The sequence below is a fragment of the Enterobacter sp. DN genome, from assembly GCF_046054285.1.
Lineage (GTDB): Bacteria > Pseudomonadota > Gammaproteobacteria > Enterobacterales > Enterobacteriaceae > Enterobacter > Enterobacter hormaechei_C.
Genome location: NZ_JBJJTG010000001.1, coordinates 1 through 916,610 on the forward strand (window position 1 = coordinate 1; position 916,610 = coordinate 916,610).

The window sequence follows — 916,610 nt, forward strand, 5'->3', positions numbered from 1 at the left end:
AAACCGACGTTTTATAGATTGCCCTGCGGCAGCCATGCCGATAACTTCACCTGATTTTTTTGCAGAAAATATTGGGTGAAAAATATGCAAATTGGCTACGTAAGGGTGTCAACAAATGACCAAAATACGGATCTCCAGCGACAAGCTCTCGAACGCGCAGGATGTGAACAGGTTTTTGAGGAAAAAATGAGCGGGACGGTAGCGAACCGGCCAGCGCTTAAAAAGCTTCTGCGAACTCTGAATGAGGGCGATACGCTGGTAGTGTGGAAGCTGGATCGCCTCGGGCGAAGCATGCGAAATTTAGTTCTACTGGTGGACGAACTCCGGCAGCGCGGCATTCACTTTAAGAGCCTCACGGACAGCATTGATACATCCAGCCCAATGGGGCGTTTCATATTCCACATCATGTCAGCCCTGGCCGAGATGGAGAGGGAGTTGATCGTGGAACGCACCCGGGCAGGACTGGCGGCAGCCCGGGAGAAAGGGCGCATAGGCGGCAGAAGGCCGAAGTTAACCCCGGAGCAATGGGCGCAGGCTGGCAGGTTGATTTCAAACGGAATGGACAGAAAGCAGGTGGCAATTATCTATGATGTTGCTGTCTGTACGCTTTATAAAAAATTCCCTGCATCCAAACCGGCTTAAATTTGTGCATCTGGGATTCCAGTCGGAAAATTTACAAAAATAATAATTCGAAGCCTGGTAGAAACTTAGTTACGAAGCGGTGAAGCTTTAAACAGTCGCTATGACTAAGGTGTATTGCGTGCTAACAGAAATGAAACTACTGTATATAAAAACAGTATTTGAGGTGTGCGTAATGGAATTTATCAGGCCTACTGAACTGCGAGAAATTGTCGCAATCCCACTATACAGCGATTTGGTGCAATGTGGTTTTCCCAGCCCCGCAGCTGATTATGTAGAGCAGCGCATTGATCTTAATGAGTTGCTTGTTTCCCATCCCAGCTCAACGTATTTCGTTAAAGCCGCAGGGGATTCGATGATAGAAGCGGGGATCAGCGACGGTGATCTGCTGGTGGTTGATAGCTCACGGACTGCTGAACACGGAGACATTGTGATTGCGGCTGTGGATGGGGAATTTACTGTTAAACGGCTTCAACTGCGTCCAACTGTTCAGCTCAATCCGATGAACCGTGCTTATAGTCCGATTGTGGTAGGCAGCGAAGATACGCTGGACATTTTCGGCGTAGTTACTTTCATTGTTAAATCGGCCAGCTGATATGTTTGCGCTCTGTGATGTGAATTCATTCTACGCATCATGCGAGACAGTGTTCAGGCCCGATTTGAGAGGACGGCCGGTGGTTGTTCTTTCGAATAATGACGGCTGCGTCATAGCGCGCAGCGCCGAGGCCAAAGCTGCTGGAATTACCATGGGAGAGCCTTTCTTCAAGCAAAAGGACTTATTCCGGCGCGCTGGCGTTGTTTGCTTCAGCAGCAACTATGAGCTCTACGCTGATATGTCGAACCGGGTAATGACTACGCTCGAGGAAATGAGCCCCCGCGTCGAAATTTACAGTATCGACGAAGCTTTTTGCGACCTGACAGGTGTCCGCAACTGCCGGGAGCTGACGGAGTTTGGCAAAGAGATTCGCGCTACGGTTCTGAAGCGCACGCATCTTACAGTTGGCGTTGGCATCGCGCAGACGAAAACCCTCGCTAAGCTGGCTAACCACGCCGCAAAGAAATGGCAGCGGCAAACGGGCGGTGTAGTGGACCTGTCAAATGTCGATCGGCAGCGCCGACTCCTTGCCCTGGTACCAGTTGAGGACGTATGGGGCGTTGGCCGCCGCATCAGTAAGAAGCTTAACGCCATGGGCATTAAAACGGCTCTGGACCTCTCAGAAGAAAGCACATGGATTATTCGCAAACACTTCAATGTCGTGCTGGAGCGAACTGTCCGGGAGTTGCGCGGCGAGCCTTGTCTTGAGCTGGAAGAGTTTGCGCCAGCAAAGCAGGAAATCGTATGCAGTCGGTCATTTGGCGAACGCGTCACCGAGTACGAACAGATGCGGCAGGCTATTTGTAGTTATGCGGCACGTGGTGCTGAAAAACTTCGGGGTGAACATCAGTACTGCCGCTTTATCTCTACGTTCGTGAAAACCTCTCCCTTTGCGCTTAACGAGCCGTATTACGGTAACAGTGCGTCCATGAAGCTTCTCACCCCCACTCAGGACTCCCGCGACATTATCAACGCTGCGGTAAAATGTCTGGACAAAATCTGGAAGGATGGTCACCGGTACCAGAAAGCAGGGATCATGTTGGGCGACTTTTTCAGCCAGGGAGTGGCCCAGCTTAACCTATTTGATGAGAACGCGCCGCGCGCTGGTAGCGAAAGATTGATGGAAGTGCTCGATCACCTTAACGCGAAAGACGGTAAAGGGACACTCTACTTTGCTGGCCAAGGCATACAGCAGCAATGGCAGATGAAGCGAGAAATGCTTTCGCCGCGGTATACGACGAGATATTCAGATCTGCTTATAGTCCGATAAATTTTCCTGATGTCTTGGTCCGCTTTGTGCCAGAAGCGGATGTTTTCAGTATCCCGTAACGCGGACAAAACCTTTGCTCAATCAAATAGCGGAGCGAAGAAAGATAGGACGTAACACCAACACTATTAATCTACTGATTTATATGTATTTATAAATAATTGTCCTTTCCCTAATGGCCCAGAACCAAAATCCTGCTCCATTCAGAAACTGAATTCCGGCATGATACATACTCCCCTAAACGGAGGTGGTGCCGATGAAAAATTCACGATTCCTTGAAGAGCAGATTGTCTTTGCCCTGAAGCGAGCATGAGTTCGGGTAAATTTTAAGCTGGAGCAGCGATCTTGCCTGAAGGTACGATCTCTTTCCAAAAAATATAGTCGAGTCGTCATATTGCCTTATATCAGAGAAAGCGGGGAGCGAGTACAGAATCACACCAAAAATGCACCACAGGATGGAAAAGCTTTACCGCGCAGCCGGAATGGCTACTTTTACCTCTCATATAAACTTTTGCAGGGTGATTAAACGTGTGGTCTAATCGGTAAAATAAAGCATAAATAATACATTTGAAAGGAAGAGGATGTGGCTAAGATAATCATTAAAAAATTACGGCATATTAATAGTCTTGAGTTTGATATTCCTGGTCCTGGAGTTTGGTTACTTACAGGCGCCAATGGTACTGGCAAGTCCTCTGTCCTAGGTTGCCTGCGCCGAATTGGGTATAGGAACGCTTTTCCTGTACACTTTCCGGCATCAAGAAAGTCAGATCGACTTGACTCCAATGAGGGGGCCTCGATTGGTTACGTGACCAGTAATGGTGAAGTAGCATACACTTACGTTACTGAACGATGGTCACCAACTCCTAAAAGTGCTAGTAAGTTTTTACAAGGTTTAGGTTACCCTGAAACTATTTATGTAGCCGCTGATGCTGACCGGATTGAACCCCGAAAGGAGGATTTTTCACCGAAGAAGCTTCGCCCTGCTCAGCAAGATATCGTCGATGCTGCTAATAAAATATTTGGGACGCAAAAGTTTTCTGCTTTGAAGGTAACCAACGTTCGAACGGGTATTGGTTCTCAAGCGTTTGTTTTAGAGCTGCCGGGTCCTAGCAAGCAAGCAAAAAGTTACTACTCAGAAAAGAATTTTAGCCTTGGTGAAATATGTATTCTAAAGCTTTTGCGTAAGCTATCGTCATGTAAGCGTGGAGCGATGATTTTAATTGATGAGATCGAACTGGCATTGCATCCGACAGCGCAAGCAGAATTGCTTGAATATCTAAAAAGAATCGCTAAAGATAAATCTCTTACAATCGTAGTGTCCACGCACTCGGCTACCTTAATAAAACAAGCTAGCCGAGGCAGTATTCTGCACTTGCAATCGGATGAGAATGGCAATGTAATTTGCGCTAAGAATTGCTTCCCTTCCTATGTGTTAGGTGCCTTGGCATATCAAGAGGAATCAGCCTCTGACGTTATCATATATGTTGAAGATGAAGCTGCCCGAACGATTCTCGAACAGTTTATACGAAGTTTTCTGGCAGTCACAATTGCCCAGCAGCATTTAACGCCAAGTGTCACCGTAATTGCGGTGGGAGGCTTTGTAGAAGTATTGAGGTTTTATGTCCGGCAGCGGCCCATGCTACCATCAATTACTCGGTCTTACGTGATGCTTGATGCCGATGCTGAAGTTGATCTCGAGAATGCTACGAAGCAAGACCTGATCAGCATCTACAAAGAGGAGAGGCAGAGAATATCGTTTTTACCGTTCACGCCGGAGGAAGGGGTTGCTCAATATTTACACATGAATAGGGATCACTTAGTGACTGAAATTCGTCTGTACTTCGGACTCAATGTTATACATCTTCGATCGCGCGATGTCCGCCAACCTCCTCAGCAGGGAACCCCTAAGTCGCGTGATATTTGTAAGGACATAGTTAATGAAGTTTGTGATGTATTATTGGCCCAGATTCCGAACGCGACATTCATAAGTGTAAAGGAGGCTGTATTAAAGATTTTTGCTCAGCACTACTTTGCAGAGAATCGGCCAGCTATCATGCAGCTAATTGGGCCAATAATCCGAGGTTAGTTGCTCGGCGGTGCGGCCAACAGAGCGGCCAGAGTTGCTTTGTTGGTCCTGTCGCCGCAAGAATTAATTATGAAAAGGTGATATTTTAATTCTTCCTTTCTGAAGTGGTCTCTATTTTTAAGGGCTGAAACGACTTGCAGCCAATGCCGGGTGACCTGCACCCCGTTGATTAACATGTCCTCGATGGAAGCAATGCCATGTGAATCTCAGATCCTCGCTCATTTCGGACGTGCCTGGTCTCTTTTACCTTTTATTGTGCTGCCTCGATTAGCTCCGGACCCTGGTTCTTCACATTCCCCACGGCGCGCGTCACAGCGTGCCAGATAAATTTGTCGGCTGGAACAGCGCCGTCGGCTGCTATCTCTGCCGCTTCCTTCCCGCCTATATCATGGCGCATCCACTCCCGGGCGGCTTCCGGTGACAAAACCAATGGCCGGCGGTCGTGAATGTCGACCAGACCTTTGTCGGCCGCAGACTTCACTATCAGGAAACCTTCTGCATCATCGCCACGCTCAAACGGTGTGCTGCCGATCGCTGCCATAAAAATCGGCTGGCCATCGGCGCGGTGAATGAAGTAGGGCTGTTTCTTGTCGCCTTCCTTCTTCCATTCGAACCACCCATCCGCAAAACATATAGCCCGGCCATGCTGCCATAGCGGTTTAAACATTCTGCTGGTGGCAGCCGTCTCGACACGCGCGTTAATCAGTGGCGGTTTATCCCACCACCCCGGTGCGTAACCCCAGAACACCGGATCGAGGTGCAGCTGCTCGTCGCGTTCGCTCAGTAGCAGGACCTTGGTACCGGGCGCGACGTTGAATCGGCCAATAGGTTCCGGGTCATAAGCGATGTCACGATCGGCTTCATCGGCCAGATATGCCAGATATTCTTCACGGGTTTGGGCTTGTGCAAAACGTCCACACATAGAAACCTCCAGTCAGTCAGACTGAAAGTATAGGGCAGGGAGAAAAGTAGCGCGCGCTGGTTAAGTCTTACAATCGGATCGGTTGTGATTATGGTTAGACGTCAGATGGGCGTAAAGCGGGACGTTGCGAAACTGGAAAGAGCTACGCAAAAGAGAGGGATTTTGGGGGCAGATTTGGGGGCATTTTGAAAGAAGGGACACCGATAGGGGCACAAAAAAGACCGTGCACGTCCGTAGATGTCCGTTAAATGTTTTTGGCTAACTCATTGAAATCATGATAAATTAAGCCATTTCAATGAGTTGCGGATTTTCTGCACACTAAAACTGCACAAACAGCTTTTTCATTGGATAGCACCGCTAAATCAATCAATTAAGAACCCGGCTTTACTTCGTCAGCCCTGCGTGGACATCCATATCACCACAGGAACGAAGAAGGTTGATGATACACTTTCTTCGGAAACAGAGGGAGCAAAGTGAGCAGCACGATTATGCGGAATAGTTAAATTTAAAGGGCAATGTCGTAAAAAAGCCTGCATTTTGCAGGCATTAATAATGATGGATTGTAATTTTTCTCATTCTGAGTGAAATAAATGCTGTGTTGTTAACCGGACTAGTGACAGAAAATATTATAAATATTGTTTGGCAGCATCAGATATTTCCTGAGAGGTAAGTTCCCTGTCTGAAGCAACATAGATAGAATTATGATCTCCCGTCAACGACAGAAAGCTTGCAGTCATGATCTGAAGATTTATTTCTTCACCATCCGGATATGTCTGGCGTACAGACGTTATGCCCTTAAGCACGATAATGACTTTGCTGGGGTTGGCATTAAAAAAAATGATCACCTTTTTCATATATCACTCTATATCTCTTTGTGATTGTGCAAGGTAAGAATGTTCCAGAAGCGTGGCTCCTTTCCTTTTTTTGCTCTCTTTGGGAAATAAAAGCAAGCAATATCCTGCCTTAACGTGTATGGTGGCAATCCTTTTCATTCAGGAGCAGCCTATGTCGGGACGTAAAAACTCGCAACTTCGTCGCAATTATTTAGTCAAATGTTCATGTCCAAACTGCGCTAAAGAGTCAGAGCACAGTTTCACTCGCATACAAAAGGGGGCCCAGCTTGTCTGTCCCTACTGTAGCGCTTTGTTTAAATCCTCTCAGCGTCTCTGAAGAAATACTCATACAAGAAGTGGAAGAGACGATGTTTTTCGCGGCCGCCTGACCTCAATAACACTTTACTGATTTACAAGCAGTTAGCATCGGATTGTAGACTGCTTGTGCAGTCCATGAGCCAGAAGCAACATCATCGTCAACGCGGCTGTGTGCTGATATTATTTATCGCAAAGCGTTACATTCGCAGCAGCAGGGCCTTTATCGCCGCTTACGATGATAAATTCGACTTTCTGACCTTCAAAAAGTGTTTTGAAGTTCTCTCCCTGAAGGGCAGAGAAATGCACGAAAACATCTTTGCTGCCATCTACAGGGGAGATAAAACCAAAGCCTTTATCTTCCTTAAACCACTTAACCAGACCTAAAATTTTTGATGACATAAAGACTCCATTTGAACATTTCCGAAGTGATATAAAAGCTAATAAACATATAATGCTAAGGTGTGGACTCAAAAGGAGGGGATATCAGCGATAGCGCCTGGTTATGAGAATTGTCATGCAACTTGTCCAACTATTATTGGATCGGACTAACGAGACCATTAATGCACGGGCAGGGTTAATTAGCAATTTTTATTTTAGCCTTCCGGATGGCTTGCTTAAAATTGCACAATAAAAATTAATTTGGTACAAGAAGCCAGAGTTGCCAGGCGTGACTACAGCCCAAATGTCCCCACAGGAGCATTTGGGCTGTAGTCACGGAGATTTATCCGGACAAAGGCGGTGCAGCAGAAATATTAATTATCTTGATCTCAATATTTCCGATTTTCGCTAATGTCTGGATTTACCTGTGCTGACAATCAGTGGGTTGGTGGCAAACCCATGCGGGCATTTCCGCGCGTTGCAATGCACCGCGTAAGTGCATATCTCCTCGTGCTGGTTTCGATTGTATGGGCAGGCCATCTTGTTTTTAATTTCACTCCACAACATTTCGTTGTAAGGTGATATGTTGTATATCGATATAGGCTTGAAAACACCATTTATGAAGACGCCATTTTTTGTCGGATATATCCTGTCACCGGGGTACAAATAGACATCGCTTTCATACCAAATGATGAGTTTCAAGAACTTGAGTCCCAAGATGCTTGAATAAACGATTCCCGTGTTAGGACAAATTACCGAGCTAATGACTCTCCATGACATTGCTATACCTCTTTCATTAAATAATTGAGAGAGTATAAGGTTTAGCATGAGAATTAGATTTCTGCAAACACGTAAGCTATTGAAAAAGATCGATATTATTTATATGTTCGCCATTATCCCCTTTGTTTTCATAAGGATAAGATAATGATTAAGTCAATTGTAAAGATCATTTTTAGCCTAATGTGCATTTAAGTGACGGATTTTTGATCGATGATGGTGCCTGCTCTGCTGAATATATATTGTACTATAGCAATCAAATACATTAGCGCTACTTTTGTTTACGCGAAAAATGCACATCGAAATAGAACTGGAGAGAGGAATCAGACCAGGGGATATGTCATAACTGACGATGCATATAATCGATAACTTTCGACGAACATCGATAACAATTCCGATGCATCGTCAGTTATTTTTCGAATATTCCTGTTTGCTCCTTTTTCAGGTTTCCCAGGCGTGCGGTGCAAACAGATAGCCCTTGTTGCGTACGGTTTTGATGCGGTAAGGTTCCGTGGCGTTATCCAACAGTTTTTTACGCAGTCGTGAAATCGCCACATCAACGCTACGATCCATTCCGTCGTAACTTACGCCGCGCAGATTTTTCAGTAATGCATCCCGGTCCATAATTTGTCCGGCATGGGTTGCCAGCTCCCACAGCAGGTCAAAATCTGCGGTTGAGAGCGCAATCAGCTCCCCGGAAAGCATAACCTGTCGGTTGACCGGGTCGATAGAAAGTGTGCCGAAACGCATCGCTTTATGCGGCGTTAAGGAGGGCGCAGGCGCTTCACGCTCAGCGCTGGCACGCTGACGCAGATGGAGGCGTAAACGGGCTAGCAGAACCGCCGGCGGCGTGGTTTTCAGGATGTAGTCGTTTGCGCCCATCTCAAGCGACAGAATATGATTCATATCGCTGTCGAGAGAGGTCAGCAGCACGATCGGGCCGTCCCATTTCGCGCGCAGATCCCGGCAGAGCGTCATACCATCTTTCCCGGGCAGCATGATGTCCAGCAACACCAGATCCGGATTTTCGCGGTTGACGACGTCTTCAGCGCGATCGCCACGAGGCTCGACAACCACTTCCATATCATGTTTACCCAGATAAGCGGCGATTAATTGCCCCACCTCGGGTTCATCTTCAACATAAACAATCTTATTCATACAACGTCTGTCATCGCGAAAAACGTCAACATACACCGCGCAACCTTAACCTTCCATTAATCTTTCAAAATTAGCCGGAGTTCCGTTATCCTGCACGGGAATGTTATTTGATTGTTAAGGGAAAAGAATGGGGCTGGTGATAAAAGCCGCGCTAGGTGCGCTGGTCGTGCTGCTGATTGGGGTGCTGGCTAAAACGAAGAACTACTATATTGCCGGGCTGATCCCGCTGTTTCCCACCTTTGCGTTAATCGCGCACTATATTGTGGCCTCTGAGCGGGGTATTGAGGCACTACGCGCCACCATTGTGTTCGGGATGTGGTCGATCATCCCATATTTTATCTACCTGCTGTCGCTGTGGTACTTCACCGGTTTTCTGCGTCTGCCCATGGCGCTGGGCGGGGCGGTGGTCTGCTGGAGCCTCAGCGCCTGGGTGCTCATCTTCTTCTGGAGCCGCTTTCACTAGCGCAGGGGGCGGCCACCGTCCACGGCAAACGTTCGGCCCGTGACGTAACAGCTGGTCAGCAGATAATCGATCAGGTCGATCACCTCTTTCTCGCCGGGCGCAATTTTCATTAACGACTTGTTGAGCGCCTGCTGACGATACTCGGCATCATCGCCTTCGTTAAATAAAATCATCGCCGGAGCAATCGCGTTGACCTTTACCTCGGGCGCCAGCTTGCGTGCGAAAGAGCGGGTCATATTATCCAGCGCGGCTTTGCTGGCCGCATAGGCGATGTGTTTGTCGCTTCCTCGCTCCACCACGTAATCGGTGAAATGGATAATGTCTCCTGCGGCATGGCCGTGTCCGCGCAGCAAATCCTGTAGGGCATGGTTGAGCAGATAAGGCGCATTAACGTGGATCTGCATCATGCAGGCGAGCGTTTCGCTGAGTGAATGTCCTGCTTTTTCGGGAAGCCAGGTACTGGCGTTGTGAATAACCGCCCGCAGTCCGTGGGTGGTCGACTTCACTTTGTCCGCGAAGGCGAGAATACCTTCATCTGTGGAGAAATCCGCCTGAATGCAGACTGCTCCGGCATTTCGTAGCCCTTCAATGGAGGGATATTCCGTGCGGTAACTGACGATAACCGGATGGCGAAGATTGAGAAAGTGATGGGCGAGGGCGAGGCCAATGCGACGGCCTGCGCCAGTGATCAATATTGGGCGTTGCTGCGTGTGTCCCATCGTAATCTCCTTTTCAGTTCAACAATGGGACAGGCGGCGCTATCCCATTAACATCCACGTTGCCGGTACGGCAGCGACTAACAGCAAACCTATCAATGCCATTTCGCGGCGCTTAAGGGCATTATCAAGCTGATGTGTACGGCGAGCGTAGATAAACACCAGCAGGCCCGGCGCGTAGAGCACCACGGACAGCAGCAGATGCATCGGTCCGGAAGCATACAACAACCATAGACCGTAAATACAGGCGCCGACGCCTACCGCATAGTGTGCCGGGCGGGTCGCAATTTTTAACAGATATGCGCCCACTAAGAAATAGGGTACCAGAATCATCTCGGAGGCAATGGTCAGCAGCGTGTTATAGTCCGATCCTGTGAGCCAGATCAGCACCAGACAGACCTGCACGCTGATGTTGGTGAGCCACAGAGAGGCCGATGGTGCACTGTTTTTGTTCTGACGGGCAAACAGGCGCGGGAACGCTTTGTGCGTGGCGGCCAGGAACGGGACTTCCGCTGCCATAATGGTCCAGCTCAGATAGGCGCCGCAAACGGAAACAATCAGACCCGCCGCGATAATCACGTCCCCCCAGGGGCCCAACATTTTCACCATCAGCCCGGCCATGGACGGGTTACGCATTTCCGCAAGTTCAGGGCGAGCTACCACGCCGAGCGACAGCAGCGTCACCAGCAGATAAACGCCCAGCGCCGCCAGTACGGCCAGCAGCGTGGCGCGTCCCACATCGCGCTTGTTACGCGCGCGGGCAGAGACCACGACGGCACCTTCAACGCCGATGAACACCCACAGGGTGATCAGCATGGTATTTTTCACCTGTTCCCAAACGGGGACGCCCAGCGCAATGCCGCTGAAATCGAGCGTAAAGACATCGAGACGGAAGGCGAGGAAGGCCAGCACGACGAACAGGCCAAGCGGCACCAGCTTGGCCAGCGTCGCCACCAGGTTAATGCTGGCCGCGGTCTGGACGCCACGCAAAATCAGCCAGTGAACTATCCACAGCAGCACCGAGGCGCCGACGATGGACTGCCAGGTATTGCCGTCGCCAAACAGGCGCAGTTCGGGCGTGTCGGTAAAGAAGCTGAGCGCCGAGAAGACGATAACCAGATAGGAGACGTTGGCGATCACCGCGCACAGCCAGTAACCCCAGGCGGAGCAGAAGCCGATCAGCTCGCCGAAACCTTCCCGGGCGTAAGTGAATATTCCGCCGTCCAGATCCGGTCGGATACGGGTCAGCAGCAGCATGGCGAACGCCAGCAGCAAAATCCCGACACCGGTAATGCCCCAGCCAATCAGTAATGCGGCTGGGCTGGCGACGGCCGCCATGTTCTGCGGCAAACTGAATACGCCCGCGCCCAGCATTGAGCTCAATACAAGTGCAGTTAAAGCACTCAGGCCAAGTTTCTTTTCCATTGGCTTCCTGTTATGAAAAGTCCAAATCCAGAATAATTATTTCGCTAAGGCGCATAAAAATGGTGGATCACGCTAAGGCGCGGGATTTTACGGAGTGTGAAGGATGCATGCAATGACGTGTGGCAGAAATCAGAAAAAAAGTAACAAAAAAGGCGGCACTGCGCCGCCTTTATGAAACCGTTTTGTTACTTGTACAGATCGGCGCTGATGGTCAGGTTGTTACCACGTTCCTGCCACTGGCGGGTGATGTGGTAATACTTCGCGCCTTTCTTCGCAGCACGCTTCGCCACCTGATAGGAGATTTCCGTCATGTTGCCATAGTTGCCCGTAAACTTGATGCTGTCGAACGGCACCATCTGCGCGGCAGTGGCTTTGTTCAGCTCTTCAATTTTCGTGCCGTCTGGTAACGTAACGGTATAACGACCGCCTTTGGTGGATTGGGTTTCAAAGAAACGACCCACTTCAGCGCTTGGTGCCGCCGAGGTTGCAACGCCCGGAATTTCCACTTTCTTCGCTTCTTCACCGCCTTTCGCTAACGCGGCACGTCCCGCATCTGAATCCGCTGGAATGGCATCCGGGCTTTGTACTACGCGTTTTTTCGCATCTTGCTTATAGATGAAGGCGGTGATGCGCTGGTTTCCGCCCTGGTTGGCATCAACCTGACGCACGATATAGAACGCGTAAGCGCCTTTTTCTCTCGCGGCTTTGGTGATGGCATCGTTAACTTCAGGCTGGCTGCGGTAGAAGCCCTGAACGGTCACGGTGTCATACGGTTCCAGCTGAACAGCCTGATCTTTCGGCAGTTCAACAATGCCGTTAATCACGCGGTTTTTCTGTTCATCTGCTTTTGGGGCATTCTCTTTGTACAGCGCAATCGTCACGCGCTGGTTGCCGCTGTTGCCCTGATCGGACTGGTCAACAACGTAAAACGAGGCAGCGCCGTTTTTATCGGCGGCTTTTGATGCGGCGGCGACGGCATCGCCAATAGAGTTATAGCGACCCACAATGACCGTATGGTCAAAAGGTTTTAACGCTGCCGCTTGCTCCGGCGTCAACTCTGTCGCGGCATTCGCAGACAGGGCGGTCGCGGAAAGAAGTGCGGACGCCAGGAGTGTGTTCTTAAGCTTCATAAAAATAATCCTTCGCCTTGCGCAAACCATGTACTGGTGTTGTTGTTAATTTGAGACGGTCCCGATTATGGCATTTAACACCCGTCGCTGTCTGCGGCATTTTTCACAGCCTGTGCTCACCAAAGGACCTGATTCGATAACATTTTGTGATATGTGGAAAAAACAGGCGTTTCACAAGAAAAACTGATTAAGCATATGACTTTTACAAGTTAATTTAATGTTAATGAGTTGTTCTTTTATGGCGCTATATCATGTTTTTACCGCTTCGCTTGCGCGATTTATCGGTCCTGAAGGCGAATTTAAGGTAAATATCTCTGTCAGTGACCCCGATCGCTTATTTTTCACAGATAAAGTAAGAAATAGTGTTTTCTGGCGGTAGATCACGGGCGCTATTTTCAGTAGGTTATAGAAAGTTTGTTACTGTTTTATTTTCCGGGGTTAATCATTCTCCGTCGATATCTCGATGGTGAAAATTGATACAAACCGTGGGCAATTATCGACAAACCATCATCAAAAACCGATGGAAGGGAAAACTATGCGTATTGGGGTACCAAAAGAACGGTTAGCCAATGAAACCCGCGTAGCGGCAACACCAAAAACGGTGGAGCAACTGCTTAAACTGGGTTTTACCGTCGCGATTGAAAGCGGCGCGGGCAAACTGGCGAGTTTCGATGACGAGGCCTTTACTCAGGCTGGCGCGGACGTAGTGGACGGTGCTGAGGTCTGGCAATCACCCATCATTCTGAAGGTCAACGCACCGGAAGAGAGTGAAATTGAACTGCTGAACGCGGGCACGACGCTTGTGAGCTTTGTCTGGCCAGCCCAAAACCCGGAGCTGATGGAGAAGCTGGCAGCACGCGGTGTCACCGTGATGGCGATGGACTCCGTGCCGCGTATTTCGCGCGCGCAGTCTCTGGATGCGCTGAGCTCCATGGCGAACATTGCCGGCTATCGCGCCATTGTCGAAGCTGCGCATGAGTTTGGTCGCTTCTTTACCGGTCAGATTACGGCGGCAGGTAAAGTACCACCCGCGAAGGTGATGGTGATTGGTGCCGGTGTGGCTGGTCTTGCCGCTATCGGGGCCGCAAACAGCCTGGGCGCTATTGTTCGCGCGTTTGATACCCGGCCGGAAGTGAAGGAGCAGGTGCAGAGTATGGGCGCCGAATTCCTTGAGCTGGACTTCAAGGAAGAAGCGGGCAGCGGTGATGGTTACGCGAAGGTCATGTCTGAAGCCTTTATTAAGGCGGAAATGGCGCTCTTTGCGGCGCAGGCAAAAGAGGTGGACATCATTGTCACCACCGCGCTTATTCCGGGTAAACCGGCGCCGAAGCTGATCACCCGTGAGATGGTGGATTCCATGCAGCCGGGCAGCGTTATTGTCGATCTGGCGGCGCAAAACGGCGGTAACTGTGAGTATACCGTGCCAAACCAGGTCACGACGACCGCGAACGGCGTGAAGGTGATCGGTTATACCGACCTGCCAGGGCGTCTGCCAACCCAGTCCTCTCAGCTGTACGGCACGAACCTCGTTAACCTGCTGAAGCTGCTCTGCAAAGAGAAAGACGGCAACATTACCGTTGATTTTGATGATGTGGTGGTGCGTGGCGTTACCGTGGTGCGTGAAGGGGAAATCACCTGGCCTGCACCGCCGATTCAGGTTTCCGCTCAACCTCAGGCTGCGCCGAAAGCGGCGCCAGAGCCCGCGGAGCCAGCAAAACCTGCGTCGCCGTGGCGCAAATACGCCATCATGGCGCTGGTTATTATCCTGTTTGGCTGGCTGGCGGATGTCGCGCCAAAAGAGTTCCTTGGCCACTTCACCGTCTTCGCGCTCTCCTGCGTGGTGGGTTACTACGTCGTGTGGAACGTTTCTCATGCGCTGCATACCCCGCTGATGTCGGTCACCAATGCCATCTCCGGGATTATCGTGGTCGGGGCATTGCTGCAAATTGGTCATGGCGGCTGGATCAGCTTCCTGAGCTTCATTGCGGTGCTGATCGCCAGTATCAATATTTTCGGTGGTTTCACCGTGACTCAGCGCATGCTGAAAATGTTTCGTAAAGGCTAAGGGGTAGCATATGTCTGGAGGATTAGTTACAGCCGCATACATTGTTGCTGCAATCCTGTTTATTTTCAGTCTGGCGGGGCTTTCCAAACACGAAACGTCTCAGCAGGGAAATAACTTTGGTATCGCCGGGATGGCGATTGCGCTGATTGCCACCATCTTTGGGCCGGACACCGGCAACGTGGCGTGGATCCTGGTGGCGATGATCATCGGCGGCGCGATTGGTATTCGTCTGGCGAAACGCGTTGAAATGACCGAGATGCCGGAGCTGGTTGCCATTCTGCACAGCTTCGTGGGTCTGGCGGCGGTGCTGGTGGGCTTCAACAGCTACCTGTACCACGAACCGGGCCTGGAGCCGATTCTGGTGAACATCCACCTGACCGAAGTGTTCCTCGGCATCTTCATCGGTGCGGTGACCTTCACCGGGTCGATTGTGGCGTTCGGCAAGCTGCGCGGGAAGATCTCTTCCAAACCGCTGATGCTGCCTAACCGCCACAAGCTGAACCTGGCGGCGCTGGTCGTTTCCTTTGTGCTGCTGGTGGTCTTCGTGCGTACCGAAAGCGTAGGCTTGCAGGTGCTGGCGTTACTGGTGATGACCATCATCGCGCTGGCCTTCGGCTGGCATCTGGTGGCGTCTATCGGCGGAGCAGATATGCCGGTGGTGGTTTCCATGCTGAACTCCTACTCCGGTTGGGCGGCGGCGGCGGCAGGCTTTATGCTGAGCAACGACCTGCTGATTGTCACCGGTGCGCTGGTCGGTTCTTCCGGTGCGATCCTGTCTTACATCATGTGTAAGGCGATGAACCGTTCGTTTATCAGCGTCATCGCGGGTGGCTTCGGTTCTGACGGCTCATCAACCGGTTCTGATGAGGAAGTGGGTGAACACCGTGAAATCAGCGCGGAAGAGACCGCAGAGATGCTGAAAAACTCGCATTCCGTCATCATCACCCCAGGCTATGGCATGGCGGTGGCGCAGGCGCAGTATCCGGTGGCGGAAATCACCGAGAAACTCCGCGCGCGCGGCATCAAGGTTCGCTTTGGTATTCACCCGGTGGCGGGGCGTCTGCCAGGCCACATGAACGTGCTGCTGGCGGAAGCGAAGGTGCCTTACGACATTGTGCTGGAAATGGACGAGATCAACGATGATTTCGCCGACACCGACACCGTGTTGGTGATTGGCGCCAACGACACCGTTAACCCGGCGGCGCAGGACGACCCGCGTAGTCCGATTGCGGGTATGCCTGTTCTCGAAGTGTGGAAGGCGCAGAACGTCATTGTCTTCAAACGCTCTATGAACACCGGCTATGCTGGCGTGCAGAACCCGCTGTTCTTTAAAGATAACACCCACATGCTGTTTGGCGACGCCAAGGCCAGCGTGGATGCGATCCTGAAAGCGCTGTAATTGCGCTTCATCCTGACAAACCGCCCCCTGGGGCGGTTTTCTTATTTCTGCGGCCAGCTTTTCTCCTCTGTCTATACTTTACCCTTTGTGTAATACGAGGAGGTGTAATGCGATTTTTGTCCCGCTTCGACATCATCGAGCTGATGATGACGCCGTCTTTCTGGATCGGCGTCGCCACGGTGGTTTTTATGACTCTGCTGGTGTACTGGCTGCTGACGCGTCTGATCGCCTTCGTTAAGAAAGGGATCACTACCTGGGGCGACAAGCACCCCACCACCAACCGGATGCGTTTTATCCTGACGGATATGCTTAACCGCACCAGCCGCTTCCTGCTTTTTGTCGTGGCGCTGTTATTCAGCCTGCGTTTCGTCGACTTACCGGATCATCTCTTTGGTACCGTGAGCCACGCCTGGTTCCTGGTCTTCGCTATCCAGGTGGCGCTGTGGATGGATCAGGGGGTGGTGTCGTGGCTTCGTCACGTCATGCTGGCGCCGGGAAGCCATAAAAACCCGGTGACGCTGGTGATCACGGGGCTTATCCTCCGTGCCATAGTCTGGTCAGTGATGCTGCTGTCTATTCTTGCTAACGCGGGCGTCAACATCACTGCTCTGGTTGCCAGCCTTGGGGTAGGGGGTATTGCAATCGCCCTCGCGGTGCAAACGATCCTGAGCGACGTGTTTGCATCGCTTTCCATCGGTTTTGATAAGCCGTTCGAAATTGGCGATTTTGTGGTGTTTAACGATGTCGCCGGGACGGTAGAGCACATTGGCCTGAAAACCACCCGTATCCGCAGCCTGAGCGGGGAGCAGATTGTTTGCGGGAACGCCATTCTGCTGCAACAGACGCTGCATAACTACAAACGGATGCAAACGCGCCGGATCGTCTTTACCTTCGGGGTTGCCAGCGACACGGCGCCGGACAAACTGCGTTCAGTGGGTGATATGGTCAAACAGATCATTACCGACGTCGGGGAAACGAAGTTTGACCGCGCCCATTTCCTGGGCTTCGATCGCGATCGCCTGACCTTCGAGGTGGTCCATATCGTTAATACGGCGGACTACAACAAGTACATGGATATTCAGCAGGAGATCAATATCCGTATTCTGGAGGGGCTGAACCAGCAGGAGATCAAGCTGGCGCTGCCGAGCATGGTTCTGCACGCGCCCTGGATGAATGCCGGCGACGAGGCACCGACGCAGCGGTTGAGCGAAGCGTAATAAAAAGGCCCGCCGTTACCGGCGGGCTTTCATTTTGGGGTCAATCGTCTTCCTCATCGTCCAGTTCAACCGGCGTTTGATACTGATCCGGTTTGATGACCAGAAGGTCGCAGCGCAGGTGGTCAATCACCTGCTCGGCGGTATTTCCCAGGAACGCGGCAGAGATACCGGTCCGGCCAATGGTGCCCAACACCACAATCCCGGCCTGCAAATGCTCCGCCAGATCCGGAATAACCTCTTCCGGTAACCCTTTTTCTACGTGCGTCATATTCTCATCGATACTGAATTTCTGGCGCAGCGCTTTCATGGCCAGCAGATGCTGACCGCGAATCGCGTCGTTATACACGCTCGGGTCAAATTCAGGCAACTCGATGGCGATATTGATTGGCGTAACCGGATAGGCACCCACCAGATGGACTTCGGTGTGGTTAACCTGGTCGGCAAGCTGGATGGTTTCCTTCACCAGCTTCTCGTTCAGCGAATTGTGATAATCCTCTTCGCTGGCCAGATTCACCGCCACGACGGCTTTCCCGCCCTCAGGCCATGGCTGATCTTTCACCATCCATACCGGGCAAGGGCATTTGCGCAGCAGGTGCCAGTCGGTTGGAGTGAAAATCACGGATTCCAGTTTGTCATGCTGGTGCGCCATTTTCAGCAGCAGGTCATGCCCACCGGCCACCACTTCCTGAATAATGGCTTCGAAAGGTCGGTTGTGCCAGACCACTTTGATATCAATCGGTACGCCCGCTTCCAGGTAATATTTCGCCTGCTCGCGGATCCACGCGGTACGCTGGCTGATCACTCCCTGACGCATAGCGGTGCGCTCGTCAGGCGACAGAAGGGTGGTCATCTCGTATGAGAAGTCATAAATCGGCAAAAAGGCTTTAATTTTGCCACCAATCCGTTGATGTAAATACACAGCACGTCGTAATGCCGGCTGATCGTCCTGATTAGGATCGATAGCCACCAGCATGTTTTGATACTTTGCCATACAGGTCTCCTTACTACTGTCACCACAGTCTGTAAGTAAAAGAGTAACCTATATATCTTGAATGAAACAGGGGGGAAGTTTTTGCCAGATCAATAATCATGAAAATTTATCGACCTGGCATAAGATATCCGGGAGAGTTATGCCACGTTACGTGAGTGACCCGCCAGAATGGCCAGCGCTTCACCGTTTTCGATGGTGATGTACTTACCTTTAACCGCCAGCATTCCGCTCTTCTGGAAGCGACCCAGCAGACGGCTGATGGTTTCCACGGTCAGGCCCAGATAGTTACCAATATCACCGCGCGTCATGGTCAGACGGAATTCACGCGGGGAGAAGCCACGCTCCGCGAAACGGCGGGAGAGGTTATAGATAAAGGCGGCCAGACGCTCTTCGGCATTCTTTTTGGAAAGCAGCAGGATCATATCCTGATCGCCTTTAATCTCACCGCTCATCAGACGCATCATCTGCTGACGCAGGTTCGGCATCTTACCGGACAGATCGTCCAGCGTCTCAAACGGAATTTCGCAGACCATAGAGGTTTCCAGCGCCTGAGCAAAGCTCGGGTGATGGCCACTGCCGATGGCGTCAAAGCCGACTAAATCGCCTGCCAGATGGAAGCCGGTGATCTGCTCGTCGCCCTGTTCGGTAATGGTGTAGCTTTTGATGGTGCCAGAACGGATAGCATAGAGCGATTTCAGTTCGTCTCCCGCCTTAAACAGCGTCTGCCCTTTCTGAATAGGCTTTTTGCGCTCGATGATATTGTCAAGCTGATCGAGTTCGTGCTCATTCAGAGTAAACGGGATACAGAGCTGGCTGATGCTGCAATCCTGGCAATGGATAGCACAACCGCCAGACTGAATGCGTCGTATAATTCGCTTTTCCGGGATCATAGGTTTGCTCAAGCCTTAATTGATATTGGTCAATTTTAACATCTTTTTGGTAAGGACGTAAGTCTGGCAAACCCCCAATAAAGACAAGAGACGGCAGCGTGTTGCCATCTCCTTGAAATTCCACAGAATGATTAAGGATTATGAACCTAACAGGAAGAAAATTAAGCACAAAAAGCCTGGGAATTACAGCAGAAAATACCCTTCGTGACGCAGCAGCCACTCTTTGCGCTGTACGCCCCCGGCATAGCCGGTGAGGGTGCCGTTGCGCCCGATCACGCGATGGCAAGGCACCACAATGCTGACGGGGTTAGAGCCATTTGCCGCACCGACCGCGCGCGCCGCGCCGGCACGGCCAAGCTGTTCTGCCAGCTGACCGTAGTGCATCACCTGCCCGCAGGGAATATTACGCAGCGCCTGCCACACCTCGCGCTGGAAAGGGGTGCCCGCCGTGGCGGTTGGCAGGGTATTAATAATGCTGAGATCGCCCTCGAAGTAGGCCGTCAGTTTATCGCTCAGCCCGCCAGGATTACGGGCAGTAATACGCTCGTAACCCTCGGCGCGATAATGGATGTTGAGCAGCTCAACCATCCGGTCGCTGTGCTCTTCCCATTCAACCGCGCGCAGATTGAACGCTTCATCCGCGATAACCCACAGCGGCCCCAGCGGCGTCGCAATCTTATCTTCGAGTAATCTCAGCATCAGTACTCCTTAGTTCAGCCTCGGGTAAACACCCGGTCCAATCGGCAGGCCGACAAGATACCACGCCACCAGCATCACCAGCCATACCCCTAAGAAGATAAGCGGATAGGGCAGAACCAGCGAATAATAGGTACCCAGCTTAGCCTCCGGTCTGTAGCGTTGCAGGAAGCCTAAAAACAGCGGAACGAAGGGTGACACGGGCGCCAGCGGGATCACCGAGGAATCGGCGACACGGAACAGGATCTGGGCGAACGCAGGATGGAAGCCGAGCATCATAAACATGGGGACAAAGATGGGCGCCAGAATCGACCAGATGGCCGACCCGCTGGCAATAAACATGCACAGCAGGGACGACAGCAGCGCCAGGCCGACAAACGCCGGAACACCGCTCAACCCCGCCGCCTCCAGCGCGTCCGTCAGGCTCACGGCCATAAACTTGCCCATGTTGCTCCAGTTAAACATGGCGACAAACTGCGCCAGCGGGAACACCATCACGATAAAACCCGCCATCTCCTTCATCGGCTCGATCATCAGGTGCGGCAGATCTCCCTGACGGCGGATTTTGCCGGTGGCGATGCCGAACGCGAGCGAAACGACGAAGAAGAAGAGAATTATCAGCGGCACAATGCCCTGAATAAACGGCGAGGGCAGTACGGTGTGTTTGATCGGATCGCGCAGCACGCCATTTTCCGGCACCACCATCAGCGCCACCACCGCAATGAACGCCAGCGAGACGATCCCGGCTACGCGCAGGCCGAACTGCTGCTCTTTGCTCAGCGCCTCCAGCTTTTCATCGCTCCGGCCTTCCCATTTACCCAGGCGCGGCTCAATGATCTTATCGGTAATCAGACCCCCGACAATCGTCAGGACAATCACCGAACTGGCCATAAAGTACCAGTTGTCGATCACGCTGACGTGCATAGTCGCATCGATGGTGCTGGCTGCCTCCGTACTGATGCCGGAGAGCAGCACATCGGTGGTCACGATAAGCAGGTTAGCGGTAAACCCACAGCCGACGCCCGCAATCGCCGACAGCAGGCCCGCAACAGGATGACGGCCAACGGCGAGGAAAATCAGCGCCCCCATCGGCGGCATGATCACCAGCGCCGCGTCGGACGAGATATGGCTGAAGAAGGCAATAAACAGCACCATATAGCTGGCATAACGCGCGCTGACGTGCGAGGCCATTTTCACCATCAGCGCGGGCAGCAGACCCACGCGTTCGGCCAGTCCCGCGCCTAACACCAGCGCCAGGATGGCGCCCAGCGGCGCAAAACCGCTGAAGTTTTTAATCACGTTCGGCAAAAACCAGTGCAACCCTTCAACGCTGAGCAGGTTTTTCACTGCTACCATACTGCCGTCGGCCGGGCTGCGCACGCTCACCTCAAAGGCGGACAGCACGGCCGTCGCGACCATCAGGATGACAATTAAATAGATAAAAAGCAGGAAAGGGTGCGGCACTTTATTGCCGATCCTTTCAACCCAGCCATAGAGCTTACCGGATGGGGAATGCGAAGGTATGGAAGACATACTCATGGGCGTTCCTCGGGACTGTTGTTGTGTTGTTGTGTTGTGTTTTTTTATTTTAAAGGTGACGGTGTCACGCCCTGCGGGATCGGACACTCGTACGGTTTTTCTGTTATGTGTTGTTCGAACTCTTCCCGGCATTTTCGCAACAGGTCGGCATCCTGAAGCAGATGCAGCGCGGTCGCGCCCATCACTTTTCCGGCCAGCAACATGCCTTTATGGGCAATTGAGGTACGCCCCTGCGCCACTAATTGCCAGGTATGCAGTGGGGTGCCGACGGTAAAACAGGGGCTAAAGCACTGTGCAACAGGCATCTTCCAGCTGACATCCCCCACATCGGTGGAGCCTGCCAGCACGTTATCGGTGATGGCGTAAGGGGCAACTTCATCCACCAGCAGCGTCTCCTGATGGCGTCGGGCAAACGCTTTTCCCTCTTCGGCCCCCGTTGCGGCAATGTTTTTCAGGCTGTTTTGCAGGTCGTTTGCCGTGAGCGTGGCGCGGATTTCACGGGCAAATTCGCGTTCCTCTTCAGTCCAGGCCGGCGTGCCATAATGCTGCAATGCGCGGTACATCGCCGCTTCGAGCGTACGGTTCGGCAGATAGCTGGAGCAGGCTTTATCAAAGCGGCACTCGACGGTGGTTTCGGTCATCATCGCCGCACCCTGGGCGATTTTCTCGATGCGCGCGTAGATCTGCTGCGCATCGGCCATCTCCGGGGCGCGGATCAGGTACAGCACCTCGGCCTGGGCCTGTACCACGTTGGGCGAAATCCCGCCGGTATCGGTGATGGCGTAATGAACGCGCGCTTTTTCAATGATGTGTTCGTTGAGGAAGTTTGTACCGGTGGTCATCAGCGTCACGGCATCCAGCGCGCTGCGCCCCAGATGTGGGGAGTTTGCGGCATGAGCGGCGATCCCCTTAAACCGCCAGGCGGCCTGAATATTGGCCAGCGTGCTGACGTTAAACATCCCGGCAAAGGCCTCCGGGTGCCATGTCACGGCAGCGTCCACGTCGTCAAACAGACCTTCACGTACCATAAAGGTTTTACCGGAGCCGCCTTCCTCGCCGGGGCAGCCGTAAAATCGTACCGTTCCGCTGCCGCCGTGTTGTTCCAGCCAGCTTTTCACCGCCACCGCCCCGGCGAAGGCAGCAGTGCCTAACAGGTTATGCCCGCAGCCGTGGCCGTTCGCCCCCGGGGTGGCGGATTGCGCCGTCGCGCAGTGCGCCTGCTGGCTTAGCCCGGCCAGGGCATCGTATTCGCCCAGAAGGGCGATAACGGGCTTGCCGCTGCCGTAGCTGGCAATAAAGGCGTTGGGAATGCCTCCGGCTTCCCGCGTCAGGGCAAAGCCCTCGGCTTCCAGCGCGCTGGCGAGCCGTTCGGCGGACCAGAACTCTTCGAAGCGCGTTTCGGGATGATCCCAGATGTCGTCGGCAATATCGGTAAACGTCTGACATCGCGTGTCGATGGCATCGGCGATAAAAGCGTAGTTCTCCTGCATTACACACCTCGCGTCCACGGGAAATTAAGCGCAGTTCGCGCCAGCGTTTCGATGGCAACGTTCATCACCTGCTCATCAAAATCGAATTTTTCGTTGTGATGTCCGGCGCTCAGCTCGGTGCCGAAGACCATATACGAGGCCATGCCGCCGTTCTGCTGTACGCGGGCCATCATTAGCGTGGCATCTTCGGAGCCCGCAGGCGCTTTGACCTTATCAATGGCATGAGTCACGCCGGGCACCTGGCTTGCCTGTTCGCGCAGATAATCGACCCAGGCCGGGGAAGGGGCGCTGGAGGTCGCCGCCCCCATCAGGTTTACCCCGGCTGTTACGCCGTAGAGCGCCGCCGCGCCGGTAATTACCGCCTGTGCGCGCTCAAAGACATACTGATTAATAGCCTCGCTTTCGCCGCGGGTTTCAACCTTAAGCAACGCATCAGCCGGAACCACGTTGCGTCCGCTGCCCGCCTGCATGACCCCGACGTTAACCCGGGACGCGCCTTCGCTGTGTGGTGCGATGCCATGCAGCGCGATGGCGGCCTGGGCAGCCGCGAGCAGGGCGTTACGGCCCTCTTCTGGTTTACCGCCAGCGTGTGCGGCGACCCCGGTAAAGCGCACGTCAAATTTGGTGGTCGCCATGAAGTTATCGCTGCCGCAGATCACCGTCCCTTCCGGAACGCCGGTCCCGATATGAATGGCGGTAAAGTAGTCCACGCCGTCCAGCGCGCCTGCGGCGACCATAGCCCGCGCGCCGCGCGTACCCTCTTCGGCAGGCTGGAAGATCAGTTTGATGATGCCGTTGAGCTGCGCTTCATGCTGCTTAAGCACCTGCGCGAGCCCCAGACCAATGGTGGTATGCCCGTCGTGGCCACAGGCGTGCATCATGCCCGGGTTGCAGGAGGCAAAACCGTCGCGGAAGGGGCGATGACTTTCGTCAAGCGCTTCGCTTAAATCAAGTGCATCCATGTCTACCCGAAACGCCAGCGTCGGGCCCGGACGTCCGGTATTCAGGGTCGCCACAATGCCGGTAAATCCGCCCTCAAACGGCGCCAGCCATTTCTCCGGCGCACCCTGCGCCCGGGCGCGGGCAAACTCTCGCGAAAGGGTGGCATCATCGGGCAGTCCCATACGGCTTTCGGCATCGACCACGTCGCGACCCATCGCCAGTTCGTAGCCCAGCGAGTCGAGGATTTCCGCGACTTTCGCAGCTGTTCGAAACTCTACCCAGCCGGATTCCGCAAAATGGTGGAAATCGCGACGCCATGCGCTCAGTTGTGGAGCTAATGTCTGAATGTACTGCGCCAGTGCGTTCATATCTTTTCCTGTCATCATTAAAATATGTGAACTGCTTCACGCTGTGATAGTTTTTACTTATCACTAATCGTTTTTTCACAGTTTTAACCGTTCGGGAATTACCCTCGCACATCCGTTTCCATTAAAGTAGATGACAGTTTCTTTACTCTGATAAACAACGGTTATCGGTCTCGTTATGTCATTTCAGATTAAATTTCATCAAATCAGGGCGTTTGTCGAAGTGGCGCGTCAGGGCAGCATTCGCGGCGCCAGCCGGACGCTTAATCTTTCGCAGCCCGCGCTGACCAAATCCATTAAAGAGCTGGAGGAGGGTATGGCGGCCCAGCTATTTGTGCGCCGGAGTAAAGGCGTCGCGCTGACCGAGTGCGGGGAAGGGTTTTATCACCGCGCTAATTTGATTCTGGAAGAGCTGCGTGCAGCGCAGGATGACATCCGCCAGCGGCAGGGCGAACTTGCCGGGCAGATCAATATTGGGATGGGGGCCAGTATTTCACGCAGCCTGATGCCAGCCGTTATTACGCGTTTTCATGCGCAGCATCCTCAGGTCAACGTCCGGATTATGGAAGGCCAGCTGGTGTCGATGATTAATGAATTACGTCAGGGTGAGCTGGACTTTACCATCAATACCTATTATCAGGGGCCGTACGATCACGAATTTACGTTTGAAAAGCTGTTCGAAAAGCCTTTTGCCGTATTTTGTCGGGCAGGGCATCCGGCGACAGGGGCGACCTCAATTAATGAGCTTCTGCAATATAACTGGACGATGCCTACGCCCCGGGGAAGTTATTATAAACAGTTGCAGGATACTTTTAACCACCGCTCTCAAATACCGCGAATTGGCGTTGTCTGTGAGACCTTTTCCTCCTGTATTAGCCTCGTCGCACAAAGCGATTTCATCAGCATTTTACCGCAGGAGCTGGGCTGCGATCCGCTTCTGGCGCACCGTCTGATAATGCTGCCGGTTGTCGAAACCCTGCCTAAAGCAGCATATTATTTAATTCAGCGTCGTGATTCTCGCCAGACACCGCTTGCCGAATCATTAATCACGCAGTTTCGAAGGGAAGCCAGAAAATTAATTTAATCAAAATAACAACAATAAAAAAATAGAGTCTGTCCGACATCAGACAGACTCCACAGTACACACAGTCGTGCATCCTTTCGCGGATCCTACATGCATTATCCATTGGGCAGGTTTATTAAGTTATAACAGCTTTTTCTTAAAAGAGAAGGACGTTGAGTGATTGATTTCACGATTTTTTAACGTAAATTATTTAATTAATTACGGCTGAAATTTAAGTTAAGGTTGGATTAAGTTTATTGCGTCTGCGATTATCCGTTCCTTAAGCCATTATTTGAACCCGTGCCCGGATGATTGAGACCCGCAACGGGCGCAGGTATAGTACATCACTCAGATGTAGCCGGAGGATTTCCATGAACCCTGACGACAAATCACTTTTTCTTGACGCCATGGAGGATGTCCAGCCGCTCAAACGCTGCGCGGATATTCACTGGCAGCAGAGCCGCAACACGCGGGCGCGTCAGGAAATAGATACTGAGCAGCTCGATAACTTTCTGACGCTGGGGTTTCTGGAACTGTTGCCCCTTGACGAGCCGCTGATGTTCCAGCGCGAAGGGGTACAGCTGGGGGTATTTGATAAGCTGCGTTCCGGCAAATATTCCCGTCAGGCCAGCTTAACGCTGTTACGCCAGCCTGCGGAGCAATGCCGCCAGCTGGTCTATTCCTTTATTCGCCAGGCCGGACGTGACGGGCTACGCAACCTGATCATCGTGCATGGTAAAGGGCGTGAACAGCAGTCGCATCCTAACGTGGTGCGCAGCTATCTTGCGCGCTGGCTGACCGAGTTCGATGAAGTACAGGCCTTTTGCGAAGCGCAGCCGCATCACGGCGGCAGCGGAGCATGCTATGTCTCGTTGCGTAAGTCAGAGGATGCGAAGCGAGATAACTGGGAGCGCCACGCCAAGCGCAGCCGCTAATCAGGAAGGCGGGCGAGATGCCCGCCTGTCACTCAGAAGGTTTCCCAGTTCGCGTCAGCTGTATTCGCGCCTGCCGCTGACGGGCGCAGCAGTACGGGCGTTTTCACGTTTTTAGGGCGAGCCGCCAGCGATGCCTGAGCGTTCAGCCGGAATGCCGCCACGGCCTGACGCAGCTGTTCAGACTGATCTTCCAGCGCTGCCGCCGCCGTTGCCGACTCCTGTACCAGCGCGGCGTTTTGCTGCGTGACGCTGTCCATCTGCGAGACCGCCAGGCTGACCTGCTCTATACCGCGGCTCTGCTCGTCAGACGCCGAGGAAATCTCAGCCATAATATCGGTTACGCGCGTCACGGCCGCGACGATCTCTTTCATGGTCGCACCCGCCTCGCTCACCTGTTCCGAGCCGGTATTCACCCGGCTGACAGAGTTCTCGATAAGCCCTTTGATCTCTTTTGCCGCCTGCGCGCTGCGGCTGGCCAGCGTCCGTACTTCACCTGCCACGACCGCAAAGCCGCGACCTTGTTCCCCGGCACGGGCGGCTTCAACCGCCGCGTTGAGCGCCAGAATGTTGGTCTGGAAGGCAATGCTATCGATAACGCCGGTGATGTGCGCGATTTGCTGAGAACTGTCGGCAATGTCATTCATGGTACGCACCACGTTATCCACCACCTGACCGCCGCGAGCGGCGGTTTCAGACGCATTCTTCGCCAGCAGCGTCGCCTGACGGGCGTTATCCGAGTTCTGTTTCACCGTGGCAGTCAGCTCTTCCATACTGGCGGCGGTCTCTTCCAGCGAGGCTGCCTGCTGCTCGGTTCGCGCGGAAAGGTCGTTACTCCCGGCGGCAATTTCTCCTGCGCCCGTGTAGATAGAATCTGTGCTGCCGCGCACGGCGCTGACGGTGCTCACCAGCGACTGCTGCATCTCGTGCAGACCAGCAGCCAGCTGGCCCATCTCGTTGCGCCCGGTAATCGCGACATTTTGCGTCAGATCGCCGCTCGCGATGGTGCGAATATGGTTCATGATGGCGTTGAGCGGTTTCAGGAGCAGGTGCTGTAAACCCTGCCAGATCACCACCAGCACGGCGATCACAGTCAGGAAGATCGCCGCCAGCGTCCACTGCATCTGGGTAAAGCTGCTCTGATTCTCTTCGGCGGCGGCTTTCAGCAGCACGTTGTTTTCAGCGCGCCAGCGGGTATAGACCGCCTCCATCTCATCCTGCGCCTGCTGGGCGTCCAGGTCGCCATAGGCCTGATAGTTATCGGCGCGCAGATACTCAATGGACAAGCGCATCACCTCGTGCATTTGCTTCCAGGCTTTCTGCATCTCTTCGGTGAGCGCGGCATTCTGGCCCTTCACCTGCGAAATCGCCTGCCAGTTTTTGTAATAGTCTTCGGCTTTGGTCAGCGAACCGTTCGCGGTGCCCAACAGCGTGTTGATTGCTGCGAGAGAGGCCGGATCGCGCTGGTTTTTCAGGTAGCGGATCGCCACGCGGGTGACGGTAACGCGCGTTTTCACCAGCGTGTTCACGCTGTCGCTCAGGCTCTCCTGTTGGGCATTGAGTAACCCGGAGTTCTGAAAGTTGTGACGATCGTTGTTAACGGCAGAGTAGAACAACCCTCCCGTGACAACTTGCAGCAGACAGAATATGGTTAGGGCAAAGATAATACCGGTAATCACGTGCAGATTTTTCAGCATGGCGGTCATCCGTAAGAGAAGAGGCAGGGTTACATCAATACTATCGTCGTAGCGAATTTAAACTTTAATTTTACTATTGCTTAACTAATGGTTTCGTTGCGGAACCTGTTGTAAATCCGGATCATTTTTTATGAGGAAGGTCAGCATGAGCAGCATAGATAAAAGCGGAACGTTCACGCTCGGAACGCGTACGGTTAAACGATTTGGCTATGGCGCGATGCAGCTTGCCGGGCCTGGCGTTTTTGGTCCGCCAAAAGACAAAAATGCGGCGCTGGCGGTGCTGCGTGAAGCGGTGGCGTCGGGTGTGAATCACATTGATACCAGCGATTTTTACGGACCTCATGTGACCAACCAGCTTATCTGCGAGGCGCTTCATCCGTACCGGGACGACCTTACGATTGTGACCAAGATCGGAGCCCGACGCGGCGAGGATGCCTCCTGGCTGCCGGCGTTTTCCGCGCAGGAGCTGACGCAGGCGGTGCATGACAACCTGCGTAACCTGAAGCGGGATGTGCTGGACGTGGTTAACCTGCGGATCATGTTTAGCGCCCACGGACCGGCGGAAGGTTCGATTGCCGCGCCGCTGAGCACCCTTGCGGAGCTGCAACAGCAGGGGCTGGTTCGCCATATTGGGCTGAGCAACGTCACCGCTTCGCAGGTCGCTGAAGCGCAGAAGATGGTTTCCGTGGTGTGCGTACAGAATATGTACAACGTTGTGAATCGCGGTGACGATGCGCTGGTCGATTCGCTGGCGCAGCAGGGGATTGCCTGGGTGCCGTTCTTCCCGCTGGGTGGTTTCACGCCACTGCAATCTTCCGGACTACAGGCGGTGGCGGATTCACTGGGCGCGACGCCGATGCAGGTGGCGCTGGCATGGCTGCTGCAACGCTCGCCAAATATCCTCTTGATCCCGGGAACCTCGTCGGTGGCGCATCTGCGTGAAAACCTGGCGGCAGCCGATCTGGTATTGCCGCCTGAGGCGCTGGAGACGTTAAATTTGCTGGTGGGGTAATCCCGATACCAGCAAAAGCCCGGAGAATTTTTCGGGCTTTTGCTGTTTATGATCCAATCTGACTTCTTTGGCGGTGAAGCGCTAACGCTTCCGCCACGATTTCCTGCTTACTTTTCCGTGTTTCATACGCAGTAATGCGGATGTACTCCATCAGCGCAGGATCGATGCGCGCGCTTAACATCCTGAGTTCGGCCTCCTTTGCGACACCGCGAGCAACACGCTTATCGGGATAATCACGGGCGGGCATAGAAAACGTCCTCCAAAAATTGTCTTGTTAATTTGTGCTGTAAAATATGCGCCAGTCTAAATAGAAAGTCAACGGATAGTGATTATGCAGTGATGCCAAGTTGTCTTTTGTGTATTTATAAGTCATTGGTAAGTGATTTGATAGTGATGTTTTATGACGCGTTAAGCTTGCCCATACGTAAAAATTTACAAAGCAAATAATCTTCATTGCTATAGGGGGTTATAAGCGAAGCGGTTAAGGCGTAGCCAGCCGCTTACGCTGACATGGCTTGATCGATACCTCAGTTAAAACTACTGTATATAAAAACAGTGTGGAGGTATTTATCATGATCTTTTTCAGACCCGCAGAGTTGCGTGAAATCGTTGCTATTCCACTTTTCAGCGACTTAGTACAGTGCGGCTTCCCCAGCCCGGCAGCGGATTATGTAGAGCGGCGTATCGATTTAAACGAGTTATTAGTCGCCCATCCCAGCTCCACTTACTTTGTCAAAGCCGCCGGTGACTCGATGATAGAAGGGGGGATCAATAACGGTGATTTGCTGGTGGTGGACAGTTCCCGCAAGCCTGAGCATGGCGATATCGTGATTGCGGCGGTAGAGGGCGAATTTACCGTGAAGCGCCTCCAGTTGCGTCCCAATATTCAACTCAACCCCATGAACAGCGCCTATTCACCGATTATTGTCGGCAGCGACGATACGCTCGATATCTTTGGTGTAGTGACGTATATCGTGAAATCCGCGAGCTGATCGCGTTTGTGAAGCTTAATTAATAGGCAATAAGTTAATTCTCATCATGCAAAAATCTTAGGTTATCGGGGCTGTCTTGTCGGCAAACCTGATATTCATCGCATAAGCCGGAACTGACTGGTCAAATATTCTGGTATTGGCGAATTACAGAGTGATATCCCATTTTTTTATTTTGTTATGTTCCTGCACTTTAGTGAGTTTTCTTTTCTTCCGACAGAATACATTTTGTCTACATTATAATTTTAATTTATGATTCGCACACGAACAATTGATGTTATGCAGGGTTTTAGCATCGTGGCAGTCAATAAAACCCTGCTGTTATAAAGTAATCAGGAGATTCATTTTTATGTCAGACAATAATCCCCGCCCATCCGGCTGGTTAGGCCCGTGGTGCCTGCTGGTGGGTGTGATACTTCTTGTAACGGGGCTCTTTTTTGCCATCGGCGGTTTTAAACTGGTTTCCCTGGGGGGGAGTTGGTATTTTCTCATCGCCGGGGTTATCACTCTGCTCTCTGCGATTCAGTTCTTCCGCCGCAAGTCCTCTGCCGTGGGGCTGTTTGCCCTGGTGTTTCTTGGCACCCTGATTTGGGCATTTTTCGATGCCGGGCTCGACTTCTGGCCGCTGGTTTCCCGTTTAATGGTACCCGCCGGGCTGATGGTGCTGGCAGCCGCCACCTGGCCTGCATTGCGTAAACGTGAAGGAAAACCGTCCTGCGCAAAAGGGGCCCTGGGGGTCTGCGCGGTCCTTATTATCGCCATGGGCGTCACCTTTGTTCAGATGTTTCAACCCCATCCGACCGTGCCGTTTAGCGGTGAAAAACGCCCGCTGGTGCCGGTAAAAGATGATGCGAAACAGCAGAACTGGGATCACTACGGTAATACGGCTGGCGGTAGTCGCTTTGTGGCGCTGGACCAGATAACCCGTGACAACGTGAAAAACCTGAAACCGGTCTGGACCTACCATACCGGTGACGTACCGGAAAGTCCGGACGGCAATGGCGCAGAAGATCAGCAAACGCCGCTACAGGTTGGCGATCGTGTCTTCCTCTGTACGCCGCATAACAACGTGATCGCCGTGGATGCCGATAGCGGGAAAGAGATCTGGAAAGCGGAAATCAACGCCAAGTCTGCAATCTGGATGCGCTGCCGTGGCCTGGCGTACTTTGATGCCACCAAACCGCTGGCGCAGCCAACGGTAGCCGGCTCCACGCCGGTTCTGCCAGCGCAGGTGGCACCGGGCGCTGCATGCCAGCGCCGTATCCTGATGAACACCATCGACGGTAAGCTGATCGCGTTAGACGCCGATAACGGCAAGTTCTGCCCGGACTTCGGTACTAACGGCAGCGTTAACCTGCATGAAGGGATGGGCGACGCGTCAGATCCCACCTACGTGCTGACGTCGGCCCCGACGCTGGCGGGTACGACGGTTGTCGTTGGCGGCCGCGTTGCGGATAACGTCAGCACCGATATGCCGGGAGGCGTTATACGTGGTTATGACGTGATCACCGGCCAGCTGCGCTGGGCGTTCGACCCGCGTAATCCGGATCCGAACTATGTTCTGAAGCCGGGCGAACACTACAAACGTAGCTCTGCAAACTCCTGGGCCCCTATGTCCTGGGATGCGTCGATGAATACCGTGTTTATCCCGATGGGAAGTTCCTCTGTCGACCTGTGGGGCGCTGACCGTATTCCGGAAGATCATAAATACGCCACCTCAATCCTCGCGCTGGATGCGACTACCGGGAAAGAGAAGTGGGTATACCAGACCGTGCATAACGACCTCTGGGATTTCGATATCCCGATGCAGCCGAGCCTGGTTGATTTCCCGACGAAAGAGGGCAACAAGCCCGCGGTGGTGGTGGGCACCAAAGCGGGGCAAATTTATGTTCTTGATCGCCTGACGGGTAAACCGCTCACTGAAGTGAAAGAGGTTCCGGTAAAACCAGCGGATATTCCACGTGAACAGTACCCGGCAACGCAGCCGCGTTCTGTGGGAATGCCGCAGATTGGCGCGGAAACCCTGAAAGAATCGGATATGTGGGGGGCGACGCCGTTTGACCAGCTGGCCTGTCGTATCAGCTTCAAATCAATGCGTTATGACGGTCTGTACACGATGCCGGGAACCGATATTTCCCTGAGCTTCCCGGGCTCGCTGGGGGGAATGAACTGGGGCAGCTTGTCCACCGATCCGAACAACCAGTACATCTTTGTCAACGACATGCGTCTGGGTCTGTGGGTCCAGCTGATTAAACAAGATCCGCAGAGCGCGGTGGCAAACACAGGCGGTGAAGCCGTGAACGCCGGGATGGGCGCCGTTCCGATGAAAGGAACGCCGTATTCGGTCAACAAAAACCGTTTCATGTCACCACTGGGCATTCCGTGCCAGAAACCACCGTTTGGTTCCCTCTCCGCCATTGACCTGAAAACGCAGAAAATCGTCTGGCAGGTGCCGGTCGGTACCGTTCAGGATACCGGTCCGTTTGGGGTAAAAATGCGTATGCAGATGCCTGTCGGTATGCCGACGCTGGGCGGTACGCTGGCCACGCAGGGCGGTCTGGTCTTCATTGCGGGAACCCAGGATTACTACCTGCGCGCCTTTGATTCTTCTACGGGGGAAGAAGTGTGGAAAGCGCGTCTCCCGGTGGGTAGCCAGGGCGGACCTGTCAGCTATGTATCACCGAAAACCGGCAAACAGTACATTCTGATCTCTGCCGGCGGTGCACGCCAGTCGCCGGATCGTGGTGACTACGTGATTGCCTACGCGCTGGATAAATAACAGCGAAATAAGCAGCCCGGCCCCGTCGTAGTACGGGGCTTTTTTTTGACTAAAAACTACGCACAGGAAGAAAGCGTCGGTTCTGGTCAGCCCGTGAAAAGCACCCGCCAGCGTCGGCGACGGCGAGTCATCTCGCGCCATAGCGCGATTATCTCGTCAGGTTGCAGGGCATCAATAGCCTGCGGCGTTAACACCGGCAAACCATAGCGCTGGCGCAGGGCGGCCACTGCCGTGGCGCTGGCATCCATCGGTGAGCGGATCTGCGTCGCCAGCTGCTGTCGCAACACGCTGAACGCTGCCTCATCGCACGGCGTCAGCTCACGCAAAAATCGTTTGCAGCAACCCAACAGGTTCACGGGAGAACGGTCAGGCGACTGTAACGCCAGCAACAGGCCATCGCGATCGGCAATACGCTGATAACGACAGCTGACCACGTAGCCAATCTGCTGTTCCACGCGCAGGCGCTGGAAAAATTGCGGTTCGCAGCATAACGCCAGCAGCCGCAGCGCGGCGAGCGACGCGCCCGGCGGCAGGGGAATAAACACCAGCAGCGCCGAATCCGCGCTGGCGTGCGGGATGTGTTCGATCCCGCCGGGACAACCGCTTAACGGCAACGGCTTAGCGTTAACCGGCGTCCGGAGCAGGCCAAGCTGCCGGGCTAACCCGTGCGCGTGTCCGGCGCTGCCGCCAACTAACGCCGCCAGCCAGCCGTCCCGTGGCGGATCCGATGCCAGACGTTCAGGCAATTGCTGAAGCAGCTCACGGATGGCAATGCCTTCTGGCGCTGGCGTAATAGCAGGAGCGGGGTGGGAGAGGCGATCGATTATCGCCCCGATGATGGGGCCCGCCGTCACCATGGCGTCAGGAAGCCGCAGGGTGAGCTGCCAGCTACCGTCAACCGTTTGCCACTCGCCGCTGCCGTCGATATGGCGCAGTTCAGCAAGAAGAGGGCGTAACTGTTTGCCCATCGCCACCCCCTGAGACCTGTCCACGCGCGAATAAAAAGGCCTGCGCAGGATCAGCGTCGGCGGTTGTGTCTGCGCCGACAAATGCAGCAGTGGAGCGGCTTCTGACGTCGGGGCTGGCGCAGCATACCTGGCAGTCTGCGGGTAGAAGGAAAACGCGATGGGGCTATCATCTGCAACCGGCTGGCGACGCCAATGGCTAAGCGGCAGGGCAAAACCCTGGCTGGCAATAATTTCAGCGGTTTCCATTTTTTTGCAGGCCAGATACGAGACTGGCGCCGCCAGTAAGTCAGCACAGAAGGCGGAAAAACCTACGGGCGCCGCGCCGGGCGCAAAACCAAATGCCCGCTGGCGCAGCTGCTCCAGCGTCGGCAGGGCGCTGAAACGCTGCTGTGCCAGCCGATAATAATGCCGCTGCTGCTCATCCGTCGTTTGCTGTAGCGCCCGTAGCCAGTGGGTAATATGCGGGTCAATGTCCTCGGGCCGTTCGCTATCAACCGTTAGCGCCAGCCAGCCGTAATCGTCATCCTGATAAAGCCAGTTCAGGGCTACCTCTTCTGCCAGCCCGCGCGCCCGTAGCCCGGCAATCAGGCTTCCGGGGGCGTCGTCCAGTAAAAACTCCCGAAATAAAGTGACGTTGTCACTTTTTCGGATTAACGGACAACGCCACAGTGCGGGTCGCTCCGTTACCGCCAGCTTATAATCTGCTTCAGCGCTAAGACGCAACGGGGGAGCGGTTTCAGGCATGCCTCCTGACGCAAAATCTGACGCAAACGTATGGGCAAGCTCGGCCAGCACATCCAGCGTTTGCGGCCCTTGCAGCCACAATTGCAGGTGTCCGGCCACATAATAGCGACGATGAAAGTCGCGCAACGCGGCTTGCAGCGATACCGGGTCCTGTCCCAGAGAATCCTTGCTACCCACCTGAAAACGGCGAAAAACCGCGGGTTCTTCCATCGCGTGGCGCGCCGCCGCTTCGCGCCTGGCGGAATCATGTTGCTGGATGAGCCGGTTTTCCGCATCAATGACAGCCACTTCGCGCTGTATGTCATGCGGTGAAAGCAGCGGCGCCTGCAACATATCCCGCAGCCGCGCGACGCCGTAGGACAGGTTATCGGCGGCAACGTCGAAGAAAAAAGCGCTATGGCGAGCCAGCGTGGTGGCATTGACGCTGCCGCCCTGGCGCTGGATCCAGGCCATGAGTCGATCATCGCCCTGATAGCGCTGGCTACCGCGGAACAGCAGGTGCTCAAGCAAATGCGCAAGACCGGCGAAGCGCGGTGGTTCGTGATGGCTTCCGGCACTCACGCGCGCCAGCGCCGCCGCGCGTGTCGCCTGCGGCTGATGCACCAGCGTTGCGCGTAAACCGCCTGCCAGTTCCACGATGCGGGTGGTCATTATCGTTACAGTTCCCGGGTTTTATAGATAAGCTGAGAACGGGTACGGTTGCGGAACTGAAGCTGACCGATCTTCATATCACTACAGGCTGCTTCGCGTCGCGCCTCGAGGATTTTATGATGATGCGGCGATTTGCTGCACACCGGATCGGCGTTATCAGCATTCCCGGTGAGCATAAAGGCCTGGCAGCGGCAGCCGCCGAAGTCCTTCTCCTTTTCATCGCAGGAGCGGCACGGCTCTGGCATCCAGTCAAACCCGCGATAGCGGTTGAAGCCGAAAGAGTCATACCAGATGGATTCCAGGCTCTGCTCAAGCACCGACGGGAAATCCACCGGCAGCTGGCGCGCGCTGTGGCAGGGCAGCGCCGTGCCTTCCGGGGTCACGCTGAGGAAAATCGACCCCCAGCCGCCCATACAGCCTTTTGGCCGCTCTTCGTAATAATCGGGGGTGACGAACAGCAGGTTGGTCAGATTGCCGCTGGCGGCCATTTTTTGCCGATATTCGGTAACCACGCGTTCCGCGCGGGCGATCTGTTCCCGCGTCGGCAGAAGCCCCTGACGATTAAGGAACGCCCAACCGTAGAACTGGCAGGTGGCAAGTTCGACATCGTCGGCGTCCAGTTCGATGCACAGCTCGATGATTTTATCGATCTGATCGATATTATGTCGGTGCAGGACGAAATTCAGCACCATCGGGTAATCACGGGCTTTGACCGCTTTGGCCATCGCCAGCTTCTGCTGGAAGGCTTTTTTATTCCCCGCCAGCGCAGCGTTGAGCACTTCATCGCTGGCCTGGAAGCTAATCTGGATATGGTCCAGACCGGCCTCGCTGAACGCGTCGAGTTTGCTTTCCGTCAGGCCAATTCCCGAGGTGATCAGGTTGGTATAAAAACCGAGATCGCGGGCGGCGCGGATCAGCTCCGGCAGATCTTTACGCGTCAACGGTTCGCCGCCGGAAAAACCTATCTGCACGCTGCCCATCGCCCGCGCCTGGCGGAAAACCTCAATCCACTGTTCGGTGGTCAGCTCCTGATCCTGCCGGGCGAAGTCCAGCGGGTTAGAGCAGTAAGGACACTGTAGCGGACAGCGATAGGTCAGCTCCGCCAGCAGCCACAGCGGTGGATTGACGGCGGGTTTATTCTGGCTCACGGAAAATAATCCACTTCTGTTGATAAGCGATTTGCAGGAATTCTACGACGTCGTCATCCACGCCGCCGGCTTCCGGGAACCGTTCGTTGAGTATGGCAATGATGGCCGCCGCGTCGCGTTGGCCATCGACCAGTTCGAGGATCGCGGCCGCGGTCTCATTGAGTTTGGCCATGCCTTCCGGATAGAGGATGACATGGCTGTCCTGAGCGGCTTCCCATTGCAGGCGATAGCCGCGACGAAAGGCGACGATGGAGTTTTTTTGCATGCTTATACCAGTCGGGTTGTGTGCCAGGCCGCTTTGTCGGTGACCGTGTGATAAGGCGGACGCTGTAGCGCGTAGGCCATGGTCATCGCGTCGAGCATCGACCACAGGATATCGAGTTTGAACTGAAGGATCTCCAGCATCCGATTCTGCTTTTCCGCGCTATCGCAGTAACGCTTCGCCAGCTCCAGACCGTGTTCAACGTCGCGGCTGGCCTGGCTGAGGCGGCTGCGGAAATAAAAATAGCCTTCCTCTTTGATCCACGGGTAGTGCTGTGGCCAGCTGTCGAGACGCGACTGATGGATTTGCGGGGCGAACAGTTCGGTGAGCGAGCTGCATGCCGCCTCCTGCCAGTTGGCGCGGCGGGCGAAGTTAACGTAAGCGTCGACGGCGAAACGGACGCCGGGCAACACGTGGCGTTCGCTGATTAAGTCCTCGCGGCTGAGCCCCACGGCTTCGCCCAGCTGTAGCCAGGCTTCGATACCGCCGTCATGACCGTTGCTGCCGTCGTGATCGAGGATCCGCTGCACCCATTTGCGACGCGTGTGCGGATCCGGGCAGTTCGCCATAATTGCCGCGTCTTTCAGCGGGATCGTCGTCTGGTAGTAAAACCGGTTCGCCACCCAGCCCTGGATCTGCTCGCGGCTGGCCTCGCCGTTATGCATCGCGATATGGTACGGATGGTGAATATGATAGTAGGCGCCTTTCGCCCGGAGGGCGTGCTCAAACTCTTGCGGTGAGAGCGTTTCGCGAATGTGCATAGTTAGTCCTGAAGCGTGATGTTCATCCCGTCCCAGCTCACTTCTATTCCCTGCTGCGCAAGGGCGTGACGCTGCGGCGACTGCTCGTTAAGGATCGGGTTGGTGTTATTAATGTGGATCAGAATCTTGCGCTTTGCCGGCAGCGAGGCCAGCAGCGCCATCATGCCGTGTTCATCGCCGAGCGCCAGATGGCCCATGTCGCGGCCGGTATTGCGTCCGACGCCGGTGGCCTGGAGTTCATCGTCCTGCCAGACGGTACCGTCAATCAGCAGACAGTCCGCTTTTTTAAGCCACGGCAGGATGGTGTCATCGGGTTCACCGAGACCCGGTGCGTAGAACAGCGTCTGACCGTTGCGGCGGTTTTCGATAAACAGCGCCACGTTATGCCCCGGCAGCGGGCGGTCGCGCCACGGCGAATAGGGCGGTGCGTTACTGGCGATGGGGACAGCGGTAAACTGCAAATCAGGGCAGGCTTCCACGCTAAAGGCGGTGAGCGGCGCGATCGGGTGATGAATCAGGCCGCCGTTCCAGTGCCGGAGCATGGTAAAAATCGGGAATCCGCTGGAAAGATCTTCATGCACCTCCGGCGTACACCATACCTGATGCGGGCACCCTTCGCGCAGGCTGAGCAGCCCGGTGGTGTGGTCAATCTGGCTATCGGTGAGAATAATGCCGCCAATATGTGTGCCGCGCAGAACCTCTTTCTTATTCAGTTCTGGCGTATGGGCAATCTGCTGGCTGATATCGGGGGAGGCGTTACACAGCACCCACTCTTTGCCGTTATCGCTGACGATGATCGACGACTGGGTGCGAGGGGTCGCCTGAAGGGTACCGTCGCGCAAACCCTGACAGTTGGCGCAGTTACAGTTCCACTGGGGGAAACCACCGCCAGCGGCGGAACCGAGGACTTTTATAAACATGAAGATGGGCCAGGTAGTCGAACAAAAATGCCCGCACGGATGGCGGGCAGAGCGATTAGCGGTTGGAAATGTACAGGGTCACTTCCAGGCCAAGACGTAAATCAATAAAAGCAGGTTTCTTCCACATCGTTTTTTCCTCTTTAAAAATGCAGCACTAACGCCATTGTTTGTGCCAGTTTTGTGATGGTCATCAAATAATGCGTCACAGGAGGGCAAAGCTCAACCCGAAAGATGTAAGGAATTAACTTAATGTTTACAACGTAACCTATTGTTGCCAAACATTTTGCAATACCTTTTGCCAGTTGCCCCACAGCAGCTTATTCAGCACAAATTGATCATAGCCGCTGTCACGCAACGCGCTGATTAGCCGCGGTAAACCACTCACATCGTGTAAGTCATCAGGCAACGTAATGCCGTCAAAATCGGAGCCCAGCGCGACATGATCGTCACCCATGATGTTAATAAGATAGTCGATATGGCGAACAATCGTACTCAGCGGGGTATCGCTATCGCGTTTACCGTCGGCGCGCAGAAACGCGTTGCCGAAATTGACGCCTGCCACGCCGCCGCTGTCGCGGATAGCCAGTAGCTGCCGATCGGTCAGATTGCGCGGTTGCGGGCACAGCGTATGGGCGTTGGAATGGGTGGCGACCAGCGGTGAAGAGGAATGACGAGCGGTATCCCAGAACGCTTTTTCATTCATATGCGAAACGTCAATCAGCATGTTCAGGGCGTTAGCGTGCTTAATGAGGGCGATACCCTCAGCGGTAAGCCCTGGGCCGCTGTCCGGGCTGCCGGGAAACGCCCCGTTAACGCCGGTGCCAAAACGGTTAGCAATGTTCCAGAAAGGCCCAATGCTGCGCACCCCGGCGGCATAAAAAGCCTGTAGATCGCCTCCCTCGCCGTCAAAACCGCCCGCGCCCTCAATATGCGCCACCATCGCCAGCACTTTATCCTGACGGCAGCGTTCGATATCCGCCGCGCTCAGGCACAATCGCGCCCGGCCATCGGAGTGGGCGACAAGCTGCTTAAGGATCGTCAGCTGCTGCCAGAGAATGTCGACCGGCTGCCACGGCTCGCTGGCGTATTGTGGCGCCATGCGGGCGATATACTCCTGCGGCGGCACGAACAGCGCGAACAGCCCGCCGGAAAATCCGCCTTGCTGCATGCGTGGATAATCGAGGTGTCCCTTCTCAATGCCGGAGAAGAAGGCCGTTACCGGATCCTGGCGATGGTGAAGCCATAAATTAAGCAACAGGTCATTGTGACCATCAAAAATCGCCATAGCGCATCCCACTGTCTTTTATTGCTGCGAAAGTTGCCTGGCACGATAACCGATTTGTCCGGTCCGGCAAGGGGAAAATTACAACTTAGCAGCAATTGTTAATATCACTTAACAGTGAGGAGATCCGCAAAGCGGGTGGTGTAGCGGGGTGAAAGCATTTCCCGTTTCATCTGCCACGGCTGCTGTATACCCTGTCCCGCGAAGTAAAGCGTGCCACGGCCATTTTCAGCATTCAGATGGTCTAATACATCCATTAACTTTTGGCTGTTTTTCCTGGGTGCGTTGTCGTCAAACAGATTAAGTTGCGCGACGCCCTGGCTATAAAAATCTCCCAGCATCACTCCGGCTTTCTGGTACCGATGGCCGTTCTTCCAGACCGCATCCAGACAACGAACTGATGCGCCGATAATATCCCGGCTATCCTGGGTTGGGGTGAGCAGTTTTACCGACGCGCTATTGCCATAATATGGCTCGTTAAGCGCGAAGGGCGAGGTTTTAACAAATACGGAGATAAAGCGGCAATGCTGATGCTCATTGCGAAGTTTTTCTGCTGCCCGGGCGGCATAACTACAGATGGCCTGGCGTACATCGTCATATTCGGTGAGGCGTTCGCCAAACGAGCGCGAACAGACGATTTCTTGCTTTACCGGGGCAAACTCTTCCAGTTCAAGACACGATTCGCCCCGTAATTCACGCACCGTTCTCTCCAGCACGACATTGAAATGTTTTCTTATGAACCGGATATCGGTGTCTGCCAGTTGCAGGACGGTCTTAATCCCCATCATCTCAAGCTTCTTCGCTATGCGACGTCCTACACCCCAAACGTCTTCGACGGGTAGCGCCGCCATCAGCTTTCTCTGACGATCCACATTGGATAAATCAACAACGCCTCCCGTCTGGCGCTGCCAGCGTTTCGCCGCATGATTTGCCAGTTTCGCCAGCGTCTTTGTGGGTGCGATGCCCACTCCGACGGTCAGATGGGTGCGTTGCAGTACGGTCGCTCTCATTTCATGCCCAAAATCGGAAAGATCGCGACAATTACGCACGCCGGTAAGATCGCAAAAGATCTCATCAATTGAGTATATTTCGCTACGAGGCGACATCTCTTCAAGCGTGTTCATTACCCGGTTGGACATATCCGCGTAAAGTTCATAATTACTGCTGAAACAAACCACGCCATGATGCCTGAAGAGATCTTTCTGTTTGAAGTACGGTTCACCCATTTTCACAAAGGGTTTGGCTTCAGCGGAGCGAGAGATGACGCACCCATCGTTATTGGACAACACGACCACCGGTCGTCCCTTCAGGTCCGGGCGAAAAACCGTTTCACAGGAAGCATAGAAAGCGTTCACATCACACAGTGCAAACATGGTCAGCTCGCAGATGTCGCGATACAGGTCACTACGCCGCGAGCCTTCGTGGGCGCGCTTATACGTTCATTCAGAACGTAAGGAACAGGGTCATTGAATAGGGGAAGGGCCACGCTCCGGCGTCGCTCTGATGGCGTGAAAAACTGCATGATGATCACCGTCAATCAATACTGTATTTATATACAGTATTGTATATCGATAGCAAAGATCAAGGGTAACAAGGCATCATGGCGTACGGGCGTAGAAGGGTAATTATCACGACCAGACTATTTGGGTATACTTCTTCACTTATAACTATGCATGTCAGGTAACGAAATATGCGGGAGAGCATTAACGTTCTTTTTGTGGTGCTGTCTTTTGTGGCACTGATTATGCTGATACGCTTTTTCGTCAGGCGTATTCGGCATCCAACGCGCATCGTTGCCGATAGCCGGGGAATGAAAAAAATCTCAACCCATCCTGTCTGGTTTGGCGGCTCGTCAGGTAAAACCTACTTTTATGATGAGCAGTATTTATACGAGGTTATAAAGAGCAGCACCCGTAAAATTGAGCTGGCGACTATCATAAAAATTAAACCAGGCTCGATAGTGATAAATAACAGGCGGATCTGGTCTGTGACTTATCTTGAGGGAACCCGTGAAAAACAGGTGCAATTTTATAATAATCTGACGGTGTTTAATCAAAACTTCGCTGCGTTTTTAGAGGCAGTAAAACGCGTGAACCCTGAGGCAGATATTAAAGCCTTGTCATTGTTCAACCTGTGACTGGAATACAACATATGTGGCTTTCTGACTGCCCATACGACAGGTATGGGCAGTGAAGCCGTCGAAATTACTTCTTCTTGTTCATCATCGCCTTGAGATCGGCAAAGGGGTTAAACGTGGCGACACCCACGTCTTTTTGCGCATCCTCACCCGCGACAACGGTGGTGCCATACTGATCCGCTTCGGTGTACTTTGAGTGTTCGTGATCGTGACAAAACAGGCACAACAGCTCCCAGTTACTGCCATCTTCCGGGTTATTGGTGTGATCGTGGTCGATATGGTGAACCGTGAGTTCACGAAGATTTGAATAAACAAACTCACGCGAGCAGCGTCCACAAACCCAGGGGTAGATTTTTAGCGCTTTTTCACGGTAGCCGCTTTCCAGCCGTGCGTAGTTTTTGGGGATCAGAGCCATTGCTGATGTTACCTGTTAAAAAGAGAATAGTTCACACTATATCCCATTATGAGATGTCAGGAGAATGCCTCCTCTGCGGGAAGGCAGCGTGCGATTTGCGTATTTCTGTCAGTTTATTTGAAGCATTCCGTTAAATAATCACCATTTATTCTCATCCGTTAATGCGTAGAGTAGGGATAACGCAATGCTTTATCAGGATACTCCACTATGAAAAAGATCGGATTTTTGTCGTTTGGTCACTGGACGCCGTCACCTCAGTCCGGCACGCGAACCGCGGCTGACACGCTGCTACAGTCCATCGATCTGGCGGTCGCCGCCGAAGAGCTGGGCGCGGACGGGGCTTATTTCCGTGTGCATCACTTTGCCCGCCAGCTCAGTTCGCCATTCCCCTTGCTGGCTGCAATAGGCGCGAAAACCAAACGCATCGAAATCGGGACGGGCGTGATCGACATGCGGTATGAAAATCCGCTGTATATGGCGGAAGATGCTGGCGCGGCAGATCTCATCTCCGGCGGGCGATTACAGCTTGGTATCAGCCGGGGTTCCCCGGAGCAGGTGATTGATGGCTGGCGTTATTTTGGTTACGTGCCGCAGGAAGGGGAAAACGAATCTGATATGGCGCGCCGCCACACTGAGGTACTGCTTGATGTATTACGCGGTGAAGGGTTTGCAAAGCCTAACCCACAGCCGATGTTCCCAAACCCGCCGGGATTATTGCGTCTGGAGCCGCATTCAGAAGGCTTACGCGATCGTATCTGGTGGGGGGCTGGCTCTAATGCAACGGCAGTATGGGCGGCAACACTGGGGATGAACCTGCAAAGCTCAACGCTGAAAGATGATGAAACCGGCGAGCCGTTCCATATTCAGCAGGCAAAACAGATCCGTGCCTACCGACAGGCCTGGGCTGAGGCAGGGCATACCCGTCAGCCACGCGTTTCGGTCAGCCGCAGTATTTTTGCCCTGATGGACGATCGCGACCGGATGTATTTCGGTTCAAGCCGCAATGAAAGCGACAGCGTGGGCTATCTGGATGAGAAAACGCGGGCCATTTTCGGACGCAGCTATGCCGCAGAGCCAGACAAGCTGATTGAACAGTTGAAAAAGGATGAAGCGATCGCGGAAGCGGATACGCTGTTACTTACCGTGCCGAATCAGCTGGGCGTGGAATACAACGCACATGTGATCGAGTCCATCCTGAAACATGTCGCACCGGAAATGGGATGGCGCGATCGCAATGCTTAATCTGGCCCTCTGGTATCGCCGGTTTGGTGAGCCTGAATCGGTACTGCAAGCGGAAACTACACCATTGTCGCCGCGACAGCCGGGAGAGATACGTGTGCGCATGCTTTTTTCCCCGGTGAACGCCTCCGATCTCATCCCCATCACCGGAGCATATCGCCATCGCACGCCGCTGCCTGCGATAGCCGGTTATGAAGGGGTCGGAATAGTGACCGAAACGCCCGCCGCTTATCCGGCGCTGCTGGGCAAGCGGGTCCTGCCGTTACGGGGGCAGGGAACCTGGCAGCGCTATGTCGACTGCCCGGCGGCGTATGCGGTTCCCGTCCCGGACGACGTCGACTCGCTACTTGCCGCGCGGGCGTATATCAACCCGCTTGCCGCACAGATGATGCTGGACCGCTATCCTCCGGTCGGGAAAACGGTGCTGCTCACCGCTGCCGGTTCTGACTGCGCCGTTCTGCTCGGGCAATGGGCACGCCAGGCGGGCGCAGAGGCGGTTTACGGGATCCATCGCTCGCCCGTGCACGCTCAACGTCTGGCTGAAATGGGGATCGTCCCGATTGCGCAACATGATACGACCGCCGTCAACGCTGCCGCCGCGCAAGCGGAGGTGGTGTACGACGCCACGGGCGGCAGTCTGGCGGAGACGATCCTGAGCGTGACGCCCGAAACCGGCACCTTTGTCTGCTACGGGCTACTCTCCGGGCAGACCTTCCGGCAGCAGCGGCCGTTGCCGCGCGTGGCGTGGTTTCACATTCGTAACTATCTGGACGCGCTGAGCGCTGAGGCGTGGCAGGCGGAGTTTCGGCGCATCTGGCCTAAACTGCGCGCCAGCCAGTGCAGCGATGTCACCCTCTACCCGCTGTCGGAATGGCAGCGGGCAGTGGGCAACTATCGCGAAGCGGGAAGAACGGGTAAGCCCATGCTGTCGATGGACAATTAATCGGCCTTATGGCTCATGTCGCTCAGCAGTACAGCGATACTTTGTCCACCGGCGGTCTGCTCCAGGCCAATTTTGACAATAATTGTCAGCGGAACGGAGAGCAGCATGCCGACAGGCCCGAGCAGCCAGCCCCAGAAAATCAGGGACAGGAATACAACAAGGGTTGAAAGCCCCAGCCCGCGTCCCATGATCCGTGGTTCGAGAATGTTCCCGAAGACAAGGTTAATCACCAGATAGCCTGCCAGCAGAATCAGGGCATCATACAAACCGCTGAAAACCAGCACCTGAAGGATAGGGGGGATCGCCGCCAGCACGGAGCCGATGTTAGGAATATAGTTGAGCGCAAAGGCCAGCAGCCCCCAGACAAAGGCAAAACGCACATCCAGCGCGGCGAGCATCCCCCAGACCACTAATCCCGTCACCAGGCTGATGGCCGTTTTCAGCACCAGATAGCGTGAAACGCTGTCGAGCGCGCGCTGAATGGCGCCCATTCCCTCTACCGGACGCACCATGATGTGCTGGAGCTTTGCAGGCAGCTGTGGAACTTCCAGCAGCATAAACACAACCGTCAGGAACAGCAGGAAAATCGAGGTCATGGCGTTGGAGAGTTGTGCCAGCAGGCTGGTGACAATCGTCATGGCGGCATTCGGATCGATATATTTAAGCAGTTCCTCAACCGAGACTTCGATACCCGCGCGTTGCAGCCAGGGTTCAATTTGCAGCAGCGGGGTCGCCAGGGAAGAGCGGTATGTCGGTAGCGTCCGCGCCAGCTCGTTCAGGGAGGTTCCCAGATAGGCGACTAACAGCACCATCGCAACGATAATAATACTGATAAGCAGGCTTATCGCCAGCACACGCGGGATGCGTAGCCGCACCATTCGCTGCACTAGCGGATTGAGGATCACCGCGATAAAAAGCGCCAGGATAAAAGGCACGATGATATCGGCCGCAAAACGAACGCCGGTCAGAATGATCACCAGCATGCCCAGCATGATGACGATCTTAAGCCCGTTGAGGGTGATAATAGGTTTGGCCATGGACGTTCCTGAACAGTTTTTTATTTATAATAGAGGGGAAAGCGGATTAAAAAAACTAACCAAAATCAAACAGACTGGGTAAAGAAATGAAAAGGCTTTGAGTAAATTCCTGGCTTATGATACAAATCAGGCGTGTTCAACTACCGAGGACAATTTTCATCCGCAAAGACGAGAAGCAACACCGCGGATAATTGTAATTTTATGGACAATTTGTTCAGGACGTATTTTTCAAACAACTCTGCTCTGTTTTCAACCTCCCTCTGCCTGCTTTCTGGTGAGCAACACTGGCGTTCCGCGCTATAGTCACGTCTTCTGCCTGAGCTGGCGCTATGCGCTTAGCTAACTGATTTAATTCCCAATTTTTTGGTTTGCTGTCCGCAGCGAGCCTCGATGGATTATATTCTCAAGCAGGAGAAAAAACATGTTTTACTGGATTTTATTAGCTCTGGCGATCGTCGCTGAAATTACCGGCACCTTGTCGATGAAATGGGCAAGCGTGAGTGAGGGCAGCACCGGTTTTATTTTGATGCTGGTCATGATTACGCTTTCCTATATTTTCCTCTCTTTTGCGGTTAAAAAAATCGCGCTGGGCGTGGCATACGCATTGTGGGAAGGTATTGGTATTTTATTGATTACGCTGTTTAGCGTCATGTTATTTGATGAAACCCTGACGACAATGAAAATTGCCGGGCTGACGACCCTGGTCGCAGGTATCGTGCTGATTAAATCGGGTACACGCAAACCGGCAAAACAGCAGAAGGAGCAGACCCATGCAGCAGTTTGAATGGATCCACGCGGCCTGGCTGGCTTTCGCCATCGTTCTGGAAATTATTGCCAACGTCTTTCTGAAGTTCTCCGACGGTTTTCGTCGTAAAGCCTACGGCCTGTTATCGATTGCCGCGGTTCTGGGGGCGTTTAGCGCCCTGTCACAGGCGGTGAAAGGCATCGATCTGTCCGTGGCCTATGCGCTGTGGGGGGGCTTCGGTATTGCCGCCACCCTGGCGGCAGGCTGGATTATGTTCGGGCAGCGTTTAAACAATAAAGGCTGGATAGGGCTGGTATTACTGCTCGCCGGTATGATCATGATTAAACTGGCCTGAGTGACCTACTGCTGCGCCAGGGCTTCCAGCCGGTCGCGAAAACCGGTCACCGACAACGCCCGGTTATCGGCGCGCCAGCGGTCTTTCGCCGCTGGCGCAGAACTCTGAACGCCAATCAGCTGCCAGCCGTTATCGGTTTTTAACATCAGGGGCGATCCGCTATCACCCGGTAGCGTATCGCACTGATGCGACAGTACGCTGTTTTGCGCCCAGCCCGTCACCACGCAGTCCGTATGGGTGTACAGCGAATCGAGGTGATCAACAGGGTAGCCTGACTGCGTCACTTTTCGATCGGCGGCTTTCAGGGCGGCGGTGAGCGCGGCTTTATCGCCATCAAAGAGCGGCAGCGGGGTGATCCCGGACGGCGGATAACGTAAAACGATCAGCCCGAAATCCCAGGAGGCCGCCCCGGGCGGCACAATCCAGCCATCGCCATCCGGTTTCAGGCGTTTGCCAAGCGACGGATCCACCCGCCCCTCAATACCGTGAATTTCGTAGCGCCATATTCCTTTTTGCGACACAAAGCGCAGGGCGATCGCTTTATCCGGTTTGCCTTCAGGCGGCATTAACAGGCAATGACCCGCCGTCAGCGCAAGGCGTGGCGTAATGAGGGTCGCGGTACATAAATTGCCGCTGGCGGTTTCCAGTTGCCCGATGGCATCCCAGGGCGATTCGGTAGGATCGGTGACACGCGTACGATCGTCATGACCAAAAAACAGCGTCTTTACCTCTTTGGCGCTAATGGCGTCATCGTCGCCATCATCCGCATGTGAAAAGCCAGCAAAAAGGCTAAACGTTCCCAGTAACAACACAACAGATTTACGCATATCACACTCTGGTGGGGGTAATTATGATTATTAAAAGTGAACCCTATGAAAATACTATAGACGCGACGGCGAGAAAGTGGGAGTAAAATCAGCGTGCTACATTCAGGAAAGATAAAAGTGGCTGGCGATGAGCGCGCATAAAATTAGCAGGATAAGAATGAACTCAAACCGATAGCGCCGCAGCATACGCCCTCCGGATAAAAAAACGGCGCTGACCGCAAACCCGTTCAGCGCCGGTTTACCAACGTGCCCCGAAGGGCACGGTTAAGCTTGCACTCTTACGCTGCTGGCTGTGCAGCAGGTTTAGCCGCTTCGTGTTTTGCTGCTTTTTTGTGATGCTTTTTAGCCGCCTGGGCTTTCTGCTCTACCGCAGGTTTTGCCGCTTTTTTATGGTGCTTTTTCGCGGCCTGCGCTTTCTGTTCTGCCGCTGGTTTAGCCGCTTTGTGATGTTTTTTATGGTGAACCGTTTTGGCCGGAGCAGCGGTGGATGCCGCAGGCGCTGCGGTGGCGGTAGTTTCAGCCGCGAATGCAGCGGAAGACAGACCCATAGCAGCGGCAACAACCAGAGCTAATACTTTTTTCATTTTCATACCCTCGAATTTGGTTTCTCATTTAACCCCACTGCGGGGCCGTTGAAATAACTATATCCCTGTAAATTCGGGGTTTCCGTGAGTGATTGGTATCGGCGTGTAACCATATGTACAACGCCAGGGTGGACCCCCGGCGCGTTCGGTTACAGGTAGCGGGACGTCAGGTGTTCGCGGAAGTAGCGGATATTCAGATCTTCACCCGTGGCCTGGGTGATGAGCTGCGACGTGCTGAAACGGCTGCCGTGCTGCCAGATATTCTGACGCAGCCAGTCAAACAGCGCCGAGAAATCGCCCCCGGCAATGGATGCCTGCAACCCGGGCAGCGCAGTTTTGGCGGCATGGAACAGCTGTGCCGCATACATTGCCCCCAGCGTGTAAGACGGGAAGTAGCCAAAACCGCCGTCGGTCCAGTGGATATCCTGCATACAGCCGTTGCGGTAGTTATCTTTGGTGGATAACCCAAGCCACGCCTGCATTTTCTCATCCCATAACGCGGGAATATCATCGACTTCAATTTCGCCATTGATTAGCGCGCGCTCGATCTCATAGCGCAGCACCACATGCGCCGGATAGCTCACTTCATCCGCATCAACGCGGATGTAGCCCGGCTTCACGCGCTGGTTCCAGGCAATAAAATTCTCTTCGCTGAATGCCGCCTGGCTACCGAAACGGGCATGAACCGCCGGAAGCAGATGCTTCAGGAAAGCGTCGCTGCGGCCCAGCTGCATTTCAAAGAACAAGCTCTGGGATTCATGGATCGCCGTAGAGCGCGCCAGCGCAACGGGCTGGCCGGCCCACGCTCGCGGAAGGTTTTGCTCGTAGCGGGCATGTCCGGTTTCGTGGATCACGCCGAAAAGCGCGCTGAGCAGTTCATCTTCATCGTAACGCGTGGTGATACGCACATCTTCCGGCACGCCGCCGCAGAACGGGTGGGCGCTAACGTCCAGACGACCGCCGTTAAAATCGAAGCCAAGCATTTTCATCGCTTCCAGGCCCAGCTCGCGCTGCGTGGCGGTCGGGAAGGGACCCTGTGGCGGAACGAACGATCGTTGAGCCTGTTTTTCCACAACCTTTGCCAGCAGCTCCGGCAGCCAGGACTTCAGATCGCCGAACAGCACATCCAGGCGAGCGCTGGTCATGTCGGGTTCAAAGATATCCAGCAGCGCGTCGTAAGGCGTGCAGCCTTTAGCCTCAGCGCGCAGGCGGGCCTCTTCACGACTGAGTTTCACCACCTCTTTCAGGTTGGCTGAAAAGCCCTGCCAGTCGTTGGCCGGACGCTGAGTGCGCCACGCGTGTTCACACCTGCTGCCCGCCAGCGATTTGGCCTCCACCAGCGATTCCGGCAGTAAAGTGGCCTGCTGGTAGTGGCGTGTCATTTCACGCAGGTTGGCTTGCTCAACGTCATTCAGATCTTCGTCTGCCGCCGCCGCCAGCCATTCACCCACTTTTTTATCGGTCAGGATCTGATGTTGCAGGACGCTCATCTCCGCCAGCGCTTCACCGCGCGCGGCGCTGCCGCCTGGCGGCATCATGGTGAACATGTCCCAGCTGGCGATGGAGGAGAGGTGCGAGAAGCGGGAGAGGCGCTGGAAGGTGCGGGTGAGTTGTTGATAGTTATTGTTTTTCATGAAGTCCTCGTGTCTGAATCAGCCGATGACAAAAATTAGCATCGGCTCGATTTAAACACGAAGAGGGCTGAATGTTAATGCAGTCGTTTATGCAGGCTCGCGCCCACCAGCAGTGCCGCGCACAACATCAGCGCGATAAATCCGCCCACGCCGTTCCAGCCGTAGTTATGCCAGAACACCCCGCCGAGCGTACCGGCTATGCTGGAACCGAGATAGTAACTGAACAGATACAGTGACGAAGCCTGACCTTTGGCGCGGCGCGCGCGTGGGCCAATCCAGCTGCTGGCAACGGAATGCGCGGCAAAGAAGCCCGCAGAGAAGAGCAGCATTCCGGCAAAAATCAGCCACAGGGAAGAGAAAAGCGTCATCAGCAGTCCGAACAGCATCACGGCGGTGGAAACCAGCATCACCGGACCTCGACCGAAGCGCGCGGTCATAGCGCCCGCTTTTGGCGAACTCCATGTCCCGGTGAGATATGCCACAGAGAGCAAACCCACCAATGCCTGGCTAAGATGCCACGGTGAAAGCATCAGACGATAGCCGATGTAATTAAACAGCGTCACGAACGAGCCCATCAGCAGGAAACCGGTCAGGAACAAACGGGGCAGCCCTTGATCGCGCCAGTGCAGACGAAAGTTGATAAATAACGTTTTCGGACGCAGGGAGGTCGGGCGGAAATGGCGCGATTCCGGCAGGATTTTCCAGAACATCAGCGCCGAAGCGAGGGCGAAGCAGCCGATAACGGCCAGCGCAATGCGCCAGTTAAAGAAATCAGTAAACACACCGCTGAGCAGGCGTCCGCTCATCCCGCCGATAGAGTTCCCGCTAATGTACAGCCCCATGGAGAAGGCCACGAAGCTCGGGTGGATCTCCTCGCTGAGATAGGTCATCCCGACCGCCGCCACGCCGCTCAGGGATAACCCAATCAGCGCGCGCATGACCAGAATGCCGTGCCAGCTGGTCATCATGGTGGACAGCAAGGTACACACGGAGGCCAGCATTAACGCCGTTACCATGACCTGCTTACGTCCGATGGCATCCGAAAGTGGCCCGGTGAACAGCAGACCGATCGCCAGCATCCCGGTTGAAATGGAGAGCGAAATACTGCTGCTGGCTGGCGACACGCCAAATTCATGCGACAGGACCGGCAGGATCGGCTGAACGCAGTAGAGCAGGGCAAAAGTGGCGAGACCCGCTGAGAAGAGCGCCAGCGTGACGCGCATAAACTGGGGGGTACCACGTTTAATAAACTGAACCGGCTGCGGTGCTGCGGGTAAATCATCAATGTCGCTGGCCGGCGCGATATCAACGGTCGTTGTACGGCTCACACATAATCCTTGCTTAAACATCCCCGTGGTTTCTGGTGACGGGTATGACCACAAGATTAGGGTAGGAAAATGTAAATATTCTGTCTAATATATTAATAATCTCAAATGATACTTTAAAAATATGAATATCGAGCTGCGCCATCTGCGCTATTTTGTCGCCGTCGCCGAAGAGCTGCATTTTGGTCGTGCGGCGGCAAGGCTGAATATCTCTCAGCCACCGCTAAGCCAGCAGATCCAGATCCTGGAGCAGCAGGTCGGGGCGCGTCTGCTGGCGCGAACCAACCGCAGCGTGAGCCTGACGGCGGCGGGAAAACAGTTTCTCGCCGATAGCCGGCAGATCCTGAGTATGGTGGAGGACGCCGCCGCCAGAGCGGAACGGCTTTATCTTGGGGAGACGGGGGAGCTGCGCATCGGGTTTACCTCATCGGCCCCCTTTATCAGCGCTGTTTCACAAACGCTATCCTCGTTTCGCCGTAACTTTCCGGATGTGCATATTCAGACGCGCGAAATAAATACCCGGGAGCAGATATCGCCGCTTAACGAAGGATCGCTCGACCTGGGGCTGATGCGTAACACGCAGTTGCCTGATACCCTGGCGTGGCAGGTGATCCTCCGCGAACCGCTGATGGCGATGATCCCCCGGGATCATCCGCTCGCCGCGCAGCACAGCGTCTCGCTGGCTGAACTTGCGAAAGAGCCGTTTGTCTTTTTTGACCCACAGGTGGGTACCGGGTTGTATGACGATATTCTTGGTCTGATGCGGCGATATGGCCTTGTCCCGACTATCGCGCAGGAGGTGGGGGAAGCCATGACGATCATTGGTCTCGTTGCCGCAGGGCTTGGCGTATCGATTCTCCCGGCCTCATTTAAACGGGTACAACTGGCGGAAATGCGCTGGGTGAAGATAGCCGAGCAGGATGCAGTCTCAGAGATGTGGCTGGTGTGGTCTAAACATCATGAACAGAGCCATGCGGCACAGCGTTTCAAAGAACAATTAATTACCGCTTCTCGCGGGCATTATTTATAGGGAAAAGTGGGCGAAAATGTGCAGTAAATCACATGGCTAAGTAAAAATTTGACGTCAGCCATTGAAGTGCTTCACCATAGCCCTCAGTTTATTTCGAAGCTCGAAAATAAGGGAGTACGAGGTGGTTGCTGATAGTCAGCCAGGGCATATCGATCAGATCAAGCAGACCAACGCGGGTGCCGTTTATCGCCTGATTGATCAGCTTGGTCCGGTTTCGCGTATCGATCTTTCGCGCCTGGCACAACTGGCACCCGCCAGTATTACCAAGATTGTCCGCGAAATGCTGGAAGCCCATCTGGTTCAGGAAACAGAAATTCAGGAGCCGGGCAGCCGTGGCCGTCCGGCGGTAGGGCTGGTGGTGGAAACGGAAGCCTGGCACTACCTGTCGCTGCGGATTAGCCGCGGGGAAATCTTCCTCGCGCTGCGCGACCTCAGCAGCAAGCTGGTGGTGGAGGACCGGCTGGAACTCCCGCTTAATGCAGAGCAACCACTTCTCGATGCCATTCTGACCCACATCGACCAGTTCTTTATTCGTCACCAGCAGCGTCTTGAACGTTTAACGGCGATTGCGATCACCCTGCCGGGAATTATTGATACCGAAAATGGCATTGTGCACCGCATGCCGTTTTATGAAAACGTCAAAGAGATGCCGCTGGGCGACGTGCTGGAAAACCACACCGGTGTGCCGGTCTACATTCAGCATGATATCAGCGCCTGGACGATGGCGGAGGCATTGTTTGGTGCCTCCCGGGGCGCGCGCGACGTAATTCAGGTGGTGATTGATCATAACGTTGGCGCAGGTGTGATCACCGACGGGCGTCTGTTGCATGCTGGCAGCAGTAGCCTGGTGGAGATCGGCCATACGCAGGTCGATCCGTACGGAAAACGCTGCTACTGCGGTAACCATGGCTGTCTGGAGACGATTGCCAGCGTCGAAAGCGTGCTGGAGCTGGCGCAGGTGCGGCTCAGCCAGTCGATGAGCTCCACGCTGCACGGTCAACCGTTAAGCGTCGAGGCACTGTGCGCTGCGGCAAGGCAGGGCGATCTGCTGGCGAAGGACATTATTACCGGCGTGGGCAATAATGTCGGGCGCATTCTGGCCATTATGGTGAACCTGTTTAACCCGCAAAAAATACTGATCGGCTCCCCGCTCAGCCAGGCTGCGGATATCCTCTTTCCGGCGATTTCCGCCTGCATCAATCAGCAGGCGCTTCCCGCGTACAGTAAAAACATCGTGGTCGAAAGTACGCAATTTTCCAACCAGGGTACGATGGCCGGCGCCGCGCTGGTAAAAGATGCGATGTACAACGGCTCGTTACTGATTCGTTTGCTACAGGGCTAACTCTTTTCCAGAGATGTACGAAAAATTGCGCTATCTCAAGCCGGGTAGCGCACGCATCCCGTAGACTTTCCCCACTGAATTATTTACCTGGTTTATATTTTGAAGCATACCCAAGAGGTGGAATGAGTCATGCTTAAGCGTTTCTTTATTACTGGTACGGATACGTCTGTCGGGAAGACAGTCGTATCCCGCGCGTTACTCCAGGCCCTGGCGGCAAGCGGTAAACGCGTTGCAGGATACAAGCCGGTTGCAAAAGGCAGTAAAGAGACGCCAGAAGGGCTGCGCAATAAGGATGCCCTGGTTCTGCAAAGCGTCTCGTCTCTGGAACTGCCTTATGATGCCGTTAATCCTATCGCCTTAAGCGAAGAGGAAAGCAGCGTCGCTCACAGTGGGCTTATCAACTACAGCCTGCTTTCTGATGGTCTGGCAAATCTGAGTGAAAAGGTTGACCACGTGGTCGTTGAAGGGACCGGCGGCTGGCGCAGCCTGATGAACGATTTACGTCCCCTTTCCGAATGGGTGGTGCAGGAGCAGTTGCCGGTGATTATGGTCGTGGGCATTCAGGAAGGGTGCATCAACCATGCCTTGCTGACGGCGCAGGCTATCGCTAATGACGGCCTGCCGCTGATTGGTTGGGTGGCGAACCGTATTAACCCGGGCCTTGCGCACTACGCTGAAATCATCGATGTGCTGAGCAAAAAGCTGCCTGGCCCGCTGGTGGGCGAACTGCCTTATCTGCCCCGCGCCGAGCAGCGCGAATTAGCGCACTACATCGATCTCTCGGCTTTCGGCGGTATGCTGGCCGTAGATCGAGTCGTGGCGTAGCGTTCTCGACAATACCGACGCCACAACACAGGCAACCAGCAAACCGGGAAGTAAAAAATACTGCCCGGTCATCTCACATACCATCAAGGCCGACATGATTGGCGCATGCGTTGTGGCGGCGAGCAGCGTCGCCATACCCGCCAGCCCGAGCAGGATCGCCGTCTCAGAGCCAGGAAACCACAGCGCAAAGATCTGCGCAAACAGCATTCCCGTTGCCATACCGACGAACAAGGTTGGCGTGAACACGCCTCCCGGCGCGCCGGACCCGCTGCTTGCCAGCACCGCCAGCAGTTTGCAAATAAAGACGCCAGCAATCACCGACAGCAGCGGCGGCGACTGCAAAAACGCCTGAACCACGCTATAGCCATTCCCCCATACCTTCGGCGTCAGCAGCGACAGCAGCCCTACGATCAGACCACCCAGCGCCAGCTGCCACGGCGGTGAAAGTTTGAGACGCAGAAACAGCCTGTGGCTGGCCGCCATCAGCCACATCAGCAGCGGGCCGCAAACGCCAGCCAGCAGACCCACGCCAACGATCAGGAAATAATCCACCGCCGTAAGCATCTCGCTGAGATGGACATCATATAGCGTATTCGCGCCGGGACTTAACAGGCGCGTGGTCAGCAGGGCCACTACAGCAGCAATCACCACCGGGCCGAGGGAGGCCAGCATCAGCGTGCCAAACAGGATCTCTGCGATAAACAGGCTGCCCGCCAGCGGCGCATGATAGGCGCTGGCCATCCCGGCGGCGGCACCGCAGGCGATCCACAGTTTCCATTCGGATTTCGGCGTACAACGTTGTGCAAAAAAGGAGGCGGCGAGGGCGGCAAGCAGGATCATGGCGCCTTCACGGCCGATGGCGCTGCCGCTGGCGACCACCAGCAACGACGCGAGGGATTTCACCAGGCTGGCGCCGTAATCAAACTGGCCGTCACCCGTCTCAAGCGCTTCCATATAATCGGTGGGGGCGTGGGGACGTTGTGCCGTCATGCGCTGCCATCCCCACAGTAGCATTCCCGCGGCCAGACCACCCAGCGCAGGCGTCAGCGCCCGCCGCCAGGGCGATAACGCGGCTGCGGCGTTCACCAGACTTCCGCTTTCGTTGCTGAGAAATAGCCACTCCAGCAGATACATGCTGTGGCGGAACACCGCAACGGCCAGCGCCGCCAGCACGCCGGTGACGGTAGCAATCAGGAGACGACGAAACATCGCTCGGATGTCGGGGTAAGCGTGAAGACGTTGCATGAAGTCGTGATTTAACGGGGACGATACAATATTGTGGCGGTAAATCGGGAGGTTAGCAAAAGGTATGCGTGCGGAAAAAGGCCGGGCAGTACCCGGCCTGAATGCTTAACTCTCGCTATGAATATTCAACGCCCGGCGCGTACGCCCTGAGCTCAAATACTCCGCAATATAATCCTGGGATATTTCGCCGTTATAGCGTCCGTCCTCGTCCACAATCGGCATCCAGCTGGTGTTGCTCTCATACAGGCGAGAAAGCACCACGCGCAGGTTATCCTCGGCCTTACCGGTCATGCGGAACGGATGCAGAATATCCCCGCAGCTGCCGCTGGCGTTACGCGCTTCGCGGCGCTTCACAAAGCCGAGCGGTTTGCCGTGCTCATCAACCACGGTAATGGCGCGAATATCGTTGTCATCCATGGTGGCGAAGGCCTCCGGCAACGGCGTCGATTCGCGTACCGTAATCGTCGGCTGCTGGTCGGTGACGTCGCCCGCCGATACCAGCAGCAGGCGTTTCAACGTCCGGTCCTGACCAACAAACGAGCCAACAAACTCATTCGCGGGTTTCGCCAGCAGCTCGTCCGGGCTGGCGCACTGCACGATACGTCCCTGACGGAAGACGGCAATACGGTCGCCCAGCTTCAGCGCTTCGTCAATATCGTGGCTCACCAGCATCACGGTCTTTTTCAGCTTGCGCTGCATCTCCAGGAACTGGTTCTGGATCACCTCACGGTTAATCGGGTCGACCGCGCCGAACGGTTCATCCATCAGCAGGACCGGAGGATCCGCTGCCAGCGCGCGGATGACGCCGATACGCTGCTGCTGACCGCCGGACATTTCGCGCGGATAGCGGTGAAGGAATTTATGCGGATCCATTGCCACCATATCCATCAGCTCTTCGGCACGGGATTTACAGCGCGCTTTATCCCAGCCCAGCATGCGCGGCACGACGGTAATGTTCTCTTCGATGGTCATGTTGGGGAACAGGCCAATTTGCTGGATCACGTAGCCAATGTTGCGACGCAGGGTCACGGTGTCCATTCCGCTGGTGTCTTCGCCGTTAATCAGGATCGTCCCGCTGCTTGGCGTAATGAGACGGTTGATCATCTTCAGGGTAGTGGTTTTCCCGCAGCCGGACGGGCCGAGCAGCACGCACATTTCCCCTTCAGGCACGTTCAGGTTGACGTTGTCGACGGCCTTAAACGTCTGGCCGTGTTTCTGTGAAAATTGTTTGGTGAGGTTTTCCAGTTTTATCATTATCGAATCCCCTTCGGAGTCAGTACCACCTGCAAACGGTGCAGCAACCAGTCGAGCACAATCGCTAAAAGACAAATCATCAGCGCGCCCGCAATCAACATACGAATATCACTCCCGCCAATACCGTTAAGCAGCAGCAGGCCCAGCCCGCCCGCGCCGATCACGGCGGCAATCGCCATGACGCCGATGTTCATCACCACGGCGGTGCGGATGCCGCCAAAAATCACCGGCAACGCCATCGGGATTTCCACCCAGCGCAGACGCTGCCAGAAGGTCATGCCGATGCCGCGTCCCGCTTCACGCAGGCCCGGCGGCAGGCTGTCGAGCGCCGTGTGGGTGTTACGCACAATCGGCAGCAGCGAATAGAGGAACACTGCCGTAATCGCGGGCAGGGCGCCAATGCCCTGACCGATCAGCGAAAAGAGCGGGATCATCAGGCCGAAAAGCGCAATTGACGGGATGGTGAGCACAATGGTGGCAATCCCCAGCACCGGCGTTGCCAGCCATTTATGGCGGACAATTAAAATGCCCAGCGGCACGCCAATAATAATCGCCAGGCCCACGGCGAGCGCCACCAGCCACAGGTGTTGCAGCGTCAGGGTTAAGAGATAGTCCCAGTTGTCGAGAATATAGTGAATCGTCTCCATAGCGCCTCCTACAGCAACTGTTTGCTACGCAGGAAATCACGGGCGACCTGCTGCGGTGACTGATGATCGATATCCACCTTCTTATTCAGTTCGGTGATAACGTCGTTATTGAGCTGGGCTGATAGGGTGTTCAGCGCCTCCTCCAGCCCCGGATTAGCCTCCAGCGTGTCTTTTCGAACAACTGGCGTCACGGCGTAACTCGGGAAGAAGCCTTTATCATCTTCCAGCACTTTAAGATCGAAGCCCTTTACGCGCCCGTCGGTGGTGTAGATCAACCCCGCATCGACAAACCCGTCGCGCACCGCGTTATAGACCAGACCCGGATCCATCTGGCGGATCTGCGGGCGGTCCAGCTCCATGTTGTAGGCCGCCTGCAACGGTTTCATCCCGTCGCTGCGCCCGGCAAATTCCAGGTCAAGGCCCAGCAGCCAGTTGTTATCCGGATCGGTTTTACGGATCTGCTCAATCTTTGCCACCATCTCAGACATGGTATTGATATGTTCAGCCTCGGCGCGCTTGCGCTGCATGGCAAAGGCATAGGTATTGTTCATATCGGCAGGTTTAAGCCACACCAGACCGTGCTTCGCATCGAGGCGTTTCACCGTCTCGTACGATTCCTGCGGCAACATGCGTTTGTTGATGTGGTTGAAGATGATCAGCGAGGTGCCGGTATACTCCCAGGTCATATCAATCTGCTTGTTGATCATCGCGTTACGGGAAATCACCGTTGCAATATTGGTCTGAGGCTGTACCTGAAACCCTTTCTTTTGCAGATACTGCACGGTCATGGCCGAGAGAATGTGCTGCTCGGTAAAGCTCTTGGTGGCCAGGATCAGCGGCGCGGCGAGCGCCTGGCTGGTGAAGAGCGCGGCGGCGCATAGCGCCGTCAGCCCGGAAAACAGTCTCATAGAAGCTCCTTGTTATAATTATCGCGCGAGATGCGGGCTCAGTAATCGGCCCAGTGCCGCCAGCAGCGTATCCAGAATCAGGGCGAACAGGGCGGTGGCCGCCGCGCCCAGGATCAGCGTCGGAAAATCATTCAGATAGATCCCAGGGAAAATCAGCTCGCCGTAGCTGCTGGCGCCAATCAGGAATGCCAGCGGTGCGGTACCGACGTTAATTGCAGTGGCAATGCGAATACCGGAAAGCATCACCGGCCACGCGTTAGGGATCTCAACCTGACGCAGGCGCTGCCATTTGGTCATGCCGATACCGTTTGCCGCTTCCAGCAACGACGCGGGAACAGAGCACAGCCCGGCATAGGTGTTACGCACAATCGGCAGCAGAGAGGCCAGAAAGAGGGCGATAATGGCCGGTTTATCACCGATGCCAATCACCACCATCGCCAGCGCCAGAACGGCCAGCGGCGGCAGGGTGTTGCCCACGTTAAAGATTTGCATCACATATTCGGCGATACCACGTGCGGCCGGACGGCTCAGCAGAATACCGCTTGGAATGCCCACCAGCAGGGCAAAGAACATGGATGAAAAGACCAGAATCAGGTGCTGTTGCCCGAGGTAAATCAGGTCAACCTGGCGCGCCTTAATCGTCTCCAGTCCAATTCCCCAGGTGAGGAGAGCGAGAACCACGATAATCGCGCCGACAAAAAGCAGCGAACGTTTAAGTAATGGGTGCATTGCGGTGTGTCTCCCTGTGCGCATGCGTTATAGCAACCACCGGTTGCCTGTTGTTATGCCATGTTTCGGCAGGGGTACTTCACCTATAGCAAGCGAAACGGAAGGGTTCCAGCGAAGGGGGTAAATCAGTAACCCTATGAAATTAGTGACAACCTGAGTGAAGCCTTATGGCATAAGGGCTGTCAGTGGGCAGGCAGAATAGTCTTAAAGAAGCACGCCTTACGTGACAACGTCACATAAAGCGTGCTGATTATACTTGTCGACTGAGCGCGGCGCGCACCTTGCGTACGCGCCACGAGATGCGGACGATAGAGAAGGCGGCGACGATTACCAGCAACAGGCCCAGCGCCAGCATCGCGTGGAATCCAAACTCTCTGAACAGGATCAGCCCCGCGATCCCGCCGCTGATAAAGGAGAAAAGGGTAGTTAAATGGGTTTTGAGCTGACTCTTTTGCGCGGCCGTATCTTTGGAGTAATCCCGGCGCAGCATGGCGACCATAACGGAGGCCAGCGAAATGCCCGCATCGGTCAGCGTGCCGGTGATGTGCGTGGATCTCACCCGACCGCCGGATAGTTGAGTGGAGGTGGAATTATGAATTCCCATCAACCCGCACAGGAAAATAATAATCTCCTGATTCGTGGCGAAGGAGTGAAAATACATTTCGTACAGGGATACCCCGGCCAGTAATAGCCCTTCAACAAACAGAACCTGGCTGAATACCAGCCTGACGTTATGGATAATCCCCCAGATAACAATAATCCGCGCAGCGATGGCGCCTGAGACAAACGAAAGAATAATAGCGCCAAAGAAAAGAATATCGCTGAGATCGGTGGAGGAAACTTCGCTGGATAGCTGCGAGGTATTGCCCGTCATATGCGAGGGAAAAAAACCGAACGCGCCCAGCGCAATGGCATTCAGCAGTCCCGCGGAGGTCGCCAGCCAGAGGGCAAGACGACGATCCTCCTGATGCGTTCGTTCTTTCTTTAATTTAATCAGCAAAGAATACCTCCGGTTTGAGCTTTGCCTGAACGCTCAAGCTAACAAAGCGATGTCGCTGGCTGACCAGGATATTGCTTAATTATTATTTCAATGGGAGGTGAGCGAGGTTTTGTAATTAAATAAAACAACCCTGTTAATATAATGCCTTATTTCCGATGGCGCGACGTCGTAAAAGTCAACACCCCTGCACTCAGGAGTAATATGCTGCTTAAAGCGAAGGTGCTCTGCCAGCCAAAGGTATCAAACACCACGCCACCCGCCGTTGAGCCAAGCGCAATAGAGAGTTGGATCACCGCGACCATTAGCCCGCCGCCAGCCTCGGCATCTTCCGGTAACGTACGGGCTATCCACGTCCACCAGCCGGTGGGGGCCGCAGTTGCCAGCATTCCCCAGAAACCTAACAGCAGGGCCACGATCCACAGGCTGTCCCCGGTGAGCATTAATACCCCTGCAAGCAGCGCCATAAGCAGCGGTATGGCCATTAAGGTGAGGTAAAACGCGGCATTCAGGACCAGCGCCACGATCAGCGTGCCGATGAAACCTGCGATACCGATAGTGAGCAGGATCAGCGATAAGCCGGAAGGACTGACGTGGGTGACGGTTTCGAGGAAGGGGCGCACATAGGTAAATAACGCAAACTGTCCCATGAAGAACAGGCCGCACGCCATCAGACCCACCGAAACCGCAGGCTGGTGGAGCAGGCGAAATACGCTTTTACGTGGCGACGGCCGCTGGTTCCCGCCCATGTTGGGCAGGCTAAAATATTGCCAGATGAACGCCACAATCGCCACGGGAACCAGGCAAAGAAACGCGCCGCGCCAGCCAATGGTCGAGCCGAGATAACTGCCCAGCGGGGCGGCGACCACCGTCGCCAGCGCGTTGCCGCCGTTAAAAATCGCCAGCGCACGAGAGACCTGATGCTGAGGCACCAGCCGAATGGCGGTGGCAGCAGACATCGACCAGAAACCGCCGATGGCGATGCCGATCAGCGCCCGGCCTGCCATATACATCAAAGCGTTTGGGGCGAAGGCGATAATGATCCCTGACAGCGCCATCAGGACGGTCATGCCTGAAAGAAGATGTTTGCGATTCATATTCCCGGCAAGCCGGGAAAGAAAAAGGCTGGTCAGGACAGCCAGCGCACCAGAGAGGGCGATCCCCTGGCCAGCCGTCCCCTCTGTCACCCCTAAATCTCTGGCGAGGGGCGTGAGCAGGCTGACGGGCATAAATTCCGAGGCAATGAGGACAAAAACGCACAGGGTCATGGCAAAAATACCGCCCCAGTGTGCACGCTCAGCATCACGGGATGAGGTTTGATTCAGTGTGGACATAGGTGTAATTCACGGCGAAGAGAAGATAAGCCCCCTGATTGCCGGGGGCTAAGAGAATTAATCCAGACTGGTTTTGAAAAACTGCCCGAACTGCGCGAACGGGATTTTCCCTGCGACGTTATCGTAGAGATCAACGTGATTCGCACCGGGAACAATCACCAGTTCCTTCTGTTTGCTGCCGACAGCTTTAAACGCATCTTCCGCAAAATAACGTGAGTGCGCGTTTTCACCGGTCACAATCAGCGTTGGGATGGTGATCTCCCCGGCATAGCTCAGCAGCGGCATATTCATAAAGGACAACGGCATGGTCGCGGTCCATGCGCCGGTGGAGTTTACGGAACGGGCATGGAAGCCGCGCGGCATACGGTAGTAATCATAGAACTCTTTCAGTACCGGATGCGGATCGGCGGGTAATGCTTCCGGCAGAATACGCCCGGCCGCCGTTACCTTACCGTTTTCATCGACATAAATATCGTGGCCGCCATGGGCGAAGGTGCCGCTTTCAGCATCTTTCCAGCGTTGCGCGTTCAGATACTGCAACACGGCCCGGCGATCGGCCGCTGAATAACGATCTCTCCCGTCGCCCACGCCGTGACCCATCGCGCGGCTCATATCGTACATTACGCTGGTGGCGACCGCCTTCACGCGGGTATCCATGGATGCCGCGTTCAGCGCCATACCGCCCCAGCCGCAGATCCCGAGAATGCCGATACGGTTACGGTCGACTTCTTTCTGTAATCCGAGGAAATCCACTGCGGCGCTAAAGTCTTCGGTGTTGATGTCAGGGGAGGCAACGTTACGCGGCTGGCCGCCGCTTTCACCCGTGTAGGATGGGTCGAAGGCCAGGGTCACGAACCCCTGTTCAGCCAGAGTCTGGGCGTAAAGACCACTGGATTGTTCTTTAACCGCACCGAATGGTCCACTGACGGCAATCGCCGCCAGCTTCTGGTCGCCGCTGTTCCTGGGAATGTACAGATCGCCGACCAGGGTGATCCCGTATCGGTTCTCGAACGTCACCTTGCGGTGGTCGACTTTATTGCTCTCGACGAAGGTCTTATCCCAGGTTGTCACCATCGAAACGGGGGCGGCAGGATTTCGTGTTTCTGCATAACTCATTGTTGTCACTCCACTTAATGATGCGCATAGCAGCAGCGCAACGGACAGTTTTTGGGTGAATGTTTGCATAAGAGGTACCGTGTGTTGTTGTAATGCGGTCATTATAGTTAGCAGAAATAGTGCTGATTAGAGGCCAAAGGCTGCTAGGATTAATATCATATTGTTATGAATTGATGAGGCATGATGGCGAAGCGGGAAAACTACAATGAGCTGTATCTGTTTATCCAGGTGGTGCGGGAGGGAAGCTTCACGGCAGCCGCGCAACGGCTCGGGCTGGCACAATCCGGGATCAGTCGATCGGTTCGCGAGCTGGAAGAGCGGCTGGGCGTTCGGCTTCTGGTGCGTACAACGCGCAAACTGTCGCTGACCCACGCCGGGGAGCAACTTTTCCAGACCGCTGGTTCAGCCTTTGATGCGCTCGATACCGGGCTGACCAGACTGGCGCATTACCGCCAGACGCCATCCGGCACGGTGCGCATTAATGCCAGCCAGCACGCCATCGAAAAATGCCTGCTGCCAAAGCTCGCTATCTTCAAACAGCGTTACCCGGATATCCGTCTGGAATTGATGAATGAGAGCCGGTTCGTGGATATCATTGCCGAGCGATTCGACGCGGGCGTCCGGCTTGGGCCGGAGGTGGGACAAGGAATGATTGCCGTGCGCATCACGCCCGATATGGAGATGGCTGTGGTTGCCGCTCCGGCGCATTTTCGGCGCTATGGTTTCCCGCAGACGCCCGCCGATCTGGATGCTCATCCCTGCATTGCTTACCAGTTTGCCGACGGTAACCACTATCAATGGGAGCTTGTTCAGGACGGGAAGCATGTTACTCACCGCCCGGAGGGGCAATGGGCCTTTTCCGACAGCTACATGGAGGCCGAAGCGGCCCGGCTGGGACTCGGGCTGGCCTATGTCCCGGTTGAGCTGGTGGCTGACGATCTGGAGCGTGGCACGCTCATACGCGTCTTACAGCGCTACAGCCTGCGGATGGACGGACTGTACCTCTATTATCCACACCGCAACGTATCCCCGGCGTTGAGAGCGGTGATTGATACGCTGAAAATTTAGGGTGCCTCTTCGCTACGGTCTATACAGCCCCTACGTTTGTGATACGCTACTATTTTATATAGCGCAGCTCAACTAAGGCTCTGAAATGACAAAAATAATGCCAGAATATACGGTAGTTGACTTATCACGTTGGGCAAGAAAGGAACACTTTGAAGTATTTCAGGGCTTTGCTCAATCTACATTTAACCAAACGGTTCAGCTGGACATTACCGTGCTGCTAAAGCATATCAAAGAGGTTGGCTGGAAATTTTATCCTGCGATTATTTCCCTTATTTCTGACGTCGTAAACCGGCATCCGGAATTCCGTATGGCCATGAAGGATGATGAGCTTGTAATATGGAATGAGGTTCATCCAAGCTATACCCTTTTCCATAAAGAAACGGAGACATTTTCATCGTTATGGAGTCATTACGATGGAAATATTCACCATTTTCAGCGCGTTTATGCAGAAGATGTTGCCCGCTATGGCAATATCCTTGCTTACTGGCCTAAAGAAGAGTCCCGGGAGAATATATTCTTCATATCGGATATTCCGTGGGTCAGTTTTAGCAGTTTTAACGTCAACGTCGCTAACATGCGGAATTTTTTTGCGCCCATGTTCACGTTTGGAAAATACTATAACCAGGATGGAAAGGTCTTGTTGCCTTTCGCCGTTCAGGTCCATCATTCTGTCTGTGACGGTTTCCATGTGGCCAGGCTGATCAACGAGTTACAAGAGTTGTGTGATAATTTACCGCACCATTCAGAGGCGCTCAACGTGTGATTCACGTGTTTTTAACATACGCCTGACGAGGGGAAATAATGGAACCGAATTTTACGCCAGAACAGATTGAAATGATTAACCGCATTGTTTTCGAGCAGATCGAGATCATGCATGAGAAAATGGCTGAAATAATCGCAGATACAGAGACGGTGGCGCATCAGCGCCTGAAGGATAACGGGATCACTATGACAGATTTCTACCCTGCGAATAAAAATTTCCTGATGATGACCCTTGTACAGGATCTGATAGATAAAGTGCACGGGGGCGATAAGGACCTGGCCAAAACAATGATAACCATGGAAGCAAAAAGGCTGAATATCAGCGTAAACGTTGAGGCGGACAAATCAAGATAACAGGACGTATTTTCAGGGTTACGGTTGATGAATATAAGGTTCAGCCGACCTTAATAAAGCCGCGAGCCGTTTCCGGCCCGCGGCGGAAGGACAGGTGATTAGACGTTCTGACGATCAGGCGGCTTTGACGGCCCGGATTTTTTTGCTGCTGTCCGCATCTGATGCTGTTTTATCCGTTTCAGCATTGAGCTCGGGAAGCTTGCTGGTACGCAGGATATGCTGCACGGACTCTTTCTGCTCGGCGAGATAAAGACCAAGGTTCTCCGCCTGCGTTTCATCCATCTGCATTCCGCTTTGCAACAGCCAGTCGGTAAACGCTTCTGCCATATCGAGCAGCTTGTCGTGAGCGTCAGCCTCTTTCTTACTGGCAAATGTCATTTTTTCTTCACCTTTTCTTACGACAACAAATTTTGTTTCAACAGCCATTGTGCACCCCCGTATACTGTAATTATATACAGTATAGCAGTTGTGACGTTGTGTTGCAGCAAAAATGTGCGAGCCTGGCCTGCACAACGGGTGGACAAGCCAGGTGCTGTTATCGGTACAGCGTTTTTTCGACAATCGGGATCAGCAAAGTGGACTGCCATTCCGCCAGCGTCAGCTGGGCAAGTTTACCCAGCGCGGTGTAGAACGGATGGGCCGCGTTTTCAACGAATACGCTAAGGAAACGCGTGCTCCATGGCAGCAGATGCCAGGCAAGAAGCTGGTCGCGTTCTGTTTCGCGACCGTTCTCGGCAAGCCATGCCGCCAGCATCAGCAACGTTCCGAAATGATCTTCGGGCTCATTCTGCTGCATCTCAAAGGCGATATGGTTTTCACGCATCCACTGACGCAACGCGAGGGTCGAATCGCCAAACAGCACGGACTCGCGATCAAGCCAGACCGAGCCCCACGGGGGGGCGGGCAGGGCATACGGGCCAATAAACAGACGCTGCCAGGCGTCTTTCAACGCTTCATCCGATGGGGTCTTAAACATACTGGCGACAGGCAGCAGATTTTCCTCCGCCAGCGGCCAGTCCTGAACCCAGTCACCTGCGGTCAGGGCACTCACCAGCGGCGCGGTCTGCTCGCTGTCTGGAGCGAAATAAAACAGCGCGCCCAGTACCCGGGCGCTGAACGCGAACGATTCGCGGTGTGAGACGTCATTCATTACAACTTTCCTTACTTGCGCGCGGGTAGCCCCGCGCACCTGTGTTAACCTGCAATTGCTAACCCTGCGGTCATATGCAGACCATAAAATAGCCCACGGCCAATCAGTTCACCCAGCGCCACCAGCACGACACCTGCAAACAGGCCGAGCGTTTTTGGCTCCTGACGACGAATCAGCGGGCAGATCCAGCAGCCTAAACCCGCCGCCAGCAACGCGATGCGCCATACCTGAAGCGAACCATAATCCAGAAGCAGGGCGTTAGCCTGCTGGATGGAACTGTGTATTGTCCCCAGCGTATTGCTTTGCAACACGACGACCGCCACGCAGACGATGAGTGCCAGTACGCTGACTGACGCGGCAAGAGTACCTTTGAATGTCACGTTTGCGACGCGTAGCAGCAGCGCGGCCAGCAGAGGACCAGCCAGAACCATCGTCAGGAAGAAGCTCAGCGTGGTGTAACCCGTATACCAGGTCGGGACCGTCTCTATCTGATAGACCCGGGTCATCGCCCAGACAAAAACAATGCCCAGGATCTGGCTGACAACCAGCCAGATTTTGCCCAAAGCTGGGGGCATTTTACCGATAACCGACACCAGCCACCAGAAACCGCCCACGGCAAAGAAGACCGAACCCGCCGCGATCTCATTACTCAGCGCTGACGCGCCCACGCGATTAAGTGAGTTGAAGGCACGCAGCGGGGAGCCAAGATGCAATACCGAGGCCATAAACCCAATACCCATTACCAGCCAGAGAAAAAACAGGCTGCGCACGATGCGCATTCTGGCCTTGTCATCATTTTCCTTAAGCCAGACGAAGCCCATCACGATTAACGCGCCGGCCACGCACTGCCCGAAAACGGTGAAGATCACCAGCGGCCATTCATGCCATCCACTTCCCATCTCACACCTCCTTCGGGTTTGCCAGGTAGCCGGTGGTGTCACCCGTCGGACGGCTGTTAGCGTTAGGTTTAATCACAATACTCGGCTTCGTGAAGTGCGCAGACGGCAGCGGCGCGACGGCAGCAAGCTGGCCGTGTTTTTTGCGCAGCGCCTCAATCGGGCCAAAGTCCAGCGCGCGCAGCGGGCAGGACTCGACGCAGATGGGCTTTTTGCCGTCCGCCACGCGGCTGTGGCAGCCGTCGCACTTGGTCATGTGGCCTTTGGCGGCATTGTACTGCGGCGCGCCGTACGGGCAGGCCATGTGGCAGTAGCGACAGCCGATGCAGACATCCTCGTCCACCACCACAAAACCGTCGTCGCGCTTGTGCATTGCCCCGCTCGGGCAGACCTTGGTGCAGGCCGGATCTTCGCAGTGGTTGCAGGCAATCGACAGGTAATAGGCGAAGACATTCTGATGCCAGACGCCGTTGTCCTCCTGCCAGTCGCCGCCCGCATATTCATAAATACGCCGGAAGCTGACGTCCGGGGTCAGATCTTTGTAATCCTTGCAGGCCAGCTCGCAGGTTTTACACCCGGTGCAGCGGCTGGAATCAATAAAAAATCCATACTGGGTAGTCATCGGTTAATCCTTATGCCTTCTCGATCTGCACCAGGTTCGTGTGCTGCGGGTTGCCCTTCGCCAGCGGTGACGGGCGGTGCGTGGTCAGGGTATTGATGCAGGAGCCGTGATCGACACGATCGCCATTCATGTTGGCGTCATGCCAGGCGCCCTGGCCCATCGCGCTTACGCCGGGCATGATGCGCGGGGTGACTTTCGCGGCAATACGCACTTCGCCGCGGTCGTTGAAGACGCGCACCATATCCCCGTTTTTGATTCCACGTTGCTCCGCATCCACAGGGTTAAGCCACACCTCCTGGCGACAGGCGGCCTGGAGCACATCCACGTTGCCGTAGCTGGAGTGGGTACGGGCTTTAAAGTGGAAACCGAACAGTTGCAGCGGGAACTTGCTGCGCTCGGGCGCGTCCCAGCCTTCAAAGGTTGAGGTATAGACCGGCAGCGGGGTGATGGTTTCGTCTTTTTGCAGTTCCCAGGTTGCCGCAATATCCGCCAGCTTGCTGGAGTAGATCTCGATTTTGCCCGACGGGGTTTTCAGCGGATTGGCATCCGGATCGTCACGGAATTTTTTATAGGCCACAAAATGTCCGTTAGGATCTTTGCGCTTATAAATACCCATTTTTTTCAGCGCATCGTAGGATGGCAGCAGCGGATCTTTGGCGACCATTTTGGCGTACAGGTAGCGCAGCCACTGCTCCTGCGTACGGCCTTCGGTGAATTTCTGATGGATATCCGGTCCGAGGCGTTTCGCCACTTCACTCATGATCCAGTAGATGGGCTTGCGCTCGAACTTCGGGGCGGTAACCGGCTGGAGAAAAATCAGGTATCCCATGTTGCCGGCGTAATCGTTGGGGATGATATCTTCCTGCTCGACGGTCATCAGGTCCGGCAGAACAATATCGGCATACTTCGCGGACGAGGTCATAAAGTTGTCGATGACGACGATCGTTTCGCACTTGTTCTCATCCTGCAAAATGTCGTGAGTTTTGTTGATATCGGAGTGCTGGTTGATGATGGTATTACCCGCGTAGTTCCAGATGAACTTGATCGGCACATCGAGCTTATCTTTGCCGCGTACGCCGTCGCGAAGGGCGGTCATCTCCGGTCCACGGGCAATGGCATCCGTCCAGCTGAAGCAGGAAATTTGCGTTTTCACCGGATTTTCCGGTAGCGGCATGCGTTCGATGGTGATGGTGTAGGTCGATTCGCGCGCGCCGCTGTTGCCGCCGTTAATACCGACGTTGCCGGTCAGGATCGGCAGCATGGCGATGGCGCGGGACGTTTGCTCCCCGTTAGCCTGACGCTGCGGGCCCCAGCCCTGGCAAATGTAGGCCGGTTTCGCCGAACCGATTTCACGGGCCAGCTTAATGATGCGATCGGCAGGGATGCCCGTTATGCGAGACGCCCACTCAGGGGTTTTCGCGGTTTTGTCATCACCCTGGCCGAGAATATAGGCTTTGTAATGACCATTAGCCGGTGCGCCTTCCGGCAGGGTTTTTTCGTCATAACCCACGCAGTATTTATCGAGGAAAGGTTGATCGACCAGATTTTCATTAATCAGCACCCACGCAATACCTGCCACCAGCGCGGCATCGGTGCCCGGACGAATCGGGATCCACTCGTCTTCACGCCCTGCGGCAGTGTCGGTGTAGCGCGGATCGATAACGATCATCCGCGCGTTTGACCGTTCGCGCGCCTGCTCAAGGTAGTAAGTGATCCCGCCGCCGCTCATGCGCGTTTCCGCCGGATTATTGCCGAACATCACGACCAGTTTGGTGTTTTCGATATCCGATGTGCTGTTGCCGTCGTTGCTGCCGTAGGTGTAGGGCATTGCGCAGGCGATCTGCGCGGTGCTGTAGGTGCCGTAGTGGCTGAGGAAGCCGCCGTAGCAGTTCATCAGGCGCGCGACCAGCGAGGCATAAGGGGAGGAGCGGGTGATGTTGCCGCCTACAATTCCGGAGGAGTAGTTAATGTAGACCGCTTCGTTGCCGTATTTTTCGACCACGCTTTTCAGGCTCGCGGCGATGGTGTCCAGCGCTTCTTCCCAGGTGATACGCTCAAACTTGCCTTCTCCGCGTTTGCCCACGCGTTTCATCGGATAGTTCAGACGGTCTGGGTGATTAATGCGACGGCGAATTGAACGGCCTCGCAGGCAGGCGCGAACCTGATGGTTGCCGTAAATATCCTCGCCGGTATTATCCGTTTCAACCCAGTAGACTTCGTCATCGCGAACGTGCAGACGCAGCGCGCAGCGGCTACCGCAGTTTACCGAGCAGGCGCCCCAGACGACTTTGTCTTCTGCGGGCTGAATAGCGGACTGCACAGCGGCGGCGGCGCTTTTCAGACCAAAAGGTAATGCGATCCCACCGGCGGCAAGCGCAAGGGATCCTATGGCAGTAGATTTAACCAGAGTTCGACGGCTTATACCGCCGTGATGTTCAACTTCGGACATAACTCACCCCATCATTGTTAATAATTATTTTCACCCGTGACTACAACCGGGCTAATGATGGGGGGAGTGTTACTTATTTAGAGGTATTAAATATTAATCCTCGTCAAATCAGGGGAATTGAGTGGGAAAATCATTGCGGCTCAGCGGGCGCATTCTCTTGCGTACCTGCGCCGCTCACCGGGTAGTTGCCGCTACTGGTGCGGGTGTACAAAATTTTGAAAGTATCGTTGGCACAATGCCCAACGACCTGCGCATCCGGCTGATCGGCCTGATCGTTCGGGACGATGTTCAGGGTAAAGCCAGACTCCGGTACGCCGTTGTTGATAATCTTCTGCTGAATGTCGCTTTTCACGCGCTCGCAGGAGTCCGGGGCCGCAAGAAGAGCGGGTGAAGCACTCATTAACAGCAGGGCGGTAATCCAGGGTAACCGTTTCATCTGTAGCTCCTTTTCACTGTGTAGACTGTAAGCATAGCAGGGTTAGGGTAAGCTTTTGTTTTTGGACCTGTCTTTCTGAATTGTCCTGGAGCCCTGCCTGCGTCATAAAATAAATTGCGAGTAATGGTGCTGATTGTCTACCAGATAAGAAGGCAGGGTGCGTTTTGATACCTCTTGCCTGACCAGTTTTCGGTCTCGTCCCCAGATATCTTCGGCGTTGGTAATAACCTTCATAATATGTTCCGGGTTATTAAATTCCGGCAGATCGTATTCGGTATGAGAAATGGTAGACATTTTTTCGGAAATTCTTTCTGGAGTCATTACCCATGAGAAATGCCAGCCGCCATCTTTCACAATTTTATTATTGATTTTTAGCCAGTTCCATTTAAACCATGACCAGTTTTTATCTTTGCGCGCACGCTTCCAGTTTCTGAAAGATTCAGGCTCACCGTGGAAGAAATGCTTAAGGTTGTAATAGGACGTCGCGCGGGGCAGGGTACATTTTCTCGGCGTACCATCCGTGTTGTGAACCTGGAGATTAAACTGATAGTTGAACACGTTTTGATGAATAGTCGTGCAGAGCGCGCGCGGATTAATGGCCCTGACCGTGTCGGGAGAGAAGATTTCGTCAACGTCTGACACCAGAATCAGATCGTCGTCTGCCGCGTCTTTTAACCCGTTCATAATGGAGTTGCGAAGCGCTGCTTCATTTGCCCAGGCATCAACCTGGTTATTATCCGCACGGTTTAAAATAGGCTGCGCGTCAAAAGGCACGTAAATGATTTTGTCTTTGAATTTGGCAAACTTTGTAATATCGAAATGCAATTCTCTCGGTATGCCCGTAAAAGAGTGTGTTGCTTCTACAATGACAAAACGGTCAACGACATCAGCGAGAGTATGTAATCTGATGTCGAGCAACATATCTTCGTCATAGTATAAAAAACAGTCGTAAATCATGATGTTAACCCGAAAATTTAAGAATATAATTTTATAATAGTGTGGAATCTTCCGCGCCCAAAGTAGCCACTTTGGCAGGTCTCGTCAATGCAAACGACGGATTTATACAGCGCAAAGAGTCAAATGAAGTGCTGTTATGTAAGTTGCTGTATTTGCTAATATGATTGTATCTCTCTTTGAACGGTAAATGATGTGAACAAATACGCAGCGATAACGCTACTGGCAACGGTACTGGTGGGATGCGACAACAACACCGCGCCGCTGTCATTTACGCCGGAGATGGCGAATTTTTCGAACGAGTTTGACTTTGATCCTCTGCGCGGGCCGGTGAAGGATTTTACCCAGACGCTGTTCAACGATAAGGGTGAAGTCTCTAAACGTGTGACCGGCACGATGTCAACGGAAGGGTGTTTCGATACGCTTGAACTGCACGATCTCGATGCTAATACGGGCGTTGCGCTGGTGCTGGATGCTAACTACTACATCGATGCAGAAACCCAGCAGCAGAAGGTAAAGTTGCAGGGGAAATGTCAGCTGGCGGAACTGCCGTCTGCCGGCCTGACGTGGGACACCGACGATAACGGGTTTGTGGTTGCCGCGCACAGCAAAGAGATGGAAGTGAAGTACCAGTATGACGCCGACGGCTACCCGCTGGGTAAAACTACGGTTTCCGGCGACAAGCGTTTATCGGTCAAGTCGGTGCCGTCGAAAGATCTGCGCAAGCGCATGGATTATACGGCGGTAAGCCTGTTGAACGATAAACCGATGGGCAATGTAAAGCAGAGCTGTGATTACGATCGCCACAATAACCCGGTGAGCTGTGAGCTGGTGATCACCGATGACAGCGTCAAACCTGCCGTTGAGCACAAGTACACCATCAAAAACAGCATTGAATATTATTGAGAATAAAACCGCGCAGGTTACTGCGCGGTGGGTTTAAGCAGGCTGGCGGAGGAGGACTTATGCCCGGCCAGATGCTGATGCTGGAAAATGCACATGCGGATGGTGTTACGGTATTCGCCGTTAATAAAGAACTCATGGATCAGTTCACCTTCCACCATAAAGCCCAGCTTACGGTAGATATGAATCGCTTTTTCGTTCTCTTTGTCGACGATAAGGTAAAGCTTGTAGAGATTCAGGACGTTAAACCCGTAATCCATCGCCAGCTTTGCCGCCCGCGACGCAAGACCTTTCCCCTGATGCTCCGGTGAAATAATGATCTGAAATTCTGCCCGACGGTGAACGTGGTTGATCTCAACCAGTTCAACCAGCCCGGCTTTCTCACCTTCGCACTCCACCACAAACCGGCGTTCACTCTGATCGTGGATATGCTTGTCGTAAAGATCGGACAGCTCGACAAACGCCTCATAAGGCTCTTCAAACCAGTAGCGCATCACGCTGGCATTGTTGTCGAGCTGGTGAACAAAGCGTAAATCTTCGCGCTCCAGCGGACGGAGCTTAACGTCACACGGCGTCGACATTACGGTGCTACCGTGCGGCCAGTACGACGATCCAGACAGCGCAGGGTGTTAGGCTCCCAGTAAGCGTTGACGTTGGCACTTTGCTGGCATTTGTCGCGGGCATCAAACGCGACGTCTTCTTTATCCCACTCTTTTTCCACGCGCTTATTCACTTTCTGACGCAGACTGCGGGTGTCATTCCATTGTTCTTTGTCCATGGCGGCGTTCTGACGGCTTTGCGCGCTGTCACCAGACTCAATGATGAGTTTGCTGGTTTCGGCTGATGCCGTTGCGGCGAAGGCGAACGATGACAGCGCCAGTACGGCTGTCAGACAAAGGCGTTTGCTTAATGTAGTCATAGCGTTTCCTTTAAACGGGTGCAGACAATCGGATTACCCCGTTGGATTCTACACCAATCCGAAAGGGTGTCATACCCGCGCGGCAGGTATGGGAACGATGTGAACATTATCGCGTATGATGTCTAAATCAATCCTCACGAAACGAGAAAAATGTTCAAAACGACGCTGCTTTTTTTCGCGACCGCGCTGTGCGAAATCATCGGATGCTTTTTGCCGTGGCTCTGGCTAAAGCGGGGCGCTTCCGCGCTGCTGCTGATCCCGGCGGGTGTGTCCCTGGCCCTTTTTGTCTGGCTGCTCACCCTGCATCCGGCCGCCAGCGGGAGGGTATATGCGGCCTACGGCGGAGTGTACGTCTGTACCGCGCTGCTGTGGCTGCGCGTTGTCGATGGCGTCAGGCTAAGCCTGTATGACTGGGCAGGCGCGCTGATTGCCCTGTGCGGCATGTTGATCATCGTGGCCGGTTGGGGACGCGCATAAGCGTCCTTATAGTGTGATCGCCCGCTGATTTTACGATCATTATACTTGTATGGTAGTAGTGTAGTTGCGTAAATTTCCTGCATCACAACGAGCGATGTAAGGAAATGGATTATGAAGATTGTCGGGGCTGAAGTATTTGTCACCTGCCCGGGGCGTAACTTTGTCACCCTTAAAATCACCACCGATGAGGGCATTGTCGGCCTGGGTGATGCCACGCTGAACGGACGTGAACTTTCCGTTGCCTCCTACCTGAAAGATCACCTGTGCCCTCAGTTGATTGGCCGCGATGCGCACCGCATCGAAGATATCTGGCAGTTCTTCTATAAAGGCGCTTACTGGCGTCGTGGTCCGGTCACCATGTCAGCGATTTCTGCCGTGGATATGGCGCTGTGGGACATTAAGGCGAAAGCCGCGAACATGCCGCTCTATCAGCTTCTGGGCGGAGCCTCCCGGGAAGAGGTGATGGTTTATTGTCACACCACCGGGCACACCATTGACGACGTGCTGGAAGATTATGCCCGTCATAAAGAGATGGGCTTCAAGGCAATTCGCGTGCAGTGCGGCGTGCCGGGAATGAAAACCACCTACGGCATGGCAAAAGGAAAAGGGCTGGCGTATGAGCCAGCGACCAAGGGCGCCTGGCCGGAAGAGCAGCTGTGGTCCACTGAAAAATACCTCGACTTCACGCCGAAACTGTTCGACGCAGTGCGCAGTCAGTTCGGCTTCAATGAACATCTCCTTCACGACATGCACCACCGTCTGACGCCCATCGAAGCGGCGCGATTCGGCAAAAGCATTGAAGAGTACCGTCTGTTCTGGATGGAAGATCCGACTCCCGCTGAAAACCAGGAGTGTTTCCGCCTGATCCGCCAGCACACCGTCACGCCAATTGCGGTGGGGGAAGTGTTCAACAGCATCTGGGACTGCAAGCAGCTGATTGAAGAGCAGCTCATTGACTATATCCGCGCCACCATAACCCATGCGGGCGGCATCACCGGGATGCGTCGCATTGCGGACTTTGCCTCACTTTATCAGGTGCGTACCGGCTCACACGGCCCGTCGGATCTGTCGCCGATTTGCCACGCCGCGGCGCTGCATTTTGACCTGTGGGTACCGAACTTTGGCGTGCAAGAGTATATGGGGTATTCGGAGCAGATGCTGGAAGTGTTCCCGCACAGCTGGCGCTTCGATAACGGCTATATGCACCCGGGCGACAAGCCAGGGCTGGGCATTGAGTTTGATGAGAAGCTGGCGGCGAAATACCCGTACGATCCGGCTTATCTGCCGGTGGCCCGTCTGGAAGACGGCACCCTCTGGAACTGGTAAACGAGGAGCGAATGATGAAAAGCGTAGTGATCCAACAGCCGGATGTGCTGGTGATTGAAGAGCGTCCTCTCCCGTTGCCGGGCGCAGGCGACGTCCGCGTCAAAATTAAGCTCGCCGGTATTTGCGGTTCAGACAGCCATATCTATCGCGGGCATAACCCGTTTGCGAAATACCCGCGGGTAATCGGTCACGAGTTCTTTGGCGAAATAGACGCGGTTGGCGAAGGCGTGGAGGGCACCCGACTGGGCCAGCGCGTTTCGGTTGATCCGGTGATCAGCTGCGGGCACTGCTACCCGTGTTCCGTTGGAAAACCGAACGTTTGTACTTCGCTGGTGGTGCTGGGCGTCCACCGTGACGGCGGCTTCAGCGAATACGCCGTGGTGCCGGCGAAAAATGCCTGGCGCATTCCGGATGCGATCCCTGACCACCACGCGGTGATGGTTGAGCCATTCACCATTGCCGCCAACGTAACGGGGCAGGCGAAACCCACCGAACAGGATGTGGCGCTGATTTACGGCGCAGGCCCGATGGGGCTGGTCACCGTGCAGGCGCTGAAGGGCGTTTACAAGGTGAAGCAGGTCATCGTGGTGGATCGCATTGATGAGCGGCTGGAGATGGCGCAACGCAGCGGCGCAGACTGGGTTTTCAACAACGGCGAGCAGTCCCTACAGACCGCGCTGGATGAAAAAGGCATCAAGCCGACGTTAATCATCGATGCTGCCTGTCATCCGTCCATTTTACAGGAAGCGATTACGCTGGCGTCTCCGGCGGCGCGCATCGTGCTGATGGGCTTCTCCAGCGACCCGAGCCAGATTGTGCAGCAGGGGATCACCGGCAAAGAGCTGTCGATCTTCTCTTCGCGCCTGAATGCCAACAAATTCCCGGTGGTCATTGACTGGCTGGAAAAAGGGCTGATCGACCCTGAAAAACTGGTCACCCATACATTTGACTATCACCACGTTACAGACGCCATCGAACTGTTTGAAAAAGACCAGCGGCAGTGCTGCAAAGTCTTGCTCACGTTCGACCAATAATAATTCACGCGGTTAAGAGCCTGCGAAGACAGGCTCTCAGTGGTACGCATCTTACCTTGCAGAGATAGCCATTATGACTCAAGCACAACCTCAAAGAAGTACGTCAGATCTGGTGAAAGCCGCCGTATCTGGCTGGCTGGGCACCGCCCTGGAGTTTATGGATTTCCAGCTCTACTCCCTTGGCGCCGCGCTGGTGTTTCATGAAATTTTCTTCCCTGAGCAGTCCGCGGCCATGGCGCTGATCCTGGCGATGGGCACCTACGGCGCAGGCTACATCGCGCGTATTGTCGGGGCATTTATCTTCGGCAGAATGGGCGACAGAATTGGCCGTAAAAAAGTGCTGTTTATCACCATCACCATGATGGGGATCTGCACCACCTTAATCGGCGTCCTGCCAACCTACGCGCAGATCGGGATTTTCGCACCGGTGCTGCTGGTGACGCTGCGTATTATTCAGGGGCTGGGCGCGGGGGCTGAAATCTCCGGCGCAGGCACCATGCTGGCCGAATACGCCCCGAAGGGTAAACGCGGCATCATCTCCTCGCTGGTGGCCATGGGCACCAACTGCGGGACGCTGAGCGCCACGGCGATCTGGGCCGTGATGTTCTTTGGCCTCGATCGTGAAGAACTTATTGCCTGGGGCTGGCGCGTGCCGTTCCTCGCCAGCGTGGTTGTGATGATCTTCGCCATCTGGCTGCGTATGAACCTTAAAGAGAGCCCGGTGTTTGAGAAGGTAAACGATGCCGAATCCGTTGCGCCGGTTGCTGCGCAGGATACCTCGGTCGGCGCGATGTTTAAGAGCAAATCGTTCTGGCTGGCGACGGGGCTGCGCTTTGGTCAGGCCGGTAACTCTGGGCTTATCCAGACCTTCCTTGCCGGGTACTTGGTACAGACGCTGTTATTTGATAAGGCGATCCCAACCGATGCGCTGATGATCAGCTCGATTCTTGGCTTCGTCTCCATCCCGCTGCTGGGCTGGCTGTCCGATAAAGTGGGGCGCCGTCTGCCATATATCATCCTTAACATTTCAGCCATTATTCTGGCTTACCCGATGCTGTCGATTATCGTCGATAAGAGTTACGCGCCGGGCGTGATTATGCTCTCTATCATCGTTATTCATAACTTTGCGGTGCTCGGGCTGTTTGCGCTGGAAAACATCACCATGGCGGAGATGTTTGGTTCGCGAAACCGCTTTACCCGCATGGCGATCTCCAAAGAGGCGGGCGGTCTCGTGGCGGTAGGCTTTGGTCCGGTGCTGGCGGGGATCTTCTGCAATATGACCGGGTCCTGGTGGCCGATTGTGGCGATGCTGGTGGCGTACTCGCTGATTGGGCTGGTCTCCGCTTTGCTGATGCCAGAAGTGCGCGACCGCGATTTGAGCCTGGTGGAAGATGCAGCTGGACCCCTGCGCCAGAGCGATACCGCAGCGAAGCAGAGGAAATATGGAGCCCTGTCATGAGTTTTATTAACGATAACTTTATGATTGGCAATGCGAGAGGTGTTGAACTTTATCGTAACGTCGCGAAAGCGCTGCCAATTATTGATTATCACTGTCACCTGGACGCGAAAGATATCTTCGAGAATAAAAATCTCGATAATATTACCGAACTCTGGCTGGCTGGCGATCATTATAAATGGCGCGCCATGCGCGCCAACGGTATTGACGAAAAATACATTACGGGCGATGCCCCGGCGGAGGATAAATTTGCGGCATGGGCTGAAACGGTCGAAGCGAGCTATGGAAATCCGCTCTATCACTGGACTCATTTAGAACTTCACCACTATTTTAACTGTGACGAACCGCTGGGCAGGCATAACTGGCGTGAAATAATGGAGCACTGTAATCTGCTATTGCAGCAGCCTGATTTTACGCCGAGGGAACTCATTAAACGCTCCAGGGTAGAAGTTATTTGCACGACAGATGCTCCGCTTGATGATTTACGCTACCATCAATTATTGCGTGATGACGCGACGTTCAACGTTAAGGTATTACCGACCTTTCGTCCGGACGATGTTTTTGCGCAAAACGCGGAACAGTTTGCCGACTTTATCGATCGATTAGGTGAGACGACAGGATCTAAAATCCAGACATTCAGCGATTTTGTTAAGGGAATGAGCCAGCGTATTGCCTGGTTCCACGAAATGGGGTGCCGAATTTCCGATCACGGACCCGTGGAGATCCATTTTCAGTCAGCAGATGAAAGACAGGTTGAATCCGTGTTTGCCCGAAAGCGCCGGGGTGAAAATCTGGACGCCCGTAATAATGCGATTCTTGACAGTGCCATTTTTATTATGCTGGCGCATAATTACAGGCAGCATAACTGGGCAATGCAGATACACTTCGGTGCGATTCGCAATAATAATTCCCGCATGTACCGTTCTTTGGGTAGTAATACTGGTTTTGACTCGCTGACCGATCAGTCGAATCTTGCGGCCAATCTCAACCAACTCCTGGATGCAATGGCGCAGGCTGAAGCTTTGCCCAAAACCATTCTATATAACCTCAACGCCAGCTATAACGATATTGTCGCGACGACTATCGCTAATTTTCAGACTGCGGAATTGGGCGTTAAATCGCCGATACAGTTTGGCTCCGGATGGTGGTTTAACGACACTCAACGCGGAATGGAAAACCAGCTACATAGCCTTGCGGATCAGGGGCTATTAATGAATTTTGTCGGTATGTTAACCGATTCCCGTAGTCTGGTTTCGTATACTCGCCACGATTATTTCCGACGTATTTTGTGCAATATCATTGGTGGCTGGGTGGAGCGTGGTGAAGTTCCGGATAATAACGCCATCCTAACGAAGATGGTTAAAAATATTTGCCATGATAATGCTGAAAACTATTTCAGATTCTAAATTCTACTCACTGAGTGGGGATGGAACATGTCTCGTACTGCAAAAAAAATTACTATTCCGGTTAGTATCGGCTACGGACTAACGGATATTATGGGCGGCGGTGCCTTTACCGTTATCGGTGCCTGGTTATTATTCTTCTATACGACATTTGTTGGGTTGTCACCGGTTGAAGCGGCGTCTATTGTTGCTATAGCGCGCATTGTCGATGCTATCGTTAGTTTGTTTATGGGAAGTTTCACTGACCATTTTTACAAAAACTATTTTGGTAAAAAATTTGGTCGCCGACGTTTCTTTTTGCTGATCGGTGCACCGTTGATGCTGGTCTATGCATTGCTGTGGCTTGATGGCATGACATACGGTTTTTATCTCGCCGTCTATCTTGCATTTGAAATTATTGCTGCAATGGTACTGATCCCGTGGGAAACGTTACCGTCAGAAATGACAAAAGACTTTAACCAGCGGACCAAACTCTCTACCTGTCGCATGTTTCTTTCAGCGTCCGGGACGTTTCTGGCGACATTTATTCCCGGATTACTGATAGGCTATTTCGGGGAAAACAGCGCCCATGCCTACCTCATAAACGGCGTTATTTTTGCTGTACTGTTTATGGTATGTGTATTCATCTCGTGGAAAGTGACCTGGGAACGCGAGTTGACGCCGGAAATGCTCTCCGGGTTGGAAAAAAACACACGCCCACAAACAGCAGGAGAGAAGCTGGCTGCCTTTGGACGACTTTTTAAGGAGTATGGTTCCACCCTGAAAATCCGGGCCTTCAGGAAACATCTCGCCATCTATCTGCTGTCGTTTACCGGCAAAGATGTCTACAACACGGTATTTGTATTTTTCTGCGTGTACTGTCTGAATGTCTCTTCCTCACTGGCAGGCACGCTGCTGTCGATGAGTATTGTGGGGCTGCCCGTCACGTTAATTGCGGGTATAGGGATCATCAGATATGGGCCATCAAAGCTATATGTATTTGCCTATTCACTGATGTTGCTCTGTTTGGGGGGCTTCTTTGCCGTGTACCAGATCCCTGCGCTGAATACCGTCGCGACGCTGGTCATTCTGGCCGGGGTGTATCAGGTGGGGCGCTGCGTCCTTGAGTTTACACCGTGGAACGTGTTCCCGTTCATTCCAGATATCGATGAAATGGTCAGCCGTCAGCGTCGTGAGGGACTGTTTGCTGCGGTAATGACATTCTCCCGAAAAACCACGGTCGCTATTGCCACCTTTATTGTGGGTCTCCTGTTACAAAGCGGCGGATTTGTAAAAGGGAGCCAGACGCAGCCAACCGAAGCCATCCACACCATCGCAATGCTGATGTTCATCGGCACTGCTGCCTTGCTTATCCTGGCCCTGTGGCAGGCTCTGACATTCAACCTGAACAAGCGTACGCACAAAATCTTTGTGGATGAGCTGGATCGCCTGAAAGCCAACGGCTCTCCCCAACGCGTATCCGCCGAAGCTCGTCGGGTCGTGGAAGATTTAATAGGCTATTCCTACGACAGGTTGTGGCGTGAGCCGACGGTCCGGTCCGGCGAGCAGACGGTGCGCACCCCTGTATGATCTGGTTTATATCTTTTGCCAGATGTCACACAACTTGATTTTTATATCACACCACTTGGCCGAAAGTTAATGTAAATCAATGTTCATGGCAGCATAACCAGTATTGTGATCGGCAGGATAAAGTAATGACACTGCCATTCTAGTTGGTTTAGTCAACCGGCGCAGCCGCACTGTCACCAGAGCGGCTGCGGATCTCAGCGTTCATAATTAATGAGTCTCAATCATGGAAAACCGTTTATTACAGGCGAAGGCAACGCGTCCTCAGTACGATCGCGACAGCCTCAAGGCACGCATTGTTCATTTAGGGTTTGGCGCGTTTCACCGTGCGCACCAGGCGGTGTACACCGATATACTCGCCGCAGAACAGGGCAGCGACTGGGGTTACTGCGAAGTTAACCTGATTGGCGGCGAACAGCAGATCGCCGATCTGAAGGCACAGGATAATCTTTATACCGTAGCAGAGATGTCTGCCGATGCGTGGACGGCGCGCGTGGTCGGCGTCGTCAAAAATGCGCTGCATGCGCAGGTCGACGGCCTTGAAACCGTGCTGGCGGCGCTGTGCGATCCGCAGGTCGCCATTGTTTCCCTGACCATCACCGAGAAAGGGTATTGCCACTCCCCGGCAACCGGACAACTGATGTTCGATCATCCGTTAATCGTTGCCGACCTGCAAAACCCCCATCAGCCGAAATCTGCGCCAGGCGTAGTGGTTGAAGCGCTGGCGCGGCGTAAGGCGGCGGGGCTGCCAGCATTCAGCGTGATGTCATGCGATAACATGCCGGAAAACGGCCACGTGATGCGCAATGTCACCTGCGCCTACGCGCGCGCTGTTGACGGCGAACTGGCCGACTGGATTGAAGCGAACGTCACCTTCCCGTCAACCATGGTGGACCGTATTGTGCCCGCCGTCACGGCTGAAACGCTGGATAAAATTGAACAGCTGACCGGCGTACGCGATCCGGCAGGTGTCGCCTGCGAGCCGTTCCGCCAGTGGGTGGTTGAAGATAATTTCGTCGCCGGACGTCCACAGTGGGAAAAGGCCGGTGCGGAACTGGTTTCTGATGTCATTCCGTTTGAAGAGATGAAGCTGCGTATGCTTAACGGCAGCCACTCGTTCCTGGCCTATCTCGGCTACCTGGCCGGTTATCAGCACATTAACGACTGCATGGAAGATGAACATTATCGCGCAGCCGCGCATGCGCTGATGCTGAAAGAGCAGGCGCCGACGCTGAAAGTGAAGGGGGTGGATTTAGCTCACTATGCCGACCAGCTGATCGCACGTTACAGCAATCCGGCCCTGCGTCACCGCACCTGGCAAATCGCCATGGACGGTAGCCAGAAATTGCCGCAGCGGATGCTCGATTCCGTGCGCTGGCACCTTGTCCACCAGAAACCCTTCCCGCTGCTGGCCCTCGGTGTTGCGGGCTGGATGCGTTATGTCGGCGGTGTGGATGAGCAGGGTAACGCGATTGAGGTGAGCGATCCGCAGCTGGCGGTGATTCAGGCGGCGGTAAACGGTAGCGCTGAAGGCGAAAGCCGCGTTAGCGCGCTGTTGGGCATTGAGGCTATTTTCGGTAACGAGCTGCCGAAGGACGCGGTGTTTGTGGCTGCGGTCATGCAGGCCTATCAAACGTTGCTGCAAAAAGGCGCGAAGGCCACGGTTGCTGAGTACGCCTCCCGGCTTTAACGCGATGACATGCCGCCGTCCGCGGCGGCATGTCGGGGCGCAGCTTAGTGCATCCCCAGGCGAATCAGCTCAATCGGTTCGAACTTACCTTCGCATCCTTCGACTTCAACCGTTTTACCACGGCGCACCTGCTCGGCATTAAGGCCGTCGCTGTGGATCGCTTTAATCACGCCGAACTGGCCTGTGCCGCTAATCATGACGCGGCTGCCAGTGGTGATTGCATTTCGGTTACGGTCGTATGTCATCATGGTATTTTCTCCTCTCGTACTTATCCGTTACGGCGCTAATTCAACGGCTGCCGTTCACGGGGCACTATTAATACGCCTCTCTTTAACGAAATTATTTGCTTTTGATCAAGCTCACACTTTTTTCTTATTTCATGCAGGCGTTGACGGTTCAGGACACCACTTTACAAAGCGGACAGTTATTTTCCTTAATTGATAGTTTCCGGGTGCAAGTGTTTAGGCTTTGTTTATATCCACAATGTCATTCTGGAGGCAGAAAATAACCCTTCATCGGAAAAGGAGTCAGGCTTATGTATAAGAAAATTTTGATGCCTGTTGATGTGTTTGAAATGGATTTGAGCGATAAAGCGGTACGCCACGCGGTCAACCTCGCGAAGGCGGAAGGCGCGACGATCACCCTGGTCAACATTCTCCCTAACAGCAGCCGTTCGTTACTGCGGGGGTTCAATGCCGATATTAAGAAGTTCGAAGAGTATATGACCGCCGAGTCTGATAAGAAGATGAAGGCGCTGAAACGGCTCTTTGATATGTCCCCGGACAATATTGACTGTGAAGTTCGCTTCGGCAACGTACGCGATGAAATCATCAAGCTCAGCAAAGAGGGGAAATACGACGTTATTGTTATCGGATCAAAAAATCCGAGCATTACAACCCATCTGCTGGGTTCGAATGCTGAAACTATCCTGCGCTACGCCACTATTCCGGTATTAGTGGTCCGCTAATTACTTCGCCGCAACCGAAAGGGGGCGGCGAGGTTTTATTCTTCGCTGAACCACTCGCGGTTTTCCTGGCGAATTAACTGAACTGGCTCACTAATTTCCTGAAGGTGAAGCGTCATCGCTTTATCTACGGCTTCCACGTCGCGTTTTTCCAGCGCGCTGAAAATATCATGATGCTGGCGCAGCAACATCTCTGGCGGAGAAACATGGTCGAGGCTCATGTAGCGCACGCGGTCGATGGTAGCTTTGATGTTTTCGACGGTATCCCACGCGAGCTGGCACTCGGCGATCTGCGCCAGTTTCTGGTGGAACTCGTCGTCCAGCTGGAAAAAGTCGTTTAACTGTTTGCGGTCGATGGCGATTCGTTGCTGATGCAGGTTTTGCTCCAGCAGGTAGCACTGGTTATCGTTGATGAGCGACGCGGCGCGACGCACCACGGCGCACTCGATGGCCTGGCGAACAAAACAGCCATTCCGTACCTGCGAAAGCGAAATTTTATTTACATAGCTGCCGCGCTGAGGGCGGATCTGAATAAGGCCGTTTTCTGCAAGCTTAATAAACGCCTCACGTACGGGCTGACGGGAAACGTCAAAACGTACCGAAACCTCTTTTTCTGAGAGTGGCGTTCCCGGTGGGATCAGGCAGCGAACAATATCACGGCGTAAGATGCGATAGATTTGCTGATTAACGGGCTGGGTAGGATTAAGTTGCGATTCAGCGGCCATGGGTTGTGATTTCTCAGAGAGTTAACCTGAACATACTACCATTCTTTTCCCTGCCATCACATACCCGGCCCGCAGGCCGGGTGGGGTAAATTAACCGCGATGCACGCTGAGTCCGGCATAGGTCTGGCTGACGGGCATCATCTCAACCGTATTGATGTTGACATGCTTCGGCAGATTCGCGACCCACCAGACGGTTTCGGTGATATCTTCCGGCGTCAGCGCATTCGCGTTTTCATAGGTTTTATCCGCTTTCGCGTCGTCGCCTTTGAAACGCACGTTGGAGAATTCAGTTCCGCCTACCAGACCCGGTTCAACATCGGTCACGCGGATCGCGGTTCCGTGCAGGTCGGTGCGCAGGTTCAGGCTGAACTGGCGGACAAAGGCTTTGGTCGCGCCATAGACGTTGCCGCCCGCGTAAGGCCAGCTTCCGGCGGTGGAACCGATGTTAATGATATGGCCACGGTTACGTTCAACCATGCCCGGCAGCACGGCGCGGGTCATGTACACCAGCCCTTTGTTGTTGGTGTCGATCATGTTTTCCCAGTCTTCCACGCTGGCTTTGTGGGCAGGCTCCATGCCCAGCGCCAGGCCAGCGTTATTGACCAGCACGTCAATTTCACGCCATTCGGCAGGCAGGTTGGCAATCATCTCTTCGATGGCGGCGCGGTTGCGGACGTCCAGCTGCGCGGTCAGAATGCTGTCACCCAGTTCGTCTTTTAGCTCCTGCAAACGCTCCTGACGACGCCCTGTTGCAATCACTTTGTGTCCGTTGGCGACGAAGCGACGCGTGATGCTTTCACCAAAACCCGCTGTCGCCCCGGTAACTAAAATAATCATCTCACTGTTCCTCAACGCTTTTTGTGTTGTACTAACATAGCACGCTCTCCGGCACGTCGTTAAGGCAACATTTGTATGACGCTATTGCAGGCCGGCGCAGGCTGGCCTACTCTGGGGAGAAATACCGTGCTCAGGAGTAAACGATGTCGGTCAACAATCCTTTTTTTGTAATTAGCCTGTTGCCTTATCAGGCGCCATGTTTTAATGCGATTAACGACAGCCATTATCGTCCGGCATTTGATGAAGCAATGCGCCTGAAGCGTGCAGACATTGACGCGATTATCGCGCAGCGCGCCGCGCCGGACTTCGACAATACCGTGCTGGCGCTGGAAAAGAGCGGGGCCATGCTGTCGCGCGTGAGCAGCGTGTTCTTCGCCATGACGTCCGCACACACCAACGATGATCTTCAGGCGCTGGACGAGCAGTTCTCCACCGAACTGGCCGGGCTGGCGAACGATATCTGGCTAAACGATACGCTTTTCGCCCGCGTGGAAGCCGTCTGGCAGGATCGCGAGGCGCTGGATGCCGAATCCCGACGACTGACGGAGGAGATGTATCAGCACTTTGTTCTTGCGGGCGCGCGTCTGAACGCCGATGAAAAAGCCGAGCTGAAAGCCCTGAATACCGAAGCCGCCACCCTGACCAGCCAGTTCAACCAGCGCCTGCTGGCGGCGAACAAGGCGGGAGGGCTGGTGGTGGACGATGTTCACCAGCTTGACGGGCTCAGTGCGGAGGAGGTGGCTGCCGCGGCTCACGCTGCCGCAGAAAAAGGGCTGACGGATCGCTGGCTGATCCCGCTTTTGAATACCACGCAACAGCCCGCGCTGGCGGCGCTGTCGTTGCGCGAGACCCGTAAAAAGTTATTCAGCGCGGGCTGGGAACGCACTCAGAAAGGCGACGAAAACGATACGCGCGAGCTGATCCATCGGCTTACCGCGTTACGGGCAAGACAGGCGCAGCTGCTCGGCTTTGACAACTATGCGAGCTGGAGCATTGCCGATCAGATGGCGAAAACGCCGGAAGCCGCGCTCGAATTCATGCGCGGGATAGTTCCTGCGGCACGCGGCAGGGCCGCGCTGGAGCAGGCGGATATCCAGAAGGTCATCGACGACGAGCAGGGTGGTTTTACGGTACAGGCCTGGGACTGGGCGTTTTATGCCGAACGCGTGCGCTCAGCGAAATACGCGCTGGATGAGTCGCAGATCAAACCCTATTTCGCGCTCAATACCGTGCTGGAAGATGGCGTATTCTGGACCGCCACGCAGCTGTTCGGTATCCGCTTTGTCGAGCGTTTTGATATTCCGGTTTACCACCCGGATGTTCGCGTGTGGGAGATTTTCGACCACACGGGTGAAGGCATGGCGCTGTTCTACGGCGACTTTTTCGCGCGTGATTCCAAAGCGGGCGGCGCGTGGATGGGGAATTTTGTTGAGCAGTCTTATGAGTTTGCCGCGCGTCCGGTGATTTATAACGTCTGCAACTATCAAAAACCGGCGAACGGGCAGACCGCGCTAATCTCCTGGGATGATGTGATTACCCTGTTCCACGAGTTTGGCCATACCCTGCATGGCCTGTTTGCCAGCCAGCGCTATGCCACGCTTTCAGGCACCAACACGCCGCGTGATTTCGTTGAATTTCCTTCGCAAATCAATGAACACTGGGCCAGCCATCCGCAGGTGTTTGCGCACTTTGCTCGTCACTATCAAACCGGCGAACCGATGCCGGATGCGCTGCGGGAAAAAATGCTCAATGCGACCCAGTTTAATAAGGGTTATGACATGACGGAGCTATTGAGCGCCGCGCTGCTGGATATGAACTGGCACGGCATTCAGGAGCCCGTTGAAGACGTGGAAGCCTTTGAAGCCGCCGCGTTGAAAAAAGAGGGGTTGGATCTTCCAGCCGTACCGCCGCGCTATCGCAGCAGCTATTTCGCCCACATCTTCGGCGGCGGCTACGCGGCGGGCTATTACGCCTATCTCTGGACGCAGATGCTGGCGGACGATGGCTACCAGTGGTTTGTCGAGCAGGGCGGTTTGACGCGCGAAAACGGACAGAAATTCCGCGAGGCGATTTTGTCCCGCGGCAACAGCACTGATTTAGCTGAACTTTACCGGAACTGGCGCGGGCACGATCCGAAGATCGAACCGATGCTGGAGAATCGCGGATTGAGTGCGTAAGGCTTTTTAGTGTGGGAACAGAACCGGGCGCGAGGCCCGGTTTTTTCTTTCCCAAAATGAATCCTTAATTCTGCGAAATTTGCAGGAGGATAGGGGCCAGCTTCACGTAGCTACACCTTTACTTTTACCCAGTAAGGATCCCCGCGACTTTAGAACATCTGGCGCTTTAACCCGACTTTATCCGTTGGCCGGACTAAATATACTGCTTCAGCGTCCACGTTTATAAGTCAGCCATCCCTCACAGGATGGCTGTATATTGTTTAATTTAATGAAATACGAACCACACTATCCGGGCCTTTCGTCGTGTTGTCGTCATTGAAGTCCTGCTTCACGGTTACGTATAACGTTTTACCGTCCGGTGTTACCAGAAGACTGTTGGGATGGCTGGTGAACGTCCAGCTGTTTTTCACAGCATAGCTCCCGGCGTCAAGCTGCAACACCTTCCTGGATTCGCGCTGAGTGATGAAAATTTCGTTGCGCTCAGCGTTAAACTTTATTCCCAGCGCATCGCCTTTAAGACGCTTGATAACTTTCCCGCTGCGCTCATCAAATACCAGTGTGGTTTTGGCTTTTGAATCATCAGTCACGAACAGGCGCCCGGTGGCCGGATCTTCTGCCATATTCAGGAACAAATACGCTTTTTTATCTCCCGGCGTCCAGCGCTGTTCGATTTTATACGTCTCCGGGTTAATCACCAGAATTTCACCGCCGCCATTGGCGGCATAAAGGCGGTCTGTCAGCGGCGAATAAATAATCCCCGTCACCCATTTCCCGGCATTTTCGATTCGGGCTTTTAGCGTCATGGTGTTGGCATCAACCACGGAGATAAACCCAGGGTCGGCAACGCCGCCGATAAACAGTTGTCCCTTGTGGAAGAGGATTTCACGCGCACCAACCGGGTCGCCATCCTTGTCTTTGCCTTCAAACATCAGGCGCTGTAGCACCTTGCCGCTTTGCACGTCCACTTTCGATACCCCGCCATCAAGGGTGTTGGTGGTGTAGTAGACCTTGCCATTATCGTCCGCTGCCATGCCGAAGTTTTTCAGGTCGGTGTGGGTTTCACCTTGCGTGGCAAGCGTTGTGGGATCCAGTTTATAGAGCACCCCGCCGTTGACGTTTTTGAAACTCTGTGCGCTCGCAACGTACAACGCGTTTGCCGTTGGGGAGTAAACCATCTCATACAGACCGTCAGCGAGTTCGCGCTGCTTGAGCTCAGCCGAACCCGGGAGGGCTGCTGACGCCGTTGCGCTCAGGGTTAACGCCGCGGTAAGAATGCTTAAGCCCCATGTCTTTCCTTTTAGCCAATGGAATGTGTTCATTTTTTGTTCCTGTCATGCGCGAGCCGCGCTGATTTTGATAAATATACATTTATTTACATTTAACTTACAAAATTACCTGTGCATAATAAAGCAAATAATTATCATTTCCATTCTTATTTGGATGAATGATTTGCACATAACGACAACAACAGACAGGTAACATGATGATTTTTAAAGGCAGGGCTAATCGCGCGAAAGCGCCCGCAGGATTAATTCCTGCTTCCTTCTCACTTTCACTGCTTGCGCTGGCAATGTCCGCCGTCATGCACCCGGCACAGGCGGATGAAAATACGCAAGAACAAGAGATGGTTGTCTACGGTGACGGGAACGGGAGCGCCGACTCGCAGCAGGATTATGCGGTAAAAACCACGCGTTCAGGCACCAAAATGCTGCTGACCCCGCGCGATATCCCCCAGTCAGTCAGCGTCGTGACGCGCCAGCGTATGCAGGATCAAGACCTGCAAACCATTGACCAGGTACTTACCAATGCCACCGGCGTTTCGTCGCAGCAGGTTGATAGCGAGCGTTCCAGCTACTTTTCCCGCGGCTTTGAAATCACCAATTTCGCCTACGATGAGATCCCCACATCAATGGGCGACGCGTGGAACTTTGGCGATGCGCAGGAAGATACTGCCATTTATGATCGTATAGAGATTGTGCGTGGCGCAAACGGCCTGATGACCGGCGCTGGCGATCCGGGAGCAACGGTGAACATGGTGCGTAAACGTGCCGACAGTAAAACCTTCAGGGGCAACGTCAGCGCAAGTTACGGAAGCTGGAACAAACAGCGTTATGTGGGCGACATCTCCGCGCCCCTCAATTCCGACGGCAGCCTGCGTGGGCGCGTCGTGGCAGGTTATCAGGATCAGGACAGCTGGCTCGACAGATATGGCAAGCGCAAGAAATTTCTCTATGGCGTCATTGCAGGCGATGTAACGGAACACACGACGGCCTCGCTGGGCTGGGACTATCAGCAAACAAACACAGCCAACCCGACCTGGGGCGGATTACCCAGCCTGTACAGTAACGGCAGCCGTACCCATTACGATCGCAACGTCAATACCTCGGCAGACTGGACGGGATACTCCGTTGAGTCGCGTAAAGTTTTTGCTAACCTCACCCACAACTGGGATAACGGCTGGTCGGTGCGTTTCAATGGAACCCACGGCGAGCAAACGTTCAATGATACCCTGCTTTATGTGATGGGCAATCCGGACGCCACCACCGGAGAAGGCGCATCAGGCTGGGGTAGTAAGGATCGCGGCAAGCGCACTCTGGACGCCTTTGATGCCTACGCCAGCGGGCCTTTTGAACTTCTCGGGCGTCAACATCAGCTGATGGCCGGAGCCAACTATAGCCGACAGCACAATGCTACCTTCAGCAAAGACGGGCCAATGGACAGTGCTCAGATTGGCATCTTCAACAACAGCTGGGACGGCAGCGTGGCCGAGCCGGAGTGGGGCGACTGGTATCAAAATGCGGATGATATCGTGCGGCAAAAATCGGCGTATACGGCGGCACGCCTGTCGCTGGCGGATCCGTTGTCGCTAATCGTTGGCGCACGTTATACCCAGTACAGCTCAAATGGCAGCAGCGGCGATATGCGTAAATACAACACCACCCCTTACGGCGGGCTGGTGTATGACATCAACGACAGCCTTTCCGCTTACGCCAGCTATACCTCAATTTTTGCCCCGCAAACCAAACGCACGAAAGAGGGTGCATGGCTCTCTCCCGTCACCGGTAAAAATTATGAAACCGGCCTGAAGGCAGACTGGATGGACGGTCGACTGACCACCAACGTTGCCGTATTCCGCATAGAACAGGAGAACGCGGGGGAGGAAATCAGCGGGGTATTCGTTAATGGATCCAGCGAACAAGCTTATCGGGCAACCAAAGGCGCAGTGAGCAAAGGGGCGGAATTTGAGGTGAACGGTGCCGTTACCGACAATCTACAGCTTACCTTCAGCGCGACCCGCTATGTTGCCCGTGATTCAGATGGCCGCTTCAACAGCTTTGCGCCGCAGACGCAGCTTAAGGTGTTCAGCCGTTACCGCGTCCCGGCGCTTCCGGATCTGACCGTAGGCGGCGGCGTGAACTGGCAGAATCAGGTGTACAAAGATGTCACCGGTCCGGACGGCGAGACGCAGCGCCTCTATCAGGGCAGCTATCCGCTCGTCGACTTGTTCGCGCAGTATCAGCTGACGAAACAGCTGGCGGTGCAGGCAAACGTTCGTAACCTGTTCGACCGCGAATACTACTCATACCTTGATGACTCTGCCGTCTATGGCGAACCGCGTAGCGTCTCGGTAAGCATGAGTTACACATTCTGATCTAATCAGCTTATCGCTATCCTGGCCATCACCTGTTCCGAAATGCGCTTCGGCCCCACCAGCGGCAACGACACGGCGATGGCCGCCATGCCATTGCCATCCTGGTAACGAATAAAGTGCCGGTTTGAACGGGTGACGAGCCTGGTGCCTGAAACATTGGGCCAGTTAAAGAAGACGTATGTTGGATATGCAGTAAAACAGCCAGACGCAAAAGCGTAAATATTCAATGAACAGGACGCCCTCAGACTCGAGGGGAATCCTGAGCAATACACAACTCCTCAAGTTATTTAATCACTATGTATCTATCTATATAGCGAGTTGGGCTACAACTGTGCAAAAGACATTGATGACAATGAGTTCAAGATTCTTCTACGCAAAGCCACGAGGAGTTTACGCAGCATGTTTCATGAACAATTGCCCACAATTGGATGACAACATCTGACTAAGTCGACCATGCACCATCCAGACCGATTTCCTTTTATTCAACCTTGCATCAACGGCGCGCTTGAGGAGGTTGTCATTGCGGTGATTTTTCAGGAAAATTCGATATATAAAAGAATACATAACGAGAGGGTGTTTATGGCCAGGAAACGAATGCAGGTTGTGCTGGTGGCGGTTGCGCTGCTGCAAATGCCATCCATGGCGCTGGCAAAGGATATCAGGGTGACTTATGCCGGTTCCATGGGCAAAGTAATGGACCAGGGGTTAGGTCCGGCTTTTTCCAGAGCAAATAACGACGGCTATCAGGGGCAGGGCCAGGGTGCATACGGGATGGCACGCCTGCTTGCAAGCCACAAAATTGAGGCCGATGTGTTTGTCTCCATCACCCCGGGGCCGATGCAAATTCTCAAAGACGCCGGGCTGATAGATGAGGCGGTCCCTGTCGCCAGTACCAGCATGGTGGTCGCTTACAGCCCTGAGGGTAAACATGCAGCGCAGTTTGAACAGGCCAGCAGAAAGAAAGACGGCTCGTGGCTGACTCTGCTGACGCAGAAAGATGTCTCATTTGGCCGTACCGATCCTTATGTCGACCCAAAAGGCCAGAATATTGTTTTTAGCCTGATGCTGGCGGAAAAGTATTACAACATGCCGGGTATCACCGATAAAATTTTAGGCTCGCTGCAAAACCCACAGCAGACTCATCAGGAAGGAGGGCTGCTGGCGCGTCTGGAAAGCGGTCAGGTGGATGCAGCAGCGGGATACGAGAGTGAAGTTCGCTCAGCGCATTTGCCGTATGTCGCGCTGCCGGATGAAATAAACCTCAGCAACCCGGCGATGACGAAACAGTGGTATGACACCGTCAGTTTTACCATTAAAGACAGCAAAGGCCAGGATCAAATTCTGCACACTCAACCAATGGTGTTCTATGCGGCGGTGCTGAAAAACGCGCCGAATGGTGTAGAACAGGGACAAAAGTTCGTATCGTTCATGCAAAGCGCCGAGGGGCAGAAATTGTTCAAAGCGTTTGGCTACGCCGAACCTAAAGGAGACAGCTTATACGCCCGCTAAGAAAACCGGGCTGGGTGGCGGGGTGGTTATCTCTGCCCGCTATCCTGCTGTTAAGTATCCCCTTTATCACGCTGATTAGCGTCACGCCCTGGCATCATCTGAAGCTGGCCTGGCGCGACGACAGCGCCATTGCCGTCTCAATGGGACTGGGTGTGCTGGCGCTCGGAATTATCATTCTTATCGGCATGCCGGTGGCATGGTGGCTGTCACAAGCCACGGGTCGAAAACGATTGATCGGTGAACTGCTGGTGATGATCCCTCTGCTGACGCCACCGCTGGCAATGGGGATTTTGCTGGTTTCGGCTTTCGGGCCTTATGGCGTGTTTGGCCGCTGGCTTTCACTGTTGGGAGCTACGCTGGTAAATAATCCGGCGGCGTTTGTGCTGGCTCAGGTTTACGGCGCTTTGCCTTATTTTATCGTGGTGTCGCGTTCGGCGTTTGCCACTGTTCCCAAAAATATTCTTGAAGCGGGACAAACGTTGGGAGCTTCTCCCTGGAACCGCTTTCGTTTTCTTACATTACCCCTGGCATTGCCTGGTCTGGCTTCTGCCGTAACACTCGCCTGGGTTCGCGCGGTAGGCGAGTTCGGGATCGTGATGATCTTTGCTTATTTCCCGCAGGGTATACCGGTAAAGCTGTATACCAATCTGCAAAATGACGGGGTGGACACAGTATATACTTTGCTATGGATGCTGCTGGTAGTGACGCTTCCCCTGCCAATGGTCTGCTTTGCTCTTGGCAAACGAATGGCCAGGAAATGAACACCCCTTAGATCGTCCGTTCCTCGTTCATAGCGGATGAGCTTGCTCACGTTTCCTTTTCAGCGGGCTACCTCGAATAACCCCAAACCGGATTCTTCATAAAAGGCCACACACAGAAACCTCCAGTCAGTCAGACTGAAAGTACAGGGCAGGAAGAAAATGTGGCGCGCGCTGGATATGTCTTACAATCGGATCGGTGGGATTATGCTGGGGGAACCATGGAGGCGTAAATCGGTACGTCGCGATAGCGGAAGAAATTACGCAAAGTTAACGTTGTATGCTCTTTGTCTCCCGAAGCCAGAACCGGGCTTTGCGCCCGGTTACTCTTGTATTAACCACATGTCCGACTCTTCGAACATCTCCTCAAGCATGCGGTTGAGCTTTTCACGGTCGCTTTTGCTGGCGTCGCTGTTCAGGCCGTTCGCTTGCATTGGCTTAACCGTCACGCTGGCATCAGGAAAAATCCGGTGCACGCGTTTTGTCAGTTCGGCCAGAATGATTTCCCTGGCTCCCTCCAGCCCCTGTACGTTTCGCTTGTCATAAACCAGTTCCACAAACATGATTGTTTACCTTATGGATATTACGCATGTGATTCAGCCTGAACGTAAAATACTACTGTGTATGGGTACAGTCAAACGGCGTTCAGACTAAAGCATTGTCCAGAGCAATGCAGACAGCGTTGCCAGCCCCCCCAATACGACCAAAAACACCGTCACGCCGCGAAGCTCTGCCAGCGAGGGGCGGGTGTATATGAGGTACGCCGGGATAAGGAACAGGATCACCGCGATCAGTGGTCCGCAGAACATTTCAATCAGGCTGAGCACATCCGGATTGGCATAAACAATGCCATAGGTCAGCAGGAACAGCGCCAGAGAGGCCAGCCGCTTACTGGCGTTGGCCTTTTTGCCGGATACGCTGGCAGCCAGCTGACCAAACGTTTGTGCGACCGACAGACCTACGCCGAGGAAGGATTTCGTCATACCGATGATAGCGATGAGCGGGGCAATGTGGTAAATCAGGCTGAAATCACCGTTTCCCTTCATCACCGACAGCACATTCAGGTTTTCCGCCTTCGCTCGCACAAAGTTGTCATGGGGGATCCCCAGCACGCAGCTCAGCACGAAAAAGAGGATACTGGCGAAGATAGCTAAGTAGGCGATACGGATCACGAACAGTGCCTTTTTCTCACCCTCCGCTTTCCTCTCCCGGTAGTAAGAGCTCAGCGGGGAGACCATAGGCGCACAGCAAAACGAGAAGGTAATAAGCGGCAGCGTCAGCCAGATATTTTTCAGCGTTACCGGCAGCGGCGTGGCGTTCATTTCAGCGGCCGTATCGGTCAGGTTAGACAGATGCCATCCCGGGATAAGTGATACGGCGATCAGCAGTACAGATGCCGCGAACGGCAGCGCCAGTGCGCTCATAATGGCCACGACTCTGTCCCGGCCCTTGCTAAGCACCACATACAGCGCAGCAACCACGATAAACGACAATGGCCCACGGCTGATGGCGGTAATATGCAGATGCTCCACAAGTAAATTACTCAGCGCATTAATCAGCGCCACCCCGTAAACCAGGGTTACCGGGAAGAAGGTCACACAATAGAACAGGGTGATCAGCTTTTCACCCCTTCCGCTGAAGAAGGAGCCGAAGATCGGCAACGTGCCGTTTTCAGTCTTCTCTTCACGCATATATACACGACAAAGGAGTAAATGGGGGATCAGGGATAACGGCAGCCCCAGCAGGAGCATAACCAGAAAAATAACCGGACCACGGGTGCCGATTTCCACGGGAAGGAACAGTGTTCCCGCTCCGACGGCTGTACCATAAAGGCCCAGCGTCCAGATATTATCCTGCCAGTGCCAGTTAGAGCGTGTTGTAATATTAGCTGAGAGAGTTGTGGCTTTATTCATCATATTTTACCGCGTTGTTAGAGGGGCGACGACTTATTTAGTTTTTATCTGTCTGTAGTCGTCGCTGCGCCATTACGTCACGGGTGGGAGGGGTTTGATGTTGCATACCGAAAACCTTATGTGTATGCCTGCAATAACTATCGTTATTCTTTGACGATGCTTTAACAGGCGGTTAATTAAGAAAGGGATTTGTTAAATTAACGAACAAATAACGACTGACTTTCCCTGCCTGCACGTCTGTTAATTAAAGAATAAACACCCTGTTTTATTAAGTACCATAAGGCGCCATCATATTGAAGGGGGGCTTATTTAATTATTTTATTGAGCGTGAAATTATCCCGTTATGCCTGAAATTAAAAAACAGAATGTAGACAATCGTGTAACCCGCTCGTAGCTTTCGAACCGTCTTGTAACATAACGCTCTCTTTATGGTGGCGAAGGGGTTCAGGACGTCGTATGCCTGCTATTAAACGCCCCATAAGAAAATCCTCTTCTATACTCAGTTACGTTTAGTGAAATATGCCGCCGCTCCACACGTCGCGTTCCCTTAATAGCGGCGGGCAGCAGGGGTATATATTCACGAAAACGCCTTAATAATGGTCAATTTTGCATTTTAGAGGGGGGTTCCTGGTATGTTGCATTCTCAATCCTCGCGGGTCGGTAGCATTTTGCTGCTGCTGACCGCGATAATAGCCTTCGCGGTGGCGCTATACGCCTGGTGGACGCCGCTTACCGGCGTCACTGGCACCATTGGCGCACTGGGCGTGGTCATTGCCAGCGTAGTGCTGGCGATCCTGACCTTTATGTTACGTGCGGCATCGCGTCGCGGGGCGCGCGTTTTTCTGATTATTGTCACCCTGGTGGTGTTGGCGGGTATTGCTTTCGCCGCCGCGCTGCTGCACCAGTACATCATAACGGCAGCCATGGTGGTCGGCCTGATTGGTCTGATTATGCTGAGCAGCCATTCCGCTCGTTACAACCATCCCGTCAGAAGCTGAGGAGCCGCCCGTGCACAACGATAAGCATTATCCCTTCATAAAAGTCAGCATGACGGCGCTGGCGCTGCTGGTCGCTCCGCTCGCGCTACAGGCGCAGGATAAGGCCGCTGAAGCCTCTCAGGGGACACAGGAATCACTGAACATTGATGCGGCCGATCAGCAGGCGCCCGGAACCACAAAAACCACCGACGATGCCTCAACCGGCAGCGGTGATGGAAAGAAAGTCGCCTCGGCCAGCCAGCCAGCGACGCCGCTGGTACCCGGCACCGCCACCTGGGACAGCTTCCACGGCCAGCTTAACGCGCAGAAATACAGTCCCCTGACCCAAATTACGGCGGATAACGTCGGGAAATTAACGAAAGTCTGGGAGTTCCATACCGGCGACGTCTCGGATGGTAAAGGCGATACGCCAGCTACCGTCTGGTCCGCAACGCCCATTTTCGCCAACGATACGCTCTACATCGGCACGCCATTCGATCGCCTGATTGCGCTGGATCCGGGGACGGGTAAAGAGAAGTGGCACTATGACACCAAATCGTCGCGCAAGGCGCTGACCCAGCCGGTGCTGAAAAATCGCGGCGTTTCCTACTGGCAAGCCAAAAATCCGGTGACAGGTGAGGTATGCCAGAAGATGGTCTATATGGGCACCGTTGATGGCAAGCTCTTTGCGCTGGACGCCGATTCAGGCAAACCGTGCAGCGGCTTTGCGAACAACGGCGTGCTGGATTTGAACCAGTGGAATACCGTTAACGCGAAGTATCCGCTCTCTGTCCTGCAACCGCCAACCGTTGTCGGCAACCATCTGCTGGTGGGCTGGGCCGGGAAGGACTGGGCCTATGCCGAAGCCCCTCCGGGCACCGTATTTTCAGTCAACGCCCAGACCGGTAAGCTTGAGTGGACCTTTGAGGCGATCCCGGCAGAGATCCGCAAGCGTACCGGTACCGCCAACGTCTGGACGCACATGTCCGCCGATGAGGCCAACGGGCTGGTCTATCTCCCGGTCTCATCGCCGTCTCCCAACTATTGGGGCGGCAACCGCGTGGACGCTATTCCGCTTGGCACCTCGACCACCGCCTTGGACATCAACACCGGTAAAGTGGTCTGGTCACGTCAGTGGGTACACCACGATGTCTGGGATTACGATATCAACTCCGCCCCGACGCTGATGGACATCACCGTAGACGGCAAGCAGATCCCGGCGCTGGTGCAGGCCACCAAGCAGGGTTTCCTGTTTGTGGTTAACCGCCTGACGGGGGAGGACGTATGGCCAATCGAAGAACGTCCGGTTCCGCAGGGTGATGGGTCGGTTCAGGGTGAAGTTCTCTCGCCCACGCAGCCATTCCCGACCAAACCCGCGCCGCTGCTCGACCAGTCGAAAAAACCGGAAATCTGGAAGCTGGCGGATATCGTCGGTGGCGGCCAGTGCTCCCGTCTGTGGGATAACCTGACCTATGAAGGAATGTATACCCCGCCGACCACCAAAGGCGAAGGCACGCTCACCTATCCCGATAGCGCCGGCGGCGTCCAGTGGGGTGGGGTGGCGTTCGATCCGCAAAAACAGATCGCCATCGTCAACACCTCGCATATCGTCCAGTACGTGAAGCTGTACAGCCGTGAGGATTACGATAACGCAGACAAAGACTCCGGCAACGAAAGCGGCTTTGCCCCACAGGAAGGCGCCCCGTACGGTATGCGTCTGCTGGTGGCGAGCAACTGGCTGGGCATGCCGTGCTGGCAACCGCCGTTTGGTGAAATCGTGGCGCTGGACATGCACACGGGCGATGTGAAATGGCGTCGTCCGGTTGGCGCCTCCCAGCAGTATGGCTTCTTCATGCCGGAAAGCTGGGGTTCACCTACCATTGGCGGTCCGGCAGTGACGGCGGGCGGCGTGATCTTCATCGGTGCCTCAATGGATGCCAAAGTGCGTGCCTACTCGGTCGAGAGCGGTGAAGAGCTGTGGTCCGATCAGGCCGAAGCTCCGGCGGTAGCGAACCCGTCCGTCTATGAATATAAAGGTCGCCAGTATGTGGCCTTCGTGGCAGGCGGGAATACGATCCTGAAGGATCAGGTAGGCGATCAGGTGGTGGTCTACGCCTTGCCGGAATAATTCATCAGGAAGGGGAAATAAGCGTGGGGCCTGCGGGCCCCACTTTATTTTGCAGTAGTAGTCGTTTTACCGACGCGTTATTTATCGGCTGATGCGCCAGCACGCGTTGACATCTGCTCGGCGGACTTCAGATGCTGCTCAACGACCGGAGTGTGCTCGTTGGCCAGAGCCTTCACATCTGGATCGTCGATTTTACTGGCGTCGCTCTTAAGCTTCGACAGCACCTTCTCGTGGTCCTTCACGCCAGCATATTCCATATACATTTTGTCAAAAGCGTCACCGCGCTGGTTTTCCAGCCTTGAGTTCAGGGCTTTATGCGCGGCGTCTGGTTCGGTCGGCAGCTCCACGCCCTTTTTCTGGGCAACGGTCTTGACTTTGGTCAGCGCGGCGCCGTGATCGTCGACCATTTTCTGGGCGAATGTTTTCACTTCACTGGTTTGGGCCTTGTCGAGGGCGAGCCTGGCGGCGGCAACTTCGTTGATATTGGCCTGCGCCATGTCCTTCAATGCTTTCTCGTCGCCGGAGCTGAGTCTGGCGTCCGGTTGAGCCTGGCCCGCAGTTTGAGTTTGCGCGGCGCTGGTTGTCTGGGCTTGTACGCCAACGGTGCTGAACATTGCTGCAACTGCTGATACGGCTAGCAGCCTTTTCAGGGTTTTACTCGTGTGCATATTGTTCTCCTGATGGTCATGGTACAGGTAAGTTTCGGTTGCTTCAGGCGCAACCGGCAGATAAATGACGACTGCACAGGTCAGTATAGTAGATGAACCTGCTGCACCCGCTGTTCAGGTCAGTAATGGCTGGTCGTGATGCTCAATCCTTCTACAATATTGATACGGATCATTTACATATTTGCTGCTAATGTTAAATATATAGATTCATCAACAGGAGGAATGATATGAAAAAAGCACTATTAGGGAGTGTATTGGCTTTAACAGTAGCAAGCTTCGGCGCATCTGCGGCAGATATGATTTCCAAGGATGAAGCGCACCACTTCAAACTTGAATACCTTGGTAATGTATCTGTAGGGGCTTCAGGTGGACAAATTTCTTCACCTTCAGATCTTCATCAAAAACTCTCAAAACTGGCAGACGAGAAGGGCGGGAAATACTACGTCATCATCGCTGCCCGCGAGCATGGCCCTAACTTCCAGGCCGTCGCAGAAGTCTTTAAATAATTTTCTCGAATAAGACAAAAACCCGCTTATGGCGGGTTTTTGCTTACAGACAGCCAAAAAAATGCCCCTGATGCGGGGCGAGTGTGAGTCAAAACTTTTCTTATGTTTATCTGTTTTGTGCTCTAAGGCTTTGGGACAATAACACCCTGTTCAAATAATGCAATCTAAATGCATATTTAAATGCGACGGCAGCATACGTTACACAGATAGTCTACTCTTTACATACAGTTATGGTGAAAGGCAGTTAATCGTTAGCTGTCGCCTGCTGGAGAATGGAAACAGTAAACGGTTGCAAGAGGTAAACATGAACGTTGACGCACTGACGCAAAAGGCAGAAGAAGAAATTTCAGCGCTTATAACCAAAAAAATTTCAGAGTTACGTAAAAAAACAGGGCAGGAAGTGTCTGAAATTGAGTTTATCGCTCGTGAAGCCATGACAGGCCTCGAGGGATATGAGGTAAAAATCAAACTTATTTAATCAAAATTATTACCTGTTTCGGGACACTGGATAAAGCAGAGCGGCAAACGTCAGCCAGGACTATCCTTCGCGTGGCAGGATTGAAGCCAAAAAGCCCGGTGACGCTGCGCTTACCGGGCCTACAATTAACGCAATCCACAGGCCGGGCAGGGCGTAGCCGCCACCCGGCTTACCAGGCTTACACTATCGCGTTCGGGCACGCTTCGCCCTTTTCGAGTTGACGCAAATTCCCCAGCGTGGTTTCCGAAATGCTGATCAGCGCTTCGGCGGTCAGGAACGCCTGGTGTCCTGTGAACAACACGTTGTGACAGGCAGACAGGCGACGGAACACGTCGTCCTGGATCACGTCATTAGATTTATCCTCAAAGAACAGATCGCGTTCGTTCTCATACACATCCATACCCAACGCGCCGATTTTTTGCGTTTTCAACGCTTCGATAGCCGCCTGAGAGTCGATCAGCCCGCCGCGGCTGGTATTGATGATCATCACGCCGTCTTTCATCTGGTCGAACGCCGACTGGTTAAGCAGATGATAGTTCTCCGGGGTCAGCGGACAGTGCAGGGAGATAACGTCAGACTGCGAGAAGAGCGTTTTCAAATCGACATACTCCACGCCCAGCTCCAGCGCAGCGGCGCTTGGGTACGGATCAAACGCCAGCAGGCGCATGCCAAATCCTTTCAGGATGCGAAGGGCGGCCACGCCAATTTTGCCGGTACCGATGACGCCTGCGGTTTTACCGTACATGGTAAAGCCGGTCAGCCCTTCCAGAGAGAAGTTAGCATCACGGGTTCGCTGATAGGCACGGTGAATACGACGGTTGAGCGACATCATCATCCCGACCGCATGTTCTGCCACGGCTTCCGGAGAATAGGCCGGGACGCGAACGACCTTCAGACCCAGCTCTTTGGCGGCATCGAGATCGACGTTGTTAAAGCCCGCACAGCGCAGGGCAATGTATTTCACGCCCTGTTTTTTCAACTCTTCCAGCACCGGTCGGCTACCGTCGTCGTTAACGAAGATACACACGCCTTCGCAGCCGTGGGCGGTTTTAGCCGTCTTTTCAGTTAGCAGAAAGTCGAAAAATTCAAGATCGAAACCGTACGTCTCGTTAACATGTTGCAGATACTTTTTGTCGTACTGCTTTGTGCTATATACCGCGAGTTTCATAAGACTTTCTCCAGTGATTTTGGAACCACGTTAGCATGTTTAAAATTATCTTACAATTTTTCAAAATTCATTGAAATCAATAAGTTCTATGAATTATTGTAGAGCATCTACTCTTAAAAATGGCATTACCTTCAACTGACTGGCTAAACATGCGACAATGAGCGGCAAGAACGGCTTATTTTTTTCGCAAAATCAGGATATTAACTGCCCATGAAGGGTAAATACAAAGCCGCAATCGCGCTATTACTGCTGCTATTTCTTGTGCCGCTGACGCTGCTGATGACGCTCGCCCAGTGGGTACCCACGCTCGCCGGGATCTGGCTCCCCGTCGGAACGCGCATCGCGTTTGAAAAAAGCCCACGGCTCACGCGCCACGCCCTGATCATCCCCGATCTCCGCTATCTGGTAGAAGAGTGTGAAATTGCCCGCGTGGAAAACGTGACTCTGTCACACCCCAGCCGCTGGGATCTGGATATTGGCGCACTTGAACTTAACTCTGTCTGCCTGAGCAAATTACCGCAATCGGCGCCATCTACGGTGGCGCCGAAAACGCTGGCGCAGTGGCAGGCCATCCTGCCCAACACCTGGCTGACCATCCATCGCTTTACCCTTTCTCCCTGGCAGCAGTGGGAGGGTGAGCTGCATGCCTCACTGACGCCAGCCCGCCAGGACATCACCTATAAAGGCGAGCAGGTGAGCATTAAGGGGCAGTTACGCGGCCAGACCCTTTCCATCAGCCAGTTCGATGTGCAACTGCCGGATCAGCCGCAGCCCGTGAAGCTGATCGGTGAATTCACCCTGCCGCTGGTGCCGGACGGCGTGCCGGTGAAAGGGCATACGGTCGCGACCTTTAACGTGCCACAGTTATCCTCGCTGGTCGATGCCGATCTGGACTGGGAGGACAATCAGGGCCAGCTGGTGGTCATGGCGCGGGACAACCCCGATCCGCTGCTCGATTTACCGTGGCAGATCACCGCTCAGCAGTTGACCATCAGCGACGGACGCTGGAACTGGTTAGCCTCCGGCGTGCCAATGAGCGGACGCGTCGGGCTGAAAGTGGATAACTGGCAGCAGGGGCTGGAGAAAGCCACCTTCACGGGGCGGCTCAACGTGCTGACCCAGGGGGATGCGGGTAAGGGCAACGCGGTGCTGAATATCGGTCCCGGCTCGCTCAGTATGGATAACAGCGCTATGCCGCTGCACCTGAGCGGGGAAGCCAAGCAAAACGATCTGATCCTGTATGCCAGGCTCCCGGCGATGCTGACCGGCAGCCTTTACGATCCGCAGCTCACGTTTGAACCCGGCGCTTTATTGCGCTCGCGTGGGCGCATCATCGACTCGCTGGATATCGATGAGATCCGCTGGCCGCTGGCGGGCGTGAAGCTCACGCAGAAGGGCGTGGACGGCCGCCTGCAAGCCATTCTGCGGGCGCATGAAAACGAAATGGGCGATTTTGAGCTGCATCTGGACGGCCAGGCTAACGACTTTTTACCGGACAACGGTTTGTGGCAGTGGCGCTACTGGGGTAAAGGGAATTTCACGCCAATGAACGCGCGCTGGGATGTCCGGGGAACCGGGGAGTGGCGCGACAACGTTATCGAACTGACCGATCTTTCCACGGGGTTCGACAAATTGCAGTACGGTACGATGCTGGTCAGCAAGCCGCGCCTGGTGCTGGATCACCCGGTGCGCTGGTCGCGGGACCCGGATAACCCCACCTTTAGCGGCGCGCTCGCGCTTAACGCCGGGCAAACAAGCTTTTCAGGCGGAAGCGTGCTGCCGCCGTCCGTTTTGACCTTCAGTGTTGACGGGACAGACCCGACGGTGTTCCAGTTTAAAGGGAACCTGCATGCGGACGACATCGGCCCGGTCCAGGTGAATGGACGCTGGGACGGCGAACGCCTTCGCGGTCAGGCCTGGTGGCCAAAACAGTCTCTTACGGTGTTTCAGCCGCTGATCCCGCCAGACTGGAAAATGACCCTGCGCGGCGGCGAAATGTACGCGCAGGTGGCTTTCTCTGCGGCGCCCGATCAGGGGTTTGAGGCCGGGGGGCACGGGGTGCTGAAAGCGGGCAGCGCGTGGATGCCGGATAACGAAATCAACGGCGTGGATTTTGTTCTGCCGTTCCGCTTAAGCCAGGGTACCTGGTCGCTGGGCACGCGCGGGCCGGTAACGTTACGAATCGACGAGGTGAAAAACCTGGTCACAGCCCGAAATATCACCGCGGATCTCCAGGGCGATTATCCCTGGACCGAAGCGAACCCGCTCCTGCTCACCAACGTGAAGGTGGAAGCGCTCGGCGGGAAAATCACCATGCAGCAGTTGAGAATGCCGCAGCACGATCCGGCTTTACTGCGCGTGGATAATATATCCTCCAGCGAACTCATAAGCGCGGTGAATCCGAAGCAGTTTGCCATGTCCGGCCCGGTGAGCGGCGCGCTGCCGTTCTGGCTGGACAATGAAAAATGGATCATTAAAGATGGCTGGCTGACCAACCCGGGGCCGATGACGCTGCGCATCGACCAGGACACGGCGGATGCCATTGTGAAAGACAATATGGTTGCAGGGGCGGCGATCAACTGGCTCCGCTATATGGAAATTTCGCAGTCGTGGACAAAACTCAATGTGGATAATCTGGGTGTGTTAACCATGCAGGCGGCCATTAAAGGCACCAGCCGCGTCGAAGGTAAAAGCAGTTTCGTAAATCTGAATTACACCCATGAAGAGAACATTTTTACCCTCTGGCGCAGCCTGCGCTTTGGGGACAATCTGCAAACATGGTTTGAGCAACATGCGGCGATACCCCTTCTCCGCGGTTCGACAGACAAGGAAAGTGAGGAACAACAATGAAAAAGAGGGCTGGTGTACTCACCGTGGCCGTCGTCGCGCTGCTGTCAGGCTGCACGCCGCGCATTGAAGTGGCGGCGCCCAAAGAGCCGATCACCATCAACATGAACGTGAAAATCGAGCATGAAATCCATATCAAGGTGGATAAAGACGTTGAAGCCCTGCTGAAATCCCGCAGCGATCTGTTCTGAGGATGTCATGAAACGATTAGCTCTGATGTTACTGGCGCTGGGGATGAACGTTCACGCCGCCACGCTTACGCTCAACGATGCGCGTGCCCAGGGGCGCGTAGGGGAAACCCTGAGCGGCTATCTTGCGCCCGTTCAGCACGACGCTGAAACCCTGGCGCTGGTGAACCGTATCAACGCCGCACGCACGGAAAGTTACCAGCAGCTGGCTGACAGTAATAATTTACCCGTCGACGAGGTGGCGAAAATGGCGGGACAAAAGCTGGTGGCCCGCGCGCAGCCGGGTGAGTACGTGAAGGGAATTAACGGCAAGTGGCTGAAAAAATAGCTAGCGATAACGCCTGCGGTATTCGCCCGGCGAAACCCCGAAACGCTGCTTAAAGGCGGTGGAAAAATGGCTATGGTCGGTGAAACCCCAGCTGTAGCCAATCCCCGCCAGCTTTTCGTCATCGCTGATGGAACGCAGCGCCTGAGCGCATAAATCGAGGCGACGGTTCTTAATATACTGCGCTACCACCAGCCCTTTCCCGGCAAACATGCGGTACAAGCTACGCACGGACATGCCGCTCTCTGAAGCTATCCACTCCGGTCTTAACGCCTCCGACTGAATATGATCATCAATCAGGGACAGAACGTGGCGGAACTGACGCTCCTTGCGCGGCAGCACCTCGTCACGCTGCTGGAAGGCCGGACGCAGCAGACACACCATCGCCTCAAGCGCCGCTTCGCTTTCACTGGCGCTGAGATCGACATTGCCCATGCTCTCCTGTAGCAGTCGGTAGCTCAGCTGTACGGTAGGCAGACTGCGGGAGAGGGGCAGCGCGCACCTCACTTCCTGAAAACGCGCGTGTTGCTCAATGATTTGTCGCGGGAGCAGGAGCGAAATCTGGCGGGAACGCTCCTGCCAGTAAATGGAGCACGGGCGGGAGGCGTCAATCAGCGTGATATCCCCGGCTTTCAGCATCGCGCGCTGGTCGTCCTGTTCGATTCCGGCGCTGCCTTCCAGCTGAAACACGGTGTAGAACCAGGCGTCGTTGCCGTTTTTGATCTCCTGACGGGTGCGAAACAGGTTAACGCCTGCGGCGGTCACCGTGCTCAGCTTCAGACTTTGGGTGTAGCTGGTTTCCAGCTCGCCGAGAAACGCCCCCTCTAACGGACGTGCCGCAAAGCGCCCACAAACCTGGTTAATTTGCGCCAGCCACTGCTGAAAATTGTCCTGTTCGCTTGCACACGCCATTGATGTTCTCGCTGCACCGTCACTGTTTTCGCATTGTTGCATTTATGTTGCATTTTGTCAGGGCTACGAGGCTGACTATAGGAAAGAACACTCAACGGATACAGCGATATAAGCGGGAATTATCACGATTTGCGGACCCTGTCACAGCTGGCAAAGCGAATGTCACACAGACAAAAGCAGGAATGCGAATCCCCTCTTAGACTGCATACACACCCTGCGAAGCATAACGAAGGAGTATTCTATGTCCGAATCACACGTCGCCATCCTGCCGGGCGTGCAGCAGTTTTTAGATCGCCAGCACGGCCTGTGGATCGAAGGGCGTCAGGCGGCATCCGATAGCGAAAAGCGTCTGAACGTCTACAACCCGGCGACCGGAGAGGTTATTGCCTCTACCGCCGATGCCAGCGTCGATGATGTCGATCGTGCGGTGATGTCTGGCTGGCGCGCCTTTGTCGCCCGAAGCTGGGCCGGACGGCTGCCGGCAGAGCGGGAACGTATCCTGCTGCGGTTTGCGGATCTGGTGGAACAGCATGGCGAAGAGCTGGCACAGCTCGAAACCCTGGAGCAGGGGAAATCGATTAACATTTCCCGCGCCTTCGAGGTGGGCTGCACCCTGAACTGGATGCGCTACACGGCAGGGCTGACCACCAAAATTGCCGGTAAAACCCTCGATCTCTCGATTCCACTGCCGCAGGGCGCGCGTTATCAGGCGTGGACGCGTAAAGAGCCGGTGGGAGTCGTGGCGGGGATTGTGCCGTGGAACTTCCCGCTGATGATTGGCATGTGGAAAGTGATGCCCGCGCTGGCGGCAGGTTGCTCCATCGTGATCAAACCGTCGGAAACCACGCCGCTCACCCTGTTACGGGTGGCGGAACTGGCGAGCGAGGCGGGGATCCCGGAGGGTGTGTTCAACGTGGTGACCGGCAGTGGCGCCGTCTGTGGCGCGGCGCTGACCTCGCACCCGCGCATTGCCAAAGTGAGCTTTACCGGTTCGACGGCGACGGGCAAGCAGATTGCCCGCGCGGCGGCGGACACGCTAACGGGCGTGACGCTGGAGCTGGGCGGCAAAAACCCGGCCATCGTGCTGAAAGATGCCGATCCGGCGTGGGTGATTGAAGGACTGATGACCGGCAGCTTCCTGAACCAGGGGCAGGTCTGCGCGGCCAGCTCGCGCATTTATATTGAGGCTCCGCTGTTCGACACGCTGGTCAGCGGGTTTGAACAGGCCGTGAAATCCCTCAGCGTCGGGCCGGGCATGTCGCCGGAGGCGTTTATCAACCCGCTGGTGTCGCGCGCCCACTGCGATAAGGTCCAGGCGTTCCTGGATGAGGCGAAGGCGCACAATGCGGAGCTGATCGCCGGGAACCGGGGGCCAGACGGCAAAGGCTATTACGTTTCGCCAACGCTGGTGGTCAACCCGGATAATCATCTGCGACTGACGCGTGAAGAGGTCTTCGGGCCGGTGGTGAACCTGGTTCGTGTGGCCGATGGGGAAGAGGCGCTTCAGCTGGCGAACGACACTGAATATGGCTTAACGGCCAGCGTCTGGACGCAGAACATCAGTAAAGCGCTGGCGTATACCGACAGGTTACAGGCCGGAACAGTGTGGGTGAACAGCCACACGCTGATAGACGCCAACCTGCCGTTCGGCGGCATGAAGCAGTCCGGCACCGGGCGCGATTTCGGCCCCGACTGGCTGGACGGCTGGTGTGAAACCAAGTCGGTGTGTGTGCGGTATTAAAAAAACGCCGGGTGGCGGCTACGCCTTACCCGGCCTACGGGATGGAGGAAAAAGGTTGGTTTTGTAGGCCGGGTAAGCGCAGCGCCACCCGGCGTAACTTACAGCGACCACCGATTCCGCCCGGCCTCCTTCGCCCTGTACAGCGCCGCATCGGCGCGGGCGATGATTTCCGGGCCGGCCAGTCCTGCGGTATAGCCTGCAATGCCCATACTCGCCGTCACACATTCACTCACCTTCGACGCGCTGTGCGGAATGGCTGCGTTGCGCAGGCCAGCCTGGATCCGCGCGGCGACTTTCTCAGCAACGCTTTCTTCGCAGTCAAAGAGGATCACCACAAACTCCTCGCCACCGTAGCGCGAAACCACATCCTCTGGCGTGCGCACCGAGGTGTTCAGCACCTCTGCCACCCGCGCGAGGCACGCATCTCCCACCTGGTGACCGTAGGTATCGTTATACAGTTTGAAGTAATCGACATCCAGCATCAGCACCGCGAAGCGTTTGCCTTGCTCCACGGCGTTTTCCAGCACCAGCTCCATCGCCCGGCGGTTGGCCGTTTTCGTCAGCGGATCCTGATGGGCCAGCGCATCCAGCCGTGAAATTAAACGCTGATTCTGCTGGTTGCGACGCCACGCCTCTTCAAACCAGCTCAACAGGATATAGCGCCCGCACACGAGAATGAACGTGAACACCACCCACAGCCCGGCAAAGCGATAATTAATTTCCTGATTCAGCAGCATGCTGGCAACGGGCAGGCTTATCCATAGCGGAACGGTGAAGCAGAGCAGTGCCACCGGGTGAAAATAGAGCGCGGTCATACCGGCCATCAGCAGGGTAACGAATATAGGCCAGGGATGAGGAAGCTGTAATACGTTGATAAACCAGTAACAACTTATCGACCACAGCAGGCTGCACATAAACAAAACGGCGCTGACGCCGCGGATGTGGCGCCAGGCCATGATCACCAGCGCCACGGAAAGGATCACCACGCCCAGCATGGAGGCGTCAATCATCTGCCGCAGCGGGGGGCTGATGTGCAGGAGGGCATCGATATGGCCGAACAGCGAATTGCGCAGCAGGACCATAAGGGCAAAGCTGGCATTCACAAAGGCGAGCCACGGCAGGTTCACGGCCAGCCCGTGAGCAACCATTGATTTACGGGTAGGCCATGTCGCGGGTTCGGGTATGGTTGAGTGTCTTTTTTCCATTGAAGAGAATTTTCCTTGAGCGGGCGGAACGTCCGCACGCGAGTGCTGCCTTTACGGGGTCACAATGTTAAACCAGAATTCAAATTTATCCATGTAACCGAGCATGGCATCGAGTTTTGCGGCATCGCCGGTCACTTTGATATCGCCGTTATCCTGCTCCAGCGCATCCGCTTCCAGGTTTCGCGCGGCCTGATTATTTGGATCGGCAAAGAGCACTGTGCTGACCACCTGGGCCACCCAGCGGTAGTTCCCCTGGTCAAAGAACTGGCAGAAATAAAACATCCCGCCATCGCGAGACTCCTGACGATCTCATTGATTCTCATCCTAAAACCTCTCAGTAAACTGTGACGTTGTTTGTGGAGACTTCGAATCCTGGTGAAAGTGTGTCAAGAAAGGCAAAAGGATTAAGCGAGGTAACAATAACTATAATCGGGGAGAGTAATTCAGCAAGTAAGCGGATGAAAAACCGGGCATTACGCCCGGTCGGTGGGTTATTTCCGCTCTTTTTGCTTGCCGAGCGTTGGCGTCTCGTCAAAGAAATTCCACGGCTTGATTAACGTATGCACCCATTCCGTCGGCATTATCGGCCACTCCTCGGCACGGGCGACATGGGTGGTGCCGGTGGTCATCCAGATGACGTTATCCTGGTCGTTCAGCGACTCGTTATCTTTGCTGTACTGGCCTAGGCCGGTATCGTGCGTGGAACGGTTCGGGTATTTTCCCTCCGGGTACATCTCGTCGGGATGGTAACGCGTCACCCAAAGCTGTTTATCCATAAAGCTCAGGCGGTGATAAATCCACTCGTCCGGGGCAAACTTCGCGCCGGACGCTACCGGGTGTGTACCGCCCGCGTAAGGGATGATCTGATACGAGACCGGGTTGCCCATGCGGTTCTCTTTGCTGGTATTGCTCAGCAGGCGGATGGTGCCCGGGTCAAACTTCTGCGCCGCCTGCTGTTCGGTGTCAATATCATACTGATTAACCTGCATGGTGCTGGTGCGCGGTCCGCCAGCGGTATTCGGTTTGACGTCCGGATCCATGGCCACCAGCTTGTTGTTGATGCCATCCACGTCCATATCCAGACGGAAGTTGTAGATGTGCTGGTGGGTGGTACCGACAATATTATGGTCGATCAGCGTTCCGTATCGGGTGTCATCCTTCGCGGTGGCATCATGCATGGTTTTCGTCTGCACGCCTTTCACTGCTTCAATGCCCGTAGCCCCTGCATCAATGCCGATAGTGCCGTTTTCGTGGAATACCCAATCGAAGATGTAATCGTAGTTACCCACGGTGCTGACCCAGCGTACCACCAGCTCGCGGCGTTCGGCGCTGACGTTGGGTTTACCTAACTCCTGATGCTTATATTCCGGCCCGGCGTAACGCTCGAAAATGGCGATCGCCCGGGGGATCTCCATTGGCGCGCCGGTGTAATCCGGGATGGTTTCGTTGAGCATCACGGCGTTAGACGGAACATCCTTGCCGCGCACCAGCGGGGAGGTCAGGGTACCCATGCCGTAATCGCCGGAGTCCAGGTAGGCTTTAAAGTACCAGCCGATATCCGGGTCGCCGTACGGCACAATCATGCCGCCGAGCGACCCCTGATACATCACCTGTCGTTTTTTGCCGTTGTCGTTATAGGTCACGGTGGAAATTATCGGGCCGACGCGTGAGTCCAGGCTCAGATGAAAATCCCAGTTCTGCCAGTGCACCCTATCCCCGGTGATGGTGTAGTTCTTGCCTTCCGGCTCGATAATCTCCAGCGGTTTTTTCACCGTTTCAACGCGGTCGCGGCCATCATAAGGGCGCGGCGTGAGCGGCACCGGCACGACCGGGCCTTCCTCAATCTTCTGGATTTTCTTCTGCTCGAGATCCACCACCGCAACTAGGTTTTCGATCGGGTGCGCCCAGTAGTTACCGTCGCCCACGTCGAGATAGCTGATCACTTTCAGCAGGCGGTCTTCCTGTTTCAGCCCATCCTTGCCGTCAAAAAAGCCGACGGTAAGCGGGGTGGTGATCACTTTCTTCGGGTCGGTAATGCCGCGCTTTTTCAGCACGGCGGCAAACTCCGGGCTTTCATTGATGATCTGCTGCACGGTATTGAAGTCATCCAGCAGCACCATGCCGTGCGCGTCTTTGATTGGCTCCCAGCGGAGGATCTTTTTCTCCTTCAGATCCACCCGGCTTTCGATGATGTGTTTACCATCAAGCATGATGATATTGGCCTGACGGGGCGCATCCACCGCCGTGCCGTTAAGCACAAAGTCCCAGACTTTGGCCTTTTCTGGCTCCGCCAGCGCAATCTGGGTAAAGCGGGTATTGGGTTTAAAATCCGCTGAGGCTTTCACGATTGCTACGGCCTGGTTGATTTCATCAGCCGTCAGCGCGTTTAACGGGTGGGGGCTTTTTTCAACCTGGAATGTCTGATCAAGACCGGACTGAAAAACATCGTTGATAAAGGTCTCCGGGATATACGCCTTATTGTTCTTCATCACCACGGGCACCTGGAGCGTCAGCGATTTGCCGTTAACGATGGCGGTGTTTGCGCCGGGTTTGACCTTCACAAAAGCACCGTCTTTGACGATGGTGAACATCTGGGCGTAATCATCCCACTGCACGTCCGCGCCAAACGCCTGAAGCGTTTTGTCCATCGGGACCATATGCGCCTCGCTGCCGTGAGCGTGAACGGGGGATTGCCAGGCGCAACAGAGCGCAACGGCCATGGCCAGTGCCGTTCTACGGGCAGAAAAAGAAGAATTGCTTCCCATCGCAGACCTCATCTTGTTGTGTTTATTGTGTTGTGTCAGCCTTATCCTGACAGGCGCGCACGAAAAGCGTTTGCCTGCATCTGCCAGGTTGTTTGTCAGTCTTGCCAGGTTAAAAAAAGACCGGGGGATATCACACCCCGGTCAGGTAGTTGTAGGCCGGGTAAGCGGAGCGACACCCGGCAAGAAAGAGGTGGGTCAGAAGTCACCCTGCTGGCGCGCCACCAGCGTCAGGATGGAGTAGAGCGCCACGGCCTGCTGGTGCTGGTTGAAGATCTCCACCGCCCATTCCACCACGCCGGTGGGTTTTTCCTCGGCATTGCGCTGTTTCTTCAGCGTTTTACGTTTACAGGTCAGGCGCACCTGAATGGTATCACCCGGCTTGACCGGCTCAATAAAGCGCAGGTTTTCCATGCCGTAGTTGGCAATAACCGGCCCAACCCCGGCATCGACAAACAGCCCCGCCGCGGCGGAAATCAGGAAATAACCGTGTACCACGCGCTCACCAAAAATCGACTCCGCCGCGCCAATTTTGTCCATATGGGCGTAGAAATGATCCCCGCTCAGGCAGGCAAAATTCACGATATCCGCTTCCGTCAGGGTACGACGCGGGGTCAGCAGGCTGTCGCCCGGCTGTAACTCCTCGAAGTATTTACGGAACGGATGAACGCGATCTTCCTGCACCTCCGCGCCACGGACCCACTGTTTACCGATCGCGGCGAGCATGGACGGGCTGCCCTGAATGGCCGTGCGCTGAAGATAGTGCTTCACCGCGCGCAGGCCGCCCAGCTCTTCGCCGCCGCCCGCACGTCCCGGACCACCGTGCACCAGCTGCGGCAGCGGTGAACCGTGGCCGGTAGATTCTTTCGAGGATTCCTGGTTGAGGATCTGAATACGTCCGTGGGCGCGCGCTGCCCCGGCAATAAACTGCCGCGCCACGCGGGTATCTGCCGTAACCAGCGTTCCCGCCAGGCTGCCGCCGCCCGCCCGCGCCAGATGCATGGCGTGTTCGGTGTTACGGCAGGGCATCAGGGTTGCGACGGGGCCAAAGGCTTCGATGGCGTGGACGGCCGGGGTTTCGTCCGGCTGCGGGCAGAACAGCAGGGTGGGTGGGAAGAATGCGCCAGCCGCCTGCAAATCGGCTTTACCACCCAGACGGATCTGGCAGCCCGCGGCAAGCAGATGATCGACTTTTTCCTGCACGTCAGCACGTTGCTCACCGTTGACGAGAGCCCCCATCTTCACCCCTTCCTGGGCCGGATCGCCGACGACTACTTTCTCCAGCCGCGCAATCAGCGCCTGGCTGACGGCGTCAACCTGCGCTTCCGGCACGATGATGCGGCGGATGGCGGTACATTTTTGTCCGGCTTTGGCGGTCATCTCGCGCACCACTTCGCGAATAAACAGTGCAAACTCCGGGTGTTCCGGCGTCACGTCCTCACCCAGCACGCAGCAGTTAAGAGAATCTGCTTCCATGGTAAACGGAATGGAATGCGCGACGATATTCGGGTGGACGCGCAGGCTCTGCCCGGTGCTGGCCGACCCGGTAAACGTCACCACGTCCTGGCTGTCGAGCTGGTTCAGCAGATCGCCCGCGCCACCGCAGATCAGGCTGATGGCGCCGTCCGGCACCAGTCCGCTCTCGACGATCGCTTTCACCATCGCCTGAGTCACCTGCGCGGTGGCGGTGGCGGGCTTGATGATGGCGGGCATCCCGGCAAGCCAGGTGGGCGCGAGCTTTTCCAGCATCCCCCAGCACGGGAAGTTGAACGCGTTGATATGCACCGCCACGCCGGATTTCGACGTTAACACGTGACGTGCCGCAAAGCCGCCTTCCTTCGACAGCGGGATCAGTTCATCCTCCGGCCACAGGGTATCGTCCGGCAGCTCACGGCTGCCGAGGCTTGCGTAGGTGAAGAGGGTGCCGATACCGCCTTCAATATCCACCCAGCTGTCGGCCTTCGTCGCGCCGGTCTGGGCTGACAGGGCATAAAACCGCTCCTTCTGGCTCAGCAGATGTTTGGCCACCGTCTTCAGCATGGCGGCGCGCTCGATAAAGCTCATTGCGCGGAGCGCTTCCCCGCCGTGTTCAATGGCGTAACGGCGCGCGGCCGCCATATCCAGCCCTTCGCTGGTGACTTCAAATAGCGTTTCCCCGCTGATGGCGTGGGTGATGGTGCGCTCGCGGCCCCGGCCTGATTGCCAGGTGCCGGACAAGAAGCTGGCTAACTGCTGCATTTCTTCTCTCCAGGTGTTTCGTAATTTCACTATAAATAGTTTGATCGTGAATCATAAAAATCAAGCTGAGTTTTAATGAATTGTTAACGTTGTGATCTGTATTGCTTAGCCTGACAACCCGAAAGCCTTGTTTCATCGGCCTTTCATGAAAAGGCTTGCGAGCGTTGTCACAAAATAAACAAACGCTTCTTGGGGTTATATTTAACCTTTGTGTAACTTTTAAGAAACCAAATGATTCACCATTTTGCTATTTGTGGTGATTTAACGAATCACAAAGGTGGTTATGTGACGCAAGAACAACGCTTTGAGCAACGCATCGCACAGGAGACGGCCATCGAGCCGCAGGACTGGATGCCGGATGCCTACCGCAAGACGCTGATCCGCCAGATTGGACAGCACGCCCATTCTGAGATTGTCGGCATGCTGCCGGAAGGAAACTGGATCACCCGCGCGCCGACGCTGCGCCGGAAAGCCATTCTGCTGGCGAAGGTGCAGGATGAAGCCGGACACGGCCTGTACCTCTACAGCGCGGCGGAAACGCTGGGCTGCGCCCGGGAGGACATCTATCAAAAGATGCTCGACGGCAAGATGAAATACTCCTCCATCTTCAACTATCCGACCCTGAGCTGGGCCGATATCGGGGTCATTGGCTGGCTGGTGGACGGGGCGGCCATTGTGAACCAGGTGGCGCTGTGCCGTACGTCTTACGGCCCGTATGCCCGGGCGATGGTGAAAATCTGTAAAGAAGAGAGCTTCCATCAGCGTCAGGGTTTTGAGGCCTGCATGGCGCTGGCGCAGGGCAGCGAAGCCCAGCGGCAAATGTTGCAGGACGCCATCAACCGTTTCTGGTGGCCCGCGCTGATGATGTTCGGACCCAACGACGACAACTCCCCAAACAGCGCCCGCAGCCTGGCCTGGAAGATCAAACGCTTTGGCAACGATGAGCTTCGCCAGCGCTTCGTGGACAACACGGTGCCTCAGGTGGAGATGCTCGGTATGACCGTGCCGGACCCCGACCTGCGTTTCGATGAAGAGAGCGGCCACTACCGCTTCGGCGAAATCGACTGGCAGGAATTTGACGAGGTGATCACCGGGCGCGGGATCTGCAACCACGAACGTCTGGCCGCAAAACGTAAAGCCTGGGACGACGGCGCATGGGTGCGTGAAGCCGCTCTGGCCCACGCGGAAAAACAACGCGCCCGCCAGGCCGCATAAGAGGAATCAACCATGAGCAATGTTTACTGGCCGTTATACGAAGTTTTTGTCCGTTCGAAGCAGGGGCTGTCGCACCGGCATGTGGGCAGCCTTCACGCTGCCGACGACCGCATGGCGCTGGAAAACGCGCGCGATGCCTATACCCGCCGCAGCGAAGGCTGTTCCATCTGGGTGGTGAAGGCGAGTGAAATCGTCGCTTCCCAGCCGGAAGAGAGCGGGGAGTTTTTCGATCCGGCGGAAAGCAAGGTCTACCGCCATCCGACGTTTTACACCATCCCTGATGGCATCGAGCATATGTGAGGTTGGGGATGAACAACGTATCTGCTTATGCCCTGCGTCTGGGCGACAACGGTCTGGTGCTCTCACAGCGTCTGGGCGCCTGGTGCGGCCACGCGCCGGAGCTGGAAATTGACCTGGCGCTCGCCAATATCGGCCTTGATCTGCTCGGGCAGGCGCGCAATTTCCTGACCTACGCCGCTGAACGGGAGGGTAAGGGCGATGAAGACACCCTGGCCTATGGCCGCGATGAGCGTCAGTTCCGCAATCTGCTGCTGGTGGAACAACCAAACGGCAGCTTCGCTGACACCATTGCCCGTCAGTATCTGATGGATGCGTGGAACGTGGCGCTCTACGAGCGGCTGATCCACAGCAGCGACAGTCAGCTTGCCGCCATCGCGGCAAAAGCCATTAAAGAGGCGCGCTATCACCTGCGCTTTAGCCGCGGCTGGCTGGTGCGGCTGGGGGACGGAACAGAAACCTCCGCACAAAAAATGCAGCAGGCGGTGGATAGCCTGTGGCGCTTTACGGCTGAACTGTTCGACGCCGACGACGTCGAGCTGGCGCTGATTGATGACGGCGTGGCGGTTGACCCGCGCGACCTGCGGGACCCGTGGGAGCGCGAAGTGTTTGCTGGCCTGGCGGAAGCCACCCTCCGCGTGCCCGAAGAGGTGGCGTATCGCACGGGCGGCAAGAAGGGGCTACATACCGAACACCTCGGGCCGATGCTGGCAGAGATGCAGTATCTCCAGCGTGTTTACCCCGGCCAGCAGTGGTAAAGGAGGACGCCATGCAACGCCTCGTCGACATCGCGCCTGCACAAATCCCGCAGATTTGGGCGCTGTTAAGCCAGATCCCCGACCCGGAAGTGCCGGTGCTGACCATCACCGACTTAGGCATGGTGCGCAGCGTGAAGGCGCAGGGGGAAGGCTGGGTCATCGGCTTCACGCCAACCTATTCGGGCTGTCCGGCAACGGAGCATCTGCTGGGGGCGATCCGCGAAACCCTGACCGAAAACGGCTTTAGCCCGGTACATATTGTGCTGCAACTGGAGCCCGCCTGGACCACCGACTGGATGACCGACGATGCCCGCCGGCGCCTGCGTGAATATGGCATCAGCCCGCCTGTCGGCCATAGCTGCCATGCCCACGTTCCCGCGGAGGTGAGCTGCCCGCGCTGTGCGAGCACCGATACCTCGCTTATCAGTGAATTTGGTTCTACGGCCTGCAAAGCGCTCTATCGCTGCAATACCTGCCGTGAGCCCTTCGACTATTTCAAATGTATTTGAGGCTGCCATGACAACGTTTCATTCATTAACAGTGGCAAAAGTAGAACCCGAAACCCGCGACGCGGTGACCATTACCTTCGCGGTGCCGCAGGCGTTACAGGAGGCGTACCGCTTCCGTCCCGGTCAGCATCTGACCCTGAAAGCCAGTCCTGGCGGGGATGAACTGCGCCGCTGCTACTCCATCTGCCGGAGCACCGCGTGCGGTGAGATCAGCGTGGCGGTCAAAGCCATCGAGGGCGGACGTTTTTCCCGCTATGCCCGGGACGAGATCAAACCGGGCATGGTGCTGGAGGTGATGGTGCCCCAGGGGCAGTTTGGCTATCAGCCGCAGGCCGAACGCGAAGGCCACTATCTGGCGATTGCCGCCGGGTCCGGGATCACCCCGATGCTGGCGATTATGTCCGCTACGCTGGCCACTGAAGCCCACAGCCACTTCACCCTGATTTACGGCAACCGCAGCAGCCAGAGCATGATGTTCCGCCGGGCGCTGGCAGACCTGAAAGACAAATACCCGCAGCGTTTGCAGCTGATCGCCATCTTCAGCCAGGAGACGCTCGACAGCGATCTGCTCCATGGCCGCATTGACGGGGAAAAGCTCCAGGCGCTGGCAAAAACGCTGGTGAATTTCCGTCAGTACGATGAAGCCTTCATCTGCGGCCCGTCGGCGATGATGGATGAGGCCGAAGCGGCGCTGCAAGCGCTGGGTATGCCGGAAAAAGCGATCCATCTTGAGCGCTTTAACACGCCGGGTACCGCCGTTAAACGGACAGCCAGCGTGCAGGCCGACGGGCAGAAGGTCACCGTCCGTCAGGACGGGCGCGACAGGGAGATCACCCTGACGGCGGACGACGAGAGCATTCTTGACGCGGCCCTGCGTCAGGGGGCGGATCTGCCTTACGCCTGCAAGGGCGGCGTATGCGCCACCTGCAAATGCAAAGTGCTGCGCGGAAAAGTCGATATGGCGACCAACTACAGCCTGGAGCCGGACGAGCTGGCCGCAGGCTATGTGCTGAGCTGTCAGGCGCTGCCGTTAACCGCCGACGTTATCGTCGATTTTGATGCGAAGGGGATGGCATGAGTGAACTGATTGTCACCCGTCACGGTCGCGTGTTGCAGCTGACGCTTAACCGTCCGGCGGCGCGCAACGCGCTCAACAATGCGCTGCTCCTGCAAATCGCGGAGCAGCTTGAGGCCGCCGCCGCGGATGCTGAGATCGCCGTCTGCGTGGTGTACGGCAACGAACGCTGCTTTGCCGCCGGGGCCGATCTCAACGAAATGGCGGAGAAAGACCTGCCCGCCACCCTGAACGATATCCGTCCGCAGCTGTGGGCGCGGATCAACGCCTTCACCAAACCGCTGATTGCCGCCGTGAACGGCTTCGCGCTGGGGGCTGGCTGTGAGCTGGCGCTGCTCTGCGATGTCGTGATTGCCGGCGATAACGCCCGTTTTGGCCTGCCGGAAATCACCCTCGGGATCATGCCGGGCGCAGGCGGCACCCAGCGGCTGATCCGCAGCGTGGGTAAATCGCTGGCCAGCAAAATGGTGCTGACGGGCGAAAGCATCACGGCGGTTCAGGCGCACAGCGCCGGGCTGGTCAGCGACGTCTACCCGGCCTCGCTGACGCTGGAGTACGCCCTGAAACAGGCGGCGCTGATGGCGCGCCACTCGCCGCTGGCGCTACAGGCGGCGAAGCAGGCGCTTCGCCAGTCGCAGGAAGTCCCGCTTCAGGCCGGGCTGGCGCAGGAGCGTCAGCTGTTTGCGCTGCTCGCGGCCACCGACGATCGCCGGGAAGGTATCAACGCCTTTTTACAAAAACGCACCCCAGACTTTAAAGGACGCTAATTGTGGAATCTATTCTGAGTCATGTTGAGCAGGGCGTAATGACCATTACGCTGAACCGCCCGGAGCGCCTGAACAGCTTTAACGACGTCATGCACCAGCAGCTTTCCGAATGCCTGAAGCAGGCCGAGCGCGATGACGCCATCCGCTGCCTGCTGATCACCGGGGCAGGACGCGGTTTCTGCGCCGGGCAGGATCTTAACGACCGTAACGTCGACCCGAACGGCCCCGCGCCCGATCTGGGCATGTCCGTTGAGACTTTTTACAACCCGCTGGTGCGCCGCCTGGCAAAACTGCCGAAGCCGGTGATTTGCGCGGTTAACGGCGTGGCGGCGGGCGCGGGGGCCACGCTGGCCCTCGGCTGCGACATGGTGATTGCGGCCCGTTCAGCCAGCTTTGTGATGGCCTTCAGCAAGCTCGGGCTGGTACCGGACTGCGGCGGCACCTGGCTGCTGCCGCGCGTGGCCGGACGCGCGCGCGCCATGGGGCTGGCATTGCTGGGCGATAGGCTCAGCGCCGAGCAGGCACAGGCCTGGGGAATGATCTGGCAGGTGGTGGACGACGACCAGCTCTCCGCCACCGCACAGCAGATGGCGCTGCATTTTGCCTCGCAGCCGACCTTTGGCCTGGGCTTGATCAAGCAGGCGATCAACGCCGCCGAAACCAATACCCTCGACGCCCAGCTTGATCTGGAGCGCGACTATCAACGTCTGGCCGGACGCAGCGACGACTACCGGGAAGGCGTCAGCGCGTTCCTGGCAAAACGCGCGCCGAACTTTACGGGGAAATAAGATGGTGAATATCCATACGGTCGCCGTCATTGGCAGCGGCACCATGGGCGCCGGTATTGCCGAAGTGGCAGCCAGCCACGGTCATCCGGTTCTGGTGTACGACATTGATGCAGCGGCGATTTCCCGCGCCATCGACGGCATTCGTCAGCGGCTCTCCTCTCGCGTTGCGCGCGGAAAACTCTCTGCCGACGCCGGGGAACAAATCCTCGCCCGCCTGACGCCGGTGACGACTATCAGTGCTCTGGCGAAAGCCGATCTGGTGATCGAGGCGGCCTCCGAGCGGCTTGAGGTAAAAAAAGCGCTGTTTACCCAGCTGGCAGAGATCTGCCCGCCGCAGACGCTGCTTGCCAGCAATACCTCGTCCATTTCCGTTACCGCGATTGCAGCGGAGATAAACCACCCTGAACGCGTCGCCGGGCTGCACTTCTTCAATCCTGCCCCGGTGATGAAGCTGGTGGAAGTGGTCAGCGGGCTGGCGACCTCTCCCGAAGTGGCCGATGCACTGTGCGAGCTGGCGTTGAGCTGGGGAAAGCAGCCGGTACGCTGCCAGTCCACGCCGGGGTTTATCGTCAACCGCGTGGCGCGCCCGTTCTACTCGGAAGCCTGGCGCGCGCTGGAAGAGCAGGTGGCAACGCCCGAGGTGATCGACGCCGCCCTGCGAGACGGCGGAGGCTTCCCGATGGGGCCGCTTGAGCTGACGGACATGATAGGTCAGGACGTCAACTTTGCCGTGACCTGCTCCGTGTTTAACGCCTTCTGGCAGGAGCGTCGTTTTCTGCCGTCGCTGGTGCAGCAGGAGCTGGTGCTGGCGGGGCGTCTGGGTAAGAAAAGCGGGCAGGGCGTTTACCGCTGGCTGGAGGAGAAACCCGCCGTCAGCTGGCTCGCCCCGGTCAGCGACAGCTACAGCCCGATGCGCGCACAGCGAAGAAGTGACGGTGTCACGGAAATTGACGATCTGTTGCTGATCGAAACGCAGGGTGAAACCGCGCAGTCGCTGGCGCTGCGCCACGGCTGCCCGGTGGTGGTGGTCGACCGCATCGAGCGGGATGTGGCCGTGATAGCCGCCGCACCGGGCAACCCGCACGCCGCCACGCAGAAAGCCATTTACTGGTTGCAGCATCAGGAGAAACGGGTGGTACAGATTGCCGATTACCCCGGCCTGCTGGTCTGGCGCACGGTAGCGATGATTGCCAACGAAGCGCTGGACGCTTTGCAAAAAGGGGTCGCCAGCGAGCAAGACATCGATACCGCCATGCGCTTAGGGGTCAACTATCCCTGCGGGCCCATCGCCTGGGGCGAGCGCCTTGGCTGGCAGCGTCTGTTAACGCTGCTGGAGAATCTGCAACGTCACTACGGCGAGGAACGCTATCGCCCCTGTTCACTGCTGCGCCAGCGTGCGCTTCTGGAGAGTAGCTATGAGTCATAACGCCTGGCATAACGCCCGCGCGATGTACGAACGGGACGCCTGCGCGCAGGCGATGGGGATGGACATTATCGACATGGGCGAGGGCTACGCGGTGGTGACCATGACCATCACCCCGCAGATGCTCAACGGGCATAAAACCTGCCACGGCGGACAGCTGTTCTCGCTGGCCGATACCGCCTTTGCCTACGCCTGCAATAGTCAGGGACTGGCGGCGGTGGCCTCAGGCTGCGCTATCGATTTTCTGCGTCCGGGCTTTGCCGGAGATAAGCTCACCGCCACCGCGCGGGTGAAGCATCAGGGCAAACTGACCGGCGTCTACGACATTGAAATTCAGAACCAACAACAGAAAACCGTCGCTCTTTTTCGCGGGAAATCGCACCGCACTGGCGGCAGTGTGACAGGAGAAGCCTGATGAGTGACGCATTTATTTGTGAGGGGGTGCGTACCCCGGTTGGTCGCTACGGCGGAGGATTATCCAGCGTGCGCGCCGATGACTTAGGTGCCGTGCCGCTGCGTGCGCTGCTGTCGCGTTACCCGCAGCTCGATCTGGAGCGCATAGATGACGTGATCTTCGGCTGCGCGAACCAGGCCGGGGAGGATAACCGCAACGTGGCGCGCATGTCGGCGCTGCTGGCCGGGCTGCCGCAGACGGTATCCGGCTCCACCATTAACCGCCTGTGCGGCTCCGGTCTGGATGCCATTGGCTTTGCGGCGCGCGCCATCAGGGCCGGGGATGGCGATCTGCTGATCGCCGGTGGCGTCGAATCCATGTCCCGTGCGCCGTTCGTGATGGGCAAAGCCACGGCGGCGTTTCAGCGTCAGGCGGAGATCTTCGACACCACCATCGGCTGGCGATTTGTGAATCCGCTCATGCATCAGCAATACGGAACTGACAGCATGCCGGAAACGGCAGAGAATGTAGCGGAATTGTTAAATATAAGCCGTGCCGATCAGGACGCATTTGCCCTGCGCAGTCAGCAGCGCACCGCGCGGGCGCAGCAGAATGGCGTTCTGGCGCAGGAGATTATCCCGGTACAGGTGGCCGGGAAAAAAGGTGCGGTAACGGAAGTGAGCGTGGACGAGCATCCGCGCGCCGAAACCACCCTGGAACAGCTTGCCGCGCTGAAAGCCCCGTTCCGTAAGAACGGTGTGGTGACGGCGGGGAACGCCTCTGGCGTTAACGACGGCGCGGCGGCGCTGATTATCGCCAGCGAGCCGATGGCGCTTGCCCAGGGGTTAACCCCGCGCACCCGCATTGTGGCTATGGCGACCGCGGGCGTCGAGCCGCGCCTGATGGGATTAGGCCCGGTGCCCGCCACCCGCAAGGTGCTGGAGCGTGCCGGACTCAGTATCACCGATATGGACGTCATTGAGCTTAACGAAGCCTTCGCCGCACAGGCGCTGGGCGTGCTGCGTCAGCTGGGCTTGCCGGATGACGCGGAGCATGTCAACCCGAACGGCGGGGCGATCGCGCTAGGTCATCCGCTGGGAATGAGCGGTGCCAGACTGGCGCTGGCCGCAAGCAATGAATTGCACCGACGCGGCGGGCGCTACGCGCTGTGTACGATGTGCATCGGTGTGGGTCAGGGCATTGCCATGATCCTTGAGCGTGTTTGAGCGAACAATAATGTGAGTACCCTGCGATGATAAATACAACAAAGCTTGATCCGATCGAAACCGCGTCCATTGATGAATTGCAGGCGTTGCAGACCGCGCGCCTGAAGTGGACGCTGCACCACGCCTACAACAACGTTCCGATGTACAAACGCAAGTTTGATGCCGCGGGCGTTCACCCTGACGACTTCAACGAGCTGGCGGACCTGCAAAAATTCCCGTGCACCACCAAGCAGGATCTGCGCGACAACTACCCGTTTGATACCTTTGCGGTGCCGATGGAACAGGTGGTACGCATCCATGCCTCGTCGGGCACCACCGGAAAGCCGACCGTGGTGGGGTATACCCAGAATGATATCGACAACTGGGCCAATATCGTCGCCCGTTCCCTGCGCGCCGCCGGGGGCAGCGCGAAGGATAAAATTCACGTCGCCTACGGTTACGGGCTCTTCACCGGCGGGCTGGGGGCGCACTACGGTGCCGAGCGTCTGGGAGCGACGGTGATCCCGATGTCCGGCGGCCAGACGGAGAAGCAGGCGCAGCTGATCCGCGATTTCCAGCCGGATATGATCATGGTGACGCCGTCTTACTGCCTGAACCTGATTGAAGAGCTGGAGCGTCAGATGGGCGGCGATGCCAGCGCCTGTTCCCTGCGCGTCGGCGTGTTTGGCGCCGAGCCGTGGACGCAGGCGATGCGCCGCGAAATTGAAAAACGGCTGGGCATTACCGCGCTGGATATCTATGGTCTCTCCGAAGTGATGGGGCCGGGCGTGGCGATGGAGTGTCTTGAAACCGCTGACGGCCCGACCATCTGGGAAGATCACTTCTACCCGGAGATCGTCAACCCGAATGACGGCACGCCGCTGGCCGACGGCGAGCAGGGTGAGCTGCTGTTCACCACGCTGACCAAAGAGGCGCTGCCGGTGATCCGCTACCGCACCCGCGATCTGACGCGCCTGCTGCCGGGCACCGCACGCACCATGCGCCGGATGGATCGCATCAGCGGGCGCAGCGACGACATGCTCATCATTCGCGGGGTTAACGTCTTCCCGTCACAGCTGGAAGAGGAGATCGTTAAGTTCGAACACCTTTCGCCGCACTATCAGCTGGAGGTGAACCGCCGCGGGCATCTTGATTCACTTTCGGTGAAGGTCGAGCTGAAACAGAGCAGCTTAACGCTGACCCATGAACAGCGCTGTCAGGTCTGCCATCAGCTGCGTCATCGGATTAAATCGATGGTGGGGATCTCGACCGACGTGATGATCGTGAACTGCGGCAGTATACCGCGCTCCGAGGGTAAAGCCTGCCGGGTGTTTGATTTGCGTAAAGTGGCAGCCAACGGTTGAATTTCCCTCACCCCAGCCCTCTCCCAAAGGGAGAGGGTGTATTAAGTTCCCTCTCCCTTTGGGAGAGGGTTAGGGTGAGGGTACACCCCAGATTCGTATGCTATGATTCATCCAGGAAAAAAATAACAACAGAATGAATCACATGAATAAACTTGATGCCTTTATCCAGCACGCAGTCAGCTCTGTTCCCGTCAGCGGAACGTCGCTTATCTCCTCGCTGTATGGCGACGCGCTTTCCCATCGCGGCGGAGAGATCTGGCTCGGCAGCCTGGCGGCCCTGCTGGAAGGGATGGGTTTCGGGGAGCGCTTTGTGCGCACCGCGCTGTTTCGCCTCAACAAAGAGGGCTGGCTGGACGTGTCCCGCATTGGCCGTCGCAGCTTTTACCGTCTCAGCGACAAGGGGCTGCGTTTGACCCGCCGCGCGGAAAATAAAATCTACCGTGCGGAACTGCCGGCGTGGGATGGTAAATGGCTGCTGCTGCTTTCCGAGGGGCTGGATAAAACCACGCTCGCGGACGTGAAAAAACAACTCATCTGGCAAGGGTTCGGCACGCTGGCGCCGAGCCTGATGGCCTCGCCGTCGCAGAACCTGGCGGACGTGCAGTCTCTGCTGCATGACGCGGGCGTGGCGGAAAACGTCATTTTCTTTGAAGCCCATTCGCCGCTGGCCTTGTCACGCGCGGCGCTACGATCCCGCGTGGAAGAGTGCTGGCAGCTGACCGAACAAAACGCGATGTACGAAACGTTTATCAACTCGTTCCGTCCGCTGCTGCCGCTGCTGAAAGAGGCGCCGCCTGAGGATTTGACCCCGGAACGCTGCTTCCAAATCCAGCTGTTACTCATTCATTTTTATCGTCGCGTGGTGCTGAAAGATCCGCTGTTGCCGGAGGAGTTACTTCCTGCGCACTGGGCGGGACAGAGCGCGCGACAGCTGTGTATTAACATCTACCAGCGCGTGGCGGCGGGAGCCCTGGCGTTTGTCAGTGAGAAGGGGGAAACCTCCGTGGGCGAGCTGCCCGCTCCCGGCACGCTTTATCACCAGCGTTTTGGTGGTCTGAATATCACATAAGGAGAGGGTATGCCTGTTTATCAAATTGATGGTCTGACGCCGGTCGTGCCTGAAGAGAGCTATGTTCACCCGACCGCGGTGCTGATTGGCGACGTGATCCTCGGAAAAGGTGTTTACGTGGGCCCTAACGCCAGCCTGCGCGGTGATTTTGGCCGGATCGTGGTGAAAGACGGTGCGAACATCCAGGATAACTGCGTGATGCACGGTTTTCCGGAGCAGGACACGGTGGTGGAAGAGGACGGGCATATCGGCCACAGCGCGATCCTGCACGGCTGCATTATCCGCCGTAATGCGCTGGTGGGGATGAATGCGGTCGTGATGGACGGGGCGACGATCGGCGAAAACAGCATCGTCGGGGCGGCGGCGTTTGTGAAGGCCAAAGCGGAGATGCCTGCGAATCACTTAATTCTTGGCAGTCCGGCGAAAGCGATTCGTGAGTTAAGCGCGCAGGAAATAGAGTGGAAAAAGCAGGGCACGCGGGAGTATCAGGTACTGGTGGATCGCTGTAAGCAGACGCTGCATCAGGTGGAGCCGCTGCGGGAAGAAGAGCCCGGACGCAAACGGCTGGTCTTCGATGAGAATTTACGGCCCAAGTCGGCTGGCCGGGATAAATAAGGCCGTTCGTTCCCGCATGTTGCTCAAGGCGTGAAGATGAGCTTAATACGCTTCCGGCAGGGGCCGGTCAATCGACACCAGCTTTCCGCGCTTCATGGTGATATAGCCCCCGGCTTTGAGATCTGCCAGCACGCGAAAGACATGCGTGCGTGACAGGTTAGTGCGCTTAATGATAAACAGCGCCAGGCCCTCATTCTCTCCCGTGTGGGTCTCCTGCCGATAGAGATAGCGGTACAGCATCGGTTTGATGGTCTGGTAGCTGGTGACCTGCCTGCGTTCATTGTGCAGGTCGATGGTGAAAATGGCCATGTAGGTCAGTATGGTGGCCAGCGCCTGCATGCGCTCAGACCCGCCCTCGAAAAATAGCTGGTCGAAGTCGGCCCAGGCTATTCTCACCAGCTTCACCTTCGCACTGCTGCGATATTCATACTTCGCCAGTGGACAATACCTTTCCATTAACCCTATCGGCATATACTCGATAGTATTGCCAATATTTAGGCCATCATCAGGCATTAATATTGTCAGCGACCCTTCAGTGCAAAAATAGATATAGCCAGGCTCGACGGTGAATTTTTTATTTGCGGCAACGGTTAAGGCCTCGCCTTTACAAAGCATGTGCGGAAAGAATTGCCCAATATTGAGTTGCTGATAATAGGTATGGATATCCTGGAAATTCACGCTAAGCCTCTCCCCGCAACGTCTGCCGTGGTAACGAGTATAGCAGCAATAGCCCCCGGATTACGAACCGATAAATAACCAGTCCCATATGGGACTATGATGAGAAAGTATTCTGATTAGAATGGTCGTCAATGAGTTCGCATTAAAATTATCCGCCAACAGTAAATATCCAGGCGGCGCAATTAATCTATGAGGCCATTCAATGAAATTAACCCTAATTGCTAAACATCTGGCGCTTGCCGGTGTGTTGACGTCGCTGTCGCTTTCCGCGTTTGCGGAAATGCAGCCGCAGGATGCCACTGCCACAACCCGGCAGGCAAATAACGCCCTGTATAACAAATTACCGTTTGCCGATAAAACCGACTTTGAGAACGCCCATAAAGGCTTTATCGCCCCGCTGCCGCAAAACATGATTAAAGGCGAGCAGGGAAACGTTATCTGGAACCCGGCGAAATATGATTTCGTGAAAGAGGGTGAAAAAGCCCCGGATACGGTAAACCCGAGCCTGTGGCGTCAGTCACAGCTGATCAACATTGGCGGGCTATTTAAGGTCACCGACGGCGTGTATCAGATCCGTAATCTTGATCTCTCCAATATGACCATCATTGAAGGTGATAAGGGCATCACCGTTATCGACCCGCTGTTAAGCGCTGAACCGGCGAAAGAAGCGCTGGATCTCTACTATGCAAACCGCGGCAAGAAACCGGTCGTCGCTGTGGTGATCACCCACAGTCACGTCGACCACTACGGCGGCCTGCGCGGTGTGGTTGACGAAGCCGACGTGAAGTCCGGCAAAGTGAAGATCTACGCCCCGGAAGGCTTTATGAAAGAAGCGGTTTCCGAAAACATTATGGCCGGGAATGCGATGAGCCGCCGTGCGAGCTATATGTACGGCAACCTGCTGAAGCCGGATGCAAAAGGCCAGGTAGGGGCGGGTCTTGGCACCACCACCTCTGCGGGTACGGTGACCCTGATCCCGCCGACCAACTACATTACCCATACCGGCCAGCAGGAAGTGATTGACGGGCTGACCTACGACTTTATGATGGCGCCGGGCTCAGAAGCCCCGTCCGAAATGCTGTGGTATGTCAAAGAGAAGAAAATGATCGAAGCCGCAGAGGACGTGACCCATACCCTGCACAACACCTACTCCCTGCGCGGCGCGAAAATCCGCGGTCCGCTGGCCTGGTCTAAGTACATCAACGCCGCCATTGAGCGCTGGGGCGCGGACGCGGAAGTGATTATTGCGCAGCACCACTGGCCGACCTGGGGCAACGAGAATATCGTCAAGCTGATGAAAGGCCAGCGCGATATGTATCGCTACATCAACGACCAGACCCTGCGTATGGCAAACAAGGGGCTGACCCGCGACGAGATCGCCGCTGAATTTACACTGCCGGAATCGCTGGAAAAACAGTGGGCGAGCCGCGGCTATTACGGTTCCGTCAGCCATGACGTCAAAGCCACCTACGTGTTTTATCTCGGCTGGTTCGACGGCAACCCGGCTACCCTCGACGAACTGCCGCCTGAACAGGCTGCGAAGAAGTTTGTGGAATACATGGGAGGGGCCGATGCCATCATGCAGAAAGCCAAAGCTGACTATCAGCAGGGCAACTACCGCTGGGTGGCGCAGGTGACCAGCAAAATCGTCTTCGCCGATCCGCAGAACGCTGCGGCACGTAATCTGGAAGCCAACGCGCTGGAGCAGTTAGGTTACCAGGCGGAAGCGGGTACCTGGCGTAACTTCTACCTGACCGGCGCGCAGGAACTGCGTAATGGCGTGAAGAAGCTGCCGACGCCGAACACCGCCAGCCCGGATACCGTGCGGGCGATGACCCCGGAAATGTTCTTCGACTACCTGGGCGTGCACATCAACGGGGTGCGGGCCGGTAACGCGAAAGCGGTCTTTAACATCGATCTCGGTAAGGATGGCGGCAAATACAAGCTGGAGCTGGAAAACGGCGTGCTGAACCATACCGCCAACGCGCAGGCGAAGGATGCCGACGCAACCATCACCCTGGACCGCACCACGCTGAACGACATCATCCTTAAGAAAGAGACGCTGAAGCAGGCGATGGATAAGGGTGACGTGAAGGTGAGCGGAGACGGAGCGAAGCTGGAAGAGATGCTGAGCTACATGGACACATTTGACTTCTGGTTCAATATTGTCACGCCATAAGTTTAGCGTTCATCCTGGTTAATCCTGGCGCCTTATTACGATAAGGCGCCATTTTTTTCATTCACGCATCGCCAGCGCGCTGGCGCTTGCCGGATCGAACAGCGAAATACTCTCGATCTGATCCAGCATGATCACTTTGCGAAAATCCATGGCGCTTTTGGGCTCCGAATCGAGCGTAATGTCATGCTCGGCATACCATTTGCTGTAGTTATGTTCGATACAGAGCTGCATGTTCTTCCCGTCACGGTAGCCGCTCAGCATCGGAATAAGCACGATATTGGCCGTTTTTTCATACTCCAGCGTAGCGGTATGGATCATGCCAATATAGATCCGCCGCGATTTCAGCGTGACGTGCGCCAGTTCACCTTCCTCCATGCACTGATAGAGCAGTTGTTCAATCCCGCTCGACTGCGCCAGCCGCTTGTACAATTTTTTCCGGCCATCGCCGTCCAGCCGCGCGCTTCCGGCCCAGTTCGATCGGTAGAGACAAAACAGGATCGCGAAGGTCAGCATCACCACCACCGGGGCCTGAATCCCCAGGAAGCTCCAGTTCATAAAATCAATTTGCCAGTCGGCATATTTTGCTGACGTGAAATGGAACGTGTTATCGGCGGCGGAGAGGGCGAACAACAGCAGCCACAGCAGGCCGGTGGCGATCACCCCCTGAAGAACAAAAATACAGCCATACAGTGCAACAAGAAAATAGACGTCCCAGCCAAAGGATCGCTTGATTTTAAACCGTGTTGAGAGGTCGCGGCTGGTGTACCAGTACCCGCATACCATCAATACCATGAATATTGCCGTTCCCATTTCAGGCCCTCTTCAGCGCGTTGACATGGCGCAGAAAGTCCTGCCGTACTTCGTGGCTTTTGTAGTTAACCGAGGCGTTTCCATCCTGATCGATGATGATGCGGTCGCCATCCTCTACGGCTTCGATAATTTCCTGGTGACTCATGACCTGCAACAAGGATTCCGGGCTGGAAAAGAGCGTCATCAGTAAATGTTTCATCGCGTGACATCCTTATGAATTAAAAGGATAAGTCTGGAAGATAAATGGCACCTTTGCCTTAAGGTTATCCCTAAAAAAACGGCAGCCTGGCGGCGAAATTCATATTTTTCACAAAATGGTCGTGCATGGTGATATTCCATGTAACTGAAAAATAATAAGAATAAAAAATTTATCTGCGCAAACTTGGACAAATAAAGTTAATTGTGTAAGTTTAAATTATGCGATTCCGCTACGTTGTTAACACCCAGGATGTGACCCATGAGCACGTTGCCGTCCGTCATCAGTCGGTTCGTTGATTACTACGCCACGCTGGATACCCAGCCACCTTCGGCGCTGGCGGGGATTTATCGCGCCGATGCCACGCTTATCGATCCCTTTGGTGAATTTATCGTCGTCAGCTGGATGTTCCCCGGCTGGCTGGTACTGATGCTCACGTTGTCCGTCTTCACCTGTACCGTGCAGGCGGCAGACTGGCTGCTGCACTTTGATGACTGGATGTATTTGCAGGACAGCACCCGTCTGTTTAATAAAACCGAGATGAAGAAATTTGGCGTCACCGTCGCCACGGTGACGCTGTTCTTTACCCGCAAAGAGGGCGGTTAATCCTCTTCGGGCTGAGGTTTACTGCTTGAGTAGATGAAGAAGAGCGCAATACTCAGGCAGACGACGGCCCCGAAACGGCTCACTGAAAACGGAATGGCTTCATTGTTCAGCCAGCCAAAGTTATCAATCAGCATGCTCATGGCCAGCTGGCCCAGGATAACCGCTACCGTGGCAACGGCGGTCCCGATGCGCTGCACTGCGAGCACCATAATCACGATATAGGGCACGCCGCAGAGGGCCCCCAGAAGCTGCCATTTGGGTACATCCATCAGGCTGACCGCCTGTTTCGGCTCAAAAAAGAAGATCAGCAGGGCGGTCACCAGCGCGCCGACGGAAAACGTCAGAAACGCGCTTTTAAATACCCCCACGCTGCTGCCTAATTGCCCGTTAATGGCAGCCTGAATGCTCAGCGTTGCGCCGCCAATCACCGCCAGAATAATCATAATTACTGTCATAACGTTACCCCTGCGCCACGAGAATGAGCGCGGCGATGATAAATCCCAGCGCAATAATGCGTTTTGTATCGATCCTGCGGTGCGGCGTACCCAGCAGGCCATAGTGGTCAATAATCAGGCTTTTAAAAACCTGGCCTGCCAGAATGCCGATCATCGTCATGGCAATGCCGATCGCAGGCGTGGCAATGGTGAGAATGATGACGTAAACCGGGCCGAGCACGCCGCCCAACAGGTGCCATGAAGGCTGCGCAAAAAGTGAGGGACTGTTGCGCGGGCTGAAAAACAGCATCAGCAGAAACGTCAGCCCCGTTCCCACGCTGAATATGCTGAACGCCGCCCACAGGTCGCCCACCTCTGCGCCCAGCGGCCCCAGCAGCCCGGCTTCCACGGATAGCCCCATGCCGCCGGCAATCACCAGTAAAATTAAAATAATGTGCATAACGCTTTTTCTCCTTTTTCCAGGCGGAGAAGATTACGTCTGAACATCATTGAGAAAAATGCCATAATGCAGGAAACACTTTTGCAGGAAATGCATTAATGATGGATGCCGGACATATCAGCATTCGCGCGCTGCTGATCTTCATCGACGTTTATGAAACGCAGAATTTTTCCGTGGTGGCGAGGCGGGAAGGGATTTCTGCGTCGCAGGTCTCACGCGTGATCCACCAGCTTGAGGACGCCCTCGGGCAACAGCTTTTCTACCGCAACACGCGGGCGATTATGCCCACAGAGAGCGGGCATCTTTTTGTGCGCTATGCCCGGGCAATGGCCGGGAATATGGAGGACGCGCGACGCGAGCTGGATGAACGCGCCCGCGAGCCGTCGGGCACGCTGCGTATCAATGGCCCGGTCTTTTTCGGACAGAGGCACATCGCGCCGGGCCTGCCGGGGCTTCTGGCGCGTTACCCTCGTCTCTCCATTGAACTGACCCTCACCGACGATTTTATCGATCCGCACCGTGACGCCGCGGACGTTATCTTCCGCATCGGCGCGCTGACGGACTCCTCGTTTCACGCCCGGGTGTTCGGGCAGCAGTTCTACCATCTGGCGGCCTCGCCGGACTATCTGCAAAAACATGGCGCGCCCGAGGGGCCGGACGATCTCAGCCGTCACCACTGTCTGGTTTACCGCGGTTCGTCCGGGCCTAACCGCTGGCTGATCCGGCAGCCGGGCGAGGCGTGGGTTCACTATCCCATTGTACCGCTGATGACTTCCAATAACGCGGAAACGCTCCTGATTGCGGCGCTGAGCGGCATGGGCGTTGTGCTTTTCCCGGACTGGATGGTGAGCGAACGGCTCAAAAGCGGTGAGCTGGTGGCGCTGCTGCCGGAAATGGAGTGTTCAATTAATACGGAGCCACTGACGATTGCGGCGATTTACCCGAACGCGCGTCATCCGCCCCTGAACATCAGGGCGGTGATTGATTACTATATTGAGCGATTCGGTACGCCACTGTACTGGCAAACCTGAAGGTTAGCGGGCAAGCTCGCGACGGATAATGTCAGCCCCGGCGCTTAACGCCTTCAGCTTACCGTTGGCGACCTGGCGGGAAAGGGGGGCCATACCGCAGTTGGTGGACGGATAGAGCTTGTCTGCATCAACAAACTGCAACGCCTTGCGCAGCGTATCGGCCACCTCTTCCGGCGTTTCGATGGTCTGGGTGGCGACGTCAATTGCCCCGACCATCACTTTTTTACCGCGGATAAGCTCCAGCAGATCCATCGGCACGCGCGAGTTGTGGCACTCCAGCGAGATGATATCGATCTTCGAGGTCTGTAACTTTGGAAATGCCTCTTCATACTGGCGCCACTCGGAGCCGAGCGTCTTTTTCCAGTCCGTATTGGCTTTGATGCCGTACCCGTAACAGATATGTACCGCGGTTTCGCATTTCAGCCCTTCAATGGCGCGCTCCAGCGCGGCGATACCCCAGTCATTCACCTCGTCGAAAAAGACGTTAAAGGCAGGTTCGTCGAACTGAATAATGTCGACGCCGGCCGCTTCCAGCTCGCGGGCCTCCTGATTGAGAATTTTAGCGAACTCCCAGGCCAGCTTTTCGCGGCTTTTATAGTGGGCATCGTATAGCGTGTCGATCATGGTCATCGGGCCGGGCAGCGCCCACTTGATCGGCTTGTCAGTCAGCTGGCGCAGGTATTTCGCGTCGTCAACAAACACCGGCTTCTGGCGCGCCACCGCGTCTACCACGGTCGGCACGCTCGCATCGTAACGGTTACGGATGCGTACCGTCTGACGGTTCTCAAAATCCACGCCGCTGAGATGTTCAATAAAGGTGGTGACAAAATGCTGGCGGGTTTGTTCCCCGTCGCTGACGATATCAATCCCGGCGCGAATCTGTTCATCCAGAGACAAACGCAGCGCATCCTGTTTCCCTGCCAGTAATTCCTCGTCCTGGAGTTTCCACGGCGACCAGAGCGTTTCCGGCTGCGCAAGCCAGGTGGGTTTCGGCAGGCTGCCAGCCGTTGATGTCGGGAGCAATGTTTTCATAAAAGAACCTTTTATCCGTATTAAATTAAAGCGTGAAGTGTTGAGACCACTGCTCAAGAAGGGTTTTATAGGGTTTGATAAACTGCTCTTCGGTATATTTACCCTGTTCAATGGCCAGCCGGCTGCGCTCTTCACGGTCATAGACGATTTTGGTTAATGAGTGATCCTGCTGATTCAGGTCGGGCTGATAGCACTGTCCCGCAGCGGAATTGGCATTGTAAATTTCTGGTCGATAGATCTTCTGGAACGTCTCCATGGTGCTGATGGTGCCGATCAGTTCCAGATTGGTGTAATCACGCAGTAAATCGCCGGTGAAGAAGAAGGCAAAAGGCGCGACGCTGTTTTCCGGCATGAAATAGCGAACCTTCAGGCCCATCTTCGCGAAGTACTGTTCCGTTAGCGACTCGCCGTCCGGCTGGTACTCATAGCCCAGCACCGGGTGGTGGTTACCGGTACGACGATAGGTGTCTTTGCTGGAGACGCTCAGGCAGATCACCGGCGCTTTTTTGAAGTTCGCCTGATATTCCGCAGAATGAACGAAGCTTTTAAAGATATTGCCGTGCAGCTCGCCAAAATTTTCGGGGAGGGTGAAGCGGGGCCGATCTTTATTATGCTCGAGCAGCAGGACGCTGAAATCATAGTCACGAACATACGATGAGAAGTTATTTCCGACGATGCCTTCGATGCGCTCGTGGGTTTTTTTATCCACGATCGTCGTTTGCAGAATTTCGATGGCCGGGAAAGTAAAATCGCCGCCGATATTCATATCGACAGAAATAATCTCCAGCTCGACGGCATAGCGGTCAGCTTTCGGGTTATCCCAGCTCGCCAGCGCGTTAAAGCGGTTGTTGATCATCACCAGCGTATTGCGCAGGTTCTCCTGACGCTTCTCGCCACGCGCCAGGTTGGCGAAGTTGGTGGTGGTACGCGTGTTTTCTGACGGGTTATAATTTTCATCAAAGCAACTGCGCTTAAGGGTAAATGTGAAAGCCTGACTCATTTGGTTATGCATCCTAAGTTCATATTGCCGGAACGTTATCAATGCATAATTTATGCCTGAGCCACTGGCGCAGGGGAAGTGACTTAATTTCACTGCAACATGAGGGTTCTTCATGAACTGCGCGATTCAGGTATAATCCCCCGACATTTCCAACCGGTTTAAACGAACATGACAAAACTCACCCTACAAGAGCAGATGCTGAAAGCGGGCTTAGTCAGCAGTAAAAAGATGGCGAAGGTCCAGCGCACGGCGAAAAAATCCCGCGTCCAGGCTCGCGAGGCGAGAGAGGCTGTTGAAGAGAACAAGAAAGCCCAGCTGGAGCGTGATAAACAGCTGAGCGAACAGCAAAAACAGGCGGTGCTGGCAAAAGAGTTCAGGGCGCAGGTGAAGCAGCTGATTGAGATGAACCGCATCACCGTGGCGAAGGGCAACATTACCTTTAACTTTACCGACGGCAACCTTATCAAAAAAATCGAGGTCGATAAGCAGACGCAAACCCAGCTGATCAACGGCCGTCTGGCGATTGCCCGACTGGTGATTAACGCGAATGGCGACTGTGATTACGCGATTATCCCGGCGGTAGTGGCGGATAAAATTGCCCAGCGCGATGCGGACAGCATTGTGCTAAACAGCGCCCTGAGTCAGGAAGAGCAGGACGAAGACGATCCGTACGCAGACTTCAAAATCCCTGACGATTTAATGTGGTAATCCCCGCTCAGAACGGCGCGGCGTGACGGGCGTTCATCGTCTCGCCGCTCAGCGGATGAATAAAATTCAGAGCGCTTGCATGCAGCATCAGCCGGGGCGTTTCTTCCGCCCCCGGCCATTCCAGACCACCATACAGATCGCACCCCAGAATAGGGTGGCCTAACTGCTGGCAGTGAATGCGCAGCTGGTGGGTGCGCCCGGTCTCCGGGGTAAGCTCAACCCGCGTCAGCGGCATTGTCGTATCCTGGTAAATACGTTCCACCACCCGATAGCGGGAGCGAGCGGGCTTACCGGTGCGGGCACAGATCGTCATCAGCGGAAACAGCGCCGGATCTTTGGCAATCGGCGCATCCACGGTCCCTTCGTCCTGTTCCACATGTCCGCACAGCAGGGCGGTGTAAACCTTGTTCACGGCGCGCTGACTGAACTGGTGGCAAAGCGCGGCGTTGATCGCTTTGTTACGCGCAATGACCATCAGACCCGAAGTGCCAAAATCAAGACGATGCACCAGCGTGCAGCCGGGAAAAGTTTGAACAAGACGGTGGTGGACGGAATCGAGGTTTTGCGGATTTTTCCCCGACAGGCTGAGCAGACCGGAAGGTTTATTGATCAGCAGCAGATGCTCGTCCTGCCAGAGGATCTCAATGTTGTCGTGACAGGGTGGTGCAATAAACGTATCGATAATGACAGACATCAGGCCGCCGGGCTGGAGAGTGGGTGCGGATGATAACGAAATACGGGGGAAAAGAAAAACCCTCCCACCGGGCGGTGAGAGGGGGAAAACTTAGGCAGCGACCAGGCTGTCGATAGCGGCTTTCGCGTCGGTCTGCGCTTTGGTGGCCACTTCCGGGCCGTAAGCGATACCTTCAGCGAACACGAAGTTCACGTCGGTAATGCCGATGAAGCCCAGGAACAGCGTCAGGTACGGTGCGACCAGGTCGGTAGGGGTATCTTTGTGAATACCGCCGCGGCTGGTCAGTACAACCGCACGCTTGCCTTTCACCAGACCTTCCGGGCCGTTCTCGGTGTAACGGAAGGTTACGCCAGCGCGCGCCACCAGGTCGAAGTAGTTCTTCAGCTGGGTAGGAATGTTGAAGTTGTACATTGGGGCGTTGATCACGATAACGTCGTGCGCCTGCAACTCAGCAATCAGCTCGTCGGAGAGCGCCAGGGCTTCCTGCTGACGCGGGGTAAGAGGCGCATCGCTCGGACGCAGCGCGCCAACCAGCTCGCCGTCCAGCACAGGAATTGGGTTTGCCGCCAGGTCACGCACGGTGATTTCATCCGCGCTGTGCTGTTCACGCCACTGTTCAACGAAATAGTCAGACAGCTGACCAGACTGTGAATACCCTGCCAGAATACTGGATTTCAACACTAATACTTTGCTCATGGGAAATTCCTGTTTTGTATTTGATTGAGGGGGTTGCCCCGTTGCTTGTTGACACTTTATTCACAATCCTGCCACAGGGATAGCGCAATATATCGAAGCCTATGTTCGAATTTTTTGAATAAGGCGCGAAAAGCGCTGATGTGGTACTCTATACCAATCATTAAAAAGAGATTTTATCCGGCAGTGCACTGCCCGTTAACGCTATGACAGAACACCAAAAATTGACCTTCCCGATGCTGATGCAAAAGCTTGATTCGCTGATGCTGCGCGATAAACAGCGGTTTGCGCGCCGTCTGCACGGCGTTAAGAAGGTTAAAAATCCTGATGCACAACAGGCCATTTACCAGGAGATGGCCAACGAGATTGAACAGGCGGCAGGGAAAGTTGTGCTGCGTGAAGCCGCACGTCCGGAGATTACCTATCCGGAAAATCTGCCCGTCAGCCAGAAGAAACAGGACATTCTTGAGGCCGTACGCGACCACCAGGTGGTGATCGTCGCGGGGGAAACCGGTTCAGGTAAAACCACTCAGCTGCCGAAAATCTGCATGGAGCTGGGCCGCGGGGTGAAAGGGCTGATCGGTCACACCCAGCCGCGTCGTCTGGCGGCGCGCACCGTGGCGAACCGTATTGCGGAAGAGCTGCAAACGGAGCCGGGCGGCTGCATCGGCTACAAGGTGCGATTCAGCGACCACGTCAGCGATAACACCATGGTTAAGCTGATGACCGACGGTATCCTGCTGGCGGAAATCCAGCAGGATCGTCTGCTGATGCAGTACGACACCATCATCATCGATGAAGCGCACGAGCGCAGCCTGAACATCGACTTCCTGCTCGGCTACCTGAAAGAGCTGCTGCCCCGGCGTCCGGATCTGAAAATCATCATCACCTCCGCGACCATCGACCCGGAGCGCTTCTCAAAACATTTCAACAATGCACCGATTATTGAGGTGTCAGGACGCACGTATCCGGTGGAAGTGCGCTATCGCCCGATTGTGGAAGAGGCGGACGATACCGAGCGCGACCAGCTTCAGGCCATCTTTGATGCCGTCGACGAGCTGGGCAACGAGAGTTCTGGCGACATTCTGATCTTCATGAGCGGCGAGCGCGAGATCCGCGATACCGCCGATGCGCTCAGCAAGCGCGATCTGCGCCATACTGAGATCCTGCCGCTGTACGCGCGCCTGTCGAACAGCGAGCAGAACCGCGTGTTCCAGCCGCACAGCGGGCGCCGCATCGTGCTGGCGACCAACGTGGCCGAAACTTCGCTGACCGTACCGGGCATTAAATACGTGATCGACCCGGGTACGGCGCGCATCAGCCGCTACAGCTACCGCACCAAAGTTCAGCGCCTGCCGATTGAGCCGGTTTCGCAGGCGTCGGCTAATCAGCGTAAGGGCCGCTGCGGCCGCGTGTCGGAAGGGATCTGTATTCGTCTCTATTCGGAAGACGATTTCCTGTCGCGCCCGGAGTTTACCGATCCGGAGATCCTGCGGACCAACCTGGCATCCGTTATCCTGCAAATGACCGCGCTGGGGCTGGGCGATATCGCCGCCTTCCCGTTTGTGGAAGCGCCGGATAAGCGCAATATTCAGGACGGGGTGCGGCTGCTGGAAGAGCTGGGGGCCATCACCACCGACGAACAGGCGACGGCCTACAAGCTAACGCCATTGGGCCGCCAGCTTAGCCAGTTGCCGGTCGACCCGCGTCTGGCGCGCATGGTGCTGGAGGCGCAAAAACACGGCTGCGTGCGCGAGGCGATGATCATTACCTCGGCGCTCTCCATTCAGGATCCGCGCGAGCGTCCGATGGACAAGCAGCAGGCGTCGGACGAAAAACACCGTCGCTTCCACGATAAAGAGTCCGATTTCCTCGCCTTTGTGAACCTGTGGAACTACCTTGGCGAGCAGCAAAAAGCGCTCTCCTCGAACCAGTTCCGCCGTCAGTGCCGGGTGGATTTCCTCAATTATCTGCGCGTACGCGAGTGGCAGGATATCTACACCCAGCTGCGCCAGGTGGTGAAAGAGCTGGGTATACCGGTGAACAGTGAACCGGCGGAGTACCGCGAAATCCATATCGCCCTGTTGACCGGCCTGCTGTCTCATATCGGGATGAAGGATGCGGATAAGCAGGAATATACCGGCGCACGCAACGCGCGTTTCTCCATCTTCCCGGGCTCCGGTTTGTTTAAGAAGCCGCCGAAGTGGACCATGGTCGCCGAGCTGGTGGAAACCAGCCGTCTGTGGGGGCGTATCGCCGCGCGTATCGATCCGGAGTGGGTTGAGCCGGTGGCGCAGCACCTGCTGAAACGCTCATACAGCGAGCCGCACTGGGAGCGTGGGCAGGGCGCGGTGATGGCGACGGAAAAAGTCACCGTCTACGGCCTGCCGGTGGTGGCCGCGCGTAAGGTTAACTACAGCCAGATCGATCCGGCGTTGAGTCGCGAGCTGTTTATCCGCCACGCGCTGGTGGAAGGCGACTGGCAGACGCGTCATGCGTTCTTCCGCGAAAACCTGAAGCTGCGCACCGAGGTGGAAGAGCTTGAGCACAAGTCCCGCCGTCGCGACATTCTGGTGGACGACGAGACGCTGTTTGAGTTTTACGATCAGCGCATCAGTCACGATGTGATCTCGGCGCGCCATTTCGACAGCTGGTGGAAGAAAGCCAGCAAAGAGGCCCCGGACCTGCTCAACTTCGAAAAGAGCATGCTGATCAAAGAGGGCGCGGAGTCGGTCAGCAAGCTCGATTATCCGAACTTCTGGCATAAGGGCAACCTCAAGCTGCGTCTGACCTATCAGTTTGAGCCGGGCGCGGATGCCGATGGTGTGACGGTGCACATTCCGCTGCCGCTGTTAAACCAGGTGGAAGAGAGCGGGTTTGAGTGGCAGATCCCCGGCCTGCGCCGCGAGCTGGTCATTGCGTTAATCAAATCCCTGCCTAAACCGGTTCGGCGTAACTTTGTGCCGGCGCCGAACTACGCCGAAGCGTTTTTAGGCCGCGTCACACCGCTGGAGCTGCCGCTGCTGGACGCCCTGGAGCGTGAGTTCCGCCGCATGACCGGAACCACCATCGACCGCGACGACTGGAACTGGGATCAGGTGCCCGATCACCTGAAAATCACATTCCGCGTGGTGGACGATAAAAACAAAAAGCTGCTCGAAGGCCGTTCTCTGACGGAGCTGAAAGAGGCGCTGAAAGGTAAAGTCCAGGAGACGCTCTCTGCGGTGGCCGATGACGGCATTGAGCAGAGCGGGCTGCACATCTGGAGCTTTGGTCAGCTCCCGGAAAGCTACGAGCAGAAGCGCGGGAACTACAAGGTGAAAGCCTGGCCCGCGCTGGTGGATGAGCGCGACAGCGTGGCGATTAAGCTCTTTGACAATCCGCAGGAGCAACAGCAGATGATGTGGCGCGGGCTGCGTCGACTGCTTCTGCTTAACATCCCGTCGCCGATTAAGTATCTGCACGAGAAGCTGCCGAACAAAGCCAAGCTGGGACTCTACTTTAACCCGTACGGTAAGGTGCTGGACCTGATCGACGACTGCATCTCCTGCGGTGTGGATAAGCTGATCCACGAGGCCGGCGGTCCGGTCTGGACGGAAGAGGGCTTTGCTCAGCTTCATGAAAAGGTGCGCGCGGAGCTGAACGACACCGTGGTGGAGATTGCCAAACAGGTTGAGCAGATCCTTACCGCCGTGTTCAATATCAACAAGCGCCTGAAGGGGCGGGTGGATATGACCATGGCCCTGGGGCTGTCGGACGTCAAGGCGCAGATGGCGGGGCTGGTGTATCGCGGCTTTGTCACCGGCAATGGCTTTAAGCGTCTGGGCGATACGCTGCGTTATTTGCAGGCGATAGAGAAGCGTCTGGAGAAAATGGCGGTCGATCCGCATCGCGATCGTGCGCAGATGCTGAAAGTCGAAAACGTGCAGCAGGCGTGGCAGCAGTGGCTCAACAAACTGCCGCCGGCGCGTCGCGATGACGACGACGTGCGGGAGATCCGCTGGATGATCGAGGAGCTGCGCGTCAGCTTCTTCGCTCAGCAGCTGGGAACGCCGTATCCCATTTCGGATAAGCGTATCTTGCAGGCGATGGAGCAGATTTCCGGCTAAAACCGTTGCCCGGTGGCGCTGCGCTTACCGGGCCTACGGTAAAACATGTAGGCCGGGTAAGGCGTAGCCGCCACCCGGCTTTTGTTCACCCGTTCACCATCGCCAGCGTAAACCCATCCCATCCCTTAATGCCCACCGTTTGCAGCGCAGTGGCGGTTAAGCGCGGGTTATCTCCAGTCATCTCGATAAACTTCCGTACTCCCTGCACGCGTGCATCGTCGCTTTGCCCGTTAATCACCTCGCCGTCACGTACCACGTTGTCACCGATAATGACCGTGCCGGGGCGGGAGTAGTGCAGCGACCACTCCAGGTAACCGGGGTTGTTAGGCTTATCGGCATCAATAAAGATCAGGTCGAAGGGAGGGACGTCACCGAAATTCTCGAGCGACTTTAGCGCCGGGCCTTCAATCAATTCGATACGATCGCTGAGTCCCGCAAGGTGAATGTTCTGGCGTGCAACAGCGGCATGTTTCGGGTCCGCTTCAAGCGTAATCAGCTTTCCATCCGGCGGCAGGGCGCGCGCCATCCAGATTGAGCTATACGCACCCAGCGTACCGATTTCCAGTATTCGACGCGCCTGTGTCATGCGGACAAACAGCGCCAGCAGTTGCCCCTGATTAGCGGCAACATCGTGCTCGGGCAAACCGGCGCGTTTGTTGTTTTCAAGCACGCTCTGGAGAACCTCATCCTCAGGAATAAGCGAAGAAATCATGTAAGTATCTACTGAACACCACTGTTGTTGCATAGATTGACTCCCTGGAGGGTATCGTCGGGTGCGAAATGTAGGCCCGGTAAGCGCAGCGCCTCCGGGCATGTCTTCAGGCACAGCTCCAACCGCCGCCCAGCGCTTTATACAAATCAATTTGCGCCAGCAGCAGGTTGTTTTTCACCTGTACCACGCTGGTCTGCACCGAGAACAGCGTGCGCTGCGCATCGAGCTCATCCAGATAAGAAGAGTATCCGTTGCGGTAGCGGTTTTGCGCAATCCTCAGCGTCTCCTGCGCGACCGTCTGCTGTGCCAGCAGCTCGGTAAGCTGTTCCTGATAGCGGGTGATGGCATCAAGGCTGTCATTCACCTCAGCAAACGCGTTACGCACGGTTTTTTCGTAGCTATACAGCGCCTGATTCCGCTGGGACTGAGAGATATCTACCTGCGCATTCAGCGCCTGACGGTTCAGCAGCGGCGCAAGAATACTGCCGCCCACGCTCCAGAGCTGTAGCGGGTTATCCAGCAATCCCGACAGCGTGCGATCCTGCACCGATCCCGTGGCCGTGAGGTTGATCGACGGCAGCAGGCTGGCGCGCGACGCCGCCAGCGTCGCGTCAGCCGCAATCAGCTGACGTTCAGCCTGGACGATATCCGGGCGTCGGTTCAGTAGCGTCGACGGCAGCTGGGAGGGCAGTTTCAGCGGCGTCAGGGCATCAAAGCTTTCACCGCGCGCAACGTCACCCGGGTTGCTGCCCAGCAGCAGGCTAAGCGCATTTTCCTGCTGCGCAATCTGGTGCTGAAGCAGTGGAACCTGGGCGCGGGTGGCGCGCAGCTCAGAATCCGATTGCATCAGCTCAAGGCGAGAGCTGTATCCCGTCTCAAACTGTCGCTTGGCGAGGTTGAACGCCTCTTCACGCGACTTCAGCGTGGACCGGGTAACGCGAAGCTGTTCGTCCAGCGACAGCAGGGTGACGTACCCGGAGGCCACCGAGGATGCGACGGTCAGATCAGCCGCCGCAGCCGCCGCCTTTTGTGCCTCCAGCGACGCTTCAGCGGCACGGGAGGTGCTGCGGTTTACGCCCCAGATATCCACGTCGTAGCTGGCGGTCAGGCTGCCTTTGTACAACGTACCGTATACCGGAAGCCCCGTGGCGGCGGACTGCGAGCGCGCGCGCGTCCCGGTCACGCCCGCGTCAAGCGACGGGAACAGGCTGCCGTCAGCGGCGTACACCCGGGCCTGGTACTCGTTAATCCGCTCGCGGGCAATCAGCACGTCGCTGTTATTCTTCAGCGCCTGATCCACATAGCGATTCAGATTGCTGTCGTGAAAATTTCGCCACCAGAGCTGCTCTGTCGGGCTGGCTGGCCCCGACATCGCGCGCCACTGGGCCGGTATGTGCAGGGACGATTTGGCGGGCTCAACGTCTACCGACTGGCATCCCGCCAGGATAGTCATTATCAGCAGGCCGGCTATCGGGCGAAGCGTCATTGTTTCGCCTCCCGCGTGTCGATGGTCACCTGCACCGACATGCCAGGACGCAGCAGCCGGTACGCCTCCGGCTCACCGAGTACCTCAATGCGTACCGGGATGCGCTGGGCGATTTTAACAAAGTTGCCCGTGGCGTTGTCCGGGGTGATAGCGCTGAACTCGACCCCTGTGGCCGGGGATATGCTCTCTACGCGGCCCTGATAGGCTTTATTGTTTAAGGCATCGACGGTGAATTTCACCGGCTGTCCGACGCGTAAATTCGCCAGCTGCGTCTCTTTGATATTGGCGATCACCCAGTGCTGCGGCGGGACCAGCGTGGTAAGGTGCGTCCCGGCGGTGACATACGCCCCCAGACGCACCGCAATCTGCCCGAGCTGACCGTCACGCGGCGCGACAATGCGGGTGTTTTGCAGATCGATCTGCGCCAGCTCCAGCGCGGCTTTCGCATTCTCAACGTCCGCTTCCAGCGAACCGCGATTGACGATGACCGTTTGTAGATCCTGACGCGACATCTCAAGCGTTGCTTTCGCCTGGTCGATATCGGCGCTCCCCTGGGCGGCACTGGCCAGCGCCGAATCGCGCTCGCGAATGGAGAGGGAGCCGTCCGCGGTCAGCTCTTTCACGCGTTTCAAATCCGCCTGGGTTTTCAGACTTTGGGCACGGGCGTTTTTCAGCGCCGCCTCGTTTTTGGCAATCACCGCTTCCGCGCTTTTGCGCTGTTGCAGGTTGTTATTCAGGGCTGCAATTTTCATTGCCAGCTGCGCCTCGGCCTGATGGACGCGCTGGCGATAGATGCGGTCATCTATCTGCAACAGCAGCTCGCCTTTTTTAACCTGCGCGAAATCCTGAACATGGACCTCGGTAATGTAGCCGTTTACCTGCGGACTGATGAACGTGGTCTGGCCGCGCACGTAGGCGTTATCGGTAAACTGGGCATGACGCGTGAACGGGGGCAGCTGCCAGGCATAAAGGATCACCAGTACCCCGACAATGCCGATAGCCGCGGCGGTGAAAATGGAAACGACGCGCACATTTTTGCGGGTGTTGGCCTGCTCTTTGGCGGCATCCTGCTGACTCATAACTTCTCCTGAAAAATAGTCATTACTTGTTGCCAGTGGCGTTCTTAAGGGCCATACGGGCGGTGATGCGCAGGCGTAGCAAGCGCCATAAAATCCAGACCAGCGTGGCAGTGGCAATGCTCGCCGTCAGGAGATAAGTATCGTTGTAAGCCAGAATGTTTGCCTCAAGCGCCGTCACCGTCTGGAGCTGGGTAATAGCCTGAGTTCCCAGCAGGGAACTGTCGCCAATCAGGCTTTTGTACATCTGGGTGTAAAGCTGAATCCGTTCGTTCACCAGCGGGTTAAGGGTGGTGAGCTGGTCAGCCAGCAGGCTGGAATGGTACTTCTCGCGCCAGGTCTGGAAGGTGCCGAGGATCGCGGAACCCAGCAGGCCCCCAAGGTTCTGACTCATGCCAAACATCACGGAAAAGCTGACCAGATTGCGCGGATCGGCGATCACCCCGCCAATGGCGGCCAGCATCGCAGGCGCAAGGAAGAACGCGCTGCCGAAGCCCAGCAGGAACTGGCTGAATATAAGCTGATCCGGCCGGGTCAGGTTGTTGGACTGGCTGTCCAGCAGCGAGGCAACGATCATCAGCGCCAGCGAGGTGATAATCGGCCAGGCCAGTTTAGTGGGCTTAATCGTCAGACAGCTGGTGACGATACCGCAGACGATCCCGGCGAAAATAGCCCACGCCAGATGGGTCATCTGTTCATTCTGTAAGCCTACATATTGCAGCCAGCCGATGACGCCCGTGTTCTGCTCCGCCAGTACGATGCGGATCAGCAGCATAATCAGCCCCAGGCGTACGATGCTGCCGCTGGAGAGCCAACGGGTATTAAGCAGCGGGTTGTTGCGGTTATGTTCAAACACGATCGCGGAGACAATCAGCACCAGCGAGAGAGCCAGCGCCCAGCCGATCCACGGCGCTTCAAACCACCAGTCCAGACGCCCTAACGACAGAACCGCGCACAGCAGCGCCATGCCGGGCGCAAGCAAAAAGAAGGTGATGAAATCTTTCTTCTCGAAGACTTTACGCCGATCGCCCGGCGGCAGCTTGAGCACCATCACGCAGGCCAGGGAGATCAGGGCCAGACCCAGCTCGAAGAAGTACAGCCCGCGCCACTCATCAAGCTGTAACAGCTCGGTGGAGAACAGCCGCGCCAGCGGGATCGCCAGCGACGACCCGGTTATGCCGATGGTCAGCGCCTTCAGTCGGTGCTTCGCGGGCCAGGCCTGTATCTGGTAATAAATGCCGAGCGAGCTGAGCGCGGCGGCGACCATCCCATGTGCCGCCCGTACCATCAGCGCGGAGCTGAGATCGTTCACAAACAGGTGGAAAAAGGTGACCAGCACATACAGCACCAGGAAGCCTTCCGTAAAGGCCCGCAAACCGTACTGCTGGCGAAATTTTACCAGCAGCAGGTTGATGGAGACGTTGGTCATGACATAGACGGCAGGCAACCAGGCGATTTCAGTCGACCAGGCGCCAAAGGTGCCTTGCAGATTTTGCAGATTGGCGGTGACGACCGCGTTACCCAGTGCCCCGGTCAGACACACCAGCAGGCCGACCACGCCATAGGCGATCCGTTTCGACGTCGGATGTTCCGGGGTGGAAGGGGAACCCAGCAGGGCGGGTTTCTCGTGTGGCTGCCACTCGCGAGGAGCATAAGGGTCGCGTTGGGGCAGGCGCATAACGGGGTTTACCTTTCAAAAAGTTGAATTGTGAGCGGGCTAATGATTCTAAGGCTGACGCAAATCATAATTCAAGTGAATACGATTTTCTCATGTTAATCAAATGTGAGTGCTTTTTGAGCACATCCCGGCCCGTTTTTTCAGCATTCATGCCATAGCATGACGCGCAGAAAGGGGGATAATCGAAGGCTCTGTATGCTGTAAGGAGGTAACGATGACAATGGCACTTTTCCCCTGTCTGCCTGGCACAACCCTCGACGCCGTGAATACCGTTGGGGCGTGGCTTGCTCAGGACGACTATCAGGACAACCAGCCCGTTGATCTGGTGATTCTGGCGGGTAATGCGGTGATCCCCGCGATTGATGCTGCCTGTAAAATCGCGGCTGAACAGGGTGTTCCTCTGATCATCAGCGGCGGGATCGGTCACTCGACGACCTTCCTCTACGCCGCGATTGCGAAACACCCCCGCTATAACAGGATACCCACCACCGGGCGTGCTGAGGCGGCTATTCTGGCCGACATCGCCCGTGAATTCTGGAACATTCCGGCCGAGCATCTTCACGTTGAGGATCAGTCGACCAACTGTGGCGAAAACGCCCGCTTCAGCCGGGCGTTGATGAAACAATCCGGACTGAACGCCGCCCGGGTGCTGGTGGTGCAGGACCCGACAATGCAGCGTCGCACAATGGCTACGTTTGCCCGCGTTTGCCGCGACGAGGCCGCATCGCCCGCATGGGTGAGTCATCCCGGCCTGACGCCCGTGCTGCAAAACAGCGACGACGGTCTGGTGTTTAGCGGCCCGGTCGAGGGGTTATGGCCGGTAGAGCGCTACTTGTCGCTGGTGCTGGGTGAATTTCCGCGACTCAGGGATGACATCAACGGCTACGGTCCGGCGGGACGTGATTTCATTGCCCATGTCGATATCCCTGCCGACGTGGACGCCGCGTGGCAGATCTTGCGAAACGACGTCATTCTCACCGACGCGCTGGTGAGCCGTTCCCTGCTGTGATGCTCTGCCCGTTTGCGCCATCTTTTACGCAAACGGGCATCCTGTGTTGCCGATTTGTGATTTTGGAAACGGGCTGACCCGTTTCTTTTATGAGATATCTCACAAAAACAGACTCATAGAGTAGGCAATTGCCCCGGTAATTATAGTTTTTAACATTAAGTTTACTTGTTAAAAACAGTGTGATTACAGGAGCAGGTTATGACAGTACCCGTACAACATCCTATGTATATTGATGGACAGTTTGTTGCCTGGCAGGGTGATGCATGGATTGACGTGATCAATCCGGCCACGGAAGAGGTCATTTCCCGTATTCCCGATGGCAGCGCCGAGGACGCCCGCAAGGCCATTGACGCGGCAGATCGCGCGCAGGCTGGCTGGGAGGCGCTGCCTGCTATTGAACGCGCCAGCTGGCTACGCAAAATTTCCGCCGGGATCCGCGAGCGCGTCAGTGAAATCAGCGCGCTGATTGTGGCCGAAGGCGGCAAGATCCAGCAGCTGGCGGAAGTGGAAGTGAACTTTACCGCTGACTATATCGACTATATGGCCGAGTGGGCGCGCCGTTATGAAGGGGAAATCATTCAGAGCGACCGTCCGGGCGAAAATATTCTGGTGTTTAAGCGTGCCCTGGGCGTCACCACCGGCATTCTGCCGTGGAACTTCCCCTTCTTCCTGATTGCCCGTAAGCTCGCTCCCGCGCTGCTCACCGGTAACACCATCGTTATCAAGCCGAGCGAATTTACCCCAAACAACGCCATTGCGTTTGCCAAAATCGTCGATGAGATTGGCCTGCCGAAAGGCGTCTTTAACCTTGTGCTGGGCCGGGGTGAAACCGTCGGACAGGAGCTGGCCGGGAACCCGAAAGTGGCGATGGTCAGCATGACCGGCAGCGTCGGGGCAGGCGAGAAGATCATGGCTGCGGCGGCGAAAAACATCACCAAAGTGGGGCTGGAGCTGGGCGGTAAAGCCCCGGCCATCGTGATGGACGATGCCGACCTCGAGCTGGCCGTGAAGTCCATTGTGGATTCACGCGTCATCAATACCGGGCAGGTGTGTAACTGTGCGGAACGTGTCTATGTCCAGAAGGGGATCTACGACCGCTTTGTTAATCGTCTGGGCGAGGCAATGAAAGCCGTCCAGTTTGGCAATCCGGCTGAGCGAACGGATATTGCCATGGGGCCGCTGATCAACGCCGCCGCGCTGGAGCGCGTGGAGCAGAAGGTGGCGCGCGCGGTGCAGGAGGGGGCTAAAGTGGTCCTTGGCGGTAAAGCGGCAGAAGGCAAAGGGTATTTTTATCCCCCAACGCTGCTGCTGGACGTACGTCAGGATATGGCCATCATGCACGAAGAGACCTTTGGCCCGGTGCTGCCAGTGGTGGCATTCGACACCCTGGAAGAGGCGCTGAACATGGCCAACGACAGCGACTACGGTTTAACCTCGTCTGTTTATACGCAGGACCTGAACGTCGCGATGAAAGCCATTAAGGGGCTTAAGTTCGGCGAGACCTACATTAACCGTGAAAACTTTGAAGCGATGCAGGGCTTCCATGCAGGCTGGCGTAAATCCGGTATCGGCGGGGCGGATGGCAAACACGGTCTGAATGAGTATTTGCAGACGCAGGTGGTCTATTTGCAGTCGTAATCAGGAGCCCCCTCCATGCGAGGGGGTTCACATTTTCAGGAAAGGTGGTTATGTTGGCGCGATAATGATTCTTTATCGGGAAACAACATGCGCACAAAATATACGGGTCTGCAAATCAGCATTCACTGGCTGGTTTTTCTGTTAGTCATTATGGCCTATTGCGCCATGGAGTTCAGAGGGTGGTTCCCAAGAACCGATCGTCCGCTTATTAATATGATCCACGTTTCCTGCGGGATCAGCATCCTGGTGCTGATGGTGGCGCGCCTGCTTATCCGCCTCAAATTCCCGGCTCCGCCTATTCAACCGAAACCAAAAGCGATGATCACCGGGCTGTCCCATCTCGGGCATCTGGTAATCTACCTGCTGTTCATTGCGCTGCCGCTGATCGGCATGGTGATGATGTATAACCGGGGAAATGACTGGTTTGCGTTTGGCCTGACGATGCCGCATGCGGCGGAGGGGAATTTTGACCTGGTGGATACCCTAAAGGAGTGGCACGTAACGCTGGCGAATCTGGGGTACTTCGTGATTGGTTTGCACGCCTTTGCCGCGCTGATGCATCACTACTTCTGGAAGGACAACACGCTGCTGCGCATGATGCCGAAAAAGCGTCAGTAACCGATAATGCCCTGCTAACCCGCAGGGCATTTTTTTGCGGCTTATTGCAGTTGCGCGCGCTCCTGCGCCGTTAAGTCCAGTTCCTGAGTTGAACCCGTTTCCGAAGATTTTACCGCCGCTTCCAGCACCGCCATCACCGCCAGGGCTTCCACCGGATGGACCGGGTTGTCAATCTTGCCGTTCAGGGCATCGCGCACGTTTATATAGTACTGCCGCTGGTCGCCTTTTGGCGCAGGGATAGCGCTGGCTTCACCCTGGGCATTAAACAGCACCATAGCGTCGCTGTCTTCACCCCAGCTTTCGCTACCCGGAACGACGCCTGCCAGCAGCTGGGCTTCCTGCTGATCGATGTGCGCTTTCACCACGCTGGCCTTATCGCCGTGGACGGTAAAGCGGGCAACGCCACCCGCCACCAGCATGCTGCAATGGAGGACCACTTTGTGTTCCGGATAATTCAGCACCACGTGCGCCCAGTCGTTAATCTCCGCGCCGTCACGCAGGGTGGCGATGTTGCCCTGTACCGACTGCGGCAGACCAAAAAGCTGTAGCGTCTGGTCAATCATATGCGGGCCTAAGTCGAACCACAGGCCGCTGCCGGGCACGTTTTGCTCTCTCCAGCGCACGCGAACCTCCGGACGGAAACGATCGATATGCGACTCAAAATGTTTCACCTTGCCGATACGGCCTTGCTCAATCACCTGCTTAATGCCGAGAAAATCGCTATCCCAGCGGCGGTTATGGAAGACCGAGAGCAGGCGCTGTTTTTCTTGCGCAAGCGCAATCAGATCTCGCGCTTCCTGCATATCCAGCGTAAACGGCTTATCCACTACCACATGCTTGCCGGCATTGAGCGCCAGGGTGGCCAGCGGCGCATGGGTCGCGTTAGGGGAGGCGATAACCACCAGGTCGATATCCGGGTGCTGAATGGCCTCTTCCGGCGTGGCAACAACGAGGACGTCCGGCAGATCGCGTTTCACTTTCTCTTCATCCCGGGATGAGACCACCGCCAGCTTCAGGCCTTCGACGGACTGGATCAGCGGGGCATGGAACGTCTTACCTACAAAACCATACCCGATCAGCGCAATATTCATTGTCTTCACTTTATTCATGACCTTCTCCACGTTAATGCGCGCCAACGGTAACCTGCAAGGCGCTATGGTCCCCGAGCTCTGCCCAGGGACGATCTAAAAACAGTTGATGAATCTCGGATAACCCAGACACCAGATACGGTTCGCACTGGTTGAGTTTTAGATGGTCGGCGACTACCCAGTGCGCCTGGCTTGCGGCCAGCATGGCACGCTTCACTTCTGCATCCGCCTCCTGACTGGCGCTCAATCCGAGTTCGGCATGGATGGCGCATGCGCCAAGGATGGCAATATCCGCCCGGTAGCGAGAGAGCAGGGAAAGGGTGGCGCTTCCGGCAAACAGGCGTTGTTTCTGATCCCACTTTCCACCGAGCAGGATCAGGTCGATACCTTCCCGATCGCTCACCTGCTGGGCGATATCAAGAGAAGGGGTGATGATGGTCAGCGGCCCCTTAAGGAAAGAGGCAACGGCCAGCAGTGTGCTTCCAGCGTCCAGAAAAAGCGTCGAGCCCGCAGGCACGCATTGCGCAACCTGTTTACCCAGCCGCTGCTTAATTTCAGGGAGCAAGCTATTCCTGCTTACTCGGGTCATCGTCGAGAGATTCAGCGCGATGGCGCCGCCATGGTTTTTTTGTGCCAGTCCCTGTTTTTCCAGGTCGGTCAGATCGCGACGGATGGTGTCCGCCGAAACCTGCAATCGCTCTGCCAGCTCGGTAATGCTGGCCTGGCCTTGCTCAGTAATGATATCAAGCACATATTTCTGTCTGGCGGTTTTATGCATGGGGCAGTATCCTGCAAAATGTCGCAATAAATTGCAGTTTACAGCATTTTGCAGGAAAGGGAATCGCGACAGGTGCGGGATGTTATCCAAAAACAGTTTAATGATGTGATTATTGATATCGCATTAATCAGTCATCAAAAACATGTATGTATCTTTTAGGTATGTTGTTATCGCTATGTTTTACTTGAAAATTTGGCTTAAGCTGCCGGATTATTGGCTCTAACCAGAATGTTTAACTAATTTGTAATTATAAATTAGTGCATATATCTATGAGTTTTTATTTTTAAAGTAAAATAATTCAATTTTATTCGGTGTATTACTTAAGTTGACATTTCTTTGAAAATCTTTGTGTCTGATTCGGGGTGAAATTAACGCAAAAATGTACACCGGGGCATTTTAGAATTTTCTTTATATTACAGGGGGTTTATTTGTTTCATCTGAAAGGCCTTTTATAACGTTTTGTCCAGAAACCCCATCTTTTTTCTTATTTGTAACACCGCATTAACATTGCGGGTGTGGTTGCTCATATCACATTTTGTTATGCTGCGAATCAATAAATATTTAAGTAAATTCTTAAAAGAAAAAAAGAGATTGAACGGCTCTCATCTCAATTGAAATGGGCTTGGGGAACTATTACCCAAATTAATCGAGAAGAGGTGAGGGATTTCTGAAGGATTATTTGTACCTCTTCCTGGGTATTTATTTGGCTATCACCTGGAGTCGGGGGATATTATGAAGATGAAATGCAATAACAGGTTGCTCAGATTATCTGTCTCCCTGACCTTAATTTCGCTGGTGGTGACTGCGGCTAATGCAAATAACGGCCAGGCGGGGATATCTCCCGTTGCGGCAATGACGATGAAAGAAAGTATTCTTTTCGCTCTCGATCGCGACCCCTCGGTGAGCCAGCAGGCAGCGCAACTGGGGATCGGCCAGGCACAAATAGACGAAGCGCGCAGTGGCTGGATGCCACAAATAGCCCTGAACGGGAGTACGGGTCACAGCCAGACCACCGATTCAAGCGGCTCGTTGCGAAATTCCGCAGCCTGGGGCCTGAGCCTGACGCAGCTGGTGTACGATTTTGGCAAGACCAATAACAGCATCAGCCAGTCTTCAGCTCAGCGTGACAGCTATCGCTACCAGCTGATGAGCACGATGTCTGCCGTCGCGGAAAAAACGGCCCTCAGCTATGTGGAAGTAAAACGCTACAGCGATCTGTTGCAGGCGGCAAAAGAGAACGTGCAGGCGCTTAAAAACGTTGAGCAGCTGGCAAAACTCCGCGCCGATGCTGGCGTAAGCTCCACCTCTGATGAGCTTCAGACCCGCACCCGTATCGCCGGGATGCAGGCGACGGTAGAGCAGTATAATGCGTCTCTGAACAGCGCCCGCGCGCGGCTGGCGGTATTAACTGGCATACAGGCTGAACGCTATTCACCGGTTCCGGGAGGTCTGGCCGTGGAGCCGGATTCTCTCAACCGGATTGATTATTCACTGATCCCAACGGTGATGGCCGCGCAGAACATGGAGCGTTCAGCCCAGTACGGGGTAGAAACCGCCAGGTCTCAGCACTGGCCGACCTTAAGCCTGAAAGGGGGCCGCACCCGCTATGAGTCTGATAATCGCGCGTACTGGGATGATCAGATCCAGCTCAATATTGACGCACCGCTTTATCAGGGCGGCGCGGTCTCGGCGCGCGTCCGTCAGGCCGAGGGCGCAAGGGCAATGGCATCGTCCCAGGTCGATCAGGCCCGTTTTGATGTCCTGCAAAAAGCCTCCGTCGCACAGGCCGACTGGACCGGGGCGCGTGGACGAATGGAAGCCGGGAAGCGTCAGCTGGAAAATGCGTTGCGCGCCCGCGATGTCTACAAAAATGAATATACCCTGAGCAAGCGCAGCATTAACGATCTGCTCAGCGTGGAGCAGGATGTCTGGTCTGCCACCTCAGCGAAAATAATGGCTGAATACGATGGCTGGAGTGCGGCGATTAATTACGCCTCTGCGGTGGATAATCTCTTGCCGCTTATCGGAATAGAGAAAAACGCTGCCGCGAAATTACCTGATTTAAGTTAAAAAAAGGCGCGCCTTTCTGCGCGAAATAAGTCAGACAATAATGGGTGATTTTTCCCAAGGATAGCTACATCCCTCTGGTGGACATATCCACAGGAATACGCGCACCTGCAAGGAGAAGAATATGAGTACCGCAAAAGTTGTTGATGTCATCATTCGCAAAACGGCAGAGAAGACGAAATTAACCGGAGAGGGGAATCTCTCGGTCTCTATTTCCTCACCGAGCGTGATTGAAATTCAGGGTTCTGCTCAGGACGTGGTGCGTTATGTCCGCCAGGGGAATGACCTCCTCATTTATATGAAAGATGGCAGCGTGATCCGCTGCAATAATTATTTTGTCGAAGACACGGAAACCCATAATCATTCCGAGCTGGTATTTAACGATAACCAGGAGCTGACGCATATTTCATTTGCCGATGCCGGGGAAGCATCAGGCGTTGCCGCCACCGAATTAACCGCCCAGGCTGCACCCATTAGCAGCATTGAACCTTTCCTGGAGCAGGGAAGCGTCTTAAGCGATGCGCCGTGGGGCTGGATTGCCGGTGCGGCGTTAGGGGGCGGTGCGATCGGCGCACTGCTGGCTCACGGCGGCGATGGCGAAACCAAAACCAGGGTTATTGATAATACAAAAGAAGTCGAAAGCGCCACGCCGACATTTTTGCTGACGGACAACGCGGGTGACAAGCAGGGCGTGCTGAGTGCAAAAGAAGTCACGGATGACAACACCCCAACCTTTAGCGGTACCGGGCAGCCGGGCGCGACCATTCAGGTTAAAGACGGCAACGGCAGCACCATCGCCAGCACCATGGTTGCGAAGGACGGCACCTGGACGGTAACACTCCCGACCCAGGCGGACGGGGAACATACCTGGTCCGTCGTACAGATCGACGGCAGTAAAACGACCTCTGCGGGCAGTATTACCGTAACCGTTTCTACAGCGGATACCAGCGTGACGCTCGCCACCACGGCGGGCGATAACGTGATCAACGCCAGCGAGCAGGCCGCTGGCTTTACGCTGTCCGGCACCAGCAAAAACCTGGCGCAGGGAACGGCGCTTACCGTTACGCTCAACGGTAAAACCTATACCGCAGAAGTGGGGGCAAACGGCGCATGGAGCGTGAAGGTCCCTGCTGCCGACGCACAGGCGCTGGGCGATGGTACCTGGACGGTCAACGTCAGCGGAAAAGACGCGGCGGGCAACACCGTGTCCGGCAGCCAGACGATTGGCGTGGATACCGCCTCGCCAGTGATCTCTGTCGACACGATCGCCCAGGACAACATCATCAACGCGGCTGAACATAATCAGCCGCTGACGCTGACCGGGAAAACCGATGCGGAAGCGGGCCAGATTGTGACGGTCACGCTAAACGGCAAAAATCACACGGCGACCGTGGGCAGCGACGGCAGCTGGTCCGTTACGCTTCCGGCCAGTGAAGTACAGGCGCTGGCTAACGGCGAGCACACCCTGACGGTAAACGTCAGCGACAAAGCGGGTAACGGGTCATCCACCACCGCCGATTTCACGGTCGATACCGCAGCGCCAGTGGTCACTATCAACACCGTCGCGGGCGACGACATTCTGAACACCAGCGAGCAGGGGCAGGCGCAGATTATTTCCGGCCAGGCGAACGGCGCGGCGGAGGGCGACATTGTCACCGTGACCGTTGGCGGCAAGACCTTTACCGGTGCCGTCCAGGCGGACGGCAGCTGGAGCGTCGGCGTGCCTGCCTCCGTCATTGGCGCGCTGGGGGAAGGTAGCCACAGCATTTCGGTCTCCGTGACCGATGCGGCGGGCAACACCGGCAGCGCGACGCACGGCATTACGCTGAGCGGCAACCCGCCGGAATTTACCCTTGACCCCATCAGCCAGGATAACGTCCTGAATGCGCAGGAGGCCATGCAGCCCCTGAGCCTGAGCGGGACCAGTAATCTGCCGAACGGCAGCGCTGTCACCGTGACGCTGAACAACGTTAACTATCAGGCCACCGTTGAGAACGGTCGCTGGTCCGTTCAGGTGCCGGTTTCCGACGTGCTGGATCTGGCGAATACCCTTTACACCGTCAGCGTCAGCGGCACCGACAGCGTGGGTAACAGCGGCTCCGCCGAGGCGAATCTGCTGGTAGACACCGTGCTGCCGCAGGTGATCGTCAACACCTTTGCCGGGGATAACCTGGTCAATAACGCCGAAGCGGCGGTTGACCAAACCCTCAGTGGACGCGTCACCGGCGCGGCGGCGGGCGATACCGTCTCTGTCACCGTGGGCGGCAAGAGCTACACCGCAACGGTTGGCAGCGACCTCAAATGGAGCGTGACGATCCCATCGGCCGACCTCCAGGCGTTTGGCGACGGCGATTTAACCTTCAGCGCCTCTGTCACCAATGCGCACGGCAATACCGGCACCGGCGAACGTGATATCAACATCAACGCCGAACTGCCGGGCCTGCGCGTGAACACGATCTCTGGCGATGACGTGATTAACGCCATCGAGCAGCAGCAGGATCTGGCCGTAACCGGCTCCAGCACTCATCTGGCCGAAGGCACACAGATCACCGTTACCATCAATAATGTCGAATACGTCACCACGGTTAACGCCAGCGGCAACTGGCAGATTGGCGTGCCGGCGGCGGACCTTCAGGCATGGACGGCGGGAGGCATGACCGTCAGCGTCAGCGCGGAAGATGCCTGGGGCAATACCGTGGCGGCTGAACACCCGATCGAGCTTGACCTGAATGCGGTGGCCGTCACCATCGATACCGTAACCACTGACGATATGCTCAACGCGGCGGAAAAAGGTGCGGATGTCACGCTTTCTGGTCAGACGCAGGGCGTGGAGGCCGGGCAGACCGTGGTGGTGAAATTCGCGGATCAAACCTTTACTGCACAGGTGCAGCAGGACGGCTCCTGGCACCTGACCGTTCCGGCGAGCGCGATGGAAACGCTGATCGACGGGCGTGCGCAGGTGAGCGTCAGCGTGACTAACGTCAACGGCAACAGCGCGGACGCCTCACGCGTGGTGATCGTCGATACGCAGCCACCAGCCATTACGCTTGATAACCTGACCGACGACAACATCATTAATGCGGCAGAAGCGCAGCAGGATCTGGTGCTCAGCGGCAGCACAACCGCTGAAGCGGGCCAGACGGTCACCGTGACGCTGAACGGTAAATCTTACCAGACCACGGTACAGGCGGACGGTCGCTGGCAGCTGAACGTGCCTGCCGCCGACGTAGGCGCGCTGACCGATGGCAATGTCACCGTGACGGCCACCGTCAGTGACGTGGCGGGCAACAGCAGCAGCGCGGACCGCGTTGGGCTGGTGGATGCCACCGTGCCGCAGGTGACCATCAACGATTTCGTCACCGACACCAACACCGTTAACCAGCTGGCCCATGCTCAGGCGCAGATCCTGAGCGGCTCCGTCACCGGCGCGGCGGCGGGCGATTTGGTCACCATCACCATCAGTAACGTGGACTACACCACCGTGGTGGATGCGGCAGGCAACTGGAGCCTCGGCCTGCCTGCGTCCGTCGTTCAGGGGCTGACGGACGGCACCTGGACCATTAACGTCTCCGTGACCGACCAATCCGGCAACACCGGCAGCAGTTCAGTGGATGTGGTGGTCAATACTGTGACGCCCGTTATCGGTATTAACACGCTGGCCGCGGATGACGTGATCAATGCGGCAGAGAAGGGCGAAGATCTGCTGCTTTCCGGTACCAGCAACCAGCCGGAAGGAACCACCATCACCGTTAATCTGAACGGTATCAACTACACCGCCACCACCGACGCCAGCGGCAACTGGAGCGTTACCGTCCCCGCTTCTGCGGTGAGCGCGCTGGGTGAAGCCAATTACACCGTGACGGCGAGCGTCACCGATAATGTGGGCAACAGCGCCGCTGCCACGCACGATGTGCTGGTGGACAGCTCGCTGCCGGTTGTTACCCTCAACAACTTCGCGGGCGACAATATCGTCAACGCGGCGGAAGTGGCCGCAGGGCAAACCCTGACCGGAAAGGTTTCTAACGCGGCATCGGGCGATACCGTCACGATTATCCTCGGCGGGCAGACATACACGGCCACCGTACAGGACGATCTCACCTGGAGCCTGCCGTTAACCCAGAGTCAGTTAACCGCGCTCGGTAACGGCGACCTGACCGTATCGGCCAGCGTGACAAACGCGCACGGCAATACCGGATCGTCTTCCCTGGATGTCACCATTGACGCCCAGCTGCCCGGCCTGCGCATTGATACCGTCGCCGGTGACGACGTTATTAACGTTATTGAACACGCGCAGAACCTGGTTATCTCCGGCACCAGCACCGACCTGGCGGCGGGTAGCACCGTCACCGTGACCATCAACGGCAAGAGTTATTCCGCCTCGGTACTGGCGGATGGCACCTGGCAGGCTGCGGTTCCGGCTGCCGACGTCTCCCGGTGGGCGGACGGGTCGCTCACCATCAGCGCCAGCGCGCAGGATACCTCCGGCAACCCGGTGAATATCGGTACCGTTGTGGATGTCGATCTCGCCCCGGTGGCGATAAGCATCAACAGCGTGACGGACGACAACGTGCTTAACGCGGCAGAAAAAGGCCAGGATCTGGTGCTGTCCGGCTCCTCCTCGAACGTTGAAGCGGGCCAGACCGTTACCATTATCTTTGCGGGTAAAACCTGGACCACGATGGTCGATGCCAACGGCGACTGGACCTGCACCGTACCGGCTGCCGATCTGAGCGGCCTGAAGGACGGCGACGCCAGCGTACAGGTCAGCGTCACCAACGTGAACGGCAACGCGGCCTCTTCCTCGCAGGCATTCAGCGTCGATACCGCCGCGCCAGCGGTCACCATCAACACCATCAGCGGCGACAACATGCTGAATGCGGCAGAGGCGGCGCAGGATCTGACCCTGAGCGGGACGTCTACTGCCGAAGCAGGCCAGACGGTCACCGTGACCTTCAACGGCAATCAGTACACCGCCCAGGTGCAGGCGAACGGCAGCTGGACGCTGGACGTTCCGGCGGCGGATCTGGCGGGGATCGCCGACGGCAGCGCGGCGGTCACGGTGACCGTGTCCGATAAAGCGGGCAACCCGGCCAGCGCGGGGGCGTCCGTGCTGGTCGACACTACCGTGCCGCAGATTACCTTCAACATTGTGGCGGGCGACGACATTGTTAATATTGCCGAGCACGGCCAGGCGCTGATTGTCACCGGCAAGGTGACGGGCGCGCAGGCGGGCGATGTGATTACCCTGAGCCTGAACGGGAAAGACTACACCGCGATGCTGGATGCGTCCGGCAACTGGAGCGTGGGCGTTCCGGCGACGGACGTGGGCGCGCTGGCTAACGGCGATCAGACGATCTCCGCCACACTCACCGATAAAGCGGGCAACAGCACCAGCGCGACGCACGCGTTTGACGTCTCCCTGACCACGCCGGTGATTGCCATCAATACCCTGGCGGTTGACGACGTGATCAACGCGACCGAAAAAGGCCAGGACCTGTTGATCTCCGGCACCAGCAACCAGCCGGACGGGACCCGCATCACCGTAACCCTGAACGGTATCAGTTACGCCGCCACCACCGATGCCAGCGGTAACTGGAGCGTCACCGTTCCGGCTGCAAACGTCTCGGTACTGGGCGAAGCGAGCTACAGCGTGACGGCCAGCGTGACCGATACCGCGGGTAATAGCGCGAATACCAGCCATAGCGTGCTGGTCGACAGCGCGCTGCCGCAGGTCACCATTAATGCGGTTGCCACCGACGACGTGATTAACGCGGCGGAAGTGGCTTCCGGACAAACCCTGAGCGGGAAAGTGAGCGGCGCGGCGAGCGGTGACACTGTCACGATCGGTATCGGGGGCAGCACCTATACCGCGACGGTTCAGGACGACCTGAGCTGGTCGGTTAACGTGGTGTCTGACGTCTTAACCGCTATCGGTAACGGCGATCTCACCGTAACTGCGAGCGTGACCAATGGCCACGGCAACACCGGCACCGGCGAACGCGACATCACGATTGATGCCAGCCTGCCGGGCCTGCGCGTGGATACCGTAGCAGGCGACGATGTGATCAACAGCATCGAACATGGTCAAAACCTGATTATCACCGGCTCCAGCGACGGGCTGGCGAGCGGATCGGCGCTGACGGTCACCGTCAACGGCAAAACCTACGCGGCAACCGTGCTGGCGGACGGCACCTGGACGGCGGCTATTCCGGCGGCGGACGTCGGCGCGCTGAGCGCAGGCACGATCACCGTGACCGTTGACGGCCAGAGCGCGGCGGGTAACCCGGTTTCCATCAGCCACGACGTGAAAGTGGATCTGGCGGCAGTCGCCATCAGCATTAATCCGATTGCCTCGGACGACGTAATCAACGCGGCTGAGAAAGGCGCGGACCTGGTGCTGTCTGGCTCGACCACCAACGTGGAAGAAAACCAGACCGTTACCATCACCTTCGGCGGCAAGTTGTACACCGCGACGGTGGATGCCAGCGGCAACTGGACGGCGACCGTACCGTCTGCCGATTTGGGCGGACTGAAAGACGGCGACGCCAGCGTGCAGGTCAGCGTCACCAACGTGAACGGCAACAGCGCCTCGGCGGGCCGCGAGTACAGCGTGGACGCCACCGCGCCGACGGTGTCCATCGAGATCGTCAGCGACAACAACATCATCAACGCGGCCGAAGCGCAGCAGGATCTGGTCGTTAACGGTGTCTCCAACGCCGAAGCGGGCCAGACCGTGACCGTGACGCTGAACGGCGTGGACTACACCACCACCGTACAGGCGAACGGCAGCTGGAGCGTCACCGTACCGTCTGCGGATATCGGCGCGATTACCGACGGCGATTACACCATCACGGCAGCCGTCGCGGATAAGGCGGGTAACCCGGCCTCGGCGGACCGCGATGTGCTGGTGGATACCACGGTGCCACAGCTGACCATTAACACCGTTTCCGACGACGACGTGATCAACAGCGCCGAGCACGCGCAGGCGCTGATTGTCACCGGTTCCGTGACCGGTGCGGCGGCGGGCGACGTGGTGACCGTCACCATCAATAACAAAGATTACACCGCGACGCTGGACACTTCCGGCAGGTGGAGCGTGGGCGTGCCTGCGGCGGACGTGAGTGCCCTGGCCGCCGGGGATTACACCATCACCGCGGCGCTGACCGATAAAGCCGGAAACAGCAACAGCACAACGCACGAGGTTGAAGTCAACCTCACCGCGCCGGTGCTGACCATTGACACCGTGTCCGGTGACGATGTGATCAACAGCAGCGAGAAAACGCAGGATCTGACCATCACAGGTACGGCTTCCGGGCTGGCAGCGGGCGCGGTGGTCACCGTGATGCTCAACGGCAAAGCGTACAGCGCCACGGTGGACACCAATGGCCAATGGACCACAACCGTTCCGGCGAGCGAGGTGGGGCAACTGGGTGAAGCGCTTTACACCGTGTCGGCCTCCGCGACGGACAGCGTCGGCAACAGCTCCAGCACCTCGCACACCGTGAACGTGGAATCCGTGCTGCCTGGCGTCATCATCAACACCGTGGCGGGCGACGACGTGATCAACGCAGCGGAGCTGGCAACCGGCCAGACCATTAGCGGCACAGTGGTGAATGCCGAAGCGGGCAACACCGTGACTGTGTCTGTTGGCGGCCACAGCTACACCGCAACGGTACAGGACAATCTCACCTGGTCCGTCAGCGTACCGGAATCTGTGCTCGCCGCGCTGGGCAATGGCGATCTGACCGTGACCGCCAGCGTCACGAACGGCGTGGGCAACAGCGGCAGCGGCGAGCGCGATATCACTATCGACGCGAATCTGCCGGGCCTGCGCGTGGACACCGTAGCGGGCGATGACGTGATTAACAGCATCGAACACGGGCAGAATCTGATTATCACGGGTTCAAGCGACGTCCTGACGGCGGGTACGGCGCTGACCGTCACCGTAAACGGTAAAACCTATCCGGCTACCGTGCTGGCAGACGGCACCTGGAGCGCGGCGATCCCTTCTGCGGACGTGAGTGCCCTTGCCGCAGGCACGGTCACCGTGAACGTTGAAGGCCAGAGCAGCGCGGGCAATCCTGTGACTATCAACCATGATGTGACGGTGGATCTGGCAAACGTCGCCATCAGCATTGACGCCATCGCTTCCGATGACGTGATCAACGCCGCCGAGAGGGGTGCGGATCTGGTGCTCTCCGGCACCACCTCGAACGTCGAAGAAAACCAGAACGTCACCATCACCTTCGGCGGCAAGAACTACACCGCCACGGTGGACGCTGAGGGTAAATGGACCGCCACGGTGCCGTCTGCGGATCTGACCGGTCTGAAAGACGGCGACGCCAGCGTGCAGGTCAGCGTCACCAACGTGAACGGCAACAGCGCGTCTGCGGGACGCGAGTACAGCGTGGATGCTACCGCGCCGTCCGTGACCATCAACACGATTGCCACCGACGATATCCTGAACGCCACGGAAGCGCAGTCAGACCTGGCAATCTCTGGCACCAGCACCGCCGAAGCAGGCCAGACGCTGACCGTATCGCTGAACGGCAAAGATTACACCACAACCGTCAGCGCGAACGGCAGCTGGACGCTGAACGTGCCGGCAGCTGACCTTGCAGGATTAACCGACGGCAGCGTCACCGTGACCGCGGCCGTCAGCGACAAGGCGGGTAACCCGGCGTCGGTGGACCACACCCTGACGGTGGACGTCACCGTTCCGGCAGTGACCATCCACACCGTGGCAGGCGACGACGTGATTAACGTGGCTGAACACAATCAGGCGCAGATTATCAGCGGCTCCGCCACCGGCGCGGCGGCGGGCGATAAGGTCACCGTCACGATCGGCGGCCAGACTTATACCACCGTGCTGGATGCGGCGGGTAACTGGAGCGTGGGCGTTCCGGCCAGCGTCATTTCCGGCCTCAGTGACGGCAGCGTGACCGTCACTGCGTCAGTCACCGACGCGGCGGGCAATACCGGCAGCGGCACGCATAATGTGACCGTCGATACCGGTCTGCCGTCGGTCAGCTTCAACGCCATCAGCGATGACAACGTCCTGAACGCCGTTGAAAAAGGCCAGGATCTGAGCGTCAGCGGCACCAGCGCCAACCTGGCGGAAGGCACCGTGGTCACCGTGACCCTGAACGGTAAAAACTACACGGCGACAACTGCGGCAGACGGCACCTGGAGCCTGACGGTTCCGGCTGCGGATCTGGCCGGTCTCGGTCAGGCCAGTTACACCCTGAACGCGACGGCCACCAACGGCGTTGGCAACAGCGTGAGCAGTTCTGCGAACCTGCTTGTCGACACCGCGCTGCCAACCGTCACCATCAACACCGTGGCGGGCGACAACGTCATCAACGCGGCGGAAGTGGCGGCAGGCCAGACACTGAGTGGCACCGTGGCGAATGCCGAAGCGGGCAACACCGTGACCGTGACTATCGGCGGCCACAGCTACACCGCAACGGTGCAGAATAATCTGTCCTGGTCCGTCAACGTGCCGTCTGACGTGCTGACCGCACTCGGCAACGGCAGCCTGAGCGTGACGGCGACCGTCACCAACGGCCACGGCAACACCGGCACCGGCGAACGCGAGATCGCTATCGACGCTAACCTGCCGGGCCTGCGCGTGAATACCGTGGCGGGTGACGACGTGGTCAACACCATCGAGCACGCGCAGAACCTGGTTGTTTCAGGCTCCAGCGACGGCCTGACGGCGGGCACGGCGCTGACGGTTACCGTCAACGGTAAAGATTATGCGGCAACGGTACTGGCAGACGGCACCTGGAGCGCGGCGATCCCGTCCGCCGACGTGAGCGCGTGGCCGGAAGGCACCGTGAAAATCAGCGTTACCGGTGACAGCGCGGCGGGTAATCCGATCACCATCAGCCACGACGTGACCGTGGATCTGGCTACCGTTGCCATCAGCATCAATGCGCTTGCCACCGACGACGTGATTAACGCGGCGGAGAAGGGCGCGGATCTGGTACTGTCCGGTGTGACCACCAACGTGGAAGCCGGGCAGACCGTGACCATCAGTCTGAACGGCAGGATCTACACCACCACCGTGGACGACAGCGGCAACTGGACTTACACCGTGCCGTCAGCGGATCTGGCTGGCCTGAAGGATGGCGACGCCAGCGTGCAGGTGAGCGTCACCAACGTGAACGGCAACAGCGCCTCGGCGGGCCGTGAGTACAGCGTGGATGCTACCGCGCCGTCCGTGACCATCAACACGATTGCCACCGACGATATCCTGAACGCCACGGAAGCTCAGTCAGACCTGGCAATCTCCGGCACCAGTACCGCCGAAGCAGGCCAGACGCTGACCGTATCGCTGAACGGCAAAGATTACACCACAACCGTCAGCGCGAACGGCAGCTGGACGCTGAACGTTCCGGCGGCGGGTCTGGCAGGATTAACCGACGGCAGCGTGACGGTCACCGCCTCAGTCAGCGACAAGGCGGGTAACCCGGCGTCGGTTGACCACACCCTGACGGTGGACGTCACCGTACCTGCGGTGACCATCCACACCGTTGCAGGTGACGATGTGATTAACGTGGCTGAACACAATCAGGCGCAGATCGTCAGCGGCTCCGCGACCGGCGCGGCGGCGGGCGACACCGTCACCGTCACCATCGGCGGTCAGTCGTACACCACCGTGCTGGATGCGGCGGGTAACTGGAGCGTGGGCGTTCCGGCGAATGTGATTTCAGGCCTCAGCGACGGCAGCGTGACCGTCACTGCGTCAGTCACCGACGCGGCGGGCAATACCGGCAGCGGCACGCATAATGTGACCGTCGATACCGGTCTGCCGTCGGTCAGCTTCAACGCCATCAGCGATGACAACGTCCTGAACGCGGTAGAAAAAGGCCAGGATCTGAGCGTCAACGGCACCAGCGCCAACCTGGCGGAAGGCACCGTGGTCACCGTGACCCTGAACGGTAAAAACTACACGGCGACGACTGCGGCAGACGGCACCTGGAGCCTGACGGTTCCGGCTGCGGATCTGTCAGGCCTCGGTGAAGCCAGCTACACCCTGAGCGCGACGGCCACCAACGGCGTGGGCAACAGCATCAGCACTACGGCGAACCTGCTTGTCGATACCGCGCTGCCAACCGTCACCATCAACACCGTGGCGGGGGACAACGTCATCAACGCGGCGGAAGTGGCCGCAGGCCAGACCATTACCGGTAAGGTGGCGAACGCGGACATCGGTAACACCGTGACGGTGAACATCGGCGGCAACACCTATACCGCGACGGTGCAGAGCGATCTGACCTGGTCCGTTAACGTGCCGGAATCCGTCCTGACCGCGCTGGGCAATGGCGATTTAACGGTGTCAGCAACCGTCACTAATGACCATGGCAATACGGGAACGGGCGAGCGCGATATCACTATCGACGCCAGCCTGCCGGGCCTGCGCGTGGATACCGTCGCGGGCGACGATGTGATTAACAGCATCGAGCATGGACAGAACCTGATTGTCACCGGCTCCAGCGACGGACTGGCGGCAGGCACTACGCTCACCGTGACCGTCAATGGCAAAACCTATGCGGCCTCCGTGCTGGCAGACGGTACCTGGAGCGCGGCGATCCCGGCAGCAGACGTCGGGGCCCTGGCTGCGGGCACGGTTACCGTGACCGTTGCAGGCCAGAGCGCGGCGGGCAATCCGGTGACCATCAGTCATGACGTGACGGTGGATCTGGCGGCAGTCGCTATCAGTATTGATGCGATTGCTACCGACGACGTGATTAACGCGGCAGAAAAAGGCGCGGATCTGGTGCTGTCCGGCAGCACCTCGAACGTAGAGGAAAACCAGACCGTTACCGTCACCTTCGGCGGCAAGACGTACACCGCCAAAGTCGATGCCGACGGCAACTGGACGGCCACCGTGCCTTCCTCGGATCTTGCGGGTCTGAAAGACGGCGACGCCAGCGTGCAGGTGAGCGTGACCAATGTGAACGGCAACAGCGCGTCTGCGGGCCGGGAGTACAGCGTGGATGCCACGGCGCCAACCGTGACCATTGACACGGTAGCCGGCGACAACGTGATCAACGGCAGCGAAGCGGCTGCGGGCGTGGCCATTTCCGGCACCACCACGGCTGAAGTCGGCCAGACGGTGACCGTCACCCTCGGCGGCAATAGCTATACCGCGCAGGTTCAGCAGGGCGGCGTCTGGAGCATTAACGTGCCGGCCGCCGATCTGTCCACTCTGGCGGATAACGGCTACACCGTGCAGGTGAGCGTGAGTGACGCCGCGGGTAACCCGGGCAGCGCGGGCAAAGCGATTACGCTCGATACCACGCCGCCGACCGTTAGCTTTAACGTCGTAGCGGGCGATGACGTCATCAACAGCGTTGAGCACGGGCAGGCGCAGATCGTCAGCGGTACCGCAACCGGCGCGAGCGTCGGCGATAAGCTGGTCATCACCATCGGTTCGAACCAGTACACCACTACCGTTGACGCCAGCGGTTACTGGAGCGTAGGCGTTCCGGCCAGCGTGATTTCCGCCCTGACCGACGGCACCGTGACCCTCAGCGCGACCATTACCGACAGCGCGGGCAACCGCAGCACCCAGACCCACGACGTGGTGGTCAACACCGCATCGGTTGTGCTGACCGTCAACACCCTCAGCGGCGATGACGTGATCAACGCGGCAGAAGCGGGTAACTCGCTGGTGATTAACGGCTCAAGCGCGCAATTCGCCAGCGGCACCCAGGTCACCGTGACCCTGAACGGCAAGACCTACACGGCCACCGTTCAGAGCGACGGTTCCTGGAGCACAACGGTACCAGCGGCAGACGTGGGCGCACTGGCCGACGGCGCGAGCTATCAGGTCTCTGTTACCGCGCAGGACAGCGCGGGCAACAGCGCCTCGGCGACGCACAGCATCAGCGTTGACACCACCGCGCCGGTCATCAGCGTCAATACGCTGTCGGGCGACGACGTGCTGAACGCGGCGGAAGCCCAACAGCCGCTCACCGTACACGGCTCTTCCAGCGCGGAAGCAGGCCAGACGGTGACCGTCACGCTGGGCGGGAAAACCTACACTGCGCTTGTGGCAAACGACGGCACCTGGACGCTCGACGTCCCGGCCGCCGATCTTGCCAACCTGAGCGAAGGCGCGCTGACGGTCACCGCGTCGGTGAACGACAAGGCGGGTAATAACGGCCAGACCACGCATACCTTAACGGTCGATACCGTGGCGCCAACCGTGACCATCAGCACCGTGGCCGATGACGATATCGTCAACAACGCCGAGCAGCTGGCGGGCCAGACCATCAGCGGGACCACCACCGCGGAACAGGGCCAGACGGTGACCGTCTCCTTCAACGGCCACAGCTATCAGGCGACCGTGGCGGCGAATGGCTCCTGGTCCGTCTTCGTACCGGGACGCGACTTCCTCGGACTGAGCGACGGGGATTACACCATTACGGCTACGGTGAGCGATAAGGCAGGTAACCCGGGCAGCGCAACGCACGACGTGACGCTGAACGGTGACGTGCCGACCATCGCCATTAACACCTTTGCGCAGGATGATATCGTCAACGCCGCCGAGCACGGCACGCCGCTGGTTATCAGCGGCACCACCGATGCGCCAACGGGCCAGACGGTGACCATTACGCTTAACGGTAAAACCTACACGGCTACCGTTCTAAATGACGGCACCTGGAGCTATACGGTCGGCAGCGCAGACGTGACCGCGCTGGCGGACGGCGGTTCGTACGTGATTAACGCGCAGGTGAGCAACGCCATCGGCAACAGCGCCAGCGATAACCATACCGTTACCGTGGATCTCACCGCACCGTCGATGGGGATCAGCATTGATTCCCTGCAAAACGATACCGGCCTCAGTGCGAATGACTTCATCACCAACGACAGCCAGGTGGTGGTGAATGGTTCCCTGACCGCGCAGCTCGGCAATAACGAGAAGGCGCAGATCAGCCTTGACGGCGGTACCACCTGGATTGACCTGACCGTCACCGGCACCACCTGGCGCTACACCGATGGCCGTACCCTGACCGACGGTACGTACCAGTACCAGGTGCGCGTGATCGACAATGCAGGCAACGTTGGGGCAACGGACAGCCAGGACGTGGTAATCGATCTGACGAAGCCTGCGGCGGCGACTATTACCGTGGATTCCGTCTCGCAGGATACCGGCCTGTCCGACAGCGACTTTATTACCAGCGACAACCAGATCAGCCTGAAAGGGACGCTCGGCGCGGCCCTGGGCAGCGGCGACCACGCTCAGATCAGCCTCGACGGTGGCGCAACCTGGACTGACGTGAGCGTCAGCGGCCTGAGCTGGACCTACGTTGACGGCCGCACGCTGGCCGACGGAGACTACAACTATCAGCTGCGGGTGATTGACGACGCGGGGAATATCAGCGCCACTACCAGCCAGGTGGTGACCATTGATACCGTCGCGCCGGACGCCAGCAAAACGATCGCTATCGACAGCATCAGCGACGATACCGGCCTGAGCAGCAGCGACTTTATCACCAATGATACCTCCCTGACGCTGCACGGCTCGCTCGGCGCAACGCTGGCCGACGGCGAATATGCCCAGATCAGCATCGACGGCGGGGTCACCTGGCAGAACGTGATCGTCACTGGCAACAGCTGGTACTACGTGGACGGCCGCACGCTGGGTAACCAGACCTATGACTACTACGTTCGCGTAGTGGATGCGGCAGGCAACGTAGGTGCCAGCGCTCATCAGCAGGTGACGGTCGATACGGTCGCGCCGGATGCGGCGATTACGGTGACCGTGGATAACATCACCGTCGATACCGGCTTCGACAATAACGACTTCCTGACCAGTTCGACCTCGTACACGCTCAACGGGACGCTCGGGGCCGAACTCGGGGCGGGTGAGTATGTGCAGGTGAGCATGGATGGCGGCACCACCTGGGTTTACGCCACGGTAAGCGGCACCCGGTGGAGTTATAACGACACCCGCACCCTGGCCGACGGCGACTACCGCTATCAGGTGCGGGTTGTCGATCAGGCGGGCAACGTCGGGGCCACCACCACGCAGGACGTGACGGTGGATACCCAGGCGCCGCAGTACGGCATCACCATTGACAGCATCAGCGAAGATACCGGGCAGTCCGGGAGTGATTTCATCACCATGGACACCTCGCTGACGATCAACGGCTCGTTGGGCAGCGCCCTGGCCAGCGACGAGCGCGTACAGATCAGCCTCGACGGCGGTAATACCTGGATTGACACTACCGTCACTAACCAGCGCTGGAGCTATACGGATACCCGCGATCTGGCGGACGGGGATTACACCTACCAGGTGCGGATCATCGACCAGGCGGGCAACGTCGGCTCAACCTCTTCGCAGGTGGTAACGGTTGATACCACGCCGCCTGACACGGTGGGAACGGTGGTCAGCTATACCGACGGGGAAGGTGAACGTACGGGCACGTACGGCGCATCAGTCGCGACGGACGATACCTCGCCGCTGATCAACGGTACGCTTAACCGCGCTCCGGAAGATGGCGAAATCGTGCAGCTTTACCGGGACGGGATCTTGCTGGGTCAGGTCACGATGAACGGCAGCGCAAGCTGGTCCTATCAGGACAACGGCCTGCTCGACGGGAATCACACCTACATTCTGCGCGTCACCGACAAAGCCGGTAACTACACGGAATCGGATGGCTTTGTGCTGAACGTCGATACCAGCATCCCGACCACCACCGCGGCGATTACTGCCCAGACCACCTCGGATACCACGCCGATTGTCAGCGGTACGGTCTCCGCAGACCTGGTGAACGGTGAATATCTGGTGGTGACGGTGAACGGGAAAACCTACACCTCCCAGACCGGCGGTGCGGTGGTCGTCGACCCGGATCACAATACCTGGTATCTACAGATCCCGGACAGCGATGCCCTGAGTGTGGCGAGTTACGACGTAACCGCGCAGGTGAAGAGTAGCGCGGGCAACGGTAACACCACCGGTACGGCAACCGGTAGCCTGGTGATCGATACCACCTCGGTGAATACCGACTGGGCGACCACTGCGGGGAACAGCAACAACTCAACCATGACTCTCGGCATGAACAGCAGCGGGCTGTGGAATATCATTGCTAATGGTCAGTCTTATTCCAGCAGCGATGATTCAACCTATGCCGGGAATACGTTAACTAACACCCGTAGCTACTATGTGGTGAGCCAGACGGCAGCTGACTTTGACCGTAACGGCACGCAGGATATCTTTGCGACGGAGAACACCTACGCGGGCTCTACGCAGGTGATGTGGACCTACGATGGCAGCAGCTACACCGCCAGCCAGCTGGCGATGGGAACCACCATCTGGTACGGCGGCGTAATTGCCTACGATAAAACCGGCGATGGCTATCTTGATCTGGCGTACGGCGATGCCGGTATGGACTCCCTGACCTACCTGGTGAATACCAACGGCGTTCTGTCGCCGGACGGCACCGGCGGGGAAGGTGGATTCTACGGCCAGTTCGATTCCGGGCGTGAAATCTCCGGCGTCGACCTGAACAACGACGGTACCGTGGACATCGTGCAGCACACCAACCGCAGCGGGGCGTACTCGCTCACCGTGATTAACAACAACGGGAACGGTACGCTTTCCATTGGCCAGAACCTGACTAACGTGTTTGTGGCCAACGCCTCGAATACCACCACGGCGGCCTCCATGACGTGGGCGGACTTTAACGGCGATGGCTACATGGATCTGTACCTCGGCAGCAGCTACAACAACAACGGCGGGGTGATTTACTACAACGACGGTACCGGGCAGCTTTCCACGACCAAAAGCGCGGTGGAAGCCTCTAACGCCACGGCGGGCTATCTGTCGGTGGCGGTAGACTGGAACGGTGACGGGCAGATGGACATCATCAAGCTCAGCACCTACGGCAGCTCACAGACGGCGACCCTGTTCACCAACAACGGCTACGGCTCAACCTGGACTTCAAGCCAGCTGGCTTCTGGGCTGGCCAACGTCACTGGTGTCGCCGCGGTGGACTACAACTGGGACGGTGCGCAGGATCTGCTGGTGTCTCAGCAGAACGGTAAGGTGGTGCTGGTGCAGAACAATGCGGAGATCGCTGACGGTACCGCGATGCATCTGCACATTGTCGATAGCGAAGGCATCAACGCGTACTACGGCAATACGGTCAATCTGTATAACGCTGCGGGCGTGCTGGTGGCCTCGCAGATCATCAACGCTCAGTCCGGCATTGGCTCGAACGATACCTCTGCGCTGGTGAGTTTCTACGGGCTGGATCCGAACGAAACCTACTCGGCGGAGATCGTGAAGATCACCAACGGCGTCTCGGATAACGTCACCTGGACCGGCCTGGACGCGGGCAACGGCAAAGAGGGTTATGTTCTCACCGCCGAAGCGGCCACCGGCGGCCACAGCGGAACCATCACCGGTACCGGGTATAACGACACCTTTATCGCAGAGGATGGGACCTATACCTATAACGGCTCCGGCGGCTGGAATACCCATTCCGACTACGACACCTGGAGCAATACCGGCGGCATGGACGTGGTGGATTATCGTAATGCCACCTCTGGGATAACCGTTGATTTGCGCCTCTCAACGGCGCAGGACACCGGATTCGGTACCACGCGGTTGTTGAATATTGAAGGGATTAACGGCTCCGACTATGACGACGTGATCACCGGCAACAGCGGTGATAACCAGTTCGAAGGCCGGGGCGGGAACGACACCTTCAACATCGGCAGCGGCGGTCACGATACGTTGCTCTATAAGCTGATCAACGCGTCTGACGCGACGGGCGGCAACGGTAGCGATGTGGTGAACGGCTTTACCGTCGGCACCTGGGAAGGGACGGCGGATACGGACCGTATCGATCTGCGCGACCTGCTTTCCGACAGCGACTATACCGGCACCGGCTCGGCGAGCTACGTGAACGGCGTGGCGACGCTGGACAGCAGAGCGGGCAACATCGCCGACTACATCCGCGTTGTGCAAAACGGCAGCAACACCGAGATCCAGGTTGACCTGGACGAGACGGGCGGTCAGTTCACGCCCACCACGCTGGTAACGCTGAACGGCGTGCAGACGGATCTGGCGACGCTGTTGGCCAATCATCAACTGTTAATTGCGTAAAACAACGCCGCGGGGAGCGATCCTCGCGGCCTTTTGCGTTTCTTTACACGAATAGCCATAACCCTATATTTCACAAGATTATTTTGCGGGCTCGTTTAGACAGCGTTCGATTTCTAATCATCCCGGAAAGGTATCATTTCAGTGCGAAATCATCGCCCTGAACAGGACGTAGCATTATGAAGACACATCCACAGTACGAACCCTGGTTGCAGGGCATGCTCATCATCGCGAAATATTATCGGCTGGATTTTTCGGCGGAGCATGTTCGGGTCACGATTAACCATGAAAGCCAGTCTCCACGCCAGCTGGTGCTGGAGGAGATGGCGCGCCAGCTTGGGCTGGGGATGCGTTGGGTGGCGGCGGGAGTCGTAGCGCTCGATCCGTGGCGTTTACCGCTGCTGGCGGAGTTCACCGGCGGGCAAATTGCGGTCATCAACCGTATGGACAACGAAGGGAACGTCAGCGTGCAGTTTAGCGGCGACGGGGGCCTGGAGACGACGCTGACGCGCGACGAACTCGGTTCGCGGTTAAAGGGGCTGATGGTGCTGCGTCCCCTGGAGTCCACGCCGGATGCGCGCGTGGATGATTACATCAAACCCTATGAGAAAAACTGGTTCTGGCAGCTGGCGCTGAAAGACTGGCGTCGTTACAGCGACATAATGCTGGTGGCGCTGGTCGCCAACGTGCTGGCGCTCTCCGGCATGGTCTTTTCCATGCAGGTGTATGACAGGGTGGTGCCGTCCCAGTCGGAGGCCACGCTGTGGGTGCTGTTTGGCGGTGTGATGATCGCCATCGTGTTTGAATTCATCATGCGCATGCTGCGGGTGCATATTTCGGACGTGGTAGGGAAACGCGCCGACCTGCGTATTTCCGAGCGCGTGTTTGCCCACGCCCTGAGGATTAAAAACGGCGCACGGTCGAAATCGACCGGGTCGTTTATCGCCCAGATCCGCGAGCTGGAGTCGGTGCGGGAGCTGATCACTTCCACCACCATTGCCGCTATCTCCGATCTGCCGTTCTTCCTGCTTTTCGTCTTCATTCTGTGGATGATTGGCGGCCCGCTGGTGCTGGTGGTGCTGCTGGCCGTACCGCTGCTGCTCATTCCCGGCCTGCTGGTGCAGCGCCCGCTGGGAAAACTCTCCAGCGAAGGGATGCGTGAATCGGCGATTCGTAACGCCACGCTGGTGGAAGCAGTGCAGGGGCTTGAGGACATCAAGCTAATGCGCGCCGAGCAGAGGTTCCAGAACCAGTGGAATAACACCAATGACGTTGCCGCGAGCGTCGGCATGAAGCAGCGCTGGCTGACGGGGCTGCTGCTGACATGGACCCAGGAGGTGCAGTCTATCGTCTACGCCGTGGTGCTGCTGGTGGGGTGTTATCTGGTCATCAGCGGCGACATGACCACCGGTGCGCTGGTGGGGACCTCGATTCTGGCGTCCCGCACCATCGCGCCCCTGTCGCAGATTTCCGGCGTGCTCTCCCGCTGGCAGTCGGCAAAGGTGGCCCGCAAGGGACTGGATGACCTGATGCAGCGCCCGATTGACGATCCCCAGCACGGCAAAAAAGTGCATAAAGCCCATCTGCGCGGTGATTATCGGCTGGACGACGTCGGGTTTTATTACGACGAAGAAGAGAAGCTTACCGTGCTGAATATCAGCAAACTGCGCATTCGCGCCGGGGAGCGCGTGGCGGTGCTCGGGCGGAATGGTTCGGGGAAAAGCACCTTGCTGCATCTGCTGGCGGGAATGCAGGAGCCGCAGCAGGGCAGCATTTTGCTGGACGATATTGCTCTCAATCATCTTGACCCGGCCGACGTGCGCCGCGACATGCAGTTGCTCAGCCAGCAGGCGCGGCTGTTCTTCGGCTCCGTACGCGACAACATCCTGATGGGTAATCCGCTGGCGACAGACGAGGAAATCCATCAGGCGCTGGTCAACAGCGGCGCGCTGGAGTTTGTGCGCAAGCAGAAAATGGGGCTGAACACCATCATCAATGAGGGCGGAACGGGGCTTTCCGGCGGGCAACGTCAGGCGCTGCTGCTGGCGCGCGCGCTGATCACCTCGCCGAATATTCTGCTGCTGGATGAACCCACCGCCTGGCTGGATGAGGTCAGCGAGAAGCAGTTTATCCAGCATCTGCACCAGTGGCTCGGTAAGCGCCGGACGCTGGTGGTGGCGACGCATCGTCTGCCGATTCTGGACCTGGTTGACCGCATCATCGTCCTGGAAAACGGCAAAGTGGTGATGGATGGCCCTCGTGATGCCATTTTACGCCAGCACGGAATGGCCCCGCAGCAGGCGCCGCAGCGCACGGTTAAACTGAAAACGGAGGGCGTGGCATGAATGATTTCTCCCGCTTTAACAGCCGGCTCAAGGAGCCGCGCCTGCCGCGTTCGTCGCTGGTGGCATGGTCGCTGTTTGCCCTGCTGGTGGTCTTTATTACCTGGGCCAGCCTGTTCCAGTTGGATGAGGTCACGACGGGTAGCGGCAAGGTGATCCCGTCCTCCCACGAGCAGGTGATCCAGTCCCTGGAAGGGGGGATTATCCACAGTCTGATGGTGCGCGAAGGCGATATCGTCGAGCGTGGTCAACAGCTTGCCCAACTGGACCGGACGAAAACCGAGTCCAGCGTGCTGGAGAGCGAGTCTCGATTAAACGCTGCGATGGCGACGGCCGCGCGTCTGAATGCTGAGGTGAACGACACCGGGCTGACATTCCCGGCAGAGCTGGATGACGACGTTGAGTTGGTCAAACAGGAAACGGCGCTTTATCAGTCACGTCGCGAAAGCCTTGAAAAAGGGCTGGCGGGTTTACGCCAGGGAGCGGATCTTGTGCAGCGTGAACTGGCATTAACGCGCCCACTGGTGACGCAGGGGGCGGCCAGTAAGGTCGAAGTCTTACGCCTTGAACGTCAAAAAAATGAGCTGGAGAGCAAAATCACCGAAATGAAAAACCAGTACTACGTTCGCGCCCGCGAAGAACTGGCAAAAGCGAACGCGGAAATGGAAGCGCAGCGCTCCGTCATGAAAGGGCGCGAAGATTCACTCACCCGCTTAACGTTTAATGCGCCGGTGCGTGGCATCGTGAAGGACATTGACGTGACGACGGTGGGCGGGGTGATCCCGCCGAACGGCAAACTGATGAGCCTGGTACCGCTTGATGACCAGATGGTGATAGAAGCGAAAATCTCGCCGCGCGATGTCGCGTTTATCCATCCCGGGCAAAAAGCGCTGGTGAAAATCACCGCTTATGACTACTCGATCTACGGCGGGCTGGAAGGGGAGGTGACGATGATTTCCCCGGATACCCTTCAGGACGAGGTGAAACGGGATGTTTATTATTATCGCGTTTATATTCGTACTGACAGTAACCATCTGACCAACAGGCAGGGCAAGGAATTCCCGGTGTTCCCGGGCATGATAGCCACGGTTGATATCAAAACCGGCAGTAAATCCGTCATTGATTATCTGCTGAAACCATTGAATAAGGCAAAAGAGGCGCTGCGCGAGCGATAAAAAAGGCGTTCAGCAAACCGAACGCCCGTCAGATCAGAGTGTAGGCGTCATGTTGACAACATGGCGTCGTTCTTTTGGTACCACATTGATGTAATGTGTGACATACGCAAAATATAATCCGGCATAATTTTCGACCAGCTCGATAAAGGCCGGATAAATCGACATCCGGCCATCGCCGCGATCTTTAAGATAACCTGCCTCCTGCGCCGATTTGATAATCCGTTTAACATGAATACGCGAAACGAAAAATTCTTTTGCCAGCGTGCTGGCTGAATACGCTATTATGGCACCATGTGCTGTTTTGTTTTTGATGGCCTGCAAATAGAGATAGAGCATAATCATTCGGCCACCATCCTTATCAATAAATAAACCCACCTCCGGAAGCACTTTCCTGAATGTTAATCCGCGGAAAAGGTACTCTGCGGCGCGCCGGAAAAAGTTGTGCCTCAGAATATCATTGTCCAGAAGGTTAGCATTTATATTGAATGTCGGAAAAAGAATGCTAACAGGCGTAAACGCCCCGGACATATAGCGTTTCAGCTCATCCAGTCCTTTTTCCGTTGGTGCGATTTTTGTTTTTCGGCGATCTTCGGTACAGCGCCAGGTCTTAATTCGCCCGGTGGTCTTAAGTATGGTGATGATCGCGATAACACTGTTAGGGCTGGCGATATTATAGCGGGTACACAGTGCCTTTATCTCTGAAACTGACTCAGCCTGATTACCAAAAACAAAACAACACATGGACAGTATTATGTTGAAGCGTGATTCCTGAAGCATCGTTTTATAGAACAAGGGTTGTTTTTTATAAATGGCATCATTAATTCTGTAGTGCTCTGTTATAGCTTCACCAAATCGCGGGTTGTTTTTAATAACATCCCTTCGATGTAGCAAAGCCCTGGATGAAATGTGATTATCCATAGCATTTTCTCTTTTTGTCTGGGCCGATAAGATGAAGTGTCTGGTCTTCTTTTTCGGAATTTTCATTATACCTTGTGAAGTGCATATTTACTGTCGTTATATGAAAAGAAAGTAATATTTATGCTGCATATGGATGAGTGGGTTGATTAACGCAAAGATGTTCCCGTGCATAACATTGATAACGGTTTATTAACCAAATGGGGTGCGGTAAAATTATTCAATGCGACAAAGAATATTGGCTTTAATCACATTTGGGAATGATATTTACATTCTCAGGAGCAGGTTATGTCTCAAAACTTACCTTTTATGCAAGGTACTTGCTACAAGCAACGATTCGTTATTTCAGCCTGCGGTTTCACCTTCGAGGGGTATAGCCTGCTTCTGAAGTCTCGTGGCGTAAACGCCACGCGGCTCCATTTTGAAGAGGATGAAGTTTGCTCAGGCGATGTGCAAAAAATGATGCAAAATCAACAGCCTGAAGTTTCTGTTTTTCTTGGTCGCGACGTGACTGCCTTTCTTGAAAGCCTGAAACGGTTGGTCTCGGTTCTGAATGCACTGCCGGTTATTTGTAGCGTGACCCTGTATGGTGCAATACCAGAAAGGTGGCTTTATGCCACGCTGAAAAGTCTCGTTAATAATACCAGATCGTTGTCGAGGATCAGGGTGGCGAATATTTCAGAGGTAATGAATTGTGTAGAGAATATTTCTGAAGTACATGCCGATTCGTCACGTTTATTGCGTGAAGGACCTGAGAAAGAAGGTAAGGAAAGCCTGCATGGTTTATCAAAACGTGAATTAACCGTATTGCTGAATTTTTATCGAGGTATTTCGATAAAAGAGCAGTCAGCGAGGTTAAGTTTGTCAGATAAAACCATTTATACTCATCGTAAAGTGGGGTTGGGTAAATTATATCTTATCAGAGTGTGGTTTAGCGATGCACGTGTCTTAAGGGATGAGGTCTGTGCAGTAAAGAACAAAGCGCAGGGGTTTTCGGAAGCAGAAATAAATATATTGCAGGCGTTACATAAGCGGGAAATCTTTGCGGCTTATCAAATTATTACCGATGGCGATAAAAAAGGAGTGGGCTTTGAAATTCTGCTGCGCTGGCATAAAAACGGTCAGGTCCTGAAACCAGGCCAATTTCTGGATGGGATAAAAAATGGCGAAATTTGGCTCAAGCTGACGGCGTTAGTCATTCACGCGGCCGTGTCAGGTATCAACAGATACAATGGAAAATATTATTTTTCGGTTAATATTCCTCCTCAACTGGCTGCCGGGAACGCGCTGCCGGGAATGGCGAAAAAAGCCGTTGAAATGTTACTGAAGCCGCAGTGGGCCGGGAAACTTGTCTTTGAATTAGCTGAAACCATTGATGTAACAAAGGATCCAAATATTCCTGTCACTCTCCAGCGTTTACGCGCCGAGGGATGCCGGCTGTTTCTGGATGATTGCTTTTCCAGAGATTACGCTATGTTACCCATCCGACAGATTAATTTTGATGGACTGAAGCTTGACCGCGATATAGTCGAGCACTTTGTTGCTAACGACAATGACATTAGCATTATTAAAGCGATACAGATATACAGCGACATGACGGGAAGGGAATGCGTTGCGGAAGGCGTCGATAGCGAAGAAAAATTTGAAAAACTTGTCGCATTAGGGGTTAAGCGCTTCCAGGGATATTATCTTTCCCGGGCGGTTAAAGAAGATGAGCTGGATCGAATGGTACGGCTATTTAGTTAATGGATTCACTATGCTGGTGGTACGACAGACTTAACTCTTCGACCACCAGCAAAACAGTCACTCACCAGGGCAATAATCTGTTATCAGATATCATCGCGCGTAAAACCGACAACAATTTCAAGCGTGTTACGAATGACATCGCAGGCTTCGGGCTCCTCGGTAATTTCGAGGGCGTGAATCAGTTGCAGGATAATCTCTTTATTTGAGAGATTGTCACCGGTCAGCATAATACAGCGTATTGCCGAGCCCAACACTTCAACCTCACCACTGAGATGCTTTCCAGCATTAAGAAAATGTTCCGCCAGTCCTTTATCGTGCAGGGCTTCAAAATTATACGTTTGCTGCATAATCGCTTTACTCATGGTGGTCACCGTTTCGGTTAAAATTAGTGTTTCTTGTCTGGGGTCAGAAGCGTGTTGTGAGTAAAGAGAGAGCGCATGCGCCCAATATCATAATCGCCCATCACTCTTCCCCGGTCGTGCGATACGCCGGTTACACGCTGGCGTACTTCATCTTCAGCGGCAATCAATGCATTTTTGCGTTCATCATTTGATTCAACGTTAGCCATCGCCCGCAGGCGACCAGCAAGAGACGCAAAGGTAATAGGTCCGTTCTCTTTCAGTATGGATAATACGGCCTCACCGATAAGGTCATCCTTAAGTCGTTCAAATTTAGTTCTATGCATAGCTTCAATCTCACTCTGCTACACGCAGGAGGCTGTAGCATGGGGTTAGTCATCGCATTCAGGAGCTCTATTCTCACTCAGCATGACTAACTTAGTAAGTTAAAAAAACAGTGTTCAGGTTAACGCTCGAAGAAGAGGGCTATCAGACCGTTATAGTGCGCTTTCTCAACGTCAGACGTTGACTCTTCAATTCTGCGCAACAGCTTTGTACAGATTGTCATTCTGCTCAGTTGTACATTTTCTTTGATGATCTCACTGACGATAGCACCAAGGGTTTCCTGCTGTGTTGGGACGTTATCCTTGTTAAAATACAAGGTGATAGCGCTTTCTGCTGTAGAGGGAGCATGGTTGCGACGCATAATTTTCCACCGTTAACAAACAATTTTGTAACATCAGTGGCATTGAATTTATACTATTCGATCAAATCTGTACATTAAAATTGTACAACTTTTCACGTGGATCGTGTTTTTGTCAGGAAAACTATCAACTATAGGGGGGGAAAGAGCAGGAAAGAGGGGAAAAGGAAAGGCCCCGAAGGGCCTGAAATTATTTACGTCCCAGCAGAAGTCCCAGAACAATACCTACCGCACCCGCAGCGATTAAGCCCGTTAAGGGATTGTTTCTGACGGCTTCAGTGACATCCGAGACGGCATCACTGGCCTGGGCAGCATATTTTTTCGCTGCACCTTTCACCTGGTGTTTAGGGGAATCAACGAATTCACCAAACTGCTGCTGCGCAGAGCCGGATAATTCATCAAGTTTGTTTTTGGCTTTATCGCCAGCGTACTGTGCATTTTTATCAGTGTCGAAATCAGACATTCCAGCCTCCTTTTGTTGGTAGTCTAAGGATAGACGCTGATTGCAGGAGTGAGCGAGAATTCGCTGAAATCGACGGCAGATTGCCCCTTTTTAGGACATGTCTTTCTTACATGACCACCATAAAGTCCAAAAAATGTCGTTCTCTACGCAGCGCGAAGAGACTGTTTCTGCCGTGCGTGAGTGCGAAAGGTAACGTAATAGCCAAGGGATGCGGCCAGGCACAGCATATAGCCGAATGATTCCGAACCTTCCTCCACGGCGTTTTTCACGACACGCATATAGCCATGCTCAAGGATGTCGTGCCACAGCACCTGCATTCCAAAGAGGCGGGAGAAGACCAGTACAGCCAGCAGGCCGCTCAACAGAATGCCGTACCAGGGGGATTGGGTATATTTTGCCAGCTGTTCCAGGGTAGCGCGAAAATGCATAACGGGGCGAATTAACGCCAGCAGAGCCGTAATCAGCGCGAACCACACCCAACTCCCATGAGAAATGAGATCAAAAAGCGCGTCCAGTTCACGAATTAGCATTGTCAGGAAAAATCCGCCCACCAGAATATTACAGTAACGCATGGATTCGTCCATTTTCGCCAGACGAAAATGGAGAAAGACAATAGTCGCTAATACCGTTTCCTGCATAATTTCGGTCAGTGATAATTCCGGAATATCATGGCCGACAAACCGCATATCAACCCAAAGACACAGTACAATAAGTGCGCAAGCGGCCGCTGCGCCAACGAAGAATAAAAAGCTCTTTAGTACAATCATTAACACCACCATTTTGTTTGTAGCGAATATGTTAGGTGACGCGAATGTTATTTCTGTTCACATTGTGCCATATAAGTGCGGATTTTTAACATTTTGAGCTAAATAGGGTTGGCCGAGGTGGGGGTAAACCCTAAATATGGTTGCACCATCTATGAGAGAGACGTTAAGGGTAAACCCGAACCGCTCGATAAACAGCTGTAGCTGCACAACATAGAACTCGTTGAAGCAGGTCGAATACACCTGATACAGCATTTCCGCCTTTCCACACCCGAGCTGGCAGTCGAAGAAAGAGTGGCTAAGCCAGCAGCTTGTGACCAGCATGTGTATTAGTGCTAAATGCCTAAAGGCCAATAACACCGTGGCCGCAGTTGTACAGACAGGCTATAGTGATCTCATTTGCCTGCTCAATACGGATCTTAACTTGAGTTTAAAACTGGCCGCAATTTTTAGGTATGGCCATCTGGTTTTGAATTCATTGATAGCTACTTCATACAATGTAGAAATACACTGCGGGTATTATAATTACTATTATTAGCAATAAAATATTTGTTGTTTTTTTACTGACGTTTGATGGCAGGCCATTTTTACTAACATACAATATCGCTTCAAAAAGAAACCAGTACATAGAAATACAAACAATGAAAAATAAAGGTATTATTGCTTTTGATATGCCTTCAGAGAAGGATAATATTAAGGCTAACCCTGTCATCATGCCGACCATCGTAGAAGCATACGCTTTCCCTACTTTGATAACAGGGAAAATAATGAGTGTATATATGAGTTTATTATATTTTTTCTTGACGTTTATGCTTCCGACAAATCGAAGTGTCAGAGACGTAATAGACGTTGCTATTACAAGCATTGCTGCAAGAGAATGAGGGGCCATATGTTCTTCAATGATAGTTTCTATCTCCTGAGTGTATTTATCGCTAAGGAAATTGAAAGGTATCAATACAACCAAACTAAGAAGAAAGAAAAATAAACTATCTTTGCATAATGCATATATACTTCGTCTTAAGAAAATGCTCATTAAAAGCCCTTAATAAAAGTTTTCATTCATAAAAAGCATTTGACATTTAAAAATGTTAACTATCGCGTATTAGTCTATTCCTCATTGTATTCTTAAGAAACCTACAGTCTTTGGTGGGGACGGGAATTTGCGTGAATGCAGAAACCTTCAAAAATGCGGATACGACGGTATTTATTACAACTATGTTTTTACAGAATGTGTCATAGCTTAGTTCAGATGTTCGAGTCAAGAAAAGAAACACACTATAAGTTACATGATACCTGATAACCTCATAAAACTTAATGTTTACATTAACTTCCCATGAACGATACAATACCCCCCTATAGTATCAGGAGGGCGTATGCCGCATTCACCCGAAGATAAAAAACGTATTATGACCCGCGTCCGCCGCATTCGGGGCCAGGTTGATGCCCTTGAACGCGCCCTGGAATCGGGCGATCCCTGTCTCGCCATTTTGCAGCAAATTGCCGCCGTGCGCGGCGCTGCCAATGGCCTGATGGGTGAAATGGTCGAAATTCACCTCAAAGATGAGCTGGTGACGGGGGAGACCACCCCGGATCAGCGGGCAGTGCGGATGGCGGAAGTCGGCCATTTACTGCGCTCTTATCTAAAATAAACCCACACACCTCACAACAAGGGAAAGACATCATGAAATCTCGCGCAGCTGTCGCATTCGGCCCAGGCCAGCCGCTGAAAATCGTTGAAATTGATGTTGCTCCGCCGAAGAAAGGCGAAGTGCTGATCAAAATTACCCACACCGGCGTTTGCCATACCGATGCGTTTACCCTGTCTGGTGACGATCCGGAAGGCGTATTCCCGGCGGTGCTCGGCCACGAAGGGGGCGGTGTGGTGGTGGAAGTGGGTGAAGGCGTCACCAGCCTGAAGCCCGGCGACCATGTGATCCCGCTCTACACCGCAGAGTGCGGCGAGTGTAAGTTCTGCAAATCCGGCAAAACTAACCTCTGCCAGGCCGTGCGCGCCACGCAGGGCAAAGGACTTATGCCGGACGGCACCACCCGTTTCTCCTATAACGGCGAGCCCATTTATCACTACATGGGTACCAGCACCTTCAGCGAATACACGGTGTGCGCCGAGATCTCACTGGCGAAAGTGAATCCGCAGGCCCCGCTGGATAAAGTCTGTCTGCTCGGCTGCGGTGTCACCACCGGTATCGGCGCGGTGCATAACACGGCGAAAGTGAAAGAGGGGGACACCGTGGCGGTGTTCGGCCTGGGCGGGATCGGTCTGGCGGTTATCCAGGGCGCGGTACAGGCGAAAGCTGGGCGTATCATTGCTGTGGATACCAACCCGGAGAAATTTAAGCTCGCAGGTGAGATGGGGGCGACCGACTTTATCAACCCGAAAGACTACGACAAACCGGTTCAGGACGTGATCGTTGAGCTGACCGACGGCGGCGTGGACTTTAGCTTCGAATGTATCGGCAACGTCAACGTAATGCGCTCAGCGCTGGAGTGCTGCCACAAAGGCTGGGGCGAGAGCATCATTATCGGTGTGGCCGGCGCGGGTCAGGAGATCAAAACCCGTCCCTTCCAGCTGGTGACAGGGCGCGTATGGCGCGGGTCAGCATTTGGCGGCGTGAAAGGCCGTACTCAGCTGCCGGGCATGGTTGAAGATGCGATGGTCGGTAAAATTCAGCTTGATCCGTTCATTACGCACCGCCTGCCGCTGGAGCAGATCAACGAAGCCTTCGATCTGATGCACGAAGGAAAATCCATTCGCACTGTTATCCATTTCGGCGACAACTGATTATTCTGCCAGCGGTTTTTTCCGCTGGCATTTCTTCCCTGATCTTCTCTAAAGTGTGACCTGTCCGGCGCTTTTAGACGTAATTTAATTCCCTGGCGTGCCGATGACTCTTTTACAGGCGTGTTATTACGCATCTTACCTATAAGAGAGTCGACGGTCATGGACAACACAACATCGATGCAGGCGCAGCCTAAGCTGAGTTTCTTGCATCACATCCGGCTGGTTCCGCTGTTTTCCTCCATTCTCGGTGGCATTATTCTCCTGTTTGCATTGAGCTCGGGTCTGGCAGGCTATTTCCTGCTCCAGGCCGATAACGATCAGCAGGATGTCACGGCAGAAATCCAGGTGCGCACCGGTCTGTCAAACAGTTCCAACCATTTACGTACCGCCCGTATCAACATGATCCACGCGGGGGCGGCGAGCCGTATCGCGGAGATGGAGGCGATGAAACAAAACATCGCTGAGGCTGAGACCCGCATCAGGCAGTCGCAGGATGGATTTGCCGCCTATATGAAGCGCACCGTTCGCACCCCGGCTGATGAAGCGCTGGATGGCGATCTGAAAGCCCGCTATGACGCCTACATCGCCGGTATGCAGCCGATGCTGAAATATGCCAAAAATGGCATGTTTGAAGCCATTATTAACCACGAAAATGAGACCGCGCGTCCGCTGGACGATGCCTATAACGCGGTGCTGCTGAAGGCGATAAAAATCCGCACCGAACGCGCCAACGCGCTGACGGCACAGGCTCACACCCGCACCCGGCTGGGGCTGATGTTTATGTTCGGCGCGTTTGGCCTGGCGCTGGCGCTGGCGGTGATCACCTTTGTGGTGCTGCGCCGTACGGTGATAAACCCGCTCCAGCGAGCCGCTACGCGTATCGAAAATATCGCGAAAGGCGATTTGACCATGCCGGACGAACCGACCGGGCGCAGCGAAATTGGCCGCCTGACGCGCGATCTGCAAACGATGCAGCACGCGCTGGTGACAACCGTGGGCACCGTGCGGCAAGGGGCGGAGGAGATCTACCGTGGAACCAGCGAGATCTCCGCGGGTAACACCGATCTCTCTTCCCGTACCGAGCAGCAGGCGGCGGCGATTGAACAGACGGCGGCCAGCATGGAGCAGCTCACCGCGACGGTGAAACAGAACGCCGATAACGCGCATCATGCGAGTAAACTGGCAGAAGATGCCTCCGGTAAGGCCAGCCGCGGGGGGCAGATGGTCTCCGGCGTGGTGAAAACCATGGGTAATATTTCCACCAGCTCGAAGAAGATCTCTGAAATTACCGCCGTGATTAACAGTATCGCGTTCCAGACCAATATTCTGGCGCTCAACGCGGCGGTCGAGGCGGCGCGTGCGGGTGAACAGGGACGCGGCTTTGCGGTCGTGGCGAGTGAAGTCCGCACCCTGGCAAGCCGCAGCGCGAATGCGGCGAAAGAGATTGAAAGCCTGATTAATGAATCTGTGTCGCTTATCGATCAGGGTTCCGGGGAAGTGGTTGCGGCGGGCAATACCATGAATGAGATCGTCGAGGCGGTTAAACGCGTCACCGATATTATGCTGGAGATTGCAGCGGCGTCCGATGAGCAGAGCCGCGGCATTGTTCAGGTGAGCCAGGCGATTTCCGAGATGGACAAGGTGACGCAGCAGAATGCCTCGCTGGTGGAAGAAGCTTCTGCGGCGGCGGCCTCGCTGGAAGAGCAGGGCGCACGTCTGACGGAGGCTGTTGGCGCGTTTCGTCTCATCGGGGCAGGGGCTGGACGGACTACAGCCCCTGCAACCGCAGCGAAATCCGCGCCTTTAACCCCGGCGGCGGCCGTCTCAGGTGATAACTGGGAAACGTTCTGAGTAAGACAGACCCGCCCTCGCGGCGGGTTCTGCGTTTAGGGTCAGAGAGGCATTGATTTACGAATGGCGCTTAACAGCGTTTGGGCGCCTTCAGAGAGCGGGGCATCTACCCGCGTCAGGATCCCAATCGGTTCTCCCGCGCCGGGCGATGTTACCGGCAGCGCCGTAAGCACACCGCGTCGCAGATCGTCCTTCACCGCGCCGGACGGCACAAACCACACGTAGTCGTAATCCACCGTAAGCTGGCGCGACAGCGACGCCGAGAGCGTTTCAATACACCCGGAAGGCAGGGTGCAGCCCTGCATTTGCAGCAACGCTTCCGCATTCTGACGCGGAACGGTTCCTTTTGGTGAGACCACCACCGGCCACTCCATCACGCGGCTCAGGGTCACGGTGTCCTGCAACAGGGGATGATTCGGACGCACGACCAGCTTCAGCGATTCCAGGAACAGCAGCTCGTAATTCAGGCCACTCATCAGTTCCGGATCGGACATCCGCCCAATGCCCAGATCCAGCTCGCCTGACTTCAGGCCCGCCAGCAGCATGGTGTTATTCATGGTCGCGACCTGAAGCGTGGCGTGCTTTTGCTGACGGTGGAACTGGCCGATCGCCGCAGGCAGTATGCCCAGCGCCGCCGTTGGCAGCGCGCCCACGCGCACGATGTCGCTGGCCGACTCCTCTTTACGGTTGAGCGCCTGACCGGCGGTATTGAGGGCATCGAGAACTTTAACGGCATGCGTCAGGAACTGTTCACCCACGAGAGTAAGCTGAGCGCCCAGACGGCCGCGATCGAACAGGCGGGTTCCGGTAAGCTGTTCCAGTTCGTTCAGCGTTTTGGATAGTGCAGGCTGACTGAGGTTAAGGGTTTCAGCCGCTCGCCCCAGCGTTCCCTGTTGAGCGACGGCCACAAAAGTATGCAAATGGCGCAAGCGTATGCGCTGACTGAACAGACCATTTTTTTCCATAGGCGATGTTAAAAACAGAGCGACGCGGGTGACAAGTTAAGATGTTTGAATTTGATAACCTGATAGCAAAATATTTTTAACATTTGATCTGTTTGAGTTACAACCGTTTTTCGAAAATGCCCACGCTTTGACCACTCGTCTGCCTGGATCACAATTCGTAAATTCTTCCCAACGAAAGGAACGGGCTTCTCTACACTCCAGGTAGTATTCACTGGAGGCATGACATCATGGCGAACACCATCACGGCTGATGATATTCGGGAACACTTTTCGCAGGCTATGTCGGCGATGTACCAGCAGGAAGTTCCGCAGTACGGCACCTTGCTGGAACTGGTGGCGGACGTTAACCTGGCGGTTCTGGAAAATAACCCACTTTTACATGAACAACTGGCAAACGCAGACGAACTGGCGCGCCTGAATGTTGAACGTCACGGTGCGATCCGCGTGGGCACCGCTCAGGAGCTTTCCACCCTGCGCCGGATCTTCGCCATTATGGGCATGTACCCGGTCAGCTATTACGATCTCTCCCAGGCGGGCGTGCCCGTCCACTCGACGGCGTTTCGTCCGACAGACGATGCGGCGCTCTGCCGTAATCCGTTTCGCATTTTTACCTCGCTGCTGCGCCTGGAGCTGATTGAAAACGTTGCGCTGCGCGAAAGGGCGGCGGAGATCCTCTCCCGGCGCAACATCTTTACGCCGCGCTGCCTGGAACTGATCGACCTGCATGATGCGCAGGGACACTTTACTGAGGCACAGGCGCGCGAATTTGTGCAGGAAGCCCTGGAAACCTTCCGCTGGCATCGCCATGCGACGGTCGATCAGGAAACCTATCTGGCGCTGAGCAACGAACATCGCCTGATTGCCGACGTGGTCTGTTTCCCGGGGTGCCATATCAACCATCTCACGCCGCGCACGCTGGATATCGACCGGGTGCAGGAGCTAATGCCGAAGTACGGCATTGAGCCGAAAATTCTGATTGAAGGCCCGCCGCGCCGCGAGGTGCCGATCCTCCTGCGCCAGACCAGCTTTAAGGCGCTGGAGGAGCCGGTGCTTTTCGCGGGAGAACACAAGGGCACCCATACCGCGCGTTTCGGTGAGATTGAGCAGCGCGGCGTGGCCCTTACGCCGAAAGGGCGCGAGCTGTACGACAGTCTGTTAAATCAGGCCGGGACCGGCAAAGACAACCTGACCCACCAGCTTCACCTGCGCGAGATCTTCAGCGCCTTCCCGGACAGCGAAATGTTCCTGCGCCGTCAGCGGCTGGCTTATTTCCGCTACCGTCTGACCCCGACAGGTGAGGCGCATCGACACGCGTTTCGTCCCGGCGACGATCCGCAGCCGCTGATCGAACGGGGCTGGGTTGTGGCACAGCCCATCACCTACGAGGATTTTCTGCCCGTCAGTGCGGCTGGGATCTTCCAGTCGAATCTTGGCAATGAAACGCAGGCGCGCAGCCACGGCAATGCCAGCCGCAATGCCTTCGAAGCCGCGCTCGGCTGTGCGGTGTACGACGAGTTTTCGCTTTACGAGGAGGCGGAAGCGCGCAGCAAACAGCGTTGCGGTTTGCTCTGAAACCGTTACTCTGCAAGGGTGTGATGGAAAAAGAAGGTTGGTATGGAAAATCCCTCCGCCCCTGTGGTTGAAACGCGCCAGGGCGCACTGATTGGTTTTACTGAAGGCGATACCCACGTGTGGTGCGGCATTCCCTATGCAGCACCGCCCGTAGGCCAGTGGCGCTGGCGCTCCCCGCGTCCCCCCGCGCGCTGGGATGGCGTGCGTCCGGCGACGGCGTTCTCCGCCTCCAGCTGGCAGAGCAGCGAAAGCTGTCAGGAGCTGGGCGGCGGCGATCCCGGCCAGTTCTCTGAAGACTGCCTCTACCTTAACGTCTGGTCGCCGATCGCACGCGCCGCGCCGCTTCCCGTGATGGTCTGGCTGCACGGCGGGGGCTTTACCCTCGGCGCTGGCGGGCTGCCTCCGTATAACGGCAGGGCGCTGGCGAAGCGCGGCGCGGTGGTGGTGACAATTAATTACCGTCTCGGGCACCTCGGCTTTTTTGCCCATCCGGCGCTGGAGGGGGAAGAAGAGCGCGTGGTGCATAACTTTGCGCTGCTCGATCAGATCCAGGCCCTGGAATGGGTGCGCGATAACATCGCCGCGTTCGGCGGCGATCCTGAGAACATCACCGTATTTGGCGAGTCGGCCGGCGCGCGCAGCGTGCTGTCGCTGATGGCCTCTCCGCTTGCGCGAGGACTGTTCCATAAAGCCATTGTGCAAAGCGGGTACACGCTGCCCGACACCCCGCGCGAGCAGGCCATGCATAAAGGCGAAGCGATTGCCGCCCATTTCGGCCTGCAAAATGCCACCGCGGAACAGCTTCGCGCGATCCCGCCTGAGGCGTTCTGGCCGCTGACCTCGCCGCTGAATATCGCCCCTGCGCCCATCGTGGGGGATTGCGTTTTGCCTGAGGCCATGCTCGACGTCTTTTTCGCGGCCCGCCAGCATCCTGTACCGGTGATGATTGGGTCAAACAGCGACGAAGCCAGCGTGATGTCGGTGTTCGGGGTCGATCTGGCCGGGCAGATCCAGAAGCTTCGCCGCGAGCGGCGCTTTGGCCTGGGGCTGATTAAGCTGCTTTATCCTGGCGTGAAGGGCGATGAGGAACTTGGCAGGCAGGTATGCCGCGACATGGCCTTCACCACCATGGGATACGTGGTGATGCAGGCGCAGCAGCGGGCGGGCGGCCTGTGCTGGCGATACTGGTTTGATTATGTGGCCGAAGCGGAGCACGCGACGTACATCAACGGCGCCTGGCACGGCAACGAAGTGCCCTACGTGTTCGATACCCTTGGACAGGTGGAACCCTCGCGGCAGTATGTAAATGAACTCGATCTGGCCTTCGCCGCTCAGGTGGCGGACTACTGGGTGAGCTTCGCCCGGGATGCGGGGGCACGCGATAGCCTGGCAGGGCCCACGCGCTGGCCCGCCTGCCGGAAAGGGCGGGACGTGCTGTTACGTATCGGTGTGAATAAACATGCAGGTTTTCGGCTTGAAAACCGCTTCATGCGTGCCCGTATGAGCCTCTTCAAACGGGTGATGAAACACCACGTCAGCCTCGACTGAGCAGACAGGCGCGAAACGCATCCAGTCCGTTTTCCGGGCCGGGTGCGTCGCGTAATACCAGCCGGTAGCTCGCCCCCGTCTTTATGCTTGTGTCAAAAGGCCGCATCAGCCGTCCGGCGCGCACGTCCTCCTCCACCAGCGTTTCATCCGCGATGGCGATGCCCAGCCCCTGAATGGCGGCGGTAATGGCCAGATCCATGGTTTCGAAGTGTTGATTTTTGAGCATAGCTGGCGGCGGACCCGGCTGTTTCGCCAGCCACAGCGTCCAGTCCGTTTTGTCCCGCGTGGGGTGAAGGAAGGTGAGAGTTTCCAGCGCAGAACCGGCCCGTAGCGGGCTCATCACCGGGGTTAAGGCCTCTTCGAACAGCAGATCGCCGGCGCTCATGTGCGTCCCAAACACAATCGCCGCGTCACAGGATTCGGTTTTGAAATTGACGTTATGATCGGTGGTGGTGGTCAGCGCAATCTGGAGTTCCGGCTGTTCGCGCTCCACCTGTAGCAGACGCGGCACCAGCCAGCGCATCGCGCAGGTAGGCGCTTTCAGACGAATAACGGTCTGGTGCGTTCGCGCCTGTTCAGCAACGTTCAGCAGGTGCTCAAACGCAGATTGCAGCTCCGGCAGCAGGGCGCTTCCCTGAGAGGAGAGACGCAGGCCGCGCGCATGGCGCTCGAACAGCGGGAAGCCGAACCAGCTTTCCAGCGAGGCGATTTTGCGGCTTACCGCCCCCTGCGTCAGACAAAGCTCCCTGGCGGCATGGGTAAGATTCAGGTGACGCGCGGTCACGATGAACGTCTCTACGGCATTGAGCGGAAATGAACGACGCGACATATCTCACCTTAGCTATGCGTTTTTGTCATGGCTATTATGACAACAATTCGATTGTCCCGGCAATGAAGTTGTTGTTTGAATAGTTATGCATTCACCACGAGAAGGGACAGAGGATGACTTTGAAAACGCCGGTGCAGACACGATCCAAATTGCCCGATGTGGGAACCACCATTTTTACCGTTATCGGCCAGCTTTCAGCCCGGCATAACGCCATCAACCTTTCTCAGGGTGCGCCGAATTTTTCCTGCGACCCAAAACTTATCACCGGCGTGACCCGCGCCATGGAGGCAGGGCATAACCAGTACGCCTCCATGACCGGGCTGCAACCGCTCAGGGAGCGCATTGCGGACAAAATTGCCACGCTCTATGGCACGCGCTATGACCCGGCGAGTGAGGTACTGGTGACCGCCAGCGCCAGCGAAGGGCTTTACTCAGCCATCAGCGGCCTGGTTCATCCTGGGGATGAGGTGATCTATTTCGAGCCCTCCTTTGACAGCTATGCGCCGATTGTGCGTCTGCAAGGGGCGACGCCGATCGCCATTAAGCTGACGGTACCGGATTTTGCCGTGAACTGGGATGAAGTACGGGCGGCTATTACCCCGCGCACGCGGATGATCATCGTCAATACGCCGCACAACCCGAGCGGACAGGTGTTTTCAGCCGCCGATCTGGACCAGCTGGCAGCGCTGACGCGCCACACCGACATCATCATTTTGTCTGACGAAGTGTACGAGCACGTCGTTTTTGATGGCGAACCGCACCACGGAATGGCGACGCACCCGCAGTTGGCGGAGCGCAGCGTGATTATTTCTTCTTTCGGAAAAACCTATCACGTCACCGGCTGGCGCGTGGGTTATTGTGTGGCGCCCGCGGAGCTGATGGATGAGATATGTAAAGTCCATCAATTTTTAATGTTCTCGGCCGATACGCCGATGCAGTACGCGTTTGCCGAACACATGACCGATCCGCAAACCTGGCTGTCGCTGGCGGCGTTTTATCAGCGCAAGCGCGATCTGCTGCAAAGTTTGCTCGCCGACTCACCGTTCAGGCTGCTACCGAGTGCCGGTTCGTTCTTCCTGCTGGCGGATTACAGCGGCTTTAGCGACGAGCGCGACAGCGAGATGGTGAAAAGGCTGATTGTCGAGTACGGGGTTGCCACCATTCCGCTGTCGGCGTTTTATGCCGATGGCACGGACAATAAGTTAATCCGTCTCTCTTTTGCGAAAGATGAGGCGACGTTACGGGCAGGTGCCCAGGCCCTTTGTCGGGTTACACCACGTTAAGGAATTTGAGATGAAATTACGCGCGTTAGTTGTCGGCATGGGACTGTTGTGTTCATTCTCGTCGTTTGCCGCTACCGAGTTGCGATACGGGCTGGAAGCGGAATATCCGCCGTTTGAAAGCCGCAATGCGTCAGGGGAGCTGGAAGGGTTTGACGTAGAGCTGGGAAATGCCATCTGTAAAGCCGCCGCGCTGAAGTGCAGCTGGGTTGAAACCTCGTTTGATGCGTTGATCCCCGGTCTGGTGGCGAAAAAGTTCGACGCCATAAACTCGGCGATGAACATCACCGAACAGCGTCGCAAAAGCATTGATTTCACCCAGCCCATCTATCGCATTCCCTCCCAGCTGGTGGGCAAAGCCGGTTCTGCGGTAGAGGCTACCCCCGAAGGGCTGAAGGGCAAAACCATCGGCGTTCTTCAGGGTTCAATTCAGGAAACTTACGCCAAAGAGCACTGGGAAAAGCACGGTGTCACCGTGGTGTCTTATAAAGATCAGAATATGGCCTGGGGAGATCTGCTGAATGGTCGCATCGATGCCTCGCTGGTCATGTCAGCGGCCGGGCAGGCAGGTTTCCTCAGTAAGCCGCAGGGTAAAGGGTTTGGCTTTATCGGCAAACCGGTGTCGGACGACACCATCCTCGGCAGTGGGATCGGCTTTGGGCTGCGTAAGGGGGATGAGGCCACCAAAAAGCAGCTTGATGCCGCAATTGATAAAGTACGTGCCGATGGCACGATCGCTAAACTGGCTGATAAGTACTTCCCGGGTATCGATGTCAGCGTAAAATAACCGCCTCGTTGGTCCCGGCTGTTGATGTCCAGCCGGGACTCTTTTAAATACACTTCATCCTTCAGGCTGCCTCTGCGTTGGCTACGTCTGTTCACCCCAGTCACTTACTTGAGTAAGCTCCTGGGGATTCTCAGACTTGCCGCCTTGATCCAGCATGAATGATTTTGTGTATTTACTGTTTTTTACACCACTTTCAGGCCGTTCTGGTCGACAGAAAATATTTCTCGGTTTGTTCAGATAATCACCCGCCAACAATTGGATTCTTAACCGTTTTTGTTTAGGCTGTGCGTTCTTTCTTGCCGTCATTTCGCTGCGCGCGAAACTCATTCACACGACCATAAGGACGTTTTCTCAGGCATGAATCGCAGACGTTTTCTCAAAGGTTCCCTGGCAATGGCTGCCCTGAGCGGCACTTCTGGCCTTGCTTCTCTGTTTTCCCAGGCGGCGTATGCTGCTGACTCCGACATTGCCGACGGTCAGAGCCGTCGCTTTGACTTCTCTGTTCTGCAATCCATGGCGCACGATCTGGCGAAAACCGCGTGGGGCGGTGCGCCGCGTCCGCTGCCGGAAACGCTGGCCACCATGACGCCGCAGGCGTACAACGCCATCCGTTACGATGAGAAGCAGTCGTTGTGGAATAATATTGAAGGCCGTCAGCTGGACGCCCAGTTCTTCCATATGGGGATGGGGTTCCGCCGCCGCGTGCGCATGTTCTCGCTGGATCAAACCACCTCTCAGGCGCGTGAGATCCACTTCCGGCCTGAGCTGTTCAGCTACGGCGATACGGGCGTGGATACCCGCCAGCTTGAAGGGCAGAGCGACCTCGGCTTCGCCGGATTCCGCGTCTTTAAAGCGCCGGAGCTGGCGCGACGCGATATCGTTTCGTTCCTGGGCGCGAGCTACTTCCGCGCGGTGGATGATACCTACCAGTACGGCCTCTCTGCGCGTGGTCTGGCGGTGGATACCTTTACCGACACCCCGGAAGAGTTCCCGGATTTCACCTCCTTCTGGTTTGAAACCGTGAAGCCGGGTGATACCACCTTTACCGTCTATGCGCTGCTGGACAGCCCGAGCATTACCGGTGCCTATAAGTTTGTGATCCACTGTGAGAAGAGCCAGGTGATCATGGACGTCGAAAACCATCTCTATGCGCGCAAAGACATCAAGCAGCTCGGCATCTCGCCAATGACCAGCATGTTTAGCTGCGGCAACAACGAACGCCGCATGTGCGACACCATTCATCCGCAGATCCACGATTCAGACCGCCTGGCGATGTGGCGCGGTAACGGGGAGTGGATCTGCCGGCCGCTGAACAACCCGCAAAAGCTGCAATTTAACGCCTACCTTGATAAAAACCCGAAGGGTTTTGGTTTGTTGCAGCTTGACCGTGACTTCTCCCATTACCAGGACGTCATGGGCTGGTATAACAAGCGACCAAGCCTGTGGGTCGAGCCGCGCAACAACTGGGGGAAAGGTTCCATTGCCCTGATGGAGATCCCGACAACCGGCGAGACGCTCGATAACGTGGTCTGCTTCTGGCAGCCAGAGAAACCGGTGCAGGCGGGTGATGAGCTGGACTTCAAATACCGTCTCTACTGGAGCGCACAGCCGCCGGTGCGTTCCCCGCTGGCAAACGTCTACGCCACCCGTACCGGTATGGGAGGCTTCCCGGAGGGTTGGGCGCCGGGTGAAAATTACCCGAAAGTGTGGGCCCGTCGCTTTGCCATTGATTTCGTCGGGGGCGATCTGAAGGCCGCCGCACCGAAGGGCATTGAGCCGGTGATCACCCTGTCCAGCGGTGAAGCGAAGCAGGTGGAGATACTCTATGTCGAACCGTTCGACGGGTATCGCATTCTGTTTGACTGGTATCCAACCTCTGACTCCACCGAGCCGGTGGATATGCGCCTGTTCCTGCGCTGTCAGGGCGATGCCATCAGCGAGACCTGGCTGTATCAGTACTTCCCGCCCGCGCCGGACAAACGTAACTACGTTGACGACCGGATCATGCGCTAGTCCTTATGGGTTTGTGCCGGGTGGCGACCCGGCCTGCTCCGGACGCATTTTTAGGCCGGGTAAGCGTTAGTGCCACCCGGCAATTAAGAGGCACCATGTCTTCAGAAATCATCCCCGTTAACCAGGAAATCGAGCTTCGCGCCGTCGAAGAGCGCTATACCACCGATCTGCATAACCTCGTAAACAAAAACAAAACCTGGCTGCAAACCGCCTTCGACTGGGCGCAGCATGTCGGCAGCGAAGAGGACACGCGCCGCAACGTGCAGAGCAACCAGATGTTGCACCAGCGCGGTTACGCCAAAATGTTCCTGATTTTTATGAATGACGAATTGGTGGGCGTGCTCTCCTTCAACGCGATCGAGCCTGCGAATAAGGCCGGGTATATCGGCTACTGGCTTGACGAGGCGCATCAGGGGCTGGGTATTCTTTCTCAGGCGCTCCAGGCGTTTATGCGCTATTACGTCGAGCGCGGTGAGATCCGCCGTTTTGTGATCAAGTGTCGCGTGGATAACCAGAGCAGTAACCGGGTGGCGCAGCGCAACGGTTTCACGCTGGAAGGTTGTTTGCGGGAAGCGGAAATGCTCAACGGTCGCTACGATGACGTGAACCTGTACGCCAGAATCTTCCCGCTATAGCGCCCCCAGCAGCGGCGTCCGGGTGATCCGCGTGTCGCCGTTGATCACTTTGGCTCCCCGGACGTGAATGCTTTCACCCTCCAGCGCCTCGATAACCGCATCGTCCGTTATTTCCACCTGATGCTCAATCAGGACATCGCCGCTGATACGCGCCCGCCCCTGAATGACCACTTTGTCATCAATCAGGATCGGCCCGCCGCGTAACCACGCCTCGCCGCCTATTAATACGTGGTGTTTAATGACGCAGTTGCCTTCGACGAGGGCGTTTTCCGCGACCTGTGAACTGTACCGCACGGTCGGGATGGCATCATCCTCCAGACCGGCCAGCAGACGGGCGTTGCCGTACACTTTGGCGCAGTCGCACACCCAGACGTTATTCAGCGCGTTGCCCTCAATAATGGCGCGATCGAACACCTCGGCGCGGTGCTCAACAAAGGCCCAGGTCACCATGGCATCGCCGTAGATTTGCGCCTGATGCACAATACGCGACTGGCTGACCGTGGCCCTGTCATAGATTTGCAGGATCTGCTCACGGTCGGGTGTCAGCCCTTTGGCTGCAATTACCAGGCTGTTATGCAGCACCCGCGCGTCACCCGCGATACGGCATTCCCCGCGTACGGTGGAGTGCTGAATGGTGACGTTGTCACTTATTACCGCCCCGTGACTCACCTCTGCCGCGTCAAGCCAGCCGTTGCCGCCAACGTGTGCGCGGTGGCTTACGATGCAGGGTTGGGTGAGGCGGGCGTTACCGGATATCCTGGCCCCGGCAAACACCACGCTGTTTTCATCGTAAACCCAGCAATCCCCGTCCTGGGCGAGCGCGTGTTCATCCTCAACCCAACCGCCTTTAGTCCCGCTGGTCACATCGTTAAAATCCTTCACGGCAATAATTTGTCTGAGAGGCGTTGTGCACGGCGTTGATCCGTCCTGCCAGCGCCAGAGACGCGTTTCATTGCCAAGTCGATATTTTGTCATCGTGTTATCCCTGAAAAGCCTTTCAATAAACGTAGCAAACTTTTGGTTTTTCGAAGTGCTGGCGTCCGCTCAGGAAACCCCTTAAAATGGCATTTAAAATACATTTTAAAGTTTAAAAAAAATGCATAACCAAAACCAACGCGTTCTTAACTTGCCCGCCGGGTATTTCGGTATGGTCCTCGGGACCATAGGCATGGGGTTCGCCTGGCGTTACGCCGGCACCATCTGGCCGGTGACGCGCTGGCCGGGCGAGATCCTGGTGGCGCTGGCGGTGGGGATCTGGTTCCTTCTGAGCATGGCGTTTCTTACCCGTGCGGTACGGTTTCCACATAGCGTGCTGGCCGAGATGCGGCATCCGGTAATGAGCAGTTTTGTCAGCCTGTTTCCTGCCACAACGCTGCTGGTGGCCATCGGCTTTGTGCCGTGGTATCGCCCGCTGGCGCTGGGGTTGTTTAGCGTGGGCGTGGTGATCCAGCTTGCGTATGCCGCCTGGCAAAGCGCTGGGCTGTGGCGCGGCAAGCATCCGGAAGAAGCCACGACGCCGGGACTGTATCTGCCGACGGTAGCGAACAATTTTATCAGCGCGATGGCCTGCGGTGCGCTAGGCTTCCACGACGCGGGGCTGGTGTTCCTTGGTGCCGGGGTCTTTTCCTGGCTGAGCCTGGAGCCGGTCATTTTGCAACGCCTGCGCAGCGCGGGCGAACTGCCCGCTGCCCTTCGTACCTCGCTCGGTATCCAGCTTGCGCCTGCCCTGGTGGCCTGTAGCGCCTGGTTTAGCGTCAACGGCGGCGAAGCGGACACCTTCGCCAAAATGCTTTTCGGCTATGGCCTGTTGCAACTCCTGTTTATGCTGCGTCTGATGCCGTGGTATCTGTCGCAGCCGTTCAACGCGTCGTTCTGGAGCTTCTCGTTCGGGGTGTCGGCGCTGGCGACCACCGGTTTACATCTTGGGCAGAGCAGTCCGTCAGGGTTCTTTCATGCCCTCGCGGTTCCCCTGTTTATTTTCACCAACGTCATCATCGCGATGCTGCTGGTCCGTACTTTTATCTTGCTGATGCAGGGCAAACTTCTGGTGCGCGCTGATAAGGCACTGCTTATGCAATCTGAGGAAAAATAATGACTGTCGATGAAAACTACTTTACTGAGAAATATGGGCTGACCCGCACGCACTCAGAGGTGCTGCTCAGCGCGGACATTGTTAAGCCGGGTAAAACGCTCGATCTGGGTTGCGGAAATGGCCGCAACAGCCTCTACCTCGCGGCCAACGGCTATGACGTGACGGCGTGGGATAAAAACCCGATGAGCATCAATAACATCGAGCGCATTAAGGCGGCGGAAGGGATCGCGAATCTTGAAACGGCGATTAAGGATCTGAACAACCTGACCTTTGACGGCGAATACGACTTTATTCTTTCCACCGTCGTGTTGATGTTCCTCGAAGCGAATACCATCCCTGGTCTTATCGCCAATATGCAGCGTTGCACCAGACCAGGCGGCTATAACCTGATCGTTGCTGCCATGGATACGGAGGATTATCCGTGCACAGTCGGCTTCCCGTTTGCCTTCAAAACCGGTGAACTGAGCAACTACTACGAAGGCTGGGAGCTGATCAAGTACAACGAAGAGGTAGGGGAACTCCACCGTACCGATGCCAACGGGAACCGTATCAAGCTGCGCTTCGCCACCATGCTCGCACGCAAGCCCGCTTAACGCGCCGCCAGCAGACAGAGTTGCAGGGCAGTGCGACAGGAGGCCTCGAACGACGACAGCGGTAAAAACTCAAACTTCGAGTGGAAGTTATGGGCGCCGGTGAAGAAGTTCGGGGTGAGCAGGCCTTTGGCTGACAGGGCCGCTCCATCCGTGCCACCGCGCATGGGGATCGGTTTTGTGGTGATGCCGAGCGACTCCATCGCCTCGAACATCAGGTCGATCGCGCGGCGGTCTTCGCCAATCGCATTGCTGATATTGCTGTAGGTATCCTCAATGCGGTATTCCACGTTTGCCGTGGGATGCTGCGCGGCTATTTGCGCCGCCACATCGGCAATGTGCTGCTTGCGGGCGGCGAAACCATCTTTGTCAAAATCACGAATATTGGCTTTCAGTATCGCTTCGTTCTGCCCGGCCTGGATGCCATTAAACCAGATATAACCTTCGCGCCCCTCGGTGCATTCCGGGGTTTGCCGGCGATCGAAATGGCTGATGAAATCCGTTGCCATCAGCAGCGGATTGACCAGCACCCCTTTGGCGGACATCGGGTGAGCCGTGACGCCGGTAAAGCGAATTTCAGCCGCCGCCGCGTTAAAGTTCTCGTAAACAATCTCCCCCAGCTCGCAGCAGTCGATGGTCCAGGCAAAATCGACGTCGAAGCGCTTTAAATCCAGCGCTTTCGCGCCGCACAGGCCAATCTCTTCATCGGGTACAAACGCCACCACAATATCGCCATGCTTATGTTCAGCGGTGAGGTTTTCCAGCACCGTCATGACCACGGTGACGGCCGCTTTATTATCTGCGCCTAATACGCTGGTTCCGTCGCTGAAAATAATCTCCTCATCAGGATAAGCCAGAATTTCCGGATGCTCATTTACGCGCAGCCAAATATCTTTCTCTTTATTCAGGCAGAGATCATCCCCCGTAAACGTTAATATTTGTGGATGAATATCCGGGGATAAACCGACGTCGACGGTGTCGATATGGGTAATAAAACCAATCCGCGGCGCGCCGGGAACATTGCCTTTTTTCACGGCGGTAACGGTGGCGAACTCATCTATCACAATATCATCTAACCCCAGCGTTTTCAGCTCCTTCGCCAGCTCCCGCGCCATGTCGTGCTGACCCGGAGTGGAGGGCAGGGTTTTGACTTTCGGGTCGCTCTGGCTGGTGATGGCGAGATAGCGGAAAAAGCGTTGGGTTAATTGTCTGGAGAGTTCTGAGCCCATAGTGTTTCCTTCTGTATTTATTTTTCATGTGTTTGCGCCATCACTTTAATGTTATTTATGAAATGGCAAAAGAAGTAATTAGCCGTCGAATTAAAAAGACAGGAATAAATGATGAAAAGCACATTCACAATGATAACGCTGGCGCTTGCTGCGCTGACGGTCAGTTCCACCGTCGCGGCAAAAACGCTGGTGTATTGCTCCGAAGGATCGCCGGAAAATTTCAATCCTCAGCTCTATACGTCGGGGACCAGCGTGGACGCCAGCGCCGTACCGGTTTATAACCGTCTGGTCGATTTCAAACCGGGCACTACCGAACTGGTGCCGAGCCTGGCGGAAAGCTGGGAGGTAAGCGACGATGGCAAGATCTATACCTTCCACCTGCGCAAGGGGGTGAAATTCCACAGTAATAAGCTGTTCACGCCGACGCGCGACTTCAACGCGGACGACGTGATTTTTTCGTTTATGCGCCAGAAGGATGTGAATCATCCCTACCATAACGTCTCCAACGGCAGTTATTCCAACTTCGAAAGTCTGGAGTTCGGCAGCCTGATTACCGCCATTGATAAAGTTGACGATCGCACCGTGCGCTTCACCCTGGCGCATCCGGAAGCGCCGTTTGTCGCTGATCTGGCGTGGTACTTTGCCTCCATTCTGTCGGCGGAGTATGCCGATGCCATGCTGAAAGCGGGCACGCCAGAAAAGGTCGATATGCAGCCGATTGGCACCGGGCCGTTTAAGCTGGCGCAATACCAGAAGGATTCCCGCATCCTCTTTACCGCTTTCCCTGACTACTGGCAGGGAAAATCGAAGCTGGATCGTCTGGTGTTCACCATCACGCCGGACGCCTCGGTACGTTTTGCCAAAGTCGAGAAGAATGAGTGCCAGGTGATGCCGTTCCCGAATCCGGCGGACCTGCCGCGTATGAAGGCTAACAAAGACATCAACCTGATGAGCAAGGCCGGGCTGAATACCGGTTTCCTGGCGTTTAACACGCAAAAGCCGCCGCTGGATAACGTAAAAGTGCGCCAGGCGCTGGCGATGGCGATTAACAAACCGGCCATCATTGAGGCGGTGTTCCACGGCACCGGCACGGCGGCGAAAAACCTGCTGCCGCCTGGCGTCTGGAGTGCCGACAGCGAGCTGAAAGACTATGATTACGATCCAGAAAAAGCGAAAGCGCTGCTAAAGGAGGCGGGATTTGCCAACGGCGTAAGCATCGATCTGTGGGCCATGCCCGTGCAGCGGCCGTATAACCCGAACGCGAAGCGTATGGCGGAGATGATCCAGGCGGACTGGGCGAAAGTGGGCGTGCAGACCAAAATCGTGACCTACGAATGGGGCGAATACCTGAAGCGCGTGAAGGGCGGGGAGCATCAGGCCGCACTGATGGGCTGGACAACGGCGACGGGCGATCCGGATAACTTCTTCGGCCCGCTGTTTACCTGTACGTCCGCCAACGGCGGGTCGAACTCGGCCAAATGGTGCTATAAGCCGTTTGATAACCTGATTGCCGAAGCTAAATCGATAACCGATCGCGAAAAACGCGTGGCGCTGTACAAGCAGGCGCAGCAGATGATGCACGATCAAATGCCGGCGGTAATGATTGCCCACTCGACGATTTTTGAGCCAGTCCGTAAAGAGGTCACGGGCTATGAAATCGATCCCTTCGGCAAGCACCTGTTCTGGCAAGTGGACCTGAAGGAGTAATTTTTCACTGCCCGGTTTCGGTCGGGCAGTTTTTTCGCTATTTGTGCTGTCTTCGTCATTTTTTGCCACAACACATCGCCCGGTTTTTTGTTATAACTTCAAGTGCATACTTGCAGATAACATGGAATACCATCATGCGTACTCACACTTTTTTTAAAGTTGCAGTGCTTTCTGGTCTGTTGGCCCTTTCCGGCTGTGCGTCAAAAGTCGCAGCCCCCGATCAATATTCAGGCTTTTTAAAAGATTACTCCGGCTTGCAGGAGATGAAATCTGCAACCGGGAAGCCAACCCTGCGTTGGGTTGACCCGTCCTATAATGAGGCGAATTACGACAGCATTATCTGGACGCCGATAACCTATTATCCGACGCCAAAACCGACCACTCAGCTTGGGCAAAAAACGCTTGATGAGCTGTTGAATTATACCAATACCAAACTGAAAACCGCGATTGGCCAGCGTAAGCCGATTGTGACGACGCCGGGCAAACATAGCCTGATCTTCCGCGGCGCCATCACGGGTGTGAGCTCAGACAAAGAAGGTTTGCAGTTCTATGAAGTGGTGCCTGTGGCGCTGCTGGTTGCGGGTACGCAGATGGCAACGGGCCATCGTACCATGGATACGCATCTGTTCTTCGAAGGTGAGTTAATCGATGCGGCCACGAACAAACCAGTGATTAAGGTTGTTCGTAAGGGTGAAGGGAAAGAGCTGGCGAACGAGAATACGCCAATGGGCTTCGGCACCCTGAAGCAGGTTGTGGATGATATGGCGACGGATGCCACCATGTTTGATGTCCATCAGACAACAAAATAATAAAAAATGGCCTGCATTTTCGCAGGCCGTTTTTTTATGCCGTCCGCAGGCGGCGGAACCAGGTTTCCGGCTTCGTAAACATCACCATATTTCCCCCCAGAATCAACAGCAGGCCGACGATCCCATTGAGATGCCACACGTAACCCTCGTACACCGTTGAAATCGACAGCGCCACCAGCGGGAACAGCAGGGTGCTGTACGCGGCTTTACCGGGACCAATGCGGCCTACCAGCGTAAAGTAGGCGCCGAAGGCAATCACCGAGCCAAACAGCGCAAGATAGAGCAGCGCCCCCATATAGCTCACCGTCCATTCCGGCATAAAGCTATCGCCCCTGAAGAGCGCGATAAGGCCCATCACGACGGTGCCATACAGCATCGCCCAGGCGTTGGTGGTCATGGTTTCCAGCCCGTTTCGTTGATGACGCATGCTGATCATATTCCCCAGCGAGAAGCCGTAGGTGCCGAGGGCGGAAAGCCCGATGCCCGTAAGCAACGACGCGCTCCAGCCGCTGGCGAGCAGATCGTTCCAGAAAAGGGTGATGATCCCGATAAGCCCCAGCGCTGCCGCCGTCCAGAAGCGTGCGGGTGGGCGCTGGCCGAAGAAGATAAAGCTGTTGATGGCGTTATACAGTACGGCCATCGAGAAAATCACCGACTCAAGGCCGGTATTGATATGGGCGGCGGCGGTGTAAAAGCACCAGAAGTTGAAACAGAAAACGCAGCAGCCCTGAAGCATGCAGTAGAGATGATCCCGCAGCGCCAGCCTGCGCAGGCGGCGAAGGGCGACCAGGACGATCATCATCGTGGCGCTGGCCACGGCGAAGCGCCAGAAAATGGAGACCGGCGCTGCAACCGGCCCCTGTTGTAAAAAAATGGCGATCCAGGTCGTGCCCCAGATAACAACGACCAGCCCATAGAGTAATGCGTTCATGGTGTCTCTCTTCTCATACCGCGAAAAACAACAGTGTGGCGAAAGAAGGGGGGGCCGGCTTTCATCGCCTTGCGCCGGACTTGCAAATTCTTGCGCTTTTTTCTCGCACAATGGCTGGTAACAGGCTGCAACACTTCTTAGACTGACAGTCTGATTAATCACCTGTTTACGGCCATGTCTCTCGTTTACGACACCTTTGAAACGTTACGCCAACAAAATGCAGTGCTGCGGGAAACCGTCGCGCTCAATACTGGCATTCAACTGGCGGCGTGGTACAACAAGCACGACACGATCACGGTGAAAAGCAACCATCACACCCTTAGCCTGTACGTGGCGGATGGCTATGAAAGCTATCAAAAAACGCCGGGTGGCTGGAAAAATGGCGGCGGGCCGGACCGTTTTTGTCTGATGCCGGAAGAGAGCGAATCCACGTGGGATATCCGCGACGACCTGTCGTTTGTGCACCTCTACTGCACCGATGAACACCTGCGGGACGTGGGGGAGAAAATCTGGGATAAACGACCGCTATCGCTGACGCTGGAGGAAAAAATCTTCGGCAGCGATCCGAAAATCACCGCCCTTTATCGCCAGTTTTTGCTCGGCTGCGACTGGCAGCAAAACGCCAATCAGCTCACCCTGAGCACCGCGTCGACCTTATTGCTGACGCATTTGGTCCAGCACTATTCCAGCGTACAGTGGAAGCTGCCGGTGGTGACCGGCGGGTTATCGCCGTTTGTACTGCGCAACGTGCTGGCCTTTATCGAGGAAAACCTTGCACAACCCTTAACCCTGGCGGAACTGGCGGGCCAGGCCGCACTCAGTGAGTATCACTTTGCGCGGATGTTCCGCCAGTCGATGGGGCTGGCGCCGCATCAGTACGTTATGCAGCGCCGCATGGAGAAGGCCAAAGCGCTGGTACAGCACACGACCACGCCGCTCACCGACATCGCGCTGGCCTGCGGATTTAACTCCGCCAGCCATTTCAGTAACCGTTTTCGCAGCATGACCGGCATCACGCCGTCACAGCTACGCGCGGCGAAGGCGTGAGAAGACGGCGTAACAGATCCCTCCCAGCACCAGCCCCCAGAAGGCGGAGCCAATTCCCAGGAGCGTGACGCCGCTGGCGGTCATCAGGAAGGTAACGATCGCCGCGTCGCGCTCTGCTTCATGGTTCAGTGCCTGATACAAACTCCCGCTGATAGTGCCGAGCAGGGCCAGCCCGGCCAGCGTCTGGATGCCGCTCAGCGGCAGGGCGGCCATCAGCCCGGAAATCGACCCGCCGAACACCCCCGCCAGCAGATAAAACCCGCCTGCCGCCGCCGCGGCCAGCCAGCGTTTACTGGCATCCGGATGGGCGTCCGGGCTCTGGCAGATGGCGGCAGTGATGGCGGCGATGCATATAGAATAAACGCCGAAGGGGGATAACAGCAGTGCCAGCCCGCCGGTGGCAACGATCAGCGGTGAGACCGCCAGCGGATAGCCCGATGCCTGCATGGTGGCGAAGCCGGGCGCATTCTGCGACGCCATGGTCACCAGGAAGAAGGGTAAGCCGATGCTGAGCAGGCTGGTGATGGTGAACGCAGGGGCAATGAATTCCGGCATGATGACTGATAACGTCATCCTGTCCGTGACAACGTCACCTCCGGCCCATGCCACGAACACGCCCACCAGCAGCGTGGCGACAATGGCGTACCGGGGCGCTACGGCTTTGGCCACCAGCCAGGCGGCCAGCATACTGCCGCAAAGAAAAATGTGTCCCTCAAGATTGCTGAATGCCTTCAGGCCAAACTGTAACAGCACGCCCGCCAGCATAGCGGCGGCAAGCGAGTGCGGGATCAGTTTCATCAGCCGGGCAAACAGGCCGGTGATGCCGCACAGCAGAATCAGCGCATTCGCGAATATAAATACCCCGATGGTTTCCGCCAGCGTCACGCCTTGCAGGCTGGTGGCGAGCAGCGCCGCGCCGGGAGTCGACCAGGCGGTCAGCACGGGGGCTTTATACCACCACGACAATGCCAGCGTGCTGATCCCCATCCCGAGCCCTAGAGCGGTCATCCATCCGGCAATTTGCTGTGTACTGGCGCCAGCCGCCGCAGCCGCCTGCCAGATAATGGCGGCAGAGCTGGCATAGCCCACCAGAACGGCAACAAAACCGGCCAGCACGGCAGGAAAGAGAGAGGCAGTCGATCGCATGGAAACTCCGTTGTGCGTTATAACGTCCGGAATAAGGTATCACTGTGCGCTATAGCGTACAAGTGGTATGCTTTGCCGCAACGGGAGGAACTATGGATATCACTCAACACCTGGCAACCACACTGAAAGCGCTGCGTCAGGCGCGGGGCTGGAGCCTGTCGAAACTGGCGGAAGAGACGGGCGTGTCGAAAGCGATGCTCGGGCAAATCGAACGCAATGAGTCCAGCCCGACGGTCTCTACCTTGTGGAAAATCGCCACCGGGCTGAACGTACCTTTTTCGGCGTTTATCACTCCAGAAAGCGAACCGCAGGCGGTATTCGATCCGCAGCAGCAGGCGATGGTGGTGAAACCGCTTTTCCCCTGGGATGAACAGCTTAAGTTCGACCATTTCTCCATCACCCTGTCGCCCGGCGCACTGAGTGAGTCCACGCCGCACGAAGCCGGGGTGATCGAGCACGTGGTGGTGATAAGCGGTGAGCTGGATATGCAAATTGACGGTGTCTGGCGCACGCTATACGCTGATTCCGGCGTGCGTTTTGCCGGCGATAAACCGCACGCGTACCGCAACAGCAGCGCCCGGACGGTGCATTTCCACTCTCTGATCCATTATCCCCGCTAAAGCGTCGCAAAACGGTTTCACTGGCACAGACTTCTGACTACAATAGCCGCCATTTTGACCATAACGGATAACGACGAAGTATGCGCCTGCACTCCCATCATCTTGAACTGCTAAGCCCGGCCCGCGACGCCGCCATTGCCCGTGAAGCCATTCTTCACGGAGCAGATGCCGTCTACATTGGCGGCCCTGGCTTCGGTGCCCGTCATAACGCCAGCAACAGCCTGCGCGACATTGCCGAGCTGGTCCCGTTCGCCCACCGTTTCGGGGCGAAGGTGTTCGTGACCCTGAACACCATTCTTCATGATGATGAGCTTGAGCCCGCGCAGCGTCTGATTACCGATCTCTACCAGACCGGCGTTGACGCCCTGATCGTTCAGGATATGGGCGTTCTGGAACTGGATATCCCGCCGATTGAGCTGCACGCCAGCACCCAGTGCGATATCCGCACCGTTGAGAAGGCGAAGTTTCTTTCGGACGTCGGGTTTACGCAGATTGTTCTGGCGCGCGAGCTGAACCTGAACCAGATCCGCGATATCCACCAGGCGACCGACGCGACCATTGAATTCTTTATCCACGGTGCGCTGTGTGTGGCGTATTCCGGGCAGTGTAATATCTCTCACGCCCAGACGGGGCGCAGCGCTAACCGGGGCGACTGCTCTCAGGCCTGCCGTCTGCCGTATACCCTGAAAGACGATCAGGGCCGCGTGGTGGCATTCGAAAAACACCTGCTGTCGATGAAAGATAACGATCAGACGGCCAACCTCGGCGCGCTGATCGATGCCGGTGTACGCTCCTTCAAAATTGAAGGGCGCTACAAGGACATGAGCTACGTGAAAAATATCACCGCCCATTATCGTCAGATGCTGGATGCCATCATCGACGATCGCGGTGACCTGGCGCGCGCGTCCGCCGGTCGTACAGAGCATTTCTTTATTCCGTCGACGGACAAGACCTTCCACCGCGGCAGCACGGACTATTTCGTGAATGCCCGTAAAGGGGATATTGGCGCGTTCGATTCACCGAAGTTTATCGGCCTGCCGGTGGGTGAAGTGCTGAAAGTGGCGAAAGATCATCTTGACGTTCAGGTTACAGAGCCGCTGGCGAATGGCGATGGTCTCAACGTGATGATCAAACGTGAAGTGGTGGGTTTCCGTGCCAATACGGTGGAGAAAACCGGCGAAAATCGCTATCGCGTCTGGCCGAACGAAATGCCTGCCGATCTCTACAAAGCCCGTCCTAATGCGGCGCTTAACCGTAACCTGGATCACAACTGGCAGCAGGCCTTGCTCAAGACCTCCAGCGAGCGCCGCATTGCGGTGGATATCGCGCTGGGGGGCTGGGAAGAGCAGCTGATCCTGACCATGACCTGCGAAGACGGTATCAGCGTGACGCATACGCTCGACGGCCTGTTCGAGGTGGCGAACAATGCGGAGAAAGCGCTTAGCAACCTCAAGGATGGCGTGGCGAAGCTGGGGCAGACCATTTATTACGCGCGCAATATTGAGGTGAATCTGCCGGACGCGCTGTTCGTGCCGAACAGCCTGCTGAACCAGTTCCGCCGTGAAACGGCAGAAATGCTGGATGAAGCACGGCTGGCAAACTATCCGCGCGGCAGCCGTAAGGCCGAAACGGTGCCTGCGCCGGTCTACCCGGACACGCATCTCTCGTTCCTCGCGAACGTTTACAACCACAAAGCGCGTGCGTTTTACCATCGTCACGGCGTGCAGCTGATTGACGCCGCGTATGAAGCGCATGAAGAGAAGGGCGATGTGCCGGTGATGATCACCAAACACTGCCTGCGGTTTGCCTTTAACCTTTGTCCGAAACAGGCGAAAGGCAATATTAAAAGCTGGAAAGCGACGCCGATGCAGCTGGTGAATGGCGATGAAGTGCTGACGCTGAAGTTTGACTGCCGTCCGTGTGAAATGCACGTTATCGGCAAGATGAAGAATCACATCTTCAAAATGCCGCCGCCGGGAAGCATTGTGGCCTCCGTCAGCCCTGACGATTTGATGAAGACCCTGCCGAAGCGTAAAGGCAGCTAACCCGCAGAGTGGGTATCCGGTTTGCGCGATTTCTGCCAGGCATAGTGCTCGCGCAACCCCTCCGCAGACTCCTCAGCCGCGCTGCGTAACTCATCGCTGTCAGCTTCATGACGAAGCTGATGGTCGGCGTTTTTCACATACACAAATTCATGCCCTTTGTGCTCCGCCATAATCTGCCCTGAGAACAGGGCGCTAATCACCAGCAGTAGCGAAAATTCTTTTCTGAACATCCTTTATCCCCTGAAAATACGCTACGGTCATCGTAGGGATAATTTCATAGAGTAATTATTCGACTGTTTAAATTTGAGAAAATAGACTGTCAAAAATTGTGGTCGCAATAAAACCCACTTAAGACTATTCTTAAAAGCAATATCGCCGTTGTAAACTCCCATTTCTGGTATGCAAAGAGCAGCTAGATTTATTGGGAAATCATTTACAATAAGATTTTTCTGGCTAAGGATTGGATCGAATAAATGAAAAAAATAATCGTGCTATCACTTCTGGGCGTAGTGGTTGCGGTGGGTGCTGCGGCCAGCATCTATTCAAATGAAGAACCAGAATATATTCAGTCAGCAAAAAGCCGTGTCGGATCGTATTTAACCAGCGATTACGGACGTGTCGAATGTAATAGCACCCAGGTAAGTGAAGATCGCTGGGAGCTGGGCTGTACCAATAAGGCGAGGGGCAAAACCTTCCAGTTCGCCGTTTATCCATCCGAGCAGGCGCCGTATGGGGTCTCTCGTGCGTTTTATCTCGAAGCGATTAATGATGATGCCCGCCAGAGTGCAGAGCAGGGGCTGATGCGTTATCTGCAAATTAATACCAAAGCGGGTTAATCGATTCGTTTATGCTTCGTTGAGGCTCACAGTGGTAGATTGCAGATGATCCACATCCCGGTATGGAATACCGGAGCGTAGATACCAAAATACAAATCTATCCATGCAAGCATTTACCGCCAGATTATGGCGGTTTTTTTTTGCCCGTTTATCGTACCGGCTGTGAAAATTGTTTGCGATATTGCGCGGGCGAAAGCGCAAATTGCTGCCGGAAATGGTGGCGCAGCGTGCCGCTTTGTCCAAATCCGGTTTGTTCCGCAATATTGTCGATGCTGAGCCGACTGTTTTCGAGATAATCTTTTGCCCGCTGCAATCGCGCAGTTAATAACCAGCGCGCGGGCGTTGTTCCGGTCGCGTCCTGGAAACGGCGCAGAAAGGTGCGCTGACTCATACCCACCCGCAGGGCCAGCGATTCGACGGTATGGGAAACGGCCAGATGCTGGTGAAGATAATCAAACAGCTGGCCCAGGCGCTGGCTCTCCCGCAACTGAGCCACCGGTCGGCTAAGCTGCTGGGTTTGCGAGCCGTCCCGATGGGGCGGGATCACCAGCCGACGCGCCACGCGGTTTGCCGCTTCAATACCGTAATTCCGGCGCACCACGTGCAGGCACAGATCAATCCCCGCGGCGCTGCCTGCGGAAGTGAGAATATCGCCTTCGTCCTGGTACAGCACATCCTCAACCACGGTGATAGCGGGATAGCGTGCTTTCAGAGCTTGCGTGTAGCGCCAGTGGGTGGTTGCCTTCCGCCCGTCAAGCAGGCCTGAGGCTGCCAGAACGAAAACGCCAGAACAGATCGAGAGTAGCTGACAGCCGCGGGCATGCGCCGCGCGGAGCGCCTGGCAGAGCGCTTCGGGTACGGGGTCATCCAGCCCTCGCCAGCCGGGTACGACAACCAGATCCGCCGTCTCCAGCAGACGCAGATCGCCATCGGCCAGAATACGGATCCCGCCCGTTGCCCGGAGCTCGCCGTCATCCACGCTCGCCACGGCGAACTGATACCAGTCATCGCCCATCTCCGGGCGCGGCAAGCCAAAGATTTCTACCGCCACGCCAAACTCAAAGGTACATAAACCGTCATATGCCAGCACGACCGCGCGCGGCGAGGAATGTCTTAAGTTTGTCATCTTTTTGCTGTTTTCTGGCATAGGCGGACGCATTCATGGGCTGAAGTAAGGGATAGAGTAGTGTTAACACAAACACCACAAATGAGGAAGATTCATGAGCTATGTTACTGAATTTCCGGCTGCTGAGCCGCAGGAAGCCGTGGGGCATTTTCTGCGTCGTCTGAGCGTCGAGACGGACTGCGCCGATGTCCATCACGCGGTATCCAGCGGTGAGCAGGACTTTGTTCTGCTGCACGTTGTCGGAAAACCTGAACATTTTGCCCGGCGGCATCTGCCCGGCGCGCTGCATTTACCCTGGAGCCAGATCACCGCCGAGCGGATGAAAGCGTGGCCAGAGGGCACGCTGTTTGTCGTCTATTGTGCAGGCCCGCACTGCAACGGGGCGGACAGGGCGGCGCTGAAGCTGGCGCGTCTGGGTCTGCCGGTCAAGATTATGCTCGGGGGCATCACCGGCTGGGAAGATGAGCGGTTCGCGTTTGCAGGATCTTCATCACCCGCCCTGTGAACATGAATTTATTTCAACACAGATGAAATTTTCTCGTTTGTCGGCGGCGAGCCGGTATGACATCTTTTCAGGACGTTTAGACATCCAGAAGTCTAAAGATTCAAGAGATGAATTATCACTGTGGGCAATTAACGCCGACAGACAGAGGAGATTTCCATGCAGCGACACCACGCCCCGTACCGCGCCGATGTAGTCGGCAGTTTTTTACGCCCGGATTCTGTTAAACAGGCCCGTCTGCAATTCGCCAGCGGTGAGATCGATGCCGGTCAGCTTCGCGCGGTTGAGGACGAGGCCATTCGCCATGTTGTCAAGCAGCAGTGCGCCTGCGGTCTGCATGTGGTAACGGACGGTGAATTCCGCCGCGCCTGGTGGCACTTTGACTTCTTTGACGGGCTACAGGGCGTAGAGCGTTATGATTCGCAGCAGGGCATTCAGTTCAACGGGGTGCAGACCAAAGCCCATGGCGTGCGCGTAACGGGCAAACTGGGCTTCGGCGATCATCCTATGCTGGAAGATTTCCGCTACCTCAAAAGCATCAGCGGTAACGCACAGCCGAAGATGACCATTCCGAGCCCGAGCGTGCTGCACTTCCGCGGTGGCCGCAAGGATATTGATGCCACGGTATACCCGGATCTGAAAGATTACTTTGACGATCTGGCGACCACCTGGCGCGATGCCATTCGGGCCTTTTACGATGCAGGCTGCCGCTATCTGCAACTGGATGATACCGTCTGGGCCTACCTTTGTTCAGAAGACCAGCGCCGGCAGATCCGCGAGCGCGGTGATGATGCAGACGAACTTGCCCGAACCTATGCCCGGGTGCTGAATAAGGCGCTGGAGGGCAAACCGGACGATCTGACCATTGGGCTACACGTTTGCCGCGGCAACTTCCGCTCAACCTGGATTTCCGAAGGCGGCTATGAGCCGGTGGCGGAGGTGCTGTTCGGTACGGTGAACGTCGACGCGTTCTTCCTGGAGTACGACAACGACCGTAGCGGCGACTTTGCGCCACTGCGTTTTGTGCGCCCGGGTAAACAGCAGGTGGTTCTGGGGCTAATCACCACCAAGCACGGTGAACTGGAGAACCCGGAAGGGGTGAAAGCGCGTCTGGAAGAGGCCGCGCGCTACGTGGCGAAAGAGCAGATTTGCCTCAGCCCACAGTGCGGATTTGCCTCCACGGAAGAGGGTAACAGCCTGAGCGAAGCCCAGCAGTGGGATAAAGTTCGCCTGGTGACGCAAATCGCCAGCGACGTCTGGTAACATCGTTCACAGCGCTGCATTATTACAGTGCAGCGCTGTACCATTCTGAGTCGTTTCCCGTAGATCCTCTCTTCGAACCCGTTTAAATCCTGCCTCTGCAACCTGGCACCCTTTTTGCTCTCCTGAAACTGACGTTACTTTTTCTGCGTCCGGGCGGTAACGGACGTCTTCGCACAGCTTTCTTTTTCAGGAGTGAAAATATGCACCGTCGTACCTTTATAAAAGCGTTCGCCTTGTCCGCCTCCGTGGTCGCCATGGGGGTCAGTTTTGGCGTCCAGGCCGCAGAGACCATTAAAGTCGGGATCATGCACTCACTCTCCGGCACGATGGCCATTTCAGAAACGCCCCTGAAAGATGTCGCCCTGATGACCATCGACGAAATCAACGCCAAAGGCGGCGTGCTCGGGAAAAAGCTGGAGCCGGTGGTGGTTGACCCGGCATCCAACTGGCCGCTGTTTGCCGAAAAGGCCCGCCAGCTTCTGAGCCAGGATAAGGTCGCCGTGGTGTTTGGCTGCTGGACCTCCGTATCGCGTAAATCAGTTCTGCCGGTTTTTGAAGAGCTGAACGGTTTGCTGTTCTATCCGGTGCAGTATGAAGGTGAAGAGATGTCACCTAACGTCTTCTATACCGGCGCGGCGCCTAACCAGCAGGCGATCCCGGCGGTGGAGTACCTGATGAGCGAGGACGGCGGCAGCGCGAAACGCTTCTTCCTGCTGGGAACGGACTACGTTTACCCGCGCACCACGAACAAGATCCTGCGCGCCTTCCTGCACTCGAAAGGCGTGGAAGATAAAGATATTGAAGAGGTCTACACCCCGTTTGGTCATAGCGATTACCAGACCATCGTCGCCAGTATCAAGAAATTCTCCGCGGGCGGTAAAACGGCAGTGGTCTCCACCATCAACGGTGATTCCAACGTGCCTTTCTATAAAGAGCTGGCGAACCAGGGGCTGAAAGCCACGGACGTGCCGGTGGTGGCGTTCTCGGTGGGCGAGGAGGAACTGCGCGGCATTGATACCAAACCGCTGGTGGGTAACCTGGCGGCGTGGAACTACTTTGAATCCGTCGATAACCCGACCAACCAGACCTTTGTCGCGGCCTACAAAGCCTACGCGAAAGCCCATAAGCTGCCGAATGCCGATACCGTCGTCACCAACGATCCGATGGAAGCGACCTATGTCGGCCTGCATATGTGGGCGCAGGCGGTTGAAAAAGCGGGGACAACCGACGTGGACAAGGTGCGCGCGGCAATGGCGGGCCAGTCGTTCAACGCGCCGTCCGGCTTTACGCTGACCATGGATGCCACCAACCACCACCTGCATAAGCCCGTCATGATTGGTGAAATCGAAGGCAACGGCCAGTTCAATGTCGTCTGGCAAACCGAACAGCCGGTACGCGCTCAGCCGTGGAGCCCGTTTATCGCCGGGAATGACAAAAAACCTGACCAGCCGATGAAAACCGCCAGCAACTAAGCCACCACCAGGGAGAGACGTCATGAACGCCATGCGCATAATTATTGCGATTGTGTGGCTTACCGGACTGCTGCCAGGGATGGTGCAGGCATCGGATGCCGATGATTTCGTTGCCGCTAGCCGCAGCCAGCAGACCGCCATGCTGACCCGCTGGGCAGCCACGCCGGAACCTGCACGTTTGCCGCTGCTTAAAGCGCTGCAACAGGAGAACCTCTACACCGACAGCCAGAAGAAGGCTTTTACCCGCATCGACGGCGAAATGGTTGCCCTGGGCGCGGCAAAGAGCGCCGAAGGAACGACCAAAGCCGTGCGGCTGACCAACCGGCTGCGCGTGTTAACCGTCACGGCGCTGGCGACGCATCAGCTTGTCAGTGACAGTGTCACCGAAAGGCGTCATGCCGCGCGGCAACTTCAGCGTGATGCCCAGCCGGATATGCTCGGGTTTCTGCAACAGCGGGCTAACCGCGAAACGGACGACGTCACCCGACAGTCGCTGAGGCTGGCGCTGGCAAATCTTCAGCTGGCGAGTCCGCAGGCGGAAACGCGCCTCAACGCGGTTGAACTGTTGGGACAGTCTGACGATCCGGACGTTCAGGCCACGCTGACGCCGTTCACCCGGGCGCAAACCGAGCCGGACGCACGGGTACGTGCCGCCGCCGCTGAGAGCCTGGACCGTATTCAGCACCGGCTGATGTGGGGCGAACTGCTGGGGCAGGCCTTCATGGGCCTGTCGTTGGGGTCGGTACTCTTGCTGGCCGCGCTCGGGCTGGCTATCACCTATGGTCTGCTGGGGGTGATTAACATGGCCCACGGCGAAATGCTGATGCTCGGGGCGTATGCCACCTGGATGGTGCAGCAGGTTATGGCGCAGTGGATGCCTCAGTGGCTGGCGCTTTATCCGGTGGTGGCGCTGCCGGTGGCGTTTTGCCTGACGGCAGGTATCGGGATGGTGCTGGAGCGCACGGTGATCCGCCATCTGTATGGCCGCCCGCTGGAAACCCTGCTCGCCACCTGGGGGATCAGCCTGATGCTTATCCAGCTGGTGCGCATGACCTTTGGCGCTCAGAACCTTGAGGTCGCAAACCCGGCCTGGCTGTCCGGCGGGGTGCAGGTTTTCGCCAACCTGACGCTACCGTGGAACCGTATTGTGGTGCTTGGGTTTGTGCTGCTGGTGCTGTTCTTCACCTGGCTCATTCTAAATAAAACGCGTCTGGGGTTGAACGTGCGGGCGGTGACGCAAAACCGCAGCATGGCGGCCTGCTGCGGCGTCCCCACCGGACGGGTAGATATGCTGGCGTTTGGCCTCGGGTCCGGCATTGCCGGGCTGGGCGGCGTGGCATTGTCCCAACTGGGGAACGTGGGACCGGAGCTGGGCCAGGGATACATCATTGATTCGTTCCTGGTGGTGGTGCTCGGCGGCGTCGGCCAGCTGGCCGGTAGCGTCGCGGCGGCCTTTGGTCTGGGGATCTTCAATAAAATTCTTGAACCGCAGATGGGCGCCGTGCTGGGCAAAATCCTGATTCTGGTGGCGATCATTCTGTTTATTCAGAAACGTCCGCAGGGGTTATTCGCACTTAAAGGGAGGGTGACAGACTGATGAGCCAGCCATTGACCTTAACACTGGCGCGCAGGGCACCGCGCTCCACGCAAATCTTCGGCAGTCTGCTGGTTGCGGCGCTGCTGGTGCTGCCTTTTCTCGCGCTGTTGCCCGCAACGCATCCGCTGGCCGTTTCTACGTGGATGTTGACGCTCATCGGCAAGATCCTCTGCTACGCAGTTGTCGCCGTGGCCCTCGATCTGGTCTGGGGCTATGCCGGTATGCTCTCACTGGGGCACGGCATATTCTTCGCCCTGGGCGGCTATGCGATGGGCATGTACCTGATGCGCCAGGCGGCCGGGGACGGGCTGCCCGCGTTTATGTCGTTTCTCTCGTGGAGCGAGCTGCCCTGGTTCTGGTGGGGAACGCAGCATTTTGCCTGGGCTCTGGTGTTAATTGTGACGATCCCCGGCCTGCTGGCGCTGGTCTTCGGCTGGTTTGCTTTTCGCTCGAAGATCAAAGGGGTCTATTTCTCCATCATGACCCAGGCGCTGACCTACGCGGGCATGCTGCTGTTCTTTCGCAACGAAACCGGCTTTGGCGGCAATAACGGCTTTACCGGCTTTGCCACGCTGCTCGGGTTTCCCGTCACGGCGACCACCACGCGGATCGCGCTGTTTCTCGCAACGGTCGTGCTGCTGCTTCTGGCCCTGGGCACAGGCTACGCGCTGGCGAAGAGTAAATTTGGCCGCATTTTAACGGCGGTGCGCGATGCGGAAAACCGTCTCACGTTCTGCGGCTACGATCCGCGCGGTTTCAAGCTGCTGGTCTGGACGCTTTCCGCCGTGCTGTGTGGCCTGGCGGGAGCGCTGTACGTTCCGCAGGTGGGCATTATCAACCCGGGTGAAATGTCGCCGACCAACTCGATTGAAGCGGCCATCTGGGTAGCGCTGGGTGGACGCGGCACTCTGGTGGGCCCGGTGATTGGCGCGGCGCTGGTCAACGGTGCGAAGAGCTTTTTCACCGTGGCGATGCCGGAGTACTGGCAGCTGTTTCTGGGGCTGATTTTCATCGCCGTGACGCTGTTTTTACCGCGCGGCGTGTTCGGTCTGTTTCGTAAGGGAGAGAATTAATGCAGCCCTCTGAAGGACTCTTTACCCGCCAGCTACCGGGCGACCGTTACCGCGAACAGACCGATCCGGTGTTGCAGCTCGAGGCCATTAACGTCAGTTTCGACGGTTTTCAGGCGTTGACCGATCTCTCGCTGAACATCGGCGTCGGAGAATTGCGCTGCATCATTGGCCCTAATGGCGCCGGTAAAACCACGCTGATGGACGTGATTACCGGCAAAACCCGGCCAAAAAGCGGGAAAGCTATTTACGATCAGTCCATCGATCTGACTGCCCTGGAACCGGCGGCCATCGCCCGTCAGGGCATTGGCCGTAAGTTCCAGAAGCCGACCGTGTTTGAAGCGCTGACCGTAGGGGAAAACCTCGAAATCGCCATGAAAGCCGACAGGTCCGTCTGGGCGAGCCTGCGGGCCACGCTCAGCGGCGAGCAGCGCGACCGCATTGATGAGATGCTGGTTTTGCTGCGGCTTGGCAGCGAGCGCGATCGCCGTGCCGGGCTGCTTTCCCACGGACAGAAGCAGTTTCTGGAGATCGGCATGCTGCTGGTGCAGGACCCGCATCTGTTACTGCTGGACGAACCCGCTGCCGGTATGACCGACGCAGAGACGGAATACACTGCCGAGCTATTCCGAACCCTGGCAGGCAAGCATTCGCTGATGGTGGTTGAGCACGATATGGGTTTCGTCGAGACCATCGCCGACAACGTCACGGTGCTGCATCAGGGGCGGGTACTGGCGGAAGGTTCGCTTCGCGAGGTACAGGCCAATGAACAGGTAATTGACGTCTATCTGGGACGTTAAGGAGAGGTGATGTTACAGGTTAGCGAACTGAATCAGTACTACGGCGGAAGTCATATTCTGCGCGGGGTGAGCTTTGAGGCGGTCGTCGGGGAAGTTACCTGCCTGCTGGGGCGCAACGGGGTGGGCAAAACCACGCTGCTGAGGTGCCTGATGGGGCTGATCCCGGTGAAAGGCGGGGAGGTGGTCTGGCAGGGAAAGAGCATCACTCACAGTAAACCGCACCAGCGGGTGCAGTCCGGCGTGGCCTATGTTCCGCAGGGGCGGGAGATTTTTCCGCGTCTGACCGTAGAAGAAAACCTGCTGATGGGGCTGTCACGCTTCTCCGCGGGAAACGCAAGGAGCGTACCGGAGGAGATTTGGCAGCTTTTCCCGGTGCTGAAGGAGATGAAGCACCGACGCGGAGGCGATCTTTCCGGTGGTCAGCAGCAGCAGCTGGCGATAGGTCGCGCGCTGGCGAGCCGTCCACGGTTACTGATTCTGGATGAACCCACGGAAGGTATTCAGCCGTCGGTGATTAAAGAGATTGGGCAGGTGATCCGCAGCCTGGCGAACCGGGGGGATATGGCCATCCTGCTGGTGGAGCAGTTTTATGATTTTGCGGCAGAGCTGGCCGACAGCTATCTGGTGATGTCGCGCGGCAGCATCGTCCAGCAGGGGCGCGGGGAGAACATGGAGCAGGAGGGCGTTCGCGGGCTGGTTGCGATCTGAAATGTTATAATATAACATCCTCATTCTTATAAAACGGAATGAGGATTTTGCTGTGGCTGCACAACTTGCAAAAATTGCGCTGACTCTGGGAACGCTGCTGGTAAGCGGCTCGCTTTTTGCCCATTCGCACGGTCATCAGATGACAGAGGCGGAACAGAAGGCGGCAAACGGCGTCTTTGAGGATAAAGACGTCAGGGACAGGATGCTGTCTGACTGGGACGGGACCTGGCAGTCCGTTTATCCGTTCCTGCTTGATGGTTCGCTGGATCCGGTTTTCGAAAAGAAAGCGCAGAAGGGAGAAAAATCCGCTGCCGAGGTGAAGGCCTACTACCGTAAGGGGTACGCGACGGACGTGGACGCCATCGGCATTGAAAACAACGTGATGGAATTCCACCGAGGCAAAACGGTGAGCAGCTGCCGCTACGACTACAGCGGCTACAAAATTCTGACCTATGCGTCGGGGAAAAAAGGCGTGCGCTACCTGTTTGAATGCAAGGATAACGCGAGCCAGGCGCCTAAGTTTGTGCAGTTCAGCGACCATATCATCGGGCCGAAAGCCTCTTCACACTTCCATATCTTTATGGGCAACACCTCCCACGAGGCGCTGCTGAAAGAGATGGATAACTGGCCGACCTACTACCCGAATGAGATGTACAAAGAGCAGGTGGTGGAGGAGATGTTGCACCACTAGGGTGTTGGTTTTGCCGGGTGACGGCTTCGCCTTACCCGGCTTACGATTAGGGTTTTGTCGGTCGGGTAAGCGCAGCGCCACCCGACACGCTATCTTCACTTTTCACGCGCATCCCGCGCAATATCATCAGCCACGCCGCAATGATGGCGGCCATCATAATGATAAATAATGACCAGTGCGGTAGATGGGTCAGGATGAGCCCGGTGATCATCGGGTTCGCCGCCGCGCCGAGCCAGCCCAGCGCCTGGGCGGAGAAATAGCTCGCCTTCATGCCCGGCGGGGCGATATTGTCGATCAGCATGTATTCACCCGGTGCATAAATAATTTCACCCAGGGTGAAAATCGCCGCCGCGATCCCCCAGTAAATCAGGTTCTCGCCGGAAAGCATAAACCCGCCCAACCCGAGGATGAAAAAAAGCGTCGCGGCGGTCATTAACGGACGAATATTGCTGGCGGTGATCTTACGTCCAAGCGCGTATTGCAGGGTGACGACCACCGCCGCGTTGACGGGCAGCACAACGGCCACCACCTTTTCTGCGAAATCACTGTCCGCATGTGCGGCGAGGACATACTGGGAAATGCAGGTGGCGAACGATCCACCCACATACGACGCCAGCAGGCCGGAGAGCGTGTACCAGAACAGCGCCCGGTCTTTCAGCAGCACCGAGGGCTGCCACGGCATTTTCTCCTCAGGGCTGTCTGAGGCTATGCTTTTCTGCACAAAGAAATGGATAAACCCGAGCGGCAGTGCGGCGCAGAAGGCGGCCAGCCAGAACGGCAGTTGCAGGCTGTACATCACCAGCAGGGTGCCGATCGGCGGCCCGATCGTCCAGCCAATGTTCAGGAAACTGTAGTTGAGTGAGAAAACGCGCGCCTTTTCGCTGGAGGTCAGCACGTCGGCAAACCATGCTTTCAGCACCGTTGAGAAGACGGAATAGGCGCAGTTAATCAGGGCAAAGAACAGCACCACCAGCGTCACGTTATTCACCAGCGGAATAGCCACAAACCCGGCGATAAAGGCCACGATGGCGATCAGCATATAGCGTTTTTTATCGAACTTATCCGCCAGGATGCCAAACCCCAGGCTAAACACCACGCCAATGGTCAACGCCACGGTAAGGGCATAGCCAATATTCTCCACGCTCATATCGTACACGCGTGTGAGATATATGGTCATAAAGGGCAGCGTTGCCCCGCGGCCAATTGTTAATAACAATGACGATGCCAGCAGCGCTGCGGTTGAGCGCCTGATTGATGGTTTCATTTTCCTGCCCGACAAATGCTTATGCTTTTTTTGTTGTGTTATTACAGGATTATCATGGGATCGGCAGCTTGTATAGCACCCAATTTATCCGCAGGTGCTTCTCTCCAGTACCAGAATTAATGATCTTCTCGCGGGGCTATTTTTTCTGTTACCTTGAAGTGTTTACAAAATTTTAATAATTCAGGGGCGGAAAATGACGCGGAAAGACGGGCTGTTAGCGTTGCTGGTTGTCGTGGTGTGGGGACTCAATTTTGTGGTCATCAAAATGGGGTTGCACAACATGCCTCCACTGATGCTGGCGGGGCTGCGCTTCCTGCTGGTGGCCTTCCCGGCGCTGCTGTTCGTTGCCCGCCCGAAAATTCCCCTTAAGCTGCTGCTGGGCTACGGCCTTACCATCAGCTTTGGTCAGTTTGCGTTTCTTTTTTGCGCCATCAAATTCGGTATGCCTGCGGGCCTGGCTTCGCTGGTGCTTCAGGTGCAGGCGTTCTTTACCATCATTCTCGGCGCATTTGTCTTCGGCGAACGCTTGCAGGGCAAGCAGCTGGCGGGTATTAGCCTTGCGGTCTTTGGCGTGCTGGTGCTGATTGAAGGCAGCCTCAACGGTCAGCATGTCGCGCTGCTGGGCTTTATGCTCACCCTGGCGGCGGGGCTGAGCTGGGCGTGCGGCAATATCTTTAACAAACTGATAATGCAGCACGAGACGCGTCCGCCGGTCTTATCGCTGGTGGTCTGGAGCGCATTGATCCCAATCGTGCCGTTTATGGCCGCGTCGTTTATTCTGGATGGTCCGCAGGCGATGTTGAAAAGCCTGGTGGAGATCGACCTGACGACGATTTTGTCGCTGATCTACCTGGCGTTAGTCGCCTCAATCATTGGCTATGGTATCTGGGGATCGCTGCTCGGACGCTATGAAACCTGGCGTGTGGCGCCGTTATCGCTGCTGGTACCGGTGGTCGGGCTTGCCAGCGCCGCACTGTTGCTGGATGAAACGCTCAGCGCGCTGCAACTGTGTGGCGCAGGGCTGATTATGGCCGGGCTGTATATCAACGTCTTTGGCTTGCGGGTGCGTCGGGCAACGCGGGTGCGGGGTTAAGGCAGAAAAAAGCCCCGCATTAGCGGGGCAAAAACGAATTACAGGTCGTGGTTGTAATACGGCACGCCTAATTCGTCGGATTTGTCGCTGCCAGCGCCCATGTGATTGAAGTCCCAGGGCGACTGGTTTTGCGTGGACGGCATAATCATGGTGTCACGATTATTTTGCTGCCCCGCATTGGGGGTTTGCTCCGCGAAGCTCTGGCCGGAAACCAGCACCAGCAAGGTGAGGGCGGCGGAGGCGATAAATTTCATGATTTCCTCGGTTACGTCTTAACAGGCGATGATTAACTGCAATGTTTTAGCGGATACAGATAACGGGATTCACCCGGCATACTGGTAATACGGTACTTATGAGGCGGCACGTCAAAGTAGTTCTTGAACGTACGCGTCAGGGTCTGTTGCGATTCAAATCCGTAGCGTTCCGCCAGATAGAGGATCGGCTCATTGCTTTCTTTCAGTTTTTGGGCAATCTCCGTCAGCTTGCGGCTGCGAATATATTGTCCTAATGAATGGCCGGTCTCTTTTTTAAACATCCGTTGCAGGTGCCATTTTGAGTAACCTGAACGCTCAGACACTTTCTCAAGAGAGAGTGGAGATTCCAGGTTATCTTCGATCCAGTCCAAAATGCTATGAATGGTGATAGCGTCAGTATTGCGTCTGGACATCGTCATACCTCTTTTTCTGTTTACGGCAGGATTTTCTTGAGTAAGAGCTCAAGCGTTGCCACTTCATCTGCCGATAAGTTTTTTGTCAGTTCCTGGTGCAGTGTTTGTCCTACTAATTGATGACATTGCTCACACATGGCCGCGCCATCGCTGGTCAGTTTCACCAGTACGCCACGTTTGTCATTCGGGTTAGGGCTTCGTTCTATCCATCCTTTACAGACGAGACGATCCAGCATGCGGGTTAACGCACCCAGATCGACAGAGAGCACCTTTTTCAGCTCAACCGGCGTGATACACACTTCGCAGCGAATGGAACACAGCACTTTGAACTGTGTTGCGGTGATATCCAGCGGTGACAGATAGTCATTGAGCAGGCGATCTTTTTTCTGGTTAACCATATGAATAAGACGACCCAGTGGGATTATGTCGTTAAAGAGGTCACTGGTGCTTTTCACAATGGTTGCCCTGGCAAGTAGTTTAGTCACGGCAGATATTATTGCTCAGGCAAGTATAAGTCAACTGAATGAATCGGCCGATGCCACGAAATGCTAAAACGCTTCAGGAACTTATTCTGTACGCTTTTAAATCATACAGATAATCTGGGGTTATGAATTACGCGAGACAATTATGGTTACGCTGTCGGATGGCTCCGGACGAGGATTTGCCCCTATAATTGCGATGTTGAATAAGGATAAGGACTGCGGTGCATTATGTTGGATTTGATTAAAGCAGTGGGGCTTGGACTGGTGGTGTTGCTGCCGCTGGCGAACCCGTTAACGACGGTGGCGCTTTTTCTGGGGCTGGCGGGGAACATGAACAGCGCAGAGCGCAATCAGCAGTCGATGATGGCCTCTGTCTATGTCTTTGCCATAATGATGGTGGCTTATTACGCCGGGCAACTGGTGATGAATACCTTTGGTATTTCGATTCCCGGTCTGCGTATTGCTGGCGGGCTGATTGTGGCCTTTATTGGTTTCCGGATGCTGTTCCCGGCGCACAAAGCGCACGAATCCCCGGAAGCCAAAAGCAAATCGGAGGAGCTTGAAAGCGAACCGAGCGCCAACATCGCGTTTGTGCCGTTAGCCATGCCGAGCACGGCGGGGCCGGGGACGATTGCGATGATCATCAGTTCCGCCTCAACGGTGCGTGATGGGTCGACATTTCCGCACTGGGTTATCACCGTTGCGCCGCCGATCATTTTTGCGCTTATCGCCATTATCGTCTGGGGATCATTGCGCAGCTCCGGGGCGATTATGCGCTGGGTGGGCAAGGGGGGGATTGAAGCTATCTCCCGACTGATGGGTTTTCTGCTGGTCTGTATGGGCGTGCAGTTTATTATTAACGGCGTGCTGGAGATTGTTAAGACGTATCATTGAGAACGTTGCCGGGTGGCGGCTTCGCCTTACCCGGCCTACTCGCAATGGTTATAATTCTTATGAATATAAATACATTCTGAAAATCGAATTTTTTCTGCATTAATATAATCCACTGCCTTGCTGTGTATTACCGCTTAAAGTAACGTTCAGCACTCATTTCTTTTCGGGTTATAGACATGCGAGCAAAATATTCATTTATCGCAGTGAGCACACTGCTTTTTTCATTAAATGCCTATGCTGGGTTGTTTGATTCCACGCCAGATTTCAAATGCGGTCGCGATGATGCCATCTCTGCTGCTCAGTCAAAAATAAGAGATGATGCAGTCAGTAAGTTACAGGTAGCTTATCTCGCTAACCCCTCGGATTTCTACGGTAAACCGCTCAAGGACTACATTGCAAAAGCTAATGAAATCGCAATTGTAATGGCAAATGTCACAACAAAATCGTCTGATGACGAAGCGCAGGCGCGGAGCTGTAGCGCGACTGTCACGCTCACTGTGCCTTCTGAAATCATGGGTTACATTGCATCCTACCCTGACAGACTGAGACGTATAATTAACGATGGTGGAAAGGTGCTTAACAATAGCGTTCAATGGGACAAGTTTACCTACTCGTTATCGATGGCGGATAATGGAAAAGATATTTCAGTTTCATATGAATACAATAATAAAGATTATATCTCTGAATCAATAGCGGCGATGGCTACCCTCGCCATGAATAAAGATGAACTTCAAAAGGCTGAACTAAATAATAAATTAAATATTGCCGCGCGTAATTATTCTGATAGCGATCGCCAGTTAAACGAACTATGGAAGTATCTTCCTGATTCCGTCAAAGCTTCGATGAAAAAGGAGCAGAACATGTGGATCAATGAAAAAGCTAAAAAATGCGGCAAAATAAGCGATGCGTCTTCTGCAACCACTCCTCTGGCAACGAGAATCGGTATCTATGATTGTCAGACCAAAATGACAGATGAAAGATTCCGTTATCTTGGCGGTGATGATGAACACGGATATTAATGCTTCGTAGGCCGGGTAAGGCGAAGCCGCCACCCGGCATAACACACGTCAACCGTGGCTGGACTGTTCTTCCATCGCGACCGGCCATTTACGGAAGATAAGCACCGACCAGATCAGCGCGATCAGCGCCGGAATCGCCCCGAGATAACCAATGGCCGACATCGATACATGCAGGCTGATCTGATTTCCCACCAGCGCACCGGCTCCAATCCCCAGATTAAAAATCCCGGAGAAGAGCGACATCGCTACGTCCGTAGCGTCCGGGGCCAGCGCCAGCACTTTGACCTGCATTCCCAGACCAATAATCATGATTGCCACGCCCCAGAACAGACTGAGGATCGCCAGATGACTCTCGCTGCCTGCCGCAGGCATCAGTAACAGCAGACATGCCAGCAGCAGACCAATCGCACTGCTTACCAGCGCAGACGCGTGCTTATTGCCCAGCTTCCCGAACAGGATGCTGCCGATAATCCCCGCGCCGCCCAGGATCAGCAGCAGAACGGTGGCAAAGTTAGCGCTAAAGCCCGCCACAACCTGAACAAACGGCTCAATATAGCTGTAGGCCGTGTAATGGGCGGTCACCACAATCACGGTCAACAGATAGATGCTCATCAGCGCCGGTCGACGCATCAGCAGCGGCAGACTTTTCAGCGAGCCGGAGTGTTCGCTGGGCAGTTTTGGCAGCAGTTTGATCAGACACACCAGGGTGATCAGCGCCCCCATGCCGATGGCAAAGAAGGTGGTGCGCCAGCCGAAGTATTGTCCCACAATGCGCCCGATCGGCAGGCCTAACACCATCGCCAGCGCCGTACCGGTGGCAATCAGGCTCAGCGCCTGGGCGCGTTTTCCCGCCGGAGCCAGACGAATGGCGAGGGACGCGGTGATCGACCAGAAAACGGCATGGGCAAACGCGATGCCGACGCGGCTGATGACCAGCACGGTAAAGTTCCATGCCATAAATGACAGCACATGGCTGGCAATGAACACCAAAAACAGCCCAATCAGCAGCTTACGACGTTCCATCTGGCTGGTCAGCAGCATAAACGGCAGCGACATCAGCGCCACCACCCATGCATAGATGGTCAGCATAATGCCAACCTGTGCCGTTTCCATATGGAAGCTGGCGGCGATGTCGGACAGCAGCCCAACCGGAACAAATTCCGTGGTGTTGAAAATAAACGCTGCGATGGCGAGCGTGACCACGCGTAGCCACGCGACCCTGCGGGAAACCGTGTGTGTTGTCATAGGGATATCTGGGATTCGTTGCCTGAAAGATGAGGAGACGATCTTAAAGCCTTAAACGGCGAAAACTCAACCGTTATGTGATGTGAATCACAAAATTTACCTTCATGCAGCGGTAGCGAACGGGGTTGTTTTCATCGAAGATAAAGAACAACACAACAAAAACAGGCGGTAACACGATGCAGGAGATTGATTTTTATCTGGTAGATGCGTTCAGCGACAGGGCGTTCGGCGGCAATGCGGCGGCGGTGTGTCCGTTGGAAGCGTGGCTGCCGGATGAGACGCTGCTGAATATGGCGAAGCAGCATAATCAGTCAGAGACGGCGTTCTTTGTCCGAACGGATAACGGGTTTGAACTGCGCTGGTTTACCACGCAGGATGAAATTAACCTCTGCGGCCACGCAACCCTCGCGGCTTCTCACGTTATTTTCGAATACCTGGATTATCCGCATACGGAAATCACCTTCACCACGCGCTTTGTCGGCGAACTGACGGTACAACGCAGCGGCGACTGGCTGACGCTTAATTTCCCGGCGTGGTCAACCGAGGTGGTCGATACTCCACCAGCGGTGCTGTTCAGCGCGCTGGGCATTAACGCGGCAAAAGAGGTGCGTGTGGGGCGTGATTACCTGGTAGTGCTCGACAGCCAGCGGCAGGTGGAGGCGCTGACGCCGGATATCGCGGCCATGCTCCCGCTGGGGAAAATGGTCTGCGTTACGGCGCCGGGGGATGAGTATGATTTCGTCAGCCGCTTCTTCTGCCCGGGGGAAGGGGTGCCGGAGGATCCGGTGACGGGATCAGCTCACAGCATGCTGATCCCGTACTGGAGCGAAAAGCTCGGAAAAACGCAGATGTCGGCCCGCCAGGTCTCCTTGCGCGGCGGGGATCTGCGCTGCGAGCTGAAAGGCGACCGCGTGCTGATTGGCGGGCAGGCCACACTGTATATGAAGGGGAAAATCTTCCTTCGACTCCAGGATTACGGTCATCATTAAAAACTATGACGCCGGAATACAGGGCGGGCGGTATGTTGAACGAAAACGACAAGGAGCCTGCCATGTATTCTATTACCGCTGAATCCGCCCATCATCCAGATATTCTCGCCCTGATTACGGCGCTGGACCGTTATCAAAGCGTTCTCTATCCCGCGGAAAGTAATCATCTGCTGGATTTAACCGAACTGCCGGACGACTCGCTGATCCTGATGATTATTCGTGACACTCAGCTTAACGCCGTCGGGTGTGGCGCTGTCGTTTTGAACGGGGACGGGACCGGGGAAATGAAACGGGTCTATATTGACCCAACCCATCGCGGGCAACGGCTGGGTGATAAATTACTGGCGGCGCTGGAAGATGAAGCCCTCAGCCGCTGCTGCCACACCGTCCGGCTGGAGACGGGGATCAAACAACACGCCGCCATTCGTCTGTATCAACAGTGTGGATACGAACGGCGCGTCGCGTTTGCCCCCTACAACGAGGATCCGCTGAGCCTGTTTATGGAGAAGACGCTGGTGGCTGACGTTCGTTTAGCAGCCCTATAAACGCCTCAAGCTGGCGAGTCATCGCCCCGCGTCGCCACACCAGCCAGGTGGTGAGCCAGCGCCAGTTTTCCGCCAGCGGCCACGCCGCCACCTGATGATGCCCCGGCATGCTCTCCAGCATGGAGCGGGGCATTAGCGCAATGCCTGCCCCGGCAATCACGCAGGCGAGCATCCCGTGATAGGACTCCATCTCATGGATCCTTCCCGGCGTGACCCGGTCGGCATGAAACCAGCTCTCCAGATGACGCCGGTAAGAACAGTTGGCGCGAAAGGCATACACGTCGCTGCCGCTCACCTGCGTGGCTTTTGATACTTCTGCGTGACCCGCAGGGGTGACCAGCATCATCTCTTCCCGGTAAACCGGCATCCCTTCCAGTTCCGGGTGCGAGAGCGGCCCGTCGACAAAGGCGGCGCTGAGCGTCCCCTCAAGCACGCCGTCAATCATCGTACCGGAAGGCCCGGTGGACAACGCAAACTGAATGCGCGGATAGCGCTGGTTAAACCGCGCCAGACTTTCCGGAATGCGCACGGCGGCGGTACTTTCCAGCGCGCCGAGCGAGAATAATCCCTGCGGTTCATCCCCGGCGACGACCATTCGCGCTTCGTCAACCAGCGCCAGGATCTGCTTGCTGTAGCGCAAAAAATTGTGCCCGGCGGGGGAAAGCCGCAGGCGCTGATTCTCGCGAATAAACAGTTCCACGCCGAGATCCGCTTCTAGCTGTCGGATGCGGGTGGTGAGGTTTGACGGCACCCGGTGTACCTTCTGCGCCGCCTGGGTAATGCTGCCGGTCAGTGCGACGGCGTTAAACATCTCAAGCTGTGTTAAGTCCATACCGTTCTCGATTCGTGAATAAGGTGGTGAGTATTATTCATTTTTAAGAAATAGCAGAGTAGGCCACAATCAATCAACTGTTATTACGTGGAGAACATCATGACCTATTCATCTGCTACCCATGCCCACTCTGTCAACCCGGCTACCGGCGAAACGCTGGCTGCTTACCCGTGGGCAACGTCCGGTGACGTTGAGCGTGCCATTGCGCAGGCGGATACCGGTTTTCGTCAGTGGCGACGCGAAAGCGTGGCGCACCGGGCGCAAAAACTTCGCGATCTGGGTGCGGCGCTGCGTAGTCGTGCGGAAGAGATGGCGCAGACTATCTCCCGGGAGATGGGCAAGCCCATTGTGCAGGCGCGTGCGGAGGTGGCTAAATCCGCCAGCCTTTGCGACTGGTACGCTGAACACGGCCCGGCGATGCTGCACCCGGAATCTACCCAGGTCGATAATGCAGTGATTGAGTACCGCCCGCTGGGGCCGATTCTGGCTGTTATGCCGTGGAACTTTCCGCTCTGGCAGGTGCTGCGCGGTGCGGTGCCGATCCTGTTGGCAGGGAACAGCTATCTGCTTAAACATGCGCCAAATGTGCTCGGCTCGGCGGAGCTGATCGGGAAGGTGTTCGCGGATGCCGGTTTCCCGGAGGGGGTCTTTGGCTGGGTGAATGCGACGAATGACGGCGTCAGTCAGGCGATTAACGATCGTCGTATCGCGGCGGTGACCGTAACCGGCAGCGTTCGGGCTGGTGCGGCAATTGGCGCGCAGGCGGGCGCGGCGCTGAAGAAATGCGTGCTGGAGCTGGGCGGCTCCGATCCGTTTATCGTTCTGAACGATGCCGATCTGGATCTGGCCGTCAACGCGGCGGTGGCCGGACGTTATCAGAATACCGGGCAGGTTTGTGCGGCGGCGAAACGCTTTATTGTGGAAGCGGGCGTGGCGGACGCCTTTACCCAACGCTTTGTTGACGCGGTCAAGGCGCTGAAGATAGGCGCACCGGATGAGGAAGATAACTATATTGGCCCGATGGCGCGATTTGATCTTCGCGATGAACTGCATCAGCAGGTGCAGGCTACGCTGGCGGAAGGGGCGACCCTGCTGCTCGGCGGAGAGAAGCTTGCCGGGAGCGGAAACTATTATGCCCCAACCGTACTCGGCGGCGTCACCCCACAGATGACGGCCTTTCGTCAGGAGCTGTTTGGTCCGGTGGCGGCAATTACCATCGCGAACGATGCGGCGCACGCGTTGCAGCTGGCTAACGACAGCGATTTTGGCTTATCGGCGACGGTCTTTACCGCGAACGATGCGCTGGCTGAAACCTTCGCGCGTGAGCTGGAGTGCGGCGGGGTGTTTATCAACGGCTACAGCGCCAGCGATGCGCGCGTCGCGTTTGGCGGGGTGAAGAAGAGCGGCTTCGGGCGAGAGCTTTCTCATTTCGGTCTGCATGAGTTCTGTAATGTGCAGACGGTGTGGAAGGATCGCGTCTAGTCTTGTTGCCGGGTAAGGCCAGGCCGCTACCCGGCAGTTCACGTTTCCTGTCATTTTTGCGTAATGGTTCTGTCATTTTCGTTTCGTAGACTCGCTCGCGTCTAACGTATTGTTACAGAAGAAAATTATGAACCTAACGCAAATTTTTAGTCGTCTTGCGCCGCGCTTTATCCCTCGTCAGTTTGGCCTGCTGACCGGCATCTTTTGTATCATTGGCCTTTTCTCCGCCCTGCAACTCTCTTCCTCCTTCCTGCTGACCGCCTCCCTGAATGAAGCCCAGCGTAACGAACAGCGCAATCAGCTGGCCTGGCAGCAGCAGAGCAGGCTGGATCAGGCCCGTATTTCTCTGCTGGCGGCCAGCGATCTGCTCAACCGCTCCGGCGTGTACTTTATGCAGGATAAAGAGACCGGCTCGGAAGGAAGCTGGCATAGCCTGATGGACGAGGCGCAAAAATCCCTGGCGGCGTCACAGCAGGCATGGCAGGCCTGGCTCGCGCTTAATCCGCCGAAAGACAACGGGCTGGTTAACAGCTATCAGCTGTTTTTCGACGCCATCCGAGAGCAGGCGGAGGGGCTGGTGAAAACCAACAGCATCGACCTCTTTTTCGCCGTACCCGCCCAGGCGTTTCAGACCGATTTTAATGACAATTTCGCACGCTATCAGCAACGGAGTGAGAAGCAGACGATACAGGGGCGTCAGTCGCTCATGGAACAACTCTCAGGTCTGCAACGGCTGTTCCTGTTTGCGCCGCTGGTGCTACTGGCCATTGCCATAGCCGTCTGGTTCGGAATGGCGAAGTGGGTGATATCCCCGCTACGCCGTCTGATTATCCAGATTAACCAGCTTGCGGCAGGGGATTTGTCAGGCACGCCGCCTGACGTTGTGCGCTTTAACCGTGAAATCAGCCAGCTCAGCGGCAGTATTACCGCCATGCAGCGCGGGCTCCAGCAACTGGTGACCCAGGTCAGCGAGGCCACTACCTCCATGGTTGAAAATATCGGATCGCTTGCGCAGGGGAATCAGAAGCTTTATCAGCAGTCTACGCGACAGGCCAAAGAGCTGGAGGAGGTGACCGCACACATCGCCGATCTCGAAACCCACGTTGAGGGGAACACGGGTTATGCTAAACTCGCCCGCTCGCGCGCGGATGAAGCCCGACAGGCTGCCGCTGGTGGGGAGCAAATGATGTCAGCGGTGAATGGCTCGATGCAGACGATCGTCGACCGATCCTCAGAGATGCGCGGGATCGTCGCGATGATCGACAGCGTGGCGTTTCAGACCAACATTCTCGCCCTCAATGCTGCCATTGAAGCCGCCCATGCAGGAGAGCAGGGGCGCGGATTTGCGGTGGTTGCCCGGGAAGTGGGGCTGTTGGCCAGAAAAAGCAGTCACTCTACGCAAACCATCCAGGCGCTAATTAACCACTCGCTACAGGGCATTGAAGAAAGTTCTCAGGTGGTAAACCGTCTGGAAGAGAATTTGCAACAGGTCACCGGGCTGGTGGCGAATCTGAGCAGCCTGCTGAATGATATTTCGCTGGCTACCCTGAATCAGGGGGACAGCATTCATCAGATGACCCGTCAGCTTCAGGCGCTGAATCAGGTATCGCGTCGGACAGATGTGCTGGTTAGCGAAGCGTCAAATGCCTCTGAGCACCTGCATAAGCAGTCCGATCTTTTGTTGCAGGCCGTCTCGCGTTTTCGTCTCCCTGCCTGACGTGACGTATCAGCCTCTGTTATACTCGCTGCCCGTTTTAGCCTGAGGGCAAGGAGCAAAGTGTGGCTGCGGTCATCCATAATGAGATGCTGGACGAGATTCTGGCGCAGGTTCGTCCGTTACTGGGGCAGGGTAAGGTTGCCGATTACATTCCCGCGCTGGCTTCGATCAGCGGTAATAAGCTCGGTATCGCCATTTGTACTGTCGACGGTCAGCGTTTTCAGGCGGGAGACGCGCTTGAGCGCTTTTCGATTCAGTCGATCTCAAAAGTGCTTAGCCTCGTTGCCGCCATGCGCCAGTATGACGAGCAGGAGATCTGGCAGCGGGTGGGCAAAGATCCGTCCGGTCAGCCGTTCAACTCCCTTCTCCAGCTGGAAATCGAACAGGGTAAGCCGCGTAACCCGTTTATTAACGCCGGGGCGCTGGTGGTGTGCGATATGCTGCAAAGCCGGCTGAGCGCGCCGCGCCAGCGGATGCTCCAGATTGTGCGGCAGCTTTCCGGCGTGCAGGACATCGCCTACGATCCGGTGGTAGCGCGCTCTGAATTTGAACACTCTGCACGTAACGCCGCCATTGCCTGGCTGATGAAGTCCTTCGGCAACTTTCATAATGACGTCGCCACGGTGCTGCAAAACTATTTTCATTACTGCGCGCTGAAGATGAACTGCGTCGAACTGGCGCAGACTTTTCTGTTTCTGGCGCATCAGGGCCATGCCCCGCATCTGGGCGAGGACGTTGTCTCCCCGATGCAGGCCCGGCAGATCAACGCCTTAATGGCAACCAGCGGGATGTATCAGAATGCCGGGGAGTTTGCCTGGCGCGTGGGGCTGCCGGCTAAATCCGGCGTTGGCGGTGGGGTCGTGGCGATTGTCCCTCACGAGATGGCGATTGCCGTCTGGAGCCCGGAACTGGACGAGACCGGAAATTCACTGGCGGGCGTGGCGGCGCTGGAACAGCTGACCAAACGCCTTGGACGGTCCGTATACTGATGTCCACGTTAGATCCTCTGTTCGCGCGCCTGGCTCGCTCCACGTTCCGTTCACGATTTCATTTAGGGACGAAAGAGCGGCAATACTGCTGGGATAAGGGCGCGGAGACTATCGATAAGCATGCTGCTGATTTTGTCGCCGCGCGGCTGGCGCCTGCACACCCGGTGAATGACGGTAAGCAGACGCCAATGCGCGGCCATCCGGTTTTTATCGCCCAGCATGCCACGGCAACCTGCTGTCGGGGCTGTCTGGCTAAGTGGCACGCTATCCCGCAGGGCGTGCCGCTGAGTGCGCAGCAACAACAGTATATCGTCAACGTAATCCATCATTGGCTGGTCATAGAGGTAAATCGTGCCTCCTGAACTGACAATGTCTCTGTTTAAGCTACGCTTTTACTAATGCTCAGCGTCAGGAGACGTTATGAAGGCACCTCAAATTCCCGTGAATGAAGCGGAGCGCATGAATGCTCTGCGCGAGTCCGGTCTGCTTGAGATCGACAATTACCCTGCGTTTGATCGTCTTACGCGGCTGGCAACACGCTTTTTCAGGGTGCCGCTGGCGATGATTACGCTGGTGGATGACCACGCCGCGATCGTGAAGTCTGCCGACGGCCAGGTACCTGCCACCCAGCCTCGCGATCTCTCGTTTTGTGGTCATACGATCCTGGGTGACGCGCCGCTGGTGGTGAGTGACACGCTGCTGGACGAACGCTTTGCGGATAATCCGCAGGTGGTGGGAGATCCGGGCGTGCGCTTTTACGCCGGTTTCCCGCTGCGTTTACGTGACGGGGCGTGCGTGGGATCGTTGTGTCTTATTGATTACGCGCCTCGTGAGTTTACCGCGGCGGATGCCGCCGTACTGGCCGATCTCAGCGCGCTGGCAGAGGATGAATTTGCGGCCGTTAGCGCGGCCACAACCGATGAACTCACGGGGCTGTTTAACCGTCGCGGGTTTAACCAGTTTGCGCAGTTTGCACTGTCGGTTTCGCAGCGTCGGGCAGAACCCTTAACCCTTGGCTGGCTGGATCTGGACCATTTCAAATCGATTAACGATCGCTTCGGGCACCAGGAGGGCGACAAAGCCCTGAAAGCGATGGCCGCCCTGATGCGTTCCTCATTCCGCGAGGCCGATCTGCTGGTACGTTTCGGGGGAGATGAGTTCGCGGTACTGTTTGCGGATACCGATGAGCCTGGCGCCTGGATCGCGATGCAGTATCTTGTCGAACAAACGGAAAATTACAACGCGCGCCAGCTGCATCCCTGGTCGTTACAGTTCTCCTGGGGGTTAAGCGAGTTCGATCATCACCGTAACGATATGCAGGCGTGGTTAAAGCATGCGGATGCGCAGATGTACGCCATGAAGCGGCAACACCACGGCGAAAAATGACATAACGAAATCCTATGTCATCACTTATTGCGTTACAAAAATGTTAATAGCAAAGTGGAGAGATTCAACCTAAGGACGCACAATGAACTCTCCCATGCTGATTAAACCTCTCTCCCGGCAGGACATCCTCACCCACATCGATGCCCTGAACGATATTCTCATGAACTGTGTCAACGGCGGCGCCTCCGTCAGCTTTATGCTGCCTTTTTCTGCCGGGAAAGCCCAAACCTTCTGGGTCGGCGTCGCAGACAGCGTCGGGCGCGACGAGCGTACCGTCCTGGGCTGTTTTGATGCGGAGCAGGGGCTGGTTGGCACGGTCCAGCTGATCACCGATCAGCCTGAAAACCAGCCGCACCGTGCAGATGTTGCGAAATTGCTGGTTCATGAGAAAGCGCGCCGTAAAGGGGCGGCAATGGCGCTGATGGAAGCCCTGGAGGCGGTTGCACGTGAAAAAGCGCTTACGGTACTGGTGCTTGATACCTCAACCGGCAGCGGCGCGGAGACGTTTTACCAGAGAGCAGGCTGGCAAAAGGCGGGGGAGATCCCACGCTACGCCCTGATGCCGAACGGGGACATGACGGCGACCTCGGTGTTCTATAAATTTCTGTGATTATTTTTCACCATCGTGTCCTGAGTTGATCCAGACAGGGGTTCTGGTCCTGAAGTTTTGATAAGTTATCACACCAATCTTATCAGGCTGTATGACTAATAATCAAGGACCTCCATTGTGAACACACTCAACCGTCGTGATTTCCCCGGTGCGCGCTATCCTGAACGTATCATCCAGTTTGGCGAAGGTAACTTCCTGCGCGCGTTCGTTGACTGGCAAATCGACCTCTTAAACGAGCATACCAATCTCAATGCCGGTGTGGTGATTGTGCGGCCGATCCAGAGCGATTTTCCGCCGTCCCTGAGCACCCAGGATGGTCTGTATACAACGATTATTCGCGGTCTGAATGAGCAGGGGGAAGCGGTAAGCGATGCGCGTCTTATTCGTTCCGTGAATCGTGAAATCAGCGTCTACAGCCAGTACGATGAATTTCTGAAGCTCGCCCATAACCCGGACATGCGGTTTGTCTTCTCCAATACCACGGAGGCGGGGATCAGCTATCACGCGGGGGATAAGTTTGACGATGCGCCAGCTGTCAGCTATCCGGCCAAACTGACGCGTCTGCTGTTCGAGCGTTTTACCCACTTTAACGGGGCAGCGGATAAAGGCTGGATTATCATTCCTTGCGAACTCATCGACTACAACGGCGATGCCCTGCGTGAACTGGTGCTGCGCTATGCACAGGAGTGGGCGCTGCCGGCGGCATTCATTGCGTGGCTGAATGATGCTAACACTTTCTGTTCGACGCTGGTTGACCGCATTGTTACCGGCTATCCGCGTGATGAGGTGGCAGAGCTGGAAGCCGGGCTGGGCTATCACGACAGCTTCCTCGACACGGCGGAACATTTCTATCTGTTTGTTATTCAGGGGCCGAAATCACTTGCAGCTGAATTGCGCCTGGATAAATACCCACTCAACGTCCTGATTGTTGACGATATCAAACCGTATAAAGAGCGTAAGGTGGCGATCCTCAACGGCGCGCACACGGCGCTGGTTCCGGTCGCTTTTCAGGCCGGCCTGGATACGGTAGGGGAAGCCATGAACGACGCGGAAATTTGCGCGTTCGTAGAGAAGGCTATTTATGAGGAGATTATTCCGGTCCTTGATCTGCCGCGCGACGAGCTGCACTCCTTCGCCAGTGCCGTAACGGGGCGTTTCCGTAATCCGTACATTAAGCATCAGCTGCTGTCGATTGCCCTGAACGGGATGACCAAGTACCGCACCCGCATTCTGCCGCAACTGCTGGCAGGGCAGAAGGCGACCGGCAAACTGCCAGCACGCCTGACCTTTGCCCTGGCGGCGCTGATTGCGTTCTACCGCGCCGAACGCAACGGTGAGCCTTATCCGGTGCAGGACGATGCGCACTGGCTTGAACGTTACCAGCAATTGTGGACGCAACATCACGACAAACAGGTCACTACCCGTGAGCTGGTATCGTCGGTGTTAAGCGTGAGCGAGCACTGGGAGCAGGATCTGACTCAGGTGAACGGACTGGTAGAACAGGTTGCGCAGGATCTGGATGCGATTTTAAGCAAAGGCATGCGCGATGCGGTGAAACCGCTCTGCTAATCATGATGCCCGGCGTTTGCCGGGTTTTTTACAGACCCTATTTAGTTACAACATACTATGTGCTCTTTTTTTAAAAAGCACATGCAGCACCGTGCGCGTAAAGCTTTGCAGGTCAGAAAATGCAATGAATTAGTAACAAGCTTGCAACCGTGAGGGGGATCACGTTTAATAGCCGCGCTCTTTACTTATCTGAAGCTGATTATGATTGTTCGACCTCAACAGCACTGGCTGCAACTGATTTTTGTCTGGCATGGTTCGGTACTCCCCAAAATTTATACCCGACTGCTGCTTAACTTCCTGCTTTCCATCGCCGTGATTGTCATGCTGCCGTGGTATACCTCGCTGGGCATTCGGTTTACCGTCGCGCCGTTCAGCATTCTGGGTGTGGCTATTGCCATCTTCCTGGGATTCCGTAATAACGCCTGTTATTCCCGCTACGTTGAGGCACGTCTGCTTTGGGGGCAGTTGATGATAGCGGCGCGCTCGCTGTTTCGCGAGGTAAAAAACACCTTACCGGATGATAAACATCTCGGCGAGTTTGTTCGCCTGCAAATCGCCTTTGCTAACTGTCTACGTATGACCCTGCGCCGAGAAACCAATGCCGATCAGCTGTCTCGCTATCTGGCGCCTCACGATTTACGCAACGTGATGGGCGCCAACTCACCGGCGAACCGTATCCTGCTGATCATGGGGGAATGGCTGGCCGTGCGGCGGCGTAGCGGGCAGCTTTCAGACATCCTGTTTCACAGCCTTAACAACCGCCTGAATGATATGTCCATCGTGCTGGCTGGCTGTGAGCGTATCGCCAATACGCCAGTCCCGTTTGCCTATACGCTGATCCTGCACCGGACGGTGTATCTGTTCTGCATCATGCTGCCGTTTGCGCTGGTAGTTGATCTGCATTACATGACGCCCTTTGTCTCTGCGCTGATTTCCTACACCTTTATCTCGCTGGACACGCTGGCGGAAGAGCTGGAAGATCCGTTTGGGACAGAAGATAACGATCTGCCGCTGGACGCCATCTGCAACATGATGGAGCGCGATCTGTTGCAGATGAACGATGAAGAGAACATCCCTGAAAGACTGATGCCTGATAAGCATTATCAGCTGACCTGACGGGCATTCCACTCGTCGCGGGTGATTTCCCACAGCTCCGAATCCAGCAGGCCGCTGACATAGGCTTTCTTCTCCGTCCTGATGAGCCGCATGCCGCTGCTGTCTGAAATACGTCGGGAGCGGCTGTTGGCCGCCGCTTTCGGCGCGCGCAACACCGGTTTGTTAAGCGTATTGAACCAGTAATCCGTGGCCGCAATACTCGCCTCGCGCATATATCCCTGGCCCTGAAATTCCGGCGCGAGCCAGAAGCCCCGATTGTTGTCCTCCACGTCATACAGGCAAATCAACCCCATCAGTTCGTCAGGCGCTTCGCGACGGCGAATCGTCCAGAACCACGCAATCCCTTTGGCCATATCGGGCAGTGCAACGTTGTTGACGTAGTTTTCAGCACCGTTTTCCGGGTAGGGCCAGGGGACTGAAGCCACCATATAGCGGACAATCTCCCAGCGCGGATAGCGTTGCTGGATCTGGACGGCATCTTCTGCAAGCAGGGGGCGTAATATCAGGCGCTCGGTGGTAAGCGTGGGTATGGTCATCCGCTGATCTCCATAATTAAGCGTTATGCTTTTGTTTGGGTTCTGGTATTTTCATCAATATCACATTCTATTTGGTCGTGCTTTTGTTATTCAGGTTTATCCATAAAAGGGGTTATATGATGCTGAGAAAAGCCAGGCCCGAAGAAGCCGAAACACTCTGGCACGTCCGTAACGAAGCGATTCGCCATGGCTGCAAAATCTAGTGGGTTTTGCCATGCTGGGTGAAAATACGCATTACTCGCGTATGGCCGACGCGCATTTACGCTGTATTGAAATGGCAATTGATTTGTAAGGTCAGAACAGATGACGCTAACCGTACGCCCTTTATGCGCAGAAGATTACCCACAATGGCGACCGCTGTGGGATGGCTATACCCATTTTTATGAGTGCTACCTTGACGAGTCCGTTACCACGGCCACCTGGGACAGGGCGCTCGCAGATTCATCACCCCTGTTTTGCCGGGTCGTGGAGAAAGACGGCAGCGTCATCGGCTTCGCCATGTGTGTCCTGCATGAAGGGACCTGGTCAACCGCGCCCGTTTGCTATCTGGAAGATCTATTTGTTGACGCTGCCGAACGTGGCGCAGGGGCGGGTAAAGCGCTTATCGACGCCCTGATCGATGAGGGTAAGCGGGAAGGGTGGTCAAAACTCTACTGGGTAACCCGCATGCACAATCCGGCGCGTAAGCTGTATGACCACTATGGTGAAGCCGACGATTACGTCCGGTACCGAATCACCCCTTAACCGGGTTTGTATCACACTGTATCTGCGTCTGTGATACATACACAGGTATGTAATAAAGCCGCATCCGCACACATCCTTTATACAAACGCATGGTGTTATATCTCCGTCAACTGAACTCACCAGGAGATAACATCATGTTTAACAAACTCGCATACTCAGCAGTCGCCCTGACCGTTTCGCTTGGCACCGTGATGTCCTGTCAGGCGGAAGCGATGGGCAAGGATTACGCGTCGGCCTTCAACCAGGTAAAACAGATTAACGCTGGCGATCTTAACGTCGGTTATGTCGATATCGGGCCGAAAGAGGGGCAACCGGTGATCCTGCTGCATGGCTGGCCGTACGACATTCACAGCTACGCTGAAGTGGCCCCCGCGCTGGCTGCGAAAGGGTATCGTGTCATTGTGCCGTCCCTGCGCGGGTACGGCACCACGCGCTTTATTTCTGATAAAACACCGCGAAACGGCCAGCCTGCGGCGATGGCGAAAGATATCGTTAATCTGATGGACGCCCTGAACATCAAACAGGCGGTGTTTGCCGGTTATGACTGGGGGGCGCGTACCGCGGATATCGTTGCGGCGCTCTGGCCGGAACGCGTGAAATCGCTGGTCTCGGTGAGTGGCTACCTGATCAGCAGCCAGGCGATTGGCAAACAGCCTTTACCGCCGAAGGCAGAGGTTCAGTGGTGGTATCAGTTCTATTTCGCAACGCCGCGCGGTGCGGAAGGCTATGCTAAAAATACGCACGATTTTGCCCGGTTGATTTGGTCCCAGGCTTCGCCTGACTGGAAATTCAGCGATGCCACCTTCAATGCGAGCGCCAAATCCCTCGATAACCCGGACCACGTTGCCGTCACGCTCAGTAATTACCGCTGGCGTCTGGGGCTGGAGAAGGGGGAGCAGAAATATGACGCCTACGAACAAAAGCTGGCTAAGCTGCCGAACATTACGGTGCCGACCATCACCATCGAGGGCGGTAACAACGGGGCACCACATCCTGCACCCGCAGCCTATGCGGGGAAATTCACCGGAAAATATGAGCACCGTACTTTCGGCGCAACGGTTGGCCACAACCCGCCGCAGGAAGATCCGCAGGACTTTGTTAAAGCAGTTGTCGACGCGGATAAGCTCTGATATGTGCTATTTTCAATCCGTTACCTCTTAATCAGGAGCCTGCGGTGGAGCATATTGATCACATCCTTGTCGTCGATGACGACAGGGATATTCGTGAACTGATTGTCGATTACCTCGTGAAATCCGGCTATCACGCCTCTGGTGCGGCGAACGGGAAAGAGATGCGCGTAGTGCTCGACAAACAGCATATCGACCTGGTGGTGCTGGACGTGATGATGCCCGGCGATGATGGCCTGACGCTGTGTCGACAGCTGCGCAGCAGCAGGCATAAGGATCTGCCGATCCTGATGCTCACCGCGCGCAACGAGGACACGGACCGCATCCTGGGGCTGGAGATGGGCGCCGACGATTACGTGGTGAAACCGTTTGTGGCCCGCGAACTGCTGGCGCGAATCAAAGCCATCCTGCGTCGTTTTCGTACTATGCCGCCTAATCTTCAGGTGACCGAGGCAGGGCGCCTGGTGGTGTTCGGTGAATGGCAGCTGGATACCGTGGCGCGTCATCTGATTGATAACGAGGGTATGGTTGTGGCGCTCAGCGGGGCGGAATATCGCCTTTTGCGCGTATTCCTCGATCATCCTCAACGGGTGCTGACCCGCGACCAGCTGCTGAACCTGACGCAGGGACGTGATGCCGAGCTGTTTGAGCGTTCGATTGATCTCCTGGTGAGCCGCGTGCGACAGCGTCTGAATGAAGATGCCCGCACGCCCGCCTACATTAAAACCGTTCGCAGCGAAGGCTACGTTTTTACCATGCCGGTGACCATCGTCGAGGCCAATGAATGACGCTGTGGCCCCGCACCTTACTCGCCCGGCTGCTGATCATTGTGCTGCTTGGACTCTTGTTGGCTAACGCGCTCAGCCTGACGCTGGTCATGGTTGAGCGAATGCGCAGCGCGCGCACGGTTATGCTGGGCAATCTTGAGAACGACGTGGCGACCAGCGTGGCCATTCTCGACCGGCTTCCGGCCAAAGAGCGGCCAGAGTGGCTGGAACGGCTGAGTCGCGGTAATTATCGTTATATCCTTGGCCCCGGCGAGGCAGGCGCCGCGCCAACGGACAAGCGCTCGCGGGATGCGATTCGAACTCTGAAAGAGACGCTTTCAGCCCAATATCCGCTTCAGTTTACGGCGGTGCCGGGGCCTGTTTCCCATATTCAGGCCCATCTGACGCTCCGCGACGGCGCACCGCTCACCATCGATCTGATCCCGCGCATGCCGCCTGTCGCCAGCTGGCTGCCCGTGGTGCTGGTTCTTCAGCTGTTACTTGTCGCGCTCTGCTCCTGGATTGCCGTGCGCCAGGTTGTCCGGCCCTTCCTGCAATTCACGCGCGCGGTTGATTCCCTCGATCCTGCGGCCCATTCTCCGATGACTGAAAAAGGTCCGGTTGAGGTGCGCCAGGCAGCGCACGCTTTTAATGAGATGCAGTCGCGGATACAGACCTATCTGCGTGAACGCGCGCAGATTCTGGCGGCCATTTCTCACGATCTCCAGACGCCCATCACGCGCATGAAGCTGTGGATCGAAATGGCGGATCAGCCCGAACTCCGCGATAAGCTGCTGAGCGACCTGGATAATATGTCGCGCCTGGTACGGGAGGGGATTGCCTATGCCCGGTCATCAGAATCTCTGGAAGAGACCACGCTGAAGCTGGAGCTGAATGCGTGGGTTAACAGCATCGCCAGTGATTATCAGGACATTGGTAAAAACGTGCAGTTTCATGCACGCAATGCGCGTCTGCCGATCGTCACTCGTCCCCAGGCATTGCGCAGGGTAATGACCAATCTGCTCGATAATGCGCTGAAGTTTGGCGAGAGCGCGGTAATAGAGATTGATGAAAATGAAAGGCAGGTAGCGATCCGCATTATGGATAACGGCCCTGGCATCCCGGAGGCAGAAGTGGAGGCGGTGTTACAGCCGTTCTACCGGGTTGAAACGTCGCGCAACCGGGAAACGGGCGGCACCGGGTTAGGCCTCGCCATTGCCGCGCAGCTCACCGCCCAGCTTGACGGGAAATTGCATCTTGCAAACCGGGCAGAGGGAGGGCTGGCCGTAAGCGTGATCCTTCCGCGCGGTTAATTGTACGCCTGTGTATCTGCACCCCGCGCCGATACGCAGGCAGACAAAATCCAGCTTTTCACACACGGCCTGAACACATTCGTACGATGAAATGACCTCACTGCATCTTCGCAGCAACCGTATCGTGAGGTCGTTATGTTTATGATAATCGCTTTTTTAGGCGGCATGATTAGTCTGCTCAGTCCGTGCACGCTTCCCGTCATTCCTCTGCTGTTCGCCGGCTTTCAGGGGCAGCGCAAACACATTCTGGCGCTTCTGGCGGGAATGATTGTGATGTTCATGTTGGTGGCGATGGTAGTAACGGTTGCCAGCGAGTGGATCGCTGACGCCACCGTTATCGGTCGCTGGATTGCGCTGCTGGTACTGAGCATTGCCGCCCTGGCCCTGATCTTCCCGCAGTTCGCTCAGCGCATTGCCCGCCCGGCGGTCAGCGCGGGAAACGTTCTCAATACCCACAGCATGCAGCGACGCGGTCTGGTTTCGGCTTTTCTGGCAGGGCTGGCCGTTGGGCTGCTGTGGTCCCCCTGTGCCGGACCGATTCTCGGGGCGATCTTCAGCATTAATATTGCGGGCCACTCGGCCATCGCAACCGGAGCGCTGTTAGCCGCTTACGGCAGCGGGTGCGCGTTGATGCTGGGGCTGCTTGTCGCGGGGGGCCGTAAGCTGATAACCCCTCTGAGAGCCAAATCCGCATTGATGGCACGTTTGCGTCAGGGAGCGGGAGTGATGATGTTAGCCGCCGTTGCGTTCAACGCCAGCGGAATGACCTCAGCCCTGAAAGGCGCCAACGGTGTTGCCGACCAGCTGGAAAACGCCCTGTTGAGCCTTGCGCAACCAACCTCCACGCAGGTGAAACTGCAACCGGTCGCTGACGCGACGCCGGGCAGCCAGCTACCGTCATTAAGCGGCGGTACGGGTTGGGTAAACGGTGACCCTGTCACGTCTGAGGCCTTGCGCGGGAAAGTTGTGCTTATCGATTTCTGGACCTGGGACTGTATCAACTGCCAGCATACCCTTCCGCATGTGCGTGACTGGGCGAAGAAATATCAGTCTGAAGGTCTGGTGGTGATTGGTGTCCACACCCCGGAATACCCCTGGGAAAAGCCGTTATCATCTGTGAAAAACGCGGTCAATAAATGGCAGCTGCCGTACCGCGTAGTGACGGATAATAATTACAAAATCTGGAGCGCGTTCGGAAATCAGTACTGGCCAGCACATTACTATTTCGATGCGAAAGGGCAACTGCGTTACACCGCGTTTGGCGAGGGGAACTACGACAAGCAGGAGGCCGTGATTCAGCAGTTGCTCAAGGAAGCGCGTTCCTGATCCGGCTTACGGAACCCGCTGAGCCACCATAAACAGGCGCGGAAAAGCCAGCAGTATCTGCCCGTTCTCCTGGAGCGGATACTGCTCTTCCAGCAGCTCAAGGTAGCGTTTCAGATAGTTTTTCTGCTCGCTTTCGTTGAGTTCCTGTAACCACGGCCGTAACCCCGTCGCGCTGACCCAGTCAATAATCGCCTGATGAGAGCTCATCTGATGGAAGTAGGTGGTGCGCCAGATATCCACGTCGCATCCCGCTTCCGTCAGAATATCGTAGTAGGCATGGATACCCGGCAATGGCTCGCGGCCACGATCGGGGTAGCCCTGTTCCCAGGCAACTTCACGCATCAGGGCGTGCGTCGGCTCAAGCCAGTTGTCAGGCATTTGCACCGCCAGCACGCCGTTTAACTGGAGCAGCGAAACCAGGTGTGGCAGAAGGTGGTAATGGTCCGGGATCCATTGCAGTGAGGCGTTGGCGTAGATCAGGCTGAGCGGCTGGTCAGGTTTGTAGTGCCGGATATCCGCCTCAACAAAGTGGCAGTCTGGCAGGGCCTGTCGGGCTTCCTCCAGCATGGCCGGGGAATTATCCACGCCGGCGATCTGCGCAGAAGGCCAGCGCTGTTTCAGCAGCGCGGTGCTGTTGCCTGGCCCGCAGCCCAAATCCACGCCAGAGGTTATGTCAGCAAGCGGCACCCGGGCGAGTAACTCAGCGGCGGGACGTGTGCGTTCTGCGCTGTACTGTAGATAAAGAGAGGGATCCCAGTCGGCCATTTTCGCATCTCCATGTTGAGGTGTTCAGCAAGAATAGCACAGGCAAATACCTGCGCCGGGGCAGGTATCTGGCTAATGGTGAGATTATAAAATGCCTTTCAGGGCCAGGTGATAGAGCAGCATGATGGTTTTTCCGTCGACAATCTGCCCATTTTCAATGCTCCGAAGCGCGTCGTCCAGCGTCATTTCCAGTACGTCGATATCTTCTCCCTCTGCTTTAACGCCGCCGCCTGCGCTGGTCCGATCCTGCGGGTGATATTCCGCCAGATAGAAGTAGAGTTTCTCGGTAACCGAGCCCGGGCTCATATAGGCCTCAAAAATTTTCTCTACGCGCGTCACCTTATACCCGGTTTCTTCTTCCGCTTCGGCCTTAATCCGGCTTTCCGGGTCAAGGTTATCGAGCAACCCGGCGGCCGCCTCAATGAGATCCTCTTCGTGACCATTTATAAACACCGGGAAACGGAACTGACGCGTCAGAATGACGGTTTTGCTGTCGCGATTATAGAGCAGGATCGTCGCGCCATTCCCCCGGTCATACACTTCACGCTCTTGTCGCTGCCAGTCGCCATCGCTGCGCTTGAGGTCAAAAATGTATTTTTTCAGGTTATACCAGTTGTCGGACAACGTTTCGCTGTTGATGATGCGTATATCTGCACGTTTTGATTGCACGTTTGGCTCTCCTCTCGTAGAGTAAGCATCATAAACAGCACTATCGTGCAAATACAAGGCGTATCGTGCAACAACAGGAATAATTCATGCTCACAAGCCAGCGTAAACAGTTGATTCTGGAAAAACTGGAGGCGGAAGGTCAGGTCCAGTCTACTGCGCTCAGCCTCTTTTTCTCGGTGTCTGAGGACACTATCCGCCGGGATTTACGTGAACTGGCGGCAGAAGGGCGTTTGCAGCGTGTTCACGGCGGCGCACTGCCAGCATCGTCAGCGATTGCGCCTTTTGCCGAGCGTCAGTCCGTTAAAATGGATGCAAAAAAACGCGTGGCACGGCGAGGCGCGCAGCTCATTTCACCGGGGCAGGTGGTGATCATTGATGGCGGGACGACCACCTCCGAACTTATTACGTTCTTACCACCCGATTTACGGATAACCGTGGTGACGCACAGCCCGGGTATCGCTTTGGGGCTGGTCGACCATCCATGCATAGAGGTGATCCTGATTGGTGGTCGTTTGTATAAACACTCCATCGTCACGGTCGGCGCGGCCGCTATTGAAGGCATCAATAATATTCATGCGGATCTGTTCTTCATGGGGGTCACCGGCGTCCATCCTGAGGCCGGGCTGACCACCGGAGATTACGAAGAAGCGTGCATCAAACGTGCATTTTCCGGCAGAGCGGCGGAAACGGTGGTATTGGCCTCACCGGAAAAGATCAACACGGCCTCGGCGTTTGTGATTGGCGACCTGTCGCTGGTGAATACGCTGGTTGTTGAAAACACAACGGATGAACGCTGGGTGAGCGCTCTGAAAGAAAAGGGCGTTGCGGTGATCGCAAGCCAGTAAATATCTGTTTTTTTGCCAGCCTGACCGCGTGGCTGTCAAACAGACAAAGGTTATCCTTCACGCGGATTTCTAGACTAAGGCTTTCATCTGTTTAAGGACAAGCCATGAAAGCGATCTCCATTCTGGCGTGCGGCGCGGACCCAACCGCGCAACGCCTGTCAACGTCTGCCATTCAGCAGGCCATAAATAGTGCTCAACAGAACGATGTCATTGTTATTCCGCAAGGCCGTTTTCTGACCGGCGCACTGTTTCTGAAAAGCGGTGTTTCGCTTCGCCTGGACGCGGGCGCACAGCTCGTTGGCAGCCAGGATCTGGCTGATTATCCCCTGATAAATACCCGGGTGGCCGGCATTGATATGCGCTGGCCGGCAGGCATTATTAATATCATCGATTGTGAAAACGTCAGCATTACCGGTACAGGCACGATAGACGGGCAGGGTGTTATCTGGTGGCAACGCTTCTGGGGCGATGACGAGCGCAGCGGCATGGTCGGCGATTACAGCGCCAGAGGATTGCGCTGGGTGGTTGATTACGACTGTCAGCGTCCGCGCAATATCCTGGTCTTTGAAAGCCAGAGCATTCTGCTGCGTGATTTTACCAGTCGGGAGTCCGGATTCTGGAACATGCACCTCTGTTATTCGCGCCGTATCACGGTTGAGGGCGTGCAAATCAGCAATTCTGCGGGGCCGAGCACCGACGGGATTGATATCGATTCCTGTGAACAGGTGCGAGTTGAACGCTGTATTGTTTCCTGTAATGACGACAATATCTGCATCAAATCAGGACGAGGACGCGAAGCGGCGCAAAAAGCACGTACCGCACGGGATATCGTGATTCGCGGTTGTACGCTGAATAAGGGGTCCGGGATCACGCTGGGGAGCGAAACCTCAGGCGGCATTGAACGCGTCCTGATAGAAGATAACGCGTTTAACGGTACGGGCGTCGGGTTTCGCATTAAGTCGGCCCGCAACCGGGGCGGATTTATCCGTGATATCACCGTCCAAAATTTACATCTTACGGACGTGCGTTTTCCGGTGCTGATCCAGCTGAACTGGTTTCCGCAGTACAGCTATGGCGACCGGGGAAATTTATCTGATAAACCAGAACACTGGCGCAAGCTGGCTGAAGGTGTTGAGGGCGAAGCCGGTCTTACTGCGGTCAGCGGACTGACGATTAAAAATATGTCGGCGCATCGCTCAGACAACAAATATTTCTCGCGGGCATTTTTCATTGAGGGGTATCCGGAGCGTCCTGTGACCGGATTAACACTGGACGGAATTTTGATTGACGCGTCAGAGTTCGGGAAAATTTCCGGTGTGGATGGGTTGCGCTTCAAGGATGTGCAGGTGACTGCCGTAGAGAACACGCAAGACTGTAACGACAGTTATGAGCGTTGATGTATTGCACGGTGAAGGCGTTAACGTTACTGTTAGAGAGCTACAAGCAAAGAAATCAGGGGCTTACCGTGAAGAAAGAGATAAAAACACTGGAATCGAGACAGATTTATCGTAACCGCTGGATGTCGCTAAAGGAAGACCGGATTCTGAGAGCCAATGGGAGCGAGGGGCTTTATTCCGTCATTGAAAAAGATGATTTCGTGGTCATCATTCCGGTTGAGAATGATGAAATCTATCTGGTTGAACAATACCGATACCCTCTGGGCCAGAGAACCACAGAACTCCCTCAGGGAAGTTGGGAATGTTCTCGCGACGCTGCACCTGAAGACGTTGCCAGAGGCGAGCTTAAAGAAGAAACCGGGTTAAGCGCCGGGAAAATGGAGTACGTCGGTTATCAAAAGCTCGCACAGGGTTATTCAGCCCAGGGTTATCATATTTACCTTGCCACGGAGCTGACATTTACCGGCCAGCAACTGGAGGAGGAAGAATACGGCCTGACGGTGAAAAAAATTAAAATTAGTGCCTTTGCTCAATTAATACGTGACGGCAAAATCACTGACGCCACCTCAGTTACGGCATTCCTGCTGGCGAGAACAAAAAATATGTTCTCTTAATCATAATGTTTTAGATTAATATTGAGTCTCCACATCATTGTCAAAGCCAAGTTCAGATGCCCGGGGCAGCGCAAAGCTCAAATATTTGATCTGTGCCAGGAGCGGACGTTAATGTCAATATTCTCAGGCGGAGGCACACCAGAAATGGCTGCCTCCTGATAAAATGGTGTTATTGTTTGGATGTTATTTTTCATATCCGTATAAATTAATCCTACCTGACAAGTACTCACCTAAATATACTTCACTAATTTTACTGAAGCCTTTCTTTGTAACTTCAGTTTCTAACCATTCACTGTCTTTATTAAGGATTTCTAGCAGGTCATGGTTGGCCAAACCGTCCACTATAATTGGATAGCGTATATTTTCATCGCCACTTTGTATGATGGTTAATTGCCCATTTTGTTCGAGAACGACGCGTTTTAGTTGTTCTATCTCATAAATTCCATTTGCTCTTAATTTGAACATTAGATCATTTGCAGAAACACCATTCCGTAAACACTCCTTAACATTAACACTGCCATTGTGTACTAAGGTAATCGGTTTCCCATCAATTATCCTTTTAATTAATCGATTGTTTTCCTTCAGGAATTTAAGAGCGAAGACCAAAAGAGTCCATATGATTAGTACCAGAATAAATTGAAGAACCGATATAGATTCGTTGTAAATTACGCCTCCTATAATTCCCCCCAGCACATAGTTTTGAACCTGGTCCATTGCAGATGAGGGGGCCAGATTTCCTTTTCCCATAAGATTTATTTGAACAATTAAACACAGTATCCCCAGGCCCAACTTTATAATGATAGGTAAATAAATTATCATTTCCACACCTCAGTTTGTTATGATTTCTATTTCTGGGTTTACTAACGAAACCTCTACTAAATTGTATGTTTTTTGATCCGGGCTCAAATTGACGCGATAAAAAACATCACTAATTTTAACGATAATGCCATCAGAGAGTTGTACGGAACTGGAAAATATAGCATTTACATTCACATCTTTTTTTTGTGATAGGAGCCTAACAAAATTAACCATTTGCGAGGATTGGGAATGTATATTTTGACTATCAGTATAATCAGCATACTGAACACCAGAAATGAAGAGCAAAAACAAGAAAACTATGATTGTTAAGTCACGATATTTGGTTTGCAGGCGATGACGCATATACAGGCTAAAAACAACGATCAAGATAAATAAAGTACTAAATATAACTATGTATTTTAAATAATCATTGATATTAGACTGCATTTGTAGATAATCTATGCTATAAAATTTCATATAAGTTCAATCCCTAACCCCTCAAAACCACATTTTATTATAGTAAAACATTTCCATTTATTAGTTATCAGCTGAAATTGATCATTATCCTTAAGCCAACTATGTTGACTTGCTTGTTATGACTCAAGGCATCTCAATGTTAGTAGCATTCAGAACTTCCGTTCTTCGCTCATGTCGGGCATTTATCATTCTTCCATACAGGTCACTCACTACCGGAAAAAGAATTCAGAGTATAAATAATCTTCTAACGTTTGTCCTGAACCAGCTTAATAAACTAAGGAATCTGCCCGAGGCGCTTGTTGTCCACGATAGCAGCCTAATCAATTTCCTGAATACGATTATAAGTGAAGTAGGGAAGGATGACTCCGTTTAGCCTGAGTTCTTTCCGGCCATCCGGGTAATGCCAGACCTCAATGTACTTCCCAATATTTTGACAGGTGAACATCGTGCAGTTCTTCGTGTTCCTCGCTGGCAGCGTAGGCCCAAAGTCAGTATAGCTTTCGCGGATAATATTGAATGCGTACCGGGCAAGACCATCCGGTAGTTGATTATTGCCGGGTTTCCCGCGACGACGGCCAGCCATACCCAGTGGGCCAGATTCATTGTAACGCAACAGAAGGCGTTGGCTGTGACTGTCTGAAATATCAAGGCGCTGCGCGGCCATCAGTGTGGTCAGAGGCTGGACGACAACGTCCTGAATGATTTTGAGTCGGTTAACTTTGTCCATAGTGAAAAACTCCGCTGCGTGTGCCGTCATCAGAATCCCTCGATGGTGAATCTATGTGATGTACACTTAACTTATCCTTATCCCAGAACGGACATTACAATTTTGCTGTTACAACCTTAGTGCGCATAATGTATATTATGTTAAATTGGATATTATGAAGCCTATCCCTCGTCAGATAAGCCCATCGCATCCTACCCCCTCCCTTTGCCTCTACTGAGGAAGCCTGAGAAACAGTGTCCGTTCCTGAGTCTGCGATGCTTTAAAACCATGGTGGATATAAAACGCTTTGGCTTCCTCAGTGAGTGCATGAACCATGATCGCTCGCACCCCGATATTCTCAGCTACCCGATAACAGCGTAAAACCGCATCGTGGAGTAAATCGGCTCCCAACCCGTTTCCGCGTAACGAGACATCCACAGCCAGACGGGCAAGTATAATCACGGGAATGGGATCCGGCATGTTACGCCGCAGATTACCTGTCGCTTGCGTATGGTTAACGCTGCCGGTAGCCAGAGAGTAAAATCCCGCGACCTGCTTCGTGCCCGTTTTACAAACGACAAACGTTCGGGCTGCGCCGAGCGCCTGGTTTTTCAGACCTCTTTGTTTTAGCCATTCGTCAAGCACGGCCTCTCCGCTGACGAACTCCGCCAGTTGATGGACGCTGGATAAGGGCTCTGGTGCTGTTACACGTCCCACTGAGGTTTCCTTGCCAGCAGTTTTTCTATGGCAGGATCGTCCGCGACCGGGGCATCGAGCATGTCAATGAACTCAGCATACTGTTCATCGTTAAAATTGAATACACGCCGATCGAGGATCACATTCTCGGCTGCCTGACAGGCCATCTCCAGAATGAAGTCCGTGCGTGATTTATGGAGGATCTCTGCGGCGGCATCGATAAGCGCCCGCTGGGATTCTTTGGCTCTGAGATTGAGTTGAACATCTGATTTCATAGGTATACCTCTTGTATAGCAATTGCTTTACAAGCATAGCATAAGCGCTGTGTATAGCAATCGCTATACAGAACCCTTAATCATGTCTGACCTCGCCACACCGCATATCGCAAGAATTCGCTCTCTCAGCCAGCGGTGACCAGGGTCGCGTTCCATTCTTGGGTGCCACATCTGCGATACCGTAATACGACGGCTTCTGAACGGCAGCTCGAAAACGTGTATCTGGTCCGTTACCTGCTGATTGAGTAAATAGAGCGCGGGTATCATGGCGATAAGATCTGATTCCAGCGCCACGGACAGTGCCGTCGGAAATCCCGGTACGACGCTGACGATTTTACGTTTTGTCCCCAGTTCGGCCAGCGCATCGTCAACGGAACCGTGCAACGCGCCCTCGGGTGACGCTACCACATGGCCCCAGGCGACATAATCCTTCACGCCTATTTCTGCCTGCTTAGCCAGCGGGTGTCCCTTACGCACGACGCCCACAAATCGATCCTCAAACAACCGTTGCAGCCGTATTTCAGGCCCCATATTGCTCTGGACGCCAATCTCCAGATCAACCAGCCCTTCCCGAAGATAGCGCGACGTTTTTTCCGGCTTAGGCGCGAAGCGTATACAGACGTCCGGCGCGGCGTCGGCCACAGCCGCTATGAGCGCAGGCCCAAACGCCACCACAAAACCATCGTTTGCCCTGATGGTAAAAAGACGCGCCAGACTTTGCGCGCTGAACGTTTCAGTTGAGGGCTGCAATACCGCCCTCGCCTCGTGCACTGCACGTCTGGCGCGATCCCGGGTCGCTTCGGCCCACGGGGTTAGTACCATGTTACGTCCGGCGCGCAGCAGGATCGGGTCGCCTGTAACGTCACGTAACCTGCTTAATGTCCGGCTCATGGCCGAGGTGCTGAGGTTCAGACGACGTGCTGCACCTGCGACACTCGCTTCGCTCAGCAATATGTCGAGTGCAATCAGTAAATTAAAATCAGGATCGGTCATAGCGCTCATTCCTGTTCATTCAGATAAGGCGTTTCGTGCAACGATAAAGTGCAAATGGTGCGCCTTCCGCCCTGTAAAAGCCATCTTTATAGTTTTGTCATCCATACACTCTTCTCAGAGGACAACATGATGATGCTCTTTTCCAGTCAACCCGGCGACGAAGGACTGCCTGGTCCGGCGCGCGCACGGGTGATGGCCGCAATTATGACCACCACCTTAATGGGCGTGTTTGATGGCACCATGATCAACATTGCCCTGCCCTCCATGGCTCAGGAGATGCAGGTACCTGCCAGTATTGCCGTCTGGTTCGCCAACGGGTATCTGCTGGCGGCTGCGATGACGCTGGCGATATTCGCGGCGCTTGCGGCCCGCCTGGGTTATCGCCCCGTATTTCTGGCAGGTCTGACGACCTTTACCCTGACATCACTGGGTTGCGCGCTGGCGAATACACCCGAAGTGCTTATCGGTATGCGCGTGCTTCAGGGGATCGGCGGCGCGGCGACGCTGAGTATTGCCCCCGCAATCCTGCGGTCCGTATTTCCCGGGCAATTGCTTGGCCGCATTCTGGGGTTGCACGCCCTGCTCATCGCCTCCAGCTCCGCTATCGGCCCGGTATTGGGCGGGACGATCCTTCACACCCTGAGCTGGCAATGGCTGTTTGCGATAAACGTTGTTCCCGGCACCCTCGCCTTACTGCTGGCGGTCAAAGCGCTGCCGCGGGATGCGGTTCGAAAGCAAGCGCCTTTCGACACCCCGGGCGCCATATTGTCGGCGCTGCTGTTGGGGTCGACGATCATGGCGGCGAACAGCCTCCAGGACTATCATCCCGGTAGCCTTTGCTGGACAATGCTCGCTGCGCTGAGCGGCATGGCGTTTATCTGGCAGATCCGCCGCGCGGATAACCCCTTACTGCCGCCGATGATGTTTAAAAATGAACGTTTTACCCTCGCGGCCTTCACGTCGATGATTGCTTTTGTCAGCCAGGGGATCACCTTTATTGCGCTGCCCTTCCTGTTTCAGAGCGAATACGGCTACAGTCCGGTGTTGTCTGCCCTGCTGTTTACGCCGTGGCCGCTAGGGATCGTACTGATTGCGCCGCATGCAGGCCGGTGGGCAGACACGATTTCAGCCCCGGCGATATCCACCCTGGGGCTGATGATTTTTGTCGTCGGTTTGATCCTGCTGGCAACATTACCCGACCGCCCTTCAGTGTGGGATATCTGCCTGCGGAGTCTGGTGTGCGGAGTGGGGTTTGGCTGCTTTCAGAGTCCCAATAACCGGGAAATGCTCTCCAACGTTATTCGTGAGCATGCGAGCTATGCATCCGGTGTTTTATCCATTATGCGCACGTTCGGGCAGTGTCTGGGCGCCGCCGCCGTGGCCGTTCTGCTGGCCGCAGATGAAAGGTCAATTCATGTTGCGCTGTGGGTCGCCGCCGCAGCTTCTGCGGTAGCGGTCGTCGTCAGCGCGAGCCGGTTGCGTAAAATCACTCATCCTGCGGAAACAGGATGAGCACGAAAAATATAACTAAGCGCTACTCCAGCGCCAGCAGCGCAAAACTCGCCAGCCAGTGGCCGCCGCTGTAGTGGCTGCCGACAACATGCTCCACGCTTGCCGAGAGATGGCGCGCAACGGCATCCTGTAACGCCTGTTGCGCCGGGTGGTTTTCCGGCAAAGCGCGGGCAATGTGCTTCATACACCACGCGCGGCTGAGGTTAAGCCCGTCCAGATGTGCGATTTTCGGGTCGGTGCGGTCGCTTACCTCAGCCGGGTTCATCAGCGCTGAAACGGCACCCACTTCAGGCAGAAACGCATCAAACCAGGCCGGGAAATTCTCTACCACCTTACTCATCAGTAACGCCTCGGTCAGCGCCCCGGAGATATACTCGTCGCCGCCCGGCTCATAATGCGCCGGATATTGCGTGTCCGTATGATAAAAGCGCGTCGCCGCGTCCAGGATAGCCTGTTCAAGCCCGTCATCCGTCACCGCCCGGGCATAATCCAGCCCCAGCGCGAGCGCAAACGCCGTGTTGTAATGTGTTCCGACGCGGATGGGATAGGTGAGCTTGCTGAGGTAATCCACCAGCCGCTGGCGAATATCCCGCGTTAACGGTTGCAGCGTCTGGTACCAGCGCTCCGCCTGTGGCAGTGACGACTGTTTCAGCTCCTGCGCCAGCGCCAGCAGCCAGCCGTAGCCATAAGGCCGCTCAAACGACGCGCGGAACGGCGCGGTAAAATAGGCCAGCTCCTTCGCCACCTTCTCGTCGGTCAGGTGTTCTTCGAACAGAGTGATGATCTCTTCCCGGCACGGCAGTTCGGGCCAGAGACGCAGGCAGCGCAGCAGCAGCCAGTAGCCGTGCACCGCAGAGTGCCAGTCAAAACAGCCGTAAAAGATCGGGTGCAGCTCGCGAGGCGGCAGAACGTCGCCGTCATCGTTGAGCAGATGCATAATGTGGTTCGGGTATTCCTGACGTAAATAGGTCAACGGCATTCTGGCGAAGGCGTCAGCCTGATGTTGCGTTAATTCCATTGCAGCTCCTTAGCGAAACACGAGGAAATACATTAAGAACACGTTCACCACCAGCAGGGTTAACGCGGTCGGGATCTGGATCTTGATAACCTGATATTTGTCTTTTAGCTCCAGCAGCGCGGCGGGCACAATGTTGAAGTTGGCGGCCATCGGCGTCATCAGCGTGCCGCAATAGCCTGCGTACATACCGATAGCCAGCAGCGGCGCCGGGTTACCGTGATGGACGTTAATCAGGAATGGCAGAGCGATACCGGCGCTTAACACCGGGAAGGCTGCGAAGGCATTACCCATGATCATGGTAAACAGCGCCATCCCCACGCAGTAAATGACCACCAGCATGAAGCGGCTGTCCGGGTTCACAAACAGGCTGACCACCTTTTGTACCGATTCGCCGGTATTCGCCACCACGAACACCCCGCCGAGCATGGCGAGCATCTGCGGCAGGATCACCGCCCAGCCAATGGTATCGACCAGCCGACGCGACTGACGCACCGCATGCAGCGGCGTACCTTTTGTCAGCCACCAGCCGGTAAGGATAGCCGCCACGCAGGCTACGCAGAGCGCCGCCAGCGTAAGCTGTTTCTGGTCGAGCAGATAAACGCCGCCAATCGACACGCCTTTCAGAAACAGCGTCCCGATGACCGTTACCACGGGGATCATCAGCGCGGGCAAGAATAGCCAGTTTTTCAGCCGGTTCGACGAGGCAACACGCTCCTCCTCGGTGGACATTTTATAGTGCCCCTTCCCGACCAGCCCGAAACCGGCCAGCAGCGCAATCACGATAACGGCGCCGCCAATAATGCGATACGCCAGCGACTTACCCAGCTCCTGCACCATCAGATCGCCAAACAGGAAGATCCCGCCGAACAGAAACCAGAACAGCGCCGTGGTATAGCGTTTCGGGTTAGCGCGGTCGCGAAGGGTCATCACAACCAGCAGCATCACGACGAAGCCGATCAGGTAATACACGCGGTTAATGGTGATGAGGGTCATCATGGTGCGATCTCCTGCGTACCCTGCTCTGCTTTCCAGGCCATCACGTCGCGACGAATGCTGGCGTCGAGGCGCAGCAGACGCGTCATATGGATGATCAGTGCCGCAATAGCGGTCGGAATGGCCCACAGGCCGATATGCAGCGGTTCGATCCCCTCGATCCCGTTCTCTTTCAGGAACGCATCAATCAGCAGTACCGCGCCAAAGGCGATAAAGATATCTTCCCCAAAGAAAACCGCGATATTGTCACACGCGGCGGCATGGGCTTTGATTTTGTCGCGGATAGTCTGCGGCAGTTCGCCGTATTCATTCAGGGCCGCCCCTTCCGCCATCGGCGCCAGCAGCGGACGCACCGTTTGCGCGTGGCCGCCAAGGGACATCAGGCCCAGCGCAGCCGTCCCTTCGCGGGCGACAAAGTAGAGCATCAGGATACGCGCCGAGGTGGCGCTGGCGATCTTCGCGACCCAGGCCTGGGCGCGCTCTTTCAGCCCGTAATACTCCAGCAGGCCAATCACCGGCAGGATCAGAATGAAGGTGGCAAGCGATCGGCTATTCACGAATTTTTCGCCAAAGGTTTCCAGCAGCATACCGAAATCCATGCCAACCAGCAGGCCCGTCGCCAGCCCCGCCACCACGACAACCAGCAGCGGGTTGAAACGCAGTGCAAAACCAATAACCACCACCGGAATCCCGATAAGTGGCAACAGTGTAGAACTGTCCATAAACGTTACCCTATCCAAAGTGAGCGTTGCGCGCCGACGGCTATTTTTTATACTTCGCAGCAGAGCGAAGCCGGTGCATTACGGCGCGCGATCGCGATGTTGTGTTTTGCGTCAGGCTCCACAGAACCTGCACTAAAAAGCTATATCTGAACGTCAAAAACATGTAAACAATTTATCAATAAAATGTTCTTATTTTATCGACGGGTTTACATTTCGGGAGAAGGATCGTTATGACGATAGAGAAAAAGACGACAGCGTTAAACCACGACGATATTGCGGACGGGCGAATCGTCTCCTCCCGTCATCTCGTCTCAGAGCGGTGTGCTGAATTATCAGAGCTGGAATATGCGCTGATCATGACCAGCAATGCGTTTAACAAATGGATGGTGCGCTGCATGACCGCTGCGGGTGAACCGGATATGGGGGCCTTTGACGTTTCGCTTCTACACCATGTGAATCACCGCAACCGCAAGAAAAAGCTGGCCGACATCTGCTTTGTGCTGAACGTGGAAGATACCCACGTGGTGACGTATGCGCTGAAAAAGCTGGTCAAGGCGGGATATGTCACCAGCGAGAAAGCCGGAAAAGAGCTTTTTTTCTCCACCACGGAGGAGGGAAAAGCGCTGTGCATGAAGTACCGGGAGGTGCGGGAGGCCTGCCTGATCAACATTCATGCGGAAAGCGGCATTCCGGGAGCATCAATTGGCGAGACCGCGCAGTTACTCCGCGCGATCTCCTCCCTGTATGATACCGCCGCACGCGCGGCGGCCTCGCTTTAAGGACGGCGGAAAAGCGTCATACTCCGCCCGGCCAGTTCATAATCGACGGATTCCGTGATGATTTCCCCTGTGGGGGCCTCATCCGCCGTCGAAAGCTCCAGCACCCAACCCCCTTCACCAAACTGCGGGATCTGGAATGGCACCGTACCTTCAAACGGGTTAAACAGCATCAGCACGTCGTGCCAGACGCCCTCTTCCTGCTTAAGATCCGGGCGGCTGATGGCAAGACCAAGGGTGGAGCCCTCGTCCCATTGTTCCGACTGCTGCGGTCCGCCGCCGGCGTTAAACCAGCGGATCTCCAGCCCGTCGCGCCAGTTCTCACGTCGCAGCAGCGGCTGCGTCGCGCGCAGGGCAATCAACCGACGGGTAAAGTCGCGCAGCTTCTCGTCGTTTTCAGAGAGCCCTTTCCAGTTTACCCAGGAGATCTCGCTGTCCTGACAATAGCCGTTATTATTGCCCTTTTGCGTCCGGCCAAACTCATCGCCTGCCAGCAGCATCGGCGTGCCGTGGGAGAAGAAGAGCGTGGTGAGGAAGTTGCGCTTTTGCCGCTCGCGGGTGGCGATGATATCCGGGTTCTCCGTCGGCCCCTCTTCGCCGTAGTTATACGACCGGTTATCGTTATGTCCGTCGTTATTATCTTCCCCGTTATCGGCGTTATGTTTCTCGTTGTACGACACCAGGTCGTTCAGCGTGAAGCCGTCATGCGCGGTGATAAAATTGACGCTGGCCCACGGACGACGCCCGCGCAGATCGTATAAATCACCGGACCCTAACAGACGGGCGGCAAAATCGTTAGAGACGTTATCCCCCTTCCAGTATTCACGTACCGTATCGCGGTATTTGTCGTTCCACTCACCCCAGCCTGGCGGGAAGCCTCCCACCTGATACCCGCCCGGGCCGATATCCCACGGCTCACCGATGAGCTTCAGCTTCGACAGCACCGGATCCTGGGTCACGGCATCGAAGAAGCCGCCGCGCGGATCGAACCCCTCCGGCTCACGTCCGAGAATGGTCCCGAGATCAAAGCGGAAACCGTCAATCTGCATCGATTCTGCCCAGTAACGCAGGGAGTCCATGACCATCTGCAATACGCGCGGGTGGGAAGTATTAACGGTGTTCCCGGTGCCGGTGTCGTTGATGTAATACCGGTGCTGATCCGGCATGGTGCGGTAATAACAGAAGTTATCAATTCCCTTAAACGACAGGGTTGGCCCCAGCTCGTTGCCCTCCGCCGTGTGGTTATAGACCACGTCGAGGATCACCTCGATGCCCGCGTCATGATAGGCACGCACCATGTCGCGGAAACCCTGGATCCCCGCCGGGCCGTAATAGCGTGACGCTGGCGCAAAGAAACCGAGCGAGTTATAGCCCCAGAAGTTTTTCAGACCGCGATCGAGCAGGTGCTGATCGTCAGGGAACCAGTGAACCGGCAGCAGCTCGACCGAGGTAATGCCGAGGCTTTTGATGTACTCCACCGACGCTTTATGCCCCATCCCCTCAAACGTACCGCGCAGTTCAGGCGGAATAGCCGGGTTAAGCTGGGTAAAGCCTTTTACGTGGCTCTCATAAACCACGGTATGCGGCCACGGGATATCGGGTCGGCGGGAGTCTTGCCAGTCGACGGCATTGGGGTCGATGACCTTACATTTGGGCGTAAACGGCGCGCTGTCTCGCGTATCAAAGCTGAGATCCAGCTCATCGTGTCCCAGCTCATAGCCGAAGTGGGCATCGTTCCACTCAATGTCACCCACCAGTTCACGGGCATAGGGGTCAATAAGCAGCTTATTGGGATTGAAGCGGTGACCGTTCTCCGGATCGTAAGGGCCATACACACGGTAACCATACAGCGCCCCCGGTTTCAGATCCGGCACATAGCCGTGCCAGACCTCATGGGTATATTCCGGCAGTTCCAGGCGGGCTATTTCTGTTTTTCCCGAAGGATCAAACAGACACAGCTCTACCCGCTCCGCATGGGCGGAAAACAGAGCGAAGTTCACTCCTTTTCCGTCATAATTTGCGCCCAACTGTTGGCCATGACCGGCCCGAATTTCAAACGTTGTATCCTTTGGCATTTTTGTTCTCCTCGATTATTCGCAGGTAAGCAGAACCAACAAACATCCCTTTTCAGACGTTAAATCCAGCGTCTCTGGCAGAAGGCGACGCTCACCGGTAAACAGATCCCGGTAGTACTTCCCGGCCAGCTCCTGGGGTATGGCCACCTTAGTATTGGCCCACAGCATCGCATTGTCGGTGACGTCAAACACCAGACGCGGCACGGCGACGATCAGCGCCTCGTCATCTTTTATGCGGGCATAAACGATCAGATTCTCCTCCCGCTCGCCGGTCACCTTCAGCGGCAGCCAGTCGCCGTAGCGGAAAAGCGCGGGGTAATGCGGCCGCAGCCGTAACAGCGTGGCGGTGACGTACTGCTTCACGCTGCCGTCTCGCCAGCGTTGCGCATCGTTAAAAATGGTTCCATCCGCTACGCTGAGGTTTTCCGCCAGCGCGGTGAAATCCGGTTCGCGGCGGTTATCCGGGTCGACCAGGCTGAAGTTAAGCCCTTCGCTGCCCTGGTAGATGTCCGGTACGCCTGGCGCAGTCAGCTTGATCACCGTCTGGCTCAGGCTGTTCATTAACCCAGCCCGAATAAACGGCTGGAGTGCGGCACTGAAATCACGCAGGAACAGGGTGTTATCCGGGGAGAGCAGATGGCGCACGTAGTCCAGCACCACGCTCTCGTACCCTTCGTTGCTGTCGATCCAGTCGGTACGCTGCTTGGCCTCGCGCAGGGCTTTCTCAATAAAGCCGAGGAAACGCTCTTCCAGTGACTTAAGGCCATCTCGATCGTCAGGCGACAGCGTGGCTGGCCAGACGCCCGCCAGCGCCTGAAAGATCATCCAGGTATCGGCGGCGTTCGGCGCGGTGCCGTCGTTGAGGAATCGGACCTGCGTCTGGTTCATCTGCCGCCAGCGCGCCAGGTTTTCTCCCCACAGTTCTGGCGCTTCCGTCAGCGTGTATAGTCGCGCTCGCGCATCCTCGCCGCGTTTGGTGTCGTGGGTGGAGGTTCCCAGCAGCGCATCGGGCTGGCGGGCAAGACGAATGCGCATCTCCTGATGAAAACGGGAAAGTGAAAACGCGCGCGGCGTCGGGTCGGCGCCGACTTCGTTCAGGGCCAGCTCCAGGTTATGGCGGAAGAACAGCGTATCCTCTACCGATTTCGCCATCAGCGGCCCGGTCAGTTGCTGAAAACGGGTGCGGAAAAGCGAGGCCAGCGCGTGGTCCTCCTCCGGCAGATCGCCGGTAAGAATACGCACGATCAGGCTGAGCGCGGGTTCAGAGGTGTCGACGCTGGCGACCACGCGACTGAGCAGCGCAACATCCGGTGGCGTCAGCCCCTCTCCGGTGCCGTAGGTGCGATACACCGGAAACGCGATAAGCAGCTCGCGCAGGGCATGGCGGATATCCTCATGCTCCACTTCGGCGCCGTTATGCCCGGCCAGCTCGCTGGCGATTTTGAGCAGCGTGGTAAATTCACCTTCAAAATTACGATCGGTCATCAGCCCTTTGGCTTTGCGAAGTTCCGCCTGCCTGTCCACGGTCGTACCCAGCGTCTCGTCGTAGAGCGTCTCCAGTCGCGAGAGGTTGGTATCATCCACCAGCACTTCCGCCAGCGAGGCAATAAACTCATAGCCCGTAGTACCCGAGACCGGCCACTCCGGAGGAAGCTGTTCCCCTTTGGCGAGGATCTTCTCTACCGTGATGTAGCAATCCGGTCCGGTCGCCGCACGCAGGCGCTCCAAATAGCCCAGCGGATCGGCAAGCCCGTCCACATGGTCAATGCGCAGGCCATCGACAACCCCGGCGTGAACAAGCTCAAGGATCAGGCGGTGCGTGTCTGCGAAGACCGCCTCATCCTCTACCCGCACGCCGACCAGCCCGGTGATTTCAAAAAAGCGCCGCCATGAAAGCTGTTTCGGCGCTTCCCGCCAGGACATCAGCCGCCAGCTTTGCGCCTCGTGGATCTCAGCGATGCTCTTGCCTTCGGCATACGTGCCGGGATTAAGCGGATAGGCGGTATCATAGTAAACCAGCGCCGCGCTGTTGGTGACACTGTCACGTTTTAAGGTGATAGCCCCCCGCTCCAGCTCGGCTTCAAAGGTGTCGCCAAGAAACGGCAACGTCAGCGGTCGGGACCAGTCGATATCAAAATACGCCGCATAGCGGCTCTGCCTGCCTTGTTCTATAACATCGCGCCACCAGCGGTTTTCCAGCGAGGTCGACATATGGTTAGGAACGATATCCAGAATCAGCCCCATCCCCGCCTGTTTCAGCGCCGCCGCCATGCGGTCAAACCCTTCCCGCCCGCCAATCGCCGGGTCGATTTCGTTGGGGTCGGTCACGTCATAGCCGTGGGTGGAATCCGTGGTTGCGGTGAAAACAGGCGACGCGTAAAGATGGCTAATTCCAAGGTCTTTCATATACGGAATCAGGTCCACCACGCGATCGAAGGTCATGCCGTTGCGAAACTGAATTCGGTAAGTAGAGGAAGGGATCATAGCGCTGCTTCTCCATCAGCTAAGCGAACAACAATGCTGTTTGGCGGCAGGTTATCGACTGCCTCCGGCCAGCTAAAGATCGTTTTTCCGGGCAGGTTCGGTAAGGCGAGCGGCTTTTTGCCGATATTCAGCGCCAGCGACAGCGTACCGGACGGGAAACGCCAGCTCACGGCAACCATGCCGAGCGCCGTATGCAGGACGTTACCCTCCACGGCGCCCCGCTGTTTCAGTAGCGGGACGATAAAGCGCTGACGCAGCGCAATCAGTTCGCGCGTAGCGTGCAGCCACGCCCTGCCTTCCTCCGTGTCTGCCTTGTTCCAGTCAAGCTTCGACCGCATAAAGGTATTTACGTCATTGGGGTCCGGTACGGTTTCATCGTACCCGGCATGGCCGGTGAACTCTTTCGCGCGCCCTTCCCGCACGGCTTTCGCCAGGTCGCCGTGGAAGTCGGTGAAAAAGAGGAACGGATGCGTTTCGCCATACTCCTCGCCCATAAACAGCAGCGGAATATGGGGCGACATAAGTAGCGCCGCGAACAGCACACGCGTTTTATCCGCGCCTGCCAGAGAGATAAGCCTCTCCCCCTGGGCACGGTTGCCGACCTGGTCGTGATTCTGAATAAAATCGACAAAAAACTGCGGAGGTTGCTCGCGACACTCTACCCCGCGCGATTTTCCGGTCTGAAGCGAGATTTCCCCCTGGTAGACAAAGCCCTCTGCCAGCGCCCGCGCCAGTTTTTTCTCCGGCTCAAAGGCAAAATCCTGATAATAGGCGTGTGATTCCCCTGTCGCGAAGACATGCGCGGCGTTGTGAAAATCATCATTCCATTCGGCGGTGAAAAGCGGCGTCTGACCATGCTCATCGCGCGGATGCAGGAAAATCACGTTGCGACTGTCTTCGGTGGTCAGATGGATATGCCGATCCGGAAATGCGTCGCGGATCCGTTGCGCTATCTCGGGAAGAATATGGGTCTCAGCGTCGTCATGGATCTGGTCGATGGCGTCGAAGCGCAGACCGTCAAGATGATACTCCGAGAGCCAGAATAACGGCGCCTCAGCGATGTATTGCCGGACGGCCTCAACCTCATAGGCAATACCGTTGCCCCACGGGGTCATACGATCCTGATGGAAAAACGCTGGCGAGAGCAACGGCAGGTAATTACCTTCCGGGCCAAAGTGGTTGAGTACGATATCCAGCACCACGGAAAGCCCGAGCGCGTGGGCGGCATCAATGAAGGCATGAAAATCATCCGGTGTGCCATAAGCCGAGTGCGGGGCATACAGCAGTACGCCGTCATACCCCCATCCGCGCGCGCCCCCGAACTGGGACACGGGCATCACTTCCAGTTGCGTAATACCCAGCCCGGCCAGATAAGGCAGTTTGTCGATGGCCGCCCTGAAGGTTCCTTCCCCGGTGAAGGTGCCGATATGCAGCTCGTAGATCACCGTCTCTTCCCACGGTCGTCCTTGCCATTCCCGCTGAGTGGGCTGGCTGCGACGCGGGTCGATCACCACCGACGGGCCGTTGACGTCAGCCTGCTGCGCGCGTGAGGCCGGATCCGGCACCGCCATTCCATCCTGTAAAACAAACTGATAGGTCGTACCGTGCCTGACGCCGGGCACGTCAATCTGAAACCAGCCGTCGCCCACCGCCGCCATGGGAATGTCGGTATCGGTTAAACGTAATGTGAGATCTTTCTGCCCTTCTGCCCAGACGCGAAAACGTACAACGTCATCGGAAATAAACTCAGCACCCCAGTGCCTGCGACATGTTCTGAATTCCATTCATTGTCCTCGAATGACCACCTTTTACGCGGAACGAAATACAAGCTTAGACCAGGATCTACAGAGTGTTATGCCAGCAGGGGATGCCGCTTCGTCTATTATCTATTTATAACTCCCACTTAAGGAATACTATGCATATTCGAAAAGGATTAAGTACAGACCTCGCCCGCCTTGAATGTTGTGATTTTTCTTTCAAGGTTGATGAGATTGCCAGAGAGCCATTTCTCAATGGTGATTTGCATATCGAGGCGCTGACCGAACCTTATCTTAAAACCTATGAACTTGATCTCCAGACGCTGGAAAATCATTGCGTTAATCCGGATTCAATATTTCTTATCGCCGAAACGGATGACGGTGAAATCGCCGGTTTTATTACCGCGTCCTGCAACTGGAATAAATTTATTTCGGTGGATTACATTGCCGTGGAGCGTTCAAAACGCCGTACGGGCGCGGCGCACAAGCTGATGTCCGCCACCCACGTCTGGGCGCGAAGCCTCAATGCGCCCGGCTTACGGCTGGAGACGCAGAACGTTAATGTTTCTGCCTGTCAGTTCTATCGTCACTATGGATTTATTCTGGGCGGTTACGATCGCTATCTTTACAACGCCCTGCCGGAAAAAGATGAGGTCGCCCTTTTCTGGTATTACATGCTGGCTTGAGAAAATATTTTATATCCGCTACCGGAAGATAGATTTGTCTGAATTTGTCAATTTTGCCCGCTTACGTTTAATTAACGACTAATCTTGGAATTCACTATTAAGGAGGCCGGTATGTCTACAGGAAATAATCACACGCTGCATTACCCTCGTCCACCGTTTGCTGAACAACCGCAAAGGGCCCCCGGGCTGGCATCGGAAATGAAGCCAATACCGGATCATGGTGAAACAAGTTATATCGGGTCAGGAAAACTGGCAGGAAAAAAAGCGCTGATTACCGGCGGTGATTCCGGAATTGGTCGCGCGGTAGCGATCGCCTATGCCCGTGAAGGTGCAGATGTGGCTATTGGCTATCTCCCGGAAGAGGAGTCCGATGCGGCATCGGTCATTGCGCTGATTCGGGCCGAAGGCCGTAAAGCGGTCGCCATTCCCGGCGACATTCGCGTGGAGTCGTTCTGCGATACGCTGGTGGAAAAAGCCGTCGCGGAACTGGGTGGCCTGGATATCCTGGTGAACAACGCTGGACGCCAGCAGTACTGCGAATCGATCGACGATCTCACCACGGCAGATTTCGACGCGACGTTTAAAACCAACGTCTATGCCCCCTTCTGGATCACTAAAGCTGCGCTGCGCCATTTGCAGGAAGGCGCCGTGATCATCAACACCACTTCCGTTCAGGCGTTTAAACCGAGCGCGATCCTGGTGGACTATGCGCAGACCAAAGCCTGTAACGTGGCCTTTACCAAGTCTCTGGCTCAGCAGCTGGGGCCGCGTGGCATTCGGGTGAATGCCGTCGCGCCAGGTCCATACTGGACGCCTCTTCAGTCCAGCGGCGGTCAGCCGCAGTCCAAAGTTCAGAAGTTCGGGGAAGATACGCCCCTGGGCCGACCGGGCCAGCCGGTTGAAATCGCACCGCTGTATGTGCTTTTTGCCTCAGATACCTGCTCATACGCCTCCGGACAAGTATGGTGCTCTGACGGCGGTACCGGCGTGCTGTAAAGCATCCTCTCAGACCTATCCATTTCATGGATAGGTCACATTCACTTCCCTGCTGTTCTCAAAAATCTCAGTTGAACTATGATGAACTTACTATTGAGGAGCCCATCATGTTTACTGTGAAAAAACTTGCGTTATCAACCCTGTTGACCGGTTCGGTTTTATTCTTTCCCGCGATCCACGCGGTGGCCAGCGTTCCGCAGCATGTGGTGAAACAGCAGGCCGGCGGCTACAGCGTTCAGGTTGGCGATACGATTGTCACCGCCTTTACGGACGGCAGCGTGCCGCAGGACCTGCACGCCTTACTGCGCCGGACGACGGCGGAAAATACCGATGCGTTACTGGCCAAAAACTTCCAGGCCAATCCGGTGGAAGCATCGATTAACGCGTTCTATATCGCTATGCCCGGCCACAAAATTCTGGTGGACACCGGCTCCGGTCAGCTCTTTGGCCCCGGCAAAGGCGGGCGGCTGATTGAAAGCCTGGCGACGCAGGGTATCAGGCCGCAGGACATCACCGATATCCTGATCACCCACGCGCACTCCGATCATGCAGGCGGCCTGGTCAAAGACGGTCAGCGCGTATTTACCCGCGCACAGGTGTATGTCGGCAAACCGGATATCGATTTCTTCTTTAACGACGAGAACCAGAAAAAATCTGGCTATGACCAGAACTACTTCGACGTCGCGCACAAGACCTTAAAGCCCTATCTGGATGCCGGAAAAGTGAAGACTTTCTCCGGGACGGAACAGCTTCTGCCGGGCATCAGCGGTACGGTTCACCCGGGCCACACCCCAGGGTCCGCGTTCTACACGCTGGAGAGCAAAGGTGAAAAAATTACCTTTGTCGGCGACATCATTCACGTTGCCGCGGTTCAGTTCCCACAGCCCAACGTGACGATTGCTTACGATGAGGATCAGGACGGAGCCGCCCGGGTACGCAACGCAGCGTTCGCTGAGTTTGTGAAAAACAAAGATCTGATTGCGGCGCCACATCTGCCTTTCCCCGGGATCGGGTATGTGAAGAAAGGTGAGCGGGAAGGCTACGCGTGGGTTCCGGTGACCTATACCAACCGGGACGCCCAATAAGAGAGTCTCTGCGTCCCAGGCTAAATATTTCAGCCTGGGACCGCTATCTCACGCCCAGGGCCCCGCGGCCGGGTATTAACCAGCCGGCGAAATCTGTTCGGCCCTGCGCTCAACCTGTCAGACAGCCAGCCATTTTTTTGCGTTCGCTTTCATATTCGCTTCTAGTTCACTGTCACGCGTGGCAAATACGCGGCCGAGGGGAAAACCGCTTTGTTCCAGCAGATAAGCTAGCGCGGCATATTCCCGCGGATAGTTGGCAGCAATTTTTGAATCAATCTCAACCGGGCCCAGCGGAAAGGTGAAAATACCCATGTCGTAGATGCTCTGACGATGGAACAGCTTCCATACGCCCTCTCTCTTTTCTGCCAGATCGTAGAAACGATTGTGGCATTCGCATCCAATATTAAGTTTTATATTTTCAGCGATGATCATCGCATTGGTTTCAAGAATCGCTTTGTCGCCGCGGTCGTTAAAAGTGACGACGGGCGAGCCAATCATATGTTTTGTGCGCAAATCTGAAGCGCCCATACGCATGGAACCCTCGACAAAATCGCTCGCGAGCCCTTCGAACCAGGTAATTTCGATTGTGCCGTCCGGATGAAAAAGATTACGCAGCTGCTCCCATTCGCCCAGGTCGCGGTGCATCCAGCCATTCATGAGGTCGTTAAGATCCTGACGGTCTTGCAGTTGGTGAGTTTGCATTGTTTGGTTCCTGTTTGAGTTGATGCGTTCAGTTTGGCCGTGAAGCGGTTTATACTCAAATATATATATTTTACTAAACAATCATTTTTAATGATGAATCAGGGTGGCAATGGAACTCCGGCACTTACGCTATTTTTTGGCTGTTGCAGAAGAAGAGCATTTTGGACGCGCGGCTGAGCGACTCAATATTGTTCAGCCTGCGCTCAGCATGCAGATTAAAGCCCTTGAAACCGAGTTAGGCGGTCCGCTGTTTATCCGCACCAGCCGTCGTGTGGAACTTACTGAGGCCGGATCGCTTCTTCTCAGCGAAGCCAGACTGATGCTGGAACAGATGGAACACACGCGTCTGGCAGTCCAGCGTGCGATACGGGGAGAGACAGGGCGTGTACGGGTCGGTTTTGCCGGTAACGCCATTTTTAGTGGCAAAATGATTACCGATGTACGTCGCTTCCGTAAAACCCATCCGGATGCAGAAGTCACCATTCAGGAAATCGCTCCCCAGAAACAGGTAGCTGCGATCCTCGCAGGGCATATTGATGTCGGTTATACACCGGATAACAGTACGACAGCCGATCCGCAGATCAGGGTGCAGAAAACCGGAAATTGGGAGATGATAATCGCAATGTGTGACGATCATCCCTTAGCCATCCATCCGCACCTCTCCGTTGAAATGCTCGCCGGTCATCCCCTGGTCCTGTACGACGCGCATGACGCCAATGAAAATCTGACTGTGCTGCTGGCGCAGCAGCTCGGGGATGGTTTTTGCGTGGCACATCGTTCAAGCAGTACGCTAAGCGTTCTGGCATTTGCCGCAGCCGGGCTCGGTCTGGCGCTGGTTCCCGCCCCCCTGCAACAGGTGCAAATACCCGGACTGATTTACCGCAACCTGAATGCTCAGGTGCTGACCGCAAATCTGGTCATGATCAGCCGCATGCAGGAGCCAGGTAATGCAGTGACTGCTTTTCTGGCAATGGCTAACCTTCCCTGTTGAACAACGGCAGCAAGCTATGACGCACAATAAGATGCCCTCCTCCGATATGGATATGGACCTGATCCTGACGCTGGATGCGTTACTCAGGGATCAGAATATCACCCATGCGGCCGCGCGGCTGGGCATCAGCCAGCCGGCGATGTCTGCCCGCCTTGCGCGCCTGCGCGTCCTGTTCAATGAGCCGCTGTTTATCCCTTCCCCACACGGACGTGGGGTGTTACCTACGCCGCGCGCCGAGGCGTTAAGGCCGCAGGTCGCGACGGTTTTGCAGGGTATATCGGCGATGCTTGAACCCACCACGTTCAACGCGCAGAACAGCAACCGCACCTTTGTGATTGCCCTGCACGAGAACCCGGCGCTGATGCTGGGGGCAGAGTTGCAGAATCAGATTAGCAGCGCAGCACCAGGCATCCGTCTGCGTTTTGCGCTTCCCGAAACCCCGCTGCTGCCAGCGCAGATGGAAAATGGCGATGTGGATATTTATGTCGGCGTTAATGCGGGGGCGCACGATGCATGGGTCAGACGCAAGCTGTTTGACGATGAATATGCCACCGCCCAGCGAAAAGGCCATCCGCGCGGTACGGGACCGATGGATCTGGAAAGCTATTGTAGCCTTTCCCACCTGGTGGTTTCATCCGAGGGCGACCCGTTCGCAGGCTTTGTCGATCAGCATCTGGCGGGGCTTGGCCACCAGCGTAACGTGGTGATGTCGACGCAAAGCTATGCGATGGCGCCTGCGATTGTTGCCGGTACCGATTTGCTCTGCACCCTACCCAGACGCATGTTGCTACGGTTCACGCAAACGCTTGATATTTTTCCGCCGCCGCTGGATCTCCCGCCGATCGTCATCGGTATGTACTGGCACCCGAAAAACAGCCAGGATCCGGCTAACCGCTGGCTGCGAGAACAGCTTCTTCAGGCCGCCGGACGTCAGGTATGATCGAGGATGCTCATCAATTTTTTCAGGACCTCAGAGCGAATAATCCGGTGGCAAACCAGCGTCAGCTCGCTCTCCCGGAGTCGGTCAAGAATATCCACAAAGACGACGTTTTGTACGCATATCGCCTTCGCTGAAGCCGGCAGCATGGCGATGCCAAACCCTGCCGAGACGAGACTTATCACCGTGGGGACATCGGTGGCATTTTGCACAACGTCAGGCTGTATGCCCGCGCTGTGGCAGGCATCATAGAAATATTGCTCCAGCCCCATCCCCTCCGGGTCGCGCAGGGCGATCCACTTCTCCTCTTTCACCGACGCAAGCGTCAGCGCGGCGGAGCCCGCCAGGCTGTGTTGACGAGGTAAGGCCAGCACGGCCTTTTCCGTTGTAAATGGACGGCTTTGCAGATCGTCAGGCAATAGCGGTAATGGGGCACGAATAATGGCCACATCCAGCTGGTTGCTTTGCACGCCGGTATAAAGGGTTTGCACGTTACCCGTCATCATGGAAAGGCTGATGGCGGGCCATTTCTCATGTAAAAGCCGCAGCGCGGCGGGTAGCTTACTGTCGAATATCGCACTTGAAACACATCCGAGATTCAGCACGCCCTGTTCCCCTCTGGCCGTCTGTCTGGCATCCAGAATCGCCTGATCGGTCATTAAAATCGCGACTCTGGCTTTACTGAGAAATGCCTCACCGGCTGGCGTCAGCGTCAGGCGACGATTCGCCCTGCTAAAGAGCAAGACCCCAAGACGATCTTCAAGCGTTTTTATCTGCTGGCTCAGCGCTGGCTGCGCCATGTTAAGGCGCTCCGCCGCCCGATGCATGTGAAGCTCTTCCGCCACCACGATAAAATTGCGCATCAGTCGAAACTGCATACCATGCCTTTATTATTGATAATAAAATTCATATTAAAATAGCATAAATGATGCAATTGATAGCCCTCTTCGTCCGGTTAAGAATGGAAGCCTTCATCCGAGGAGGGAAATATGAAAAACCACATCAACGATCTCAGAAGTGCTATCGAACTGCTCAAACGCCATGAAGGTCAATACCTTGAAACCAGCCATCCGGTCGATCCTGACGCGGAGCTGGCGGGTGTGTACCGGCATATTGGTGCTGGCGGCACGGTAAAACGTCCGACGCGCATTGGCCCGGCGATGATGTTTAACGCTATTAAGGGATATCCCGACTCGCGTATTCTGGTCGGAATGCACGCCAGCCGCGAGCGGGCGGCGCTCCTGTTGGGCTGCGAGCCCTCTGAACTGGCAAAACATGTCGGCCAGGCCGTGAAAAACCCGATTGCTCCCGTTGTGGTTCCGGCGGCACAGGCGCCGTGTCAGGAACAGGTGTTTTATGCCGACGATCCGGACTTCGATCTGCGTAAATTGCTTCCGGCACCGACCAACACGCCGATAGATGCCGGTCCGTTCTTCTGTCTGGGGCTGGTGCTGGCAAGTGATCCGGAAGATGCCTCACTGACCGATGTCACTATTCACCGTCTCTGCGTGCAGGAGCGCGATGAGCTCTCCATGTTCCTTGCCGCAGGCCGCCATATTGAAGTGTTCCGTAAGAAAGCCGAGGAGGCGGGCAAACCGTTGCCGGTCACGATCAATATGGGTCTCGATCCCGCTATCTATATTGGCGCCTGTTTCGAAGCCCCTACCACGCCCTTCGGCTACAACGAGCTGGGTGTCGCCGGCGCGTTACGTCAGACCCCCGTCGAGCTGGTGCAGGGTGTGGCCGTAAATGAAAAAGCGATAGCGCGTGCGGAAATTATCATCGAAGGCGAACTGCTGCCGGGCGTGCGTGTAGAAGAAGATCAGCATACCCACACCGGGCACGCGATGCCGGAATTTCCCGGCTACTGCGGGGAAGCTAACCCCTCCTTACCGGTAATCAAAGTGAAGGCCGTCACGATGCGTCATCAGGCGATCCTGCAAACCCTGGTAGGACCGGGCGAGGAGCACACCACGCTGGCCGGTTTGCCAACGGAGGCCAGCATTCGTAATGCGGTGGAAGAAGCCATCCCCGGTTTTCTGCAAAACGTCTATGCGCATACCGCTGGCGGCGGCAAGTTTCTTGGCGTATTGCAGGTGAAAAAACGCCAGCCCTCTGACGAAGGGCGTCAGGGTCAGGCGGCACTCATCGCGTTAGCCACCTATTCCGAGCTTAAAAACATTATTCTCGTCGACGAAGATGTGGATATTTTCGACAGCGACGACATCCTGTGGGCGATGACCACCCGTATGCAGGGCGATGTCAGCATCACCCATCTGCCGGGGATCCGCGGACACCAGCTCGATCCGTCTCAGGCCCCGGACTACAGCCCCTCCATTCGTGGCAACGGGATCACCTGCAAAACGATTTTCGACTGTACGGTGCCCTGGGCGCTTAAGTCCCGCTTTGAGCGTGCGCCCTTTATGGAGGTAGACCCGACGCCATGGGCGCCTGAACTGTTTAAAAAATAGCGTTAACCGGAAAATCTTCTTCACCCTTCACGGGTGAAGAACCTCACGCTGAAATTGCCGCGTCCCCTGCTTTCTTGTAACCTTTGAGCGTTTATCACATCCCCATAAAAAATGAGACTACCGGACGCCTATGACAGCACATGTTTCCAACGATCCTTTGCATGGCGTAACGCTCGAAATGCAGGTTAACGCGCTGGTTGCGCGATATGGCTGGAATGAACTGGGCAACCGAATCAAAATCAACTGTTTTCGCAAGGACCCGAGTGTTAAATCGAGTCTGAAGTTCCTGCGCCGCACCCCATGGGCGCGGGCGGAAGTTGAAGCCCTCTACCTCGACTCTCTTCACGATGACGGTAACGGGGAACAGGACGAACCGGCGTTTAATCCCTGGACGGATAGCCGGACACCCAGGAGCTAACACGCAAATGATGCGACACGTAAAACGGACTGGCGCGCTGCTTGGCTGCGCGCTTTTACTGGTAAGTTGCACTTCCAAACCACCCAAATCACTCGTTACCCCGCTGCCGCAGGCGAAACCTCTACAGCAGACTAACGAACCCATGCGCGGGATCTGGCTGGCGACCGTCTCCCGTCTCGACTGGCCTCCTGTGTCATCGGTGAATGGCCGTAGCGCGGACCAGCGTATCGCCCAGCAACAGCGGGCGCTGACGGACAAGCTCGATAAGCTGAAAAAACTTGGGATCAACACCGTCTTCTTTCAGGTAAAACCGGACAGTACGGCGCTGTGGGCCTCTAAAATACTGCCCTGGTCAGATACCCTGACGGGGACTATCGGGGAAGATCCCGGTTACGATCCGCTTCAGTTTATGCTGGATGAAGCGCACAAGCGCGGGATGAAGGTTCATGCCTGGTTTAACCCGTACCGCGTTTCCACCAACACGAAGCCGTCGACCATCGCCGCGCTTAACCGCACCTCGTCGCTTCATCCTTCCAGCGTGTACGTCCAGCATCCGGAGTGGATCCGCACCTCGGGGGATCGTTTTGTTCTCGACCCGGGCATTCCCGACGTGCGGGACTGGATAACCCAGGTGGTGATGGAAGTGGTAAATCACTACCCTGTCGACGGCGTTCAGTTCGATGACTATTTTTACACCGAGACGCCGGGGTCCACCCTGAATGATGCCTGGACCTTCAGGCGCTATGGCGAAGGATTTGCGTCAAAAGCGGACTGGCGTCGACACAATACGCAGCAGTTGATTGTGCAGGTTTCAAGGGCGATCAAGCAGGCTAAACCTGAGATCGAATTTGGCGTTAGCCCGGCGGGGGTCTGGCGCAATCGCTCCTTCGACCCGGCAGGCTCGGACACGCGCGGTGCCGCAGCCTATGATGAATCCTACGCTGACACGCGCAAATGGGTACAGCAGGGTTTACTGGATTACATTGCGCCGCAGATCTACTGGCCCTTCGCCCGCGACGCGGCACGTTACGATGTGCTGACAAAATGGTGGGCTGACGTGGTGAAACCGACCCATACCCGCCTGTATATCGGGATCGCGTTCTACAAAGTGGGCGCGCCTTCCAGAAACGAACCGGACTGGACGGTGAACGGCGGCGTACCGGAGCTGAAAAAACAGCTCGACCTCAACGATTCACTGCCAGACGTTAAGGGCACCATCCTGTTCCGTGAAGACTATCTTAACCAGCCGCAGACGCAGGAGGCGGTAAATTACCTCCGGGGACGCTGGGGTAATTGACTGAAAAAAGGCAGAAACGTTCTGTTTCTGCCTTTCTTTTACGGCTTCGGCCCGAACATCGCCTCAAGCTGTTTTGCGTCTGGCATACCCACGACCTGTTGCAGTTCGTTTTGCTCATTCAGGTAATAAATAGCCGGTGTGGCATTCGCGCCGAGACTGTCCATTAGCGTCTGGTGATTTTGCAGGATCTCAACGGTTTCCCGGGAAGCCGCAGCTTCAGGTTTCGGCAGCTTTTTCCCGCCGGACAGCTCGTACGTTTTCCAGGCCGACACCGGATCTTTCGCATTCAGGATCGCGGAGGCGTTACGCCCGCTGTTCGGGTTAAGAAATGCAACCAGCAGCGTATTGAGCTGAACCTTGCCAGCCTTCACCCACGGCTGCGCTTCAGCCCAGAACTGCTTGCAGTACGGGCAGAACGGGTCGGCAAAGACGAAGACTTTGCGCGGGGCACTCTCCGCGCCCTCTTTCAGGGGATGCGCCGCATCGAGCTTTTTCCACATCTCGCGGCCCATCGGGGCGTAGATCTCTTTCTGGAAAAAGGCCTCGCTGAGGTTGGTTCCTTTCTCATCATAAAGATAACCAGACACGACGTGCTTTCCGTCAGGGGTCAGAAAGAGCGTCACGCCCATGTCCTGATATTTCCCCAGCCACGCTGGCGCGCCGCCGGGAGCGTCAATTTTCTTGATGATTTTGATGTCCTGCTGTTCACTGAAGTGCTTCACCACATCCGGAAGCGACTCCTCTGCCCTGACCAGCCCTGAAACCATCAGAGCAGAGAGTAACAGCACCTTTTTCTTTGCTAACCGTTGAAGCATAACGACCCCTCTAAGATATTGTTTTTCAGAGTGGTCGAAGTTTATTGTCCTGTCAACGCTTCATAAATATCCTTGAGGCGACTACGCAAAAATCGCACGGCTTTGTGTTTGCGGGATAATAACGCCTGCACACTGTCGCCTGTTTCCTCTGCCAGCATCTTCATGCTGTAGCCCTCAAATTCCGTTTTTTCAAACACCTCGCGCTGAGGTGGCGGCAGTTCCGACAGGGCTTGCCCCAACTCCTCCCATAGCAGCATGTTGAGATACTCCTCCTCCGGCGTTTGCGGTACGCCGAATAACGTTTCTGCAATCTCCTGCTCAGGAAAGTCTTCGTCATCTGCTGTCAGGTACCCCGGCAGTGAAACCTCGTGCTTTTTTCGCGCCCGGTCGATCATCTCATTTCGTGCGGCGCGAAACAGCCAGGCGGCGACGTTCTCGACCGGTTGTTCCACTTTCATCAACTGCCAGGTCACTTCCTGAAGAATATCATCGACATCATCACGAACCGCAGTCCGTCCGCGAATGAAGGCTTTTAGCCGCGCGCGGCAGGCATTGAGTGCCGAGATCAGTAATGATTCCCCCGCCTCACCGGCTTTCATATCGCTCACTCGGCTTCCGGCGCTTTCGCACCGTTATCGTCTCGCTTTTCATCCCGGCCATCGTGCCACCGGCAATGACCGTGGCGCCCAAATCCCGCCCGACGCTGCTGAATGAAGGCCTCACGTTGTTCGGGGCTCATATTCATCCATTGTTCGTGCATACGGCGGTGCGCACCGAACATACCAGGACGGAAACCCAGCCCACCGAAAAGAATGCGGCTCAGCAGCAGGATCCCCAGCGCCTGCCAGAAGCCAATGGCTTTAACCCCCAGGATGGCCGGGAGCAACGCGTTCCACAGGGACATGACCAGCAGGCCAAGCACCACGAACAGGACTGCGCCAATCACGATGCCCTTACCCATACGATGGCGGCCCAAACCACGCCCGTGACCTTTTCCGTGCATATCAAAATTTCTCATGTGTACCTCGTTTATGTTGAATGATTATGGTCTCTGATGAGGTAGACGGATGAGGAACAGAAATATTGCCGGGGAAAGATAAAATTTATGTGATAGCGGCTTTGTACGGATAACAGTAATGGCTGAAGGAGATTGTGCAGCGGCTACATGCAGACATCAAAAAGGCTCCCCCAGGAGCCTCTCTGAACATCACGCCGTAGCAGGCAAACTAAAGCTCGAGATACTCTGGGAAAGCTGCTGCGCCTGCTCCTCCAGCGAGGCCGCGGCGGCGGCGGATTGCTGCACCAGCGCTGCGTTCTGCTGGGTCACACCGTCCATCTCCGTTACGGCCTGCCCAACCTGACCAATCCCGCGGCTCTGCTCTTCTGAGGCAACCGAAATCTGTTCCATCAGCGTATGCACTTTATTCACAGAGCTGATAATAGAATCAATCACCTCTCCCGAACGATTCACCAGTTGTGCACCGTTTTTCACGCTGGAAACAGACTGGGCGATAAGGCTTTCGATATCTTTCGCCGCCACCGCGCTTTTTTGTGCCAGGGTGCGCACTTCACTTGCTACCACGGCAAATCCTCGCCCCTGCGCGCCAGCACGCGCCGCTTCAACGGCCGCGTTTAGCGCCAGAATATTAGTCTGGAAAGCAATGCTGTTGATGACGCTGGTGATGTCCTCAATACGCTTCGAATTGGACGCGATAGTATTCATCGTTTCGATGACTTCACGGGTTACCGCTTCACCGGTATGGGCATTTTTCACGGCATCCTGCACCAGCTTACCGGCCTGGAAAACGTTGTCGGTGTTATTCGCCACCGTCGCGCTCAGCTCTTCCATGCTGGCGGCCGTCTGGGTCAGGGCCGAAGCCTGTTGCTCGGTACGGGAGGCCAGGTCGATATTGCCGGAGGCAATTTCCTGCGCCGCATGCGTCACAGTGTGGCTGGCATCGCGCACCTGAGAAATGGTGGAGAGCAGCGCCTGGCGCATCTGCTCCATCGAGGACATCAGGTGATTGATTTCATTCCCGGAATCACGCTTGATCGGTACCGGTACGTCCAGCTTCCCGGCCGCAATCTGGCGACAGTGCTCGCGCGCCAGGTTCACCGGCGCAAAGACCACGCGTTTCATCAGCAGGCTGACGGCGAAGATCACCACCACGAACAGCACCGCAATGCAGGCGATAATAACCAGACCCGACACGAAATTATGGCTCGCATCCTCGTTCAGCGTTTTGGCGTACTTCTGGTGAACGGAGAGAACCTGATCGAGCACAATTTCATATTGGCGATCGAGTTGAGACACCACGGGAATAAGAGCGTTGAACCGCGACACATCGTGAGCAGCGGCAGCGGCGATGAGAGGCGCCAGTCCCTGGTTACGGTAGTTTTGCCACGCCTCCTGGTAGGCAGTGACCAGCGGGGCTTCGTCCGGCAAACGCGGCGAGGCCATAAACGCCGAAAATGCACTATCGGCTTTGGTCAGCGCCTCTTTAACCGAGGCCAGTTTCGCAGACAGATCGGTAGCGTCCCCCGCTTCCACCATTTTCACATACTCCATAACCCTGACCCGCAGGGTTCGGCTGTGGTTAATGGGATCAATAATGGACAGAACCACCTGAATTTCTTTGTTCACATTATCCAGCGAAGTATTACTTTTAATGATGAGCCCAACGCTGGTGATAGTGCTGGCCACAAAGAAGAAAAGCAGGGAAAACAGGATAATCAGGGATGATTTTTTCAACGACATAACACACCTCAGGGATATAATTTCCCTTTGGTTATCGGCTGAATCCAATCTTTAATTAATTAAAGTTATTGATGTCACCCTCAGACGTTACCCTGTCACTCTACGGCCTTGTATCGCCGTTGCAGGGTGGCATCCAGCTTACGCTGGATCGGCTCCGGCGTTTCCCCTTCAATCAGTTTGCCAATCAGATCAAAGCAGTGCCAGGCGAGCTGGCGGTTATCCTGACGAACGGTATCGACAGGAATGGTCAGAGAATCATAGAGATAGTGATCGTCAAAGCTGGCCAAACGCATATCGCTTTGCAGCAGATTATGTTGCCCCATATAGCGCAACACCCCTTCCAGCAGACCGCAGGCGGCGGTAAAAAGGGCTTTTGGCGGGCGGCCCAGGCGTGCGCAAAGCTCGGCAAACATTTCGTAGCCGGAGCTCGGATGGTAATTACCATGAATGATCCACTCCGGACGTAACTCGACGCCAGCGTCACGCAGCCCCTGCTTAAACCCTTCAAGACGGTCACGCGTCGGGGAAAGCCGCGGCTGGCCGCCGAGGAAGTAGAACTCATCCGGATGCTGGCGCGCGATGTCGGCCACCAGTGTGGCGGTTGGGGTAATTGAATCGGTGAGAACCAGCGGCAGAGAACTGTCGTTCATATGACGATCAAAAAGCACAACGGGCAACTGTTCGCTCAGCTTTTGATAGTCGGCGTCGTTGAGCATGCTGGAGGCGACAATCAGCCCGTCCACCTGACGGGCCACCATGTTATTGACCACCACCGTCTCCTGGCCCGGATTTTCATCGCTACAGGAGATCAGCAGCTGAACACCCGCCTCGCGGCAGAGGGTCTCCAGCTCATGAGAAAAAACGGCAAACCCGTAGTTGGTGATTTCCGGCACCACCAGACCAATGGTGTGGCTGCGGTTGTCCCGCAGCGAACGGGCGTGAATGCTGGGCTGATAATGATGTTCTTTGGCAATCGCCAGCACACGCTCGCGTGTCTCCTCCGCCACCCGAAGCTCTTTGCTGCGGCCGTTCAGAACCAGGCTGGCGGTGGCTTTTGATACCCCCGCGAGCTCCGCGATATCTTTAATGGTGACGCGTTTTGTTTTTCTCACAACGACTTAGATCCGGCTGCCAAAACCTCTATTCTATCATGCAGCTGCGCAGCGACCAGTAGCGTAATGTGATATCGGACGCACCTTCGAAGCGTACCTGGGCCGGATGGTCAGGAAAATAGCGGCTGCTCATGACGCCTTCACCGTGATTGATGAAAATTTCGACGCTGGAACAGTCGCACAGCACGCGTAAATGATGAACATTGCCCTGCCAGTAGCGGGTCAGCGTGTCTGTGGTTTTCAGACTGGCGCGTTCCAGACGGATCCCCTCATCATCCACAATCAGCCGCAACGCGCCGGCAAAATCCACGTTCACGCTCGATGCGCTCAGTTCGAACTCAAGACGCGTTCCCGCCAGCACCGGGGCATCGCTGGCGCGTCCCTGCCAGTGATGTTCATCCTCGCGCAGCGTTTCCAGCTCACGAACCGGGGTTTGCCAGAGCTTACCGTCGCGGTAGCGCAGCTCGCGAGGACAGGTCATCTGGTGGATCCAGCCGTGCGCCCGCGTAGGCTGGAGCATCTCTTCGCCGTCCGGCACGCCCATCCAGCCGATGAGGATGCGGCGGCCATCTTCTGCCACCGTGGTTTGCGGCGCGTAAAATTCGAAACCGGCGTCAAGCTCATGCAGCTCGCCGTGCGCAAATGCAGGCGTTTGATAATCAAATGCCCCACTCATCCAGACGGCCGGATAGGTGTTGAGATAGCGATGCGGTTCGCGCGCCAGCCCCTGCGGGCAGCAGATCAAGACGTGTGTGCCATCAAGCTCAAACAGATCCGGGCACTCCCACATATAGCCCGCGTCCGTGAGTCCGTTGACGCCGTGACCGGCGATTTCGCCGCAGGACGCCCAGATGTGTAAATCGGCTGACGTAAACAGCAGCACCTTGCCGCGCTGCTGTCGATCCTGCGCGCCGAGCACCATGTACCACAGCCCGTCATGCCACCATACTTTCGGATCGCGGACGTGCCCGGTGTACCCGTCCGGCAGGGGCAACACAGGTCCCAGTTTGGCAAACGTGCCATCGTCATTTTGCACCGCCAGACACTGCCAGGCGGTGCGGCCGCCATCGTCAAACTTAACGTTGCCGGTATAGCACAGGGTCAGCACGCCGTTGTTATCCACGGCGCTGCCGGAGTAACAGCCATTGCGGTCATACTCTTCGTCAGGCATCAGCGCCATTGGCTCGTGCTGCCAGTGCACCAGATCTGCTGAGCTCCAGTGCCCCCAACACTTGTAGCGATGATCGCAGCCCAGCGGGTTCCACTGATAAAACAGATGGTAGCGCCCGGCAAACCAGATAAACCCGTTCGGATCGTTCATCAGCCCTGTCACCGGTGCGGGATGCCACTGCGGATAGTGGCTGTCCGCCAGCGCACGCGGCTGGCCTTGCATAACGGCCTGCAACACGGCAGGCCAGCGGGAAGATAAGGTCATTATTCAGAGTCCGTTTTATATTTCAGCAGCAGAGAGACGGTGAACGCCACGCCAAAGGCAATCACCATGCCGATTATATAGTTGAGCAGCGAGCTGGCCTGGACAATCGCCATGCCGGGAAGCGCCGTCAGGCCAACGGCGGTCATGTAGACATGCACCGACACCACCCAGGCACCGCCCGCCGCACCACCGATCAGCGCCGCGATAAACGGCTTCACAAAACGCAGGTTGATGCCAAAAATTGCCGCTTCGGTGATGCCCAGCATCGCGGAAAACGCCGACGGTAAGGTAATGGCTTTGATTTTGGCATCGCGGGTTTTGAACCACACCGCCAGACACGCCCCGCCCTGCGCCACGTTCGCCATCGCCCAGATCGGCAGCAGGAAGTTAACGCCAATCGACGGATTACCCAGCAGCCCGGCCTCAATGGCGTGGAAGCTGTGGTGAATGCCGGTAATGACAATCACCGAATAGAGCCCACCAAACAGCAGCCCGGCCAGCCAGCCCGCGTGGGCAATCAGGGTGCTAAGAATGAAGGAGATCCCGTCGCCCAGCGCGCGTCCCGCCGGGCCAATAATCAATAGCGCAATGAAGCCGGAGATAATGACGGTCAGGAACGGCGTCAGGATCAGATCTAACGCATCCGGGATCGCCCGGCGCAGCTGTTTTTCCACAATGCTCATAAACCACACCGCCAGCAGCACCGGGAAGACGGTTCCCTGATAGCCAATCATGGCGATTTCAAGACCGAAGAAGTTCATGGTGTGGAAGCCGGATGCTACGCCCCAGGCGTTGGTCAGCGCCGGATGAGTCAGGATGCCGCCGAGCGTTGCCCCCAGATACGGGTTGCCGCCAAACTCCCGCGCGGCGGTGAAGCCAATCAGGATCGGCAGAATAATAAACGCCGCCGAGCTGCACATATCCAGCATGATATAGAGCGCGTTATCCGGATTAACCCAGCCGTAGGTTTTAACCATCCCCAGCAGGCCCATCAGCAGACCCGAGGCCACGATCGCCGGGATAATCGGCACGAAGATGTTGGAGAGCAGACGCGCGATACGCTGGAACGGGTTCAGCTTGCGGGCCGCAATATCCGCCGCTTCCGATTTACTGGACTCGCTAATCCCTGCCGCCTGAATAAACGCGGCGTAAACCTTATTCACCACCCCGGTGCCGAAGATCACCTGCATCTGCCCGGCGTTTCGAAAACAGCCTTTCACGCCTTCAACCTTGCCGATAGCCTGCTGGTCGGCAAGCGCATCATCGACCAGCACCAGACGAAGGCGCGTGGCGCAATGTGCCGCGCTGGCAATGTTCTCTTTGCCACCGAGCAGCGGAATAAGCTCGCGCGCAATATGATTAAAATCCATAGATACCTCTTCCTGACCTCTTTTTATGGTGTTCGAAACGCCCCCGCGATGCGGGAGCGTGAAGGGTTAAAACCAGGTTTCCATCTGCACCCCAAAGTTCCATTCCCCGCCCGCGTTGAAGCCGCTGCTGCCAAAGGCGTCATCGCTGGCGTAGTTATCCAGCTTGCTGCTCCAGTCCATCCAGGTGGCGAACAGGCGCAGCTCCGGACGGCTGAAGAAATCGCCAATTTTGCCCGCCTTTAACGTCGGGGCGAAGGTCAGCTTGTAGAAGCTACCGTTAACCGCATTGCGATCCTTGTAGCCTTCCGGGCTTAAATCCATGTACTGATAGCTGCCTTCGAACGCGAGGGCGAAATTCTGGGTCACCTCTTTGATCAGACGCGTATTGAGCGTGACCCACTCATAGCTGTCGCCCTTCACGTAGCGGTCCTTACTGCTTTGCGCCAGCACGGCGGGCGCAATGTGCCAGCCACCGCCCAGCGGCGTGACACCGTAACTTGCAAAACGCCAGGTATCGGCTTCTGACAGCAGCGCGCCGTCTGAACCAATGCTTTTCACCTCGGCGCCCAGACCGTGGCCGTAAAGCAGCGCCGTTTTGGCGGAACCTTCCCGCAGGCCGTAGAAGCTCTCGTTATGCAGACCAACCAGCGCATGTACCCCGTTATTGGCCGCGTCGGTTTTAATCGGATCGCCGTTGCTGTCCTTACGGTCGTCATTATCTTTTGCCCGTAAGCCGCTGACCATCATCTGCACCGGCCCGGCGAAGTGATTCATGCTGAGGATGTAGTTCTGAACGTTGTTGTCGATCTCCTCTTCGCTGCCGAAGTTACGGCCATAAAGGGAGAAGTTACTGCGCAGCGTATCGTTCCACTTCACGTCGTAGACGCCGCCGCCGGTCCCGGCGAGAAACACCACGTCGGAATCCAGCCAGTGAATGTCGAAGTTGTCGCGGTCAAAACGCTTACCCGCCCAGAAGGTACTGCCCTTCAGCGCACCGGTAAAGTCAGGCAAATTGCCCAGCTCGGCAAAGGCCTGACGAATGTTCAGGTCGCTGCTGTCTGCCGACCAGTCGTTATAGGTTTTCTGGCCGTCGGCCAGCATCGCCTTAAAGCGCGTCGTCGCACCATTCTCCAGCGTCTGTTTGTGCTCAACATTCAGCTCAACGTAGGTATCCGCTTCGTTCCCCAGACGCCCGATGGCCCCGCCCGTTTCCCCGGCGGGCGTCAGATAAGGGCCGCTTTTGCTGCTGGAGGCCGCGTCGTTCATCAGCAGGCCGGAACGGGCGTAACCGTGAAATTCAAAACCGCCTGTCCGGTCGGCTTTTTCTTCCAGCACCGTGGTACGTTGCGCCACCGCCTGTGTGGAGGTTTGCGCTTCCTGCTGCGCAGCCACCAGCTGCTGTGTTTTCTGTTCCGCTGCCGTTGCGCGCTTTTCAGCAACCTGCGCGCGGGTTTCCGCCTCCTGCAAACGCTGCTCCAGCGCCGCCAGGCGCGCTTCGATACGTGTCATATCCGTCTGGGCAAAAACAGAGGTACTCCCGGCCAGCATGCCTATCATCACGGCAAGTCTGCGTTTTTTATACATTTTGTCGCATCCCTAATAACTATCGGTGAAAGTGCTAAATTGCTAAACCGGTTTAGGCTGATGATACTAAACCGTTGAATTTTGGATCGGCAACGTTTTTTGCTAAACCGTTTTAGTAAGTGTGATCGAGGCGACAATTCAGGCCGCCGACCGGAGGCCTGGAGAGGTGAATTACAGTTCGTGATGATAAGGCAGCGCGGTCATTGCCCCTTTTGCGGTTGTCGCCAGCGCCCCACAGCGCTGCGCCAGCGTGATGACCTCTGAAAGACGGGCCTGGCCATCACGAGCCAGACCGAACAGCAGCCCGGCGACGAAAGCATCCCCCGCGCCGGTGGTATCAATGCATTCCACGGGTGATGCAGGATAGTGCGTCAACGCGCCTTTCTGCCAGGCGGTGACGCCCTCTTTTCCCTGCGTCACCAGCACCAGCCTGGCCGGACAGGTGCGCATCAGCGCCGCCAGCCCTTCATGGACCTGCGCATTTCCGGTTAAGAACGCCAGTTCTTCCACCGAGATTTTCACCACATCTGCACAGGCTAATGCCCGCTCAAGACACTGACGCAGCTCGACTTCATCGTGCCAGAGATCGGCGCGGATATTGGGGTCAAAGCTGACAAATCCCCCCGCCATTCTGATAGCGGACATCGCCTGAAACGTCGCGGAACGGCTGGGTTCGGCGCTGAGCGCGATAGAGCAGACGTGCAGCCACTCCCCGGCGCGGAATGGCGGGAGATCGGCAGAGTCGAGGAATAAATCAGCGCTCGGGCGAACCATAAAGGTAAAGGAACGTTCACCGTCGTTATCGAGATCCACCACCACCGTGGAGGTGCGATGCTGCGGGTCCAGGCGCAGCCATTTTGTATTAACCTGCTCATCCGCAAGCTTTTTTTGCATAAAACGCCCGAAGGGGTCGTCGCCCACCCGGCCTATAAAGGCGCTTCTGCCGCCCAGACGCGCAACCCCTACCGCGACATTGGCCGGTGCGCCGCCAGGACATTGCAGCAGTTTGCCCTCTCCGTCGGGCAACAGATCCACCACTGCATCGCCAAGTACCCAGATCGTCTCCATATCACCTTCTTAGCTAAATCATGTTAAACCGGTTTAGCTATTTAAGCACAGGCAGGGTGTCGGGGAAATATGGCGAGGGAAAATTTGCTTAACCCACCCGATGGGGCCAGTGAATATCACCCACGCCATTGAGTTGCGGGCGGGCGAACAAAAAGCCCTGGAAGCGGCGAATACCGGCGGATTCAAGCCAGCACCACTCTTCTATCTTCTCAATGCCTTCTGCGACCAGCGTAATCTCCAGATCGGTGCAGCAGCTGATTATCGACTTCACAATCGCCTGCTTGGGCCCGCTCAGGTGGATATCGCTGACGATCTCTCTGTCGATTTTGAGCTTATCCGGCTGAAACCGGGTGAGCAGTGAAAGACCAGCGTAGCCGGAACCAAAATCATCTATCGCCAGCCCAACCCCTTCCGCGCGCAGCTGTTTAATGGCGCTGTTAAACTGGTTGAAGCCAGAGATCATCTCGTTCTCAGTGACTTCAATGATCACCTGCTCTGGCTGTAGATTGTGCTTTTTGATCTGCGTTACCAGGAACTCTACCGCGCCCGGCACGTTAACCAGCGACATTGGCAGCAGGTTCACCGCCAGTTTGTGGCTGCCGATGCCGAGCTTTTGCGCCAGCGCAAAGGTCCAGGCTTTGGTTTGCAGGTCGACTTCGTAAATCTGTTCACGATCGAGACTACGGAAGAAATGCTCCGGGCTGCCGCCGTCGTTTCCGCGTATAAGCGCTTCGAGAGAACTGATTTTGCCTTCGGACGGCTCGACAATGGGTTGCAGCGCAAACTGGCAGGGCTGTCCCGCCAGCAGACCTAACCCTTTACCAAACGGCGCGCGCTCTCGCGAAAGCGTCCATTTATCAGGCTCATAGTCCGAAGCGGGTGGGATAGCGGTTTTGCCGGTGATAAAGGTCTGAATAAATTTGAAGACCCGATCCTCAGAAGTCAGATAGCTTTCCAGCTTGCTGTAATGCAGAACCGACGCCAGAACCGCTTTCGGGGTCTGAACGTCCAGGTCAAACAGCAGCATTCCCACGTCTTCGAAACGTCTGCGCGGGCCGTAATCGCGCATCAGCTCCACCACGCCGGTATGCCGGTCATCCGCACGGATGGTGTTAAAAAGCGCGACGACGCGCTGTTCCGTGCCTTCGAGAATTTGCAGAACGTCACGTCCACGGGAGAGAAGAATGCCTGAGATGCCCTGCTCCGTATTACGGATCCTGGCCTGTTCGACCAGCGCGCTTAACGCTGCGGAGGTGCAGGTTAAGCTCAGCTGGCTTCGATAAATAAGAGTTGTCAGCACAGAAACGGGGTCCGGTATGGGGTATACGCCTGAACGGTACTGTTTAACACAGTTCCCCGGTGTGACCTAATCTATTCCACGTCGGGCTTAATTCTCCCCGATACGGCTGTCGATCCGCGTCTGCATATAATCGTAGAACGGATTCGACGTCACCCGCATCAGCGCATCTTTGCCGACACTCAGAACCGATGTTTCTCCCCACAGGGCTATCGTCCCCAGGCTGATACCGTAGTGGTTTTTCACCTCAGGATGGCGGCCATACAGATCGTCATCAGGCGGGAACGGAATAGCAACATGCGACAGGGAATAAACCTCCTGCGGATACGCGACCGACAGCGGCATCACCGTTTCCCGGGTGCTACCCGCTGGCGTTGTCTTTGCCACCATATCAAACCTGTCGGGGCTGGCATTGGTCACAATTGTGACACTGTAACGCCTTTTTGCCCCGGGCAGCAGGTCAGCCACCGCCGTCCAGGATGATGGCCTGAACAGTGGACGGAAACTCCCGGCCTGGTTGATATCAAAAACTACCAGTTCGCTGCCGTTTGCCGGAAGCTGGTCAAACAGCCCGCTGACCACGGCGCGGGTACTGACCGTTGAATCCATGACCGACTGGAAAGCAAGTATCGGCGAGAGCTGCGCCAGTTTGTGATCATGAACATCGCGATTTATCTGCTCATGCAGCGCCTGGGTGAGTAGCCAGGACTGACGTGCCGCATTCACCGGGAACGAATTGTATTTATAAGGATTATATTCCGGCGAAATGTTGAGCCACGCGGCTTTGGCAAACGCCGGTAACATAGCCGGTAGCCCGGCGAATCCGGCAAAGCGCGCAAACGCCGTGACGCCAATCATCGGGGAGAGCAACACGATCTGCTGAGGTTTACGCAGTTCAGGCGCATCAAGGGCGTCGAGGGCGTATTTCATCGCCAGCGCCCCACCGTTGGAGTAGCCCACCAGATGCAGGGGGAGATCGTTCCCCGTCAGGCGTGTTGCTTCACGAACCGCAAGGCGCGTTGCCGCCAGCCACGCCTCCCAGTCAACGTCTGTCAGCGCGCCCGGCGCCGTGCCGTGTCCGGGCAAACGAGGCACTACGGCCACAAAGCCGTGCTTTTGATAATTCTCTGCCAGATGCCTGACGCTGTAGGGCGAATCCGTCAGACCGTGCAGCAATACCACCGCCCCGCGCGGCTTTCCGGCAGGCATCAGCACGAACGACCGGTTTGCATCCGGGGAAAAGTGTCCTGGCCATACCAGGCTCTGGCGGTAATAACGGTTCAGCGGCGTGCGCTCTGCGGGGGTGACTTTCGCCGTCACCTCAGCGTCGAGAGCGGTGAAGATGGCGTTTTCCCGCGCGACATACGCTGCGAAGGTCGCGTTATCCATCTCCTGCACGGACATTTCGTCAGCCCGCCAGGTGTGCCAGTGATGCAGGGCCGGCCCCTGCTGCGAAAGATAAACCCGCACCGCCAGCAGCACGAGCACAATGATCCCGATGACCATCGCTATTTTTTTTGCGAGAGCCATCAGGCGCACGCTGACCCGCCAGGGCAAATTCGCCATGTTAGGCTCCCTCCCTTATCCACAGAGCGTTCATCTTACCAAAAAATGTGAAGAGGCTGACGTATTCACCAAATAGATACCGCTCAGGCCGGACACTGCACCAAAAGTGAACTACGCTGCACAAATGTTGAGCATCTGTTAAACAAATATTGCATTAACTTTGCTGCACAGCGCGTTTTCGCCGCAATGTGAACATGGCACGCGTCCTGCATTGTTAATCCGGTAACAGAAACCCGGCCTTTGACAGCCAGTTAACAGCGAGGCGGTATGACGACCAAACCTGAGGTGTTGAGCCGTATCGAAGCGACCTTTAGCCAGCTCACCCCGAGCGAAAAGCGGGTGGCAAGCTGGATGCTGGCGCACGTCGGGCAGATCCCCTTTGAAACGGCAGAGAGCGTGGCGCTGGCCACGGCCACCAGCGGGATCACCGTCGGACGCTTTCTGCGCAAGCTGGGCTATCGCAACCTGGACGACGCCAAAAAAAGCCTGCGCGATCCCCACCAGCCCTGGGGCATTAACGAGCGTCTCGACTCCTGGAAGCAGCAACAGCCGCTGTCGGATCGCCTACAGCACTCCCTGTCGCTGGAGGTGGACGCCATTGCCCATGTTTATCAGCTGGCGCAAAGCGAAACGTTCAGGCAGGTGGTCCAGCAACTTACCCATGCCGACGCCGTCTTCGTGCTGGGGATCCAGTCCACGCGCGGGATCGCCAATGCGTTCTTCAGCCATCTGGAGTACCTGCGCCCGCGGGTGAGCTATTCCGAAGGGCTCTCCGGTAGCTGGGTGGAGTCGCTTAACTCCGGCTTTGCGAACCCGTATATCGTGCTGACGGATACCCGCGCCTACTCCGCCATTGCCCGCCAGTACTGCCGCGTGGCGAGCGAAAAAGGCCTGGCGATGGCGCTGATCACCGATATCTGGTGCCCGTGGGCGCGGGATTATCCGATTGATTTACTCCAGGTGAAGACCGATACCGGCCATTTCTGGGATTCGCTGGCGCCGGTTAGCTGTCTCTTCAACCTGCTGCTGTCGGGCGTTGTCGAGGCGCTGGGCGATGCGCTGCCGGAACGTCTGGCAATCAACCGACAACTACAACAAGAGTTTGGTCAATTTGAACGCTAAAGGAGCGGAGCTATGCCTGAAGAGAGTCAACTGATTGATGTGGCGAAAACCTTTCCCACGCTGCATATCGATCTGAAATACGCGACCGCCGATAACATCACTGGCCGCCCGATCTACCAGCACGCCGCGTGCCTGTTGCATACGGATGCCGCCACCGCGCTGGCGAAAGCGATCAGCATCGCCGCGCTGGCCGGTCTGAAGCTGGTGGTTTACGACGCCTACCGCCCCCAGCAGGCGCAGTCGCAACTCTGGGATGCCTGCCCCAATCCGGAATACGTGGTGGATGTCGCAATTGGCTCTAACCACAGCCGGGGCACCGCCATTGACGTCACGCTGATGGATGAACACGACAACGTGCTGGATATGGGCGCCGGGTTTGACGAAATGCACGACCGTTCTCATGCCTGGCACCCTTCCGTTCCGCCCGAGGCGCAGCGAAATCGTCTGCTCCTGAACGCGGTGATGTACGGCGGCGGTTTTGTGGGCATCAGCAGCGAGTGGTGGCATTTCGAACTGCCGAACGCCGCCAGCTACCCGCTGTTAGATGACCAGTTCGCCTGTTATCCGACCACACACTCACTCTAATTCTGGAGCCCGGCCATGAAAACTACGCTGCTTACAACCCTGATTGCCGCTACGCTCGCCCTGAGCGCCCCTCTCGCGCTGGCGGCGGTGCCAAAAGATATGCTGGTGATTGGGAAAGCTGCCGATCCGCAAACGCTGGATCCGGCGGTCACTATCGATAACAACGACTGGACGGTGACCTACCCCTCGTACCAGCGTCTGGTGAAATACAAGCCTGGCACCACGGAGGTGGAAGGCGATCTGTCGACGGGCTGGAAGGCGTCTGACGACCAGAAAGAGTGGACGTTCACCCTGGCAGATAATGCAAAATTCTCTGACGGCACGCCGGTGACCGCCGAAGCGGTCAAGCTGTCGTTTGAACGTCTGCTGAAAATTAATCAGGGGCCTTCCGAAGCGTTCCCGAAAGATTTGAAAGTGGACGCGGTGGATGAACATACGGTGAAATTCACCCTCAGCCAGCCGTTCGCCCCGTTCCTCTACACGCTGGCCAATGACGGCGCGTCGATCGTCAACCCGGCGGTGCTGAAAGCCAATGCCGCCGACGACGCGCGCGGTTTCCTGGCGCAAAACACCGCGGGTTCCGGACCGTTTATGCTGAAAAGCTGGCGGAAAGGTCAGCAGCTGGTGATGGTGCCCAACCCACACTGGCCGGGTGAAAAGCCGCACTTCAAGCGCGTCTCGGTGAAGATTATCGGTGAAAGCGCCTCGCGTCGCCTGCAACTTTCCCGTGGCGATCTGGATATCGCCGACGCCCTGCCGGTGGATCAGCTTGCCGCTCTGAAGCAGGAAGGCAAAGTGGCCGTGGCGGAATACCCGTCCCTGCGGGTGACCTACCTCTATCTGAACAACAGTAAGCCTCCGATGAATCAGGTGGATTTGCGCCGCGCGGTCTCCTGGGCCACCGATTATCAGGGGATGGTGAAAGGCATTCTCAGCGGGAACGGCAAGCAGATGCGCGGCCCGATCCCGGAGGGCATGTGGGGCTTCGATGCGAACGCCATGCAGTACAGCTTTGACGAGGCTAAGGCCAAAGCGGCGCTGGAGAAAGTCACCGATAAACCGGCCAGCCTGACGTTCCTCTACTCCGATAACGACCCGAACTGGGAGCCTATCGCCCTCTCCACGCAGGCGAGCCTGGGCAAGCTGGGGATTAACGTCAAGCTCGAGAAACTGGCGAACGCCACCATGCGCGACCGCGTCGGCAAAGGTGATTATGACATTGCGATTGGTAACTGGAGCCCGGACTTCGCTGACCCGTACATGTTCATGAACTACTGGTTCGAATCGGACAAAAAAGGGCTGCCGGGTAACCGCTCATTCTATGAGAACAAAGAGGTCGATGCATTGTTGCAGGCGGCACTGAAAACCACCGATCAGGCGGAACGCACCAAAGATTACCAGCAGGCGCAGAAAGTGGTGATTGACGAGGCGGCTTACGTTTATCTGTTCCAGAAGAACTACCAGCTGGCGATGAACAAAGAGGTCAAAGGCTTCACCTTTAATCCGATGCTTGAGCAGGTCTTTAACATCGCCACCATGAGTAAGTAACGGCCCACGCCGGGGGGAAGTGTATGACGTTCTGGAGCATCGTGCGCCAGCGCTGCTGGGGGTTAATCCTGGTGGTGGCCGGTGTCTGTATTATTACTTTTATTATTTCACACCTGATCCCCGGCGATCCGGCCCGCCTGCTGGCCGGTGACCGCGCCAGCGATGAAATCGTGCAGGGCATCCGCCAGCAGCTGGGGCTGGATCAACCGCTCTATATTCAGTTTGGCCGCTATGTAGAGGCGCTGGCGCACGGCGATCTGGGCACCTCCATTCGTACCGGTCGCCCCGTTGCGGAAGATTTGAAAGCCTTTTTCCCCGCCACGCTGGAACTGGCCTTCTGCTCTTTGCTGCTGGCGCTGGTGATTGGCGTACCGCTGGGCATTTTATCGGCGGTGTACCGTAACCGCTGGCTGGATCACCTGGTGCGACTGATGGCGATGACGGGCATCTCGACGCCTGCCTTCTGGCTGGGACTGGGGGTAATCGTTCTGTTCTACGGGCAACTGCAAATTCTGCCCGGCGGCGGCAGGCTGGACGACTGGCTCGATCCGCCTGCCCACGTTACCGGCTTTTATCTGCTGGACGCCCTGCTGGAAGGCAACGGCGAGGTGTTTTTCAACGCCCTACAGCACCTGATTCTACCCTCCCTGACCCTGGCCTTTGTGCATCTGGGTATTGTGGCGCGTCAGGTGCGTTCCGCGATGCTGGAGCAACTGAGCGAGGATTATATTCGTACCGCCCGCGCGAGCGGGTTGCCGGGCTGGTACATCGTGCTGCGCTACGCCTTACCCAACGCCATGATCCCCTCCATTACCGTGCTCGGGCTGGCGCTGGGCGATCTGCTGTATGGGGCAGTCCTTACCGAAACCGTGTTTGCCTGGCCGGGAATGGGTGCCTGGGTGGTGACCTCCATTCAGGCGCTGGACTTCCCTGCCGTCATGGGCTTCGCGGTCGTGGTATCGCTGGCCTATGTCTTCGTCAATCTGGTGGTGGATCTGCTGTATCTGTGGATCGACCCGCGAATCGGGCGCGGAGGTGCCGAATGATGTTAACTCAGGAAACGCCCGTCCCCGTCAGCACCGCCAAACAGCGCATCAACTGGGCAAAGCTGTTCTGGATGTTACGCAAAAGCCCGCTCACGCTGATCGGCGGGGTGATTATGATCGTGATGCTGCTGATGATGGTGGTCTCGCCGTGGATAGTCCCGCACGATCCGAACGCGCTGGATCTGACCGCGCGATTGCAGGCGCCTTCAGCCCAGCACTGGTTTGGCACCGATGAGGTAGGCCGGGATCTGTTCAGTCGCGTGCTGGTAGGCAGCCAGCAGTCCATCACGGCGGGGCTGGCGGTGGTGGTGATTGCGGGCGGCATCGGTTCTCTGCTCGGCTGTTTGTCCGGCGTACTCGGCGGGCGCGGCGACGCCATCATTATGCGTATCATGGACATTATGCTCTCCATCCCCTCGCTGGTGCTGACGATGGCGCTAGCCGCCGCGCTCGGCCCAAGCCTGTTTAACGCAATGCTGGCGATTGCGATTGTACGCATTCCGTTTTACGTGCGGCTGGCACGCGGGCAAACGCTGGTGGTGCGCCAGTTTACCTACGTACAGGCCGCCCGCACCTTTGGCGCATCGCGCTGGCACCTGATCAGCTGGCATATCCTGCGTAACGCCCTGCCGCCGCTGATCGTTCAGGCATCGCTGGATATCGGCAGCGCCATTCTGATGGCCGCCACGCTGGGCTTTATTGGATTAGGCGCGCAGCAACCCACCGCCGAATGGGGCGCGATGGTGGCCGTGGGGCGTAACTACGTGCTTGACCAGTGGTGGTACTGCGCGTTTCCGGGGGCGGCAATTCTGATCACGGCAGTTGGGTTTAATCTGTTTGGCGATGGTCTTCGCGACCTGCTGGATCCCAAATCAGGAGGGAAGCAGTCATGAGTGATTCCGTATTATCAATTGAAGATTTGCACCTGAGCTTCCCCATTTTTCGCGGTGACGTCCACGCGCTCAACCACGTCTCGCTGGAGATTGGCCGGGGTGAAATTGTCGGCGTGGTGGGCGAATCCGGCTCGGGAAAATCGGTTACCGCGATGCTGGCGATGCGCCTGCTGCCGGAAGGCAGTTACCATATTCACCATGGACGGGTCACGCTGCTCGGTGAAGATGTCCTGAACGCGTCGGAAAAACAGCTTCGTCAGTGGCGCGGCGCCAGGGTGGCGATGATTTTTCAGGAGCCGATGACGGCGCTCAACCCCACGCGCCGGATTGGCAGGCAGATGGTGGAGGTGATCCGCCAGCATCAGTCGCTTTCCCGCCGCGACGCGCAGCAGAAGGCGATCGCCCTGCTGGGCGAGATGCAAATCCCGGATGCGGCACAGGTGATGGATCGCTATCCGTTTGAGCTTTCCGGCGGCATGCGCCAGCGGGTGATGATCGCCCTTGCCTTCTCCTGCGAGCCGGAGCTGATCATTGCCGATGAGCCGACCACCGCGCTGGACGTGACCGTTCAGCGTCAGGTGCTGCGTCTGCTGAAACACAAAGCGCGCGCCAGCGGGACGTCGGTGCTGTTTATCAGTCACGATATGGCGGTGGTATCGCAGCTTTGTGACCGGATGTACGTTATGTACGCGGGCAGCGTGATCGAAAGCGGCAGCACGCAGACCTTGATCCACCATCCTGTGCACCCCTATTCGATTGGCCTGCTGCGGTGTGCCCCGGAAAATGGTGAACCGCGCGAGATCCTCCCGGCCATTCCCGGCACGGTGCCTAACCTCAGCCACCTCCCGTGCGGATGTGCCTTTCGCGAACGCTGTTTTGCTGCCGGGGCGAAATGCAGCGAAACGCCGCGCTTAATTTCCACGGGCGCAGAAGGCCAGCAGGCTGCCTGCTGGTACCCACAACAGGAGAGACGCCATGTCTGAGGTACTGCTGGAACTGGATAGCGTGCATGTGAATTTTCCTGCGCGCAAAAACTGGCTGGGGCGCGTGACGGAGCAGGTACACGCCCTCAACGGCATGGATCTCCGGATCCATCGCGGCGAAACGCTGGGCGTTGTGGGGGAATCCGGCTGTGGAAAGAGCACGCTGGCGCAGCTGCTGATGGGCATGCTCAAACCGAGTACCGGTGCCTGTCAGCGCGCGAATGCGGCAGGCGGTATGCAGATGGTATTTCAGGACCCGCTCTCGTCCCTCGACCCGCGTTTACCCGTCTGGCGCATCATTACCGAGCCGGTGTGGATACAGCAACGCCGCAGCGAACGGGAGCGTCGTCAGCTGGCTGAGACGCTGGCGCAGCAGGTGGGCATTCGGGCGGAATATCTTGACCGCCTGCCGCATGCGTTTTCGGGTGGACAGCGCCAGCGCATCGCTATTGCCCGGGCGCTCTCTTCGGATCCGGACATCATCGTGCTGGATGAACCCACCAGCGCGCTGGATATTTCCGTCCAGGCGCAGATCCTCAATTTGCTGGTTGCCCTGCAACAGCAGCGAAATCTGACCTACGTGCTGATCTCGCACAACGTCTCGGTGGTCCGGCACATGAGCGACCGGGTGGCGGTAATGTATCTGGGGCAGATCGTGGAGCTGGGTCCGGCGGACCAGGTGCTGGGCAAGCCACGGCATCCGTATACGCAGCTGCTGCTTGACTCCGTTCCCCGTACCGGAGAACCGCTGGACGAAGATCTGGCATTACGCAAAACCGATCTCCCCGGTAATCGCCGCCTGCCCGATGGCTGCTACTTCCGCGACCGCTGCCCGCTGGCAGTTGAAGGATGCGAACGGCCGCAGCCGCTTCAGCCCGCAGCCGGAGACCGAAGCGTACGCTGCTGGCGTAACCGCTAGATTTGCGCCATCCCGCCATCGACAAACAGCTCCGTGGCGTTTATAAAGCTGGCGGCATCGGACGCCAGAAACGCCACGGCTTTTCCGACTTCGCCCGGCGCGCCCAGGCGACCCAGCGGCACCTGGGCCGCCAGCGCATCGTATAATCCCTGACGCTGTTCTTCGGGAACCAGATCGCCAAGACCGGGCGTTTTCACGGGGCCAGGGCTGACGACGTTGACGCGTATCCCGCGGCCCTGTAAGTCCAGCGCCCAGGAGCGGGCAAAGTTACGCACGGCGGCTTTACTGGCGCTGTAGACGCTAAAATTCGCCGTCCCCTTAATTGAAACCGTCGATCCGGTGAGGATAATGGATGAACCAGAGGAGAGCAGCGGCAGCGCTTTCTGGACGGTAAACAGCACGCCGCGCACGTTGGTGGCAAAAATCCGGTCAAACTGCTCCTCGGTGATGGCGCCCAGCGGCAGCATGTCGCCGCCCCCGGCGTTGGCGAACAGAATATCGAGCCGTCCTTTTTCTTTAGCAATCTGCGCGTAAACCGCATCCAGATCGGCCATTCTGGAGACGTCCGCGCGGATAGCTACCGCCGCGGCGCCAATGTCTGCCCGCGCAGCATCCAGTTCGGCCTGACGACGTCCGGTGATATAGACCTTCGCTCCCTGCGCCGCCAGCTCCTGTGCCGTTGCGAGACCAATACCGGTGCTGCCGCCGGTCACCAGAGCGATTTTTCCTGCAAGCGTTGTATTCATACTCATAACCTTCTGTTGTGATGTAAAAGAGGAGCGTTTGCCCGCGTCAGGCAGACTTTAGATCTTGCGGGATTCGTGATAAACGGGCAAAAATGAAAATGAATTTTCACAGCAGGAAATAATCAGAGGAGATCTGTGTGGATCAGCTAATGGCAATGCGCGCCTTTACGCGGGTGGTTGAATCCGGAAGCTTTACCCGAGCGGCAGACTCCCTGAACATGCCGATAGCTACGCTGAGTAAGCTGGTAAAATCACTTGAAGCGCACCTGGAAACACGGCTGCTGCATCGTACTACGCGCCGGGTGGTCACGACGGCAGAAGGCATGGAATACTACGAGAAAGCGCTGCGGGTATTAATCGATATAGAGGACATTGATACCGCCTTTCGCGCATCGTGCTGCACGCCTAAAGGCCATTTGCGTATCGACGTGGGGGGGTCAACCGCCCGGGACGTGTTGATCCCCCTGCTGCCGGATTTTTTTCAGCGCTACCCGGACCTGCGCATCAACCTGGGGGTAGCCGACCGTCCGGTAGACTTAATCAGTGGAAACGTAGACTGCGTGATCCGCGGCGGCCCGCTGGATGACTCTTCGCTTATCGCCCGGCATCTCGGTGACGCCCGGATGCTAGCCTGCGCGACGCCGGGCTATCTTAAGACTCACGGCATCCCTGCCTATCCGCAGGAGCTGCGCAACGGCCATAAGCTGATTAGCTACCTTTCCCCCGTTACCGGACGCGCATTCCCGTTTCGGTTTCTCGATCGGGATGAACCGCTGGAGATCAGCGTTCCGCACCATCTTGGAGTCAATGAAAGCAACGCACACCTGGCCGCGGCGCTGGCGGGTTTAGGGATTATTCAGACGTTTGGCTATGCTGCGAGAGCTCATCTGGAAACGGGCGCGCTGGTAGAGATCCTGAGCGACTGGCGTCCTAAGGCGTATCCTTTTCACGTGGTCTATCCACAGAGTCGGCATTTAACACATCGCCTGAGAGTGTTTATTGCGTGGCTTGCCGAGGTCTTCCCTGCGGCGGTGAAAGGTTAGCCGGGCATTTGCCCGGCCAGATATCAGTTCAGTTTGTAATCCAGCGTGATTTCGGCTTTCAACAGCTGCGACACCGGACAACCCGCCTTCGCTTTCTGAATAATGCCGTCGAACTGCTGCGGATCGATACCCGGTACCGTCACCTTGCTTTGCAGCGCCACTTTGCTGATGGCAAAACCACTGTCGGTTTTATCCAGCGAGACATCCGCCGTGGTATCGATGGAATCGGCGGTATAACCCGCTTCGCCCAACATTAGCGACAGGGCCATAGAGAAACAGGCCGCGTGCGCTGCGCCAATCAGCTCTTCCGGGTTGGTCCCTTTTTCGCCCTCGAAGCGGGTGTTAAAGCCGTAAGGTTGCTGGTTAAGGACGCCACTTTCTGTTGAGACCGTCCCTTTGCCGCGTTTGATGTCGCCAGACCAGTGTGCTGAACCGTGCTTATGAATCGTCATTCTTGCTCTCCTTTTGGCTTACAAAGGGATAAGTATAGGACGCATAATCCATTTTGCAGGGAAGACAGATTAGTCCGAGCGCGTGGCAAGGTGGTTTGCCAGCGCGTCGAGGAACACACGCTGCGCCGCAGGCTGATAGTCTCGCGACTGATAAATACCAAAAATACCGATTGGTTTTGGCGTAAAGGCGCTGAGCACCGGCACCAGGCTGCCCTGCCGTAGCGCCGCGTCCGCCTCGCGCTCGGGCAGCATGGCAATACCACAGTGGTTTATCGCCGCCTCCATCAGCAGTGACGAGATGCTGGCGCTGAGATTGCCGCTGACCGCCGTCGTGATCGGCTCCCCTTCGGGCGTCAAAAAACGCCACGACTGACCGGCAAAAAAGCTGTAATGCAGGCAGTTGTGCCGGGCTAAATCCTCCAGCTGCTCTGGAACGCCCCGGCTGGCAAGGTAGTGCGGCGAAGCGCAAAGTACGGACCGACACTCTCCCAGTCGGCGGGCGATCATGCCCGGTTCGGGGTTATCGGTGATGCGGATCGCCACGTCAATTCGCTCGCCCACCAGGCTTACCGGATGGTTATTAACATCCAGCTCAATGCGCAGCTGAGGGTAACGCTGCAACAGATCGGGCAGCACCGGAGCGATAATCTGCATCGCCGTAAAGTGCGCGCAGGCGACGCGAAGCGTACCTGAGGGTAAATCCTTCACTGACTGATCTTCAATTTCCTGAGAAATTTGCGAGAGCGTACGCGTCTTTTGCAGGACCTTCTCTCCTGCCGCCGTCAGCGTCAGCTTGCGGGTGGAGCGGTTCACCAGCCGCGCCCCGGCCCACTTCTCCATCTGCTCCAGATAACGGCTCACCATCGGACGGGAGATCCCCAGCGCCCGCGCCGCCGCGCTTAAACTCCCCAGCTCACAGATGCGGTTGTACACCTGGGCGGCAATAACGCGATCCATTTTGACCTCCATTTGCTCGATTTATGAAACTAAGCATCTCCTGTTTCAGGAATTCTGGCAAATGAAGAGATCCGTACAATAGAGACTTTCCTGAAGAACAGAGAGATGACCATGACCATCGCCCGCCTTGCTTTGCTGACAACCCTTTTCACTCCGGCCGTCTTTGCCGCGCCGTTGACCGTTGATACGTACAACCCGCAGGAAAAAGGCATTTTTGCCGTTTCTTCCACCCTGGTGTCTGGCCCGAAAGAGGCGGTACTGTTTGACGCCCAGTTCAGCGTGAAAGATGGCGAAGCGCTGGTAGAAAAAATTCGCCACAGCGGTAAAACGCTGAACAAAATCGTGATCACTTCCGGCGATCCGGATTTCTATTTCGGCCTGCAACCGCTGGTGAAAGCCTTCCCTAATGCCAAAGTTGTCGCCACGCAACAGGTGGTGGACCATATCAAGGCCACAAAAGACGCGAAGCTCGCCTTCTGGGGGCCACAGATGAAAGACGGCGCGCCGACGCAGCTCTATGTGCCGCAAGTGCTTGCCTCAACCACCTTTATGATTGACGGTGAGAGAGTGAATATTGAAGAGCCTGAGAGCTATGCGGCGTATGTCTGGATCCCATCCGCAAAAACCATCCTCGGCGGCACGGGCGTCTCATGGGGCATTCACGTCTGGACGGCAGATACCCAAACGCCGGAAAGCCGCAAACAGTGGCAGCAGACGCTGGATAGCATGGCAGCCCTTAAGCCCGAACGCGTTATTCCGGGCCACTACCTTGGGACACCGCCAGCGGGTACCGGCGCTATCGACTTTACCCGTCACTATCTTCAGCAGTTTGAACAGGCCCTCACGACACATAAAGCGTCAACCGGCGTCATCAGTACGATGAAAAAACAGTGGCCGAACCTGGCGGAAGCCAGTTCGCTGGAACTGAGTGCCAAAGTGAATACCGGCGAAATGAAGTGGTAATAGCCTGATTATCTCCTGCTATATTTAAATTTTTTATAGCAGGAGTTAACTATGCCATCGTCAGTAAGGGGCATCGACCATATCGGTATTACGGTGCCCGACATTGAAAAAGCCACCCTATTTTTTGAACGCGCTTTCGACGCTCAGGTTTTATATCATTCTGTCGATGCGCAAACCGATAATATTGATCAGCCCGCCCAGCAGCACACCTTAAAATTATTTCCCGGCACACAAATTCACGCCATTCGCATGCTCGTCATGCCCCACGGACCCGGCATAGAACTTTTCGAAATGCATGGCCCTGAACAGGGAATGCCCGCCCGCGCCAGCGACTTTGGCCTCCAGCATTTTGCTGTTTATGTTGACGATTTTAATAAGGCGATAGCCGCTTTCACCGCTGCCGGCGGGGAGATGTTTACCGCGCCAAAGCCGCTCTCGTTTCCGAATGAGCAAGGTGAAGGTAATGCTTTCTGCTATGGGCAAACCCCCTGGGGCAGCATTGTAGAATTGATTTCCTGGCCAACGCCCATGCCTTATGAAAAAACGACAAATTTACGCCGCTGGAAACCCTGAATTTTATTTCTGTGCTACGGGAGATGATATTTTTATTTCCAGGACGAATCTGAACCACAACGGCAAAAATATTTGCCAATCTGAATGCGAATTACGAATTTGCACGCCGTAACATTAAACAGAAAACGACACGGAGGCAGCATGTTTACTTATTACCCGGCACATACCACAGCAGCACAACCCGAACTCGTTAACGCGATTGCGCAGGGGCTTCAGGCGGAGCACGGTGTTGTTACCGAAGATGACATTTTGATGGAACTGACCAGGTGGGTGGAAGCCACAGACAATGACATCCTCAGTGACATCTACCAGCAAACCATCAACTATGTCGTTAGCGGGCAAAATGCACCTTTGTAAAAACCTGCTAAGCTGGATCTGCAACCTAAGGGGTTACATTTCGTTTGCGTGAGCAAACTTGTCCTTAAAACTATCAACGGGATTGAGGAGTTAATATGAAATCGAACCGTCAGGCACGCCACATTCTGGGACTGAATTACAAGCTCTCTAACCAGCGCAAAGTGGTTATTGAAGAGGGGAGCGAAACGCAAGTGACCCACGCCACCGGCAGGAAACGTCAGGCAGGCAAGTAAGTTCCAGTACGAAATCCACAACACCATCGGTTACCCCGGTGGTGTTTTTGTTTATGTGTTGCGGTAATTAATATTTAGCTCCTTTATAATACCGCCCGACCGCACCCCGTAGCACAGGCCAGAAAGATGACAAACAGCAGTGTCAGGGACGGATCTTCTTAAAAAGAGTGAGTGACATGGACAACAAACTGAAAAAACATCGTTCCCTTTATATTCCTTACGCCGGTCCGGTTTTACTGGAGTTTCCCCTTCTGAACAAAGGCAGCGCCTTTAGCATGGAAGAGCGCAGCAGCTTTAACCTGCTGGGTCTGCTGCCTGAAGTGGTTGAAACCATTGAAGAACAGGCGGAACGCGCCTGGATCCAGTATCAGGGCTTTAAAACCGAAATCGATAAGCACATCTACCTGCGTAATATCCAGGACACCAACGAAACCCTCTTCTACCGCCTGGTGCAGAACCATCTCGAAGAGATGATGCCCGTCATTTACACCCCAACCGTCGGCGCGGCGTGTGAACGCTTCTCAGAGATCTACCGTCGTTCCCGCGGCGTGTTCATCTCCTATCAGAACCGTCACAACATGGACGACATTCTGCAAAACGTGCCTAATCACAACATCAAGGTGATCGTGGTAACCGATGGCGAACGTATTCTGGGCCTTGGCGACCAGGGCATTGGTGGGATGGGGATCCCCATCGGTAAGCTCTCGCTGTATACCGCCTGCGGCGGGATCAGCCCGGCCTACACGCTGCCGGTTGTGCTGGACGTGGGGACCAACAACCAGCAACTGCTGAACGATCCGCTGTACATGGGCTGGCGTCACCCGCGCATTACCGACGACGAGTACTATCAGTTTGTTGATGATTTCATCCAGGCCGTGAAGCACCGCTGGCCGGACGTGCTGTTGCAGTTCGAAGACTTCGCACAGAAAAACGCCATGCCGCTGCTGAACCGCTACCGCGATGAGATCTGCTCGTTCAACGATGACATTCAGGGCACTGCGGCAGTGACAGTGGGGACGCTGATTGCCGCGAGCCGTGCGGCAGGCAGCCAGCTCAGCTATCAGAAAATTGTCTTCCTGGGTGCAGGCTCCGCGGGCTGCGGCATCGCCGAGCAAATTATTGCCCAGACCCAGCGCGAAGGCTTAAGCGAAGAGCTGGCTCGCTCCCGCGTCTTTATGGTGGACCGTTTTGGCCTGCTGACCGACGGTATGCCAAACCTGCTCCCGTTCCAGACCAAACTGGTGCAGAAGCGTGAAAACCTGAAAAACTGGGATACGGATAACGAAGTGCTCTCGCTTCTTGACGTGGTGCGCAACGTGAAGCCGGACATTCTGATCGGCGTATCCGGGCAGACCGGCCTCTTCACGGAAGAGATTATTCGCGAGATGCACAAGCACTGCGAACGCCCTATCGTGATGCCGCTGTCTAACCCGACTTCACGCGTGGAGGCAACGCCGCAGGATATCATCGCCTGGACAGAAGGTAAGGCACTGGTCGCGACCGGCAGCCCGTTTGATCCGGTGCTGTGGAAGGACAAACTCTATCCCATCGCACAGTGCAATAACTCCTATATCTTCCCGGGTATTGGTCTGGGGGTTATCGCCTCCGGCGCGTCACGCATCACCGACGAAATGCTGATGTCCGCGAGCGAAACGCTGGCAGGTCACTCACCGCTGGTGAATAACGGTGAAGGCCTGGTACTGCCGGAGCTGAAAGACATTCATAAAGTGTCCCGCGCAATTGCCTTCGCGGTAGGCAAAATGGCGCAGCAGCAAGGCGTCGCGGTGAAAACCTCTGCCGATGCGTTGCAGCAGGCGATTGACGATAACTTCTGGATGCCGGAATACCGTAGCTATCGTCGTACTTCTATTTAAGCATTGCCCCTCACCCAGCCCTATCCCCAAAGGGGAGAGGGTTAGGGTGAGGGGAATATACGGCACCTCCCACTAGCCAAACCCATTTTCCCCCGCTACACTCCCTTCATCCATTAACCTACTGAATATATAAGGAGGCCAATTATGCTGTACTGTGAAATTTTCAATGTTTCACATACATTTGGTGATCGCACCAGCTCAAGCGTTATCGGTATCGTGCTGCGATAACTTCCGCTTGAGCGAAGACACCAACCCCTGAAATCCCTTCTCTCGGGCTTACTGAGTTATCGTCAGCGATGTTTGACGAGGCATAAACATGCCTGTAACTCCTGGGTAAGCAACAATGAGCACTTTACTCACTGCACATTCTTTACGCGTTGATACGGCGTTCGGCACGCTCTTCGACTCTCTCTCCTTTACGTTGAAAAAAGGCGATCGCATCGGCCTGCTGGGTGATAACGGCTGCGGAAAAAGTACGCTGCTGAAAATCCTCGACGGGACGCAGTCCCCTGCTGCCGGAACCGTTTCACTGGCGGGGTATTGCCTGCTGGCGCGCGTGGAACAACATCTGCCGGAGGCCCTTTATCCCCTGACCATGCTGGATGCGGTGCTGGCGCAGCTGCCGATCGGTGAGCGCGACAGTTTGCGCTGGAAAGCCGAGTCGCTGCTGGCCGGAATGGGCTTCACGACGCAGGAAATGGCGTTAACCTCCGCCACGCTGAGCGGCGGCCAGCATACGCGGTTGCTGCTGGCACGAGCGCTGATAAGCGATCCGGATCTGCTGCTTCTGGACGAACCGAGCAACCACCTTGACCTGCCGACCCTGCTGTGGCTGGAGCAGTTTCTACAAAACTGGTCCGGCAGCTTTGTGCTGGTCTCACACGACAGGCAACTGCTGGACGCGGTAACCAACGGCAGCTGGATCCTGCGCGATAAAACGCTGCACGCCTTTGCCCTTCCCTGCACTGCCGCCCGTCTGGCGCTCGACGCAAAAGACGAAAGCGATGCGTTGCGCCATAAGGCAGAGCAAAAAGAGATCGACCGCGTCACGGCCAGCGCACGGCGTCTCGCGACCTGGGGCAAGGTCTATGACAACGAAGATCTCTCCCGTAAGGCTAAGCAGATGGAAAAACAGGTCGAACGCCTGAAAGAGACCCAGACGGAACTGACGGCGGGAAGCCCGTGGACCTTAACCCTGCGCGGGGACGCGCTTCGGGCCGACCGCCTGCTGGAAATGACTCACCTCGGCGTCCCCCCGGCGCCGGGTCTACCAGACCTGTTTACTCTCGACAGTGCGCGGCTGAAGAGCGGCGATCGCGTGGCGATTGTGGGTCGTAACGGCTGCGGAAAATCGTCGCTGCTGAAGCTTATCTGGCGACATTTTCGCGACGAGATCGCGGACGAGCGGCTTAAGCGTCATCCGCGCGTCTCACCCGGCTACTACGATCAGACGCTGCACCAGTTGCCGGACGATGCGGCGCTGCTTGATGCGCTGGAGCCTTTCGCGCCAGATCCGCAGACACGTAAAATAGCGCTCATCAGTGCCGGGTTCCCGTGGGCGCGTCACGGGCAAAAAGTCAGTACGCTGAGCGGTGGGGAACGTTCGCGCCTGCTGTTCGTCGGCCTGACGCTTGCCCGTTATAGCCTGCTGATGCTGGATGAACCGACCAACCACCTGGACATGGAAGGCAAAGAGGCGCTGGCGGAAACGCTGCAACAGTTTGAAGGCGGAGTGCTGCTGGTGAGCCACGATCGTCAGTTAATTAGCCAAAGCTGTAACCGCTTCTGGCTGATTGAGGACGGCAGGCTGAGCGAATGGCACGATGCGGAGGCGGCGTTTGAGCGCCTGCGTGAGGACACCGGCCCGGTTGTACCTGAAGCGTCGAAGCCCGCATCGAAGGCACCCTCTTTAGCGTCTGACGATCTGCTTGAACGCCTGGTTGCCCTGGAAACGCTGCTGGAAGAGGATTTGGCGCGCAAGCCAAAACATCAAAAACCGCAGTTACAGGCGCAATGGCGAAAAGAGATTGAGGTGATAGAAGCGCAACTGTAAATCTGAGCCCGGCGGTGACGTCGCCGGGCCAGTGTTTTTCACCCCAATTTATGCGTGGTACGCCCTTTTCTTAATCCGAAAATGCATCAAATAATGACATTATGTTGCGGTTACCTTGCATTACATCGCCAAAGTATTAATCCTTAATGGGTAATCAGACCTGCTATGCAGATACTCATCATGAAAGGAGAAACACATGAAGGCTGCTGTTGTCACTCAGGATCATCAGGTTAATGTCACAGAAAAAACCTTACGCGCGCTCAAACATGGTGAAGCGCTGCTGAAGATGGAGTGCTGTGGCGTTTGCCATACCGATCTCCATGTTAAGAATGGCGATTTTGGCGACAAAACCGGGGTGATCCTCGGCCACGAAGGGATTGGTATCGTCAAAGAGATTGGTCCTGGCGTCACGTCGCTAAAAGTAGGCGATCGTGCAAGCGTGGCGTGGTTCTTCGAAGGCTGTGGCCACTGTGAATATTGTAATACCGGCAACGAAACGCTGTGCCGTGACGTGAAAAACGCGGGTTACTCCGTTGACGGCGGCATGGCGGAAGAGTGCATCGTAACCGCGGATTACGCGGTTAAAGTTCCGGACGGACTGGACTCTGCGGCGGCCAGCAGCATCACCTGCGCCGGGGTCACCACCTACAAAGCGGTAAAAGTCTCTGACATCAAACCCGGCCAGTGGATTGCGATCTATGGCCTGGGCGGTCTGGGCAACCTCGCGCTGCAATACGCCAAAAATGTCTTCAATGCGAAAGTTATCGCCATTGACGTGAATGACGAGCAGCTGAAGCTCGCTGCCAGCATGGGCGCAGACTTAACCGTGAACTCCCGCAGTGAAGATGCGGCAAAAGTGATTCAGGAGAAAACCGGCGGTGCACATGCGGCGGTGGTGACGGCGGTAGCGAAAGCGGCCTTCAACTCTGCCGTTGACGCAGTTCGCGCCGGTGGCCGCGTGGTGGCTGTTGGCCTGCCGCCGGAAGCGATGAGCCTGGATATTCCACGTCTGGTCCTGGATGGGATTCAGGTAGTGGGTTCCCTGGTGGGTACCCGTCAGGATCTGCTCGAAGCCTTCCAGTTTGCGGCTGAAGGTAAGGTAAAACCGAAAGTTACAATGCGCCCACTGGAAGATATCAACGCCATCTTCAAAGAGATGGAACAGGGCCAGATCCGTGGCCGTATGGTGATTGATTTACGTTCTTAACCGCGGTGGCCGGGTAGCGGCTTTGCCCTGCCCGGCTTTTCACGTGGACGAACGGCGGTCGGAAATCCATTCCTGAACCTCGACCTGGAACGTGTCCGGCGCTTTTCGATACATCTTCCGCGCCAGATCCAGGATGGTATGGCGCCCTAACTCCTCTTCCATCCGCTGCTGCGCGCTGTCCATGACCGAGCGCACCCCACACGGGCCGTCACAGACCCAGGCAGGTGGCGTTTCATCAAACACCGCCAGGCGCTGACGCACTTCCCGACACTCAAACATATTCTTCTCGCCGTCAATGGCATGCGCCACGTCCAGCACGCTGATCAGCTCTGCCGGACGCGCCAGCCGGAAGCCTCCCCCTTTGCCTTCGGTGCTGATGACCAGCCCCGCGCGTGATAAACGGGTGAAGATCTTTCCAAGATAGTCGTACGGCACGCCCTGCAAGGCCGCCATCTCCCGGACGCTCATCTCACGTTCATTGCCTTTTGCATCCACCATACACATCAGGCTATGAATGCCATATTCCACACCAGAACTGTAAAACGCCATGGCTCACTCCGGGTCATTGTTCGCTGCATTATAACGATTTTTAACTCAGAAAGAAGTTGTCGCAGTTAACTCCGACAAGTATAGTGGCAGTTATGTCAGACATACAGCCTGACGCACTAAAGGATCGAGTATGAAAAAGCAGATTTTAATTGTGGGTAGTGGGTTTTCCGGTATGTGGGCTGCGGTCAGCGCCGCGCGCCTTTCTGCTCTGGCGGGTAACAATAGCCTCAGCATTGCCGTGCTGGCCCCTGTTGCGGAGCTACGCGTTCGCCCACGCTTTTATGAAGAGAACGTGTCGACGATGGTCGCGCCGCTGACCGAACTGTTTGCTGAGCTGGGTATCGCCTTTATTGCGGGCGAAGCACAACGTATTGATACCTCGTCTAAAACCGTTTTGTATCGCGATTCAAACGGCGCGATTGCTGACGTCACCTGGGAACGTCTGATCCTCGCAACCGGTAGCCAGACTAAACGTCCTCCTGTTGCCGGTCTGGCTGAATACGCCTTTGATATCGACCAACTCGACTCCGCCAGATTATTCGAGCAGCATCTTGATTCGCTGGTTTCGCGCCCCTCCACCCCGGAGCGTAATACCGTGGTCGTGTGTGGCGGCGGCTTTACCGGCATCGAACTGGCAACGGAACTCCCTGCCCGACTCCGTACTCGCTTCGGCGCTGATACAAAGACTAAAGTAATCGTAGTTGAAAGAGGTGCAACCATCGGCGGGCGTTATAGCGAGGCGCTGCGTAACACAATTGAAGAAGCAAGCAACGCGCTCGGCGTTGAATGGCGTTTAAACAGTGAAATTGAAGCCATCGATGCCAGCGGCGTAACGCTGAAAAACGGAGAGCGCATTGCCAGCGCCACTGTAGTGTGGACGGCAGGGGTAGAAGCTAACCTCCTCAGCCTGCAAATTGACGGGGAACGCGATACTCAGGGACGGCTGATCGTCAACGACACGTTGCAGGTTCCTGCGCATCCGGAGGTTTACGCGACGGGTGATATGGCGCACGCCAAAACGGACGATGCGGGCAACACGGCGCTGATGACCTGCCAGCACGCGATCCAGCTGGGGAAATTCGCCGGACACAACGCGGCGGCCAGCCTGTTAAATCTGGAGCCGTACCCTTACCGTCAGGTGAACTACGTCACCTGTCTGGATTTAGGTGGCTGGGGCGCGGTATACACCGAGGGCTGGGAACAGCGCGTTAAATCCGTGCGCGAGGAAGGCAAAAAGATCAAAGTCGCCATCACCAACGAACTGATTTACCCGCCAGCAGCAGACAAAGCGGCCGCTTTTGCCGCCGCTGACCCGCTGGCGAAATTCGTTTAGTCCCCTCCTGCGCCCGCGACCAGCGGGCAAAGTGTGCAATCAGGCCAGCGCACCTGCGTTGGCCTGACGCTTTTTGGCACATAAATAACCATACATCAGCAGAGAGGTCATCGCAGAGAAGGATAAAATCGCGGCCGGCAGCGTGACATAGCTCCAGCTAAAGCCGAGCGTAATCATCAATCCACCGAAATACGCGCCAATTGCGCTGCCGAGGTTAAACGCCATTTGCCCGCCTGCGGCCCCCAGCATCTCGCCGCCTTTCGCATTTTGCAGCAGCAGAATTTGCAGCGGCGCAGAGAGCGCAAACAGCCCGGCGCAGCAGACAAATCCCATTACCAGTGAAGCTGTTTTAAGCTCGCCAAAGGCAAACAACGCCAGCAGCGAAGCCACAATCACCAGGTCGGTGGTGACAGCAATGCGCAGCGGGCTAAAGCGTGACGACAGCTTGCCGCTGAAGACATTTCCCAGCACCATGCCCAGCCCCATCAGCATCATGATCGCGGTCATGACGCCCTCAGAAAAGCCTGATACGTTGACCATAAACGGCTTCACGAAGCTAAACCAGGCAAACACCCCGGCATTGCCAAACATCGTAGCGGCAAAAATCAGCCACGGTTCCGGTTTCTTCAGGAAGTGGAATTGTTCTGCCAGCCGGGTGGTTGTCGTGTCGTGAATGTCAGGCACCCACAGCAGAACAGACAGGATCACCAGCGCGTCAAAGACCGCAATCAAAAAGAAGGTGTAACGCCAGTTAAATTCATGTCCCAGCCACGTCCCGAGCGGCACGCCAAGCAGGTTGGCAACGGTCATCCCGGCAATCATCCCGGCCACAGCGACCGTCACTTTACCCGGCGGCGCGATTTTTGACAGGATTATCGCCCCCACTCCGAAAATCGCGCCATGCGGGAAACCAGAGATTAAGCGCCCCGCCGCCAGCCCCACGTAGGAGTCAGAGAAGGTAAAGAGCGCGTTACCGACGACGCACATCGCCACCAGAAACAGCAGCGTTGTTTTCAGCGAAAATTTGCTGGAGAACAGCGCCACAATCGGCGCGCCGATCACCACGCCAAAAGCGTAAAACGAAATCATATTTCCGGCGGAGGGAATCGAAATGCCCGTATCATGAGCCAGCTCGGTCAGCACGCCCATAATGCCAAACTCAGCCATCCCCAGGCCAAAGGTACCCAGTGCTAACGAAAAAATTGTCTTTTTCATACCGCGACCACTGTTAAAAAAATGCAGCGTGCATTATTGATTAAACTTGTATGGTGAACCAGTTCAAATCAGATTTCTGACACATTAATCCATTCATTCAGGCCGATTACACTCTTAGTACGGCCTCGATCCCGCGACCGGATACAAAGGGAGACCCACCATGGTCAGTAAGAAGAAAACCCGTGTTGTTGATGTTGTCGTTAAAAACGCGCCGCTCAAAACCAAAGCGTACGAGCAAGAGCTTCGCCGCCTCCATGTTGAACTGGTTAAGCTCCAGCAATGGGTAGTCGCCAAAGGGTTAAAGGTCTGTATTGTTTTTGAAGGGCGAGACGGCGCCGGTAAAGGCGGCGCCATCAAAGCCATCACCGAACGCGTCAGCCCTCGGGTGTTTCGCGTTGTTGCGTTACCGGCCCCCACCGATAAAGAGAAAAGTCAGCTCTATTTTCAGCGTTACGTTCCCCATCTGCCCTCTGCCGGGGAAATCGTTATTTTTGACCGCAGCTGGTACAACCGCGCGGGCGTGGAAAGAGTCATGGGTTTCTGTACCGAAGAGCAGGCCGAAAAATTTCTTGATGGAACGCCGGTAATGGAAAAAGCGATGGTCGATGCCGGGATCATTTTGTTGAAATACTGGCTTGAAGTAACGCCAAAAGAGCAGGAGCGACGCCTGCGCGATCGCATCAATGATGGTCGCAAGATCTGGAAGCTGTCTCCAATGGATATTAAATCTTTCAATCTGTGGGATGAATATACCCTCGCCCGCGACGCGATGTTTAAAGCGACCGACACCGCCTGGGCGCCGTGGTTTGTGGCGCGCTCAGAAGATAAAAAAAGGGTGCGGCTGAATATTATTTCGCATCTGCTTTCCCAGATCCCCTATAAAGAAATTCACGTAGACAAGGTGGATTTACCGAAACGCAAGATCGGCAAAGTGAAGCCTACAAAATATCCCTTCCGGTATATTGCAGAGCAATTTTGATATTACTGGAAGACGGCTCGCATAATGTAGATTACCAGGGGAAACAGTATTGTTTTTTGTTGGCTGCGGTTGATAATGACCGCACCAACAAAGGAGAAACCGATGAAACGCACGGCAGAATCGACCCCTTCCAGACCTAAAGCAGCAACAAAGCCTACAACCCATGCTAAGCCAGGCTCGACACCATCACATCAGCTATCAGCAGCGGATCGTGCATTTATACGAGCAATGAATGAGTTTGTGGAGAAACATGGAACTATCACTGATGATGAGTTTTTCAGGGTGCTTTAATGCTGAGACAATTTAATGTTTATCGTAATACGTCTGCGGCAACGCGGGACCAGCTTCCTTATTATATGCTTATCCAGGATGATTATTATGACGATCTCCCCACTCGCGTCATTGTACCCCTCGCGAGAAATAACAGGCTACCGCTATGGCAGAGCCAGCTGGCTCCAGGAGTAAATATTGAATTTGAAACCTTTCTGATTTATTCGCCAATGATAACCAATATTAATAACCAGAAAATTAATCCAAAAGACTTTGTTTGTAATTTACGTAACGCTCGTCAGGATGTTATAGCAGCAATTGATCGCTTATTGACTAACACATGACGCCAGCCTGCCAGGCAGTTATTCCTGCCCGCGCAAGTGCAGCGCCGCCGGACAATGCCGACGGCGCAAGGTTTACTTCAACCCTTCCGAACTCTCTTTTTGCGCTTCAAGTCGCTCAACGTCCCGATACCAGCGCGGATGGTGTTTTTGCGCCCAGCGGCGGCTCACCTTCCCTTCAATCATGCCTTTAATCGATCCTTTCACCCAGAAGGCCATATACATATGGATCAGGATGGCGTGGATCAGAATAATGGCCGAGGTCGCGTGGATCAGCAGTGCGTAGCGCACCACCTGGATCGGGAAATATTGGGCAAAATACGGACGCCAGATAATCACTCCGGTCACCAGCAGCACGAAAATCATGCTCATGATGGTCCAGAACATCATCTTCTGCCCGGCGTTGTATTTGCCCACCTTCGCGACTTTATGCTCGTTGCCTTTCAGAACCTCAACAATCCCTTTAATCCAGGGAATATCCTGCTTGTCAGGGATGTTGTGATGAACGAAACGCACGAACATAAACATCAGCACCACGAAAATCAGCACGCCGAAGAACGGATGCAGAATGCGCCCCATCTGCGGTGTCCCGAAGGTTTCCGTGAGCCACTGTAGCGTCGGGAAAAAGAACGAAATGCCGGATACCGCCACCAGGAAGAAGCAGATGACCACCGTCCAGTGACAGGCGCGATCGACAAATTTTGTGCGCACTATCATTTTCGACTTACTCATGATGCTCCTCCTCGTCGTCATCCACCTCTTTATTCGGCCCGATACCGATGTAGTGATAAATCAGCCCGGCAAAGGTGGCGATAAAGCCCGCCGCTGAGAGCGGCTTAAGCGCCCCTTTCCAGAGATTGATCGAGGTATCTATCGCCGGATCTTTCGGCAGATTGTGATACAGCTCCGGCTGGTCATTGTGGTGCAGAACATACATGACGTGCGTACCGCCGACACCCTGCGGGTTATAAATCCCGGCCTTGTCATAGCCGCGCGCTTTGAGCTTATCCACCCGCTGCTGTGCCACGTCCAGCATCTCTTTTTTGGTACCGAAGTGGATCGCCCCGGTAGGACAGGTCTTCACGCAGGCAGGCTCCTGGCCGACGCTGACGCGATCGACGCACAGCGTGCATTTATAGACCCGGTTATCCTCTTTATTGAGGCGCGGGATATTAAACGGACAACCTGCAATACAGTAACCGCAGCCGATGCAGTTATCCTGCTGGAAGTCGACGATCCCGTTGGCGTACTGAATGATTGCCCCGGCAGACGGGCATGCCTTCAGGCAGCCCGGATCTTCACAGTGCATACAGCCGTCTTTACGGATCAGCCACTCCAGCTTGCCATTCTGGTCGGTTTCGCTAAAGCGCATCACCGTCCAGGACTTGGCGCTCAGATCAGCAGGATTGTCATAGACCCCAACGCAGTGCCCCACCTCGTCGCGAATATCGTTCCACTCCGAGCAGGCCACCTGGCAGGCCTTACAGCCCACGCAGGAGGAGACATCGATCAACTTGGCGACTTCTGCCTTGTAATCCCGCGCACGAGGCGCGGGCGTTATCGGGTTGGTCGCGGAGCGTTTAATAATGTCTTGTGTTTCCATCGCCATTTAATCGCTCCTTACGCTTTCTCGATGTTGACCAGAAACGCTTTATACTCCGGCGTTTGCGAGTTGGAATCGCCGACGTTTGGCGTCAGGGTATTGGCGATGTAGCCTTTCTGCGCTACCCCTTCAAAGCCCCAGTGCAGTGGTATACCGACGGTTTCCACCTGCTGGCCATGCACGTTCAGCGTTTGCAGACGACGGGTGACCACCGCCACCGCGCGAATAAAGCCGCGCTTGCTGCTGACCTTCACGCGATCGCCGTTGGCAATGCCTTTCGCCTTCGCCAGCGTTTCGCTTATCTCCACAAACTGTTCCGGCTGCGCGATGGCGTTAAGCCGCGCGTGCTTGGTCCAGGTATGGAAATGCTCGGTCAGGCGGTAGGTGGTGCCGACATAAGGGAACTTGTCCTTTTTACCTAAACGCAGCACGTCGTCTTCATAGATGCGTACCACCGGACTGGAGACCACATTCGGGTGCAGCGGGTTAGTGCCGAGCGGCGTTTCCATCGGCTCGTAGTGTTCCGGGAACGGCCCTTCCGCCAGTTTGTCGATAGCAAACAGACGTCCCAGCCCTTCCGGCTGCATGATAAACGGCCCGGTGTTGCTGCCCGGCGCGGCGGTGTTGAAGTCCGGGATATCGTTCCCCGTCCACTTCGTGCCGTTCCACTCGATCAGCATGCGTTTCGGATCCCACGGCTTACCGTTCACGTCTGCGGAGGCACGGTTGTACAGTACGCGGCGGTTCAACGGCCACGCCCATGCCCAGCCCAGGGTATTGCCCAGGCCTGACGGATCGGCGTTATCGCGATTGGCCATCTGGTTACCCTGCTCCGTCCAGCTGCCGGTGTAGATCCAGCAGGAAGAGGCCGTGGTACCGTCGTCACGCAACAGCGCGAAGCTATTGAGCAGCTGTCCTTTCTTCGCCACCAGATTGCCGTTGGCATCGTACAGGTCGGCCAGCGCCACGCCGTTGTTCTCTTTTGCCACCTCTTCGGACTCAGGATGATCCGGCTGCTTGTAGTTCCAGCTCATCTTCAGCAGCGGCTCAGCGCCTTTGCCGCCTTCTGCGCGGTACATCTCGCGCAGACGATGGTAAATCCCGGCCAGAATTTCGCCGTCATTACGCGCTTCGCCCGGCGCATCCTGACCTTTCCAGTGCCACTGTAGCCAGCGGCCAGAGTTGGCAATTGAACCGTCCTCTTCCGCAAAGCAGGTCGACGGCAGGCGGAACACCTCGGTCTGAATCGCTGCCGGATCGACATCGTTTGATTCACCGTGGTTCTGCCAGAACGTAGACGTTTCGGTGACCAGCGGATCGATAACCACCATGTACTTCAGCTTGCTCAGGCTGCGAACGACTTTGTTTTTATCCGGGAATGACGCTACCGGGTTAAAGCCCTGGCAGATGTAACCCGTGATGTCGCCCTTATCCATCATGTTGAAATACTTGATGACATCGTAAGCCTGGTCCCATTTCGGCAACCACTCAAAGCCCCAGTCATTCTCTTTCTGCGCCGCGTCGCCGTAGAACGATTTCATCAGACTGACGGCAAACTTCGGATAGTTACTCCAGTAGTTCACCTGGTCCGGACGCGTCGCTTTTGGCGTGTTGGCGTCAAGCCAGCTTTGCCAGTCGGTCTGCTTCTCGGACGGCAGGGTCAGGTAACCCGGCAGGCTGGTCGACAGCAGGCCGAGGTCGGTTAAGCCCTGAATGTTAGAGTGCCCGCGCAGGGCGTTCACGCCGCCACCGGCCATCCCCATGTTGCCGAGCAGCAGCTGGATCATCGCCATGGTACGGATGTTCTGCGCGCCCACGGTATGCTGCGTCCAGCCCAGCGCGTACAGGAATGTAGTGGTTCTGTCGGCGGCACTGGTGGAAGCCAGCACTTCACATACTTTCAGGAAGTCCGCTTTCGGCGTACCGCAGATGTTTTCCACCACGTCCGGCGTATAGCGGGAAACGTGCTGTTTCAGCAAGTTCCACACGCAGCGCGGATCGCTCAGGGTCTCATCGCGTTTCGCGTAGCCGTTTTCGTCGAACTGATAGTTCCAGGATGATTTATCGTACTGACGTTTCTCTGCGTCATAGCCGCTGAAGAGGCCATCTTCGAAGGCGAAATCTTCCCTTACCAGCAGGCCGGCATTGGTGTAATGCTTAACGTATTCCGCGTTAATCTTATTGTTTTCGATCAGGTACAACAGCACGCCGGACAGGAACGTGATGTCCGTACCGGAGCGGATCGGCGCATAGATATCAGCCACCGATGCCGTACGCGTAAAGCGTGGATCGACGACAATCAGCGTCGCATCGTTGTTGTTTTTCGCTTCCATCGCCCAGCGGAATCCCACCGGATGGGCTTCAGCGGCGTTACCGCCCATTACCACCACGACGTTAGCGTTTTTGATATCAACCCAGTGGTTGGTCATCGCACCGCGACCAAATGTTGGAGCAAGACTTGCTACCGTTGGTCCGTGTCAGACGCGCGCCTGGTTATCAACCGCCAGCATGCCGAGGGAGCGCACAAATTTTTGCGTCAGCATGCCGGTCTCATTACTTGCCGCAGAGGCACACAGCATCCCGGTGGAGGTCCAGCGGTTTACCGTGATGCCCTGCTCGTTCTTCTCAATAAAGTTGGCGTCGCGATCCGCTTTCATCAGTTTTGCAATTCGGGAGAAGGCTTCGTCCCAGGAGATACGCTGCCAATTGTCAGAGCCCGGCGCACGATATTCCGGGTAGCGCAGACGGTTTTCACTGTGGACGTAGTCCAGCAGCCCCGCCCCTTTCGGGCAAAGCGCCCCGCGGCTCACCGGATGGTCCGGGTCCCCTTCAATATGATAAATCGCTTCTTTGGCGTTCTTTGCGCCATCACCCAGGCTATACATTAATAGCCCACAACCCACGGAGCAGTATGTGCAGGTGTTACGGATCTCTTTCGCGCGCAGCAGTTTATAGTTGCGTGCCTGAGCCAGCACCATTTTGGGAGCGAATCCCAGCATTGCGGCTGTTGTTCCGGCCATACCGCCCGCGCAGATTTTAAAAAATTGTCTGCGGCTGACGTCCATTGCTGTCCTCGTTATCTGATAAGACTTCGCGCCGCAAACTAACAGCAAAGCCCCTGTTTTTTTTGCGTCAAATCAAGGTCGCCAGACTTCGCCCCCTTAATAGTCACTGCCGGTACGATTTGCTAATCCTTTTGGGTTAACAGGCTCTTTGAAAATTCGCCAGGTGAAGCAAATAGATGCTATAAGTTTTCCCTTTGATTTTTAGAAGACTGGCAGGGTAATGGACAGAAAAAGAGCAACGCTGACAGGCCTGGCGGCCATATTGTTGTGGAGCACTATGGTGGGTCTCATCCGCAGCGTCAGTGAAGGACTGGGCCCGGTGGGCGGCGCGGCGATGATTTACACCGTCAGCGGGCTGTTGTGTCTGGTGACGGTGGGTTTTCCCGATCTTCGGCGTTTTTCCACGCGCTATCTCATTGCGGGCAGCATCCTGTTTGTCAGCTATGAGATGTGCCTGGCCCTGTCGCTGGGGTATGCCGCGACGCGCTCACAGGCGATTGAAGTCGGTATGGTCAATTATCTGTGGCCAAGCCTGACGATTGCGTTCGCGATTTTGTTCAACGGGCAAAAAACCACCCTGTGGGTGATCCCTGGGCTTCTCATCTCGCTGTTGGGGGTGTGCTGGGTTTTAGGTGGCGAAAACGGTCTGCAACTGAATGACATCATGCAGAACGTCGTTTCCAGTCCGCTAAGTTATGGGCTGGCGTTTGCTGGCGCTTTTATCTGGGCCGCCTACTGCACCGTCACCAGCAAATATGCCAAAGGGCAAAATGGCATTACCCTTTTCGTCCTGCTGACCGCCCTGAGCCTGTGGGTCAAATATGCCGTCAGCGATCAGCCCGAAATGGTGTTCAGCGTCCCGGTTGTGGTGAAGCTATTGATGTGTGGGGTTGCGCTTGGCTTTGGCTACGCCGCCTGGAATATCGGTATTCTTCACGGTAACGTCACGGTGCTTGCGGCTGTCTCTTATTTCACGCCAGTTCTTTCCGCCGCACTGGCGGCTATTCTGCTGAGTTCTCCGCTTTCACTCTCATTCTGGCAAGGGGCATTGATGGTGTGCGCCGGATCGTTACTGTGCTGGTATGCCACCCGCAAATAGCATTTTTATTTTTGCCGGGTACCGAATATACCCGGCAAAATATTAACAATATTTTAATATGTGATCACACCCTCGAATATAATTCGTAACATTAGAGAGTAATTAAATTTCTGTATTGAGTGCTGTCAAAAAGCCAGAGTTGTTGTGGAAATTGACATAAACTGACAACGTAGGTAATTAATTCAGCGCCAATATTCCCGCGCTATATAGCACAAAGTGCAATAGTTTATTTCTGAATATTTCTCTTAAAAAACAGGTTCTGGTTTTCCGAGAAATTTATAATCAACTGTTTTAAAAAAGGTTATCCTGCCACATGCTTTGACATTCCCTGCCAAACCCTTTTAATCCCACCAAAAAACTAAAACGTCCGACAACTATTCACAGCCATATTATCTTGATTGGTTAATAATCACTTTATGTCTATATATTAACCTAACTGGCCGATTTAAGGGCAATTTATCCGATCAGGATCACACTAATTGAAATTATCTTTAATATTTTGAAACTTATTATTGAAAGCAGTCTACGGAATTTTAAAAATAGTCTGCCATTGACGATAAGCCTCGTTTAAAAATCGCTCAGGTGGCTTAGGAAATACCTAAATAAAATTATAAGGATTATTTAAGATGAAACTTAAATTAGTTGCAGTGGCAGTGACTTCCATGTTGGCAGCTGGCGTTGTTAACGCGGCTGAAGTTTTTAACAAAGACGGTAACAAACTGGATCTGTACGGCAAAGTTACTGGTCTGCACTATTTTTCTGATGATGCTGGTAGCGACGGCGACAAAACGTATGTTCGTCTGGGCTTCAAAGGTGAAACTCAGATCAACGATCAGCTGACCGGATACGGCCAGTGGGAATATGAGTTCAAGGGCAATCGCTCTGAAGCTCAAGGTTCCGACGGCAACAAAACCCGTCTGGCTTACGCTGGTCTGAAATTCGATGAATTCGGTTCCTTCGACTACGGTCGTAACTACGGTGTGGCTTATGACATCGGCGCGTGGACTGACGTTCTGCCAGAGTTCGGTGGCGATACCTGGACGCAGACTGACGGCTTCATGACCGGCCGTACCACTGGCGTTGCAACCTACCGTAACACCGACTTCTTTGGTCTGGTTGACGGCCTGAACGTGGCTGCTCAGTACCAGGGTAAAAACGACCGTGACGATATCACCGAATCCAACGGTGACGGCTGGGGTCTGTCTTCTACCTATGAATTCGACGGCTTCGGTGTGGGTGCGACCTACGCGAAATCTGACCGTACCGACCGTCAGGTTCGTGCTGCAAGCAACCTGAACGCCGGTGGCGAAAACGCAGAAGTCTGGGCTGCTGGCCTGAAGTACGATGCGAACAACATCTACCTGGCAACCACCTACTCTGAAACCCGCAACATGACGGCGTTCGGTAACGGTCACGTTGCCAACAAAGCGCAGAACTTCGAAGTTGTGGCTCAGTACCAGTTCGACTTCGGTCTGCGTCCGTCCATCGCTTACCTGAAATCCAAAGGTAAAGACATCGGTTCTTATGGCGACCAGGACCTGGTTGAATACGTTGACGTTGGCGCGAGCTACTACTTCAACAAAAACATGTCCACCTATGTTGATTACAAAATCAACCTCGTGGATGACAGCCAGTTCACCAAAGATGCCAAAGTGGCTACCGACAACATCGTAGCTGTAGGTCTGACCTACCAGTTCTAAGATCTGTTAGTTCAAAAGGCCAGCCCTCGCGGCTGGCCTTTTTTATTACTGCTGCCCTCCGACCTTCGCCAGACTAAACCAGATCCCGACCGCCAGAATCAGCAGCATGCCTCCCGCACTGCCCAGGGCCACGCTGTGCGAGGTGATGAACGCGGTTTTCGCCGCCGTCATCACCGGCTCGGCCAGCGACGGCGTCAGCTCCTGCGCCACCTTCATCGCTTCACCGATGGACGACGAGGCTTTATCGGTCAGCGACGCGCTCAGCCCCTGCGGCAGTACAATAGACGCCGAAAAGCTGCGGGTTAACAGCAGACCGAAAATGGCGATACCCAGACCAGCACCCAGCTCGTAGGACATGGTTTCGATCGCGCCTGCGGCGGCCGCTTTCTCTTTCGGCGCGGCAGCCATGATCGCTGACGTCGATGCCAGCAGTGCGCTGGCGGCACTGAAGCCCAACAGCACCATCAGGCTCCACGCCTGCCACTGTTGGGTGCTGAAATCGAGCGTCGACAGGCCGATAAAACTGACCGCGCTAAGCCCCATGCCTCCGGCCGCGACAATGCGCAGCCCCAGACGCCCGACCAGCACACCCGCGATCGGCCCGCTAAATCCGCTCGCCACCATCACCGGCAGCATAAATATCCCTGCTTCAAACGGCGTAAAACCATGCACGAACTGCAACTCCTGCGCCATCAGCAGTTCAAAGCCCACCAGCGCAATCATGGCGGTCATCGCCATGACCACGCCGCTTAAAATAATGCGATGGCAAAACAGGCGCATGTCGATCATCGGCACGCGCGCGCGTAGCTGGATACGGACGAAGATAAACAGCATTACCGCTCCGGTAAGCAGCGTACAGGTCACCATCCACGGCGACAGCACCCCTTTCAGGGCGGTTTTGGCGCTATAGACCAGCAGTAAAATCGCCACAATCAGCATAATGGCATGGCTGATATTGAGCGGCTGCTCGGGCCGCCCCTGCTGAGCAGGCACAAAGCGCGCAGCAAGCGAAACCACGATCAGCACGATCGGCACGTTAATCAGGAACACCGACCCCCAGTAAAAGTGCTCCAGCAGCATGCCGCCAATCAGCGGGCCAAACGCCGCGCCGCCCGACCCAACGGCAGCCCAGACGCCGAGGGCGATATTACGGTGCCGCACGTCAATAAACAGGGTGCGGATCCCTGCAAGCGTAGCCGGAATGATCATCGCCGCGCCAATCGCCAGCGACGCGCGGGCGGCAATCAGCCAGCCCGCGGACGGCGCAAAAGCCGCCGCTAACGATGACAGGCCAAACAGCACGCTGCCGATCATCAGCAGGCGCTTAAAACCTATGCGATCGCCCAGCGCGCCCATCGGCAGCACCATTCCCGCCATCACCAGCGAGTAAATATCAATAATCCACAGCAATTCGTTGCCGCTGGCACCCAGCGTCATGCTCAATGTTGGCGCCGCCACGTGCAGCACCGTCGCGTCAATCGCCACCGGGATATACACCAGCACGATAATCACTAACGCTAACCACTGACGAAACATAAATTTCCTTTTCAGTTAAAAACTGGACACATGTCCAGAATGCGATCCTACGTAAAGTTGAACACTTGTCCAGCTCTTTGTTACACTCGTTTCGTTGCCATTGAGAGTGAGAAATTATGCGTTATCTGAGCAAGGACGAGCGGCGGGAAGAGATCCTCCAGGCCGCGATGCGCGTGGCGCTGACCGAAGGATTCGCTGCGATGACCGTGCGCCGCATCGCCACCGAAGCGGGCGTCGCCACCGGGCAGGTGCATCACCACTTTGCGTCGGCGGGCGAGCTTAAGTCGCTGGCGTTTGTCCGGCTGATCCGCGATTTGCTGGATGCTGAAATCGTTGGCGAAAACGCCGGCTGGCGCGAGCGCCTGCATGCCATGCTCGGCAGCGATGACGGCGGGTTTGAGCCCTACATTCGACTGTGGCGGGAGGCACAAATTCTCGCCAGCCGGGATAGCGATATCAAAGGCGCCTACGTTTTGACCATGGAGATGTGGCACCAGGAAACGGTCGCGATTATCCGCGCCGGGGCGGAGGCCAACGCCTTTACGCTTGCTGACCAGCCGGAAAATATCGCCTGGCGTTTAATTGGTCTGGTATGTGGCCTGGATGGCATATACGTATTAAATATGCCTGAAATGGACGACGCGGCATTTAATAAGCATCTGGATAAACTTATCTCCCTCGAATTGTTTTAATACTCCCATCGGGGTATTAATTACCGCAAATAGTTACAATTAGTAACACATAAAGCGAGCCCTGATTCCCATTCCAAACTCAGGGATTCGCTTTTTTATCTATCCTTTCAGATGTATCCCATAACATCCAATAATTTCTACAAACTGCCGACAGGTATCTTTCTGTTTTTACTTCTTTTTTCTCTCCATTTTGGTAAGCAAGAGGGTGATATGTCACATCAAAGCGAGAAGAGTAATCAGCATCTGTTGAGTAACTGGAAACCGGAAAACGCGCAATTTTGGGAGAATAAAGGGAAACATATCGCACGAAGAAACCTGTGGATTTCCGTGGCGTGTTTGCTTCTCGCGTTTTGTGTCTGGATGTTGTTTAGCGCTATTGCGGTAAATCTTAATAAGGTCGGATTTAATTTCAGCACCGATCAGCTTTTTATGCTAACGGCATTACCTTCTCTTTCCGGCGCGATATTGCGTGTCCCCTACTCTTTTATGGTGCCGATATTTGGCGGACGTTACTGGACCGTGTTAAGTACCGTTATCCTGGTCGTACCCTGTGTCTGGCTTGGGATCGCCATCCAGAATACCGCCACGCCTTACTGGGTCTTTATCATCATCGCACTGCTGTGCGGTTTTGCCGGCGCCAACTTCGCTTCCAGCATGGGAAACATCAGCTTCTTCTTCCCGAAAGCCAGACAGGGCAGCGCGCTGGGCATTAACGGCGGGCTGGGTAACCTGGGCGTGAGCGTGATGCAGCTGGTTGCGCCGCTGGTGATTTTTCTGCCGATGTTTACCTTCCTCGGCGTTCACGGCGTCCCCCAGGAGGATGGCTCGACGATGTGGCTGGCGAACGCGGCGTGGATCTGGGCGCCGCTGCTGATTCTTGCTACCCTTGCGGCGTTTTTTGGCATGAACGACATCGCCAGCTCGAAAGCGTCCATTGCCAGCCAGCTTCCGGTGCTTAAGCGCTTTCACCTCTGGCTGCTGAGCCTGCTTTATCTGGCAACCTTCGGCTCGTTTATCGGTTTCTCGGCAGGCTTTGCTATGCTGTCGAAAACCCAGTTTCCGGACGTAAATATCCTCCACCTCGCCTTCTTTGGCCCGCTGATCGGCGCTCTGGCGCGTTCGGCGGGCGGGATGATTTCAGACAGGCTGGGCGGCGTACGGGTGACGCTGATCAACTTCGTCTTTATGGCCATCTTTAGCGCCCTGATTTTCCTGACGCTCCCCGGGTCAGGTTCAGGCAGTTTTATGGCCTTCTATCTGGTCTTTATGGGCCTGTTCCTCACCGCAGGCCTGGGCAGCGGCTCGACCTTCCAGATGATCGCGATTATCTTTCGCCAAATCACCCTCGACCGCGTGAAAAAACAGGGCGGGAGCGACGAACAGGCACAGCATGAAGCGGTGACCGAAACGGCTGCCGCGCTGGGCTTTATCTCTGCCATCGGTGCGGTAGGCGGGTTCTTTATTCCCAAAGCCTTTGGCACATCCCTGGCGATGACCGGTTCCCCGGTGGGCGCCATGAAAGTCTTCCTCGTGTTTTACATCGTCTGCGTGCTCGTCACCTGGCTGGTGTACGGCCGCAAATCCTCACAAAAATAATAACTACCTCTTCGCCGGAGCGTGATGCCTTACCCTCCGGCCATGCTATCGAAGCAGGAGAAATGTCATGAGCAAACTGTTGGACCGCTTCCGTTACTTCAAAACAAAAGGCGACAGTTTCGCCGATGGGCACGGGCAGGTGTACCACACCAACCGCGACTGGGAGGACAGCTACCGTCAGCGCTGGCAGTTCGACAAGATTGTGCGATCCACCCACGGCGTTAACTGCACCGGCTCCTGTAGCTGGAAGATCTATGTCAAAAATGGCCTGGTGACCTGGGAAACCCAGCAGACCGACTACCCGCGCACCCGCCCTGACCTGCCTAACCACGAACCGCGCGGCTGCCCGCGTGGCGCAAGCTACTCCTGGTATCTCTACAGCGCCAACCGTCTCAAGTACCCGCTGGTACGCCGCAGGCTGATCGAACTCTGGCGCGAGGCGCTGGCGCAGCATACCGATCCGGTGCTGGCCTGGGATGCCATTCAAAACGATCCGCAGAAAGCGCAGAGCTACAGGAAAGCGCGCGGAAAAGGCGGTTTTATCCGCTCAAACTGGAAAGAGCTTAACCAGCTGATTGCTGCCGCCAACGTCTGGACCATCAAAAACTACGGCCCGGATCGGGTAGCCGGTTTTTCCCCCATCCCGGCCATGTCGATGGTCTCTTATGCCGCCGGTACGCGCTATCTCTCCCTGCTCGGCGGCACCTGCCTGAGCTTCTATGACTGGTACTGCGATCTGCCACCGGCGTCGCCGATGACCTGGGGTGAACAGACCGACGTGCCGGAATCGGCGGACTGGTACAACTCCAGCTATATCATTGCCTGGGGCTCGAACGTGCCGCAGACACGCACCCCGGACGCCCACTTCTTTACCGAAGTGCGTTACAAGGGCACCAAGACCGTCGCCATTACGCCGGACTTCTCGGAGGTGGCGAAGCTCAGCGACCAGTGGCTGGCCCCCAAACAGGGTACCGACAGCGCCCTTGCCATGGCGATGGGCCATGTGATCCTTAAAGAGTTCCACCTCGATAACCCGAGCGAGTACTTCCTCAACTATTGCCGCCGCTACACCGACATGCCGATGCTGGTCCTGCTGGATGAACAGGCTGACGGTCGCGTGGTGCCGGGCCGCATGCTGCGCGCGTCGGATCTGGCCGACGGGCTGGGTGAAACCAATAATCCGGAGTGGAAAACCATCGCCTTTGACGTGGCCGGAAATCTGGTGGCGCCGAATGGTTCCATCGGCTTCCGCTGGGGTGAAAAAGGCAAATGGAACCTGGAGTCGCTGGCCGCGGGACAGGAAACCGAGCTGACGCTTTCCCTGCTCATCACCCACGACAGCGTGACAGACGTGGCCTTCCCTTACTTCGGGGGCAACGAGAACCCGCATTTCCGCAGCGTGAAGCAGGAGCCGGTGCTGACGCGCCGCGTACCGAGTAAAACCCTAACGCTGGCCGACGGCAGCCAGAGACGCGTGGTTAGCGTGTACGATCTGGTGCTCGCAAACTACGGCCTCGATCGCGGTCTGGAAGACAGTAACGCGGCGACAAACTACGCCGAGATAAAAGCCTACACCCCGGCCTGGGGCGAACAAATTACCGGCGTCCCCGCTTATCTGATAGAAAAAATCGCCCGTGAATTTGCCGACACGGCGCACAAAACTCATGGTCGTTCGATGATCATCCTCGGGGCCGGTGTGAACCACTGGTACCACATGGACATGAACTACCGCGGGATGATCAACATGCTGGTCTTCTGCGGCTGCGTCGGGCAGAGCGGCGGCGGCTGGTCGCACTATGTCGGCCAGGAAAAGCTGCGCCCGCAAACCGGCTGGCTGCCGCTGGCCTTCGCGCTGGACTGGAACCGTCCGCCGCGCCAGATGAACAGCACATCGTACTTCTACAACCACGCCAGCCAGTGGCGCTATGAGAAGCTCACCGCACAGGAACTGCTTTCTCCCCTTGCAGACGCATCGAAGTTTACCGGTCACCTGATTGATTTCAATGTCCGCGCCGAGCGCATGGGCTGGCTGCCGTCGGCTCCACAGCTTAATCTCAACCCGCTGCACGTTAAGGCCCGGGCGGACGCCGCCGGCATGTCGCCGCAGGACTACACCGTGCAGGCGTTAAAATCGGGCGATATCCGCTTCGCCTGCGAACAGCCGGATAACGGTAAGAACCACCCGCGCAACCTGTTTGTCTGGCGTTCTAACCTGCTTGGCTCGTCCGGGAAAGGCCATGAATACATGCTGAAATACCTGCTTGGCACCGAGAGCGGTATTCAGGGTGAGGATTTAGGCTCAACGGACGACGTGAAACCTGAAGAGGTGGAATGGCAAACCGCCGCCATTGAGGGCAAGCTGGATCTGCTGGTGACGCTCGATTTCCGTATGTCTAGCACCTGCCTGTTCTCGGATATCGTCCTGCCCACCGCCACCTGGTATGAAAAAGACGATATGAATACCTCGGACATGCATCCGTTTATTCACCCGCTTTCCGCAGCCGTTGACCCGGCGTGGGAGTCCCGCAGCGACTGGGAGATTTACAAGGGCATCGCCAAAGTCTTCTCTGAAGTGTGCGTCGGACATCTCGGCACCGAAACTGACGTGGTGCTACAGCCGCTTCAGCATGACTCCCCGGGGGAGCTGTCGCAGCCTTTTGATATTCTGGACTGGCGCAAAGGCGAGTGCGATCTGATCCCCGGCAAAACCGCGCCAAACATTGCAGTCGTCGAGCGCAACTATCCGGAAACCTACGAGCGCTTCACGGCCCTTGGGCCGCTGCTGGACAAGCTCGGCAACGGCGGAAAAGGCATATCGTGGAACACCCAGAATGAGGTCGATTTCCTCGGCAAGCTCAACTACGTCAAGCCTGACGGCCCGGCGAAAGGTCGTCCGCGCATCGAGACCGCCATTGACGCTTCAGAGGTGATCCTCGCCCTCGCGCCAGAAACCAACGGTCAGGTCGCGGTCAAAGCCTGGGAAGCCCTCGGCGAACTGACCGGGCGCGATCACACCCATCTGGCGCTGAACAAAGAAGATGAGAAAATCCGCTTCCGCGATATTCAGGCGCAGCCGCGCAAAATCATCTCCAGCCCGACGTGGTCCGGCCTTGAGAGCGAGCACGTCTCCTATAACGCAGGCTATACCAACGTTCACGAGCTGATCCCGTGGCGCACGATTTCGGGCCGCCAGCAGCTGTATCAGGATCATGCCTGGATGCGCGCCTTCGGGGAGAGTCTGGTGGCCTATCGTCCACCGATTGACACCCGCAGCGTTACCCATATGCGCGAAATCCCGCCGAACGGATTCCCGGAAAAAGCGCTTAACTTCCTGACGCCGCACCAGAAATGGGGCATTCACTCCACCTACAGCGAAAACCTGCTGATGCAAACCCTGTCGCGCGGGGGGCCAATCGTCTGGATCAGCGAAACCGACGCGCGCGAGCTGGGCATTGAGGACAACGACTGGATCGAAGCCTTTAACGCCAACGGCGCCCTCACCGCCCGCGCGGTGGTTAGCCAGCGCGTTCCGCCGGGCATGACCATGATGTACCACGCTCAGGAGCGCATTCTGAACATTCCGGGGTCAGAAGTGACCGGACGGCGCGGCGGGATCCACAACTCGGTCACCCGCGTCTGCCCGAAACCGACCCACATGATCGGCGGCTACGCGCAGCTGGCGTACAGCTTCAACTATTACGGCACCGTCGGCTCGAACCGCGACGAGTTCATCATGATCCGCAAAATGAAAAACATTAACTGGCTGGACGGCGAAGGTCGGGATCAGGTACAGGAGGCGAAAAAATGAAAATACGCTCACAGGTCGGCATGGTACTGAATCTCGATAAATGCATTGGCTGCCACACCTGCTCGGTCACCTGTAAGAACGTCTGGACCGGGCGCGAAGGGATGGAATATGCATGGTTTAACAACGTCGAAACCAAACCGGGCATCGGCTATCCGAAAAACTGGGAAGATCAGGATGAGTGGCAAGGCGGCTGGATCCGTGGCATTCACGGCAAGCTGACGCCGCGCCTCGGCGGCAAAATGGGCGTGCTGTCGAAGATTTTCGCTAACCCCGTCCTGCCGCAGATTGACGATTACTATGAACCCTTCACCTTCGATTACCAGGATCTGCACCGCGCGCCAGAGGGCGATCACCTCCCTACCGCCCGCCCGCGCTCGCTGATCGACGGCAAGCGGATGGATAAAATCGAATGGGGGCCAAACTGGGAAGAGCTGCTGGGCGGCGAGTTCGAAAAACGCGCCCGCGACCGCAATTTCCAGAAGATCCAGAAGGAGATGTACGGCCAGTTTGAAAACACCTTCATGATGTACCTGCCGCGCCTGTGCGAGCACTGTCTGAACCCGAGCTGCGTCGCCACCTGCCCGAGCGGTGCGATTTACAAGCGCGAAGAGGACGGCATTGTGCTGATCGACCAGGACAAATGCCGCGGCTGGCGTCTGTGCATCAGCGGCTGCCCGTACAAGAAAATCTACTTCAACTGGAAGAGCGGCAAGTCAGAGAAGTGCATCTTCTGCTACCCGCGCATTGAGTCCGGTCAGCCGACCGTCTGTTCGGAAACCTGCGTCGGGCGCATCCGCTACCTTGGCGTGCTGCTGTATGACGCGGACCGTATCGAGGAGGCCGCCAGCACCGAGCATGAGACCGACCTGTACGAGCGCCAGTGCGACGTGTTCCTTAACCCGAACGATCCGGCGGTCATTGAAGAAGCGCTAAAACAGGGTATTCCGCAGAACGTGATTGACGCCGCCCAGCGTTCCCCGGTCTATAAAATGGCGATGGACTGGAAGCTGGCCCTGCCGCTGCATCCGGAATACCGCACCCTGCCGATGGTCTGGTATGTGCCGCCGCTGTCACCGATCCAGTCCTACGCGGACGCCGGCGGCCTGCCGCAGAGTGACGGCGTCCTGCCTGCCGTAGAGAGCCTGCGCATTCCGGTGCAGTATCTGGCGAACATGCTCAGCGCAGGCGATACCGGGCCGGTGCTGCGCGCCCTGAAGCGCATGATGGCGATGCGCCACTACAAACGCTCCCAGACCGTGGAAGGCGTGACCGACACCCGCGCCATCGAAGAGGTCGGCCTGACGGAAGAACAAGTAGAAGAGATGTATCGCTACCTGGCGATTGCCAACTACGAAGACCGCTTCGTGATCCCGACCAGCCACCGCGAAATGGCGCGCGACGCCTTCCCGGAGAAAAACGGCTGCGGCTTCACCTTTGGCGACGGCTGCCACGGTTCCGACACCAAATTCAACCTCTTCAACAGCAGCCGCATCGACGCGATCAACATCACCGAAGTGCGCGAACACGGGGAGGGAGAATAATGCAGATCCTCAAAATCATCGCGCTGTTCATTGAGTATCCCGATGAGTTGCTGTGGGAAAACCGTGACGAAGCGCTTTCCCTGGTGGAACAGGACGCGCCCATGCTGCTGCCGTTTGCGCAGCAGCACCTGAGCGCCCCGCTGCTGGATAAGCAGGCCGAATGGTGCGAAGTGTTTGAACGCGGGCGCGCAACCTCGCTACTGCTGTTCGAACACGTTCACGCCGAGTCCCGCGATCGCGGTCAGGCGATGGTCGACCTGATGAGCCAGTATGAGAAAGCCGGCCTTCAGCTTGACTGCCGCGAGCTGCCGGACTATCTGCCGCTCTATCTGGAATATCTCAGTATCGTCAGCGATGACGAGGCGCGTGAAGGGCTGCAAAACGTCGCGCCGATCCTGGCGCTGATTGGCGGCCGGCTGAAACAGCGCGAGGTGGCACATTACCAGCTGTTTGACGCCCTGCTGACGCTGGCCGGTACACGGCTTTCCAGCGACAGCGTGGCGAAGCAGGTGTCTGGTGAAAAACGGGATGATACCCGTCAGGCGCTGGACGCCGTGTGGGAAGAGGAACAGGTCAAGTTTATCGAAGACAACGCCACATCGTGCGACAGCTCGCCGATGCAGCAATATCAACGACGCTTTAGCCAGGACGTCGCGCCGCAGTACGTGGACGTCAGCGCCGGAGGCCCAAAATGACACATTACCTGAACGTGTTTTTCTATGACATTTATCCGTACATCTGCGCCACCGTGTTTTTCCTTGGCAGCTGGTTGCGCTACGACTACGGGCAGTACACCTGGCGCGCCTCGTCGAGCCAGATGCTCAGCAAGCGCGGTATGAACTGGGGCTCTAACCTGTTTCATATCGGCATTCTGGGGATTTTCTTCGGACACCTGTTCGGCATGTTAACCCCGCACTGGATGTACGCCTGGTTTTTACCCGTCGCGGTTAAACAGCAGTTAGCCATGATTGCGGGGGGGATTTGCGGGGTGCTGACGCTGATTGGCGGGTCGATGCTGCTGATCCGCCGCCTGTTCAACCAGCGGGTGCGTGCCACATCCACCACGCCGGATATTATCATCATGAGTATCCTGCTGCTTCAGTGCATCCTTGGGCTGTCGACCATTCCTTTCTCCGCCCAGTATCCTGACGGAAGCGAAATGATGAAGCTGGTCGGCTGGGCGCAGGGGATCGTGACGTTTAAGGGAGGCTCGTCAGAAATGCTGAGCGGCGTCGCACCGATCTTCCGCGTGCATCTGGTGCTGGGGATGACGATCTTCCTTATCTTCCCGTTCACCCGTCTGGTGCACGTGTGGAGCGCGCCGTTTGAGTACTTCACCCGTCGCTATCAGGTAGTGAGATCGCGCCGTTGATTTTGTCGGGTGGCGGCTTCGCCTTACCCGACCTACGTTTCAAGCCGCTGTAGGCCCGGTAAGGCGTAGCCGCCAACGGGCCGCACTGTCAGAACAGCGTACTTCCGCTGACGACTGAAATAACCAACAGCAGCAGCAACACTGCGACGATCAGACCAAAAGCCAGTAACGCCGCATGAAAAGCGAGCGTAGCCCCAGAAAAAAACAGTGCGCCACTCACCCCCCATCGGTTCTCTTTGCGCATCCCACCCGTGAAGGCAAGCCCTAATGCCACCACAGACAAAATTACTCCGCTATTGATAAGAATACTGTCGATATCGACCGTTTTCTTTTTCGCCTCAACGGTCGGTTGCTCCCCTTTGATGCCAGCAATAATCCCTTTTTTCACCGCCGAAACCTTTTCAGCCACAACAATTTCAAGCGCTGTCGACTTTGTTGAAAAAGGACCAAAGGTGAACTGCACTAATGAGACAAGCAGTGCAATAACCCCGAGTAACATTCCCACTGAACTGAATTTATTCCGCAACAAGATTTCCATATCAGCATGCCTTCGATGATGTTTAAACTAACCCGCCGAATGGCGGCCTACGTTCGGGCACCCGTAGGCCCGGTAAGGCGTAGCCGCCACCGGGCTATTTACCTGCCTGTGGATGCGTATCAAACCCCGCCATCACGGCCGTCAGTTCTGCCAGGGTAAAGCCGTGCTTCGGGTCATCAACGCCCAGGCCAAACCGCGCCTGCATCAGCTTATACAGCGCCTCCGCATCCGGCAAATGGATCTGCTCCTCCACATGCCCGTTCTGCCAGTGGGTAAAATTAAAGTTGGTCAGCGTCAGCTTGCCCCCGTCCGGCAGGTGGCGACACATCAGCAGGTGATGACGGAAATGGGACTGCGGCCAGTGCGCCGACCAGAAGTTTCCCATCACGTAATCGTTGAAGTATTGGGTCGCCAGGTCGAAGTGGTACATCGACTGCCAGTGCTCGTGATGGCGGAATTGCAGTACCCAGTCGTTACCCTCGCTCAGCAAACGATAACTCCCGTGTGGGGTTTCCTGTTCCTCGTTGGCGATCAAACGAATCGGCGCCGTCAGCGTTTGTCCGCCAAATCCCACATCGGCGATCCAGCGCTCGCCGTTCAGCTCAACCAGCAGCAACCGGTGCGTACGCGGCGGCATCTGCGACGGATTGGCCAGCACAACCCGCCCCAGCACGCTGCGCACCGTAAACCCGACTTCGCGCAACACCCGCTCAAACAGGCCGTTTTGCTCGAAGCAATATCCCCCCCGACGCGCGGTGACCAGTTTATCCACCAGACACCCGTCATCCAGATGGATTTCACGCGGCAAAACGACATCGATATTTTCGAAAGGGATGGCGCAGTTATGGTGTAAATGCAGCCCCCGCAGGGTATCGATATCAACCTGTACGGGCTGCTGCCAGCCCGTGCGGGCGAAATAAGCACTCAGAAATGGGGACATGATTTGCTCCAGGATGTGATATCCCCTGTTTATAAACTATTTTCCCTTATGCATATGCGTAAAAGTGCTTTTTCGTCATACTCATCGTGTACATGAGGAGATCCTATGAGCCACTTTCGCCCTGTTGAATTACGTCACGCCAGCCGCCTTCTGAATCACGGTCCAACCGTGCTCATCACCAGCCGGGATGAAACCATCGATCGTCGCAACGTCATGGCCGCCGCATGGTCTATGCCGGTGGAATTCGAACCCCCGCGTATTGCGATTGTGGTAGACAAAAGCGCGTGGTCACGGGAGTTGATCGAACGCAGCGGGAAATTCGGCATTGTGATCCCCGGCGTGGCGGCAGCCAACTGGACCTGGGCGGTCGGCAGCGTCAGCGGGCGCGACGAGGATAAATTCAACTGCTACGGGATCCCGGTTATTTATGGCCCTGAGCTTGGCCTGCCGGTTATAGAAGAGAAATGTCTGGCGTGGATGGAGTGCCGGTTATTACCTGTAACCTCTGCGGCAGAGAAATATGACACTCTGTTTGGCGAAGTGGTTTCCGCCGCGGCGGATGAACGCGCATTTGTCGCCGGACGCTGGCAGTTTGACGGGGATAAGCTGAATACGCTGCATCATCTGGGTGCGGGTACGTTTGTCGCGAGCGGGAAAATGGTGAAGGCGCTGGATTAACGCACCTCAAAAAAGAAAAGCCCTCTTCCTGAGGAGGAGGGCTTTTTATTACTTCACACGCTTCGCAATGATCTCATCCGCCACATTCCGCGGAGCTTCCGCAAAATGATGGAACTCCATCGTATACGTCGCGCGCCCCTGGGACATCGAGCGCAGCGTGGTGGCGTAGCCAAACATCTCAGCCAGCGGGACGTCAGCGCGAATAATCTGGCTGCCGTACTGCTCTGCCATCCCCTGCACCAGGCCGCGACGGGAGGAGAGATCGCCCATAATGTTCCCGGCGTACTCTTCCGGCGTTTCCACCTCAACGTGCATCACCGGCTCAAGAATAACCGGATCCGCCCGCCGTGCGCCCTCTTTGAAGCCGAGGATCGCCGCCATGCGGAAGGCCATCTCCGAGGAGTCAACGTCATGGTAGGAACCAAACGTCAGGGTCGCTTTCACATCCACCAACGGATAGCCCGCCAGCACTCCCGTATTCATGGCTTCTCGCAAGCCTTTTTCCACCGACGGGATGTACTCCCGCGGCACCACCCCGCCTTTGGTGGCATCTTCAAACACAAAACCACTCCCGGCGGCTAACGGCTCAAGGCTCAGGACCACATGACCGTACTGCCCTTTCCCGCCGGACTGTCGGACAAATTTACCTTCAATATCCTTCACCGCTTTACGCAGAGTTTCACGGTAGGTGACCTGCGGACGACCAATGTTCGCCTCAACGCCAAACTCACGCTTCATGCGGTCAACGATGATCTCCAGATGCAGCTCGCCCATCCCGGAGATAATGGTCTGTCCGGACTCTTCGTCCGTGTGCAGGCGAAACGACGGATCCTCCGCCGCCAGGCGCTGTAGGGCGATCCCCATTTTCTCCTGATCGGCCTTGGTTTTCGGCTCAATCGCCAGCGAAATAACCGGGTCCGGGAACTCCATCCGTTCAAGGGTGATCACCGCATTCGGGTCGGTCAGCGTGTCACCGGTGGTGACGTCTTTCAGCCCGACACAGGCCGCGATATCCCCTGCGCGCAGTTCGTCCACCTCATGGCGATCGTTGGCATGCATCAGCACGATGCGCCCGATACGTTCTTTCTTACCCTTCACCGGGTTGTACACCGCGTCGCCTTTACGCAGTATGCCGGAATAGACGCGGATAAAGGTCAGCTGGCCGACGTACGGATCGCTCATCAGCTTGAAGGCCAGCGCCGAGAACGGTTCATCATCGCTTGGGTGGCGCTCGGCGTGCTGTCCGTCTTCGTCAACCCCATCAATAGCGGGCACGTCCAGTGGGGACGGCATCAATTCAATTACCGCGTCGAGCATGCGCTGCACGCCCTTGTTCTTGAAGGCGCTGCCGCACAGCATGGGCTGTATTTCACCGGAGATGGTCCGGACGCGCAGCCCCTGGATGATTTCCGCTTCATCCAGTTCGCCCGTCTCAAGGTACTTATCCATAAGCTCATCGCTGGCTTCTGCCGCAGCCGAAACCATTTTTTCTCGCCACGCCTGGGCGGTACTCAGCAGATCGTCAGGCACTGGCGCATAGCTGAACGCCATGCCCTGCGTCGTATCGTCCCACAGAATGGTGCGCATCTTGATGAGATCCACCACGCCGGTGAAGTGTTCTTCTGCCCCCACGGGGATCACAATCGGGACCGGATTGGCTTTCAGCCGCTCCTGCATCATCTGCACCACGCGGAAGAAATCCGCACCCGGGCGGTCCATTTTGTTGACGAATGCCAGGCGCGGGACGTGATATTTATTCGCCTGACGCCAGACGGTCTCCGACTGCGGCTGCACGCCACCGACGGAGTCATAGACCATCACCGCACCGTCGAGCACACGCATGGAACGTTCCACCTCAATGGTGAAATCCACGTGCCCGGGGGTGTCGATAATATTGATGCGGTGCGGTTCAAAGCCTCTGTCCATACCGGGCCAGAAACAGCTTACCGCCGCCGACGTAATGGTGATCCCGCGCTCCTGCTCCTGCGCCATCCAGTCGGTGGTTGCCGCGCCATCGTGTACTTCACCCAGCTTGTGGCTCATCCCGGTGTAAAACAGGATGCGCTCAGTGGTGGTTGTTTTGCCGGCATCGATATGCGCGGAGATACCGATGTTGCGATAACGTTCGAGTGGAATGGGTCGGGGCATGATATTTCCTTAAGTCTTCATGACTGGTTTGTGACGACCGGGATGGTCGCGTGTTCGTTCGTTTGTTATAATAGTCCTATTGTACGAGTATTATCGAACTATTTTTTAACGGTTGACCTATTGTTGATATAGCTCAATCTCACGCGAGACGCAGGAAAACGATGATCCCAAACCACCCGGAACCTGAACAAATAGTGTTGGAAAATGTGCTGTTCGCCCTCGGCAACCCGCTGCGATTAGCGATTATCCGCAGGCTGGCCGACGGCAGCGAACTGAGCTGTAACGCGCTGCGCCCGGAAGAGGTGGTGAAATCTACTATGACTCACCACTGGCGCGTGCTGCGCGACAGCGGCGTGATCTGGCAGCGCCCGCAGGGGCGCGAGAATATGATCTCACTGAGAAGAGAGGATCTGGACGCCCGCTTTCCTGGACTGCTGGCGATCCTGCTCCAGGCTAAGTAGCGGCAGCGTCCTCAAGACGATAAACCGGAATGCGCCGTATTGTTCCGGTAAGGGTGTCGAACACCTCCGTATCGGACGTGACTATTCTCATCCCGGTCTTCCTTAACCGCTGCACCTCGGCGGCTATGCGCTGGAGGCAAAACCAGAAAAGCCCGTCAAGCGCGGTGACCGCAAGCCCCTGTTCCAGCGCCAGCTGGAGGCGCTCGCGGGGGGCTTTCACCTGCTGAGCGATTTGCCGGTAAGGCACTTCCGAACCGCCGGACGCATCGATCCGCTGAATACGGGTCTTCAGGTGGTAGGTAAATTCATCCGGAATGCCGTTCAAATCCTGTTTAAGGCTGTAGACGCAGCCAAACCGCTTCCCGTTGAACAGGACATTTTTTTGACTGAGCTGAAACTCATTTCTGATGCTATCAATCAGCTGCGGTGCACGGGTAAGAAGTAACCGGAAGGGAAGCTCAAAGCTGGTCACATAATCCACGTTCAGCAGCGCGAGACGCAGCCGCTCTTCTGCCCCGGATTTCTGGTCATGACACTCGCGCATCACCTCCGCCCACTGGCGCGTCAGACGTTCCGGCTCACCGGCTTCGGTGAGGAGGTATTTTTCCAGATGATAATCGACTCTTCCGGTCATGTTGGGCATCCCGTCAATGTGGATGCGGTAATTCTATCCAGCGCGGCAGGATTTATAAAGGGCGGAGCGCACCGGCATCCGCCCTGCCGGGCTACTGCTGGATACTCGACCGGTCCGAAATATCGCTGGCAGATAAGGTTCTTGCAGAAGATGGGATCTGTTTTTTGCGTTTATACCGGTCCGGCTGGCCTTCAGGGCGGGTTTTGAACCGCCGATGCAGCCACATATATTGCTCAGGCGCCATCATCACGGCGCGCTCAATCGCTCTGTTCATTTGCGTGGCCACCGACGCTTTGTCGCCTCCCTGCAAGGTATCGCTAATATCTTCCAGAATAATCAGCTCATACCCTGTGCCATCTGCTTTTCTGCGCGGTACAAACGGGATCACGGCCGGTCTGGCACTTTTCACCAGCATGTAGCTCCCGGCAGTTGTCGCGGCGTCCGGGACGGCAAAAAACGGCACAAACACGCTATTCGTTTTGCCATAATCGTGGTCCGGGGCATACCACAGGATCTCGTTTTGCTTCAGCGCGCGGATCATGCCCTTCAGGTCATAGCGGTCAAGCATGGTTTTATTGGAACGCAGACGACCGCGCGTTTGCAGCCAGTCGAGCAACGCATTATTGTTGGGACGATACACACCAATACCCGCGTTGAGCATGCCAAAGATGCGTGCGCCTAATTCCAGCGTGAGAAAATGCATGCCAATGAGCACCACGCCCCTTCCTTGCGCCCGCGCCTGTTCCATATGTTCGTAGCCGGTCACGCTGAAGTGTTTCCGTACGCGCCAGTCTGGCCAGAACCACGCTATCCCCGTTTCGATGACGCCCATTCCAACCGATTCAAAATTACGCTCAAGTAAACGCTCGCGCTCGTCCTCTTTCATATCAGGGAAGCAAAGCTCAAGATTTCGTCTGGCGATCTCCACGCGGCGTGGAAGCAGGCGCATAGCCAGACGCCCAAGCCCGTGACCTGTTTTCAACAGCAGCGGGTACGGAAGCTGAACCGTGCACCAGAGCGCGGCAATGCCTGCCCAGCTGAGCCAGTAACGAGGATGAATAAAGGCAAGTGAAAACTGAGGTAATTTTGTCATGGAAAAATTATCCTTTTACTAATTTGTACTTAATCTGGTGCAGTTGCAGTGCTTACCTGCTGATTTAACGAATATTGTTCGGAAGGATGAATTGTAGCGGAATCGTTATGGTTTTTATTATCGATTTTTGCGAAAGGGAATAAAAGCGAGGAGCGCCGGGTGATATTGCACCACCCGGCAGGCAAGTTACATCGAATAACCGGGCTTCTTAATCAGTTCATCCAGTTTCGGGCCGATCTCGGTATCCCAGACCTGCGCCTTCCAGTCAGCTTCCTGAACCTCCTGAAGCGCCACGGAGATTGAGCGATCTTTGCTGTTCAGATGACGGGCGATCGCTTCGGCGATATCCGCCGCCAGGGCCGTTTTTTGTTCGTCAGTCAGATCGCGTGGAAAACATTTGATATCAACGTGTGGCATGGGCAGGGCTCCTTTTATAGGTGAGCGTTCCACGTTATCAGATTATATCGTTAGCTTTTAGCACCTTGTGCAGTTCCGGCAGCGCGCAGACGGCATCCGCGACGGCGGTAATATTAGGCGTGTTAGTGGCAAACCACTCATGACGTGGCCCCCAGGTACGCGCAACGGCAATATAGACGTCAAGCAGCGTCAGCTGTTTGCCAAACGCAAACGGCGAGGCGCTGAGCTGGCTGTCGAACCACAGATAAAGCGATTTTCGGTACTCAATGCAATTTTTCTTCAGCTGTTCCGGGGCATCAGGCACCCAGCGTTCCGGGTAATCTGCATACGTAAAGGTGGGATAGACGTTCGCCACAAACCAGATGAGCAGGCGCTGAAACTGCTGGCGCTCGGCCTGCCCTACGGGCGGCGCGAGGTCGGGACGTCTGTCGAGCACCATCAGGGCGATCGCTGCGGTTTCCGTCACGATCGCCCCATTTTCCAGCTCCAGCGTCGGCACCTGGCACAGCGGGTTCAGTTTCAACAGCAATTCGCGCTGCGGGCCGGGCTGGTCAAACCCGTCCACGTTGACGAACTGATACGGGATGTCTGCCAGAGTCAGCATCACTTCACTGATTGCCGATCCCCAGCCGGGTACGCCATAGAGTTTGATCATGTTGCCCCCTCAGGGATGAAAACCCTAAGTGTAGAGCACCATTAGTAGGTTATCCCGGGCGGGTTAACGTCAGAAGACGTCACCGCTTCGCCCGCCTCCCCCCAGCGCGCCAGCACCTTTTGATACTCCCCGCGCTTAATCGCACCGTCCAGCGCAGCCTGCAACGCATACACCAGCCCATTACCTTTTTTGGTTGTGGTGGCGACATAGGCTTTCTTCGGCCCTAATCCCACGACGCGGGTTTTGCCGGTTAACGCGGCTTTGTAGGCCGAAACGGACTGCGGTCCAAAGAAAACATCCGCCCTGCCGGACTGAATATAAAGATTGCCTGAGGCGTCGTCGGTCAGATAAACCGGCAACGCAGGCTCGCGCCCGGCCTTTTTATTCTCTTCGTTCCAGCCCAGCAGAATACGTTCCTGATTGGTGCCTGACCCGACAATCACCTTTTTACCGGCCAGATCTTTCGCACGGGTGATCGACTGTACGTTGCTGGTGGATTTCACCGAGAAGGCGAGGGAATCGACGCGATAGGTCGCAAAATCGAACTTCGCCTTACGTTGCTCGGTGACGGCGATATTCACCAACGCCACGTCATAACGCCCGGAAGTGATCCCCAGCGGCCAGTCTTCCCACGCCGTTGGCACCAGCTTCAGCTTCAGCCCCAGACTGCCCGCCAGCAACCGGGCGATATCCGGGTCGCTGCCAATACGGGTGCGGTTATCACTGGCCAGCAGCGCCAGCGGCGGAGAATTCAGGGCTGAAATCGCCACCGTGAGGGTACCCGGCTCAACAAATTTATAGTTCGCCGGGATTTTCGCCACTGCCTGTTGATCAACCGTCACCGGCAGCGGCTGTTCGTTGGCCTTTAAATCAATGCTGGCGTGGCTCGCCGTCGTGAAGACCAGCCCCGCCAGGAGTCCATATTTCATCTGCGCTCCTTACAGCACTTTTGAGAGGAACTGGCGCGTTCGCGGATGCGACGGTCGGTTTAACACGTCGTCGCTGCTGCCCTGCTCCACAATTTTACCGTCGACCATAAATACCACCTGGTCCGCCACTTCCCGGGCAAAGCCGATCTCATGGGTGACCACCACCAGCGTAGTGCCGGAACGGGCGAGCTTTTTAATCACGTCCAGCACTTCGCCAACCAGTTCCGGATCCAGCGCCGAGGTGGGTTCATCAAACAGCATCACGCGCGGGCGCAGCGCCAGCGCGCGGGCAATGGCGATACGCTGCTGTTGGCCGCCGGAGAGGTGACGCGACCAGGCATCGGCTTTATCGCGCAGACCTACCACATCCAGAAGGCTGTAGGCGTTTTCAACAGCCTCTTTTTTACTGAACTTTTTATGCGCGATGGGTGCTTCAATCAGGTTTTCCAGCACCGTGAGATGCGGAAAAAGATTGAAGTTCTGAAACACGTACCCAACGTTGACGCGCTGTTTGAGGATCTCTTTCTCTTTGAGCTCGTAGAGTTTGTCACCCTGACGGCGATAGCCGATGTAATCCCCGTCAATCTGAATAAAGCCTTCGTCTACGCGCTCAAGATGGTTAATGGTGCGCAGCAGCGTCGATTTTCCCGATCCAGAGGGGCCGAGGATCACCGTCACGGAGCCCGGCGGGATCTCAAGCGTGATGTTATCGAGCGCTTTATGTCGGCCAAAAAACTTACTGACGCCGGTAATGGAAATATGTCCTTCAGGAGAGGCTTGCATGAACAGGCTCCTGTGCTGGCGAAGTGGTGACGGAGCGCGCGCGACTGGTCGCCCGGTTGTGGTTAACGGCGGAGCGGCGCTCGCTGCGGGCGAGTCCACGCTCAATAACATGCTGGATGGCAGACAGTACGGTGGTGATCACCAGATACCAGACGGCCCCCACCATCAACAGCGGGATCACCTCCTGGGTGCGGTTGTAGATCATCTGGATCGTGTAGAACAGTTCCGGCATCGCCAGCACGTAAACCATCGCCGTCCCTTTGGCGAGGCTGATGATTTCGTTAAACCCGGACGGCAGGATGGTGCGCAGCGCCTGGGGGAGAATTATGCGCACGGTGCGACGCCACGCCGGCAGACCCAGCGCAGCGGCCGCCTCATACTGACCGTGGTCGACCCCAAGGAAGCCCCCGCGAATGATCTCCGCAGTATAGGCGCTCTGCACCAGCGTCAGCCCCACGATGGCGGTAGAAAACTGCCCGAGAACATTGATGGTTTCAAAGCTGCCCCAGGTAATGCCGGTAAAAGGCACGCCGAGAGAGAGCGTGTCGTAGAGATAGGAGAAGTTATAGAGGATAATCAGCACCACGATCAGCGGCAGCGACCGGAACAGCCAGATGTACCCCCACGCCAGGCTGCTCAACAGCCATGATGACGAGAGCCGCGCCAGCGCCAGCATGCCGCCAATCACCACGCTCAGTACGGTGCTTATCAACGTCAGCAGCAGCGTCTGTCCGACGCCTTCGAGGATCACCGGGTCGAAGAACCAGCGGGCAAATACCGCCCATTCCCAGCGCGGATTAAAGGCCACGGACTGGATCACGACCGCCAGCACAAACAGCGCCACCACGGCGCCAGCAGCGCGCAGCGGATAACGTGCCGGGACCACTTTTATAGTTTCAACGTTGCTCATCGTCGCTCCTTATGCGGTTTTGCTGAGCGCTTCGCGGATCAGCGTCTTAGTGAAACGCAGCCGACCGTCGAACGGCGGCTGGCTATACTCTTCCGGATCACGGTTAAGATCGAACTGCGGCTGGTACCCCTGGCTGAGATAGAGCCGCACCGCCTCCGGCTGGCGAAACCCCGTGGTCAGGTAGATGTGGCTGTAGCCCGCCAGCACCGCCCGGCGCTCCAGCTCCTGTACCACGCGCGCGGCCAGCCCCTGCTTGCGCAGCGTTTTATTCGTCCAGATGCGTTTGATCTCTGCGGTATGTTCGTCGAAGGGCTTGTACGCACCGGTGGCGATGATCTCGCCATCGCGCTCCAGGACGATAAACAGCCCCTGCGGCGCCAGGTACCACTCTGTCAGCTCGACTTCCGCATCTTTTGAAAAGTAGTCGCCGTAACGAGCGGCGTACTCACCGAACAGCCCCTCGATGATGGGCTGGAGTTCGGCATCTTCCGGCGAAACGTCACGAAATTGTTCGCGCATAGCGCCTCCTTAATCGCCCAGACCCGCCGGGTTAACTTCTGAACTGGGGATACGCTCCACGCCTTCCCCCCAGCGGTTCAGCACCTTGTCGTAATCTCCGTTCTTGATCGCGCCGTTCAGCGCGGTTTGAACCGGCTCGACCAGGCCGCTGCCTTTTTTCAGCGTCACCGCGATATGCGCCGCCTTCGGCCAGCCGCCGTCGACGCTGCCGACCAGTTTGGTTTTACCGTTAAGCGCCGCTTTCCAGGCACCGATCACGTTCGGGCCAAAGTAGGCGTCCGCGCGTCCGGACTGAAGCGCCAGCGTTTGGGCCGCGTCGTCTTTGGTGTAGATCGGCGTAAAGGGTTTAAGCCCTTTTTTGAGGTTCTCTTCGTTCCATGCCAGAAGGATGGCCTCCTGGTTGGTGCCGGAACCCACGATGATGCGCAGCCCGGCGATATCCTCTGCCTTCACAAGCGAGTTGATCGGACTGGTGGATTTCACGTAGAAGCCAAGTGAATCCTTGCGGTAGGTGGCGAAGTCGAACTTCTCTTTGCGCGCTTTAGTGACTGTGATGTTGCTGATAGCCGCGTCGTATTTCCCGGAGGCAACCCCCAGCGGCCAGTCCTCCCAGGAGGTGGGCACCACGTTCAGCTCCAGTCCGAGGCTGTCCGCTACCAGACGCGCGATGTCGACCTCACTTCCCAGCAGAGTTTTGTTGTCGTCGGAAAAGACCGTCAGTGGCGGTTGATTCAGTCCCGCCACCGCCACGGTAAATTTCCCCGGCACGGCAAAACGATAGTCTTTCGGCAGTTGCGCGATCGCATCGCTGTTTTTGGCGGTATTGATCGGCGTTTTATTGGCCTCAATGCTCACGCCGGTGCCGTTAATATTGACGTTCTCTGCCCAGACGGCAGGGGTAAAGGCCAGCGCAAGCGCCAGAATAAGCGATGATTTCTGCATAGCGTTTTTCTCTTTTATTGTTGTGTGAACTGATTTTTGGGCTCGTCTAAGCCCAGACTTTCGCGCAGCGTGGTGCCGGGATAGTCGGTGCGGAACAGGCCGCGCGCCTGTAAAACGGGCACCACCAGGTCGACAAAGCGCGGGAAGGTGTCCGGCGTGCCGCCCTGAATGATGAAGCCATCCGCCGCCTTCTCTTCGAACCAGGCCTGTAAACCATCGGCCACCTGCTCCGGTGTGCCGGAAAAACGCGGGCGCGGCGATGCGGCTTCCAGCGCGACCTGACGCAGAGTTAAGTTGCGCTCACGGGCGTTACGCTTGATTTCATCGGTGGTGCTGCGGAAGCTGTTTTTGCCCAAATCGCCAATATCCGGGAACGGCGCGTCGAGGGGATACTGGCTGAAGTCGTGATGCTCGAAATATCGTCCGAGGTAATTCAGCGCATCATTAATGGAGACCAGTGCCGCCGTAGTTTGATACTGGTTTTCTACGTCATCGGCGTCGTTTCCAACAATCACGCTGACGCCCTGGAATATATGTAAATCCTCTGCGCGGCGGCCGTGACTTTCCAGCTGCTGTTTAACATCGCGGTAAAAAGCCTGGGCTTCTTCCCGCGTGTCATGGTGGGTAAAGATGGCGTCAGCGTGTTTTGCCGCCAGCTTTTTACCGTCGTCGGACGCGCCAGCCTGAAAGACAATCGGACGTCCCTGCGGCGTGCGGCCAATATTCAGCGGGCCGGAAACCTGGAAGAAATCACCGTGGTGATCAAGAGTATGCAGTTTCGACGCATCAAAGAACTGTCCGCTCTCTTTATTGCGGATAAAGGCATCCCCTTCCCAGGAATCCCACAGCCCCTTCACCACGTCGAGATACTCATCGGCAATGCGGTAGCGCAGCGCATGCTCCGGGTGTTTTTCGCGGGAGAAGTTCCTGGCTGACCCTTCCAGCGGTGACGTCACTACGTTCCAGCCCGCGCGTCCGTTGCTCAGGTGATCGAGGCTGGCGAACTGGCGTGCAACGGTGAAAGGCTCGCTGTACGAGGTGGATAACGTGCCGACCAGCCCCAGGCGCGAGGTGATACTCGCCAGCGCGGACAACACCGTCAGCGGCTCAAAGCGGTTTAAAAAATGCGGAATGGATTTCTCGTTAATATAAAGGCCGTCGGCCACAAATATAAAGTCGAGCTTGCCCTCTTCTGCTTTTAAAGCCGTTTCTTTAACGAAATCAAAATTAATGCTGGCATCCGCGACCGCCGCCGGGTGGCGCCAGGCAGACATATTTCCGGATGCACCATGCAAAATGGTCCCCAGCCGCAATTGACGATGTGCAGACATATTCACCTCAAATTAATTAAACGTGTTGCAGGGCTTTTTCCGCGAGCTGAGCAAAATAGCGGGCAGCGGGTTCGATTAATGCTTCGTCCGGGTTAAATGCCGGGTGATGTAACCCAAACGGACTGTTGCTGCCAATGCTGACAAACGCGCCGGGTATGTTTTGCAGATAGACCGCGAAATCCTCCCCGCCCATGTGCAGTTCCGCATGCCGGGTTTCATATCCCGCTTCGCGCGCGACCGAGGTGGCAAACCCGGCCCAGTGCTCATCGTTCACCAGCGCGGTGGGCCCGGCGTACCAGGTGATGTTGATTTGCGCGCTAAAGGCGCTGGCAAATCCGGCGGCGATTTCACCGACGCGCGCTTTCACGTTCTGCTGCACTTCCGTGCGGTGCGTGCGCAGCGTGCCCTCCAGCTCAACGCTTTCCGGCAGCACGTTCCAGGTATTCCCCCCGGCGATGCGCGTCACGCTCAGAACAACCGAATCCAGCGTGTTGACGTTACGGCTGGCTACGCTTTGCAGCGCGGTTACCAGCTGGCTTGCCAGCACGATGGCGTCGTTGCCTTCATGGGGACGTGCGGCATGCGCGCCTTTGCCGGTCACGTGAATAACGAAGCGATCAACGTTGGCATAGAACGGGCCGCCGCGCGTGGCAAACTCGCCGACCGGCAGTGACGGCTCGTTATGCATCCCGAAAATCGCGCGTACGTCGCGTAACGCCCCGGCCCGCACCATGCTTTTCGCTCCGCCGAAATTCTCTTCCGCTGGCTGGAACAGGATCCGCACGCGACCGTTGAGCGAGGCTTCCCGCTCTTTCAGCTTTAGCGCGGCGCCGAGGATCACGCTGGTGTGAATGTCGTGTCCGCAGGCATGCATCACCCCCGCACGCCGGGAGCTAAACGGCACCCCGCTGCGCTCGTCGATGGGTAACGCGTCGATATCGGCGCGCAGCGCAACCAGTGCGTTGCCCGTGCCGATCTCCGCAACCAGCCCGGTCTGGAGATCGTAAGGCAGCGGGGCAATCCCGGCTGCCGTCAGCCACTCGCGCAGGCGCGCCGTTGTTTCGACCTCCTGACCAGAGAGTTCAGGGTTCTGGTGCAGCTCACGGCGCCAGGCAATCAGTTGTTCGCTAAAGCTCATACGGTAACCTCCCTGTTAAGACGCGCCTCGGCCAGCAGTCGCAGGGACTGTACGCGCGTTGCGCCATCAGCGACCGGCGTGTCGATGATAAATTCGTCAATCCCCCACTGCTGATGCAGCGCGTTGAGCTGTTCAAGCACCGACGCCGCCGTTCCGGCCAGCAGAGACTGCGCCCGACGCGCGATGCGCACCGGTTCACTCCCCGCCTGCCGCGCAAAGGCGTAGGCCTGTTCTTCGCTGGCGACGGTGACGCGCTGTCCGTTTGCCAGCTCCACGCCCCACACTTCAACCTTCTGCGCCAGCGCATCGGCCTCAGCCTGGGTTGGGGCAACAATGGCCTGCACGGCCACAATCACCTCCCGGACGCTGTGTTGACGCCAGGCTGTGACGACCTCGCGCAGCAGCTCAGGATCACCGTTCAGATGGGCGGCAAAGACAAAATGCCAGTCGAGGGAGGCCGCCAGCAGCGCGCTTTCGGTGCTGGCACCCAGCAGAAACCCCCGGGCAGGCACCGGCGGCAGCGGCGTGGCGCGAACGTCCTCCTCCGCTGACTGATTTTCAGGGCGGATCCAGCGATCGAGCTGCGTCAGTTGTTCAGCAAAGCTGCCTTTTTCCTGCGGATTAAGGCCGTGCTGCAAGGCACGGGTAGAGAGCGGCAGACCGCCGGGCGCTTTGCCAACGCCCAGATCAACCCGGCCCGGCGCAATGGCGGCCAGTACGTTAAAATTTTCGGCGACTTTATAGGGGCTGTAATGTTGCAGCATGACGCCGCCTGAGCCCACGCGAATACGTTTTGTTTGCCCGAGGATCCAGGCAATCAGCAGCTCCGGCGAGGGGCTGGCAAGCTGCGGGGTATTGTGGTGTTCGGCAATCCAGAAGCGGTGATAACCCAGCGTTTCTGCCTGTTGCGCCAGTGCTAAGGTTCGCGCCAGCGCATCGGCGGCTGTTTCGTGTTCTGCGACGGGGCTTTTATCCAGAATGCTGATTCGCCATGACATGTTGCGTTCTCGTTTGACTTAACATGTCGTCATTATTAAAGGTGGATTTCACCTCTGAGAAACAATTAATTTACATTTGGATTGCCGGAAAACGGCAATAGAGAGTCTGTCATCGGCGTGATTTGAGCGATGTAATGAGTCTTTCCGCATCCTGCCGTCGGGTAATGCGGAGAAAGCGAATGTGTGCGTACTGCGGGTTTTGCATATCCGCCTCATATCGTTTGCGGTTGCTGCGCCAGGTTTTGATCGTCCAGATGATAATAGAGTCCTTGCTAAGGAACGACCGACGAAAGCTTTCGCGGTTCCCCGTGCCGGGCCAGAGCTCCTGTTTGTGCCAGGCGCGTCTGGAGGCTCGCGTCACCGCCTGCCAGAGCGTGCGGATAAACCCACGATCTATCCACACCACCAGATCGACGTCGCGCCACTTAACGTCGCGTGTGCGGTTGTAATTTCCGTCCAGGACCCAGTCAGGCGAGGCGGCGAGCGCTTTTTCCAGGGTTGCAAGAAACTCATCATCCGGTGTTCCCTGCCAGTTCGCTCGCCAGTAAAGCCTGTCCATCTCAATGTAAGGGATAGCCAGCGCCTCCGCGATTCGCCTGCCAAACGTGCTTTTCCCACTTCCGCTGGTGCCTATGATATTGATTTTCACCGTTCCGCCTGCACATGCTGAAGAAAACGGATCGAATCATAACGTTAATAATTTGTTTACGAAACGCCAGACTACTCGTTCGGATACTGCTCGTCGGTGACCTTCTCCAGCCATGCCACCGGGCTCCCGTCGACAGCTTCTGCGATGGCGATATGGGTCATGGCCGTCTGCGCGCTTGCGCCGTGCCAGTGCTTCACGCCGGGTGGGATCCAGGCGATATCACCCTGATTCAGCGGTTCCGCCTCTTTCCCCCACTCCTGTAACCAGCCGCGCCCCTGCGTCACGATCAGCGTTTGTCCAAGAGGATGCGTATGCCAGGCGGTACGTGCGCCGGGTTCAAAGGTGACGGTCGCGCCGCCGACTTTTGCCGGTTCAGTCGCCTGGAAAGGCGCGTCAATGCGCACGCAGCCGGTAAACCAGGCCTCTGGCCCCTGAACGGAAGGTAACGAACCGCTACGGATAATTTTCATGATTAACTCCTCGTTTGCTGTTGCGTTAACAGTAGCGTAAAGCCATGGGGAGCATTAGAGTGCATAATCAGAAAGGAACCATGAATTCAATTCATAAATCGAGTAAACCGTCATGTTAAAAGACAACTTCAACGATCTGCTTTCCTTTATGGTCGTCGCCCGGGAGCGCAGCTTTACCCGCGCCGCGGCGCAGCTTGGGGTATCTCAGTCGGCGCTCAGCCACGCAATGCGCAATCTGGAAGCGAGGCTGGAAGTCCGTCTGTTAACCCGCACCACCCGTAGCGTGGCCCCTACCGAGGCCGGCGAGCAACTCTTCATGCGCTTAAGCCCCCATCTGCTGGAGATCGAGCAGGAACTCACCGCGCTGCGTGATACCCGCGACAGACCTGCCGGGAATATTCGCCTTACCGCCGGGGAGCACGCCATGTCTGCGGTGCTGTGGCCTGTGCTTAAACCCTTTATGGCGCAGTATCCTGATATCAACGTTGAAGTCACGGTGGACAATGGGCTGACTGATATTGTCGATGGCCGCTTTGACGCGGGGGTGCGTCTGGGTGAGCAGGTGGCGAAAGATATGATTGCCGTTCGTATTGCGCCGGACATGCGCATGGCGGTCGTCGGGTCGGCAGAGTATTTGCAACGTTTCGGCGTACCGGAAACGCCGGAGCAGCTTGATCAGCACCGCTGCATTAATATGCGCCTGCCCACACGCGGCGGATTATATGCCTGGGAATTTGAACGGGACGGACGTGAGCTGCGCGTGCGGGTTGACGGCCAGCTGATCCTCAACAGCCTGCCGCAACGCATCGATGCCGCCGAAAACGGTCTGGGGCTGGCGTACGTCCCGGAAGATGCGGTTCAGGACGCCCTTGCTGAGAGCCGGTTAGTGCGTGTGCTTGAAGCCTGGTGCCCGGCTTTTACGGGATACCATCTGTACTATCCGAGCCGCCGCCAGCACACTACCGCGTTTGCATTACTTATTGCAGCCCTGCGGCATTCATAAGCTCTACCTATAAGTAACTATTAAGTAAACCTGATGATTAAATCAGCATTCACAGACCTTTTTGCCTAAAAAAACGGCACGATTCAGCGCGTTGTGATCGCCGTCTGCTCTGACCACACGATTTCCTTCGACGAGCATCACTTTCGACACGGTTATATTTTGCGTCACTTAACAATTGCGGGTAGGATGCCTCGCCATGTTTTGCCTTATCCATACACAGAATGACTGGAAAGGCGGCATGTGTCTGCGCAGAAGCAATCGTTTGTTTCGGCTTCTGCCAGGCAGGACTATCACGTTAATGGTTCAGACAGGCAAACAGGTAACTCAATGAAAACAAGCAATAAAAGCGCAGCCGATCATCATGCTGCGAAACGTCGCTGGTTGAACTCTCATGAAGAGGGCTATCACAAGGCGATGGGCAACCGTCAGGTGCAGATGATCGCCATCGGCGGCGCTATCGGTACAGGTCTGTTTTTAGGTGCAGGCGCACGTCTGCAAATGGCTGGCCCCGCTCTCGCCCTGGTCTATCTGGTGTGCGGGATCTTCTCTTTCTTCATCCTTCGCGCCCTCGGCGAACTGGTACTCCACCGCCCTTCCAGCGGCAGCTTTGTCTCTTACGCCCGCGAGTTTCTTGGTGAAAAAGCCGCGTATGTCGCGGGCTGGATGTACTTCGTTAACTGGGCGATGACCGGTATCGTCGATATCACCGCCGTTGCGCTGTACATGCACTACTGGGGCGCGTTTGGCGATGTGCCGCAGTGGGTGTTCGCCCTTGGGGCGCTGGCAATTGTCGGGACCATGAACATGATCGGCGTGAAATGGTTCGCCGAGATGGAGTTCTGGTTCGCACTGGTGAAGGTGCTGGCCATTGTGATCTTCCTGGTGGTCGGAACCGTATTCCTCGGTACCGGTAAACCACTGGACGGTAACGCAACCGGCTTCCACCTGATTACCGATAACGGTGGTTTCTTCCCGCACGGCCTGCTGCCAGCGCTGGTTCTGGTGCAGGGGGTGGTGTTCGCCTTTGCCTCCATCGAACTGGTCGGTACGGCGGCAGGCGAATGTAAAGATCCGCAGACGATGGTGCCAAAAGCCATCAACAGCGTGATCTGGCGTATCGGTCTGTTCTATGTGGGTTCCGTGGTGCTGCTGGTGCTGCTGCTGCCGTGGAATGCATACCAGGCGGGGCAAAGCCCGTTTGTAACCTTCTTCTCTAAGCTGGGCGTGCCGTACGTGGGCAGCATCATGAACATCGTGGTACTGACCGCCGCGCTCTCCAGCCTGAACTCCGGGCTCTATTCGACGGGCCGTATCCTGCGCTCCATGTCGATGGGAGGCTCTGCGCCGAAGTTTATGTCGAAGATGAGCAGGCAGCAGGTTCCTTATGCGGGGATTCTGGCCACGCTGGTGGTTTACGTCTTTGGCGTGTTCCTGAACTATCTGGTGCCGTCCCGCGTATTTGAGATCGTTCTGAACGTGGCTGCACTGGGGATTATCGCCTCCTGGGCCTTTATTGTGGTCTGCCAGATGCGTCTGCGCAAAGCGATCAAAGAAGGCAAAGCGGCTGATGTGTGCTTCAAGATGCCGGGCGCACCGGTGACCTCCTGGCTCACCCTGCTGTTCCTGTTCAGCGTGCTGGTACTGATGGCGTTTGACTACCCGAACGGTACTTACACCATCGCGACGATTCCACTGCTGGCGGTTCTGCTGATTGCTGGCTGGTTCGGCGTGCGTAAGCGCGTTCACGAGATCCACAGCACCGCGCCGCTTCATCACGACGATGAAAAGCACGACGCACCGCTGGTAGAAGAAATCTCGCGTTAATAAAAAAGCCGGGCGGCGGCTTCGCCTTACCCGGCCTACATCTCATGGTTTTGTAGGCCCGGTAAGCGCAGCGCCACCGGGCAATTCCACCATCACAGCGCGATACGAATCACATCGTCAGGCTGGGTCGCTTCCTGCTGACGGGTTGATTTCTGTTTCACCGTTACATACAGCGTTTTACCGTCCGCAGACAGCGCCAGGCTGTTCGGGTAAACCGGGGTATCGTAGGTCCTGGTCACTTTGTAGGTTTTGGCGTCAATCACGCTCACCTTGCCCGCCTCGCGGTGCGTCACATAGGCTTCGTTACGCGCCGGGTTAAACAGTACGGCCAGCGATGCTGGCGCGGCGATTTTCTGCATCACGCTGCCATCTTTCAGATCCACCACCAGCACTTCTGGCTGTTTTGAATCCGTCACAAACGCACGCTGGCCGGCAGTGTCCAGGCTCAGGTTCAGGTAGAAGTGCTCTTTTCCGTCATCCTGCACTTTTTTACGACTGAGGATTTTGTTGGTTGCCGTATCAATGGTCACCAGCTCGCCGTCCGCATTGGTGGTATACAGGCGTTTTGCCTTCGCATCCAGCGCCAGACCGGTGCTGAACGTGCCGGTGTTGGTGATGGTGTCCTTCAGCTTCAGCGTTGCGCCATCAACAACCCAGATCACGCTCTCCTTGCCGATACCGGTAATGTAAACCGTATTGGTCGTGTCATCGGCCACCAGCTGGCGCGGCTGAAGCGGCTTCACCGTGTCGCTACGCTTGCGATCGTCCAGCACCAGGCGCCCTTTCACCTCGCTCGTTTTGGCGTCAATCGCCGTCACGGCGCTGTTGACGGTGTTACCGAACCACAGCGTCTGGGTGGCGTTATCGATCGTGGCGCCAAACGGCTTGAGATCGTTATGAATCGCCTGCGTCACTTCCAGCGTGACCGGATCCAGACGATAGACCACGCCGCCCTTATCGGTTTTGCGGCTTTGTGACGTCGCAACCCACAGCGCGTTTTCCTGCTGGCTGACGGCCATTTCATACGCGCCCTTGCCGACCGCTTTGCGCAGCATCTCTTCAGCGGCATGAACCTGGAACGTACCGGCAAACAGTAAAGAGCCCAACAGCAGAGACCCACGCAGGCGCGGCGAGCACAGATGACGTAAAGACATAACAATTCCTTTTTAAATGAGGAGATTTACCGCTGACATCACTTCCGGTGGGCAAAGTCATCGCTTTGCCGTTATTTTAATGAGAATAGTAATCATTAATGAGTTGAATGTGGAGTATTTCTTTCCTTCAAAGCCTTACATTCACGAAATGTGCGGTTATAGTTTTCATAACATTTACAAAGGATTTAACATATATACACAGGTTCCAGTTGATTTGGTTCGAATTTTTCTTAACCGGTTTACTCCATGAAAATTATTACTGCCCGCAAGGCATCACTACCACTGCTGTTCGTTCCCGTCATTTTTGGCCCGCTGAGTGCGATGGCCGCGGATGAACAGACTCTGATCGTCAGCGCCGCGCCGCAAACCGTCTCCGAACTGGACACCCCCGCCGCAGTCAGCGTGGTGAGCGGCGAGGATATGCGACATGCCACACCGCGCATCAACCTTTCTGAATCCCTTGGGAGCGTACCAGGCCTGCAAATCCAGAACCGCCAGAACTATGCTCAGGATCTGCAACTTTCCGTTCGCGGATTCGGCGCGCGTTCGACCTTCGGCGTACGCGGGATCCGCATGTACGTGGACGGCATTCCGGCAACCATGCCCGACGGCCAGGGGCAGACGTCAAACATTGACCTCAACAGCATTGAGAGCGTCGACGTGCTGCGCGGCCCATTCTCTGCCCTGTACGGCAATGCCTCCGGCGGCGTGATTAACATCAACACCCAGACCGGACAACAGCCAGCCACAATTGAAGCCAGCAGCTATTACGGCAGCTACGGCACCTGGCGTTACGGCATGAAGGCCACCGGTGCGGTGGGCGACGGGACTCAGGCGGGGGATGTGGACTATGCGGTATCCACCACCCGTTTCACCACACATGGCTATCGTGACCACAGCGGCGCACGGAAAAACCTCGCCAACGCGAAACTGGGCGTGCGCATTGATGATGTCAGCAAGCTAACGCTGATTTTTAACAGCGTGGACATGAAAGCCAACGATCCGGGCGGACTGAGTTATCAGGAGTGGCAGAACAACCCGCGCCAGTCACCCCGTGGCGATCAGTACAATACGCGTAAAACCATTAAGCAGACCCAGGCCGGGATCCGCTACGACCGCCAGCTGAGCGAACAGGACGACCTCAGCGTGATGATGTACGCCGGTGAGCGTGAAATGACCCAGTACCAGTCCATTCCGGATACCACGCAGACTGAAAATCCTGCGCATTCGGGCGGCGTAATTGATATGCAGCGCCACTATCAGGGTATTGATACCCGCTGGACCCACCGCGGCGAGCGGCTGGTGCCGGTAACGTTTACCACCGGCCTTAACTACGAAAATATGAGTGAAAATCGCCGCGGGTATGAAAACTTCGTGATGAACAACGGCGTGCCGGATTTTGGCGTAAAGGGTAATAAACGCCGTGACGAACGTAACCTGATGTGGAACCTTGATCCCTACCTGCAAACCCAGTGGCAGCTCACGCAAAAGCTGTCCGTTGAGGCGGGCGTGCGTTACAGCTCCGTCTGGTTTGACTCCAACGATCATTACATTACCCCGCAAAACGGCGATGACAGCGGTGACGCCAGCTACCATAAATGGCTCCCGGCTGGTGCGGTGAAATACGCCGTGACCGACGCCTGGAACCTGTATGCCGCGGCGGGACGGGGATTTGAGACCCCGACCATCAACGAACTCTCATACCGTTCTGATGGCAAAGGCGGCCTCAATATTAATCTGCAACCGTCAACCAACAACACCTATGAGATTGGCAGCAAAACCCGCATCGGCAATGGCATCCTGACGGCGGCGCTGTTCCGCACGGATACCGACAACGAGATCGTGGTGGACGAAAACAAAGATGGTCGCACTACCTACAAAAATGCGGGGAAAACGCGCCGTCAGGGTGTGGAAATTGCGCTCGACCAGCAGTTTGCCGAAAACTGGAAGCTGAAAATGGCGTGGACCTATCTCGATGCGACCTACCGTACCAACGTCTGTAGCAATGCAGACTGTAGCGGCAACCGGATGCCGGGGATTGCCCGTAACATGGGGTATGCGTCGTTTGGCTGGGAGCCTGAGGAAGGCTGGTACGCGGGGGCAGATGCCCGCTACATGAGCGACGTGATGGCAAACGACACCAATACCGCCAAAGCGCCCTCTTATACCGTGGTCGGTCTGAATACCGGGTATAAACTCAATTACGGCAAATGGGGAATGGACATCTTTGGTCGCGTCGATAACCTGTTCGATAAAGAGTACGTCGGTTCAGAGATTGTTAACGCTGGCTACAATCGCTATTACGAACCCGCCCCTGGCCGTAACTATGGCGTGGGCCTGTCGGTCTCTTATCGCTTTGAGTAAAACATTTTCCGGCAGCGCACGTTGCCGGTAAAAAATAACATCATTCCCGGTAGCCTTAAGCGCCGGGAATATACTCAGGGAAGTTTAAAACGAATAAAAAAATAAGTGCGCCAGTGCGATCCTTAACTGTAGTATTGCCGTTGCAGGAGGATATTAGCTTCATCAATGGCTCGGTCGATCGCTTCCCGACTGGCCGTCACGTCCCTTTGCTCAAGCGCAGAAAGCAGATCGGCATAATGGTAAGTCGTTGCAGGGATATCTTTCATCTCTTCGTGCAGGTAGTTGATACACGGACCAATCCGTACCCAGAGCTGCTCAATCAGCGAGTTCAGGGTCGGCATTTCGGCATACTGATAAAGCGTAAACCGGAACACGCGGTTGGCATGGATCGCCTTCTGCACGTCGCCCTGATGCATGGCGGTGCTGAAGTTATCTGACAGCGCGCGTAATGCATCCAGTTTGGTCTCGGTCATATTCTGACACGCCGCCGCAACGGCCATCGGCTCAAGCTGTTTTCGAATGGCGTTAATTTCGTTATAACGCTCCAGCGTAACCTCTGGCACCAAAAACGCCTGAGCAGGCGTGGCCTGTAATGCGCCTGCCGACACCAGGCGCAGCAGGGCTTCGCGCACCGGGGTGATGCTGGTGCCTAATTTATCCGCAATCTCTTTCGTGATGAGTCGAGCCCCAGGTTTTAATGAGCCCGTAATTAACGCTCCCTTTAAACTGTTCTCAACTTGCATCGTCAGACTGATTCTTTGTGCTTTTTCCAGGTTTTCCAAATCAAGCATGTTTAATTCCCGTAGCCAAAACAAAATGCCATTTTCAGCGACTGTTTAAAAAAACATCGCCGGTTTGATATATCCTGTATCGTCATGCCTGGTATGAAGGGCGCGCGTTAAAATAAAAATTGTTCAATTAATATTACGTTTACCACTTCTGGCTCAGCTGGGCCGATGGCGCGCAATGCTTATGGATTAATTAAAGACAATATATCGTATCTTCACAAATAATTATGGCGGACTTTGCCCGCCATAACCGATGCTCTGTTTAGTCCGCCGCCACGCGGATCACGACCTTGCCGAAGTTTTTCCCTTCCAGCAGCCCAATCAGCGCCTCCGGCGCCGCGTCCAGCCCTTCGGTGACCTGCTCGCGATAGTGAATTTTGCCTTCCTTCACCCAGCGTCCCATTTCCTGCTGGAACTCGTCGATACGATGGCCATAGTCCTGAGCGATGATAAAGCCCTGCATGCGGATGCGTTTTTTGAGGATAGTCCCCATCAGCAGCGGCAAGCGATCCGGACCATCCGGCAGGTTGGTCGCGTTGTAGCCGCTGACCAGTCCGCAAACCGGCACGCGCGCGGAGGTATTCAGGAGCGGCAGCACGGCGTCAAAGACTTTACCGCCGACGTTTTCATAATATACGTCAATGCCCTGCGGGCAGGCTTTCGCCAGCTGTTCGGCAAAATCATCCGCATGGTGATCCAGACAGGCGTCGAAACCGAGCACGTCGACCGCATGACGGCATTTCTCCTCCCCGCCGGCCACGCCGATGACCCGGCACCCTTTGATTTTACCGATCTGCCCCACCGTTGCGCCGACCGGCCCCGTGGCTGCCGCCACGACAAGCGTTTCCCCCGCCTGAGGCTGGCCGATATCAAGCAGCCCCATATACGCGGTGAAGCCCGGCATTCCCAGCACGCCGAGTGCCCACGAAGGGTGCGACGGGTTTTCACCCAGCCTGACCAGTCCTTTCCCGTCGGAAAGTTCATACTCCTGCCAGCCGCTGTAGCCCAGAACCCACTCGCCCTCTTTATAATCCGGATGGCGGGAGGTCTCGACGCGGCTTACCGTGCCACCCACCATCACCGCGCCAATCTCGACAGGAGGTGAATAGGATGGCGCATCGCTCATACGGCCCCGCATGTACGGATCAAGCGAGAGCCATACGGTGCGTAATAACACCTGCCCGTCTGCGGGCGTGGGGATCGGCTGCTCTTCCAGGCGGAAATTTTCGGCAACCGGTGCGCCGTGTGGACGGGAAGCCAGTACCCAGCGTCGGTTTTGCGTAGTTGATTGACTCATTCATCGCTCCTTACAGCTGAAAATGTCATTCAAGTCTGGCACGTTATCCTGCGGATCGCCTTTGCATTATGAGCCGGACTGATTAAGCCGCACGACCAGATAAAGGCACGATTCATCCGTTTCGTTAATAAACCGGCAGTCGTTCGGCGGCCCGAGTTCCAGACAATCTCCGGCCTTCATTTCATGGCGGGTGTCCCCCTCCAGAAAGACCAGTTCACCTGCCTGCAACCAAATCAGCTGTCGCGCCAGCGCATAAGAGGAGGCGGGCATCGGCACATCGCTGCCCGCGGGCAGTTCCACCTGGACGAGGTCAATAGGCATATCGCTGCGCGGCGACACATGACGACGTAAATAGTGGGTTTGCGGATCGCGCCAGACGGGCTGGTTCGCCAGACGTAACAGTTTGCCCTCCTGCATTTCCGCGCGCGCAATGAGCGTAGACATGCTAATACCGAAGGCACCGGATAACCGGGCAAGCAGCGTCGCCGTTGGGCTACTGTCCCCCCGTTCAATCTTATGGATCATGGCGCGTGAAATACCTGCCCGTTCGGCCAGTTCGCTTAATGACCACCCTCGCGACTCGCGTTCAAGGCGTATGCGGGCGCTAATGCGTTGATTCATATTGTCTGTCATTGTGTTCATGACGTCATACTATAGTGTACGGATGGTTTTTCGGGGCAGTTTGGTGACAAAAAAATAGGGATTTTGTCGTAGCGATGCAACCCAAGAACTGTGTAATATTGTGAGTAAATCGTACTACTATAGTGAACAACACAGCCAGAGGTTAACCATGATCGTTCGTCATGCCTGCAAAGAAGATTGTGCCGCTATCGGTGAAATTTATAACCATGCGGTGCTGCACACCGCCGCCATCTGGAACGATACAACAGTCGACACCGATAACCGTATTGCATGGTTTGAGGCGCGCACGCTGTTGGGTTATCCGGTGCTGGTCAGTGAAGAAGAAGGTGTTGTGACGGGATACGCCTCATTTGGCGACTGGCGAGCATTCGACGGTTTTCGCCATACGGTGGAGCACTCGGTTTACGTTCATCCCGATCATCAGGGCAAAGGCATCGGTCGGCTGCTGATGACGGAATTAATCAAGGAAGCCCGCCAGATTGGTAAACATGTGATGGTTGCGGGTATCGAGGCGCAGAACCAGGCGTCGATTCATCTGCACGAAACCCTGGGCTTTGTTACCACCGGTAATATGCCGCAGGTGGGAACCAAATTCGGTCGCTGGCTGGATTTAACCTTTATGCAACTCCAGCTCGATGAGCGCAGCGATCCGGATGCTCTGCCATGAATCAATCGTTAACGCTGGCGTTTCTGGTGGCCGCCGGGATTGGACTGGTGGTGCAAAACACCCTGATGGTGCGCATTACGCAATCCTCTTCCACCATTCTTATCGCCATGCTGCTGAACTCGCTGGTGGGGATTGTGCTGTTTGTCAGCATTTTGCTGGTGAAAAATGGCCTGGCGGGGTTTAGCGAACTGGCGTCAACGGTGCGCTGGTGGACGTTGATCCCCGGCCTGCTGGGGTCATTTTTTGTCTTTGCCAGTATTAGCGGGTATCAGAATGTGGGCGCGGCAACGACCATTGCCGTGCTGGTAGCAAGCCAGCTGATTGGCGGCCTGGTGATGGACATCCTCAAGAGCAACGGTGTCCCCCTGAGGGCGCTGGTTGGCCCGGTCTGCGGCGCAGTGATGCTGGTGGTCGGCGCCTGGCTGGTGGCACGGCGCCAGTTTTAACCCTTACAGGATAGTCCCACCCTGCGTGAGGTGGGCATGGCGCGCCTCCGCCTCTTCTTTATGCTGCTTACCATGATGCGCAATCGCGGTACGCAGGCGCTGCTGCTGGGTATAGCGATCTTCACGGCTGAGCTCTGCATCGTCGCTTAATTCGATCAGCAGTTCGTTCATGTGGGTAATTATGCTCTCTTCGATGGCGGCATCGACGCGGGCGATAACATCGTTTAAATGTGACATTGTCACTCCTTTCCAAATGCCCGGTGGCGCTACGCTTACCGGGCCTACTGGTGGTAACTGTAGGCCGGGTAAGGCATAGCCGCCACCCGGCAAGAATACGATCAGTTCAGCTTCACTTTCGAGAAGTCACTGCCCATCAGACTCACGCTGTACCCGGTCACGTTGCTGCGGGTCGCGTAGAACGTTTTGCCGTTAGCTAACGCAATCCACGGTGCCTGCTGGTAGAAAATCTCCTGTGCCTGGCCATACAGCTTCGCACGTTCGTCCGGGTTGCTGGTCAGTTTGGCCTTTTGCACCAGCTCATCATACCCCTTATCACACCAGCGCGCGGCGTTAGATCCGGTTTTGATGCTGTTACAACCCAGCAGCACATCGGCGAAGTTGTCCGGATCGCCGTTATCAGACATCCAGCCGAACAGCGCGGAATCATGCTCGCCTTTACGCATGCCGGAGAGATATTCCCCCCACTCGTATGAGACGATTTTCGCCTTCACGCCCACTTTCGCCCAGTCAGCCTGGATCATCTCCGCAATGCGTCGCGAGTTCGGGTTGTACGGACGCTGAACCGGCATGGACCAAAGGGTCACTTCCGCGCCCTTATCCAGACCCGCCTGCTTCAGCAGCGCTTTCGCTTTTTCCGGATCGTAGCCGTAATCCTTCAGGTCTTTGTTAAAGCCGAGCATGTTCGGCGGGATCGGCGATTTAGCGACCGTACCAGACCCCATAAAGACCGCGTTAACAATGGCCTTTTTGTCCGTTGCGTAATTCAGAGCCTGGCGCACCAGCACGTTATCAAACGGTTTTTTCTCCGTGTTGAACGCCAGGTACCCCACGTTCAGCGCATCCACCGAGTGCAGGGTCAGGTCTTTGTTTTTCTTGATCGCTTCAAACTGCACCGGCGACGGCGCAGGAATGATCTGACACTCGTTCGTTTGCAGCTTAGCCAGACGCGTCTCAACATTTGGCGTGATGGAGAAGATCAGGTGTTTGGTCGGCACCTCTCCCTCCCAGTAGTTCGGATTGGCGACGTAGCGGATCAGCGAATCCACCTTGTACTGCTGAAGCACATACGGGCCGGTGCCGATTGGCCAGGTATCCACATTTTCAGGCGTACCCTTTTTCAGCATCGCGTCCGCGTACTCGGCAGAGAGGATCGAGGCGAAGTCCATTCCCCAGTCGGCCAGGAACGCCGCGTTGGGTTCACTCAGCGTGAACTGAACGTGATAATCGTCGATCTTTTTCACATCCTGAATGAGCTTGTCGAGGCCCACGTCATTAAAGTATTCGTAATTACCCTGGGAAACATTGTGATAGGGATGCTTAGGGTCTTTCTGACGCATAACGGAGAAAATAACGTCATCAGCGTTAAAATCACGGGTCGGTTTGAAGTATTTATTGCTGTTGAACTTTACCCCTTTACGCAGGGTAAACGTGTATGTTTTGCCGTCTGGCGAAATGGTCCACGACTCGGCCAGAGAAGGCACCGGCGTGTTTTTTACCGGGTCGAAGTTAATCAGACGGTTATACAGCGTTTGCGAGCTGGCGACAAACGAGGGCCCAGAGCTGGCGATCTGCGGGTTAAACGACTCCGGCGCCGCCTCGGAGCAGTAGATAATGGTGTCTTTGTTTGCCGCCCATGCGGCGCTTGCCGGTAGCAGCGCGCTCAGCGCGAGGGCCAGCACGGTTTTCCCTGTAGACATGGTTATTACCCTTTCGGTTTTATTATAGTGAACAGTAATAACAGCACAGACGTTTTGGCCTGACAAATAACGAATCACTATCAGGTTATTCTAAAGCCGTACATTTCGCTGGTTTTAGCATCAGCCCGCAGAAACCGATTTGCCTTAAGGTCCATTATTCGTCAAGCACAACCGTCACGATCAATGCCGCAAGAAATCGTCCCTTTTGCCGTCTCCTCAGCCGTTTGCTTGCTTACCTGATTCGCTAAAGTAATGGCGTGAAAAAGTCTACAGGACCAAATCGTGGCAAAAACACTTTTACGCAGCGGTAATCTGGATGATTTTCAGGCCGTTGGCGGCGGCGGACAGGCCGTTTTTGAATCAGCGCTGCAAATCCGCGAAGCGCTTCGGTTGCGCAAACAACAGGCTATCGTTGATTGCCTGGCCATCCCCCAGGTCAACGACGGCGGCGATCGCGTTGACTGGTACTCCCCGGTTGAGGGAACCGTCTCCAGCTGGAAGGCGGCGGATGAAGATGATCGTTATCGCGCCCTGCGCTATCTGGAAAACACGCTCACCAGCGTGGAGTCGCTGAGTAAAAAATGCCTTCAGTCACCGAAAACGGCGCAGCAACTGTTTGGCTCTCTGCTCTCAAAAGCCTTTCAGTTTCCCGGTGAAAACTTCGTTTTCCTGGTGGATGGCAAACCGGTGATCTGCTTCTGGGGTTTCGTCAACCTTAACGAAAACGCGCGCGACGACGTGCTGGACTGCCTGCGCGAATCGTTGGTCACTGAACCTGAGCCAGTGGTGATTAACGAGCCTGAACCTGAACCGGAGCCAGAACCGGCCCCGGTGGTGACCTTTGAGCAGGCCGACGCGCCGCTTATCACGCCTGTGACTACAGTCCGTATCACCGACGATGAACTGTATACGCCAGAGCCGGTGCGCATGAACGCCGCGCCGCCAGAGCCCGCACCGGCGGCCATACAGAAAAAACGTCGCTCCCCCCTGTGGTTGCTGCCGGTTGCCGCCGTCATTATTGCAGCCATCGCCACCCCGCTGCTCTGGCCAAAACAGGCCCCGATCGCAGCGCCTGTTGCCACACCAGCGCCAGTACCCGTCGCCATTGCTCCGGCCCCCATAAAGACGGTTGAGCCGCTTGAACTGAAACTCCCGCTGCACCAGGCCGAAGTGGTAGAGCCGAAGGTGAAAACGCCTGCCCCGGCAGCCGAACCGGTGGTCATTACCGCGATACCGAAAGATGCGATGGTGATGGAGGCAAACCAGGTCAAAGCGGGGTTAACGCGCTTCCTGAACGGCACCTGGCGCGCGTTTCTCGATGTGCAGGATCCGCTCACCGGCAAACCGCCGTCGCTGCGCTACCAGATCCAGAACAATAAAGGTTTCGCACGGGTCGTGCATGGCGACAACATTGTCTGCCGGGTAGACGTCTTTTCCGGATTACACAGCAACGGCGAGCTGTTGATCAAAACGCGCGGAAACGCTCGTTGCACCGACGGTTCACGCTATCCGATGCCGGAAGTGACCTGTAAGGCAGGTGCCAGCGATGTGGCGGAATGCACCGCACGTTACGATGCCAACACCGTCGTTCCTCTGACGTTCAAGAAAGCAGGTGTTTGATCCTATGCTGGTTAATCTTTGCGACTATAAACAGAGCGTGACGCTGATTGCTAACAGCGGCGTGCAGTTTCTCGATTTTGGCCTGACTCCGCAGGACACCGCCAGCAACGGGCGTTTCGTGCGTAAAACGGCAAATGGCCCGCTGCTGCGTCTGGATTTTGACCTGGTTAACGGCCGGTACACGCTCCCTGCCACCGATGGCGGGCAGCCGGAAGTGGTCAAGCCTGAAAGCACCATTCCACTGCATGACTCCCTGACCGTGCTGGACGGCGTCTGGCTGCCGATCCCTTTCCTGCGCTTTAACCCGCCGCGGACGTTTGTTGAAGGCCCGGATAACTGGGCGCGCGTCCAGGTACGAAAGCTTTCCACGCCTGACGCAGCTGGCAATACGCACCGGGTCACCGTCGCGCTCGACAGCCAGATTGCAGAGCATGCGACGTCTGCCCTGTCGCCGGTTGAAAACGATATCCTGAACGGCACGCGTTTCGCGCTCGCCTGGCGCGACAGTGAGGTTGAGAGTTTCCTCGACCAGACCTGGATTGACGGCTGGCTCCGTGAAGCCTTCACGCAGTTTGCCGACGGGGTTGAAAAACGCTCCGAGCGCGAGCTGCATCAGGCCATGCGCAGCTTTGAATATCAGGCGCACTGGCTCAACCTGCTCTCCATGCTCGGTGAACAACTCACCGTGCCGGAAGTGAAGTTTGTCACCCATACCCTGAGCACCCCTGCTATTCCTGTCGATCTGATCCTTGACGTAGGCAACACCCATACCTGCGGCGTGATTATTGAAGATCATGGTGATGCCAACGACGGCCTGCGCCAGACGGCTGAACTTCAGGTACGATCGCTGAGTGAGCCGCAGTTCCTGAATGAACCGCTGTTTACCAGCCGTCTTGAATTTTCCGAAGCGCGTTTTGGCAAGCAGCACTTCTCGGTGGAGAGCGGCCGGGAGGATGCATTCGTCTGGCCGTCAATTGTCCGCGTGGGTGATGAAGCGCGTAAGCTGGCGATGCAGCGTCTGGGCACGGAAGGCAACAGCGGCATCTCCAGCCCGCGTCGCTATCTGTGGGACGAGACGCCGGTGGTGCAGGACTGGCGCTTTAGCCAGATGAACAGCAAAACTCAGCGCGAACCGCTGGCAACCGCGTTTCCGCTGATGAACCTGATGAACGACGACGGGGAACCGCTCTTTACGCTGCCGCAGGATGAACGCCTGCCGGTATTCTCTCCGCAGTACAGCCGCAGCACCCTGATGACGCACATGCTCTGCGAGCTGCTGGCTCAGGCGCTTGGCCAGATTAACAGCGTGGCCACCCGCCTGCGGCTCGGCTTCCCAGCCTCTCCCCGCCAGCTGCGGACGCTGATCCTCACCCTGCCTTCGGCGATGCCGAAACAGGAGCGCGAGATTTTCCGTCGCCGCATGTTTGAAGCTATCGCCATCGTCTGGAAAGCGATGGGCTGGCACCCGCAGGATGAAGATTTTGCCAGCCGCAAGCAGCAGGAAAAAAGCGTAGTGCCGGTCCCTGAGATCCAGATGGAGTGGGACGAGGCCAGCTGCGGCCAGCTGGTGTGGCTATATAACGAAGCCATTTCCCATTTCGGCGGTCAGACCGAGGCCTTTTTCGCCTCCCTCGCCCGTCCGGATCGCGCGCCTGAGCCTGACGTCCAGCCGGGGCGTGCGCTGCGCGTGGCCTCGATTGATATCGGCGGCGGCACTACGGATATGGCTATCACGCACTATCAGTTAGATGATGGTTCCGGGAATAACGTCAAAATCACCCCACAGCTGCTGTTCCGCGAAGGGTTTAAGGTCGCTGGCGACGACACGCTGCTGGACGTGATCCAGCGCTACGTTCTGCCCGCCCTGCAAACCCAGCTTCAGAAATCCGGCATAGCCGATGCCTCCCAGCTGATGGCATCCCTGTTCGGTGACTCCGGGCGGATCGATACCCAGGCGGTCCTGCGCCAGCAGACGGCGCTTCAGCTCTTTATGCCGATCGGTCACGCGATCCTGGCGGCGTGGGAATCGAGCGATGTTGACGATCCGCTGGTCGGGCTGCATGCCACCTTTGGCGATCTGCTTGCGCAAAAACCGACGCGCAACGTGATGAATTATCTCCAGCAGGCGATCGACCATGCGTTGCCTGCCGGCTCAGAACACTTTGATCTGTTCAGCGTACCGCTGCACGTCAGCTTCCGGGAGATGCGGGACGCCATGCTGGCGGGTCAGTTCACGCTTGCCGCCCCGCTTCATGCGGTATGTGAGGCGATCTCTCATTACAGCTGCGATATCCTGCTTATCACGGGACGGCCGGGCTGTCTGCCGGGCGTTCAGGCCTTGATTCGCCACCTGCAACCGGTGCCTGTCAACCGCATCGTCTGGCTGGATAAATACCAGGTTCATGAATGGTATCCGTTCAGCCAGCAGGGACGGATCGGCAACCCGAAATCCACCGCTGCGGTGGGAGCGATGCTCTGTAGCCTGGCGCTGGATCTTCGTCTGCCGCGCTTTAACTTTAAAGCAGCGGATATTGGCGCGTACTCTACGGTGCGCTATCTGGGCGTGCTGGATAACACGATCAATACCCTGCGGGACGAGAACGTCTGGTATCACGATATTGACCTCGATAAACCCGGCGCGAAACTGGACGCCCGTCTGCACTTCCCGCTGCGCGGCAACGTTACGCTCGGCTTCCGGCAGCTGGCCAATGCCCGCTGGCCCGCGACGCCGCTCTATACCCTGAGCATCAACTCAGCCGAGCTGGCGAAAGCCATTGCGGGCGACGGGGTACTGAACGTGCGCCTGAAGCTGCGTGGCGGCACTAAGCAGGAAGGCCCGGAATCTTTCGAGCTGAGCGACGCCTGGCTACAGGACGGCACGCCCGTGCCGCCGGACGCCCTGACCTTTAAACTGAACACTCTGGCCGATCGCCGACACAGCGGCAGCCACTACTGGATCGACAGCGGGAGCGTATACCTCAAATGACTGCGACGACTGCCACCACTCAGGCCTTAATCGGGTGGATCAACGAGACGCGACAGCACGCCCCGATGCTGGATAACGAAGCCGACGCCCTGCTTGCCCGCCTTAACGCAGTAAGCGCGCGTGAAGAGGCGCTCGATCGCGCCCTTGTCAGCCAGGGCAGTATCGGCTTATATGGCCACTCGCAGGCCGCGAAAGCGCACCTGCTGGCTGCTCTTTGCGGCAGCGGGGACGAACGGCTGAACGTTACGCCGGGTCAACGCACGTTTGATTACTTCTCGCATATTAACCCCGGGCATGCACCGACCAACATGGCCGTGCGTTTCAGCAGAGCGTCCCGCGAGGTCGCAGACGACGCGTTTCCCCTGCGCCTGCGCCTGGTAACGGAGGCCGAGCTGGTGCAGCTGTTTATCGCGCGCACCACGCTGGATCCTCAGATCCGCGCGGTGGATAAATCGATAATTGAAGCCCGGCTTGAGAAGTGGCGGGCGCTGCGTCAACCGCAGAGCGTGCCGGGAATGACGGCGCGGGAAGTCGCGACCATTGCCCGGTTCTGGCAAAGCGTAGTACCCGGCGCTAAGCAGCATATTGATGATGCCCTGTGGCACCAGTTTGCCCTGCTGGTTCCGTCGCTTGATCTCAGCACCCGCGCCAGCGTCTGGTCTCTGCTGTGGGGTGAGCAGCAGGAGTTAACCCAGCAGTGGCTTAAATTCGCCCAGGTGCTGCATCAAACCAGCCATGCCAGCGCGCTTGCGGCGCCGTTGAGTCTGCTGGTGGACAGCTTTGGTCTGCCCTGCGAAGGCTTCCTTACGCACGGGGCGTTTACCCTGCCGGAAGCACAGGAAACACTGCTTCATCCGGTAAAAAACGGCGAGCTGCTTAACGCCATTAGCCTGCCCGTCGATGTACTGGCATCTCTGACCCGCGAAGTGGTGCTGCCCGTTGAGAACTGCGTGCTGGATAACGTTGACGTCATTGATATTCCTGCCATTTCTGAGGAAAACACGCCGCTGATGATGCAGGCAAAATGTCTGTGGTTGCTGGAGCATTATCGGCAGCACATTCAGCCGGATGTCCTGGTTATCTGTAATGCGACGGCGCACCACCAGCAGACCGCAAAAACGGCCAGGCTCCTGCAAAACTGGATCAAAGAGACTCAGCCGGTTGAAGAATCCGCATTGCCGGGGCTGGTCTGGGCCATTACCCCTCATGATGCGCGGTTTACCACAAAGCAGAATCTGGACGAAGCGGTGCAGCAATTGCTGGGCCAGCCGGGTCTGCGCTGGGGCACGCTTCAGGCGCTCGATACCCACAGCATGCAGCGGGTGATTGAGTGGCTGTCGCAGGCTACCCTGCCGGCACAGCGCCAGAAGCGTCTCCGCGCGCTGAAAAGGCTGTTACAAGAGTCACTGTCGACGCTGATGCGCCCATATGTCGCCCCTCTCACCCAGGAACCAGGCGCAGGGCGGGCACAGGCCGAAAAAATGGTCCGAACGCTGCAAGGCAGTGCCGCTCGTCATGGTGAATTGCTTGAGGGGCTTCTGCCGCCGTTAAACGCATTTGAGACGCTGCTGACCGTTCACCAGCCTCGTGAGGAACAGGTCAACGGCCTGTTTAACGATGTTATCGATCTGTTTGCGGAAGAGACGCAGGAAAATCCAGGCGCGTTGCAGACCAAGGATAAGGCGCGGCTGGCCCATAACGTGTGGGTTAACCATCTTCGTCAGTGGAGTCGCAACGACGCGGCGGCTGCCCGTCTGGGCCTGGACGCAGAGGCATTACAGCAGATTGCGGATGTGCTGATCGTTACCAGCTACCGGCTGGATCTGCCGCTGCAACTGCAACGCATTGCAGAAAAAGATAAAAGCAGTGCCGCGCAGCTGCATGCCGCGACAGGCAATTTCATTAGCTGGCTTGGCTATGAAATGACGCCCGTTTCTGAACGGCCTGCAAGCCGGATCCGCAAAGGTCAGCCAATTTTTGTGACGCCAGTTGTGAGCAGCGCTTCACCCCGTCTTACCCGACTTGGCGAGCAGCCTGTCCATGCGGCGACAGCCTATGTTTATGACTGGCTGGTTGCGCTCTACACCCGCGCGATTGAAAACGTGGATTATCAGTGCCCGTATGACGTTCAGCCTGCTGCGCGGAAAGCCTTGTCTGCCCTGCTGTCTTAATCATTGCAGCCCGCAGCAATGCGGGCTACCCCTTCATGAGCCGTTTATGAAGCCAGACAAAGCCTGAGCCAACGCTGACGGGTTTTCCCAGGACATTGAATGGCCCGCATCAGGGATAATTTTTACAGCAACGCCGTTTTGTTGCAGGCGATTAAAATCGTCATCAGGCAGGGATCGCTCACCAAAAACTAACATTACCGGGCAGCTCAATGACAAGAACAGGTGTTCCCAGTCAGGTTTAACGCCCTCGACCAGGCTTGTTGCGCCGCGCCAGACGGCCCAGGGGGCATTGCTTTGAAGGCTTCCAGCCCACGGCGACGTTTCCGCCCGCAGCATGTCATCATAGCCCTGTTCCAGAAAATGTTGTTCCGTTTGGGCCGCAATTGCTCGGCTGAACATCCCGCCACCCGCATGAAAATTGGGTTCAGACACTATCAGGCCCTTAACGCGCGACGTTAACAGCGTTGCCGTTTCGATCGCGATACTCCCCCCCATGCTATGACCATACAGCCAGAGACTATCCAGGCCGAGATGGTTTAACAGTTCAACCACCACCTGCGCCTGTTCACTCGTGCGATAACGGTAGTTGTCAGGTTTATCACTGTAGCCGCTACCGGGAAGATCGATCAGAATGGCTCTGCGCCCCCCGAAACGGGTATCACAGACAATACGAGGATATTCATATGACGATGCGCAGCCCAACCCGTGGATAAACACAACCGGGTCACCGAAACCGGGAAGATCTTGCCAGCGCACAGTGCAGCCTGCTTGCTGCGAATAGAAACTGTTCATAAGCACTCCATGTATGACGGACTGTATATTTATACAGCCTCAATGTATGGAATGCTATGGCTGGATGCCGATTCTGGAAGCGTGCTTCAGAAAAGAGAGATCAACAGGGCAACAGGAAAGCTCATCGGCCAGGTGGAACCCACCAGGAATGCGCTCAACAGGCGAATACGTTTACGATCTTTAGACAGGAACCAGGTGATTAATGCGCAGATGGAGGCCATGATTGCGTAGAACACCAACATCTTTTGATACAACGTCATTCTGTTTACCTGAGCCGAAAAATAACCGCACGCAATATGCGTCATATGTTGACACAGATCAAGTTTTTTCGTTACATCATAACCACTTAAATACTAAGGATAATAACAACTGAGTACCTTGTGTAACAACGCCGGATAAAGCAAAACGGTTATTATTGATAAGATGCATATTAAATGCACTTTTTGATAAATCCATCCCCTCAGAAAGCAGTTTAATACCAGCAGGCTTTTAAGGGAGGAAACATGCTACGCATTCCGCAGAGTTGCATTCACACCCGTTCCACGCCTTTCTGGAACAAAGAAACGGCCCCCGCCGGCATTTTTAAACGTCACCTTGATACGGGCACGCGTCCGGGCGTTTACCCTCGCCTGTCGGTGATGCGTGGCGCAGTGCGTTATCTGGGCTATGCTGATGAATTTACCTCTGAGCCTGACAGCGAGCTCGTCATTGAAGCGGGTCGTTTCGGCGTTTTCCCGCCAGAGAGATGGCACCACATTGAGGTGATGACCGACGACACCCTGTTCAATATTGAATTCTTTGTTGAACCTGAGGTGCTTAAGTCCCTTTAAGCGCCCGCCAACATGAAGGAAACTATGATGTTACGTATTCCTGAAAACTTTGTTCATACCCGCTCGACGCCGTTCTGGAATAAAGAGACCGCCCCAAAAGCGCTTTTTACCCATCACAACACCAAAGCCGGCGTGTACGGTCGGTTATCCGTCATGCAGGGTGCAGTGCGTTACTTTGGCTTTGCCGATGGCGACGCCACCGAACCCGATCTGGAAGTGGTCATTGAGGCCTGTTCTTTTGGCATCTCCCCACCACAAAAATGGCACCGCATTGAGCTACTGACCGACGACACCTATTTTAATATCGACTTTTTCGCGGATCCTGCCGTCACGCTCAGCGGTGCGGGCATCGGTAAAGTGGTCAACACGCATAAGGAGTAAATAATGGGTAAGGCTACCTATACCGTGACCGTCACCAACAACAGCAACGGCGTGTCGGTGGATTATGAAACACAAGCGCCAATGGAGCTGTTGATCCCGGACGTCGCGGCAGATGTCGTGAAGGATCTGGTGAACACCGTTCGCGCCTACGATACGGAAAATGAACACGAGGTCTGTGGCTGGTAAGCTGAATCGCCCGGCACTGCGCCGGGCATGAGGGTTTAGTGTTTGATCATTACATGCCGGACTACCGTGTAATCCTCAAGTCCGTAGACCGACATATCTTTGCCATAACCGGATAACTTCATCCCGCCGTGCGGCATTTCGCTCACCAGCATAAAATGGGTATTGACCCAGGTGCAGCCATACTGCAACCGTGCGCTGAGGCGATGGGCGCGTCCGACGTCTTTTGTCCAGACGGACGAGGCCAGGCCGTATTGCGAATCGTTAGCCCAGTTCAGCACCTGCGCTTCATCCTCAAATTCTGTCACGCTGACCACCGGGCCAAACACTTCTCGCTGGACGATCGCATCTTCCTGCTTCGCCCCGGCCAGCAGCGTAGGCTGGAAGTAATATCCTGCCCCCTCTCTTTTACTGCCACCGGTGACGACGCGGATATGTCCAAGGGTTTTGGCTTCGTCCACGGCAGCACAAACGCGGGAAAGATGCGCTGCGGAGCTGAGCGGGCCCAGCTCGGTTGACGCATCGTCCGGCGCGCCCATTTTCAGGCTGGCAACGGCTGCGCCCAGCTTTTCGACCAGCGCGGGGTAAATCCCCTTCTGGGCATAGATACGACAGGCTGCGGTACAATCCTGACCAGCATTGTAGAAACCAAACGTACGCACGCCTTCAACCACGGCATCCAAATCTGCATCGTCAAAGACAATGACCGGGGCTTTTCCGCCCAATTCCATATGGGTACGTTTAACTGAAGATGCGGTATGCCCGATAATATGTTCTCCGGTAGCAATAGAGCCGGTGAGAGAAACCATACGGACTTTTTCGTGGCCGGTCAGCGGATCTCCTACGGTTTTTCCGCGACCAAATAGCACGTTCAGCACGCCTGGCGGGAAGATATCTTTCGCCAGTTCCGCCAGCTTCAGCGCCGTCAACGGGGTAATTTCAGACGGCTTGATGACGACACAGTTTCCCGCCGCCAGCGCGGGCGCCAGCTTCCACGCCGCCATCATCAGAGGGTAGTTCCAGGGCGCAATAGAGGCGACAACGCCAACCGGGTCGCGGCGGATCATTGAGGTATGTCCTTGGAGGTATTCTCCGGCAGCCAGCCCGTTCAGGCAGCGGGCGGCCCCGGCAAAGAAGCGAAACACATCGACCACGGCCGGGATCTCATCCCCCTGAACACAGTGCAGCGGTTTCCCGCAGTTAAGGGACTCCACTTTTGCGAACGCGTCAGCGTTGGCTTCTATCACATCAGCCAGTTTCAACAGACATTCGGCGCGCGTTTTCGGCGTCGTTTGTCCCCACTCTGTGAACGCGCGATCGGCAGCCTGGACGGCAGCGTCCACCTGTGCTGCCGACGCTTCAGCCATCTCCAGCAGCACTTCACCCGTGGCAGGATTGTAAACCGCCTGCTTCTCACCTTCGCCGGTCACCAGTTCACCATTAATCAGCAATTGATTTTGCATAGCATCGTCCTGTTGAAATCGACATTGTTTTCGCTGTCAGCACACGTTCTGGCGGGCAAAAACGTGACAATGTCACGTTACCAATCCGCGCTCCCTTACTAAAGGTAGACCGCGCGTCATGTCGCTTCAGGAATTTTCATCAAGGTGTGACTGGGTGCAGCATCATTTCGCGGATTAACCCCGCCAGCTGGACGACCGCCTGCTCCTCCCGCTCGCCCCAGCCCCATGAGGTATTGAAACGGAAAAACGGTGTCCAGATATTGGAGGTGGAAAACATCTTGCCGGGCGCAATGCTGATTTGATGGGTTAACGCCTTCTCACTCAACCGCCCCGCATCCAGCTGTTCAGGCAGTTCAAGCCATAAAAAGTAGCCGCTGTCGTTATGATGGATTTTGACGCCGGCAGGCATATGACGCAAAAGCGATTGCCAGGCCTGCTGTTTGCGTTCAGCAAGCGTGCGTCGCAGGCGACGAAGGTGGGCGTCGTAACGTTTGGTCGCCAGGTAATCCACCAGCGCCAGTTGCATGGGAGAGCTGGTGGACAACGTACTCATCAGCTGCAACTGCTGAATACGGCGCGCATGTTTTCCCGCCGCCACCCAGCCAATACGGAAACCGGCCACCAGACACTTGGAGAATGAGGAGCAGTGCAACGTCATATCCTGCTTATCCCAGGCCTTTGCCGGAAGCGGCTTTTCGCGGCCAAAGTAGAGTTCGCTGTAAACATCGTCTTCAATCAGCGTGACGTTATGCCGGGTGAGTAAGGCCACCAGCTGAGCTTTCTTCTCTGCACTCAGCGTGAAGCCGAGCGGGTTCTGACTGTTGGTCATCAACCAGCAGGCTTTCACCGGATAATCATTTAACGCCTGCTCAAGGGCACTGAGATCGATGCCCTCACGCACGTCAGTGGCAACCGACAGCGCTTTCAGTTTCAGACGTTCAAGCGCCTGGAGTGCGCCATAAAAACAGGGGTTTTCAACGATAACCCAGTCCCCTGGTTCAGTCACAGCCTGCAAACTGAGGTTGAGCGCCTCAAGCGCGCCCGCGGTGATCACAATTTCATCCGGGGAGATATTCATTCCCTGCTGAGCGTAGCGACGGGCAATGGCATGACGTAAGTCGACGTTACCCGGCGGCAGGTTTTCAATCACGCTCATGGCGGTAGCCGTTTTGCTGACGTTAGCCAGCGATCGGTTGAGTTGCTGAAGCGGGAAAAGGCGCGGATCGGGAAACGCCGAGGCAAAAGGGACAACGGAGGGGTCGCGGCTGGCCTGTAGCACGTCGAAAATATAGGTGTTGATGTCGACCACTTCATCGCGCATCACCTGCGCGGGCGGTGCAGGCTGGTGTGTGGTCGGGCGGGCGGCAACGTAATAGCCTGACTGCGGTCTGGCAACAATGCGCCCCTGACTTTCCAGCATCTGATACGCGTGGCCCACGGTCATAAAACTCATGCCGCTGCTTGCCACCTGCTCTCGCAGAGAAGGCAGCTTATCGCCCGGCAACCATACGCCAAGCTCAATCTGCGAGATAATTTGTTGCGCCAGACGCTGGTATTTTTTCATCAGATTCTCCTTATTGCTGACAGTGTATATCAGCAGGAGAAAAAGAGAAGATTTTGCTAACTGTTATAGGAAACGCGGCAGATTACTTGCGGTACTCTGTAATGTGATTCTGAGCAGAACGCGCTGCGGCCAGGTGGTCGAGCGTGATCATCGACGATTTGCAGAAAATGCATTTCGCGCCGAACGGATTTTTGTCAGACACATCAAAAGCTGAGGTGCGGTACTGCGAGCCATGACAGCATGGGCAGCGGAAATGGATATAAGAAGTCATAGGATTCTCCTTTGAACGTAAAAACGTAAATTACTCATGAGCCGATCAGGCAATAAATGGTTCGATACAAAACTAATCGGAATGTAGATAAAGACCCAAGAGAGGCTGCGGAGAGGCACAACGTGATGAGAACTGCTTTATAAAACTACGTCAGATATTTATTTGGATTCAAAACCAGAAATCCATTAACGCATGTTGCTGGCGACAAAGCAAGCTGTTTAATGCGTAAAAATCATAAAAAGAAACTTTTTATTCTTCCTTGTTACCTATATCAGCCAGATAAAGTTCAGCTTTTCCCACAACTGTTATAGATAAATTATCGATTTCTGCTTCTGATATCTCACTTGCCGCCTCTCTATCATAACAGTACACCGTTTAACATTGAGGCAGTGCATGTTTGGTCCAGATGCGTTTCATCTTGCGCGAATACAGTTCGCCTTTACCGTATCCTTTCATATTATTTTTCCGGCGATAACCATTGGCCTGGCGAGCTATCTCGCCGTGCTGGAAGGGCTGTGGTTGAAAACAAAAAATCCCGTCTGGCGCTCGCTGTACCATTTCTGGTCGAAGATCTTCGCCGTCAACTTTGGGATGGGCGTGGTCTCCGGCCTGGTGATGGCTTATCAGTTTGGCACTAACTGGAGTGGGTTTTCGCAGTTCGCGGGCAGTATTACCGGCCCCCTGCTGACCTATGAAGTGCTTACCGCGTTCTTCCTTGAGGCGGGGTTCCTCGGGGTAATGTTGTTTGGCTGGAATAAGGTCGGGCCGGGGCTGCACTTCTTTTCGACCTGCATGGTCGCACTGGGGACCCTCATGTCTACGTTCTGGATCCTCTCGTCAAACAGCTGGATGCAGACACCGCAAGGGTATGAAATCATCAACGGTCAGGTCGTTCCGGTGGACTGGTTTGCCGTGGTGTTTAACCCCTCCTTCCCTTACCGCCTGCTGCACATGTCGATAGCGGCATTTCTCAGCAGCGCGCTGTTTGTCGGTGCTTCCGCGGCCTGGCATTTGCTGCGCGGAAACAATACGCCCGCTATTCGCACCATGTTTTCCATGGCGTTGTGGATGACGTTGATCGTGGCCCCAGTCCAGGCGCTGGTGGGGGATATGCACGGGCTTAACACCTTAAAACACCAGCCAGCGAAAATAGCCGCCATAGAAGGCCACTGGGAGAATCCGCCGGGTGAGCCTACCCCACTGCTGCTATTTGGCTGGCCGGATATGGAGCAGGAACGGACCCGTTTTGGCCTGGAAATTCCCGCTCTCGGCAGCCTGATCCTGACCCACAGTCTCGATAAACAGGTTCCGGCATTGAAGGAGTTCCCAAAAGAAGATCGCCCGAACGCCACCATTGTCTTCTGGTCTTTCCGCATCATGGCCGGCCTGGGAATGTTGATGCTGCTCCTGGGCGTGACGGCAATCTGGCTGCGTTATAAACAGCGCCTTTATACCTCACGTTCCTTCCTGTGGTTTGCCCTGCTGATGGGGCCGTCCGGGCTGATCGCGATCCTCGCCGGATGGGTAACAACGGAGGTCGGCCGCCAGCCCTGGGTCGTCTATGGTCTACAGCGTACGAAGGATGCGGTTTCCGCGCATGGCGATCTGCACATGAGCGTCAGTTTGCTGGCCTTCTTCGTGGTTTATACCGCGGTATTCGGCGTGGGTTACAGCTATATGGTGCGTCTGATTAAAAAAGGGCCGCAGCCCCATGAATCCTTCGCGACTGAATCCGATGGCCGTCCTGCTCGTCCGCTTTCTGCCGTCACCACTGAATTTAAGGAGTAACCGTAATGGGTATCGATCTTTCCATTATCTGGTTCGTGATTATCGTTTTCGCCACGTTGATGTATATCGTGATGGACGGTTTTGATTTGGGGATAGGCATCCTGTTTCCGGCAACGCCGAATGCGGACGACCGCGACGTGATGGTCAATAGCGTGGCTCCCGTCTGGGATGGCAACGAAACCTGGCTGGTGCTTGGCGGAGCGGCCCTTTTTGGCGCCTTTCCTCTCGCCTATGCGGTTATCATCGACGCGCTAACCATTCCACTGACAATAATGCTGATCGGGCTTATATTTCGTGGCGTCGCCTTCGAATTTCGCTTCAAGGCCACTCCGGCGCACCGTCCGTTCTGGGATAAGGCCTTTATTGGCGGATCAATTGTGGCGACCTTCAGCCAGGGCATCACCGTCGGCGCGGTCATTCAGGGGTTCAGCGTCACCGGTCGCGCTTACAGCGGTGGTCCGTTTGACTGGTTTACCGCGTTCAATTTTTTCTGCGGGGCGGGTCTTGTGGTGGCTTACGCGCTGTTAGGATCAACGTGGCTGGTAATGAAAAGCGAAAATGCCCTGCAACAGCGGATGCGTCAGGTATCGAAAGTGCTTCTGCTCCTGCTTCTGGTATTCATTGCAGTAATCAGTATCTGGACCCCTCTCGCCCAACCAGCTATTGCTGCGCGCTGGTTTACGCTGCCGAATCTGTTTTATCTGCTGCCCGTTCCTGCGCTGGTTGCGATCCTGAGTCTGTGCCAGTGGCGCTGCCTGAACGATCCTGCGAGCCATACTCTGCCGTTTATCATGACGTTAGGGCTGGTTTTTCTTGGGTTTAGCGGGCTTGGGATCAGCATCTGGCCGCATATTATCCCGCCGGACATTACCCTGTGGCAGGCCGCTGCGCCAGTCCAAAGCCAGGGCTTTATGTTAGTGGGTGCACTGTTGATCATTCCCGTGATTCTGGTCTACACCTTCTGGAGTTATTACGTTTTTCGCGGAAAAGTACAGCATGGGGAGGGTTATCACTGATGCAACAACCTGTATGGAAACGTTTGATGTGGCTTGCCATCATCTGGGGCGGCAGCGTTCTGGCGCTGGCCTGCGTAAGTATGCTCTTTAAAATGCTGATGGCCGCAGCCGGATTTAAATCGCACTAACTCACTGACCGGGTGCGCCGCCGCCCGGTCCCTTCCCGCACTTTCAGATAAACCCCATTAACACCCAGGAGGGTATGGTTACACTGAAAAAATATTTACGGTATTGATAGTTTGAGAAAAAAAATGAAAAAGCTCGCGGCAGTAAGTTTAATCAGCCTCGCACTGGCTGGATGCGTTAATCCTGGTAAAGCCTCCGTTCAGACCGAACAGCTAGAGAATCATCGTTTCGTTCTGGAGAATGTGGATGGCAAAGCGGTTAAAGGCGGGAAAACCCAGCCTGAAATTCGCTTCAGTGCGCAACCCAATATCAGCCTGATTAACAACATTGTCGTCTCCGGCACAATGTGCAACGGCTTCAACGGCCAGGGGAAACTGTCCGAAGGAGAGTTGACGGTCAAAACGCTGGCAATGACGCGGAAACTCTGCACCGAGCCGCAGCTAAATGAACTGGATCAGACCATCGCCGATATGCTACGCACAGGGGCACAGGTAGACCTGACCGAAGACCAGTTAACCCTGGCGACAGCCAATAAAACATTGATGTTTAAGCGAGTTGAATAACTCAGTAGCTTCCGCACGAACCTACGGCAAGCGACTGCTCACTACAGCGTTTGCCATTTGGCAATGCGCACATGCCGATGGCGGAGCCATCGAGCTGACGGGCAACGGAGAGTGAACCGCCGATCATTGCGCAGTTGGCCTGACCTGAACTGGACATAGCCGCCCGCATACCTGGCGTAACGTGTGCCGCTGTCGCCTGCTGTACAGGTTCATTGCTGCATGCCGACAACAGTAACGCGGCACATCCGACCCAAAATGCTGAACGCATACCTTCCTCCCCATAATTAACGCGAAACCTATGCATAATAGGCATCACGCGCCGCATCGTCGAGAGCGGATGTGCGTATTTATGCGCCCTGGTAACAATTTCTCGCAATTTTTTAACGCGAGTAGCCATCGAGTCATTGATACAGCGCATACCAAGGACACAAAAGCGAAAATCGTAAAACCTGAGCTTTGCTAAAATACACAGATAATATTCAGGGTCTGTCGTCGTTTTTCAGGCCCCTCTTTTTGCGCAATGTAAGGGTGTTGTCCTATGCAAACTATTGACGGCAATGGTGCAGTCGCGTCTGTTGCGTTTCGTACCAGCGAAGTGATCGCCATCTACCCCATCACTCCCAGCTCCACGATGGCTGAACAGGCTGACGCCTGGGCTGGTAATGGGATAAAAAACGTCTGGGGCGATGTCCCGCGGGTTGTAGAGATGCAGTCCGAAGCCGGTGCCATTGCCACCGTGCATGGTGCGTTGCAGACCGGTGCCCTGTCGACCTCGTTCACGTCGTCTCAGGGGCTGCTGTTGATGATCCCCACGCTTTACAAGCTGGCAGGGCAATTAACGCCGTTTGTGTTGCACGTTGCCGCACGCACCGTAGCCACTCACGCTCTCTCTATTTTTGGCGACCACTCAGATGTGATGGCCGTGCGTCAGACCGGCTGCGCTATGCTCTGCGCCAGCAGCGTGCAGGAAGCGCAGGACTTCGCGCTGATTTCGCATATCGCCACGCTGAAAAGCCGAGTGCCATTTATTCATTTCTTCGATGGTTTCCGTACGTCCCACGAGATCAATAAAATCGTTCCGCTGCCGGACGACACCATTCTGAATCTGCTGCCGCAGGCTGACATCGATGCGCATCGCGCTCGCGGCCTCAATCCGGAACATCCGGTGATCCGGGGTACCTCTGCGAACCCGGATACCTATTTCCAGTCCCGCGAGGCGACAAACCCGTGGTACAACGCGGTCTATGAGCACGTTGAACAGGCGATGGACGATTTTGCCGCTGCGACGGGCCGCGCATATAAGCCGTTTGAATATTACGGTCATCCGCAGGCCGAGCGCGTGATCGTCCTGATGGGCTCTGCCATCGGCACCTGTGAAGAGGTGGTTGATGAGCTATTGACGCGTGGTGAAAAAGTTGGCGTGCTCAAAGTTCGCCTCTACCGTCCCTTCTCAGCGAAACACCTGCTCGCAGCCCTGCCGGACAGCGCGCGTGCAGTGGCGGTACTGGACCGCACCAAAGAGCCTGGCGCACAGGCTGAGCCACTTTATCTGGATGTGATGACCGCTCTGGCTGAGGCGTTTAACCGCGGTGAGCGCGAAACGCTGCCGCGCGTCATTGGCGGGCGTTATGGATTGTCTTCCAAAGAGTTCGGACCGGAGTGCGTCCTGGCGGTATTTGCTGAACTCCGCGAGGCAAAACCGAAGCCGCGCTTTACGGTCGGCATTTATGATGACGTGACTAACCTTTCTCTGCCCTTGCCGGAAAACACCCTGCCCTCGAATGCGAAACTGGAAGCGCTGTTCTACGGTCTGGGTAGCGACGGCAGCGTCTCGGCGACCAAGAACAACATCAAAATTATCGGCAACTCTACGCCGTGGTATGCGCAAGGATATTTCGTCTACGACTCCAAAAAAGCGGGCGGACTGACCGTCTCCCATCTGCGCGTCAGCGAACACCCGATCCGCTCGGCATACCTGATTTCTCAGGCGGATTTTGTTGGCTGTCACCAGCTCCAGTTCATTGATAAATATCAGATGGCCGAGCGCCTGAAGCCCGGCGGTATTTTCCTGATCAACACCCCTTACAGCGCCGGCGAGGTCTGGGCACGCCTGCCCCAGGAAGTGCAGGCGGTGCTTAACCAGAAACAGGCGCGCCTGTATGTCATTAACGCCGCGAAGATCGCCCGCGAATGCGGCCTGGCGGCGCGCATCAATACGGTTATGCAGATGGCGTTCTTCCACCTGACCAATATTCTGCCGGGCGACAGCGCGCTGATGGAGCTTCAGGGTGCAATCGCCAAAAGCTACAGCAGCAAAGGTCAGGAACTGGTTGAGCGCAACTGGCAGGCGCTGGCGCTGGCCCGCGAATCGCTGTTCGCGGTGCCGATGCAGCCGGTCAATGCCAGCAGTCCGAACCGGCCGCCAGTGGTGTCTGACGCCGCCCCGGATTTCGTCAAAACCGTCACGGCGGCGATGCTTGCCGGACTGGGCGACACCCTTCCCGTCTCTGCGCTTCCGCCTGACGGCACCTGGCCGATGGGCACGACCCGCTGGGAAAAACGCAACATTGCCGAAGCGATCCCTATCTGGAAAGAAGAGCTGTGCACCCAGTGCAACCACTGCGTGGCGGCCTGCCCGCACTCGGCCATTCGCGCCAAAGTGGTGTCGCCAGAAGCGTTAGATGGCGCGCCGGAAAGTTTGCACTCGCTGGATGTAAAATCCCGCGATATGCGTGGTCAGAAATATGTCCTACAGGTGGCGCCGGAAGACTGTACCGGCTGTAACCTGTGCGTCGAGGTGTGCCCGGCGAAAGATCGTCAGGACCCGTCAATCAAAGCCATCAATATGATGTCGCGTCTTGAACATGTTGAAGAAGAGAAAGTGAATTATGATTTCTTCCTCGACCTGCCTGAAATCGATCGCAACAAGCTGGAACGCATTGACATTCGTACCTCGCAGCTCATCACCCCGCTCTTCGAGTACTCCGGGGCGTGCTCCGGCTGCGGCGAAACACCGTATATCAAACTGCTCACTCAGCTTTACGGTGACCGAATGCTGATTGCCAACGCGACGGGCTGCTCGTCGATCTACGGGGGTAACCTGCCGTCTACGCCATACACCACCGACGCGAACGGTCGCGGCCCGGCGTGGGCAAACTCGCTTTTTGAGGACAACGCAGAATTTGGTCTGGGATTCCGTCTGACGGTCGATCAGCACCGCGCCCGCGTAATGCGTCTGCTGGCACACTTTGCCGATAAGATCCCGGCAGAACTGAATGATGCCCTGCATGCGGAGGCCACACCTGACGTTCGTCGCGCGCAGGTTGCTGAACTGCGCAACGCGCTTCAGGGTGTTGAAGGGGCTGAACAACTCCTGACTGATGCTGACGCGCTGGTTGAAAAATCTGTCTGGCTGATCGGCGGCGACGGGTGGGCCTACGATATTGGTTTCGGCGGTCTTGATCATGTCCTGAGCCTGACCGAAAACGTCAATATTCTGGTGCTTGATACTCAGTGCTATTCCAACACCGGCGGACAGGCCTCGAAAGCAACGCCATTGGGAGCGGTCACGAAATTTGGTGAGCACGGCAAGCGCAAGGCGCGTAAAGATTTGGGCGTCAGCATGATGATGTATGGACACGTCTACGTCGCGCAGATTTCGCTGGGGGCGCAGCTCAACCAGACGGTGAAAGCCATTCAGGAAGCGGAAGCGTATCCAGGGCCGTCGCTGATTATCGCCTACAGTCCGTGTGAGGAGCATGGCTACGATCTGGCGCTCAGCCACGACCAGATGCGTCAGCTCACCGCAACCGGCTTCTGGCCACTGTACCGCTTCGACCCGCGCCGTGCCGATGAAGGGAAATTGCCGCTGGCGCTGGATTCGCGTCCGCCGTCAGACGCCCTTGCCGAAACCTTACTTCAGGAGCAGCGTTTCCGCAGGCTGAACGCTCAACAGCCAGAAGTGGCAGAGCAGCTATGGAAGGATGCGGCAGCGGATCTACAGAAGCGTTATGACTTCCTGGCGCAACTGGCGGGGAAAGCCGAAAAATCGACCAGTGAATAACTTTATGCCCGGCTTGTCCGGGCATTTTTTTGCCAAAAAAAGCCCGATGCACGTGCACCGGGCGAATCCAGAAGATCGGTGAAAATTGCCTCAATGTTCTGAACAATATTCACGTGAATTATGGATGAAAAAATCTTAAAGGCATATAACGGCGTGGAGGTTACCTTGTTTTCCACGTAATTAATAATTTTTATTTTGTATTGATTATAATAATTCATTCATGGCATCAATCGTTATTTCTACCGCATCATTTAGTTTAGATTTTACTTAACCCGTAACAATTATATTTTATTCATCCGCCGTCAGAGTGATTTAGCATGGGACAGCTTTCCAGCCCGGAAAGTTCACGAAGTAATAAAAAAATAACTGCAAAGGAATAATCAAAATGCAAAGAAAAGTACTGGCACTGATGATCCCCGCTTTGTTAATGGCTGGCGCCGCTCACGCAGCTGAAATTTATAATAAAGACGGCAATAAACTGGATCTGTATGGCAAAGTAGATGGTCTGCATTATTTCTCTGACGACGCGTCTAAAGATGGCGATCAAACCTATATGCGACTGGGCTTCAAAGGTGAAACCCAAATCAACGACATGATGACCGGCTTCGCACAATGGGAATACAACATTCAGGCAAACAACACCGAAGGTTCTGACAATCAGTCCTGGACGCGTCTGGCCTTCGCCGGTGTGAAGGTGGGCGATTACGGCTCCTTCGATTACGGCCGTAACTATGGCGTCCTGTACGACGTTGAAGGTTGGACCGATATGCTGCCAGAATTTGGTGGCGACTCTTATACTTATGCCGATAACTTTATGACCGGTCGTGCAAACGGCGTGGCTACCTACCGTAACACCGACTTCTTTGGTCTGGTGCAGGGACTGAACTTCGCGGTGCAGTATCAGGGTAATAATGAAGGTAATAACTGCGACGAGAATTTCTGCTCTACCAATGAAGGGACCAACAACGGTCGTGATACACGTCATGAAAATGGTGACGGTTACGGTATATCCGCAACCTACGATTTCGGCATGGGCTTCAGCGCAGGTGCGGCATATACTTCATCTGACCGTACCAACGATCAGGTAAATTACACTACTGCGGGCGGCGATACTGCGGATGCATGGACCGCAGGTCTGAAATACGATGCCAACAACATTTATCTGGCGGCAATGTATTCCGAAACCCGCAATATGACGCCGTACGGCGACAATGCAGATGCGGTGGCAAACAAAACCCAGAACTTCGAAGTCACCGCACAATATCAGTTCGATTTCGGTCTGCGTCCGGCTATTTCCTATTTACAGTCCAAAGGTAAAGACCTGGGCAATGGCCAGGACGATAAAGATCTGGTGAAATACGCTGACGTCGGTGCTACCTACTATTTCAACAAAAACATGTCCACCTATGTTGATTATAAAATCAACCTGCTGGATGAAGATGATTCGTTCTACAAAAACAATGGCATCGGTACGGATGACATTGTAGCGTTAGGTCTGGTTTACCAGTTCTAATCCCGTTAGCCCGCAGCGATCTGCGGGCTAATTTTTATCGCTGTTTCGCCTGTTCTTTGCGGAAAGAGAGATAGCCAAATACTCCGCTGTCGCCATCCATAGGGTGATTAACTCCATCCATTACCACCACTTCCGGGAAGTCGAATGGCGTGACATTTTCCAGACAGGCGACATTCACACCATATTCATTGGGATTGGAACGTCGTTGATGGAACGTGTAAATACCGCAAATCGAACAGAAGAAATGGCGCGCCGTGCCGGTGTTGAAACGGTACTCTGTGAGCGTGTCCGCGCCCTGCGTCACCTTAATGCCCGTCAAAGGCGCTGAAACCACTACCGCCCCACGCATCCTGCAAAACGAGCAGCTACATCGACGAGCGGTATTCAGGCCGTCCGACAGCTCAACCGTAAATTTCACCGCCCCACAATGACACTGTGCATGACGAATGTCAGCCATCGTTATACTCCTTTTCTCACTAACTCAGCCGCTTTTAAAAAGACCTCATCTTCGACTCCATCCCCCTTCTGCCTGCCGAGCCTTACCAGCTCAGCGACAATACTTTCACGGTTGATGATCTTCTGGGATGAAACCAGCCCGATAACGGCGGCACCAATCGCCAGCCCAACTAATCCTGTCTGCTCGTCTTTATTTTTCATAGAAGCGCTCCCTTGTCCCCCTCAAAAGCGTAGCAGGAGAACTGTAAAACGCGCTGGTACGCGGGAATGAGATCCGTGCTTTATCTCAGCTGTTCGCCAGGCAAAACAGTAGGGGTTCTGAGCGGTTATGAGACAACGTTGAAGAGGACAACATGAATAGCGGTGCGCATAGAGAGGCCGAATGGGTGTTAAAACCGCCTTCGAAAAGGCGGCAGGTCATTACTCTGGATCTTTATCGCCTGATTCAGGCGCTGAGCCAGGATCATCTTTCGGTTTTTTTCCATCCTTGTCCGGGTTATCCGGGCTGGGATTATAATCAGGATGGTCACCATTAACGGGACGGTCAGTCATTTTCACCTCCGTTTTTACTGCGTAAGCTGTAAGTGTAGACAACCCTTCAGCCTTAACCAAACTTCCCCTGTGGAGCTCATTTGTAAATCGTGCTGGCATTCGGCGCTGCAATCCGTACCATACACGACACACTTTCGCATGCTGGTTTTTACCGGTAGCCGCAAACCCGTCTTTTATCGCTAACCAGATGGGGCACATACATGCGCAGATGGTGTATGAAATCTATGCTACATGGATAGAAGAGATGAACACGAAGCTGACGCTTTGAAATCGTTTTCCTCACCCTGTGCCCCATTTGAGATCTGAGTAACGAATAGATGCAACAAAATCAAGAAATTAACAAGAAAGAACAGTACAACCTGAATAAACTGCAAAAGCGACTGCGCCGTAACGTGGGCGAAGCCATTGCAGACTTCAACATGATTGAAGAAGGCGATCGCATCATGGTCTGCCTGTCGGGCGGTAAAGACAGCTACACCATGCTGGAGATCCTGCGCAATCTACAGCAAAGCGCACCGGTGAACTTTTCTCTGGTCGCGGTTAACCTCGATCAGAAACAGCCGGGCTTCCCGGAGCATATCCTGCCGGAGTACCTTGAGAACCTGGGCGTTGAGTACAAAATCGTAGAAGAGAATACCTACGGCATTGTTAAAGAGAAGATCCCAGAGGGCAAAACGACCTGCTCGCTCTGCTCACGTTTGCGTCGCGGCATTCTGTACCGCACCGCAACCGAACTGGGCGCCACCAAGATTGCGCTTGGTCATCACCGGGACGACATTCTGCAAACGCTGTTTCTGAATATGTTCTATGGCGGCAAAATGAAGGGAATGCCACCGAAGCTGATGAGCGACGACGGCAAACACATCGTGATCCGCCCACTCGCCTACTGCCGCGAGAAAGACATTGAGCGTTTCTCCCAGGCCAAAGCCTTCCCTATCATTCCGTGCAATCTGTGCGGCTCACAGCCGAACCTGCAACGTCAGGTCATTGGCGACATGCTGCGTGACTGGGATAAACGCTATCCGGGCCGCATCGAAACCATGTTCAGCGCCATGCAGAACGTGGTGCCTTCGCACCTTGCCGACGTTGAACTGTTCGATTTCAAAGGGATTAACCACGGTTCAGAGGTGGTGAATGGCGGGGATCTGGCGTTTGACCGCGAAGAGATCCCGATGCAGCCTGCTGGCTGGCAGCCAGAGGAAGAGGATGCGCAATTCGATGAACTGCGCCTGAACGTGGTAGAAGTCAAGTAACCTGGCAGCGTCTCAGATATCGTTTCTGAGACGCGTTTTAAGCTTATTTCAGCAGTCGAACGCGGCAGGTCTTCCCTTTAATCTTCCCGCCCTGCAACTGTTTCCAGGCCTTATGCGCAACCGACTGGCGAACCGCTACGTAGACATGCGCAGGATGGACCGTGATCTTGCCAATATCTGCCCCGTCGAGACCGATATCCCCAGTTAACGCCCCCAGAACGTCACCGGGACGCATTTTGGCCTTTTTACCGCCGTCGATGCACAGGGTGGCCATTTCCGCCGCCAGCGGAGCGATGCTGATATTACCAGGGGTATTCACCCAGTTGAGTTTCAGTTGCAGCATTTCCGCAAGAATATTGGCGCGCTGCGCCTCTTCAGGTGCGCAGAAGCTGATGGCGAGACCACTGTTACCTGCACGCGCGGTACGCCCGATGCGGTGGACATGCACTTCCGGATCCCATGCCAGTTCGAAATTCACCACCAGCTCAAGCGATTTAATATCCAGGCCACGGGCCGCCACATCCGTTGCAACCAGCACGCGAGCGCTGCCGTTAGCGAAACGCACCAGAGTCTGATCGCGATCGCGCTGTTCCAGATCGCCATGCAGCGATAATGCGCTCTGTCCGGCATCATTCAGAGCATCGCACACCGCCTGACAATCTTTTTTGGTATTACAGAACACCACGCAGGACGCTGGCTGGTGTTGGCTCAGCAATTTTTGTAGCAGTGGAATTTTGCCGTGCTGCGATGTCTCGAAGAACTGCTGCTCAATCGCCGGTAACGCATCGACAGTATCGATTTCAATGGTCAGCGGGTTCTTCTGCACGCGCCCGCTGATCGCTGCAATCGCCTCGGGCCAGGTGGCAGAAAAGAGCAGCGTCTGACGCGTGGCTGGGGCAAAGCGGATCACTTCGTCAATCGCATCGCTGAAGCCCATATCCAGCATGCGGTCAGCTTCATCCATCACCAGCGTTTGCAGTGCATCGAGTGAAACAGTGCCTTTTTGCAGGTGATCGAGCAGACGGCCCGGCGTTGCCACAATGATATGCGGCGCGTGCTGAAGGGAATCGCGCTGCGCACCGAACGGTTGCCCGCCACAGAGCGTTAAAATTTTAGTGTTAGGCAAAAAACGCGCCAGACGACGCAGCTCACCCGCGACCTGGTCGGCCAGCTCGCGCGTCGGGCAGAGTATCAGGGACTGAGTCTGAAACAGGGTTGCATCAATGTGTTGTAACAGGCCTAGCCCGAATGCAGCCGTTTTTCCACTGCCGGTTTTCGCCTGCACGCGCACGTCACGGCCTTCAAGGATAGCCGGCAGCGCGGCGGCCTGGACAGGGGTCATAGTGAGGTAGCCCAACTCATTCAGGTTAGTCAGTTGGGCTTCAGGCAGAACGTTCAGCGTGGAAAAAGCGGTCACAATATACTCTCGTGGTAATGATTGCAGTCAGATGGCGCGTATCCTCGCAGATCTGCGCTAACGATGCGACAATTTAATCGGTTCTTCATCGGGCGGCGGATCCGGCATCGGCTGCGGACGTGGGACAGGATCGGGTATCGGCGTCGGATCGGTGGGCACCGGATCGGACTGCCAGGTGTTGAGGCGTTGCAGGGCAAGTAGCATACTCATCTTTTCCTCCAGATTAGGGTGCTGACCCCTAAAGGGTAGACGCAGATAAACAGGAGGCAAAAAAAAAGCCGACTATGAAGTCGGCGTCGTACGAATCAATTGTGCTATGCAGTAATTCAAAAAAAGGAAGTAAGACAATATGGAGCGCAACGCCCATCGCTTGACGTTGCATTCACCTGCGGGAGTAATATTGCACCTAACATGGTCGGAGTTTATTGACTTCGCTCAATTAAAATGTCGTTTTGAAGCCGACTCTGCCTCAGAAAAGCGTAAATTTACAGCCATTTACTACGATGCAACCACCATGCAACACCCCCAATCAAAACCACTAACATGACGCAAAACGTGGTGAAGCCATAGTGATATTCACCGCCGGGGATCCCTCCGAGGTTTACGCCAAACAACCCCGTCAGGAAGGTACTCGGTAAAAAGACCATCGCCATCAGCGACATGGTGTACGTTCTCCTGGCTAACGACTCCTGCATTACCTGGGCTATCTCATCCGCCATGACTGCCGTTCTGGCAATACATGAGTCAATCTCGTCCAGTCCACGTCCGAGCCGGTCAGCGATATCCTGCATTCTGCGGCGTTGATCGTCGTTCATCCAGCTCATGCGTTCGCTGGCCAGCCGCGCATAAACGTCGCGCTGAGGGGTCATATAGCGGCGCATCACGATGAGCTGCTTACGCAGCAGCGCCAGAAAACCACGTGGGGGGATTTGCTGATCGAGCAGGTTATCTTCCAGATCGATGATTTTATCGTGAAGTTCTTCTATAAACTCGCTGGCATGATCGGTCAGCGCATCACACACATCCACCAGCCAGCTGCCGCAATCCGTAGGCCCCGTGCCCTCTTTCAGATCGTTAATGACGTCATCCAGCGCCAGCACTTTTCTCTGGCGGGTGGAAACAATCAGCCGTTCATCCATATAAACACGCATTGCCACCAACTGATCCGGACGCTCATCCGTACTGCCGTTTATACAACGCAGCGTAATTAACGTCCCCTCACCCATCCGGCTGACGCGGGGTCTGAGACTTTCTCCCGCCAGCGCATCCCGAACGTTGTTGGGCAATAGCGGCGTGGACGCGAGCCACTCGGCGCTGTCCGGGTGCGTGTAGTTGAGGTGCAGCCAGCATGGATGTTCGCTGTCGATGTGATCCTGATCTTCAAGCGGCCTTGCGCCGCCTTGTCCATCAAACACCCATGCAAAAACTGCGTCAGGTACGTTAACCTCAGACCCTTTAATGCTCTCCACAGCGCCTCCACCGTTTTATCTCTTTCGGTGTCAGTCTAGCTTTCGCCGAGGGTTAAGCAATAATTATGTGAGGCATCGTCCTGAATACGTTCAGGAATTCACCGCCCATTCGCGGCTTTTTAATGCATTATCAGTCTGGAACTCATTTTCCAGACGGAAATTACGTGTTCGTGTCTGGAGCTCAATCACCTGATTGCGCAGCACATCTGACGACCCATTGAGTTCCTCAACCATCGACACGTTGCTCTGCGTTACGCGTTCAAGCTCTGACAATGCCTGCGTAATTTGTGAAATACCTTTTTCCTGTTCTGATGTTGAGGCGGATATTTCATCCATCAGTCTGCTCACATTGCCCGAACCGGTAACAATGTCATGCATGTTTTTTTCGGCTTCAGAGACCACGTTAACGCCCTGCGTCACGTTATGGCTGGTAACTTCAATCAGTGACTTAATATTTTTTGCCGCTTCGGCGCTACGATGCGCCAGGCTTCTCACCTCACCCGCAACCACAGAAAACCCTTTACCATGGTCGCCCGCTCTTGCCGCTTCAACGGCGGCGTTAAGCGCCAGAATATTGGTCTGAAAAGCGATACCGTCAATCAGCGAGATAATCTCTGTCATTTGCTGGGCGCAGTCGGTAATCGACTGCATATTGTTCGCGACCTGCCCCATTAATTCTCCGCCTTTACGCGCCTGTAACGTCGCGATATTCGCCTGCTCGCTGGCTAAACGGGTATTGTCGGCATTATTTTTTGTACTTACAGCCATCTCTTCCATGCTTGCTGCCGTTTGCACCAGCGAAGCTGACTGCTGTTCTGTTTTGACGGAAAGCTGCGCGCTGCGTGAAGAGAGTTGATCTGACAGGGTCATCGCGGTTTGCGAGGAGGCGCGGATCTCACGGACCAGCGTTGCAATGTTGTTGGAGAGACTGTTAATCCCGGGGATCAGTCGTCCCGCACAGTTGTTGCCAAATTCAGGTATCGACACGCCAAGTTTGCCTGACGTCACTTCTTCAATACTTTTTTTCACAGTATTGATCGGCGTCACAAGATATTTGGTCATGTACGCCCAGAGTAAAAATAAGGCGATGAATTGTACAATTATGACTGCAATAAAAAGCGAAGAATTCCGTGAAAATAGCGCTATAACTCCATCACTTACCAAAAATACACATAAAAGGAAATAGACAATGAACGTTCTGACACTAATATTTCTTAGCATACGTTTTCCTGGGGCATTATATTTTGGTTGGCATTAAGGGTTATAGCATTGCCATACAAATTTGTCCTCACGTTCGTCGCTGGTTTGTTGTTTTGCAGTTTGATTTGCGCAGTTTTACTTAAGGCGGATAAAAAGCATGTTTTACGCTAAATGTCTGGCTTGTCGTTTGGTTGCTGATACCCCTTCAAAAATGGCAATTATATATTTAAGGAGGGGTACTGTAGGGCGCCGTTGTTTAGTGGTGCTTAATAAGTTAACGTAGTTAATACGCGCCCCTCCCGTTAGAGTGGCTTACGTTCAGGCCAGATAGTCAATAGTCTGGAAAAAACAGTCCTCATTCATGAGAATATTCTCTTTTGCACTTTGATGCCCGCGACGAATATACCAGCCTGTATCAGGCGCCATGCTTAAATGGAATATCCTCGCCCCCGACAGACTATCGGGGACATTAATACTCATCGTCACACACCCCTTCTCCGGCCCCCTGATCACCTGTTCTGGCATAATGGTGACGCTGCGATCCCCATTTTGCAAAATGATCGTCGTAATAGCATAACGACATATACCGCTACTGAGGCTGTAGCCAACCGTACTTAAATCGGTGATATGTTTTTTAGATAAAATTATTTCAATACCAGAACCTTCAAACCATGTAATGATTTGCTGCGCAAGATCCTCCATCCTCTCACAAAACGCCCTGACTTCGGCCTCAGCCGTATTAACATAGATTGGTTTGTCCCCGATATTCTGTTGCACTTTCTTAAAAAAACGCTCTCTTGCTGACATGTCAACTCCGTGTTTTTCGCCAGTCTCATTATTCTTTTTGGTGCTTCAGCAGGGCATAGCTGGCAATCAACTGCTGAAGATGCTGTTCGGTCTGGTTTAGCTGCGCTGCTGACAGGGGTTGCCCGGCAGGTAAAATGGAAAGCAGACGAAGCCGCTCCTCAAGCGGAACGGTATGGCTGAAGGACTGCGACATGGCAAACACGGCTGATTTCAGTTCGCTGACCGTCATGTACTTCCCCTTCTGTTCATCCAGCGCGTTTAGCCTGTTCGTCAACTGCTGTAACTGCGTCATTCCCTGATGCCAGCCATTCAGCTCTGACTCTGCAAGTCCGGAAACGCTAATTTGCTTGTGCCACTGTTGTGCCAGGGGTTTGGCCTCTTCTGGCCACAGCGTCAGCGCCTGCTGCACCAGACGGTCGCCGTAGCTTACTGCCCAGTCTGGTTTCAGGTGTAAAAGCTGCGCTAACAGCTGCTGTGTCTTGCTGATCCCCGGTTCAGGTGGCGGTGACGTTTGTTGCAGCGCCTGCAACTGTGCTGTAGAGAGTCCTTCAGGTAAAGGAGCCAGAGTCGCAGCCAGCTGCATTTGCGCCGAATCTGGCGCATGCATCGTCTGCCATCCCACTGCGACAATGCTGGCTGCCACCAGCATGAACAACATACCCGCAGCAAATGGCTTCCACTGCTTCACGGGTACAGGAGGCTCTTTATTCGGCAACGGCTCGGGCTGAACCACATAAACCCATTTACAACGCTCTGTCGGTTCGGTGAGATCAAGTTCCGCGGCCCCCATCGTGTTACCCGGCAGACTCACGCCCGTATTATCACTGTTTTCCAGACGCACTGCTGCGTTCTGCATCATCGTGCGCAGGGCATCAAGCTGAGCAGCATGCTTAAGTTCGAGGCGCTGCAACATGTCACTCAGAGCGTTCAGATTCTCCTCAGCCTGATAAAGCTGCCCTAAATCGGCATACGTCAACGTCAGCGTTCTCACCACCTGTTGCAGGCGTTTGCTCAGTGCGCTGAGGATTTCAACTCGCGCATGGACAGGCTGTGGCCAGAGGCTACCCCACTGACGGACGACCAGTGCAGCCAGTAGCCCCAGCCCTTCATTCATGCCGTAGAGTCCGGCGAGATGCGTGCGGGCGAGCGTATACCAGGCAGCCGTTTGTAGCTCCACACCGTTATGCTCGAACAGTGACAGACAGAGCGTTTCCGCGTGTTGCCAGTTAACATCCGGGCGTGCCGGATGGGTGAGCTTGTTCATTTCGTCGCGCAAGGCAGCGTAATCCGCAAGCGTGCGCGGATCCCCGCCGGTTTTAAGTTGGCGTTCAGAATTTATTGTCATAACTGTTTTAACCTGAGTAATAACTAGATGGCGGCTCGTGCATCGAGGTATTGCTGTTGTTTCAGATGACGGATTAATACCCTGCCCTCGGGCATAAATTCCGTGCCGTAGCGCACCAGCCCGACCCCCTTCAGCTCCGCATCAATGGCGTAGCGGAGTTCACCGGGCTGAATCTGTTCCTGCATCACCACGTTAATCCGGCTCAGGCGCGGCTCATATTTCAGCAATATGGCCGACAGTGTGGTAATCAGCTGATGGGCGGTACCGGGCATTCCCTGGAGGATTTTTGTCATATCCGGCAGGCCGTAGTCCGGCAAGTGAGCCAGCGTACCGGCGCGGCAGTTGAGGATGCGCTGCATGTTATCGAGTACTGATAAAATCACCTGATTCTGTTCGCTGACCTGGTTGAGGCTCAGGCCACCTGAGAAATTACCGCTCAGCATTTCATACAGCGATGGCGTATTATGTCCCTTAGGCATCAGTCATCCTTCAATGGCTGTAACGTCAGGTGGTTATTCCCGGCCTCCAGAATGCGCGGCTTATCCGGATCGAGATCTTCACGTTTTAGAACCTGCTTCCAGGTATTGTTGACCAGGTCCGGGTGACGAAACAGGCCGACTACCGCGACAAACTGCGTTTCTTCTTCCATTGGCATATCAAGATTTGTATCACCGCCCGGTTTTACGACCACATCGCGGGTCGCCATCAGGTCGGTTTTCAGGATAGTTTCGCCATCTTTCAGTAGTTGCTGGTAAACCGTTTTATCGAAGATTTTACGGTCTTTCAGCTGATAGACACGAACTACCACCGGCTCGGAGAGTGAGTTACTTTCGCGGGAATCGGTGTTTAGCGCTTCACGCGCCGTGAAATCCAGGTGCAGCATCTTAATTTTTTTGTAGAACACGGCGTTAAATGCCGATTTGGTGCCATCGGTGATACCCTGCGTCATCCCGCACCCCGTCAGGCTGAACGCCAGCAGTGCAGGCAACCAGCCTGCGGATTTAATCAAACTTGTACGTAACACGTCGGTTTCCTTGTTGTGGTATTGCCAGCTTCAGGCCGGTGTAATAGCCCAGTTCCGTCGTAAAGGTCGGTGGGATATCGTCTTTAAGTTCCCCCTCATCAGCCCCCAGCACGCCGTTCATCCCGAGCCAGAGAGGGCCTTCGCCAAGTGGCGGAACAGCCAGCAGTCGGGTCCGGGTGGTCAGGGTGATCTTCGCCTTAAAACGCCAGCCAAGATATACCCGCAGCATGACCAGAAAATCCTGATACAGCAGACCGTCCGGCTTCCAGCCCTGTGCCTCCTGTTCATTATCCGTTGTAAGCGCAACCAGCAGTTGGCTACCCGCATCCATCGCTTCGTCACCCAGTGGCGTGTTGCCGTCCAGCAGAAAATCGTCATCACCGTAAAAGCCCAGCGGCTAACCAATTTCCACCGGCCGCAGGCAGTATGGACTGACCCTCACGGTGGTATCCGGGGCCAGCAACGTCACCAGCGCCTGCATTCCCTCCTGAGTTTTGCCCGGTTGCTGTAGAACACCCAGCAGAGCCAGAAAACGGGATACCGGTGTGGCAATGTGGTCTGCTGTGCCGGGAATACCCAACCCCACCAGGCCCAGCAGTGACTGCGAGATGCTGTCCGTACCACCGGGTTCAAAGGTGGCCGGATAAGAGTATTTACGCCAGATACGGTAAAACTGCGTCAGAATGCGATGGCTGAAGATATCCAGAAAACCCTGTAGTGCGTCATGCCCTTCCCGACGCTGAGCGATGTCATCGAGATACACCATCGGCAAGGGTGAGTCGACACCGTACATTCCCATAAAGGTCGTGCGGATGAGTGGTGGCCGGCTGTCATCATCCTCATCATACTCCACGGCTTTCAGCTCACTGGCCGGAAATCCCATCCCTGGATGTGGGGCAAAGCGTACCGGGTCATCGCCCGGGTGACTGGTCGAGCCCATCAGCGGCCTGCCCGGGTTACACTTCTCCAGCAACTGGCATAAACGGTAAAAGTTAATACGATGCAGGTCGGCTTCCAGCCGTGGGCTCAGCCGGGAATGCGGCGGTTGTGCTTCTCTTCCCATTCCAGGCGTTCTCCGGTCGGTTGCAGAATGATAATCAGGCGGTTAAACAAATAGATGTCAGTGTATAGCGCAAAGAATCGGCTCAGCATCTCGCCAAACAGGCAGATGTCGCCGCGTCCGGCAAAGCCATTGCTGTCCAGCGTGACTTCAATCTGCACGCCACGGACCAGGTAGCCCTGTTCAAAGCGCTCCGTTTCACTGTGCTTCACCTCGAGGATGGCTTCCAGGCGGCGACGGTTCATCTCGCTGTCGGTCCATTCATACAGCGCCAGGGTACCGCGCAGCACGTCGGCATTATCCATCATCGACAGAAATCCGCTGCCAAGGTGACTCAGCACGCGCCAGTGGAAACGGTCCTGCGCCGGTGGGTAACAAGGCAGCGTCGGCGCACACAGGTTGCGCACGGCAATGCTGACCGAAGTGGTTTTCATCACCGTATCAAGCACGGTGCTTTGCAGCGCACGTCGTGGCAGTTGACCATTGGTGCCGGTGAGCGTCAGCGACAGGCTTTCGTCTTCCGGGACGGTATGATTATCAAATGCTTCGCCGCCAAGGATGAGCCAGGTGTTATGCAGGCCGGACGGACCGCGACGCACGCGGGTGTGGTAGTAATATTCCGGTGCTTCATGACGCATCATTCCTCCCTTATGACGGAAGCTCGAAAACGGCACGTAGGTGTGCTGGCTCGATGACATCACCGAATCCACGGTATATATCTCGGTATGGCCATCCTGCACGCGCATCGGGCGCAGCATGTATTCGGTTTGCAGAGAATTGAGCGTCAGCGGATCGGATTCCAGCGGGAACAGGTTAATGACCGGCACGCAATTCAGGCGCAGGTGCTTTTCGGTAAAGCTGAAGTCATGCTCCCAGCGTTCCGCCAGCACCACGTCGATTTCAAACCACGGGATCTCAGCCGGAAAGACCACGCTCTCCAGCCCGCGCAGCCCCGTAAACATGAATTTCTCGCGAAAGGTGAAGTACTCCAGCAGCAACTGGTAACCGCTGAAACTGCTGTCCCCCTTCGGCCACAGCCTGTCATCATCACCAAACCCCAGTGCGGTGAAATACCCGTCCATCGGCCTTCTGTCCATGTCGCCCGGCATGCGCAGCCACAGACGCGCAGTATTCATGGTAAAAGCTTCATGCATAGCGCAGGCCAGCGGTGCGTCAGCGTTGAAATAGAACGGGATCTGGCTGAGATCGACACGGCTCCAGTCAGCAAGATGGCTACAACTGAAGCGCAGGCTGATGACAGAGCGCCCGTCAGGATCAGTCGACAGGCGGGCATGCTCCAACGCCAGTGGCTGAAGGGTTATCTCTTTAGTTGTGGTGTAGCGACAACGCGTGCCTTTTTCACCGATCGGCCGCGAATTGACCTCGAAACCTCTGGCAATACGCATCGGTTCTTTCATCTCACGCCAGACAGGAGTGAACTCCACCACCGACATCGAGGGAATAGTGCGCAGGTAATGCGGCCATAGCAGACTGACCAGCCCTTCAGTCAGTTCAGGCAGGTCGTCATCAAGCTTCTCACGCAGGCGGCCCATCAGAAAGGCAAAGCCCTCGAACAGTCGCTCCACGTACGGGTCGCGCGCGCCCGCTTTATCGAGATTGAGCATTGCCGCCTGTTCAGGGTGAGCGCGGGCAAATTCTTCGCCGGCTTCCAGCAGGTAGCGCATTTCAGCGTCGTAATAACGCAGGGTTAAGTCGTCCATAAGAACCTGAATATGTGTGTTTTAAAGGTATGTCAGTCGCTTTACCCGCAAAGTACCGCACAGCCTGCCGGGTCAAGGGCAATCAGGCCCGCCAGAAGCTGGTCCATCTCTGGCTGAAGCCGTGACTTATCGGTTTCACTGCGGGCGGCTTTCATACGCAGCAGCCTGAGGCGGCGCGATTTCACTTCAAACAACAGCGCCGGTGTCCACTGAGTGAGGGTGATGGCCTGTGCTGCACCGTCAAGTTCACCCAGCAGATGCAGGGCCAGTTCATTCCTACCCTTCTGCTCCGCCACACGTGCCATCAGCAGGCGCACCAACCATTTGTCTTTTGTGGTGTCGGTGCCCGGGCGCGTTTGCAGCCAGTGGAGTGTGGCATCCAGACCATCCGTGTCAGCTTTCTCCAGTGCTTCCGGTTCAAGGGCCAGAATATCGTTGCCAGTTTCACTCAAGGCACTGACAGACTCATCCCGCCAGTTGGACATCTCGTCGAGCACGCTCTGGTTTATCCAGTTCAGCGTGACCTCATCAGCAAAGGGTGTGCCGTCATTGAAGGCCAGCGTTTCAAGTCCAGGAAGGCGCCGCAGCAGCCCTTTCAGGTCAGCGGTAATGATATCGGCCAGCACATCCTGGCCTGATTTAATCAGGGCCTGATGGATGTACCACTGCAAATCCAGCCAGAGATGATTGGCGCCACGCGAGAAAGTGCTGTCCGCTTGTTCCAGTATCTCCAGCCAGCTCTGTTGCAAATACAGCCGTTTAAGCATTGCACGCTGGTCAGCCCGCGGCGGTTCGATGCGCGTTTTCCCTTCGGCATCCGGTGCCGGGATTGCTCTTAGCGTGTCGTGACGCAGACTTTTCATCAGCCGGTGTGCGGCAAGCCAGCCATCAGGTTGCTCACGCAAATATCCCGTTAGGGTTCGGGCCTGAGCCAGCAAATCCTGACCGGACGTGATGCGGCTCAGCACTGGCGCGTCCTGTTCTGCCGTGTGAGATGCCGACTGCGGGCGTGTCTGACTGCTGGCATTCTGGGGTATTACCGCATCCACGCCACCGGCTTTCATCAGGCGGGATCCCAGCGCGCTGTACAGGGCACTCAGATCTGGACGTGACGCTTCCGGCTCAGTTTCAAGACTGTCTCGGATGAGCAGCAACGCACCGGTCGTACGCTGGGCATCGTCGCGTACCACTTCTGGCCAGAGTAACAGGCTGTCAAGTAGACGAGAGCCTGCGAGCCACTCCAGCGCCGGTTTACGGCTTCGCTCGCGCTGAGGATGGAGCTGTGTTCCATACTGGGTTAGTAATCCCGCCAGTAACTCAAGCCCTTCAGCAAACCCGGTTTCACCGTCCTGGTGCAAGCGCGCCCAACAATAGTAAGTAGCAACCCGGACATCTTTGGCCTCTGTGGTCAGCACCTTTTCAGCCAGCTGGCAAATCAGCCCGGTATCAATGCCGGAAAGTTTATTGACCTCCTCCCGGATACGCTGGAAATCATCGTCATAACCCGGGTCTTCTCCTGTAGGATTGATCTCACTGATAGGGGTAAGCCAGCGCTGCCAGCTTTCCATACGTGACTGCGCCTGCTGTCGCAGCAAGGTTTCATCCGCCTGGCAGGCAACAACCAGATTCAGCAAAGCGTCCATTATTCGACTCCGTCCATGTCACTATTTTCTGTGTTGGTCATCAGCGCCTGCGCCATAGCCGCGCTGTCGACGCTGAATATTTGATCTGGCAGCGTAAAACCCCGCAGTGCCAGTAACGCCAGCGGCCCACTGCCCAGTTGTGAACGCAGTACCCACTGTAGGGTCCGACCATCCGGGGCGGTAAAACTCATCATCCACTGACTGCGGTCTAGCTGCTCTCTCTTACTTTCATCCAGCCAACGAATAAAGCCCCAGGTTCCGCTGTAATCACCAAACAGACGTGCGCCCGCATTGACGGTGGTCCATGTCAGCATGGTTCCGGGCTTGTAGGTGTCACCAGGCCAACGGAAGCTCTGCCAGTCTGCCATCTGGTTGAAGTAGTGCAGCTTTTGTCCATCAATAGTCAGTTGCGTTTCTACCACCTGCGGTACCGGACGCGCCTGTAGCTCAAAACTGATGCCCTGACTGCCGTCGGTAAATAAGATATCCGATAGCTGGCTGAGCTGATTAATCGCCCGCAGGAAGGCTGGATTAAAGCTCAGCCCCTGGCTATTAACCTTATCCGGCACCCACTGGCTGCCCTCCTTATGCAGCACACCGCCGAGTTCCGTGGTCAGGAAGCGCTCAATGCGTCCGCTGTCCTTACGCACAAACTCAGCCAGCATTGGCAGAGAGGAATCACTCTTGCTGATAGCGAATGGGAAACGTCCGTCAAATGCCGTATGCCAGTTCGCCACCACGGAGCGACTCCATTTGTCATTCAGGCTCGCTGCCGATGGCTGAAGCACAGTTTCCCAGGCCTGGGTCAGTGGCTGCACAAACATGGTGCTGCCAAAACCACTCCACTCTTCGCCCAGGCTTGCAGCAATCAGGCTGCCGTACTGCTGGGTGTCGGTCAGGTCCACGCTTTTGCCCTGGAACACGGTCTGCGCCAGGCTCTGCATCATTTCCTGAGGGTCAGAGGCGCTGGCGACCTGTTGCAGACGCAGACGCACACGGGTGATACGGGTAAGATACGTTTGCAGGCTCAGTGAGTTGTCAGCCGACATAACATTGCTGCCTTTGTTTTTACCCATAAGTGCCAGCAACGGTCCAAAGGTTTCATCCAGTGGGCCCTGCGGGCCTGAGGCTGACTGGTCAATTACCGGTTTGTCCTTCCCGCCTACCAGGTCTTTAGCCGATTTGATGATGGAGTCCGACAGGCCTTCACTCTTCTGGCCGGTCTGCCCCTGCCAGGCGAGGGTGTTCATCAGGGCAATCAGCGGTGACTGGCGAACATCACTCATCAGCGTCAGCTGGTCGGTGACGTCTGCAATATTGTTTGCCGGATTAAGTTGCAGGCTGTTGAGGAAGCTCAGCCAGCTACCGGCAAAGTCGGTGAAGTAGCGTTCCGTCAGACGTGCTTTCAGTGCTTCCGGCGACAGGTCTGAGGAGACGGCTTTCCGGCTGTCGCTCAGCACCCAGTCAATTTCATCGCGGCGGGAGTTCGCCGCTTTCTCAATGGCCTGCTGAATACCTCCCTCCCAGGCCTGACGGGTGAACATGCCCGGCACCACCTCATCGGTGGTAAACAGGCGACGGGCATCGGTACCGCCGGTCATGTCCTCCAGAGACACATCGGCGAAGTTACGACGCACGGATTTGAGCATGTTCTCGTACAGCGTACTTTCCGCGTTGCGCCGTCCAATTTGCTGCAACAGCACCTGGCGGCTCTGGCTGACCAGTTGCGCATCCGGTGTGGTTTTCCACTGTGGCTGCGCTGGCAGTTCGGTGATGTAGAAAGCCCACAAATCTGGTGACAGGCTTTGCCACAGGCCAGCTGAGATGCCTAAACGCGTCGGCTGCACGGTTTTCATGGTTTGCGCGTAGAATGCACCATCAGCTTTATCCGGCCGGGTCATCATCAGCCAGGCTTTCAACTGGTCATAACCCGGTTTCGCCATCTGTGTCCGCTGGTCGCTGTTGGGTGCCGAATTGACCAGCGCAATGAGCTTCTGCTTAAGCGCTTCATTTGCCGGGTCACGTATCAGACGGTTGTTCGCCACCCCGTACCAGGGCAGCATTGCGTCAAGCAACTGCTGATCATGGTCCAGACCAAAGCGCTGATACCATGGCGTGCCGTCCTGAATATGGTGCAGCAGGCGACCGGCATCATTACGCAAAGCATGCAGGGCAGTCAGTTGGTAATCAGATACAGAAGGGTGCTCCACCAGAGCATGAGCCTGCTGTGCAACAGAAACGATTTGTGACCGGTTGACCGCAAACGACAGCAGCGTCCCTACCCCCCAGACACTGATGATGGCCATCAGTGCCCAGGCCATCGCCCGTTCCCACGGCATACCGACACGACGGCCACGTATGCGGGTGCAGTCGTCAACAATACCCTGCCAGGTTGCTGGCAGAGTCAGGGCATGACGCTGTGATCCATAATTCTCAGCGTCGGCTGTTCCCGCTGACATTCCGGCAGGTTTCTTCTCCGACAGGCTGAACATCAGACCACGCAGCGGGACGCGCTGCTGAGAAACAAAGAGCCATGGCTGCAACTGCTGAGCCCAGCGGGCAATAGCACCGTCGTTCAGGTGCTGGCTCAGGCGCAGCAGGAAGTCGTGGCTGCTGTTTTCCGCGACCTGACTCATCCCCTGCGTCCGCAGGGCCGGCAGCATCAGTTCCAGCTGGCGGATCACATCGTCTTCTTTTGCGCGTGGTGGAAAGCTTGCGCCTACCGCCTGCTCAGGACGCGTACCCTGCGACCAGTGACTGCTGCACAGTTGCCACAGCCAGACCGGAGCGGAATAACGCAGCAGTTCGCTGATTTTTTCCAGGCCGCGTAAATCGCTGTCGCTGATATGTGGGGTCAGCTTAAGCGACTCGGGCAGTACACGGATAATCCCGTCCAGAGGGCGCCCGCGGCGTAGTTTACGCAGCGCTGTGTATTTTTCGCGGTCAGGCTCCGATGCCAGGCTGCCGCCATAAATCAGCACGGTGCGGTTGCCTTCAAGCCACTGCTGCTGTTGCAGGCCGGGTACCAATTGCTCAATCGCGGCTTCATCGCCGGTGATCAGCAGCAGGCGGACTTTACGCCGCCAGAAGAACGAGTGCCGCCTTCTGAGATTCCTGCTCAGTGCTGAAAAATCATATTGATCCGACGCGCTTTCTTCGTTGGGATTGTTTTCACCATCAGGCGTAACGGGAGAGGGATTTTGTTGCCTGGACAACGTAAAGAACACCAGGGTGCATAATGTGGCGGTCAGAATGATGCAACCTGCCAGCACATACCAGAAATTATCGTCACCGCTACCGGACGGTAACTGCGCTGTCTGTGCAAAAATAAAGAGTATCATCAGCAGAACTGCCACGATAAGTAGTCCTGCTCCCAGTGGCTTTGAAACCTTTTTCATGCCGGTTATTCCTTTCCGGAGTGTCGTGCAACCCTGATAAATTCCGGGCGCTGAAGACGGGCTGTAATTCGTCTCAGCAAAATGGCCAGCCCAGGCAATGTCACAATCATTGAAAGCAGAAGAAGAGAGATCCCTGCCCAGGAGAATGCAGTTGAAGGGAAATAGCGGATCATCAGACTGTACAGCCCAGCATTAAGCAGTAATGCCATAAGAACAGATCCCCCGGGAAAGGGAGGCTGAATCACGAAATGATCATGCCCGACTGCAGGAACGGCGTTTCCGAGCGACACAGCCCAGGCATCGTCTTCACCTTCGAGAAGAAGCCACTGGCTGGCGGGGCCATAAGCAGCCATCTCAGCCGCAGCGCCAGTCATTGCCCAGCCAGCAAGACCGCCATACCGGACACTGGCGGTGTCATAGTCAATGACACCGCCAGTGCCAATGCTATCGTACAAAGGAACCGACAGATCATTCAGCACCCTGCTCACTGACTGTCGTGGCGCATCTGAGAGCCCACTGTGCCAGACAAGGTGTTTCTTGCTGGCAGGCGTGAGGGCCATTTCCCGTAATTCAGTGAGTTCCGTTGCAAGCATACGGGTGTTGAGCGGCATCGCCCGGAAAAGCCGTAACGCATTTTTTTGCTCACCCAGATTCAGCATCGATGGTGGCATCAAAAATAACGCGCTGGCAAATTCCGGCAGAACATCATTGGGCAAACGATAGTGCATTGCCAGTACCAGTACGGGCCGCTTTGTTGACGCCACAAACTGATTCCAGCCATCAAAGGATGAGTCTGCGTCCTGAAAATGAATCTCAGCTTTCCAGGGAGGGGAACCTGCTGACCAGATACGATAGAATGACTGAGATTCACGGTCTTTGTCGCTACCGTTGGTCTGAACAATAATCTGGAGTGGGCCGGAAGGATATCGCCGCCGAATCGAGGGCATTATCTGAGCAATGAGATGACGAAGCAGCTGCTCAAAACGTGAAATACCGGGTGTAAGCGGTTCGTCTGGCAACATCGTGAGAGGCGATGTGTCTGCACTTTCCTCTTCCTGCGTATGTGCGAGACGATCTAACAGTCCCGTATCGGCAGTAATGAAAACATGGCTGAGAATGACAAGATGCTGTTGTGCACGTAAGCGCCACTTCAGACGCATGTTCCGGCACCACTCATTCCAGTTCCAGACACGAACTGCCAGCATTTCCTGCCTGAAAGTGTAGACCGCGATGGCAGCCGAAATGCCCGCAAATGTCCAGGCCGTCAGTGGCAACCAGGCCCCACTGCTCAATGAAAGTAACCCTGTCGCCGGAGATTTCAGTACAGCAACAAGCAGCCCGGTGAAAAGTCCGAGAATAATAATCAACAGACAGTTCCACGGTGACCAGGATGGTGCCTGCTCTTTTTCAGGCACTTCCGGCAGAGACCATCCCATCAGCCAACCTCCATATCCGGCATACTTGCGATGACACTCGAACCACACTGCGTCTTGCAGCCATGCAATACAATTCCACGCCCGTTTTCTTCATACGCAGAAACATCGCATTCAATAATTTTATTCATACCGTGTTCCGGGCAACTGACAGTATCATTCAAAAGTGCGGCATTTTTACCGGATATATCGAAACTGGATGAGGCTGATGTGACTTTGCCACCATGCGTAGTGGCATCCCCTAAAACGACGACAAATTTCCCCATTTGCTAATCCTTTAATTCGAAGAAAACAACTGACTATATAGCGTTGAATTTTAGCAAACTCACTGAACAACAACCTACCGAAGTGTGTTTATGCTTTATTTACAGCTCTATATGCTGGCAGCTTACTTTGCTCTTTATAAAATTCATCAACAACAGTGTCCTGACTAATTAAATCAGGTTCAGGTACTTTGTCTGGCTCTCCACTGGAGAGATAAGGATCCTCTCCCTGCGTCCAGTCCGCTTTTCGCCGTAAATCTGCCATAAATTCTTTATCCCAGGTTGCATCGCAATACCCAATCGGTAAATCATATGCCACCACCTGAGACATGAAATCAGCACGCATAGGAAGAGTACTATGATCCGTGGGCTGAGAAACATAGGTTCTTATGCGAAGATCCTTTTCTTCAAATGTCTCCTTACGGGTCACAGGCACCATTCGGGGCTCAGATTCAGTTCCCACATTTTTAAATCCAATCACAATATCCTGATTGGGGTATAAATTGATGTAATTGTCATAGGTATTGTCGTTTTTTAGATTTTTATCCGGATTAATTTCCCCCCAGCCATCTATCTGTCTGTCATCGTGTTCAGCTCCAACACGTGATACATCAAAATTAGCTAATTTTGCAGCATCTATAGGTTCAGGTACCTTTTCGGCATTAATAAAAACCGTTTGCCATTCCGGAGGATCTGGATAGGTGAAACTACTGCTTTGATACTTGTCGCCTTTATCATCCCAGAACGGTTTACCATCCGGCAATTTTGCAAAAGGTGTTGCGGGATTTGGCGCTTCGCCACATGGAGTACTGCGAGCCAGCATGCGCTGAAATAAATTTCCCTGATGCTTTTTCAGCAGAGGATGAGGCTGCCCCTGAGAATTATTGGGTAATCCCTGCCAGCCAATTGAGCGTAGCGGACGTGACCCCATAACTCGATCATGAGGACAGAAGTAAATATAAGTGCGTCCGTGGTTATCTCGTTCGGCAAGACTGCTGCCACTTTCACTGGCAAGAGCGACATCTGGTCGCCAGTTCTTTTTATCTGCCGTCTGTCCGACACAAAGCCCTTCATAGCCCAGTGATGATAAATGATTTTTTCTGGAAGCCACCTTATCAATGATGGCAGATAACGTATTCTGCCGCCCTTCTGGCGAAATGCACTCATCTGCCGGAAGTGACGCCCCATTAAGATCGTTATGATCCAGTGCATAAGGAGAATTAAGTACAAATAATGCATCAGGTGTATTCCTGGCTATCGCTACCGCAGCCATTGCAACCATGGTTCCCTGGCTGTGAGAAATAATGGTTACTGTATCTTTGGGATATTTATTACGAATACTGTCAACCAGGTCTGCAAGGCGTTTTGCAGCATGCGCGTAGTATTTTCGCGGTGGCGCATTGGTTAACAGGCGATCTTTGTCTTCATTAAACCACTGGACTTTGATACCTGCTACTCTCTCTTTAAACCCTGTCTCACTCTATAAAGAGTGCAGATTATTTGTACCGTTCTGGAATGGCCCGCCGCCCCAGAAAAATGGCCCCTGAGCAATAATATTTTCATGAGGCATGCCTTGCCTTTTTAAGTGATGGTAATCAACGCCTTTCCTATTGGCTAACGGTATATCATATTTATCTTCATTACCTTTAGGTGAAGCATACCCCCAGTAAAAGCGAATGACTGGAGAGGTTTCCTTCTTAGGCGCAGGCAAATCTCTTTCTATAAGAGGTTCAATCTCTATTTTTTCATCAGAAAAATATTTATTAGCCACCAGTTTATAATCAGTCCCTTTTAATCCAAGTCTCTTATTCAGGCCTTCACAAATTTTGTCCTCAGCAAATGAAAACCATTCTCCTGTCGAGTTAACACCATGTACAAGAATAATAATTCCAGGCAAATGTGGAGGTAAATCACACCCACCTCTGATTTGGCAATTTTTATGAGAGGGAAATGAACGCCAGGAAGGATGCCCATTATCATCAAACTTACATTCAAGTTCCCGAACAGGTTCATAATTATTGTTCATTTTTCACCACCTCCTTTTTCCCATTTGACTCATTAGTATATGTGATGGCTTTAGCTTTAATATTTTTATTACATTGATATTTAACATCAATACTTGACGTTGAAGGCTTCGGAAATTTAATTCCATCTTTATAAACTTCATCTTCAATCCTAATCTGGATTTCAGACAATTCGTTTGCCATTAAATTCCTTTCCTCATGTGTTTTCGGTGGCGTTAATGTTCTGAGATAGTCGAATATATGAAATCTAGGTCCATACTCGTTTGCATAGGGCATTTTTTTCTTATCAGTTCTTCTTTCACTAACTCATCAATTTTTTTCTGCCAGTCATCATAAACACTGATTAAATTGCCGTCAGAAAACCTTAATTTATTCACTGAGCTAAGGTCATTGAGACCTGTAGGGCGAGAATAGCTATCCTCCGTTTTAGACTCATCCCTTAGATAAACACCATCATTAGCCACTACTACTTTAAGCTGACTAAAACGTTCTGGGGTGCTGTATTCCATAGCTACAATTTTATATATAAATGTGTTCCCATGATCTGCTGAAAAGAAGAAAAACACAGGGCAACCTGTTTCTGACCTTCCACTACCACAATATTGTCTGGTAGATGCGCCAGGGAATGCCAGATAACCATTATCCGCCCCATTAATAATAGAGCCTTGATAAGCCGCAATATTATTTCCCCGGCGATATGAGAAATCATAAAAATCGTTATCCCATCCCAGGTGTGTTTTTATTCCCCTCTGAGAGTCATTGTAATATACTTGTCCACCCCTATCACAGGATATGTAGTTTTCCAGCGTCAGGTATCGATTTTTATCTATGCGATAAATAATTTGAGCAGGAGCATCTGTTTCAACTTTTCGTGACTCTTCTACCTTCTGAGAACCGCTCATTCCTCCCAGACCCACCCCAAAACTGGCTCCCATACTGGCTCCTGCCAGGAACTGTAAGCCTTTATAAATGGCATACAGGAATACACCAATAATGGCTATAATTGTAAGGACTTTCCTGTCTGACTGATTCCATCTCATCTTAATTCGCCTTTACTAAGCTGATAATCATATTGCCGATAACATCAGAAGAATTGAGTGACGTTGCTCCAGAAGCATCTGTAATACCGGAAACAACAGAACCATCTGGCATGGTGATTTTGTACGCTTTACCTGGTATAGGTTCTTTTGTCAGCGCATTTCTGATGACAAATTTCTCATCAAACGTAGAAGGTTCAAACGACTTCATCACCCCCTGCATACTGCCTATGTCCGCTTTCCTGATACCCGCGTTCTTAATCGGCAGCTTACCCGGACCACCAATCTCAACATTCCCGCCTTTGATTTTGATGTAGCCGCCACCGCATATCAGCGTCAGCTCGTCCTGTGCTGTAATGACTATTTTCCTGCCGCTTGAAATATGCGTATCCTGTGTGGACCATGTGGTGATGTTTCCGCCCTGCGCCTGAATATCAATATCGTTTTGCGAGCTGAACAGTTTTGCCCCTTCACGGCTGTACAGGCTGAGTTGTTTACCGGCCGCCAGCGTAAAGTCCTTCTGCGCACCAACATCCAGCTGTTTACCCGCTGTCAGCGTAAGATTATCACTGACTGATAGCTGCATAACTTGCAATGACACTCGCACCACACTGCGTCTTGCAGCCATGCAATATAATTCCATGCCCGTTTTCTTCATACGCAGAAACATCGCATTCAATAATTTTATTCATACCGTGTTCCGGGCAACTGACGGTATCATTCAAAAGTGCGGCATTTTTACCGGCTATATCGAAACTGGATGAGGCTGATGTAACTTTACCATCATGCGTAGTGGCATCCCCTAAAACAACGACGTATCTACTCATTTAATAACCATACTCCTTTGCCTTTTCTCGAATAATTTCCTCGATACCCGTTTCCCGACTTATCATTGAAGGTTCATTAATTCTTTCAACAACCCCAGTGTTCATATAAGGGTCTGCGCCAGTGGTCCAATCAGCAAGATATCGGAGCGTTGAAAGAAATTCTTTATCCCATGTAGCATCGCAGTAACCTATCGGTAAATCATAAGCTACTACTCTGGTCATAAATTCCTTGTTTCCGGGCAGTGTGCTGTGATCTGTTGGTTGAGAAACATAAGTTCGTAACCTTTTATCTTTTTCTTCGAAAGTTTCCTTCCTTGTTATCTCTTGCACATAACCACTTGGAAGCTCCTTATAGCCGATTACGACATCTTGGTTTGGATATAAATTGACATAGTTATCATATGTATTGTCATTTTTCTTTCCAGTTTTAGGGGCTATCTCACCCCACCCATCCTGTTGTTTTGAGCCATGCTCTTTACCTACTCTGGTTTCGTCAAATTCGGCCAACTCACTGGGATTAATAGGCTCAGGGACTTTCTCTGCATTTACAAACACTGTTTGCCATTTTGGAGGGTCAGGATATGTAATGCTACTACTTTGATATTTATCACCATCATCATCCCAAAATGGTTTTCCATCAGGTAAAGTACCAAATGGTGTCTGCTTATCAGGATAAGAACCGCATGGCGTATTCCTGGCCAACATCCTCTGGTACAAATTATTTTTAAATTTCACAATTAATGGATGTGGATTACCATTTTTATCATTAGGTAGCCCTTGCCACCCTATCGAGCGAAGCGGTAATGACCCCATCACTCGGTCATGAGGGCAAAAATAAATATACGTTCTGCCATGATTATCACGCTCTTGTATTTTTCCAGCCCGTATTACATTCTCACCTTCAGGCTTCCAATTCGTTTTATCAGTAAACTTGCCTACACATAACCCTTTATAACCCACAGAAGACAGATGCGTGGATTGCTTTGCAATTTTTTCAATTATTGATGATAATGTATTTTCGCGTCCGCTTGGAGAAATTCTCTCTTTCTGAGGAATTGAAAGCTCATTAAGCTGGCTATTATGCATTGCATAAGGGGAGTTTAATATAAAAAGAGTATCTGGCCCTTTTTTTGCTAATGCGACTGCGGCTAGCGAAATCATTGTCCCTTGGCTATGAGAGATAATACTAACCGTATCATTTGGATATTTATCCCGGATAAGGTCTAAAAGATCTGCTAATCTCTTAGCTGCATGTGAATAGTATTTTCTTGGTGGAGCATTTGTTAAAAGTCTATCTTTATCTTCATTGAGATACTGAAGTTTTGCTCCAGAGATTCCCGCCAGATTCTCATCGAATCCATAGTCACTCCAAAGCGAGTGTAAGTTATTCGTGCCATTTTGGAATGGGCCACCTCCCCATATATATGGCCCTTTTTTTTGAATGTCATCTTGTTTTATACCTGTTCTTTTCATTTCATGATAATCTTCACCATCCGCATTAGCTAACGGGATAATATATTTATCCTCTTCCCCCCTCACAGAAGAATACCCCCAATAGAATCGAATGATTGGAGAGCGCTCAGAATTTTCAATAAGTTTTCTACGAGCTAAAGGTGAAGGTGACGAGTTACTTTTCCCTTCCTCCTTCTCACAATCTGTACTATATTTGTTCGGCTTCAATTCAAATTGAGAACCATTGAGCCCTAACCTGTCATTTAATCCTTTGCAGAGAGACTCTTCCGCATTTTGATACCATTCACCTGTTGAGTTAACCCCATGGACGAGTATTATCAAACCAGGGAGATGAGGAGGTAAATCACATCCTCCGCGGACCTTTATATTTTTATGAGAAGGGCATGAACGCCATGAAGGTTTTCCATTGTCGTCATACTTTAACTCTAAAGCCCTGGTTGTATCTGTTTTTTCACTCATTAGAAGCATCCTTTTTTATCTATTAGACAAGCCGCCACTTATCTTATTACTGGGACACCATGTGATTGAAGGATATATATAATTAAATATGATAAAACCACACACATACACCACTTGCCTGCTTTTTTCCACCCACCATCAATAGGTTTATGCAAAAAGCCAATAAAAATATATAAGATGCTACCAATTACAAGAGAATATAAACACATTATAAAGAGCATTAATCCTAACATATGTATTCCATTAATATTATTTAACGACCAGTAAGTGTTATTATCATATCATCTATCAAATCCGAAGAATTAAGCGTCGTTGCCCCCTGCGCGTCTGTTATACCAGTGACAACTGACCCGTTTGGCATAGTTATTTTATAGGCTTTTCCTAGAAGCGGCTCTTGGGTTAATGCATTTCTGATAACAAATTTCTCATCAAACGTAGAAGGTTCAAACGACTTCATCACCCCCTGCATACTGCCCGTGCCCGCTTTCCTGATGCCCGTGTTCTTAATCAGCAGTTTACCCGGACCACCAATCTCAACATTTCCGCCGTTGATTTTGATATAGCCGCCTCCGCATATCAGTGTCAGCTCGTCCTGTGCCGTGACAACCATTTTCCTGCCGCTTGATATATACGTGTCCTGTGTCGACCAGGTGGTGATATTCCCCCCCTGAGCCTGAATATCAATGTCGTTTTGCGAGCTGAACAGTTTTGCTCCTTCACGGCTGTACAGGCTGAGTTGCTTACCGGCCGCCAGCGTAAAGTCCTTCTGCGCACCAACATCCAGCTGTTTACCCGCTGTCAGCGTCAGATTATCACTGGCTGATAGCTGCATATCTTCGCCGCTCACCAGTGCCATGCCTTTTGGCGCACTGCCCAGAATCACCTCTTCATGCAGTTGTTCAATTTTCTGCTTCAGGAGTTTTTGCTGACGGCCAACATCGGCAGCCAGAGCCTGAGCCTGCTGTGCGCAGGCAGCAAGGGATTCCATTTCCACTAATGCTGCTGAAAGCCGTGCGAGTGCAGGCTCCATATCCAGCACCTGGCCCTGCGCCTTCGCCTGGCCGTCAGCACTGATAAAAATCCCTTTCTGCGCCCGGATGGCGCCCCAGCCGTCGGTTCTGAACTCAAACCCCTCACCGCGCTGCTGTTTCTCGCTGTCGACCAGGTGGCCGAGATTCAGCTGGCTCTTGCCGCCGTACTCCGTGCTGACCTTGATATGCTCTTTTCCGCGTTCATCATCCAGGCGAATTTTGTTGTTCGCCGGCGTGCGCAGGACGTTACGTCTGTAGTTGCGGATGGTGACGTGGTCGCCGTGCGCCGAGTCGTGCAGCACACCGGCAATGTACGGCCGGTCCGGGTTGCCGTCCTCAAAGCCAATCGCCACTTCGGTGCCTGCCAGCAGCGGCAGGTGCAGGCCGTACGTGTCCCCTGCATACGGGCGGGACTGACGGACCCACAGGCTCTCGAACCCGGTCTCCCAGTTCTCACGGTCAAACAGCATGTTGACGCGGTAGCGGCCGTCTTTATCGATATGCCCGTAGGTGTCATTTTCAGTGGTACTCGTGACGCGGGCCGGTAAGGTACCGGCCATCACCGGACGTGAACCAGGTTCCGGGCGAAAACTGAAATCCGGGCTGTCCGGGATACCGTCAAACCTGACGCAAAAGTCCGCATCACGCTGCGCATGGCTGTGCATCGCCGTGACAACCACGCCCTGCGCAAACACGTCGGCCACTTCGTACCCGCCGGTGACTTTCAGCAGCATACCCGGAGAGATCACCGGACAACTGGTGAAGGCAACGGTCTGCGTCTGGCCATTCAGGTAACGTTCGTGCCGGATGCGGGCATAGAACGCCCCGGACTCCGCGGCCGGATTGCGGTCATGGGACGTTCCCGCCGTCAGGTAGTTATCCGCCCAGTGATAGGCATCTCCGTACGTGGTGGCATCCCCGCGGGTCGCATCCACCAGGGTGTTCATGTCCTGCGTGGCCTGACGGTAGTTGTAGTCGCGGGTGCTGACCGCCTTCTGCACCACATTATGGTGGCTCTCCATTTCCCACACCGAGTCCACACCCTGCGAGTGCTGCCCTGACGGCGGCACCGACGGCAGCGTCACGCCTTTCTCATATCCCTGCTGGCTGTCGTAAAACTCCACCACGTCAATGTTGAGGCGTGTGTCGGTGGTGAAGCGGAACCAGATACCGACCTCACCCAGCAGGCGGGTGATAAAGTGCAGGTCGTCCTCAGCATACTGCATCACCTGCTCGCGGCGCGGGTACTCTTTTGAGAGTGAGAACAGGAAGTCCTGGCCGCGCATGCCGTGGCGCTCGCGCAGGATTTTCTCCACAATCTGCGGGACGGACATGTCCTGGTAGACGGCGTTCTGGTGCGAGCGGCTGAGCAGGGCCAGACGCGGCTCAAGCGTCACTGCGTAACGGGTTTCATCCTTTGAGGTACCCAGACGTTCAAAACCCGTGACCACGCCCTGAATCACCCGCACCGGCTGCTGTATTTTGATGCCGTAACCCTGGTCAACCGGGGCCTGAAGCGTCAGGGAAGCCGCTTTCATCAGCATCATCTCTTTGCTGATGGCATGGTCCGTGCTGGTGAATTCAGTACGGTAGCTGAAGGGTGTGCTCAGGGCTTCATCACCCTCAAACGCCAGCACATCGGGTTCTGCGTCACATCCCTTCACCGACAGCAGGTGATGGCTGTGGCTGAATCTCAGCGGGGGATTGCTGCTCATGCGTGCACTCCTTCTGTCCGGTCAAACTCGAGCACTATGCCCTCTTCCTCATCCCAGCCGAGCGTCAGGGTATGCGACTTCTGTTTCGCGGCCATATGCATCAGCAGTTGCTGGCTCAGCACCGGCAGAATCTGCTGGTTCAGCAGGCTGTCAACATTGCGTGCCCCGGTGTCCGGCAGCAGGCAGGCATCGGTCAGCGCGTCGTACAGGCTTTCGTGGATATCGGTCTTCATACCGTAGTGACGGTTGAGGCGTTTACTGACCTGCGCCAGCTTCATCTCCACAATGGTACGCATCGCTGCCTTTGCCAACGGACGGTAAATCACCGTCTGGAAGCGCGCCAGCAGCGCGGGCTGGAAGTGGTCCCGCAGGACAGGACGCAGCAGTTCATGCAGGTCCGGCTCTGTCGCCTCCGGCTGTTCATCCAGCAGCTGCATGATAAGGTCGCTGCCGAGATTGGAGGTCATCAGAATCACCGTGTTGCGGAAGTCAATTTCCCGCCCCTCGCCGTCGCGCATGACGCCCCGGTCAAACACCTGGTAGAACAGGTTCATCACGTCCCGGTGCGCCTTTTCCACTTCATCCAGCAGCACCACGCTGTACGGGCGCTTACGGACGGCTTCGGTCAGAATGCCGCCCTGACCGTAACCCACGTAGCCCGGAGGTGAGCCCTTGAGCTGCGAAACGGTGTGTGGCTCCTGGTATTCCGAAAGGTTGATGGTGATAAGGGACTTCTCGCCGCCGAACAGTTCATCGGCCAGCGCCAGTGCGGTTTCGGTCTTGCCGGTGCCGCTCGGCCCCACAAGCAGGAACACGCCCTGCGGGCCGTTCTCAGGCGCCAGACCGGTTTTGCTGGCGCGCAGGCGTTGCGCAATGGCATTCAGCGCACTGTCCTGACCGACAACGCGTTTCGCCAGACTGTGCTCAAGGCTCAGCAGTTCCGTCTGCTCGTCCTTCATCAGGGAAGAGAGCGGTACGCCCGTCCAGTCGGCGATAACGGTGGCGACGGTACGCGCGTCCACATCCAGCCCCAGCAGCGGGGTATTCTGCTGCACGGCAGTAAGCTGCATCTGAAGGTCCGCAATCTCCCCCTGACGGGAGATATCCGTGCGGCAGGCAAGCAGTTCTTCCGTCAGTTTCAGCTCCTGGCCGTACCGGGTTTCCCGTTCGTCGAGCTGCAAAATGATGGCGACTTCTTCCTCTCCGATGGCGGCCAGACGTTCGCCGTGGGCGGTATTGCCCACCGCGATATCCTCCAGCAGCGCCTGCTTCTCCATAGCAAGGGCCGTGAGCTGCGCCTTCATGCGGGTCAGCGGCTCTGGAATAGTGTCCAGGCTCATACGGACACGGGCAGAGGCGGTATCCAGCAAATCCACCGCCTTGTCCGGAAGCTGGCGTCCGGTCAGATAGCGTCTGGAGAGCGTGACGGCGGCTTTAACTGCCTTATCGGTAATATGCACGCCATGGTGCTCCGCGTAGCGTGACTTGAGTCCGCGCAGCATCAGGCAGGCGGTGTCGTCGTCCGGTTCATCAACTTTAACCATCTGGAAACGACGCTCCAGCGCGGCGTCGCGCTCAAAGTACTGTTTGTATTCGCTCCAGGTGGTGGCGGCAATGGTTCTGAGCTCACCGCGGGCCAGCGCCGGTTTCAGCAGGTTGGCCGCATCGGCGCCGCCCGCCTGGTTGCCCGCGCCGATAATGGTGTGCGCCTCGTCAATGAAGAGCAGAACCGGCAGGGGTGACTGCTGCACCGCGTCGATGATGTTTTTCAGGCGCTGCTCGAATTCCCCCTTCACACCCGCCCCGGCCTGTAACAGGCCGAGGTCAAGGGTGCGCACGGAGACCGGCTTCAGCGCGTCCGGCACATTGCCCTCATGAATGCGCAGCGCCAGTCCTTCCACGAGCGCGGTCTTGCCGACGCCCGGTTCGCCGACCAGAATCGGGTTGTTCTTGCGGCGCCGGGAAAGAATGTCCACCATCTGGCGGATTTCATTGTCGCGGCCATAGACCGGGTCGATTCTGCCCTCACGGGCGCGGGCGGTGACGTCGAGGGTGAACCTGTCCAGCGCATTCTGCAACGCCGGGTTCAGCTCTCCTGTTATATCCGCATTCACCGGACGGCCGACAAACTCCACCTCATCCCCCTGCGTAAGCTCCGCTTCCTGCTGCACCTCCGGTCGTTCATCCGACTGCGCATCCAGAAGTCCACGCAGGCGCTCAAGCTGGCTCTGCGCCAGCGTCAGCAGCGGCCACAGGCCGTCGCAGCGCAGCAGTTTCGGTTTTTCCACCAGAGCCATCAGGAGGTGAATGCTGCGGATGTGCTCTTCCCCCGACAGCGAGGCGTGCAGCCAGGCGTCCTGCATAAGGGACTTCACGCCCTCCGAAAGCTGCGGACGGCTGCGCACCGACCGTGGCAGGCTGTCCAGAAAACCCAGCATATCCTGCCATATCGTATCCATATCCCATTCGTAGCGCCGCGCCAGCACCGTCAGGTCGCCCTCACCCTGTTCCAGCAGTTTCAGCAGCCAGTGCTCAGGCAGGATTTCCGCATGGGCGCGGGTCTGGCACAGGGAAGCGGCCCCTTCCATTGCGCGGGCACAGTAAGGGTTAAGACGGCGTAACAGGATGGCTGGATTTTCCATGAGACTCTCTCTTTATCAGTTCCGGACACGCTACCGCCCGTCGCTGTTCCCTGTTATTCAGGAACCCAAAGCGCATCAGGTCGGGCAGGCAGATTGTGTTTTTCTTTGCTGACCACCCGTCAGTGCAGGCGCTCAGCAAAAAAAGCAGACGGCTGACCGTCTGCTCAGGGCTCTTACGCAGTGGCGCGTTCGTTCCAGGAATCGGAATGAATGATGTTGCCGTCCTTGTAGGTCCAGGTGATTTTTTCGTAGCGCAGTTCAATCTGCTCGAGGTGGTTGTGCTTCTCGAAAGCAGGATCCTTGATGTCATGCATCTTCGGATTCACTTTCACCAGCTTCACGTTCTCAAGCTTCGTGTTGAAGTACTCCACTTCCTGGCCTGCGTCATTGATTCTGTACCATTTGAACTCGGCCGATTTCAGGGTCTGGCCGGTCGTCACCGCCTTGTACAGGTACGGGCTGGAGGAGTCGATTTCCTTGGTGAACAGGAACGGGGTGTGGATACGGGTACCGGTCAGCTTGCCGGTATTGTTATCGGTCGGGATGTACAGGTTGTGCTCCTGGGCCACCACTTCGATACTGCCTTCACGATCCTGAACGTCCACAGACCCTTTGATGTCCGCGCCGCCGTCGTCCTTCAGCCACAGATAGACTGGAATTGCCATGTTAATTACTCCGTTACATTGTTATCAGCGCCATCATCCTGCGATGACGCATGGGTCTTGCCCGGCGCCTGACAGGCATTCGCCTGCGGTACCAGACTGATTTCGACACGGCGGTTCAGCGCCCGGCCTTCAGCCGTGTCGTTGGTGGCGACAGGACGGCTTTCACCATAGCCCTGCACCGCAAAACAGCTCTCCGGCACGTCGCCGGTATCCCGCATCCAGTCGCGCACCGACTCCGCGCGCTTAAGCGACAGCACCTGGTTGGACTGGTCATCCCCGGTGCTGTCGGTATGGCCCGCGACCACAATCAGCCAGCCGGGCTTCGCCTTGATCCCCACCAGTGAGTTCACCAGCAGCTTTGTTGAGGCGGGTTTAAGCGCCCACTTTCCGGTATCGAACAGCGACATGCTGTCGAGGCGGATGATTTTCGGTACCGGTTTGAGTTCCGGTTCAGGCGGCGGAGGCGGAGGCACATAAGAGCGAATCGCATTCAGCACTGGCATACGCAGACGTCCGCCCTGATACAGGCCCAGACTCAGCCGGGCCGGTACGCCGTTACGTGCATGGTCGTCCAGCAATGCCGCATCCTCGCGCAGCACGGCAACGGCGTCAGCTTTCGGCCCGGAGTCATTCATCGGTATACGTTCATAGCGTGCAATATCGAAGCTCACGCGTTGCAGCAGCTGGCGATTATTCCAGCCACTGCTGAGTAGCGCAGCAATGGCTGCCAGCGTGAAGATTCCGAGCGCACCGCGCCAGGTTCGTCCATGCGGTGTCAGGCCTCGTCCTTCTGGCAGTAAAGGGAGGACAAAATTCGGGAACAGGGAAATAACCGTACTGTCCGTTCCCGCCGGCTGCCAGCCAGACACCTGCTGCATCGCAGTATGGCGGGACAACCACGCTGTCCAGACAGAGGTGGCCATGCTTCCGGCCAGGATCGGACCCAATCCCCACAGAACCGCAACAGGTTCAATGACAGGAATATCGGGGTTTTCATCCATAAGGACAGCCTGGACGTGCTGTTGGAACCAGCTCATCAGGCTGTTCATCAGCACCTGTTGCTGCATCGCAGGCGTTCCGCCAGTATTAACCCATTCAGCAACTGAGCCAGGCGCTGAAGTCCCACTCCAGACCTTTACCCCTTCCCCCAGGATCGCCGTCTGCCAGAGCATGTCATTCATCATCGCACTGCCGACCTGTCCATTCAGAACCAGTGGCACAGAATGGCCGGTTGCTTTACGCAACCGGCTAATCTGCCAGCGCAGGGCAAGCAAACGACTGGTAAGGCGCTCACTGTCAGGGTGCTGCTGCGGACAAACACTGACCATCACTGACAGCTGACGTCCCCAGTCGGGGCGCAACCACAGTACCTGACGGGCGGCCTGCTCCAGTTCCAGATGATCCTCCACACGGATCCAGCAGCCCTGCGTGACAGTAAGCACAGGTGACTGATGCGGCCAGGCAAGCGGCAGATCGCCACAGACCAGTACCACGGGCTGACAATAATTGGCTTCAGGCAGGTCCTCCAGACACAGGGTGAAATCGTGCTGCACGCGACGGCAGGCGACAGCCCAGAACGCTATGATGAGTCCCAGTACCGCCAGCAGGACGAGAATGGAAACCAGACGGGATGCTGGCAGAAACCACAGGCAGACCACTGCACTCAGCAGGGCAGCCCAGAGCGCAAGCCCGCGCTGTTGTGCAGGGCTCATTTCACGGCTCCCGGCAGCAGGGTAAGCAGTGTCTGATCCAGCCAGCAATCCAGTCCCCACCATAATGCGGTGACCACCACCACACTCAGGCCAATGCGCATAGGCCATGATGCCAGCCAACCCCCTATCCCCCGTCCGGCATGGCTTTCCGCCAGAACGGGATGGGGTTGTGAATAGCTGAACGGCGCAACATATTCATTCAGTGCATTCATGAGTTTCTGCCGCTCAGGATCGTTCAGGGAGCGGAAGTTGCCGAGGAATCCGAGCATCATGACTCGCTGGAAGCAGGTCACAACGGCGTGGTCAGGAGCCGGTTCACGCAGCACATCACGCATCCGATCGCATAACGTGTCACCGGCGTCCATGGTGCCAAGAAAGTATCCCTGTAAGGGAATGTCATACCACTGTATACAGGCGTCATCCTCTACACCGCGACCTTTGACCGCCTCATCAAGCAGCGCACACTGTGCCGTAAGAATATGCTGGCAGCTGGCTTCATCGAGTTCGCTCGCTTTCAGTTCTCGCTGCACACGCCCGACATCATCAATGCAGCGCTCCCAAAGCGTACGACCTTCCCCGTCCTGGAATGTCGGGCCGTGACGCAGACTGATCACCTGTAGCCAGGTGTCCTGTAACAGGGCATCAATATCAATGAACGCGGCAGTAGCGCGTTTACGATCATTCATGTTCTCAGTACCGCAAAGAGTTCAAGTTCAGGCTCGGCGAGCATTCCCGGAACGTAAAACATACAGGTGCCGCTCTGGAACATTTCGATGGCCAGAGGATGAGAGACATCAAGGCTGAAATACTGATTTTCCAGACGTAGTGGAATGGCTGCCGGCACATGGCGCAGCGGCATCAGAGGGACGCCCACCCGCGATGAATTGACGATACTCCTGACATGATCGGGACTGCCGACCTTGCACTGGCGCGGGAACTGCTCCTGCAATTGTGCCACCGGCATCGGTGAACGCACGGAGAGGTAATAATCAGCCCCTTCGCGCAGACGTGGATCATGCAGACGGGCCTGCCAGAAGTGAAGCCGGTCATCATGCTCAAGCTCAATTGCCACCACCCGCGACGGCAGGCTGGCTTCCAGAAGATCGCCAAGTAAATCAAACAGCGGCGGGAAGACGTTATTCAGCTGCTCATGCTGCCATGCCGGGATCGCACTGACCTGATGCTCCAGCGAGAATGTCAACAGGCTGCCTGCAAGCCTTGCCAGCTCCGGATAGAGACGCTCAGGCGGGCTTTGCGGGTGGCGCTGAAACTGACCCAGCACGGGCTCAGCACTGTTCAGGGCATTGAGCAGCCAGAACAATGAAACATCGGCTACGGCAAAATCCGCCATGCGCTCATTACTTTCCCGGCGCATGTCCATCAGGCGGCCCAGACGGGCGCGCAGTTGCGTCAACAGTTGCTCCAGCTGGGTCATCAGCCAGCGACTGCCCAGTAACGCCAACAGCGGCGGAAGGTATGTCTCATCAAGTGCCCAGTTCCCCTGCGAATCTTGTTGCAGGCGGGCAACCGGACAGGTCAGGTAATCGCTGTTGTTCTGATGGGCAAATCGCAACGTCAGCTCTGGCCGCATCACCGCAATCTGGCGGGTATCATCGCCAAAAAGGTTGCGGACATCCCGCCAGCGCTGGCGATAGCGAACAGGACGCGCGGCCACCTCATCGGGCTTAAGGCAGTTGCCACCATTCGCGCGCAGCAGCGGAAGAGCCAGAACCACCACCACGTCCTGTGTTTCACTCTCAAGCGCCAGCACCGGTGGCAGGTCGTCAGCATTATCCGTATCGATTAATGTCCCGTCAGGGAACCGGAGGTGCAGATGACGGGCCTGTAGACGGCCCAACTTCAGTACATCCGGTTCGAAAGTGGCATTAATCACCCCCCAGGGATGGGAGAGACCCAGTCGGGCGATACATTCCGCAGACCAGGCCGCATAGGCGGCCTGTTGCTGGAAGTGCTGGGGAGAGACCATCTGGCCCCTGCCCCATAACGGTTGTTCCGTTTTCATGCTTCCTGCCTTACGTTACGCTTTCGCTTTCGGCATCTGGCTCACCAGAGACAGGTTCACATCCATGCCTTCCACCTGGAAGTGCGGCACCGCAAAAAGCTTCACGCGGAAGAAACCCGGGTTGTCTTCGATATCTTCCACCACCACCTTCGCGTCACGCAGCGGATGAGAAGCCTGCAACTCATCGCCCGGATCGGTCATTTCCGTCACCAGACTACGCACCCAGGTATTCAGCTCCAGCTCCAGCAGACGGCGGTCCTTGGTGGTGCCAATGTTCTCGCGCTGGATGAGCTTCAGGTAGTGCGCAATACGCGACAGCAGGAAGATATACGGCAGACGGGCGTTGATGCGGCTGTTGGCCGTGGCATCTGCGGTGTCATACAGCGCCGGTTTCTGCGCGGAGTTCGCCGAGAAGAAGCAGGCATAGTCGCGGTTTTTGTAATACGAGAGCGGGATAAAGCCGAGGTTGGCGAACTCAAACTCGCGGGTCTCCGGGATCATCACCTCAGACGGGATTTTCACCTGGTTGCCGGTACCCAGATCGTACAGATGAATAGGCAGGTCTTTCACCGCCCCGCCCGCCTGCGGGCCACGGATCTGCACGCACCAGCCGTTATTGATGAAGCTCTTTACCATGTTTGACGCGAAGGAGAACGACGCACTAGTCCACAGGTATTTCTCGTGATCCGGGCCTTTCACCTGCTCAACGTAGTTAAAGCTGCGTACAGGTACGGTGTCCGGGCCATACGGCAGACGCCCCAGCACGCGCGGCATCACGAGGCCGATATAGCGGGCGTCGTCGGTGTCGCGGAACGATTTCCACTTGATGTATTCCGCGCGGTCGAAGTAGTTGCCGATATCCTTAATTGCAGCGACCTCTTCCATGGAGTCTTTCAGGAAGAATTTCGGACCGACAGAGCCAATAAACGGCATATGTGCGGCAGCTGACACTTTAGAGATGTTGCGTAGCAGCGCCACATCCTGCGGGCTGGCGTCAAATTCATAGGATGAAATCACGGAGCCAATCGGCTCGCCGCCCGGGGTGTCGTATTCGGCGGTATAGGTGTGCCAGTAGAGGCCGCTCTGGATAAGTTCCGGCGCGTCTTCAAAGTCCTGACGCAGATCTTCTTTCGACACATCCAGAATTTCGGTTTTCACGTTCTGGCGGTAGTCGGTGCTGTCCACCAGCTGCTTCAGGCCGCGCCACAGGGACTCCACCTTCTGGAACTCCTGGTGATGCATTACGGCATCCAGCTGACGGCTGATCTGGAAATCCAGCTCAGCGATATGGTGGTCAATCAGCGTTTTGTCGAGCTTCTCCACAGGCTGACCGGATTTGCGGATGCAGTCCATAAACACCTGCATCGCCGCCGTCAGGCGTTCACCCGCCGGAGCGTCAGAAAGCGCGGCGTCATCCAGAAACGCATTGATATCCCCCAGGCTGGAGGCCGGGGTCAGGTTGATTTTTTCAAACAGGGAGGCGTAAACGCCCTCTTTTTCCAGTACGGTGGTCTGCCCCTGCGCGGAGGCGGTTTCAGTATTTACAGACATCAGCATATTCCCGGTTAATCCATTAAATTACACATGCCGCTTATTTCGGGGCCAGTGCACTCATTTCGTCGCGTAATTCCTGAGACAGCGCCGGGTCTTTAAGAATTTTCTCGAGTTCTTTTCTGAAAGTGGCGTTATCAAGAAGATTGGATTTGAGATCGCGTAATAAATTACGCATGGCCAGCATGGCGCGGAGCTGGGGGATCTGGCGGGCAACCTGTTCAGGTTCGAAATCCTTAATATCGGAGAAATTCAGTTTTATGCTTTCTTCCGAACCATCCCCGGCCATTGTGTTAGGAACCGTCAGATTCACTTCCGGGTTAAATTCCGAAAGTACGCTGTTGAAGTTATTTTTATTGACGTTAATTTTGTCCCTTTCCGATAATGGGCGATTCTCTTTTCCATTACTGAAATCACCGACGGTGAGGAGTTTAAGCGGCAGTTCTATTTTCTTCTGCGCGCCACCTGTATGCAGAGCCAGCTTTAAATTTATACGTGCCTTGGGCACCTCATTCTGGAATGAATCGGCCATAGCAGTCCCTTTCTTTAAAAGAAATAAATGTTAAGTGAGTGTCGTTTCTTTACAAAACCATATTAGAGCAAAAGCCCATTTAAAATCAACTTCTCAGACCAAAGATCTACAATTGGACTTTTCTTAAGAATATTCCACTAAATTATTGTACTCATAAATGCCATAGATACATGACATACAGTAAAAATTAACCATTTATTCACATTAATTTGGCAGGAATGACTGCTTTGTTTGGAAATATTGAACTTATTGTTCCATGAGGTTGAATAATTGATTTACATCAATGCATTTATTAACACGCCCCGTAACAGCGCAGAGAAATAAGGTTTTAATTCAATAAATGGCCTGAATATGAAAAAATCCTGTATCGGACAAATTTAATCTTGAAAACAGTAATGACTATACTGCTACAGGAATGGCGAATAAATGACTACGCGTTTTTCGATAAACGGGAGAAAGAATCTCTCTGAAGATATTCATCATGACAATGAGTGATGGGCTGATATGAAGGGGATATTCGGTATTAACCAGGCTGTAAAATCATACCCCCTTAGAGCGGGCGCTTATGCGGTTAATGGATGTTTACCATAATCACGTAGCGCCCTGACCTCTTTTTAATGCTTTTCAATATACATTGTACGGCTGTACGCAACATCCTCTGGGTTATTTATCGGATAACCTTTAACCCATGGCTTGATGAGACGGCCATTGGTGTACTGATAAATAGGGGCAATCGGTGCTTTCTCGGTGAGGATCTTCTCGGCCATGTTGTAGTCGGCATTACGCGCTTTTTCAGTGGTTTCGAGCGTCGCCTGATGAATAATCTTATCGTAAGCAGGATCGTTGAATCGTGAGATATTCCCGCTATGGGAGGATGTCAGCAGCGACAGGAATGTTGACGGCTCATTGTAGTCCCCTACCCACGATGCACGGATGACGTCAAAATTCCCGGTATTGCGGCTGTCGATGTAGGTTTTCCACTCCTGATTCTGCAACTTAACGTCAACACCCAGATTTTTCTTCCACATGGATGCAACGGCAATCGCAATTTTCTGATGGTTTTCAGACGTGTTGTACAGCAGCGTTAATTTAAGCGGGCGCTGAGGGCCATAGCCTGCCGCCTGCAACAACGTTTTCGCCTGCGCATTTAGCTCCTGTTGCGACATCTGCTCAAATGGCGAGGTTTCCGGCGTAAAACCCGCAGTGACATCGGGAGTAAAATGCCAGGCCGGTTTCTCGCCGGTCCCCAGGACTTTTTCCGCCATAATACGTCTGTCGATAGTCATGCTGAGCGCGAGACGTACGCGGGCATCCGCGGTTGGGCCTTTTTGCGTATTAAACGCGTAGTAATAGGTCCCAAGCTGTGGCGGTGTGTATACCTGTCCCGGAATATCTTTAAGCAGCTTCTGGTACATGTTTTTCGGAAACGATTCTGTAATATCGATATCGCCCGCCAGATAGCGTTTGGTCGCTGAGGACTCCTGGTTGATCGGCACAAAGGTGACTTTTTTAAGCACCGTCCTGGCGTTATCCCAGTAATGAGAATTCGGCTCAACCACCAGTTTTTCATTCACCACGCGATCTTTCAGTACATACGCACCGTTGCCAATGAGCGCGCCAGGGCGCGTCCATTCCTTACCGCTTTCCACATTGGCCTTTTGAACAGGATAAAACGCGAAATTAGCCGTCAGATTGCTGAACCAGGGCAGCGGTTTGTCCAGCTGCACGCGCAACGTTTTAGCATCCACCGCCGTCACGCCGAGGGTATCCGGAGCAGCTTTGCCGTCGATAATGGCCTGGGCATTGTTAATGCCCGCCAGCGCCGCAAACCAGGCGAAAGGTGACGTTGTTTTAGGATCAACCAGACGACGCCAGCTATAGACAAAATCTTGTGCCGTCACCGGGGTTCCGTCAGACCACTTAGCGTTATCCCGCAACGTGAACGTCCAGACGCGGTTGTCATTGCTCTGCCAGCGCGTCGCCACGCCGGGAACTAACTCCCCTTTTTCGTTCTGATTCACCAGCCCTTCATAGAGGTCGCGGATCACCTGTATCTCGGGCAACCCCACCGCTTTTGCCGGATCGAGCGAAGCGGGCTCATCTTTAATATGTCGAACCAGCTCCTGCTTTTGCGCCAGAACCGTTCCTTCGGGAACCTCCGCGGCATATGAAAGTGAAGAAAGCCCGCACAGCCACAGCGCAGTACAAAGAAGCGAAACAGGATGCTTCATACGATCCCCTTAATGATGTCAGGTAACAGGCAGATGCGTAATTATTTGTTTCGAAACGGAGAAATGCAAATGCTTCCTCCGGAAAGTTGATGTCAGGCAATTTTCCACACACACGGAAACTATTTGATTAAGCGCGGCTTTTGCACAACACTGCCAGAAGTGACTTTATCATCAGGGTTTACTATGGCAACTACCCGACCAAGAACGGAACGCGGCGCCTTCCCGCCCGGGACTGAACATTATGGACGCTCGTTTTTAGGCGCGCCGCTGATCTGGTTTCCGGCACCCGAGGCCGATCGCAATAGCGGCTTAATCATTGCGGGCACGCATGGCGATGAAAACTCGTCTGTCGTGACGCTCTCGTGCGCGCTACGTACGCTGGCCCCCGATTTACGACGTCATCATGTGATTTTGACCGTCAATCCGGACGGTTGTCAGCTTGGATTACGGGCGAATGCACGCGGCGTTGACCTGAACAGGAACTTCCCGGCGGCAAACTGGCGCGCCGGTGAAACGGTGTATCGCTGGAACAGTTCAGCGCAGGAGCGAGATGTGGTCCTGCTCACGGGAGACAAACCCGGTTCCGAACCGGAGACTCAGGCATTGTGCCAGCTTATTCATAAGATCCACCCGGCCTGGGTTGTCTCTTTCCACGATCCCCTCGCCTGTATTGAAGATCCTCGTAATACGGCGCTCGGGAAGTGGCTGGCGGATGCGTTTGCTCTACCTCTGGTGAGCAGCGTTGGCTATGAAACACCCGGGTCGTTTGGCAGCTGGTGCGCGGACCTTAGCCTTCACTGTATCACCGCAGAGTTTCCGCCCATCTCCTCGGATGAAGCGAGCGAAAAATACCTGCGGGCGATGACAGATCTCCTGCGCTGGCAGCCTCAAAGATGAAGTACACCGGAGGTAAAATTCAGGGCGGGTGATACGTCAACCGCCAGCCAGGTTGGGCCGTCAAGATCGGCAAAACGCACGCTGTTCACCAGCGGGAGCGCAGCGCCGATCGCTCTTGACGTGCACAACATGCAGCCCAGCATCAGAGCAAAGCCTTGCGCCTGGGCATCTTGTGCCAGTGCCAGGGCCTCGGTTAATCCACCTGTTTTATCCAGCTTAATGTTCACCATCTCGTAGCGTCCCTTGAGAGCTGACAGGCTCTCACGGGTATGACAGCTTTCATCTGCACAGACGGGAAGCGGATGAATAAAATTCGCCAGGGCGGCATCGTCTTCTGCCGATAGGGGTTGCTCCAGCATGGCGACGCCCAGATCGGCAAGCAGTTGACAACGAGCTGCCAGCCCTTCACTATGCCATGATTCGTTCGCATCGACGATAAGAGTGGCATCAGGCACCGCCGCACGAATGGCGACCATGCGTTCGCTAATCAGACGATCGTCGAGCTTCACCTTTAATAAGGTTGCACCGGTGGCATACAACGCCTGAGCGCTGGCGGCCATTTGCTCTGGTTCACCGATGACCACCGTTTGCGCGGTGACGATCGATTGCGGCAGCGTAACGTCCAGCAGCGCAGGCAGCGGTTTTTGTTGTTTCGCCGCTTCCAGACTCCAGAGTGCGCAGTCAACCGCGTTGCGTGCTGCGCCGGCCGGCAACCGAAGCTGAAGAGCCTCACGCGTCAGGCCCGCCTGCAACTCGGGCACCACCGTCATAATTTGCGCCATGACTGACGCCAGGCTTTCTCCGTAGCGAGGATAAGGGGTACATTCCCCGACGCCTTTTACGCCGTCCTCTTCACATTCAACCACGACCACACAGGCCTCATTACGGCTGCCGCGCGAGATCACAAACGGGGTGTGCAATGGCCAGGCTTCTTCATAGACCTTAACGCTTCTCATCACTGACTCCTTGCAGGCCGGAAAGGCAGAAAATTGGTTTGCCGTGCTAACTGCGGATGACATACACTAGCCACGACGTTAACTATTTGTAAACAGGAAGATATCTATGTCACAACTCGTTCATTTCCAGGGCAACCCGGTTGCTGTTGCAGGTTCCATCCCACAGTCTGGCAGCAAAGCACAGCCTTTTACTCTGGTGGCTAAAGATCTGTCTGACGTCACGCTGAGCCAGTTTGCTGGCAAACGTAAAGTCCTGAACATTTTCCCAAGCATCGATACTGGCGTTTGCGCTGCATCAGTGCGTAAATTCAACCAGCTGGCGACCGAAATGAACAACACCGTGGTGCTGTGCATTTCTGCTGACCTGCCGTTTGCCCAGTCCCGCTTCTGCGGCGCTGAAGGCCTGAGCAACGTCATCACCCTTTCCACTCTGCGCAGCCCGGATTTCCTGGAAAAATACGGTGTTGCCATTTCCGAAGGCGCGCTGAAAGGTCTGGCTGCTCGTGCGGTGCTGGTGATCGACGAAAACGACAACGTTGTTTTCAGTGAGCTGGTTAACGAAATCACTACCGAACCGGATTACACCGCTGCACTTGAGGCGCTTAAAGCCTAAACGTAAAAAAGCCTCTGCAAAGAGGCTTTTTTATTTATTCGTCACCCTTCTTCTGATTTAACCCATACTCGCGCAGCTTATTCGCAATCGCGGTATGTGACACCCCAAGACGTTTAGCCAGCTTGCGCGTGCTCGGATAGCTGCGATAAAGCTGCGTTAACACCGAACGCTCGAAACGGCTGGTGATGTCATCCAGCGAGCCTTCCATTGCCTCTTCGCCTACCGAGACCGTCCCGGCATCGTAATCCGGCAACAGAATATCCTGAGGGCGCAGTTCATACCCTTCAAGCTGAGTTAATGCGCGATAGACCGCATTTTTAAGCTGACGAATATTGCCCGGCCAGCCGTAACGCGTCAGCACGGTGCCCAGGTCGGCAGAGAGCTTCGGACGCGGCACGCCCTGCTCGTCGGCAAAACGGGCCACGAACAGTTCTGTCAACGGCATGATGTCCTGCGGGCAATCACGCAGCGGCGGTATATTGAGCGTCAGAACGTTGAGACGATAGTAGAGATCTTCGCGGAATACCCCTTTCTGCACCAGCTCCACCAGATTTTTCTGGGTGGCGCAGATGACGCGCACGTCCACGTGCACTTCATGATCTTCCCCCACACGGCGGAACGTGCCGTCATTGAGAAAACGCAGCAGTTTCGCCTGCATGCGTGGCGACATTTCGCCAATCTCGTCCAGCAGCACCGAGCCGCCGTTCGCCTGTTCAAAGAAGCCTTTTTTGCCTTCCGGCGCATGCCCGAACAGTTCACTTTCCACCGCATCTTCAGGAATAGACGCGCAGTTCAGCGCCAGATAAGGTTTTGCCGCACGCGGGCTGGCCATGTGCACAGCATGCGCCAGCAGATCTTTCCCCGTACCAGTATCCCCGGTAATCAGCAGCGGCGCCGTAAGATTTGCCAGCTTGCGCGCCTGGTCGATTACATGACGCATCTTCGGGCTCACCGCAATAATCTGGCTGAATGCGCCGACGTCCTGGCTGGAAAGATTCTGTAACTGGCGTCCCATGCGCACCGTGGAGCGCAGCATGATTACCGCGCCGGTGAGCACCCGCGCGGCATTTTCCCCTTTCAGGTAGACCGGCGTGATCTCCATCAGGAAATTCTGTCCGTTGATGACGACGTGCTCGCTATGGGTATTTTGCGGGTTGCTGTCCAGCCAGCGCTGGAAATTAAACCCGGTGATCAGTTGCGTGGCGTGGTGCCCGATAAGTTTTTCCTGAGTCTGCGCAAACAGCTGGCAGCTGGCCTGGTTAACGCGCTCGACTTTATTTTTCAGATCGAGAGAGAGAAACGGCTCCGGCATTGCTTCCAGCAGCGCGCTCAGCGCAAGATGTTCCCGCTCGGACGGCATCCAGGGGATGGTGCGTACATCCGTAACGCCAGCGATACGGCGGATTTCCGCCATCAGGCTACTGAAGGTATTAAATTCAATTTCGGCAAAATTGAGGTAAATTCGCCCGACAGGGTCGATCTCTATGCCACGTAAATCAATGCTACGTAAAACAAGAAGATCGAGTAACTCGCGGGTCAGACCGAGACGGTCCTCACAAAAGACTTCCAGACGCATGGGAAATTCACCGTTTAAGCCAATAACAGTAAAATGATATGTCAGATCACGGTATTCGGGAAGGTGGCTGTCAACAAATATTGACAGCCCGCACGATTAGTAAACAAAACCTCACTGAGCAGGTTTTTTATTGAGCGTCTCTTTAAGCTGGCCAATCAATTCGCGACGGAAATCCCCCAGCCGCGGCTTATCGCCATCGATCCAGGGGAGTGGACGACAAACCTCCATCGCTTTGATGCCCAGGCGTGCCGTCAGCAGACCGGCACCAATCCCCTGCGCCGCCCGGGCAGAGAGACGGGCCGCAAGATCCTGCGACATCCAGTCCATCCCGACCTCCCGTACCAGTTCGCTTGCCCCGGCGAAGGCGATATTCAGCAATACCAGTTTGAACAGGCGCAGCCGGCTGTAATAGCCAAGCTCGATGCCATACAGTCTGGCGATGCGGTTGATCAGGCGCAGGTTGCGCCAGGCGATAAAGGCCATGTCCACCATCGCCAGCGGACTGACGGCGATCATCAGGGTAGATTCCGCCGCCGAGCGGCTGATCTCACGACGAGCCTGCGCATCCAGCACCGGCTGAACAATGTGGGCATAGAGCGTGACCACTTCCTGGTCATTCTGGGTTTCGTGGATCGCCGCATACCAGCGCTGAAGCGCCGGGTGAGAGTGATCAATCCCGGCCTGAGCCGCAAGCTTTTCACAAAAAGCACGCCCTTTTCCTGTGCCGTGACTGTGCAGCAGATCCCGCGCTTCATCGCGTTCGTGGGCACGCTGACGCAAACGCCATAGGCGACGCCACTCGGTGACGACTGAGCCAACGCCCGCACCAACAATCAACGCCCCGGCGGCGCATCCCCCCAGCGCCACCCAGTCCTGCGTTTGCCAGGCATTGACGCCCCACTGCACGCCCTGGCCGATTACGCTCACACCAAAAAGGGCTAACCCGGCGGTCACCATCTTGCGCCACAGGCTGCGTTTCGGGCGCAGTGCCGCATCAACCACCGCTTCCGCCTGCCCCTCTTCAGCCAACGGCTCGTCTGCCAGCACGGGAGCAAAGTTGTCGGCCTGCGGCCCGCTGAAGGTTTGCGCCGTTTTAAACGCCTCATGCGGGGTCTGCTCAAGCTGGCCGGTAAAATCAATGCGTGGTTTTAACGGTTCCGTCATCGCAATTTATCTCCAATTAAAAACTCCAGCGCGGCATCCAGACGGATATGCGGCAATGGCTGGTCAACGTTCATACTCTGCGGACGGAAGGCTTCGAACTGAAAACCCTGGCTTTGCCAGAAAGCCTGGCCCGGCAGACGCGCCGGAACTTCCCCCGGATAGACCGTGAGCGGCGCACCGTCGCTGAGACGGTTGCCCCGCAGGGCCGGAATTTTCTCGCCATTCAGGTCAATCAACCCACTCTGCGTAGCCTGTACGGACGCCAGCCCCAGACAATCCATACTGATCCCTTCGAAGGCCGCATTCTGCCAGGCATCCTGCACCAGCTGTTGCAGCAGGGATACCATGTTGGCGTGCTGATCGACCGTCACATGGTCAGCTTTTGTGGCGGCAAACAGCAGCTTGTCGATGACCGGCGAGAACAAACGGCGAAACAGCGTACGCTGGCCATAATGAAAGCTTTGCATCAGCTGCGTCAGCGCCAGCCGCATATCATTGAACGCCTGCGGCCCGCTGTTGAGCGGTTGCAGGCAGTCCACCAGCACGATCTGGCGGTCAAAGCGTAAAAAGTGATTTTTATAAAAGCCCTTAACCACCTTCTCACAGTAATAATTGTATCGCTCGCGGAGCATACCGGCGTTGGTGGTCTTGTCCGCCTGCGCCAGTTTCGATTCACCGATGCTGTCAACGTCCGGCCACGGGAAAAACTGTAGCGCGGGAGCACCGGCTAAATCACCCGGCAGAACAAAGCGGCCCGGCTGAATAAAATGCAACCCCTCCTGCTTGCACTGATGCAGGTAATCCGTCCAGGCTTCGGCTATGACGGCCAGACGGTTTTCATCCGCCGGTGCCAGCGGATCCAGTCCTTCGCAAAGCTGGCGCCATTTGGTCGACCACTCTGCCCGCTGCCCCTGCAACAGACCGGTCATCTGTCGGGACCAGCTCAGGTAATCCTGCGCCAGCATCGGTAAATCGAGCAGCCATTCTCCTGGGTAATCCACAATTTCGAGATAGAGCGTGGACGTTTCTTTGAAGTGACGCATCAGGGATTCATTCGAGCGGAAACGAAGCGCAAGACGGATTTCGCTCACGCCACGCGTCGGGGTGGGCCAGGCGGGAGGCTCCCCGTATAACTGCGCCAGACCTTCATCATAGGTGAAACGGGGTATGCCAAAATCACGTTGCGGTACGCGTTTCACCCCAAGCAACCGCTCCTCGCGCACTGCGCTAAGCAGTGGCAGGCGCGCCCCTGCATGCAGGTTCAACAGCTGATTGACCATCGCCGTAATGAATGCTGTCTTACCGCTGCGGCTCAGCCCCGTCACGGCAAGACGCAGATGGCGATCAACGCCACGGTTCACCAGAGAATTGAATTCGTTTTTAAGTCGCTTCATCGCCGTCCTTCATTGCCTGGAACCCTGAAAAAAGTCACTTCAGAATACAGTAAATTGGGGCAGATCGTTGATTATCAATTCTTAATTATTGCTATTGCCGTTTTCTCTCCAGTAAGATGGGCGCAATTGCTGTCCGTCTGGAGTGAGTAAGGTGTATGTCACCCACCATCTATGATATTGCCCGCGTTGCTGGCGTTTCGAAATCAACCGTGTCGCGCGTTCTGAATAAACAAACGAATATTTCTCCTGAAGCGCGCGAAAAGGTGTTGAAGGCGATAGAAGAATTAAATTATCAACCGAATAAACTTGCCCGCGCACTCACCTCTTCTGGCTTCGACGCCATTATGGTTATTTCGACCCGTTCAACCAAAACCACCGCAGGCAATCCGTTTTTCTCTGATGTACTACATGCCATTACGGCAAAAGCAGAAGAAGAGGGTTTTGATGTTATTTTACAAACGTCCAAAAGCAGCGAAGATGATCTGCAAAAATGCGTGGGTAAAATAAAGCAGAAGATGATCAAGGGGATCATCATGCTAAGCTCGCCGGCGAACGAGTCTTTTTTCGCGACGCTGGACGAATATGGCGTGCCCGTGGTTGTTATTGGTAAAGTGGAAGGTAATTACCAGAATATCTATTCTGTCGACACGGATAATTTCCGTGACAGCGCCATATTAACCGACTCATTTATCAATCATGGTCGCACTAAAATTGCCTGCCTGCATGCCCCGCTCGATTATCACGTTTCTATCGATCGCCTGGCGGGCTATAAATCGAGCCTTGAGAAGCAGGGTATTGCAATTAACCCGGACTGGGTTATTGATGGCGGATACACCCATGAAAGCGCGCTTCAGGCGGCCTGTCAGCTACTCTCTTCAGACAACCCGCCCGATGCGGTTTTTGCGACAGACAGTATGAAATTGCTGAGTCTTTATCGTGCCGCGGATGCGCTAAACCTGACGATCCCGGAACAGGTCGCAATGGCAGGATACAGCGACCCAATGCTATCTCTCATTTTAACCCCTGCGCCTGGCGGCTTTGATATCCCCACCAGAAAGCTGGGCGAAGAGAGCTGCGATGTGTTGTTCAGGTGCATAGCGGGTAAACCTGCCCCGCATAAGATATTGGTTGAAACGCATTTTTCAGATGCGGCTTCATTACGCTAAAAACCAGGGGCAAACGCCCCTGGTGAAGTGTTATCAAAACGCGTAATTCACGCCGATACCGGCATAGTGGAAGCGGTCACTTTCCCCTTCGTCATGGTTTTCCCATTCGTAGGCATATTCCAGCGTCATGGATAAACCATTGTTAAAATCATAGGCGTACAGCATACCCAAACGGTTGAAATCATGTCCTTCACGCTCAGGATCGTCTTGCCAGTCCCAGTTTGACCAGCGATCGAGTCCCAGACGGGTATAAGGCGTTAGCGTCGTCTGACCCAATGAAATCGGCAGATAGGCGCGAATTTCCTGAGTGGAGAATTCACCGTTATTTCGTGAGCCGTCCATATTAAAACCGCGCTCTAAATAGTAATTAACTTTTGCCGAGACCGTTTCGTTAATTGTCCAGGTAAAACCGGTTTCGGTCTCGACGCGGCTGTCAGAATAGCCGGTTTTTTCCAGATCGTTGGCAAACTGATACATGGCAAACCAGCCGCCAAAACGCCAGTCGTCGGTTAGTTTAATATCCCAGTCAGGCTGAACTTTATAGCGCTGCATATTAGCACTACCGTCTTTAGCACCATGCTCATCCTTAAAGTGATAGCCATAATTACGGAAGCCACCGGTCAGGCCGAACGTAAAATCATCGGTGCCGATAAAACGATAGCGTAATTCTACTTCAGGACGATCGAAATAGGTGCCGCGCGTCATGCTACTGTAATCGACCGGCCCTTCCTGATACATAGCCAGCGAAATGGTCCAGGCATCCCATGTGGCATTAAACCACACGGAGGGTTCATATAATCCATCTTTATCGTCAGCCTGACCTTCGACGTTTTCAATTTCATACATGGCGCCAATATTAAATTCCCACTGTTTGGCTGATTCTGTTGCTTGCGCGCAGCTCACCCCTGCGCACAGAACGAGCGCAGCACTTCTTAGTAGAGTACTCATTAAAATATTCCTTTATAATTAACACACAAAAAACCGGAAACTTTCATTTCCGGCGAACACCTTTCTTATCTAATAGCTGTTTCAGTATCAGCATCGAAGAAATGGCACTTATTCATATCGAACTGGATGCCGATATTCTCTCCGGCAACGTAATCATCCGCCGCTCCCGCACGGACAACCAGTTCATGCCCACCCACGGTGGCATAAAGCATAAATTCAGCCCCGGTCAGCTCAGCAACGCTGATCTTCGCCGTGATGTTTTCACCGCTTCGCTGTGCGGTGAGAATGTCTTCCGGACGGATCCCAAAGACAACCGCTTTACGCTGGTAACCTTGCGCATTCAGTACGGCCAGCTTGTCCTCCGGGATCTCCAGGCGCAGCGTTTCCGTCACAAAGTAGCGGTCGTCGATCGCGCCACGAATGAAGTTCATCGCAGGCGAACCAATAAACCCTGCAACGAACATATTCGCCGGCTCGTTGTAGACCTGCTTCGGCGCGCCCACCTGCTGAATGATGCCGTCCTTTAAAATCACGATGCGGGTCGCCATCGTCATGGCTTCCGTCTGATCGTGCGTCACGTAAATCATGGTGGTATTAAGCTTCTGGTGCAGCTTGCTGATTTCAGCGCGCATCTGCACACGAAGTTTGGCATCGAGGTTGGATAAAGGCTCATCCATCAGGAAGACCCCCGCTTCGCGCACTATCGCCCTGCCTAACGCCACGCGCTGGCGCTGACCGCCGGACAACGCGCCAGGTTTACGCTGGAGATAGTCGCGCAAGCCCAGGATCTGTGCCGCCCAGGTAACGCGTTCTTCAATGACGGAGGGCGCAATTTTTTGCATTTTCAGGCCAAACGCCATGTTGTCGTAGACAGTCATATGCGGATAGAGCGCATAGTTCTGGAAGACCATCGCGATATCACGGGACTTGGCGGGAACATCATTCATGCAAACCCCGTCAATAATCAGTTCACCCGCGCTGATCTCCTCAAGGCCGGCAATCATTCGCAGCGTCGTGGATTTCCCACAGCCCGATGGACCGACGAAGACAATAAATTCTTTGTCTTCGATTTCGAGGTTGAAATCCTTAACCACGTGGACCTGGTTATCATAGATTTTCTGAATGTGTTTCAGAGACAGTTGAGCCATTATTAATTCCTTATCAATACGCCCGGGATGCCCAGAACGCCGTCAGGCGTTCCCAGGTCAGTTCCTGCGTTGAATGAAGTTGTAATCCCGCATGGTTCAGGCCAGGCCCAATCCCGACCGACAGCATTCCTGCGGCGTTGATCGCATCTACCCCTGCGGCGGCATCTTCGATACCAATGGCCTCTTCAGGACGTACGTTCAGTCCCTTACAGGCCGCAAGGAAGATTTCCGGGTCCGGCTTTGAGTGGCTAATACGCGAAGCATCGGCGCAAAAATCGAAAGCCTGATGAATGCCCAACGCGTGCAAAATCCCAGGGGCATTAAGCGATACGGATGCCAGGCCAATTTTGACCTTCGCGGCGCGAATATCCGCCAGCACGTCGCGAATACCCGGCAGCAGCGAATCCTGCGTCAGTGATGCCAGCGACTGGACGTAAAGCGCGTTTTTTTTCGTCGCCAGCGCCAGGCGCTGCTCGTCACTGAACATCCCCTCTTTCCCGCCATGTATCAGAATGCGCTGTAGGGAGTCCATACGGCTTATTCCCTTCAGCTGTTCGTTAAATACTTCGTCGAAGGTGATACCAATCTCCTCCGCCACGGCGCGCCAGGCCAGAAAGTGAAGATGCGCGGTATCGGTGATCACCCCGTCCAGATCGAATACAACAGCGTTAAGCGTCATGGCCCCCCTCCGTGGTAGCGGTCCCATTAACAGATGCAAGAAAGTCCTTACGCGCACAGACCTTTCGCCCTGATACGTGCAGCGTTTTACCCCACAGCGTCAACGTGACAGGTGCGGTAGTTTCAATGGTTAACTGGTCATCTTCACAGGTAACGTGCATTGTTGCGTTCCGCCACCGCAGCGGGAAGGCGAGTTTCTGCCAGTGAGCAGGCAGCTTCGGCGCAAGATGCAGCTCCCCTTCGCTAATGTGCAGGCCAGCAAAACCCTGAATGGCGCCCAACCAGATCGCACCGGTGGCGGCGGCATGAATACCGTCATCACTGCTGTGCGGGTCGTCCCCCAGGTCGATGGCAATCCCATCACGCCAGAAGGCATACGCCCCGTCGGTGTCACCGCAGCGTGCGAGCACAATGCCGTGAATGGCTTTACTCAGGGATGAATCATGGATCGTGCGTGGCTCGTAGAACGCCAGATTGGCGGCACATTGCTGCGGCGTAAACCGTTCCGGCAGCAGGTAGTTAAGCATCACCACGTCGGCCTGCTTCAGGATCTGCATCTCGTTCACTTCCGCGCGAGAGTAATCAAGCAGAATGGTTTGCTTACCCGCTTTGGCTTTATAGCGGCTCAGATCGATGGCAGGTTTCGCCATGAAGGTATCGTCCTGCGGGATCACACCGTCTGCATCGGCCTCTGGCAGCCACAGGCGCGCCAGGAACTTCCCGGCATTCTCCGTAAAACGCGCATCTTCACGCCCAAACATCGCCATAAACTGACGCGCGCAGGCAACGTTGTGCCAGGCCAGATAGTTGGTGTAGGCATTGTTGTTGACATGCTCGGTGTATTCATCCGGTCCGATCACGTCATGGATCTCAAGACGACCATTAATTTCCGTCGCGCGTCCCATCCAGAACGAAGCGGTTTCCATCAGCAGCGTCAGGCCCTCATTGCGCATAAAGACATCGTCGTGTGTTGCCTGCCAGTAAGCGACTACGGCCCAGGCAATATCTGCCACGATGTGATGTTCAGCGAGTGCGGAAGCAACCTTCTGGCGAACCCCGGTGCGGATGTTAATGGCCGCGAATTCTGGCGTCTCTTCCTGTCCGCTGGCGGCGCTTTCCCACGGGAACAACGCGCCCGGCCAACCGTTACGCCGTGCTTTTTCGCGCGCACCCGAAAGATTCAACCAGCGATAGCGCAGCAGGCTGCGGGCAATCTGTGGATGGGTAAACAGATGGAACGGCAGCAGGAAAATTTCGGTATCCCAGAAGACGTGTCCCTTATACCCCTCACCCGTCAGCCCTTTCGCCGCAATACTGCTTCGCTCATCATGAGCAGGCGTCATTGTCGTCAGATGCCAGACGGCGTAATCCAGCGCCAGCTGATCCTGCTGTTCTGCACACGTCACTTCCACCCGAGCGTCACGCCATACCGCTTTCCAGGCGTACGCTGAGCTTTCAAGCAACGCATCGTAGCCTCTTGCGGCGCAGACTTTGAGATCGGCCAGCGCGTTGCGGGCGAAAGACTCCTGCGAGAGCGATTTATCGCAGCGATGCGTCAGCCAGACGATTTTTTCAAGCGTGACAGTGTCACCTTGCGAGATAGTCAGAGAATGATGAACGCTAAGGCGCCGATTTTTGGCGGTGAAACAGCTGTCGCTCTTAGCGGAGAGCTGACAAAACGCCGAAACAACAACTTCAGACGCCCGGTCCTGCGTTTCATACACACCCTGCATGTAGTGCTGGTCAAAGACCCTGACCGAGATTTCATCCAGGTGCTGCCTGCCGCTGTTCGTTTGTGTCGCATCTATGCCGGTTTTCAGCACGGCCTGAGCGGCGCCGTCAAGCGGTGTGATCGAGAGCTGCATTGCCACTAAGGGCAACTGGTCCAGCGAAACAAAACGACGGCTTTCCAGGCGATAGCGTTTTCCGTCCGGCGAACGCCAGACAACGTTACGATGCAGTTCGCCGTTAGCAAAGGCCAGCTCGCGTTGCCACTCAAGAATTTCGCCTGAAAGGAGCGTGAAATTGACGCCGTCCAGCTCAACTTCAATCCCGGTGACATCCGGCAGATTGATCAGCTCAGTGGTTTCGTTGCGTCCCGCGCGATGATACAGCCCCGCAAGGTACATGCCTCTGGTCTGCTGGGTGTAATCTTCTTCATGCGTGGCGCGCATGCCCATGTAGCCATTGCCGCAGGCCATAATGGACGCGTACTTATTCAGGCTATGCGGGCAAAAGCCCGGATCGGTTAGTACAGACTGGTTCAGCATAACGTCACGCTTTCCCCTGTTTCCGCGGCTTCATATAACGCCGCGACTAATTGCTGGATCACCAGCCCCTGCTCCGCATCGGCAATCATGACCGGCTCGCCCATTACGTGGCGAACAAACGCGTCCATACTGCGCAGATGTCTCCGATCGTCAGCTTCTTCACGCTGGGTCAGCGTCTGCAAAACACCGGCTTCGTCGTTATAAATGTGTGCCGGGAACAGCGTTGCACCCGCCTTCTCACCGCAGAAAGAGACGTTCATGATCGACTGCTCGCGGATATTAAGCGCAAAAGAGGTGTCCAGACGCAGAATGCCACCGTTGCAGAACTCAATCGTGCCAAACAGGGCATCTTCCACGGTAAACTGCGCAGGATCCCATTCGCCAAACTGGCCGGTGTGTTTCCGGTTCCCCAGTCTCTGGAAGCTGTGCGCGGTTACCCGCTTCACGGCCGGGAAGCCCAGCACATACATCGCGGCATCCAGCATATGAATGCCGATATCGATCAGCGGCCCGCCGCCCTGAAGCGATTTATTGGTGAACACGCCCCACCCCGGCACACCGCAACGACGCAGCGCCTGCGCGGAGGTGAAGTAAATTTCACCGAGCGTTCCGTTCATAACCGCATCGCGCAGGAGCTGGGTATCCAGGGCAAAGCGATGGTGAAAATCGTACGCGAGGACTTTTCCAGCCTTGCGCGCCGCCAAACGCATCTCATCTGCCTGGTGCGGCGTCATCGCCGGCGGCTTTTCACACATCACATGACAGCCTGCTTCGAGAGCCGCCATCACATGTTCAAAATGGAACCGGTTAGGCGAACAGACGCTCACCACATCCGGTTTTACTTCCTGCAACATCTCGTGAGCGTCCTGCCATGCCGATGGAATAGCATAACGTTCCGCGAACGCCTGTGCCTGCTCAAGGCGGCTGTCCATGACAGCCACCATTTGAACATCACTGCGCGTGGCGTAATACGAGGCATGCACTTTGTCTGCAACCTGCCCGGCGCCAATGATGGCGACGCGCAGAGGCAAAGGTGTAGAAGCACTCATCACGCTCGTCATCCTTAGCATTCACGCAAGTAAGTGAGAGAGTCCTTATAGGCCTGAGCCGGATCGTCGGCACGCACCCGGCACTCGTACACGACATAACCCTGATAGTTATCGGCACGCAGCTGATCGAACAGGCTGGCGAAATCGAGGCTGCCGCTGCCCGGCTGATAGCGGTGGTTATCAGCAATGTGCACATGACCCAGCAGGTCGCGGTTGTGATGCAGCGCTTCCGTCAGGGAGTCTTCTTCAATATTCATGTGGTAGAAATCACCGATGATCTGCACGTGCTTCAGGCCGTTCTCTTCGATATAATGACGCGCGTCGGCCAGCGTGTTGATCATATGATCCTGATAGCGGTTCAGCGGCTCCAGGTAGACGGTAGTACCGGTGCGCGCTGCAACCGCATCCAGCCAGCGCAGGGAAGCGCTGACCGCTTTGCGATCGCCGTCCAGGCTACGAGGCGAAGTCATTGGCGGCAGACGGAAGGTAAACATCCCCCAGGCAGCCGGAACGATAATCCCCTTGCCGCCCACTTCTGCCAGCGCTTCCAGAATGCGTTCAATCTGCTGTAGACCGTTCAGGCGGCGTTCTTCGATAAAATCCCCGATCCAGCCATCGTATCCGCCACAGGCCGTCGTGACCGGCAGGCCGGTGGCTTTGATAGCCGCTTTTACTTCGTCGAGGTTTTCCACCAGCAGCCGGCCATCAATTTCGTAGCCATCAAATCCCATCGCTTTGATGTATTCGAATTTTTCCATGATAGCGGTCGGGAAAAAGGCCTGGTTTTGTGTTGCGATTTTCATGATTTGCTGTCCTTAGCTTAAAAAGTGACGCCCATTTTGATACTGAGTTCCGGGTGCTGATCGACATACTTCATATAGCTTTCCGGGCTGGTGGTGAAGGTGACGACCGGGTCGATCAGATCTTCGCAATTGAGATAACCGTTCATCAGCAATTCCCAGCAGGTCTCTTCAATACGCTTGCGGCTCCAGCGCGGATAATCCGGGTTGGGTTCACTGCATGCGCGGGAGAAGACAATTTTGGCGTTGTTGAAGTGTGCCTCGCGACCAAGGTTGAAGCCCGCCGCAAACGGCTTGGCGAAGGCCACGTAGGAGATTGTTCCTCCGTAGGCGAGACCGCGCAGCGCAGATTGCAGCGCATCTGCAAATCCGCTGGTTTCGATGATCACATCCGCGCCCTGCTTGCCGGTCAGTTTCTTAATTTCCAGACCGACATCGGTACCGATTGGGTTCAGGCAGTGGTCTGCACCGTGACGGCGGGCGATCTCACAGCGATGTTCGATAGGATCGACACCAATAACCACTGACGCGCCGGCTTTTTTCGCCAGCTGAATTGCAATCTGGCCAATCGCGCCCAGCCCCACAACTACGACGAAATCCCCTACGCGGACGTTAGCATCACGCACGCCGCTCATGGCGAACTGCGCCGGATCGTAACAAACGGCATTTTTCCAGGATGCACCCTGCGGCATTTTGCGCAGCTTATAGTTGTTCACCGCGTTAACAATGACCGTTTCCTGCAACGGGCCGTAGCAGCAGACGCTGTCGCCGATCTGGTATTCGGTCACGTCCGCACCACATTCGATGATGTCGCCGACGATCATGTTCCCCAGCTGGAATTTACCAAATTCGATGCCGCGCGCTGCTCCTTCTTCACGCGGGGTAAACATCTGCCACTCCGCGTTGAACTCTTCATCGATGAACGGGCTTGCCGCGCGGAAATCCACGACTTCAGTGCCGTGTTTCGGGGCGCCATAACGGGCACGAATCTTCACCTCATGTGCTGCAACAGGACGATCTTCGTATTCCACCAGCGCCGCTACACGAGGCGCTGTCGCAACTAATTTTTTCATGACTGACTCCTTGTTAAAATCGGCCGCCTCAGCCCTTCACGCCGCCGGCGGTCAAACCACTTTTAATGAAACGTTCAGACAGGGCATACATAATGACGACCGGAAGTGCCGTGACCAGCGATGCCGCCATCATGCGACCCCAGATGTAATCTGGCGTACTGAAGAGCGTGTTCAGCCCGACCGGCAACGTGAAGTTGCTGGCGCTGGACAGGAAAATGGAGGCGAACAGATAGTCATTCCACGCCACCATGAAGCAGTAGACAAAGACCGACACCAGACCCGAGATCGCCAGCGGCACGGTGATGCGGAAAATGATTTGCAGGCGGTTCAGGCCGTCCATCATCGCGGCTTCTTCGATTTCGTCCGGGATGGTGTCGAAATAGCTGCGCAGCATAAAGACCGCGGTAGGCAATGTCTGCGTCACCATGGTGATGATCAGCGCCAGTTCGGTGTCATAAATGCCGAGCGCGGTGATGATTTTGAACAGCGGCACCACCAGCAGGATCCCGGAGAACATATAGACGGTGTAGAAGCTCGCATTGATCGTCGTGCGCCCTTTAAAGCGCAGTTTGGATAACGCATACGCGCCCAGCGTGCCGAGAAACACCGCAATGACCGAGGAGGTCAGCGACACCACCATGCTGTTACGAAAGTAATCCACAAACGGGAAAATCAGCGGGTTAAAGATGTCGATGTAGTGCTGTAGCGTCCACTCCTGCGGCAGAATGGTCGGGTGCAGCGAGATCGCCTCTTTCGCGCTTTTGAACGACGTCATCAACATCACAAAAAATGGAAACAGCGTGATAATCAGAAATAGCGCCAGTCCCAGATAAAAACCGATACGGCCCAGAACGCGTTTATTTGTTGCCATTGAGGTTTACCCTTTTTCTGGTCAGCAGAATGACAGCGAAGATGATCACAAACAGCACAACGGAAATGGCGGCTGCTTTACCCAGGTCATTGAACGCAAAGGCGGTTTTGTAGAGATATACGCCCAGAATGTCGACCTTGGTGGTGAGCAGATAAACATCCGCAAACATGTAGAACATCCAGATGGTTCGCAGCGTGACCACCGTGGCCAGCACCGGCATGATGGCGGGCAACGTCACGATACGAAAACGCTGCCAGGCATTTGCTCCGTCCATCTCTGCCGCTTCGTACAATGATTTATCAATGGTCTGCAAAATCGCGAGGAACGAGATAAAGGCGTACGGGAAGTAACGCCAGATGGCGAACAGGACAACCAGCACAAAACTGCTGCCAGGATTATCGAACCATAGCGGCGCCTGATCGTAGAGATGCAGCAGATCAACGCCCAGATAGTTCACAATCCCGTAGCCGTTGTTGAACATGTATTTCCAGGCAAATACCAGTGAAATAGACGGCGTCACGTAGGACAAAATCACCAGTGAACGTGCCGTTTTCCGCATGCGGAATTCACGGTTAAAGAAGATCGCTACGGCCAGTCCCAGCCCGGTGCTGCCGAGCACGACCAGCGCCGTATACCAGAACGTCATCCACAGGGAGTGCCAGAACGCAGCATCGCCCAGAATGCGAATGTAGTTATCCAGGCCGACGAACACCGCATCAATACGCGGGTTCAGCGGTAAACGTAAAAAACTGATTTCAATGTTGGAAATCATTGGCCAGGCCACCAGGCCCCCCAGCAAAATCAGGCTGGGGGCCAACAGCAGCATGGCGAAAGGCATATCTGAACGACCAGAAAACAACGTCTTCATAATTCCCTTCGCAAAGCGCTCCTATCGTTGTGATATCAGGTCAGTCAGTTTCTTCTGGCTGTTGCTTAACGTCGCACTGAGATCTTTTTGTCCCACCGTCACGTTATGCACCATGGAACTGATAATGCCGGAGCCGGTAACGTCTCCCATGCGGGTAAAGTTTTTATCGCCCACGGCGCCAAATACCTGGACGTTCGGGAACTGCGCAATCAGCTCGTAAGGCAGTTGGCCAAAGGCTTTGATTACGTCGTTGTTTTTCCAGCTTTCAGTGCCCACCACGAGTTTGTTCACCGGCAGCGCCGCGCCAGGGGACATCATCACCCAGTCAGACGCGTTTTGAGCCTGCTCCATCCAGGTCACAAATTTTTCTGCCGCCTGCGTTTCCTCTTCGGTCTGGCCGGTCGTGATCGTCAACGAGGTGATCATGCCGTACACGGCTGATGATTTTTCCGTCGGGACCACGAACCCCAGGTTGGCCGGATTGCCATCTTTGTAGACCGCGGGCAGGATATAGGTGGAGTAAACGGCCATAGGCGCAGAGCCGTTCATGAAGGCGTCTTTGATCTCCATGACATCATTGGAGCCCGGCATGGTGTTCGCGGCCAGTGCCCGATAAAACGCCAACGCTTTCGACATTTCAGGGGTATCGATTTTCACGTTGCCGTTTGCATCAAAGACGTTGGCTCCGCCTGACAACGCAAACTGCGAGAAGGCCTGCTCCGTCATGACGCTTTCTGCGGTTGGAAGCGCGATACCGTAATGTTTTTTCGCCGGATCGTTGAGCGCCTGACTGGCTTTCAGCAGTCGCTCCCAGTTGTGCGGTTCTTCGATTCCCGCTGCCGCGAGCGCATCTTTGTGATACCAGACGCCGGACAGCCACGCGCTAACCGGCACCCCCGTCCATGCCTTGCCGTCTTCAGTGCGAACAACGCGTAAAATGCCGTCGTAAAAGGTACCTTCACCGACGGCGTTAATCGCGTTGCCGATCGCGTCACGGTCCAGCAGTTGCTCTTTATCCATGACTTTGGCGTAGTCATGGCTGACTTCAATCACTTCCGGTAGCGCGCCAGTACGGGCCAACGTAATGACCTTGGTGTTATAGGCATCTTCCTCAACGGGGACCTGTTTCACCGTAATAGTCGGGTTCTCTTTCTCGAATTTTTCGATCAGTTTCGTAATAACCGCCTGACGCTCCTGTTCTACCGACGAGTGCATAAACTCAATGGTGACCTGAGATGCTTTATCGTCCTTACAGCCTGATAACAGGGCGCACGAAACCAGTGCTGATAACAGCACAATTTTGGGCATTTTCATTTTAGGGTCCTTTTTAGTTTTCTTTAATCCACATTACCTGCCATGGATTGAGGGTCAGTTCCGTACCGCTAATATCTTGTCCTGAGAGTAATTCCGTACCAAAGAGCGTTTGTCCATAAACGGTCTGCATTTTATTGCTAAAATTAAATAATGCTGTAATTTGCTCGCCATTTTTAGCAACACGAAAAATTTTAAGAATATGTTCACCGATTGCGTCAAAAATAGCCTGACTATCCGGATGGAACGCACTCTCGCCGCGACGAATAGCAATAAGCTCACTCAAACGAGAATAAATTTGATAACGAATACTCTTCTTATTATTGAGCTCCAGATCAACCTGACCTGCGGTGTATTTCTTCCTGTTTATCGCGCGATTATATCCGAGACGTTCGACACCTTCATAATCGTTACGCGAACCAAGAATGCTTTGAATATATACAGCCGGTACGCCAGGAAAACTTAACAACACAGCATGCGCCAGGATGAACCGCGCAATGCGCTCATCATCTGAGCTGTCTCGCAAACTCAACGCATCAAGATAGGTGACATTAATTTCATAGGGGCTTCGCGTTCCGTCAGGATTATTTTTCCAGTTGACCAGCGCGCCTTCCTGCTGAAGCTTATCGACCAGCGAGAGGATCTCTGATTCCGGAAGGATGCCGCGTAACGGGTTCAAACCGATACCATCATGCGAGGCCAGGAAATTAAACCAGGTGGTATGAGTTGAAGGCAGCGTCAGTGACCCCGCCCACTGGCACAGGGCTTTAACATCCTGACGATGAACGGCGTGCAGCACCAGCGGCGGTAAGGAAAACTGATAGACCATCTGGGCTTCATTTTCACCATCACCGAAGTAAGAGATATTGTCTTTGTGGGGAACATTTGTCTCAGTGATGATCACCGTTCCAGGCGCCACGGCGTCCGTAATGGCGCGGAAAAGCTGGATAAGGCAATGGGTTTGTTCCAGATGGATACAGGTGGTTCCCGGGATCTTCCACATAAACCCGACCGCATCCAGACGGATATAACGCGCCCCTTCCATGAGGTAATGGAGCAGAACGTCAACCATGGCAATCAGCACCTGCGGCGAGGCGAAATTGAGATCGATCTGGTCATCGCTGAATGTGGTCCACAGATGACGAACGCTGCCATCATTAAGCGTGAACGGCGTCAGCAGCGGTAATGCGCGGGGACGCGTCACCGCCGATAAATCGGTTTCGGGATCGACAGAAATAAAGAAATCTTCGTAGCCCGGCTTCTGCGCCAGATAATTAGCAAACCATTCGCTTTTCGCTGACATATGGTTGCAAACAAAGTCAAACATTAAGCTGGCAGACTGTTTTAATTCCGCGACATCTCGCCAGGTTCCGGTTTCAGGTGCAACTTCGTGATAATCAATAACGGAAAATCCATCATCCGACGACCACGGATAAAACGGTAACAGATGGACATGAGAAAACGTGCGAGAAAGCCATTCATTATAGAACCGGGTAAATACCGGCAACGCTTTTTCCCCTTTCGCGGAAAACTGATCGGCATAGGTAATCAGCACAACGTCTTTTTCATCCCAGCCTGACTTACGCTTTTCCGTAATATTAACCGCCACCTTTTCAAGCTTAGTTAATAACACGTTAAGGTGTGCATCTGAAAATGATTCACCGTAAATATGATTGATAAGTTTTTTAATTTTTGCGTTCACATTATTTTCCATGGTAGCGGTCCCACGGAGTGGCAATCTACTCCCATGAAAAATATCTGTCAACGGACCCGGGGGCAGAAAGCAGCAATCTCAGCGCAGCGCAACGCATTATTGTGAGCTGCCGCAAAGAAAGCAGAAAAGCAGAAGGGAAAGTCATGCCCCTTCTCTGGGCGAGAAAGGGCTTATGCGGGAGGAACTAGCGTGACAGGTAGCGCCGGGAAACGCGTTTTGCCAGCTTCTGTAACAGCGGCTCCAGAGCGACCGCCAGCATCATTCTGACCGGCTTGCGGGCAACAGACTTGATCGCCCAACCCGCCACACCGGCCGGGCCATAACGTAACGCCGCCATCAGAACCAGTTTACCTGCGATTTTCAGGCCGGGTTTTACCTTCTGACCGGCCTGTTGCCAGTTTTGTTTCATGTAAGTTCTCTCTTAAAGCTGACGAAAACGACTTCTCAGCGTAAAGGTATCGGAGGTGACATAACGTTCCATCTCGCGCAATCGCTTCTCCCCTGCGCTCAGCTGTTCATCCACCGCGTTCAGGAGATCGCTGCTGGTTGGCGTGTTCTCCGCATCCAGCTCACCTTCCGGCATAGGATCGAGTACAAACGACAGAATGATGTATGCCACCAGTGTAATAAAGGCCAGGCCGAAGAAAATCGACAATACGGTGACCACACGCACCAGTTTTACCGGAACATCCAGATAGTGCGCCAGCCCGGCGCAAACGCCCCGAACCATGCCCTGCTGTGGGATCCGCCACAGTTTTTTATTCAGATTCAGTCCAGCCATTACCGTTCCCTCCAGTTCGGGTGTTCCGCGTCCAGGATCGCTTCCAGCGCCTGAATACGTTCGCGCATTTTATTTGCCTCGGCAGAGAGCTGCGCCAGCCGCTGTTGTTCACTCTGCGACAGCTCACCGCGTGAAGAGCGGTTGCTGTAGTGCAGCCATAACCAGATGGGCAGAACAAACAGCACGAAAATGGTCAGGGGTATAGCCAGAAAAAGCGCGCTCATGTGTACTCCTTGTCTTACGATGCGGCACGCTCAGGTGCCGCAGGAATTATTATTGGTTGTCTTGTTTCATTTTGGCTTTCAGCGCAGCCAGTTGCTCGCTAATTTCATCATCGGCCTTCAGGTCAGCAAACTGCTGATCGAGGGTTTTCTGTTTACCGATGCTGTGGCTCTCGGCTTCAGCTTCCATGTGGTCGATACGACGTTCAAACGATTCGAAACGCGCCATCGCTTCATCCAGCTTGCCGCTGTCCAGCTGGCGACGCACGTCGCGGGACGAGCTTGCAGCCTGGTGGCGCAGCGCCAGCGCCTGTTGACGTGCACGGGTTTCGCTGAGTTTGTTTTCAAGCTCACCAATCTCTTTCTTCATACGCGCCAGAGTATCATCCACCAGCGTCACTTCGTGTTCCAGCGTGGCAACCATGTCGGTCAGCTTCTGCTTCTCAATCAGCGCAGCGCGAGCCAGATCTTCTTTATCTTTACGCAGCGCCAGTTCCGCTTTTTCCTGCCATTCGTTAAGCTGGGCAGTTGCCTGCTCGATACGACGCGTTAACTGCTTTTTCTCTGCCAGCGCGCGGGCGGAGGTGGAGCGTACTTCAACCAGCGTGTCTTCCATCTCCTGAATCATCAGGCGCACCAGCTTCTGCGGATCTTCCGCTTTCTCCAGCAGCGAGTTGATGTTGGCGTTCACGATGTCGGCAAAACGAGAAAAAATACCCATAATTCAATCCTCATAGTTCTGTTATCGGGCGATGCCCTGCTGAGTAGTTAATACAAATCCCATGCCAACTTTTTATCTTATTGATTTTACTGAGTGTGATTGATATTTATCCAGCCAGCGGCTATTCTCACCTGGTGAATATCACTAAGGAGTGGTTAATTTCATCATGGCTGAATATAAAGATAATTTGCTTGGCGAGGCCAACAGCTTCCTGGAAGTGCTTGAACAGGTATCGCGCCTCGCGCCACTGAATAAACCGGTGCTGATTATCGGTGAGCGCGGAACGGGTAAAGAACTTATCGCTAACCGCCTGCACTTTCTGTCTGGCCGCTGGGACGGCCCTTTTATTTCCCTTAACTGCGCGGCGCTGAATGAAAACCTGCTCGACACCGAGCTGTTTGGTCATGAAGCTGGCGCCTTCACCGGCGCACAAAAACGCCATCCCGGACGCTTTGAGCGCGCCGATGGCGGAACGCTCTTTCTCGACGAGCTGGCGACCGCGCCGATGCTGGTGCAGGAAAAGCTGCTGCGCGTCATTGAGTACGGTGAACTGGAACGCGTTGGCGGCAGTCAGCCGCTCCAGGTCAACGTTCGCCTGGTGTGCGCCACCAACGCCGACCTGCCCGCGATGGTGGCTGAGGACAAATTCCGCGCCGACCTGCTGGACAGGCTGGCTTTCGATGTCGTTCAGCTGCCGCCGCTGCGGGAGCGGCGCAGCGATATCATGCTGCTGGCCGATCAGTTTGCCATTCAGATGTGCCGGGAACTGGGTCTGCCTCTCTTTCCGGGCTTCAGCGAACGGGCCACCGGGACCCTGCTCGGTTACCACTGGCCGGGCAATATTCGTGAACTGAAAAACGTGGTGGAACGGTCGGTTTACCGGCATGGCAGCAGCGAGACCGAACTTGACAACATTATTCTCGATCCGTTTCGGCGCGAGGAGAAACAGCCCCCAGCTCCGGCGACGCGCCAGCAGGCTCCGGCGTTGCCGCTCGATTTACGCCAGTTCCAGCATCAGCAGGAGCAACAGCTGCTTGAGCAGAGCCTGAAAGAGGCGAAATATAATCAGAAACGGGCGGCTGAACTGCTGGGCCTGACCTACCATCAGTTAAGGGCATTGCTCAAAAAACATCAAATGCGCTGACATTATCAGCACTTACCCCCAGACATTTTTACGAAGCAGGCGTAAGTGCGATACACTTTGCAGATCGAATCTAAAAACCTTAAAAACTATGCGCCTGGTTTTATCGTCCCTGTTTGCACTCGGTTTGTTCAGCAATCTGGCCTTTGCTGCGCCCGATCGCGCTGTGCCTCCTGATATCCGTGATAGTGGTTTCGTCTACTGCGTCAGCGGTCAAGTTGATATTTTTAATCCGCAAAAAGCGGGGAGCGGCCTGATTGTCGATACGCTGGCCGCACAGCTCTACGATCGCCTGCTCGACGTCGATCCTTATACCTATCGGCTGGTTCCGGAGCTTGCTGAAAGTTGGGAAGTGCTTGATAACGGCGCCACATACCGCTTTCGTCTACGCGATGATGTCGCATTTCAGCACACCCCGTGGTTTACCCCAACCCGTAAGCTCAACGCGGATGACGTGGTTTTCACCTTCCAGCGCATATTCAACCGCAATCATCCGTGGCATAACGTTAATGGCGGGAACTTCCCCTATTTCGACAGTCTGCAATTCGCGGACTCGGTCAAAAGCGTTCGCAAACTGGATAACCGTACGGTTGAGTTTCGTCTGAATCGCCCGGATGCCTCCTTCCTCTGGCATCTGGCGACGCACTACGCCTCGGTCATGTCAGCCGAATACGCGGATCAGCTGACGAAAAAGGATCGTCAGGAACGTCTCGATCGTGAGCCTGTAGGCACCGGTCCGTTCCAGTTAGCAGAGTACCGCGCCGGACAATACATTCGCCTGCAACGCCACGATCGTTTCTGGCGCGGCAAGCCGCTGATGCCGCAGGTTATTGTTGATCTGGGTTCAGGTGGAACAGGCCGACTCTCCAAACTGCTGACCGGCGAGTGCGACGTGCTTGCCTGGCCTGCGGCCAGCCAGTTGACCATTTTGCGCGACGACCCACGCCTGCGCCTGACCCTGCGCCCGGGCATGAACATCGCTTATCTGGCGTTTAACACCGATAAGCCGCCGCTGAATAATCCGGCCGTGCGCCATGCGCTGGCGTTAGCGATCAACAACCAGCGTCTGATGCAGTCGATTTACTACGGTACCGCGGAAACCGCCGCCTCTATTCTTCCGCGCGCCTCCTGGGCCTATGACGGCGAGGCGAAGATTACGGAATATAATCCGGCGAAAGCGCGCGAACAGCTTAAAGCGCTGGGGGCAGAAAACCTGACGCTACAGCTGTGGGTGCCCACCAGCTCTCAGGCGTGGAACCCCAGCCCGCTGAAAACGGCGGAGCTGTTGCAGGCTGATATGGCGCAGGTGGGCGTTAAGGTGATCATCGTGCCTGTCGAAGGCCGTTTCCAGGAGGCGCGTCTGATGGACATGAATCACGACTTAACGCTGGCTGGCTGGTCCACCGACAGTAACGACCCGGACAGCTTCTTCCGTCCGCTGCTGAGCTGTGCGGCAATCAACTCCCAGACCAACTACGCCCACTGGTGTAACCGGGAATTTGATGCCGTGCTGCAAAAAGCGCTGGCGTCTCAACAGCTTGCCTCACGCATTGAGGCCTACGATGAAGCGCAAAATATTCTGGCCAGAGAACTTCCCGTGTTGCCACTTGCCTCTTCCCTGCGCCTCCAGGCCTACCGTTACGATATTAAAGGGCTGGTACTCAGCCCGTTTGGTAACGCCTCCTTCGCGGGCGTGACCCGTGAGAAAGAACAAGAGGTGAAGAAACCATGATTATATTTACCTTGCGTCGGCTGCTGTTACTGCTGGTGACCCTGTTCTTCCTGACCTTTGTCGGCTTTAGCCTGAGCTACTTTACGCCGCACGCCCCGCTTCAGGGCTCATCTCTCTGGGACGCCTGGCTGTTCTGGTTTAATGGCCTGCTGCACTGGGATTTTGGCGTGTCCAGCATCAACGGACAGCTCATCTCCGAACAGCTGAAAGTGGTTTTCCCGGCCACCATGGAGCTGTGTATACTTGCCTTTGGCTTTGCCCTCATGGTGGGGATCCCGGTGGGAATGCTGGCGGGAATTTATCGTAATAAATGGCAGGATAAATTTATTAGTGCGCTTGCCTTAATTGGCTTTTCCATCCCTGTTTTCTGGCTGGCGCTGCTGCTTACCCTCTTCTTCTCACTGACGTTAGGCTGGCTGCCGGTATCTGGCCGTTTTGACCTGCTGTATAACGTGCAAACGGTGAGCGGCTTCGCCATCGTTGACGCCTGGCTTTCTGATTCAGTCTGGCGCGACGAAATGATCGTGAGCGCGCTGCGCCACATGGTGCTGCCAGTGCTTACGCTGGCCGTCGCGCCGACGACCGAAGTGATCCGCCTGATGCGCATCAGCACTATCGACGTCTTCGATCAAAACTATGTGAAAGCCGCCGCCACGCGCGGACTGTCTCGCCTGACGATTTTACGTCGCCATGTGCTGCACAATGCGTTGCCCCCCGTAATCCCACGTCTTGGGCTGCAATTCTCAACCATGCTGACGCTGGCAATGATCACCGAGATGGTTTTCAGCTGGCCGGGCCTTGGGCGCTGGATGATCAACGCCATTCGCCAGCAGGATTACGCGGCGATCTCCGCCGGCGTGATGGTGATTGGCTCGCTGGTCATTATTGTTAACGTTATTTCCGATATCTTGGGTGCCATGGCCAACCCATTGAAGCATAAGGAATGGTATGCCTTACGATAACGTCTACAGCGAAAAGCGCACGCCCGGTGCGCTACGCACCGTGTGGCGTAATTTTTACGGCGACACCACGGCGATGATCGGCTTTTACGGCTGCATTGGCCTCGTGTTGCTGTGCGTTTTGGGTTCGTGGTTTGCACCGTATGGCATCGATCAGCAGTTCCTTGGCTATCAGCTTTTACCGCCGTCGTGGTCGCGCTACGGGGAGGTTTCGTTCTTCCTGGGGACTGACGATCTCGGACGCGACGTGCTAAGTCGTTTGCTGAGCGGCGCCGCACCTACGGTAGGCGGCGCGTTCGTGGTCACCCTGGCTGCCGCGATCTGCGGCCTGGCGCTGGGCATTTTTGCCGGCTCAACCCACGGGCTGCGGTCGGCTGTGCTTAATCATATTCTTGATACCCTGCTCTCTATTCCTTCGCTGCTGCTGGCGATTATCGTCGTGGCCTTCGCGGGGCCGCACCTCACCCATGCGATGTTCGCCGTCTGGCTGGCCATTCTGCCGCGCATGGTGCGTTCGGTTTACAGCCTGGTTCACGACGAGCTGGAGAAAGAGTATGTCGTCGCCGCCCGTCTGGATGGCGCCACCACGTTTAATATTTTGTGGTTTGCCGTGCTGCCTAACATTGCCGCCGGGCTGGTGACGGAGATCACCCGCGCCCTGTCGATGGCGATTCTGGATATCGCAGCGCTGGGCTTCCTGGACCTTGGCGCGCAGCTCCCCTCCCCGGAATGGGGCGCCATGCTCGGCGATGCGCTGGAGCTGATTTACGTTGCGCCGTGGACGGTCATGCTGCCGGGCGCGGCCATCATGGTGAGCGTGCTGCTCGTTAACCTGCTGGGCGACGGGATCCGCCGCGCAATCAATGCGGGGGTGCAATAATGCCGTTACTCGATATCCGCAACCTCACGATCGAAATTAAAACGGGCGAAGGCTGGGTCAAGGCCGTGGATCGCATCAGTATTACGCTTGCAGAGGGCGAAATCCGCGGGCTGGTGGGCGAATCGGGTTCGGGGAAAAGTCTGATCGCCAAGGCCATTTGCGGCGTGGCGAAGGACAACTGGCGGGTGACCGCCGATCGTATGCGCTTCGACGACATCGATCTGTTGCGTCTCTCCCCGCGCGAACGCCGTAAACTGGTGGGCCATAACGTCTCGATGATTTTCCAGGAGCCGCAATCCTGTCTCGACCCGTCCGAGCGCGTAGGGAAACAGCTGATGCAGAACATTCCCGGCTGGACCTATAAAGGCCGCTGGTGGCAACGTTTCGGCTGGCGTAAACGCCGTGCCATTGAGCTGTTGCACCGTGTCGGGATCAAAGACCATAAAGACGCGATGCGCAGTTTCCCCTACGAACTGACCGACGGTGAATGCCAGAAAGTGATGATTGCCATCGCCCTGGCGAATCAGCCGCGTCTGCTGATTGCGGACGAACCAACGAACGCGATGGAGCCAACCACCCAGGCCCAGATTTTCCGCCTGCTCACGCGTCTGAACCAGAATAACAACACCACCATTTTGCTGATCAGCCACGACCTGCAAATGCTGAGCAAGTGGGCGGATAAAATTGACGTAATGTATTGCGGCCAGACGGTAGAAACCGCGCCAAGCGAAGACCTGGTGACGACGCCGCATCATCCCTACACGCAGGCGCTGATCAGGGCGATCCCGGACTTTGGCAGCGCGATGCCGCACAAAAGCCGGCTGAATACACTGCCTGGCGCGATACCGCTGCTGGAATCGCTGCCCATTGGCTGCCGTCTGGGTCCGCGTTGCCCGTATGCTCAGCGCAAATGCATTGAAACACCGCGCCTGACAGGGCCGAAAAACCATCTGTTTGCCTGTCATTTCCCGCTGAACATGGAGAGAGAGTGAAATGGTCGAAACCTTACTGGAAGTACGTAACCTGAGTAAGACCTTTCGCTATCGCACCGGCCTGTTTCACCGTCAGACCGTCGAGGCTGTTAAACCGCTGAGCTTTACGCTGCGCGAAAAGCAGACGCTGGCGATTATCGGTGAAAACGGCTCGGGCAAATCGACCCTGGCAAAAATGCTCGCGGGTATGGTCGAGCCGAGCGGCGGTGAAATACTGATTGACGATCATCCTCTGGAATTTGGGGACTACTCTTTTCGCAGTCAGCGCATCCGGATGATTTTTCAGGATCCGTCGACGTCCCTGAACCCGCGTCAGCGTATTTCCCAGATTCTGGATTTCCCGCTGCGGTTGAATACCGACCTGGAGCCGGAAGCGCGTCGCAAACGGATTGTCGAAACCCTGCGTCTGGTAGGCCTCCTGCCCGACCATGTCAGCTATTACCCGCACATGCTGGCCCCTGGCCAAAAACAGCGTCTCGGTCTGGCCCGCGCGCTGATCCTGCGCCCGAAGGTCATCATCGCCGACGAAGCGCTGGCGTCGCTGGATATGTCGATGCGTTCGCAGCTCATTAACCTGATGCTGGAGTTACAGGAAAAGCAGGGGATCTCGTATATTTACGTGACTCAGCATCTGGGCATGATGAAGCACATAAGCGACCAGGTGCTGGTGATGCACCAGGGAGAAGTTGTCGAGCGCGGCAGTACCGCTGACGTACTGGCCTCCCCGCTCCACGACCTGACAAAACGCCTGATTGCCGGACACTTTGGTGAAGCGTTGACGGCGGACGCGTGGCGTAAAGATCGTTAGCCGCTGCGTAACCCGCTTGCCAGCAGAGTAAACACCTCTATGGCATGCGGGAGGGTCTTCTGCGGTTCATCACTCGCGGCAATCAGCAGAGCCGCATTCAGCGCGGCGCCATTCAGCAGATGGGCTGCGACTCTGGCATCCATCTTTTTGATTACGTTGCACTCCATCATTTTTTCGATGGTCTGACGGGTCGACTCAAGGCAGCTGTTCTGGCTGGGCCATTGCGCCGGGTCGCCCAGAACAGCCGGACCGTCAAGAAGGACGATACGCTGAACTTCCGGAACGAGCGCCATTTTGATATAGGCGATGCCCTCCGCCAGCAGTCGCTCCCAGTCATCTTCTGCGGCGGCAGCAATCGCTTTTGCGTTTGCTGCCATTTCGCTGTCTATCTGCGCGACCACCGCCGCCAGTAATCCCTTCTTGTCGTTGAAATTATGATATAGCGCGCCGCGTGTTAACCCCACGCTTGCCGTGAGTTCATCCATTGACGCTGCGGCATAGCCTTTTTCAGCAAATGCCTTTCGCGCCGCCTGAATCATTTTCTCGCGATTTTCCTGGGCCGTTTCAGCGCGACGTTTTGTAACCATGGGACTTCCTTCATTAAGCGGTAATTATAATTTTACATACGCAGCGTATGTGGATTACATTTTTGACATACATCGCGTATGTTACTTCTACTGTGCAACCACAACAATACCCCTGACAGAAAAGGAAAAGCCATGCATCCACGTGATCCCGTTTTCCCGGCTAATCGCCATGCCCTCTATGAAGAGCATGGCTATTCAGCTGCAATCCGCTCTGGCGATCTGTTATTTGTTTCCGGTCAGGTTGGCAGCCGCAGCGATGGCACACCTGAACCCGACTTTCCCGCTCAGGTGCAGCTGGCGTTCGATAATTTACGGGCGATCCTGGCAGCCGCGGGATGTACTTTTGACGATCTGATTGATGTCACGACGTTTCATACCGATCCTGAAAACCAGTTCCCCGTTATCATGGAGGCGAAAAAACTGGCATTTCCCCACGCTCCTTACCCAAACTGGACAGCAATAGGCGTTAACTGGCTTGCGGGTTTTGATTTCGAAATTAAGGTTATCGCCAGAATCCCCTCGTCAGCGAATTAAGATCCGGCTGTATAAGCGTGAAGCTCCGGGCAGTCTCTGGTTGGATGAGGCGAACCCCGCGTGCGGTGATATACTGCTGGGATACACACGAAACAGCCTGATGAAGAGACAGTTCGACCTCTTCCGTGAGCCCATTCACGGCGCAGGAGCAAGAAATATCGTGACACAAGGGGCTGTGAGTGGGCTATAATTTCGAGCTAATTTCGAATGATTTTGAAATACTGCCTGTAACGCTATGAATTACAAGGCAAAATAAGCAATGAATATAAGGATTAAAGCTATGGGTTTTCTTTCCGGTAAGCGCATTCTGGTGACTGGCGTTGCCAGCAAACTGTCCATCGCATACGGCATCGCACAGGCAATGCATCGCGAAGGCGCTGAGCTGGCGTTCACCTACCAGAACGACAAGCTGAAAGGCCGTGTTGAAGAATTTGCCGCGCAGCTGGGTTCCAGCATTGTTCTGGAATGTGACGTTGCACAAGACGAAAGCATTGATGGCATGTTTGCTGAACTGGCAAAAGCATGGCCGAAATTCGACGGTTTTGTTCACTCCATCGGCTTCGCTCCTGGCGACCAGCTGGACGGCGACTACGTGAACGCGGTTACCCGTGATGGCTTCAAAATCGCCCACGACATCAGCTCCTACAGCTTCGTTGCAATGGCAAAATCCTGCCGCGCGATGCTGAACCCGGGCGCAGCCCTGCTGACTCTGTCCTACCTCGGCGCAGAACGTGCTATCCCTAACTACAACGTTATGGGTCTGGCGAAAGCATCTCTGGAAGCCAACGTGCGCTACATGGCGAACGCGATGGGTCCTGAAGGCGTGCGTGTTAACGCTATTTCTGCGGGTCCAATCCGTACCCTGGCCGCTTCCGGTATCAAAGATTTCCGTAAAATGCTGGCACACTGCGAAGCGGTTACCCCGATTCGTCGTACCGTTACCATCGAAGATGTGGGTAACTCTGCGGCATTCCTGTGCTCTGACCTTTCCGCGGGCATCTCCGGCGAAGTGGTTCACGTTGACGGCGGCTTCAACATCGCTGCAATGAACGAGCTGGAAATCAAATAAGCTTGTCACTCTCTTCCCGCCAGGGAAGAGAGTTTCCTCCCGCCCCTCGTTATTCCGTTCAGCTATTTGTTATCACCTAACAATATTTTTCCCCTCATCCGCCTTACGCCAGGATATTGATCGCCATTTTGAGATCAAGGAACGCCCATGGAACAACGCCGTTTTTCCGGCAAAGGCCACTGGTATCATGAAACCCAGTCGAATCATTCGCAGACGGACGTTCTGCCGCTGGTGCCCGAAGCCGCTAACGTCGACGACCGTTTTTTGCTCGATTTAGCCCTGCCCGATGACATTCTCGCAAGCTGTGCTGGTTGGCTTACGCCTGCCCGAACCCTCTGTCATCTTTTGTTCCCACTTGATACTCCCGTGAACCGTCTGCATACGCTCAGCGCCTACGACAGGCTGAGCACGGCATTAACGGTTGCCCAGGCGTGTGGCGTTCAGCGGCTCTGTAACCACTACGCTGCTCTGCTCGCCCCTCTTCCGGGGCCGGACTCCTCCCGGGAAAGCAATCGACGCCTTGCAGAAATTACCCAGTATGCCCGCCAGTTAGCCAGCTCACCCGATGTCATCGATGATAAAGCCCAAAACCAGCTTGATGAGGTTGGACTCACAACGTATGACATTGTGCTTATCAACCAGATCATCGGCTTTGTCGGTTTTCAGGCGCGAGTTGTCGCGGTATTTCAGGCATTGCTTGGCCATCCGGTACGCTGGCTGCCCGGGCACCACATTCAGCCCCATACGCTGCCGGTCAGCTTCAGCAGATGGACCGCCACGCTACCCGCGGTTGAGCTAAAATATGCCAGTGCGCTTCAGCTTGAGGCGCTCTCACGCTGGCAGGCGGAACCGGCGCTTGAAGCGCTTACTCCTGCGCTGTGTCATGAGCCGATGCTGCTTGATCTGACGGGCGAAATTCTGCTTAACCATCCGCGAAGTGAAGGTCCCGCGTCTTCGATGCTCTCAGCCGCTCGTGCGCTGCTTGTCGCCTCTCCGGATCGCTTTAGCGCCGCCCAGTTAACGCCCCTGACCGGGTCAGGTCTCCCGCCAGAGAAGGCCATCAACCTGCTTACCCGAGATGCATTTTATGGCTGGCTGGACCGTCTGCGCGTGGCGCTCGGCAAAGAGGAATAACCATACTCTTTACCTAAAGAGCGCTTGCTGTAGCAGTGAGATTCGCGTAAAACTGTCAGCCGCTCAATGGCTACGAAAATAGAACATTATGTTTCAGGACAACCCGCTGCTAGCGCAGCTTAAACAGCAACTGCATTCCCAGACGCCGCGTGCAGAAGGGGTCGTAAAAGCCACGGAAAAGGGCTTTGGCTTTCTTGAAGTTGACGGGCAGAAGAGCTACTTCATTCCGCCTCCTCAGATGAAGAAAGTGATGCATGGCGACCGCATTTCGGCCGTTATTCATACCGAAAAGGAACGAGAGTCTGCCGAGCCGGAAGCACTGATCGAACCTTTCCTGACCCGCTTTGTCGGGAAAGTGCATAAAAAAGACGATCGTCTTTCTGTCGTGCCGGACCATCCTCTCCTGAAAGATGCTATTCCGTGCCGCGCCGCGCGTGGCGTTGAGCATGATTTTGTTGAGGGTGACTGGGCGGTTGCTGAGATGCGCCGTCATCCTTTAAAAGGCGATCGCGGTTTCTACGCCGAGCTTACCCAATACATTACCTTCGGCGACGACCATTTCGTCCCATGGTGGGTGACGCTGGCGCGCCACAACCTCGAAAAAGAAGCGCCTGAGGGCGTGGCGACTGAAATGCAGGACGAAGGTCTGGAACGTCGCGATCTGACGGCGCTGGACTTTGTCACCATCGACAGCGCCAGCACCGAGGATATGGACGATGCGCTGTATGCCGAAGAGACAGCCGATGGCAAACTGCATCTGACCGTCGCCATTGCCGACCCTACCGCATGGATTGTCGAAGGCAGCAAGCTGGACGAGATGGCCAAAGTGCGTTCGTTCACCAACTATCTGCCGGGCTTTAACATTCCGATGCTGCCGCGTGAACTCTCCGACGATCTTTGCTCGCTGCGTGCGCATGAAGTGCGTCCGGTGCTGGCCTGTCGGATGACCATTGCGGCTGACGGTACCATTGAAGAAGATATTGAATTCTTCGCCGCCACCATCGAATCCAAAGCCAAGCTGGCCTATGACGACGTGTCCGACTGGCTGGAAAACACGGGCAGCTGGAAACCTGAGTCCGACAACATTGCCGCACAAATTCGTCTGCTGCACCGCGTCTGCCTGAGCCGCAGCGAATGGCGTCAAACTCACGCGCTGGTCTTCAAAGATCGTCCGGACTACCGTTTTGTGCTGGGTGAAAAAGGTGAAGTGCTGAATATCGTCGCTGAGCCGCGCCGTATTGCCAACCGCATCGTTGAAGAAGCGATGATATCCGCCAACATTTGTGCCGCCCGCGTGCTGCGCGACAAATTAGGCTTTGGCATTTACAACGTGCACACCGGGTTTGATCCGGCGAACACCGAAGCGCTGGCTGCCCTGCTGAAAACCCATGACGTACACGTCGATCCTGAGGAAGTGCTGACCCTGCAAGGTTTCTGCAAACTGCGCCGCGAGCTGGACGCGCAGCCTTCAGGGTTCCTTGACAGCCGTATTCGCCGCTTCCAGTCCTTTGCGGAAATCAGCACCGAGCCAGGCCCGCACTTCGGCCTTGGCCTTGAGGCTTACGCGACCTGGACCTCCCCGATCCGTAAGTACGGCGATATGGTTAACCATCGTCTGCTGAAAGCGATCATCAAAGGGGAATCTGTTGCCCGCCCACAGGATGATACGACGTTGCAGATGGCAGAACGTCGCCGTCTCAACCGTATGGCGGAGCGTGATGTCGGCGACTGGTTATACGCGCGCTTCCTGAATGATAAGGCAGGGACTGACACCCGTTTCCCGGCTGAAATCATTGACATCAGCCGCGGCGGTATGCGCGTTCGTCTGGTGGATAATGGCGCCGTTGCCTTTATTCCTGCCCCGTTCCTGCATGCCGTTCGCGACGAACTGGTTTGTAGCCAGGAAAACGGGACCGTGCAAATTAAAGGCGAAACGGTTTACAAGGTCACTGACGTGATTGATGTCACCATCGCTGAAGTGCGCATGGAAACCCGCAGTATTATCGCGCGCCCTGTCGCCTGATAACCGCGTAAACTTCCGGCCGTTCCGTTAAGGGGTGGCCGGGAGTTCTCTTCTGTATTATCTCCCGCAAAATCATCGTTTTTTCTCACACTTTTCTGTTTCCCATCGCCACATTTCGCCAGAATTATCTACAGTAAAAGAGAGCCGTCATTGTCGACTGCAAATGAATAATTTGTGCGCTACTCAGCAGCCGCGGGAGAAAACGTGATGGACGATCTGGAGCAGAATTTGCTGTTTCGTTACATGGGTACGCATAGCCCCTGGTGGCGACTGACAGCAGACAGCAATGCTCTGCATCTTGCTGCCAGTGAAAGCGCTGACATCATTCAGGTGGTGGCGCTGGATGATGAGCAGGCCGCGCTGATCCGCCAGCTCACCGTGATAACCTCCAGCATTGCCATGACCCTGCCCTTGTACGGTGTGGACGTTCCCGTTCATCTTGTCGGCCGTAAAATTAACAAAAATGAGTGGGCAGGAACGGCATCAGCCTGGAACGATACTCCTTCCGTGGCGCGGGACCTGGCGCAGGGGCTCTCCTTCGCCGAACAGGTAGTGTCCGAGGCTAACTCCGTGATTGTGATCCTCGACCAGAACGGGAATATTCAGCGCTTCAACCGTTTAAGTGAAGAATATACGGGCCTGAAGGAACAGGAAGTTATCGGGCAAAACGTGTTCAAACTGTTTATGAGCCGTAGCGAAGCCGCGGCCTCCAAACGCAACATCACCGGTTTTTTTCGTAACGGCAGCTCGTACGAAGTTGAACGCTGGATCAAGACCCGCAAAGGGCAGCGCCTGTTTCTCTTCAGAAATAAATTTGTTCACAGCGGCAGCGGGAAAAATGAAATCTTCCTCATCTGTTCAGGTACCGATATAACCGAAGAGCGTCGGGCCCAGGAGCGCCTGCGCGTACTCGCCAATACGGATACGATTACCGGTTTGCCTAACCGAAACGCCATCCATGAGCTGATCTCTGATGCCATCACCGCTCGGGGTGACACCCAGGTAGGCGTGGTTTATCTCGATCTGGATAACTTTAAAAAAGTGAACGATGCCTATGGGCATATGTTTGGCGACCAGCTGCTACAGGCCGTTGCGCTGGCGATCCTGAGCTGCCTGGACGAAGGACAAACCCTGGCGCGCCTGGGTGGGGATGAGTTTATCGTGCTGGCCACCGATACCTCGCAGGGCGCGCTGGAAGCCATGGCATCGCGCATACTGACCCGACTTCGTCAGCCTTTCCGCATCGGGCTGATAGAGGTTTACACCGGCTGCTCGCTGGGCATCGCGCTTGCGCCCCAGCACGGTAACGATCGCGAAAGCGTCATTCGTAATGCCGACACCGCCATGTACACCGCCAAAGAAAATGGCCGGGGCAAATTCTGCGTCTTCTCGCCAGAGATGAACCAGCGCGTATTTGAATACCTGTGGCTGGATACCAACCTGCGTAAAGCGCTGGATAACGATCAGCTGTTAATCCACTACCAGCCCAAAATAACCTGGCGCGGCGAAGTCAGAAGTCTGGAGGCGCTGGTGCGCTGGCAGTCGCCAGAGCGTGGCCTGATCCCGCCGATGGAATTTATCTCCTATGCTGAGGAGTCAGGGCTGATTGTGCCCCTGGGCCGCTGGGTTATGCTTGATGTGGTGCGCCAGGTGGCGAAATGGCGCGACAAGGGGATCAGCCTTCGCGTCGCGGTCAACGTCTCCGCCCGTCAGCTGGCGGACCAGACCATCTTCAGCGACCTGAAGCAGGCGCTGAAAGACCTGAGTTTTGAATACTGCCCGATTGACGTGGAATTGACCGAAAGCTGTCTCATTGAAAATGAAGAGCTGGCCCTGTCAGTGATCCAGCAGTTTAGCCGCCTGGGAGCGCAAATTCACCTGGATGACTTTGGTACGGGGTACTCTTCCCTGTCGCAGCTGGCGCGCTTCCCTATCGATGCCATTAAGCTTGACCAGGCTTTCGTGCGGGACATCCATAAGCAGTCCATTTCACAGTCGCTGGTGCGTGCGATAGTCGCCGTGGCGCAGGCGTTAAATTTGCAGGTCATTGCTGAAGGGGTGGAAAGTGCAAAAGAAGACGCCTTTCTGACGAAGAATGGCGTCAACGAACGGCAGGGTTATCTTTTTGCTAAGCCCATGCCCGCTGCCGCATTCGAGCGATGGCTAAAGCGCTATCAGGCCAGAAATGTCCGTTAGCTGGCTTTGCGTAAGCCCGTCGCCTGATGGCGATTTTGCAGCATAACCAGCCGCTCCATGTAGGCGATATCCTTCGGTTCAAGGCAGAAGGCGGCATCAACCCAATCCTCGGTAATGTCCATCAGCTCGCTTCGCGGAAGTGGCAGCACGCGCGTACGCGCACGCAGCATGGCCCTTACGCCGTTCAGCTTCGGCTGTAGCGTGTCGATAAACGTCCGCACCGAAACATAGCTCTGTAACGGCTCGAATAAGAGATCCACAAGACCATGCTGCTCATACCATTCCGCCGTATGCGTCTCACCTTTGTAGATCAGCGCCTCCGCCATTTTCATGCCGGCGCGACGCGCCACCAGTGAATAGCCGCCCATGCCCGGGAACAGATTGAACGCGATTTCCGGAAAGCCTAATCGGGCATCGCGCTGGGCCAGAATGAAATGATGCGCCAGCGCGGCTTCAAACCCGCCCCCTAACGCGCTTCCTTCCACCATAGCCAGCGTGACAGCACCGGTATCAAACCCTCGCGAGGCGGCATGAACGCACTCCACACACGCCCGGGCATAGGCGCGTAACGCTTCGCGTCGGTTGTTTTTGATGCACTCAACGAAGAACTGTAAATCACCGCCGGTATTGTAGATGTCGGGGACCAGCGATCCGGTGACCCAAAAATCAACGACAAATCCTGACTGTCGAACCAGCCAGGAGAGATTCATGATCTCCTCGATCAGCGCATGATTGAAGCAAGGCCGTGGCGTGGCACGTAACATCATCCACACCGTACGCCGTTCGGCCTCATAATAAGCCGCCAGTTGAGTGAATCGTTCAGCATCAGTAAACAATGTGCAGGTTGTCTGGTTGATAACTGTCATAGTCGAATTCCTCTCATAAAAAAGCGCGTTGCGCACAGTTTTAGACTAATCCACCCCTACAACCCGCAGCATACGGGGGCCAAATTTATCACTTTCATTTATGAACTTTGGTTATTGCATTTTTTACCTTCTCTTTTGAATCAATTTTCTGCATCATTGATAATATTAACTTTTCGCTTCAGGGTGAGCTTATGTCTAACATTGATGCAACAGCCGTGGCACAGCGTATTGATACTGTGCTGGATATTCTTGTCGCAGGCGATTATCACTCTGCTATCCGTAATCTTGAGATCCTCAAGTCTGAACTGCTGGCTGAGAACGGCGCAGAAAACGCTCCAGAATCCACTCAACCTAAAGCCCCGTGGGAAGTGTAACCACGTCGTTTTCGCCCTTGCCTTTTAAATGGATGCTATGAATTCCCGACAACAAATCATTTTGCAGATGGTGATCGATCAGGGACGCGTAAGCGTGGTCGATCTCGCTAAAGCCACCGGCGTTTCTGAAGTCACCATTCGTCAGGATCTGAATCTCCTGGAAAAACAGAGCTACCTGCGGCGTGCGCACGGATATGCCGTTCCACTGGACAGTGACGACGTCGAAACCCGCATGATGAACAATTATGCGCTCAAGCGGGAGCTGGCGGAGTTTGCTGCATCCTTAGTGAATAACGGTGAGACCGTCTTTATTGAAAATGGCAGCAGTAACGCCCTTCTGGCGCGCACGCTCGCCGATCAAAAAGACGTTACCATCATCACCGTAAGCAGCTATATCGCCCATCTGTTGAAGGAAACTCAGTGCGAGGTGATACTGCTGGGCGGCATTTACCAGAAGAAAAGCGAAAGCATGGTGGGGCCATTAACGCGTCAATATGTTCAGCAGGTTCACTTCAGTAAGGCATTCATTGGTATTGACGGCTGGCAGCCCGACACCGGCTTTACTGGTCGCGACATGATGCGTTCAGACGTGGTTAACGCCGTACTCGCCAAAGAGTGTGAAGCGATAGTGCTGACCGACAGCTCTAAGTTTGGCGCCGTACACCCTTATACGATGGGTCCGGCTTCGCGCTTCAGCCGCGTGATCACGGATGAGCGTTTGCGCGATGAATATCGCCAGCAATTAGAACAAGACGGCCTGACTGTCGATATTGTGAAAAAAACGGCCTGATTATCCTGCTGCGCCCGAATAATGGGCGCACTTAAACCTTTCTCTGAGAGTATTCCGACCCTGCCTTTAAGAGTTTTTACCTGTTGAAACCGTTCTAAACACGTAAAATTAATATTAGCGATATAACAGGAAGTGACTATCACCTGCGTGATGATGAAACGCCTGCGCGACCAGCTTTCACGGGAACAGAATTTAAGTATGGATATTGTCTATACTTAAAGTGCATTCCTTTCCGTGAATCGATAATTCAGGAGAAAGTATTATGACCTTTACCAGCAAAAAATTAGCCGCCGCTGTTCTGGCAATCACTGTAGCAATGTCCCTGAGCGCTTGCTCTAACTGGTCTAAACGTGACCGTAATACCGCGATTGGTGCCGGTGCTGGTGCGCTTGGTGGTGCAGTATTAACGGATGGTAGTACGCTGGGTACATTAGGTGGTGCTGCCGTAGGTGGTGTTATCGGTCACCAGGTGGGCAAATAATCACCATAACGGCTCTCACCGGTATAATAATATATTTTGTATTTTCAGGTCTGACTTACGCACGTAAAAAAAGAGCCACGGCAATGTCCGTGGCTCATTTATTTTAGCCGCCCGCCAGTTTGACTTTCATTCCTTTGGCTTCCAGCAGCGCTTTAATTAAATCCCGTTTATCACCCTGAATCTCAATAATGCCGTCTTTTACTGCCCCACCGCATCCGCACTTCTTTTTAAGTTCAGCGGCGAGCTTTACCAGGTCTGCATCATCCAGATCAATGCCAGTGACAAGGCAAACCCCTTTACCTTTCCTGCCGCTGGTCTGGCGCTGAATTCGCACGATGCCATCGCCTTTTGGACGTTCAGCTTTCTCTTTTGGCTCTTCAATGCGCCCGGTATCCGTTGAATAGACCAGACGACTGTTGGCGTCACGCATTATGCCCCCTTTTTCAGTGATGCATTAATCGCTTTCAGGGTCTCTGCCGGATGAGCGGATTGCGTCACCGGGCGACCAATCACCATATAGTCTACACCCGCGCTCAGCGCCTGCTCTGGCGTCATGATGCGTCGCTGATCCCCAGACTCGGTGCCTGCCGGACGGATGCCCGGCGTTACCAGTTTAAAGTCGCGGCCTAGCTCAGCTTTGAAGCGAACCGCCTCCTGAGCCGAACAGACCACGCCATCGAGACCACACTGTTGCGTGAGGCGCGCCAGACGCTCCGCGTGTTCGGCAGGTGACAATGTCACACCCAGGTCACGCAGGTCGGATTCATCCATACTGGTCAGCACGGTGACGGCGATCAGAAGCGGAGCGTCATTGCCAAACGGCACCAGCGCTTCGCGCGCAGCCGTCATCATGCGTGCCCCGCCGGATGCATGAACGTTAACCATCCACACGCCCAGTTCAGCCGCCGCAGCTACGGCGTGCGCAGTGGTATTCGGGATATCATGGAATTTCAGGTCGAGGAAAACGTCGAAGCCACGCTGGTGCAGATCGCGGACGATTTGTGGGCCGAACAGCGTAAACATCTCTTTGCCTACTTTCAGACGGCAATCGCGGGGATCAATGCCATCAACAAAGGCCAGTGCGGCGTCACGGTTATTGTAATCCAGAGCAACAACTACGGGAGAATCGGTAACTACGCGGGAAGTGGAGGATGTAACAGACGTCATGACCAGCCCTTTTCGTCTATGGGCGCGCAGCGGCGCGGAACAGATAAACGGCGTGCATTCTACCTGCCCTCGGGGTAAATGAACAGAATCGAATGCTTTTCCTGCTGAACCCCAGACCGCACAGTGCTGACGAAATCACTGCAACCATTAGTATGTTGTAACTAAAGTACAGCGTTTTAAAAAATTACTGCCCGTCCAGACCTCGGATTGGCTTAATGGTGGACCACGCCCGGCACGAAGGGCAATGCCAGTAGAGCGAATAGGCGGTGAAGCCGCATTTCTGGCAGCGATAGCGCGGTTTGCTGCGCACCTGTTCACCCACCATGTCTCGCAGCACCATCAGGCTCTCTTTAGCGCGCCCTTCTTCTGCGTCATTAAGGTGGTAATCCATCAGCTTATGGAAGACGCGCATGGTAGGATGACGCTGCAACTGGCGGGTAATGTATACCTGGGCGGTATCACTCCCTTCGTGCTCTTCGACGACATCCGACAGCATCAGCTCGGCTGTGGCACCGGTGTTTTCTTCAACGCAGCGACGCAGAAACGCAACCCACTCGTCCTGCTTACCTAACTGCTGATAGCAGGTTTGCAGCATTTCCAGCGTTTCGCTGACCAGCTCTTTGTCCTGGTCGATAACGCGAAGCAGGCTCTCCACGGCTTTGGCGTAATCACCGTTAGCCATAAAGACCCGCCCCATCATGATCGAGATGCGTGCGCTGTTGCGATCGGCCGCAGCGCCTTTCTTTAACAATGCCATGGCTTTATCCATGTCATCGCTACCCATCTGCTGGAGAGCCAGCTCGCAATAGAAGTGGGCAATTTCGACGCGTTGTTTGTCTTTACCGAGTTTGACCAGGCGTTCGGCGGTATCAATCGCTTTTTGCCAGTCGCTGGTGGCCTGATAGATTTGCAGAAGCTGCTGAAGCGCACCGATACGGAAGTCCGTCTCATCCACCAGCTGAGAGAACATATCCTCGGCGCGATCGTAAAGCCCCGCGGCCATGTAATCCCGCCCAAGCTGCTGCACGGCCAGCAACCGTTGCTCATAGGTCAACGAAGCGCTTTCCATCAGGGTCTGGTGGATACGAATGGCACGGTCAACCTCTCCGCGCGAGCGGAACAGGTTTCCCAGGGTGAGATGCGCCTCTACGGTGCCGGTATCCTCTTTAAGCATGTCGAGGAACAGATCCACCGCTTTATCCTGCTGATTGCTCAGCAGGAAGTTCACCCCCGCTACGTAGTCACGGGAGAGTCGGTTTGCTTCATCCTGTTTTGTTTGTTGCGCGCTTCTGCGGCCCATATACCAGCCATAGGCTGCGGCGACAGGCAAAAGCAGAAACAACAACTCCAGCATATTCGATTATTCCTTGACTACCGGCACACCAGAGCTCGCCGGAATGTCAGACGCAGGCGTAAGTTGATGTTCAAGTCGTTTAATTTTACGTTCAGCGCGAACAAGAGAAACACGAACCTTAAGCCAGAACAGGCCGCATACAAGCCAGCCGATGACAAAACCCGCCGCGAATAACACCGCCAGCAGGCTCGACACCCGGTACTCGCCCTGCGCCAGCAGATAGTTAAAACTTACCTGTTGATCGTTTTGCGCGCCCAATGTGACTGAAATGACAAAAATCGCCAACACCAGTAAGAAAATGAGTAAATATTTCACATGACTTCCCGTTATGTGGTTCGAGCGTATAAAGCGTGTTCAAATCACTGCAATCAGCCTTATAAGCTACCATTTTAGTGGCGGGCGCGAAATGGAAAAAGTAACGCGCCCTACATGGATTTATGGTCAAAATGCGGAATATCAACCTTCAGGTTCCGCCAGACTCCCTTTCGGCTATTTCTTCCTTCTCTTCCGGCGGCGGCGTCAATGGTCCACAAAAACGTTGTGCAAGCCAGGTCGCCAGCGTCACCAGTACCCACGAGATCAGCGTTGCAACCACCAAATCACGCGGCCAGTGCATCCCCAGCAGCATCCGGCTGCCCATTACGCCTGTCGCCCAGACCAGCAAAATCGCAATCGTGAGGGTACGCCGACGCGGCCACAGCAGTCCCACGCCAAGTAGCGCCCAGCTGGCAGCAAACATCGTATGCCCGGAAGGAAACGCAAAGCCGGTCTCTTTTTGCCAGTGTTTGCGTAAAAAGGTCGGGATATCCTGCTGTTCTGCAAGCTGCTCCTTTACCAACGCACCGCGATCTTTACGCTTTAAATTGTAGAACTCATCCACCGGAACATGATGCGTTTTTTCCAGCCAGACGACGAAAGGACGGGGTTCCTGCACGCGATCCTTGACCCACGACTTCACCCCTTGCCCGATAAGTATGGCGCCGCCGAGAATAGCGAACAGTACCAGCGCCGCGCGAAGGCGAAAGCGCAGGCACCACAGGAACCAACCACAGAGCAACACGTGCGTAATAATCCCCCACGGCTGGGTGACCGTCTCGGTTATCCAGTATAAGGCTTTCAGCCACGTCTCGTTTTGTCCGGGCTGCCACATCCAGCCGGAGAACCAAACGACCAGGGGTATAACGAGCAATACGGCGGCTCCTGCGGCCGTTCGTCTGGCAATTGAAAGCATGTCCTCTCCTTTTTCACTAAGCACCACAATCATAACTGAATTTCATCATTCTGGTGGATATGTCGGATTGTGCGTTTAACGTTTGTAAAGCGTGGTGGTGATTAGGTGAAGTTGCCGGGCTTGTGGCAAAATAGTCCGATACAGAAAGCATAATGGGGCAAAGGCACGAAACGTGTCAGCCTGGTCTGGAGAATCACATGCAGCTTAAACGTGTGGCAGAAGCCAAACTGCCAACCCCATGGGGCGATTTCCTGATGGTGGGTTTTGAAGAACTGGCAACCGGGCAAGATCACGTCGCCCTGGTGTTCGGCGACATTTCGGGGCAAACGCCGGTGCTGTCCCGCGTTCATTCAGAGTGTCTGACCGGTGACGCGCTGTTCAGTCTGCGGTGCGACTGCGGTTTTCAGCTTGAAGCCGCCCTTTCTCATATCGCAGAGGAAGGACGTGGCGTTCTGCTGTATCACCGTCAGGAAGGTCGCAATATTGGCCTGCTGAATAAAATCCGCGCCTATGCGTTGCAGGATCAGGGCTACGATACCGTCGAAGCGAACCATCAGCTCGGCTTTGCTGCTGACGAGCGCGATTTCACCCTGTGCGCGGATATGTTCAAGCTGCTGGGCGTGGACGAAGTGCGTCTGTTGACCAATAACCCGAAAAAAGTGGAAATCCTCACTGAAGCGGGCATCAATATTGTGGAACGCGTACCGCTGATTGTCGGCCGCAACCCGAAAAACGCGCACTACCTCGATACCAAAGCTGCCAAAATGGGGCATCTGCTGAGCGAGTAAACGCAAAACGCCCGGCACATGTGCCGGGCGAGTTTGATCAGTCCAGCATCTTACGAATCACATAATGTAAAATGCCGTCGTTCTGATAATAGGTCAGCTCTGTTGCCGTATCAATACGACACCGGCAATCCAGCACTTCTGTCGTTCCATCTGCGCGCGTTAACTTCACCGGAACGGTTTTACCCGGTTGCAGATTTTGCAGACCGCTGATATCAATCTGCTCTTCCCCGGTCAAACCCAGCGTTTTACGCGTTACACCCTGCGGGAACTCCAGCGGCAGGATCCCCATCCCGATCAGGTTTGAGCGGTGGATACGTTCAAAGGATTCGGCAATCACCACGCGAACCCCGAGCAGACGCGGACCTTTTGCCGCCCAGTCGCGACTGGAACCGGAGCCGTACTCTTTACCGGCAATAACGGCCAGCGGCGTACCCTGCTGCTGATACTTCATGGCTGCGTCATAAATTGAAATGACCTCTGTATCCGGCAGGTGGCGCGTCATACCCCCTTCCACGCCTGGGACCATTTCATTGCGAATGCGGATGTTGGCAAAGGTCCCGCGCATCATCACTTCGTGGTTACCGCGGCGCGAACCGTAGGAGTTGAAATCGCGACGTTCCACGCCACGACTTTGCAGATACCGACCTGCCGGACTGTCCGCCTTGATGCTACCCGCAGGGGAGATATGGTCGGTGGTGACGGAATCGCCCAGCATCGCCAGAATGCGCGCGCCGTGAATATCTTTCAGCGGTGCAGGCTCCGCCAGCATTTCGTCGAAGAATGGCGACAGGCGAATATAGGTGGAATCATCCTGCCAGTCATAGGTATCGGAACCCACTACGTCGATCGCTTTCCACTCCGCTGTGCCTTCGAACACTTCCGCATACTCTTTGCGGAACATCTCGGTGGAAACTTTCTCTACCGCGCGCGCAATTTCGCGCGATGATGGCCAGATGTCTTTCAGATAGACCGGTTCATTTTTGCGATCGTGACCAATCGGATCGGTCGCCAGGTTAATGTTCATGTTTCCGGCCAGCGCATAGGCTACAACCAGCGGCGGCGAGGCCAGCCAGTTGGTTTTCACCAGCGGATGAATACGCCCTTCAAAGTTTCGGTTACCGGAAAGTACCGCGCCAACGGTCAAATCCCCCTGCTTGATCGCCATTTCAATAGGTTCAGGCAGTGGACCAGAGTTACCGATGCAGGTCGTACAGCCGTAGCCCACCAGGTTAAAGCCCAGCTCGTCGAGGTAAGGCGTGAGTCTGGCCTGTGCCAGGTAATCGGATACCACTTTCGAACCAGGCGCCAGGGAGGCTTTAACCCAAGGCTGTGGCTTGAGCCCCAGCTCTACCGCTTTTTTTGCCAGCAGCCCGGCAGCCATTAACACACTCGGGTTGGACGTGTTGGTACAGGAGGTGATAGCGGCGATCACCACGGCGCCGTCAGGGAGCTGATACTGATGCCCGTTCAGAACATAGTCCACCGGACGGTGATCTTTTTGCGCGGCGTTAACCTCCAGCTCATTGCTGGCGGCGAAGGCTTTGGGAACGTTGCTCAGGGCGACGCGGTCCTGCGGACGTTTTGGCCCTGCGAGGCTTGCCTCAACGGTGCCCATATCCAGCTCCAGCGTACTGGTAAATACCGGCTCGTCACCCGGGTTACGCCACATGCCCTGCGCTTTGGTATAAGCCTCAACGAGAGCCACCTGCTCCTCGCTGCGACCGCTGAGGCGCATATACTCCAGCGTAACGCTATCAATCGGGAAAAAGCCGCAGGTCGCGCCATATTCCGGCGCCATGTTGGCGATGGTGGCCCGGTCCGCCAGCGGCAGTGAATCCAGACCATCGCCATAAAATTCAACGAATTTACCGACCACGCCATGCTTACGCAGCATCTGGGTGACCGTCAGAACCAGATCCGTGGCGGTAATGCCTTCGGACAATTTACCGGTCAGCTTAAAGCCCACCACATCGGGAATGAGCATTGATACCGGCTGGCCGAGCATGGCCGCTTCCGCTTCAATACCACCGACGCCCCAGCCCAGAACGCCAAGGCCGTTAATCATGGTGGTGTGTGAATCTGTGCCCACCAGCGTATCAGGGTAAGCCACCCACTCTTTATCCTGCAATTCACTCCAGACGGCTTTGCCGAGATATTCCAGGTTGACCTGGTGACAAATGCCGGTGCCCGGTGGAACAACGCTGAAGCGGCTGAACGCCTGCTGACCCCATTTCAGAAAAACGTAGCGTTCATGGTTACGTTCCATCTCCAGACGGACGTTTTCGCCGAAAGCATCGTCGTCACCAAAGTGATCGACGGTGACGGAGTGGTCAATGACGAGGTCTACCGGGGACAAGGGGTTAACCTTAGCAGTATCGCCCCCAAGACGCTTAACGGCTTCACGCATGGCAGCTAAATCCACCACCGCTGGCACGCCGGTGAAATCCTGCATCAGCACTCTGGCCGGGCGATAGGCAATTTCTCTGTCTGCATGAGCATTTTTCAGCCACCCTGCCAGAGCCTGGATATCCTCCTCGGTAACCGAGTCGCCATCCTGCCAGCGCAAGAGGTTTTCCAGTAAGACTTTCAACGACTTGGGTAACCGCGAAATGTCCCCAAGCGTTCTGGCAGCCAGCGGTAAGCTGTAGTAGCGCCAGGTTTTATTTTCCGCCTGTAATGTGTCCTTACTGGCTTCGCGTAGGGTTAACGACATAAGCTCCTCCTTAAAAACAGGGATGTCCTGACAATCATCAGGGCTGTAATTAAAGATAACACAAAGATGTCGTAACGTTTTGATAACAACCCAAATTGATAAATTTAGGAATGGTCCAACGCGAGGGATAAAACAAAAAACCCCGCCGTGGCGAGGTTTTACGATTTAGTGCAAGGCCAGCCAGAGGAGCTGACACCAGAAGAGGATCGACGCTGAGAATACGCCGAGCCATGACCAGTATTTTACGGTTGTCATGTTATTCATCATAGGGACACCAGACTTTAATTATTTAAGGTTGCGAGGTCTGCCCTCGTTCTATATTGCTGATGTGTATTTATTAAGGAGTACAAAAGTGCATAGTCTTTATTCAGACTATTTGCATCATTACGCAAAAATCAAAATTATTGTTTTTTGGGTTCGTCTTCCGCGAACACATCAATAAAGGCCTGCTGCTGCGGCGTCAGTTTCCAGGAAGCTGGCACGCTGGTTGCTGGCGCCTTACGGGCTTTGTGAGCATTGTCACGAAGCTGACACATCTCTTTTCTCGCTTCTGTACGCACCGTCATGACCATAATCAACCCCAGTAATTCCAGACAAGAAGAGTAACCACCACCCAGAACAGGGCAGAGCCAAGAAAGACCGCCAGCCAGGCTTTACGCTTAAGCGCGGGATCCCTTTGCGGTTCTTCACTTCCTGACGGCATTGCTAACCTCATACAATCGATATCGCTTATCATTTAGAGACCAAACAATTGGCACAAGTAATCATCTGATGAGATAAATCCTAAAGAAACTTTAGCCGAAAAGCCAGTGAATTTACGTATCCGAGCCCGGGAAAATTCAATCTTTTGACCCGAAATAAATAATTGAAAAGAATAATTTGCACAGCTGTAAATTAGTTTCTACTTTTGTCGCAAATTTGCGACAGTAAAACCATAGTCATCAAATGGGTTATGACGATATATGACAGTGGGCATAGATGATGATAATTCTAATTCAGGTTTAAAGCGGAATGACGGTATCTTTCCGCAAGAGAAAGATACCGGGAGTGATTATTTGGCGGGAAGTTTAATGTCTTTAAACATCTCTTCGATGTCTTCATTGGAGCGTAACGCCACAGCTGTATCCACCACATCGCGCGTTAAATGTGGCGCAAAGCGTTGAATAAAATCATACATATAGCTGCGCAGGAACGTGCTGCGACGAAAACCTATCTTGGTGGTGCTGTGACTGAAAATATCATGCGCATCCAGACGCACCAGATCCGGGTCTGAGACAGGATCCACCGCCATGCTGGCAATAACCCCAACGCCCAGGCCCAGACGCACATACGTTTTTATGACGTCCGCATCCGTCGCCGTAAAGACAATCCGTGGCGTTAATCCGGCGCGGTTAAACGCGGTGTCCAGTTCAGACCGGCCCGTAAAGCCGAACGTATAGGTCACCAGCGGGTATTGCGCCAGTTCTTCGATTGTCACTTCGCCCTTCCCCGCCAGCGGGTGATCCGGGGTCACGACAATAGAGCGGTTCCAGTGGTAGCACGGGAGCATGACCAGATCATCGTACAGATGGAGCGCTTCCGTCGCGATAGCGAAGTCTGCATTGCCTTTAGACACGGCCTCTGCGATTTGCGTCGGTGAGCCCTGATGCATATGCAGGGAAACGCGGGGATAGCGTTCTATGAAGCCTTTGATCACCCCGGGAAGCGCATAACGCGCCTGTGTATGCGTGGTGGCAATATACAGAGAGCCTTTATCCGGCCAGGTATGTTCCCCGGCGACGGATTTAATGGCGTCGACTTTGGAGAGCACTTCCCGTGCGATGCGTATGATTTCCTGTCCTGCCGGGGTGACCTGAGTCAGGTGCTTACCGCTGCGGGCAAATATCTGAATACCTAACTCATCCTCCAGCATACGCACCTGCTTACTGATGCCTGGCTGAGAGGTATAAAGACCTTCTGCGGTGGAAGAGACATTGAGGTTATGATTGACGACCTCAACGATATAGCGAAGCTGCTGTAATTTCATGCCAGACCATCCGATTTAGCGCATGCGTCAATCGCTTAAGACGATTTGATAATAAGAAACGGGTTAACTATAACCACTATATCATTTATAGCCAGGCTGTATAGTACGGAACAAAAAATAATAACTACGTAATAAAAAAGGGCCGGAAGTCCGGCCCTTTCACAGGTAAGTTACGGTAAGGGAAGATTATTTCTTGCCTTCAACCCATTTCCCGTCGACAAAGAAGGCTGACCATCCGGTCGCTTTGCCCTCTTTCTCTGCCGCCACATACTGCTGCTTCGTTTTACGGCTGAAGCGCACCACGGTTTTATTGCCTTCCGGATCCTGCTGTGGCGCATCGGCCAGGTAACGCAGTTTCTCCGGCAGACGGTCGCGGAAGCGGTACAGTTCTTCTACCAGCGGCGCACGGGTTTCGCGCGATTTCGGGAAGGTGTTGGCCGCCAGGAATACCCCGGCAGCGCCGTCACGCAGCACGAAATACGCGTCTGACTTCTCGCACGGCAGCTCAGGAAGCGGAACCGGATCTTCCTTTGGCGGCGCAACTTCACCGTTACGCAGGATCTTACGCGTGTTTTTACAGTCGTCGTTGGTGCATGCCATGTACTTACCGAAGCGTCCCATTTTCAGGTGCATTTCGGAACCACATTTCTCACACTCAACGATTGGACCGTCATAGCCCTTAATGCGGAACTCACCTTCTTCGATCTCATAACCATCGCAGGTCGGGTTATTGCCACAAACGTGCAATTTGCGTTTGGGATCGATCAGGTAGCTGTCCATCGCCGTGCCGCATTTCTTACAGCGGCGTTTGGCACGCAGTGCGTTGGTCTCCGCATCGTCACCTTCCAGCACGTTGAGAACTTCGTTCTCCGGCACGAGGTTGATGGTGGTTTTGCAACGCTCTTTCGGCGACAGCGCATAGCCAGAGCAACCGAGGAACACGCCCGTGGTCGCGGTACGGATCCCCATTTTACGGCCGCAGGTTGGGCAGTCGATGCTCGTCAGTACCATCTGGTTAGGCAGCATGCCGCCCTCTTCAGGATCTTTCTCGGCTTTCTCAAGCTGATTGGTAAAATCGCTGAAGAAGCTGTCGAGAACTTTCTTCCACTCTGCCTTATGGCTGGCAACCTCATCGAGGCTGTCTTCCATCTGCGCGGTGAAGTCATAGTTCATCAACTCGCGGAAGTTCGCTTCCAGACGGTCGGTGACAATCTCACCCATTTTTTCAGCATAGAAACGACGGTTCTCGACGCGAACGTATCCACGATCCTGAATGGTCGAAATGATTGACGCATAGGTGGACGGGCGACCGATGCCGCGTTTTTCCAGCTCTTTCACCAGCGATGCTTCGCTGAAGCGCGCAGGTGGCTTGGTGAAGTGCTGAGCCGGGACCAGATCAACCAGCGACAGCTCGTCACCTTTGTTGACTGAAGGCAGCGTTCTGTCTTCATCACCTTTACGCAGCGCAGGCATCACTTTGGTCCAGCCGTCGAAGCGCAGAATACGGCCACGCGCTTTCAGGCGGAAGTCGCCTGCACCAACGGTCAGCGTGGTTGAGTCGTATTTCGCTGGCGTCATCTGGCAGGCCACGAACTGGCGCCAGATCAGCTGATACAGCTTCTGGGCGTCCGCTTCCATATCTTTCAGCGATTCTGCCAGGACGGAAACGTCAGAAGGACGAATCGCTTCGTGCGCTTCCTGAGAATTCTCTTTGCTGGCGTACTGATTAGGACTTTCCGGCAGGTATTTCTTACCGAAGTTGTCCTCGATATAGCCGCGCACCATGTTAACAGCGTCCTGGCTCAGGTTGGTGGAGTCAGTACGCATGTAGGTAATGTAACCCGCTTCATACAGACGCTGGGCCATCATCATGGTTTTCTTCACGCCGTAACCCAGACGCGTGCTTGCCGCCTGCTGGAGAGTTGACGTGATAAACGGAGCGCCAGGCTTGCTGCTGGTCGGTTTGTCTTCACGATCCAGAACCTGATAACGCGCTTTTTCCAGCAGCGCCACCGCGGCCATAGTCTGATCGCGATTCTCAGGACGGAACGGTTTGTCGTTGTGGTGACTCACCTGCAACGGCAGCGCATCGCCGCCCGGCGTGGTGACATTCGCATCCACTTCCCAGAACTCTTCCGGGACGAACGCTTTGATCTCGCGTTCACGCTCAACAACAAGACGAACAGCCACAGACTGCACACGCCCCGCAGACAGGCCGCGAGCGACCTTTTTCCACAGTAACGGCGAGACCATGTAGCCTACAACGCGGTCCATAAAGCGACGCGCCTGCTGAGCGTTAACACGGTCGATATTCAGTTCACCCGGCTTTTCAAACGCCTGACGAATCGCATTCTTTGTAATTTCGTTGAACACTACACGGCTGTAGCGTTTGTCATCACCCCCGATCACTTCCCGCAGGTGCCATGCAATGGCCTCCCCTTCGCGGTCAAGGTCGGTTGCGAGATAAATGTGGTCTGCTTTTTCAGCAAGCTGTTTCAGCTCGTTAACGACTTTTTCTTTGCCTGGCAGCACTTCGTAATGTGCATCCCAGTTGTGCCATGGGTTAACACCCATGCGGTTGACAAGCGCGCTACGTTCATCCTTTTTAGGCTTTTTAGCCCCTTTGGTGGAGGTAGAGTCTGCGCTCTTTTTGCTGGCTGAGCCACTGGTCGGCAAATCGCGAATGTGACCAACGCTGGACTTAACCACGTAGTCATTGCCCAGATATTTATTGATCGTTTTGGCTTTTGCCGGGGACTCAACGATGACGAGAGCTTTACCCATATTCACCTTTACCTAATTTAATTCTTCCAGGAATACGCCGCACGTTGATTTCCCTTCCGCTGACGACGAGCCATTGATATTGCGACATCGTCAGGGGATATCAACCCCTATGTGTTACCGAACGTCAGAATGGCGACATCCAGGTCATTGAGTTTTCGGGTATTTTTCTCACATCAAAGTTCATTCGTGACGAATTCCCGGTCGAATGTCAAGCAATTCTGTTGCCAGAATGACGAAAGCGCACACTGTACCTGATAAAATTCGTTACGCAACTTTATTAGCATGCAAAAGCAAATCCCGCCAGCCAGCCCCTGTTTCTTATCCCCTCGGATAACAGGGAAAATTTGCCCCCGAAGCGACCCAGGCGTAGACTATTGTCACTGTTTAAGGAGTGGAATATGCAGAATACGACCCAACCCATTGACCGAGCTTCATTGCTTATCGAAGCAAACAAACTCATTCGCGACCATGAAGACACCCTGGCGGGAATTGAAGCGACTGGCGTGGAACAACGTAATGGCGTGCTGGTGTTCAGCGGTGAATACTTCCTTGATGAACAAGGGCTACCCACCCCGAAAAGCACCGCCGTGTTTAACATGTTTAAATACCTGGCGCATACCCTCTCAGAGAAGTACCACCTGGTCGATTAATACGAAAACGCGAGGCATCTGCCTCGCGTTTTTCTTTACAGCAGCGGCTTTTGGCCGCGCTGCAACCAGCGTAGCAGCAGGCGATCCGCGCTTTCTGCCGCGCTATTGGTAAAACGGTCGAGCAGGCGCTTACGTCGGGTGAAGCGCACCCCCACCAGCTCACGGCCTTCCATCAGGTTGAGCAGGAGGTCATCGCTGGTACCCACTTCATCCACCAGCCCTTTCTCCTGCGCCTGCGTGCCGTACCAGTGTTCGCCCGTAGCCACCTGCTCAATGTCCAGCGTTGGGCGCATGCGGTGCACGAAATCTTTGAACAGATGGTGGGTTTCGTTCAGATCTTCCCGGAATTTCTGCCGTCCCTCTTCGGTATTTTCGCCGAGCAGCGTCAGCGTACGTTTGTACTGACCCGCCGTATGCAGTTCGATGTCGATCTCTTTATTTTTCAGGAAACGATTGAAGTTAGGGATCTGCGCGACCACCCCAATCGAGCCGATAATGGAGAACGGTGCCGCGACGATTTTATCCGCCACGCACGCCATCATATAGCCGCCACTCGCCGCGACCTTATCTACCGCAACGGTGAGTGGGATCTGTTTATCCCGCAGACGTTGTAACTGCGAAGCCGCCAGTCCATACCCATGCACTACGCCGCCCGGGCTTTCAAGGCGTACCACCACCTGATCCTGGGCTGTCGCCACGGCCAGCACCGCCGTCACTTCTTCACGCAGAGAGGAGACTTCATGCGCATCCATGCTACCTTTAAAATCGAGCACATAGACGCGCGGTTTTGCGTCAGCCTGTGGCGTGGCGAGCTTAGCTTTCGCCTTCGCGGCTTTGGCGTCCTGCTTATGTTTTTTCTTCTGGGCTTTTAGCCACAGCTTCTGTTGATGATCGTCAAGCAGCGCCAGAGACATCTCCTCCTGCATCTCTTTATACTGCTCGCTCAGGCGGGTAATGCGTAACTCACCACGCTGACGCTTACGCTGCGTCAGGTTGACAATCAGGACGGCAATCACCGCGACAGCAATAACCACCGTCGCGATTTTGGCCAAAAACAACCCATACTGAGAAAGTAATTCCACGCGTTCCACCTTGATTTAACCACGAATCTTTCACGCCAGTGTACAACAGCCCTGTGCAGGCGTCTCGCTCTGGACATTACCTCTGCGAGGCGGCTTCAGGAATCCCCCGTTTCTGGTTTAAATCTTTGCAAATTGTTAATTTACCAGCGATCTGTCCTGTAGACTGATTGAATTCTGACGCTGTTTCGGGCATAAAGCCGAAAAGTCATAAATAAAGGTGCAAGTCACGCCCAATGCGCCTGAGGAGCCACCGTGCATTATCAGCCACAAAAAAACCTTCTACAGAACCGCATCATTCTGGTTACCGGTGCCAGCGACGGGATTGGTCGCGAAGCGGCGCTGACCTATTCTGAATACGGTGCGAGCCTTATTCTGCTGGGACGTAATGAAGAAAAGCTCAAGGCCGTCGCCCGTGAAATCGAAAATGCCGGCGGTACCCCCACGCCCTGGTATACGCTCGATCTGCTGACCTGCACGCCAGCGTCATGTCAGGCCCTTGCCCAGCGGATCAGCACACATTATCCGCGTCTGGACGGCGTACTGCACAACGCGGGGTTACTGGGCGAAGTGCGCCCGATGGATGAGCAGTATCCGGAAATTTGGCAACAGGTGATGCAGGTTAACGTCAACGGGACGTTTTTCCTGACCCAGGCCTTGCTTCCTTTATTACTCAACTCCGATTCCGGCTCGCTGGTATTTACCTCCTCCAGCGTGGGGCGTCAGGGGCGTGCGAACTGGGGGGCTTACGCCGTCTCAAAATTTGCCACCGAAGGAATGATGCAGGTGCTGGCCGAAGAGTACCAAAGCCGCCACCTGCGGGTTAACTGTATTAATCCAGGCGGTACGCGCACCAAAATGCGCGCCAGCGCCTTCCCGACAGAAGATCCGCAGAAGCTTAAAACCCCGGCCGATATCATGCCCCTTTACCTGTGGCTGATGGGTGACGACAGCCGTCGCAAAACCGGATTGACCTTCGATGCCCAGCCAGGCCGCAAACCGGGGATATCGCAATGAGTGATGATCGTCATCAGCAACGCCAGCAGCGTCTGAAAGAACAGGTTGATGCACGCGTGGCGGCCGCTCAGGACGAGCGCGGTATCCTAATCGTGTTCACCGGCAACGGCAAAGGCAAAACCACCGCCGCATTTGGGACCGCCACCCGCGCAGTCGGGCATGGGCAGAAAGTGGGCGTGATCCAGTTTATCAAGGGTGAATGGCCCAACGGCGAGCGTAATCTGCTCGAGCCGCATGGCGTTGAGTTTCAGGTAATGGCAACCGGTTTTACCTGGGATACCCAGAACCGGGAAACCGATACCGCAGCCTGCCTCGCCGTCTGGGAGCATGCCAAAAGAATGCTTTCAGACCCGTCGCTGAACATGGTGTTGCTGGATGAGATCACCTATATGGTGGCGTATGACTACCTGCCGCTGGAAGCCGTGCTGGAGGCCCTCAGGAACCGCCCTGCACACCAGACGGCGATCGTCACGGGGCGCGGGTGTCATCGGGACATTCTGGAGCTGGCCGATACCGTCAGCGAGCTGCGTCCGGTTAAGCATGCGTTCGATGCGGGTATCAAAGCGCAAATTGGGATTGATTACTGAAAAAAAAGCCCGGTATATTCACCGGGCTTTTCAATTAACCGTTGTTATTACGGCTGCCAGAGCGGCGATTGCTGCTGACCTGGCTATGACGTTTCACCGCACGGCGGATTTGATTCGCCTTCATGCGACGACGATCTTTCTCTACCGCCACTTTCGACGTGGTTTCTGGCGTCAGGCCAACCAGATCGCGCAGGTAGTTGGTTTGCGTCAGATCCAGTTCGGTATAGCCGCCACGTGGCAGGCCTTTCGGCAGCAGAATGTCGCCATAGCGGACGCGAATCAAGCGACTCACCTGGACACCGACCGCTTCCCACAGTCGACGCACCTCGCGGTTACGTCCCTCTGTCAGGGTAACGTTGTACCACTGGTTAATGCCTTCACCACCGGTAAACTTGATGGTTTTGAACGCCGCAGGGCCGTCCTCCAGCTGAACACCACGCGACAGGTCGCGCAGTTTGTTCTCATCAACCTGGCCGAAAACACGAACGGCGTATTCACGTTCCACTTCACGACTCGGGTGCATCAGACGGTTTGCCAGTTCACCATCGGTGGTGAACAGCAGCAGGCCGCAGGTGTTCACGTCCAGACGGCCTACGGCAATCCAGCGGGCGCCACGCAATTTTGGCAGACGGTCAAACACCGTCGGGCGGCCTTCAGGATCGTTGCGGGTACACAGTTCGCCTTCCGGCTTGTAGTAAGCCAGTACGCGGCAGATCTGTTCAGCAGACTCTTTCACGGAGATAAGATGGCCGTCAATGCGGATCTTCAGCCCCGGTACGATTTCAACGCGGTCACCGAGCGTGGCGATTTTACCGTCCACACTCACGCGGCCTGCTTCAATAATGGCTTCGATTTCACGGCGCGAACCGTGGCCGGCGCGCGCCAGCACTTTCTGTAACTTTTCGCTCATTGAGCTTCCTCAGGTGTCGCCTTCACAGGCGTCGAATCAGGTCAAAAACAGGGCAACGCCCTGCTTTGATGGCCGCGTAGTATATCTGCTTACACCCTTACAAGAAAGGCTTAACATCGCCCACGCCTTCACGAATCACTTCTGGCGCATCTTCGGTGAGATCCACCACGGTGGTCGGCTGCTGGCCAAGATAGCCGCCATGAATAATCAGCTCCACCACCTTCTCCAGACGATCTTTGATCTCTTCCGGGTCGGACTCGGTAAACTCACTGCCCGGCAGCATCAGCGATGTGGAGAGCATCGGCTCGCCGAGGGTTTCCAGCAGCGCCTGGGCAATCGGGTTCGACGGCACGCGCATGCCGATGGTTTTACGTTTTTCCTGCAACAGACGACGCGGCACTTCTTTTGTCCCTTTCAGAATGAAAGTGTAGTTACCCGGCGTGTTGTTTTTAATCAGACGAAAGGCCACGTTATCAACATAAGCATAGGTCGACAGCTCAGAGAGATCGCGACACATCAGGGTGAAGTTGTGGCCGTCCGGCAGCTGGCGGATGCGACAGATGCGCTCCATCGCCCCTTTATCCTCAATTTTACAGCCCAGCGCGTAGCCAGAATCGGTTGGGTAGACAATAACGCCGCCTTTGCGGACGATCTCCACGGCCTGATTAATCAGACGTGGCTGGGGGTTATCCGGATGGATATAGAAAAACTGACTCATACTTCCCTCTCTTCAATTTGCTGTGGCTGTTCCCAGAGCTGCCAGACAGGCTCAACGCCCGCGGGTAACCAGAGCTTGCGCCCCAGTTCAATCCACGCGCAGGGCTGATGGAAATCTGAACCCTGTGACCCAAGCAGACCAAACTGACGGGCGTAGGTCGCGAGCTGCGAACGCTCATTGGGTGCCTGCTGACACTGGGCAACTTCCATCGCCTCACCGCCGCATTCGGCAAAGTGTGCCAGCAGTCTTTTCAGCCATTTAGCAGAAAGATTATACCGCCCCGGATGGGCCAGCACGGCCTTACCGCCAGAATGATGAATCACATCAATAGCTTGTTTTATTGTACACCACTGTGGGGGAACGTATCCGGTTTTCCCGCGCGCCAGATACTTTTTAAAGACATTCGCCATGGTCGTCGCCTTACCGGCATCCACCAGAAAACGGGCGAAATGGCCGCGCGTCACCGCCCCACCGTTCGCCAGCGTTCGCGCGCCTTCCAGCGCACCGGGAATATGCGCTTTTTCCAGACGTTCGCCAATCATCTCCGCGCGTTGATTGCGGCGTGTTTTTTGTTCTTGCAAAAAAGCACGCATGGCCGGATGTTCTGTATCGATGTTAAGGCCAACGATATGAATTTCGTGGTTTTCCCAGACCGTCGAGATCTCAACCCCGGCCACCAGATCCAGCGCCAGTCCGCTGCGGGCAATCTCGACGCGCGCGGCGGGAATGCCGTCAGTGGTATCGTGATCGGTTATTGCCAGCGTGCCGACACGCATTTCAACGGCGCGATGGACCAGGGCTTCGGGTGTCAGCAGGCCATCTGAAGCCTGCGTATGGCTGTGTAAATCATAAATTACGGCGTAGGTGGTATCGCTCAAAGCACTTCCCATAACAGGTTGGAGACATCCGAAGCCCCTATGATACCGACTAACCGTGAAATACTGAAATCAGGGGTTGACAACACGCCATCGAACTAGTTAACTAGTACGCAAGTTCACACGAGAAAGGTATCTGAAAATGACAGCACATTTCGCTCTGCACGGTTGGTGGCGTACTTCCTGATCTTCGGGCAGTGTCACACGTCTGCGATAAGCAAACAGATACCCGGCCCGCTACCCAGCGGGCTTTTTTTTGAACAGAATATGAGAACAACAACATGCAAACAGCCAAACCTCATCTCGAACTGCTGACCTGCGAGGCGGCCTATCGCCATAACCCTACCGCGCTGTTTCATCAGGTGTGCGGCGCACGTCCCGCGACGCTGCTGCTGGAGTCTGCTGATATCGACAGTAAGGACGACCTCAAAAGCCTGCTGCTGGTTGACAGCGCGCTGCGCATTACCGCGTTAGGTGACACCGTCACTATCAAGGCGTTGTCTGACAATGGCGCGTCGCTCCTGCCGCTGCTGGATGCGGCGCTGCCTTCAGGCATTGAAAATGAACGCCACCCGGACCTGCGTATTCTGCATTTCCCGCCGGTGAGCCAGCTGCTGGATGAGGATGCCCGCCTCTGCTCGCTCTCCGTTTTTGACGCCTTCCGCCTGCTGCAAAATCTGGTGGCCGTGCCGGAAGTTGAGCGCGAAGCAATGTTTTTTGGCGGGCTGTTTGCTTACGACCTGGTTGCTGGCTTTGAAGATTTACCGGAAACCGAGCAGGGTAATCGCTGCCCGGACTACTGCTTCTACCTGGCCGAAACCCTGCTGGTGATCGACCATCAGAAAAAATACACCCGCATCCAGGCCAGCCTGTTCACCCCGTCTGAGTCTGAGAGAAATCGCCTCGCGCAGCGCATCGCCCAACTGCAACAGCAGATGTCGGAAGCACCGCCCGCGCTCCCGGTGCAGCGTGTTGAAAAGATGACCTGCGAGGTGAGTCAGACCGACGATCAGTACGGCGCGGTGGTACGTCAGATGCAAAAAGCGATTCGTGCCGGGGAGATTTTCCAGGTGGTGCCGTCCCGTCGCTTCTCACTGCCCTGCCCGTCGCCGCTGGCGGCTTACGATGTGCTGAAAAAGAGCAACCCAAGCCCGTACATGTTCTTTATGCAGGACAATGATTTCACCCTGTTTGGCGCGTCGCCGGAAAGCTCCCTCAAGTACGACGCCACCAGCCGCCAGATTGAGATCTACCCAATAGCGGGAACCCGTCCACGCGGCCGTCGTGCCGATGGTTCACTGGATCGCGACCTCGACAGCCGCATCGAGCTGGAGATGCGTACCGACCATAAAGAGCTCTCCGAACACCTGATGCTGGTTGACCTGGCGCGTAACGATCTGGCACGCATTTGCACGCCTGGCAGCCGCTACGTGGCGGACCTGACCAAAGTCGACCGCTACTCCTTCGTCATGCACCTGGTATCCCGCGTGGTGGGTGAACTGCGCCACGACCTCGACGTTCTGCACGCCTACCGCGCCTGCATGAACATGGGCACCCTGAGCGGCGCGCCGAAAGTCCGCGCCATGCAGCTGATCGCCGAAGCGGAAGGACGCCGTCGCGGCAGCTACGGTGGTGCCGTGGGCTATTTCACCGCTCACGGTGACCTCGATACCTGCATCGTGATCCGCTCCGCCTACGTTGAGGACGGCATTGCCACCGTCCAGGCCGGGGCCGGGATTGTGCTGGATTCTGTTCCGCAGTCGGAAGCCGACGAAACCCGCAGTAAAGCGCGCGCGGTACTGCGCGCCATTGCTACCGCACACCATGCACAGGAGATTTTCTGATGGCTGACATTCTGCTGCTCGATAATATCGACTCCTTTACTTACAACCTGGCAGATCAGCTGCGTGCGAATGGTCACAACGTCGTTATCTATCGCAACCACGTTCCGGCCCAGACGCTGATTGACCGTCTGGCGACCATGCAAAACCCGGTGCTGATGCTCTCCCCGGGCCCAGGCGCACCGAGCGAAGCAGGCTGTATGCCTGAGCTGTTGACCCGTATGCGCGGCAAGCTGCCGATTATCGGCATCTGTCTCGGCCACCAGGCGATTGTCGAAGCCTACGGCGGTTACGTGGGTCAGGCGGGGGAGATCCTGCATGGTAAAGCGTCAAGTATTGAACATGACGGTCAGGCGATGTTTGCCGGTCTGCCGAACCCGCTTCCGGTAGCGCGTTACCACTCGCTGGTCGGCAGCAACATTCCGGCCGGGCTGACCATTAACGCCTCGTTTGAAGGGATGGTGATGGCGGTGCGTCACGATGCGGATCGCGTCTGCGGGATGCAGTTCCATCCGGAATCTATCCTGACGTCCAACGGCGCGCGCCTGCTGGAGCAAACGCTCGACTGGGCGCTGCAAAAGCTGGAGCAGACCAACACCCTGCAACCGATTCTGGAAAAACTGTATCAGGCTCAGACTCTGAGCCAGCAGGAGAGCCATCAGCTGTTCTCCGCCGTCGTGCGCGGCGAGCTGAAGCCTGAGCAGCTGGCCGCTGCGCTGGTGAGCATGAAGGTACGCGGCGAAAGCCCGCAGGAGATCGCCGGTGCGGCAACCGCGCTGCTGGAAAATGCTGCCCCGTTCCCGCGCCCGGACTATCCGTTTGCCGATATTGTCGGGACCGGTGGCGACGGCAGTAACAGTATCAATATTTCCACCGCCAGCGCCTTTGTGGCCGCGGCATGCGGTCTGAAAGTGGCGAAACACGGCAACCGCAGCGTGTCCAGCCGTTCCGGATCGTCCGACCTGCTGGCGGCTTTCGGTATCAACCTGGACATGAACGCCGAGCGTTCCCGTGAAGCGCTGGATGACCTGGGCGTCTGTTTCCTGTTTGCGCCGAAGTATCACACCGGTTTCCGCCACGCGATGCCTGTTCGCCAGCAGCTCAAAACCCGCACGCTGTTTAACGTGCTCGGTCCACTCATTAACCCGGCGCACCCGCCGCTGGCGCTGATTGGCGTTTACAGTCCGGAGCTGGTCCTGCCGATTGCGGAGACGCTGCGCGTCCTCGGTTACCAACGCGCCGCCGTGGTACACAGCGGCGGGATGGATGAAGTTTCCCTGCATGCGCCCACGCTGGTGGCCGAACTGAATAACGGCGAAGTGCTGAACTATCAGCTTGAGGCCGCTGACTTCGGGTTGACCCCGTACCATCAGGACGCCCTGGCGGGCGGCACGCCGGAAGAAAACCGTGACATTCTCACGCGCTTATTACAAGGTAAAGGTGAGGCCGCCCATGAGGCCGCCGTGGCGGCCAACGTAGCCATGCTGATGCGTTTACATGGCGAGGAAGATCTGAAAGCCAACGCCCAAAAAGTTCTGGACGTACTGCGCTCCGGTGCAGCTTACGATCGCGTTACCGCACTTGCGGCAAGAGGGTAAATAATGCAGACCGTTTTAGCGAAAATCGTCGCCGATAAGGCCATCTGGGTGGAAGCCCGTAAGCAACAGCAGCCGCTCGCCAGTTTTCAGAATGACGTCGTTCCGAGCAGCCGTCGTTTTTATGATGCGCTCCAGGGCGCGCGTACCGCGTTTATTCTGGAGTGTAAAAAAGCGTCTCCGTCCAAAGGCGTGATCCGCGACGATTTCGACCCGGCGCGTATTGCCGGTATGTACAAGCATCATGCGTCTGCCATTTCTGTGCTGACGGATGAGAAATATTTCCAGGGCAGCTTCGATTTTCTGCCCGTTGTCAGCGGCATCGCGCCGCAGCCGATTCTGTGCAAAGACTTTATTATCGACCCGTATCAGATCTGGCTGGCGCGCTTTTACCAGGCAGATGCCTGCCTGCTGATGCTCTCCGTTCTGGATGACGAGCAGTATCGCCAACTCTCCGCCGTCGCGCACAGCCTGAATATGGGCGTGCTGACCGAAGTGAGCAACGAAGAGGAGCTGGAGCGCGCCATCGCGCTGGAAGCCAAAGTGGTCGGCATTAACAACCGCGACCTGCGCGACCTGTCGATTGACCTCAACCGTACGCGCCAGCTTGCGCCGCGTCTGGGCGCGGGCGTCACGGTGATCAGCGAATCCGGGATTAACAGCTACGCTCAGGTGCGCGAACTTAGCCACTTTGCCAACGGTTTCCTGATCGGCTCCGCGATGATGGAACACGACGATCTTAATGCGGCCGTGCGCCGCGTGCTGTTGGGTGAGAACAAAGTCTGCGGCCTGACCCGTGAACAGGATGCGCAGGCCGCATATGAAGCGGGCGCAATCTATGGTGGTCTGATCTTTGTTGAGTCCTCTCCTCGCGCCGTTAATGAGGAACAGGCGCGCAAGGTGGTGGCGGCTGCGCCTCTGAGCTACGTGGGCGTGTTCCGCAATGCGGATATTAACGACGTTGCGGCAAAAGCGGACGCGTTATCCCTGAGCGCGGTTCAGCTGCACGGCGATGAAGATCAGGCGTACCTCGATGCTCTGCGACATGTTCTGGTGCCTCAGGTTCAGATCTGGAAAGCGCAAAGCGTTGGCGCCAGCCTGCCCGCGCGTAACCTGAAGCATGTTGATAAATACGTGCTCGACAACGGCCAGGGCGGCACGGGGCAGCGTTTCGACTGGTCACTGCTGCGTGGCGAAGTGCTGGACAATGTCCTGCTGGCGGGGGGATTAAGCCCCGATAACTGTGTGGAAGCGGCCAAAACCGGCTGCGCCGGCCTCGATTTCAATTCAGGCGTAGAGTCCCAACCGGGCATAAAAGACGCCAGCAAGCTGGCATCGGTATTTAAAACTCTGCGTGCATATTAAGGAAGAGAAGATGACGACATTACTTAACCCGTATTTTGGTGAGTTCGGTGGGATGTATGTCCCACAAATCCTGATGCCCGCGCTGCGCCAGCTGGAAGAAGCGTTCGTGAGCGCACAGAAAGATCCGGCGTTTCAGGCGGAGTTTACTGACCTGCTGAAAAACTACGCCGGTCGCCCGACGGCGCTGACAAAGTGCCGCAACCTGACCGAAGGCACTAAAACTACGCTGTATCTTAAGCGTGAAGATCTGCTGCACGGTGGCGCGCATAAAACTAACCAGGTGCTTGGCCAGGCGCTGCTCGCGAAGCGGATGGGTAAAACCGAAATCATCGCCGAAACCGGCGCGGGGCAGCACGGTGTGGCCTCAGCCCTCGCCAGCGCCCTGCTCGGGCTGAAATGCCGCATTTACATGGGGGCGAAGGACGTTGAGCGCCAGTCGCCAAACGTGTTCCGTATGCGTCTGATGGGGGCGGAAGTGATCCCGGTGCACAGCGGTTCTGCCACGCTGAAAGATGCCTGTAATGAAGCGCTTCGCGACTGGTCTGGCAGCTACGAAACCGCCCACTACATGCTCGGTACCGCCGCGGGCCCGCACCCGTTCCCGACCATCGTGCGTGAATTCCAGCGCATGATCGGCGAAGAGACTAAAGCGCAAATCCTTGAAAAAGAGGGTCGCCTGCCGGATGCGGTGATCGCCTGCGTTGGCGGCGGATCTAACGCCATCGGCATGTTTGCCGATTTTATCGACGAAACCAGCGTTGGGCTGATTGGCGTTGAGCCTGCCGGCCACGGCATTGAAACGGGCGAGCATGGTGCGCCGCTGAAGCATGGCCGCGTGGGTATCTACTTCGGCATGAAGGCCCCAATGATGCAGACCGATGAAGGGCAGATTGAGGAGTCTTACTCGATCTCTGCCGGGCTGGATTTCCCGTCCGTAGGGCCGCAGCACGCGTTCCTGAACAGCACCGGCCGCGCGGATTATGTCTCCATCACCGATGACGAAGCGCTGGAAGCCTTCAAAACACTGTGCCGCAATGAAGGGATCATCCCGGCGCTGGAGTCTTCCCACGCGCTGGCGCACGCGCTGAAAATGATGAAGGAAAACCCGGAAAAAGAGCAGCTGCTGGTGGTAAACCTTTCCGGTCGCGGTGACAAAGATATCTTCACCGTTCACGATATTCTGAAAGCACGAGGGGAAATCTGATGGAACGCTACGACAACGCATTTGCACAACTGAAAGCTCGCCAGGAAGGCGCCTTCGTTCCCTTCGTGACGCTGGGCGACCCCGGCCCGGAGCAGTCGCTGAAGATTATCGACACCCTGATTGATGCCGGTGCCGACGCGCTGGAGCTCGGTATTCCGTTCTCCGATCCGCTGGCGGATGGCCCGACCATTCAGAACGCAACGCTACGCGCGTTTGCCGCGGGCGTGACGCCGAGCCAGTGCTTTGAAATGCTGGCGGCGATCCGTCAGAAGCACCCGACCATTCCGATCGGCCTGCTGATGTACGCCAACCTGGTGTTCAGCCGCGGTATTGATGCGTTTTACGCAGAGTGCGCCCGCGTGGGCGTTGACTCCGTGCTGGTGGCTGACGTGCCCGTTGAAGAGTCTGCGCCATTCCGTCAGGCGGCAATGCGCCACAACGTCGCGCCGATTTTCATCTGTCCACCGAATGCCGATGACGATCTGTTGCGCCAGATTGCCTCTTACGGACGAGGTTACACCTACCTGCTCTCCCGTGCGGGCGTCACCGGTGCGGAAAACAAAGCCGCGCTGCCGCTGCATCATCTGGTGGAGAAGCTGGCAGAATACCATGCTGCACCGCCGCTTCAGGGCTTTGGCATTTCCTCACCGGATCAGGTTACTGCGGCGATTGACGCGAAAGCCGCCGGAGCCATTTCCGGTTCGGCTATCGTGAAAATTATCGAGAAGAACGTGGATAAGCCAGAGCAGATGCTGGCTGAGTTACACGCATTCGTCACATCCATGAAAGCGGCCACGCGCAAGGCGTAACCGTTAACACCGTCTGGCCCCGGCGTCAGGCGGTTTTCCCTTCTCTCTTCCTGAAAGAAGCAGGTCAAAATTGATCCTGTCGATATTTTCGGTGTGAATGACTTTCCAAACTTTCGCGTAAGCGTATGATCTGGGCTCTTTTTAGCGTTACCCTTCTGAGTTCAGAGGTTATTCATGTCATGGCATTCCTTCAAACAGACTTACCTGGTTAAGTTCTGGTCACCTGTTCCGGCCGTTATCGCGGCAGGCATTCTCTCTACTTATTATTTCGGTATTACCGGCACCTTCTGGGCTGTTACGGGCGAGTTTACCCGCTGGGGTGGGCAGCTATTACAGCTGGCAGGTGTCCATGCCGAAGAGTGGGGCTACTTCAAACTGATCCATCTTGAGGGCACACCGCTGACCCGCATCGACGGGATGATGATCATTGGCATGTTCGGCGGCTGTTTTGCGGCCGCGCTGTGGGCCAACAACGTTAAGTTGCGCATGCCGAAAAGCCGCATCCGCATTATGCAGGCCGTGGTCGGCGGCATCATTGCCGGGTTTGGCGCCCGCCTGGCGATGGGCTGTAATCTGGCCGCGTTCTTTACCGGTATTCCGCAGTTCTCGCTGCATGCCTGGTTCTTTGCCGTCGCCACCGCCATCGGCTCCTACTTCGGTGCTAAATTCACCCTGCTGCCGCTGTTCCGCATTCCGGTGAAAATGACGAAAGTTAGCGCTGCCTCTCCGTTAACGCAAAAACCCGATCAGGCGCGTCGTCGCTTCCGCCTCGGTATGCTGGTCTTTTTTGCCATGGTTGCCTGGGCGATTTGCACGGCGATGAATCAGCCAAAACTCGGCCTGGCCATGCTGTTCGGCGTCGGTTTTGGTCTGCTGATTGAACGCGCGCAGATCTGCTTTACCTCCGCGTTTCGCGATATGTGGATCACCGGACGAACCATGATGGCGAAGGCGATCATTGCCGGTATGGCCGTGAGCACGATCGGCATCTTCAGCTACGTTCAGCTCGGCGTGGAACCGAAAATCATGTGGGCGGGCCCAAATGCCGTCATTGGCGGGCTGCTGTTTGGTTTTGGCATCGTGCTGGCGGGCGGGTGTGAAACCGGCTGGATGTATCGCGCTGTGGAAGGCCAGGTGCATTACTGGTGGGTGGGTCTGGGTAACGTGATTGGCTCTACCATTCTGGCCTACTACTGGGATGACGTCTCTCCGGTACTGGCAACAAACTGGGACAAGGTCAACCTGCTGAATACCTTTGGTCCACTCGGGGGGCTCCTGGTGACCTATGCCCTGCTGCTTATCGCCTTCTTACTGGTTGTTGCACAAGAGAAGCGCTTCTTCCGACGCGCCACCGCCAAAACTGAAACTCAGGAGAATGCCGCATGAAAGAGATCGTGCCTGATTATCGTCTCGATATGGTGGGTGAACCTTGCCCTTACCCGGCCGTCGCCACGCTTGAAGCGCTACCGCAGCTAAAGAAAGGTGAAATTCTGGAAGTGGTGAGCGATTGCCCCCAGTCGATCAATAACATTCCTCTTGATGCCAAAAATCACGGCTATACCGTGCTGGATATCCAGCAGGACGGACCAACCATTCGTTATTTAATTCAGAAGTGACTTCACGATCTAAAAAGGCCTCTCAGAGGCCTTTTCTAGTTTACTGGCTTTGGCCACCGTCGTCGTCTGAGCTTCGGCAGGCATGAATGAATGGTGAGACGTGTTCCGCAAACGGAACAGATAGCACCGTGAGGTAGGCTATGTGCTGGGCTGAACGTCGTGAACTGAAACTGTTTACCTGCACAAACCGGACACTCAAATTTGATGTTGGGGATATCCCCTCCAGCCAGGTGTATGGAACAACCACCATACAGCAATCACCGGCTGACAGGGGATATATCTTCTGTCAGAAACGATAGCCTGCTGAGAACATAAATACCCACGGATCCAGTCGGGTATTGATACTTTGCTGCTGCCCGCCAGCTTTAAAGCGCACGTCCGTATCAATGTCCATATACCAGACCGAGGCGTTGATCAGCCAGTCACGGTTAATCAGATAATCCAGACCAACCTGCCCCGCCATACCCCACGAGTCTTTCAGGCTGAGATCGGAGAGCCCGGCCTTTTTACCGGTATCGTTAAATTTCTCATCAAAGAAGGTGGTGTAGTTAACCCCTGCACCAATATAAGGGCGCACCTTGCTGCTGGAATCGCCGAAGTACCACTGCGCCATCAGCGTTGGTGGCAAATGGTGAACCGTGGCAATGTCCCCGGTCGGTCCTAAACCGACGCGGTGACGGAATGGCGTGGCGGCTAAAAGCTCGACGCCAACGTTATCCGTTGCCATATACGTAAACGTCAGGCCTAACTGGGTGTTATTGCTGACGTTAAACCCGCCCATACCCAGTACATTATCGGACCCTTCCGTTGGACGTACCGTTGCCGAACCGGCACGAATAAAGAATTCGCCTGCTTCATGCGCGTACGCGCCGCCAGAGAGACTGCTTAAGATAAGGGCTGCCACCGCTAATTTTTTCATATCCGCTCCATCGTTGTGGTTTTAATTGCGGAGGAGAATATACTCACAAATGAGTAATAAGTGATCTAACACAGATCACATTAAAACCAGTAAGTTAACATTCATTGATCTAGGTTAATTTTTGGTGACGCCTCATAAAGCAATAAGTTGTTACCGCGTCAATTTTTGGCATTTCATGGTTACAAAATTTTCTGTCTTCCCTCTCTTGCGCTTCCTGTAGCGGCTGGATAATTTATCGCTCTCACAATGTGATTTGATGCGTTCTACTTTTGCAGGTGTGCCATGAGTGATCATAACCCGTGCATGACGTGCGGAGCCTGTTGTGCGTATTTTCGAGTCTCTTTCTACTGGGCTGAAGCCAGCGATGGCGGCGGCACCGTTCCGGTTGATCTCACTGAACCCTTAACCCCTTTTCTGCGCTGTATGCGCGGCACCAACCAAAAACAGAGCCGCTGTGTGGCACTGCAAGGTGAGCCAGGGGTATCCACCCGCTGTTCCATTTACGCGGATCGCCCCAGCCCGTGTCGCACTTTCGCGATGTCGGGAGAGGATGGGCAGGTCAATGAGGCATGCAATCGCGCCCGCGCCCGCTATGGATTACCGCCGCTTTACAAAGATATGCTTTTCCATACAAGCCTTGATGCTGCCACCAGCGTGTTATCCGGTGTACAATTGCCGGCTAATTAACACCTGCAATACTCAAGGAGAGTGCATGTCTATCACGGCGAAGTCTGTCTACCGTGACACGGGAAATTTTTTCCGCAATCAGTTCATTACCTTTTTACTGATCGCGTTGTTGTGCGCCTTTATTACGGTGGTGCTGGGTCATGCGTTCTCACCCAGTGATGAACAGATTGCCACGCTGAGCCAGGGGGAAAATCTTGCAGGCAGCGCAGGGTTGTTTGACCTTGTACAGAATATGACGCCAGAGCAACAGCAAATCTTGCTGCGCGCATCTGCGGCATCTACCTTCTCGGGCCTGATTGGCAACGCCATTCTGGCGGGTGGCGTGTTGCTGATGATCCAACTGGTGTCTGCCGGCCAACGCGTCAGCGCGTTACGTGCAATCGGGGCCAGCGCTCCGGTGCTGCCAAAACTGTTTATCCTCATCTTCCTTACCACGCTGCTGGTCCAGATGGGGATAATGTTGGTTGTCGTTCCGGGCGTGCTGCTGGCTATCGTGCTTTCATTCGCGCCAGTAATGGTTGTGCAGGACAAAATGGGCATTTTCACCGCCATGCGCAGCAGCATCAGGCTCGCATGGGCCAATATGCGACTGGTCGCCCCGGCCGTTATCAGCTGGCTGCTGGCCAAAACTCTGCTGTTGCTGTTTGCGCCGAATTTTGCGGTGTTAACGCCAAACGTCGGAGCGGTTGTCGCCAATACGCTGAGCAATCTGATTTCAGCCGTGCTGCTGGTCTATTTGTTCCGCCTGTACATGTTAATTCGTCAGTAACTGGGATCGCAGAATGAAGCAGTTTCTTGATTTTTTACCGCTGATCGTATTTTTCGCTTTTTATAAGCTGTACGACATTTATGCCGGTACGCTGGCGCTGATTGTGGCAACGGCTGTGGTGCTGATTTACAGCTGGGTTCGCTATCGCAAAGTTGAAAAGATGGCGCTCATCACCTTCCTGATGGTGGCGGTGTTTGGAGGTCTGACGTTGTTCTTCCACAATGATGAATTTATCAAATGGAAGGTCACGGTGATTTACGGCCTGTTTGCGGGCGCACTCCTCATCAGCCAGTGGGTGATGAAGAAGCCGCTGATCCAGCGCATGCTGGGGAAAGAACTGACCCTGCCGCAGGCTGTGTGGGGGCGTCTGAATATCGCCTGGGCGCTATTTTTTATTCTGTGTGGTCTGGCGAATATCTATATCGCATTCTGGTTGCCGCAGAATATCTGGGTCAACTTCAAGGTGTTTGGTCTGACGGCGCTGACTCTTATCTTCACCCTGCTCAGCGGCGTTTATATTTATCGCCACATGCCGCAGGATGACAAGCACTGATCCTTCTGGCCAGATCGCCGCGCGGTCTGGCCTCTTTTCCCGCCTTCTCTTTTCTCTACATCCTCCCTGCGAAAATGTCTGAATCATGAAGATTTTATGGAGATTGCTGTCACTTTATTGTAATGAGAATGACTATCATTAATATTCGTCATCGCATTTTTAACAAATGGAAATGAGTTGATGAATAACATAATAAGATTTGCCCCGGCTACATTTACGCTCGCCATTCTTTCAACGCTTTATCAGAGCGCACACGCAGCGGAAGATCCTCTCGCCGATGGTGAAACAATGGTTGTTCAGGCCACCGCTGAAGAGGCGCTGAAGCAACAGCCGGGGGTTTCCATCATCACGGCAAAGGACATAGAAAAGGATCCACCGGTTAACGATCTTTCAGAAATTATTCGCAAAATGCCCGGGGTTAACCTCACCGGAAACAGCGCGACAGGCAGCCGCGGTAACAACCGCCAGATCGACATCCGCGGTATGGGGCCGGAGAACACGCTGATTCTGATTGACGGTGTGCCGGTGACGTCACGTAACTCGGTGCGCTACAGCTGGCGCGGGGAGCGCGACACCCGCGGGGATACCAACTGGGTTCCGCCAGAGATGGTTGAGCGCATTGAAGTGCTCCGGGGACCTGCTGCCGCCCGCTATGGTTCGGGGGCGGCCGGCGGCGTCGTCAACATCATTACCAAACGCCCGACCAACGACTGGCACGGCTCGCTCTCCCTGTACACTAACCAGCCTGAAAATGATAAAGAGGGAGCGACGAAACGCGCTAATTTTGATCTGAGCGGCCCCCTTGCGGGCGATGCGTTAACGATGCGCCTGTACGGGAATATCAACAAAACTGACGCAGATGCTCAGGACATCAACACCGCGCAAAACGGCTCTTACGCCGCCGGACGTGAAGGCGTGCGCAACAAGGACATTAATGCCCTGCTCTCCTGGAAACTCACGCCACAGCAGATTATCGATTTCGACTACAGCTACAGCCGCCAGGGCAATATCTACGCGGGTGATACTCAATACAGCAACAGCAACGTCAGCCCTGACGGTCTGGTGTCGTCCCTGTATGGACACGAAACGAACCGAATGTACCGCCAGTCTTATGGCATTACGCACAACGGCATCTGGGACTGGGGTCAGTCAAAGTTCGGTGTTTATTATGAAAAGACCAACAACACCCGCCTGGAAGAAGGCTCTACGGGCAAAGTTGAGGGGATGATCAATAGCGATAAATACGATACCAGCCGGCTGGAGTCATACCGTTCAACGGGTGAACTGAACATGCCTTTCTTCTGGCTGGTCGAACAGACGCTAACCGTGGGTGCAGAATGGAACCGTGATGAACTGAACGATCCGGCCTCAATGCAGGCGACAAATGTGTCGGGAGAAGTGATTAACGGCGTTCCCGGTACGGCTTCTGAGCGCAACAGCAAAAACAGCGCTGACCTCACTGGCATCTATCTTGAGGACAATATTGAAGCGCGCCAGGGCACCAACCTGATCCCAGGGCTCCGCTTTGATTATCACAATCAGTTTGGCAGCAACTGGAGTCCTAGCCTGAACCTCTCTCAGGATTTGGGTGACATGTTCAAGGTTAAAGCGGGTATCGCTCGGGTATTTAAAGCGCCAAACCTGTATCAATCCAGCGAAGGCTATCTGCTTTCCACCCGCGGCAATGGCTGCCCGAACAACGTTTCCGAAGGAAGCTGTTACCTGTTAGGTAATCCGGATCTGGATCCTGAAATCAGCGTGAACAAAGAGATTGGCCTGGCCTTTGCGCTGGAAGGCTACGAGGCTGGCATAACCTGGTTCCGCAACGATTACAAAAACAAGATTGTTTCAGGAACGGACGTGCTGGGCCAGACAAGCAGCGGCGCAAATATCCTTCAGTGGCAGAACGGAGGAAAGGCTGTTGTTGAGGGGCTGGAAGGCAACCTCACCGTCCCGGTTATCCGCGACACGCTAACCTGGCGTACCAATGCGACGTATATGATTCAGTCTGAAAGTAAGGACACCGGCAACCCTCTGTCGATTATCCCAAAATATACCGTCAACACGATGCTCGACTGGCAGGTTAACAGCAAACTTTCAGCGAACCTTAGCTGGACGATGTATGGCCGCCAGAAGCCAAGAGAAAATGCTGAAATCCGCAAAGAGCAGAATGCGATGTCAGATAAAGAGATTGGCGCCTATTCCATCGTTGGGATCGGTAGTAACTATCAACTGACAAAAGATCTCCGCCTGAATGCCGGGATCAGCAACCTCTTTGATAAGCAAATTTACCGAGAAAATGACGGTGCATCGACCTATAACGAACCAGGCCGTGCGTATTACGCAGGCGTGACCCTGTCCTTCTGACCCGCTGGCGCCTGCTCTGCGGGCGCTAACCCTATTCTCTCCAGCCAGAAATCATAGTAGCATCCCGCCTGAAGTCTTCAGTTACGAGTTTAAAAACAATGACAACAAATGACGCCCCACAGGGCGAACTGGTTTTACGCACACTGGCAATGCCTGCGGATACGAATGCCAATGGCGATATTTTTGGCGGCTGGTTGATGTCGCAGATGGATATGGGCGGTGCAATCCTGGCAAAAGAGATTGCACACGGGCGCGTGGTGACAGTCCGGGTCGATGGCATGACCTTTCTGCGCCCTGTCGCGGTGGGGGACGTGGTGTGCTGTTACGCACGCTGCGTAAAACGCGGCAATACCTCTGTCTCCATCAACATTGAAGTATGGGTGAAAAAAGTCTCTTCTGAGCCGATTGGTCAGCGCTATAAGGCGACGGAGGCATTATTTATCTATGTGGCGGTGGATAGCGACGGTAAGCCCCGCCAGCTCCCACGGAGCTGATCCTCAGGTAAAAAAAAGCCTCCTTGCGGAGGCTTCTTTTATTCCATCTGTGCCCCGCCGTTCAGGCGGAAGACAATGTTCACAATCAACCCATTGCCGGGTTTACCGGCTTCATAGCGCCACCTGCGCATGGCCGATTTAACTTCGCGTTCAAACATATTCGCCGGCTGTGCGGACAGGATTTCCACGTTATCGACACGTCCATCGGCCGTAACGTCGAATTTCACCCGTACACGCCCTTCAATACGTAACGCCTGGGCACGTGCCGGGTACTGCGGCTGGTTACGGCTCAGCGCGCGCGGGCCCGCGGGCGCCGTTACCGTCGGTTTTGTCGCGGTCGTGGTGTTATTCATCAGCGGACGTGACGGGGCGGCATTTTCAACCGGCTGCGTGGCGCGTGGCTCAACCGGACGCACTTCGCGTTTCGGACGCTCTTCCACCTTTTTGACCGGCTTGGGTTTTGGCTTCGGCTTAGGTTTCGGCTCCGGCTTATGGATCACTACCGGCGCTTCTTTCGGCGGTTCAGGAACCGGCTCGGGCTCTGGCTCCGGCTCGGGTTCAACAACGGGCTGTGGCGGCGGCGGCGCAACCTGCGGCGGCTCAAGATCCGCAGGCGATACCATGGTCACAGAAATTGGCTGCGCTGGCGCCGGCATTTCAATAACCTGATGAACCGAGGTATAGAGCAGACCCGCCACGACAGCACCGTGAATAACGACGGAAAGCAGCGTCGGCCATGGAAAGCGGCGAGGTAAATCAAGGGTCATCGAAGTCATAATCATCAACGTTAAAAAACCGAACCTCGATTTTAAATGCAAATAGCAATCATATTCAATAAGACACTTTGTCCTGGCGCAATTTAAGCGTACATGAGGGCAAAAAAGGGGCATCCAGATCAGGGTTTTAACATTGTTATTATCTTTACATTGCAGTCATTTGCGCTTTCACATAACGTAATTGTCACTTTTACCGGTTAAGGAGCTTTGCCGTGCTTTACGTGATTTACGCTGAAGATGTACCTGATTCTCTGGAAAAACGTCTTTCCGTTCGCCCTGCTCATCTGGCGCGTTTACAGTTGCTACAGGATGAAGGTCGGTTGCTGACCGCAGGCCCGATGCCTGCCGTTGACAGCAACGATCCGGGCGCGGCGGGTTTTACCGGCTCCACGGTGATTGCCGAGTTTGAATCTCTGGAAGCCGCGCAGGCCTGGGCAGAAGCAGACCCGTACGTCGCAGCCGGCGTGTACGAGAAAGTCACGGTTCGTCCGTATAAAAAAGTATTCTGAAACGAAAGGCTCCCTCGGGAGCCTTTTCTTCATTCAGTGCAGCGACGCCAGCCTCGCCGCAAATCCGACAAACAGCAGACCTATCAGCCCGTTCCCCAGCTTCGCCAGTTTCTTTTTGGTTTTGAGGTAACGCGTGACAAACGCGCCTGAGAAAATCAGGAAGCTCATGTACATGAAGCTGATCAGCTCAAGCGTTGTGGCGAGGATCAGGAACGACGTGCCGGTATTCTTCGCATTGACATCAATGAACTGCACGAAGAACGACACGTAAAAGAGAATCGCTTTCGGGTTCGTCAGGCTCAGCACCAGCGAACGCTTAAGGATTGCGCTTGCCGGTTCGGCGCTACTTTCGTGCGCATTTTTTTGACGCGTCATAACGGACCAGAGCATTTTTCCGCCCAGCCACAGCAGATAAAACGCGCCCAGATAGCGGACAATATTAAATAATACCGGAGTGGTCTGGATCAACGCGGCGACGCCCGCCCAGGCCAGAAACATCAGCACGGCATCACCAATAAACACACCGGTGGCTGCCAGATAGCCTTTCTTAACGCCGTGGCCAATCCCTGTTTTCAGCACAAACAAGGTGTTCGGTCCTGGAACCAGCACGATAAAAAATGCGCCGACAACATAGGTCCAGAAATTCAGTACACCAAACTCCGCAAACACGTCTCACTCCTTTCGCTCAAAAACAGCGGGGATACCGGTAATTACGGTATCCCCTGAATCAGTTGCGCTATTGTACGCCGTTATAGCCATCAAGATAAGTCGCGGCCAGTTCGTTACCAAATAATAGGGCGTCTTTACTGTCCATGTCCGAAGACCATTTATCCTTCGCGTTGCCTGCGAACAATTCCTGCGACTTCGCATTTTCTTTTAGCTGTTCGCGAATGCTTTGCGCGTATTCACTGGCTTCAGCCTCAGTCCGCCCTTCCGCGCGGTCAGCTTTGCCCCGGGCATAAAGCTCGTGGAACTGCGCCACGTTCAGCTGATAATTTTTCTGCACGCTGGAGGTGTAATTGCCGCCAGTAAAGCTGGACTGATGCGACACGAAATAAAACGCGTGCCGTTCGGGTGAGGTTTTGCTGCTGGCACAACCGCTTAATATCGCAATCCCAAAGAGTGCTGCCATTACTTTTCCGTTCATCCTTTTTTCCTTTAATAAAAATGTATTCCCCATGCGAAAACATAATCTGCCAATGAGGAAAATGACGAAAGTCCTAAATCTTCCCTGAGCGCATCCAGCGCCAAAAGTACAATAAAAATCCAGAGATAAGGATTCATCTTTTAATATCATGACGTTATTGGAAGTTAGTATATCGCGGAAAGCAGATGGGAAGAGACTGCAAAAATTGATAGCCTGGATGTTTAATGGGCACCTTTACGGTGCCCTTCATGCTTTTCAGATGTCCTGGACCGCGAACAACAGCGCGTTACGGTGTCTGTTCAGGCCACATTTTCTGATGGCGTGGATACGCATATTGCGGCGGGATTGTGCTTCCAGCCAACGAGCCTTACGACGACTCACCTGTCGCAACATGCGCCAGCGCCCAACTTCAGTTCTACTGCGCTTCATGTCTACAACTCTTTCTCTAACAGAGATGCCATTATATGCCTAAGCAGGCGGCAAACCAGCGCTTTTATCTGCCGTTTTTATTTGCCAGATGAATCCTGATGCGTAAACTCATAACAATACGCTTTCAAAAGGATTTTTTATTTATGACAACCTTCTACACCGTGGTGAGTTGGCTGGTCATTTTAGGATACTGGCTGTTAATTGCCGGGGTGACGTTGCGCATTCTGATGAAACGCAGAGCGGTACCTTCCGCCATGGCCTGGCTTCTGATTATCTACATTCTGCCGCTGGTGGGCATCATCGCCTATCTCTCTTTCGGTGAACTTCATCTGGGTAAACGCCGTGCCGAACGCGCCCGCGCCATGTGGCCCTCCACGGCGAAATGGCTTGCCGACCTTAAAGCCTGCAAGCATATCTTCGCTGAAGAGAACAGTAGCGTGGCCGCATCTCTGTTCAAGCTGTGCGAACGCCGCCAGGGGATTGCTGGGGTAAAAGGCAATCAGCTGCAACTGATGACCTCTTCTGATGATGTGATGCAGGCGCTGATCCGTGATATCCAGCTCGCCCGGCATAATATCGAGATGGTGTTTTATATCTGGCAGCCGGGCGGCATGGCGGACCAGGTCGCCGAATCGCTAATGGCCGCTGCACGTCGCGGTATCCACTGCCGCCTAATGCTGGACTCCGCCGGCAGCGTGGCCTTTTTCCGTAGCCCGTGGGCAGGCATGATGCGCAACGCCGGTATCGAGGTGGTCGAGGCGCTAAAAGTGAATCTTTTCCGCGTCTTTCTGCGCCGCATGGATCTCCGCCAGCACCGGAAAATGGTTCTGATCGATAACTACATCGCCTACACCGGCAGCATGAACATGGTTGACCCCCGCTTCTTCAAGCAGGATTCCGGCGTGGGGCAATGGATCGATTTGATGGCGCGGATGGAAGGACCGATCGCGACCTCAATGGGCATCGTCTACTCCTGCGACTGGGAAATTGAAACCGGGAAACGCATTCTTCCCCCGCCGCCGGATGGCAATATCATGCCGTTTGAGGAAGCCAGCGGGCACACTATCCACACTATCGCCTCCGGTCCTGGCTTCCCGGAAGATCTGATCCATCAGGCACTGCTGACCGCCGCGTACTCCGCGCGGGAATATCTGATCATGACCACGCCCTATTTCGTTCCCAGCGACGACCTTCTGCATGCCATCTGTACAGCGGCACAGCGCGGAGTGGATGTGAGCATTATTATGCCGCGTAAGAACGATTCGCTGCTGGTGGGATGGGCAAGCCGCGCGTTCTTTAGTGAGCTGCTGGCCGCAGGCGTTAAAATTTATCAGTTCGAAGGCGGCCTGTTACACACCAAGAGCGTGCTGGTGGACGGAGAGCTGAGCCTGGTGGGTACCGTCAACCTCGATATGCGCAGTCTGTGGCTGAATTTTGAAATTACGCTGGTCATTGATGACGCCGGGTTCGGTGGCGATCTGGCTGCGGTTCAGGACGATTATATCTCCCGCTCACGCCTGCTGGACGCCAGACTGTGGGCGAAACGTCCGCTGTGGCAGCGAATTGCCGAACGACTGTTTTACTTCTTTAGTCCGTTGCTGTAAAACGTGCCCAACGATGTTTAACAGGTAGTCATCATGGAAATGGATCTGAACAATCGCCTGACCGAAGACGAAACGCTCGAACAGGCCTACGATATTTTTCTCGAGCTGGCGGTCGATAATCTCGACCCTGCTGACGTCATTCTTTTCAACCTGCAATTTGAAGAGCGTGGCGGTGCTGAGCTGTTCGATCCGGCTGAAGACTGGGCCGAACATGTCGATTTTGATCTCAACCCGGACTTCTTCGCCGAGGTGGTGATTGGCCTTGCAGATGAAGACGGCGGAGAAATTAACGACATCTTTGCCCGCGTCCTGCTGTGCCGCGAGAAAGATCACAAACTGTGCCATATCCTCTGGCGCGAATAATAAAAAAGGCTGCCCGCGCAGCCTTTTTTATTTAATCCGGTAAGGCATTTCCACAGCGGTGACAAAACCGCGCACCGGGTTCATGATTCCCCTGCTGACAATTCGGACATTTGCGTTGCTGCTTGCTGTTCTGGAAGGCGCTGCTCATATGGGTGGTAATTAACCCCGTCGGAATCGCTATCACCGAATAGCCGATCAGGATAAGAACCGATGCCACAATACGTCCGAGCGGCGTATGCGGGGTAATATCGCCATAGCCCACGGTGGTCACCGTGACGATAGCCCAGTAAACAGACGCATTAAGCGTGGTAAACCCGTATTTCGGCCCTTCGATTAAATACATCAGGGAGCCAAAAACGATCATCACGATAGCAATAAACGAATAGAAGAGAATCAGCTGGTGGCGGGCGCTGACAATGGCAACCCAAAAAACCCGCAGCGACGGCATAAAGCGCAGCAGTTTGAGAATCCGTAACACACGAATCGCCCGCATTGCACGCCAGGCAAACACATAATTCAAGCTGATCTCAGGCCACAGCCACATGACATACAGCGGCAGGATGGTGGCTAAATCAATAAATCCCCAGAAGCTGAAAACGTATTTCGCCGGATTTGGCCAGCTAATGACCCTCAGCACATATTCCGCAGTAAACACCAGCGTGACAATCAATTCCAGCCAGACGAAAACGTGCCACTCCTCATACGTCATGTGGTACTGCGTTCCGGCGCCGGATTCGATAAAGATAATAATGACGCTAATCAGCGCAAATAAACCACACAGACCTTCGAAGCGGCGACCGGAAACCGTTTCAGGATCAAATAAAAGGTGATACAGCCGCTGACGGGCCGACGTGAATAATCGCGACACATTAACCTCGAAAAATAAGGGCTGACATCATGTCAGCCCTTGCGATTATAACGGGTCTACTTTCAGGCAGGAAACCGCATGTCGGAAACTGCCCTCCAGAACCGGCCGTGTTTTTGCACATTCCGGCCCGGCTATTGGGCATCGCGTACGGAATACGCAGCCTGAAGGCGGGTTGATTGGCGAAGGCAGTTCACCTTCCAGAAGCTGAATGGTTTTATTTTTTTCCAGATCGGGGTCCGGAACGGGAACCGCAGACATCAGCGCTTTGGTATAAGGGTGCAGAGGATTGTGGTACACCTCATCATACGTGCCCAGCTCCACGGCGTGGCCCAGATACATGACCAGCACACGGTCCGAAATGTGTTTTACCACCGCCAGATCGTGGGCGATGAAGATCAGCGACAGCCCCATTTCCCGTTGCAGTTTCTGTAGCAGGTTAACCACCTGGGCCTGGATGGAAACGTCCAGCGCCGAAACCGGCTCATCACAGATAATCAGTTTTGGTTCAAGGATCAACGCGCGTGCGATACCGATACGCTGGCACTGACCGCCGGAAAACTCGTGTGGGTAGCGGTTGATGAGGTTAGGCAGCAGACCCACCTTGAGCATCATCGCTTTCACCCGATCGCGAATTTCCTGGCGCGGCATCTTCGGATGATAGGTGCGCAGCGGCTCGGCAATGATTTCGCCAATGGTCATACGCGGGTTCAGGGACGCAAGTGGATCCTGGAAAATCATCTGGATGTCGCTGCGCACGTCGCGCCATTCATCCGGCTTCATCCCCAGCAGATCTTTGCCAAGCCAGGCCACTTTCCCGTCGGTGGCCTTCACCAGGCCGATGATCGCACGCGCAAACGTCGATTTGCCGCAGCCGGATTCGCCTACCACGCCCAGGGTCTCGCCTTCGTACAGGCGTAGCGTGACGCCATCCACCGCTTTCAGGGTTTTGGCAGGCTGCCAGAACCACTGTTTACCGTCTTTGATATCGAAATGGACCTTCAGGTCAGCGATTTCGAGCAGCACATTTCTTTTTTCGTCGATCGCGTTCATACCAGCTCCTCCAGCGGCTTAAAGCAGGCGCGCAGACGGCCTGGGGCAAACGCTTCCAGCGGCGGTGCGCTGTTACAGATTTCCATCGCATGCGGACAACGCGGCTGGAACGGGCAGCCTTTTGGCAGACGCAGCAGGTTTGGCGGGTTACCCGGGATAGTCAGCAGCGACTCCCCTTCCGCATCAAGACGCGGAACGGCATTCAACAGCCCGATAGAGTACGGATGGGCTGGCTGATAGAACACATCGCGAGCATTACCGTATTCCATCGTGCGGCCTGCATACATGACTAACACTTTGTCGCAGATCCCGGCAACGACGCCTAAATCGTGGGTGATCATAATGATGGCGGTGTTGAACTCGCGCTTCAGCTCGTTCAGCAACGTCATGATCTGCGCCTGAACGGTCACGTCCAGGGCGGTGGTTGGTTCATCAGCGATCAGCAGTTTTGGCCGGCAAAGCAATGCCATCGCGATCATAACGCGCTGACGCATACCGCCGGAAAACTCGTGCGGATACATGCGCATGCGCTTGCGTGCTTCAGGCATTTTCACCGCATCCAGCATTTTGACGGACTCTTCAAACGCTTCGGCTTTACCCAGCCCCTTGTGGAGCATCAGCACTTCCATCAGCTGTTCGCCCACCCGCATATAGGGGTTCAGGGACGTCATCGGATCCTGGAAAATCATTGAAATCTGCTCGGCGCGCAGCTTGTTCAGCTCATGTTCCGGCAAATTCAGGATCTCTTTCCCGTTAAACGTCGCCGAACCGCCGATCACGCCGTTTGACGCCAGCAGGCCCATCAGCGCGAATGCGGTCTGGGATTTACCGGAACCGGATTCGCCCACAATGCCCAGCGTTTCACCGGCACGCAGGTCGAAGTTGAGATCGTTAACGGCAGTAACATCACCGTCAGGGGTTTTAAACGTCACGCGGAGGTCTTTAACGTCCAGCAGTGCGCTGGTCCACTGTTGCGCCTGTGGCGCGGTTGCCGTTTCAATAATGGTCATGACGGCGCTCCTTAACGGTCTTTCGGGTCGAGGGCATCACGCAGGCCATCGCCGATAAAGTTGAAACAGAACAGGGTGACGACCAGGAAGCCCGCCGGATACATCAGTAACCACGGTGACACTTCCATGGAGTTTGCGCCATCACTTAACAGAGCGCCCCAGCTACTCAACGGCTCTTGCGTACCTAATCCCAGGAAGCTCAGGAAAGATTCAAACAGGATCATACTTGGCACCAGCAGGGAGGCGTACACCACCACCACGCCCAGCACGTTAGGAACGATATGACGCACCACAATATTGGCGGTAGAAACGCCGCCAACCTGTGCGGCTTCGATAAACTCCTTACGTTTGAGGCTCAGCGTCTGGCCGCGCACAATACGCGCCATATCCAGCCAGGACACCATCCCGATCGCCACGAAGATCAGCAGGATATTTTGACCAAAGAAGGTCACCAGCAGAATGACGAAGAACATGAACGGGAAGGAGTTCAGAATTTCAAGCATACGCATCATCACGGAGTCCACTTTCCCGCCGAGGTAACCGGAAAGCGAGCCGTAAAGCGTGCCGACAATCACCGCCACCAGCGCCGCCGCGATGCCAACCATCAGGGAGATACGGCCGCCAATCGCCACACGCACCAGCAAATCACGCCCGGAGGAGTCGGTGCCGAAATAGTGCCCGGATTCCATATCCGGCGCGCTGGACATCATGCCCCAATCCGTATCGAAATAGGTGAACTGAGAGAGCATTGGTGCCAGGGTTACGAACAGCGCGATAAGCACCAGCACGACCAGGCTGGCAACGGCGGCACGGTTATGCATAAAACGACGGCGGGCGTCCTGCCAAAGGCTACGACCTTCGACCTCCAGCTTTTCACTGAAGTTTTCCAGCGCCTCGCTGTTTTTCTTACTCAACATCATGGCGTGCTCCAGTTAGTAACGGATTTTCGGGTCGATAACGGCATACAGCACATCGACAACGGCATTAAACAGAATGGTCAGCGCGCCCACGAGGATCGTCAGGCTCAGCACCAGCGAATAGTCACGGTTAAGCGCCCCGTTAACAAACAGCTGCCCGATGCCCGGCAGGCCATAAATGGTTTCAATCACCATTGAACCCGTGATAATGCCGACAAAAGCCGGACCCATATAGGAGAGTACCGGTAACAGTGCAGGCTTGAGGGCATGACGGAAAATAATCCGGCGCATCGGCAGCCCTTTCGCACGGGCGGTACGGATGAAGTTCGAGTGCAGGACTTCAATCATTGAACCGCGGGTAATACGGGCGATGCTGGCGATGTAGGCCAGAGATAATGCCACCATCGGCAATATCATGAACTTCAGCGCCCCGCCGTTCCAGCCGCCCCCGGGAAGCCATTTCAGGGTTATGGCGAATATCATGACCAGCAACGGCGCGACAACGAAGCTGGGGATAACCACCCCGGTCATTGCGACCCCCATTACGGCGTAATCCCATCGGGTATTTTGTTTTAGCGCAGCGATAACGCCCGCAGTGACACCGAGAACAACGGCCAGGATAAATGCAGCAGCCCCTAATTTAGCCGATACCGGGAAGCTTGACGCCACCAGGTCGTTAACGGAATAGTCTTTATATTTAAATGACGGACCAAAATCACCGTGTGCAAGCTGCTTCAGATAGTTGAAGTACTGCGTGGTGATAGGATCGTTTAAATGGTATTTCGCTTCGATGTTGGCCATAACTTCTGGCGGAAGCGTGCGTTCACCGGTAAAAGGACTGCCCGGTGCAAGACGCATCATGAAGAAGGAAATTGTAATTAGAATAAATAACGTTGGAATCGCTTCAAGACAGCGACGCAGGATAAATTTCAACATTGCCCGTACCTTCTGGCGTGTGCCTGATGAATGTTACAAAATAGACACAGTGGGGCAAGCTCGCTCGCCCCACGTATTGCCATTAATGCTTGATAATATAAAGATTCTTAACGGAAATATTATCCAACGGGTCTTTACCGGTATAACCCCCTACCCATGGTTTCACCAGGCGGGCGTTAACGTAGTAGTAAACCGGAACGATCGCAGAGTCTTTATCGAGCTGTTGTTCTGATTTCGCGTACAGATCGGCGCGCTGGGCGTCATCTGCCACCTTCAGGGTTTCGCCAATCAGCTTATCAAACGCCGGGCTCTTATAGTGTGCGGTATTGTTCGAACTGTCGCTCAGCATGGTGTTCAGGAATGAGGTCGGTTCGTTATAGTCCGCACACCATCCTGCACGTGCCACGTCAAAGGTTCCCTGGTGGCGCGTATCGAGGAAGGTTTTCCATTCCTGGTTTTCCAGCTTCACGTTCACGCCGAGGTTTTTCTTCCAGATTGACGCGACGGCAATAGCCAGTTTTTTATGCAGATCGGAGGTGTTGTACAGCAGGCTAAAGGTCAGCGGCTTGTCGGCGGTATAGCCAGCTTCAGCCAGCAGTTTTTTCGCTTCTTCGTTACGTTTTTCCTGGGACCATTTGAACCATTCAGGTTCAACCAGCTTCATACCGTCGGTGTAAGGCGGGGTGTAGCTGTAAGCCGGCAGGTCGCCCTGATTCTTCACTTTATTCACGATAATGTCGCGATCCAGAGCCAGCTTCAGTGCGGTACGAACACGTACGTCGGTGAACGGTGCTTTCTGGTTGTTAATTTCGTAATAGTAGGTGCACAGATACGGATCGACGTGAACTTCTTTAGGGATCTCTTTTTTCAGCTTCTGGAACAGTTCAATCGGCATATTGTTATAGGTCATGTCGATTTCACCGCTGCGGTAGCGGTTTACGTCCGTCACTTCAGAAGAGATTGGCAGGTAGGTGACCTGATTGATAACGGTCTTCGCATTATCCCAATACTGCGGGTTGCGCTCCAGCACCATACGTTCGTTAACGACCCAGTCCTTCAGCTTATATGCACCGTTGGTCACAATATTCGCAGGCTGCGTCCATTTTTCACCAAATTTTTCTACTGCGGATTTTGGTACCGGGGAGACGGACGGGTGAACCAGCAGCTTATAGAAGTACGGAACAGGTTCGCTCAACGTCACTTCAAAGGTGTTGGCATCGATGGCTTTTACGCCCAGGTCGGTTACTGGCTTTTTACCCGTGATGATGTCATCGATATTGGCAATATGGCCATACTGGAGGTAACTCGCATACGGGGAGGCGGTATTCGGATCCGCCAGACGCTGCCAGCTATAGACGAAATCTTCGGCGGTAACCGGCGTACCGTCGGACCATTTCGCATCTTTACGCAGATGGAAGGTCCAGACTTTAAAATCTTTGTTGTCCCATTTTTCCGCCACGCCCGGAGCCGGGTGGCCGTCTACGTCAGTCACCAGCAGACCTTCAAACAGATCGCGGTTAACGTTAGACTCTGGAACACCTTCAATTTTGTGCGGATCAAGAGACTGCACTTCCGCACCGTTATTACGTACCAGCGTTTGCTTCTCAGCCAGCTGAACACCAGCAGGAACGTCCGCAGCCATTGCAGCGTTGCCCGCGATTAGCGCAGTTAAAATCCCCGCCGCTACCAGACTTTTTTTTGTGATGATGGACATTGTGTTGATACTCCACTCATTATAATGACCGGCCTTCGCCAGTTGTGTAATCCCCTGTTGGGGCCTGTACAGCGCAGGAGTTTTTTTTGCTACTGTCAGGTTCTTTTTTTACTTCTTGCTATCACCGACTTCATTATTACTGACCGCTCGTACGGCGGTCTTGCGTCGATTCTTTACACCTCTCCCCTGTCAGAGAGATGCGTTGGATATCTTATGTGAGGGCTATATGAAAATAGTTCTCATCAACTTGTTTAATGCTGCAAAATATAAGGCCGGAAAGTACCAAATGGTGCCATCTCTCGCCAATACATTTTGCAAATTTGTTAAGCATTTCTCTTTTACGATGGCTGGCATAACTATGGTGCCAACCCTGGCTTACGCCGAAATCAACAAAAAGAGATGTAATTCATACAGATAAGAAATTTTGTTGCTACAAACGCGACGACAAAGCTTAGCTGAACGATTTTTCACGATAATTTAACAATTGATTATTATTTAGCACATTCGTCTGAGTCAGCGTCGAAATTACTAATATCATTTCGGTTATCTGTCAGCAAGCCCCAGAGTATCATGTGAGTAAAATAACAGAGGGTTTGAGGGATTTATGCGCGGCAAGGGGAAATGAAAATAAACAACCCCTTGAAAAACAACAGAAGAGGATTATTAGTAGAACTTATTATGACTGGCGCCTATTTCAACTTTATTTATATGATTTGCAGATAATCACGTAAAAAAAACGGAGCCGCTGGCTCCGCTCTTTCAAATGAAAGTCAGTGTACTAACCCGGGGAATATACTTTTAATACCGGTAACGATAAATTCGATGCCCAACGCCATTAACAACAGACCCATGATACGGGTAATCACGTTGATGCCCGTTTGTCCCAGCAAGCGAACCAGCCATGGCGCCATACGAAATACACCCCAGCAGCACAGCGCGAACAGCGCAATAGCGACGGAAAAGCCAATCAGGTGCATCAGGCTGTGGTAGCGCGTTCCCCAGACAATAGTGGAACTGATCGCCCCCGGGCCCGCCATCAGCGGCAGTGCCAGTGGCACGACCCCGATGCTCTCGCGGATAGCTGTCTCTGATTTTTCCTGCTTGTTCTGTTTATCCTCCCCCAGCTTGCCGCTGATCATCGACATGGCAATCGTCACCACCAGGATCCCGCCTGCTATACGGAACGAATCAATCGAGATGCCGAAGACCTGAAGAATGGCGTCCCCGAGATAAAGAGAGGTAAGTAGGATGATCGCCACCGACAGGTTTGCCGTCAGGTTGGTTTTATTTCGTGCCGCAGCCGTCTGATAGCTGGTCATACTAATGAAGACAGGGATGATCCCTACCGGGTTAACCAGAGCAAACAAGCCGATAAAAAACTTGAAATATGTAGGGAAATCAAAGAGCGTTTGAATCACATTAAGCTCCGCAATTGAGCATGGCCAGGGAGAAACTGCATGTCATGATAAATCCGCGCTGAAGATACGCTTTTTAGCCGCATACTTCACCAGAAATCTGTTCTTAAACGTTATCAATTCATGATGTTAAACATTTGTGTAATCAATGATATCGCTGCTTCCAATAGTTACTTAATTATTTAACAGTAGAATAATTAGCACAAAATAACCCTGCTGAAAGGTATCAGCTTAGGACAAAATTGATCTCGATCATAATTTTCGTACTCAGAAGTGAGTAATCTTGGTTACGCCGCCAGGGAGATCACCTATCAAAAAGGTATGATGCTAAGGTAAGGCTCTTTTAGTAAATTAGTGAGCTGGAGCAGTGAGTAATCCTTTGTTTTACTGTGTGTTACGCAAGTGGGATCGGCTCTGACTATACTGTCAGACGTATCGAGCGCTGGTTTACTAAAAGAGTTTAAACATTATCAGGAGAGCATTATGGCTGTTACCAATATCGCTGAACTGAACGCCCTCGTCGAGCGCGTAAAAAAAGCCCAGCGTGAATATGCCAATTTCACCCAAGAACAGGTTGATAAAATCTTCCGCGCGGCCGCTCTGGCTGCTGCTGATGCTCGAATCCCTCTCGCTAAAATGGCTGTTGCCGAATCCGGCATGGGTATCGTTGAAGATAAAGTGATCAAAAACCACTTTGCTTCAGAGTATATCTACAACGCCTATAAAGATGAGAAAACCTGCGGTGTGCTGTCAGAAGACGATACTTTCGGCACCATCACCATCGCAGAACCGATCGGCATCATTTGCGGTATCGTTCCAACCACTAACCCAACCTCTACCGCCATCTTCAAATCTCTCATCAGTCTGAAGACACGTAACGCAATCATTTTCTCCCCGCATCCACGTGCGAAGGACGCCACCAACAAAGCAGCAGATATCGTGCTTCAGGCTGCCATTGCGGCGGGTGCGCCAAAAGATCTCATCGGCTGGATCGACCAACCTTCTGTTGAACTGTCCAACGCCCTGATGCATCACCCGGACATTAACCTGATTCTGGCGACCGGTGGTCCTGGTATGGTTAAAGCTGCGTACAGCTCCGGTAAACCAGCCATCGGCGTAGGCGCAGGTAATACCCCTGTGGTGATCGACGAAACGGCTGATATCAAGCGTGCTGTTGCCTCTGTGCTGATGTCTAAAACCTTCGATAACGGCGTTATCTGTGCATCTGAACAGTCTGTTGTCGTGGTTGATTCGGTATACGACGCCGTTCGTGAACGTTTCGCCAGCCACGGCGGCTACCTGTTGCAAGGTAAAGAACTGAAAGCCGTTCAGGACGTGATTCTGAAAAATGGTGCGCTGAACGCGGCTATCGTAGGTCAGCCTGCGTATAAAATCGCTGAGCTCGCTGGCTTTAGCGTCCCTGCTACCACCAAGATTCTGATTGGTGAAGTGAAAGTCGTTGATGAAAGTGAGCCGTTTGCTCACGAGAAACTCTCCCCGACGCTGGCAATGTACCGTGCGAAAGATTTCGATGACGCGGTAGATAAAGCAGAGAAGCTGGTGGCGATGGGCGGTATCGGCCACACCTCTTGCCTGTACACCGACCAGGATAACCAGCCTGAGCGTGTTGCTTACTTCGGTCAGAAGATGAAGACGGCACGTATCCTGATCAACACCCCTGCTTCTCAGGGTGGTATCGGTGACCTGTACAACTTCAAACTCGCACCTTCCCTGACTCTGGGTTGTGGTTCCTGGGGTGGTAACTCCATCTCTGAAAACGTTGGTCCAAAACACCTGATCAACAAGAAAACCGTTGCTAAGCGAGCTGAAAACATGTTGTGGCACAAACTTCCGAAATCTATCTACTTCCGCCGCGGCTCTCTGCCAATCGCGCTGGATGAAGTGATTACTGATGGCCACAAACGTGCGCTCATCGTGACCGACCGTTTCCTGTTCAACAATGGCTATGCAGACCAGATCACCTCTGTTCTGAAAGCGGCTGGCGTCGAAACTGAAGTCTTCTTTGAAGTTGAAGCTGACCCAACCCTGAGCGTTGTACGTAAAGGCGCTGAACTGGCGAACTCCTTCAAACCTGATGTGATCATCGCACTGGGTGGCGGTTCCCCAATGGACGCCGCGAAAATTATGTGGGTGATGTACGAACATCCGGAAACTCACTTCGAAGAACTGGCGCTGCGCTTTATGGATATCCGTAAACGTATCTACAAGTTCCCGAAAATGGGTGTGAAAGCGAAAATGATCGCCGTCACCACCACTTCCGGTACTGGTTCAGAAGTGACGCCATTTGCCGTTGTGACTGATGACGCAACCGGTCAGAAATACCCGCTGGCTGACTACGCACTGACGCCAGATATGGCTATCGTTGACGCCAACCTGGTCATGGAAATGCCGAAATCACTGTGCGCGTTCGGTGGTCTAGATGCGGTAACTCACGCTCTGGAAGCTTACGTTTCCGTACTGGCTTCTGAGTTCTCTGACGGTCAGGCTTTGCAGGCGCTGAAACTGCTGAAAGAAAACCTGCCAGCTTCTTACAACGAAGGTTCGAAAAACCCTGTTGCGCGTGAACGTGTACACAGTGCGGCAACCATCGCGGGCATTGCGTTTGCTAACGCCTTCCTGGGTGTCTGTCACTCCATGGCGCACAAGCTAGGTTCACAGTTCCACATTCCTCACGGTCTGGCGAACGCCCTGTTGATCAGCAACGTTATCCGCTATAACGCCAACGACAACCCAACCAAGCAGACTGCATTCAGCCAGTACGACCGCCCACAGGCGCGCCGTCGTTATGCTGAAATCGCAGATCACCTGGGTCTGAGCGCACCGGGCGACCGTACTGCCGCGAAGATCGAGAAACTGCTGGCATGGCTGGAGAGCCTGAAGGCTGAACTGGGTATTCCTAAATCTATCCGCGAAGCAGGCGTTCAGGAAGCTGACTTCCTCGCTCACGTAGATAAGCTGTCTGAAGATGCATTCGATGACCAGTGTACTGGTGCTAACCCGCGCTACCCACTGATTTCCGAACTGAAACAGATCCTGCTGGATACTTATTACGGTCGTAACTTCACTGAAAGCGATGTCGCTGCCGTAAAAGTTGAAATCCCCGCAGTTGTAAAGGCTGACAAGAAAGCGAAGAAAAATGCTTGATTGACAGTATGATAAAAAAACCCGCCGCTGGCGGGTTTTTTTATATCTGAGGATCCGTAAAACATTCTTATTATTTTCGATTGTCGCCCTGTAACGCCGTCAGCGAGCCTACAGCCAGCGCCTCTTTATAATGCTTGCGGCAGACCGAGACATAACGTTCATTGCCTCCTATCACCACCTGCTCGCCATCAGCATAGGGTTTACCCGACTGGTCCAGGCGAAGAACCATACTTGCCTTGCGGCCACAAAAGCAGATTGTTTTCAGCTCAACCAGCTTATCCGACCAGGCCAGTAGATACTGACTGCCGGCAAATAATTCCCCACGAAAATCGGTACGTAATCCATAGCAAAGAACGGGAATATCCAGCTCATCAACGACCTCTGAAAGCGCATGGACCTGCTCTCGGGTCAGGAACTGGCTTTCATCTACCAAAACGCAATGGACAGGCTTGAAGGCATGCTCGGCACGAATGTCCTCCAGCAGGTCCGTTTCAGGGTTAAACAGCCTTGCAGGCGACGAGAGCCCTATTCTTGAGCTCACCTTCCCTGTCCCAAAGCGATCGTCGATTTCGGCGGTATAAACAACGGTACGCATCCCCCGCTCCTGATAATTGTATGAGGATTGCAGTAACGCCGTCGATTTCCCTGCATTCATTGCCGAATAGTAGAAATAAAGTTGTGCCATTGGCCGAAGAACCCTAATCAATGTGTAATATTCCCGATGGATCATTGTACCATATTTTGTACCGTCATCAGCGGCGGGCTGCGCTCTCCAGCCTGCCATGCATCAGTAAATCCTTCGCGAATAGCGCAAAATAATGCGTTAAAACAGGCAGTAAAGGCATTAAACACTGACAATAAGGTGAGTCCGCAACCAGAGATAACACTTCTTTTTATAGTGTCTTCTTCGTTCATTAAAATTCACTATTTATTAACTATTCTTGTCTTCGCTGCGCTTACTCGGGGTAATACAAAAGGCTGATATTTATCAATCGCAACTATAATTCCTGAGGTAAAAGTCACAAAACATACACGCAAATGACGCGCTTTTGCCGTTTGAAACGATATCTCACAGACCCAACAAACAATGAAATTTAAGTTAGCGTAATTAATAATAGCGTCGTTTATTTTGTATTTTTTGAATTCCTTACATTCCCACCTATTGCACAAGTGAAATTAAGGCTCTATTATTAGGACAACAAACCCACCCCCATTATAAGTTTGAGATTACTACAATGAGCGAAGCACTTAAAATTCTGAACAACATCCGTACTCTTCGTGCGCAGGCAAGAGAATGTACCCTTGAGACGCTTGAAGAAATGCTCGAAAAATTAGAAGTTGTAGTTAACGAACGTCGTGAAGAAGAAAGCGCTGCTGCGGCTGAAATCGAAGAACGTACACGTAAACTGCAACAGTATCGTGAAATGCTGATTGCTGATGGTATCGATCCAAACGAATTGCTGAACAGCATGGCTGCGGCTAAAACCGGTACCAAAGCAAAACGCGCGGCACGTCCTGCTAAATATAGCTACATCGATGAGAACGGCGAAGAGAAAACCTGGACCGGCCAGGGCCGTACTCCTGCTGTAATCAAGAAAGCAATGGACGAACAAGGTAAACAACTGGATGACTTCCTGATCAAGGATTAATCTGGAAAGATTCTGAAAAATCCCGCTTAATGCGGGATTTTTTATGCCTGTAATATTCGCCCGAACATCTCCTTACATTCTGTCATATTGTGAGGCTCCCTATTTAACGTCCTTGACAATCCCCCGCCAATTACGGAGCGACAGGCATAAAAAAACCGGTGGACATCGCTCCACCGGTCTTGTTCACTGGGCTGTGAGTTTATTACTTAATACCCACGCTACCTTTGAGCCAGGCTTTAAATTCTTCACCCAGGCTGTTATGGCGAATACCATATTCGACGAATGCCTGCATATAACCGAGCTTATTCCCGCAGTCATGGCTCTTACCTTTCATATGGTAGGCTTCCACGGTCTCTTTCTCGATCAGCATATCGATAGCATCCGTCAGCTGGATTTCATCGCCCGCACCCGGAGGCGTTTTCGCCAGCAGAGCCCAAATTTCAGCACTCAGGACGTAACGACCAACGACAGCAAGGTTAGACGGCGCGACGTCCGCTTTAGGTTTTTCAACAACGCCAACCATCGGTACGCTTTCGCCAGGTTGCAGGTCAACGCCTTTGCAGTCAACCACGCCGTAAGCGGTCACGTCGTCGACTGGCTCAACCATAATCTGGCTGCTGCCGGTTTCGTCGAAGCGTTTAATCATTTCCGCCAGGTTTTCCTGGGAAAGATCGGACTCGTACTCATCAAGAATCACGTCAGGCAGAATAACCGCGACCGGCTCATCACCCACTACCGGGTGTGCACACAATACTGCGTGCCCCAGGCCTTTCGCCAGGCCCTGACGAACCTGCATAATGGTAACGTGTGGAGGGCAAATAGACTGCACTTCCTCCAGCAACTGGCGCTTAACGCGTTTTTCCAGCATTGCTTCGAGTTCGAAACTGGTATCGAAATGGTTTTCGATAGAGTTTTTAGATGAATGCGTCACCAGCACAATTTCGGTGATACCTGCTGCAATACATTCATTCACGACATACTGGATTAATGGCTTATCAACCAGAGGCAGCATCTCTTTTGGGATTGCCTTCGTCGCTGGCAACATCCTGGTACCCAATCCCGCCACCGGGATAACGGCCTTTCTGACTTTCGAATTAAGGGCAGCCATTGAAATTCTCCTGAACTGTTCAAGTTTTGAACTTTTATGCATTGAATAACGCGTTGAGTATACAGTCTCAGCCACTAATACGGGTCTGAAAAGAACGCGTTGCCGAACAATTAAGACAAATACGCATGAAACTTGCAGCGATAGTAGCACTGCCAGCAAAAACACAGGTAAAGCAATCTGAAAAATAAAATCTGACTGCTTACTCCGTGGACAACATTAAGCGTAACCGCCCTCCGGCACCCCAAATTTGGCACTGCCAGGAGGTGCAGCGATGGCTAATTTGATTAAGGTAAGTATTTCCCAGCGTACCCAACGGCACGCCGTTACTCACCTGAATATGGTGTTCGCCAGTATTCAGCGTGGCATTTAAACCCGCAGAGACCAGAATAAGGTTATTCAACCCGCTGTGATAATAGCCAACCAGAAGCGGGAACTGCCCCGGCAAATTGGCCTGGCGAAAAAGTTGGTTGACCTGTTTTAGTAAACTGCCTAACTCAGGAAGTCGTTGCCCCTGATGGGATAATTGTTCCTGTAGCAATCCATTAAACAGCGCACGGAGTAATAAGGCCGCCAGAACGCCGTTATCTCCCGCCCGGGTAACATCCAGGCAATAAAAAGCGAGGTCAGAATCTGATAACGGCGCAATATCCAGCACCAGCCCAGGCTGGTCAGCCGCTACCAGCTGGCGATAATTTACTCTGCAATGAGAGATATTTTGCTGCACCGGCGGCTGAAGTTCCTGAAGCAGCTTCGCGGCCGCGAGCGGATTACTGACTAAAGCATCCCAGTCCTGGAAAAGACGTTCTTCTTCTTCCACCCGGGAATTAAACATATTGGGATACAGGCAGGCCAACACCGTTTCACGCAGACGGTTCAAATCTTTAACCGGTTTGAGCAGAATATCCTGCACACCTAAACGCAACGCCTTAGCAATATCCGCCATATTTTCGGTGGCCGAGATCACCAGTATCGGTGTCTGATAACCTTCATTACGCAGGTTTTCCACCAGCATTAATCCGTCCATGCGCGGCATCTCAAGGTCGCAGATCATCAGATCAGGCGCCATGCTGGCCATTTTTTCCAGTGCCTCGACGCCATCTTCGGCAAGGGACGTGGTTGCACCCAGTGAGGATAACCACGAATCCAGTAGCGATCGGAAAACGGGCTCGTCTTCAACTATCAAAATATGTTTTCCGGCCAATGGCTGTGTCATGGTTCCTCCCCTGGCTGACAGTTACTCAATAGTGGCATGCTATTGGTACTATCGCCTGTCAGATTTTGCTGAAGTAATCAAAAAAGTGCTCAACGTGCTGTACGCACAAAAGGCAACAGTTCATCTATTTTCTTTTCGACGGCTAACGAGCCCGCTGCTATGGCGGCCTCAGCCCGGTGGAAATCAAGGGTAGAGATTTGTGGACAATAGGGTTGAATAAGAATATCCGGAGGATCGCCAGCCATACGGTTTCGCTTCAGGCGATTCTCAAGGATTTGAATAGAGGTCGTCATGATTTCAATGGCGTTCGGCGCGGTCACCGCGCGACGGGCGGTCAGGCGCCCTATTCTGCCGCGTAATCGCGCATGCCAGGCAAGTTTCTCTTCTTCCGTGTCATCGCTCTGAAGATTAACCGGCATCAAATCCTGCTGCATAAGGTGTGCGTCGTGCTGTAAATCCACGGCAATAACGATATCCGCCCCCATGGCGCGCGTCAGAGAGACAGGGACAGGATTCACCACGCCCCCATCAACGAGCCAGTAGCCGTTGTGAGGCACAGGCGCCATTAACCCCGGCATGCTACAGGATGCACGAACGGCGAGATGAATATCCCCTTCAGTGAGCCATAACTCCCTGCCCGTACTGAGGTTGGTTGCAACGGCCCCGAAAGGCATTTGGCAGTGGCTGAAGTCAGCGAGGGGCATTATCTTACGAAACTGATTGAACACGCGTTCGCCGCGCAGCAGGCCGCCACGCTGCCAGGAGAGATCCATCAGGCGCAGCACATCCCAGTAACTGAAGGAGCGCACCCAGCTTTCAAGCTCCGGAAGCTTACCGCAGGCGTACGCGGATCCGACCAGCGACCCGATAGAACATCCTGCGACAATATCAACGTCAATCCCCATCTGGTTTAAGGTATTGATAACGCCAATATGTGACCAACCCCGGGCTGCACCTGAGCCCAACGCCAGTCCAATTTTTACCTTTCTCATTAGCCCTGTTTTACTTCCCCTGGATTCCCGACATAGCGTCAACGCACCTGCTCAGTTAACATATTGCTACCTTAAGCGTTTAACGCCTTATTTTTTGTTCCAGGAAGAGAATCGTGTCTCAACTCTGCCCCTGTGGTAGCGCTCTGGAGTATAGCCTATGTTGCCAGCGATATCTTTCTGGCGAGCAGGTTGCACCAGACCCGTCACACCTTATGCGCTCGCGGTATACTGCTTTTGTGATCAAAAACGCAGACTACCTGATTAAAACCTGGCATCCGTCCTGCCATGCTGCCGATTTTCGCCAAGAGATTGAAGCCGGATTTGCCAACACCGTCTGGCTGGGCCTCACCGTCTTTGAAGCCGCTCCCGGCCGCGATGCCAACGAGGGCTATGTCAGTTTTGTCGCCCGCTTTAGCGAACAAAACAAACCCGGCGCCATCATTGAACGCTCACGGTTCTTAAAGGACAGCGGGCAATGGTATTATATTGACGGCACACGTCCGCAATTCGGTCGTAACGATCCCTGCCCCTGTGGTTCAGGAAAAAAATTTAAAAAGTGTTGCGGCAGTAATGCCTGACAACTCAGACTTCGCAAATACATAAACAGGATTTCCCGGCGATGCAATCATTACAACGTAAAGTTCTGCGCACTATCTGTCCCGATCAAAAAGGGCTGATCGCACGAATTACCAACATTTGCTACAAGCATGAACTGAATATCGTGCAGAACAACGAGTTCGTTGACCACCGTACCGGTCGCTTCTTTATGCGTACCGAACTGGAAGGCATTTTCAACGACACAACCCTGCTTGCCGATCTGGACAGCGCCCTGCCGGAAGGCTCGGTGCGTGAGCTTAACCCGGCGGGCCGTCGCCGCATTGTCATTCTGGTCACCAAAGAGGCGCACTGCCTGGGCGATCTGCTGATGAAAGCCAACTACGGTGGCCTGGACGTCGAAATTGCCGCCGTCATTGGCAACCACGAGACGCTGCGTACGCTGGTTGAACGTTTCGACATTCCGTTTGAACTGGTCAGTCACGAAGGCCATACCCGTGAAGAGCACGACAACCTGATGGCTGCTGCGATTGAAGCGCATAACCCGGACTACGTGGTGCTGGCGAAATATATGCGCGTGCTAACGCCATCCTTCGTGGCGCGCTTCCCGAACAAGATTATCAACATCCACCACTCCTTCCTGCCCGCCTTTATTGGCGCGCGTCCGTATCACCAGGCATACGAGCGTGGGGTGAAGATCATTGGCGCAACCGCGCACTACGTGAATGACAATCTGGACGAAGGCCCAATCATCATGCAGGACGTAATTCACGTGGATCACACCTACACGGCAGAAGATATGATGCGTGCTGGCCGTGACGTTGAGAAGAACGTACTGAGCCGTGCGCTGTATCAGGTACTTGCTCAGCGCGTCTTTGTGTACGGCAACAGAACGATTATTCTTTAATCCCTCGGAAAATGAATTGATTAGCTTTACGCCTTTACGGATAAAAAGCAGGCAAACAGCTTCATTTTCCTAAAGGAATGCTTTACAGGGGCGTCTCATTTGATATGATGCGCCCCGCTTCCAACAGGAAGCAGGCCAGTTAAAAGTATTACCCCGTGGTGGGGTTCCCGAGCGGCCAAAGGGAGCAGACTGTAAATCTGCCGTCATCGACTTCGAAGGTTCGAATCCTTCCCCCACCACCATCTCCAGCTTTACCTCAAAATATGAATTACCCCTGGTGGGGTTCCCGAGCGGCCAAAGGGAGCAGACTGTAAATCTGCCGTCATCGACTTCGAAGGTTCGAATCCTTCCCCCACCACCATCACTTCCAGATTCTTAAGCACTCACTCAAGCACAATGCTCCATATTTCTCGATGCCGGGAGTAATCCTTCCCTGCCTGTTTTCCCCGGTGGCGCTTCGCTTACCGGGGCTACGAATAGGGTCTGTAGGCCGGGTAAGGCGCAGCCGCCACCCGGCATCCGCACGCCCCCCTGGATCGGGGACAAAAAAAACCCCGCAAATGCGGGGTTGTATTAATACAGCGAATCAGCGACGAGCACGCACAACCTGATATTTGCGCGTCAGGTACTCCACCGGCGCACTCCAGATGTGCACCAGGCGAGAGAACGGGAACAGCACAAACAGGGTCATACCCAGCACCAGGTGAACGCGGAAGATAAACGCCACGCCGTCCAGATGCTCAGAAGCGCCCCCGCGGAAGGTCACGACAGACTGCGCCCATCCAACCAGCTTCATCATCTCGCTGCCGTCCATATGCTGCGCAGAGAATGGAATGGTCAGCAGACCAAGCGCACACTGCACCATCAGGAGGGAGAGGATCAGGATGTCCGCTCCAGTCGTGGTAGCCCGCACGCGTGGGCTGAACAGACGTCGTTTCAGCAGCAACAGACCACCCACCAGGGTCATCACGCCACAGGCGCCGCCGGCAATCATCGCCATCTTCTGCTTCACGTCAATCGGCAGCCACGCTTCGTACATCCAGTGCGGGGTCAGCATCCCCAGGAAGTGGCCGGCGAAAATTCCCAAAATCCCGATGTGGAACAGGTTTGACGCCAGGTTCATCCCTTTACGATCCAGCATCTGGCTGGAGGCAGCACGCCAGGTGTACTGGCCATAGTCATAACGCAGCCAGCTTCCCACCAGGAATACGGTGCCCGCGATATACGGGTAAATGTCAAAGAAGAACATATTCAGGAAGTGCATTAGTGCTGTCCTCCGTTAGAGATATTCAAATATTGCGGAGCCACCGCTCCGGCAAAACGACGCTGATGCGCGGAGATTTCAGATTCGCCACAGCTCTGGTCAGCAAAGAATTTCACCTGCTCTTCTTCCCAGACGGCATCCAGTGCTTGTGGGGTATCGTCACGGGCTTCATCCGCAATTTTTTCCGCCACTTTTTGACTGTCAACCGAGGCGTTAGCCAGTTTCACCAGCAGATCGAACAGGACTGCATAGCTGCTCTCACGTTGCTGGAGACGCGCGCCGAGCAACGCCAGAATGGGAGCAATGTCCTGCAACCCGCCCAGCGCTTCCTCTTTCGGCAACTGCGCCAGATATTCCAGATACAGCGGCAGGTGATCCGGCAGCTCGCGGCTGTCGAGTTGCAAACCGTGCTGCTCGTACTGGCCCATCAGATCCACCATCGCCTGACCACGGTCGCGGGATTCACCGTGAACGTGTTCGAACAGCAGCAGAGACGTGGCACGGCCCCGGTCAAACAGCTGGCTGTAGTCCGCCTGCGCATCAAGAAGATCGCGTGCCAGCAGATCGCGGAGGAAAACGCCCAGCTTCTGGGCATCCTCTTTATCCAGGTTTTCAGATGACGCGAGTGCATCAAAGAGTTCCTGTTGATGCTGCACAAGCGCAGCATCAGGGTACTCGAGCAGACGCGAAACAATGACGAGTTCAATCATTGGTGCGGCTCCGTTTTGCTGGTCACATCCATCGCGTCAATGCGGCGGCTGTTGAACAGGTTGAATTTGCTGTCTGACCCGTGGCAACCGTCGCCAAAGGTAAAGCCACACCCACTTTTCTCCGGGAAGGCCTCGCGAGCCAGTTCACGGTGGCTGCTCGGCACCACGAAACGATCTTCGTAGTTAGCGATTGCCAGATAGCGGTACATCTCCTGCGCCTGCGCCTCGGTCAGGCCGACCTCCTCCAGCGCGCGGGTATCGTTAACGCCGTCAACGGTTTCCGCACGTTTGAAGTGACGCATCGCCAGCATACGTTTCAGCGCCAGCAGTACCGGCTGGGTATCCCCTGCGGTGAGCAGGTTGGCCAGATACTGAACCGGAATACGCAGGCTTTCCACGTCCGGCAGAATGCCGTTGCTACCCAGTTCACCCGCGTCCGCCGCAGACTGAATCGGAGACAGCGGCGGCACGTACCAGACCATCGGCAGCGTGCGGTATTCCGGGTGCAGCGGCAGGGCCAGCTTCCAGTCCATCGCCATTTTGTACACCGGGGACTGCTGTGCGGCGTCAATCACGCTCTGCGGAATACCGTCTTTCAGCGCCTGCTCAATAACCTTCGGATCGTTTGGATCGAGGAAGACGTCCAGCTGACGCTGATACAGATCTTTCTCGTTCTCGGTGCTTGCGGCATTTTCAATCGCGTCCGCGTCGTACAACAGCACGCCGAGGTAGCGGATACGACCTACGCAGCTCTCTGAGCAGACGGTCGGCATACCGGCTTCGATACGCGGGTAGCAGAAGATGCACTTCTCAGACTTACCGCTCTTCCAGTTGAAGTAGATTTTTTTGTACGGGCAGCCGGTGATGCACATACGCCAGCCGCGGCACTTGTCCTGGTCGATCAGCACAATGCCATCTTCTTCACGCTTGTAGATGGCGCCGCTTGGGCAGGTCGCCACGCATGCCGGGTTAAGGCAGTGTTCGCACAGGCGCGGCAGATACATCATGAAGGTGTTTTCGAACTGGCCGTACATCGCCTTCTGCATGTTCTCGAAGTTCTGGTCTTTGGCGCGTTTTTCGAACTCGCCGCCCAGAATTTCTTCCCAGTTTGGACCGCTGGTAATTTTGTCCATGCGCTGACCGGTGATCAGCGAGCGAGGACGGGCGATCGGCTGGTGTTTGCTTTCCGGCGCGTTGTGCAGGTTCTGGTAGTCGTAATCAAACGGCTCGTAGTAATCATCAATGCCCGGCAGATGCGGGTTAGCGAAGATTTTTCCCAGCAGCATGGCACGGTTACCCATGCGCGGTTGCAGTTTGCCGTTGATTTTACGGATCCAGCCGCCCTTCCACTTCTCCTGGTTTTCCCAGTCGGTCGGGAAGCCAGTGCCCGGCTTACTTTCCACGTTGTTGAACCAGGCGTACTCCATACCTTCACGGCTGGTCCAGACGTTTTTACAGGTGACTGAGCAGGTATGACAGCCGATGCATTTATCCAGATTCAGCACCATGCCGACTTGTGAACGAATTTTCATTTTACGCTCTCCTGTACCTGGTCATTACCTTCGCCATCTAACCAGTTAATATTCTTCATCTTACGTACCACCACGAACTCATCGCGGTTCGATCCTACGGTGCCGTAGTAGTTAAAGCCGTAGGCCAGCTGGGCATAACCACCGATCATGTGGGTCGGCTTCGGCGTAATACGGGTCACGGAGTTGTGAATACCGCCGCGCTGCTCGGTGATCTCAGACCCCGGCAGGTTAACGATACGTTCCTGCGCGTGGTACATCATGGTCATCCCGGCCGGTACACGCTGGCTCACCACCGCACGTGCCGTCAGGGCGCCGTTGCTGTTGAACACTTCGATCCAGTCGTTATCTTCGATACCCAGATCTTTGGCGTCCGCTTCGCTCATCCAGACGATTGGCCCCCCGCGCGACAGCGTCAGCATCAGCAGGTTGTCGCTGTAGGTGGAGTGGATACCCCACTTCTGGTGCGGCGTCAGGAAGTTCAGCGCCTTCTCAGGGTTACCGTTCGATTTCGCGCCCATCACCGCTTTCACGGAGCGGGTGTCGATTGGCGGACGGTAAACCAGCAGGCTTTCACCGAAGTCACGCATCCACTGGTGATCCTGATACAGAGACTGACGGCCAGAAAGCGTGCGCCATGGGATCAGCTCGTGAACGTTGGTGTAGCCGGCGTTATAGGACACATGTTCATCTTCGAGGCCAGACCAGGTCGGGCTGGAGATAATCTTGCGCGGCTGGGCCTGAATATCGCGGAAGCGGATTTTCTCTTCCTCTTTATTCTTCGCCAGGTGCGTGTGGTCACGACCGGTAAACTCGCTCAGGGCCGCCCAGGCTTTCACCGCCACGTGGCCGTTGGTTTCCGGGGCCAGGGTCAGGATCATCTCTGCCGCATCAATTGCCGTGTTCAGCATCGGCTGGCCTTTCGCCGGGCCGTCTGCTTTGGTGTAATTGAGCTTGCGCAGCAGATCCATTTCGCTCTGGGTGTTCCAGGCGATGCCTTTACCGCCGTTACCGATCTTCTCCATCAGCGGGCCGATAGAGGTAAAGCGTTCGTAAGTTGCCGGGTAATCACGTTCAACCGGAATAATGTGCGGCGCGGTTACGCCCGGGATCAGGTCGCACTCGCCTTTTTTCCAGTCCTTCACGTCCAGCGGCTGAGCCAATTCGGCAGCGGAGTCGTGCTGGATTGGCAGCGTCACCACGTCGGTCTCTTTGCCCAGGTGCCCTACACAGACTTCAGAGAATTTCTTCGCGATGTCTTTGTAAATTTCCCAGTCGCTTTTTGATTCCCACGCCGGGTCAACGGCCGCCGACAGCGGATGAATAAACGGATGCATATCCGACGTATTCATGTCGTCTTTTTCGTACCAGGTGGCAGTAGGCAGCACGATGTCGGAGTACAGGCAGGTACTGGACAGACGGAAGTCCAGCGTCACCACCAGATCCAGCTTGCCGTCGAGACCGTTGTCTTTCCACTCCACTTCTTCCGGCTTCACGCCGCCCTGCTTGCCGAGATCTTTCCCCTGAATACCGTTTTCGGTACCGAGCAGGTATTTCAGCATGTACTCGTGGCCTTTACCGGACGAACCCAGCAGGTTAGAGCGCCAGATGAACAGGTTACGCGGATGGTTTTTACCGTTCTCCGGCTGTTCTGCCGCGAAGCGGATTGAGCCGTCTTTGAGGGATTTAACGGTGTAGTCCACCGGTGACATGCCCGCCTGCTTCGCCGCTTCCGCAATACGCAGCGGGTTCGTACCCAGCTGCGGCGCAGACGGCAGCCAGCCCATACGTTCAGCGCGCACGTTGAAGTCAATCAGGTGGCCGCTGTAGCGGGATTTATCCGCCATCGGCGACAGCAGTTCCTGGGCGGTAACCGTCTCGTAGCGCCACTGGCTGGAGTGGTTATAGAAGTAGGAGGTGCTGTTCATGTGACGAGCCGGACGCTGCCAGTCAAGGGCAAACGCCAGCGGTTGCCAGCCGGTCTGCGGACGCAGTTTTTCCTGGCCCACGTAGTGCGCCCAGCCGCCGCCGCTCTGCCCGACGCAGCCGCAGAAGATCAGCATGTTGATCAGGCCGCGATAGTTCATATCGAGGTGATACCAGTGGTTCAGACCGGCACCGACGATGATCATGGAGCGACCGTGGGTTTTGTCGGCGTTTTCCGCAAATTCGCGGGCGATACGGGTGATCTGGGCGCGTGGCACACCGGTGATCTGTTCCGCCCAGGCTGGGGTATAAGCCTTCACGTCATCATAGCTGGTCGCGCAGTTTTCGTCGTTCAGGCCGCGCTCCAGGCCGTAGTTAGCCATGGTCAGATCGTAGACGGTAGTGACCAGAGCAGTAGAACCGTCCGCCAGTTGCAGGCGCTTCACCGGCAGCTTGTGCATCAGAACGTTTTGCAACTCAACCTTGTTGAAGTGCTCGGAACCTTCACCACCAAAGTACGGGAAGCCGACATCGGCGATCTCGTCCTGGCTGCCCAGCATGCTGAGACGCAGCTCCGTCTCCTCACCCGTGGTGCCGTTACGCTGCTCCAGGTTCCATTTGCCTTTTTCGCCCCAGCGGAAGCCGATAGAACCGTTTGGCGCCACCAGCTCGCCGTTGCTGTTGCAGGCGACCGTTTTCCACTCCGGGTTGTTTTCCTGACCCAGCGCGTCCACCAGATCCGCGGCACGCAGCATACGGCCTGCGGCGTAATAGCCGTCACGCTCTTCGAGCATCACCAGCATTGGCATGTCGGTGTAGCGACGCACGTAATCGGTGAAATACTGGCTTGGCTTGTCGAGGTGGAATTCACGCAGCATGACGTGGCCCATCGCCAGCGCCATTGCGGCATCGGTACCCTGTTTCGGCGCCAGCCACAGGTCGCACAGTTTGGCGATTTCGGCGTAGTCCGGGGTCACGGCGACGGTTTTGGTCCCTTTGTAACGTACTTCGGTAAAGAAGTGCGCATCCGGGGTACGGGTCTGCGGAACGTTAGAGCCCCAGGCGATGATGTAGCTGGAGTTATACCAGTCGGCGGACTCCGGCACGTCGGTCTGCTCACCCCAGGTCTGAGGCGACGCTGGCGGCAGGTCGCAGTACCAGTCGTAGAAGCTCAGGCAGGTACCACCGATGAGTGACAGGTAGCGCGCGCCGGAGGCGTAAGAGACCATCGACATCGCCGGGATTGGCGAGAAGCCTGCCACACGGTCAGGACCGTAGGTTTTCACGGTGTAGACGTTGGAAGCCGCAATCAGCTCGTTCACCTCTTTCCAGGAAGAACGAACGAAACCACCGCGACCACGCGCCTGCTTGAAGCTTTTCGCTTTGTCGGCATCTTCAATGATGGAGGCCCAGGCATCAACCGGATCGCTGTGCTGCGCTTTCGCTTCACGCCACATTTTCATCAGGCGTTTACGCATCAGCGGGTATTTCAGACGGTTGGCGCTGTAGAGATACCAGGAGTAGCTGGCCCCACGCGGGCAGCCGCGCGGCTCGTGGTTCGGCATATCCGGACGGGTACGCGGATAATCGGTCTGCTGCATTTCCCAGGTCACCAGACCGTTTTTAACGAAAATCTTCCAGCTACATGAGCCAGTGCAGTTTACGCCGTGGGTAGAACGGACAACTTTGTCATGCTGCCAGCGTTGACGGTAACCGTCTTCCCAGTCCCGGTTGGTATCCAGAACCTGGCCGTGCCCATCGGCAAAAGTTTCACCCTTCTGTTTGAAGTAGCGAAACCGGTCCAAAAATTTGCTCATCGGGTATCTCCTGTGTGGAGCCTGTGGCTCTCTAAATCGACATTGCTGATTTGCAGCGAAGGTAACGCTATGAAAGATGGTGAGAATTGATAACGATCAAGACGAAGGGGGTCTCTGAAGGGGGGTATTAGATCAAATACCACCAAAGCGGTAGCCGTTAATATTTTTTAACTTTATGATTTATATAGATATATTTTATTTATCGTACAATAGTCGAGGCAAAATTTAACATCTTAGGTATTAAGGGGTAGACACACCTGTAAAGCGATGGCGATCACAGCGTTACCTGCGGGTGATCACGGGTAACGTCGATAGTATGTTGTAACTATTCAGTGTTTAAAAAAAGCGCGGCACTCAGGCCGCGCAAACGGATAATCAAGCTTACTTGTTTTTCTTGGTATTACGGCCATATACCAGCCACGTGATGACCACGCAGGCGATATAGAAGACGAGGAATACCTTCATCGCACCCGCCGGAGAGCCGGTCAGATCCAGTGAGATACCGAACGCTTTTGGAATAAAGAAGCCGCCAATCGCGCCAATCGCAGAGATAAACCCAAGCGCCGCAGCGGTATCGGTAGCAGCTTCACGCATTGCCTGCTCGTCGCTCCCGCCCTGCGCTTTCACGCGGTCCATGGTCAGCTTGCGGAAGATGACAGAGATCATCTGGAAAGTAGACGCACTGCCCAGCCCGGCGGTCAGGAACAGCACCATGAAGACGCCGAAGAAGGCAAAGAAGTTACCCCCCTCACCACCCGCAGGCAGCGTCAGGAACAGCAGCGCACAGAAGATGGCCATCACAACAAAGTTCACCAGCGTAACGCGCGTTCCCCCCAGACGGTCGGAGATCATCCCGCCCAGCGAACGTGCCAGCGCGCCAATAAACGGACCGAAGAAGGCAAACTGAAGGATCTGCACGTCCGGGAACTGGGTTTTAGACAGCATGGCAAAGCCTGCTGAGAAACCGATGAACGAGCCGAAGGTCGCCAGATACAGAAGCGCCATCACCCACAGGTGGCCACGCTTCAGCACCGGCAGCTGCTCGCTCAGTGACGCTTTGGACGCGGACAGATCGTTCATGAAGAACCACGCCGCCAGGGTAAAGACCACCAGGAACGGTACCCAAATCCAGGAGGCGTTTTGCAGGAACAGCACGGAACCGTCGGGCTGCGTCACACCGCCGCCGCCAAAGGCCGCAAAGATGGAGACAGAGATCGCCAGCGGGGCAATCAGCTGCATCACGCTCACGCCCATATTACCGAGGCCGCCGTTAATGCCCAGCGCACCACCCTGCTTCGCTTTCGGGAAGAAGAAGCTGATGTTTGCCATACTGGACGCAAAGTTCGCCCCCGCAAAACCGCACAGCAGAGAGATAATCACGAATACGCTAAACGGTGTGGAGGTATCCTGCACCGCAAAACCGAGCCACACGCACGGTACGATCATGATCCCGGTACTGAAAGCCGTCCAGCGACGACCACCAAAGACCGGCACCATAAACGCGTAAGGAACGCGCAGCAGTGCGCCTGAAAGCGACGGCAACGCGGTCAACATAAACAGCTGATCGGTAGTAAAGGTAAAGCCCACTTTTGGAAGGTTAACCGCAACCGCACTAAACAACATCCAGACGCAAAACGCCAGTAACAGACATGGAACGGAAATCCACAGATTACGACTTGCTACACGGTGGCCGCGCTGTTGCCAGAACGCCGGATCCTCTGGACGCCAGTCTGTAATAACGGCACCAGTTTCCCTTTCGGGAGCGGAAGAGTGACTCATAGACACCTCTGATTCTCGAATGATGCTGCAAACATTAGGGCTTTAGAGCGGCGGTAAGTTGATATAAATCAAAGGAAAAGTGGGAGGTTTTGCGGCGAAAAAAAAGCCATCACTCTTAATGAGTAGATGCAAAACGTAAAAAAGGTGTGGTTTTTCACGGTGCTGACGCATCCCTGCTTCGTCCACCCACTAACCGTTACCCCTCTGGCAATTTAGAGGTAATCCTTTATTGGTATGGGTATACTCCAGGGTATGCACCAGAATAGCGCCATTCCTGCAATCAGGTCACGTCAGGAGCCCGGCAACTCTATGTTAAAAAGATGTTTATCTCCGCTGACGCTGGTTAACCAGCTGGCGCTTATTGTTCTGCTGTCCACCGCTATCGGCGTGACCGGCATGGCTATTTCTGGCTGGCTGGTACAGGGTGTACAGGGTAACGCGCATGCCATCAACGAGGCAGGCTCGCTACGTATGCAGAGTTACCGGCTGCTGGCGTCGGTGCCGCTGACGCAGGCTGACCAACCGCTTATCGACGAAATGGAGCGTACCGCATTCAGCCCTGAACTGGAAAGAGCCGCCATCCGTGACGGTCAGCAATCTCAGCTTAAGGCGCTTCAGGGCTACTGGCATACCCAGCTGGAGCCTGGGTTAAAGCGGGCGGAAGACCGGGAAACGGTCGCCCGGGACGTCGCCGGGTTTGTGTCACGCATCGATCATCTTGTCTCCTCATTCGATCGCACCACAGAGTTACGCATTGACCGTGTGGTGATGGTTCACCGCGCAATGGCGCTGTTTATGGGTTTGCTGCTGATTTTCACGGTTATCTGGCTGCGCGCGCGGTTGCTTAACCCCTGGAAACAGCTCCTGGCGATGGCCCGCGCCGTCACACAGCGCGATTTTACCCAGCGCACGCACATCAGCGGGCGCAACGAAATGGCGATGCTCGGCGAGGCGCTCAACACCATGTCGGCAGAGCTATCAGAAAGCTACGCGGTACTGGAACAACGCGTCCAGGAGAAAACCGCCGGGCTTGAGCAGAAAAACGAGATCCTCTCTTTCCTCTGGCAGGCGAACCGTCGCCTGCATATGCAGGTCCCGCTTTGCGAACGTCTCTCGCCGGTACTGAACGGCCTGCAAAATCTGACTCTGCTCCGCGATCTTGAGCTTCGGGTTTACGACGTTGAGGATGAGGAAAACCATCAGGAATTTACCTGTCAGTCGGACATCTCCTGCGACGATAAAGGGTGTCATCTGTGCCCGCGCGGCTTGCCGCCACTTACCACCAGCGGCACGACCCTCAAGTGGCGGCTGATGGACAGCCATACCCAGTACGGTATTTTGCTGGCCACCCTGCCCGCCGGACGTCACCTGAGCCACGACCAGCAGCAGCTGGTCGATACGCTTGTTGAGCAGCTCACGGCCACGCTGGCGCTCGACCGCCACCAGGAGAAACAGCAGCAGCTGATCGTGATGGAGGAGCGTGCCACCATCGCCCGCGAGCTGCACGACTCCATCGCCCAGTCCCTCTCCTGCATGAAGATGCAGGTGAGCTGCCTGCAAATGCAGGATGAAGGCATGCCCGAGAGCAGCAAACAGCTGCTCAGCCAGATCCGCAACGAGCTTAACACCTCGTGGATTCAGCTTCGCGAGCTGCTGACCACCTTCCGTTTGCAGCTCACCGAGCCGGGGCTGCGCCCTGCGCTGGAATCCAGCTGTCAGGAGTTTAGCGCCCGGCTGGGCTTCCCGGTGAAGCTGGATTACCAGCTGCCACCGCGTTTTGTCCCCTCTCACCAGGCGATCCACTTGCTGCAAATTGCCCGCGAAGCCCTGAGCAACGTGCTCAAGCATGCCGAGGCGACGGCCGTCACGGTCACCGTCAGCTGCCAGGATAATCAGGTGAAGCTCAGGGTTCAGGATAACGGCCGCGGCGTGCCGGAAAATGCCGAACGAACGAACCACTATGGTTTAATTATTATGCGAGACCGCGCGCAAAGCCTGCGCGGTGATTGCCAGGTTCGCCGGGGAGAGTCAGGTGGCACCGAAGTTGTGGTCACCTTTATACCCGAAAAGCCCCTCATAACTGCTCAAGGAGAAAACCATGACTAATCAGGAACCGGCATCTATCCTGTTGATTGACGATCATCCGATGCTGCGCACTGGCGTTAAACAGCTTGTCAGCATGGCGCCAGATATCACCGTCGTCGGGGAAGCCAGTAACGGCGAACAGGGTATTGAACTTGCCGAATCGCTCGATCCTGATTTGATCTTGCTCGATCTCAACATGCCGGGCATGAATGGCCTGGAAACCCTCGACAAGCTGCGGGAGAAATCCCTCTCTGGCCGGGTGGTGGTCTTCAGCGTCTCAAACCATGAAGAAGACGTGGTCACCGCCCTCAAGCGAGGGGCAGACGGCTATCTGCTGAAAGATATGGAGCCGGAAGATCTGCTCAAGGCGCTGCAACAGGCTGCCGCAGGCGAGATGGTGCTGAGTGAAGCGTTAACGCCGGTACTGGCCGCCAGCCTGCGTGCGAACCGCGCCACGTCTGATCGTGACGTCAGCCAGTTGACCCCGCGCGAGCGTGACATTCTGAAGCTGATTGCCCAGGGGCTGCCGAACAAAATGATCGCCCGCCGTCTGGACATCACCGAGAGCACGGTCAAAGTGCATGTCAAACACATGCTGAAAAAAATGAAGTTAAAATCCCGCGTCGAAGCCGCCGTCTGGGTGCATCAGGAGCGCATTTTTTAACTTACTCATCCGGCAGCAACTTCCACCGTGGATCGTCGGCAGGCATTGCGACGAGCGGTTGCACCACGGAAAGCGTGATCTCATTGGAGGAGACACGCTGCCCATCCTTATCTTCCACCACGGCCGTAAGCCGCCATGTATTTTTCGCCCCTTCCGAATCATCCCATGCAGGCATGATCACACTCCAGCCATCGCTGCTGTTGCCGTTTGCCGGTGAGGTCAGGCTGAGCGCTTGGGTATCACCCAGCCAGTGGATCTGCCGGATACCGTGCGTGCTGCGAATTTGCAGCTTCAGCATCACCGTTTCGCCTGGCTTAAGATCCCACGGCGGCGTGGCCAGATATACCGAGAGGGTTTTGCGCTGACGGAATTCCATCACGGGCAGATTATCGCGATCGGGTGAATCATAGCGGCTGCCCCGCAGCGAGCGCGTCGCCGCCACTTCCCCGGCGGAAAGCTGTTTCGCCAGCGGCACGCCAAAACGATAGTTGAGCTTCAGCCCGAGGTTATTCTGGCTAACGCCGCTCTCCCCCTGCTTATGGGCAGCCGTCAGGGTGACCAGCGGTACGGGGGTATAGTTCAGCCCCAGGTTGACCGCAACCGGGTTGTGATACCCCGTACCGCTGTTAAACAGATCGACGTTATCGCCAAAATACTGTTCAAAGCTGACGCTGGTGTTGAGGTGGTGAAACCAGGGAAGCCAGGCTTTGGCCGTTACGTCGTATCCGCGCGCCATGCGCTGCTCGCGGATGTCGGAACGCGGCTGCCAGCCAGCGAACGGCTGGTAGTAATTGGCCGACAGGCGCAGGTTTTCACCCCACGCCTCTGCGCCCAGCCCGGCACGTTGCAGGTTGTCTTCCAGCAGGTTGTCGTAAAAAGTGTTGTAGCCCAGCAGCCAGTTTCCGGCAACCCAGCGCTGACCTGCCCCGACGTTACTCACCAGCCCGTCTGTCTGCTGCGTCAGCCCAAGCTGGCTCCAGCTCAGATAGCGGGTGTTGTCGTTCCAGGGGATAAACCAGCTTCCGCTGCTGCCGTTAAAGTTGCCGTCGTCATCCACCAGCACATTGACGTTGGCGTTTCCCCAGGGTGAAAGCCAGGATTCAATCTGCTCGTTGACTTCCCCGCTCACGGCATCCCGCACCTTGCCAAACGCGAACTGTCGCGCCTGCTGCCCGGCCGTCAGGCCGTTATCGGTCATACTGGCTTCACCGAAGGCCTTAGCCATTTCAGCCAGATGCTTTTCGCCTTCGCTGGTCGGTTGCGCCATGCCGAGATCCGGCAGACTATCGCCGTTGTTATCAAACGGATTTTGCGCCTGCTGCACGAAGGATTTCGGCGCACCATGAACGGCTCCAGCCGTAAAAAGGGGGAGTAACAGCAAAAAACGGATGCGGGACGATACAGCCTTCAACGTCGTCAATCAGAACCTGTGTTTATGAACAAACACTTATTATGTTAACGCCATAAGCCCTGAAAACCAGTCTTAAGAGAAATTTCAGGAATATCCTGAAAAGATTTGTCGGGTGGCGTCTTCGCCTTACCCGACCTACAAATTCGTACCGGTGCGAAGCCGCCACCCGACGCCCTTACACTATTATCCCAACAGCGCTTTCAGCTCCGGCACGCAGGAACCACAGTTCGTGCCGCAGCGCAGCTTCACGCCCAGCGCTGGGGCAGAATCACAGCCTCCGGCTATTGCCTTACGTATCGTATTTTCACCCACGCTGAAGCAGCTACAGATAATTCGCCCGGGATCGGCATCTTCGTCCGGCCGTTGCCCGTGCAGCAGCGCATGGCGTTCAGCAAGTTGGACGGGCGCAGCAGCAAAGGCTTCTTCAATAAACGCATGCGCCAGCGCCGGCAGCGTATGGCCCTCCCAGTAGCCCAGCATCAGCTCACCGTGATGCCAGGCGAGCACGCTGCTGCGTTCTCCCGTCTGTGCCACCTGTAACTGCCAGCCCCGACCGCTGGCGTACGCCATGATCCACGACAGCAACGGCTGCTCCCCCGCCACCGTCAGACGTGAGGCTTTACGCCACCAGCAGACCGACGGCGGCAGCGCTGGCAGCTCGCGGGCATACAGTTCACCCTGCCAGGCGGGTAGCCAGGGCATGATCCTCACCGCGGTTTGTTTACTCTCCGGCTGGCCGGACCCGGCATCAACCCGCCCTTCCACCAGCGCATTGACCTTACCCTGGCGGGCAAATTGCGCGTTCCAGTGCATCGGCGCAAACAGCTCGCCTGCACGCTGCGCGGTGGAGATACGTACTCTGGCAACCATCACTCCGCGCGGGGAGCTTACCCGCGCCAGCTGGCCGTCAGTCAGCCCGGCGCGCGCCGCATCGGTTGCGTTCATCTCAACAAAAGGCTCATCGATATGCTGCATCAGACGCGGAACATACCCCGTGCGCGTCATGGTGTGCCACTGATCGCGGATCCGCCCGGTATTCAGTATCAAGGGGTACAATTCGTCGACGCCTGCCCCATGCGGGGAGGGGTCAACCGGAACAAGCGTTCTTTGCGGGAAATCACCGGCATGCCACTGATACGGCGCCAGCTCGTCCCACGCCTCTCGCGACAGCGACGCCAGTTCGCGCAGGTTTAGCGCCCGTTCGCCGTTATTTTCAAACGCCGTTAGCGCCGCATGTTCACAAAATATCTCCTGAGGGTGTTCCCAGGCGAAGGCATCGCCATAACCGAGCTGGTCTGCGATCCGGGCGATGATCCACCAGTCCGGTCTGGCCTCGCCCGGCGCAGGCAGAAAGGCGCGCTGGCGGGAGATACGGCGTTCTGAATTGGTCACCGTGCCGTTTTTCTCGCCCCAGCCCAGGGCGGGAAAACGGATATGGGCAAACCGGCTGGTGTCCGTCTCCTGCATCACCTCAGATATCATGACCAGCGGGCAGGCCGCCAGAGCCTGGCACACCGCGTGGCTGTCGGGAAGTGACACGGCAGGGTTGGTACCCATGATCCACACCGCCTTCACCTCGCCGCGGGCAATAGCGTCAAACAGTTCCACCGCCATCAGGCCCGGGGTCTGCGCCAGCCGTTCCGTTCCCCAGAAACGCGCCACGCGCGCGAGATCGTCCGGCTCGAAGTTCATGTGCGCCGCCAGCTGATTCGCCAGTCCCCCCACTTCCCGCCCGCCCATGGCATTTGGTTGTCCGGTCAGCGAAAACGGGCCGCAGCCAGGACGGTTGAACTTTCCGCTGGCAAGATGCACGTTAATGATGGCGTTGCACTTGTCGCTGCCGCTGGAGGACTGGTTGATCCCCATGGTGTAGAGCGTGATCGCGCGTGGCGCGGTGACAAACCAGTCGTAGAAGGTGCCAATCTCGTCTGAAGGCAGATCGCAAAACGCCGCCACGCGAGGGATCGGCCACTCGCCGCGCCCCTGAATCAGATTGAGCAACCCCACAAACAGCCCGGCGTCACTGCCGGGTCTGAGCGCGAGGTGGAGATCGGCGATATCGCAGGTGGCGGTTTTACGCGGATCGATCACGACCACTTTCATCTGCGGATTGTTGTGTTTTGCCTGCACCAGCCGCTGATACAGCACCGGATGCGTCCAGGCCGCGTTCGAGCCAACGAGTACCACCAGATCGCTGTTTTCCACGTCCTCGTAGCTGCACGGCACCACGTCTTCACCGAAGGCGCGTTTGTAGCCCACCACCGCCGATGACATGCACAGCCGCGAGTTGGTATCAATGTTCGCCGCCCCGATAAAGCCTTTCATCAGCTTATTGGCGGCATAGTAATCCTCGGTCAACAGCTGGCCGGAGGCATAAAACGCCACCGCCTGCGGCCCCCATTCGTTGATGATGTTCCGCAGCCGCTCGCCCGCTTCGCCCAGCGCCTGCGGCCATGCCACCTCCCGGCCATCGACAACCGGGCGCAGCAGGCGTCCCTGTAGCCCCGTGTTTTCCCCGAGGGCAGATCCTTTTACGCACAGACGACCGAAATTCGCCGGATGAGTTTCATCCCCCCGAATGCTCACCTTTTCACCGTCTGCGCTGGCGACCACGCCGCAGCCCACCCCGCAGTAAGGGCACGTTGTCCGGGTTTCCGTCATGAGGCCTCCGCACGCATCACCAGCTCTTCATTTCCAACCCACACCTTGCCGTTTTCAATTTTTACCGGCCAGGCACGCACCGCAGGCGCCCCGCTCTCAGCCTGACACCCGTCGCGCAGACGAATACGTTGCTTGTAGAGCGGCGAGATCACCACCGGTTCCCCCGCCGCATCGCCGAGGATGCCGCGTGAGAGCACGTTCGCGCGGCTGCCCGGCTCCCGATCGTCGAGGGCATAAACGGTTTTGCCAAAGCGGAACAACGCAATCGGTTTGCGCCCAAGATGCGCGCCAATGCCCGCCTGCTCAGGGATCTCGTCGATATTACAAATTTCCTGCCAGCGCTTGTTCTCCTCCGCGGCGGGGACGTTCACCGCGGTTCGGAACAGCGCCAGGCGGTCAGGATCGTTAAGGGTGGTTTGCCATTCGCACTGGTAGGTCTCCACCACCCGGGCCATCTCCTGCTCCAGCTCGTGGGCGATCCCCAGGCTGTCGTTGAGGATCACCTCGCGCAGATAGTCGAGGCCGCCTTCCAGGTTATCCATCCAGGTACTGGTACGTTGCAGACGATCTGCCGTGCGGATGTAGAACATCAGGAAACGGTCAACGGTGCGGATCAGCGTTTCGTCGTCCAGATCGCTGGCGAAGAGATCCGCGTGGCGCGGCTTCATCCCGCCGTTGCCGCACAGATAGAGGTTCCAGCCTTTGTCCGTGGCAATCACCCCTACGTCTTTGCTCTGCGCCTCTGCGCATTCACGGGTACAGCCGGAGACCGCCATTTTGATTTTGTGCGGCGCGCGCAGCCCCTTGTAGCGGTGCTCCAGCCTGACCGCGAGGCCGGTGGAATCCTGCACGCCGTAGCGGCACCAGGTCGACCCGACGCAGGATTTCACCGTGCGCAGGGATTTCCCGTAAGCATGTCCGGTCTCAAACCCGGCCTCTACCAGCGCCTGCCAGATTTCCGGCAACTGTTCGAGCGTGGCGCCAAACAGGTCAATACGCTGCCCGCCGGTAATTTTGCTGTAAAGGCTATAGCGTTTCGCGATCTGGCCGATGGCGATCAGCCCGTCGGCGGTCACTTCACCCGCAGGCATCCGCGGGACGATGGAGTAGGTTCCGTCCTTCTGAATATTGGCGAAATAGCGGTCGTTGGTGTCCTGCAACGGCAGATGCGCCGGTTTCAGCAGATACTCGTTCCAGCAGGAAGCCAATACCGATCCCACCAGCGGCTTACAGATCTCGCACCCATGCCCCTGACCGTAGCGGCTGATAAGCTGGTCGAAGGTGCGGATATGGTTGACGCGCACCAGGTGGTAAATCTCCTGACGCGAGTACGGGAAGTGTTCGCAGATATCCTTTTTCACCTCCACGCCCTGCTCTGCAAGCTGGAACTCCATCACCTGCTTCACCAGCGCGCTACAGCCTCCGCAGCCGGTCGCGGCTTTGGTGCACTGCTTAATGGCGCCGATATCCGTTGCGCCCGCGCTTACCGCCTGGCAGATATCCCCTTTGCTGACGTTATGACACGAACAGATCTGCGCGCTTTCCGGCAGCGCCGCCACGCCCAGCGCTTTCGGCGCGCTGCCTGACGATACGGGTAAGATCAGCGTTTCCGGCTCTTTTGGCAGGCTGATGCCGTTGAGCATCATCTGCACCAGCGTGGCGTATTCGCTGGCATCGCCCACCAGCACGCCACCCAGCAGGGTTTTGCTGTCGTGGCTGACCACAATCTTTTTGTAGATTTGCTGCGGCCCGTGCGTCCACTGGTAGCTCAGCGCGCCCGGCGTGCGCCCGTGGGCATCGCCAAACGACGCCACATCCACGCCCAGCAACTTGAGTTTGGTACTCATATCTGCGCCGGTGAAGCGCTTCTCCTCACCCGCCAGCACAGCGGCGGCCACGCGCGCCATCTGGTAGCCCGGTGCCACCAGGCCAAAGATTTTCCCCTCCCACAGCGCGCATTCCCCGATGGCAAGCACATCCGGATCGGAGGTCCGGCAGCCGTCGTCAATGCAGATCCCGCCGCGCTCGCCGACAGCCAGCCCGCTGCTGCGCGCCAGCGCGTCCTGCGGCCGAATACCAGCAGAGAAGACCACCATGTCCGTTTCCAGCTGTTCACCATCGGCAAAGCGCAGCACCAGCCCGTCGTCTGCGGTGGCAATCTCCGTCGTCGATTTACTGGTGTGTACCCCTACGCCCAGCGCCTCAATTTTCTTACGCAGCATTGCCGCGCCGTCGCTGTCGAGCTGCACCGCCATCAGGTTAGGCGCAAACTCCACCACGTGGGTTTCCAGCCCGAGCTGCTTAAGCGCATTCGCCGCCTCCAGCCCCAGCAGGCCGCCGCCAATCACCACACCGCGGCGAGAGCCTGCCGCATGGGCCGCAATGTTGTCCAGATCGTCGAGGGTGCGGTAGACAAAACAACCCGGCAGATCGTTGCCCGGAACGGGTGGTACGAACGGGTACGAGCCGGTCGCCAGCACCAGCTTGTCCCAGTGAGTCTCATGGCCACTGGCGGTACGCACTACGTGTGCATCACGATCGATAGCGACGATCTGCTGCGAGAGGCGCAGCTCAATGCCGTTATCGGCAAAGAACGCCCCCGCCACCAGCGAGAGCGAGTCCGCGCTGCGTCCGCCAAAATATTCCGACAGATGCACGCGGTCATAGGCCGCATAGCGCTCTTCGCCAAAAACAATAATCTGATATTGCTGATGCAAATTGCGGTTAACGCAGTCTTCGAGGAAATGATGGCCGACCATACCGTGCCCAACCACCACCAGAGTAGGTTTTGTCATAGCGTTCTGTCCTGCAACCTGCGGTTGCGTTGTGAAACGATCGAACAGCCAGTCCGCGTGGGCGGGCGCAGCCGTTGCCAGTAAATCGGTAAAGGTTGCCGCGCTGCGGCAGTCACCCATCAGCAGCACGCCAGCCAGCGCCCCCTGATGGATCAGTAAACGTCGATAGTGACGGGTCAGCGGGTCCCATGAACTCCAGACCACATCGTCCGCCTGCGCCGTCGCGCGTCCGAGGCTGAACAGCGCCACGCCGGTCACCTTAAGGCGCACGCCGTTGTCGGTCAGGGTAAACGGCGCGGTGACCTCCCCGGCCAGCCGCGCGGCAAGAATATCCGCCTGCGCCAGACAGGGGGCGACCAGGCCAAACGTCTGGCCGTCAATTTCGCAGCACTCGCCGATGGCGTAGATATCCGGCACGGAGGTTTGCATCTGCTGATCCACCACGATGCCGCGCGCGCAGCGAATGCCGCTGGCTTTTGCCAGCGCGACGTTGGGCTGTACACCCGTAGCCAGCACCACGCGCGTGGCGGCGATGCGGCGTCCGTCAAGCAACGTCACGGCATCGTCAGTGATGGCCGTGATGCCGGAGGCGAGTTCACAGCGTACGCCCCGCTTCGCCAGCGCCTCGTCAAGCAGCAGTCCCGCCTGCTGATCCAGCTGCTGTTCCATCAGCCACGTGCCGCGATGGATAATCGTGACGTTGTCACCGTTTCGCGCCAGCGCTGCCGCTGCCTCCACGCCGAGTACGCCGCCGCCCAGCACTACCGCCGGTCCGGAGATATTCCGGATGGCGCGGGTCTCTGCCAGGGTGCGAAAGGTGAACACATGCGGCGCATCGCCCCCGGGGATCGGCGGCACTACAGGGGTAGACCCGGTGGCAAACACCAGCGCATCCCAGCCCAGCGTGCGAGCAGAGGTATGCACTTCACGCGCGTTGACGTCTACTGCGAGCGCCTTTTCTCCTCGCAGCACCGTCACGTCTCGTGCCGTGTACCAGTCTTCATCGTGCAGACAGATGTGCTCCGCCTGCTTTTCACCACCCAGCACCGGTGAAAGCTGGATGCGGTTGTACGCCTGCTCAGGCTCGTCACCGATGACGGTGACAGCGAAACGACCGGGAACACGCCCGGTGAGCGACGCAATCAGCCGGGTTGCCGCCATACCATTACCGATAATGACCAGTCGCATCGTGCCCCCTCATTACGCCGCTTTCGGCTGTTTTTCGTAGAGGAAATGGAGGATCTGCTGGCGCATGTGGTGATAGCGGCTGTCATCCGCCAGCTGCACCCGGTTGCGCGGGCGCGGCAGATCGACGCGCAGGATCTCACCCACGGTGGCCGCCGGGCCGTTGGTCATCATCAGTACGCGGTCAGAGAGCAGTACCGCCTCGTCCACATCGTGGGTGATGAGCACGATGGTGGTGTTCAGCGCCTGCTGGATCTGCATCACCGAGTCCTGAAGATGGGCACGCGTCAGCGCATCGAGCGCACCAAACGGCTCATCCATCAGCAGCACTTTCGGCTTCATTGCCAGCGCCCGGGCAATCCCGACGCGCTGCTTCATACCGCCGGAGATCTCCCCGGGGCGCTTATGCAGCGCGTGGCCCATCTGCACCCGGTCGAGGTTGTGCTCAATCCACGCTTTGCGCTCGGCCTTACTCATGGTGTGACGGAAGACCTGATCCACCGCCAGCGCCACGTTGTCGAAGCAGGTCAGCCACGGCAGCAGCGAATGGTTCTGGAACACCACCGCGCGCTCGGGCCCCGGCCCGGCGATTTCGCGGTTGTCGCAAATCAGCCCGCCTTCCGTCGGCAGCGTGATCCCGGCGATCAGGTTTAACAGCGTCGACTTGCCGCAGCCGGAGTGACCAATCAGACTGACGGTTTCGCCCTCGTGGATATCAAAAGAGACGTTTTGCAGCGCCAGAAACTCGCCGCTGGCGGTGGAAAAACGCTGGCTCACGGCCTGGACCTGAATTAACGGTTTCATCTTCACTCCTTATTTTTCCTGCCAGCTAAAGCGACGGGCGATCAGCATCAGCCCCTGCTCCAGCAGCAACCCGACCACGCCAATGATGACGATGGCGATGAGAATGTTTTCGACGTTGAGGTTGTTCCACTCATTCCAGATCCAGAATCCAATGCCTAAACCTCCGGTGAGCATCTCGGCGGCGACAATCACCAGCCAGGCAATGCCAATGGAAAGACGTACCCCGGTCAGCACCGCAGGCAGCACGGCGGGGAAAAGAATGCGGCGCATGATGGTCCACTCTGAGAGTTGCAACACCCGGGCCACGTTGAGGTAGTCCTGCGGAATACGGCGTACCCCTTCAGCGGTGTTGATCACCATCGGCCAGATGGAGCAGATAAAAATGGTCCAGCTCGATGCAGGCTCCGCTTTCTGGAACAGCAGCAGGCCGATAGGCAGCCAGGCCAGCGGGCTGACCGGACGCAGGAGCGCGATCAGCGGGTTGAACATGCGCGAGAAAAAGGTGAAGCGGCCAATCAAAAAGCCCAGCGGAATGCCCGCCATCGCTGCCAGACCGAAGCCGATGGCGACGCGCTGCAACGACGCCAGCACGTTCCAGCCAATGCCCATATCGTTTGGCCCGTCGCGATAAAACGGATCGGCAAACAGGGTCATGGCCGAATCAAGCGTGCTGAGCGGCGTCGGAAAGCCTTTACTGTTTATCGCCGCCAGCTGCCAGAGCACCACCAGCAGGCCGAGACCGAGCAGCGCCGGGATGACGCGCTGTAAAAAATCATTCATCCGACGCGTAAACGCTGGCGTACGACGGCGAACCTGTAGCGGAGGCAGGACAATCACTTCCCCGCTCTCTGACGTCTCTTGTGGTTTTGTATTTTGCAGATGCTGCATACTCAGGCCCCTTTACGGTGAATGGCGAAGCGGTTGGCGTACCCTTCCGGATCGGTGCCGTTCCAGACGGTGCCGTCCATCAGGGTGCTGCTGCGATACGGTGATGACGGTGTGGACATGCCGCCCACGGCGGTCGCGGCATCCTGCCAGACCGCGGTCTGGTTAATGCGCTGTGCAATGCCCGCGTAATCTGGCGCGGCGTTGAGCAAGCCCCAGCGGCGGAACTGGGTTAAGAACCACATGCCGTCGGAGAGATACGGATAGCTCACGGCACCCTCGTTGAAGAAACGGATCGGGTACGCATCCTGCCAGCGCTGACCGACCCCGTTGTCGTACTCGCCGAGCATGCGTCCGGTGAGATACTGTTCCTTGCAGTTGAGCCAGGCGCGGCGCGAGAGGATCTGCGCGGTTTCGCGTTTGTTTTCCGCTGACGCCTCGATCCAGCGCGCGGCTTCCATCACGGCGCTCACCAGCGCCCGTGCGGTGTGCGGATTTTTCGCCACCCAGTCGCGTCGGGTGCCGAGGATTTTTTCCGGGTGATCGGCCCAGATGGACTGCGACGTGGCGGCGGTAAACCCGATTCGGTCGTTAATCGCCCGCGCGTTCCACGGCTCGCCGACGCAAAACCCGACCATGTTGCCAATGCGCATGTTCATCACCATCTGCGGCGGCGGCACCACCACGGTGCGCACGTCGTCAAACGGGTTAATCCCCGCGCTGGCCAGCCAGTAGTAGAGCCACATGGCGTGCGTTCCCGTCGGGAAGGTATGCGCGAAGGTGTAGGTTCCCGGCGCCTGCTGCGCAATCAGCTTTTTCAGCCCGTCGAGGTCACGAACGCCCTTCTCCGCCAGATCGCTGGAGAGCGTAATGGCCTGACCGTTCTGGTTGAGGGTCATCAGGTTCGCCATCTGCTGCGGCTTGCCCGCGATACCCAGCTCCAGACCGTACAGCAGGCCGTAAAGAATGTGCGCAGCGTCCAGCTCGCCCGCCACCAGCTTGTCGCGCACCGCCGCCCAGCTCGCCTCCTTGGTAGGTACAATGGTAATGCCGTGTTTTTTATCGAACCCTTTCAGGGCCGCGATAACCACGGGTGCGCAGTCGGTCAGGGGGATAAACCCGATACGCACGGTATCCTGCTCCGGCTTATCTGACCCCGCCGCCCATGCGGCCTGCATGACACCCGGCAACAGCATCGCACCACTCGCCAGCATGCTGGCCTGCAATAACCGCCGTCTCGACAAATCCGCCATAATTGCTCCTGAAAAAAGGCAAAAAAAAGCGCCCGACGGTGCTGAAGCACCGCTGGACGCCTTTATCCCGAAGACGCATGCACCGCCGTTGGCGCATCGTCGAAAATGGTTAATCTGTTAATGCAAAGGTAATGCCAGCTTTTCATCCCCGGCGTTACGGGGTTTCTGCAAGAAGAGCGCTGTTTTACGCACCTCAATCAGGCATAAAATGCCCACTGACTGTGCAACTACTCCCCAGGGGGTATCTTCCACAGATTTTTCACCGTAAGCAGCGCACGGGCGATATCCACCATGCGTTGGTTTTTATCCATCGCCATTTTGCGCAGCGCGGTCCACGCCTGCTCCTCGCTCATGTTCTGGTGCGTCATCAGCACGCTTTTGGCTTTGTCGATGGTCTTACGCTCCTCCAGCGTGTCGCGCAGGGAAGCAAGCTGACGGGAGAGTTGCTCAATTTCACGCGCCTGCTGGCGCACCAGCGGCAGCAGCGGTTTATCCGGAAATCGCGCCAGGATATCGTCGTGTTCATCGTCTGAGTGCAGGTTTTCGCTATAGCGGCGCTCCTCAACCGCCGTCATCAGATCGGCAATTGCCACCTCCTCCAGCGTGCGCAGGTGCTCAAGGCGCGTGGTTTGCAGGGCAAACCATTTGAGGGCGGTATCGCCGTTATCTGCCGGAGGCTGGCGGGTGCACGCTTCACGCCTGAGTTTTTCAGTCTCCAGACCCGGCTGGCAGTTGAGGATAAACGTCTCCTGCACGTCTGGAGTGCAATGGGAGATAAAAACCTCAAAGCAGGCCTGCTGGCCATCAATGCGATCCACCAGCCGCTGGCGGGTTTCATCGTCAAAGAATCCCTGGGTGAAACCAATAGCCCCCAGCGCCCGCTCTTGTCCCACAAGTTCTTTGCCCTGCATCAGGCTGTAAAGGGCCACAAATCGGCCCGCGATGTGCGGATCGTCAATGCTGTCGCTGAGTTGAGGTACGATACTGAGCAAATGACGCAGTATGCGGCTGTAGTGTTCCATCGCCTGCGGCGCGGTGACGCGTTGACCTGTAACGCCATCACGCAGCACCGTTAGCGTCTCAAGGCCGTGCAGTGCGCTGGCAATACGTTCGCACAGGGCGCTGCCCGGCAGCGGTTCGTTAAACAGACGGTGCAATGCGGCGAGGTTTTCATCCACCAGGGCCCTGCTGGCCTTGCATTCAGGCGCGTACAATTTGCCCTGCGAGCAGAGCCAGACATTTGACGCACCGCGCTCGCACTGTAGCATATGCACCAGTCGACTGATGCCGTTCACCAGTGCGCCCAGCTGCGCCAGTCTGCCGAGCTGTTCCTCGCGCAACATTCTCGCACGCTGGAACCATTCGGTTGCGCCAGGGGAACTGCCAGCCACTATCGTCATCGTTTCTCTCCCCGATACGTATTCTTCGGTACGAGAAGCAATATTCGTGCCTTTTCAAAGAACAGGAGTCAACATGCAGAAGATTGTGATCGTCGCCAACGGTGCGGCCTACGGCAGTGAATCCCTTTTTAACAGCCTGCGCCTGGCAATCGCGCTGCGCGATAAGGAGAGTGAGCTGGAGCTGCGCCTCTTTTTGATGTCCGATGCCGTCACGGCCGGGCTGAAGGGGCAGAAACCCGCAGAGGGCTACAACATTCAACAAATGCTGGAGATCCTGACCGCGCAAAACGTTCCGGTCAAACTGTGCAAAACCTGTACCGACGGGCGCGGCATTACCGGGCTGCCGCTGATTGATGGCGTGGAAATTGGTACGCTGGTGGAGCTGGCTGAATGGACGCTTTCCGCCGATAAAGTATTAACTTTTTAATAATAACCCGCTAAAAATATTATTTTCTTATGGACGCGGTTTCAGCATCAAGTTTACCTGCACCGTTGCCGATAGGCATGGAAACAACACAGCAGGTATTACACTTATGTTCAGATCCATTCGCGCCCGCATCATTGCCGCGACGACAGGCTGTCTGGTCGTCGCCCTTCTTCTTAATACCATTATCAACTTTCAGGTCACGCGCCAGGATAATCAGCAGTCGCAGCGCGATATTCTGACCAGCACCAGCGCCAGCCACAACATGGCGATTGCCGACTGGGTGAACAACAAAATGACCGTCATCACCTCGGCGCAGCCAGTCGCGCTCAGCGACGATCCGGTTCCGGTGTTTAAACAGCTTGCGCTGGCGGGTGGATTCACCAACGTCTACGTGGGTTATGCCAGCAAAACGGCTAAATTTTCTGACCCAACCGGGGTACCCGCTGATTACGATCCCACCCTTCGCCCGTGGTATCAGCAGGCCGTCAGCGCTGATGGCCCGGTAGTGACTGCACCCTATGTGGACGCGGGCACCGGGAAACTGGTGGTGACGTTCGCGGTACCGGTTAAAGAGCAAGGCGCCCTGAAAGCAGTGGTGGCGGGCGATGTGGCGATGGACAGCGTGGTGGCTAACGTGCGCGGTATTCACCCGACTCCGGCCAGCAGCGGACTGCTTCTGGACAGCAACGGCACCGTTATTGCCGGCAGCGATCCTGCGCTGACGCTTAAGCCTTTTACGGAGACGATCAAAGGGACCGATTTTGCCCCCCTGAAAAGCGGCAACCTGGTTGACGGAACGTTTAACGGACGCGAAAAAACGTTCCTGGCCACCGCCGTACCGGGGACGCACTGGCTGCTGGTTGTGGCGCTCGATAACGGCGATGCCACCGCCGGGATGCGGTCATTGCTAAAAGCATCTGCACTGTCTCTGGCGATCCTCGCCCTGCTGAGCGGAGCCCTCATGCACCTCCTGATTGCCCGCCTGCTTAAGCGGCTGTCCGGTATCCGTGACGCGATGAACAGCATTGCCAACGGTACTAACGATCTGTCGCAGCGTCTGCCGGATAAGGGGGGCGATGAAGTGGCGCAAATTGCGCAGGCGTTTAACGCCTTCAGCGATAAGCTTTCTGTGGTGATGGTCCAGCTGCGTGATGCCAGCGCCTCAGTGAAAAACGCCGCGCATGAGATTGCGGCAGGTAATCAGGATCTTTCCGGGCGTACCGAGCAGGCGGCATCAAGCCTTCGCGAAACCGCCAGCGCCGTGGAAGAGATCACGGCCTCCGTTACGCAGTCAAACGAGTCGGCAGCAGAAGCGAACGAACAGGCGAGCAAGGCCTCAGCCGCCGCATCCCGCGGAGGCGACGTCGTCGCTCAGGCCATCAGCACCATGCAGTCCATCGAACTGGCTTCCGCGAAAATCGGCGATATCACCAGCGTCATTGACGGCATCGCCTTCCAGACCAATATTCTGGCGCTTAACGCCTCGGTGGAAGCGGCGCGTGCCGGGGAGCAAGGCCGTGGGTTCGCGGTCGTTGCGGGGGAAGTACGTAACCTGGCCAGCCGCAGTGCTCAGGCGGCGAAGGAGATCAAATCCCTTATTGATTCCACCACCGAAAGCGTTGCAACCGGCTCCCGGTTTGTGCACCTTGCGGGCGACAGCATGGATGAGATCCGCGCCAGCGTCGGGAGCGTGTCAGGCATTATGCGTGAAATATCCATTGCCACCCGCGAGCAGATGAAAGGGATCCATGAGATTAACCACGCGGTGACTCACCTGGATCGCATGGTGCAGCAGAACGCCGAACTTGTTGTACAGTCTGCTGCGGCGGCCAGCGCGCTGCAAAGCCAGGCAGGCGACCTTGCTGAGACCGCTGGCCATTTCCGCATATAATTTTTCCCGGGCGCGCGTTAAGCAGGGTAAACGCGCGTCCGCTGAAAGGTTTCAGGGATTTTGTCATTTTTGTTTAATCGTTGCGCCATTTTTTGATCGAAATCAGCATCCCACCCCTGCCCCTTTGGTGTTATGCAATGAGTAAATTGTGAACAACATCACGCTCGGGATGGGCAAAAACGACGGGGTATAAAATGGCACGAGTTAAAACGAGTCTGAAACTGTTTGGCGGGGATACGGTAGTGGTGCGTTGCTCAGAGCGTTGCCGCATCCATCTGATGAGTACAAAAGGACAGAAGCAATCGCAGGCAGATATCCTTACCGTCCAGGACGATAAGGCCTGGCTGACGGTGCCTTACACCGGCACCTGGGATGTGCTGATCGACAGCCACAGCCAGTCGCTCGAACATTCCGTAAGTTACGTGGCGGCATAACCGTAAACGCCCGGTCAGCCGGGCGTATTATCAGGCAAAACCCGGCCGCAGCGTATTGCTGAGCGGGTTCCCTTCCAGCAGCGCTTTCACCTTCACCACCAGCTCACTCAGACAGTCGTCCTGCATACCGAGACGCGTCAGCTCCTGATCGAGCGAGAAAAGGTACTGGGCGTTAGTGCCCAGCGGTCCGCTGGCGGCGGCAATCAGCGGGGCAATCACCTGGGTTCGGGTATCGGCTTCATACAGCGGGTGGCGCGGATCCATAATGAACACCAGCGCGTTGACGGTGCGCCCGTCATCCAGTTCCAGCTTGCACCAGCTGGGCATATAGCAGCCCGTGATCATCTCGCGCTTCCACAGCAGCGTCAGCTCATCTTCCAGCGTGGTATCCGGCAGCCGGTATGCCACGCCCGTGGTGCGCCCGCCCTCTTTTAGTGCAAGCATGCGGCCAGGCTGACAGGCGCTGCCACGTCCGGCGGTCAGGCGCAAACAAAAGGCGCGGTGCCACCCAGGCAGCGTTCCGGTTGCTGATTCAACAAATTCGAGCGCCGGGTTCCACATCAGCGAGCCGTAACCAAAGATCCAGACCGGGCCATCATCCGGGCGGCAGGCCAGCGTTGCCGCAAGCGACGCCGCACGTTGTTCAGCCGACCACAGAAGCGATTCCTCAATAGCACCAAATGCCGTCTTACAATCTGCCTTCATCAAGAAATCACGCGTTAACACATTCCACCTCCGCCACTGCATGCTTCCTTGCGACATCTGTAATTCGCCTTCCCGGCATTCTGTGCTGTTCATTTTAACAGCAGTTGAGCAACGATAAGCAATTCGCGGGCCAGATGCAATACAGCGGCAGGTCAACCGCCTGAAATGTCAAAATGGAGGCAGCGTGTTATTTGGCGGCTATTTCTTTTTGTGCCATTTATCATCGTCCCCTTTCTCATAGTCATTTTTCACGGCGGCCCAGGCCACCTTATGCGCCGTCTCTTCACGGCTGGCATCGTCCCGGCGATCTTCTTTATCTTTGTACTGATCCCAGGCGCTGTTAAAGGCTTCTTTGTAGATATCCTGGGCGTGGGCAGGCAATACGTTTTGCACGTTATCCGGTAATTCGCTTTTCGATTTGTATGGCATCGTTAACCTCTCTTTTGGCTAAAAGATAAGTGTGGACGACGATACGCGAGGGTGCCACTCGACAGAAAGAAATGAACAATATAAAAATGTAATTCATTGTTATTAAACTAATATTTAACAGAGATAAGGCATTATAAGCCTCAGACATAAAAATTATAATAAAGGGTAAAATTAAGTAAAAAATACAGGGTATTTAACAGATTTCTGTTAATTTAATACCTTTAAAATCTATCTATAATTACAAGCACCTGCATTGTTGGAGAAACACATGACAGCAACACACGAGGCGGTAAAAACCCGCCACAAGGAGACCTCTCTCATTTTCCCGGTTCTGGCACTGGCTGTGCTGCTCTTCTGGGGAAGCAGTCAGTCATTGCCAGTGGTTGTGGGGATCAATATTCTGGCTCTGGTGGGTATTTTAACCAGTGCATTTAGCGTGGTACGCCATGCGGATGTGTTAGCCCACCGTCTTGGAGAGCCGTATGGGTCATTAATTTTAAGCCTTTCGGTTGTGATTCTTGAAGTCAGTTTAATTTCCGCATTAATGGCCACCGGCGACGCCGCGCCAACGCTAATGCGCGATACGCTCTACTCCATCATTATGATTGTTACCGGCGGCCTGGTCGGTTTTTCACTTTTATTAGGTGGTCGCAAATTTGCCACCCAGTACATGAACCTCTTTGGCATTAAACAGTACCTGATCGCCCTGTTCCCGCTGGCGATTATTGTGCTGGTGTTCCCGATGGCGCTGCCGGGTGCAAATTTCACCACCGGCCAGGCGCTGCTGGTGGCGCTGATTTCCGCGGCGATGTACGGCGTGTTCCTGCTGATCCAGACCAAAACGCACCAGAGCCTGTTTGTTTACGAGCATGAAGACGACGGCGACGACGATGACCCGCATCACGGTAAGCCGTCGGCGCACAGCAGCGCGTGGCATACGGTTTGGCTGATCGTGCATCTGATTGCCGTTATTGCTGTCACCAAGATGAATGCGAACCCGCTGGAGGCGCTGTTAACTGAACTGAACGCGCCGGTCGCCTTTACCGGTTTCCTGGTGGCCCTGTTGATCCTGTCGCCAGAAGGCCTGGGAGCGCTGAAAGCGGTGCTCAATAATCAGGTGCAGCGGGCGATGAATCTGTTCTTCGGCTCCGTTCTGGCGACCATCTCCCTTACCGTTCCGGTGGTGACGTTGATTGCCTTTATGACGGGAAATGAATTGCAGTTTGCGCTGGGTGCGCCAGAGATGATTGTGATGGTGGCATCCTTGCTGCTGTGCCAGATATCCTTCTCCACCGGCCGCACCAATGTGCTGAACGGCGCGGCGCATATGGCGCTGTTTATTGCGTATCTGATGACGATATTTGCGTAGCCTTTTTGCCCAGCGGCGCTTCGCTTGCAGGGCCTACGGGTTTTGTAGGCCGGGTAAGCGCAGCGCCACCCGGCAATATGCCCCATAAAAAAACCCGCCGAAGCGGGTTTTTTTATTAGTTGCTGGTATCCAGCTCGTCGAAGCTCTTCACCAGATCGTCAATCGCTTTGATCTGTTTCAGGAACGGCTCCAGCTTATCCAGCGGCAGCGCGGATGGACCGTCGCATTTCGCGTTAGCCGGATCCGGGTGCGCTTCAATAAACAGACCCGCCAGGCCGGTTGCCATACCGGCGCGCGCCAGTTCGGTCACCTGCGCACGACGCCCGCCAGACGCGGCGCCAAACGGGTCGCGGCATTGCAGGGAGTGGGTCACGTCGAAAATCACCGGAGACTGGTTAGAGACGTTCTTCATCACGCTGAAGCCCAGCATATCCACAACCAGGTTGTCATAACCGAAGTTTGAACCACGGTCGCAGAGGATCACCTGGTCGTTACCGCCTTCGATAAACTTGTCGACGATGTTACCCATCTGGCCAGGGCTCACGAACTGCGGTTTTTTCACGTTAATCACGGCACCGGTTTTCGCCATCGCTTCTACCAGATCAGTCTGGCGAGCGAGGAACGCCGGAAGCTGAATCACGTCTACCACATCAGCCACGGGCTGTGCCTGAGACGCTTCGTGCACGTCGGTGATCACTTTCACGCCAAACGTCTGTTTCAGCTCCTGGAAAATCTTCATCCCCTCTTCCAGGCCCGGGCCACGGTAGGAGTGAATGGAGGAGCGGTTGGCTTTGTCAAAAGAGGCTTTAAACACGTACGGGATGCCCAGCTTTTGGGTCACGGTCACGTAGTGTTCGCAGATGCGCATAGCGAGATCGCGGGATTCCAGAACGTTCATACCGCCAAACAGCACGAACGGCAGGTCGTTTGCCACGTTGATATCACCAATGCTAACCACTTTTTGTTTCATAGGATCGCCTTATTCAGGTGTGAATCGGAATTAAGATTAATGCAGTGTAATGTGTTTATGCGCGATCGCGTTAATCTGCGCGCGGATCATCTCGCTGATCGGGTCTTCCGGACATTGCTCGACGAAATAATTCAAATCATTCAGCGCCACGTGCTCGCAGTCGAGCTGCGCATAAATCAGGCCGCGGTCGCGGATTTCGTACGGATCTTCCGGATTAAACTGCAACAGCACTTCGCTTGCGCGCAGGGCCAGCTCCATCTGACGCTCTTCCATCAGCGCAGACTTCAGCGTATCCAGGAGCTTGCGGATCACTTCGGCGTTATCGGCTTCATCGAGATCTTCATTGAACAGCTCAGCTATCGGGCTGATGTTGCCTTTCAGCCAGACGTCCAGCGTATGCTCATCCAGCGTGTCGCCGTTAAACGGATTGATTAACCACATCTCACCGTCCAGCCACTCCGCCCGCAAAATCATCTGCGTCGGGAAAATGACCGGCACCAGTGGAATATCCAGCTCGTGCGCAACCCACAGTAAAATGGCGCCCAACGCGACGGCACTGCCCTGACGATTTTTCAACACCTGGTCCAGCCACAGTGCGTCAGACAGGCGGTACACGCCTCGCGTGTCGCAGAAACCCCATTCGCCGTAGAAAAGCTCAATCAGCTTCTCTAATTGCCAGTCCTGCGGACGTGCCTGATTGATCTCTTCGCGCGCCAGGCTGACCAGATTCTCCAGTTCAGCGTAAACGTACTGTGACGTAAAATCGTCGCGGATCATCTCTGAAATCAGGATCATACCATCGCAGAGCGGCACTTTGTTAAATTCGAAATCGGCTAAGGACCTCATGACTTACCCCAGTAACGGTATTCTTGTGGTGGCGAGTTTAATGATGATGTACAGCACCACCAGACCCAGCAAAAAGGCGATAAACCCTGTCTGCTGGCTGCGCGGACGATGACGCCCAAGCGCGATAAAACCCAAAACGATGTAGATGATAACGCCAAACAGCTTTTCAGTCAGCCATGCGCCTTTATCAGTAAATGGCAGATAGCCGGTTTTCCACATTAACCCGGCTCCGGAAAGGAACAGCACCGTGTCGATACAGTGCGGGGCGATGCGTACCCAGCGGGCGTTAATCAGCGGATTGTTGCTGTAGCGCCACCAGTAGCGGGCAATGAAAAAGCCAATGGTCAGGGCAACGGAAATCAGGTGAACGGAGATCAGCAGCGTAAACAGGCTCATGACCACTGCCCCAGCGTCAGACGTTCATTGCCGCCGTAATCCCGGCAGGTTTCCACGGCAGCGTATCCGGCACGCGTAAACAGCGCTCGCACCGCCTCTCCCTGCGTCCAGCCATGTTCCACCAGCAGCCAGCCACCGGGAAGCAAATGTTGTCGTGACGTTGTCACAATGTGATCGAGATCCGCAAGTCCCTGATTCGCAGCGACCAGCGCGGTCAACGGTTCAAAACGCACGTCGCCCTGCGCGAGATGCGGATCGTCTTCGTCGATGTAGGGCGGATTGCTGACAATCATTTCGAACACACGGCTTTCAAGCGCGGCAAACCAGCTGCTTTGCAGAACGGAAACATTGTTCAGCCCCAGCCGTTCAACGTTGCGCCGCGCGAGGGCGACCGCATCAGGCATCACGTCTACCGCCGTCACGGTGCAGTCCGGTCGCTCGCTGGCAAGCGCCAGCGCAATCGCGCCGGTGCCAGTACCGAGATCGAGGATCTGACACGGCTGCGCCGGTAACCGCGCCAGCGCCTGCTCCACCAGACACTCGGTGTCCGGGCGCGGGATCAGCGTGGCCGCTGAAACGTACAGCGGAAGTGACCAGAACTCGCGCTCGCCAACCAGATGCGCCACCGGCTCGCCGGTTTTACGGCGGGCAAGCAGTGCCTCCAGCTGCGATTGCTGTTCAGCGGTCAGCGCGGTTTCGCCGAAAGCCAGGAGATATGTGCGGGCTTTACCCGTCACATGCTCAAGCAGAATTTCGGCGTCGCGCTTCGGGCTTTCACTTGCAGAAAGCTCACTGGCGGCATGGCGTAACCAGCGCTGAAAATCCATTAATCCTGCTCGGACAGTGCCGCCAGCTGGTCGGCCTGGTATTCCTGCACGATAGGCTCAATCAGCATATCGAGCTTGCCTTCCATCGCCTCATCCAGACGGTAGAGCGTCAGGTTGATGCGATGGTCGGTTACGCGACCCTGCGGGAAGTTATAGGTACGGTTACGGTCGCTACGATCGCCGCTGCCCAGCAGGTTACGGCGGGTAGAGGCTTCCGCCTGCTGGCGTTTCGCCATTTCCGCCGCGTGGATACGGGCGCCCAGCACGGATAACGCTTTAGCTTTGTTCTTGTGCTGGGAACGTTCATCCTGACACTCAACCACAATCCCGGTGGGCAGGTGAGTAATACGGATAGCGGAGTCGGTGGTGTTAACGTGCTGACCACCTGCCCCTGATGAGCGGAAGGTGTCGATGCGCAGATCTGCCGGGTTGATATCCGGCAGTTCCGCTTCCGGCAGCTCCGGCATCACCGCCACCGTACAGGCTGACGTATGAATGCGTCCCTGAGATTCTGTCGCAGGCACGCGCTGCACGCGGTGACCGCCGGATTCAAACTTGAGACGACCGTACACGCCGTCGCCGCTGATCTTGGCGATAACCTCTTTGTAGCCGCCATGCTCGCCTTCGTTGGCGCTCATGATCTCCACGCGCCAGCGACGGGATTCGGCATACCGGCTGTACATACGGAACAGATCCCCGGCGAACAGCGCCGCTTCGTCGCCACCGGTACCGGCGCGGACTTCCACAAAGGCGTTACGCTCATCATCCGGATCTTTCGGCAGCAGAAGCACCTGAAGCTGCTGCTCCATCTCTTCTGAACGCGCTTTCGCATCCTGTAACTCTTCCTGCGCCATCTCGCGCATCTCAGGATCGTCGAGCATCATCTGCGCGGTTTCGATATCTTCCTGGACCTGTCGCCAGTCGGTAAAGCATTTTGAAACATCACTTAACTGCGCGTATTCACGCGACAGCGCGCGAAAACGTTCCTGGTCGGCAATGGTCCCGGCATCACCGAGCAGCGCCTGGACTTCTTCATGGCGCTCGTGCAGAGCTTCCAGTTTAGCGACGATAGAAGGCTTCATAGGCGTAAATGCACCTTGTCTTAGAAAATGGGTATAGGGCGCTATTCCAGCCCGAGGCTGTTGCGCAGAATAGTCAGGCGTTCATCGTCCCCGTCACGGGCAGCCTGCTGAAGAGATTTGGTTGGGGCATGGATCAGGCGGTTGGTCAGTTTCCAGGCCAGATCCTGCATAATCGCCTGCGCGTCGCCGCCCTGTTCAAGGGCCGCTAACGCTTTGGCCGTCAGGTCATCACGCACCTGCTCCGCCTGACCGCGGTATTCGCGGATGGTCTCGCTGACGCTTTGTGCGCGCAGCCAGGCCATAAATTCGCTGGTTTCCTGTTCAACGATGGTTTCCGCCTGCACAGCCGCCGCCTTACGCTGGGCAAGGTTGTGCGAAATGATGCTTTGCAGGTCATCCACGCTGTACAGGTAGGCGTTCGCCAGTTTGCCCACTTCCGGTTCGACATCACGCGGAACGGCGATATCCACCAGCAGCATCGGCTGATTGCGGCGGGATTTCAGCGCACGCTCGACCATCCCTTTCCCGATAATCGGCAGCGGGCTGGCGGTAGAACTGATAATAATGTCCGCCTCTTTCAGACGTTCATCGATGTCGCTCAGCGCAATCACCTCAGCGCCCACTTCATCTGCCAGCACCTGCGCACGTTCGCGGGTGCGGTTGGCGATGATCATCTTCTTCACCTTGTGTTCGCGAAGATGGCGCGCCACCAGCTCGATGGTTTCGCCCGCTCCCACCAGCATTACGGTGACGGTCGACAGGGATTCAAAAATTTGACGGGCAAGGGTACAGGCCGCGAAAGCAACCGAAACCGCACTGGCGCCAATGTCGGTTTCGGTTCGCACACGCTTCGCCACGGAGAATGACTTCTGGAACATTCGTTCCAGTTCGCTGGCTTTCAGATGCCCTTTCTGGGAATCCGCGAAGGCTTTTTTCACCTGCCCAAGAATCTGCGGCTCGCCCAGCACCAGCGAATCCAGACCGCTGGCCACGCGCATCAGATGGCTGACCGCATCGTTATCCTGATGCCAGTACAGGCTGTTGCGCAGCTCTTCTTCGTTGAGGTTGTGGTAGTCACACAGCCAGCGGATCAGCGCCTCGTGCAGGTTGTCCTGCTCTTCTACGCTCAAATACAGCTCGGTACGGTTGCACGTCGACAGCACCACGCCACCCTGCACCATCGGCTGTGCAAGCAGGCTGTCCAGCGCCAGGTCGAGCGTATCCGGCGAAAACGTAACGCGTTCTCGCAGTGAAACCGGGGCCGTTTTGTGGTTAATACCGAGTGCTAATAGGGTCATGTTGAGCGGGAGTAGTACCAGCGTTAATAAGGTTAGCAGGACGCATCATACAGGATGCGCGAGATCAATAAAAGAGACTGCCCCCTTTCGGAGTAATAGCTTACGCCACGCTTTGAGATAATTTGAACGTAGACGGTGGCACCCTTCAACGCTAGCATTAACAGTTATAACTGCAACGTATCTCAAGGATTTGTCATCATTATGACCCGAATGATTCGCCTGCTGCCTCTGGCGGCCCTGGTTCTGACCGCCTGTTCCGTTCATCAGCCGAAAGGCCCGGGCAAAAGCCCTGACTCACCGCAGTGGCGTCAGCACCAGCAGGACGTGCTGAAATTAAGCCAGTACCAGACCCGCGGTGCATTTGCTTATCTCTCTGACGAACAAAAAGTTTACGCTCGCTTCTTCTGGCAGCAAACGGGTCAGGACAACTATCGCCTGCTGCTGCTGAACCCGCTGGGCAGCACCGAGCTGGAGCTTAACGCGAAGCCTGGCGAAGCGCAGATCACCGATAACAAAGGCCAGCACTACACGGCAACCGACGCCGAAGAGATGATTGGCAAGCTGACCGGAATGCCGATTCCGCTCAATAGTCTGCGCCAGTGGATCCTCGGCCTGCCGGGTGACGCAACCGACTATACGCTCGACGATCAATACCGTCTGAGCCAGGTGAACTACACCCAGGGCGGTAAAACCTGGAAAGTGGTGTACAGCGCGTATGACAGCAAGACGCAACCGTCGCTGCCGTCCAATATGGAGCTGACGCAGGGTAGCCAGCGTATCAAGCTGAAAATGGACAACTGGATCGTTAAATGATGACCCACTGGCCCTCTCCCGCAAAACTGAACCTGTTTCTCTACATTACCGGGCAGCGCGCTGACGGCTATCACACCCTGCAAACGCTGTTTCAGTTTGTCGATTACGGCGACACCATCTCCATCGAACCACGTCAGGACGGGCAGATTTGCCTGCTGACGCCGGTCGACGGCGTGGCGCATGACGATAACCTGATCGTGCGCGCTGCCCGCCTGCTAATGAAAACGGCGTCGACGTCGGGTCGTCTGCCGGCGGGAAGCGGTGCGGATATCCGTATCGACAAACGCCTGCCGATGGGCGGCGGTCTTGGCGGCGGCTCATCAAACGCCGCGACTGTACTGGTGGCGCTTAACCACCTCTGGGGCTGCGGTCTGACGACGGACGAACTGGCAGCGTTAGGGTTGACGCTGGGCGCCGATGTACCGGTGTTTGTGCGCGGCCACGCGGCGTTCGCTGAAGGTGTCGGTGAAATCCTCACGCCGGTCGATCCGCCGGAAAAATGGTATCTGATCGTTCACCCCGGCGTGAGCATTCCTACCCCGGTCATCTTTAAAGATCCTGACCTGAAAAGAAATACCCCGGCACGGTCAATAAAAACGTTATTAAATTGTGAATTCAGCAACGATTGCGAGGATATCGCAAGAAAACGTTTTCGCGAGGTTGATGCGGTGCTTTCCTGGCTGTTAGAATACGCGCCGTCGCGCCTGACCGGTACAGGGGCCTGTGTCTTTGCTGAATTTGACACCGAAACCGCCGCCCGTCAGGTGCTTGAGCAAGCGCCGGTTTGGCTGCATGGTTTTGTAGCACGCGGGATGAACACCTCCCCCCTACAGCAGGCCATTCTGGCGCAGACTGAGTTTCGGTGACAACGTCACCCTGTTCCAGACGTTGCATCGCGCTCTTTAATACACCGCCTGGATAGCGTTTGCTTAGGCCCCGCAGTTTGCGGCGAACGCTATCCACCACTGGACGCATGCCTGAGGTTCTTCTCGTGCCTGATATGAAGCTTTTTGCTGGTAACGCCACCCCGGAACTAGCACAACGTATTGCCAACCGCCTGTACACTTCCCTCGGCGACGCCGCTGTAGGTCGCTTTAGCGACGGCGAAGTCAGCGTACAAATTAACGAAAATGTACGCGGTGGTGATATTTTCATCATCCAGTCCACCTGTGCTCCAACGAATGACAACCTGATGGAATTGGTTGTTATGGTCGACGCGCTGCGTCGTGCTTCTGCTGGCCGTATCACTGCTGTTATTCCTTACTTTGGCTATGCACGTCAGGACCGTCGCGTCCGTTCCGCGCGTGTGCCAATCACCGCTAAAGTTGTCGCTGACTTCCTGTCCAGCGTCGGCGTTGACCGCGTACTGACGGTTGACCTGCACGCAGAGCAGATCCAGGGCTTCTTCGACGTGCCGGTTGATAACGTATTCGGCAGCCCAATCCTGCTGGAAGACATGCTGCAACTGAATCTGGACAACCCGATTGTGGTTTCTCCGGACATCGGCGGCGTGGTACGTGCGCGTGCTATCGCGAAGCTGCTGAACGATACCGACATGGCGATCATCGACAAACGCCGTCCGCGCGCTAACGTTTCTCAGGTGATGCACATCATCGGTGACGTGGCTGGCCGCGACTGCGTGTTGGTGGACGACATGATCGATACCGGCGGTACGCTGTGTAAAGCCGCTGAAGCGCTGAAAGAGCGTGGTGCGAAACGCGTATTCGCTTACGCCACTCACCCGATCTTCTCCGGCAATGCGGTAAATAACCTCCGTAACTCCGTCATTGACGAAGTTGTGGTCTGCGATACCATTCCACTGAGCGACGAGATCAAAGCGCTGCCAAACGTGCGTACGTTGACTCTGTCCGGGATGCTGGCCGAAGCGATTCGTCGTATCAGCAACGAAGAATCGATCTCTGCAATGTTCGAACACTGATCGAACACGGCCAAAAAACCCGCTACGGCGGGTTTTTTTGTTTATAGTATTTATTTGTATGACTTATGCCTCCTTCACCTGCCATTCACATGACAGATGATGCGCACACGGATGATAGATAATTGTGAAAAACGTAACCTCCTCACATGTTCTGCCCTTTCGCGCCCTCATCGACGCCTGCTGGAAAGAGAAATACACATCGTCACGCTTTGTTCGTGACCTGATAGCCGGGATCACCGTCGGGATTATTGCCATCCCGCTGGCGATGGCGCTGGCGATTGGTAGCGGCGTCGCGCCGCAGTACGGGCTGTACACCTCGGCCGTTGCGGGGATTGTGATTGCGCTGACGGGCGGGTCCCGCTTCAGCGTCTCCGGCCCGACTGCCGCCTTTGTGGTGATCCTCTACCCGGTTTCCCAACAGTTTGGTCTGGCAGGCCTGCTGGTTGCCACCCTGATGTCCGGCATCTTTTTAATTCTGTTTGGTCTGGCCCGCTTTGGTCGCCTGATTGAATATATTCCCCTTTCCGTAACGCTGGGGTTCACCTCGGGGATTGGGATTACCATCGGGACCATGCAGATTAAGGATTTCCTCGGCCTGCAAATGGCCCATGTTCCGGAGCACTATTTACAGAAAGTGGGCGCGCTGTTTATGGCGTTGCCGACGGCCAACCTGGGCGATGCAGCCATTGGCATCGTTACCCTCGGCACACTTATCGTCTGGCCTCGCTTAGGCATTCGTCTCCCGGGGCATCTGCCCGCTCTGCTGCTGGGCTGCGCGGTGATGGGCGTTGTCAACCTGCTCGGTGGACAGGTCGCCACCATTGGCTCCCAGTTCCACTATGTTCTGGCGGACGGCTCACAGGGCAGCGGCATTCCGCAGTTGCTGCCGCAGCTGGTTCTGCCGTGGGACATGCCGGGCTCAAGCTTCACCCTAAGCTGGGATTCCCTTCGCGCTCTGCTGCCTGCCGCGTTCTCCATGGCAATGCTGGGCGCGATTGAATCCCTGCTCTGCGCCGTCGTGCTCGACGGCATGACCGGCACTAAGCACAAAGCCAACAGCGAGCTGGTCGGCCAGGGCTTAGGGAACATCGTTGCACCGTTCTTCGGCGGTATTACCGCTACGGCTGCGATTGCCCGTTCCGCCGCGAACGTACGTGCGGGCGCGACATCACCGGTTTCGGCGGTCATTCACTCCCTGCTGGTGATCATGGCGCTGCTGATCCTTGCCCCGCTGCTTTCATGGCTTCCGCTCTCGGCCATGGCTGCGCTGCTGCTGATGGTGGCATGGAACATGAGTGAGGCGCATAAGGTGGTTAACCTGCTGCGCCGTGCGCCGAAAGACGACATTATCGTGATGCTGATCTGCATGTCGTTGACCGTACTGTTCGATATGGTTATCGCCATCAGCGTCGGCATTGTGCTGGCCTCGCTGCTGTTTATGCGCCGCATCGCGCAGATGACGCGTCTCTCCCCGGTTAACGTTGAGATGCCTGACGATGTGCTGGTGCTGCGCGTGATTGGCCCGCTGTTCTTCGCCGCGGCGGAAGGTCTGTTCAGCGATCTGGAATCCCGCATCGTGGGCAAACGGATTGTGGTGCTGAAATGGGATGCCGTCCCGGTGCTGGATGCCGGCGGTCTGGATGCCTTCCAGCGCTTTGTTGCCCGCCTGCCGGAAGGCTGCGAGCTGCGGATAAGTAACCTTGAATTCCAGCCCCTGCGCACCATGGCGCGCGCGGGCGTGCAGCCGATCCCTGGCCGATTGTCCTTCTACCCTAACCGTGAAGCTGCGTTAGCGGATCTGTGAGTCATCTGATGCAGAGACGCGTCTTTGCATCATCACCCCGATCGCCTGCTGGAGCCATTCAAGCACGGCAGGCGTCATCCACGTGCCTTTCATCAGATGCGGCTCCTGCTGCATGGCGAGGCGAAATTTTTGCTGGGTCTGCGGGTTTGTTCCCGCATAGGACTGGAATAAAACCAGCCAGTTTTCTGCCAGCTTTTGCGCATCGTCAGAAGCGGGACTGAGATTATCCCGCTGCGCCTGATGCAGCTTCGCCACCAGCGGCGGCCACTCCATCATCCGGTCAAAGTAGTGCGCCCGGGTAAAGGCCATCTCTTCGGCAGTGAGATATTTCTCCCAGATGCTGAGCTTTGATTCGGCAAACGCCCGCGTGATGTAATCAGTTATCTCCGGCGTAATGCCGGTTTGCTCCTGCATCTGCGGCTCCACGCTGTGCATCTCGTTCAGACGGGTCAAAAATTCCGGTTTGCCTGCGGTATCCTGCTCCAGGCGTCCCATCCACCGTGAAGCCAAATCGCTCGCCCGCGCGTCCGTGACGCTGACGTTCTGTTCCAGCAAGTGTTTAACCTCCGTCACCAGACCCGACCAGATATCCGCCAGCGCCTCTTTCTCTACCGCAAACGGCAGTTGCTGCAACTCTTCTTTGCTAAACCAGCGATCGTACATATTCATTAACTCCAGAGTCTGTAGCCAGGATTCCAGATCCGGCGTCGCATCGTCGGTCAGCCCGGTACGCAATTCCACCAGCCGGTTGCGCAGCGTATGGATGCTACGCAGTTGCTTGTCCAGCAGAGTGATTTGCCCGTCGAGTAATTCGGCTAATGACAGCGAACGCTGTTCCAGAAAATCCCTGATTTCGGCAAGCTCCAGTCCGGCTTTTGCCAGCGCCTGGATCATATGCAGACGCTGCACATCCGCCAGGTTATAAAGCCGGTAGCCTGCCGCGCTTCTGGCAGAAGGTAACAACAGCCCTGTTTGCTCGTAGTGATGCAAAGTCCGCACGGTGATCCCGGCACGTTTCGCCAGTTCACCCACCTGTATCAACATAACGGCTCCTTTTGTTCTGCCAGTGTCGTTACTCTGAAGCCTTACGTTACGTGAGGGTCAATGCGTCATGCAAAAAAAACGACTTCAGATGAAGTCGTTTCGGTGTTCTTTATGGGGCACTAGCTATGCTTGCGCTGGTCGCGGCGGCATCGTTTATCGTAATGGCGCACCCACCAGTATTTATCGCAGACTTCCTCATGTCCGCTCACGCGCGCCCCGGCGAGCCACAATACCGCACCAAGGAAGATACTCAGCACCGCGCCATGCGCAAAGTATTGTGGGAGGTCAAGCTGCGGTAATTGGTTTAAGATTGAATAACCGACACCGGCGACCATCACGAACAGTCCCAACCCCATTAGCACGTTACCGAGCATTGAAGCGTTTTTGCGTTTCATATGTCACCTCCGGAACTTTGGGTTGTCAGGGGAAAAGCCCCTTCTCCTTGTGTGTAAAGTATAGACAACGCCTCTTATATGAGTTGCGTGAATGATCACATTTACTGATCACTCCCGGACAAAAATTTACAAATAAGACATTGAACAGCTTGAAATTCTAATTGTTCAAAGAGGAAATTATTCGCATTTCGGTGTACAGCAGGCAGAACTTTGTCAAGCGGCGCGCCAGACAGTAAACTACGCGCCAGATCTGGAACCCATTAGGAAGTAAATCGTGACGATTAAACTGATTGTCGGCCTCGCCAATCCGGGCGCAGAGTATGCCGCTACCCGCCATAACGCCGGTGCCTGGTATGTTGATCTGCTGGCGGAGCGTTTGCGCGCTCCCCTGCGTGAAGAACCCAAGTTTTACGGGTATACCTCACGCATCAATCTTGCGGGTGCTGACGTGCGGTTGCTGGTGCCAACCACCTTTATGAACCTGAGCGGCAAAGCCGTGGCGGCCATGGCAACGTTTTATCGCATCAATCCGGATGAGATCCTGGTGGCCCACGACGAACTGGACCTGCCGCCAGGCGTGGCGAAGTTCAAACTGGGCGGCGGTCATGGCGGCCATAATGGTCTGAAAGACATCATCAGCAAACTGGGTAATAACCCTAATTTCCACCGTTTGCGCGTGGGAATCGGCCATCCGGGCGATAAAAACAAAGTTGTTGGTTTCGTATTGGGTAAACCCCCGGTTTCTGAGCAGAAGTTGATTGACGAAGCGGTGGACGAAGCGGCCCGCTGCACCGAGATTTGGCTTCAGGACGGCCTGACGAAAGCCACCAATCGACTGCACGCTTTCAAAGCGCAATAAACGGCGCCCTGGGGCTTTTTTACCGCGCGTCGCGCGGGTTACGTGTATAATAGGCGTAGTTATTTACTTTTCTTCAATCGGTTATCGTTAACGGATTGATTATCAAGATATTAAGGTGATTTAGAAATGGGATTCAAATGCGGTATCGTCGGTCTGCCAAACGTGGGCAAATCCACCCTGTTCAACGCGCTCACCAAAGCAGGTATTGAAGCGGCGAACTTCCCGTTCTGTACCATCGAGCCGAACACCGGTGTTGTTCCTATGCCCGATCCGCGTCTGGACCAGCTCGCGGAAATCGTGAAGCCACAGCGCATTCTGCCAACTACCATGGAGTTCGTGGACATCGCGGGCCTGGTAAAAGGCGCATCCAAAGGTGAAGGCCTGGGCAACCAGTTCCTGACCAATATCCGTGAAACCGAAGCGATCGGCCACGTTGTGCGCTGCTTCGAGAACGACAACATTATCCACGTTAACAACAAAGTGGATCCGGCTGACGACATCGACGTCATCAACACCGAGCTGGCCCTCTCTGACCTTGACACCTGCGAGCGCGCCATTCACCGCGTGCAGAAGAAAGCCAAAGGCGGCGATAAGGACGCGAAAGCGGAACTGGCTGCGCTGGAAAAATGTCTGCCACAGCTGGAAAACGCGGGCATGCTGCGCGCGCTGAAAAACCTGACTGACGAAGACAAAGCGGCGATCAAATACCTGAGCTTCCTGACCCTGAAGCCAACCATGTACATCGCCAACGTTAACGAAGACGGTTTCGAGAACAACCCGTATCTGGACAAAGTGCGTGAAATCGCTGCGGCTGAAGGTTCTGTAGTGGTAGCGGTTTGCGCTGCCGTTGAATCTGATATTGCAGAGCTGGACGACGCCGACCGCGAAGAGTTCATGGCCGAGCTGGGTCTGGAAGAGCCGGGCCTGAACCGCGTGATCCGCGCGGGCTATGAGCTGCTGAACCTGCAAACCTACTTCACCGCTGGTGTAAAAGAAGTGCGTGCGTGGACCATCCCTGTGGGCGCGACCGCGCCTCAGGCGGCTGGTAAGATCCACACCGACTTCGAGAAAGGCTTCATTCGTGCGCAGACTATCGCGTTTGAAGACTTCATCACCTACAAGGGTGAGCAAGGCGCGAAAGAAGCAGGCAAGATGCGTGCGGAAGGGAAAGATTACATCGTTAAAGATGGCGACGTGATGAACTTCTTGTTTAACGTCTGATTTGTTTTGAATAAAAAAAATCCACGCTTTGGCGTGGATTTTTTTTCGCGTGTCCTATCAATAGATAACTAGTTTGCCCGCTGGCCAAGTACCTGACCATCCACAGGGCATATGCCCAGCTTCATAAACATTAATTAAGCCTTCAAAAGCGAATGGCTCATGTAGTAAAGAACTATACGCATCTTCAAGCAAGTAATTCACAAGGTCCCATTTTAAGTTCTCAGTCATTGATCCTTTCTCAGACTCTGGGAAGATTATTTTTGGGATAATATCATTCTCCACAACTTTCTTAGCTTCTTTGACCAAAGAGTTCCAATATTGATATTTGTTAGTGTGTTTTTTTGCGAGATAGCCCGTTATTTCATAACCAGCCTCCAAGGTGGCACTTTCCCATTCATCGCTATTCAAGCCTTTTATAAATAAGCTAAGGGACTGAGCCTGGATAACACCAGGGAGTGTCGTTGCTACACCAAGATTAACAAACCAATTAATATTATTTAACCTATGTATTGCTAACTGGGATATCTTCATTTTTTAACCTGATTTATTCTACATGGGATTCTAGCTGCTTTCATACCACCAAGCCTGTCATGCTGTTTTATAATAAAACCCTATGATTTGTGTCACAGAGCTTTATTAAAAATATGAATATCAAAACAACAGCAATCGAAGTAAATAAATCGATTAAATTTTTAAATATTCTTTAAGAAAGATCTTCTTCTGCTACTAATCCATTAACAAAATTGGCAAATGAATTTGTCAGATATCTTTGAAGTTTTATGTGATTCTCTTGCATAGTCAAATCCTCATCAAAAGAATCTGTAGCAAAATATACTATTGAGTAATTGTCTAAATCTAGACAGAAGAAATTCCCTCCCCAATCATTTGCGAAAGGAAGCAGGTTTTTAGGAATCACTTCCCTATCCAACATGCTGATATAACAACCGTCGATTAAAGATCTAGGGTCATTATTTGTCTGACTATTATAAACAAACGGTTTAAACCCTGCCACCTCTACTGGCTCAAAATCTTCATCACCGTCCCACCAACTTTTCTCAGGAGTGCCACCATTAAATTGCAGATAATGTGAAACGAAATCATCCGGAAGAGTAATAGATAATTTCTCTTCCGTTTTAGTAATATCTGCACGTCCAATCTTTTTTTCACAGTTACTGAAATGGTTCATAGGTTATACCTCACTGATGACAGTTTGCACGCAATTTTTTCGGGACACGCCCCTTCAACCAGCCTTTAGAATGAGAAACAGCAATGGCTTCTTGGGAACCATATTTTACACCAAAATATTTCTCGAATTGTGAGACTGAGCCTTTATGTGGGAAAGTAGCTTCATGCGCAGAAGTTTTTACTAATTGCATTGTTGTCCTTCCTGTGGCTGGGTCAAAATCATCGACATGATGCCATGTATATCCAGTTGCATCGCTTTTAGAAATACCGGCTGCCTTGAAAGCCTCGGTGAAATCTCTATCTCGAGTTCCTTGCATTGTAATAGATACAATATTCTGTTTTGTTCCATTGATTGGGAAAAGATCTGGGCTTCCTGTAAAGTCGACTCCCTTTAATGCCAACCCCCACGGATCCACCCAACCCAGCGTATTCGGCGCATACTGGTAAAGGTTTATCCCCCCCGCCAGCCCTATCGGGTCCTGCTGCGTAAATCGTCCGCAGTCCGGGTCATAATACCGGAACAGATTGTAGTGCAGCCCTGTCTCACGGTCCAGGTATTGCCCCTGCATACGCAGGTTCTGGGAATATCCTGATACCTGCGTCTCGCTTTCCCGCAGCAGTTTGCCCCAGGCGCTGTTCACGCCTTCCCAGCGCACCTGCCCTTCGATATCCGTCATCCGCTCCGGCGTGCCGTTGGGCTGGCAGTGGAACCAGAAGATTTCCGGGGCATCAACGCCGTCGATACGCGCCAGCGGGTCGTAGCTGTCCTGATCGCTGTAGACGTAGGTGAGCGGCACATCTCCGTGCACCTCCTGCAACAGCCGGAACCCTTCCCAGACAAACCGGGTGGTGACCGGCTTGCCGGTTGGCTGTCCGCCCAGCATCTGGCGTCGCGTTTTGCTGATGCGTCGCCCGAGCGGGTCATAGCGGAAGCTGACCTGCGTCTGCGGCCTGTTGCAGCCCCGCGGCTGGCTGATGACCTCCGTCAGGCGGTGCTCGCCGTCGTAGCGGTAGTGCCAGCGGGTCTGGCCGTTATCCTTCTCCACGGTGCGGCCGTGGATGTCATAGCGCCAGCGAATGCCGTTCAGCTGCGTCAGGCGGTTGTGCGTGACCTTCTCAGCAGAGCCTTCGAGCGGGTTACCGGCAGCATCCCAGCGCCACTGCTCCTGGCCGGGCAGCGTGCCGTCCTGAACCAGCAGACGTCCGGCGCTGTCATACTGCCAGCGGTACCAGCTGAACGGGTTATCGTCCCGCTCTTCCCGCACCAGGTTATTGCGATAGTCGTAATCCCAGCGGCGGGACCAGCGGCGCGGCGACGGGCGCTGGGCATTGCCGGTAAAGACGTCCCGGCGATGCAGTCGGCCAAGACGGTCATATTCGCTGCGTGTGGTTAGCAGCCCCTGGGTGCGGCTGGTTTCACGGTGGAGTTCGTCGCGGGTAAAGTCGGAGACCGACAGCTTATCAAGCGCGATGCTGAGCAGATGCCCGCTGCCGTAGTAGAACTGTTTCAGCTCCCGGCCATCAGGCAGCGTGACGGAAGTGCGGTTGCCCAGCGCATCATACTCCCACGCCAGCTCTCCGTGTTCGCCCGTTTCGCGCGTGACGCGCCCGAGCGCGTCATACTCAAACACAAGCTCCTGCTCGGCCTCGGCGCTCCAGGCATCTTCTGAAAGCGCGGGATGCAGCCCAATCCGGCTCAGAAGGCCGGACGGGGTGTAGTGGTAGCGGGTCTGCCCCTCCGGCGTGGTGCGGGCGACCAGCTGGCCGCTCGCGCTCCAGGCGAAGGCATGGGTAATGGCCTCCGGATGTCCGGCGGCAAAGGTGCGCGCTATCGTACGCCCGCAGGCATCGTAGCGATACTGCGAGGCCACGCCATCCAGCCCCACCTCTTCCAGCAGCAGCGAGTCTGCGCCCCAGCGGAACTGATACGCTTCGCCGTTTTCGTTTTCCAGGGCAATCAGACGCCCGCGGCTGTCCCAGCGGCGACGCACCTCTTCACCCTGTGTATTACGGGTGGCGGTTAAGCGCCCTGCCTCGTCGTATCTGAACTCGCTCTCTTTCCCGTCGGCGCCCGCATGCTTCACCGGCAGACCACGTTCGTTCCATTTGAGCGACTCAGTCCAGCCTTCTGGTCGGTCGAGCTGCACCGGACGCCCCGCGGCGTCGTAGCGGTAACGCGTCTCTTCGCCGTCGGCGCTTATCTCAGCCACCAGCCAGCCCAGCGGATGATAACGGTATTGTGTCACACGGCCCGAACAGTCCGTCGCACGCACCATCTGCCCGGCCTCGTTGTACTCCTGGTAACGGCTGTTCCCGGCGGCATCGACTTCTTCCACAACCTGACCAAACTCGTCCCGACGCAGCAGCGAGGTCTGCCCCATCGGATCCACCACGCGTTTCAGCCCGTGATGTTCGTCATACAGGAACCGGGTGGCGCTACCGTCGGCTTCGATGATGGACGCCGGAAGCGCACGGTGCTCCAGCCAGGTGGTGGTGCGGGTATTGCCGTCGGCGTCGATCTCCTGCACCCGGTTGCCCATCTCGTCATAGACGAAGGTAACGGCATTACCCAGCGGATCGATGCGACGCGTGAGGAGTTCGTTGTCATCCCACTCGTAGCGCCAGTTCTCACCGCGCTCGTCAACGTAGCGAACAATCAGGTTTTGCGCGTTCCAGTAATGCTTTCGCGTCTGACCGTCGTAGTGATCGACGGTCGTCAGCCCGGCGGCTAAATCGTAGCTAAAGCGACAGCCGTCGCCGGTGCTGGTGCGGTTTTCCACCACGCGCCAGTGGTCGAATTTTTGCCAGCGGTATTCACTCTCCAGCCCGCCCGGCAGACGGTGCCAGACCATCAGGCCATCATCGTTATAACGGTATTCACGGGTTACCACGCCGGAGGCATCCGTTGCGCTGGCCAGCTGGCCGCGCGCGTCGTACCCCCACTTCATCAGCGGCCATGTCTGGTTGCCGTCAAAATGGCTGGCAGCGGTAACGCGCTGCGGGAAACGTTCATCGTCATAGCGCAGGGTGACATCGATCGCTCGCGGCTCATCGTGCAGACCGACCAGCCGCCCGTGCTCATCCCATTCCGTCAGCAACGCGTTGCCGTACTCGTCGCTGAGGGAGGCCAGGCGCAGGATGGAGGGGTTAGCGCGGGTCGGTTTATACAGACGCCACACCGCGCCGTCATCGTCAGCTATCGCCACGTCGCCGCTCTCATTGCGGCGGATAATGATGCCTTCGCTGATGCTGTAAAACGCGCGGTCGACCGGCGGCAGTTCAAAGCTCAGCTCGCGCCCGGTTTCATCGAACCAGGTGGCGTTGTTTTCTTCCAGCGCCAGATAGCTGTCAAAGGTGGTAGCCCAGCCCAGACCGAAAAGCCCTTCGCGGGTGGTCAGGCTGTTGTAGCTGCGCTGCCAGCGCAGCGGAAAGCGCCCTGGCAGCGAGAAATCGAGTTCGTCGTCGTCATTCAGCACCTTCACGCCAGTGGCGGCGTGAACCGGGTGCGAGGAGCCGAACACGGCGTTGACGGCCATATCCGCCAGCATCCCGCCACCGGCAGCAGCCAGCGCGCAGGGCATGTTTTTCAGGATCTTGCCTGGCCGCCCGCGCAGCAGGGAGAGCGCAATCATCCCCAGCGCCAGACCCGGCGTTTTACCGCTTTTGATATCGCGGACCGTGAGCGCGTCGCCGCCTATGATCACGTTCGGGGAGACGTCGTCGGAAACGGTGCCCTCGCAGGTGGTGCGATCTTTTGCGCGCACCGCAGGCTGTCCGTTGATGAAGACGCTTTTCGAGCCTTCCGCCAGATACTGCGGCCCGGAGTGTTTATCACACGCCACCTTGTCTTCTTCCAGCGGCGAGGTCCCTGCGGCGGCAGAGGCGACGCTCGGCTGCCACATCTCGCTGCCGAACTGTCCGGCAGCGGAGAGCAGCATGCCCGCGTAGTCGGCAAAGCTGCCCGGCGACTGCGGCTCAGGGGACGGGGTATCGGCAGGCGTTAACGTCCCGGCGGCGCGCGCAGCGGGAAGTTTATTTGTCAGAACATTGCTCGAACCGGTGGTGATTTTGCCCGCGGGCGACGGCGGGAAAAGCGCGTTACCCAGCCCTTCAGCGGCGTTGCTAATATCGTCGGTGATCCCGGCGACGTTCGCCAGAACCCCGCCGATAATGCCGCTCAACAGACAGCTGGATCCAATCGCCGCCACGCCTGCTGCTGCGGCCCCGGCTCCCAGCAGTGGGGCCGCGACGGTCGCTGCCGCGCCCACCGCCGCGCCAATCACCGCATAGGCAGCGCCTTCCGCCACAATGCTGGTAATATCAGCAAAAATGCTGGAGTGAATAATCTCGTCACCCTTACGGGCCGCGTTGTTATCGCTCATGCCTTACACATTCCGGTTGTCGTTTAGCGTCAGACTCTGCCTCAGTGCGCTCCAGCGCGCCTCGTCCTCTTCCGTAAAGGCTTTTAAGGCCGAGAGGGTAAAAATCATCAGTACCGGTTTGCCTGGCGTCTGCACGGCCAGCTGTTTTTGCCACAGGCGCTGGCCGTTACGGTCAAAGGTGGTCTCAACTTCAACCCCATCAATGTTGCCGGCAGACCCGGCTTTTACGTGCTGAAATTCGCTCTGGGCGATCTCACCCATCTGAGGACGCAGCACGTCCCACTGGCGGTGAAACTCTTGTTCGTAGTCGCTGCCATCCGGGATAACGCCGCGGCTGACCACCACGGACAGCCCGCTTTCGTCATCGCGAATGATGTTCATGCTGTTGTCCTGCCAGGCGGCAGGAAAAAGGGTAAAGGAACCTTCCTGGAGGGTGTATTTCATCGGTGAACTCGCGTCTAAATTTGCTAAAGGGTTTTACGTGCCGCCACGGACAACCCGGCGGCAGACAGAAAGCGGTTACTCTTCCGGGGGCGTAAATTTCTCCTGCACCGCCGCATCGATATCCCCTTTATGCCCTGACCCCGGCGCCGTTGTGCCCGGTTGGGTGCCCGACGTATTCAGGTGCAGCTTGCCGCCCGTGGTGATATAGCCGTCCCCTTCAACGAAGAAGTTGAACTCTTTGCCGATCAGGTTAATTTTGCCGTTAGCGTTAAGCTCAATAGCACTCTCGCCCGAGACCAGCCGCAGCTTCGTCCCGGAAGCAATAACATACTGCTCTACCGCCGCATCCAGCTTGCCTTTACCCGTCAGGATCTCGGTTCCGCCTTTCACGGCCTGGATCTGATTAGCCTCCACGCGATGCAGCTCATTTTTCTTCACGTAATGGCTGCGCGCGCCGCCGACGCTGTGCGTTTCATCATTTTTAACGCTGGTGTCCATGTTACGCTCGGCCTGGATCCACACCTGTTCCGCGCCCGCCTTGTCCTCAAAGCGCAGGGCGTTGGCATTGTCGACTGAACCGTCTTTCGTGCGGCTCATAAAGCCCATCTGCGTCGCGGCAGCCGGCAGCGCCCACGGCGGCATGCTGGCTTCGTTATAGACACGACCAGTGATAATCGGACGGTCCGGGTCGCCGTTGATAAAGTCCACCACCACCTCATCGCCGACGCGCGGGATCTGCACCCCGCCGTAGCCCTGGCCCGCCCAGGCGCTCGACACGCGCACCCAGCAGGAGCTGGTGTCATCGCCCTTCGCCAGACGGTCCCAGTGGAACTTCACCTTCACGCGGCCATATTTGTCCGTCCAGATACTCTCCCCCTGCGGTCCCACAACTTTCGCCGTCTGCGGGCCGTAGGTGCGCGGCCACGCCGTGCTCTGCGCCGGACGGTAGGACACCGACGCCGGGATAACGGTGAAATCGGTGCGGTGAATGGTTTCCCCCTCACCGCTCGCGTAGCGGTTCTCCTCGAAGTGGTAACCCGCCGCCGTCACCAGATACTCGCCGTTGTCACTGAAGAACGGCGCGTTGGTCAGGGTAAAGATGTGGCCCGGCGCAATGCCCGCCGCCGTGGCCGTCGCCTGAATCTGCTGATGCTCCACCTGCCAGCGCTCCTGACGGATTCGGGCGTAGAACTCCGCATGGCCTGTCTCCACAAAGCGGCCCGGCCAGTCGTACACGTCGATGCTGCCCGGTTTCGGGGACGCCGGGTTCTGCTGCGCCTGGAACAGCCACGCGTTCGGCTTGCGGAAGTCATAGTCGTCGAGGCTGTAAATCCCCGGCGTGACGCTGTCCTCCAGCGCCCACTGGCTGATGCCCTCTTCATCCGTACTGCCGCCGGACGGCGTCTGATGGTAAGGAATGACCTCATAGCCGCTGAACGGCTGGTGCTGTGTCGCGGCGTCGGTCAGTACCAGGGTATGCTTGTCCGCCTCGTGGCTGAAGTAGTACGCAATCCCCTCCAGCTCCATCAGGCGGCTGATGAAGTCCAGGCTCGATTCCTGATACTGCACGCAGTAGTCCCACACCCGGTAGCTGCCGGTAAGTTTGTCTTCGAGGTTAACCTGATGCTCACCCAGCAGGGTTTTGACAATCTGCGGTACCGTCTGGCCCTGGAAGATACGCAGGTTGCGGTCGCGCTTCATCGGCCACAGGTCCGGCTCCACCGTCAGCTGGTACACCGCGTAGCGGGTGCCCGTCAGCTCCACGGCGCTCACCGCCACGCGCGTCACCTTGCCGTTGATATAGCGGGGGGTGAGCAGGTTCTGCGTGGGGATGGTCACCGTGACCGGCTGGCCCAGCAGCTTGCTGCGGTCAATGCGCGCGTCCGTACCAAGCAGGGTCAGCGTCAGCGCGAACGACTCGGACATCGCTTCGCGGCCGGAGAGTTTCCAGAAAAGCAGCCCCTCAACCGGGAGCTGGACGGTAATTCGGTTGAGCATAATCTTTATTCCGTAATGGTTTATGCTGGGAACGTTTATGAACGTAAAGCTAATTTCGACGAGGTGGTTTTGGATTGATGCAATGCTGGGTTGATTTGTCTGGAGGTACGAACTTTCGTTTTTATAAATCCAAAGAGTGCAGGCTTATGGAAACTCCGGAAAAAACCTTATCTCTGGCTTTCATGAAAGTTGAGTAATCACTTAACCGGCGCAGGTGGCCACACGCCCCCTTTCTGAATAAGTTTCTCTTTTATTTCGTTTAACTTCTCGTATTGCTCACTGCCTCGATCAAGTCCACTCAGCGCGTCCGCAAGCGCATTGCTCATTGACCAGCCATTTTTAGCCTTAACTGACGGGTCCGCTCCACGATCGAGCAGTAACAAGACATGATCGTAAGCCTGATTATCCAGCGCATCAAACACCAGCGTTTTACCCAGTGAATTGGTTGCATTGACGTCAGTTCCGCTATCGAGCATGGCTTCCAGCGTCTCTGTATTTTTCGCTTTTAGCGACTGGAAGATGATGGGTTCGTGGAAGACCTTATCTTTCACATTGGGCGAAAGGCCACCGTCCAGCATAGCGTTGATCCAGTCTGCGCTATCCCCCTTCAGGGCAAATTCGGCAGGGCTGCTTTTTCCCTGCGGTCGAGGCTGGAGCGGATCTGCGCCGGCCTTAACAAGCAACGTAATCACCTTTAAATGGGGCGATGTTTTTTTATCATTAATCGCGTTGCCGATGGCCCAAAAAAGCAGGGTCATATCCTGCTTTCCCGGTTTATTAAGATCGCTGTCTGGTGCAAGCGTCTTCACCGCGTCGACATCGCCTTCTTCAATCGCTTTCGCCAGTTCAAGCTGCTGACCGCTGAAGTAGTCCTGTGGATTAAGGTCCATATCCTGCTTACACCCCTGAATCATGAATAAAAAACATAACGCGACAAAAGCCATCAACCGTTTTTTCACAATCGACTCCCGATTATCGAAATATCCTCATCCTTCTGCTGCTCTATGCAATCAATAGCCTGATTAATCCCGTGGCGGTCCAGCGCGCTTCCGGTTCCACCGGGAAGATCGTGGGGTATTCCGGCAGCATTAGGGCTCAGCGCAGAGATTTCCTCTTTGAGGATCCACGAAGGGACATGCCCTTTCATCGTTTTCAGATCCTCCCAGGGGTTAACTTCCTGAATCTTCGTCAGCAGCTCACCTTCAACCCGATAAGCCTGGATATTATCCGTACTGCCTAATATCTTGCCGCCGTATTTTTCTACGGTTCCGGCATTCAGGCCGGCGGCGTTGAACGTCCACCCCGCTTTCCCGCTGCCCATGGAGGTTGCAGAGGCGAGGCCACCGCCAAGGGAATGACCGGCAATATCAATATTCTGGCCTGACCTTGCCAGCTCCTTACCAATACTCACGGCCTTTTTATAATAATCTGAAGCCATACCCATGCCCTGAGAGAAGTTATTCGACCAGTCAGCCCCGTTTACCACCGGCGCCAGCTCCCCTTTGGTCAGTAAAGAGGAGACATTCTCAGACAGGGAGGCGAAACCAGGCTCGCGCGATCCCCTGAATACCAGCGTGGGGTTCATATCTGTACCAAACACTTCCGGCTTCGGTTGATAGACGCGCGCCAGAAAATTGGGGGACGTATCATCGTCAAAGAGCATTGATTTGTTCAGCCCGAACTTTCCTAACAGCGCATCGTCATTACTGATATCCGTCCACCCCTCCGGCACGCCCGGTGTGGTTTCCAGCGGGTTGACGGTCTTATAAATATTTTCCGCAAGCTTCGCTTTTTCCACCGCGATATTATTCGCCGCCAGACGCTTCGCGGCGATCTGGGCATCCGGATAAAGGCTATTGCTCCCCTTCGCAATCAGATCTTTACGCGCCTGCCAGCGCTCTGCTTTGGTCATCTTCTGAAGCTGCCCGGCATAGGTTTTACCGTCCTTGCCCGGAGTAGGTTCATCCGGCACCTGTGCCGTTTTAGATTTCACCACCTGTTTTGGCAGTACCGTTGGCGCAGGGCGAGATCCGTACGTTCTCACCATGGTTTCGTAGCGGTCGACAATCGTACTCACCGGATACCAGCCCAGGCCGACCAGCGAGGCAGCCTGGAGTTGCCCTTTGGCATTGATGTAAAAAATTTCCGTTACTGATGACCAGTCACGAAAACTTTCGTCAATGGCAACCACTCTGCCCATCTCTAAATCCTGCGCGATCAGCGTGCGGGTATCGCGCCCGGACTGATAAGGATTCGCACCGGTGATCGTGCGCAGCAGATCGTAGCGCGTGAAGAGCGAGCGCAGCGAATGGTCGGGAATCGACATAATCCACTGTCCGGCAACGGACGGACGGATTATTTTCGCAAACAACGCTGGCGAGACGTTCTCGTGGAACAGATAGACAAACTTGATGTTATACATTCGCTCCGTCCTGTTACCCGCAGGCTTACGGATTCACCAGCCAGGTGCCTGGCTTCGCAATATCCAGCGTCTGGGTACGCGTTCTTCCATTGCCTTCCAGTTCAATGCGGGTCTCGCCCGCAGGCAATTTCAGCGATGCGTAACCGTTATTGCCCGGACGCAGCGCTTTAGACTCGCCGTTCACCTTCAGCGTCTCGCCATCAAGCATGCGGATGTAGACCAGCGCGACCGGGCTGGCGTCGACAGGCGGCGCACTCTGCTGCGCCGTAGAAGGTGACGCTACCGGCTCGCTCATGTCTGCCGTTGCCGGTCTGGTCTCCGCCTGGGCGGAGGTCTCAGCCGGAGGGCTCACGGCAGGGGTTTGCGCCGTCTGCGCTGGCGTTTCCTGGCTGCCGCCGCCGAACAGCATCGCACCGGCAACCACCCCAACCAGCACGCCCGCGGCCACCAGCCCCGGAAGCTTGTAACGTCGCCAGTCCAGCGCGGAAGCAGATGTCTCCTCTTCCACCGGCACCAGCATCGTGCCGGTCTTCTTCGCGGTAAGCACCTCGTCGATACCGGCGACGGGCATCTCGATCAGCGCCGCGAACTCCTCAATGGATTGCGGACGGTCTTCCATATGCAGCGCCAGCGCCTTGTCGATGGCCTGTAGCAACGGGATGGAATACCCCTGCGGCATCAGCTCCACCAGCGGTTTGCAGGTATCCTGAATCGAACGCACCACGCTGACCGGCGGCGGAGAGCCGACGATGAGGGTGCGCAATACGGCGCCGAGCGCGTAGATATCCGTCCACGGCCCCTGCTCGCTTTCATTGTCGTCGGTATACTGCTCGATAGGCGCGAAGCCCGGACGCAGCATGGTTTCCGTCTCATCCGAGAGATTACCGATGGTGCGGCGCGCCGATCCGAAATCGAGCAGCACCGGCAGGCCGTTATCCTGAATCTGAATGTTATCCAGCGAGATGTCGCGGTGTAGATAACCCTCGTCGTGGATCGTTTTGATGGCGCCGAAGAGCATTGGCAGCATGCGGCGGATCCACGCCTCGTTAATCAGCTCCGGTTTCTCTTCGCGCAGACGCGACAGCGTGGTACCGCTGTAAAACAGCGTCCCCATATAGGCCGTGTCGTTTTGCACCCAGAAACGCAGTACGTGCAGCAGGTTCGGGTGGTTAAAGCGCGCCAGCAGGCGGGCTTCCTGGATGAAGCTGTTCAGACCGGCTGAAAACGCTTTGCCGAAGCGCTCGCTGCGCAGCACCAGCGTCATATCCTCGCCGCGCACGGCGAGGGAGGAAGGCATAAATTCTTTGATAGCGATAGTGCGTTCGAGCTGGTGATCCCAGGCGCGATAGACGATGCCGAATCCGCCGCCGCCAATCACCTCTTTTATCTCAAACTCATTGAAACGGTACCCGACCGGGAGCGCGTTTGGGACAGTCCGATTGTTATCATTATCCGTCATCTTTTACAGTTCTCTTGATGATTATTACGCGGCAAACTGACAGTGGAACTCGCCCTGCTCGCAGGTGACATGCAGACGTCGGTACTGCTCGTCGCTGCGGCTGGCGGTAAGTAAAATCTGGCTCATCTGAGGCAGCAACGTATTGGTCAGAATCGCATCCACCATACGCCCGCCCGACTCAACCTCGGTACAGCGCTGAACAATCTGTTCGACCACGCTGTCGTCAAATTCAGAAATAATGTTGTGATTCTCTTCCAGACGACGCTGAATGCGCCTGAGCTGAAGACGCACAATCTGCCCCAGCATCTCGTCGCTCAGCGGGTAATACGGCACCACCAGCAGGCGGCCCAGCAGCGCAGGCGGGAACACCTCCAGCAGCGGCTGGCGCAGGGCGCCGCTTAACGCGTCAGGCTCCGGCATCAGTTCCGGGTCGGCGCACATGGCTGCGATCAGGTCGGTGCCGACGTTAGAGGTCAGAATAATAATGGTGTTACGGAAATCAATGTGACGCCCTTCGCCGTCCTCCATCCAGCCCTTGTCGAAGACCTGGAAGAAGATCTCGTGCACGTCCGGGTGCGCTTTTTCAATTTCATCCAGCAGCACCACGCTGTAGGGACGGCGGCGCACGGCCTCGGTTAAGACGCCGCCTTCACCATAGCCCACATAGCCCGGAGGCGCACCTTTTAACGTCGAAACGGTGTGCGCTTCCTGGAATTCACTCATGTTGATGGTAATGACGTTCTGCTCGCCGCCGTAAAGGGACTCCGCCAGCGCCAGCGCGGTTTCGGTTTTACCCACGCCGGATGGCCCGCAGAGCATGAATACGCCGACCGGTTTGTTCGGATCGTCAAGCTTCGCCCGCGAGGTTTTTACCCGACGGGCAATCAGATCCAGACCGTGACGCTGACCAATAACCCGCTGGTTCAGCGTGTCGGCCAGATTCAGCACCGCGTCGATCTCATTTTTCACCATCCGGCCCAGCGGGATCCCGGTCCAGTCTGAGACCACCGCAGCCACCACGTTCTCATCCACCGCGGCAAACAGCAGCGGTTCGTCACCCTGTAAGGTCTTCAGCGCCTGCTGCTGTTCTGCCAGCTGGCCGCGCAGTTCAGCCGTATCCTCATCACCCGCCGCAAACAGCGCGGCACGCAGAAGGATAATCTCCTGCACCCGCGTGCGCTCTTCTTCCCAGCGACGGGCCAGGGCTTCGCGCTGGGTTTCGAACGCGTCACGTTCGGCGGTTAAGGCCGCCACACGCGCCGGATCGCCCGCCCCCACGCGCGCTTCGCGTTCAGCAATCTCCAGCTCCACGTCCAGGGCCGCCAGGTGACGCAGACAGTCTTCCAACTGGGCAGGCGGCGCGCTCTGGCTGACGGCCACGCGCGCGCAGGCGGTGTCCAGCAGCGCCACCGCTTTATCCGGCAGCTGACGCGCAGGAATATAGCGATGCGACAGTTTCACCGCCGCGCTGACCGCTTCGTCGAGGAGTAAAACCTGATGATGAGTTTCCAGCGGCGACACGGTGCTGCGCAGCATCAGCACGGCTTTGGCTTCGTCCGGCTCGTGAACCTGTACGGTCTGGAAACGGCGGGTCAGCGCCGGATCTTTCTCAATGTATTTTTTGTATTCCGCCCAGGTAGTAGCGCCGATGGTGCGCAGTTGCCCGCGCGCCAGGGCAGGCTTGAGCAGGTTAGCAGCATCGCCGGTGCCCTGCTGACCGCCAGCGCCGATCAGGGTGTGGATCTCATCGATAAACAGAATAATTGGCGTGGCGCTGGACTGCACCTCGTTAATCAGCGCCTGGAGGCGCGCCTCAAATTCCCCTTTCATGCCCGCGCCGGCCTGAAGCATGCCGATATCCAGCAGCCACAGCTGAACGTTTTGCAGCGGCTCCGGCACGTCGCCGTCAGCGATACGCAGCGCAAGCCCTTCTACCACCGCCGTTTTCCCGACGCCGGCTTCCCCGGTCAGCAGGGGGTTGTTCTGGCGACGACGCATCAGAATATCGACCATCTGGCGGATCTCTTCATCGCGCCCCACCACCGGGTCGATTTTTCCTTCCCGGGCGCGCGCCGTCAGATCCTGACCATACTGCGCCAGCGTGCCCTGCGCAGCCGGTACGGCCCCGGCAGGCGCGTCCGCAGCGGCGGCGGCCTGCTGGCTCTCTTTGCTGCTGGCGCAAATGGCGTCGAACTGCTCGATCAGCACCTCGACGTTAAGACGGGTGAACTGCGCCGAAATGCTTTTCAGCACGTTAGCCAGATTCCACGTTTTCAGTATGCCGATCAGCAAATGGCCGCCGCGGATGCGGCTGACGCCAAACTTCAGCGAGCCGTAGACCCAGGCGCGCTCGACGGCGCTGTCGATATGCTCGGAAAGATCAGACACGGAACTCGCGCCACGCGGCAGGGCATCCAGCGCCGCCACGATATCGCGCGTCAGCTGCTGTTCATCAAGGGCGAAGTGACGAATGACCTGTTGCAGATCGCCATCCTGCTGCTGCATCAGCTGATGCAGCCAGTGCACCAGCTCAACGTACGGGTTGCCGCGCAGCTTACAGAAGGCAGTCGCGCTTTCCAGAGAGGTAAATAACAGCGTATCCAGTTTGCCGAAAAGCACGGCACGGCTAATTTCTGACATGTTAGTTTCCATTAACAATGATTCGGTATACGGAAGGATTATCGCTCTGCACGATACACCAGATCGCCACGCGGAACAGGCTGAGGCTGAAGGCCGAGCCAGGTGTTGTACCCTAATCGCCCGGCGCTACCGAGCGTGGCGCCCTGCACCGCATCGGCGCGCAGGATCACCCGTGTTTCCCATTCAAATTCCACCCCGGCGTACTGTCGCACCCAGTCGCGCAGCTCGGTCACCCACCCTTCGCCCGGCAGAAAACGGTTGTAGTCGTCTGCGCTCAACGGGCCAATCTCAAGCCGAAATTTATGCTGCACGTCGCGTACCGCAATGCCGAGAAAAGCGGACTCTCCCATGCGCGGCATACGCCGCCCATCGCCCAGCTGTGCCTGCTCCCGCGTTGAGAGCGGCATCCACTGCGGGACGTTGGCCACCAGCCTGACCGGCACGTTGAAATAGTTGCGCAGGATTTTCTCCAGCCCTTCCGGGTCCCGCCCGTGTCGGGTCAGGTGCCCGGCGTGAGTAAAGCGGGCGTGCGCGCTCAGGCTGCCTTTCGACATCTGGGCAGGCTGCCCCATGCCAATCAGCGATGCCAGATACCCTTCGAAGCGCCTGTTGTCGTTGCGATCCAGTGAAACGGCAGGCTGCGCGTCCGCCCAGGCGCGGTAGAACAGCAGCGTCAGGCGGTGGTGAAAGAGGTCGGCAAACGCGCTGAGGCTGTGATCCTGATGATGATGAATACGCTCGCGGGCATACTCAGTCATGTGCACCGGCAGCGGGCCGTTAGGACCAAACAGGCCGAAGCTCAGTATGGAAACGTCATGCAGTCCGTTCTCTTCCCGCTGCCGGACCTCAGCAACCGTTGACGGCGCAAAGCCCATTGAAGGCTGCTGACCAATACGCAGCGGCTCAAATTTCGGCAGCGGCGCGCGCCCCAGCGGGTAACGCTCACCGCCCTGGGCATCAATGCGTCTTAACAGCTGGAACAGATCGTAGCGCCACGGCGTCTCGCGCACTCCGCGCCAGAACGCATCGGGCAGCGGCGTCAGGCGATGCACGCGCAGCGTTGCAGGGGCAACTTCACTCATACCAGCGCCCTTTTACCCATGCGCGGCACCCAGTAGCCGATTTCACCACGCTGCTGGCTCTTGAGCGTGAACTCCGTAAAACTGTTGATGGAGACCAGGCGGGCAAAAAGGCGTTCCAGCACGCTGCCGAAAAGCCACGGGCTGGCGCCGGAAAAGGCGCGTTCGTCCACCGTCAGGGTGATGCCGATCCCGCGGGCGAACACCACCGGGCCGGGTTCAGGCACGCGACGGTGCACCGGCTCCAGCACGCAGTGACGAACGCCATCCACCTGACGAGCAACCGGCGTCTCGGCCAGGTTGGCGTACAGCCCTAACAGCTGACGCAGCGCGGCAGCGCCCTCTTCGTTTTCGCTGTCCATCAGGCTGAGGTAGTTCATTTGCAGCTGGCTAATGAGCCGCCAGGTGCTGAACCCCTCGGCCAGCGCCGGACGCGGCGGCGTCGGGCCTTTACGCAGGGTTAACGCCTTCACCGGCATGGAGTCGGCCATAATAAACTGCCCCAGCTCCTGCTGGAGCATCAGCGGCAGGTCACGGCTGGTGCACAGCACCTCGGCGGAAATGTAGCGCAAATTCTCCTGCCACGGCGCGTGCTGCGCATCCACCAGCGAGACAAAGACCTCCGAGCCGATATAGCCCGTGCGGGTGCCATAGCGCAGCGCGTGCTCGGAGAGAACGCGCTGCTCACGGCGCAGGGAAAAATAGGCGCCGTAGTTGCCCGCGTCGCCACTCCAGGTACTCCAGAACGGACGAAACGTCTGGTCGTCCCGTTGCCCATCCGCGCTGGCATAGATTTTTTTCACGGCATAAATTTCATAATCCAGCGGGCGGATGTTATCCACCACCAGGTGGTATTCATGCTGGCTTTCGCTCAGCTTCTGCCGGGCCGCCACTTTCGGGAACAGGTTGATCACCGGCGTGCAGTGCAGCGCCAGGTGGCTGGCATCCACCACGCGCTCCAGCTGATCGTCGCTCTTGTCGAGCAGAATGAAGATATCAAACGCTTTTTCGTCTTCGCAGCGCTGGATCAGCTTGCCCAGCCCGCTCAGGCTGATGAAACGAAAACGCGCCGGGAACGCAAAGTACTCCTGCAACAGGCGATAGCCGTCGAAGTTGCGCAGATCGTCCGGGAGCAGCGCCTGGTCCGCATCAAAGCCTTCCTGACTCAGGGCGTCAGACGACAGCAGCTGGCGCTGGGGCTGCTTGCTGACCGTCTGGCAGACAATACCCGCGTGGTGCTCCATCACCAGCTCCAGCAGCTTCAGCGCCTCGATGTCCGGGCCGCTTAAGAAGAACTCCAGGCGGTCAAAGTCCAGGTGCCCGAGATGCTGCGGGCCATCGCAGGCAATGCGGATCCGTAAGGCGCTGCTGATCCCCCGCTGGCTCAGGCCGAGCTGGGCCAGCGGCAGATCGGCAGGAACGCCGCCCAGTTCGATCCGCTCAATTTTTAACGGCAGCAGGTTGACCTCGTGCGCCGTGGTATAGCTGCACGTAACGCCGGTCTTTTTCAGCGCCAGGCTGTCCATCATGGTGCCGCGCGGCACAATAAAGCCTTTGCTCAGGTCGCCGCGGCTGCTGTCGGGCTGAATTTCAGCGATTGCCATCGACGGCGTAGGCGCCAGATAATTTGGCGCAATCATCTCCAGCATACGCTGTGAAAAGCGCGGAAATTCGGCGTCCATTTTCATCTGCACGCGGGAGGTCAGGAAGGCGAAACCTTCCATCAGGCGCTCAATGTACGGGTCCGCCACTTCGATGCCGCGCATGCCGAGCCGCCCCGCCACTTTCGGGTAGCGCTCGGCGAACTCTGCGCCCATCTCGCGCAGATAGGCCAGTTCACGGTTGTAATATTCGAGCAGTTTGCTTTCCATAATTACCCCGCATCCTTCAGTTCAAAATGGCCGTTCTCAAGATCGACGTCGGTGCGAAAGAGAAATTCCAGCGGATACGGCACGCACCACAGGCGACCTTTGATTTCGATAGACAGAACGTTGTGCAGATCTAACGAGGAGGTATCGGACACGCACCGAACCTGAAGCCCCTGCGGCAGGATCCGCGGTTCAAAGTTAATAATCGCTTCGGTGAGCTTGCGCTGAATGTCGTGCCATTCAATATCGGACATTCTTTTCCCCGCCAGCGGCGCCACGCCAAAATTCACGACGGAACGGCTCACCTGCGTCAGCCCGCTCAGATCGCTGGAGGCATCGTGGTTAATGGTGTTAAACAACCACTGTAAATCCCGCAGGACGTTACGACGCAGCGCGGCGTGGGTAATCAGATTGCTGTTGGCGGACTCGCGTTTTTTTTCCGGATCGTTATCCGTCAGGCGATCCAGCAGTGAGGGCTGCATTTTGTCGCGCGCCCCCACTTTCTCCTGCCTGCTGCGGGCCTGCCAGCCGCTGCGCAGCAGATCGCCTTCGCCAGCGGGATTACTCATCCGCACCATCCGAGGTAAATGTCACCAGGCTCAGGGTAAGCAGCGGGCTTTCGCTTTGCTCGCTCAGCCAGGCTTTCTGTCCCATGCCTTCATACAGGACGCCGTCATCGTCCAGCGGGAGCCATTCGGTGGTGCGCCCCAGCTTAACGCTGTCTGGCGCCCCGTCAGCAAACGGATAACGCGCCGGGATCTGACACACCTGCTCGGTGCCGTCCGTGAGGCGGATCAGCGCATGACGCCACACCAGATCGGTCACGCTGGCCGGAGCCTGAAAACGGATCGCGTCGATGGCGCAGAACGGCACCCAGAAATAACGGCCATTGACCAGGGTTTCACACACCGGCCCCAGACGGGCATCGCCGTCCATCAGCCATTCAAAGGTGTGGCTCTCTTCATTCTCCAGCGTGACCTGCCCGCGGCTTGCCGGGGCCTGTTCGAGTGCCGCCAGGCGCAGCGTTTGCGCTTGCCCGGCGCTTTCGGTCAGCGCCTGGGCTAACGTCGTCAGCCACGGCCACTGCGCCTCGGGCATTGCCGGTCGTACCTCTCCCGCGAACACGCGCGCCCGCTGCTGTTCACCCTGAATGGCCTGCTCCAGCAGCGTTACGGTCGGTTTTGCCTGCGGCTTCAGCGCCAGCCAGCTTTTCAGCTGGGTCAGGGCGCGCGCCCAGTTGCCGCTGAGGATCAGAAACTGCACAAACGCAGCGCGCAGATCGGCATCCGCCGGACGGGCTTTGATATCGGCTTCCAGGCGAAGCAGCGCGTCGCTAATCGACTCCCCCGCCAGACGTTGATAAAGCGTATTCATAGCCCCTCCTTAATTCGCCGCGCGCCAGGCGCCCACTGCCGGATCGCGCAGCTGCGGACGCAGCGTGTCAATCAGAACAACGTTCAGCTCCGCGCCCGGTGCAACCCATGCGCTCCAGATCTTCTTCACCTCTGCGATACGCGCCTGGAGTCTGGCGTCGTCGCTGGCGATCTCACGGGTGATTTCCACCGCCACCGTGCCGTTGCTCTTCCAGCCGTTCAGGGTGCTGTCGTACGGCAGGATCATCCAGCTCTGGTCGCTGTTCTGGGTGCTGAAGACCATGCGCTCTTTGTTGACGGAGGTGATCAGCGCCTTTTCAGGATCGACCGTGTTGTTCAGCCCCATCACCGGGAAGCCGTGAATGTAGGTGACCGGAATCGCTTTCTGCGTCCCGTTACGGTTCTGCGTCACCACGGTGTGGCCGCTGAGCCAGCTGCCGTTGCCGCAGCGGGTGGTGTCGGAATCCGGAATAAACAGCGCTGGCGCGGAGGAACCGCCCTCCCAGAAGGTGCGCAGGTGGCAACCGTCCTGAAGGGTGAACTCCTGCCATGGCGTACGATCTGCCGCCACGGTGTGCGTCTCCGGATTCTGGTCAGGCGGCAGCAGCGCGCCTGAGGTGGAGGTCGTTGCCGCCGCCGTTTCCTGCTGCTTCACCACCAGCGCCCAGTCCTGCGCTTTAGCCGCTGTGCCCCGGGCAAGCGTCGTGCCTTCCGGATCGTTAAGCGTCCAGTTCAGGGTATTCAGCTTGCTGCACTGGTGCTCCAGCAGCGAGCCAAGGCGCGGCACGAAGTTTTCCAGCACCGAAACCTCTTTCTTGCCGTTCGCCACGATACGCAGCGCCACGTCCGCCTTACACCAGCTTTGCGGCGTATTGTCTTTAATGTTGTCGATCCAGATATCCAGCTTCTGCGCAGGAGACTGCACGATGCGGAAGTTTTCAGCCTGTGCGGTGGTCGCCACCGTCAGAAGAGCCAAACCCGATAGCCAAAGTTTCATATCAATCCTTGTGTGTCTAATCAGTTCCGCAGGGAAGAAATTGTGCTGCGTCAGAGAGCGTATGCAGCAAAGTGGTGTCCTGAGGGTTGCCCATCCACACCGCCACGGCGGTATAGTTATCCTGAGCATTGCCCTCCTGTTCGGCATTCTTTTGAATGATTTGGTTCATTAAGGTCAGCCACTCCTGTGGCGTATTGACCATGTGCAGCGACTGCTTCATCTGCTCTTCGCTGACGCCGTGCCAGAAACCGTCGGTGCAGAGCAGGAAGGCATCACCGTCCTCCACCTGCACGACATCGCTGTAGCTCGCTTCCGGTCCGCCATTCTCAATACCCAGCGCCAGATACAGCAGGTTGCTGTTGAGATCGTCGGTCTGATGCCCGGCATCTTTCATCTGCTGGACGAGGCTGTGATCGGTGGTGACATGCCACAGCCAGCCGCGGCGAAACAGGTACAGGCGGCTGTCTCCGGCGTGCGCCCAGTAAGCCAGACGGTAATCCCTGTCGATAAACAGGCTGACCAGCGTGGTGCCCATCCGGCGATAGTCCTGCACGGCCTGTTGTTCGCTGAGGATGGTGCGGTTCGCCGTTTGGACGTAGTCACGAATATGCTGCGCATTCAGGTGCTTGTCGCCATCAAAGCGGGAAATAATGCTGTTGCGGGCCAGCTCTGCGGCCACCTCGCCGCCCGGCAGGCCCGCGATGCCGTCACAGACGACAAAGCAGGCTGAACGTTCCCCGATGGTTTCTCCCGTCTGATCCTGGTTGCTGGCGCGCGTCCCCTGGCGGGAGAGAGAAGCCGTTGCGATATTCATTTTTCTTCCGATCCGCTTTGTGAGTCTTTGTACTGATTGACCTCCATGTCATAGGCATGGAGGAAGGCTTCGCCAAACAGGGTATGGAAGTCGTCCTCGATCTCGCCCGCCGTCTCGCCATAGCTGCGAACGAAATAATCCCACAGCGCGGCTTTACGGCTGCCCGGCAGCGCCAGGCGTGACGTCATCCCGTTCTGCTTCGCCTGCTCTTCCAGCTGTTCCGGGTTAAAGGATTGCAGCATGGCGGCGATAATGGCGCGGATACCAGAGATCATCCCCAGCTGGTGCGCCTGGAGATCGATCAGCGCATCACGCACCGATTTGGTCGGCGGCATAAAGCCCGGCATCGGCGTGCCGAACATCTGGATAAGCACCGTTTTCCCGGTCGGCAACAGTTTGAACGGGTTGTTCGCATCGTCGAGCACCATGGTCATATCGGCTTTCACCCCACGCTTGAGGATGGAGCGCGAGGAGAGCAGCGCCACGGTCCCCTGCGAGAACATGCCCAGGATCTGCCCCAGCTGACGCATATTTTCCCGGTCGAATTGCGGTACCGGCTGCATTTCGCTCAGGCCCATGCCCTCCAGCAGCGCCTCCAGCAGTTCGCCCTGAAGCACCTCGCCCCGCTCGCCGGTCTGCGCGGAGGCAGCAGGCGATGCAGCGTTTTTAACCGGGTCGATACGCAGGCGGCCTTTAGGCGCCTGCGCGTTGCTGCGCGCCACGGCCTGCGGCGTTGGCATGGTGAAGCCAGCGTAATCGGGGCGCGCGGGCTCCTCTTCCGCGCGCGGCGCGTCCTGTGGTTCAGTCGGTTCCGGATCGAACAGCGGTGAGCTGGCCAGCGCATCCTCTTCCTGTGCGGCTTGCGCTTCAGGCTTTGGCTCCGGCTTATCGGCCACGATTTCATCCGGATGGGTTAACGGCGCGCCGACCATCAGGCCGAGAGGGTCATCATGACGCGCGGCAGGTGCGCTCGCCGACCCGCCAAACAGGGCTAACGGATCGAGTTCGTCCGACGCCTCTTCCTTTGGCTGGGCAGGTTTGCTTTCGTCCGGCTGTACCAGCGTTGAAGGGGTGACATCGTCAAAGATGCTCTCTTTTTTAAACAACGCTTCATCGCTAAACAGCGTGTCCGGGTCAACGTTTTTACGTTCAAGCGACGGTTCGGCGTCGTTAAACATTGCCAGCGGATCTTCGGCATTCCGCTCCGGGGCCGCAGGCTGAGAGAACGGATCGTGGGATGCGGCGGGCTGTGGTTTTGCCCGGTTGCTGGAGATGCTGTCGGAGATGGAAAACTCCTGCATCAGGCTGTCCCAGATTTCCGACGGCACGGCCGTAGGTTCAGCTTTTCCACGAGGCGCGGCGCTGGCCGGTTTCGGTTGCGGCGCTGGTGCAGGTGTCGCCACTGGGCGCGCCTGCTGCATGCTGGCCGCCATGCGGCTTACGGGCTGGGTGTCATGAATGAGTTCGCTGACTTCAATGCGATAATCATCAATACCGAGAATATCCCCATCCTGAAGCTCAACCTGACGCCCACGCTCCAGCGGGATATCATTCAGTACCACGCGGGTAACGCTGCCGCGGTTCGTGACGCGGCATTCGCCACTGGCGTCGACGTGAACGATGGCCTGCAAACGCGAGATGGTGCGGTCATTGTCCGGCAGCACCAGATTGTTATCCGTACCGCGCCCAATGGTGCCGCCCGGGGCATAAAAATCACAGCTGCTTTGCGGCGGCTGATGACCGGGTTTCGTAGAAATAATCGTGAATCGCATGGCGTATTCCTGCTGGTATGATTAGCGCTCAAACGCTGCCGCTCTCGGGGGTGAGAACGGCGGGGTTTGGGGGTTAAGGGCTGATTAAAGCTATTTGACTACATTCAGGAAAATAATGCCGATAAGCAGCCATAGCGTAAAAAGTAAGGCCTGAGCTTTATAGCGTCGATGCAGTTTTAATATCCAGCCGATTCTCTCTTCCGGTAAAGCCTGAACGAATTTATAGGCATCGTCCTGAACATTTCTGTCTTTGGTAAATTTCATCTTCACGCCTTTGCGAAGACGAACAAACCAGATTATTTTTTGATAGTTCGCCAGCGAACCAAAAAATGATGCGTAATTTGTCACCAGATCGAGATCGTAGCCTTTTTGCCTATATTCTGAAAGAAGCTGATTATATTCGGCCTCGTGTTTTTTAAAATAACGGGAACTGATGAAGTCCATAATTACGACAAGTAAAAATAAAACAACAATCAGAAATAAAAGAATATTTTCTAAATTCACCATAGCTTATCCATGACATATTCAGTTGCTCCACCGGCAACTTCGCCACCAATGTATCCACCCGCAGCGGCTCCTACCACAGAACACGCGAGCAACCCTACACCACCTGTTGCCACGCCCAATGCAACACATACGCCAGCCCCAGCCATGGCGCCATATTTTCCGCCATAAATCCCGCCCGCAAGACTGGCGCCAAATTGACTGTACTTCTTAACGGCGACTTTGGAACAACTCTGCTCTCTACCTACTGTACAGGCATCGTAAACTTCATTGGTTGTGTTTGCACCAGCGAAGCCGATAGCAAGCCATCCTCCCATTTTCAGAAAACGGGCAGCTTTTGAAGCATTGTCTACATATGTTGAATACCCTCGTATCGAGGCAACACCCGCAGTACTCCATTCGTGGACAATTGACCTGCTTGATAAACCTAAAGCGTGCTTGATTTCTTCATAAGGTTTCAGTTTCAGCGTTAGTCTGGACAGCTTATTTAATAAAACGTCCAGCTCAGAAAAAAGTTTTTGCCTTTCAACAAAAAACTGCTGCCCGATCAATGTGCCTTGCGTTCTGTATTGATTTTGATAAGCCAGTTCGATAGCTTTTAATTTCTTTTCTATTTCGCTAAAGTACCTTTCACCTGCATCAGCAACCACCCCGAGAGATTTATCCATAAAATTAGTTAATGCTGCGATGGTACTAAAATGCTTGTTAAAGAAATTAGCTTCATCTGTATTCAGTTCTGCCAATGCTCCATTAACCTTTTGCTTTGCATTTTGTAATTGTTTTAGCTGAACCGCATTTTCAGCACCCGGAGCATTAAGGATCAATATTTGCCCGGGTTTTAACCACCGTGTGTCCCTGTTCACTTGCATAAAATAACGTGCCGCTTCACTGTCTGGTTTATTGAACAGTAGTCTTGCCTGGAAATCTAACGTACCAGCCTGCTGAACAACACAATAACCAGGAGCAACCGTTGATTTTACGCTCATATTGACATCCCTTTGCAAACGAAATTAAGTCTCTGTAAATAATGACCGGGGAAAACTCCCCGGTCACACGCGCAATTACGCTTCTTTATTTTCTTTGATGTTCCAGCCAGCGCTGCTTTCAGCACCTTTACCACCGGCAGTGGTCTGCTCCCAGTACTGCTGTTTCACTTTCGCAGCCTGGAATGCATAGGTCACGCCAACGGTATCGCCGTTGTCTGCACCCGTGTACTGAACGGAAGTCACAAGAACGTCTTCCAGGGTGATGCGGGTGTATTCAACCTGCTGACCACCCGCTTTGCAGACGGACAGTTCAACTTTGGTCAGGTGTTTACCGCTTGCGCAGTGTTTCAGGATTGCTGTAGTGGATTTGTCGATCAGAGCGTTAACGTGCAGATCGTTAAAGTTCACTTTACCGGCACCGCCGCCACCGCCAACGCTCATATTACCTGGCTGGGACGCGCCCCAGGAGAAGGAGGTAATATCAGTCCAGCCGGTGTGGTTAGAATCTTTAGATTCGCCCGTAACACCCTCGACCTTCAGAAACATATCAATAGCCATAATATCTACTCTTCGTGGATGAACAATATTGCTTTCGAAAAAGCCCTTATATGGCAAACAGGAAAGCATGGGGCTGAATAAAACCGTCCATATTTTACCTCTGCCTCATATCAAACGACCCGTGTCATTTGACAGTCTTACATTCCCCCTGAACGAAAGGAAAGAATGTGAAGTCTTATACTATTGTGGATTATCCTGAATCCAGGTGCGGTCAGGATTTCCGATGATTAATTGAGGAACAAGTTGATTAAGTTCGTCACTATGATAAAGACGCAGGCAGTTTAAGGTTACGCCTTTTACATCGGGTTTTCTCTCAGAATGAAAGGCATTGGTTGCGCCTTTATATTTATTAATAAGAGCATTAATTTTGTCATTGCCATTTTCAATATCGAAAGGCACCCATTCCAGTAATGCGCTACTGCTACGGGCTGCATCCAGAGAAAACTGGCTTTTATCATCTGCAACTTGTGCCAGGCAGCGAGAAAAAACAACGTCTTTAACAACTTGCTTATAAGGCATTTTTTTGACAAACGACACCGGATCGTCAGTTGCATACACAGAGGCGGAACTGGTGAGCAACAGTAGACTAGCAATCATTTTTTTCATGGCAACTCCCAAAAATTAGCTTTGGTCGTCGTGTAATTCGTCTCCGGCGCATTGAAATAACAGTGATCCGAACAGGTTAAACCATTCCAGAATGTTGCATGACCTGCGGCGTCACTCCAGCCCTGTACCTCAAACAGAATGACGCCCTTTTTGTTGGCTAATTGCTCAACGGGTAAGGAAGGATAACTCACGATCATGTCAGGTTTACCCCACTGACGCGTCAACCAGGCAATGACATCCTTTACGCGGTAGAAGTACCATTTATTATCAGCACCGGATACCGTGAGATTTGCAATACGCGGAACGGGATGCCCGGTATAGTTAAGAACATAACTCATCCGTACGGCACAACTATTTGACCACCCGCCCTCATCTGGCGCTATTTCGAAGTTGTGCTTAACTTTGCCGCCGATAACTTGCTTAACTTTGCCGATAGAATCATTTGCATCGTAAATACGTGTTGCCGCCGCCCAGGCAGCAACAAACGAAGGTCTCGCGGTCATATTTCCTCTCAAATTTCCATACTATAAAGCTAACGCCGGGCATGGCCCCCCGGCGGCAATTATCATTACGCGTCCTTCGTCTTCAGCGACGGCAGTTTAGATACCAGACGCAGGGAAACGGTCAGACCTTCCAGCTGGTAGTGTGGACGCAGGAAGAACTTCGCGGCGTAGTAGCCCGGGTTGTCTTCGATTTCCTGCACCTGCACTTCCGCAGCCGCCAGCGGTTTGCGGGACTTGGTTTCCTGGGAGGAGTTCGCCGGGTCGCCGTCCACGTAGTTCATCACCCAGTCGTTCAGCCAGCGTTCCATCTCTTCGCGCTCGCGGAAGGAGCCGATTTTGTCGCGCACGATGCACTTCAGGTAGTGAGCAAAACGGCAGCAGGCGAACAGGTACGGCAGACGGGAGGCCAGGCGCGCGTTCGCGGTGGCGTCCGGGTCATGATACTCGGCCGGTTTTTGCAGGGACTGCGCGCCGATGAAGGCGGCGAAGTCGGAGTTTTTGCGGTGAACCAGCGGCATAAAGCCGTTTTTCGCCAGTTCCGCTTCACGACGGTCGCTGATGGCGATCTCGGTCGGGCACTTCATGTCCACGCCGCCGTCGTCGCTCGGGAAGGTGTGGCACGGCAGGTTTTCCACCGCCCCGCCGGATTCCACGCCGCGAATCGAGGTGCACCAGCCGTACTCTTTGAAGGAGCGGTTGATGTTGGCTGCCATCGCATAGGCCGCGTTCGCCCAGGAGTAGCTGTTGTGGTTCGCGCCGTCGGTCTGCTCTTCAAAATCGAAGCTGTCCACCGGGTTGGTGCGAATACCGTACGGCAGGCGCGACAGGAAGCGCGGCATCACCAGGCCCAGATAGCGGGCATCTTCCGATTCACGCAGTGAACGCCAGGCAGCGTATTCGGTGTTCTGGAAGATTTTGGTCAGATCGCGCGGATTAGCCAGCTCCTGCCAGGACTCCATCTGCATCACGCCCGGCGCGGTGCCGGTGATGAACGGACAGTGGGCCGCAGAGCCGATGCGCGCCATCTCGCCCAGCAGCTCAACGTCCTGCGGGCTGTGGTCGAAGTAGTAGTCGCCCACGATGCAGCCAAACGGCTCGCCACCGAACTGGCCGTACTCCTGCTCGTAGATTTTTTTGAAGATCGGGCTCTGGTCCCAGCCCACGCCCTTGTAGCGCTTCAGGGTGCGGCCCAGCTCCTGCTTGGAGATGCTCATAAAACGGATCTTCAGCATCTCGTCGGTTTCGGTATTGTTCACCAGGTAGCTCAGCCCGCGCCAGGCGCTCTCCAGCTTCTGGAACTCCTCGTGGTGAATAATCTGGTTCACCTGCTGTGAAAGCTGCTCGTCAATACCGGCAATCAGGTTCTGAATGGTGCGGTAGGTATCGTTTGAGAAGGTCACGGTGTTTTCCAGCGCCTGCTGCGCCAGGGTTTTAACCGCGCTTTCTACGGCAGAGCGCGCCTGATCGGTTTTCGGGCGGAACTCTTTATTCAGCAGCGCGCTGAACTCGTCCTGGCTGAACGCCTGGCCCGCCTGCTGATCGTGTTGTTGAGTCTGGTTGCTCATCGATTATTCCTCGCTACCTTTCGCACTTTCGTCATTTTTTGGCAACTGGCTCAGGGATTTGAGCAGCGTCGGATCCTGGAGAATTTTCGCGATCAGCTCTTCCGCACCGTTTTTACCGTCCATGTAGGTCAGCAGGTTGGAGAGCTGGGTACGGGCTTCCAGCAGCTTGTTCAGCGGCTCTACTTTGCGGGCCACCGCGTCCGGCAGGAAGTCGTCCATGCTGTCGAAGGTCAGATCGACATTGAGCTTACCTTCGCCGGTCAGGGTGTTATCCACCTGGAACGCCACGCGCGGCTTCAGCGCCTTCATGCGTTCGTCGAAGTTGTCGATGTCGATTTCCAGGAACTTACGCTCGTCGACGGCTGGCAGATTTTCCACCGGCTTGCCAACCAGATCGGCCATAACGCCCATCACAAACGGCAGCTGAATCTTGCGTTCTGCGCCGTAGATCTCTACGTCGTACTCGATCTGCACGCGGGGAGCACGGTTGCGTGCGATGAATTTCTGTCCACTGTTACTCATTGCCATGATGTTCTCCATCAAAGATGCGCGGTGAAGGTGAAACGGCAGACTCCATGCCTGTCGTCATAATGCCAGGACGCGTCATTCGCGGCGTCCAAAGATGTTTTCCAGTTGGTTAACGCCGTCTGGCGCCAGGTCGCGAATAATGTCCATAAAGTTGAGTTCAGACAGCCGCTGCACCCGTTCAATCATCAGCGGTGCGGGATGGCTGGGTTCGTACTGCGCAAAATACTGCTTCGCTTTTTCCAGCATCAGCTGGGCGTCGGCGCGGCTGGTCACCTGCACGCTGCGCCAGTCCGTCACCTGCTGAACGGGCGACGCGGCCACCGGCTGCGGCTCGGCGTGCTGTTCAGCCTGCGCGTCACGGTTCGGCAGCAGCTTGCTGATATCGGTCACCTGACAGGCGCTGGAAACCAGTCCGACAGTTTTCAGCAGCTGTTCCATCTCCGGGACGCCACTTTCCCCGAGATAGCCGGTAAGCAGTTCGCGGATGGCCAACAGGCGTTCGTTGATCACGATTACCGCTTCGGTGCCGGGCTGATCGCCCCGGGCCAGCTCATCGATCAGTCGTGGACGACCGCCCGGATAATCCGGACACTCGGTTTTACTGCCGTCAAGCAGCGCCTGGGCGTCACGGAGCGAAATCTCATCGCCGTTTGAGCGGAGCAGTGAGGCGTTACGCACCGCGACCGTCAGGTCAGATTTATCACTCAGCCCGGCGAGGGCGTTGATGCGGTAGAATGGATCGGTTTCGCCATACTCTTCCAGCAGAGGGTAAAGTTGCTCCCAGTAACGGGACAGGGCTTCCTGCACCAGCACTAGCCCGTCGGCGTAACCTGCCAGACCGCGACGACGTGTCCAGGCATGGGTTAACGCCAGCATGACGCGAAGATCTTTGGTGCGACCCAGCAGGCTGGTGGCGAGTTTTTCCACCGTGTTCCAGTCGGCAGGCTCTGCCGGAATGATGGTGTCGCCAAACTGCTGCTCGGCTTTGCCCTGACTGGCCTGACCCATGGCCTGGAAATCGGCGTCGTACTCCAGATTTTCACCGCAGGGGTTATCCGGGCTTATCGGCGCGAGAAATTCATCGATATTCATAAGATCCCTGCTTATTCAAACATAGGCGGGTAAAGACCGTGGCGGCCCGGACGGGCGCCGCCTGCCGGATCGAACAGCAGCGTAAAGAGCTGCCCGGTGAAGTTTCCGCTGTGGACGTGGGTGTACAGCGGATAGCCGTCGCAGCGGTTTGTCCACCAGTAGCTGGTCTGGCGCAGCGGATCAAAACACTCCGCCGCCTGCGGCCAGCCCAGCGTGCTCTGACCATCGTCGTCATAGCCAATCACGTCGAGAATGTCGGAACGCTTTTGCGGCTCAACCGGCTGGGGCGCCGGGATGGTCATCAGCATTTCATCCAGCTGGGAGGCAGAATAGCTGTTACGCACCGCGTGCAGCCCCAGACGGCCAAGCTGCTGGTACCAGCTTTCAGCCTGCCCGAGCAGGCGGGATGACCACTCGGCGGGGGTGAAGCTCAGTTGCAGGCATACCGGATAGTGGCGGCCTACGCTGTCACGGCCCGGCAGCAGGCAGCCCATCTGAATCATCTGGCTACCGAGCATCGGCGGGACGACAAAGTTCCACACCGGGGCTTTAGAAAACGGGCGCTCGCCGCTGCGCTGCTCTTCCTGTTGCCAGGCCAGCAGGCCGACCTGGAACCAGTGCGACCACTGGCGTTGCAGGGTATCCGGAAAGCGACGCTGCAAAAAATCTCCGGCGCTGGGTAATTTGCCATACCAGCTATAACGGTTCATCGCAGGGGTATTCGTCATACGGCTGTCCTTGCGGTTATGGGCATGAGAAACGGGGAAGCTGGAACGGGTTGCGGATGCTGTTCGGGGCAAACTCCAGCGTAACCTGATGTCCGTCGACGTTGAAGGTGGCCTGACGGCTCAGGCTACCCGCGCCAGGGCTGGTGCGCGCCTTGTCGAAAAAGCGGTTGAGCGCCCAGGAACCGTTAGTTACCAGCGTTGCGGTGCTGCCATTGGCCAGACCGAGCTGCATACGCACCTGGTTCGTCCCGCCCGGCCCCGGCCAGGTCATGATCTGCACCGCCTGCGGACCGTGGCTGTAGCGCAGCAGCTGGCCGTCCACGTCCAGCGTCAGGTTCAGAATGGTGTTGTCCATCCGCACGGTGCGCACCGTGACCTTAAAGGATGGCGTGGTCGCGCCGTTGGCAAAGAAGGCATCGCGGACAGACTGCGCCTGCTGGAACGGACGCAACAGCCCTTCGCTGCCCGGCAGCGTTTTACCGTCGATGCCCGGCATAAAGCGCCAGTTCGCCTGGGTGGTGTCCACCTTGTTGGTCAGGTTGTCGCGGAAAAAGGTGTCCATCAGTCCGGTGCCCGGCGCGAACATGCGGGCGAGATCGTCCGGCGTCACCTCGGTGCTGGCGCTGCGCACCAGTGGATAACGCCCGGCAATCGCCTGACGGCAGAACCCACCCACTTCCACGTTAATGCGCTTACGCACGTTCTCCAGATCGCGACGCTGGGTATCGCTGCTGGCGCCGACGGCCATATTGCTGAACATGGTTTGCAGCCCGCCCGGCAGACGGCCCGCGCTGGCTTGCAGGCGGCTGATTGCATCGCCGCCCGGCGCGGGCATACCGCTGTTTGCCGCATCCTGAACGGCGGTCAGGTAGCGATAAAGCTCGTCAACCTGCTTAAGAAAATCGTCAAAGACGATGGTCTTGCCACCCTTCTCCAGCGGCTGCGCCAGCTCAATCATCGGCGCATAGTGGTCGGTCACCAGTTGCTCAGGCACCTGCGTCACGACCGCGCCCTGCGTCGGGGCATTGTCACCGTTGCTGAACAGCGCTTCCAGCGTGCGGGTGGCGCGGTTGCTTTGGTCTTCCGCTTTCTGCGCATCTTCCGGAGCAGGCGCAGTGCGCGACAGGGTCAGCACCTTGCTCAGGTTAAGCACCAGACGGCGCAGCGGCGAGTTGGTGCCTGAAAGCAGGCGCGCGGTGTTAATACGCTGGGAAAGATCGGCGCTGTTGTTGAGCTGAATGTCAGCGAGAAAGCGATCCCAGTTGACGATAAAGTCGCGCATGTAGAGCTGGCGCACGGCGTTGTCGATCTGCTGTTTATCTTCCTGGGCGGTGGTCGCTCCCAGTACCCAGGCGTCGTCCTCGTGCAGGGCGGTGGTCACGCTGTCGATCTGGTCGTTGAAGCTCTTCCAGTAGCCGTCCGGCGTATAGAGGCCCGGTACGCCTTCACTCACCGGCTTGCCGCTTTTACGGGAAAACACCAGCTCGCTCTGCGGGCCGCCGAGATCTGAAAGCGAAACCGGCTTCAGGTTCTCATCATGCTCCAGCAGACGTTTCAGGCGGCCATATACGCGAGTTGAGAGCGGCTGCTGGTTGATAAGCGCCCTTTCACGTGCCACCAGATCCTCATCCTGCGCATACGGTGAAGCCTGAATTTTTGGCTCCAGCAGCTGCGTCAGGTGCCATTCCAGCTCCTGAAGCTGCGCCTGCGTCACATTCTGCGGCAGGTTGCGTTGCAGGTTGAGCATCACCCACGAGTGCAGGAATTTGCCGTCATAGTGCTTGGGCTGGTAGAGCATCTGATAGGCTTTCAGCGCCTCATAGCTGTACTCCACGTCGCTGCCGTTGTCGTTGCGCAGCCAGGTGGTAATGTGCATTGCCACGGCGGGCAGCAGCATCTGATCCAGCGCCTTCTGATACAAAGACTGCGAGGCATCGCTGACGTCATCCCCGCGATAAAGCCCCATACGGCGGGAAACCGGCGGGTCGTTAACGTCGAAGGCATCGCTTTTCGGCAGATCCACCAGGCTGTTAAGCAGCGGCAGAAGCACAAACAGATCGCGCTGGGGCTGGTTTTGCAGCGCCTTGCTCTGCTGCTCCAGCATCGGCACTTTTGCATCCACCTCTTCCAGATAGGCTTTATTCTTGGCGTAGCTGGTCAGCCACAGGCCACCCAGGATCACCAGCAGAGCGAGCAGCGCCGCGTAGCCGGACCACATCACCGCGCGGTTGCGTAGCTCCCACCAGCGGTTTTCCCCGGCGATGCCCGCTTCCTGGAAAATGACGTTTTGCAGCAGGTTTTTAATGAAGAAGCTTTGGCCCTTCGCGCCCGGGATCGGCGCCTCTTTGCTCACCGAATCCCAGCGCGTGCTTTCCCCCCCTTCAGGTAAGGAGAGCGCGCGGTTCAGCTCGCCCATCACGCGGTCAAACGGCATCCCTTCCTGAGTGCCACTGGCAAAGTAGATGCCGCGCGGCGAAAATTCGGTTTCGAAGTTTGAACGGGCAAAGACCGTGCTCAGGTAGTCTGCCAGCAGCGGACGCAGCGCGGCGAACTCCTGCGGGAAGAGATAGGCTTCCGCACGGGTTTTGGCGTCATGCTCTTTGAGCATGGTTTCCGGCAGGCCGGCGTCCAGACGCTGTTGCAGCAGGGAAAATTCCTGCTGGAAGTTGCCCATCAGGTCGTAATCAGCGTGTTTGGTCTGCTCCCACGGCAGCGTAAAGCCCCAGATCTGGTCGCGCTGGGCTTTGTCGTAATCCGCAAACCAGGCGCGGAAGCCTTTAAGCAGGTCCGCTTTGGTCACCATCACATACACCGGGAAGCGAATACCCAGCTGTTCATGCAGCTCGGAGAGACGCTGGCGCAGGTTGACCGCCTGCTGGCGCGAGGCCTCAGCGGACTGCGAAAGCAGGTCGGAAATGCTGATGGTGATAATCACGCCGTTAATGGGCTGGCGACGGCGGTATTTACGCAGCAGGTTGATAAACTCCAGCCACTCCCCGGCGTCCTGAACCTGCTCGCTCTCCTGAGTGGTGTAGCGCCCCGCGGTATCCAGCAGAACCGCCTCGTTGGTAAACCACCAGTCACAGTTGCGCGTGCCGCCAATGCCGCGCAGCGCGGTTTTACCGAAGCGATCCGCCAGCGGGAATTGCAGCCCGGAGTTGGCCAGCGCGGTGGTTTTACCTGAACCCGGCGCGCCAATAATGACGTACCACGGCAGCTGATAGAGGTACTGTGTGCTGAAGCGCTGCGTCCACTGCGCGCCATGTCCCGCTTTGCTGAAGTGGGCTTTTTTCAGCATCTGGGCGGCTTCATCGAAACGCCCGGCAAGGATCTGCTCCTCGCTGTTCAGACGTTTCTGCGGATCGGCCGCCTCCGGGCTGGTGGTATTTTCGTTGAGCTTGTCCATCAGCTTACGGTTCAGCCAGGCGTTATACAGCCGCGGCAGAATGTGGCTCTGGGCCCAAATCAGGTAGACCACCGCAATGCTGATGACGCGGTTCTGCTCTGATTCAAGGGGCCGGGTATCCACGATGGACAACAGCGGGCCAATCATCCAGATGACCGCCGCGAGCGCCGTTACGCCCAGGAAGCTCCACAGAATGCGATTGGTCAGTATAGAAAGTAGAGTTGTCAGCATCCTTAGTTTCCTTGCGGCAATCCGTTCAGCTCGGCCTGGGTATTGTCAGGCGATACCAGCAGCGTAATCTCTACGCGGCGGTTACGGGCGCGATTTTCAGGCGTGGTGTTAGGCGCTACCGGGTTGATCTCACCCCGCCCTTCGGCTTTGACGCGCTCAGGCTGTGAGAGGCTACCCTGGAGCTGTTTTTGCACCGAACGGGCGCGCTCAAGCGAGAGTTCATAGTTAGAAGCGAAGCGTGCGCTGCGGATCGGCACGTTGTCGCTGTACCCCACCACCAGAATTTTGCCGCTGACGTTATTCATCGCCTGGGCGATGCGGTCGATGACCGGCTCATAGCGATCGCGCACCACCGTTGAGGCCGAGGCAAAGAGTCCGTCCCCTTTCAGGATCACCACGCTGCGATCCGCCTCATCCTTAACGGCCACCAGACCGGCTTCAATTTCTGGTTTCAGGAAGCCGCGCAGGTTCAGCACCGCCGGCAGCTGACGCGCAGGCTGCTGGATGGTGGTTTCCGGCAGTTGGGACTGGTAAATTTTCGCCAGCACCGGGCTGGTGTTATCACCCAAACGCCAGTTCAGCACGATATAGAACAGGCAGGCGATAAAACCGACCAGCGCCACGCACGCCCAGAGTGGGATCATTGGCCGCCAGAGCTTGCGCAGAACGGGGCGATCTTCCGGATGCGGCGAGAGCGGCGGCGGGTAGCTGCCGCGCACGCCACGGATCATCTGCCACAGGCGCTGTTTGATGGTTTCAAGCTGGGTCCGGCCATTGTCCAGCACGCGGTAGCGGCCTTCAAAGCCGAGCAGCAGACAGTAGTTGATCATCTCCAGCAGCAGAATGTGTTCGCGCGGATTCTGCGACAGACGCGCCAGCAGCTGGAAAAACTTCTCACCGCCCCAGGTTTCGTTATGAAACGTCACCAACAGACCATTGCTTGACCAGACGCCGCTGCTTCCCCACGGGGTCAGCGCGGCGGCTTCGTCCAGCGCCGTGCAGAGGCAGTAGCGCGCGCCGACAATCACTTCATACGGTAAGCCCGCCTGCTGGCATCGCACTTCGAAACGGCGAATTTCGTCAATCAGGCGCTGGCGCAGCCCGACCTGATCGTCGTGGGAAACCGAATGACGGATTTGCGGAATCGCATTGAGCAGCGGATTGGCGGCCGCCACCAGCTGATTGTTCCCACTGGCTCCGGTAAACACGGCATCACTGCCGGTATCCTGTCGTTCCTGCATATTAAGCGCTCGCTTTATTATTCTGTCGGGCTACGGATGGCCCAGAACTCCATATCGAGACCCGGGAACTCCCCTGCGAGATGCAGCGCGAATGCCCCGGACTTGTCCATCTCGTGCCACAGTTCGCTGCCCCTCTCGAGCTCGAAATAGCTGTAGCCTGCATGCCACGGGATCTGCGGCGGCGCGACGGGCATTGCCCGAAGCATGATGCCCGGCAGCTGGAGCTGAACCAGATCGCGAATTTTCGACACTGGCGCAACCTTCATCTGGGCAGGGAAATGGGTTTGCAGGTGTTCGCCGGGGACATTGGCTTTTACCGCCAGCACGAAGCCAAATTCGCGGACCATGCTGGTCTCCGGCACGGTGGCGATGTTCAGCCCGTGGGAGCGTTCGTGCAGCGGCAGCTGGATGGCATGATCTTCCATGACCAGCGACAGCCCCTGGCGCAGCATCAGCATAAGTTTGCTGAAGCAAACGGCGAGATCGTCATGGTCGTAGACCGGCAGTATGCTCTCTGCGGTACGCTGCGGCGTCCAGGTGGCGAGCTCCGTGGCAAACGGCAGCCAGCTGCGCCAGAGCGCTTCCGGGTGAAGCAGCGGCAGCGTTTTTAAATGTGAGACGTCGCCAAGGTGGCGGTTGATCAGCGAGAGAAGCGTGAACTCAACCATCTCGGACGTATTGAAACGCCCCGGCTGGCGCAGTCGACCGCCGATCTGCTGGCTACGCTGCACCAGCAAGCCGTGCAGGTCATTGATCATGCCGTACAGCTGCGGGCTGTTATTGGCGTTCAGCATTGGCGGAATGTAGCTGTTATCCAGCCGCACGTGGTTGTCGTTGCGTTTTTCGGTGACGTACGCCACGCCGATGGCGGTCCATTCTGCCGTCAGATCTTTCTCCAGCATCAGGGTCAGACGCAGGCGGCCAAACTGGACCGTCGCCTCCCCGACCGACATGGCGTTGTCGTCTTCCACCTCTTGTTCAAAGGTAATAAAACGCGCCAGAGAAGACTGCTCCTCGCTGAAAATCACCTCTTCACGGCCACCGCGACGAACCGGCAGCGCAAGCACCACCTTTTCATTGGTCAGATTATCGGGGATTTTTAGCGGAGCCGGACCGTTGCGGTCGCTGCGAACCTGGAAAAAGGTGCCGTCAGGCAGCAAACCGCTACAGTAGCTCAGGGCAATACAGCCCTGGCGAAGCATCGCTTCATCCAGCTCAAGGTCGAGAAAGCCCCAAAGATACGATCGCTGCAAGGCCCCCCACTCACGAACGTGGTTGAGGAGGTAGCTTTCTGTCCGCTGAAAATGGTGGGGACGCAGGAACATGCCCTCGGTCCAGACGACCTTTTCTGCTTTCGTCATGATGATCTCTTTCCTGTTATGAAGGGCGTTACTGGCTGATGACCCGGATACCATTTACGTCAAGAAAGACGCTGGCCTGGAGTTCATCTGCGGACCATTTCCAGAACTGGTAAATCGCGTTTTCGCCGGGAACAGGCAAAGGAAGTGAGACGCGCCATTTTTTGCCGTCCAGCGCCTGGTATTCCGCCATCACGCCGATATAGCGCGCTTCCGGTGAGCTTTGTCCGCTCAGGGTTTTCGAAAGCTGGCCCGGCATCAGGAAGAACACATCGCTGTTCAGCAGATTCGCGCCAAGCGTGGCTGACGCGTTGTTCTGTAAGGAGTAGAAGTCACTGGACATGAAATCCGCATCGGATTTCAGCAGCAACACTCTGACCTTAAGCGGTGCAGAATCATTGATTTGAGGATGAGCCTGAAACTGAAGATTGTAGCGGGAGGGGTCGCTGTGTGAAGACGACGTACAACCACCGATCAGCGCGAGAATCAACGCAAAAAAAGGGAACCACATCCGATGAAAATTTTTATTATTCATAAAAATATGCTCGTGAAACCCGTTTAGTTCAGGATCCAGGTACCGTTCGCGCTGTCTTTGCAGGCTTTGCTGTTGCCATCGACATCAACACAGGTGGTTTTCTTACGCGCTTTCGGGCGCAGTGCCTGTTTACGCACGGTGGCTTCGTACTGGTCAGCCTTGATCACGGCACGCATCGGCACGTAACCAATCAGCTGTTCACTCCCTTCATCGGCCAGCGCCATCCAGAAATGTTCAACCTGCCCCAGCACAACGTAAGTTTTGCCGGTCTCAAGCGTACGGATCACTTTTCCGCCGTAGTCAGGACGGCTCATCAGGGATGCCGGGTACATGGCACGGTACGGTTCATTCACCTGAGTGAACTCCGCCGGAGGGGTAACAGCGTGACGGTGCGTCAGCGTGATGCCATTCACCTGGCTGGTCACAATCGTATCATCGGTGATCGCTGGTTTCTGCGGCGCCTTACAGCCCGCCACCGCCATAACAAACAGAAGTGATAACAATACGCGCAGTTTCATATGCTTTTCCGTAGCGATATTTAGAGGATGAAGAGAGGGGATAAAATTTGACTTAGGTGCTATTGTTAAAATAGTCGGAATATTTTCAGCAGGTAACTATTTTAAGGCATAGCTACCGCACGAACCCGACAGAAATGGGCCCAGCATGCTCCTGACATATTTTGACAAACGATAGACAAGTTTACATGAGCTTGTCATCAATTCAATATTTCCCACCTGCTTAATGGCGTTTAATGATACGCCCAATGCATTATAGGATTAATCTCATAAAAAATGCGCACTTAGGTAAAATCGTCTTTTTCTTAGACAGATTTCGAGCATAACTCTATGAAAATTAATGGCTAAACAGGAAAAAGAGAACCACTATCATTAACGTAACCCCTTATTATCTCCACTACCATAATTAGTAGAATTTCATTTTTTCTGTGCGCTGCGGGATATATCTGGGATATTTTCATTGTTGCATTCAGAAGATAACTTTTATTGTGCACGAGCGTCCCGCATTAACAAATGGCGGCTAAGAAAATGGCAGGAATTTAATTTCGCGATCCGAAATAACCTGAGCAAAATTCCCCTTTGGGGTTATTTTTTGCACCTAAACAATTAAGCCCGGCTACATCTTTTTGCTCTCTCATCGTTCAGCGCGCTCCCTTGCAGCCCATAAACTGGGGGGTTCAGCGGCGCTGACAGTGAACCTCACGCAAGAAGTTTTACCGTTACTACATATTTAATTTACTTCTTCCCAACATCTGCCGTTCTACTCTTTCACCCGGCACGCCTCATTTGTCTCTTCTACAATGTTCGCTCTCCTCTTGACTTATTTTGTGATAAAGGTACTTTTCAGGACATGAAGAAGATCCTGATTATCGTTCCCGATGGTGGCATGTTGTTTGAGGCCGCCGGTATCGCCGACATTCTGATGCAGGCCAACCGGCTGCACCCGGACGGCCTTGCGCAGCCCCGCTACCGCATCATTATCGCCACCACCCAGCCTCACCTGGTGATCCACGGCCAGTCCGGCTTAAACCTGCTGGCGGACTATCGCCTGCCGGAGCTGGATCCGCGCGAGCCGCTGGACACGATCATCATTACCGGTCGCGGCATGAATGAGCAGGAGAGCACCGCCGTGGTGGACTGGCTGCACCTTGCCGCGCCGCATGCGCACCGCGTCGCCTCTGTCTGCGGCGGGGCCCTGCTGCTGGCACAGGCCGGACTGCTCGACGGGCGCCGGGCAACGACCCACTGGCGGCTGCTGGAAACCCTGAAAACCCGCTATCCTGCGGTCAACGTTGAGGGCGGCCCGCTCTATGTTCAGGATGGCCCCGTCTGGACGTCGGGCGGCGTCAGCTCCGGGTTTGACCTGACGCTGGCGCTGGTGGAGGATGATTACGGCTTCACCCTCGCCCGCAACGTGGCGCAGGATATGGTGATGTACCTGCGTCGGCCTGGCGGCCAGCTACAGTTCAGCCGCTATAATCTGGAGCAGTCCGGTGCGAGCGGACCGGTCAGCGAACTGCAAAGCTGGATCCTGCAAAACCTCACCGCAGATTTGTGCGTCGAAAGGCTGGCCGAACGGGTCGCCATGAGCCCGCGCAATTTCACCCGCGTGTTCACGCGTGACGTGGGCGTGCCTCCGTCCCGTTATGTCACCGATGCGCGCTTGGCCGCCGCCCGACAGCTTCTGGAGCAGACCCAGGCTCCGCTTGAGGTCATTGCCGAAAAAAGCGGGTTTGGTACTAGCATCAACCTGCGCCGCGTTTTTGAAAAGCAGCTTCATCTCACGCCGGGCGAATACCGTCAGCGCTTCCACTGCCGCAGAATGGCGTAATATGATCCTTTTTTGTCATTTACGCCATCTGACCTGACGCCTACAGTAACTCCAGACAACACAGATAAGGAGTGCATCATGGTTAAGGTCGGTATTAACGGTTTCGGCCGTATCGGACGTAATGTCCTGCGCGCGGCGCTGGGCAACCCGGATCTCCAGATTGTGGCCATTAACGATCTGACGGACAGTAAAACCCTCGCCCATCTGCTGAAATATGACTCTCTGCTCGGCACGCTGCCGGTGCCTGTGGAAGCGGCGGACGGCGCGCTACAGGTTGACGGGCAACGCATCACCGTATTTAGTGAACGCGACCCGGCAAACATTGCGTGGAAAGACGCAGGCGTTGAGGTGGTAATTGAAGCAACCGGCTTCTTCACCGAACGTGAAAAAGCGGCGGTGCATATCACGAGCGGCGGCGCAAAACGCGTCATTATTTCCGCCCCGGCTAAAAATGATGATCTGACGGTGGTGATGGGTGTGAACCACACGCTGTACGATCCGGCCCAGCATTTTGTGGTCAGCAACGGGAGTTGCACCACTAATGGTCTGGCGCCAGCGGCGCAGGTGCTGCACCAGCAGTTTGGCATTGAGCACGGGCTGATGAACACCACGCATGCCTACACCAACAGCCAGGCGCTGCATGACCAGCCGGAAAAAGATCTGCGCGGCGCGCGCGCGGCAGCATTATCCATTGTGCCTTACTCCAGCGGCGCGGCAAAAGCGCTCGGGAAAGTGATCCCCGAGCTTGACGGTAAACTCACCGGGTATTCTCTGCGCGTGCCGGTTCCGGTGGTGTCGATTGTCGATCTGACGGTGACGCTGAGCCGCAACGTGACCGCCGAAGAGGTGAATGACGCGTTCCGTCAGGCTGCCGCCAGCGGGCCGCTGAAAGGCATCCTGGGCTACAGCGATGAACCGCTGGTCTCCCGTGATTATCAGGGCGACCCGCGCTCATCCATCATCGACGGGCTTTCAACGCTGGTGATTGGCGGGAATATGGTGAAGATCCTGTCGTGGTATGACAACGAGTGGGGCTTCTCGAACCGTCTGGTGGATCTGGCGGTGCTGATGGATAAGAAAGGGTTGTAGCCGATCGTATTGCCGGGTGACGCTTGCGCATACCCGGCCTGCAAAATGGCCCCTCTGCCTGCTAACAGAGGGGCATCATGACACTCTTCAGAAATAATATTTAAACCGCACACGACCGCCATAACGATCGTCGTTCTTATCGCTTCCCTTTTTCGGCGACGCGTTCACCCACGAAGCGTAGGCGCCCAGGTAAATGTTAAAGTTCTTCATCTTCATTACGTTGGGAATAAGGTACGACGCATGGACAGTGTGAATATCATACTCACCCGGATCGGTGATCCAGCAATCATTCTCACACTCTGCGTCAAAGGTTGAAGTGTTAAATTCGTCGATTTCGTTATGCGCATAAATATAGCCCAGCTCAGCGTTACGCCACAGGGCATTGACGCCGGAGGTGAAGTCCGTTTCGTCTGCGGCGTCAAGATACGCTGTGTTGAGATTCACGACTATGCCATCCTCAGGATCGGCTTTCAGACCATCCCAGGTCATCGTGAATCCGTAACCGGTGCGGTCAGACTGATCGACCCAACGACCCGCGTCATCCCGATAGCCATAAGCATTGTTGACCAGATTGGTTTCCATGGCGACGGCCGTTGAGAACGGGCCGTCCTGCCACGAAATAACTGGCCGGACATAGGCGACGTTCTTATCATTTTCCAGTTCCGCGCCATGGTAGCGCTGGTCGACGTACAGATCGCTGCCGTCTTTGAACAGCGTATTCAGCTCGAAATACCAGTTATCCAGCGTTTTACTCATCAGGAAGTTACCGCCGCTGTCGGTACGGCCACGCCCCTCTTTCAGCATATAAATGTAACCATAGCCGTCGCTATAAAGATCGTCCGCTGTATTGCCTGAGTATTCAACAAAGGTATCCTGGTTGAGCGGGAACATATCGTAGGCTTCAAAACGTCCAACTTTAATTTCCCAGTCGTTTTCTGCGCCAAAGAAAAATACCGCATCATCAAGGTACATTTGCCCTGCCAAATCGCCCAGTGGTTGTACAGAAAATCCGGAAAAATGGCCGTTATCCATTTTTCGATAACCATCAAACCCCAGCAAAATACGACCATTAATATCCCACCGTTCTTTATCTCCCGGTGCCCAGTCGCTATTAGCACTTTGCTTAACAGAAGTCAGACTGCCGGTTTTGCTGGCAGCATCCATATTAAACTCCACATCGCCATAAAATTTTATATCTCCAAAGCCCGAAAGCGTCAGCTTCGGTGGTGCGTCTTTATTGACGGGCTCTTCTGACTGGACGACCACGGGAGCAGCATGCTGACTGGCCGCCTGCTGTTGTTTCAACGCCTCGATTTGCGCCTCCAGTTGCGCCAGTTTTTCATCTACGCTCGTCGCGCTTTGTGCCGCAAAAAGAGAGCCAGAACAGAGTGCCCCCACGAGGACAACCATTTTTTTTAATTGCATAGAATCCATCCTGAAATAAAAGTGAATACCCGAAGTGATGGGCCACTCTATTTCGTCCAAATGTTTTTCGGCAGGCTATTATGTTTTTTGTTATGTCGGTTATGTTTTTTACTTTGTGTGACCTTCACGGAAAGTTATTCGCTGAATGTAATAAAGAAACACAACCCCGTTCACAGAATTAAAAAAGGTTGCAACCCATAAGCCTGGTCAATATTCATAGTGTGCCCTGACAGGATATTTAATTAAAATCATTCCCCAAAAAACATTCCCCGAGTAAATAGTTTTCGGCGCGCTTCTCACGTCCGGGCGCGGCGGTAAATTGTCTGGTAATGCGCAAAATGGGATATCTAACACGCGAAGCGGGCAATATTCGTCTAAGGTTTTCAGGTGATTGACGACAGCGGTGACGCTGCCCAGCGACGAATGGAGATGAACCGATGATAAAAACTCGAATGCTACGCCCTGGCTTGTTACACCTTACGTTGGCAGGCGCCCTACTCGGTGTTACCGCATTTGGTTATGCTGAAGACCAGCCAACGAGCCAGCAAAGCTCACCTGATATTCTCCTTGGCCCCCTCTTTAATGAAGTACAGAGCGCCAAACTGTTCCCGGATCAGAAAACCTTCGCGGATGCCGTTCCCAAAAGCGACCCGCTAACCATCCTGGCGGATTACCGGATGCAGCATACCCAGTCCGGTTTTGACCTGCGCCACTTCGTAGAGATGAACTTTATCCTGCCGAAGGAAGGTGAGAAATACGTTCCCCCTGAAGGCCAGAGCCTGCGCGAACACATAGACGATCTGTGGCCTGTACTGACCCGCACCACTGACAAAGCGAACAAATGGGACTCCCTCCTGCCCCTGCCAAAGCCCTATGTCGTGCCGGGAGGACGCTTCCGCGAAGTCTATTACTGGGACAGCTATTTCACCATGCTGGGGCTGGCCGAGAGCGGCCACTGGGATAAGATCGGCGACATGGTGGACAACTTCGCTTACGAGCTTGATACCTGGGGCCATATCCCTAACGGTAACCGCAGCTACTACCTGAGCCGCTCTCAGCCGCCTTTCTTCTCGCTGATGGTGGAATTGCTGGCCACGCATGACAGCGACGCGTTGAAGAAATACCGTCCGCAGATGGAGAAAGAGTACGCTTACTGGATGGAGGGGGCTGATGGGCTCCAGCCTGGTCAGGCGAACAAACGCGTGGTGAAGCTGGATGACGGCTCGATCCTCAACCGCTACTGGGACGATCGGGACACGCCGCGCCCTGAGTCGTGGCTGGATGACGTGACCACCGCCAAAAATAACCCTAACCGTCCGGCCACCGAGATTTACCGCGATCTGCGCTCTGCCGCGGCCTCGGGCTGGGATTTCAGCTCCCGCTGGATGGACGATCCACAGAAGCTGGGTACCATCCGCACCACCAGCATCGTGCCGGTGGATCTGAATGCGCTGATGTTTAAGATGGAAAAACTGCTGGCCCGCGCCAGTCAGGAAGACGGCGATAACGCCAGTGCAAGTAAATATGACGCGCTGGCCTCCGCACGTCAGAAAGCCATGGAAAGCAACCTGTGGAACGATAAAGAGGGCTGGTATGCGGATTACGATCTGAAAACCGGGAAGGTGCGTAATCAGCTGACGGCCGCAGCCCTCTTCCCGCTGTATGTGAAGGCCGCATCACAGGATCGCGCGGATAAAGTGGCCGCAGCCGCGTCGTCACGCCTGCTGAAACCGGGCGGTATTTCTACCACCACCATCAACAGCGGGCAGCAGTGGGATGCGCCGAACGGCTGGGCGCCGTTGCAGTGGGTAGCGGTGGAAGGGTTGCAGAACTATGGTAAGCAGAAAGTGGCGATGGACGTAACCTGGCGTTTCCTGAAAAACGTTCAGCATACCTACGATCGCGAGAAGAAACTGGTTGAGAAGTACGATGTCTCTTCGACCGGTACCGGCGGTGGCGGCGGTGAGTATCCGTTGCAGGACGGTTTCGGCTGGAGTAACGGCGTGACGCTCAGGATGCTGGACATGGTCTGTCCGAAAGAGAAGCCGTGCGACAGCGTACCGGAGAATCAGCCTGCGGCAAACGATGATGTTGCACCTGCGAAACAGGCGGCGCAGTAGCGCCCCTCACCCTGACCCTCTCCCCGGTGGGGCGAGGGGATGGTTCCGTGCAATAGATTGGCCCGGTAGCGAAGCGCCACCGGGCTTTTTTCAGAAGCTGTAACTCGCCCCGACCTGGAACGTGCGGTCACGGCCTATCCAGCAGTTGGTCGCGTCATAACAGGTGAGTGTCTCTTTGTTGGTGACGTTCTGCGCGCTCGCTTTCAGCGTCAGCCCCTCCAGCGATGGCGACAGCTCGCCCATGCGGTAAGATGCCGCCAGATCGTATTGCGTCGTACCGCCCAGCTTGCCTGCGTCGTTGGCTGGCGAGATCTCCATCGGCCCGGTGTAGCGTGCCCCTGCCCCCAGCGTTAACCCTCTCAGCGGCGTGCTGTCAAAGGTGTAATCCCCCCACAGATTAAAGGCGTTCTCAGGGACCTGCGTCGGTCGTTTGCCCTGGTACTTGTCATCTTCGGTATTGATGGCGTGGGTGTAGGCGTAGTTGGCAATCAGCGTCAGGTTATCCGTTGGACGACTCATAGCGGAAAGCTCCGCACCTTTCGATTCCACTTCCCCGGTCTGGCGATAGTTGAGGAAGCCCGGATCGCTGGTCACCACATTTTTCTGACGAATGTTAAACACCGAGGCGGTGAAGGTGGTTGCGTAATCCGCCAGCAGGTATTTCACCCCACCCTCCACCTGCTTGCTGGTGGTGGGCTTAACGTCTTTCGCGGTCAGCGTGCCCTGCGGCGATACCGGGGCGAACCCTTCCGAATAGCTGATAAACGGCGAGAGACCATTGTCGAAGGCATAAAGCGCGCCCAGTCGCTTGGTGAGGCGATCCTGCGATACCCAGGCTTTGTCACCGTTTTGCAGATAGTTGGTGGTGACAGAACGGTAGTCGTCATAGCGCAGGCTGGCCAGCACGTTCAGCCCGCCAAACGCAATCTGATCCTGGAGGTAATAGCCATTCTGCTGATAGCTGAGACGGTTTTTCTGCGCGGTTTCAAGCCCCAGCGCATCGTTATCGATCTGCGAGTGATCCGGATTACGCATATCGATACCCGGTGTGGACGAGGCGTAACGATAGTGGAAGTGAGAGTTCAGCTTCTGGTAGTCAAAGCCCGCCAGCAGATGATGTTTCCAGTCCCCCAGCGCGACGGTTCGGGTGACCTGGTTATCAATGTTGAAGCTCTGTAAATCTTCATCCGTGGTATAGGCGAAGCGGTTAAGCTGGTAGACCTCGCTGCCCGTCCCGGTTGAATAGGCGCTGCGCTGGTGGGTGTCCACGTCAAAGTAGCGCGCTTTCTGGCTAAAGCCCCAGCCACTGTCAAACTCATGTTCAAAGCTGTAGCCCAGCATCCACTGACGCTGCTTAAAGCCGCTCCACTCATCCCCGGCATAGTCACGACGATCGGCGTATTTAGACCGTAGATAGCTTAGCGGCATCGGATCAGACGGCGTCAGGCTCGGCGTATTTTGCGCCAGCGCGTCAATGGTCAGGCGCGTTTTGTCATCCGGCTGCCAGGTCACGGAGGGGGCCACCAGATAGTTTTCATAGCGCGTGGTGTGCGCCTGTTCGTCACTCTCTGTCGCTTTACCCAGCAGGCGATAGTTCCAGTCGCTGGTCGCAATCTGCCCCGTGGAATCCAGGTACCCCTCTTTCAGATTGCGGTTTCCGGTGTTAAAGCCCAGTTCTGTTTTCGCCTCTTTCTGCGGCTTTTTACTCTGAATATTGACCAGCCCGCCCGGGGAGCCGCCGCCATACAGCACGGATGACGGCCCCTTCAGAATATCGACGCTCTCAATCAGCAGCGGATCGATTCGCGCTTTAGTGTTCCCGGTGACGTTATAGGGAAGTTGCAGGCCGTTGTAGAACTCCTGCTCGACGTTAAACCCGCGGATTTTGTACTCGCTCATGTAAGAGGTGCTCCCGCGCACCTCCGTGGAAACGCCCGGCGCATAGCGCAGGATCTCGTTTACCGAACTGGCGTGCCGCTGCTCAATCTCTTTAGCGGCAATGGTGTTGATCACCTGCGGCGTTTTACTTTCCGCGACGGCTGATTTCGTGGCGCTGTTGGTCCAGGCAGGGAGCGCGCTGCCCTGCTCTGTACCGGTCACCACGATGGTGGGTTCTTCTGCAAAAGCCTGTGTTTGCAATGCCAGCGTGACGGCGCCTGCCAACGCGCATAACGCAAAACGTGAGGTGCTCATAGTGTCGTCTTGTTATTAGATGGTATTGGGAACGCCAATTATTATCATTTCCATTAGCAAATCAATATCGGCGGAGAAAAACAGATCGTTTGTATTAAGTTTCATGCCAGCGTGCCGATAACCCAGAGACAGTCTGTCATCTATCGAGGAGCCATCTGGCGTGAGTAGCTACAGTGAGCAGTTCCTGAAACAAAATCCGCTGGCTGTATTAGGGGTGTTACGCGACCTGAAAAAGGGCGAGGTGCCGCTGCGCATCAACTGGTCAACCAGCCAGTTTATCAGCAAGATCCTGGACGTGACGGCAGAACACCTGATCGTGGATCTGGGTAGCCAGAGCGAAGAAAACCGTGCCGCGCTCCAGGCAGAAAACCTCTCGGTGATGGCCGAAACGCAGGGGGCTAAAGTCGAGTTTATACTGCCCCGCCTGACCACGATCGCGTACCAGGGTTTGCCTGCGTTTATCGCTCCCCTGCCCGCTAACCTCTGGTTCGTGCAACGCCGCGAGTTTTTTCGCATCAGCGCCCCGCTTCACCCGGCCTATTTCTGTAAGGCAAAAATGCCGGACAAAAAAGAGATCCGCTTTCGTCTCTTCGACCTGTCACTGGGCGGGATGGGCGCGTTAATGGATACGCCGAAGCCGGAAGGACTGGTGGAAGGCATGCGTTTTAGTCAGATTGAGCTGGATATGGGCGGATGGGGACGCTTCTGGTTTGACGCCCAGCTGATTGCCATCAGCGAGCGTAAGGTGGTGGACAGCAAAAACGAAACCATTACCACGCCGCGACTGAGCTTTCGCTTTCTGAATGTCGGGCCAGGCGCCGAACGCGAACTACAGCGCATCATCTTCTCACTGGAGCGTGAAGCGCGGGAACGCGCGAACAAAGTGCGCTGAAAGGCGTCGGGCAGCATGCTGCCGCCCGACAAAGGCGTTACATGGCGTCCATCGCTTTCTGTACTTTCCAGATATAACGTGGAGCCTGTGCTGAAGGATGATTCTTCACAACGTGCTCGAAGAATTCATCTTTATCCATATCGTTAATCTCTTCTATCGCCTCTTTGCGATCGGATGAGAAGGTTCGGAGCAGCGCGCCGGCTCCGTTAACGTACGACACCACCAGCGCATATTGCATCACTTCCGGATCGTCAATCCCCTTCAGAATGCCATGCTCGAGAATACTCAGGTAAGCGGTTCCCATAGAGATATTACGTTCCGGGTTTTTCAGCTCGCTGGTGGATGGCTGTCCCTTCCAGCCCATGTAGCGATAGACCTCTCTTCCCGCCGTCGAGGCTTTTAACTGCATCAGCCCCACCGCATTCGATTTACTCACCAGCGTCGGGTTGCCACCGGATTCCACGGCAATGATCGCCGTGATCAGACGCGGGCTCACGCCCCAGGCCTTCCCGGCTTGTTCGCTGATCGGCATCCACTGCATGGCCCGCTTTACCGGCACTTCAGGGTTCCAGGGGGGATTTTGATAATCATGTTTTGAACTACAGCCAGCGAGCAGCACAATCAAAAAAGCAAACCATCTCAATTTCACGTCATCTATCCTTATAGCCGGTCATCGCGGTACGTCGCCCCTTGAAGCAGGCGGCGTATAAGCGGCATGATATAGACAATTAGATTCTCATTCAGCAAGGAATTGCCATGCCTCAGTTTCATCTCATCGCACCGTCAGGCTACTGCATCAACCAGGAGGCGGCACAGCGGGGCGTTCAGCGCCTGCTGGAAATGGGCCATCAGGTAGAAAATCAGACAATTATCCCCCGCCGTATGCAGCGTTTTGCCGGTACGGAGGCGCAGAGACTGAGCGATATCAACAGCCTGGCGACGCTGGAAGGTGAAAACACTATTGTGCTGGCCGTGCGCGGCGGCTATGGCGCAAGCCGGCTGCTGGAGAGCATCGACTGGGCCGGGCTGGCCGCGCGCCAGCAGCAGGATCCGCTGTTAATCTGCGGACACAGCGATTTCACGGCGATCCAGCTCGGCCTGCTTGCGTTGCATAACGTCATTACCTTTAGCGGCCCGATGCTGGCCGGCAACTTTGGTGCGCCGGAGCTGGATGCATTTACGCAGGACCATTTCTGGCGCGCCCTGCAAAACCCGACGTTCACCGTCGAGTGGCAAGGCAATGGACCGCACTGGGAATGTGAAGGACAGCTGTGGGGCGGCAACCTCGCGATGCTGGTGTCGCTGATTGGAACGCCGTGGCTGCCGCAGATCACGGACGGCATACTGGTGCTGGAAGATATCAACGAACACCCGTTCCGCGTCGAACGTATGCTGTTGCAGCTGTATCACGCCGGGATCCTGGATCGGCAGTCGGCCATTGTGCTGGGCAGTTTTAGTGGTTCAGCCCCCAACGATTACGATGCGGGCTATTCCCTGGAGACGATGATTGATTTCATTCGTTCCCGGCTGGATATCCCGGTGATCGCCGGTCTGGATTTCGGCCATGAGCCGCAAACCGTTACCCTGCCGCTGGGTGCCCAGGCGCACCTTGTACACGATAATTCAGGCAGTCGGTTAACAATCAGCGGTCATCCGGTCTTAAAGGCATAAAAAAGCCGTTATTCCCCCTCAATAAAACGCAGTTAACGTTGTTATTATGTTAGGGTTTTAATAACAGCGTTCACATTGAGGTGGGAGTAAGACGACATTGGGTGCCACAGCGATAATCAGTCTTTTCATTCTGGGTTCCATCCTGGTAACCTTTAGCATTTTATTAAGTTCATTTTCATCGCGTCTTGGCATACCTATTCTTGTCATTTTCCTGGCTATCGGCATGCTTGCCGGGATCGACGGTATCGGCGGTATCCCCTTCGATAATTACCCTTTCGCCTATATGGTGAGTAACCTCGCGCTGGCGGTGATTCTGCTGGACGGCGGCATGCGCACCCAGGCAAGTTCGTTTCGCGTTGCCTTAGGCCCGGCGCTGTCTCTGGCGACCGTCGGCGTGCTGATCACCTCCGGCCTGACCGGCATGATGGCGGCCTGGCTGTTTAACCTCGATATAATGGAAGGCCTGCTGATTGGCGCGATTGTCGGCTCTACCGATGCGGCGGCGGTTTTCTCACTGCTCGGCGGCAAGGGGCTGAACGAACGCGTTGGCTCCACGCTTGAGATTGAATCCGGCAGTAACGATCCGATGGCGGTGTTCCTGACCATTACCCTGATTGAGATGATCCAGCAGCACGAAACCGGCCTGAGCTGGATGTTCGCCTGGCACATCCTCCAGCAGTTTGGGCTCGGGATTATCATTGGTCTCGGCGGCGGTTACCTGTTACAGCATACGATTAACCGTATTACGCTGCCTTCCGGCCTTTACCCGCTGCTGGCCCTGAGCGGTGGGATCCTGATCTTTGCCGTCACCACCGCGCTGGACGGCAGCGGTATTCTGGCGGTTTACCTTTGCGGTTTCCTGTTGGGCAACCGACCGATTCGCAACCGTCACGCCATCTTGCAGAACTTCGACGGTCTGGCCTGGCTGGCGCAGATCGCCATGTTCCTGGTGCTGGGCCTGCTGGTGACGCCGTCGGACCTGCTGCCTATCGCCGTGCCGGCGCTGCTTTTGTCGGCCTGGATGATCTTCTTCGCCCGTCCGCTGTCGGTGTTTGCCGGGCTGCTGCCGTTCCGCGGGTTTAACCTGCGTGAGCGGATATTTATCAGTTGGGTGGGGCTGCGCGGCGCGGTGCCGATTATTCTGGCAGTGTTCCCGATGATGGCCGGGCTGGACAACGCCCGTCTGTTCTTCAACGTCGCCTTCTTCGTAGTGCTGGTGTCGCTGCTATTCCAGGGGACGTCGCTGGGCTGGGCGGCGAAAAAAGCCAAAGTGGTGGTACCGCCCATTGGCTGGCCGGTCTCCCGCGTGGGGCTGGATATTCACCCTGAGAATCCCTGGGAACAGTTTGTCTACCAGCTAAGCGCCGATAAGTGGTGCGTGGGCGCGTCCCTGCGCGATCTGCATATGCCCGCTGAAACGCGCATTGCCGCCCTGTTCCGGGATAACGCCCTGCTTCACCCGACCGGCAGCACGCGGCTGCGTGAGAACGATATCCTCTGCGTGATTGGCCGCGAGCGCGACCTGCCGGCCCTCGGCAAGCTGTTCAGCCAGTCGCCCCCGGTGGCGCTGGATCAGCGTTTCTTCGGCGATTTTATCCTCGAAGCCAGCGCCCGCTTTGCGGATGTGGCGCTGATTTATGGCCTGGAAGGTGGACTGGAGAATCGCGATAACCAGCAAACCCTGGGTGAGATTATTCAGCAATTATTAGGGGCTGCGCCGGTCGTCGGTGACCAGGTGGAGTTTGCCGGGATGATCTGGACGGTAGCGGAGAAAGAAGATAACGCGGTGCGCAAAGTCGGCGTAAGGCCGATGGAGGAGGAGGCGGAGTAGCTGCTTTTTTGCCGGGTGGCGGCTTCGCCTTACCCGGCCTACAAAACCCCGAACGTAGGCCGGGTAAGCGCTAGCGCCACCCGGCACACACAAGTTACACCGTCACAACAGGCACTCTTGGCGCCAGAGCGCACATCAGTTCATACCCGACGGTGCCCGCCGCAGCGGCCACATCATCAATTTTAACCTCGTTGCCCCACAGCTCAACCGGCGATCCGATGCCCGCCTGGGGACACGGCGTCAAATCGATGGCCAGCATGTCCATGGAGACGGTACCTACCGTGCCGGTGCGCACGCCATCGACCCACACCGGCGTGCCGCTCGGGGCGATGCGCGGATAACCATCTGCATAGCCCCCCGCCACGATACCGATGCGCTGTTCACCTGCTGCCCGATAGCGGCTGCCATAGCCCACCGTATCGCCCGCTTTAAGGGTTTGCACGCCGATAATCTCGCTTCGTAACGTCATCACCGGCTTCAGGCCGCTGTTGGCAATATCCTGCCACTGACCTGAGGGTGACGCGCCGTACAAAACGATCCCTGGACGTACCCAGTTGTAGTGCGCCTCGGGATGCCAGAGCGTTGCCGCTGAGTTCGACAGCGAGCGCGGACAGTCCAGACCTTCTGCCGCCTGCTCAATGCGGACCATGGCATCGGCAATGCCGTCCGGCTTTTCCGCATCGGCGAAGTGCGCCATCAGCGTCATCTCACCGACGTTTTTCAGCGCACGAAGCTGCTGCCAGACCGTATGCACCCGTTCAGGCTGGAAGCCCAGACGGTTCATCCCGCTGTTCACTTTGAGATAGAGATCCAGCGGGGCATGCAGCTTCGCGTCCTGGATGGCCTTGATCTGCCAGTTACTGTGAACGCTGGTCGTCAGGCGGTACTTATCCAGCAGAGGCAGATCCTGCGCATGAAAGAATCCTTCCAGCAGCAGGATCGGTCCTTTCCAGCCGCGCTCGCGCAGCAGGATGGCCTCTTCCAGATTCAGCAAGGCAAAACCATCGGTGCCGCCGAGCGCACTCCAGATACGGTCGATACCATGACCGTAGGCGTTGGCTTTCACCACCGACCAGACACGAGAACCCGGCGCAGCACGGCGAACAATTTGCAGGTTATCCTTCAGCGCCTGCAAATCCAGCTGGGCCAGAATGGGACGGGACATGACGACTCCTTAATTATGCGCGCCGTGCAGGTGTTGTGGACGCGATGGGGTAAACCCTGATTGATAGCGTGCGGCGCTCAAATCGTCAAACGGAATTGCCGGCGTCCTTCCGGAGATCAGGTCGCTCAGCAGCTGGCCCGAACCGCAGGCCATGGTCCAGCCAAGCGTGCCGTGGCCGGTGTTAGTCCACAGATTTTTGTATGGTGTACGGCCCACAATCGGCGTGCCGTCCGGGGTCATTGGGCGCAGGCCGGTCCAGAACGTCGCCTGCTCAATGAAGCCGCCGCGCGGGAAGAGATCGCCCACGACCATCTCCAGCGTTTCACGACGCGGTTTGAGCAGCTCGGTATTGAAGCCCACGATTTCCGCCATGCCCCCGACGCGGATCCGGTTATCGAAGCGGGTGATGGCGATTTTGTAGGTTTCATCAAGAATGGTCGAGACCGGCGCGCCGCTGTCCTCTTTCACAGGAATGGTCAGGGAGTAGCCTTTCAGCGGATAGACCGGGATATCCAGGATGCCTTTCAGCATCGCGGTTGAGTAGGAGCCAAACGCCATCACGTAGGCATCGGCTTTAATTACCTCTTCCCCACACTTCACGCCGTAAATCTTCTCCCCTTCCGACAGCAGTTTGTCGACAGAAGTATTGAAGCGGAATTTCACCCCGGCCTGCTCACACATGCGCGCCAGACGCTGGGTGAAAAGCTGGCAGTCGCCGGTTTCATCGTTCGGTAAACGCAGACCGCCCGTCAGCTTGTGCGCGACCTCGGCAAGCGCTGGCTCCACCTGCGCCAGCTGGCTGGCTTCCAGCAGCTGATACGGTACGCCAGCATCTTCAAGCACGGCGATATCGCGGGTCGCGTTTTCGTACTGTTGCGCGGTACGGAACAGCTGAAGCGTGCCGCCCTGACGCCCTTCATATTCAATGCCCGTTGAGGCACGCAGCGCCTTCAGGCAGTCGCGGCTGTATTCCGCCAGACGCACCATGCGACCTTTGTTTTCCATATAGTGGCGGGTGTCGCAGTTGCGCAGCATCTGCCACATCCACTTAAGCTGGAACTGCGTGCCGTCAAGACTTATCGCCAGCGGCGCATGTCGCTGAAACATCCATTTGATCGCCTTCAGCGGAACGCCCGGGGCCGCCCACGGCGCAGCGTAGCCCGGAGAGATTTGCCCCGCATTCGCCGCACTGGTTTCCAGCGCCGGACCGGATTCGCGATCGATAACGGTAACCTCATGTCCCGCCTGACTTAAATACCAGGCGCTGGTTACGCCAACGACACCACTTCCCAGTATGACAACACGCATAGCCACTCCATTATGAGCAAAAGAACAATCATCTAATTACAGTTTGATAACCTAGTTGAAAATATTATTCAACATATGACTTTTTTATGGTGACTCAACTCACATATCCCGCTGTATCAGGGGATGGCGCTTATTTGGGATCTCCTGCTGCGCGTTATTTTTAACCAGTAGAAAATTCTGTGAGCACCGCTTTATTTGCCGTATCGAAAACGCGAAATCGCAAAGAAAAAATTTCTGCGCCCCGCGTATTTGAATGGGGTGATCTATGCTTGAAAGGAGGCTCTCCAGTCAGAGAGAGCGACCAACAACGAGGGCGCGCTAATGGCTACACTAGATTCCATGTCCAGGGACAGCACCCGTCTGAGCGATGGACCCGACTGGACCTTCGAGTTGCTGGATGTCTACCTGGCGGAGATCGACCGGGTGGCCAAACTCTATCGTCTGGATACCTATCCCCATCAGATTGAAGTCATCACCTCGGAACAGATGATGGACGCTTACTCCAGCGTCGGGATGCCAATTAACTATCCGCACTGGTCGTTTGGCAAAAAATTCATTGAGACAGAGCGGCTGTATAAGCACGGGCAGCAGGGACTGGCGTATGAAATCGTCATTAACTCTAACCCGTGTATTGCCTATCTGATGGAAGAGAACACCATTACCATGCAGGCGCTGGTGATGGCGCACGCCTGCTATGGACATAACTCGTTCTTCAAAAATAACTATCTGTTCCGCAGCTGGACGGACGCCAGCTCCATCGTCGATTACCTGATCTTCGCCCGCAAATACATTACCGACTGCGAAGAGCGCTACGGCGTGGACGAGGTGGAGAAGCTGCTGGACTCCTGCCACGCGCTGATGAACTACGGCGTTGACCGCTATAAGCGCCCGCAGAAGATCTCATTGCAGGAAGAGAAAGCCCGGCAGAAAAGCCGCGAGGAGTATCTGCAAAGCCAGGTGAATATGCTGTGGCGCACCCTGCCGAAACGTGAAGAGGAGAAAACCGTCGCCGAGGCGCGTCGCTACCCTTCCGAGCCGCAGGAAAACCTGCTCTACTTTATGGAGAAAAACGCCCCACTGCTGGAGCCGTGGCAGCGTGAGATCCTGCGCATCGTGCGCAAGGTGAGCCAGTATTTCTATCCGCAGAAGCAGACCCAGGTGATGAACGAAGGCTGGGCGACCTTCTGGCACTACACCATTCTTAACCACCTGTACGACGAAGGAAAAGTCACCGAGCGGTTTATGATGGAGTTTCTGCACAGCCACACCAACGTGGTATTCCAGCCGGCATATAACAGCCCGTGGTACAGCGGCATTAACCCGTACGCGCTCGGCTTTGCCATGTTCCAGGATATCAAGCGTATTTGTCAGTCGCCCACCGAAGAGGACAAATACTGGTTCCCGGATATTGCCGGTTCCGACTGGCTGGAAACGCTGCACTTCGCGATGCGTGATTTTAAGGATGAGAGCTTTATCAGCCAGTTTATGTCGCCGAAGATCATGCGTGATTTCCGCTTCTTCACCGTACTGGATGATGACCGCAACAACTACCTGGAGATCTCCGCGATCCACAACGAAGAGGGTTATCGCGAGATCCGCTCGCGCCTGTCATCCCAGTACAACCTGAGTAATCTTGAACCGAACATTCAGGTCTGGAACGTGGATCTGCGCGGCGACCGCTCCCTGACGTTGCGCTATATTCCGCACAACCGCGCGCCGCTGGATAAGGGGCGTAAGGAAGTGCTGAAGCATGTGCATCGCCTGTGGGGATTTGACGTATTGCTGGAGCAGCAGAACGAAGATGGCAGCGTGGAGCTGCTGGACCGGTGTCCGGCGCGGTTGAATACGCTGTAGTTTGTTGCCGGGTGGCGGCTACGCCTTACCCGGCCTACGGGTTTTGTAGGCCCGGTAAGCAAAGCGCCACCGGGCGAAAAAAAACCTCTCAATCGAGAGGTTTTTTATTTCAGCGACTCTGAATCGCTAAATCACCCGGCAGCGTTTTCTGCATCCGGTGCCAGATTTCACCGGAGTCGTGGCCGTAACGACGCACCGTTTCATAGACCTGATCGTGCAGCCCTTCGGTGCAGAGTTTGCTCAGTTTATGGTAGAAGCCGAGCGCCAGGCTGCGGGCTTCAGGGTTAGCAAAGTAGTGACGACCAATGCGCGTATATAACCCTTTCATTCCATTCAGGATCAGACCGTAAACCGGATTGCCGGAAGCAAACGCCAGACCGCGGAACACATTGTAATCCAGGGTCGCAAAGGCATCCGCGTGGTCTTCCACCTCATTAGCGGTGGCAAGCACTTTCAGCGCATCTTCAGGATGCTGACGAAACGCGGTGCGGATGAAAATGGTGGCGATGTTGGTGCGCACGGAAAGCAGATTATCAATCAGCTGCGGTACGCTTTCGTGGTCGAGACGCGCCAGCGTTTCCAGAATGTTCAGCCCGGACGTTTCCCAGAAGTTGTTCACCTTAGTGGGTTTGCCATGCTGTATCGTCAACCAGCCATCGCGCGCCAGACGCTGGAGCACTTCTCGCAGCGTGGTACGGGTGACGCCAATCAGTTCAGAGAGTTCGCGTTCAGCAGGTAGAATTGATCCCGCAGGGAAACGATTATTCCAGATGCTTTCAATGATGTACTCTTCCGCGAAACCCGCCGGGCTCTGCGCCTTAATGACCATAGTGAGATTTCCATTACACAGCTTTAGCAAATTGCACTCATCATACCAGAGGCGCGCAGAGGCAGATAGCGCAGCAGAGACAGAAAAGAGGGATCGCCGTTTCATTTTTATGAAATTTACAAATGGCTTAATCCCCCGCTCTGCCGCCATTTTTGCGTATACTGATGTCTTGTCTTATTTGACGGGTAAAGGACGTCTGTCGTGGAAATTTCATTTGGGCGCGCGCTGTGGCGCAACTTTTTAGGTCAGTCACCTGACTGGTACAAACTTACTTTACTGGTATTCCTGGTCGTTAATCCCGTTATCTTTTTGCTGGATCCCTTCGTTGCCGGGTGGATGTTGGTCGCCGAGTTTATCTTTACCCTGGCGATGGCGCTGAAGTGCTATCCGCTGTTGCCCGGCGGGCTGCTGGCGCTGGAAGCCGTGGTCATCGGAATGACCAGCGCGGAGCATGTTAAAAACGAGATAGCGTCGAATCTTGAAGTCCTGCTGCTGCTGATCTTCATGGTGGCGGGGATCTACTTTATGAAGCAGCTTCTGCTGTTTATCTTTACCCGTTTGCTGCTGAGCATTCCGTCGAAAACGCTGCTATCGCTGGCGTTTTGCCTCGCCGCGGCCTTCCTCTCTGCCTTCCTGGATGCGCTGACGGTCGTTGCGGTGGTGATCAGCGTCGCCGTCGGCTTTTACGGGATTTACCACCGGGTGGCCTCGTCGCGTCCTGGCGATAACTTGCAGGACGACAGCCACGTTGAGGCACACAACCGCGATGTGCTGGAACAGTTCCGCGCGTTTCTGCGCAGCCTGATGATGCATGCGGGCGTGGGGACGGCGCTGGGCGGCGTGATGACAATGGTCGGGGAGCCGCAAAACCTGATTATCGCCAAAGCGGCTGAGTGGCATTTTGGCGAATTTTTCCTGCGCATGGCGCCCGTCAGCGTGCCCGTGCTGGTCTGCGGGTTAGCCACCTGTGTGCTGGTCGAAAAATTCAACCTCTTTGGGTATGGCGCTAAGTTGCCCGATCAGGTCCGCCAGGAGCTGCATAAGTTTGACGAGCAGAGCCGCAAACAACGCACGCGCCAGGAGACGCTGCGCCTGATTGCACAGGGTTTCATCGGCGTGTGGCTTATCGTTGCGCTGGCCTTCCACCTTGCCGAGGTGGGGCTGATTGGCCTGTCGGTAATTATCCTTGCAACCAGCCTGGGCGGCGTTACGGACGAACATGCTATCGGAAAAGCCTTTACCGAAGCGCTGCCGTTTACCGCCCTGCTGGCGGTGTTTTTCGCGGTCGTGGCGGTGATTATTGACCAACATCTGTTCGCGCCGATCATCGCGTTTGTGCTTCAGGCTACGCCAGATTCGCAGCTAACGCTGTTCTATTTGTTTAACGGTCTGTTGTCCTCTATATCCGATAACGTCTTTGTCGGGACGGTATACATCAATGAGGCCAAAGCCGCGATGGAGCAAGGGATTGTCAGCAGTGAACAGTTCGAGCTGCTGGCGGTGGCGATCAACACCGGAACCAACCTCCCCTCCGTGGCAACCCCGAACGGTCAGGCGGCATTCCTCTTCCTGCTGACCTCGGCGCTGGCACCACTCATACGACTTTCTTATGGAAGAATGGTCTGGATGGCGCTGCCGTATACGCTGGTGCTTACCCTGGTTGGTTTGCTGTGCATCAAAATTACTCTCGTTCCCTGTACGCAATGGTTATTGCAAGCAGGTATACTTGCGGCGCATTAAAATTCGTTTACACTGCGCTGTCTAAGCATGTTCCAGGGAAATGATTATGTTGCGATTTTTGAACCAGTGCTCACGCGGTCGCGGAGCGTGGTTGTTGATGGCCCTGACCGCCTTTGCGCTGGAAATGGTCGCGCTGTGGTTTCAGCATGTGATGGGGCTGAAACCTTGCGTACTGTGTATTTATGAGCGTTGTGCTCTGTTCGGCATTATGGGCGCGGGTCTGGTAGGTGCGATTGCACCCAAATCACCGTTACGCTATGCGGCAATTGCCATCTGGCTATACAGCGCCGGGAAAGGGATTGCGCTTGCCTGGGAGCACACCCAGATGCAGCTTCACCCGTCGCCGTTTATGACCTGCGATTTTGCCGCCCGCTTCCCGAGCTGGCTGCCGCTGGATAAATGGCTGCCGCAGGTGTTTGTGGCCTCCGGTGACTGCTCTGTACGCCAGTGGGAATTCCTGACGCTGGAGATGCCGCAGTGGCTGGTGGGCATTTTTGTCGCCTACTTTGTGGTGGCGCTGCTGGTGCTGATTGCCCAGCCGTTCAAACCAAAGAAACGCGATCTTTTTGGAAGGTAAAAGCAAAACGGCAACGTCAGTTTTGTTGGTCGGGTAAGCGCAGCGCCACCCGACAAAATTGCGCACAATAAAAAACCCGCCTCGGCGGGTTTTTTATTATCACCGATTAGGGTGATTCATAATGTGGTCTTCCCAGTCGCGCACCTCGGACTCTTTCACCGCAATGTGGCGCACGGAAATACGTTCACCGTGCATCGCCGCTTTCGACCCCGTCAACAGCGGATGCCATGTGGGCAGATCCTTTCCTTCCGCCAGCAGGCGATACGCGCAGGTATGCGGCAACCACTCAAAGGTCGGCAGATTTTCACGGGTTAACTTGATGCAGTCCGGCTCATATTCGAAACGGCGCTCATAGTTGCGGCACTGGCAGGTTTTGATGTTTAACTGCTTGCAGGCTACGTTGGTGAAATAGATCTCGTCCGAATCTTCATCCATTAGCTTATGCAGGCAGCACTGCCCGCAGCCGTCACACAACGATTCCCACTCCGCGTCGGTCATGTCGTCGAGAGTTTTGCTTTGCCAGAAAGGAATGTCGTTCATCAGGATGTCCACACGTCAAAATAGAGCGCACCTTATAACGAGTCTGGCACGTTGATGCAAGTTTTGCCGCCCTTTTCAGGCGGCAAGGTGCTTTTACAGCACGCGGGTTTTCAGCGAAAGGCCGTTAAAACTGACGTCCAGTTCGTCGCCGCTAAGCAGCGGCCCCACACCTTCCGGGGTGCCGGTGAGGATCACGTCGCCAGGTTTCAGGGTGAAGAAGCGGCTCATGTAGGCAATCAGCGGAACGATCTTATGGATCATGTCAGCGGTCGTTCCCTGCTGGCGGATCGCGCCGTTGACCTTCAGGCTGAGCGGCGTGTTCTGCGGATCGTCGGTAAATTCACTCACCGGAACGAAACCGGAAATCGGGCATGAATTATCAAAACCCTTGGCTTTTTCCCACGGCTGCCCCGCTTTCTTCATTTTGCCCTGGACGTCACGCAGCGTCAGGTCGAGCGCGACACCGTAACCCGCAATCGCTTTCTCTACATGCTCTTCGGTTGCCTGGCGCAGCGTCGCGCCGATCAGCACCGCCAGCTCCACTTCATGATGCACCGAGCCCAGTCCCTGCGGCAGAACCAGCGGCTGGCGAATATCGCACAGTGCGGTTTCTGGCTTAATAAACAGAACCGGCTCTTCCGGCACGGCGCTGCCCATCTCCTGAATATGTTTTGCATAGTTGCTGCCCACGCAGACCACTTTGCTGACGGGATAATCCAGTAATGCACCTTGCCAGTTATGATGTTGATACATGGTCGACCCCTAATCGGTTGATGAGTTGTTCCCGGAAGGACCCGGGCTTATTTCTTTCCGCTCAGCTCAAGGTGCTGTTTTAATAAATTCTCCGGTGGCGGCGGAAGCTGTAAATAATAGCCCTGCTCGATTAACGCCTTTTTGACTTTCTCAAGATCGGCGTTCACCAGCTTCTTACGGCCGTCCAGCGGCAGCAGCATCGCCAGCTGCGGTCGGCCAAAGCTTTTCATTAATTCTTCAGGCACGCGGGAAAAATCGTCTTTCTTTTCGACATAAAGGTAGGTCTGGTCGCGGCTGGTACTTCTGTAGATCACACAAAACATGTTTTTACTCTGAATTAATGGGTGGTTGCTTGCCTCAATATACTCCTGACTATAACATGCCTGATACTCTTCGGAATATCGCGGCGATGTGTTGCGGTTAATAGCAAATTGAGTAAGGCCAGGATGTCAAATACGCCCATCGAGCTTAAAGGCAGTAGCTTCACCTTATCAGTGGTTCATTTGCATGATGCAAAACCCGAGGTTATTCGTCAGGCGTTAGAAGACAAAATCGCGCAGGCTCCCGCTTTTCTTAAGCATGCTCCTGTCGTCGTCAATGTAAGCGACCTTGAGGGGCCGGTTAACTGGAAGCGACTCCAGCAGGCCGTCGTCTCCACGGGGTTGCGCATCGTGGGTATTAGCGGCTGCAAAGACGCAGAGTTAAAAGCCGAAATTGAACGCGCGGGTTTGCCCTTGTTAAACGAGGGCAAAGAAAAAGCCCCGCGTGCAACGCCTGCAACCGTTCCCGCTCCCCCGCCTCCGGCGCAAAATGTAGCCCCAGTCACAAAAACGCGATTGATTGATCTGCCGGTTCGTTCCGGTCAGCGCATTTATGCGCCAAACTGTGATCTGATTGTTACAAGCCACGTCAGTGCGGGCGCAGAACTGATTGCAGATGGCAATATTCACGTTTACGGTATGATGCGTGGGCGTGCGCTTGCGGGCGCCAGCGGCGATCGAGAAGCACAAATTTTTTGTACTCACCTGACGGCAGAACTGGTGTCTATCGCAGGTGAATATTGGCTGAGCGATAAAATCCCAGCCGAATTTTATGGCAAAGCGGCCCGTCTGCAACTGGCAGATAACGCTTTGACCGTTCAACCGTTAAATTGATCCCTTTTAACAAGGAATTTCTATGGCACGCATTATTGTTGTGACTTCGGGTAAAGGAGGCGTTGGCAAGACCACCTCCAGCGCGGCCATCGCTACTGGTTTGGCCCAGAAGGGAAAGAAAACCGTCGTAATCGACTTCGATATCGGTCTGCGTAACCTGGACCTGATCATGGGTTGCGAGCGTCGCGTGGTGTATGACTTCGTGAACGTCATTCAGGGCGATGCCACCCTTAACCAGGCGCTGATTAAAGATAAGCGTACCGAGAACCTCTACATTCTTCCGGCGTCCCAGACCCGTGATAAAGACGCGCTGACCCGCGAAGGCGTGGAAAAGGTGCTCGACGATCTGAAAAAGATGGAGTTCGACTTCGTGGTCTGCGACTCCCCGGCCGGTATCGAAACCGGCGCGCTGATGGCGCTCTACTTCGCGGATGAAGCCATCATCACCACCAACCCGGAAGTCTCGTCAGTACGTGACTCCGACCGTATTCTCGGCATTCTGGCCTCGAAATCCCGTCGCGCGGAAAATGGCCAGGAGCCAATCAAAGAGCACCTGCTGCTGACCCGCTACAACCCGGGCCGGGTGAACAAAGGTGACATGCTGAGCATGGAAGACGTGCTGGAGATCCTGCGCATCAAACTGGTTGGCGTGATCCCGGAAGATCAGTCCGTGTTGCGCGCCTCTAACCAGGGCGAGCCCGTGATCCTGGATACACAGGCAGACGCAGGTAAAGCGTATGCGGATACCGTTGACCGTCTGCTGGGAGAAGAACGTCCTTTCCGCTTCATTGAAGAAGAGAAGAAAGGTTTCCTCAAACGCCTGTTCGGAGGATAAGTTATGGCATTACTGGACTTTTTTCTCTCGCGGAAAAAAAGCACCGCCAACATCGCAAAAGAACGTCTGCAAATCATTGTGGCGGAACGTCGTCGTAGCGACGCCGAACCGCACTACCTGCCGCAGCTGCGCAAAGACATTCTGGAAGTGATCTGCAAATACGTGCAGATTGACCCGGAAATGGTCACCGTTCAGCTGGAGCAAAAAGACGGGGATATTTCGATTCTGGAGCTGAACGTGACGCTTCCGGAAGCGGAAGAGTCGCGTTAATCCGTCTGTAGTTTTGTAGGCCGGGTAAGCATCGCGCCGCCCGGCAATTTCCCCGGTGGCGCTGCGCTTACCGGGGCTACAATTCTTTAGCGCGGATACCCTTCCAGCAGGGTATTCAGGCGTTCGGCCATCAGTTCCCCCCGCCATCCGGCGACCAGTTCCGGTAAACCATTTTGCGGTTTCAACTTCCAGTGCCAGTTCAGCAGCTGGTTAATCTGACGACGTGAAGCCAGCAGTTCGGCACTCAGTTTGCTTTCCCCCGCCACCGTCTGCACCAGCGCTTTGATGTCTTTGAACGCCTTGCGGTAGCCCGGCATATCCATCAGGTTAAGCAGCGGTTCTGGCAGTGCGTCCTCTGGCAGCTGCTGAGCTTTCTCTACCAGCGCGAGCAGCGTTTTACCGTGGAAACGGATCTCACTTCCGGAAAGGCCAATGCTGTCCAGTTCACCAAGGCTACCCGGCATATAGCGCGCCACCGCCCACAGGTGTTCTTCACGCACCACGAAGTTAACCGCCAGATCGCGCTCACGCGCTTTACGCAGACGCCAGTCAGCCAGCAATTGCAGACAGGCCAGTTGACGGGTGCGCAGCTGCCAGGCGTTGGTGATGTCACGCCAGGCTTCTTTCGGATCAACCACTTCCTGGCGACGCTGCTGCGTCATGCGGCACTCGTCCAGTGCGGCAGACAGCCAACCGGACGCCTCAGCCTCTTTCATGAGCTGGCCGGCAATTGGAAGAAGATAAAAGACGTCTGCCGCGGCATATTCAAGCTGACGCGCCGTCAGCGGACGCGCGAGCCAGTCGGTACGCGATTCGCTCTTATCCAGCGTCAGACCGGTGTACTCTTCCACCATCGCCGCAAAACCCCAGGAGAGCGGACGACCGCTGAACGCCGCGAGGATCTGGGTATCAATCAGCGGCTGCGGCATGATGCCAAAGGTGTTGAGAAATACTTCCAGATCTTCACTGCCCGCGTGCAGATATTTGGTCACGGCGGTATCCAGCAACAACTCGCGCATTGGTGCCCAGTCGGTAATGCCGAGGGGGTCAATCAACGACACGTGTTTGCCGTCATACATCTGAATCAGACCCAGCTGCGGATAGTACGTTCGGGTGCGGACAAATTCCGTATCCAGGGCGATAGCGGGAAATTCACGCGTCACCTCGCACAGCGAAGCCAGCTCGTCGTTGGTAGTGATCATCTGGTAATTCAAATCGGACTCTCTTTTGTTTGCGCCCATAAAAAACGCCGGATTAACCGGCGTCTGGGCGATTAACGTGAAGCTCAGGCCTTATTGTCCACTTTGGCACGGGCTTCGTCACGTAATTCTCGTCGTAATATCTTCCCGACGTTGGATTTCGGCAGCTCATCCCGGAATTCCACCAGCTTCGGCACTTTATAGCCGGTCAGCTGACGGCGACAAAACGTTATCAGCGCATCCTCGGTCAGAGAAGGATCTTTCTTGACCACAAATATCTTCACCGCTTCACCGCTGCTGCCGGAGGGAACGCCCACCGCCGCTACTTCCAGCACGCCGCTGTGCTGCATCACCACGTCTTCGATTTCGTTCGGATAGACGTTGAACCCTGACACCAGGATCATATCTTTCTTGCGATCGACGATGCGCAGAAAGCCTTCGTCATCCATCACCGCGATGTCGCCCGTGTGCAGCCAGCCGTCTTTGATGATCTCATCCGTGGCATCCGGACGTTGCCAGTAGCCCAGCATCACCTGCGGCCCTCTGACGCACAGCTCTCCTGGCTCACCGTGAGGCACTTCGTTATCCTCATCATCCACCAGTTTTGCTTCCGTCGACGGGACCGGCAGACCGATACTGCCGCTGTGATAGTCGATATCATGCGGGTTAACGCTGACCAGCGGGGCGCACTCCGTCAGGCCATAGCCTTCCAGCAGATATTGCCCGGTGAGTTTCACCCAGCGCTCGGCAACCGCCTGCTGAACCGGCATCCCGCCACCCGCAGAGAGGTGCAGCGTGGAGAAATCGAGCTGCTGGAACTCTTTATTGTTAAGCAGCGCGTTAAACAGGGTGTTCACGCCGGTCATGGCGGTGAACGGGTATTTCGCCAGCTCTTTGACCAGCCCCGGAATGTCGCGCGGGTTGGTGATCAATACGTTTTGACCGCCAAGCTCAATAAACAGCAGGCAGTTCATGGTCAGCGCAAAAATGTGATACAGCGGAAGCGCGGTGATCACCAGCTCCTTGCCCGGGTGCAGCAGCGGCCCGTAGGTGGCATTAACCTGCTCAAGGTTCGCCAGCATATTACGGTGGGTCAGCATCGCCCCTTTCGCCACGCCGGTGGTACCGCCCGTGTATTGCAGAAATGCCAGATCCTCGGACACGATCTCCGGCTTCACGTACTGCATCCGGTAGCCCGCATGCAGGGCGCGGCGGAAAGAGATGGCATCCGGCAGGTGGTATTTCGGCACCAGCCGCTTAACGTATTTAACGACAAAGTTGACCAGCGTACCTTTCGCGGTAGAGAGCTGGTCGCCCATGCGCGTGAGGATGACGTGTTTAACCTGGGTTCTTTCAACGACTTTTTCCAGCGTGTGGGCAAAGTTGGAGACAATCACAATCGCCGCCGCGCCGCTGTCATTCAACTGATGTTCCAGCTCGCGCGGGGTATAGAGCGGGTTAACGTTAACCACGATCATCCCTGCCCTGAGGATCCCGAACAGCGCCACCGGGTATTGCAGCAGGTTTGGCATCATCAGCGCGACGCGATCCCCTTTCTGCAAGCCCAACCCTTCCTGTAAATAGGCTGCAAACGCCCGGCTGCGCTCTTCCAGCTTACGGAAGGTCATCACTTCGCCCATATTCACAAATGCAGGCTGGTCAGCGTAGCGCCGTACCGAGTGTTCAAATAATTCAATCAGGGATTGATAACGGTCAGGATTGATCTCCGCAGGGACATCCGCGGGATAACGGTTAAGCCAAACCTTTTTCAATGCATCACCTCTGAAATGAGTGTTCGTCGTCATCACAGCCCCGATAATAAACAGTTTGTTAACATTATATTAACTCAGCGTACCAGTTTATTAATTGTTCAGATTGCAGGTTGCGAAGCGCGTCACTCTTTTTTTTCGTTTAATCCGTAAAAAAACAGAGACAGCGGCTGAGCCGCTGTCTCTTTCCTAACAATAACAGTAAGTTACTCAGTTACGATTGTTTGAACCTGTGCAGGGCCTGGATTGTACCAACCCCAGCCACCGTAGCCGTAACGATACGGATGCGGTCCCCACATCCACGGATCGATTGGCTGTGGCGGCATCACCACCTGCTGGGCGATACGCCAGCGTTTGTAGCCGTTAACCTGCATGGTCATAAATTTGTATGGCGTATTGCCGATTTTGCCCGCCACCGAACCGGTAATCGGCCCGACGACGGTCACCAGCTGCCCGCGGAAATCTACCGGATCGAGGAAGCCGCTGACGTCAGCGTAGATCCGCCCGCGCGAGGCTTCACCCAGAACAGGCCGCGCGCCGTCGTCCAGCGGGACAGTGGCAATCTCCAGTCGGGTTTTACCCTGCTGGTTTATCACTTCAACCACCTTGCCGCCAAACCGCGCTTCCTGCCCGACATACAGCTCCGGGGCATTCATCACGCGTACCAGATCCTGCTGTGGCGTCGGGCTGGTGCCCTTGATCGCATCAGGAACGGTGACGCACCCGCTCAGTGCTATGGCAACCGCGCCTGCCATAAGAAAGCGTACAACTTTAGTCTGAACCGCCATGATGCGACTCCTTTTTCTCAGTTCCTGTTACTGAGATTCACTCGCGGCCAGGAAGTTTCTTCCACGCGACGGTGTTTCGTAAATAAACCGGTTCAGCATGTTCAACCGCCACGGTTTTTCCTGCGGCAAGCAGCTGACAGGCAATCGGCAGCATATCTTCTGCGGCGGGCAGGAGCATGTTACCGTCCACCAGCGTAAGGCCGGTGTCCTTCGCCATCTCAGGCCATGCCGGCCAGCCGGTTCCGACCGTCGCCCACTCACCGGAGAGCTGTTTCAGGCGCCCGGTGACGGCTTCAGGTTTAAGCACCGCTTCCGTCTCTTCGCCGTGCCAGACGCCGTTTTCGTCACGGGTGTACTCCGCCCAGTAGACTTCCCCCATGCGGGCATCAATTGCAGCCAGCACGCGGGTGGCGCCGGTCATGCGCCAGGCGCCCTGAGCCATGGTCGCAAGCGTTGAGACGCCGATCATCGGCAGGTCAGCGCCCAGCGCCAGCCCCTGCGCAATGCCAATCCCGATACGTACGCCCGTAAAGCTGCCCGGACCACGGCCGTAGGCCAGCGCGTCGAGGTCAGTCAGGGCGGTGTTGCCCTCGGTTAAAATGGTTTTTACCAGGGGCAGAATACGTTGGGTGTGTTCCCGTGGGCACTCTTCGAAATGAGCAAAAGTCGTACCGTCGTTCCACAGGGCAACGGAACAGGCCTCTGTCGCGGTATCAATAGCCAGAATTCGCATCAGTCGTCGCGCTCTCGCAATGGTCAGTCACAAAATGGCGCGCATCTTAACACACTCCGGGAAGAATTACTCCGCCGTCGGGTTCGCCAGGAAGCGGACCGCGCGTTTAATATCCCGCGTGCGCGGCGCGGGCGGCAGGCTGGCGAGGAAGGTGGCGCCGTAGGGACGCATCACCAGGCGGTTGTCGCAGATCACCAGCACCCCGCGGTCGGTGACGTCGCGGATCAGTCGCCCTACCCCCTGTTTAAGCGTGATGACCGCGTCCGGCAGCTGGACGTCGTCGAACGGATCGCCCCCGCGCAGACGGCAATCCTCCATGCGCGCTTTCAGGAGCGGATCGTCCGGCGATGTGAACGGCAGCTTATCGATAATCACCAGCGAGAGCGTATCGCCGCGCACGTCCACCCCTTCCCAGAAGCTGCTGGTCGCCACCAGCAGGGCATTACCGGCGCTGACAAACTGCTGGAGCAGCTGGCCTTTACTGGTTTCCCCCTGCAACAGCACCGGTAGCGTCATGGTGGCGCGGAACTGCTCGGCCAGATCGCGCATCATGGCGTGTGAGGTGCAGAGCATAAAGCAGCGCCCGTTGTTAGCCTCAATCATCGGCTTCAGCATGGCCGCCAGATGGCGCGCCGCGCCCGGCTGGTTAGGCAGCGGCAGATTGCGCGGCACGCACAGCAGCGCCTGTTTCTCATAGTCGAACGGACTCGGCAGAAGCAGGGATTCCGCCTGCTCAATGCCGAGGCGCTCGGTAAAGTGGTGCAGATCGTCATTGACCGACAGCGTGGCCGAGGTAAAGACCCAGGTGCCGGGCTTTTGCGCCATCACCTCTTTGAATTTATCAGCAACGGTCAGCGGCGTGAGCGCCAGGGTGAAGTGGCGCGAGGTACATTCGTACCAGTAGCTGTAGCCCGGCTGGTTGATCTCTTTCAGCCGCTTCAGCCGCCCACGGTAGAGCGTGGCGCGCTCGAAAGCGGCGTCGAGCAGCGCTGAACGTCCGAGGGACAGCTTCGCCACGTCGTAACAGAGTTCAAGGGCATCATCGAGCAGCAGCAGCGCGCGCTGGATATTTTTGTCTGCGAGCAGTTCGCGCAGGTTGCCGCGATAGCCCGGCTCGCCAAGCTGTAAGCGGAAATCCTGTGCGCATTGCGCCAGGCGGTCCGCGCACTTCTGCAACTGCTGGGTATCTTTGAGTTCGGTGCGATAGGCAATGGTAATATCTTTCGCCAGATCCTGAAGCTGACGGCTGGAGAGCGACTGACCAAAATACTGGCTGGCGATGTCCGGTAGCTGATGGGCTTCATCGAAGATCATCACCTCCGCCTCCGGGATCAGCTCGCCGAAACCACTGTCCTTGACCACCATATCCGCAAGAAACAGGTGATGGTTCACCACCACCACGTCGGCGTCCATCGCGGTTTTACGCGCTTTCACCACAAAACAGTCTTTATACAGTGGGCAGTCGCTGCCGAGGCAGTTGTCATTGGTGCTGGTCACCAGCGGCCAGGCCGGGGAGTCTTCCGGCACGCTCGCGCAGGTGCTGATGTCGCCCTCCTCCGTCTGGTTGGCCCAGGCGCGCAGGACGATCACATCGCTCAGGGTTTGTACCGGCAGGTCGCCGCCCGCCAGCGCCTGCTGTTCGAGACGCTCCAGACACAGGTAGTTAGAGCGCCCTTTCAGCAAGGCCAGACGCCCTTTGTATTTCAGCGCTTTCGCCACCGTGGGTAAATCGCGGCTGTAGAGCTGATCCTGGAGCGCTTTTGATCCCGTAGAGATGATCACCTTTTTTTTCGCCCGCAGCGCAGGAGCGAGGTAAGCATACGTTTTCCCCGTACCGGTGCCGGCCTCCACGACCAGCGGCTGCGCCTTGTCGATGGCGTGCGCGACGGCATGCGCCATCTGACGTTGGGGTTCGCGCGGTTTAAAGCCGGGAATAGCCTGTGCTAACTGACCTTCTGGGGAAAAATCGTCTGCCACGGTGTTCTCTCACTGTATTTTTGCACAGGGATTATGTCAGCCCCTTCTCTCCGGTGCCACCCCAAATAGTGACGACGGCGGAACATTATGGCAGTCTTGCCGCCTGACGACGAAAGATAACGAGGATACGTTTATGACAATTACGCGCATTGATGCCGAAGCCCGCTGGTCTGATGTGGTGATCCACAACCAGACGCTGTACTACACCGGCGTCCCTGCCAATCTGGACGCTGACGCCTTCGAGCAGACCGCCAACACCCTGGCGCAGATCGACGCCGTACTGGAAAAACAGGGCAGCGACAAATCCCGCATTCTGGATGCGACGATTTTTCTGGCGAATAAAGACGATTTCGCGGCGATGAATAAAGCCTGGGATGTGTGGGTGGTGGCGGGTCACGCGCCTGTACGCTGCACCGTACAGGCCACGCTGATGAAACCGGAATATAAGGTTGAGATCAAGATTATCGCGGCAGTGTAAGCCGGTTATTCTTCATCTTCATCCTCAAAGCGCGCCACGATCCGCTCGCCGGTATGGGTGGCGCGAAGTTCTTCCGCGACCTGGGAAATTGCCTGTCCGCTGCTCATCCCCTGGGACATCAGCTCCTGAATACGTTCAACGGCTTTCTGCTGTTGGTCATGGCTGAGAGAAGGTAAACCTGCAAACATCGTTAACTCCTGCTAAATTATTCGCGCTAATTATTTCACGCTGCCCGGTAGTATGCCATACATGAACATGCGCTTCCCCATTGTTATGACCTTGCCCTGGCGTGCAGACGCCGCCGAGTTCTGGTTTGCCCGTCTGAGCCACCTGCCTTTTGCGATGCTGCTGCACTCCGGGCATGCGGATCACCCCTACAGCCGCTTTGACATTCTGGTGGCCGACCCGGTTAAAACGCTGACGACCGATGCGCTGTCGCCAACGGACGATCCGCTGATGCGGCTTCAGAACGAGATCCATGCTCTGGGCTTATCTGCCACACCGGATCCGGATCTGCCTTTCCAGGGGGGCGCGCTGGGCCTGTTTGGTTACGATCTGGGTCGCCGTTTCGAAAAGCTGCCCGAGCATGCGCAGGCGGATATTTCCCTGCCGGATATGGCGGTGGGGCTGTATGACTGGGCGCTGATCGTGGATCACCGTAAGCAGACGGTTTCTCTGCTGAGCCACCGGGACGTTCAGGCGCGTCTGGCCTGGCTCGAGGCGCAACGGCCCGCCGCCCCGGAACACTTTATGCTGACCTCCGCCTGGCGCTCGAACATGAGCGCGGAGGAATACGCGGAAAAATTCTCCCGCGTGCAGGCGTATCTTCACAGCGGCGACTGTTATCAGGTCAACCTTGCCCAGCGTTTCCAGGCGGCGTACCGGGGAGACGAATGGCAGGCGTTTACCCGCCTCAATGCCAGCAATAAGGCCCCGTTCAGTGCATTTTTACGCCTTGAACACGGTGCCATCCTCAGCCTTTCGCCTGAGCGTTTTATTCACCTGGCTGACGGTATTATTCAGACCCGCCCGATAAAGGGCACCCTGCCGCGCCTTGCTGATGCCGAGGCCGACCGCCAGCAGGCGGAGACGCTGGCGACCTCGCCGAAAGATCGCGCTGAAAACCTGATGATTGTCGATCTGATGCGCAATGATATTGGCCGCGTCGCCGAGCCGGGCAGCGTGCGCGTGCCGGAGCTGTTCGTCGTGGAGCCATTCCCGGCGGTGCATCATCTGGTCAGCACCATCACCGCACGTCTGCCGGCCTCGCGAACCGCCTGCGATCTGCTCCGCGCCGCGTTTCCGGGCGGCTCCATTACCGGCGCGCCGAAGGTCCGGGCGATGGAGATCATCGACGAACTGGAACCGCATCGCCGCAACGCCTGGTGCGGCAGCATCGGCTATGTGAGTCTGTGCGGCACCATGGATACCAGCATCACTATTCGCACCCTGACGGCCTGCGACGGTAACCTGTACTGTTCCGCAGGCGGTGGCATTGTGGCCGACAGCCAGGCGGAGGCGGAATATCAGGAAACCTTTGATAAAGTGAATCGTATCCTGAAACAACTGGAGAACTCACGGTGAAGAAAGACAACCTGACGCTGGATGATTTTCTGTCGCGCTTTCAGCTTCTGCGGCCCCAGGTTAACCGCGCCACGCTGAATCAACGTCAGGCGGCGGTGCTGATCCCGGTCGTGCGTCGTGAGCAGCCGGGTCTGTTGCTTACCCAGCGCTCACCGCATATGCGAAAACACGCCGGTCAGGTTGCGTTCCCGGGCGGCGCGGTGGACAGCACCGATGCATCCCTGATTGCCGCCGCGCTGCGCGAAGCGCATGAGGAAGTGGCGATCCCCCCGGAGACGGTCGAGGTGATCGGCGTGCTGCCGCCAGTGGACAGCGTAACCGGTTTCCAGGTTACGCCGGTCGTTGGCATTATTCCGCCCGATCTTCAGTATCACGCCAGCGTCGATGAAGTTTCAGCGGTATTCGAAATGCCGCTGGAAGAGGCCCTTCGTCTGGGTCGCTATCACCCGCTGGATATTCACCGCCGCGGACACGATCATCGGGTCTGGCTGTCGTGGTATCAGCATTATTTTGTCTGGGGCATGACGGCAGGCATCATTCGTGAGCTGGCCCTGCAAATCGGCCTGAAGCCTTGACTATACTTTACATTCCACCCTTTTCTGGCAGGTTTGCGATCGGCGTCGCGCTATTAGCAAAACCATCGTTAACCATTAGTTTAATTCATGTGAATAGTTAAGCCGAGGTTGGTGTTCCCTCTTACACTATGCGCAGTTATAACATCGTTACTGGAACCCCAGTAACCCTGTCAGGAGTGTGAAAGTGATTAGTATATTCGACATGTTCAAAGTGGGGATTGGTCCATCTTCTTCCCACACTGTAGGGCCGATGAAGGCCGGTAAACAGTTCGTCGATGATCTGGTCGAAAAAGGATTACTGGAAAGCGTTACCCGTGTCGCCGTAGACGTTTACGGTTCACTGTCATTAACGGGTAAAGGCCACCACACCGATATCGCCATTATTATGGGTCTGGCGGGCAATATGCCGGACACAGTTGATATTGATGCCATTCCGGCATTTATCCGCGACGTGGAAACGCGCGGTCGTTTGCTGCTGGCTAACGGCCAGCACGAAGTGGACTTCCCGCAGGATGACGGGATGCGTTTTCGTAGCGACAACCTGCCGCTGCATGAAAACGGCATGACCATCCACGCCTGGAGTGGCGAAAAAGAGATCTACAGCAAAACTTACTACTCCATTGGCGGCGGCTTTATCGTTGACGAAGAACACTTTGGTAAAGAGAGCGCGGGCGACGTCAATGTGCCCTATCCGTTTAAATCGGCCACCGAGATGCTGGGCTACTGCAAAGAGACCGGTCTGTCCCTGTCAGGCATGGTGATGCAGAACGAACTGGCGCTGCACAGCAAGAAAGAGATCGAAGACTATTTTGCTAACGTGTGGCAAACCATGCGCGCCTGTATTGACCGCGGGATGAACACCGAGGGTGTTCTGCCTGGGCCTCTGCGCGTACCGCGTCGTGCCTCTGCGCTGCGCCGCATGCTGGTCACCACCGACAAGTTCTCCAATGACCCAATGAACGTGGTCGACTGGGTGAACATGTTTGCCCTCGCGGTTAACGAAGAGAACGCAGCGGGTGGTCGCGTGGTGACGGCGCCAACCAACGGCGCATGCGGTATCGTTCCGGCGGTGCTGGCCTATTACGATCACTTTATTGAGCCCGTGACGCCGGACATCTATATCCGTTACTTCCTCGCGGCAGGCGCTATCGGCGCGCTGTACAAGATGAATGCGTCCATCTCCGGCGCTGAAGTGGGCTGTCAGGGTGAAGTGGGCGTAGCCTGCTCCATGGCGGCGGCTGGCCTGGCGGAGCTGCTGGGCGCCAGCCCTGAGCAGGTGTGCGTAGCGGCGGAAATCGGCATGGAGCACAACCTCGGCTTGACCTGTGACCCGGTTGCCGGCCAGGTGCAGGTGCCGTGCATTGAGCGTAACGCCATCGCCTCCGTCAAAGCGATCAACGCCTCGCGTATGGCGATGCGCCGTACCAGCGAGCCACGCGTGTCGCTGGATAAGGTTATTGAAACCATGTACGAGACCGGCAAGGACATGAACGCGAAGTACCGTGAAACCTCGCGCGGCGGTCTGGCCATTAAGGTGCAGTGCGACTAAGCCTTCCTTTCGCCCATCTGCAACGGATGGGCGAATTTTCCCCTCTCGTCTCGTCGCTTCGCGTATTCCCCACTACACTGTCACTGTTGCGTCTGGCTTTTCTGGCCGGTGCTTAACAGGCGACCGTTCATGCAAACTGCACAAACGATCATTAAAGACTATCGCCGAAAACGCGTTATCGTCTGTGTCACGGTTGCGCTCGTTACGCTCGTCCTGACGCTGGGCATTCGCTTTATTTCACAGCGCAACATAAATCAGGATCGGATCCACGACTTTACCCACCACACCGTGCGTGCGCTTGATAAAGTGCTTCTCTCGTTAGAGGCCCAGCGTGAAACGCTACTTTCACTGGTTGGCATACCCTGTTCCGAAGCAAATCTGATCCTGCGAAAACAGGCGGCGATCCTCCAGACCGTACGCTCCATCGCCCTCATTCAAGACGGAATACTGTATTGCTCAAGCGTCTTTGGCAGCCGTAATGTGCCCGTCAGTGAGTTTGTGCCGGTGCTTCCGGTCGGTGAATCCAGGCTGCTGCTGTTGACCGATCGGTGGCTGGTAAAAGGCAGCCCGGTACTGATTCAGTGGTCTCCCCTCGCGAGCGACGGCAACGACGGGGTGATGGAGGTGGTGAATATCGATCTCATCACTAAAATGATTCTCGAGCCGCAGCGGCCTCAGATCACCGACGTTGTCCTGAGAGTAGGAGATAACTTCCTCCGCGTCGGGCAACAGCTGACGACTACGCCGACCTTCGATGAAAACGCCTCCCTGCTGGAACAATCGTCACAGCATTACCCTTTCAGCGTCACGGTGAGCGGCCCCGGGCCTGGCGAAATGGCGTTGAAAAATTTGCCCACCCAGCTGCCGCTGGCGTTGATGCTCAGCTTACTGATGGGCTATATCGCCTGGCTCGCCACCGCGCGGCGCATCAGTTTCACGTGGGAAATCAATATGGGAATTGCGGCCAGGGAGTTTGAGCTCTTCTGCCAGCCGCTGGTGAATGCCCGCACCTGGGAATGCGTCGGCGTCGAGATCCTCCTGCGCTGGAACAACCCGCGTCAGGGATGGATTTCGCCCGATGTCTTTATCCCTCTGGCCGAAGAACATAACCTGATTGTTCCGCTTACCCGCTACGTCATCAGCGAAACGGTGCGGCAGATAGGCTATTTCCCGGCCTCGCGCGATTTCCATATCGGCATTAACGTGGCCGCCAGCCATTTTCGCCGCGCTGCGCTGATCCAGGATCTCAACCGCATCTGGTTTAACGCCAGCCCTGTTCAACAGTTGATCGTGGAGTTAACCGAACGCGATGCGTTGCTGGATGTGGATTACCGCATAGTGCGGGAGCTGCACCGCAAAGGGGTGAAACTTGCGATTGATGATTTTGGTACAGGCAACAGCTCACTTTCATGGCTAGAAAAACTGCATCCGGATGTGCTGAAAATTGATAAATCCTTCACCACCGCGATCGGCACCGACGCCGTGAACTCAACGGTAACGGATATTATTATTGCGCTGGGCCAGCGGCTGAATATAGAACTGGTTGCGGAAGGCGTGGAAACCGAGGAGCAGTCACGCTACCTGCGCCGTCACAGCGTGCATATTTTGCAGGGGTACTTGTATGCGCGGCCAATGCCGCTGCGCGAGTTTCCGAAATGGCTGGCGGAAAGTCACTCTCCGCCAGCCCGTCACAACGGACACATCGTGCCCTTACTGCCGTTACGCTAGATAGCGTTACTCTTCTTCGTCGTGTGCAGAGTGCTCTTTAACAATACGCACCATATCAACGCGATAGTCGTTGGCTTCGACGATGGTAATTTGCAGCGGCGGCAGCTCCAGCACATCACCAATACGCGGGATCTGCCCGTTAACGGCAATTACCAGCCCCGCGACGGTGGCAATGTCTTCATCATCATTGACCACGTTTTCGACGCCCAGCGTGTGCGAGAGCGCGTGCAGGTCGGTGGTGCCTTTCACCAGCCAGCCGTCACCGTCGGCAACGATTTCCGGGGTTTCATCCGCATCAGGGAATTCACCGGCAATGGCTTCCAGCACGTCCAGCGGCGTCACCAGGCCCTGTACCACACCAAATTCATTGGTGACGATAACAAAGCTCCCGCGGGCACGACGCAATACGCCCAGCAGGTTGATCGGATCCAGCGTCTCCGGTACCACGATGGCGGGCGACGCGGCCGCTACGGCCTCGACGTTAACGCCCTCTTCCAGCGCCACCAGCATCTCTTTCGCGCGCACGACACCGATGATCTCATCCAGCTCACCCCGGCAGACCGGGAACAGGCTGTGCGGCGAGGAGAGCAGCTGCTGACGAATTTCGTCGACGCTCAGGTTGGCGTCCACCCAGCTGATCTCACCGCGCGGCGTCATAATGCCGCGCAGGGAGCGGGAAGCCAGCGAAAGCACGCCGTTGATCATGTAGCGTTCTTCTTCCACAAACGCGCCTTCCGGCACCGGAACCGGGTTACGGTTCTCGTTATCAGCCTGCACGTTGACCTGACGACGTCCGCCCATCAGTCGCAGAATCGCATCTGCGGTACGGGCTCGCAGCGGCTGATTCGACTGCTGCTTAATAAAGTTACGGCGCGCAATCTGGTTAAACAGCTCGATCAGAATCGAGAAGCCAATCGCGGCGTACAGGTAGCCTTTCGGAATATGGAAGCCAAACCCTTCTGCCACCAGGCTCAGACCAATCATCAGCAGGAAGCTCAGACACAGCACAACGACCGTCGGATGCTGGTTGACGAAACGCGTCAGCGGTTTTGACGCCAGCAGCATTACCGCCATCGCAATCACCACCGCCGCCATCATCACCGGCAGATGGTTCACCATGCCGACTGCCGTAATCACCGCATCCAGAGAGAAGACCGCATCAAGCACCACAATCTGGAGAACAACCACCCAGAAGCTGGCGTAACCCTTACCGTGGCCATCATCGTGCTGCCGGTTCTCCAGCCGTTCATGCAGCTCTGTTGTGGCTTTGAACAGCAGGAACAGTCCCCCCACCAGCATGATTAAATCGCGGCCGGAGAAGGTGAAATCCATGACGGTGAACAGCGGCTTCGTCAGGGTAACCATCCACGAGATCACAGACAGCAAGCCCAGACGCATGATCAGCGCCAGCGAGAGGCCGATCAGACGGGCTTTATCACGCTGTTTCGGCGGCAGCTTATCCGCGAGGATGGCGATAAACACCAGGTTATCAATACCGAGAACGATCTCCAGCACGACCAGCGTAAGCAAGCCTACCCAGATTGACGGGTCCATTAAGAATTCCATGACACGCTCCTGCTAAAGGAATGACAAAACGGTGCCCCGCTAATTTCGGGCATTTCAAAGGGAATGAGAGTCGATGCGTGGCGAAGATCGCCGATGAATAAGGCGCGGAATGGCCTGGAAGATGACTGACGTCGGTGACGGTCCATATAGTGGGCTGTAGCCCTATACTCCTGAATAATTAAACGGACGCTAAACATATCAGAGACAATTGGTTTTTAGCAAAGATTTACGTTCCTTTGCAAACTTCTGTAACACACGCGGATTAACTTAAAGAAAAATCTGTAAGGCGTAGCTAAATTACGGATCTTCATCACATAAATTATTTTTTCACTATCTAAAATAATTCGCGGAAGTCTTAGTTTTTGAACTCTAACCCTTATCTGAATCGATTCGGTTCTCCAATACGATTCTCAGTACGCCTGCCTGGCAGACGTATACATGATAATAAAAGGAGGTAGCAAGTGACCATTGCTATTGTCATAGGCACACATGGTTGGGCTGCGGAGCAGTTACTCAAAACGGCAGAAATGCTGTTGGGCGAGCAGGAAAACGTCGGCTGGATCGATTTCGTTCCCGGTGAAAATGCCGAGACGCTGATTGAAAAATACACTGCTCAGCTTGAGAAGCTGGATACCAGCAAAGGCGTGCTGTTTCTCGTGGATACATGGGGCGGCAGCCCATTCAACGCTGCCAGCCGCATTGTCGTCGATAAAGAGCATTATGAAGTCGTCGCCGGGGTGAATATTCCGATGTTGGTGGAAACCTTCATGGCGCGTGACGACAACCCAGGTTTTGATGAACTGGTGGCACTGGCGGTGGAAACCGGTCGCGAAGGCGTGAAGGCGCTGAAAGCGCAGCCGGTTGAAAAACCGGCACCTGCCCCTGCTGCACCAAGGGCGGCAGCACCGGCGAAGCCAATGGGTCCGAACGATTATATGGTTATCGGCCTTGCGCGTATTGATGACCGTCTGATCCACGGCCAGGTGGCAACACGCTGGACCAAAGAAACCAACGTACAACGCATCATCGTGGTCAGTGACGAAGTGGCCGCCGACACTGTCCGTAAAACCCTTCTTACCCAGGTTGCACCGCCGGGCGTCACCGCGCACGTCGTGGATGTCGCCAAAATGATCCGCGTTTACAACAACCCGAAATATGCGGGTGAGCGCGTGATGCTTCTCTTCACCAACCCGACAGACGTCGAACGCATTGTTGAAGGCGGCGTGAAAATCACCTCCGTTAACATTGGCGGTATGGCATTCCGTCAGGGCAAAACGCAGGTCAACAACGCGATTTCAGTGGATGCGAAAGATATCGAGGCCTTCAACAAACTGAATGCACGCGGTATCGAACTGGAAGCCCGTAAGGTTTCCACGGACCAGAAACTGAAAATGATGGATTTGATCGGCAAAGTGGGGAAATAAGCCCGGGCCGGTTTTTCATATAGAGCTTATGTAATAGGAGAAGTGCAATGGAGATTACTACTCTTCAGATTGTGCTGGTGTTCATCGTCGCATGTATTGCGGGTATGGAGTCCGTACTTGATGAATTTCAGTTCCACCGCCCTCTGGTGGCCTGTACGTTGATTGGCGCCGTTCTCGGTGACATGAAAACCGGTATCATCATCGGTGGTACTTTGGAAATGATCGCCCTCGGCTGGATGAACATCGGTGCGGCAGTTGCGCCAGATGCCGCGCTGGCGTCCATTATTTCAACCGTTCTGGTTATCGCTGGTCATCAGAGTATTGGTGCCGGTATCGCGCTGGCCATCCCGCTGGCCGCAGCGGGTCAGGTGCTGACCATTATCGTCCGTACTATTACCGTGGCCTTCCAGCACGCGGCGGATAAGGCGGCCGAAAACGGCAACCTCACCGCGCTCTCCTGGATCCACGTGTCTTCCCTGTTCCTGCAAGCGATGCGTATCGCAATCCCTGCGGTTATCGTGGCGATTTCTGTCGGTACCAGCGAAGTTCAGGGCATGCTGAATGCGATCCCTGAAGTGGTTACCAGCGGTCTGAATATCGCCGGGGGTATGATCGTGGTGGTCGGTTATGCGATGGTCATCAACATGATGCGCGCGGGCTACCTGATGCCATTCTTCTACCTCGGCTTCGTTACCGCTGCGTTCACCAACTTCAACCTGGTTGCGCTGGGTGTGATTGGTGCGGTGATGGCGATTCTTTATATCCAGCTCAGCCCGAAATACAACCGTGTCGCGGGTGCCCCTGCGCAGGCTGCTGGTAACAACGATCTCGATAACGAACTGGACTAACAGGTGAGCGAAATGGTTGATATGACAAAAACTACCACTGAGAAAAAACTCACTCCGGGTGATATTCGTGGCGTGTTCATCCGTTCTAACCTGTTTCAGGGTTCATGGAACTTCGAACGTATGCAGGCGCTCGGCTTCTGCTTCTCCATGGTGCCGGCCATCAAACGCCTGTATCCGGAAAACAACGAAGCACGCCGTCAGGCAATTAAGCGTCACCTGGAATTCTTCAACACCCATCCTTATGTTGCGGCGCCGGTTCTGGGCGTGACGCTGGCAATGGAAGAGCAGCGTGCGAACGGGGCTGAGATCGACGATGGTGCCATCAACGGTATCAAAGTTGGTCTGATGGGGCCGCTGGCAGGCGTGGGCGACCCGATCTTCTGGGGTACCGTGCGGCCGGTCTTTGCGGCGCTGGGCGCCGGGATCGCCATGAGCGGCAGCCTGCTCGGTCCTCTGCTGTTCTTCATCCTGTTCAACGCGGTGCGTCTGCTGACCCGTTACTACGGCGTGGCGTACGGTTATCGTAAAGGGGTGGATATCGTTAAGGATATGGGCGGCGGCTTCCTGCAAAAACTGACTGAGGGGGCGTCAATCCTCGGCCTGTTTGTAATGGGGGCGCTGGTTAACAAGTGGACGCACGTGAACATCCCGCTGGTGGTATCGACGATCACTGGTCAGGATGGTCAGACGCGCGTTACCACCGTGCAGACGATTCTGGACCAGCTGATGCCGGGCCTGGTACCGCTGCTGTTAACCTTCGCCTGTATGTGGCTGCTGCGTAAGAAAGTGAACCCGCTGTGGATCATCGTTGGCTTCTTCGTCATCGGTATCGCGGGCTACGCCGTCGGCCTGCTGGGTCTGTAATAAAATGCGTTACCGACCGGGGGCTTGCCCCCGGTCTTTTTATCTGGAGGATGAATGACTGTCACGGACACCGTACTGGTTTTATTTATTGTTGCCCTTCTGGCTTACGCGATCTATGACGAGTTCATTATGCCTCGCCGCCACGGCGAGACGCTGCTGACCCTTCCCCTCTTACGCCGTGGACGCATTGATGCGTTTATCTTCGCCGGTCTGGTAGTCATCCTGATTTACAATAATGTGACCAGCCACGGCGCAATATTAACCACATGGTTATTATGTGCGCTGGCATTAATGGCGATTTACCTGTTCTGGATCCGCTCGCCAAAACTCATTTTTAAAAAACACGGATTCTTCTTCGCCAATGTCTGGATAGAATATAACCGTATTAAAGAGATGAATTTATCCGAAGACGGGGTTCTGGTGATGCAATTAGAACAACGCCGCCTGCTCATCCGGGTAAAAAATATTGATGACCTGGAAAAGATCTACAAATTACTCCTTAAAACTCAATGAGTTAATATTATAGCATCGGCTATACATTGCATTATTCTTAAACCAGCAATATAGCCGGTGCTATATCTCCTCTGTTAATTGCCTTATATTTGTTAACGATATTTTCACGCATAAATCTAAATGAAAATCGTTATCAATATAGTGGCTATATAAAGCCATCTTCGTTGTTGTTTTATATTCTCAAAATATGTTAAGGTTGCGCCCGTCGTTGGGGAGTAGCCGATTTCCTGCCTGCGGGAAATGTACGTGTCAACATACTCGTTGAAAAACGTGGCGCGTACGGATCGTTTTCAGCACACTGACTGTGCCAAAAGCGATCAGGCGAGACCATAGATACATCAACTGCTGTTTACTGGGGGCAGTGATGTGTCATATGGATATCCCCGGTCTGGACGCTCTTATGAATATCTCCGCTACGATCCTTCTGGCTTTTGGCATGTCCATGGACGCATTTGCCGCCTCTATTGGTAAAGGTGCCACCCTCCATAAACCTAAATTTTCCGACGCCCTGCGTACCGGTCTCATCTTTGGCGCTATCGAAACGCTGACGCCTCTTATCGGCTGGGGTCTGGGGATGCTCGCCAGCCAGTTCGTGCTGGAGTGGAATCACTGGATTGCTTTCGTGCTGCTGGTGTTCCTCGGCGGACGCATGGTGATTGAAGGCTTTCGTGGTAACGGCGATGAAGATGATGCGCCGCTGCAACGCCACGGCTTCTGGCTTCTGGTGACAACCGCCATCGCAACCAGCCTGGATGCAATGGCCGTGGGTGTCGGTCTGGCGTTTTTGCAGGTCAATATTATCGCCACCGCGCTGGCGATTGGCTGCGCCACGCTGATCATGTCAACGCTGGGGATGATGGTGGGTCGGTTCATTGGCCCGCTGTTAGGCAAACGCGCCGAAATTCTGGGCGGTATCGTGTTGATCGGGATTGGTGCCCAAATCCTTTGGGCACACTTCGCGGGTTAACCTTCGTGCTGCCAGCAATGGATGCTGAAATCCGTCTGGCAGCGAAATTCTGTCTGCGCTGCCAGCGTTTCCCACACCTCTGGTTTTGCCCGCCATGCAAACGGCGTCATTTGCAGTAACGCCACGGCTTCACTTCCCTGCAACGTCATTTCATACGCTACCGACTGCGCCTGCTTTAACGCAAAGCCCGCCAGCTGTTCAGAGTGCGGCGCATGCAGGTGAACTTCATCATAGATCAGCCCTTTTAACTCCAGCAGATGACGCGGCCCTGGCGTGACGGTGATAACCCAGCCGCCAGGCTTAACGACGCGCGCCAGCTCCTCTGCCTTGCACGGCGCATAGATACGCACCACGGCGTCCATACTCGCTTCCTCAAACGGCAGGCGGTGGCTGGAGGCCACGCAGAACGTTACCGCTGAGTAGCGTTTGGCTGCCGCACGGATAGCCACTTTCGACACGTCCAGCCCGAAAGTTTCGGCACCCTTCTCAGCCGCCACGTCAGCAAACGTGGCGGTGTAGTAACCTTCGCCGCAGCCGATATCCAGCATGGCGGATGCGCCTTCTGTCAGATATTGACGGAGTAAGGCGACAACGGCATCCCTGAGCGGTTGATAGTGCCCGGCATCGAGAAACGCCCGGCGCGCCTGCATCATCTCCGCGCTGTCACCCGGGTCCCGGGAGCGCTTGTGTTGTACCGGCAGAAGATTTACATAGCCCTCTTTCGCCCGGTCAAACTGATGTCCCTGTGGACAGATAAACGTTTTCTCCGCGCGCGTCAGCGGCGCGTGGCAAAGGGGACAACTGAAAGACATGACAGCTCCAGGGCGTAAACCAAAAGGCGAAGTGTACCGCTATTCGCCAGGGTTATAAACGGCTGGGTGACGCATCACGATCAGATGGTCAGAATCTGCCGGCAGCCCGTCTGGCTTCACGTTTTCCAGGCGCAGGACGTTACCCATAATTTCGCTGAACACGGGCGCAGAAACGGCCCCGCCATAGTAGGCACCGTTTTGCGGATCGTTGATCACCACCACCAGCGCGAAACGGGGATCGCTGGCAGGCGCGACGCCTGCGGTATAGGCGACGTATTTATCCACATACTTACCATGTTCATCGATTTTTTTGGCCGTCCCGGTTTTTATCGCCACGCGATAGTTACGCACCGCCGCTTTGACCCCACCACCGCCGGGTAACGCAACGCTCTCCATCATATGTTCCACCTCGTGAACAATTTCCTCGGGCATCACCCGCTTGCCAATCACCGGCGGGTCGATACGGGTAATGGACAGAGGCCGTTCAATGCCGTAGCTGCCGATGGTGGCATACACATGCGCCAGCTGGAGGGGGGTTACCATCAGGCCATACCCAAAGGCAAAGGTCGCCCGATCTAACTGACTCCAGAATTTTCGCTGCGGCAGTAAGCCTGCGCTTTCTCCCGTTAAACCAAGCCCGGTACTCTCGCCAAAACCAAAGTTTTTATAGGTATCCAGTAACCGTTGCACGGGCATCGCCAGCGAAAGGCGGGATACGCCTGTGTCGCTGGATTTTTGCAAAATCCCGGTCATCGTCAGCTCGGGGTAGTAGCCCACATCACGAATACGATGACCATCAATGGTGTAAGGGTGCGTGTCTATCACGCTGTCAGGCTGTACCAGCCCCTGCTGTAGCGCCGTCATCAGCACCAGGGGCTTAACGGTAGAGCCAGGTTCAAAGGTGTCGCTGATCGCGCGATTGCGAAAATCATCCAGCGTTGCCCCTTCCCGGTTGTTGGGGTTGAAGTCGGGGAAGCTCGCCATCGCCAGAATTTCGCCCGTTCGGATATTAATCAGCACCGACGCGCCTGACTCGGCTTTGTTCCACGCCACGGCATTATCCAGCGCGTCTTCGGTGATAGTTTGCAGGCGTTCATCGATACTAAGCTGAATATTATGTGCAGGTACGGGAGCCACCTCCGTAAGGTTCTCCACCACATGTCCGTAGCGATCTTTCCTGACCAGCCGCACGCCTGCCTTCCCGGTAAGCTGCGTGTTAAAGCTTTTCTCGACGCCCTCAATGCCCTGACCATCAATATTGGTGAAGCCAATCAGGTTCGCCGCCACGTGCCCGGCAGGGTAAAAGCGGCGGGACTCATCGCGAAGGTTGATACCGGGAAGACGCAGCTTATCGATCCACTTTGCCTGGGCGGGATCAACCTGACGGGCCAGGTAAATAAATCGCCCGTGCGGGTTACTGTTGATTCGTGATGCGAGCGTGCTCAGAGAAAGGTGTAAGGCATTTGCCAGGGCCTGCCAGCGCGAGTCAAAACCGATCCCCCCTTTTTCCAGCACTGTTTTGGGATCGGCCCAGACGGCCTGGACGGGTACGCTCACCGCAAGGGGTCGCCCTTCACGGTCAACAATCATCCCACGCGGGGCGTCTATCGCCACTTCGCGCAGGGAGCGCATATCCTCCTGCTTCACCAGATTATCCGGTTTGATAATTTGTAGCCACGCTACGCGGCCCAGCAGAAACGCAAGGCTACAAAAGATGGCGAGACACAGAAGTGCAAAACGTGCCGGAGTGAAATTTCCGGTGGTGGTTATTGTCTTTTTTTTCACCTTAACCCCAGGGCTGTTAATCAACGCCCTGATTTAACGGGAAAAGCGGATAATAAGGCGGGAAAACAATGCTAATAATCTCGCGGGTTTGCAACAAGATAATAACAGAGGAGGATTACGTAATATTTTGAAAAATAAGCGAATAAAAAAGCCCCGCATCGGCGAGGCTTATGTCTGAGATCGAAGCGCTGAGCGCTTCAGTCAGCAGTGATTCGATCAGATAGCAGTTACGTTAACCGCAGCTGGGCCTTTCTGGCCATCCTGAATTTCGAACTCAACGTTCTGGCCTTCAGCCAGAGTTTTGAAGCCGTTACCCTGGATTGCAGAGAAGTGTACGAACACGTCTTTGCTGCCGTCAGCAGGAGTAATGAAACCAAAACCTTTAGACTCGTTGAACCACTTAACTTGACCTTTAATCTTTGCCATTTGCAAAATTCCTTAGAGTGTTTTCTTAGCCCGCAGGCTTTGACATAGATAAAACTGAGACATTACTGCTTGAGGCACTAATATAAGGTTCGGCAGAGAAGCGGTATTCAACGACAACGTGTTTACTCAGGACTTCTTTACTGAAAATGCCACACATAAACAGAACTGTACCTCGTTTGACCCAAAACGTGTTATCACACACAACGTTTAATATGGCAAGCCATTTTTAAACGTGTCTCGATCCGCCGCACAAATTCAGACGTTACTCCATAACAATCTGCACAGTTATGCGAATTGTCAAATGAAGCGCCACCTGACCTCACTGCCCGCAGGGTGCGTTGACGCGCCCTGTAATCAAAGACATTTTAAACATAGCTCAATCATTTCAAAGCGTCCATCCCAATCCCAGAATTTCTTTAAAGGAATGACTGAGTTAGAACATTTTGTGAAAAGTTATGCTGAAAACATTGCAACGCACCAACATGTGTCAGGGAATATACGATGTTAATTACATTTTGCTAACTGTATTAAAAACCACCATTTAATAAGTGTTATTCTGCACCAAAATAATGAAATTTTTATGACTCTGCCTCAAAACAAGGCAAGCAAAACGTTTCGATAAAAATAAAACACTTCAGGAAAGATAAAGCACACTATTTATTCAACGAAACTGAATTTGTTAAATAAGGATAAATATTCGCCAGTTTTCAGTGTGCTAAAACATGAGTTAACTGCTGCTTAATTAAATGCCGGGAAGTTGTGGGATGCATTTGATAAGGGAGGGGATTTACGCCGTACGTCAGGCCACCTCCCCGCTCCGGGCAGACTATCGTTCAGCTACCAGGCGAATGAAGTCTTCCTCGTCTTGTTGTTGAGCAACAGCGTCCTTCGGTACCGCTTTCTCCTCCGGCTCGTTGGCTTCGCACAAACGACGCAGCAGTGCAGTCTGCCGTTTCTGCTGATCGAGCAATGCTTCCAGCAGCTCAATCTGTTCGTTTGTGCGGGAGCTGGCGCGGTTAACGAAAAACCACAGCACCAGCCCAACGACCAGCACCACCAAAGACATTACCAGGGATGCAATGCTCAGCAGCCCCGAATTCAGTAACTCACCCATTTCACCACCTCAGTAAAAACCGCTATTTTACCACTGCCGCCGCGTAAGGACATCACTCAGCGTAAAAATGGTCTCTACCAGGGGATAAACTTATTGATTGAACAAATGCCGCTAAAGAACTGTACATCCTGATCGCACATCACATTGATAGTCTGCGTCCACAGCACCACGCATGCTATCAACACTATAATCAGAATTACCCAGCGTATTTTTTTCACTCCACACTCCGTCTTATGACCTGATACAGCCAGGTTATCACGGTTATCTTAAACAGGGGCTAACTGTACCTTCAACAGACGCTTTTCGGAATCATGCACTTGTTTCACTGCGTAAAGCCGTTACGCTTACTCTATGACAACAAAGAAAAAAGAGGCAACGATGCGTTTACTTATTCGTACAGTAATTGTACTGGCCATTGTCTGGATCGGCCTGTTATTAAGTGGGTACGGCGTATTAATGGGGAGCAAAGAAAATGCCGCGGGTCTGGGTATCCAGTGTAAATATCTTACCGCCCAGGGGATAAGCACGGCTCAGTACATCCATTCCGACAGCGGGATCATCGGGTTAACCAACTGTCCTGTGCTGCGTAAATCATCTGTTGTGGTTGATAACGGTTAATCAGCGCTGAACTTCGCTTACAGAAACGCCGCAAAAGTGCGGCGTTTTTTATTGGTGGCGTCGATCAGAACGGATAATCGTTATAGCCCATCTGCTCTGAAATTTTGCGCGCTGCGGTATGCAGAATCGCCACATATTCATGAAGACGCTCTTCAGAGAAACGCAGCGTTGGGAACGAAATGCTCAGGCCCGCAATGACAACGCCGAAGCGGTCAAACACCGGCACACCGATGCAACGCAGCCCCTCTTCCTGCTCTTCGTTATCTTCCCCGTAACCCTGCTCACGCACGTTATCCAGCACGCTCAGCAGCTCATCCGTACTGGTAATCGTGCGGTCGGTGCTGCGTTTGTACTCCACCCCGTCAAGGATTTGCTTCACCTCTTCGCGATCGCGCCAGGCCAGCAGTACTTTACCAATTGCGGTGCTGTACAGCGGGTTACGACGACCGATGCGTGAATACATGCGCAGGTTGTACATGGAGTCAATTTTGTGGATGTAAACAATGCTGTCTTCATCCAGCGCACCGAGGTGAATTGTCTCTTTCGTCAGTCGTGAAAGTTCACGCATCTGAATGTCAGCACTGCGGATCAGATCCACGTTCTGCAAGGCGCGGGCGCCCAGTTCAAACAGTTTCAGGGTCAGAGAATATTTTTCTGATTCTCCTTCCTGCGCGACATAACCCAATGATTTCATCGTCTGCAAAAAGCGATAAACGGTGCTTTTCGACATCATCACACGCTGCGACAACTCTGTAATACCAATTTCACGCTCTTCTCCGAGCGCCTGCAAGATGCCAAACACCTTCAGCACGGAAGAAACAGAATCTGGCTGCTTATCCAAATCTGAGATTGCCATTTATCACCTCATGGAGAGTGTTTTATAAAAATCAGAACCGGTTTTTATTATAAATTCGTGTGATGCGTGCTGCAATCTATCTGGGTTTACTTCGTTACAAATCTGCGACATAAAACCGAAATAACGATGCTAAAATAGTTACTCTGAAAATAATTTCACGCTGAGTTATTCTTTTCCCATGCAAAAAAACGTTTCTGATGGCCTGCCCTTACCGCAGCGGTACGGGGCAATTGCCACTATTGTCATCGGTATTTCGATGGCTGTCCTTGACGGCGCGATTGCCAACGTGGCTCTTCCTACCATTGCCAAAGACCTTAATGCTTCGCCGGCAAGCTCCATCTGGATTGTGAACGCGTACCAGATAGCGATTGTGATTTCCCTTCTGTCACTCTCTTTCCTGGGCGATATGTTTGGTTATCGCCGGGTTTACCAGTGCGGGCTGGTGGTCTTTACCCTCACCTCGCTCTTCTGTGCCCTTTCAGATTCACTGCACACCCTTACGCTGGCGCGAATCGCGCAGGGCTTTGGCGGCGCGGCGCTAATGAGCGTGAACACGGCCCTGATACGGCTTATTTATCCTCACCGCCACCTGGGGCGCGGCATGGGCATTAACTCCTTTATTGTGGCCGTGTCGTCCGCCGCCGGGCCAACGATTGCCGCCGCCATCCTGTCCGTTGCCTCGTGGCAGTGGCTGTTTGCCATTAACGTGCCGCTGGGCATTGTGGCGATCTTCTTCGCCCTGCGCTATCTTCCGGAAAATGGTCCGAAAAGCACCATGCCACGTTTCGATCTGCCCAGCGCCGTGATGAACGCGCTGACTTTTGGCCTGCTGATTACCGCGCTGAGCGGATTTGCGCAGGGACAGTCTCTGTCGCTCATTGCCGCAGAAATCGTTGCCATGCTTATCATCGGCTTTTTCTTTGTACGACGTCAGCTGGCGCTGCCCGTGCCGTTACTGCCGGTGGATTTGCTGCGTATTCCGCTGTTTTCGCTATCCATTTGTACCTCCATTTGCTCGTTCTGCGCCCAGATGCTGGCGCTGGTTGCGCTGCCGTTCTTTTTGCAGAGCGTGATTGGCCGTTCAGAAGTGGAGACAGGCTTGCTGCTCACGCCCTGGCCTCTGGCAACCATGGTGATGGCCCCGCTGGCCGGTTACCTTATTGAGCGCGTCCATGCCGGGCTTCTGGGGGCGATTGGGCTGGTTGTCATGGCGGTGGGACTGTTTGCGCTGGCGCTCCTGCCCTCCTCGCCGGGGGATCTGGATATTATCTGGCGCATGATCCTGTGCGGGGCCGGTTTTGGTCTGTTCCAGTCCCCTAATAACCACACGATTATCACCTCTGCCCCACGTCATCGCAGCGGTGGCGCCAGCGGGATGCTGGGCACGGCAAGACTGTTGGGGCAAAGCACCGGGGCCGCACTGGTGGCGTTGATGTTTAACCTTGCCGGGCAGAATGCGACACACGTTGCGCTGATTACCGCAGGGACCCTGGCGACCCTCGCGGCTGTCATTAGCGGCCTTCGCGTCACCCAGCCAAAGGCGCAGGCATAAAAAAACCGGGCGGAGAATGGCTCCAGCCCGGTTCTTTTCAACCCGATTACGTTACTTCAGGTATTCGCCGCTACGCAGCGCTTCAATACGTTTATCCAGCGGCGGGTGAGACATAAACAGCTCGCTCAGCGACTTTGATTTGCCGTTGATGCAGAAGGCCATCATGCTGTTTGCTTCCTGCGGCTCGTAGCTGGTTTTCAGACGTTGCAGCGCAGCAATCATCTTTTCACGACCCACCAGTTTCGCGGAACCGGCATCCGCGTGGAACTCACGATGACGGGAGAACCACATGGTAATGATGCTTGCCAGGATACCGAACACCAGCTCCAGCACCATTGAAACAGCAAAATAGATCAGCGGGTTGCCGTTGCTCTCTTCACCCTCATCACGGTTGCCACCCATAAACCCGGCAGCAATCTGTGCCAGAATACGAGAAATAAAGATAACGAAGGTGTTCACCACGCCCTGGATCAGGGTCATGGTGACCATATCGCCATTGGCGATATGGCTGATCTCGTGAGCAATAACCGCTTCCGCTTCGTCACGGCTCATGTTTTGCAGCAGGCCGGTACTGACGGCCACCAGGGACGCGTCACGACGCGCACCGGTAGCAAACGCGTTAATATCCGGCGCGTGGTAGATGGCTACCTGCGGCATGGCAATGCCCGCCTGCTTTGACTGCTGAGCTACCGTGCTCATCAGCCACTGCTCCATATCGTTACGCGGTTGCTCAATAACTTCACCGCCCACGGATTTCAGTGCCATCCACCTGGACATCAGCAATGAAATGAAAGAGCCACCGAAACCAAACAGCAGCGCCATAATCAACAGACCCTGAACGCTGCTCGACTGAATTCCCGTCAGGCTTAGCACCAGCCCGAATACCACCATCACCGCCAGGTTGGTGAGCAGGAAGAGCGCGATTCGCATCATAATATTCTTTTAACCTCAGTTTAACAAAACGCACTATGCGATTACCCACATCGTATGGGTATTACGGCTATTTTCAAGCATCCAGACGGCGTAAGTCACCAGAAAGACACAACTTTACACAATTGGAAATCTGCCTGACGGAAGGAGGAGGTACATAAAGAAACAGGCACAATTTCTTGTGCCTGTTGGGGGATTATTTTGTCGGAGCAGGTTGCAGGGCGGGTTTCTCTTTTTCCAGCTTCGCGAGATCAAGCGCGATATGCACCGTCTCGTCCAGATACGGATCGGGCTCCTGGTAATCCTTAGGCAGATCGTCCAGTTTTTTGAGCAGAGGCTTGCCTTCACGTTTGAAGCGATCGTTGATACGCGCCAGACGTGTCGCGTCATCTTCATTGTTCTCTTTTTCACGCTGGGCGTAGTTCAGAGACACAATGTTCCGTTTCGCTTTCAAAGCGTTGAAACGCGCGATGTCCTTCATGATGTACTGGAATTCCGGATCCTTCCCGATGCGATCGTTGTGATTTTTCAGCAGTTCCGGTCCGAACTGTTTCATATCACCCGATTTCACGAATGTCGCGGCATCAATGCTATCCCACGGCAGCGCGTTATCTTCAAACTTCTCGCCCGTTTCCGTCTCTTCGGTACCTGTCGGCATCATGATATCCGGCGTCACGCCTTTGCGCTGCGTACTGCCGCCGTTGACGCGGTAAAACTTCTGAATGGTGTACTGTACTGAGCCCAGCGCTGGCCATTCAGGGCGCAGCATCTGGTCGTAAATACGGTTCAGAGAGCGGTACTGCTGAACGGTGCCCTTGCCAAACGTCGGTTCGCCGACGATTAACGCCCGGCCATAATCCTGCATGGCAGCAGCGAAGATTTCCGATGCAGAGGCGCTGAAGCGATCGACAAGCACCACCAGCGGACCCTTATAGTAGACCACACCATCGGTATCGGCATCTTCACGCACTTTACCGTTGTTATCGCGCACCTGTACCACCGGGCCAGACGGGATAAACAGCCCGGAAAGCGAGACGGCCTCGGTCAATGCCCCGCCGCCGTTGCTGCGCAGGTCAATGATCACGCTGCTGACATTCTGCTTTTCAAGCTTCTGGAGCTGCACTTTCACATCATCGGTCAGGCCGACGTAGAAACCTGGGATATCCAGAACGCCAACCTTCTCTTTACCCACGGTTTTCACCGACATTTTCACCGCGCGATCTTCCAGACGGATACGCTCACGGGTGAGAGTAACGATACGGGTTTTAGTCCCCTTACCGGCTGGCAGGATCTCCAGGCGAACTTTGCTGCCCTTCGGCCCTTTGATCAGCGCAACAACGTCATCAAGACGCCAGCCAATCACGTCCACCATGCTCTTTCCGGTTTGACCCACACCGACAATACGGTCGCCTACGCTGATCGCTTTGCTTTTCGACGCAGGGCCACCGGCCACCATGGAGTTGATTACGGTGTAATCATCGTCCATCTGAAGCACAGCACCGATACCTTCCAGAGACAGGCTCATTTCGGTATTGAACTGTTCGGTGTTACGTGGAGAGAGATAATTAGTGTGCGGATCAATTTCATGCGCAAACGCGGTCATCGCCAGCGAGAAAACATCTTCACTGTTGGTCTGCGCCAGACGACGAATAGCGAATTTGTAGCGACGATTTAACGTCTCACGGATCTCTTTCTCGTCTTTGCCTGTAAGCTTGAGGCTCAGTTCGTCATATTTGACTTTTCCGTCCCACAGCGCATTCAGTTCAGCCTCGTCTTTCGGCCATGGCGCTTTGCTGCGGTCCAGATTAAAGGTGTCGTTGCCGGTGAAGTCCATCGGACGTTCCAGCACTTTCAGCGCGTATTGATAACGCTCAAAACGGCGCTTTTGCGATAAGTTGTACAGATCGTAGAACAGATCGAGCTTTCCGGAGCGCAGCTCGTCACCCACTTCGGATTTGCGTTTAGCGAACTGTTCGACATCGCTGGCCAGCAGTACGTTATGGCTGTAATCCAGCAAGTTCAGATAACGGTCAAAGATTTTGGCCGAAAAGGCCTGATCGAGATCGAACTGACGATAGTGCGAACGAGTAAAGCGCGACGTCACGCGCTCACTCACCGTCGCGTGCTGAGTCTCTTCCTTGAGAACCGGAATTTGATCAACACGCGTAATATCGTCCACAGCGAAAGCGTGGCCTGTTATAGCAAACAGGCCAGCCAGCGCGGTGAGCTTAAAAAAAGTGTTCATGCCAGGCTCGGCCTCCGTTTCAGAACAACAAGTGTTCTGCGCGTACAATCATTGACATACCAGAAGTCAGCTGTACACGAACGCCATCTTTGGTGATTTCCAGTACGGTGGCGTCCATCGCGTTGTTACCCGCTTTCACCTTAAGAGACTGACCTACGCTCAGCGCATTGATGTCAGAAACCGGGGTGTGACGCGGCTCTTCGCGCGGGGCACGTGGGGCTTTAGCTGCGGGTTTGTCAGCACGCGGTTTGCGATCGTTATTTTCAGTACGACGCGGTGCCGGGCGCGGTTTACGCTCGCGACGAGGGGCGTCTTCCTGACCGTTTGCCGCTGCGGCTTCGCGTTTTTTCGCCTGCTGTTCCGCACGCTGTGCCTGCACGCGAGCTTTGGCTTCTTCAAGCTGCTTACGTGCATGTTCTACGTGCTGCTCGTCCAGCTCACCGCACGGGTTGCCGTCAAGGTCGACACGGGTCGCACCCGGCTTGATACCGTACAGGTAACGCCAGCTCGAGGTATAAAGGCGCAAGGCAGAACGAAGCTGCGTTTTGCTGAGGTTCATCTCCCCCTCAACGCGCGCGACCAGATCCTGAAAGATACCGACTTTCAGAGGACGCGCTTCACCTTCAGCGCTGAAGCACTGCGGGAAACGCTCGGCCAGAAATGCGATAACTTCTTTACTGCTATTCAACTTAGGTTGATTTTCCATGAAATTTCCTGATTACAACGGACGTTGCCAACAAGCGCAGGCATGAACAGGCGACATTATAATGACGCTATCAGTAAATGCTACGTTATCCGTTGATTATCCTGCGACGCTCGCAAAGAATTTATGATAATCGGTCTCTGCCAGAACATTTTCCAGGTTTGAGGCCAGCGCGCGCAGCCCCTGCTCATCCTCGGCAGTAAAGCGGCTGAAGACCGTGCTGTCGATATCCAGAACGCCAATAATCTGATTTTTAACCACCAGCGGCAGTACGATTTCAGAATTGCTGCTGGCATCGCAGGCAATGTGGCCGTCAAACGCATGAACATCTTCGACACGCTGAACCTGACGGGTCGCCACTGCGGTACCGCACACGCCACGACCTACCGGGATGCGTACGCAGGCGAGTTTACCCTGGAAAGGCCCCAGCACCAGCGTGTCACCTTCCAGCAGATAAAAGCCCGCCCAGTTCACGTCAGAAAGGCGTTCGAACAGTAACGCACTGGTATTTGCCAGAGTGGCTAAGAAACTGGTTTCCCCTGCCATTAATGCCTTAAAATCGCGATTCAGATCCGCGTAGAATTCTGTTTTGTTCATTATTCAACCACTTAGTTATCTTACATAGTTACCGCATAGCCTATTAAAATAAGCATTAAATGCGCTCATGCTCAAGATGAATCCGTTCATGAGTTATTATAACTTTCAACAATACTAATCTGTGTGCGACTGATGGCCCTAAAAACACCCCAAATTACGCCGACACGAAAGATCGTTGTCCGTACGGTAAGCCAGGCTCTGCCCCGTGCACATTATCAGCGTTGTCCCCAGTGCGATACGCTTTTTATGTTGCCGAAGATGAAATCGCACCAAAGTGCTTTTTGTCCATGCTGCGATGCCAAAATCCGCGATGGCCGGGACTGGTCATTGACGCGTCTGGCGGCAATGGCGGTCACCATGCTACTGCTGATGCCCTTCGCCTGGACCGAGCCGCTGTTAAAGCTCTACCTGCTTGGCGTGCGTATTGACGCTAACGTGTTGCAGGGGATCTGGCAGATGACGCGCCAGGGCGATCCGCTTACGGCCGCCATGGTGCTGTTCTGCGTCGTCGGCGCGCCGTTGGTGCTGGTCGCGGCAATTGCCTACCTGTGGTTTGGCAACATTCTGGGGATGAACCTGCGCCCTGTCCTGCTCATGCTGGAAAAGCTCAAGGAGTGGGTGATGCTGGACATCTATCTGGTAGGCATTGGCGTGGCCTCCATCAAGGTGCAGGATTATGCGTTTTTACAACCCGGCATTGGACTTTTCGCGTTTATTTCACTGGTCCTGCTGAGTATTTTGACCCTGATTCATCTCAATGTTGAACAGCTTTGGGAGCGATTTTACCCGCAGCGACCCGCGACCCGGCCTGATGAAAACCTGCGCGTCTGCCTGGGCTGCCATTACACCGGTTTTCCGGATAAACGCGGGAGGTGCCCACGCTGCCACATTCCGTTAAGATTGCGACGCAACAACAGCCTGCAAAAGTGCTGGGCGGCGCTAATCGCCTCCCTGGTATTTTTGTTCCCGGCCAACATGCTGCCGATCTCCGTAATTTATGTGAACGGCGCCCGTCAGGAAGATACTATCCTTTCGGGGATTATCTCTCTGGCGCACAGTAACGTGGGGGTCGCCGCCATTGTTTTCATCGCCAGTATTCTGGTGCCCTTTACCAAAGTGGTGGTGATGTTTACGCTGCTTATCAGCATTCACTTTAAATGCGAACAAGGACTACGCACCCGCATCCTGCTTCTGCGATTTGTGACCTGGATTGGTCGCTGGTCGATGTTGGATCTGTTCGTGATTTCGCTGATGATGTCGCTCATCAATCGCGATCAGTTACTTGCTTTTACCATGGGACCCGCAGCTTTTTATTTCGGCTCTGCGGTGATATTGACTATTCTTGCAGTGGAATGGCTGGACAGCCGCTTACTTTGGGACGCACATGAGTCAGGAAACGCCCGCTTCGCCGACTGAAGCGAGAATTAAAACAAAACGCCGCATTTCGCCATTCTGGTTGCTGCCTGTCATCGCGCTGATGATCGCAGGCTGGCTTATCTGGACGAGCTATGAAGATCGCGGAAGTACCATCACGATTGATTTCCAGTCTGCGGACGGCATTGTCGCCGGACGTACCCCCGTTCGCTTCCAGGGGGTGGAAGTGGGTACCGTGCAGGATATTTCCCTTGGCAAAGGGCTGAACAAAATCCAGGTCCGGGCGAGCATTAAGTCTGATATGCAGGATGCCCTGCGTGCCGAAACGCAGTTCTGGCTGGTCACGCCTAAAGCCTCCCTGGCCGGCGTTTCCGGACTGGATGCGCTTGTGGGCGGTAACTATATCGGCATGATGCCCGGCAAAGGTGAGCCACAGGATCACTTTGTTGCGCTGGATACCCAGCCGAAATATCGGCTGAATAACGGCGATTTGATGATCCATCTCCGCGCGCCGGATTTGGGCTCGCTGAACAGTGGTTCTCTGGTCTATTTCCGCAAAATTCCGGTAGGCCGCGTTTACGACTACGCCATTAACCCGAACAAAGATGGCGTGACCATTGATGTACTCATCGAGCGCCGTTTTACCAACCTGGTGAAAAAAGGCAGCCGCTTCTGGAACGTCTCAGGCGTCGATGCTGACCTGAGCTTAAGCGGTGCGAAAGTGAAGCTTGAGAGCCTGGCGGCGCTGGTGAATGGCGCTATCGCCTTCGACTCACCTGCTAACTCCAGCCCTGCCGCCGCAGAAGATACCTTTGGCCTGTACGCCGACCTGGCGCACAGCCAGCGCGGTGTCATCGTCAAGCTGACCCTGCCGGATGCCAAAGGCCTGAAAGCCGGTTCGACCCTGCTGATGTACCAGGGTTTAGAGGTCGGGCAACTGACAAAATTAACCCTCAATGCGGGCGGTTCCGTTACCGGCGAAATGACGGTGGATCCGAGCGTGGTGGATCTCCTGCGGGAAAAAACGCGCATTGAACTGCGTAATCCGAAGCTCTCCCTCAGCGACGCCAGCATCAGTTCTCTGCTGACGGGAAGCACCTTTGAGCTGATCCCCGGCGAAGGTGCGCCGAACAAAAACTTTGTTATCGCGCCGGCGGATAAAGCCCTGCTGCAAAAACCGGGCGTGTTGACGGTTACGCTGAATGCACCGGAAAGCTACGGTATTGAAGCCGGGCAACCGCTGATCCTGCACGGTGTGCAGGTGGGCCAGGTCCTCGAACGTAAGCTGTCGGAAAAAGGGGTCTCCTTCTCCGCCGCCATCGATCCGCAGTACGGCAACCTGGTCCACGGCGACAGTAAATTTGTGGTTAACAGTCGGGTCGACGTGAAGGTGGGCCTGGACGGGGTTGAGTTCCTCGGCGCCAGCGCCAGTGAGTGGGTTAACGGTGGGATCCGCATTCTGCCGGGCAGCAAAGGTGCGCTGCGCGAAAGCTATCCGCTGTTCGCCAATCTGGACAAAGCCATTGAAAATAGCCTTGGCGACCTGCCAACCACCACGCTGACCTTAAGCGCTGAAACGCTGCCGGATGTCCAGGCAGGCTCCGTCGTGCTTTACCGTAAGTTTGAGGTGGGGGAAGTGATCACCGTTCGTCCTCGTGCGGACGCGTTTGATATCGAACTGCATATCAAGCCGGAGTACCGCAAGCTACTCACGCCAAACAGCGTGTTCTGGGCTGAGGGTGGCGCGAAAGTGCAGCTCAACGGCAGCGGGCTGACCGTACAGGCATCGCCTCTCTCCCGTGCCCTGCGCGGTGCGATCAGCTTCGATAACCTGAGCGGCGCCGGCGGCAACATGCGTAAAGGTGACAAGCGGATCCTCTTCCCGTCCGAAACCGCGGCGCGCGCCGTCGGAGGGCAGATTACCCTGCACACCTTTGATGCAGGTAAACTGGCGGAAGGCATGCCCATCCGCTATCTCGGCATTGATATCGGGCAGGTCCAGAAGCTAACGCTGATCACCGCGCGCAATGAAGTGCAGGCGACCGCCGTGCTTTATCCGGAATATGTGCAGACGTTCGCCCGGGCAGGCTCGCGCTTCTCGGTGGTTACGCCGCAAATTTCTGCCGCAGGGGTTGAGCATCTCGATACCATACTTCAGCCGTACATTAACGTTGAACCGGGTCGCGGCAACGCGCGTCGTGAATTTGAGTTGCAGGAGGCCACCATCACCGACTCCCGTTATCTGGACGGTCTGAGCATTGTGGTTGAAGTGCCGGAAGCCGGTTCGCTGGGCATCGGTACGCCGGTCCTGTTCCGCGGCATTGAAGTAGGGACAGTAACAAGCCTGACGCTGGGCAATCTGTCCGATCGCGTGATGGTCGGCCTGCGCATCAGCCAGCGTTATCAGCATCTGGTGCGCAACAACTCGGTGTTCTGGCTCGCTTCAGGCTACTCGCTGGACTTCGGCCTGACCGGTGGCGTGGTCAAAACGGGGACCTTTAATCAGTTCATTCGCGGCGGCATTGCCTTCGCGACGCCGCCTGGCACGCCTCTGGCGCCTAAGGCTCAGGCAGGTAAACACTTCCTGCTGCTGGAAAGTGAACCGAAAGAGTGGCGCGAATGGGGAACGGCGCTGCCACGTTAATCTCGCAGGCTCCGGTGTCAACGCGCCGGAGCCTTTATGTTACACTGCGCGCCTGAATGTTTCCCTGTGGTGTGCCCGTGGCTCAAAACTCCGTATTTCTTCCCGAACAATTCCTCGCACAGATGCGCGAGGCGCTTCCTGCTCATCTCTCTTTCGACGATTTCGTCGCCGCATGCCAGCGCCCTTTGCGCCGGAGTATTCGCGTCAATACGCTGAAAATCACCGTCGGGGCGTTTCTGGATCTCGTCTCCCCCTACGGCTGGCAATTAACGCCAGTGCCGTGGTGTGAAGAGGGTTTCTGGATCGAACGGGATGACGAGGAGAGCCTGCCGCTCGGCAGCACCGCCGAGCACCTGAGCGGGCTGTTTTATATTCAGGAAGCCAGCTCCATGCTGCCGGTTGCTGCGCTGTTTGCCGACGGGAACCAGCCTGAGCGGGTTATGGATGTCGCGGCGGCGCCGGGCTCTAAAACCACGCAGATTGCCGCCCGGATGAACAACCGCGGCGCGATCCTCGCCAACGAATTTTCCGCCAGCCGGGTTAAAGTCCTGCATGCCAATATCAGCCGCTGCGGGATCCACAACGTCGCGTTAACGCACTTCGACGGTCGCGTGTTTGGCGCTGCGCTGCCGGAAGCCTTTGATGCCATCCTGCTCGACGCGCCCTGCTCCGGCGAAGGCGTGGTGCGTAAAGATCCTGATGCGTTAAAAAACTGGTCCGTTGAAAGCAACCTGGAGATCGCCGCCACGCAGCGCGAACTGATCGACAGCGCGTTTCATGCCCTGCGCCCAGGCGGGACGCTGGTTTACTCTACCTGCACGCTGAATCGCGATGAAAACGAGGACGTCTGCCTGTGGCTCAAGCAACGCTATGCAGATGCCGTCGAGTTTCTGCCGCTGGACACCCTCTTCGACTCGGCCAGTCATGCGGCCACGCCTGAAGGCTTCCTGCATGTCTTCCCGCAGATTTACGATTGCGAAGGCTTCTTTGTTGCCCGTCTGCGTAAAACCCGCGCCGTCGATCCCTTGCCTGCCCCTAGGTTTAAGGTCGGCAACTTCCCGTTCACGCCGGTCAAAGGCCGTGAGGCGGCACAGGCGCAAGCGGCTGCGAGCAAAGTCGGCCTGCACTGGGATGAGAGCCTGCGCCTCTGGATGCGTGACAAAGAGCTGTGGCTGTTCCCGGTCAACATCGAACCGCTGATTGGTAAGGTGCGTTTCTCCCGCCTCGGTATTCGCCTGGCGGAGATCCACAACAAAGGCTATCGCTGGCAGCACGAAGCGGTCATTGCGCTGGCCGGCAGTGAGAACACCTTCGCCCTGACGCATCAGGAAGCGGAAGAGTGGTATCGCGGTCGTGACGTTTACCCGGAAGACGGCCCGTCACAGGATGAAGTCATCGTGACGTATCAGGGCTATCCGCTGGGGCTGGCGAAAAAAGTCGGCTCGCGGCTGAAAAACAACTATCCGCGCGAACTGGTACGCGATGGCCGCCTGTTTACCGGTAACAACCGCAGCGCCTGAAAAAAGCGCATTTTTTTACTGGCGATTTCGCTCTCCTTGTCTAGGATCAAAAATGGGTGACTGCACTGGTCATACCAGATTTTGGGCAACAAACCGGAGAGCATTATGACGAAAACCAGCGTACGCATTGGCGCTTTCGAAATCGACGACGCTGAATTGCGCGGCGAAGCACAAGGCGAACGAACGTTAAGTATTCCCTGCAAATCCGATCCGGATTTGTGCATGCAGCTGGACGCCTGGGATGCAGATACCAGCGTCCCGGCGATCCTTGATGGGGAACATTCCGTTCTGTACCGTGAGCATTACGACAGTAAAACCGATGCCTGGGTCTTGCGTCTTGCCTGACCCAAAGAGAACCCGCCCGAAGGCGGGTTATTTATTACTGAAGCTGCGCCAGCGTCAGAAAGCCCCCGAATACTGCCCCCGTATCAATGTAGTGCAGATTGTTAAAATCGTAGCGTTTGTCCACAGGCGTATGTCCAAACCAGAAGTGATCCGCGCCGCTAATGCCCTGCCCTTTGCCCACCATAAAGCCCATTAACCGGTCGCGATCCCACAGCACGCGCTGGGCATCCACCGGCTTATGCCAGCCATATTCGGCGGAGGGATAATCCGCATGAGCAATCACGTTGAGACCGTTTTTGCAGGTTATTTCAATAATGTGCGGTAAGTCCCGACACGCGTCGAGTAAACCCTTCGCCTGTTTTTGTTGAGCGTCCTTAAGCCCGGTAAACCAGTTACCGCCATTTATCGACCAGAGACTAAAATCATTATTTTCAAGCGCATCTAACGCCATTTGCTCGTGATTGCCGCGTACCGCATAAAACCAGTTTTCCTGCATCAGCTGTAAACATTTTACGCTGTCAGGCCCGCGATCGATAATATCCCCCACCGAGATCAGCAGATCCGTATCAGGATTAAAATGCCGTCGTTTCAGCTCATCCATAAGCCACTGATAGCAACCATGAATATCGCTGACAACCCAGACATGACGCCAGTGTTCTCCCTCTATTTTCTGATACATAACGCCTCCTGTAAGAAGTATAGCTGCCACAGAAAATGTCATGAGCTGGCGTTGGATTTTGCGAATCCAAACAAACCATAAACCAGCCGGAAATAAAGATCGCTGCGCTATTAATCCCTTATTCCCTGGCCTTTAAAATAGAGCGGAATAAAAAGAGGGATTTTCACGTGTCAAACATACACCTGCAAAACGATGTTTTTTATCCGCATCGCACAAATATTATTTCTGAACTGGTGAGAGGAAAACGCGTTCCCGGCCCAATCTGGCACAAACGTGATTACCGGTTAAAGTTCCTACTGCGCTCGCTTTTATTCTGGTCCTCCACCCATCGCATGCTGGAGGCCCTGTCCGGGCGCGATGATTTCGACAGGCTGCTCACCTCTCAAATTACCTTGCCGAGCAAAACTCACCGCCAGTATCTGATGCGCGGCCTGAACTCAAACGATCGGGCCGATGCTATCGTCAGCCACTATCAGTGGATTGATAGTCTGAAAAACATCGCCCTCGCCCACGCGCTGACCAGCCCGCAAGAGGTGCCGGTTGTCCGGTTCGAGGCAAAAAACGGCGAAATCTATACCGTCCACGCCTCGTCCGCAGGTAAGGCCGAACGCGAAGGCGAAAGCACGCTTTGGCTGCACGACAATGACAATACGCTGCTTGCCAGCCTGACGTTCTGTGTCGCACGCAGTAACGGCCGTACGGTGCTGGTGATCGGCGGCCTTCAGGGTCCACGTCGTCATGTTTCACGGGAGGTGATTAAGCAGGCTACCCGTGCCTGCCATGGGCTTTTCCCGAAACGCGTGCTGATGGAGGTGATCTTCCAGCTTGCCTCACGCTCGAACATTAGCGCGATTTTTGCCGTCAGCGATGAAGGCCATGTTTTCCGCGCGCTGCGCTACCGTCTGAGCAAAGGCCGTCATTTTCACGCCAGCTACGACGAGTTCTGGGAAGGCCTGAACGGAAAGAAACTCTCCCCCTTTTGCTGGCAGTTGCCGCTCCAGATGGAGCGTAAAGCACTGGAGGAGATTGCCAGCAAAAAACGCGCTGAATACCGTCGCCGCTTTGCGTTACTTGATGATATTGCGGCTTGCGTACAGGCGCGCATTGATCCCGCAGTCGTCTCAGGCAAAAAACAAACAAAAATTTAACAAAACAGCCAAAAAGGACTGGACTTACGCCTGCCGGGTTGTGGTATGTTTGAAGCAGGCGCACAGGAAGTGAACCTTCTGCTGAGACGAAAACCGGATTTTATCGTTTATTTTCATGCAGATAAAAAGAGACCGAATACGATTCCTGTATTCGGTCCAGGGAAATGGCTCTTGGGAGAGAGCCGTGCGCTAAAAGTTGGCATTAATGCAGGCTCAATCGCCTTGCCCTTTAAGAATAGATGACGACGTCAGGTTTTCCAGTCCACAGCAAAAGTGGTCTGAAAAAAAGCGTCAGAACATCACTAAATGTGAAAAACCGCAGAGCTTTTACAAGCACCTGCGGTTTTTTTTACTGGAAACCTGACGGCTAGCAGAGCTTTTCAGCGCGCTCAATAAACGGCGCCAGACTCTTCTTCTGCCCGGGGTTTGCCGGGTCATATACCTGGATCACGCTGACAGGCTGTCCGTTACTTTTCCCGCTGGCAACCTGCTGCTCCGCCACGTCATTTAACGGATACTGCACGAGCGTACTGGGATTGATGACATACAGCGCGTTACCGGGACGGCAGGTGAGCATGACCTCTTCACGATTAAATGCCCAGTTGTCCTTGCCCACTTCAAACCGGCTGACAGTGATGACCTGCGGCGCGGCCAGCGCACTGCTGGCACAGGTGAGAAGTAAAAGAGAAAGCAGTGTTTTTTTCATATGTTATTTAACCTTGTCAGAAGGGTTCCCAGGTCGCGAACAGGCTGACGGCCGCCAGTACCAGCGCGCCCAGCACCACCTCTGCCTGTGTCATCCTGATAAAAATCTGTTGTTCCCGCCCGGCCTCCGGGCGAAAGCGTGGCACAAGAAAATACCGATTCGCCAGCGCAATTGCCACCATCATCATGACCAGCGCACATTTGAACAACAACAGCTGGACATAAGGCGCCTGCCACGGCACGTTTATGCCAACAATAAAGAGCGTATTGATTATCCCGGTCAGCAGCACGCCTGCCACGGCGTAATGCCCCACGCGGGAGAAGCGCATCATGGTAAAGATAGCGGCTGGCTGCCAGCGGCCTTTCGTCAGACGCATGCAAAACAGCAGCGGCAGTAAACCACCCACCCAGGTCGCGGCGCAGAGCAGGTGAAGCGCATGGTTGAGACGATGCAACGCTCCCGGTGCGCCACCGTTCATCGCGGCATGTCCCACGCCCGCCAGCAGCACCAGCTGCCCCATCGCGAGCAGTAACAGCCGAGAGCCTTTTTGCGGGGTAAGCCATGCAGCGCCCGCCGTCACAACGGCCAGCACCATTTGCCACAACCAGACGCCGCCAAATTGCGTTTCCAGCACGCTGCGCCAGACCGCCGGACGAATGACATCGCCCCAGCCGTTGCCCATCAACCCACTTTGCAGGCCAAACATCAGCAGAGCCGCTATCAGGCTGATTAAGGCCGCGAGTTTCTGCTGCCGCTGGAAACGCCGGGTCATGAGGCGCTGCAACGAAGACGGCGCAAACCAGACGCTGTAAAGCGCGTTGCCGAAAAGCAGCATCAGCGCAGCAAAATGGATAAAGCGTAACGCGACGTAGCTCAGGGTCAGCATGCTATTTCACGCTAAAGTGATAGCTGCCTTTGGTTTTGTGGCCATCCACGGAGACCACATGCCAGTCCACCGTGTAGGTGCCGGACGTCAACGGTTTCTCAAGAGGAACAATCAGCTTTGCGTTATACTTCTCGTCACGCTTCACCGCGCCGGTCTGGATCTTGTGCTGCTGCGCGTCCGTCACCACCACGCCGCTGAAGGCAGGCTCAATGCCTTCCGAGAAGTTCAGGGTAATGACCTCTGGTGCCACCGCAACGGTATTTTCCTGCGGGGATTGCTGCTTAAGATGCGCATGGGCCAGAACTGAGGGCGTGATGGCTGAAGAGAGCAGAAATGCCAGCGCGCACGCGACACGGGAAGGGGTAAAATGCATCACAATCATTCCTTTTCGTTATGCCTGAATGCTAAAGAATAACTCTGTATAATTAACGAGTCGAGGAACATCCTTTGCTCCCTTGTCATCCTTGAACAATCGCGGTAACGTTGCCGCCGCAGAAAAAGGAGAAGGAAATGAACGTTAACCTGGCCGCCCTTCCTCAGGACGAGATGGACAAAGTGAATGTCGATCTCGCCGCCGCGGGGGTCGCATTCAAAGAGCGTTACAACATGCCCGTCGTGGCTGAAGTGGTAGAGCGTGAACAACCCGCGCATCTGCGCGACTGGTTTCGCGAACGTCTCATTGCGCATCGCCTCGCCTCCGTCAATCTCTCGCGCCTGCCGTACGAACCTAAAGTTAAATAAGCTTAACGTCTCGTTACACTTCCTTACGCGTTATGTGGCAGGATAAGAAAACCCTGATAAATTTAGGTGTAATCTTAAAATCCCAGCGACTTAGTGTATAAGGAAGTCACGATGTCACGATGGAATATTGCCGCGGCTCAGTATGCCCCGCGGCACAACTGTGTTGATGAGCACGTAAAACATCACCTGCACTTTATTGCCGAGGCTGCCTGGCATGGGTGCGATTTGATCGTCTTTCCGGAGCTTTCGCTTACCGGTCCAGGCGGAACATCCTTACCCCCACCCCCTGACGATTTGCAGCTTGCCCCCCTCCTTCACGCCGCCCAGTCACGTTTCATCACGGTGATTGCTGGTATTACGCTCCAGCAACACGGCCAGCCCCAGAAAGGACTCGCGCTTTTCACCCCTAACCTGTCGACCATTCGGCGTTATCCGCAGGGCAACGGTGCGGGTGTTATTCCTGGCGATAAACGGTTAACCATCGTGGATAACCAGGCTGACGCCCCGGAACTGGACCCGGAGGCAACGCTGTTCACCAGCAGCCTGGCCGTGGGCGAGCATCGCTGGCGGCAATCCATCGGTTCGTTACAACGCTTCGCGCACAAGTACGCCATCGCGGTATTAATGGCGAACGCGCGCGGCGGTAGCGCGTTATGGGATGAAAAAGGTCAGCTGATCGTACGTGCCGATAAGGGAGAACTGCTGCTAACCGGTTCTTTAGGCCAACAGGGTTGGCAAGGCGATATCATTCCATTAGGCTAGGCATTTTTGGATCAGGAGCGATCAATGCTGCGCGTTATCGATACCGAAACCTGTGATTTGCAGGGTGGAATTGTGGAAGTCGCTTCTGTCGACGTGATTGACGGAAAGATAGTCAACCCCATGAGCCATCTGGTGCGCCCGGATCGTCCCATCAGTGCGCAGGCGATGGCGATACATCGTATTACGGAATCGATGGTGGCGGATAAGCCGTGGATTGAAGAGATCATCCCTCTTTACCACGGTAGCCAGTGGTATGTGGCCCATAACGCCAGCTTTGACCGCCGCGTGCTGCCGGAGATGCCCGGCGAATGGATTTGCACTATGAAGCTGGCGCGCCGTCTGTGGCCGGGGATCAAATACAGCAATATGGCGCTGTATAAGTCGCGCAAACTCAGCGTACGGACGCCGGAAGGGCTGCATCATCACCGCGCTCTTTACGACTGCTACATCACCGCAGCGCTCCTGATTGATATCATGAATACTTCCGGCTGGACGCCAGACGATATGGCGACCATTACCGGGCGCCCCGCGCTACTGACCACCTTTACGTTCGGAAAATATCGCGGGAAGCCAGTATCGGAAGTGGCGGACAAAGATCCGGGCTATCTGCGCTGGCTGTACAACAACCTCGACAGAATGAGCCCGGAACTGCGCCTGACGCTGAAGCATTATTTAGGCGAAGCCTGAGTCCCCGCCCGGCCTGGCAGCGTATCCTGCGCCAGGCCAATCAAAAAGGCGTACTCCAGCGCCACCCCTTCATAGGATTTAAATCGCCCTGATTTCCCTCCGTGCCCCGAGTCCATATCGGTACACAGCAGCAGCAAATTATCGTCAGTTTTCAGCTCACGCAACTTCGCCACCCATTTCGCGGGCTCCCAGTACTGTACCTGGGAATCGTGCAGGCCGGTGGTCACCAGCATATGCGGATAGGCTTTCGCCTCGACGTTATCGTACGGGCTGTACTCTTTCATGTAGCGATAATAGGTTTCATCCTGCGGGTTCCCCCACTCCTCAAACTCCCCGGTGGTCAGTGGAATGGACTCATCCAGCATGGTCGTCACCACGTCCACAAACGGCACCTGGGCGATAACGCCTTTAAACAGTTCAGGCCGCTGGTTGATCACGGCGCCCATAAGCATGCCCCCGGCGCTGCCCCCCATGCCAAAGCAGAGCTGCGGATCGCCATAACCCTGCGCGATCAGCGCATCGCAAACATCAAGGTAGTCATTAAAGGTATTTTTCTTTTTGAGAAATTTTCCGTCTTCATACCAGTGCTGACCCAGCTCGCCGCCGCCGCGAATATGGGCAATCGCATAAACAAAACCGCGGTCGAGCAGGCTCAGCCTGCTGCTGCTGAAATCGGCGTCCATGCTGGATCCATAGGAGCCATAGCCATAGACGAGGATGGGGTTTTTACCTTTGTTGAAGTGCGCCTTGTGATAGACGAGCGACACTGGGACTTCAACGCCGTCGCGTGCGGTCACCCACAGGTGCTCACTGCGATAATTTTCCGACTCAAAACCCCGGACCTCAGCCTGTTTAATCACCTGACGCTGCCCGGTGTCCATATCCAGTTCAAACAACGTATCCGGGGTGGTCATCGACGAATAGCCGTACCGCAGGCGGGACGATTCCGGTTCCGGGTTAAAGCCGATCCACGTTACGTAAGCCGGGTCATCGAACGCAATGCCCACCACTTCGCGGGTTTTGCGGTTGATTTGGCGGATACTGGTCAGTCCGCGCTGACGCTCTTCCACCACCAGCCAGTCGGTAAACAGGGTGAACCCCTCCAGCATCACCTGATCGCGCGCGGGAATTAACACTTCCCATTTGCGTTCATCGCGCACTTTGGTTTTATAAAGGCCAAAGTTTTTGCCCTCGCGGTTCGAACGCAGGTAAAAGCTGTGCTGGAAGTGATCCAGGCTGTACTCATGATCTTTACGGCGCGGCAGGAAGCACAGCGGCTGCGCATCCGGCAGCTCTGCATCCAGCAGCAGCACTTCTGAGGTGGTGGCGCTGGAGAGGAAAATGATCACGTAGTGGCGAGACGACGTTTTGTGCAGGCTGACATAGAACGTCTCATCTTTTTCCTCATACACCAGTTCATCGTCGGCGGAATCGGTCCCCACCGTATGACGCCAGACCTGATAAGGCAGCAGCGTTGAGACATGCTTTTTAACGTAGTAGACCGTTTCTGAATCGTTACCCCAGACAAAATCGGGGGAGACATTATCCAGCATTTCGGGATACCAGTTTCCCGTTTCAAGATTGCGGAAACGCAAACCGTACTGGCGGCGGGAGAGGTAATCCTCAGCCAGCGCCATAATGGCGTTATCGGGGGAAATGGACATGCCGCCCAGCGTATAAAACTCACTGTGGGCAGCACGTTTGTTTGCATCCAGCAGGATCTCCCATTCATCCCACTCGGCGCTCAGCACAGACTGGCGCTGGTAGATGGGATATTCGTTTCCCGGCTCATAAATATGGCGATAGCGATAACCGTTTTTGCACCACGGGGCAGAGACATCACGCTGGGGGATACGCTGCACCATTTCCTTCAGAAGTTGATCCTGAAGCGCCTGCTGGCTGGCCATGACCTGGCGGCCATAGTCGTTTTCCTCGTGCAGATAGTCCAGCACCTCTGGCCGGGAACGAGAATCGTCCCGCAGCCAGTAGTAGTTATCGATACGCGTATCGCCATGCGTGGTGATCGCATAAGGAGTACGTCGGGCTTTTGGAGGCATGGCATTCTTACTTTTTCGTTTTACATCCTATAAGGTTGGCAAAACACACGTATGATGCAAGCGAAACATGGCCTTCTAGCCCACGAGGGTCTGCTTCTGCTGCTGAATATCCTGCTCAATTCCCTCACGAACGTCCTGTGGGATCTTCAGCGCATCGCCCAGGGCGTTCAGGTAGCTGCGCTCCATAAAGTGATCGATATCGATGGCGGCACAGCTCAGAAAATAGAGTTCCAGCGCCTCTTCTTCGTTTTTCACGCTTTGCGCCAGACGCTGCGGATCAAGCGGCTGTTCGATGGCCTGCGCCACCAGCGCCCTGCCCTGTTCCTCAACGCCCGCTTCCCGCATCTGCTGTTCAATTGCGGCACGTTCACTGGCATCAATATGCCCGTCGCTCTTGGCCGCAAAGACCAGGGCGAGGATCAACCGCTCGGTGCGTAAATCTAACGGCGATACCTGCTTCCCGTACTGCGGTTCATCCTGATGCGCGCTGCGCACCTTGTCTTTGTATTTGTTCCATAAGACGGAGCCTGCAATAGCCCCTCCGCCCGCCAGCAGCGCGCCGGTACCATATTTGGTAAGCAGTTTCCGCGATGATTTATTGGCAACCAGCAAACCGGCCAGCCCGCCGAGCGCACCCGGCACCAGCAGCTTGCTCAGACCCTGCTCGCCGGACGACGAGCCTTTTTGTCCCAACAGGGATTGCAGTTGATTCATCCAGCCTGACATATTTTTCCTCACGTAACAGTGCGTAACCTTCACAGCCTAAGCGAGCGGGTGTCAGGAAATGTCTGTCAGTACTAAAGAAGCGCAAATTTCCCTGCTGTCCGGTTATCCCCATACAAGACAGACGCAAACGTTTTCGTTTATACTGCCCGCATCTTTTTCAGGGGGATTTTTATGACTCGTTTAGGAACCGCGCTGCGTCCCGCCGCGACGCGCGTCATGCTGTTGGGATCGGGTGAACTGGGTAAAGAAGTGGCCATTGAATGCCAGCGTTTAGGTGTGGAAGTGATTGCGGTGGACCGTTACGCGAATGCGCCCGCCATGCACGTCGCGCATCGCTCGCACGTCATCGATATGCTTGACGGTAATGCGCTGCGGGGGTTAATTGCCGACGAAAAACCGGATTTCGTGGTACCTGAAATTGAGGCCATTGCCACTGAGATGTTGATTGCCCTTGAACAGGAAGGCCAGCGCGTGGTGCCCTGCGCCACTGCGGCAAAACTGACCATGAACCGGGAAGGCATTCGTCGCCTGGCGGCAGAAGAATTACAGCTCCCGACCTCCAGCTACCGTTTTGCCGGGGATAAAGCTGCGTTTCTCCAGGCCGTAGAGGAGATTGGCTACCCGTGCATTATTAAGCCGGTAATGAGCTCCTCCGGCAAAGGGCAGAGCTTTATCCGCGACAGCAGCACGCTGGACAACGCCTGGGACTATGCCCAGCAGGGCGGCCGAGCCGGGGCCGGGCGCGTCATCGTGGAAGGCGTGGTGAAGTTTGATTTTGAAATTACCCTGCTCACCGTCAGCGCCGTGGATGGCGTTTATTTCTGCGACCCGATTGGTCATCGCCAGGAAGACGGCGATTATCGCGAATCCTGGCAGCCGCAGCAGATGAGCGCGCTGGCGCTGGCACGCGCACAGGAGATCGCCCGCAAGACGGTGCTGGCGCTGGGCGGCTACGGCCTGTTCGGCGTGGAATTGTTTGTTTGCGGCGACGAGGTGATCTTCAGCGAAGTCTCCCCTCGTCCGCACGATACCGGGATGGTTACGCTGATTTCACAGGATCTCTCCGAGTTCGCGCTGCACGTACGCGCTTTCCTCGGCCTGCCGGTTGGCGGCATCCGTCAGTACGGCCCGGCAGCCTCGGCGGTGATCCTGCCGCAGCTGACCAGCCAGAATGTCACCTTTGATAACGTCGAAGGTGCGGTTGGCGCAGGCTTGCAGGTCCGGCTGTTCGGCAAACCGGAGATCGACGGAAGCCGTCGTCTGGGCGTGGCATTAGCGACCGGGGAAAATGTGGACGAAGCCGTCGCGAGAGCAAAAAGAGCGGCTGCGAACGTCAGCGTAGCAGGATAAAAAAACGGGCCGAAAGGCCCGTTTTAACTGTCTGGCTGGCCGGGTAAGGCGCAGCCGCCACCCGGCAAACAAACTTACTGTTTCGCGCCTTCTACCGCTTCGCGAGCCAGTTTAGTGATGCGATCCCAGTCGCCTGCTTCCAGCGCATCCGCCGGAACCAGCCAGGAGCCGCCGATGCACAGCACGCTTTTCAGCGCCAGGTAGTCGCGGTAGTTGGCCGGAGAGATGCCGCCCGTTGGGCAGAAACGCACCTGGGAGAATGGGCCCGCAATGGCCTGCAACGCTTTGGTGCCGCCGTTCGCTTCAGCCGGGAAGAATTTGAACTCTTTCAGGCCGTAGTCCATGCCCAGCATCAGTTCAGAAACGGTGCTGATACCCGGGATCAACGGAATAGAACCTTCGGTTGCGGCTTTCAGTAGCGGCTCAGTCAGCCCCGGGCTGATGGCAAACTGTGCGCCCGCTTCGGTCACTTCCGCCAGCTGCTGCGCATTCAGAACCGTACCGGCACCAATGATCGCTTCCGGCACTTCTTTGGCGATAGCACGGATCGCATCCATCGCACAGGCGGTACGCAGGGTCACTTCCAGAACGCGAACGCCACCCGCAACCAGCGCCTTCGCCATTGGGACAGCGTGCTCCAGTTTGTTTACCACAATAACCGGCACGACAGGGCCAGTGGTCAGGATTGCTTCTGCACTTGTTTTCCAGTTTTTCATCAGAGTTTTCTCTCGCCAGATCGTTAAAATCAAGTCGTCTTAAAACGTAATACAGGTTGCGCCCTGCTCCGCACCGGAGAGTTTCTCACGCAACGCACCAAACATTTCGCGTCCGGTACCCACGCGTGACGCGCTCAGGTCAGGAATATGTGGCTGACGCGCCGCCAGCTCTGCTTCATCCACCAGCAGGGTTAACTCGCCTGTCTGACCGTTAACGCGGATCATGTCACCATCACGCACTTTCGCCAGCAGGCCGCCGTCGTAGGCTTCCGGGGTGACATGAATCGCTGAAGGCACTTTACCGGATGCCCCCGAGAGGCGTCCATCGGTTACCAGCGCAATTTTGAAACGGCGGTCCAATAATACACCAAGCGGCGGCATAAGTTTATGTAATTCTGGCATCCCGTTCGCTTTTGGTCCCTGATGACGCACCACGACCACGCAGTCTTTATCAAGCAGACCCGCGTCAAAGGCAGGTAAAACGTCGTGCTGGCTTTCAAACACCACCGCCGGGGCTTCGATAACCTGATTCTCTTCCGGCACGGCAGAGGTTTTCATCACGGCACGTCCAAGGTTACCGCTCAGCACTTTGGTGCCGCCGTGAGGAGAGAACGGCTGTTCGAAGGTTGCGATAACCTGAGGATCGAGCGAGTCGCTCGCCCCTTCGCGCCAGTCCAGCTCACCGTTGTTCAGCCAGGGTTCAAGGGTATAGCGATGCAGGCCAAAGCCCGCCACCGTGTTGACATCCTCATGCAGCAGGCCGCCTTTCAGCAGCTCGCGCATCAGCACCGGCACGCCGCCCGCGGCCTGGAAGTGGTTGATGTCCGCCGGACCGTTCGGGTACAGACGCGCCATCAGCGGTACCACGGAGGAGATATCGGAGAAGTCATCCCAGTTGATCAGAATGCCCGCCGCGCGCGCCATCGCGACAAGGTGCATGGTATGGTTGGTTGAACCGCCGGTCGCCAGCAGGGCGACAATCCCGTTTACGATGACTTTTTCATCCACCATTTTGCCCATTGGCATCCACTCGTTGCCGTTACCGGTCAGGCGCGTCACCTGACGGGCTGCGGCTTCGGTCAGCGCTTTACGCAGTGGCGCATCTGGCTGGATGAACGACGAGCCCGGCAGCTGCATACCCATAAACTCCACCACCATCTGGTTGGTGTTGGCCGTACCGTAGAACGTACAGGTGCCCGGCGCATGATAGGACGCGGCTTCCGCTTCCAGCAGTGCCTGACGGTCCGCTTTTCCTTCGGCATACAGCTGGCGGATACGGACTTTTTCCTTGTTTGGCAGACCGCTAGCCATCGGGCCTGACGGCACAAAAATCGCTGGCAGATGGCCAAACGACAGCGCGGCCATCACCAGCCCCGGGACGATTTTGTCGCACACGCCCAGATAGAGCGCGCCATCAAACATGTTGTGAGAGAGGCCCACTGCCGCCGACATGGCGATCACTTCGCGGCTCAGCAAGGACAGCTCCATACCGTCCTGGCCTTGGGTTACGCCATCACACATGGCCGGCACGCCGCCTGCAACCTGGCCCACCGCGTTCACGCTGTGCAGCGCATTGCGGATGATAGCCGGGTAGGCCTCATACGGCTGGTGGGCTGAAAGCATGTCGTTATAGGAGGTAATGATGGCGATATTGTTACGCAACATGCTTTTCAGCGCGTCTTTATCACCAGGCTGGCAGGCCGCAAAGCCGTGGGCCAGATTCCCGCAGGCCAGCTGAGAGCGATGGACAGTTTCACTCTTCGCCTGTTCGATGCGGGCAAGGTAGGCAGCACGGGTCTCTTTCGAGCGTTCAACAATGCGCTGTGTTACGCGTAACAATGTCGGATTCATAAAAGCTCCTCTAATTTATCTGTCCAGGCTCGGGAGTTTACACAGTTTCTGACGGTTGTTAACAACGCTGAAACGCCTGATATCCGGAGCACAGGGGCAAAATGTCTGAAGGGAGTGTAATAAAAAAAGCTCCGCGGGTGAATCCACGCGGAGCTTAAAAGATAAAAATTATGCCACTTGCTGTGTTAGATCATGTTACCGGTAAAATAACACCTTTGGGCTAGAGAAGGTGGTTATTCAAACTCGTTCCAGGAGCGGCCATCACGGGTGATCATCGCAACGGAGGCGACAGGTCCCCATGTTCCCGCCTGATACGGTTTTGGCGCGTCCTGATCGGCTGCCCACGCTTCGGTGATGGAGTCGACCCACTTCCACGCCTCTTCCACTTCATCGCGGCGGACGAACAGCGCCTGGATACCACGCATGGTTTCCAGCAGCAGACGCTCGTAAGCATCGGCGAGATGCGTCTGGTTGAAGGTTTCAGAGTAGCTCAGGTCCAGCTTGGTGGTTTGCAGGTTGTGTTTGTGATCAAGGCCTGGCACTTTGTTGAGGATCTGAATATCCACACCCTCGTCCGGTTGCAGACGGATGGTCAGTTTGTTCTGCGGCAGTTCCTGCCAGGATTCTTTGAACAGGTTCAGTTCCGGATTTTTGAAGTAGACCACCACTTCGGAGCATTTTGCCGGCAGACGTTTACCGGTACGCAGGTAGAACGGCACACCGGCCCAGCGCCAGTCGTCGATATCCACGCGGATCGCCACAAACGTCTCGGTGTTGCTGGACTTGTTCGCGCCCTCTTCTTCCAGATAGCCAGGAACTTTTTTCCCCTGGGCAAAACCTGCGGTGTACTGGCCGCGCACGGTTTTCTCACGTACGTTGGAGCGGTCAATACGGCGCAGTGATTTCAGTACTTTCACTTTGGCGTCACGAATGCTGTCGGCCGTCAGATCTGACGGTGGAGACATGGCAATCATGCACAGAATTTGCAGCAGGTGGTTCTGGATCATGTCCCGCATCTGGCCGGCCTGGTCGAAGTAGCCCCAACGGCCTTCGATGCCCACCTCTTCCGCCACGGTAATTTCCACGTGGTCGATAGTGCGGTTGTCCCAGTTGTTCACAAACAGGGAGTTGGCAAAACGCAGCGCCAGCAGGTTCAATACCGTCTCTTTGCCCAGATAGTGGTCAATACGGTAAACCTGACACTCCTCAAAGAACTCGCCCACCTGGTCGTTGATTTCACGCGAGGTCGCCAGCGACGTACCCAGCGGTTTCTCCATCACCACGCGCGCCGGTTTGGCGTTCAGCTTCGCTTCGCCCAGACCTTTGCAGATGGCGCCGAAGGTGCTTGGGGGCATGGCGAAATAGTTAATAGTGACACGATTTTCCTGGTCAAGCATTTCACCCAGACGGGTAAAGGCGCCTACATCGTTGACGTCCAGGTTGCAGAAATCGAGACGCCCGCTCAGCTTATCCCAAAGGCTTTCATCGATTTTCTCTTTCATGAACGTTTCGAGCGCCTCGCGCACGACTTTGGTATAAGCCTCCTTATCCCAGTCTGCGCGTCCTACCCCAAGGATTCGGGTGTCGGGATGGATCTGGCCCGCTTTTTCGAGCTGATACAGGGAAGGCAGCAATTTTCGGCGTGCAAGATCGCCTTTCGCGCCGAAAATGACCAGGTCACATGCCTGGGCTGTTTGCGTTACCGCCATGTCATTCTCCTCAGTTAGATCGCCTGGTACTCTGCCAGGTATCGTTGTAATTTTATTACAATGCACTGTACTGCTTTTACGCGTTTCCTGAAACCATTAGCGCTTAACGTCGCGTGCGATACGGTGATTTTTCGTCGCCCGGGCCATTACGCCCGTCTGATGACGCAACAAACGTCGATTCTTTGCGCAACAGGGTCAGAGCAAAACCCGACGTCGATCAAGTAATGAAAAAAAACAACAACATTTCTTGTCGACGATTACCCTTTCGGGAGTCCCGGGGGTAATATCGGCTAAATCGAATCAAGATTTCATCTCTTTATGAAATCGTTTATGCCCTCATGAGCGTCTTGTTAACAATGAACATGCTGGAAAAAATCCAGTTTCAACTGGAACACCTTAGCAAATCCGAGCGCAAAGTGGCTGAAGTTATTCTCGCCGCGCCCGCTCAGGCGATTCATTCAAGCATCGCCGCTCTGGCACAGGAATCGGGCGTCAGCGAACCGACGGTCAATCGATTCTGTCGTAGTCTGGACACGCGCGGCTTTCCTGATTTTAAACTGCATCTGGCCCAAAGTCTGGCAAACGGCACCCCGTATGTTAATCGCAATGTAGATGAAGACGACAGCGTTGATGCTTACACCGCAAAAATATTTGAATCGGCTATGGCCACGCTCGACCACGTTCGCCAGTCTCTGGACATGAGTTCAGTGAATCGCGCGGTCGATCTTCTCACGCAGGCCAAACGGATTGCCTTCTTTGGCCTTGGCTCGTCCGCCGCCGTGGCGCATGACGCCATGAATAAGTTCTTTCGCTTTAACGTGCCGGTGATTTACTCCGATGACATTGTGCTGCAACGCATGAGCTGTATGAATTGTAGTGAAGATGATGTCGTGGTACTCATCTCCCATACGGGCCGCACCAAGAGCCAGGTGGAGCTGGCGCAGCTCGCGCGTGACAACGATGCGATGGTCATCGCCCTGACGACGGCAGGTACGCCGCTGGCCAGGGAAGCGACGCTCGCTATTACCCTGGACGTACCGGAGGACACCGACATGTACATGCCGATGGTCTCCCGCCTGGCGCAGTTGACGGTCATCGACGTGCTGGCGACCGGTTTTACCTTACGCCGGGGCGCAAAATTCCGGGATAACTTGAAGCGGGTCAAGGAAGCCCTGAAAGAATCGCGTTTTGATAAAGAATTGCTTATAAAGAGCGATGTTCCCTAATAACTACGATGTACGATTTACGGCATTCGGTCCCCTCGCTACTGCCTTGCGATAGATGAAGGCCGATTCTATGTTCACGCAACACCAAAGTTGTTTCAGTCAACGGAGTATTACATGTCCAGAAGGCTTCGCAGAACCAAGATCGTCACCACCTTAGGCCCGGCCACCGACCGCGATAATAACCTCGAAAAGATTATCGCCGCGGGTGCCAACGTGGTGCGCATGAACTTCTCTCACGGTACGCCAGAAGACCATAAATTACGTGCCGACAAAGTGCGTGAAATCGCAGCTAAACTGGGCCGCCATGTTGCTATCCTCGGTGACCTGCAAGGTCCAAAAATCCGCGTATCGACCTTTAAAGAAGGCAAAGTCTTCCTCAACATCGGCGATAAATTCCTGCTGGATGCCAACCTGAGCAAAGGCGAAGGCGATAAGGAAAAAGTGGGTATCGACTACAAAGGTCTGCCTGCTGACGTTGTGCCTGGCGACATCCTGCTGCTGGACGACGGACGCGTACAGCTGAAAGTGCTGGAAGTTCAGGGTATGAAGGTATTCACCGAAGTGACCGTCGGCGGCCCGCTCTCCAACAACAAAGGCATCAACAAACTCGGCGGTGGCCTGTCTGCCGAAGCGCTGACCGATAAAGACAAAGCGGATATCGTGACCGCAGCGCAGATCGGCGTGGATTACCTGGCCGTCTCCTTCCCGCGCTGCGGCGAAGATCTGAACTATGCTCGCCGCCTGGCGCGCGATGCAGGCTGCGATGCGAAAATCGTTGCGAAAGTGGAACGCGCTGAAGCGGTCTGCGATCAGGACGCGATGGACGACGTGATCCTGGCGTCTGACGTGGTGATGGTTGCCCGTGGTGACCTGGGCGTGGAAATTGGCGACCCTGAACTGGTCGGTATCCAGAAAGCGCTGATCCGTCGCGCGCGTCAGCTGAACCGCGCGGTGATCACCGCCACCCAGATGATGGAATCCATGATCACCAACCCAATGCCAACCCGTGCGGAAGTCATGGACGTGGCGAACGCCGTGCTGGATGGTACCGATGCGGTGATGCTGTCAGCGGAAACCGCGGCAGGTCAGTATCCGGCAGAAACCGTGGCCGCCATGGCGCGCGTGTGCCTGGGTGCAGAGAAGATCCCAAGCATTAACGTCTCTAAACACCGTCTGGACATTCAGTTCGACAACGTGGAAGAAGCGATTGCGATGTCTGCGATGTACGCAGCCAACCACCTGAAAGGGGTCACGGCGATCATCACCATGACCGAATCTGGCCGTACCGCGCTAATGACGTCCCGTATCAGCTCCGGTCTGCCGATCTTCGCCATGTCCCGTCACGAGCGTACGCTGAACCTGACGGCGCTGTATCGCGGCGTGACGCCAGTATACTTCGACAGCACCAACGACGGCGTGGCCGCCGCGCACGATGCCGTGAACCTGCTGCGCGACAAAGGTTATCTGGTATCCGGTGATATCGTTATCGTGACGCAGGGTGACGTGATGAGCACCATCGGCTCAACCAATACCACCCGCGTACTGACCGTAGAGTAAGCTCCAATCCCCTCTCCCCTAAGGGGAGAGGGGTGAAGGTTTCCTATTTCTTCGGGAAAAGCTCTTTACGCTTGTACGGCTCTGTTTCGCCAGGTTTACGCGTTTTGAGCAGCTTCAGGATCCACGTATATTGCTCCTTATGCGGCCCCACCAGCACCTCCACCTCTTCATTCATGCGACGTGCGATGGTGTGATCGTCTGCGGTCAGCAGATCGTCCATCGGCGGACGTACCTCAATGCTCAGGCGATGCGTTTTACCGTCATAAACCGGGAACAGTGGGATCACGCGGGCGCGGCAGACTTTCATCAGGCGACCAATCGCGGGTAGCGTGGCTTTATAGGTTGCGAAGAAATCGACAAACTCGCTGTGTTCCGGGCCGTGGTCCTGATCGGGCAGATAGTAGCCCCAGTAACCCTGACGTACCGACTGAATGAAAGGCTTAATGCCATCGTTTCGGGCGTGCAAACGCCCGCCAAAGCGACGGCGCACGGTATTCCAGACGAAGTCGTAGATTTTGTTTCCCTGATTATGGAACATCGCCGCCATTTTCTGGCCCTGCGACGCCATTAACATCGCCGGAATGTCTACCCCCCAGCCGTGCGGCACCAGGAAAATCACCTTTTCATCATTGCGACGCATCTCGTCGATGATCTCCAGCCCTTTCCAGTCAACGCGTTCGACGATCTTCTCCGGCCCTTTCAGCGCCAGTTCCGCCATCATCGCCATGGCCTGGGGCGCGGTGGTATACATGTCATCAATGATTGCTTCGCGTTCGGCGTCGCTTTTATCCGGAAAACAGTACAACAGATTTATTTGCGCGCGGCGGCGTGCGCTTTTACCTAAGCGCCCTGCCAGGCGCCCCACTTTGCCGAGCACCGGATCGCGGAGGGAAGCAGGTAGCAACGCCATGCCAGCAAACGCGTATACGCCAAGCCAGGCGCCCCAGTTACGCGGGTGGCGAAAAGATTTTTCAAACTCGGGAATGTACTCAATATTGTTTTTTTTGGTTTCCATGCGGGTTCCAGGGTCTGGTGACGCAAAAATATATTCGGATAGTGTAGCGAGGCTGCCGCCCGCGCACAAAAGAAAAAGCCGGCGCATACTGACGCCGGCTTTTTAAATCAGGAGAGCTTAGTCGAAGCGCAGCTGCGGCATCACCTCTTTCACCTGCGCCAGGTAATCTTTGCGATCTTTGCCGGTCAGCCCTTCGGTGCGCGGCAGTTTCGCCGTCAGCGGGTTAACCGCCTGCTGGTTGATCCACACTTCGTAGTGCAGGTGCGGACCCGTCGACCGGCCGGTGTTACCGGACAGCGCGATGCGATCGCCACGTTTCACTTTCTGGCCCGGTTTGACCAGCAGTTTACGCAGGTGCATGTAGCGGGTGGTGTACGTACGACCATGACGAATAGCAACGTAGTAGCCAGCAGCACCGCTGCGTTTCGCCATGACCACTTCACCATCCCCTACCGCCAGCACTGGCGTGCCCTGCGGCATGGCGAAGTCAACGCCACGGTGCGGCGCTACGCGGCCAGTTACCGGGTTCAGACGACGCGGGTTAAAGTTGGAGGAGACGCGGAACTGTTTCGCCGTTGGGAAACGCAGGAAGCCTTTTGCCAGACCCGTACCGCTGCGGTCATAGAACTTACCGTCTTCCGCGCGAATAGCGTAGTAGTCTTTGCCGTCTGAACGCAGACGAACGCCCACCAGCTGGCTCTGCTCGCGCTTACCGTCCAGCATTTCGCGGGACATCAGGACAGAGAACTGATCGCCTTTTTTCAGTTTACGGAAATCCATCTGCCACTGCATGGCTTTGATCACCGAGCTGATTTCAGCGCTGGTCAGGCCGGCATCGCGTGCGCTGGAAACAAAGCTGCCGCCGACGGTTCCTTTCATGACGCTGTTAACCCAGTCGCCCTGCTGCAATTCGCTGGTCATTTTGAAACCGTTTGCAGTGCGATCGTAGGTGCGGGTTTCGCGACGGGACATCTCCCAGGTCAGACGTTGCAGATCGCCGTCGGGCGTTAGGGTCCAGGAAAGCTGCTGACCAATTTTCAGGTTACGCAGCTCTTTATCGGATGCGGCGAGCTGGCTGATGTTGCCCATGTCGATACCGTACTGGTTCAGGACGCTGCTCAGCGTATCGCCAGTAGAAACAACATATTCATGAATGCCGGCTTCATTCTGGATCTTGTCATCCAGCTCATCCTGGGGAATCGCTTCATCTTCCTGAGCGGCCTGATCGATAGGCTCGCTGGCCTCAGGCAGCAGAGAGCGGATCTCGCTCTTCTCCAGTTCGATGGTTTTAATGATTGGGGCGGAACTCGGGTGGTAAACATAGGGCCGCCAGACGGCGACCGCTAATGTGAGAACTGTAAGCGACCCCAGCATAACGCGGTGGGGTCGAGGCAGATTGTTAAATGCCAGGGCGACAGAGCGGGCTATCTGTTGCACGTATTCACTTCCTCGTTAATCTCCTTTCAGGCAGCTCGCATACTGATTCGCCAGTTGGCTGAGGAACTGCGAATAGCTCGCTTTGCTCAACTGGATGTTCGTACCTAGCGGGTCAAGGGTTCCCATGCGCACGGATGTTCCCCTGGCCACGGCTTCTACGACCGCTGGCCTGAACTGTGGCTCAGCAAAAACGCATGTCGCTTTTTGCTCAACCAACTGTGTTCTGATTTCATGTAAACGCTGCGCACCAGGCTGAATTTCAGGGTTGACGGTAAAATGCCCCAGCGGGGTCAGACCGTAATGTTTCTCGTAATACCCGTAGGCATCATGAAAAACAAAGTACCCTTTTCCTTTAAGCGGTGCGAGCTCGTTACCCACCTGTTTGTCGGTTGCGGCTAATTGAGCCTCAAAATCCTTCAGGTTGGCGTCGAGTTTGATTCGACTTTGCGGCATAAGTTCCACTAATTTGTCGTGGATTGCAACCGCTGTAAGCCGCGCTATCTCTGGGGAGAGCCAGAGATGCATGTTGTATTCGCCGTGATGGTGATGGTCGTCACCTTTTTCACCGTGAGCATGGTCGTGGTCGTGTTCGTCACCCTCGTCCTCAGCTCCTTTCATGAGTAACGGTTTCACGCCGGACAGCCCGGCAATCGTCACCTGTTTCTCAGCGGGAAGCTGACTGGCTGACTTCTGCATGAACGCTTCCATCTCAGGACCAATCCAGACCACTAAGTCCGCGTTCTGTAAGCGTTTTACATCAGATGGACGCAGGGAATAATCATGCTCGGAAGCACCATCAGGCAGCAGAACCTGGGTCTCAGTGACCCCATCCGCGATGGCAGAGGCGATAAATCCAAGCGGTTTAAGCGAAGCGACAACGGCGGCGTTAACATCTTGTGCTGTTGTACCCCAAAGAGCAGCGGATAAAGCTGCGAAAAGAAGCGTATTTTTCTGTAACATAATGCGACTAATCATCGTAATGAATGCGTGGAATGTGATATTATAACATTCGATGACTTCTGCAAGCTTAAATTGACATGACGACTTTAGTTTCTCTTGAAAATGTTTCGGTCTCATTCGGCCAGCGCCGCGTCCTTTCTGACGTGTCGCTGAATCTGAAGCCCGGCAAAATACTCACGCTGCTCGGCCCTAACGGTGCAGGCAAGTCGACGCTGGTACGCGTCGTATTAGGCCTGGTAGCCCCTGACGCAGGTGTTATCGTCCGCCAAGACAAGTTGCGTATCGGCTATGTGCCGCAAAAATTACACCTCGATGCCACCCTGCCCCTGACGGTGAGCCGCTTCCTGCGCCTCCGTCCCGGTACGCGTAAAGCGGATATCCTCCCGGCGCTGAAACGCGTTCAGGCGGGACATCTTGTTGAGGCGCCCTTGCAAAAGCTGTCGGGCGGTGAAACCCAGCGCGTATTACTTGCCCGCGCCCTGCTCAGCAGCCCTCAGCTGCTGGTCCTGGACGAGCCGACGCAGGGTGTTGACGTCAACGGTCAGGTTGCGCTGTACGATCTGATTGACCAGCTCCGTCGGGAGCTAAACTGCGCGGTGCTGATGGTGTCCCATGATCTGCACCTGGTGATGGCCAAAACCGACGAAGTGCTGTGCCTGAACCATCACATTTGTTGTTCCGGCACGCCAGAAGTGGTGTCAATGCATCCGGAATTTATCTCTATGTTTGGCCATCGTGGCGCCGAGCAGCTGGGCATCTATCGTCATAATCACAATCACCGCCATGATTTACAGGGACGAATCGTCCTGCGTCGGGGAAATGGACACTCATGATTGAACTGTTACTGCCCGGCTGGCTGGCCGGGATTATGCTTGCCTGCGCCGCGGGTCCACTCGGCTCGTTTGTCGTCTGGCGCAGAATGTCCTATTTCGGCGATACGCTGGCCCATGCTTCATTGCTGGGTGTGGCGTTTGGTTTGTTACTGGACGTGAACCCGTTTTATGCGGTGATTGTCGTCACGCTGCTGCTGGCTGCCGGTCTGGTCTGGCTGGAAAAACGCCCTCACCTGGCAATTGATACCCTGCTCGGCATTATGGCGCACAGCGCCCTGTCGCTGGGCCTGGTGGTAGTGAGCCTGATGTCAAACATCCGCGTAGATCTGATGGCCTACCTGTTTGGCGATCTGCTGGCCGTCACGCCCGAAGATCTCATTTCCATTGCCATTGGCGTGGCGGTGGTGCTCGGGATCCTGCTGTGGCAGTGGCGGAATTTACTGGCTATGACCGTCAGTCCGGATCTGGCCTTTGTCGATGGCGTGAAGCTTCAGCGCGTGAAGCTGCTGTTGATGCTGGTGACGGCGTTAACCATCGGCGTGGCGATGAAATTTGTTGGCGCGCTGATCATCACGTCGCTGCTGATAATTCCTGCCGCCACTGCGCGCCGTTTTGCGCGTACGCCGGAGCAAATGGCCGGTATCGCGGTGATTATCGGAATGATCGCGGTCACGGGCGGGTTAACTTTCTCGGCGTTTTATGACACGCCAGCGGGGCCGTCGGTAGTATTGTGCGCGGCGGTGTTGTTTATTTTCAGTATGATGAAAAAGACCGCGCAGTAGTCAGCATGTCCCCGGTGGCGCTTTGCTTACCGGGGCTACCATTTATCGCTGCTTACGGCATCGCGGGCGGCGTAATACCGAAATGATTCCACGCCCGCACCGTCGCCATACGACCACGTGGGGTACGCTGTAAGAAGCCCTGCTGGATCAGATACGGCTCCAGCACATCTTCGATAGTCTCACGCTCTTCGCCAATTGCCGCCGCCAGGTTATCCAGCCCTACCGGCCCGCCAAAGAACTTATCCAGCACCGCCAGCAGCAGCTTACGGTCCATATAGTCAAAGCCTTCGGCATCGACATTCAGCATATCCAGCGCCTGGGCGGCGATCTCGGCCGATATGGTGCCGTCGTGCTTCACCTCGGCAAAGTCACGCACCCGGCGCAGCAGGCGGTTGGCGATACGCGGCGTACCGCGGGAGCGCTTCGCCACTTCAAACGCCCCCTCTTCGCTCATATCCAGCCCCATGTAGCGCGCACTGCGGCCCACAATATGCTGAAGGTCAGGCACCTGATAAAACTCCAGACGCTGCACGATACCAAAACGGTCGCGTAGTGGAGAGGTCAGCGAGCCGGCGCGGGTCGTGGCGCCAATCAGGGTAAACGGTGGCAGATCGATTTTGATCGAGCGCGCGGCCGGACCTTCACCGATCATGATATCCAGCTGGTAATCCTCCATTGCCGGATAGAGCACTTCCTCCACCACCGGTGAAAGACGGTGGATCTCATCGATAAACAGCACGTCATGCGGTTCGAGGTTGGTCAGCATCGCCGCCAGGTCCCCTGCTTTCTCCAGTACCGGGCCGGAGGTGGTACGCAGGTTAACGCCCATTTCATTGGCGACGATATTCGCCAGGGTGGTTTTACCTAACCCCGGCGGACCAAAAATCAGCAGGTGATCGAGCGCATCGCCGCGCAGCTTTGCCGCCTGGATGAAAATCTCCATCTGAGAACGAACCTGCGGCTGGCCGATGTACTCATCCAGCAGTTTGGGACGGATCGCGCGATCCACCACGTCATCTGGCTGAATGGTGCCTGCCGATACCAGGCGGTCTGCTTCAATCATCCTTTACCTCACAATGCAGCGCGCAGCGCTTCACGAATCAGGGTTTCACTGCTGGCATCCGGTTTAGCAATTTTGCTCACCATCCGGCTGGCCTCCTGAGGTTTATAGCCCAGCGCCACCAGCGCGGCAACCGCTTCCTGCTCGGCATCATCATCCGATGCAGGCGCGCCCGGGGAAGTCAGCACCAGATCGGCTGCCGGCGTGAACAGATCGCCATGCAGACCTTTGAAGCGGTCCTTCATCTCGACAATCAAGCGCTCGGCGGTTTTCTTCCCGATGCCCGGAAGCTTAATTAACGCAGCCGGATCTTCACGCTCAACGGCATTCACAAACTGTGGCGCTGACATACCGGACAGAATCGCCAGGGCCAGCTTCGGCCCGACGCCGTTGGTTTTAATCAATTCGCGGAACAGGGTGCGTTCCTGTTTGTTATTGAAGCCGTACAGCAGCTGAGCGTCTTCACGCACCACAAACTGGGTAAAGACAACCGCCTCTTTGCCCGCCTCCGGCAGTTCGTAGAAGCAGGTCATCGGCATATGGACTTCATAGCCCACGCCACCCACTTCCAGCAGTACTAACGGGGGTTGTTTTTCAATGATGATGCCTCTGAGTCTGCCTATCACGTGACGCTCCTGCGTTCTGGAAGAAATTAACTGCCGACATAATAAAAAAAGGCTGGATAAACATCCAGCCTGATTTGTCATTATCGTAACCTGCCTCGCGCCAGATTGAGCCGCGACTCGCTCATTTGCATCGCATTCTGGCTGACGTGACAGTGGGTAATCGCAATGGCCAGCGCATCCGCGGCGTCAGCCTGCGGGTTCGCAGGGAGCTTCAGCAGGGTACGCACCATGTGCTGCACCTGGCTTTTCTCCGCGCTACCAATGCCCACCACCGTCTGCTTAACCTGACGGGCCGCGTACTCAAACACCGGCAGATCCTGGTTCACGGCGGCAACAATCGCCACGCCGCGCGCCTGACCGAGCTTTAACGCCGAGTCAGCGTTTTTCGCCATAAAGACCTGCTCGATGGCGAAATAGTCCGGCTGGAACTGGGTGATGATCTCCGACACGCCCGCATAGATGAGCTTCAGGCGCGACGGCAGATCGTCCACTTTGGTGCGAATACAGCCGCTGCCGAGGTAGGTTAGCTGGCGTCCCACCTGACGGATAACGCCATAGCCGGTGACGCGTGAGCCGGGGTCAATCCCGAGAATAATCGACATCACGCGTCTCCCGTAAACGGTTTACAGGCTCTCATCAGAGAGTCGCTGCAACCTCATCAGAGATTTCACCGTTGTGATACACTTCCTGCACGTCGTCGCAGTCTTCGAGCATGTCGATCAGACGCAGCAGTTTCGGTGCGGTTTCCGCATCCATGTCCGCTTTGGTAGACGGGATCATGGAGACTTCAGCGTTATCCGCCTTCAGGCCAGCCGCTTCCAGCGCATCGCGCACGGCACCCATCTCTTCCCATGCGGTGTAAACATCAATAGCACCGTCGTCATAGGTCACCACGTCTTCCGCACCGGCTTCCAGCGCCGCTTCCATGATCGCATCTTCGTCGCCTTTCTCGAAGGAGATGACGCCTTTTTTGCTGAACAGGTACGCTACAGAACCGTCAGTGCCCAGGTTGCCGCCGGTTTTGGTGAACGCGTGACGCACTTCCGCAACGGTACGATTACGGTTGTCGGACAGACACTCAACCATCACCGCCGTACCGCCAGGACCGTAACCTTCATAAATGATGGTTTCCATGTTCGCGTCTTCATCACCGCCCACGCCACGTGCGATGGCACGGTTCAGGGTGTCACGCGTCATGTTGTTGGACAGGGCTTTATCCACCGCTGCGCGCAGACGTGGGTTAGAGGCCGGATCGCCGCCGCCCAGACGCGCCGCTGTCACCAACTCACGAATGATTTTGGTAAAGATTTTACCGCGTTTGGCATCCTGTGCCGCTTTGCGGTGTTTGGTGTTGGCCCACTTACTATGACCTGCCATAAAAAGTTCTCCAAAAATCGCGCCTTCTCAGGCAGCGTTAATTACAAATTCTTCAATCGCCTGCCGGTTGCTCCACGACTTGGTCAGTGCGGCGGCATCCGCCGCATCCACCCAGCGGTAGGTCAGGTGTTCCGTGAACACGATCTCCCGCTCATGGGGAAGCGCAAGGCAGAACCACGATTCCGTATTGCGCTCAATTCCCGGTGCATAGCGATGACGTAAATGGCTAAAAATTTCAAACTCCACCGTGCGCTGACAGTCCTTCAGGGTCAGTTGCTCGTAAGCAACGTCAATGGCGACCTCTTCCTTTACTTCACGCGCGGCGGCCTGCGGCGCGGTCTCTCCCTCTTCCAGGCTGCCGGTAACCGACTGCCAGAAATCCGGATCGTCGCGCCGCTGCAACATCAGCACCCGCTTCGTGTCTTCTGCATAAATGACCACCAGAACCGAAACGGGACGCTTATATGCCATATCAGTTTTTCTCTTCCTTCTTCACCACCTCAATGCCCAGCTCAGCCAGCGCGGCCGGGTTGGCAAAGCTTGGCGCTTCAGTCATCAGACACGCCGCTGCGGTGGTTTTCGGGAAGGCGATCACATCACGGATGTTGTCGGTGCCGGTCAGCAGCATGGTCAGACGGTCAAGACCGAAGGCCAGACCCGCGTGCGGAGGGGTACCGTACTTCAGGGCGTCCAGCAGGAAGCCAAACTTCTCGCGCTGCTCCTGCTCGTTAATGCCCAGAATGCCGAACACGGTCTGCTGCATTTCACCGCTGTGAATACGCACGGAGCCGCCGCCCACTTCGTAGCCGTTGATGACCATATCGTAGGCGTTTGCCACCGCGTCTTCCGGCGCCGCTTTCAGCTCTGCCGCCGTCATCTCTTTTGGCGAGGTGAACGGGTGGTGCATCGCGGTCAGGCCGCCTTCACCGTCGTCTTCAAACATCGGGAAGTCGATTACCCACAGCGGCGCCCATTTGCTTTCGTCGGTCAGGTTCAGGTCTTTGCCAAGCTTCAGACGCAGCGCGCCCATCGCATCCGCAACCACTTTCTTGTTGTCTGCACCGAAGAAGATCATGTCGCCGTCCTGCGCGCCGGTGCGCTCAAGGATCGCTTCCACGATGTCCGCATTCAGGAATTTCGCCACCGGGCTGGTGATGCCTTCCAGACCTTTTGCACGCTCGGTTACTTTAATATAGGCCAGACCTTTCGCGCCGTAGATCTTGATGAAGTTGCCGTAGTCGTCAATCTGCTTACGGCTCAGGGCAGCACCGCCCGGAACGCGCAGGGCAGCCACGCGGCCTTTCGGATCGTTAGCCGGGCCAGCAAAGACCGCGAACTCAACGGCTTTCACCAGGTCTGCCACGTCCACCAGCTCCATCGGGTTACGCAGGTCTGGTTTGTCAGAACCGTAGCGACGCTCGGCTTCCGCGAAGGTCATGACAGGGAAATCGCCCAGCTCAACGCCTTTCACGTCGTTCCACAGGCTACGCACCAGGGCTTCCATCACCTCACGCACCTGCTCAGCGGTCATGAAGGAGGTTTCCACATCGATCTGGGTAAATTCTGGCTGACGGTCAGCGCGCAGGTCTTCGTCGCGGAAGCATTTCACGATCTGATAGTAGCGATCGAAGCCGGACATCATCAGCAGCTGTTTGAAAAGCTGTGGTGACTGCGGCAGCGCGTAGAATTTGCCTTTATGGACGCGGGATGGCACCAGGTAGTCGCGCGCGCCTTCCGGCGTGGCTTTGGTCAGCATCGGGGTTTCGATATCAAGGAAACCGTGGTCATCCATAAAACGGCGCACCAGGCTGGTGATTTTCGCACGGGTTTTCAGGCGCTGAGCCATTTCCGGACGACGCAGATCCAGGTAGCGGTATTTCAGACGCGCTTCTTCGGTGTTGACGTGGTTGGAGTCCAGCGGCAACGCTTCCGCGCGGTTGATGATCGTCAGATCGGACGCCAGCACTTCGATAGCGCCGGTCGCCATGTCGGCGTTGACGTTTTTCTCGTCACGCGCACGCACGGTGCCCGTCACCTGAATGCAGAACTCATTGCGCAGCTCAGAAGCCAGCTTCAACGCATCAGCGCGATCCGGATCGAAGAACACCTGAACGATACCTTCGCGGTCACGCATATCAATAAAGATAAGGCTACCAAGATCGCGACGACGATTGACCCAACCACACAGGGTGACCTGCTGCCCGACGTGGGACTGACGCAGCTGCCCGCAATATTCTGTACGCATGAGATATCCCTTAATTAGCCGCAGGCTGATTGTCGCCTGTCTCGCAGGCTACGATGTCGCAGCTTTCTGTATGTCACAACTGGATGAAAAAAGGCGGCTATTATACTGGAAATTCTGCCGCACGATAAGAGCGAAGCACGGCCTGACGCGCGTTTGCTGAACTCTTATTGCCTATTCTCACAAAAATTAACAAAATTATCCGACCGATAACAGGCCATCACGTCGTAAGGTGTAGAAAAGCAATCATTTGACGGGAGTGACGATGTTTACACTTGATGCCACCAAAACCGCCCTTGTGGTCATTGATTTACAGGAAGGCATTCTGCCTTTTGCCGGTGGTCCGCACACCGCTGACGATGTGGTCAGCCGCGCTGCGCGCCTGGCAGAAAAATGCCGCGCCAGCGGCTCGCCTGTTGTTATGGTGCGCGTCGGCTGGTCCGCTGATTTCGCCGAAGCGTTAAAACAGCCGGTTGATGCCCAGGCGCCGGCGCAGGCGCTGCCGGACAACTGGTGGACATATCCTGTCTCGCTCGGTAAACGCGACAGCGATATAGAAGTCACCAAACGCCAGTGGGGCGCATTCTACGGCACCGACCTGGAGCTCCAGCTACGCCGTCGCGGGATCGACACGATTATTCTGTGCGGGATCTCCACCAACATTGGTGTGGAATCCACCGCCCGTAACGCCTGGGAGCTGGGCTTTAACCTGGTGATCGCGGAAGATGCGTGCAGCGCAGCCTCTGCGGATCAGCATCAGGGCAGCATGACCCATATCTTCCCGCGTATCGGTCGCGTGCGCAGCACGGATGAGATCCTCAGCGCGCTATGATGTACGTAGGCCTGCCCCAGTGGTCGCACCCGAAATGGGTGCGCCTGGGTATTACCAGCCTTGAAGAGTATGCCCGACACTTTAACTGCGTGGAGGGCAATACCACGCTGTACGCCCTGCCCCGCGCGGAGATCGTCGAACGCTGGCGCGGGCAAACCACCGACGACTTCCGCTTTTGCTTTAAATTCCCGGCGACCATCTCCCACAACGCCGCGCTGCGCAACTGCGATGATTTAACCCACGAGTTTTTCACCCGGATGTCGCCTCTGGCCAACCGTATTGGCCAGTACTGGCTCCAGCTTCCCGCCACGTTTGGCCCGCGCGACCTGCCTGCCCTCTGGCAGTTTCTCGACGCCCTGCCGCATGGCTTCACCTACGGCGTAGAAGTAAGGCATCCGGAATTCTTTGCCAAGGGCGACGCGGAGAAAGCGCTCAATCGCGGCCTGCATGAACGATCGGTCAACCGCGTGATCCTCGACAGCCGCCCCGTGCACAGCGCAATCCCGCACAGCGAAGCCGTTGTTGATGCTCAGCGCAAAAAACCGAAAGTGCCCGTCCACGCGATCGTAACGGCGCAGAACCCGATGGTCCGGTTTATCGGCAGCGATAACATGCAGCAAAATGAGGAGATGTTCGCCGTCTGGCTGCAAACGCTGGCGAAATGGGAGCACACCACCACGCCGTACCTTTTTTTACATACGCCGGATATCGCACAGGCGCCTGAACTGGTCGATGCTCTCTGGCAGGCCTTGCAGCAGGCGGTTCCGTTGGTTGGCCCCGCGCCGTCCATCCCACAACAATCTTCTCTTTTCTGAAATCACCCCCTATCATAGAGACGTGCCATCTGCCAAAAACAGGGAGTTAGTATGGTCAGCGCGCTGTATGCGGTGTTAGGTGCATTACTGCTGATTAAGTTTTCATTTGATGTTGTGCGCCTGAGAATGCAGTACCGCGTCTCGTACGGTGACGGGGGCTTTTCTGAGCTACAAAGCGCAATCCGCATCCACGGCAACGCGGTCGAGTACATTCCCGTCGCGTTAATTTTACTGCTGTTAATGGAGATGGATGGCGCAGAAACCTGGATGGTGCACGTCTGTGGGCTGCTGCTGATTGCAGGGCGTTTGATGCATTATTATGGTTTTCACCACCGCCTGATCCGCTGGCGTCGTTCCGGCATGAGCGCGACCTGGTGCTCGCTTTTGCTGATGGTGCTGGCTAACCTTTGGTATATGCCGTGGGAGTTGGTTTTCTCCTTCCATTAGCGCACAATATGCCCCTTTATTTTTCCCGGATTTTTACGTTATGTCAGATCGCGACACGCTTTTTTCCGCGCCTATCGCCAGCCTGGGCGACTGGACCTTTGATGAACGGGTAGCCGAAGTCTTCCCGGATATGATCCAGCGCTCTGTTCCCGGTTATTCCAATATTATCTCCATGATCGGCATGCTGGCGGAGCGTTTTGTTCAACCCGGCACGCAGGTCTATGACCTGGGCTGTTCGCTGGGAGCGGCAACGCTGTCCATTCGTCGTAACGTTCATCACGAAGGCTGCAAGATTGTAGCTGTCGATAACTCACCGGCCATGGTTGAACGCTGCCGTCGCCACATTGACGCGTATAAAGCCCCTACGCCTGTGGAGGTGGTAGAAGGCGATATCCGCGATATCGACATCCAGAACGCCTCGATGGTGGTTCTGAACTTTACCCTTCAGTTCCTGGTGCCGGACGATCGTCAGCGGTTGCTGGATAAAATTTATCAGGGCCTGAACCCGGGCGGCGCGCTTGTGCTGTCTGAGAAATTCAGCTTTGAAGACGCCAGCGTGGGCGAACTGCTGTTCAACATGCACCATGATTTCAAGCGTGCAAATGGCTACAGCGAGCTGGAGATCAGCCAGAAGCGCAGCATGCTTGAAAACGTCATGCTGACGGATTCCGTAGAAACCCACAAAGCGCGCCTGCGCAAAGCCGGATTTGAACACAGCGAACTGTGGTTCCAGTGCTTTAACTTTGGTTCTCTGGTGGCGCTTAAAGCCGGAGACGCAGCATGATCGAGTTCGGTAATTTCTATCAGCTGATTGCCAAAAACCACCTTTCCCACTGGCTGGAAACCCTGCCTGCGCAAATTGCCACCTGGCAGCGCGATCAGCAGCATGGTCTGTTGAAGCAGTGGTCCAACGCCGTGGAGTTTCTGCCTGAACTGACGCCTCATCGTCTGGATTTGCTGCACAGCGTGACGGCGGAGAGCGAAGAGCCGCTCCCGGCCGGGCAGATCAACCGCATCGAAACGCTGATGCGTAACCTGATGCCGTGGCGCAAAGGGCCGTTCTCGCTGTACGGCGTAAACATCAACACCGAGTGGCGTTCCGACTGGAAGTGGGATCGCGTTCTGCCGCATTTATCCGACCTGACCGGGCGCACCATTCTGGACGTGGGCTGCGGTAGCGGCTATCACATGTGGCGCATGATCGGCGCAGGCGCGCATCTGGCCGTCGGTATCGATCCGATGCAGCTGTTCCTGTGCCAGTTTGAAGCGGTGCGTAAGCTCCTGGGTAACGACCAGCGTGCGCACCTGCTGCCGCTGGGTATCGAGCAACTCCCTGCCCTGAAAGCGTTTGATACCGTTTTCTCGATGGGTGTGCTGTACCACCGTCGTTCCCCGCTGGAGCATCTCTGGCAGTTGAAAGATCAGCTGGTCAGCGGCGGCGAACTGGTGCTGGAAACGCTGGTCATCGAAGGCGATGAACATGCCGTTCTGGTGCCGGGCGATCGCTATGCGCAGATGCGCAACGTTTACTTCATCCCTTCCGCGCTGGCGCTGAAGAACTGGCTGGAGAAATGTGGGTTTGTCGATGTACGCATCGCCGATGTGTGCGTGACGTCAGTTGAGGAACAGCGCCGCACCGACTGGATGATCACCGAATCACTGGAGCAATTCCTCGACCCGGACGATCACAGTAAAACCATCGAAGGCTATCCGGCCCCGATGCGTGCGGTATTGATTGCGACCAAGCCGTAGCCTTTAGCCGGGTGGCGGCTGCGCCTTACCCGGCCTACGCGTCGCACGTTTTCTCCAAAATAGTTCAAGTTGCAGCAAGGCGGCAACGCAGCGAATCCCCGGGAGCTTACATCAGTAAGTGACCGGGGTGAGCGAGGCGGCCAACGCGGCTGCGGCTTGAAATATGAAGGAGAAAAAAAGGCCCCTGTGTAATTTGCAGGGGCCTGGTACAAGCAAGCATCATATTGGGCGACATGATGCGCGGTAAAAATCGGTACGTTGCTACACGTGATGACGTTCAATCAACGATTTCATTACCGCAACCGACTCTCCATCCACACCGTAGCGCGAGTACTCATCCGCTTCAGCATCCGTCGACATTGACAACCCTGTATTGCGATAACGCATGGGTGAAGGTATCCATTTACCCGCCGAGCTGTGCAGCTCTTCCACCCCTGCGTTTAAAAACAGTTCCAGATTGCTGGCGCGTACTCCTGCGCCCGCCATGATTATTGGAACACCGGAATGTGCTTTTAGTTCCGTAATTAATTTCAGTCCTTTTTCAGCCGAGGACTGCTGGCCCGACGTCAGAACGCGCGCCACGCCCAGTTCTGCCAGCGTATCAAAGGCTTGTATCGGATCCTTACACATATCGAACGCACGATGAAAAGTGACCGCCATCCCCCGGGCGGCGCGCATGACCTGACGCATACGCGGAAGATCGATGTTGCCGTCTTCGTCCAGCACACCGATCACCAGCCCCGGAAAACCGGAATCACGGACGAGGGCGATATCCTCAAGCATGGCACTGAACTCACCCGCCGTATAACAAAAATCACCGCCGCGCGGGCGAATAATCGGGTGCACCGGAATAGTGATGGCCTGACGGGCTGATTTCAGCACGCCAAAGGACGGGGTTAATCCTCCTTCTTTCGGTGCCGCGCAAAGCTCGATGCGATCGGCCCCCTGCCGTTGCGCAGTGACGGCACACTCCACGCTGTAACAACAAATTTCCAGCAGCGCCATGTCATCCTCCTTAAATTTCACTCAACGTACCATCGTGGCACGTTGCCCGATTGGTGTCTGGATCGACGCTCACAATGCTTACGCTTCGCTGGCGACGATCTGCTCGATAGTCCAGGGATGGAATTTCACCGTCACGTTGCCGTCCGTTACGGCAAGCGTAGGGTTCGGTAAGCGTTCGCGCTCCCCTTTTGGCGAGCTGGTTTTGACGAAAATACCCGGCTGGCTTAACCCCTCGTCGGAAAGCAGCGCCAGCGCACGGGCGTTCAGCGTCTCGGGCTCCCCAGGCAGAACAATTTCGATATGCTCCCAGCCTTCGTGCGGATAACGCTTCTCTCCTGGCAAGGGCAGTTCCACAACGGTGAATTGCCAGTGCGCCACCGTTACCGGCGCGTGAAGTTTGAACAGGCAGATCGGGCGACCGTTAATGATATTCTCCGACAGCAGTTCTCCGCACTGCTCAAAGCCACGCCGCCAGCGTTCGGCGGTGGCATTCTGGTGGCAGCGCAAAGAGATGTGATCGGCCTCAAGCGGCGCAATATCCAGCCCGAGACGGGTGGCAAGTTCTGTGAACGCCTGAGTGAAGCGCGGTAAATCTGCGGAAATATCATGCAGTTCGTCAATGGTATGCCAGTTCGCCATAGGTCAGTCTCGTTTCGTGTCGCAAAGCCGCTAATTTACTCTGTTGCCCTCTGTCGACCAACCGCAGAATCACGGTTTTTTCGACTGCATGATTATGCATACCGTCTTCGCCTGAATTCTGAGCGATCTTCGCCCCCCGCAGGGCTGACGCCCGAAGGCATTTGCAGTATACTCCCCGCCCTAAATTCTTAAACTGGCGTGGGTGTTTTTTACCCGCATCAAAAACGTAAGGTATCCAGGTGAATATTCAGGCTCTTCTCTCAGAAAAAGTCAGTCAGGCACTGATTGCCGCAGGTGCGCCTGCGGATTGCGAACCACAGGTTCGTCAGTCAGCGAAAGTACAGTTTGGCGACTATCAGGCTAATGGCGTGATGGCAGTGGCTAAAAAACTGGGCATGCCGCCGCGACAGCTCGCTGAGCAGATACTGACGCATCTGGATCTCACCGGCATCGCCAGCAAAACCGAAATCGCCGGTCCAGGCTTTATCAACATTTTCCTTGAGCCTGCGTTCCTGGCAAGCCACGTTGACGCGGCGCTGAAGTCTGACCGTCTGGGCGTGGCTCAGCCAGAAGCCCAGACCGTGGTGGTTGACTACTCCGCGCCAAACGTGGCGAAAGAGATGCACGTCGGTCACCTGCGCTCCACCATCATCGGTGACGCGGCGGTGCGTACCCTGGAGTTCCTTGGTCACAAGGTGATCCGCGCTAACCACGTAGGCGACTGGGGCACGCAGTTCGGCATGCTGATCGCGTATCTGGAAAAGCAGCAGCAGGAAAACGCAGGCGAAATGGCGCTGGCAGACCTGGAAGGTTTCTACCGTGAAGCCAAAAAGCACTATGACGAAGATGAAGCCTTCGCCGAGCGCGCGCGCAGCTACGTGGTAAAACTTCAAGGTGGCGACCCGTACTTCCTCGAGATGTGGCGCAAGCTGGTGGACATTACCATGTCCCAGAACCAGCTTACCTATAACCGTCTGAACGTGACCCTGACCCGTGACGACGTGATGGGTGAAAGCCTGTATAACCCGATGCTGCCAGGCATTGTGGCAGACCTGAAAGCTAAAAATCTGGCGGTGGAAAGCGAAGGCGCAACGGTGGTGTTCCTTGATGAGTATAAAAACAAGGAAGGCGAACCGATGGGCGTGATCGTCCAGAAAAAGGATGGCGGCTATCTCTACACCACCACCGACATCGCCTGTGCGAAATACCGTTACGAAACCCTGCATGCGGACCGCGTGCTGTATTACATCGACTCCCGCCAGCACCAGCACCTGATGCAGGCGTGGACTATCGTGCGTAAAGCAGGTTATGTGCCGGATTCCGTGCCGCTGGAACATCACATGTTCGGCATGATGCTGGGTAAAGACGGTAAGCCGTTCAAAACCCGTGCGGGCGGCACCGTGAAGCTTTCCGATCTGCTGGATGAAGCGCTGGAACGCGCGCGTCGCCTGGTGGCCGAGAAGAACCCGGATATGCCTGCTGACGAGCTGGAAAAACTGGCTAACGCGGTTGGGATCGGCGCGGTGAAATACGCGGATCTCTCCAAGAACCGTACCACCGACTATATCTTCGACTGGGACAACATGCTGGCGTTTGAAGGCAACACGGCGCCATATATGCAGTACGCTTATACCCGCGTACTCTCCGTCTTCCGTAAAGCCAATATCGACGAAAGCGTGCTGGCGAATGCCACGGTGACCCTTACCGAAGATCGTGAAGCACAGCTGGCTGCCCGCCTGCTTCAGTTCGAAGAGACGCTCTCCGTGGTCGCGCGTGACGGTACGCCGCATGTTATGTGTGCTTACCTGTACGATCTGGCCGGTCTGTTCTCTGGCTTCTACGAACACTGCCCTATCCTCTCTGCCGAGAGCGAAGCGGTGCGTCACAGCCGCCTGAAGCTGGCGCAGCTGACGGCGAAGACACTGAAGCTCGGTCTGGATACCCTGGGTATCGAAACCGTAGAACGTATGTAAAAAAGAAACCCGGCGAGCGCCGGGTTTTTTATTATCAGAAATATTTCCGCAAATATTCCGTCAGACACAGAATCGCCATTGCCTGGCCATACGGCATCGAGGTCAGCGGTATCTGGCGGTAAAACGCCAGATCGCTCCCCATCCCCGTCCCGAAGGACGTTTGCAGCAGCTCCCCTTCCGGCGAGATGTTTTGCACGATGCCGCGAATCGCTTTCTCCGCCACCTCTGCGTACTCTGCGCCGACATAACGCTTGCGCACGGCTTTCAGAATGCCGTAAGCAAACCCTGCCGTGGCCGACGCCTCCAGATAAGAATCAGGATCGTCCAGCAGCGTATGCCACAATCCGCTCTCGTCCTGACATTTTGCCAGTGCGGCGATCTGCGCGTTCAGTACCTGCACCAGATAGCGACGAACGGCGTTGTTTTCCGGCAGATCCACCAGCTCGAGGAAATCCGGGATCACGATGGTCAGCCAGCTGTTGCCGCGCGCCCAGCGAGCCCGGGCAAAGTTGTGATTGCCGTCGTAATTCCAGCCGTGGAACCACAGTCCGGTCTCCCGATCCATCAGGTTCTGTACGTGGAGCAGGAACTGATAGATCGCCTCCTCGACGTACTCCGGCTTGTTCAGCAGCTTGCCGATTTTCGCCAGCGGCAGCACCGTCATCATCAGCGTGTCATCCCACATCTGCTGATGGTTCTCTTCCGCCAGGGTGATGTGCTGCATGCCGCCATGTTCGGTGCGCGGCATCTCATTCATCGCCCATTCCGCCCAGCTTTCCAGCCACGGCAGCCAGGCAGGGTTTTTGGTCTCTTCGTAGCGATACGCCAGCGTCAGGAACGGCGACATGGTATTCACGTTTTTGGTGGTTGCGCCTTCAGCGAAACGGTCAGCAAACCAGCTGTCGATAATCTCGCGCATGCCTTCGTCACCGGTCTGGCAGTAATACTGCCAGATACCGTATAAACCGACGCCGTGGGTCCATTCCCATCCGGCCCAGCCTTTGGTGTCGATCACGCGCCCGTCGTCCAGCCGCAGCAAAAACTCACCCGTTTTGTCGTGAATATTGACCAGGTTATGCGTCACCTTTTGAATCAGCGATTTCAGCTCATCCCTGGCGATAAAGCGCTCAGGCTGACGCAGTAACGGGCTATGTTTGACAGGCCAAACTTTCATCATCTTAACCTCTGTTGTATGTCGAATTCAGTACCGCGCGATCCTTCAGCGAAGGGGCCGCCGGCTTATTGCGATTCAGATAACCGATGTTGTTGTTGCCCCACAGGGATTCATACGGCATTCCCGCCAGCATCTCCACGGTAGCGCGGGCCTGCGGGGTCACCGCCTCTGGCATCGCATGGCCGGACTCGCGCATTTTCGCGGTCTCTTCACGCAGGGTGCTGTGGGTCTGCAAATTGAGTTTGAAGCGCAGGGAGACAAGGAAGCCGCAGAACAGCACCAGAATAGTGCCAACGCTCAGGATCATCAGAATGGTGTGGCTCACTTCCGCAGGTTGCACTTTTTGCCCGCTGACAAAGCCCGACATCTGCATCACGATCCCCACCAGCATCACCGCACCGGCCTGAGACGCTTTACGGGTCAGCGTCATGATGCCCGCGAAGATCCCTTCGCGACGCTGACCGGTGATCACTTCGTCCACGTCAGCAATGTAGGTGTAGGTATTCCACGGTACGTAGTTGATACCCCCGCGGCCAAGACCGGCAACCGCAGAGATCAGCAGCAGCAGAGCGTAAACGTCGCTCAGGCCCGCGTAATAAAGCACCGCGTAAGAGAGCGAGGCCAGACCAAACAGCACGACCACCATGCGGTAAGACGGCGCAGGTCCGAAGCGAATGCACAGCGGGATCATGCCGATCACGGCGAGGAACTGGAAGATGGCCATCGTGCCCAGCAGGTTGGACGCCATTGACGCCTCCTGCATCAGCACAAATACCACGTAATAGGTGAACACCGCATTAAAGACGTCCTGGGCGATGTAGCCGCCAAGGTACATCCCCAGATGCTGGCGGAAAATCTTGATGCGCAGCGTCGAACTTAATTCGACAAAAAGACGGTTCAGGCTCTGGCCCAGGGTCAGCTTTTTCTTCTCTTCCTCGGCACGCAGGGCCGCTTCAGACCACTCTTCCCGCGGACGCTCCCAGGTGAAGAACCAGACGAAAGTAAGCATCAGCGCGCAGAGTACGGAGAAGACCAGGCTTGCATAGAAGAAGGAGATCGCGTTGTCTTTGCCGAAATGCGTGAGCAGGATCCCCGGCAGGAAGGAGGCCAGAATGGCGGACATCTGCGCCATAGAGATACGCGCCCCGGAGAATTTTGTTTTCTGTTTGAAATCGTCCGTCATCTCCGGCACCAGCGTTTCGTACGGCACCAGGATCATGGTGTAGACGATATCAAAGATCAGATAGGTCAGCAGGTAGTACCAGAAACTCATGTCCCCTACCCACATCAGCGAGTAGCTGAAAACGCAGGGAATACCGAGCAGGATGAAGAACTTACGACGGCCAAAACGCTTGCCCAGCCAGGTGGTGCCAAAGTTATCGGTCAAAAAGCCCATTAACGGGCTGACAACCGCATCCAGCACCCTTGCGGCAGCGAAGATAAAGGTTGCTTCAATCGGTGTGAGTCCACAGAAGGTGGTATAAAAATACAAAAGCCAGGCGGCCGTCAGGGCGGTAGTCCCCGCCCCGAGGAAGTCCCCTGACCCGTAAGCAAAATAATTTGCGAGTCCAATTTTACGTGTTTTCATTGCCGTCAACCCTAATCAGTTTTGGGAGACTCCCTGTAAGCAACCTCGTCCGGGAGTTTTTACACGGCTACAGTAAAAGTATCGACCTGTTGATACCTTTCTGTTTCTGCCATCACAAAGTGGTGAATGGCAAAAACGCAAAGAGTGTCAATACGCGTGTCACTGATTTATAAAACAGCGTTTCTTTTGTATCAAAAGGGAAGGTCATTTTTGCGAGCCAGCCTTCAGAAATGCCTGGAGACTGGCGAAAAGGCGGGCAGTTAGCGGTAGTTGACGAGCACCTCGTTGCGCTGAACCTTCAGCGCCGGGATGAGACGTCCACCGCCTGGCACTTCCCAGATAAAGCGTAAAGGCTCCTGAGCAGACACCCCGTTGAAGGCCTGGGTAGTGCCACGTTGACCCTCGATTTCCGCGCAGCGGGTCAGCGAGCACAGCCGCACCCGCAACCCGGCCGGTGTGGGTCCCGTCAGGGTGTAATTCCAGGCCACCAGCGTCATCTGCCCGGACACGGGCTCAGAGGCGGACAGCGGACGGGAGGAGATCGACTCCCCCCGATGGTTGAGCGTCAAGCCGATACTGCTGGCCTGCCATGCCCCCTCGCCTGCGGCCTGCGCCGCCAGCGGGAAAAGTAAGATCCACAGCCACTTACGCATTATTTCCCTCCTATGGTCGCCGTCATGCGAATATTGCGGTTATCGGACAGCTCCATATTCGACAGCACTACCAGCTGGTTCAGGCTCCGGCGCAGGAAGCGCGACAGCAACGGACGCAGCGCGTGATTCACCAGCAGCACCGGCGGCGCGCCCAGCATCTCCTGACGCGCCAGCGCCTCCTGGGTTTGCGCCAGTAATCTGTCCGCCAGACCCGGCTCCAGCCCGCCACCGCCCTGCAACGCCTGAAGCAGCAGACGTTCCAGCGGCGTGTCCAGGCCAATGACCTGCACTTCGCCGGTTCCCGGGAACCATTGCTGGGTAATGGCGCGTCCAAGCGCCACGCGCACCACCGCCGTCAGTTCGTGCGGATCGCTTTGCAGCGGCGCATGTTCGGCCAGCGTCTCAAGGATGGTACGCATATCGCGAATGGGCACCTTCTCATCGAGCAGATTTTGCAGCACTTTGTGCAGGGTGGTTAAGGTCAGTACGCCCGGCACCAAATCTTCGGTCAGCTTCGGCATCTCCTGCGTTACGCGGTCGAGCAGCTGCTGCGCCTCCTGACGTCCAAACAGTTCCGCGGAGAACTGGCCAATCAGGTGGTTGAGGTGCGTTGCCACCACGGTACTGGCCTCAACGACCGTGTAACCCTGAATCTGGGCCTGCTCTTTCAGGGCGCTCTCAATCCAGATTGCCGCCAGACCAAAGGCCGGGTCGGTCGTCTGCTCACCCGGCAACGTGCCTGCGGCGGTGCCCGGGTTAATCGCCAGCCAGCGGCCGGGGTACGCATCACCGCTGCCGATTTCCACCCCTTTCATCAGGATGCGGTAGCGCGCGGGCGGGAGATCCATATTGTCCCGGATGTGGACCACCGGCGGCAGGAAGCCCATATCCTGGGCGAATTTTTTACGAATGCTGCGGATACGGCCAAGCAGCTCACCATCCTGCTGGAAATCCACCATCGGGATCAGGCGGTACCCCACTTCCATCCCCAGCGAATCTTCGAGCTGTACGTCGTTCCAGGTGGCTTCCACCGCCTGGGTGTTCTCAGGCATTTTGACCGGCGCAGGCTCTGCTTTAGGCTGCGTTTCCCGGCCACGCATCCACCAGGCAAGCCCCAGCAGCGCAGCGGTGAACAGCAGGAATACCAGGTTTGGCATGCCCGGCACCATACCGAGCAGGCCCAGCACCGCCGCGGAGAGCAGCATAACGCGCGGGTTGCTGAAGAGCTGCCCCACCATCTGCTCGCCCACGTCCTGATCGGTACTGACGCGAGTCACAATCACGCCCGCCGCGGTGGAGATCACCAGCGCCGGGATCTGCGCCACCAGACCGTCACCAATGGTCAGCAGCGTATAGCTTTCCGCCGCGTGGCCCATGTCCATACCGTGTTGCAGCACGCCGACGAGCAGGCCGCCGACGACGTTAATCACCATGATCAGAATGCCCGCGATGGCGTCACCGCGCACAAACTTACTCGCACCGTCCATGGAGCCGTAGAAATCTGCCTCCTGGGTCACTTCGGCACGGCGTTTTTTCGCTTCATCTTCCGCGATCAGCCCGGCATTCAGGTCCGCGTCGATGGCCATCTGCTTGCCCGGCATCCCGTCGAGCACGAAGCGCGCGCCCACTTCAGCGATACGCCCCGCCCCTTTAGTGATAACCATGAAGTTGATAATCACCAGAATGACGAACACCACGATACCGATGGCGAAGTTGCCGCCCACCAGGAAGTGACCAAAGGCTTCGACCACCTTGCCCGCCGCCGCCGCGCCGGTGTGCCCTTCCATCAGGATGATACGCGTGGAGGCAACGTTCAGCGCCAGGCGCAGCAGCGTGGTGAACAGCAGGATCGTTGGAAACGCGGCGAACTCCAGCGTGCGCTGGGTGAACATCGCCACCAGCAACACCATGATGGACAACGCAATGTTGAAGGTGAAAAGCAGGTCGAGGATAAATGCCGGTAACGGCAGCACCATCATCGACAGAATTAGCAGGATCAGAATCGGTCCGGCAAGGATCTGCCATTGCGTCGATTTCAGGTTGCCGGGCAGGCGCAACATTGCCACCAGATTAGCCATCAGTGTCCTTCTCGTTCAAAAAATCCAGTGCTTCAGGCACCGGCAGGTTCTCAGGTTTTACAGGTCGTTGACCGCCCGCTAAACGCCAGCGTTTCAGTTGCCACACCCAGGCCAGCACCTCTGCGACAGCGGCGTAGAGCTGGCCCGGGATCTGTTGTCCAATTTCCGCGTGGCGATACAGCGCGCGAGCCAGCGGCGGTGCTTCCAGGATCGGCACACGGTTTTCCGTGGCAATTTCACGAATGCGCAGCGCAATCAGCCCGGCCCCTTTCGCCACCACTTTCGGCGCGCTCATTTTGTTTTCGTCGTACTGAAGCGCCACGGAGTAGTGAGTCGGGTTGGTGACGATGACGTCGGCTTTCGGCACATCTTCCATCATGCGCCGACGCGCGGCGGCGCGCTGCATCTGGCGGATACGGCCCTTAACGTGCGGGTCGCCTTCCATCTGTTTATATTCATCGCGGATGTCCTGACGCGACATTCGCAGCTTTTTGATATGGGAATAGATCTGGAAGATAACGTCGAACGCCACCATCGGAATAATGCTGAGTACCACCAGCAGCGAGCATAACCCGACCAGGTTCAGGGCATTCTTCATCGCCGTCATCGGGGACTCGCTGATGAGGCGCATCATCTCCGGCCAGTGGTGCCACAGAAAAAACCCGGCGGTACTGCCCATAAGAAGCGATTTCAGGATCGCTTTAAGAAGCTCAGCCCCGGTTTGCGCGGAAAACATTTTCGCAATGCCGGGGAACGGATTGAGCTTAGAGAATTTCGGTTGCAGCGATTTTCCGCTGAACACCAGGCCACCGAGCATGACCGGCGAAACCAGGGCCACGATGACCACGCCCGCGATCAGCGGCAGCAAGGCGAGCATCGCGCTTTTCACAAGGTTGATGATCTGAATGAGGATCAGATTGGGGTCATTGACCATGCTGTGATCAAAACGTAAGCCAGCCGAGAGCATTCCCGCCAGTCTGCGGGCGAGCATCTCCCCGCCCCACCAGATTATGCAGACGCCCACCACCAGGATCAGCAGGGATGTCAGCTCTCGGGATCGGGGGATCTGCCCATCCTCACGGGCTTTTTCAAGTCGGTGGGGTGTGGGGGCTTCTGTTTTGTCGTCGTTCTCTTCTGCCACTGTGCCTGCTCGCAGCCCATTAATTCACGGGTATCATGCCAGCGCAGAGAAAATCCAATGGCGGGAAAAGCCCGTTTATTCGGGCTCTTTTCGCTGTTTTTGTTCTGAGCTGCCTCAGGCCGCGTTAACGACCTGAGGCAGAACGGGCAATCAGAAACCAAGACTGTCCAGCAGATCGTCCACCTGATCCTGGCTCGCCACCACGCCCGCTTTGCTGGTGTCAAGCTGTGGACCATTGAGCAGGCTTTCGTTCTCGCGTTTCGGACGGGCAGCCGGTTCCGGAATGTTCTCGAGCAGCACCATCAGCAGCTGACGTTCAATCTCCTGAATCACATCCATCATGCGCTTGATCACCTGGCCGGTGAGGTCCTGGAAATCCTGTGCCATCATGATGTCCAGCAGCTGGGCGTTAGTGAAGCTGGTGTGTCCCGGCACGTCACCCAGGTACTGACGGGTATCCGTTACCAGTTCGCGGGCATCCGCCAGCTCAATAGGGTTCTCAAACCACTCATCCCAGCGTTTGCTCAGCGCTTTCGCCCCCTTCTCCATCGCATCCTGGTGCGGCTGCGAGGCTTCAACGCTGTTCAGCGCACGCTCGGCCGCCTGCGCGGTCATCTGCACGACGTAGTCCAGACGGTCGCGCGCGTCAGGGATGGCTTCCGCCGCTTCGGCGATAGCCTGGTCCAGCCCCAGCTCGCGCAGGCTGTCGCGCAGCATGCGGGTCAGGCTACCAATGCGGGCAATAATGTCGCTCGGCGAATGTTCTTCAACGGGTTTCATAGCAGGTTGCAACATATCCATCACCTCACATGCCGAGTTTCTCGAAGATCTTCCCGAGCTTCTCTTCCAGAGTCGCCGCGGTGAATGGCTTCACCACGTAGCCGCTTGCGCCCGCCTGTGCAGCGGCAATAATGTTCTCTTTCTTCGCTTCTGCGGTCACCATCAGCACCGGCAGAGAGGCCATGCCCGCATCCGCGCGGATGGTTTTCAGCAGTTCGAGACCGTCCATGTTCGGCATGTTCCAGTCGGAAATCACAAAACCAAACCCGCCAGCCTGGAGTTTGTTCAGCGCATCCACCCCGTCTTCTGCTTCTTCAACATTGTTGAAGCCCAGCTCTTTCAGCAGGTTGCGCACAATGCGACGCATGGTGGAAAAGTCATCCACAACCAAAAACTTAAGCTCTTTATCCGCCATAAAATAATACTCCTGAGTCAAATACGTATTGCCTGTCCGGCACTGATTTTCGCCAGCATCTGCTGGCTTACCTGGCTAAGATCGACCACTTCGCTTACGCCACCCATATTGATGGCCTCGCGCGGCATGCCGAACACCACACAACTTGCTTCATTCTGCGCAATCGTCCAGGCGCCAGCCTGGTGCATCGCAAGCATTCCGGCGGCGCCGTCGTTGCCCATCCCCGTCAGGATCACCCCAACGGCGTTGCGCCCCGCATGTTTCGCCACCGAATGAAACAGCACATCCACCGACGGACGGTGCCGGTTAACCGGCGGCCCGTCATGAATTTTGATTTGATAGTTCGCCCCGCTGCGCGCCAGCTCCATGTGCTTGTCACCCGGGGCGATATAGGCGTGACCCGGCAGCACGCGCTCGCCGTCTTCCGCCTCTTTCACGCTGATCTGGCACAGCTTATTCAGGCGCTCCGCGAACGAACGGGTAAACCCTGGCGGCATATGTTGCGTGATCAGGATACCCGGGCTTGAGAGCGGCAATGGCTGGAGTACATGGCGAATTGCCTCTGTTCCTCCGGTTGACGCCCCAATGACCAGCAACTTTTCCGAGCTGAGTAACGGCCCTGCCTTCAGGGTTGCCGGAGCTGCCATCGGCTTGTGGGCCGCGAGTTTTGCGCGCGACGCGGTACGGATTTTCTCGGCGATCATCTCGCTGTACGCCAGCATCCCCTCGCGAATGCCGAGCTGCGGCTTGGTGACAAAATCCACCGCCCCCAGCTCCAGCGCGCGCAGGGTGATTTCTGAACCTTTACCGGTCAGAGATGACACCATCACCACCGGCATCGGGCGCAGGCGCATTAATTTTTCCAGGAAATCGATGCCATCCATGCGCGGCATTTCAACATCCAGCGTCAGCACGTCGGGGTTATATTTTTTGATTAAATCCCGCGCGACCAGCGGATCGGGTGCTGTCGCCACCATCTCCATATCGCTGTGGCTATTGATGATTTCGGTCATGATCTGACGCATCAGCGCCGAATCATCGACAGACAATACCCTGATTTTACTCATGCTTTTTCCTTACTCAGCGCATATACCGTTTGCCCACGCAGGCTAAACTCACGCACGAGGTTGCTGAAGTTTTCCGAGTGCCCGGCAAACAGTAAACCGTCAGGCTTGAGCAACGGAACAAAGCGACGCAGGATGTCCTGTTGCGTCGTTTTATCAAAATAGATCATCACGTTACGGCAAAAAATGGCGTCGAATGGCCCCGGCACGTTGTACTGCTTATCCAGTAAATTAACGGGAGCAAATTCCACGCAGTTCGCCAGCTCCTGGCGTACGCGCACCAGTCCTTCATGCGGGCCGGTACCGCGCATGAAGTAACGCTGTAGCTGCTGAGGAGACAGCGTTTTAAGCTCATCCTGGCGATAAACGCCGTTACGGGCTTTTTCCAGCACTTCGGTATCGATGTCGCTGGCGTACACTTTCCAGCGGCCCGGCGCCATGCCCAGGGTGTCCGCCAGGGTGATGGCCAGCGAGTACGGTTCTTCCCCGGTAGAGGCCGCCGCGCTCCAGACGCGATACTCTCCGCTACGGCGACGGGCGTGTTCCGCCAGCACCGGGAAGTGATGCGCCTCGCGGAAAAACGCGGTCAGGTTGGTGGTTAATGAGTTGATAAATGCCTGCCATTCGGCGCTGTTCTGGTTCGCTTCGAGCATGCTCAGATAGCGGCCAAAATCATCCAGCCCCAGCGTACGCAAGCGCCGCACCAGCCGGTTGTAGACCATGTCTCGCTTATGGTCCGCAAGCACGATCCCCGCACGCTGGTAGATTAACTGACATATCCGACGAAAATGCGCGTCGGACAGCGCGAGGCGCTGTGTCATCTGCAACAATAATGACGTTTGCCCTGAGGGCATGGGTGATGTCATAGCGCCTTCTTAATCACATTCAGGATACAACGGGCACGGCCTGTGACCGTCCGACTTCTGTTACTGCTTCAACGTGCTCTTTCACATTAAATACGGCGACCAACCCGGTAAGGTGATCCGCCTGGTTTGCCAGCTGATCGGTAGCCGCCGCCGCCTCTTCCACCAGTGAGGCGTTCTGCTGCGTAACCTGATCCATCTGTGTAACGGCCTGCGCCACCTGCTCAATACCACGGCGTTGTTCATCAGACGCCGAGGCAATCTCGCCCATAATGTCGTTAACCCGCGTCACGGAGGTGACAATCTCGTGCATGGTCTGCGCGGCGGTATCCACCAGCGCGGAGCCCTGCTGAACGCGGGAGACCGACTCTTCTATCAGCCCTTTGATCTCTTTCGCCGCATTGGCGCTGCGGCTGGCGAGGTTTCGGACTTCACCGGCAACCACCGCGAACCCGCGCCCCTGCTCCCCGGCACGCGCCGCTTCAACGGCCGCGTTCAGCGCCAGAATATTGGTCTGGAACGCGATACCGTCGATGACGCTGATAATGTCGCCAATTTTCTGCGAGCTGGCGGCAATCTCCTGCATCGTACTGGCGACGTGAGAGGCCTGATCGCCCCCACGTTTCGCCGTCATCGCCGCCTGTTTTGACAAGTCGGACGCCTGACGCGCGTTATCGGCGTTCTGGCTTACCGTCGCGGTCAGCTGCTCCATGCTGGCCGCCGTCTGCGCCAGCGATGCCGCCTGCTGTTCGGTGCGGGATGAGAGATCGTTATTGCCTGCCGCAATCTCGGAGATCCCGGTATGCATGGCGTAACTGCCCTGGCGAACGTTGCTTACCGTTTCCCGCAGCGACCCCTGCATCGCCTTCAGGCTGGCGAAAATCGCTGATATTTCATTCCTGCCATACACGGCCACCGGACGCGCCAGATCGCCCTTCGCCATACTGTCGAAGTGGCTGCTGACGATGGCCAGCGGCTGGACGATCATTTTGCGCGACCACCACAGCGAGCCGCCGGTCAGCAGGGCGGCCAGGATCACCATGGTCAGGAAAATCGCCCCTGACATGCGGTAGCTGGTACGGCTGTCCGCACCGGCACGCGCCACAAACTGGTTAATATCCTGCTGCCAGGCGTTAAAGCTGCCGTCGAACGCCGCCTGAGACGCCTGCACCGGCGCGGTCAGGAAGTCAGAAAGCTGGTTGTTCTCCAGCCACGTCGCCTGATGGTCGAGATCGCCGTACCACACATCAAAGGTCTTTTTCATGGCGACTTTCAGCGCTTTCTCTTTCTCACTGACCGCCTCCTGCGCCGTAAAGGCCTTAAACTGCGCGTCGGCCTGCTTCAGGCTGCTGCGGGCCACGACCATCAGCGCCTTAATATCCTCCGGCGGATAGCTCAGCGCGGTTAACGTCCCTGCTTTGTTCAGCGCAGTGCTTGCCTGCAACAGCACGGCACGCGTTTGTGCCAGTGCGGAGCGCTGCTGATTACTCGTCTCAACTTCCTGCAAATTCTGATAGCCATCGCGAAACGCCCAGAAAGACAACCCGTTACTGCCAACCTGCAAAACCCCACACAGGATCAGAATCAAAAACAGTGTGGTCGAGATACGAATACGATTTAACATCCACGCTCCCATCAAGCGGCAAGCAGCCGCGGTTTAATTGTCAGTCAAAATGTTTCCCAGTTTTCATCTTGTCCGGTCACCGCTGCGCGCGTACGTGTTGTCACGGGCGCCGGGGTTGCTTCGCTGTACGCCGACCGCGAGCTGACCGTATTTGTCGTTTTTGAAGTAAGACGGAACGCCGAGACGGCCATTTTCAGGCGGCTCGCCTGGTCCTCCAGCGCAGCGGCCGCGGCAGCGGACTCCTGCACCAGGGCGGCGTTTTGCTGCGTCACACGATCCATTTCCGATACCGCCAGGGCGACCTGGTCAATACCACGACTCTGCTCATCCGATGCAGAGGCGATTTCACCCATGATGTCCGTCACGCGCGTCACGGCATTCACGATGTCATTCATGGTTTCACCCGCACTTTCCACCAGCACCGAGCCGGTATCCACGCGTGAAACAGAGTCTTCAATCAGGGCTTTGATCTCTTTCGCCGCATTGGCGCTGCGGCTGGCGAGGTTACGCACTTCGCCGGCGACCACGGCAAACCCGCGCCCCTGCTCGCCCGCACGCGCCGCTTCAACGGCCGCGTTCAGCGCCAGGATATTGGTCTGGAAGGCGATACCGTCGATTACGCTGATGATGTCGGCGATTTTCTTCGAGCTGTCGGCAATGTCATGCATGGTTTTCACCACGCCGTCGACCACCCGACCGCCGCGCTGGGCGGTGTCGGACGCGCTTTCTGCAAGCTGCGACGCCTGGCGGGCATTGTCGGCATTCTGCTTCACGGTCGCGGTGAGCTGCTCCATGCTGGCCGCCGTCTCTTCCAGAGCGGATGCCTGCTGTTCGGTACGGGACGAGAGATCGTTGTTGCCCATCGCGATTTCACTCGTGCCGGTATAGATGGCATCCGCCCCCTCGCGCACGTTGGCGACGGTATCAATCAGCGAACGCTGCATATGGTCGACGCTGGTTGCCAGCTCGGTGATCTCATTGCGGCCAGAAACGGTCAGCGTTTTCGTGAGATCGCCCCGGCCAATATCACGGATATGGGCAATGACGCGGCCAAGCGGGTTAAGCAGGATATGACGAATGCCGTACCACACGGCCACCAGTACGATGACCAGCGCGAGGGCGAGAACCGCCATCTGCCATTTCGCGAAACGGTAGTCGTTCTGGCTTTGCGTGAACGCGGAGTGATAAAGCTCGCCGCTGGCTTTAGCGTACTCGCCGAGTGCCGCGCCGAGGGCGTTCTGCATTCCCTGGGTCGGCTGCGCGAAATAGGCGTCCATATTGCCCATCTCCAGGAACTGCACCAGCTCCGTGAGGCCGGCGAAGTAGGCCTGATATTTTTCATCTATGTTCGCGCTCGCCTGCGCCATTGCCGGCTGAGGGGCGATTTTTTTGAAGGCGTCGTAATGTTTCGCCGCGTCTGCCAGCGTGGCGCGCGCATTCTTCAGCAGTTCCGTTTTTGCGCTGCTCTGCTGGTTATTTGGGTCCATCATCATGCGGGCAGACGAGCGGCTCAGGTTGATACGCGTCTGCAACATCAGATCCCAGGTCGTGGTCAGTTCGCTTTGCTGCATACGCAAATCGTTCGAGGCCGCGAAGCTGTCCTGGTTCTGTTTTAACGACGAGAAAAAGAGGCCGCCAGAAGTAAGCTGAAGAAGTGCGAAAATGACCAGCACCATCATAAGCATTGTGACAACGCGGATACGGTTCAACATACAACACCTTCTCATAGATTTATTAACGGTGTTATCGGCACAGGCCACAGGAACTTTACATTTGCGAAAGGGAAAAGCGCGGGAGTCAGAATGCGACGTCGACAATCAGCGTGTCGGTATAGGTTCCGGCAGGCGGCGTGGCCTGGCTGGTCAGAACTTTGGCGGTGTAGTTGTAGGTACGTAAAAGCCCGTCCGTACTGACCTGCGATGAGCTGGCGCTGGCCCAGCGCTCGCTGCCGCTGCTACCCCAGCGGTTGCTGGTCGCCTCTTTGTAGATGTCGTAACTCATGAAGTTGCTGCCGCTGACCATACGACGCACGTTGTTCAGGGCATTTGCCCCATTATTAATGCCTATGGTGTAGGTGCTGCCTTTGGTGCAGGTGACGGCAACCGACTGTGAAACGGTGGGAAAATTTTGCACCAGCGGCGCGCTGTTAAAATTCACGTCCGGCGTGGTCATGGTGCTGCAATCGTTGGTGACGGTCATGTTGAGGAGGATCGAGGTGGTTGCCGTACCGGTTTGCGGGGTCAGGCACGCTCCGACCGCGCCAACGGCGCACACGTTGTAGTTAATGCTGAACGTTAACAACACCTGATACGGCCCGGCGGTGACGTTCTGCCCCATTACGGTCCGGAAATAAAGGGGAATGTTGTAGCGCCTTGAACCCAGCAGCCCGAGCAGCGTGTTTCCGCTCCAGGTATAGGCTTTGCTGATTTGTATTTCACTGTTTCCGCCGCAGCCGGACGCCCCGCACAGCCGCGCAGGGATGACATCGGTAATAGCCGCGTTGTCCGTACGCTTCATGGTCGCCCGGCTATTCGCGAAGACGGATGCCGAGGTGTAATTCAGCGTCACCGAGTCGTTAGTTAACAGGTTGAGAACGGTATCGCAGGTCACCACCAGCGTGCCCGTCGTTTCCACTTCCCCGGTGCCGCTGAGTGCGAACGAGGTGACGCTGCCAAACGAGGCATTCACCGTACTGACGGTACAGGCCGCCCAGCTGCCGCCGGAGCACAGCAGCAGGAGCGCGATTAACAGGCGTCTCACGGCGCCTCCCGACAGGTCAGCGGACCGTAGGTTTGCAGCTTATGTTCAGGGTTTGCGCCAACGGTCAGCGTTGCCGTACAGCGTTTACCCTCCGGGGTGATGACCTCGAGCGGATTCACGTCGTTGAGGTTTTCCAGCCAGGCGAGGCCGTCGTAGCCGACAACCGCGCTGCTGCGGGACGCGCGTCTGACCTGGCTTCCTACCGGGATCGCATTGCCCTGCGCATCGTGCAGGATCACGCTGGCAACCCGCTCCTGCTCCATCGGGAAATCCACCAGATAACCGTTATGCCGACGAATCGCCACCCGACGCTCGGTCTCTTTCAGCCGGGTATCCGCAGGTAAGTTCAGGGTATCAATGCGGTAACTTGCCGGGTAATAGGCGGAAACGCCGCTCACCAGCAGATAGCCTTTGTTATTGGTTTTTCCGACCGGCTGGTTTTCGTAGCTGACGGGAACATCCGGATGACCGTCGGTGCTGATCACCACAAACGCATCGTTGATTTTGTTCGCCGCAAACAGCTCACCGTCCATCAGCACGACAGAGCCCATCGCCTCGCCCCACCAGGTCATCATGCCCTTCTCACCGTAGCCGCCGCCCTGTAGCTCCACGTTGTTATTCCGCCAGCCGAGCGTGGCCTGCTGATAGTTACTCGACCGCGACTGGTTGGCCCAGGCCATGTTCCAGCTAAAGCCGCCGTCTGAAGGCATCGAGTGGTTGTAGTTAATGCGTTGAGTGCTGCCTGCGTCAGGGGTGTTTTCAAAGGTGACGGCGGCGCTGTCACGTTCGCCGAGGGGAACCTGCAACGACAGCGCAACCGTCCAGTCGCCTCGCTGCTGGTCACGGCTGGCAGCCAGATAAATACTGCTTGAGCCCCACAGATTACGGCTCCAGGAGAGGTTGAGCAGTTCAGTTTTCTGGCTGTCAAAACTCTCAACGCCGATCCACGCCGCGCCGATATTGCCGTATCCGCCGAGGTTAAAGGTTAAGGAATACTGGTCGGTATTGCGGCTCAGGCTGGCAACGGGGTTATCATTTTCATCATAAACGGTGGGCTGATCGTACAGGGCGAGATTGCCGAAGCCACGGTCGCGTCGGGTATGCTGGGTCGCTACGCTAAACTCGCTGGTGTTGTACTGATAGCCCCAGTTTATCTGGCCGCCGCTATCGCCGCGCATGCGGCTTTGGGTCCACGAGGTATTTACCACGCCAAAACGCCCGAGCTTCAGCACCGTGCCCGCACCGCCGAGCGCCAGCGACTCCGCCCCTTCCGCATGCCCCTCCAGCGTCAGCCAGTCGGTCACCCCGTAGCGGTACGATCCGCTGCCCGCCGCCGGGCCATAGTCAAAATTCTCAATACCGTAGTTACGCCGCAGGCTGCCCAGCGTCACGGCGCCGTCGCTTAACCCCTGCTTAAGCAGATCGCTGCTGACATAAAACGGCAGCGTGGTACTCACCTGACGTCCCAGCGCATCCGTGGTAACCAGTACCGCATCCCCGGCACCGTTGATATACGGCAGATTGGTGAGGGTAAACGGCCCCGGCTGAAGGCGGGTGGAGCCGGAACGGTAGCCATTAATAAAGAGATCGACCGAGGTCGGGACGGCCGCCTCGCCGGAAAACGCGGGCAGTGGCCAGGTCACCAGATCCGGACGCAGGGAGAAGTCGCGCCCGTAGCTGATCCCGCCCATGCGCACGCTGGTGCTCCAGCTCAGCGCATCGCTGATGACGTCCCCGGCGGACCAGGTGGTGGCATCCTCTTCGTTGGTGATCAGTAACGTAGAGTCATAACGCACATACCCTTCCTGCTGTCCGCTGTTACCGGTGAAATTCTGCCGGGCGTAGCCCGTCGATGAAAATGAATAATCCTCATTGAAATAACGGAACTCGTGCCAGACCGACGCCTGGCCGCCCGTGTGTTCGGAATGATTGGTATAAACGTCGTAATTGAGCAGCGCGCCGCGGCCATAGTGCGGTTTGCTTTGCGTGCTCTGCTCACTGAAAGGCGTGATCCGCGCGGCAACCCAGTCCCGGGGGACCGTCAGCAACAGGCGCTGGGCCGTGCTGTCGTACTCTGCGCGTACCGACGTAAGCGTCGAGAGATTCACCTCTCCGGCTGGCACATGCGCGGGCGGCAGCCCGGCGCGGAGCAAATCCGCGCCCGAAATAAACCAGGCGCCCTCACGCTGCGTCACCGGCACCACCAGACCCGTGTCATAGTGGTTCAGCACCAGGGCGAGCTGGAATACTGCTTCGCCGTTCATCGTCCGTGCATCCGGCGGCGGCGGTAAACTGTCGTCGCCGGTTTCGGCAAAGGCGCTGGTACTGACGCAAAGCAGGATCATCATCGCCGGTTTCAGTTGACGGGCGTCGATTGCCATTGCGTATCCCTGGCATTAATTTGCGCGCTCATCCGGTTCGGCTGATAAATCCCTGCCGGAAGCGGCCAGCTTCGGGTGCTGCCTGGCAGCACATAACCCAGCAGCCCCTCGGCAACCGTGCGTTTTTGCCCGCCCTGCTCAACCGCAACCTGGCTGAGCCGGACGTGTACATCCCCCTGATTGCGGACCTGAAGCGCGGGTTTACCCCCTTCCTGAACGACCCGCCAGCTCAGCTGTTGAGTATTCGCCAGCGCGTGGTGCGCCCCTTCGTTGAGGGTGGGGATCCCCTGCCCATAAACAAATAAGGGAATCGAATAGCGCATTTGCAGTTTGAGACCCATGGACGGTTCCGCTTTGGCATCCGGCTGGGGAATTTCATCCACAATAATGCGGTAGGCCTGCTCAACCCCCGACGGGATCGTCCCCTGCTTGATGAGGCGTATAAGCTGTTTACTGCCTTTGGCGATGGTCACAATCGGCGGGCTGGCGACCACATCCTGCTGGGCGGTGTAACGCTCATATCCTCCCTCCTGCTTCCAGCGCACAATACGCACCTGCATTGTCGTGGCGCTGTTGCCCTGATTCTGGATCCACAATTCAGTTGCTCTGGCTTCTGCCGACAGCCACGGATCGATGGGCCACAGAAGAATGGTTGCCGCTGCCTGCGCCTGGCCCGCTGCCAGAGCCGTTGCCCCCAACAGACCCACCAGGCCCGATCGCCTGAAAAATGGCTTCATCGATGTTCTCCCTTTCCTACCATGACAAGGTCACGGTGAGTTGATCTGAATATGTTCCCGGCAGGCTAAACCCCGTCAGGAGCGCGACGCCAAAAAGAGGCAGCGCGATGTTATTGCTGTTGGTATACGTAATCGGTATGGCCTGGTTAACCCCAATTTCGCTGTTCGCCGCCAGAGAGCTGCTGCTGTAGAGCCGGTAACCAACAACTTCGGTCCCGCCTGAACGCGTCATCCGTCGCACCGAGCTGTAATTCTGGCCGCCGTCAATGCTCATGCTCAGCGCCACGCCCGGCGTGCAGGCGATGGACAACGCGCCGTCGGCGACAAAGCTGGTGCTGACCGGCGTGTTGTCCACGCCGTTACGGGTTCCAAAATCCAGCGTCCCAAAGCGCCCGCCCGTGCCGGTACTCACCGAGCACCCTGGTACTACCGTCGCGCTCACCCTGAAGGACTGGGAGGTCACCGCCCCGGCGTCGCAGATCATCATCAGCCCGACGAGCAGGGCCAAAAAAGGGTGCACGACGCCCTCTGCGCTTTCGCGCAGACATAAACACAATGCCTTCATGGCTGAATCAGTAGGTGACGCTGACGTTAATCGTGTCGGTATAGGTTCCCGGTACAACCGTTACGCTATTGCCACCGCCCGTTATGCGTCCGTAGAGGGTATAGCTGTCCACCCCGCCCGCCGTGGAGGCAACGGGCAACGCGGCGTTGTTAGCGATCACGTTGTTGTACCCGCTGTCGCTATAGAGGCTGTATGCCACGCCCTGTGCCGCATTGGCGGTGTTCACCAGATAGCGGGCGGGTGTGCCGGGGGTGCCGACAACGGTTCCGGGTGCGGTCGCGTTGGTGTTGCCGGTGATCGCCACCGTGTAACTGGCAGTGGTACATTGAATGGTAAAGGTGTTTCCGCCGCTGGCCCCGGTTAACTGGGTTGTCAGGGTGGAGAATGTCGCAGGATGGGTCCCGAAATCGAGTGTCCCGAAGTTAATGCCGTTTTGCGTTGGCGAGCCGTTGATCAAACAACCGTTCGTCAGCGTCAGCGTCGCCCCGATAGTACCGCTACTGGTGACTGCCAGCGCCTGACCGACAGTCGCCGCCGTCAGCAGTGTACCCGCGCAGATAAAAAGAAGTGTTCTTTTCATTTACCACCCTCCAGAAGAAATAATGGTCCGCTTACCCTATTTTATTCATACTGTTCAGTATGTTAGCCCCGCTTAAACATTCCCCGGCGCGGTTACTGAGAATTTAGTTTATGGTTCACGCTTCAACCACTTTCAACGAAGGTGAGACACCCGCCCTCCAATTAACAGACTATTAACAAACATTACAAAGAGTTAGCAAAATAAAACGGGCATTATTCTTGCTTAATTTGAGGATATATCGCCTGTAATGTGATCCACGTCACAATATATCGTCATAGTAAAAACAACGAATTTTATAAAAATTAAAAACAAGTTGTAACTCACGCAGCTTTACTTCAATTTATGCCCCGAATATTTTCCTGCGCTTAAATAAAAATTTTGTATGCATTGACGCAGGAAACTCTTTTAGCGCATAGAGGATCTTTTTGTGGCAAGTGCAAACAAACTCACGCTCTTCATCGTGATTTTCATGCTGGCGGGCATTCTTTCAGGTGCGGCAATCCATGAGTATGCTTCGCCCGACGCGATACAGGCCTGGTCGGAGAACATCACCCTGCTGACCGATATTTTCCTGCGGCTGATTAAGATGGTGATTGCCCCGCTGGTGTTCAGCACCCTGACGGTGGGCATTATGAAGCTGGGTGAAACGTCGACGATTGGGCGCGTCGGGGGTAAAGCGATGGTGTGGTTTATCAGCTCATCCGTGCTTTCCATTCTGGTGGGGCTGTTTATTGTTACCCTTGAACAACCCGGCAGCGGTCTGAACCTGAGCATTCCGACAGAGACGGTTGATACCGGCCTGGCCGTTAGCGGGATGTCGCTGAAAGCCTTCCTGTCACACACTATTCCAACCAGCATTGCCGGCGCGATGGCGAACAATGAGATCCTGCAAATTGTGGTCTTCTCGATGTTCTTCGGCATCGGCGGCGCGTCATTAGGTCAAAAATTCAACGCCCCGCTGGTGGCGGCGCTGGATGTGGTCTCCCACATTATGCTGAAAGTGACGGGCTATGTGATGTACGTTGCGCCGCTGGCCATTTTTGCCGCGATTTCGTCCGTGATTGCCACTCAGGGTCTGGGCATTTTGCTGAACTATGCCTCGTTCATTGGCGGTTACTATGTGGCGATCCTTCTGACCTGTCTGGTATTGCTGGCGGTAGGTTACATGGTACTGAAAAAAGAGATTTTCCGTCTGGTGGCGATGCTGAAAGATCCGGTGCTGGTCGCGTTTACCACCAGCAGCTCAGAAGCGGCATACCCGAAAACGCTGGAGCAGTTAGCGCGCTTCGGCTGTTCACGTAATATCGCCTCTTTCGTCCTGCCGATCGGCTACTCGTTTAATCTGGTCGGCTCCATGGTGTACTGCTCGTTCGCCTCGATGTTTATCGCCCAGGCATACAACATTCACCTGAGTTTCACCGAGGTGACGGTGCTAATGTTAACGTTGATGCTGGCCTCGAAAGGGATTGCGGGCGTACCGCGCTCGTCGCTGGTGGTGCTGGCGGCAACTATTCCGAGCTTTAACATTCCGGTGGCCGGGATCCTGCTGCTGATGGGGATTGACCATTTCCTGGATATGGGACGATCGGCCATTAACGTGCTGGGGAACGGGATTGCGACGGCGATGCTGTCGCAGAATGAAGGGGCGCGGGAAGCGGAATCAGCGCTGGTGGAGCAGGAGGCGTAAGGTTACAAAAGAGCCGGGTGGCGCTGACGCTTACCCGGCCTACGTGTTCGAGCCATTTGTAGGCCGGGTAAGGCGAAGCCGCCACCCGGCTTTGTTTTATGCTACATGATTCGCCGCGATATCCAGCAGCGCCATCTCTTCGCTGTTCAGCAGCTTCTCAATATTCACCAGAATCAGCATACGCTCGCCGAGCGCACCCAGCCCCGTCAGGTATTCCGTCGACAGCGTGACCGCAAACTCCGGCGCAGGACGGATTTGATCGGCGGTCAGCGACAGCACATCAGACACGCCATCCACCACGATCCCCACCACGCGCTGCCCCAGATTCAGGACGATCACCACCGTGTTATCGTTGTACTCCACATCGCCCTGGCTAAACTTCACGCGCAGGTCCACGATAGGCACAATCACACCGCGCAGGTTGGTCACACCCTTGATAAACGCTGGCGTGTTCGCAATGCGCGTTACCTGGTCGTAACCGCGAATTTCCTGCACTTTCAGGATGTCGATACCGTACTCTTCATCCCCTAAAGTGAAAACCAGGAATTCCTGTCCAGATGGCTCGCCCGCCAGTTTCGTTACGTTACTCATACCGGTCATGTTATTACCTTTTACTTAATCAGGCGGCTGTGTTCGCCACACGTTGTTCACGATTTAATCCCTGAAGTGCCGATACATCGACGATCAGCGCGACGCTACCATCACCCAGGATGGTGGCAGCAGAGATCCCCGGCACTTTGCGGTAGTTACTTTCCAGGTTCTTAACCACCACCTGATGCTGACCAATCAGCTGATCGACCAGCAGCGCGTAGCGGCGTCCGGCGCTTTGCAGGATCACAACGATACCCTGCGTGGCCTCGGTTTTTGCCCCGTCCACTTCAAACACTTTCCACAGTTCCACCAGCGGCAGGTACTCGCCGCGCACTTCGAGCACGCGCTCGCCGCCCGCCAGCGGATGCAGATCTTCTTCACGCGGCTGGAGGGACTCCATCACCGCGTTCAGCGGCAGAATAAAGACTTCGTCCGCCACTTTAACGGACATGCCGTCAAGAATGGCCAGCGTCAGCGGCAACAGGATACGAATCGTGGTGCCCGCGCCCTGCTTAGACTGGATCTCAACGTGACCGCCCATCTCCTGAATGTTACGTTTCACCACGTCCATGCCCACGCCGCGGCCGGAAACGTCGGTGACCTGCTCTGCGGTTGAGAAGCCCGGGGCAAAAATCAACATCCCCACTTCTTCGTCGGTCATATTTTCGTTGACCGCCATTCCCTGCGAAATCGCCTTCGCCAGAATGCGCTCGCGGTTCAGGCCCGCGCCGTCATCGGTCACTTCGATGCAGATGTTGCCGCCCTGATGTTCCGCTGACAGGATCAGGTTGCCCACGGGCGATTTTCCAGCTGTTACGCGGTTTTCCGGCAGCTCGATGCCGTGGTCGAGGCTGTTACGCACCAGGTGTGTTAACGGATCGATAATGCGTTCAATCAGGCTCTTGTCCAGCTCGGTGGAGCTGCCCATCAGCGTGAGTTCGATCTGTTTGTTGAGCTTGCCGGCCAGGTCGCGCACCAGGCGCGGGAAGCGGCTGAAGACATATTCCATCGGCATCATGCGGATGGACATCACCGATTCCTGTAAATCGCGGGCGTTACGTTGTAACTGGCCCATGCTGGTGATGAGATCGCCATGGGTCACCGGGTCCAGCTCGTTGGAGCGCTGGGCCAGCATCGACTGGGTGATGACCAGTTCACCCACCAGGTTGATCAGCTGATCCACTTTCTCCACCGCCACGCGAATGCTCGTGGACTCGCTGGAACGCGCCGCTGGTTTTTCACCGCGGGCCGGAGCGGCCGTCTCTTTTGGCACGGCTTTCAGGGCCGGGGCAGCGGCAACTACCGCAGGGGTATTCTCTGCCGGAGCAGGCGCTTCAACGGCCGCCGCCTCGGTTTCAAACGCAATCTGATCCGCTTCAATCACGAAGCAGAGCACCGCCACGATGTCATCCTGGCCAATTCCATCGTCAAGCGTCGCGGCCAGGCTGTCTTTGCCCTTCACCACGTTGCTGAGCGTCGCCAGGTTCCCCAGCTCCTCTTCCAGCAGGTTGACCTCGTTCTCCTTCAGACGTGACAGCACCACGCGCAGTTTTCCTGCGGGCGCGTCAGGCGCCGTATCGGGTTCGGCCACGGCGTCAACAACGCTCAGTTTTGCCGCAGGGACAGCGGGCGCAGACGCCTCACCTTTGGCTTCCAGCGCTAACTGACGCAGCGCGTTGCAGATGTATTCAAAGCTGGCGGCATCAGGCTCTGCCGAACTTTTATAGGCGTCGAGCTGTTCCTGCATAATATCTTTCGTTTCCAAAAACAGGTTGATAATGTCGGTATTGAGCTGCATCTCACCGCGTCGTGCTTCATCCAGCAGGTTTTCCATTAAATGGGTGGTTTCCTGCAAAATGGTAAATCCAAACGTTCCGGCACCGCCTTTAATGGAATGCGCCGCACGGAAGATGGCATTGAGCTGTTCTGAGTCCGGTGCCTCGGGCACCAGATCCAGCAAATGTTGCTCCATATCGGCCAACAATTCGTCGGCTTCATCAAAAAATGTCTGGTAAAAATCGGTAATATCCATGCTCACGCTATCACCTCGGATTGGCTGGTGGCGATGTTGGAACGGCAGCCGAAGGGACGGCCCCAGGCTGTTTTAAATCGTCCAGTGACTCATTCTGACTTTCGGCGTTTTCATGCAGGATGGCCTGCTCCGCCTGCTGGTTCAGCACTAAAAGACTGATACGACGGTTGATGGCGTCATCCGGTCCGCGGTCGGTAAGGCGCATGGTTGCAGCCATGCCGACCACGCGCAGGACCTTGCCATCATCAAGCCCACCCGCCACCAGCTCGCGACGCGAGGCGTTGGCGCGATCGGCAGAAAGCTCCCAGTTGCTGTATCCTTTCTCTCCCGTGGCGTACGGGAAATCATCCGTGTGTCCGGACAGGCTAATGCGGTTTGGAATACCGTTCAGCACCGGTGCAATCGCACGCAGAATATCGCGCATGTAGGGCTCCACGTCGGCGCTGCCGGTTTTAAACATCGGCCGGTTCTGGCTGTCGATGATCTGAATACGCAGCCCTTCCTGTACCAGGTCAATTTTCAGGTGCGGACGCAGCGCGCGCAGCTTAGGGTCTGCTTCAATCAGCTGATCCAGGTCACCGCGCAGTTTTTTCAGACGCGCCTGCTCCATCCGTTTTTTCAGTTCGTCGATGTTCGGCTGTTTTTTCACTTCGCCCTGCTGCTGGGTGTAATCGTCACCGCCGCCGGGGATCGGGCTGTCGCTGTTAGAAATGCGCGGCCCGCCGGTAACCGCCGTCGCCAGCGGCGTTCTGAAATATTCCGCAATCTGAATAAGCTCTTTCGGGCTGGAGATGGAGATTAGCCACATCACCAGAAAGAAGGCCATCATGGCGGTCATAAAGTCGGCGTACGCGATCTTCCAGGAGCCGTGAGAACCGTGCCCGTGCCCCTTATGCTTGCGCTTTTTTACGATGACGATCGGATGGGACTGGTTTTTCATGCGTCCTCAGTTGTCGTCTGTTGGTTAGGGTTTTTCACCGCGCGCACGTGCTCTTCCAGTTCGATAAACGACGGACGTTCGCTGGAGTAAAGCGTCTTACGACCAAATTCGACGGCAATCGGTGGCGCATAGCCGTTGAGGTTTGAGAGCAGCGTAATTTTCACGCACTGCATCATTTTGGTGGTTTCGGCGCTCTTCTGGCGCAGCACGCTCGCCAGCGGGGAGATAAAGCCGTAGGCCAGTAAAATACCGAGGAACGTCCCCACCATCGCGTGGGCAATCAGCGCCCCCAGTTCAGCCGCCGGGCGATCCGCCGAGGCCAGAGCATGAACGACGCCCATGACCGCCGCCACGATGCCGAACGCCGGAAGCGAGTCGCCCACCAGCGCCAGGCTGTTGGCCGGGACTTCGGATTCGCTCTCGTGGGTTTCGATCTCTTCGTCCATCAGGGCTTCAATTTCGAAGGTGTTCATGTTGCCGCTGATGATCAGTCGCAGGTAATCGACGATAAAATCGAGCATCATCGCGTCGGCCAGAATACGCGGGTAGCTGGCGAAAATTTCGCTCTCTTTCGGGTTTTCGATGTCCCGCTCCAGCGAGAACATCCCCTGCTGACGTGACTTCGCCATCAGGCGATAGAGCAGCGCCAGCAGATCCATATACATGCTTTTGGTGTATTTCGAGCGACGAAACAGCAGCGGAATCGCCTTCAGCGTGCCCTTGATCGATTTGCCGTTGTTACCAACGATAAAAGCCCCTACCCCTGCACCGCCGATGATGACAAGTTCAGCCGGTTGATAGAGTGCTCCAAGGTGCCCGCCGGTCATCATGTAACCGCCGAAAACTGTACCGAGAACTACCAGGTAACCTAATAAGATAAGCACGACATCATCCTTCCGCTAGTGACTATGGCAGGACGTTCATTTCGAGCGCATGACCTGAACGCAGGGTAAAAAAAAGCAGCGGTAATCGCTTACCGCTGCTGGAATCTTGCCCACAGGTTCGGGTTAAACAGCGTGTTCGATCTGTTCATCCAGCAGTTGTGGAATAATATCGGCAGCATCCCGGGAAAGTTTACGTCTTTTTACGGCTCGGGATGGAGGCTGGCACAAACTACAGGCGAAGCTGCCCGCAGGCTGGTGCGCGTGGGTAATGAAATTGCCGTCACAGCAGTTGCAGCGGGACAATTCAAGCATTCCGCTTTCAACAAAACGCACCAGCGTCCAGGCGCGGGTCAGCGCCAGCAGGGGTCCCTCTTCCTGCTGCGGGCATTGCTCAAGGTAAAGTTTGTAGGCTTTGATCACGGCATCAACGCCGCTGCATAAGCCCGTTTTAAGCAGGTACTGCCAGGCGTTACAGAACATGGAAGCATGAATGTTCTGCTCCCAGGTCATGAACCAGTCAGTCGAAAACGGCAGCATGCCTTTTGGCGGCGGGCTACCACGCAATTCTTTGTACAGCTTGATCAGACGACCACGGCTCAGCTGCGTCTCGCTTTCCAGCATTTGTAAACGCGCACCGAGCGTGATGAGTTCCATCGCCAGCTGGATATCACGGGCTTCCTGAACAATGCTTTTTTCGCTCATTGTTAAGCCCTTTTCTTCCGGGCTACGTCATCAGGCTGGCTGATTTCGTTGAGCAGGCGGGTGGAGAGAAGAATACCAGTGTGGATCTGTTGCAGATCGTCCACGCGGGATTCCTGAGTCAGACGCGTAATGGTCTGCGGGTTATCAAAACGGAACTGGCAGACAAGTTGATTGGTTTCAGCCAGCTTGACCATTTGCGGGAGGGTTAATCCACCCAGCATGGTTGCCATCTCTTCGTTAACACCCAGACGAAACATCGCTGACGGTTTGTCCTGACTAATCAAACGCTGCGCGAGCAATAAATACGACAAATTGATGTCATAAATATGTTTTAGCAACTCGGATGTATGCATTTTTCCCATCCCGAATAACCAACTATTATTTTTATGCGGAAAGACCGCACCCCGTGATGTCGCCGGGAAATCACCCGGTATAAAAAGAAAAGGCCAAATGCATAGTTGAATTTAGGTTTGTACGTCGTAAAGCGCGTGACCGGTTAACATGGCCAAAATGTCGGTTACACATTTTATCTTTTCTTACAAATAACTAAGATTTTTCCTAATTCGACGCAAACTCTACTCGTCAGTTTTGACACATACAATGCAGCCCCCCCTGGAATTTAAAAAAAATGTGATCTACGTCACATAATTTACGCGAATGTAACCCATAAATCCATCAGCGCGACTTGTAATTTGACTATTTATTGAGCAAGTGAAGCTTGTTTATATTCTTATGGAACGAATACTCATGCAGAGGGATGAGGGGATCGGGTATGAAAATTGCTACGTCGAAGAAGCACTGCCCTTTCGCGTCACAACGGGCGCGAACGCCAGAGAAGAGGCGGAGTTAATTAAGTAAAAACAGCAGCTTAAGTTTTCTTTTCGAGAAACAAGTTTCCATGGGTAACCATCACGCTTGCGTTGACGATCGGTTAACGCGATTTAACAGCACGGAAGGCTAAATGTGTGATTTACGTTAAGTTGTTAATTACTTTCATTTAGCGTCCCCATTTCGTTATTCTTCTTATAAGAATAATTAATGAATAATTATGATAAGCTTCACACTATTGTCGCATGTGCCTCTTGCAGAAGCGGCAGATTCGAGGTAAAGCTTGAGAAACGTGTCATTCTGACATAAAAGGAGTGTGTGATGAGTTACTCCCATCTTCTTGTTTCTGTTGCGGTTTCCCCCGAAAGTCATCAACTCGTCGCCCGTGCCGTTTCCATTGCCCGCCCGAATAATGCCCGCATAAGTCTGATTACCCTGGCTGCTGAACCCGAAATGTATAATCAACTGGCAGCGCCAATGCTGGAAGATATTCGTGAGGTTCTTCAGGAGGAAACGCAGCAATTTCTGCGCGAGCTGGTTGAGCGGGCAAAATATCCTGTCCACCAGACGGTGATTGCCACCGGCGAGTTAAGTGGACATATTCTCGACATTTGTCAGAAACAGAATGTTGACCTGGTCATTTGCGGAAATCATAACCAGAGCTTTTTTTCCCGGGCGGCATGCTCGGCAAAATCCATCGTTTCGTCAAGCCAGGTGGATGTCCTGCTGGTGCCTCTCGGGGGCAATTAATGCCCCCGGAGAAAATCAGGCGAGTTTAGGGAAGGTCGCGATCTTTTTTTGCAGATCACCTTCCTGAGTTTGCGGCTGGATCGCGCGCAAATCGTCAATAAAACGCGCCTGCCAGCGGTTGATATCATTCTTGACGATGGTCTCCATCATTTCTGAATGACGTGAAATACGTTCCGCAAGCGGCATGGTTAACGCGCGGTTCAGGGCATTTGCCACGTCATCGCGATCGTAAGGGTTCACAATCAGCGCCGAGGTTAACTCGTTTGCCGCACCGGCAAATTGGGACAGCACCAGCACGCCCGGGTCAGCAGGATCTTGTGCTGCTACATACTCTTTTGCCACCAGATTCATCCCGTCGCGCAGCGGGGTGACCAGCCCGACGTCCGCATAGCGGAACACTTTCATCAGAATTTTGCGCTCAAAGTGCTGATTCAGATAGAAAAGTGGAGTCCAGCCGAGCTGACCATAGCGCCCGTTGATGCGCCCTGCTTCGGTCTCCAGCTGGTGACGAATATCCTGGTAAGCCTGAACCTCACCGCGCGAGGTCGGCGCTATCTGGGTATAGCGGATCTTGCCGTGATGCTGCGGGAATTTATCCAGCAGGGTTTCATAAGCGAGGAATCGCTCCGGCAACCCTTTGGAATAATCCAGTCGTTCAACCGAAAAGATATTCTTAACGTGCTTGAGTTCGTCCTTGAGCTGGGCAAGCTTCGGCGGCAGCGGACCAGAGGCCTGCTCGGCGATTTCGTCTGGCTCAATACCAATCGGGTAGACTTCGGTATGGAAATTTCGTCCCCACGCGGTGTGAGATTTGCCGCCGTGAGTGACCAGCCGGGTTTTACCCGACACGCTGTCGAGGAACGCCAGCCTGTCATTTTCCGTCTGGAAACCGAGCAGGTCGTAATCAGACAATGCTTCAAGAATTTCATCATGCTGCGGCAGCGCCGTAAAGATCTCCGGGGTCGGGAACGGAATATGCAGGAAGAAGCCGATCCGGTTCTTCACACCCCGTTTACGCAGCTCCCTGGCGAAGGGCAGCAGATGGTAATCGTGGATCCATAAAATATCGTCTTCTTCGATCAGCGGCAGCAGTTTATCTGCCAGCAGCGCGTTAACGCGCATGTAGCCTTCATAGGATTCACGCTGGAATTTCACCAGATCCAGACGATAGTGAAACGCTGGCCACAGCACGGCGTTTGAGAACTCGGAATAATATTCATCGTAGTCCTTCTCGCTAAGGGCGAAGGAGGCCCACGTGATATTGCCCCGTGACACCTTTTTTAGCGGTTTCTCTTCATTACTGATTTCCCCGCTCCAGCCAAACCAGAGACCACCCGCGGCTTTGAGGGCACCTAATACCCCGACCGCCAGGCCACCGGCACTGGCTTTTTTATCATCCGGCGGTGCGATGCGATTAGAGACGACGACTAAGCGACCCATAATGATTTCTCCCGTTGTTTTGCGCTATTTGTTGTTGTTGCTGGTTAGCGACGTCAGATATCCACTGCCAGACGCTGGCGACATTTTCCAGCCGCCATCCGGCAATGGTTTCACCAGATCCCACCTTGACAGACATGCCCTGGGCCTGGTTTACCACCCTGAACCCGGCCTCGTCGGTCAGGTCATCCCCAAAAAAGACTGGCGTACGCCCTTTGAACGGCGCTTCCGCCATAAACGCTGCAATGGCAGCGCCTTTATTAATTCCTGCCGGTTTAATCTCGACCACACATTTACCCGGCTGTAACGCCAGCTCCGGATGGGCTTCCGCCACGCTTCTTGCCACCGCAAAGATCGCCGCCTCATGATGGGGCGCCTGACGGTAGTGCAGCGCAAAGGCCATGCCTTTGGCTTCCAGTTCCGTGCCGGGAAGCATTTCCAGAGCCGAAGAGAGTTGCGTATGCAGCGCCTGAATCAGCGTGTCGGGGAGTGAAACTATATGCAGTTGATCATGGATATCGCGGCGCTCCGCTCCGTGCACACCGGCCAGCGGAAAGTGATAAGGACTGGCGAGCACGTCCAGCTCGGCCATTGAGCGCCCTGAAATCAATGCCAGTGCCCCCTCGTTCTGTCGGGAGAGCTGCTGCAAATTCTCTAACACCGTGTCCGGTACAACGACGTCATCCGGATGCGGTTCAATCCCGGCGAGCGTCCCGTCGAGGTCAAAAAAGAAAGCAAATTTTCCGGGCAGTACAGGCGGTGCGGTTAACAAGTCAGCCACCCTAATCCTCCTTACAGTGAACAAAACAGCCATGTAAGTATAGACAGTGTGACGGTGCTCGCCATTTGGCAACCGGCCCGTCAGCAAAACTGGCGGGCCGGTCAGGGGGTCAACTATGGTTAATAGTTGAGCATATTGATGGCTAAAAATAAATCAGACGGTACGCTTCGCTTTTTGCTTGTAACGGTCGAAGATCACCGCTGCCAGCAGGATCAGGCCGCGTACGACGTACTGAGAGAACGGAGAAATATTAAGCAGGTTCATGGCGTTCTCCACGGTCCCCAGAATCAGGATCCCCGCCACCACATATGAGATTTTTCCGATGCCGCCCTTGAGGGAAACTCCCCCTAAAACGCAGGCTGAGATGACGATTAGCTCATAACCAATGGAGGTCATTGGCTGGCCGCTGGTCATACGCGACGCCAGAATAATCCCCGCCGCCGCCGATACCAGCCCGGAAAGCACGAAGATAATGATCTTGGTCCGTACGACCGGAACACCCGCCAGGCGCGCCGCCTCTTCATTGCCGCCAATCGCCAGCGTGTTACGGCCAAACGTGGTGCGGTTAAGCAGGAAACCGAACAGGATCAAACAGCCTACCGTCAGCCAGATTGGCGCAGGCAGACCCAGCCAGTTGGCATAGCCCAGCGTGAAGAAACGCTCGTCTTCAATCCCCACGGCTTTCCCGTCGGAGATGATATAGGCCAGACCGCGCACGATTTGCATGGTCGCCAGCGTCGTAATCAGGGCGTTAATCTTCAGGCGCGCAATGACAAACCCGTTCACCAGGCCGCTCAGCACGCCGAGCAGCAGCCCGGCCAGCACGCCGATCCACAGGCTTTCGGTCATGTTGATCACCACGGCAGTGGTGACGCCAGCACAGGCAATCACCGAGGCTACCGACAGGTCAAAATCGCCGGAGGCCAGGCAGAACAGCATTCCGCAGGCCACCATGCCGGACATGGAGATAGCCAGCCCCAGCCCCTTCATATTGATGAACGTGGCGAAATTCGGCACAAAAATCGCGCAGGCGACGAACAGGGCAGCAAAGACCACCAGCATGCCGTACTGGTCCCAGATGCGGCCAAAACTGAAAGCCGACTTCGGCGCTCCGGATGTAGTAACAGAGGACATCATTGACTCCTTACTCAGGCGACAGCCTGGCTAACTTTAGGCATGGCGAGACTCAACGCCTGTTGTTCATTCGCCTGTTCATGCAGCAATTCACCGGCAATTTCACCTTCACGCATCACAACAATGCGGTCGGCGACGCCCAGCACCTCAGGCAGATCGCTGGAGGCGAACAGGACCGCCACACCGCGTTTTGCCAGTTCATAGATGACGTTATAGATTTCGTGTTTCGCCCCCACGTCGATACCGCGCGTTGGCTCATCCAGCAAAATGACCTTCATATCTTCCGACAGCCAGCGCCCCAGAATGGCTTTTTGCTGATTGCCGCCGGACAGGTTCATGATCAGCTGTTCAGCCCCGGGGGTTTTGATGTTCAGCGAACGGATATGGTGATCCGCGTTGCTCGCCTCCCAGCCGTCGTTAATCAGACATCCCGCGCGGATGAACTTGCGCCGGGCAGAGATGTTGATGTTGTCGCGCACCGAGTGCACCGGAATAATGCCCTCGGCCTTTCGATCCTCCGGGCAGAGCATAATCCCCGCGTTAATCGCCTGCGCAGGCTTCTGAATATCGACCTTTTTCCCGTCGACGAAAACCTGGCCCTGAGTTATTCGGGTGCCGCCAAACAGCCCTTTCATCAGCTCGCTGCGCCCTGCCCCCACAAGGCCAAACAGCCCGACGATTTCGCCGCTGCGCACCGAGAGTGAAATGGGCGTGCGCACGCCCGGGGCTTTGACGTTATCCAGACGCAGACGCTCAGGGCCATACTCGCGCGGTTTCCAGTGGTAAATATCCCCCAGATCGCGTCCGACCATCGCCTGCACCAGTTGGTCATGGTTGACCTGCTGCATATCGGTGAAGGTGCGCACGTAGCGGCCATCTTTAAACACGGTGATGGCATCGCTTAAGGCAAAAATCTCTTCCATTCGGTGAGAAACGTACAGAATGATGCGGCCCTCTTTGCGCAGCTCGCGGATCACGCGAAAGAGATTTTCTATTTCACGCGCCGAGAGCGAGCTGGTTGGCTCGTCAAAAGCGATAATTTTGGCGTTACGTGCCAGCGCTTTGGCAATTTCCACCATCTGCCACTGGCCGATGGAGAGATACTTAAGGGGCGTTTGCGGATCGACATCCAGCCCAAGGTGCTTGAGCTGCAAGCCCGCTTCATAGTTGAGCAGCGAGCGGTTGACCACGCCGCTTTTATGCGGAAGCTGGCCCAGATAGATGTTCTCCGCCACGGTCATTTCAGGAATGAGATGCAGCTCCTGATAGATGATGGCGACGCCCGCATTTAACGCTGCCGTGGTGTCGGCAAAGGCCACCTCTTCGCCGCGAATAGCCAGCGTGCCGGTGGTGGGTGTGTAGTTGCCGCTGAGAATTTTTAGCAGCGTGGATTTTCCCGCGCCATTCTCCCCCATCAGGGCGTGAACCTGGCCGGCATAGCAGTCGAAGCTGATATCGGTCAGCGCGTTTACACCGGGGAACGTTTTACCGATGCCGCGGAAAGAGAGATACGGATCAGACTGTTGCATAACGACTCCGTGATTCCTGTAGTGTGTACGTCTGGCCCCTCACGGTGAGTGAGGGGCGCAATCACAGCTTATTACTTACCGCCCAGTCCTTTTTTCGCCAGCTCCTCCTTGAAGTTATCGCGGGTGATCAGCACCACATCGGTCACTTCGGTGAATTTCGGCGGCTCAACCCCTTTGGTCACCCAGTTGTAGAGCATTTCGCTGGATTTATAGCCGTGGACATCCGGGCTTGGCAGCAGAGAGCCGTAGAAACCGGTCGCCTGCGCTTTAGACAGTTCGCTCACGGCGTCAACGCCGTTGATGCCGATCCCGATCACGTCCGGTGCTTTAAAGCCCTGGCCTTCCGTTGCACGCACGCCGCCCAGTACGGTGTTGTCGTTCATCCCCACCACCAGCCAGTGCTTCACTTCCGGATGCTGGACGAGCATGGAGTTCGCCGCATCAAAGGCGCCCGGAATATCGTTGGATTTGGTCGGAACTTTGTAGATCTGTTTTTCCGGGAAGCCAGCCGCTTTCAGGGCGTCCATGGACCCGGTGGTACGACGACGGGCGGTGTCCAGCTCGTCAGCGGTAATGGCCATCACGGCGGTCTCTTTGACATCCCAGCCGCGTTTTTGCATCTCTTTGTAGAGCTCCTGGCCCTGACGCTCACCGATTTTAGTGGCCGCCATCATTACCAGCGGAACGGTATCCATCGGTTTACCTTTGGCGTTCACGAACTGATCGTCCACCGCAATCACTTTCATGTCGTAACCGCGCGCTTTCGCGGCAATCGCTGACCCCAGTTTTGGATCCGGCGTACAGATAACGAAACCTTTCGCGCCGCTGGCCGCCAGGCTATCAATGGCGTTCAGCGTTTTCTCACCGTCAGGTACGGCGATTTTAATTACCTCAAATCCCAAATCTTTTCCGGCTTTATCAGCAAATTTCCATTCGGTCTGGAACCACGGCTCTTCCGGCTGTTTAACCAGAAAACCGAGCTTTAAATTTTCAGCGATAGCGGATTGTGACATAACGGCAGCCAGGCCGATGGCCGCCAGCGCTTTAGTAAATTTGTGCATGGTAAACTCCAGCTTTAGCATTCTTATCTGTAGGGAATAATGGCGAACAACTTATTTAATCGGACTTAAAACAAGGCATTAGCGCTTACCTCGTCATAAGCGTTATTGCTGGAGATAGTTTTAGCGGGAAATTAATCATCCATAAGAGAGCGACATCACACCGCAGAATTACAGTAATTGCGTACATAAATTCAGCGAAAAATGACATAAAAAAGGACGTAATTGTCCTACAAATGGAAAGGAGTTAAGCAGGATTATCCATAAGGTCAGCTAAGAAATCCCTGTAACCCGGACGCCTTAGCGCCCGGCAGAAAAATTACCAGCGGTAATAGATGTGTTCAGCATGATCGCGCACGGGGGCGTCGTCACCCAACAGACGAGCAGAGAGCGCCAGCGCAAAGTCAAAAGCGTGCCCCAGCCCCTTGCCGCTGATGAGGTTATTATCCACCACGACCGGCGCATCCACATATACACCCTCATCAACGCTCTGCCAGAGATCGCCGGAACAGACGTAGCGACGCCCCTTCAGTAGCCCGTTACCGCCCAGCACCCGCGCGGCCGCAGAGCAGATTGGGCAGATGAGTTTGCCCTGCTCGTCATGCGCGGAAACAAAGCGGAGCACCTGCTTGCTAGCCGCAAGATTGACGCTCCCCTGCGGCCCTCCGGGCAACACGACTGCGTCATACAGCGTATTAATGCGCTCCGTTAACGTACTGTCAGCCACCATGGGGATATTGTGGTAACTCACTACCGCACGGGACTCCGCACAGGCCAGCGTCTCCACCTCAATCTGTAAACGCCGCAGAATATCAATCGTGATAATCGCTTCTGCTTCTTCAAAACCGGGTGCCAGCAGCACCGCAACGTTAGCCATCATAAACCTCAACGAATGAAACGATGTAAAACAGTGTTTCATTTTCACTCTTTATCAGATCACAATCTTGCGACGCGATCACAGAACCGTATATTGAGTGAAAATTGATTTAGCTCAAATTTGATACGACAGGATATATTTGCAGATATTATTTCTGATTTAACACTTTTACAGAATTTCCCGCCAAAGAACGTTTCCTGAAACGATAAAAATGAGCAATATTAATTTCACACCCATTAAAATCAACAATTTATATTAAATCCAATCTCTTACCCCTCTTTCTGTTCTGGGCTATATTTAAATTTGTAATGTATGGTAAACACAGCCCAATTAAGAGTTTTCTTAAGTCAAAGAGAAGCGTATGCTTATTTTAATCGAACACAGGAAGTGAATTTTCGAGTTTTTTACCTTGCAGAAATCTATTTCTGCCATTCAATCGTCAATACCTGCCGGGTCAGGTTAAGTAGCGGACATCAAGTCCCACAGTCAATAAGGATATGAGAATGACTACCCAAACGATGATGCAAAAACTGAATGCCCAGATGAACCTGGAGTTTTATGCTTCAAATCTGCATCTGCATTTGAGCGCGTGGTGTTCCAGAAAAAGCCTCAACGGCACTGCCACCTTCTTTCGTACTCAGGCGCAAAGTAACGTCACGCACATGATGCGCGTCTTTAATTTTTTGAAAGCTGTCGGGGCAAACCCTACCGTCAAAGAGCTTGAAACGATTGAAGATAATTACACTTCTCTGGAAGAACTGTTTCAGAAAACGCTCGAAGAGTATGAGCAACGCTGTGCGAAGCTGAGCAAACTGGCTGATGAAGCCAAAGCGCAACGGGACATCATTACCCTCAAGTTTTTACGTGATATGGACAGAGAGCAGCAGCAGGATGGCATGCTGCTGAAGACGCTCGCAGATGAAATCCGCAATGCGAAACGCGCGGGGATTTGTCTGGAGCAGACGGACCGCCATCTTCTCGACATTGCTACCGTGCAACACCACTAAGTCCTTCACCCGCTCCCGTCAGGGCTGAGAGTTCCCCACAAAATAATGCCTGCACAGACGGCCCCCTCTCCCTTGAGGGAGAGGGCTGGGGTGAGGGGGAACATACGGCTCTGGTGGTCATTCCGTTCACTTTATGTTCCTTGCTACTCTGTCACGGCATAACCGGTGAACGTGCCAGGGTGGCTCAGTCGCCACCACCCTGGCGACCCGGGCTTCCGGCGGAAAATCGCCGCTTCGCGGTACCTTCGGCTTATTCCTTCCGGCTTATCGGGGACGGGCGGAGGTAACATCCCTGTAAAGCCCGCCCTCTCGGCGCATCCCTGCGCCTCGCCCCGGCCTACAGGAAACGCCTCAGCGATTTACAGCCGGACCGAGGCATCGCTGAAAGCCTTCAGTTATTCTGAAGGCAACGTTATCGCTTTTGCTTTCAAATTACTGGGGATCCCTCAGCCCGTCAGGGAGTGGGTACCAACTCCCTGCTTTTGCTGACATTTAACAAATCAGATCTTGCTCCCAATGAATAACCATACATCGTGTAATGATTTGTTTAATTACATTCATTAACGAGGGAGCATCATGATCACCATTGAGTTTATTGTCATTATCCTCTGCCTGCTGATAGGCACCCGCTTCGGCGGGATGGGCCTGGGGCTGATAAGCGGCATCGGCCTGTTTGTTTTGAGTTTTGTCTTTGGTCTGCAACCCGGTAAACCGCCGGTTGACGTGATGCTCACGATCCTCGCCGTCATCGGCTGTGCGGCCACGCTACAGACCGCCGGTGGCCTGAATGTAATGATGCAGTTTGCAGAGCGCCTGCTGCGTAAACATCCCCAGCACATCACCCTTCTCGCACCGTTTACCACCTGGATGTTGACCTTCCTGTGCGGGACCGGGCACGTCGTCTACACCATGTTTCCCATTATCGCGGATATCGCCCTGAAAAAAGGCATACGCCCGGAAAGGCCGATGGCGGTGGCCTCGGTGGCATCTCAGATGGCGATCACCGCCTCCCCCGTTTCCGTGGCCGTCGTTTCGCTGGTCTCGATTCTTGGTGCGCAGCACGGTATCGGCCACGCGTGGGGGATCCTCGAAATTCTTGCGGTCTCCGTACCGGCCTCACTGTCTGGCGTCGCCATTGCGGCACTGTGGAGCTTGCGTCGCGGGAAAAACCTCGCAGACGATCCTGAATTTCAGGAAAAGCTGAAAGATCCGAAACAGCGGGAGTTTATCTATGGAGGAACGGAGACGTTGATGGATCAACGTTTCCCGAAACAGGCCTACTGGTCCACGTGGATCTTCTTCGCCGGGATTGCCGTAGTGGTCCTGCTGGGTGCGCTGCCCGAGCTGCGTCCGGCGTTTGAGATCAAAGGCAAAATGACAGCCCTGTCGATGAACCTTGTCATTCAAATGATGATGCTGATCGCCGGGGCCATCATGCTGATGACCTGCAAGGTGAATGCGTCGGCCATTTCAAACGGGGCGGTATTTAAGGCGGGGATGGTCGCGATTTTCTCGGTGTTTGGCGTGGCGTGGATGAGCGATACCTTTTTTCAGGCGCATCTCGACGAGCTGAAAATGGCGCTGGAGGGGGTGGTGAAAAGTCATCCCTGGACGTATGCCATCGTGCTGTTCCTGGTATCAAAACTGGTCAACAGCCAGGCTGCGGCCTTGACCGCGGTCGCCCCGATGGGGTTGATGCTGGGCATCGATCCGAAAATGCTGGTGGCCTTCTTCCCGGCATCCTACGGCTACTTTGTGCTGCCCACCTATCCGAGCGATCTGGCCTGTATCGGGTTCGATCGCTCCGGCACCACCCGCATCGGTAAATTCATCATCAACCACAGCTTTATTCTGCCGGGGCTGATTGGCGTCAGCTGTGCCTGCGTGGTGAGCTATCTGCTGGTGCAGACGTTCTTCTGATCCTTCTGCGGGCGACAGGCTCTGTCGCCCTTCGACGTAAAAGCAGAAAAGAGTTTCTAATTTTAAAACATCGGTTTATTTTAGTGTGACTCACCCTGCGGTGTGAAGCGGAGTTCAATCAGCGCAATCGCTTTCTGGATCGCGCGGAGCGTAACCGGGTCCGCCGCAGCAGGATGGTTGGTGAAATCGATGTTTTTCAGCTGGGTCGACATCTTTTTGCGTACCTCAACCGGCGCGATAACGTCAATCACATCAAGGATTTGTTTGATAACCAGCTGGCAGGCGACGACGTCAGATACCAGTTCCTGATCGGCGCTCAGGTTTTGTGACATGGGGTTCTCCTTATTCAAAGGCCGCCATAGTAGCAAAACAGACGCCCTTCCATCTCCCTCTCGTCGTCCGCAGATATAAAAAAACCTGCCGAAGCAGGTTTTTTTATCAGAACATCGCGCCCGGTGGGACGTCTTTAAACGTTGTGCAGTAGTTTGCCCACATGCTTTTCAGGATTTTGCGCAGTTTCATTATGTTGCTCCAGTAACGTGTTATGCAGGTGTTATTGTCAATACGCTTATAATATGACCACCATCACAAAAATCAACCATTTTGTGACCTGCATCACGGTTATTAAACCCTCAGTGCTGCTGGTTTGTTAAAAAAAGCCATGATAAATCCGCACGTTACAGGCTTATAAATTCCAGTAAATGTTTATAAAATTTTTTGAGCGGGCAGGAAGAGAATGAGTGAAAACGTATCCGGCAAAGAGAGCCGTGGATTATCGCCTGCGGCGCTGCTGGTGGCCGGTGCTTTCTTTATGGAGTTTCTGGATGGGACAGTGATCGCCACCGCGTTGCCGGATATGGCAAAAAGCTTCGGCGACCAGGCGGTGGATCTGAATATCGGCATCAGCGCCTATCTGATCACCCTGGCCGTACTGATCCCCGCCAGCGGCTGGATCGCCGACCGCTTCGGCGCGCGAAAAGTGTTTGCCCTCGCGCTGGCGATCTTCACGCTGGCCTCGGTATTTTGCGGCCTGTCCACCACGCTCGATCAGTTCGTTGCGATGCGCGTCCTCCAGGGCATGGGTGGCGCGCTGATGGTGCCCGTAGGTCGCCTGGCTGTACTGCGCACCACGCCAAAACATCAGCTCATCACGGCAATCGCCACCCTGACGTGGCCTGCGCTGGTCGCGCCGATCATCGGCCCGCCGCTGGGTGGGTTCATTACCAGCTATGCCGACTGGCGCTGGATCTTCTTTATTAACGTGCCGCTGGGGATAATCGCCATTTTGCTGGCACTGCGCATCATTCCAGACCTGCATGAAGATACGCGCCGACCGTTTGATTTACCGGGTTTTGTTGTCACCACCCTTGCCATGGTGAGCCTGGTTTATGCGATGGAGTTGATGGGCGCAGAGCCTCTGCGAACAGGATTAACCGCCACGCTGTTTATCGTCGGTGTCGTCGCCTTAAGCCTGGCGCTGCGTCACTTTAAGCGGGCAACCTGGCCGATGATCAGGCTCGATGCGATGCAGGTGCCGACGTTTCGCGTCACCCTGTACGGCGGATCGCTGTTTCGCGCCTCCATCAGCGCGGTTCCGTTCCTGTTACCGCTGATGTTCCAGGTCGGCTTTGGCATGGACGCGTTCCATTCTGGCCTGCTGGTGCTGGCGGTTTTCGTTGGCAATCTCACCATTAAACCGGCGACGACGCCGCTGATCCGCAGCCTGGGGTTTAAGCGGCTGTTGCTGATTAACGGTGCGTTGAATGTCCTGGCGTTGCTGGCCTGCGCGTTTCTTACGCCGCAGACGCCCGCGTGGCTCATCATGCTGATCCTTTATCTGGGCGGCGTTTTCCGTTCGATTCAGTTTACAGCCATCAGTACGTTGGCTTTTGCGGATGTGCCATCGGCGCAGATGAGCTATGCCAATACTCTGTTTTCAACCGCAACGCAGCTTGCCGTGGGGCTTGGGATCACGCTCGGGGCGATTGGTATTCGTATCGGGGAAAAAGTCAGTGAGGCGATGGGGATTGCCGGTATGCCGGGAATGAGCTTCCGGCTGGCATTTGTGGCAATCGCGCTGATCTGCCTGGTGGGAATGGTTGACACGCTGCGGCTGACTAAAGATGCGGGCAGCGCGGTCTCATCGAAAAAGTAACGCTATCTGCCGGGCAGGCAACGCACCGCCCGGCAAAGTAAATCAGCCAACAATACCGCGCACGAAGGCTTCAATCTCTTTGTCCTGGCAGTTCTCGAAGAAGCACTGCTGGAAGCGCTGGCCTGATACGGCGGTTTTAACCAGCTCAGGATCGATTGCTCGCAGGGTATCCAGATAGTTTTCTTTCACCACCGCCGCTTTCACCTGGTTCAGGATCCCGGCGTTACGCACCTGCGGCTCTTTACGCTCTGGTGGATAGCCTTCGCCATTGCGTCCGGTAAACGCTTTCTCAAAGATAAAGCGTACGTTCAGTTCTGCCCCCCAGCCGAAGCCCTTCGCAAACGGCAGAGAAAGCGCGTTACCGTTGTTGATTTGCGCAAACAGGAAAGCATCCGCAGGATCGATGCAGTAACCGCAAATCACACCCGGATGGATGTTCAGGGACATCAGCGCGCCCTGCCCGGTACCGCAGCCGGTAACAACAAAATCAACGGCTTTAGCGTTAAGCAGAATGCTCGCCATGATGCCCAGGTGAATATAGGTGAGATGATGATCGTTCTCATCACTCATACCGACGTTATAGACCGGAAAACCTTTCTCATCAGCAACGGCTTTCAGCTCATTAAGGATGATGGGATTCTTAGCGGCCTGGCTGTTTTCCATCATCAGTGCAATTTTCATCTTGTCTCTCCTGAATGCATGGCGGGCGATCCCGCTGTGGATACCTTTTCAACTTAACCTTACTATCAAACAAACGCACTTTCAAATTAAGTGAAAACTTGTTTTAAAAAACAAAGATGCGCTCACAATTTCGCGCGGTGGCCCGGCTCGTTGCACAGTGAGAGGGCAGATCCTCCGGCTATTCCAGCCATTGCGTACCATCGCGTTGGTTACAATGGCGTATTTCCCGTCACGCAGAGTGAACCATGAAACGTGTAATCATAGCCGGAACGATCCTGTTGCTCGCCGGGTGCAGTATCAACCGTCAGGCAGAAGTCAGCAGTACGGATGCCCCAAACGGAATTGTGCGCCTCGACTATGGCCAGGCCATGCTGCAAAACGCCTGGTCTGATGAGTATGTTAATAACGGTACGGCAACCAAAGCCTGTCAACATATGGGCTACGCCACTGCGTCAGCCTACGGGCAGCCAATTAAAACCTGCACCCTGATCAGCGGTTCACTCTGTCTGAACGAAAGTGTGACCATTCAGTATAAATGTCAGGGATATGCTGTTACCTCTTCCAGCCAGAATCCGTGGTATTAACCGCTACTGCCAGTCACGCTGGCAGTTTATTTAATAAGAACTAAAACAATTCTCATTAATAAATATAAATGGCGGCAATGCGTTTTATTCCCATTCGTATTTTTAATAAAGAAATATTTATTTTACTTTTTGCAAATAATTAAATAACAAATTATAGTGTCGCTCATCGTGAACCAGAATAAATAAACCGGAGCTGCACCATGTTAAAAACTGAAATGATCGACAAGCTCAATGCGCAAATGAATCTTGAGCTTTTTTCTTCCCTGCTTTATCAGCAGATGAGCGCCTGGTGCAGCTATCACAGCTTTGAAGGGGCGGCCGCCTTCCTGCGTCGTCATGCCCAGGAAGAGATGACGCACATGCAGCGTCTGTTTGATTACCTGACGGACACCGGCAGCCTGCCGCGCATTGATAACGTGGCATCGCCTTTTGCCGAATACGGCTCTCTTGATGAACTGTTCCGCGCCACCTATGAGCATGAACAGCTGATCACCCAGAAAATTAATGAACTGGCTCATGCCGCCATGACCAGCCAGGATTATCCAACCTTTAATTTCCTTCAGTGGTATGTGGCTGAACAGCACGAAGAAGAGAAGCTGTTTAAATCCGTGCTGGATAAATTATCTCTGGCAGGTAAATCCGGGGAAGGTCTGTACTTCATTGATAAAGAGCTGTCGACGCTCGATACCCAGAATTAACAGAAAAGCGGTGCTGAGTTTTCAGCACCGCTTTATTTAATGACGGCAGATTTTACTTTCGTGAGTGGAAAATCCGTCTGCTGCCGGAATGAATTTTCCGCGCGCCGCCAGAAACGCCACCAGCTCCGCGGCCGTCATCTCCGAAGCTGAACAGGTATGGAAACGCGCCGCTTCGCCAAAGCGGGCATGTATTGCCTCAACCAGACTCTCCTCCGTATAGCGCTCACCTGACTCAATCATCATATTCAGCACGTTGTGTCCGTGAATTGACATGGTTACCTCTCGCAAATAAAAAGCAGACTAAACGTTCCCTCCACGGCACGCTTTGCGCTGGCTCAGGTTACCCTTTTCTTTTTGTAAATTAATCATTACACCCTATGTAACGGTGATTTGACGAGATGGTGCTTTTCCCTTACTCTGCGCCGCAGAATGAGTCGCGGTATGGAAGCGTTGTAGAGGAAAGCGTGAAGAACAGAACTCTGGGAAGTATTTTTATCGTCGCCGGAACGACAATTGGCGCAGGAATGTTGGCCATGCCGTTGGCTGCCGCCGGCGTCGGGTTTGGGGTTACCGTAGTGCTGCTGGGCGGTCTGTGGGCCCTGATGTGTTACACCGCGCTATTATTGCTTGAGGTTTATCAGCATGTCCCTGCCGATACTGGCTTAGGCTCCCTGGCTGCACGCTATCTTGGACGCTACGGGCAGTGGATCACCGGTTTCAGCATGATGTTCCTGATGTACGCCCTGACTGCCGCTTACATCAGCGGCGCCGGGGAGTTGATTGCGTCAAGTATCAATGACGGCTTCGGTGCGTCGCTTTCACCGGAAACAGGCGCCATTGTCTTTACGTTGATCGGTGGCGGCGTAGTTTGCGCGGGCACATCGCTGGTCGATCTGTTTAACCGTTTTTTGTTCAGCGCCAAAATTCTCTTCCTGATTGTGATGCTGGTGCTGCTGGCACCGCATGTGCACAAGGTTAACCTGCTCTCTCTCCCGCTGGAGAAAGGTCTGGCGCTTTCGGCCATCCCGGTTATTTTCACCTCCTTCGGTTTTCACGGCAGCGTGCCGAGCATCGTGAGCTATATGAACGGTGATATTCGCAAGCTGCGCCGCGTCTTTGTTATCGGCAGCGCCATTCCGTTGATTGCTTACCTGTTCTGGCAGCTGGTGACGCTGGGCAGTATTGATTCCAATACCTTTATCGGCCTGATGGCAGAGCATTCTGGTCTGAATGGATTCCTGGTTGCCCTGCGTAACGTGGTGGCCTCTTCACACGTGGAGCTGGCGGTACATCTGTTTGCAGACCTGGCGCTGGCAACCTCCTTCCTCGGCGTGGCGCTTGGCCTGTTTGACTATATGGCGGATCTGTTCCAGCGTCGCAATACCGTTGCGGGACGCTTACAGACGGGGGCGATGACCTTCCTGCCGCCGCTGGCCTTCGCGCTCTTTTACCCGCGCGGGTTTGTGATGGCGCTGGGGTATGCTGGCGTGGCGTTATCGGTACTGGCCCTGCTGCTGCCTTCCCTGCTGGCGTGGAAGAGCCGCCAGCAACATCCGCAGCAGGGGTATCGCGTAGCGGGCGGTACGCCAATGCTGTGCGCGGTGTTTGGTTGTGGGGTGGTGATTATTCTGGTGCAGGTGCTGATTGCAGCGGGAATGCTGCCGGAAGTGGGATAACTTATTTATACAGGTCCTGAGGTACTGTTCCGTTCACCTTAAGATCAACAGAATATAATTTTTTCACAGCATGTGAACGGGATAAGGGGGCCGCCGCGGCCCCCTTATCAATCCCCGCGGCCACGCGGAAAATCGGTGCTTCGCACTGCGCTCACCTCCCGACCATCTGCCTGCGGTCGGCTCAACTCGACATCCTGTCTCGATTCGCCTCTGGCCGCCATCCATGGCGTCCAGCCCTTGTCATCTGGTCTCCGGTTCGCCGATTTTAGCGGGGACTCAACACCCGTGCCCCATTCAGGCCACAGTAATTAATGATTTAATGCAGGCAGCAGCTTTTAAACTTCTTCCCACTCCCGCACGGGCACGGATCGTTACGCCCCACCTTCGACCCGTTCACGATCGGCTTTTTCGCTTCCGGCTGCTGCGGGTTAGCCACCCAGTAGTTATACAAACGCAGCGCCGCAGGCTGAATGCTTTCGATGCTGGCCATGTACTCCTCTTCGGTCAGCGCATCCAGCTTCTCGCTGTTCTCTTCCGTCCCGTGCAGGGCAATCACCGCCAGGTCCGCTTCCAGCGCTTCCGGCAGGGATGACCAGTCCGTCAGCGCCACGCCGCGCATGTAGCCATAGCACCACTCTTCCACCACGGTATAGCTCTGACCGTCAACGTCGTTATAGCCAAACAGCGGTTCAAACTGATCCGGGTATTCGCTCAAACGCTCGGCAATATCGTTCATGTGCTTAAAGCAGAGATCGATAAAACGGTTCATCTCACGATCGTTTTTCCAGCGCGGAATATATTTCTCACCACCCCAGACCGCCACCAGCCAGGTGTCGGGCTCCACCACAACGGGACCGGAAAGTACTGCGGTAAGCATGCCGTCCAGTTCGGACACGTCAATCACGGATGCATCGTCGTGACCGTAAGAGATTAATGTCTCTTCCAGCCACGCCATCTCGCTTTCATTTAATGGGCCTTCAGCCATTGCTGATACTCCTGATAAAAAAAACGATCCTGACATAGATCGCCGCGCGTGCCTATCTGAAGTTTAGGTCTTTATTGCTGCAAAAACGTGCAAATCGTGACCGTTGCACAACTTATGGGCTTTGTTGTTAAGGAGATGTGATCTCCGCTGTAAATTCATCTCATCCCGCAAAGACGCATAAAACGGCGCTCTATACTCAACGTGTTGTGACCCGGTCAAGGGATTAACCATTCTGGCAACCTTTTTGCTTAATGTTCTGCGCGCTTCGCGGTGCGTGGGATCCTCGCCGTATTAAGCATGAGATTGCTTCTAAAGTGCATTTTGTTCTCGCTCTTGTTTTTGGATTTACGATGCCATCAGGCGTTCGGGTTTATACCTGGTGCAAAAACCTCTTTGCTAAGGAACATAATAATGTCGCTGAAATTTACCAAAACTCCCCTCTCCCTGGTGCTGGCCGGTTGTCTGGTGACGGCCTTTTCCGCGCAGGCCGATATCGTCATCGGCGTGGCCGGGCCGTTCACAGGCCCGAACGCAACCTACGGCGATCAATACTGGCATGGCGCTACGCAGGCGGCGGAAGACATTAACGCCGCCGGTGGGATCAACGGTGAGAAAATCAAACTGGTTCAGGGCGACGACGCCTGCGAGCCCAAACAGGCCGTCGCCGTTGCCAACCGCTTAGTCGATCAGGATAAAGTGAAAGCGGTCGTCGGCCACTTCTGCTCCTCGTCGACCATGCCCGCCTCCGAGGTCTACAGCGATGCCGGGATCCTCTCCATCACCCCCGGCTCAACGAACCCACTAATTACCGAACGTGGCATGAGCGACATATTTCGCATGTGCGGACGTGACGACCAGCAGGGCCAGGTCGCCAGCGATTTTATTCTTGATAAGCTGAAAGCCAAACGGGTGGTCATCATCCACGATAAAGACACCTACGGTCAGGGGCTGGCGGACGCCACTAAAGCGGCGCTGGCGAAACGCGGCGTGAAGGAGGTGATGTACGAAGGGTTATCCCGCGGGGAGAAAGACTTTAATGCGCTGGTGACCAAAATCGGCGCACAAAAACCGGACGTGGTGTTCTTCGGGGGCTGTCACCCGGAAGCGGGCCCACTGGTTCGCCAGATGCGTGAACAGGGCGTGCAGGCGAAGTTCTTCTCGGGAGACTGTATCGTCAATGAAGAGATGGTCACCGCCGCCGGTGGGGCGCAGTACACCAACGGTATTTACATGACCTTTGGTAAAGATCCGCGCCAGATCCCGGACGGAAAAGCCGTCATCGAGAAATTCCGCGCCGGTAAATTTGAACCTGAAGGATACACCCTCTACGCCTACGCGTCTGTGCAGGCTATCGCGGCGGCATTTAAGGCCACGAAAGGGACGGATTCCGCAAAAGCCAGCGAGTGGCTGAAGGCCAACCCTGTCGACACGGTGATGGGTAAAAAAGCCTGGGACAGCAAAGGTGACCTCAAAGTCTCTGACTACGTGGTCTACCAGTGGGATGACAAAGGCAAATATAAAGAAGTGCCATAACGGGACGGAATCTGCTCAGCGCCGGCAGGTCTGACTGTCGGCGTAACCCTTTATTCAGGTGCGCGACCATGAGTACATTCTTCCTGCAACAATTAATTAATGGCTTAACGCTGGGTTCGGTCTACGGTCTTATCGCCATCGGCTACACCATGGTGTACGGCATCATCGGCATGATCAATTTCGCCCACGGCGAAGTGTATATGATCTCCGCCTATCTCTCGGCCATTGGCCTGGCTCTGCTGGCGTTTTTTGGACTCCACTCCTTTCCGCTGCTGATCCTGGGGACGCTGGTTTTCACCATCGTGGTCACCGGGGTTTACGGCTGGACGATTGAGCGCATCGCCTATAAGCCGCTACGCAACTCGACGCGTCTGGCGCCGCTGATTTCGGCCATCGGGATGTCGTTGATACTGCAAAACTACGTCCAGCTCAGTCAGGGTCCGCGTCAGCAGGGCGTCCCGACCATGCTGGATGGCGTGCTGCGTTTTCACCTCGGCGAAGGGTTTGTCCAGATAACCTATACCAAAGTCTTTATTCTCATCGCCTCGTTCGCGGGCATGCTGGTGCTGACCTGGATTATCAACCGTACCCGCTTAGGACGCATGTGCCGTGCGGTACAGCAGGATCGTAAGATGGCCTCCATTCTGGGTATCAACACCGACAGAATTATTTCGCTGGTGTTTGTTATCGGCGCAGCCATGGCCGGGCTGGCGGGCGTGCTGATCACCATGAATTACGGCACCTTTGATTTTTACGTCGGGTTCGTTATCGGCATCAAGGCCTTTACGGCGGCGGTGCTGGGCGGCATCGGCTCTCTGCCCGGTGCGATGCTTGGCGGGCTGATTCTGGGCGTCGCAGAAGCGCAATTCTCCGGGATGGTGAACTCGGATTATAAAGACGTGTTCTCGTTTGGATTGCTGGTCTTAATTCTGATCTTCCGTCCTCAGGGGCTGCTGGGCCGCCCTGTCGTGGCTAAAGTGTAAGGAACAACGCGATGACCTCTGACGGTTTTTCCCTGAAGCGCTGCATTCTGGACTCGATTTTTTCCGGAATGATCGCCCTGATTATTTTCGGCCCGATTGCGGGCGTGATACTGGATGGTTACAGCTTTACCTTTGACGGCCAGCGGCTGGCGTGGATTGTTGGCACGGTGATGTTGGGACGCTTTTTACTGAGCGCCTTTTCAGCTACGGCGGCCGGAAGACGTTTACAGGCGCGGTTTGAATCCGACAATGCGGGGGTGTATGTCCGGCCGCCGGCGTATAAAAGCCGCATGCGCTGGATCATTCCGCTGATTGTCACGCTGGCGATCTGCTTCCCGTTTGTGGCCACTAAATACGTTCTGACGGTTGCCATTCTCGGACTGATCTACGTCCTGCTCGGTCTTGGGCTGAACATTGTTGTTGGCCTGGCAGGGCTGCTGGATCTGGGTTATGTCGCCTTCTATGCCATCGGCGCTTACGGGCTGGCGCTCGGGTATCAGTACCTGGGGCTTGGGTTCTGGAGCATGCTGCCGCTGGCGGCGCTAATGGCCGCGGGCGCGGGCGCCCTGCTCGGCTTTCCGGTGCTGCGCATGCACGGGGATTATCTCGCCATCGTCACGCTTGGGTTTGGCGAGATCATCCGCTTGGTGCTGAACAACTGGCTCACCTTCACCGGCGGGCCTAACGGCGTTTCAGCCCCTGCCCCGACCTTTTTTGGCCTGGAGTTTGGCCGACGCGCCAAAGAAGGCGGCGTCCCCTTCCACGAGTTCTTCGGCCTGACCTATAACCCCAACTTGAAGTTTATCTTCATCTATGCGGTGCTGTTCCTGGTAGTCATGCTGGTGCTGTACATTAAACACCGGCTGACCCGAATGCCCATTGGACGGGCGTGGGAAGCGCTCCGTGAGGATGAGATTGCCTGCCGTTCAATGGGGCTGAATCACGTTCTGGTCAAACTCTCGGCCTTCACCCTGGGCGCATCGACGGCAGGTATCGCCGGAGTGTTTTTTGCCACCTACCAGGGATTTGTTAACCCGACCTCTTTCACCTTTTTTGAATCGGCCCTGATCCTCGCCATTGTGGTCCTGGGCGGGATGGGCTCCACCGTCGGCGTTGTACTGGCCGCCTTTGTGCTGACCGTCACGCCGGAACTGCTGCGCAGCTTTGCGGAATATCGCGTGCTGCTGTTTGGCATGCTGATGGTGGTGATGATGATCTGGCGTCCTCGCGGTCTGATCCGCATCAACCGCAGCGGATTTGCCGTGCGTAAAGGAGTGGCGCCATGAACGCAACGATTTTACGTGTAGAACATCTGATGATGCACTTCGGCGGGATCAAGGCCTTAAACGACGTCAATCTTGAGGTGCAGCGCGGCTCCATTACCGCACTCATTGGGCCTAACGGCGCGGGAAAAACGACCGTCTTTAACTGCCTGACCGGTTTCTACCGGGCCTCCGGCGGCAACATTCTGTTCAATGCACGAAATAAAACCACCAATGTCATTCAGGTGCTCGGCCAGAAATTCCAGCCGGGCGACTGGCTCAACCCGGCGCAGCTTGGTCAACGCCTGTTCTATAAGATGTTTGGCGGCACGCATCTGGTGAACCGCGCGGGTCTTGCGCGCACGTTTCAAAACATCCGCCTGTTCCGCGAGATGTCCGTTGTGGAAAACCTGCTGGTGGCACAGCACATGCGCGTCAACCGCAATCTGCTGGCGGGGGTGCTGAACACCCCTGCGTATCGTCGCTCAGAGAACGATGCGCTGGACCGAGCGTTTTACTGGCTGGAGGTGGTGGATCTGGTGGATTGCGCGAACCGTCTGGCCGGGGAAATGTCCTATGGCCAGCAACGACGCCTCGAAATCGCCCGCGCCATGTGTACCGGCCCGGAGATGATTTGTCTCGATGAACCTGCTGCCGGCCTGAACCCGGTGGAAACGCACAAGCTGAGTGAGATCATCCGGTTCCTGCGCGACCACCATGACATCACGGTTTTGCTGATCGAGCATGATATGGGGATGGTGATGGGCATTTCAGATGACATCATTGTGCTCGATCATGGCGATGTGATTGCCAGAGGTAAACCGGCTGAGATCCAGCACAATGAAAAAGTGATTGCCGCGTATCTGGGCACCGACGAAAGCGAGGTAAATCTGTGAGCGAACCGATGCTTCAGTTTCAGGATGTGGATGTTTTCTACGGGGTGATCCAGGCGTTGAAGCAGGTTTCGCTTGAGGTTAACAAAGGGGAAACCGTGGCCCTGATTGGCGCTAACGGCGCGGGGAAGTCAACATTACTGATGTCTGTCTTTGGTCAGCCCCGGATCCGCAACGGGCAGATCCTCTTCTGCGGCGAGGATATCAGCCACAAATCCACCCACTATGTTGCCACCGGTGGCATCGCGCAGGCACCTGAGGGACGACGCATTTTCCCGGATATGTCTGTAGAAGAGAACCTGCTGATGGGGACAATCCCCGTCGGCAATCAGCATGCAGCGGAAGATATGCAAAGCATGTTCGACCTCTTCCCCCGCCTCAAGGAGCGACGTAACCAGCGGGCGATGACGCTCTCCGGCGGTGAACAGCAGATGCTGGCTATCGCCCGCGCGCTGATGAGCCGTCCTAAACTTCTGCTGCTGGATGAACCCAGCCTCGGCCTCGCGCCAATCGTGGTTAAACAGATTTTCCAGACGCTGCGCGAACTGGCCCGTAACGGAATGACGATTTTTCTGGTCGAGCAGAATGCGCACCACGCGCTGAAGTTGTCCGACCGCGGCTATGTGATGGTTAACGGGCAGATTCGGTTAAGCGGCAGCGGCGAGGCGTTGCTGAAGGATCCGGAGGTGAGAAAGGCGTATCTGGGTGGCGTGTGAAACGAAAAGGCTATAGTGAGAAAAACTCACAGTAATCCGACATGTGGCTGGTATCCGATTCGCCCACAGTTCTTCAACTTGGTCTTTAAGCATATATCCACTATGCTCGCTGGCTGCACGGGCATGAACAACCACCAGTCAACCACGCCACACTGTTGCACAGAGCGTGGTATGGCATTTGATAACTTCAGAGTCCATCAACTTTTAGTTGATTATTGAGCGACCGTTGAAGTAAACCGTTTAATATACTGCGTACCATTATCCTTTACCTGTTTAGAGTAGTTTCATGAAGAAAATAGCATTTATCATCCCATTGCTGTTAACTGCTTGCAGCGCTAATCAGCTTGATTCAAGGGCGCAATCTGTGCGTGTTACTAACGGCGATCCAAAAGGTGATTGCACTTTCCTCGGGACAGTTACAGGTGAGCAAGGTAATTTTCTCACCGGTGGCTGGACTTCAAATGCCAACCTGGAAACTGGCGCTTTAAATTCACTACGCAATAATACGGCAAAGTTAGGTGGAAACGCAGTTTCCCTTATAACTAACCGGGCTGGTAACAGCGGTTACTACGATGGTAACGATGGCGGTTCACAAGAAACTAACGTTGTTATCACCGGTAGCGCTTGGCGCTGCAATTAAATCTATATGCCGCAGTGTACCAACGTATCAGTATGGTGTCTTGCGGCCCTTATTTCCTTGTAATTGTTAAGAATTATTGATTTAATTCACTCTGCAAACTGTTACAAGGTGAAATTAATGAATAAAATAAATAATGAAGGGGCTAAAGTCTACACGCCATTTACGCTGAATCTTTATGACTGGTGGGTTCTCAGCATTTCCAATAATTATGCATGGCGTTGCCCGACAAAGAAGTACCTGCTTCCTCACTTTTTACAACATTTAAGTTTGAACCATCTTGATATCGGAGTCGGGACCGGATATTACCTCAGAAGTATCCCCGCTAACTGCAACATTTCTCTTATGGATCTAAATTCTGCCAGCCTGAGTGCTGCATCAGCAAAGGTTGGGGAAGCGAGAATCCAGAGTAAAATTATACACGATGTTTTTGAATGTTATCCTGAATCACTCGGTGATAAATTTGATTCTATATCCATGTTTTATCTTCTTCATTGCCTTCCGGGAAGTATGTCAGACAAAGGCACCGTCATTGAAAACGCCAAAATGGCTTTGACTAAAGATGGCGTTCTTTACGGTGCAACCATCCTGGGTGATGGAGTAATACATAATGGTTTTGGAAAGAAGCTAATGACTGTTTACAACCGAAAAGGTATCTTTTCAAATACCCATGACTCTGAGGATGAATTGAGAAAAATACTTTCAAGGCATTTTGTTAACGTTGAAGTCATCGTTAAAGGAGTTGTAGCTCTTTACACTGCTTACAGCAAGAGATAACCAAAACTCGCCATTCCATATTATGGGATGGCGTTTTCTTCATGCTATCTGGCCGGAAACTTTTTATACAGAGTGCACACCGCAACGTCGTAAATAATTGCCACCGGCTTACTGTCCACTCCGTTTGCGACCAACCTGCCTGAGCCCATTGCTCTGGAGTAAATTTCGGACATCTGCCACCTATTCACCTTTATCACGGGCTGCCGCCAGTCCTGCCCGGGTGCGTTCAACGTTCCACTCCCTTTCTATCTCGGCCAGGACTGACATTATGTAAAAATGAAACGCCCCACTGAGCTGGAAGTGTCGATGCTGTCCATTACATAGTTAGTGGAGGCTTGTTTTGCACAAGCTTAAACTCGTGAAGAGTATCCGGTATACCTGACCGACGAAGCTGAACGTAACATCGCATACGATCCGGAACCGATTTGTGTGTACAACGCTGCACCCGAAACAAAAGTATTATAACGCGACGAGCAGCTGCATCTCGATCTGGTGTTGCGAGGCTACGCATTTGGATGGTGGTACTATTACGAGGAGTAGTTGCAACATCCGCCCTGGCACGGAGCAGACCAACCAGCTGGTTGACAGATCCGCTGTGTGCGAATTGCAGACTTAGTGAGATAACAAGTCCTGCTTTTTAAAGTCAAAATCATGGCTCGAGCCCACCGTGAGCTCTCCTTCCTGTGATTCCAGAGCCAGCAACCCCCTCCTCTCCCTGAGAAGTTTTTTTTGTATCCTACCCTAAAGGCCCTCAAACAATCTCATAACCCTCATTGACCTTCAAGTTGACTTTAAACCTATACTACAGTTACGGTTGAATCAAGGCCGGTAACAGGATCGGTACTTATCAGTTAGTTCTGCCCTTTACGAAGAGTTGAGCAGGATAAGCACTGCCCAATGACAGTTTATCTGAGTGGAGAAGTGACATGGGTTATGTAACAACTCGCGATGGCGTTGAAATCTTCTACAAGGACTGGGGTCCAAAGGATGGTCAAGTTATTTTTTTCCATCACGGCTGGCCTCTGAGTAGCGATGACTGGGACGCCCAGATGTTATTCTTCGTAAATAAAGGCTTCCGCGTTGTGGCACATGACAGACGTGGGCATGGTCGTTCGGAACAGGTGTGGGATGGCCACGACATGGATCATTATGCAGATGATGTTGCAGCCGTTGTGGAACATCTCAATGTACAGGGCGCAATGCATGTTGGCCATTCAACCGGCGGTGGCGAAGTTGTACGTTATATTGCCAGACATGGTGAAGATAAAGTTTCAAAAGCCGTGTTAATCAGTGCCGTACCGCCATTGATGGTGAAAACCGACAATAATCCACAGGGAACGCCCAAATCAGTATTTGATGATCTGCAAGCGCAACTGGCTGCTAATCGCGCCCAGTTCTATTACGACGTTCCTGCTGGACCTTTTTTTGGATTTAACCGCTCCGGTTCGGCTCCTTCCGAAGCTGTTATTTATAACTGGTGGCGACAGGGTATGATGGGGAGCGCCAAAGCGCATTACGATGGGATCGTTGCTTTTTCGCAAACCGACTTTACTGAAGACCTGAAAGGAATATCCATCCCTGTACTGGTGATTCATGGCGATGACGATCAGGTTGTCCCTTATGATTATTCCGGTAAGTTGTCGGCTGAACTGGTCAAAAATGGGAAACTCAATACTTATAAAGGAGCTCCCCACGGCATACCCACTACACACGCTGATCAGGTTAACGCAGATCTTCTTGCATTTATAAACAGTTAACCTGGCTGATAAAATATCTAAATTCTTTACTCCGTTACCGGTATTTTGTACCGGTGACGGAGTCATCATGGTTGTGTACAAGGGAGCAGTGTCTTACAAATCAGGCTTTGTTAATTAACTCTTCATACTGAAACAGACCTGGCACAATGTCTGCCAGATTACTTAATAGAATGAAGAACCGGCGCATCAACCTGCATCAGCCTCATAACCCGCAACATATTTTCCTGGCATGAAATACCCTCCGGCCTGTTTTCGATGCCACTGATTAAATTCAGTATCATGGTCTGATTTTCCCTCAGTTGTTGCTGTAGGAGTCGGATCTCCTCAACCCTGAATTCAAGAGAAGCAACTAATCCTTCATGGTTCCAGCTTCCTTTCCCCTGAGGTAATACCTGACGGATTTGCTCAAGCGTGAACCCAAATCTTTGTGCCCGGTCAATAAGCATGAGTATCAATGCGGTCTCAGGCGGATAATGGCGATAGCCATTATCCTGTCGGGGAGGAGCACTGATCAGGCCTTCCGCCTCGTAATAACGTATGCGGGAAGGTGTTAGACCCGTCGCTTTTGCCAGATCTCCGATCTTCATTTCATCTCCGGTGAATTTCTTGACATTAAAGTTAACTTTAATCTTATACTTTTAAAAAAGTCAATGTCCCGGTACATCAGCCAAAAATTGTATGAAGAGGAAATAAATGCAGACGATTCTGGGAGCAAGCGGACAGATTGCCCGGGAACTTGCCCGCGAGTTAACACATTCCTTCAGTGCTGACCTAAGGCTTGTCAGCCGCAATCCGCATAAGGTCAATGACACTGATACCCTTATGTCAGCTGATTTGCTTGATGGCAGTCAGACCCTGAATGCGGTAAAAGGTAGCCGCATTGTGTATTTTGCAGCAGGCCTACCACCGGATTCCTCCCTCTGGGAGAAGCAATTTCCGGTGATGCTTCAGAATGCACTGAATGCCACCCGGCAAGTAGGGGCTCATTTTGTCTATTTTGACAATACGTATATGTACCCTCAGGACAGTAGACGACAGACGGAAGACATGCCGTTTCAGCCATCTGGGAGAAAAGGGCGTGTCCGGGCAATGATGGCGAACATGGTGCTAGAGGAGATGCTGCGGGGTGAGATTCCTGTACTCATTGGTCGTGCCCCTGAATTTTATGGGCCCGGGAAAACCCAAAGTTTTACAAATGCTCTGGTTTTAGACAGGCTTAAAGCAGGAAAAAAACCACTCGTCCCATTGCGTGATGACACATTACGAACGCTCATCTGGACCCCCGATGCCAGCAGGGCTTTAGCGCTGCTGGGTAATACTCCAGATGCTTATGGCCAGACCTGGCATCTGCCCTGCTGCGAAGAACCAATTACATATGCGCAATTTGTTTCTCAGGCATGCAGTGTTTTTGGAAAAGAGACCTCATGGTCTGTTCTCAATAAAATCCCCATATACATCGCAGGTATATTTTCTAAAGGGCCGCGAGAATTGCGAGAGCTCCTTCCGCGCTATGAAGCAGATAATCTTTTTGATTCTTCAAAATTTAAGTCACGTTTCCCGGACTTTCGTATAACAACTTATCGGCAGGGCCTGGAAAATTTATACACTGAATGGAAAGCAACATCTGCGTTAAATAAAGATGACTAACCACTCTGGCTGGTTGTTAACAACAATCTCTGACAAACACCAGAAGGTTCTAGCATGATTCGGTCTATATTACATGTTGTTACCAATGTATCTCTTTATGACGACCCGGAGCATAAAACCGGGCTTTGGCTGTCAGAGCTCACTCATGCGTACGATATTTTTGCAGCTCACGGCTTCAGACAAATAATCGTGAGTCCAGCAGGTGGCCAGTCCCCCTTAGAACCACGATCCCTCAAGTGGCCATTTTTAGATAATTCTGCTCGGAACTGGCTTAGTGATCCTTCCAGAATGGAACTTCTTGAGAATACTCTCAGTCCTGAGCAAATCGACTCCTATGAATATGACGCAATTTATTTCACTGGTGGTCATGCTGTTATGTGGGATTTTCCAGAAAATGTTAGGCTTCAGCAAATTACGCGGGATATTCATGAACAGAGAGGCATTGTGTCCTCTGTTTGCCATGGTTATTGCGGTCTGTTGAATACCCGCTTATCTGATGGTGAGCTTCTCGTTAAGTCCCGTAGAATCACTGGCTTTTCATGGACAGAGGAAATTCTAGCGGGTGTCTCCCGTGAGATGCCATACAACGCGCAGCAGGAGATGAAGCAAAGGGGAGCCAGATATGAGAAGGCTTTGCTACCATTTACCCCCAACGTTGTCGTTGACGGGCGACTGATCACAGGGCAGAACCCATTTTCAGCGAAGCTGACAGCCATGCGCGTGGTGTCACTTCTCGATTATTGACGCCAGAATTAGACTGAGATTCACGATTGCGAATCCCCCGTTTTTATAAAAAGCCTCAAATTGATTCGGAGCAATTTTGAATGATGTCTGTAGCTGGTAGTTACTGATGTTAAGTTCTGAACTCAACCTCTTGAACGTTAACAGGATAGATGAGATGAAATTGATTGAGATAACAAAACCAGGCGGCCCTGAAGTGCTTAAAGTAAGCCAGGGCAAAATACCCGAATGTGGTGAGAACGAGGTTCTCATTTCAGTAAAAGCCGCAGGGGTAAATCGTCCTGATATTATGCAGAGGGAAGGGAAATATCCTATGCCGGAGGGTGTTACCCCTGTCCCTGGACTAGAAGTTGCTGGGATCGTACATGCAATTGGGAAAAACGTTACTCACTTTTCAGTCGGGGATCGTGTTTGTGCGCTCACCAATGGTGGCGGATATGCTGAATTTTGTGCCGTTCCGGTCAGTCAGGTGTTGCCTGCGCCAAATAACTTAAGCCTTACGGAAGCCGCTGCACTTCCTGAAACATACTTTACTGTATGGGCCAATCTTTTTGCTCTGGGGAAAGTGAAACCTGGAGATGTTGTACTAATCCATGGTGCCGCAAGCGGTATTGGGACAACCGCCCTCGCCTTATGCTCTGCCATGAATATTAAATTATTCGGTACCGTAGGAAGTGATGAGCAAGTTCTCGCTCTGAAAAAGTACGGGGAGATGATTAACTTCAGGACACAGAATTTTGAAGAAGAGATCCTGGGCAGAACTGACGGGAAAGGGGTTGATGTTATTCTTGACATTGTCGGTGCCTCATATTTCAACAAAAATCTGCATATTCTGAAAAAAGACGGACGACTCGTGCTGATTGGTTTTATGGGGGGAAGGGTTGTTAAGGAGTTTGATATTCAGGAGCTCATCCTTAAAAGAGCCCTGGTAACAGGCTCAACGATGAGGAGTCGGAATAACGCGGAAAAAGGAGAAATAGCCCAACAGCTGATACAAAATGTATGGCCTTTAATCGAATCAGGAAAGTGTAAACCTGTCATACACCGGGTTGTTAAATTTGAAGATGTCCGGACAGCACATGAATTACTTGAGGCCGGAAACCACATAGGTAAAGTCATTCTTACCCTTGAATAAATGGACATCCCCGCATTTAGTGCGATGAGTTTAGCGGGCGTGAGTATATCCATTCACGCCCGGGAGGATTATACAATCCTCAGCGGTCCCGTCCCGGGAAGTTGCGTTATAAGATTGGAACCCATTAACATTGCAGGTGTATAGGCACCTCCTGCAACCTGATTCACCATCAGGAACTCAACCACGGTTAATGACCCTGTAATAGTAAGTGTATAACCATCCGGAGTGCGAATACGGGCGTTTTTTTTTTCACCGCTAGCGTTAATCACCTCTCCCCATACAAAAGAAGGAGTCTGCTGACGTTTTTCTTCCCCGGGCCCTTTTACTGTTCTGGATATAAAGGTCTTCAGGAGTTTCTGAATCCACGCCAGTTGCAGCAAAGGCCTGATATGGTTTGCCCTTCTGGCCCGGGAAATCATGCGGGTTGAGCCAGGCGCAAAGACTTGGATGTCTGGAATACCCGTCGTGTAATAGGCCGTGGACACGTCACCCCAGGGAATGGTCATCGCATCCTTCTCACCATCGCCGAAGTCAATACGTCGAACATCATAAGCAATAGGAAGCGCAGTAACAGAGAATGGTCCCGCGCAATTCAGCACTAGTGCATAGCCCTTAAGTTGGTTGATAGCTTCACGCGCATTACCACTTAAGTCAGGCATAAGAAGTTTGTTCCTAATCCATCAACCCAGTGGAAGCAAATACACCCGTGATGGTTTTAACTCCCGCTGGCGAGAGGCAAAACTCGCAGCCCAGGCTAAGTACCCTCACCTGTCGATTGATTTCACTTTCCACGATCTGAAAGCAAAAGGCATTTCAGACCTTGAAGGTAGCCTTGAAGAGAAACAGGCAATTTCCGGCCATAAGAACTCGCGACAAACGGCAATTTATGACAGGAAAGTAAAAGTGGTACCAGTAGTGGGCGGGCAGAAAAACTGATTGGGTATGCGTTCGCGGAAAAATCATCTTCGGAAAAGCAAATTTCAGGCAATAAAAAACCACCTTTCGGTGGTTTACACGACACTGCTTATTGCGTTGATTATTCTGCATTTTCCCATGGTAGACTGTCGTTCTTAGAAGCAACAATGCCGAGTGATGTTTCATGGCGAATCAGCTTTACGCCGTCAGGCACTACAGCTGCGGGTTTTGAACCATCATCGACAACAATCAGTAGTGCACCGGTTGGCAGATGCTTCATGTGCTGCTCAACGGAGCGATTCAGAATTTCCGGTCGATTGCGCGTGGTGATAGCAATTCCGAAACTGAATAAAACACCGCCAGCAGGCGCATACTTGACGCCATCGATTGTCACTTCCAAAACGTTATCCTCTGTTGATTTTTAGTATGAAACGCTCGACACTTTCTTCATCACAAAAAGAAATCAACATTCACTGCAAAAGGAGAGCGTGATGCCGAGAGTCGACACATTAGAACTGTTAAATGAGGTTAAAGAAAACTTAGAGGTTATGGAGGCAAGCCAAAACTTAAAACCAGTTAAGATCAAAAGCATTCTTGAACATTTAAGAAGCTCTCTAGAATATGTTGCAAACGACACCTATGACATTTATAAGCCTCATACAAGCTCCTCTAGGCCAAAAATTTATTTCCCCTATGGGAAAAGAGAAATAATCGACAAATTTTTTAAAACAAAAATTGGAATAAATGACTTAGAAAGCTCTGAGATTTATCATATCTACAACTCTATTCAAGGTTATTCCACTGGCGAAGAGTGGTTAAATATGATGTGCAAACTAACTAATGACGCCAAACATAGAAAACCGATTTCACTTAAAGAAGAAATATCTTCAGATATCACAGTAAGTGCAAATGGCTTTAATCTTCTCACGGCATCCAATGTATCAACTGTGATTTTTAAAGATATCACCGTAGACGGCGTAAAGTATTCAGATTTTCATTTGGAAAACGGTGTATTAAACGATGCAGAAAACGGAGCACCACTTAACTTCACACTCACAGGGGATAAAAAAATAAAGTTCCATGGTGAAGAGTATGAAGTAATTCCTTTTCTTAAAAAATGCCTTACAGACATTTATGTATTCGTAAACTCTACATATGATGTCCTTGAAAAAAACGAAACGACATAATTGCTTATAATAATTCAGTCTTCCGAGAATTACCTATGGTTCAGGGATTCTCGGTCTGGCAGTTCGCCTGCCACGCTTTGTTATACGCCAGGATGTCTTTCTTCGTCTGGCGGTCCAGAACGTCGATGTCGTGATCAGTCAGGTAGATTGGCTTTACCCAGTCACAAGCCGTATCAACCACCACCGGGACGCTTCCACGTGTCACGTAGCTCGAGATCAACATCGTCATCAGGCATGCGGTTAACAGTTTGCTGTACATTGCTGGCCTCTTTCGTTGCTTCTACACGGCGTTCGGCTGCTGCGACCGTTGCCGCTGCGTTATCTTCAGTGCGCTGCTGGTCGGCTTTCGCTTCCGCTTTGCTGGTGCCGCGAATATGGCCCAGGCCAAAAGCGCCAGCAATGGCAGAAATGACCAGTGCGGCCAGCCCGATTATCGTTTCGATAGTCGGGGGGCAGTAATGCCCTCTGTTTGTGGCGAAGCCGAATGGCGAAAGAATGGCGAATGGCGAATGGCGAAAATTAGGCAATAAAAAACCACCTTTCGGTGGTTTACACGACACTGCTTATTGCTTTGATTATTCTGCTTTTTCCCATGGTAGCCGGAGTGGGACTTGAACCCACACAGCGCGAACGCCGAGGGATTTTAAATCCCTTGTGTCTACCGATTCCACCATCCGGCCAGGGAAGAAAGTGGAGGCGCGTTCCGGAGTCGAACCGGACTAGACGGATTTGCAATCCGCTACATAACCGCTTTGCTAACGCGCCTTAAATCTGTTGTCTTTCGACCTGCACCCGCAAGCTGCCGATGCATTAATCTGGAGCGGGAAACGAGACTCGAACTCGCGACCCCGACCTTGGCAAGGTCGTGCTCTACCAACTGAGCTATTCCCGCATGTCATCAAGCAACTATTTAACTACTTCCTAACCACTTGATTTCATTGTCGTCCGGCTAACTGTGCCGCCGTTCGATGCGTTGCATTCTACTGATATGACGTTTTGAGTCAACGTTATTTTTTGCATCTCAGGATCGTTTGCTGAAAATTAAGCCGAAACGATCACTGTTCAAGCAAATCACCGCGCGCAGCGTTCAAATATTGCAGCATTGACCACAGCGTCAGCACCGCCGCAACCCACAGCAGACCAATGCCGGCCCACTCTACCCAGGCATTCGGACGCCACAGCATCCATACCAGCGCCGCCATCTGTGCGGTGGTTTTAACTTTACCGATCCAGGACACCGCCACGCTGCTGCGTTTACCCAGCTCCGCCATCCACTCGCGCAGGGCAGAGATAATAATCTCACGGCCAATCATGGTCGCGGCAGGCAGCGTTACCCACCAGGTATGATAATGTTCCGCCACCAGCACCATCGCGATTGCCACCATCACCTTATCCGCAACCGGATCGAGGAACGCGCCAAAGCGGGTACTCTGGTTCCAGCGACGCGCCAGATAACCATCAAACCAGTCCGTAACGGCAGCGATCAGGAAAATCAGCGCACAGGCAAAAGGCGCCCAGACGACCGGCAGGTAAAATGCCAGGACGAAGAACGGAATGAGCACAACGCGAAAAAGAGTGAGCAACGTAGGGATATTAAATCGCATGATGACGGTAACTGTCTGTTGTCAGTAAAATTTAGCTCTATGTTGCTACAGAGCCCTCAATGTTTCAACGAGTAGTAGATCTTTTCTGCCAGCCCTTGCGAAATACCCGGCACTTTTGCAATTTCTTCCATACTGGCGTTGAGTAATCCTTGCAATCCGCCCATATACTTCAACAGCATCTGGCGACGTTTTGGCCCGACGCCTTCAATCGTCTCAAGGGTACTGGTATTTTTCACTTTCGCCCGTTTTTTACGGTGCCCACTGATGGCGTGATCGTGCGACTCATCGCGGATATGCTGGATCACATGCAGCGCAGGGGAATCCGGCGGCAAGCTAAAGCCCTCGCCTTCCGGCTCAAAGAACAGCGTTTCCAGGCCAGCCTTACGATCTGCCCCTTTCGCTACCCCTAGCAGCAGCGGATGGTTCTTATCCCACTCCACGTCGAGCGATTCAAATACCGCCTTCGCCTGCCCCAACTGCCCTTTCCCGCCGTCGATAAGGATAACGTCCGGGATTTTGCTCTCTTCAATCGCTTTACCATAGCGACGGCGCAGCACCTGGTTCATGGCGGCATAATCGTCACCGGGCGTAATGCCGGTGATGTTATAGCGACGATACTCTGCCCGCAGCGGACCGTTGGCATCAAAGACCACACACGACGCCACGGTCTGCTCACCCATCGTATGGCTGATGTCGAAGCATTCCATGCGTTTCATTTCCGGCAGCTGAAGCAGCGTAGCAAGCGCGGTTAAACGCTGGCTGACGGTCGACTGCTGGGACAGTTTGGTGGTCAGCGCCGTGGCGGCATTGGTTCGCGCCAGCTTCAGATAACGCGCGCGATCGCCGCGCGGTTTCGTCTGAACATTCACCCGGCGGCCTGCCAGCTCTGAAAGCGACTCCGCCAGCAGGGTTTTATCATCGAGCGTGAAGTCGAGCAGGATCTCCGAGGGCAGCGTACGCATCTGGCTACCCTGCAAATAAAACTGGCCGACGAAGGTCTCCACCACTTCACCCAGCTCAGTGCCGCCCGGCACTTTCGGGAAGTAGCTGCGGCTGCCGAGCACTTTGCCCTGACGAATAAAAAGCACATGAACGCAGGCCAGACCGGCGTCAAAGGCTACGCCGATAACATCGAGGTCGTCGCCCGTATTGGAAACAAACTGCTTCTCGGTCACCCTGCGCACAGCCTGAATCTGGTCGCGGATGCGTGCGGCCTCCTCAAATTCCAGCGCCGCGCTGGCTTTTTCCATACGGGCAATCAGTTGCGTCAGCACCTGATCGTCTTTCCCGGCTAAAAACAGGCGGACATATTCCACCTGCTGCGCGTACTCTTCTTCGCTCACCAGCCCTTCAACGCACGGCCCCAGGCAGCGGCCAATCTGATATTGCAGGCATGGCCGGGAGCGGTTGCGATAAACGCTATTTTCGCACTGGCGAACAGGAAAGATTTTTTGCAAAAGCGCCAGCGTTTCCCGCACGGCATAACCGTTCGGGAACGGGCCGAAATATTCACCTTTCGCATGCTTAGCGCCACGATGCATCGCCAGCCGCGGGTGCGTGTCGCCGCTCAGGAAGATAAACGGATAGGATTTGTCATCGCGCAGCAGAACGTTGTAGCGCGGCTGATACAACTTAATGTAGTTGTGCTCAAGGAGCAGCGCTTCCGTTTCCGTATGCGTTACGGTGACATCAATGTTGTGTATAAGTGCGACCAGCGCTTCGGTTTTACGGGAGGCAAGGTTGCTGCGGAAATAGCTGGAAAGGCGTTTCTTCAGATCTTTCGCCTTACCGACATAGATAACCGTACCGCCAGCATCGTACATACGGTAGACGCCTGGCTGGCTGGTGACGGTTTTCAGAAATGCTTTTGAATCGAACGCTTCACTCACTGACTTATTAACGACTCCGCATTGCACAAACCATGGCGAATGGCCAGGTGAGTCAGTTCGACATCACCGTGAATGTTCAGTTTACTGAACATTCGATAGCGATAGCTGTTGACCGTTTTCGGGCTGAGATTCAGCTGCTCTGAGATCTCATTCACCTTCTGACCTTTAGTGATCATCAGCATAATCTGCAATTCGCGCTCAGACAAACTGGCAAACGGAGATTCCGTTTTTTCCGGTTCAATCTGACTCAGAGCCATCTGTTGAGCAATATCAGAAGCGATGTAGCGCTGCCCGGCGTGTACGGTGCGGATCGCATTGACAACTTCCTGCGGCGCGGCGCCTTTACTGAGATACCCGGCAGCACCCGCCTGCATAACCCTGGCGGGCAGCGGATTTTCGGTATGGACGGTCAGCATGATAACTTTGGTATCAACGAACATGCGCGCGATTTTGCGCGTGGCTTCAAGCCCGCCAATACCGGGCATGTTCATATCCATCAGCACCACGTCTGCGGAGTTAGCGCGACACCATTTGACGGCATCTTCGCCACAACACGCCTCGCCGGCAACTTTAATACCCTTTATATCTTCAAGAATGCGTCGTATCCCTGCGCGCACCAGTTCGTGGTCATCAACAAGAAGGACGTTGATCAAAGGAAATGTCTCCAGAATAGGGATAACGCTACTGACTGCTAATTGGGTTTATATTAACGGTTTTCCATGCAAGATTAAAACGCTAAAAAATCGGCTATTCGATTTTGGTCTCGTTTTTGGAAATTAAGCTGTACAGTAAGTGGAAAGAAAACCCTTGCCCGCCGGGCTTTTACCGCTATTTTTTAGCATCGACATTCGAAAAGTTACTAAAACAGTTGTTAACTCAAACGAAAAAGAGCGCGCGATTTTTTGTAACAACAATTAACGAATAGCGAACCGGGGATAAACATTTAATTGTCGCTAACATATTGGACAGGGTACCTTCATAATCCGCGCCGCCCAATAATCACTGCGCGATAAGTATAAAAAACAACCACTGCATTTTTTGCCGTAGCTTGTGGTATACTCCGCCGCCTTAACTTTCATCGTCGCGCTCATGCGCTGTTTTATAATGAGGAAAATAAATGAGCACACCTGAATTTGCCACTGCCGAGAATAACCAGGAACTGGCACAGGAAGTAAACTGCCTGAAGTCGCTGCTGACGCTTATGCTACAGGCGATGGGCCAGGCTGATGCTGGTCGTGTGATCATTAAAATGGAAAAACAGATCGCGCAGATGGAAGACCAGGCGGAATCCGCTGTTTTTGCCAATACGGTTAAGCAAATTAAACAAGCCTACCGCCAGTAACAAAAACGGCTGGATGCAAAGCATTCAGCCGTTTTCTCGTCTGACACGCAGAACGTGATATCAGTCAGATAAGCCCCGTCGCCGCGGCATAACACGCTATCTGGATCTTATTCGGTGCGTTGAATTTCTTCTGCATATTCTTTTGATGGAAATTGACGGTATTTTCCGAGATGGAGAGAATGATGGCGATTTCTGCCGACGTCTTCCCTTCTGCGGTCCACTTCAGAATTTCCCGCTCACGCTTGCTGAATTTCATTTCAGGCGGCATCACCGTCTCATGTTCAAAGCGCAACAGTGTAGTGAGCGCCATCTGGACGAGCATTTGTAAACGCAGCTCAACTTCTTCACTGGATATCGAGTGTGCCTGTAAGCTGGTACATGACACGGAGAGGAAACCGAGCGCATGATTTGGCATCATCAGACACTGCGTTATTCCCTTGCGTAAACCGTGGTCCCGCGCGCCGTCCCATAATTGCTGGGCATCCGTGAATAATTCATCCGTCCAGGGCAAATGTCCCTGAATGAAATTCTCCGGCTTCAGCACCGGGTCAATGGCGAAATAATTCTCGGACTGATATTGCGCCATCCATTGTTGCGGATAACTGGAATGGACGGAGGTTCGCGGGCGGGTAAATGGCACAGGGTGTCGAACACAAAGCGCATAATAATCGAATTCAAGCGCCTGCGTTTGTCGCTGAAGTTCCTGATATACCTCTTCGGCACAGGTCATTTCCTGAAACCGGAGGAAGCATTCCCGTCGCCAGGTGAAAAAGTCTATATCCCTCATACTTACTGAATGAAGCCTCTGATAAAGATAATCATTATTATGGTGAATATAACCTAACACATAAAGCATGATTATTTATATAAAATATCGGCCACAGGCAGATTATCTTTAATTTGGCGATGGCTTATCCACATCAGGCGGAATAAAAAAGCAACAGAACGGAGTTTAAGGGAGGATAATTTGCTCCAGAAGCGGCATCTGGAGCAAATTGAACGCTAAAATGCTACTGCATTAAGAATTTTTCAAGGAACTGACGGGTACGGGGCTGCTGCGGATTGGCAAACAGCGCTTTAGCCGGCCCCTGCTCAACTATTCTCCCCTGATCCATGAAAATAGCCCGATCGGCAACGTCGCGAGCGAAGCTCATTTCATGCGTCACAATCACCATCGTGCGTTTCTCCTGCGCCAGCTGTTGGATCGTGTTCAGTACTTCCCCGACCAGCTCAGGATCGAGCGCGGATGTGGGTTCGTCAAACAGGATCACATCCGGGCGCATCGCCAGCGCGCGCGCAATGGCGACACGCTGCTGCTGCCCGCCAGATAAGCGACGCGGATAGCTCGTCTCCTTCCCTGCCAGCCCAACCTTCGCCAGCAGCTCGCGGGCGCGGACCGTCGCGTCTTCCTTAGGTTCCCCCTTGACGATGACCGGCCCTTCAATAATGTTTTCCAGCACCGTGCGGTGCGGAAAGAGATTAAAGCTCTGGAACACGAAGCCGACATGCTGGCGCAGGCGGCGAATCAGCCCTTTTTGCTGGCTGATGGGTTTCCCGGTATCAATGGTGATATCACCCACGCGGATCGTCCCGCCTTCGGGCTGCTCCAGTAAATTGATGCTGCGCAGCAGCGTGGTTTTGCCTGACCCGCTCGGGCCGATAATTGCTACCACTTCGCCCTGCTCAACCTCAAGATCAATGCCATGCAGCACCGTTTGTCCATGGAATTTTTTCACCAGGTTTTTGACGTCAATTGCACTCATTTTGGATCACGCTCCTGGCGGTTAAGCTGGTTTTCAAAATAGTTTTGCAGAGCGGACAGTACCGTCGCCATCACCCAGTAAATCAGCGAGGCCGCCAGATACATGGTAAACACTTCCAGCGTGCGCGAGGTGATCAGCTGCGCCTGACGGAACAGCTCCGGCACCTGAATGGTCGCCGCAAGCGAGGTGTCTTTCACCAGGCTGATAAAGCTGTTGCTCAGCGGCGGCAGCGCCACGCGCGCCGCCTGGGGCAGGATCGCCCGGCGCAGCGTCTGCCACGGGGTCATCCCGATACTGGCCGCCGCTTCCCACTGTCCTTTATCGATGGAGGAGATCGCCGCACGCAGCGTTTCAGAGGTGTACGCCGCGGTATTCAGCGACAGGCCTATCATCGCCGCCGGGATCGGATCCAGCTCAATACCAAACTGTGGCAGACCGTAGTAAATCATAAACAGCTGGGCGATAAGCGGCGTTCCGCGGAACACGGAGATGTAAAACCGCGCCAGCCACCGCACCGGCCAGATGTTCGACATGCGCATCAGTGCCAGCACAAACCCGAGCACCAGCCCGAAGAACATCCCGCCGATACTGAGCTGTAAAGTAAACACCGCGCCCTTAAGCAAGAACGGCAGCGAATCAATAACCAGTTGAATACTTTCTTGCATTATTATTTTTCTACCTGATTTTTAGACATGAGGATGATAGGCAAACAGCGCAGGCGCCCCGCCAGTATGAACAAACAAAATGGGTCCTTCATCCTTAAAGCGCTTGCGGGCGATGCCGTCGATCAGACCCGCCATTGCCTTGCCGGTATAGACCGGGTCAAGCAGAATACCTTCGAGACGGGCCAGCAGCTTAACCGCCTCCATCCCTTCATCATTGGGGGTGCCATAGCCCGGCGCGAAATAGTCATCCCACAGCAGTATTTCCGCCTTCGCCTGAAGCGCAAGCTGTTCAGCCACCGCCTGTTGCAGGGTGACGACTTTCGGCTTCTGTTCCGCAACGCTTCTGGAAACCGTCACGCCAATCAGCTCGACCTCCGGCATCAGTTGCTCAAGCCCGACCGCTAAACCAGCATGGGTCCCCGCACTGCCGGACGCCACCACCACCGAGGATAAACTCACCGCGCCTTCGCACTGCTGAGCGATTTCCAGCGCGCTCTCAACATAGCCGAGGGCACCCAGCGCATTCGAGCCGCCAACCGGGATCACGTACGGACGAAAACCCTGCGCTTCCAGACGCGTCGCCAGCTCGTCGAGCTGTGCAGCCGGGTCGGTCAACGCGTCGACCATTTCAACCTGCACGTTGAACAGATCCAGCAGCAAACGGTTACCGTTAGTCAGGTAATTCTCTGCCTGCGTCCCGATCGGGTTCTCCAGCAGGGCTACGCAGTGGAGTCCCAGCTTCGCCGCCACTGCCGCCGTCTGGCGAACGTGGTTAGACTGAATTGCCCCGGCGGTGATCAGCGTGTCCGCCCCCTCACGCAGAGCATCGGCGGCGAGAAACTCCAGCTTGCGCAGCTTATTTCCGCCCATCGCCATGGGCGTCACATCGTCACGCTTAATGAATATATCGCGCCCCAGGTAGTCAGAAAATCGCGGCAGATACTCCAGCGGCGTGGGTGCGCCGATAAATTCCAGACGGGGAAAGCGCGTTAAATTCTGTAGTGACATGGTTCCTCCGGTCACGCAAACAATTGTTATTTCATTATGCACGCAGACGCGCGAGAAATAAAAAAGGCGCTTTTAAAAGCGCCTTTTTTTGTCAGTCAGAGACTTATTTCGTCACGTCTGCACCAAACCACTTCTCAGAAAGCGCCTTCAGGCTACCGTCTTTCTGCATCTCAGCAATGGCGCCGTCGATGGCTTTCAGCAGATCCTCGTTACCTTTACGCACCGCCACGCCGGATTCCTGACGGGAGAACGCATCACCCGCGACAGCCAGGGTATTGTTGGTTTTCTTCACCAGATCCAGCGCTGCCAGGCGGTCAACCAGAATGGCGTCAATACGGCCTACGCGCAGATCCTGGTATTTCGTCGGGTCATCATCGTAGGTACGGATGTCCACGCCCTGCACATTCTGGCGCAGCCACTCCTCGTAGTTGGTGCCCAGACCGACGCCGACTTTCTTACCTTTCAGATCCGCTGCGGATTTGATGCTGCCTTCGTTACCTTTCTTCACCAGCGCCTGAATACCGGACACGGTGTACGGCGTGGAGAAGTCATACTTCTTCTTACGCTCGTCAGAAATGGTTACCTGGTTAATCACCACGTCAATACGTTTGGAGTCCAGTGACGCCAGCATCCCGTCCCATTTGGTGGGTTTCAGGGAGGCTTTAACGCCGAGGTGTTTCGCCAGCTCTTGCGCAAACTCCACTTCAAAACCGGTCAGTTTGCCGTCGTCGCCCTGGAAGCTGAACGGAGGATAGGTTCCTTCCAGCCCAACCAGCAGCGTGCCGCGCTCTTTAACTTTGTTGAGCAGATTCTCTGCCGCGAACGTTTTCACGCTCATCCCCGCGACCAGCGCAACGGCCATCATCCCCATCAGCGCCTGACGACCCAGAAGTGCTAATTTCATAAGTACCCCGATACAGTGGAATTTTTGAGTAGTGTAGAGAAATCGCCTGCAACGTCAAAGGCGGCTGCGCTACATCTTATTCTTTTTTAATATATATCAGAAGTTGTTCCGGCGCGGACTTTCTGCTTTATGACGCCCGGCATCTGGACTTTATATTGCGCGTACTTTCGCAGCGCGATGCGGTAATTATTGGTACTGGTGGCGGGCAGCCAGGGCTCCAGATTTTCATCCAGGTATCCGGTCGTCAGCAGATCGCGGGAGATATTTTGCATGGTCAAATGCTGACCCAGGCGGCGCAGGCGAACCACGTATTCACGCACGGTGCCGTGACTCATCTCCGTTTGTTCAAACAGGAATTGCTTGAAGCCGATAATATCGAAGAAGTCGCTTTGCTCTTTGCAATGGAGATCGCCACAGAAACGGCAAAGCGCTACCCACTCTTTTTGCTCTTCAAGCCAGGCGGCTTCATCCATCAGCGTGTCGAGGCGGGAAATCGCAATCTTATTCACGATTTCACCGCGACGAACCAGCGTGATGCGGTCGAGTAATTTTTTACAGTGGGCGCAATGCGTCTGGCTGTGTTTAAAGTCTTTCAGGTAGCGGCTTAAAGGCCGTCTTTTAGATTGCTGCACCGTCATGATAACTCCTGGTTGTCAATACGTTGTGCGGCATTTCCAAGGCGAATAACTCACCTATAACTTACCCAGTTTTGTGCGCAGGCGTTTAATGGCCTGGCTGTGCAGCTGGCTCACCCGTGACTCGCCCACCTCCAGCACGGCGCCAATCTCTTTGAGATTGAGCTCTTCCTGGTAATAGAGGGTTAACACCAGTTGCTCACGTTCCGGTAAAGCTTCAATCGCTTCCATCACGCGCTGGCGTAAATTCCCTTCCAGTAAATGGTGTAACGGGTTTTCTTGCTGGTGTTCATCGGTCACCAGCTCGATGCTATCGCCATGCTCTTCGCGCCACTCATCATAAGAGAAGAGTTGGCTGTTATTGGTATCGAGCAACATCTGGCGATACTCTTCAACAGGAATGCCCAGACGCTCCGCTACTTCGGTTTCTGTCGCGTTGCGCCCCAGCTCCTGTTCCAGCTGCCCCATCGCATGCGCCACTTCGCGCGCGTTGCGGCGAACGCTGCGCGGCACCCAGTCGCGGCTGCGCAGCTCGTCCAGCATCGCACCACGAATACGCTGCACTGCGTAAGTCGTAAATGCCGTTCCTTGCAGAGCGTCGTACCGGTCAACTGCATTCAATAACCCGATACCGCCCGCCTGTAGCAGATCGTCCAGTTCCACGCTCGCCGGCAAACGCACCTGGAGGCGCAATGCTTCGTGACGCACCAGCGGAACATAACGCTGCCACAGCGAGTGTTTATCCATTACACCTTCAGCGGTATAGAGTGAATTCACGATAAACAGCCCTGCGTTAGTTGAGTTATCGGCATGATTATCCGATTCTGGAGGGGTTTTAATCGGGTGAATAGTGGGTGAAATGAGGGGTTATTTGGGGGGTTACGCGTAAATGCGGACAGAAAAAACCCCGCCGAAGCGGGGTTTGAGCTTAAACAGGCGATTAGCCTTGCAGCAGAGACAGAACCTGCTGAGGAACCTGGTTAGCTTTGGACAGCACGGAGTTACCGGCCTGCTGGATGATTTGCGCTTTAGACATGTTGGACACTTCGGTCGCATAGTCGGCGTCCTGAATACGGGACTGCGCTTCAGACAGGTTGGTGGTGGTGTTGTTCAGGTTGGTTACCGCAGAGCTCAGACGGTTCTGTACCGCACCCAGAGAAGAGCGGAATTCGTCTACTGATGCGATTGCAGAGTCTAGCGCGGCCAGAGGGCTGGCTGTTTTGGTGACAGAATTATCATCCACAGCATCAGTAGTGGTCGTTACTACAGCTTTGTCTACAGTAGCTGGTGTGGCAGTGGCATCACCTTTAGTGAATGCAACGGTTGCCTTAGTGTAGTTACCATCTGCATCCTTAGTCGCGTACTGAGTAGCACCGTTTTTATCTTCATAAGTATACAAGTCAACAGCGTTGCCAGAAGTATCTTTAATGTCTGCGCTAGCAACTGTTACGTCATCAGTACCATCTTTACCTGTTACATTTGAGCCAACCGCAGTGAAACCACTGGTAACGTTGAAGTCATTTAGGCCCAATTTAGTTGAATTGATTTCTTTCAGGTTGATAGTGATGGTCTGACCGTCGTTAGCACCTACCTGAATTTTCATTTCCCCGGTTTTAGACAGCACGTTCACGCCGTTAAACTGAGTCTGTTGTGACACACGGTCAATTTCAGCCAGACGGGAGGTGATTTCATCCTGAATAGAAGACAGGTCGGATTCAGAGTTAGTTCCAGTCGAAGCCTGAACGGTCAGTTCACGAACACGCTGAAGGTTGTTGTTGATTTCAGACAGCGCGCCTTCAGTGGTCTGCGCCAGAGAGATACCGTCGTTAGCGTTACGTGCAGCCTGAGTCAGGCCTTTGATGTTAGAGGTGAAGCGGTTAGCGATAGCCTGGCCCGCAGCGTCATCTTTCGCGCTGTTGATACGCAGACCAGAAGACAGACGCTCGATAGAAGAAGACAGAGCGGACTGGTTCTTGTTGATGTTGTTCTGAGTGATCAGCGAGAGGCTGTTGGTATTAATGACTTGTGCCATGATTTCGATTCCTGTTGTTCATCAAATCTGTTTGGTTAGATTTGGGTTTCCACCCTTCGGCTTCATCGCCGTCAAAGGTGTTATCGTCTGGTCCAAACCAACCTTTAGATATTTTTTCAGGATCGCGTTAATTTTTTTAGCCACGGAAAAGCTCTTCTCTATTACCGTTATTCCCGCCATTAAAAAAAAGAAATTAACCGTAAACTTTCCCCCATTAAGGCCGATAACCCCACTATTCGTTCTACGTGTCGATAGATTAAGGAATAAATATGGCAAGTATTTCATCATTGGGGATTGGTTCGGGTCTTAAGTTAGCAGACATTCTGGATAGTCTGACCACGGCCGAAAAAGCACAGCTGACGCCAATTTCCAAACAACAGACATCGTATACCGCCAAGCTGAGCGCTTACGGCACGTTGAAAAGTTCACTGGAAGCGTTTCAGACCGCCAACACCGCGCTGAATAAAGCCGACCTGTTTACAGCGACCAGCACGTCGAGCAGTACCACGGCATTCAGCGCCACCACTACCGGCAGCGCGATTGCCGGTAAATACACCATCAGCGTGTCGCAGCTGGCGCAGGCGCAAACCCTGACGACCAAAAACGCGCAGCCGGATACCAAAACGGCCATTGCCACGGCTGACAGCAAGATCACCTTTACCGCCGGTAACGGTAAAGATCCGGTGACCGTAGATATCAGCGCGGCAAACTCCTCGCTGACCGGCATTCGCGATGCGATTAACAAAGCTGACGCCGGCGTGACCGCCAGTATTATTAACGTCGGTAATGGTCAGTACCGTCTGTCCATCACCTCCACCGAAACCGGGGCGGACAACGCGGTCAGCATCAGCGTGAGCGGCGACAGCGCCCTGCAATCCTTTATGGGTTACAACGGCACCAGCACCGACGCCAGCAACGGCATGACAGAAAGCGTCACCGCGCAGAACGCCAAGCTGAAGGTGAATAACGTCGATATCGAAAACAGCAGCAACACCATCAGCGATGCGCTGGAAGATATCACCCTGAACCTGAACGATGTCACCACCGGTAACCAGACGCTGACGATCGCTAAAGATACATCGAAAGCGGAAACGGCGATGAAAGCCTGGGTGGATGCCTACAACACCCTTCAGGACAGCTTTGCATCATTAACCAAATATACGGCAGTTGATGCGGGTACAGATGCGCAGGACTCCAGCAACGGTGCCCTGCTCGGGGACAGCACGCTGCGTACTATTCAGACGCAGCTGAAAACCATGCTGGGCAACTCCGTCGGCGGAACCGCCTATAAAACGCTGTCTCAGGTCGGCATTACTTCAGATCCAAGCACGGGCAAGCTGGAGCTGGACAGCGACAAGCTGAAAAAAGCGCTGACGGATAACCCGTCTGCCGTGAAAGATTTGGTTGTGGGTGACGGTAAAACCACCGGGATCACTACCACCATGGCCACCCATCTGACTGACTGGCTTTCCAGTAAAGGCATTATCCAGGCGGCCAAAGATGGCGTCAGCAAAACGCTGAACAAGTTAACGGATCAATATAACGCCGTGAGCGAACGTATTGACGCGAGAGTGGCGCAGTACAAAGCCCAGTTTACCCAGCTGGACGTACTGATGACCTCGCTGAACAACACCAGCAGCTACCTGACGCAGCAGTTCGAAAATACGTCCAGCAACAAGTAGTAAACGCTAATCAGACCCGAGGGGGATAACATGTACGGCGCAAAAGGCACGCAAGCCTACGCAAAGATAGAAGTTGAAAGCGCGGTGATGAGCGCCAGCCAGCAGCAGCTGGTTATCATGCTATTTGATGGAGCCCTCAGCGCGCTGGTACGCGCGCGTCTGTTCCTGGCAGACGGTAATATCCCGGCAAAAGGGCTGGCGCTCTCAAAAGCCATCAACATTATCGAAAACGGGCTGAAGGTTGGCCTGGTGGAAAATAACGGTGATGAGCTTACGCAAAACCTGATTGCCCTTTATGCCTATATGGTACGTCGCCTCCTGCACGCCAATGTGAATAACGACGCCAGCGCCATCGAAGAGGTGGAAAACTTGCTGCGCAATATCGCTGACGGGTGGAAGGAGGTTGCCGGTACGCCACAACTGATGCAGGACGCCGTCTAATGAGTAACGCACCGCAACTTTATGCCCTTTATCAGCAACTCCTTGAGCAGAGCCAGTTGATGTTGCGACTGGCCCGGCAGGGACTATGGGATGATCTGATCATCTGTGAAACCGACTATGTTAATGCGGTGCACTCACTGGCTCGTCTCACTCAGGAAAGTGAACCTTCGATGCAGATTCAGGAGCAGCTTCGCCCGACGCTGCGGGTGATCCTGGACAACGAAGGCCAGGTAAAAACGTTGCTGCAAGCCAGAATGGATGAACTGGCGAAGCTGGTTGGGCAATCCTCCATCCAGAAAACCGTTCTCTCCACCTACGGTAACCAGGGCGGTCATGTCCTGGTTCCGCAAAGTAATAGCGATATTAATTAGCCATTTAACTGGCGGGCAAACGTTAACCGTTTCGTTCGCCAGGCATTTCTGCCAAACCTGCTCCATACTTGAGTTTCGCGACCTCATGGAGATGGTGCATGCGCAACCCAACACTTTTACAATGTTTTCACTGGTACTACCCCACCGGCGGTGAACTGTGGCGAGAAGTCACGGCATTAGCCCCCAACCTGAACGAAATCGGCATCAATATGGTCTGGTTACCGCCGGCATACAAAGGGGCATCCGGCGGCTATTCCGTCGGGTATGACTCTTATGACCTTTTCGACCTCGGTGAGTTTGACCAGAAAGGCAGCGTCGCCACCAAATACGGCGATAAAGCCCAGCTGCTGGAGGCCATCAACGCCTTAAAAAGCAACCAGATTGCGGTGCTTCTGGACGTGGTGGTCAACCATAAAATGGGGGCCGATGAAAAGGAACCCGTCCGCGTGCAGCGTGTGGATGCTCAGGATCGCACCCAAATCAGCGATGAGATCATCGAATGCGAAGCCTGGACGCGTTACACCTTCCCCGTTCGGGCCGGGCAGTATTCGCAATTCATCTGGGATTACAAATGCTTCAGCGGTATCGACCACATTGAAAACCCCAATGAGGACGGTATCTTCAAAATCGTGAACGACTACACCGGCGAAGGCTGGAACGATCAGGTCGACGACGAGATGGGCAATTTCGATTACCTGATGGGTGAAAATATTGATTTTCGCAACCATGCGGTGACGGAGGAGATCAAATACTGGGCGCGCTGGGTGATGGAGCAAACCCACTGCGACGGCTTCCGCCTGGACGCGGTAAAACACATCCCGGCCTGGTTCTATAAAGAGTGGATTGAGCACGTCCAGGAGGTGGCCCCGCAGCCGCTGTTTATTGTGGCGGAATACTGGTCTCACGAAGTGGATAAATTGCAGCACTACATCAATCAGGTGGACGGCAAAACCATGCTGTTTGATGCGCCGCTGCAAATGAAATTTCACGAAGCGTCACGCCAGGGACGCGACTACGATATGAGCCAGATTTTCACCGGTACGCTAGTGGAAGCCGATCCGTTCCATGCCGTGACCCTGGTAGCCAACCACGATACCCAACCCTTGCAGGCGCTGGAAGCCCCGGTTGAAGCCTGGTTCAAACCGCTGGCCTACGCGCTCATCCTGCTGCGTGAAAACGGCGTGCCGAGCGTGTTCTATCCGGATCTTTTTGGCGCCAGCTATGACGACACCGGCGGGGATGGCGAGACGTATCACATTGATATGCCAGTGATCGAGCAGCTCCACGAGCTGATCCTCGCCCGACAGCGCTTCGCCCACGGCGTGCAGACGCTCTTTTTCGACCATCCAAACTGCATTGCCTTCAGCCGCAGCGGAACGGAGGATAACCCTGGCTGCGTGGTGGTGCTGTCGAACGGTGATGACGGCGAGAAGACCATCTGTCTCGGTGAGAATTACGGCAATAAAAACTGGCGTGATTTTTTGGGCAATCGCGAGGAAACCGTGACCACGGCGGCGGATGGCGAAGGGACGTTCTTCTGTAACGGGGGAAGCGTCAGCGTCTGGGTGATTGAGGACGCGCTGTAGTGCTGGGAAAGTGCGGCCTGATGCCCTCACCCCGACCCTCTCCCACCGGGAGAGGGAGCAAACCCTAAAAACGGCAATATGATTGCCGTTTTGCTTTTACCGCTACGGAAGCTTACTCTCCAGCGGATTCTTGCTCAGGTAATCTGCGCATTCCACTGTTGGACGGTCAACCTTGTACAGTTCCATACCGTCATACTCCAGCGCCGCCCCATCACGCTCCAGCGGATAGACATCCAGCTTACGCGTCATGTTGTAATAATCATCTGAACGCAGCATGATCTTACCCGGCACCGCGATAACGCGCTGCCACTGACGGCAATCCAGCGTATCCCCCTCTGGCGTCACCACCAGCGTGGCGATCGCTTCCGGGCTCACCATCGCGCTCTGCGGCCCTTTCGACTGCCAGTAACCTGCCAGTTGCGAAGGTACCGGGTGCTTAATCACTTCCTGATAGTTATCTACCTGAACACATCCCGCTAACGTCAGCATCGCAGCCACAATTGCTACTTTTTTCATCATCTTTCCTGCATGCGAAGAAAAAAATATTGTGGCATTAAAGCCATCAGGCTGCCAGCGTAAGATAGGTATTGATTAAACCTGCATCCCCATCACATGAGCATACATTTTTCATAATCGACAAAGATCGTCCAAGAGCGCACCAAATAACAGATGGTTATAGTCGTCGAAAACATCAGTCGTCTAAGTTCACCTTAGAACGAGTGCTGTTTTGTGTCCCATCCATGCCCCACCGCCAAACTTTGCGTAGTTCCTTCCAGTTTCGCAACTTGCCGCTTTACGCCCAATGCCTTCATCAGCATAATCACCACCGATCCGATTGTAAGATTTATCAGGTGCGCACCTCTTTTATCGGACAACAAGCAAATCTGAAAATCTCGTAGTGTATCGAGGCGACAGCATTTCACGCTTCATCTGCCACTGCTGCTGTATACCCTGCCCGGCAAAATAGAGCGTGCCCTTTCCGTCCTTTGCATTCAGGTGATCCAGCACTTCCATCAACTTTTCACTTCCGGCACGCGGAGCGCTGTCGTCGAACAGGTTGAGTTGGGCCACGCCCTGGCTGAAGAAGTCACCCAGCATCACACCCGCTTTCTGGTACCGGTGGCCGTCCTTCCATATTTTGTCCAGACACTTTACCGCGGCGTTGATGATGTCTCTGCTGTCCTGAGTTGGCGTGAGCAGCCTTACCGATGCGCTGTTTCCGTAATACGGCTCATTAAGGGCAAATGGAGAGGTCTTAACGAAGGCGGATATAAAACGGCAATACTGGTGCTCGCCGCGAAGCTTCTCAGCGCCACGGGCCGCGTAGCTACAAATAGCCTGCCGCATTTGCTCATAGTCAGTAATGCGTTCGCCAAACGATCGGCTGCATACGATTTCCTGCTTCACCGGCGCGAACTCTTCCAGATCCAGGCATGGCTCACCACGCAGTTCCCGCACAGTTCGCTCCAGCACAACGTTGAAGTGTTTACGGATAATCCACGTACTCTGCTCTGAAAGGTCCAGTGCGGTTTTGATGCCCATAGCGTTCAGCTTCTTGCTGATGCGCCGACCAACGCCCCAGACATCCTCCACAGGAACAAGCGCCAGTAACCTTCGCTGCCGGTCGACGTTTGAGAGATCGACCACCCCGCCCGTCTGCCGCTGCCATTTTTTCGCAGCATGGTTAGCCAGCTTAGCCAGCGTCTTGGTCTGCGCTATGCCGACGCCGACTGTAAGATGCGTCCGCTGTAAAATAGTCGCGCGGATCTCTTTCCCGAACTCAGTCAGGTCACGGCAGTTTCTTACGCCGGTCAGGTCGCAAAAGGCTTCGTCTATGCTGTAAATTTCCACGCGCGGGCTCATTTCTTCCAGCGTGGTCATTACCCGGCTGGACATATCTGCATAGAGCTCGTAGTTGCTGCTGAAGCAAACAACACCAGCGCGCCGGAACAATTCCTTCTGCTTGAAGAACGGCTCACCCATCGCTATCCCGGCAGCCTTTGCTTCTGCGCTACGCGCTATTACGCACCCGTCATTATTCGACAGAACGACAACCGGCCGCCCGCGCAGATCGGGTCTGAACACCGTCTCGCAGCTGGCATAAAATGAGTTCACATCAACCAGGGCAAACATCACATCACCGGATTGTCGTCTGTGAACGCCGCAGCGCCATTGATAAAAAAGGTCACAACTCCCATGACATCGACTTCATCTAAAGCATCTCCCTCTATGCTTTCACCGTCTTCGGTGATGAGCGCACCGCCCATAACGACCGCGAACTGTAGTTGTCCGAACGCATGCACCAGCACGCGTGTTCCGTTGGATGGCACAAGATCAGGCTGAAAAAGCGCATAACCGCCTGACGTTTCAACCAGGCATGAGTAACGGTTAACACCACATAACTGTTCAAGCCTGTATCGCTGAGCTTTTGCCTCCATGGCCACCTCCCAAAACAACTGTATTTATATACAGTATCGTCAAATATGAGAGTCGATCAAGTTGCACAGTGATGCTAAACTTCAGACCTTTCCGAATTCACTGATTTTTATAATGTTAAAGTTATTCGCCAAGTACACATCAATAGGTGTTATCAACACGCTCATTCACTGGGTTGTGTTCGCTGTTTGCATCTACGCATTTCATACAGGCCAGGCACTTGGCAACTTTGCCGGATTCGTCGTGGCGGTGTCATTCAGCTTCTTTGCAAACGCCAGGTTCACTTTTAAGTCCTCCACAACCACGATGCGCTACATGCTGTATGTTGGGTTTATGGGATCCTTAAGCGCAGCTGTTGGTTGGGCTGCCGATAAGTCCGGTATGGCTCCAATTGTGACTCTCATTCTCTTCTCCGCAATCAGTCTGGTGTGCGGTTTTGTTTATTCAAAGTTCATTGTCTTTAGGGATGCGAAATGAAAATTTCTCTGGTCGTTCCCGTCTTCAACGAAGAAGACGCGATACCTATTTTTTATAAAACGGTTCGGGAATTTGAAGGGCTTCAGCAGCATGAAGTTGAGATAGTCTTCATCAATGACGGCAGTAAAGATGCTACAGAGTCGATAATTAATGCGATTGCCGTTGCAGACCCACTTGTAGTTCCGCTGTCATTCACAAGAAACTTCGGTAAAGAGCCCGCTCTGTTCGCCGGCCTTGACCACGCGACCGGTGAAGCGATTATCCCGATCGACGTAGACTTGCAGGACCCTATCGAAGTCATTCCTCACCTGATAGAGAAATGGCAGGCCGGGGCTGATATGGTTCTTGCTAAACGCTCTGACCGATCTACCGACAGCAGGTTAAAGCGTAAATCTGCCGAGTGGTTCTATAAGCTTCACAATAAAATCAGCAACCCGAAGATTGAAGAAAACGTTGGTGACTTCCGTCTTATGTCTCGTGAGGTTGTAGAAAATATTAAGCTTTTACCTGAGCGTAACCTTTTCATGAAAGGTGTCTTGTCATGGGTTGGTGGGCGCACTGATGTAGTCGAGTATGCCCGAGCCGAGCGCGTTGCTGGCAGCACGAAATTCAACGGCTGGAAACTTTGGAACCTCGCACTTGAGGGCATTACAAGCTTCTCTACATTCCCGTTGCGTATGTGGACTTACATCGGTTTATTCGTGGCTGGTGCGGCTTTTCTCTACGGAGCGTGGATGATTATTGACACACTTGCATTCGGTAATGCCGTACGCGGATATCCATCATTGCTTGTGTCCATCCTTTTCCTCGGCGGCATACAGCTTATTGGGATTGGGGTTCTTGGAGAGTATATCGGCAGGATATATGTAGAAGTTAAAAATCGTCCAAAGTACATTCTTAAAAAGAGTAATAAAAATGCTTAATAAAAATGAGAGAATTGCTTTTTATGTGTTATTGGCAGTTTCATTCATTTATGTACTGCCTATAATCACCGTAAACTCATATTACTCAGATGACTATATGAGGGCAGCTGATGGAGTTTTTGGGCTAAGTGGATTGGGGAGGCCGCTGGCAGATTATTTTTTCAAGATTTTATCTTTCAACTCACATCAGAACATAGACACTGCGCCATTCACGCAGATCATAAGTGTTGCAGCCCTATCACTTTCAGTAGTTTACTTAGCCAAGTCAGTAAGCACAACGCCTAGCAAAGTAGATTACTTTGTTCTTTCGGCTCTGATATTCAATCCGTTCTACATTCAAAACTTGCTATACAGATTTGACTCAATCACAATGTCGATTGGTATTCTTTGTGCGGCTTTAGCTGTTTACACTGCATCAAAGAAAACCATACCATACGCAATTATATCCATCCTTCTCATTATGTGCTCGCTATCTTTGTATCAACCTTGCGGGGGTATTTTTGCTTCAGCGGTTGTTATATTGCTAGTGAAGAGATTAATTGACGGAAACATTGAGAATCCTATTAAGGAGATACTCATTTATGGAACAATTTTTGTCTTATCATACATCCTCTACATGACAATAGTTGTACCTGCCTACTCCAGCGACCCGACCAGGTCATCACTAATCCCATTCGATAGCAATTTCTTCCCCAGAATTGTTCATAATGTAGAAGTTCTAACCAAAAAGGTCGTTTCATTTTCACCATGGGAAGGACTATCTTCCATTTTGGCAATGGTCGTTGTTTATGGTTTGCTTATGGCTAATGTGACGATTAAGTCTAACCGTCGTTTGACAACATTTATCATTGCTTTAATTTCCTTGCCTGTGGCTTATCTACTAATCGGCGGGGTAATAATCATTATCAATGAATCAATATTCTTCCCAAGGACATTGGTTTGTTTCGGCCTTTTTGTTTCTCTTCTGATCTACCCTACAATCACATTTAAAGGGCGAGCAGGAATTGCAATTCCAGTTGCCATCTCTACAGCGTTTGCGATACTTTCGTTTATCTGCATTAGCGTAACGATGAATGCAATTAAATCTCAGATTGAATATGAAAAATTCATAACTTCAATGATCGCAAGCGACGTAACGAAGATTAATGCATTAAACAATTCCATTACATATTTAGGTGGGAACAAGGTTCTGGCTTTAAACGCTAAGCGTCCAGTAGGGACATTCCCGATTGTGGACATGATTTATAATCCATCGTCCGACTGGGTGTTATCCTACATGATTGGTCAGTACGGAATTAACTACAAATTCCAGTTTAACAGAGCTGAACAAAAGAAAATCATAAATGAGGTTTGTTCAAGAAACATAACGCCAGTTGTTTCTAATGAAAAATACTCAATATATCATCACTCAGGAAAAAACATCGCCTGGATAAATGGCGCGAAGAAAATATGTGAGTAGATGAAGCGGGGGAGACGAACTCCCCCAAACTTTATCTTGTTATAGCGTTATTACTTGCAATATCTGCAATAAGAGTTGCTAATGCAGGGTTGCTTGCCGCGTCTACACTTCTGGTTTGTGTGGAGTAGTTGGTCAATGTCCAGGTTTTATTGTTGCTGCTGTTCAAGAATTGATTACAAGATTCATATCTATACGTAGGGGTACTGGAATATGCAACATTTCCATTACTGGTCACAGGGATAACGCATCCAGTAATATTAACAGTTTCGGTTCCTGTCAAGATTTCAAATGGCCTTACAACAGTTGAGGAGCCGAAGTGTGAAAGAGCTGTTACTTCCTTCATTATGACGCTTGTTGATGCTCCTGTTTTGATATATGAACTAGGAGTTCCCTGAGTTGACAGGAATGTAACACCTGCGAATTTAATATGCCTGCAATCAGTAACCTCCACAAAAGCCCTGTTTGTGTCAGCCCAGGCTCCTGTAATTGAGATATCACTGAATGTTACATCACAGTTTCCTGATGCACCTGTCGGTTTTCCGCTAAAATCGATAGCTCTCGCGTTTGTGTCGGTGATGTCAATCTCAATATCAGAGAACCTTATTTTACCCAACGCGTTCGTAGTGTTACCTGAGTTTCTTGCGAAATAGATTGCCTGTACCGATGGGTTACTTATCTTGATGTTGGAAAAAGTAAGTTTATCTGTACCTTCTAATGCATAGTACCTGCACAAAATACCAGTCGCGCATCTACTGGCGACAATATCAGACACAAGCATATCACTTGAATATTCTATTGCCAAAGCAGCATTACAAGACTCTATATAACCTGTATTTACGACGCCGAGTCTAAAGTTACATCTTATTCCATGTGATTCACAGTTTTTTACAATAAAATTATTAATTACTACCCTGGTTGCACCTACGTGTTCAGCATCAGAGCCCATAACCCTGATACCATTCCCTCCAGAGCCATTAATTTCAGTCCTTGAAATGTCAATGGTATTTGTTCTGTTTGCTATGTCTGAGTATACAAACAGTGTCGATTGGTAGGTGTTTATACCCCTAAACCCATCAATAAATACTTTAGCGAAGTTCTTAACTACAAATCCAGACCCCAGCCTTGTCTCTGCATCTCCGGAGCCTCCAGATTGTTTACCAAGTCCTGCATCAAAACTGTAGACATTGTAAGCATAGAGCTCTGTTCCTGTATTGCATTCTGCATTGCTATACCAAGACCCATGCATCGATATGTCTCTTAAGAAACATTTACCGCCAGTTATAATTGCAAATGACGGATTCGGCGCACTATTATCTGATTGCTGTGAAAAATCCCACTCTATATTGCCGTCAATGGTTATGTCATATGGTTGTCTGATTGAAGCGGTTAATGGCGTTCTCAGCCAAAACTGGTTAACTGTGAATTTTGTCTTTTTCCATTTGGATTTAATAGTTAAATCATTATTTACCGTGAAATCGCCTGACAGCGTGTAGTTTTGTGCGGAGAGTATTATATTGCCACCCACACCAAGGAGCCTCTGTAACTGAGCGTCATTCTGTGCGATCTTCCAGCCTGAATTCACTTCGTTAAAGAAAGAGACTGGGTACAGCTCAACTGTTCCGTTTATAGCAGTTGAGTCATAGCTAGTTACAGTCAATGGAGATGATAGTGGAGTGCTCATCATCATGAGATCCCCATCAACTCTAACAAATCTAACTCCTGAAGGGATCACCTGACCTGAGCTTACAGATGCGCTTCTTATCGGGGGGTAAATATCCCCGCCTGTATAGCCAACCAAAGATGGCAATACATTGAGATACTCATCAATGTAGATCCATGCCCCTGCACCAATCCCACCAGTGTTTTCAGGTGTAGATCCTGGAGCTACAACTTTAGGAAGAGAGCCATCCCATCGGTAATATTGGTCGGTGCTTTCGTCCCTAAGAACCTGATTAGGTAATGTTAGGGTCGCCCCATTCTGAAATGAGTCCACCGTGATGTAACCATAAGCGGCAATGGCCTGCTGCGCAAGCCAGCGAAGGCCCTCAATTGTATAGTGCTTCCCGCCGAATCGGTCTTCATATTGCTGGGCCATTGACGTGACAAACTCATCAATTTTCCCGGCATTAAACTTCAGGTCGCGCGGTGATTCGCTTGGTACAGGCAAATTGGTAGGTTGCGTAGCCATATTGATTCCATAAAAAACCCGGCGCGGTGGCCGGGTATGGTTGGTCGGGGACGGTTCTTATTGGTAGATGGCGTCGCTGTATTCTGCGACTGTCAGAGATACCGTGTTATCAGTGTTTGGTTTGATGCTGTTCACAGTCCATAGCTGACTATCCAGCTCTTCGACTGTCGCTATGAGATAGCGCGACGGTAGCTGCACAGTGTCACCGTTCCATATGTTGAGCTGAATGTTAGGAATAGCCGCGGTGAACCCGTACTTTGTATCGCTGCGGGCCGTAGCCGGATAGCGCAGCGTCGGGTTACCCAGGCTGTCTGTCACCAGCACATACATCGAGCCGGCAAACGTGATCGGCTCGCTGGTATCGAAGTTATTCCCGGAGCGGCCGGTGACGTAACCACCCTGCTGGTTGCTGTCGTAGATGTCTGGCATCTGAATGACGCTACCGACCTGGATAATGCCGTCCTCAAACACTTTGGCGTTCATCTTCACGCGCGAGTAGATCAGGCGTTTGGTTTCGCGTAATGCGCGCTCCCGGGCCTGATACTCGTTACGGAAGCCGACTATCTCCAACTTATTCGGGTTTTCCGCTTCCTGCTCGACGATGGCGCCGTTCAGCACGCGGTAGTTGATGTACGTCTTATTGTTCGTGGTCGGGTGGACGTAGGACACCTGTACGCCGTCGTAGCCGCCAGGAAGTGTGGCCTCGTACGTCATTTTGTAATCGTCCGTCTTCATGTTGGCCCGGTTGAATACGGCCGCCGGGTAATCAACTTTCTGATCTCGGGTGAATGTCAGCACGCCGTCGTCCCAGTACGCCACAACAGACGCCGCATTGCAGATCGCCTGCACACGGTCGCCCAGCGAGTCGTTCTCGTCATCAAACGTGTAGTCGAAGTAACCCAGGCGCTCATCAGGCAGGCTTTCAGCAATAGAGTACAGACCGTACAGGTCGATGCTGCTTACCGGTTGCTCACCCATAATCAACCAAGTATGCGCCACCGCATCAGCGAACGAGCGCGACGGCCGCAGAGTGTAATCCACCTCCTGCGTGTCGAGGTTGTACGTAATGGTATGGCGCGTCACCAGCGCGTTATATTTCCTCTCACGGCTGCCCAGGGCGTTCTCTGTCGCCCTGACTTTTACACGAACCAGCGTGTCGGTCGGGTGAACGACATTCGTACGGATGTTGATGCTGTGGATCTCTTCGACCTTTAGCAGTGATGCGTCGCCGGAGTTATCCGTGCGCTGGAAGCTGACCGCGTACTTCCCGAAGCCGCCGGTCGGCGCGATTTTGTCAGTACGGTAGAACACTTCGCTGGTCGACTGGTGCGGCGTCGTCTGCCTGTACGTGAAGGTCTGCTGTGTGCCGGGAACCTGGTTGTAGTCATCGTCAATTTTCCAGATAACCACTTTCCAGTTCGTTTCCTTTTTGCCGCCCAGGCTGGACTGGGTATGCAGCCACAGCTGCGTCGACTCTACCGGCGAGAAGAACGGGCCTACCACCAGCGCCTCGTTATCGTTGAGGATGAACTTTGTTGTGTTGATGGTCGCATTAGCAGGTATGTCCTGAGGTCCATCAAGTTGGTTCATCGTAAACGTGTACCAGCGCACCGGATTCACCACAGCGCCGTCGTTTGTTTCAACGGCGGAGATCAGCGTGCCGGAGAATGTTGCATCGGTAGTAACGTTGCCGGAGGCGGTGCTGTACGTCACGTTGATGGTGAAGGTAACCGCGTGCGGCAGAACCAGCCCCATGAAATAGTCGAACTCAGCCTGCTTAACGATTTTCATCGCTATCTGGCCGCCGGAATACGTTCCGCTGACAACCGTGTTTGCCGTTGCTGTTTCGATCGGGAAGTCGCTGGCTTCGTTCTGCCCAGGAACTTCCTGACCGTCAACGTCATCGAATCCGTACCCCTCAACGATCTGCGGGATAACTTCGCCAGGCTGGAAGAACTGGAATTCGGCACCGGCCAGTGAACCGAGGCTTGATTCTGAGTAGCGCACGGACTCGTAATCGTATTTGCCGATCCCGATGCACATCCACTCTGTAACGTACTTCAGGCCGCCGTCTGTGGAAGTCTGGTGTACGTATTCGAATACCGACTCCTGAATCAGATCCGGGAGCGAACGAATCTGCCCGTAAATGTCCGGTTTGGCCTTATATACGCGCGCCGTGTTTGTCTGACCGGTCAGGCTATTGTTGGGCGAGTCGACGGTATTACCGCCGTTGTTTGCAATAGCTGGCTTCGGCGCCAGGAAAGAAAATACCTGACCAACCACTTTAAAGATCGGGCTCAGGATGTCATCGACAATGCCCTTTGGCTGGTCGAATATCTGGATGTGGTCCAGTTCGCTCAACTCAAACGCCAGCTCATCCTCGTCGCCCAGCTTTACGCCGTTGCGGACAATTAGCAGGTCGCGGTGGAAAGTAGCGTCATTGGCCGCCAGCCAGTCATAAAAAAGGGTGCCGTTTGGCACCCTGCAACGCAACTTAGGCGTTCCTGGAAAATTCGATATCTCAACCAGCGCCATATTCGAAAAACTCCACTTTGGTGAATGCCCGCTGAATGACCAGCAACGAGTCCATGCGTACGCTTCCGTTCTCGCCGCGCGAATGTAGCGCCTGCCTGTTAAGCACCAGCCCAACGTGTGCCGGTTGCGCGCCTCGGTACCCGACGAATATCCCGCCTTCGATCGGTTTATCGACTTGGCGCCAGAAAACGACGTCACCCTCATAGCAGGTGAAGAAGTCGGCCCCGGCTTCGTAGTCCGGCGTCTGGTGCAGCTCTATACCGAGAACGTGCCGGTAATACAGCACCACCAGCCCCCAGCAATCCACCTTTTCGAACGAACAGGCCCGGTTAGCCCACGGCACGCCGATCATCCTGCTGATAAAATCAGAGGTACTGAAGGCCAGTGTATTCCGTTGGGTCATAGAGCCTTCCGATGTTGTTGTTCAGCGGGTTGGTGACAGACAGAGTTACCGATGCTGCGTCGGCATCGATGTCCACCGTCTTGACGTAAAGCTGCCAGGACTTAATCGGCACAGACACGTCGCCGCTGTCGAAGATCTGCCTAGTGGCTGTGATGGACGTTAGCCGGGCAGCCCCCTTCCACTGCTTCATCAGAGCTTTGATGTCCGACGACAGCCGCCCTAACTTCACCGTCGCGTCGATCACCGGAGTACCGCTCTGCTGGCTCTCTTCGATTTCAAATCGCGCTGGCGTATATGTCTGTCCGCCAAGCGTTTTCGGGAAGAACTGCTTATCGACCAGGCGGACGTAACCAAATGATGGATGGTAGAACGTAATGGTGTCGTACAGTCCGCGCGTCGGCCGCTGCTGCTTATACTCCCTGAAGCTTGGCATTACGGCACCCTCGGTAGTGATTCCGGATCGCGTCCGTCCGGATAACCAGTAACCACGATATCCAGCCACGAATCCCACGGTGGAGGCAGCTCAACAATTACGTCGTCAAACTCGTCGTCGGCGTTGTACAGGTGGTTAGCAATAACGGTTCCCTTCCAGGTCACCACCCCGCCGTCGATACTGGTTTGCACCGGCATCTGCGTGAAGTGAAGTTCCTGGAGTTGCAGTCCACTACCGCCCAGATTGATATTCATCCGAAACCAGTTCAGTCCCCGGTTGAGATAGTTCGGACTGCGTAGCCACTGCTGGAATGCGCGCTCCTGCGCCAGGGTGAAGATCCACGTCAGCGACCAGGTCACTTTCAGGTCGTCGGTTTGGTTCTCAAAGATAGCCGGGCCGACCGCTGGCTGATCGGTCTGGAACCCGGTATCGAGTGTCATATTTTTGCTGGCCTTCTGCGCCAACGGCAGCCAGTCGGGATAGTCGATAATTGGCATCAGCCCTGACCTCTTGGCGTGCGTTTAACGTTCATGTTGCTGGTTATGGCATTACTAATTGGCCCGCCGTTGTTCAGGTCAGCGACGATTAAATCCACAGTCACGCCGCCATTGCCGTCAGAACTGGCCTGCGCATCTATTGATGAACCGTTATAGTTCTGAACATTTAAGACAACGTTGATGCCTCCCCCACCCTGCATATCCTTATTGCTGATCACCTTGCCGTTGTCGCCTGGTATCATGTACTGCTTACCGGTACTGGCCTGGTAAATCTCAGGTTTCCCTCGCTCACCGACCTGATAAAGACCTCCTGCATTCACCGGGCCGCCATTGTAACGCATACCGGTTAAAGCAAGGCCCTGTGCCAGGCCTACCGTTGAAGCAATTCCTGTCATGGCAGGAACTGAGTTGGCCCCAAATGAAGCGAGGCTCGCCATGGCGGCGGCAGGAGCCCAAGCTGTAGCCAAGATTGCAGCCTGAGATGCTCCAGCAGCAGTAGCCGCTGCGCCCAATGTCTGCCCTATAATGAAGTTTTTGAGGGCCTCAACCCCAACCTGGACTAGCGCATTTACCACGCTGTTCAGCATCGTATTCCCGAGCGAACGCATAGCATCCTGCGCTGACATCGTTCCGGTGATCAGGCCGGTTAACGCATTGGATGCATTACCTGAAAACGCATCTACTGCACTTGTCAGCATGCTGTACCCCAGGCTCTGCTGGCTAAGAAGCTCCCATTGTGCAGCGGTTCTTTGCTGCTCATACTGCGTATCGGCAGCATTTTTAAGGGCTAATGCATTCTGGTGAGCTAATAATCCCTGCTGCTCGAACTGTTGGATAAGGGCCAGTTGCTGTGCGTGCTGATTAGCTAATTGCTGCACTGGATCAACCTGTGCAACTGCCTCTTGCTGTGGCGTCACCGCCTGCTGCGCGCGGATTTTTGCGAGGTTTGCCTGGTGTGTTGCCTCCAGTCTCTCAGATGTCTGATTGAACTGCTCCTGACTGATTTTCTTAGCAGCCAGAGCGGTATTCAGATCCTGAACATCCTGCTTATAGCTTGCGTTTTCGCGCGCTTCTGGCAGGAGTTTCTCGGCTGCGGCTTGTGCTTTGAGTGCGTTGACCGTATCCCATTTTGCCGCCGCGTACTGCCCAGCCAGCGCGATCTGTTCTTTAGTGGCTCCTTTTCCAAGAGACTGCTGCGCATTCAGGATCGCCTGCTCGCGACTCAGATTATTGGTTGAGTCGGCAGCGAGCTCTGACTGCTGTTTGAGGTTAGCAAGTTTTTGAGCAATAGAATCAGCTTGGGAGGCGCCTTTCTTTTGCTCTGACTGAAGTGTTTTCTGCGCCTGCGTGTTTTTGAACGTGGCAGCAGCATCGTCCTGCATCTGCTTGGAGTGTGGATCATCCTTAGCAAATCCTGCATCTTCGGCAGCGTATTGCGCCTGCAACCGCGCGCGGGCCTCGCCCTGGAGCTTAGACAGTGCCAGATTGCGTTCTGACTGCTTTATAAGGTTCTTCTGCCCTGAGGTAAGATTGTCGACCTCTTTTTTCATTCCGGAGAGATTGATCTGGGCCTCGCCAGCTACTCGAACGAGTTCCGTCAGCGGGCCAAGGAACGTCCTTATTGCATCAGCACCTGACTTTGTCGAACTCGCTGTGCTCTGAAGTTCAAGGACGAGCCTTTGTAGTGCTTCAGGCGTTGGATTGTTCGCCACATCAGAGAGTTGCTTGCTTAGCTCGAATGCGCGCTGCTCAGACACGCCAAATTTATCCGCAAGCGTGGTTACTGTGTTCTGGATCGCGTTGGCGTTAACGGTAAACCTTGCCCCGGCGTTCCTTGCTTGCTCCATGGCTGCCGAGTATGTGCCAGCTGTTGCCCCGACTGTAGAAAGGTTTTTGTTGAATTCATCGATGGAGGCAATACCACCAACGAAAGAAGTCTTCAACTTGTCGGTGAATCCAACGATAGAACTGGAAGCATCGTTGATGGATTTAGGGATCTTCGCTATGGCAGCGTTGTACTCAATCATTGCCTGATTTCTCAGGATGGTTGCTGCCTCGGCGTTTGTTCTTGCCAGGTTCGCGTACTTATCAGACAGAGCGGCCACGCCATTTTGGGAAATGGTGATCACCTTATCCATCGCTTCGGCTGCATCTTTCAGCGCGTCCATGGCGTTCTTTCCACCATTAAGCGATGTAATCAGCACGCCAGCGATGACAGAACTCAACGCGATCACTGCGCCAACAACCGCGCCGCCCGGACCAAACGCGCCAGCGAGTTGCGAGCCCTGCTGGGCGAACGCCACCAGAGCAGACTGTCCGCCCTGGACCTGTACGATGAAGTCCTGAACCTGGTAACCGGCCTGTTGCATACTGGTTTTCCAGTTGCCAGTTCCCTTTGCGCCATTTTCAACGCCAGTCTTCATGTCATACAGGCGACCAGTAAGCTCGCCGATCTTCTGCTTTTCTTCGTCGGTGGCTTTCGACCCTGCACGCAACTGTGCAGCCAGGACTGCGGCACTGCGCGCGCCATTCTCTTGCGCCTCGTCAAGCACCGCCAGCTGGTTGCCAAGCGCCTCGATGATGGATTCTGCACGGCTGAATTCGCTGCTCGCACCGCCGGTACCGCTGCGGGCCTCTTCCATTGCGCGGGCAATTCCGCTCACGTTGGTATTCAGCTTGCGGAGTTGGTTATCCATGGAATTGGCATAACCAGCCAGTTCAGTAAACGCGGATCCAGTTTGAGACGTACTCTGGTCGAGGTTATCCATCCCCTTTCCAGATTGCTGGGCCGCAGCATCCAGTTTATCCAGAGCATCAATGGCCTGTTTGCCGCCTTGTAACAGCGGCTCAACGTCGGCGCTGATTTCATAAACGATGCTACCGGCGTTCTTCTCACCTGCCATGTTATTCTCCGGTTATTGCTTTGCTTTTGCCCTGCGCGCGGCCTGTTTAGCCAGGTATTCGTCGGCGATGCTGTCGTATTCATCGCGAGTGAATCCCTTCTGGTCCGGGTATTTCGCCGCCAGAAGCATTTGAAATTCGGTCATCGTTAACTGAGAGGCTTCGGCGCGGTTCATGCCGAAGTGGCTGCGCGCCGCGCTGATGTAATCGAATGCTTTAAACTCTGTAGTGCGCTCTCCTGTTTCATGGCGCTGCAACTGGCGAACCTTGGCTTTTCCGACAATGCCGTGCTGCATGAGGTGCTGCGCCAGCACGATGATGTCGTTCTTTGGTAATCTTCCCGGTCGGTATACGACGCAGTGCCGCCACCCTTTCCACTCGCCTATCATTGGCGTCAAGTCGTCATCGCAGCAGGATTGCAGCACCAGCATGCACGTTGATAAAAGTTTCTCAGCGGCGCGGTTGAAAGAAGGAGACAGCCATTCAGGAAAGCGCCCCAGCGTGCCAGCGCACACCTCAATGAGATGTGCAACGTCATTGCCGTGTATGGTGGCGTACGCCTGCACAATCTCTTCCGGCGTGCCGATCCTCGTCATGGCCTCGAATGAAGGCCTCAGCAGGTAATCTCTCCCGCCTTCGCGGCTGTCGCTGATTGATAGTTCGCCAATATCGGTTAAAGCGGTCATAGGCCTTCCAGTAAACGGTCATTATCAAGGGCAGCACGCCGCCCTTTGGAATGTCCGTTAGGTAACGGTAACCGTATGCACGGCCACAAAGTTGCCGTCTTCGGTATTGATGATGATCTGCGCGCTGCCGGTGGCGACACGCGTCACGGTAACGGTGTTGCCGGAGGCGGTGGCCGTTGCTTTGGTCGCATCGGTAGTCGCTACAGTGAAGTCTTTGTTGGTTGCGCCGGTTGGTGCGATGTTCACCGTGAAAGTACTGGTGCCGCCTGCCGTGCCGGTGCTGGTAGCCGGAGTTACCGTTACGCCAGTCACTGCTACAGCAGTCAGTTCGTTCACTTCGATGGTGGTTGCATCGCCGACTTTGAACTCGGTGGAGAACGTGACGATGTCATTGGTGCCGCCGTCAGAGCTCAGCGCCGTGATGTTCATGTAGCCGACGAATTCGACCGGGCCGTAGTCCATGCGCACCCAGATCCCAGGCTGGCGCTTGGCCTTCAGTTCATCAGCGAAATACTTGATGAATTTGCCGACGCCGTACTGATCCAGCTTGTCCTTCTTACGTACCTCGCCTTCAAAGCTTAGCGTGAAGTCACTGTTGGTGATGATGGTCTCGACATAGCCGCCGCCGTCATCCGCATCAGAGGTAACCGAGTTCGGGTTGAAGTCGAAGCCCTTCGACGTACCAGCGGCCAGCGCCATCCACTCAGATTCAAGTGGCTTGACGTCCGGGCAGCCATCGGCGACTTCCAGCACGACCGCACCGCCGAACAGGCGCTCGTTCGAGTTCTGGCAATTAGCCATGTGAAACTCCTCTTTGACGTATAAAAGAAAGCCCGCCGAAGCGGGTTATTTGGTTGGGGATGGCTATTCGCCGTAAGTGCAGGCGAACTGGAGTCGGAAGACTATTCGCCCTTCTTCTGTGAGCACCGGCGCGGGGATTGCGCCCATGTTCTGGATGTAGCCGACGCACTCGTCAGCCATGGGGTTGGCCTGGACGTAATCGACGATGCGCTGCACGGCATTGAGTGCGTCTTTGCGCTTATCTTTTGCGCCTACGACGTCGACCAGGACGTGATACTCAGAGCCGAGATCAGTCCGAATATTCGACCCGCCGTTAGGCCTGAACACCATGATCGCCTTCGACAGGTCTCCCGGGTCGTCGTACATCAGCTGCTGCACCGTGAAACCGGTAGTTAGCCCGGCGTCGCCGAACATGTTGCGCACCCGCTCGTGCATCATGGGTGTCATAGCGAAAGCTCCTTGCGCATCACCGCATCAACGTTATCGCGCTCGTCATTCGCGCCTTTGGTCAGGAATTGCGGCTCACCATGCGGATCCCAGTAGTTGCCCTTTCCGGTGCCGCCGCCGAACTCTTTCGGTTTCTGCGGACCGAACTCAGATCGGTTGCTGGTTATACCGAAGTGCGCGCGCGGCTGGCCTTTCAGTTTGCCTGACGCTTCATGCACGTACGCGGCATAGTTGGCCGAGTAACCGACTCTTCCGGTGATGAGCACGCCGCCAGCATCGATTTCCCGAAACTGACTGTTAATCAGCGTTGAGGTGTCGATCGGGGTGTAATATGCCGCCCGAGTGCCGATAAGCATCATCGCCGACTGCAACGCGCGAATTACCTTACGGCCCTTAACGTCGTTGATGACATCATTCAGGTGCTTCTTCGCCTGGCTGATGCCCTTAACTTTTATGCCCATGGCTACACCCCCGTCAGGATGGCGTAATCATCCGCCAGGCGCTCAAACGTGTCTGCGTATCGTATAACCTGCCTCACCTCGTCGGCACCGGCGACAACCGGGTCAGCTTCTGTCGATACGCCAATCAGCAGGTAATCACCCGCAGCCGCCAGCGCGAACTCCGTCCAGACGGTGTTCTTCACGACAATCTCAGCGCCCAGGCTGGCTAACTTCTTGCTGAGCCCGCCCTCGTAATCACAGAGTATTTGCTCAGGCTCGGCATAGCCCAGCGGATCGCCGTATTCGTCATTACCTTCCAGCTTTCGCCAGATGGTCGCCGTGGCGGTGTAGCTCCAGTTTGCTGTTGCCGACATCAACCCTCCTTCCACCTCAGCACCTTCGCGCCAGTCGCCCGGATGTGCGGGCAGTTGATGTGCCACTCGCCATCTGATTTGACGTAGCCGGTAGTCTCACGCCCGGTGTCGGTCATTACCCAGACGCGGGTGAACGAGCGCGGTAGACCGTGCTTAACTGATTTGTACGTCATCAGCAGCCACCGACCACATCAAAGAAACCGACACTGTTACCCGCGCTGATTGGCAACTCACCGGTGCAACCACTGGTATCAAGCCGGGCCAGCGAGTCGCGCAACCAGGTAATGCTGTCATCGCCATATTCAAACGATCGGGACGCGCCGGACGGCGCACCCTGCGATTTGATACGGCGCGCGCCGGACGACGTAGCCATAAGCGCGGCGGCGTACATCAGGATCAGCTTCGCGGTGCACTCGTCATACTCCGCGCCATCGAGGCACGGGATAATCTTGTTCACCACGCAGAGAATCGGCTCCAGCAGCGCGCCCGGGATGGAGTAACCCAATTCACCGAGGAACGCCTGCACGTCTGCCGCTTTGATTGGGTCAGCCATGGTTATTTCGCCTTCTTGATAGCTTCTGCCAGTGCTGCTTCGGCCTCATCAGCACGTTTTGTTTCTGCTGCCAGCGCGTCGGCGTGAGCCTTGTCTTTTGCTTCACCATCGGCGATTAGCTTTTGGTTCTGCTCCAGCGCGTCGGCGAGTTGCTTTTGCAGGCCAGAAAGGTCTGCCGCCTGCGCGGACGGAGTTGCCACTTCAAAGGAAAGCTTCTCGCCTTTCTTCTTGTCGGTTCCCTTCGCCTTGCCAGCGCTGATCCAACGCTCAGCAGTTGCGTCGTCAACATCCACCACCGAACCAACCTCCAGTTTGCGGAGGTTGGCACCGGCGTGCAGGTTACTTGCCACGATTTCTACCAGTGCCATGATTTATCCTTAGCTTGATGCGTGAATGACGGAGTATTTGTTGTTGATGTCCTGCTTGACCATCAGCCCCATTGCACCCCAGGTGCGCCAGATGTAGTCGCTGTTGTACTCCGGGCGGGGAGATGCAACGGTACCGATAGCCTGGCCGACGATCGGAGCGATAACGCCAGCGCCCAGTGGCACGATGACGATTTCGTTACCTGACAGCTGGCTGTCTTCTTTAATCGCCGCAACACCGGTCAGCTTCAGGATTTCATCCATGATCGTGCCGGACTGGAAGTTGTCGGAGAAATAGCGCTCCAGGTTGGAGATGATTTCGCCGGATACGTACCAGGTTTGCTCTGCATACTGGTTGTTTACGCGACGCATCTGATCACGCAGCGCGATTGCCCCGGCGCGGATAGCCTGAGACGTTGCGGTACCAGAGGTGAAGTCGATGTTAAGGCCGGAAGCGCCAAGGTCGATCTGCGCTACACGCTCATCGTCACGCAGCCCTTTCCAGGTCAGGCCGTCGAATACTGCGAAGTTGCCAGCCTTATCGCGGAAGCCGTTGAAAATGTAGTCAACGTAACGACGCTGAACGTCTTCAACGGAGCCACGCTGAGCATCGGACTGCGACTGCAATGCCTGTGGGCTGTTGAAGATTGGATCACGCCATTCGAACTTAAAGCCCGAGTCGTGGATAGGCACCATAGTTCCATCGAAGGAATAGCTGCGGGCATCGAGTGCCGCACCGACCTGTCCGGACATGGATGTATGAGCCCAGCCGCGACCGCCGGTACGCGCGTAATCGTAACGGGATTGTTCGATGCGAACTGAGCGGGAAAGCGGCATCAGATCGTTCAGCAGGGTGAACTCTGTATTCGGCTCAAACTGCTGAAGTACCGTTGTGTCGAAAGCGCGGTACAGGCGGCGGATATCGTCGACAGCGTTCACCGCGTCGAGATAAGGTGCGTTTTCTGCATCACCACGGAACTGAGTGCGCGCCAGAAAATCAGCTGCTGCCTGAGAACTGGCGTTTCGCTCAAGTTCGAGGGCGCGCCATTGCGCCTGGTTCACCGCGAGGTTACCGGTCTTCTCGCCGATAGACTTGGAGAATACAAACATTCAGTGCTCCTTATTTGAACACAACGCGAATCAGATCGCCCGCCACCGCAGTGACTGCTTTATCTTCTTCGACATAAGCGAATACAGCGGCATCGTCTGCAACCGCAGTTATCTGACCGTTGGCTACTGCAACCGGCTGGCCTTTGGTGTAGGTGCCCGCTGCTGCTCGCACGTTTAGGAACATGCCAGGTAGCGGATGAATACCAACAACCAATTCATTGGCTGGGATTGCGTCATCAACACTCAGGCAGCGCAGGTAGTCTTTGTTTGCCACATACTTGATGGCGGATTCTGCCCCGGACACAGAGGCCGTGAACTTGTCAGCAGTACTGAAGAACCCAACAGTACCAGGCAGAGTCGATGCTGCTGCCCCGCCTTCACGGTTAAGTAGCGGATTAGGGAACACGCCGCCGGCGTGGATAATATGCTTTCCGTCTTTAGCCATTTTTTACTCCGGCATTTCGCTGACTGATTGGGTGTTAGTAGCCTGATGGCGGAATGCACCGTTCAGACCAAAAGATGTCTGGCACTTGGCATACATGGCGTCGAGCGCCTTACCGTCCAGATCTGCGACTTCTTCATCGCTCATGTTCATCGCTAGCTTCACAGCCGCGCGCTTTTCGCCCTTCTCTTTGTCAGAGTTGGCATTGAGCTGGCTGTTAATGGCAGTAACTTGCTCAGTGAGGAGTTTTGCCCAGGCCGGCATGTCTTCGCTGTTGGTGGTTTGCTCTTTAGCCTTCTTGTCATCCGCTTCTTTCTTCTCGCGGGCGGCCTTTTCTTCAGGCGTTTCTGTTTTAGCTGCCTTTTCGGCGGCCATCTGGTTGTATGCGTCCATCAGCTCGGCATCGGACTTGCCTTCAGTCGGCTTACCAGCGGCTTGTAGCGCATTGATAATCAGTTCTTTCATCGGATCGTTCTCTCCGTTGGTTTTAATCTCGTACTCAGGTTGTTTGCGCACGACTTCTACAGGTTCGCCGACGAATTGGGCCTTGCCGTCATCGTCGATGATGTACTTCTGTTTGAAATAACGGGAATCATCCCGGTATACGAAGGTGTCAGGCCATACCGACTCTGGCCAAAGCCAGTTGTCATCAGATCGACCATCTCGCAGCTTTTCACTGATTGCGCGCTGGATGTCGTCGAAGGAAAAGTTGGAGGCGTTGGTGAAGAAAAATTTGGTTTTGTTAATCAGACCGTCGCGAGTGCAGTCGATACCATCAGCCAGGCGGGCAACTTCGATCTGCTGCTCATTGCCTTCAGAGTTAACGAAGATGCCAACGCCCTCCTCCGGCGTTCCGGCACCTGGCTCATCAAGCAGAACCGCCACATGGTCAAACATCATGTTTGTGGCGATCTCGTTGTACTTCTTGCCCTTCGATTCGCCGTTGGCGGCGATTCCGGAATACAGAAGACCGGTTGAGATGTGGATCGGGTCGGAGTTGGTGCCAGCCAGCATCTCATCCAGGCGGTTGATCAGACGCTTGCCCTTGTCGCTCGACTCGGCGTACTGGCGGTTAACGTACATGTCGCCCATCACCTTCCCGTCTTTGTGGCTGACGTTCTGTAGCCAGGCGCCGACGTGGTACTCGTTCACCGCCCGGACATCTCGCGCCGACACATGCTTGCCGTCCACTTTAGGGTGGCCCAGCGGCATCGGGTTACGCTCAAGCGTGTTGTAGGCCTTTTCGATTTCTGCTGCCGGGTACAACTTCCGGTTCATCACAATATCGTCCACGACAGGCGTGATGCCGCGAACCACGATATGTGGCTTGCCGTCGATGGTTTCAGTGGTGATGTTTGAAGCGGAGTTGACGACGGTCAGCACGTTAACGCGGTTGCGTTTCATGCTGGGTCCTCGTTGGTGGATTTCAGGCAATAAAAAACCCAGCGCTATGGCTGGGTCACTAATGGTTTAGGCTGCACTGAAACTTACTTGTAGTTAATTTACCCGATTGAATGCGGTAATGATTACTGCGTCAGGCATTACCATTCTTTGTTTGGCTATTTCTTTTGCTGTATTCATAAAGAAAACATCCGGCTCCAAACCTTCAGGATCGGCTACAACTGTCGATCCTGTAAGGTAGACCTGTCCATTTTTCAAGATTTGATAAGCTACAAAATACTTATTAAGCATGACTACCTCTATCGCTCTGAATGAACTGTAATTATGCCCCTTCTTTCCAGCTTATCCTCTCTTTTTTTAGCTTATCCGCCAGCCCTTCGTTGAATATGCTGCCGTCGTCGTTGAGCAGCACCGGAATCTGGCTGCAATAGCAGTTGTAACGGTTGCCGTTCTCGGCGTAGAAGTCCCGCACCTCTTCGGTGGTGTAGACCTTACCGTGTCGGCTGGCGTGCCAGGTGCGCGTCGTTGGCTTGAGTGCTGAAAGCCACAGCAGGCCAGTATTTAGCCCAAGCCGGTCAGCGGCCCAGTCGGTTTCGTTCCATTGTGTCTGCCGCAGCGCGCCGACCTGCTCGGTCTGAGCGATGTTTTTCGCTTTCGACATGCTGACATCGAGGCGCTTGCTGATGACGCTGGCCGTCTCGCGAGGATTCACGCCGCGCGCCACCGCATCGGTAATGATGTTGGCCAAATCGCCACGGGCGGTGTCGCTGATGACCTTCCAGTCACTGAACGTTGTCAGCCTGGCCGCCGCCACCTGATTAAGGTGACCGGGACTGCTTAAAAGTTGCTGTAGCGTCGTCTGGCTGGCGTAGACCTGCGACTGCACCGACAGGTTGGTGAAGGCGTTTAGCGTGCCGCGGTCATATTCCGCAATGACGTAGTCCATCGCCCATAGGTTCTGGCTGCCGCCTTCAAGAAGCTCATCATCCAGAATCGACTGCACCACCTGGAGCAGATCGGCCAATTCAGCAGCTGTCATGTCATAGACGAACTTACCGGCATTGACCTGATACAGCGAAGGTTCTGCACCCTCGTTGTTGCACATCATCCAGGACTGCTGTGCGTTCGCCTCACGCTGCTGTCCGGTCAGCCGCAACTCAAACAGAGCCTTAAGCCTGCGCTTGATGTTTAGATACCGATCTTCGATATCGTTGAACATCCGACTGACCTGCCGCGATGATTGCGTCGGGTCAACTTTATTGCGCGGTACGATTGGCGTCCCGATTCTGGTTTGCGCTGTCATCATCATCTGTCAGCGGATCCTTATCGGTTTGCTTTTTATCAGGGTTAGGTGGCTGAACGACCTTGCGAGGCTCCAGTTCACCAACTGCGCGGATTTCGTTTTCATCCACCGCCGGTGTGCCGTATGCCTGCTGGGTATCTTTCGCCACGGCAGCCATTGCCTGCATGTTGGCAATCTTCTCTTTTTCGCTCGGTGCGAGCAGATCAGACCATGCCAGCGTGACCTCTCCGGATGATGGCGGGTCAATGACGCCAACCGTCCAGAAACGCTCAAGCACGCTCTCTACAATCGTCGACTGGAATCCCCAGCGGCGGCCGTTACAGCGCTTCGCCCAGTCTGTTTTGTCCTCATCGGAGGCAAGGCGCCCCGTCTGCTGACCAAACAGTATGGTGAACGGGCATTGAATCGAAGATGCAAACTCGTTGGCGGCCACCGTCCATGTAGGAGATGGATCGGCTGCTGCTACGGAAAGCACCGAAGGCGTACCGGCCTGCATTACCAGGGCAGCATCAGTGCCACGGTTCATCTTGGCGACTTTGTCATTTAGCGCTTCGCCAAGGTCTTTATATCCCGCATCTGTGGCCGCCTTTGTCAGGTTCGCAATGTTGGTTTCTTTGTCGAACGCAATCCCGAGCTGGCGACTGGCATTCTTCAGGAACCCTTCGGCACTACCACCCGATACCTTTTCGAGGTCGAGCAGTTTGTTGTAGCCCGCGCGCAGGAATGGCACCCCAGAGAGCATGTTCTCGTCTTCAGAGCCTTCGCAGAGAATGATGATTCGCTCGGGGTGTACGGTAACGCCGCGCACCGGGCCATACGTGCCATCATCACCAACTGGCTGCTCGTTGAAGTTGTACGAAACTGGCTGGCCGTACGTTTCTGAAAGCGTGTCGGTATCGAAGTTGCCTGGCTTGATCTGCGATTCCCACGCGGGGATCAGCTTAACAATGGCCCTGTCTTTCAGTCGCGCCACAACTGACCTATCTACCGGCTCACTCCACTCTCTTCCGTCCCGAAACTGAATGAGCAATGCCGAGTATCGGCCAACGAGATTGCGGCGATCCGCATCCTTAATTTTCGGCCAGTGTTTCTTCAGCAGCTTAGTGGCTGACTTCTCCCAGTCCGTTGTCTCAGTTGACTCCTTACCGTCGTCGCCGTCGATGATCGTCGGGTTATCAACCCAGCACGAATCAAGAAGCTTATGAACGGCGGCAAACGCCACCGCGTTGCGCTCGTATGCCCGGTAGTAGCGGTCGAACTCGAGACTGTTTGGATAGCCGAACTCATCCCACAACTTCGTGCGCTTGGTGTTTCCCGGCTGGCCCGCGTACAGCATGCGCTGCCGCCCGATAGCATCAGCAAGGGCATTAACGAGGAATGAAACCTCGCCTTGTTGTTCACTCACTGATGAGCTCCTTAGAAGAATACTGCGCCGACCTGCTTGTGGTTGTTCTTCGCTACCGCAAAGTAACGGAAGCCGTCAGCACCGTGTGATGTGAAGTCATGAAGCGGTTTGTCTTTCCAGCACCCGCGCTTGTCGTCCCACTCCTTGCGGTAGCCTTCGAGGTGAGATATGCCCTCGGCACATTTCTCCTCATCGAAGAAGCAGGATGGGAGAATTTCACGCACCGACTCAATGCCGGTATCGACACCCGTTTTCGGAACAACATTGAACGTCATCGAGTAAACCTGCCCGTCGATTTCATAGCCTTCCTGCGCAAGTTCTTTACGCGATTTGGCATCAGCGCCGAACTCGCGGTTTTCGATGTCGTGAGGACCCCAGTGTTCTCCGTATTCATAGCCGCGGTCTTTCAGCACCTTCATGTAGTGCCTCAGCCCCTCGCCGGAGTTTTCGTAGTAGTCGATTATGTGGAACTCGTTCCCAACCTCACGAACGAACCATATAGCCGTGGAGTCGCCCACACCGATATCCCAGAATGTATGAACTGGCAGGTGTGAGTTATCCGGGATTTGCCCGATCCGCTTGTTGGTATAGAGCCAGCGGAACTGCTTGGCGTAGTACGCACCCTCGACAGACTGCTGGAACGCCTCGGCCGGAATGGTCGGGTATTCGCGCTTCATGTCATCGCCGAGCGTTTTCTCTTTGGCGTAGTACCAGGCTTTCTGGCGTTCGTTGACGATTACGCCGTGCTTCGCTTCCATCTCAGAGAAGTATTCCAGCAGGCGCACCGGCAGCGCTTCGACCGGGTCGATTGCGTACTGCGGATTCTTCCACCAGGAGAAGAAGAAAAACTTCCAGTCCAGCGCTGAAAGTGGCTTACCCTGGAGCAGCGCTTTCTCTGCCGTCTGGCAGTAATCGAAGAAGTAACCCGCCCGGCCCTCGGCTGTGCTCTCGATGGTAGCGAAGCATCCAGTCGATACCGCCTCAAACGCACCAGTGACGATCTCACGGGCGTTGTCAGGATACTTGGCGCATATCTTCCCGAACTCGGAAACGTGCAGGTAACGCAGCGTACCGCCACGAAATGACGTGCTGACGTATAGCGATCCGCCCTTCTTAAACACCAGCTCACCAGACGAATCATTGCTCGCCGGGTTGGCCGCCTTTATCTCTGCTGGAAGCTTGTCGTATGCGTACTTCACCTTTTCACGGAACAGGCGCTTTGCGTCATTCAGCGTGTGGGCAATAAGAGCGCACTTCGCCGACTCGAACAGAGCCGCGTCGAGCTGGATGATGCACACCTCAGTGGTAAATCCGAGCTGACGAGCCTTAAGGATGATGTTGCGGGTGTGGATCCCCTCAAAGTACTCCCGCTGCTCAGGTGTCATCCTGAACCGCGTTGGCTTTCCCTCTTTGTCGGTGATCCAGTAAAGATTGTTAAGCCGCCAGTCTTTATTGGACAGCAGCTTGATGTGCTCAGGTTTCATTACGCCCCCTGAGACAGTGAATCCATCAGGTCAGAGATACTGTCCGTATCGTTGTTCTTGTCACCGTTATCAATGTTATAGGCTTCGCGTTCAGCTTTGATGACCTTGATTTGTGCATCAACACCTGCCACCAATGAACGGGACAGTGAAGCGTGGTTCTCTTCGGTAAACTCTACATCATCAAGGAAGTCACCGAGCTTACCGGCGATACGACGCCAGCGCGCCAAGTCAACGCGATGCTCAAGCACTACAGCCGCCGCTTCATCAGCAGCTTCATTGACAATCTCTTCATCAGTTCGCATCTGTTCGCGCGAACCATCATTGCGAACCTCTCTGCGAACAAGCTTCTGCCTTGTAGCTTTCTGTACCTGCTCTGTGAGGTCTCGCTGCCATCCGTTCTGTGTTGCTCGCTTACGGATAGCTGTATCACTAACGCCGTTTTTATCGGCTATTGCGCGGATGGACAACGACCCGGCCCGGTACGCCGTCTCGATGGCCTCCCAGTCCGGTTTGCTCATTCGTTACTCCGTTATCTCTTTACAGGCTCATACTTCAACTTCTGGCTAATGCCATGCTTAACGATGAAGTTACCCACCTTTTGGTAATCAGGCTCGCACCGCATCATCACGCAGAACAATGTCAGCGTCCTGATATAAACGCGAAGCCACCACTTGCTTTTGATTTCAACTGACAGTCTGCTCGTGGCCATTGGTGTCTTCCTCTGCTGGCACTGGCGTGAACTGAACGCGCTTCACATCGGCAGGAGCGAAATACAGCCACTCGCCAGTCTCGGTCGCCAGCGGCACAAATCCATTAACCAACTCAGGCTGACGTCGTGACATCTTGCCCGTGAAGGTTTCGCCTGTTTGGGTGGTTAGCGTGACTTGGTAGATATCTGACATGATTACCTCTTTGCCTTGTCGCAGCTGTTGCCCTGCTTCTCAGAAGTGCTTAGCCACTTACGGCTTACCCGTCAGCAAGATGTGATCACCATCCTTGCGGGGTTACACAGATCATTATCGAAGCCCCTCAGTGAAGAGCTTCTGTAATGCCTACAGCAGTGGACTGCACAGCGCGCCGGTGTTGCGAGGGTGTCGGCCAAAGACGTTAATCTTCTCTCGAACACTTTCGCTACACATTCGCTCTACGATTCGCCAATCAGCCTTTTCAGGAGCGGTTTTCACAGCGAATGCGGAAATGACTCGATCCACCACCCGGCGCAGTGAGAACGCCGCGCGACTGATGATGTCGCTGTTTAGCGAAAGGGACGCGATAAACGCCCAGCACCCTGAAAGGAAAGCGGAGATGCGCGGGTAAAACTTAGCCATGTATTACTCCTGTTTAACTGATACCTCGCGTTAATGCGAAGCTATGAGAATTTGCTACGGTTAAAGTCCAGAGGAGAGACTGTGTCAGAACCTCAGGGATGAGGCTCTATTTCTCCTGGGTCTGCTTATCCCATTCATCACGGAACTTGGATGGGTTGTCGAAACCTTCACTGCACTGGTTGGTTTTCATCACTTTTTCCCCGATTATTTTGTTTTCTGGCAGTTCGCCTGCCACGATTTGTTATGTGCCAGGATGTCGCGCTTCGTCTGGCGGTCAAGAACATCAATGTCGTGATCAGTCAGGTAGATTGGCTTTACCCAGTCACAGGCTGTATCAACCACCACCGGGACGCTTCCACGTGTCACGCAGCTCGCGATCAACATCGTCATCAGGCATGCGGTTAACATTCTGCTGTACATTGCTGGCCTCTTTCGTTGCTTCTACACGGCGTTCGGCTACTGCTTCAGTGGCTGCGGCATTTTCTTCGGTTCGCTGCTGGTCTGCTTTTGCTTCAGCCTGTTCACGTCCGCGAAAACGCCCCAGACCAAACGCACCAAGCACCATCAGGATCGCAAACCCGATTGCCGCGAGAACAGATTTGAGTGTCGTCATAGGCTCACCCGCTCGCGCATCCAGCCATAAACGAATGACTCGTTAGCCGGCCGCTGTTCTGCCAGCTCAAGATAACGCTGGCCCTGGCTACAGTTCAGTGCGCGAAGCAATACGATTTCCCCTTCGCCGCCTCGTTTCGCCAGGAAGGACTTCAGCGCGCTGATGCTACGTGGGCCGATTTGCCCGTCGGCGATCAGATCCGGATAGAACTGCTGCTGGTTATTGAAAACGTTCAGCCAGCGCTGGAACCATTTAACCTGCACCGATGGCCCCATGTTCACACCGGTATCGCATAGTTCGGCGGCAATGGCAGGGGATACTTCTGCCACCTGGTCAAAGCGCGGGCCATACCAGTAATCAGACTCAAGGATCGCCAGAGCCTGCTCACGTGTAAGGTTTCGCATATCACCGGTATAACCATGCGCTCGGGCGGTTGCCTGAGTAATTCCCCAGTTCGTTGGGCCGCCCTTATCGTTAGGGTGATCAACATAACCGCCCTCTTTGCCGAGGATGGTGTTAAAGATATCGTCTTTGGTCATGGCTATTCCGTAATGACGACCTTCGCCAGGTTCCCGCGTGCCAGCCACACCGCCATGCAGATGACGGAGTTAAGCAGCAGATCGCCGAGATTAACCTGAACGTAGTGGCCGAGCAGAATGTTGAAGGCATTGAATCCGGCGGCAAGGATGACCAGGTAGGCCAGTACCGCGACACTCAGGCGATGACGCTTCCCCTCTTTCCGGAAAAACATCAGCCTGACCATGATTAACAGGCAAACTATGGCGTTTGCATCCATCAGAAGAAGCTGCCATGTCATTTATCTTCCTCCCCCAGCCCCGGCATCTTCCCGCTTTTGGATTTGCGGAGAATGCGCAGCAGGACTGCCACGGAAATGGAAGCAGTGACAATTGCACCGACAGCTGGTGATACTTCAATGCTGGCCGGTGGCTTCATCAGGCTTAACGGCGTGTTGATGATTCCGGCCATGATTTTCGCCATGGGCACGGAGAAGAACACGCCACTGATAAACGATATCAGCGCAAAGATAGCCTGCTTCCAGAGTTGATGGGGATCTGAGGTCAGAACGTATAGCGCCGTTCCGGCGAGTGATCCAAGCATCACTGCTGGAGTCGCCTCCGGAAACAGCGTGGCAAAGGTTACACCGACTGATGACGATGTAAGACCAACGCCTACGATAGTGAAGGTCTCAGACATATTTATTCCGTGTGTAGTTGGTTCAGGCCCTCGGGACGATTTAACAAGTAGGCGTGTCGATGATGGTTCCCGGAGCCTGAAAATAAAAAAGCCAGCGACAGGCTGGCAATGTGAGGGTAAGGCAATGTCGGCTCTCTGGCCGAAGGGTCCCAGGTAGTGGGTTCTGTGTGCGGCGCACCGCAAATAAAAAAGCCCCGCACGATGGCGAGGCTCTTAATTCTTTGTCGACCTACGAAGCTATGGCGACGATATCAGATTTACATGAAATATATGCGTTTCAGTTCGGTTTTGCAAGACTTACATCTAAATTTGTCGCCTTTTGTTGTGAACGTGATCGCGTTACGGAGATAAGCGCACCGCTATCGAGTCGCTTAAAGCTGTTACGCATTGCCAGCCAGTGAGGCAGATAAGTCTCTGTCCATGTAGATTTAGCCACACCTGCCAGTTCTGCCAGCGCCTGATATTCGTACGTATCGCGACCTGACAGCTCCGCTTTCACGTCCTGGGCCGCCAGCCAGATAAGTTTCTTCAGGCGCTCCATAGTCTTGCCGGCCACTTTCTTCGCACCGAGCTGCTCACGGAATTCTGCCCAAGCCCACTGAGCGATCATCACCTGGTACTCGAATTTGATGTTCTCGCTGTAGTTCCACAGCAACCATGCTTTCTGATGGTCCTCCAGCGACAGGACGGCGCGGCGCCATGATGCTGTCACGAACTCCACCGGACCCACCAGCGCGATGGATGAGCCTTTGGCGCGGGACTGGCTCCCGCTCATCGCCGGGCCGTCCGGGTTAACTTTCCGGCCGGTGACCGGATCGGTGATTTTCTTCCGGCCCCGACTGCGCGCCGTCGCGGTGAACTGCGCGTTTTCGGCGAAAGCTACCAGCTGCCCTTTCGTCGCCCCGCTCAGATCTGCGGTCGCCACAATGAGCTGCTGACGTACGTATTCCAGTTGCTGACTGTTCATGCGGCTTCCTTCTGTGGCTGATTGGTTTTGGTCTGGCTGTGCTTTGCTACTGGCGGCATGCTGGCGCGCTTTACGCTTTCGGCCTGGTACCGGACTATCTGCTCTCTGGTCATTGCTGAATCCTCATCGCGGCTTCGATCTCAACTTGCGGGATTGCCAGAAGCGTCCTTCGCTGCTCGGCCGTGATGTTACGCATCCCCATGAATACAATGCCTGCGGGAGTCTTTACCGCAGCGACATGCTTTGAGCGGTACCAGTTGAGTAAAGCGAGGGTGTTATGGGTGCTCACGCGGCCTCCTGTCGACGGGCCCGGCGTTTTTCCAGTACGCGGGCTTTGCGTGTAAAAATGGATTTGATGCGCTGAAGGTATGGGATATCGAACCTGCGCGGCTCGTTGTCAGCCTCAAGGCGCTCGACACGCTCCAGGCCAATACGCTCAATCAGTCGGATCCGGTACTCGACGGCATTGCCGCTCAACTGCCGGTTACAGCGGGTGCAAGCGGAGTGGACGTTAAACACGTTGAATTTGAGGTGTGAGGCAGCGCCGCGTGAACGGTAATGGCTGGCGTCAATGGCGCTGCCAGTCAGGTAATTGCTTTTGCCGATGAGTGGATTGCCGCAACTGACACATGGCTTACCTTCATCACGGATCCGGATGTAGCGGTTGAAAGCTGATTGAGCCTCTTTATCCCACTGGGATTTGGACTTTAGTGACTCGCGCTTGGCCTTGCGGCGTTTTCGCCCGGACTTCTCAGCCTCTTTCTGCTCCTTGATGCGCTTAGCTGTTGCCTTCACCTTCTCCTTTTCGCGCTCTTCCATCGCGAGGATTGCGCCGTGCTCCGGGCAGCACCAGCGGATCCGAATATCGTGGAATTTCGGCACGAAGTATTCACCGCATACTTTGCACTTACGGCGGGATGGTTTACGCATGCTTCCTCCGTGCCGCGAGACGCAGCCATTTCTGATCCACCAGGCGGGCGGTGTAGTCTTTCAGTGTCGGGATATCGGACGGCTTAACCGCGGGCTTACGCTGGCGGCGCGCCGGAACGCGGAAGATTTCGTTGGTGATGACGCGAGAAAGTGGAGTAGACATCATGCCTCCTGCTTATCGCGCAGCTGCTGGTACTCACAGCCGTTCGGGATAGTCAGGACCAGGCCAAACTGGGCGCACCACATTTCAACCTTCACCAGGAAGATATGCATTTCGCCTGTATCGAGTTCGGCGGTGTGGCGTGGCTCCCAGGTCGTGGTTTTCTCACCGGTGATGAAGTCGGTGTAGGTCACCTCTTCACAGCCGAGATAGGTTTTCTTGAGGTTGCGCTTAACCCACTCCGGAGTCGCGTCGGTACGTCCGGAGCTAACCAGGTACTCGCTGATTTCCGTGTACCACATGTGGCTGAGCGCGTTCTGCGACAGGCTGCGCTTCTCGCGCCACGGTTTAACCTGGAGGCGGAAGCATTGCCCGGCATCCAGCAACGGCTGAATCTGCTGACCTATGGCCGCGAAGTTGCCGCGATGGAGTTTGATGCCGTCTACTGGCAGAGTCATACGGCCTCCTTAACGGAAACCGCTGAATGCAGAAAATCGCAGGTGCATTTCTGCATCTGTGACAAGGTGAGGAGTTCAGATTGTGGTCGCATTTAAGTCCCCTTAAATGCGCAGAAGTCACCGGAGTTGTTCAGGCTCCGATGACATGATTATGGCTTCTTGATTCTTAAAAATCAATTTAAGGAGGGTCAGTAACCGGAGATTATTTCCTGTATCTTATTGAGCAATTTTACAGCATCAGCGCTTTCATCGTCTGGTATGCAGGTAAAGTCTCCGCGTTCAATTTCGAAATGCACGCCATTCCAATTTACGTCACGGATAGCAACGTCATTCAGCAGCAACTCTATCTCTTTGAGCTTTTCGTCCTGAACATCATGGTCTATTACGATAGTGGTCATTTGATTTCCTTTTCAATAAGTTATGCATAAATATTGAGCTTTTACTTCTTTTCTTTATTAACATTTCGTGCTGTGTAATCAGGCCTCCGAAGAGGCCGGCTTGTTAGTCGTCTATGTGTTTAAAACAGAGCGGGCAACGATCATTCCCGCCATGCTCTCCATATGCAATTTGAACGGAATCCGTCACTTCCCTGGCGGTTTCGTATGGGGATTTACCGTTACTTTTTTTATATGCTCCCATGGCATATTTATAAATTCCAGGCTCTTCAATGCCCTCATCGACGTAAACACCCTCATGATGAGGGCATGGTGTTAACGCGCCTGATCTAACCAGCATTTCCATTGCCCACTTTTCTTGATCCATAGCCAAATCAGCAACACTCATAACGCCTCCAGTAGGTATGTTCCGAGCTATGAATGTACCACCAAAAAAAGAATAACCAAAGTACTGATAATGTAAAATATGTATATATATCAGCATATTACTTAACTAATACTCTACATTAACTCCTCCTGCTGCGGTGCTGCTGGCAGTGGCAAATGAGACCACGACTCACCAGTAACAACCCTGATAATGGTTCGTTTAGATACTCCATATCTTTTAGATAGAACTCCGTATGAAACGCCAGAGCTTCTAAGCGATCTTATTTCCATAACGCTTTCATCGTTTAATTTAGAATTTGCCTGCATCTCCCCTTTGTATGCTGGAAGGTGGGTTCTATTTCTTAGTCCTGTATCCCATGCGTGCTTCCTATTTTCATGAGGAGTAACCCACTCAAGATTTCTTAAGGATGGGTTAGCCTTGTCCCCATCGATATGGTTCACCTCTGGCTTTCCATCTGGATTTGGTAAAAATGCTTCTGCAACTAACCTATGCACTCTTGCAATTACCCTTCTGCCACTTGAGGCATCGCTTAACCTGACAACGCAATATCCAGCCGAGTTTAGAAATGGTTTTAGTTGCTGGCCTCTGAATCGCTGCTTTGAACCATCACCCTTCAAAATTTCCCTGGGAAAGCTCAGTACATCACCACGTTCATTAACTTGGTAGATCCCCTCCCAGCCAACAACAGGTAAGAATTTCATGAATTACTCCTGAGGTGGATTTGGCAGTGGCATCCAGTGAGTTATGTCTACGCCGAAACGCAGGTCATAGCCTTCAGCATGAACGTATAGCTGTGCGTCGCCTTTGTCGCTGAAATTTGATGAACTAACAATCCCGCAATCTCTCAGGCCATTATCCTGGCAGAAATAGAATATCTCTGTACCGATGTCTGGCATACGCTCACTGCAAGCCACCCAACCATCCGGAATCACCGGAGAGTTGCCAGCCTCATACGCAACGCGCAACCAGTGGAAAAATACCTCCGTCATCACGCATCCACATTCGACGTCAATAGTGCCTGTCTGCTGAGAAAGCCACTGCTCGAATGGCAACTTGTTAGCCGTCGTTACAGGTTCGGATTTACCCTGATTTATGCCGGTGGGCGACTCGGCAATTTTTGGCGAAGAATCCAGAGCCGGAGCGGTCTGCATGGTGGTGGGCGTCTCGGCGTTTTCGACACCCTGAAGCATGGCGGCGCGGCAGGAGTTCCAGCCGTCACAATAGTAATCATCGTAATCGCTGCCTGATGTTGACTCGATTTCATCAGGCACTACCGGCGCTGGCGGGGCGGTGTCCTGAGTAGATCGCAACTCCTCAAGCTCCTCCCCGATCTGCTTAATGTACTCAATGACATGGTTAGATAGACCGTGGCAATTGTCCTGAAATAATCGCTCAGAAACTTCGTTGTAGTCTTTTAGAGTTGGGTTTCTGTTGCTTTTTATGAAGGCAACAATGGCATCAAGCGCATTTTTACTTCCGAGATGGCTTACCACCGGCTCCGCTTCGAGCGATGCCATCGCCAGCTTCATCGCAGCAATCGCCATCGCCGCATCTCCGTTTACTGCGCCGGGCACAGCATCGCGCTCTTCTTCAAGCTCCGCGATTGTTTTCAGGAGCCATTCTTTGGTAAGGGTAATCATGATGCTGCTCCTTTAGCGTCTTCGGCGACGTTGACTCCAGCATCGTGCAGTGCCTCAAGCACCTGATGCTGCTTGTAAACCATTTCCGTGTGATACGCCTCATCGAAATCGACGCGATGCAACATGCTATAGCGCTGTGGAAGTACAACCTCCCGCGCCTCCAGCTCAGCAATTCTCTTTTCCTTGGCTTCCAGCTCATCCAGCAGCGCCAGCACGGTGGCAGGATTGGCTGCGGCGATGAAAACTGAATCAACCTTGAGGCAATGTTGCGCTACCGCTTTCACGCCAACTTTCACCTCATAGCCTCGCGCTCCTTTGTGTGGCTTGTAAGACTTCCAACATCCCCATGATGCTGCGTTTGCCGCATTGGCTGCTTCACGTAATGCGCGTTTGTCGATGTTGCTCATTGGAACCTCACATGATTCTTCCAGCGATTCTGTGCTGCGCTGTTTTTGAATTGATGCCCTTCACGGCTAACACCACCGAGCGTGAAGAGAACCATGCGTCGATTGCTTACATTCAGCCATTGGCGCGGGTAGCAGTTTTTCAGAGCGCGAAGAACGATGATTTTGGCTTTACGGTTTTTCATGACTGCACTCCTTTGCGAAGCTCGTCGGCGAATTCACGGATAGTGTCATCAAGGTCTGGACACAGCAGGCTGTCAGCAAACATCTCCACACCCTGCGCCCGCACTTCAGCCAGGAAAGCTTTGGTTGCTGGGGTTGAATCAAGAACTTCACAAACATCGTCGTTCTTGCCATCGCGCTCAGTTCGGCAATATCCGCACATGATGTAACTGTCAGCATGCTTTTCAATCGCTGACTTCAGCCTCGCATTCTCCGCAGCCAGCGCCGCGCATCTGGCTTCAGATTCTGCGAGCTTTTCTTCGTTCTCAATAGCAATCCTGTACAGCTTCTCAAGCTGAGCCATTGAAGTCAGGAGACCGTTGTGCTTTATCATTTCGACCAAATTTTTAATTCTCATACCCCTACCCTCCCCCAAACCATCAATACTCGCTTCATCGCCGCGCTGTTGCGGCACTCCTGGCAGATAACGTTCGTCTCGGTACGCTGCACCAGCTTCGAATTTCCCTTCGGCATGGCCGGTATGGTTTCCGGTGCGTATTTCATGCCGTAGCTGGTCAGACGATACAGCCGCTGGCCATGCTTACCTTCGAACTCGATCAGGCCGTCTGCAAACAACGTGCTTAGCGGGCCGGAAATCTTTTTAGTGGTCATGCCGATCATGCTGGCAATGCGAGCACTATTCAGGCCCGGGTTATTACGCAGGGCTGCAAGAATCTTCCCACGGATTGTTATGGTCATCAGAACCCCCCTTTCTTTTTCGGCTGCTGCTCACGCCCGCGGCGTTCTGCGGCGGCGGCCTGCTGGTCTGTGTCGTAAATTGCCCCGTTAATCTGATTGCAATAAACCGTTCCGGTACTGCCGTGGCGGTTGAGTCGCAGGATTAACTCGGTTTCGCCCGGCGGCACGCTGTCATCGAAAGCACCTTCCCGGTGGATGCCAACCCAGTAGTCGCAGTCCTGCTCAATCTGTCCTGTGTCGCGGGAATCACTCGGCAACGGGCGTTTATTCACTCGCTTCTCCAGTTCGCGGTTGAGTTGGGTCAGCAGCACGACGACGCAGCCAAGCTCTTTGGCGAGGTTCTTCAGACCTTTGGTGATCATCCCGTAGGCCAGGTCATTACGGTCGGCCTTTTCGGCGGTCATCAGCGTCAGGTAGTCAACAAGAATCATGCCTACGCAGCCCTTCTCGCGTTTGATTCGGCGGCTTTCGGTAACGATATGCGCCAGTGACAAGCCAGGAGTGTCGTCGATGTACAGCATGTCGATTTCACTCAGTCTCCCGGCTGTGGCGATCGCCTTCTTAAAGTCGCCGTCGTAGTCGCCCTGGTACTGGTCATCGGCGTCATCCGTGGCGGGCATGTAAAAAATACTCGGATTAATGCCGGACTTCTGACCAACCAGTTTCTCGAGGATCTGGTCGCCTGGCATTTCCAGGCTGAACATCAGCGCTGGCTTTTTCTCACGAACTGCGCAGTTGATCGCCATCTGCCCGTACAGGGTTGTCTTGCCCATCTTTGGCCTTGCGCCAATCACGAACAGAGAGCCTTTAACCAGACCTTTCGGCGCTAGCATTCGGTCGAGTGACGGTATACCGGTACTCATGCCGCGTTGTTCGCCTGAAGGGTCAAAGCGTTTCTCCAGATCTGCTACCCAGTCATCCATAACCTCGCCAAACGATCTCAACCCTCGGCGGCTGCCGGTTTTTGAATGGTCTGCGAGCTGGGTGAAAATACCCTGAATGGCCTCGTACTTCTGCGTAGCGCTCATGCCGTTACGGGAATACAGCAGCTCAGTAGCTTCGGTCAGGCGGTTGATACCGTAGCGCTCCATTGCGGCTTCCCGGACTGATGCTGCGTAAGCTACGATGTTTGCAGCGCTGGGAGTGTTCTTGGCGATCTCCGCAAGGTAAGCAAAGCCACCAACCTGCTCAGCGAGCCCTTTACCTTCGAGCGCGTCGAACAATGTCAGACCATCGACTGGCTTGTTGTCGCGGAACATCTGGCGCATCTCGGCAAAGATCAGCTGGTGAGGTCGGCTGTAGAACGACTCAGGCTTGAGCATCGCCAGAACCTTCTGGACTCGCTCGCTGTTGTCATCATCCAGCAGCAGGCCACCGATAACGCTCTGCTCTGCTTCGAGGTTATGAGGTGCAGCCATGAATTCAGCGGTCATCACGATCCCCCTCGCGCACTTCGATGTAGAGCTTTTCGGTCAGGAACTTATCGAATTTCATGCGGCGCCAGGTCTTCCCGGATTTCTGGTCTGGTCGGTCTTCAAGCATCCAGCGGCAGTTCTGAGCAATGTAGCGCAGATAGCTTCTGAAACCGTCCATATCCATCGGCTTTCCGTCCAGGTTGCGAGCAATTTTGTTAGCCTTACCCCAGAAGGTGCGGATCAGATTGCGTCGCTCATCAGTGAGGCATCTCCATCCCCGTGCTTCAGGCAGTTCGTCTTTCAGGCATTGCCATACTTCATCGCATGACAAACGTGACTTTTTCTCTTCAGCGGGTTTCTGGTCATTTGCGACATACTTACTACCGTTAGGTAGTAAGTTATTTAATATATTGTTATCTGTGGACACTGGCTGGACATCGGCTGGACACTCCACCTCCACAGGCATTGGTACGACTGCGTTTGGGCTGGACACCGGCTGGACATCGGCTGGACAAAAATTTGACTGATATTCGTCATATTTGACCACTTTTAGAACAGTAAAACGGTTGTTTGATTTGGTGGTGATCATGCCCAGATTCTGGAATTTACGGAGCAGTGATTTAACGCGATCAGCGGTCAAACCCGTTTCCATTGCCAGCGTGTTTCGCCCGGTAATGAACTCTCCGCGTTCGCAGATCACATCGCCGACATCAGTCGATACCAGTGTCTGTTCGTGATTAGCGCGCAGTAGCAGGTGAACCCATAAATGAGCCGCCTCAGCGTCCTTGTAGAACGGCACATCCATAATTTTACGGTGCAGCAAGGCAAACCCCTTACCGTCATTCGTGCGCGGTTTCTGGAGCCTTCTGGCCTCTCTGGCTTCGGCTAAATTAGATACGTTACCCACGGCCACTCTCCTTACGTTTCAGTTCTTCAAGAATGGCGCGCATCTTCTCTGCCACAATCGGGTTAACCGAGCGGATGAAGCGGTCGCGGGTTATGTTTTTATGTACAGCGGTATGGTAATAGCGTGGATTTTTTGCCATTATTCCTCCTGCAATGAGTGCACACGATTTGCATCTGAAGGCCAGTTCTGTTTGCGCAGACTGGCTTTCGCCATTTTTGATACTTCCCATCACATAACCCCCAGCATCGATGTAACCATCGTCATCAGCGGCCCTACCTGCTCCGGCATGAGGCGGAACAGCGACGCTATGCCCTCGCTAACCTCTTTCAGTTTCTGATGCTCTGGAGCGTCCAGCAGCACGGCCTGCTTAGCTTCGGCACACTCTTTCATCGCAGAGGCGATCAGCGACATCGTGTCGTTCTGCGGCGCCAGTCGGTTGCGGTACTCCAGCGGCAGAACGGCCATAATTGCCGGCGCCAGCTGGCGAATGTTGTTGGTCGCATATTCGGTGTCGCCGTCGATCCAGCGAAACACCTTCTGCATCTGGCGGTGCGAGTCAGTCGGGATATCCAGCCCGGTGCCGCCGGTTGCCCGCCACTCTTCAACAATCAGCGCCGCGACAAATTCACGACTGCGGCAATCAGCTGCCCAGGCGCGAACAGCTGCGCGGATCCCATCGATGTTTAACGCCTTGGAATCAGGTTCCCGGCGATTCTGGTAAATCATCGGTGGCACCGATAATTTGGTATTTTGTTGGTACGCAAGTGAATGCATTGCTTTCCCTTTCGTGGTTAGGGCCGCCGGTCAGGCGGCATGGTTGTCAGGGTGTGGAAAGATGGACGGCAGATCCGGGCGGAATTCATGAGCCTGGATTTCACCACCAACCGCTTTTACCAGCTCAGGAACGTGAACTGGAGAGATGCGTTTCTTTCCGTTAAGCCAGTCGCAGATAGTGGACTGAGCTTTGCCGCAACGTTTTGCCAGTTCTTTCTGGCTGCCAGCGATGGCGATCGCTTTTTCTACTGCGGAGTTCTTCTCTACTGTTGGGGTCTTCATAATCACCTCAGCTATCAGTTTAAAGCGATTATGGTTATCACTTTAGCGAATGTCAATCGCATAGGCGATTTTTTGCTAAATAATCGCTTGAGCGATAGAGTTAAAGGAGTCATTAACAGAGGTGAATATGGGATTCTCGGAGCGCTTAGCGCAGGCAATGGAAAGCGCTGGATATACACAGGGTCGATTAGCTAAAGAGGTCGACATGGCTCAGTCCAGCGTAAATAAGTTACTCAAGAATGCTAAAGGTTCTCGAAAAACAGTTGAGATTGCCTCTGTGCTGGGTGTTCGCCCTGAATGGCTTTCTACTGGTGAGGGGGAAATGGCTGTCGGTGGCGCCAGGGAGCCAACTGCGCTATACCAGGTTAAGCCGTCACTGAATGGGATTTATCGCGTGGATGTACTCGACGTTAAAGCCAGTGCTGGGCCAGGCACACTGGTAACCAGCGATTTCATTGAAACTATTCGTGCCATCGAATACACAACTGAACAGGCGCGCGCTTTATTTGGCAACCGGCCAGCTACGCACGTTAAAGTCATTACCGTCAATGGCGACAGTATGGATGGGACGATTTCGCCAGGCGATCAGATCTTCGTTGATACCGGCGTTACACATTTTGACGGTGACGGGGTATATGTCTTTGTCTTCGGCAAAACCCTCCATGTTAAGCGTCTTCAGATGCAGCGTGACCGCCTGGCAGTAATATCCGATAACCCGATTTACGAAAAATGGTACGTCGAACCTGAGGATGAGGACGCGTTCTACGTGATGGCGAAGGTGTTGCTCAGACAGTCCATCGACTATAAGCGCTTCGCATAGCCCGGCTCCCGGGCTAGCATCTCCAACCCTCTTTAATCAACTTCTCACGTATATCCTCTATACGCTGAAACTCCTTTCTTTTTTTCAGGATGACTGACAACTGAGAGTACCCATAATGTGAAGGAGGATAAAATTCACTGGGATACTTATTTCCAGTTAACGTTTCGTACTCTTCCACCCTTTTGTCATGAGCATGACGCAAAGCCGGGAACGCCAATTCAGATAGCGCAATCATCTGCTCGCATAAATGCTCGGCCCTTGCGAGGTTATCGCCCTCTCCCCTCAGCTTGTAATATTTCTTGATATCCTCCTGAAGTCCAAAGTGAACCTGAACGATCTGCTCTGGGCTTAGCCAGCGGAGCTTATCAACCCATTCTTTATGGTCCATACGTATCCCCCCTCCAAAAAAAACAGCATACCACGTAAATAAATTTCAATAAAAATCGCTTTAACAATCATGCAATTATCACTTTATCGATGATAAATATCGTTTTGGCGATTGACTCAAATAATCGCTTTAGCTATTGTTAGCTCATCGAAACGAAACATCGACAGCTGAGCGAAGTTAGCCAGCGGCGAAGTGGAGATTCGGTCAGTCGAACGGCGCGACAGTAAACCATGCGTCGGACGCCCGGCGGGCTCAGGGAGAGCGGCAATGGTGCGTAACTGGAATGTTTTGGGCTGGCAGACGGTTATCAGCTAGTTGGTGAGGTAATGGCTTACCAAGGCGACGACGGCCTTCCCTGCTTCATTGTGGGGAGCCAGCACCAAAGCATTTCTCCCGCATCAGCGGGTAACGACAGAGGGTAAGGGTATGGAGATTGTTGTAAGGGTAACAGTTGCTGAGCTTGAAGAGTCGAATTTGTCGACTGGCGAATTGCACAGCGCAATCCTTGAGGATTTAGACTCCGCGCGGGACTACCCAGGATTCAACGTGAAAATTGAAATTGTTAGTCAGCAAGAATAACCCGCTACGGCGGGTTTTTTCATACCTCAGTCGCTTCACAGAGGCGGCTTAGTTATGACAACCGGCGGCCATCCACCGCCCATTAGCGCAGAAGTCTTGTTTAACCGTTCCGTTCGCCGCGATAAGGCCAAGAGGATTTATGAGCAACCCAATCACAGTAGGTTTTTCAGGTCTGACTAAGCGAATTTTTGCGGGTCGGTCAAAGCCTAGCAAACTGGCGCCCGGCGTTCGTGAGTTCACCGGTGAGAAATTTGATGTCACAGACGAGGCGCTCTTTGCAGTGGCTCATCTCCTGGTTCTTCGTAACGACATACTGGTATTTCCGGGTCCTGATGGGACGGAAATTCACCTCCGCGCCGACATCAAAGAAAAGCGGGAGGCATCATGACAGTCACCCACAACGGCAAGCAGTACACCGCCAAAAAGCTCAACGATAACGAGTGGCAACTGACGTCGCTATCGGCACCGCGTGAAAAGCTGACGCTTAACCGCTGGCAGATGAATCTGGCTGGCCTCCTGGAACAGGTTGAGGTGAAGGTATGATCGGAATGCACTACGGCACTGCATCAGTGCCACGCAGCGAGGTTTTACCGGGCACAATGCTGCAACACCACGGTAAAACTTATCGCGCCTCTGCGAACGTTGAGAAAGGCCTTTACGCCTTCAACATCTTCGAAAAAACCATCATCAAAAGTGATTCCGTCGTTGTGCTGCTGAATGAGCGCGGCGAGCCGATGGTTCACTGATACCTAACCCCCTATTCAACCGATCGGCCTGGCTTTCTGCGGGCGGGATCTGCACATCCAAATTTCAGGAATTCAGCAATGAACGCATACCTCACTTACGACCGCATCGAAGATCGGCGGTGGGTTGAGCAGCAGCTCACCGACGAGAAAGAGAAGTGGATCGACGACCGGGCGAAGGAACTGATCGCCATGTTCCCTGCGAAACCTCTGGAGATGAGTAATTTGTTCCTGCCCCAGGAAGCCCAGTTTGCGCTTATCGGAGAAAAGGCCGAAGAGGCATACAACGAATACATTTCGGCCTGCGCATATGCCCGCGCCGAAGAAGAATGGCAGCGCCAAGCACCCTGCCCGTTCTAAGGAGTGATCATGAGCTTAACCCTTATTGATTTCGTCAAACAACAGGAGCCGCTATTCACTAAGGCGGCCACTGACGAGAGGATGGTGTGGGCCAAGGAAAGCCAGTTCGCCATCCAGCTATTTCAAAACAACGACTACCTCGCCAAGATTGCATTTCAGAACCAGACCAGCACGCAGAACGCAATCATCAACGTTGCAGCTATCGGCATTTCGTTAAACCCGGCTCAGAAGCTTGCTTACCTGGTTCCGCGTAAAGGGGCCATTTGCCTCGACATTAGTTACATGGGCCTGATGCACATTGCGCAGCAGTCTGGCGCAATTAAGTGGTGTCAGTCGGCCATAGTTCGTAGGAACGACCAATTCCGCCGCGAGGGGCTCGATAAGCCGCCGATCCACATCTACAACGACTTTGATACCGAAGAACAGCGCGGGGACATCGTAGGGGCGTATGTAACGGTAAAAACTGACGATGGTGATTACCTCACTCACACGATGCGTATTGATGCCATCTACTCTATCCGTGACCGGTCTGAAGCATGGAAGAAGTACAAATCCGACAATAGCAAGAAGTGTCCATGGGTCACCGATGAAGAGCAGATGATCCTCAAAACGGTCGTGAAGCAGGCAGCAAAATACTGGCCTCGCCGTGAGCGCCTGGACGCCGCCATAGACCACGTTAACACCGAGGGCGAAGAAGGCATCAACTTTACAGCAGAGCGTCAGCCTGAGCGCGATATAACGCCGCTTAGCGAAACCACGCAGAAAGAGATTAACGACCTGCTTGTCTCCTTGGATAAGACATGGGATGCCGATCTCCTCCCTCTCTGCTCACGCATTTTCAAACGTCCTATCTCGCAGCCAGCCGACCTAACAGAAGTGGAAGGTGTTAAGGCTCTCGGGTTCCTCAGGCAAAAGGCGGCAGCATGACACCTTCCCTCCTTTCACTGTTGCGAAGCGGAAAACACAGTATTCGCGACATGGCAAAGATTTTAGGCATTACAAAGTCCCGCGTTTCATGGTTCATCGCCGAGCTTGAGCGGCGTAAATGGATAGAAGTCACCAGGTGCGCGATATGGTTTCACGATGGTACCCGTTCAAATAAGCAGAACGTATACAGGGTAAAACTATGACACCAGAAATTATCCTTGCCCGGACCGGAATTGATGTGTCCACCGTAGAGCAAGGTGATGAAGCATGGGCCAAATTAAGGCTCGGCGTTATTACTGCCTCAGAAGTGCACAACGTCATCGCCAAGCCAAGATCGGGGAAGAAGTGGACTGACATGAAAATGTCCTACTTCCACACCTTGCTCGCCGAGGTATGCACCGGCGTGGCGCCAGAGGTTAACGCCAAGGCGCTGGCCTGGGGCAAGCAGTACGAGGAAGATGCTCGTACCCTCTTCGAGTTCACCACTGACGTGAAAGTCACGGAGTCTCCGATCCTGTTCCGTGACGAGAGCATGCGCACTGCGTGCTCCCCTGACGGCTTGTGCAGTAACGGGTTTGGCCTTGAGCTTAAATGCCCTTTCACCTCTCGCGACTTCATGAAATTCCGCCTTGGGGGTTTTGAGGCCATCAAGTCTGCGTACATGGCCCAGGTACAGTACAGCATGTGGGTGACCGGCAAAGAGGCCTGGTTCTTTGCCAACTACGACCCGCGCATGAAACGCGAAGGCATTCACCACGTCGTCGTTGAGCGGGATCCGCAGTACATGACCGATTTCAACGAAATGGTGCCGGAGTTCATCGAGAAGATGGACGAGGCTCTGGCGGAGATCGGCTTCACGTTCGGGGAACAGTGGAAATGAAACGCACACCCTTTTACCGCCGGCCCGGGCGAACCGGGCAATTCTCCGGCCTCCGTGAGCGCGTTATCTGGATGATTCAGACGCGCGGCCGCCCGGTCACTGGCAGCGAAATCGCCGAGAAGTTTGACGTAACGCTCATCGAGTTTAACCGGGTCGCCAACGGCATTACCCGCGGCACCGGACAGATAGCGCAGATCGTTGAGTCGGAAAAGTGGATCAACGAGGACGGCATCTGCGACCGGACTTTCGACCTGGTAACGAAACCAAAGGTCGTAACGCCGCAGGGTAAATCGCGGCTGTTCACCAAGCGCGCAATTGAGCAATCGCAGGAAGGCAGACGGCAGGAGTGCATTGAACGTGCCGCCCGCCGTCGCCGCCTGATTGCTCAGGGCCTCTACATTGACGAAATGGAGTCCATCCTATGACTCACGCTCACGACGACATCAGGGTTGGCACACTGTGCCTTCCCTTCATTAGTAACGGCTGGCTAATGCCATGGGGTGAAGTGGTCAGCAATCCATTAAAGGCCCAGCGGCTCGCTGAGGAATATCGGGAAAGGCAGGAGGCGGCATGACAGCGAAATACTCACTTCTGTATGTCGATCCCCCTTGGTCTTACGGCAACACCATCAGCAACGGCGCCGCTGCCGATCACTACTCCACCATGAAGCTCATCGACATCAAGCGCCTGCCAGTGTGGGAACTTGCCGCCGAAAATGCAGTGCTGGCGATGTGGTACACCGGCACGCATAACCAGGAGGCTATCGAACTGGCCGAGGCCTGGGGCTTTACAGTTCGCACGATGAAGGGCTTTACCTGGGTGAAGCTGAATCAGAATGCCGAGTTGCGCATCAACAAGGCGCTGGCCGATGGTGAAGTCACCGACTTTTACGACTTCCTCGATCTGCTAAACGCCGAGACGCGCATGAACGGTGGCAACCACACCCGCGCCAATACCGAAGACGTGCTGATCGCCACCCGCGGCGCCGGTCTGGAACGCCAGCATGCTGGCATTAAGCAGGTGGTCTACAGCCCACTCGGCGCTCACAGCGAGAAGCCGTGGGAAGTTCGCCACCGCCTGGAGCTGCTCTACGGAGACGTGCCGCGGATTGAGTTATTCAGCCGCAGCGCAGCGCCAGGCTGGAGCCACTGGGGAAACCAGTGCGCCGCCGCTTCCGTTGAGCTGATCCCCGGCTGCGCCATCGACGTTGTGAAAACGGAGGCCGCATGACGCCAGCAGCTTATTACAACGAAATCGACCCGTTCGCTGCCCAGTGGCTGCGTAACCTGATCGCCGGCGGTCATATCGCACCGGGCGAAGTTGATGAAAGGAGTATTGAAGATGTCATACCTGACGACCTGCGAGGATTCACGCAGTGCCACTTCTTCGCCGGAATTGGCGTCTGGTCTCATTCCCTGCGCCTCGCCGGATGGCCTGACGATAAGCCTGTCTGGACCGGTTCCTGCCCGTGCCAGCCTTTCAGCGCGGCAGGCAAAGGTGATGGGTTTGCTGACGAGCGGCACTTATGGCCCCACTTCTTCCACCTCATCAGCGAGCGCAGACCTCAGCATGTCTTTGGCGAACAGGTTGCAAGCGGTAACGCAAACACATGGTTCGACCTTGTACAAGCTGACCTGGAAGGAATGGGCTACGCCTTCGGGATTGTGCCGTTTGCGGCAGCGGGCATCGGTGCGCCGCACATCAGAGAACGGGCCTACTGGGTGGCCAACTCCAACCTGCAACACGAACCCGCAACCGGAAACACCCCGGGGGCTACAGAATTTGGCTGGATCGGTGAAGTTAACTGGATGGCAGACGCCGGTTGCCAACGACGCGAACGGTTCAACCCATTGCTACAGCGGGAAGAATCCAGACAACTCGCCGAAGGTATGCCTGAAGCTTCCAGGTTCGGCATTGCTGACCGGGTGGCCTACGCCAACAACAGAATCGGCGATGAGGGAGAAACGTTACGCCCAGGGAGGGATGCCGTTTTCAATGGCCGCATCAATGGTAGGCCCCTTGAGGTTAACGGTTTTTGGCGAGATGCGGACTGGCTCTTATGTCGAGATGGCAAATGGCGTCCAGTTGAACCCGGCACATTCCCGCTGGTTGATGGGGCTGCCGCGCGCCTGGGACGAGTCGAGTCCGGGGTGGCAAGAGTGGCAAGCAGCAACCGCGTCGGCCGACTCAAAGGCTATGGGAACGCCATAAACGCACAGGCCGCGGCTGAATTTATCCGGGCCTATATGGAGGGGTTATGACGCCAGAAACAGACAACGCCATCCGCGCCGCCTGCCGCCGCTGAACCGAGGAAATCCAGCAGGCCATGCGCAAGAAGCCAAAGCCTAACTGGAACGAAACTGTGCCTCCCATCATCAACAAGCATCACAAGAAAATTGAAGCTCTGGGAGTTAGCCTCCTGGAGTTCGTCGTCAAAACTGGCCGCCTTAACGGGCGGTTTGGAGCCGAACAATGATTCGCCGACAGATAGATACATCAACCCGATTTCTGCTTGATACGGCCTTTCACCGACTTGAAATAATCCGTGATGAAGGTCTCTACCGACACCTGCGCATGAAGCAGCCCGGTACGTCCTGTTATTACTTCGACATTATCACCTGGCCGGGATATCTGACTGTCACCGGCGACATGGGAACCTGGACATTCTCCCGTATCGCGGACATGTTCGACTTTTTCGGTCCGTGGCAAGACGGTATTAACACCGGTTATTGGTCCGAAAAGCTGGAGGCTGGCGCTGGCTATTCAGCGTGTGAGCTATTGGCGAAAGAGTACGATCATGATGCTTTTTGCCGAAGCCTGAAGGAATCAATGAGCGAGTATCTGGAAGATACCCCAGAAGACCAGCAGGAAGACGAAGACTGGGATGATGAAGACGACACTCCAGACAGTGATAAAGCCAAAGTTCGTGAGGTAGTCCGTGAATTATGCCGCGGTGGGTTTAGCAATGATTGGGAAGCATACCAGGCAGTTTATAACGCTGATTGGCCCGAAAGTTGGAGTGCGTGGGACGTCTGCGACGGGCTGACATTCAAGACCTACACCAGCCATTTCCGCTGGATACTCTTTGCCATCACCTGGGCGATCTCCAAATACCACAACACCAAGCTGGTCGATAAAGCTATGTCGAAATTCATAGCGGTAAGGATGGCGTCAGCATGAACAGAGCCTCACCCGTTGATTTGAGGAAAAGCCTGGAAATCGCCAATAACCTTGCGCACATCTGGATTCGTTTTGTGCCGATCCCGGCGGCGACCGAAGATGAATTCCAGACGCTGGCAGCCGAACTATCGCGACGGCTTGAGCAGATGGCAGTCGAAGCAGAGAAGAATGAAGGCGGTGCAACATGAAGGCACTAATCACCAGGTCGCTAAAGCGGCCTTTTTTATTGCTGGCGTTCACCTTCAACCGAATTAACCGACAGTTCCGGGAGCATTGACCATGGACATCATCGATACCGCAGCAGAGATTGAAGAGCTTCAGCGTAACGCTGCCCTTTCGGCTCACCGAGTGAACCGCAATGCCGTATCAGCTGAGCGTTGTGAAGAATGCGACGAACCAATTCCCGAGCCGCGGCGCGCTGCCGTTCCCGGCTGCCAGACGTGCACGGAGTGCCAGGGCGTCATCGAGCTCAAAAACAAGCAGAGAGGACTTATTAATTAATGTAAAAAGCTATTCCCCCTTGCGAAGCACTACGTCTAGTTTTGCTAATGCGTCGGCAATGTCCATTTGGATGAAGTTTCCTGTTTCCTCATGGTAATAAACTATTTGTTGCTCACGATCGTTTCGTATAATCGATTCTACTAGCCACTCCCCATCTTCGCCTTTTAACGAAACGATATCGCCAACGCTCAAGCCCTGAACTGTAGTCATTTGGTATACCCCAAAGTTAGATCGTCAAAATTAACTTTAGCGGGTAATTCAAAATAGAAAAGCCTCGCTCGTCGGGGCATTTTTTTGCCTGGAGAAACCCATGAGCGAAATGACCTTAATCGTGCCCAACGACTGGGTAACAGAAGAAAAGCTCGTCGAGATTACCGGCCTTCGCCCGGGCACCATCGAACGGGCCCGCAAAAATTGCTGGATGATCGGGCGGGAATATCTGCATGTTTCCCCGGACGGCGTGCCGAAGAAAAACAGCGAATGCATGTACAACCGAAAGGCTGTCGACCAGTGGGTTGAGAGCATGTCAAAGAAACAGCCGGGTGCGCGCCAATGAAGATCCGTTTATGCTTAGCGGGCTCTTGGACGTCAGGAGGGAATAATGGCTAAGTCAGCATACCCAACAGGCGTGGAGAATCATGGCGGGACGCTCCGTATATGGTTCATCTATAAAGGCAGCCGGGTGCGTGAAAGCCTCGGTGTGCCGGATACACCAAAAAACAGAAAGGTCGCTGGCGAGCTGCGCGCGTCGGTGTGCTTTTCGATTAAGACCGGCAACTTCAACTATGCAGCGCAATTCCCAGACTCGCCTAACCTGAAAAGGTTTGGGGTGGAGAGCAAGGAAATCACCGTGCTGGAGCTGGCGAACAAGTGGCTTGAACTGAAGCGTATGGAGATCAGCACCAACGCGATGTCACGCTATGCATCTATAGCGCGCAACATGGTGCCCAGGATTGGTGGGGACAGGCTGGTATCTGCGGTAACGCAGGAAGATCTGCTGTTTATCAGGAAGGAATTGCTGACCGGTTATCACACGCTGAAAGTCGGGCAGAAAACGCCGGTTAAGGGTCGCTCAGTCAGAACGGTCAACAACTACATGAAGACCATGAGCGGGATGTTTAAGTTTGCCGCTGATAGCGGTTATGTACGGGTGAATCCGTTCACCGGGATCGCCATGCTTAAGCGGTCACGATGCGAGCCTGACCCGCTGACGCGCGATGAGTTTGTCAGGTTGATTAACGCCTGCGCCCACCAGCAACTGAAAAACATGTGGTCTCTTGCCGTCTACACCGGCGTGCGCCACGGAGAACTTGTGTCGCTGGCCTGGGAAGATATCGACCTGAAAGCGGGTACGATGATGATCCGCCGGAACCACACGTTAACGAAGGAGTTCACCCTTCCGAAAACAGAGGCCGGGACGGACCGTATCATCAACCTCATTCAGCCAGCGATCGACGTGCTGAAGAGCCAGGCCGAGTTAACTCGCCTGGGTAAGCAGTATCAGGTTGAGGTGAAACTGCGCGAGTATGGCCGTACCGATGTGCATCCATGCACGTTCGTGTTCAACCCGCAGATCGCATCACGTAATGGCCGTGCCGGGCATCATTACGCAGTGGGATCGATTAACCAGTCGTGGGAAGCGGCAATGCGACGCGCCGGGATTCGTTATCGCAGAGCATACCAGTCCCGACACACGTATGCATGCTGGTCGTTAGCTGCCGGTGCAAACCCGAACTTCATCGCGAAGCAAATGGGCCACACCGACGCGCAAATGGTTTACCGGGTGTACGGATCCTGGATGGCTGAAAATAACCAGGACCAGGTACTCATCCTCAACCAGAAATTGAGTGAGTTTGCCCCATCCATGCCCCACGCCGTGGGATCGGATGGTTATTAATTATAAATATCATTAGGTTAGATAAACTAAACTTGCATGCCCATCACTTCCTGGTATGCCGACACCAGCTTGTTACGCACCTGCAACCCCATCTGCAATGACACCGACGCTTTTTGCAGATCGGCCATCACATCGTTGAGCGCCACGCCGGGTTCGCCAAGGGTAAATCTCTCAGCCTGGGTACGGGCCGCGTTTTGCTTGTCGCTGATCCGGTCCAGCGCCGCATGCAGTTGACCGGCGAAGCTAACGCCCGGCGGCTGGTCAGCCACGCTCTGATTACGGGCGGTCATCGCCGTTGCCTGTAACTGACTGAGTACCCCTTCAATGCCCTGTATAGCCATGACTCTCCCCTGGATGGTTTTTTACGAGGTCAAGACTAACAGCTTGTCAATAAGATAATGGCGGTAAATAGCGTTAAAAAACCAGGTTATTTGACGCATAGAAAATCCCGAATCATCAAATAATGGCAGGGCCATCAGTATGGAACTTTTGTCGTGTTTGCCGACCCGGGAGTCAGTTTTGTTTCTCTACACGAATAACGTAAACCACCAGGATTTAAGAGGTGCGCAATGAGTGCGACAGCAGCATCGACAGCGCCACAGAATAAATCACTCGAGTGGATGAACCGCCTTCGCGCCAACCCTAAGATCCCGTTGATTGTGGCAGGCGCTGCCGCCATTGCGATCGTTGTCGCGATGGTCTTATGGGCAAAAAGCCCGGATTACCGCACGCTCTACAGCAACCTTTCCGACCAGGATGGCGGTGCCATCGTCACCCAGTTAACCCAGATGAACATCCCGTATCGCTTTGCCGATAACGGTGGTGCGCTTGAAGTACCGGCAGATAAAGTGCACGAGCTTCGCCTGCGTCTCGCCCAGCAGGGGCTGCCAAAAGGCGGCGCGGTTGGGTTTGAGCTGCTGGATCAGGAAAAATTCGGCATCAGTCAGTTCAGCGAGCAGGTTAACTATCAGCGCGCACTGGAAGGTGAGCTGGCCCGTACGATTGAAACCTTAGGCCCGGTGAAAAGTGCCCGCGTGCACCTGGCGATGCCTAAGCCGTCCCTGTTTGTCCGTGAACAAAAGTCCCCTTCGGCCTCTGTGACCGTTAACCTCGAACCTGGCCGTGCGCTGGATGAAGGGCAGATCAGCGCCGTCACGCACCTGGTCTCCAGTGCGGTGGCCGGCCTGCCGCCGGGTAACGTTACGCTGGTGGATCAGAGTGGTCATCTGCTGACGCAGTCCAACACCGCAGGGCGCGATCTCAACGACGCTCAGCTGAAATACGCCGCGGATGTGGAAGGCCGTCTCCAGCGTCGCATCGAAGCGATTCTGGGCCCGGTGGTCGGCAGCAGCAACGTACACGCGCAGGTCACAGCGCAGATTGATTTCTCGAATAAAGAACAGACCGAAGAGCAGTACGCCCCGAACGGGGATGCCTCCCGCGCCGTGTTACGCTCGCGTCAGATCAATGAGACGGAACAGGTCGGCGGACAGTATCCTGGCGGTGTGCCGGGCGCGCTCTCTAACCAGCCAGCGCCTGCCAACGCCGCGCCAATCTCCACCCCGCCGGCAAACCCGCAGAACGGTCAGCAAACGAATCAGCAGACGACCTCGACCGCGAACAGTACCGGCCCGCGTAACAGCAGCCGTAACGAAACGACCAACTACGAAGTCGACCGGACTATCCGCCATACCAAACTGAACACGGGCGATATTCAGCGTCTCTCTGTTGCCGTGGTGGTGAACTACAAAACGCTGCCGGACGGTAAACCGCTGCCGCTCACAGCGGAGCAGATGAAGCAGATCGAAGATTTAACCCGCGAAGCGATGGGCTTCTCTGAAAAACGTGGCGATACCCTCAACGTTGTGAACTCACCGTTCAACCCGGTGGATGAGACCGGTGGCGAACTGCCGTTCTGGCAACAGCAGGCGTTCTTCGATCAGCTAATGTCCGCAGGCCGCTGGCTGCTGGTGCTGATTGTCGCGTGGCTGCTGTGGCGTAAGGGCGTTCGTCCTCAGCTACAGCGCCGTGCTGAAGCCGAGAAAGCCGCGCTGGAACAGAAGAACGCGCGTCCGGACGAGGAAGAAGCGGTTGAAGTTCGTCTCAGCAAAGATGAACAGATGCAGCAGCGCCGTGCTAACCAGCGTATGGGCGCAGAGGTGATGAGCCAGCGCATTCGCGAAATGTCAGATAACGATCCGCGCGTCGTCGCGCTGGTCATCCGCGGTTGGATGGGTAACGAACATGAGTAATACGCTTACAGGCACCGATAAAAGCGTCATCCTGCTGATGACCATTGGCGAAGATCGCGCGGCGGAAGTGTTTAAACACCTCTCCCAGCGAGAAGTGCAGATCCTCAGCGCGGCGATGGCCAACGTGCGCCAGATCTCCAACAAGCAGCTGACAGAAGTGCTGGCGGAGTTTGAGCAGGAAGCCGAGCAGTTTGCCGCGCTCAACGTCAACGCCAACGAATACCTGCGCTCCGTGCTGGTTAAGGCGCTGGGCGAAGAGCGCGCCGCCAGCCTGCTGGAAGATATTCTCGAAACGCGCGACACCGCCAGCGGGATCGAAACGCTCAACTTTATGGAGCCGCAAAGCGCCGCCGATCTTATTCGCGACGAGCACCCGCAGATTATCGCCACCATTCTGGTCCACCTCAAACGGGGTCAGGCGGCCGATATTCTGGCGCTGTTCGACGAGCGCCTGCGCCACGACGTGATGCTGCGTATCGCCACCTTCGGCGGCGTCCAGCCAGCCGCGCTGGCGGAGCTGACCGAAGTGCTGAACAACCTGCTCGACGGCCAGAACCTCAAGCGCAGCAAAATGGGCGGCGTGAGAACGGCAGCGGAAATCATCAACCTGATGAAAACGCAGCAGGAAGAGGCGGTTATTACGGCGGTACGCGAGTTCGACGGCGAGCTGGCGCAGAAAATTATCGACGAGATGTTCCTGTTCGAAAACCTGGTCGAAGTGGACGACCGCAGTATCCAGCGCCTGCTTCAGGAGGTGGACTCCGAATCGCTGCTTATCGCCCTCAAAGGCGCCGAGCAGCCGCTGCGCGAGAAATTCCTGCGCAACATGTCCCAGCGTGCGGCCGATATCCTGCGCGACGACCTGGCCAACCGTGGCCCGGTGCGTTTGTCTCAGGTGGAAAACGAACAGAAAGCGATCCTGCTTATTGTTCGTCGTCTGGCAGAAACCGGCGAGATGGTGATTGGCAGCGGAGACGACACCTATGTCTGATGAACTGTCGTGGAAGCGCTGGACGCCTGACGACCTCTCCCCTCCCACCGCAGAGTTCACCCCTGCCGTTATGTCGTCCGACGAGGGCGACGCCGGGGCGGGCATCCCCGAGCTGAGTGAAGAGGAACAGCGCGCCCAGATGCTGGCCCAGATGCAAATGCAGGCGCACGAGCAGGGCTTCAACGCCGGGATGAACGAAGGCCGTCAGACCGGGCACGCACAGGGTTATCAGGAAGGGCTGGCGAAAGGTTTAGAGCAGGGCATTGAGCAGGCGCGCCAGCAGCAGGCGCCGCTGCATGCCCGCATGCAGCAACTGGTGAGCGAGTTTCAGCACACGCTGGATGCGCTCGACAGCGTGATTGCCTCGCGCCTGATGCAGATGGCGCTGGAGGCGGCCCGTCAGGTGATCGGCCAGACGCCGGTAGTGGATAACGCCTCGCTGATTAAGCAGATCCAGGCCCTGCTCCAGCAGGAGCCGCTGTTCAGCGGCAAACCGCAGCTGCGCGTTCATCCTGATGATTTGCAGCGCGTGGAAGAGAGCCTCGGCGCGACGCTGAGCCTGCACGGCTGGCGGCTGCGCGGCGATCCGTCGCTCCATCACGGAGGCTGTAAGGTCTCGGCGGATGAGGGCGATCTGGATGCCAGCGTCGCGACCCGCTGGCAGGAACTGTGCCGCCTGGCGGCACCGGGAGTCGTCTGATGACCGCTCGCCTTACGCGCTGGCTTAACACGCTCGATAATTTTGAAACGAAGATGGCGCAGCTGCCATCCGTTCGTCGTTATGGACGCCTGACGCGCGCCACCGGTCTGGTCCTGGAAGCCACGGGGCTGCAACTTCCGCTCGGCGCCACCTGCGTGATTGAGCGTCAGGACGGGGGGGAGACGCGTGAAGTGGAAAGCGAAGTGGTCGGGTTCAACGGTCAGCGCCTGTTTCTGATGCCCCTTGAAGAAGTGGAAGGGATTTTGCCCGGCGCCCGCGTCTACGCGAAAAACATCAGCGGTGACGGCCTGCAAAGCGGCAAACAGCTCCCGCTCGGTCCGGCGCTGCTGGGCCGCGTGCTGGACGGAAGCGGCAAACCGCTCGATGGCCTGCCCTCCCCTGATACCACCGAAACCGGCGCGCTGATCACCCAACCCTTCAACCCGCTGCAACGCACGCCAATCGAGCACGTACTGGATACCGGCGTGCGGCCGATTAACGCCCTGCTCACCGTGGGACGCGGCCAGCGTATGGGGCTGTTTGCCGGCTCCGGCGTGGGTAAATCGGTCCTGCTCGGCATGATGGCGCGTTATACCCAGGCGGACGTTATCGTGGTTGGCCTGATTGGTGAGCGTGGTCGCGAAGTCAAAGATTTCATCGAAAACATTCTGGGTGCGGAGGGCCGCGCCCGTTCGGTGGTGATCGCCGCGCCTGCGGACGTGTCGCCGCTACTGCGTATGCAGGGTGCCGCCTACGCCACGCGTATTGCGGAAGATTTCCGCGACCGGGGCCAGCACGTGCTGCTGATTATGGACTCCCTGACCCGCTACGCGATGGCGCAGCGTGAGATTGCGCTGGCCATCGGCGAGCCGCCCGCGACCAAAGGCTACCCGCCGTCGGTCTTCGCCAAGCTCCCGGCGTTGGTTGAGCGCGCGGGGAACGGCATCAGCGGCGGCGGCTCCATCACCGCGTTCTATACGGTACTGACCGAAGGCGATGACCAGCAGGACCCGATTGCCGACTCCGCGCGCGCGATCCTCGACGGCCATATCGTGCTGTCGCGCCGTCTGGCCGAAGCCGGGCACTATCCGGCAATTGATATTGAAGCCTCGATCAGCCGTGCGATGACGGCCTTGATCACCGAGCAACACTACGCCCGCGTGCGTAACTTCAAACAACTGCTCTCCAGCTTCCAGCGCAACCGCGATCTGGTAAGCGTCGGGGCGTACGCCAAAGGCAGCGACCCGATGCTCGATAAAGCGATTGCCCTGTGGCCGCAGCTGGAGGCATTTCTGCAACAGGGTATTTTTGAACGCGCCGACTGGGAAGATTCCCTCCAGGCACTGGAGCTGATTTTCCCGCAGGTGTAACACAGGTGGAGGGCGAAGGTCATGGCGCAGAACAGCGCGTTATCAACGCTGAAAGATCTGGCTGAAAAAGAAGTTGATGATGCCGCATTGCAGCTTGGCGCAATGCGACGCGGGTGCCAGCAGGCTGAAGAACAGTTGAAGATGTTAATCGACTATCAGCATGAATATCGCACCAACCTTAACACCGACATGGCGCAAGGCATTGGTAGCCAGCGCTGGATTAACTATCAGCAGTTTATCCAGACGCTGGAAAAGGCGATTGAGCAGCATCGCCAGCAGCTCAACCAGTGGACGCAAAAAGTCGATACCGCGCTGAATTTCTGGCGCGAGAAAAAACAGCGGTTGCAGGCCTGGCAAACCTTACAGGACCGACAGATTGCAGCCTCGACCCTGGCGGAAAACCGTCTGGATCAGAAAAAAATGGATGAGTTTGCCCAGCGCGCATCAATGAGGAAACCAGAATGATCACACTGCAACAACTGCTGATGACCGACAGCGACCCGTCCGGCGGCACGCTGACCGGGAAAGGCGCTGAGGGCGCGCAAGATTTTCTTTCTCTGCTGGCGGGCGCGCTGACCGAGACCACCGGCAAAGGCAAAGATGCCCCGCTGACGCTGGCGGATCTGAAAGCGGCGGGCAACAAGCTGTCGACAGCGGCAAAGGAAAAAAACGGTGATACCACGCTCCAGGCCAAAATCGCCGAACTGCTCTCCCGTCAGGAGACCCTGACTGGTGAAGATACCGCCGTCTCCCTGCAAAGCCTCGTCTCCGGCCTGAAACCCGCCGCGAATACGGATGCGCTGAAGACGCTGACCCAGCCGGAGGCGAAAACAAACAGCGAGACCACGACTGAAGAAGAGGAGTTGGCCGGGTTAAGCGCGCTGATGGCGATGTTACCGCACCAGCAGACCACCACCCCGGTAGCGACGCAGCCTGCGAGCACCGGGGAGATCGCCCCCCGAACTGCCCTCCCCTCTGCGCTAGCCCAGACGGACAACGGCCAGCATCAGCCGCTTAGCCATGCGTTAACGGGTCAGGAAAAAATGCCGGTTCAGGACAGCGACACATCGCTGCCCGCCACGGCAGCCGTTACGCCAGCCGTCGCCGCCGTCACGGAGAAGCAGGACGTAGCGAGCGCGGCGTCGTCTGCCGCCAGCCCAACCGCGACGCTGGCACCGATCGTAAGTCACCTGGCGCCTTCACAGCCTGCCGCTACCGTTGCGACAGCGCCGGTGTTAAGCCAGCCGCTGGGCACGCACGAATGGCAGCAGAATCTGAGCCAGCACATCACCCTGTTCACAAAGCAGGGACAGCAGACCGCAGAGCTGCGTCTGCACCCGGAGGATCTGGGTCAGGTGCAAATTTCGCTTAAGCTGGATGACAACCAGGCGCAGTTGCAGATGGTTTCGCCCCACAGCCACGTCCGCGCGGCGCTGGAAGCGGCCCTGCCGATCCTGCGCACGCAGCTTGCGGAAAACGGCATTCAGCTTTCCCAAAGTAGCGTCAGCAGCGAGGGCTTTGCCGGGCAACAGCAGTCCTCATCCGGGCAGCAACAGCACACTTCGCGTTCCGGCCAGCATGGCGGGTTTAACGATGAGAGTGAAGAGTTATTGCCTGCCCCTGCCGCCCTGCAATCCGCCGCGCGCGGCAGCCGTGCCGTAGACATCTTTGCCTAAACGCCAGAGGTAACGTGATTATCCCCGTCTTTTCCACGCTTTGACCTAAGCCGGACACGGGATAATCACCGTATTAAGCTGTACCGAAACAGGAAGCTCGTATCAGATGACAGACTCCGCTATCACCAAAAAAAGCAAGCGTTCCATCTGGATCCCGCTGCTGGTGTTGATTACCCTCGCGGCCTGCGCCACCGCAGGCTACAGTTACTGGCGTATGCAGCAGGAACCCTCCAGCGCGGCCGCCAAAGCTGAAGCGCCGCCTCCACCGGCGCCGGTCTTCTACCCGCTGGATACGTTCACCGTGAACCTGGGCGATGCGGATCGCGTGCTTTACGTGGGTATTACGCTGCGTCTGAAAGATGAAGCGACCCGTGCACGCCTGAACGACTACCTGCCAGAAGTGCGTAGCCGTCTGCTGCTGCTGTTTTCTCGTCAGGATGCCTCCGCGCTCGCCACCGATGTGGGCAAGCAAAAGCTGGTCGATGCCATTAAACAGACGCTGGCGACCCCGCTGGTAAACGGCCAACCTAAGCAGGAAGTCACTGACGTTCTGTATACAGCCTTCATTCTGCGGTAACGACATGGGCGACAGTATTCTTTCTCAGGCAGAAATCGATGCGCTGCTCAACGGCGACAGCGATAAAAGTGACGAACCGAAGCCGGGTCTGACCGGCGATGATAATATTCGTCCCTACGATCCCAATACCCAGCGTCGCGTGGTGCGCGAGCGTTTACAGGCGCTGGAGATCATCAACGAACGTTTCGCACGTCAGTTCCGTATGGGGTTGTTTAACCTGCTGCGTCGTAGCCCGGATATCACCGTCGGTGCGATCCGCATTCAGCCGTATCATGAGTTTGCCCGCAACCTGCCGGTGCCAACCAACCTTAACCTGATCCATCTGAAACCGCTGCGCGGTACCGGTCTGGTTGTGTTCTCGCCAAGCCTGGTGTTCATCGCGGTGGATAACCTGTTCGGTGGCGATGGCCGTTTCCCGACCAAAGTGGAAGGCCGCGAGTTTACCCATACCGAACAGCGTGTGATTAACCGCATGCTGAAGCTTGCGCTGGAATCCTACAGCGACGCGTGGAAAGCGATTAACCCGCTGGAAGTGGAGTACGTGCGTTCCGAGATGCAGGTGAAGTTTACCAACATCACCACCTCCCCGAATGACATCGTCGTGAACACCCCGTTCCACGTCGAGATCGGCAACCTGACGGGCGAGTTCAACATCTGCCTGCCGTTCAGCATGATTGAACCGCTGCGCGAACTGCTGGTGAACCCGCCGCTGGAGAACTCACGTCACGAAGATCAGAACTGGCGTGAAAACCTGGTGCGTCAGGTGCAGCATTCGCAGCTGGAGCTGGTGGCCAACTTCGCCGACATCTCCATGCGGTTATCGCAGATCCTGAAATTACAACCCGGCGACGTTTTGCCGATAGATAAACCCGACCGCATTATTGCCCATGTGGATGGCGTACCCGTGCTGACAAGCCAGTACGGCACGATTAACGGCCAGTATGCGTTACGCGTTGAGCACTTGATCAACCCGATTTTGAATTCGCTGAATGAGGAACAGCCCAAATGAGTGACATGAACAATCCGTCCGATGAAAACAGCGGAGCACTGGACGATCTGTGGGCTGACGCGTTAAACGAGCAGAAAACGACGCCGACGAAAAGCGCGGCAGACGCGGTCTTTCAGCAGTTAGGCGGCGGCGACGTCAGCGGCACGTTGCAGGACATCGACCTGATTATGGACATTCCGGTCAAGCTGACCGTTGAGCTGGGTCGCACCCGCATGACCATTAAAGAGCTGCTGCGCCTGACGCAGGGTTCCGTGGTGGCGCTTGACGGTTTAGCGGGTGAGCCGCTGGATATTCTGATCAACGGCTACCTGATTGCACAGGGCGAAGTAGTGGTGGTGGCCGATAAATACGGCGTACGTATCACCGACATCATTACCCCTTCCGAACGCATGCGTCGTCTGAGTCGTTAAGTATGAAAACCCAGGCAACACTGTCCGCGCCCTCCGCCGTACCCGGCTCACCGCTGCTCCAGGTGAGCGGCGCGCTGTTCGGTATTATTGCCTTTATCCTTATCGCCGCCTGGCTGGCAAAGCGTTTCGGTCTGGCGGGGAAAACGGCCGGTACCCGCGGGTTGAAGGTCAGCGCCAGCACACCGCTAGGACCGCGCGAGCGCGTGGTCATTGTGGAGGTGGAAGATGCACGACTGGTGCTGGGCGTGACCGCCTCCAGCATTAACGTCCTTCACACGCTCCCCCCTGCGCCTGTCACGGTGGAGGCTAACGCCCAGGCCCCTGCGGATTTCCAGTCCGTAATGAAGAGTTTGCTCAAGCGTCCCGGGAGATCCTGATGCGCCGTTTGTTATTCCTTACGCTGACAGGCCTGGGCCTGTTCGCGCCCTCTGTGTATGCGCAACTGCCGGGGCTGGTTTCCACGCCGCTGGCGAACGGTGGACAAAGCTGGTCCCTGTCCGTGCAGACGCTGGTATTCATCACCTCGCTGACCTTTATCCCGGCGATCCTGCTAATGATGACCAGCTTCACCCGCATCATCATTGTGTTTGGCCTGCTGCGCAACGCGCTCGGCACGCCGTCCGCGCCGCCCAATCAGGTGCTGCTGGGTTTAGCCCTGTTCCTGACCTTTTTCATTATGTCGCCGGTTATCGACAAGATTTACACCGAGGCCTACCAGCCGTTCAGCGAAGATAAAATTTCCATGCAGGTTGCCCTGGAAAAGGGCGCGCAGCCATTACGTGAATTTATGCTTCGCCAGACGCGCGAAGCGGATCTGGCCCTGTTTGCCCGTCTCGCTAACACGGGTGAGTTACAGGGGCCGGAAGCGGTGCCGATGCGCATTCTGCTCCCGGCGTATGTGACCAGTGAGCTCAAAACGGCGTTCCAGATTGGCTTCACCATTTTCATTCCGTTCCTGATTATTGACCTGGTGATCGCCAGCGTCCTGATGGCGCTCGGGATGATGATGGTCCCACCCGCAACCATTGCCCTGCCCTTTAAGATCATGCTGTTCGTGCTGGTCGACGGTTGGCAGCTGCTGGTCAGCTCGCTGGCGCAGAGTTTCTACAGTTGAGGAGCGCGCAATGACGCCTGAGTCGGTCATGATGATGGGCACGGAGGCGATGAAAGTCGCGATTGCCGTCGCCGCGCCCCTGCTGCTGGTTGCGCTGGTCACCGGTCTGATTATCAGTATTCTCCAGGCCGCCACGCAGATTAACGAAATGACCCTGTCGTTCATCCCGAAGATCATTGCCGTCTTCGTGGCGATTATCGTTGCCGGGCCATGGATGCTCAATTTGCTGCTGGACTATATGCGCAACCTGTTCACCAATCTGCCTTACATCATCGGCTGACGGACGATGCTGCATTTCACCAGCGATCAGTTTGTTCAGTGGCTCGGGATCTATTTCTGGCCGATGCTGCGCATCATGGCGCTGATCTCCACCGCCCCCATACTCAGTGAAAAGTCGGTGCCTAAACGCGTCAAAATTGGGCTGGGCATCGTTATCACCATTATCGTTGCCCCTACCCTGCCAGCGGTGGATATCCCGATCTTTTCCCCGAATGCGATCTGGATTGCCCTGCAACAGGTGATGATTGGCGTGGCGGTCGGGTTTACGATGCAGCTCGCCTTCGCCGCGGTACGAACGGCGGGTGAACTTATCGGTTTGCAGATGGGCCTGTCTTTCGCGACGTTCGTTGACCCGGGCAGCCACCTGAATATGCCCGTGCTGGCGCGTATTATCGACCTGCTGGCGATGCTGTTGTTTCTCTCGTTCAACGGCCACCTGTGGCTCATCTCGATGCTGGTGGACACCTTCCACACGCTGCCGATTGGCGACAACCCGGTAAACAGCAACGCGTTTCTGGCGCTGGTGCGGGCTGCCGGGCTGATCTTCCTCAACGGGCTGATGCTGGCGCTGCCGATCATTACCCTGCTGCTCACCGTTAACCTCGCATTAGGTTTACTCAACCGAATGGCTCCGCAGCTGTCGGTATTCGTCATCGGCTTTCCGGTGACTTTGACGGTTGGCCTTTTATTAATGTCATTATTGATGCCACTTATCGCCCCCTTCTGCGAGCATTTATTCAGCGAGATATTCAATCTGTTAGCGGATATTGTCAGCGAACTTCCACGCAAATAATAACCCGCAGTGTTTGCAATGTCTTTCTGAGGATATTCCTAAAAATAATCTCGAAAAACATCTACCAGGATATATCTGACGCGGTTTAAATGTTTCTAACCACCTCACAATACTTAATATTTACTTTACTTTAAGATGATTCCTGGCAAATTATACGTAACTTTACGGGATAGTGAGTTCGCCTGAAAGTCTTTGTCATGCTCACAGGTTTTATTAGATTTTTTCCATCCCGTATGGCTGTTTATGAGCTCTCAGGCAGGTGGTGAATTATCGTTACGCATTGAGTGAGGGTATGCCATGTCAACGATCATTATGGATTTATGCAGCTACACCCGGCTAGGGTTAACCGGGTACTTAGCAAGCAGAGGGGTAAGAAAGAGAGACATCAACGATGCACACACCGTTGAAGAACTCGCAGCCGCTTGTGACGCCCACAAGCCCGGCGTGGTGTTTATTAATGAGGACTGTTTCATTCACGACCCCGCTAACAGTCAGCACATTAAGCAGATCATTAATCAGCATCCTAAGACCCTGTTTATTGTTTTTATGGCGATCGCCAATATTCATTTCGATGAGTATTTGTTGGTGCGTAAAAACTTATTAATCAGTTCGAAATCGATTAAACCAGAGTCGCTTGATGATATCTTGGGCGATTATTTGAATAAAGAAGTTAAGAATGTAGGGGCGGTTAACTTACCCACCCTATCATTAAGCAGAACTGAATCAAGTATGCTAAGAATGTGGATGGCTGGACAAGGGACAATTCAGATCTCAGACCAGATGAATATCAAGGCAAAAACAGTATCGTCACACAAAGGAAATATTAAAAGGAAAATTAAAACGCATAATAAGCAAGTCATATACCATGTCGTACGCCTGACAGATAATGTGACGAATGGGATTTTCGTTAATATGCGCTAATTTGCACGGCCATGTTGTACCCTACCTTGATCTCTGGCCTGGCCAGAGATTTTGCTTTTCAGTAGCCGGAGCCGGGGAGAAGACACCCCGACGCCGCCCTATTCCGCCGTTTCCACAAAGATCCCATCCGGGTGCCCCAGTTCGTTGAAGAACCAGATGCCGAGCGGGTAATCTTCCAGCGACACCAGATACATTGTGCCTTCATTAAACTCTTCTATAGCCAGCACCACGCCCGGGCGGCGCGGCCCACCGTCCGTTTTGACGGTTACCCGATCGTTGACCTTCATACATTCCTCCTGTGGTTTTGAGCCAGTGTAGAACAAATTGCATTGCCTGGCATCGCCACCTGGCGCGAATGGCGTTTTTGTGTGCGGTCTATACTTAACTGTTGAGACGATTAAATGAGGAACCCGCCATGAAGACCGACAAAGAGTACAGCGACACCATTAAGCGTGAGGTTGAAGTGGATGTCGATGCCCTGCTTGCCGCCATCAATGAAATCAGTGAGTCCGAAGTTCATCGCGCGGAGGATAATTCCGACCGTGTCGTGGTCAATGGTAGGGATTACCATACCTACCGTGAACTGGCTGAAGCATTCGAGCTGGATATCCATGACTTTAGCGTCTCGGAGACGAACCGCTAAGGCGAAAAAAATCCCGGTCATGGGGATGACCGGGATCAAACTTGCTTATGCAAGAAGCACTTGTAAATTCGTTACACCAGGAAATCTGATGCAGGTAAGACATTATCCCCAACGGAATAGTCTTACAAGCATATATTCTCTTAGCGAATATTATATTTTATACATGTGAATTTTGGTTATGAGTATAAACATGCGCCGCCTGTGGGTTTGTCGGGATCGTTTCCACTTCAACGGCGCGTCAATGCCTGTTTTTTTAAGATTTATCTTAGGTGAAATCATCACCCGGGAGACGTTATGCCTTCGTTTGAGGAGACTCTGCTTGTTTTTACCGACCTCGACGGCACGCTGTTAGATTTTCACACACTCGACTGGCAGCCTGCGGCCCCCTGGCTGGAAAAGTTAATGGATGAACAGGTACCGGTCATTCTGTGCAGCAGCAAAACCGCGTCCGAGATGGATGACATCCAGCAGGAGCTGGGGCTTGGCGGGTTGCCCTATATTGCGGAAAACGGCGCGGTGATCCAGCCTGACGTACGGTGGGAAAACGCCGCACGGTTCATCTCAGAAAAGAAGCATGACGATATCCGGCAGTGTATTGCCCGGGTACGCCAGGAGATGCATCTTAAATTCACCACCTTCGATGACGTGGACGAGCGCGTGGTCGCCGAATGGACTGGGCTGAGTCGTCCCCGCTCAGTGCTTGCGCGTAAACACGAGGCTTCCGTGACGCTGATCTGGCGTGACAGTGATGAACAAATGGAACGCTTTGCCGCCGAACTCGCCCGGCAGGGGCTGAAGATTGTCCAGGGAGCACGCTTCTGGCATATCCTGGATACCTGCTGCGGCAAAGACGTGGCGGTTCACTGGCTTGTGGACCAGTATCGCCTGCACGAGGGTTCCGAACCGACGACGCTGGGCCTGGGCGACGGCCCGAATGATGCCCCGCTGCTGGACAGCGTAGGCTTTGCCGTCGTGGTGAAAGGCTTCAACCGGGAGGGCGTCAGCCTTAAGAACAACGATCCCGCCCGGGTTTATCACACTCAGCACACCGGGCCGACCGGCTGGTGCGAGGGGCTTGATTACTTTTTGACGTGATCCTGCCAGATGACCCGGTTACGCCCGCGCTGTTTCGCCTCATACAGACGCGCATCGGCGGTGGATTGCAGATTTTCGAAGTGATAATTGCCCTTCTCCTGCGCGCCAGAGACGCCAAACGACGCACTTACGCGCAGGGTGGTACTTTTCTTAATCAGGATCTCTTTGCTGTCGATACGCTCGCGGATCTGCTCTGCGACTTCCGCCGCCTCTTCAAGCGTCATGCCCGGCAGCACCACACAGAACTCTTCGCCCCCGACGCGTCCGGCAATATCTTTAGTCCGGAGGGTGCTGGCAATCAGACCCGCGGCATGGGACAACACCTTATCACCCGCCTGATGCCCGAACCGATCATTGATGCTCTTGAAGCAATCAAGATCGATCTGAATGACCGAGAAAGGCAGCGACTGCTGTTCACACTGCTTCGCCAGCATTTTCGCCTGCTCGAACAGCGACCCACGATTATTCAGCCGGGTCAGAGGGTCGTGCCAGGCCTGCCATTGCAGCGAGTTCTGCATCGAATACATATTACTGACCATGCGCCGGATCACCAGCCATGAGATGAGCAGCATCGCGGTGAACAGCGCCCAAAGCAATGCCAGCACAATGCTGATGCTGCCGAAATCACCGCGCACCCCTTCATCCAGGGTGTGCACGCGCAGGACGATGCCATCAAAATGGTCGAGACGCTCCCAGCTCACAAAACGACTCCCCAGGCGAATGCCGCCTTCGGAATCCGATTCTATCGCGTGCGCTATCTGCGCTAATTCGCGCGCGTCAAAATGATTAACGTCCGCAGCAGTTGATTCAGACGTTGCAAGCTGAGTAAGCCGACTGCCATACAGTTGGTATTCCCCTTCCGGGTTATCGCCCACGGCTTCCACCAGCAGGCGACGCAGGGTGGCAAAGGTGAAATCCATCGCCACCACGCCATACCAGACGTGATTGTAATAAACCGGCACGCTGGCGGTGATCAGCGGCTTTTTGCCGACAAAGGTGGAAGGCGGCGAGATAAACCAGCGCACGGCACGCGCACGGTTTTCACGCTCGGACTGTTGGGTAAACCAGGGCTGAGTGACCAGATGGTAATAGCGCTGCACGATATCGCTGGAATTTCCCGGCGTATCCGTTTCCAGAAAGAATCCGGCGCGAGAGACATAAATCACGCGCTCTTCGTTGCGGGAAGGGCTGGATGCCAGACGCAGCAAATACCCCACTTCAAGCGCGGCGGACAGTTCATTATCAAGGTACTCATCATCACGGTTCAGAAGGGTCGTCTTTTCAACGAAGGCATCCGAAACACCGTTGATCGGTAACGTGCGCTGTTTATCAACCGCAATTTGCCAGCTGGGGGACGTGCGCAAATGCGCAAAACGCTTTACCGCATCATGCAGCACGCCAAACGCCAGCGGCGTTTCCAGCGCATCACGCATGCTGTGGCGAAAAAACAATATCTTATCGACGCTGAACTGAAGCTGTCTGTCCAGCGCACTGGCAACCGTTTCCAGATGGTTACGCTGGCTGGAGATATAAGCATCTTCCAGTACCACAACTTCGCGCCAGGTCAGGAGGGTGGAAAAGATCAGGACAACGATAAAACAGAAGTTAACAATCAAACGGGGATTGCTGCGCTTATGCAGCCACTGCAAAAAAGATTGTTTTACAACAAAGGTATCGTGCTGCACACACACTCCCTGATTGTCGCTCACCATCCGATATGATAAGTCTTCTGCCAGTAAAAACGCCCGGCAAGGCCGGGCGTTGTGTGATTAAGCCTTGTCGCGTTTTTGCCTTTTATTAGCAGGCTGAAGCTCGTCTTCGCGAAAAGCCTCCCGCTTAATGCCGTATCCATCATGCCACCGACACTCCACCATTCCGCTGGAATACCCGGTGACGATCATACCTGGACCACCATTTTTGGGCTTAACTTCATCACTGATCAAAAAGACCATACCTGCCTCCTGTATCAGGGTGAAACGTTTTCAATTTAGACGAGGAATGGTCTTTTTGCATCCGGGGTCAGCAATAATTAATGCGATTTCCCGCGTACTTTTTCAACCAGCTTAACAACGGCTACCACAATCAGACCGACGATAAAGCCCAGTACGAGGTTAAGCAGTGTGGGCAGAATTGCAGCAACTACCGCTCCCTGGCCTGACGCAAAATGTTCAATCATGTGATGCAGCGAAGCAACACCGTGCACGATAATTCCGCCGCCGACCAGGAACATCGCCAGGGTTCCCACCACCGACAAGGTTTTCATCAGCCACGGCGCCAGCACCAGCAGGCTTTTCCCAATGCCGCGCGCAATTGCGCTGGATTTTTTTTCCAGCCAGAAGCCGATATCGTCCAGCTTGACGATCAGCCCGACCAGGCCATAAACCCCTATCGTCACGAGGATCGCAATGCCGGACAGGATCAGCACCTGGTTCATCAGAGGGGCACCTGAGACGATCCCCAGCGTAATCGCCACAATCTCGGCCGAGAGGATAAAGTCCGTGCGGATCGCACCTTTGACCTTATCGCGTTCAAACGTTTTTGGATCCTGTGCGGCCAGCGCTTCCAGACGCTGCTGGCGCATTTCCGGGGTGTCTTTCTCTTTGCGTGCAGCGAACATATGCAACACTTTTTCGGCACCCTCGAAGCACAGGAACGCCCCGCCAATCATCAGCAGGGGCGTAATGGCCCAGGGTATAAAGGCGCTAATCAGCAGCGCCAGCGGAACGAGGATCACCTTGTTAATAAAGGACCCTTTCGCAACGCCCCACACCACCGGCAACTCACGGTTCGCCCGCACGCCGCTGACCTGCTGCGCGTTAAGCGACAAATCATCTCCCAGTACCCCGGCGGTCTTTTTCGCCGCCAGTTTTCCCATAACCGAAATGTCATCCAGCAAGGTGGCGATGTCGTCCAGTAATGTTAATAAGCTACTTCCTGCCAAAATCTCTTTCCTTCTTTTTTTGCTAATTAAGTGAATAGTATGGAACAAAACTCACCGCCCGGAAACTGGCACCTCGCGTCAACAAAAATTTCACATCAACAACACAATTAAAGCACTCGCCAGGCTGATAGTTTTGGCGTTAACTATGAGCGAACTTTTTATTTCGTCGTGAGGGACTATGCGTTTCCGGCATTTATTACCGCTCATTGGAGCACTCTTTTCCCTGTATATCATCTGGGGGTCCACCTATTTTGTCATTCGTATAGGCGTGGAAAGCTGGCCCCCGCTGATGATGGCCGGTATTCGTTTCCTTACGGCCGGCGTGCTGCTGATGGCGTTTTTATTGCTGCGCGGCCACAGACTACCGCCGCGGCGTCCCCTGCTTAACGCCGCCCTGATTGGCCTGCTGCTGCTGGCGGTGGGCAATGGCGCGGTAACCGTCGCCGAACACCAGAACGTGCCGTCGGGCATCGCCGCAGTGGTCGTCGCAACCGTGCCGCTGTTTACGCTCTGCTTTAGTCGCCTCTTCGGGATCCGCACCCGTAAGCTCGAATGGCTGGGCATCGCGATTGGGCTTGTGGGTATCATCCTGCTGAACAGCGGCGGTAACCTGAGCGGGAACCCCTGGGCTGCCGTTCTGATCATGATCGGCTCCATGAGCTGGGCCTTCGGCTCGGTCTACGGTTCACGCATCGAGCTGCCCTCCGGGATGATGGCAGGTGCGATTGAGATGCTCGCGGCGGGCATTGTGCTGCTGATGGCCTCCGCGTTGACGGGTGAAAAACTGACGGCGATGCCAGACCTTTCAGGTTTCCTGGCCGTCGGGTATCTGGCGCTGTTTGGCTCGATTATCGCCATCAACGCCTATATGTACCTGATTCGCAACGTCTCACCGGCGGTTGCCACCAGCTACGCCTACGTTAACCCGGTGGTTGCCGTGCTGCTGGGTACCGGTTTTGCGGGCGAAGTGCTGTCGACGATTGAATGGCTGGCGCTGGGTGTGATTGTCTTTGCCGTGGTACTGGTCACGCTGGGTAAATATTTGCTGCCCGCGAAACCGATTGTCACGAGGTGTGAGGTGGAGAAACCGTGATCGGGTGAATGCCCTGGGTATCGATCTGCGCGGCCTGACCGCCGCCGCAGATCCACTCTTCCAGCCGCTCCGTCAGTTCCACGTCATTCAGCTTCATTCTTCCACGCAGCGCGCACTCCCAGGCAATCAGCACCCGCCAGCCCTGAGCGTAAAGCTGAGAAACATCGCGTTTATCACGCTCGACGTTTCTGCCAATCTTCTCTAGCCAGAAGTCGGTGCGTGTCGCCGGGACTTTAAACAGATAGCAGTCGTGATGATGCCAGAAACAGCCGTGGGTAAAGATGATGCACTGGTACGCGTCGATGACGAAATCAGGACGCCCGGCAAGCGTGGCATCCTGAACCCTGAATTCAAACCCGGCGGCGGTCAGAAGGCCCGCGATCCGTTTTTCAATCGCGGTATCACGCGTGCCGATGGCACGCATGTTTTTACTGCGCGTGGCCTTATTGTGAACGTCCGCCATCGACGGCCTCGCTCTGACGAAGCTGAACGGCCTTGCTGATGCGTGAGGCCAGCAGTTTAGCTACCGCGGCAAAGGCGGGCACCACTACCGAGTTGCCAAACTGACGATAGGCCTGGGTATCCGACACCGGGATGCGAAAACTGTAGCCCTGCGGCGTCTCAAAGCCCATTAAGCGGGCGCACTCGCGCGGCGTTAAGCGCCGCGGTCGGTGCTGTTGGTTCTGGGGATCGTCAAAATCTTTTTCGCCCAGCGCCTTATCCCAGCCGCGATCGATAAGAATTTCCGCACCATCTTTGTAATAGCGCGCCGACAGCGTACGCGTCACGCTGTCAGGATTAAGCGGATTGACCATGCCAAACCCAAAGCCATTGCCTTTGGCCTGATGCTTTTTGGCATAGCGATAGAGGTATTTCCACAGCACCGGGGTCAGAATGAATTTCGCATCGACGGCGGGCTCCAGCAGATCGGCCACCGTCGGGCGGCGCGCCGGATACAGCGAGGGCAAATCACGCAGCGTAAAATCGCCTTTCAGATTGAGATCGCGGCGGAAGCCCACCAGCACGATGCGTTCGCGGTGCTGCGGCAGGAAGTGTTTGCCGTCGATAATTTTCGGATCGTCCGGCCCCATGTCCTCTGCATCCGCCACGTCATAACCCAGTTCATCCAGCGTTTGCATGATAATGCGGAAGGTTTTGCCGCCGTCATGACTCTTTAAATTCTTGACGTTCTCCAGCACAAAAATTGCCGGGCGGCGGGCATCAATGATCCGGGCAACATCAAAGAACAGTGTGCCCTGCGTATCGCAGGCAAAGCCGTGTGCGCGTCCCAGCGCGTTCTTCTTCGACACGCCAGCCAGCGAGAACGGCTGACACGGAAAGCCCGCCAGCAGCACATCGTGCGCCGGAATAGTATTGCGAATGTGTTCGGCGGCCTCTTCATCGCTGACGCCGGTTTTGTGGCTCAGCGTGACATCCCGAATATCCGCGTTGAACTGGTGCGCGTCGGGATCGCAATACCAGTTGGCTTTATAGGTACGGACGGCATGTTTGTTCCATTCACTGGTGAATACACACTGCCCGCCAATAGTTTCAAAGCCATGGCGAATGCCGCCGATACCGGCAAAGAGATCGATAAAGCGAAAGGCATAATTTGGATGCGCAGCAGGCGGACGCGGCAGCAAATTTTGCAGATAGCGGAACTCACCGTCGCTCAGGCGGTGCCCTGCCCTGTCGCTTATCAGCAGCCGCTTGAGTATCGCCGGGCTCCAGTGGCTCTCGCCATGGGCCACCAGCTGGTTTGCCAGCGTTTTAGCATCATACATTTCCAGCAGCTGACGCAGGAGTGCCTGCACGGCTGCCGTTGATTTCTCAACCCGCTCAGGCGCGGGCACAGTCACTGATCGATTTTCCTGCATTCTCTTAACCGGACAATAAAGACAGAAAACAGAGTACCACAGTTCAGGATCGCACACTGCGACGGAAATGGGTCAATATCTGGCTGTCGGTTCCGAGGTAATCGCCCTGTAATTCGGCACTCAGCTTCGCCATAAACTGGATCAGAAAATCGGCATTGTGACGCGCAAGTTCGCGCCCCCGCGCGGTTTGCATGGTGTCAGGCAGGCGCAGGAGTTTGGTCTGAAAGTGGTCGAGCGCGAAGGCTTTATCATCCAGCGCTCGTGTTCCGGCGAACGGGTCGTTGGCATCAAACAGCGCGGCGCCCAGCGCACCGGAGACGGCAAAGACGCGCGCCAGGCCGATAGCGCCTAACGCCTCCAGCCGGTCGGCATCCTGCACAATTTTGGCCTCCAGGCTTTGCGGCGCGATACCGGCACTGAAGCTGTGCGCTTCAATAGCATGCTCAACGGCTGCATAACGATCCGGCGGAAAATCAGGAAAGTCGCGACTGAGGATCTCGCGCGTTTTTCGCGCTGCCAGCCGCGAGGAGTGGCTACGTTCCGGGTGATTTTTCGGCAGGCTGACAATGTCATGGAAGTAGCATGCGGTCAGCACAACCAGCGGATCGCTATCCTCGTCAGCCATAATACCCTGCGCCGTCATCCAGACGCGGTGAAAATGGGCGATATCGTGCGCCGTATCATCAGTAAAATGATTTTCGTCGAGCCAGCGCTCAAAACGGTGTTGCCACTGCGCAAGTTCCATCATCCTGTCCTGTTGCTCAAAAGTGAGTGAATTATAATACACCCGAATTAAAACCCTTTATAAATAGAATTACGAAATACTTAATAATAATTACCCTCTATATTTTCAATGAATTAATTCATATGAAAAATAAAGAGATAAAAAGAAATATTTTGCAATATTTTTACCACTTTAATTACATTTATTTTTGAACCTAAATAATAATCCATAGAATAGTATCAGCCATGTAGTTACGGAGGGTAATTACATATATTCAGACAATTTATATTTAAAGGGAATATATAATGAAAAGAAAAGTTCTGGCAATTCTCGTACCCGCGTTATTAATGGCTGGCGCAGTAAATGCGGCGGAAATGTATAACAAGAATGGCAACAAAGTTGACCTGTACGGTAAGGTTGATGCGCGTCATACCTTCTCCGACAACCCCGGCGACGACGGCGATGAAACCTATGTTCAGGTGGGTTTCAAAGGCGAAACGCAGATCACGAACGACCTGACAGGCTATGGCCAGTGGGAATATAAAACCTACGCTAACGACACCGAAGGCGCAGGTGATAAATCTTTCAACCGTCTGGCATTCGCTGGCCTGAAATATGGCGACTACGGCTCATTTGATTACGGCCGTAATTACGGCGTCGTGTATGACGTTGAAGCCTGGACCGATATGCTGCCGGTATTTGGTGGAGATTCTTACACCTGGACCGATAACTTCATGAACGGTCGTGCTAACGGTCTGGCGACCTATCGTAATAACGATTTCTTCGGTCTGGTCGACGGCCTGAACTTTGCGCTGCAATACCAGGGTAATAATGAAGGTGGCAACGCAAACGAAAATCAGGAAGGCACCAAAAACGGCCATGATGATGTTCGTTTCCAGAACGGCGACGGCTTCGGTATGTCTACCACCTATGACTTCGATTTCGGCCTGACGCTGGGTGCGGCTTATTCTTCCTCTGACCGTACTAACGACCAGGTCGCTTACGGCGCTGGCACCTATAACCGCTTCAGCAAATATGCTGGCGGTGAACGTGCGGAAGCGTGGACAATCGGTGCTAAATACGATGCTAATGATGTCTACCTGGCCATGATGTATGCGGAAACCCGTAACATGACTCCGTACGGCAACGATGGCATCGCCAACAAAACACAGAACTTTGAAGCCGTAGCGCAGTACCAGTTTGACTTCGGTCTGCGTCCATCCCTGGCGTGGGTCTATTCTAAAGGCATCGATTTGGGCGGTAACGATTATCACCCAGGCAATGGCTATGACTATGTAGACCAGGATCTGGTTAACTACATCGACGTGGGCATGACCTACAGCTTCAACAAAAACTTCTCCACCTACGTTGATTATAAAATCAACCTGCTGGACGAAGATGATGCCTTCTACAATGACAACGGTATTGCTACCGATGACATCGTTGGCGTAGGCATGACCTACCAGTTCTAATCCCCATCAATATTAAAGCCCGCGATGCGGGCTTTTTTTATTTGACGCTGAAATGTTATGGCGCTTCCTGCAAGGCCAGGCGAACAAACCCGTTATTCTGCGCCAGCAATTCGTGCGCTTTCCAGGCATCCAGCCCCGTCAGCACCATCAGTACCGCCGTTTTGCACTGGTGGTTACAGCTTTCCAGCGCGGCCTTCGCTTGCGCCCGGCTACATCCCCCCGCTTCCATCACAATGGCAATTTGTCGTTCGGCCCATCTGGTGTTGCTTGCCTCCAGATCAACGCGCAGGTTGCTGTACACCCGTCCGGAACGTACCGCCAGACCGGTGGTGATCATATGCAGGATCATGCTTTGCGCAATGCCTGCTTTAGCGTTGGTATACCCGGCCACCACATCCGCGCCCAGTTCGGGGGCAATGACCATGCTCGCCAGCTGCGCCGCTTCACTTTGCGCATCCTCCGTAATGATCGCAACCGTTGAGCCCAGAGACCACGCATGACGCATCGCGCCCCATACCCATGGGGTTTTGCCGCTGACGGACAGCGCCAGCATCATGTCATGCTCGCCAAATTCTATCGTCTGAAGGTCGGCAACGCCGCGCGCGTAGCTACCGGCGTGATCGCCTGCTGTCATCGCAATGACGGGATGTTTTCCCGGCGCAAACGCTTCTGCCGCCTGTTCAGCCACGCGTCCGGACGCGCCCGCGCCGGTCAGTACCAGACGTCCGCCGTGGCTAAGCGTCGCCGCCGCGTTATCCACCACGCGGGCCAGCATACTTAAGTGAGGGGTAAGTGCAGAAGAGATTTGCGCGTCATCCTGGTGTATGACGTTAAGCATATCCAGCGTCGATAATCTGTCGATGTTCGTGGTGCTGGCGTGCCGTCTTTCCCTGGCCGTACCGGTAAGCATAATGCTCATAAACTGCCTCCTTATTATGAGTACCCTCACACTATAAAGTGTTTTATATAGGTCACCTGAGAGGAGGCTCACGAAACGCCTCTCTTTACATGGCTTTATGAAACGCCCGTCATCAGCGATAATTAGCCCTTTCTTATTCATCGCGGAGTGTTAATGAGCGATTTGCAGCCCTTCCCCCCGACGCGCAAGCGCCCTATGAAGCTGAATACGCTGGTTACGCTGATGGTGTGCGCGATTATCGGCTCGGTGCTGCTGGTGGTCTTCGCGCTGTACTCTGTGCAGATCACCCGCGCCACGCGCGATGACGTGAAAGATACCGCGCTGGGTATCGCCCGGACGCTGGCCGACAGCCCGGAGATCAAGCGTGGCCTGATGGAATCGCCGCAGGCTGGCATCATCCAGCCGATTGCCGAGGCGGTGACGAAGCGCAACGACCTGCTGTTTACCGTGGTCACCGACCTGCGTGGGATCCGCTATTCCCATCCAAACGAAGCGCTGTTAGGTTTGCATTTTATTGGCGACGATCTGACGCCCGCCCTGGAAGGGAAAGAGAATGTCTCCGTTAACCGCGGCGCGCTCGCGGAAGCGCTGCGCGTCTTTACGCCCGTGTATGACGACCAGCACGACCAGATCGGCGTGGTGGTGGTGGGTATTTCGCTGAATAAAGTTGAAGATCAGATTGCCCGCGGGCGGCTCAACGCCGTGTGGACCATCTTATTCAGCGTTCTGATGAGCTCAGTGGCGATATGGGGTCTGGTCCGGGTTCTGAAACGTATCCTCTTTGGGCTGGAGCCTTACGAAATCTCAGCCCTCTTTGAGCAGCGCCAGGCCATGTTGCAGTCCCTGCGCGAAGGCGTGATGGCCGTGGATATGCACGGGCGCGTGACGATGATTAACCACACCGCCAGAGAAATATTACTCCTGACCTCGGGCCAGCACTCCGAAAGCAGCAGTGAACCGCTGCTGGCCAGCCTGCGCGAAGTATCCAGGACCGGCATTGCCCGCCAGGATCAGGAGATCGGCTGTAACGGGCGGCTGCTGCTGTGCAACATGGTCCCCGTGAAAAGCCAGAATCAGGTGATCGGGGCGATCAGCACGTTCCGCGATAAGACCGAAATCAGCCAGTTAATGCAGCGTATTGATGGCATGGTCAGCTACGTTGATGCCCTGCGCTCCCATACGCATGAGTTTATGAACAAGCTGCACGTGATCCTCGGCCTGCTGCACATGAAGCGCTACGATAAGCTGGAGGAGTACATCATCCAGACCGCGCAGAATTATCAGACGGATATCGGCGCAATACAGCGCAAAGTTAAATCGCCGGTGATTGCGGGCTTCCTGCTGGGTAAAATTAACCGCGCTAAAGAGGCCGGAGTGACCCTGACGCTGGCGGAGGAGAGCCAGCTTCCCGACACCGCCAATGAAGAGCAGGTTGCGGTGCTGATCACCGTGCTGGGCAATTTAATCGAAAATGCCCTGGATGCGATGGAAGGCCAGCCGGAAGGCGAGATCGGCCTGCTGCTGCATTATCAGAACGGCTGGCTGAGCGGTGAGGTCAGCGATGACGGTCCCGGCATTGATCCCGAGCGGCTGGAGGCTATTTTTACAAAGGGCTACTCAACAAAAGGTGAAAACCGCGGCGTTGGGCTGTTCCTTGCGCGTCAGCAGATCCAGAATCTGGGCGGAGATATTACCGTCGAGTCGGAGCCTGGCGTATTTACCCAATTTTTTGTTCAGATCCCCTGGGATAGCGAGAGGAATATCGCGTGATAAATGTGTTAATTGTCGATGATGACGCCATGGTAGCCGACCTCAACCGTCTGTATGTTAACCGCGTTGAGGGTTTTAGCTGCTGCGGCGTCGCTTCCACGCTCAACCAGGCCGAGGCGTTGATCGCCAACCCAGGCCAGCCGATCGATCTGGTGCTGCTGGATGTCTATATGCAGCAGGATAACGGGCTGGATCTGCTGCCCATCATCCGCGCGTCGGGCCGCCCGATTGACGTCATCATGATCTCGTCGGCCTCCGACGCCGCAACGATCCAGACCTCAATGCACTATGGCGTGGTGGATTACCTGATTAAACCGTTCCAGTTCCCGCGTTTTGAAGAGGCGCTGAACGGCTGGAAGGCAAAGCGCAGCCTGATGGGATCGCATCAGTATTATGAACAGGCCGACGTCGACAGGCTGATCCACGGCGGCGCGCCGGAGCTGGCCGACAGCAAAAAATTACCGAAAGGCCTGACGCCGCAGACGCTGCGCACCATTTGCCAGTGGATCGACAGCCATCCGGAGATAGAATTTTCCACCGACGATCTGGCGAATGCGGTCAACATTTCCCGCGTCTCCTGCCGCAAATACCTGATCTGGCTGGCGCAAATTAATATCCTGTTCACCAGCATTCACTACGGCGCTACCGGCCGGCCGGTATATCGCTACCGTTTGCAGCCGGAACAGGTCGGCCTACTCAAACAGTACTGCCAGTAATTCGGTAGCTGTCGTCCAGAAGGGTAAAACGGAAGTGGTGCATCGAGGAGATCACCACTTCTTTTGTTTTGGTGACAAAGATGGCTTCAATATCGGGGCGCGAACGCAGCGCGGCGCAGCCCTTTTCCACGCCCATGCCGTAGATCAGCGTGGTCCAGATATCGCCGTCGAGGGAGTCTGGCGAAATAATCGTCACGCTGTCCAGTTCGTTATCCAGCGGGTAGCCGGTGCGTGGGTCAAGTATGTGGTGATAACGTTTGCCGTTCAGCTCGAAGTAGCGCTCATAGGTGCCTGACGTCACCACCGACCGGTTTTCGACCGTCATGGCGCCAATCAGCGCGTCACCGGCGAACGGTTTTTTCAGGCCGACGCGCCAGCCGCCCTCCGGCGAGCCTAACGTCTGGACGTTGCCGCCAAGGTTGATCAGCCCAAGTTCAACGCCCTCTTTAAGGAGGTGATCCCGCACCCTGTCGGCGATATAGCCTTTAGCAATGGCCCCCAGATCGATCTCCATTCCCTGGCGAGTAAGGAACACGCTGCTGTTGGCTTCATCCAGCACCACGTCCGCAGGATGCGTGATGCCCAGCAAGGCGGCGATCTCGTCCGCGGGCGGTACAGCGTCCCCCTTAAAGCCAATTTTCCAGCATTTCACCAGCGGGCCGATCGCCAGGTTAAAGGCGCTGTCTTTAAGCAGGCTGGCCGCTTTCGCGCAGCGGATCAGCTCGAACACCGGGCGACTGACGGCAACCGGATGCTGACCGGCCGCATGGTTGATGTCCATTACCTGAGAGTGCGCTCGGTTAACGGTGAGCAGATCTTCGTACTGTTTGATCAGGCGAAACACGCGAGAGGCAAGCGCTTCGTCATGGGAAAAGAGTTTCAGGAGGATGGGCGATCCCATCAGAACGGCGGAGTAGCTGTAAACGCGATGGCTATCAGGCATTTCATGAGTCCTCAGATGTAGCCCCGGCAGGCACCGCGCCGCCGGGGAAACAGGAGCCTTACCGTGTTTTCGAACGCATAGCCGCCTGATGTCCTGCAAGCGTACCAAAAATAATGATATCTGCCACCGCGTTACCGCCGATGCGGTTACCGCCATGGATGCCCCCGACAACCTCACCCGCAGCAAACGCTCCCGGCAATACGTTGTGGTTGCTGTCCAGCACGCAGGTTTCTGTGTTAATGGTCACGCCGCCCATGGTGTGGTGAACGCCCGGTGCAATCTGAATGGCGTAGAACGGCCCTTCGTTGATTGGCGCACGCAGCGCGGTGGTGCGACCGAAATCATCGTCGTGCTGTTTCTCCACAAAGCCGTTGTAACGTTCCAGCGTTGCCAGGAACTGGTGGTGATCCATCCCCAGCTCTTCCGCCAGGGCTTTTGGCGAGCTGGCGCTGGTAACAAACCCTTTTGCGATGTACTCATCCGCGGCTTTGTTTTTGGCGCGAACATGCTCGTCAAAGACGATGTAAGCGTATTTCTCCGGCAGCGCGATGATCTGCGCCGAGACTTTGTCGCGGGTCGACATTTCGTTATAGAAGCGGTTGCCCTGCTGGTTTACCAGAATCGCCCCGCCGCCGCGGATGGATTCGGAAATCAGATACGACGTTTTCTGCTCAACGGTTGGGTGGATCTGAATTTCGCCCATATCCACGGTGCCCGCACCGATACGCTCCAGCAGCGCGATACCGCCTCCGGTCGCCCCTTTGTGGTTGGTGGTAACGAACCCTGCCAGATCCGGACGGTATTTCACCACCATCTGGCTGTTGGCGCTGAAGCCGCCCGTTGCCACAATCACGCTTTTGGTTGCCACGGTGAGGGTTTCGTTCTCTTCGGTGGTCAGACGCACGCCGGTCACTTCGCCATTTTCGAAAATGATGTCGCTCACGGAGGTATCCAGCATCACCTCGATGTTGCGCTTGTTGACGTTACGCACCAGGCCGCTGATCAGATACCCGCCCACTGCGGAACCGTCTTTCGGACGGTGCGTACGGTCGATGCTCATCCCGCCGGTGGTGGTAATGTCGTTCAGCATAATGCCGCGCGTGGCCAGCCATTCGATAGCCTGCGGCGCGTTCTGGACAAAGCGACGCAGCAGTTCAGGGTCGTTCTTGTTGCCACCGCCTTTCAGACTTTCCTGGTAGAACAGCTCTTTGCTGTCCTGAATACCTTTCACGCGCTGGAAGCGGGTCTCCGCCGCGTTCATCCCGGCCGAGGCTTTAATGGTGTTCCCGCCGATGGTGGGCATTTTCTCGACGATCAGCACGCTCGCGCCTTCGTCATGCGCCTGAATCGCCGCTGCCAGACCGGCGCCGCCGCTGCCGACCACCACCACATCCACGCTTTTAGTCTCATTCGGGTCAGCGCCCTCTTCCGCCGCCAGCGCTTTGCTGGATTTCAGCATCGCCTTCGAGACCGCTTTTTTCACCGCCTCGCTCTGGCTGGTCGCGCCCGTAATCGCGTCCACGTGCGGGGTGTTGGCATCCAGAATACGGGTACGGATCTCTTCGAAGCTGGTGACAAACTCGACGTCTTCACTCGGGCCGGAGGCCAGTTCGATATCGGCGATGCGGTCGGTTTCGAGGCTGACGTTAATCACCAGCTCGTTAGCATCGTCCTGCACTTTTTCAATAAAGGTGCCCGGTTTGAATTTAGATTCGCCCATGCTCATGTCGCGGATCATCGCTTCCACCAGCGAGAAGCGCCACAGCGGTTCCGGGATGCTCAGTTCTTCGCGTCGGGTACTGTCCATAAACAGCTCCAGGCTTTCGCCCGCCGCGATGCGATCGGTCCAGTCCGGATAGGCGATGGTGGCGCGGCCAACGGCAATCAGGTCGTAACCGTGATCCAGCGCTTCATTCACATCCGTGGCATTCACCACGCCGCCAACGCCCATCACCGGTACCTGCGCCAGCGTGTCAGAGCGCATGGCGCAGTATTTTTCGATAAGTGGCGTCGGGTCCTGAGTATCGACGATAGAAGGACGCAGGGCGGCGCCAAGGGAGAAGTGGAGATAATCTACCCCGCGCGCGGCCAGTTTTTCCAGCAGATACAGGGTGTCTTCGAAGCGAATGCCCGGGACTTCAAGCTCTTCCGGAGAGAAACGGTAGCCAATGATAAACGCGTCGTCCGCGTACTGGCGCACCATCTTGTGGGTAATGTCCAGCACCGCCAGCGGGAATTTCGCGCGGTTTTCGCGGCTGCCGCCCCACTCGTCGTCGCGCTGGTTAGAGTTCGGGGAGAAGAACTGCTGGATCAGATAGGTATTCGCCCCGTGGATTTCGACGCCGTCGAACCCGGCCTGAATTGCGCGGCGCACGGCTTCGCCGAACTTGCCGATCATGCCTTCCACCTCTTCCGCGGTCAGGGCAACCGGCGTGGCGGCACCGTCACGCGGCGCGGCAACGGCGCTTGGGCCAACCGGCGTGCGACCCCCAATCAGTTTTGGGTCGACCATACGGCCGCCGTGGTAGATTTGCAGCAGGGCTTTAGAGCCTTTGGACTTGATGGCGTCAGCGATTTTTGCCAGCCCGGCGATTTTCTCGTCGTTATCAATACCAATTGCGCCCGGGAACGCCAGGCCGAGATCGTCAACAAAACAGCACTCAACGATGATGGTGCCGATGCTGCCCGCACGGGCGCGGTAGTACTCCACCAGCTCGCTGGTCACGGTGCCATCGTAATAACCGGTACAGGTTGTCATCGGGGCCATTAACAAACGGTTTTTCAGTTCAGTACCATTCGGTAATGTGAAGGGGCTTAAAATACGTGCGTTAGTGCTCATAATAGAAACTCCAAACTTTAAAAATTAAGAATTCGTTATCGGAATGATTTTTTATTTCGTGTTTTTTGCCGATGTCATGATAGTAATATAAAGCTTTTTTTAGTTTCTAAAGTCATTACGTTAGTTAATAAACTATTTAATCCCTTCGATAACATTAATAACACATTGGTGTTAGCGGGAATGTTTCACTCGTTCACAAGAATTTAAAAAAAGTTAAATTATAAAAGGTCAAACCAATACACCAAATCTATCAAAAAACCTTATAAAACAAAGATAAACAAAATCACCAGAATTTAAATGTTATAGTTTTGATACATAAAATGCGTAAAGCTAGCGAATAACCACACTACTCAGAGTGGTTATTATAAAAAATATAAAAATAGCCATTCAGTTCCGTTTTTTTGATCGCGATCAATAGTTATGGCATTCAAAAGAGCAATATAAAAACATCATCATTTTTTATTTAGCGCAAACCAAAATGCGTTAAATCGCTATTAGTGAAAACACAAATCCGCACCTTAAATAACTAAAAAAAGCAAAAAGGATATTTCAATCGAATTTGTGTTTTCGCCGGGCGACGAATTTTTGACAACTTAAGACGTGAAACTATGAATACAAAAACTGCTGTAACGCCTCCTGCGGCGAATCTGGCATCAAATGGAACAGCAAAACGACTGCTGATGATGGCTTTGCCCGTCATTGTTGCCGTCCTGCTGTTGTTTGTCCCCGTTCCGGAAGGGCTGCCGCCTTATGCGTGGCACTACTTCGCCATCTTTGTCGGCGTCATCGTCGGCTTAATTTTCGAACCGCTGCCGGGCGCCGTGATCGGTCTTACCGGCGTCGTGGCGATTGCGCTGTGCAGCCAGTGGGTACTCTTTAGCCCGGAACAGCTGGCTGACCCAAAATTCAAGCTGGCGGGCGCCTCCTTTAAATGGGCGGTCAGCGGGTTTGGTAACTCCACCGTCTGGCTGATTTTCGGTGCCTTTATGTTCGCCGCAGGCTACGACAAAACCCGCTTCGGCCGCCGTCTGGCGCTGATTCTGGTGAAGTACCTGGGCCGTCGCAGCCTCACGCTCGGTTACGCCATTACGTTTGCGGACCTGCTGCTGGCCCCGTTCACCCCGTCCAACACCGCGCGCAGCGGCGGGACCATCTACCCGATCATCGCCAACCTGCCGCCGCTGTACGGTTCAAAACCCAATGACCCAAGCGCGCGCAAAATCGGTTCGTATCTGATGTGGGTAGCCATCACCGCGGCCTGTATCACCAGCTCGATGTTCCTTTCCGCTCTGGCACCTAACCTGCTGGCGCTGGCGCTGGTAAAAAGCACGGTTGGAATTGATATCTCCTGGGGGACCTGGTTCCTCGCCTTCCTGCCGCTGGGCATCCTGCTGATCCTGACCATGCCGCTGCTGGCCTACTGGTTCTACCCGCCGGAAGTAAAAGTGAATAACGAAGTACCGCTGTGGGCGACCCGTGAACTGGAAAAACTGGGCAAACTGTCGCGCAATGAGATCCTGCTGCTGGTGTTCGTGTGCTGTGCGCTGCTGATGTGGATCTTCGCCGCGGCGTGGATTGAACCGGCCATGGCTGCCCTGCTGATCGTTGGCCTGATGCTGTGGACCGGCGTGCTGGAGTGGAACGATATCACCGGTAACAAAGCCGCGTGGAATACCTTCGTCTGGTTCGCCACCCTGGTGGCGCTGGCGGATGGCCTCTCCTCCACCGGTTTTATCAGCTGGCTGGGTAAAGAAGGCGGCCTGCTGATGAGCGGTATCTCTCCGGGTGTCGCCACCATCGTGCTGCTGCTGGCGTTCTACCTGCTGCACTATCTGTTCGCCAGCACCACCGCGCACACCACGGCGCTGCTGCCTGCGATGCTGACCATCGCCTCCACCATTCCGGGCATGAATATGGAAGTGTTCGTTCTGCTGATGGTGACCTCGCTGGGCGTGATGGGGATCATTACCCCCTACGGTACCGGTCCAAGCCCGATTTACTACGGTAGCGGCTACCTGCCAACCAAAGACTACTGGCGCCTCGGCACCATCTTCGGTGCCATCTTCCTGGCGGCCCTGCTGCTGATTGGTTATCCGTGGATGTCCATGATGTTCTGATTCCTGACCGCCGGACTTCTCCTCCGGCGGTTTTATTTTTGTGGAGCAATACGCTATGTCAAACAAACCGTTTATCTACCAAAACCCCTTCCCTCTTGCGCACGATGACACCGAATACTATCTGCTGACCAAAGAGCACGTTTCCGTTGCCGAGTTCGACGGTCAGGAAGTGCTGAAAGTCGAGCCAGAGGCGTTGACCCTGCTGGCACAGCAGGCCTTCCACGACGCGGCATTTATGCTGCGCACCTCTCACCAGAAGCAGGTTGCGGCTATTCTGAGCGACCCGGAAGCCAGCGAGAACGATAAGTACGTTGCCCTGCAATTCCTGCGCAACTCCGAAATTGCGGCGAAAGGCGTGCTGCCCACCTGTCAGGATACCGGTACGGCAATCATTATGGGTAAGAAAGGCCAGCGCGTCTGGACCGGCGGCGGTGACGAAGCGGCGCTGAGTCAGGGCGTGTATAACACCTATATTGAAGACAACCTGCGCTACTCGCAGAATGCGGCGCTGGATATGTATAAAGAGGTGAACACCGGCACCAACCTGCCCGCGCAGATCGACCTCTACAGCGTTGATGGTGACGAGTATAAATTCCTGTGCATGGCGAAAGGCGGCGGTTCCGCCAATAAAACTTATCTGTATCAGGAAACCAAAGCGCTGATCACCCCGGCGAAGCTGAAAAATTATCTGGTTGAGAAGATGCGGACCCTCGGCACCGCGGCCTGCCCGCCTTACCATATCGCCTTCGTTATTGGCGGCACCTCAGCGGAAGCCACGCTGAAAACCGTCAAGCTCGCCTCTGCGCGCTACTACGATGGCCTGCCAACCGAAGGCAACGCGCACGGCCAGGCGTTCCGCGACGTCCAGCTTGAGCAGGAACTGCTTCAGGAAGCGCAAAACCTCGGCCTTGGCGCGCAGTTCGGCGGGAAATACTTTGCCCACGACATTCGCGTAATCCGCCTGCCGCGCCACGGTGCCTCCTGCCCAATCGGCATGGGCGTCTCCTGCTCCGCTGACCGTAATATCAAAGCGAAAATCAACCGCGACGGGATCTGGATTGAGAAGCTGGAACACAATCCGGGCCAGTATATTCCTGAGTCCCTGCGTCAACAGGGTGAAGGCGACGTGGTGAGCATCAATCTCGACAAGCCGATGAATGAGATCCTGGCGCAGCTTTCCGCGCACCCGGTCTCCACCCGCCTGTCGCTGAACGGCACCATCATCGTGGCGCGCGACATCGCCCATGCGAAGCTGAAAGAGCTGCTCGACAACGGGGAAGAACTGCCGCAGTACGTTAAAGATCACCCGATTTACTACGCAGGCCCGGCCAAAACGCCAGAAGGTTACGCGTCTGGCTCCTTAGGCCCAACCACCGCCGGGCGTATGGACTCCTACGTGGACCTACTGCAATCCCACGGTGCGAGCATGATCATGCTGGCCAAAGGTAACCGCAGCCAGCAGGTCACCGACGCTTGCCATAAGCACGGCGGCTTCTACCTCGGCAGCATCGGCGGCCCGGCGGCGGTGCTGGCGCAAAACAGCATCAAGAGCCTGGAGTGCGTGGCGTATCCTGAACTGGGAATGGAAGCCATCTGGAAAATTGAAGTGGAGAACTTCCCGGCGTTTATCCTGGTGGATGACAAAGGCAACGACTTCTTCCAGCAGATCCAGAATAAACAGTGCAAAGGGTGCTCACAGCGCTGAACGTTTCCATAACGCCGGAAGCAGCGACAGCGTATCGTTGATCAACCCGCGCTTGTCGCTGCCCGGCTTCCAGATAGTGACCATCGTCTGGCTTATCCCCTGGCTGCCCACTTCGGTGGGCAGCCTTTTTACATTTTTCCACTGCGTTGCCTGAAGATGGGTCGGCAAAAACCCCCAGCCGCAGCCCTGCTCCAGCAGGCTGCGCAGCATCTCCAGTTCGTTAGTGAAAAGCGTGTGCCCTGAAATTTGCAGGCGACGGGCAACCGGCTCGTCTGACGCGGGATGCATAATCACCTGTGGCACCAGAGAGAGATCGAGCAGCGACACCGGCGACGCAACCTCCGCAAAAAGCGCCGTTGCGGCGTAAAAATCCATTTCGATCGCCCCCAGCGCCCGCCACTCCATCTCATTGCCCACGCTGCGGTTGCGCGCCTGGCAGATCCCCAGATCGGCCTGACCGTTTGCCAGCATCGCTTCCGCCTCATCGCGCGATGCGCTGGTCAGGCTCAGGCGGATCTTTTTCGTCGCCAGTGTGGCAATCAGCGCCTGTAAAAAAGCTCTGGGGGTGAACGGATCGTAAGCGAGGGCAATGTCCTGCGTCGCGCTGTCCGGTACCGATCTGGCAAACGCCTCAAACGCTTTGACCTGGCGCATTAGCAGGTGCGCCTGCCGCTGAAGCTGCTCCCCCTCCGGCGTCAGGCGCAGGCTGCGCCCCTCCCGCAGGAACAGAGCATAGCCCAGCCCATCCTCAAGGAAATCGATCAGATCCCGCAGGGTAGTACGATCTTTGCCGAGTTTACTGGCCGCCTTCATCAGGCTGCCGTGTTCAGCGACGGCAGTGAACGCCTCAAGCTGGGCAAAGGAATAGATCAGTGATGCCACGCCATTCTCCACGCAATTTTTACGGGGGATTTTCCCCCATAACGCGTTTTTTATTATAGGCCGCAGGTTATTAAACTGAAGTCCTTCCTGAGCCAAACGAGATAAATATGAAAATCAAAACAAACCGCACGCTGCTCGCGGCGCTGGTTGTCAGCAGCCTGCTCTCGCCCGCCGTTATGGCGGCCTGCAACGGTACCGACCTCACCACCTGTCCGGCGCCTTTCGATGCCAGACTCCCGGACGCGCATACCATGCTCACCTGGAGCCAGGCCGATCGCGTGGTGGGCTTTCGCAATGACTACCGCAACTACGCAGGGGATGTGTTCCGCCACGGCAACGCTACGCCGCTGCTGCCCGCAGAAAAACCGCTCACCGATGCCCGCTATCAGGTGAAGGGTAAGAGTTACACTCTTCAGGATTACCTGAAACGCCAGAACGTCAGCGGCATGCTGGTGCTGAAAAACGGCAAAGTGGCCTATAAATACCTGGGTGAAGGCAATACCGACTCAACGCTCTGGACGTCGCGTTCCGTGGGCAAATCGGTGGTCTCCGCGCTGGTGGGTGCTGCAATTAAAGAAGGGAAAATCCACTCCCTGGACGACCTTGTCACCCAATACGAACCTGACTTAAAAGGCACCGCCTGGGAGGGCGTAACGCTAAAACAGCTCATCACCCACACCTCTGGCGTGGCGTGGAACGAAGATTACACCAACCCGCAATCTGACTTCGCCCGGCTTACCGAATGCGAAGCGAAGCCGGGCACCTACAACTGCGTGCGCACCCTGGTGAAGGGGTTACACCGTGAACACCCGGCGGGCGAAAACTGGTCCTATTCCTCGGGTGGCGCCTGGCTGTTAGGCGATGTGCTTGAGCGCGCCACCGGCATGACGCTCGCGGCGTATCTGGAGAAGACCATCTGGCAGCCGTACGGCATGGCGAGCGACGGCGTGTGGCATGCCTACAGCAAAGGCCAGCACGACGTGGGTGCGCATGGGTTCAACGCCACGCTGGAAGACTGGGGGCGTTTCGGGGAGTTTATCCTGCATAACGGTACGCTGCCGGACGGGAAGCAGATCCTCCCCGAGGGCTGGGTGAAACAGTCCTCAGCCTGGACACAGGCCAAAGGATCGGTGTCCGACGCGCATCCGAAGGGGTTATACGGCTACCAGTGGTGGAACAACGAAGTACCAGCCACCGCCACCCACGTGGAGCCGAAAGTCGAAAATTCGCTGAAGGATTCCCTGTGGGCGCTGGGTATATTTGGTCAGATGATCATGGTTAATCAGAAAGAAAATCTGGTTATCGTCCAGTGGTCCACCTGGCCGCAGGCAGAGCCGTCATTCAGCGCCCAGCCGCTGGAAGCGTCGCTGATGTTTAGCGCGATTGCGAACGCGCTGCGCTGATAATCCCAAGCCAGGCCCCGCCTGGCTTCTCACCTGCGCGATGTCACAAAACCGATATATCAGCAACTTAGCGAAATCGAGTAAATAAAAGATCACCGAAATGTTAAGTTATTGTTGAATATGTAAATACTGGTCAACGCTTTGTCATTAATGCACCACACGCATCAGTCCATGCGCTATTTGCGCTTATTAATTTCCACTTCCTGATCCAGTTTTCAGAAACAGACGAGCATAACGTCACTATAAAACTGGAGATAATCATGGTTTCCTCAACCTCACCTGCAACGCTTCGTGCCAAAGCGGGCGCGATTTTCCGCGTCACGTCGGGCAACTTTCTTGAGCAATTCGACTTCTTTCTGTTCGGCTTTTATGCCACCTACATCGCCCATACTTTTTTTCCGGCAAGCAGTGAATTTGCGTCCCTGATGATGACCTTCGCCGTCTTTGGCGCGGGCTTCCTGATGCGTCCGATCGGGGCCATTGTGCTGGGGGCTTACATTGATAAAGTGGGTCGCCGTAAAGGGCTGATCGTCACCCTGTCAATTATGGCCGCCGGAACCTTCCTGATCGTGCTGATCCCTTCTTACCAGAGCATTGGCCTGTGGGCGCCGCTGCTGGTGCTGACCGGCCGCCTGTTGCAGGGTTTTTCGGCAGGCGCCGAGCTGGGCGGGGTTTCGGTTTATCTGGCGGAGATCGCCACGCCGGGCCGCAAGGGTTTCTACACCAGCTGGCAGTCGGGTAGCCAGCAGGTCGCCATTATGATCGCGGCGGCGATGGGCTTCGCCCTGAATGTGGTGCTGGAAGAGAGTGCCATTCGCGAATGGGGATGGCGTATTCCGTTCCTGTTTGGCTGTCTGATTGTGCCGTTTATCTTTTTCCTGCGCCGCAAGCTCGAAGAGACCGAGGAATTCAGCGCCCGTCGCCACCATCTGGCAATGCGTCAGGTCTTCACAACGCTGCTCGCCAACTGGCCGGTAGTCGTCGCGGGCATGCTGATGGTGGCGATGACCACCACCGCGTTTTACCTGATCACCGTTTACGCGCCGACCTTCGGTAAAAAAGTCCTGATGCTTAGCGCGTCGGACAGTCTTCTGGTCACGCTGCTGGTGGCGGTGTCCAACTTCATCTGGCTTCCGTTGGGCGGCGCGCTGTCGGATCGCTTCGGGCGTAAACCGGTGCTGATCGCCATGACGCTGCTGGCGCTGGCGACCAGCTATCCGGCACTGACGATGCTGGCCGCAGCCCCGAGCTTCTCAATGATGCTGACTGTGCTGCTGTGGCTCTCTTTCCTCTACGGCCTGTATAACGGCGCGATGATCCCGGCCCTGACGGAGATCATGCCAGCAGAGGTGCGCGTGGCGGGCTTCTCACTGGCTTACAGCCTGGCAACGGCGGTCTTTGGCGGTTTCACGCCAGTGATTTCGACTGCCTTAATTGAGTACACCGGCGACAAAGCCTCTCCGGGCTACTGGATGAGCTTTGCCGCCGTTTGCGCCCTGCTGGCAACGCTTTATCTCTATCGTCGTCGCACGTTAATCCTGCAAACTGCCGTTAAGGAGTGATCCCTCATGCTTACATTCAGAACGGTGATTGCCGCCCTGACCTTCGCCACCCTCAGCGCGGGCGCGCTTGCGCAGGATGTGACGGTGATGATTTCTGGCGGCTTCAAAGCGGCGCTGGAGAAGCTGACGCCGCAGTACGAAGCGCAAAGCGGTGACAGACTCATTGTGATCCCCGGCCCGTCGATGGGCAAAACGCCGCAGGCCATTCCGGCCCGGCTCGCCCGGGGCGAAAAAGCGGACGTGGTGATTATGGTGGGCGATGCGCTGGCGAAACTGGAACAGGATCGCAGGACGGCGGCGGGCTCTCGCGTGGAGCTGGCGGATTCGCCCGTCGGGATGGTCGTCAAAGCGGGCGCGCCGGTGCCGGATATCAGTACGGTGCCTGCCCTGCGGCAAACGCTGCTGAAGGCGCATTCCATAGCTTATTCCGACAGCGCCAGCGGCCGGTATGTAGAGAGCCAGCTGTTCCGTAAGCTGGGCATCGACGGCCAGGTCCACGATAAAGCGCACCGGGTTGAGCGCATCCCGGTGGCGTCTGAAGTGGCAAAAGGGAAATACGATCTCGGCTTTCAGCAGGTGAGCGAGCTTCTGCCGGTCCCGGGGGTGACGTTTGTGGGTAAGTTGCCTGACGACATGCAGTACATTACCCGTTTCGCCGGAGCCGTAACGCAGAAGGCTGACCATCCCGAACAGGGAAAAGCGCTGCTGGCCTTTCTCTCTTCGCCACAGGCCGCCAGCGTCATTACGGCAACGGGCTTAACGCCCGTCAGTGCACCTCGCGATACTGCTCGGTAATCAGCGTTTCGAGTTCGGCAGCAATTTAGGACTGGATCCGCCCGCGGCGGCGGATCAGCCCCACGGTTCGCCTGACCTCAGGCTCGGTTAAAGGTACCGACGTCAGCAGCGAATGCTCTGCGCGGGGCATTGACATGGCGGGAACGGCCGCAATGCCGATCCCGGCTTCAACCATCCCCAGCATGGTCGTCACGTGCCGCGTTTCGCAGATGCTGGGGCGCTCAGGCCGAATATGCCCGACCCGCTGGTCGAGAAGATTGCGGTTGCCGGAGGTCTTATCCAGACCGATATAATCCTGCTGATAAAAAGCCTGCCACGTCAGGCTTTTTCTTTTTGCAAGCGGGCTGTCGCGCCGGCAGGCAGCCACGTAGACATCCTCCACCAGCGGGACAAACTCGATGTCGGGCTGCAAACTCCGGGCAAAGCAGATACCAAAATCCGCCTGTCCGCGGGTGACGGCCTCGATAACATTTCCGGCGCTGCTGTCGATCAGTTTTATGCGCACGCGGGGGTAACGGGACTGAAAGCGGCGGATAACATCGGGCATAAAGTAACAGGCGGCGGACGGCACCGTCGCCACGGTGATTAGCCCCGTACGCTCCTCGCTGGCCTTATCTATATCCGAAAGCATGGACTCCACATCAGCAAGCAGCTGTCCGCATCGGTCGGCAAAGGTCTGTCCATACAGGGTCAGCGTGACGCGCCGGGTGGTTCTGTCGAACAGTTTTGTCCCCAGTGCCGCCTCGAGCTTTTCAATTCTTCGACTCAACGCCGACTGGGAAAGGCAGATAGACTCCGCCGCAAGACGGAAATTGCCATATTCCAGTAAAGCGCGGAAGGCATAGAGATCGTTGAGGTCAAAATTGACGGGCATACTGACGGGATCCTTAAGCACGGTAGGGTAAGAAGAGATTTATCATAGTCGCGCACGACATACTTCACAAAATGAAGGGGATACCCCTAAAGCGCTATCAACCTGACGGCACATAGTGATAGTTTATGCGGGCTGGATTCCTCTTAAACAGGCTGCCAGTCTGCATGCAGCCGAAGAGGAGTGTCATACTGCTTAACAGAGTATGTTGGCATGCTAACAGCCCCTGACCTTTCCATTTTGTTCACGTGCGAGTAACGAGCAAAGCGATGATTAAGTGGCCCTGGAAAACGAACGACGCTGGTCGAAATATGGCGCTGCCCTGGGATGAGGCTCTGGCGATCCCCGTGCTGGCGAATCTCTTGCCTGAAGAGCAATCAAAGCTGATTCAGCTGGCCGAGCGTTTTTTACAGCAAAAACGGCTGGTACCGCTACAGGGCTTCGAACTGGATCCGCTTAAAAATTCCCGCATCGCCCTGCTCTTCTGCTTGCCGGTGCTGGAGCTGGGTATCGAATGGCTGGATGGCTTCCACGAAGTGCTGATCTACCCGGCGCCGTTTATCGTCGATGATGAGTGGGAGGATGACATCGGGCTGGTGCACAACCAGCGTATGGTGCAGTCCGGGCAAAGCTGGCAGCAAGGGCCAATCATCCTCAACTGGCTGGATATTCAGGACTCGTTCGATGCCTCGGGCTTCAACCTGATCATTCACGAAGTGGCGCATAAGCTGGATACCCGCAACGGCGATCGCGCCAGCGGCGTGCCGCTGATCCCGCTGCGTGAAGTCGCGGGATGGGAGCACGACCTGCACGCGGCGATGGAAAACATTCAGGATGAGATAGACCTGGTGGGTGAAAGCGCGGCCAGCATTGATGCCTATGCCGCGACCGATCCCGCCGAGTGTTTTGCGGTACTGTCCGAGTATTTCTTTAGCGCACCTGAGCTTTTCGCTCCGCGCTTCCCGGCGCTGTGGCAGCGTTTTTGCCAGTTTTATCAGCAGGATCCGCTTCAGCGTCTGCGGCAAAGTGAGGACGCAGCCAGCACATCCTCTCATCCGTTCCACTAATGTTCAGCAGAGGTACGATCGGTCGATCGTACCCACACGCTCACCGCGAGAAACAGCAGCGCCATTCCCCATGCGGCAGTAATCAAAAACTGCTCGCCGTAAAAGCGCGTCACCACGGGTACCAGCAGCGCGCTGGCCCCGTACCCCAGCGTATGGCTGGTGGCGATCACCCCTGCGCCTTTGCCCGTCGTCAGCCGATCGTTGAGCAAAAGCTGGTATCCCGGCGTTGCCATGGCGGCCCCCAGCGAAGTGATGACAATTCCCACGTAGAACAGGGCTAAACTGGCGAGACACATCAGCCCAAGACCCGCCACCATCAAGACCGCGGCAATTAAGAGTAAAACTCTCGGGGTAAAATGCTGCGGGCGTACCACCAGAAACTGCGCCGCCAGGGTCGCCAGCGCGGCCAGGCTCAGCAGCAGCGCGACATGATGGCTGATTTGCACGGCATCGCCATTAAATAACGGGTGAAGATGCGGCGATAAACCAAGCTGCATCAGGCTGACCAGCGCCGCCAGCAGCAGTGCCAGCACCAGGAAAGGCAGCATGGAGGCCTGTAACCGCGTCGACTGGTGCGCCACCGGCGGCAGCGGGGGATCGGCGGCTTCGCGCAGCACCAGCAGCAGCGCGATAAACGGCGCCAGCGCCATCAGCCAGAGCGGTGCGACCGGGCTGACGATGAGCATCAGCGCGGCCAGGGGCGGTCCCAGCAGACGCCCGCAGCTAAGGCCAGAGCTTATCGTCGCCAGCGCCGCCATCCTTTTATCCAGCCCCGCGCGTTGAATGGCCCACGTCTGGGCCGCAGGCACCAGCCCTGATACCGTCAGGCCGTACAGCATGCGCGACAGCACCAGGCCTGCCATTCCCCAGAGAGCATTCAGCGCGCCGTTCGCCATCGCCCAGACCACCAGCGCCATCACGACAAAGCTCGCCAGATAGCCTCCCAGCGAGGCCAGCATAACGATCTTACAGCCGTGCCGCTCGCTCTGGCGTCCCCACCAGGGCGATGCGGGTAAAAAGAGCATCGAGCCGAACATCAGCAGCCCGGCCCAGACGGAGAGCGACAGTCCGGTCAGGGAGACCAGCTGCGGCAGCATAACCAGCAAACCGTTTTGCCCAATACCTAATAAACCGGCGCCCAGTGCCAGGGGCCAGTTAGCTTTAGGGGTCACAACGTCAGTGAGATTCTCAGTACGGGTGCGCATAAAATTGTGAAGATAATGTCAATAAATGTGTGGAAATTATGAAGTTTATGAAAACAAATATTGCAAAAATAGTTGCCACTGTAAACAGAATGAATATCATAACGAGAATTATTATCAGTCATGGAATGAGGTACAACTATGCGTACTCTGCCCCGCTCCGCCGGTACAGATGTTGCGGCCCAGTGTTTTTTGAACGCGCTGCTGCGCGAAACGAAGGACTGGCACTATCTTCCCGCAACCCGTGCGGATGAGTTATCACAGATTCATATCCCGCTCTCCCCAACCCAGGCCATTCGGGTTCCGGTACGCTATTTCTCCCCCACGCAGCATCACCAGTATCGTTTTCCGGCAACGCTGATTCAGGCCGACAGCGACGGCGGTGACACGGTCACATTTCATCAACTGATTGATTTCATTCTTCAAAAAGAGACGGTAAAAGGCGATCTGGATGCTGATACGCTGGCTCGCTTTAAGCAGCGCGTCCTGGAAAGCCATACGCACACCTGGCAGGCCATTGATTTACGCCACAACTGGGCAAACCTGCGCGATAAGCCGCTGACGTTTGCCGAAGCGGAACAGGCGCTGCTGGTCGGCCATGCTTTTCATCCTGCCCCAAAGTCGCACGAGCCGTTTAACGAGGTCGAGGCGCGTCGCTATCTGCCGGATTTCGCCTCCCGCTTCCCGCTGCGCTGGTTTGCGGTTGAGCATGAGCTGATTACTGGCGACAGCCTGAATGTCTCCCTGCGGGAACGTCTGCTGCGCTTTGCAGCGCAGAGCGCGCCGGCCCTTCTCGGTCACTTCACCGACACCTGCTGGCTGCTGCCGATGCACCCGTGGCAGGCCGACTATCTGCTGGAGCAGGACTGGTGCCAGCGTCTGGTAGAAAAAGGCGCCCTGCGCGATCTGGGCGAAGCCGGTGCGCAATGGCTGCCCACCAGCTCTTCCCGCTCGCTGTACAGCGAAACCAACAGCGACATGATTAAGTTTTCCCTGAGCGTGCGGCTGACCAACTCCGTGCGCACGCTGTCGGTGAAAGAGGTTAAGCGCGGCATGCGCCTGGCGCGGCTGGCGAAAACGGCACGCTGGCAGGAACTTCAGGCGCGCTACCCGACCATGCGCGTGATGCAGGAGGACGGCTGGGCGGGGCTGTGCGATGAGCACGGCGTCGTCCAGGAAGAGAGCCTGATGGCCCTGCGCGTCAACCTGCTGTTCGATACCCCTGAAACGCAAACCAACGTGCTGGTGAGCCTGACCCAGGCCGCGCCGGACGGCGGCGACAGCCTGCTCGCCGCGGCGGTGCGTCGTCTGAGCCAGCGTCTGGATCTCCCGCTCGCCCAGGCCGCGCGCTGCTGGCTGGACGCTTACTGCGACCGGGTATTGCTTCCGCTGTTCAGCGCCGAGGCGGACTACGGTCTGGTCCTGCTGGCGCACCAGCAAAATATCCTCGTTGAGATGCAGCAGGATTTCCCCGTTGGGCTGATCTACCGCGACTGCCAGGGCAGCGCCTGGACCGAAGGGGCCGACGCGTGGCTGAAAGAGGCAGGTGAAACCGAGGTGGAAAACCGCTTCGGTGAGAGCCAGCTGCTGCGCTACTTCCCTTATTACCTGCTGCTGAACTCTACCCTTGCCGTCACCGCCGCGCTCGCCGCCGCCGGCTTCGACAGCGAAGAGAACCTGATGTCCCGCGTGCGTGACGCGCTGGCCGAACTGCGCACCACGGCGAAGCAGACCCGCTGCCTCGATTATGTGCTCAACAGCCCGACCTGGAACTGCAAAGGCAACTTTTTCTGCTACCTGCACGATCGCAACGAAAACACCATCGTCGATCCGGCGGTGATCTATTTCGACTTTAGCAACCCGTTTTATAAGGAGAAGGCGTGATGGCAAACGCGAATATCGTCCATTCCGGCTACGGCTTTCGCTGCACGGTCACGGAACAAAACCTGCCGCTGACGCTGGGTCTCGACGGCAGCGCGGTGCTGGAGCGGCTGACCGGGCTCCCGGACGGCTGGCTGGTGGACGCCCTCGACCAGCTGTTTGTTGCCGCGCCCGCCCTGACCGGCATTACCCTGCCGTGGGCAGCCTGGCAGGATGAACCTCAGGCGCAGGCGCTGTTTAGCCTCGTTCATGGGGATTATCTGGCGCGTGAAATTTTCTGGCAGCTGCCGCTGTGGCTGAAAGGCGAACGTCCGCAGGCGAGCGGCGGAACGCAGTTTGACGAAAGCCGTCAGCTGTACTTCCCGCTGCGCCCTCACCGCCCGCAGAGCGAGGTTTACCGCCGTTACGATCCGCAGATTAAGCGCACCCTGAGCTTCCGCGTGGCGGACGTGGCGCTGGACGGCGAGCGCTTTACCCGCTGGATGAATAACCCGCGCGTAAATGCCTTCTGGGAGATGGCGGGACCGCAGGCCGAGCAGGAAAACTACCTGCGCCGCCAGCTCGACTCGACCTATTGTTACCCGGTTATCGGCTGCTTCGATGACCAGCCGTTCGGCTATTTTGAACTCTACTGGGCGGCAGAAGATCGCATTGGCCGCCACTACCGCTGGCAGCCGTTTGACCGCGGGCTGCACATGCTGGTGGGTGAAGAAAACTGGCGCGGCGCGCAATACATCCGCAGCTGGCTGCGCGGCCTGAGCCACTATCTGTATCTCGATGAACCGCGCACCACGCGCATTGTCGCCGAGCCGCGCTTCGACAACCAGCGTCTGTTCCGCCATCTGGCGTCCGCCGGTTTCGACACGGTGAAAGAGTTCGACTTCCCGCACAAACGCTCCCGTCTGATCATGAGCGAGCGTCACCGCTTCTTCCACGAGGTGGAACTGTGAACGCACTCTGGCAGAAAGTGAACCGCGAGATGGTGGCGAAGATCCTCGCCGAACTGGAATATGAACGCACCCTGCGCGCCGAGCCGGTTTCGGCGGACAACTGGCGCATCAGTATGGGCAACGCGTGCTGGCAGTTTCGCGCCACGCGTGGGATATGGGGCTGGCTGCATATTGACCCTGATACCCTGACCACCACCAGCGGCGCGGCGGTCGAAGCGGAAAACGCGCTGCTGCAACTGGCCACCGTGCTGGAGATGAGCGACGCGCAAACGGCGGAGCACATGGAAGATCTCTACGCCACGCTGCGGGGTGACATGCAGCTGTTGCAGGCGCGTGAAACGCTGGATGCCGATGCGCTGATCCACCTCGACCCGGACGAACTACAGTGCCTGATGCGCGGTCACCCGAAGTTTATTTTCAACAAGGGACGCCGCGGCTGGGGGCTGGATGCCCTGCGCCTGTACGCGCCGGAATATCGCGGGCGTTTCCGCCTGCACTGGGTCGCCGTGCAGCGCGAGCGTCTGGTCTGGAGCAGCGACGCCGATTGCGATATTAACGCCCTGCTCTCCAGCGCCATGGACGATGCCGAGCGCGAGCGGTTCGACGCCCGCTGGCAGGAGCTGGATCTGGACGACAGCTGGCTGCCGGTGCCGCTGCACCCGTGGCAGTGGCAGCAAAAAATTGCCATTCATTTCCTGGCGCAGCTCGCGCGCGGTGAGATGGTAGAGCTGGGTGAGTTCGGCGATGAGTATCTGGCGCAGCAGTCCCTGCGCACGCTGACCAACGCCAGCCGTCGCGCGCCGTATGACATCAAGCTGCCGCTGACTATCTACAACACCTCCTGCTATCGCGGTATTCCGGGCAAGTATATCGCCGCCGGTCCGCTGGCCTCGCGCTGGCTACAGCAGCAGTTCGCCAGCGATGCCACGCTGATTCACTCCGGGGCGCAGGTGCTTGGCGAACCCGCAGCCGGATATCTGTCGCATCCGGGTTATGCCGCATTGCCTGAGGCGCCGTACCGCTATCAGGAGATGCTGGGGGTGATCTGGCGCGAGAACCCATCCTGCTATTTACAGGATGGCGAACAGGCGGTGCTGATGGCGGCGCTGATGGAAACCGATAACCAGGGGCGCCCGCTGATTGACGCGTGGATCAAACGCTCGGGGTTAACCGCTGACGCATGGCTGGAAAAGCTGTTTGAGGCGACGGTGATCCCCTTCTACCACCTGCTCTGCCGCTACGGGGTGGCGCTCATCGCCCACGGCCAGAACGTCACGCTGGTGATGAAAGATTACGTTCCGCAGCGCATTTTGCTGAAGGATTTCCAGGGCGACATGCGCCTGGTGGATGAAGATTTCCCGCAGGCGCAGAGCCTGCCGGAGCAGGTAAAAGCGGTGACGGCGCGCCTCAGCGCGGATTACATCATCCACGACCTGCAAACCGGCAACTTTGTCACGGTACTGCGCTTTATATCCCCCCTCACCCTGCAATGCGGCGTGAGCGAAACCCGCTTCTATCAGATCCTGGCGCTGGTGTTACGTCGCTATATGGCCGCCCATCCGGATCTTACGGCGCGCTTCGCGAAGTTCGACCTGTTTAAGCCGCAGATTATTCGCGTGATCCTCAACCCGGTCAAACTGACCTTCTCTGAACACGACGGCGGCAGCCGCATGCTGCCGAACTACGTCTGCGATCTTGATAACCCTCTTTTTCTGGTCTCCCAGGAGTCAGCGCAATGAAAACCTATGATTTCATCGGCATTGGTATCGGTCCGTTCAACCTCAGTATTGCCGCGCTGGCAGAGGGGCTGGACGGTTTTAGCTCGCTGTTTCTTGAACGCAAGCCGCACTTCTCCTGGCACCCGGGGATGATGGTGCCGGACTGCCATATGCAGACCAGCTTCCTGAAGGATCTGGTCAGCGCCGTGGAGCCTACCAACCGCCACAGCTTCCTGAACTATCTGGTACAGCGCAAAAAGTTCTACCGTTTCCTCACCACCGAGCAGCGCACCGTGTCGCGCGAGGAGTTTGCCGACTACCTGTGCTGGGCGGCGGATAACCTCACTAACCTGGCCTTCAGCCAGCAGGTACAGCAGGTCAGCTTTGATGAGCAAAACGGCCTGTTTGAGGTCGTGACCCAGCGGGATCGCTTCCTGGCGCGCCACGTCTGCGTGGGGATTGGGAAGCAGATCAATCTCCCAGACTGCGTCACCGCGCAGGACGACACCTGCTTCCACGCCAGCGAAATGATGCTGCGCACGCCGGATTTAGCGGGCAAGCGCGTCACCGTCGTCGGCGGCGGCCAGAGCGGTGCGGATCTGTTTTTAAATATCTTCCGTGGGGAATGGGGGCAGCCGCTGAGCCTCAACTGGGTGTCGCGCCGCAACAACTACAACGCGCTGGATGAAGCCGCGTTTGCTAACGAATATTTCACGCCGGAGTACGTGGACAGCTTCTCGACCCTTGGTGACGACGCCCGACGTCAGATGTTGCAGGAGCAGAAGATGACCTCCGACGGGATCACCACGGAGTCGCTGCTGGCCATCTATCGCGCCATGTATCACCGCTTCGAAGTGCTACGCGAAAAACCCTGGGCGCACCTGATGCCGTCCCGCTCGGTGACGGCGCTGACGCGCCAGGAAACCGGACATCGCCTCAGCATCCAGCATCACCTGGACGGCGGGCGCGAACAGCTGGAGAGCGACGTGGTGATTTTCGCCACCGGCTACCGCGCCGTGCAGCCCGCGTTTCTCGCCCCGCTCTCTTCCCGACTGCGTCTGGATGAGAATGAAGCCTTCTGCATCAACAACGATTTCACCCTTGAATGGGACGGCCCGCAGAGCAACCGCCTGTTTGCCGTCAATGCCGGGATGCACCGTCTCGGTATTGCCGAACCCCAGCTCAGCCTGATGGCCTGGCGCGCGGCGCGAATTTTGAATCGCGCTCACGATGACGAGCCGTTTGAGCTGGCAACCACCCCCGGCGTGATCCACTGGCGGAGCACCACCAGCCCGGAGAGCAGCCAGGTTTTTAAATCATTAATGAAGACCACCGAGTACTGACACACACATTCAGGATCAACATAACAATGAAACGTTCTCATCTTTGGGTTTTAAATCCGTGCTTGCTTGCCATGCTTTCTACCTCTGCGTGGGCGGAAGAACAAAAGGAAGAAGATATTGTGGTCTCCGCCAGCCGGGCACATCGCAGCGTGGCAGAGATGGCGCAAACCACCTGGGTTATTGAGCGGGCGGAAATTGAGCAGCAGGTTCAGGGCGGGAAAGAGATTAAAGACGTGCTGGCCCAGCTGATCCCCGGCATGGACGTCAGCAGCCAGGGACGTACCAACTACGGCATGAACCTGCGCGGTCGCTCCATGATGGTGATGGTGGACGGCGTACGTCTGAACTCTTCCCGCAGCGACAGCCGTCAGCTCGACTCTATCGATCCGTTCAACATTGACCGCATCGAAGTGATCTCCGGCGCCACCTCGCTGTACGGCGGCGGCAGTACCGGCGGTCTGGTGAACATCGTCACCAAAAAAGGCCAGCCGGAGACCGAGGTGGAGTTCCAGACCGGAGCAAAAAGCGGGTTTAACAGCCATAACGACCATGATGAGAACGTCTCCGCAGCCGTGAGCGGCGGCAATGACAACGCCTCTGGCCGTCTGTCGGTCTCCTATCAGCGCTACGGCGGCTGGTATGACGGCAACGGCGACGAGGTGATTATCGATAACACCCAGACCGGCTTGCAGTATTCCGACCGTATCGACGTGATGGGGACAGGCACCATCAACATCGACGATCATCAGCAGCTCCAGTTAACCACGCAGTACTACAAGAGCGAATCCGACGGCAAGCACGGCCTGTTCCTTGGGGAGAATTTCGCTGCGGTCACGGGCGATGCCAAAGCCTATAATAAAGATAACCTGAACTCTGACCGTATCCCGGGCACAGAGCGTCACCTGATCAACCTGCAATACTCGAACACCGATTTCTGGGGTCAGGATCTGGTTGCGCAGATTTACTACCGTGACGAGAGCCTGACCTACTACCCGTTCCCGACGCTGAGCAAAGGCGCGGTGACCAGCATTGGCGCGTCCCAGCAGAAAACCGATTTTTACGGCGGCAAGCTGACGCTGAACAGCAAGCCGATGGACGACCTGACCCTCACCTGGGGTGTGGACGCCGATCATGAAACGTTCGATGCCAACCAGCAGTTCTTTGACTTGAGCAAAGCGGCGGCGAGCGGCGGCATGGAGCTGGACAATGCCTACAACGTGGGCCGTTATCCGGGTTACAGCATTACCAACCTCGCGCCGTTCCTGCAAGCCAGCTATGACATTGACGCCATCACCCTGAGCGGCGGCGTGCGTTACCAGTACACCGAAAACAAGGTGGACGATTTTGTCGGCTACGCCCAGCAGCAGGCAATCGCCACGGGCAAAGCGACCTCCGCTGACGCGGTGCCGGGCGGGAAAACCGACTACAACAACTTCCTGTTTAACGCCGGGATCCTTGGACGTCTTACCGAACAGCAGCAGCTGTGGTTTAACTTCTCCCAGGGCTTCGAGATCCCGGACCTGGCGAAGTACTACGGCTCCGGCACCTATCAGCTGGTCGATGGTCACTATCGCCTGCAAAACAGCGTCAACGTGAACGACTCAACGCTGGACGGTATTAAGGTCAATGCTTACGAGCTGGGCTGGCGCTTCACCGGCGATAACCTGCGTACCCAGGTGGCGGCCTACTACTCGCTCTCGGATAAAACCATCACCATCAACAAGAGCGACATGACCATCAACCTGGAGGACGATAAACGTCGTATCTATGGGGTTGAAGGCCAGGTGGACTATTTCTTCACCGACAGCGACTGGAGCACCGGGGCGAACTTTAACGCCATCAAGTCCGAAACGCGTGAAAACGGGAAATGGGAGAAGCTGACGGTCGACAGCGCCAGCCCGTCTAAAGCCAGCGCATGGGTTAACTGGGCGCCGGGCGACTGGGCCCTGCGCGTGCAGAGCACACAAACCTTCGACGTGTCTGACGCCGACGGTAAGAAGATTGATGGCTATAATACCGTTGATTTCCTGGGCAGCTACGCCCTGCCGGTGGGCAAAGTCAGCTTCAGCGTGGAAAACCTGCTGGACAAAGACTACACCACCGCCTGGGGCCAGCGCGCACCGGGGCTGTATAGCCCAACCTATGGCTCACCGGGTCTTTATACTTATAAAGGCCGTGGACGTACGTTTGGCCTGAACTACTCCGTTCTGTTCTGATCCTGCGCGCCGCCTGCGGGCGGCGCGATTTGCTGTGCAATTTGAAAGCAAATTTGCTATTAAATCATCGGTTTGCTGAAATTCTCGGCAAACGAACAAAAACGGTGTTTTCCCCTTTGACAAGGCGCACGCAGGTCGATAATATGCGCCTCGTTCACACGATTCCTCTGTAGTTCAGTCGGTAGAACGGCGGACTGTTAATCCGTATGTCACTGGTTCGAGTCCAGTCAGAGGAGCCAAATTTGAAAAGCCTGCTTTTAGAGCAGGCTTTTTGCTTTTGTGGGTTACAACACAAACTCGTAATGAGAACCATCGGGTAGTTCTACATCCAGCCGTAGCTTCCCTCCGGCGGCCTCAACGTAGCGTTTCAAAGAAGAAAGCTTAATATCGCGTCCTGCCTTTTCCATGACGGCGACAGTAGGTTGTTTAATACCCAACGCCCTGGCCATATCTACCTGCGTTTTTTGCACTTTTTCACGTAACTCGGCCAGATGGATATTGAGCAAAATATCCGTTGCCATTGCCTGTGCGCTGGCAACAACCTCAGGTTTTTCATCTGCAATAAGCTGCTCCAGGGTTCTGCCCATCGCGTTAATTCCTCTCTTTTAATGTGTTCAGCCAGCGAGTGTATTCCCGATCCGCAACGAGGAGCATCTCATCGTAAAATCGCCTTTCATTACCGACCTTATTGCCCGCACACAGTACAATACCCATACGGTACGGATCGAAAGCGAAAAATGCCCTCAGCGGATCACCCTTACTCTCGATACGCAACTCTTTCATGTTGCTGTGGCGGGAGCCTTTCAGCGTATCGGCATACGGTCTGGACAGACCCGGTCCCCTCTCCCGCAAAACAAGTAGCGCGGCCAGTACGCTGGCTCTCTCGCTATCGTTTAATGAGGTGAACCAGTCGTCAAACCTGTCCGTAGTTTTAACCGCCCACACGGGACCTCCTTGTACAACATAGATCAAAAACTATATAGATGCAAAACTATAGTGCCGATTATGCAGACAGATTGGCTGGTATGCAGGTTAAGGATGCAAAATATGGAAGCCGTCTTCAGAAATAAAGGAGAAACAGGGTGAAGGGGGAATACAAGCCCGGAAAGCGCAGCGCACCCGGGCAAACGCGTAGTTAAATCTGATAATCAATCGCCACTTCTTCCGGCTCCATCACCTGGCGTTTGATCTCATCTACGGAGAGCCCCGCATTGCACAGCTCGATAAAACGCCACACATAGTTACGCTGAAGCTGCCCGCGCTTCAGCCCGAGCCAGACGGTGTTCGCATCGAACAGATGACGTGTATCCAGACGCACCAGATTACCAGCCTCATATTCTCCGCCAGACTGCTCGGCCACCAGGCCAATCCCCAGCCCTAACTCGACGTAGGTTTTGATCACGTCGGAATCCTGCGCGCTCAGCACCACGTCCGGCGTGAGCCCTTTACGCTTGAACGCTTCATCTATGCGCGAACGCCCGGTAATGCCCTGCCGGTAGGTGATAAGCGGCCATTTGACGATCTCTTCCAGCGTCAACGGTGAAACCTGGTTCAGCGGGTGTTCGGCGGGTAATAGCAGGCTGTGGTGCCAGCGGAACCACGGGAACGCCACCAGCTGCGGGTCATTGCTCAGCCGTTCACTGGCGATACCGATATCGGCCCCACCGTTATGCAGCAGCACTTCAATTTCCTGCGGCGTGCCCTGGATCAGTTCGAGACGTACGTCCGGGAAGATCTCACGAAATGCTTTGATAACAGTCGGAAGGCTGTAACGCGCCTGTGTATGGGTGGTGGCGATAGTCAGCACACCGGAAGCGTCGTTGGTAAAGAGATCCGCCAGCCGACGAACGTTGCTGGCCTCGTTGAGAATGCGCTCAGCGATGGTCAGCAATGCCTTGCCTGGCTCGGTCATACCCAGCAGGCGCTTGCCGCGACGGATAAAAATCTCAATGCCTAACTCCTCCTCCAGCTCGCGGATATGTCGGCTGACGCCCGACTGAGAGGTGTAAAGCATATTGGCGACTTCGGTCAGGTTGTAATCCCGCCTGGCCGCCTCACGAATAATTTTAAGTTGCTGGAAATTCACAATTCACTCCGGCGCATCTGACATAAGGCTATTGTTAGAGTCAGGCGGGCTGGAGAACAAATAATAAAAACCAGCATCTTATGCTTATTTGGAATATCAGCTGACGAGTTGCAGCTCGCGATTTTCCAGCGACGGCTTACTGACCAGAGACATCAGGATCTCTTTCACCGCCTGCGCCTGCGGCGACAGGGAGCCGCGCGCGGACATATTCAACGACAGCGGTAAGCTCATGGATGGCGTGGTGATGCGGGCCATCCAGCCGTTCGCCGCGCTGCACAGTGAACGTGCGGCAGACTCGGGCAGAACCGTTACACCCATGCCGCTGGCAATGGCGGCAGTCAGCGTGGAGATGGAATCAATCTCGCCGATGATCTTCGCCGTCAGACGGCGCAGCGAGAACGCTTCGTCAACGCGCACGCGCACGGCACTGTAGTCGCGCGGCAGGAACAGGTTCATCTCTGCCACAGCGGTTAAATCAATGCTCTGACCGGGACAATCACGGGTACCGACCAGGTAAAGATCTTCCTTCAGCAGCGGCTGGCTGGTGATCCCGGCAACCGGGGAGCGATCGTACAGCACCGCCATATCCAGCTGACCGTTGAGCAGTTTGTCATTGAGCACGGAACCACTGTTCTCATGCAGATAAACCAGCACTTCCGGTAGCTCCGCGCGCACCGCCTGAAGCAGCGGCATGGTGACAGACGATGCGGCCGTTCCCGGCGCCAGGCCAATGGAGACATGGCCGCTCAGGGTCTGACCCACATTGTGCACGGCAAGCTGCGCCTGTTCACACTGACGCAGGATCGTGCGGGCATGGGTATATAAAATTTTTCCCGCTTCGGTAGGCGTTACGCCGCGCTTGGTGCGGATCAACAGTTGCTGGTCCATTTCGCCTTCCAGAGTCGCGACCTGCTGGCTCAGCGCAGGCTGCGCGATATGCAGCACTTCAGCCGCCTGGGTCAGGCTGCCGATATCGACGATTTTTACGAAGTATTTCAGTCGTCTTAAGTTCATGTTGCCCCCTGTTCGAAAATAGCGTGCCGGTAACGGCTGTGTTGTTAAACAGGTTTTGCAATATGGATGCCAGTTTTTAGCAGCCGGTGTATGTCGCTGCTAAGCGGCTGAAAATAAGGAAAGCCAATCACTGGTGCCTGTTTTGAGACGGGGACAACGGTTTCCGATCTGCCCCATTCGGGGTATATCTGCACAATAATGGTGCATTCCGTTGGCAAAAACATCACTTTGCTGGTTTTGTCAGCAAACAGTTCAAAGTCGGCGATCCATCCTTTGACAAGGCGTACGCAGGTCGATAATATGCGCCCCGTTCACACGATTCCTCTGTAGTTCAGTCGGTAGAACGGCGGACTGTTAATCCGTATGTCACTGGTTCGAGTCCAGTCAGAGGAGCCAAATTTGAAAAGCCTGCTTTTAAAGCAGGCTTTTTGCTTTTCTGCGTTCGGTCAGTTTGTCGGGTGGCGGCTTCGCCTTACCCGACCTACGGTCCTGTAGGCCCGGTAAGCGCAGCGCCACCGGGCATAGCAAGCTTCACCGGCATCCCCGACCGCCGTTCCAGCTCAGCCCCCGCCCCTTCACTTATTAGCTGCGTCCTTTGTGCGGCTGAAATGGGCAGCGGCACCTTATTTGTCGATTCAAATTCCGCGCGATTGCGCGACAGCGGCTCGTGAACCTCTACCCAACGGCTACCGTCCGGCTCGGTGGTCACCTTTAAGGGCTGATCGATAAGCTGTACCCGCGTCCCCACCGAAACGTTATCGAACAGGTATTTGATATCGTTATTACGCAGGCGAATGCAGCCCTGGCTGACGCGCAGACCAATGCCGAAATTTGAGTTGGTGCCGTGGATCGCGTACAGCCTGCCGATATAGAGGGCATACAGCCCCATCGGGTTATCCGGCCCGGCGGGAACGAACGCGGGCAACGTTTTCCCCTCTTTCGCGTAAGCGCGTCGCGTATTTGGCGTGGGTGACCAGGTTGGGCCTTCCTGTTTGCGCTCAACGGCGGTTACCCAGTTACGCGGCGTTTCGCGCCCGGCCTGACCGATGCCAATAGGCAGCACCTCAACCGTGTTGCTGCCGGGTGGATAATAGTAAAGTCGCATTTCCGCGACGTTCACCACAATCCCCTCGCGCACCGTTGGCGGCAGAATAAGCTGCTGGGGTACCACCAGCTGTGTTCCGGCTCGCGGTAAAAACGGATCCACCCCCGGGTTGGCTTCCAGCATATTGCTCAACCCCTGTCCGTGCTGCGCTGCAAACGCTTCGAGCGGCAGGGTATTGCCCTCAGGCACGGTGATGGTGATCGGCGCCCCCACCAGACGGCTGCCCTCGGGAGGGAGGGGGTAGGTTACAGCAGATGCAGCGGGAACCAGAATACCAAGCGTAAAAACGAACGAGGCAAATCGAATCATAGTGTTCTGTACTCAGTCAAAGAGAAAGCCTGCCAGTGGGCAGGCTTAGCCTACTCATTCAGTCATCTTTTCGTCGTGCGCCATCTCCGGGTAAGGACTTTTTCTGCTTCAACAATCATGAACATCGCAAACCCAATCAGGAAGGTAATGATCCAGTAGCGGAACGGTAGCGCTTCGGTACCGAACAGCATTTGCATGAACGGCGCATAGATGATCAGAAGCTGAAGGGCCAGAAGTACGCCGCTCACGATCCATATCCCCTTGTTAGCCAGCAGACCTTTACTCAGGGAGAAGCCGTCGGTGACGCGGCAGTTGAGCATGTAAAACCACTGGGCGGTGACCAGCGTTTGCAGCAACACGGTGCGAATGAACTCCGGTGAGTAGCCGCGTGGTTGCAGCCAGGCCTCCAGCACAAAGGCGCTGATGGCAATCATCAGGCCGACAAACACTACTCGCCAGATGGCATAACCGTCCATCACATGCAGGTTAGACTTACGCGGCGGCCGGTTCATGATGTCCTTCTCACCCGCTTCAAACGCCAGGCCAAACGACAGCGTTGCAGAGGTTGCCATGTTCATCCACAGGATCAGTACCGGCGTTAGTGGGATCAGGTTCCCCGCCAGCAGGGCAATAATGATCAGTAAGGCCTGGGCGATGTTGCTCGGGATAACGAACAAAATGGTCTTTTTCAGGTTGTCGTAGACCCGACGCCCTTCATGGACCGCCCGGGCAATGGTGGCAAAGTTATCATCCGTTAACACCATATCGGCGGCTTCTTTGGTGACTTCAGTACCTTTGATCCCCATCGCGATGCCGACATCCGCCCGCTTCAGCGCCGGCGCATCGTTCACCCCGTCCCCGGTCATTCCGACCACTTCCTGCTTACTTTGCAGCGCCTGCACCAGGCGGAATTTATCTTCCGGGCTGGTGCGGGCAAAGATATCGTATTTTTGCGCCGCCTCGCTCAGCTGGTGGTCGTCCATCGCCTCCAGCTCGCGCCCGGTGATGGCGCTCGCCGCGTTGCCAATACCCAGCATCTGTCCAATGCTCATCGCCGTTTGTGGATGATCCCCGGTAATCATTTTCACGCGAATGCCCGCCTGCAAGCAGTCGGCAATGGCCGAAATGGCTTCCGGGCGCGGGGGATCCATCATGCCCGCAATGCCGAGCAGTATGACCCCTTCTTGCAGATCCGCATGCGTCAGCTCGCGCTGCCCGCTGGCGGCCGGTTTCCAGGCCGCAGCCACCATGCGCAATCCCTCGCGCGCATACTCTTCAATCTTCTCTTCCCAGTAGTGCAGGTTGAACGGCTCCAGCCCGTTTTGGGTCTGCTGGTGCTGGCAAAGACGGAAAAGGACGTCCGGCGCACCGGTGATTAACATCACCTCTTCGTCGCCCAGGCGATAGAGGGTGGACATGTATTTATATTGCGAATCAAATGGGATTTTACTGCGCAACTCGGCGTCAATTGCCGGAAGCGGGATTTTGGCCGCCAGCACCTTCAGCGCGCCTTCGGTTGGACCGCCGGTGATTTTCCACAGCCCCTGCTCATCTTTGATCAGCTGGCTGTCATTACAGAGATCGACGGTGCGCAGATAGCGCTCCAGCACAGATCCCGGGGTCACGGTGACCGGTGTCGGATCGTCAACGGGGTGAATAGTACCCACCGGCTCGTAGCTGTCTCCCTCCACGCGGTAGGTGGTGTCCGCGGTAATCACCGCTTTTACCGTCATCTCATTCATGGTCAGGGTGCCGGTTTTATCCGAGCAGATAACCGTCATCGCCCCCAGCGTTTCCACGGTAGGCAGCTTGCGAATAATCGCCTTGCGACGCGCCATCGCCTGCACGCCCAGCGAGAGGATGATCGAGATAATGGCCGGTAATCCTTCCGGCACCGCCGCTACCGCAAGGCTAATCAACGACAGCACCAGCTCTGATACGGGCATATCACGGAAGATAAGACTGAAAACGAACAGCGCCAGCATCATTACCAGAATGGTGATAAAAATGGTCTTGCCGAGCTTGTCCATTTGCACCATCAACGGGGTACGGTGTTTTTCAATGTCTGACATCATCTGGTTGATATGGCCGAGTTCGGTCTCCCCACCGGTCGCCACCACCAGCCCTTTTCCCCCGCCGGAGCTGACCGTGGTGCCAGAATAAAGCAGGTTGTAACGGTCGCCTAACGGCAACTCCCCGTGGAGCGCATCGCTGCTTTTCTCCACTACCGTGGATTCGCCGGTGAGAATAGCTTCTTCCACCCGCAGATTGTGCGCCTCTGTCACGCGAAGATCGGCAGGAATGCGATCCCCGGCGCGTATCACGACGATATCTCCGGGCACCAGTGCTGTCGTCGGGATAGTTTCATGGTTGCCCTGCCGGATGACCACAGCCTCGCTGGAGAGCATATTACGAATACTTTGCAGCGATTTCTCCGCATTGCTCTCCTGAATATGGCCAATCAGGGCGTTAATGATGGCTACCCCAAGAATGACAAACATATCCACCCAGTGTCCCATTATCAGCTTCAGCAGCGCCGCCGCCAGAAGGACGTAAATAAGGACATCGTTGAAATGGGCCAGAAAGCGCAGCCAGCCAGGTTTACCCGGTTTTTGCGGTAAGGCATTTTCACCGTATTTTTCCAGCCTGGCGGTGGCTTCTGTACTGCTAAGTCCGTCGAGGCTGGATTGGATATTTGTCAGGGTTTCATCAACGGTTTGTTGATAATACGGACGGTGAGGCTTTTCTGTTATCATCGTTCCTTCCTCGGGTTCTTTTCAGAAATCACCTTGCTTTCATGACATTAACGAATAACGAAAACAGGAACATGCGCGTAACGAACGATACTCGCCGCCTCTGACCCTAATAAATGAGTTTGAATATTTGGATTACGCGATCCCACAATAATCGCACCGACGTTAAGCTCATCCGCCAGTTTGATTACCTCATCACGTATATTCCCGCTGCGAACATGTAGATGGACATTTGCTTCCGGCAGGTTGATTTTTTTTACCAGCGCAGCCAGTTTTTCTTTAGCATTATTAATCATATATTCATCCATCTTTCTCGCGTCTGCAATAAAACCGCGGGTCAGTTCCGCCGAGAACTTTGGCATAACGTACAGCAGATGGACATTACCCGATGCGCTTTGCGCCAGGAATTGGGCATGCTGTAGCGCCTTATCAGACAACGCTGTTTCGTATACATCCACCGGCACCAGAATCGTTTTATACATATCAAGCATCCTTTTTATAACCAACACAACAGTGAGTGAATCAGGAGAGATCGCATCAAACCCATGGGTACAGGCGTGAATGCCTTTTACGGAAAAAAGGAATGAATGCTATTAAACGTAGCACAGGAATATCAGGATGTTATTCAAAGGGGATACACCATCGTAACGCTTGTTTCGCCTGAGTATGTCACGCCACTAATAATGGTTATTTAACATTTATTTATTCACCGACTATGCTCATAGTCAGGCATGCAACACGTTTATTCTCTTTATCCCGCGCCACCTTCAACCTCATGGAGGAATGCATGTACGGTTTAAGCCTGATTCGCCTTGGTTTGTTTATTGCGCTCGCCATTATCGCCAGCACAGCAATCGGTTTATTTACCTATGTGGTCGTCTCGGCCCTGGCAGAATAGCGCCACCCCAGCATTGATGACGAAATAAATAAAACAATTATTATCAGGGGAATACTGTGAAGCGCTACCTCTCTCTTCTGCCTGCTGTTTTATTGCTGCTGACGGCGTGCGATCCGAAACCCGACCGCGCCGCGCCCCTGCCGAAAATGGTAAAAGTCGCAGAGGTGGTCAAGGCCGGCAACGCGCAGCAGCGCGTGTTTCCCGCCCGTATTGAATCCGGCGATGCCACGGATCTCGCGTTCAAACGAGCCGGGCAGATTGAGACCCTGGACATTCGCCAGGGTGCCGTTGTCAAACAGGGGCAACGGCTCGCCAGTCTTAACGATCGCGAAGCCCGGCAGCGCCTGAACGACAGGCAAACGGCGGCGACCCTGGCTCAGCGGCAATTCGACCGCTTCCAGACCCTGGCGGGACGCCAGGCCGTGTCGAAAGCCGAGATGGATGTCCAGCGCGCCAACCGCGATTCAGCAAACGCCGCGCTACAGATTGCGCGCGAAGAATTAAGCCAGATGACGCTCGTCGCCCCCTTTAGCGGGACAGCGGCCAGCGTCCATGTGCGAAATCATCAGGTCGTCTCCGCCGGCCAGCCCGTCGTCACTTTGACCCGTACCGATCTGCTGGACGTGGTGTTCAGCCTTCCAGAGAACCTGTTTAACACCTTCGATATTCGCAATGCGCAGTACAAACCGGTAGTGAGGATCAACGCCCTGCCCGGTCGCGAGTTTACCGCTGTGTACAAAGAGCACTCAGGCAGTAGCGACAGCAACACATTGACCTGGCAGGTGATTTTAACCATGCCCCGCCCGGATGATTTTCCCGTCGTGGGCGGCGTCAGCGGAACGGTCATCATCAATGTAACCAACCTTCCGGCTGGCGTGAGCAGTGAGGCGCTGGTGGTGCCGGTTGAAGCGGTCTTTAACCCGGATAACCGCCCGCGCAATGAGCCACATGTCTGGGTGGTGACGGGCGAAGGCGATACGTTGCACCTTGAAGATCGTAAGGTCAGCGTGGGGCAAGTCAGCGCTGAGGGGGTCGTCATCGTCGGTGGGCTTAAGCCCGGTGAACGCGTGGTGGCCGCAGGCGTTGGGGAGCTACATTCCAACCAGCCGGTACGTATCTGGACGCGTGAACGGGGACTGTAATGGATATCTCTCGTCAGTTTATCAGCAACCCGGTTCGCGTCTGGCTGACTATTTTGCTGCTGGGCGTAGGCGGCATTATTGCCCTGTTGAACATTGGCAGACTGGAAGATCCGGCGTTTACCATCAAAACGGCGGTGGTGATCACCCATTATCCGGGCGCGTCGGCGCAGCAGGTTGAGGAAGAGGTCACCCTGCCGCTGGAAAATGCGCTTCAGCAGTTACCTTATCTGGATAACGTCAGCTCCATCTCCTCCAGCGGCCTGTCGCAGATCACGGTCAATATAGCCTCGCGCTACCACTCAAATGCACTGCCGCAAATCTGGGATGAACTGCGTCGCCGGGTGGGAGATGCCGCCAGACAGTTTCCACCCGGCGTAGTGACCCCGTTTGTGAATGACGATTTTGGCGATGTGTTCGGCTTTTTCTTTGCCATTTCCGGAGATGAATTCAGCAATCCGGAACTGGTCCGGTATGCCGAGCAGCTGCGCCGGGAGTTGGTCCTCGTGCCAGGCGTGGGCAAAGTGGCCATCGGCGGAGCCCTCACTCAGCAGATTAACGTGGACATTTCTCTGAGCAAAATGGCCGCGCGCGGGATAACGCTGAACCAGCTTTCTGCCCAGCTCAGCAGGCTGAACGTGGTCTCCAGCGCGGGAGAGATCCCCTCCGGTACCGAGTCAATTCGTCTGCATCCTACCGGTGAATTCGAGAGTATTGACGAGCTGGCCGATCTCATAGTGACCCCTCCCGGCGTTGGGGCGGCTACCCGTTTACGGGATATTGCCACCCTGTCACGCGGGCTGGATGCGTCCCCTGCCAGCATCTACCATGCCAACGGCAGAAAAGCCGTCACCATGGGCGTCTCCTTTATCCCCGGCGTTAACGTGATCGACGTGGGACATGCCCTGGAGGCGAAGCTAGAGCAGATGTCAGCCGAGAAACCGGCAGGTATCCACATCGACCTGTTTTACGATCAGGCGGCAGAGGTCGGGGATTCCGTTAACGGATTTATCTTTAACTTCCTGATGGCGCTGGCAATTGTCATCGGCGTGTTGTTGATCTTTATGGGCTTACGCAGCGGGATCATTATCGCCTTTTCCCTCGCCCTCAACGTGCTGGGCACGCTGCTGATCATGTATCTCTGGGGTATTGAACTACAGCGCATTTCACTGGGTGCGCTGATCATCGCCCTCAGCATGCTGGTCGACAATGCCATTGTTATTGTCGAAGGGGTACTGGTAGCCCGGCAGCAGGGCTCGTCCCTGATGAACGCTATTAGCGACATTATTCGCCGTTCTGCGCTGCCGCTGCTGGGTGCAACGGTCATCGCCATCCTGGCCTTTGCGCCCGTCGGGCTGTCACAGGATTCCACCGGCGAATACTGTAAGTCGCTGTTTCAGGTCCTGCTGATTTCGCTCATGCTGAGCTGGTTCTCAGCCCTCACCATTACGCCAGTGCTGATTAAGTGGTGGCTGTTTAAACGAGATGCTGCACCGCCAAAGGCCGACGAAACGGATCCCTATGACAAACGCATCTATCGGATCTATCAGGGTGTGCTCAACGCGCTGTTACGGCGTAAAGCGCCAACGCTGGTAGTGATGGCCGCACTGCTGGCCGCCGCCATCTGGGGCTTTGGCTCGGTGCGGCAGAACTTCTTCCCCTCCTCCAGTACGCCAATTTTCTTTGTCGACCTCTGGCTCCCTTACGGTACCGACATTAACTGGACCGAGAAGATGACCGGTGATATCGAGAAAACCATTAACGGCCAGCCAGGCGTGGAAACTACGGTCTCGACGATTGGTCAGGGAAGTATGCGATTTATTTTGACCTACAGCGGACAGCGGCAGTACAGCAACTATGCGCAAATTATGGTGAGAATGGACGACCAGCGTAACATCCCCGCCCTGACCCGCCACGTGGATGAGTACATCGCACGGAACTATCCGCAGGTTAACGCCAGCACAAAGCGGGTGATGTTTGGCCCCTCCGGCGACAGCGCCATTGAAATACGTATTAAAGGCCCCGATCCGGACAGGCTGCGTCTGATCGCCAGCCAGGTAGACAACATCCTTACGCGCGATCCGGCGACGGACAGCGTCAGGAACGACTGGCAAAATCGCAGCAAAGTGATCCGCCCGCAGTACGTCACCGCGCTGGGACGTGAGCTTGGCGTGGATAAGCAGGACGTCGATAACGCACTGGAGATGAATTTCTCCGGCAGTCGGGCGGGATTGTACAGAGAAGGCAGCGACCTGTTGCCCGTGGTGGTGCGCCCGCCGGAAAGCGAGCGGCTGGACGCCAATCACCTGAATAACGTTCTGGTCTGGAGCCAGACCCGGCAGCAGTATATTCCGCTGAGCAACGTCATCAGCGGCTTCGCGCTGGAGTGGGAAGATCCGCTGATCCTGCGCCGTGACCGCTCCCGCGTGCTGACCGTGCAGACCGACCCTGACCCGCTAAGCCAGCAAACCTCCGGCGATATTCTCGCCCGCGTGAAGCCGCAAATTGATGCCCTGCCCCTGCCCCACGGCTACAGCATTGAGTGGGGCGGGGACGCGGAGAACTCCAGCGAAGCGCAGCAGGGGTTATTTACCACGCTGCCGCTCGGCTATCTGGTGATGTTTGTGATCACGGTGCTGATGTTCAGTTCGGTGAAAAACGCCGTCGCCATCTGGCTGACCGTGCCGCTGGCGCTGATCGGCGTGACGCCGGGGTTTTTAATTACCGGCATCCCTTTTGGCTTTATGGCGTTGATTGGCCTGCTGAGCCTGAGCGGGATGCTGATCCGCAACGGCATTGTGCTGGTGGAAGAGATAGAACAGCAGAAAGTGCAGCAGGATCAGCACAGTGCGATCGTTTACGCCGCCACGTCGCGCCTGCGTCCCATCCTCCTCACCGCCTTTACGACCGTACTCGGCCTCGCCCCTCTGCTGCTGGATGTGTTCTTCCAGAGCATGGCCGTTGTGATTATGTTTGGGCTTGGGTTTGCTACAATCCTGACGCTGCTGGTACTCCCCGTAATTTACGCGTGTTTCCATCGTAAGGACAAAGCTGAACAACAATGAATGCGACAGGGCTGAATATCATCAAGACGCTGGGGTGTATGACGGCGGTTACCTTTTTCACCATCTACAACACTTGGGATCATTACGATTATGACTATCACTGGATCCTCGGTTTTTTAACCTTCATTTCGACCATCGCCACGCCGTTATTTTTTGTGGTTGCAGGGTATCTGGACGGGCAATCCCGGCACGGCACGCGCTGGCAGCTGGATAAGATCAAAAGTCTGGTGATCGTCTTTCTGTTCTGGGTAACGATTTACTACCTGTGGGAGCCCTATCAGCGCGGATATCTGATCCAGCCCTGGTTCGTGTTCGCGTTTATCGTGATTTACACGTTTCACCCGGTGGTGGAGTGGCTCAGCCAGCGACGAACGCTCTTTTGCGGGGTGATTGCCGCCCTGCTGCTTTTCTCATACGGGTACGATTTACTGTCAGCCCTCTATCCTGATGCCCATGTCCTTTCATTGTCGCCGCAGTATCGCCTGTGGACGTGGCTGCTGTTTTATCTGACGGGGCAGCTCTTTTGCGATCCGCAGATCGCGGCGTGGATCGGCCGCAAAAATGTGGTCAGGGCAGCGGTCATCGCCATACCGTTTATTTATCTCTTCACGTGGTTTTACGAACGGCACTTCTTTTTTGCGCTATTTAAAGCAGACAGAAACGCCTTTATCCTCACCGGATCGCAAATCTACATTCTGATTATTGCCCTGGTGATTGCGGCCAACGGCGTGCGGTTTCGCCGCAATGCGGAGTTTAAAGAGTCCGTGCTGGCCGCCATTAGCAAAACCATGACCGGGGTCTATATTATGCACTACTCGGTGTTTCACCTGCTGACCGCGCTCATTCCGGTGACGTCCCTGAGCACCAAACTTGCTCTGATTGTGCTTACGTTTGTTACGTCGGTCCTGTTTTCGCTGCTGATCCTGTCCAACGCAGTGGCCAAAAAAGTGATCACCCTCTAAAAGCCCAGGCGCAGCCAGGCAAACAGCACGTTGCCGTTGTTGTAGGTCCCAGGAATATAGGTGAACTGGACGGTGACGCGCTTATATCCGGCAGAGAAAAGCGGGAAGATAAACGGCAGCGGGACATAGTTGGCAAAGTCGTCGCGTGCCGTGATCCCCGCAGCGGCCCCCAGCCCCAGACGGAAATCTTTTGCGTTATCCAGATACCAGCCCTTCTCCCAGCCGTAGCCCATCGCAGGCTGCCATTCGTTATGTGAATCTTTGAACATCATAGCAAAGAGCGCGCTCCAGTTGCCCTCGTCGTTGTAGCGGGACACGCCCAGCCCCCCGCCCCACGGCATTTCGTTGTAGTTGTCGGTTTTCTTTTTGTCATACATGAATCGAGCATGCCAGCTCAGAAACGGAAGGTAGAGATCGTAACGATCCGGCTGTTCCGAGGTTTGCGCAATATCGTCCGTTACTGCATCCCACCAGCGGTGAATACGCTGTTCGCCATAGACTTTCGGCTCCGCATGCAGCGGAGATACGACTAAAAACAGGACTACCCACAGAGCAGGAAAGAAGCGTTGCATCGTTATACCCTCAGCTTACGTCACGCAGCGATCGTTATTACTGTAAACCATTCAGCCCTAACCGGAGCCAAACAGGCTGATTTATGTTGTCGCCCGATAAGATGAAATTTATTTATTCTGCGCTTTCAGGAAAGATAAAAACGTTTTCTCAGGCCGCCTGTCGCGGTAGTCTCATACATTCCGTCAATATGACGGCCGTGATGTGAGTGACCTTTTCTTATACCAATAATTAAAAATCAGTACAGACAGGACAACTATGGACTCCACCCTTATCTCCGCTCGCCGCAACGAGGAGACACCTTCGCTTAACCGCGCCCGCCGCGCCGCTTTAGGTAGCTTCGCAGGTGCCGTCGTCGACTGGTATGACTTTCTGCTCTACGGTATTACCGCTGCGCTGGTCTTTAACCGTGAATTCTTTCCCCAGATCAGCCCCGCCATGGGCACGCTTGCTGCGTTTGCCACCTTCGGCGTCGGTTTTCTGTTTCGTCCTCTGGGCGGGATAATTTTCGGCCACTTCGGTGACCGCCTTGGCCGGAAACGTATGCTGATGCTCACCGTCTGGATGATGGGCATTGCCACCGCGCTGATCGGTATTTTGCCCTCCTTTGCCTCGATTGGCTGGTGGGCTCCGGTGTTGCTGGTGACGCTGCGCGCCATTCAGGGCTTTGCCGTCGGTGGTGAATGGGGCGGCGCGGCATTGCTGTCCGTGGAAAGCGCGCCGAAGAACAAGAAAGCGTTTTACAGCAGCGGCGTGCAGGTGGGTTATGGCGTGGGTCTGCTGCTCTCCACGGGCCTGGTGTCGCTAATAAGTCAGCTCACGACAGACGAGCAGTTCCTGAGCTGGGGCTGGCGTATTCCGTTTATCTTCAGCATTGTGCTGGTCGTGGTGGCCCTGTGGATCCGTAACGGCATGGAAGAGTCGGCTGAGTTTGAGCGGCAGCAGCGCGAAAAACCGGTCGCGAAAAAACGGCTGCCGGTGATGGAAGCGCTGGTGCAGCACCCTGGCGCTTTTCTGAAAATCATTGCCCTGCGCCTGTGCGAACTGCTAACGATGTATATCGTCACCGCCTTTGCCCTGAACTACTCCACGCAAAACCTCGGCCTGCCGCGGGAATTGTTCCTGAATATTGGCCTGGTGGTGGGCGGGATCAGCTGCCTGACCATCCCCTGCTTCGCCTGGCTGGCGGATCGCTTTGGCCGTCGACGGGTGTATATCACCGGGGCGCTCATCGGCACACTCAGCGCCTGGCCGTTCTTTATGGCGCTGGAGGCACAGTCGGTCTTCTGGATTGTCTTCTTCGCGATCATGCTTGCGAACATCGCTCACGATATGGTGGTCTGCGTGCAGCAGCCAATGTTTACCGAGCTGTTTGGCGCAAGCTACCGTTACAGCGGCGCGGGCGTGGGATATCAGGTGGCGAGCGTGGTCGGCGGTGGGTTTACGCCGTTTATCGCCGCCGCGCTGGTGACGTTCTCGGGCGGTAACTGGCATAGCGTGGCGATTTATCTGCTGGCGGGTTGCCTGCTTTCTGCCGCCACCGCCCTGTTGATGAAGGAAACCGCGCACAGCTGATCTCCTCACTTTTGTTTCACAGGCGTGTGACATACTATCGGGTAAAGCCGCACACCTGTGGAACAAGGAGACAGACATGAATAATAAGGGCTCCAGCCTGACCCCGGCTCAGGCGCTGGAAAAACTCGACGCGCTGTATGAACAGTCCGTCAATGCACTGCGCAGCGCCATCAGTGACTATATCGAAACAGGGAAACTTCCCGATGAAAAGGCCAGAACCCAGGGCCTTTTTGTTTATCCATCGCTCTCTGTCACCTGGGACGGCAGCGCCAGCAGCAATCCGAAAACCCGCGCCTATGCACGTTTCACCCACTCCGGCTGTTACAGCACGACCATCACGCGACCTGCGCTGTTCCGCCCCTACCTGGAAGAGCAGCTTACCCTGCTGTATCAGGATTACGGCGCGCATATCAGCGTTGAACCGTCCCTGCACGAGATCCCTTACCCGTACGTGATAGACGGCTCGGCGCTGACGCTGGATCGCTCCATGAGCGCGGGGCTGACCCGCCACTTCCCGACCACTGAGCTGTCGCAGATTGGCGATGAGACGGCGGACGGGATCTATCACCCGGCAGAGTTTTCACCGCTGTCGCACTTTGATGCCCGCCGTGTCGATTTCTCGCTGGCACGCCTGCGCCACTACACCGGCACCCCAGCCGAACATTTCCAGCCGTTCGTGTTGTTTACCAATTACACCCGCTATGTGGACGAATTTGTCCGCTGGGGCTGTAGCCAGATCCTCGATCCGGACAGCCCTTACATCGCCCTCTCCTGCGCGGGCGGGATATGGATCACCGCCGAAACCGAAGCACCGGAAGAGGCCATCTCCGACCTGGCGTGGAAAAAGCACCAGATGCCAGCCTGGCACCTGATCACCGCCGACGGTCAGGGCATTACGCTGATTAACATCGGCGTTGGCCCGTCGAATGCGAAAACCATCTGCGACCATCTGGCGGTACTGCGCCCGGACGTCTGGCTGATGATCGGCCACTGCGGCGGCCTGCGTGAAAGTCAGCTGATTGGCGATTACGTCCTCGCCCACGCTTATTTGCGTGACGACCATGTCCTTGACGCGGTTCTGCCGCCGGATATCCCTATCCCGAGTATCGCGGAAGTGCAGCGCGCCCTGTACGACGCCACCAAAGAGGTGAGCGGCATGCCGGGTGAAGAGGTGAAGCAGCGCCTGCGTACCGGTACGGTCGTCACCACCGACGATCGTAACTGGGAGCTGCGCTATTCCGCCTCCGCCCTGCGTTTCAATCTCAGCCGTGCGGTCGCAATCGATATGGAAAGCGCCACCATTGCCGCGCAGGGCTATCGCTTCCGCGTCCCTTACGGCACGCTGCTGTGCGTGTCCGATAAACCGCTGCACGGCGAGATCAAACTGCCGGGCCAGGCGAACCGTTTTTACGAAGGGGCGATCTCAGAGCATCTTCAGATTGGCATTCGCGCCATCGATTTACTGCGTGCAGAGGGCGACAAACTGCATTCCCGCAAGCTGCGCACCTTCAATGAGCCACCGTTCCGCTGATAACAAGGACCCACTCACCCGGCCTGGGATTCCGTAGGTCGGGTAAGCGGAGCGCCACCCGACAATTTCACGAACGCAGAAAAGCAAAAAGCCTGCTTTAAAAGCAGGCTTTTTAAATTTGGCTCCTCTGACTGGACTCGAACCAGTGACATACGGATTAACAGTCCGCCGTTCTACCGACTGAACTACAGAGGAATCGTGTGAACGGGGCGCATATTATCGATGCGCCCTGAGGATGTCAAAGGGTGAATGCAGATTTTCAATCGTTTGCCGATTTATTCTCCACTTCGCACATTTGTCAGGCACTTGCCGTTTCCGAAACCTCCTGCTCCGGTTTTTTTCGCGGATATTTCCACAGCCAGCGCCCGCTCACCATGCGCCAGTAGAACAGCGCCCCGCGCACGGCCCAGTCAAGGAACATCCCCAGCCAGACGCCGACAACGCCCATACCCAACATTACCCCCAGCGTGTAGCCCGCCACAACGCGACAGCCCCACATGCCGAGCATGGAGACCCACATCGCAAACCGGGCATCGCGCGCCCCTTTCAGCCCGGCAGGAAGTACCCAGGACGCGGCCCAAATTGGCATAAACGCCGCGTTGAGCCAAATGAGCACCTTCACGACCTCTTTCACGTCATTTTCATGCGTATAGAACGAGGCCATCAGCCCGGCAAAAGGCGCAGTTCCCCACGCAATCGCCGTCAGTCCAATAGTTGAAAGCCAGAAGACGTGCCGAAGTTGCCGTTCCGCCTGCCCTATCTGCCCCTTTCCGAGACGTCTGCCGGTAATGATCGTCGACGCCGACCCCAGCGCGTTTCCCGGCAGGTTAATGAGTGAGGCGATGGAGAAGGCAATAAAGTTGCCGGCGATGACGTCTGTTCCCATCCCGGCAACAAACATCTGCGTCAGCAGTTTCCCACCGTTAAACAACACGGATTCGATGCTGGCCGGAATCCCGATCCCCATCACTTCCCAGATAATGGCGAAGTTAAGCGGACGGAAATAGCTTTTCAGCGTCAGGCGCAGCGATGGCGTAATTCCCGCCATCAGTACGCCAATTATCGCCGCCGCACCAATATAGCGGGAAATGGTCAGCCCTAAACCCGCGCCGACAAAGCCCAGCCCCTCCCAGGAAAAGACGCCGTAAATCAAAACGCTGCTGATAATGATATTCAGGATGTTCATGCCGCCGTTAATCAGCAGCGGAATTTTGGTATTTCCTGCTCCACGAAGCGCACCGCTACCAATCAGCGCGATGGCAGCCGCCGGATAACTCAGCACCGTCATTTCCAGGTAGGTGAGAGCCAGATCCTTCACCTCGCTGGTCGCTTCTCCCGCGACAATGTCGATAATTTCTTTGCCGTAATAATGGATAACCGCCGCAAGGATGATCGAAAAGAGGGTCATGATCATTAGCGACTGTCTGGCCGCTTCGCGGGCACGCTTCGGATCAAGCTTGCCCAGGCTAAACGCCACCACCACCGTCGTACCGAGATCGATAGCGGCAAAGAAGGACATCACAACCATGTTGAAACTGTCTGCCAGCCCTACCCCGGCCATGGCTTCTTTACCGAGCCAGCTCACCAGAAAGGTGCTCAGCACCCCCATTAGCAGGACGCAGGTATTCTCCAGGAAAATAGGCACGGCAAGGGGGGTGATTTCACGCCAGAACAGAACTCGATAGCTCTTACGTTTTGCATACCAGGGCGTGCGCATAATCGCCTGGCGTAGGGGTGCGGTGACGTTCAAAATGGACCTTAGAGAGAAAGTTGAAACTCCATTTCAAATGATGGGGCAGAAATGCGTATCCTGCAAAGTATTTTCCATAAAATTATGTTTGGATTTACAACAAAATGACGACAGAATCATCAATCAAACGCTTTTGCCTGAGATCAGGTTTGACAAAAGTTTTTTCGCCGCTAAGATAAGCCTCCACAACGATTCCTCTGTAGTTCAGTCGGTAGAACGGCGGACTGTTAATCCGTATGTCACTGGTTCGAGTCCAGTCAGAGGAGCCAAATTTAAAAAGCCTGCTTTTAGAGCAGGCTTTTTGCTTTTCTGCGTTCGTGAAATTGTCGGGTGGCGGCTTCGCCTTACCCGACCTACGTAATAACAGTCCTGTAGGCCCGGTAAGCGCAGCGCCACCGGGCAACAGAGTGTGCGATTACTCGCCTTTAGCGTCGACGTTTTTGATTTCGCCCATCACTTTCAGCTTCTTGGAGATGTCGCGACGCTCTTTGGACAGCTCAGCGTTTTTGATGATGTAGTCATCAACGCGATCTTCATAATCGCTCTTCATGCTGGCGATGATGCCCTGAATAGCTTCAACGCTCATGCCAGGCTTGATGTAGTCGCTCAGGTTGTCCAGCAGCAGGACACGTTTCTGGTTGTCACGGATCTTCTTCTCTACGTCCTGGATTTCGCGCTGTAGCTTGTTTTTGCGGCGGAACAGGCGGACGAACTCCAGAACATCCTGGAACGAAGGCTTGGTAGTTTCCATTTTTATACCCCTGATAATGTGAGATTCGGATTCGTTAAAGCAACCGTTTTAACAGACAGCGGCTGCGAATGACAATGAGTATATCGTTTAAAACCATCATAACCCTAATTGTTGCTGAATCGAAGCAGCAGGCATCACATACGCTTTTTATTTGCGCAGCGCCCGGCAAATCAGCTGCGATAACAACTCCAGCTGTCGCGCCAGCTCCATACTCAGCCAGACATAACCATGGATGGGCGTTTCCGCCACATTGTCGCCCTGGCGCTCATTCATCAGCTGTTTAAGCTCGGCGACGATTTCGTTCAGCCGCTCGCTGTTCGCCCGTATCGGCTGTGGGTTACCTTCGTAGAGCGCATGGGCGATGGTCAGCAGGGTTTGTTGCGTCATCTGCTGCGTCTCTTTTAGCGTATGCGCGTTGAGCATCAGAAGATGGCTGGGGCGTGAGGCCCAGTGGGCATTGATTTGCAGTTCAAGCATACAGACCAGATTACGGCTGACCGTCTGAATAGCTTCAAAAATGGCTTTCTGGATATGGGTTTCTTTGCTTGCCGGGGTAATCAACCCGCGCATTTTGACCACATCATTGAGGATTTTTTGCAGGTGCTTTTCCAGACGCGGGCGCTCAATCAGATTCGGCGAAAACCCGGCCTGGTAGACCCGGTTAAATGCCGTGACGTAGTTTGCCATCTGAATGCGCCAGTGCAGGAAGGCGCGCTGCGGCCAGATGCCGGTAAACAGCATGGCGAGCAACGAGCCAAGGATCACGTCCCCGCTTCGCCACAATGCGGTGGTCATATCGCCCGCCGGTGCGCCGACCACAACCGCGAGCGTAATGCCAATCAGCAGCGCCTGATACGGTTTCTTGCCAAGGGCAAGCCATCCACAAAGAAACATCGCCACCGCGCACCACAGCAACATGACCGGAAACGAGATCAGCTCCAGCTTCAGGGCGATAAGCCCAAGCGCTGAGCCTAAAACGGTGCCGCCTATGCGTTCGAAAGCGCGCGGGACCACGTTCCCCCAGAATGAGATCGGCCCCATCACCACCACCAGCGTGATCAGCGGCCACGTCCCTTCCGGGATATCCAGCAGACGAACCAGTACGAAGGTCAACACAAACGCCAGCGCAATGCGGCAACCGTGCACCACGCGATAATGTTTGTATAACCGAATTTCAAAAGGGGTTAATGACTTGTCGGGGCGCACACCCGTCTCCAGCTCTACGGCAAACCACAATTGTACTGTGTTTTCAGCCGGGTGGATCGCGCCCGGCTGAAAAACCCTGCATTCCGCAGGATTATCCCACTTTGTGCTCTACCGGTACAAACATCTCAATATCCCAGTAGCCGTCAGCATTGCCATCGTTCAGATAGCGTTCGAAGCAGGGTTTTGCCGCGATCTGGAATTTGTTGTCTTCCAGCAGGGAGTTGAAGAACTGATACCACGGAGTGGCGAAATCATGATTTTCGACGCGCGCGGCGGCAATAGCATACTCTCCGGCAGCAATTTCGGTCATCATCACCCCTTCGCTGTTTTCAGGGATAGTGAAATCGTCCGTTACCGTTACGGCGGTAACGCAGCGGAGCTTTTCTGCCGGCACGTCATCCGGATTGTCATAATAAACGGCCACCCACTCCTGCGGCTGAATATGACGCCCGTCTACCCACATGACCAGCTGTTCAAATCCCTGCTTGACCGTCTTTTCCCACGGCCCCACGAGATGAAAGCCAGCGATCGTACGTTTCTGTTGCTGCCTGATGCTGTAGTCCATGCTGCCTCCGTTTATTACTGTATATATATACACTGTAAAGCAGAATCGAGATTAACGGCAAACCAGGAGTGTTTATTATGTGAGCAGACTCGCAACACTGCCAGTCTGCCCAAAAAGGTCAGAGTTTATGATGCAGATAATCGCCAATACGGGAGAAAAGGCCGCCCTTTTCAACGCTTTCCAGCGTAACCAATGGCCAGTGCGCTACCACCTTGTCACGATCGTACAGCTGGATCTCCCCTACCCGCTGATGCGCGGCGATCGGCGCTTCCAGCTCTTTTTTATCCATCACGTATTTCGCCTTGATGTTCGGCACTTCCGATTTGGGTAATGCCAGCCAGAAGTCCTGATCCGTGCCCAGCGCGATCTGCTCTTTATCGCCGTACCAGATGCGCTCGGTTCCCACTTTTTTACCGTTATGCAGGATCTGCACCGTATCAAAATTTTGCTGTCCCCAGTGCAGCAGCTTGCGCGCCTGATCTTCACGTCCTTTCGGGCTGTCTGCCCCCATCACCACAGCAATCAGTCGACGCTGACCGTCCACCGCGGAGGCAATCAGGTTAAAGCCCGCGCCCGAGGTGTGACCCGTTTTCAGGCCATCCACGTTCATGGTCTTATCCCACAGCAGGCCGTTGCGGTTCTGCTGGGTGATGCCGTTCCAGGTCAGGCTCTTTTCGCTGTACATGTGATAGAACTCAGGCTCGCCGTGAATGATGGCCCGGGAAAGCACGGCGAGATCGTAAGCGGAGCTGTGCTGACCCGGTGCATCCAGCCCGTGTACGGTTTCGAAGTGGGTATCGCGCAGGTTCAGCTTTTCAACGTAGTCATTCATCATCCTGACGAACTGCGGCTGACCGCCCGCCACGTGATCCGCCAGCGCCACGCAGGCGTCATTGCCGGAATCAACAATCAGGCCGCGGCTGAGATCGCGCACGGAAACCCGATCGCCCTCCTTCAGAAACATCAGCGACGAACCGTCAAAGACCGGATTGCCTTTTGCCCAGGCGTCACGTCCGACCGTCACAATGTCATCGGGGCTGATGCGGTGGCTATCAATGGCACGATCGACAACGTACCCCGTCATCAGTTTGGTCAGGCTCGCCGGATTACGCTGCTGATGTTCGTTGCCCGCCGTTAAGATTTGACCCGTGGTGTAATCCATCAATACCCAGGAGCCAGCCTGGATGGCAGGCGGCTGAGGTGAAAAATCCAGCGGCTCGGCAGCCAGCGCGGATGAAATACTCGAAGCGAGTAAAGAAACAGCAATAAACAGACGGCGTTTCAACGGTATATCCTCAGGTCAGTAAAAATCGATGACCTTTTTACGGGAGTTCTGATGTCGTTACCTGCCTTAATTGCAAAAAAATGTGACAGCACGCAGATTTTTTCGGAACAAATCTCGCAAATTTCTTGCCTGACGGTGCTTTTTATTCGGACTGCTCACCCCAATCGTTTACCATAGAGACGTCAATTTTTAACAGGATGAGATTACTGGTGTCTGACTCTGCCGCGCGCCCGACTTTTTTGTTCCACGATTACGAAACCTTTGGCACCCATCCGGCGCTGGACCGACCGGCGCAGTTTGCGGCTATCCGTACCGATGACGAATTTAACGTCATCGGCGAACCCGAGGTGTTTTACTGTAAGCCCGCCGATGACTATCTGCCGCAGCCGGGCGCGGTAATGGTGACGGGCATCACGCCTCAGGAAGCGCGGGATAAAGGCGTTAGCGAAGCAGAATTTGCTCGTCGCATCCACGACCTGTTCACGGTGCCCAATACCTGCGTGGTGGGTTACAACAATATCCGTTTTGACGATGAAGTGACGCGCAATATCTTCTACCGCAACTTCTACGATCCGTATGCCTGGAGCTGGCAGAACCGTAATTCACGCTGGGATTTGCTGGATATCATGCGCGCCTGCTATGCGCTGCGCCCGGAGGGGATTAACTGGCCGGAGAACGACGACGGCTTGCCGAGCTTCAGGCTCGAGCACCTGACGCGGGCCAACGGCATTGAGCACAGCAACGCCCACGACGCGATGGCAGACGTTTACGCGACCATCGCTATGGCGAAACTTGTAAAAACCGCGCAGCCGCGCCTGTTTGAGTATCTGTTGAGCCATCGCAGCAAGCAAAAGCTGATGACGCTAATTGACGTGCCGCAGATGAAACCGCTGGTGCATATTTCAGGGATGTTCGGTGCGTGGCGCGGGAATACAAGCTGGGTGGCGCCGCTTGCCTGGCATCCGGACAACCGTAACGCCGTCATCATGGTGGATCTCGCCGGAGATATCTCCCCGCTGCTTGAGCTCGACAGCGACACCTTACGTGAACGGCTCTATACCCCGAAAGAGGCGCTGGGTGACCTGCCAGCCGTACCGGTAAAACTGGTGCACATCAATAAGTGCCCGGTGCTGGCGCAGGCCAACACGCTGCGCCCGGAAGACGCCGACCGGCTGGGGATTAACCGTCAGCACTGCCTCGATAACCTGAAAGTGCTGCGCGACAACCCGCATGTGCGCGAGAAAGTCGTCGCCATTTTTGCCGAAGCAGAGCCGTTCGTGCCGTCTGAGAATGTGGATGCGCAGCTTTATAACGGCTTCTTCAGCGACGCCGATCGCGCGGCGATGAATATCGTGCTGCAAACCGACCCGCGTAACCTGCCCGCGCTGGATATCACCTTCGCAGATAAGCGCATTGAGAAGCTGATGTTTAATTATCGCGCGCGCAACTATCCCGGCACGCTGGATGAAGCAGAGCAGGAACGCTGGTTACAGCATCGGCGCAACGTGTTTACGCCGGAGTTTCTTAATAGCTACGCCCAGGAGCTGGAGATGCTTTACGGTCAGTATGAAGGGAATGCTGAGAAGCAGGCGCTGCTGAAAGCGCTGTTCCAGTATGCGCAAGAAATTGTCTGAGTAGCGGGTACAAAAAAGCCGGAGGCGATGTCTCCGGCTTTTTTTTGCCGGGTGGCGCTAACGCTTACCCGGCCTACGAAACTGTAGGTCGGGTTGAGCATAGCCGTCACCCGACACAGTCTTACGCGACGTCTTCGTACTGAGGAACCGGGTTGCGGAAGCTTCTGGTCACGCAAGCCAGGTAAATCAGACCGATTGCACCCCAGATCAGACCCAGAACCATTGAGCTCTCTTCCAGGTTGATCCACAGGGCGCCCACCGTCAGGGCACCACACACTGGCAGCACCAGATAGTTGATGTGGTCCTTCAGCGTCTTGTTGCGCTTCTCACGGATCCAGAACTGCGAAATCACGGAGAGGTTAACGAAGGTGAACGCCACCAGCGCACCAAAGTTAATCAGCGCCGTGGCCGTTACCAGGTCGAATTTAATCGCCAGCAGGGCAATAGCGCCCACCAGCAGCACGTTCCACGCCGGGGTACGCCATTTAGGATGCACGTAACCGAAGAAGCGGGTTGGGAACACACCGTCACGGCCCATCACGTACATCAGACGAGAAACGCCCGCGTGCGCAGCCATACCGGAAGCCAGTACGGTGACGCTGGAGAAGATCAGCACGCCCCACTGGAAGGTTTTACCCGCCACGTACAGCATAATTTCAGGCTGTGATGCATCCGGATCTTTAAAGCGAGAGATATCCGGGAAGTACAGCTGTAAGAAGTAAGACGCACCAATGAAGATCAGGCCGCCAATCAGCGCGGTCAGGAAAATCGCTTTCGGGATCACGCGCTCAGCGTCTTTGGTCTCTTCAGACAGAGAAGAGATACCGTCGAAGCCCAGGAACGAGAAGCACAGGATAGTCGCACCGGTGATCATTGGCACTACGTGAGCGCCTTCAGACCAGAACGGACGGGTGCTGGTCAGCGTACCTGCGCCTTCACCGTGGGAAACGCCGTAGATGATCAGCCCAACGATAACCGCAACAATCCCCATCTGAAGGATCACAATCAGGGTGTTGAAGTTAGCCACGGTCTTGATACTGCGCAGGTTAGAGATGGTCATAAAGGCCACCAGCGCCACAACGAAGATCCACGACGGCACGGAAGGCACCAGCGCTTCGAAGTAAATTTTTGCCAGCAGAATGTTGATCATCGGCATGAACAGGTAGTCCAGCAGTGATGACCAGCCCACCATAAAGCCAACCGCCGGGCTAATGGATTTCTGAGCATAGGTGTACGCAGAGCCTGCGGACGGGAAACGGCGAACCAGTTTACCGTAGCTCAGCGCTGTAAAGAGGATGGCGACCAGCGCAAAGGCGTACGCCGTTGCAACGTGACCGTCAGTAAGGCCTGATACGATACCGAATGTATCGAACAGCGTCATCGGTTGCATATAGGCAAGGCCCATCATAACAACCGGAATCAACGTAAGCGTTTTACGTAATTCCACGCGAGAGGTGTTTGGAGTTGCGTTATGCGACATAGTTATTCTCCTTTACGGTGATAACCGCCACGTAAGCGAAAAATTGCCCCATTTCTTTCTTCCTCAGCGACAACAACTGTCGGATTTTAGTAAATATCTATCCGGTACGAAGCCCGGCCTCTTGGTTTTTAGTTTCGTTTCGTACATGCAAAAAAAAATAACCGACGCCTTTTATATCGTCGATTATTCATTTGTTTGCAGCGGCGGCATTTTGCCCTATTCCAGATACAAAAGGCAATACATTGAGAAACCTGCCCATAAATTAATTTTACTAACTGATTGATTTCCCATCATCTGCCTGAGCGTAAACTGTGGCGATAGCACTATTTGCTAAAATTTCGTCTCGCCACCAGGCGCTGGCAAGCCCGGCGGTCTGTTCATTCCAGCCTACCCATACCGATTCGTTACTGCTTTGCGCTAAAACCTGTTTTTCCACCAGCGCTCCGCTGTCAATAAACCGCTGCGCTAAATAACGGGGAAGGTAACCGCACCCCAGGCCGCTTATTTGCAGCTCCAGCTTGGTTTTAAAATCAAAAACGGTGATGGCCTCCTGCTCATCCAGCAGCTGCGATGAAATGCCGCACTCGGGGCGAGAACTGTCTCCAACCACAATGGCACGATAGTTTTTAATGACGCGTCGGGTAACAGGCTCCGGTTCATTCGCCAGCGGGTGATGAGGCGCAACGGCAAAAACCTGCTCCAGAACGCCGAGCCGCGCAAAACCAAATTCGCTCAACTGGGGAGGCTCATGCAGCGCGCCAACGATGATATCCGCCCTGCCCTGCGTCAGGGCCTCCCAGGAACCGCCCAGCACGCCATTGATAAAAACCAGCCGGGTGACGCTATGGCGCTGATAGAACGCCTCAATAAGCGGAGTGAGCAGGGAGAAAGGGAATGTATCATCAACCCCAATTACCAGCTCATTTTCCCAGCCCTGGTGAAGTTTGACGGCCTGTTTTTCCAGCTCGCGAACCGTATGCAGCACGTCACGCCCTTTTTCCAGCAGCATCTGCCCTGTACGGGTGAAACGCGCGCGATGCCCGGTGCGGTCAAGGATTTGGATATTCAGATCGCTCTCGAGCTTTTGCACGGTGTAGCTCAGAGCCGAAGGGGTTTTATAGAGCTTCGCCGAGGCGGCGGCAAAGCTCCCCTCTTTTTCCAGCGCATCCAGAATAACAAGAACATCCAGCAGCGGTTTCATCTTCGCCCCCTTGCGGTGTGCGATTGTCTCCGCCGGCGCAATTATTCCATGGGCATAACCAGCGGATCGGGATACTGATATTCAAATCCCAGTTCATGGCAAATACGATTGCCATCAATAATTTTGCCTTTGCGTTCCCCCTGCGCCTCGCTGAATACCGGTGGCGCCAGACCCAGCTGGCGCGCCATCAGCGGATAAAAGGTACTGCGCGGCGGATGCGAAGGCGCACATATATTATAGATGTGCCCCCCTTTCGGAGCCTGCAAAAGCAGTTCTATTGCGCCGATAACATCCTCAAGATGCACAAGATTAACCCCGTGCTGGCCATCCGGCGCGGATTTACCGGCAAAGAAGCGCCCCGGATGACGCCCCGGCCCCACCAACCCGGCCAGACGTAAGATATCCACCTGCGTGCCAGGCAGATTGTGCAGCCAGTCTTCCAGCTCTTTCAGTACCCGGCCGCTGGCGGTCACCGGACGGCGCTCGGTGTTTTCTTTCGCCGTACCGTCGATATCGCCATAGACGGAGGTGGAGCTGGTGAAAATGATACGCGGAATATGGTGCGCCAGGGCGCTGTCGACGATCTCCTGCACCGCCTGCAAGTAAAAAGACTCACCCGGGCCGCTGCGCCGCGCCGGTAAGGTAATGACCAGCGCGTCCACATTCATCAGTTCATCCAGCTCGTCGGTATCGCAGATAAGCTCGGGTTCGAGACGCAGCTCGACACCATCAATGCCGCACATGCGTGCCGCTTCAACCCCATCTCGGGTGGTCTTACTCCCTGTCACCTGCCAGCCTTTCGCGGCTAATGACATCGCCAGTGGCATTCCTAACCATCCTAACCCGACAATCGCGACCTTTTTCATTACATTCTCCGCTTAACGATGCCTGTTATAAGGCTACGCCAGCCTGGTGGAACGCACAATTCATACCATCAATATGAAATGAATTAATGATCAAAAAAAGCCCTTGCTTTATGGCGTACAACTGGTTTAGGTTAAAAGACATCAAATGCATAAGCATTCAACGAGAATTTATATGACACGCGTTCCTTTTAAAAACCACCATCATCACCATCATCCTGACTAGTCTTTCAGGCGATGTGTGCTGGAAGACGTTTGGATCTTCCAGTGGTGCATGAACGCATGAAAAAGCCCCCGGAAGATCTTCTTCCGGGGGCTTTTTTTTGGACCGCATTCAGACAGGTTAAAACAGGTTAACGAGGAACACAGAATGTTAGATAACTCACGTTTACGCATAGCTATTCAAAAATCAGGCCGTTTAAGCGACGATTCACGCGAACTGCTGGCCCGCTGCGGGATTAAAATCAACCTGCACACCCAGCGCCTGATCGCCCTGGCTGAAAATATGCCGATCGACATTCTGCGCGTACGTGATGACGATATCCCGGGCCTGGTGATGGATGGCGTCGTTGATCTCGGCATCATCGGCGAAAACGTACTGGAAGAAGAATTATTAACCCGCCGCGCGCAGGGCGAAGATCCGCGCTACTTTACCCTGCGTCGTCTGGACTTTGGCGGCTGCCGCCTGTCGCTGGCTACGCCGGTCGATGAAGCCTGGGACGGCCCGGCCGCGCTGAACGGCAAACGTATCGCCACCTCTTACCCTCACCTGCTGAAGCGTTACCTCGATCAAAAAGGCGTGCAGTTTAAATCCTGTCTGCTGAACGGCTCCGTTGAAGTGGCGCCACGTGCGGGCCTGGCCGATGCCATCTGTGACCTCGTCTCCACCGGCGCCACGCTCGAAGCGAACGGCCTGCGCGAAGTGGAGGTGATCTACCGCTCCAAAGCGTGCCTTATCCAGCGCGACGGCGAGATGGCCGACGCCAAACAGCAGCTCATCGACAAGCTGCTGACCCGCATTCAGGGCGTGATTCAGGCGCGTGAATCCAAATACATCATGATGCATGCGCCGACCGAGCGCCTGGACGAAGTGATTGCCCTGCTGCCGGGCGCTGAGCGTCCAACCATTCTGCCGCTGGCGGGCGACCAGCAGCGCGTGGCGATGCACATGGTGAGCAGCGAAACCCTGTTCTGGGAAACCATGGAAAAACTGAAGGCGCTGGGCGCAAGCTCCATTCTGGTGCTGCCAATTGAGAAGATGATGGAGTAACGACCATGAGCTTTAACACAATCATCGACTGGAATACCTGTGGCGACGCGCAACAGCGCGAGCTGCTGATGCGCCCGGCAATTTCCGCCTCGGAGAGCATCACCCGCACCGTGGCGGAGATCCTTGATAACGTCAAAGCCCGCGGGGACGACGCGCTGCGCGAGTATAGCGCGAAGTTTGATAAAACTGAGGTCGACGCGTTACAGGTTACCGAGCAGGAAATCATTGATGCCAGCAATCGTCTGGGTGATGACATCAAACAGGCGATGGCCGTCGCGGTGAAAAATATTGATACCTTCCACACCGCGCAGAAATTGCAGGCGGTGGATGTGGAAACCCTGCCCGGCGTACGCTGCCAGCAGGTGACACGCCCGGTGGCGTCCGTCGGCCTCTATATTCCCGGCGGCTCTGCCCCGCTGTTTTCGACCGTCCTGATGCTGGCCACCCCGGCACGTATTGCCGGTTGTCAGAAGGTGGTGCTCTGCTCTCCGCCACCGATCGCCGATGAGATCCTGTACGCGGCGAAGCTGTGCGGCGTGCAGGCGATCTATAAAGTGGGCGGTGCGCAGGCGATTTCTGCCCTGGCGTTCGGAACAGTATCCATTCCTAAGGTCGACAAAATCTTTGGCCCGGGCAATGCCTACGTGACCGAGGCGAAGCGCCAGGTCAGCCAGCGTCTGGACGGCGCGGCGATTGATATGCCTGCCGGTCCGTCTGAAGTGCTGGTGATTGCCGACAGCGGCGCTACACCGGATTTCGTGGCCTCTGACCTGCTCTCGCAGGCCGAGCACGGCCCTGACTCGCAGGTGATTTTACTGACGCCAGATGCCGACATGGCAAAACGCGTGGGCGACGCCGTTGAGCGTCAGCTGGCTGACCTGCCGCGTGCGGAAACGGCGCGTCAGGCGCTATCCGCCAGCCGCCTGATTGTGGCCCGCGATCTTGACCAGTGCATCGCCATCTCCAACCAGTACGGTCCTGAGCACCTGATTATTCAGACCCGCAACGCGCGCGATCTGGTCGACAGCATAACCAGCGCAGGCTCAGTGTTCCTCGGGGACTGGTCACCCGAATCCGCCGGGGATTACGCCTCCGGCACCAACCACGTGCTGCCGACGTATGGCTATACCTCAACCTGCTCCAGCCTGGGGCTGGCGGATTTCCAGAAGCGCATGACCGTGCAGGAACTCTCCCGCGAGGGATTTGCCTCGCTGGCGTCGACCATTGAAACCCTGGCCGCCGCCGAGCGCCTGACTGCCCACAAAAATGCCGTGACGCTGCGCGTTGCCGCCCTGAAGGAGCAAGCATGAACATCGAAGAATTAGCCCGCGAAAATGTCCGTCGCCTGACGCCCTATCAGTCTGCGCGTCGTCTGGGCGGCAACGGCGACGTCTGGCTGAATGCCAATGAATATCCCACGGCGGTGGCCTTTGAGCTCTCGCAGCAGACGCTGAACCGCTACCCGGAGTGTCAGCCGAAAGCGGTGATCGAGAACTATGCGCAGTATGCAGGCGTGAAGCCTGAGCAGGTGCTGGTCAGCCGTGGGGCTGATGAAGGGATTGAGCTGCTGATCCGCGCCTTCTGTGAGCCGGGTAAAGACGCGGTAATGTACTGCCAGCCTACCTACGGGATGTACAGCGTCAGCGCCGAAACCTTTGGCGTGTCCTGCCGCAACGTGCAGGCGCTCGACAACTGGCAGCTGGATTTGCAGGGCATCGCCGATAACCTCGACGGCGTGAAGGTGGTGTTTGTCTGTAGCCCGAACAACCCCACCGGGCAGATTATTCATCCGCAGGATATCCGCACCCTGCTGGAGATGACGCGCGGCAAGGCGCTGGTCGTGGCCGACGAAGCCTATATTGAGTTCTGCCCGCAGGCGACGCTGACAGGCTGGCTTGAGGAGTATCCGCATCTCGTTGTGCTGCGTACCCTTTCCAAAGCCTTCGCCCTCGCCGGCCTTCGCTGTGGATTTACGCTGGCGAATAAAGCGGTTATCGACCTGCTGCTGAAAGTGATCGCCCCGTATCCGCTCTCAACGCCGGTTGCCGATATTGCGGCACAGGCGCTGGCCCCGCAGGGCATCAGCGCGATGCGCGAGCGTGTGGCGCAGATCCTGGAAGAGCGTCAGTATCTTGTCGATGCCCTTAAAACGATTCCGTGCGTGGAGCAGGTGTTCGACTCGGAAACCAACTACATCCTGGTGCGCTTCACCGCCTCAAGCGCGATATTTAAATCGTTGTGGGATCAGGGCATTATCTTACGAGACCAGAATAAACAACCTACCCTGAGCGGCTGCCTGCGTATTACCGTCGGCACCCGTGCAGAGAGCCAGCGCGTGATTGACGCCCTGAAAGCGGAGAAAGTATGAGTCAGAAGTATCTCTTTATCGATCGTGACGGCACCATCATCTCGGAGCCACCCAGCGATTTTCAGGTCGATCGTTTCGACAAGCTGGCCTTTGAACCCGATGTGATCCCGGTGCTGCTGAAGCTTCAGAAAGCAGGCTATAAGCTGGTGATGATCACCAACCAGGACGGTCTGGGCACCGACAGCTTCCCGCAGGTAGACTTTGACGGCCCGCACAACCTGATGATGCAGGTGCTGACCTCGCAGGGCATCGCCTTCGACGAAGTGCTGATCTGCCCGCATATGCCTGCCGACGAGTGCGACTGCCGCAAGCCAAAAGTGAAGCTTGTTGAACGTTATCTGGCGGAAGAGGCGCTGGATAAAGGCAACAGCTATGTGATCGGCGATCGCGTCACGGATATCACGCTGGCGGACAACATGGGCATTGCGGGCCTGCGCTATAACCGCGACACGCTAAACTGGGCGATGATTGGCGAGCAGCTCACCCGACGCGACCGCTATTCCCACGTTGAACGCAACACCAAAGAGACGCAGATCGACGTGAAGGTCTGGCTCGACCGCGAAGGCGGCAGCAAGATCCACACCGGCGTCGGTTTCTTTGACCACATGCTGGATCAAATCGCCACTCACGGCGGCTTCCGTATGGAGATCACCGTTAAGGGCGACCTGTATATCGACGATCACCACACCGTGGAAGATACCGGCCTGGCGCTGGGCGAAGCCCTGAAGCTGGCGCTCGGCGACAAGCGCGGTATCAACCGCTTCGGCTTTGTTCTGCCGATGGACGAGTGCCTGGCGCGCTGCGCGATGGATATCTCCGGGCGTCCGCACCTGGAATACAAAGCCGACTTTACCTACCAGCGCGTGGGCGATCTCAGCACCGAGATGGTGGAACACTTCTTCCGCTCGCTTTCTTACACCATGGGCCTGACGCTGCACCTGAAAACCAAAGGCAAAAACGATCACCACCGCGTCGAGAGCCTGTTCAAAGCCTTTGGCCGTACCCTGCGCCAGGCGATCCGCGTGGAAGGTGACGCCCTGCCCTCGTCGAAAGGAGTGCTGTAATGAACGTGGTGATTCTGGACACCGGATGCGCCAACCTGAACTCCGTACTGTCGGCGATTATGCGCCACGGCTACGAGCCGGTGGTGAGCCGCGACCCGGACGTGGTGCTGCGTGCGGATAAACTCTTTCTGCCGGGCGTTGGCACCGCCCAGGCGGCGATGGATCAGATCCATGAGCGCGAGCTGGTGGATCTCATCAAAGCCTGTACTCAACCGGTGCTGGGCATTTGCCTCGGCATGCAGCTGCTTGGCCGCCGCAGCGAAGAGAGCAACGGCGTTGATCTGCTGGGCATTATTGAAGAAGACGTGCCGAAAATGACCGACCACGGCCTGCCGCTGCCGCACATGGGCTGGAACCGCGTTTATCCGAAGGCGGGCAACAGGCTGTTCCAGGGTATTGAAGACGGCGCGTACTTCTATTTTGTTCACAGCTACGCCATGCCCGTGAATGCCTACACCATCGCCCAGTGCAATTACGGCGAGGCGTTCACCGCCGCCGTGCAGAAAGATAACTTTTACGGCGTGCAGTTTCACCCGGAACGCTCCGGCGCCGCCGGTGCGCAACTGCTGAAAAATTTCCTGGAGATGTGATGATAATTCCCGCTTTAGATTTAATTGACGGCACGGTTGTTCGTCTCCACCAGGGCGATTACGGACAGCAGCGCGACTACGGCAACGACCCGCTGCCGCGGTTACAGGCTTACGCCGCCGAGGGCGCTGAGGTGTTGCACCTGGTCGATCTGACCGGCGCGAAAGATCCGGCCAAACGCCAGATCCCGCTGCTTAAAACACTGGTGGCTGGCGTGGACGTCCCGGTGCAGGTGGGCGGCGGCGTGCGTACGGAAGCCGATGTTGCCGCCTTACTGGACGCGGGCGTGGCGCGCGTGGTAGTCGGTTCGACCGCTGTGAAAGATCCTGAAAGTGTCAAGGGCTGGTTCCGCCGCTTCGGTGCGGATGCGCTGGTGCTGGCGCTGGATGTGCGCATTGACGCGCAGGGTAACAAGCAGGTCGCGGTCAGCGGCTGGCAGGAAAACTCCGGCGTAACGCTGGAAGAGCTGGTCGGGATGTATCTCCCCGTAGGGCTGAAGCACGTCCTGTGCACGGATATTTCACGCGATGGTACGCTCGCAGGCTCTAACGTCTCACTGTATGAAGAGGTTTGCGCCCGTTATCCGCAGGTGGCGTTTCAGTCCTCTGGCGGTATCGGCGACCTGGCGGATATCGCCGCTCTGCGCGGAACCGGTGTACGTGGCGTGATCGTGGGTCGCGCGCTGCTGGAAGGCAAATTTACGGTGAAGGAGGCGATTCAATGCTGGCAAAACGGATAATTCCCTGCCTGGACGTGCGTGATGGTCAGGTTGTAAAAGGCGTGCAGTTCCGCAACCACGAGATCATTGGCGACATCGTTCCACTGGCAAAACGCTATGCCGAAGAAGGCGCAGACGAACTGGTATTTTACGATATCACAGCCTCCAGCGATGGCCGCGTGGTGGATAAAAGCTGGGTGGCGCGCGTGGCAGAGGTGATTGATATTCCCTTCTGCGTGGCGGGCGGGATTAAATCTGCTGACGATGCGGCGAAAATTCTCTCTTTCGGTGCGGACAAAATTTCGATTAACTCCCCTGCGCTTGCAGATCCGGAGCTGATTACGCGTCTGGCGGACCGCTTTGGCGTGCAGTGCATTGTCGTGGGGATCGACACCTGGTTTGATACCGCGACGGGCAAATATCACGTTAACCAGTACACCGGCGATGAAAGCCGCACGCGCGTCACCCAATGGGAGACGCTGGACTGGGTGCAGGAAGTACAAAAACGCGGCGCGGGTGAGATCGTGCTGAACATGATGAACCAGGACGGCGTACGCAACGGTTACGACCTCGAGCAGCTGAAAAAAGTGCGCGCGGTCTGCCAGGTTCCGCTGATTGCCTCCGGCGGCGCAGGCACCATGGAACACTTCCTTGACGCCTTCCGCGATGCGAACGTGGACGGCGCGCTGGCGGCCTCCGTGTTCCACAAACAGATTATCAATATTGGTGAGTTAAAAACGTACCTGGCCGACCAGGGCGTGGAGATCAGGGTATGTTAACAGAGCAACAACAGGCGCAGCTGGACTGGGAAAAAACTGACGGATTACTGCCGGCGGTTGTACAGCATGCCGTTTCAGGCGAAGTGCTGATGCTGGGATACATGAATCAGGAGGCACTGGCAAAAACGCTCGACAGCGGCAAGGTGACGTTTTTCTCGCGCACCAAACAGCGCCTGTGGACGAAAGGGGAAACCTCGGGTCACTTCCTGAATGTGGTCGGCATTACGCCAGACTGCGACAACGACACCCTGCTGGTGCTGGTCAACCCGATTGGGCCGACCTGCCACAAAGGCACCAGCAGCTGCTTTGGCGAGGCGAGCCACCAGTGGCTGTTCCTCTATCAGCTGGAACAATTGCTGGCAGAGCGTAAATCAGCGGATCCTGAGAGCTCGTACACGGCGAAGCTGTACGCCAGCGGCACCAAACGGATTGCGCAGAAAGTGGGTGAAGAAGGTGTTGAAACGGCGCTGGCGGCCACCGTGCATGACCGTGAGGAGCTGACGAACGAAGCGTCGGATTTGATGTATCACCTGCTGGTGCTGCTTCAGGATCAGGAGCTGGATTTAACGGCGGTGATTGAGAATTTGCGGAAACGACATAAATAAAAAAAGACCGGGGAGACCCGGTCTTTTTTTGTGTGTAAATCAGGCTCTTGGCTTGTAGTTTCTCAGCGCGTTACGGCCGAGGACGACACCAGAACCGATAATTCCGCCGAGCAGTACGGCAAGGATGAGGGTAATAGCAATTTTCGGGCTGTCGCGTCGGATAGGCAGGTTCGGCTTCATGACGTAACGATAGACGTGAATAGTGTCTGGGTTAACGTTGAGGTTCTGAATATCCAGTAAATTTTGTTTGGTTTGGTAGTAAGCGCCTGAGAAGACCAGCGGGCGAGACGCTTCGTTATCAACCATTGACTTGAGCGCTACGGTACCCAACAGGAACATGGTTTCCTGAGTAACATCCTGAGTCTGTTGAAGCTGCGGAGTGGTGATCTTAGCGGCTTCTGCGTTCTTCAGCGCCTCAGTAATCTGCTTGATGCGTAGATCTTTCTGCTCCTGAGCAACTTTCTCCTGATTCTGGAGGGAGTCGTTCAGGGTTGTGATCTGCTGCTTGAGGTTATCTCTGAGATCAAGCGTCAGTTCTTTTGCCGTCTGCTCGTCAACCTGCTGAATGTACTGAGCTAATTGCTTTTGAGCTGCTTCAGCGGATTCGCCCTGATAGCTTACGGTTAAAGGCAAACTTTGTCCTTTAACGGTAGGCTCAATAGTCAGTTTTTCCGGATCTTCCTGATTCTCCAGCGCCTGAGCTAATGCCGAGAAGGAGGAATTGAAACGTCCAATAGCACGATTCTGAATGTCTAACATGGAGGGAGCTGCCCCGCCATAGAGGATATTCAATGCATTGGAATAGGTGGCGATTTGTGCCGCATCAGGCTGGGCTATGATGGCTGATGACGTCCATTTCTCTTTGGCTACAGTGATGTAAACGCCAGCAAGAACGATAAAAGCAGCAATAAAAGCCCCTATTACCCACTTACCACGCCACAGCTGTAGCATTACATCAAGTAAATCAATTTGCTCCGGGTCATTGTTGCGTGTGACCAGGTTATTGTTGTTTTGCGTCATACAATCCCTAACAGATGAAAAAGGGCAAAAATAATCTTGTTTCCTTAGTGTATCTGTTGCTGGCGATTTTTCTATAAGAATCCGATGAGTTATATCGGAAAGATGGGTTATGTAAGTGAAGTGCGACGCGCTATCATAGACGGATTCTGATGTCCTGGGACATCAACAAGAAGACTGTGAATGAGGGAAGCTATGAAATTTCTGGTAACTGGCGCGGCGGGCTTTATCGGTTCTCATGTCAGCAAGCGCCTGCTTGATGCAGGGCATGAAGTTGTTGGGATGGATAATCTGAATGATTACTATGACCCCAACCTCAAGCTCGCTCGCCTCGAACTGCTCAAATCCGGGAGTTTCACCTTCCACAAGCTGGACTTAGCGGACCGCGAGGGCATGGCTGCGCTCTTCGCCAATGAGAAATTTGACCGCGTAATCCATCTTGCCGCACAGGCGGGCGTGCGTTACTCGCTGGAAAACCCGCATGCCTACGCTGATGCGAACCTGTTAGGTCACCTGAACGTGCTGGAAGGCTGTCGCCACAATAAGGTTCAGCATCTTCTGTATGCGTCATCCAGCTCTGTGTACGGCCTCAACCGTAAGATGCCGTTTTCTACTGACGACTCCGTAGATCATCCGGTATCGCTGTATGCCGCAACCAAAAAAGCCAATGAGTTGATGTCGCATACCTATTCGCATCTGTACAATCTGCCGACCACTGGCCTGCGCTTCTTTACCGTCTATGGCCCGTGGGGCCGACCGGACATGGCGCTGTTCAAATTCACCAAAGCCATGATTGAAGGCAACAGCATCGACGTATACAACTACGGCAAGATGAAGCGCGACTTCACCTATATCGATGATATTGCGGAGGCGATTATTCGCCTACAGGACGTCATTCCTCAGGCCGATGCCGACTGGACAGTCGAAACCGGTTCGCCAGCAACCAGCTCTGCCCCGTATCGCGTGTATAACATCGGCAACAGTTCACCTGTCGAACTGATGGATTACATCACCGCGCTTGAAGAGGCGCTGGGCAAAGAAGCGGTGAAAAATATGATGCCAATCCAGCCGGGTGACGTGCTGGAGACCAGTGCGGACACCAAAGCGCTGTATGACGTTATTGGGTTTAAACCACAAACCTCAGTCAAAGAAGGCGTGAAAAACTTCGTCGACTGGTACCGCAACTTCTATAACGTTTAAAAACAAAAAACCCGGCAGATTGCCGGGTTTTTTATATCACGATTTTAATCAGTCGCTGCCGAACAAATCGCGGGTATAGACTTTATCTTTCACGTCCGCCAGCTCTTCCGCCATACGGTTGGAGATAATTACGTCCGCTTCTTTTTTGAATGCATCCAGATCGCGAATGACGCGAGAGTGGAAGAACTCATCTTCCTGCATCGCCGGTTCATAAATAATGACCTGTACGCCCTTCGCCTTAATACGCTTCATGATCCCCTGAATGGAAGAAGCGCGGAAGTTATCGGAACCGCTCTTCATGATCAGGCGATACACGCCCACCACTTTCGGCTGACGCGCCAGAATGGAATCCGAGATGAAGTCTTTACGCGTGCGGTTGGCATCCACAATGGCGGAAATCAGGTTGTTCGGCACCGCCTGATAGTTAGCCAGCAGCTGCTTGGTATCTTTTGGCAGACAGTAACCACCGTAACCGAAGGACGGGTTGTTGTAATGGTTACCGATACGCGGGTCAAGACACACGCCCTCGATGATCTGACGGGTGTTCAGACCTAAGCTCTCGGCATAGCTGTCAAGTTCGTTGAAGTAAGCCACACGCATCGCCAGATAGGTATTGGCGAAAAGCTTAATGGCCTCTGCCTCGGTGGAATCGGTGAACAGGACCGGAATATCTTTTTTGATTGCGCCTTCCTGAAGCAACGCAGCAAAACGCTCCGCACGCTCGGAACGCTCGCCAATCACGATACGGGATGGGTGCAGGTTATCGTATAACGCCCTGCCCTCACGGAGAAATTCCGGCGAGAAGAAGACATTATCAATACCCAACTCTTCTTTAATCGATTTGGTGAAACCCACTGGAATTGTCGACTTGATGATCATCACTGCGTTCGGGTTGATTGCCGTAACGTCTTTAATCACCGCTTCAACGGTAGAGGTATTGAAGTAGTTGGTTTTAGGATCATAGTCGGTTGGCGTGGCGATGATGACGAAATCCGCATCGCGGTAAGCGTCTTCTTTGTCCGTGGTAGCGCGGAAGTTCAGCGGTTTGGTCGCGAGGTATTCTTCAATCTCTTTATCGACGATCGGGGACTTCTTCTGGTTAAGCAGGTCCACTTTTGCCTGCACGATATCCAGCGCAACCACTTCATGGTTTTGTGCAATCAGAATACCGTTTGAGAGACCAACATAGCCTGTTCCGGAGATAGTTATTTTCATTTGTTTGACTTCTACACGTTTGAGTTTTTGATGACCATAACACAGTCACCACAATGATTAACTAAGCGTTTTTTATCGCTAACCTTCATTCGCTGTCAAGGTTTCAGGTTTTTTGAAAAATGTTTTTGCTCAACAAAAAGACCTGTCGTTACACTAAGCAAAGTACCTGTTTTACAGCGACAATAAGATGTTAAAGGGCAGTCGAGAGTAAGCAGAGGAAAACTGCTTACTTCGTCAAATCAGACTAATCCCTTGGTCAGATTCAGCAGATACTGACCATACCCGGTCTTTTTCAATGGTTCAGCGAGTACCCGAAGTTGTTCGGCATCAATAAAACCTCGTCGGAACGCAATCTCTTCAGGACATGAAACTTTTAGCCCCTGTCGCTCTTCAATTGTGGCGATAAAATTGCTTGCCTCGATCATACTCTGATGCGTTCCGGTATCCAGCCAGGCATAACCGCGTCTCATCATCGCGACAGACAATCGTCCCTGCTGCATATAGATGCGGTTGATGTCGGTAATTTCGAGTTCACCTCGCTCGGACGGAGTTAAACTTTTGGCCATCTCAATCACATCGTTGTCGTAAAAATAAAGACCGGTTATTGCGTAATTACTCTTGGGTTGCTGAGGCTTCTCCTCAAGGCCAATTGCAGTACCGTCTTTATCAAACTCAACGACGCCATAGCGTTCCGGGTCGCTGACATGATAGGCGAATACGGTCGCACCCTCTTGCTGGCTTGCTGCGCCTTCAAGCAGTCTGGGAAGATCGTGTCCGTAGAAAATATTATCGCCTAATACCAGCGCACAATTATCCTCACCGATAAACTCTTCACCCAGAATAAAAGCTTGTGCCAGTCCATCAGGACTTGGTTGCACTTTATACTGGATATGCAATCCCCACTGACTACCGTTCCCGAGCAGTTGTTCAAAACGCGGAGTGTCCTGAGGCGTGCTGATAATCAGAATATCCCGTATACCTGCCAGCATAAGCGTAGAGAGCGGATAATAGATCATTGGCTTATCGTAAATTGGCAACAATTGCTTACTTACGGCCATAGTCACGGGATAAAGACGTGTACCCGATCCGCCAGCTAATATAATCCCTTTACGTTTCGTCATTTACTCACGCTCCCCATAATTTTGCTCAATCCAGCTCTTATAGGCGCCGCTTTTTACATTCGATACCCACTCCTGGTTATTCAAATACCATTCAACCGTTTTACGGATGCCACTTTCAAAGGTTTCCACAGGAGTCCATCCAAGCTCGTCGCTAATTTTATGAGCATCAATTGCATAACGTCTGTCGTGACCTGGTCGGTCCGCGACATAAGTAATTTGTGCGCGATAGGATGTTTCTTTCGGTACCATGTCATCGAGCAGATCACAAATGGTCTGAACAACTTCAATATTTTTCTTCTCGTTATGACCGCCAATATTATAGGTTTCTCCCGGCTTACCCGTGGTCAGAACCGTATACAGTGCACGAGCATGGTCTTCAACGTATAACCAGTCACGGATTTGATCGCCCTTACCGTAAATCGGCAATGGTTTATTATCCAGCGCATTAAGGATAACAAGAGGAATCAGCTTTTCAGGAAAGTGGTATGGGCCATAATTATTCGAACAATTTGTCACAATCCCGGGTAAACCATAGGTGCGTATCCAGGCTCGAACTAAATGGTCGCTGGACGCTTTTGACGCTGAGTAAGGGCTGCTTGGCTGGTACGCTGTTTTCTCGGTAAACAGCGGTAACAGGGTGGAGTCAGAATGTTCATCGGGATGAGGCAGATCGCCGTAAACCTCATCAGTTGAAATGTGATGGAAACGGAAGGCGGATTTTGCTGCCTCGTCCAGTGAAGACCAGTAAGCACGACTTGTCTCTAACAGGATATAGGTGCCAACAATATTGGTTTCAATAAACGCAGCGGGACCGGTAATAGAACGGTCGACATGGCTCTCGGCAGCCAGGTGCATTATCGCATCAGGCTGATGGGTAGCAAAAATACGCGCCATTGCCTCTTTATCACATATATCGGCATGCTCAAAAACATAGCGTTCGCTATCGCTTACTTCACGCAAGGATTCCAGATTACCGGCATAGGTCAATTTATCAACGTTAACAACGCTATCCCGAGTATTGCTAATAATATGTCGGATAACCGAGGAACCGATAAAACCGGCACCGCCAGTAACTAGAATTTTCACGCAATCTATTCCATTAAACAGTAGGTGGATCGGGCAAGATAAAAAAGCCCGGTATCGCTACCGGGCTTGATGGCATGGCTAACCGTATATTAATCCAGCCATTCGGTGTGGAACACACCTTCTTTATCCGTACGTTTATAGGTATGCGCACCGAAGTAGTCACGCTGTGCCTGAATCAGGTTCGCTGGCAGAACGGCAGCACGATAGCTGTCGTAATATGCCACCGCAGCGGAGAAGGTCGGAACCGGGATACCATTCTGCACCGCGTACGCAACAACATCACGCAGCGCCTGCTGATATTCGTCAGCAATTTGTTTGAAGTAAGGTGCCAGCAGAAGGTTTGCGATACCCGCGTTTTCAGCATAGGCATCGGTGATTTTTTGCAGGAACTGAGCGCGAATGATACAGCCGGCACGGAAGATCTTCGCAATTTCACCGTAGTTCAGATCCCAGTTGTTCTCGTCAGATGCCGCGCGCAGCTGAGAGAAGCCCTGCGCGTAAGAGACGATTTTACCCAGATACAGCGCGCGACGGACTTTCTCAACGAACTCAGCTTTGTCGCCGGCTGGTTTAGCCTGTGGACCAGACAGCACCTTAGATGCCGCGACGCGTTGCTCTTTCAGAGAAGAGATATAACGTGCAAATACGGATTCGGTGATCAGGGATAATGGCTCACCCAGATCCAGAGAGCTCTGGCTGGTCCATTTACCGGTACCTTTATTCGCAGCTTCATCCAGAATCACATCAACCAGGTATTTACCCTCTTCATCTTTCTTGGTGAAGATATCTTTGGTGATGTCGATCAGGTAGCTGTTCAGCTCGCCTTTGTTCCACTCGGTGAAGGTCTCTGCGAGCTCCTCGTTGGAGAGGTTCAGGCCACCCTTCAGCAGAGAGTAGGCTTCAGCAATCAGCTGCATATCGCCATATTCAATGCCGTTGTGAACCATTTTCACGTAATGACCAGCGCCATCAGGACCGATATAGGTCACGCACGGCTCGCCGTCTTCAGCTACGGCTGCGATTTTAGTCAGGATTGGCGCAACCAGTTCGTACGCTTCTTTCTGACCGCCAGGCATGATGGATGGACCTTTCAGAGCGCCCTCTTCACCGCCGGATACGCCGGTACCGATGAAATTGAAGCCTTCAGCAGACAGTTCACGGTTACGACGAATGGTGTCCTGGAAGAAGGTGTTGCCGCCATCGATAATGATGTCGCCTTCATCCAGATACGGTTTCAGTGAATCGATAGCTGCATCGGTACCTGCGCCCGCTTTCACCATTAACAGGATACGACGAGGTGTTTCCAGAGACTCAACGAACTCTTTAACCGTATAGAAAGGAACCAGTTTTTTGCCTGGATTCTCAGCGATGACTTCTTCGGTCTTATCACGGGAGCGGTTGAAAACGGAGACGGTATAACCACGGCTTTCGATGTTGAGCGCCAGGTTGCGCCCCATCACTGCCATACCGACAACGCCGATCTGTTGCTTGGACATTACATACTCCTGTCAGGTGTGGTCGCCGCGACTATACACGGCTTGTAAGTATAAATATCTTAACTTAGGTTTTATTTTGAGTATATACAAATTTTGGCGTACTATAAAGACCACAATAAACAATATGGTTATGGCAATGAGTTAATATAATCCGCTATTGCTTCATACTTATTGAAAGGGATCTTGTGATATTTATTTGGTACAAAGGTTTCGATCCTCTTCATTAAATCTTCAAAGTTAGTGTAATCCCACCATACTAAAAGATAACCGAGCCTCTCCATATAAGACGCTAGATCAATCTGATGTTTATCTATTCTTTCCAAATTAGGAACAGCTATTATTTTCTTCCGTTGCTCAACCAAGGAATAAATTGTACCAGCTCCGGAATGGGTTATTATTAAATCGGAATTGATATAGTAACTTTGGATATCATCAGTGAAACTAAAGCTTTCACCGCTACGAGGTATATATTTTCCATCAGCCTTCTGGAACGTTACCTCGTAGTCTTTTCGTCCTATAAAGTACTCATCAATACGTTTAATCATTGAATCAAAAGAAGTTGTACCTACAGTTACAAAAACCTTCATAATCTTCCTGAAAAAATAGCTTTAGGGTATAATTCCAACAACGACTCATTTTGAACATAAAATTTTGAAGCCAAATGATACATAATTCTTCCGGAAAATGAGCGTGTTGTAAAGCGTGACCATGTTTCAATATGGATGATTTTAACATTTAGTATTTTCGCTGCAATTGCAGCAGAAATCGCAATACCAGGACCTGTAGTAATAATTGCACGACAGTTAGTTCGGTGAATAATGACGAGAGTCTTAAAAAAAATGTTCAGCGGCCCTAGGTTTTTTAGGACATTAATCCAAGTATATTTGTTTCTGAATTCTTGAGTTATATAATGCTCATTAGACCATGATGGTTTTTTCTTAGAATCAGATAATGTTATTGCATAGTAATTATCAAGTTTATTTAGAAGGTTCGGCGCAAATCTATTCATCTGAGCTTCATGTCCACCTTCGCCAAAAACAAACATCAATACTTGCTTAGTTTTTTTATTGAAAAACACTTTTTAGTACCTCTTTAACATTATCCGCTCCATATTTTTGAATAACAATCTCACTATTTTTTTTATTTATTATATTTAGCTCATCATCCCCAAACAGGGAAAACTTCACAATAGCATCTCTAATCGCATCAGACTCAAAATCATCAATTTGCAAGAAATTTAACCCGTGACTTTTAAATTCATTAAAAGCGGGTATTTTTGTTAATATACAATATACTCCACAAGCCATAGCCTCGAGTGGAACTAAACCAAGGCTTTCACTTTCAGAAGGATAAATTAACAAATCTATTTTTTTAAACCAAGACGCCAGTTCGGCATGAGGCAATGGATTGATGAATTCAACATTTAAATCTTTGCTAATCGCCATCAACTCACTTTTCTGCTCACCTTCTCCTACAATTGACAACTTTAACTTTTTAGTTCCTTTGAGGGCCTTAATTATAAGATCAACATTTTTTGACTGAACCAACCTACCAGCATATCCAATTACAATTTCATCTTTGGATTTAATAACAGTCCCGTCATAATTAAAGCATCTATCTACGCCTCCAGAAGGATAAATGATAATGCTTTTATCGTTGGCATTAAAATTTGCAAGCAAGAATTGTGAATAACTCGGTGAAGGGCATATTATTGTGGAACTTTTTTTAAAAATAGAGTTCGTGAGTTGATTTTTCAATCGATGAAAAAATTTACTCCTCCCTTTTAAGAGCTTAATATCACCGCCATGCACATGGCTAACAATGTTCATTTTCTTGCCGAAAAATGAAGCAATTAAAATTGGTAATGCTGTATGCGAGACATAATGACAATATATGTAGTCGTATTTATTAAAAATTAATTTATATGCAGTTTTGAGATATAGGCTAAGGTAGCTTATAACTTTGGAAAGTTTATTTTTACCTTTACTATCTCTCACGCACAAGTCAATATCATTATCGCTGGCTTTGAGCTCGTTTACTATTCTCTCTACAAATACTCCAAAATCAGGATGTTTTTTTGATGGATACATGTTACTTATCAAAAGAATATTCATTCTTATTCCTTTGTATAATTTTTAAATTTCGGATGGAAATTTGTAATAACTCTTCCGAAAAGATTTAAAAATGGTACTAGCTTTGGATTTGTACTAGGACTGTAGGCACCCTCAGACTTCATATTTCTATAAAAGGCATCTTGGTTTTTCCATACTTCATGGAAAGTCTTATACGTTAAGATATCTGCGGCTTTTTTATTAATAAAGTAATTAAATATATTGCGTGAGGCAAATAGTGGAATGGTTGTTTTAAAGCAAAGATTCATAACTAAAGCTCCACTGGTAATAAAACGAAGCCCTCGTCCATAAATGAATTCATAGTAAGTCACTTTTTGTAAAGGGTCTATGCCATTTATTTTTGAAGTTTTATTATGAAAATCTTCCAACACATAATTAAATTGCTCATCGCTTAATTTCCTGTAACGTTTTCTTAACAAATACTCAGGCTTTAATAATAAAGGTGTTAAAAACGGAAAAAGTTTATAAAACTCACCTAATTTACCTCCAAAAGACATGTAAACACCTCGCTGCAATACATCCCCTAAATAACCATCAAGAGCTATTGTATTTTTCACCGACAAACTGGCAGCATGGCGATAGTTACTGAAAAACTGGGGATTATATGCTCTGACGCTTCCACTAAAAAGCTGGTTACATATTGACTTGTCAGTTTCAGTAACTGAGTTACTTTTAAATCTGAAAGATTCAAATATTATGTTCCGAAATGCAGCCAATTTTTTACCATTCTGTACGTCAGCAGAATTTTCGGGTCCCCATGTATACGCAAATTTAGGGTCTGAAATAGTGAGTATAAATCTAGAATCGAATCCTGCCGATAATGCTATTGATTGTAATTCAGAAGGTGTGGCTGACAAAAGTGCTCTAGCTTCCTGAATCACATCAATATTATCAACTGCATTAATTTCATAACCATAGTTAGACACTTTTATATCAGAGTTTACAATTTCAATAATATCTCCAGGTATAAAACGATACACGTTTTCATAAATTGTATAATTACCGAAAAGATGTCCTTGTGCTAGAAGAATTTCTTCAATACTTTTGTTTTTAGGCTGAGAGAATATTGCTGCACATGGAGAGATATGAAGACTACCGTCAGAGATATTGTAATAATGAGGTGATAGCGAAAACGGATCAGTGAAGACCTTAACATTACCAACATCTTTATCGTAGTATAAACATATAAACATGCCAGAAATTATTTTTTTAGATATAGTTGTAAACTCTTCACCTTCATCAAGACATTTTTGCAACCAATTCAAATTATTACGTTCATATTTGTCATTTACAAACCACCCTGAAATAATTATCTCACTTTTGTTAGAGTTGTTGTGCGGCTCATCTAACCAATCGCTTGAATCATAATATACACAGCCTTCCCCATCAGCCATACTAAATTTGTAGGATGCTTTTGTAGTGCTAATAAAACAATCAAACTCTGCATTTAAGATGCTGTTATACGTTAAAAAGGACATATTAGACCTCCGCCAATACCTTTTTCATTACAAAATATCTTATATAATAAGCAATAAGAACAGTACCACTTAAAATAACAATAGCTATCAAAGGTGGGAACGAAATAAATTTATGCATAATGTAATACATAATGATGAAAATTGTGAACGTGATAGCATTTAACAATAACGATAACTTCTCTTTTCCGACAAGATTTATTAATGTTGATTCAATAATAGAGTATTGTCCAACGGAAATAAATGAAAAAATACATAAGCCAACGATCATAATCTCAATTGTTGATGCGTTTTTAGCAGCAAGATAAACATAGCCCATCATAGCAATGAATCCTAACAACATAATATATATTATTTGTTTTTTGAAACATCTTGATTGATCATAATATTGTTCTTTATTATTTAAAAGTATTAAATGAAGTTCTTTTACTTTCAAATTTAACATAGCTCTTGGAAAGACAGTAATTATCCCGGCAGCTGTTACCATAAGGGAGATGATGGAAGTTATCTCGGCCCCTGATAATGAAAATGCAATCATTGGCAGGAAATACAGAATACCAGAGGAGATGAGGTTTGAGTTACCAATATAAAAAGCGCCCTTGAAGTAATTCAGTTTAGGATTGCTTGAATCCTTGAAGCAGATTAAAACAACCAGCAATGATTGTATGATATACATTATTCCTAAAATAGAAATTAAATCTATTTGGCTCATTACCAAAAAAATTAAAGATGGTAACATAAGTACTAATTCGTTAAATGTACCTATTTTAAAGCTTTTGTTTACGATGATCATATATCTGAGTATTTGGTTCATAATTAAACCAACAGACAAAATAATTAAACCTAGCCAACTTGATGATAAAACATCTTTAAAGAAAAATAAAATAATTATGGCTGAACATATGCTTGTCACGAAACCAATGATTGTAGCTTTTAAGAAGCCCAGCATACCAAACTCAGTATTATTCTTTAAAATTACTGTACCAACACCAACACCACCAATCATTGATATGATTACAGCGATAGAATATACCGAAGAGAAAAGCGCGAAAGTATGTGTAGTTACTACGTGCGATACTATAAAGAACAGTAGCACTCTATTTACACCAGGCAAAACCGTAAAAAGAAGTGACCATAATTTATCGTTTAACATCATCGACACAATCAAATTTAATTTCTTCATCTTCTTGAAATCAACGAACTTATAAATGAATTAAAAAGATACATAATTAACATTATTATCCCGAATTTAATCAAAATATAGCAATATACCTCAAATCCATCTCGCACCCAGAAGAATAGATAGCCAATACTGCTTAATAATAATAATTTTGTATACCTTGTTTTTGAAGATGATATTATTTTATCAAATAAAAAAATAATTAACCCGCTTAAAACACCTCCAATCCAATAGAATGTCTGCCCAAACATAATCAAACAACTTCCTAAGAAGGTAGGTGACATTGTCAAGTTTGTATCTAAGCCTAATATCTCTGCTGTATAAAAATAACCATTGTTATAAACATTGATAGGTTTCCCTTCCCATAAAAACCTAGGAATGATAATTGAAAATTCATTTAAGAAAGTCGTTGCATACTGAATTTCGAAATAGTTCTTCATTAATGCATCGTTTATATTTAAAACCGCATGCATAGGGGAAAAGGATTCAAACGCAAATAAAATAACCTGGATTCCTCCATTCAGGATAAAATCCAATGCTTCAGAAAAGTTATTTACATAGCGATATAACTCTAGGAGCATCAATGTTACAACTCCTAAGGCTAATGCCAAAAACAGTTGTTTCTTATTAATATTTTTATATAAAAGCCCTAGGTAAATCAGAGAAAATACACCTGCCGCAAGTACGTTTCGGGAACCGCCGATTACAATATAGTATACAACACCACATAATGTACTTAAGCATAGACAAAGAAATAGGTTTTTTCTGGTCGGCATATTTATATATGCTAAAATCATTGCTGGTATATATGCGTACATTAATATTATCGATATACCGCCACCTGTATTAGCAGTCAAGCGATCATTATAAGAAAGCCCAAGTGCTATTCCATTTTGTAGGGTATAAATGACAACACCTACCCCATATAAAAAAAGAAGAAGCCGATAACCGGCGTTAAATTTAAGAATACTGATTTGGGGCGGGCCAATTTTGATAATGACGGAGGTAAAGCGATATGTTACAACTGTCATTATTAATAATATGACAGTTTGCCAAAAAGCCTGCCAATCCGATTCATTTAAATTAATATCTAAAAAACCATCCTTGCTTATAAAATACACGAAATGACATATTATAAAAAAAGAAATAAAACAAATATAGTAAATGCTGTAATTGCTATTTTTTGTCTTTAAAAAAATCAAAAAGATAAAAAAAACCAACCCTAGTGTTAACATTTTGAGTACTCAGATTATTGTAACTTAGAAACTATATCAAACTGTTCAATCAAATGAATGACCACAACTGATCGTTTTTTACTCAAGTTTTAAAATGGGACTATAAGTAGTAGGCACGCTACCGCACTGGCTAAGCTACAGCCAGTGCTTCACTATGATAATAATGGCTCTTTACATAGCCATTATCTTAAATAACAATTACATTTCAGCTTTAACAAATAATTAAGAGGAAAGCAACTTCATTACAGTTTCTCTGAACTTCGCCCCTTCCTTCAGGTTACGCAGGCCATAGTTCACAAAGGCCTGCATATACCCCATTTTCTTACCGCAGTCATAGCTATCGCCGGTCATCAGCATCGCATCAACCGACTGCTTCTTCGCCAGCTCAGCAATCGCATCGGTCAGCTGGATACGATCCCAGGCGCCCGGCTCAGTTTTTTCCAGCTCAGCCCAGATATCCGCATTCAGCACATAACGGCCAACTGCCATCAGGTCGGAGTCCAGGGTCTGCGGCTGATCGGGTTTTTCGATAAACTCAACGATACGGCTCACCTGCCCTTCCGTCTCCAGTGGCTCTTTGGTCTGAATAACGGAATACTCGGAGAGATCGCCCTTCATACGTTTCGCCAGCACCTGGCTACGGCCCGTTTCATTGAAACGTGCCACCATTGCCGCCAGGTTGTAACGCAGCGGATCGGCGGAAGCGGTATCAATAATGATGTCCGGCAGAACCACGATGAACGGGTTATCACCCACCACCGGGCGCGCGCAGAGGATTGAGTGGCCCAGACCCAGCGGCTGCGCCTGACGCACGTTCATGATGGTCACGCCAGGAGGACAGATAGACTGAACTTCTGCCAGAAGCTGGCGCTTAACACGCTGCTCAAGCAGCGCCTCGAGTTCATAAGAGGTGTCGAAGTGGTTCTCAACGGCATTCTTCGAAGAGTGCGTCACCAGAACGATTTCTTTGATCCCCGCAGCAACAATCTCGTCGACGATGTACTGAATCATCGGCTTGTCAACGATCGGCAGCATCTCTTTAGGAATGGCCTTTGTGGCGGGCAACATATGCATGCCCAAACCCGCTACCGGTATGACTGCTTTCAAATTAATCATTATTTCTTCCACCTTAAAATGGTTGACGAATTATAGCTTTTAAACCTGTTTTCGCCAGCATGTTTTGCCGTAAATATGAAGTAATCCTAGGTCACCCCACCACAAATTACAGTAGTTGTAATCTGAATAGATCGCGATTCCATACCAGGAATAGTCGCAAAATAGGCTGTAGGATTACCTGTGCGGCAGCGCAAAATTCAACCGTTCCGTATTCACCACGTGTTGATCGACCCGATCAATATCCACCGAACTCTGCCCCTTTTCATTAACCGCTTTTATGTTCGCGAGCGACAACAGCGTCTCGTTTTTGGCCATAAACTTCCCGCGCACGTCTTTGCGCAAGTCGAAGTTCATCTTAAGCGCTGGTCCCGTCGCTGACTCCTGCATCACGTTGATATTACGCAAGAAAAGATGCTGTGGCTTGTTGTGCAGCTCAAGCGTTGCCCGCTGCATGTTGACGTTGGTGATGGCAACAAACGAGGTGGCATTGCCGGAGGAAATCTGTATCCCGCGCAGCTTATAGGCAAGCTGTCGGTTATCCAGGCGAATATCGTTAAGTTTGAAGTTTTGCGGTATCGACAGATAATCGCCCTTGATCACGCCATACCCGATTAACATTCCGGCGCTGTTCACCATATCGATATTATCAATAACGAAATTATCACAGCCATAAATAGCTACCGTCGCGTTATCAATTCCGGCCTTTTTACTGAAGTCGGGAGTAATATTGCTGGCCTTGATATTACGGATCACAAAGTGTTTACCGTTTTCAACATGGACCAACTGCCGACAGTTGCTGCCTGTGATATTTGCCACCACGAAGTTTTTAACGGTCTGCTGTTCCGGATAGTCATTGTCGTACGTGCTGCCAGCCAGCCCAATGCCTATCCCCCAGTTGATCTTGCCGTTTGTGCAGTTGATGTTATCGATCACGTGGTCAGAGATCAGGATATTGCGGTCGTTAATCGCCACGTTCCACTCAATCGCGTCACCCTGCAAATGGCTGAATTTACTGTTGGTTATGCGCGCACCGTCCACCTGATTATGAAAACCCTGGCGCAGAATGGCGTAGTTGGCCTGGCTCACGGCAATGCGATCGATAAGCAGGTTACGCATCACTCTCGGCTTTTTACCGCCGATGTAGATCTGGGTGACGGGGCCGAAGCCGCTCATTGCCAGCCCTTTAATGACACAGTCGGAGCCACGCACGTCCAGCGTAATGTTATGCGTGCGCCCCTCTCCTTCCCCAATGACCTTACAGCCTTCCTGAAGCACAAACCGCCCGCGGCCGTTGCCCTTCAGCGCACCGCGGATCAGCAGGGTTTTGCCATCAGGAATGAAAATGCCGGTATTGATGTTTTCACAGGTTAACCCGGCGGGAACAACAACGGTATCGCCCTCGGTAAATGCCTGCTTAAAGGCGGCGATCCAGTCGTTATTGTTGTAGCGATCGACAGAAACCGTCTTCCCGGTTGCCGCCCGCACAGCGCGGGGCGACAGCAGTGGCATGGCAGCCAGGACGGATAAAGAAGAGACAAATCGGCGTCGGGTAATCTTTTTCAGCATACAACCTCAGCGTTACAGCGTTTGCAGCAGGCTCGCTAACTGGCGATTAATCACCTGCTGATTAAATTCTGCTTCAACTTTTTGCCGCGCATTTTGCAGCACAGGGATCAGCGTCTGCTGATCGATATCACTGAACGCAGCCAGACGATCCGCCAGCGCCAGCGCATTGTTTTCAGGGACCAGCCAGCCGGAGTGTTCAGAGGTGATCAGCTCCGGGATCCCGCTGTGCAGGGTCGAGACCACCGGAATGCCGACCGCCATCGCCTCCATCAGCGCCACGGGAATGCCTTCCATATCGCCGTCAGCGCCGGTTACGGAAGGCAGCAGGAACACATCCGCGTCATCAAGCATGGCTTTCACTTCGTGGCTCGGCTTGAAGCCCGGCATCTCGACCACGTCTTCCAGCTGATACTGTTCAATCAGCGTGCGCAGGCGACGCTCCCACGGCCCGATACCCAGGATGCGGTAGTGGAAGTCCACGCCGCGCGCCTTCAGCTGGCGACAGGCTTCGATGGCTACGTGCAGCCCTTTCTTTTCGGTCAGGCGGGCAACAGAGATAATTTGCAGCGGCTTGCCCGGCACCTTGACCGGTCGCTGAGTGAAACGTTCCATATCCACGCCCATGCGTGAAACGGTGATTTTCTCGCTCGGGCACCCCATGGTTTTCAGGCGTCCGGCCCACAGGTTGCTTATTGGCAGCATCATGTCGCCACGGCGAAACAGCTGCTGATATTCCGGCGTGTAGTGGTTCAGTACTTCCCGGCTGGAGATGTCGATACCGTGGAAAATGGTTGCGATTTTGCCGTCAATCACCCCCAGCTCACGCAGTTTTGCCGCAGTTACGCCCGCCGGGCCAAAGTGGGCGATAAAGACATCGGCCCGGTACGGCTGGGCCGTTTGCCCGCAAATGGCGGAAAGGATCAGGTTGCGGGCCTCCGCCCCATAGCGCGACATATTCAGCGCCCGCCACGTCGAGGCGCGATGAAGGCCGCGCAGCGTCTGGCTGGCGCGATGGCGCAGTTTGTTCATTCGTCCGGTGGGTTCATCCTGCAACCAGCGGGTTTTCGCCTCCAGCCCATACCGGGTATACGCCGCATGGGTGTTTTGCGTATCGCCCTTTTGCAGGGCGATAATCTCCACGTCATACCCCATATCGATAAACGCGGTGATTTGGTTCAGCACAAAGGTTTCAGACGACAGCGGAAATTTCAGTAAGAAGAAACCAACCTTCATTTCCCCTCCCGGACGCGGTCGAGTACGGATTTCACCATGCCAATACCTTTTTCGCGTTCGGCTTTTACCGCCACCGCCAGACGTTCGTTGATCGCAGGCAGCTGACCGAGCGTGTCGCCCACCATCGCACCCAGCGACCCGTCCAGCAGATGACGAATATCGACGGCCATTTCCGGCATACCGAGCTGCTGCATAATGCCCGCAGACTTGTGCTCGTAGTTAATGGCGATGGCTGGCGTGCCGAAGTTCATTGAGATAATGGCCGAGTGCAGACGCGTGCCCACGGTCAGGTCGCAGGTAGAGAGCAGCTTGCCCATCTCAAGGTCGTTCAGCTCGTCCATCACCACGTGATAGCGGGACGGATCGTTCACCAGGTTGCGCAGGTTGAGCGCCACCATACGGTCATCTTTGTTGTAGCTGTCGATACCGGTACAGGTGGAAAGCGCCAGCACCTGGTAACCGCTGTCCAGTACGCGGTTCACCACGTCGGCAAAGGCTTTCTCGTATGCCGCCTGGGTCGTGCCGAGGCGTTTATCGAACGGCGCAAGTTCACGCAGGGTAATGGCGACGGTTTTCTGTTTTGCCGCCACGTCCAGCCAGTGCTGTACCGCGTAGCTGGCCTGGAAACTGTCATCCTGATGATCCACCAGCCAGGCGGTGTCTACACCGTGCTCCACTTTGGTGGTGTCGATTTCGCTGCGCTTCATCATGTCGAGGCTGACCGATTCACGCAGGATCAGCGCGTCGCAGTGGCCGAAGACATAGTTCGCCAGCTGGTTAAACTGCGGATCCTGGAATGGCCCGACGCTGTGGCCGATCATAAACAGCGGTTTTTTCGCCATGAAGGTGCAGAGTGCATGCTCAAACTGCGGCACGCCGTAGAGATCGACGAAGAACGAACCGCCCACCTGAATAATCGCGTCATAGCCGGACAGCAGACGCACAAAATCGGTAAAACCCTGCGCGATGGCGATGTTGCGCAACTTGCCGGTATCGGTCACGCGAGAAAGCAGCACCTGATGCTGGTAGCGGCGACGCAGCACTTTCTTCACGCGCCCCATCACGCCCGCAGCGTTGTTGTGCTGTTTCATCTGACTGTAGAGCGGATCGCCCATCACCGGGCGGTTCAGTAACCAGGATGAGCTGACCGGATAACGGCTCATCACATCCACTTCAGTCTCAGGCTTAAGGGTGTTAATTGCATCCAGTAAACCGCGCAGGATGGCGCTGTCGCCACGGTTGCCGCAGGTATGGTTGCCAAGAATAAGTAATTTCATAATGGCCTCGTAAAATTAGCCTGCGCGAAGCAGCGTTTTCATTTTTTCGTTACGGCAAAACTGGCGCTTCATCTCGACCACCAGCGCATTGCGTGACAGCACAATCATCACGCCGAACGCCAGCGCGCCTGCCGCGACCTGCACCGCAAGCAGCGCCGCCAGCGGCAGATGCCCGTTGAGCACCACGCCCAGGCCGTAGCTCACCGCAAGCGTCGGTAAGGAGAGATAAAACGGCAGCCACAGGCTGAGGATGTACTGACGGTAGCTGGAGCCCAGCACCGGTTTGATCATCACGAAGTAGCTCAGCACGGTATTGACGATTTGCACCAGCAGGAAGCCGAGCGTCACGCCAATGGCGCCCGCCATGTGGCCGCCCACAATAATTGCCGGAATAAACAGGAAGGTTTTAAACACGTTGAACTTGAAGCTGATATCCACGCGCGCCTTAGCCATCAGCAGAGAACCAATCGGGTTCCCCACCGAGCGCAGCAGCCCCACGACGCACAGCAGTTGCAGGATCGGGACGATGCTGTTCCACTTCTCGCCAAACACCAGCGGCACGAAATTGCTGGCGACCACCATCAGCCCCAGCAGGACCGGGAAGTTGATGATCCCCACCACGGAGAGCAGCTTGTAAAAGTTCACGCGCAGCTTTTCGGTATCGTCCTGAATTTTGGCGAACGCCGGGAACAGCACGCGGGTGATGATAGGGTTGAGCTTCATCGGCGGTACAACCGCGACGTTATACGCCAGGTTGTAGCCACCCGCGACGCTCGCGCCCAGAATGCGCGCCAGCACCAGCGTGGAGAGGTTAGTATTCACGTAGTTGATAATGCTGTCTGCCGTCAGCCACGCGCCGAAACGCAGGTTGGATGAAACAGACGCCAGCGAAAAATGCAGCCCCGGGCGATAAATCTTACGGCCAAAGAAGCCGAACAGCAGCGTGCGCACGGCAGAGTTAACCAGGTAGCCGAGGATGGCGGTCATCGCCAGCGGCCAGAAATGGGCGCTGACCACGGTGAAGGTAAAGCCCGCCAGCACGGCGCTGGTTTCAATCACGCCGATTTTGTTGAACTCCAGCTCTTTCTGCATCAGCGCGCGGAACTGCTGCCCGTGCGGGATCACCACGAAAGCGAACGACAGGGTGCGCATCAGCGGCGCCAGGTCCGGGTTATGCAGCACGCCGGCAATCACATCGCTCAGCAGGAACACCAGCACAAAGACGAAGATACCCAGCCCGACGTTCAGCCAGTAGAGGGTGGTCAGCTCCAGATGGCTGATCTCCTTGCGCTGGATAATGGAGTTGGCGATACCAAAGTCCGACAGCGTATCGGCCAGGGCGATAATCACCAGCGAGACGGTCAGCAGACCAAACTGGTGGTTATCGATAATGCGCGCCAGCACCGTCATCTGCACCAGGCCGAGGCCAATGATGACTATGGTGGCCATGGCTGACCATTTCGCGCCGCTGATGGTTTTTTCTCGTAAGCTCATCTTAGTACGCCGCTTTGTTCACGAAGCCTTTGAAAATGGTCAGAAAAACAATCTTGATATCGAACCAGAGGCTCCACTCGCGGATGTACTCCAGATCGAACTCGATACGTTTTTCCATTTTTTCCAGCGTGTCGGTCTCGCCGCGCCAGCCGTTGATCTGCGCCCAGCCGGTGATGCCTGGCTTCACCTTATGGCGCAGCATGTAGCCTTCAATCAGGGTGCGGTACTGCTCGTTATGGGCCACGGCGTGAGGACGAGGCCCGACGATGGACATCCCGCCGGTGAACACGTTGATGAACTGCGGCAGCTCATCGAGCGAGGTACGGCGCAGGAAGTTGCCCACGCGGGTGACGCGCGGATCGTTCTGCGTCGCCTGGGTCACCACCTTGTCGTTCTCCATCACCTTCATGGAGCGGAATTTCCACACCATGATCGGCTTACCGTCCATGCCGTAGCGGGTCTGACGGAAGATGATCGGCCCCGGCGAGCTGAGCTTCACCGCCAGCGCAATGCAGCACAGCACCGGGGAGATGAGCAGCAGGATCAGGGACGAAAGGACGATATCTTCCACGCGCTTCAGCACGCGGTTAATCCCCGACAGCGGCGTGTCGTACAGTGGAACAACCGGTACCCCGTTCACCTCTTCAATACGGGAGTGGAGAATATTGAAGGTGAAGACATCCGGGATGAGGATCACCGAGCAGGTGGTATCCGCCAGCTCGCGCATCAGTTTCTTGATGCGGGATTCATCTTTCATCTGCATGGCGATGTAGACGTTATGAATTTTGCCGGCTTTCGCATCGTCAATAAGCTGTTCGTAGTTACCTGCCCAGTCGGACGGCACACCGCCGGGCTTCGCGTCGTGATAAATCCCGACCACTTCAAAACCTAACCACGGCTCTTTGCGGAAGCTGTCGAGCAGCACCTGCCCCACCGGCAGGTCGCCCGCCACGGCAACGAAGCGACGGTTATACCCGCGGTTGCGCAGCCAGCCCGCGCCAAAGCGGATCAGCGAGCGGCAGACCACCATGCCAATGCTGGTTAACAGATACCAGCAGAGATAGGTCACAAGACGGTTATCAAAATCATGGCTGAACGCCACCAGCCCTGCGCTGAAAACCAGGCTTAAGGTCCAGTTCTGGAGCAGCAGCATCAGTTCGGTGGTCATTTTGACGCCGCGCCATGAACGATAGAAATCGGTCATGCCGCCGATCATCTGAAACACCACCAGCGCAATCAACGCCATCAGCAAGTGCATGTATAAGAACGACTGCCCGCTGACCCAACACACCGCCCACAGTCCGCCGACCATGATGGTGATATCAGAAAAACGCTGCACCATAGAGATTAACGATGCATTCGTTCTCGCTCGTTCGCGCTTTTTTAGATTTGTCATCGTTGTTCCTTTAGTTCTAAACCTTACCCCTCGCCCCTCACCCCGGCCCTCTCCCCAAAGGGGAGAGGGTGTTCAAGTTCCCTCTCCCCTTTGGGGAGAGGGTTAGGGTGAGGGGTAAGGTTTTCTTTTTACTGATTCAACAGCGCCAGAATGTCCTTCGTTCGGGCTTCCATCAGCGCGGTATCGGCGCGGGACTCCACGTTCAGGCGCACCACCGGCTCGGTGTTGGAGGAGCGCAGGTTGAAGCGCCACTGCGGGAACGCCATGCTGATACCGTCGGTACGGTCAATCTCCAGCGCATGAATGGCAAAGTGGTGTTCTACGCGGGCAATGGCCTCAGCGGGCTGTGCCAGTTTGCTGTTGATCTCCCCGCTCGCCGGGAACGCCGCCATGCGGTCGCGCACCAGTTCACCCAGGCTCTGCCCTTTCAGGCACAGCAGCTCAGTCACCAGCAGCCACGGGATCATCCCGCTGTCGCAGTAGGCAAAATCACGGAAATAGTGGTGGGCGCTCATCTCGCCGCCGTAGATGGCGTCTTCCTCACGCATACGCTCTTTGATAAACGCGTGGCCGGTTTTGGACATCACCGGCTCGCCGCCCGCGGCCTTCACCACGTCGACGGTGTTCCAGGAAAGACGCGGATCGTGAATGATTTTCGCCCCCGGGTTTTTCTCGAGGAACGCTTCCGCCAGCAGGCCAACGATGTAGTAGCCTTCGATAAACTGCCCTTTTTCATCGAACAGGAAGCAGCGGTCGAAATCGCCGTCAAAGGCGATACCCATATCGGCGCCGTGCTCAATCACCGCGTTGCGGGTGTCGTCGCGGCACTCCGGCAGCAGCGGGTTAGGAATACCGTTCGGGAAGTTGCCGTCTGGCGTGTTGTGCACTTTGACGAAGGTCACCGGCACGTTCAGCGCCTTAAAGCGGGCTTCAAGTGCATCGACAACCGGGCCTGCCGCGCCGTTGCCGGAGTTAATCACCAGCTTCAGCGGTTTGAGGTTCGCCACGTTGATGTAGCCCAGCAGGTGGTCGATGTACTCTTTTTGCAGGTTAATCTGCTTATAGCTGCCGCGTGTGGCTTCATTCACCGGCGGGAAGTCGTTGGCCTCGGCCAGACGCTGCACGTCACGCAGGCCGGTGTCACCGCTGATAGGACGCGCGCCCTTGCGCACCAGCTTCATGCCGTTGTAGTCCATCGGGTTATGGCTGGCCGTCACTTCGATACCGCCGTCCACGCCCAGGTGGAAGGTGGCAAAATAGATCTCTTCGGTACCGGAAAGGCCAATGTCCAGCACATCGACGCCCGCGTCCTGTAGCCCTTTCGCCAGCGCCAGCTTCAGGGATTTGCTGGTCAGACGCACGTCGCCGCCCAGCACGATAGTTTGTGGTTTCAGGTATTCGCCGTACGCGCGGCCGATGCGCCACGCAATGTCTTCGTTCAGCTCTTCGCCCAGCTTGCCGCGAATATCGTACGCTTTAAAACAGGTTAATTTTTCCATGATGACCCCTTTTTCAGGCAACAGTTGGCCCTGACCATGTAATGGCCAAATTTATTTTTGTCATTCGTAGGCCCGGAAAGCGCAGCGCCACCGGGCATGATGCGGAGTGCTACACGCGCCCGTAGCGATCCTGGAAGCGGATGATGTCGTCCTCTTCCAGATAGGAGCCGGAACGCACCTCAATTAAGTCGAGCGGAATTTTCCCCGGGTTTTCCAGACAGTGCGTGGCGCCCAGCGGAATATAAATGGACTCGTTTTCACCGAGCAGCTTCACTTCACCGTCGATGGTCACTTTGGCGGTCCCCGCCACCACCACCCAGTGTTCGGCGCGGTGATGGTGCATCTGCACCGACAGCCCTTCTCCCGGCTTCACGGTGATGCGTTTCACCTGGTAACGCTCGCCGGCGTCGATGGAGTCATATTTGCCCCACGGGCGGTAGACTTCGCGGTGAATATGGTGTTCGTGGCGGCCATCGGCCTTGATCTGCTCCACCACTTTTTTAACGTCCTGCACGGCATTACGGTCGGCAATCAGCACCGCGTCTTTGGTCTGCACGACCACCAGATCCTTCACCCCTACCGTGGTGACGAGGCCAGATTCGGCGTAGACGTAGCTGTTTTCCGTTTTGTGGCTGATCACATCCCCGTGATGGACGTTACCCTCCGGGGTATGCGCGCTGATCTCCCACAGTGACGACCAGGAGCCGACGTCGCTCCAGCCCGCATCCATCGGTACCACTACCGCATCTGCCGTACGTTCCATTACCGCATAGTCAATGGACTCTTCCGGACAGGCGAGGAAGGCTTCTTCGTCCACGCGGATAAAATCGAGATCCGGATCCACCACCGCCATCGCTTTTTCGCAGGCGCGCAAGATATCCGGGCGATATTTTTCCAGCTCTTCCAGGTAGCGACCGGCGCGGAACAGGAACATACCGCTGTTCCAGTAGTATTCCCCGCTGGCCACGTACGCCTGCGCGGTTTCCAGATTCGGTTTTTCGACAAACTGCGCCACGTCAAAGGCCACGCTGTCGCCTTCACCAGGCGTAACGCTGCCGCGGCGAATGTAGCCATAGCCGGTTTCCGGGAGATCCGGCACGATGCCGAAGGTCACCAGCTTGCCGTTCTCAGCGTAAGGAATCGCGGCGCGTACCGCGTCGCGGAAGGCCTCTTCCTGCTGGATGACGTGGTCAGCCGCCAGCACCAGCATCAGCGGGTCGCAGTCCGGGCTGCTGCGTTTTGCCGCCAGCGCCGCAAGGGCAATGGCAGGCGCCGTGTTGCGTCCGGCAGGCTCCAGAATGATATTTTCGGTCAGTTTGTTCAGCTGGCGCAGCTGCTCGGCAACGATAAAGCGGTGCTGTTCGTTACAGATCACCACCGGGCTTTCACACTCCACGCCGTGCAGACGGTTAACCGTCGTTTGCAGCATGGTGAGGTCGCCTTTCAGGCACAGAAATTGTTTTGGATAAAGCACGCGGGACAGTGGCCACAACCGGCTCCCGGATCCACCCGCCATTACGACCGGATACAAAGTGGTTTGACTCATGATTTATCCCCGTATATCTGCAATAAATTGGCTCAGCACGTTCTCTTTCTCGAGCGTGCGTTCGGCATATTCACGTGCCACCGTGTTCTCTTTTGGCATGGCGAGTGCCTGCTCAATTCCGGTCACCAGCGCAGGAACCGATTCCGGCTCCACGCAAACGGCAATGCCCGGGTAGCTGTTGCACAGCTGGCCTAATTCTGTTGCGGCTTCTGCCGTAATCACCGCGTTTCCGCCCACTGCCAGAATGTTGGTCAGCTTGGACGGCAGCACCGCATCCGCCGCGCCGCGTTTTTGCACCACCAGATGGCAATCCGCCATTTTCAGCAGCGCGGGCAGCGCGTCATAAGACTGAAGCGGGAAGAAGCGGATGTTGGTCAGTCCGCGCTCGCTGGCCATTTTTTCCAGCCGCGCTTTACCGCCGCCCTGCCCGACAATCACGAACATCCACGGGTGTTCGCTCAGCTGAAGCGCGGCGTCAATCACGCTCTCCAGCCCCTGTTTTTCGCCGATGTTGCCTGAGTAAAGAATGATTTTTTGCTCAGCAGGCAACCCGAGCTGCGCGCGTAACGCCTGCGCATCCTCGTCTGTCACATCGCGGAAGCGCGCCACTTCGGACCAGTTCGGAAAGAAGATCACTTTTTCCGCCGGGACGCCCTTCTCCTGCGCCTTGTTCATCATCGAGCGCGAAATGGTCGAGACGTAATCCACGTTGTGCAGGCCGCTGCGCTCAAAGGCGCTGGCGAGCTTCGCCACCTTGCCGCCCTTGCCTTTCCCGGCCATCCCCAGCCCGAGCATGGCGTCCACTTCATAATCCTGAATGTGCAGCAGGGTGCGCGCGCCGGAGAGTTTGCCCAGCAGGCGCATGCCTGGCGTGCAGAACAGCGTCGGCACCACGCCGATGATGCGATCCGGCTTCCAGCGACGCTGCGCCATCAGCGGGAAGAAACTGCTCAGGGCAAAGCTGCCCAGATGAATTAAACGTTTCAGCGTCGAGGGCTGTTTCGGCACGTAGAGCGGGCAGCGCCAGACGGTCGCGGCGCCTTCTTCGCGGCGGTAGCGCCAGCTGGAATAGCGTTCGCCTACCTTCCACTCCGGGTAATACGGCGGGGCAGTAATCACCCGCACGTCATGTCCCTGGCTCGCCATCCACTCGACCATCTCGCCGGTGTATTTCCCGATACCGGTAAGCTCCGGCGAGTAGTTAATTCCGTAGACGAGGATTTTCATAGACCTGGCACCTCGGCCTGACGTTCCGCAAGGAAGTACGCCCGACTGTTGTCATGGACGTTGTCGCTTGCCAGCAGCACCTCTGGCGTTAACCAGCGGTAATCGTCATGCTGAGAATCAGGCAGACGCAGGTCTGCCTCACTCACCTTCAGGCGGAACCCCAGCACGATGTAGTGCGTGGTGAACCCGGTGCCTGAAAAGTTATCGTCATAGAAGTGCTGCCAGACCCCGTAAAACTGGCCCGCTGCCATCGGCAGTTGCAGGCCCAGTTCCGCCAGAGTGAGACGCTCAAACGCATCGGTAAGCGTCTCATCCTTCTGCACGCGCCCGCCGGGCACGAACCAGAAGCCCTGTGCAGGACGATTGGTTCGTTTCCCCAGCAAGAACTCGCCGCGTTCGTTCTCCACGATCAAATCAATTGAGATCAGCGGAGTGGAACGCACTACCGTGGCAAAATCTTCCTGACTTAAAAACATCATTACCCCCGGAAGCGGTGCTGGTTTTCCAGGAACCACTGGTAGGTGCTGGCCAGCCCCTGCTCCAGTGAGACCTCGTGATACCAGCCCAGCTGATGCAGACGGGTCACGTCCAGCAGCTTGCGCGGCGTGCCGTCCGGTTTGGTGGCGTCAAACACCACGCGTCCTTTGTAGCCCACCACCTGCGCGATGGTCTGCGCCAGCTCGCGAATGGTGCAGTCCACGCCGGTCCCGACGTTAATGTGCGACAGCATCGGCTCGGTGTTTTCCTGCCACACCTCGCGATCCAGCTCCATGACGTGAATGCTGGCCGCCGCCATGTCGTCCACGTGCAGGAACTCACGCATTGGCGTACCGCTGCCCCACACCACCACGTCCGGGGCGTTTTCGGCAGTCGCCTCGTGGAAACGACGCAGCAGCGCCGGGATCACGTGCGAATTGCTCGGGTGGAAGTTGTCGTGCGGTCCGTACAGGTTGGTCGGCATCACCGAGCGATAGTCGCGGTTATACTGACGGTTGTAGGATTCACACAGCTTGATCCCGGCAATTTTGGCAATCGCATACGGCTCGTTGGTGGCTTCAAGCGTGCCCTGCAACAGTTCGCTCTCGGCGATCGGCTGCTTCGCCATTTTCGGGTAGATACAGGATGAGCCGAGGAACAGCAGCTTATTCACGTTGTGCAGATGCGCCGCGTGAATGATGTTGCTCTCAATCATCATGTTCTCGTAGATGAAATCCGCCGGGTAGGTGTTGTTAGCGACAATGCCGCCCACCTTCGCCGCCGCCAGATACACCTGGTCGATACGTTCGCTGGCGAAGAAATCCTGCACCGCTTTGCTGTCAAGCAGGTTCAGCTCGTCGCGGGTACGAACAATCACCTCAACGTCGCCGCGCTGTTCCAGCTGGCGAACAATCGCGGAACCCACCATTCCGCGATGACCGGCGACAAAAATACGTTGTTTTGTCATTCTCAGGACTCCAGCGCGATGGCAACCTCGTAGCCATGAGACTTGAGCAGGGAGTGTTTTTTCGCTGCTTCAAGATCTTTGGCCACCATCTCGGATACCATTTCTTGCAGGGTGGTTTCTGGTTTCCAGCCCAGCTTCTCGTGCGCTTTGGTTGGGTCGCCCAGCAGGGTTTCCACTTCAGCAGGACGGAAGTAACGCGGATCAACCTGGACAATCACGTCGCCTGGCTTCACGCCCGGTGCGTCGTGGCCGGTCACGGAAACAACGATACCCTTCTCTTCCACGCCGGTGCCCTCGAAGCGCAGCTTGATGCCCAGCTGTGCCGCAGCCATCTCAACGAACTGACGCACGGAGTACTGCACGCCGGTCGCGATCACGAAGTCTTCTGGCTGTTCCTGCTGCAACATCATCCACTGCATTTTCACGTAGTCTTTCGCATGGCCCCAGTCACGCAGGGAATCCATGTTGCCGAGGTGCAGGCAAGACTCCAGGCCCTGAGCGATGTTGGCGATCGCGCGGGTGATTTTGCGGGTCACGAAGGTTTCGCCGCGACGCGGAGATTCGTGGTTGAACAGAATGCCGTTACAGGCGTACATGCCGTAGGATTCACGGTAGTTCACGGTGATCCAGTAAGCGTACAGTTTCGCCACAGCGTACGGAGAACGTGGGTAGAACGGCGTGGTCTCTTTCTGCGGAATTTCCTGCACCAGACCGTACAGCTCAGAGGTAGATGCCTGGTAGAAGCGGGTTTTCTTCTCAAGACCAAGGAAGCGAATCGCTTCCAGCAGACGCAGCGTACCCATCGCATCCACGTCAGCGGTGTACTCCGGGGACTCGAAGGAAACCGCAACGTGGCTCATTGCCCCCAGGTTGTACACTTCATCCGGCTGTACTTCTTGCAGGATGCGGGTCAGGTTGGAGGTATCGGTCAGGTCGCCGTAGTGCAGATGGAATTTCGGGTTTGCCGCATGCGGATCCTGGTAAATGTGATCGACACGCTCGGTGTTGAATGAAGAGGCACGACGCTTAATACCGTGAACTTCATACCCTTTTTCCAGCAGCAATTCTGCCAGGTAAGAACCATCTTGTCCGGTAACGCCGGTGATGAGAGCGACTTTAGACATGTTTATATTCCTCTGTACTTATCAAAGTTTTTCAGTTTCAACGCGTTCGCGTATCACCACTGCGGGGTTGCCACGGCAAATTTTATTTGCCGGAAGCGATTTAAAAACGCTGCTGCGGGCACCGACTACCGTGCCATCGCCAACAGAAACACCGGGTGCAACAAAGACATCTGTTGCCAGCCAGCATTTTTCACCAATCACAACAGGCGAAGCGGTAATATCAAAATGCGGGCTCATAAAATCGTGGCTGCCGGTGCACAAATAACACTTCTGTGAAACCACCGAATTTGCGCCAATCGTAATCTCGCCAAGGGTATATAACACCGCGTCATCCCCAACCCAGGCGTAATCCCCAAGCGTTAATTTCCAGGGATAAGTAATTTTCACCGAAGGTCGAATGACTACGTTTTTTCCTATTTTTGCGCCAAACAGACGCAGTAAAAATGCGCGCCAGCGGTACAGTATTTGCGGCGACCAGGCAAATAACGTTGCCTGTACAGCCCACCACAGTTGAACTTTAATACCGCTCCCGCCCCGAAAACCTTTCGGCACGGAGAATCCATTTAATTCCTGCATTACGTTTCCTTATATCTCAGGCTTTGTTATATAAGGCTTTCGCTTTACCCGTCGTTTTCAGACGTAAGAAATAAGATAATTCCGCCCAGAACCCTGGCACGCGTAATATTTTACGCTGCACGTTTTTGGCATCCTGGCACAGTTCCAGATTATTCGAGGTTGACACGCCACCCATTGAAAATTCAGATACCAGTCCTTTAATTCGACGGAACGGGTAGCCAGATTTGTACAGGCTGGCCGCCAGGGCATAATCTGATGACACTTTATAGCGCAAATCGTAAGGCTGTTTTTTCAGGCCGCTCATTGGGAAGAAAATAGCCTGATGGCTGGCCGGCAGGCTGTGGTAGATATACCAGCCTGGTTTCGCGCCGCGCAGCACTTTTTTCCCCTCGCCGAAATCAAGCAGCGCATCACCAATAAACATGGCATCTTCTTTCTGGCGCGCCAGCTGACGGGCAAACAGCGCCACATCTTCATGGAACACATCGCCGGAATTGAGGAAGATGGCGTAACGCCCCTGCGCCATGTTGATGCCTTTATTCATGGCATCGTAAATGCCTTTATCTTTCTCGCTGATGTAACGTAAGTTGAACTCACCGTTGAGTTTTTCCAGGAACTCCGCCGTGCCGTCGTTCGAGCCGCCATCGACCACGATCCACTCAAAGGTGAGGCTCGGATCGCGCGCCAGGTTGCGCAGCGAGCGCCAGGTTTTTACCACCCCTTCGTAGTTACGAAAGGCGACAGTAATGACGCTAAGAAACATAAATCACCTCATTTCGTCATACGCTCGTAATATTCAGCGCTTTGCGCAAAATAAACGGACATACAATTAAGAATGCATATTCCGGGCTAAATATTGACCCGGTAAAAAACAACGACACCGGTGTGAACAGATAAAGTTGCACGCGAAAGTTCTGGTTATCACCAAACGCGTTAATCATCATTTTGAAAACTTTAAACAGATACCACAGTGTCAACAGTACGGCGAACCAGGAAAAATAGATAATTAACAGATACAGACCATTGTCTATGGTTTTACCGACATCCGCACCGTTAAAGATTCCGAATGATGCAACATATTCGTAAAGTGAGCCGAATCTTACTACGCCATCAATATGGGTTAAGGAATAACCCACCATCACCAGTGGACCAATGATGCGATAATAGGACGACGAACCTTCCGTTCCCAAATCACCCAGACGTTCAGAAATGTACGGAAACGCAAATATTACGCCCACTAAAAATACCGTCAGAGAGATTATCGCCAGCGGCAGTTTTTTCTTAATCGCCTCTTTGTTCAGGTACTGGAACGCCCACTCCAGCAGGTAAAACAGAATAAACGTCATTACCCCGGAGAACGACCCTGACAGAACGATTCCTGCAAGAATCATAGCATCGGTCTTGGGGGTTTTGATACCGAACTGTTTGATGCTGAGCCAAATTGAGATTAATGCCAGAGCAAAAAACGCCGGTTCAAAATAGAGCGCGGTTGTACGCTTGCCACCAAACTTAATGAAGTTCAGTACATAGCTGTTACTGTATATAAGATATTTCGAAATTATTTCCATCAGGCTACTGCCGCCTGTGAGAATAATTTGCGCCATCTCCATTGCCGCAAGCACAACAATCAGCCCGACGACAATATAAAAGAACCTGAGGATTTTCCTATAATTGTGCGGAGAAATAGTTTTAAAGCGAATACTCCACACCATGCCAATAATGATAACGATATAAACAAACAGCATGGTGGAGGTGACATATTTGCTGGCGTCCAGCGACTGACCAAAGATGTAGTTAAACGCCGTCAGACCAAATCCGATGCCCAGTGAAATCATCAGCTTTTTGAGGTTAAGCTTGTCAACGTAAAGCAACAGCAGAACCGGCAGGAAGGTGACGATAGTGATCGGGAAGCTTTCACCGAGCTGGGCAATCTTAACGTTGACCAGCAGGTAGATCAGCGGCAGCAGCAGATAACTACAGATTCTGATAGAACGAGACATACTCCTCCAGCATCTGTTGTCCACTGTACGCTTTGCGGCTACGGTTGCGGAACGATTCCAGGTCCGTGCCAAAAACAGCCTGCGCGATATCGGCCTTCGACAACTGCACCAGCGGCAGCACCTCATTTTCACTGAAGGTTTTACCGCCGGATTTCTCCAGCACTTCCCGCGCGGCGTCGCTGTGGGTGGCAATCACCGGTACGCCGATGGAGAGCGCTTCGCACAGGATCAGCGGGTAGTTGTCCACGCGGGAGCTGAACACCAGCGCGTCCATACCGTTCAGCGCGCTCATCAGTTTGCGCTTGTCGGTTTCAAACCCGTGGTTCACCACGTTAGCGCCTTCAAACGGCGAGAATTTGCCAAAGGTATGCAGTTCAATTTTGTCGCCGAGCGCCATCATGTCGCGCACCAGCTGCTGGTTGGTTTTGCCGTCGTAGCGCAGGTCATGGGCGACGACCGCAATTTTCGGCTTACCGGGGGTAACGGCTACGGGCGTCAGTTCGGCCAGGATCGCTTCCGTTGCCACATCAATACCGTTGTTGATGATCTGGCAGCGCCCGGCTCCGTACAGGCTATTAAAAGCGTCCGCCACGTGCTGGCTTGGGGAGATAAAGGTGCAGCCGAGCGAGAGCATATCGCGGAACAGCTGACGCTTACCCTCAACCAGCTGATGCGCGCGATCGACCTTCACCGGCGGGTAGTTGCTGAGCGTAGGGCATTTCTGGCAGTTATCTTTCCAGCCTTCGCAGCCGTCGGTAAAGGCGCAACGTCCGGTCACGCTCCAGTGGTCGTGCAGCGTCCAGACAAATCGGGTATCCGGCTTGTGCGCCTTCACCTTGCCACAAAACGCCACTACCTCTTCCAGATTCAGCCAGTAGCTGTGCAGCACGTGGAAGTGCAGCACAACCGGGCCGCGAGTGCGGGTGACGGTGCGGTAGAGATTATTCAGGTTGCCGAACAGGTCGCGGTTAAACAGGCGGAACAGCGCAATATTGGCGATGGAGGTCAGACGTGGCGTCTGCTTCAGCACCTGCGGATAGTTATCATGGCTGACGCTTTTCTTGCCGCCTTTACCGTAACCGTAAACAAAGCGCGACTGGAGTCCTTTTTGCAGCGCGCGCTGGTGCAGATCCAGCGCTACGCCTGCCGCCCCGCCCTCTGCGAGGCGTACGTTAAATTGCAGAATGTTCATTTAATCACCTTCACGCGGGCTTTCTCGCCCACCACCAGCGCGTTGTCCGGAATGCTGTCCAGCACCACGCTGCCTGCGCCAATCGTCACGTTATTGCCCACGGTAATGTCCCCGATCATCACCACGTTGGCGCCCAGCTCGACGTTATTGCCAATCACCGGGCAGGCCAGGCTGTCTGGCCCGCGGTTGCCGATTGTCACCCCGTGGCGAATGGTGAAATCATCACCCGCGACGACGAACTTGTTGATGACCACCGCATAGCCGTGATGAATGGTAAAGCGGCGGCCAATGGTGGCAGCGGCCTGAATTTCATAGCCAAAAAAGCATTCGGTGATGATGCGGTACAGCACCAGCACCGGCGCGGCCCAGATATTGTTCAGCACATTTTTTTTGCGCCACACCGAGCAAAAGTGCGCAATACGGTAGGCCAGAACCATGCAGCACGGGCGCAGGCTCCAGCTGTTAGCGCGGCAATCTTCCAGAAACATTATTTCCCCCGAAGCCCGTCAGCCAGACGCTTGCCGTTACGTACCGACAGCAGCGTCAGCAGCGTGCGCCAGTTCATGCGCTTATTACGGATCTGATACAGGGTGAAGAGCTGATACTTCCGGCTGGCACGGTCAAACTTGTCCTTGTGCTTGCGGTAAAAATGGAAGTAGCCCGAGAATTTCTTCGGCGACGAGGTGATTTGCATCTCCCCGTGATTGATGTGCAGGATCTGCGTGGCCTCTTCCACCTTCCACGGCTCGCCGTACTCCACCACCATCCGCAGGAAAATGTCGTAATCCTGCGCGGCCTTCAGCTCGGTATCGAACAGGCACTCCTTAAAGCGCCATGCCCAGGTAAACACCTGATTGCCGATAATGTTGCGCTTGTAGAACAGGCGGCGGGAATACGGTGATTTCGGATACAGCGGCAGGCTGGCCGGCTGCGAATAGACCTCGCCCTGGCAAACATAGTCATTGGCATACAGAAACGCGTGGGTCACCAGCTGCGCTTTGTGCGACAGGAAGATTGACAGACGGTTTGGCGTCCATTCGTCATCGTCGTCGATACCGGTCAGATACTGCCCTTTCGCCTGCATAATCGCCTGGTTGCGCACCGCACACGCCCCGGAGTTGATGGCGTTGTGGGTGTACACCACGCGCGGGTCGTTCAGGTCTTCAACAAACTTTTGCAGTTGTTCGTAAGAGGAGGAACAGTCATCCACGATAATCAGTTCCCAGTTATCGTAATCCTGACGCAGGACCGATTTAATCGCGCGGATCGCCAGCTGCTGACGATTCCATGTCGGCATATAGATAGAAATCAAAGGGCGTTGTGTGGTCATGGTCTTCCCCTTATCCCTCACCCCGACCCTCTCCCGGAGGGAGAGGGAGAAAAGCTGCACCATGCAGTCCTCTCTCCCCCCTGGGGAGAGGGTTAGGATGAGGGGGATTATTATTTACTGTCAGACTTGTATTCGTACTCGTAGTAGCCGTAATCCTGATACCCGGTCGCGCGGCGGAAGATGGAGTTCAGAATGACCCCCTTCACCTCAATACCGTTCTGCTCAAAGCGGCTCAGGCTGGTTTCCACTTCCTTCAGGGTGTTCACCGCATAGCGTGCGACCATCAGCGTGGTGCCCGCATGACGCCCTACCACGGCAGCGTCGGTGACCGCCAGAATTGGTGGGGTATCGATCAGCACCAGGTCATAGTTTTTGCTCGCCCACTCAATCAGCTGCGTGAAGCGCTCGCTCATCAGCAGTTCAGACGGGTTCGGCGGCACCTGGCCACGCGGGATCAGGTCAAATTTCGGAATCGACGTCGGCTTGGCGCTCTCGCTGATTTCCCCTTTACCGAGCAGGATTTCCGACAGACCGTTAACGTTGTTGGTCCCCAGCAGCTCATGGGTGTAGCCCTTACGCATATCGCAGTCGATCAACAGCACGCGCTTGTTGGTCTGGCTCACCACCGCCGCCAGGTTGGCGCAGACGAAGGTTTTACCGATTGACGGGCTGACACCGGTCATCATCAGGACGTTGTTTTTGGCCTGCATCATGGCGAAGTGGAGGCTGGTACGCAGGCTGCGCACCGCTTCAATCGCCAGGTCGGTCGGGTTACCCACGGCCAGCAGCTGGCTCTGTTTGTAACGCTTGACGCCCTTAACGGTTTTGACGCTGTCACGGGACTTCTGCCACTCTGAAAGCGGGATGCTGGCGTACACGCTGATCCCGTTCTCTTCCAGCACCTGCGGGCTTTCGATACCGCGGTTGAACAGCGAGCGCAGCAGCACGCCGACAATGGAAAGCATCAGGCCGAGAATAATGCTGCCGAGGATAATCAGCGCTTTCTTCGGCTTCAGCACGCCCGGCTGGGTAATCGCCGGGTCAACGATACGCACGTCGCCGACGGTGCTGGCTTCGGTGATTTTCAGCTCCTGCTGTTTGTTCAGCAGCTGCATGTAAACCTGCTGGCCGGATTCCACATCACGCGTCAGGCGTACAATTTCCTGCTGCGTCTTCGGCATCGCGGTCACGCGGTCATTCAGCTTCGCCTTCTCTTCTTCCAGGGTACGACGTTTCTCCAGCAGCGTGCGGTACGCCGGGTGACGTTTGGTATAGAGCTTGGAAATCTCCGCCTCTTTGAAGGTCAGCTCGTTCAGCTGCGCATCAATATTCACCATGGAGTCGAGAACCGATTTCGCCTCCAGCGGCAGATCGACGGAATCCTTGTCCTGACGGTACGCGTTCAGCTTGTTCTCAGCGTCATCCAGACGGGCACGCACCTCCGGCAGCTGTTTACTGAGAAACGCCAGGCTTTTTGCAGCTTCCGCTGACTTACGCTCAACGTTCTGCTCCAGATAGTTGCGGGTGATGCTATTGAGGATGTCGCGAATTTGATCCTTGTCTTCACCGGTGAAGGTCATGCTCAGGACGCCGGTGTCCTTGCCGTTTTCGGTGACGGTCAGGTTGTTTTGCAGGTTGTTGATCATCCCGAGCGTCGAGAATTTGGTGACCGTAAACTCCCCGCCCTCATGCGCCTGAATTGCGCTG

869 protein-coding genes, 9 tRNA genes, 16 pseudogenes, 1 riboswitch and 2 other annotated features (1 of these 897 running past the window's edge) are annotated in these 916,610 nt (G+C 55.2%); of the genes and pseudogenes, 375 read left to right on the forward strand and 519 right to left on the reverse strand.

From position 1 onward, the window contains the following. Positions 1-84 precede the first annotated feature (84 nt). The 4 genes from ACJTMZ_RS00005 (at position 85) to ACJTMZ_RS00020 (ending at position 4,587) form a co-directional block, all read left to right on the forward strand. Entirely contained in the window at positions 85-642 is a 558-nt protein-coding gene (locus ACJTMZ_RS00005) for a recombinase family protein (RefSeq protein WP_045358105.1), read from the forward strand. A gap of 172 nt (positions 643-814) precedes the next feature. After that, entirely contained in the window at positions 815-1,234 is a 420-nt protein-coding gene (locus ACJTMZ_RS00010) for a translesion error-prone DNA polymerase V autoproteolytic subunit (RefSeq protein WP_220424139.1), read from the forward strand. A gap of 1 nt (position 1,235) precedes the next feature. Continuing rightward, positions 1,236-2,504 (forward strand): Y-family DNA polymerase, encoded by a 1,269-nt coding sequence (locus ACJTMZ_RS00015; protein ID WP_408626793.1) that lies wholly within the window; start codon positions 1,236-1,238, stop codon positions 2,502-2,504. A 580-nt stretch (positions 2,505-3,084) separates the two neighbouring features. After that, positions 3,085-4,587 (forward strand): ATP-dependent nuclease, encoded by a 1,503-nt coding sequence (locus tag ACJTMZ_RS00020; protein ID WP_408626794.1) that lies wholly within the window; start codon positions 3,085-3,087, stop codon positions 4,585-4,587. Positions 4,588-4,837: 250 nt separating this feature from the next. Here ACJTMZ_RS00020 and ACJTMZ_RS00025 read toward each other — a convergent pair whose 3' ends face one another. Both ACJTMZ_RS00025 and ACJTMZ_RS00030 read right to left on the reverse strand, forming a co-directional pair. After that, positions 4,838-5,509: an SOS response-associated peptidase gene (locus tag ACJTMZ_RS00025; protein ID WP_408626795.1), complete on the reverse strand. Its 672-nt coding sequence runs from the start codon at positions 5,507-5,509 to the stop codon at positions 4,838-4,840. A gap of 626 nt (positions 5,510-6,135) precedes the next feature. Next, complete coding sequence (locus tag ACJTMZ_RS00030) at positions 6,136-6,363, reverse strand: hypothetical protein (protein ID WP_015570653.1); 228 nt, start codon at positions 6,361-6,363, stop codon at positions 6,136-6,138. 151 nt (positions 6,364-6,514) lie between these two features. On the opposite strand from ACJTMZ_RS00030, the gene ACJTMZ_RS00035 reads away from it, so the two are divergent. Further along, entirely contained in the window at positions 6,515-6,679 is a 165-nt protein-coding gene (locus tag ACJTMZ_RS00035) for a YnfU family zinc-binding protein (protein WP_213083756.1), read from the forward strand. 161 nt (positions 6,680-6,840) lie between these two features. Here the strand turns inward: ACJTMZ_RS00035 and ACJTMZ_RS00040 are convergent, their stop codons facing one another. From ACJTMZ_RS00040 to rstA, 3 genes are all read right to left on the reverse strand, one after another. Next, positions 6,841-7,059, reverse strand: a complete 219-nt coding sequence (locus ACJTMZ_RS00040; protein ID WP_017384577.1) for a cold shock domain-containing protein — start codon at positions 7,057-7,059, stop codon at positions 6,841-6,843. 387 nt (positions 7,060-7,446) lie between these two features. After that, entirely contained in the window at positions 7,447-7,866 is a 420-nt protein-coding gene (gene iraM / locus ACJTMZ_RS00045; RefSeq protein ID WP_015570651.1) for an anti-adapter protein IraM, read from the reverse strand. A gap of 390 nt (positions 7,867-8,256) precedes the next feature. Further along, on the reverse strand, positions 8,257-8,973 hold the full coding sequence (gene rstA, locus ACJTMZ_RS00050) for a two-component system response regulator RstA (RefSeq protein ID WP_015570649.1): 717 nt from the start codon (positions 8,971-8,973) through the stop codon (positions 8,257-8,259). Between the two features lie 127 nt (positions 8,974-9,100). On the opposite strand from rstA, the gene ACJTMZ_RS00055 reads away from it, so the two are divergent. Next, positions 9,101-9,436 (forward strand): GlpM family protein, encoded by a 336-nt coding sequence (locus ACJTMZ_RS00055; RefSeq protein ID WP_015570648.1) that lies wholly within the window; start codon positions 9,101-9,103, stop codon positions 9,434-9,436. Here the strand turns inward: ACJTMZ_RS00055 and folM are convergent. From folM to ydgH, 3 genes are all read right to left on the reverse strand, one after another. Further along, the gene (folM, locus tag ACJTMZ_RS00060) at positions 9,433-10,155 is read right to left on the reverse strand and encodes a dihydromonapterin reductase (RefSeq protein ID WP_003857550.1); all 723 of its coding nucleotides are present in this window, start codon (positions 10,153-10,155) and stop codon (positions 9,433-9,435) included. The two genes, ACJTMZ_RS00055 and folM, sit on opposite strands and share 4 nt — an antisense overlap. A gap of 39 nt (positions 10,156-10,194) precedes the next feature. Further along, positions 10,195-11,577, reverse strand: a complete 1,383-nt coding sequence (locus tag ACJTMZ_RS00065) for an amino acid permease (protein WP_003857548.1) — start codon at positions 11,575-11,577, stop codon at positions 10,195-10,197. Between the two features lie 185 nt (positions 11,578-11,762). Continuing rightward, positions 11,763-12,707 (reverse strand): DUF1471 family protein YdgH, encoded by a 945-nt coding sequence (gene ydgH / locus ACJTMZ_RS00070; RefSeq protein ID WP_000769339.1) that lies wholly within the window; start codon positions 12,705-12,707, stop codon positions 11,763-11,765. Positions 12,708-13,242: 535 nt separating this feature from the next. Between ydgH and pntA the strand changes: the two genes are divergently transcribed. The 3 genes from pntA to ACJTMZ_RS00085 all read left to right on the forward strand — a co-directional run bounded on the left by pntA (position 13,243) and on the right by ACJTMZ_RS00085 (position 17,388). Beyond that, positions 13,243-14,772, forward strand: a complete 1,530-nt coding sequence (gene pntA / locus ACJTMZ_RS00075; RefSeq protein WP_017384575.1) for a Re/Si-specific NAD(P)(+) transhydrogenase subunit alpha — start codon at positions 13,243-13,245, stop codon at positions 14,770-14,772. Between the two features lie 10 nt (positions 14,773-14,782). Further along, positions 14,783-16,171: a Re/Si-specific NAD(P)(+) transhydrogenase subunit beta gene (pntB, locus tag ACJTMZ_RS00080; protein ID WP_015570645.1), complete on the forward strand. Its 1,389-nt coding sequence runs from the start codon at positions 14,783-14,785 to the stop codon at positions 16,169-16,171. Positions 16,172-16,278: 107 nt separating this feature from the next. Then, a complete protein-coding gene (locus ACJTMZ_RS00085; protein WP_015570644.1) occupies positions 16,279-17,388 on the forward strand; it encodes a mechanosensitive ion channel family protein in 1,110 nt (369 codons plus the stop codon). Positions 17,389-17,428: 40 nt separating this feature from the next. Here the strand turns inward: ACJTMZ_RS00085 and uspE are convergent, their stop codons facing one another. From uspE to ACJTMZ_RS00115, 6 genes are all read right to left on the reverse strand, one after another. Further along, complete coding sequence (gene uspE / locus ACJTMZ_RS00090) at positions 17,429-18,379, reverse strand: universal stress protein UspE (RefSeq protein WP_006808916.1); 951 nt, start codon at positions 18,377-18,379, stop codon at positions 17,429-17,431. Positions 18,380-18,516: 137 nt separating this feature from the next. Then, positions 18,517-19,269 (reverse strand): fumarate/nitrate reduction transcriptional regulator Fnr, encoded by a 753-nt coding sequence (fnr, locus tag ACJTMZ_RS00095; protein WP_000611906.1) that lies wholly within the window; start codon positions 19,267-19,269, stop codon positions 18,517-18,519. Between the two features lie 183 nt (positions 19,270-19,452). Continuing rightward, complete coding sequence (gene ogt / locus ACJTMZ_RS00100; protein ID WP_015570643.1) at positions 19,453-19,968, reverse strand: methylated-DNA--[protein]-cysteine S-methyltransferase; 516 nt, start codon at positions 19,966-19,968, stop codon at positions 19,453-19,455. A gap of 9 nt (positions 19,969-19,977) precedes the next feature. Beyond that, positions 19,978-21,504 (reverse strand): p-aminobenzoyl-glutamate transporter, encoded by a 1,527-nt coding sequence (abgT, locus tag ACJTMZ_RS00105; protein WP_017384572.1) that lies wholly within the window; start codon positions 21,502-21,504, stop codon positions 19,978-19,980. A gap of 44 nt (positions 21,505-21,548) precedes the next feature. Further along, positions 21,549-22,994 carry a M20 family metallopeptidase gene (locus tag ACJTMZ_RS00110; protein WP_017384571.1) on the reverse strand — a complete coding sequence of 482 codons (1,446 nt, stop codon included), beginning with the start codon at positions 22,992-22,994 and terminating at the stop codon, positions 21,549-21,551. Further along, positions 22,994-24,304, reverse strand: coding sequence for a M20 family metallo-hydrolase (locus tag ACJTMZ_RS00115; RefSeq protein ID WP_017384570.1), 1,311 nt, complete (start codon positions 24,302-24,304; stop codon positions 22,994-22,996). The genes ACJTMZ_RS00110 and ACJTMZ_RS00115 overlap by 1 nt, the downstream gene beginning before the upstream one ends. Before the next feature lie 175 nt (positions 24,305-24,479). Between ACJTMZ_RS00115 and ACJTMZ_RS00120 the strand changes: the two genes are divergently transcribed. Together ACJTMZ_RS00120 and smrA are read left to right on the forward strand one after the other, a co-directional pair. Further along, positions 24,480-25,385 carry a LysR family transcriptional regulator gene (locus tag ACJTMZ_RS00120; RefSeq protein WP_003857524.1) on the forward strand — a complete coding sequence of 302 codons (906 nt, stop codon included), beginning with the start codon at positions 24,480-24,482 and terminating at the stop codon, positions 25,383-25,385. Between the two features lie 350 nt (positions 25,386-25,735). After that, on the forward strand, positions 25,736-26,299 hold the full coding sequence (gene smrA, locus ACJTMZ_RS00125; protein ID WP_252010567.1) for a DNA endonuclease SmrA: 564 nt from the start codon (positions 25,736-25,738) through the stop codon (positions 26,297-26,299). A gap of 32 nt (positions 26,300-26,331) precedes the next feature. Here smrA and tcp read toward each other — a convergent pair whose 3' ends face one another. Beyond that, entirely contained in the window at positions 26,332-27,993 is a 1,662-nt protein-coding gene (gene tcp / locus ACJTMZ_RS00130; RefSeq protein ID WP_017384568.1) for a methyl-accepting chemotaxis citrate transducer, read from the reverse strand. A 145-nt stretch (positions 27,994-28,138) separates the two neighbouring features. Here tcp and ACJTMZ_RS00135 point away from each other — a divergent pair, with 145 nt between their 5' ends. Continuing rightward, on the forward strand, positions 28,139-29,005 hold the full coding sequence (locus tag ACJTMZ_RS00135) for an aldo/keto reductase family oxidoreductase (protein ID WP_063138805.1): 867 nt from the start codon (positions 28,139-28,141) through the stop codon (positions 29,003-29,005). A 46-nt stretch (positions 29,006-29,051) separates the two neighbouring features. Here ACJTMZ_RS00135 and ACJTMZ_RS00140 read toward each other — a convergent pair whose 3' ends face one another. Beyond that, positions 29,052-29,252: a hypothetical protein gene (locus ACJTMZ_RS00140; RefSeq protein ID WP_003857516.1), complete on the reverse strand. Its 201-nt coding sequence runs from the start codon at positions 29,250-29,252 to the stop codon at positions 29,052-29,054. 325 nt (positions 29,253-29,577) lie between these two features. Here ACJTMZ_RS00140 and ACJTMZ_RS00145 point away from each other — a divergent pair, with 325 nt between their 5' ends. Then, positions 29,578-29,997, forward strand: a complete 420-nt coding sequence (locus ACJTMZ_RS00145) for a translesion error-prone DNA polymerase V autoproteolytic subunit (RefSeq protein ID WP_003857514.1) — start codon at positions 29,578-29,580, stop codon at positions 29,995-29,997. 346 nt (positions 29,998-30,343) lie between these two features. Next, on the forward strand, positions 30,344-32,773 hold the full coding sequence (locus ACJTMZ_RS00150; protein ID WP_252010568.1) for a membrane-bound PQQ-dependent dehydrogenase, glucose/quinate/shikimate family: 2,430 nt from the start codon (positions 30,344-30,346) through the stop codon (positions 32,771-32,773). 86 nt (positions 32,774-32,859) lie between these two features. On the opposite strand, the gene pqqF is transcribed toward ACJTMZ_RS00150, so the two are convergent. From pqqF to ACJTMZ_RS00190, 8 genes are all read right to left on the reverse strand, one after another. Beyond that, positions 32,860-35,136, reverse strand: coding sequence for a pyrroloquinoline quinone biosynthesis protein PqqF (pqqF, locus tag ACJTMZ_RS00155; RefSeq protein WP_252010569.1), 2,277 nt, complete (start codon positions 35,134-35,136; stop codon positions 32,860-32,862). Between the two features lie 5 nt (positions 35,137-35,141). Next, positions 35,142-36,284, reverse strand: a complete 1,143-nt coding sequence (gene pqqE, locus ACJTMZ_RS00160) for a pyrroloquinoline quinone biosynthesis protein PqqE (protein ID WP_045339631.1) — start codon at positions 36,282-36,284, stop codon at positions 35,142-35,144. Next, positions 36,271-36,549, reverse strand: a complete 279-nt coding sequence (pqqD, locus tag ACJTMZ_RS00165; protein ID WP_003857508.1) for a pyrroloquinoline quinone biosynthesis peptide chaperone PqqD — start codon at positions 36,547-36,549, stop codon at positions 36,271-36,273. Before pqqD ends, pqqE begins: the two co-directional genes overlap by 14 nt. A gap of 2 nt (positions 36,550-36,551) precedes the next feature. Beyond that, positions 36,552-37,307 carry a pyrroloquinoline-quinone synthase PqqC gene (pqqC, locus tag ACJTMZ_RS00170; RefSeq protein WP_003857506.1) on the reverse strand — a complete coding sequence of 252 codons (756 nt, stop codon included), beginning with the start codon at positions 37,305-37,307 and terminating at the stop codon, positions 36,552-36,554. Between the two features lie 2 nt (positions 37,308-37,309). Next, positions 37,310-38,227, reverse strand: coding sequence for a pyrroloquinoline quinone biosynthesis protein PqqB (pqqB, locus tag ACJTMZ_RS00175; protein WP_017384563.1), 918 nt, complete (start codon positions 38,225-38,227; stop codon positions 37,310-37,312). A gap of 55 nt (positions 38,228-38,282) precedes the next feature. Continuing rightward, complete coding sequence (gene pqqA / locus ACJTMZ_RS00180; RefSeq protein ID WP_002905689.1) at positions 38,283-38,354, reverse strand: pyrroloquinoline quinone precursor peptide PqqA; 72 nt, start codon at positions 38,352-38,354, stop codon at positions 38,283-38,285. A gap of 138 nt (positions 38,355-38,492) precedes the next feature. Then, positions 38,493-39,512, reverse strand: coding sequence for a dipeptidase (locus tag ACJTMZ_RS00185; protein ID WP_047365582.1), 1,020 nt, complete (start codon positions 39,510-39,512; stop codon positions 38,493-38,495). 104 nt (positions 39,513-39,616) lie between these two features. After that, a complete protein-coding gene (locus tag ACJTMZ_RS00190) occupies positions 39,617-40,882 on the reverse strand; it encodes a Y-family DNA polymerase (RefSeq protein WP_023303648.1) in 1,266 nt (421 codons plus the stop codon). A gap of 317 nt (positions 40,883-41,199) precedes the next feature. On the opposite strand from ACJTMZ_RS00190, the gene ACJTMZ_RS00195 reads away from it, so the two are divergent. Beyond that, the gene (locus ACJTMZ_RS00195; protein WP_047365581.1) at positions 41,200-41,646 is read left to right on the forward strand and encodes a hypothetical protein; all 447 of its coding nucleotides are present in this window, start codon (positions 41,200-41,202) and stop codon (positions 41,644-41,646) included. A 67-nt stretch (positions 41,647-41,713) separates the two neighbouring features. Here ACJTMZ_RS00195 and yajD read toward each other — a convergent pair whose 3' ends face one another. Then, positions 41,714-42,061, reverse strand: coding sequence for an HNH nuclease YajD (gene yajD, locus ACJTMZ_RS00200; protein ID WP_006808895.1), 348 nt, complete (start codon positions 42,059-42,061; stop codon positions 41,714-41,716). Between the two features lie 207 nt (positions 42,062-42,268). Here yajD and ACJTMZ_RS00205 point away from each other — a divergent pair, with 207 nt between their 5' ends. Then, on the forward strand, positions 42,269-43,303 hold the full coding sequence (locus tag ACJTMZ_RS00205; protein WP_017384559.1) for an LLM class flavin-dependent oxidoreductase: 1,035 nt from the start codon (positions 42,269-42,271) through the stop codon (positions 43,301-43,303). Then, positions 43,296-44,243, forward strand: coding sequence for a zinc-dependent alcohol dehydrogenase family protein (locus tag ACJTMZ_RS00210; protein WP_252010571.1), 948 nt, complete (start codon positions 43,296-43,298; stop codon positions 44,241-44,243). Before ACJTMZ_RS00205 ends, ACJTMZ_RS00210 begins: the two co-directional genes overlap by 8 nt. Here the strand turns inward: ACJTMZ_RS00210 and ACJTMZ_RS00215 are convergent. After that, complete coding sequence (locus tag ACJTMZ_RS00215; RefSeq protein WP_003857467.1) at positions 44,240-45,280, reverse strand: AI-2E family transporter; 1,041 nt, start codon at positions 45,278-45,280, stop codon at positions 44,240-44,242. The two genes, ACJTMZ_RS00210 and ACJTMZ_RS00215, sit on opposite strands and share 4 nt — an antisense overlap. A 421-nt stretch (positions 45,281-45,701) precedes the next feature. Here ACJTMZ_RS00215 and mdtJ point away from each other — a divergent pair, with 421 nt between their 5' ends. Continuing rightward, positions 45,702-46,064, forward strand: coding sequence for a multidrug/spermidine efflux SMR transporter subunit MdtJ (mdtJ, locus tag ACJTMZ_RS00220; RefSeq protein ID WP_017384557.1), 363 nt, complete (start codon positions 45,702-45,704; stop codon positions 46,062-46,064). Then, entirely contained in the window at positions 46,051-46,380 is a 330-nt protein-coding gene (mdtI, locus tag ACJTMZ_RS00225; protein ID WP_003857463.1) for a multidrug/spermidine efflux SMR transporter subunit MdtI, read from the forward strand. Before mdtJ ends, mdtI begins: the two co-directional genes overlap by 14 nt. 5 nt (positions 46,381-46,385) lie before the next feature. On the opposite strand, the gene ACJTMZ_RS00230 is transcribed toward mdtI, so the two are convergent. The 5 genes from ACJTMZ_RS00230 to ACJTMZ_RS00250 all read right to left on the reverse strand — a co-directional run bounded on the left by ACJTMZ_RS00230 (position 46,386) and on the right by ACJTMZ_RS00250 (position 50,753). Continuing rightward, positions 46,386-47,207 (reverse strand): serine protease, encoded by an 822-nt coding sequence (locus ACJTMZ_RS00230; RefSeq protein WP_003857461.1) that lies wholly within the window; start codon positions 47,205-47,207, stop codon positions 46,386-46,388. 102 nt (positions 47,208-47,309) lie between these two features. Beyond that, positions 47,310-47,393 (reverse strand): hypothetical protein, encoded by an 84-nt coding sequence (locus ACJTMZ_RS00235; RefSeq protein WP_057979992.1) that lies wholly within the window; start codon positions 47,391-47,393, stop codon positions 47,310-47,312. Between the two features lie 92 nt (positions 47,394-47,485). After that, the gene (asr, locus tag ACJTMZ_RS00240; RefSeq protein ID WP_003857459.1) at positions 47,486-47,791 is read right to left on the reverse strand and encodes an acid resistance repetitive basic protein Asr; all 306 of its coding nucleotides are present in this window, start codon (positions 47,789-47,791) and stop codon (positions 47,486-47,488) included. Positions 47,792-47,940: 149 nt separating this feature from the next. Further along, a complete protein-coding gene (locus tag ACJTMZ_RS00245; RefSeq protein ID WP_015570631.1) occupies positions 47,941-49,425 on the reverse strand; it encodes a carboxypeptidase M32 in 1,485 nt (494 codons plus the stop codon). Positions 49,426-49,499: 74 nt separating this feature from the next. Then, on the reverse strand, positions 49,500-50,753 hold the full coding sequence (locus tag ACJTMZ_RS00250) for an MFS transporter (protein WP_017384556.1): 1,254 nt from the start codon (positions 50,751-50,753) through the stop codon (positions 49,500-49,502). A 121-nt stretch (positions 50,754-50,874) separates the two neighbouring features. Here ACJTMZ_RS00250 and ACJTMZ_RS00255 point away from each other — a divergent pair, with 121 nt between their 5' ends. The 3 genes from ACJTMZ_RS00255 (at position 50,875) to bioD (ending at position 53,947) form a co-directional block, all read left to right on the forward strand. Continuing rightward, on the forward strand, positions 50,875-51,780 hold the full coding sequence (locus ACJTMZ_RS00255; RefSeq protein WP_015570629.1) for a LysR family transcriptional regulator: 906 nt from the start codon (positions 50,875-50,877) through the stop codon (positions 51,778-51,780). A 121-nt stretch (positions 51,781-51,901) separates the two neighbouring features. After that, positions 51,902-53,122, forward strand: a complete 1,221-nt coding sequence (mlc, locus tag ACJTMZ_RS00260; protein WP_003857451.1) for a sugar metabolism global transcriptional regulator Mlc — start codon at positions 51,902-51,904, stop codon at positions 53,120-53,122. Positions 53,123-53,251: 129 nt separating this feature from the next. Further along, positions 53,252-53,947 (forward strand): dethiobiotin synthase, encoded by a 696-nt coding sequence (bioD, locus tag ACJTMZ_RS00265; RefSeq protein ID WP_015570628.1) that lies wholly within the window; start codon positions 53,252-53,254, stop codon positions 53,945-53,947. Here bioD and clcB read toward each other — a convergent pair. From clcB to ACJTMZ_RS00305, 8 genes are all read right to left on the reverse strand, one after another. After that, on the reverse strand, positions 53,882-55,192 hold the full coding sequence (gene clcB / locus ACJTMZ_RS00270) for a voltage-gated ClC-type chloride channel ClcB (protein WP_023296525.1): 1,311 nt from the start codon (positions 55,190-55,192) through the stop codon (positions 53,882-53,884). The genes bioD and clcB overlap by 66 nt on opposite strands. Positions 55,193-55,297: 105 nt before the next feature. After that, complete coding sequence (osmV, locus tag ACJTMZ_RS00275) at positions 55,298-56,446, reverse strand: osmoprotectant ABC transporter ATP-binding protein OsmV (RefSeq protein WP_003857446.1); 1,149 nt, start codon at positions 56,444-56,446, stop codon at positions 55,298-55,300. Beyond that, on the reverse strand, positions 56,446-57,093 hold the full coding sequence (gene osmW, locus ACJTMZ_RS00280; RefSeq protein ID WP_006808875.1) for an osmoprotectant ABC transporter permease OsmW: 648 nt from the start codon (positions 57,091-57,093) through the stop codon (positions 56,446-56,448). The genes osmV and osmW overlap by 1 nt, the downstream gene beginning before the upstream one ends. Positions 57,094-57,101: 8 nt before the next feature. After that, entirely contained in the window at positions 57,102-58,001 is a 900-nt protein-coding gene (gene osmX / locus ACJTMZ_RS00285) for an osmoprotectant ABC transporter substrate-binding protein OsmX (protein WP_047365579.1), read from the reverse strand. A gap of 18 nt (positions 58,002-58,019) precedes the next feature. Further along, positions 58,020-58,730 (reverse strand): osmoprotectant ABC transporter permease OsmY, encoded by a 711-nt coding sequence (gene osmY / locus ACJTMZ_RS00290; RefSeq protein ID WP_003857442.1) that lies wholly within the window; start codon positions 58,728-58,730, stop codon positions 58,020-58,022. 250 nt (positions 58,731-58,980) lie between these two features. Further along, positions 58,981-59,730 carry a YoaK family protein gene (locus ACJTMZ_RS00295; protein WP_017384553.1) on the reverse strand — a complete coding sequence of 250 codons (750 nt, stop codon included), beginning with the start codon at positions 59,728-59,730 and terminating at the stop codon, positions 58,981-58,983. 146 nt (positions 59,731-59,876) lie between these two features. Next, the gene (locus ACJTMZ_RS00300; RefSeq protein WP_150391157.1) at positions 59,877-61,061 is read right to left on the reverse strand and encodes an MFS transporter; all 1,185 of its coding nucleotides are present in this window, start codon (positions 61,059-61,061) and stop codon (positions 59,877-59,879) included. 57 nt (positions 61,062-61,118) lie between these two features. Beyond that, positions 61,119-62,246 (reverse strand): alpha/beta hydrolase, encoded by a 1,128-nt coding sequence (locus ACJTMZ_RS00305; protein WP_045907541.1) that lies wholly within the window; start codon positions 62,244-62,246, stop codon positions 61,119-61,121. A 114-nt stretch (positions 62,247-62,360) separates the two neighbouring features. Here ACJTMZ_RS00305 and ACJTMZ_RS00310 point away from each other — a divergent pair, with 114 nt between their 5' ends. The 3 genes from ACJTMZ_RS00310 to ACJTMZ_RS00320 all read left to right on the forward strand — a co-directional run bounded on the left by ACJTMZ_RS00310 (position 62,361) and on the right by ACJTMZ_RS00320 (position 64,361). Then, positions 62,361-63,245 carry a LysR family transcriptional regulator gene (locus ACJTMZ_RS00310; RefSeq protein ID WP_063659924.1) on the forward strand — a complete coding sequence of 295 codons (885 nt, stop codon included), beginning with the start codon at positions 62,361-62,363 and terminating at the stop codon, positions 63,243-63,245. 85 nt (positions 63,246-63,330) lie between these two features. Beyond that, entirely contained in the window at positions 63,331-64,008 is a 678-nt protein-coding gene (gene catA / locus ACJTMZ_RS00315) for a type A chloramphenicol O-acetyltransferase (RefSeq protein ID WP_015570622.1), read from the forward strand. A 38-nt stretch (positions 64,009-64,046) separates the two neighbouring features. Then, the gene (locus ACJTMZ_RS00320; protein WP_062938981.1) at positions 64,047-64,361 is read left to right on the forward strand and encodes a hypothetical protein; all 315 of its coding nucleotides are present in this window, start codon (positions 64,047-64,049) and stop codon (positions 64,359-64,361) included. A 114-nt stretch (positions 64,362-64,475) separates the two neighbouring features. On the opposite strand, the gene ACJTMZ_RS00325 is transcribed toward ACJTMZ_RS00320, so the two are convergent. From ACJTMZ_RS00325 to ACJTMZ_RS00355, 7 genes are all read right to left on the reverse strand, one after another. Next, the gene (locus tag ACJTMZ_RS00325; RefSeq protein ID WP_017384548.1) at positions 64,476-64,787 is read right to left on the reverse strand and encodes a YebG family protein; all 312 of its coding nucleotides are present in this window, start codon (positions 64,785-64,787) and stop codon (positions 64,476-64,478) included. 109 nt (positions 64,788-64,896) lie between these two features. Continuing rightward, positions 64,897-65,511 carry a Tat proofreading chaperone DmsD gene (gene dmsD / locus ACJTMZ_RS00330; RefSeq protein ID WP_017384547.1) on the reverse strand — a complete coding sequence of 205 codons (615 nt, stop codon included), beginning with the start codon at positions 65,509-65,511 and terminating at the stop codon, positions 64,897-64,899. Between the two features lie 44 nt (positions 65,512-65,555). Continuing rightward, the gene (locus ACJTMZ_RS00335; RefSeq protein WP_246933754.1) at positions 65,556-66,410 is read right to left on the reverse strand and encodes a dimethyl sulfoxide reductase anchor subunit family protein; all 855 of its coding nucleotides are present in this window, start codon (positions 66,408-66,410) and stop codon (positions 65,556-65,558) included. A gap of 1 nt (position 66,411) precedes the next feature. Then, positions 66,412-67,029: a DMSO/selenate family reductase complex B subunit gene (locus ACJTMZ_RS00340; RefSeq protein ID WP_252010572.1), complete on the reverse strand. Its 618-nt coding sequence runs from the start codon at positions 67,027-67,029 to the stop codon at positions 66,412-66,414. Positions 67,030-67,039: 10 nt separating this feature from the next. Beyond that, positions 67,040-69,478, reverse strand: coding sequence for a selenate/tellurate reductase subunit YnfE (ynfE, locus tag ACJTMZ_RS00345; RefSeq protein ID WP_126805272.1), 2,439 nt, complete (start codon positions 69,476-69,478; stop codon positions 67,040-67,042). Between the two features lie 130 nt (positions 69,479-69,608). After that, a complete protein-coding gene (locus ACJTMZ_RS00350) occupies positions 69,609-69,914 on the reverse strand; it encodes a DUF1161 domain-containing protein (protein WP_003857424.1) in 306 nt (101 codons plus the stop codon). A gap of 102 nt (positions 69,915-70,016) precedes the next feature. Continuing rightward, positions 70,017-70,871: a benzoate transporter gene (locus tag ACJTMZ_RS00355; RefSeq protein ID WP_003857421.1), complete on the reverse strand. Its 855-nt coding sequence runs from the start codon at positions 70,869-70,871 to the stop codon at positions 70,017-70,019. A gap of 192 nt (positions 70,872-71,063) precedes the next feature. Between ACJTMZ_RS00355 and ACJTMZ_RS00360 the strand changes: the two genes are divergently transcribed. Continuing rightward, the gene (locus tag ACJTMZ_RS00360; protein WP_408626796.1) at positions 71,064-71,774 is read left to right on the forward strand and encodes a YnfC family lipoprotein; all 711 of its coding nucleotides are present in this window, start codon (positions 71,064-71,066) and stop codon (positions 71,772-71,774) included. Positions 71,775-71,791: 17 nt separating this feature from the next. Here ACJTMZ_RS00360 and speG read toward each other — a convergent pair whose 3' ends face one another. Further along, complete coding sequence (gene speG, locus ACJTMZ_RS00365; protein WP_003857416.1) at positions 71,792-72,352, reverse strand: spermidine N1-acetyltransferase; 561 nt, start codon at positions 72,350-72,352, stop codon at positions 71,792-71,794. Then, on the reverse strand, positions 72,352-72,690 hold the full coding sequence (locus ACJTMZ_RS00370; RefSeq protein ID WP_006808856.1) for a DUF1283 family protein: 339 nt from the start codon (positions 72,688-72,690) through the stop codon (positions 72,352-72,354). Before ACJTMZ_RS00370 ends, speG begins: the two co-directional genes overlap by 1 nt. Before the next feature lie 150 nt (positions 72,691-72,840). On the opposite strand from ACJTMZ_RS00370, the gene ACJTMZ_RS00375 reads away from it, so the two are divergent. From ACJTMZ_RS00375 to ACJTMZ_RS00405, 7 genes are all read left to right on the forward strand, one after another. Further along, entirely contained in the window at positions 72,841-73,167 is a 327-nt protein-coding gene (locus ACJTMZ_RS00375; protein ID WP_003857412.1) for a YnfA family protein, read from the forward strand. A gap of 111 nt (positions 73,168-73,278) precedes the next feature. Further along, complete coding sequence (gene manD / locus ACJTMZ_RS00380) at positions 73,279-74,493, forward strand: D-mannonate dehydratase ManD (protein WP_408626797.1); 1,215 nt, start codon at positions 73,279-73,281, stop codon at positions 74,491-74,493. 14 nt (positions 74,494-74,507) lie between these two features. Next, positions 74,508-75,527, forward strand: coding sequence for a Zn-dependent oxidoreductase (locus tag ACJTMZ_RS00385; RefSeq protein WP_033486750.1), 1,020 nt, complete (start codon positions 74,508-74,510; stop codon positions 75,525-75,527). A gap of 73 nt (positions 75,528-75,600) precedes the next feature. Then, positions 75,601-76,986 (forward strand): MFS transporter, encoded by a 1,386-nt coding sequence (locus tag ACJTMZ_RS00390; protein ID WP_408626798.1) that lies wholly within the window; start codon positions 75,601-75,603, stop codon positions 76,984-76,986. Further along, the gene (uxaC, locus tag ACJTMZ_RS00395; RefSeq protein WP_047726504.1) at positions 76,983-78,389 is read left to right on the forward strand and encodes a glucuronate isomerase; all 1,407 of its coding nucleotides are present in this window, start codon (positions 76,983-76,985) and stop codon (positions 78,387-78,389) included. Before ACJTMZ_RS00390 ends, uxaC begins: the two co-directional genes overlap by 4 nt. A gap of 27 nt (positions 78,390-78,416) precedes the next feature. Continuing rightward, complete coding sequence (locus tag ACJTMZ_RS00400) at positions 78,417-79,955, forward strand: MFS transporter (protein ID WP_252010573.1); 1,539 nt, start codon at positions 78,417-78,419, stop codon at positions 79,953-79,955. Between the two features lie 223 nt (positions 79,956-80,178). Further along, on the forward strand, positions 80,179-81,642 hold the full coding sequence (locus ACJTMZ_RS00405) for a mannitol dehydrogenase family protein (RefSeq protein ID WP_015570612.1): 1,464 nt from the start codon (positions 80,179-80,181) through the stop codon (positions 81,640-81,642). 44 nt (positions 81,643-81,686) lie between these two features. Here ACJTMZ_RS00405 and ydfZ read toward each other — a convergent pair whose 3' ends face one another. Next, positions 81,687-81,890, reverse strand: a complete 204-nt coding sequence (ydfZ, locus tag ACJTMZ_RS00410) for a putative selenium delivery protein YdfZ (RefSeq protein WP_003857405.1) — start codon at positions 81,888-81,890, stop codon at positions 81,687-81,689. A 287-nt stretch (positions 81,891-82,177) separates the two neighbouring features. Here ydfZ and ACJTMZ_RS00415 point away from each other — a divergent pair, with 287 nt between their 5' ends. Beyond that, the gene (locus ACJTMZ_RS00415; RefSeq protein WP_015570611.1) at positions 82,178-82,609 is read left to right on the forward strand and encodes a universal stress protein; all 432 of its coding nucleotides are present in this window, start codon (positions 82,178-82,180) and stop codon (positions 82,607-82,609) included. A gap of 35 nt (positions 82,610-82,644) precedes the next feature. On the opposite strand, the gene ACJTMZ_RS00420 is transcribed toward ACJTMZ_RS00415, so the two are convergent. Both ACJTMZ_RS00420 and ydfG read right to left on the reverse strand, forming a co-directional pair. Then, positions 82,645-83,331 carry a GntR family transcriptional regulator gene (locus ACJTMZ_RS00420; protein ID WP_408626799.1) on the reverse strand — a complete coding sequence of 229 codons (687 nt, stop codon included), beginning with the start codon at positions 83,329-83,331 and terminating at the stop codon, positions 82,645-82,647. A gap of 90 nt (positions 83,332-83,421) precedes the next feature. Continuing rightward, the gene (gene ydfG / locus ACJTMZ_RS00425) at positions 83,422-84,168 is read right to left on the reverse strand and encodes a bifunctional NADP-dependent 3-hydroxy acid dehydrogenase/3-hydroxypropionate dehydrogenase YdfG (RefSeq protein ID WP_015570609.1); all 747 of its coding nucleotides are present in this window, start codon (positions 84,166-84,168) and stop codon (positions 83,422-83,424) included. A gap of 143 nt (positions 84,169-84,311) precedes the next feature. On the opposite strand from ydfG, the gene dcp reads away from it, so the two are divergent. Next, a complete protein-coding gene (dcp, locus tag ACJTMZ_RS00430) occupies positions 84,312-86,345 on the forward strand; it encodes a peptidyl-dipeptidase Dcp (RefSeq protein ID WP_252010574.1) in 2,034 nt (677 codons plus the stop codon). Between the two features lie 260 nt (positions 86,346-86,605). Here dcp and ACJTMZ_RS00435 read toward each other — a convergent pair whose 3' ends face one another. Continuing rightward, positions 86,606-87,664, reverse strand: a complete 1,059-nt coding sequence (locus ACJTMZ_RS00435) for a YncE family protein (protein ID WP_017694072.1) — start codon at positions 87,662-87,664, stop codon at positions 86,606-86,608. A 164-nt stretch (positions 87,665-87,828) separates the two neighbouring features. On the opposite strand from ACJTMZ_RS00435, the gene fhuE reads away from it, so the two are divergent. The 3 genes from fhuE (at position 87,829) to ACJTMZ_RS00450 (ending at position 92,267) form a co-directional block, all read left to right on the forward strand. Beyond that, positions 87,829-89,997: a ferric-rhodotorulic acid/ferric-coprogen receptor FhuE gene (gene fhuE / locus ACJTMZ_RS00440; protein WP_047364968.1), complete on the forward strand. Its 2,169-nt coding sequence runs from the start codon at positions 87,829-87,831 to the stop codon at positions 89,995-89,997. 594 nt (positions 89,998-90,591) lie between these two features. Continuing rightward, positions 90,592-91,506 carry an extracellular solute-binding protein gene (locus ACJTMZ_RS00445; RefSeq protein ID WP_047746520.1) on the forward strand — a complete coding sequence of 305 codons (915 nt, stop codon included), beginning with the start codon at positions 90,592-90,594 and terminating at the stop codon, positions 91,504-91,506. A 14-nt stretch (positions 91,507-91,520) separates the two neighbouring features. Continuing rightward, positions 91,521-92,267 (forward strand): molybdenum ABC transporter permease, encoded by a 747-nt coding sequence (locus ACJTMZ_RS00450; protein ID WP_032648201.1) that lies wholly within the window; start codon positions 91,521-91,523, stop codon positions 92,265-92,267. 320 nt (positions 92,268-92,587) lie between these two features. On the opposite strand, the gene ACJTMZ_RS00455 is transcribed toward ACJTMZ_RS00450, so the two are convergent. Next, a complete protein-coding gene (locus ACJTMZ_RS00455) occupies positions 92,588-92,827 on the reverse strand; it encodes a DinI family protein (RefSeq protein WP_003857390.1) in 240 nt (79 codons plus the stop codon). A gap of 87 nt (positions 92,828-92,914) precedes the next feature. Beyond that, positions 92,915-94,177 carry an amino acid permease gene (locus ACJTMZ_RS00460; RefSeq protein WP_020480531.1) on the reverse strand — a complete coding sequence of 421 codons (1,263 nt, stop codon included), beginning with the start codon at positions 94,175-94,177 and terminating at the stop codon, positions 92,915-92,917. Between the two features lie 632 nt (positions 94,178-94,809). Here ACJTMZ_RS00460 and ACJTMZ_RS00465 point away from each other — a divergent pair. After that, a complete protein-coding gene (locus ACJTMZ_RS00465; protein WP_032104048.1) occupies positions 94,810-95,175 on the forward strand; it encodes a hypothetical protein in 366 nt (121 codons plus the stop codon). A 10-nt stretch (positions 95,176-95,185) separates the two neighbouring features. Further along, entirely contained in the window at positions 95,186-97,282 is a 2,097-nt protein-coding gene (locus ACJTMZ_RS00470) for a pyrroloquinoline quinone-dependent dehydrogenase (RefSeq protein WP_060460129.1), read from the forward strand. A gap of 77 nt (positions 97,283-97,359) precedes the next feature. Here the strand turns inward: ACJTMZ_RS00470 and ACJTMZ_RS00475 are convergent, their stop codons facing one another. Continuing rightward, positions 97,360-97,950, reverse strand: a complete 591-nt coding sequence (locus ACJTMZ_RS00475) for a DUF4142 domain-containing protein (RefSeq protein ID WP_017694065.1) — start codon at positions 97,948-97,950, stop codon at positions 97,360-97,362. Positions 97,951-98,177: 227 nt separating this feature from the next. On the opposite strand from ACJTMZ_RS00475, the gene ACJTMZ_RS00480 reads away from it, so the two are divergent. Further along, a complete protein-coding gene (locus tag ACJTMZ_RS00480) occupies positions 98,178-98,456 on the forward strand; it encodes a DUF1471 domain-containing protein (RefSeq protein WP_003857380.1) in 279 nt (92 codons plus the stop codon). A 304-nt stretch (positions 98,457-98,760) separates the two neighbouring features. Further along, on the forward strand, positions 98,761-98,934 hold the full coding sequence (locus tag ACJTMZ_RS00485) for a GnsA/GnsB family addiction module toxin (RefSeq protein WP_006808842.1): 174 nt from the start codon (positions 98,761-98,763) through the stop codon (positions 98,932-98,934). A 178-nt stretch (positions 98,935-99,112) separates the two neighbouring features. On the opposite strand, the gene ACJTMZ_RS00490 is transcribed toward ACJTMZ_RS00485, so the two are convergent. Then, entirely contained in the window at positions 99,113-100,102 is a 990-nt protein-coding gene (locus ACJTMZ_RS00490) for a 2-hydroxyacid dehydrogenase (RefSeq protein ID WP_017384525.1), read from the reverse strand. A 210-nt stretch (positions 100,103-100,312) separates the two neighbouring features. Here ACJTMZ_RS00490 and ACJTMZ_RS00495 point away from each other — a divergent pair, with 210 nt between their 5' ends. Genes ACJTMZ_RS00495 through ACJTMZ_RS00505 form a run of 3 tightly spaced genes read left to right on the forward strand, consistent with a single transcriptional unit; the run spans position 100,313 to position 103,465 of the window. Next, positions 100,313-102,952 carry a YdbH family protein gene (locus tag ACJTMZ_RS00495; protein WP_408626800.1) on the forward strand — a complete coding sequence of 880 codons (2,640 nt, stop codon included), beginning with the start codon at positions 100,313-100,315 and terminating at the stop codon, positions 102,950-102,952. Then, the gene (locus tag ACJTMZ_RS00500) at positions 102,949-103,140 is read left to right on the forward strand and encodes a YnbE family lipoprotein (RefSeq protein ID WP_003857369.1); all 192 of its coding nucleotides are present in this window, start codon (positions 102,949-102,951) and stop codon (positions 103,138-103,140) included. Before ACJTMZ_RS00495 ends, ACJTMZ_RS00500 begins: the two co-directional genes overlap by 4 nt. 7 nt (positions 103,141-103,147) lie before the next feature. Beyond that, on the forward strand, positions 103,148-103,465 hold the full coding sequence (locus ACJTMZ_RS00505; RefSeq protein ID WP_006808832.1) for a YdbL family protein: 318 nt from the start codon (positions 103,148-103,150) through the stop codon (positions 103,463-103,465). On the opposite strand, the gene feaR is transcribed toward ACJTMZ_RS00505, so the two are convergent. After that, complete coding sequence (gene feaR, locus ACJTMZ_RS00510; RefSeq protein ID WP_126499231.1) at positions 103,466-104,374, reverse strand: transcriptional regulator FeaR; 909 nt, start codon at positions 104,372-104,374, stop codon at positions 103,466-103,468. It abuts the gene before it with no gap. A 241-nt stretch (positions 104,375-104,615) separates the two neighbouring features. On the opposite strand from feaR, the gene ACJTMZ_RS00515 reads away from it, so the two are divergent. Further along, positions 104,616-106,115, forward strand: a complete 1,500-nt coding sequence (locus ACJTMZ_RS00515; RefSeq protein ID WP_017384522.1) for an aldehyde dehydrogenase family protein — start codon at positions 104,616-104,618, stop codon at positions 106,113-106,115. A gap of 98 nt (positions 106,116-106,213) precedes the next feature. On the opposite strand, the gene ACJTMZ_RS00520 is transcribed toward ACJTMZ_RS00515, so the two are convergent. The 4 genes and pseudogenes from ACJTMZ_RS00520 to paaZ form a co-directional block, all read right to left on the reverse strand. Then, positions 106,214-107,320: a membrane-associated sensor domain-containing protein gene (locus ACJTMZ_RS00520; protein ID WP_252010575.1), complete on the reverse strand. Its 1,107-nt coding sequence runs from the start codon at positions 107,318-107,320 to the stop codon at positions 106,214-106,216. Between the two features lie 51 nt (positions 107,321-107,371). After that, positions 107,372-107,581 (reverse strand): annotated as a pseudogene (locus ACJTMZ_RS00525) (alkyl sulfatase dimerization domain-containing protein); the annotation flags it as partial. Positions 107,582-107,811: 230 nt separating this feature from the next. Beyond that, complete coding sequence (gene tynA / locus ACJTMZ_RS00530) at positions 107,812-110,085, reverse strand: primary-amine oxidase (RefSeq protein ID WP_408626801.1); 2,274 nt, start codon at positions 110,083-110,085, stop codon at positions 107,812-107,814. A 195-nt stretch (positions 110,086-110,280) separates the two neighbouring features. Continuing rightward, on the reverse strand, positions 110,281-112,320 hold the full coding sequence (gene paaZ / locus ACJTMZ_RS00535; protein ID WP_252010578.1) for a phenylacetic acid degradation bifunctional protein PaaZ: 2,040 nt from the start codon (positions 112,318-112,320) through the stop codon (positions 110,281-110,283). A 285-nt stretch (positions 112,321-112,605) separates the two neighbouring features. Here paaZ and paaA point away from each other — a divergent pair, with 285 nt between their 5' ends. The 13 genes from paaA (at position 112,606) to paaY (ending at position 123,799) form a co-directional block, all read left to right on the forward strand. Next, on the forward strand, positions 112,606-113,535 hold the full coding sequence (gene paaA, locus ACJTMZ_RS00540; RefSeq protein WP_154054575.1) for a 1,2-phenylacetyl-CoA epoxidase subunit PaaA: 930 nt from the start codon (positions 112,606-112,608) through the stop codon (positions 113,533-113,535). A gap of 12 nt (positions 113,536-113,547) precedes the next feature. After that, positions 113,548-113,835, forward strand: coding sequence for a 1,2-phenylacetyl-CoA epoxidase subunit PaaB (paaB, locus tag ACJTMZ_RS00545; protein ID WP_003857353.1), 288 nt, complete (start codon positions 113,548-113,550; stop codon positions 113,833-113,835). An 8-nt stretch (positions 113,836-113,843) separates the two neighbouring features. Next, entirely contained in the window at positions 113,844-114,590 is a 747-nt protein-coding gene (gene paaC / locus ACJTMZ_RS00550; protein ID WP_015570597.1) for a 1,2-phenylacetyl-CoA epoxidase subunit PaaC, read from the forward strand. Between the two features lie 11 nt (positions 114,591-114,601). After that, entirely contained in the window at positions 114,602-115,099 is a 498-nt protein-coding gene (paaD, locus tag ACJTMZ_RS00555) for a 1,2-phenylacetyl-CoA epoxidase subunit PaaD (RefSeq protein WP_015570596.1), read from the forward strand. Positions 115,100-115,106: 7 nt separating this feature from the next. Next, a complete protein-coding gene (gene paaE, locus ACJTMZ_RS00560) occupies positions 115,107-116,177 on the forward strand; it encodes a 1,2-phenylacetyl-CoA epoxidase subunit PaaE (protein ID WP_059295612.1) in 1,071 nt (356 codons plus the stop codon). Continuing rightward, the gene (gene paaF, locus ACJTMZ_RS00565; RefSeq protein ID WP_045141540.1) at positions 116,174-116,941 is read left to right on the forward strand and encodes a 2,3-dehydroadipyl-CoA hydratase PaaF; all 768 of its coding nucleotides are present in this window, start codon (positions 116,174-116,176) and stop codon (positions 116,939-116,941) included. The genes paaE and paaF overlap by 4 nt, the downstream gene beginning before the upstream one ends. Then, positions 116,941-117,729, forward strand: coding sequence for a 2-(1,2-epoxy-1,2-dihydrophenyl)acetyl-CoA isomerase PaaG (gene paaG / locus ACJTMZ_RS00570; RefSeq protein WP_408626874.1), 789 nt, complete (start codon positions 116,941-116,943; stop codon positions 117,727-117,729). The genes paaF and paaG overlap by 1 nt, the downstream gene beginning before the upstream one ends. Before the next feature lies 1 nt (position 117,730). After that, positions 117,731-119,155, forward strand: coding sequence for a 3-hydroxyacyl-CoA dehydrogenase PaaH (gene paaH / locus ACJTMZ_RS00575; RefSeq protein WP_058700920.1), 1,425 nt, complete (start codon positions 117,731-117,733; stop codon positions 119,153-119,155). Next, positions 119,145-119,567, forward strand: coding sequence for a hydroxyphenylacetyl-CoA thioesterase PaaI (paaI, locus tag ACJTMZ_RS00580; protein WP_015570592.1), 423 nt, complete (start codon positions 119,145-119,147; stop codon positions 119,565-119,567). Before paaH ends, paaI begins: the two co-directional genes overlap by 11 nt. Then, the gene (gene pcaF / locus ACJTMZ_RS00585; protein ID WP_058686410.1) at positions 119,567-120,772 is read left to right on the forward strand and encodes a 3-oxoadipyl-CoA thiolase; all 1,206 of its coding nucleotides are present in this window, start codon (positions 119,567-119,569) and stop codon (positions 120,770-120,772) included. The genes paaI and pcaF overlap by 1 nt, the downstream gene beginning before the upstream one ends. 26 nt (positions 120,773-120,798) lie before the next feature. Next, a complete protein-coding gene (paaK, locus tag ACJTMZ_RS00590) occupies positions 120,799-122,115 on the forward strand; it encodes a phenylacetate--CoA ligase PaaK (RefSeq protein ID WP_032648224.1) in 1,317 nt (438 codons plus the stop codon). Positions 122,116-122,248: 133 nt separating this feature from the next. Then, complete coding sequence (gene paaX, locus ACJTMZ_RS00595) at positions 122,249-123,184, forward strand: phenylacetic acid degradation operon negative regulatory protein PaaX (RefSeq protein ID WP_032103751.1); 936 nt, start codon at positions 122,249-122,251, stop codon at positions 123,182-123,184. 9 nt (positions 123,185-123,193) lie between these two features. Next, complete coding sequence (paaY, locus tag ACJTMZ_RS00600; protein WP_006810541.1) at positions 123,194-123,799, forward strand: phenylacetic acid degradation protein PaaY; 606 nt, start codon at positions 123,194-123,196, stop codon at positions 123,797-123,799. 42 nt (positions 123,800-123,841) lie between these two features. Here paaY and ACJTMZ_RS00605 read toward each other — a convergent pair whose 3' ends face one another. Next, a complete protein-coding gene (locus ACJTMZ_RS00605) occupies positions 123,842-124,477 on the reverse strand; it encodes a helix-turn-helix domain-containing protein (RefSeq protein WP_252010580.1) in 636 nt (211 codons plus the stop codon). A gap of 202 nt (positions 124,478-124,679) precedes the next feature. On the opposite strand from ACJTMZ_RS00605, the gene ACJTMZ_RS00610 reads away from it, so the two are divergent. Continuing rightward, entirely contained in the window at positions 124,680-126,656 is a 1,977-nt protein-coding gene (locus ACJTMZ_RS00610) for an alkyl/aryl-sulfatase (RefSeq protein ID WP_408626802.1), read from the forward strand. A 57-nt stretch (positions 126,657-126,713) separates the two neighbouring features. On the opposite strand, the gene ACJTMZ_RS00615 is transcribed toward ACJTMZ_RS00610, so the two are convergent. Together ACJTMZ_RS00615 and ACJTMZ_RS00620 are read right to left on the reverse strand one after the other, a co-directional pair. Beyond that, positions 126,714-127,466 carry a hypothetical protein gene (locus ACJTMZ_RS00615; protein ID WP_017384508.1) on the reverse strand — a complete coding sequence of 251 codons (753 nt, stop codon included), beginning with the start codon at positions 127,464-127,466 and terminating at the stop codon, positions 126,714-126,716. A 1-nt stretch (position 127,467) separates the two neighbouring features. After that, entirely contained in the window at positions 127,468-127,665 is a 198-nt protein-coding gene (locus tag ACJTMZ_RS00620) for a hypothetical protein (protein WP_003857318.1), read from the reverse strand. Positions 127,666-127,923: 258 nt separating this feature from the next. Here ACJTMZ_RS00620 and ACJTMZ_RS00625 point away from each other — a divergent pair. Beyond that, positions 127,924-128,241: pseudogene (locus ACJTMZ_RS00625) on the forward strand (DUF3833 family protein); the annotation flags it as partial. A 23-nt stretch (positions 128,242-128,264) separates the two neighbouring features. Here the strand turns inward: ACJTMZ_RS00625 and ACJTMZ_RS00630 are convergent. Beyond that, a complete protein-coding gene (locus ACJTMZ_RS00630) occupies positions 128,265-128,723 on the reverse strand; it encodes a DMT family transporter (protein ID WP_003857305.1) in 459 nt (152 codons plus the stop codon). Between the two features lie 4 nt (positions 128,724-128,727). Next, on the reverse strand, positions 128,728-129,162 hold the full coding sequence (locus tag ACJTMZ_RS00635; RefSeq protein ID WP_039270802.1) for a DMT family transporter: 435 nt from the start codon (positions 129,160-129,162) through the stop codon (positions 128,728-128,730). Between the two features lie 98 nt (positions 129,163-129,260). Between ACJTMZ_RS00635 and ACJTMZ_RS00640 the strand changes: the two genes are divergently transcribed. Continuing rightward, entirely contained in the window at positions 129,261-130,193 is a 933-nt protein-coding gene (locus tag ACJTMZ_RS00640) for a LysR substrate-binding domain-containing protein (RefSeq protein WP_408626803.1), read from the forward strand. Between the two features lie 3 nt (positions 130,194-130,196). Here ACJTMZ_RS00640 and ACJTMZ_RS00645 read toward each other — a convergent pair whose 3' ends face one another. Next, positions 130,197-131,225: a methionine synthase gene (locus tag ACJTMZ_RS00645; RefSeq protein WP_003857302.1), complete on the reverse strand. Its 1,029-nt coding sequence runs from the start codon at positions 131,223-131,225 to the stop codon at positions 130,197-130,199. 25 nt (positions 131,226-131,250) lie between these two features. Then, positions 131,251-132,225, reverse strand: coding sequence for a DUF1852 domain-containing protein (locus ACJTMZ_RS00650; RefSeq protein ID WP_015570580.1), 975 nt, complete (start codon positions 132,223-132,225; stop codon positions 131,251-131,253). A gap of 168 nt (positions 132,226-132,393) precedes the next feature. Between ACJTMZ_RS00650 and ACJTMZ_RS00655 the strand changes: the two genes are divergently transcribed. Further along, entirely contained in the window at positions 132,394-132,933 is a 540-nt protein-coding gene (locus ACJTMZ_RS00655) for a DUF2058 domain-containing protein (protein ID WP_017384500.1), read from the forward strand. Positions 132,934-132,940: 7 nt separating this feature from the next. On the opposite strand, the gene ACJTMZ_RS00660 is transcribed toward ACJTMZ_RS00655, so the two are convergent. Beyond that, positions 132,941-133,627: an RluA family pseudouridine synthase gene (locus ACJTMZ_RS00660; RefSeq protein WP_017693463.1), complete on the reverse strand. Its 687-nt coding sequence runs from the start codon at positions 133,625-133,627 to the stop codon at positions 132,941-132,943. 90 nt (positions 133,628-133,717) lie between these two features. Further along, positions 133,718-134,323, reverse strand: coding sequence for an FMN-dependent NADH-azoreductase (gene azoR / locus ACJTMZ_RS00665; protein WP_015570577.1), 606 nt, complete (start codon positions 134,321-134,323; stop codon positions 133,718-133,720). Positions 134,324-134,526: 203 nt separating this feature from the next. Between azoR and hrpA the strand changes: the two genes are divergently transcribed. Then, the gene (gene hrpA, locus ACJTMZ_RS00670; RefSeq protein ID WP_032619711.1) at positions 134,527-138,429 is read left to right on the forward strand and encodes an ATP-dependent RNA helicase HrpA; all 3,903 of its coding nucleotides are present in this window, start codon (positions 134,527-134,529) and stop codon (positions 138,427-138,429) included. An 85-nt stretch (positions 138,430-138,514) separates the two neighbouring features. Here the strand turns inward: hrpA and ACJTMZ_RS00675 are convergent, their stop codons facing one another. From ACJTMZ_RS00675 to ACJTMZ_RS00690, 4 genes are all read right to left on the reverse strand, one after another. Then, entirely contained in the window at positions 138,515-139,174 is a 660-nt protein-coding gene (locus tag ACJTMZ_RS00675; RefSeq protein WP_017693460.1) for an O-methyltransferase, read from the reverse strand. A gap of 73 nt (positions 139,175-139,247) precedes the next feature. After that, a complete protein-coding gene (locus ACJTMZ_RS00680) occupies positions 139,248-140,627 on the reverse strand; it encodes an efflux transporter outer membrane subunit (RefSeq protein WP_408626804.1) in 1,380 nt (459 codons plus the stop codon). After that, the gene (locus tag ACJTMZ_RS00685) at positions 140,624-141,706 is read right to left on the reverse strand and encodes an HlyD family secretion protein (RefSeq protein ID WP_063624204.1); all 1,083 of its coding nucleotides are present in this window, start codon (positions 141,704-141,706) and stop codon (positions 140,624-140,626) included. Before ACJTMZ_RS00685 ends, ACJTMZ_RS00680 begins: the two co-directional genes overlap by 4 nt. 22 nt (positions 141,707-141,728) lie before the next feature. Beyond that, on the reverse strand, positions 141,729-143,381 hold the full coding sequence (locus ACJTMZ_RS00690) for an MFS transporter (RefSeq protein ID WP_015570573.1): 1,653 nt from the start codon (positions 143,379-143,381) through the stop codon (positions 141,729-141,731). Positions 143,382-143,595: 214 nt separating this feature from the next. Between ACJTMZ_RS00690 and ACJTMZ_RS00695 the strand changes: the two genes are divergently transcribed. From ACJTMZ_RS00695 to cybB, 3 genes are all read left to right on the forward strand, one after another. After that, a complete protein-coding gene (locus ACJTMZ_RS00695; protein ID WP_017384495.1) occupies positions 143,596-144,390 on the forward strand; it encodes a YdcF family protein in 795 nt (264 codons plus the stop codon). 198 nt (positions 144,391-144,588) lie between these two features. Continuing rightward, the gene (gene aldA / locus ACJTMZ_RS00700) at positions 144,589-146,028 is read left to right on the forward strand and encodes an aldehyde dehydrogenase (RefSeq protein ID WP_045348295.1); all 1,440 of its coding nucleotides are present in this window, start codon (positions 144,589-144,591) and stop codon (positions 146,026-146,028) included. 87 nt (positions 146,029-146,115) lie between these two features. Continuing rightward, positions 146,116-146,646 carry a cytochrome b561 gene (gene cybB, locus ACJTMZ_RS00705; RefSeq protein ID WP_015570570.1) on the forward strand — a complete coding sequence of 177 codons (531 nt, stop codon included), beginning with the start codon at positions 146,116-146,118 and terminating at the stop codon, positions 146,644-146,646. Between the two features lie 41 nt (positions 146,647-146,687). Here the strand turns inward: cybB and ACJTMZ_RS00710 are convergent, their stop codons facing one another. Then, positions 146,688-147,755, reverse strand: coding sequence for an oxidoreductase (locus ACJTMZ_RS00710; protein ID WP_032669925.1), 1,068 nt, complete (start codon positions 147,753-147,755; stop codon positions 146,688-146,690). 13 nt (positions 147,756-147,768) lie between these two features. Beyond that, positions 147,769-148,512, reverse strand: coding sequence for a DeoR/GlpR family DNA-binding transcription regulator (locus ACJTMZ_RS00715; RefSeq protein WP_165730521.1), 744 nt, complete (start codon positions 148,510-148,512; stop codon positions 147,769-147,771). Positions 148,513-149,244: 732 nt separating this feature from the next. On the opposite strand from ACJTMZ_RS00715, the gene ACJTMZ_RS00720 reads away from it, so the two are divergent. From ACJTMZ_RS00720 to ACJTMZ_RS00740, 5 genes and pseudogenes are all read left to right on the forward strand, one after another. Beyond that, a complete protein-coding gene (locus ACJTMZ_RS00720) occupies positions 149,245-150,582 on the forward strand; it encodes a TolC family outer membrane protein (RefSeq protein WP_023303703.1) in 1,338 nt (445 codons plus the stop codon). A gap of 121 nt (positions 150,583-150,703) precedes the next feature. Then, a pseudogene (locus tag ACJTMZ_RS00725) lies at positions 150,704-151,048 on the forward strand (BapA/Bap/LapF family prefix-like domain-containing protein); the annotation flags it as partial. 3 nt (positions 151,049-151,051) lie between these two features. After that, positions 151,052-168,709, forward strand: a pseudogene (locus ACJTMZ_RS00730) (Ig-like domain-containing protein); the annotation flags it as partial. A gap of 176 nt (positions 168,710-168,885) precedes the next feature. Further along, positions 168,886-171,051, forward strand: coding sequence for a type I secretion system permease/ATPase (locus ACJTMZ_RS00735; protein ID WP_039270785.1), 2,166 nt, complete (start codon positions 168,886-168,888; stop codon positions 171,049-171,051). Next, entirely contained in the window at positions 171,048-172,223 is a 1,176-nt protein-coding gene (locus ACJTMZ_RS00740) for an HlyD family type I secretion periplasmic adaptor subunit (protein WP_032104109.1), read from the forward strand. Before ACJTMZ_RS00735 ends, ACJTMZ_RS00740 begins: the two co-directional genes overlap by 4 nt. A 33-nt stretch (positions 172,224-172,256) precedes the next feature. Here ACJTMZ_RS00740 and ACJTMZ_RS00745 read toward each other — a convergent pair whose 3' ends face one another. Continuing rightward, positions 172,257-173,141, reverse strand: coding sequence for a hypothetical protein (locus tag ACJTMZ_RS00745; RefSeq protein ID WP_032655601.1), 885 nt, complete (start codon positions 173,139-173,141; stop codon positions 172,257-172,259). Positions 173,142-173,426: 285 nt separating this feature from the next. Here ACJTMZ_RS00745 and ACJTMZ_RS00750 point away from each other — a divergent pair, with 285 nt between their 5' ends. Next, a complete protein-coding gene (locus tag ACJTMZ_RS00750) occupies positions 173,427-174,884 on the forward strand; it encodes an EAL domain-containing protein (RefSeq protein ID WP_408626805.1) in 1,458 nt (485 codons plus the stop codon). Between the two features lie 83 nt (positions 174,885-174,967). Here the strand turns inward: ACJTMZ_RS00750 and ACJTMZ_RS00755 are convergent, their stop codons facing one another. The 6 genes from ACJTMZ_RS00755 to ACJTMZ_RS00780 all read right to left on the reverse strand — a co-directional run bounded on the left by ACJTMZ_RS00755 (position 174,968) and on the right by ACJTMZ_RS00780 (position 178,185). Beyond that, positions 174,968-175,246 (reverse strand): biofilm development regulator YmgB/AriR family protein, encoded by a 279-nt coding sequence (locus ACJTMZ_RS00755; RefSeq protein ID WP_044596271.1) that lies wholly within the window; start codon positions 175,244-175,246, stop codon positions 174,968-174,970. Between the two features lie 23 nt (positions 175,247-175,269). Next, positions 175,270-175,569 carry a hypothetical protein gene (locus ACJTMZ_RS00760; RefSeq protein ID WP_032669919.1) on the reverse strand — a complete coding sequence of 100 codons (300 nt, stop codon included), beginning with the start codon at positions 175,567-175,569 and terminating at the stop codon, positions 175,270-175,272. Positions 175,570-175,688: 119 nt separating this feature from the next. After that, positions 175,689-175,928: a regulatory protein YcgZ gene (gene ycgZ / locus ACJTMZ_RS00765; RefSeq protein WP_003857265.1), complete on the reverse strand. Its 240-nt coding sequence runs from the start codon at positions 175,926-175,928 to the stop codon at positions 175,689-175,691. A 187-nt stretch (positions 175,929-176,115) separates the two neighbouring features. Further along, positions 176,116-176,388, reverse strand: coding sequence for a YqjD family protein (locus ACJTMZ_RS00770; protein WP_003857263.1), 273 nt, complete (start codon positions 176,386-176,388; stop codon positions 176,116-176,118). 143 nt (positions 176,389-176,531) lie between these two features. Next, positions 176,532-177,155 carry a hypothetical protein gene (locus tag ACJTMZ_RS00775; protein WP_032104107.1) on the reverse strand — a complete coding sequence of 208 codons (624 nt, stop codon included), beginning with the start codon at positions 177,153-177,155 and terminating at the stop codon, positions 176,532-176,534. Positions 177,156-177,642: 487 nt separating this feature from the next. Then, positions 177,643-178,185, reverse strand: coding sequence for a hypothetical protein (locus ACJTMZ_RS00780; RefSeq protein ID WP_126542649.1), 543 nt, complete (start codon positions 178,183-178,185; stop codon positions 177,643-177,645). A gap of 340 nt (positions 178,186-178,525) precedes the next feature. Here ACJTMZ_RS00780 and ACJTMZ_RS00785 point away from each other — a divergent pair, with 340 nt between their 5' ends. From ACJTMZ_RS00785 to ACJTMZ_RS00795, 3 genes are all read left to right on the forward strand, one after another. After that, positions 178,526-178,801: a metal/formaldehyde-sensitive transcriptional repressor gene (locus ACJTMZ_RS00785; protein WP_032104106.1), complete on the forward strand. Its 276-nt coding sequence runs from the start codon at positions 178,526-178,528 to the stop codon at positions 178,799-178,801. 32 nt (positions 178,802-178,833) lie between these two features. Next, positions 178,834-179,952, forward strand: coding sequence for an S-(hydroxymethyl)glutathione dehydrogenase/class III alcohol dehydrogenase (locus ACJTMZ_RS00790; RefSeq protein ID WP_017693450.1), 1,119 nt, complete (start codon positions 178,834-178,836; stop codon positions 179,950-179,952). Positions 179,953-180,111: 159 nt separating this feature from the next. Beyond that, the gene (locus ACJTMZ_RS00795; protein ID WP_023296590.1) at positions 180,112-181,803 is read left to right on the forward strand and encodes a methyl-accepting chemotaxis protein; all 1,692 of its coding nucleotides are present in this window, start codon (positions 180,112-180,114) and stop codon (positions 181,801-181,803) included. Positions 181,804-181,844: 41 nt separating this feature from the next. Here the strand turns inward: ACJTMZ_RS00795 and ACJTMZ_RS00800 are convergent, their stop codons facing one another. After that, complete coding sequence (locus ACJTMZ_RS00800; protein WP_015570563.1) at positions 181,845-182,768, reverse strand: LysR substrate-binding domain-containing protein; 924 nt, start codon at positions 182,766-182,768, stop codon at positions 181,845-181,847. Positions 182,769-182,995: 227 nt separating this feature from the next. Between ACJTMZ_RS00800 and ACJTMZ_RS00805 the strand changes: the two genes are divergently transcribed. Beyond that, positions 182,996-184,339, forward strand: a complete 1,344-nt coding sequence (locus ACJTMZ_RS00805) for a VOC family protein (protein ID WP_017384005.1) — start codon at positions 182,996-182,998, stop codon at positions 184,337-184,339. Between the two features lie 42 nt (positions 184,340-184,381). Next, entirely contained in the window at positions 184,382-185,887 is a 1,506-nt protein-coding gene (locus tag ACJTMZ_RS00810; protein WP_045349590.1) for a carboxylesterase/lipase family protein, read from the forward strand. Here the strand turns inward: ACJTMZ_RS00810 and ACJTMZ_RS00815 are convergent. Next, positions 185,874-186,716: a LysR family transcriptional regulator gene (locus ACJTMZ_RS00815; RefSeq protein ID WP_017384003.1), complete on the reverse strand. Its 843-nt coding sequence runs from the start codon at positions 186,714-186,716 to the stop codon at positions 185,874-185,876. The genes ACJTMZ_RS00810 and ACJTMZ_RS00815 overlap by 14 nt on opposite strands. A gap of 113 nt (positions 186,717-186,829) precedes the next feature. Here ACJTMZ_RS00815 and ACJTMZ_RS00820 point away from each other — a divergent pair, with 113 nt between their 5' ends. Continuing rightward, a complete protein-coding gene (locus ACJTMZ_RS00820) occupies positions 186,830-187,999 on the forward strand; it encodes a pyridoxal phosphate-dependent aminotransferase (protein WP_045345229.1) in 1,170 nt (389 codons plus the stop codon). A gap of 10 nt (positions 188,000-188,009) precedes the next feature. After that, the gene (locus tag ACJTMZ_RS00825; RefSeq protein ID WP_003857237.1) at positions 188,010-188,783 is read left to right on the forward strand and encodes an ABC transporter substrate-binding protein; all 774 of its coding nucleotides are present in this window, start codon (positions 188,010-188,012) and stop codon (positions 188,781-188,783) included. A gap of 81 nt (positions 188,784-188,864) precedes the next feature. Here ACJTMZ_RS00825 and ACJTMZ_RS00830 read toward each other — a convergent pair whose 3' ends face one another. After that, entirely contained in the window at positions 188,865-189,110 is a 246-nt protein-coding gene (locus ACJTMZ_RS00830; protein WP_072049628.1) for a hypothetical protein, read from the reverse strand. Between the two features lie 30 nt (positions 189,111-189,140). Between ACJTMZ_RS00830 and ACJTMZ_RS00835 the strand changes: the two genes are divergently transcribed. Both ACJTMZ_RS00835 and rimL read left to right on the forward strand, forming a co-directional pair. Next, positions 189,141-190,796 carry a glucan biosynthesis protein D gene (locus tag ACJTMZ_RS00835; protein ID WP_017384001.1) on the forward strand — a complete coding sequence of 552 codons (1,656 nt, stop codon included), beginning with the start codon at positions 189,141-189,143 and terminating at the stop codon, positions 190,794-190,796. Positions 190,797-190,891: 95 nt separating this feature from the next. Next, positions 190,892-191,431, forward strand: coding sequence for a 50S ribosomal protein L7/L12-serine acetyltransferase (gene rimL, locus ACJTMZ_RS00840; protein WP_133982740.1), 540 nt, complete (start codon positions 190,892-190,894; stop codon positions 191,429-191,431). Here rimL and ydcK read toward each other — a convergent pair. Next, entirely contained in the window at positions 191,426-192,406 is a 981-nt protein-coding gene (gene ydcK, locus ACJTMZ_RS00845) for a YdcK family protein (protein WP_252010587.1), read from the reverse strand. The genes rimL and ydcK overlap by 6 nt on opposite strands. Positions 192,407-192,527: 121 nt before the next feature. Here ydcK and tehA point away from each other — a divergent pair, with 121 nt between their 5' ends. Further along, positions 192,528-193,523: a dicarboxylate transporter/tellurite-resistance protein TehA gene (tehA, locus tag ACJTMZ_RS00850; RefSeq protein ID WP_252010588.1), complete on the forward strand. Its 996-nt coding sequence runs from the start codon at positions 192,528-192,530 to the stop codon at positions 193,521-193,523. Beyond that, complete coding sequence (gene tehB, locus ACJTMZ_RS00855) at positions 193,523-194,116, forward strand: tellurite resistance methyltransferase TehB (RefSeq protein ID WP_252010590.1); 594 nt, start codon at positions 193,523-193,525, stop codon at positions 194,114-194,116. The genes tehA and tehB overlap by 1 nt, the downstream gene beginning before the upstream one ends. Here the strand turns inward: tehB and pepT are convergent. Beyond that, positions 194,113-195,342: a peptidase T gene (gene pepT, locus ACJTMZ_RS00860; protein WP_252010592.1), complete on the reverse strand. Its 1,230-nt coding sequence runs from the start codon at positions 195,340-195,342 to the stop codon at positions 194,113-194,115. The genes tehB and pepT overlap by 4 nt on opposite strands. 111 nt (positions 195,343-195,453) lie before the next feature. Here pepT and ACJTMZ_RS00865 point away from each other — a divergent pair, with 111 nt between their 5' ends. Further along, positions 195,454-197,049: an ABC transporter substrate-binding protein gene (locus tag ACJTMZ_RS00865; protein ID WP_045348280.1), complete on the forward strand. Its 1,596-nt coding sequence runs from the start codon at positions 195,454-195,456 to the stop codon at positions 197,047-197,049. Between the two features lie 134 nt (positions 197,050-197,183). Further along, positions 197,184-197,858 carry a DUF3313 domain-containing protein gene (locus ACJTMZ_RS00870; protein ID WP_015570552.1) on the forward strand — a complete coding sequence of 225 codons (675 nt, stop codon included), beginning with the start codon at positions 197,184-197,186 and terminating at the stop codon, positions 197,856-197,858. Between the two features lie 34 nt (positions 197,859-197,892). On the opposite strand, the gene ACJTMZ_RS00875 is transcribed toward ACJTMZ_RS00870, so the two are convergent. Further along, complete coding sequence (locus ACJTMZ_RS00875; RefSeq protein WP_023303719.1) at positions 197,893-198,789, reverse strand: DMT family transporter; 897 nt, start codon at positions 198,787-198,789, stop codon at positions 197,893-197,895. Between the two features lie 174 nt (positions 198,790-198,963). Here ACJTMZ_RS00875 and ACJTMZ_RS00880 point away from each other — a divergent pair, with 174 nt between their 5' ends. Next, positions 198,964-199,836, forward strand: coding sequence for a helix-turn-helix domain-containing protein (locus ACJTMZ_RS00880; protein WP_006810606.1), 873 nt, complete (start codon positions 198,964-198,966; stop codon positions 199,834-199,836). Here ACJTMZ_RS00880 and ACJTMZ_RS00885 read toward each other — a convergent pair. Beyond that, positions 199,816-200,982 carry a benzoate/H(+) symporter BenE family transporter gene (locus ACJTMZ_RS00885; protein WP_047637352.1) on the reverse strand — a complete coding sequence of 389 codons (1,167 nt, stop codon included), beginning with the start codon at positions 200,980-200,982 and terminating at the stop codon, positions 199,816-199,818. The genes ACJTMZ_RS00880 and ACJTMZ_RS00885 overlap by 21 nt on opposite strands. 92 nt (positions 200,983-201,074) lie before the next feature. On the opposite strand from ACJTMZ_RS00885, the gene ACJTMZ_RS00890 reads away from it, so the two are divergent. Beyond that, complete coding sequence (locus ACJTMZ_RS00890; RefSeq protein WP_015570550.1) at positions 201,075-201,602, forward strand: helix-turn-helix domain-containing protein; 528 nt, start codon at positions 201,075-201,077, stop codon at positions 201,600-201,602. 80 nt (positions 201,603-201,682) lie between these two features. Continuing rightward, complete coding sequence (locus tag ACJTMZ_RS00895; protein ID WP_015570549.1) at positions 201,683-203,647, forward strand: U32 family peptidase; 1,965 nt, start codon at positions 201,683-201,685, stop codon at positions 203,645-203,647. Here ACJTMZ_RS00895 and ACJTMZ_RS00900 read toward each other — a convergent pair. Next, on the reverse strand, positions 203,644-203,877 hold the full coding sequence (locus tag ACJTMZ_RS00900; RefSeq protein WP_047062810.1) for a DUF2554 family protein: 234 nt from the start codon (positions 203,875-203,877) through the stop codon (positions 203,644-203,646). The two genes, ACJTMZ_RS00895 and ACJTMZ_RS00900, sit on opposite strands and share 4 nt — an antisense overlap. Before the next feature lie 243 nt (positions 203,878-204,120). On the opposite strand from ACJTMZ_RS00900, the gene ACJTMZ_RS00905 reads away from it, so the two are divergent. Beyond that, positions 204,121-204,483 carry a hypothetical protein gene (locus tag ACJTMZ_RS00905; RefSeq protein WP_015570547.1) on the forward strand — a complete coding sequence of 121 codons (363 nt, stop codon included), beginning with the start codon at positions 204,121-204,123 and terminating at the stop codon, positions 204,481-204,483. 148 nt (positions 204,484-204,631) lie between these two features. On the opposite strand, the gene ftrA is transcribed toward ACJTMZ_RS00905, so the two are convergent. Further along, on the reverse strand, positions 204,632-205,630 hold the full coding sequence (gene ftrA, locus ACJTMZ_RS00910; RefSeq protein WP_045338477.1) for a transcriptional regulator FtrA: 999 nt from the start codon (positions 205,628-205,630) through the stop codon (positions 204,632-204,634). 73 nt (positions 205,631-205,703) lie between these two features. Here ftrA and ACJTMZ_RS00915 point away from each other — a divergent pair, with 73 nt between their 5' ends. The 8 genes from ACJTMZ_RS00915 (at position 205,704) to zinT (ending at position 213,712) form a co-directional block, all read left to right on the forward strand. Further along, positions 205,704-206,114: a rhodanese-like domain-containing protein gene (locus ACJTMZ_RS00915; protein ID WP_017383989.1), complete on the forward strand. Its 411-nt coding sequence runs from the start codon at positions 205,704-205,706 to the stop codon at positions 206,112-206,114. A 156-nt stretch (positions 206,115-206,270) separates the two neighbouring features. Further along, positions 206,271-207,374, forward strand: a complete 1,104-nt coding sequence (locus tag ACJTMZ_RS00920) for a 5-methyltetrahydropteroyltriglutamate--homocysteine S-methyltransferase (RefSeq protein ID WP_252010593.1) — start codon at positions 206,271-206,273, stop codon at positions 207,372-207,374. Between the two features lie 200 nt (positions 207,375-207,574). Then, the gene (urtA, locus tag ACJTMZ_RS00925; RefSeq protein WP_015570544.1) at positions 207,575-208,846 is read left to right on the forward strand and encodes an urea ABC transporter substrate-binding protein; all 1,272 of its coding nucleotides are present in this window, start codon (positions 207,575-207,577) and stop codon (positions 208,844-208,846) included. 22 nt (positions 208,847-208,868) lie between these two features. Next, positions 208,869-210,443 (forward strand): urea ABC transporter permease subunit UrtB, encoded by a 1,575-nt coding sequence (urtB, locus tag ACJTMZ_RS00930; protein ID WP_047747335.1) that lies wholly within the window; start codon positions 208,869-208,871, stop codon positions 210,441-210,443. Beyond that, positions 210,443-211,516 carry an urea ABC transporter permease subunit UrtC gene (gene urtC, locus ACJTMZ_RS00935; protein ID WP_408626806.1) on the forward strand — a complete coding sequence of 358 codons (1,074 nt, stop codon included), beginning with the start codon at positions 210,443-210,445 and terminating at the stop codon, positions 211,514-211,516. The genes urtB and urtC overlap by 1 nt, the downstream gene beginning before the upstream one ends. After that, positions 211,516-212,313 (forward strand): urea ABC transporter ATP-binding protein UrtD, encoded by a 798-nt coding sequence (gene urtD / locus ACJTMZ_RS00940; protein ID WP_032653548.1) that lies wholly within the window; start codon positions 211,516-211,518, stop codon positions 212,311-212,313. The genes urtC and urtD overlap by 1 nt, the downstream gene beginning before the upstream one ends. A gap of 9 nt (positions 212,314-212,322) precedes the next feature. Continuing rightward, positions 212,323-213,021: an urea ABC transporter ATP-binding subunit UrtE gene (urtE, locus tag ACJTMZ_RS00945; RefSeq protein WP_032103021.1), complete on the forward strand. Its 699-nt coding sequence runs from the start codon at positions 212,323-212,325 to the stop codon at positions 213,019-213,021. A 52-nt stretch (positions 213,022-213,073) separates the two neighbouring features. Next, positions 213,074-213,712: a metal-binding protein ZinT gene (gene zinT, locus ACJTMZ_RS00950; protein WP_252010595.1), complete on the forward strand. Its 639-nt coding sequence runs from the start codon at positions 213,074-213,076 to the stop codon at positions 213,710-213,712. A 46-nt stretch (positions 213,713-213,758) separates the two neighbouring features. Here the strand turns inward: zinT and ydeE are convergent, their stop codons facing one another. Further along, on the reverse strand, positions 213,759-214,976 hold the full coding sequence (ydeE, locus tag ACJTMZ_RS00955) for an efflux MFS transporter YdeE (RefSeq protein WP_017383985.1): 1,218 nt from the start codon (positions 214,974-214,976) through the stop codon (positions 213,759-213,761). Positions 214,977-215,169: 193 nt separating this feature from the next. Between ydeE and eamA the strand changes: the two genes are divergently transcribed. Continuing rightward, on the forward strand, positions 215,170-216,069 hold the full coding sequence (gene eamA / locus ACJTMZ_RS00960; protein ID WP_017693436.1) for an O-acetylserine/cysteine exporter: 900 nt from the start codon (positions 215,170-215,172) through the stop codon (positions 216,067-216,069). Between the two features lie 38 nt (positions 216,070-216,107). On the opposite strand, the gene marB is transcribed toward eamA, so the two are convergent. The 3 genes from marB to marR are packed head-to-tail and all read right to left on the reverse strand — an operon-like array spanning position 216,108 to position 217,191. After that, positions 216,108-216,323 (reverse strand): multiple antibiotic resistance protein MarB, encoded by a 216-nt coding sequence (gene marB, locus ACJTMZ_RS00965; RefSeq protein ID WP_015570538.1) that lies wholly within the window; start codon positions 216,321-216,323, stop codon positions 216,108-216,110. Positions 216,324-216,355: 32 nt separating this feature from the next. Continuing rightward, the gene (gene marA, locus ACJTMZ_RS00970) at positions 216,356-216,736 is read right to left on the reverse strand and encodes an MDR efflux pump AcrAB transcriptional activator MarA (RefSeq protein ID WP_001303241.1); all 381 of its coding nucleotides are present in this window, start codon (positions 216,734-216,736) and stop codon (positions 216,356-216,358) included. A 20-nt stretch (positions 216,737-216,756) separates the two neighbouring features. Beyond that, entirely contained in the window at positions 216,757-217,191 is a 435-nt protein-coding gene (marR, locus tag ACJTMZ_RS00975; protein WP_017383983.1) for a multiple antibiotic resistance transcriptional regulator MarR, read from the reverse strand. A 255-nt stretch (positions 217,192-217,446) separates the two neighbouring features. Between marR and ACJTMZ_RS00980 the strand changes: the two genes are divergently transcribed. Together ACJTMZ_RS00980 and ACJTMZ_RS00985 are read left to right on the forward strand one after the other, a co-directional pair. Further along, complete coding sequence (locus ACJTMZ_RS00980) at positions 217,447-218,112, forward strand: MarC family NAAT transporter (RefSeq protein WP_003857180.1); 666 nt, start codon at positions 217,447-217,449, stop codon at positions 218,110-218,112. A gap of 176 nt (positions 218,113-218,288) precedes the next feature. After that, the gene (locus ACJTMZ_RS00985) at positions 218,289-219,131 is read left to right on the forward strand and encodes a lysozyme inhibitor LprI family protein (protein ID WP_252010596.1); all 843 of its coding nucleotides are present in this window, start codon (positions 218,289-218,291) and stop codon (positions 219,129-219,131) included. 48 nt (positions 219,132-219,179) lie between these two features. Here ACJTMZ_RS00985 and ACJTMZ_RS00990 read toward each other — a convergent pair whose 3' ends face one another. Next, positions 219,180-220,376: a sugar transporter gene (locus ACJTMZ_RS00990; protein ID WP_163358507.1), complete on the reverse strand. Its 1,197-nt coding sequence runs from the start codon at positions 220,374-220,376 to the stop codon at positions 219,180-219,182. A gap of 176 nt (positions 220,377-220,552) precedes the next feature. Between ACJTMZ_RS00990 and ACJTMZ_RS00995 the strand changes: the two genes are divergently transcribed. Both ACJTMZ_RS00995 and ACJTMZ_RS01000 read left to right on the forward strand, forming a co-directional pair. After that, positions 220,553-221,365, forward strand: coding sequence for a PhzF family phenazine biosynthesis protein (locus tag ACJTMZ_RS00995; RefSeq protein ID WP_015570534.1), 813 nt, complete (start codon positions 220,553-220,555; stop codon positions 221,363-221,365). A 62-nt stretch (positions 221,366-221,427) separates the two neighbouring features. Beyond that, a complete protein-coding gene (locus ACJTMZ_RS01000) occupies positions 221,428-221,910 on the forward strand; it encodes a GNAT family N-acetyltransferase (protein WP_047056754.1) in 483 nt (160 codons plus the stop codon). Here ACJTMZ_RS01000 and ptrR read toward each other — a convergent pair. After that, complete coding sequence (gene ptrR / locus ACJTMZ_RS01005; protein WP_047741287.1) at positions 221,864-222,742, reverse strand: putrescine utilization regulator PtrR; 879 nt, start codon at positions 222,740-222,742, stop codon at positions 221,864-221,866. The genes ACJTMZ_RS01000 and ptrR overlap by 47 nt on opposite strands. A gap of 99 nt (positions 222,743-222,841) precedes the next feature. Here ptrR and sad point away from each other — a divergent pair, with 99 nt between their 5' ends. The 8 genes from sad (at position 222,842) to ACJTMZ_RS01045 (ending at position 231,611) form a co-directional block, all read left to right on the forward strand. Continuing rightward, on the forward strand, positions 222,842-224,224 hold the full coding sequence (gene sad / locus ACJTMZ_RS01010; protein ID WP_047733356.1) for a succinate-semialdehyde dehydrogenase: 1,383 nt from the start codon (positions 222,842-222,844) through the stop codon (positions 224,222-224,224). A gap of 127 nt (positions 224,225-224,351) precedes the next feature. Further along, positions 224,352-225,941, forward strand: a complete 1,590-nt coding sequence (locus ACJTMZ_RS01015) for a methyl-accepting chemotaxis protein (protein WP_230239186.1) — start codon at positions 224,352-224,354, stop codon at positions 225,939-225,941. A 62-nt stretch (positions 225,942-226,003) separates the two neighbouring features. After that, positions 226,004-226,930, forward strand: a complete 927-nt coding sequence (gene glsB / locus ACJTMZ_RS01020; protein WP_003857165.1) for a glutaminase B — start codon at positions 226,004-226,006, stop codon at positions 226,928-226,930. Then, entirely contained in the window at positions 226,930-227,292 is a 363-nt protein-coding gene (locus tag ACJTMZ_RS01025) for a DUF4186 domain-containing protein (RefSeq protein ID WP_003857163.1), read from the forward strand. The genes glsB and ACJTMZ_RS01025 overlap by 1 nt, the downstream gene beginning before the upstream one ends. Before the next feature lie 58 nt (positions 227,293-227,350). After that, the gene (locus ACJTMZ_RS01030; RefSeq protein ID WP_047735373.1) at positions 227,351-228,316 is read left to right on the forward strand and encodes a sensor domain-containing diguanylate cyclase; all 966 of its coding nucleotides are present in this window, start codon (positions 227,351-227,353) and stop codon (positions 228,314-228,316) included. Between the two features lie 82 nt (positions 228,317-228,398). Then, the gene (locus ACJTMZ_RS01035) at positions 228,399-228,926 is read left to right on the forward strand and encodes a GNAT family N-acetyltransferase (RefSeq protein ID WP_047735375.1); all 528 of its coding nucleotides are present in this window, start codon (positions 228,399-228,401) and stop codon (positions 228,924-228,926) included. 117 nt (positions 228,927-229,043) lie between these two features. Next, the gene (locus ACJTMZ_RS01040; protein ID WP_047741284.1) at positions 229,044-230,495 is read left to right on the forward strand and encodes a tagaturonate reductase; all 1,452 of its coding nucleotides are present in this window, start codon (positions 229,044-229,046) and stop codon (positions 230,493-230,495) included. Positions 230,496-230,696: 201 nt separating this feature from the next. Beyond that, positions 230,697-231,611, forward strand: coding sequence for a bestrophin family protein (locus tag ACJTMZ_RS01045; protein WP_252010597.1), 915 nt, complete (start codon positions 230,697-230,699; stop codon positions 231,609-231,611). On the opposite strand, the gene ACJTMZ_RS01050 is transcribed toward ACJTMZ_RS01045, so the two are convergent. Continuing rightward, positions 231,599-232,147, reverse strand: a complete 549-nt coding sequence (locus ACJTMZ_RS01050; RefSeq protein ID WP_047365028.1) for a GNAT family N-acetyltransferase — start codon at positions 232,145-232,147, stop codon at positions 231,599-231,601. The genes ACJTMZ_RS01045 and ACJTMZ_RS01050 overlap by 13 nt on opposite strands. 303 nt (positions 232,148-232,450) lie before the next feature. On the opposite strand from ACJTMZ_RS01050, the gene ACJTMZ_RS01055 reads away from it, so the two are divergent. The 5 genes from ACJTMZ_RS01055 (at position 232,451) to ACJTMZ_RS01075 (ending at position 237,424) form a co-directional block, all read left to right on the forward strand. Beyond that, on the forward strand, positions 232,451-232,891 hold the full coding sequence (locus tag ACJTMZ_RS01055) for a GNAT family N-acetyltransferase (RefSeq protein WP_047365030.1): 441 nt from the start codon (positions 232,451-232,453) through the stop codon (positions 232,889-232,891). 134 nt (positions 232,892-233,025) lie between these two features. Continuing rightward, positions 233,026-234,021, forward strand: a complete 996-nt coding sequence (locus tag ACJTMZ_RS01060) for an alpha/beta fold hydrolase (protein WP_252010598.1) — start codon at positions 233,026-233,028, stop codon at positions 234,019-234,021. A 44-nt stretch (positions 234,022-234,065) separates the two neighbouring features. Then, positions 234,066-234,806 carry a response regulator gene (locus ACJTMZ_RS01065; RefSeq protein WP_022651194.1) on the forward strand — a complete coding sequence of 247 codons (741 nt, stop codon included), beginning with the start codon at positions 234,066-234,068 and terminating at the stop codon, positions 234,804-234,806. After that, the gene (locus ACJTMZ_RS01070) at positions 234,803-236,098 is read left to right on the forward strand and encodes an ATP-binding protein (protein WP_408626807.1); all 1,296 of its coding nucleotides are present in this window, start codon (positions 234,803-234,805) and stop codon (positions 236,096-236,098) included. Before ACJTMZ_RS01065 ends, ACJTMZ_RS01070 begins: the two co-directional genes overlap by 4 nt. A 135-nt stretch (positions 236,099-236,233) precedes the next feature. Further along, positions 236,234-237,424, forward strand: a complete 1,191-nt coding sequence (locus ACJTMZ_RS01075) for a cytochrome c biogenesis protein/redoxin (protein WP_126340091.1) — start codon at positions 236,234-236,236, stop codon at positions 237,422-237,424. Positions 237,425-237,430: 6 nt separating this feature from the next. Here the strand turns inward: ACJTMZ_RS01075 and tam are convergent, their stop codons facing one another. Both tam and ACJTMZ_RS01085 read right to left on the reverse strand, forming a co-directional pair. Continuing rightward, the gene (gene tam, locus ACJTMZ_RS01080; protein ID WP_023296628.1) at positions 237,431-238,189 is read right to left on the reverse strand and encodes a trans-aconitate 2-methyltransferase; all 759 of its coding nucleotides are present in this window, start codon (positions 238,187-238,189) and stop codon (positions 237,431-237,433) included. A gap of 84 nt (positions 238,190-238,273) precedes the next feature. Next, complete coding sequence (locus ACJTMZ_RS01085; protein ID WP_047365040.1) at positions 238,274-238,858, reverse strand: NUDIX domain-containing protein; 585 nt, start codon at positions 238,856-238,858, stop codon at positions 238,274-238,276. A gap of 86 nt (positions 238,859-238,944) precedes the next feature. Between ACJTMZ_RS01085 and ACJTMZ_RS01090 the strand changes: the two genes are divergently transcribed. The 3 genes from ACJTMZ_RS01090 to ACJTMZ_RS01100 all read left to right on the forward strand — a co-directional run bounded on the left by ACJTMZ_RS01090 (position 238,945) and on the right by ACJTMZ_RS01100 (position 241,714). Next, the gene (locus ACJTMZ_RS01090) at positions 238,945-239,703 is read left to right on the forward strand and encodes a DeoR/GlpR family DNA-binding transcription regulator (RefSeq protein WP_015570520.1); all 759 of its coding nucleotides are present in this window, start codon (positions 238,945-238,947) and stop codon (positions 239,701-239,703) included. Positions 239,704-239,807: 104 nt separating this feature from the next. Continuing rightward, positions 239,808-241,100, forward strand: coding sequence for a glycoside hydrolase family 28 protein (locus ACJTMZ_RS01095; protein ID WP_015570519.1), 1,293 nt, complete (start codon positions 239,808-239,810; stop codon positions 241,098-241,100). Further along, positions 241,100-241,714 (forward strand): NUDIX hydrolase, encoded by a 615-nt coding sequence (locus ACJTMZ_RS01100; RefSeq protein WP_080337332.1) that lies wholly within the window; start codon positions 241,100-241,102, stop codon positions 241,712-241,714. The genes ACJTMZ_RS01095 and ACJTMZ_RS01100 overlap by 1 nt, the downstream gene beginning before the upstream one ends. A gap of 183 nt (positions 241,715-241,897) precedes the next feature. On the opposite strand, the gene ACJTMZ_RS01105 is transcribed toward ACJTMZ_RS01100, so the two are convergent. From ACJTMZ_RS01105 to ACJTMZ_RS01130, 6 genes and pseudogenes are all read right to left on the reverse strand, one after another. Beyond that, positions 241,898-242,533 (reverse strand): DUF421 domain-containing protein, encoded by a 636-nt coding sequence (locus tag ACJTMZ_RS01105; RefSeq protein WP_015570517.1) that lies wholly within the window; start codon positions 242,531-242,533, stop codon positions 241,898-241,900. Between the two features lie 9 nt (positions 242,534-242,542). Beyond that, a complete protein-coding gene (locus tag ACJTMZ_RS01110) occupies positions 242,543-242,989 on the reverse strand; it encodes a DUF3290 domain-containing protein (RefSeq protein WP_014069654.1) in 447 nt (148 codons plus the stop codon). A 428-nt stretch (positions 242,990-243,417) separates the two neighbouring features. Further along, positions 243,418-243,746, reverse strand: a pseudogene (locus tag ACJTMZ_RS01115) (ISNCY family transposase); the annotation flags it as partial. A 180-nt stretch (positions 243,747-243,926) separates the two neighbouring features. Next, positions 243,927-244,412, reverse strand: a complete 486-nt coding sequence (locus ACJTMZ_RS01120; RefSeq protein ID WP_003857133.1) for a GNAT family N-acetyltransferase — start codon at positions 244,410-244,412, stop codon at positions 243,927-243,929. Next, positions 244,400-244,666, reverse strand: a complete 267-nt coding sequence (locus tag ACJTMZ_RS01125; protein ID WP_003857131.1) for a DUF1778 domain-containing protein — start codon at positions 244,664-244,666, stop codon at positions 244,400-244,402. The genes ACJTMZ_RS01120 and ACJTMZ_RS01125 overlap by 13 nt, the downstream gene beginning before the upstream one ends. Positions 244,667-244,729: 63 nt before the next feature. After that, a complete protein-coding gene (locus ACJTMZ_RS01130; protein ID WP_063933665.1) occupies positions 244,730-245,659 on the reverse strand; it encodes a LysR family transcriptional regulator in 930 nt (309 codons plus the stop codon). Between the two features lie 129 nt (positions 245,660-245,788). Here ACJTMZ_RS01130 and ACJTMZ_RS01135 point away from each other — a divergent pair, with 129 nt between their 5' ends. Further along, positions 245,789-247,171: an MFS transporter gene (locus tag ACJTMZ_RS01135; RefSeq protein ID WP_063933667.1), complete on the forward strand. Its 1,383-nt coding sequence runs from the start codon at positions 245,789-245,791 to the stop codon at positions 247,169-247,171. Positions 247,172-247,193: 22 nt separating this feature from the next. Here ACJTMZ_RS01135 and ACJTMZ_RS01140 read toward each other — a convergent pair whose 3' ends face one another. Genes ACJTMZ_RS01140 through ACJTMZ_RS01150 form a run of 3 tightly spaced genes read right to left on the reverse strand, consistent with a single transcriptional unit; the run spans position 247,194 to position 249,904 of the window. After that, complete coding sequence (locus tag ACJTMZ_RS01140; RefSeq protein WP_015570513.1) at positions 247,194-248,189, reverse strand: DUF2891 domain-containing protein; 996 nt, start codon at positions 248,187-248,189, stop codon at positions 247,194-247,196. A 9-nt stretch (positions 248,190-248,198) separates the two neighbouring features. Then, positions 248,199-249,185 carry a DUF979 domain-containing protein gene (locus ACJTMZ_RS01145; RefSeq protein ID WP_017382341.1) on the reverse strand — a complete coding sequence of 329 codons (987 nt, stop codon included), beginning with the start codon at positions 249,183-249,185 and terminating at the stop codon, positions 248,199-248,201. Further along, the gene (locus tag ACJTMZ_RS01150) at positions 249,182-249,904 is read right to left on the reverse strand and encodes a DUF969 domain-containing protein (protein WP_003857121.1); all 723 of its coding nucleotides are present in this window, start codon (positions 249,902-249,904) and stop codon (positions 249,182-249,184) included. Before ACJTMZ_RS01150 ends, ACJTMZ_RS01145 begins: the two co-directional genes overlap by 4 nt. Before the next feature lie 230 nt (positions 249,905-250,134). On the opposite strand from ACJTMZ_RS01150, the gene ACJTMZ_RS01155 reads away from it, so the two are divergent. Continuing rightward, positions 250,135-250,683, forward strand: coding sequence for a winged helix DNA-binding protein (locus tag ACJTMZ_RS01155; protein ID WP_045339808.1), 549 nt, complete (start codon positions 250,135-250,137; stop codon positions 250,681-250,683). Here ACJTMZ_RS01155 and glgX read toward each other — a convergent pair. The 3 genes from glgX to treZ are packed head-to-tail and all read right to left on the reverse strand — an operon-like array spanning position 250,680 to position 257,023. After that, entirely contained in the window at positions 250,680-252,755 is a 2,076-nt protein-coding gene (gene glgX, locus ACJTMZ_RS01160; protein WP_045348253.1) for a glycogen debranching protein GlgX, read from the reverse strand. The two genes, ACJTMZ_RS01155 and glgX, sit on opposite strands and share 4 nt — an antisense overlap. Before the next feature lie 15 nt (positions 252,756-252,770). After that, a complete protein-coding gene (gene treY, locus ACJTMZ_RS01165) occupies positions 252,771-255,239 on the reverse strand; it encodes a malto-oligosyltrehalose synthase (protein ID WP_408626808.1) in 2,469 nt (822 codons plus the stop codon). After that, positions 255,236-257,023 carry a malto-oligosyltrehalose trehalohydrolase gene (gene treZ / locus ACJTMZ_RS01170; RefSeq protein WP_408626809.1) on the reverse strand — a complete coding sequence of 596 codons (1,788 nt, stop codon included), beginning with the start codon at positions 257,021-257,023 and terminating at the stop codon, positions 255,236-255,238. Before treZ ends, treY begins: the two co-directional genes overlap by 4 nt. 131 nt (positions 257,024-257,154) lie before the next feature. On the opposite strand from treZ, the gene ACJTMZ_RS01175 reads away from it, so the two are divergent. The 3 genes from ACJTMZ_RS01175 to ACJTMZ_RS01185 all read left to right on the forward strand — a co-directional run bounded on the left by ACJTMZ_RS01175 (position 257,155) and on the right by ACJTMZ_RS01185 (position 259,763). Beyond that, positions 257,155-257,682 (forward strand): GNAT family N-acetyltransferase, encoded by a 528-nt coding sequence (locus ACJTMZ_RS01175; RefSeq protein ID WP_032653615.1) that lies wholly within the window; start codon positions 257,155-257,157, stop codon positions 257,680-257,682. A gap of 111 nt (positions 257,683-257,793) precedes the next feature. Beyond that, on the forward strand, positions 257,794-258,678 hold the full coding sequence (locus ACJTMZ_RS01180; protein WP_017382335.1) for an SDR family oxidoreductase: 885 nt from the start codon (positions 257,794-257,796) through the stop codon (positions 258,676-258,678). A 107-nt stretch (positions 258,679-258,785) separates the two neighbouring features. Next, positions 258,786-259,763, forward strand: coding sequence for an MBL fold metallo-hydrolase (locus tag ACJTMZ_RS01185; protein WP_017382334.1), 978 nt, complete (start codon positions 258,786-258,788; stop codon positions 259,761-259,763). Positions 259,764-259,880: 117 nt separating this feature from the next. On the opposite strand, the gene ACJTMZ_RS01190 is transcribed toward ACJTMZ_RS01185, so the two are convergent. Beyond that, positions 259,881-260,465 carry a nuclear transport factor 2 family protein gene (locus ACJTMZ_RS01190; protein ID WP_015570507.1) on the reverse strand — a complete coding sequence of 195 codons (585 nt, stop codon included), beginning with the start codon at positions 260,463-260,465 and terminating at the stop codon, positions 259,881-259,883. 109 nt (positions 260,466-260,574) lie between these two features. Here ACJTMZ_RS01190 and ACJTMZ_RS01195 point away from each other — a divergent pair, with 109 nt between their 5' ends. Continuing rightward, positions 260,575-261,456, forward strand: coding sequence for a LysR substrate-binding domain-containing protein (locus tag ACJTMZ_RS01195; protein WP_047056802.1), 882 nt, complete (start codon positions 260,575-260,577; stop codon positions 261,454-261,456). Positions 261,457-261,472: 16 nt separating this feature from the next. Continuing rightward, complete coding sequence (locus tag ACJTMZ_RS01200; protein WP_045616478.1) at positions 261,473-262,396, forward strand: LysR family transcriptional regulator; 924 nt, start codon at positions 261,473-261,475, stop codon at positions 262,394-262,396. On the opposite strand, the gene ACJTMZ_RS01205 is transcribed toward ACJTMZ_RS01200, so the two are convergent. Then, the gene (locus ACJTMZ_RS01205; protein ID WP_017382331.1) at positions 262,387-263,271 is read right to left on the reverse strand and encodes a LysR substrate-binding domain-containing protein; all 885 of its coding nucleotides are present in this window, start codon (positions 263,269-263,271) and stop codon (positions 262,387-262,389) included. The two genes, ACJTMZ_RS01200 and ACJTMZ_RS01205, sit on opposite strands and share 10 nt — an antisense overlap. Positions 263,272-263,382: 111 nt before the next feature. Between ACJTMZ_RS01205 and ACJTMZ_RS01210 the strand changes: the two genes are divergently transcribed. The 3 genes from ACJTMZ_RS01210 to ACJTMZ_RS01220 all read left to right on the forward strand — a co-directional run bounded on the left by ACJTMZ_RS01210 (position 263,383) and on the right by ACJTMZ_RS01220 (position 266,579). Beyond that, positions 263,383-264,864, forward strand: coding sequence for a UbiD family decarboxylase (locus ACJTMZ_RS01210; protein WP_017382330.1), 1,482 nt, complete (start codon positions 263,383-263,385; stop codon positions 264,862-264,864). Between the two features lie 130 nt (positions 264,865-264,994). Further along, on the forward strand, positions 264,995-265,282 hold the full coding sequence (locus tag ACJTMZ_RS01215) for a VF530 family DNA-binding protein (RefSeq protein WP_003857097.1): 288 nt from the start codon (positions 264,995-264,997) through the stop codon (positions 265,280-265,282). 7 nt (positions 265,283-265,289) lie between these two features. Further along, the gene (locus ACJTMZ_RS01220) at positions 265,290-266,579 is read left to right on the forward strand and encodes a glycoside hydrolase family 10 protein (protein WP_045142147.1); all 1,290 of its coding nucleotides are present in this window, start codon (positions 265,290-265,292) and stop codon (positions 266,577-266,579) included. A gap of 38 nt (positions 266,580-266,617) precedes the next feature. Here the strand turns inward: ACJTMZ_RS01220 and dsbG are convergent, their stop codons facing one another. From dsbG to ACJTMZ_RS01275, 11 genes are all read right to left on the reverse strand, one after another. Beyond that, positions 266,618-267,394: a thiol:disulfide interchange protein DsbG gene (gene dsbG / locus ACJTMZ_RS01225; protein WP_039270741.1), complete on the reverse strand. Its 777-nt coding sequence runs from the start codon at positions 267,392-267,394 to the stop codon at positions 266,618-266,620. Between the two features lie 41 nt (positions 267,395-267,435). Beyond that, entirely contained in the window at positions 267,436-267,993 is a 558-nt protein-coding gene (locus ACJTMZ_RS01230) for an RNA polymerase sigma factor (RefSeq protein ID WP_023296645.1), read from the reverse strand. Between the two features lie 5 nt (positions 267,994-267,998). Next, positions 267,999-268,412 carry a hypothetical protein gene (locus tag ACJTMZ_RS01235; RefSeq protein WP_015570500.1) on the reverse strand — a complete coding sequence of 138 codons (414 nt, stop codon included), beginning with the start codon at positions 268,410-268,412 and terminating at the stop codon, positions 267,999-268,001. A gap of 189 nt (positions 268,413-268,601) precedes the next feature. Continuing rightward, the gene (locus tag ACJTMZ_RS01240; protein WP_039270730.1) at positions 268,602-270,152 is read right to left on the reverse strand and encodes a methyl-accepting chemotaxis protein; all 1,551 of its coding nucleotides are present in this window, start codon (positions 270,150-270,152) and stop codon (positions 268,602-268,604) included. Positions 270,153-270,247: 95 nt separating this feature from the next. Further along, positions 270,248-271,264: a LacI family DNA-binding transcriptional regulator gene (locus tag ACJTMZ_RS01245; protein WP_017693400.1), complete on the reverse strand. Its 1,017-nt coding sequence runs from the start codon at positions 271,262-271,264 to the stop codon at positions 270,248-270,250. A gap of 28 nt (positions 271,265-271,292) precedes the next feature. Then, entirely contained in the window at positions 271,293-272,699 is a 1,407-nt protein-coding gene (locus tag ACJTMZ_RS01250) for a sucrose-6-phosphate hydrolase (RefSeq protein ID WP_252010600.1), read from the reverse strand. Then, positions 272,699-274,069, reverse strand: coding sequence for a sucrose-specific PTS transporter subunit IIBC (locus tag ACJTMZ_RS01255; protein WP_003857085.1), 1,371 nt, complete (start codon positions 274,067-274,069; stop codon positions 272,699-272,701). Before ACJTMZ_RS01255 ends, ACJTMZ_RS01250 begins: the two co-directional genes overlap by 1 nt. Before the next feature lie 66 nt (positions 274,070-274,135). Further along, a complete protein-coding gene (locus ACJTMZ_RS01260; RefSeq protein WP_023303760.1) occupies positions 274,136-275,653 on the reverse strand; it encodes a carbohydrate porin in 1,518 nt (505 codons plus the stop codon). Positions 275,654-275,824: 171 nt separating this feature from the next. Then, the gene (locus ACJTMZ_RS01265; RefSeq protein WP_252010602.1) at positions 275,825-276,721 is read right to left on the reverse strand and encodes an aminoimidazole riboside kinase; all 897 of its coding nucleotides are present in this window, start codon (positions 276,719-276,721) and stop codon (positions 275,825-275,827) included. Between the two features lie 88 nt (positions 276,722-276,809). Further along, positions 276,810-278,021: a diguanylate phosphodiesterase gene (locus tag ACJTMZ_RS01270; RefSeq protein WP_017693396.1), complete on the reverse strand. Its 1,212-nt coding sequence runs from the start codon at positions 278,019-278,021 to the stop codon at positions 276,810-276,812. 87 nt (positions 278,022-278,108) lie between these two features. After that, positions 278,109-279,584 (reverse strand): alpha/beta fold hydrolase, encoded by a 1,476-nt coding sequence (locus tag ACJTMZ_RS01275; RefSeq protein ID WP_252010603.1) that lies wholly within the window; start codon positions 279,582-279,584, stop codon positions 278,109-278,111. A 267-nt stretch (positions 279,585-279,851) separates the two neighbouring features. Between ACJTMZ_RS01275 and ACJTMZ_RS01280 the strand changes: the two genes are divergently transcribed. From ACJTMZ_RS01280 to ACJTMZ_RS01310, 7 genes are read left to right on the forward strand one after another with little or no spacing between them, the layout of a single operon-like run. After that, positions 279,852-280,706: a MurR/RpiR family transcriptional regulator gene (locus tag ACJTMZ_RS01280; RefSeq protein ID WP_003857080.1), complete on the forward strand. Its 855-nt coding sequence runs from the start codon at positions 279,852-279,854 to the stop codon at positions 280,704-280,706. Between the two features lie 12 nt (positions 280,707-280,718). After that, positions 280,719-281,291: a D-alanyl-D-alanine dipeptidase gene (gene ddpX, locus ACJTMZ_RS01285; protein WP_017382319.1), complete on the forward strand. Its 573-nt coding sequence runs from the start codon at positions 280,719-280,721 to the stop codon at positions 281,289-281,291. Positions 281,292-281,306: 15 nt separating this feature from the next. Next, the gene (locus tag ACJTMZ_RS01290; protein ID WP_193360851.1) at positions 281,307-282,839 is read left to right on the forward strand and encodes an ABC transporter substrate-binding protein; all 1,533 of its coding nucleotides are present in this window, start codon (positions 281,307-281,309) and stop codon (positions 282,837-282,839) included. A gap of 23 nt (positions 282,840-282,862) precedes the next feature. Beyond that, on the forward strand, positions 282,863-283,885 hold the full coding sequence (locus ACJTMZ_RS01295) for an ABC transporter permease (RefSeq protein WP_003857077.1): 1,023 nt from the start codon (positions 282,863-282,865) through the stop codon (positions 283,883-283,885). Next, a complete protein-coding gene (ddpC, locus tag ACJTMZ_RS01300; RefSeq protein ID WP_006810694.1) occupies positions 283,882-284,778 on the forward strand; it encodes a D,D-dipeptide ABC transporter permease in 897 nt (298 codons plus the stop codon). The genes ACJTMZ_RS01295 and ddpC overlap by 4 nt, the downstream gene beginning before the upstream one ends. Next, entirely contained in the window at positions 284,775-285,761 is a 987-nt protein-coding gene (locus tag ACJTMZ_RS01305) for an ABC transporter ATP-binding protein (protein ID WP_032669851.1), read from the forward strand. The genes ddpC and ACJTMZ_RS01305 overlap by 4 nt, the downstream gene beginning before the upstream one ends. After that, positions 285,754-286,680, forward strand: a complete 927-nt coding sequence (locus ACJTMZ_RS01310; protein WP_045345153.1) for an ABC transporter ATP-binding protein — start codon at positions 285,754-285,756, stop codon at positions 286,678-286,680. Before ACJTMZ_RS01305 ends, ACJTMZ_RS01310 begins: the two co-directional genes overlap by 8 nt. On the opposite strand, the gene ACJTMZ_RS01315 is transcribed toward ACJTMZ_RS01310, so the two are convergent. Then, positions 286,677-287,426, reverse strand: coding sequence for an SDR family oxidoreductase (locus tag ACJTMZ_RS01315; protein WP_047738596.1), 750 nt, complete (start codon positions 287,424-287,426; stop codon positions 286,677-286,679). The genes ACJTMZ_RS01310 and ACJTMZ_RS01315 overlap by 4 nt on opposite strands. 137 nt (positions 287,427-287,563) lie before the next feature. On the opposite strand from ACJTMZ_RS01315, the gene ACJTMZ_RS01320 reads away from it, so the two are divergent. Next, on the forward strand, positions 287,564-288,469 hold the full coding sequence (locus ACJTMZ_RS01320) for a LysR substrate-binding domain-containing protein (protein WP_252010604.1): 906 nt from the start codon (positions 287,564-287,566) through the stop codon (positions 288,467-288,469). Positions 288,470-288,492: 23 nt separating this feature from the next. Here ACJTMZ_RS01320 and ACJTMZ_RS01325 read toward each other — a convergent pair whose 3' ends face one another. Beyond that, on the reverse strand, positions 288,493-288,921 hold the full coding sequence (locus ACJTMZ_RS01325; RefSeq protein ID WP_003857069.1) for an OsmC family protein: 429 nt from the start codon (positions 288,919-288,921) through the stop codon (positions 288,493-288,495). Positions 288,922-288,990: 69 nt separating this feature from the next. Next, entirely contained in the window at positions 288,991-289,878 is an 888-nt protein-coding gene (locus ACJTMZ_RS01330) for a LysR family transcriptional regulator (protein ID WP_023303768.1), read from the reverse strand. A 111-nt stretch (positions 289,879-289,989) separates the two neighbouring features. Here ACJTMZ_RS01330 and ACJTMZ_RS01335 point away from each other — a divergent pair, with 111 nt between their 5' ends. The 7 genes from ACJTMZ_RS01335 (at position 289,990) to adhP (ending at position 297,138) form a co-directional block, all read left to right on the forward strand. After that, the gene (locus ACJTMZ_RS01335; protein WP_047365121.1) at positions 289,990-290,841 is read left to right on the forward strand and encodes a Vmh family MBL fold metallo-hydrolase; all 852 of its coding nucleotides are present in this window, start codon (positions 289,990-289,992) and stop codon (positions 290,839-290,841) included. A gap of 51 nt (positions 290,842-290,892) precedes the next feature. Continuing rightward, positions 290,893-291,414: a VOC family protein gene (locus ACJTMZ_RS01340; RefSeq protein ID WP_015570486.1), complete on the forward strand. Its 522-nt coding sequence runs from the start codon at positions 290,893-290,895 to the stop codon at positions 291,412-291,414. A 141-nt stretch (positions 291,415-291,555) separates the two neighbouring features. After that, positions 291,556-291,771, forward strand: a complete 216-nt coding sequence (gene bdm, locus ACJTMZ_RS01345; protein ID WP_015570485.1) for a biofilm-dependent modulation protein — start codon at positions 291,556-291,558, stop codon at positions 291,769-291,771. Between the two features lie 95 nt (positions 291,772-291,866). Then, complete coding sequence (sra, locus tag ACJTMZ_RS01350; RefSeq protein ID WP_000841561.1) at positions 291,867-292,004, forward strand: stationary-phase-induced ribosome-associated protein; 138 nt, start codon at positions 291,867-291,869, stop codon at positions 292,002-292,004. 176 nt (positions 292,005-292,180) lie between these two features. Next, complete coding sequence (locus ACJTMZ_RS01355; protein WP_006810704.1) at positions 292,181-293,878, forward strand: NAD-dependent malic enzyme; 1,698 nt, start codon at positions 292,181-292,183, stop codon at positions 293,876-293,878. Between the two features lie 343 nt (positions 293,879-294,221). Beyond that, positions 294,222-295,931: an ATP-binding cassette domain-containing protein gene (locus ACJTMZ_RS01360; protein WP_252010605.1), complete on the forward strand. Its 1,710-nt coding sequence runs from the start codon at positions 294,222-294,224 to the stop codon at positions 295,929-295,931. A gap of 196 nt (positions 295,932-296,127) precedes the next feature. Next, positions 296,128-297,138 (forward strand): alcohol dehydrogenase AdhP, encoded by a 1,011-nt coding sequence (gene adhP, locus ACJTMZ_RS01365; protein WP_006810706.1) that lies wholly within the window; start codon positions 296,128-296,130, stop codon positions 297,136-297,138. Between the two features lie 39 nt (positions 297,139-297,177). Here the strand turns inward: adhP and ACJTMZ_RS01370 are convergent, their stop codons facing one another. Then, positions 297,178-297,687, reverse strand: a complete 510-nt coding sequence (locus ACJTMZ_RS01370) for an Rrf2 family transcriptional regulator (RefSeq protein ID WP_047365077.1) — start codon at positions 297,685-297,687, stop codon at positions 297,178-297,180. Between the two features lie 130 nt (positions 297,688-297,817). Here ACJTMZ_RS01370 and ACJTMZ_RS01375 point away from each other — a divergent pair, with 130 nt between their 5' ends. Then, positions 297,818-299,020: an FAD-dependent oxidoreductase gene (locus ACJTMZ_RS01375; RefSeq protein WP_252010606.1), complete on the forward strand. Its 1,203-nt coding sequence runs from the start codon at positions 297,818-297,820 to the stop codon at positions 299,018-299,020. A gap of 39 nt (positions 299,021-299,059) precedes the next feature. Here the strand turns inward: ACJTMZ_RS01375 and araJ are convergent, their stop codons facing one another. Beyond that, positions 299,060-300,235: an MFS transporter AraJ gene (gene araJ / locus ACJTMZ_RS01380; protein WP_126340097.1), complete on the reverse strand. Its 1,176-nt coding sequence runs from the start codon at positions 300,233-300,235 to the stop codon at positions 299,060-299,062. 160 nt (positions 300,236-300,395) lie between these two features. Here araJ and ppk2 point away from each other — a divergent pair, with 160 nt between their 5' ends. The 3 genes from ppk2 (at position 300,396) to ACJTMZ_RS01395 (ending at position 301,828) form a co-directional block, all read left to right on the forward strand. Continuing rightward, the gene (gene ppk2 / locus ACJTMZ_RS01385) at positions 300,396-301,214 is read left to right on the forward strand and encodes a polyphosphate kinase 2 (RefSeq protein WP_126340098.1); all 819 of its coding nucleotides are present in this window, start codon (positions 300,396-300,398) and stop codon (positions 301,212-301,214) included. A gap of 102 nt (positions 301,215-301,316) precedes the next feature. After that, a complete protein-coding gene (locus ACJTMZ_RS01390; protein WP_111533351.1) occupies positions 301,317-301,505 on the forward strand; it encodes a hypothetical protein in 189 nt (62 codons plus the stop codon). Further along, positions 301,505-301,828 carry a CcdB family protein gene (locus tag ACJTMZ_RS01395; protein WP_015570478.1) on the forward strand — a complete coding sequence of 108 codons (324 nt, stop codon included), beginning with the start codon at positions 301,505-301,507 and terminating at the stop codon, positions 301,826-301,828. The genes ACJTMZ_RS01390 and ACJTMZ_RS01395 overlap by 1 nt, the downstream gene beginning before the upstream one ends. A 72-nt stretch (positions 301,829-301,900) precedes the next feature. Here the strand turns inward: ACJTMZ_RS01395 and fdnI are convergent, their stop codons facing one another. From fdnI to fdnG, 3 genes are read right to left on the reverse strand one after another with little or no spacing between them, the layout of a single operon-like run. Continuing rightward, positions 301,901-302,557, reverse strand: coding sequence for a formate dehydrogenase-N subunit gamma (gene fdnI, locus ACJTMZ_RS01400; protein WP_015570477.1), 657 nt, complete (start codon positions 302,555-302,557; stop codon positions 301,901-301,903). Next, positions 302,550-303,434: a formate dehydrogenase subunit beta gene (gene fdxH / locus ACJTMZ_RS01405; RefSeq protein WP_015570476.1), complete on the reverse strand. Its 885-nt coding sequence runs from the start codon at positions 303,432-303,434 to the stop codon at positions 302,550-302,552. The genes fdnI and fdxH overlap by 8 nt, the downstream gene beginning before the upstream one ends. A gap of 11 nt (positions 303,435-303,445) precedes the next feature. Further along, a complete protein-coding gene (gene fdnG / locus ACJTMZ_RS01410) occupies positions 303,446-306,493 on the reverse strand; it encodes a formate dehydrogenase-N subunit alpha (RefSeq protein WP_252010607.1) in 3,048 nt (1,015 codons plus the stop codon). A gap of 220 nt (positions 306,494-306,713) precedes the next feature. Here fdnG and yddG point away from each other — a divergent pair, with 220 nt between their 5' ends. Continuing rightward, complete coding sequence (gene yddG, locus ACJTMZ_RS01415) at positions 306,714-307,592, forward strand: aromatic amino acid DMT transporter YddG (protein ID WP_032102980.1); 879 nt, start codon at positions 306,714-306,716, stop codon at positions 307,590-307,592. A 626-nt stretch (positions 307,593-308,218) separates the two neighbouring features. Next, positions 308,219-309,292, forward strand: coding sequence for a porin OmpC (gene ompC, locus ACJTMZ_RS01420; protein WP_017382300.1), 1,074 nt, complete (start codon positions 308,219-308,221; stop codon positions 309,290-309,292). Positions 309,293-309,337: 45 nt separating this feature from the next. Here the strand turns inward: ompC (ACJTMZ_RS01420) and ACJTMZ_RS01425 are convergent, their stop codons facing one another. Next, on the reverse strand, positions 309,338-310,828 hold the full coding sequence (locus ACJTMZ_RS01425) for an MFS transporter (RefSeq protein WP_015570472.1): 1,491 nt from the start codon (positions 310,826-310,828) through the stop codon (positions 309,338-309,340). Between the two features lie 116 nt (positions 310,829-310,944). On the opposite strand from ACJTMZ_RS01425, the gene ACJTMZ_RS01430 reads away from it, so the two are divergent. Then, positions 310,945-311,520: a TetR family transcriptional regulator gene (locus ACJTMZ_RS01430; RefSeq protein WP_015570471.1), complete on the forward strand. Its 576-nt coding sequence runs from the start codon at positions 310,945-310,947 to the stop codon at positions 311,518-311,520. Between the two features lie 79 nt (positions 311,521-311,599). On the opposite strand, the gene ACJTMZ_RS01435 is transcribed toward ACJTMZ_RS01430, so the two are convergent. Then, positions 311,600-311,827 (reverse strand): hypothetical protein, encoded by a 228-nt coding sequence (locus ACJTMZ_RS01435; protein ID WP_163279488.1) that lies wholly within the window; start codon positions 311,825-311,827, stop codon positions 311,600-311,602. Here ACJTMZ_RS01435 and ACJTMZ_RS01440 point away from each other — a divergent pair. The 5 genes from ACJTMZ_RS01440 to narI (ACJTMZ_RS01460) all read left to right on the forward strand — a co-directional run bounded on the left by ACJTMZ_RS01440 (position 311,731) and on the right by narI (ACJTMZ_RS01460) (position 319,837). Then, on the forward strand, positions 311,731-313,116 hold the full coding sequence (locus ACJTMZ_RS01440; protein WP_026094300.1) for a NarK family nitrate/nitrite MFS transporter: 1,386 nt from the start codon (positions 311,731-311,733) through the stop codon (positions 313,114-313,116). The two genes, ACJTMZ_RS01435 and ACJTMZ_RS01440, sit on opposite strands and share 97 nt — an antisense overlap. A 67-nt stretch (positions 313,117-313,183) precedes the next feature. Beyond that, the gene (locus ACJTMZ_RS01445; protein WP_252010608.1) at positions 313,184-316,924 is read left to right on the forward strand and encodes a nitrate reductase subunit alpha; all 3,741 of its coding nucleotides are present in this window, start codon (positions 313,184-313,186) and stop codon (positions 316,922-316,924) included. Further along, a complete protein-coding gene (gene narH / locus ACJTMZ_RS01450; protein WP_015570469.1) occupies positions 316,921-318,465 on the forward strand; it encodes a nitrate reductase subunit beta in 1,545 nt (514 codons plus the stop codon). Before ACJTMZ_RS01445 ends, narH (ACJTMZ_RS01450) begins: the two co-directional genes overlap by 4 nt. Then, complete coding sequence (gene narW / locus ACJTMZ_RS01455; RefSeq protein ID WP_015570468.1) at positions 318,465-319,160, forward strand: nitrate reductase molybdenum cofactor assembly chaperone; 696 nt, start codon at positions 318,465-318,467, stop codon at positions 319,158-319,160. Before narH (ACJTMZ_RS01450) ends, narW begins: the two co-directional genes overlap by 1 nt. Further along, entirely contained in the window at positions 319,157-319,837 is a 681-nt protein-coding gene (narI, locus tag ACJTMZ_RS01460; protein ID WP_015570467.1) for a respiratory nitrate reductase subunit gamma, read from the forward strand. Before narW ends, narI (ACJTMZ_RS01460) begins: the two co-directional genes overlap by 4 nt. A gap of 88 nt (positions 319,838-319,925) precedes the next feature. Here narI (ACJTMZ_RS01460) and ACJTMZ_RS01465 read toward each other — a convergent pair whose 3' ends face one another. Continuing rightward, positions 319,926-320,375 (reverse strand): hypothetical protein, encoded by a 450-nt coding sequence (locus tag ACJTMZ_RS01465; RefSeq protein ID WP_047365085.1) that lies wholly within the window; start codon positions 320,373-320,375, stop codon positions 319,926-319,928. A gap of 94 nt (positions 320,376-320,469) precedes the next feature. Beyond that, positions 320,470-321,315 (reverse strand): N-hydroxyarylamine O-acetyltransferase, encoded by an 846-nt coding sequence (nhoA, locus tag ACJTMZ_RS01470; RefSeq protein WP_015570465.1) that lies wholly within the window; start codon positions 321,313-321,315, stop codon positions 320,470-320,472. Between the two features lie 105 nt (positions 321,316-321,420). On the opposite strand from nhoA, the gene ACJTMZ_RS01475 reads away from it, so the two are divergent. Then, complete coding sequence (locus ACJTMZ_RS01475; RefSeq protein ID WP_015570464.1) at positions 321,421-321,993, forward strand: flavin reductase family protein; 573 nt, start codon at positions 321,421-321,423, stop codon at positions 321,991-321,993. Between the two features lie 48 nt (positions 321,994-322,041). On the opposite strand, the gene fusA is transcribed toward ACJTMZ_RS01475, so the two are convergent. Further along, positions 322,042-324,141 carry an elongation factor G gene (fusA, locus tag ACJTMZ_RS01480; protein ID WP_252010609.1) on the reverse strand — a complete coding sequence of 700 codons (2,100 nt, stop codon included), beginning with the start codon at positions 324,139-324,141 and terminating at the stop codon, positions 322,042-322,044. Positions 324,142-324,302: 161 nt separating this feature from the next. Here fusA and ACJTMZ_RS01485 point away from each other — a divergent pair, with 161 nt between their 5' ends. Then, positions 324,303-324,602: a helix-turn-helix transcriptional regulator gene (locus tag ACJTMZ_RS01485; RefSeq protein ID WP_000612740.1), complete on the forward strand. Its 300-nt coding sequence runs from the start codon at positions 324,303-324,305 to the stop codon at positions 324,600-324,602. Here the strand turns inward: ACJTMZ_RS01485 and ACJTMZ_RS01490 are convergent. From ACJTMZ_RS01490 to ACJTMZ_RS01550, 13 genes and pseudogenes are all read right to left on the reverse strand, one after another. Beyond that, positions 324,595-325,236: a DNA-binding protein gene (locus tag ACJTMZ_RS01490; RefSeq protein ID WP_126340101.1), complete on the reverse strand. Its 642-nt coding sequence runs from the start codon at positions 325,234-325,236 to the stop codon at positions 324,595-324,597. The two genes, ACJTMZ_RS01485 and ACJTMZ_RS01490, sit on opposite strands and share 8 nt — an antisense overlap. 91 nt (positions 325,237-325,327) lie before the next feature. Further along, positions 325,328-326,329 (reverse strand): Kdo(2)-lipid IV(A) acyltransferase, encoded by a 1,002-nt coding sequence (locus ACJTMZ_RS01495; RefSeq protein ID WP_015570461.1) that lies wholly within the window; start codon positions 326,327-326,329, stop codon positions 325,328-325,330. 186 nt (positions 326,330-326,515) lie between these two features. Then, positions 326,516-326,746: a tautomerase PptA gene (gene pptA, locus ACJTMZ_RS01500; RefSeq protein WP_003857012.1), complete on the reverse strand. Its 231-nt coding sequence runs from the start codon at positions 326,744-326,746 to the stop codon at positions 326,516-326,518. A 37-nt stretch (positions 326,747-326,783) separates the two neighbouring features. Then, the gene (locus ACJTMZ_RS01505; RefSeq protein ID WP_006810732.1) at positions 326,784-327,401 is read right to left on the reverse strand and encodes a glutathione S-transferase family protein; all 618 of its coding nucleotides are present in this window, start codon (positions 327,399-327,401) and stop codon (positions 326,784-326,786) included. A gap of 41 nt (positions 327,402-327,442) precedes the next feature. Further along, entirely contained in the window at positions 327,443-328,330 is an 888-nt protein-coding gene (locus ACJTMZ_RS01510) for a transporter substrate-binding domain-containing protein (protein WP_017693376.1), read from the reverse strand. Positions 328,331-328,339: 9 nt separating this feature from the next. Continuing rightward, the gene (locus tag ACJTMZ_RS01515) at positions 328,340-329,113 is read right to left on the reverse strand and encodes an amino acid ABC transporter ATP-binding protein (RefSeq protein WP_196357318.1); all 774 of its coding nucleotides are present in this window, start codon (positions 329,111-329,113) and stop codon (positions 328,340-328,342) included. Then, positions 329,097-330,023 (reverse strand): amino acid ABC transporter permease, encoded by a 927-nt coding sequence (locus ACJTMZ_RS01520; RefSeq protein WP_047728456.1) that lies wholly within the window; start codon positions 330,021-330,023, stop codon positions 329,097-329,099. Before ACJTMZ_RS01520 ends, ACJTMZ_RS01515 begins: the two co-directional genes overlap by 17 nt. 9 nt (positions 330,024-330,032) lie before the next feature. Next, on the reverse strand, positions 330,033-330,542 hold the full coding sequence (locus ACJTMZ_RS01525; protein ID WP_252010610.1) for a GNAT family N-acetyltransferase: 510 nt from the start codon (positions 330,540-330,542) through the stop codon (positions 330,033-330,035). A gap of 9 nt (positions 330,543-330,551) precedes the next feature. After that, positions 330,552-332,815, reverse strand: a pseudogene (locus tag ACJTMZ_RS01530) (NtaA/DmoA family FMN-dependent monooxygenase). A 16-nt stretch (positions 332,816-332,831) separates the two neighbouring features. Further along, entirely contained in the window at positions 332,832-333,953 is a 1,122-nt protein-coding gene (locus ACJTMZ_RS01535) for an amidohydrolase (protein ID WP_017382285.1), read from the reverse strand. Then, a complete protein-coding gene (locus tag ACJTMZ_RS01540) occupies positions 333,950-334,951 on the reverse strand; it encodes an LLM class flavin-dependent oxidoreductase (protein WP_032653686.1) in 1,002 nt (333 codons plus the stop codon). The genes ACJTMZ_RS01535 and ACJTMZ_RS01540 overlap by 4 nt, the downstream gene beginning before the upstream one ends. Before the next feature lie 109 nt (positions 334,952-335,060). After that, a complete protein-coding gene (locus ACJTMZ_RS01545) occupies positions 335,061-335,600 on the reverse strand; it encodes a shikimate kinase (protein WP_017693371.1) in 540 nt (179 codons plus the stop codon). A 71-nt stretch (positions 335,601-335,671) separates the two neighbouring features. After that, the gene (locus ACJTMZ_RS01550; protein WP_015570456.1) at positions 335,672-336,070 is read right to left on the reverse strand and encodes a cupin domain-containing protein; all 399 of its coding nucleotides are present in this window, start codon (positions 336,068-336,070) and stop codon (positions 335,672-335,674) included. Positions 336,071-336,182: 112 nt separating this feature from the next. Between ACJTMZ_RS01550 and ACJTMZ_RS01555 the strand changes: the two genes are divergently transcribed. Both ACJTMZ_RS01555 and ansP read left to right on the forward strand, forming a co-directional pair. Next, the gene (locus ACJTMZ_RS01555) at positions 336,183-337,073 is read left to right on the forward strand and encodes a LysR family transcriptional regulator (RefSeq protein WP_017693370.1); all 891 of its coding nucleotides are present in this window, start codon (positions 336,183-336,185) and stop codon (positions 337,071-337,073) included. A 327-nt stretch (positions 337,074-337,400) separates the two neighbouring features. After that, positions 337,401-338,897: an L-asparagine permease gene (gene ansP, locus ACJTMZ_RS01560; protein ID WP_045339855.1), complete on the forward strand. Its 1,497-nt coding sequence runs from the start codon at positions 337,401-337,403 to the stop codon at positions 338,895-338,897. 92 nt (positions 338,898-338,989) lie between these two features. On the opposite strand, the gene ACJTMZ_RS01565 is transcribed toward ansP, so the two are convergent. After that, entirely contained in the window at positions 338,990-340,051 is a 1,062-nt protein-coding gene (locus tag ACJTMZ_RS01565) for a YncE family protein (protein ID WP_058700686.1), read from the reverse strand. Between the two features lie 246 nt (positions 340,052-340,297). Here ACJTMZ_RS01565 and pqqU point away from each other — a divergent pair, with 246 nt between their 5' ends. After that, entirely contained in the window at positions 340,298-342,415 is a 2,118-nt protein-coding gene (pqqU, locus tag ACJTMZ_RS01570; RefSeq protein ID WP_252010611.1) for a TonB-dependent receptor PqqU, read from the forward strand. A gap of 122 nt (positions 342,416-342,537) precedes the next feature. Here pqqU and ACJTMZ_RS01575 read toward each other — a convergent pair whose 3' ends face one another. The 3 genes from ACJTMZ_RS01575 to ACJTMZ_RS01585 all read right to left on the reverse strand — a co-directional run bounded on the left by ACJTMZ_RS01575 (position 342,538) and on the right by ACJTMZ_RS01585 (position 345,142). Then, positions 342,538-343,206 carry a GntR family transcriptional regulator gene (locus ACJTMZ_RS01575; RefSeq protein ID WP_003856981.1) on the reverse strand — a complete coding sequence of 223 codons (669 nt, stop codon included), beginning with the start codon at positions 343,204-343,206 and terminating at the stop codon, positions 342,538-342,540. A 259-nt stretch (positions 343,207-343,465) separates the two neighbouring features. Then, entirely contained in the window at positions 343,466-344,500 is a 1,035-nt protein-coding gene (locus tag ACJTMZ_RS01580) for an NADP-dependent oxidoreductase (RefSeq protein ID WP_163313175.1), read from the reverse strand. Positions 344,501-344,566: 66 nt separating this feature from the next. After that, positions 344,567-345,142, reverse strand: coding sequence for a helix-turn-helix domain-containing protein (locus ACJTMZ_RS01585; RefSeq protein WP_017382277.1), 576 nt, complete (start codon positions 345,140-345,142; stop codon positions 344,567-344,569). A 148-nt stretch (positions 345,143-345,290) separates the two neighbouring features. Here ACJTMZ_RS01585 and ACJTMZ_RS01590 point away from each other — a divergent pair, with 148 nt between their 5' ends. Together ACJTMZ_RS01590 and ACJTMZ_RS01595 are read left to right on the forward strand one after the other, a co-directional pair. Next, on the forward strand, positions 345,291-345,809 hold the full coding sequence (locus ACJTMZ_RS01590; RefSeq protein ID WP_015570449.1) for a GNAT family N-acetyltransferase: 519 nt from the start codon (positions 345,291-345,293) through the stop codon (positions 345,807-345,809). Further along, on the forward strand, positions 345,806-346,255 hold the full coding sequence (locus tag ACJTMZ_RS01595; RefSeq protein WP_015570448.1) for a DMT family transporter: 450 nt from the start codon (positions 345,806-345,808) through the stop codon (positions 346,253-346,255). Before ACJTMZ_RS01590 ends, ACJTMZ_RS01595 begins: the two co-directional genes overlap by 4 nt. Before the next feature lie 3 nt (positions 346,256-346,258). Here ACJTMZ_RS01595 and ACJTMZ_RS01600 read toward each other — a convergent pair whose 3' ends face one another. Further along, positions 346,259-346,492 (reverse strand): YdcY family protein, encoded by a 234-nt coding sequence (locus ACJTMZ_RS01600; protein ID WP_017382275.1) that lies wholly within the window; start codon positions 346,490-346,492, stop codon positions 346,259-346,261. 101 nt (positions 346,493-346,593) lie between these two features. Beyond that, on the reverse strand, positions 346,594-348,192 hold the full coding sequence (locus ACJTMZ_RS01605) for an ABC transporter substrate-binding protein (protein ID WP_252010612.1): 1,599 nt from the start codon (positions 348,190-348,192) through the stop codon (positions 346,594-346,596). A gap of 282 nt (positions 348,193-348,474) precedes the next feature. Between ACJTMZ_RS01605 and ACJTMZ_RS01610 the strand changes: the two genes are divergently transcribed. From ACJTMZ_RS01610 to ACJTMZ_RS01620, 3 genes are read left to right on the forward strand one after another with little or no spacing between them, the layout of a single operon-like run. Then, entirely contained in the window at positions 348,475-349,812 is a 1,338-nt protein-coding gene (locus tag ACJTMZ_RS01610; protein WP_017693366.1) for an SrfA family protein, read from the forward strand. A gap of 4 nt (positions 349,813-349,816) precedes the next feature. Continuing rightward, positions 349,817-352,798, forward strand: a complete 2,982-nt coding sequence (locus ACJTMZ_RS01615; protein ID WP_252010614.1) for a virulence factor SrfB — start codon at positions 349,817-349,819, stop codon at positions 352,796-352,798. Then, positions 352,795-354,969: a virulence factor SrfC family protein gene (locus tag ACJTMZ_RS01620; protein WP_252010615.1), complete on the forward strand. Its 2,175-nt coding sequence runs from the start codon at positions 352,795-352,797 to the stop codon at positions 354,967-354,969. Before ACJTMZ_RS01615 ends, ACJTMZ_RS01620 begins: the two co-directional genes overlap by 4 nt. Before the next feature lie 33 nt (positions 354,970-355,002). On the opposite strand, the gene ACJTMZ_RS01625 is transcribed toward ACJTMZ_RS01620, so the two are convergent. After that, a complete protein-coding gene (locus ACJTMZ_RS01625; RefSeq protein ID WP_047728438.1) occupies positions 355,003-355,761 on the reverse strand; it encodes an alpha/beta fold hydrolase in 759 nt (252 codons plus the stop codon). An 86-nt stretch (positions 355,762-355,847) separates the two neighbouring features. Further along, positions 355,848-356,021, reverse strand: a complete 174-nt coding sequence (locus ACJTMZ_RS01630) for a GhoT/OrtT family toxin (protein ID WP_003856960.1) — start codon at positions 356,019-356,021, stop codon at positions 355,848-355,850. A 243-nt stretch (positions 356,022-356,264) separates the two neighbouring features. On the opposite strand from ACJTMZ_RS01630, the gene ACJTMZ_RS01635 reads away from it, so the two are divergent. From ACJTMZ_RS01635 to ACJTMZ_RS01645, 3 genes are read left to right on the forward strand one after another with little or no spacing between them, the layout of a single operon-like run. Continuing rightward, the gene (locus ACJTMZ_RS01635; RefSeq protein ID WP_023303799.1) at positions 356,265-356,591 is read left to right on the forward strand and encodes a DUF1971 domain-containing protein; all 327 of its coding nucleotides are present in this window, start codon (positions 356,265-356,267) and stop codon (positions 356,589-356,591) included. A 27-nt stretch (positions 356,592-356,618) separates the two neighbouring features. Continuing rightward, a complete protein-coding gene (locus tag ACJTMZ_RS01640; RefSeq protein WP_080345945.1) occupies positions 356,619-356,972 on the forward strand; it encodes a DUF1971 domain-containing protein in 354 nt (117 codons plus the stop codon). Between the two features lie 3 nt (positions 356,973-356,975). After that, positions 356,976-357,158: a DUF1869 domain-containing protein gene (locus ACJTMZ_RS01645; RefSeq protein WP_014070439.1), complete on the forward strand. Its 183-nt coding sequence runs from the start codon at positions 356,976-356,978 to the stop codon at positions 357,156-357,158. A 35-nt stretch (positions 357,159-357,193) separates the two neighbouring features. Here the strand turns inward: ACJTMZ_RS01645 and patD are convergent, their stop codons facing one another. From patD to ACJTMZ_RS01660, 3 genes are all read right to left on the reverse strand, one after another. After that, entirely contained in the window at positions 357,194-358,618 is a 1,425-nt protein-coding gene (patD, locus tag ACJTMZ_RS01650; protein ID WP_196357310.1) for an aminobutyraldehyde dehydrogenase, read from the reverse strand. Positions 358,619-358,757: 139 nt separating this feature from the next. Next, positions 358,758-360,182 (reverse strand): PLP-dependent aminotransferase family protein, encoded by a 1,425-nt coding sequence (locus tag ACJTMZ_RS01655; RefSeq protein ID WP_017693361.1) that lies wholly within the window; start codon positions 360,180-360,182, stop codon positions 358,758-358,760. An 82-nt stretch (positions 360,183-360,264) separates the two neighbouring features. Continuing rightward, entirely contained in the window at positions 360,265-360,453 is a 189-nt protein-coding gene (locus ACJTMZ_RS01660) for a hypothetical protein (RefSeq protein ID WP_017693360.1), read from the reverse strand. A 393-nt stretch (positions 360,454-360,846) separates the two neighbouring features. On the opposite strand from ACJTMZ_RS01660, the gene ACJTMZ_RS01665 reads away from it, so the two are divergent. The 4 genes from ACJTMZ_RS01665 (at position 360,847) to hslJ (ending at position 363,946) form a co-directional block, all read left to right on the forward strand. Then, positions 360,847-362,241 (forward strand): cytochrome ubiquinol oxidase subunit I, encoded by a 1,395-nt coding sequence (locus ACJTMZ_RS01665; protein WP_032103603.1) that lies wholly within the window; start codon positions 360,847-360,849, stop codon positions 362,239-362,241. Between the two features lie 5 nt (positions 362,242-362,246). Then, on the forward strand, positions 362,247-363,257 hold the full coding sequence (cydB, locus tag ACJTMZ_RS01670) for a cytochrome d ubiquinol oxidase subunit II (protein ID WP_252010617.1): 1,011 nt from the start codon (positions 362,247-362,249) through the stop codon (positions 363,255-363,257). Next, positions 363,257-363,385 carry a DUF2474 domain-containing protein gene (locus ACJTMZ_RS01675; protein ID WP_017693358.1) on the forward strand — a complete coding sequence of 43 codons (129 nt, stop codon included), beginning with the start codon at positions 363,257-363,259 and terminating at the stop codon, positions 363,383-363,385. Before cydB ends, ACJTMZ_RS01675 begins: the two co-directional genes overlap by 1 nt. 123 nt (positions 363,386-363,508) lie before the next feature. Then, complete coding sequence (hslJ, locus tag ACJTMZ_RS01680; RefSeq protein WP_015570436.1) at positions 363,509-363,946, forward strand: heat shock protein HslJ; 438 nt, start codon at positions 363,509-363,511, stop codon at positions 363,944-363,946. Between the two features lies 1 nt (position 363,947). Here hslJ and ACJTMZ_RS01685 read toward each other — a convergent pair whose 3' ends face one another. Continuing rightward, positions 363,948-364,214, reverse strand: coding sequence for a DUF333 domain-containing protein (locus tag ACJTMZ_RS01685; protein WP_003856935.1), 267 nt, complete (start codon positions 364,212-364,214; stop codon positions 363,948-363,950). Positions 364,215-364,484: 270 nt separating this feature from the next. Here ACJTMZ_RS01685 and nifJ point away from each other — a divergent pair, with 270 nt between their 5' ends. Together nifJ and ompC (ACJTMZ_RS01695) are read left to right on the forward strand one after the other, a co-directional pair. Continuing rightward, a complete protein-coding gene (nifJ, locus tag ACJTMZ_RS01690; protein ID WP_252010618.1) occupies positions 364,485-368,009 on the forward strand; it encodes a pyruvate:ferredoxin (flavodoxin) oxidoreductase in 3,525 nt (1,174 codons plus the stop codon). 385 nt (positions 368,010-368,394) lie between these two features. Then, positions 368,395-369,522 carry a porin OmpC gene (ompC, locus tag ACJTMZ_RS01695; protein ID WP_017382260.1) on the forward strand — a complete coding sequence of 376 codons (1,128 nt, stop codon included), beginning with the start codon at positions 368,395-368,397 and terminating at the stop codon, positions 369,520-369,522. A gap of 34 nt (positions 369,523-369,556) precedes the next feature. Here ompC (ACJTMZ_RS01695) and ACJTMZ_RS01700 read toward each other — a convergent pair whose 3' ends face one another. From ACJTMZ_RS01700 to ACJTMZ_RS01710, 3 genes are all read right to left on the reverse strand, one after another. Continuing rightward, positions 369,557-369,979 carry a GFA family protein gene (locus tag ACJTMZ_RS01700; protein ID WP_032669728.1) on the reverse strand — a complete coding sequence of 141 codons (423 nt, stop codon included), beginning with the start codon at positions 369,977-369,979 and terminating at the stop codon, positions 369,557-369,559. A 2-nt stretch (positions 369,980-369,981) separates the two neighbouring features. Then, positions 369,982-370,179 carry a hypothetical protein gene (locus tag ACJTMZ_RS01705; protein WP_000790642.1) on the reverse strand — a complete coding sequence of 66 codons (198 nt, stop codon included), beginning with the start codon at positions 370,177-370,179 and terminating at the stop codon, positions 369,982-369,984. 219 nt (positions 370,180-370,398) lie between these two features. After that, a complete protein-coding gene (locus ACJTMZ_RS01710; protein WP_017693355.1) occupies positions 370,399-370,530 on the reverse strand; it encodes a hypothetical protein in 132 nt (43 codons plus the stop codon). A 70-nt stretch (positions 370,531-370,600) separates the two neighbouring features. On the opposite strand from ACJTMZ_RS01710, the pseudogene ACJTMZ_RS01715 reads away from it, so the two are divergent. Both ACJTMZ_RS01715 and ttcA read left to right on the forward strand, forming a co-directional pair. Next, positions 370,601-370,798 (forward strand): annotated as a pseudogene (locus ACJTMZ_RS01715) (site-specific integrase); the annotation flags it as partial. 49 nt (positions 370,799-370,847) lie between these two features. After that, positions 370,848-371,783 (forward strand): tRNA 2-thiocytidine(32) synthetase TtcA, encoded by a 936-nt coding sequence (gene ttcA / locus ACJTMZ_RS01720; protein ID WP_001186974.1) that lies wholly within the window; start codon positions 370,848-370,850, stop codon positions 371,781-371,783. A gap of 43 nt (positions 371,784-371,826) precedes the next feature. Here ttcA and dbpA read toward each other — a convergent pair whose 3' ends face one another. From dbpA to ACJTMZ_RS01870, 30 genes and pseudogenes are all read right to left on the reverse strand, one after another. Beyond that, positions 371,827-373,200 carry an ATP-dependent RNA helicase DbpA gene (gene dbpA / locus ACJTMZ_RS01725; protein ID WP_017382257.1) on the reverse strand — a complete coding sequence of 458 codons (1,374 nt, stop codon included), beginning with the start codon at positions 373,198-373,200 and terminating at the stop codon, positions 371,827-371,829. Between the two features lie 57 nt (positions 373,201-373,257). After that, on the reverse strand, positions 373,258-373,404 hold the full coding sequence (locus ACJTMZ_RS01730; protein WP_275427718.1) for a hypothetical protein: 147 nt from the start codon (positions 373,402-373,404) through the stop codon (positions 373,258-373,260). Between the two features lie 281 nt (positions 373,405-373,685). Then, a complete protein-coding gene (zntB, locus tag ACJTMZ_RS01735) occupies positions 373,686-374,669 on the reverse strand; it encodes a zinc transporter ZntB (protein WP_017382256.1) in 984 nt (327 codons plus the stop codon). A gap of 90 nt (positions 374,670-374,759) precedes the next feature. Continuing rightward, on the reverse strand, positions 374,760-375,890 hold the full coding sequence (locus tag ACJTMZ_RS01740) for a methyl-accepting chemotaxis protein (RefSeq protein WP_252010619.1): 1,131 nt from the start codon (positions 375,888-375,890) through the stop codon (positions 374,760-374,762). Between the two features lie 297 nt (positions 375,891-376,187). Next, positions 376,188-376,676: a hypothetical protein gene (locus ACJTMZ_RS01745; RefSeq protein WP_047056865.1), complete on the reverse strand. Its 489-nt coding sequence runs from the start codon at positions 376,674-376,676 to the stop codon at positions 376,188-376,190. A gap of 28 nt (positions 376,677-376,704) precedes the next feature. After that, on the reverse strand, positions 376,705-378,021 hold the full coding sequence (locus tag ACJTMZ_RS01750; RefSeq protein ID WP_252010620.1) for a VasL domain-containing protein: 1,317 nt from the start codon (positions 378,019-378,021) through the stop codon (positions 376,705-376,707). A 23-nt stretch (positions 378,022-378,044) separates the two neighbouring features. Continuing rightward, positions 378,045-378,500 (reverse strand): type VI secretion system baseplate subunit TssE, encoded by a 456-nt coding sequence (tssE, locus tag ACJTMZ_RS01755; RefSeq protein ID WP_015570427.1) that lies wholly within the window; start codon positions 378,498-378,500, stop codon positions 378,045-378,047. Further along, the gene (gene tssJ / locus ACJTMZ_RS01760; RefSeq protein WP_047056867.1) at positions 378,500-379,045 is read right to left on the reverse strand and encodes a type VI secretion system lipoprotein TssJ; all 546 of its coding nucleotides are present in this window, start codon (positions 379,043-379,045) and stop codon (positions 378,500-378,502) included. Before tssJ (ACJTMZ_RS01760) ends, tssE (ACJTMZ_RS01755) begins: the two co-directional genes overlap by 1 nt. Next, a pseudogene (tssG, locus tag ACJTMZ_RS01765) lies at positions 379,023-380,108 on the reverse strand (type VI secretion system baseplate subunit TssG). The gene tssJ (ACJTMZ_RS01760) and the pseudogene tssG (ACJTMZ_RS01765) overlap by 23 nt, the downstream one beginning before the upstream one ends. Further along, positions 380,072-381,826, reverse strand: a complete 1,755-nt coding sequence (tssF, locus tag ACJTMZ_RS01770) for a type VI secretion system baseplate subunit TssF (RefSeq protein WP_047056871.1) — start codon at positions 381,824-381,826, stop codon at positions 380,072-380,074. The pseudogene tssG (ACJTMZ_RS01765) and the gene tssF (ACJTMZ_RS01770) overlap by 37 nt, the downstream one beginning before the upstream one ends. A 41-nt stretch (positions 381,827-381,867) precedes the next feature. After that, positions 381,868-383,469, reverse strand: coding sequence for a type VI secretion system protein TssA (gene tssA / locus ACJTMZ_RS01775; RefSeq protein ID WP_045907285.1), 1,602 nt, complete (start codon positions 383,467-383,469; stop codon positions 381,868-381,870). Then, on the reverse strand, positions 383,469-386,867 hold the full coding sequence (locus tag ACJTMZ_RS01780) for an ImcF-related family protein (protein ID WP_252010622.1): 3,399 nt from the start codon (positions 386,865-386,867) through the stop codon (positions 383,469-383,471). The genes tssA (ACJTMZ_RS01775) and ACJTMZ_RS01780 overlap by 1 nt, the downstream gene beginning before the upstream one ends. 5 nt (positions 386,868-386,872) lie before the next feature. Further along, positions 386,873-388,303, reverse strand: coding sequence for a hypothetical protein (locus tag ACJTMZ_RS01785; RefSeq protein WP_015570423.1), 1,431 nt, complete (start codon positions 388,301-388,303; stop codon positions 386,873-386,875). Next, positions 388,303-388,566, reverse strand: a complete 264-nt coding sequence (locus ACJTMZ_RS01790; protein WP_032648447.1) for a PAAR domain-containing protein — start codon at positions 388,564-388,566, stop codon at positions 388,303-388,305. The genes ACJTMZ_RS01785 and ACJTMZ_RS01790 overlap by 1 nt, the downstream gene beginning before the upstream one ends. An 88-nt stretch (positions 388,567-388,654) precedes the next feature. Then, the gene (locus ACJTMZ_RS01795; protein WP_252010624.1) at positions 388,655-389,845 is read right to left on the reverse strand and encodes a DUF3274 domain-containing protein; all 1,191 of its coding nucleotides are present in this window, start codon (positions 389,843-389,845) and stop codon (positions 388,655-388,657) included. Between the two features lie 198 nt (positions 389,846-390,043). After that, complete coding sequence (locus ACJTMZ_RS01800) at positions 390,044-390,589, reverse strand: hypothetical protein (protein WP_126291594.1); 546 nt, start codon at positions 390,587-390,589, stop codon at positions 390,044-390,046. Next, a complete protein-coding gene (locus ACJTMZ_RS01805; RefSeq protein WP_252010625.1) occupies positions 390,579-390,770 on the reverse strand; it encodes a hypothetical protein in 192 nt (63 codons plus the stop codon). Before ACJTMZ_RS01805 ends, ACJTMZ_RS01800 begins: the two co-directional genes overlap by 11 nt. 32 nt (positions 390,771-390,802) lie before the next feature. Next, positions 390,803-391,627 (reverse strand): hypothetical protein, encoded by an 825-nt coding sequence (locus ACJTMZ_RS01810; protein ID WP_233093796.1) that lies wholly within the window; start codon positions 391,625-391,627, stop codon positions 390,803-390,805. A gap of 1 nt (position 391,628) precedes the next feature. Continuing rightward, positions 391,629-392,225: pseudogene (locus tag ACJTMZ_RS01815) on the reverse strand (DUF2345 domain-containing protein); the annotation flags it as partial. After that, positions 392,191-392,451, reverse strand: coding sequence for a PAAR domain-containing protein (locus ACJTMZ_RS01820; RefSeq protein WP_072056831.1), 261 nt, complete (start codon positions 392,449-392,451; stop codon positions 392,191-392,193). The gene ACJTMZ_RS01820 and the pseudogene ACJTMZ_RS01815, both read right to left, overlap by 35 nt. After that, positions 392,452-394,383: a DUF3274 domain-containing protein gene (locus ACJTMZ_RS01825; protein WP_047365116.1), complete on the reverse strand. Its 1,932-nt coding sequence runs from the start codon at positions 394,381-394,383 to the stop codon at positions 392,452-392,454. It abuts the gene before it with no gap. Between the two features lie 253 nt (positions 394,384-394,636). After that, positions 394,637-397,129, reverse strand: coding sequence for a type VI secretion system tip protein VgrG (locus ACJTMZ_RS01830; RefSeq protein WP_252010628.1), 2,493 nt, complete (start codon positions 397,127-397,129; stop codon positions 394,637-394,639). After that, positions 397,126-399,771 carry a type VI secretion system ATPase TssH gene (gene tssH / locus ACJTMZ_RS01835; RefSeq protein ID WP_047365570.1) on the reverse strand — a complete coding sequence of 882 codons (2,646 nt, stop codon included), beginning with the start codon at positions 399,769-399,771 and terminating at the stop codon, positions 397,126-397,128. The genes ACJTMZ_RS01830 and tssH (ACJTMZ_RS01835) overlap by 4 nt, the downstream gene beginning before the upstream one ends. 173 nt (positions 399,772-399,944) lie before the next feature. After that, a complete protein-coding gene (gene hcp, locus ACJTMZ_RS01840; RefSeq protein ID WP_009653685.1) occupies positions 399,945-400,436 on the reverse strand; it encodes a type VI secretion system effector Hcp in 492 nt (163 codons plus the stop codon). A gap of 5 nt (positions 400,437-400,441) precedes the next feature. Next, positions 400,442-402,148, reverse strand: coding sequence for an OmpA family protein (locus ACJTMZ_RS01845; protein WP_047057068.1), 1,707 nt, complete (start codon positions 402,146-402,148; stop codon positions 400,442-400,444). After that, entirely contained in the window at positions 402,145-402,834 is a 690-nt protein-coding gene (tssL, locus tag ACJTMZ_RS01850) for a type VI secretion system protein TssL, short form (RefSeq protein WP_015570416.1), read from the reverse strand. The genes ACJTMZ_RS01845 and tssL overlap by 4 nt, the downstream gene beginning before the upstream one ends. Continuing rightward, on the reverse strand, positions 402,831-404,171 hold the full coding sequence (gene tssK, locus ACJTMZ_RS01855; RefSeq protein ID WP_015570415.1) for a type VI secretion system baseplate subunit TssK: 1,341 nt from the start codon (positions 404,169-404,171) through the stop codon (positions 402,831-402,833). The genes tssL and tssK (ACJTMZ_RS01855) overlap by 4 nt, the downstream gene beginning before the upstream one ends. Before the next feature lie 15 nt (positions 404,172-404,186). Next, positions 404,187-405,722 carry a type VI secretion system contractile sheath large subunit gene (gene tssC, locus ACJTMZ_RS01860; protein ID WP_023324775.1) on the reverse strand — a complete coding sequence of 512 codons (1,536 nt, stop codon included), beginning with the start codon at positions 405,720-405,722 and terminating at the stop codon, positions 404,187-404,189. 40 nt (positions 405,723-405,762) lie between these two features. Beyond that, on the reverse strand, positions 405,763-406,254 hold the full coding sequence (gene tssB, locus ACJTMZ_RS01865) for a type VI secretion system contractile sheath small subunit (protein ID WP_023303814.1): 492 nt from the start codon (positions 406,252-406,254) through the stop codon (positions 405,763-405,765). Between the two features lie 614 nt (positions 406,255-406,868). Further along, positions 406,869-408,485 carry an ABC transporter substrate-binding protein gene (locus ACJTMZ_RS01870; protein ID WP_023303815.1) on the reverse strand — a complete coding sequence of 539 codons (1,617 nt, stop codon included), beginning with the start codon at positions 408,483-408,485 and terminating at the stop codon, positions 406,869-406,871. 183 nt (positions 408,486-408,668) lie between these two features. Between ACJTMZ_RS01870 and mpaA the strand changes: the two genes are divergently transcribed. After that, a complete protein-coding gene (gene mpaA, locus ACJTMZ_RS01875; protein ID WP_015570412.1) occupies positions 408,669-409,382 on the forward strand; it encodes a murein tripeptide amidase MpaA in 714 nt (237 codons plus the stop codon). On the opposite strand, the gene ycjG is transcribed toward mpaA, so the two are convergent. Next, positions 409,373-410,338: an L-Ala-D/L-Glu epimerase gene (ycjG, locus tag ACJTMZ_RS01880; protein ID WP_015570411.1), complete on the reverse strand. Its 966-nt coding sequence runs from the start codon at positions 410,336-410,338 to the stop codon at positions 409,373-409,375. The genes mpaA and ycjG overlap by 10 nt on opposite strands. Before the next feature lie 106 nt (positions 410,339-410,444). Between ycjG and tpx the strand changes: the two genes are divergently transcribed. Then, complete coding sequence (tpx, locus tag ACJTMZ_RS01885; protein WP_015570410.1) at positions 410,445-410,951, forward strand: thiol peroxidase; 507 nt, start codon at positions 410,445-410,447, stop codon at positions 410,949-410,951. Positions 410,952-410,985: 34 nt separating this feature from the next. Here the strand turns inward: tpx and tyrR are convergent, their stop codons facing one another. The 3 genes from tyrR to ACJTMZ_RS01900 form a co-directional block, all read right to left on the reverse strand. Then, a complete protein-coding gene (tyrR, locus tag ACJTMZ_RS01890) occupies positions 410,986-412,527 on the reverse strand; it encodes a transcriptional regulator TyrR (protein WP_003856887.1) in 1,542 nt (513 codons plus the stop codon). A 111-nt stretch (positions 412,528-412,638) separates the two neighbouring features. Next, positions 412,639-413,691 (reverse strand): YcjF family protein, encoded by a 1,053-nt coding sequence (locus tag ACJTMZ_RS01895; protein WP_017693341.1) that lies wholly within the window; start codon positions 413,689-413,691, stop codon positions 412,639-412,641. Continuing rightward, complete coding sequence (locus ACJTMZ_RS01900; protein ID WP_023296695.1) at positions 413,688-415,085, reverse strand: YcjX family protein; 1,398 nt, start codon at positions 415,083-415,085, stop codon at positions 413,688-413,690. The genes ACJTMZ_RS01895 and ACJTMZ_RS01900 overlap by 4 nt, the downstream gene beginning before the upstream one ends. A gap of 155 nt (positions 415,086-415,240) precedes the next feature. Here ACJTMZ_RS01900 and ACJTMZ_RS01905 point away from each other — a divergent pair, with 155 nt between their 5' ends. Further along, on the forward strand, positions 415,241-416,251 hold the full coding sequence (locus tag ACJTMZ_RS01905; RefSeq protein ID WP_023303820.1) for a LacI family DNA-binding transcriptional regulator: 1,011 nt from the start codon (positions 415,241-415,243) through the stop codon (positions 416,249-416,251). 33 nt (positions 416,252-416,284) lie between these two features. Here ACJTMZ_RS01905 and ACJTMZ_RS01910 read toward each other — a convergent pair whose 3' ends face one another. The 15 genes from ACJTMZ_RS01910 to pspA form a co-directional block, all read right to left on the reverse strand. After that, the gene (locus ACJTMZ_RS01910) at positions 416,285-417,199 is read right to left on the reverse strand and encodes an OmpG family monomeric porin (protein ID WP_023303821.1); all 915 of its coding nucleotides are present in this window, start codon (positions 417,197-417,199) and stop codon (positions 416,285-416,287) included. A 65-nt stretch (positions 417,200-417,264) separates the two neighbouring features. Next, complete coding sequence (locus tag ACJTMZ_RS01915) at positions 417,265-418,347, reverse strand: ABC transporter ATP-binding protein (RefSeq protein WP_015570407.1); 1,083 nt, start codon at positions 418,345-418,347, stop codon at positions 417,265-417,267. 13 nt (positions 418,348-418,360) lie between these two features. Beyond that, the gene (gene pgmB, locus ACJTMZ_RS01920; protein ID WP_015570406.1) at positions 418,361-419,026 is read right to left on the reverse strand and encodes a beta-phosphoglucomutase; all 666 of its coding nucleotides are present in this window, start codon (positions 419,024-419,026) and stop codon (positions 418,361-418,363) included. Further along, positions 419,016-421,295, reverse strand: coding sequence for a glycoside hydrolase family 65 protein (locus tag ACJTMZ_RS01925; protein ID WP_015570405.1), 2,280 nt, complete (start codon positions 421,293-421,295; stop codon positions 419,016-419,018). The genes pgmB and ACJTMZ_RS01925 overlap by 11 nt, the downstream gene beginning before the upstream one ends. Then, positions 421,289-422,347 (reverse strand): Gfo/Idh/MocA family protein, encoded by a 1,059-nt coding sequence (locus ACJTMZ_RS01930; protein ID WP_094058377.1) that lies wholly within the window; start codon positions 422,345-422,347, stop codon positions 421,289-421,291. Before ACJTMZ_RS01930 ends, ACJTMZ_RS01925 begins: the two co-directional genes overlap by 7 nt. 11 nt (positions 422,348-422,358) lie before the next feature. Then, positions 422,359-423,147, reverse strand: a complete 789-nt coding sequence (locus ACJTMZ_RS01935; RefSeq protein WP_015570404.1) for a sugar phosphate isomerase/epimerase — start codon at positions 423,145-423,147, stop codon at positions 422,359-422,361. A gap of 17 nt (positions 423,148-423,164) precedes the next feature. Next, entirely contained in the window at positions 423,165-424,217 is a 1,053-nt protein-coding gene (locus ACJTMZ_RS01940; protein WP_015570403.1) for a zinc-binding alcohol dehydrogenase, read from the reverse strand. Positions 424,218-424,245: 28 nt separating this feature from the next. After that, positions 424,246-425,088: a carbohydrate ABC transporter permease gene (locus ACJTMZ_RS01945; RefSeq protein ID WP_015570402.1), complete on the reverse strand. Its 843-nt coding sequence runs from the start codon at positions 425,086-425,088 to the stop codon at positions 424,246-424,248. After that, the gene (locus tag ACJTMZ_RS01950; protein WP_003856862.1) at positions 425,075-425,956 is read right to left on the reverse strand and encodes a carbohydrate ABC transporter permease; all 882 of its coding nucleotides are present in this window, start codon (positions 425,954-425,956) and stop codon (positions 425,075-425,077) included. The genes ACJTMZ_RS01945 and ACJTMZ_RS01950 overlap by 14 nt, the downstream gene beginning before the upstream one ends. A 21-nt stretch (positions 425,957-425,977) precedes the next feature. Then, positions 425,978-427,270: an extracellular solute-binding protein gene (locus ACJTMZ_RS01955; RefSeq protein ID WP_252010632.1), complete on the reverse strand. Its 1,293-nt coding sequence runs from the start codon at positions 427,268-427,270 to the stop codon at positions 425,978-425,980. A 13-nt stretch (positions 427,271-427,283) separates the two neighbouring features. Further along, positions 427,284-428,981: an alpha-amylase family glycosyl hydrolase gene (locus tag ACJTMZ_RS01960; RefSeq protein WP_252010634.1), complete on the reverse strand. Its 1,698-nt coding sequence runs from the start codon at positions 428,979-428,981 to the stop codon at positions 427,284-427,286. 184 nt (positions 428,982-429,165) lie between these two features. Continuing rightward, positions 429,166-429,390 (reverse strand): phage shock protein PspD, encoded by a 225-nt coding sequence (gene pspD, locus ACJTMZ_RS01965; protein WP_408626811.1) that lies wholly within the window; start codon positions 429,388-429,390, stop codon positions 429,166-429,168. A 12-nt stretch (positions 429,391-429,402) separates the two neighbouring features. After that, positions 429,403-429,762: an envelope stress response membrane protein PspC gene (gene pspC / locus ACJTMZ_RS01970; RefSeq protein ID WP_006810819.1), complete on the reverse strand. Its 360-nt coding sequence runs from the start codon at positions 429,760-429,762 to the stop codon at positions 429,403-429,405. Beyond that, positions 429,762-429,986, reverse strand: coding sequence for an envelope stress response membrane protein PspB (gene pspB, locus ACJTMZ_RS01975; protein WP_003856853.1), 225 nt, complete (start codon positions 429,984-429,986; stop codon positions 429,762-429,764). The genes pspC and pspB overlap by 1 nt, the downstream gene beginning before the upstream one ends. Before the next feature lie 49 nt (positions 429,987-430,035). Then, complete coding sequence (gene pspA / locus ACJTMZ_RS01980) at positions 430,036-430,704, reverse strand: phage shock protein PspA (RefSeq protein WP_015570399.1); 669 nt, start codon at positions 430,702-430,704, stop codon at positions 430,036-430,038. A gap of 151 nt (positions 430,705-430,855) precedes the next feature. Between pspA and pspF the strand changes: the two genes are divergently transcribed. From pspF to sapF, 6 genes are all read left to right on the forward strand, one after another. Further along, positions 430,856-431,848, forward strand: coding sequence for a phage shock protein operon transcriptional activator (gene pspF, locus ACJTMZ_RS01985; protein ID WP_162184611.1), 993 nt, complete (start codon positions 430,856-430,858; stop codon positions 431,846-431,848). 88 nt (positions 431,849-431,936) lie between these two features. Then, the gene (gene sapA / locus ACJTMZ_RS01990) at positions 431,937-433,577 is read left to right on the forward strand and encodes an ABC transporter substrate-binding protein SapA (protein WP_017383082.1); all 1,641 of its coding nucleotides are present in this window, start codon (positions 431,937-431,939) and stop codon (positions 433,575-433,577) included. Beyond that, positions 433,574-434,539 carry a putrescine export ABC transporter permease SapB gene (gene sapB / locus ACJTMZ_RS01995; protein WP_017383081.1) on the forward strand — a complete coding sequence of 322 codons (966 nt, stop codon included), beginning with the start codon at positions 433,574-433,576 and terminating at the stop codon, positions 434,537-434,539. Before sapA ends, sapB begins: the two co-directional genes overlap by 4 nt. After that, the gene (sapC, locus tag ACJTMZ_RS02000; RefSeq protein ID WP_003856843.1) at positions 434,526-435,416 is read left to right on the forward strand and encodes a putrescine export ABC transporter permease SapC; all 891 of its coding nucleotides are present in this window, start codon (positions 434,526-434,528) and stop codon (positions 435,414-435,416) included. Before sapB ends, sapC begins: the two co-directional genes overlap by 14 nt. Continuing rightward, on the forward strand, positions 435,416-436,408 hold the full coding sequence (gene sapD / locus ACJTMZ_RS02005; RefSeq protein ID WP_003856840.1) for a putrescine export ABC transporter ATP-binding protein SapD: 993 nt from the start codon (positions 435,416-435,418) through the stop codon (positions 436,406-436,408). Before sapC ends, sapD begins: the two co-directional genes overlap by 1 nt. Position 436,409: 1 nt before the next feature. Next, on the forward strand, positions 436,410-437,216 hold the full coding sequence (sapF, locus tag ACJTMZ_RS02010) for a putrescine export ABC transporter ATP-binding protein SapF (RefSeq protein ID WP_003856838.1): 807 nt from the start codon (positions 436,410-436,412) through the stop codon (positions 437,214-437,216). Here sapF and ACJTMZ_RS02015 read toward each other — a convergent pair. Beyond that, entirely contained in the window at positions 437,213-437,803 is a 591-nt protein-coding gene (locus tag ACJTMZ_RS02015) for a TetR/AcrR family transcriptional regulator (protein WP_047637226.1), read from the reverse strand. The genes sapF and ACJTMZ_RS02015 overlap by 4 nt on opposite strands. Before the next feature lie 132 nt (positions 437,804-437,935). Between ACJTMZ_RS02015 and ACJTMZ_RS02020 the strand changes: the two genes are divergently transcribed. The 5 genes from ACJTMZ_RS02020 (at position 437,936) to pdeR (ending at position 444,759) form a co-directional block, all read left to right on the forward strand. After that, complete coding sequence (locus tag ACJTMZ_RS02020; RefSeq protein WP_063138308.1) at positions 437,936-438,337, forward strand: RidA family protein; 402 nt, start codon at positions 437,936-437,938, stop codon at positions 438,335-438,337. A 280-nt stretch (positions 438,338-438,617) separates the two neighbouring features. Further along, a complete protein-coding gene (fabI, locus tag ACJTMZ_RS02025) occupies positions 438,618-439,406 on the forward strand; it encodes an enoyl-ACP reductase FabI (protein ID WP_003856831.1) in 789 nt (262 codons plus the stop codon). A gap of 147 nt (positions 439,407-439,553) precedes the next feature. Continuing rightward, complete coding sequence (locus ACJTMZ_RS02030) at positions 439,554-440,540, forward strand: CMD domain-containing protein (RefSeq protein ID WP_180260692.1); 987 nt, start codon at positions 439,554-439,556, stop codon at positions 440,538-440,540. Positions 440,541-440,628: 88 nt separating this feature from the next. Next, positions 440,629-442,563, forward strand: a complete 1,935-nt coding sequence (locus tag ACJTMZ_RS02035) for an exoribonuclease II (RefSeq protein ID WP_017384207.1) — start codon at positions 440,629-440,631, stop codon at positions 442,561-442,563. Positions 442,564-442,767: 204 nt separating this feature from the next. After that, on the forward strand, positions 442,768-444,759 hold the full coding sequence (gene pdeR, locus ACJTMZ_RS02040) for a cyclic di-GMP phosphodiesterase (protein WP_047365576.1): 1,992 nt from the start codon (positions 442,768-442,770) through the stop codon (positions 444,757-444,759). On the opposite strand, the gene ACJTMZ_RS02045 is transcribed toward pdeR, so the two are convergent. Beyond that, a complete protein-coding gene (locus ACJTMZ_RS02045; protein ID WP_252010636.1) occupies positions 444,756-445,625 on the reverse strand; it encodes a crotonase/enoyl-CoA hydratase family protein in 870 nt (289 codons plus the stop codon). The two genes, pdeR and ACJTMZ_RS02045, sit on opposite strands and share 4 nt — an antisense overlap. Positions 445,626-445,816: 191 nt before the next feature. Here ACJTMZ_RS02045 and ACJTMZ_RS02050 point away from each other — a divergent pair, with 191 nt between their 5' ends. The 3 genes from ACJTMZ_RS02050 to osmB all read left to right on the forward strand — a co-directional run bounded on the left by ACJTMZ_RS02050 (position 445,817) and on the right by osmB (position 447,270). Continuing rightward, positions 445,817-445,999 carry a hypothetical protein gene (locus ACJTMZ_RS02050; protein ID WP_073971609.1) on the forward strand — a complete coding sequence of 61 codons (183 nt, stop codon included), beginning with the start codon at positions 445,817-445,819 and terminating at the stop codon, positions 445,997-445,999. 37 nt (positions 446,000-446,036) lie between these two features. Continuing rightward, the gene (locus ACJTMZ_RS02055) at positions 446,037-446,789 is read left to right on the forward strand and encodes a DNA-binding transcriptional regulator YciT (protein WP_017384211.1); all 753 of its coding nucleotides are present in this window, start codon (positions 446,037-446,039) and stop codon (positions 446,787-446,789) included. Between the two features lie 262 nt (positions 446,790-447,051). Beyond that, positions 447,052-447,270 (forward strand): osmotically-inducible lipoprotein OsmB, encoded by a 219-nt coding sequence (osmB, locus tag ACJTMZ_RS02060; protein ID WP_017384212.1) that lies wholly within the window; start codon positions 447,052-447,054, stop codon positions 447,268-447,270. Positions 447,271-447,373: 103 nt separating this feature from the next. On the opposite strand, the gene yciH is transcribed toward osmB, so the two are convergent. From yciH to pgpB, 5 genes are all read right to left on the reverse strand, one after another. Then, the gene (yciH, locus tag ACJTMZ_RS02065; protein ID WP_015570389.1) at positions 447,374-447,700 is read right to left on the reverse strand and encodes a stress response translation initiation inhibitor YciH; all 327 of its coding nucleotides are present in this window, start codon (positions 447,698-447,700) and stop codon (positions 447,374-447,376) included. After that, positions 447,700-448,437, reverse strand: coding sequence for an orotidine-5'-phosphate decarboxylase (pyrF, locus tag ACJTMZ_RS02070; protein ID WP_015570388.1), 738 nt, complete (start codon positions 448,435-448,437; stop codon positions 447,700-447,702). The genes yciH and pyrF overlap by 1 nt, the downstream gene beginning before the upstream one ends. 184 nt (positions 448,438-448,621) lie before the next feature. Next, positions 448,622-449,791, reverse strand: coding sequence for a lipopolysaccharide assembly protein LapB (lapB, locus tag ACJTMZ_RS02075; RefSeq protein WP_003856819.1), 1,170 nt, complete (start codon positions 449,789-449,791; stop codon positions 448,622-448,624). Positions 449,792-449,797: 6 nt separating this feature from the next. Further along, positions 449,798-450,106 carry a LapA family protein gene (locus tag ACJTMZ_RS02080; RefSeq protein WP_003856817.1) on the reverse strand — a complete coding sequence of 103 codons (309 nt, stop codon included), beginning with the start codon at positions 450,104-450,106 and terminating at the stop codon, positions 449,798-449,800. 148 nt (positions 450,107-450,254) lie between these two features. Further along, positions 450,255-451,022, reverse strand: a complete 768-nt coding sequence (pgpB, locus tag ACJTMZ_RS02085) for a phosphatidylglycerophosphatase B (RefSeq protein WP_003856815.1) — start codon at positions 451,020-451,022, stop codon at positions 450,255-450,257. A 197-nt stretch (positions 451,023-451,219) separates the two neighbouring features. Between pgpB and ribA the strand changes: the two genes are divergently transcribed. Beyond that, the gene (ribA, locus tag ACJTMZ_RS02090; protein WP_003856813.1) at positions 451,220-451,810 is read left to right on the forward strand and encodes a GTP cyclohydrolase II; all 591 of its coding nucleotides are present in this window, start codon (positions 451,220-451,222) and stop codon (positions 451,808-451,810) included. A 37-nt stretch (positions 451,811-451,847) separates the two neighbouring features. Here ribA and acnA read toward each other — a convergent pair whose 3' ends face one another. The 6 genes from acnA to topA all read right to left on the reverse strand — a co-directional run bounded on the left by acnA (position 451,848) and on the right by topA (position 459,333). Continuing rightward, entirely contained in the window at positions 451,848-454,523 is a 2,676-nt protein-coding gene (gene acnA, locus ACJTMZ_RS02095) for an aconitate hydratase AcnA (protein WP_017693321.1), read from the reverse strand. Positions 454,524-454,688: 165 nt separating this feature from the next. Continuing rightward, positions 454,689-454,787 carry a small membrane protein YmiC gene (gene ymiC / locus ACJTMZ_RS02100; protein WP_032103392.1) on the reverse strand — a complete coding sequence of 33 codons (99 nt, stop codon included), beginning with the start codon at positions 454,785-454,787 and terminating at the stop codon, positions 454,689-454,691. Positions 454,788-454,924: 137 nt separating this feature from the next. Next, the gene (locus tag ACJTMZ_RS02105) at positions 454,925-455,089 is read right to left on the reverse strand and encodes a hypothetical protein (RefSeq protein ID WP_162183706.1); all 165 of its coding nucleotides are present in this window, start codon (positions 455,087-455,089) and stop codon (positions 454,925-454,927) included. A gap of 8 nt (positions 455,090-455,097) precedes the next feature. Further along, entirely contained in the window at positions 455,098-455,238 is a 141-nt protein-coding gene (locus ACJTMZ_RS02110) for a YmiA family putative membrane protein (protein WP_408626812.1), read from the reverse strand. A gap of 336 nt (positions 455,239-455,574) precedes the next feature. After that, complete coding sequence (gene cysB, locus ACJTMZ_RS02115; RefSeq protein WP_006810844.1) at positions 455,575-456,549, reverse strand: HTH-type transcriptional regulator CysB; 975 nt, start codon at positions 456,547-456,549, stop codon at positions 455,575-455,577. A gap of 186 nt (positions 456,550-456,735) precedes the next feature. Next, positions 456,736-459,333 carry a type I DNA topoisomerase gene (gene topA, locus ACJTMZ_RS02120; RefSeq protein ID WP_015570386.1) on the reverse strand — a complete coding sequence of 866 codons (2,598 nt, stop codon included), beginning with the start codon at positions 459,331-459,333 and terminating at the stop codon, positions 456,736-456,738. Positions 459,334-459,731: 398 nt separating this feature from the next. Between topA and ACJTMZ_RS02125 the strand changes: the two genes are divergently transcribed. After that, positions 459,732-459,983 (forward strand): YciN family protein, encoded by a 252-nt coding sequence (locus ACJTMZ_RS02125; RefSeq protein WP_003856804.1) that lies wholly within the window; start codon positions 459,732-459,734, stop codon positions 459,981-459,983. Between the two features lie 35 nt (positions 459,984-460,018). Here the strand turns inward: ACJTMZ_RS02125 and sohB are convergent, their stop codons facing one another. Beyond that, positions 460,019-461,065, reverse strand: coding sequence for a protease SohB (gene sohB / locus ACJTMZ_RS02130; protein WP_023296716.1), 1,047 nt, complete (start codon positions 461,063-461,065; stop codon positions 460,019-460,021). Between the two features lie 252 nt (positions 461,066-461,317). On the opposite strand from sohB, the gene ACJTMZ_RS02135 reads away from it, so the two are divergent. Beyond that, entirely contained in the window at positions 461,318-462,079 is a 762-nt protein-coding gene (locus tag ACJTMZ_RS02135; protein WP_252010637.1) for a YciK family oxidoreductase, read from the forward strand. Continuing rightward, complete coding sequence (gene cobO / locus ACJTMZ_RS02140; RefSeq protein WP_015570385.1) at positions 462,076-462,666, forward strand: cob(I)yrinic acid a,c-diamide adenosyltransferase; 591 nt, start codon at positions 462,076-462,078, stop codon at positions 462,664-462,666. Before ACJTMZ_RS02135 ends, cobO begins: the two co-directional genes overlap by 4 nt. A gap of 34 nt (positions 462,667-462,700) precedes the next feature. Here the strand turns inward: cobO and rluB are convergent, their stop codons facing one another. The 3 genes from rluB to rnm form a co-directional block, all read right to left on the reverse strand. Next, positions 462,701-463,576 (reverse strand): 23S rRNA pseudouridine(2605) synthase RluB, encoded by an 876-nt coding sequence (gene rluB / locus ACJTMZ_RS02145; RefSeq protein WP_003856794.1) that lies wholly within the window; start codon positions 463,574-463,576, stop codon positions 462,701-462,703. Positions 463,577-463,673: 97 nt separating this feature from the next. Continuing rightward, positions 463,674-464,294 carry an L-threonylcarbamoyladenylate synthase gene (locus ACJTMZ_RS02150; RefSeq protein WP_003856793.1) on the reverse strand — a complete coding sequence of 207 codons (621 nt, stop codon included), beginning with the start codon at positions 464,292-464,294 and terminating at the stop codon, positions 463,674-463,676. Beyond that, positions 464,291-465,184 (reverse strand): RNase RNM, encoded by an 894-nt coding sequence (gene rnm, locus ACJTMZ_RS02155; RefSeq protein ID WP_252010638.1) that lies wholly within the window; start codon positions 465,182-465,184, stop codon positions 464,291-464,293. The genes ACJTMZ_RS02150 and rnm overlap by 4 nt, the downstream gene beginning before the upstream one ends. Positions 465,185-465,311: 127 nt before the next feature. Here rnm and trpL point away from each other — a divergent pair, with 127 nt between their 5' ends. From trpL to yedF, 8 genes are all read left to right on the forward strand, one after another. Continuing rightward, positions 465,312-465,356, forward strand: a complete 45-nt coding sequence (gene trpL / locus ACJTMZ_RS02160) for a trp operon leader peptide (protein ID WP_071524153.1) — start codon at positions 465,312-465,314, stop codon at positions 465,354-465,356. After that, positions 465,333-465,427, forward strand: a sequence feature (Trp leader region). Its footprint overlaps the gene before it by 24 nt. 23 nt (positions 465,428-465,450) lie before the next feature. Further along, positions 465,451-467,013 carry an anthranilate synthase component 1 gene (locus ACJTMZ_RS02165; RefSeq protein WP_047740445.1) on the forward strand — a complete coding sequence of 521 codons (1,563 nt, stop codon included), beginning with the start codon at positions 465,451-465,453 and terminating at the stop codon, positions 467,011-467,013. Continuing rightward, positions 467,013-468,608 (forward strand): bifunctional anthranilate synthase glutamate amidotransferase component TrpG/anthranilate phosphoribosyltransferase TrpD, encoded by a 1,596-nt coding sequence (gene trpD / locus ACJTMZ_RS02170; RefSeq protein WP_017384223.1) that lies wholly within the window; start codon positions 467,013-467,015, stop codon positions 468,606-468,608. Before ACJTMZ_RS02165 ends, trpD begins: the two co-directional genes overlap by 1 nt. Before the next feature lie 3 nt (positions 468,609-468,611). Next, positions 468,612-469,970, forward strand: a complete 1,359-nt coding sequence (trpCF, locus tag ACJTMZ_RS02175) for a bifunctional indole-3-glycerol-phosphate synthase TrpC/phosphoribosylanthranilate isomerase TrpF (protein ID WP_408626813.1) — start codon at positions 468,612-468,614, stop codon at positions 469,968-469,970. 10 nt (positions 469,971-469,980) lie between these two features. Then, positions 469,981-471,174 (forward strand): tryptophan synthase subunit beta, encoded by a 1,194-nt coding sequence (gene trpB / locus ACJTMZ_RS02180; protein ID WP_003856780.1) that lies wholly within the window; start codon positions 469,981-469,983, stop codon positions 471,172-471,174. After that, positions 471,174-471,983, forward strand: a complete 810-nt coding sequence (gene trpA, locus ACJTMZ_RS02185; RefSeq protein WP_015570379.1) for a tryptophan synthase subunit alpha — start codon at positions 471,174-471,176, stop codon at positions 471,981-471,983. Before trpB ends, trpA begins: the two co-directional genes overlap by 1 nt. Positions 471,984-472,157: 174 nt before the next feature. Beyond that, a complete protein-coding gene (gene yedE, locus ACJTMZ_RS02190; RefSeq protein WP_408626814.1) occupies positions 472,158-473,369 on the forward strand; it encodes a selenium metabolism membrane protein YedE/FdhT in 1,212 nt (403 codons plus the stop codon). Then, on the forward strand, positions 473,366-473,599 hold the full coding sequence (yedF, locus tag ACJTMZ_RS02195) for a sulfurtransferase-like selenium metabolism protein YedF (protein WP_003856774.1): 234 nt from the start codon (positions 473,366-473,368) through the stop codon (positions 473,597-473,599). Before yedE ends, yedF begins: the two co-directional genes overlap by 4 nt. Before the next feature lie 286 nt (positions 473,600-473,885). Here yedF and ompW read toward each other — a convergent pair whose 3' ends face one another. Continuing rightward, positions 473,886-474,518 carry an outer membrane protein OmpW gene (ompW, locus tag ACJTMZ_RS02200; protein WP_023303840.1) on the reverse strand — a complete coding sequence of 211 codons (633 nt, stop codon included), beginning with the start codon at positions 474,516-474,518 and terminating at the stop codon, positions 473,886-473,888. 282 nt (positions 474,519-474,800) lie between these two features. On the opposite strand from ompW, the gene ACJTMZ_RS02205 reads away from it, so the two are divergent. The 5 genes from ACJTMZ_RS02205 (at position 474,801) to yciA (ending at position 479,388) form a co-directional block, all read left to right on the forward strand. Then, the gene (locus tag ACJTMZ_RS02205; RefSeq protein ID WP_017384228.1) at positions 474,801-475,205 is read left to right on the forward strand and encodes a YkgJ family cysteine cluster protein; all 405 of its coding nucleotides are present in this window, start codon (positions 474,801-474,803) and stop codon (positions 475,203-475,205) included. A 25-nt stretch (positions 475,206-475,230) separates the two neighbouring features. Continuing rightward, positions 475,231-475,974 (forward strand): YciC family protein, encoded by a 744-nt coding sequence (locus ACJTMZ_RS02210; protein WP_015570376.1) that lies wholly within the window; start codon positions 475,231-475,233, stop codon positions 475,972-475,974. Between the two features lie 13 nt (positions 475,975-475,987). Next, a complete protein-coding gene (locus tag ACJTMZ_RS02215; protein WP_003856762.1) occupies positions 475,988-476,527 on the forward strand; it encodes a septation protein A in 540 nt (179 codons plus the stop codon). Positions 476,528-476,707: 180 nt separating this feature from the next. Beyond that, positions 476,708-478,894 (forward strand): FepA family TonB-dependent siderophore receptor, encoded by a 2,187-nt coding sequence (locus tag ACJTMZ_RS02220; RefSeq protein WP_252010642.1) that lies wholly within the window; start codon positions 476,708-476,710, stop codon positions 478,892-478,894. Between the two features lie 98 nt (positions 478,895-478,992). Continuing rightward, positions 478,993-479,388, forward strand: coding sequence for an acyl-CoA thioester hydrolase YciA (yciA, locus tag ACJTMZ_RS02225; protein WP_003856759.1), 396 nt, complete (start codon positions 478,993-478,995; stop codon positions 479,386-479,388). 38 nt (positions 479,389-479,426) lie between these two features. Here yciA and tonB read toward each other — a convergent pair whose 3' ends face one another. Beyond that, positions 479,427-480,155, reverse strand: a complete 729-nt coding sequence (gene tonB / locus ACJTMZ_RS02230; protein WP_017384230.1) for a TonB system transport protein TonB — start codon at positions 480,153-480,155, stop codon at positions 479,427-479,429. Positions 480,156-480,376: 221 nt separating this feature from the next. On the opposite strand from tonB, the gene ACJTMZ_RS02235 reads away from it, so the two are divergent. Next, positions 480,377-480,673 carry a YciI family protein gene (locus ACJTMZ_RS02235; RefSeq protein WP_003856755.1) on the forward strand — a complete coding sequence of 99 codons (297 nt, stop codon included), beginning with the start codon at positions 480,377-480,379 and terminating at the stop codon, positions 480,671-480,673. A 33-nt stretch (positions 480,674-480,706) separates the two neighbouring features. On the opposite strand, the gene leuE is transcribed toward ACJTMZ_RS02235, so the two are convergent. From leuE to ACJTMZ_RS02255, 4 genes are all read right to left on the reverse strand, one after another. Beyond that, positions 480,707-481,342, reverse strand: a complete 636-nt coding sequence (gene leuE / locus ACJTMZ_RS02240; protein WP_006810877.1) for a leucine efflux protein LeuE — start codon at positions 481,340-481,342, stop codon at positions 480,707-480,709. A gap of 67 nt (positions 481,343-481,409) precedes the next feature. Further along, complete coding sequence (locus ACJTMZ_RS02245; RefSeq protein WP_252010643.1) at positions 481,410-481,820, reverse strand: Exc2 family lipoprotein; 411 nt, start codon at positions 481,818-481,820, stop codon at positions 481,410-481,412. A gap of 11 nt (positions 481,821-481,831) precedes the next feature. Beyond that, complete coding sequence (locus ACJTMZ_RS02250; protein WP_208971014.1) at positions 481,832-481,957, reverse strand: KPN_01571 family protein; 126 nt, start codon at positions 481,955-481,957, stop codon at positions 481,832-481,834. A 118-nt stretch (positions 481,958-482,075) separates the two neighbouring features. Further along, the gene (locus tag ACJTMZ_RS02255) at positions 482,076-482,249 is read right to left on the reverse strand and encodes a YciY family protein (RefSeq protein ID WP_017384232.1); all 174 of its coding nucleotides are present in this window, start codon (positions 482,247-482,249) and stop codon (positions 482,076-482,078) included. Positions 482,250-482,392: 143 nt separating this feature from the next. Between ACJTMZ_RS02255 and cls the strand changes: the two genes are divergently transcribed. Then, positions 482,393-483,853, forward strand: a complete 1,461-nt coding sequence (gene cls, locus ACJTMZ_RS02260; RefSeq protein WP_003856750.1) for a cardiolipin synthase — start codon at positions 482,393-482,395, stop codon at positions 483,851-483,853. A gap of 33 nt (positions 483,854-483,886) precedes the next feature. Further along, the gene (locus ACJTMZ_RS02265) at positions 483,887-484,216 is read left to right on the forward strand and encodes an HI1450 family dsDNA-mimic protein (RefSeq protein ID WP_003856748.1); all 330 of its coding nucleotides are present in this window, start codon (positions 483,887-483,889) and stop codon (positions 484,214-484,216) included. Positions 484,217-484,247: 31 nt separating this feature from the next. Here the strand turns inward: ACJTMZ_RS02265 and ACJTMZ_RS02270 are convergent. From ACJTMZ_RS02270 to ACJTMZ_RS02300, 7 genes and pseudogenes are all read right to left on the reverse strand, one after another. Further along, positions 484,248-485,115: pseudogene (locus ACJTMZ_RS02270) on the reverse strand (ion transporter). Positions 485,116-485,129: 14 nt separating this feature from the next. Next, complete coding sequence (gene oppF, locus ACJTMZ_RS02275; protein ID WP_017384233.1) at positions 485,130-486,134, reverse strand: murein tripeptide/oligopeptide ABC transporter ATP-binding protein OppF; 1,005 nt, start codon at positions 486,132-486,134, stop codon at positions 485,130-485,132. Then, the gene (locus ACJTMZ_RS02280) at positions 486,131-487,144 is read right to left on the reverse strand and encodes an ABC transporter ATP-binding protein (protein ID WP_015570373.1); all 1,014 of its coding nucleotides are present in this window, start codon (positions 487,142-487,144) and stop codon (positions 486,131-486,133) included. Before ACJTMZ_RS02280 ends, oppF begins: the two co-directional genes overlap by 4 nt. An 11-nt stretch (positions 487,145-487,155) precedes the next feature. After that, the gene (gene oppC / locus ACJTMZ_RS02285) at positions 487,156-488,064 is read right to left on the reverse strand and encodes an oligopeptide ABC transporter permease OppC (protein ID WP_408626815.1); all 909 of its coding nucleotides are present in this window, start codon (positions 488,062-488,064) and stop codon (positions 487,156-487,158) included. Positions 488,065-488,076: 12 nt separating this feature from the next. Then, positions 488,077-488,997: an oligopeptide ABC transporter permease OppB gene (gene oppB / locus ACJTMZ_RS02290; RefSeq protein WP_003856738.1), complete on the reverse strand. Its 921-nt coding sequence runs from the start codon at positions 488,995-488,997 to the stop codon at positions 488,077-488,079. 82 nt (positions 488,998-489,079) lie between these two features. After that, positions 489,080-490,711, reverse strand: a complete 1,632-nt coding sequence (oppA, locus tag ACJTMZ_RS02295; RefSeq protein WP_003856736.1) for an oligopeptide ABC transporter substrate-binding protein OppA — start codon at positions 490,709-490,711, stop codon at positions 489,080-489,082. Between the two features lie 770 nt (positions 490,712-491,481). Further along, the gene (locus ACJTMZ_RS02300; protein ID WP_017384236.1) at positions 491,482-492,129 is read right to left on the reverse strand and encodes a YchE family NAAT transporter; all 648 of its coding nucleotides are present in this window, start codon (positions 492,127-492,129) and stop codon (positions 491,482-491,484) included. Positions 492,130-492,609: 480 nt separating this feature from the next. On the opposite strand from ACJTMZ_RS02300, the gene adhE reads away from it, so the two are divergent. Continuing rightward, entirely contained in the window at positions 492,610-495,291 is a 2,682-nt protein-coding gene (gene adhE, locus ACJTMZ_RS02305; protein ID WP_032103375.1) for a bifunctional acetaldehyde-CoA/alcohol dehydrogenase, read from the forward strand. 70 nt (positions 495,292-495,361) lie between these two features. On the opposite strand, the gene tdk is transcribed toward adhE, so the two are convergent. Then, positions 495,362-495,976: a thymidine kinase gene (gene tdk, locus ACJTMZ_RS02310; protein ID WP_252010644.1), complete on the reverse strand. Its 615-nt coding sequence runs from the start codon at positions 495,974-495,976 to the stop codon at positions 495,362-495,364. 41 nt (positions 495,977-496,017) lie between these two features. Then, positions 496,018-496,206: a hypothetical protein gene (locus ACJTMZ_RS02315; protein WP_123912598.1), complete on the reverse strand. Its 189-nt coding sequence runs from the start codon at positions 496,204-496,206 to the stop codon at positions 496,018-496,020. A 320-nt stretch (positions 496,207-496,526) separates the two neighbouring features. On the opposite strand from ACJTMZ_RS02315, the gene hns reads away from it, so the two are divergent. Beyond that, a complete protein-coding gene (gene hns, locus ACJTMZ_RS02320; RefSeq protein WP_003856724.1) occupies positions 496,527-496,940 on the forward strand; it encodes a histone-like nucleoid-structuring protein H-NS in 414 nt (137 codons plus the stop codon). A gap of 202 nt (positions 496,941-497,142) precedes the next feature. Here hns and galU read toward each other — a convergent pair whose 3' ends face one another. The 3 genes from galU to rssA all read right to left on the reverse strand — a co-directional run bounded on the left by galU (position 497,143) and on the right by rssA (position 500,253). After that, entirely contained in the window at positions 497,143-498,048 is a 906-nt protein-coding gene (gene galU / locus ACJTMZ_RS02325; RefSeq protein WP_003856723.1) for a UTP--glucose-1-phosphate uridylyltransferase GalU, read from the reverse strand. A 199-nt stretch (positions 498,049-498,247) separates the two neighbouring features. Further along, positions 498,248-499,261, reverse strand: coding sequence for a two-component system response regulator RssB (rssB, locus tag ACJTMZ_RS02330; RefSeq protein WP_003856721.1), 1,014 nt, complete (start codon positions 499,259-499,261; stop codon positions 498,248-498,250). 89 nt (positions 499,262-499,350) lie between these two features. Then, on the reverse strand, positions 499,351-500,253 hold the full coding sequence (gene rssA, locus ACJTMZ_RS02335) for a patatin-like phospholipase RssA (protein WP_023303848.1): 903 nt from the start codon (positions 500,251-500,253) through the stop codon (positions 499,351-499,353). A 113-nt stretch (positions 500,254-500,366) separates the two neighbouring features. Here rssA and ACJTMZ_RS02340 point away from each other — a divergent pair, with 113 nt between their 5' ends. From ACJTMZ_RS02340 to ACJTMZ_RS02355, 4 genes are all read left to right on the forward strand, one after another. Beyond that, positions 500,367-500,831: a YchJ family protein gene (locus tag ACJTMZ_RS02340; protein ID WP_023303849.1), complete on the forward strand. Its 465-nt coding sequence runs from the start codon at positions 500,367-500,369 to the stop codon at positions 500,829-500,831. Positions 500,832-500,872: 41 nt separating this feature from the next. After that, positions 500,873-501,715, forward strand: a complete 843-nt coding sequence (gene purU, locus ACJTMZ_RS02345; RefSeq protein WP_003856715.1) for a formyltetrahydrofolate deformylase — start codon at positions 500,873-500,875, stop codon at positions 501,713-501,715. Positions 501,716-501,872: 157 nt separating this feature from the next. Next, positions 501,873-501,957 (forward strand) — tRNA-Tyr (locus tag ACJTMZ_RS02350). A gap of 34 nt (positions 501,958-501,991) precedes the next feature. Beyond that, a tRNA-Tyr gene (locus ACJTMZ_RS02355) sits at positions 501,992-502,076 on the forward strand. A gap of 225 nt (positions 502,077-502,301) precedes the next feature. Here ACJTMZ_RS02355 and narI (ACJTMZ_RS02360) read toward each other — a convergent pair. From narI (ACJTMZ_RS02360) to ACJTMZ_RS02380, 5 genes are all read right to left on the reverse strand, one after another. After that, complete coding sequence (gene narI, locus ACJTMZ_RS02360) at positions 502,302-502,979, reverse strand: respiratory nitrate reductase subunit gamma (RefSeq protein ID WP_017384241.1); 678 nt, start codon at positions 502,977-502,979, stop codon at positions 502,302-502,304. Continuing rightward, entirely contained in the window at positions 502,979-503,689 is a 711-nt protein-coding gene (gene narJ / locus ACJTMZ_RS02365; RefSeq protein ID WP_017384242.1) for a nitrate reductase molybdenum cofactor assembly chaperone, read from the reverse strand. The genes narI (ACJTMZ_RS02360) and narJ overlap by 1 nt, the downstream gene beginning before the upstream one ends. Then, positions 503,686-505,221 (reverse strand): nitrate reductase subunit beta, encoded by a 1,536-nt coding sequence (gene narH, locus ACJTMZ_RS02370; protein ID WP_017384243.1) that lies wholly within the window; start codon positions 505,219-505,221, stop codon positions 503,686-503,688. The genes narJ and narH (ACJTMZ_RS02370) overlap by 4 nt, the downstream gene beginning before the upstream one ends. Next, positions 505,218-508,961 carry a nitrate reductase subunit alpha gene (locus ACJTMZ_RS02375; protein ID WP_032653838.1) on the reverse strand — a complete coding sequence of 1,248 codons (3,744 nt, stop codon included), beginning with the start codon at positions 508,959-508,961 and terminating at the stop codon, positions 505,218-505,220. Before ACJTMZ_RS02375 ends, narH (ACJTMZ_RS02370) begins: the two co-directional genes overlap by 4 nt. Positions 508,962-509,342: 381 nt before the next feature. Then, positions 509,343-510,740, reverse strand: a complete 1,398-nt coding sequence (locus tag ACJTMZ_RS02380; protein WP_017384245.1) for a NarK family nitrate/nitrite MFS transporter — start codon at positions 510,738-510,740, stop codon at positions 509,343-509,345. Positions 510,741-511,049: 309 nt separating this feature from the next. Between ACJTMZ_RS02380 and narX the strand changes: the two genes are divergently transcribed. Together narX and narL are read left to right on the forward strand one after the other, a co-directional pair. Then, positions 511,050-512,846 carry a nitrate/nitrite two-component system sensor histidine kinase NarX gene (gene narX / locus ACJTMZ_RS02385; RefSeq protein WP_032669674.1) on the forward strand — a complete coding sequence of 599 codons (1,797 nt, stop codon included), beginning with the start codon at positions 511,050-511,052 and terminating at the stop codon, positions 512,844-512,846. Continuing rightward, positions 512,839-513,489 carry a two-component system response regulator NarL gene (gene narL / locus ACJTMZ_RS02390; RefSeq protein WP_003856701.1) on the forward strand — a complete coding sequence of 217 codons (651 nt, stop codon included), beginning with the start codon at positions 512,839-512,841 and terminating at the stop codon, positions 513,487-513,489. The genes narX and narL overlap by 8 nt, the downstream gene beginning before the upstream one ends. Position 513,490: 1 nt before the next feature. Here narL and ACJTMZ_RS02395 read toward each other — a convergent pair whose 3' ends face one another. From ACJTMZ_RS02395 to nasR, 7 genes are all read right to left on the reverse strand, one after another. After that, positions 513,491-514,909, reverse strand: coding sequence for a YchO/YchP family invasin (locus ACJTMZ_RS02395; RefSeq protein ID WP_017384247.1), 1,419 nt, complete (start codon positions 514,907-514,909; stop codon positions 513,491-513,493). Between the two features lie 174 nt (positions 514,910-515,083). Beyond that, positions 515,084-517,561 (reverse strand): molybdopterin-dependent oxidoreductase, encoded by a 2,478-nt coding sequence (locus tag ACJTMZ_RS02400; protein WP_252010646.1) that lies wholly within the window; start codon positions 517,559-517,561, stop codon positions 515,084-515,086. Then, positions 517,558-521,544, reverse strand: coding sequence for a nitrite reductase large subunit NirB (gene nirB / locus ACJTMZ_RS02405; RefSeq protein ID WP_252010647.1), 3,987 nt, complete (start codon positions 521,542-521,544; stop codon positions 517,558-517,560). The genes ACJTMZ_RS02400 and nirB overlap by 4 nt, the downstream gene beginning before the upstream one ends. A gap of 12 nt (positions 521,545-521,556) precedes the next feature. Continuing rightward, a complete protein-coding gene (locus tag ACJTMZ_RS02410; protein WP_015570359.1) occupies positions 521,557-522,345 on the reverse strand; it encodes an ABC transporter ATP-binding protein in 789 nt (262 codons plus the stop codon). Positions 522,346-522,354: 9 nt separating this feature from the next. After that, positions 522,355-523,233, reverse strand: coding sequence for a nitrate ABC transporter permease (gene ntrB / locus ACJTMZ_RS02415; RefSeq protein ID WP_015570358.1), 879 nt, complete (start codon positions 523,231-523,233; stop codon positions 522,355-522,357). Positions 523,234-523,235: 2 nt separating this feature from the next. Beyond that, positions 523,236-524,483, reverse strand: a complete 1,248-nt coding sequence (locus tag ACJTMZ_RS02420) for a CmpA/NrtA family ABC transporter substrate-binding protein (RefSeq protein ID WP_126340111.1) — start codon at positions 524,481-524,483, stop codon at positions 523,236-523,238. 227 nt (positions 524,484-524,710) lie between these two features. Next, the gene (gene nasR, locus ACJTMZ_RS02425) at positions 524,711-525,883 is read right to left on the reverse strand and encodes a nitrate regulatory protein NasR (RefSeq protein ID WP_032671626.1); all 1,173 of its coding nucleotides are present in this window, start codon (positions 525,881-525,883) and stop codon (positions 524,711-524,713) included. A gap of 73 nt (positions 525,884-525,956) precedes the next feature. On the opposite strand from nasR, the gene ACJTMZ_RS02430 reads away from it, so the two are divergent. The 3 genes from ACJTMZ_RS02430 to ACJTMZ_RS02440 all read left to right on the forward strand — a co-directional run bounded on the left by ACJTMZ_RS02430 (position 525,957) and on the right by ACJTMZ_RS02440 (position 528,635). Next, positions 525,957-526,310: a DsrE/DsrF/TusD sulfur relay family protein gene (locus ACJTMZ_RS02430; RefSeq protein ID WP_015570354.1), complete on the forward strand. Its 354-nt coding sequence runs from the start codon at positions 525,957-525,959 to the stop codon at positions 526,308-526,310. A gap of 106 nt (positions 526,311-526,416) precedes the next feature. Continuing rightward, positions 526,417-528,201, forward strand: a complete 1,785-nt coding sequence (locus ACJTMZ_RS02435) for a methyl-accepting chemotaxis protein (protein ID WP_047365554.1) — start codon at positions 526,417-526,419, stop codon at positions 528,199-528,201. Between the two features lie 194 nt (positions 528,202-528,395). Next, the gene (locus ACJTMZ_RS02440) at positions 528,396-528,635 is read left to right on the forward strand and encodes a hypothetical protein (RefSeq protein WP_015570352.1); all 240 of its coding nucleotides are present in this window, start codon (positions 528,396-528,398) and stop codon (positions 528,633-528,635) included. A gap of 30 nt (positions 528,636-528,665) precedes the next feature. Here the strand turns inward: ACJTMZ_RS02440 and ACJTMZ_RS02445 are convergent, their stop codons facing one another. Together ACJTMZ_RS02445 and chaB are read right to left on the reverse strand one after the other, a co-directional pair. Next, positions 528,666-529,361: a gamma-glutamylcyclotransferase gene (locus ACJTMZ_RS02445; protein WP_017384255.1), complete on the reverse strand. Its 696-nt coding sequence runs from the start codon at positions 529,359-529,361 to the stop codon at positions 528,666-528,668. Between the two features lie 177 nt (positions 529,362-529,538). Beyond that, on the reverse strand, positions 529,539-529,769 hold the full coding sequence (chaB, locus tag ACJTMZ_RS02450; protein ID WP_003856674.1) for a putative cation transport regulator ChaB: 231 nt from the start codon (positions 529,767-529,769) through the stop codon (positions 529,539-529,541). Positions 529,770-530,037: 268 nt separating this feature from the next. Between chaB and chaA the strand changes: the two genes are divergently transcribed. Beyond that, positions 530,038-531,138 (forward strand): sodium-potassium/proton antiporter ChaA, encoded by a 1,101-nt coding sequence (gene chaA, locus ACJTMZ_RS02455; RefSeq protein WP_003856672.1) that lies wholly within the window; start codon positions 530,038-530,040, stop codon positions 531,136-531,138. A gap of 115 nt (positions 531,139-531,253) precedes the next feature. Here the strand turns inward: chaA and kdsA are convergent, their stop codons facing one another. Genes kdsA through hemA form a run of 6 tightly spaced genes read right to left on the reverse strand, consistent with a single transcriptional unit; the run spans position 531,254 to position 536,557 of the window. Next, positions 531,254-532,108: a 3-deoxy-8-phosphooctulonate synthase gene (gene kdsA, locus ACJTMZ_RS02460; RefSeq protein ID WP_003856671.1), complete on the reverse strand. Its 855-nt coding sequence runs from the start codon at positions 532,106-532,108 to the stop codon at positions 531,254-531,256. A gap of 36 nt (positions 532,109-532,144) precedes the next feature. Further along, positions 532,145-532,954 (reverse strand): invasion regulator SirB1, encoded by an 810-nt coding sequence (gene sirB1 / locus ACJTMZ_RS02465; RefSeq protein WP_006810913.1) that lies wholly within the window; start codon positions 532,952-532,954, stop codon positions 532,145-532,147. A 3-nt stretch (positions 532,955-532,957) separates the two neighbouring features. Then, the gene (gene sirB2 / locus ACJTMZ_RS02470) at positions 532,958-533,350 is read right to left on the reverse strand and encodes an invasion regulator SirB2 (protein WP_023296762.1); all 393 of its coding nucleotides are present in this window, start codon (positions 533,348-533,350) and stop codon (positions 532,958-532,960) included. Continuing rightward, positions 533,347-534,177 carry a peptide chain release factor N(5)-glutamine methyltransferase gene (gene prmC / locus ACJTMZ_RS02475; protein ID WP_045329996.1) on the reverse strand — a complete coding sequence of 277 codons (831 nt, stop codon included), beginning with the start codon at positions 534,175-534,177 and terminating at the stop codon, positions 533,347-533,349. The genes sirB2 and prmC overlap by 4 nt, the downstream gene beginning before the upstream one ends. Further along, positions 534,177-535,259, reverse strand: coding sequence for a peptide chain release factor 1 (prfA, locus tag ACJTMZ_RS02480; RefSeq protein WP_003856667.1), 1,083 nt, complete (start codon positions 535,257-535,259; stop codon positions 534,177-534,179). Before prfA ends, prmC begins: the two co-directional genes overlap by 1 nt. 41 nt (positions 535,260-535,300) lie before the next feature. Further along, positions 535,301-536,557: a glutamyl-tRNA reductase gene (hemA, locus tag ACJTMZ_RS02485; protein WP_023296765.1), complete on the reverse strand. Its 1,257-nt coding sequence runs from the start codon at positions 536,555-536,557 to the stop codon at positions 535,301-535,303. Positions 536,558-536,758: 201 nt separating this feature from the next. Between hemA and lolB the strand changes: the two genes are divergently transcribed. From lolB to dauA, 4 genes are all read left to right on the forward strand, one after another. Then, positions 536,759-537,370: a lipoprotein insertase outer membrane protein LolB gene (gene lolB, locus ACJTMZ_RS02490; RefSeq protein WP_003856665.1), complete on the forward strand. Its 612-nt coding sequence runs from the start codon at positions 536,759-536,761 to the stop codon at positions 537,368-537,370. Beyond that, positions 537,367-538,236: a 4-(cytidine 5'-diphospho)-2-C-methyl-D-erythritol kinase gene (gene ispE / locus ACJTMZ_RS02495; protein WP_017693293.1), complete on the forward strand. Its 870-nt coding sequence runs from the start codon at positions 537,367-537,369 to the stop codon at positions 538,234-538,236. Before lolB ends, ispE begins: the two co-directional genes overlap by 4 nt. A 125-nt stretch (positions 538,237-538,361) precedes the next feature. After that, positions 538,362-539,309, forward strand: a complete 948-nt coding sequence (gene prs, locus ACJTMZ_RS02500; RefSeq protein ID WP_003856663.1) for a ribose-phosphate diphosphokinase — start codon at positions 538,362-538,364, stop codon at positions 539,307-539,309. 124 nt (positions 539,310-539,433) lie between these two features. Beyond that, positions 539,434-541,113, forward strand: a complete 1,680-nt coding sequence (gene dauA / locus ACJTMZ_RS02505) for a C4-dicarboxylic acid transporter DauA (protein ID WP_048247217.1) — start codon at positions 539,434-539,436, stop codon at positions 541,111-541,113. Here dauA and ACJTMZ_RS02510 read toward each other — a convergent pair. Both ACJTMZ_RS02510 and ychH read right to left on the reverse strand, forming a co-directional pair. After that, positions 541,099-542,157, reverse strand: a complete 1,059-nt coding sequence (locus ACJTMZ_RS02510; protein ID WP_048247215.1) for a MerR family transcriptional regulator — start codon at positions 542,155-542,157, stop codon at positions 541,099-541,101. The genes dauA and ACJTMZ_RS02510 overlap by 15 nt on opposite strands. 119 nt (positions 542,158-542,276) lie before the next feature. Continuing rightward, a complete protein-coding gene (gene ychH / locus ACJTMZ_RS02515) occupies positions 542,277-542,552 on the reverse strand; it encodes a stress-induced protein YchH (protein ID WP_003856655.1) in 276 nt (91 codons plus the stop codon). A 274-nt stretch (positions 542,553-542,826) separates the two neighbouring features. Between ychH and pth the strand changes: the two genes are divergently transcribed. After that, the gene (gene pth, locus ACJTMZ_RS02520; RefSeq protein ID WP_006810922.1) at positions 542,827-543,411 is read left to right on the forward strand and encodes an aminoacyl-tRNA hydrolase; all 585 of its coding nucleotides are present in this window, start codon (positions 542,827-542,829) and stop codon (positions 543,409-543,411) included. Between the two features lie 126 nt (positions 543,412-543,537). Next, the gene (ychF, locus tag ACJTMZ_RS02525) at positions 543,538-544,632 is read left to right on the forward strand and encodes a redox-regulated ATPase YchF (RefSeq protein ID WP_003856650.1); all 1,095 of its coding nucleotides are present in this window, start codon (positions 543,538-543,540) and stop codon (positions 544,630-544,632) included. 57 nt (positions 544,633-544,689) lie between these two features. On the opposite strand, the gene ACJTMZ_RS02530 is transcribed toward ychF, so the two are convergent. The 30 genes from ACJTMZ_RS02530 to ACJTMZ_RS02675 form a co-directional block, all read right to left on the reverse strand. Further along, positions 544,690-545,163, reverse strand: a complete 474-nt coding sequence (locus tag ACJTMZ_RS02530) for a hypothetical protein (protein ID WP_017384271.1) — start codon at positions 545,161-545,163, stop codon at positions 544,690-544,692. A gap of 172 nt (positions 545,164-545,335) precedes the next feature. Then, positions 545,336-545,818 carry an SMI1/KNR4 family protein gene (locus tag ACJTMZ_RS02535; RefSeq protein ID WP_017384273.1) on the reverse strand — a complete coding sequence of 161 codons (483 nt, stop codon included), beginning with the start codon at positions 545,816-545,818 and terminating at the stop codon, positions 545,336-545,338. 10 nt (positions 545,819-545,828) lie between these two features. Beyond that, positions 545,829-550,199 (reverse strand): RHS repeat-associated core domain-containing protein, encoded by a 4,371-nt coding sequence (locus ACJTMZ_RS02540; protein WP_252010648.1) that lies wholly within the window; start codon positions 550,197-550,199, stop codon positions 545,829-545,831. Between the two features lie 3 nt (positions 550,200-550,202). Further along, positions 550,203-550,643, reverse strand: a complete 441-nt coding sequence (locus tag ACJTMZ_RS02545) for a DcrB-related protein (protein WP_045338152.1) — start codon at positions 550,641-550,643, stop codon at positions 550,203-550,205. A 75-nt stretch (positions 550,644-550,718) separates the two neighbouring features. Then, positions 550,719-552,641 carry a type VI secretion system Vgr family protein gene (locus tag ACJTMZ_RS02550; protein ID WP_017693289.1) on the reverse strand — a complete coding sequence of 641 codons (1,923 nt, stop codon included), beginning with the start codon at positions 552,639-552,641 and terminating at the stop codon, positions 550,719-550,721. Positions 552,642-552,838: 197 nt separating this feature from the next. After that, positions 552,839-553,600 (reverse strand): ankyrin repeat domain-containing protein, encoded by a 762-nt coding sequence (locus tag ACJTMZ_RS02555; RefSeq protein ID WP_252010649.1) that lies wholly within the window; start codon positions 553,598-553,600, stop codon positions 552,839-552,841. After that, positions 553,597-555,063 (reverse strand): hypothetical protein, encoded by a 1,467-nt coding sequence (locus ACJTMZ_RS02560; RefSeq protein WP_017693287.1) that lies wholly within the window; start codon positions 555,061-555,063, stop codon positions 553,597-553,599. Before ACJTMZ_RS02560 ends, ACJTMZ_RS02555 begins: the two co-directional genes overlap by 4 nt. 25 nt (positions 555,064-555,088) lie before the next feature. Then, entirely contained in the window at positions 555,089-556,522 is a 1,434-nt protein-coding gene (locus ACJTMZ_RS02565; RefSeq protein ID WP_047735515.1) for a serine/threonine-protein kinase, read from the reverse strand. A 24-nt stretch (positions 556,523-556,546) separates the two neighbouring features. Then, the gene (tssH, locus tag ACJTMZ_RS02570; protein WP_045330006.1) at positions 556,547-559,162 is read right to left on the reverse strand and encodes a type VI secretion system ATPase TssH; all 2,616 of its coding nucleotides are present in this window, start codon (positions 559,160-559,162) and stop codon (positions 556,547-556,549) included. A 38-nt stretch (positions 559,163-559,200) separates the two neighbouring features. Then, complete coding sequence (gene tssG, locus ACJTMZ_RS02575) at positions 559,201-560,244, reverse strand: type VI secretion system baseplate subunit TssG (protein ID WP_252010651.1); 1,044 nt, start codon at positions 560,242-560,244, stop codon at positions 559,201-559,203. Further along, positions 560,241-562,112, reverse strand: a complete 1,872-nt coding sequence (gene tssF / locus ACJTMZ_RS02580) for a type VI secretion system baseplate subunit TssF (RefSeq protein ID WP_252010652.1) — start codon at positions 562,110-562,112, stop codon at positions 560,241-560,243. The genes tssG (ACJTMZ_RS02575) and tssF (ACJTMZ_RS02580) overlap by 4 nt, the downstream gene beginning before the upstream one ends. Before the next feature lie 2 nt (positions 562,113-562,114). Beyond that, on the reverse strand, positions 562,115-562,678 hold the full coding sequence (gene tssE / locus ACJTMZ_RS02585; protein WP_015570336.1) for a type VI secretion system baseplate subunit TssE: 564 nt from the start codon (positions 562,676-562,678) through the stop codon (positions 562,115-562,117). Continuing rightward, on the reverse strand, positions 562,671-563,483 hold the full coding sequence (locus ACJTMZ_RS02590) for a type VI secretion system accessory protein TagJ (protein WP_252010653.1): 813 nt from the start codon (positions 563,481-563,483) through the stop codon (positions 562,671-562,673). Before ACJTMZ_RS02590 ends, tssE (ACJTMZ_RS02585) begins: the two co-directional genes overlap by 8 nt. Before the next feature lie 9 nt (positions 563,484-563,492). Next, a complete protein-coding gene (locus ACJTMZ_RS02595; protein ID WP_039270580.1) occupies positions 563,493-564,479 on the reverse strand; it encodes a hypothetical protein in 987 nt (328 codons plus the stop codon). 16 nt (positions 564,480-564,495) lie between these two features. Further along, on the reverse strand, positions 564,496-565,293 hold the full coding sequence (locus ACJTMZ_RS02600; protein WP_003859969.1) for a PP2C family serine/threonine-protein phosphatase: 798 nt from the start codon (positions 565,291-565,293) through the stop codon (positions 564,496-564,498). After that, positions 565,290-567,065, reverse strand: coding sequence for a type VI secretion system-associated FHA domain protein TagH (gene tagH / locus ACJTMZ_RS02605; protein ID WP_252010654.1), 1,776 nt, complete (start codon positions 567,063-567,065; stop codon positions 565,290-565,292). Before tagH ends, ACJTMZ_RS02600 begins: the two co-directional genes overlap by 4 nt. Positions 567,066-567,155: 90 nt before the next feature. Beyond that, positions 567,156-567,572: a hypothetical protein gene (locus tag ACJTMZ_RS02610; protein ID WP_015570334.1), complete on the reverse strand. Its 417-nt coding sequence runs from the start codon at positions 567,570-567,572 to the stop codon at positions 567,156-567,158. After that, on the reverse strand, positions 567,566-568,555 hold the full coding sequence (locus ACJTMZ_RS02615; protein WP_015570333.1) for a hypothetical protein: 990 nt from the start codon (positions 568,553-568,555) through the stop codon (positions 567,566-567,568). The genes ACJTMZ_RS02610 and ACJTMZ_RS02615 overlap by 7 nt, the downstream gene beginning before the upstream one ends. Positions 568,556-568,630: 75 nt before the next feature. Next, positions 568,631-569,113 (reverse strand): type VI secretion system tube protein Hcp, encoded by a 483-nt coding sequence (locus ACJTMZ_RS02620; RefSeq protein WP_014884229.1) that lies wholly within the window; start codon positions 569,111-569,113, stop codon positions 568,631-568,633. A gap of 180 nt (positions 569,114-569,293) precedes the next feature. Beyond that, entirely contained in the window at positions 569,294-569,719 is a 426-nt protein-coding gene (locus ACJTMZ_RS02625) for a T6SS amidase immunity protein Tai4 family protein (protein WP_017384300.1), read from the reverse strand. Then, positions 569,716-570,222 (reverse strand): type VI secretion system amidase effector protein Tae4, encoded by a 507-nt coding sequence (locus ACJTMZ_RS02630; protein WP_017384301.1) that lies wholly within the window; start codon positions 570,220-570,222, stop codon positions 569,716-569,718. The genes ACJTMZ_RS02625 and ACJTMZ_RS02630 overlap by 4 nt, the downstream gene beginning before the upstream one ends. Positions 570,223-570,287: 65 nt before the next feature. Next, the gene (tssC, locus tag ACJTMZ_RS02635; RefSeq protein ID WP_006810956.1) at positions 570,288-571,787 is read right to left on the reverse strand and encodes a type VI secretion system contractile sheath large subunit; all 1,500 of its coding nucleotides are present in this window, start codon (positions 571,785-571,787) and stop codon (positions 570,288-570,290) included. Between the two features lie 3 nt (positions 571,788-571,790). Beyond that, positions 571,791-572,315 (reverse strand): type VI secretion system contractile sheath small subunit, encoded by a 525-nt coding sequence (gene tssB, locus ACJTMZ_RS02640; protein WP_008502644.1) that lies wholly within the window; start codon positions 572,313-572,315, stop codon positions 571,791-571,793. Between the two features lie 75 nt (positions 572,316-572,390). Continuing rightward, positions 572,391-573,407 carry a type VI secretion system protein TssA gene (gene tssA / locus ACJTMZ_RS02645; protein ID WP_017693278.1) on the reverse strand — a complete coding sequence of 339 codons (1,017 nt, stop codon included), beginning with the start codon at positions 573,405-573,407 and terminating at the stop codon, positions 572,391-572,393. A gap of 11 nt (positions 573,408-573,418) precedes the next feature. Beyond that, a complete protein-coding gene (gene tagF, locus ACJTMZ_RS02650; protein ID WP_015570330.1) occupies positions 573,419-574,135 on the reverse strand; it encodes a type VI secretion system-associated protein TagF in 717 nt (238 codons plus the stop codon). Positions 574,136-574,151: 16 nt separating this feature from the next. Continuing rightward, positions 574,152-577,772 carry a type VI secretion system membrane subunit TssM gene (tssM, locus tag ACJTMZ_RS02655; protein WP_408626816.1) on the reverse strand — a complete coding sequence of 1,207 codons (3,621 nt, stop codon included), beginning with the start codon at positions 577,770-577,772 and terminating at the stop codon, positions 574,152-574,154. Positions 577,773-577,774: 2 nt separating this feature from the next. After that, the gene (locus ACJTMZ_RS02660) at positions 577,775-579,013 is read right to left on the reverse strand and encodes a DotU family type VI secretion system protein (RefSeq protein WP_063449587.1); all 1,239 of its coding nucleotides are present in this window, start codon (positions 579,011-579,013) and stop codon (positions 577,775-577,777) included. Positions 579,014-579,030: 17 nt separating this feature from the next. Further along, positions 579,031-580,374, reverse strand: coding sequence for a type VI secretion system baseplate subunit TssK (tssK, locus tag ACJTMZ_RS02665; RefSeq protein ID WP_015570328.1), 1,344 nt, complete (start codon positions 580,372-580,374; stop codon positions 579,031-579,033). 28 nt (positions 580,375-580,402) lie between these two features. Continuing rightward, positions 580,403-580,906 (reverse strand): type VI secretion system lipoprotein TssJ, encoded by a 504-nt coding sequence (tssJ, locus tag ACJTMZ_RS02670; RefSeq protein WP_022648418.1) that lies wholly within the window; start codon positions 580,904-580,906, stop codon positions 580,403-580,405. 23 nt (positions 580,907-580,929) lie between these two features. After that, positions 580,930-581,424, reverse strand: coding sequence for a hypothetical protein (locus ACJTMZ_RS02675; RefSeq protein WP_006810964.1), 495 nt, complete (start codon positions 581,422-581,424; stop codon positions 580,930-580,932). A gap of 847 nt (positions 581,425-582,271) precedes the next feature. Between ACJTMZ_RS02675 and ACJTMZ_RS02680 the strand changes: the two genes are divergently transcribed. Beyond that, positions 582,272-583,252 (forward strand): helix-turn-helix domain-containing protein, encoded by a 981-nt coding sequence (locus tag ACJTMZ_RS02680; RefSeq protein WP_252010656.1) that lies wholly within the window; start codon positions 582,272-582,274, stop codon positions 583,250-583,252. Between the two features lie 78 nt (positions 583,253-583,330). Further along, positions 583,331-584,341, forward strand: coding sequence for a type I glyceraldehyde-3-phosphate dehydrogenase (gap, locus tag ACJTMZ_RS02685; protein ID WP_015570325.1), 1,011 nt, complete (start codon positions 583,331-583,333; stop codon positions 584,339-584,341). 87 nt (positions 584,342-584,428) lie between these two features. On the opposite strand, the gene ACJTMZ_RS02690 is transcribed toward gap, so the two are convergent. Continuing rightward, on the reverse strand, positions 584,429-585,766 hold the full coding sequence (locus tag ACJTMZ_RS02690) for a carbohydrate porin (RefSeq protein ID WP_047733770.1): 1,338 nt from the start codon (positions 585,764-585,766) through the stop codon (positions 584,429-584,431). Between the two features lie 437 nt (positions 585,767-586,203). Between ACJTMZ_RS02690 and ACJTMZ_RS02695 the strand changes: the two genes are divergently transcribed. After that, the gene (locus ACJTMZ_RS02695; RefSeq protein WP_252010657.1) at positions 586,204-587,886 is read left to right on the forward strand and encodes an alpha,alpha-trehalase TreA; all 1,683 of its coding nucleotides are present in this window, start codon (positions 586,204-586,206) and stop codon (positions 587,884-587,886) included. A 90-nt stretch (positions 587,887-587,976) separates the two neighbouring features. Here ACJTMZ_RS02695 and ACJTMZ_RS02700 read toward each other — a convergent pair whose 3' ends face one another. Beyond that, a complete protein-coding gene (locus tag ACJTMZ_RS02700) occupies positions 587,977-590,079 on the reverse strand; it encodes a TonB-dependent siderophore receptor (RefSeq protein ID WP_047057143.1) in 2,103 nt (700 codons plus the stop codon). Between the two features lie 160 nt (positions 590,080-590,239). On the opposite strand from ACJTMZ_RS02700, the gene ACJTMZ_RS02705 reads away from it, so the two are divergent. Then, positions 590,240-590,971 carry a flagellar brake protein gene (locus ACJTMZ_RS02705; RefSeq protein WP_017384309.1) on the forward strand — a complete coding sequence of 244 codons (732 nt, stop codon included), beginning with the start codon at positions 590,240-590,242 and terminating at the stop codon, positions 590,969-590,971. Positions 590,972-591,008: 37 nt separating this feature from the next. Here ACJTMZ_RS02705 and emtA read toward each other — a convergent pair whose 3' ends face one another. Beyond that, positions 591,009-591,620, reverse strand: coding sequence for a membrane-bound lytic murein transglycosylase EmtA (emtA, locus tag ACJTMZ_RS02710; RefSeq protein WP_017384310.1), 612 nt, complete (start codon positions 591,618-591,620; stop codon positions 591,009-591,011). A gap of 107 nt (positions 591,621-591,727) precedes the next feature. On the opposite strand from emtA, the gene ldcA reads away from it, so the two are divergent. Continuing rightward, entirely contained in the window at positions 591,728-592,642 is a 915-nt protein-coding gene (gene ldcA / locus ACJTMZ_RS02715; RefSeq protein ID WP_032671646.1) for a muramoyltetrapeptide carboxypeptidase, read from the forward strand. A 97-nt stretch (positions 592,643-592,739) separates the two neighbouring features. Beyond that, positions 592,740-594,473: a potassium/proton antiporter gene (locus tag ACJTMZ_RS02720; RefSeq protein WP_017384312.1), complete on the forward strand. Its 1,734-nt coding sequence runs from the start codon at positions 592,740-592,742 to the stop codon at positions 594,471-594,473. A 94-nt stretch (positions 594,474-594,567) separates the two neighbouring features. Here the strand turns inward: ACJTMZ_RS02720 and dadX are convergent, their stop codons facing one another. After that, a complete protein-coding gene (dadX, locus tag ACJTMZ_RS02725) occupies positions 594,568-595,638 on the reverse strand; it encodes a catabolic alanine racemase DadX (RefSeq protein ID WP_015570318.1) in 1,071 nt (356 codons plus the stop codon). Between the two features lie 9 nt (positions 595,639-595,647). Then, positions 595,648-596,946 (reverse strand): D-amino acid dehydrogenase, encoded by a 1,299-nt coding sequence (locus tag ACJTMZ_RS02730; protein WP_015570317.1) that lies wholly within the window; start codon positions 596,944-596,946, stop codon positions 595,648-595,650. Between the two features lie 321 nt (positions 596,947-597,267). Here ACJTMZ_RS02730 and ACJTMZ_RS02735 point away from each other — a divergent pair, with 321 nt between their 5' ends. Next, on the forward strand, positions 597,268-598,800 hold the full coding sequence (locus ACJTMZ_RS02735) for a SpoVR family protein (protein ID WP_017384314.1): 1,533 nt from the start codon (positions 597,268-597,270) through the stop codon (positions 598,798-598,800). Positions 598,801-598,909: 109 nt separating this feature from the next. Here ACJTMZ_RS02735 and fadR read toward each other — a convergent pair whose 3' ends face one another. Continuing rightward, positions 598,910-599,629 carry a fatty acid metabolism transcriptional regulator FadR gene (gene fadR, locus ACJTMZ_RS02740; protein ID WP_015570315.1) on the reverse strand — a complete coding sequence of 240 codons (720 nt, stop codon included), beginning with the start codon at positions 599,627-599,629 and terminating at the stop codon, positions 598,910-598,912. A 201-nt stretch (positions 599,630-599,830) separates the two neighbouring features. Between fadR and nhaB the strand changes: the two genes are divergently transcribed. After that, positions 599,831-601,369, forward strand: coding sequence for a Na(+)/H(+) antiporter NhaB (gene nhaB / locus ACJTMZ_RS02745; protein ID WP_252010658.1), 1,539 nt, complete (start codon positions 599,831-599,833; stop codon positions 601,367-601,369). A gap of 46 nt (positions 601,370-601,415) precedes the next feature. Continuing rightward, positions 601,416-601,946, forward strand: a complete 531-nt coding sequence (gene dsbB, locus ACJTMZ_RS02750; protein WP_017693268.1) for a disulfide bond formation protein DsbB — start codon at positions 601,416-601,418, stop codon at positions 601,944-601,946. A 99-nt stretch (positions 601,947-602,045) separates the two neighbouring features. On the opposite strand, the gene ACJTMZ_RS02755 is transcribed toward dsbB, so the two are convergent. From ACJTMZ_RS02755 to ACJTMZ_RS02765, 3 genes are all read right to left on the reverse strand, one after another. After that, the gene (locus ACJTMZ_RS02755; RefSeq protein ID WP_015570314.1) at positions 602,046-602,486 is read right to left on the reverse strand and encodes a YcgN family cysteine cluster protein; all 441 of its coding nucleotides are present in this window, start codon (positions 602,484-602,486) and stop codon (positions 602,046-602,048) included. 93 nt (positions 602,487-602,579) lie between these two features. After that, positions 602,580-603,239 (reverse strand): fumarylacetoacetate hydrolase family protein, encoded by a 660-nt coding sequence (locus ACJTMZ_RS02760; protein WP_252010659.1) that lies wholly within the window; start codon positions 603,237-603,239, stop codon positions 602,580-602,582. A 47-nt stretch (positions 603,240-603,286) separates the two neighbouring features. After that, positions 603,287-603,562, reverse strand: coding sequence for a YcgL domain-containing protein (locus tag ACJTMZ_RS02765; RefSeq protein ID WP_015570312.1), 276 nt, complete (start codon positions 603,560-603,562; stop codon positions 603,287-603,289). A gap of 123 nt (positions 603,563-603,685) precedes the next feature. On the opposite strand from ACJTMZ_RS02765, the gene minC reads away from it, so the two are divergent. Genes minC through minE form a run of 3 tightly spaced genes read left to right on the forward strand, consistent with a single transcriptional unit; the run spans position 603,686 to position 605,498 of the window. After that, complete coding sequence (gene minC / locus ACJTMZ_RS02770; protein WP_015570311.1) at positions 603,686-604,393, forward strand: septum site-determining protein MinC; 708 nt, start codon at positions 603,686-603,688, stop codon at positions 604,391-604,393. 22 nt (positions 604,394-604,415) lie between these two features. Further along, positions 604,416-605,228: a septum site-determining protein MinD gene (gene minD / locus ACJTMZ_RS02775; RefSeq protein ID WP_003859938.1), complete on the forward strand. Its 813-nt coding sequence runs from the start codon at positions 604,416-604,418 to the stop codon at positions 605,226-605,228. Between the two features lie 3 nt (positions 605,229-605,231). After that, positions 605,232-605,498 (forward strand): cell division topological specificity factor MinE, encoded by a 267-nt coding sequence (minE, locus tag ACJTMZ_RS02780; protein ID WP_003859937.1) that lies wholly within the window; start codon positions 605,232-605,234, stop codon positions 605,496-605,498. Between the two features lie 86 nt (positions 605,499-605,584). Here the strand turns inward: minE and rnd are convergent, their stop codons facing one another. From rnd to ACJTMZ_RS02805, 5 genes are all read right to left on the reverse strand, one after another. Next, entirely contained in the window at positions 605,585-606,700 is a 1,116-nt protein-coding gene (gene rnd, locus ACJTMZ_RS02785; RefSeq protein ID WP_122959317.1) for a ribonuclease D, read from the reverse strand. Positions 606,701-606,783: 83 nt separating this feature from the next. Further along, a complete protein-coding gene (fadD, locus tag ACJTMZ_RS02790) occupies positions 606,784-608,469 on the reverse strand; it encodes a long-chain-fatty-acid--CoA ligase FadD (protein WP_017693264.1) in 1,686 nt (561 codons plus the stop codon). 203 nt (positions 608,470-608,672) lie between these two features. Then, on the reverse strand, positions 608,673-609,254 hold the full coding sequence (locus ACJTMZ_RS02795; RefSeq protein ID WP_023303883.1) for a Slp family lipoprotein: 582 nt from the start codon (positions 609,252-609,254) through the stop codon (positions 608,673-608,675). 37 nt (positions 609,255-609,291) lie between these two features. After that, the gene (tsaB, locus tag ACJTMZ_RS02800; protein ID WP_015570308.1) at positions 609,292-609,987 is read right to left on the reverse strand and encodes a tRNA (adenosine(37)-N6)-threonylcarbamoyltransferase complex dimerization subunit type 1 TsaB; all 696 of its coding nucleotides are present in this window, start codon (positions 609,985-609,987) and stop codon (positions 609,292-609,294) included. 66 nt (positions 609,988-610,053) lie between these two features. Beyond that, positions 610,054-611,964: an ATP-dependent DNA helicase gene (locus ACJTMZ_RS02805; RefSeq protein WP_023303884.1), complete on the reverse strand. Its 1,911-nt coding sequence runs from the start codon at positions 611,962-611,964 to the stop codon at positions 610,054-610,056. A gap of 133 nt (positions 611,965-612,097) precedes the next feature. On the opposite strand from ACJTMZ_RS02805, the gene ACJTMZ_RS02810 reads away from it, so the two are divergent. Further along, on the forward strand, positions 612,098-612,442 hold the full coding sequence (locus ACJTMZ_RS02810; protein WP_408626817.1) for a RidA family protein: 345 nt from the start codon (positions 612,098-612,100) through the stop codon (positions 612,440-612,442). 5 nt (positions 612,443-612,447) lie between these two features. Here ACJTMZ_RS02810 and ACJTMZ_RS02815 read toward each other — a convergent pair whose 3' ends face one another. Continuing rightward, positions 612,448-612,630: a YoaH family protein gene (locus ACJTMZ_RS02815; RefSeq protein ID WP_003859925.1), complete on the reverse strand. Its 183-nt coding sequence runs from the start codon at positions 612,628-612,630 to the stop codon at positions 612,448-612,450. Between the two features lie 61 nt (positions 612,631-612,691). On the opposite strand from ACJTMZ_RS02815, the gene pabB reads away from it, so the two are divergent. From pabB to ACJTMZ_RS02835, 4 genes are all read left to right on the forward strand, one after another. Next, positions 612,692-614,026, forward strand: coding sequence for an aminodeoxychorismate synthase component 1 (pabB, locus tag ACJTMZ_RS02820; protein WP_252010751.1), 1,335 nt, complete (start codon positions 612,692-612,694; stop codon positions 614,024-614,026). Continuing rightward, positions 614,023-614,601 carry a CoA pyrophosphatase gene (locus ACJTMZ_RS02825; protein ID WP_032671651.1) on the forward strand — a complete coding sequence of 193 codons (579 nt, stop codon included), beginning with the start codon at positions 614,023-614,025 and terminating at the stop codon, positions 614,599-614,601. The genes pabB and ACJTMZ_RS02825 overlap by 4 nt, the downstream gene beginning before the upstream one ends. Positions 614,602-614,785: 184 nt before the next feature. After that, positions 614,786-616,150, forward strand: a complete 1,365-nt coding sequence (gene sdaA / locus ACJTMZ_RS02830; protein WP_003859920.1) for an L-serine ammonia-lyase — start codon at positions 614,786-614,788, stop codon at positions 616,148-616,150. 129 nt (positions 616,151-616,279) lie between these two features. Further along, positions 616,280-617,878, forward strand: coding sequence for an EAL domain-containing protein (locus ACJTMZ_RS02835; protein ID WP_252010661.1), 1,599 nt, complete (start codon positions 616,280-616,282; stop codon positions 617,876-617,878). Positions 617,879-617,884: 6 nt separating this feature from the next. On the opposite strand, the gene yoaE is transcribed toward ACJTMZ_RS02835, so the two are convergent. Both yoaE and ACJTMZ_RS02845 read right to left on the reverse strand, forming a co-directional pair. Beyond that, complete coding sequence (gene yoaE / locus ACJTMZ_RS02840; protein WP_006810992.1) at positions 617,885-619,444, reverse strand: CNNM family cation transport protein YoaE; 1,560 nt, start codon at positions 619,442-619,444, stop codon at positions 617,885-617,887. After that, positions 619,432-619,641, reverse strand: coding sequence for a protein YoaL (locus tag ACJTMZ_RS02845; protein ID WP_077579975.1), 210 nt, complete (start codon positions 619,639-619,641; stop codon positions 619,432-619,434). The genes yoaE and ACJTMZ_RS02845 overlap by 13 nt, the downstream gene beginning before the upstream one ends. A 264-nt stretch (positions 619,642-619,905) precedes the next feature. Here ACJTMZ_RS02845 and manX point away from each other — a divergent pair, with 264 nt between their 5' ends. The 5 genes from manX to mntP all read left to right on the forward strand — a co-directional run bounded on the left by manX (position 619,906) and on the right by mntP (position 624,060). Further along, the gene (gene manX / locus ACJTMZ_RS02850) at positions 619,906-620,868 is read left to right on the forward strand and encodes a PTS mannose transporter subunit IIAB (RefSeq protein ID WP_017384327.1); all 963 of its coding nucleotides are present in this window, start codon (positions 619,906-619,908) and stop codon (positions 620,866-620,868) included. Between the two features lie 47 nt (positions 620,869-620,915). After that, positions 620,916-621,716, forward strand: coding sequence for a PTS mannose transporter subunit IIC (manY, locus tag ACJTMZ_RS02855; RefSeq protein WP_003859914.1), 801 nt, complete (start codon positions 620,916-620,918; stop codon positions 621,714-621,716). A 12-nt stretch (positions 621,717-621,728) separates the two neighbouring features. Further along, a complete protein-coding gene (locus ACJTMZ_RS02860) occupies positions 621,729-622,580 on the forward strand; it encodes a PTS mannose transporter subunit IID (RefSeq protein ID WP_006810994.1) in 852 nt (283 codons plus the stop codon). A gap of 54 nt (positions 622,581-622,634) precedes the next feature. Then, entirely contained in the window at positions 622,635-623,093 is a 459-nt protein-coding gene (locus ACJTMZ_RS02865; protein ID WP_022648449.1) for a DUF986 family protein, read from the forward strand. A 198-nt stretch (positions 623,094-623,291) separates the two neighbouring features. Then, positions 623,292-623,492: riboswitch (yybP-ykoY riboswitch) on the forward strand. Between the two features lies 1 nt (position 623,493). Further along, a complete protein-coding gene (gene mntP / locus ACJTMZ_RS02870; protein ID WP_023296797.1) occupies positions 623,494-624,060 on the forward strand; it encodes a manganese efflux pump MntP in 567 nt (188 codons plus the stop codon). Here the strand turns inward: mntP and rlmA are convergent. The 6 genes and pseudogenes from rlmA to mgrB form a co-directional block, all read right to left on the reverse strand. Continuing rightward, a complete protein-coding gene (rlmA, locus tag ACJTMZ_RS02875) occupies positions 624,057-624,872 on the reverse strand; it encodes a 23S rRNA (guanine(745)-N(1))-methyltransferase (RefSeq protein ID WP_047063164.1) in 816 nt (271 codons plus the stop codon). The genes mntP and rlmA overlap by 4 nt on opposite strands. A 39-nt stretch (positions 624,873-624,911) precedes the next feature. Further along, on the reverse strand, positions 624,912-626,657 hold the full coding sequence (gene ftsI / locus ACJTMZ_RS02880; RefSeq protein ID WP_032648589.1) for a peptidoglycan glycosyltransferase FtsI: 1,746 nt from the start codon (positions 626,655-626,657) through the stop codon (positions 624,912-624,914). Positions 626,658-626,873: 216 nt separating this feature from the next. Continuing rightward, positions 626,874-627,083: a transcription antiterminator/RNA stability regulator CspE gene (cspE, locus tag ACJTMZ_RS02885; protein WP_001062678.1), complete on the reverse strand. Its 210-nt coding sequence runs from the start codon at positions 627,081-627,083 to the stop codon at positions 626,874-626,876. A gap of 12 nt (positions 627,084-627,095) precedes the next feature. Beyond that, a pseudogene (locus tag ACJTMZ_RS02890) lies at positions 627,096-627,240 on the reverse strand (DUF2627 domain-containing protein). Between the two features lie 669 nt (positions 627,241-627,909). Further along, positions 627,910-628,197 (reverse strand): YebO family protein, encoded by a 288-nt coding sequence (locus ACJTMZ_RS02895; protein WP_017693259.1) that lies wholly within the window; start codon positions 628,195-628,197, stop codon positions 627,910-627,912. 74 nt (positions 628,198-628,271) lie between these two features. Next, complete coding sequence (gene mgrB, locus ACJTMZ_RS02900) at positions 628,272-628,415, reverse strand: PhoP/PhoQ regulator MgrB (RefSeq protein WP_003859906.1); 144 nt, start codon at positions 628,413-628,415, stop codon at positions 628,272-628,274. Between the two features lie 160 nt (positions 628,416-628,575). Here mgrB and ACJTMZ_RS02905 point away from each other — a divergent pair, with 160 nt between their 5' ends. Next, on the forward strand, positions 628,576-628,815 hold the full coding sequence (locus ACJTMZ_RS02905) for a YobH family protein (RefSeq protein WP_017384332.1): 240 nt from the start codon (positions 628,576-628,578) through the stop codon (positions 628,813-628,815). Between the two features lie 64 nt (positions 628,816-628,879). On the opposite strand, the gene kdgR is transcribed toward ACJTMZ_RS02905, so the two are convergent. After that, complete coding sequence (gene kdgR / locus ACJTMZ_RS02910) at positions 628,880-629,671, reverse strand: DNA-binding transcriptional regulator KdgR (protein ID WP_252010662.1); 792 nt, start codon at positions 629,669-629,671, stop codon at positions 628,880-628,882. Between the two features lie 178 nt (positions 629,672-629,849). On the opposite strand from kdgR, the gene ACJTMZ_RS02915 reads away from it, so the two are divergent. Then, positions 629,850-631,223 (forward strand): MFS transporter, encoded by a 1,374-nt coding sequence (locus tag ACJTMZ_RS02915; RefSeq protein ID WP_193042399.1) that lies wholly within the window; start codon positions 629,850-629,852, stop codon positions 631,221-631,223. A 51-nt stretch (positions 631,224-631,274) separates the two neighbouring features. Here the strand turns inward: ACJTMZ_RS02915 and htpX are convergent, their stop codons facing one another. The 4 genes from htpX to ACJTMZ_RS02935 all read right to left on the reverse strand — a co-directional run bounded on the left by htpX (position 631,275) and on the right by ACJTMZ_RS02935 (position 635,698). Then, entirely contained in the window at positions 631,275-632,156 is an 882-nt protein-coding gene (gene htpX, locus ACJTMZ_RS02920; protein WP_015570297.1) for a protease HtpX, read from the reverse strand. Between the two features lie 193 nt (positions 632,157-632,349). Next, positions 632,350-634,398, reverse strand: coding sequence for a carboxy terminal-processing peptidase (prc, locus tag ACJTMZ_RS02925; RefSeq protein ID WP_015570296.1), 2,049 nt, complete (start codon positions 634,396-634,398; stop codon positions 632,350-632,352). A 19-nt stretch (positions 634,399-634,417) separates the two neighbouring features. After that, complete coding sequence (gene proQ, locus ACJTMZ_RS02930; protein WP_003859895.1) at positions 634,418-635,104, reverse strand: RNA chaperone ProQ; 687 nt, start codon at positions 635,102-635,104, stop codon at positions 634,418-634,420. A gap of 96 nt (positions 635,105-635,200) precedes the next feature. Beyond that, on the reverse strand, positions 635,201-635,698 hold the full coding sequence (locus tag ACJTMZ_RS02935) for a GAF domain-containing protein (protein WP_252010663.1): 498 nt from the start codon (positions 635,696-635,698) through the stop codon (positions 635,201-635,203). Positions 635,699-635,830: 132 nt separating this feature from the next. Between ACJTMZ_RS02935 and yebS the strand changes: the two genes are divergently transcribed. The 4 genes from yebS to ACJTMZ_RS02955 all read left to right on the forward strand — a co-directional run bounded on the left by yebS (position 635,831) and on the right by ACJTMZ_RS02955 (position 641,581). Continuing rightward, positions 635,831-637,114: a membrane integrity lipid transport subunit YebS gene (yebS, locus tag ACJTMZ_RS02940; RefSeq protein ID WP_020480541.1), complete on the forward strand. Its 1,284-nt coding sequence runs from the start codon at positions 635,831-635,833 to the stop codon at positions 637,112-637,114. After that, positions 637,083-639,716 (forward strand): MlaD family protein, encoded by a 2,634-nt coding sequence (locus ACJTMZ_RS02945; protein ID WP_252010664.1) that lies wholly within the window; start codon positions 637,083-637,085, stop codon positions 639,714-639,716. The genes yebS and ACJTMZ_RS02945 overlap by 32 nt, the downstream gene beginning before the upstream one ends. A gap of 56 nt (positions 639,717-639,772) precedes the next feature. Continuing rightward, on the forward strand, positions 639,773-641,236 hold the full coding sequence (gene rsmF, locus ACJTMZ_RS02950; RefSeq protein ID WP_408626818.1) for a 16S rRNA (cytosine(1407)-C(5))-methyltransferase RsmF: 1,464 nt from the start codon (positions 639,773-639,775) through the stop codon (positions 641,234-641,236). 105 nt (positions 641,237-641,341) lie between these two features. After that, a complete protein-coding gene (locus tag ACJTMZ_RS02955; RefSeq protein WP_006811010.1) occupies positions 641,342-641,581 on the forward strand; it encodes a YebV family protein in 240 nt (79 codons plus the stop codon). Positions 641,582-641,615: 34 nt separating this feature from the next. Here the strand turns inward: ACJTMZ_RS02955 and pphA are convergent, their stop codons facing one another. After that, the gene (gene pphA / locus ACJTMZ_RS02960; protein ID WP_015570293.1) at positions 641,616-642,260 is read right to left on the reverse strand and encodes a protein-serine/threonine phosphatase; all 645 of its coding nucleotides are present in this window, start codon (positions 642,258-642,260) and stop codon (positions 641,616-641,618) included. Between the two features lie 167 nt (positions 642,261-642,427). On the opposite strand from pphA, the gene ACJTMZ_RS02965 reads away from it, so the two are divergent. Both ACJTMZ_RS02965 and ACJTMZ_RS02970 read left to right on the forward strand, forming a co-directional pair. Beyond that, the gene (locus tag ACJTMZ_RS02965) at positions 642,428-643,408 is read left to right on the forward strand and encodes a VirK/YbjX family protein (RefSeq protein ID WP_017384339.1); all 981 of its coding nucleotides are present in this window, start codon (positions 642,428-642,430) and stop codon (positions 643,406-643,408) included. Between the two features lie 45 nt (positions 643,409-643,453). Next, positions 643,454-643,651, forward strand: coding sequence for a hypothetical protein (locus ACJTMZ_RS02970; RefSeq protein WP_032609507.1), 198 nt, complete (start codon positions 643,454-643,456; stop codon positions 643,649-643,651). A gap of 124 nt (positions 643,652-643,775) precedes the next feature. On the opposite strand, the gene ACJTMZ_RS02975 is transcribed toward ACJTMZ_RS02970, so the two are convergent. The 3 genes from ACJTMZ_RS02975 to yobA are packed head-to-tail and all read right to left on the reverse strand — an operon-like array spanning position 643,776 to position 645,373. Next, positions 643,776-644,114, reverse strand: coding sequence for a DUF2511 domain-containing protein (locus ACJTMZ_RS02975; RefSeq protein WP_252010666.1), 339 nt, complete (start codon positions 644,112-644,114; stop codon positions 643,776-643,778). A 16-nt stretch (positions 644,115-644,130) separates the two neighbouring features. Continuing rightward, positions 644,131-645,000: a copper homeostasis membrane protein CopD gene (gene copD, locus ACJTMZ_RS02980; protein WP_252010667.1), complete on the reverse strand. Its 870-nt coding sequence runs from the start codon at positions 644,998-645,000 to the stop codon at positions 644,131-644,133. A gap of 1 nt (position 645,001) precedes the next feature. Next, positions 645,002-645,373: a CopC domain-containing protein YobA gene (gene yobA, locus ACJTMZ_RS02985; RefSeq protein ID WP_252010752.1), complete on the reverse strand. Its 372-nt coding sequence runs from the start codon at positions 645,371-645,373 to the stop codon at positions 645,002-645,004. Between the two features lie 137 nt (positions 645,374-645,510). Between yobA and ACJTMZ_RS02990 the strand changes: the two genes are divergently transcribed. The 3 genes from ACJTMZ_RS02990 (at position 645,511) to exoX (ending at position 647,190) form a co-directional block, all read left to right on the forward strand. Then, complete coding sequence (locus ACJTMZ_RS02990; RefSeq protein ID WP_003859784.1) at positions 645,511-645,741, forward strand: DNA polymerase III subunit theta; 231 nt, start codon at positions 645,511-645,513, stop codon at positions 645,739-645,741. A 111-nt stretch (positions 645,742-645,852) separates the two neighbouring features. Next, on the forward strand, positions 645,853-646,503 hold the full coding sequence (locus ACJTMZ_RS02995) for a carbon-nitrogen hydrolase family protein (RefSeq protein ID WP_015570289.1): 651 nt from the start codon (positions 645,853-645,855) through the stop codon (positions 646,501-646,503). Positions 646,504-646,527: 24 nt separating this feature from the next. Further along, the gene (gene exoX, locus ACJTMZ_RS03000) at positions 646,528-647,190 is read left to right on the forward strand and encodes an exodeoxyribonuclease X (protein ID WP_015570288.1); all 663 of its coding nucleotides are present in this window, start codon (positions 646,528-646,530) and stop codon (positions 647,188-647,190) included. Here the strand turns inward: exoX and ptrB are convergent. Together ptrB and ACJTMZ_RS03010 are read right to left on the reverse strand one after the other, a co-directional pair. Then, positions 647,172-649,247, reverse strand: a complete 2,076-nt coding sequence (gene ptrB / locus ACJTMZ_RS03005; RefSeq protein WP_017693247.1) for an oligopeptidase B — start codon at positions 649,245-649,247, stop codon at positions 647,172-647,174. The two genes, exoX and ptrB, sit on opposite strands and share 19 nt — an antisense overlap. A 75-nt stretch (positions 649,248-649,322) precedes the next feature. Next, positions 649,323-649,973, reverse strand: a complete 651-nt coding sequence (locus tag ACJTMZ_RS03010; protein ID WP_015570286.1) for a tellurite resistance TerB family protein — start codon at positions 649,971-649,973, stop codon at positions 649,323-649,325. A 171-nt stretch (positions 649,974-650,144) separates the two neighbouring features. On the opposite strand from ACJTMZ_RS03010, the gene purT reads away from it, so the two are divergent. Next, complete coding sequence (purT, locus tag ACJTMZ_RS03015; RefSeq protein ID WP_015570285.1) at positions 650,145-651,323, forward strand: formate-dependent phosphoribosylglycinamide formyltransferase; 1,179 nt, start codon at positions 650,145-650,147, stop codon at positions 651,321-651,323. A 74-nt stretch (positions 651,324-651,397) separates the two neighbouring features. Here the strand turns inward: purT and kdgA are convergent, their stop codons facing one another. From kdgA to zwf, 3 genes are all read right to left on the reverse strand, one after another. Then, a complete protein-coding gene (gene kdgA, locus ACJTMZ_RS03020) occupies positions 651,398-652,039 on the reverse strand; it encodes a bifunctional 4-hydroxy-2-oxoglutarate aldolase/2-dehydro-3-deoxy-phosphogluconate aldolase (RefSeq protein ID WP_003859774.1) in 642 nt (213 codons plus the stop codon). Positions 652,040-652,078: 39 nt separating this feature from the next. After that, a complete protein-coding gene (gene edd / locus ACJTMZ_RS03025; protein WP_017384346.1) occupies positions 652,079-653,890 on the reverse strand; it encodes a phosphogluconate dehydratase in 1,812 nt (603 codons plus the stop codon). A 233-nt stretch (positions 653,891-654,123) separates the two neighbouring features. Further along, on the reverse strand, positions 654,124-655,599 hold the full coding sequence (zwf, locus tag ACJTMZ_RS03030; RefSeq protein WP_003859771.1) for a glucose-6-phosphate dehydrogenase: 1,476 nt from the start codon (positions 655,597-655,599) through the stop codon (positions 654,124-654,126). A gap of 356 nt (positions 655,600-655,955) precedes the next feature. Between zwf and ACJTMZ_RS03035 the strand changes: the two genes are divergently transcribed. Together ACJTMZ_RS03035 and pyk are read left to right on the forward strand one after the other, a co-directional pair. Then, positions 655,956-656,825 carry a MurR/RpiR family transcriptional regulator gene (locus ACJTMZ_RS03035; protein ID WP_003859769.1) on the forward strand — a complete coding sequence of 290 codons (870 nt, stop codon included), beginning with the start codon at positions 655,956-655,958 and terminating at the stop codon, positions 656,823-656,825. A gap of 114 nt (positions 656,826-656,939) precedes the next feature. Continuing rightward, positions 656,940-658,382 (forward strand): pyruvate kinase, encoded by a 1,443-nt coding sequence (gene pyk / locus ACJTMZ_RS03040; RefSeq protein ID WP_003859767.1) that lies wholly within the window; start codon positions 656,940-656,942, stop codon positions 658,380-658,382. A gap of 43 nt (positions 658,383-658,425) precedes the next feature. Here pyk and lpxM read toward each other — a convergent pair whose 3' ends face one another. From lpxM to znuA, 3 genes are all read right to left on the reverse strand, one after another. Next, the gene (lpxM, locus tag ACJTMZ_RS03045) at positions 658,426-659,397 is read right to left on the reverse strand and encodes a lauroyl-Kdo(2)-lipid IV(A) myristoyltransferase (RefSeq protein ID WP_015570283.1); all 972 of its coding nucleotides are present in this window, start codon (positions 659,395-659,397) and stop codon (positions 658,426-658,428) included. 117 nt (positions 659,398-659,514) lie between these two features. Further along, complete coding sequence (gene mepM / locus ACJTMZ_RS03050; protein WP_003859762.1) at positions 659,515-660,834, reverse strand: murein DD-endopeptidase MepM; 1,320 nt, start codon at positions 660,832-660,834, stop codon at positions 659,515-659,517. A 15-nt stretch (positions 660,835-660,849) separates the two neighbouring features. After that, positions 660,850-661,794 (reverse strand): zinc ABC transporter substrate-binding protein ZnuA, encoded by a 945-nt coding sequence (gene znuA, locus ACJTMZ_RS03055; protein WP_032103662.1) that lies wholly within the window; start codon positions 661,792-661,794, stop codon positions 660,850-660,852. A gap of 77 nt (positions 661,795-661,871) precedes the next feature. Here znuA and znuC point away from each other — a divergent pair, with 77 nt between their 5' ends. Then, entirely contained in the window at positions 661,872-662,627 is a 756-nt protein-coding gene (znuC, locus tag ACJTMZ_RS03060; protein ID WP_017384350.1) for a zinc ABC transporter ATP-binding protein ZnuC, read from the forward strand. Continuing rightward, positions 662,624-663,409, forward strand: a complete 786-nt coding sequence (znuB, locus tag ACJTMZ_RS03065; RefSeq protein ID WP_015570280.1) for a zinc ABC transporter permease subunit ZnuB — start codon at positions 662,624-662,626, stop codon at positions 663,407-663,409. The genes znuC and znuB overlap by 4 nt, the downstream gene beginning before the upstream one ends. A 52-nt stretch (positions 663,410-663,461) precedes the next feature. Here the strand turns inward: znuB and ruvB are convergent, their stop codons facing one another. The 6 genes from ruvB to aspS form a co-directional block, all read right to left on the reverse strand. Beyond that, positions 663,462-664,472 (reverse strand): Holliday junction branch migration DNA helicase RuvB, encoded by a 1,011-nt coding sequence (ruvB, locus tag ACJTMZ_RS03070; RefSeq protein ID WP_003859753.1) that lies wholly within the window; start codon positions 664,470-664,472, stop codon positions 663,462-663,464. An 8-nt stretch (positions 664,473-664,480) separates the two neighbouring features. Next, positions 664,481-665,095 carry a Holliday junction branch migration protein RuvA gene (gene ruvA / locus ACJTMZ_RS03075; RefSeq protein ID WP_003859751.1) on the reverse strand — a complete coding sequence of 205 codons (615 nt, stop codon included), beginning with the start codon at positions 665,093-665,095 and terminating at the stop codon, positions 664,481-664,483. Between the two features lie 80 nt (positions 665,096-665,175). Then, positions 665,176-665,697, reverse strand: coding sequence for a crossover junction endodeoxyribonuclease RuvC (gene ruvC / locus ACJTMZ_RS03080; RefSeq protein WP_003859749.1), 522 nt, complete (start codon positions 665,695-665,697; stop codon positions 665,176-665,178). 34 nt (positions 665,698-665,731) lie between these two features. Beyond that, positions 665,732-666,472: a YebC/PmpR family DNA-binding transcriptional regulator gene (locus ACJTMZ_RS03085; protein WP_003859747.1), complete on the reverse strand. Its 741-nt coding sequence runs from the start codon at positions 666,470-666,472 to the stop codon at positions 665,732-665,734. Positions 666,473-666,499: 27 nt separating this feature from the next. Further along, on the reverse strand, positions 666,500-666,943 hold the full coding sequence (nudB, locus tag ACJTMZ_RS03090; protein ID WP_003859745.1) for a dihydroneopterin triphosphate diphosphatase: 444 nt from the start codon (positions 666,941-666,943) through the stop codon (positions 666,500-666,502). A gap of 1 nt (position 666,944) precedes the next feature. Next, positions 666,945-668,717 carry an aspartate--tRNA ligase gene (aspS, locus tag ACJTMZ_RS03095; RefSeq protein ID WP_017384352.1) on the reverse strand — a complete coding sequence of 591 codons (1,773 nt, stop codon included), beginning with the start codon at positions 668,715-668,717 and terminating at the stop codon, positions 666,945-666,947. A 262-nt stretch (positions 668,718-668,979) separates the two neighbouring features. Here aspS and ACJTMZ_RS03100 point away from each other — a divergent pair, with 262 nt between their 5' ends. The 5 genes from ACJTMZ_RS03100 to cmoB are packed head-to-tail and all read left to right on the forward strand — an operon-like array spanning position 668,980 to position 672,560. Continuing rightward, positions 668,980-669,546, forward strand: a complete 567-nt coding sequence (locus ACJTMZ_RS03100; RefSeq protein WP_017384353.1) for a hydrolase — start codon at positions 668,980-668,982, stop codon at positions 669,544-669,546. Then, positions 669,543-670,361 (forward strand): DUF72 domain-containing protein, encoded by an 819-nt coding sequence (locus tag ACJTMZ_RS03105; RefSeq protein WP_193127050.1) that lies wholly within the window; start codon positions 669,543-669,545, stop codon positions 670,359-670,361. Before ACJTMZ_RS03100 ends, ACJTMZ_RS03105 begins: the two co-directional genes overlap by 4 nt. 51 nt (positions 670,362-670,412) lie before the next feature. Then, complete coding sequence (locus ACJTMZ_RS03110) at positions 670,413-670,808, forward strand: MAPEG family protein (RefSeq protein ID WP_003859737.1); 396 nt, start codon at positions 670,413-670,415, stop codon at positions 670,806-670,808. A gap of 40 nt (positions 670,809-670,848) precedes the next feature. After that, positions 670,849-671,592 (forward strand): carboxy-S-adenosyl-L-methionine synthase CmoA, encoded by a 744-nt coding sequence (gene cmoA / locus ACJTMZ_RS03115; RefSeq protein WP_003859735.1) that lies wholly within the window; start codon positions 670,849-670,851, stop codon positions 671,590-671,592. Further along, positions 671,589-672,560 (forward strand): tRNA 5-methoxyuridine(34)/uridine 5-oxyacetic acid(34) synthase CmoB, encoded by a 972-nt coding sequence (cmoB, locus tag ACJTMZ_RS03120; protein ID WP_015570275.1) that lies wholly within the window; start codon positions 671,589-671,591, stop codon positions 672,558-672,560. The genes cmoA and cmoB overlap by 4 nt, the downstream gene beginning before the upstream one ends. A 261-nt stretch (positions 672,561-672,821) precedes the next feature. Here cmoB and cutC read toward each other — a convergent pair whose 3' ends face one another. After that, positions 672,822-673,565: a copper homeostasis protein CutC gene (gene cutC / locus ACJTMZ_RS03125; RefSeq protein WP_062933462.1), complete on the reverse strand. Its 744-nt coding sequence runs from the start codon at positions 673,563-673,565 to the stop codon at positions 672,822-672,824. A 78-nt stretch (positions 673,566-673,643) separates the two neighbouring features. Beyond that, entirely contained in the window at positions 673,644-674,204 is a 561-nt protein-coding gene (locus ACJTMZ_RS03130) for a VOC family protein (protein WP_252010669.1), read from the reverse strand. A 239-nt stretch (positions 674,205-674,443) separates the two neighbouring features. Here ACJTMZ_RS03130 and argS point away from each other — a divergent pair, with 239 nt between their 5' ends. Continuing rightward, entirely contained in the window at positions 674,444-676,177 is a 1,734-nt protein-coding gene (argS, locus tag ACJTMZ_RS03135) for an arginine--tRNA ligase (RefSeq protein ID WP_252010670.1), read from the forward strand. Positions 676,178-676,211: 34 nt separating this feature from the next. Here argS and ACJTMZ_RS03140 read toward each other — a convergent pair whose 3' ends face one another. From ACJTMZ_RS03140 to ACJTMZ_RS03215, 16 genes are all read right to left on the reverse strand, one after another. Beyond that, positions 676,212-677,351: a glycoside hydrolase family 105 protein gene (locus ACJTMZ_RS03140; RefSeq protein ID WP_026080697.1), complete on the reverse strand. Its 1,140-nt coding sequence runs from the start codon at positions 677,349-677,351 to the stop codon at positions 676,212-676,214. A 4-nt stretch (positions 677,352-677,355) separates the two neighbouring features. Further along, positions 677,356-678,939: an MFS transporter gene (locus tag ACJTMZ_RS03145; RefSeq protein WP_017693238.1), complete on the reverse strand. Its 1,584-nt coding sequence runs from the start codon at positions 678,937-678,939 to the stop codon at positions 677,356-677,358. Between the two features lie 260 nt (positions 678,940-679,199). Continuing rightward, a complete protein-coding gene (locus ACJTMZ_RS03150) occupies positions 679,200-679,592 on the reverse strand; it encodes a flagellar protein FlhE (RefSeq protein WP_023303901.1) in 393 nt (130 codons plus the stop codon). Then, positions 679,592-681,670 carry a flagellar biosynthesis protein FlhA gene (flhA, locus tag ACJTMZ_RS03155; protein ID WP_003859723.1) on the reverse strand — a complete coding sequence of 693 codons (2,079 nt, stop codon included), beginning with the start codon at positions 681,668-681,670 and terminating at the stop codon, positions 679,592-679,594. The genes ACJTMZ_RS03150 and flhA overlap by 1 nt, the downstream gene beginning before the upstream one ends. Beyond that, positions 681,663-682,811 (reverse strand): flagellar biosynthesis protein FlhB, encoded by a 1,149-nt coding sequence (gene flhB, locus ACJTMZ_RS03160; protein WP_017693236.1) that lies wholly within the window; start codon positions 682,809-682,811, stop codon positions 681,663-681,665. The genes flhA and flhB overlap by 8 nt, the downstream gene beginning before the upstream one ends. A 150-nt stretch (positions 682,812-682,961) precedes the next feature. Continuing rightward, positions 682,962-683,606 carry a protein phosphatase CheZ gene (gene cheZ, locus ACJTMZ_RS03165; protein WP_003859718.1) on the reverse strand — a complete coding sequence of 215 codons (645 nt, stop codon included), beginning with the start codon at positions 683,604-683,606 and terminating at the stop codon, positions 682,962-682,964. A gap of 10 nt (positions 683,607-683,616) precedes the next feature. Further along, positions 683,617-684,006: a chemotaxis response regulator CheY gene (cheY, locus tag ACJTMZ_RS03170; protein WP_000763862.1), complete on the reverse strand. Its 390-nt coding sequence runs from the start codon at positions 684,004-684,006 to the stop codon at positions 683,617-683,619. Positions 684,007-684,023: 17 nt separating this feature from the next. Then, positions 684,024-685,073, reverse strand: coding sequence for a chemotaxis response regulator protein-glutamate methylesterase (locus tag ACJTMZ_RS03175; protein ID WP_014884341.1), 1,050 nt, complete (start codon positions 685,071-685,073; stop codon positions 684,024-684,026). Further along, positions 685,070-685,936, reverse strand: a complete 867-nt coding sequence (gene cheR / locus ACJTMZ_RS03180; protein ID WP_017384409.1) for a protein-glutamate O-methyltransferase CheR — start codon at positions 685,934-685,936, stop codon at positions 685,070-685,072. Before cheR ends, ACJTMZ_RS03175 begins: the two co-directional genes overlap by 4 nt. Before the next feature lie 19 nt (positions 685,937-685,955). Next, positions 685,956-687,557 carry a methyl-accepting chemotaxis protein IV gene (tap, locus tag ACJTMZ_RS03185; RefSeq protein WP_017693235.1) on the reverse strand — a complete coding sequence of 534 codons (1,602 nt, stop codon included), beginning with the start codon at positions 687,555-687,557 and terminating at the stop codon, positions 685,956-685,958. 44 nt (positions 687,558-687,601) lie between these two features. Further along, on the reverse strand, positions 687,602-689,269 hold the full coding sequence (tar, locus tag ACJTMZ_RS03190; protein WP_023303904.1) for a methyl-accepting chemotaxis protein II: 1,668 nt from the start codon (positions 689,267-689,269) through the stop codon (positions 687,602-687,604). An 85-nt stretch (positions 689,270-689,354) separates the two neighbouring features. Beyond that, on the reverse strand, positions 689,355-690,317 hold the full coding sequence (locus ACJTMZ_RS03195; protein WP_017384412.1) for a spore coat U domain-containing protein: 963 nt from the start codon (positions 690,315-690,317) through the stop codon (positions 689,355-689,357). Further along, the gene (locus tag ACJTMZ_RS03200) at positions 690,314-692,698 is read right to left on the reverse strand and encodes a fimbria/pilus outer membrane usher protein (protein ID WP_023303905.1); all 2,385 of its coding nucleotides are present in this window, start codon (positions 692,696-692,698) and stop codon (positions 690,314-690,316) included. The genes ACJTMZ_RS03195 and ACJTMZ_RS03200 overlap by 4 nt, the downstream gene beginning before the upstream one ends. Then, positions 692,674-693,435 (reverse strand): molecular chaperone, encoded by a 762-nt coding sequence (locus ACJTMZ_RS03205; RefSeq protein WP_015570266.1) that lies wholly within the window; start codon positions 693,433-693,435, stop codon positions 692,674-692,676. Before ACJTMZ_RS03205 ends, ACJTMZ_RS03200 begins: the two co-directional genes overlap by 25 nt. A 16-nt stretch (positions 693,436-693,451) precedes the next feature. Then, on the reverse strand, positions 693,452-694,000 hold the full coding sequence (locus ACJTMZ_RS03210) for a spore coat U domain-containing protein (protein WP_017384414.1): 549 nt from the start codon (positions 693,998-694,000) through the stop codon (positions 693,452-693,454). A gap of 7 nt (positions 694,001-694,007) precedes the next feature. Continuing rightward, a complete protein-coding gene (locus ACJTMZ_RS03215; RefSeq protein ID WP_017693232.1) occupies positions 694,008-694,580 on the reverse strand; it encodes a spore coat protein U domain-containing protein in 573 nt (190 codons plus the stop codon). A gap of 427 nt (positions 694,581-695,007) precedes the next feature. On the opposite strand from ACJTMZ_RS03215, the gene ACJTMZ_RS03220 reads away from it, so the two are divergent. Further along, on the forward strand, positions 695,008-696,267 hold the full coding sequence (locus ACJTMZ_RS03220; RefSeq protein WP_017384415.1) for a dicarboxylate/amino acid:cation symporter: 1,260 nt from the start codon (positions 695,008-695,010) through the stop codon (positions 696,265-696,267). Between the two features lie 96 nt (positions 696,268-696,363). Here ACJTMZ_RS03220 and cheW read toward each other — a convergent pair whose 3' ends face one another. The 6 genes from cheW to flhD all read right to left on the reverse strand — a co-directional run bounded on the left by cheW (position 696,364) and on the right by flhD (position 701,769). Continuing rightward, positions 696,364-696,867 carry a chemotaxis protein CheW gene (cheW, locus tag ACJTMZ_RS03225; protein WP_003859699.1) on the reverse strand — a complete coding sequence of 168 codons (504 nt, stop codon included), beginning with the start codon at positions 696,865-696,867 and terminating at the stop codon, positions 696,364-696,366. Positions 696,868-696,886: 19 nt separating this feature from the next. Continuing rightward, the gene (cheA, locus tag ACJTMZ_RS03230) at positions 696,887-698,896 is read right to left on the reverse strand and encodes a chemotaxis protein CheA (RefSeq protein WP_252010671.1); all 2,010 of its coding nucleotides are present in this window, start codon (positions 698,894-698,896) and stop codon (positions 696,887-696,889) included. A 4-nt stretch (positions 698,897-698,900) separates the two neighbouring features. Beyond that, positions 698,901-699,830, reverse strand: coding sequence for a flagellar motor protein MotB (motB, locus tag ACJTMZ_RS03235; protein ID WP_003859697.1), 930 nt, complete (start codon positions 699,828-699,830; stop codon positions 698,901-698,903). Continuing rightward, positions 699,827-700,714: a flagellar motor stator protein MotA gene (motA, locus tag ACJTMZ_RS03240; RefSeq protein WP_003859696.1), complete on the reverse strand. Its 888-nt coding sequence runs from the start codon at positions 700,712-700,714 to the stop codon at positions 699,827-699,829. Before motA ends, motB begins: the two co-directional genes overlap by 4 nt. Before the next feature lie 123 nt (positions 700,715-700,837). Continuing rightward, entirely contained in the window at positions 700,838-701,416 is a 579-nt protein-coding gene (flhC, locus tag ACJTMZ_RS03245; protein WP_003859695.1) for a flagellar transcriptional regulator FlhC, read from the reverse strand. 2 nt (positions 701,417-701,418) lie between these two features. Beyond that, positions 701,419-701,769, reverse strand: a complete 351-nt coding sequence (gene flhD / locus ACJTMZ_RS03250) for a flagellar transcriptional regulator FlhD (protein ID WP_003859693.1) — start codon at positions 701,767-701,769, stop codon at positions 701,419-701,421. 796 nt (positions 701,770-702,565) lie between these two features. On the opposite strand from flhD, the gene uspC reads away from it, so the two are divergent. Beyond that, positions 702,566-702,994 carry a universal stress protein UspC gene (gene uspC / locus ACJTMZ_RS03255; protein WP_017384418.1) on the forward strand — a complete coding sequence of 143 codons (429 nt, stop codon included), beginning with the start codon at positions 702,566-702,568 and terminating at the stop codon, positions 702,992-702,994. A 15-nt stretch (positions 702,995-703,009) separates the two neighbouring features. On the opposite strand, the gene otsA is transcribed toward uspC, so the two are convergent. From otsA to ACJTMZ_RS03285, 6 genes are all read right to left on the reverse strand, one after another. Next, on the reverse strand, positions 703,010-704,434 hold the full coding sequence (gene otsA, locus ACJTMZ_RS03260; RefSeq protein WP_165468549.1) for an alpha,alpha-trehalose-phosphate synthase: 1,425 nt from the start codon (positions 704,432-704,434) through the stop codon (positions 703,010-703,012). Beyond that, positions 704,409-705,212, reverse strand: a complete 804-nt coding sequence (gene otsB / locus ACJTMZ_RS03265; RefSeq protein WP_023303910.1) for a trehalose-phosphatase — start codon at positions 705,210-705,212, stop codon at positions 704,409-704,411. Before otsB ends, otsA begins: the two co-directional genes overlap by 26 nt. Before the next feature lie 153 nt (positions 705,213-705,365). Further along, positions 705,366-706,346 carry an arabinose ABC transporter permease AraH gene (gene araH / locus ACJTMZ_RS03270; RefSeq protein WP_003859689.1) on the reverse strand — a complete coding sequence of 327 codons (981 nt, stop codon included), beginning with the start codon at positions 706,344-706,346 and terminating at the stop codon, positions 705,366-705,368. Positions 706,347-706,360: 14 nt separating this feature from the next. Next, positions 706,361-707,875, reverse strand: a complete 1,515-nt coding sequence (araG, locus tag ACJTMZ_RS03275) for an L-arabinose ABC transporter ATP-binding protein AraG (RefSeq protein ID WP_003859688.1) — start codon at positions 707,873-707,875, stop codon at positions 706,361-706,363. Between the two features lie 71 nt (positions 707,876-707,946). After that, positions 707,947-708,936, reverse strand: a complete 990-nt coding sequence (araF, locus tag ACJTMZ_RS03280; protein WP_017384422.1) for an arabinose ABC transporter substrate-binding protein AraF — start codon at positions 708,934-708,936, stop codon at positions 707,947-707,949. Between the two features lie 316 nt (positions 708,937-709,252). Beyond that, positions 709,253-709,810 (reverse strand): DJ-1 family glyoxalase III, encoded by a 558-nt coding sequence (locus ACJTMZ_RS03285; protein ID WP_040118307.1) that lies wholly within the window; start codon positions 709,808-709,810, stop codon positions 709,253-709,255. A 503-nt stretch (positions 709,811-710,313) separates the two neighbouring features. Between ACJTMZ_RS03285 and ACJTMZ_RS03290 the strand changes: the two genes are divergently transcribed. Together ACJTMZ_RS03290 and ACJTMZ_RS03295 are read left to right on the forward strand one after the other, a co-directional pair. Next, complete coding sequence (locus tag ACJTMZ_RS03290; protein WP_017384424.1) at positions 710,314-710,817, forward strand: non-heme ferritin-like protein; 504 nt, start codon at positions 710,314-710,316, stop codon at positions 710,815-710,817. 576 nt (positions 710,818-711,393) lie between these two features. Further along, positions 711,394-712,737, forward strand: a complete 1,344-nt coding sequence (locus ACJTMZ_RS03295) for an anaerobic C4-dicarboxylate transporter (protein ID WP_017693227.1) — start codon at positions 711,394-711,396, stop codon at positions 712,735-712,737. An 80-nt stretch (positions 712,738-712,817) separates the two neighbouring features. On the opposite strand, the gene ACJTMZ_RS03300 is transcribed toward ACJTMZ_RS03295, so the two are convergent. Together ACJTMZ_RS03300 and azuC are read right to left on the reverse strand one after the other, a co-directional pair. Beyond that, on the reverse strand, positions 712,818-713,069 hold the full coding sequence (locus ACJTMZ_RS03300) for a DUF2766 family protein (RefSeq protein ID WP_252010672.1): 252 nt from the start codon (positions 713,067-713,069) through the stop codon (positions 712,818-712,820). A gap of 106 nt (positions 713,070-713,175) precedes the next feature. After that, positions 713,176-713,259, reverse strand: a complete 84-nt coding sequence (gene azuC / locus ACJTMZ_RS03305) for a stress response protein AzuC (RefSeq protein WP_003859682.1) — start codon at positions 713,257-713,259, stop codon at positions 713,176-713,178. Between the two features lie 214 nt (positions 713,260-713,473). Between azuC and ACJTMZ_RS03310 the strand changes: the two genes are divergently transcribed. Further along, positions 713,474-714,892: an MFS transporter gene (locus ACJTMZ_RS03310; RefSeq protein ID WP_017384426.1), complete on the forward strand. Its 1,419-nt coding sequence runs from the start codon at positions 713,474-713,476 to the stop codon at positions 714,890-714,892. A gap of 42 nt (positions 714,893-714,934) precedes the next feature. On the opposite strand, the gene ACJTMZ_RS03315 is transcribed toward ACJTMZ_RS03310, so the two are convergent. Continuing rightward, positions 714,935-715,573 carry an RpiB/LacA/LacB family sugar-phosphate isomerase gene (locus tag ACJTMZ_RS03315; protein WP_003859680.1) on the reverse strand — a complete coding sequence of 213 codons (639 nt, stop codon included), beginning with the start codon at positions 715,571-715,573 and terminating at the stop codon, positions 714,935-714,937. A 245-nt stretch (positions 715,574-715,818) separates the two neighbouring features. Between ACJTMZ_RS03315 and yecR the strand changes: the two genes are divergently transcribed. Together yecR and ftnA are read left to right on the forward strand one after the other, a co-directional pair. Then, positions 715,819-716,157 (forward strand): YecR family lipoprotein, encoded by a 339-nt coding sequence (gene yecR / locus ACJTMZ_RS03320; protein WP_015570249.1) that lies wholly within the window; start codon positions 715,819-715,821, stop codon positions 716,155-716,157. A gap of 200 nt (positions 716,158-716,357) precedes the next feature. Further along, positions 716,358-716,855 carry a non-heme ferritin gene (ftnA, locus tag ACJTMZ_RS03325; RefSeq protein WP_003859676.1) on the forward strand — a complete coding sequence of 166 codons (498 nt, stop codon included), beginning with the start codon at positions 716,358-716,360 and terminating at the stop codon, positions 716,853-716,855. A gap of 36 nt (positions 716,856-716,891) precedes the next feature. Here the strand turns inward: ftnA and ACJTMZ_RS03330 are convergent, their stop codons facing one another. Next, positions 716,892-717,128, reverse strand: coding sequence for a YecH family metal-binding protein (locus ACJTMZ_RS03330; protein ID WP_165467903.1), 237 nt, complete (start codon positions 717,126-717,128; stop codon positions 716,892-716,894). 191 nt (positions 717,129-717,319) lie between these two features. Here ACJTMZ_RS03330 and tyrP point away from each other — a divergent pair, with 191 nt between their 5' ends. Further along, entirely contained in the window at positions 717,320-718,531 is a 1,212-nt protein-coding gene (tyrP, locus tag ACJTMZ_RS03335; RefSeq protein WP_026080699.1) for a tyrosine transporter TyrP, read from the forward strand. A 316-nt stretch (positions 718,532-718,847) separates the two neighbouring features. On the opposite strand, the gene ACJTMZ_RS03340 is transcribed toward tyrP, so the two are convergent. After that, positions 718,848-719,516, reverse strand: coding sequence for a YecA family protein (locus ACJTMZ_RS03340; RefSeq protein ID WP_003859671.1), 669 nt, complete (start codon positions 719,514-719,516; stop codon positions 718,848-718,850). Between the two features lie 411 nt (positions 719,517-719,927). On the opposite strand from ACJTMZ_RS03340, the gene ACJTMZ_RS03345 reads away from it, so the two are divergent. The 7 genes from ACJTMZ_RS03345 (at position 719,928) to ACJTMZ_RS03375 (ending at position 726,317) form a co-directional block, all read left to right on the forward strand. Continuing rightward, a complete protein-coding gene (locus tag ACJTMZ_RS03345) occupies positions 719,928-721,049 on the forward strand; it encodes a branched-chain amino acid ABC transporter substrate-binding protein (RefSeq protein ID WP_017693225.1) in 1,122 nt (373 codons plus the stop codon). Between the two features lie 68 nt (positions 721,050-721,117). Further along, a complete protein-coding gene (locus ACJTMZ_RS03350; protein ID WP_003859667.1) occupies positions 721,118-722,032 on the forward strand; it encodes an ABC transporter permease subunit in 915 nt (304 codons plus the stop codon). A gap of 11 nt (positions 722,033-722,043) precedes the next feature. Beyond that, the gene (gene livM, locus ACJTMZ_RS03355; protein WP_165467904.1) at positions 722,044-723,318 is read left to right on the forward strand and encodes a high-affinity branched-chain amino acid ABC transporter permease LivM; all 1,275 of its coding nucleotides are present in this window, start codon (positions 722,044-722,046) and stop codon (positions 723,316-723,318) included. Next, on the forward strand, positions 723,315-724,190 hold the full coding sequence (locus ACJTMZ_RS03360; RefSeq protein ID WP_015570244.1) for an ABC transporter ATP-binding protein: 876 nt from the start codon (positions 723,315-723,317) through the stop codon (positions 724,188-724,190). The genes livM and ACJTMZ_RS03360 overlap by 4 nt, the downstream gene beginning before the upstream one ends. Continuing rightward, positions 724,187-724,903 carry an ABC transporter ATP-binding protein gene (locus ACJTMZ_RS03365; RefSeq protein ID WP_017384431.1) on the forward strand — a complete coding sequence of 239 codons (717 nt, stop codon included), beginning with the start codon at positions 724,187-724,189 and terminating at the stop codon, positions 724,901-724,903. The genes ACJTMZ_RS03360 and ACJTMZ_RS03365 overlap by 4 nt, the downstream gene beginning before the upstream one ends. Before the next feature lie 286 nt (positions 724,904-725,189). Then, positions 725,190-725,543: a DUF4156 domain-containing protein gene (locus ACJTMZ_RS03370; protein WP_408626825.1), complete on the forward strand. Its 354-nt coding sequence runs from the start codon at positions 725,190-725,192 to the stop codon at positions 725,541-725,543. A 117-nt stretch (positions 725,544-725,660) separates the two neighbouring features. After that, a complete protein-coding gene (locus ACJTMZ_RS03375; RefSeq protein ID WP_045339117.1) occupies positions 725,661-726,317 on the forward strand; it encodes a class I SAM-dependent methyltransferase in 657 nt (218 codons plus the stop codon). Positions 726,318-726,361: 44 nt separating this feature from the next. On the opposite strand, the pseudogene ACJTMZ_RS03380 reads toward ACJTMZ_RS03375, so the two are convergent. After that, positions 726,362-726,631: pseudogene (locus ACJTMZ_RS03380) on the reverse strand (recombinase family protein); the annotation flags it as partial. Between the two features lie 64 nt (positions 726,632-726,695). On the opposite strand from ACJTMZ_RS03380, the pseudogene ACJTMZ_RS03385 reads away from it, so the two are divergent. Both ACJTMZ_RS03385 and ACJTMZ_RS03390 read left to right on the forward strand, forming a co-directional pair. Further along, a pseudogene (locus ACJTMZ_RS03385) lies at positions 726,696-726,779 on the forward strand (SOS response-associated peptidase); the annotation flags it as partial. A gap of 464 nt (positions 726,780-727,243) precedes the next feature. Then, entirely contained in the window at positions 727,244-728,074 is an 831-nt protein-coding gene (locus ACJTMZ_RS03390; RefSeq protein ID WP_045339119.1) for an alpha/beta fold hydrolase, read from the forward strand. 158 nt (positions 728,075-728,232) lie between these two features. Here the strand turns inward: ACJTMZ_RS03390 and ACJTMZ_RS03395 are convergent, their stop codons facing one another. Beyond that, positions 728,233-728,661, reverse strand: coding sequence for a MerR family transcriptional regulator (locus ACJTMZ_RS03395; protein WP_045339122.1), 429 nt, complete (start codon positions 728,659-728,661; stop codon positions 728,233-728,235). Between the two features lie 106 nt (positions 728,662-728,767). Here ACJTMZ_RS03395 and ACJTMZ_RS03400 point away from each other — a divergent pair, with 106 nt between their 5' ends. The 3 genes from ACJTMZ_RS03400 to ACJTMZ_RS03410 all read left to right on the forward strand — a co-directional run bounded on the left by ACJTMZ_RS03400 (position 728,768) and on the right by ACJTMZ_RS03410 (position 731,597). Then, positions 728,768-729,721, forward strand: coding sequence for an NAD-dependent epimerase/dehydratase family protein (locus tag ACJTMZ_RS03400; RefSeq protein WP_045339124.1), 954 nt, complete (start codon positions 728,768-728,770; stop codon positions 729,719-729,721). A 54-nt stretch (positions 729,722-729,775) separates the two neighbouring features. Beyond that, positions 729,776-730,465, forward strand: coding sequence for a type 1 glutamine amidotransferase domain-containing protein (locus ACJTMZ_RS03405; RefSeq protein WP_045339126.1), 690 nt, complete (start codon positions 729,776-729,778; stop codon positions 730,463-730,465). A 154-nt stretch (positions 730,466-730,619) separates the two neighbouring features. Continuing rightward, positions 730,620-731,597 (forward strand): NAD(P)H-quinone oxidoreductase, encoded by a 978-nt coding sequence (locus ACJTMZ_RS03410; protein ID WP_198421954.1) that lies wholly within the window; start codon positions 730,620-730,622, stop codon positions 731,595-731,597. A gap of 68 nt (positions 731,598-731,665) precedes the next feature. Here ACJTMZ_RS03410 and ACJTMZ_RS03415 read toward each other — a convergent pair whose 3' ends face one another. Next, positions 731,666-732,256, reverse strand: coding sequence for a hypothetical protein (locus ACJTMZ_RS03415; RefSeq protein ID WP_204272181.1), 591 nt, complete (start codon positions 732,254-732,256; stop codon positions 731,666-731,668). Here ACJTMZ_RS03415 and ACJTMZ_RS03420 point away from each other — a divergent pair. After that, positions 732,228-732,533 (forward strand): annotated as a pseudogene (locus ACJTMZ_RS03420) (integrase); the annotation flags it as partial. The gene ACJTMZ_RS03415 and the pseudogene ACJTMZ_RS03420 overlap by 29 nt on opposite strands. A gap of 100 nt (positions 732,534-732,633) precedes the next feature. Here the strand turns inward: ACJTMZ_RS03420 and ACJTMZ_RS03425 are convergent. After that, a complete protein-coding gene (locus ACJTMZ_RS03425; RefSeq protein ID WP_204272182.1) occupies positions 732,634-732,912 on the reverse strand; it encodes a hypothetical protein in 279 nt (92 codons plus the stop codon). 91 nt (positions 732,913-733,003) lie between these two features. On the opposite strand from ACJTMZ_RS03425, the gene ACJTMZ_RS03430 reads away from it, so the two are divergent. Beyond that, a complete protein-coding gene (locus ACJTMZ_RS03430) occupies positions 733,004-733,699 on the forward strand; it encodes a hypothetical protein (RefSeq protein WP_205924054.1) in 696 nt (231 codons plus the stop codon). A 40-nt stretch (positions 733,700-733,739) separates the two neighbouring features. Here the strand turns inward: ACJTMZ_RS03430 and ACJTMZ_RS03435 are convergent, their stop codons facing one another. The 8 genes from ACJTMZ_RS03435 to uvrY all read right to left on the reverse strand — a co-directional run bounded on the left by ACJTMZ_RS03435 (position 733,740) and on the right by uvrY (position 737,845). Continuing rightward, the gene (locus tag ACJTMZ_RS03435) at positions 733,740-733,880 is read right to left on the reverse strand and encodes a hypothetical protein (protein ID WP_252010673.1); all 141 of its coding nucleotides are present in this window, start codon (positions 733,878-733,880) and stop codon (positions 733,740-733,742) included. After that, positions 733,873-734,142: a hypothetical protein gene (locus tag ACJTMZ_RS03440; RefSeq protein WP_239506060.1), complete on the reverse strand. Its 270-nt coding sequence runs from the start codon at positions 734,140-734,142 to the stop codon at positions 733,873-733,875. Before ACJTMZ_RS03440 ends, ACJTMZ_RS03435 begins: the two co-directional genes overlap by 8 nt. Before the next feature lie 150 nt (positions 734,143-734,292). Next, positions 734,293-734,379: transfer RNA gene (locus tag ACJTMZ_RS03445), tRNA-Leu, on the reverse strand. Positions 734,380-734,390: 11 nt separating this feature from the next. Beyond that, positions 734,391-734,464 (reverse strand) — tRNA-Cys (locus tag ACJTMZ_RS03450). Between the two features lie 51 nt (positions 734,465-734,515). Next, positions 734,516-734,591 (reverse strand) — tRNA-Gly (locus tag ACJTMZ_RS03455). 163 nt (positions 734,592-734,754) lie between these two features. Further along, positions 734,755-735,303, reverse strand: a complete 549-nt coding sequence (gene pgsA / locus ACJTMZ_RS03460; protein ID WP_003859652.1) for a CDP-diacylglycerol--glycerol-3-phosphate 3-phosphatidyltransferase — start codon at positions 735,301-735,303, stop codon at positions 734,755-734,757. A 56-nt stretch (positions 735,304-735,359) separates the two neighbouring features. Beyond that, positions 735,360-737,192: an excinuclease ABC subunit UvrC gene (gene uvrC / locus ACJTMZ_RS03465; protein ID WP_408626829.1), complete on the reverse strand. Its 1,833-nt coding sequence runs from the start codon at positions 737,190-737,192 to the stop codon at positions 735,360-735,362. After that, positions 737,189-737,845 (reverse strand): UvrY/SirA/GacA family response regulator transcription factor, encoded by a 657-nt coding sequence (gene uvrY / locus ACJTMZ_RS03470; RefSeq protein WP_017384478.1) that lies wholly within the window; start codon positions 737,843-737,845, stop codon positions 737,189-737,191. Before uvrY ends, uvrC begins: the two co-directional genes overlap by 4 nt. A 464-nt stretch (positions 737,846-738,309) precedes the next feature. Here uvrY and ACJTMZ_RS03475 point away from each other — a divergent pair, with 464 nt between their 5' ends. Further along, complete coding sequence (locus ACJTMZ_RS03475; RefSeq protein ID WP_003859644.1) at positions 738,310-738,534, forward strand: DUF2594 family protein; 225 nt, start codon at positions 738,310-738,312, stop codon at positions 738,532-738,534. A 64-nt stretch (positions 738,535-738,598) separates the two neighbouring features. On the opposite strand, the gene sdiA is transcribed toward ACJTMZ_RS03475, so the two are convergent. From sdiA to ACJTMZ_RS03515, 8 genes are all read right to left on the reverse strand, one after another. Further along, positions 738,599-739,321, reverse strand: a complete 723-nt coding sequence (gene sdiA, locus ACJTMZ_RS03480; RefSeq protein ID WP_017384479.1) for a transcriptional regulator SdiA — start codon at positions 739,319-739,321, stop codon at positions 738,599-738,601. Positions 739,322-739,544: 223 nt separating this feature from the next. Then, positions 739,545-740,297, reverse strand: coding sequence for an L-cystine ABC transporter ATP-binding protein TcyN (gene tcyN / locus ACJTMZ_RS03485; protein WP_252010675.1), 753 nt, complete (start codon positions 740,295-740,297; stop codon positions 739,545-739,547). After that, complete coding sequence (gene tcyL / locus ACJTMZ_RS03490; RefSeq protein ID WP_003859632.1) at positions 740,294-740,962, reverse strand: cystine ABC transporter permease; 669 nt, start codon at positions 740,960-740,962, stop codon at positions 740,294-740,296. The genes tcyN and tcyL overlap by 4 nt, the downstream gene beginning before the upstream one ends. A gap of 21 nt (positions 740,963-740,983) precedes the next feature. Beyond that, positions 740,984-741,970, reverse strand: a complete 987-nt coding sequence (gene dcyD, locus ACJTMZ_RS03495) for a D-cysteine desulfhydrase (RefSeq protein ID WP_017384480.1) — start codon at positions 741,968-741,970, stop codon at positions 740,984-740,986. A gap of 103 nt (positions 741,971-742,073) precedes the next feature. Continuing rightward, entirely contained in the window at positions 742,074-742,874 is an 801-nt protein-coding gene (gene tcyJ / locus ACJTMZ_RS03500) for a cystine ABC transporter substrate-binding protein (protein ID WP_003859627.1), read from the reverse strand. Between the two features lie 86 nt (positions 742,875-742,960). Continuing rightward, on the reverse strand, positions 742,961-743,512 hold the full coding sequence (gene fliZ, locus ACJTMZ_RS03505) for a flagella biosynthesis regulatory protein FliZ (protein ID WP_015570235.1): 552 nt from the start codon (positions 743,510-743,512) through the stop codon (positions 742,961-742,963). 54 nt (positions 743,513-743,566) lie between these two features. Then, positions 743,567-744,286, reverse strand: a complete 720-nt coding sequence (locus ACJTMZ_RS03510) for an RNA polymerase sigma factor FliA (RefSeq protein WP_003859623.1) — start codon at positions 744,284-744,286, stop codon at positions 743,567-743,569. Positions 744,287-744,449: 163 nt separating this feature from the next. Continuing rightward, positions 744,450-745,541, reverse strand: coding sequence for a FliC/FljB family flagellin (locus ACJTMZ_RS03515; RefSeq protein ID WP_109937510.1), 1,092 nt, complete (start codon positions 745,539-745,541; stop codon positions 744,450-744,452). 269 nt (positions 745,542-745,810) lie between these two features. On the opposite strand from ACJTMZ_RS03515, the gene fliD reads away from it, so the two are divergent. The 4 genes from fliD to amyA all read left to right on the forward strand — a co-directional run bounded on the left by fliD (position 745,811) and on the right by amyA (position 749,621). Then, positions 745,811-747,223 carry a flagellar filament capping protein FliD gene (gene fliD, locus ACJTMZ_RS03520; protein WP_017693218.1) on the forward strand — a complete coding sequence of 471 codons (1,413 nt, stop codon included), beginning with the start codon at positions 745,811-745,813 and terminating at the stop codon, positions 747,221-747,223. 30 nt (positions 747,224-747,253) lie between these two features. Then, a complete protein-coding gene (fliS, locus tag ACJTMZ_RS03525; RefSeq protein WP_003859616.1) occupies positions 747,254-747,664 on the forward strand; it encodes a flagellar export chaperone FliS in 411 nt (136 codons plus the stop codon). After that, positions 747,664-748,035: a flagella biosynthesis regulatory protein FliT gene (fliT, locus tag ACJTMZ_RS03530; protein WP_006811148.1), complete on the forward strand. Its 372-nt coding sequence runs from the start codon at positions 747,664-747,666 to the stop codon at positions 748,033-748,035. The genes fliS and fliT overlap by 1 nt, the downstream gene beginning before the upstream one ends. 98 nt (positions 748,036-748,133) lie before the next feature. After that, positions 748,134-749,621 carry an alpha-amylase gene (amyA, locus tag ACJTMZ_RS03535; protein ID WP_032671684.1) on the forward strand — a complete coding sequence of 496 codons (1,488 nt, stop codon included), beginning with the start codon at positions 748,134-748,136 and terminating at the stop codon, positions 749,619-749,621. A 102-nt stretch (positions 749,622-749,723) separates the two neighbouring features. Here the strand turns inward: amyA and yedD are convergent, their stop codons facing one another. From yedD to ACJTMZ_RS03550, 3 genes are all read right to left on the reverse strand, one after another. Further along, positions 749,724-750,137, reverse strand: a complete 414-nt coding sequence (gene yedD / locus ACJTMZ_RS03540) for a lipoprotein YedD (protein WP_252010676.1) — start codon at positions 750,135-750,137, stop codon at positions 749,724-749,726. A gap of 348 nt (positions 750,138-750,485) precedes the next feature. Then, positions 750,486-751,754 carry a Y-family DNA polymerase gene (locus ACJTMZ_RS03545; protein ID WP_044704326.1) on the reverse strand — a complete coding sequence of 423 codons (1,269 nt, stop codon included), beginning with the start codon at positions 751,752-751,754 and terminating at the stop codon, positions 750,486-750,488. Continuing rightward, positions 751,754-752,059, reverse strand: a complete 306-nt coding sequence (locus tag ACJTMZ_RS03550; protein ID WP_408626832.1) for a hypothetical protein — start codon at positions 752,057-752,059, stop codon at positions 751,754-751,756. Before ACJTMZ_RS03550 ends, ACJTMZ_RS03545 begins: the two co-directional genes overlap by 1 nt. A 112-nt stretch (positions 752,060-752,171) precedes the next feature. Here ACJTMZ_RS03550 and ACJTMZ_RS03555 point away from each other — a divergent pair, with 112 nt between their 5' ends. From ACJTMZ_RS03555 to ACJTMZ_RS03565, 3 genes are read left to right on the forward strand one after another with little or no spacing between them, the layout of a single operon-like run. Beyond that, complete coding sequence (locus tag ACJTMZ_RS03555; protein WP_408626833.1) at positions 752,172-752,534, forward strand: GtrA family protein; 363 nt, start codon at positions 752,172-752,174, stop codon at positions 752,532-752,534. Beyond that, positions 752,531-753,457, forward strand: coding sequence for a glycosyltransferase family 2 protein (locus ACJTMZ_RS03560; protein ID WP_408626834.1), 927 nt, complete (start codon positions 752,531-752,533; stop codon positions 753,455-753,457). The genes ACJTMZ_RS03555 and ACJTMZ_RS03560 overlap by 4 nt, the downstream gene beginning before the upstream one ends. Next, positions 753,450-754,916 (forward strand): glucosyltransferase domain-containing protein, encoded by a 1,467-nt coding sequence (locus tag ACJTMZ_RS03565; protein ID WP_408626835.1) that lies wholly within the window; start codon positions 753,450-753,452, stop codon positions 754,914-754,916. The genes ACJTMZ_RS03560 and ACJTMZ_RS03565 overlap by 8 nt, the downstream gene beginning before the upstream one ends. A gap of 31 nt (positions 754,917-754,947) precedes the next feature. Here the strand turns inward: ACJTMZ_RS03565 and ACJTMZ_RS03570 are convergent, their stop codons facing one another. The 48 genes from ACJTMZ_RS03570 to ACJTMZ_RS03805 all read right to left on the reverse strand — a co-directional run bounded on the left by ACJTMZ_RS03570 (position 754,948) and on the right by ACJTMZ_RS03805 (position 787,481). Further along, positions 754,948-757,104 (reverse strand): hypothetical protein, encoded by a 2,157-nt coding sequence (locus ACJTMZ_RS03570; RefSeq protein ID WP_408626836.1) that lies wholly within the window; start codon positions 757,102-757,104, stop codon positions 754,948-754,950. Between the two features lie 57 nt (positions 757,105-757,161). Then, positions 757,162-759,639: a host specificity factor TipJ family phage tail protein gene (locus ACJTMZ_RS03575; protein ID WP_408626837.1), complete on the reverse strand. Its 2,478-nt coding sequence runs from the start codon at positions 759,637-759,639 to the stop codon at positions 757,162-757,164. Then, a complete protein-coding gene (locus tag ACJTMZ_RS03580; protein ID WP_408626838.1) occupies positions 759,626-760,042 on the reverse strand; it encodes an NlpC/P60 family protein in 417 nt (138 codons plus the stop codon). Before ACJTMZ_RS03580 ends, ACJTMZ_RS03575 begins: the two co-directional genes overlap by 14 nt. Beyond that, on the reverse strand, positions 760,005-760,475 hold the full coding sequence (locus ACJTMZ_RS03585; protein ID WP_408626839.1) for a hypothetical protein: 471 nt from the start codon (positions 760,473-760,475) through the stop codon (positions 760,005-760,007). Before ACJTMZ_RS03585 ends, ACJTMZ_RS03580 begins: the two co-directional genes overlap by 38 nt. Beyond that, positions 760,475-760,972, reverse strand: coding sequence for a hypothetical protein (locus ACJTMZ_RS03590; protein ID WP_408626840.1), 498 nt, complete (start codon positions 760,970-760,972; stop codon positions 760,475-760,477). The genes ACJTMZ_RS03585 and ACJTMZ_RS03590 overlap by 1 nt, the downstream gene beginning before the upstream one ends. Further along, on the reverse strand, positions 760,972-763,875 hold the full coding sequence (locus ACJTMZ_RS03595; protein ID WP_408626841.1) for a tail protein (tape measure): 2,904 nt from the start codon (positions 763,873-763,875) through the stop codon (positions 760,972-760,974). Before ACJTMZ_RS03595 ends, ACJTMZ_RS03590 begins: the two co-directional genes overlap by 1 nt. 12 nt (positions 763,876-763,887) lie before the next feature. Further along, complete coding sequence (locus ACJTMZ_RS03600) at positions 763,888-764,559, reverse strand: DUF6246 family protein (protein ID WP_047746696.1); 672 nt, start codon at positions 764,557-764,559, stop codon at positions 763,888-763,890. Positions 764,560-764,616: 57 nt separating this feature from the next. Beyond that, positions 764,617-765,360 carry a phage tail tube protein gene (locus ACJTMZ_RS03605; protein WP_039273340.1) on the reverse strand — a complete coding sequence of 248 codons (744 nt, stop codon included), beginning with the start codon at positions 765,358-765,360 and terminating at the stop codon, positions 764,617-764,619. Between the two features lie 63 nt (positions 765,361-765,423). Continuing rightward, the gene (locus ACJTMZ_RS03610; RefSeq protein ID WP_032608745.1) at positions 765,424-765,807 is read right to left on the reverse strand and encodes a hypothetical protein; all 384 of its coding nucleotides are present in this window, start codon (positions 765,805-765,807) and stop codon (positions 765,424-765,426) included. Next, positions 765,804-766,268, reverse strand: coding sequence for a hypothetical protein (locus tag ACJTMZ_RS03615; protein ID WP_063155784.1), 465 nt, complete (start codon positions 766,266-766,268; stop codon positions 765,804-765,806). The genes ACJTMZ_RS03610 and ACJTMZ_RS03615 overlap by 4 nt, the downstream gene beginning before the upstream one ends. Positions 766,269-766,270: 2 nt before the next feature. Then, positions 766,271-766,621: a hypothetical protein gene (locus ACJTMZ_RS03620; protein ID WP_063930866.1), complete on the reverse strand. Its 351-nt coding sequence runs from the start codon at positions 766,619-766,621 to the stop codon at positions 766,271-766,273. Then, complete coding sequence (locus tag ACJTMZ_RS03625; RefSeq protein WP_408626842.1) at positions 766,621-766,794, reverse strand: hypothetical protein; 174 nt, start codon at positions 766,792-766,794, stop codon at positions 766,621-766,623. Before ACJTMZ_RS03625 ends, ACJTMZ_RS03620 begins: the two co-directional genes overlap by 1 nt. Beyond that, complete coding sequence (locus ACJTMZ_RS03630) at positions 766,794-767,174, reverse strand: hypothetical protein (RefSeq protein WP_408626843.1); 381 nt, start codon at positions 767,172-767,174, stop codon at positions 766,794-766,796. The genes ACJTMZ_RS03625 and ACJTMZ_RS03630 overlap by 1 nt, the downstream gene beginning before the upstream one ends. 2 nt (positions 767,175-767,176) lie before the next feature. Next, positions 767,177-767,542, reverse strand: a complete 366-nt coding sequence (locus ACJTMZ_RS03635; protein ID WP_408626844.1) for a hypothetical protein — start codon at positions 767,540-767,542, stop codon at positions 767,177-767,179. 9 nt (positions 767,543-767,551) lie between these two features. Then, positions 767,552-768,649, reverse strand: coding sequence for a major capsid protein (locus ACJTMZ_RS03640; RefSeq protein WP_408626845.1), 1,098 nt, complete (start codon positions 768,647-768,649; stop codon positions 767,552-767,554). A gap of 10 nt (positions 768,650-768,659) precedes the next feature. Beyond that, positions 768,660-769,094 (reverse strand): hypothetical protein, encoded by a 435-nt coding sequence (locus tag ACJTMZ_RS03645; protein WP_325953827.1) that lies wholly within the window; start codon positions 769,092-769,094, stop codon positions 768,660-768,662. 3 nt (positions 769,095-769,097) lie between these two features. Next, a complete protein-coding gene (locus ACJTMZ_RS03650) occupies positions 769,098-770,495 on the reverse strand; it encodes a DUF2213 domain-containing protein (RefSeq protein ID WP_408626846.1) in 1,398 nt (465 codons plus the stop codon). Positions 770,496-770,588: 93 nt separating this feature from the next. Then, positions 770,589-770,783, reverse strand: a complete 195-nt coding sequence (locus ACJTMZ_RS03655; RefSeq protein WP_044704353.1) for a hypothetical protein — start codon at positions 770,781-770,783, stop codon at positions 770,589-770,591. A 31-nt stretch (positions 770,784-770,814) separates the two neighbouring features. Next, positions 770,815-771,795, reverse strand: a complete 981-nt coding sequence (locus ACJTMZ_RS03660; RefSeq protein WP_408626875.1) for a phage minor head protein — start codon at positions 771,793-771,795, stop codon at positions 770,815-770,817. Then, a complete protein-coding gene (locus ACJTMZ_RS03665; protein ID WP_408626847.1) occupies positions 771,749-773,200 on the reverse strand; it encodes a DUF1073 domain-containing protein in 1,452 nt (483 codons plus the stop codon). Before ACJTMZ_RS03665 ends, ACJTMZ_RS03660 begins: the two co-directional genes overlap by 47 nt. A gap of 11 nt (positions 773,201-773,211) precedes the next feature. Further along, the gene (locus ACJTMZ_RS03670; protein ID WP_408626848.1) at positions 773,212-774,684 is read right to left on the reverse strand and encodes a terminase; all 1,473 of its coding nucleotides are present in this window, start codon (positions 774,682-774,684) and stop codon (positions 773,212-773,214) included. Next, complete coding sequence (locus tag ACJTMZ_RS03675; protein ID WP_408626849.1) at positions 774,684-775,202, reverse strand: hypothetical protein; 519 nt, start codon at positions 775,200-775,202, stop codon at positions 774,684-774,686. The genes ACJTMZ_RS03670 and ACJTMZ_RS03675 overlap by 1 nt, the downstream gene beginning before the upstream one ends. 165 nt (positions 775,203-775,367) lie before the next feature. After that, a complete protein-coding gene (locus ACJTMZ_RS03680) occupies positions 775,368-775,586 on the reverse strand; it encodes a hypothetical protein (protein ID WP_408626850.1) in 219 nt (72 codons plus the stop codon). A gap of 150 nt (positions 775,587-775,736) precedes the next feature. Beyond that, on the reverse strand, positions 775,737-776,012 hold the full coding sequence (locus tag ACJTMZ_RS03685; protein ID WP_032647545.1) for a hypothetical protein: 276 nt from the start codon (positions 776,010-776,012) through the stop codon (positions 775,737-775,739). 106 nt (positions 776,013-776,118) lie between these two features. Next, entirely contained in the window at positions 776,119-776,247 is a 129-nt protein-coding gene (locus ACJTMZ_RS03690; protein WP_408626877.1) for a hypothetical protein, read from the reverse strand. Beyond that, positions 776,217-776,396, reverse strand: a complete 180-nt coding sequence (locus ACJTMZ_RS03695) for a hypothetical protein (protein WP_058687747.1) — start codon at positions 776,394-776,396, stop codon at positions 776,217-776,219. Before ACJTMZ_RS03695 ends, ACJTMZ_RS03690 begins: the two co-directional genes overlap by 31 nt. Continuing rightward, complete coding sequence (locus ACJTMZ_RS03700) at positions 776,347-776,625, reverse strand: hypothetical protein (protein ID WP_408626851.1); 279 nt, start codon at positions 776,623-776,625, stop codon at positions 776,347-776,349. Before ACJTMZ_RS03700 ends, ACJTMZ_RS03695 begins: the two co-directional genes overlap by 50 nt. Next, positions 776,622-777,164, reverse strand: coding sequence for a glycoside hydrolase family 108 protein (locus tag ACJTMZ_RS03705; RefSeq protein ID WP_049108603.1), 543 nt, complete (start codon positions 777,162-777,164; stop codon positions 776,622-776,624). Before ACJTMZ_RS03705 ends, ACJTMZ_RS03700 begins: the two co-directional genes overlap by 4 nt. Positions 777,165-777,166: 2 nt before the next feature. Then, the gene (locus tag ACJTMZ_RS03710) at positions 777,167-777,442 is read right to left on the reverse strand and encodes a phage holin family protein (RefSeq protein WP_001514184.1); all 276 of its coding nucleotides are present in this window, start codon (positions 777,440-777,442) and stop codon (positions 777,167-777,169) included. Beyond that, positions 777,439-777,840, reverse strand: a complete 402-nt coding sequence (locus ACJTMZ_RS03715; RefSeq protein WP_001514183.1) for a putative holin — start codon at positions 777,838-777,840, stop codon at positions 777,439-777,441. Before ACJTMZ_RS03715 ends, ACJTMZ_RS03710 begins: the two co-directional genes overlap by 4 nt. A gap of 277 nt (positions 777,841-778,117) precedes the next feature. Continuing rightward, on the reverse strand, positions 778,118-778,807 hold the full coding sequence (locus ACJTMZ_RS03720) for a bacteriophage antitermination protein Q (RefSeq protein ID WP_408626852.1): 690 nt from the start codon (positions 778,805-778,807) through the stop codon (positions 778,118-778,120). 109 nt (positions 778,808-778,916) lie between these two features. Next, entirely contained in the window at positions 778,917-779,096 is a 180-nt protein-coding gene (locus ACJTMZ_RS03725) for a hypothetical protein (protein ID WP_059446056.1), read from the reverse strand. After that, the gene (locus tag ACJTMZ_RS03730; protein ID WP_408626853.1) at positions 779,093-779,737 is read right to left on the reverse strand and encodes a recombination protein NinG; all 645 of its coding nucleotides are present in this window, start codon (positions 779,735-779,737) and stop codon (positions 779,093-779,095) included. Before ACJTMZ_RS03730 ends, ACJTMZ_RS03725 begins: the two co-directional genes overlap by 4 nt. Next, the gene (locus tag ACJTMZ_RS03735; RefSeq protein WP_408626854.1) at positions 779,730-779,900 is read right to left on the reverse strand and encodes a NinE family protein; all 171 of its coding nucleotides are present in this window, start codon (positions 779,898-779,900) and stop codon (positions 779,730-779,732) included. The genes ACJTMZ_RS03730 and ACJTMZ_RS03735 overlap by 8 nt, the downstream gene beginning before the upstream one ends. Further along, positions 779,900-780,355: a YbcN family protein gene (locus ACJTMZ_RS03740; RefSeq protein WP_408626855.1), complete on the reverse strand. Its 456-nt coding sequence runs from the start codon at positions 780,353-780,355 to the stop codon at positions 779,900-779,902. The genes ACJTMZ_RS03735 and ACJTMZ_RS03740 overlap by 1 nt, the downstream gene beginning before the upstream one ends. 188 nt (positions 780,356-780,543) lie before the next feature. Further along, positions 780,544-780,753, reverse strand: a complete 210-nt coding sequence (locus ACJTMZ_RS03745; protein ID WP_058656690.1) for a hypothetical protein — start codon at positions 780,751-780,753, stop codon at positions 780,544-780,546. 103 nt (positions 780,754-780,856) lie between these two features. Continuing rightward, positions 780,857-781,138, reverse strand: a complete 282-nt coding sequence (locus tag ACJTMZ_RS03750) for a hypothetical protein (RefSeq protein ID WP_408626856.1) — start codon at positions 781,136-781,138, stop codon at positions 780,857-780,859. 113 nt (positions 781,139-781,251) lie between these two features. Then, positions 781,252-781,839, reverse strand: coding sequence for an HNH endonuclease (locus ACJTMZ_RS03755; protein WP_408626857.1), 588 nt, complete (start codon positions 781,837-781,839; stop codon positions 781,252-781,254). A gap of 3 nt (positions 781,840-781,842) precedes the next feature. Next, a complete protein-coding gene (locus tag ACJTMZ_RS03760) occupies positions 781,843-782,778 on the reverse strand; it encodes a DUF551 domain-containing protein (protein ID WP_408626858.1) in 936 nt (311 codons plus the stop codon). Further along, positions 782,775-783,185 (reverse strand): ead/Ea22-like family protein, encoded by a 411-nt coding sequence (locus ACJTMZ_RS03765; RefSeq protein WP_408626859.1) that lies wholly within the window; start codon positions 783,183-783,185, stop codon positions 782,775-782,777. Before ACJTMZ_RS03765 ends, ACJTMZ_RS03760 begins: the two co-directional genes overlap by 4 nt. After that, positions 783,182-783,367, reverse strand: coding sequence for a hypothetical protein (locus ACJTMZ_RS03770; protein ID WP_000797269.1), 186 nt, complete (start codon positions 783,365-783,367; stop codon positions 783,182-783,184). The genes ACJTMZ_RS03765 and ACJTMZ_RS03770 overlap by 4 nt, the downstream gene beginning before the upstream one ends. Continuing rightward, complete coding sequence (locus ACJTMZ_RS03775) at positions 783,364-783,762, reverse strand: hypothetical protein (RefSeq protein WP_408626860.1); 399 nt, start codon at positions 783,760-783,762, stop codon at positions 783,364-783,366. Before ACJTMZ_RS03775 ends, ACJTMZ_RS03770 begins: the two co-directional genes overlap by 4 nt. Further along, positions 783,759-784,103: a winged helix-turn-helix transcriptional regulator gene (locus ACJTMZ_RS03780; RefSeq protein ID WP_408626861.1), complete on the reverse strand. Its 345-nt coding sequence runs from the start codon at positions 784,101-784,103 to the stop codon at positions 783,759-783,761. Before ACJTMZ_RS03780 ends, ACJTMZ_RS03775 begins: the two co-directional genes overlap by 4 nt. Beyond that, positions 784,103-785,536: a DnaB-like helicase C-terminal domain-containing protein gene (locus ACJTMZ_RS03785; RefSeq protein WP_408626862.1), complete on the reverse strand. Its 1,434-nt coding sequence runs from the start codon at positions 785,534-785,536 to the stop codon at positions 784,103-784,105. The genes ACJTMZ_RS03780 and ACJTMZ_RS03785 overlap by 1 nt, the downstream gene beginning before the upstream one ends. Next, positions 785,526-786,425, reverse strand: coding sequence for a hypothetical protein (locus ACJTMZ_RS03790; protein ID WP_023294192.1), 900 nt, complete (start codon positions 786,423-786,425; stop codon positions 785,526-785,528). Before ACJTMZ_RS03790 ends, ACJTMZ_RS03785 begins: the two co-directional genes overlap by 11 nt. Further along, complete coding sequence (locus tag ACJTMZ_RS03795; RefSeq protein WP_015571544.1) at positions 786,418-786,564, reverse strand: hypothetical protein; 147 nt, start codon at positions 786,562-786,564, stop codon at positions 786,418-786,420. Before ACJTMZ_RS03795 ends, ACJTMZ_RS03790 begins: the two co-directional genes overlap by 8 nt. 89 nt (positions 786,565-786,653) lie before the next feature. After that, positions 786,654-787,199: a toxin YdaT family protein gene (locus tag ACJTMZ_RS03800; RefSeq protein ID WP_408626863.1), complete on the reverse strand. Its 546-nt coding sequence runs from the start codon at positions 787,197-787,199 to the stop codon at positions 786,654-786,656. 30 nt (positions 787,200-787,229) lie between these two features. Next, positions 787,230-787,481 (reverse strand): helix-turn-helix domain-containing protein, encoded by a 252-nt coding sequence (locus ACJTMZ_RS03805; protein WP_001514164.1) that lies wholly within the window; start codon positions 787,479-787,481, stop codon positions 787,230-787,232. 127 nt (positions 787,482-787,608) lie between these two features. Between ACJTMZ_RS03805 and ACJTMZ_RS03810 the strand changes: the two genes are divergently transcribed. After that, positions 787,609-788,301 carry a S24 family peptidase gene (locus ACJTMZ_RS03810; protein ID WP_408626876.1) on the forward strand — a complete coding sequence of 231 codons (693 nt, stop codon included), beginning with the start codon at positions 787,609-787,611 and terminating at the stop codon, positions 788,299-788,301. 13 nt (positions 788,302-788,314) lie between these two features. Here ACJTMZ_RS03810 and ACJTMZ_RS03815 read toward each other — a convergent pair whose 3' ends face one another. Continuing rightward, a complete protein-coding gene (locus ACJTMZ_RS03815) occupies positions 788,315-788,689 on the reverse strand; it encodes a hypothetical protein (RefSeq protein ID WP_406876829.1) in 375 nt (124 codons plus the stop codon). A 426-nt stretch (positions 788,690-789,115) separates the two neighbouring features. Between ACJTMZ_RS03815 and ACJTMZ_RS03820 the strand changes: the two genes are divergently transcribed. The 16 genes and pseudogenes from ACJTMZ_RS03820 (at position 789,116) to ACJTMZ_RS03895 (ending at position 795,859) form a co-directional block, all read left to right on the forward strand. After that, complete coding sequence (locus ACJTMZ_RS03820) at positions 789,116-789,268, forward strand: hypothetical protein (RefSeq protein WP_023330206.1); 153 nt, start codon at positions 789,116-789,118, stop codon at positions 789,266-789,268. A gap of 139 nt (positions 789,269-789,407) precedes the next feature. Continuing rightward, complete coding sequence (locus ACJTMZ_RS03825; protein ID WP_246893572.1) at positions 789,408-789,656, forward strand: hypothetical protein; 249 nt, start codon at positions 789,408-789,410, stop codon at positions 789,654-789,656. Continuing rightward, entirely contained in the window at positions 789,653-789,811 is a 159-nt protein-coding gene (locus ACJTMZ_RS03830; RefSeq protein WP_408626864.1) for a hypothetical protein, read from the forward strand. The genes ACJTMZ_RS03825 and ACJTMZ_RS03830 overlap by 4 nt, the downstream gene beginning before the upstream one ends. Further along, complete coding sequence (locus ACJTMZ_RS03835) at positions 789,808-790,014, forward strand: cell division protein FtsZ (protein WP_001752704.1); 207 nt, start codon at positions 789,808-789,810, stop codon at positions 790,012-790,014. The genes ACJTMZ_RS03830 and ACJTMZ_RS03835 overlap by 4 nt, the downstream gene beginning before the upstream one ends. 78 nt (positions 790,015-790,092) lie before the next feature. Further along, complete coding sequence (gene gamL / locus ACJTMZ_RS03840) at positions 790,093-790,371, forward strand: host nuclease inhibitor GamL (RefSeq protein ID WP_063436721.1); 279 nt, start codon at positions 790,093-790,095, stop codon at positions 790,369-790,371. 9 nt (positions 790,372-790,380) lie between these two features. After that, a complete protein-coding gene (locus ACJTMZ_RS03845; RefSeq protein ID WP_408626865.1) occupies positions 790,381-791,298 on the forward strand; it encodes a recombinase RecT in 918 nt (305 codons plus the stop codon). Then, the gene (locus ACJTMZ_RS03850; protein WP_275369009.1) at positions 791,295-791,501 is read left to right on the forward strand and encodes a MarR family transcriptional regulator; all 207 of its coding nucleotides are present in this window, start codon (positions 791,295-791,297) and stop codon (positions 791,499-791,501) included. The genes ACJTMZ_RS03845 and ACJTMZ_RS03850 overlap by 4 nt, the downstream gene beginning before the upstream one ends. Further along, entirely contained in the window at positions 791,498-792,178 is a 681-nt protein-coding gene (locus ACJTMZ_RS03855) for a lambda exonuclease family protein (protein ID WP_408626866.1), read from the forward strand. The genes ACJTMZ_RS03850 and ACJTMZ_RS03855 overlap by 4 nt, the downstream gene beginning before the upstream one ends. Then, a complete protein-coding gene (locus tag ACJTMZ_RS03860) occupies positions 792,175-792,603 on the forward strand; it encodes a regulator (protein WP_408626867.1) in 429 nt (142 codons plus the stop codon). The genes ACJTMZ_RS03855 and ACJTMZ_RS03860 overlap by 4 nt, the downstream gene beginning before the upstream one ends. Then, a complete protein-coding gene (locus ACJTMZ_RS03865; RefSeq protein WP_264882473.1) occupies positions 792,600-792,752 on the forward strand; it encodes a DUF1317 domain-containing protein in 153 nt (50 codons plus the stop codon). Before ACJTMZ_RS03860 ends, ACJTMZ_RS03865 begins: the two co-directional genes overlap by 4 nt. Continuing rightward, the gene (locus tag ACJTMZ_RS03870; RefSeq protein WP_110870716.1) at positions 792,749-793,408 is read left to right on the forward strand and encodes an MT-A70 family methyltransferase; all 660 of its coding nucleotides are present in this window, start codon (positions 792,749-792,751) and stop codon (positions 793,406-793,408) included. Before ACJTMZ_RS03865 ends, ACJTMZ_RS03870 begins: the two co-directional genes overlap by 4 nt. Then, positions 793,405-794,439, forward strand: a complete 1,035-nt coding sequence (locus ACJTMZ_RS03875; protein WP_337277254.1) for a DNA cytosine methyltransferase — start codon at positions 793,405-793,407, stop codon at positions 794,437-794,439. Before ACJTMZ_RS03870 ends, ACJTMZ_RS03875 begins: the two co-directional genes overlap by 4 nt. Further along, a pseudogene (locus ACJTMZ_RS03880) lies at positions 794,436-794,654 on the forward strand (hypothetical protein). The gene ACJTMZ_RS03875 and the pseudogene ACJTMZ_RS03880 overlap by 4 nt, the downstream one beginning before the upstream one ends. Next, complete coding sequence (locus ACJTMZ_RS03885) at positions 794,651-795,358, forward strand: hypothetical protein (protein WP_248039113.1); 708 nt, start codon at positions 794,651-794,653, stop codon at positions 795,356-795,358. The pseudogene ACJTMZ_RS03880 and the gene ACJTMZ_RS03885 overlap by 4 nt, the downstream one beginning before the upstream one ends. After that, complete coding sequence (locus ACJTMZ_RS03890) at positions 795,355-795,546, forward strand: DUF1382 family protein (protein WP_408626868.1); 192 nt, start codon at positions 795,355-795,357, stop codon at positions 795,544-795,546. Before ACJTMZ_RS03885 ends, ACJTMZ_RS03890 begins: the two co-directional genes overlap by 4 nt. Before the next feature lie 91 nt (positions 795,547-795,637). Next, the gene (locus ACJTMZ_RS03895) at positions 795,638-795,859 is read left to right on the forward strand and encodes a TraR/DksA family transcriptional regulator (RefSeq protein ID WP_408626869.1); all 222 of its coding nucleotides are present in this window, start codon (positions 795,638-795,640) and stop codon (positions 795,857-795,859) included. Between the two features lie 9 nt (positions 795,860-795,868). Here ACJTMZ_RS03895 and ACJTMZ_RS03900 read toward each other — a convergent pair whose 3' ends face one another. Beyond that, positions 795,869-796,069 (reverse strand): hypothetical protein, encoded by a 201-nt coding sequence (locus ACJTMZ_RS03900; RefSeq protein WP_125913338.1) that lies wholly within the window; start codon positions 796,067-796,069, stop codon positions 795,869-795,871. Between the two features lie 100 nt (positions 796,070-796,169). On the opposite strand from ACJTMZ_RS03900, the gene xisR reads away from it, so the two are divergent. Both xisR and ACJTMZ_RS03910 read left to right on the forward strand, forming a co-directional pair. Next, the gene (gene xisR, locus ACJTMZ_RS03905; RefSeq protein ID WP_001856431.1) at positions 796,170-796,415 is read left to right on the forward strand and encodes an excisionase family protein; all 246 of its coding nucleotides are present in this window, start codon (positions 796,170-796,172) and stop codon (positions 796,413-796,415) included. A gap of 45 nt (positions 796,416-796,460) precedes the next feature. Next, complete coding sequence (locus ACJTMZ_RS03910) at positions 796,461-797,756, forward strand: site-specific integrase (protein WP_063137343.1); 1,296 nt, start codon at positions 796,461-796,463, stop codon at positions 797,754-797,756. 26 nt (positions 797,757-797,782) lie between these two features. Here the strand turns inward: ACJTMZ_RS03910 and fliE are convergent, their stop codons facing one another. Further along, entirely contained in the window at positions 797,783-798,097 is a 315-nt protein-coding gene (gene fliE, locus ACJTMZ_RS03915) for a flagellar hook-basal body complex protein FliE (RefSeq protein WP_003859612.1), read from the reverse strand. A 228-nt stretch (positions 798,098-798,325) separates the two neighbouring features. On the opposite strand from fliE, the gene fliF reads away from it, so the two are divergent. The 14 genes and pseudogenes from fliF (at position 798,326) to rcsA (ending at position 809,848) form a co-directional block, all read left to right on the forward strand. Further along, positions 798,326-800,008 carry a flagellar basal-body MS-ring/collar protein FliF gene (fliF, locus tag ACJTMZ_RS03920; protein WP_017383346.1) on the forward strand — a complete coding sequence of 561 codons (1,683 nt, stop codon included), beginning with the start codon at positions 798,326-798,328 and terminating at the stop codon, positions 800,006-800,008. Next, positions 800,001-800,999, forward strand: coding sequence for a flagellar motor switch protein FliG (gene fliG, locus ACJTMZ_RS03925; protein WP_003859608.1), 999 nt, complete (start codon positions 800,001-800,003; stop codon positions 800,997-800,999). Before fliF ends, fliG begins: the two co-directional genes overlap by 8 nt. Then, entirely contained in the window at positions 800,992-801,699 is a 708-nt protein-coding gene (gene fliH / locus ACJTMZ_RS03930; RefSeq protein ID WP_047740852.1) for a flagellar assembly protein FliH, read from the forward strand. Before fliG ends, fliH begins: the two co-directional genes overlap by 8 nt. After that, positions 801,699-803,069 carry a flagellar protein export ATPase FliI gene (fliI, locus tag ACJTMZ_RS03935; protein ID WP_017693144.1) on the forward strand — a complete coding sequence of 457 codons (1,371 nt, stop codon included), beginning with the start codon at positions 801,699-801,701 and terminating at the stop codon, positions 803,067-803,069. The genes fliH and fliI overlap by 1 nt, the downstream gene beginning before the upstream one ends. Before the next feature lie 21 nt (positions 803,070-803,090). Further along, positions 803,091-803,534 carry a flagellar export protein FliJ gene (gene fliJ, locus ACJTMZ_RS03940; RefSeq protein WP_017383343.1) on the forward strand — a complete coding sequence of 148 codons (444 nt, stop codon included), beginning with the start codon at positions 803,091-803,093 and terminating at the stop codon, positions 803,532-803,534. Beyond that, positions 803,531-804,745, forward strand: coding sequence for a flagellar hook length control protein FliK (gene fliK / locus ACJTMZ_RS03945; protein WP_047740851.1), 1,215 nt, complete (start codon positions 803,531-803,533; stop codon positions 804,743-804,745). The genes fliJ and fliK overlap by 4 nt, the downstream gene beginning before the upstream one ends. Positions 804,746-804,851: 106 nt before the next feature. Continuing rightward, positions 804,852-805,322, forward strand: coding sequence for a flagellar basal body-associated protein FliL (gene fliL, locus ACJTMZ_RS03950; RefSeq protein ID WP_003859598.1), 471 nt, complete (start codon positions 804,852-804,854; stop codon positions 805,320-805,322). Between the two features lie 4 nt (positions 805,323-805,326). Continuing rightward, entirely contained in the window at positions 805,327-806,331 is a 1,005-nt protein-coding gene (gene fliM, locus ACJTMZ_RS03955; RefSeq protein WP_003859594.1) for a flagellar motor switch protein FliM, read from the forward strand. Further along, the gene (gene fliN / locus ACJTMZ_RS03960; RefSeq protein WP_003859592.1) at positions 806,328-806,741 is read left to right on the forward strand and encodes a flagellar motor switch protein FliN; all 414 of its coding nucleotides are present in this window, start codon (positions 806,328-806,330) and stop codon (positions 806,739-806,741) included. The genes fliM and fliN overlap by 4 nt, the downstream gene beginning before the upstream one ends. A 2-nt stretch (positions 806,742-806,743) precedes the next feature. Continuing rightward, on the forward strand, positions 806,744-807,118 hold the full coding sequence (gene fliO / locus ACJTMZ_RS03965) for a flagellar biosynthetic protein FliO (RefSeq protein WP_015572438.1): 375 nt from the start codon (positions 806,744-806,746) through the stop codon (positions 807,116-807,118). Next, entirely contained in the window at positions 807,118-807,855 is a 738-nt protein-coding gene (fliP, locus tag ACJTMZ_RS03970) for a flagellar type III secretion system pore protein FliP (protein ID WP_015572437.1), read from the forward strand. Before fliO ends, fliP begins: the two co-directional genes overlap by 1 nt. A 10-nt stretch (positions 807,856-807,865) precedes the next feature. Next, positions 807,866-808,135 (forward strand): flagellar biosynthesis protein FliQ, encoded by a 270-nt coding sequence (fliQ, locus tag ACJTMZ_RS03975; protein ID WP_003859587.1) that lies wholly within the window; start codon positions 807,866-807,868, stop codon positions 808,133-808,135. 6 nt (positions 808,136-808,141) lie between these two features. Further along, positions 808,142-808,934 (forward strand): annotated as a pseudogene (fliR, locus tag ACJTMZ_RS03980) (flagellar biosynthetic protein FliR); the annotation flags it as partial. A gap of 290 nt (positions 808,935-809,224) precedes the next feature. Beyond that, on the forward strand, positions 809,225-809,848 hold the full coding sequence (rcsA, locus tag ACJTMZ_RS03985) for a transcriptional regulator RcsA (RefSeq protein WP_017383340.1): 624 nt from the start codon (positions 809,225-809,227) through the stop codon (positions 809,846-809,848). Between the two features lie 98 nt (positions 809,849-809,946). Here rcsA and dsrB read toward each other — a convergent pair whose 3' ends face one another. After that, complete coding sequence (gene dsrB, locus ACJTMZ_RS03990) at positions 809,947-810,135, reverse strand: protein DsrB (protein ID WP_003859583.1); 189 nt, start codon at positions 810,133-810,135, stop codon at positions 809,947-809,949. Between the two features lie 128 nt (positions 810,136-810,263). Between dsrB and yodD the strand changes: the two genes are divergently transcribed. Both yodD and ACJTMZ_RS04000 read left to right on the forward strand, forming a co-directional pair. Beyond that, a complete protein-coding gene (yodD, locus tag ACJTMZ_RS03995) occupies positions 810,264-810,491 on the forward strand; it encodes a YodD family peroxide/acid resistance protein (RefSeq protein WP_017383339.1) in 228 nt (75 codons plus the stop codon). Positions 810,492-810,785: 294 nt separating this feature from the next. Beyond that, positions 810,786-811,586, forward strand: a complete 801-nt coding sequence (locus ACJTMZ_RS04000) for a mannosyl-3-phosphoglycerate phosphatase-related protein (RefSeq protein WP_017383338.1) — start codon at positions 810,786-810,788, stop codon at positions 811,584-811,586. Here the strand turns inward: ACJTMZ_RS04000 and dgcQ are convergent. The 3 genes from dgcQ to ACJTMZ_RS04015 all read right to left on the reverse strand — a co-directional run bounded on the left by dgcQ (position 811,571) and on the right by ACJTMZ_RS04015 (position 814,527). Further along, complete coding sequence (gene dgcQ / locus ACJTMZ_RS04005) at positions 811,571-813,271, reverse strand: cellulose biosynthesis regulator diguanylate cyclase DgcQ (RefSeq protein ID WP_032671690.1); 1,701 nt, start codon at positions 813,269-813,271, stop codon at positions 811,571-811,573. The two genes, ACJTMZ_RS04000 and dgcQ, sit on opposite strands and share 16 nt — an antisense overlap. Before the next feature lie 84 nt (positions 813,272-813,355). Further along, positions 813,356-813,538: a YodC family protein gene (locus ACJTMZ_RS04010; protein WP_003859574.1), complete on the reverse strand. Its 183-nt coding sequence runs from the start codon at positions 813,536-813,538 to the stop codon at positions 813,356-813,358. Positions 813,539-813,615: 77 nt separating this feature from the next. Further along, on the reverse strand, positions 813,616-814,527 hold the full coding sequence (locus ACJTMZ_RS04015) for a DUF808 family protein (protein ID WP_252010677.1): 912 nt from the start codon (positions 814,525-814,527) through the stop codon (positions 813,616-813,618). Between the two features lie 178 nt (positions 814,528-814,705). Here ACJTMZ_RS04015 and yedA point away from each other — a divergent pair, with 178 nt between their 5' ends. Then, positions 814,706-815,620, forward strand: a complete 915-nt coding sequence (gene yedA, locus ACJTMZ_RS04020; protein ID WP_015572432.1) for a drug/metabolite exporter YedA — start codon at positions 814,706-814,708, stop codon at positions 815,618-815,620. Here yedA and ACJTMZ_RS04025 read toward each other — a convergent pair. From ACJTMZ_RS04025 to ACJTMZ_RS04035, 3 genes are read right to left on the reverse strand one after another with little or no spacing between them, the layout of a single operon-like run. After that, positions 815,592-816,083 (reverse strand): DNA mismatch endonuclease Vsr, encoded by a 492-nt coding sequence (locus ACJTMZ_RS04025; RefSeq protein ID WP_252010678.1) that lies wholly within the window; start codon positions 816,081-816,083, stop codon positions 815,592-815,594. The two genes, yedA and ACJTMZ_RS04025, sit on opposite strands and share 29 nt — an antisense overlap. Continuing rightward, positions 816,064-817,497, reverse strand: coding sequence for a DNA (cytosine-5-)-methyltransferase (locus ACJTMZ_RS04030; RefSeq protein ID WP_252010679.1), 1,434 nt, complete (start codon positions 817,495-817,497; stop codon positions 816,064-816,066). The genes ACJTMZ_RS04025 and ACJTMZ_RS04030 overlap by 20 nt, the downstream gene beginning before the upstream one ends. Positions 817,498-817,540: 43 nt before the next feature. After that, a complete protein-coding gene (locus ACJTMZ_RS04035; protein WP_252010753.1) occupies positions 817,541-818,242 on the reverse strand; it encodes a phosphohydrolase in 702 nt (233 codons plus the stop codon). Between the two features lie 284 nt (positions 818,243-818,526). Between ACJTMZ_RS04035 and ompC (ACJTMZ_RS04040) the strand changes: the two genes are divergently transcribed. After that, entirely contained in the window at positions 818,527-819,693 is a 1,167-nt protein-coding gene (gene ompC, locus ACJTMZ_RS04040) for a porin OmpC (protein WP_023303931.1), read from the forward strand. A gap of 55 nt (positions 819,694-819,748) precedes the next feature. Here ompC (ACJTMZ_RS04040) and ACJTMZ_RS04045 read toward each other — a convergent pair whose 3' ends face one another. Then, the gene (locus ACJTMZ_RS04045; protein ID WP_015572428.1) at positions 819,749-820,612 is read right to left on the reverse strand and encodes an N-acetylmuramic acid 6-phosphate etherase; all 864 of its coding nucleotides are present in this window, start codon (positions 820,610-820,612) and stop codon (positions 819,749-819,751) included. A gap of 153 nt (positions 820,613-820,765) precedes the next feature. On the opposite strand from ACJTMZ_RS04045, the gene ACJTMZ_RS04050 reads away from it, so the two are divergent. Together ACJTMZ_RS04050 and dcuR are read left to right on the forward strand one after the other, a co-directional pair. Then, positions 820,766-822,382 carry a sensor histidine kinase gene (locus ACJTMZ_RS04050; RefSeq protein WP_032619380.1) on the forward strand — a complete coding sequence of 539 codons (1,617 nt, stop codon included), beginning with the start codon at positions 820,766-820,768 and terminating at the stop codon, positions 822,380-822,382. Continuing rightward, positions 822,379-823,098, forward strand: coding sequence for a two-component system response regulator DcuR (gene dcuR, locus ACJTMZ_RS04055; RefSeq protein ID WP_003859556.1), 720 nt, complete (start codon positions 822,379-822,381; stop codon positions 823,096-823,098). Before ACJTMZ_RS04050 ends, dcuR begins: the two co-directional genes overlap by 4 nt. Here dcuR and ACJTMZ_RS04060 read toward each other — a convergent pair. Beyond that, positions 823,079-824,041, reverse strand: coding sequence for an FAD:protein FMN transferase (locus tag ACJTMZ_RS04060; protein WP_017693134.1), 963 nt, complete (start codon positions 824,039-824,041; stop codon positions 823,079-823,081). The genes dcuR and ACJTMZ_RS04060 overlap by 20 nt on opposite strands. A 58-nt stretch (positions 824,042-824,099) precedes the next feature. Next, on the reverse strand, positions 824,100-826,880 hold the full coding sequence (locus ACJTMZ_RS04065; protein WP_408626870.1) for a flavocytochrome c: 2,781 nt from the start codon (positions 826,878-826,880) through the stop codon (positions 824,100-824,102). Between the two features lie 608 nt (positions 826,881-827,488). Here ACJTMZ_RS04065 and ACJTMZ_RS04070 point away from each other — a divergent pair. Next, complete coding sequence (locus ACJTMZ_RS04070) at positions 827,489-828,997, forward strand: anion permease (RefSeq protein ID WP_017383327.1); 1,509 nt, start codon at positions 827,489-827,491, stop codon at positions 828,995-828,997. Between the two features lie 55 nt (positions 828,998-829,052). Next, positions 829,053-830,702 (forward strand): class I fumarate hydratase FumA, encoded by a 1,650-nt coding sequence (gene fumA, locus ACJTMZ_RS04075; protein WP_063413105.1) that lies wholly within the window; start codon positions 829,053-829,055, stop codon positions 830,700-830,702. Here fumA and ACJTMZ_RS04080 read toward each other — a convergent pair. Beyond that, positions 830,691-831,596, reverse strand: a complete 906-nt coding sequence (locus ACJTMZ_RS04080) for a LysR family transcriptional regulator (protein WP_062938725.1) — start codon at positions 831,594-831,596, stop codon at positions 830,691-830,693. The genes fumA and ACJTMZ_RS04080 overlap by 12 nt on opposite strands. A 95-nt stretch (positions 831,597-831,691) precedes the next feature. Between ACJTMZ_RS04080 and ACJTMZ_RS04085 the strand changes: the two genes are divergently transcribed. The 3 genes from ACJTMZ_RS04085 to ACJTMZ_RS04095 all read left to right on the forward strand — a co-directional run bounded on the left by ACJTMZ_RS04085 (position 831,692) and on the right by ACJTMZ_RS04095 (position 835,344). Beyond that, positions 831,692-832,987 (forward strand): serine hydrolase, encoded by a 1,296-nt coding sequence (locus ACJTMZ_RS04085; protein ID WP_032654133.1) that lies wholly within the window; start codon positions 831,692-831,694, stop codon positions 832,985-832,987. 260 nt (positions 832,988-833,247) lie between these two features. Beyond that, entirely contained in the window at positions 833,248-834,549 is a 1,302-nt protein-coding gene (locus ACJTMZ_RS04090) for an MFS transporter (RefSeq protein WP_408626871.1), read from the forward strand. A gap of 6 nt (positions 834,550-834,555) precedes the next feature. Then, positions 834,556-835,344 carry a substrate-binding domain-containing protein gene (locus ACJTMZ_RS04095; RefSeq protein WP_045906573.1) on the forward strand — a complete coding sequence of 263 codons (789 nt, stop codon included), beginning with the start codon at positions 834,556-834,558 and terminating at the stop codon, positions 835,342-835,344. A gap of 25 nt (positions 835,345-835,369) precedes the next feature. On the opposite strand, the gene ACJTMZ_RS04100 is transcribed toward ACJTMZ_RS04095, so the two are convergent. After that, positions 835,370-836,218: a LysR substrate-binding domain-containing protein gene (locus ACJTMZ_RS04100; RefSeq protein ID WP_252010682.1), complete on the reverse strand. Its 849-nt coding sequence runs from the start codon at positions 836,216-836,218 to the stop codon at positions 835,370-835,372. A gap of 266 nt (positions 836,219-836,484) precedes the next feature. Here ACJTMZ_RS04100 and mtfA point away from each other — a divergent pair, with 266 nt between their 5' ends. Next, a complete protein-coding gene (mtfA, locus tag ACJTMZ_RS04105) occupies positions 836,485-837,282 on the forward strand; it encodes a DgsA anti-repressor MtfA (RefSeq protein WP_003859539.1) in 798 nt (265 codons plus the stop codon). Here the strand turns inward: mtfA and ACJTMZ_RS04110 are convergent. Further along, positions 837,279-838,487 carry an MFS transporter gene (locus ACJTMZ_RS04110; protein WP_252010683.1) on the reverse strand — a complete coding sequence of 403 codons (1,209 nt, stop codon included), beginning with the start codon at positions 838,485-838,487 and terminating at the stop codon, positions 837,279-837,281. The genes mtfA and ACJTMZ_RS04110 overlap by 4 nt on opposite strands. A gap of 138 nt (positions 838,488-838,625) precedes the next feature. Here ACJTMZ_RS04110 and ACJTMZ_RS04115 point away from each other — a divergent pair, with 138 nt between their 5' ends. From ACJTMZ_RS04115 to ACJTMZ_RS04140, 6 genes are all read left to right on the forward strand, one after another. Then, positions 838,626-840,368 carry an IucA/IucC family siderophore biosynthesis protein gene (locus tag ACJTMZ_RS04115; RefSeq protein ID WP_047733843.1) on the forward strand — a complete coding sequence of 581 codons (1,743 nt, stop codon included), beginning with the start codon at positions 838,626-838,628 and terminating at the stop codon, positions 840,366-840,368. Continuing rightward, complete coding sequence (locus ACJTMZ_RS04120) at positions 840,368-841,315, forward strand: GNAT family N-acetyltransferase (protein WP_047733846.1); 948 nt, start codon at positions 840,368-840,370, stop codon at positions 841,313-841,315. Before ACJTMZ_RS04115 ends, ACJTMZ_RS04120 begins: the two co-directional genes overlap by 1 nt. Next, the gene (gene iucC, locus ACJTMZ_RS04125; protein WP_017383316.1) at positions 841,312-843,054 is read left to right on the forward strand and encodes an IucA/IucC family siderophore biosynthesis protein; all 1,743 of its coding nucleotides are present in this window, start codon (positions 841,312-841,314) and stop codon (positions 843,052-843,054) included. Before ACJTMZ_RS04120 ends, iucC begins: the two co-directional genes overlap by 4 nt. Next, a complete protein-coding gene (locus ACJTMZ_RS04130) occupies positions 843,051-844,376 on the forward strand; it encodes a lysine N(6)-hydroxylase/L-ornithine N(5)-oxygenase family protein (protein ID WP_017383315.1) in 1,326 nt (441 codons plus the stop codon). Before iucC ends, ACJTMZ_RS04130 begins: the two co-directional genes overlap by 4 nt. A 26-nt stretch (positions 844,377-844,402) precedes the next feature. Then, positions 844,403-846,592, forward strand: a complete 2,190-nt coding sequence (locus tag ACJTMZ_RS04135; protein WP_032654151.1) for a TonB-dependent siderophore receptor — start codon at positions 844,403-844,405, stop codon at positions 846,590-846,592. 163 nt (positions 846,593-846,755) lie between these two features. Next, positions 846,756-846,831 (forward strand) — tRNA-Asn (locus ACJTMZ_RS04140). Between the two features lie 45 nt (positions 846,832-846,876). Here ACJTMZ_RS04140 and ACJTMZ_RS04145 read toward each other — a convergent pair. The 4 genes from ACJTMZ_RS04145 to nac all read right to left on the reverse strand — a co-directional run bounded on the left by ACJTMZ_RS04145 (position 846,877) and on the right by nac (position 849,692). Then, positions 846,877-847,179, reverse strand: a complete 303-nt coding sequence (locus tag ACJTMZ_RS04145; protein ID WP_017383313.1) for a helix-turn-helix domain-containing protein — start codon at positions 847,177-847,179, stop codon at positions 846,877-846,879. A 4-nt stretch (positions 847,180-847,183) separates the two neighbouring features. Next, entirely contained in the window at positions 847,184-847,537 is a 354-nt protein-coding gene (locus ACJTMZ_RS04150; RefSeq protein ID WP_077580306.1) for a type II toxin-antitoxin system RelE/ParE family toxin, read from the reverse strand. A gap of 190 nt (positions 847,538-847,727) precedes the next feature. Beyond that, positions 847,728-848,678 (reverse strand): HTH-type transcriptional regulator Cbl, encoded by a 951-nt coding sequence (gene cbl, locus ACJTMZ_RS04155; protein WP_077580305.1) that lies wholly within the window; start codon positions 848,676-848,678, stop codon positions 847,728-847,730. Between the two features lie 96 nt (positions 848,679-848,774). Then, positions 848,775-849,692, reverse strand: coding sequence for a nitrogen assimilation transcriptional regulator NAC (nac, locus tag ACJTMZ_RS04160; protein WP_003859531.1), 918 nt, complete (start codon positions 849,690-849,692; stop codon positions 848,775-848,777). 320 nt (positions 849,693-850,012) lie between these two features. Between nac and ACJTMZ_RS04165 the strand changes: the two genes are divergently transcribed. Further along, positions 850,013-850,088: transfer RNA gene (locus tag ACJTMZ_RS04165), tRNA-Asn, on the forward strand. Positions 850,089-850,173: 85 nt separating this feature from the next. On the opposite strand, the gene ldtA is transcribed toward ACJTMZ_RS04165, so the two are convergent. The 3 genes from ldtA to ACJTMZ_RS04180 all read right to left on the reverse strand — a co-directional run bounded on the left by ldtA (position 850,174) and on the right by ACJTMZ_RS04180 (position 854,341). Then, positions 850,174-851,106, reverse strand: coding sequence for a L,D-transpeptidase (gene ldtA / locus ACJTMZ_RS04170; RefSeq protein ID WP_015572412.1), 933 nt, complete (start codon positions 851,104-851,106; stop codon positions 850,174-850,176). A 62-nt stretch (positions 851,107-851,168) separates the two neighbouring features. Next, positions 851,169-853,862: a cation-transporting P-type ATPase gene (locus ACJTMZ_RS04175; protein WP_015572411.1), complete on the reverse strand. Its 2,694-nt coding sequence runs from the start codon at positions 853,860-853,862 to the stop codon at positions 851,169-851,171. A 47-nt stretch (positions 853,863-853,909) separates the two neighbouring features. Then, positions 853,910-854,341, reverse strand: a complete 432-nt coding sequence (locus ACJTMZ_RS04180; RefSeq protein WP_003859525.1) for a universal stress protein — start codon at positions 854,339-854,341, stop codon at positions 853,910-853,912. Between the two features lie 472 nt (positions 854,342-854,813). On the opposite strand from ACJTMZ_RS04180, the gene ACJTMZ_RS04185 reads away from it, so the two are divergent. The 3 genes from ACJTMZ_RS04185 to ACJTMZ_RS04195 are packed head-to-tail and all read left to right on the forward strand — an operon-like array spanning position 854,814 to position 859,923. Continuing rightward, complete coding sequence (locus tag ACJTMZ_RS04185) at positions 854,814-855,899, forward strand: efflux RND transporter periplasmic adaptor subunit (RefSeq protein WP_252010685.1); 1,086 nt, start codon at positions 854,814-854,816, stop codon at positions 855,897-855,899. Further along, positions 855,899-858,961 (forward strand): efflux RND transporter permease subunit, encoded by a 3,063-nt coding sequence (locus tag ACJTMZ_RS04190; RefSeq protein WP_252010686.1) that lies wholly within the window; start codon positions 855,899-855,901, stop codon positions 858,959-858,961. Before ACJTMZ_RS04185 ends, ACJTMZ_RS04190 begins: the two co-directional genes overlap by 1 nt. Before the next feature lie 38 nt (positions 858,962-858,999). Beyond that, positions 859,000-859,923, forward strand: coding sequence for an acyltransferase (locus tag ACJTMZ_RS04195; protein ID WP_026080612.1), 924 nt, complete (start codon positions 859,000-859,002; stop codon positions 859,921-859,923). Here the strand turns inward: ACJTMZ_RS04195 and pagP are convergent. Then, complete coding sequence (gene pagP / locus ACJTMZ_RS04200; protein WP_017383306.1) at positions 859,920-860,495, reverse strand: lipid IV(A) palmitoyltransferase PagP; 576 nt, start codon at positions 860,493-860,495, stop codon at positions 859,920-859,922. The two genes, ACJTMZ_RS04195 and pagP, sit on opposite strands and share 4 nt — an antisense overlap. A 256-nt stretch (positions 860,496-860,751) precedes the next feature. Here pagP and shiA point away from each other — a divergent pair, with 256 nt between their 5' ends. Next, positions 860,752-862,068 carry a shikimate transporter gene (gene shiA, locus ACJTMZ_RS04205; RefSeq protein WP_017383305.1) on the forward strand — a complete coding sequence of 439 codons (1,317 nt, stop codon included), beginning with the start codon at positions 860,752-860,754 and terminating at the stop codon, positions 862,066-862,068. A gap of 76 nt (positions 862,069-862,144) precedes the next feature. Continuing rightward, positions 862,145-863,599, forward strand: a complete 1,455-nt coding sequence (locus ACJTMZ_RS04210; RefSeq protein ID WP_015572404.1) for an AMP nucleosidase — start codon at positions 862,145-862,147, stop codon at positions 863,597-863,599. Positions 863,600-863,718: 119 nt separating this feature from the next. Here the strand turns inward: ACJTMZ_RS04210 and ACJTMZ_RS04215 are convergent. Together ACJTMZ_RS04215 and emmdR are read right to left on the reverse strand one after the other, a co-directional pair. Beyond that, a tRNA-Asn gene (locus ACJTMZ_RS04215) sits at positions 863,719-863,794 on the reverse strand. Between the two features lie 103 nt (positions 863,795-863,897). Continuing rightward, positions 863,898-865,316, reverse strand: coding sequence for a multidrug efflux MATE transporter EmmdR (gene emmdR, locus ACJTMZ_RS04220; protein ID WP_023294986.1), 1,419 nt, complete (start codon positions 865,314-865,316; stop codon positions 863,898-863,900). A 226-nt stretch (positions 865,317-865,542) separates the two neighbouring features. Here emmdR and ACJTMZ_RS04225 point away from each other — a divergent pair. Next, a tRNA-Asn gene (locus tag ACJTMZ_RS04225) sits at positions 865,543-865,618 on the forward strand. Positions 865,619-865,764: 146 nt separating this feature from the next. Here ACJTMZ_RS04225 and ACJTMZ_RS04230 read toward each other — a convergent pair. The 4 genes from ACJTMZ_RS04230 to dacD all read right to left on the reverse strand — a co-directional run bounded on the left by ACJTMZ_RS04230 (position 865,765) and on the right by dacD (position 869,162). Continuing rightward, entirely contained in the window at positions 865,765-866,100 is a 336-nt protein-coding gene (locus ACJTMZ_RS04230; protein WP_000450410.1) for a DUF496 family protein, read from the reverse strand. Positions 866,101-866,247: 147 nt separating this feature from the next. Beyond that, positions 866,248-867,306, reverse strand: coding sequence for an FUSC family protein (locus tag ACJTMZ_RS04235; RefSeq protein ID WP_017693112.1), 1,059 nt, complete (start codon positions 867,304-867,306; stop codon positions 866,248-866,250). A gap of 91 nt (positions 867,307-867,397) precedes the next feature. Then, positions 867,398-867,871, reverse strand: a complete 474-nt coding sequence (gene sbmC, locus ACJTMZ_RS04240; protein WP_017383302.1) for a DNA gyrase inhibitor SbmC — start codon at positions 867,869-867,871, stop codon at positions 867,398-867,400. 118 nt (positions 867,872-867,989) lie between these two features. Next, positions 867,990-869,162 (reverse strand): serine-type D-Ala-D-Ala carboxypeptidase DacD, encoded by a 1,173-nt coding sequence (gene dacD / locus ACJTMZ_RS04245; protein ID WP_060460480.1) that lies wholly within the window; start codon positions 869,160-869,162, stop codon positions 867,990-867,992. Positions 869,163-869,353: 191 nt separating this feature from the next. Here dacD and sbcB point away from each other — a divergent pair, with 191 nt between their 5' ends. Then, entirely contained in the window at positions 869,354-870,790 is a 1,437-nt protein-coding gene (gene sbcB, locus ACJTMZ_RS04250; protein ID WP_369700083.1) for an exodeoxyribonuclease I, read from the forward strand. Between the two features lie 121 nt (positions 870,791-870,911). Here sbcB and ACJTMZ_RS04255 read toward each other — a convergent pair whose 3' ends face one another. The 4 genes from ACJTMZ_RS04255 to ACJTMZ_RS04270 form a co-directional block, all read right to left on the reverse strand. After that, positions 870,912-872,270 (reverse strand): APC family permease, encoded by a 1,359-nt coding sequence (locus ACJTMZ_RS04255; protein WP_006811203.1) that lies wholly within the window; start codon positions 872,268-872,270, stop codon positions 870,912-870,914. Continuing rightward, positions 872,260-872,322: a membrane protein YoeI gene (yoeI, locus tag ACJTMZ_RS04260; RefSeq protein WP_099458931.1), complete on the reverse strand. Its 63-nt coding sequence runs from the start codon at positions 872,320-872,322 to the stop codon at positions 872,260-872,262. Before yoeI ends, ACJTMZ_RS04255 begins: the two co-directional genes overlap by 11 nt. 219 nt (positions 872,323-872,541) lie before the next feature. Further along, positions 872,542-873,471: a LysR substrate-binding domain-containing protein gene (locus ACJTMZ_RS04265; protein ID WP_015572401.1), complete on the reverse strand. Its 930-nt coding sequence runs from the start codon at positions 873,469-873,471 to the stop codon at positions 872,542-872,544. A gap of 41 nt (positions 873,472-873,512) precedes the next feature. Continuing rightward, entirely contained in the window at positions 873,513-874,337 is an 825-nt protein-coding gene (locus tag ACJTMZ_RS04270) for an SDR family oxidoreductase (protein ID WP_017383300.1), read from the reverse strand. Positions 874,338-874,509: 172 nt separating this feature from the next. On the opposite strand from ACJTMZ_RS04270, the gene hisL reads away from it, so the two are divergent. The 9 genes from hisL (at position 874,510) to hisIE (ending at position 881,726) form a co-directional block, all read left to right on the forward strand. Continuing rightward, positions 874,510-874,560 carry a his operon leader peptide gene (gene hisL / locus ACJTMZ_RS04275; RefSeq protein WP_099516347.1) on the forward strand — a complete coding sequence of 17 codons (51 nt, stop codon included), beginning with the start codon at positions 874,510-874,512 and terminating at the stop codon, positions 874,558-874,560. After that, positions 874,536-874,659, forward strand: a sequence feature (His leader region). It overlaps the preceding gene by 25 nt. A gap of 45 nt (positions 874,660-874,704) precedes the next feature. Further along, positions 874,705-875,604, forward strand: coding sequence for an ATP phosphoribosyltransferase (gene hisG / locus ACJTMZ_RS04280; protein WP_000886595.1), 900 nt, complete (start codon positions 874,705-874,707; stop codon positions 875,602-875,604). Between the two features lie 5 nt (positions 875,605-875,609). Next, on the forward strand, positions 875,610-876,914 hold the full coding sequence (gene hisD / locus ACJTMZ_RS04285) for a histidinol dehydrogenase (RefSeq protein WP_047056193.1): 1,305 nt from the start codon (positions 875,610-875,612) through the stop codon (positions 876,912-876,914). Further along, positions 876,911-877,972, forward strand: coding sequence for a histidinol-phosphate transaminase (hisC, locus tag ACJTMZ_RS04290; protein ID WP_015572398.1), 1,062 nt, complete (start codon positions 876,911-876,913; stop codon positions 877,970-877,972). The genes hisD and hisC overlap by 4 nt, the downstream gene beginning before the upstream one ends. Continuing rightward, on the forward strand, positions 877,969-879,036 hold the full coding sequence (hisB, locus tag ACJTMZ_RS04295) for a bifunctional histidinol-phosphatase/imidazoleglycerol-phosphate dehydratase HisB (RefSeq protein ID WP_015572397.1): 1,068 nt from the start codon (positions 877,969-877,971) through the stop codon (positions 879,034-879,036). Before hisC ends, hisB begins: the two co-directional genes overlap by 4 nt. Continuing rightward, entirely contained in the window at positions 879,036-879,626 is a 591-nt protein-coding gene (gene hisH / locus ACJTMZ_RS04300; protein WP_252010687.1) for an imidazole glycerol phosphate synthase subunit HisH, read from the forward strand. The genes hisB and hisH overlap by 1 nt, the downstream gene beginning before the upstream one ends. Continuing rightward, on the forward strand, positions 879,626-880,363 hold the full coding sequence (gene hisA, locus ACJTMZ_RS04305) for a 1-(5-phosphoribosyl)-5-[(5-phosphoribosylamino)methylideneamino]imidazole-4-carboxamide isomerase (RefSeq protein WP_015572395.1): 738 nt from the start codon (positions 879,626-879,628) through the stop codon (positions 880,361-880,363). Before hisH ends, hisA begins: the two co-directional genes overlap by 1 nt. Beyond that, on the forward strand, positions 880,345-881,121 hold the full coding sequence (gene hisF, locus ACJTMZ_RS04310) for an imidazole glycerol phosphate synthase subunit HisF (RefSeq protein ID WP_015572394.1): 777 nt from the start codon (positions 880,345-880,347) through the stop codon (positions 881,119-881,121). The genes hisA and hisF overlap by 19 nt, the downstream gene beginning before the upstream one ends. Further along, a complete protein-coding gene (hisIE, locus tag ACJTMZ_RS04315) occupies positions 881,115-881,726 on the forward strand; it encodes a bifunctional phosphoribosyl-AMP cyclohydrolase/phosphoribosyl-ATP diphosphatase HisIE (RefSeq protein WP_047056192.1) in 612 nt (203 codons plus the stop codon). The genes hisF and hisIE overlap by 7 nt, the downstream gene beginning before the upstream one ends. Before the next feature lie 39 nt (positions 881,727-881,765). Here hisIE and wzzB read toward each other — a convergent pair whose 3' ends face one another. Further along, on the reverse strand, positions 881,766-882,746 hold the full coding sequence (gene wzzB / locus ACJTMZ_RS04320; protein WP_047055210.1) for an LPS O-antigen chain length determinant protein WzzB: 981 nt from the start codon (positions 882,744-882,746) through the stop codon (positions 881,766-881,768). 192 nt (positions 882,747-882,938) lie between these two features. On the opposite strand from wzzB, the gene ACJTMZ_RS04325 reads away from it, so the two are divergent. Continuing rightward, on the forward strand, positions 882,939-883,943 hold the full coding sequence (locus ACJTMZ_RS04325; protein ID WP_047055211.1) for an NAD-dependent epimerase: 1,005 nt from the start codon (positions 882,939-882,941) through the stop codon (positions 883,941-883,943). 48 nt (positions 883,944-883,991) lie between these two features. Here ACJTMZ_RS04325 and ugd read toward each other — a convergent pair whose 3' ends face one another. The 29 genes from ugd to wzc all read right to left on the reverse strand — a co-directional run. Beyond that, entirely contained in the window at positions 883,992-885,158 is a 1,167-nt protein-coding gene (gene ugd, locus ACJTMZ_RS04330; RefSeq protein WP_017693100.1) for a UDP-glucose 6-dehydrogenase, read from the reverse strand. 239 nt (positions 885,159-885,397) lie between these two features. Beyond that, positions 885,398-886,279, reverse strand: coding sequence for a glucose-1-phosphate thymidylyltransferase RfbA (gene rfbA, locus ACJTMZ_RS04335; RefSeq protein ID WP_017693099.1), 882 nt, complete (start codon positions 886,277-886,279; stop codon positions 885,398-885,400). Next, on the reverse strand, positions 886,280-887,365 hold the full coding sequence (gene rfbB / locus ACJTMZ_RS04340; RefSeq protein WP_408626872.1) for a dTDP-glucose 4,6-dehydratase: 1,086 nt from the start codon (positions 887,363-887,365) through the stop codon (positions 886,280-886,282). A gap of 89 nt (positions 887,366-887,454) precedes the next feature. After that, positions 887,455-888,861 carry an NADP-dependent phosphogluconate dehydrogenase gene (gndA, locus tag ACJTMZ_RS04345; protein ID WP_252010688.1) on the reverse strand — a complete coding sequence of 469 codons (1,407 nt, stop codon included), beginning with the start codon at positions 888,859-888,861 and terminating at the stop codon, positions 887,455-887,457. A gap of 128 nt (positions 888,862-888,989) precedes the next feature. Further along, a complete protein-coding gene (gene pssE / locus ACJTMZ_RS04350; RefSeq protein ID WP_047056189.1) occupies positions 888,990-889,448 on the reverse strand; it encodes a PssE/Cps14G family polysaccharide biosynthesis glycosyltransferase in 459 nt (152 codons plus the stop codon). Further along, a complete protein-coding gene (gene pssD / locus ACJTMZ_RS04355) occupies positions 889,445-889,939 on the reverse strand; it encodes a PssD/Cps14F family polysaccharide biosynthesis glycosyltransferase (RefSeq protein ID WP_229685514.1) in 495 nt (164 codons plus the stop codon). The genes pssE and pssD overlap by 4 nt, the downstream gene beginning before the upstream one ends. After that, positions 889,926-890,975 carry a glycosyltransferase family 4 protein gene (locus ACJTMZ_RS04360; protein ID WP_047056188.1) on the reverse strand — a complete coding sequence of 350 codons (1,050 nt, stop codon included), beginning with the start codon at positions 890,973-890,975 and terminating at the stop codon, positions 889,926-889,928. The genes pssD and ACJTMZ_RS04360 overlap by 14 nt, the downstream gene beginning before the upstream one ends. 2 nt (positions 890,976-890,977) lie before the next feature. Continuing rightward, entirely contained in the window at positions 890,978-892,471 is a 1,494-nt protein-coding gene (locus ACJTMZ_RS04365; protein ID WP_047056186.1) for a hypothetical protein, read from the reverse strand. Position 892,472: 1 nt separating this feature from the next. Continuing rightward, on the reverse strand, positions 892,473-893,630 hold the full coding sequence (locus ACJTMZ_RS04370) for a hypothetical protein (protein ID WP_126340339.1): 1,158 nt from the start codon (positions 893,628-893,630) through the stop codon (positions 892,473-892,475). A gap of 17 nt (positions 893,631-893,647) precedes the next feature. After that, positions 893,648-894,769, reverse strand: coding sequence for a WzyE family oligosaccharide polymerase (locus tag ACJTMZ_RS04375; protein ID WP_163279418.1), 1,122 nt, complete (start codon positions 894,767-894,769; stop codon positions 893,648-893,650). Between the two features lie 336 nt (positions 894,770-895,105). Next, on the reverse strand, positions 895,106-895,999 hold the full coding sequence (gene galF / locus ACJTMZ_RS04380; protein WP_047056180.1) for a GalU regulator GalF: 894 nt from the start codon (positions 895,997-895,999) through the stop codon (positions 895,106-895,108). Positions 896,000-896,173: 174 nt separating this feature from the next. Further along, positions 896,174-897,565, reverse strand: coding sequence for a colanic acid biosynthesis protein WcaM (gene wcaM / locus ACJTMZ_RS04385; protein WP_032654200.1), 1,392 nt, complete (start codon positions 897,563-897,565; stop codon positions 896,174-896,176). A 12-nt stretch (positions 897,566-897,577) separates the two neighbouring features. Further along, positions 897,578-898,798: a colanic acid biosynthesis glycosyltransferase WcaL gene (gene wcaL, locus ACJTMZ_RS04390; protein WP_017383280.1), complete on the reverse strand. Its 1,221-nt coding sequence runs from the start codon at positions 898,796-898,798 to the stop codon at positions 897,578-897,580. Further along, positions 898,795-900,075: a colanic acid biosynthesis pyruvyl transferase WcaK gene (wcaK, locus tag ACJTMZ_RS04395; protein ID WP_047365487.1), complete on the reverse strand. Its 1,281-nt coding sequence runs from the start codon at positions 900,073-900,075 to the stop codon at positions 898,795-898,797. The genes wcaL and wcaK overlap by 4 nt, the downstream gene beginning before the upstream one ends. Positions 900,076-900,090: 15 nt before the next feature. Next, positions 900,091-901,569 carry a colanic acid undecaprenyl disphosphate flippase WzxC gene (wzxC, locus tag ACJTMZ_RS04400; RefSeq protein WP_047365485.1) on the reverse strand — a complete coding sequence of 493 codons (1,479 nt, stop codon included), beginning with the start codon at positions 901,567-901,569 and terminating at the stop codon, positions 900,091-900,093. A gap of 1 nt (position 901,570) precedes the next feature. Then, positions 901,571-902,965 carry an undecaprenyl-phosphate glucose phosphotransferase gene (gene wcaJ, locus ACJTMZ_RS04405; RefSeq protein ID WP_006811236.1) on the reverse strand — a complete coding sequence of 465 codons (1,395 nt, stop codon included), beginning with the start codon at positions 902,963-902,965 and terminating at the stop codon, positions 901,571-901,573. A 128-nt stretch (positions 902,966-903,093) separates the two neighbouring features. Beyond that, positions 903,094-904,464, reverse strand: a complete 1,371-nt coding sequence (gene cpsG / locus ACJTMZ_RS04410) for a colanic acid biosynthesis phosphomannomutase CpsG (protein ID WP_045338360.1) — start codon at positions 904,462-904,464, stop codon at positions 903,094-903,096. A gap of 109 nt (positions 904,465-904,573) precedes the next feature. After that, positions 904,574-906,010 carry a mannose-1-phosphate guanyltransferase gene (gene cpsB, locus ACJTMZ_RS04415; RefSeq protein WP_017693088.1) on the reverse strand — a complete coding sequence of 479 codons (1,437 nt, stop codon included), beginning with the start codon at positions 906,008-906,010 and terminating at the stop codon, positions 904,574-904,576. 3 nt (positions 906,011-906,013) lie between these two features. Next, entirely contained in the window at positions 906,014-907,237 is a 1,224-nt protein-coding gene (wcaI, locus tag ACJTMZ_RS04420) for a colanic acid biosynthesis fucosyltransferase WcaI (RefSeq protein ID WP_062938696.1), read from the reverse strand. Continuing rightward, on the reverse strand, positions 907,234-907,713 hold the full coding sequence (locus ACJTMZ_RS04425) for a GDP-mannose mannosyl hydrolase (protein WP_113771607.1): 480 nt from the start codon (positions 907,711-907,713) through the stop codon (positions 907,234-907,236). Before ACJTMZ_RS04425 ends, wcaI begins: the two co-directional genes overlap by 4 nt. Positions 907,714-907,715: 2 nt before the next feature. Beyond that, the gene (locus ACJTMZ_RS04430) at positions 907,716-908,681 is read right to left on the reverse strand and encodes a GDP-L-fucose synthase (RefSeq protein WP_015572377.1); all 966 of its coding nucleotides are present in this window, start codon (positions 908,679-908,681) and stop codon (positions 907,716-907,718) included. A 2-nt stretch (positions 908,682-908,683) separates the two neighbouring features. Then, positions 908,684-909,805 (reverse strand): GDP-mannose 4,6-dehydratase, encoded by a 1,122-nt coding sequence (gene gmd / locus ACJTMZ_RS04435; protein ID WP_003863514.1) that lies wholly within the window; start codon positions 909,803-909,805, stop codon positions 908,684-908,686. Between the two features lie 21 nt (positions 909,806-909,826). Continuing rightward, positions 909,827-910,381 carry a colanic acid biosynthesis acetyltransferase WcaF gene (gene wcaF, locus ACJTMZ_RS04440; protein WP_015572376.1) on the reverse strand — a complete coding sequence of 185 codons (555 nt, stop codon included), beginning with the start codon at positions 910,379-910,381 and terminating at the stop codon, positions 909,827-909,829. 16 nt (positions 910,382-910,397) lie between these two features. Beyond that, positions 910,398-911,144 carry a colanic acid biosynthesis glycosyltransferase WcaE gene (gene wcaE / locus ACJTMZ_RS04445; protein ID WP_003863510.1) on the reverse strand — a complete coding sequence of 249 codons (747 nt, stop codon included), beginning with the start codon at positions 911,142-911,144 and terminating at the stop codon, positions 910,398-910,400. Between the two features lie 16 nt (positions 911,145-911,160). Further along, positions 911,161-912,381 (reverse strand): colanic acid polymerase WcaD, encoded by a 1,221-nt coding sequence (wcaD, locus tag ACJTMZ_RS04450; RefSeq protein WP_015572375.1) that lies wholly within the window; start codon positions 912,379-912,381, stop codon positions 911,161-911,163. Next, positions 912,356-913,573 carry a colanic acid biosynthesis glycosyltransferase WcaC gene (wcaC, locus tag ACJTMZ_RS04455; protein ID WP_045328792.1) on the reverse strand — a complete coding sequence of 406 codons (1,218 nt, stop codon included), beginning with the start codon at positions 913,571-913,573 and terminating at the stop codon, positions 912,356-912,358. Before wcaC ends, wcaD begins: the two co-directional genes overlap by 26 nt. Then, entirely contained in the window at positions 913,570-914,061 is a 492-nt protein-coding gene (gene wcaB / locus ACJTMZ_RS04460; protein WP_003863505.1) for a colanic acid biosynthesis acetyltransferase WcaB, read from the reverse strand. Before wcaB ends, wcaC begins: the two co-directional genes overlap by 4 nt. Continuing rightward, positions 914,061-914,903, reverse strand: a complete 843-nt coding sequence (gene wcaA / locus ACJTMZ_RS04465; protein ID WP_017383272.1) for a colanic acid biosynthesis glycosyltransferase WcaA — start codon at positions 914,901-914,903, stop codon at positions 914,061-914,063. Before wcaA ends, wcaB begins: the two co-directional genes overlap by 1 nt. Positions 914,904-915,013: 110 nt before the next feature. Further along, a protein-coding gene (gene wzc / locus ACJTMZ_RS04470; protein WP_015572374.1) for a tyrosine-protein kinase Wzc crosses the window boundary here: on the reverse strand, positions 915,014-916,610 show its 3' portion. It continues 566 nt past the right edge of the window; the window shows 1,597 of its 2,163 coding nt (coding positions 567-2,163); the start codon falls outside the window, past its right edge; its stop codon occupies positions 915,014-915,016.

Bases quoted from the DNA above. Each gene is read 5' to 3' on its own strand.
- cpsB (WP_017693088.1), bottom strand. From the start codon at position 906,010: ATGAGTCAAACCACTTTGTATCCGGTCGTAATGGCGGGTGGATCCGGG.
- ACJTMZ_RS01625 (WP_047728438.1), bottom strand. From the start codon at position 355,761: ATGAACAGTTTCTATTCGCAGCAAGCAGGCTGCACTGTGCGCTGGCAA.
- rcsA (WP_017383340.1), top strand. From the start codon at position 809,225: ATGTCAACGATCATTATGGATTTATGCAGCTACACCCGGCTAGGGTTA.
- tssM (WP_408626816.1), bottom strand. From the start codon at position 577,772: ATGCTGACAACTCTACTTTCTATACTGACCAATCGCATTCTGTGGAGC.
- ACJTMZ_RS01655 (WP_017693361.1), bottom strand. From the start codon at position 360,182: ATGAAAAAATACCAGCGTCTGGCGCAACAAATTATCTCGCAGATTGAG.
- sbmC (WP_017383302.1), bottom strand. From the start codon at position 867,871: ATGGACTACAGCATCAGGCAGCAACAGAAACGTACGATCGCTGGCTTT.
- ACJTMZ_RS03395 (WP_045339122.1), bottom strand. From the start codon at position 728,661: ATGAAGATCGGAGATCTGGCAAAAGCGACGGGTCTAACACCTTCCCGC.
- ACJTMZ_RS01925 (WP_015570405.1), bottom strand. From the start codon at position 421,295: ATGCTGAACCAGTCTGTACTAACCGATCCGGGCTTTTGCCCGCATAGC.
- mdtI (WP_003857463.1), top strand. From the start codon at position 46,051: ATGCAGCAGTTTGAATGGATCCACGCGGCCTGGCTGGCTTTCGCCATC.
- ACJTMZ_RS03750 (WP_408626856.1), bottom strand. From the start codon at position 781,138: ATGAGTGTTGCTGATTTGGCTATGGATCAAGAAAAGTGGGCAATGGAA.
- hisA (WP_015572395.1), top strand. From the start codon at position 879,626: ATGATAATTCCCGCTTTAGATTTAATTGACGGCACGGTTGTTCGTCTC.
- ACJTMZ_RS00025 (WP_408626795.1), bottom strand. From the start codon at position 5,509: ATGTGTGGACGTTTTGCACAAGCCCAAACCCGTGAAGAATATCTGGCA.
- ACJTMZ_RS00645 (WP_003857302.1), bottom strand. From the start codon at position 131,225: ATGAAAACATTGCTCCCGACATCAACGGCTGGCAGCCTGCCGAAACCC.
- ACJTMZ_RS00770 (WP_003857263.1), bottom strand. From the start codon at position 176,388: ATGTCTGATTTCGACACTGATAAAAATGCACAGTACGCTGGCGATAAA.
- ACJTMZ_RS00245 (WP_015570631.1), bottom strand. From the start codon at position 49,425: ATGAAAAACAATAACTATCAACAACTCACCCGCACCTTCCAGCGCCTC.
- pqqC (WP_003857506.1), bottom strand. From the start codon at position 37,307: ATGCACATTCGCGAAACGCTCTCACCGCAAGAGTTTGAGCACGCCCTC.
- pntA (WP_017384575.1), top strand. From the start codon at position 13,243: ATGCGTATTGGGGTACCAAAAGAACGGTTAGCCAATGAAACCCGCGTA.
- ACJTMZ_RS01895 (WP_017693341.1), bottom strand. From the start codon at position 413,691: ATGACGGAACCGTTAAAACCACGCATTGATTTTACCGGCCAGCTTGAG.
- ACJTMZ_RS04050 (WP_032619380.1), top strand. From the start codon at position 820,766: ATGAGCGATTTGCAGCCCTTCCCCCCGACGCGCAAGCGCCCTATGAAG.
- otsA (WP_165468549.1), bottom strand. From the start codon at position 704,434: ATGGGTCGCTTAGTCGTCGTCTCTAATCGCATCGCACCGCCGGATGAT.
- ACJTMZ_RS01575 (WP_003856981.1), bottom strand. From the start codon at position 343,206: ATGCTTGATTTGGAAAACCTGGAAAAAGCACAAAGAATCAGTCTGACG.
- ACJTMZ_RS02955 (WP_006811010.1), top strand. From the start codon at position 641,342: ATGACGAAAACCAGCGTACGCATTGGCGCTTTCGAAATCGACGACGCT.
- acnA (WP_017693321.1), bottom strand. From the start codon at position 454,523: ATGTCGTTAACCCTACGCGAAGCCAGTAAGGACACATTACAGGCGGAA.
- ACJTMZ_RS03405 (WP_045339126.1), top strand. From the start codon at position 729,776: ATGATTCGGTCTATATTACATGTTGTTACCAATGTATCTCTTTATGAC.
- oppB (WP_003856738.1), bottom strand. From the start codon at position 488,997: ATGTTGAAATTTATCCTGCGTCGCTGTCTTGAAGCGATTCCAACGTTA.
- htpX (WP_015570297.1), bottom strand. From the start codon at position 632,156: ATGATGCGAATCGCGCTCTTCCTGCTCACCAACCTGGCGGTGATGGTG.
- ACJTMZ_RS01275 (WP_252010603.1), bottom strand. From the start codon at position 279,584: ATGGCGAATTTGCCCTGGCGGGTCAGCGTGCGCCTGATGGCTCTCGCA.
- aldA (WP_045348295.1), top strand. From the start codon at position 144,589: ATGACAGTACCCGTACAACATCCTATGTATATTGATGGACAGTTTGTT.
- ACJTMZ_RS03910 (WP_063137343.1), top strand. From the start codon at position 796,461: ATGGCTAAGTCAGCATACCCAACAGGCGTGGAGAATCATGGCGGGACG.
- ACJTMZ_RS00475 (WP_017694065.1), bottom strand. From the start codon at position 97,950: ATGCACACGAGTAAAACCCTGAAAAGGCTGCTAGCCGTATCAGCAGTT.
- lpxM (WP_015570283.1), bottom strand. From the start codon at position 659,397: ATGGAAACCAAAAAAAACAATATTGAGTACATTCCCGAGTTTGAAAAA.
- narI (WP_015570467.1), top strand. From the start codon at position 319,157: ATGACACATTACCTGAACGTGTTTTTCTATGACATTTATCCGTACATC.
- ACJTMZ_RS02755 (WP_015570314.1), bottom strand. From the start codon at position 602,486: ATGAACGACATTCCTTTCTGGCAAAGCAAAACTCTCGACGACATGACC.
- ACJTMZ_RS03855 (WP_408626866.1), top strand. From the start codon at position 791,498: ATGACACCAGAAATTATCCTTGCCCGGACCGGAATTGATGTGTCCACC.
- rfbA (WP_017693099.1), bottom strand. From the start codon at position 886,279: ATGACGAAACGTAAAGGGATTATATTAGCTGGCGGATCGGGTACACGT.
- ACJTMZ_RS02265 (WP_003856748.1), top strand. From the start codon at position 483,887: ATGGAAATGGATCTGAACAATCGCCTGACCGAAGACGAAACGCTCGAA.
- yddG (WP_032102980.1), top strand. From the start codon at position 306,714: ATGGACAGAAAAAGAGCAACGCTGACAGGCCTGGCGGCCATATTGTTG.
- paaH (WP_058700920.1), top strand. From the start codon at position 117,731: ATGGTGAATATCCATACGGTCGCCGTCATTGGCAGCGGCACCATGGGC.
- tssH (WP_045330006.1), bottom strand. From the start codon at position 559,162: ATGTCAGAAATTAGCCGTGCCGTGCTTTTCGGCAAACTGGATACGCTG.
- hisB (WP_015572397.1), top strand. From the start codon at position 877,969: ATGAGTCAGAAGTATCTCTTTATCGATCGTGACGGCACCATCATCTCG.
- ACJTMZ_RS01825 (WP_047365116.1), bottom strand. From the start codon at position 394,383: ATGAGTGAAAAAACAGATACAACCAGGGCTTTAGAGTTAAAGTATGAC.
- ACJTMZ_RS00375 (WP_003857412.1), top strand. From the start codon at position 72,841: ATGTTCAAAACGACGCTGCTTTTTTTCGCGACCGCGCTGTGCGAAATC.
- ACJTMZ_RS03285 (WP_040118307.1), bottom strand. From the start codon at position 709,810: ATGGCTAACGTTGCGGTGCTGCTGGCACCCGGTTTTGAAGAAGCAGAA.
- ACJTMZ_RS04095 (WP_045906573.1), top strand. From the start codon at position 834,556: ATGCTTACATTCAGAACGGTGATTGCCGCCCTGACCTTCGCCACCCTC.
- ACJTMZ_RS01155 (WP_045339808.1), top strand. From the start codon at position 250,135: ATGACGATAGAGAAAAAGACGACAGCGTTAAACCACGACGATATTGCG.
- ACJTMZ_RS03695 (WP_058687747.1), bottom strand. From the start codon at position 776,396: ATGTTGATCGCGAGCTGCGTGACACGTGGAAGCGTCCCGGTGGTGGTT.
- ogt (WP_015570643.1), bottom strand. From the start codon at position 19,968: ATGCTGAGATTACTCGAAGATAAGATTGCGACGCCGCTGGGGCCGCTG.
- ACJTMZ_RS00820 (WP_045345229.1), top strand. From the start codon at position 186,830: ATGACTTTGAAAACGCCGGTGCAGACACGATCCAAATTGCCCGATGTG.
- pqqB (WP_017384563.1), bottom strand. From the start codon at position 38,227: ATGTTTATAAAAGTCCTCGGTTCCGCCGCTGGCGGTGGTTTCCCCCAG.
- fliQ (WP_003859587.1), top strand. From the start codon at position 807,866: ATGACGCCTGAGTCGGTCATGATGATGGGCACGGAGGCGATGAAAGTC.
- ACJTMZ_RS04085 (WP_032654133.1), top strand. From the start codon at position 831,692: ATGAAAATCAAAACAAACCGCACGCTGCTCGCGGCGCTGGTTGTCAGC.
- fliI (WP_017693144.1), top strand. From the start codon at position 801,699: ATGACCGCTCGCCTTACGCGCTGGCTTAACACGCTCGATAATTTTGAA.
- wcaE (WP_003863510.1), bottom strand. From the start codon at position 911,144: ATGTTTCTTAGCGTCATTACTGTCGCCTTTCGTAACTACGAAGGGGTG.
- ACJTMZ_RS02400 (WP_252010646.1), bottom strand. From the start codon at position 517,561: ATGACGGAAACCCGGACAACGTGCCCTTACTGCGGGGTGGGCTGCGGC.
- cysB (WP_006810844.1), bottom strand. From the start codon at position 456,549: ATGAAATTACAGCAGCTTCGCTATATCGTTGAGGTCGTCAATCATAAC.
- ACJTMZ_RS00815 (WP_017384003.1), bottom strand. From the start codon at position 186,716: ATGTCGCGTCGTTCATTTCCGCTCAATGCCGTAGAGACGTTCATCGTG.
- ACJTMZ_RS01475 (WP_015570464.1), top strand. From the start codon at position 321,421: ATGAGCCACTTTCGCCCTGTTGAATTACGTCACGCCAGCCGCCTTCTG.
- ACJTMZ_RS01230 (WP_023296645.1), bottom strand. From the start codon at position 267,993: ATGAAAGCCGGTGAGGCGGGGGAATCATTACTGATCTCGGCACTCAAT.
- ACJTMZ_RS01140 (WP_015570513.1), bottom strand. From the start codon at position 248,189: ATGGAATTAACGCAACATCAGGCTGACGCCTTCGCCAGAATGCCGTTG.
- ACJTMZ_RS00750 (WP_408626805.1), top strand. From the start codon at position 173,427: ATGTCTCAAAACTTACCTTTTATGCAAGGTACTTGCTACAAGCAACGA.
- ACJTMZ_RS00995 (WP_015570534.1), top strand. From the start codon at position 220,553: ATGCAGGAGATTGATTTTTATCTGGTAGATGCGTTCAGCGACAGGGCG.
- ACJTMZ_RS03560 (WP_408626834.1), top strand. From the start codon at position 752,531: ATGAAAATTTCTCTGGTCGTTCCCGTCTTCAACGAAGAAGACGCGATA.
- ycjG (WP_015570411.1), bottom strand. From the start codon at position 410,338: ATGAGAAGCGTTAAGGTCTATGAAGAAGCCTGGCCATTGCACACCCCG.
- ACJTMZ_RS00310 (WP_063659924.1), top strand. From the start codon at position 62,361: ATGGCGAAGCGGGAAAACTACAATGAGCTGTATCTGTTTATCCAGGTG.
- pyk (WP_003859767.1), top strand. From the start codon at position 656,940: ATGTCCAGAAGGCTTCGCAGAACCAAGATCGTCACCACCTTAGGCCCG.
- urtB (WP_047747335.1), top strand. From the start codon at position 208,869: ATGAACGCCATGCGCATAATTATTGCGATTGTGTGGCTTACCGGACTG.
- fliH (WP_047740852.1), top strand. From the start codon at position 800,992: ATGTCTGATGAACTGTCGTGGAAGCGCTGGACGCCTGACGACCTCTCC.
- ACJTMZ_RS00980 (WP_003857180.1), top strand. From the start codon at position 217,447: ATGTTGGATTTGATTAAAGCAGTGGGGCTTGGACTGGTGGTGTTGCTG.
- ACJTMZ_RS03605 (WP_039273340.1), bottom strand. From the start codon at position 765,360: ATGGCTAATTGCCAGAACTCGAACGAGCGCCTGTTCGGCGGTGCGGTC.
- dadX (WP_015570318.1), bottom strand. From the start codon at position 595,638: ATGTCCCGTCCCATTCTGGCCCAGCTGGATTTGCAGGCGCTGAAGGAT.
- ACJTMZ_RS03085 (WP_003859747.1), bottom strand. From the start codon at position 666,472: ATGGCAGGTCATAGTAAGTGGGCCAACACCAAACACCGCAAAGCGGCA.
- ACJTMZ_RS00040 (WP_017384577.1), bottom strand. From the start codon at position 7,059: ATGTCATCAAAAATTTTAGGTCTGGTTAAGTGGTTTAAGGAAGATAAA.
- ACJTMZ_RS04100 (WP_252010682.1), bottom strand. From the start codon at position 836,218: ATGCCCGTCAATTTTGACCTCAACGATCTCTATGCCTTCCGCGCTTTA.
- tssF (WP_047056871.1), bottom strand. From the start codon at position 381,826: ATGGACGACTTAACCCTGCGTTATTACGACGCTGAAATGCGCTACCTG.
- ACJTMZ_RS03600 (WP_047746696.1), bottom strand. From the start codon at position 764,559: ATGACCGCTTTAACCGATATTGGCGAACTATCAATCAGCGACAGCCGC.
- ACJTMZ_RS01795 (WP_252010624.1), bottom strand. From the start codon at position 389,845: ATGGTTGCAATGGCTGCGGTAGCGATAGCCAGGAATACACCTGATGCA.
- ACJTMZ_RS04425 (WP_113771607.1), bottom strand. From the start codon at position 907,713: ATGTTTTTAAGTCAGGAAGATTTTGCCACGGTAGTGCGTTCCACTCCG.
- ACJTMZ_RS00795 (WP_023296590.1), top strand. From the start codon at position 180,112: ATGGACAACACAACATCGATGCAGGCGCAGCCTAAGCTGAGTTTCTTG.
- ACJTMZ_RS00405 (WP_015570612.1), top strand. From the start codon at position 80,179: ATGGAAAACCGTTTATTACAGGCGAAGGCAACGCGTCCTCAGTACGAT.
- ACJTMZ_RS00905 (WP_015570547.1), top strand. From the start codon at position 204,121: ATGAAAAAAATAATCGTGCTATCACTTCTGGGCGTAGTGGTTGCGGTG.
- ACJTMZ_RS01325 (WP_003857069.1), bottom strand. From the start codon at position 288,921: ATGACGATTCATAAGCACGGTTCAGCACACTGGTCTGGCGACATCAAA.
- amyA (WP_032671684.1), top strand. From the start codon at position 748,134: ATGCGCAACCCAACACTTTTACAATGTTTTCACTGGTACTACCCCACC.
- ACJTMZ_RS00005 (WP_045358105.1), top strand. From the start codon at position 85: ATGCAAATTGGCTACGTAAGGGTGTCAACAAATGACCAAAATACGGAT.
- ACJTMZ_RS02730 (WP_015570317.1), bottom strand. From the start codon at position 596,946: ATGCGTGTTGTCATACTGGGAAGTGGTGTCGTTGGCGTAACCAGCGCC.
- ppk2 (WP_126340098.1), top strand. From the start codon at position 300,396: ATGGTCAGTAAGAAGAAAACCCGTGTTGTTGATGTTGTCGTTAAAAAC.
- ACJTMZ_RS01910 (WP_023303821.1), bottom strand. From the start codon at position 417,199: ATGAGTACTCTACTAAGAAGTGCTGCGCTCGTTCTGTGCGCAGGGGTG.
- ACJTMZ_RS03415 (WP_204272181.1), bottom strand. From the start codon at position 732,256: ATGCCTGACTTAAGTGGTAATGCGCGTGAAGCTATCAACCAACTTAAG.
- paaC (WP_015570597.1), top strand. From the start codon at position 113,844: ATGAACAACGTATCTGCTTATGCCCTGCGTCTGGGCGACAACGGTCTG.
- tdk (WP_252010644.1), bottom strand. From the start codon at position 495,976: ATGGCACAACTTTATTTCTACTATTCGGCAATGAATGCAGGGAAATCG.
- ACJTMZ_RS02125 (WP_003856804.1), top strand. From the start codon at position 459,732: ATGCAGAATACGACCCAACCCATTGACCGAGCTTCATTGCTTATCGAA.
- ACJTMZ_RS00900 (WP_047062810.1), bottom strand. From the start codon at position 203,877: ATGTTCAGAAAAGAATTTTCGCTACTGCTGGTGATTAGCGCCCTGTTC.
- ACJTMZ_RS00915 (WP_017383989.1), top strand. From the start codon at position 205,704: ATGAGCTATGTTACTGAATTTCCGGCTGCTGAGCCGCAGGAAGCCGTG.
- ACJTMZ_RS03150 (WP_023303901.1), bottom strand. From the start codon at position 679,592: ATGCGTAAGTGGCTGTGGATCTTACTTTTCCCGCTGGCGGCGCAGGCC.
- ACJTMZ_RS01585 (WP_017382277.1), bottom strand. From the start codon at position 345,142: ATGAACACAATGACAGACAATATGAATCAACGCATTAGCGCCCGCATA.
- ACJTMZ_RS03670 (WP_408626848.1), bottom strand. From the start codon at position 774,684: ATGAAACCTGAGCACATCAAGCTGCTGTCCAATAAAGACTGGCGGCTT.
- sapF (WP_003856838.1), top strand. From the start codon at position 436,410: ATGGTCGAAACCTTACTGGAAGTACGTAACCTGAGTAAGACCTTTCGC.
- ydgH (WP_000769339.1), bottom strand. From the start codon at position 12,707: ATGAAGCTTAAGAACACACTCCTGGCGTCCGCACTTCTTTCCGCGACC.
- ACJTMZ_RS02905 (WP_017384332.1), top strand. From the start codon at position 628,576: ATGCGTTTACTTATTCGTACAGTAATTGTACTGGCCATTGTCTGGATC.
- ACJTMZ_RS03900 (WP_125913338.1), bottom strand. From the start codon at position 796,069: ATGACTACAGTTCAGGGCTTGAGCGTTGGCGATATCGTTTCGTTAAAA.
- paaY (WP_006810541.1), top strand. From the start codon at position 123,194: ATGCCTGTTTATCAAATTGATGGTCTGACGCCGGTCGTGCCTGAAGAG.
- fliD (WP_017693218.1), top strand. From the start codon at position 745,811: ATGGCAAGTATTTCATCATTGGGGATTGGTTCGGGTCTTAAGTTAGCA.
- yedA (WP_015572432.1), top strand. From the start codon at position 814,706: ATGCGTTTCCGGCATTTATTACCGCTCATTGGAGCACTCTTTTCCCTG.
- yedF (WP_003856774.1), top strand. From the start codon at position 473,366: ATGAAAGAGATCGTGCCTGATTATCGTCTCGATATGGTGGGTGAACCT.
- wcaA (WP_017383272.1), bottom strand. From the start codon at position 914,903: ATGACCACACAACGCCCTTTGATTTCTATCTATATGCCGACATGGAAT.
- ACJTMZ_RS01130 (WP_063933665.1), bottom strand. From the start codon at position 245,659: ATGACCGATCCTGATTTTAATTTACTGATTGCACTCGACATATTGCTG.
- ACJTMZ_RS03330 (WP_165467903.1), bottom strand. From the start codon at position 717,128: ATGTCAATTCACGGACACAACGTGCTGAATATGATGATTGAGTCAGGT.
- ychH (WP_003856655.1), bottom strand. From the start codon at position 542,552: ATGAAACGCAAAAACGCTTCAATGCTCGGTAACGTGCTAATGGGGTTG.
- minD (WP_003859938.1), top strand. From the start codon at position 604,416: ATGGCACGCATTATTGTTGTGACTTCGGGTAAAGGAGGCGTTGGCAAG.
- fliE (WP_003859612.1), bottom strand. From the start codon at position 798,097: ATGGCTATACAGGGCATTGAAGGGGTACTCAGTCAGTTACAGGCAACG.
- ACJTMZ_RS01785 (WP_015570423.1), bottom strand. From the start codon at position 388,303: ATGGGATGGTCTCTGCCGGAAGTGCCTGAAAAAGAGCAGGCACCATCC.
- ACJTMZ_RS01685 (WP_003856935.1), bottom strand. From the start codon at position 364,214: ATGCGTTCAGCATTTTGGGTCGGATGTGCCGCGTTACTGTTGTCGGCA.
- ACJTMZ_RS02610 (WP_015570334.1), bottom strand. From the start codon at position 567,572: ATGGTGAATTTAGAAAATATTCTTTTATTTCTGATTGTTGTTTTATTT.
- ACJTMZ_RS03655 (WP_044704353.1), bottom strand. From the start codon at position 770,783: ATGCTTAATAAGTATTTTGTAGCTTATCAAATCTTGAAAAATGGACAG.
- ACJTMZ_RS03595 (WP_408626841.1), bottom strand. From the start codon at position 763,875: ATGGCAGGTGAGAAGAACGCCGGTAGCATCGTTTATGAAATCAGCGCC.
- ACJTMZ_RS03430 (WP_205924054.1), top strand. From the start codon at position 733,004: ATGCCGAGAGTCGACACATTAGAACTGTTAAATGAGGTTAAAGAAAAC.
- ACJTMZ_RS03700 (WP_408626851.1), bottom strand. From the start codon at position 776,625: ATGACGACACTCAAATCTGTTCTCGCGGCAATCGGGTTTGCGATCCTG.
- ntrB (WP_015570358.1), bottom strand. From the start codon at position 523,233: ATGCAGCATCTGCAAAATACAAAACCACAAGAGACGTCAGAGAGCGGG.
- ACJTMZ_RS00615 (WP_017384508.1), bottom strand. From the start codon at position 127,466: ATGGGAACGGCAATATTCATGGTATTGATGGTATGCGGGTACTGGTAC.
- ACJTMZ_RS02945 (WP_252010664.1), top strand. From the start codon at position 637,083: ATGAGTCAGGAAACGCCCGCTTCGCCGACTGAAGCGAGAATTAAAACA.
- ACJTMZ_RS00210 (WP_252010571.1), top strand. From the start codon at position 43,296: ATGCTTAATCTGGCCCTCTGGTATCGCCGGTTTGGTGAGCCTGAATCG.
- ACJTMZ_RS02440 (WP_015570352.1), top strand. From the start codon at position 528,396: ATGGCACGAGTTAAAACGAGTCTGAAACTGTTTGGCGGGGATACGGTA.
- tcyL (WP_003859632.1), bottom strand. From the start codon at position 740,962: ATGCAAGAAAGTATTCAACTGGTTATTGATTCGCTGCCGTTCTTGCTT.
- pntB (WP_015570645.1), top strand. From the start codon at position 14,783: ATGTCTGGAGGATTAGTTACAGCCGCATACATTGTTGCTGCAATCCTG.
- ACJTMZ_RS02245 (WP_252010643.1), bottom strand. From the start codon at position 481,820: ATGAACGGAAAAGTAATGGCAGCACTCTTTGGGATTGCGATATTAAGC.
- ACJTMZ_RS04255 (WP_006811203.1), bottom strand. From the start codon at position 872,270: ATGTCGCATAACGCAACTCCAAACACCTCTCGCGTGGAATTACGTAAA.
- ACJTMZ_RS02810 (WP_408626817.1), top strand. From the start codon at position 612,098: ATGACAATTACGCGCATTGATGCCGAAGCCCGCTGGTCTGATGTGGTG.
- ACJTMZ_RS02625 (WP_017384300.1), bottom strand. From the start codon at position 569,719: ATGAAAAAAATGATTGCTAGTCTACTGTTGCTCACCAGTTCCGCCTCT.
- ACJTMZ_RS00235 (WP_057979992.1), bottom strand. From the start codon at position 47,393: ATGCTGCGGCGCTATCGGTTTGAGTTCATTCTTATCCTGCTAATTTTA.
- tonB (WP_017384230.1), bottom strand. From the start codon at position 480,155: ATGACCCTTGATTTACCTCGCCGCTTTCCATGGCCGACGCTGCTTTCC.
- sirB1 (WP_006810913.1), bottom strand. From the start codon at position 532,954: ATGAGGTCCTTAGCCGATTTCGAATTTAACAAAGTGCCGCTCTGCGAT.
- urtD (WP_032653548.1), top strand. From the start codon at position 211,516: ATGCAGCCCTCTGAAGGACTCTTTACCCGCCAGCTACCGGGCGACCGT.
- ACJTMZ_RS00680 (WP_408626804.1), bottom strand. From the start codon at position 140,627: ATGACGCTTCGCCCGATAGCCGGCCTGCTGATAATGACTATCCTGGCG.
- ACJTMZ_RS01310 (WP_045345153.1), top strand. From the start codon at position 285,754: ATGTCTGAGGTACTGCTGGAACTGGATAGCGTGCATGTGAATTTTCCT.
- galU (WP_003856723.1), bottom strand. From the start codon at position 498,048: ATGGCTGCCCTTAATTCGAAAGTCAGAAAGGCCGTTATCCCGGTGGCG.
- ACJTMZ_RS00895 (WP_015570549.1), top strand. From the start codon at position 201,683: ATGCGCCTGCACTCCCATCATCTTGAACTGCTAAGCCCGGCCCGCGAC.
- nasR (WP_032671626.1), bottom strand. From the start codon at position 525,883: ATGACGATAGTGGCTGGCAGTTCCCCTGGCGCAACCGAATGGTTCCAG.
- tehB (WP_252010590.1), top strand. From the start codon at position 193,523: ATGACTGTCGATGAAAACTACTTTACTGAGAAATATGGGCTGACCCGC.
- tagF (WP_015570330.1), bottom strand. From the start codon at position 574,135: ATGACGAATACCCCTGCGATGAACCGTTATAGCTGGTATGGCAAATTA.
- gmd (WP_003863514.1), bottom strand. From the start codon at position 909,805: ATGTCTAAAGTCGCTCTCATCACCGGCGTTACCGGACAAGATGGTTCT.
- ACJTMZ_RS02250 (WP_208971014.1), bottom strand. From the start codon at position 481,957: ATGAATCCTTATCTCTGGATTTTTATTGTACTTTTGGCGCTGGATGCG.
- hslJ (WP_015570436.1), top strand. From the start codon at position 363,509: ATGAAAAAGCTCGCGGCAGTAAGTTTAATCAGCCTCGCACTGGCTGGA.
- ACJTMZ_RS02540 (WP_252010648.1), bottom strand. From the start codon at position 550,199: ATGAGCGATAACAACGCGGCCCGTAAGGGTGACGAGATTATTCACTCC.
- ACJTMZ_RS00710 (WP_032669925.1), bottom strand. From the start codon at position 147,755: ATGAATAAAGTGAAGACAATGAATATTGCGCTGATCGGGTATGGTTTT.
- trpA (WP_015570379.1), top strand. From the start codon at position 471,174: ATGGAACGCTACGACAACGCATTTGCACAACTGAAAGCTCGCCAGGAA.
- pqqD (WP_003857508.1), bottom strand. From the start codon at position 36,549: ATGCAAAAAAACTCCATCGTCGCCTTTCGTCGCGGCTATCGCCTGCAA.
- ACJTMZ_RS01595 (WP_015570448.1), top strand. From the start codon at position 345,806: ATGAATCAATCGTTAACGCTGGCGTTTCTGGTGGCCGCCGGGATTGGA.
- ACJTMZ_RS04230 (WP_000450410.1), bottom strand. From the start codon at position 866,100: ATGGAAACTACCAAGCCTTCGTTCCAGGATGTTCTGGAGTTCGTCCGC.
- ACJTMZ_RS01660 (WP_017693360.1), bottom strand. From the start codon at position 360,453: ATGACTTCTTATATCCATTTCCGCTGCCCATGCTGTCATGGCTCGCAG.
- ACJTMZ_RS03660 (WP_408626875.1), bottom strand. From the start codon at position 771,795: ATGACAGCGCAAACCAGAATCGGGACGCCAATCGTACCGCGCAATAAA.
- pqqF (WP_252010569.1), bottom strand. From the start codon at position 35,136: ATGACCACCCGCATCGTGGAACTGGCAGGCGGTTTACGCGCAACGCTG.
- ACJTMZ_RS01740 (WP_252010619.1), bottom strand. From the start codon at position 375,890: ATGCTAAGAAATATTAGTGTCAGAACGTTCATTGTCTATTTCCTTTTA.
- yecR (WP_015570249.1), top strand. From the start codon at position 715,819: ATGAAACGTGTAATCATAGCCGGAACGATCCTGTTGCTCGCCGGGTGC.
- ompW (WP_023303840.1), bottom strand. From the start codon at position 474,518: ATGAAAAAATTAGCGGTGGCAGCCCTTATCTTAAGCAGTCTCTCTGGC.
- kdsA (WP_003856671.1), bottom strand. From the start codon at position 532,108: ATGAAACAAAAAGTGGTTAGCATTGGTGATATCAACGTGGCAAACGAC.
- urtA (WP_015570544.1), top strand. From the start codon at position 207,575: ATGCACCGTCGTACCTTTATAAAAGCGTTCGCCTTGTCCGCCTCCGTG.
- ACJTMZ_RS02680 (WP_252010656.1), top strand. From the start codon at position 582,272: ATGAAGAAGATCCTGATTATCGTTCCCGATGGTGGCATGTTGTTTGAG.
- tssK (WP_015570415.1), bottom strand. From the start codon at position 404,171: ATGAAAACGGAACAACCGTTATGGGGCAGGGGCCAGATGGTCTCTCCC.
- cobO (WP_015570385.1), top strand. From the start codon at position 462,076: ATGAGTGATGATCGTCATCAGCAACGCCAGCAGCGTCTGAAAGAACAG.
- yodD (WP_017383339.1), top strand. From the start codon at position 810,264: ATGAAGACCGACAAAGAGTACAGCGACACCATTAAGCGTGAGGTTGAA.
- ACJTMZ_RS01395 (WP_015570478.1), top strand. From the start codon at position 301,505: ATGCTGAGACAATTTAATGTTTATCGTAATACGTCTGCGGCAACGCGG.
- tehA (WP_252010588.1), top strand. From the start codon at position 192,528: ATGCATAACCAAAACCAACGCGTTCTTAACTTGCCCGCCGGGTATTTC.
- ACJTMZ_RS03360 (WP_015570244.1), top strand. From the start codon at position 723,315: ATGAACGCAACGATTTTACGTGTAGAACATCTGATGATGCACTTCGGC.
- aspS (WP_017384352.1), bottom strand. From the start codon at position 668,717: ATGCGTACAGAATATTGCGGGCAGCTGCGTCAGTCCCACGTCGGGCAG.
- paaI (WP_015570592.1), top strand. From the start codon at position 119,145: ATGAGTCATAACGCCTGGCATAACGCCCGCGCGATGTACGAACGGGAC.
- ACJTMZ_RS00990 (WP_163358507.1), bottom strand. From the start codon at position 220,376: ATGACAACACACACGGTTTCCCGCAGGGTCGCGTGGCTACGCGTGGTC.
- wcaD (WP_015572375.1), bottom strand. From the start codon at position 912,381: ATGTCTCGTTCTATCAGAATCTGTAGTTATCTGCTGCTGCCGCTGATC.
- araH (WP_003859689.1), bottom strand. From the start codon at position 706,346: ATGTCCTCTGTTACTACATCCGGAGCGCCGAAGTCGGCTTTCAGTTTT.
- bdm (WP_015570485.1), top strand. From the start codon at position 291,556: ATGTTTACTTATTACCCGGCACATACCACAGCAGCACAACCCGAACTC.
- fliT (WP_006811148.1), top strand. From the start codon at position 747,664: ATGAGTAACGCACCGCAACTTTATGCCCTTTATCAGCAACTCCTTGAG.
- ACJTMZ_RS01250 (WP_252010600.1), bottom strand. From the start codon at position 272,699: ATGACCTTATCTTCCCGCTGGCCTGCCGTGTTGCAGGCCGTTATGCAA.
- ACJTMZ_RS02630 (WP_017384301.1), bottom strand. From the start codon at position 570,222: ATGACCGCGAGACCTTCGTTTGTTGCTGCCTGGGCGGCGGCAACACGT.
- ACJTMZ_RS03590 (WP_408626840.1), bottom strand. From the start codon at position 760,972: ATGCCAATTATCGACTATCCCGACTGGCTGCCGTTGGCGCAGAAGGCC.
- pagP (WP_017383306.1), bottom strand. From the start codon at position 860,495: ATGCAACGCTTCTTTCCTGCTCTGTGGGTAGTCCTGTTTTTAGTCGTA.
- azuC (WP_003859682.1), bottom strand. From the start codon at position 713,259: ATGAAACTGCGCAAAATCCTGAAAAGCATGTGGGCAAACTACTGCACA.
- ACJTMZ_RS03615 (WP_063155784.1), bottom strand. From the start codon at position 766,268: ATGGGCATAAAAGTTAAGGGCATCAGCCAGGCGAAGAAGCACCTGAAT.
- pepT (WP_252010592.1), bottom strand. From the start codon at position 195,342: ATGGGCTCAGAACTCTCCAGACAATTAACCCAACGCTTTTTCCGCTAT.
- ACJTMZ_RS02015 (WP_047637226.1), bottom strand. From the start codon at position 437,803: ATGGTTACAAAACGTCGCGCTGAAACGGCCCAGGAAAATCGCGAGAAA.
- ACJTMZ_RS00785 (WP_032104106.1), top strand. From the start codon at position 178,526: ATGCCGCATTCACCCGAAGATAAAAAACGTATTATGACCCGCGTCCGC.
- pcaF (WP_058686410.1), top strand. From the start codon at position 119,567: ATGAGTGACGCATTTATTTGTGAGGGGGTGCGTACCCCGGTTGGTCGC.
- nudB (WP_003859745.1), bottom strand. From the start codon at position 666,943: ATGGCATATAAGCGTCCCGTTTCGGTTCTGGTGGTCATTTATGCAGAA.
- ACJTMZ_RS03730 (WP_408626853.1), bottom strand. From the start codon at position 779,737: ATGCGTAAACCATCCCGCCGTAAGTGCAAAGTATGCGGTGAATACTTC.
- ACJTMZ_RS03515 (WP_109937510.1), bottom strand. From the start codon at position 745,541: ATGGCACAAGTCATTAATACCAACAGCCTCTCGCTGATCACTCAGAAC.
- ACJTMZ_RS02560 (WP_017693287.1), bottom strand. From the start codon at position 555,063: ATGTATAACATCAAGTTTGTCTATCTGTTCCACGAGAACGTCTCGCCA.
- nifJ (WP_252010618.1), top strand. From the start codon at position 364,485: ATGCAAACTATTGACGGCAATGGTGCAGTCGCGTCTGTTGCGTTTCGT.
- ACJTMZ_RS01315 (WP_047738596.1), bottom strand. From the start codon at position 287,426: ATGAATACAACGCTTGCAGGAAAAATCGCTCTGGTGACCGGCGGCAGC.
- adhE (WP_032103375.1), top strand. From the start codon at position 492,610: ATGGCTGTTACCAATATCGCTGAACTGAACGCCCTCGTCGAGCGCGTA.
- ACJTMZ_RS03830 (WP_408626864.1), top strand. From the start codon at position 789,653: ATGACAGTCACCCACAACGGCAAGCAGTACACCGCCAAAAAGCTCAAC.
- ACJTMZ_RS02550 (WP_017693289.1), bottom strand. From the start codon at position 552,641: ATGCTCAACCGAATTACCGTCCAGCTCCCGGTTGAGGGGCTGCTTTTC.
- tssA (WP_017693278.1), bottom strand. From the start codon at position 573,407: ATGAATATCGATGAATTTCTCGCGCCGATAAGCCCGGATAACCCCTGC.
- ACJTMZ_RS01960 (WP_252010634.1), bottom strand. From the start codon at position 428,981: ATGGAAAATAATGTGAACGCAAAAATTAAAAAACTTATCAATCATATT.
- ACJTMZ_RS00685 (WP_063624204.1), bottom strand. From the start codon at position 141,706: ATGAGTCAGCAGGATGCCGCCAAAGAGCAGGCCAACACCCGCAAAAAT.
- ACJTMZ_RS01505 (WP_006810732.1), bottom strand. From the start codon at position 327,401: ATGATCAAACTCTATGGCGTACCCGGCTGGGGATCGGCAATCAGTGAA.
- ACJTMZ_RS00400 (WP_252010573.1), top strand. From the start codon at position 78,417: ATGTCTCGTACTGCAAAAAAAATTACTATTCCGGTTAGTATCGGCTAC.
- ACJTMZ_RS00655 (WP_017384500.1), top strand. From the start codon at position 132,394: ATGACAAAACTCACCCTACAAGAGCAGATGCTGAAAGCGGGCTTAGTC.
- sapD (WP_003856840.1), top strand. From the start codon at position 435,416: ATGCCGTTACTCGATATCCGCAACCTCACGATCGAAATTAAAACGGGC.
- ACJTMZ_RS00695 (WP_017384495.1), top strand. From the start codon at position 143,596: ATGACAATGGCACTTTTCCCCTGTCTGCCTGGCACAACCCTCGACGCC.
- feaR (WP_126499231.1), bottom strand. From the start codon at position 104,374: ATGGCGTGTGCAAGCGAACAGGACAATTTTCAGCAGTGGCTGGCGCAA.
- wcaC (WP_045328792.1), bottom strand. From the start codon at position 913,573: ATGAACATTCTGCAATTTAACGTACGCCTCGCAGAGGGCGGGGCGGCA.
- fliL (WP_003859598.1), top strand. From the start codon at position 804,852: ATGACAGACTCCGCTATCACCAAAAAAAGCAAGCGTTCCATCTGGATC.
- ACJTMZ_RS02105 (WP_162183706.1), bottom strand. From the start codon at position 455,089: ATGACGGTGCGTACAGAAGCGAGAAAAGAGATGTGTCAGCTTCGTGAC.
- ACJTMZ_RS00065 (WP_003857548.1), bottom strand. From the start codon at position 11,577: ATGGAAAAGAAACTTGGCCTGAGTGCTTTAACTGCACTTGTATTGAGC.
- ACJTMZ_RS03630 (WP_408626843.1), bottom strand. From the start codon at position 767,174: ATGGCTGACCCAATCAAAGCGGCAGACGTGCAGGCGTTCCTCGGTGAA.
- ACJTMZ_RS02590 (WP_252010653.1), bottom strand. From the start codon at position 563,483: ATGAATACGCTTTATCAACGTCTGGCGGGGGAGTCGATTAGCGACGCG.
- prfA (WP_003856667.1), bottom strand. From the start codon at position 535,259: ATGAAGCCTTCTATCGTCGCTAAACTGGAAGCTCTGCACGAGCGCCAT.
- ispE (WP_017693293.1), top strand. From the start codon at position 537,367: ATGATGACCCACTGGCCCTCTCCCGCAAAACTGAACCTGTTTCTCTAC.
- ACJTMZ_RS01705 (WP_000790642.1), bottom strand. From the start codon at position 370,179: ATGAAAAATAAAGACGAGCAGACAGGATTAGTTGGGCTGGCGATTGGT.
- ACJTMZ_RS00445 (WP_047746520.1), top strand. From the start codon at position 90,592: ATGCAGGTTGTGCTGGTGGCGGTTGCGCTGCTGCAAATGCCATCCATG.
- ACJTMZ_RS01580 (WP_163313175.1), bottom strand. From the start codon at position 344,500: ATGAGTCAATCAACTACGCAAAACCGACGCTGGGTACTGGCTTCCCGT.
- pyrF (WP_015570388.1), bottom strand. From the start codon at position 448,437: ATGACGTCTGTTACATCCTCCACTTCCCGCGTAGTTACCGATTCTCCC.
- ACJTMZ_RS00775 (WP_032104107.1), bottom strand. From the start codon at position 177,155: ATGATTGTACTAAAGAGCTTTTTATTCTTCGTTGGCGCAGCGGCCGCT.
- ACJTMZ_RS03130 (WP_252010669.1), bottom strand. From the start codon at position 674,204: ATGGCGAACTGGCATACCATTGACGAACTGCATGATATTTCCGCAGAT.
- ACJTMZ_RS00675 (WP_017693460.1), bottom strand. From the start codon at position 139,174: ATGCAACAACAGTGGTGTTCAGTAGATACTTACATGATTTCTTCGCTT.
- ACJTMZ_RS01055 (WP_047365030.1), top strand. From the start codon at position 232,451: ATGACGCTAACCGTACGCCCTTTATGCGCAGAAGATTACCCACAATGG.
- ACJTMZ_RS02615 (WP_015570333.1), bottom strand. From the start codon at position 568,555: ATGAGCGTAAAATCAACGGTTGCTCCTGGTTATTGTGTTGTTCAGCAG.
- yedD (WP_252010676.1), bottom strand. From the start codon at position 750,137: ATGAAAAAAGTAGCAATTGTGGCTGCGATGCTGACGTTAGCGGGATGT.
- fliO (WP_015572438.1), top strand. From the start codon at position 806,744: ATGAAAACCCAGGCAACACTGTCCGCGCCCTCCGCCGTACCCGGCTCA.
- ACJTMZ_RS01525 (WP_252010610.1), bottom strand. From the start codon at position 330,542: ATGCGCGAACAATTTCGTGACGTTTCGCCGGAAGATGCCGAACTCCAG.
- hns (WP_003856724.1), top strand. From the start codon at position 496,527: ATGAGCGAAGCACTTAAAATTCTGAACAACATCCGTACTCTTCGTGCG.
- ACJTMZ_RS00515 (WP_017384522.1), top strand. From the start codon at position 104,616: ATGTCCGAATCACACGTCGCCATCCTGCCGGGCGTGCAGCAGTTTTTA.
- ACJTMZ_RS00835 (WP_017384001.1), top strand. From the start codon at position 189,141: ATGAATCGCAGACGTTTTCTCAAAGGTTCCCTGGCAATGGCTGCCCTG.
- ACJTMZ_RS00780 (WP_126542649.1), bottom strand. From the start codon at position 178,185: ATGAGCATTTTCTTAAGACGAAGTATATATGCATTATGCAAAGATAGT.
- ACJTMZ_RS00305 (WP_045907541.1), bottom strand. From the start codon at position 62,246: ATGCAAACATTCACCCAAAAACTGTCCGTTGCGCTGCTGCTATGCGCA.
- ACJTMZ_RS02815 (WP_003859925.1), bottom strand. From the start codon at position 612,630: ATGTTTGCAGGTTTACCTTCTCTCAGCCATGACCAACAGCAGAAAGCC.
- ACJTMZ_RS03835 (WP_001752704.1), top strand. From the start codon at position 789,808: ATGATCGGAATGCACTACGGCACTGCATCAGTGCCACGCAGCGAGGTT.
- sapB (WP_017383081.1), top strand. From the start codon at position 433,574: ATGATTATATTTACCTTGCGTCGGCTGCTGTTACTGCTGGTGACCCTG.
- flhA (WP_003859723.1), bottom strand. From the start codon at position 681,670: ATGGCTAATCTGGTGGCAATGTTGCGCCTGCCCGGCAACCTGAAATCG.
- ACJTMZ_RS02735 (WP_017384314.1), top strand. From the start codon at position 597,268: ATGGCTACACTAGATTCCATGTCCAGGGACAGCACCCGTCTGAGCGAT.
- clcB (WP_023296525.1), bottom strand. From the start codon at position 55,192: ATGCAACGTCTTCACGCTTACCCCGACATCCGAGCGATGTTTCGTCGT.
- ACJTMZ_RS00755 (WP_044596271.1), bottom strand. From the start codon at position 175,246: ATGAGTAAAGCGATTATGCAGCAAACGTATAATTTTGAAGCCCTGCAC.
- fliN (WP_003859592.1), top strand. From the start codon at position 806,328: ATGAGTGACATGAACAATCCGTCCGATGAAAACAGCGGAGCACTGGAC.
- ACJTMZ_RS00385 (WP_033486750.1), top strand. From the start codon at position 74,508: ATGAAAAGCGTAGTGATCCAACAGCCGGATGTGCTGGTGATTGAAGAG.
- ruvB (WP_003859753.1), bottom strand. From the start codon at position 664,472: ATGATTGAAGCAGACCGCCTGGTATCGGCAGGCACCATTCAGCCAGAT.
- tssB (WP_008502644.1), bottom strand. From the start codon at position 572,315: ATGGCAATGAGTAACAGTGGACAGAAATTCATCGCACGCAACCGTGCT.
- ACJTMZ_RS01370 (WP_047365077.1), bottom strand. From the start codon at position 297,687: ATGGCGTTTTACAGTTCTGGTGTGGAATATGGCATTCATAGCCTGATG.
- mdtJ (WP_017384557.1), top strand. From the start codon at position 45,702: ATGTTTTACTGGATTTTATTAGCTCTGGCGATCGTCGCTGAAATTACC.
- dsbB (WP_017693268.1), top strand. From the start codon at position 601,416: ATGTTGCGATTTTTGAACCAGTGCTCACGCGGTCGCGGAGCGTGGTTG.
- tcyN (WP_252010675.1), bottom strand. From the start codon at position 740,297: ATGAGTGCAATTGACGTCAAAAACCTGGTGAAAAAATTCCATGGACAA.
- yebS (WP_020480541.1), top strand. From the start codon at position 635,831: ATGGCCCTAAAAACACCCCAAATTACGCCGACACGAAAGATCGTTGTC.
- ACJTMZ_RS03410 (WP_198421954.1), top strand. From the start codon at position 730,620: ATGAAATTGATTGAGATAACAAAACCAGGCGGCCCTGAAGTGCTTAAA.
- ACJTMZ_RS01675 (WP_017693358.1), top strand. From the start codon at position 363,257: ATGCAACAACCTGTATGGAAACGTTTGATGTGGCTTGCCATCATCTGG.
- ACJTMZ_RS04270 (WP_017383300.1), bottom strand. From the start codon at position 874,337: ATGAAAAAGGTCGCGATTGTCGGGTTAGGATGGTTAGGAATGCCACTG.
- ACJTMZ_RS02990 (WP_003859784.1), top strand. From the start codon at position 645,511: ATGAACGTTAACCTGGCCGCCCTTCCTCAGGACGAGATGGACAAAGTG.
- osmY (WP_003857442.1), bottom strand. From the start codon at position 58,730: ATGCACCCATTACTTAAACGTTCGCTGCTTTTTGTCGGCGCGATTATC.
- ompC (WP_017382300.1), top strand. From the start codon at position 308,219: ATGAAACTTAAATTAGTTGCAGTGGCAGTGACTTCCATGTTGGCAGCT.
- ACJTMZ_RS00140 (WP_003857516.1), bottom strand. From the start codon at position 29,252: ATGCCCGCCCGTGATTATCCCGATAAGCGTGTTGCTCGCGGTGTCGCA.
- ACJTMZ_RS03850 (WP_275369009.1), top strand. From the start codon at position 791,295: ATGACACCTTCCCTCCTTTCACTGTTGCGAAGCGGAAAACACAGTATT.
- tynA (WP_408626801.1), bottom strand. From the start codon at position 110,085: ATGGGAAGCAATTCTTCTTTTTCTGCCCGTAGAACGGCACTGGCCATG.
- ACJTMZ_RS02510 (WP_048247215.1), bottom strand. From the start codon at position 542,157: ATGTTGATACAGGTGGGTGAACTGGCGAAACGTGCCGGGATCACCGTG.
- ACJTMZ_RS03770 (WP_000797269.1), bottom strand. From the start codon at position 783,367: ATGAAAAACCGTAAAGCCAAAATCATCGTTCTTCGCGCTCTGAAAAAC.
- ACJTMZ_RS03105 (WP_193127050.1), top strand. From the start codon at position 669,543: ATGATGTACGTAGGCCTGCCCCAGTGGTCGCACCCGAAATGGGTGCGC.
- ACJTMZ_RS03400 (WP_045339124.1), top strand. From the start codon at position 728,768: ATGCAGACGATTCTGGGAGCAAGCGGACAGATTGCCCGGGAACTTGCC.
- ACJTMZ_RS02795 (WP_023303883.1), bottom strand. From the start codon at position 609,254: ATGGCGGTTCAGACTAAAGTTGTACGCTTTCTTATGGCAGGCGCGGTT.
- ACJTMZ_RS00415 (WP_015570611.1), top strand. From the start codon at position 82,178: ATGTATAAGAAAATTTTGATGCCTGTTGATGTGTTTGAAATGGATTTG.
- ACJTMZ_RS01075 (WP_126340091.1), top strand. From the start codon at position 236,234: ATGTTTATGATAATCGCTTTTTTAGGCGGCATGATTAGTCTGCTCAGT.
- osmW (WP_006808875.1), bottom strand. From the start codon at position 57,093: ATGGAGACGATTCACTATATTCTCGACAACTGGGACTATCTCTTAACC.
- ACJTMZ_RS00055 (WP_015570648.1), top strand. From the start codon at position 9,101: ATGGGGCTGGTGATAAAAGCCGCGCTAGGTGCGCTGGTCGTGCTGCTG.
- ACJTMZ_RS01215 (WP_003857097.1), top strand. From the start codon at position 264,995: ATGACAGCACATGTTTCCAACGATCCTTTGCATGGCGTAACGCTCGAA.
- ACJTMZ_RS01915 (WP_015570407.1), bottom strand. From the start codon at position 418,347: ATGGCTCAACTGTCTCTGAAACACATTCAGAAAATCTATGATAACCAG.
- nac (WP_003859531.1), bottom strand. From the start codon at position 849,692: ATGAACTTAAGACGACTGAAATACTTCGTAAAAATCGTCGATATCGGC.
- ACJTMZ_RS00115 (WP_017384570.1), bottom strand. From the start codon at position 24,304: ATGAACGCACTGGCGCAGTACATTCAGACATTAGCTCCACAACTGAGC.
- ACJTMZ_RS04210 (WP_015572404.1), top strand. From the start codon at position 862,145: ATGAATAATAAGGGCTCCAGCCTGACCCCGGCTCAGGCGCTGGAAAAA.
- paaX (WP_032103751.1), top strand. From the start codon at position 122,249: ATGAATCACATGAATAAACTTGATGCCTTTATCCAGCACGCAGTCAGC.
- ACJTMZ_RS00465 (WP_032104048.1), top strand. From the start codon at position 94,810: ATGTTGCATTCTCAATCCTCGCGGGTCGGTAGCATTTTGCTGCTGCTG.
- ACJTMZ_RS00495 (WP_408626800.1), top strand. From the start codon at position 100,313: ATGAAGGGTAAATACAAAGCCGCAATCGCGCTATTACTGCTGCTATTT.
- ACJTMZ_RS00035 (WP_213083756.1), top strand. From the start codon at position 6,515: ATGTCGGGACGTAAAAACTCGCAACTTCGTCGCAATTATTTAGTCAAA.
- wcaK (WP_047365487.1), bottom strand. From the start codon at position 900,075: ATGAAATTACTTATTCTTGGCAACCATACCTGCGGCAACCGTGGCGAC.
- ACJTMZ_RS02055 (WP_017384211.1), top strand. From the start codon at position 446,037: ATGAATTCCCGACAACAAATCATTTTGCAGATGGTGATCGATCAGGGA.
- wzxC (WP_047365485.1), bottom strand. From the start codon at position 901,569: ATGAGCTTACGAGAAAAAACCATCAGCGGCGCGAAATGGTCAGCCATG.
- ACJTMZ_RS03685 (WP_032647545.1), bottom strand. From the start codon at position 776,012: ATGGCTAAGTTTTACCCGCGCATCTCCGCTTTCCTTTCAGGGTGCTGG.
- ACJTMZ_RS03640 (WP_408626845.1), bottom strand. From the start codon at position 768,649: ATGTTTGTATTCTCCAAGTCTATCGGCGAGAAGACCGGTAACCTCGCG.
- ACJTMZ_RS00145 (WP_003857514.1), top strand. From the start codon at position 29,578: ATGATCTTTTTCAGACCCGCAGAGTTGCGTGAAATCGTTGCTATTCCA.
- ACJTMZ_RS03575 (WP_408626837.1), bottom strand. From the start codon at position 759,639: ATGGCGCTGGTTGAGATATCGAATTTTCCAGGAACGCCTAAGTTGCGT.
- catA (WP_015570622.1), top strand. From the start codon at position 63,331: ATGACAAAAATAATGCCAGAATATACGGTAGTTGACTTATCACGTTGG.
- tssK (WP_015570328.1), bottom strand. From the start codon at position 580,374: ATGACGAAAGCAGAAAAGGTCGTCTGGACCGAGGGCATGTTCCTGCGT.
- mntP (WP_023296797.1), top strand. From the start codon at position 623,494: ATGAATATCTCCGCTACGATCCTTCTGGCTTTTGGCATGTCCATGGAC.
- ACJTMZ_RS02035 (WP_017384207.1), top strand. From the start codon at position 440,629: ATGTTTCAGGACAACCCGCTGCTAGCGCAGCTTAAACAGCAACTGCAT.
- ACJTMZ_RS01445 (WP_252010608.1), top strand. From the start codon at position 313,184: ATGAGCAAACTGTTGGACCGCTTCCGTTACTTCAAAACAAAAGGCGAC.
- fliZ (WP_015570235.1), bottom strand. From the start codon at position 743,512: ATGACGGTGCAGCAATCTAAAAGACGGCCTTTAAGCCGCTACCTGAAA.
- ACJTMZ_RS04025 (WP_252010678.1), bottom strand. From the start codon at position 816,083: ATGGCGGACGTTCACAATAAGGCCACGCGCAGTAAAAACATGCGTGCC.
- minC (WP_015570311.1), top strand. From the start codon at position 603,686: ATGTCAAATACGCCCATCGAGCTTAAAGGCAGTAGCTTCACCTTATCA.
- rluB (WP_003856794.1), bottom strand. From the start codon at position 463,576: ATGAGCGAAAAGTTACAGAAAGTGCTGGCGCGCGCCGGCCACGGTTCG.
- ACJTMZ_RS00800 (WP_015570563.1), bottom strand. From the start codon at position 182,768: ATGGAAAAAAATGGTCTGTTCAGTCAGCGCATACGCTTGCGCCATTTG.
- ACJTMZ_RS02420 (WP_126340111.1), bottom strand. From the start codon at position 524,483: ATGGCGGATTTGTCGAGACGGCGGTTATTGCAGGCCAGCATGCTGGCG.
- ACJTMZ_RS03375 (WP_045339117.1), top strand. From the start codon at position 725,661: ATGAATAAAATAAATAATGAAGGGGCTAAAGTCTACACGCCATTTACG.
- ACJTMZ_RS00340 (WP_252010572.1), bottom strand. From the start codon at position 67,029: ATGACTACCCAGTATGGATTTTTTATTGATTCCAGCCGCTGCACCGGG.
- minE (WP_003859937.1), top strand. From the start codon at position 605,232: ATGGCATTACTGGACTTTTTTCTCTCGCGGAAAAAAAGCACCGCCAAC.
- treZ (WP_408626809.1), bottom strand. From the start codon at position 257,023: ATGGAATTCAGAACATGTCGCAGGCACTGGGGTGCTGAGTTTATTTCC.
- ACJTMZ_RS04265 (WP_015572401.1), bottom strand. From the start codon at position 873,471: ATGAAACCGCTGCTGGATGTTCTTGTTATTCTGGATGCGCTGGAAAAA.
- sbcB (WP_369700083.1), top strand. From the start codon at position 869,354: ATGAGATTACTGGTGTCTGACTCTGCCGCGCGCCCGACTTTTTTGTTC.
- rlmA (WP_047063164.1), bottom strand. From the start codon at position 624,872: ATGTCTTTCAGTTGTCCCCTTTGCCACGCGCCGCTGACGCGCGCGGAG.
- ACJTMZ_RS00435 (WP_017694072.1), bottom strand. From the start codon at position 87,664: ATGAACACATTCCATTGGCTAAAAGGAAAGACATGGGGCTTAAGCATT.
- ACJTMZ_RS02865 (WP_022648449.1), top strand. From the start codon at position 622,635: ATGACTGTCACGGACACCGTACTGGTTTTATTTATTGTTGCCCTTCTG.
- ACJTMZ_RS04060 (WP_017693134.1), bottom strand. From the start codon at position 824,041: ATGCCTGATAGCCATCGCGTTTACAGCTACTCCGCCGTTCTGATGGGA.
- ACJTMZ_RS01290 (WP_193360851.1), top strand. From the start codon at position 281,307: ATGAAAACTACGCTGCTTACAACCCTGATTGCCGCTACGCTCGCCCTG.
- ACJTMZ_RS04000 (WP_017383338.1), top strand. From the start codon at position 810,786: ATGCCTTCGTTTGAGGAGACTCTGCTTGTTTTTACCGACCTCGACGGC.
- fumA (WP_063413105.1), top strand. From the start codon at position 829,053: ATGTCAAACAAACCGTTTATCTACCAAAACCCCTTCCCTCTTGCGCAC.
- ACJTMZ_RS00335 (WP_246933754.1), bottom strand. From the start codon at position 66,410: ATGGGAAGTGGATGGCATGAATGGCCGCTGGTGATCTTCACCGTTTTC.
- ACJTMZ_RS00610 (WP_408626802.1), top strand. From the start codon at position 124,680: ATGAAATTAACCCTAATTGCTAAACATCTGGCGCTTGCCGGTGTGTTG.
- ychF (WP_003856650.1), top strand. From the start codon at position 543,538: ATGGGATTCAAATGCGGTATCGTCGGTCTGCCAAACGTGGGCAAATCC.
- asr (WP_003857459.1), bottom strand. From the start codon at position 47,791: ATGAAAAAAGTATTAGCTCTGGTTGTTGCCGCTGCTATGGGTCTGTCT.
- hisH (WP_252010687.1), top strand. From the start codon at position 879,036: ATGAACGTGGTGATTCTGGACACCGGATGCGCCAACCTGAACTCCGTA.
- ACJTMZ_RS03010 (WP_015570286.1), bottom strand. From the start codon at position 649,973: ATGTCAGGCTGGATGAATCAACTGCAATCCCTGTTGGGACAAAAAGGC.
- ompC (WP_017382260.1), top strand. From the start codon at position 368,395: ATGCAAAGAAAAGTACTGGCACTGATGATCCCCGCTTTGTTAATGGCT.
- ACJTMZ_RS02835 (WP_252010661.1), top strand. From the start codon at position 616,280: ATGCAAACTGCACAAACGATCATTAAAGACTATCGCCGAAAACGCGTT.
- ACJTMZ_RS01200 (WP_045616478.1), top strand. From the start codon at position 261,473: ATGACGCACAATAAGATGCCCTCCTCCGATATGGATATGGACCTGATC.
- prc (WP_015570296.1), bottom strand. From the start codon at position 634,398: ATGAACACTTTTTTTAAGCTCACCGCGCTGGCTGGCCTGTTTGCTATA.
- ACJTMZ_RS01510 (WP_017693376.1), bottom strand. From the start codon at position 328,330: ATGAAATATGGACTCCTGGCGGGGCTGGTCTTCACGACGGCGAGCCAC.
- ACJTMZ_RS03295 (WP_017693227.1), top strand. From the start codon at position 711,394: ATGATCACCATTGAGTTTATTGTCATTATCCTCTGCCTGCTGATAGGC.
- rimL (WP_133982740.1), top strand. From the start codon at position 190,892: ATGTCTTCAGAAATCATCCCCGTTAACCAGGAAATCGAGCTTCGCGCC.
- ACJTMZ_RS00120 (WP_003857524.1), top strand. From the start codon at position 24,480: ATGTCATTTCAGATTAAATTTCATCAAATCAGGGCGTTTGTCGAAGTG.
- tssL (WP_015570416.1), bottom strand. From the start codon at position 402,834: ATGAATGATCGTAAACGCGCTACTGCCGCGTTCATTGATATTGATGCC.
- ACJTMZ_RS01425 (WP_015570472.1), bottom strand. From the start codon at position 310,828: ATGTTTCGTCAGTGGTTAGCGTTAGTGATTATCGTGCTGGTGTATATC.
- ACJTMZ_RS00215 (WP_003857467.1), bottom strand. From the start codon at position 45,280: ATGGCCAAACCTATTATCACCCTCAACGGGCTTAAGATCGTCATCATG.
- ACJTMZ_RS04130 (WP_017383315.1), top strand. From the start codon at position 843,051: ATGAAAACCTATGATTTCATCGGCATTGGTATCGGTCCGTTCAACCTC.
- ACJTMZ_RS03140 (WP_026080697.1), bottom strand. From the start codon at position 677,351: ATGAAAGTTTGGCCTGTCAAACATAGCCCGTTACTGCGTCAGCCTGAG.
- ACJTMZ_RS00880 (WP_006810606.1), top strand. From the start codon at position 198,964: ATGTCTCTCGTTTACGACACCTTTGAAACGTTACGCCAACAAAATGCA.
- ACJTMZ_RS03865 (WP_264882473.1), top strand. From the start codon at position 792,600: ATGACTCACGCTCACGACGACATCAGGGTTGGCACACTGTGCCTTCCC.
- osmV (WP_003857446.1), bottom strand. From the start codon at position 56,446: ATGATAAAACTGGAAAACCTCACCAAACAATTTTCACAGAAACACGGC.
- rssA (WP_023303848.1), bottom strand. From the start codon at position 500,253: ATGAGAAAGGTAAAAATTGGACTGGCGTTGGGCTCAGGTGCAGCCCGG.
- ACJTMZ_RS01280 (WP_003857080.1), top strand. From the start codon at position 279,852: ATGACGACCAAACCTGAGGTGTTGAGCCGTATCGAAGCGACCTTTAGC.
- ACJTMZ_RS00505 (WP_006808832.1), top strand. From the start codon at position 103,148: ATGAAACGATTAGCTCTGATGTTACTGGCGCTGGGGATGAACGTTCAC.
- pptA (WP_003857012.1), bottom strand. From the start codon at position 326,746: ATGCCACACGTTGATATCAAATGTTTTCCACGCGATCTGACTGACGAA.
- ACJTMZ_RS04195 (WP_026080612.1), top strand. From the start codon at position 859,000: ATGACGGCGGTTACCTTTTTCACCATCTACAACACTTGGGATCATTAC.
- ompC (WP_023303931.1), top strand. From the start codon at position 818,527: ATGAAAAGAAAAGTTCTGGCAATTCTCGTACCCGCGTTATTAATGGCT.
- znuB (WP_015570280.1), top strand. From the start codon at position 662,624: ATGATTGAACTGTTACTGCCCGGCTGGCTGGCCGGGATTATGCTTGCC.
- ACJTMZ_RS01900 (WP_023296695.1), bottom strand. From the start codon at position 415,085: ATGAAGCGACTTAAAAACGAATTCAATTCTCTGGTGAACCGTGGCGTT.
- narH (WP_015570469.1), top strand. From the start codon at position 316,921: ATGAAAATACGCTCACAGGTCGGCATGGTACTGAATCTCGATAAATGC.
- ACJTMZ_RS00825 (WP_003857237.1), top strand. From the start codon at position 188,010: ATGAAATTACGCGCGTTAGTTGTCGGCATGGGACTGTTGTGTTCATTC.
- ACJTMZ_RS03580 (WP_408626838.1), bottom strand. From the start codon at position 760,042: ATGACCCAACGGAATACACTGGCCTTCAGTACCTCTGATTTTATCAGC.
- ACJTMZ_RS01940 (WP_015570403.1), bottom strand. From the start codon at position 424,217: ATGAAAAAATTAGTTGCGACAGCGCCTCGTGTAGCGGCGCTGGTGGAA.
- rsmF (WP_408626818.1), top strand. From the start codon at position 639,773: ATGTTTCCCTGTGGTGTGCCCGTGGCTCAAAACTCCGTATTTCTTCCC.
- ACJTMZ_RS01105 (WP_015570517.1), bottom strand. From the start codon at position 242,533: ATGATAATTTATTTACCTATCATTATAAAGTTGGGCCTGGGGATACTG.
- wcaJ (WP_006811236.1), bottom strand. From the start codon at position 902,965: ATGACAAATCTAAAAAAGCGCGAACGAGCGAGAACGAATGCATCGTTA.
- ACJTMZ_RS01710 (WP_017693355.1), bottom strand. From the start codon at position 370,530: ATGACTGACCGTCCCGTTAATGGTGACCATCCTGATTATAATCCCAGC.
- ACJTMZ_RS03035 (WP_003859769.1), top strand. From the start codon at position 655,956: ATGAACATGCTGGAAAAAATCCAGTTTCAACTGGAACACCTTAGCAAA.
- ACJTMZ_RS04070 (WP_017383327.1), top strand. From the start codon at position 827,489: ATGAATACAAAAACTGCTGTAACGCCTCCTGCGGCGAATCTGGCATCA.
- ACJTMZ_RS04065 (WP_408626870.1), bottom strand. From the start codon at position 826,880: ATGAGCACTAACGCACGTATTTTAAGCCCCTTCACATTACCGAATGGT.
- fliF (WP_017383346.1), top strand. From the start codon at position 798,326: ATGAGTGCGACAGCAGCATCGACAGCGCCACAGAATAAATCACTCGAG.
- zwf (WP_003859771.1), bottom strand. From the start codon at position 655,599: ATGGCGGTAACGCAAACAGCCCAGGCATGTGACCTGGTCATTTTCGGC.
- ACJTMZ_RS02380 (WP_017384245.1), bottom strand. From the start codon at position 510,740: ATGAGTCACTCTTCCGCTCCCGAAAGGGAAACTGGTGCCGTTATTACA.
- trpD (WP_017384223.1), top strand. From the start codon at position 467,013: ATGGCTGACATTCTGCTGCTCGATAATATCGACTCCTTTACTTACAAC.
- ACJTMZ_RS02410 (WP_015570359.1), bottom strand. From the start codon at position 522,345: ATGAAACCGTTAATTCAGGTCCAGGCCGTGAGCCAGCGTTTTTCCACC.
- oppA (WP_003856736.1), bottom strand. From the start codon at position 490,711: ATGTCCATCATCACAAAAAAAAGTCTGGTAGCGGCGGGGATTTTAACT.
- ACJTMZ_RS01090 (WP_015570520.1), top strand. From the start codon at position 238,945: ATGCTCACAAGCCAGCGTAAACAGTTGATTCTGGAAAAACTGGAGGCG.
- manD (WP_408626797.1), top strand. From the start codon at position 73,279: ATGAAGATTGTCGGGGCTGAAGTATTTGTCACCTGCCCGGGGCGTAAC.
- ACJTMZ_RS02435 (WP_047365554.1), top strand. From the start codon at position 526,417: ATGTTCAGATCCATTCGCGCCCGCATCATTGCCGCGACGACAGGCTGT.
- ACJTMZ_RS01665 (WP_032103603.1), top strand. From the start codon at position 360,847: ATGTTTGGTCCAGATGCGTTTCATCTTGCGCGAATACAGTTCGCCTTT.
- ptrB (WP_017693247.1), bottom strand. From the start codon at position 649,247: ATGCCTCCAAAAGCCCGACGTACTCCTTATGCGATCACCACGCATGGC.
- ACJTMZ_RS00185 (WP_047365582.1), bottom strand. From the start codon at position 39,512: ATGGCGATTTTTGATGGTCACAATGACCTGTTGCTTAATTTATGGCTT.
- narJ (WP_017384242.1), bottom strand. From the start codon at position 503,689: ATGATTGAACTCGTCATTGTTTCGCGTCTGCTCGAGTACCCTGATGCT.
- ACJTMZ_RS00885 (WP_047637352.1), bottom strand. From the start codon at position 200,982: ATGCGATCGACTGCCTCTCTCTTTCCTGCCGTGCTGGCCGGTTTTGTT.
- ACJTMZ_RS02660 (WP_063449587.1), bottom strand. From the start codon at position 579,013: ATGCAGGAACGACAGGATACCGGCAGTGATGCCGTGTTTACCGGAGCC.
- ACJTMZ_RS04010 (WP_003859574.1), bottom strand. From the start codon at position 813,538: ATGGTCTTTTTGATCAGTGATGAAGTTAAGCCCAAAAATGGTGGTCCA.
- ACJTMZ_RS04135 (WP_032654151.1), top strand. From the start codon at position 844,403: ATGAAACGTTCTCATCTTTGGGTTTTAAATCCGTGCTTGCTTGCCATG.
- ACJTMZ_RS01540 (WP_032653686.1), bottom strand. From the start codon at position 334,951: ATGTCATGGCGAATCAGCATTCTGGATAAAAGCCCCGTCGCAGAACAC.
- hisIE (WP_047056192.1), top strand. From the start codon at position 881,115: ATGTTAACAGAGCAACAACAGGCGCAGCTGGACTGGGAAAAAACTGAC.
- ACJTMZ_RS01845 (WP_047057068.1), bottom strand. From the start codon at position 402,148: ATGAGCCCTGCACAACAGCGCGGGCTTGCGCTCTGGGCTGCCCTGCTG.
- ACJTMZ_RS02255 (WP_017384232.1), bottom strand. From the start codon at position 482,249: ATGAAGCGCAGTAGAACTGAAGTTGGGCGCTGGCGCATGTTGCGACAG.
- prmC (WP_045329996.1), bottom strand. From the start codon at position 534,177: ATGGATTTTCAGCGCTGGTTACGCCATGCCGCCAGTGAGCTTTCTGCA.
- trpCF (WP_408626813.1), top strand. From the start codon at position 468,612: ATGCAGACCGTTTTAGCGAAAATCGTCGCCGATAAGGCCATCTGGGTG.
- ACJTMZ_RS00320 (WP_062938981.1), top strand. From the start codon at position 64,047: ATGGAACCGAATTTTACGCCAGAACAGATTGAAATGATTAACCGCATT.
- pspC (WP_006810819.1), bottom strand. From the start codon at position 429,762: ATGGCTGGACTGAATCTGAATAAAAAACTGTGGCGGATCCCACAGCAG.
- ACJTMZ_RS00920 (WP_252010593.1), top strand. From the start codon at position 206,271: ATGCAGCGACACCACGCCCCGTACCGCGCCGATGTAGTCGGCAGTTTT.
- ACJTMZ_RS01820 (WP_072056831.1), bottom strand. From the start codon at position 392,451: ATGAGTAGATACGTCGTTGTTTTAGGGGATGCCACTACGCATGATGGT.
- ACJTMZ_RS04430 (WP_015572377.1), bottom strand. From the start codon at position 908,681: ATGACAAAACAACGTATTTTTGTCGCCGGTCATCGCGGAATGGTGGGT.
- ACJTMZ_RS01070 (WP_408626807.1), top strand. From the start codon at position 234,803: ATGACGCTGTGGCCCCGCACCTTACTCGCCCGGCTGCTGATCATTGTG.
- paaE (WP_059295612.1), top strand. From the start codon at position 115,107: ATGACAACGTTTCATTCATTAACAGTGGCAAAAGTAGAACCCGAAACC.
- ansP (WP_045339855.1), top strand. From the start codon at position 337,401: ATGAAAACAAGCAATAAAAGCGCAGCCGATCATCATGCTGCGAAACGT.
- ACJTMZ_RS03745 (WP_058656690.1), bottom strand. From the start codon at position 780,753: ATGACCACTATCGTAATAGACCATGATGTTCAGGACGAAAAGCTCAAA.
- tssE (WP_015570336.1), bottom strand. From the start codon at position 562,678: ATGAGTAATCCCGCTGGCGAAGGCGATCTGCTGCGCAGCGGCTGGCAG.
- ACJTMZ_RS01145 (WP_017382341.1), bottom strand. From the start codon at position 249,185: ATGATGACCCTCATCACCATTAACCGCGTGTATTACCTGATCGGCTTC.
- ACJTMZ_RS01600 (WP_017382275.1), bottom strand. From the start codon at position 346,492: ATGTCACATTTAAACGATGTTATCGCCCGCGTCGATGCCGCCATCGAA.
- lapB (WP_003856819.1), bottom strand. From the start codon at position 449,791: ATGCTGGAGTTGTTGTTTCTGCTTTTGCCTGTCGCCGCAGCCTATGGC.
- tssH (WP_047365570.1), bottom strand. From the start codon at position 399,771: ATGGAAAATCCAGCCATCCTGTTACGCCGTCTTAACCCTTACTGTGCC.
- ACJTMZ_RS03740 (WP_408626855.1), bottom strand. From the start codon at position 780,355: ATGACTCTGCCAGTAGACGGCATCAAACTCCATCGCGGCAACTTCGCG.
- ACJTMZ_RS02700 (WP_047057143.1), bottom strand. From the start codon at position 590,079: ATGAGCACCTCACGTTTTGCGTTATGCGCGTTGGCAGGCGCCGTCACG.
- ACJTMZ_RS01535 (WP_017382285.1), bottom strand. From the start codon at position 333,953: ATGAGCTTTAGCGAACAACTGATTGCCTGGCGCCGTGAGCTGCACCAG.
- ACJTMZ_RS00460 (WP_020480531.1), bottom strand. From the start codon at position 94,177: ATGAATAAAGCCACAACTCTCTCAGCTAATATTACAACACGCTCTAAC.
- ACJTMZ_RS00110 (WP_017384571.1), bottom strand. From the start codon at position 22,994: ATGCAGGAGAACTACGCTTTTATCGCCGATGCCATCGACACGCGATGT.
- sra (WP_000841561.1), top strand. From the start codon at position 291,867: ATGAAATCGAACCGTCAGGCACGCCACATTCTGGGACTGAATTACAAG.
- tyrR (WP_003856887.1), bottom strand. From the start codon at position 412,527: ATGCGTCTGGAAGTCTTTTGTGAGGACCGTCTCGGTCTGACCCGCGAG.
- ACJTMZ_RS03765 (WP_408626859.1), bottom strand. From the start codon at position 783,185: ATGAGCAACATCGACAAACGCGCATTACGTGAAGCAGCCAATGCGGCA.
- rnd (WP_122959317.1), bottom strand. From the start codon at position 606,700: ATGATCACTACCAACGACGAGCTGGCTTCGCTGTGCGAGGTGACGCGT.
- ACJTMZ_RS03475 (WP_003859644.1), top strand. From the start codon at position 738,310: ATGAGCACACCTGAATTTGCCACTGCCGAGAATAACCAGGAACTGGCA.
- ACJTMZ_RS02030 (WP_180260692.1), top strand. From the start codon at position 439,554: ATGGAACAACGCCGTTTTTCCGGCAAAGGCCACTGGTATCATGAAACC.
- ACJTMZ_RS04045 (WP_015572428.1), bottom strand. From the start codon at position 820,612: ATGAGCATTATGCTTACCGGTACGGCCAGGGAAAGACGGCACGCCAGC.
- ACJTMZ_RS00715 (WP_165730521.1), bottom strand. From the start codon at position 148,512: ATGCATAAAACCGCCAGACAGAAATATGTGCTTGATATCATTACTGAG.
- ACJTMZ_RS02205 (WP_017384228.1), top strand. From the start codon at position 474,801: ATGAGTGATCATAACCCGTGCATGACGTGCGGAGCCTGTTGTGCGTAT.
- ACJTMZ_RS03555 (WP_408626833.1), top strand. From the start codon at position 752,172: ATGTTAAAGTTATTCGCCAAGTACACATCAATAGGTGTTATCAACACG.
- ACJTMZ_RS04110 (WP_252010683.1), bottom strand. From the start codon at position 838,487: ATGCGCACCCGTACTGAGAATCTCACTGACGTTGTGACCCCTAAAGCT.
- ACJTMZ_RS01060 (WP_252010598.1), top strand. From the start codon at position 233,026: ATGTTTAACAAACTCGCATACTCAGCAGTCGCCCTGACCGTTTCGCTT.
- ACJTMZ_RS03620 (WP_063930866.1), bottom strand. From the start codon at position 766,621: ATGTCGGCAACAGCAAACTGGAGCTACACCGCCACGGCGACCATCTGG.
- tap (WP_017693235.1), bottom strand. From the start codon at position 687,557: ATGTTAAATCGTATTCGTATCTCGACCACACTGTTTTTGATTCTGATC.
- ACJTMZ_RS03370 (WP_408626825.1), top strand. From the start codon at position 725,190: ATGAAGAAAATAGCATTTATCATCCCATTGCTGTTAACTGCTTGCAGC.
- lolB (WP_003856665.1), top strand. From the start codon at position 536,759: ATGACCCGAATGATTCGCCTGCTGCCTCTGGCGGCCCTGGTTCTGACC.
- ACJTMZ_RS03810 (WP_408626876.1), top strand. From the start codon at position 787,609: ATGGGATTCTCGGAGCGCTTAGCGCAGGCAATGGAAAGCGCTGGATAT.
- chaA (WP_003856672.1), top strand. From the start codon at position 530,038: ATGACAGCAACACACGAGGCGGTAAAAACCCGCCACAAGGAGACCTCT.
- oppF (WP_017384233.1), bottom strand. From the start codon at position 486,134: ATGAACGCGATCGACGAAAAAAGAAATGTGCTGCTCGAAATCGCTGAC.
- uxaC (WP_047726504.1), top strand. From the start codon at position 76,983: ATGAGTTTTATTAACGATAACTTTATGATTGGCAATGCGAGAGGTGTT.
- araJ (WP_126340097.1), bottom strand. From the start codon at position 300,235: ATGAAAAAGACAATTTTTTCGTTAGCACTGGGTACCTTTGGCCTGGGG.
- ACJTMZ_RS01295 (WP_003857077.1), top strand. From the start codon at position 282,863: ATGACGTTCTGGAGCATCGTGCGCCAGCGCTGCTGGGGGTTAATCCTG.
- galF (WP_047056180.1), bottom strand. From the start codon at position 895,999: ATGATTAATTTGAAAGCAGTCATACCGGTAGCGGGTTTGGGCATGCAT.
- cmoB (WP_015570275.1), top strand. From the start codon at position 671,589: ATGATCGAGTTCGGTAATTTCTATCAGCTGATTGCCAAAAACCACCTT.
- hcp (WP_009653685.1), bottom strand. From the start codon at position 400,436: ATGGCAATTCCAGTCTATCTGTGGCTGAAGGACGACGGCGGCGCGGAC.
- ACJTMZ_RS03815 (WP_406876829.1), bottom strand. From the start codon at position 788,689: ATGGACCATAAAGAATGGGTTGATAAGCTCCGCTGGCTAAGCCCAGAG.
- ptrR (WP_047741287.1), bottom strand. From the start codon at position 222,742: ATGGACTTAACACAGCTTGAGATGTTTAACGCCGTCGCACTGACCGGC.
- ACJTMZ_RS01330 (WP_023303768.1), bottom strand. From the start codon at position 289,878: ATGGATCGCGTTATTGCCGCCCAGGTGTACAACCGCATCTGTGAGCTG.
- ACJTMZ_RS00205 (WP_017384559.1), top strand. From the start codon at position 42,269: ATGAAAAAGATCGGATTTTTGTCGTTTGGTCACTGGACGCCGTCACCT.
- fdnI (WP_015570477.1), bottom strand. From the start codon at position 302,557: ATGAGTAAGTCGAAAATGATAGTGCGCACAAAATTTGTCGATCGCGCC.
- ACJTMZ_RS00230 (WP_003857461.1), bottom strand. From the start codon at position 47,207: ATGCGTAAATCTGTTGTGTTGTTACTGGGAACGTTTAGCCTTTTTGCT.
- ruvC (WP_003859749.1), bottom strand. From the start codon at position 665,697: ATGTCGATTATTCTCGGGATTGACCCCGGCTCACGCGTCACCGGCTAT.
- ACJTMZ_RS00150 (WP_252010568.1), top strand. From the start codon at position 30,344: ATGTCAGACAATAATCCCCGCCCATCCGGCTGGTTAGGCCCGTGGTGC.
- ACJTMZ_RS01515 (WP_196357318.1), bottom strand. From the start codon at position 329,113: ATGCAAGCCTCTCCTGAAGGACATATTTCCATTACCGGCGTCAGTAAG.
- ACJTMZ_RS00650 (WP_015570580.1), bottom strand. From the start codon at position 132,225: ATGAGTCAGGCTTTCACATTTACCCTTAAGCGCAGTTGCTTTGATGAA.
- ACJTMZ_RS02220 (WP_252010642.1), top strand. From the start codon at position 476,708: ATGAATAACATAATAAGATTTGCCCCGGCTACATTTACGCTCGCCATT.
- ACJTMZ_RS03735 (WP_408626854.1), bottom strand. From the start codon at position 779,900: ATGTCTACTCCACTTTCTCGCGTCATCACCAACGAAATCTTCCGCGTT.
- pphA (WP_015570293.1), bottom strand. From the start codon at position 642,260: ATGTATCAGAAAATAGAGGGAGAACACTGGCGTCATGTCTGGGTTGTC.
- ACJTMZ_RS01045 (WP_252010597.1), top strand. From the start codon at position 230,697: ATGATTGTTCGACCTCAACAGCACTGGCTGCAACTGATTTTTGTCTGG.
- ACJTMZ_RS00490 (WP_017384525.1), bottom strand. From the start codon at position 100,102: ATGAAACTCGCGGTATATAGCACAAAGCAGTACGACAAAAAGTATCTG.
- fliJ (WP_017383343.1), top strand. From the start codon at position 803,091: ATGGCGCAGAACAGCGCGTTATCAACGCTGAAAGATCTGGCTGAAAAA.
- ribA (WP_003856813.1), top strand. From the start codon at position 451,220: ATGCAGCTTAAACGTGTGGCAGAAGCCAAACTGCCAACCCCATGGGGC.
- cheY (WP_000763862.1), bottom strand. From the start codon at position 684,006: ATGGCGGATAAAGAGCTTAAGTTTTTGGTTGTGGATGACTTTTCCACC.
- ACJTMZ_RS03545 (WP_044704326.1), bottom strand. From the start codon at position 751,754: ATGTTTGCCCTGGTTGATGTGAACTCATTTTATGCCAGCTGCGAGACG.
- tssA (WP_045907285.1), bottom strand. From the start codon at position 383,469: ATGGACGCTTTGCTGAATCTGGTTGTTGCCTGCCAGGCGGATGAAACC.
- ACJTMZ_RS03800 (WP_408626863.1), bottom strand. From the start codon at position 787,199: ATGCATTCACTTGCGTACCAACAAAATACCAAATTATCGGTGCCACCG.
- ACJTMZ_RS03290 (WP_017384424.1), top strand. From the start codon at position 710,314: ATGACTACCCAAACGATGATGCAAAAACTGAATGCCCAGATGAACCTG.
- ymiC (WP_032103392.1), bottom strand. From the start codon at position 454,787: ATGAATAACATGACAACCGTAAAATACTGGTCATGGCTCGGCGTATTC.
- ACJTMZ_RS03175 (WP_014884341.1), bottom strand. From the start codon at position 685,073: ATGAGTAAAATCAGGGTATTGTCTGTCGATGATTCGGCGCTGATGCGT.
- ACJTMZ_RS01150 (WP_003857121.1), bottom strand. From the start codon at position 249,904: ATGGACAGTTCTACACTGTTGCCACTTATCGGGATTCCGGTGGTGGTT.
- ACJTMZ_RS04175 (WP_015572411.1), bottom strand. From the start codon at position 853,862: ATGATAACAGAAAAGCCTCACCGTCCGTATTATCAACAAACCGTTGAT.
- ACJTMZ_RS01810 (WP_233093796.1), bottom strand. From the start codon at position 391,627: ATGAGATGGAATCAGTCAGACAGGAAAGTCCTTACAATTATAGCCATT.
- ttcA (WP_001186974.1), top strand. From the start codon at position 370,848: ATGCAACAAAATCAAGAAATTAACAAGAAAGAACAGTACAACCTGAAT.
- ACJTMZ_RS01210 (WP_017382330.1), top strand. From the start codon at position 263,383: ATGAAAAACCACATCAACGATCTCAGAAGTGCTATCGAACTGCTCAAA.
- ACJTMZ_RS01730 (WP_275427718.1), bottom strand. From the start codon at position 373,404: ATGCTACTTGCCCTGCAACGCCTCAACACCTGGCAGTCCGATCCGGTG.
- ACJTMZ_RS03775 (WP_408626860.1), bottom strand. From the start codon at position 783,762: ATGAGAATTAAAAATTTGGTCGAAATGATAAAGCACAACGGTCTCCTG.
- ACJTMZ_RS03145 (WP_017693238.1), bottom strand. From the start codon at position 678,939: ATGAAAACACGTAAAATTGGACTCGCAAATTATTTTGCTTACGGGTCA.
- ACJTMZ_RS01790 (WP_032648447.1), bottom strand. From the start codon at position 388,566: ATGGGGAAATTTGTCGTCGTTTTAGGGGATGCCACTACGCATGGTGGC.
- ACJTMZ_RS04115 (WP_047733843.1), top strand. From the start codon at position 838,626: ATGCGTACTCTGCCCCGCTCCGCCGGTACAGATGTTGCGGCCCAGTGT.
- araF (WP_017384422.1), bottom strand. From the start codon at position 708,936: ATGCACAAATTTACTAAAGCGCTGGCGGCCATCGGCCTGGCTGCCGTT.
- ACJTMZ_RS04035 (WP_252010753.1), bottom strand. From the start codon at position 818,242: ATGGAACTTGCGCAGTGGCAACACCGTTTTGAGCGCTGGCTCGACGAA.
- ACJTMZ_RS01490 (WP_126340101.1), bottom strand. From the start codon at position 325,236: ATGACCGGAAGAGTCGATTATCATCTGGAAAAATACCTCCTCACCGAA.
- ACJTMZ_RS01700 (WP_032669728.1), bottom strand. From the start codon at position 369,979: ATGGCTGACATTCGTCATGCACAGTGTCATTGTGGGGCGGTGAAATTT.
- ACJTMZ_RS00660 (WP_017693463.1), bottom strand. From the start codon at position 133,627: ATGTCTGTCATTATCGATACGTTTATTGCACCACCCTGTCACGACAAC.
- ACJTMZ_RS03625 (WP_408626842.1), bottom strand. From the start codon at position 766,794: ATGACGTACAAATCAGTTAAGCACGGTCTACCGCGCTCGTTCACCCGC.
- ACJTMZ_RS03760 (WP_408626858.1), bottom strand. From the start codon at position 782,778: ATGATTACCCTTACCAAAGAATGGCTCCTGAAAACAATCGCGGAGCTT.
- azoR (WP_015570577.1), bottom strand. From the start codon at position 134,323: ATGAGCAAAGTATTAGTGTTGAAATCCAGTATTCTGGCAGGGTATTCA.
- cutC (WP_062933462.1), bottom strand. From the start codon at position 673,565: ATGGCGCTGCTGGAAATTTGTTGTTACAGCGTGGAGTGTGCCGTCACT.
- sdiA (WP_017384479.1), bottom strand. From the start codon at position 739,321: ATGAGGGATATAGACTTTTTCACCTGGCGACGGGAATGCTTCCTCCGG.
- proQ (WP_003859895.1), bottom strand. From the start codon at position 635,104: ATGGAAAATCAACCTAAGTTGAATAGCAGTAAAGAAGTTATCGCATTT.
- tssE (WP_015570427.1), bottom strand. From the start codon at position 378,500: ATGCCTAAGGGACATAATACGCCATCGCTGTATGAAATGCTGAGCGGT.
- gndA (WP_252010688.1), bottom strand. From the start codon at position 888,861: ATGTCCAAGCAACAGATCGGCGTTGTCGGTATGGCAGTGATGGGGCGC.
- pssE (WP_047056189.1), bottom strand. From the start codon at position 889,448: ATGAAGGTTTTTGTAACTGTAGGTACAACTTCTTTTGATTCAATGATT.
- yobA (WP_252010752.1), bottom strand. From the start codon at position 645,373: ATGCATTTTACCCCTTCCCGTGTCGCGTGCGCGCTGGCATTTCTGCTC.
- ACJTMZ_RS03585 (WP_408626839.1), bottom strand. From the start codon at position 760,475: ATGCCAAGCTTCAGGGAGTATAAGCAGCAGCGGCCGACGCGCGGACTG.
- purT (WP_015570285.1), top strand. From the start codon at position 650,145: ATGACTCGTTTAGGAACCGCGCTGCGTCCCGCCGCGACGCGCGTCATG.
- ACJTMZ_RS00985 (WP_252010596.1), top strand. From the start codon at position 218,289: ATGCGAGCAAAATATTCATTTATCGCAGTGAGCACACTGCTTTTTTCA.
- ACJTMZ_RS03350 (WP_003859667.1), top strand. From the start codon at position 721,118: ATGAGTACATTCTTCCTGCAACAATTAATTAATGGCTTAACGCTGGGT.
- yedE (WP_408626814.1), top strand. From the start codon at position 472,158: ATGTCATGGCATTCCTTCAAACAGACTTACCTGGTTAAGTTCTGGTCA.
- fliS (WP_003859616.1), top strand. From the start codon at position 747,254: ATGTACGGCGCAAAAGGCACGCAAGCCTACGCAAAGATAGAAGTTGAA.
- ACJTMZ_RS02210 (WP_015570376.1), top strand. From the start codon at position 475,231: ATGTCTATCACGGCGAAGTCTGTCTACCGTGACACGGGAAATTTTTTC.
- ACJTMZ_RS00740 (WP_032104109.1), top strand. From the start codon at position 171,048: ATGAATGATTTCTCCCGCTTTAACAGCCGGCTCAAGGAGCCGCGCCTG.
- ACJTMZ_RS03780 (WP_408626861.1), bottom strand. From the start codon at position 784,103: ATGACCATAACAATCCGTGGGAAGATTCTTGCAGCCCTGCGTAATAAC.
- ACJTMZ_RS02620 (WP_014884229.1), bottom strand. From the start codon at position 569,113: ATGGCTATTGATATGTTTCTGAAGGTCGAGGGTGTTACGGGCGAATCT.
- ACJTMZ_RS00355 (WP_003857421.1), bottom strand. From the start codon at position 70,871: ATGATTTACGACTGTTTTTTATACTATGACGAAGATATGTTGCTCGAC.
- cheR (WP_017384409.1), bottom strand. From the start codon at position 685,936: ATGACATCACCCATGCCCTCAGGGCAAACGTCATTATTGTTGCAGATG.
- ACJTMZ_RS03570 (WP_408626836.1), bottom strand. From the start codon at position 757,104: ATGGCTACGCAACCTACCAATTTGCCTGTACCAAGCGAATCACCGCGC.
- araG (WP_003859688.1), bottom strand. From the start codon at position 707,875: ATGCAACAGTCTGATCCGTATCTCTCTTTCCGCGGCATCGGTAAAACG.
- ydfG (WP_015570609.1), bottom strand. From the start codon at position 84,168: ATGATTATTTTAGTTACCGGGGCGACAGCGGGTTTTGGTGAAAGCATC.
- hisG (WP_000886595.1), top strand. From the start codon at position 874,705: ATGTTAGATAACTCACGTTTACGCATAGCTATTCAAAAATCAGGCCGT.
- ydeE (WP_017383985.1), bottom strand. From the start codon at position 214,976: ATGAAACCATCAATCAGGCGCTCAACCGCAGCGCTGCTGGCATCGTCA.
- treY (WP_408626808.1), bottom strand. From the start codon at position 255,239: ATGATCCCTTCCTCTACTTACCGAATTCAGTTTCGCAACGGCATGACC.
- ACJTMZ_RS03885 (WP_248039113.1), top strand. From the start codon at position 794,651: ATGATTCGCCGACAGATAGATACATCAACCCGATTTCTGCTTGATACG.
- ACJTMZ_RS04325 (WP_047055211.1), top strand. From the start codon at position 882,939: ATGAAATTTCTGGTAACTGGCGCGGCGGGCTTTATCGGTTCTCATGTC.
- fabI (WP_003856831.1), top strand. From the start codon at position 438,618: ATGGGTTTTCTTTCCGGTAAGCGCATTCTGGTGACTGGCGTTGCCAGC.
- ACJTMZ_RS01195 (WP_047056802.1), top strand. From the start codon at position 260,575: ATGGAACTCCGGCACTTACGCTATTTTTTGGCTGTTGCAGAAGAAGAG.
- ACJTMZ_RS00190 (WP_023303648.1), bottom strand. From the start codon at position 40,882: ATGTTTGCACTGTGTGATGTGAACGCTTTCTATGCTTCCTGTGAAACG.
- ACJTMZ_RS01805 (WP_252010625.1), bottom strand. From the start codon at position 390,770: ATGGCAAACGAATTGTCTGAAATCCAGATTAGGATTGAAGATGAAGTT.
- tssB (WP_023303814.1), bottom strand. From the start codon at position 406,254: ATGGCCGATTCATTCCAGAATGAGGTGCCCAAGGCACGTATAAATTTA.
- smrA (WP_252010567.1), top strand. From the start codon at position 25,736: ATGAACCCTGACGACAAATCACTTTTTCTTGACGCCATGGAGGATGTC.
- ACJTMZ_RS03315 (WP_003859680.1), bottom strand. From the start codon at position 715,573: ATGAAAATTGCACTGATGATGGAAAACAGCCAGGCCGCTAAGAATCCC.
- gamL (WP_063436721.1), top strand. From the start codon at position 790,093: ATGAACGCATACCTCACTTACGACCGCATCGAAGATCGGCGGTGGGTT.
- sapC (WP_003856843.1), top strand. From the start codon at position 434,526: ATGCCTTACGATAACGTCTACAGCGAAAAGCGCACGCCCGGTGCGCTA.
- rstA (WP_015570649.1), bottom strand. From the start codon at position 8,973: ATGAATAAGATTGTTTATGTTGAAGATGAACCCGAGGTGGGGCAATTA.
- ddpX (WP_017382319.1), top strand. From the start codon at position 280,719: ATGCCTGAAGAGAGTCAACTGATTGATGTGGCGAAAACCTTTCCCACG.
- patD (WP_196357310.1), bottom strand. From the start codon at position 358,618: ATGCAAAATCAATTGCTGATTAATGGTGAACTGGTGACCGGCGAAGGT.
- ACJTMZ_RS03875 (WP_337277254.1), top strand. From the start codon at position 793,405: ATGACGCCAGCAGCTTATTACAACGAAATCGACCCGTTCGCTGCCCAG.
- ACJTMZ_RS03100 (WP_017384353.1), top strand. From the start codon at position 668,980: ATGTTTACACTTGATGCCACCAAAACCGCCCTTGTGGTCATTGATTTA.
- ACJTMZ_RS01955 (WP_252010632.1), bottom strand. From the start codon at position 427,270: ATGAAAATGCCCAAAATTGTGCTGTTATCAGCACTGGTTTCGTGCGCC.
- yoaE (WP_006810992.1), bottom strand. From the start codon at position 619,444: ATGGAATTCTTAATGGACCCGTCAATCTGGGTAGGCTTGCTTACGCTG.
- ACJTMZ_RS00135 (WP_063138805.1), top strand. From the start codon at position 28,139: ATGAGCAGCATAGATAAAAGCGGAACGTTCACGCTCGGAACGCGTACG.
- dcyD (WP_017384480.1), bottom strand. From the start codon at position 741,970: ATGTCACTACAGAATTTAACGCGCTTTCCCCGTCTGGAATTTATCGGC.
- ACJTMZ_RS00420 (WP_408626799.1), bottom strand. From the start codon at position 83,331: ATGGCCGCTGAATCGCAACTTAATCCTACCCAGCCCGTTAATCAGCAA.
- ACJTMZ_RS03200 (WP_023303905.1), bottom strand. From the start codon at position 692,698: ATGGCAATCGACGCCCGTCAACTGAAACCGGCGATGATGATCCTGCTT.
- hrpA (WP_032619711.1), top strand. From the start codon at position 134,527: ATGACAGAACACCAAAAATTGACCTTCCCGATGCTGATGCAAAAGCTT.
- ACJTMZ_RS01340 (WP_015570486.1), top strand. From the start codon at position 290,893: ATGCCATCGTCAGTAAGGGGCATCGACCATATCGGTATTACGGTGCCC.
- shiA (WP_017383305.1), top strand. From the start codon at position 860,752: ATGGACTCCACCCTTATCTCCGCTCGCCGCAACGAGGAGACACCTTCG.
- ACJTMZ_RS03890 (WP_408626868.1), top strand. From the start codon at position 795,355: ATGAACAGAGCCTCACCCGTTGATTTGAGGAAAAGCCTGGAAATCGCC.
- pgpB (WP_003856815.1), bottom strand. From the start codon at position 451,022: ATGCTTTCAATTGCCAGACGAACGGCCGCAGGAGCCGCCGTATTGCTC.
- ACJTMZ_RS03895 (WP_408626869.1), top strand. From the start codon at position 795,638: ATGGACATCATCGATACCGCAGCAGAGATTGAAGAGCTTCAGCGTAAC.
- tssG (WP_252010651.1), bottom strand. From the start codon at position 560,244: ATGAGTGAAGTTGCCCCTGCAACGCTGCGCGTGCATCGCCTGACGCCG.
- ACJTMZ_RS03785 (WP_408626862.1), bottom strand. From the start codon at position 785,536: ATGACCGCTGAATTCATGGCTGCACCTCATAACCTCGAAGCAGAGCAG.
- ACJTMZ_RS01635 (WP_023303799.1), top strand. From the start codon at position 356,265: ATGCTACGCATTCCGCAGAGTTGCATTCACACCCGTTCCACGCCTTTC.
- ACJTMZ_RS00745 (WP_032655601.1), bottom strand. From the start codon at position 173,141: ATGGATAATCACATTTCATCCAGGGCTTTGCTACATCGAAGGGATGTT.
- cspE (WP_001062678.1), bottom strand. From the start codon at position 627,083: ATGGCAAAGATTAAAGGTCAAGTTAAGTGGTTCAACGAGTCTAAAGGT.
- ACJTMZ_RS03825 (WP_246893572.1), top strand. From the start codon at position 789,408: ATGAGCAACCCAATCACAGTAGGTTTTTCAGGTCTGACTAAGCGAATT.
- ACJTMZ_RS02895 (WP_017693259.1), bottom strand. From the start codon at position 628,197: ATGGGTGAGTTACTGAATTCGGGGCTGCTGAGCATTGCATCCCTGGTA.
- ACJTMZ_RS00030 (WP_015570653.1), bottom strand. From the start codon at position 6,363: ATGAAAAAGGTGATCATTTTTTTTAATGCCAACCCCAGCAAAGTCATT.
- kdgR (WP_252010662.1), bottom strand. From the start codon at position 629,671: ATGGCAATCTCAGATTTGGATAAGCAGCCAGATTCTGTTTCTTCCGTG.
- ACJTMZ_RS01035 (WP_047735375.1), top strand. From the start codon at position 228,399: ATGAACTCTCCCATGCTGATTAAACCTCTCTCCCGGCAGGACATCCTC.
- ACJTMZ_RS00325 (WP_017384548.1), bottom strand. From the start codon at position 64,787: ATGGCTGTTGAAACAAAATTTGTTGTCGTAAGAAAAGGTGAAGAAAAA.
- wcaL (WP_017383280.1), bottom strand. From the start codon at position 898,798: ATGAAGGTTGGTTTCTTCTTACTGAAATTTCCGCTGTCGTCTGAAACC.
- narL (WP_003856701.1), top strand. From the start codon at position 512,839: ATGACTAATCAGGAACCGGCATCTATCCTGTTGATTGACGATCATCCG.
- pspD (WP_408626811.1), bottom strand. From the start codon at position 429,390: ATGAAACAAAACTGGCAACAGGCCGGTCAGAAGGTAAAACCCGGCCTG.
- fadR (WP_015570315.1), bottom strand. From the start codon at position 599,629: ATGGTCATTAAGGCGCAGAGCCCGGCGGGTTTCGCGGAAGAGTACATC.
- ACJTMZ_RS00810 (WP_045349590.1), top strand. From the start codon at position 184,382: ATGGAAAATCCCTCCGCCCCTGTGGTTGAAACGCGCCAGGGCGCACTG.
- ACJTMZ_RS02695 (WP_252010657.1), top strand. From the start codon at position 586,204: ATGATAAAAACTCGAATGCTACGCCCTGGCTTGTTACACCTTACGTTG.
- ACJTMZ_RS03715 (WP_001514183.1), bottom strand. From the start codon at position 777,840: ATGTCTGAGACCTTCACTATCGTAGGCGTTGGTCTTACATCGTCATCA.
- ACJTMZ_RS02675 (WP_006810964.1), bottom strand. From the start codon at position 581,424: ATGAAACTGCGCGTATTGTTATCACTTCTGTTTGTTATGGCGGTGGCG.
- ACJTMZ_RS01265 (WP_252010602.1), bottom strand. From the start codon at position 276,721: ATGGAGACGATCTGGGTACTTGGCGATGCAGTGGTGGATCTGTTGCCC.
- yajD (WP_006808895.1), bottom strand. From the start codon at position 42,061: ATGGCTCTGATCCCCAAAAACTACGCACGGCTGGAAAGCGGCTACCGT.
- ACJTMZ_RS03650 (WP_408626846.1), bottom strand. From the start codon at position 770,495: ATGAAACGCAACCGCGTTAACGTGCTGACCGTCGTCAACTCCGCTTCA.
- ACJTMZ_RS02765 (WP_015570312.1), bottom strand. From the start codon at position 603,562: ATGTTTTGTGTGATCTACAGAAGTACCAGCCGCGACCAGACCTACCTT.
- ACJTMZ_RS01335 (WP_047365121.1), top strand. From the start codon at position 289,990: ATGACCATCGCCCGCCTTGCTTTGCTGACAACCCTTTTCACTCCGGCC.
- rssB (WP_003856721.1), bottom strand. From the start codon at position 499,261: ATGACACAGCCATTGGCCGGAAAACATATTTTGATAGTTGAAGACGAG.
- ACJTMZ_RS00790 (WP_017693450.1), top strand. From the start codon at position 178,834: ATGAAATCTCGCGCAGCTGTCGCATTCGGCCCAGGCCAGCCGCTGAAA.
- wcaF (WP_015572376.1), bottom strand. From the start codon at position 910,381: ATGCAGGAATTAAATGGATTCTCCGTGCCGAAAGGTTTTCGGGGCGGG.
- ACJTMZ_RS00350 (WP_003857424.1), bottom strand. From the start codon at position 69,914: ATGAAACGGTTACCCTGGATTACCGCCCTGCTGTTAATGAGTGCTTCA.
- osmB (WP_017384212.1), top strand. From the start codon at position 447,052: ATGACCTTTACCAGCAAAAAATTAGCCGCCGCTGTTCTGGCAATCACT.
- ACJTMZ_RS01620 (WP_252010615.1), top strand. From the start codon at position 352,795: ATGACTGCGACGACTGCCACCACTCAGGCCTTAATCGGGTGGATCAAC.
- adhP (WP_006810706.1), top strand. From the start codon at position 296,128: ATGAAGGCTGCTGTTGTCACTCAGGATCATCAGGTTAATGTCACAGAA.
- wcaM (WP_032654200.1), bottom strand. From the start codon at position 897,565: ATGCTGAAAAAGATTACCCGACGCCGATTTGTCTCTTCTTTATCCGTC.
- cydB (WP_252010617.1), top strand. From the start codon at position 362,247: ATGGGTATCGATCTTTCCATTATCTGGTTCGTGATTATCGTTTTCGCC.
- livM (WP_165467904.1), top strand. From the start codon at position 722,044: ATGACCTCTGACGGTTTTTCCCTGAAGCGCTGCATTCTGGACTCGATT.
- ACJTMZ_RS01375 (WP_252010606.1), top strand. From the start codon at position 297,818: ATGAAAAAGCAGATTTTAATTGTGGGTAGTGGGTTTTCCGGTATGTGG.
- ACJTMZ_RS02535 (WP_017384273.1), bottom strand. From the start codon at position 545,818: ATGAACCATTTCAGTAACTGTGAAAAAAAGATTGGACGTGCAGATATT.
- ACJTMZ_RS01235 (WP_015570500.1), bottom strand. From the start codon at position 268,412: ATGAGAAATTTTGATATGCACGGAAAAGGTCACGGGCGTGGTTTGGGC.
- znuA (WP_032103662.1), bottom strand. From the start codon at position 661,794: ATGTTACAGAAAAATACGCTTCTTTTCGCAGCTTTATCCGCTGCTCTT.
- ACJTMZ_RS02215 (WP_003856762.1), top strand. From the start codon at position 475,988: ATGAAGCAGTTTCTTGATTTTTTACCGCTGATCGTATTTTTCGCTTTT.
- hemA (WP_023296765.1), bottom strand. From the start codon at position 536,557: ATGACCCTATTAGCACTCGGTATTAACCACAAAACGGCCCCGGTTTCA.
- ACJTMZ_RS00630 (WP_003857305.1), bottom strand. From the start codon at position 128,723: ATGACAGTAATTATGATTATTCTGGCGGTGATTGGCGGCGCAACGCTG.
- tssC (WP_006810956.1), bottom strand. From the start codon at position 571,787: ATGAGCAACCAGACTCAACAACACGATCAGCAGGCGGGCCAGGCGTTC.
- ACJTMZ_RS00635 (WP_039270802.1), bottom strand. From the start codon at position 129,162: ATGCACATTATTTTAATTTTACTGGTGATTGCCGGCGGCATGGGGCTA.
- tsaB (WP_015570308.1), bottom strand. From the start codon at position 609,987: ATGCGAATTCTGGCTATTGATACCGCGACAGAGGCCTGTTCCGTTGCC.
- ACJTMZ_RS01220 (WP_045142147.1), top strand. From the start codon at position 265,290: ATGATGCGACACGTAAAACGGACTGGCGCGCTGCTTGGCTGCGCGCTT.
- ACJTMZ_RS01780 (WP_252010622.1), bottom strand. From the start codon at position 386,867: ATGAAAAAGGTTTCAAAGCCACTGGGAGCAGGACTACTTATCGTGGCA.
- ACJTMZ_RS03820 (WP_023330206.1), top strand. From the start codon at position 789,116: ATGGAGATTGTTGTAAGGGTAACAGTTGCTGAGCTTGAAGAGTCGAAT.
- pspB (WP_003856853.1), bottom strand. From the start codon at position 429,986: ATGAGCGCGCTTTTTCTGGCTATACCCCTGACCATTTTCGTGCTGTTT.
- ACJTMZ_RS01830 (WP_252010628.1), bottom strand. From the start codon at position 397,129: ATGAGCAGCAATCCCCCGCTGAGATTCAGCCACAGCCATCACCTGCTG.
- kdgA (WP_003859774.1), bottom strand. From the start codon at position 652,039: ATGAAAAACTGGAAAACAAGTGCAGAAGCAATCCTGACCACTGGCCCT.
- ACJTMZ_RS03845 (WP_408626865.1), top strand. From the start codon at position 790,381: ATGAGCTTAACCCTTATTGATTTCGTCAAACAACAGGAGCCGCTATTC.
- nhoA (WP_015570465.1), bottom strand. From the start codon at position 321,315: ATGTCCCCATTTCTGAGTGCTTATTTCGCCCGCACGGGCTGGCAGCAG.
- ACJTMZ_RS00255 (WP_015570629.1), top strand. From the start codon at position 50,875: ATGAATATCGAGCTGCGCCATCTGCGCTATTTTGTCGCCGTCGCCGAA.
- ACJTMZ_RS01255 (WP_003857085.1), bottom strand. From the start codon at position 274,069: ATGGATTTTAATCATATTGCGCGCGAGCTTATTCCGCTGCTCGGTGGC.
- fusA (WP_252010609.1), bottom strand. From the start codon at position 324,141: ATGCCCCGACCCATTCCACTCGAACGTTATCGCAACATCGGTATCTCC.
- sirB2 (WP_023296762.1), bottom strand. From the start codon at position 533,350: ATGAGCCTGTTTACGCTGCTGATCTCCGTTCACCTGATTTCCGTTGCC.
- ACJTMZ_RS03205 (WP_015570266.1), bottom strand. From the start codon at position 693,435: ATGAAGCCATTTTTCAGGCGATCGGGCCTGGTGGGTCTGTTGGGGGCA.
- ACJTMZ_RS03345 (WP_017693225.1), top strand. From the start codon at position 719,928: ATGTCGCTGAAATTTACCAAAACTCCCCTCTCCCTGGTGCTGGCCGGT.
- ACJTMZ_RS01430 (WP_015570471.1), top strand. From the start codon at position 310,945: ATGCGTTATCTGAGCAAGGACGAGCGGCGGGAAGAGATCCTCCAGGCC.
- ACJTMZ_RS01440 (WP_026094300.1), top strand. From the start codon at position 311,731: ATGTCACATCAAAGCGAGAAGAGTAATCAGCATCTGTTGAGTAACTGG.
- dmsD (WP_017384547.1), bottom strand. From the start codon at position 65,511: ATGAATGACGTCTCACACCGCGAATCGTTCGCGTTCAGCGCCCGGGTA.
- ACJTMZ_RS00735 (WP_039270785.1), top strand. From the start codon at position 168,886: ATGAAGACACATCCACAGTACGAACCCTGGTTGCAGGGCATGCTCATC.
- ACJTMZ_RS01190 (WP_015570507.1), bottom strand. From the start codon at position 260,465: ATGCAAACTCACCAACTGCAAGACCGTCAGGATCTTAACGACCTCATG.
- ACJTMZ_RS02150 (WP_003856793.1), bottom strand. From the start codon at position 464,294: ATGAGTCAGTTTTTCTATATCCATCCGGATAACCCCCAGCCACGTCTG.
- ACJTMZ_RS00300 (WP_150391157.1), bottom strand. From the start codon at position 61,061: ATGTCCACACTGAATCAAACCTCATCCCGTGATGCTGAGCGTGCACAC.
- marA (WP_001303241.1), bottom strand. From the start codon at position 216,736: ATGTCCAGACGCAATACTGACGCTATCACCATTCATAGCATTTTGGAC.
- pgmB (WP_015570406.1), bottom strand. From the start codon at position 419,026: ATGACGCTTAACGCTGTTGTATTCGATCTGGACGGGGTGATCACCGAT.
- ACJTMZ_RS03860 (WP_408626867.1), top strand. From the start codon at position 792,175: ATGAAACGCACACCCTTTTACCGCCGGCCCGGGCGAACCGGGCAATTC.
- ACJTMZ_RS02860 (WP_006810994.1), top strand. From the start codon at position 621,729: ATGGTTGATATGACAAAAACTACCACTGAGAAAAAACTCACTCCGGGT.
- ACJTMZ_RS00690 (WP_015570573.1), bottom strand. From the start codon at position 143,381: ATGCGCCTGCCCCAACGCGACCCTTATGCTCCTCGCGAGTGGCAGCCA.
- ACJTMZ_RS01945 (WP_015570402.1), bottom strand. From the start codon at position 425,088: ATGGCAACAAATAAACGCGTTCTGGGCCGTATCGGTTTTTATCTGGGA.
- emmdR (WP_023294986.1), bottom strand. From the start codon at position 865,316: ATGCGCACGCCCTGGTATGCAAAACGTAAGAGCTATCGAGTTCTGTTC.
- ACJTMZ_RS04190 (WP_252010686.1), top strand. From the start codon at position 855,899: ATGGATATCTCTCGTCAGTTTATCAGCAACCCGGTTCGCGTCTGGCTG.
- ACJTMZ_RS00890 (WP_015570550.1), top strand. From the start codon at position 201,075: ATGGATATCACTCAACACCTGGCAACCACACTGAAAGCGCTGCGTCAG.
- ACJTMZ_RS00015 (WP_408626793.1), top strand. From the start codon at position 1,236: ATGTTTGCGCTCTGTGATGTGAATTCATTCTACGCATCATGCGAGACA.
- ACJTMZ_RS01135 (WP_063933667.1), top strand. From the start codon at position 245,789: ATGATGCTCTTTTCCAGTCAACCCGGCGACGAAGGACTGCCTGGTCCG.
- exoX (WP_015570288.1), top strand. From the start codon at position 646,528: ATGCTGCGCGTTATCGATACCGAAACCTGTGATTTGCAGGGTGGAATT.
- pabB (WP_252010751.1), top strand. From the start codon at position 612,692: ATGAACATGCGCTTCCCCATTGTTATGACCTTGCCCTGGCGTGCAGAC.
- manY (WP_003859914.1), top strand. From the start codon at position 620,916: ATGGAGATTACTACTCTTCAGATTGTGCTGGTGTTCATCGTCGCATGT.
- tagH (WP_252010654.1), bottom strand. From the start codon at position 567,065: ATGCGATTCACGATTATTTCTACGAAACCCGGTCATCAGCCGCCGCAA.
- paaB (WP_003857353.1), top strand. From the start codon at position 113,548: ATGAGCAATGTTTACTGGCCGTTATACGAAGTTTTTGTCCGTTCGAAG.
- ACJTMZ_RS04090 (WP_408626871.1), top strand. From the start codon at position 833,248: ATGGTTTCCTCAACCTCACCTGCAACGCTTCGTGCCAAAGCGGGCGCG.
- ACJTMZ_RS01185 (WP_017382334.1), top strand. From the start codon at position 258,786: ATGTTTACTGTGAAAAAACTTGCGTTATCAACCCTGTTGACCGGTTCG.
- tpx (WP_015570410.1), top strand. From the start codon at position 410,445: ATGTCACAACTCGTTCATTTCCAGGGCAACCCGGTTGCTGTTGCAGGT.
- ACJTMZ_RS03110 (WP_003859737.1), top strand. From the start codon at position 670,413: ATGGTCAGCGCGCTGTATGCGGTGTTAGGTGCATTACTGCTGATTAAG.
- ACJTMZ_RS03675 (WP_408626849.1), bottom strand. From the start codon at position 775,202: ATGAGCAAACCGGACTGGGAGGCCATCGAGACGGCGTACCGGGCCGGG.
- urtE (WP_032103021.1), top strand. From the start codon at position 212,323: ATGTTACAGGTTAGCGAACTGAATCAGTACTACGGCGGAAGTCATATT.
- urtC (WP_408626806.1), top strand. From the start codon at position 210,443: ATGAGCCAGCCATTGACCTTAACACTGGCGCGCAGGGCACCGCGCTCC.
- narH (WP_017384243.1), bottom strand. From the start codon at position 505,221: ATGAAAATTCGTTCACAAGTCGGCATGGTGCTGAATCTGGATAAATGC.
- sapA (WP_017383082.1), top strand. From the start codon at position 431,937: ATGCGCCTGGTTTTATCGTCCCTGTTTGCACTCGGTTTGTTCAGCAAT.
- ACJTMZ_RS01870 (WP_023303815.1), bottom strand. From the start codon at position 408,485: ATGAAGCATCCTGTTTCGCTTCTTTGTACTGCGCTGTGGCTGTGCGGG.
- ACJTMZ_RS04365 (WP_047056186.1), bottom strand. From the start codon at position 892,471: ATGTCCTTTTTAACGTATAACAGCATCTTAAATGCAGAGTTTGATTGT.
- tcyJ (WP_003859627.1), bottom strand. From the start codon at position 742,874: ATGAAATTAGCACTTCTGGGTCGTCAGGCGCTGATGGGGATGATGGCC.
- ACJTMZ_RS00485 (WP_006808842.1), top strand. From the start codon at position 98,761: ATGAACGTTGACGCACTGACGCAAAAGGCAGAAGAAGAAATTTCAGCG.
- ACJTMZ_RS01050 (WP_047365028.1), bottom strand. From the start codon at position 232,147: ATGACCATACCCACGCTTACCACCGAGCGCCTGATATTACGCCCCCTG.
- paaF (WP_045141540.1), top strand. From the start codon at position 116,174: ATGAGTGAACTGATTGTCACCCGTCACGGTCGCGTGTTGCAGCTGACG.
- ACJTMZ_RS03710 (WP_001514184.1), bottom strand. From the start codon at position 777,442: ATGACATGGCAGCTTCTTCTGATGGATGCAAACGCCATAGTTTGCCTG.
- dsrB (WP_003859583.1), bottom strand. From the start codon at position 810,135: ATGAAGGTCAACGATCGGGTAACCGTCAAAACGGACGGTGGGCCGCGC.
- ACJTMZ_RS01950 (WP_003856862.1), bottom strand. From the start codon at position 425,956: ATGAAGACGTTGTTTTCTGGTCGTTCAGATATGCCTTTCGCCATGCTG.
- ACJTMZ_RS00195 (WP_047365581.1), top strand. From the start codon at position 41,200: ATGCGGGAGAGCATTAACGTTCTTTTTGTGGTGCTGTCTTTTGTGGCA.
- ACJTMZ_RS04120 (WP_047733846.1), top strand. From the start codon at position 840,368: ATGGCAAACGCGAATATCGTCCATTCCGGCTACGGCTTTCGCTGCACG.
- ACJTMZ_RS02690 (WP_047733770.1), bottom strand. From the start codon at position 585,766: ATGCAATTAAAAAAAATGGTTGTCCTCGTGGGGGCACTCTGTTCTGGC.
- fliP (WP_015572437.1), top strand. From the start codon at position 807,118: ATGCGCCGTTTGTTATTCCTTACGCTGACAGGCCTGGGCCTGTTCGCG.
- narW (WP_015570468.1), top strand. From the start codon at position 318,465: ATGCAGATCCTCAAAATCATCGCGCTGTTCATTGAGTATCCCGATGAG.
- ACJTMZ_RS00830 (WP_072049628.1), bottom strand. From the start codon at position 189,110: ATGAGTTTCGCGCGCAGCGAAATGACGGCAAGAAAGAACGCACAGCCT.
- ACJTMZ_RS02280 (WP_015570373.1), bottom strand. From the start codon at position 487,144: ATGACCATTATTGAAACGGCAACCGCGCCACAGGCGCAACAGTGGACC.
- wcaI (WP_062938696.1), bottom strand. From the start codon at position 907,237: ATGAAAATCCTCGTCTACGGAATTAACTACTCGCCGGAGCTTACCGGT.
- ACJTMZ_RS00805 (WP_017384005.1), top strand. From the start codon at position 182,996: ATGGCGAACACCATCACGGCTGATGATATTCGGGAACACTTTTCGCAG.
- ACJTMZ_RS02045 (WP_252010636.1), bottom strand. From the start codon at position 445,625: ATGACAGTTATCAACCAGACAACCTGCACATTGTTTACTGATGCTGAA.
- purU (WP_003856715.1), top strand. From the start codon at position 500,873: ATGCAATCATTACAACGTAAAGTTCTGCGCACTATCTGTCCCGATCAA.
- nirB (WP_252010647.1), bottom strand. From the start codon at position 521,544: ATGCGACTGGTCATTATCGGTAATGGTATGGCGGCAACCCGGCTGATT.
- ACJTMZ_RS02975 (WP_252010666.1), bottom strand. From the start codon at position 644,114: ATGAAAAAAACACTGCTTTCTCTTTTACTTCTCACCTGTGCCAGCAGT.
- ACJTMZ_RS01645 (WP_014070439.1), top strand. From the start codon at position 356,976: ATGGGTAAGGCTACCTATACCGTGACCGTCACCAACAACAGCAACGGC.
- fliG (WP_003859608.1), top strand. From the start codon at position 800,001: ATGAGTAATACGCTTACAGGCACCGATAAAAGCGTCATCCTGCTGATG.
- ACJTMZ_RS01555 (WP_017693370.1), top strand. From the start codon at position 336,183: ATGTTAAAAGACAACTTCAACGATCTGCTTTCCTTTATGGTCGTCGCC.
- ACJTMZ_RS01305 (WP_032669851.1), top strand. From the start codon at position 284,775: ATGAGTGATTCCGTATTATCAATTGAAGATTTGCACCTGAGCTTCCCC.
- ACJTMZ_RS03635 (WP_408626844.1), bottom strand. From the start codon at position 767,542: ATGGCACTGGTAGAAATCGTGGCAAGTAACCTGCACGCCGGTGCCAAC.
- ACJTMZ_RS01935 (WP_015570404.1), bottom strand. From the start codon at position 423,147: ATGAAAATCGCAACACAAAACCAGGCCTTTTTCCCGACCGCTATCATG.
- cmoA (WP_003859735.1), top strand. From the start codon at position 670,849: ATGTCAGATCGCGACACGCTTTTTTCCGCGCCTATCGCCAGCCTGGGC.
- tcp (WP_017384568.1), bottom strand. From the start codon at position 27,993: ATGCTGAAAAATCTGCACGTGATTACCGGTATTATCTTTGCCCTAACC.
- edd (WP_017384346.1), bottom strand. From the start codon at position 653,890: ATGAATCCGACATTGTTACGCGTAACACAGCGCATTGTTGAACGCTCG.
- ACJTMZ_RS03870 (WP_110870716.1), top strand. From the start codon at position 792,749: ATGACAGCGAAATACTCACTTCTGTATGTCGATCCCCCTTGGTCTTAC.
- ACJTMZ_RS02600 (WP_003859969.1), bottom strand. From the start codon at position 565,293: ATGAATATCGCAACGGCTTCTCTCTCCCGCCAGGGGACGCGCGCCAGC.
- ACJTMZ_RS01205 (WP_017382331.1), bottom strand. From the start codon at position 263,271: ATGCAGTTTCGACTGATGCGCAATTTTATCGTGGTGGCGGAAGAGCTT.
- ACJTMZ_RS02970 (WP_032609507.1), top strand. From the start codon at position 643,454: ATGTTTGAAGCAGGCGCACAGGAAGTGAACCTTCTGCTGAGACGAAAA.
- ACJTMZ_RS01750 (WP_252010620.1), bottom strand. From the start codon at position 378,021: ATGACAATAAATTCTGAACGCCAACTTAAAACCGGCGGGGATCCGCGC.
- mpaA (WP_015570412.1), top strand. From the start codon at position 408,669: ATGGCAACTACCCGACCAAGAACGGAACGCGGCGCCTTCCCGCCCGGG.
- ACJTMZ_RS01030 (WP_047735373.1), top strand. From the start codon at position 227,351: ATGAAGGCACCTCAAATTCCCGTGAATGAAGCGGAGCGCATGAATGCT.
- ACJTMZ_RS00500 (WP_003857369.1), top strand. From the start codon at position 102,949: ATGAAAAAGAGGGCTGGTGTACTCACCGTGGCCGTCGTCGCGCTGCTG.
- ACJTMZ_RS00720 (WP_023303703.1), top strand. From the start codon at position 149,245: ATGAAGATGAAATGCAATAACAGGTTGCTCAGATTATCTGTCTCCCTG.
- ACJTMZ_RS02020 (WP_063138308.1), top strand. From the start codon at position 437,936: ATGCATCCACGTGATCCCGTTTTCCCGGCTAATCGCCATGCCCTCTAT.
- pqqU (WP_252010611.1), top strand. From the start codon at position 340,298: ATGAAAATTATTACTGCCCGCAAGGCATCACTACCACTGCTGTTCGTT.
- ACJTMZ_RS04030 (WP_252010679.1), bottom strand. From the start codon at position 817,497: ATGCAGGAAAATCGATCAGTGACTGTGCCCGCGCCTGAGCGGGTTGAG.
- uspC (WP_017384418.1), top strand. From the start codon at position 702,566: ATGAGTTACTCCCATCTTCTTGTTTCTGTTGCGGTTTCCCCCGAAAGT.
- ACJTMZ_RS01360 (WP_252010605.1), top strand. From the start codon at position 294,222: ATGAGCACTTTACTCACTGCACATTCTTTACGCGTTGATACGGCGTTC.
- ACJTMZ_RS00370 (WP_006808856.1), bottom strand. From the start codon at position 72,690: ATGACTACATTAAGCAAACGCCTTTGTCTGACAGCCGTACTGGCGCTG.
- ACJTMZ_RS01180 (WP_017382335.1), top strand. From the start codon at position 257,794: ATGTCTACAGGAAATAATCACACGCTGCATTACCCTCGTCCACCGTTT.
- ldtA (WP_015572412.1), bottom strand. From the start codon at position 851,106: ATGATTCGATTTGCCTCGTTCGTTTTTACGCTTGGTATTCTGGTTCCC.
- ACJTMZ_RS01025 (WP_003857163.1), top strand. From the start codon at position 226,930: ATGTCCACGTTAGATCCTCTGTTCGCGCGCCTGGCTCGCTCCACGTTC.
- ACJTMZ_RS03310 (WP_017384426.1), top strand. From the start codon at position 713,474: ATGAGTGAAAACGTATCCGGCAAAGAGAGCCGTGGATTATCGCCTGCG.
- osmX (WP_047365579.1), bottom strand. From the start codon at position 58,001: ATGAGACTGTTTTCCGGGCTGACGGCGCTATGCGCCGCCGCGCTCTTC.
- ACJTMZ_RS01590 (WP_015570449.1), top strand. From the start codon at position 345,291: ATGATCGTTCGTCATGCCTGCAAAGAAGATTGTGCCGCTATCGGTGAA.
- ACJTMZ_RS01100 (WP_080337332.1), top strand. From the start codon at position 241,100: ATGTATTGCACGGTGAAGGCGTTAACGTTACTGTTAGAGAGCTACAAG.
- fliM (WP_003859594.1), top strand. From the start codon at position 805,327: ATGGGCGACAGTATTCTTTCTCAGGCAGAAATCGATGCGCTGCTCAAC.
- hisF (WP_015572394.1), top strand. From the start codon at position 880,345: ATGCTGGCAAAACGGATAATTCCCTGCCTGGACGTGCGTGATGGTCAG.
- fhuE (WP_047364968.1), top strand. From the start codon at position 87,829: ATGATTTTTAAAGGCAGGGCTAATCGCGCGAAAGCGCCCGCAGGATTA.
- ACJTMZ_RS00870 (WP_015570552.1), top strand. From the start codon at position 197,184: ATGCGTACTCACACTTTTTTTAAAGTTGCAGTGCTTTCTGGTCTGTTG.
- eamA (WP_017693436.1), top strand. From the start codon at position 215,170: ATGACGCGGAAAGACGGGCTGTTAGCGTTGCTGGTTGTCGTGGTGTGG.
- cpsG (WP_045338360.1), bottom strand. From the start codon at position 904,464: ATGGAAAAATTAACCTGTTTTAAAGCGTACGATATTCGCGGCAAGCTG.
- yciA (WP_003856759.1), top strand. From the start codon at position 478,993: ATGACAACAAATGACGCCCCACAGGGCGAACTGGTTTTACGCACACTG.
- paaZ (WP_252010578.1), bottom strand. From the start codon at position 112,320: ATGCAGCAGTTAGCCAGCTTCTTGTCCGGCACCTGGCAATCAGGCCGG.
- ACJTMZ_RS00455 (WP_003857390.1), bottom strand. From the start codon at position 92,827: ATGTTTGTGGAACTGGTTTATGACAAGCGAAACGTACAGGGGCTGGAG.
- ydcK (WP_252010587.1), bottom strand. From the start codon at position 192,406: ATGACAAAATATCGACTTGGCAATGAAACGCGTCTCTGGCGCTGGCAG.
- sad (WP_047733356.1), top strand. From the start codon at position 222,842: ATGACCTATTCATCTGCTACCCATGCCCACTCTGTCAACCCGGCTACC.
- ACJTMZ_RS01640 (WP_080345945.1), top strand. From the start codon at position 356,619: ATGTTACGTATTCCTGAAAACTTTGTTCATACCCGCTCGACGCCGTTC.
- bioD (WP_015570628.1), top strand. From the start codon at position 53,252: ATGCTTAAGCGTTTCTTTATTACTGGTACGGATACGTCTGTCGGGAAG.
- ACJTMZ_RS02315 (WP_123912598.1), bottom strand. From the start codon at position 496,206: ATGAACGAAGAAGACACTATAAAAAGAAGTGTTATCTCTGGTTGCGGA.
- ACJTMZ_RS04145 (WP_017383313.1), bottom strand. From the start codon at position 847,179: ATGGGCAGAACCCTGGAGCAGCTTATTGCAGATGAAAAACCTGAGGTT.
- ACJTMZ_RS03805 (WP_001514164.1), bottom strand. From the start codon at position 787,481: ATGAAGACCCCAACAGTAGAGAAGAACTCCGCAGTAGAAAAAGCGATC.
- ACJTMZ_RS01615 (WP_252010614.1), top strand. From the start codon at position 349,817: ATGCTGGTTAATCTTTGCGACTATAAACAGAGCGTGACGCTGATTGCT.
- ddpC (WP_006810694.1), top strand. From the start codon at position 283,882: ATGATGTTAACTCAGGAAACGCCCGTCCCCGTCAGCACCGCCAAACAG.
- ACJTMZ_RS04180 (WP_003859525.1), bottom strand. From the start codon at position 854,341: ATGTATAAAACGATTCTGGTGCCGGTGGATGTATACGAAACAGCGTTG.
- fliK (WP_047740851.1), top strand. From the start codon at position 803,531: ATGATCACACTGCAACAACTGCTGATGACCGACAGCGACCCGTCCGGC.
- ftrA (WP_045338477.1), bottom strand. From the start codon at position 205,630: ATGCCAGAAAACAGCAAAAAGATGACAAACTTAAGACATTCCTCGCCG.
- ACJTMZ_RS02915 (WP_193042399.1), top strand. From the start codon at position 629,850: ATGCAAAAAAACGTTTCTGATGGCCTGCCCTTACCGCAGCGGTACGGG.
- ACJTMZ_RS00620 (WP_003857318.1), bottom strand. From the start codon at position 127,665: ATGAAACATTTACTGATGACGCTCTTTTCCAGCCCGGAATCCTTGTTG.
- ACJTMZ_RS01520 (WP_047728456.1), bottom strand. From the start codon at position 330,023: ATGAGCAACGTTGAAACTATAAAAGTGGTCCCGGCACGTTATCCGCTG.
- wcaB (WP_003863505.1), bottom strand. From the start codon at position 914,061: ATGTTTCTGGAAGATTGCCGCGCTAACAGCTGGAGCCTGCGCCCGTGC.
- rnm (WP_252010638.1), bottom strand. From the start codon at position 465,184: ATGGGAAGTGCTTTGAGCGATACCACCTACGCCGTAATTTATGATTTA.
- ACJTMZ_RS03550 (WP_408626832.1), bottom strand. From the start codon at position 752,059: ATGGAGGCAAAAGCTCAGCGATACAGGCTTGAACAGTTATGTGGTGTT.
- glgX (WP_045348253.1), bottom strand. From the start codon at position 252,755: ATGCCAAAGGATACAACGTTTGAAATTCGGGCCGGTCATGGCCAACAG.
- ACJTMZ_RS03565 (WP_408626835.1), top strand. From the start codon at position 753,450: ATGCTTAATAAAAATGAGAGAATTGCTTTTTATGTGTTATTGGCAGTT.
- ACJTMZ_RS01605 (WP_252010612.1), bottom strand. From the start codon at position 348,192: ATGTCTACAGGGAAAACCGTGCTGGCCCTCGCGCTGAGCGCGCTGCTA.
- ACJTMZ_RS03720 (WP_408626852.1), bottom strand. From the start codon at position 778,807: ATGAACAGTCAGCAACTGGAATACGTACGTCAGCAGCTCATTGTGGCG.
- znuC (WP_017384350.1), top strand. From the start codon at position 661,872: ATGACGACTTTAGTTTCTCTTGAAAATGTTTCGGTCTCATTCGGCCAG.
- ACJTMZ_RS01015 (WP_230239186.1), top strand. From the start codon at position 224,352: ATGAACCTAACGCAAATTTTTAGTCGTCTTGCGCCGCGCTTTATCCCT.
- uspE (WP_006808916.1), bottom strand. From the start codon at position 18,379: ATGGCAAAGTATCAAAACATGCTGGTGGCTATCGATCCTAATCAGGAC.
- ACJTMZ_RS00865 (WP_045348280.1), top strand. From the start codon at position 195,454: ATGAAAAGCACATTCACAATGATAACGCTGGCGCTTGCTGCGCTGACG.
- ACJTMZ_RS03210 (WP_017384414.1), bottom strand. From the start codon at position 694,000: ATGAAGGCATTGTGTTTATGTCTGCGCGAAAGCGCAGAGGGCGTCGTG.
- ACJTMZ_RS03215 (WP_017693232.1), bottom strand. From the start codon at position 694,580: ATGAAAAGAACACTTCTTTTTATCTGCGCGGGTACACTGCTGACGGCG.
- tam (WP_023296628.1), bottom strand. From the start codon at position 238,189: ATGGCCGACTGGGATCCCTCTCTTTATCTACAGTACAGCGCAGAACGC.
- tssF (WP_252010652.1), bottom strand. From the start codon at position 562,112: ATGGAAAGCAAACTGCTCGAATATTACAACCGTGAACTGGCCTATCTG.
- ACJTMZ_RS01260 (WP_023303760.1), bottom strand. From the start codon at position 275,653: ATGTATAAAAAACGCAGACTTGCCGTGATGATAGGCATGCTGGCCGGG.
- ACJTMZ_RS01485 (WP_000612740.1), top strand. From the start codon at position 324,303: ATGATCCCAAACCACCCGGAACCTGAACAAATAGTGTTGGAAAATGTG.
- ACJTMZ_RS03705 (WP_049108603.1), bottom strand. From the start codon at position 777,164: ATGACCAAAGACGATATCTTTAACACCATCCTCGGCAAAGAGGGCGGT.
- ACJTMZ_RS01000 (WP_047056754.1), top strand. From the start codon at position 221,428: ATGTATTCTATTACCGCTGAATCCGCCCATCATCCAGATATTCTCGCC.
- ACJTMZ_RS00390 (WP_408626798.1), top strand. From the start codon at position 75,601: ATGACTCAAGCACAACCTCAAAGAAGTACGTCAGATCTGGTGAAAGCC.
- ACJTMZ_RS01745 (WP_047056865.1), bottom strand. From the start codon at position 376,676: ATGTCAGCAAGAGAGCGTTTTTTTAAGAAAGTGCAACAGAATATCGGG.
- ACJTMZ_RS01495 (WP_015570461.1), bottom strand. From the start codon at position 326,329: ATGACAAAATTACCTCAGTTTTCACTTGCCTTTATTCATCCTCGTTAC.
- ACJTMZ_RS02935 (WP_252010663.1), bottom strand. From the start codon at position 635,698: ATGAACAAAACAGAATTCTACGCGGATCTGAATCGCGATTTTAAGGCA.
- fnr (WP_000611906.1), bottom strand. From the start codon at position 19,269: ATGATCCCGGAAAAGCGAATTATACGACGCATTCAGTCTGGCGGTTGT.
- ACJTMZ_RS01905 (WP_023303820.1), top strand. From the start codon at position 415,241: ATGTCACCCACCATCTATGATATTGCCCGCGTTGCTGGCGTTTCGAAA.
- ACJTMZ_RS01550 (WP_015570456.1), bottom strand. From the start codon at position 336,070: ATGAAAATTATCCGTAGCGGTTCGTTACCTTCCGTTCAGGGGCCAGAG.
- gap (WP_015570325.1), top strand. From the start codon at position 583,331: ATGGTTAAGGTCGGTATTAACGGTTTCGGCCGTATCGGACGTAATGTC.
- ACJTMZ_RS03795 (WP_015571544.1), bottom strand. From the start codon at position 786,564: ATGGCAAAAAATCCACGCTATTACCATACCGCTGTACATAAAAACATA.
- paaK (WP_032648224.1), top strand. From the start codon at position 120,799: ATGATAAATACAACAAAGCTTGATCCGATCGAAACCGCGTCCATTGAT.
- cheZ (WP_003859718.1), bottom strand. From the start codon at position 683,606: ATGTTGCAACCTGCTATGAAACCCGTTGAAGAACATTCGCCGAGCGAC.
- folM (WP_003857550.1), bottom strand. From the start codon at position 10,155: ATGGGACACACGCAGCAACGCCCAATATTGATCACTGGCGCAGGCCGT.
- ACJTMZ_RS01125 (WP_003857131.1), bottom strand. From the start codon at position 244,666: ATGAAATCAGATGTTCAACTCAATCTCAGAGCCAAAGAATCCCAGCGG.
- ynfE (WP_126805272.1), bottom strand. From the start codon at position 69,478: ATGTCCGAAGTTGAACATCACGGCGGTATAAGCCGTCGAACTCTGGTT.
- yciH (WP_015570389.1), bottom strand. From the start codon at position 447,700: ATGCGTGACGCCAACAGTCGTCTGGTCTATTCAACGGATACCGGGCGC.
- cybB (WP_015570570.1), top strand. From the start codon at position 146,116: ATGCGCACAAAATATACGGGTCTGCAAATCAGCATTCACTGGCTGGTT.
- pspA (WP_015570399.1), bottom strand. From the start codon at position 430,704: ATGGGTATTTTTTCTCGTTTTGCCGACATCGTGAACGCCAACATCAAC.
- ydfZ (WP_003857405.1), bottom strand. From the start codon at position 81,890: ATGATGACATACGACCGTAACCGAAATGCAATCACCACTGGCAGCCGC.
- ACJTMZ_RS04360 (WP_047056188.1), bottom strand. From the start codon at position 890,975: ATGAATATTCTTTTGATAAGTAACATGTATCCATCAAAAAAACATCCT.
- fdxH (WP_015570476.1), bottom strand. From the start codon at position 303,434: ATGGCGATGGAAACACAAGACATTATTAAACGCTCCGCGACCAACCCG.
- ACJTMZ_RS03300 (WP_252010672.1), bottom strand. From the start codon at position 713,069: ATGTCACAAAACCTGAGCGCCGATCAGGAACTGGTATCTGACGTCGTC.
- oppC (WP_408626815.1), bottom strand. From the start codon at position 488,064: ATGATGTTGAGTAAGAAAAACAGCGAGGCGCTGGAAAACTTCAGTGAA.
- wzzB (WP_047055210.1), bottom strand. From the start codon at position 882,746: ATGACGCAAAACAACAATAACCTGGTCACACGCAACAATGACCCGGAG.
- ACJTMZ_RS03340 (WP_003859671.1), bottom strand. From the start codon at position 719,516: ATGGCTGAAGGCCCATTAAATGAAAGCGAGATGGCGTGGCTGGAAGAG.
- ACJTMZ_RS03680 (WP_408626850.1), bottom strand. From the start codon at position 775,586: ATGTCAGATATCTACCAAGTCACGCTAACCACCCAAACAGGCGAAACC.
- chaB (WP_003856674.1), bottom strand. From the start codon at position 529,769: ATGCCATACAAATCGAAAAGCGAATTACCGGATAACGTGCAAAACGTA.
- cls (WP_003856750.1), top strand. From the start codon at position 482,393: ATGACAACCTTCTACACCGTGGTGAGTTGGCTGGTCATTTTAGGATAC.
- ACJTMZ_RS01110 (WP_014069654.1), bottom strand. From the start codon at position 242,989: ATGAAATTTTATAGCATAGATTATCTACAAATGCAGTCTAATATCAAT.
- ACJTMZ_RS02375 (WP_032653838.1), bottom strand. From the start codon at position 508,961: ATGAGCAAATTTTTGGACCGGTTTCGCTACTTCAAACAGAAGGGTGAA.
- ACJTMZ_RS01565 (WP_058700686.1), bottom strand. From the start codon at position 340,051: ATGTCTTTACGTCATCTGTGCTCGCCGCGCCTGCGTGGGTCTCTGCTG.
- flhD (WP_003859693.1), bottom strand. From the start codon at position 701,769: ATGCATACATCCGAGTTGCTAAAACATATTTATGACATCAATTTGTCG.
- ACJTMZ_RS00520 (WP_252010575.1), bottom strand. From the start codon at position 107,320: ATGGAAAAAAGACACTCAACCATACCCGAACCCGCGACATGGCCTACC.
- ACJTMZ_RS03610 (WP_032608745.1), bottom strand. From the start codon at position 765,807: ATGACACCCATGATGCACGAGCGGGTGCGCAACATGTTCGGCGACGCC.
- ACJTMZ_RS00875 (WP_023303719.1), bottom strand. From the start codon at position 198,789: ATGAACGCATTACTCTATGGGCTGGTCGTTGTTATCTGGGGCACGACC.
- ACJTMZ_RS02050 (WP_073971609.1), top strand. From the start codon at position 445,817: ATGTCTAACATTGATGCAACAGCCGTGGCACAGCGTATTGATACTGTG.
- ACJTMZ_RS02760 (WP_252010659.1), bottom strand. From the start codon at position 603,239: ATGTATCAACATCATAACTGGCAAGGTGCATTACTGGATTATCCCGTC.
- tssJ (WP_022648418.1), bottom strand. From the start codon at position 580,906: ATGAATAATAAAAATTTTCATCGGATGTGGTTCCCTTTTTTTGCGTTG.
- xisR (WP_001856431.1), top strand. From the start codon at position 796,170: ATGAGCGAAATGACCTTAATCGTGCCCAACGACTGGGTAACAGAAGAA.
- mtfA (WP_003859539.1), top strand. From the start codon at position 836,485: ATGATTAAGTGGCCCTGGAAAACGAACGACGCTGGTCGAAATATGGCG.
- ACJTMZ_RS01390 (WP_111533351.1), top strand. From the start codon at position 301,317: ATGAAACGCACGGCAGAATCGACCCCTTCCAGACCTAAAGCAGCAACA.
- trpB (WP_003856780.1), top strand. From the start codon at position 469,981: ATGACGACATTACTTAACCCGTATTTTGGTGAGTTCGGTGGGATGTAT.
- marB (WP_015570538.1), bottom strand. From the start codon at position 216,323: ATGAAATTTATCGCCTCCGCCGCCCTCACCTTGCTGGTGCTGGTTTCC.
- ACJTMZ_RS00480 (WP_003857380.1), top strand. From the start codon at position 98,178: ATGAAAAAAGCACTATTAGGGAGTGTATTGGCTTTAACAGTAGCAAGC.
- hisD (WP_047056193.1), top strand. From the start codon at position 875,610: ATGAGCTTTAACACAATCATCGACTGGAATACCTGTGGCGACGCGCAA.
- ACJTMZ_RS01240 (WP_039270730.1), bottom strand. From the start codon at position 270,152: ATGTCGTTGAAAAAATCATCCCTGATTATCCTGTTTTCCCTGCTTTTC.
- ftnA (WP_003859676.1), top strand. From the start codon at position 716,358: ATGTTAAAAACTGAAATGATCGACAAGCTCAATGCGCAAATGAATCTT.
- pgsA (WP_003859652.1), bottom strand. From the start codon at position 735,303: ATGCGATTTAATATCCCTACGTTGCTCACTCTTTTTCGCGTTGTGCTC.
- copD (WP_252010667.1), bottom strand. From the start codon at position 645,000: ATGCTGACCCTGAGCTACGTCGCGTTACGCTTTATCCATTTTGCTGCG.
- dsbG (WP_039270741.1), bottom strand. From the start codon at position 267,394: ATGCTTCAACGGTTAGCAAAGAAAAAGGTGCTGTTACTCTCTGCTCTG.
- ACJTMZ_RS02995 (WP_015570289.1), top strand. From the start codon at position 645,853: ATGTCACGATGGAATATTGCCGCGGCTCAGTATGCCCCGCGGCACAAC.
- topA (WP_015570386.1), bottom strand. From the start codon at position 459,333: ATGGGTAAAGCTCTCGTCATCGTTGAGTCCCCGGCAAAAGCCAAAACG.
- ACJTMZ_RS02845 (WP_077579975.1), bottom strand. From the start codon at position 619,641: ATGTTTAGCGTCCGTTTAATTATTCAGGAGTATAGGGCTACAGCCCAC.
- ldcA (WP_032671646.1), top strand. From the start codon at position 591,728: ATGCCTCAGTTTCATCTCATCGCACCGTCAGGCTACTGCATCAACCAG.
- motB (WP_003859697.1), bottom strand. From the start codon at position 699,830: ATGAAAAACCAGTCCCATCCGATCGTCATCGTAAAAAAGCGCAAGCAT.
- tar (WP_023303904.1), bottom strand. From the start codon at position 689,269: ATGTTGAACCGTATCCGCGTTGTCACAATGCTTATGATGGTGCTGGTC.
- ACJTMZ_RS00010 (WP_220424139.1), top strand. From the start codon at position 815: ATGGAATTTATCAGGCCTACTGAACTGCGAGAAATTGTCGCAATCCCA.
- ACJTMZ_RS02595 (WP_039270580.1), bottom strand. From the start codon at position 564,479: ATGAAACTTTGGCTATCGGGTTTGGCTCTTCTGACGGTGGCGACCACC.
- ACJTMZ_RS02545 (WP_045338152.1), bottom strand. From the start codon at position 550,643: ATGAAATACACCCTCCAGGAAGGTTCCTTTACCCTTTTTCCTGCCGCC.
- ACJTMZ_RS01465 (WP_047365085.1), bottom strand. From the start codon at position 320,375: ATGGAAATCTTGTTGCGGAATAAATTCAGTTCAGTGGGAATGTTACTC.
- iraM (WP_015570651.1), bottom strand. From the start codon at position 7,866: ATGCTAAACCTTATACTCTCTCAATTATTTAATGAAAGAGGTATAGCA.
- ycgZ (WP_003857265.1), bottom strand. From the start codon at position 175,928: ATGCGTCGCAACCATGCTCCCTCTACAGCAGAAAGCGCTATCACCTTG.
- ACJTMZ_RS02110 (WP_408626812.1), bottom strand. From the start codon at position 455,238: ATGAGGTTAGCAATGCCGTCAGGAAGTGAAGAACCGCAAAGGGATCCC.
- tssC (WP_023324775.1), bottom strand. From the start codon at position 405,722: ATGTCTGTAAATACTGAAACCGCCTCCGCGCAGGGGCAGACCACCGTA.
- paaD (WP_015570596.1), top strand. From the start codon at position 114,602: ATGCAACGCCTCGTCGACATCGCGCCTGCACAAATCCCGCAGATTTGG.
- ACJTMZ_RS03390 (WP_045339119.1), top strand. From the start codon at position 727,244: ATGGGTTATGTAACAACTCGCGATGGCGTTGAAATCTTCTACAAGGAC.
- cheW (WP_003859699.1), bottom strand. From the start codon at position 696,867: ATGACCGGTATGAGTAACGTAACGAAACTGGCGGGCGAGCCATCTGGA.
- ugd (WP_017693100.1), bottom strand. From the start codon at position 885,158: ATGAAAATAACTATCTCCGGAACAGGCTATGTTGGTCTCTCAAACGGT.
- ACJTMZ_RS00640 (WP_408626803.1), top strand. From the start codon at position 129,261: ATGATGGATGCCGGACATATCAGCATTCGCGCGCTGCTGATCTTCATC.
- ACJTMZ_RS00085 (WP_015570644.1), top strand. From the start codon at position 16,279: ATGCGATTTTTGTCCCGCTTCGACATCATCGAGCTGATGATGACGCCG.
- ACJTMZ_RS02430 (WP_015570354.1), top strand. From the start codon at position 525,957: ATGCAGAAGATTGTGATCGTCGCCAACGGTGCGGCCTACGGCAGTGAA.
- ACJTMZ_RS02165 (WP_047740445.1), top strand. From the start codon at position 465,451: ATGCAAACAGCCAAACCTCATCTCGAACTGCTGACCTGCGAGGCGGCC.
- ACJTMZ_RS01800 (WP_126291594.1), bottom strand. From the start codon at position 390,589: ATGAACAATAATTATGAACCTGTTCGGGAACTTGAATGTAAGTTTGAT.
- ACJTMZ_RS01175 (WP_032653615.1), top strand. From the start codon at position 257,155: ATGCATATTCGAAAAGGATTAAGTACAGACCTCGCCCGCCTTGAATGT.
- abgT (WP_017384572.1), bottom strand. From the start codon at position 21,504: ATGAGTATGTCTTCCATACCTTCGCATTCCCCATCCGGTAAGCTCTAT.
- speG (WP_003857416.1), bottom strand. From the start codon at position 72,352: ATGTCGACGCCGTGTGACGTTAAGCTCCGTCCGCTGGAGCGCGAAGAT.
- ACJTMZ_RS00760 (WP_032669919.1), bottom strand. From the start codon at position 175,569: ATGCATAGAACTAAATTTGAACGACTTAAGGATGACCTTATCGGTGAG.
- ACJTMZ_RS02565 (WP_047735515.1), bottom strand. From the start codon at position 556,522: ATGACGGATAATGATAACAATCGGACTGTCCCAAACGCGCTCCCGGTC.
- ACJTMZ_RS02530 (WP_017384271.1), bottom strand. From the start codon at position 545,163: ATGAAGATATCCCAGTTAGCAATACATAGGTTAAATAATATTAATTGG.
- narI (WP_017384241.1), bottom strand. From the start codon at position 502,979: ATGCACTTCCTGAATATGTTCTTCTTTGACATTTACCCGTATATCGCG.
- ACJTMZ_RS03755 (WP_408626857.1), bottom strand. From the start codon at position 781,839: ATGAAATTCTTACCTGTTGTTGGCTGGGAGGGGATCTACCAAGTTAAT.
- narX (WP_032669674.1), top strand. From the start codon at position 511,050: ATGTTAAAAAGATGTTTATCTCCGCTGACGCTGGTTAACCAGCTGGCG.
- ACJTMZ_RS03645 (WP_325953827.1), bottom strand. From the start codon at position 769,094: ATGGCTAAAGACGGAAAGCATATTATCCACGCCGGCGGCGTGTTCCCT.
- hisC (WP_015572398.1), top strand. From the start codon at position 876,911: ATGAACATCGAAGAATTAGCCCGCGAAAATGTCCGTCGCCTGACGCCC.
- flhC (WP_003859695.1), bottom strand. From the start codon at position 701,416: ATGAGCGAAAAAAGCATTGTTCAGGAAGCCCGTGATATCCAGCTGGCG.
- ACJTMZ_RS01630 (WP_003856960.1), bottom strand. From the start codon at position 356,021: ATGACGTTGTATCAAAAGATGTTGGTGTTCTACGCAATCATGGCCTCC.
- dcp (WP_252010574.1), top strand. From the start codon at position 84,312: ATGTCGGTCAACAATCCTTTTTTTGTAATTAGCCTGTTGCCTTATCAG.
- ACJTMZ_RS01095 (WP_015570519.1), top strand. From the start codon at position 239,808: ATGAAAGCGATCTCCATTCTGGCGTGCGGCGCGGACCCAACCGCGCAA.
- ACJTMZ_RS01355 (WP_006810704.1), top strand. From the start codon at position 292,181: ATGGACAACAAACTGAAAAAACATCGTTCCCTTTATATTCCTTACGCC.